This is a genomic window from Streptomyces sp. SS7, assembly GCF_037993025.1.
Taxonomy (GTDB): Bacteria; Actinomycetota; Actinomycetes; order Streptomycetales; family Streptomycetaceae; genus Streptomyces.
In genome coordinates, this window is record NZ_CP141223.1 from 1,198,628 (window position 1) to 2,121,373 (window position 922,746).

The 922,746-nt window shown below is 72.2% G+C and carries 768 protein-coding genes, 1 tRNA gene and 45 pseudogenes (2 of these 814 only partly in view); 390 read left to right on the plus strand and 424 right to left on the minus strand.

Annotated features, from left to right (window positions below):
• A protein-coding gene (locus U5640_RS05420; RefSeq protein WP_340374647.1) for a discoidin domain-containing protein crosses the window boundary here: on the plus strand, positions 1 to 3,255 show its 3' portion. 108 nt of this gene lie to the left of the window's left edge; the window shows 3,255 of its 3,363 coding nt (coding positions 109–3,363); its start codon lies off the left edge, out of view; the stop codon is at positions 3,253 to 3,255.
• Between the two features lie 86 nt (positions 3,256 to 3,341).
• On the opposite strand, the gene U5640_RS05425 is transcribed toward U5640_RS05420, so the two are convergent.
• The 12 genes and pseudogenes from U5640_RS05425 to U5640_RS05480 all read right to left on the minus strand — a co-directional run bounded on the left by U5640_RS05425 (position 3,342) and on the right by U5640_RS05480 (position 12,998).
• The gene (locus tag U5640_RS05425) at positions 3,342 to 4,037 is read right to left on the minus strand and encodes an SDR family NAD(P)-dependent oxidoreductase (RefSeq protein WP_340374648.1); all 696 of its coding nucleotides are present in this window, start codon (positions 4,035 to 4,037) and stop codon (positions 3,342 to 3,344) included.
• Between the two features lie 11 nt (positions 4,038 to 4,048).
• Positions 4,049 to 4,381: pseudogene (locus tag U5640_RS05430) on the minus strand (fumarylacetoacetate hydrolase family protein); the annotation flags it as partial.
• A 269-nt stretch (positions 4,382 to 4,650) separates the two neighbouring features.
• A pseudogene (locus U5640_RS05435) lies at positions 4,651 to 4,809 on the minus strand (SDR family oxidoreductase); the annotation flags it as partial.
• A gap of 115 nt (positions 4,810 to 4,924) precedes the next feature.
• The gene (locus U5640_RS05440) at positions 4,925 to 5,428 is read right to left on the minus strand and encodes an LUD domain-containing protein (protein WP_340374649.1); all 504 of its coding nucleotides are present in this window, start codon (positions 5,426 to 5,428) and stop codon (positions 4,925 to 4,927) included.
• Positions 5,429 to 5,562: 134 nt separating this feature from the next.
• Positions 5,563 to 7,056, minus strand: coding sequence for a LutB/LldF family L-lactate oxidation iron-sulfur protein (locus U5640_RS05445; RefSeq protein WP_340374650.1), 1,494 nt, complete (start codon positions 7,054 to 7,056; stop codon positions 5,563 to 5,565).
• On the minus strand, positions 7,053 to 7,793 hold the full coding sequence (locus U5640_RS05450; RefSeq protein WP_340374651.1) for a (Fe-S)-binding protein: 741 nt from the start codon (positions 7,791 to 7,793) through the stop codon (positions 7,053 to 7,055). Before U5640_RS05450 ends, U5640_RS05445 begins: the two co-directional genes overlap by 4 nt.
• The gene (locus U5640_RS05455) at positions 7,784 to 8,692 is read right to left on the minus strand and encodes an amidohydrolase family protein (RefSeq protein ID WP_340374652.1); all 909 of its coding nucleotides are present in this window, start codon (positions 8,690 to 8,692) and stop codon (positions 7,784 to 7,786) included. The genes U5640_RS05450 and U5640_RS05455 overlap by 10 nt, the downstream gene beginning before the upstream one ends.
• Positions 8,689 to 9,000, minus strand: coding sequence for an L-rhamnose mutarotase (locus tag U5640_RS05460; RefSeq protein ID WP_340374653.1), 312 nt, complete (start codon positions 8,998 to 9,000; stop codon positions 8,689 to 8,691). The genes U5640_RS05455 and U5640_RS05460 overlap by 4 nt, the downstream gene beginning before the upstream one ends.
• Complete coding sequence (locus tag U5640_RS05465; protein ID WP_340374654.1) at positions 8,997 to 10,043, minus strand: aldo/keto reductase; 1,047 nt, start codon at positions 10,041 to 10,043, stop codon at positions 8,997 to 8,999. Before U5640_RS05465 ends, U5640_RS05460 begins: the two co-directional genes overlap by 4 nt.
• On the minus strand, positions 10,040 to 10,798 hold the full coding sequence (locus U5640_RS05470; protein ID WP_340374655.1) for an SDR family oxidoreductase: 759 nt from the start codon (positions 10,796 to 10,798) through the stop codon (positions 10,040 to 10,042). The genes U5640_RS05465 and U5640_RS05470 overlap by 4 nt, the downstream gene beginning before the upstream one ends.
• Positions 10,795 to 12,132, minus strand: coding sequence for an L-fuconate dehydratase (locus tag U5640_RS05475; protein WP_340374656.1), 1,338 nt, complete (start codon positions 12,130 to 12,132; stop codon positions 10,795 to 10,797). Before U5640_RS05475 ends, U5640_RS05470 begins: the two co-directional genes overlap by 4 nt.
• Positions 12,133 to 12,146: 14 nt before the next feature.
• Positions 12,147 to 12,998, minus strand: a complete 852-nt coding sequence (locus U5640_RS05480) for a fumarylacetoacetate hydrolase family protein (protein WP_340374657.1) — start codon at positions 12,996 to 12,998, stop codon at positions 12,147 to 12,149.
• An 857-nt stretch (positions 12,999 to 13,855) separates the two neighbouring features.
• On the opposite strand from U5640_RS05480, the gene U5640_RS05485 reads away from it, so the two are divergent.
• The 5 genes and pseudogenes from U5640_RS05485 to U5640_RS05505 all read left to right on the plus strand — a co-directional run.
• On the plus strand, positions 13,856 to 14,905 hold the full coding sequence (locus U5640_RS05485) for a sugar ABC transporter substrate-binding protein (RefSeq protein WP_340374658.1): 1,050 nt from the start codon (positions 13,856 to 13,858) through the stop codon (positions 14,903 to 14,905).
• Between the two features lie 130 nt (positions 14,906 to 15,035).
• Positions 15,036 to 16,640, plus strand: a complete 1,605-nt coding sequence (locus U5640_RS05490) for a sugar ABC transporter ATP-binding protein (protein WP_340374659.1) — start codon at positions 15,036 to 15,038, stop codon at positions 16,638 to 16,640.
• A gap of 2 nt (positions 16,641 to 16,642) precedes the next feature.
• On the plus strand, positions 16,643 to 17,686 hold the full coding sequence (locus U5640_RS05495; RefSeq protein WP_340374660.1) for an ABC transporter permease: 1,044 nt from the start codon (positions 16,643 to 16,645) through the stop codon (positions 17,684 to 17,686).
• Positions 17,687 to 17,771: 85 nt separating this feature from the next.
• On the plus strand, positions 17,772 to 18,473 hold the full coding sequence (locus tag U5640_RS05500; RefSeq protein ID WP_340374661.1) for an FCD domain-containing protein: 702 nt from the start codon (positions 17,772 to 17,774) through the stop codon (positions 18,471 to 18,473).
• 84 nt (positions 18,474 to 18,557) lie between these two features.
• Positions 18,558 to 19,193: pseudogene (locus U5640_RS05505) on the plus strand (cellulose binding domain-containing protein); the annotation flags it as partial.
• Between the two features lie 207 nt (positions 19,194 to 19,400).
• Here U5640_RS05505 and U5640_RS05510 read toward each other — a convergent pair.
• Positions 19,401 to 19,637: a hypothetical protein gene (locus tag U5640_RS05510; protein ID WP_340374662.1), complete on the minus strand. Its 237-nt coding sequence runs from the start codon at positions 19,635 to 19,637 to the stop codon at positions 19,401 to 19,403.
• 277 nt (positions 19,638 to 19,914) lie between these two features.
• On the opposite strand from U5640_RS05510, the gene U5640_RS05515 reads away from it, so the two are divergent.
• Positions 19,915 to 21,735: an alpha-L-fucosidase gene (locus tag U5640_RS05515; RefSeq protein WP_340374663.1), complete on the plus strand. Its 1,821-nt coding sequence runs from the start codon at positions 19,915 to 19,917 to the stop codon at positions 21,733 to 21,735.
• A 59-nt stretch (positions 21,736 to 21,794) separates the two neighbouring features.
• Here the strand turns inward: U5640_RS05515 and U5640_RS05520 are convergent, their stop codons facing one another.
• Positions 21,795 to 21,947, minus strand: coding sequence for a hypothetical protein (locus tag U5640_RS05520; RefSeq protein ID WP_340374664.1), 153 nt, complete (start codon positions 21,945 to 21,947; stop codon positions 21,795 to 21,797).
• A 388-nt stretch (positions 21,948 to 22,335) separates the two neighbouring features.
• Between U5640_RS05520 and U5640_RS05525 the strand changes: the two genes are divergently transcribed.
• Positions 22,336 to 23,220 carry a transposase gene (locus tag U5640_RS05525; RefSeq protein ID WP_340374665.1) on the plus strand — a complete coding sequence of 295 codons (885 nt, stop codon included), beginning with the start codon at positions 22,336 to 22,338 and terminating at the stop codon, positions 23,218 to 23,220.
• Between the two features lie 284 nt (positions 23,221 to 23,504).
• Here the strand turns inward: U5640_RS05525 and U5640_RS05530 are convergent, their stop codons facing one another.
• The 3 genes from U5640_RS05530 to U5640_RS05540 are packed head-to-tail and all read right to left on the minus strand — an operon-like array spanning position 23,505 to position 28,280.
• The gene (locus U5640_RS05530) at positions 23,505 to 24,938 is read right to left on the minus strand and encodes an NAD(P)/FAD-dependent oxidoreductase (RefSeq protein ID WP_340374666.1); all 1,434 of its coding nucleotides are present in this window, start codon (positions 24,936 to 24,938) and stop codon (positions 23,505 to 23,507) included.
• A complete protein-coding gene (locus U5640_RS05535) occupies positions 24,935 to 26,752 on the minus strand; it encodes a DUF3556 domain-containing protein (RefSeq protein WP_340374667.1) in 1,818 nt (605 codons plus the stop codon). Before U5640_RS05535 ends, U5640_RS05530 begins: the two co-directional genes overlap by 4 nt.
• A gap of 7 nt (positions 26,753 to 26,759) precedes the next feature.
• Entirely contained in the window at positions 26,760 to 28,280 is a 1,521-nt protein-coding gene (locus U5640_RS05540; RefSeq protein WP_340374668.1) for an AMP-binding protein, read from the minus strand.
• Positions 28,281 to 28,438: 158 nt separating this feature from the next.
• On the opposite strand from U5640_RS05540, the gene U5640_RS05545 reads away from it, so the two are divergent.
• Positions 28,439 to 29,704, plus strand: coding sequence for a helix-turn-helix domain-containing protein (locus U5640_RS05545; protein WP_340374669.1), 1,266 nt, complete (start codon positions 28,439 to 28,441; stop codon positions 29,702 to 29,704).
• Between the two features lie 17 nt (positions 29,705 to 29,721).
• Here U5640_RS05545 and U5640_RS05550 read toward each other — a convergent pair whose 3' ends face one another.
• Entirely contained in the window at positions 29,722 to 29,856 is a 135-nt protein-coding gene (locus U5640_RS05550) for an ATP-binding protein (RefSeq protein WP_340374670.1), read from the minus strand.
• A 1,192-nt stretch (positions 29,857 to 31,048) separates the two neighbouring features.
• Here U5640_RS05550 and U5640_RS05555 point away from each other — a divergent pair.
• The 5 genes from U5640_RS05555 to U5640_RS05575 all read left to right on the plus strand — a co-directional run bounded on the left by U5640_RS05555 (position 31,049) and on the right by U5640_RS05575 (position 34,690).
• Positions 31,049 to 32,122 (plus strand): aromatic ring-hydroxylating dioxygenase subunit alpha, encoded by a 1,074-nt coding sequence (locus U5640_RS05555; protein WP_340374671.1) that lies wholly within the window; start codon positions 31,049 to 31,051, stop codon positions 32,120 to 32,122.
• Positions 32,119 to 32,292 carry a hypothetical protein gene (locus U5640_RS05560; RefSeq protein WP_340374672.1) on the plus strand — a complete coding sequence of 58 codons (174 nt, stop codon included), beginning with the start codon at positions 32,119 to 32,121 and terminating at the stop codon, positions 32,290 to 32,292. Before U5640_RS05555 ends, U5640_RS05560 begins: the two co-directional genes overlap by 4 nt.
• On the plus strand, positions 32,289 to 33,227 hold the full coding sequence (locus tag U5640_RS05565; protein ID WP_340374673.1) for a PDR/VanB family oxidoreductase: 939 nt from the start codon (positions 32,289 to 32,291) through the stop codon (positions 33,225 to 33,227). Before U5640_RS05560 ends, U5640_RS05565 begins: the two co-directional genes overlap by 4 nt.
• A 252-nt stretch (positions 33,228 to 33,479) precedes the next feature.
• Positions 33,480 to 34,130, plus strand: a complete 651-nt coding sequence (locus U5640_RS05570) for a helix-turn-helix transcriptional regulator (protein ID WP_340374674.1) — start codon at positions 33,480 to 33,482, stop codon at positions 34,128 to 34,130.
• A gap of 32 nt (positions 34,131 to 34,162) precedes the next feature.
• Positions 34,163 to 34,690: a toxin-antitoxin system, toxin component gene (locus U5640_RS05575; RefSeq protein ID WP_340384952.1), complete on the plus strand. Its 528-nt coding sequence runs from the start codon at positions 34,163 to 34,165 to the stop codon at positions 34,688 to 34,690.
• A gap of 16 nt (positions 34,691 to 34,706) precedes the next feature.
• On the opposite strand, the gene U5640_RS05580 is transcribed toward U5640_RS05575, so the two are convergent.
• Positions 34,707 to 35,735, minus strand: a complete 1,029-nt coding sequence (locus U5640_RS05580; RefSeq protein ID WP_340374675.1) for an alpha/beta fold hydrolase — start codon at positions 35,733 to 35,735, stop codon at positions 34,707 to 34,709.
• Positions 35,736 to 35,955: 220 nt separating this feature from the next.
• On the opposite strand from U5640_RS05580, the gene U5640_RS05585 reads away from it, so the two are divergent.
• The gene (locus U5640_RS05585; protein WP_340374676.1) at positions 35,956 to 36,216 is read left to right on the plus strand and encodes a hypothetical protein; all 261 of its coding nucleotides are present in this window, start codon (positions 35,956 to 35,958) and stop codon (positions 36,214 to 36,216) included.
• Between the two features lie 21 nt (positions 36,217 to 36,237).
• Here U5640_RS05585 and U5640_RS05590 read toward each other — a convergent pair whose 3' ends face one another.
• Together U5640_RS05590 and U5640_RS05595 are read right to left on the minus strand one after the other, a co-directional pair.
• Positions 36,238 to 36,927 (minus strand): 4'-phosphopantetheinyl transferase superfamily protein, encoded by a 690-nt coding sequence (locus tag U5640_RS05590; protein WP_340374677.1) that lies wholly within the window; start codon positions 36,925 to 36,927, stop codon positions 36,238 to 36,240.
• Positions 36,924 to 37,826, minus strand: coding sequence for a metallophosphoesterase (locus U5640_RS05595; protein WP_340374678.1), 903 nt, complete (start codon positions 37,824 to 37,826; stop codon positions 36,924 to 36,926). Before U5640_RS05595 ends, U5640_RS05590 begins: the two co-directional genes overlap by 4 nt.
• 326 nt (positions 37,827 to 38,152) lie before the next feature.
• Between U5640_RS05595 and U5640_RS05600 the strand changes: the two genes are divergently transcribed.
• Positions 38,153 to 39,316 (plus strand): ATP-grasp domain-containing protein, encoded by a 1,164-nt coding sequence (locus tag U5640_RS05600; protein WP_340374679.1) that lies wholly within the window; start codon positions 38,153 to 38,155, stop codon positions 39,314 to 39,316.
• Between the two features lie 147 nt (positions 39,317 to 39,463).
• A complete protein-coding gene (locus U5640_RS05605; RefSeq protein WP_340374680.1) occupies positions 39,464 to 41,146 on the plus strand; it encodes a carbohydrate binding domain-containing protein in 1,683 nt (560 codons plus the stop codon).
• Positions 41,147 to 41,584: 438 nt separating this feature from the next.
• On the opposite strand, the gene U5640_RS05610 is transcribed toward U5640_RS05605, so the two are convergent.
• The 4 genes from U5640_RS05610 to U5640_RS05625 all read right to left on the minus strand — a co-directional run bounded on the left by U5640_RS05610 (position 41,585) and on the right by U5640_RS05625 (position 48,183).
• A complete protein-coding gene (locus tag U5640_RS05610; RefSeq protein ID WP_340374681.1) occupies positions 41,585 to 42,835 on the minus strand; it encodes an alpha-L-fucosidase in 1,251 nt (416 codons plus the stop codon).
• Between the two features lie 109 nt (positions 42,836 to 42,944).
• On the minus strand, positions 42,945 to 46,004 hold the full coding sequence (locus U5640_RS05615) for a glycoside hydrolase family 38 C-terminal domain-containing protein (protein WP_340374682.1): 3,060 nt from the start codon (positions 46,002 to 46,004) through the stop codon (positions 42,945 to 42,947).
• Positions 46,005 to 46,081: 77 nt separating this feature from the next.
• Positions 46,082 to 47,422: a 6-phospho-beta-glucosidase gene (locus U5640_RS05620; protein ID WP_340374683.1), complete on the minus strand. Its 1,341-nt coding sequence runs from the start codon at positions 47,420 to 47,422 to the stop codon at positions 46,082 to 46,084.
• Complete coding sequence (locus U5640_RS05625; protein ID WP_340374684.1) at positions 47,419 to 48,183, minus strand: DeoR/GlpR family DNA-binding transcription regulator; 765 nt, start codon at positions 48,181 to 48,183, stop codon at positions 47,419 to 47,421. Before U5640_RS05625 ends, U5640_RS05620 begins: the two co-directional genes overlap by 4 nt.
• A gap of 163 nt (positions 48,184 to 48,346) precedes the next feature.
• On the opposite strand from U5640_RS05625, the gene U5640_RS05630 reads away from it, so the two are divergent.
• The 7 genes from U5640_RS05630 (at position 48,347) to U5640_RS05660 (ending at position 59,107) form a co-directional block, all read left to right on the plus strand.
• Entirely contained in the window at positions 48,347 to 49,366 is a 1,020-nt protein-coding gene (locus tag U5640_RS05630) for a carbohydrate kinase family protein (RefSeq protein ID WP_340374685.1), read from the plus strand.
• A gap of 80 nt (positions 49,367 to 49,446) precedes the next feature.
• A complete protein-coding gene (locus U5640_RS05635; protein ID WP_340374686.1) occupies positions 49,447 to 50,733 on the plus strand; it encodes an extracellular solute-binding protein in 1,287 nt (428 codons plus the stop codon).
• Positions 50,733 to 51,689, plus strand: a complete 957-nt coding sequence (locus U5640_RS05640; protein ID WP_340374687.1) for a sugar ABC transporter permease — start codon at positions 50,733 to 50,735, stop codon at positions 51,687 to 51,689. Before U5640_RS05635 ends, U5640_RS05640 begins: the two co-directional genes overlap by 1 nt.
• A 13-nt stretch (positions 51,690 to 51,702) precedes the next feature.
• Positions 51,703 to 52,539 carry a carbohydrate ABC transporter permease gene (locus U5640_RS05645; RefSeq protein ID WP_340374688.1) on the plus strand — a complete coding sequence of 279 codons (837 nt, stop codon included), beginning with the start codon at positions 51,703 to 51,705 and terminating at the stop codon, positions 52,537 to 52,539.
• Positions 52,536 to 55,478: a glycoside hydrolase family 2 TIM barrel-domain containing protein gene (locus tag U5640_RS05650; RefSeq protein ID WP_340374689.1), complete on the plus strand. Its 2,943-nt coding sequence runs from the start codon at positions 52,536 to 52,538 to the stop codon at positions 55,476 to 55,478. The genes U5640_RS05645 and U5640_RS05650 overlap by 4 nt, the downstream gene beginning before the upstream one ends.
• A gap of 51 nt (positions 55,479 to 55,529) precedes the next feature.
• Positions 55,530 to 57,392, plus strand: coding sequence for a LamG-like jellyroll fold domain-containing protein (locus U5640_RS05655; protein ID WP_340374690.1), 1,863 nt, complete (start codon positions 55,530 to 55,532; stop codon positions 57,390 to 57,392).
• 47 nt (positions 57,393 to 57,439) lie between these two features.
• Positions 57,440 to 59,107, plus strand: a complete 1,668-nt coding sequence (locus U5640_RS05660) for a histidinol-phosphatase (RefSeq protein WP_340374691.1) — start codon at positions 57,440 to 57,442, stop codon at positions 59,105 to 59,107.
• A 109-nt stretch (positions 59,108 to 59,216) separates the two neighbouring features.
• On the opposite strand, the gene U5640_RS05665 is transcribed toward U5640_RS05660, so the two are convergent.
• From U5640_RS05665 to U5640_RS05680, 4 genes and pseudogenes are all read right to left on the minus strand, one after another.
• Positions 59,217 to 59,672 (minus strand): MaoC family dehydratase, encoded by a 456-nt coding sequence (locus tag U5640_RS05665; protein ID WP_340374692.1) that lies wholly within the window; start codon positions 59,670 to 59,672, stop codon positions 59,217 to 59,219.
• 14 nt (positions 59,673 to 59,686) lie between these two features.
• Positions 59,687 to 61,193, minus strand: a pseudogene (locus tag U5640_RS05670) (long-chain fatty acid--CoA ligase).
• Positions 61,194 to 61,206: 13 nt separating this feature from the next.
• Positions 61,207 to 62,091 (minus strand): amidohydrolase family protein, encoded by an 885-nt coding sequence (locus U5640_RS05675; RefSeq protein WP_340374693.1) that lies wholly within the window; start codon positions 62,089 to 62,091, stop codon positions 61,207 to 61,209.
• A gap of 3 nt (positions 62,092 to 62,094) precedes the next feature.
• Positions 62,095 to 63,012: an SDR family oxidoreductase gene (locus U5640_RS05680; protein ID WP_340374694.1), complete on the minus strand. Its 918-nt coding sequence runs from the start codon at positions 63,010 to 63,012 to the stop codon at positions 62,095 to 62,097.
• Between the two features lie 256 nt (positions 63,013 to 63,268).
• On the opposite strand from U5640_RS05680, the gene U5640_RS05685 reads away from it, so the two are divergent.
• The 4 genes from U5640_RS05685 to U5640_RS05700 all read left to right on the plus strand — a co-directional run bounded on the left by U5640_RS05685 (position 63,269) and on the right by U5640_RS05700 (position 67,459).
• The gene (locus U5640_RS05685; protein ID WP_340384954.1) at positions 63,269 to 63,694 is read left to right on the plus strand and encodes a MarR family transcriptional regulator; all 426 of its coding nucleotides are present in this window, start codon (positions 63,269 to 63,271) and stop codon (positions 63,692 to 63,694) included.
• Between the two features lie 28 nt (positions 63,695 to 63,722).
• Positions 63,723 to 64,481, plus strand: coding sequence for an IclR family transcriptional regulator (locus U5640_RS05690; RefSeq protein ID WP_340374695.1), 759 nt, complete (start codon positions 63,723 to 63,725; stop codon positions 64,479 to 64,481).
• A 161-nt stretch (positions 64,482 to 64,642) separates the two neighbouring features.
• Positions 64,643 to 65,893 carry an Ig-like domain-containing protein gene (locus U5640_RS05695; RefSeq protein WP_340374696.1) on the plus strand — a complete coding sequence of 417 codons (1,251 nt, stop codon included), beginning with the start codon at positions 64,643 to 64,645 and terminating at the stop codon, positions 65,891 to 65,893.
• Between the two features lie 174 nt (positions 65,894 to 66,067).
• Positions 66,068 to 67,459: a glycoside hydrolase family 16 protein gene (locus U5640_RS05700; protein ID WP_340374697.1), complete on the plus strand. Its 1,392-nt coding sequence runs from the start codon at positions 66,068 to 66,070 to the stop codon at positions 67,457 to 67,459.
• Positions 67,460 to 67,651: 192 nt separating this feature from the next.
• Here U5640_RS05700 and U5640_RS05705 read toward each other — a convergent pair whose 3' ends face one another.
• From U5640_RS05705 to U5640_RS05715, 3 genes are all read right to left on the minus strand, one after another.
• The gene (locus U5640_RS05705) at positions 67,652 to 68,014 is read right to left on the minus strand and encodes an SDR family NAD(P)-dependent oxidoreductase (protein WP_340374698.1); all 363 of its coding nucleotides are present in this window, start codon (positions 68,012 to 68,014) and stop codon (positions 67,652 to 67,654) included.
• Between the two features lie 61 nt (positions 68,015 to 68,075).
• Positions 68,076 to 68,846, minus strand: a complete 771-nt coding sequence (locus U5640_RS05710; protein ID WP_340374699.1) for a 2-phosphosulfolactate phosphatase — start codon at positions 68,844 to 68,846, stop codon at positions 68,076 to 68,078.
• A gap of 139 nt (positions 68,847 to 68,985) precedes the next feature.
• Positions 68,986 to 69,882 carry an AraC family transcriptional regulator gene (locus U5640_RS05715; RefSeq protein WP_340374700.1) on the minus strand — a complete coding sequence of 299 codons (897 nt, stop codon included), beginning with the start codon at positions 69,880 to 69,882 and terminating at the stop codon, positions 68,986 to 68,988.
• A gap of 145 nt (positions 69,883 to 70,027) precedes the next feature.
• Between U5640_RS05715 and tkt the strand changes: the two genes are divergently transcribed.
• The 8 genes from tkt to U5640_RS05755 are packed head-to-tail and all read left to right on the plus strand — an operon-like array spanning position 70,028 to position 80,343.
• Complete coding sequence (gene tkt, locus U5640_RS05720) at positions 70,028 to 72,103, plus strand: transketolase (RefSeq protein ID WP_340374701.1); 2,076 nt, start codon at positions 70,028 to 70,030, stop codon at positions 72,101 to 72,103.
• 19 nt (positions 72,104 to 72,122) lie between these two features.
• Entirely contained in the window at positions 72,123 to 73,271 is a 1,149-nt protein-coding gene (tal, locus tag U5640_RS05725; protein WP_340374702.1) for a transaldolase, read from the plus strand.
• Entirely contained in the window at positions 73,268 to 74,803 is a 1,536-nt protein-coding gene (gene zwf / locus U5640_RS05730) for a glucose-6-phosphate dehydrogenase (protein ID WP_340374703.1), read from the plus strand. Before tal ends, zwf begins: the two co-directional genes overlap by 4 nt.
• A complete protein-coding gene (gene opcA / locus U5640_RS05735) occupies positions 74,800 to 75,735 on the plus strand; it encodes a glucose-6-phosphate dehydrogenase assembly protein OpcA (protein WP_340374704.1) in 936 nt (311 codons plus the stop codon). The genes zwf and opcA overlap by 4 nt, the downstream gene beginning before the upstream one ends.
• Positions 75,728 to 77,368, plus strand: coding sequence for a glucose-6-phosphate isomerase (gene pgi, locus U5640_RS05740; RefSeq protein WP_340374705.1), 1,641 nt, complete (start codon positions 75,728 to 75,730; stop codon positions 77,366 to 77,368). The genes opcA and pgi overlap by 8 nt, the downstream gene beginning before the upstream one ends.
• Positions 77,369 to 77,377: 9 nt before the next feature.
• Positions 77,378 to 78,259, plus strand: a complete 882-nt coding sequence (gnd, locus tag U5640_RS05745) for a phosphogluconate dehydrogenase (NAD(+)-dependent, decarboxylating) (protein ID WP_340374706.1) — start codon at positions 77,378 to 77,380, stop codon at positions 78,257 to 78,259.
• Positions 78,260 to 78,265: 6 nt separating this feature from the next.
• Positions 78,266 to 78,859, plus strand: a complete 594-nt coding sequence (locus U5640_RS05750; protein WP_340374707.1) for a histidine phosphatase family protein — start codon at positions 78,266 to 78,268, stop codon at positions 78,857 to 78,859.
• A gap of 41 nt (positions 78,860 to 78,900) precedes the next feature.
• Entirely contained in the window at positions 78,901 to 80,343 is a 1,443-nt protein-coding gene (locus U5640_RS05755; RefSeq protein WP_340374708.1) for a membrane-associated oxidoreductase, read from the plus strand.
• Positions 80,344 to 80,359: 16 nt separating this feature from the next.
• Here the strand turns inward: U5640_RS05755 and U5640_RS05760 are convergent, their stop codons facing one another.
• Together U5640_RS05760 and U5640_RS05765 are read right to left on the minus strand one after the other, a co-directional pair.
• On the minus strand, positions 80,360 to 82,177 hold the full coding sequence (locus tag U5640_RS05760) for a TIM barrel protein (RefSeq protein WP_340374709.1): 1,818 nt from the start codon (positions 82,175 to 82,177) through the stop codon (positions 80,360 to 80,362).
• A gap of 122 nt (positions 82,178 to 82,299) precedes the next feature.
• Positions 82,300 to 83,178, minus strand: coding sequence for a shikimate dehydrogenase (locus tag U5640_RS05765; RefSeq protein WP_340384956.1), 879 nt, complete (start codon positions 83,176 to 83,178; stop codon positions 82,300 to 82,302).
• A gap of 161 nt (positions 83,179 to 83,339) precedes the next feature.
• Between U5640_RS05765 and U5640_RS05770 the strand changes: the two genes are divergently transcribed.
• Complete coding sequence (locus U5640_RS05770) at positions 83,340 to 84,005, plus strand: TetR/AcrR family transcriptional regulator (protein WP_340374710.1); 666 nt, start codon at positions 83,340 to 83,342, stop codon at positions 84,003 to 84,005.
• A gap of 373 nt (positions 84,006 to 84,378) precedes the next feature.
• Complete coding sequence (locus U5640_RS05775) at positions 84,379 to 85,722, plus strand: MFS transporter (RefSeq protein ID WP_340374711.1); 1,344 nt, start codon at positions 84,379 to 84,381, stop codon at positions 85,720 to 85,722.
• Between the two features lie 175 nt (positions 85,723 to 85,897).
• Here U5640_RS05775 and U5640_RS05780 read toward each other — a convergent pair whose 3' ends face one another.
• A complete protein-coding gene (locus U5640_RS05780; protein ID WP_340374712.1) occupies positions 85,898 to 86,347 on the minus strand; it encodes a PPOX class F420-dependent oxidoreductase in 450 nt (149 codons plus the stop codon).
• 135 nt (positions 86,348 to 86,482) lie between these two features.
• On the opposite strand from U5640_RS05780, the gene U5640_RS05785 reads away from it, so the two are divergent.
• From U5640_RS05785 to U5640_RS05795, 3 genes are read left to right on the plus strand one after another with little or no spacing between them, the layout of a single operon-like run.
• Complete coding sequence (locus U5640_RS05785) at positions 86,483 to 87,073, plus strand: TetR/AcrR family transcriptional regulator (protein ID WP_340374713.1); 591 nt, start codon at positions 86,483 to 86,485, stop codon at positions 87,071 to 87,073.
• On the plus strand, positions 87,070 to 88,515 hold the full coding sequence (locus U5640_RS05790) for an MFS transporter (protein ID WP_340374714.1): 1,446 nt from the start codon (positions 87,070 to 87,072) through the stop codon (positions 88,513 to 88,515). Before U5640_RS05785 ends, U5640_RS05790 begins: the two co-directional genes overlap by 4 nt.
• A 58-nt stretch (positions 88,516 to 88,573) precedes the next feature.
• Positions 88,574 to 89,803: a serine hydrolase domain-containing protein gene (locus tag U5640_RS05795; protein ID WP_340374715.1), complete on the plus strand. Its 1,230-nt coding sequence runs from the start codon at positions 88,574 to 88,576 to the stop codon at positions 89,801 to 89,803.
• A 3-nt stretch (positions 89,804 to 89,806) separates the two neighbouring features.
• On the opposite strand, the gene U5640_RS05800 is transcribed toward U5640_RS05795, so the two are convergent.
• The 4 genes from U5640_RS05800 to ribA all read right to left on the minus strand — a co-directional run bounded on the left by U5640_RS05800 (position 89,807) and on the right by ribA (position 94,008).
• Complete coding sequence (locus tag U5640_RS05800; RefSeq protein WP_340374716.1) at positions 89,807 to 91,024, minus strand: saccharopine dehydrogenase family protein; 1,218 nt, start codon at positions 91,022 to 91,024, stop codon at positions 89,807 to 89,809.
• The gene (locus U5640_RS05805; RefSeq protein WP_340374717.1) at positions 91,017 to 92,087 is read right to left on the minus strand and encodes a saccharopine dehydrogenase; all 1,071 of its coding nucleotides are present in this window, start codon (positions 92,085 to 92,087) and stop codon (positions 91,017 to 91,019) included. The genes U5640_RS05800 and U5640_RS05805 overlap by 8 nt, the downstream gene beginning before the upstream one ends.
• Complete coding sequence (locus U5640_RS05810) at positions 92,084 to 93,229, minus strand: FAD-binding oxidoreductase (RefSeq protein WP_340374718.1); 1,146 nt, start codon at positions 93,227 to 93,229, stop codon at positions 92,084 to 92,086. Before U5640_RS05810 ends, U5640_RS05805 begins: the two co-directional genes overlap by 4 nt.
• A 119-nt stretch (positions 93,230 to 93,348) precedes the next feature.
• Entirely contained in the window at positions 93,349 to 94,008 is a 660-nt protein-coding gene (gene ribA / locus U5640_RS05815; RefSeq protein ID WP_067245904.1) for a GTP cyclohydrolase II, read from the minus strand.
• A gap of 38 nt (positions 94,009 to 94,046) precedes the next feature.
• On the opposite strand from ribA, the gene U5640_RS05820 reads away from it, so the two are divergent.
• Positions 94,047 to 94,859, plus strand: coding sequence for a creatininase family protein (locus tag U5640_RS05820; RefSeq protein WP_340374719.1), 813 nt, complete (start codon positions 94,047 to 94,049; stop codon positions 94,857 to 94,859).
• Positions 94,860 to 95,056: 197 nt separating this feature from the next.
• Here U5640_RS05820 and U5640_RS05825 read toward each other — a convergent pair.
• From U5640_RS05825 to U5640_RS05845, 5 genes and pseudogenes are all read right to left on the minus strand, one after another.
• Positions 95,057 to 96,064: pseudogene (locus U5640_RS05825) on the minus strand (lysylphosphatidylglycerol synthase transmembrane domain-containing protein); the annotation flags it as partial.
• Positions 96,064 to 97,209: a trans-aconitate methyltransferase gene (locus tag U5640_RS05830; RefSeq protein ID WP_340374720.1), complete on the minus strand. Its 1,146-nt coding sequence runs from the start codon at positions 97,207 to 97,209 to the stop codon at positions 96,064 to 96,066. The pseudogene U5640_RS05825 and the gene U5640_RS05830, both read right to left, overlap by 1 nt.
• A complete protein-coding gene (locus tag U5640_RS05835) occupies positions 97,206 to 98,414 on the minus strand; it encodes a glycosyltransferase family 4 protein (protein WP_340374721.1) in 1,209 nt (402 codons plus the stop codon). Before U5640_RS05835 ends, U5640_RS05830 begins: the two co-directional genes overlap by 4 nt.
• Positions 98,411 to 98,809, minus strand: coding sequence for a 6-carboxytetrahydropterin synthase (locus U5640_RS05840; RefSeq protein ID WP_055633342.1), 399 nt, complete (start codon positions 98,807 to 98,809; stop codon positions 98,411 to 98,413). Before U5640_RS05840 ends, U5640_RS05835 begins: the two co-directional genes overlap by 4 nt.
• 116 nt (positions 98,810 to 98,925) lie before the next feature.
• Positions 98,926 to 99,918, minus strand: coding sequence for a zinc-binding alcohol dehydrogenase (locus tag U5640_RS05845; RefSeq protein ID WP_340374722.1), 993 nt, complete (start codon positions 99,916 to 99,918; stop codon positions 98,926 to 98,928).
• A gap of 120 nt (positions 99,919 to 100,038) precedes the next feature.
• Here U5640_RS05845 and U5640_RS05850 point away from each other — a divergent pair, with 120 nt between their 5' ends.
• Positions 100,039 to 100,797 carry a CDP-alcohol phosphatidyltransferase family protein gene (locus tag U5640_RS05850; protein ID WP_340374723.1) on the plus strand — a complete coding sequence of 253 codons (759 nt, stop codon included), beginning with the start codon at positions 100,039 to 100,041 and terminating at the stop codon, positions 100,795 to 100,797.
• A gap of 138 nt (positions 100,798 to 100,935) precedes the next feature.
• On the opposite strand, the gene U5640_RS05855 is transcribed toward U5640_RS05850, so the two are convergent.
• The 4 genes from U5640_RS05855 to U5640_RS05870 are packed head-to-tail and all read right to left on the minus strand — an operon-like array spanning position 100,936 to position 106,133.
• Entirely contained in the window at positions 100,936 to 102,297 is a 1,362-nt protein-coding gene (locus U5640_RS05855) for an MFS transporter (RefSeq protein WP_340374724.1), read from the minus strand.
• The gene (locus U5640_RS05860; protein WP_340374725.1) at positions 102,294 to 104,072 is read right to left on the minus strand and encodes an ABC transporter permease subunit; all 1,779 of its coding nucleotides are present in this window, start codon (positions 104,070 to 104,072) and stop codon (positions 102,294 to 102,296) included. Before U5640_RS05860 ends, U5640_RS05855 begins: the two co-directional genes overlap by 4 nt.
• A 5-nt stretch (positions 104,073 to 104,077) precedes the next feature.
• On the minus strand, positions 104,078 to 105,577 hold the full coding sequence (locus U5640_RS05865; protein WP_340374726.1) for an ABC transporter substrate-binding protein: 1,500 nt from the start codon (positions 105,575 to 105,577) through the stop codon (positions 104,078 to 104,080).
• Positions 105,578 to 105,587: 10 nt separating this feature from the next.
• Positions 105,588 to 106,133: a GNAT family N-acetyltransferase gene (locus U5640_RS05870; protein WP_340374727.1), complete on the minus strand. Its 546-nt coding sequence runs from the start codon at positions 106,131 to 106,133 to the stop codon at positions 105,588 to 105,590.
• A 149-nt stretch (positions 106,134 to 106,282) separates the two neighbouring features.
• On the opposite strand from U5640_RS05870, the gene U5640_RS05875 reads away from it, so the two are divergent.
• From U5640_RS05875 to U5640_RS05885, 3 genes are all read left to right on the plus strand, one after another.
• A complete protein-coding gene (locus U5640_RS05875; RefSeq protein WP_340374728.1) occupies positions 106,283 to 107,230 on the plus strand; it encodes an ArsA-related P-loop ATPase in 948 nt (315 codons plus the stop codon).
• 48 nt (positions 107,231 to 107,278) lie between these two features.
• Positions 107,279 to 107,671: an SCO5389 family protein gene (locus U5640_RS05880; RefSeq protein ID WP_340374729.1), complete on the plus strand. Its 393-nt coding sequence runs from the start codon at positions 107,279 to 107,281 to the stop codon at positions 107,669 to 107,671.
• A gap of 273 nt (positions 107,672 to 107,944) precedes the next feature.
• Complete coding sequence (locus U5640_RS05885; RefSeq protein WP_340374730.1) at positions 107,945 to 109,741, plus strand: coagulation factor 5/8 type domain-containing protein; 1,797 nt, start codon at positions 107,945 to 107,947, stop codon at positions 109,739 to 109,741.
• A 142-nt stretch (positions 109,742 to 109,883) separates the two neighbouring features.
• Here the strand turns inward: U5640_RS05885 and U5640_RS05890 are convergent, their stop codons facing one another.
• Positions 109,884 to 112,031, minus strand: coding sequence for an elongation factor G (locus U5640_RS05890; protein ID WP_340374731.1), 2,148 nt, complete (start codon positions 112,029 to 112,031; stop codon positions 109,884 to 109,886).
• A 343-nt stretch (positions 112,032 to 112,374) separates the two neighbouring features.
• Positions 112,375 to 113,076 carry a nucleotidyltransferase domain-containing protein gene (locus U5640_RS05895; protein WP_340374732.1) on the minus strand — a complete coding sequence of 234 codons (702 nt, stop codon included), beginning with the start codon at positions 113,074 to 113,076 and terminating at the stop codon, positions 112,375 to 112,377.
• Positions 113,077 to 113,287: 211 nt separating this feature from the next.
• Between U5640_RS05895 and U5640_RS05900 the strand changes: the two genes are divergently transcribed.
• The 7 genes from U5640_RS05900 (at position 113,288) to U5640_RS05930 (ending at position 120,530) form a co-directional block, all read left to right on the plus strand.
• Complete coding sequence (locus U5640_RS05900; RefSeq protein ID WP_340374733.1) at positions 113,288 to 114,451, plus strand: FAD-binding oxidoreductase; 1,164 nt, start codon at positions 113,288 to 113,290, stop codon at positions 114,449 to 114,451.
• Between the two features lie 31 nt (positions 114,452 to 114,482).
• Complete coding sequence (locus tag U5640_RS05905) at positions 114,483 to 114,782, plus strand: (2Fe-2S)-binding protein (RefSeq protein WP_340374734.1); 300 nt, start codon at positions 114,483 to 114,485, stop codon at positions 114,780 to 114,782.
• Positions 114,772 to 116,184 carry an FAD-dependent oxidoreductase gene (locus tag U5640_RS05910; protein ID WP_340374735.1) on the plus strand — a complete coding sequence of 471 codons (1,413 nt, stop codon included), beginning with the start codon at positions 114,772 to 114,774 and terminating at the stop codon, positions 116,182 to 116,184. Before U5640_RS05905 ends, U5640_RS05910 begins: the two co-directional genes overlap by 11 nt.
• 141 nt (positions 116,185 to 116,325) lie before the next feature.
• Positions 116,326 to 117,222, plus strand: a complete 897-nt coding sequence (locus U5640_RS05915) for a dihydrodipicolinate synthase family protein (RefSeq protein WP_340374736.1) — start codon at positions 116,326 to 116,328, stop codon at positions 117,220 to 117,222.
• A 48-nt stretch (positions 117,223 to 117,270) separates the two neighbouring features.
• Positions 117,271 to 118,272: a proline racemase family protein gene (locus tag U5640_RS05920; protein ID WP_340374737.1), complete on the plus strand. Its 1,002-nt coding sequence runs from the start codon at positions 117,271 to 117,273 to the stop codon at positions 118,270 to 118,272.
• Positions 118,273 to 118,358: 86 nt separating this feature from the next.
• Entirely contained in the window at positions 118,359 to 119,069 is a 711-nt protein-coding gene (locus U5640_RS05925) for a GntR family transcriptional regulator (protein ID WP_340374738.1), read from the plus strand.
• A 162-nt stretch (positions 119,070 to 119,231) separates the two neighbouring features.
• Complete coding sequence (locus U5640_RS05930; protein WP_340384958.1) at positions 119,232 to 120,530, plus strand: NAD(P)-binding domain-containing protein; 1,299 nt, start codon at positions 119,232 to 119,234, stop codon at positions 120,528 to 120,530.
• Between the two features lie 163 nt (positions 120,531 to 120,693).
• Here U5640_RS05930 and U5640_RS05935 read toward each other — a convergent pair whose 3' ends face one another.
• The 10 genes from U5640_RS05935 to U5640_RS05980 all read right to left on the minus strand — a co-directional run bounded on the left by U5640_RS05935 (position 120,694) and on the right by U5640_RS05980 (position 128,931).
• A complete protein-coding gene (locus U5640_RS05935; RefSeq protein WP_340374739.1) occupies positions 120,694 to 122,040 on the minus strand; it encodes a cytochrome P450 in 1,347 nt (448 codons plus the stop codon).
• Positions 122,041 to 122,048: 8 nt separating this feature from the next.
• Positions 122,049 to 122,642 (minus strand): ATP/GTP-binding protein, encoded by a 594-nt coding sequence (locus tag U5640_RS05940; RefSeq protein WP_340374740.1) that lies wholly within the window; start codon positions 122,640 to 122,642, stop codon positions 122,049 to 122,051.
• Positions 122,617 to 122,994 (minus strand): DUF742 domain-containing protein, encoded by a 378-nt coding sequence (locus U5640_RS05945; RefSeq protein WP_055639149.1) that lies wholly within the window; start codon positions 122,992 to 122,994, stop codon positions 122,617 to 122,619. The genes U5640_RS05940 and U5640_RS05945 overlap by 26 nt, the downstream gene beginning before the upstream one ends.
• The gene (locus U5640_RS05950) at positions 122,991 to 123,392 is read right to left on the minus strand and encodes a roadblock/LC7 domain-containing protein (RefSeq protein ID WP_055639150.1); all 402 of its coding nucleotides are present in this window, start codon (positions 123,390 to 123,392) and stop codon (positions 122,991 to 122,993) included. The genes U5640_RS05945 and U5640_RS05950 overlap by 4 nt, the downstream gene beginning before the upstream one ends.
• The gene (locus tag U5640_RS05955; protein ID WP_340374741.1) at positions 123,389 to 124,561 is read right to left on the minus strand and encodes an ATP-binding protein; all 1,173 of its coding nucleotides are present in this window, start codon (positions 124,559 to 124,561) and stop codon (positions 123,389 to 123,391) included. Before U5640_RS05955 ends, U5640_RS05950 begins: the two co-directional genes overlap by 4 nt.
• Before the next feature lie 535 nt (positions 124,562 to 125,096).
• Positions 125,097 to 125,181: transfer RNA gene (locus U5640_RS05960), tRNA-Leu, on the minus strand.
• Positions 125,182 to 125,425: 244 nt separating this feature from the next.
• Positions 125,426 to 126,103: a GntR family transcriptional regulator gene (locus U5640_RS05965; RefSeq protein WP_340374742.1), complete on the minus strand. Its 678-nt coding sequence runs from the start codon at positions 126,101 to 126,103 to the stop codon at positions 125,426 to 125,428.
• A 249-nt stretch (positions 126,104 to 126,352) separates the two neighbouring features.
• Positions 126,353 to 127,300, minus strand: coding sequence for a beta-ketoacyl-ACP synthase III (locus U5640_RS05970; protein ID WP_340374743.1), 948 nt, complete (start codon positions 127,298 to 127,300; stop codon positions 126,353 to 126,355).
• Between the two features lie 172 nt (positions 127,301 to 127,472).
• Entirely contained in the window at positions 127,473 to 127,616 is a 144-nt protein-coding gene (locus U5640_RS05975) for a hypothetical protein (protein ID WP_167738980.1), read from the minus strand.
• Positions 127,582 to 128,931, minus strand: coding sequence for an OFA family MFS transporter (locus U5640_RS05980; protein WP_340374744.1), 1,350 nt, complete (start codon positions 128,929 to 128,931; stop codon positions 127,582 to 127,584). The genes U5640_RS05975 and U5640_RS05980 overlap by 35 nt, the downstream gene beginning before the upstream one ends.
• Positions 128,932 to 129,069: 138 nt before the next feature.
• Here U5640_RS05980 and U5640_RS05985 point away from each other — a divergent pair.
• Positions 129,070 to 129,234 (plus strand): annotated as a pseudogene (locus tag U5640_RS05985) (Fe-S-binding domain-containing protein); the annotation flags it as partial.
• 7 nt (positions 129,235 to 129,241) lie between these two features.
• Positions 129,242 to 130,090 carry a formate dehydrogenase accessory sulfurtransferase FdhD gene (gene fdhD / locus U5640_RS05990; RefSeq protein WP_340374745.1) on the plus strand — a complete coding sequence of 283 codons (849 nt, stop codon included), beginning with the start codon at positions 129,242 to 129,244 and terminating at the stop codon, positions 130,088 to 130,090.
• Between the two features lie 79 nt (positions 130,091 to 130,169).
• Here the strand turns inward: fdhD and U5640_RS05995 are convergent, their stop codons facing one another.
• Both U5640_RS05995 and U5640_RS06000 read right to left on the minus strand, forming a co-directional pair.
• Positions 130,170 to 130,697 carry an isochorismatase family protein gene (locus U5640_RS05995; protein ID WP_340374746.1) on the minus strand — a complete coding sequence of 176 codons (528 nt, stop codon included), beginning with the start codon at positions 130,695 to 130,697 and terminating at the stop codon, positions 130,170 to 130,172.
• 80 nt (positions 130,698 to 130,777) lie between these two features.
• Positions 130,778 to 131,794, minus strand: a complete 1,017-nt coding sequence (locus U5640_RS06000) for a bile acid:sodium symporter family protein (protein WP_340374747.1) — start codon at positions 131,792 to 131,794, stop codon at positions 130,778 to 130,780.
• A 138-nt stretch (positions 131,795 to 131,932) separates the two neighbouring features.
• Between U5640_RS06000 and U5640_RS06005 the strand changes: the two genes are divergently transcribed.
• From U5640_RS06005 to U5640_RS06015, 3 genes are all read left to right on the plus strand, one after another.
• Entirely contained in the window at positions 131,933 to 132,829 is an 897-nt protein-coding gene (locus U5640_RS06005) for a LysR substrate-binding domain-containing protein (protein WP_340374748.1), read from the plus strand.
• Positions 132,830 to 133,124: 295 nt separating this feature from the next.
• Positions 133,125 to 134,951 (plus strand): AMP-dependent synthetase/ligase, encoded by a 1,827-nt coding sequence (locus U5640_RS06010; RefSeq protein ID WP_340384960.1) that lies wholly within the window; start codon positions 133,125 to 133,127, stop codon positions 134,949 to 134,951.
• Positions 134,952 to 135,147: 196 nt separating this feature from the next.
• Positions 135,148 to 135,984 carry an aldo/keto reductase gene (locus U5640_RS06015; protein ID WP_340374749.1) on the plus strand — a complete coding sequence of 279 codons (837 nt, stop codon included), beginning with the start codon at positions 135,148 to 135,150 and terminating at the stop codon, positions 135,982 to 135,984.
• An 81-nt stretch (positions 135,985 to 136,065) separates the two neighbouring features.
• Here the strand turns inward: U5640_RS06015 and U5640_RS06020 are convergent, their stop codons facing one another.
• The 5 genes from U5640_RS06020 to U5640_RS06040 form a co-directional block, all read right to left on the minus strand.
• Positions 136,066 to 137,736, minus strand: coding sequence for a hypothetical protein (locus U5640_RS06020; RefSeq protein ID WP_340374750.1), 1,671 nt, complete (start codon positions 137,734 to 137,736; stop codon positions 136,066 to 136,068).
• A complete protein-coding gene (locus U5640_RS06025) occupies positions 137,733 to 138,614 on the minus strand; it encodes a hypothetical protein (RefSeq protein WP_340374751.1) in 882 nt (293 codons plus the stop codon). The genes U5640_RS06020 and U5640_RS06025 overlap by 4 nt, the downstream gene beginning before the upstream one ends.
• Positions 138,615 to 138,794: 180 nt before the next feature.
• A complete protein-coding gene (locus U5640_RS06030; RefSeq protein ID WP_340384962.1) occupies positions 138,795 to 139,712 on the minus strand; it encodes a class I SAM-dependent methyltransferase in 918 nt (305 codons plus the stop codon).
• Between the two features lie 164 nt (positions 139,713 to 139,876).
• Positions 139,877 to 141,619: a glycoside hydrolase family 6 protein gene (locus U5640_RS06035; RefSeq protein WP_340374752.1), complete on the minus strand. Its 1,743-nt coding sequence runs from the start codon at positions 141,617 to 141,619 to the stop codon at positions 139,877 to 139,879.
• A gap of 75 nt (positions 141,620 to 141,694) precedes the next feature.
• Positions 141,695 to 143,185 carry a cellulase family glycosylhydrolase gene (locus U5640_RS06040; protein WP_340374753.1) on the minus strand — a complete coding sequence of 497 codons (1,491 nt, stop codon included), beginning with the start codon at positions 143,183 to 143,185 and terminating at the stop codon, positions 141,695 to 141,697.
• A gap of 259 nt (positions 143,186 to 143,444) precedes the next feature.
• Between U5640_RS06040 and U5640_RS06045 the strand changes: the two genes are divergently transcribed.
• The 3 genes from U5640_RS06045 to U5640_RS06055 all read left to right on the plus strand — a co-directional run bounded on the left by U5640_RS06045 (position 143,445) and on the right by U5640_RS06055 (position 149,630).
• Positions 143,445 to 146,360 (plus strand): glycoside hydrolase family 48 protein, encoded by a 2,916-nt coding sequence (locus U5640_RS06045; RefSeq protein ID WP_340374754.1) that lies wholly within the window; start codon positions 143,445 to 143,447, stop codon positions 146,358 to 146,360.
• Positions 146,361 to 146,505: 145 nt separating this feature from the next.
• Positions 146,506 to 149,181 carry a cellulose binding domain-containing protein gene (locus tag U5640_RS06050; RefSeq protein ID WP_340374755.1) on the plus strand — a complete coding sequence of 892 codons (2,676 nt, stop codon included), beginning with the start codon at positions 146,506 to 146,508 and terminating at the stop codon, positions 149,179 to 149,181.
• Positions 149,182 to 149,288: 107 nt separating this feature from the next.
• A complete protein-coding gene (locus U5640_RS06055) occupies positions 149,289 to 149,630 on the plus strand; it encodes a hypothetical protein (protein ID WP_340374756.1) in 342 nt (113 codons plus the stop codon).
• Between the two features lie 77 nt (positions 149,631 to 149,707).
• Here U5640_RS06055 and U5640_RS06060 read toward each other — a convergent pair whose 3' ends face one another.
• The 4 genes from U5640_RS06060 to U5640_RS06075 all read right to left on the minus strand — a co-directional run bounded on the left by U5640_RS06060 (position 149,708) and on the right by U5640_RS06075 (position 154,803).
• Entirely contained in the window at positions 149,708 to 151,354 is a 1,647-nt protein-coding gene (locus tag U5640_RS06060) for an IS1182 family transposase (RefSeq protein ID WP_340374757.1), read from the minus strand.
• A 133-nt stretch (positions 151,355 to 151,487) separates the two neighbouring features.
• On the minus strand, positions 151,488 to 153,359 hold the full coding sequence (locus tag U5640_RS06065) for a rhamnogalacturonan lyase (RefSeq protein ID WP_340374758.1): 1,872 nt from the start codon (positions 153,357 to 153,359) through the stop codon (positions 151,488 to 151,490).
• Positions 153,360 to 153,494: 135 nt separating this feature from the next.
• Positions 153,495 to 154,268, minus strand: coding sequence for a class I SAM-dependent methyltransferase (locus tag U5640_RS06070; RefSeq protein WP_340374759.1), 774 nt, complete (start codon positions 154,266 to 154,268; stop codon positions 153,495 to 153,497).
• A 229-nt stretch (positions 154,269 to 154,497) separates the two neighbouring features.
• Complete coding sequence (locus U5640_RS06075; protein ID WP_340374760.1) at positions 154,498 to 154,803, minus strand: 4a-hydroxytetrahydrobiopterin dehydratase; 306 nt, start codon at positions 154,801 to 154,803, stop codon at positions 154,498 to 154,500.
• 91 nt (positions 154,804 to 154,894) lie between these two features.
• Between U5640_RS06075 and U5640_RS06080 the strand changes: the two genes are divergently transcribed.
• Positions 154,895 to 155,824, plus strand: coding sequence for an aminoglycoside phosphotransferase family protein (locus U5640_RS06080; protein WP_340374761.1), 930 nt, complete (start codon positions 154,895 to 154,897; stop codon positions 155,822 to 155,824).
• A gap of 95 nt (positions 155,825 to 155,919) precedes the next feature.
• A complete protein-coding gene (locus U5640_RS06085; protein ID WP_340374762.1) occupies positions 155,920 to 156,756 on the plus strand; it encodes a helix-turn-helix transcriptional regulator in 837 nt (278 codons plus the stop codon).
• Here the strand turns inward: U5640_RS06085 and U5640_RS06090 are convergent.
• Positions 156,742 to 157,170 carry a hypothetical protein gene (locus U5640_RS06090; protein WP_340374763.1) on the minus strand — a complete coding sequence of 143 codons (429 nt, stop codon included), beginning with the start codon at positions 157,168 to 157,170 and terminating at the stop codon, positions 156,742 to 156,744. The genes U5640_RS06085 and U5640_RS06090 overlap by 15 nt on opposite strands.
• Positions 157,171 to 157,435: 265 nt before the next feature.
• Here U5640_RS06090 and U5640_RS06095 point away from each other — a divergent pair, with 265 nt between their 5' ends.
• Together U5640_RS06095 and U5640_RS06100 are read left to right on the plus strand one after the other, a co-directional pair.
• Positions 157,436 to 158,299 (plus strand): helix-turn-helix transcriptional regulator, encoded by an 864-nt coding sequence (locus U5640_RS06095; protein WP_340374764.1) that lies wholly within the window; start codon positions 157,436 to 157,438, stop codon positions 158,297 to 158,299.
• Positions 158,300 to 158,355: 56 nt separating this feature from the next.
• Positions 158,356 to 159,165 (plus strand): SAM-dependent methyltransferase, encoded by an 810-nt coding sequence (locus U5640_RS06100; RefSeq protein ID WP_340374765.1) that lies wholly within the window; start codon positions 158,356 to 158,358, stop codon positions 159,163 to 159,165.
• A 94-nt stretch (positions 159,166 to 159,259) separates the two neighbouring features.
• Here the strand turns inward: U5640_RS06100 and dnaK are convergent, their stop codons facing one another.
• From dnaK to U5640_RS06130, 6 genes are all read right to left on the minus strand, one after another.
• Complete coding sequence (dnaK, locus tag U5640_RS06105) at positions 159,260 to 161,140, minus strand: molecular chaperone DnaK (protein WP_340374766.1); 1,881 nt, start codon at positions 161,138 to 161,140, stop codon at positions 159,260 to 159,262.
• A gap of 195 nt (positions 161,141 to 161,335) precedes the next feature.
• The gene (locus U5640_RS06110) at positions 161,336 to 161,761 is read right to left on the minus strand and encodes an OsmC family peroxiredoxin (RefSeq protein WP_067246010.1); all 426 of its coding nucleotides are present in this window, start codon (positions 161,759 to 161,761) and stop codon (positions 161,336 to 161,338) included.
• A 69-nt stretch (positions 161,762 to 161,830) separates the two neighbouring features.
• Positions 161,831 to 163,630, minus strand: coding sequence for a hypothetical protein (locus U5640_RS06115; RefSeq protein WP_340374767.1), 1,800 nt, complete (start codon positions 163,628 to 163,630; stop codon positions 161,831 to 161,833).
• A 100-nt stretch (positions 163,631 to 163,730) separates the two neighbouring features.
• Positions 163,731 to 164,792, minus strand: a complete 1,062-nt coding sequence (locus tag U5640_RS06120) for a MoxR family ATPase (protein WP_340374768.1) — start codon at positions 164,790 to 164,792, stop codon at positions 163,731 to 163,733.
• A gap of 76 nt (positions 164,793 to 164,868) precedes the next feature.
• Positions 164,869 to 167,001 (minus strand): phage holin family protein, encoded by a 2,133-nt coding sequence (locus tag U5640_RS06125; RefSeq protein WP_340374769.1) that lies wholly within the window; start codon positions 166,999 to 167,001, stop codon positions 164,869 to 164,871.
• A gap of 85 nt (positions 167,002 to 167,086) precedes the next feature.
• Positions 167,087 to 167,488 carry a hypothetical protein gene (locus tag U5640_RS06130; RefSeq protein WP_340374770.1) on the minus strand — a complete coding sequence of 134 codons (402 nt, stop codon included), beginning with the start codon at positions 167,486 to 167,488 and terminating at the stop codon, positions 167,087 to 167,089.
• Between the two features lie 84 nt (positions 167,489 to 167,572).
• Here U5640_RS06130 and U5640_RS06135 point away from each other — a divergent pair, with 84 nt between their 5' ends.
• Positions 167,573 to 168,346, plus strand: coding sequence for an MBL fold metallo-hydrolase (locus U5640_RS06135; RefSeq protein ID WP_340374771.1), 774 nt, complete (start codon positions 167,573 to 167,575; stop codon positions 168,344 to 168,346).
• Complete coding sequence (locus tag U5640_RS06140) at positions 168,343 to 168,969, plus strand: VTT domain-containing protein (protein ID WP_340374772.1); 627 nt, start codon at positions 168,343 to 168,345, stop codon at positions 168,967 to 168,969. Before U5640_RS06135 ends, U5640_RS06140 begins: the two co-directional genes overlap by 4 nt.
• A 21-nt stretch (positions 168,970 to 168,990) precedes the next feature.
• On the opposite strand, the gene U5640_RS06145 is transcribed toward U5640_RS06140, so the two are convergent.
• From U5640_RS06145 to U5640_RS06155, 3 genes are all read right to left on the minus strand, one after another.
• Positions 168,991 to 170,154 carry an MBL fold metallo-hydrolase gene (locus U5640_RS06145; RefSeq protein ID WP_340374773.1) on the minus strand — a complete coding sequence of 388 codons (1,164 nt, stop codon included), beginning with the start codon at positions 170,152 to 170,154 and terminating at the stop codon, positions 168,991 to 168,993.
• Positions 170,151 to 171,398, minus strand: coding sequence for an aminotransferase class I/II-fold pyridoxal phosphate-dependent enzyme (locus U5640_RS06150; protein ID WP_340374774.1), 1,248 nt, complete (start codon positions 171,396 to 171,398; stop codon positions 170,151 to 170,153). Before U5640_RS06150 ends, U5640_RS06145 begins: the two co-directional genes overlap by 4 nt.
• A 208-nt stretch (positions 171,399 to 171,606) precedes the next feature.
• Positions 171,607 to 172,443 (minus strand): hypothetical protein, encoded by an 837-nt coding sequence (locus tag U5640_RS06155; protein ID WP_340374775.1) that lies wholly within the window; start codon positions 172,441 to 172,443, stop codon positions 171,607 to 171,609.
• Positions 172,444 to 172,697: 254 nt separating this feature from the next.
• Between U5640_RS06155 and U5640_RS06160 the strand changes: the two genes are divergently transcribed.
• Both U5640_RS06160 and U5640_RS06165 read left to right on the plus strand, forming a co-directional pair.
• A complete protein-coding gene (locus U5640_RS06160; RefSeq protein WP_340374776.1) occupies positions 172,698 to 173,078 on the plus strand; it encodes a DUF2795 domain-containing protein in 381 nt (126 codons plus the stop codon).
• A gap of 183 nt (positions 173,079 to 173,261) precedes the next feature.
• On the plus strand, positions 173,262 to 173,549 hold the full coding sequence (locus U5640_RS06165) for a hypothetical protein (RefSeq protein WP_340374777.1): 288 nt from the start codon (positions 173,262 to 173,264) through the stop codon (positions 173,547 to 173,549).
• 217 nt (positions 173,550 to 173,766) lie between these two features.
• Here the strand turns inward: U5640_RS06165 and U5640_RS06170 are convergent.
• The 3 genes and pseudogenes from U5640_RS06170 to U5640_RS06180 all read right to left on the minus strand — a co-directional run.
• A pseudogene (locus U5640_RS06170) lies at positions 173,767 to 174,036 on the minus strand (DUF6158 family protein); the annotation flags it as partial.
• Between the two features lie 27 nt (positions 174,037 to 174,063).
• A complete protein-coding gene (locus U5640_RS06175) occupies positions 174,064 to 175,683 on the minus strand; it encodes an ATP-binding cassette domain-containing protein (protein ID WP_340374778.1) in 1,620 nt (539 codons plus the stop codon).
• Positions 175,684 to 175,725: 42 nt separating this feature from the next.
• Positions 175,726 to 176,385: a histidine phosphatase family protein gene (locus U5640_RS06180; RefSeq protein ID WP_340374779.1), complete on the minus strand. Its 660-nt coding sequence runs from the start codon at positions 176,383 to 176,385 to the stop codon at positions 175,726 to 175,728.
• A 215-nt stretch (positions 176,386 to 176,600) separates the two neighbouring features.
• On the opposite strand from U5640_RS06180, the gene U5640_RS06185 reads away from it, so the two are divergent.
• Together U5640_RS06185 and U5640_RS06190 are read left to right on the plus strand one after the other, a co-directional pair.
• Entirely contained in the window at positions 176,601 to 177,422 is an 822-nt protein-coding gene (locus U5640_RS06185; protein WP_340374780.1) for a class I SAM-dependent methyltransferase, read from the plus strand.
• Positions 177,423 to 177,475: 53 nt separating this feature from the next.
• A complete protein-coding gene (locus tag U5640_RS06190; protein ID WP_133913849.1) occupies positions 177,476 to 177,646 on the plus strand; it encodes a hydrophobic protein in 171 nt (56 codons plus the stop codon).
• A 63-nt stretch (positions 177,647 to 177,709) separates the two neighbouring features.
• On the opposite strand, the gene U5640_RS06195 is transcribed toward U5640_RS06190, so the two are convergent.
• From U5640_RS06195 to U5640_RS06260, 14 genes and pseudogenes are all read right to left on the minus strand, one after another.
• The gene (locus U5640_RS06195; protein WP_340374781.1) at positions 177,710 to 177,994 is read right to left on the minus strand and encodes a gas vesicle protein K; all 285 of its coding nucleotides are present in this window, start codon (positions 177,992 to 177,994) and stop codon (positions 177,710 to 177,712) included.
• Entirely contained in the window at positions 177,991 to 178,179 is a 189-nt protein-coding gene (locus tag U5640_RS06200) for a gas vesicle protein (RefSeq protein WP_133913850.1), read from the minus strand. Before U5640_RS06200 ends, U5640_RS06195 begins: the two co-directional genes overlap by 4 nt.
• On the minus strand, positions 178,176 to 178,973 hold the full coding sequence (locus U5640_RS06205) for a GvpL/GvpF family gas vesicle protein (protein WP_340374782.1): 798 nt from the start codon (positions 178,971 to 178,973) through the stop codon (positions 178,176 to 178,178). Before U5640_RS06205 ends, U5640_RS06200 begins: the two co-directional genes overlap by 4 nt.
• A complete protein-coding gene (locus U5640_RS06210; RefSeq protein WP_340374783.1) occupies positions 178,970 to 179,317 on the minus strand; it encodes a gas vesicle protein in 348 nt (115 codons plus the stop codon). The genes U5640_RS06205 and U5640_RS06210 overlap by 4 nt, the downstream gene beginning before the upstream one ends.
• Complete coding sequence (locus U5640_RS06215; protein ID WP_340374784.1) at positions 179,314 to 180,504, minus strand: SRPBCC family protein; 1,191 nt, start codon at positions 180,502 to 180,504, stop codon at positions 179,314 to 179,316. The genes U5640_RS06210 and U5640_RS06215 overlap by 4 nt, the downstream gene beginning before the upstream one ends.
• The gene (locus tag U5640_RS06220) at positions 180,501 to 181,247 is read right to left on the minus strand and encodes a DNA primase (RefSeq protein ID WP_340374785.1); all 747 of its coding nucleotides are present in this window, start codon (positions 181,245 to 181,247) and stop codon (positions 180,501 to 180,503) included. The genes U5640_RS06215 and U5640_RS06220 overlap by 4 nt, the downstream gene beginning before the upstream one ends.
• Positions 181,244 to 181,507, minus strand: a complete 264-nt coding sequence (locus U5640_RS06225; protein ID WP_340374786.1) for a gas vesicle protein GvpG — start codon at positions 181,505 to 181,507, stop codon at positions 181,244 to 181,246. Before U5640_RS06225 ends, U5640_RS06220 begins: the two co-directional genes overlap by 4 nt.
• Positions 181,491 to 182,267: a GvpL/GvpF family gas vesicle protein gene (locus U5640_RS06230; RefSeq protein WP_340374787.1), complete on the minus strand. Its 777-nt coding sequence runs from the start codon at positions 182,265 to 182,267 to the stop codon at positions 181,491 to 181,493. Before U5640_RS06230 ends, U5640_RS06225 begins: the two co-directional genes overlap by 17 nt.
• The gene (locus tag U5640_RS06235; protein ID WP_340374788.1) at positions 182,264 to 182,704 is read right to left on the minus strand and encodes a gas vesicle structural protein GvpA; all 441 of its coding nucleotides are present in this window, start codon (positions 182,702 to 182,704) and stop codon (positions 182,264 to 182,266) included. The genes U5640_RS06230 and U5640_RS06235 overlap by 4 nt, the downstream gene beginning before the upstream one ends.
• 73 nt (positions 182,705 to 182,777) lie before the next feature.
• The gene (locus U5640_RS06240; protein WP_340384964.1) at positions 182,778 to 183,065 is read right to left on the minus strand and encodes a gas vesicle protein; all 288 of its coding nucleotides are present in this window, start codon (positions 183,063 to 183,065) and stop codon (positions 182,778 to 182,780) included.
• 181 nt (positions 183,066 to 183,246) lie between these two features.
• A pseudogene (locus tag U5640_RS06245) lies at positions 183,247 to 183,399 on the minus strand (ATP-dependent DNA ligase); the annotation flags it as partial.
• 44 nt (positions 183,400 to 183,443) lie between these two features.
• Positions 183,444 to 185,306 carry a transketolase gene (locus U5640_RS06250; RefSeq protein ID WP_340384966.1) on the minus strand — a complete coding sequence of 621 codons (1,863 nt, stop codon included), beginning with the start codon at positions 185,304 to 185,306 and terminating at the stop codon, positions 183,444 to 183,446.
• 403 nt (positions 185,307 to 185,709) lie between these two features.
• The gene (locus U5640_RS06255) at positions 185,710 to 186,228 is read right to left on the minus strand and encodes a phage holin family protein (RefSeq protein WP_340374789.1); all 519 of its coding nucleotides are present in this window, start codon (positions 186,226 to 186,228) and stop codon (positions 185,710 to 185,712) included.
• 19 nt (positions 186,229 to 186,247) lie between these two features.
• Positions 186,248 to 187,207: an arginase family protein gene (locus U5640_RS06260; RefSeq protein ID WP_340374790.1), complete on the minus strand. Its 960-nt coding sequence runs from the start codon at positions 187,205 to 187,207 to the stop codon at positions 186,248 to 186,250.
• 58 nt (positions 187,208 to 187,265) lie between these two features.
• Here U5640_RS06260 and U5640_RS06265 point away from each other — a divergent pair, with 58 nt between their 5' ends.
• Positions 187,266 to 187,613, plus strand: coding sequence for a DUF6204 family protein (locus tag U5640_RS06265; RefSeq protein WP_340374791.1), 348 nt, complete (start codon positions 187,266 to 187,268; stop codon positions 187,611 to 187,613).
• Here U5640_RS06265 and U5640_RS06270 read toward each other — a convergent pair.
• The 6 genes from U5640_RS06270 to U5640_RS06295 all read right to left on the minus strand — a co-directional run bounded on the left by U5640_RS06270 (position 187,585) and on the right by U5640_RS06295 (position 193,779).
• Positions 187,585 to 188,139, minus strand: a complete 555-nt coding sequence (locus tag U5640_RS06270; RefSeq protein ID WP_340374792.1) for a GNAT family protein — start codon at positions 188,137 to 188,139, stop codon at positions 187,585 to 187,587. The two genes, U5640_RS06265 and U5640_RS06270, sit on opposite strands and share 29 nt — an antisense overlap.
• A gap of 19 nt (positions 188,140 to 188,158) precedes the next feature.
• On the minus strand, positions 188,159 to 188,443 hold the full coding sequence (locus tag U5640_RS06275) for a LapA family protein (protein WP_340374793.1): 285 nt from the start codon (positions 188,441 to 188,443) through the stop codon (positions 188,159 to 188,161).
• A 36-nt stretch (positions 188,444 to 188,479) separates the two neighbouring features.
• Positions 188,480 to 189,409, minus strand: a complete 930-nt coding sequence (locus U5640_RS06280) for an LD-carboxypeptidase (protein WP_340374794.1) — start codon at positions 189,407 to 189,409, stop codon at positions 188,480 to 188,482.
• Positions 189,406 to 191,511, minus strand: a complete 2,106-nt coding sequence (locus U5640_RS06285) for a prolyl oligopeptidase family serine peptidase (RefSeq protein WP_340374795.1) — start codon at positions 191,509 to 191,511, stop codon at positions 189,406 to 189,408. Before U5640_RS06285 ends, U5640_RS06280 begins: the two co-directional genes overlap by 4 nt.
• 14 nt (positions 191,512 to 191,525) lie before the next feature.
• Positions 191,526 to 192,842 (minus strand): M20/M25/M40 family metallo-hydrolase, encoded by a 1,317-nt coding sequence (locus tag U5640_RS06290; RefSeq protein ID WP_340374796.1) that lies wholly within the window; start codon positions 192,840 to 192,842, stop codon positions 191,526 to 191,528.
• A 103-nt stretch (positions 192,843 to 192,945) separates the two neighbouring features.
• Positions 192,946 to 193,779: a M55 family metallopeptidase gene (locus U5640_RS06295; protein ID WP_340374797.1), complete on the minus strand. Its 834-nt coding sequence runs from the start codon at positions 193,777 to 193,779 to the stop codon at positions 192,946 to 192,948.
• 118 nt (positions 193,780 to 193,897) lie between these two features.
• Between U5640_RS06295 and U5640_RS06300 the strand changes: the two genes are divergently transcribed.
• Together U5640_RS06300 and U5640_RS06305 are read left to right on the plus strand one after the other, a co-directional pair.
• Positions 193,898 to 194,107 (plus strand): rhodanese-like domain-containing protein, encoded by a 210-nt coding sequence (locus U5640_RS06300; protein ID WP_340384968.1) that lies wholly within the window; start codon positions 193,898 to 193,900, stop codon positions 194,105 to 194,107.
• The gene (locus U5640_RS06305; RefSeq protein WP_340374798.1) at positions 194,104 to 194,847 is read left to right on the plus strand and encodes a sulfite exporter TauE/SafE family protein; all 744 of its coding nucleotides are present in this window, start codon (positions 194,104 to 194,106) and stop codon (positions 194,845 to 194,847) included. Before U5640_RS06300 ends, U5640_RS06305 begins: the two co-directional genes overlap by 4 nt.
• 37 nt (positions 194,848 to 194,884) lie before the next feature.
• Here U5640_RS06305 and U5640_RS06310 read toward each other — a convergent pair whose 3' ends face one another.
• Positions 194,885 to 195,163 (minus strand): metal-sensitive transcriptional regulator, encoded by a 279-nt coding sequence (locus tag U5640_RS06310; protein ID WP_067246092.1) that lies wholly within the window; start codon positions 195,161 to 195,163, stop codon positions 194,885 to 194,887.
• Positions 195,164 to 195,236: 73 nt separating this feature from the next.
• Here U5640_RS06310 and U5640_RS06315 point away from each other — a divergent pair, with 73 nt between their 5' ends.
• Complete coding sequence (locus tag U5640_RS06315; RefSeq protein WP_340374799.1) at positions 195,237 to 195,830, plus strand: rhodanese-like domain-containing protein; 594 nt, start codon at positions 195,237 to 195,239, stop codon at positions 195,828 to 195,830.
• A 104-nt stretch (positions 195,831 to 195,934) separates the two neighbouring features.
• Here U5640_RS06315 and U5640_RS06320 read toward each other — a convergent pair whose 3' ends face one another.
• From U5640_RS06320 to U5640_RS06330, 3 genes are all read right to left on the minus strand, one after another.
• Positions 195,935 to 196,660 carry a class I SAM-dependent methyltransferase gene (locus U5640_RS06320; protein ID WP_340374800.1) on the minus strand — a complete coding sequence of 242 codons (726 nt, stop codon included), beginning with the start codon at positions 196,658 to 196,660 and terminating at the stop codon, positions 195,935 to 195,937.
• A 146-nt stretch (positions 196,661 to 196,806) separates the two neighbouring features.
• Entirely contained in the window at positions 196,807 to 199,311 is a 2,505-nt protein-coding gene (locus tag U5640_RS06325; RefSeq protein ID WP_340374801.1) for a SpoIIE family protein phosphatase, read from the minus strand.
• Positions 199,312 to 199,841: 530 nt separating this feature from the next.
• Positions 199,842 to 200,285 carry an SRPBCC family protein gene (locus tag U5640_RS06330; protein ID WP_340374802.1) on the minus strand — a complete coding sequence of 148 codons (444 nt, stop codon included), beginning with the start codon at positions 200,283 to 200,285 and terminating at the stop codon, positions 199,842 to 199,844.
• A gap of 209 nt (positions 200,286 to 200,494) precedes the next feature.
• Here U5640_RS06330 and U5640_RS06335 point away from each other — a divergent pair, with 209 nt between their 5' ends.
• A complete protein-coding gene (locus U5640_RS06335) occupies positions 200,495 to 201,547 on the plus strand; it encodes an Rv2578c family radical SAM protein (RefSeq protein ID WP_340374803.1) in 1,053 nt (350 codons plus the stop codon).
• Positions 201,548 to 201,694: 147 nt separating this feature from the next.
• Positions 201,695 to 203,269, plus strand: coding sequence for an alpha/beta hydrolase (locus tag U5640_RS06340; protein WP_340374804.1), 1,575 nt, complete (start codon positions 201,695 to 201,697; stop codon positions 203,267 to 203,269).
• Positions 203,270 to 203,424: 155 nt separating this feature from the next.
• Here U5640_RS06340 and U5640_RS06345 read toward each other — a convergent pair whose 3' ends face one another.
• Complete coding sequence (locus U5640_RS06345) at positions 203,425 to 204,573, minus strand: tryptophan dimethylallyltransferase family protein (protein WP_340374805.1); 1,149 nt, start codon at positions 204,571 to 204,573, stop codon at positions 203,425 to 203,427.
• Between the two features lie 191 nt (positions 204,574 to 204,764).
• Positions 204,765 to 205,340, minus strand: a complete 576-nt coding sequence (locus U5640_RS06350) for an adenylosuccinate lyase (protein ID WP_340374806.1) — start codon at positions 205,338 to 205,340, stop codon at positions 204,765 to 204,767.
• 557 nt (positions 205,341 to 205,897) lie between these two features.
• Between U5640_RS06350 and U5640_RS06355 the strand changes: the two genes are divergently transcribed.
• From U5640_RS06355 to U5640_RS06400, 10 genes are all read left to right on the plus strand, one after another.
• Positions 205,898 to 207,703: a 3-hydroxyacyl-CoA dehydrogenase family protein gene (locus U5640_RS06355; RefSeq protein WP_340374807.1), complete on the plus strand. Its 1,806-nt coding sequence runs from the start codon at positions 205,898 to 205,900 to the stop codon at positions 207,701 to 207,703.
• Positions 207,704 to 207,863: 160 nt separating this feature from the next.
• Complete coding sequence (locus U5640_RS06360) at positions 207,864 to 208,679, plus strand: TetR family transcriptional regulator (RefSeq protein WP_340374808.1); 816 nt, start codon at positions 207,864 to 207,866, stop codon at positions 208,677 to 208,679.
• Positions 208,680 to 209,047: 368 nt separating this feature from the next.
• Positions 209,048 to 210,391, plus strand: a complete 1,344-nt coding sequence (gene ccrA / locus U5640_RS06365; RefSeq protein WP_340374809.1) for a crotonyl-CoA carboxylase/reductase — start codon at positions 209,048 to 209,050, stop codon at positions 210,389 to 210,391.
• A gap of 16 nt (positions 210,392 to 210,407) precedes the next feature.
• Positions 210,408 to 212,456, plus strand: coding sequence for a protein meaA (locus tag U5640_RS06370; RefSeq protein ID WP_340374810.1), 2,049 nt, complete (start codon positions 210,408 to 210,410; stop codon positions 212,454 to 212,456).
• Positions 212,453 to 213,412, plus strand: coding sequence for a CoA ester lyase (locus tag U5640_RS06375; protein WP_340374811.1), 960 nt, complete (start codon positions 212,453 to 212,455; stop codon positions 213,410 to 213,412). Before U5640_RS06370 ends, U5640_RS06375 begins: the two co-directional genes overlap by 4 nt.
• 5 nt (positions 213,413 to 213,417) lie before the next feature.
• On the plus strand, positions 213,418 to 213,930 hold the full coding sequence (locus U5640_RS06380) for a MaoC family dehydratase (protein WP_340374812.1): 513 nt from the start codon (positions 213,418 to 213,420) through the stop codon (positions 213,928 to 213,930).
• A gap of 2 nt (positions 213,931 to 213,932) precedes the next feature.
• Positions 213,933 to 215,138 (plus strand): acyl-CoA dehydrogenase family protein, encoded by a 1,206-nt coding sequence (locus U5640_RS06385; RefSeq protein WP_340374813.1) that lies wholly within the window; start codon positions 213,933 to 213,935, stop codon positions 215,136 to 215,138.
• Between the two features lie 170 nt (positions 215,139 to 215,308).
• Positions 215,309 to 215,965 (plus strand): phosphatidylserine decarboxylase, encoded by a 657-nt coding sequence (locus U5640_RS06390; protein ID WP_067246122.1) that lies wholly within the window; start codon positions 215,309 to 215,311, stop codon positions 215,963 to 215,965.
• A complete protein-coding gene (gene pssA, locus U5640_RS06395; protein ID WP_340374814.1) occupies positions 215,952 to 216,806 on the plus strand; it encodes a CDP-diacylglycerol--serine O-phosphatidyltransferase in 855 nt (284 codons plus the stop codon). Before U5640_RS06390 ends, pssA begins: the two co-directional genes overlap by 14 nt.
• A 208-nt stretch (positions 216,807 to 217,014) precedes the next feature.
• On the plus strand, positions 217,015 to 218,232 hold the full coding sequence (locus U5640_RS06400) for an alpha/beta fold hydrolase (RefSeq protein ID WP_340374815.1): 1,218 nt from the start codon (positions 217,015 to 217,017) through the stop codon (positions 218,230 to 218,232).
• A 7-nt stretch (positions 218,233 to 218,239) separates the two neighbouring features.
• On the opposite strand, the gene U5640_RS06405 is transcribed toward U5640_RS06400, so the two are convergent.
• Positions 218,240 to 219,358 (minus strand): glycerate kinase, encoded by a 1,119-nt coding sequence (locus U5640_RS06405; protein WP_340384970.1) that lies wholly within the window; start codon positions 219,356 to 219,358, stop codon positions 218,240 to 218,242.
• Positions 219,359 to 219,574: 216 nt separating this feature from the next.
• On the opposite strand from U5640_RS06405, the gene U5640_RS06410 reads away from it, so the two are divergent.
• Both U5640_RS06410 and U5640_RS06415 read left to right on the plus strand, forming a co-directional pair.
• The gene (locus tag U5640_RS06410) at positions 219,575 to 220,660 is read left to right on the plus strand and encodes an ADP-ribosylglycohydrolase family protein (protein WP_340374816.1); all 1,086 of its coding nucleotides are present in this window, start codon (positions 219,575 to 219,577) and stop codon (positions 220,658 to 220,660) included.
• 115 nt (positions 220,661 to 220,775) lie between these two features.
• Entirely contained in the window at positions 220,776 to 221,276 is a 501-nt protein-coding gene (locus U5640_RS06415; RefSeq protein ID WP_340374817.1) for an NUDIX hydrolase, read from the plus strand.
• An 18-nt stretch (positions 221,277 to 221,294) separates the two neighbouring features.
• Here the strand turns inward: U5640_RS06415 and U5640_RS06420 are convergent, their stop codons facing one another.
• Positions 221,295 to 221,495, minus strand: coding sequence for a DUF2191 domain-containing protein (locus U5640_RS06420; RefSeq protein ID WP_340374818.1), 201 nt, complete (start codon positions 221,493 to 221,495; stop codon positions 221,295 to 221,297).
• Between the two features lie 103 nt (positions 221,496 to 221,598).
• Between U5640_RS06420 and U5640_RS06425 the strand changes: the two genes are divergently transcribed.
• On the plus strand, positions 221,599 to 222,333 hold the full coding sequence (locus U5640_RS06425; protein ID WP_340374819.1) for a Sir2 family NAD-dependent protein deacetylase: 735 nt from the start codon (positions 221,599 to 221,601) through the stop codon (positions 222,331 to 222,333).
• A gap of 5 nt (positions 222,334 to 222,338) precedes the next feature.
• On the opposite strand, the gene U5640_RS06430 is transcribed toward U5640_RS06425, so the two are convergent.
• A complete protein-coding gene (locus U5640_RS06430; RefSeq protein WP_340384972.1) occupies positions 222,339 to 222,785 on the minus strand; it encodes a DUF6194 family protein in 447 nt (148 codons plus the stop codon).
• Positions 222,786 to 222,841: 56 nt separating this feature from the next.
• On the opposite strand from U5640_RS06430, the gene U5640_RS06435 reads away from it, so the two are divergent.
• Complete coding sequence (locus U5640_RS06435) at positions 222,842 to 223,543, plus strand: MerR family transcriptional regulator (RefSeq protein WP_340374820.1); 702 nt, start codon at positions 222,842 to 222,844, stop codon at positions 223,541 to 223,543.
• Between the two features lie 24 nt (positions 223,544 to 223,567).
• Here U5640_RS06435 and U5640_RS06440 read toward each other — a convergent pair whose 3' ends face one another.
• From U5640_RS06440 to U5640_RS06465, 6 genes are all read right to left on the minus strand, one after another.
• The gene (locus U5640_RS06440; protein ID WP_340374821.1) at positions 223,568 to 224,050 is read right to left on the minus strand and encodes a methylated-DNA--[protein]-cysteine S-methyltransferase; all 483 of its coding nucleotides are present in this window, start codon (positions 224,048 to 224,050) and stop codon (positions 223,568 to 223,570) included.
• Between the two features lie 10 nt (positions 224,051 to 224,060).
• Positions 224,061 to 225,554, minus strand: a complete 1,494-nt coding sequence (locus U5640_RS06445) for an AlkA N-terminal domain-containing protein (RefSeq protein ID WP_340384974.1) — start codon at positions 225,552 to 225,554, stop codon at positions 224,061 to 224,063.
• 68 nt (positions 225,555 to 225,622) lie between these two features.
• Positions 225,623 to 225,949 (minus strand): hypothetical protein, encoded by a 327-nt coding sequence (locus U5640_RS06450; protein WP_340374822.1) that lies wholly within the window; start codon positions 225,947 to 225,949, stop codon positions 225,623 to 225,625.
• 339 nt (positions 225,950 to 226,288) lie between these two features.
• Positions 226,289 to 227,701: a dihydrolipoyl dehydrogenase gene (gene lpdA / locus U5640_RS06455; protein WP_340374823.1), complete on the minus strand. Its 1,413-nt coding sequence runs from the start codon at positions 227,699 to 227,701 to the stop codon at positions 226,289 to 226,291.
• A 93-nt stretch (positions 227,702 to 227,794) separates the two neighbouring features.
• Positions 227,795 to 231,709, minus strand: a complete 3,915-nt coding sequence (locus tag U5640_RS06460) for a glycoside hydrolase family 2 TIM barrel-domain containing protein (RefSeq protein ID WP_340374824.1) — start codon at positions 231,707 to 231,709, stop codon at positions 227,795 to 227,797.
• Positions 231,710 to 231,827: 118 nt separating this feature from the next.
• Positions 231,828 to 235,985, minus strand: coding sequence for a molybdopterin-dependent oxidoreductase (locus U5640_RS06465; RefSeq protein ID WP_340374825.1), 4,158 nt, complete (start codon positions 235,983 to 235,985; stop codon positions 231,828 to 231,830).
• Positions 235,986 to 236,287: 302 nt separating this feature from the next.
• On the opposite strand from U5640_RS06465, the gene U5640_RS06470 reads away from it, so the two are divergent.
• The 11 genes and pseudogenes from U5640_RS06470 to U5640_RS06520 all read left to right on the plus strand — a co-directional run bounded on the left by U5640_RS06470 (position 236,288) and on the right by U5640_RS06520 (position 247,022).
• Positions 236,288 to 238,138 carry a M1 family aminopeptidase gene (locus tag U5640_RS06470; protein ID WP_340374826.1) on the plus strand — a complete coding sequence of 617 codons (1,851 nt, stop codon included), beginning with the start codon at positions 236,288 to 236,290 and terminating at the stop codon, positions 238,136 to 238,138.
• Positions 238,139 to 238,354: 216 nt separating this feature from the next.
• The gene (locus tag U5640_RS06475) at positions 238,355 to 240,028 is read left to right on the plus strand and encodes an FAD-dependent monooxygenase (RefSeq protein WP_340374827.1); all 1,674 of its coding nucleotides are present in this window, start codon (positions 238,355 to 238,357) and stop codon (positions 240,026 to 240,028) included.
• A gap of 192 nt (positions 240,029 to 240,220) precedes the next feature.
• Positions 240,221 to 240,802, plus strand: a complete 582-nt coding sequence (locus U5640_RS06480) for a hypothetical protein (RefSeq protein WP_340374828.1) — start codon at positions 240,221 to 240,223, stop codon at positions 240,800 to 240,802.
• A gap of 118 nt (positions 240,803 to 240,920) precedes the next feature.
• On the plus strand, positions 240,921 to 241,637 hold the full coding sequence (locus tag U5640_RS06485; RefSeq protein WP_340374829.1) for a class F sortase: 717 nt from the start codon (positions 240,921 to 240,923) through the stop codon (positions 241,635 to 241,637).
• A gap of 182 nt (positions 241,638 to 241,819) precedes the next feature.
• Positions 241,820 to 242,917: a SchA/CurD-like domain-containing protein gene (locus tag U5640_RS06490; protein ID WP_340374830.1), complete on the plus strand. Its 1,098-nt coding sequence runs from the start codon at positions 241,820 to 241,822 to the stop codon at positions 242,915 to 242,917.
• A gap of 59 nt (positions 242,918 to 242,976) precedes the next feature.
• Positions 242,977 to 243,378 (plus strand): cupin domain-containing protein, encoded by a 402-nt coding sequence (locus tag U5640_RS06495; protein WP_055637474.1) that lies wholly within the window; start codon positions 242,977 to 242,979, stop codon positions 243,376 to 243,378.
• Positions 243,375 to 244,641 (plus strand): annotated as a pseudogene (locus U5640_RS06500) (beta-ketoacyl-[acyl-carrier-protein] synthase family protein). Before U5640_RS06495 ends, U5640_RS06500 begins: the two are co-directional and overlap by 4 nt.
• A complete protein-coding gene (locus tag U5640_RS06505) occupies positions 244,641 to 245,891 on the plus strand; it encodes a ketosynthase chain-length factor (protein ID WP_340374831.1) in 1,251 nt (416 codons plus the stop codon). Before U5640_RS06500 ends, U5640_RS06505 begins: the two are co-directional and overlap by 1 nt.
• Before the next feature lie 34 nt (positions 245,892 to 245,925).
• Positions 245,926 to 246,183, plus strand: a complete 258-nt coding sequence (locus U5640_RS06510) for an acyl carrier protein (protein ID WP_340374832.1) — start codon at positions 245,926 to 245,928, stop codon at positions 246,181 to 246,183.
• A gap of 4 nt (positions 246,184 to 246,187) precedes the next feature.
• Positions 246,188 to 246,667 carry an SRPBCC family protein gene (locus U5640_RS06515; RefSeq protein WP_340374833.1) on the plus strand — a complete coding sequence of 160 codons (480 nt, stop codon included), beginning with the start codon at positions 246,188 to 246,190 and terminating at the stop codon, positions 246,665 to 246,667.
• Positions 246,668 to 246,689: 22 nt separating this feature from the next.
• Positions 246,690 to 247,022: a TcmI family type II polyketide cyclase gene (locus tag U5640_RS06520; RefSeq protein WP_340374834.1), complete on the plus strand. Its 333-nt coding sequence runs from the start codon at positions 246,690 to 246,692 to the stop codon at positions 247,020 to 247,022.
• A 69-nt stretch (positions 247,023 to 247,091) separates the two neighbouring features.
• Here U5640_RS06520 and U5640_RS06525 read toward each other — a convergent pair whose 3' ends face one another.
• The 7 genes from U5640_RS06525 to U5640_RS06555 form a co-directional block, all read right to left on the minus strand.
• The gene (locus tag U5640_RS06525; RefSeq protein WP_340374835.1) at positions 247,092 to 248,120 is read right to left on the minus strand and encodes a methyltransferase; all 1,029 of its coding nucleotides are present in this window, start codon (positions 248,118 to 248,120) and stop codon (positions 247,092 to 247,094) included.
• Between the two features lie 48 nt (positions 248,121 to 248,168).
• The gene (locus U5640_RS06530) at positions 248,169 to 249,242 is read right to left on the minus strand and encodes a right-handed parallel beta-helix repeat-containing protein (RefSeq protein WP_340374836.1); all 1,074 of its coding nucleotides are present in this window, start codon (positions 249,240 to 249,242) and stop codon (positions 248,169 to 248,171) included.
• A gap of 64 nt (positions 249,243 to 249,306) precedes the next feature.
• Positions 249,307 to 249,816, minus strand: coding sequence for an O-acetyl-ADP-ribose deacetylase (locus U5640_RS06535; RefSeq protein ID WP_340374837.1), 510 nt, complete (start codon positions 249,814 to 249,816; stop codon positions 249,307 to 249,309).
• Between the two features lie 52 nt (positions 249,817 to 249,868).
• A complete protein-coding gene (locus tag U5640_RS06540; RefSeq protein WP_340374838.1) occupies positions 249,869 to 251,281 on the minus strand; it encodes an NAD(P)/FAD-dependent oxidoreductase in 1,413 nt (470 codons plus the stop codon).
• A 439-nt stretch (positions 251,282 to 251,720) separates the two neighbouring features.
• Complete coding sequence (locus U5640_RS06545; protein WP_340374839.1) at positions 251,721 to 252,587, minus strand: inositol monophosphatase family protein; 867 nt, start codon at positions 252,585 to 252,587, stop codon at positions 251,721 to 251,723.
• Between the two features lie 126 nt (positions 252,588 to 252,713).
• On the minus strand, positions 252,714 to 254,531 hold the full coding sequence (locus tag U5640_RS06550) for a gamma-glutamyltransferase (protein ID WP_340374840.1): 1,818 nt from the start codon (positions 254,529 to 254,531) through the stop codon (positions 252,714 to 252,716).
• Between the two features lie 29 nt (positions 254,532 to 254,560).
• Positions 254,561 to 255,826 (minus strand): DUF3533 domain-containing protein, encoded by a 1,266-nt coding sequence (locus tag U5640_RS06555; RefSeq protein ID WP_340374841.1) that lies wholly within the window; start codon positions 255,824 to 255,826, stop codon positions 254,561 to 254,563.
• Between the two features lie 215 nt (positions 255,827 to 256,041).
• Here U5640_RS06555 and U5640_RS06560 point away from each other — a divergent pair, with 215 nt between their 5' ends.
• The gene (locus U5640_RS06560; protein ID WP_340374842.1) at positions 256,042 to 256,719 is read left to right on the plus strand and encodes a hypothetical protein; all 678 of its coding nucleotides are present in this window, start codon (positions 256,042 to 256,044) and stop codon (positions 256,717 to 256,719) included.
• A gap of 82 nt (positions 256,720 to 256,801) precedes the next feature.
• On the opposite strand, the gene U5640_RS06565 is transcribed toward U5640_RS06560, so the two are convergent.
• The 9 genes from U5640_RS06565 to U5640_RS06605 form a co-directional block, all read right to left on the minus strand.
• Positions 256,802 to 258,331, minus strand: a complete 1,530-nt coding sequence (locus U5640_RS06565) for an NCS1 family nucleobase:cation symporter-1 (protein WP_340374843.1) — start codon at positions 258,329 to 258,331, stop codon at positions 256,802 to 256,804.
• Positions 258,332 to 258,513: 182 nt separating this feature from the next.
• Entirely contained in the window at positions 258,514 to 259,533 is a 1,020-nt protein-coding gene (locus U5640_RS06570) for a TIGR03842 family LLM class F420-dependent oxidoreductase (protein ID WP_340374844.1), read from the minus strand.
• An 11-nt stretch (positions 259,534 to 259,544) separates the two neighbouring features.
• Positions 259,545 to 260,948, minus strand: coding sequence for a dihydropyrimidinase (hydA, locus tag U5640_RS06575; protein WP_067246198.1), 1,404 nt, complete (start codon positions 260,946 to 260,948; stop codon positions 259,545 to 259,547).
• A gap of 135 nt (positions 260,949 to 261,083) precedes the next feature.
• On the minus strand, positions 261,084 to 261,926 hold the full coding sequence (locus U5640_RS06580; protein ID WP_340374845.1) for a nitrilase-related carbon-nitrogen hydrolase: 843 nt from the start codon (positions 261,924 to 261,926) through the stop codon (positions 261,084 to 261,086).
• Between the two features lie 192 nt (positions 261,927 to 262,118).
• Positions 262,119 to 263,702, minus strand: coding sequence for a PucR family transcriptional regulator (locus U5640_RS06585; RefSeq protein ID WP_340374846.1), 1,584 nt, complete (start codon positions 263,700 to 263,702; stop codon positions 262,119 to 262,121).
• 79 nt (positions 263,703 to 263,781) lie between these two features.
• A complete protein-coding gene (locus U5640_RS06590) occupies positions 263,782 to 265,065 on the minus strand; it encodes an aspartate aminotransferase family protein (RefSeq protein ID WP_340374847.1) in 1,284 nt (427 codons plus the stop codon).
• Positions 265,062 to 265,904: a nitrilase-related carbon-nitrogen hydrolase gene (locus U5640_RS06595; protein ID WP_340374848.1), complete on the minus strand. Its 843-nt coding sequence runs from the start codon at positions 265,902 to 265,904 to the stop codon at positions 265,062 to 265,064. Before U5640_RS06595 ends, U5640_RS06590 begins: the two co-directional genes overlap by 4 nt.
• A 179-nt stretch (positions 265,905 to 266,083) precedes the next feature.
• Positions 266,084 to 267,991, minus strand: coding sequence for a hypothetical protein (locus U5640_RS06600; protein ID WP_340374849.1), 1,908 nt, complete (start codon positions 267,989 to 267,991; stop codon positions 266,084 to 266,086).
• 154 nt (positions 267,992 to 268,145) lie between these two features.
• Positions 268,146 to 268,409 (minus strand): helix-turn-helix transcriptional regulator, encoded by a 264-nt coding sequence (locus tag U5640_RS06605; RefSeq protein WP_340374850.1) that lies wholly within the window; start codon positions 268,407 to 268,409, stop codon positions 268,146 to 268,148.
• Positions 268,410 to 268,441: 32 nt separating this feature from the next.
• On the opposite strand from U5640_RS06605, the gene map reads away from it, so the two are divergent.
• Both map and U5640_RS06615 read left to right on the plus strand, forming a co-directional pair.
• Positions 268,442 to 269,212, plus strand: a complete 771-nt coding sequence (map, locus tag U5640_RS06610; RefSeq protein ID WP_340374851.1) for a type I methionyl aminopeptidase — start codon at positions 268,442 to 268,444, stop codon at positions 269,210 to 269,212.
• Between the two features lie 203 nt (positions 269,213 to 269,415).
• Entirely contained in the window at positions 269,416 to 271,953 is a 2,538-nt protein-coding gene (locus U5640_RS06615; protein WP_340374852.1) for an ATP-dependent Clp protease ATP-binding subunit, read from the plus strand.
• Here U5640_RS06615 and ggt read toward each other — a convergent pair.
• Positions 271,948 to 273,759, minus strand: a complete 1,812-nt coding sequence (gene ggt, locus U5640_RS06620) for a gamma-glutamyltransferase (protein ID WP_340374853.1) — start codon at positions 273,757 to 273,759, stop codon at positions 271,948 to 271,950. The two genes, U5640_RS06615 and ggt, sit on opposite strands and share 6 nt — an antisense overlap.
• A gap of 143 nt (positions 273,760 to 273,902) precedes the next feature.
• Between ggt and U5640_RS06625 the strand changes: the two genes are divergently transcribed.
• Positions 273,903 to 274,649 (plus strand): hypothetical protein, encoded by a 747-nt coding sequence (locus U5640_RS06625; RefSeq protein WP_340374854.1) that lies wholly within the window; start codon positions 273,903 to 273,905, stop codon positions 274,647 to 274,649.
• Positions 274,650 to 274,729: 80 nt separating this feature from the next.
• Positions 274,730 to 276,304 (plus strand): CocE/NonD family hydrolase, encoded by a 1,575-nt coding sequence (locus U5640_RS06630; RefSeq protein WP_340374855.1) that lies wholly within the window; start codon positions 274,730 to 274,732, stop codon positions 276,302 to 276,304.
• 280 nt (positions 276,305 to 276,584) lie between these two features.
• On the opposite strand, the gene U5640_RS06635 is transcribed toward U5640_RS06630, so the two are convergent.
• Complete coding sequence (locus U5640_RS06635; protein WP_340374856.1) at positions 276,585 to 277,004, minus strand: DUF6278 family protein; 420 nt, start codon at positions 277,002 to 277,004, stop codon at positions 276,585 to 276,587.
• Positions 277,005 to 277,193: 189 nt separating this feature from the next.
• Here U5640_RS06635 and U5640_RS06640 point away from each other — a divergent pair, with 189 nt between their 5' ends.
• Positions 277,194 to 278,921: an SGNH/GDSL hydrolase family protein gene (locus U5640_RS06640; RefSeq protein WP_340374857.1), complete on the plus strand. Its 1,728-nt coding sequence runs from the start codon at positions 277,194 to 277,196 to the stop codon at positions 278,919 to 278,921.
• A gap of 221 nt (positions 278,922 to 279,142) precedes the next feature.
• On the opposite strand, the gene U5640_RS06645 is transcribed toward U5640_RS06640, so the two are convergent.
• The 5 genes from U5640_RS06645 to U5640_RS06665 all read right to left on the minus strand — a co-directional run bounded on the left by U5640_RS06645 (position 279,143) and on the right by U5640_RS06665 (position 283,116).
• On the minus strand, positions 279,143 to 279,922 hold the full coding sequence (locus tag U5640_RS06645) for an exodeoxyribonuclease III (RefSeq protein ID WP_340374858.1): 780 nt from the start codon (positions 279,920 to 279,922) through the stop codon (positions 279,143 to 279,145).
• Between the two features lie 30 nt (positions 279,923 to 279,952).
• On the minus strand, positions 279,953 to 280,588 hold the full coding sequence (locus U5640_RS06650) for an MBL fold metallo-hydrolase (protein WP_340384976.1): 636 nt from the start codon (positions 280,586 to 280,588) through the stop codon (positions 279,953 to 279,955).
• Between the two features lie 73 nt (positions 280,589 to 280,661).
• Entirely contained in the window at positions 280,662 to 281,987 is a 1,326-nt protein-coding gene (gene pcaC / locus U5640_RS06655) for a 4-carboxymuconolactone decarboxylase (protein ID WP_340374859.1), read from the minus strand.
• Positions 281,988 to 282,019: 32 nt separating this feature from the next.
• Positions 282,020 to 282,505 (minus strand): transposase, encoded by a 486-nt coding sequence (locus tag U5640_RS06660; RefSeq protein ID WP_340374860.1) that lies wholly within the window; start codon positions 282,503 to 282,505, stop codon positions 282,020 to 282,022.
• On the minus strand, positions 282,484 to 283,116 hold the full coding sequence (locus U5640_RS06665) for a transposase (RefSeq protein ID WP_340374861.1): 633 nt from the start codon (positions 283,114 to 283,116) through the stop codon (positions 282,484 to 282,486). Before U5640_RS06665 ends, U5640_RS06660 begins: the two co-directional genes overlap by 22 nt.
• 626 nt (positions 283,117 to 283,742) lie before the next feature.
• On the opposite strand from U5640_RS06665, the gene U5640_RS06670 reads away from it, so the two are divergent.
• Both U5640_RS06670 and U5640_RS06675 read left to right on the plus strand, forming a co-directional pair.
• Positions 283,743 to 285,740 (plus strand): hypothetical protein, encoded by a 1,998-nt coding sequence (locus tag U5640_RS06670; protein WP_340374862.1) that lies wholly within the window; start codon positions 283,743 to 283,745, stop codon positions 285,738 to 285,740.
• Positions 285,741 to 285,809: 69 nt separating this feature from the next.
• A complete protein-coding gene (locus tag U5640_RS06675; protein ID WP_340374863.1) occupies positions 285,810 to 286,910 on the plus strand; it encodes a polyprenyl synthetase family protein in 1,101 nt (366 codons plus the stop codon).
• Here the strand turns inward: U5640_RS06675 and U5640_RS06680 are convergent.
• Positions 286,874 to 289,228, minus strand: a complete 2,355-nt coding sequence (locus U5640_RS06680; RefSeq protein WP_340374864.1) for a WD40 repeat domain-containing protein — start codon at positions 289,226 to 289,228, stop codon at positions 286,874 to 286,876. The genes U5640_RS06675 and U5640_RS06680 overlap by 37 nt on opposite strands.
• 149 nt (positions 289,229 to 289,377) lie before the next feature.
• On the opposite strand from U5640_RS06680, the gene U5640_RS06685 reads away from it, so the two are divergent.
• From U5640_RS06685 to U5640_RS06695, 3 genes are read left to right on the plus strand one after another with little or no spacing between them, the layout of a single operon-like run.
• Entirely contained in the window at positions 289,378 to 291,666 is a 2,289-nt protein-coding gene (locus U5640_RS06685) for a hypothetical protein (protein ID WP_340374865.1), read from the plus strand.
• Positions 291,667 to 291,673: 7 nt separating this feature from the next.
• Positions 291,674 to 292,555 carry a hypothetical protein gene (locus tag U5640_RS06690; protein ID WP_340374866.1) on the plus strand — a complete coding sequence of 294 codons (882 nt, stop codon included), beginning with the start codon at positions 291,674 to 291,676 and terminating at the stop codon, positions 292,553 to 292,555.
• On the plus strand, positions 292,552 to 294,435 hold the full coding sequence (locus U5640_RS06695; protein ID WP_340374867.1) for an ATP-binding protein: 1,884 nt from the start codon (positions 292,552 to 292,554) through the stop codon (positions 294,433 to 294,435). The genes U5640_RS06690 and U5640_RS06695 overlap by 4 nt, the downstream gene beginning before the upstream one ends.
• Positions 294,436 to 294,587: 152 nt before the next feature.
• On the opposite strand, the gene U5640_RS06700 is transcribed toward U5640_RS06695, so the two are convergent.
• The 3 genes and pseudogenes from U5640_RS06700 to U5640_RS06710 all read right to left on the minus strand — a co-directional run bounded on the left by U5640_RS06700 (position 294,588) and on the right by U5640_RS06710 (position 297,281).
• A complete protein-coding gene (locus U5640_RS06700; protein WP_340374868.1) occupies positions 294,588 to 295,004 on the minus strand; it encodes a GDP-mannose 4,6-dehydratase in 417 nt (138 codons plus the stop codon).
• Between the two features lie 103 nt (positions 295,005 to 295,107).
• Positions 295,108 to 295,542 (minus strand): annotated as a pseudogene (locus U5640_RS06705) (NAD(P)-dependent oxidoreductase); the annotation flags it as partial.
• A 35-nt stretch (positions 295,543 to 295,577) separates the two neighbouring features.
• Positions 295,578 to 297,281, minus strand: a complete 1,704-nt coding sequence (locus U5640_RS06710) for a radical SAM protein (RefSeq protein ID WP_340374869.1) — start codon at positions 297,279 to 297,281, stop codon at positions 295,578 to 295,580.
• A 1,461-nt stretch (positions 297,282 to 298,742) separates the two neighbouring features.
• Here U5640_RS06710 and U5640_RS06715 point away from each other — a divergent pair.
• Positions 298,743 to 299,180, plus strand: a pseudogene (locus U5640_RS06715) (transposase); the annotation flags it as partial.
• A 627-nt stretch (positions 299,181 to 299,807) separates the two neighbouring features.
• Positions 299,808 to 300,692 (plus strand): universal stress protein, encoded by an 885-nt coding sequence (locus U5640_RS06720; RefSeq protein WP_340374870.1) that lies wholly within the window; start codon positions 299,808 to 299,810, stop codon positions 300,690 to 300,692.
• A gap of 139 nt (positions 300,693 to 300,831) precedes the next feature.
• On the opposite strand, the gene U5640_RS06725 is transcribed toward U5640_RS06720, so the two are convergent.
• From U5640_RS06725 to U5640_RS06735, 3 genes are all read right to left on the minus strand, one after another.
• Positions 300,832 to 301,929, minus strand: a complete 1,098-nt coding sequence (locus U5640_RS06725) for an SPFH domain-containing protein (RefSeq protein ID WP_340374871.1) — start codon at positions 301,927 to 301,929, stop codon at positions 300,832 to 300,834.
• A gap of 29 nt (positions 301,930 to 301,958) precedes the next feature.
• Positions 301,959 to 302,396 carry an NfeD family protein gene (locus tag U5640_RS06730; protein ID WP_340374872.1) on the minus strand — a complete coding sequence of 146 codons (438 nt, stop codon included), beginning with the start codon at positions 302,394 to 302,396 and terminating at the stop codon, positions 301,959 to 301,961.
• A gap of 736 nt (positions 302,397 to 303,132) precedes the next feature.
• Positions 303,133 to 303,984, minus strand: coding sequence for a methyltransferase domain-containing protein (locus tag U5640_RS06735; protein ID WP_340374873.1), 852 nt, complete (start codon positions 303,982 to 303,984; stop codon positions 303,133 to 303,135).
• Positions 303,985 to 304,049: 65 nt separating this feature from the next.
• On the opposite strand from U5640_RS06735, the gene U5640_RS06740 reads away from it, so the two are divergent.
• The gene (locus tag U5640_RS06740; RefSeq protein WP_340374874.1) at positions 304,050 to 304,733 is read left to right on the plus strand and encodes a PadR family transcriptional regulator; all 684 of its coding nucleotides are present in this window, start codon (positions 304,050 to 304,052) and stop codon (positions 304,731 to 304,733) included.
• 48 nt (positions 304,734 to 304,781) lie between these two features.
• On the opposite strand, the pseudogene U5640_RS06745 reads toward U5640_RS06740, so the two are convergent.
• A pseudogene (locus U5640_RS06745) lies at positions 304,782 to 304,964 on the minus strand (peptidoglycan-binding protein); the annotation flags it as partial.
• Positions 304,965 to 306,171: 1,207 nt separating this feature from the next.
• Between U5640_RS06745 and ehuB the strand changes: the two are divergent.
• The 8 genes from ehuB (at position 306,172) to thpD (ending at position 312,703) form a co-directional block, all read left to right on the plus strand.
• Entirely contained in the window at positions 306,172 to 307,068 is an 897-nt protein-coding gene (ehuB, locus tag U5640_RS06750; RefSeq protein ID WP_340374875.1) for an ectoine/hydroxyectoine ABC transporter substrate-binding protein EhuB, read from the plus strand.
• 11 nt (positions 307,069 to 307,079) lie between these two features.
• On the plus strand, positions 307,080 to 307,826 hold the full coding sequence (gene ehuC, locus U5640_RS06755) for an ectoine/hydroxyectoine ABC transporter permease subunit EhuC (protein WP_340374876.1): 747 nt from the start codon (positions 307,080 to 307,082) through the stop codon (positions 307,824 to 307,826).
• Entirely contained in the window at positions 307,826 to 308,461 is a 636-nt protein-coding gene (gene ehuD / locus U5640_RS06760; protein WP_340374877.1) for an ectoine/hydroxyectoine ABC transporter permease subunit EhuD, read from the plus strand. Before ehuC ends, ehuD begins: the two co-directional genes overlap by 1 nt.
• A 79-nt stretch (positions 308,462 to 308,540) precedes the next feature.
• Positions 308,541 to 309,296, plus strand: a complete 756-nt coding sequence (gene ehuA, locus U5640_RS06765; protein WP_340384978.1) for an ectoine/hydroxyectoine ABC transporter ATP-binding protein EhuA — start codon at positions 308,541 to 308,543, stop codon at positions 309,294 to 309,296.
• Between the two features lie 315 nt (positions 309,297 to 309,611).
• Entirely contained in the window at positions 309,612 to 310,160 is a 549-nt protein-coding gene (gene ectA, locus U5640_RS06770) for a diaminobutyrate acetyltransferase (protein WP_340374878.1), read from the plus strand.
• A complete protein-coding gene (gene ectB, locus U5640_RS06775) occupies positions 310,157 to 311,449 on the plus strand; it encodes a diaminobutyrate--2-oxoglutarate transaminase (RefSeq protein ID WP_340374879.1) in 1,293 nt (430 codons plus the stop codon). Before ectA ends, ectB begins: the two co-directional genes overlap by 4 nt.
• Positions 311,446 to 311,844, plus strand: a complete 399-nt coding sequence (locus U5640_RS06780) for an ectoine synthase (RefSeq protein WP_340374880.1) — start codon at positions 311,446 to 311,448, stop codon at positions 311,842 to 311,844. The genes ectB and U5640_RS06780 overlap by 4 nt, the downstream gene beginning before the upstream one ends.
• 1 nt (position 311,845) lies before the next feature.
• Entirely contained in the window at positions 311,846 to 312,703 is an 858-nt protein-coding gene (thpD, locus tag U5640_RS06785; protein ID WP_340374881.1) for an ectoine hydroxylase, read from the plus strand.
• Between the two features lie 718 nt (positions 312,704 to 313,421).
• Here thpD and U5640_RS06790 read toward each other — a convergent pair.
• The 3 genes from U5640_RS06790 to U5640_RS06800 all read right to left on the minus strand — a co-directional run bounded on the left by U5640_RS06790 (position 313,422) and on the right by U5640_RS06800 (position 316,417).
• Positions 313,422 to 313,583 (minus strand): hypothetical protein, encoded by a 162-nt coding sequence (locus U5640_RS06790; RefSeq protein WP_340374882.1) that lies wholly within the window; start codon positions 313,581 to 313,583, stop codon positions 313,422 to 313,424.
• A 243-nt stretch (positions 313,584 to 313,826) separates the two neighbouring features.
• Positions 313,827 to 315,707: a copper resistance protein CopC gene (locus U5640_RS06795; RefSeq protein ID WP_340374883.1), complete on the minus strand. Its 1,881-nt coding sequence runs from the start codon at positions 315,705 to 315,707 to the stop codon at positions 313,827 to 313,829.
• The gene (locus U5640_RS06800; protein ID WP_340374884.1) at positions 315,704 to 316,417 is read right to left on the minus strand and encodes a DUF1775 domain-containing protein; all 714 of its coding nucleotides are present in this window, start codon (positions 316,415 to 316,417) and stop codon (positions 315,704 to 315,706) included. The genes U5640_RS06795 and U5640_RS06800 overlap by 4 nt, the downstream gene beginning before the upstream one ends.
• A 945-nt stretch (positions 316,418 to 317,362) precedes the next feature.
• On the opposite strand from U5640_RS06800, the gene U5640_RS06805 reads away from it, so the two are divergent.
• From U5640_RS06805 to U5640_RS06820, 4 genes are all read left to right on the plus strand, one after another.
• On the plus strand, positions 317,363 to 319,156 hold the full coding sequence (locus U5640_RS06805) for a chloride channel protein (protein WP_340374885.1): 1,794 nt from the start codon (positions 317,363 to 317,365) through the stop codon (positions 319,154 to 319,156).
• 111 nt (positions 319,157 to 319,267) lie between these two features.
• Complete coding sequence (locus U5640_RS06810) at positions 319,268 to 319,513, plus strand: hypothetical protein (RefSeq protein ID WP_340374886.1); 246 nt, start codon at positions 319,268 to 319,270, stop codon at positions 319,511 to 319,513.
• Positions 319,514 to 319,659: 146 nt separating this feature from the next.
• Entirely contained in the window at positions 319,660 to 319,971 is a 312-nt protein-coding gene (locus tag U5640_RS06815; RefSeq protein ID WP_340374887.1) for a hypothetical protein, read from the plus strand.
• Between the two features lie 182 nt (positions 319,972 to 320,153).
• The gene (locus U5640_RS06820) at positions 320,154 to 320,894 is read left to right on the plus strand and encodes a DUF4142 domain-containing protein (protein WP_340374888.1); all 741 of its coding nucleotides are present in this window, start codon (positions 320,154 to 320,156) and stop codon (positions 320,892 to 320,894) included.
• Here U5640_RS06820 and U5640_RS06825 read toward each other — a convergent pair whose 3' ends face one another.
• The 3 genes from U5640_RS06825 to U5640_RS06835 all read right to left on the minus strand — a co-directional run bounded on the left by U5640_RS06825 (position 320,895) and on the right by U5640_RS06835 (position 323,403).
• The gene (locus U5640_RS06825) at positions 320,895 to 321,563 is read right to left on the minus strand and encodes a hypothetical protein (protein ID WP_340374889.1); all 669 of its coding nucleotides are present in this window, start codon (positions 321,561 to 321,563) and stop codon (positions 320,895 to 320,897) included.
• 180 nt (positions 321,564 to 321,743) lie between these two features.
• Positions 321,744 to 322,280: a MarR family transcriptional regulator gene (locus tag U5640_RS06830; RefSeq protein ID WP_340374890.1), complete on the minus strand. Its 537-nt coding sequence runs from the start codon at positions 322,278 to 322,280 to the stop codon at positions 321,744 to 321,746.
• A 34-nt stretch (positions 322,281 to 322,314) separates the two neighbouring features.
• Positions 322,315 to 323,403, minus strand: coding sequence for a PP2C family protein-serine/threonine phosphatase (locus tag U5640_RS06835; RefSeq protein ID WP_340374891.1), 1,089 nt, complete (start codon positions 323,401 to 323,403; stop codon positions 322,315 to 322,317).
• Positions 323,404 to 323,574: 171 nt separating this feature from the next.
• Here U5640_RS06835 and U5640_RS06840 point away from each other — a divergent pair, with 171 nt between their 5' ends.
• From U5640_RS06840 to U5640_RS06855, 4 genes are all read left to right on the plus strand, one after another.
• Positions 323,575 to 324,096 (plus strand): nitroreductase family deazaflavin-dependent oxidoreductase, encoded by a 522-nt coding sequence (locus tag U5640_RS06840; protein ID WP_340374892.1) that lies wholly within the window; start codon positions 323,575 to 323,577, stop codon positions 324,094 to 324,096.
• 260 nt (positions 324,097 to 324,356) lie between these two features.
• Positions 324,357 to 324,572: a hypothetical protein gene (locus tag U5640_RS06845; protein ID WP_340374893.1), complete on the plus strand. Its 216-nt coding sequence runs from the start codon at positions 324,357 to 324,359 to the stop codon at positions 324,570 to 324,572.
• A 58-nt stretch (positions 324,573 to 324,630) separates the two neighbouring features.
• On the plus strand, positions 324,631 to 324,891 hold the full coding sequence (locus U5640_RS06850; protein ID WP_340374894.1) for a hypothetical protein: 261 nt from the start codon (positions 324,631 to 324,633) through the stop codon (positions 324,889 to 324,891).
• A 555-nt stretch (positions 324,892 to 325,446) separates the two neighbouring features.
• Positions 325,447 to 326,691, plus strand: a complete 1,245-nt coding sequence (locus tag U5640_RS06855; protein WP_340374895.1) for a beta-propeller fold lactonase family protein — start codon at positions 325,447 to 325,449, stop codon at positions 326,689 to 326,691.
• Between the two features lie 59 nt (positions 326,692 to 326,750).
• Here U5640_RS06855 and U5640_RS06860 read toward each other — a convergent pair whose 3' ends face one another.
• From U5640_RS06860 to U5640_RS06885, 6 genes and pseudogenes are all read right to left on the minus strand, one after another.
• A complete protein-coding gene (locus U5640_RS06860; protein ID WP_340374896.1) occupies positions 326,751 to 327,317 on the minus strand; it encodes a DM13 domain-containing protein in 567 nt (188 codons plus the stop codon).
• 245 nt (positions 327,318 to 327,562) lie between these two features.
• A complete protein-coding gene (locus tag U5640_RS06865; protein WP_340374897.1) occupies positions 327,563 to 328,039 on the minus strand; it encodes a hypothetical protein in 477 nt (158 codons plus the stop codon).
• 154 nt (positions 328,040 to 328,193) lie between these two features.
• A pseudogene (locus U5640_RS06870) lies at positions 328,194 to 329,386 on the minus strand (IS3 family transposase).
• A gap of 64 nt (positions 329,387 to 329,450) precedes the next feature.
• Positions 329,451 to 330,638 carry an AMP-binding protein gene (locus tag U5640_RS06875; RefSeq protein ID WP_340374898.1) on the minus strand — a complete coding sequence of 396 codons (1,188 nt, stop codon included), beginning with the start codon at positions 330,636 to 330,638 and terminating at the stop codon, positions 329,451 to 329,453.
• 253 nt (positions 330,639 to 330,891) lie between these two features.
• Positions 330,892 to 331,179, minus strand: coding sequence for a YciI family protein (locus tag U5640_RS06880; RefSeq protein ID WP_340374899.1), 288 nt, complete (start codon positions 331,177 to 331,179; stop codon positions 330,892 to 330,894).
• Positions 331,180 to 331,240: 61 nt separating this feature from the next.
• Entirely contained in the window at positions 331,241 to 331,825 is a 585-nt protein-coding gene (locus tag U5640_RS06885) for a TetR/AcrR family transcriptional regulator (protein WP_340374900.1), read from the minus strand.
• A gap of 323 nt (positions 331,826 to 332,148) precedes the next feature.
• On the opposite strand from U5640_RS06885, the pseudogene U5640_RS06890 reads away from it, so the two are divergent.
• Positions 332,149 to 332,682: pseudogene (locus U5640_RS06890) on the plus strand (TerD family protein).
• A gap of 165 nt (positions 332,683 to 332,847) precedes the next feature.
• On the opposite strand, the gene U5640_RS06895 reads toward U5640_RS06890, so the two are convergent.
• On the minus strand, positions 332,848 to 333,276 hold the full coding sequence (locus tag U5640_RS06895; RefSeq protein ID WP_340374901.1) for a transposase: 429 nt from the start codon (positions 333,274 to 333,276) through the stop codon (positions 332,848 to 332,850).
• Positions 333,277 to 333,399: 123 nt separating this feature from the next.
• On the minus strand, positions 333,400 to 334,053 hold the full coding sequence (locus U5640_RS06900; RefSeq protein ID WP_340374902.1) for a hemolysin III family protein: 654 nt from the start codon (positions 334,051 to 334,053) through the stop codon (positions 333,400 to 333,402).
• A 400-nt stretch (positions 334,054 to 334,453) separates the two neighbouring features.
• Here U5640_RS06900 and U5640_RS06905 point away from each other — a divergent pair, with 400 nt between their 5' ends.
• The gene (locus tag U5640_RS06905; RefSeq protein ID WP_340374903.1) at positions 334,454 to 334,804 is read left to right on the plus strand and encodes a hypothetical protein; all 351 of its coding nucleotides are present in this window, start codon (positions 334,454 to 334,456) and stop codon (positions 334,802 to 334,804) included.
• Between the two features lie 477 nt (positions 334,805 to 335,281).
• Here U5640_RS06905 and U5640_RS06910 read toward each other — a convergent pair whose 3' ends face one another.
• Positions 335,282 to 335,485: a cold-shock protein gene (locus tag U5640_RS06910; RefSeq protein WP_006143223.1), complete on the minus strand. Its 204-nt coding sequence runs from the start codon at positions 335,483 to 335,485 to the stop codon at positions 335,282 to 335,284.
• 243 nt (positions 335,486 to 335,728) lie between these two features.
• On the minus strand, positions 335,729 to 336,067 hold the full coding sequence (locus U5640_RS06915; protein WP_340374904.1) for a MerR family transcriptional regulator: 339 nt from the start codon (positions 336,065 to 336,067) through the stop codon (positions 335,729 to 335,731).
• 1,137 nt (positions 336,068 to 337,204) lie between these two features.
• Here U5640_RS06915 and U5640_RS06920 point away from each other — a divergent pair.
• Positions 337,205 to 337,351 (plus strand): annotated as a pseudogene (locus U5640_RS06920) (ATP-binding protein); the annotation flags it as partial.
• 91 nt (positions 337,352 to 337,442) lie between these two features.
• Here U5640_RS06920 and U5640_RS06925 read toward each other — a convergent pair.
• Positions 337,443 to 338,315 carry a DMT family transporter gene (locus U5640_RS06925; protein WP_340374905.1) on the minus strand — a complete coding sequence of 291 codons (873 nt, stop codon included), beginning with the start codon at positions 338,313 to 338,315 and terminating at the stop codon, positions 337,443 to 337,445.
• A gap of 337 nt (positions 338,316 to 338,652) precedes the next feature.
• Between U5640_RS06925 and U5640_RS06930 the strand changes: the two genes are divergently transcribed.
• Positions 338,653 to 339,051 carry a DUF4440 domain-containing protein gene (locus U5640_RS06930; protein WP_340374906.1) on the plus strand — a complete coding sequence of 133 codons (399 nt, stop codon included), beginning with the start codon at positions 338,653 to 338,655 and terminating at the stop codon, positions 339,049 to 339,051.
• A gap of 741 nt (positions 339,052 to 339,792) precedes the next feature.
• On the opposite strand, the gene U5640_RS06935 is transcribed toward U5640_RS06930, so the two are convergent.
• From U5640_RS06935 to U5640_RS06965, 7 genes are all read right to left on the minus strand, one after another.
• Positions 339,793 to 339,996 carry a cold-shock protein gene (locus U5640_RS06935; RefSeq protein ID WP_003973099.1) on the minus strand — a complete coding sequence of 68 codons (204 nt, stop codon included), beginning with the start codon at positions 339,994 to 339,996 and terminating at the stop codon, positions 339,793 to 339,795.
• Positions 339,997 to 340,769: 773 nt separating this feature from the next.
• Positions 340,770 to 341,945, minus strand: a complete 1,176-nt coding sequence (locus U5640_RS06940; protein ID WP_340384980.1) for a PP2C family protein-serine/threonine phosphatase — start codon at positions 341,943 to 341,945, stop codon at positions 340,770 to 340,772.
• Between the two features lie 1,136 nt (positions 341,946 to 343,081).
• Complete coding sequence (locus tag U5640_RS06945; RefSeq protein WP_340374907.1) at positions 343,082 to 343,570, minus strand: GNAT family N-acetyltransferase; 489 nt, start codon at positions 343,568 to 343,570, stop codon at positions 343,082 to 343,084.
• Between the two features lie 228 nt (positions 343,571 to 343,798).
• Positions 343,799 to 344,059 carry a hypothetical protein gene (locus tag U5640_RS06950; protein WP_340374908.1) on the minus strand — a complete coding sequence of 87 codons (261 nt, stop codon included), beginning with the start codon at positions 344,057 to 344,059 and terminating at the stop codon, positions 343,799 to 343,801.
• Positions 344,035 to 344,346: a transposase gene (locus U5640_RS06955; protein WP_340374909.1), complete on the minus strand. Its 312-nt coding sequence runs from the start codon at positions 344,344 to 344,346 to the stop codon at positions 344,035 to 344,037. Before U5640_RS06955 ends, U5640_RS06950 begins: the two co-directional genes overlap by 25 nt.
• Positions 344,347 to 344,381: 35 nt before the next feature.
• On the minus strand, positions 344,382 to 344,735 hold the full coding sequence (locus U5640_RS06960; protein WP_340385696.1) for a hypothetical protein: 354 nt from the start codon (positions 344,733 to 344,735) through the stop codon (positions 344,382 to 344,384).
• A gap of 64 nt (positions 344,736 to 344,799) precedes the next feature.
• Entirely contained in the window at positions 344,800 to 345,207 is a 408-nt protein-coding gene (locus U5640_RS06965) for a hypothetical protein (protein WP_340374910.1), read from the minus strand.
• Positions 345,208 to 345,453: 246 nt separating this feature from the next.
• Here U5640_RS06965 and U5640_RS06970 point away from each other — a divergent pair, with 246 nt between their 5' ends.
• The 3 genes and pseudogenes from U5640_RS06970 (at position 345,454) to U5640_RS06980 (ending at position 347,692) form a co-directional block, all read left to right on the plus strand.
• Positions 345,454 to 346,512, plus strand: coding sequence for a helix-turn-helix domain-containing protein (locus U5640_RS06970; RefSeq protein ID WP_340374911.1), 1,059 nt, complete (start codon positions 345,454 to 345,456; stop codon positions 346,510 to 346,512).
• A gap of 109 nt (positions 346,513 to 346,621) precedes the next feature.
• A pseudogene (locus U5640_RS06975) lies at positions 346,622 to 346,993 on the plus strand (molybdopterin-dependent oxidoreductase); the annotation flags it as partial.
• Between the two features lie 165 nt (positions 346,994 to 347,158).
• The gene (locus tag U5640_RS06980) at positions 347,159 to 347,692 is read left to right on the plus strand and encodes a TerD family protein (protein WP_340374912.1); all 534 of its coding nucleotides are present in this window, start codon (positions 347,159 to 347,161) and stop codon (positions 347,690 to 347,692) included.
• 90 nt (positions 347,693 to 347,782) lie between these two features.
• Here U5640_RS06980 and U5640_RS06985 read toward each other — a convergent pair whose 3' ends face one another.
• The 3 genes from U5640_RS06985 to U5640_RS06995 form a co-directional block, all read right to left on the minus strand.
• Positions 347,783 to 348,895 (minus strand): HAMP domain-containing sensor histidine kinase, encoded by a 1,113-nt coding sequence (locus U5640_RS06985; protein WP_340374913.1) that lies wholly within the window; start codon positions 348,893 to 348,895, stop codon positions 347,783 to 347,785.
• Positions 348,896 to 348,897: 2 nt separating this feature from the next.
• Positions 348,898 to 349,647, minus strand: coding sequence for a response regulator transcription factor (locus tag U5640_RS06990; protein WP_340374914.1), 750 nt, complete (start codon positions 349,645 to 349,647; stop codon positions 348,898 to 348,900).
• Positions 349,648 to 349,886: 239 nt separating this feature from the next.
• Positions 349,887 to 351,233, minus strand: coding sequence for a hypothetical protein (locus tag U5640_RS06995; protein ID WP_340374915.1), 1,347 nt, complete (start codon positions 351,231 to 351,233; stop codon positions 349,887 to 349,889).
• A gap of 113 nt (positions 351,234 to 351,346) precedes the next feature.
• On the opposite strand from U5640_RS06995, the gene U5640_RS07000 reads away from it, so the two are divergent.
• A complete protein-coding gene (locus tag U5640_RS07000) occupies positions 351,347 to 352,579 on the plus strand; it encodes a molybdopterin-dependent oxidoreductase (protein WP_340374916.1) in 1,233 nt (410 codons plus the stop codon).
• 337 nt (positions 352,580 to 352,916) lie between these two features.
• On the opposite strand, the gene U5640_RS07005 is transcribed toward U5640_RS07000, so the two are convergent.
• From U5640_RS07005 to U5640_RS07020, 4 genes are all read right to left on the minus strand, one after another.
• The gene (locus U5640_RS07005) at positions 352,917 to 353,750 is read right to left on the minus strand and encodes a methyltransferase domain-containing protein (RefSeq protein ID WP_340374917.1); all 834 of its coding nucleotides are present in this window, start codon (positions 353,748 to 353,750) and stop codon (positions 352,917 to 352,919) included.
• Positions 353,747 to 354,364: a DUF2064 domain-containing protein gene (locus U5640_RS07010; protein ID WP_340374918.1), complete on the minus strand. Its 618-nt coding sequence runs from the start codon at positions 354,362 to 354,364 to the stop codon at positions 353,747 to 353,749. The genes U5640_RS07005 and U5640_RS07010 overlap by 4 nt, the downstream gene beginning before the upstream one ends.
• Positions 354,361 to 355,131, minus strand: coding sequence for a glycosyltransferase family 2 protein (locus tag U5640_RS07015; protein ID WP_340374919.1), 771 nt, complete (start codon positions 355,129 to 355,131; stop codon positions 354,361 to 354,363). The genes U5640_RS07010 and U5640_RS07015 overlap by 4 nt, the downstream gene beginning before the upstream one ends.
• A gap of 422 nt (positions 355,132 to 355,553) precedes the next feature.
• Positions 355,554 to 356,549: an NAD-dependent epimerase/dehydratase family protein gene (locus U5640_RS07020; protein ID WP_340374920.1), complete on the minus strand. Its 996-nt coding sequence runs from the start codon at positions 356,547 to 356,549 to the stop codon at positions 355,554 to 355,556.
• A gap of 796 nt (positions 356,550 to 357,345) precedes the next feature.
• Here U5640_RS07020 and U5640_RS07025 point away from each other — a divergent pair.
• Positions 357,346 to 357,642: a hypothetical protein gene (locus U5640_RS07025; protein ID WP_340374921.1), complete on the plus strand. Its 297-nt coding sequence runs from the start codon at positions 357,346 to 357,348 to the stop codon at positions 357,640 to 357,642.
• Between the two features lie 60 nt (positions 357,643 to 357,702).
• Here U5640_RS07025 and U5640_RS07030 read toward each other — a convergent pair.
• Positions 357,703 to 357,801 (minus strand): annotated as a pseudogene (locus U5640_RS07030) (DDE endonuclease); the annotation flags it as partial.
• 233 nt (positions 357,802 to 358,034) lie between these two features.
• Here U5640_RS07030 and U5640_RS07035 point away from each other — a divergent pair.
• Together U5640_RS07035 and U5640_RS07040 are read left to right on the plus strand one after the other, a co-directional pair.
• A complete protein-coding gene (locus U5640_RS07035; protein ID WP_340374922.1) occupies positions 358,035 to 359,477 on the plus strand; it encodes a DUF1996 domain-containing protein in 1,443 nt (480 codons plus the stop codon).
• Positions 359,478 to 359,720: 243 nt separating this feature from the next.
• Positions 359,721 to 360,329, plus strand: a complete 609-nt coding sequence (locus tag U5640_RS07040; protein ID WP_340374923.1) for a hypothetical protein — start codon at positions 359,721 to 359,723, stop codon at positions 360,327 to 360,329.
• 10 nt (positions 360,330 to 360,339) lie between these two features.
• On the opposite strand, the pseudogene U5640_RS07045 reads toward U5640_RS07040, so the two are convergent.
• The 4 genes and pseudogenes from U5640_RS07045 to U5640_RS07060 all read right to left on the minus strand — a co-directional run.
• Positions 360,340 to 360,531, minus strand: a pseudogene (locus tag U5640_RS07045) (transposase); the annotation flags it as partial.
• Positions 360,532 to 360,732: 201 nt separating this feature from the next.
• Positions 360,733 to 361,083: an MFS transporter gene (locus tag U5640_RS07050; RefSeq protein WP_340374924.1), complete on the minus strand. Its 351-nt coding sequence runs from the start codon at positions 361,081 to 361,083 to the stop codon at positions 360,733 to 360,735.
• Positions 361,084 to 361,090: 7 nt separating this feature from the next.
• On the minus strand, positions 361,091 to 361,558 hold the full coding sequence (locus U5640_RS07055) for an ArsI/CadI family heavy metal resistance metalloenzyme (RefSeq protein WP_340374925.1): 468 nt from the start codon (positions 361,556 to 361,558) through the stop codon (positions 361,091 to 361,093).
• 28 nt (positions 361,559 to 361,586) lie between these two features.
• Positions 361,587 to 362,969, minus strand: coding sequence for an NAD(P)-binding domain-containing protein (locus U5640_RS07060; RefSeq protein ID WP_340374926.1), 1,383 nt, complete (start codon positions 362,967 to 362,969; stop codon positions 361,587 to 361,589).
• A 197-nt stretch (positions 362,970 to 363,166) separates the two neighbouring features.
• Here U5640_RS07060 and U5640_RS07065 point away from each other — a divergent pair, with 197 nt between their 5' ends.
• Complete coding sequence (locus tag U5640_RS07065; protein ID WP_340374927.1) at positions 363,167 to 363,541, plus strand: metalloregulator ArsR/SmtB family transcription factor; 375 nt, start codon at positions 363,167 to 363,169, stop codon at positions 363,539 to 363,541.
• 242 nt (positions 363,542 to 363,783) lie between these two features.
• On the opposite strand, the pseudogene U5640_RS07070 reads toward U5640_RS07065, so the two are convergent.
• The 3 genes and pseudogenes from U5640_RS07070 to U5640_RS07080 all read right to left on the minus strand — a co-directional run.
• A pseudogene (locus U5640_RS07070) lies at positions 363,784 to 364,430 on the minus strand (NAD(P)-binding domain-containing protein); the annotation flags it as partial.
• A 22-nt stretch (positions 364,431 to 364,452) separates the two neighbouring features.
• The gene (locus U5640_RS07075; protein ID WP_340374928.1) at positions 364,453 to 365,232 is read right to left on the minus strand and encodes an MIP/aquaporin family protein; all 780 of its coding nucleotides are present in this window, start codon (positions 365,230 to 365,232) and stop codon (positions 364,453 to 364,455) included.
• Positions 365,229 to 365,537, minus strand: coding sequence for a metalloregulator ArsR/SmtB family transcription factor (locus U5640_RS07080; protein ID WP_340374929.1), 309 nt, complete (start codon positions 365,535 to 365,537; stop codon positions 365,229 to 365,231). The genes U5640_RS07075 and U5640_RS07080 overlap by 4 nt, the downstream gene beginning before the upstream one ends.
• A 92-nt stretch (positions 365,538 to 365,629) precedes the next feature.
• Here U5640_RS07080 and U5640_RS07085 point away from each other — a divergent pair, with 92 nt between their 5' ends.
• A complete protein-coding gene (locus tag U5640_RS07085; protein WP_340374930.1) occupies positions 365,630 to 366,043 on the plus strand; it encodes an arsenate reductase ArsC in 414 nt (137 codons plus the stop codon).
• A pseudogene (locus U5640_RS07090) lies at positions 366,040 to 366,473 on the plus strand (FAD-dependent oxidoreductase); the annotation flags it as partial. The gene U5640_RS07085 and the pseudogene U5640_RS07090, both read left to right, overlap by 4 nt.
• A 76-nt stretch (positions 366,474 to 366,549) precedes the next feature.
• Here U5640_RS07090 and U5640_RS07095 read toward each other — a convergent pair.
• The 4 genes from U5640_RS07095 to U5640_RS07110 form a co-directional block, all read right to left on the minus strand.
• The gene (locus U5640_RS07095; RefSeq protein WP_340374931.1) at positions 366,550 to 367,473 is read right to left on the minus strand and encodes a 3-hydroxybutyryl-CoA dehydrogenase; all 924 of its coding nucleotides are present in this window, start codon (positions 367,471 to 367,473) and stop codon (positions 366,550 to 366,552) included.
• A 109-nt stretch (positions 367,474 to 367,582) separates the two neighbouring features.
• On the minus strand, positions 367,583 to 368,761 hold the full coding sequence (locus U5640_RS07100) for an acyl-CoA dehydrogenase family protein (protein ID WP_340374932.1): 1,179 nt from the start codon (positions 368,759 to 368,761) through the stop codon (positions 367,583 to 367,585).
• A 49-nt stretch (positions 368,762 to 368,810) separates the two neighbouring features.
• Positions 368,811 to 369,965, minus strand: coding sequence for a CoA transferase (locus tag U5640_RS07105; RefSeq protein WP_340374933.1), 1,155 nt, complete (start codon positions 369,963 to 369,965; stop codon positions 368,811 to 368,813).
• Complete coding sequence (locus U5640_RS07110) at positions 369,962 to 371,470, minus strand: aldehyde dehydrogenase family protein (RefSeq protein ID WP_340374934.1); 1,509 nt, start codon at positions 371,468 to 371,470, stop codon at positions 369,962 to 369,964. Before U5640_RS07110 ends, U5640_RS07105 begins: the two co-directional genes overlap by 4 nt.
• 262 nt (positions 371,471 to 371,732) lie before the next feature.
• On the opposite strand from U5640_RS07110, the gene gabT reads away from it, so the two are divergent.
• The 3 genes from gabT to U5640_RS07125 all read left to right on the plus strand — a co-directional run bounded on the left by gabT (position 371,733) and on the right by U5640_RS07125 (position 374,813).
• Complete coding sequence (gene gabT, locus U5640_RS07115) at positions 371,733 to 373,109, plus strand: 4-aminobutyrate--2-oxoglutarate transaminase (protein ID WP_340374935.1); 1,377 nt, start codon at positions 371,733 to 371,735, stop codon at positions 373,107 to 373,109.
• A 529-nt stretch (positions 373,110 to 373,638) separates the two neighbouring features.
• Positions 373,639 to 374,070: an ABC transporter permease subunit gene (locus U5640_RS07120; RefSeq protein ID WP_340374936.1), complete on the plus strand. Its 432-nt coding sequence runs from the start codon at positions 373,639 to 373,641 to the stop codon at positions 374,068 to 374,070.
• Complete coding sequence (locus U5640_RS07125) at positions 374,070 to 374,813, plus strand: amino acid ABC transporter ATP-binding protein (RefSeq protein WP_340374937.1); 744 nt, start codon at positions 374,070 to 374,072, stop codon at positions 374,811 to 374,813. Before U5640_RS07120 ends, U5640_RS07125 begins: the two co-directional genes overlap by 1 nt.
• A 94-nt stretch (positions 374,814 to 374,907) precedes the next feature.
• Here U5640_RS07125 and U5640_RS07130 read toward each other — a convergent pair whose 3' ends face one another.
• Positions 374,908 to 376,437, minus strand: coding sequence for a PucR family transcriptional regulator ligand-binding domain-containing protein (locus tag U5640_RS07130; RefSeq protein WP_340374938.1), 1,530 nt, complete (start codon positions 376,435 to 376,437; stop codon positions 374,908 to 374,910).
• 89 nt (positions 376,438 to 376,526) lie between these two features.
• Here U5640_RS07130 and U5640_RS07135 point away from each other — a divergent pair.
• The 3 genes and pseudogenes from U5640_RS07135 to U5640_RS07145 all read left to right on the plus strand — a co-directional run.
• Positions 376,527 to 378,019 (plus strand): annotated as a pseudogene (locus tag U5640_RS07135) (aldehyde dehydrogenase).
• Between the two features lie 53 nt (positions 378,020 to 378,072).
• Positions 378,073 to 378,771 (plus strand): type 1 glutamine amidotransferase, encoded by a 699-nt coding sequence (locus tag U5640_RS07140; RefSeq protein ID WP_340374939.1) that lies wholly within the window; start codon positions 378,073 to 378,075, stop codon positions 378,769 to 378,771.
• Positions 378,772 to 379,353: 582 nt separating this feature from the next.
• A pseudogene (locus tag U5640_RS07145) lies at positions 379,354 to 379,815 on the plus strand (ATP-binding protein); the annotation flags it as partial.
• 89 nt (positions 379,816 to 379,904) lie between these two features.
• Here U5640_RS07145 and U5640_RS07150 read toward each other — a convergent pair.
• Positions 379,905 to 381,431, minus strand: a complete 1,527-nt coding sequence (locus U5640_RS07150; RefSeq protein ID WP_340374940.1) for an amino acid permease — start codon at positions 381,429 to 381,431, stop codon at positions 379,905 to 379,907.
• Positions 381,432 to 381,639: 208 nt separating this feature from the next.
• Between U5640_RS07150 and U5640_RS07155 the strand changes: the two genes are divergently transcribed.
• Positions 381,640 to 382,380, plus strand: a complete 741-nt coding sequence (locus U5640_RS07155; RefSeq protein ID WP_340384982.1) for an FCD domain-containing protein — start codon at positions 381,640 to 381,642, stop codon at positions 382,378 to 382,380.
• A gap of 44 nt (positions 382,381 to 382,424) precedes the next feature.
• Positions 382,425 to 383,159: a cache domain-containing protein gene (locus U5640_RS07160; RefSeq protein WP_340374941.1), complete on the plus strand. Its 735-nt coding sequence runs from the start codon at positions 382,425 to 382,427 to the stop codon at positions 383,157 to 383,159.
• Between the two features lie 74 nt (positions 383,160 to 383,233).
• Here U5640_RS07160 and U5640_RS07165 read toward each other — a convergent pair whose 3' ends face one another.
• From U5640_RS07165 to U5640_RS07220, 12 genes are all read right to left on the minus strand, one after another.
• The gene (locus U5640_RS07165) at positions 383,234 to 384,463 is read right to left on the minus strand and encodes an FAD-dependent oxidoreductase (RefSeq protein ID WP_340374942.1); all 1,230 of its coding nucleotides are present in this window, start codon (positions 384,461 to 384,463) and stop codon (positions 383,234 to 383,236) included.
• 1 nt (position 384,464) lies between these two features.
• On the minus strand, positions 384,465 to 384,653 hold the full coding sequence (locus U5640_RS07170; protein ID WP_340374943.1) for a ferredoxin: 189 nt from the start codon (positions 384,651 to 384,653) through the stop codon (positions 384,465 to 384,467).
• A 55-nt stretch (positions 384,654 to 384,708) separates the two neighbouring features.
• On the minus strand, positions 384,709 to 385,908 hold the full coding sequence (locus U5640_RS07175; protein ID WP_340374944.1) for a cytochrome P450: 1,200 nt from the start codon (positions 385,906 to 385,908) through the stop codon (positions 384,709 to 384,711).
• Positions 385,909 to 385,948: 40 nt separating this feature from the next.
• Complete coding sequence (locus U5640_RS07180; RefSeq protein ID WP_340374945.1) at positions 385,949 to 386,650, minus strand: gamma-glutamyl-gamma-aminobutyrate hydrolase family protein; 702 nt, start codon at positions 386,648 to 386,650, stop codon at positions 385,949 to 385,951.
• On the minus strand, positions 386,638 to 387,387 hold the full coding sequence (locus U5640_RS07185; RefSeq protein ID WP_340374946.1) for an ABC transporter substrate-binding protein: 750 nt from the start codon (positions 387,385 to 387,387) through the stop codon (positions 386,638 to 386,640). Before U5640_RS07185 ends, U5640_RS07180 begins: the two co-directional genes overlap by 13 nt.
• Positions 387,384 to 388,766 (minus strand): glutamine synthetase, encoded by a 1,383-nt coding sequence (locus U5640_RS07190; RefSeq protein ID WP_340374947.1) that lies wholly within the window; start codon positions 388,764 to 388,766, stop codon positions 387,384 to 387,386. Before U5640_RS07190 ends, U5640_RS07185 begins: the two co-directional genes overlap by 4 nt.
• 158 nt (positions 388,767 to 388,924) lie before the next feature.
• A complete protein-coding gene (locus tag U5640_RS07195) occupies positions 388,925 to 390,823 on the minus strand; it encodes an SWIM zinc finger family protein (RefSeq protein WP_340374948.1) in 1,899 nt (632 codons plus the stop codon).
• Between the two features lie 902 nt (positions 390,824 to 391,725).
• Positions 391,726 to 394,632 carry a DEAD/DEAH box helicase gene (locus U5640_RS07200; RefSeq protein WP_340374949.1) on the minus strand — a complete coding sequence of 969 codons (2,907 nt, stop codon included), beginning with the start codon at positions 394,630 to 394,632 and terminating at the stop codon, positions 391,726 to 391,728.
• A gap of 233 nt (positions 394,633 to 394,865) precedes the next feature.
• A complete protein-coding gene (locus U5640_RS07205) occupies positions 394,866 to 395,459 on the minus strand; it encodes a sugar kinase (RefSeq protein WP_340374950.1) in 594 nt (197 codons plus the stop codon).
• Entirely contained in the window at positions 395,456 to 395,596 is a 141-nt protein-coding gene (locus U5640_RS07210) for a hypothetical protein (protein WP_340374951.1), read from the minus strand. Before U5640_RS07210 ends, U5640_RS07205 begins: the two co-directional genes overlap by 4 nt.
• Complete coding sequence (locus U5640_RS07215; RefSeq protein ID WP_340374952.1) at positions 395,593 to 396,741, minus strand: ROK family glucokinase; 1,149 nt, start codon at positions 396,739 to 396,741, stop codon at positions 395,593 to 395,595. Before U5640_RS07215 ends, U5640_RS07210 begins: the two co-directional genes overlap by 4 nt.
• 158 nt (positions 396,742 to 396,899) lie before the next feature.
• Positions 396,900 to 397,637 (minus strand): GntR family transcriptional regulator, encoded by a 738-nt coding sequence (locus tag U5640_RS07220; RefSeq protein WP_340384984.1) that lies wholly within the window; start codon positions 397,635 to 397,637, stop codon positions 396,900 to 396,902.
• A 129-nt stretch (positions 397,638 to 397,766) separates the two neighbouring features.
• Between U5640_RS07220 and U5640_RS07225 the strand changes: the two genes are divergently transcribed.
• Positions 397,767 to 398,771 (plus strand): Gfo/Idh/MocA family oxidoreductase, encoded by a 1,005-nt coding sequence (locus U5640_RS07225; RefSeq protein WP_340374953.1) that lies wholly within the window; start codon positions 397,767 to 397,769, stop codon positions 398,769 to 398,771.
• 106 nt (positions 398,772 to 398,877) lie between these two features.
• Here the strand turns inward: U5640_RS07225 and U5640_RS07230 are convergent, their stop codons facing one another.
• Positions 398,878 to 399,552 carry a response regulator transcription factor gene (locus tag U5640_RS07230; RefSeq protein ID WP_340374954.1) on the minus strand — a complete coding sequence of 225 codons (675 nt, stop codon included), beginning with the start codon at positions 399,550 to 399,552 and terminating at the stop codon, positions 398,878 to 398,880.
• An 88-nt stretch (positions 399,553 to 399,640) separates the two neighbouring features.
• On the minus strand, positions 399,641 to 400,924 hold the full coding sequence (locus U5640_RS07235) for a histidine kinase (RefSeq protein ID WP_340374955.1): 1,284 nt from the start codon (positions 400,922 to 400,924) through the stop codon (positions 399,641 to 399,643).
• Positions 400,925 to 401,103: 179 nt separating this feature from the next.
• Between U5640_RS07235 and U5640_RS07240 the strand changes: the two genes are divergently transcribed.
• Positions 401,104 to 401,304: a hypothetical protein gene (locus U5640_RS07240; RefSeq protein WP_340374956.1), complete on the plus strand. Its 201-nt coding sequence runs from the start codon at positions 401,104 to 401,106 to the stop codon at positions 401,302 to 401,304.
• Positions 401,305 to 401,328: 24 nt separating this feature from the next.
• Here U5640_RS07240 and U5640_RS07245 read toward each other — a convergent pair whose 3' ends face one another.
• Positions 401,329 to 402,150 (minus strand): MHYT domain-containing protein, encoded by an 822-nt coding sequence (locus U5640_RS07245; RefSeq protein ID WP_340374957.1) that lies wholly within the window; start codon positions 402,148 to 402,150, stop codon positions 401,329 to 401,331.
• Between the two features lie 380 nt (positions 402,151 to 402,530).
• Here U5640_RS07245 and U5640_RS07250 point away from each other — a divergent pair.
• Positions 402,531 to 402,739 (plus strand): annotated as a pseudogene (locus tag U5640_RS07250) (ABC transporter ATP-binding protein); the annotation flags it as partial.
• A gap of 275 nt (positions 402,740 to 403,014) precedes the next feature.
• On the opposite strand, the gene U5640_RS07255 reads toward U5640_RS07250, so the two are convergent.
• From U5640_RS07255 to allB, 5 genes and pseudogenes are all read right to left on the minus strand, one after another.
• Positions 403,015 to 404,574, minus strand: a complete 1,560-nt coding sequence (locus U5640_RS07255; RefSeq protein WP_340374958.1) for an RICIN domain-containing protein — start codon at positions 404,572 to 404,574, stop codon at positions 403,015 to 403,017.
• Positions 404,575 to 404,895: 321 nt separating this feature from the next.
• Positions 404,896 to 405,090: pseudogene (locus tag U5640_RS07260) on the minus strand (SDR family NAD(P)-dependent oxidoreductase); the annotation flags it as partial.
• A 431-nt stretch (positions 405,091 to 405,521) separates the two neighbouring features.
• On the minus strand, positions 405,522 to 406,343 hold the full coding sequence (locus U5640_RS07265; RefSeq protein ID WP_340374959.1) for an AIM24 family protein: 822 nt from the start codon (positions 406,341 to 406,343) through the stop codon (positions 405,522 to 405,524).
• 58 nt (positions 406,344 to 406,401) lie between these two features.
• On the minus strand, positions 406,402 to 407,517 hold the full coding sequence (alc, locus tag U5640_RS07270; protein WP_340374960.1) for an allantoicase: 1,116 nt from the start codon (positions 407,515 to 407,517) through the stop codon (positions 406,402 to 406,404).
• A 37-nt stretch (positions 407,518 to 407,554) separates the two neighbouring features.
• Positions 407,555 to 408,895: an allantoinase AllB gene (allB, locus tag U5640_RS07275; protein ID WP_340374961.1), complete on the minus strand. Its 1,341-nt coding sequence runs from the start codon at positions 408,893 to 408,895 to the stop codon at positions 407,555 to 407,557.
• Between the two features lie 251 nt (positions 408,896 to 409,146).
• Between allB and U5640_RS07280 the strand changes: the two genes are divergently transcribed.
• Positions 409,147 to 409,944, plus strand: a complete 798-nt coding sequence (locus U5640_RS07280) for an IclR family transcriptional regulator (protein WP_340374962.1) — start codon at positions 409,147 to 409,149, stop codon at positions 409,942 to 409,944.
• 42 nt (positions 409,945 to 409,986) lie between these two features.
• Here the strand turns inward: U5640_RS07280 and U5640_RS07285 are convergent, their stop codons facing one another.
• A complete protein-coding gene (locus U5640_RS07285; RefSeq protein WP_340374963.1) occupies positions 409,987 to 410,274 on the minus strand; it encodes a DUF5955 family protein in 288 nt (95 codons plus the stop codon).
• 206 nt (positions 410,275 to 410,480) lie between these two features.
• Between U5640_RS07285 and U5640_RS07290 the strand changes: the two genes are divergently transcribed.
• Together U5640_RS07290 and aceB are read left to right on the plus strand one after the other, a co-directional pair.
• Entirely contained in the window at positions 410,481 to 411,098 is a 618-nt protein-coding gene (locus U5640_RS07290; protein WP_340374964.1) for a nucleotidyltransferase family protein, read from the plus strand.
• A gap of 92 nt (positions 411,099 to 411,190) precedes the next feature.
• Positions 411,191 to 412,816, plus strand: a complete 1,626-nt coding sequence (aceB, locus tag U5640_RS07295) for a malate synthase A (RefSeq protein ID WP_340374965.1) — start codon at positions 411,191 to 411,193, stop codon at positions 412,814 to 412,816.
• A gap of 3 nt (positions 412,817 to 412,819) precedes the next feature.
• On the opposite strand, the gene U5640_RS07300 is transcribed toward aceB, so the two are convergent.
• The 3 genes from U5640_RS07300 to U5640_RS07310 are packed head-to-tail and all read right to left on the minus strand — an operon-like array spanning position 412,820 to position 415,553.
• Positions 412,820 to 413,101: a SelT/SelW/SelH family protein gene (locus tag U5640_RS07300; RefSeq protein WP_067246362.1), complete on the minus strand. Its 282-nt coding sequence runs from the start codon at positions 413,099 to 413,101 to the stop codon at positions 412,820 to 412,822.
• Entirely contained in the window at positions 413,098 to 414,012 is a 915-nt protein-coding gene (locus tag U5640_RS07305; RefSeq protein ID WP_340374966.1) for a HipA family kinase, read from the minus strand. Before U5640_RS07305 ends, U5640_RS07300 begins: the two co-directional genes overlap by 4 nt.
• 20 nt (positions 414,013 to 414,032) lie before the next feature.
• Positions 414,033 to 415,553, minus strand: a complete 1,521-nt coding sequence (locus U5640_RS07310) for an IucA/IucC family protein (protein WP_340384986.1) — start codon at positions 415,551 to 415,553, stop codon at positions 414,033 to 414,035.
• Between the two features lie 112 nt (positions 415,554 to 415,665).
• Between U5640_RS07310 and U5640_RS07315 the strand changes: the two genes are divergently transcribed.
• The 3 genes from U5640_RS07315 (at position 415,666) to U5640_RS07325 (ending at position 419,370) form a co-directional block, all read left to right on the plus strand.
• Positions 415,666 to 417,189, plus strand: a complete 1,524-nt coding sequence (locus tag U5640_RS07315; protein ID WP_340374967.1) for an IucA/IucC family siderophore biosynthesis protein — start codon at positions 415,666 to 415,668, stop codon at positions 417,187 to 417,189.
• A 79-nt stretch (positions 417,190 to 417,268) separates the two neighbouring features.
• Positions 417,269 to 418,531, plus strand: a complete 1,263-nt coding sequence (locus U5640_RS07320) for a VWA domain-containing protein (protein ID WP_340374968.1) — start codon at positions 417,269 to 417,271, stop codon at positions 418,529 to 418,531.
• 29 nt (positions 418,532 to 418,560) lie between these two features.
• Entirely contained in the window at positions 418,561 to 419,370 is an 810-nt protein-coding gene (locus U5640_RS07325) for a hypothetical protein (RefSeq protein WP_340384988.1), read from the plus strand.
• A 453-nt stretch (positions 419,371 to 419,823) separates the two neighbouring features.
• Here the strand turns inward: U5640_RS07325 and U5640_RS07330 are convergent, their stop codons facing one another.
• On the minus strand, positions 419,824 to 420,465 hold the full coding sequence (locus tag U5640_RS07330; protein WP_340374969.1) for a helix-turn-helix domain-containing protein: 642 nt from the start codon (positions 420,463 to 420,465) through the stop codon (positions 419,824 to 419,826).
• Positions 420,466 to 420,552: 87 nt separating this feature from the next.
• Here U5640_RS07330 and U5640_RS07335 point away from each other — a divergent pair, with 87 nt between their 5' ends.
• Entirely contained in the window at positions 420,553 to 421,761 is a 1,209-nt protein-coding gene (locus U5640_RS07335) for a pyridoxal phosphate-dependent aminotransferase (RefSeq protein WP_340374970.1), read from the plus strand.
• 51 nt (positions 421,762 to 421,812) lie between these two features.
• Here U5640_RS07335 and U5640_RS07340 read toward each other — a convergent pair whose 3' ends face one another.
• Positions 421,813 to 422,364 (minus strand): snapalysin family zinc-dependent metalloprotease, encoded by a 552-nt coding sequence (locus U5640_RS07340; protein WP_340374971.1) that lies wholly within the window; start codon positions 422,362 to 422,364, stop codon positions 421,813 to 421,815.
• A gap of 189 nt (positions 422,365 to 422,553) precedes the next feature.
• On the opposite strand from U5640_RS07340, the gene U5640_RS07345 reads away from it, so the two are divergent.
• Entirely contained in the window at positions 422,554 to 423,147 is a 594-nt protein-coding gene (locus U5640_RS07345) for a histidine phosphatase family protein (protein WP_340374972.1), read from the plus strand.
• 52 nt (positions 423,148 to 423,199) lie between these two features.
• Positions 423,200 to 423,856 carry a hypothetical protein gene (locus U5640_RS07350; RefSeq protein ID WP_340374973.1) on the plus strand — a complete coding sequence of 219 codons (657 nt, stop codon included), beginning with the start codon at positions 423,200 to 423,202 and terminating at the stop codon, positions 423,854 to 423,856.
• Between the two features lie 77 nt (positions 423,857 to 423,933).
• On the opposite strand, the gene U5640_RS07355 is transcribed toward U5640_RS07350, so the two are convergent.
• The 6 genes from U5640_RS07355 to U5640_RS07380 form a co-directional block, all read right to left on the minus strand.
• On the minus strand, positions 423,934 to 425,316 hold the full coding sequence (locus U5640_RS07355) for an 8-oxoguanine deaminase (RefSeq protein WP_340374974.1): 1,383 nt from the start codon (positions 425,314 to 425,316) through the stop codon (positions 423,934 to 423,936).
• 11 nt (positions 425,317 to 425,327) lie between these two features.
• Entirely contained in the window at positions 425,328 to 426,221 is an 894-nt protein-coding gene (pucL, locus tag U5640_RS07360) for a factor-independent urate hydroxylase (protein WP_340374975.1), read from the minus strand.
• 4 nt (positions 426,222 to 426,225) lie between these two features.
• Positions 426,226 to 426,636: a hydroxyisourate hydrolase gene (uraH, locus tag U5640_RS07365; RefSeq protein WP_340374976.1), complete on the minus strand. Its 411-nt coding sequence runs from the start codon at positions 426,634 to 426,636 to the stop codon at positions 426,226 to 426,228.
• Positions 426,637 to 426,642: 6 nt separating this feature from the next.
• Positions 426,643 to 427,152 carry a 2-oxo-4-hydroxy-4-carboxy-5-ureidoimidazoline decarboxylase gene (uraD, locus tag U5640_RS07370; protein WP_340374977.1) on the minus strand — a complete coding sequence of 170 codons (510 nt, stop codon included), beginning with the start codon at positions 427,150 to 427,152 and terminating at the stop codon, positions 426,643 to 426,645.
• A gap of 100 nt (positions 427,153 to 427,252) precedes the next feature.
• Positions 427,253 to 427,618 (minus strand): helix-turn-helix domain-containing protein, encoded by a 366-nt coding sequence (locus tag U5640_RS07375; protein WP_340374978.1) that lies wholly within the window; start codon positions 427,616 to 427,618, stop codon positions 427,253 to 427,255.
• On the minus strand, positions 427,615 to 427,878 hold the full coding sequence (locus U5640_RS07380) for a hypothetical protein (protein ID WP_340374979.1): 264 nt from the start codon (positions 427,876 to 427,878) through the stop codon (positions 427,615 to 427,617). Before U5640_RS07380 ends, U5640_RS07375 begins: the two co-directional genes overlap by 4 nt.
• Before the next feature lie 171 nt (positions 427,879 to 428,049).
• On the opposite strand from U5640_RS07380, the gene U5640_RS07385 reads away from it, so the two are divergent.
• Both U5640_RS07385 and U5640_RS07390 read left to right on the plus strand, forming a co-directional pair.
• Complete coding sequence (locus tag U5640_RS07385) at positions 428,050 to 428,295, plus strand: hypothetical protein (RefSeq protein WP_340374980.1); 246 nt, start codon at positions 428,050 to 428,052, stop codon at positions 428,293 to 428,295.
• 109 nt (positions 428,296 to 428,404) lie between these two features.
• Positions 428,405 to 429,178, plus strand: coding sequence for a hypothetical protein (locus tag U5640_RS07390; RefSeq protein ID WP_340374981.1), 774 nt, complete (start codon positions 428,405 to 428,407; stop codon positions 429,176 to 429,178).
• A 19-nt stretch (positions 429,179 to 429,197) separates the two neighbouring features.
• Here U5640_RS07390 and U5640_RS07395 read toward each other — a convergent pair whose 3' ends face one another.
• Together U5640_RS07395 and U5640_RS07400 are read right to left on the minus strand one after the other, a co-directional pair.
• Positions 429,198 to 430,784 carry an AMP-binding protein gene (locus tag U5640_RS07395; protein WP_340374982.1) on the minus strand — a complete coding sequence of 529 codons (1,587 nt, stop codon included), beginning with the start codon at positions 430,782 to 430,784 and terminating at the stop codon, positions 429,198 to 429,200.
• Positions 430,781 to 432,451: an AMP-binding protein gene (locus U5640_RS07400; RefSeq protein ID WP_340374983.1), complete on the minus strand. Its 1,671-nt coding sequence runs from the start codon at positions 432,449 to 432,451 to the stop codon at positions 430,781 to 430,783. Before U5640_RS07400 ends, U5640_RS07395 begins: the two co-directional genes overlap by 4 nt.
• Before the next feature lie 150 nt (positions 432,452 to 432,601).
• Here U5640_RS07400 and U5640_RS07405 point away from each other — a divergent pair, with 150 nt between their 5' ends.
• From U5640_RS07405 to U5640_RS07415, 3 genes and pseudogenes are all read left to right on the plus strand, one after another.
• On the plus strand, positions 432,602 to 433,441 hold the full coding sequence (locus U5640_RS07405; RefSeq protein ID WP_340374984.1) for a helix-turn-helix transcriptional regulator: 840 nt from the start codon (positions 432,602 to 432,604) through the stop codon (positions 433,439 to 433,441).
• Between the two features lie 272 nt (positions 433,442 to 433,713).
• Positions 433,714 to 436,537 (plus strand): annotated as a pseudogene (locus U5640_RS07410) (AAA family ATPase).
• Between the two features lie 243 nt (positions 436,538 to 436,780).
• Entirely contained in the window at positions 436,781 to 437,572 is a 792-nt protein-coding gene (locus U5640_RS07415) for a serine protease (protein ID WP_340374985.1), read from the plus strand.
• Positions 437,573 to 437,701: 129 nt separating this feature from the next.
• Here the strand turns inward: U5640_RS07415 and U5640_RS07420 are convergent, their stop codons facing one another.
• On the minus strand, positions 437,702 to 438,799 hold the full coding sequence (locus tag U5640_RS07420; protein WP_340374986.1) for a winged helix DNA-binding domain-containing protein: 1,098 nt from the start codon (positions 438,797 to 438,799) through the stop codon (positions 437,702 to 437,704).
• A gap of 330 nt (positions 438,800 to 439,129) precedes the next feature.
• On the opposite strand from U5640_RS07420, the gene U5640_RS07425 reads away from it, so the two are divergent.
• The 22 genes from U5640_RS07425 (at position 439,130) to U5640_RS07530 (ending at position 468,411) form a co-directional block, all read left to right on the plus strand.
• Positions 439,130 to 440,260: a magnesium and cobalt transport protein CorA gene (locus tag U5640_RS07425; RefSeq protein WP_340374987.1), complete on the plus strand. Its 1,131-nt coding sequence runs from the start codon at positions 439,130 to 439,132 to the stop codon at positions 440,258 to 440,260.
• Between the two features lie 643 nt (positions 440,261 to 440,903).
• Positions 440,904 to 442,382, plus strand: coding sequence for a sugar transferase (locus U5640_RS07430; protein WP_340374988.1), 1,479 nt, complete (start codon positions 440,904 to 440,906; stop codon positions 442,380 to 442,382).
• Between the two features lie 73 nt (positions 442,383 to 442,455).
• A complete protein-coding gene (locus U5640_RS07435) occupies positions 442,456 to 443,772 on the plus strand; it encodes a nucleotide sugar dehydrogenase (protein WP_340374989.1) in 1,317 nt (438 codons plus the stop codon).
• Entirely contained in the window at positions 443,762 to 445,033 is a 1,272-nt protein-coding gene (locus U5640_RS07440; RefSeq protein WP_340374990.1) for a glycosyltransferase family 4 protein, read from the plus strand. Before U5640_RS07435 ends, U5640_RS07440 begins: the two co-directional genes overlap by 11 nt.
• Positions 445,023 to 446,396, plus strand: a complete 1,374-nt coding sequence (locus U5640_RS07445; RefSeq protein WP_340374991.1) for a Wzz/FepE/Etk N-terminal domain-containing protein — start codon at positions 445,023 to 445,025, stop codon at positions 446,394 to 446,396. The genes U5640_RS07440 and U5640_RS07445 overlap by 11 nt, the downstream gene beginning before the upstream one ends.
• Positions 446,393 to 447,916, plus strand: coding sequence for a Wzz/FepE/Etk N-terminal domain-containing protein (locus U5640_RS07450; protein WP_340374992.1), 1,524 nt, complete (start codon positions 446,393 to 446,395; stop codon positions 447,914 to 447,916). The genes U5640_RS07445 and U5640_RS07450 overlap by 4 nt, the downstream gene beginning before the upstream one ends.
• Before the next feature lie 3 nt (positions 447,917 to 447,919).
• Complete coding sequence (gene asnB / locus U5640_RS07455; protein WP_340374993.1) at positions 447,920 to 449,854, plus strand: asparagine synthase (glutamine-hydrolyzing); 1,935 nt, start codon at positions 447,920 to 447,922, stop codon at positions 449,852 to 449,854.
• Between the two features lie 17 nt (positions 449,855 to 449,871).
• Complete coding sequence (locus tag U5640_RS07460) at positions 449,872 to 452,052, plus strand: bi-domain-containing oxidoreductase (RefSeq protein ID WP_340374994.1); 2,181 nt, start codon at positions 449,872 to 449,874, stop codon at positions 452,050 to 452,052.
• On the plus strand, positions 452,049 to 454,058 hold the full coding sequence (locus U5640_RS07465) for an alginate lyase family protein (RefSeq protein ID WP_340374995.1): 2,010 nt from the start codon (positions 452,049 to 452,051) through the stop codon (positions 454,056 to 454,058). The genes U5640_RS07460 and U5640_RS07465 overlap by 4 nt, the downstream gene beginning before the upstream one ends.
• 16 nt (positions 454,059 to 454,074) lie before the next feature.
• Positions 454,075 to 455,598: a right-handed parallel beta-helix repeat-containing protein gene (locus U5640_RS07470; protein ID WP_340374996.1), complete on the plus strand. Its 1,524-nt coding sequence runs from the start codon at positions 454,075 to 454,077 to the stop codon at positions 455,596 to 455,598.
• Between the two features lies 1 nt (position 455,599).
• Entirely contained in the window at positions 455,600 to 456,847 is a 1,248-nt protein-coding gene (locus U5640_RS07475) for an O-antigen ligase domain-containing protein (RefSeq protein ID WP_340374997.1), read from the plus strand.
• Between the two features lie 2 nt (positions 456,848 to 456,849).
• Complete coding sequence (locus tag U5640_RS07480; RefSeq protein WP_340374998.1) at positions 456,850 to 458,058, plus strand: glycosyltransferase; 1,209 nt, start codon at positions 456,850 to 456,852, stop codon at positions 458,056 to 458,058.
• On the plus strand, positions 458,055 to 459,290 hold the full coding sequence (locus U5640_RS07485; protein ID WP_340374999.1) for a class I SAM-dependent methyltransferase: 1,236 nt from the start codon (positions 458,055 to 458,057) through the stop codon (positions 459,288 to 459,290). The genes U5640_RS07480 and U5640_RS07485 overlap by 4 nt, the downstream gene beginning before the upstream one ends.
• Positions 459,287 to 460,072, plus strand: a complete 786-nt coding sequence (locus tag U5640_RS07490) for a glucose-1-phosphate cytidylyltransferase (RefSeq protein ID WP_340375000.1) — start codon at positions 459,287 to 459,289, stop codon at positions 460,070 to 460,072. Before U5640_RS07485 ends, U5640_RS07490 begins: the two co-directional genes overlap by 4 nt.
• Positions 460,069 to 460,716 (plus strand): PIG-L deacetylase family protein, encoded by a 648-nt coding sequence (locus U5640_RS07495; RefSeq protein ID WP_340375001.1) that lies wholly within the window; start codon positions 460,069 to 460,071, stop codon positions 460,714 to 460,716. The genes U5640_RS07490 and U5640_RS07495 overlap by 4 nt, the downstream gene beginning before the upstream one ends.
• Positions 460,717 to 460,719: 3 nt before the next feature.
• Positions 460,720 to 461,745, plus strand: a complete 1,026-nt coding sequence (locus U5640_RS07500) for an SDR family oxidoreductase (RefSeq protein WP_340375002.1) — start codon at positions 460,720 to 460,722, stop codon at positions 461,743 to 461,745.
• A 32-nt stretch (positions 461,746 to 461,777) separates the two neighbouring features.
• Positions 461,778 to 463,031, plus strand: coding sequence for a DUF4910 domain-containing protein (locus tag U5640_RS07505; RefSeq protein ID WP_340384990.1), 1,254 nt, complete (start codon positions 461,778 to 461,780; stop codon positions 463,029 to 463,031).
• The gene (locus U5640_RS07510) at positions 463,028 to 464,368 is read left to right on the plus strand and encodes a hypothetical protein (protein WP_340375003.1); all 1,341 of its coding nucleotides are present in this window, start codon (positions 463,028 to 463,030) and stop codon (positions 464,366 to 464,368) included. The genes U5640_RS07505 and U5640_RS07510 overlap by 4 nt, the downstream gene beginning before the upstream one ends.
• Positions 464,365 to 465,312: a glycosyltransferase family 2 protein gene (locus U5640_RS07515; RefSeq protein WP_340375004.1), complete on the plus strand. Its 948-nt coding sequence runs from the start codon at positions 464,365 to 464,367 to the stop codon at positions 465,310 to 465,312. Before U5640_RS07510 ends, U5640_RS07515 begins: the two co-directional genes overlap by 4 nt.
• A complete protein-coding gene (locus tag U5640_RS07520; RefSeq protein WP_340375005.1) occupies positions 465,309 to 466,520 on the plus strand; it encodes a polysaccharide pyruvyl transferase family protein in 1,212 nt (403 codons plus the stop codon). Before U5640_RS07515 ends, U5640_RS07520 begins: the two co-directional genes overlap by 4 nt.
• A complete protein-coding gene (locus U5640_RS07525; RefSeq protein WP_067246474.1) occupies positions 466,517 to 467,056 on the plus strand; it encodes a dTDP-4-dehydrorhamnose 3,5-epimerase family protein in 540 nt (179 codons plus the stop codon). Before U5640_RS07520 ends, U5640_RS07525 begins: the two co-directional genes overlap by 4 nt.
• Before the next feature lie 20 nt (positions 467,057 to 467,076).
• Entirely contained in the window at positions 467,077 to 468,411 is a 1,335-nt protein-coding gene (locus tag U5640_RS07530) for a glutamate-1-semialdehyde 2,1-aminomutase (protein WP_340375006.1), read from the plus strand.
• Positions 468,412 to 468,418: 7 nt separating this feature from the next.
• On the opposite strand, the gene U5640_RS07535 is transcribed toward U5640_RS07530, so the two are convergent.
• On the minus strand, positions 468,419 to 469,159 hold the full coding sequence (locus U5640_RS07535; protein ID WP_340375007.1) for a phosphatase PAP2 family protein: 741 nt from the start codon (positions 469,157 to 469,159) through the stop codon (positions 468,419 to 468,421).
• A 310-nt stretch (positions 469,160 to 469,469) separates the two neighbouring features.
• Here U5640_RS07535 and U5640_RS07540 point away from each other — a divergent pair, with 310 nt between their 5' ends.
• The gene (locus U5640_RS07540; RefSeq protein WP_340375008.1) at positions 469,470 to 469,997 is read left to right on the plus strand and encodes a PH domain-containing protein; all 528 of its coding nucleotides are present in this window, start codon (positions 469,470 to 469,472) and stop codon (positions 469,995 to 469,997) included.
• Positions 469,998 to 470,215: 218 nt separating this feature from the next.
• Here the strand turns inward: U5640_RS07540 and U5640_RS07545 are convergent, their stop codons facing one another.
• The gene (locus U5640_RS07545) at positions 470,216 to 470,746 is read right to left on the minus strand and encodes a DinB family protein (RefSeq protein ID WP_340375009.1); all 531 of its coding nucleotides are present in this window, start codon (positions 470,744 to 470,746) and stop codon (positions 470,216 to 470,218) included.
• A gap of 211 nt (positions 470,747 to 470,957) precedes the next feature.
• Positions 470,958 to 471,728, minus strand: a complete 771-nt coding sequence (locus tag U5640_RS07550; RefSeq protein ID WP_340375010.1) for a DUF1775 domain-containing protein — start codon at positions 471,726 to 471,728, stop codon at positions 470,958 to 470,960.
• A gap of 146 nt (positions 471,729 to 471,874) precedes the next feature.
• Between U5640_RS07550 and U5640_RS07555 the strand changes: the two genes are divergently transcribed.
• Both U5640_RS07555 and U5640_RS07560 read left to right on the plus strand, forming a co-directional pair.
• Positions 471,875 to 472,132: a hypothetical protein gene (locus tag U5640_RS07555; protein ID WP_340375011.1), complete on the plus strand. Its 258-nt coding sequence runs from the start codon at positions 471,875 to 471,877 to the stop codon at positions 472,130 to 472,132.
• A gap of 431 nt (positions 472,133 to 472,563) precedes the next feature.
• Positions 472,564 to 473,136 carry a MarR family transcriptional regulator gene (locus tag U5640_RS07560; protein ID WP_340375012.1) on the plus strand — a complete coding sequence of 191 codons (573 nt, stop codon included), beginning with the start codon at positions 472,564 to 472,566 and terminating at the stop codon, positions 473,134 to 473,136.
• A 67-nt stretch (positions 473,137 to 473,203) separates the two neighbouring features.
• Here U5640_RS07560 and U5640_RS07565 read toward each other — a convergent pair.
• The 3 genes and pseudogenes from U5640_RS07565 to U5640_RS07575 form a co-directional block, all read right to left on the minus strand.
• A pseudogene (locus U5640_RS07565) lies at positions 473,204 to 473,659 on the minus strand (fumarylacetoacetate hydrolase family protein); the annotation flags it as partial.
• A gap of 85 nt (positions 473,660 to 473,744) precedes the next feature.
• Complete coding sequence (locus U5640_RS07570) at positions 473,745 to 474,554, minus strand: VOC family protein (RefSeq protein ID WP_340375013.1); 810 nt, start codon at positions 474,552 to 474,554, stop codon at positions 473,745 to 473,747.
• Positions 474,555 to 474,757: 203 nt separating this feature from the next.
• Positions 474,758 to 475,399, minus strand: a complete 642-nt coding sequence (locus U5640_RS07575; protein ID WP_340375014.1) for a superoxide dismutase — start codon at positions 475,397 to 475,399, stop codon at positions 474,758 to 474,760.
• A 99-nt stretch (positions 475,400 to 475,498) separates the two neighbouring features.
• Here U5640_RS07575 and U5640_RS07580 point away from each other — a divergent pair, with 99 nt between their 5' ends.
• A complete protein-coding gene (locus U5640_RS07580; RefSeq protein ID WP_340375015.1) occupies positions 475,499 to 476,143 on the plus strand; it encodes a precorrin-8X methylmutase in 645 nt (214 codons plus the stop codon).
• A 298-nt stretch (positions 476,144 to 476,441) separates the two neighbouring features.
• Here U5640_RS07580 and U5640_RS07585 read toward each other — a convergent pair whose 3' ends face one another.
• The 6 genes from U5640_RS07585 to U5640_RS07610 form a co-directional block, all read right to left on the minus strand.
• A complete protein-coding gene (locus U5640_RS07585; RefSeq protein ID WP_340375016.1) occupies positions 476,442 to 477,194 on the minus strand; it encodes a cobalt-precorrin-6A reductase in 753 nt (250 codons plus the stop codon).
• A gap of 83 nt (positions 477,195 to 477,277) precedes the next feature.
• On the minus strand, positions 477,278 to 477,520 hold the full coding sequence (locus U5640_RS07590; protein WP_340375017.1) for a M20/M25/M40 family metallo-hydrolase: 243 nt from the start codon (positions 477,518 to 477,520) through the stop codon (positions 477,278 to 477,280).
• 52 nt (positions 477,521 to 477,572) lie between these two features.
• Positions 477,573 to 478,352: a YcnI family protein gene (locus tag U5640_RS07595; RefSeq protein WP_340375018.1), complete on the minus strand. Its 780-nt coding sequence runs from the start codon at positions 478,350 to 478,352 to the stop codon at positions 477,573 to 477,575.
• A 58-nt stretch (positions 478,353 to 478,410) separates the two neighbouring features.
• Positions 478,411 to 479,001: a hypothetical protein gene (locus U5640_RS07600; RefSeq protein WP_340375019.1), complete on the minus strand. Its 591-nt coding sequence runs from the start codon at positions 478,999 to 479,001 to the stop codon at positions 478,411 to 478,413.
• Positions 479,002 to 479,137: 136 nt separating this feature from the next.
• Positions 479,138 to 479,593 (minus strand): (2Fe-2S)-binding protein, encoded by a 456-nt coding sequence (locus U5640_RS07605; RefSeq protein ID WP_340375020.1) that lies wholly within the window; start codon positions 479,591 to 479,593, stop codon positions 479,138 to 479,140.
• Between the two features lie 67 nt (positions 479,594 to 479,660).
• Positions 479,661 to 481,736, minus strand: coding sequence for a molybdopterin cofactor-binding domain-containing protein (locus tag U5640_RS07610; RefSeq protein ID WP_340384992.1), 2,076 nt, complete (start codon positions 481,734 to 481,736; stop codon positions 479,661 to 479,663).
• A 195-nt stretch (positions 481,737 to 481,931) separates the two neighbouring features.
• Between U5640_RS07610 and U5640_RS07615 the strand changes: the two genes are divergently transcribed.
• From U5640_RS07615 to fxsT (U5640_RS07630), 4 genes are read left to right on the plus strand one after another with little or no spacing between them, the layout of a single operon-like run.
• Positions 481,932 to 482,936, plus strand: coding sequence for a trypsin-like peptidase domain-containing protein (locus U5640_RS07615; RefSeq protein ID WP_340375021.1), 1,005 nt, complete (start codon positions 481,932 to 481,934; stop codon positions 482,934 to 482,936).
• Entirely contained in the window at positions 482,933 to 484,435 is a 1,503-nt protein-coding gene (locus U5640_RS07620; protein ID WP_340375022.1) for a hypothetical protein, read from the plus strand. The genes U5640_RS07615 and U5640_RS07620 overlap by 4 nt, the downstream gene beginning before the upstream one ends.
• A complete protein-coding gene (locus U5640_RS07625) occupies positions 484,422 to 485,546 on the plus strand; it encodes a MoxR family ATPase (protein ID WP_340375023.1) in 1,125 nt (374 codons plus the stop codon). The genes U5640_RS07620 and U5640_RS07625 overlap by 14 nt, the downstream gene beginning before the upstream one ends.
• A 44-nt stretch (positions 485,547 to 485,590) precedes the next feature.
• A complete protein-coding gene (gene fxsT, locus U5640_RS07630) occupies positions 485,591 to 489,979 on the plus strand; it encodes an FxSxx-COOH system tetratricopeptide repeat protein (protein WP_340375024.1) in 4,389 nt (1,462 codons plus the stop codon).
• On the opposite strand, the gene U5640_RS07635 is transcribed toward fxsT (U5640_RS07630), so the two are convergent.
• Both U5640_RS07635 and U5640_RS07640 read right to left on the minus strand, forming a co-directional pair.
• Positions 489,898 to 491,760, minus strand: coding sequence for an HEXXH motif-containing putative peptide modification protein (locus tag U5640_RS07635; protein WP_340375025.1), 1,863 nt, complete (start codon positions 491,758 to 491,760; stop codon positions 489,898 to 489,900). The two genes, fxsT (U5640_RS07630) and U5640_RS07635, sit on opposite strands and share 82 nt — an antisense overlap.
• Before the next feature lie 62 nt (positions 491,761 to 491,822).
• Positions 491,823 to 492,026 (minus strand): hypothetical protein, encoded by a 204-nt coding sequence (locus tag U5640_RS07640; protein WP_340375026.1) that lies wholly within the window; start codon positions 492,024 to 492,026, stop codon positions 491,823 to 491,825.
• A gap of 186 nt (positions 492,027 to 492,212) precedes the next feature.
• Here U5640_RS07640 and U5640_RS07645 point away from each other — a divergent pair, with 186 nt between their 5' ends.
• Positions 492,213 to 493,724 (plus strand): family 43 glycosylhydrolase, encoded by a 1,512-nt coding sequence (locus tag U5640_RS07645; protein WP_340384994.1) that lies wholly within the window; start codon positions 492,213 to 492,215, stop codon positions 493,722 to 493,724.
• An 88-nt stretch (positions 493,725 to 493,812) separates the two neighbouring features.
• On the plus strand, positions 493,813 to 495,261 hold the full coding sequence (locus U5640_RS07650; protein ID WP_340375027.1) for a family 43 glycosylhydrolase: 1,449 nt from the start codon (positions 493,813 to 493,815) through the stop codon (positions 495,259 to 495,261).
• A gap of 66 nt (positions 495,262 to 495,327) precedes the next feature.
• Here the strand turns inward: U5640_RS07650 and U5640_RS07655 are convergent, their stop codons facing one another.
• Positions 495,328 to 496,581 (minus strand): cytochrome P450, encoded by a 1,254-nt coding sequence (locus U5640_RS07655; RefSeq protein ID WP_340375028.1) that lies wholly within the window; start codon positions 496,579 to 496,581, stop codon positions 495,328 to 495,330.
• Between the two features lie 113 nt (positions 496,582 to 496,694).
• On the opposite strand from U5640_RS07655, the gene U5640_RS07660 reads away from it, so the two are divergent.
• Entirely contained in the window at positions 496,695 to 497,135 is a 441-nt protein-coding gene (locus U5640_RS07660; protein WP_340375029.1) for an SRPBCC family protein, read from the plus strand.
• 4 nt (positions 497,136 to 497,139) lie between these two features.
• On the opposite strand, the gene U5640_RS07665 is transcribed toward U5640_RS07660, so the two are convergent.
• From U5640_RS07665 to U5640_RS07680, 4 genes are all read right to left on the minus strand, one after another.
• Entirely contained in the window at positions 497,140 to 498,291 is a 1,152-nt protein-coding gene (locus tag U5640_RS07665) for an XdhC family protein (protein WP_340375030.1), read from the minus strand.
• Between the two features lie 115 nt (positions 498,292 to 498,406).
• Positions 498,407 to 500,791, minus strand: a complete 2,385-nt coding sequence (locus tag U5640_RS07670; protein WP_340375031.1) for a molybdopterin cofactor-binding domain-containing protein — start codon at positions 500,789 to 500,791, stop codon at positions 498,407 to 498,409.
• A 5-nt stretch (positions 500,792 to 500,796) separates the two neighbouring features.
• Positions 500,797 to 501,306 (minus strand): (2Fe-2S)-binding protein, encoded by a 510-nt coding sequence (locus tag U5640_RS07675; RefSeq protein WP_340375032.1) that lies wholly within the window; start codon positions 501,304 to 501,306, stop codon positions 500,797 to 500,799.
• Positions 501,306 to 502,196, minus strand: a complete 891-nt coding sequence (locus U5640_RS07680) for a xanthine dehydrogenase family protein subunit M (protein ID WP_340375033.1) — start codon at positions 502,194 to 502,196, stop codon at positions 501,306 to 501,308. The genes U5640_RS07675 and U5640_RS07680 overlap by 1 nt, the downstream gene beginning before the upstream one ends.
• A gap of 331 nt (positions 502,197 to 502,527) precedes the next feature.
• On the opposite strand from U5640_RS07680, the gene U5640_RS07685 reads away from it, so the two are divergent.
• Both U5640_RS07685 and U5640_RS07690 read left to right on the plus strand, forming a co-directional pair.
• Positions 502,528 to 504,213, plus strand: a complete 1,686-nt coding sequence (locus U5640_RS07685; protein WP_340375034.1) for a PucR family transcriptional regulator ligand-binding domain-containing protein — start codon at positions 502,528 to 502,530, stop codon at positions 504,211 to 504,213.
• Between the two features lie 163 nt (positions 504,214 to 504,376).
• On the plus strand, positions 504,377 to 505,138 hold the full coding sequence (locus tag U5640_RS07690) for a hypothetical protein (RefSeq protein ID WP_340375035.1): 762 nt from the start codon (positions 504,377 to 504,379) through the stop codon (positions 505,136 to 505,138).
• Between the two features lie 220 nt (positions 505,139 to 505,358).
• Here U5640_RS07690 and U5640_RS07695 read toward each other — a convergent pair whose 3' ends face one another.
• Positions 505,359 to 506,168, minus strand: a complete 810-nt coding sequence (locus tag U5640_RS07695) for a GntR family transcriptional regulator (protein WP_340375036.1) — start codon at positions 506,166 to 506,168, stop codon at positions 505,359 to 505,361.
• Between the two features lie 179 nt (positions 506,169 to 506,347).
• On the opposite strand from U5640_RS07695, the gene U5640_RS07700 reads away from it, so the two are divergent.
• Together U5640_RS07700 and U5640_RS07705 are read left to right on the plus strand one after the other, a co-directional pair.
• The gene (locus tag U5640_RS07700) at positions 506,348 to 507,196 is read left to right on the plus strand and encodes a (2Fe-2S)-binding protein (protein WP_340375037.1); all 849 of its coding nucleotides are present in this window, start codon (positions 506,348 to 506,350) and stop codon (positions 507,194 to 507,196) included.
• A 313-nt stretch (positions 507,197 to 507,509) separates the two neighbouring features.
• Entirely contained in the window at positions 507,510 to 508,595 is a 1,086-nt protein-coding gene (locus U5640_RS07705; RefSeq protein ID WP_340375038.1) for a DUF2637 domain-containing protein, read from the plus strand.
• Between the two features lie 116 nt (positions 508,596 to 508,711).
• Here the strand turns inward: U5640_RS07705 and U5640_RS07710 are convergent, their stop codons facing one another.
• Entirely contained in the window at positions 508,712 to 509,191 is a 480-nt protein-coding gene (locus U5640_RS07710; RefSeq protein WP_340375039.1) for an ATP-binding protein, read from the minus strand.
• Between the two features lie 542 nt (positions 509,192 to 509,733).
• A pseudogene (locus U5640_RS07715) lies at positions 509,734 to 509,925 on the minus strand (IS5/IS1182 family transposase); the annotation flags it as partial.
• 300 nt (positions 509,926 to 510,225) lie between these two features.
• On the opposite strand from U5640_RS07715, the gene U5640_RS07720 reads away from it, so the two are divergent.
• The 4 genes from U5640_RS07720 to U5640_RS07735 all read left to right on the plus strand — a co-directional run bounded on the left by U5640_RS07720 (position 510,226) and on the right by U5640_RS07735 (position 514,401).
• A complete protein-coding gene (locus U5640_RS07720) occupies positions 510,226 to 510,981 on the plus strand; it encodes an SDR family oxidoreductase (protein WP_340375040.1) in 756 nt (251 codons plus the stop codon).
• A 121-nt stretch (positions 510,982 to 511,102) separates the two neighbouring features.
• Complete coding sequence (locus U5640_RS07725; protein ID WP_340375041.1) at positions 511,103 to 511,708, plus strand: TetR/AcrR family transcriptional regulator; 606 nt, start codon at positions 511,103 to 511,105, stop codon at positions 511,706 to 511,708.
• Between the two features lie 214 nt (positions 511,709 to 511,922).
• A complete protein-coding gene (locus tag U5640_RS07730; protein ID WP_340375042.1) occupies positions 511,923 to 512,867 on the plus strand; it encodes an alpha/beta hydrolase in 945 nt (314 codons plus the stop codon).
• 484 nt (positions 512,868 to 513,351) lie between these two features.
• Complete coding sequence (locus U5640_RS07735; protein WP_340375043.1) at positions 513,352 to 514,401, plus strand: ParA family protein; 1,050 nt, start codon at positions 513,352 to 513,354, stop codon at positions 514,399 to 514,401.
• Positions 514,402 to 514,734: 333 nt separating this feature from the next.
• Here U5640_RS07735 and U5640_RS07740 read toward each other — a convergent pair whose 3' ends face one another.
• Positions 514,735 to 516,255 carry a PP2C family serine/threonine-protein phosphatase gene (locus U5640_RS07740; RefSeq protein WP_340375044.1) on the minus strand — a complete coding sequence of 507 codons (1,521 nt, stop codon included), beginning with the start codon at positions 516,253 to 516,255 and terminating at the stop codon, positions 514,735 to 514,737.
• A gap of 142 nt (positions 516,256 to 516,397) precedes the next feature.
• On the opposite strand from U5640_RS07740, the gene U5640_RS07745 reads away from it, so the two are divergent.
• Positions 516,398 to 516,880, plus strand: a complete 483-nt coding sequence (locus U5640_RS07745) for a DUF456 domain-containing protein (RefSeq protein ID WP_340375045.1) — start codon at positions 516,398 to 516,400, stop codon at positions 516,878 to 516,880.
• Positions 516,881 to 516,933: 53 nt separating this feature from the next.
• On the opposite strand, the pseudogene U5640_RS07750 reads toward U5640_RS07745, so the two are convergent.
• The 6 genes and pseudogenes from U5640_RS07750 to U5640_RS07775 all read right to left on the minus strand — a co-directional run.
• Positions 516,934 to 517,659 (minus strand): annotated as a pseudogene (locus U5640_RS07750) (methyltransferase domain-containing protein); the annotation flags it as partial.
• A gap of 239 nt (positions 517,660 to 517,898) precedes the next feature.
• Complete coding sequence (locus U5640_RS07755) at positions 517,899 to 518,399, minus strand: methylated-DNA--[protein]-cysteine S-methyltransferase (protein ID WP_340375046.1); 501 nt, start codon at positions 518,397 to 518,399, stop codon at positions 517,899 to 517,901.
• Positions 518,396 to 519,871, minus strand: a complete 1,476-nt coding sequence (locus U5640_RS07760; RefSeq protein ID WP_340375047.1) for an AlkA N-terminal domain-containing protein — start codon at positions 519,869 to 519,871, stop codon at positions 518,396 to 518,398. Before U5640_RS07760 ends, U5640_RS07755 begins: the two co-directional genes overlap by 4 nt.
• A 103-nt stretch (positions 519,872 to 519,974) precedes the next feature.
• A complete protein-coding gene (rsgA, locus tag U5640_RS07765; protein WP_340375048.1) occupies positions 519,975 to 521,153 on the minus strand; it encodes a ribosome small subunit-dependent GTPase A in 1,179 nt (392 codons plus the stop codon).
• A gap of 278 nt (positions 521,154 to 521,431) precedes the next feature.
• Positions 521,432 to 522,925, minus strand: coding sequence for a cellulose binding domain-containing protein (locus U5640_RS07770; protein ID WP_340375049.1), 1,494 nt, complete (start codon positions 522,923 to 522,925; stop codon positions 521,432 to 521,434).
• A gap of 239 nt (positions 522,926 to 523,164) precedes the next feature.
• Positions 523,165 to 524,484, minus strand: coding sequence for a radical SAM protein (locus tag U5640_RS07775; protein ID WP_340375050.1), 1,320 nt, complete (start codon positions 524,482 to 524,484; stop codon positions 523,165 to 523,167).
• 149 nt (positions 524,485 to 524,633) lie between these two features.
• Between U5640_RS07775 and U5640_RS07780 the strand changes: the two genes are divergently transcribed.
• The 8 genes from U5640_RS07780 to U5640_RS07815 all read left to right on the plus strand — a co-directional run bounded on the left by U5640_RS07780 (position 524,634) and on the right by U5640_RS07815 (position 533,869).
• Positions 524,634 to 525,998: an FAD-binding protein gene (locus U5640_RS07780; protein ID WP_340375051.1), complete on the plus strand. Its 1,365-nt coding sequence runs from the start codon at positions 524,634 to 524,636 to the stop codon at positions 525,996 to 525,998.
• 147 nt (positions 525,999 to 526,145) lie between these two features.
• Complete coding sequence (locus tag U5640_RS07785) at positions 526,146 to 527,393, plus strand: ROK family protein (protein WP_340375052.1); 1,248 nt, start codon at positions 526,146 to 526,148, stop codon at positions 527,391 to 527,393.
• Between the two features lie 274 nt (positions 527,394 to 527,667).
• Positions 527,668 to 528,933, plus strand: coding sequence for a sugar ABC transporter substrate-binding protein (locus U5640_RS07790; RefSeq protein WP_340375053.1), 1,266 nt, complete (start codon positions 527,668 to 527,670; stop codon positions 528,931 to 528,933).
• A gap of 21 nt (positions 528,934 to 528,954) precedes the next feature.
• Positions 528,955 to 529,920 carry a sugar ABC transporter permease gene (locus tag U5640_RS07795; protein WP_340375054.1) on the plus strand — a complete coding sequence of 322 codons (966 nt, stop codon included), beginning with the start codon at positions 528,955 to 528,957 and terminating at the stop codon, positions 529,918 to 529,920.
• Between the two features lie 2 nt (positions 529,921 to 529,922).
• Positions 529,923 to 530,801 carry a carbohydrate ABC transporter permease gene (locus tag U5640_RS07800; protein ID WP_340384995.1) on the plus strand — a complete coding sequence of 293 codons (879 nt, stop codon included), beginning with the start codon at positions 529,923 to 529,925 and terminating at the stop codon, positions 530,799 to 530,801.
• Positions 530,802 to 531,262: 461 nt separating this feature from the next.
• Positions 531,263 to 532,258: an ATP-binding cassette domain-containing protein gene (locus U5640_RS07805; RefSeq protein WP_340375055.1), complete on the plus strand. Its 996-nt coding sequence runs from the start codon at positions 531,263 to 531,265 to the stop codon at positions 532,256 to 532,258.
• Positions 532,258 to 533,061, plus strand: coding sequence for an ABC-2 family transporter protein (locus U5640_RS07810; protein ID WP_340375056.1), 804 nt, complete (start codon positions 532,258 to 532,260; stop codon positions 533,059 to 533,061). Before U5640_RS07805 ends, U5640_RS07810 begins: the two co-directional genes overlap by 1 nt.
• Before the next feature lies 1 nt (position 533,062).
• The gene (locus U5640_RS07815; RefSeq protein WP_340375057.1) at positions 533,063 to 533,869 is read left to right on the plus strand and encodes an ABC-2 family transporter protein; all 807 of its coding nucleotides are present in this window, start codon (positions 533,063 to 533,065) and stop codon (positions 533,867 to 533,869) included.
• Positions 533,870 to 533,897: 28 nt separating this feature from the next.
• On the opposite strand, the gene U5640_RS07820 is transcribed toward U5640_RS07815, so the two are convergent.
• The 3 genes from U5640_RS07820 to U5640_RS07830 all read right to left on the minus strand — a co-directional run bounded on the left by U5640_RS07820 (position 533,898) and on the right by U5640_RS07830 (position 537,184).
• The gene (locus U5640_RS07820) at positions 533,898 to 535,154 is read right to left on the minus strand and encodes an MFS transporter (RefSeq protein WP_340375058.1); all 1,257 of its coding nucleotides are present in this window, start codon (positions 535,152 to 535,154) and stop codon (positions 533,898 to 533,900) included.
• 78 nt (positions 535,155 to 535,232) lie between these two features.
• Positions 535,233 to 536,606, minus strand: a complete 1,374-nt coding sequence (locus tag U5640_RS07825; RefSeq protein WP_340375059.1) for an MFS transporter — start codon at positions 536,604 to 536,606, stop codon at positions 535,233 to 535,235.
• Complete coding sequence (locus tag U5640_RS07830) at positions 536,603 to 537,184, minus strand: helix-turn-helix domain-containing protein (protein WP_340375060.1); 582 nt, start codon at positions 537,182 to 537,184, stop codon at positions 536,603 to 536,605. Before U5640_RS07830 ends, U5640_RS07825 begins: the two co-directional genes overlap by 4 nt.
• 153 nt (positions 537,185 to 537,337) lie before the next feature.
• Between U5640_RS07830 and U5640_RS07835 the strand changes: the two genes are divergently transcribed.
• Positions 537,338 to 537,922 (plus strand): WHG domain-containing protein, encoded by a 585-nt coding sequence (locus tag U5640_RS07835; protein WP_340375061.1) that lies wholly within the window; start codon positions 537,338 to 537,340, stop codon positions 537,920 to 537,922.
• 290 nt (positions 537,923 to 538,212) lie between these two features.
• On the opposite strand, the gene U5640_RS07840 is transcribed toward U5640_RS07835, so the two are convergent.
• A complete protein-coding gene (locus tag U5640_RS07840) occupies positions 538,213 to 538,791 on the minus strand; it encodes a cysteine hydrolase family protein (RefSeq protein WP_340375062.1) in 579 nt (192 codons plus the stop codon).
• A 154-nt stretch (positions 538,792 to 538,945) separates the two neighbouring features.
• On the opposite strand from U5640_RS07840, the pseudogene U5640_RS07845 reads away from it, so the two are divergent.
• Together U5640_RS07845 and U5640_RS07850 are read left to right on the plus strand one after the other, a co-directional pair.
• Positions 538,946 to 539,941, plus strand: a pseudogene (locus U5640_RS07845) (helix-turn-helix domain-containing protein); the annotation flags it as partial.
• Between the two features lie 249 nt (positions 539,942 to 540,190).
• Positions 540,191 to 540,562, plus strand: a complete 372-nt coding sequence (locus U5640_RS07850) for a hypothetical protein (protein ID WP_340375063.1) — start codon at positions 540,191 to 540,193, stop codon at positions 540,560 to 540,562.
• Between the two features lie 26 nt (positions 540,563 to 540,588).
• Here the strand turns inward: U5640_RS07850 and U5640_RS07855 are convergent, their stop codons facing one another.
• From U5640_RS07855 to U5640_RS07865, 3 genes are all read right to left on the minus strand, one after another.
• Positions 540,589 to 540,969 (minus strand): VOC family protein, encoded by a 381-nt coding sequence (locus tag U5640_RS07855; RefSeq protein WP_340375064.1) that lies wholly within the window; start codon positions 540,967 to 540,969, stop codon positions 540,589 to 540,591.
• Positions 540,970 to 541,211: 242 nt separating this feature from the next.
• The gene (locus U5640_RS07860) at positions 541,212 to 542,915 is read right to left on the minus strand and encodes a DUF2264 domain-containing protein (RefSeq protein WP_340375065.1); all 1,704 of its coding nucleotides are present in this window, start codon (positions 542,913 to 542,915) and stop codon (positions 541,212 to 541,214) included.
• 84 nt (positions 542,916 to 542,999) lie between these two features.
• Positions 543,000 to 544,052, minus strand: coding sequence for a rhamnogalacturonan acetylesterase (locus U5640_RS07865; protein WP_340375066.1), 1,053 nt, complete (start codon positions 544,050 to 544,052; stop codon positions 543,000 to 543,002).
• 190 nt (positions 544,053 to 544,242) lie between these two features.
• Between U5640_RS07865 and U5640_RS07870 the strand changes: the two genes are divergently transcribed.
• Positions 544,243 to 545,922 (plus strand): rhamnogalacturonan lyase B N-terminal domain-containing protein, encoded by a 1,680-nt coding sequence (locus U5640_RS07870; protein ID WP_340375067.1) that lies wholly within the window; start codon positions 544,243 to 544,245, stop codon positions 545,920 to 545,922.
• A gap of 10 nt (positions 545,923 to 545,932) precedes the next feature.
• Here U5640_RS07870 and U5640_RS07875 read toward each other — a convergent pair whose 3' ends face one another.
• Positions 545,933 to 547,342: an RICIN domain-containing protein gene (locus tag U5640_RS07875; RefSeq protein WP_340375068.1), complete on the minus strand. Its 1,410-nt coding sequence runs from the start codon at positions 547,340 to 547,342 to the stop codon at positions 545,933 to 545,935.
• A gap of 267 nt (positions 547,343 to 547,609) precedes the next feature.
• On the opposite strand from U5640_RS07875, the gene U5640_RS07880 reads away from it, so the two are divergent.
• Positions 547,610 to 549,775 (plus strand): autotransporter, encoded by a 2,166-nt coding sequence (locus tag U5640_RS07880; protein ID WP_340375069.1) that lies wholly within the window; start codon positions 547,610 to 547,612, stop codon positions 549,773 to 549,775.
• Positions 549,776 to 550,001: 226 nt separating this feature from the next.
• Positions 550,002 to 550,940 carry a homocysteine S-methyltransferase gene (gene mmuM, locus U5640_RS07885; protein ID WP_340375070.1) on the plus strand — a complete coding sequence of 313 codons (939 nt, stop codon included), beginning with the start codon at positions 550,002 to 550,004 and terminating at the stop codon, positions 550,938 to 550,940.
• Positions 550,941 to 551,042: 102 nt separating this feature from the next.
• On the opposite strand, the pseudogene U5640_RS07890 reads toward mmuM, so the two are convergent.
• Positions 551,043 to 552,774: pseudogene (locus U5640_RS07890) on the minus strand (carboxylesterase family protein).
• 302 nt (positions 552,775 to 553,076) lie between these two features.
• Here U5640_RS07890 and U5640_RS07895 point away from each other — a divergent pair.
• Together U5640_RS07895 and U5640_RS07900 are read left to right on the plus strand one after the other, a co-directional pair.
• Positions 553,077 to 554,090, plus strand: coding sequence for a hydroxyacid dehydrogenase (locus U5640_RS07895; RefSeq protein ID WP_340375071.1), 1,014 nt, complete (start codon positions 553,077 to 553,079; stop codon positions 554,088 to 554,090).
• Positions 554,091 to 554,298: 208 nt separating this feature from the next.
• On the plus strand, positions 554,299 to 555,342 hold the full coding sequence (locus U5640_RS07900; protein ID WP_340375072.1) for a LacI family DNA-binding transcriptional regulator: 1,044 nt from the start codon (positions 554,299 to 554,301) through the stop codon (positions 555,340 to 555,342).
• Positions 555,343 to 555,909: 567 nt separating this feature from the next.
• Here the strand turns inward: U5640_RS07900 and U5640_RS07905 are convergent.
• A complete protein-coding gene (locus U5640_RS07905) occupies positions 555,910 to 556,821 on the minus strand; it encodes an isocitrate lyase/PEP mutase family protein (RefSeq protein ID WP_340375073.1) in 912 nt (303 codons plus the stop codon).
• A gap of 131 nt (positions 556,822 to 556,952) precedes the next feature.
• Positions 556,953 to 557,612, minus strand: coding sequence for a ThuA domain-containing protein (locus U5640_RS07910; RefSeq protein ID WP_340375074.1), 660 nt, complete (start codon positions 557,610 to 557,612; stop codon positions 556,953 to 556,955).
• A 159-nt stretch (positions 557,613 to 557,771) separates the two neighbouring features.
• Between U5640_RS07910 and U5640_RS07915 the strand changes: the two genes are divergently transcribed.
• Complete coding sequence (locus U5640_RS07915) at positions 557,772 to 558,404, plus strand: VOC family protein (RefSeq protein ID WP_340375075.1); 633 nt, start codon at positions 557,772 to 557,774, stop codon at positions 558,402 to 558,404.
• Between the two features lie 73 nt (positions 558,405 to 558,477).
• Positions 558,478 to 558,933, plus strand: a complete 456-nt coding sequence (locus U5640_RS07920) for a VOC family protein (protein ID WP_340375076.1) — start codon at positions 558,478 to 558,480, stop codon at positions 558,931 to 558,933.
• Here the strand turns inward: U5640_RS07920 and U5640_RS07925 are convergent.
• Both U5640_RS07925 and U5640_RS07930 read right to left on the minus strand, forming a co-directional pair.
• Positions 558,890 to 559,573 (minus strand): helix-turn-helix domain-containing protein, encoded by a 684-nt coding sequence (locus U5640_RS07925; RefSeq protein WP_340375077.1) that lies wholly within the window; start codon positions 559,571 to 559,573, stop codon positions 558,890 to 558,892. The two genes, U5640_RS07920 and U5640_RS07925, sit on opposite strands and share 44 nt — an antisense overlap.
• Before the next feature lie 190 nt (positions 559,574 to 559,763).
• Positions 559,764 to 560,945, minus strand: a complete 1,182-nt coding sequence (locus U5640_RS07930; RefSeq protein ID WP_340375078.1) for a YihY/virulence factor BrkB family protein — start codon at positions 560,943 to 560,945, stop codon at positions 559,764 to 559,766.
• Positions 560,946 to 561,068: 123 nt separating this feature from the next.
• Here U5640_RS07930 and U5640_RS07935 point away from each other — a divergent pair, with 123 nt between their 5' ends.
• The 15 genes from U5640_RS07935 (at position 561,069) to U5640_RS08005 (ending at position 576,161) form a co-directional block, all read left to right on the plus strand.
• A complete protein-coding gene (locus U5640_RS07935) occupies positions 561,069 to 562,703 on the plus strand; it encodes an acyl-CoA dehydrogenase family protein (RefSeq protein WP_340375079.1) in 1,635 nt (544 codons plus the stop codon).
• 309 nt (positions 562,704 to 563,012) lie between these two features.
• Positions 563,013 to 564,311 carry a GAF domain-containing protein gene (locus tag U5640_RS07940; protein WP_340375080.1) on the plus strand — a complete coding sequence of 433 codons (1,299 nt, stop codon included), beginning with the start codon at positions 563,013 to 563,015 and terminating at the stop codon, positions 564,309 to 564,311.
• Between the two features lie 243 nt (positions 564,312 to 564,554).
• A complete protein-coding gene (locus tag U5640_RS07945; protein ID WP_340375081.1) occupies positions 564,555 to 565,883 on the plus strand; it encodes a hypothetical protein in 1,329 nt (442 codons plus the stop codon).
• 106 nt (positions 565,884 to 565,989) lie between these two features.
• Positions 565,990 to 566,562 carry a GNAT family N-acetyltransferase gene (locus U5640_RS07950; protein ID WP_340375082.1) on the plus strand — a complete coding sequence of 191 codons (573 nt, stop codon included), beginning with the start codon at positions 565,990 to 565,992 and terminating at the stop codon, positions 566,560 to 566,562.
• 151 nt (positions 566,563 to 566,713) lie between these two features.
• Entirely contained in the window at positions 566,714 to 566,797 is an 84-nt protein-coding gene (locus tag U5640_RS07955; protein ID WP_309500612.1) for a putative leader peptide, read from the plus strand.
• 147 nt (positions 566,798 to 566,944) lie between these two features.
• Positions 566,945 to 568,642 (plus strand): nitrite/sulfite reductase, encoded by a 1,698-nt coding sequence (locus U5640_RS07960; protein WP_340375083.1) that lies wholly within the window; start codon positions 566,945 to 566,947, stop codon positions 568,640 to 568,642.
• Positions 568,639 to 568,818: a hypothetical protein gene (locus U5640_RS07965; RefSeq protein ID WP_055637400.1), complete on the plus strand. Its 180-nt coding sequence runs from the start codon at positions 568,639 to 568,641 to the stop codon at positions 568,816 to 568,818. Before U5640_RS07960 ends, U5640_RS07965 begins: the two co-directional genes overlap by 4 nt.
• Positions 568,815 to 569,525: a phosphoadenylyl-sulfate reductase gene (locus U5640_RS07970; protein WP_340375084.1), complete on the plus strand. Its 711-nt coding sequence runs from the start codon at positions 568,815 to 568,817 to the stop codon at positions 569,523 to 569,525. The genes U5640_RS07965 and U5640_RS07970 overlap by 4 nt, the downstream gene beginning before the upstream one ends.
• A 44-nt stretch (positions 569,526 to 569,569) precedes the next feature.
• A complete protein-coding gene (gene cysC, locus U5640_RS07975) occupies positions 569,570 to 570,106 on the plus strand; it encodes an adenylyl-sulfate kinase (RefSeq protein WP_340375085.1) in 537 nt (178 codons plus the stop codon).
• Complete coding sequence (gene cysD / locus U5640_RS07980; RefSeq protein ID WP_340375086.1) at positions 570,103 to 571,038, plus strand: sulfate adenylyltransferase subunit CysD; 936 nt, start codon at positions 570,103 to 570,105, stop codon at positions 571,036 to 571,038. Before cysC ends, cysD begins: the two co-directional genes overlap by 4 nt.
• Before the next feature lie 2 nt (positions 571,039 to 571,040).
• On the plus strand, positions 571,041 to 572,375 hold the full coding sequence (locus tag U5640_RS07985; RefSeq protein ID WP_340375087.1) for a GTP-binding protein: 1,335 nt from the start codon (positions 571,041 to 571,043) through the stop codon (positions 572,373 to 572,375).
• A 235-nt stretch (positions 572,376 to 572,610) separates the two neighbouring features.
• Positions 572,611 to 573,732 carry an aliphatic sulfonate ABC transporter substrate-binding protein gene (locus tag U5640_RS07990; protein WP_340375088.1) on the plus strand — a complete coding sequence of 374 codons (1,122 nt, stop codon included), beginning with the start codon at positions 572,611 to 572,613 and terminating at the stop codon, positions 573,730 to 573,732.
• 11 nt (positions 573,733 to 573,743) lie between these two features.
• Positions 573,744 to 574,547: an ABC transporter ATP-binding protein gene (locus U5640_RS07995; RefSeq protein WP_340375089.1), complete on the plus strand. Its 804-nt coding sequence runs from the start codon at positions 573,744 to 573,746 to the stop codon at positions 574,545 to 574,547.
• Positions 574,534 to 575,412: an ABC transporter permease gene (locus tag U5640_RS08000; protein WP_340375090.1), complete on the plus strand. Its 879-nt coding sequence runs from the start codon at positions 574,534 to 574,536 to the stop codon at positions 575,410 to 575,412. The genes U5640_RS07995 and U5640_RS08000 overlap by 14 nt, the downstream gene beginning before the upstream one ends.
• 8 nt (positions 575,413 to 575,420) lie before the next feature.
• Positions 575,421 to 576,161, plus strand: a complete 741-nt coding sequence (locus U5640_RS08005; RefSeq protein ID WP_340375091.1) for a sirohydrochlorin chelatase — start codon at positions 575,421 to 575,423, stop codon at positions 576,159 to 576,161.
• Positions 576,162 to 576,182: 21 nt separating this feature from the next.
• On the opposite strand, the pseudogene U5640_RS08010 reads toward U5640_RS08005, so the two are convergent.
• Positions 576,183 to 577,203, minus strand: a pseudogene (locus tag U5640_RS08010) (2-dehydropantoate 2-reductase).
• A gap of 9 nt (positions 577,204 to 577,212) precedes the next feature.
• Positions 577,213 to 577,761: a DUF1697 domain-containing protein gene (locus tag U5640_RS08015; protein WP_340375092.1), complete on the minus strand. Its 549-nt coding sequence runs from the start codon at positions 577,759 to 577,761 to the stop codon at positions 577,213 to 577,215.
• 245 nt (positions 577,762 to 578,006) lie between these two features.
• On the opposite strand from U5640_RS08015, the gene U5640_RS08020 reads away from it, so the two are divergent.
• Positions 578,007 to 580,259, plus strand: a complete 2,253-nt coding sequence (locus U5640_RS08020) for an MMPL family transporter (protein WP_340375093.1) — start codon at positions 578,007 to 578,009, stop codon at positions 580,257 to 580,259.
• A gap of 328 nt (positions 580,260 to 580,587) precedes the next feature.
• Positions 580,588 to 581,451 (plus strand): aminoglycoside phosphotransferase family protein, encoded by an 864-nt coding sequence (locus U5640_RS08025; RefSeq protein ID WP_340375094.1) that lies wholly within the window; start codon positions 580,588 to 580,590, stop codon positions 581,449 to 581,451.
• A gap of 7 nt (positions 581,452 to 581,458) precedes the next feature.
• Here U5640_RS08025 and U5640_RS08030 read toward each other — a convergent pair whose 3' ends face one another.
• From U5640_RS08030 to U5640_RS08045, 4 genes are all read right to left on the minus strand, one after another.
• Positions 581,459 to 582,184 (minus strand): 3'-5' exonuclease, encoded by a 726-nt coding sequence (locus U5640_RS08030; RefSeq protein WP_340375095.1) that lies wholly within the window; start codon positions 582,182 to 582,184, stop codon positions 581,459 to 581,461.
• 156 nt (positions 582,185 to 582,340) lie between these two features.
• The gene (locus tag U5640_RS08035) at positions 582,341 to 583,579 is read right to left on the minus strand and encodes an SAV2148 family HEPN domain-containing protein (protein WP_340375096.1); all 1,239 of its coding nucleotides are present in this window, start codon (positions 583,577 to 583,579) and stop codon (positions 582,341 to 582,343) included.
• Positions 583,580 to 583,681: 102 nt separating this feature from the next.
• Entirely contained in the window at positions 583,682 to 585,001 is a 1,320-nt protein-coding gene (locus tag U5640_RS08040) for a copper amine oxidase (protein WP_340375097.1), read from the minus strand.
• A gap of 59 nt (positions 585,002 to 585,060) precedes the next feature.
• Positions 585,061 to 585,876: a Tat pathway signal sequence domain protein gene (locus U5640_RS08045; protein ID WP_340375098.1), complete on the minus strand. Its 816-nt coding sequence runs from the start codon at positions 585,874 to 585,876 to the stop codon at positions 585,061 to 585,063.
• Between the two features lie 193 nt (positions 585,877 to 586,069).
• Between U5640_RS08045 and glgX the strand changes: the two genes are divergently transcribed.
• The 3 genes from glgX to U5640_RS08060 all read left to right on the plus strand — a co-directional run bounded on the left by glgX (position 586,070) and on the right by U5640_RS08060 (position 591,962).
• Positions 586,070 to 588,178 (plus strand): glycogen debranching protein GlgX, encoded by a 2,109-nt coding sequence (gene glgX / locus U5640_RS08050; RefSeq protein ID WP_340375099.1) that lies wholly within the window; start codon positions 586,070 to 586,072, stop codon positions 588,176 to 588,178.
• Between the two features lie 54 nt (positions 588,179 to 588,232).
• A complete protein-coding gene (gene treY, locus U5640_RS08055; RefSeq protein WP_340375100.1) occupies positions 588,233 to 590,575 on the plus strand; it encodes a malto-oligosyltrehalose synthase in 2,343 nt (780 codons plus the stop codon).
• 136 nt (positions 590,576 to 590,711) lie between these two features.
• Positions 590,712 to 591,962 carry a M14 family zinc carboxypeptidase gene (locus tag U5640_RS08060; RefSeq protein ID WP_340385001.1) on the plus strand — a complete coding sequence of 417 codons (1,251 nt, stop codon included), beginning with the start codon at positions 590,712 to 590,714 and terminating at the stop codon, positions 591,960 to 591,962.
• Positions 591,963 to 592,130: 168 nt separating this feature from the next.
• Here U5640_RS08060 and U5640_RS08065 read toward each other — a convergent pair whose 3' ends face one another.
• From U5640_RS08065 to U5640_RS08075, 3 genes are all read right to left on the minus strand, one after another.
• The gene (locus U5640_RS08065) at positions 592,131 to 592,589 is read right to left on the minus strand and encodes an SSI family serine proteinase inhibitor (RefSeq protein ID WP_340375101.1); all 459 of its coding nucleotides are present in this window, start codon (positions 592,587 to 592,589) and stop codon (positions 592,131 to 592,133) included.
• Positions 592,586 to 593,905 carry a M14 family zinc carboxypeptidase gene (locus U5640_RS08070; protein WP_340375102.1) on the minus strand — a complete coding sequence of 440 codons (1,320 nt, stop codon included), beginning with the start codon at positions 593,903 to 593,905 and terminating at the stop codon, positions 592,586 to 592,588. The genes U5640_RS08065 and U5640_RS08070 overlap by 4 nt, the downstream gene beginning before the upstream one ends.
• Positions 593,906 to 594,085: 180 nt before the next feature.
• Entirely contained in the window at positions 594,086 to 594,637 is a 552-nt protein-coding gene (locus tag U5640_RS08075) for a DUF1707 and FHA domain-containing protein (protein ID WP_067246699.1), read from the minus strand.
• A 174-nt stretch (positions 594,638 to 594,811) separates the two neighbouring features.
• Between U5640_RS08075 and treZ the strand changes: the two genes are divergently transcribed.
• Entirely contained in the window at positions 594,812 to 596,557 is a 1,746-nt protein-coding gene (treZ, locus tag U5640_RS08080; protein ID WP_340375103.1) for a malto-oligosyltrehalose trehalohydrolase, read from the plus strand.
• Positions 596,558 to 596,597: 40 nt separating this feature from the next.
• Here the strand turns inward: treZ and U5640_RS08085 are convergent, their stop codons facing one another.
• From U5640_RS08085 to U5640_RS08100, 4 genes are all read right to left on the minus strand, one after another.
• Entirely contained in the window at positions 596,598 to 597,530 is a 933-nt protein-coding gene (locus U5640_RS08085) for an aminoglycoside phosphotransferase family protein (protein WP_340375104.1), read from the minus strand.
• Positions 597,531 to 597,591: 61 nt separating this feature from the next.
• Positions 597,592 to 598,719: an aminopeptidase P family protein gene (locus tag U5640_RS08090; protein WP_340375105.1), complete on the minus strand. Its 1,128-nt coding sequence runs from the start codon at positions 598,717 to 598,719 to the stop codon at positions 597,592 to 597,594.
• 381 nt (positions 598,720 to 599,100) lie between these two features.
• The gene (locus U5640_RS08095; RefSeq protein ID WP_340375106.1) at positions 599,101 to 599,697 is read right to left on the minus strand and encodes a PDZ domain-containing protein; all 597 of its coding nucleotides are present in this window, start codon (positions 599,695 to 599,697) and stop codon (positions 599,101 to 599,103) included.
• 97 nt (positions 599,698 to 599,794) lie between these two features.
• A complete protein-coding gene (locus U5640_RS08100) occupies positions 599,795 to 600,673 on the minus strand; it encodes a LysR family transcriptional regulator (RefSeq protein WP_340375107.1) in 879 nt (292 codons plus the stop codon).
• Positions 600,674 to 600,769: 96 nt separating this feature from the next.
• Between U5640_RS08100 and U5640_RS08105 the strand changes: the two genes are divergently transcribed.
• Entirely contained in the window at positions 600,770 to 601,504 is a 735-nt protein-coding gene (locus U5640_RS08105; protein WP_340375108.1) for a hypothetical protein, read from the plus strand.
• A 4-nt stretch (positions 601,505 to 601,508) separates the two neighbouring features.
• Here U5640_RS08105 and cyc2 read toward each other — a convergent pair whose 3' ends face one another.
• From cyc2 to U5640_RS08125, 4 genes are all read right to left on the minus strand, one after another.
• On the minus strand, positions 601,509 to 603,701 hold the full coding sequence (cyc2, locus tag U5640_RS08110; RefSeq protein ID WP_340375109.1) for a germacradienol/geosmin synthase Cyc2: 2,193 nt from the start codon (positions 603,699 to 603,701) through the stop codon (positions 601,509 to 601,511).
• Positions 603,702 to 603,819: 118 nt separating this feature from the next.
• Positions 603,820 to 605,049: a damage-control phosphatase ARMT1 family protein gene (locus U5640_RS08115; RefSeq protein WP_340375110.1), complete on the minus strand. Its 1,230-nt coding sequence runs from the start codon at positions 605,047 to 605,049 to the stop codon at positions 603,820 to 603,822.
• A gap of 104 nt (positions 605,050 to 605,153) precedes the next feature.
• Positions 605,154 to 605,801, minus strand: coding sequence for a ScbR family autoregulator-binding transcription factor (locus tag U5640_RS08120; protein WP_340375111.1), 648 nt, complete (start codon positions 605,799 to 605,801; stop codon positions 605,154 to 605,156).
• Between the two features lie 70 nt (positions 605,802 to 605,871).
• Entirely contained in the window at positions 605,872 to 606,774 is a 903-nt protein-coding gene (locus U5640_RS08125) for a ScbA/BarX family gamma-butyrolactone biosynthesis protein (RefSeq protein WP_340375112.1), read from the minus strand.
• A gap of 179 nt (positions 606,775 to 606,953) precedes the next feature.
• Between U5640_RS08125 and U5640_RS08130 the strand changes: the two genes are divergently transcribed.
• Complete coding sequence (locus tag U5640_RS08130; protein ID WP_340375113.1) at positions 606,954 to 607,604, plus strand: ScbR family autoregulator-binding transcription factor; 651 nt, start codon at positions 606,954 to 606,956, stop codon at positions 607,602 to 607,604.
• A gap of 93 nt (positions 607,605 to 607,697) precedes the next feature.
• Here the strand turns inward: U5640_RS08130 and U5640_RS08135 are convergent, their stop codons facing one another.
• Positions 607,698 to 609,518 carry a S8 family serine peptidase gene (locus U5640_RS08135; RefSeq protein WP_340375114.1) on the minus strand — a complete coding sequence of 607 codons (1,821 nt, stop codon included), beginning with the start codon at positions 609,516 to 609,518 and terminating at the stop codon, positions 607,698 to 607,700.
• 345 nt (positions 609,519 to 609,863) lie between these two features.
• Between U5640_RS08135 and U5640_RS08140 the strand changes: the two genes are divergently transcribed.
• A complete protein-coding gene (locus tag U5640_RS08140) occupies positions 609,864 to 610,820 on the plus strand; it encodes a lytic polysaccharide monooxygenase (RefSeq protein WP_340375115.1) in 957 nt (318 codons plus the stop codon).
• Between the two features lie 18 nt (positions 610,821 to 610,838).
• On the opposite strand, the gene U5640_RS08145 is transcribed toward U5640_RS08140, so the two are convergent.
• Positions 610,839 to 611,474 carry a Tat pathway signal sequence domain protein gene (locus tag U5640_RS08145; RefSeq protein WP_340375116.1) on the minus strand — a complete coding sequence of 212 codons (636 nt, stop codon included), beginning with the start codon at positions 611,472 to 611,474 and terminating at the stop codon, positions 610,839 to 610,841.
• A 688-nt stretch (positions 611,475 to 612,162) separates the two neighbouring features.
• Here U5640_RS08145 and U5640_RS08150 point away from each other — a divergent pair.
• Complete coding sequence (locus tag U5640_RS08150) at positions 612,163 to 612,831, plus strand: DUF6230 family protein (RefSeq protein WP_340385003.1); 669 nt, start codon at positions 612,163 to 612,165, stop codon at positions 612,829 to 612,831.
• Positions 612,828 to 613,277 (plus strand): DUF6114 domain-containing protein, encoded by a 450-nt coding sequence (locus tag U5640_RS08155; RefSeq protein ID WP_340375117.1) that lies wholly within the window; start codon positions 612,828 to 612,830, stop codon positions 613,275 to 613,277. Before U5640_RS08150 ends, U5640_RS08155 begins: the two co-directional genes overlap by 4 nt.
• A gap of 126 nt (positions 613,278 to 613,403) precedes the next feature.
• Here U5640_RS08155 and tatA read toward each other — a convergent pair whose 3' ends face one another.
• The 3 genes from tatA to U5640_RS08170 form a co-directional block, all read right to left on the minus strand.
• A complete protein-coding gene (tatA, locus tag U5640_RS08160) occupies positions 613,404 to 613,637 on the minus strand; it encodes a Sec-independent protein translocase subunit TatA (protein WP_340375118.1) in 234 nt (77 codons plus the stop codon).
• A gap of 64 nt (positions 613,638 to 613,701) precedes the next feature.
• Complete coding sequence (gene mgtA, locus U5640_RS08165) at positions 613,702 to 616,221, minus strand: magnesium-translocating P-type ATPase (RefSeq protein WP_340375119.1); 2,520 nt, start codon at positions 616,219 to 616,221, stop codon at positions 613,702 to 613,704.
• Complete coding sequence (locus tag U5640_RS08170) at positions 616,211 to 616,579, minus strand: metalloregulator ArsR/SmtB family transcription factor (RefSeq protein WP_340375120.1); 369 nt, start codon at positions 616,577 to 616,579, stop codon at positions 616,211 to 616,213. The genes mgtA and U5640_RS08170 overlap by 11 nt, the downstream gene beginning before the upstream one ends.
• A gap of 402 nt (positions 616,580 to 616,981) precedes the next feature.
• Between U5640_RS08170 and U5640_RS08175 the strand changes: the two genes are divergently transcribed.
• The 5 genes from U5640_RS08175 to U5640_RS08195 all read left to right on the plus strand — a co-directional run bounded on the left by U5640_RS08175 (position 616,982) and on the right by U5640_RS08195 (position 622,064).
• Complete coding sequence (locus U5640_RS08175; RefSeq protein ID WP_340375121.1) at positions 616,982 to 617,998, plus strand: substrate-binding domain-containing protein; 1,017 nt, start codon at positions 616,982 to 616,984, stop codon at positions 617,996 to 617,998.
• A gap of 69 nt (positions 617,999 to 618,067) precedes the next feature.
• The gene (locus U5640_RS08180; protein ID WP_340375122.1) at positions 618,068 to 620,674 is read left to right on the plus strand and encodes a nitrate- and nitrite sensing domain-containing protein; all 2,607 of its coding nucleotides are present in this window, start codon (positions 618,068 to 618,070) and stop codon (positions 620,672 to 620,674) included.
• Between the two features lie 11 nt (positions 620,675 to 620,685).
• Complete coding sequence (locus tag U5640_RS08185; RefSeq protein ID WP_055638744.1) at positions 620,686 to 621,120, plus strand: roadblock/LC7 domain-containing protein; 435 nt, start codon at positions 620,686 to 620,688, stop codon at positions 621,118 to 621,120.
• Position 621,121: 1 nt separating this feature from the next.
• On the plus strand, positions 621,122 to 621,478 hold the full coding sequence (locus U5640_RS08190; RefSeq protein ID WP_055638740.1) for a DUF742 domain-containing protein: 357 nt from the start codon (positions 621,122 to 621,124) through the stop codon (positions 621,476 to 621,478).
• Positions 621,465 to 622,064 (plus strand): ATP/GTP-binding protein, encoded by a 600-nt coding sequence (locus U5640_RS08195; RefSeq protein WP_340375123.1) that lies wholly within the window; start codon positions 621,465 to 621,467, stop codon positions 622,062 to 622,064. The genes U5640_RS08190 and U5640_RS08195 overlap by 14 nt, the downstream gene beginning before the upstream one ends.
• Here the strand turns inward: U5640_RS08195 and U5640_RS08200 are convergent.
• Positions 622,058 to 622,519: an ankyrin repeat domain-containing protein gene (locus U5640_RS08200; protein ID WP_340375124.1), complete on the minus strand. Its 462-nt coding sequence runs from the start codon at positions 622,517 to 622,519 to the stop codon at positions 622,058 to 622,060. The genes U5640_RS08195 and U5640_RS08200 overlap by 7 nt on opposite strands.
• 190 nt (positions 622,520 to 622,709) lie before the next feature.
• Here U5640_RS08200 and U5640_RS08205 point away from each other — a divergent pair, with 190 nt between their 5' ends.
• Positions 622,710 to 624,080: a glycoside hydrolase family 43 protein gene (locus U5640_RS08205; RefSeq protein ID WP_340375125.1), complete on the plus strand. Its 1,371-nt coding sequence runs from the start codon at positions 622,710 to 622,712 to the stop codon at positions 624,078 to 624,080.
• Between the two features lie 24 nt (positions 624,081 to 624,104).
• On the opposite strand, the gene U5640_RS08210 is transcribed toward U5640_RS08205, so the two are convergent.
• Together U5640_RS08210 and U5640_RS08215 are read right to left on the minus strand one after the other, a co-directional pair.
• Positions 624,105 to 626,528 (minus strand): aromatic amino acid lyase, encoded by a 2,424-nt coding sequence (locus tag U5640_RS08210; protein ID WP_340375126.1) that lies wholly within the window; start codon positions 626,526 to 626,528, stop codon positions 624,105 to 624,107.
• A gap of 22 nt (positions 626,529 to 626,550) precedes the next feature.
• Complete coding sequence (locus tag U5640_RS08215) at positions 626,551 to 627,510, minus strand: ABC transporter substrate-binding protein (RefSeq protein ID WP_340375127.1); 960 nt, start codon at positions 627,508 to 627,510, stop codon at positions 626,551 to 626,553.
• A 495-nt stretch (positions 627,511 to 628,005) separates the two neighbouring features.
• Here U5640_RS08215 and U5640_RS08220 point away from each other — a divergent pair.
• From U5640_RS08220 to U5640_RS08235, 4 genes and pseudogenes are all read left to right on the plus strand, one after another.
• Positions 628,006 to 629,757, plus strand: a pseudogene (locus U5640_RS08220) (ATP-binding protein); the annotation flags it as partial.
• A gap of 1,032 nt (positions 629,758 to 630,789) precedes the next feature.
• The gene (locus tag U5640_RS08225) at positions 630,790 to 631,263 is read left to right on the plus strand and encodes a roadblock/LC7 domain-containing protein (RefSeq protein ID WP_067246762.1); all 474 of its coding nucleotides are present in this window, start codon (positions 630,790 to 630,792) and stop codon (positions 631,261 to 631,263) included.
• Positions 631,264 to 631,295: 32 nt separating this feature from the next.
• Positions 631,296 to 631,745 (plus strand): DUF742 domain-containing protein, encoded by a 450-nt coding sequence (locus U5640_RS08230; RefSeq protein WP_340375128.1) that lies wholly within the window; start codon positions 631,296 to 631,298, stop codon positions 631,743 to 631,745.
• Complete coding sequence (locus tag U5640_RS08235; protein ID WP_340375129.1) at positions 631,732 to 632,331, plus strand: ATP/GTP-binding protein; 600 nt, start codon at positions 631,732 to 631,734, stop codon at positions 632,329 to 632,331. The genes U5640_RS08230 and U5640_RS08235 overlap by 14 nt, the downstream gene beginning before the upstream one ends.
• A 76-nt stretch (positions 632,332 to 632,407) precedes the next feature.
• On the opposite strand, the gene U5640_RS08240 is transcribed toward U5640_RS08235, so the two are convergent.
• From U5640_RS08240 to U5640_RS08265, 6 genes are all read right to left on the minus strand, one after another.
• Complete coding sequence (locus tag U5640_RS08240; RefSeq protein WP_340375130.1) at positions 632,408 to 633,076, minus strand: ABC transporter permease; 669 nt, start codon at positions 633,074 to 633,076, stop codon at positions 632,408 to 632,410.
• On the minus strand, positions 633,073 to 633,753 hold the full coding sequence (locus U5640_RS08245) for an ABC transporter permease subunit (protein ID WP_340375131.1): 681 nt from the start codon (positions 633,751 to 633,753) through the stop codon (positions 633,073 to 633,075). Before U5640_RS08245 ends, U5640_RS08240 begins: the two co-directional genes overlap by 4 nt.
• Positions 633,750 to 634,901: an ABC transporter ATP-binding protein gene (locus U5640_RS08250; RefSeq protein ID WP_340385006.1), complete on the minus strand. Its 1,152-nt coding sequence runs from the start codon at positions 634,899 to 634,901 to the stop codon at positions 633,750 to 633,752. Before U5640_RS08250 ends, U5640_RS08245 begins: the two co-directional genes overlap by 4 nt.
• Before the next feature lie 724 nt (positions 634,902 to 635,625).
• Entirely contained in the window at positions 635,626 to 636,363 is a 738-nt protein-coding gene (locus U5640_RS08255) for an FAD:protein FMN transferase (protein ID WP_340375132.1), read from the minus strand.
• A gap of 1 nt (position 636,364) precedes the next feature.
• Complete coding sequence (locus tag U5640_RS08260) at positions 636,365 to 637,045, minus strand: FMN-binding protein (RefSeq protein WP_340375133.1); 681 nt, start codon at positions 637,043 to 637,045, stop codon at positions 636,365 to 636,367.
• A gap of 10 nt (positions 637,046 to 637,055) precedes the next feature.
• Positions 637,056 to 638,393 carry a ferredoxin reductase family protein gene (locus tag U5640_RS08265; protein ID WP_340375134.1) on the minus strand — a complete coding sequence of 446 codons (1,338 nt, stop codon included), beginning with the start codon at positions 638,391 to 638,393 and terminating at the stop codon, positions 637,056 to 637,058.
• Positions 638,394 to 638,545: 152 nt separating this feature from the next.
• Between U5640_RS08265 and U5640_RS08270 the strand changes: the two genes are divergently transcribed.
• From U5640_RS08270 to U5640_RS08280, 3 genes are all read left to right on the plus strand, one after another.
• Positions 638,546 to 639,241, plus strand: coding sequence for a response regulator transcription factor (locus tag U5640_RS08270; RefSeq protein WP_340375135.1), 696 nt, complete (start codon positions 638,546 to 638,548; stop codon positions 639,239 to 639,241).
• Positions 639,238 to 640,680, plus strand: a complete 1,443-nt coding sequence (locus U5640_RS08275; RefSeq protein WP_340375136.1) for a HAMP domain-containing sensor histidine kinase — start codon at positions 639,238 to 639,240, stop codon at positions 640,678 to 640,680. The genes U5640_RS08270 and U5640_RS08275 overlap by 4 nt, the downstream gene beginning before the upstream one ends.
• 202 nt (positions 640,681 to 640,882) lie before the next feature.
• Positions 640,883 to 641,932 (plus strand): lysylphosphatidylglycerol synthase transmembrane domain-containing protein, encoded by a 1,050-nt coding sequence (locus tag U5640_RS08280; RefSeq protein WP_340375137.1) that lies wholly within the window; start codon positions 640,883 to 640,885, stop codon positions 641,930 to 641,932.
• A 72-nt stretch (positions 641,933 to 642,004) separates the two neighbouring features.
• Here the strand turns inward: U5640_RS08280 and msrB are convergent, their stop codons facing one another.
• The 4 genes from msrB to U5640_RS08300 form a co-directional block, all read right to left on the minus strand.
• Entirely contained in the window at positions 642,005 to 642,412 is a 408-nt protein-coding gene (msrB, locus tag U5640_RS08285) for a peptide-methionine (R)-S-oxide reductase MsrB (protein WP_340375138.1), read from the minus strand.
• Between the two features lie 13 nt (positions 642,413 to 642,425).
• Positions 642,426 to 643,811, minus strand: a complete 1,386-nt coding sequence (murC, locus tag U5640_RS08290) for a UDP-N-acetylmuramate--L-alanine ligase (protein ID WP_340375139.1) — start codon at positions 643,809 to 643,811, stop codon at positions 642,426 to 642,428.
• A gap of 123 nt (positions 643,812 to 643,934) precedes the next feature.
• Entirely contained in the window at positions 643,935 to 644,408 is a 474-nt protein-coding gene (locus U5640_RS08295) for an indole-3-glycerol phosphate synthase (protein WP_340375140.1), read from the minus strand.
• 135 nt (positions 644,409 to 644,543) lie between these two features.
• Positions 644,544 to 645,398 (minus strand): pyrimidine reductase family protein, encoded by an 855-nt coding sequence (locus U5640_RS08300; RefSeq protein ID WP_340375141.1) that lies wholly within the window; start codon positions 645,396 to 645,398, stop codon positions 644,544 to 644,546.
• 37 nt (positions 645,399 to 645,435) lie between these two features.
• Here U5640_RS08300 and zapE point away from each other — a divergent pair, with 37 nt between their 5' ends.
• From zapE to U5640_RS08330, 6 genes are all read left to right on the plus strand, one after another.
• Positions 645,436 to 646,542 carry a cell division protein ZapE gene (zapE, locus tag U5640_RS08305; protein WP_340375142.1) on the plus strand — a complete coding sequence of 369 codons (1,107 nt, stop codon included), beginning with the start codon at positions 645,436 to 645,438 and terminating at the stop codon, positions 646,540 to 646,542.
• Between the two features lie 174 nt (positions 646,543 to 646,716).
• Entirely contained in the window at positions 646,717 to 647,121 is a 405-nt protein-coding gene (locus U5640_RS08310; protein WP_340375143.1) for a hypothetical protein, read from the plus strand.
• 133 nt (positions 647,122 to 647,254) lie between these two features.
• Positions 647,255 to 647,836, plus strand: coding sequence for a carbonic anhydrase (locus tag U5640_RS08315; RefSeq protein ID WP_340375144.1), 582 nt, complete (start codon positions 647,255 to 647,257; stop codon positions 647,834 to 647,836).
• 8 nt (positions 647,837 to 647,844) lie between these two features.
• Positions 647,845 to 649,341, plus strand: coding sequence for a SulP family inorganic anion transporter (locus tag U5640_RS08320; protein ID WP_340375145.1), 1,497 nt, complete (start codon positions 647,845 to 647,847; stop codon positions 649,339 to 649,341).
• Positions 649,342 to 650,083: 742 nt separating this feature from the next.
• The gene (locus U5640_RS08325) at positions 650,084 to 650,941 is read left to right on the plus strand and encodes a slipin family protein (RefSeq protein ID WP_340375146.1); all 858 of its coding nucleotides are present in this window, start codon (positions 650,084 to 650,086) and stop codon (positions 650,939 to 650,941) included.
• A 76-nt stretch (positions 650,942 to 651,017) separates the two neighbouring features.
• Complete coding sequence (locus tag U5640_RS08330; RefSeq protein WP_340375147.1) at positions 651,018 to 651,887, plus strand: polysaccharide deacetylase family protein; 870 nt, start codon at positions 651,018 to 651,020, stop codon at positions 651,885 to 651,887.
• Between the two features lie 9 nt (positions 651,888 to 651,896).
• Here the strand turns inward: U5640_RS08330 and U5640_RS08335 are convergent, their stop codons facing one another.
• Positions 651,897 to 652,568, minus strand: coding sequence for an ABC transporter (locus U5640_RS08335; RefSeq protein WP_340375148.1), 672 nt, complete (start codon positions 652,566 to 652,568; stop codon positions 651,897 to 651,899).
• Positions 652,565 to 653,443, minus strand: coding sequence for an ATP-binding cassette domain-containing protein (locus tag U5640_RS08340; RefSeq protein WP_340375149.1), 879 nt, complete (start codon positions 653,441 to 653,443; stop codon positions 652,565 to 652,567). Before U5640_RS08340 ends, U5640_RS08335 begins: the two co-directional genes overlap by 4 nt.
• Positions 653,444 to 653,536: 93 nt before the next feature.
• Here U5640_RS08340 and U5640_RS08345 point away from each other — a divergent pair, with 93 nt between their 5' ends.
• From U5640_RS08345 to U5640_RS08365, 5 genes are all read left to right on the plus strand, one after another.
• A complete protein-coding gene (locus U5640_RS08345; protein WP_340375150.1) occupies positions 653,537 to 654,238 on the plus strand; it encodes a peptidyl-tRNA hydrolase in 702 nt (233 codons plus the stop codon).
• A gap of 331 nt (positions 654,239 to 654,569) precedes the next feature.
• Positions 654,570 to 656,102, plus strand: a complete 1,533-nt coding sequence (locus tag U5640_RS08350) for a DUF692 domain-containing protein (protein ID WP_340375151.1) — start codon at positions 654,570 to 654,572, stop codon at positions 656,100 to 656,102.
• Between the two features lie 112 nt (positions 656,103 to 656,214).
• Positions 656,215 to 656,925: a DUF4142 domain-containing protein gene (locus tag U5640_RS08355; RefSeq protein ID WP_340375152.1), complete on the plus strand. Its 711-nt coding sequence runs from the start codon at positions 656,215 to 656,217 to the stop codon at positions 656,923 to 656,925.
• 90 nt (positions 656,926 to 657,015) lie between these two features.
• Positions 657,016 to 657,810 (plus strand): TIGR04222 domain-containing membrane protein, encoded by a 795-nt coding sequence (locus U5640_RS08360; RefSeq protein ID WP_340375153.1) that lies wholly within the window; start codon positions 657,016 to 657,018, stop codon positions 657,808 to 657,810.
• 131 nt (positions 657,811 to 657,941) lie between these two features.
• On the plus strand, positions 657,942 to 659,549 hold the full coding sequence (locus U5640_RS08365; RefSeq protein ID WP_340375154.1) for an alpha/beta hydrolase: 1,608 nt from the start codon (positions 657,942 to 657,944) through the stop codon (positions 659,547 to 659,549).
• A gap of 66 nt (positions 659,550 to 659,615) precedes the next feature.
• On the opposite strand, the gene hemQ is transcribed toward U5640_RS08365, so the two are convergent.
• Together hemQ and hemG are read right to left on the minus strand one after the other, a co-directional pair.
• Positions 659,616 to 660,347 carry a hydrogen peroxide-dependent heme synthase gene (gene hemQ, locus U5640_RS08370; RefSeq protein WP_067246835.1) on the minus strand — a complete coding sequence of 244 codons (732 nt, stop codon included), beginning with the start codon at positions 660,345 to 660,347 and terminating at the stop codon, positions 659,616 to 659,618.
• A gap of 5 nt (positions 660,348 to 660,352) precedes the next feature.
• The gene (gene hemG, locus U5640_RS08375) at positions 660,353 to 661,807 is read right to left on the minus strand and encodes a protoporphyrinogen oxidase (RefSeq protein ID WP_340375155.1); all 1,455 of its coding nucleotides are present in this window, start codon (positions 661,805 to 661,807) and stop codon (positions 660,353 to 660,355) included.
• A gap of 158 nt (positions 661,808 to 661,965) precedes the next feature.
• On the opposite strand from hemG, the gene U5640_RS08380 reads away from it, so the two are divergent.
• Together U5640_RS08380 and U5640_RS08385 are read left to right on the plus strand one after the other, a co-directional pair.
• Positions 661,966 to 662,859 carry a DUF4349 domain-containing protein gene (locus U5640_RS08380; RefSeq protein ID WP_340375156.1) on the plus strand — a complete coding sequence of 298 codons (894 nt, stop codon included), beginning with the start codon at positions 661,966 to 661,968 and terminating at the stop codon, positions 662,857 to 662,859.
• Between the two features lie 27 nt (positions 662,860 to 662,886).
• Positions 662,887 to 664,281, plus strand: a complete 1,395-nt coding sequence (locus tag U5640_RS08385) for an FAD-dependent oxidoreductase (RefSeq protein WP_340375157.1) — start codon at positions 662,887 to 662,889, stop codon at positions 664,279 to 664,281.
• A 68-nt stretch (positions 664,282 to 664,349) separates the two neighbouring features.
• Here U5640_RS08385 and U5640_RS08390 read toward each other — a convergent pair whose 3' ends face one another.
• Positions 664,350 to 664,619: a hypothetical protein gene (locus U5640_RS08390; RefSeq protein WP_340375158.1), complete on the minus strand. Its 270-nt coding sequence runs from the start codon at positions 664,617 to 664,619 to the stop codon at positions 664,350 to 664,352.
• Positions 664,620 to 664,744: 125 nt separating this feature from the next.
• Here U5640_RS08390 and U5640_RS08395 point away from each other — a divergent pair, with 125 nt between their 5' ends.
• Positions 664,745 to 665,551: a rhomboid family intramembrane serine protease gene (locus tag U5640_RS08395; protein ID WP_340375159.1), complete on the plus strand. Its 807-nt coding sequence runs from the start codon at positions 664,745 to 664,747 to the stop codon at positions 665,549 to 665,551.
• A 92-nt stretch (positions 665,552 to 665,643) separates the two neighbouring features.
• Here U5640_RS08395 and U5640_RS08400 read toward each other — a convergent pair whose 3' ends face one another.
• The 4 genes from U5640_RS08400 to hemE all read right to left on the minus strand — a co-directional run bounded on the left by U5640_RS08400 (position 665,644) and on the right by hemE (position 672,517).
• On the minus strand, positions 665,644 to 666,927 hold the full coding sequence (locus tag U5640_RS08400; protein WP_340375160.1) for a P-loop NTPase fold protein: 1,284 nt from the start codon (positions 666,925 to 666,927) through the stop codon (positions 665,644 to 665,646).
• A 47-nt stretch (positions 666,928 to 666,974) separates the two neighbouring features.
• Positions 666,975 to 669,389: an FxSxx-COOH system tetratricopeptide repeat protein gene (fxsT, locus tag U5640_RS08405; protein ID WP_340375161.1), complete on the minus strand. Its 2,415-nt coding sequence runs from the start codon at positions 669,387 to 669,389 to the stop codon at positions 666,975 to 666,977.
• A 3-nt stretch (positions 669,390 to 669,392) separates the two neighbouring features.
• The gene (locus U5640_RS08410; protein WP_340375162.1) at positions 669,393 to 671,282 is read right to left on the minus strand and encodes a trypsin-like peptidase domain-containing protein; all 1,890 of its coding nucleotides are present in this window, start codon (positions 671,280 to 671,282) and stop codon (positions 669,393 to 669,395) included.
• A 167-nt stretch (positions 671,283 to 671,449) separates the two neighbouring features.
• The gene (gene hemE / locus U5640_RS08415) at positions 671,450 to 672,517 is read right to left on the minus strand and encodes a uroporphyrinogen decarboxylase (protein WP_340375163.1); all 1,068 of its coding nucleotides are present in this window, start codon (positions 672,515 to 672,517) and stop codon (positions 671,450 to 671,452) included.
• A 196-nt stretch (positions 672,518 to 672,713) separates the two neighbouring features.
• On the opposite strand from hemE, the gene U5640_RS08420 reads away from it, so the two are divergent.
• The 3 genes from U5640_RS08420 (at position 672,714) to U5640_RS08430 (ending at position 676,037) form a co-directional block, all read left to right on the plus strand.
• A complete protein-coding gene (locus U5640_RS08420; RefSeq protein WP_340375164.1) occupies positions 672,714 to 673,382 on the plus strand; it encodes a DUF3000 domain-containing protein in 669 nt (222 codons plus the stop codon).
• Positions 673,383 to 673,714: 332 nt separating this feature from the next.
• Positions 673,715 to 674,377 (plus strand): response regulator transcription factor, encoded by a 663-nt coding sequence (locus U5640_RS08425; protein ID WP_059202319.1) that lies wholly within the window; start codon positions 673,715 to 673,717, stop codon positions 674,375 to 674,377.
• A gap of 361 nt (positions 674,378 to 674,738) precedes the next feature.
• A complete protein-coding gene (locus tag U5640_RS08430; protein ID WP_340375165.1) occupies positions 674,739 to 676,037 on the plus strand; it encodes a ribonuclease D in 1,299 nt (432 codons plus the stop codon).
• 30 nt (positions 676,038 to 676,067) lie between these two features.
• Here the strand turns inward: U5640_RS08430 and U5640_RS08435 are convergent, their stop codons facing one another.
• From U5640_RS08435 to U5640_RS08445, 3 genes are read right to left on the minus strand one after another with little or no spacing between them, the layout of a single operon-like run.
• Positions 676,068 to 676,898: a carbohydrate ABC transporter permease gene (locus U5640_RS08435; RefSeq protein ID WP_340375166.1), complete on the minus strand. Its 831-nt coding sequence runs from the start codon at positions 676,896 to 676,898 to the stop codon at positions 676,068 to 676,070.
• The gene (locus tag U5640_RS08440) at positions 676,895 to 677,854 is read right to left on the minus strand and encodes a sugar ABC transporter permease (protein ID WP_340375167.1); all 960 of its coding nucleotides are present in this window, start codon (positions 677,852 to 677,854) and stop codon (positions 676,895 to 676,897) included. Before U5640_RS08440 ends, U5640_RS08435 begins: the two co-directional genes overlap by 4 nt.
• On the minus strand, positions 677,854 to 679,170 hold the full coding sequence (locus U5640_RS08445; protein WP_340375168.1) for an ABC transporter substrate-binding protein: 1,317 nt from the start codon (positions 679,168 to 679,170) through the stop codon (positions 677,854 to 677,856). The genes U5640_RS08440 and U5640_RS08445 overlap by 1 nt, the downstream gene beginning before the upstream one ends.
• A 172-nt stretch (positions 679,171 to 679,342) precedes the next feature.
• Here U5640_RS08445 and U5640_RS08450 point away from each other — a divergent pair, with 172 nt between their 5' ends.
• From U5640_RS08450 to U5640_RS08465, 4 genes are all read left to right on the plus strand, one after another.
• A complete protein-coding gene (locus tag U5640_RS08450; protein ID WP_340375169.1) occupies positions 679,343 to 681,727 on the plus strand; it encodes a glycoside hydrolase family 2 protein in 2,385 nt (794 codons plus the stop codon).
• Positions 681,724 to 682,752, plus strand: a complete 1,029-nt coding sequence (locus tag U5640_RS08455) for a LacI family DNA-binding transcriptional regulator (RefSeq protein ID WP_340375170.1) — start codon at positions 681,724 to 681,726, stop codon at positions 682,750 to 682,752. Before U5640_RS08450 ends, U5640_RS08455 begins: the two co-directional genes overlap by 4 nt.
• A gap of 124 nt (positions 682,753 to 682,876) precedes the next feature.
• On the plus strand, positions 682,877 to 684,094 hold the full coding sequence (locus U5640_RS08460; protein ID WP_340375171.1) for an acetyl-CoA C-acyltransferase: 1,218 nt from the start codon (positions 682,877 to 682,879) through the stop codon (positions 684,092 to 684,094).
• Positions 684,091 to 686,220, plus strand: coding sequence for a 3-hydroxyacyl-CoA dehydrogenase NAD-binding domain-containing protein (locus U5640_RS08465; protein ID WP_340375172.1), 2,130 nt, complete (start codon positions 684,091 to 684,093; stop codon positions 686,218 to 686,220). Before U5640_RS08460 ends, U5640_RS08465 begins: the two co-directional genes overlap by 4 nt.
• A 68-nt stretch (positions 686,221 to 686,288) precedes the next feature.
• On the opposite strand, the gene U5640_RS08470 is transcribed toward U5640_RS08465, so the two are convergent.
• From U5640_RS08470 to U5640_RS08490, 5 genes are all read right to left on the minus strand, one after another.
• Positions 686,289 to 688,259: a PIG-L family deacetylase gene (locus tag U5640_RS08470; protein ID WP_340375173.1), complete on the minus strand. Its 1,971-nt coding sequence runs from the start codon at positions 688,257 to 688,259 to the stop codon at positions 686,289 to 686,291.
• 94 nt (positions 688,260 to 688,353) lie between these two features.
• Positions 688,354 to 691,224 (minus strand): stealth conserved region 3 domain-containing protein, encoded by a 2,871-nt coding sequence (locus U5640_RS08475; RefSeq protein ID WP_340375174.1) that lies wholly within the window; start codon positions 691,222 to 691,224, stop codon positions 688,354 to 688,356.
• Positions 691,225 to 691,232: 8 nt separating this feature from the next.
• Positions 691,233 to 692,186 (minus strand): hypothetical protein, encoded by a 954-nt coding sequence (locus U5640_RS08480; protein WP_340375175.1) that lies wholly within the window; start codon positions 692,184 to 692,186, stop codon positions 691,233 to 691,235.
• Positions 692,183 to 694,015 carry a stealth family protein gene (locus tag U5640_RS08485; protein ID WP_340375176.1) on the minus strand — a complete coding sequence of 611 codons (1,833 nt, stop codon included), beginning with the start codon at positions 694,013 to 694,015 and terminating at the stop codon, positions 692,183 to 692,185. The genes U5640_RS08480 and U5640_RS08485 overlap by 4 nt, the downstream gene beginning before the upstream one ends.
• Before the next feature lie 191 nt (positions 694,016 to 694,206).
• The gene (locus U5640_RS08490) at positions 694,207 to 695,247 is read right to left on the minus strand and encodes a hypothetical protein (protein ID WP_340375177.1); all 1,041 of its coding nucleotides are present in this window, start codon (positions 695,245 to 695,247) and stop codon (positions 694,207 to 694,209) included.
• A 349-nt stretch (positions 695,248 to 695,596) separates the two neighbouring features.
• Between U5640_RS08490 and U5640_RS08495 the strand changes: the two genes are divergently transcribed.
• Complete coding sequence (locus tag U5640_RS08495; protein ID WP_340375178.1) at positions 695,597 to 696,682, plus strand: LCP family protein; 1,086 nt, start codon at positions 695,597 to 695,599, stop codon at positions 696,680 to 696,682.
• Positions 696,683 to 696,715: 33 nt separating this feature from the next.
• On the opposite strand, the gene U5640_RS08500 is transcribed toward U5640_RS08495, so the two are convergent.
• Positions 696,716 to 697,732, minus strand: a complete 1,017-nt coding sequence (locus tag U5640_RS08500) for a hypothetical protein (protein WP_340375179.1) — start codon at positions 697,730 to 697,732, stop codon at positions 696,716 to 696,718.
• Between the two features lie 98 nt (positions 697,733 to 697,830).
• Between U5640_RS08500 and U5640_RS08505 the strand changes: the two genes are divergently transcribed.
• Positions 697,831 to 698,217: an NTP pyrophosphohydrolase gene (locus U5640_RS08505; RefSeq protein ID WP_340385008.1), complete on the plus strand. Its 387-nt coding sequence runs from the start codon at positions 697,831 to 697,833 to the stop codon at positions 698,215 to 698,217.
• 14 nt (positions 698,218 to 698,231) lie between these two features.
• Here the strand turns inward: U5640_RS08505 and U5640_RS08510 are convergent, their stop codons facing one another.
• From U5640_RS08510 to U5640_RS08545, 8 genes and pseudogenes are all read right to left on the minus strand, one after another.
• Positions 698,232 to 699,743: an amino acid permease gene (locus U5640_RS08510; protein WP_340375180.1), complete on the minus strand. Its 1,512-nt coding sequence runs from the start codon at positions 699,741 to 699,743 to the stop codon at positions 698,232 to 698,234.
• 157 nt (positions 699,744 to 699,900) lie between these two features.
• A complete protein-coding gene (gene dxs / locus U5640_RS08515) occupies positions 699,901 to 701,829 on the minus strand; it encodes a 1-deoxy-D-xylulose-5-phosphate synthase (protein ID WP_340375181.1) in 1,929 nt (642 codons plus the stop codon).
• Positions 701,830 to 702,035: 206 nt separating this feature from the next.
• On the minus strand, positions 702,036 to 703,409 hold the full coding sequence (locus U5640_RS08520; RefSeq protein ID WP_340375182.1) for a sugar ABC transporter permease: 1,374 nt from the start codon (positions 703,407 to 703,409) through the stop codon (positions 702,036 to 702,038).
• Positions 703,406 to 704,197 carry an ATP-binding cassette domain-containing protein gene (locus U5640_RS08525; protein ID WP_340375183.1) on the minus strand — a complete coding sequence of 264 codons (792 nt, stop codon included), beginning with the start codon at positions 704,195 to 704,197 and terminating at the stop codon, positions 703,406 to 703,408. The genes U5640_RS08520 and U5640_RS08525 overlap by 4 nt, the downstream gene beginning before the upstream one ends.
• Before the next feature lie 272 nt (positions 704,198 to 704,469).
• Entirely contained in the window at positions 704,470 to 705,555 is a 1,086-nt protein-coding gene (locus U5640_RS08530) for a substrate-binding domain-containing protein (RefSeq protein WP_340385010.1), read from the minus strand.
• 135 nt (positions 705,556 to 705,690) lie between these two features.
• Positions 705,691 to 706,890 (minus strand): ROK family transcriptional regulator, encoded by a 1,200-nt coding sequence (locus U5640_RS08535; RefSeq protein WP_340375184.1) that lies wholly within the window; start codon positions 706,888 to 706,890, stop codon positions 705,691 to 705,693.
• A 316-nt stretch (positions 706,891 to 707,206) separates the two neighbouring features.
• Positions 707,207 to 708,817, minus strand: a pseudogene (locus U5640_RS08540) (transposase).
• A gap of 62 nt (positions 708,818 to 708,879) precedes the next feature.
• A complete protein-coding gene (locus tag U5640_RS08545; protein ID WP_340375185.1) occupies positions 708,880 to 709,794 on the minus strand; it encodes a LysR family transcriptional regulator in 915 nt (304 codons plus the stop codon).
• Positions 709,795 to 709,997: 203 nt separating this feature from the next.
• On the opposite strand from U5640_RS08545, the pseudogene U5640_RS08550 reads away from it, so the two are divergent.
• The 3 genes and pseudogenes from U5640_RS08550 to U5640_RS08560 form a co-directional block, all read left to right on the plus strand.
• Positions 709,998 to 710,090, plus strand: a pseudogene (locus tag U5640_RS08550) (NAD-dependent epimerase/dehydratase family protein); the annotation flags it as partial.
• A gap of 101 nt (positions 710,091 to 710,191) precedes the next feature.
• Positions 710,192 to 710,722: pseudogene (locus U5640_RS08555) on the plus strand (IS6 family transposase); the annotation flags it as partial.
• A gap of 298 nt (positions 710,723 to 711,020) precedes the next feature.
• A complete protein-coding gene (locus tag U5640_RS08560; RefSeq protein WP_340375186.1) occupies positions 711,021 to 711,731 on the plus strand; it encodes an SDR family oxidoreductase in 711 nt (236 codons plus the stop codon).
• A gap of 206 nt (positions 711,732 to 711,937) precedes the next feature.
• Here the strand turns inward: U5640_RS08560 and U5640_RS08565 are convergent.
• Together U5640_RS08565 and U5640_RS08570 are read right to left on the minus strand one after the other, a co-directional pair.
• A pseudogene (locus U5640_RS08565) lies at positions 711,938 to 712,730 on the minus strand (transposase family protein).
• A pseudogene (locus U5640_RS08570) lies at positions 712,728 to 712,859 on the minus strand (tyrosine-type recombinase/integrase); the annotation flags it as partial. The pseudogenes U5640_RS08570 and U5640_RS08565, both read right to left, overlap by 3 nt.
• A 1,066-nt stretch (positions 712,860 to 713,925) precedes the next feature.
• Here U5640_RS08570 and U5640_RS08575 point away from each other — a divergent pair.
• Positions 713,926 to 717,649, plus strand: a pseudogene (locus U5640_RS08575) (GH92 family glycosyl hydrolase).
• Positions 717,646 to 719,601: an alpha-glucuronidase gene (locus tag U5640_RS08580; protein WP_340375187.1), complete on the plus strand. Its 1,956-nt coding sequence runs from the start codon at positions 717,646 to 717,648 to the stop codon at positions 719,599 to 719,601. The pseudogene U5640_RS08575 and the gene U5640_RS08580 overlap by 4 nt, the downstream one beginning before the upstream one ends.
• Here the strand turns inward: U5640_RS08580 and U5640_RS08585 are convergent.
• The 6 genes from U5640_RS08585 to U5640_RS08610 are packed head-to-tail and all read right to left on the minus strand — an operon-like array spanning position 719,595 to position 727,357.
• On the minus strand, positions 719,595 to 721,604 hold the full coding sequence (locus U5640_RS08585; protein ID WP_340375188.1) for a beta-galactosidase: 2,010 nt from the start codon (positions 721,602 to 721,604) through the stop codon (positions 719,595 to 719,597). The genes U5640_RS08580 and U5640_RS08585 overlap by 7 nt on opposite strands.
• Positions 721,601 to 722,281, minus strand: a complete 681-nt coding sequence (locus U5640_RS08590; protein ID WP_340375189.1) for a hypothetical protein — start codon at positions 722,279 to 722,281, stop codon at positions 721,601 to 721,603. Before U5640_RS08590 ends, U5640_RS08585 begins: the two co-directional genes overlap by 4 nt.
• Entirely contained in the window at positions 722,278 to 723,819 is a 1,542-nt protein-coding gene (locus tag U5640_RS08595) for a xylan 1,4-beta-xylosidase (protein WP_340375190.1), read from the minus strand. The genes U5640_RS08590 and U5640_RS08595 overlap by 4 nt, the downstream gene beginning before the upstream one ends.
• Positions 723,816 to 725,471 (minus strand): extracellular solute-binding protein, encoded by a 1,656-nt coding sequence (locus U5640_RS08600; protein ID WP_340375191.1) that lies wholly within the window; start codon positions 725,469 to 725,471, stop codon positions 723,816 to 723,818. Before U5640_RS08600 ends, U5640_RS08595 begins: the two co-directional genes overlap by 4 nt.
• A gap of 21 nt (positions 725,472 to 725,492) precedes the next feature.
• The gene (locus U5640_RS08605) at positions 725,493 to 726,377 is read right to left on the minus strand and encodes a carbohydrate ABC transporter permease (protein ID WP_340375192.1); all 885 of its coding nucleotides are present in this window, start codon (positions 726,375 to 726,377) and stop codon (positions 725,493 to 725,495) included.
• Positions 726,371 to 727,357 carry an ABC transporter permease subunit gene (locus tag U5640_RS08610; RefSeq protein ID WP_340375193.1) on the minus strand — a complete coding sequence of 329 codons (987 nt, stop codon included), beginning with the start codon at positions 727,355 to 727,357 and terminating at the stop codon, positions 726,371 to 726,373. Before U5640_RS08610 ends, U5640_RS08605 begins: the two co-directional genes overlap by 7 nt.
• A 228-nt stretch (positions 727,358 to 727,585) precedes the next feature.
• Here U5640_RS08610 and U5640_RS08615 point away from each other — a divergent pair, with 228 nt between their 5' ends.
• Positions 727,586 to 728,587: an acetylxylan esterase gene (locus U5640_RS08615; RefSeq protein WP_340375194.1), complete on the plus strand. Its 1,002-nt coding sequence runs from the start codon at positions 727,586 to 727,588 to the stop codon at positions 728,585 to 728,587.
• A gap of 89 nt (positions 728,588 to 728,676) precedes the next feature.
• Here the strand turns inward: U5640_RS08615 and U5640_RS08620 are convergent, their stop codons facing one another.
• Both U5640_RS08620 and U5640_RS08625 read right to left on the minus strand, forming a co-directional pair.
• Complete coding sequence (locus U5640_RS08620) at positions 728,677 to 729,750, minus strand: lytic polysaccharide monooxygenase (RefSeq protein ID WP_340385012.1); 1,074 nt, start codon at positions 729,748 to 729,750, stop codon at positions 728,677 to 728,679.
• A gap of 442 nt (positions 729,751 to 730,192) precedes the next feature.
• Entirely contained in the window at positions 730,193 to 731,410 is a 1,218-nt protein-coding gene (locus U5640_RS08625; RefSeq protein ID WP_340375195.1) for an acyl-CoA dehydrogenase family protein, read from the minus strand.
• Between the two features lie 119 nt (positions 731,411 to 731,529).
• Between U5640_RS08625 and U5640_RS08630 the strand changes: the two genes are divergently transcribed.
• The 7 genes from U5640_RS08630 to U5640_RS08660 all read left to right on the plus strand — a co-directional run bounded on the left by U5640_RS08630 (position 731,530) and on the right by U5640_RS08660 (position 738,942).
• On the plus strand, positions 731,530 to 732,318 hold the full coding sequence (locus U5640_RS08630; protein ID WP_340375196.1) for an enoyl-CoA hydratase/isomerase family protein: 789 nt from the start codon (positions 731,530 to 731,532) through the stop codon (positions 732,316 to 732,318).
• A gap of 71 nt (positions 732,319 to 732,389) precedes the next feature.
• Positions 732,390 to 733,022 carry a hypothetical protein gene (locus U5640_RS08635; RefSeq protein WP_340375197.1) on the plus strand — a complete coding sequence of 211 codons (633 nt, stop codon included), beginning with the start codon at positions 732,390 to 732,392 and terminating at the stop codon, positions 733,020 to 733,022.
• Positions 733,019 to 735,622: a putative PEP-binding protein gene (locus U5640_RS08640; protein WP_340375198.1), complete on the plus strand. Its 2,604-nt coding sequence runs from the start codon at positions 733,019 to 733,021 to the stop codon at positions 735,620 to 735,622. The genes U5640_RS08635 and U5640_RS08640 overlap by 4 nt, the downstream gene beginning before the upstream one ends.
• Complete coding sequence (locus U5640_RS08645) at positions 735,619 to 736,743, plus strand: acyl-CoA dehydrogenase (protein WP_340375199.1); 1,125 nt, start codon at positions 735,619 to 735,621, stop codon at positions 736,741 to 736,743. Before U5640_RS08640 ends, U5640_RS08645 begins: the two co-directional genes overlap by 4 nt.
• A gap of 20 nt (positions 736,744 to 736,763) precedes the next feature.
• Entirely contained in the window at positions 736,764 to 737,252 is a 489-nt protein-coding gene (locus U5640_RS08650) for an OB-fold domain-containing protein (RefSeq protein ID WP_340375200.1), read from the plus strand.
• A gap of 41 nt (positions 737,253 to 737,293) precedes the next feature.
• Positions 737,294 to 738,448: a thiolase family protein gene (locus tag U5640_RS08655; protein ID WP_340375201.1), complete on the plus strand. Its 1,155-nt coding sequence runs from the start codon at positions 737,294 to 737,296 to the stop codon at positions 738,446 to 738,448.
• Positions 738,445 to 738,942, plus strand: coding sequence for an SDR family oxidoreductase (locus U5640_RS08660; protein ID WP_340375202.1), 498 nt, complete (start codon positions 738,445 to 738,447; stop codon positions 738,940 to 738,942). Before U5640_RS08655 ends, U5640_RS08660 begins: the two co-directional genes overlap by 4 nt.
• A 6-nt stretch (positions 738,943 to 738,948) precedes the next feature.
• Here the strand turns inward: U5640_RS08660 and U5640_RS08665 are convergent, their stop codons facing one another.
• Entirely contained in the window at positions 738,949 to 739,626 is a 678-nt protein-coding gene (locus tag U5640_RS08665; protein ID WP_340375203.1) for a TetR/AcrR family transcriptional regulator, read from the minus strand.
• Between the two features lie 142 nt (positions 739,627 to 739,768).
• Here U5640_RS08665 and U5640_RS08670 point away from each other — a divergent pair, with 142 nt between their 5' ends.
• On the plus strand, positions 739,769 to 740,374 hold the full coding sequence (locus U5640_RS08670; RefSeq protein ID WP_340375204.1) for a helix-turn-helix domain-containing protein: 606 nt from the start codon (positions 739,769 to 739,771) through the stop codon (positions 740,372 to 740,374).
• 8 nt (positions 740,375 to 740,382) lie between these two features.
• Here U5640_RS08670 and U5640_RS08675 read toward each other — a convergent pair whose 3' ends face one another.
• The 4 genes from U5640_RS08675 to U5640_RS08690 all read right to left on the minus strand — a co-directional run bounded on the left by U5640_RS08675 (position 740,383) and on the right by U5640_RS08690 (position 744,443).
• Positions 740,383 to 741,861, minus strand: coding sequence for a 2-oxo acid dehydrogenase subunit E2 (locus U5640_RS08675; protein WP_340375205.1), 1,479 nt, complete (start codon positions 741,859 to 741,861; stop codon positions 740,383 to 740,385).
• Between the two features lie 5 nt (positions 741,862 to 741,866).
• Entirely contained in the window at positions 741,867 to 742,880 is a 1,014-nt protein-coding gene (locus U5640_RS08680) for an alpha-ketoacid dehydrogenase subunit beta (RefSeq protein WP_340375206.1), read from the minus strand.
• Positions 742,881 to 742,885: 5 nt separating this feature from the next.
• On the minus strand, positions 742,886 to 743,890 hold the full coding sequence (locus U5640_RS08685) for a thiamine pyrophosphate-dependent dehydrogenase E1 component subunit alpha (RefSeq protein WP_340375207.1): 1,005 nt from the start codon (positions 743,888 to 743,890) through the stop codon (positions 742,886 to 742,888).
• A gap of 97 nt (positions 743,891 to 743,987) precedes the next feature.
• Positions 743,988 to 744,443 carry a VOC family protein gene (locus U5640_RS08690; protein ID WP_340375208.1) on the minus strand — a complete coding sequence of 152 codons (456 nt, stop codon included), beginning with the start codon at positions 744,441 to 744,443 and terminating at the stop codon, positions 743,988 to 743,990.
• Between the two features lie 156 nt (positions 744,444 to 744,599).
• Here U5640_RS08690 and U5640_RS08695 point away from each other — a divergent pair, with 156 nt between their 5' ends.
• The 4 genes from U5640_RS08695 to U5640_RS08710 all read left to right on the plus strand — a co-directional run bounded on the left by U5640_RS08695 (position 744,600) and on the right by U5640_RS08710 (position 748,896).
• The gene (locus tag U5640_RS08695) at positions 744,600 to 745,898 is read left to right on the plus strand and encodes an aromatic ring-hydroxylating dioxygenase subunit alpha (protein ID WP_340375209.1); all 1,299 of its coding nucleotides are present in this window, start codon (positions 744,600 to 744,602) and stop codon (positions 745,896 to 745,898) included.
• A 29-nt stretch (positions 745,899 to 745,927) separates the two neighbouring features.
• Positions 745,928 to 746,719, plus strand: a complete 792-nt coding sequence (locus U5640_RS08700; protein WP_340375210.1) for an SDR family oxidoreductase — start codon at positions 745,928 to 745,930, stop codon at positions 746,717 to 746,719.
• 572 nt (positions 746,720 to 747,291) lie between these two features.
• Positions 747,292 to 748,509: a PEP-utilizing enzyme gene (locus tag U5640_RS08705; protein ID WP_340375211.1), complete on the plus strand. Its 1,218-nt coding sequence runs from the start codon at positions 747,292 to 747,294 to the stop codon at positions 748,507 to 748,509.
• Between the two features lie 72 nt (positions 748,510 to 748,581).
• Entirely contained in the window at positions 748,582 to 748,896 is a 315-nt protein-coding gene (locus U5640_RS08710; protein ID WP_340375212.1) for a putative quinol monooxygenase, read from the plus strand.
• 89 nt (positions 748,897 to 748,985) lie between these two features.
• Here U5640_RS08710 and U5640_RS08715 read toward each other — a convergent pair whose 3' ends face one another.
• From U5640_RS08715 to U5640_RS08735, 5 genes and pseudogenes are all read right to left on the minus strand, one after another.
• Positions 748,986 to 750,011 carry an NADP-dependent oxidoreductase gene (locus U5640_RS08715; protein ID WP_340375213.1) on the minus strand — a complete coding sequence of 342 codons (1,026 nt, stop codon included), beginning with the start codon at positions 750,009 to 750,011 and terminating at the stop codon, positions 748,986 to 748,988.
• A gap of 4 nt (positions 750,012 to 750,015) precedes the next feature.
• Positions 750,016 to 750,231 (minus strand): transposase, encoded by a 216-nt coding sequence (locus U5640_RS08720; protein WP_340375214.1) that lies wholly within the window; start codon positions 750,229 to 750,231, stop codon positions 750,016 to 750,018.
• 7 nt (positions 750,232 to 750,238) lie between these two features.
• Positions 750,239 to 750,376, minus strand: a complete 138-nt coding sequence (locus tag U5640_RS08725; RefSeq protein WP_340385698.1) for a hypothetical protein — start codon at positions 750,374 to 750,376, stop codon at positions 750,239 to 750,241.
• Positions 750,377 to 750,449: 73 nt separating this feature from the next.
• Positions 750,450 to 750,566 (minus strand): annotated as a pseudogene (locus tag U5640_RS08730) (hypothetical protein); the annotation flags it as partial.
• On the minus strand, positions 750,551 to 751,957 hold the full coding sequence (locus U5640_RS08735; RefSeq protein ID WP_340375215.1) for an aromatic ring-hydroxylating dioxygenase subunit alpha: 1,407 nt from the start codon (positions 751,955 to 751,957) through the stop codon (positions 750,551 to 750,553). The gene U5640_RS08735 and the pseudogene U5640_RS08730, both read right to left, overlap by 16 nt.
• 385 nt (positions 751,958 to 752,342) lie before the next feature.
• On the opposite strand from U5640_RS08735, the gene U5640_RS08740 reads away from it, so the two are divergent.
• The 4 genes from U5640_RS08740 to U5640_RS08755 all read left to right on the plus strand — a co-directional run bounded on the left by U5640_RS08740 (position 752,343) and on the right by U5640_RS08755 (position 757,307).
• Positions 752,343 to 753,485, plus strand: coding sequence for a substrate-binding domain-containing protein (locus tag U5640_RS08740; RefSeq protein WP_340375216.1), 1,143 nt, complete (start codon positions 752,343 to 752,345; stop codon positions 753,483 to 753,485).
• 189 nt (positions 753,486 to 753,674) lie between these two features.
• Positions 753,675 to 755,129 (plus strand): sugar ABC transporter ATP-binding protein, encoded by a 1,455-nt coding sequence (locus tag U5640_RS08745; RefSeq protein WP_340375217.1) that lies wholly within the window; start codon positions 753,675 to 753,677, stop codon positions 755,127 to 755,129.
• Between the two features lies 1 nt (position 755,130).
• The gene (locus U5640_RS08750; RefSeq protein ID WP_340375218.1) at positions 755,131 to 756,267 is read left to right on the plus strand and encodes an ABC transporter permease; all 1,137 of its coding nucleotides are present in this window, start codon (positions 755,131 to 755,133) and stop codon (positions 756,265 to 756,267) included.
• Positions 756,264 to 757,307 (plus strand): NAD(P)-dependent alcohol dehydrogenase, encoded by a 1,044-nt coding sequence (locus tag U5640_RS08755; protein ID WP_340375219.1) that lies wholly within the window; start codon positions 756,264 to 756,266, stop codon positions 757,305 to 757,307. Before U5640_RS08750 ends, U5640_RS08755 begins: the two co-directional genes overlap by 4 nt.
• A 35-nt stretch (positions 757,308 to 757,342) precedes the next feature.
• Here U5640_RS08755 and U5640_RS08760 read toward each other — a convergent pair whose 3' ends face one another.
• Genes U5640_RS08760 through U5640_RS08770 form a run of 3 tightly spaced genes read right to left on the minus strand, consistent with a single transcriptional unit; the run spans position 757,343 to position 760,189 of the window.
• Positions 757,343 to 758,140 (minus strand): ThuA domain-containing protein, encoded by a 798-nt coding sequence (locus tag U5640_RS08760; protein ID WP_340375220.1) that lies wholly within the window; start codon positions 758,138 to 758,140, stop codon positions 757,343 to 757,345.
• Between the two features lie 3 nt (positions 758,141 to 758,143).
• Entirely contained in the window at positions 758,144 to 758,908 is a 765-nt protein-coding gene (locus tag U5640_RS08765; RefSeq protein ID WP_340375221.1) for an SDR family oxidoreductase, read from the minus strand.
• A gap of 42 nt (positions 758,909 to 758,950) precedes the next feature.
• Positions 758,951 to 760,189, minus strand: a complete 1,239-nt coding sequence (locus U5640_RS08770; RefSeq protein WP_340375222.1) for an acyl-CoA dehydrogenase family protein — start codon at positions 760,187 to 760,189, stop codon at positions 758,951 to 758,953.
• Positions 760,190 to 760,383: 194 nt separating this feature from the next.
• Here U5640_RS08770 and U5640_RS08775 point away from each other — a divergent pair, with 194 nt between their 5' ends.
• The 5 genes from U5640_RS08775 (at position 760,384) to U5640_RS08795 (ending at position 765,738) form a co-directional block, all read left to right on the plus strand.
• Positions 760,384 to 761,919 carry an AMP-binding protein gene (locus U5640_RS08775; RefSeq protein WP_340375223.1) on the plus strand — a complete coding sequence of 512 codons (1,536 nt, stop codon included), beginning with the start codon at positions 760,384 to 760,386 and terminating at the stop codon, positions 761,917 to 761,919.
• Positions 761,920 to 761,992: 73 nt separating this feature from the next.
• Complete coding sequence (locus U5640_RS08780) at positions 761,993 to 762,604, plus strand: histidine phosphatase family protein (protein ID WP_340375224.1); 612 nt, start codon at positions 761,993 to 761,995, stop codon at positions 762,602 to 762,604.
• 30 nt (positions 762,605 to 762,634) lie between these two features.
• A complete protein-coding gene (locus tag U5640_RS08785) occupies positions 762,635 to 763,825 on the plus strand; it encodes an acetyl-CoA C-acyltransferase (protein ID WP_340375225.1) in 1,191 nt (396 codons plus the stop codon).
• An 18-nt stretch (positions 763,826 to 763,843) separates the two neighbouring features.
• Positions 763,844 to 764,815: a PDR/VanB family oxidoreductase gene (locus tag U5640_RS08790; RefSeq protein ID WP_340375226.1), complete on the plus strand. Its 972-nt coding sequence runs from the start codon at positions 763,844 to 763,846 to the stop codon at positions 764,813 to 764,815.
• A gap of 47 nt (positions 764,816 to 764,862) precedes the next feature.
• On the plus strand, positions 764,863 to 765,738 hold the full coding sequence (locus tag U5640_RS08795; protein WP_340375227.1) for a 3-hydroxybutyryl-CoA dehydrogenase: 876 nt from the start codon (positions 764,863 to 764,865) through the stop codon (positions 765,736 to 765,738).
• 193 nt (positions 765,739 to 765,931) lie between these two features.
• On the opposite strand, the gene acnA is transcribed toward U5640_RS08795, so the two are convergent.
• Entirely contained in the window at positions 765,932 to 768,646 is a 2,715-nt protein-coding gene (acnA, locus tag U5640_RS08800; protein WP_340385014.1) for an aconitate hydratase AcnA, read from the minus strand.
• A 249-nt stretch (positions 768,647 to 768,895) separates the two neighbouring features.
• Between acnA and U5640_RS08805 the strand changes: the two genes are divergently transcribed.
• Positions 768,896 to 769,762, plus strand: coding sequence for a class I SAM-dependent methyltransferase (locus U5640_RS08805; protein ID WP_340375228.1), 867 nt, complete (start codon positions 768,896 to 768,898; stop codon positions 769,760 to 769,762).
• A 64-nt stretch (positions 769,763 to 769,826) separates the two neighbouring features.
• Positions 769,827 to 771,356: a UDP-N-acetylglucosamine 1-carboxyvinyltransferase gene (locus tag U5640_RS08810; protein WP_340375229.1), complete on the plus strand. Its 1,530-nt coding sequence runs from the start codon at positions 769,827 to 769,829 to the stop codon at positions 771,354 to 771,356.
• Positions 771,357 to 771,503: 147 nt separating this feature from the next.
• Here U5640_RS08810 and U5640_RS08815 read toward each other — a convergent pair whose 3' ends face one another.
• Positions 771,504 to 772,121, minus strand: a complete 618-nt coding sequence (locus tag U5640_RS08815) for an alpha/beta hydrolase (protein WP_340375230.1) — start codon at positions 772,119 to 772,121, stop codon at positions 771,504 to 771,506.
• 477 nt (positions 772,122 to 772,598) lie between these two features.
• On the opposite strand from U5640_RS08815, the gene U5640_RS08820 reads away from it, so the two are divergent.
• The 13 genes and pseudogenes from U5640_RS08820 (at position 772,599) to U5640_RS08880 (ending at position 786,185) form a co-directional block, all read left to right on the plus strand.
• Positions 772,599 to 773,855 (plus strand): ATP-grasp domain-containing protein, encoded by a 1,257-nt coding sequence (locus U5640_RS08820; protein WP_340375231.1) that lies wholly within the window; start codon positions 772,599 to 772,601, stop codon positions 773,853 to 773,855.
• Positions 773,852 to 774,715, plus strand: a complete 864-nt coding sequence (locus tag U5640_RS08825) for a DUF364 domain-containing protein (protein ID WP_340375232.1) — start codon at positions 773,852 to 773,854, stop codon at positions 774,713 to 774,715. Before U5640_RS08820 ends, U5640_RS08825 begins: the two co-directional genes overlap by 4 nt.
• The gene (locus U5640_RS08830; RefSeq protein ID WP_340375233.1) at positions 774,712 to 775,800 is read left to right on the plus strand and encodes a pyridoxal-phosphate dependent enzyme; all 1,089 of its coding nucleotides are present in this window, start codon (positions 774,712 to 774,714) and stop codon (positions 775,798 to 775,800) included. Before U5640_RS08825 ends, U5640_RS08830 begins: the two co-directional genes overlap by 4 nt.
• Entirely contained in the window at positions 775,797 to 776,846 is a 1,050-nt protein-coding gene (locus tag U5640_RS08835; RefSeq protein ID WP_340375234.1) for a dipeptide epimerase, read from the plus strand. The genes U5640_RS08830 and U5640_RS08835 overlap by 4 nt, the downstream gene beginning before the upstream one ends.
• Positions 776,830 to 778,074 (plus strand): MFS transporter, encoded by a 1,245-nt coding sequence (locus tag U5640_RS08840; RefSeq protein ID WP_340375235.1) that lies wholly within the window; start codon positions 776,830 to 776,832, stop codon positions 778,072 to 778,074. The genes U5640_RS08835 and U5640_RS08840 overlap by 17 nt, the downstream gene beginning before the upstream one ends.
• Before the next feature lie 13 nt (positions 778,075 to 778,087).
• The gene (locus U5640_RS08845) at positions 778,088 to 778,879 is read left to right on the plus strand and encodes a class I SAM-dependent methyltransferase (RefSeq protein ID WP_340375236.1); all 792 of its coding nucleotides are present in this window, start codon (positions 778,088 to 778,090) and stop codon (positions 778,877 to 778,879) included.
• Between the two features lie 22 nt (positions 778,880 to 778,901).
• The gene (locus U5640_RS08850; RefSeq protein ID WP_340375237.1) at positions 778,902 to 780,476 is read left to right on the plus strand and encodes an ABC transporter substrate-binding protein; all 1,575 of its coding nucleotides are present in this window, start codon (positions 778,902 to 778,904) and stop codon (positions 780,474 to 780,476) included.
• Positions 780,473 to 781,426 (plus strand): ABC transporter permease, encoded by a 954-nt coding sequence (locus U5640_RS08855; RefSeq protein ID WP_340375238.1) that lies wholly within the window; start codon positions 780,473 to 780,475, stop codon positions 781,424 to 781,426. The genes U5640_RS08850 and U5640_RS08855 overlap by 4 nt, the downstream gene beginning before the upstream one ends.
• Positions 781,423 to 782,247: an ABC transporter permease gene (locus U5640_RS08860; RefSeq protein WP_340375239.1), complete on the plus strand. Its 825-nt coding sequence runs from the start codon at positions 781,423 to 781,425 to the stop codon at positions 782,245 to 782,247. The genes U5640_RS08855 and U5640_RS08860 overlap by 4 nt, the downstream gene beginning before the upstream one ends.
• A 68-nt stretch (positions 782,248 to 782,315) precedes the next feature.
• Positions 782,316 to 783,821: an ATP-binding cassette domain-containing protein gene (locus tag U5640_RS08865; protein WP_340375240.1), complete on the plus strand. Its 1,506-nt coding sequence runs from the start codon at positions 782,316 to 782,318 to the stop codon at positions 783,819 to 783,821.
• A 193-nt stretch (positions 783,822 to 784,014) separates the two neighbouring features.
• Positions 784,015 to 784,185, plus strand: coding sequence for a 50S ribosomal protein L32 (gene rpmF, locus U5640_RS08870; RefSeq protein WP_340375241.1), 171 nt, complete (start codon positions 784,015 to 784,017; stop codon positions 784,183 to 784,185).
• Positions 784,186 to 784,190: 5 nt separating this feature from the next.
• Complete coding sequence (locus tag U5640_RS08875; RefSeq protein WP_340375242.1) at positions 784,191 to 785,381, plus strand: GTP-binding protein; 1,191 nt, start codon at positions 784,191 to 784,193, stop codon at positions 785,379 to 785,381.
• A 242-nt stretch (positions 785,382 to 785,623) separates the two neighbouring features.
• Positions 785,624 to 786,185, plus strand: a pseudogene (locus U5640_RS08880) (GNAT family N-acetyltransferase).
• 64 nt (positions 786,186 to 786,249) lie between these two features.
• Here the strand turns inward: U5640_RS08880 and U5640_RS08885 are convergent.
• From U5640_RS08885 to U5640_RS08900, 4 genes are all read right to left on the minus strand, one after another.
• Positions 786,250 to 787,017 carry a class I SAM-dependent methyltransferase gene (locus U5640_RS08885; RefSeq protein WP_340375243.1) on the minus strand — a complete coding sequence of 256 codons (768 nt, stop codon included), beginning with the start codon at positions 787,015 to 787,017 and terminating at the stop codon, positions 786,250 to 786,252.
• 88 nt (positions 787,018 to 787,105) lie between these two features.
• Positions 787,106 to 788,323 (minus strand): aminotransferase class V-fold PLP-dependent enzyme, encoded by a 1,218-nt coding sequence (locus U5640_RS08890; protein WP_340375244.1) that lies wholly within the window; start codon positions 788,321 to 788,323, stop codon positions 787,106 to 787,108.
• Positions 788,320 to 789,657, minus strand: coding sequence for a pyridoxal-phosphate dependent enzyme (locus tag U5640_RS08895; protein WP_340375245.1), 1,338 nt, complete (start codon positions 789,655 to 789,657; stop codon positions 788,320 to 788,322). The genes U5640_RS08890 and U5640_RS08895 overlap by 4 nt, the downstream gene beginning before the upstream one ends.
• On the minus strand, positions 789,654 to 791,171 hold the full coding sequence (locus U5640_RS08900; RefSeq protein WP_340375246.1) for a Y4yA family PLP-dependent enzyme: 1,518 nt from the start codon (positions 791,169 to 791,171) through the stop codon (positions 789,654 to 789,656). Before U5640_RS08900 ends, U5640_RS08895 begins: the two co-directional genes overlap by 4 nt.
• Positions 791,172 to 791,416: 245 nt before the next feature.
• On the opposite strand from U5640_RS08900, the gene U5640_RS08905 reads away from it, so the two are divergent.
• Together U5640_RS08905 and U5640_RS08910 are read left to right on the plus strand one after the other, a co-directional pair.
• Complete coding sequence (locus U5640_RS08905) at positions 791,417 to 791,719, plus strand: hypothetical protein (RefSeq protein WP_340375247.1); 303 nt, start codon at positions 791,417 to 791,419, stop codon at positions 791,717 to 791,719.
• A gap of 83 nt (positions 791,720 to 791,802) precedes the next feature.
• Positions 791,803 to 792,117 carry a metalloregulator ArsR/SmtB family transcription factor gene (locus U5640_RS08910; protein WP_340375248.1) on the plus strand — a complete coding sequence of 105 codons (315 nt, stop codon included), beginning with the start codon at positions 791,803 to 791,805 and terminating at the stop codon, positions 792,115 to 792,117.
• Between the two features lie 60 nt (positions 792,118 to 792,177).
• Here U5640_RS08910 and U5640_RS08915 read toward each other — a convergent pair whose 3' ends face one another.
• Positions 792,178 to 792,471 carry a hypothetical protein gene (locus U5640_RS08915; protein WP_340375249.1) on the minus strand — a complete coding sequence of 98 codons (294 nt, stop codon included), beginning with the start codon at positions 792,469 to 792,471 and terminating at the stop codon, positions 792,178 to 792,180.
• A 212-nt stretch (positions 792,472 to 792,683) separates the two neighbouring features.
• On the opposite strand from U5640_RS08915, the gene U5640_RS08920 reads away from it, so the two are divergent.
• From U5640_RS08920 to U5640_RS08950, 7 genes and pseudogenes are all read left to right on the plus strand, one after another.
• The gene (locus U5640_RS08920; RefSeq protein WP_340375250.1) at positions 792,684 to 793,157 is read left to right on the plus strand and encodes a transcriptional repressor; all 474 of its coding nucleotides are present in this window, start codon (positions 792,684 to 792,686) and stop codon (positions 793,155 to 793,157) included.
• A gap of 203 nt (positions 793,158 to 793,360) precedes the next feature.
• Positions 793,361 to 794,308, plus strand: coding sequence for a zinc ABC transporter substrate-binding protein (locus tag U5640_RS08925; RefSeq protein WP_340375251.1), 948 nt, complete (start codon positions 793,361 to 793,363; stop codon positions 794,306 to 794,308).
• 11 nt (positions 794,309 to 794,319) lie between these two features.
• A complete protein-coding gene (locus U5640_RS08930) occupies positions 794,320 to 795,201 on the plus strand; it encodes an ABC transporter ATP-binding protein (RefSeq protein WP_340375252.1) in 882 nt (293 codons plus the stop codon).
• On the plus strand, positions 795,198 to 796,079 hold the full coding sequence (locus U5640_RS08935; RefSeq protein ID WP_340375253.1) for a metal ABC transporter permease: 882 nt from the start codon (positions 795,198 to 795,200) through the stop codon (positions 796,077 to 796,079). Before U5640_RS08930 ends, U5640_RS08935 begins: the two co-directional genes overlap by 4 nt.
• A gap of 57 nt (positions 796,080 to 796,136) precedes the next feature.
• A complete protein-coding gene (locus U5640_RS08940; protein WP_340375254.1) occupies positions 796,137 to 796,274 on the plus strand; it encodes a hypothetical protein in 138 nt (45 codons plus the stop codon).
• 202 nt (positions 796,275 to 796,476) lie between these two features.
• Positions 796,477 to 796,918, plus strand: a pseudogene (locus U5640_RS08945) (TIGR03943 family protein); the annotation flags it as partial.
• 382 nt (positions 796,919 to 797,300) lie between these two features.
• On the plus strand, positions 797,301 to 798,668 hold the full coding sequence (locus U5640_RS08950) for a YibE/F family protein (RefSeq protein ID WP_340375255.1): 1,368 nt from the start codon (positions 797,301 to 797,303) through the stop codon (positions 798,666 to 798,668).
• Between the two features lie 350 nt (positions 798,669 to 799,018).
• On the opposite strand, the gene U5640_RS08955 is transcribed toward U5640_RS08950, so the two are convergent.
• The 5 genes and pseudogenes from U5640_RS08955 to U5640_RS08975 all read right to left on the minus strand — a co-directional run.
• On the minus strand, positions 799,019 to 800,335 hold the full coding sequence (locus tag U5640_RS08955) for a TIGR02679 family protein (RefSeq protein ID WP_340375256.1): 1,317 nt from the start codon (positions 800,333 to 800,335) through the stop codon (positions 799,019 to 799,021).
• The gene (locus U5640_RS08960) at positions 800,326 to 804,561 is read right to left on the minus strand and encodes a TIGR02680 family protein (RefSeq protein ID WP_340375257.1); all 4,236 of its coding nucleotides are present in this window, start codon (positions 804,559 to 804,561) and stop codon (positions 800,326 to 800,328) included. Before U5640_RS08960 ends, U5640_RS08955 begins: the two co-directional genes overlap by 10 nt.
• 8 nt (positions 804,562 to 804,569) lie before the next feature.
• Positions 804,570 to 805,853 (minus strand): TIGR02678 family protein, encoded by a 1,284-nt coding sequence (locus U5640_RS08965; RefSeq protein WP_340375258.1) that lies wholly within the window; start codon positions 805,851 to 805,853, stop codon positions 804,570 to 804,572.
• Positions 805,850 to 807,463, minus strand: a complete 1,614-nt coding sequence (locus U5640_RS08970) for a TIGR02677 family protein (RefSeq protein ID WP_340375259.1) — start codon at positions 807,461 to 807,463, stop codon at positions 805,850 to 805,852. The genes U5640_RS08965 and U5640_RS08970 overlap by 4 nt, the downstream gene beginning before the upstream one ends.
• A 71-nt stretch (positions 807,464 to 807,534) precedes the next feature.
• Positions 807,535 to 807,648, minus strand: a pseudogene (locus U5640_RS08975) (ATP-binding protein); the annotation flags it as partial.
• Between the two features lie 234 nt (positions 807,649 to 807,882).
• Here U5640_RS08975 and U5640_RS08980 point away from each other — a divergent pair.
• The 3 genes and pseudogenes from U5640_RS08980 to U5640_RS08990 form a co-directional block, all read left to right on the plus strand.
• Entirely contained in the window at positions 807,883 to 809,568 is a 1,686-nt protein-coding gene (locus tag U5640_RS08980; RefSeq protein ID WP_340375260.1) for an NAD(P)H-dependent oxidoreductase subunit E, read from the plus strand.
• Entirely contained in the window at positions 809,565 to 812,294 is a 2,730-nt protein-coding gene (gene fdhF, locus U5640_RS08985; protein WP_340375261.1) for a formate dehydrogenase subunit alpha, read from the plus strand. Before U5640_RS08980 ends, fdhF begins: the two co-directional genes overlap by 4 nt.
• Positions 812,295 to 812,510: 216 nt before the next feature.
• Positions 812,511 to 812,942: pseudogene (locus tag U5640_RS08990) on the plus strand (CBS domain-containing protein); the annotation flags it as partial.
• Positions 812,943 to 812,960: 18 nt separating this feature from the next.
• On the opposite strand, the gene U5640_RS08995 reads toward U5640_RS08990, so the two are convergent.
• The 6 genes from U5640_RS08995 to U5640_RS09020 form a co-directional block, all read right to left on the minus strand.
• Positions 812,961 to 813,884 (minus strand): nitroreductase family protein, encoded by a 924-nt coding sequence (locus U5640_RS08995; RefSeq protein ID WP_340385016.1) that lies wholly within the window; start codon positions 813,882 to 813,884, stop codon positions 812,961 to 812,963.
• 106 nt (positions 813,885 to 813,990) lie between these two features.
• On the minus strand, positions 813,991 to 814,884 hold the full coding sequence (locus U5640_RS09000) for a pyridoxamine 5'-phosphate oxidase family protein (protein WP_340375262.1): 894 nt from the start codon (positions 814,882 to 814,884) through the stop codon (positions 813,991 to 813,993).
• 52 nt (positions 814,885 to 814,936) lie between these two features.
• Entirely contained in the window at positions 814,937 to 815,395 is a 459-nt protein-coding gene (locus U5640_RS09005) for an Hsp20/alpha crystallin family protein (protein ID WP_340375263.1), read from the minus strand.
• A gap of 35 nt (positions 815,396 to 815,430) precedes the next feature.
• Positions 815,431 to 815,718 (minus strand): DUF1876 domain-containing protein, encoded by a 288-nt coding sequence (locus U5640_RS09010; RefSeq protein ID WP_340375264.1) that lies wholly within the window; start codon positions 815,716 to 815,718, stop codon positions 815,431 to 815,433.
• An 11-nt stretch (positions 815,719 to 815,729) separates the two neighbouring features.
• Positions 815,730 to 817,076: a nicotinate phosphoribosyltransferase gene (locus tag U5640_RS09015; protein WP_340375265.1), complete on the minus strand. Its 1,347-nt coding sequence runs from the start codon at positions 817,074 to 817,076 to the stop codon at positions 815,730 to 815,732.
• Positions 817,077 to 817,123: 47 nt separating this feature from the next.
• Entirely contained in the window at positions 817,124 to 817,732 is a 609-nt protein-coding gene (locus U5640_RS09020) for a hypothetical protein (RefSeq protein ID WP_340375266.1), read from the minus strand.
• Positions 817,733 to 818,030: 298 nt separating this feature from the next.
• Between U5640_RS09020 and U5640_RS09025 the strand changes: the two genes are divergently transcribed.
• From U5640_RS09025 to U5640_RS09060, 8 genes are all read left to right on the plus strand, one after another.
• Entirely contained in the window at positions 818,031 to 818,900 is an 870-nt protein-coding gene (locus U5640_RS09025) for a universal stress protein (protein ID WP_340375267.1), read from the plus strand.
• Between the two features lie 399 nt (positions 818,901 to 819,299).
• Positions 819,300 to 820,325: an alcohol dehydrogenase catalytic domain-containing protein gene (locus tag U5640_RS09030; protein ID WP_340385018.1), complete on the plus strand. Its 1,026-nt coding sequence runs from the start codon at positions 819,300 to 819,302 to the stop codon at positions 820,323 to 820,325.
• Positions 820,326 to 820,376: 51 nt separating this feature from the next.
• Entirely contained in the window at positions 820,377 to 822,167 is a 1,791-nt protein-coding gene (acsA, locus tag U5640_RS09035) for an acetate--CoA ligase (RefSeq protein WP_340375268.1), read from the plus strand.
• Entirely contained in the window at positions 822,164 to 823,228 is a 1,065-nt protein-coding gene (pdhA, locus tag U5640_RS09040; protein WP_340375269.1) for a pyruvate dehydrogenase (acetyl-transferring) E1 component subunit alpha, read from the plus strand. Before acsA ends, pdhA begins: the two co-directional genes overlap by 4 nt.
• A 2-nt stretch (positions 823,229 to 823,230) precedes the next feature.
• A complete protein-coding gene (locus tag U5640_RS09045; RefSeq protein WP_340375270.1) occupies positions 823,231 to 824,223 on the plus strand; it encodes an alpha-ketoacid dehydrogenase subunit beta in 993 nt (330 codons plus the stop codon).
• Positions 824,224 to 824,225: 2 nt separating this feature from the next.
• Positions 824,226 to 825,638 (plus strand): 2-oxo acid dehydrogenase subunit E2, encoded by a 1,413-nt coding sequence (locus tag U5640_RS09050; protein WP_340375271.1) that lies wholly within the window; start codon positions 824,226 to 824,228, stop codon positions 825,636 to 825,638.
• The gene (locus tag U5640_RS09055) at positions 825,635 to 825,898 is read left to right on the plus strand and encodes an acyl carrier protein (RefSeq protein ID WP_340375272.1); all 264 of its coding nucleotides are present in this window, start codon (positions 825,635 to 825,637) and stop codon (positions 825,896 to 825,898) included. Before U5640_RS09050 ends, U5640_RS09055 begins: the two co-directional genes overlap by 4 nt.
• Positions 825,899 to 826,055: 157 nt before the next feature.
• Entirely contained in the window at positions 826,056 to 828,386 is a 2,331-nt protein-coding gene (locus U5640_RS09060) for a heavy metal translocating P-type ATPase (protein ID WP_340375273.1), read from the plus strand.
• A gap of 61 nt (positions 828,387 to 828,447) precedes the next feature.
• Here the strand turns inward: U5640_RS09060 and U5640_RS09065 are convergent, their stop codons facing one another.
• The gene (locus U5640_RS09065; protein WP_340375274.1) at positions 828,448 to 829,293 is read right to left on the minus strand and encodes a CBS domain-containing protein; all 846 of its coding nucleotides are present in this window, start codon (positions 829,291 to 829,293) and stop codon (positions 828,448 to 828,450) included.
• 172 nt (positions 829,294 to 829,465) lie between these two features.
• Between U5640_RS09065 and U5640_RS09070 the strand changes: the two genes are divergently transcribed.
• The 9 genes from U5640_RS09070 to U5640_RS09110 are packed head-to-tail and all read left to right on the plus strand — an operon-like array spanning position 829,466 to position 837,268.
• A complete protein-coding gene (locus U5640_RS09070; protein ID WP_340375275.1) occupies positions 829,466 to 829,930 on the plus strand; it encodes a hypothetical protein in 465 nt (154 codons plus the stop codon).
• On the plus strand, positions 829,930 to 830,877 hold the full coding sequence (locus U5640_RS09075) for a V-type ATPase subunit (RefSeq protein WP_340375276.1): 948 nt from the start codon (positions 829,930 to 829,932) through the stop codon (positions 830,875 to 830,877). The genes U5640_RS09070 and U5640_RS09075 overlap by 1 nt, the downstream gene beginning before the upstream one ends.
• Positions 830,864 to 832,336 (plus strand): V-type ATPase 116kDa subunit family protein, encoded by a 1,473-nt coding sequence (locus U5640_RS09080; RefSeq protein WP_340375277.1) that lies wholly within the window; start codon positions 830,864 to 830,866, stop codon positions 832,334 to 832,336. Before U5640_RS09075 ends, U5640_RS09080 begins: the two co-directional genes overlap by 14 nt.
• Positions 832,333 to 832,749 carry an ATP synthase subunit C gene (locus tag U5640_RS09085; protein ID WP_340375278.1) on the plus strand — a complete coding sequence of 139 codons (417 nt, stop codon included), beginning with the start codon at positions 832,333 to 832,335 and terminating at the stop codon, positions 832,747 to 832,749. The genes U5640_RS09080 and U5640_RS09085 overlap by 4 nt, the downstream gene beginning before the upstream one ends.
• A complete protein-coding gene (locus U5640_RS09090; RefSeq protein WP_340375279.1) occupies positions 832,746 to 832,976 on the plus strand; it encodes a hypothetical protein in 231 nt (76 codons plus the stop codon). Before U5640_RS09085 ends, U5640_RS09090 begins: the two co-directional genes overlap by 4 nt.
• The gene (locus U5640_RS09095) at positions 832,973 to 833,500 is read left to right on the plus strand and encodes a V-type ATP synthase subunit E family protein (protein ID WP_340375280.1); all 528 of its coding nucleotides are present in this window, start codon (positions 832,973 to 832,975) and stop codon (positions 833,498 to 833,500) included. Before U5640_RS09090 ends, U5640_RS09095 begins: the two co-directional genes overlap by 4 nt.
• Positions 833,497 to 835,245, plus strand: a complete 1,749-nt coding sequence (locus tag U5640_RS09100; RefSeq protein WP_340375281.1) for a V-type ATP synthase subunit A — start codon at positions 833,497 to 833,499, stop codon at positions 835,243 to 835,245. Before U5640_RS09095 ends, U5640_RS09100 begins: the two co-directional genes overlap by 4 nt.
• Positions 835,242 to 836,645, plus strand: a complete 1,404-nt coding sequence (locus U5640_RS09105) for a V-type ATP synthase subunit B (RefSeq protein WP_340375282.1) — start codon at positions 835,242 to 835,244, stop codon at positions 836,643 to 836,645. Before U5640_RS09100 ends, U5640_RS09105 begins: the two co-directional genes overlap by 4 nt.
• Complete coding sequence (locus U5640_RS09110) at positions 836,642 to 837,268, plus strand: V-type ATP synthase subunit D (RefSeq protein WP_340375283.1); 627 nt, start codon at positions 836,642 to 836,644, stop codon at positions 837,266 to 837,268. The genes U5640_RS09105 and U5640_RS09110 overlap by 4 nt, the downstream gene beginning before the upstream one ends.
• Before the next feature lie 3 nt (positions 837,269 to 837,271).
• Here U5640_RS09110 and U5640_RS09115 read toward each other — a convergent pair whose 3' ends face one another.
• From U5640_RS09115 to U5640_RS09135, 5 genes are all read right to left on the minus strand, one after another.
• Positions 837,272 to 837,928 carry a TrkA family potassium uptake protein gene (locus U5640_RS09115; protein ID WP_340375284.1) on the minus strand — a complete coding sequence of 219 codons (657 nt, stop codon included), beginning with the start codon at positions 837,926 to 837,928 and terminating at the stop codon, positions 837,272 to 837,274.
• Positions 837,925 to 838,584 carry a TrkA family potassium uptake protein gene (locus tag U5640_RS09120; protein ID WP_340375285.1) on the minus strand — a complete coding sequence of 220 codons (660 nt, stop codon included), beginning with the start codon at positions 838,582 to 838,584 and terminating at the stop codon, positions 837,925 to 837,927. The genes U5640_RS09115 and U5640_RS09120 overlap by 4 nt, the downstream gene beginning before the upstream one ends.
• Entirely contained in the window at positions 838,581 to 841,400 is a 2,820-nt protein-coding gene (locus tag U5640_RS09125; RefSeq protein ID WP_340375286.1) for a cation-transporting P-type ATPase, read from the minus strand. The genes U5640_RS09120 and U5640_RS09125 overlap by 4 nt, the downstream gene beginning before the upstream one ends.
• Before the next feature lie 178 nt (positions 841,401 to 841,578).
• On the minus strand, positions 841,579 to 842,451 hold the full coding sequence (locus U5640_RS09130; RefSeq protein WP_340375287.1) for a universal stress protein: 873 nt from the start codon (positions 842,449 to 842,451) through the stop codon (positions 841,579 to 841,581).
• Between the two features lie 174 nt (positions 842,452 to 842,625).
• On the minus strand, positions 842,626 to 843,531 hold the full coding sequence (locus U5640_RS09135) for a universal stress protein (protein WP_340375288.1): 906 nt from the start codon (positions 843,529 to 843,531) through the stop codon (positions 842,626 to 842,628).
• Positions 843,532 to 844,009: 478 nt separating this feature from the next.
• Here U5640_RS09135 and U5640_RS09140 point away from each other — a divergent pair, with 478 nt between their 5' ends.
• Both U5640_RS09140 and U5640_RS09145 read left to right on the plus strand, forming a co-directional pair.
• The gene (locus U5640_RS09140; protein ID WP_340375289.1) at positions 844,010 to 844,666 is read left to right on the plus strand and encodes a CBS domain-containing protein; all 657 of its coding nucleotides are present in this window, start codon (positions 844,010 to 844,012) and stop codon (positions 844,664 to 844,666) included.
• A gap of 44 nt (positions 844,667 to 844,710) precedes the next feature.
• Complete coding sequence (locus U5640_RS09145) at positions 844,711 to 845,079, plus strand: STAS domain-containing protein (protein WP_340385020.1); 369 nt, start codon at positions 844,711 to 844,713, stop codon at positions 845,077 to 845,079.
• Positions 845,080 to 845,365: 286 nt separating this feature from the next.
• On the opposite strand, the gene U5640_RS09150 is transcribed toward U5640_RS09145, so the two are convergent.
• Both U5640_RS09150 and U5640_RS09155 read right to left on the minus strand, forming a co-directional pair.
• Complete coding sequence (locus U5640_RS09150) at positions 845,366 to 845,497, minus strand: hypothetical protein (RefSeq protein ID WP_340375290.1); 132 nt, start codon at positions 845,495 to 845,497, stop codon at positions 845,366 to 845,368.
• A gap of 44 nt (positions 845,498 to 845,541) precedes the next feature.
• On the minus strand, positions 845,542 to 846,396 hold the full coding sequence (locus tag U5640_RS09155; protein ID WP_340375291.1) for a helix-turn-helix transcriptional regulator: 855 nt from the start codon (positions 846,394 to 846,396) through the stop codon (positions 845,542 to 845,544).
• 85 nt (positions 846,397 to 846,481) lie between these two features.
• Here U5640_RS09155 and U5640_RS09160 point away from each other — a divergent pair, with 85 nt between their 5' ends.
• Positions 846,482 to 847,267, plus strand: coding sequence for an SDR family oxidoreductase (locus tag U5640_RS09160; protein WP_340375292.1), 786 nt, complete (start codon positions 846,482 to 846,484; stop codon positions 847,265 to 847,267).
• A 56-nt stretch (positions 847,268 to 847,323) separates the two neighbouring features.
• Here the strand turns inward: U5640_RS09160 and U5640_RS09165 are convergent, their stop codons facing one another.
• From U5640_RS09165 to U5640_RS09235, 15 genes are all read right to left on the minus strand, one after another.
• A complete protein-coding gene (locus U5640_RS09165; protein WP_340375293.1) occupies positions 847,324 to 847,671 on the minus strand; it encodes a metalloregulator ArsR/SmtB family transcription factor in 348 nt (115 codons plus the stop codon).
• A gap of 140 nt (positions 847,672 to 847,811) precedes the next feature.
• Positions 847,812 to 849,503 (minus strand): SulP family inorganic anion transporter, encoded by a 1,692-nt coding sequence (locus tag U5640_RS09170; protein WP_340375294.1) that lies wholly within the window; start codon positions 849,501 to 849,503, stop codon positions 847,812 to 847,814.
• Positions 849,500 to 849,841: a metalloregulator ArsR/SmtB family transcription factor gene (locus U5640_RS09175; RefSeq protein WP_340375295.1), complete on the minus strand. Its 342-nt coding sequence runs from the start codon at positions 849,839 to 849,841 to the stop codon at positions 849,500 to 849,502. Before U5640_RS09175 ends, U5640_RS09170 begins: the two co-directional genes overlap by 4 nt.
• Positions 849,842 to 850,014: 173 nt before the next feature.
• Positions 850,015 to 850,407 (minus strand): hypothetical protein, encoded by a 393-nt coding sequence (locus tag U5640_RS09180; protein ID WP_340375296.1) that lies wholly within the window; start codon positions 850,405 to 850,407, stop codon positions 850,015 to 850,017.
• Positions 850,408 to 850,455: 48 nt separating this feature from the next.
• Positions 850,456 to 851,085 carry a DUF2306 domain-containing protein gene (locus U5640_RS09185; RefSeq protein ID WP_340375297.1) on the minus strand — a complete coding sequence of 210 codons (630 nt, stop codon included), beginning with the start codon at positions 851,083 to 851,085 and terminating at the stop codon, positions 850,456 to 850,458.
• A 120-nt stretch (positions 851,086 to 851,205) separates the two neighbouring features.
• Positions 851,206 to 852,009, minus strand: a complete 804-nt coding sequence (locus U5640_RS09190; protein WP_340375298.1) for an alpha/beta fold hydrolase — start codon at positions 852,007 to 852,009, stop codon at positions 851,206 to 851,208.
• A 51-nt stretch (positions 852,010 to 852,060) separates the two neighbouring features.
• Positions 852,061 to 852,357 (minus strand): Dabb family protein, encoded by a 297-nt coding sequence (locus U5640_RS09195; RefSeq protein ID WP_340375299.1) that lies wholly within the window; start codon positions 852,355 to 852,357, stop codon positions 852,061 to 852,063.
• A gap of 135 nt (positions 852,358 to 852,492) precedes the next feature.
• Positions 852,493 to 853,827: a condensation domain-containing protein gene (locus tag U5640_RS09200; RefSeq protein WP_340375300.1), complete on the minus strand. Its 1,335-nt coding sequence runs from the start codon at positions 853,825 to 853,827 to the stop codon at positions 852,493 to 852,495.
• Positions 853,824 to 855,119 (minus strand): MFS transporter, encoded by a 1,296-nt coding sequence (locus U5640_RS09205; RefSeq protein WP_340375301.1) that lies wholly within the window; start codon positions 855,117 to 855,119, stop codon positions 853,824 to 853,826. The genes U5640_RS09200 and U5640_RS09205 overlap by 4 nt, the downstream gene beginning before the upstream one ends.
• A 5-nt stretch (positions 855,120 to 855,124) precedes the next feature.
• Positions 855,125 to 855,907 carry an AfsR/SARP family transcriptional regulator gene (locus U5640_RS09210; protein WP_340375302.1) on the minus strand — a complete coding sequence of 261 codons (783 nt, stop codon included), beginning with the start codon at positions 855,905 to 855,907 and terminating at the stop codon, positions 855,125 to 855,127.
• Positions 855,908 to 855,918: 11 nt separating this feature from the next.
• On the minus strand, positions 855,919 to 857,721 hold the full coding sequence (locus U5640_RS09215) for a non-ribosomal peptide synthetase (RefSeq protein WP_340375303.1): 1,803 nt from the start codon (positions 857,719 to 857,721) through the stop codon (positions 855,919 to 855,921).
• Between the two features lie 24 nt (positions 857,722 to 857,745).
• Positions 857,746 to 858,933 carry an acyl-CoA dehydrogenase family protein gene (locus tag U5640_RS09220; protein ID WP_340375304.1) on the minus strand — a complete coding sequence of 396 codons (1,188 nt, stop codon included), beginning with the start codon at positions 858,931 to 858,933 and terminating at the stop codon, positions 857,746 to 857,748.
• Positions 858,930 to 862,082: an amino acid adenylation domain-containing protein gene (locus U5640_RS09225; protein ID WP_340375305.1), complete on the minus strand. Its 3,153-nt coding sequence runs from the start codon at positions 862,080 to 862,082 to the stop codon at positions 858,930 to 858,932. The genes U5640_RS09220 and U5640_RS09225 overlap by 4 nt, the downstream gene beginning before the upstream one ends.
• A 417-nt stretch (positions 862,083 to 862,499) precedes the next feature.
• A complete protein-coding gene (locus tag U5640_RS09230) occupies positions 862,500 to 864,050 on the minus strand; it encodes an amino acid adenylation domain-containing protein (protein WP_340375306.1) in 1,551 nt (516 codons plus the stop codon).
• Complete coding sequence (locus U5640_RS09235) at positions 864,047 to 864,346, minus strand: phosphopantetheine-binding protein (protein ID WP_340375307.1); 300 nt, start codon at positions 864,344 to 864,346, stop codon at positions 864,047 to 864,049. Before U5640_RS09235 ends, U5640_RS09230 begins: the two co-directional genes overlap by 4 nt.
• Positions 864,347 to 864,468: 122 nt before the next feature.
• Between U5640_RS09235 and U5640_RS09240 the strand changes: the two genes are divergently transcribed.
• From U5640_RS09240 to U5640_RS09260, 5 genes are read left to right on the plus strand one after another with little or no spacing between them, the layout of a single operon-like run.
• Positions 864,469 to 866,202 (plus strand): condensation domain-containing protein, encoded by a 1,734-nt coding sequence (locus tag U5640_RS09240; protein ID WP_340375308.1) that lies wholly within the window; start codon positions 864,469 to 864,471, stop codon positions 866,200 to 866,202.
• 48 nt (positions 866,203 to 866,250) lie between these two features.
• On the plus strand, positions 866,251 to 866,460 hold the full coding sequence (locus U5640_RS09245) for an MbtH family NRPS accessory protein (protein WP_340375309.1): 210 nt from the start codon (positions 866,251 to 866,253) through the stop codon (positions 866,458 to 866,460).
• A 45-nt stretch (positions 866,461 to 866,505) separates the two neighbouring features.
• Entirely contained in the window at positions 866,506 to 869,472 is a 2,967-nt protein-coding gene (locus U5640_RS09250; RefSeq protein WP_340375310.1) for a beta-ketoacyl synthase N-terminal-like domain-containing protein, read from the plus strand.
• Between the two features lie 25 nt (positions 869,473 to 869,497).
• Positions 869,498 to 870,247: an alpha/beta fold hydrolase gene (locus U5640_RS09255; protein WP_340375311.1), complete on the plus strand. Its 750-nt coding sequence runs from the start codon at positions 869,498 to 869,500 to the stop codon at positions 870,245 to 870,247.
• Positions 870,231 to 871,994, plus strand: a complete 1,764-nt coding sequence (locus U5640_RS09260; RefSeq protein ID WP_340375312.1) for an acyl-CoA dehydrogenase family protein — start codon at positions 870,231 to 870,233, stop codon at positions 871,992 to 871,994. Before U5640_RS09255 ends, U5640_RS09260 begins: the two co-directional genes overlap by 17 nt.
• Here the strand turns inward: U5640_RS09260 and U5640_RS09265 are convergent.
• On the minus strand, positions 871,991 to 872,791 hold the full coding sequence (locus tag U5640_RS09265) for an RNA-guided endonuclease TnpB family protein (RefSeq protein ID WP_340375313.1): 801 nt from the start codon (positions 872,789 to 872,791) through the stop codon (positions 871,991 to 871,993). The genes U5640_RS09260 and U5640_RS09265 overlap by 4 nt on opposite strands.
• 178 nt (positions 872,792 to 872,969) lie before the next feature.
• Between U5640_RS09265 and U5640_RS09270 the strand changes: the two genes are divergently transcribed.
• Together U5640_RS09270 and U5640_RS09275 are read left to right on the plus strand one after the other, a co-directional pair.
• A complete protein-coding gene (locus tag U5640_RS09270) occupies positions 872,970 to 875,177 on the plus strand; it encodes an amino acid adenylation domain-containing protein (RefSeq protein WP_340375314.1) in 2,208 nt (735 codons plus the stop codon).
• A gap of 49 nt (positions 875,178 to 875,226) precedes the next feature.
• Positions 875,227 to 876,228 (plus strand): LysR family transcriptional regulator, encoded by a 1,002-nt coding sequence (locus tag U5640_RS09275; RefSeq protein ID WP_340375315.1) that lies wholly within the window; start codon positions 875,227 to 875,229, stop codon positions 876,226 to 876,228.
• A gap of 56 nt (positions 876,229 to 876,284) precedes the next feature.
• Here the strand turns inward: U5640_RS09275 and ccrA (U5640_RS09280) are convergent, their stop codons facing one another.
• From ccrA (U5640_RS09280) to U5640_RS09315, 8 genes and pseudogenes are all read right to left on the minus strand, one after another.
• Positions 876,285 to 877,631, minus strand: a complete 1,347-nt coding sequence (ccrA, locus tag U5640_RS09280) for a crotonyl-CoA carboxylase/reductase (protein WP_340375316.1) — start codon at positions 877,629 to 877,631, stop codon at positions 876,285 to 876,287.
• An 11-nt stretch (positions 877,632 to 877,642) separates the two neighbouring features.
• Positions 877,643 to 878,476, minus strand: coding sequence for an alpha/beta hydrolase (locus tag U5640_RS09285; protein ID WP_340375317.1), 834 nt, complete (start codon positions 878,474 to 878,476; stop codon positions 877,643 to 877,645).
• Positions 878,477 to 878,545: 69 nt separating this feature from the next.
• Positions 878,546 to 879,790: a cytochrome P450 gene (locus U5640_RS09290; protein ID WP_340375318.1), complete on the minus strand. Its 1,245-nt coding sequence runs from the start codon at positions 879,788 to 879,790 to the stop codon at positions 878,546 to 878,548.
• A gap of 49 nt (positions 879,791 to 879,839) precedes the next feature.
• A complete protein-coding gene (locus U5640_RS09295) occupies positions 879,840 to 881,630 on the minus strand; it encodes a beta-ketoacyl synthase N-terminal-like domain-containing protein (RefSeq protein WP_340375319.1) in 1,791 nt (596 codons plus the stop codon).
• 27 nt (positions 881,631 to 881,657) lie between these two features.
• Positions 881,658 to 883,496, minus strand: coding sequence for a non-ribosomal peptide synthetase (locus U5640_RS09300; protein ID WP_340375320.1), 1,839 nt, complete (start codon positions 883,494 to 883,496; stop codon positions 881,658 to 881,660).
• Entirely contained in the window at positions 883,493 to 885,547 is a 2,055-nt protein-coding gene (locus tag U5640_RS09305; protein WP_340375321.1) for a condensation domain-containing protein, read from the minus strand. The genes U5640_RS09300 and U5640_RS09305 overlap by 4 nt, the downstream gene beginning before the upstream one ends.
• An 85-nt stretch (positions 885,548 to 885,632) precedes the next feature.
• Positions 885,633 to 886,370 (minus strand): annotated as a pseudogene (locus tag U5640_RS09310) (acyltransferase domain-containing protein); the annotation flags it as partial.
• A 475-nt stretch (positions 886,371 to 886,845) separates the two neighbouring features.
• A pseudogene (locus tag U5640_RS09315) lies at positions 886,846 to 889,605 on the minus strand (beta-ketoacyl synthase N-terminal-like domain-containing protein); the annotation flags it as partial.
• Positions 889,606 to 889,942: 337 nt separating this feature from the next.
• On the opposite strand from U5640_RS09315, the gene prcB reads away from it, so the two are divergent.
• The gene (prcB, locus tag U5640_RS09320) at positions 889,943 to 890,788 is read left to right on the plus strand and encodes a proteasome subunit beta (RefSeq protein WP_340375322.1); all 846 of its coding nucleotides are present in this window, start codon (positions 889,943 to 889,945) and stop codon (positions 890,786 to 890,788) included.
• A gap of 61 nt (positions 890,789 to 890,849) precedes the next feature.
• Here prcB and U5640_RS09325 read toward each other — a convergent pair whose 3' ends face one another.
• The 11 genes from U5640_RS09325 to U5640_RS09375 form a co-directional block, all read right to left on the minus strand.
• The gene (locus U5640_RS09325) at positions 890,850 to 890,990 is read right to left on the minus strand and encodes a hypothetical protein (protein ID WP_340375323.1); all 141 of its coding nucleotides are present in this window, start codon (positions 890,988 to 890,990) and stop codon (positions 890,850 to 890,852) included.
• 28 nt (positions 890,991 to 891,018) lie between these two features.
• On the minus strand, positions 891,019 to 892,227 hold the full coding sequence (locus U5640_RS09330) for a cytochrome P450 (RefSeq protein ID WP_340375324.1): 1,209 nt from the start codon (positions 892,225 to 892,227) through the stop codon (positions 891,019 to 891,021).
• A 1,036-nt stretch (positions 892,228 to 893,263) separates the two neighbouring features.
• The gene (locus U5640_RS09335) at positions 893,264 to 894,106 is read right to left on the minus strand and encodes a PhzF family phenazine biosynthesis protein (protein WP_340375325.1); all 843 of its coding nucleotides are present in this window, start codon (positions 894,104 to 894,106) and stop codon (positions 893,264 to 893,266) included.
• Positions 894,103 to 894,390, minus strand: a complete 288-nt coding sequence (locus tag U5640_RS09340; protein ID WP_340375326.1) for a DUF1330 domain-containing protein — start codon at positions 894,388 to 894,390, stop codon at positions 894,103 to 894,105. Before U5640_RS09340 ends, U5640_RS09335 begins: the two co-directional genes overlap by 4 nt.
• A gap of 30 nt (positions 894,391 to 894,420) precedes the next feature.
• Complete coding sequence (locus U5640_RS09345) at positions 894,421 to 895,410, minus strand: ornithine cyclodeaminase family protein (RefSeq protein ID WP_340375327.1); 990 nt, start codon at positions 895,408 to 895,410, stop codon at positions 894,421 to 894,423.
• Positions 895,411 to 895,443: 33 nt separating this feature from the next.
• On the minus strand, positions 895,444 to 896,061 hold the full coding sequence (locus U5640_RS09350) for a hypothetical protein (RefSeq protein ID WP_340375328.1): 618 nt from the start codon (positions 896,059 to 896,061) through the stop codon (positions 895,444 to 895,446).
• The gene (locus U5640_RS09355) at positions 896,058 to 897,053 is read right to left on the minus strand and encodes an aminotransferase class IV (RefSeq protein WP_340375329.1); all 996 of its coding nucleotides are present in this window, start codon (positions 897,051 to 897,053) and stop codon (positions 896,058 to 896,060) included. Before U5640_RS09355 ends, U5640_RS09350 begins: the two co-directional genes overlap by 4 nt.
• On the minus strand, positions 897,053 to 898,465 hold the full coding sequence (locus tag U5640_RS09360; protein ID WP_340375330.1) for an AMP-binding protein: 1,413 nt from the start codon (positions 898,463 to 898,465) through the stop codon (positions 897,053 to 897,055). Before U5640_RS09360 ends, U5640_RS09355 begins: the two co-directional genes overlap by 1 nt.
• Before the next feature lie 176 nt (positions 898,466 to 898,641).
• On the minus strand, positions 898,642 to 899,637 hold the full coding sequence (locus tag U5640_RS09365; RefSeq protein WP_340375331.1) for a beta-ketoacyl-ACP synthase III: 996 nt from the start codon (positions 899,635 to 899,637) through the stop codon (positions 898,642 to 898,644).
• Positions 899,637 to 901,406 (minus strand): fatty acyl-AMP ligase, encoded by a 1,770-nt coding sequence (locus tag U5640_RS09370; protein ID WP_340375332.1) that lies wholly within the window; start codon positions 901,404 to 901,406, stop codon positions 899,637 to 899,639. Before U5640_RS09370 ends, U5640_RS09365 begins: the two co-directional genes overlap by 1 nt.
• Before the next feature lie 178 nt (positions 901,407 to 901,584).
• Positions 901,585 to 902,610 (minus strand): LuxR C-terminal-related transcriptional regulator, encoded by a 1,026-nt coding sequence (locus U5640_RS09375; protein WP_340375333.1) that lies wholly within the window; start codon positions 902,608 to 902,610, stop codon positions 901,585 to 901,587.
• 300 nt (positions 902,611 to 902,910) lie between these two features.
• Here U5640_RS09375 and U5640_RS09380 point away from each other — a divergent pair, with 300 nt between their 5' ends.
• The 8 genes from U5640_RS09380 to U5640_RS09415 all read left to right on the plus strand — a co-directional run bounded on the left by U5640_RS09380 (position 902,911) and on the right by U5640_RS09415 (position 909,371).
• A complete protein-coding gene (locus U5640_RS09380; protein ID WP_340375334.1) occupies positions 902,911 to 903,615 on the plus strand; it encodes a response regulator transcription factor in 705 nt (234 codons plus the stop codon).
• On the plus strand, positions 903,612 to 905,000 hold the full coding sequence (locus U5640_RS09385) for a HAMP domain-containing sensor histidine kinase (protein WP_340375335.1): 1,389 nt from the start codon (positions 903,612 to 903,614) through the stop codon (positions 904,998 to 905,000). Before U5640_RS09380 ends, U5640_RS09385 begins: the two co-directional genes overlap by 4 nt.
• Positions 905,001 to 905,135: 135 nt before the next feature.
• Positions 905,136 to 905,528, plus strand: coding sequence for a hypothetical protein (locus U5640_RS09390; protein ID WP_340375336.1), 393 nt, complete (start codon positions 905,136 to 905,138; stop codon positions 905,526 to 905,528).
• Positions 905,525 to 906,490 carry an FAD:protein FMN transferase gene (locus tag U5640_RS09395; RefSeq protein WP_340375337.1) on the plus strand — a complete coding sequence of 322 codons (966 nt, stop codon included), beginning with the start codon at positions 905,525 to 905,527 and terminating at the stop codon, positions 906,488 to 906,490. Before U5640_RS09390 ends, U5640_RS09395 begins: the two co-directional genes overlap by 4 nt.
• A complete protein-coding gene (locus tag U5640_RS09400) occupies positions 906,487 to 907,173 on the plus strand; it encodes a ferric reductase-like transmembrane domain-containing protein (RefSeq protein WP_340375338.1) in 687 nt (228 codons plus the stop codon). Before U5640_RS09395 ends, U5640_RS09400 begins: the two co-directional genes overlap by 4 nt.
• A 23-nt stretch (positions 907,174 to 907,196) precedes the next feature.
• On the plus strand, positions 907,197 to 908,492 hold the full coding sequence (locus U5640_RS09405; protein ID WP_340375339.1) for an NADH-ubiquinone oxidoreductase-F iron-sulfur binding region domain-containing protein: 1,296 nt from the start codon (positions 907,197 to 907,199) through the stop codon (positions 908,490 to 908,492).
• Entirely contained in the window at positions 908,489 to 908,698 is a 210-nt protein-coding gene (locus U5640_RS09410) for a ferredoxin (RefSeq protein ID WP_340375340.1), read from the plus strand. The genes U5640_RS09405 and U5640_RS09410 overlap by 4 nt, the downstream gene beginning before the upstream one ends.
• A gap of 547 nt (positions 908,699 to 909,245) precedes the next feature.
• Positions 909,246 to 909,371, plus strand: a complete 126-nt coding sequence (locus U5640_RS09415; RefSeq protein ID WP_340375341.1) for a hypothetical protein — start codon at positions 909,246 to 909,248, stop codon at positions 909,369 to 909,371.
• 29 nt (positions 909,372 to 909,400) lie between these two features.
• Here the strand turns inward: U5640_RS09415 and U5640_RS09420 are convergent, their stop codons facing one another.
• From U5640_RS09420 to U5640_RS09430, 3 genes are all read right to left on the minus strand, one after another.
• The gene (locus tag U5640_RS09420) at positions 909,401 to 910,378 is read right to left on the minus strand and encodes a PDR/VanB family oxidoreductase (RefSeq protein ID WP_340375342.1); all 978 of its coding nucleotides are present in this window, start codon (positions 910,376 to 910,378) and stop codon (positions 909,401 to 909,403) included.
• A 32-nt stretch (positions 910,379 to 910,410) separates the two neighbouring features.
• A complete protein-coding gene (locus tag U5640_RS09425) occupies positions 910,411 to 910,893 on the minus strand; it encodes a hypothetical protein (RefSeq protein WP_340375343.1) in 483 nt (160 codons plus the stop codon).
• A gap of 198 nt (positions 910,894 to 911,091) precedes the next feature.
• Positions 911,092 to 912,147 carry an aromatic ring-hydroxylating dioxygenase subunit alpha gene (locus U5640_RS09430; protein ID WP_340375344.1) on the minus strand — a complete coding sequence of 352 codons (1,056 nt, stop codon included), beginning with the start codon at positions 912,145 to 912,147 and terminating at the stop codon, positions 911,092 to 911,094.
• A gap of 117 nt (positions 912,148 to 912,264) precedes the next feature.
• On the opposite strand from U5640_RS09430, the gene U5640_RS09435 reads away from it, so the two are divergent.
• Complete coding sequence (locus tag U5640_RS09435; protein ID WP_340375345.1) at positions 912,265 to 912,972, plus strand: GntR family transcriptional regulator; 708 nt, start codon at positions 912,265 to 912,267, stop codon at positions 912,970 to 912,972.
• A gap of 70 nt (positions 912,973 to 913,042) precedes the next feature.
• On the opposite strand, the gene helR is transcribed toward U5640_RS09435, so the two are convergent.
• The 3 genes from helR to U5640_RS09450 form a co-directional block, all read right to left on the minus strand.
• Complete coding sequence (helR, locus tag U5640_RS09440) at positions 913,043 to 915,208, minus strand: RNA polymerase recycling motor ATPase HelR (protein WP_340375346.1); 2,166 nt, start codon at positions 915,206 to 915,208, stop codon at positions 913,043 to 913,045.
• A gap of 129 nt (positions 915,209 to 915,337) precedes the next feature.
• Positions 915,338 to 915,643 (minus strand): antibiotic biosynthesis monooxygenase family protein, encoded by a 306-nt coding sequence (locus U5640_RS09445; RefSeq protein WP_340375347.1) that lies wholly within the window; start codon positions 915,641 to 915,643, stop codon positions 915,338 to 915,340.
• Positions 915,644 to 915,704: 61 nt separating this feature from the next.
• Positions 915,705 to 916,679, minus strand: coding sequence for a carbohydrate kinase (locus tag U5640_RS09450; protein WP_340375348.1), 975 nt, complete (start codon positions 916,677 to 916,679; stop codon positions 915,705 to 915,707).
• Between the two features lie 226 nt (positions 916,680 to 916,905).
• On the opposite strand from U5640_RS09450, the gene U5640_RS09455 reads away from it, so the two are divergent.
• The 4 genes from U5640_RS09455 to U5640_RS09470 all read left to right on the plus strand — a co-directional run bounded on the left by U5640_RS09455 (position 916,906) and on the right by U5640_RS09470 (position 920,997).
• Positions 916,906 to 917,928: a sugar ABC transporter substrate-binding protein gene (locus U5640_RS09455; protein WP_340375349.1), complete on the plus strand. Its 1,023-nt coding sequence runs from the start codon at positions 916,906 to 916,908 to the stop codon at positions 917,926 to 917,928.
• Between the two features lie 110 nt (positions 917,929 to 918,038).
• Entirely contained in the window at positions 918,039 to 919,052 is a 1,014-nt protein-coding gene (locus tag U5640_RS09460; RefSeq protein WP_340375350.1) for an ABC transporter permease, read from the plus strand.
• A complete protein-coding gene (locus U5640_RS09465; RefSeq protein WP_340375351.1) occupies positions 919,049 to 919,885 on the plus strand; it encodes an ATP-binding cassette domain-containing protein in 837 nt (278 codons plus the stop codon). Before U5640_RS09460 ends, U5640_RS09465 begins: the two co-directional genes overlap by 4 nt.
• Positions 919,886 to 919,980: 95 nt before the next feature.
• On the plus strand, positions 919,981 to 920,997 hold the full coding sequence (locus U5640_RS09470) for a LacI family DNA-binding transcriptional regulator (RefSeq protein ID WP_340375352.1): 1,017 nt from the start codon (positions 919,981 to 919,983) through the stop codon (positions 920,995 to 920,997).
• A 102-nt stretch (positions 920,998 to 921,099) separates the two neighbouring features.
• Here the strand turns inward: U5640_RS09470 and U5640_RS09475 are convergent, their stop codons facing one another.
• Positions 921,100 to 921,528, minus strand: a complete 429-nt coding sequence (locus U5640_RS09475; RefSeq protein WP_340375353.1) for a DUF6299 family protein — start codon at positions 921,526 to 921,528, stop codon at positions 921,100 to 921,102.
• Between the two features lie 233 nt (positions 921,529 to 921,761).
• Between U5640_RS09475 and U5640_RS09480 the strand changes: the two genes are divergently transcribed.
• Both U5640_RS09480 and U5640_RS09485 read left to right on the plus strand, forming a co-directional pair.
• Complete coding sequence (locus U5640_RS09480) at positions 921,762 to 921,956, plus strand: DUF5999 family protein (RefSeq protein WP_340375354.1); 195 nt, start codon at positions 921,762 to 921,764, stop codon at positions 921,954 to 921,956.
• Positions 921,957 to 922,030: 74 nt separating this feature from the next.
• On the plus strand, positions 922,031 to 922,746 hold the 5' portion of the coding sequence (locus U5640_RS09485) for a PaaX family transcriptional regulator C-terminal domain-containing protein (protein ID WP_340375355.1). The gene runs 97 nt beyond the window's last position; the window shows 716 of its 813 coding nt (coding positions 1–716); it begins with the start codon at positions 922,031 to 922,033; its stop codon lies beyond the right edge, outside the window.

Genomic DNA, 922,746 nt, shown 5'->3' on the forward strand with positions numbered 1-922,746 from the left:
GCCGTCTCCTGGACCGCGAAGTGGATCTGGGCTCCGTCCAGTTCCACGAACCAGTGGGTCGCGTTCCGCCGGTCGTTCACTCTCGGCTCCGCGCCGTCGACGGCGGTGACGCGGATCGCGGCGGACTCCAAGTACTGGCTGTGGGTCAACGGCACGCTCGTCGTCTTCGACGGGCAGCTCAAGCGCGGTCCCCACCGCACCGGCACCTACTACGACGAGATCGACCTCGCCCCGTATCTCACGAGCGGCCGCAACTCGGTGGCGCTGCTGGTGTGGTACTTCGGCAAGGAGGGCTTCTCGCACAGCAGCAGCGGCAAGGGAGGTCTGCTGTTCCAGTCCGACATCACCACCGGTTCCACCACCACCCGGGTCGTCAGCGACACCGGCTGGAAGCACATCGTCCACCCGGGCTACTCCCACGACACCAGCGGCACCCAGGTCAACTTCCGCCTCCCCGAGTCGAACATCCACTACGACGCCCGCAGCGCCACCGCCATGACCGCCTGGGAGACGGCCGGCTTCGACGACAGCGCGTGGAGCGCCCCCACCGATTTCGGGGCCGCCGGTGGCGCCCCCTGGAACGACCTCGTCCAGCGGCCGGTCCCGCAGTTCCGGTACTCGGGCCTGAAGTCCTACCGCAACGCCTCCTCGTTGCCGTCCACGGGACAGGGCTCCACCGCCATCACGGCCACCTTGCCGTCGAACCTCCAGGTCACGCCGTATCTGAAAGTGGACGCTCCGGCCGGCGCGGTGATCGGCATGCAGACCGACCACTACGCCGACGGCGACGGTCTGACCGGCCTCACCCCCGGCGCGGAGAACAACGTGCGCGCCACCTACGTCTGCGCGGGCGGGGTACAGGAGTTCGAGGCGCTGGCCTGGATGAGCGGCACGGCGGTCAAGTACACGATCCCCGCCGGCGTCACCATCCTGGACCTGCAGTACCGGGAATCGGGCTACGACACCGACTTCGCCGGCTCCTTCAGCAGCAATGACGCCTTTCTCGACACCCTGTGGGGCAAGGCGGCGCGCACCATGTACGTCAACATGCGCGACAACTACATGGACTGCCCCACCCGTGAGCGCGCCCAGTGGTGGGGCGATGTGGTCAACCAGCTCAAAGAGGGCTTCTACACCTTCGACACCCGCTCCCACGCCCTTGGTGCCAAGGCCATCGCCCAGCTGACCGCCTGGCAGAAGCCCGGCGGTGTGCTCTACTCGCCGATGCCGTCCACCATCTGGACCGCCGAACTGCCCGTCCAGATGCTCGCCTCGGTGTGGGCCTTCGGCACGTACCACCTCTACACCGGCAACACCGGCGCCGTCTCCGGCACCTACCCGGCGGTGAAGGCCTACCTGAACCTGTGGAGCCTGGACTCGGCCGGGCTGGTCAGCCACCGCGCCGGAGACTGGGACTGGGAGGACTGGGGCACCAATGTCGACGCCCGCGTCCTGGACAACTGCTGGTACTACCTCGCCCTCGACACGGCCGTCACCCTCGCCGACCTCAGCGGCAACAGCGGCGACGTCGCGGGCTGGCAGGCCAAGCGCGACAGCATCAAGGCCAACTTCGACCGCGTCCTGTGGAACACCTCCCGCAACGAGTACCGCTCCCCCGGCTACACCGGCGACACCGATGACCGCGCCAACGGTCTCGCCGTCGTCGCCGGCCTCGCGCCCGCCTCCCGCCACCGGGCCGTCACCGACGTGCTGCGCACCCACCTCAACGCCAGCCCCTACATGGAGTTCTACGTCCTGGAGGCGCTCTACCTCATGGGCGCGGCCACCGTCGCCGAGGAGCGGATGCGCAACCGCTACGCCGCCCAGGTCGCCGACCCCGCCTGCCACACCCTGTGGGAGATATGGGACAAGGCGGGTGGCACCGACAACCACGCCTGGAACGGCGGCCCGCTGTACACGCTGTCCGCCTACGCCGCCGGCGTCCGTCCCACCAAGCCCGGCTGGGAGACGTACGACGTCGTCCCGCAGACCGGCACCCTCACGAGGATCGACACGGTCACGCCGACCGTCAAGGGCGACATCCGCTTCGGCATCACGCGCGACGGCACCCAGGTGACCCTGACCCTGACGTCCCCGAGCGGGACGACCGCGCGGGTCGGGGTGCCGACCTACGGCGGGTCCGCGCCGGTCGTCAGGGCCAACGGAACCACCGTCTTCACGGGCGGCGCGGCCACCGGCAGCGTCCCCGGCCTCGGATACGCGAGCAAGGACTCGTCCTACGTCTACTTCACCCTCCAGCCCGGCAACTGGACGTTCACCGTGACCGGCGCCGGACGCCTGGACAACCTCGCCCTCGGCCGACCGGTCACCAGCAACAGCAGCCTGGAGAACGGCGACTGGGGCAAGAACCGGCTCACCGACGGCAAGCTCACCGGCGTGACCGGGGCCAAGGGCTACACCAGCATCGACTTCCCCTCCGCCGACGTCAGCGCGAACCCCGTCTGGGTCGAGATCGACCTCGGGTCCGACACCGATCTCGACGCCGTACGCCTCTTCCCCCGCACCGACACCCCGGCGGTCGGCGGAGGCACAGCGGGCTTCCCCGTCGACTTCACGATCCAGACCCGCCCCGACGGAGCCGGCACCTACACCACCGTCCGCACGATCACGGCCGAGCCCAACCCGGGCGGGCTGGTGCAGACATACGGCTTCAGGACCACCACCGCCCGTTACATACGGCTCCAGGCCACCAGACTGGGTACGCCCCCCGTGGACGAGACCACCCGGTACCGCCTCCAGCTCGCCGAACTCACCGTCCCCACCGCCGCGACCGTCGTCACCGCCAACTACACGCTGGAGAACGGCGACTGGGGCAAGACCCGCGTGTTCGACGGCACCACCACCGGCGTGGCCGGCTCAAAGGGCTTCACCAGCATCGACTTCGCCTCCGCCGATGTCACCGCCGACCCGGTCCGGATCGAGATCGACCTCGGCGCCGACCGGTCCATCGGCTCCGTCACCCTCCACCCGCGCAGCGACACCGGCGCGGCCGGAGGCGGCACAGCGGGCTTCCCCGTCGACTTCACGATCCAGACCCGCCCCGACGGAGCCGGCACCTACACCACCGTCCGCACGATCACGGCCGAGCCCAACCCGAACGGAGCCGCTCAGACCTACACCCTCACTTCCACCACCGGCCGCTATCTGCGCCTGAAGGTTTCCAAGCTCGGCAAGCCCGCCTCGGACGAGGCCACCAGGTATCGTCTCCAACTCGCCGAGATCCGCGTCAAGTAGCAGGCCGTTCCGAAACGGGCGGACCCTCGCACCTTCGTCGGTCTCGTCGTCCTGGGTGGCGGGGGTCTTCTGCTCGCTCCGTCGCCTCAGGAGTGTGCGGCGAAGTGCCGGGCGATGCCCGCGATCCCCTCGCTCACGGCTCGCTCGACGACGGGTGCCAGGGCCTCCGGAACGATCTCCTGGCTGTAGACCACGCGTGAGCCGTCCGCGTCGGGAAGCACGTCGATGGTGCCCCGGTGGAAGTCGATGGGCTGGGGCATGCCCTCGACGAACCGGTACTGGAAGCGGCGCAGTGCGTCGTCCTTCGTCACCACGACGGACTTCAACGTGCCCTCGGACGTGCTCAGGTGGCGGTGCGTGCCGTCGAAGTGGGCCTCCCGTACGGCCGGGAACCACTGCGGAATCATGCTCACGTCGGTGAGGACGGCCCAGACGCGGTCGGGGTCCTGTGCGACTCGGGTGTCGAAACGGAACGTTGCCACAGGGACTCCCCGGTGGTGGTGATGACGGCTCCGGTCAGGCGCCGTACGCGGCAGGATCAGAAGGGGTAGTGGGAGTGCTCGGTGGAGAGGGTGCCACCGCCTCGTCGGTGTTCGGCCGCCGACCTCCTTGATCCGGGCGACCGTCTTCTCGGCTCCGGCCGCGGAGCTGCGGTAGTGGACGGCGACCCGGGCGCCCTCCTGGGCGGCTCGTACGGCGATCTCGGCGCCGTAGCCGGTGCCTGCACCGGTCACCAGGACGGTACGGCCTTCGAAGCGGCGGGGAATGCTCTGCTCTGTCATGGGGCGTCCCTTCAGGGGTGTACGGCCGTGAAGCGCTGGCGGATCTCTCCGATGCCCTCGATGCGGCCGACGAGTTCGTCGCCCGCGGCGAGACGGCGGGGTGGATCCATCCGGTTGCCGACCCCGGCCGGGGTGCCGGTGAAGACCAGGTCGCCCGGGAAGAGCGGCACCACGGCCGACAGACGGGCAACGAGCTCCGGCACCGGGAAGATCAGGGACTTGGTGCGGTCGTGCTGGACGGTCTCGCCGTTGAGCAGTCCGGTGATCTCCAGGTCGTCGGGGTCGGCGAACTCGTCCGGGGTGACCAGGAGCGGTCCGGCAGGTCGGGCGGTCCGCCCGAGCGCAGGGCGTCCAGCTCGGGTTCGGCGAGGCCGTGCGTCCGGCCCACGGCCTCGTGCGCCGCCCGCTCGAAGGCACTCCCCCAGTGGGCGGCGACGACCAGGACGGCCATCTCGCGGACCCGGCCGGTCAAGGCTGACTGACAGCGCACCGCCGCCCCGACCGCCTGGACGGCCAGTCCGGCTAGGGCCTGCCGTTCGGATCGGGTCGGCTGGGCCGACGTAGCCTCTGGGTCGACCCGCGCGTGCCACACCTCGCGACGGTACGAGGCGCGGGCGGAGGCGAGGAAGAGCACCGCTCCGACCACGTCCTCCGGCTGCCCCAGGCGCCCGGCGGGGACCAGACCGGTCATCTCCTCACGCATGCCGGGCTTCGCCAGATACGCACGGGTCAGCTCGGTCTCCGTGCAGCCCGGGGCGACGGTGTTGACGGTGACGCCGTCGGCGGCTCATTCGCGGGCCATGACCATGGTCCGGTCGACCGGAACATGGCTTCGCGGCGCGGCCACCCGGCCGTGCCGTGAAGCCGTGCAGTCCCTGCGACAGCAGCTACGCGTCCTCCACCACGACGATGTCGACAGTCCTGGGCCCGTGCACGCCCTCGACCCGGTCCAGTTCGATGTCACTGGTGGCCGAGGGGCCGGAGATCAGGGTCAGCGGCCGGTACGGATCGAGCAGCCTCAGCGCCTCGGGCACGTCGGGAGCGATCTGGTCCGCACGGACCACGCAGATGTGCTGGTCCGGCAGCAGGGTCAGAACCCTCCGCCCCTGGCCGGGACCGTGGTCGAGGGTCACGGTGCCAGTGACGGCGATGGCGATGGCGACGGTGGTGACCACGGCGTCCGCCGCGTCGAGCTGCCCGACGGACAGGGGCGGGACCTCCGTCAGCAGCGACCAATCCCCCTCTGGAACCAGGTCCTCGGGAAGCCCGGGCGGCACCACCACGGAACGCGCTCCGGTGCGCGCCAGCGCGCGAGCGACGGCGGCCGCGGCACCGTTCGCCGGGACGCGGACGACCGTGGCGCGGTACTCGGCGGCACGCTCGGCGAACAATCCAACGATGTCCGGTCCCGCGTGGTCGGCACGGGGACCGGACGGAAGGGGTTTGTCGTCAGGACACTCGGAATCGGGAACACCGGACAGCCCTCCCCGGATCGCCCTCAGCACGGTCTCACGGCCGTTCGTCATCATCCCTTCCTCTCCGCCGTCGTACGGCTGTCCTCGCTCGCGGGTGGTCGCGTACGGCGCCACCAGGCGCGCAGGGGCTCCCGGGCCGGCGCCGGGGTGTCCCGGGTGCCGGACCAGCGGGCGAACGGACCGGGCAGGGCACCAATGCGGCCGTCACGGGCCATTGGTCGGGCGCCTGCGGCGGCCAGGCGCTGTGCGGCGGCCAGGCGCCGGGGTGAGCCCAGGACGGCTCCCGCGGCCTTCATGGCGAGCGCCTCGGGCGTGGGAAGCAGCCGGTCCCGCCGTTTGGCCTCCACGGCGTCGGCGCGCAGATGGAGCAGCACCTCGGGAATGTTGATCTTCACTGGGCAGGCGTCGTAGCAGGCGCCGCACAGGGTCGAGGCGAAGGGCAGCGAGGCCGCGTTCCCGATGCCCACGAGCTGCGGGGTCAGCACGGCGCCGATCGGCCCGGGGTAGACCGAACCGTAGGCATGCCCCCCCGTGCGCTCGTACACCGGGCACACGTTGAGACACGCTGAGCAGCGGATGCAGGCGAGGGCCTGGCGGCCCACCTCGTCAGCGAGGGTGGCGCTGCGGCCGTTGTCGAGCAGCACCAGGTGGAAGTTCCGGGGACCGTCGCCCTCCGTCACGCCGGTCCACAGCGAGGTGTAGGGGTTCATCCGCTCGCCGGTCGACGAGCGGGGCAGGAGCTGGAGGAACACGTCCAGGTCGGCGAAGGACGGCAGGACCTTCTCGATGCCCATGACGGTGATCAGGGTCTCCGGCAGCGTCAGGCACATCCGCCCGTTGCCCTCCGACTCGACAACCGCCACCGTGCCGGTGTCTGCGGCCGCGAAGTTGGCGCCGGAGACGGCGACCCTGGCGCGCAGGAACTTCTCCCGCAGGTGGAGCCGCGCCGCCTCGGCGAGGTCACCGGGGTTGTCGGTGAGGTCCTCGGGGGCGGGCCTGCCCCATCCTCCCATCTCCCGGCGGAAGATCTCCCGGATCTCGGAGCGGCCCCGGTGGATGGCGGGTACGAGGATGTGGGAGGGGCGGTCGCCGCCCAGCTGCACGATGAGTTCCGCGAGGTCGGTCTCGTAGGCGCGGATGCCCGCTTCCGCGAGCGCCTCGTTGAGGCCGATCTCCTGGGTGGCCATGGATTTGACCTTGACGACCTCGTCCGCGCCTGTCGCCTGCACCACATGGGTGACGATGCGGTTGGCCTCGGCGGCGTCCGCCGCCCAGTGCACCACTCCCCCCGCAGCGGTCACCGCCCTCTCCAGGCGCAGCAGATGATGGTCCAGGTGGCGGAGGGTGCGGCGTTTTACCGCGGCGGCCGTCTCCCTCAGTTCCTCCCAGTCCTCCAGTTCGGCGGCGGCCGCCAGGCGCTTGTCCCGGATGGTGCCGGTCGCGCGGCGCAGATTCGCCCGCAGCCGGGTGTCGGTGAGCGCCGTGCGCGCCGCCTCGGGAAAGGCCGGGGTCCCCAGCCATACGACGTTGTCGACACCGCTCACGGCAGGTCCCCTTCCTGGGAGGCCAGGATCTCGGCGAGGTGCCTTGTGCCGACGCCGGTGCGCAGCCGGGACAGGCCACCGCCGATGTGGGTGAGGCAGGAGTTGTCGCCCGCGCACAGGAACTCAGCGCCGGTGTCCTGCACGTGGCGCATCTTGTCGGCCAGCATGGCGTTGGAGACCTCCGCGTTCTTCAGGGCGAAAGTGCCGCCGAAGCCGCAGCAGGACTCGGCGGCGGGCAGTTCCACGAGATGGATGCCGCGGACGGCGCGCAGCAGCCGCAGCGGCCGGTCGCCGACGCGGAGCATGCGCAGCGAGTGGCAGGTCGGGTGGTAGGTGACACGGTGCGGGAAGTAGGCGCCGACATCGATGACGCCGAGGACGTCGACGAGGAGTTCCGACAGCTCGTACACCGTCGGGACCACGTGCTCGACCGCCTCGGTGAGGGCGGCGTCGCCGTATTGGGCGGCCACCACGCGGTGGTGGTCGCGCACCATGCCGGCGCAGGACCCGGACGGGGCGACGACGGCGTCATAGCCGGCGAAGACCTCGGCGAAGCGGCGGACCATGGGGAGGGTCTCAGGGCGGTAGCCGGTGTTGAAGTGCATCTGACCGCAGCAGGTCTGGGCCTGCGGGAACTCCACGGTGTGGCCGAGGCGCTCCAGCAGTTCGGTGACGGCGCGACCGGTGCGGGGGAACATGGTGTCGTTGAAGCAGGTAATGAAGAGGGCTATGCGCATGGGGTTTCCTGAGGCGGGGCCGGTCGTGCGGTGACGGGCAGGTCGTAGGTCCGCACGGCGGTACCGGTGAAGACGTCGTGGCGTTCGGCCGGTCCGAGCCCGGCCGTCAGCTCGCGAGCGACGGTGACCACTTCGGCGTAGGTGGCGGCGAGTCGGCAGACGGGCCAGTCGGAGCCGAACATCAGCCGCCCGGGCCCGAAGGCGTCGAGCGCGGTGTCGGCGTACGGCGCGAAAGCCGCGGTAGTCCACGAGCCCCAGTCGGCTTCGGTGACCATGCCGGAGAGTTTGCAGACGGTGTTGGGGAGGGCGGCGAGGCGGCGGATCTGCTGCGCCCAGGGGACGAGTTCACCGGATTCGACGGGCGGCTTGCCGAGGTGGTCGAGGACGAAGGTCAGGCCTGGCAGGCGCTCCGCGGCCGCGACGGCCGCCGCGAGTTGGTGGGGCTTCACCACGAGGTCGTAGACGAGTCCCGCCTCGGCGACCGAGGAAAGGCCCCGGAGTACGTCGGGGCGTACGAGCCAGCGCGGGTCGGGCTCGCTCTGCACCTGGTGGCGGATGCCCACCAGGTACTCCCCTCCGGGGCCCGCGCGCAGCCCCGCGAGGGTCTCGGCGATGCCGGGGGCGGTCAGGTCGGTCCAGCCGACGACCCCGGCGACCAGGTCGCTGTCGGCGGCCAGGGCCAGGAACTCCGGGGTCTCCTCCGGCACGGTGATCGTCTGCACCAGCACGGTGGCGGTGACACCGGCCGCGCGGGCCTCCGGGGCCAGGTCGGCGAGGGTGAAGTTTCTTCGCAGCGGGGCGAGTTCTCCTTTGCTGATCCAGTCCTGGTCGCGGACGGACAGGTCCCACACATGGTGGTGGCTGTCCACGATGCCGGGCACGGGCTTGGAACCGGTCACAGTTCCCACACCACCGGCAGCGAGGCGTCCGCGCCCCGCGCGGAGTAGTCGTGGACGACGTCGAGCAGGTCGCCCATCCGGGCCTGCCAGGCGATGTTGACGGGCAGCTTGTCGAGTTCGGCGATCATCGCCCGGTAGTCCTCGACCTCCAGCACATGGAACAGGTCGGTGCCGCTGCGCCAGATCGTCCAAGCGCTCACCCCTGCGGCGCGGATCGCGGCGGTGAGTTCCCCGGGCACCTTGCGGTGCGCGGCCTCGTACGCCTCGATGCGGTCGGCGCGGACCTTGGTGTGCAGAGCGACCCTCATGACGGCTCCTTGGACGGCATGGCTCGCGCGAGCAGCGCGGCCTCTGCGATCGGCACGGCTGCGGGGACCGGGGTGTTCGGGTGCAGCAGTCCCTCGGCGTGCAGTTCGCCCCACAGGGCGTGCGGAATGGGGCGCCGCAGTTGCTCCACTGTGTCGCGTACCTCCTCGGGTGTGCGCGCGCCGGTCAGGACGCTCGCGACCGCGGGATGGCCGAACGGGAAGCGCAGTGCGGCGGCACGCAGCGGCACGCCGTGGCGTTTGCAGACCGCGAGGAGCCGCAGCGCCCGGTCGAGGACCGGCTGCGGCGCGGGGGCGTAGTCGTATGTGGCGCCGGGCCGGGGGCCCGTCAGCAGCCCGGAGTTGAACACTCCGCCGATGACCACGCTCCGGCCGCGGGCCGCTGCCTCCGGGAGCAGTTCGGTGAGCGCGTCCTGTTCCAGGAGCGTGTAACGGCCGGCCAGCAGAACCATGTCGATGTCGGTCTCGCGCAGGAACCGGGCGGGCAGGGCGGACCCGTTCATCCCGACGCCGATCGCTGTGACCACGCCTTCGGCGCGCAGTCGCTCGAGCGCCGGGTACGCCTCACGCAACGCCTGGTCGGCGTGGTCGTCGGGGTCGTGCAGCAGGGCCACGTCGACGCGGTCGAGACCGAGGCGTTCCAGGCTGGCCTCCAGCGAGCGCAGGACTCCGTCGGCGCTGAAGTCCCAGACCCTGCGACGGGCGGCCGGGACGGCGAAGCCGTGGGCCAGGTCGTCGCCGGCGCTGCCCTGCGGATTCGGCACGAGGAGCCGGCCCACCTTGGTGGAGAGGGTGTAGGTGTCCCGGGCGCGGTCGCGCAGCGCGGCGCCGAGCCGCCGTTCCGACAGGCCGAGACCGTAGTGGGGCGCGGTGTCGAAGGTCCGGATGCCGGCGTCCCAGGCCGCCTCCACCGTGGCGTGGGCGGCCTCGTCGGTGACCGGGTGGAAGAGGTTGCCGAGGGCGGCACAGCCCAGCGCCAGTTCCGTGACCGGTACCGTGCCGCCGCCCAGCGTGGTGGTCCTCACGGCCGCTCCACCGGGCGCAACCGCAGGCCCTGCATGCCGCCGTCCACCGCGAGCGCGGTGCCTGTGACGGACGCCGCGGCCGGACTTGCCAGGTAGACGATGGCGGCGGCGACCTCGTCGGCCGTCACCAGGCGTCCGAGAGGCTGTCGGGCGTTGAGGGCCGCGCGCTCGGCCTCGGGGTCGTCGGCCGCGGCCAGCAGCCGGGAGACCCAGGGGGTGTCGGCGGTGCCGGGGTTGACGCAGTTGACGCGGATGCCCTCGCGGACGTGGTCGGCGGCCATGGCAAGAGTCAGGGAGAGGACCGCCCCCTTGCTGGCGCAGTACAGGGCGCGCTGCGGCAGGCCTGCGGTGGCGCCGATCGAGCAGGTGTTGACGACCGCCGCGTGCGCGGAGCGGCGCAAGTGGGGCAGGGCGGCCCGGGTGGTGCGCACCATGCCGAGGACGTTCACGTCCATCACCCGGTGCCACTGCTCGTCCGGGTTGTCCTCGATGGTGCCCACCGCGCCGATGCCGGCGTTGTTCACGAGGATGTCCAGGCCTCCCAGCCGCGCCGCGGCCTGTTCCACGGCGGCGCGTACGGAGGCGTCGTCGCTGACGTCGGCCCGCAGACCGAGCAGCGGTTCGCCGACGCCGCTCGGATCGAGGTCGAGCACGGCCACCGCCGCGCCCTGCGCCGTGAGGGAGCGGGCCGTTGCCAGTCCGATGCCGGACGCGCCGCCGGTGACCACCGCCCTGAGCCCTGACAGACCGGTCATGCCGTCTTCTCCGGCCCGGCGAGGTCGGCGGCCCAGAAGGTGCCGCCCGGGTAGCGGTACTCACTGAGGGACTCGTGGTGCATGGTGGCGGAGAAGCCCGGGGTCAGCGGCGCGGTGTAGTGACCGGCGCGCATCACCACGGGGGCCGTGAAGTGCTCGTGGAGGTGGTCGACGAACTCGATGACGCGGTTCTCGGTGGTGCCGGACAACGCCAGGTAGTCGAACATCGACAGGTGCTGCACCAGCTCGCACAGGCCCACTCCTCCGGCGTGCGGGCACACCGGCACCCCGAACTTCGCGGCGAGCAGCAGGATCGCGAGGTTCTCGTTGACCCCTCCGACCCGGGCCGCGTCGAGCTGGAGCACGTCGATGGCATCGGCCTGGAGGAGCTGCTTGAAGATGATGCGGTTCTGCACGTGTTCGCCGGTGGCCACCTTCACGGGGGCGACGCCCCGGCGCACGGCGGCATGGCCGAGGATGTCGTCGGGGCTGGTGGGCTCCTCGATCCAGTACGGGTCGAACTCGGCAAGCGCATTGGTCCACTCGACCGCCTCACCGACGTTCCAGCGCTGGTTGGCGTCGATGGCGATGCGGATCTCCTCGCCGACGGCGGCGCGGGCGACTCGCATGCGGCGGACGTCGTCGTCGAGGTCGGCGCCGACCTTGAGCTTGATCTGGGTGAAGCCGTCGGCTACGGCCTGCTTGGCCAGCCGGGTGAGCTTGTCGTCGGAGTAGCCGAGCCAGCCCGGGGAGGTGGTGTAGCCGGGGTAGCCGCGCTCCAGCAGGGCGGACTCTCGCTCCGCGAGACCGGTGCGGCCCTCTCGCAGCATTCGCAGGGCTTCCTCGGGGGTGAGGGCGTCGACGATGTAGCGGAAGTCAACCTGCGAGACGAGCCACTCGGGGTCGGCGTGGGCGAGCAGCCGCCACAGCGGCTGCCCGGCGCGCTTGGCGGCCAGGTCCCACACGGCGTTCACCACGGCCCCGATCGCCATGTGCATCACGCCCTTCTCGGGCCCCAGCCAGCGCAACTGGCTGTCCCCGATCAGGTCGCGGTTGACCGAGCCCGGGTCGGCGCACAGCTCCTGCACGGAGCGGCCCACGATGTGGTGCCGCAGGGCGCCGATCGCGGCGACCTGGACATCGTTGCCGCGTCCGATGGTGAAGGTGAAGCCGTGGCCCTCGTGCCCGTCAGCGGCGTCCGTGCGCAGCACGACATAGGCGGCGGAGTAATCAGGGTCCGGGTTCATCGCGTCGGAGCCGTCCAGTTCCCGCGAGGTGGGAAAGCGGACGTCGTAGGTGTCGAGGGCGGTGATCCGGGCGGAGGTGGTAGTCAAGGGGGGGATGCCTTTCACGCTTGGGCGAAGGTCTGGCGCTGGCTGCCGAGGCCGTCGACGGAGAGCTCGACGGTGTCGCCGGGGCGCAGGAAGGGAGTGCCGGGGAGACCCAGGGCCACGCCCGCGGGAGTACCGGTGTTGATCACGTCACCGGGCTCCAGGACCATGTACTGGCTCAGGTACGCCACGATGTGGTCGACGGGGAAAATCATGTCGCCGGTGTGGCCGTCCTGCCGCTTCACCCCGTTGACGCTCAGGTGCAGGCTGAGGTTCTGCGGGTCACCGGCCTCGTCGGCGGTGACCAGCCACGGGCCGAGCGGGTTGAAGGTCTCACAGGACTTGCCCAGGTCCCACTGCGAGGAGTACTCCAGCTGGAACTCGCGCTCCGAGACGTCATGACTGACCGCATAGCCCGCGATCACGGACCGCGCGGTCTCGGGGCCGTCCAGGTAGCGGGCCCGCCGTCCGATGACGACCGCCAGCTCGACCTCCCAGTCGGTCTTGCCGGAGCCCCGGGGGATCAGAACCTCGTCGTACGGGCCGACGACCGTGCCTGGGTCCTTCATGAACACCACCGGACGGGACGGGATCGCGGCGCCGGTCTCCGCGGCGTGGTCGCGGTAGTTCAGACCGACGCAGACGACCTTGCCCGGGCGCGCGAGGGGGGCGCCGATCCGCAGGCCGACGGTGTCGAGCTCGGGCAGTCCGCCCGCCACGACGGCCGCGCGGGCCCGGTCCACTCCGCCGGAGACGAGGAAGTCGCCGTCGATGTCCCGAGTCACGGAGGACAGGTCCAGCAGCCGGCCGTCGTCGGTGCGGACTGCGGGTCGCTCCTCGCCGGGGGCGCCGACTCGTAGCAGTTTCACTGGAGGCTCCCTTGCCATGCGGGATCGACTGGGTGATGTCCAGCCGTAGGTCTGTGCCGCCTGGGGTGCTCCTGACAGGACCTGCGGTGGGGCTACGCTCATCCACATCGACAGTCATCGGATGTATGGCGGCACAGCGACCTTAGATGCGGAGATGGGGCCTGGCAATGGATTCCTCGGATGTATTTCCTCAACGCTGTCAGACAAGCACCCGCAACACCGGCTTCACCGTGGTCATGTATCGCCACGAGATCGACCCGCGAGCCCATCCTCCGATGAATCCGGGGTGAGCCAGGCGGTCACCTCCGCTCACGGGAGCGACACCGACAGGCATCCCGCCCGGCCGCCCGAGGCTGAATCAGCCCACCCGGTACCCGCCTTCCGCCCCGCCCCTGCGCGGTCAAGGCAGCTCCGTTGTCGAATCGTGAGCTGCCGAAGCACCTCGCCCGCCGCACGCGACCGTCGAAAGTCCGCAGGTCATGACGGGTGGCAACACGGAGTCGCGTGGTCGGGTGGTCACCTCGGCGCCCCGCGGCACGAGGTCCCACAAATCCCCGGCGGCGAACCCTTGTCAATGTCGGCAACGTCGTCGTAACGTCCTCGACGTCCGAGATACATCGGAGGAATGGTGCACCCTCCACTGCACTCCATTCGGCTCACATCCGTGCGGTCCCTCAGCCTCCGTAGCCTCGGTCGCCGGCTGCCCCTCACACCCACCCTCAGGACATGATCCGCGCGTTCTTCGCGCCGGATCGGAAACTGCCGGGGCCCGGGACCTCGCCCGTCCCTCGCAGGCAGGCGCCCTCCCCACCGTCACCCTGCGGCCCTACTGCCCTCGCTTAGGAGAGAACACGGCCATGAACCTCGCTCACACCCGCTCCACCGCGGCAGTCGCCACCGCAGTCCTCGCGGTCCTGTCCCTCGCCACCGCGTGCAACCGTGAGAGCACCGCCTCAGCATCCTCGGGCGGCGACAACTCGGCCATCGGGATCGACCTGCCGCGCTCCGACTCCGACTTCTGGAACTCCTACGCCGAGTACGTGAAGAAGGACATCAAGACCGACGGCATCAACGCGCTGCCGCTCAGCAACTCGCAGAACGACGTCACCAAGCTGGTCGCCAACGTGCAGGTGTTCCAGAACACCGGTGCCAAGGCCGTGGTCATGGCCCCCCAGGACACCGGCGCCATCGCCTCCACCCTCGACACCCTCGCGTCGAAGAAGATCCCCGTGATCAGCGTCGACACCCGGCCTGACAAGGGCGACGTCTACATGGTCGTGCGTGCCGACAACAGGGCGTACGGCACCAAGGCCTGTGAGTTCCTCGGCAAGCAACTCGGCGGCAAGGGCAAGGTCGCCGAGTTCCAGGGCGCCCTGGACTCGATCAACGGACGCGACCGCTCCGAGGCGTTCGCGGAGTGCATGAAGACGAAGTTCCCGCAGATCAAGGTCTTCGAACTGCCCACCGACTGGAAGGGCGACGTGGCCTCCGCCAAGCTGCAGTCACTGCTCGCCCAGAACCCGGATCTGAACGGCATCTACATGCAGGCCGGCGGTGTCTTCCTGCAGCCGACCCTGGCGCTGCTCGAGCAGAAGAAGCTGCTCAAGCCGGCAGGCCAGAAGGGCCACATCACGATCGTCTCCAACGACGGCATCCCGCAGGAGTTCGACGCCATCCGCAAGGGCCGGATCGACGCCACCATCTCCCAGCCCGCCGACCTCTACGCCAAGTACGCGCTGTACTACGCCAAGGCCGCGGCCGAGGGCAAGACCTTCAAGCCCGGGGCGACCGACCACGACTCCACCATCATCAAGCTGCCCAACGGCCTGGAGGACCAGCTGCCCGCGCCGCTGGTGACCAAGGACAACGTCGACGACAAGTCCCTGTGGGGCAACAACATCAGCTGACGAACCAGCGCCCGCCCGCCACGTCGGGGGGGCGCACAGCCTCGTCCTCCGACGCCCGACCCGCCGGCCGGGTGCACCACCGCACGCCACAGCCCCAGCCCCAGCCCGTACACGAAGGACGGTATCCACCATGGCGGAGTCCGCGACCGCCCCGGCGACCGGCCCCGGCACCCCGGCCCCGGTGGCCGAGGCGACCGGCATCAGCAAACGATTCGGCGCGACCGTCGCGCTGCGCGACGCCCGCATCGCCGTCGCCCCGGGCGAGTCGCACGCCCTGGTCGGCCGCAACGGCGCCGGCAAGTCGACACTCGTGTCCATCCTCACCGGCATCCAGCAGCCCGACACCGGAACCCTGCGCTTCTCCGGCGAGCCCGCCCCCGCCGTCGGCGACATCGACGCCTGGCGCTCCCGCGTCGCCTGTGTCTACCAGCGCTCCACCATCATCGGTGAGCTGACCGTCGCCGAGAACCTCTTCCTGAACCGGCAGAGCGCCGGCGCGCTGCAGCCCATCCGCTGGAAGCACATGCGCCGACGTGCCGAGGACCTGCTCGGCGAGTACGGCGTGGCCGTCGACCCCGCCGCCAGGGCCAGGGACCTCACCGTCGAACAGCGGCAGTTCGTCGAGATCGCCCGCGCCCTGTCCTTCGGCGCGCGCTTCATCATCCTCGACGAACCGACCGCCAAACTCGACGCCCGCGGCATCGACAGGCTCTTCGACAAGCTCCACGACCTCCAGCGTCAGGGCGTCGCCTTCCTGTTCATCTCCCACCACCTGCAGGAGGTGTACGACCTCTGCACCACGGTCACCGTCTACCGCGACGCGGCCCACATCCTCACCTCGCCCGTCGCCGAGCTCGGCCACCAGGCCCTGGTGGAGGCCATGACCGGCGAGTCGGCCGCCACGGTCACCACCACCGCCGGCCGGTCTCCCGTCGTGCGGGCGGACGCCCCGCAGCTGCTGTCGATCGACGGTCTGACACTGCCCGGCGTCTGCGAGGACGTCTCCCTCTCGGTCCACTCCGGAGAGGTCGTCGGGCTCGCCGGCGCCACCGCCAGCGGCAATGTGCAGGTGGGTGAGGCGATCGCAGGCCTGCACCGCGCCAAGGACGGCAGAATAACGGTCGACGACACGCGCGTGCGCACCGGCAGTGTGCCGTCCGCGCTCACGGCCGGAGTCGGTCTGGTCCCCGAGGACCGCCACCTCCAGGGGCTGGTGAACAACCGCAGCGTGGCGGAGAACGCGACGCTCACCGTCACCGACCAGCTCGGTCCGTTCGGCACCGTGCTGCCGGCTCGCACCAGGGCCTTCGCGGCACGCATGATCCGGGACCTCGACATCAAGACCCCGGGAGCCGCCACCCCGGTCTCCGCCCTCTCGGGCGGAAACCAGCAGAAGGTCGTCGTCGCTCGTGCCCTGGCCACCGATCCCCGGGTACTGGTGGCCATCCGCCCCACCAACGGAGTGGACGTCAAGTCCAAGGAATTCCTCCTGGGTCGCATCCGGCAGGTCGCGGACGGCGGCAGGGCCGCGCTGATCGTCTCCGACGAACTGGACGACCTGAAGGCCTGTGACCGGGTTGTCGTCATGTTCCACGGGCGCGTCGTCGCCGAGTTCCACCGCGGCTGGAAGGACGAAGTCCTCGTCGCCGCAATCGAGGGCGTCAGCAGCGACCCGGCCCCCGCCACCGCGTCCCCCGCATCCGCCTCGACCGGCGCAGACGAGCACGGAAGGTAGTCATGTCCGCCACCACAGATCTCACCGAGCCCGCAGTGAGCAAGGCCGAGCAGGCCGCCGACGGCACCGGTCGCCGCCGGGTCGACCTCGGGCGCTTCCGTGAACTGTCCTTGGTCCCCGCGATCCTCGTCCTCGGACTGATCGGGTTCATCGTCTCCCCGGCCTTCCTCACCGCCGACAACCTCATAGGTGTGGCCCAGCAGTCCACCGAACTGAGCCTGCTGGTGCTCGCCACGACCTTCATCCTGATCGCCGGACGGATGGACCTGTCGCTGGAGTCCACCATCGGCGTGGCTCCCGTCATCGCCGTGTGGCTCGTCCTGCCGACCAGCGGCAGCCGGTTCAACGGGCTCGGTCTCTTCCCCGAGTGGATGGCCATCCCCCTCTGTCTGCTGGTCGGCGCGGTGATCGGTGCCGTCAACGGCTTCCTCATCCTCAAGCTGCGCCTCAACGGCTTCATCGTGACCCTCGGCGCCCTGACCATGCTCCGCGGCCTGCAAGTCGCCCTGTCGGAAGGCCAGTCGATTGTCGAACTGCCCTCCTCCTTCACCTACCTGGGCAAGGCGTCCTGGCTGGGCGTGCCCGCCGCCATCTGGGTGTGCGCGCTGCTCTTCGCAATCGGTGGCAGCACGCTGGCCTGGCTCCGTCACGGCCGGGCGCTGTACGCGATCGGCGGCAACGCGGAGGCGGCCCGCACCGCCGGCATCCGCGTCGACCGCATCGTGTGGACCGTCCTCATCCTCGGCAGCGTCCTCGCCGCGTTCGCCGGCATCCTCTACAGCGGCCACTACGGCTCGATCTCCGCCACCCAGGGCAGCGGCTGGATCTTCCAGGTCTTCGCCGCGACCGTCATCGGAGGGGTCAGCCTCAACGGCGGCAAGGGTTCCGTGTTCGGCGCCCTCACCGGCGTCCTCACCCTTCAACTGGTCGTGAACGTCATGACGCTGGCAGGCGTACCTCCACTGTGGAACCAGTTCCTCAACGGCGCCATCATCATCGTCGCCCTGATCATCTCCCGGTTCGCCTCCGGCGAGAAGCAGGAATAGCCAGGTCACGCGGTTCTGCCGGCCCCGAGCCGAAGCCCGGCAGAGCCGCTGCCCCCTCACCCCCCCAGCACGGAGAGACACGCTCGTGGCACTGACGGACGACGCAATCGACAAGATCAAGGCGATGATCGTCGCCGGCGAACTCGCCCCCGGCTCCCGGCTGCCCAAAGAGGAGATCCTGGCCGCACAACTCGGCCTGTCCCGCAATTCCCTGCGTGAGGCTGTGCGGGCGCTGACCGCCATGCGGATCCTGATCACCCGTCAGGGCGACGGCACGTACGTCTCCAGTCTGGAGCCCCATCTCCTGCTGGAGACCCTCTCCTTCGCCGCCGACGTCTCCCAGGGCGCCACGGCTCTACAGTTGCTCCAGGTGCGACGACTGCTCGAACCACAGGCGACCGGGCTGGCCGCCACGCTCCTCAACCAGCAGGACCTCCAGGAACTGAGCAACATCCTCGAGCAGTCCCAGGCGGTCGCCACCGTGGAGGAATTCGTCGCCCACGACATCGCCTTCCACCTCAGGATCGTCGAAGCCGTCGGCAACCCCGTGCTGTCGATGCTGCTGCAAGTCCTCTCGACCCGCACCCAGCGAGTCCGCATCGTCCGCGGCAGCCAGACCAGCCATGCGCTCAACAATGCCCACGACGACCACAAGCAGATCCTCAGCGCACTTCAGTCACGCGACGCCCTGCTCGCCTCCGCCGCGGCGGCCGTCCACATCACGGCCGTGGAGCGTTGGCTGGCCGCCAGCCTGATCGACAACCCCCTGCAAGGAATCGACGGCTGAACTCAGTTTCCCCACCACTCGCTCCCCCTCCCACACACCGACCGGCCGGCGGCCGGCTGTGCGCGCGGAGGGTCCGGCGGCGGGGTCGGGTCCGTCCAACCCGTGGGTGCGCCGGTCGGCCCCGCCACCCGGGCCGCGCGCGAGTGGCAGGTGTGGTCCGGAAACCTGGGCCCAACGACGTGCTGTCGTTCGTCGCACCGTCGGCGAACAGCAACTGGAACTTCGACGTCATGGACTTCGCCCGGCAGGCAGTCTCCCGTGGACCGCCGAGAAAAACTGGTACCTGACCAGTGTTCAGGCGGGCGTCGAACCCTGGCAGAACGGCACGGGCCTCGCCCTGACCTCGTTCTCCTCCGCCGTCGACAAAGGCTCCTCGGGTGCCCCGGGCGGCCCCGGCGGCTCCGCGGCCTGCAGGGTGGCGTACACCACGAGCGCCTGGCCGGGCGGCTTCACCGCCGACCTCACCGTCACCGACACCGGCTCCTCCCCGATGAACGGCTGGAAACTCGCGTTCACCCTGCCCACCGGGCAGCAGATCACCAGCGCCTGGAACGCAAACGTCTCCCCTCCTCGGGAGCCGTCACGGCGAGCAGCGTCAGCCACGACGAGCAGATCACCGCCGGCGGCCCGGCGTCCTTCGGCTTCCAGGGCACCTACGGCGGCACCTTCGCCGAGCCCTCCGGTTCCAGCCTCAACGGCACCGCCTGCACCACCGCTTGATCTGCGCCCTCCCACACCGGGGCCCGCCCGCTCCTGGCCGACTCCGTCGGCCGGCGCCACGCGACCCAAGGCTTCCGCGGCCAGGCCAGCGGCGCGGTCATCGGCCACCCCGCGGACGGCTCCGGCGAGCCACTCCTGGAGCTCGAAGATCGCCATCGTGAAGCGGCGTCGGCGGACGGCTCCGTGCCATTGCACGCCCGCGAGGCGTCAACCGCAGGTGAACGGAGGACTCTTGTGGAACCGGCGCCCGGTCAGCGTCTTGATCCGGGCCAGCGTCCACGTCCGGTCCGGCCAGCCGTGCGCGACCGGCCCCTTGGCGAGCTCCCGCTCGAGCACGGTGAACAGGGCCTCGCTCAGCCTGGGCCGTGACACGGGCCCGGCAGAGCGCAGTCCCTGGGGGCCGGCGTCCTGCCAGGCCCGGCGCCGGCGCTGCGCGACGATCACACATCGTCAGCCTCAGCGACACCACGCCGCAAGAATCAGCAACAGAACCCGCCATAGATCCGATGTATGGCGGGGATCCAGTCATGTTGGTCCTTCATATGGGCGCTTAAATCGATTGAACCGGGAGGAACTCTGGACAAGCAGGGTTGCGGTGCCTGTTAATACATCCGATGTCCAACGAGGTCACTTCGAGCTCGGCTGGGCACGAGCCGCTGCAGACCGCTGTCGGTGCTGTGCGCACCGAGCAGCCAGCCTCCCTCGCTTCAGGAGCCGCACCATGTCTTCCGCACCCCTCAGCCGACGCTCGCTGATCAAGGCCGCCGCGCTCGCCGGCGGCACCATGGCATTCGGTCTGCCGCAGGCCCTGTGGCCCACCACCGCCGAGGCCTATACCGTCAACTCAAAGCTGGACTGGTGGTACCAGGCCCGCTTCGGAATGTTCATCCACTTCGGGTCCTACTCCCACCTCGGGAAAGGCGAGTGGGCGTTCAGCGGTGGCTGGAGCAAGTCAGCCTGGCAGACGCAGGTCACCAAGGGATTCAACCCGGTCAGCTTCAACGCCACCCAGATCGCCGATCTGGCCAAGAACGCTGGCATGAAGTACATCGTGATCACCGCCAAGCACCACGAGGGCTTCGGCATGTGGGACTCCAACGTCCCCGGCTTCACCGACACCACCGGCACCAAGCTGTACAACCTGCACGACTACATCGGCTTCCAGCGCGACCTGCTGGGCGAGCTGAAGGCCGCGTGCGACGCCCGGGGCATCAAGTTCTGCCTCTACTACTCGATCATCGACTGGAACCACCCCTCGCAGACCATCGACAGCCACTTCTCCACCATGTCGTCGATGACCGCCCGCACCAACTACATCAACGACATGAAGGCGCAGCTGACAGAGCTGATGAACGCCTACAACCCGGCCCTGCTGTGGTTCGACGGCGACTGGTGCGGCAACCCCTCCACGCCCACCCTCACCGACTGGTGGACCCAGACCGACGGCCAGAGCCTGTACAACTGGCTGACCCAGACCTGGCCGAACGTCATCGTCAACGAACGCGTCAAGCGTGACTGCGGCCTGGGCGACTACGCGGTCGCGGAGTTCGGCTTCCCCAGCGCGCCGATGGACCGGCAGTGGGAGTACTGCGCCACCATGAACAACGCATGGGGCTACAACAAGGACAAGGAAACCCTCTACAAGTCGTCCCAGTACTTCATCCAGGAGATGGTCACCTGCGTCTCCCGGGACGGCAACTACCTGCTGAACATCGGCCCCGACGGCGGCTTCAACGCCGATGGCACCGCGAACGACGGCCACGTCACACAGGGCTCGGTGAACATCCTCAACGACCTGGCCTCCTGGATGGCGATCTACTCCGACAGCGTCCACGGCACCAGCGGCAGCCCCTTCGCCACCGAGCCGTCCTGGGGCAAGATCACCAAGAAGAGCGGCAAGCTGTTCGCCCACGTCTTCACCTGGCCCACGAACGGCACCCTGCAGATACCTGCGGTGTACAACACGATCAATCGCGTCTATCTGATGAACAACCCCTCCGTCTCGCTGAACTACTGGGTCAGCGGCGGCCAGATCAATGTCCAGTTGCCCACCACCGCGCCCAACGCGAACGACTCCGTGGTATGCGTGGAGGTCACCGGCATGCCGGCCGTCCTCGCGGGCGGCGTCTACACGTTCGTCTGCGCCCAGAGCGGCAAGGCCCTCGACAACGCCAACGCCACCACCGAGGGCAACCAGTGCGTCCAGTGGACGCCCAATGGCGGCCCCACGCAGCAGTGGACGGTCACCGACCTGAGCCACGGCTACTACAAGCTGGTCTCCGTCCGCAGCAGCAAGGCGCTCGACAACAACAACAGCACCTCCGACCAGTCAATTGTGGTGCAGCGGACCGACAACAGCAGCTGGCAGTGGCAGCAGCAGTGGGCCATCACCTCGCTCGGCAACGGCGGGTACCAGCTCGTCAACCGGGCCAGCGGCAAGGCGCTGGACAACGCCAACACCACCCTTGAAGGCAACCCGGTCATCCAGTGGACCAAGGGCACCGGCCCCACCCAGTGGTGGACCGCGACCAAAGTCGGCTGAGCACCGGTGAACGGATGACGGAGCCGGTCGGGGCCGCGAGTCGGCCGCGACCGGCTCCGTCAGTGCGCGCACGCGGCGACCCCCGGCTGAGAAGCCGTGTCGCAGCCGCGACCGGACAGGTCGATCTCGAAGAACAGCTCGCCCAGCCGCTGCGGGGCCAGGAGCCATGGGGCGGGTCTGCCCGCCCACATCCACGGCCAGGCGGTACGCAAGGCTCTTCGGGGACGCGGCCGGCGGGGCTGACGCTCCCGCGGCTGTGCCGGGCCAAGCGCACGCCGTCGCAGGTCTGGGCAGGTCTGAGGTTCCTGCGGAAGGTCGCGGTCGGGGGAGGCTTTCCGCCGCTGATGCACAGCCTGCACCTCTCCCGGTCTCGACCGGAGCGGTGAAGCGAACTGACCACCACGTGGCAGGCAGCAAGCGGCTGACCAGGGAGTTTCCGTCCGACGGACGTCCTATTGCCGGAGTGGAAGCGACATCGTCAAGCAGTACTTCGTGGCTTGCCCTGGGGGAACGTCGAGCGGTGGGAGTGTAGCGGGCGGGCAGTTGTCACGGGCGGTTTCTGCCTGCCCGCCCCTCGAAGTGCGCGGACCGCTCGCGCCGATGGCCCGCAGAATCAGCTGGCAACTGGCCGAAAGCGCTGGCCACTCAACGCCCAACGGGCTGCAGCACCTGCTCGGTCGCGCCCGCTGGGACTCCCGACGGGATCCGCGACGACCTGCAGGTCTTCGTCGCCGAACGGCTCGGCCGTCCCGACGGGGTACTGATCGTGGACGACACCGGGTTCCTGAAGAAGGGCACACCACCTCCGCCGGCCGCGCTCTGGTGGACCGGGTGCTGTACCTGCCCAAGTCCCGGACCGACGACCGTGGCCTCTGCAGCGCGGCGAAGGTCTCCGACGAGCGGGTGTTCGCCACCAAGAACACCCTCGCGGCGACGATGGGCCGCAGGGCACTGTCCTCGCCGCTGCCGGTCGCCTGGGTGACCGCAGACGCCGCCCACGGACAGGACAACCGCTTCCGCCGGATGCTGGAAATATCCGGCGTCGGCTACGTCCTCGCCGTCCCGAAGTCCCAGTTCTCGCTGGCCGGACCACGCATCGACGCGGTGTTCGCGCAAGCCCCCGACCAGGCGTGGGAGCGCCTGATCCACCGCGGCCGTGCGGCTCACGCAGGACCGCGATGCGGTAGCTGTACGGGTCCCACCGGTTCCCGCACAGCGAGTAGTGCCGGACCGTCCCCTCGGGCAGCACGAGTTCGATGTGGGAGCCGGGAGTCCAGTCGGGCAGCCGGGCACCCGCCGGGTGGACGAGCGTCAGCGCGGCCACGCCTTCGGCCACGATCTCCTTGGCGGAGATCTCCAGAGTCACGTCCACGTCGTCGCCTCCTGTCGTCGGGTTCCCGGAAGGATGCGCGCGGGCCGGCAGGAGGCGCGACGGCACTCTCATTCGGTGAGAGACGAAGTTGCGAGCGGGAGGTCATCTCGTAGGGGCCGGTGGCCGCGAGGGAGGCGTGGGCGGCGATCCATGTCCGCACCTCGTGGGCGGATCCTCCGCCCTCCTTGGCCATGTCCTCGACACTCCAGGAGGTCTGCTGCCTCTGCCGGGGTTCGGGTTCGCCCGTCCCGATGCCGATGGCGGTCCCACCACGGCCGGCTGCCGGCGTGGGGCATGTTCGGCATCCCACCGGACGACGACGGCGAGGTCGGGCAGCGACCACTGCCCGACCTCGCCTGACGGGCCTCCCGCCCGTAACGCCTGGGACCGACCCGGATCAGCAAAGGTCGGCCTGCCGGACGCCGAGGTGCCTCAGTGCGGAGCGTGCGGCCCCGGCACCGCACATGCCGTGCGCTCCGGGGCCCGGCGGGGTGGCGGCCGAGCACAGGAACACTCCGGGCAGGCCGGTGGCGTACGGGTCGCGTGCGAGGCGGGCGCCGAGCACGAGCCGAGGGATGGTCTCCGCGCCGGTGAGGATGTCGCCGCCCGCGAAATTGGGGTTGGCGGCCGCGAAGTCGGCGGGCCCTGTGGCGTGCAGGCCGACGACGCGCTCGCGGGTGCCGGGGGCGAATCTCTCCAGCTGGCTCAGGATCGCCTCGGTGGCGTCGCCGTCATAGCCATGGGGAACGTGGGCGTAGGCCCAGACCGGGTGTACATCGCCGACCGACCGCGACGGATCGGCCAGATACTGCTGACCCACGAGAACGAACGGGCGCTCCGGCATCCTCCCAGCCGCCACATCCCTCTCCGACTGCGCGACCTCCTCCAGAGGACCGCCGAGGTGCACGGTCCCGGCGCTGCGCGCGTGGATGTTCCTCCAGGGCACACCGCCCGCCACGGCCAGGTCGATCTTGAACGCGGCGGGGCCACGGCGATACCGCCCGTAAGTGGCGCGCACGCGGGCCGGGAGACGGTCGCCGTAGATGCGCGCCACCTGGCCGGGGTCGAGATCGAGGAGGGTCACGTCGGCGGGCGGGATCTGGGTGACGTGCGTGACGCGTACGCCGGTCTCGACCTTGCCGCCGTGTTCGCGCAGCACCTTCTCCATGCTGAGGGCGATACTGCGCGAGCCTCCCTCGGCGACGGCCCACCCGGCGGCGTGGCCGGCGGTGAGGATCCCCAGGCCCACCGCCGAGCTGAGCGGGAGGGACAGCGGGCGGTAGGCGTGTGCCGCGACTCCGGCCCACAGGGCGCGGGCCTGGGGGGTTCGGAAGACACGGGCCAGGACGGTGGCCGGCAGGAGCGTCGGCAGACCGAACCGTGCGAGCAGCAGCGGGTGTGCCGGGACTTTCAGCAGGGGCCCCATCACGTCAGCGGCGAGCGCATCCCAGCGGCGCACCGACGGTTGAAGGAGGGCGAGGTAGCGGTCGTGGTCGGCGCCGAGCAGGCGTGCTGTCTCGGCCACGGAGCGCAGGAGCACCCCTGCCGATCCGTCATCCAGGGGGTGCACGCAGTCGATCTCCGGCAGCCGCCACCGCAGCCCGTGACGTTCGAGGTCCAGCGACCGCAGAGCCGGTGAGGTGACCGCCATGGGATGGATGGCCGAGCAGTGGTCGTGCACCAGCCCGGGCAACAGCGCCTCGTGGCTGCGGGTGCCGCCCCCGGCTTCCGCCGCGGCTTCCAGGACGGTGACCTTCACTCCGGCCTTGGCGAGCAGGGCCGCGGCGGCGAGCCCGTTGGGCCCGCCGCCGACGACGACGGCCGTCGTCATGACGCCGGGTCCGCGGACAGGTCGCCGGTGCCGGACTTCCCCGTCACCGCGGGCGGCAGAGCACTGGGCGTCGGACAGAGCGGGCCGAAGGACTCCACGTCGTGGACGGGGTAGCGCGGGCCGTCGGTGGGCCAGGGCTGGCGGTCCAGCATGTCGCGCACCTTCACCTGCCCCTTCTCGAGCAGGCCGAGGGCGGCGTCGTGGACCTCGTAGGCCTGGGTCTGCCGGTGGAGGGGCTGGCCCTCCAGGGCGATCAGCCTCACCTCACCGGGTGCAAAACCGCACCGGGCCTGCACGGCGCGGAGCAACTGGGCACCGTGGAAGTGGCCTTCGCCGAAGTTCCAGCCGATCGCGAAGCCGGCGATGAGCTCCCCGTCCACGGCGACCGTGTCGGCCTGGCCGTCGGTGACGCGGTCGACGAGTCCGTTGTGGGCGCGGCCGTGGGAATGCATGGACCTCCAGGCCGGCGTCTTCTGCCCCATGATCAGAGCGGTGTCGGCGTCGTAGAGGCGCTCCAGCTGGCGGCTGGGAAGCCGGCAGGCCGTGGTGAGTCCTGCCTCCAGGCGGTCGAGAGCGTCGCCGGTGAAGATCCAGGTGCTGGTCGCCCAGTTGCCGGCGTAGTAGCGCATGGCCGGCAGGAACGACACCAGGTCGGGTCGCATGTTGCCGAGCAGGGGCACGAACAGCAGGCTCGGCAGGAGGACGGCGAGCAGCCACGGGGAGTCCAGCTGCCACACGGTGACGTCGGTGTGGGCGCCGAAAAGGTAGAACAGCGAGAAGATGAAGAGGATGTTCCACTCCAGCGGCACTCCCATCGGCACGGTGGACAGGATGTTGAGGTGGAAGACCGCCATGTAGATCAGGGCCACCCAGCTCCCGAGGCCGCCGTCGGCGAAGAAGACCAGGTAGAGGGGAACAAGGTACTCGGTCGCCGTACCGGCATGGGCGAGCAGGAACGGCACGCGCGAGGGACGCAGGTCGTGCGGCGGGTCGCGGTACAGGAGCCGCTTGGCGCGGCGCGAGCGCAGAACGGGCGAGTTGCTCATCATCGTCGCCACCACGTAGGGGAAGTGGTGGTTGAGCTTGGAGGTCGCCGCGCCCCACCAGATCGCCAGCATCACGAGCTTGAACCCGATGAACATGTCGCTGTAGGGGAAGAAGAAGATCAGCAGCGACAGCCAGTACTGCTCGCCGCGGGCCGCGAGGAAGACGGTCTTGTCGCGCAGTCCCAGCACCGCCAGGCAGGCGATGAGCGGGACCGCCGCCAGCGGGTCGAGCAGACCGACATGGCCGAAGCCCTCGACGGCGCTGCCGTCACCGGGCCGGCTGAGCAGCCATACACCCGAGACGAGCACGGCGGCGTACAGCAGGACATCGGCTCCGGTACGACGGTCGCCGCGCGTCAGCGGCACCTTGTCCGGCCACGGTGGGAGCCGGATGGTGTTCGGCCGGAGCCAGTACAGGATCGAGCCGATCGGGGGGTTGAAGCGTGCGGTGAGCGGGCCGGACCCGCAGCCCAGGCCGATCACCTCCCACAGGAGGGTGAAGACCACGAGCTTCTGGTAGAAGATCGGGTCGGACCACCAGGAGGAGAGGTCGGCGAGAGATCCGATGCCGGGCGTGAGTGAGATGACGTACGCGGCACCGGCCGCGTACAGCAGGCACTTGGCCACATAGAACAGGTAAACCGCGGACGGGACGCCGAAGCCGTGCTCGACCCAGTGCCGGGTGAGCACCTTCAGCCGCTCGCCGCGCGGCATGGTGCGGAAGAGGCCGGCGTCCACGCTCGGCAGGTCGGGTTCGGTGAATCCCACGAGAACCTCACATGTTGTGTCGAAGGGCCGCTGCGCGGCTCAGCTGGCGCTCCGAAAGGCGGCGGCGCAGAGCCGGCTTGTCGATCTTGCCCACGGGGTTCTTGGGCACCTCGGGGACGATGACGATCTCGTCCGGGATCTTGCAGGGGGCCAGCCGGGCGGCGAGGAACTCCCCGACCTCGGCAACGGAGGGTCCGGCGCCCTCACGGACCGAGACGAAGGCGACCGGGATCTCGCCCATCACCTCGTCCGGACGCCCCACCACGGCGGCCTCCAACACTCCGGGGTGGTCGTGCAGGACGGTCTCGATCTCCTTGGGGTAGATGTTCTCCCCACCCCGGATGATCATGTCCTTCACCCGGTCGACGAGGACCAGGTAGCCGTCCTCGTCGAGTCGGCCGATGTCCCCGGTGTGCAGCCAGCCGTCCCGGATGGTCTTCGCGGTCTCCTCGGGCCGTCCCAGGTAACCGCGCATGACCGTGGAGCCGGAGATGACGACTTCGCCGACACCGCCGTCGGTGACCAGCCGGCCGTCCCTGCCCATGATCGCCACGCTCTGGCCGGGCAATGGGAGTCCGACCGTGCCGGGCTTGCGCACGCCGTCGACCGGGTTGGCCGTCGAAGCGCAGCTCGCCTCGGACAGGCCGTAGCCCTCGACGAGTTTCACCCCGTAGCGCTGTTCGACCGCCTTGATGAGCTGCGGAGGCATCGGCGCGGCGCCACAGATGACGACCCGCAGCGAGGACGTGTCGGGCCGCACCTCGGGCGGCAGGTTCGCCAGCATCGCGTAGATCGCCGGGACCGCGGAGAAGTACGTGGGGCGGGCCGCCTCCACCGCCGCGAAGAAGTTTCTGGCGCTGAACCGCCCGACGATGGTGGCCCGGCCCCCGGCGCGCAGCGGCGACAGGACGCTGACGATAATGCCGTTGACATGGAACAGGGGCAGGATCAGCAGACTGTGGTCGTCGGCGGTCAGCTTCATCGACTCGACCATGGCCGCCGTCATCGCGTCGATGTTGCCGTGCGTGAGCTCGACGCCCTTGGGACGCCCTGTCGTGCCGCTGGTGTAGACGACCAGGGCGAGGTCGTCCAGGCCGGCGTCCAGGTCCGCGGGAGTACTCGGCAGGTCGGCATCAGGAGCCCGCCCGGCGAGTTCGTCGAGGGTGAGCACGGCGGCGGAGTCGGGCAGCTCGCCGTGGGGTGCCGTCGCCTCGACGATGACGAGCTTCGCCCGCGAGTCCTTGAGCTGGTAGCCCGTCTCCACGGCCGTCAGCGCCGGGTTGACCGGGGTGAGCGCCGCTCCCACGCGCCAGGCGGCGAACATCGCGACCACGAGCTCGGCCCGGTTGGGCAGCTTGACGGCGACGACATCGCCCCGGCCCACACCCCGGCCGGCGAAGTGACGGGCGTAGTCGTCGATCAGGTCGTCGAAGGCGGCGTTGGAAAGGCGGCCGTTGGCGTCGTCGCCGACGGCCGGGGCATCCGGGTCTTGTGCGCGGCGCACGGCAGGCAGACGGCTCAGATTCATGGGCATTTGTCCCTTGAGGGTGATTTGATCAGCGAAGCTCAGGCGAAGGTAGACCCTCCGGTGTGACGACAGCCACGGGTCCGCGCCACGAGACACGTGCGACTTTTCGTGCTCCGGGCATGAACACGCTGCCGGGGCCGCGTCCTAGCATGTGAGGTATGGCCGCAGAACAAGTGCTGGTCGCCCGGGTCGCGGACCGCCTGTGGGAAGCGCGTGACAGCCTCATCGCAGGCATCATGCAGATGACGCGTGACCAGATCAGCGTGCTCCAGCACGACGCCGCCGCGCGGTCCCTGCTCGAGGCCAGCATCACCGAGAACGTCGTAGCCGGACTGAACTTCCTGCGCCAGGGCATCGACGTCGCGTATGTGGAGGCCCCGACCGCGGCACTGGCCTACGCGCGCATCCTGGCCCAGCGCGACGTCTCCCTCTCCGCACTGCTGCGGGCCTACCGCATGGGCCACTCCCAGGTCCTGGACCTCGCCTTCACTGTCCTGGACGACCTCCCCGCCGAACAGCGAGTCCCCGCGCTCGTCGCGGTGGTCCAGCGGTCGGCGGAGTTCATCGACCAGGTCACCGAACAGGTGGGCCGCGCCTATGAGCTCGAACGCGACCGGTGGGTGGCCAGCCGAAGCGGGGTCCGTCAGCAGTGGGTCAACGAACTGCTCGGCGGCGGCCCAGCCGACCGCGGCGCGGCCGAACGGGCACTGCGCTACCCCCTGGACGCGGTCCACCTTGCCTGCGTGCTGTGGCCGGCCGGAAGAATGACGTCGTTCGACCTGGTCCCCGCCGTCGAGGAAGCCCGTGCACACCTGGTCTCCGTACTCCGCGCCCGCGCCTTTCTGGTCGTCCCCACCGACGAGCGTGAGGCACGGCTGTGGCTCGCACTGCCCGAGGGAGCCGACGTCACACTCGGTGCCCTGGCACCTCCGGCGGAGACGCCTCTCCACGTGGCCATCGGACGGCCGGGCACCGATCTGGCCGGCTTTCGCGCCTCGGCGCGCCAGGCCGCCCGGGTCAAGGAGATCACTGTCATGCGCCTCGGCCAGTCCGAGCTGAAGGGAGCCACGGCCCGCCGTCCCGTAGAGCCACAGTGGGTGCGCTACGACGACATCGCACCGGTTGCCCTCATGGCCGGTGACGTGGAGGCCGTCCGGGACTTCACGGCCACGGCGCTGGGAGACCTGGCGGAAATCAGCACGCGCAATGCCATGCTGCGCGAGACGCTCCGGGCGTTCCTCACCCATCACCGCAGCCACGCTGCCACGGCAGAGGCGATGAACCTGCACCGCAACTCGATCCAGTACCGGGTGCAACAGGCGACGGAACTGCTGCCGGGAGGAGCCCGGAGCCTCGAAGACGACTTCAACGTCCGCGCCGCACTCCTGGCCGCGCACTGGCTCGGGGAGTGGGCGCTGGCCTGACGCCCCCACGGCCTGAGTCAGCTTGTGGACAGCTCCTGTTCCGCCCAGATGGTCTTGCCGTACGAACTGTGCCGGGTCCCCCAGCGCTGGGTGAGCTGGGCGACGAGCAGCAGTCCACGGCCGCCTTCGTCGAAGAATCGGGCACGGCGCAAGTGGGGGGCGGTGCTGCTGGCGTCGGAGACCTCGCAGATGAGGCTGGTAGCTGTGCTTCCGGACGGCCCGTCGAGCGTCTGTGGAAGGATCAGCCGCAGCTGGATCGGGGGCAGGCCGTAGCGGATCGCGTATGGCCTACGAGTGGCAGGACACCCGACCGGGACGGTCTGCGAGCGGCGAGGGCGGGCAGCGGCGGTCGCGTCCCGCGAAGTGGTGTAGTGATGTGGAGTTCACGACTCCGCAGGTCGCGAGCACTGACAGGACCGACGTCCGGGCAGAGGCCGCTCCGGCGGCAGGGAACAGCATTGACACCACCCGAGGGTCCTCGACGGTGCTTGCCGCAGAGGCGGTCGCCGGAGCGAAATGGTCCGGATCCCTACACCACTTGGCGGGACACCATCTCCAGTTCGGCGTTGGTGACGGCGAGCCGACCGAGGCTGTACTGATGTCGGCGCCGAGAAATGGCGGTTCCGGTGGTGTACCGGATGTTGCGAGAGCGCTGGCTGCCGCGCGAGGCAGCGGGGCCTCTGCCACGTGGCCCGACCACCGTGCGGCTCCTGGACGGCCCCTGAAACGCTCGGCAGGTCGGTTTCGGCCAGGAACCGTCAATCCCGCGGCGTCTCGCATCAGCCGTCCCGCCTGAAGATATTTCCGCAGGACATGATCACGAAGGGCGATCGCAACCAGCAGCGAAGAATCTGCTGGTCAGCCCCCACCCCTGATAGCCGACCACCGCCACTCAGTGCCTCTTCAGCGGCTCATCGGCCAGACCGCTCGCCGCGCCACCCCCATCCGTCGACCCGGATTCGACCCGAGGGCCCCAGACTCCCAAACGAACAGTAATTGACCTGCAGTGATGCCGATTCTTGCCGGTATACCGAGCGTCCACCGACAGAGGAGCATCACAATGGAAATCAAGTGGACATTATTGGGCGATTAACGCCACGCTGTGAGTAGCCGCACTCGCCGTCGCCGCCTCCGGCTCCCCCGAGCGCGAACCGGATGGCCGCACCACGCGGCACTCCACCCTGGCGACCAGAGGTTGACAGCACAAGGCTCTGACCAGCCTCGTTACAGAAGTTCTTCCGCCTGACGGAAGCCGTCTTGCCGAGCCGATGCAAGCCTCACGACCCTAATCCCAACCACGGCACGCGGGGCGAGGACGCCCCGCCGACAGGGACGGGTACTGCCATGCCGCACATCACCGCTTTTGCCAGGAACCAGTGGTACGTCGCCGCCTACAGCCACGAGGTCGGGCGCGAGGAGCTGCTCGGCCGGACCATCCTCGGTGAGCCCCTCGTGTTCTACCGGACGGAGGCGGAGGGGACCCCGGTCGCGCTGGCCGACCGCTGTGTGCACCGCCGCTTCCCGCTCCACGAGAAGCCGAGCCGCCTCGACGGCGACCGGGTGGTGTGCGGCTACCACGGCTTCACGTACGACACGAGCGGCACCTGCGTGTACGTGCCGGGCCAGAAGCGCGTCCCGCGCACCGCCCGGGTCGCGTCGTACCCGGTCGTCGAGCAGGACGCGCTGGTGTGGGTGTGGATCGGCGACCCGGCGCTGGCCGACCCGCTGACGATCCCGCGCGCCCGGCACCTCGACTCCCCCGGCTGGACCACCGTGCGCGGCATGGAGCCCATCGACGCCGATTACGGCCTCCTCGTCGACAACCTGCTCGACCTCTCGCACGAGACGTATCTGCACGGCGGCTACATCGGCACCCCCGAGGTCGCCGAGACGCCGATCACCACCGAGGTCGACGAAGGCGCGGGCATCGTCCGGGTCAGCCGGCACATGGCCGACGCCGAGTGCCCCCCGTTCTACGCCCGTTCCACCGGCATCGAGGGCCGGATCACCCGCTGGCAGGACATCGAGTACCACGCCCCCTGCCTGTACCTGCTGCACAGCCGGATCGCGCCGGTGGGCGTGCTGCCGGAGGCCGACGGCACCGACCCGGGCGGCTTCCACACCGAGATCACGTACGCCATCACACCGTCCGCCGACGGCAAGGTGTACGACTTCTGGATGGTCTCCCGGGACTGGGCGACGGACGACGACGAGGTCACCGAGTTCCTGCGGACCAACAACCACACCGTGGTCATGCAGGACGTCGACGCGCTCAACCTCCTGCAGCGGACGCTGAGTTCGGAGCGCGCGGGCTACCAGGAGCTGAGCATCAACATCGACACCGGCGGTCTGGCGGCCCGCCGGATCCTCGCCCGGCTGGTCGAGGAGGGCGACAAGCCGGTGGAGAGGGCCCTGTGAGCACCGGCCCCACCGGCGAGATCTACCGCATCGACTGGCTGCCGGGCACCGATGTGCTGCACGGCACCTGCCACTGCGGCGCCGAGCACTCCGCCCAGGACCCGGTCGGGATGTGGGAGTGGATGCTCGGCCACCCCGAAGGACACGAGCCGCGAGGAAACGCATCATGACCGACGTGTACGAGGCCGAACTCGTCGTCGAGCGGCGGGAGTCGGCCGCCGACGGGGTGCTCGCCCTCACCCTGCGCCACCCGCTCGGCGCGGCGCTCCCGGCCTGGGAGCCCGGCGCCCACGTCGACCTGGTCCTCGGCCCGGGTCTGGAGCGCCAGTACTCGCTGTGCGGCGACCCGGCGGACGTCATGTCGTGGCGGGTGGCGGTCCTGCGGGAGCCGGCCGGACGGGGCGGTTCCGCCCATGTGCACGAGCAGTTGGGGCAGGGCGACAAGGTGCGGGTGCGCGGCCCGCGCAACCATTTCGCCCTGCGTCCGGCCCCCCGCTACCGTTTCATCGCGGGCGGCATCGGCATCACCCCGGTCCTGCCGATGGTGGCGGCGGCCGAGGCGGCCGGCGCCGAGTGGACCCTGCTGTACGGCGGCCGCAGTCGTGACTCGATGGCGTTCACCGGGGAGTTGGCGCGCTACGGCGACCGGGTGACCGTCGCCCCGCAGGACGAGACCGGGCTGCTCGACCTCGGGTCGGTGCTGGACGGGCTGCCCGAGGGGACGCTGGTGTACTGCTGCGGTCCGGGGCCGCTGCTGGACGCGGTGGAGGCACGCTGCCCGGCCGGGGCGCTGCATCTCGAACGGTTCCAGCCCAAGGAGCAACAGGCGGGCGAGGACACCGGGTTCGAGGTGGAGCTGGCGCGGAGCGGCCGTACGCTCACCGTCGCGCCCGGCGTGTCCGTCCTCGACACCGTGCGCGCCGCCGGTGTCGAGGTGCTGTACTCCTGCGCCGAGGGCACCTGCGGCACGTGTGAGACGGACGTGCTGGAGGGTACGCCGGACCACCGGGACTCGGTGCTCTCGGCCGAGGAGCGGGAGGCCGGCGAGACGATGATGATCTGCGTGTCGCGGTGCGCCGGCAAGAGGCTGGTCCTGGACCTGTGAGAGGCCCGTTCCCAGGCCGTCCGTCATCGAGCGGGTGCCCCTCTGTCAGGTGTCCCCCGTCTCGTCCCCCGCTCACGCCGTGTCCACTATCGTGGCATCACCTGCTCATGGACGGCTGAAATTGGCCACAGTTGTGGCGAGAGCTGGATGTGAGTTCGAAAGACCGGCTACTCTCCACGCAGTTCACGGCGATCGCCTGTGCGGTGGGCCTGTGCCGGTGTGAGCGACGTGAGAGACGTAGGAGACCTGTCGGTGTCGGATGGCTTCGAGGTTCCGGGCGCCACGGCGACGGTACTGCTGTCGGCCGTCGTCGCCCGTGTCGCCGTGACCGCCGACCGGCTCGGTGTGCCGCACACGGAGGTCTTCGACACCGGGCGGCTGTCCGTGGCCTCCGGTGTCCCCGAGTCCGTCGTCAAGGCGCTGCTGAGCGGCCGCCCGGCGGGCGAGCCCGATGTCCAGGCCCGCTTCCTGCAGCGCCTGGACCTGCTGCGCCGCACCCGGCTCAAGCCCAACGGCCGCAAGTACACCCAGCAGGAGATCGCCGACGGCGCCGGCATGTCACGGCAGCAGGCGGGCGCCCTGATCAACGGCGACCGCCGTCCCACGATGGAACACTGCGACGCCATCCAGCGGTTCTTCCGGGTGCACGCAGGCTTCCTGACCGCCGAGGACCCCGAGGCCCTCGCGGGCGCCCTGCAGCACACCGAGCAGGAGCTGCTGCAGAAACTCGCCGCGCGGGAGGCGGCCGCGGCCGCCGAGGACCCGTTGGAGCGGCTGCTCCAGGACCACGGCGTGCGCGGGATCGCCTGGCGGGCGGCCCAGCTGCCCACCGACCAGCACCGGGACAAGGTCGCGGAGTGGCTGGACATGCTCCTGGAGAGCGTGAAGCGGCCCGAGTCGTGATCCGGGGGAGAACAGTGGGCATCGCCAGGGAAATGCGCCGTCTGTGCGGCGGACTCGTCTCCGAACTGACCCTGCCGGCGCCCGCCGCGCCGGCCGACCTGTACAGCGCGCTGTGCGACGGGATGAGCAGACGCCGCGGCCGGCCCGTCCACTTCCGCATGGCGGCCTTCCCGACCGACACGGCGAGCGGGCTGTGGGTCGACATGGCCGACCAGGACCTCGTCGTCATCGAGGAACGCACCGCGCCCGACCACCAGTTGGTGATCCTCGGGCACGAACTGTGGCACATGAACGCCGGCCACTGCGGCCACCACGTCGAGGGCGCCTCGGTCGCGGCGCGTTTACTCACCGACGGGGCCGACCTGCAGGCCACGGTCCGCCGGGTCGCCGCACGCACCCGCTTCGACCTCTCCGACGAGAAGGACGCCGAGAACTTCGGCCTGCTCCTCGCCAGCAAGTGCCGTGCCTGGCTGGCCGGTTCGTCACCGCGCGGCCGCGGCCGGGACGACCTGGCGGGCCGCATCGAGACCTCACTCGGCTACCTGGGACCGAAGAGCTGACCTCCGCGCGCGCCCCTCAGGTCGCGCTGCGACGGCTCGCCTCACGGAGTTCGCGCACGGCCGCGTCCGGCACATCCGGGCGGGGCCGGGGGCGGCCCTCGCGCAGGAGCCGCCGCCAGTGGTCGCGGCTCCAGTCGGCCGGGGCGGTGGTGCGGGTGAACTCCTCGACCAGGGCGAGGAACCGGGCCGGGTCGGTGTGGAACGGGAAGTGTCCGGCGCCCTCGAAGATCTCCAGCCGGCTGCCCGGCATCGCCTCGTGGGCGCGGTGCGCGTGCCGGACCGGCACCACGCTGTCCCGGTCGCCCCACAGCAGCAGGGTCGGCATCCCGGCGGTCAGATAGCAGCGGTCGAGCATGGTCACCACCTGCCCGCGCCAGTCGACGACGGCCCGCAGCGTGCGGACGAAGGCGTCACGCGAGGTGGTGTCCGGCAGCGCGTCGACCAGATGGAGCAAGTCGGGCGCGTCCTGCCCGAGATCGGTGTCGAGCAGCTGCAACAGCCGCGCCGCCAGCCCGACGTGCAGCCGCATGCCGGGCAACCGCAGCGCGGACAGCGCGAGAGGGGCGCCGGGCAGGGAGACCAGCCGCAGCGCGGGGGTGACCTCACGGCCCACTCCGCCGGCGCTGACGAGGACGAGCCGTTCCGTGCGCTCGGGGAACTGGTAGGCGAACTGCATCGCCACTCCCCCGCCGAGCGAGTGGCCCACCAGGGTCGCCGACTCGATGCCGAGCGTGGTCAGCAGGTCGCGCAGTCCGTTGGCGTACGCGGCGACCGAGTAGTCGGCGCGCGGCTTGTCGGAGGCGCCGTGGCCGAGGAGGTCGGGGGCGACGACGGTGTGGGTGCGGGCCAGAGCGGGGATCAGCTCGGCCCAGGTCGCCGAGGAGTCGCCGATGCCATGGACGAGGACCAGCGCGGGGCCCTGTCCGGCCCGGCGGAAGGCCCGCCGGTGACCGTGCACGACCCGGTACTCCAGGGCCGGCTCCCCCTCGCCCGCGGGGCGCGGTCCGGCGGCGCGCGCCGGGCGCCGCGCCAAGACGTCGAACACCCGTCCTCCTCCCTGTTCGGCACCGCTTCCTCCCAGCGTAGGGAGCGTTTGGGCCGGGGGGTTTTCGCACAGGTTTCACCTCCGCTAAGCGGGCGAACCGGCGGGCGGCGCGACCGGATTGTCAGTGGTGGGCGGCAAGCTGGGGGGTGCGCCGTCGCAGGGCGGCGTCCGTGCCGCCCCGGCGGCAAGGAGACGACGCCGACACGGGGAGAGCCGACCGATGCCCACTGCCGTACTGACCGACCGCGAGCGCACCGCCGTCCAGGCCTATCTGCGGCTGCTGCACACCGTCCGGGCCGCCTTCGGCGAGGACTTCGGCGGCGAGCGGGGCGGCGCCTTCGGCCCGCCGCCCGTCCGGCAGCCCCCGGTGGTCCCGCCCGCCGTGCTGGCGGAGGCGGAGCGGGCGCTGGCGGAAGCGGGACTCATGGGCAACGAGGAGGAGTTCTTCCGGCTGCTGCGAAGCTGGTGCCCGGCCCCCTGACGGGGCCGCGGTCCGGGCTCCTCAGCGGTGGTGGACGACGACCGCCGTGGCCACCAGCCCCCTGCGGACGGTCCAGGAGCCGTCGAAGTGCCCGACCCGGTGACCGCCGAGCACCGGTCCGGGCACCAGCAGCCGGGCGCGGAAGGTCCCGCGCCCCTCCCCGTCCGTCCCGGCCGAGACGTCGATGTCGGCCTCGCTGAAGTCCAGCCACTTACGGGTGAGGGGGAACCACGCCTTGTAGACGGATTCCTTGGCGCTGAACAGCAGCCGGTCCCAGTGCACCTCGGGCCGCAGGGCGTCCAGCCGTGCGAGCCGCTCCTGTTCGGCGGGCAGGGCGACGGCCTTCAGCACCCCCTCCGGGAGCGCCTCGTGGGGCTCGGCGTCCAGCCCGAGGGAGGCCAGGTCTGCGGCCCGGACCAGGGCGGCGGCGCAGTAGCCCGCGCAGTGGGTCATGCTGCCGGTGAGGCCGTCCGGCCACTGCGGCGCGCCGCGCTCGCCGGGCAGCACCGGCTGCGGAGGCACCCCGAGCTTCTCCATCGCGCGCCGGGCACAGGAGCGTACGACGGTGAACTCGCGGCGCCGCTTGGGGACCGCGCGCGCCACCAGCGCCTCCTCCTCGGGGTACAGCGGCGCGTCCCCGAACTCCCGTACGCCCTCCTCCCCGAAGGCCTCGACGGCCACCACGGACTCCGGAAGCAGTTCCTCGATCACCGGTCCTCGCTCTCCGCGGGCGTCTGGCGCCGTGTCAGGATCGTGTCCTCGGCGGGTGCGGGCAGGATGCGGCGCAGCCGGCCGGGCGGCTGGACGCGCTGCCGCCACTCGCGCGGGTAGCCCACCGAGACCTCCTCGAAGCGGACGCCCTCGTGCCAGGTGGTGCGCGGGATGTGGAGATGGCCGAAGACCATGGTCGCCACCCGGAAGCGGCGGTGCCAGTCGGCGGTCAGCCGGGTGCCGCACCACATGGCGAACTCCGGGTGCCAGAGCACGTCCATCGGGTGGTGGTGCAGCGGGTAGTGGTTGACGGGGACGACTGGGAGATCGGCCGGCAGTTCGGCGAGTCTGCGTTCGGTCTCGGCGACCCGGGCCCGGCACCAGGCCTCGCGGCTCGGATAGGGATCGGGGTGCAGCAGGTACTCGTCGTTGCAGACGATGCCGGTCCCCTCCGCGTACGCGAGTCCCTCCGCCTTGGTCGCGCAGCCGGCCGGCAGGAGGGAGTAGTCGTACAACAGGAACAGCGGCGCCACCACCACGGGGCCGCCCGGGCCCTCCCACACGGGGTAGGGATCCTCGGGGGTGAGGACGCCCAAGTCCCGGCACAGGCCCACGAGATGCTCGTAGCGGGCGACGCCGCGCAGGGTGACGGGGTCGGAGGGGTGGGTCCACAGCTCGTGGTTGCCGGGCACCCAGACGACCTTGCGGAAGCGGCCGGCGAGGGTCTTCAGCGCCCAGCGGATGTCGGCCACGTTCTCCGAGACGTCCCCGGCGACCAGCAGCCAGTCCTCGTCCGACTCCGGCACCATCCGCTCGACCAGCGCGCGGTTCTCGGGATAGCCGATGTGCAGATCGCTGATGGCCAGCAGCTGCCCGGCACCACCGGCCCTCGACGTCACCTCGTGTCCTCCCGTCCACCACCCACGAAGGTCACCACGACAGCACATTCCCGGGCACGGAACAAGGCCGCACCTTTCGTGTCACGCAGGTGCACCCCACGGTTACCGATTGGTCACTTCCTTACCGGACAGGATGACATGAGTGAACAAGATCAGAAAATCCGTAACACGCGCGTTGCACGCGGCACGGCTGGGAAGCCGTATGATCGCCCCAACACCACCGCCATGGATGCCCCTTCAGCAGGGCGGTTTGGTGACCCTCCAATCCCCCTGCCCGGGCACGGGCCTGCTTTGCCGTGCCCGCGACCCCTGAAAGGCGGCCTCGCATGGTCTCTCGCGTACGCGTCTGGCTCAACCGCACGTACGCGGAGAACGTGTTCTTCATGGATCAGCTGCGGAGAAATCCGAGCGACCGCGCGGTCGAGATCCATGCGACGCACGGCGACGCGGACTCGCCCGTGCTGGCCGCCGCCGACACCGCCGACCTGGAGCCCGAGGGCCTGTCCCCCGCCGCCTACGTCGAGTACGCGCTGGACCAGTGCCAGCGCCGCGGCATCGACGTGTTCGTGCCCCGGCTGGAGCAGGCGGCGATCGTGGCGCACCGCGCCGACTTCGAGGCGATCGGCACGGCCCTGCTGGCGCCCACGCCCGAGGCCGTCGCCGTGTTCGAGGACAAGATCGTCGCGTACGAGGCCGTCCGGGCGATCGGTGTGCCGGTGCCGCCGTGGTACCGGGCCCGCAACGCCGACGAACTCGTCGCCGCCGTCGAGGAGTTGGAGGAGGCGGGACACCGGGCGTGCTTCAAGCCGGCCTCCGGCGCGGGTGGGGTGGGCTTCCGTGTGATCACGCGCGCCCCCTTCTCGCTCGTGCACCTCAGCGGCTTCCCGACCCCGTACGTCCAGCTGGACATGGTCGTCGAGGCACTGCGGCAGGCCGACGAGGCCGTGGACTGGCTGGTGATGCCCCGTCTGGAGCAGCCGGAGGTCTCGGTGGACTGCCTCACCGGCCCCGACAACCGGGTCCGGATGGCCATCGGCCGCAGCAAGAACGGCCGTCGGCGCGGTTTCACCCTCCAGGAGCAGTGGCTGGAGCCGGCCCGGCGTATCGCCGAGGGCTTCGGGCTGCACTACCTGTCCAACATCCAGTTCCGCATGTTCGGCGACGAGCCGGTGCTGATGGACGTCAACACGCGTCCGGCCGGCGGACTGCACCAGCTGTCGCTGTGCGGGGTCAACGCCCCTTGGGCCGCCGTGCAGTTGGCGCTCGGCGAGGACCCGGGCGAGGTCGTGCCGCCGTTCCTCGGGCAGGACTACACGGTGGTGTCGGGGCCGCGGCCGCTGCGTGCGGTGTCGCTGCCGCACCAGCGGATCGAGGACAGCGCCGAGCCGCTGCTGCCCGCCGTTCCTGCGCAGGCCGAGGCCGTCGTCCCCGTCTCGGCCGAGGCCGTCGAGGTGACACCCGCCGGCGCGGCGGAGGCGCTGCCGCTCTAGCGGACGCCCCTCCCGGCATTTCCCTCACCGGTATGGACCAATTCCGTCTCTCACCTTGACAGGCGGATTGGTCCATACCAACTTTGTTGCGCACCCCCTTTGGCGGTTCAGCACTCCCGAACGCCCCCATACCTTCAGGGAGATCGCGTGCGCACCACACCCCACCGACGCCCCTGGCGTCGAGCTCTCGCCCTACTGGGCTCCGCGGCACTCGCACTCGCCGGAGCCATCGCCCTGCCCGGCACCGCCGAGGCCGCGAACGTCCTCACCAACCCCGGTCTCGAATCCGGCTCCCTCTCCCCCTGGTCCTGCACCGGCACCCTCGGCCGGGTCGTCTCCTCACCCGTGCACGGCGGCTCCAAGGCCCTCGCGGGCGCGGTGAGTTCCAGTGACATCGCCCGGTGCAGCCAGACCGTCCCCGTCCAGCCCAACACGACGTACACGCTCTCCGGTTGGGTCCGGGGCAGTTACGTCTACCTCGGCGTCGACGGCGGCGCCTCCACCTGGACCTCCTCCCCGTCGGCATACAGCCGGCTGTCGGTGGCCTTCACCACCGGGTCCGCACAGACCAGTGCCACCGTCTACGTGCACGGCTGGTACGCCCAGGGCACCTACTACGCCGACGACTTCACTCTGGACGGCCCCGGCGGTGGCGGCCAGGACACCCAGGCACCCAGTGCGCCGACCGGGCTGACCTCCACCGGCAAGACCTCCTCCAGCGTGACGCTCTCCTGGGGCGCCTCCTCGGACAACACCGGCGTCACGGCGTACGACGTCTACAGCGGCGCCTCGCGGGTGCTGAGCGTCTCCGGCACCTCCGCCACCGTCGGCGGGCTCTCCCCGAGCACGGCCTACACCTTCACCGTGCGGGCGCGCGACGCCGCCGGGAACGTCTCCGGAGCGTCCGACGCGGTGTCCGTCACGACGAACGCGGGCAGCGGCGGGACCTCGTTCAAGCAGGCGGCGCCCTATCTGTACGAGGGCTGGGGCGATCCGCCGAACGTGTCCACGGTGATGAGCGCGACCGGCGTCAAGTGGTTCACGATGGCGTTCATGCTGGACGGCGGCGGCTGCACCCCGATGTGGGACAGCACCCGTCCGCTGACGGGCGGAGTCGACCAGAGCGTCATCAACCAGGTCCGCGCGGCGGGCGGGGACGTCGTGCCCTCCTTCGGCGGCTGGCAGGGCAGCAAGCTCGGCGCCAACTGCTCCTCCGCGAGCGCCCTCGCGGCCGCGCTCCAGAAAGTCGTCGACGCCTACGGTCTGAAGGCGATCGACATGGACATCGAGAACACGGACGAGTTCGAGAACGAGGCCGTGCAGGCGCGGATCCTGACCGCCCTGAAGACCGTCAAGGCGAACAACCCTGGGCTGCGGACCATCGTCACCTTCGGCACCTCGACCACCGGGCCGACGTACTACGGCAACCGTCTCATCGAGCAGGCCAGGTCGATCGGCGCCGACATCGACGTCTTCACCATCATGCCGTTCGACTTCGGCGGCGGCTCCGACATGTACGGCAACACGGTCAACGCCACGGAGGGGCTGAAGGCCAAGCTGAAGTCCACCTTCGGGTGGGACGACGCCACCGCCTACGCCCACATCGGCATCTCCGGTATGAACGGCCTGTCCGACCAGCAGGAGAACACCACCCCGGCGATCTGGACGCAGATCCGCGACTGGGCCAACACCCACCACATCGCCCGGCTGGCCTACTGGGCCGTCAACCGGGACCGGTCCTGCCCCGGCGGCGGCGTGGTGAGCAACTGCTCCGGCATCAGCCAGGGCACCTGGCAGTTCACGTCCATCACGGCGGGCTTCACCGGCTGAGCCACGGACTCCCTTCACCGCCACTGTCGCAGTTCCCGTCGTCACCTCTGCGCGGCCCGGCCCCGCTCCCGCGCCGGTTCCCCGGATCCCGTTCCCGGATCCGGGGAAATTTCTTTCGCCCGGGGTGTATCACGGCGCGAGCTGCGGGCTCTCCATGGTGTAACCGTGAAGGCCCACCGGGGACTACGGGGGAACGTGAGGTCCCGGTGGGCCGGCGCGGAGGCACCGCGGTACAGGGTTCACCGTTCATTCCGGTGCACGGGGGATCGGGGAAGCACCACCCCGGGAGTCATGGGGGACGCCCGGGTGCGGGGGGTACGGGGGATCGGGGCGGACGGCCGCTGTCACGGGGAGCGGCCGCCCGCTCCCGCCCCGCCCGCTCCCGCCTCGACGGTCTCCGTCCGATGGGCTCCGTCCGATGGGCTCCGTCCGATGGGCTCAGAACCGGCCCGAGCCCCGGTAGAGCTCCAGCTCACCGTCCAGTTCCACGGCGAGCACGGTGGCGTAGGGATCGAGGTCGTCCCCGGCCGGCGGGTCGATCCACAGCACCCCGACCGCCTCGTGCAGTCCGCCCACGACCCGGTGCCCGAGTTCGGTCCCGGTGCCGAGGACGCTGACCCGGCGCACCGGCGTCGCCAGCCCCCGTACACCGATCTCCGCGCGCGGGGCGTCGAACAGGGTGAGGTAGAGGGTGCGGCCGTCGGCGGAGAGGGTGCTGGGACCGTAGTGGTGCCCGGCCGGCAGCCCGCGGACCGTCCCGTACACGGCATCGGCGTGCCTGCGGATCCAGTCCCCCAGCCCCTCCAGCCGTTCGACCTGCGGCTGCGGGACGGTACCGTCCTCCATCGGGCCGACGTCCAGCAGCAGATTGCCGCCCCCGCCGATGGTCTCCGTGAAGTAACGGATCAGCTGGGCCAGGGACTTGTGGTTGTGGTCGTGGTGCTGGTAGCCCCAGGAGTCGTTGATCGTCAGGCACAGCTCCCAGGGGCCGTCCGGCGGCACGATCGGGGCGCCCTGCTCGGGGGTCGCGTAGTCGCCCTCGCTGAGCATCCGGGCGTTGAAGACGACGTCCGGACTGTACGACCGGATGAGCGCGGCGAGTTCGGGGATGCGCCACTGCTCCTCGCTGCGGTCCCACTCCCCGTCGAACCACATCAGGTCGGGCCGGTAGCGGGAGGCCAACTCCTCGACCTGGCCGTCCCGGTAGGCGATGAACCGCTCCCAGGCCTGCAGGTCCTCGTCCTCGGCCGCGCACTCCGAGTAGCGGTTGTCCTCCAGCTCCGGCGGACGGCCCGGCTTGCGGGTGCTGGCGTAGTCGGGGTGGTTCCAGTCGGAGTGGGAGTAGTACAGACCGACCTTCAGGCCCTTCTCCCGCAGCGCCTCAGCGTAGCCGGTGAGGTAGTCGCGCCCGAGACCCAGATCGCCGTATGCCGTGTCCCACAGCGCCACACCGTCGTGGTGACGGCTCGTCAGCACCGCATAGCGAGCGCCGGCCCGGGCGAACAGGTCGGCCCAGACCTTCGGGTCGTAGCGGGATCCGGTGAAGCGGCCGAGCTGGGACATGTACTGCTCGTGCGGCACGATGTCGTCGTAGAACGACCACGACTCCTGGACGCCGTCGACGGCGTAGATGCCCCAGTGGACGAAGATCCCCAACTTGGCGTCGGTGAACCAGGGTTGCATGGGCACGGCTGAACTCCTCTACGAAGAGGGGGACTTCGGGGGGAAGGGCGGGCACGGTTGTGCAGACCGTGCCCGCCCGGCAGAGGTCCGGGCGTGCCCGCCCGGAGCTTTCGCCCTACGCGCCGCGCCGCAGCCGGAGCGTCAGGACCTGGAAGGGACGCAGGCTCACCTCGACGGCGCCGTCGGCGTCCGTGGCCGCCTCCGCGTCCTCCTCCCGGGGCCGCTCCAGCAGGTCGGTGACCTCGAAGCCGGCCAGCGGGAACCCGGTACGCACGAGGCCCCGGGCCCGGCCGCCGCGCGACTCGTACAGACGCACCACCACATCGCCCGACCGGTCGTCGGCGAGCTTGACCGCCTCGACGGTCACGCCGTCGCCCTCGACGCGCACGACCGGCTCCGCCGCGCCCGCCGACGCGGCCACCCGCAGCGGCAGGTTGAGCGCGTAGCCCTCGGCGACCGCGTCGCCGATCGTGGCGCCCGGCAGCAGGGAGTAGGTGAAGCGGTGCCGGCCCTGGTCCGCCTCGGGGTCCGGGATGCGCGGGGCGCGCACCAGGCTGAGGGCGACCGTGGTCGTCGTACCGCCGTCCTCACGGACCGTGCGGGAGACGTCGTGGCCGTACGTCGAGTCGTTGAGGACGGCGACGCCGTAGCCGGGTTCGCCGATGTGCACCCAGCGGTGGCCGGAGACCTCGAAACGGGCCGACTCCCACGTGGTGTTGGTGTGCGTGGGCCGCTGGACGTGACCGAACTGGATCTCGGCCGAGGAGTGCGCGGCGCGCACGTCGACCGGGAAGGCCGCCTTGATGATCTTCTCGGCCTCGTGCCAGTCGATGTCGGTCTCGATGTCGATGCGCGGGCTGCCGGCCCGGACGGTGATCGTCTGGGTGAGGGTCGAGCCCTTGCCGAAGGTGCGGGTGACGCGGATCGCGCCGAGCAGCGGGTCGTCCTCGACGACGGTGACCGAGTCGGGGTCGAGCAGGTCCGTGAAGCGGTTCTTGTAGTGCTTGTCGATGTCCCAGGCGTCCCAGTAGTTGGGCAGGTCGGTGTGCAGACGGAGCAGGTTGCCCCGGCCCGCGAGCACCTCGCGGCCCGCCCGGACGTCGTATACGGACGACAGTGTGCCGTCTTCCGCGACCTCGACCCGGACCAGCCCGTTGTCGAGCACCCGCCCGGTCACCGTCACCGGCTGCGGCGAGGCGTCGGCCGCGGCCAGCGGCGCGCTGCCGCTCCCGGCCACCTCGACGTACGCCGGCGCGCCCGCGGAGGTGCGGATCACCTCGGCACGGTCGTAGGGGCTGGTGTTGAACACCCGCGTGCCGCCCGCGCCGAGCGCCGCGACCGCCTCGGCCGTCAGCGCCTCCAGTTCCCCGGCCACCCGCGCATACTCGGCCTCGGCCTCACGGTGGACCCAGGCGATCGAGGAGCCCGGCAGGATGTCGTGGAACTGGTGCAGCAGGACCGTCTTCCACAACCGGTCCAGCTTCTCGTACGGGTAGGCGTAGCCCGGCGCGTGCAGCGCGGCCGTCGTCGCCCACAGCTCGGCCTCGCGCAGCCGGTGCTCGCTGCGCCGGTTGCCCTGCTTGGTGCGGGCCTGGGAGGTGTAGGTGGCGCGGTGCAGCTCCAGGTAGAGCTCGCCGACCCAGACGGGGGCGTCCGGGTACTCCTCGCGGGCCTTGGCGAAGAACTGGTCGGGGTGCTCGATGACCACCTTGGGCGAGCCCTCGAGGTCGGCGAGACGGCGGGCCCGCTCCATGATCTCGCGGGTGGGACCGCCCCCGCCGTCGCCCCAGCCGAACGGGGCGAGCGAGCGCGTCCCGGCGCCCTTCTCCGAGTAGTTGCGGACCGCGCGGTCCATCTCCTCGCCGCTGAAACGGGCGTTGTAGGTGTCGACCGGCGGGAAGTGGGTGAAGATGCGGGTGCCGTCGATGCCCTCCCACCAGAAGGTGTGGTGGGGGAACTTGTTGGTCTGGTTCCAGGAGATCTTCTGGGTGAGGAACCAGTCGTTGCCGGCGAGCTTGGCGAGCTGCGGGTAGGCGGCGGTGTATCCGAAGGAGTCCGGCAGCCAGACGCCCTTGGTCTCGACCCCGAAGTGCTCGATGAAGAACCGCTTGCCGTGGATCAGCTGGCGGGCGATGGCCTCGCCGCCGGGCAGATTGCCGTCGGCCTCCACCCACATGCCGCCGACCGGCGCCCACTGGCCCTTCTTCACCGACTCCTGGATGCGGGCCCACACGTGCGGGTAGTTGTCGCGCACCCACTCGTACTGCTGGGCCTGCGAGCAGGCGAAGATGAAGTCCTCGTACTCGTCGGCCAGCGACGTCACGTTGGAGAAGGTGCGGGACGTCTTGCGCTTGGTCTCGCGGATCGGCCACAGCCAGGCGGAGTCGATGTGCGCGTGCCCGACGCCCGAGATCGTGTGGGCGCTGGCGTGCGCGGGACGGGCCAGGACGGGCGCGAGCACCTCACGGACGGCGGCGGCACTGCCGGAGATGTCGTCCAGGTCGACGGCGTCCATGGCGCGGTCGAGGGCGTGCATGATCTCGTGGCGGCGCGGCTCGTGCTCGCCGAGGTGGACCATCAGCCCGCGCAGCACCTGGAGGTCCAGGTCGAGGTGCCAGACCTGCTCGTCGAGGACGGCGAGGTCGGCGCGGCGGAATGTATACAGTGGACGGTCGCCTGCCGTCAGTACATCGCCGAGCAGCGTCGGCTCGGCGAAGTCGTTCGCCAGGATGTCGGGGTTGGAGGCCGCCTCGACCAGGTAGTCGATCCGCTCCCCGCCGACCGCGGGGTTGCCGACGGCGACGTACTGGTTGAGCGGGTTGACCGCCTTCAGCGGGGTGCCGTCCGGGCGGTGCACCAGGGCCTCGGCCTGGTTGCCGGGCCAGTCGCCGACGAAACCGAGGTCGATGACGGCCTCGACGCGTCGGCCCGCCCACTCGGCGGGCACCTGCCCGCTCATCCGGAACCAGGTGGTCCCCCACGGCGGGCCCCAGGGGGTGCCCATCGCGAAGGGCTCGTAGGCGGCGGCCGCGGCCTCCTCGAACGGGACGGGCTCTCCCGGCGCCTGCCAGGCCTCGACCTCGAAGGGAACGGTGGCCGCGTAGATCGCGGGCTTGATGCGCTGGTGGTGGACGCGCTCGACGCGCTCCTCGATGCGGCGGCGTTCGTCGTGCATGGGTTGTCTCCAGGAAACCGGGGAGTAGGAACCGGATGGGGAGAGCCGTCGGGCTCGGAAAGCGCTTTCTCTCTAGGTCAGCGCCTAAGGTACGCGAGCCCCGGATGGACCTCGGTGTAGCCCTCCACGAGCCGGCGGGCGACGTTGACGGAGTCGACCAGCGGATGCAGGGCGAACGCCTTGACCGCCGTCGCCCACGAACCGGACTCGGCGGTGGCCAGCACCTCGCGCTCGACCGCCTTGACCGCGCACACCAGACCGGTGGCGTGGCCGGGCAGCGGGTCGACCGCGACGGGGTGGGCGCCGTTGGCGTCGACGAGGCAGGGGACCTCGATGACGGCGTCGGCGTCGAGCGCGGACAGGGTGCCCTGGTTGCGCACGTTGAGGATGAGCGTGGTGCGCTCGTCGCGGGCGATGGCCCGCATCAGGGCGAGGGCCACCTTCTCGTAGCCGCCGGAGAGGTCGTCGGCGTCGCGCTCGCCGGCGCCGGCCGTCTCCCGGTTCTCCGCCATGTAGGTGGCCTCGCGCTCGGCGCGGGTGCGGTCCCAGGCGGCCAGGGCCGCCGTGCCGGGGTCGCGCATCTCCTCGTAGAAGTGGGCCTGCTGCTCGCGCAGGAAGGCTCCGCGGGTCTTCTCGGCCTGCTGGTAGGCGTGGACGGCCTCACGGTTGAAGTAGTAGTAGTGCAGGTATTCGTTCGGGATCGCGCCGAGCGAGCGCAGCCAGTCGACGCCGAACAGCTTGCCCTCCTCGAAGGAGCCGAGCAGGTCGGGGTCGGCGAGCAGGCGCGGCAGTTCGTCACGGCCCGCGACGCGCAGGCCGCGGACCCAGCCGAGGTGGTTGAGGCCGACGTAGTCGATCCACGCGTCCCGCGGGTCGGCGCCGAGGACCCGGGCGATCCGGCGGCCGAGGCCGACCGGCGAGTCGCAGATGCCGATGACCCGGTCGCCGAGGTGGCGGGACATGGCCTCGGTGACCAGTCCTGCCGGGTTGGTGAAGTTGATCAGCCAGGCGTCGGGGGCGAGCCGGGCGACCCGCCGGGCGATGTCGGCGGCGACGGGGACCGTCCGCAGACCGTAGGCGATGCCTCCGGCGCCCACGGTCTCCTGGCCGAGGACACCCTCGGCGAGGGCGACCCGCTCGTCGTCGGCGCGGCCCTGCAGACCGCCGACGCGGATCGCGGAGAAGATGAAGTCGGCGCCGCGCAGGGCCTCGTCGAGGTCGGTGGTGGCCGTCACGGTGGGGGCGTCGGGAATGCCGGCGGCCTGTTCGTCCAGTACACGGGCGACTGCATACAGTCGACTGTCGTCGAGATCGTGCAGAACGACTTCGGTGACCCGCCCCTCCGCCCGGTCACCGAGCAGCGCCCCGTACACCAGCGGCACCCGGAACCCGCCGCCGCCCAGAATCGTCAGCTTCACGCCTGCACCTTTCCTGCCACGACCACCTCGACGCCCGCCTCCTCGAAGGAGGTGCGGGTCACCGGGTCGACCGGCGCGTTCGTCACCAGCACGTCCAGGTCCTCGGGACCACAGACCCTCGCCATCCCGGTACCCGGGAACTTCGCCGCGTCGGCCAGCAGGACAACCTTGTCACCGGCCTTGATCATGGCCCGCTTGACCGGCACCTCGACGACGGTCGTGTCCATCACCTGCCCGCCCGGCCGCACCCCGCTGGTGCCGAGGAAGAGCCAGTCGGCATGGAGCTGGCGCAGGTTGTCCTCGGTGAGGAAACCGACCAGGGAGCGGTACTCGCGGCGGACCATCCCGCCGAGCAGCACCAGCTCGATGCCCTCGTCGTCGGCGAGCTCCTCGTAGACCACCAGATTGCTGGTGATCACCGTGAGGCGGCGGCCGTGCAGCTGCCGGGCGAGGCGGTAGGCGGTGGTGCCGATGTCGAGCAGCACCGACTGGCCGTCGGCGACCATGGCCGCCGCGTGCGCGGCGATGGCGTCCTTCTCGGCCACGCGCACCTCGGCGACCTCGGCGAAGGGCTGGTCGCCCTCCTCGACGACGGCACCGCCGTGGACCCGGGTGAGCAGGCCCTCCTCCTCGAGTTTGACCAGGTCACGCCGGACCGTGGCGGGGCTCACGCCGAGTTGTTCGGAGAGATCCGTCACTGCCGCGGGACCACCGGAGCGCAGGGCCCGCAGGATGAGTTGATGTCGTCGTTCTGCCAGCACGCCGCGAACACTACTCGTCATCTTCAATCATTTCTATGCTCAGTTCTGCTCGGGTATTGACCAGAGGCCGCGGGCGTCGCACGATTCCGGTCACGAAATGAAGAACTTTGACGAGCCCCCCGGCATCCCGCACCGACATCCCGCCCGACGAGAGGACGCCCCCGTGGACGACGACCGGCCCGACGTACTGCTGACCGGGCTGCTCTTCTACGACCTCGTCCTGACGGGCCTGGGCAAGCCGCCGACGCCGGGCGAGGAGATCTGGACCGCCGGCATGGGCTGCGGCCCCGGCGGCATCGCCAACCTCGCGGTCGCCGCCTCGCGCTTCGGCCTGCGCACCTCCCTCGCCACGGTCTTCGGCGACGACTTCTACGGCGGCTACTGCCAGGAGGTCATCGCCCGCCAGGAAGGCGTCGACCTCTCGCGCTCCCGGGTCGCGCAGGACTGGCCCACCCCCGTCACCGTCGCCCTCGCGCACGGCCACGACCGGGCGCTCGTCACCCACGGCCAGGAGCCGCCGTACTCCCAGGACGTCCTGATGGGCGACCCGCCCGAGGCGCGCACCGCCCTCGTGCACATCGAGTCCGAGCCGCAGGCCTGGCTCGCCAAGGCCGCGGCGAACGGCACCCGGATCTACGGCGACGTCGGCTGGGACCCCAGCCAGCAGTGGTCCACGGAGTTGCTCGAGCAACTGACCCTGTGCCACGCCTTCCTCCCGAACGAGACGGAGGCGATGGCCTACACCCGCACCGACAGCGCCCTCGCCGCCCTCGGCACGCTCGCCGAACTGGTGCCGGTGGCGGTGGTCACCCGGGGCGGCGACGGCGCGCTCGCGGTGGACCAGACGACCGGCGAGTACGCGGACGTCCCGGCCCTTGACATCGATGTCGTGGACGCGACGGGAGCCGGGGACGTGTTCGGCGCGAGCTTCGTCGCCGCCTCGCTCGGCGGCTGGCCGCTGGAGGAACGCCTGCGGTTCGCCGTCCTGGCCGCCGGACTGTCCGTACGCCACCACGGCGGGGCGCTCGCCGCGCCCGGCTGGTACGGCGTCGACCGGTGGTGGCGATCACTGCGGGACCCGGAGCTGAAGCGGGCGTACGGGTTCCTCGCCGACCGCATCCCGGCGGACGTCGGGCCACCGGTGCGCCACGCGCCGGTCACCCCACCCGCCCGGCTGCCCTGATGTCCCTTGCCTGAAGCTTTGCCCTGGTTGTGCATCACGTCTGTGAAGACGCGAACAGATCCGAAAGGCGGTGGGAGCAGTTGCGGCTCTCACGTAGAGGCCTGCTGCGCGCCGGTCTGGCCGGTACGGCCGCGACCGCGCTCGGCGGTCTGGCGTCCGGCTGTGCCGTTCCGACCGGTTCGACCGGCCGGAACATGGTCCTGTGGTACTGGGACGGCGGTCTGGGCGACACCGTCGTCGAGAAGGCCCGGGCCCGCTACGGCGGCTCGGTCGACCTCAGGGCCGTCAAGATCGGCGGCTACTACCGTTCCAAGCTGATCACCACCATGGCCGGCCGCGCCCACGTCCCCGACGTCGCGGGCCTCAAGGGTGAGGACATGGCGTCCTACCTGCCCAACGCCGACCAGTTCGTGGACCTGCGCACACTGGGCGCGGAGCGGTACCGGAGCCGCTACCTGGGCTGGAAGTGGGACCAGGGCATCGCCGACGACGGCTCGATGATCGGTTTCCCGATCGACTGCGGCCCGGTCGCCCACTTCTACCAGTACGACGTCTTCCGCAGGGCCGGGCTGCCGTACGAGCCCGAGGACGTGTCGAAGGAGCTCGACACCTGGGAGAAGTTCTTCGCGGCGGGCGAGCGGCTCAAGCGGCGGCTCCCGGGCACCTCGCTGCTCACCGACGTGAACTCCGTGTTCGAGAACGCGGTGCAGCAGGGCAGCAGGCGCTACGTCGACAAGGACCGCCACTTCATCGGCGACCAGGAGCATGTGCGCGCCGCCTGGGCGCTCGCCGTGGAGGCCAAGCGGCGCGGGATCGTCTCGGACCTGGTCAACGGCACCCCCGACCAGCTCTCCGCCGTCCAGGAGGGCAAGCTGCCGAGCCAGCTCGGCGCCTCCTGGGCGACCAACGACCTCAAGACCGGCGTGCCGAGGACCAAGGGCCGGTGGCGGGTGGCCGACATGCCCGTCCGGCCCTCCAACAACGGCGGTTCGTTCCTCGCGATCACCAAGGCCTGCCGGGAGCCCGAGCAGGCGTTCGCGATCATCACCTGGATGCTGGACGCGGCCAACCAGGCGCAGGGCTACGTCGACGCGGGACTCTTCCCGTCCACGCCCGCCTCGTACGGCCTGGCACAGCTGCGCGAGCCCGACGCGTTCTTCGGCGGCCAGGTCACCATGGACGTCTTCGGGCCCGCCGCGCAGAAGATCGCCGTCGCCTACAACAGCCCCTACGACGTGGCGCTCGGCCAGCCGATCAAGGACGAGATCAAGAACGTCGGCGTCCTCGGCAAGAACCCCGAGCGGGCCTGGAAGGACGCCATGAGCAAGTGCCGGCGCATCGCCGACCACCTGGGGGTGAGCCACTGATGGCCACCGCGCTCGACGAGCCCACGGTCACCGTGGAGTCCGCCCCCGCTCCCGCGCCCCGCACCGGCCTGCGCAAGTACTGGCATCTGTACGCGGCGATCTCGCCGTTCTATCTCCTCTTCCTCTGCTTCGGCCTGGTGCCGGTCGGCTTCTCGCTGTATCTGTCCTTCCACCGCTGGGACGGTCTCGGTCCGATGGAGTGGGCCGGACTGTCGCAGTACCAGTACCTGCTGGGCGACAGCGACTTCTGGAGCTCGATCGGGAACACGCTCGTCATCTGGGCGCTGGCCACCTTCCCCATGATCTTCCTGGCGATGGTGACGGCCGTCCTGCTGAACTCCGCGGTCCGGTTCAAGAACGCCTACCGGTTCGCCTACTTCCTGCCCAACGTCACCTCGGTCGTGGCGATCGCGATCATCTTCGGCTCGGTGTTCTCCACCAACTTCGGCCTGGTGAACGCGCTGCTCCAGGCCGTCGGGCTGGACCAGGTGGCCTGGCTGAACACCCCCTGGGGCATCAAGGCCGCCGTCGCCACGCTGATGACCTGGCAGTGGACGGGATACAACGCGATCATCTTCCTCGCGGGACTGCAGACGATCCCCGGTGAACTGTATGAAGCAGCCCGTATGGACGGGGCCGGTCCGGTGCAGACGTTCTTCCGGATCACGCTGCCGATGATGCGGCCGGTGGTGCTGTTCGTGCTCGTGATCTCCACGGTCACCGGTCTGCAGAGCTTCTCCGAGCCGCAGGTCCTGCTGCAGAACACCTCCAACGACTCGACGTTCTCCGGCGGGCCCGGCCACGCCGGCCGGACGATGGTCCTCTACTTCTTCCAGCAGACCTTCGACAACAACGACTTCGGCTACGGCGCCGCCGTGGCGTGGGGCATCTTCCTCGTCGTCGTCCTCTTCTCGATCATCAACTGGCGTCTGGTGCAGCGCCGGGGCGAAGACTAGGAGGCCCCACCCCATGGCAACGATCAAGGGTTCCCGGCGCCGCGCGCTCGCCCTGCACACGACCCTGGCCGTCGGCGTGCTCCTCTCGGCCTTCCCGTTCTACTGGGCCGTGATCATGTCGACGCACACGTCGAGCGAGATCTTCTCCTACCCGCCGAAGCTGCTGCCCGGCACCCACTTCCTGGAGAACCTCCGCCATCTCCTCGACGCGATCGACTTCTACGGCTCGATGGCCAACTCGCTGCTGGTGGCGGGCTCGGTCACGTTCCTGGTGCTGTTCTTCGACTCGCTGGCGGCGTTCGTCTTCGCCAAGTTCTCCTTCCCGGGAAAGCGCTTCCTGTTCGCCTCGCTGATGATCATCTTCATGGTGCCGGCCCAGCTCTCGGCGATCCCGCAGTTCGTCATCATGGCCAAACTCGGCTGGATCGGTTCGATGACCTCGCTGGTCGTGCCGGCCGCCGCCAACGCCTTCGGCATCTTCTGGATGCGCCAGTACATGAAGAGCGCCATCCACGACGAACTCCTCGACGCCTCCCGCATCGACGGCGCGAGCTTCCTGCGCCAGTACTGGCACGTGGCCCTGCCGGTGGTCCGCCCCGGACTGGCCTTCCTCGGCATCTTCACCTTCATGGGCCAGTGGAACGACTACGCCTGGCCCCTCATCGCCCTCACCGACCCGGACAACGTCACCCTCCAGGTCGCGCTGTCCCAGCTCAACGGAACCCACGGGACGACGGACTACGGAATGGTCATGACCGGCGCGCTGCTCGCGCTCATCCCCCTGCTCCTCGTGTTCGCGGTAGGCGCGCGCCAGATCATCGGTGACCTCGCCAAGGGAGCGATCAAGTGAACGACCCCCTGCTGACGCTCCGCCCCTGGACCGCCCCCGAGGTGACCTCCTGGGGGCGGCTGCCCATGAACGCCGTCGACCGGCGCACCGGAGCACACTCCCTGGACGGCGACTGGCGCTTCCAGTTGCTGTCCGCTCCGGACGCGCCGGTCGGCGGTGCCTGGTCGACGACGGCCGTGCCGGGCGTATGGACCATGCAGAACACGGACGACCCACTACGGTCGACGGTCGACCGTCCGCAGTATCTGAACGTCCGTATGCCGTATACAGATGTCCCGCCACTGTCGCCGGTCGACGACAACCCGACGGGTGTCTACGAGCGCGAGATCGACATCCCCGCCGACTGGGCCGGCCGCCGCGTCGTCCTCCAGGTGGGCGCCGCCGAGAGCGTGCTGCTGGTGCACGTCGACGGGCGTCCCGTCGGCATCTCCAAGGACTCGCACCTCGCCGCGGACTTCGACCTGACCGACGCGGTGCGCCCCGGCGGCCGGCACACGCTGCGGCTGACCGTCGTCAAGTGGTCGGACGCCTCGCACATCGAGGACCAGGACCACTGGTGGCACGGCGGCATCACCCGTTCGGTGCTGCTGTACACGACGGACCCGCTGCACCTGGCCGACGTCACCGTGCGCGCCTCCCGGGACGGGGAACTGCGCATCGACTGCCAGGTGCGGGACACCGGCGGGGAACTCCCCGGGGGCTGGTACGTCAGCGGGGAGCTGGACGGGCTGGAGCTGGCCCAGGACACCGCGTTCGACCGGGCCAACGCCGAGGACGAGCGGGTCTCCGCCTTCCTCGGCGAAGCCCGCATCCACACCCGGGTGCCCGAGGTGCGCACCTGGACCGCCGAGACGCCCGAGCTGTACGGCCTGACGGTGCGGCTGCACCGCGCCGACGGCAGCGTCGCCGACATCTCACGGCACCGCGTCGGTTTCCGGGACGTCGAGGTCGTCGGCCGGGACCTGCTGGTCAACGGCGAGCGGATCTACGTCCGGGGCGTGAACCGGCACGACTTCCATCCGCTGACCGGGCGGACGGTGTCGTACGACGACATGCGCGCGGACCTCGTCCTGCTGAAGCGTTTCGGCTTCAACGCGATCCGCACCGCGCACTACCCCAACGACCCGGCGCTGTACGACCTCGCGGACGAGCTCGGTCTCTACGTGGTCGACGAGGCGGACATCGAGTCCCACGACCACGCCCATGAGATCGCCGACGACCCGCGTTATCTGAACGCGTTCGTGGACCGGGTCTCGCGGATGGTGCTGCGGGACAAGAACCACCCCTCGGTGATCATCTGGTCGCTGGGCAACGAGTCGGACTACGGCGCCAACCACGACGCGGCGGCCGGCTGGGTGCGCCGCCACGATCCGACCCGCCCGCTGCAGTACGAGGGCGCGGCCAAGCGCGGCTGGGCGGACCCGGACCTCGCCACCGACATCGCCTGCCCGATGTACGCGCCGCTGGAGGACTGCGTCGCGCACGCGCTGTCCGGGGAGCAGACCAAGCCGCTCATCCAGTGCGAGTACTCGCACGCCATGGGCAACAGCAACGGCACGCTGGCCGACCACTGGGCCGCCATCGAGGCCACCCCGGGTCTTCAGGGCGGGTTCATCTGGGAGTTCTGGGACCACGGAATCCTTCAGTCCGTGAACGACGGAAGGCCGGTCGGGCGTGGGGGCGCCGGGCTCTACGACAACGGTGTCACCGCCCCCGGCTACCGCTGGGCGTACGGCGGTGACTTCGGCGAGAAGGACCACGACGGCGCGTTCATCGCGGACGGCGTGGTCCTCCCCGACCGCACCCCCAAGCCCGTCATGTTCGAGCACCGTGAACTCGCCGCGCCCGTACGGCTGGAGCTGTTCCGGCACGAGGGGCTGGTCGTCTCCAACCACCAGCACTTCCAGGGCCTTCAGTGGCTCACGGGCGGATGGGAACTGGCGCTCGCGGACGGCCGTACGCTGACCGCGCCCGCCGAACTGCCCGCGCTGCGCCCCGGTGAGACGACGGTGGTCCCGCTGCCGCTGGAGCTGCCCGAGGACGGCGGCGAGGCGTGGCTGACGCTGCGGGTGACGACCGCCGAGGACCTGGCGTGGGCCCCGGCGGGCACCGAGGTGTGCGCCCCCCAGGTGCAGCTGCGGGCGGCCGTCGCGGCCGAGGACCAGCCGGTTTGCGGTGCCGTGGAGGTCGACGCGGACGGACTGCTGGTCCATCCGCTGCTGACCGCCGGGCCCGTGCTGTCCCTGTGGCGGGCGCCCACCGACAACGACGAATTGGGCGGCATGGCGCTGCGCTGGCGGACGTGGGGCCTGGACGCCCTGGTGCGCAAGGTGGTGTCGGTACGGCGCGACGGCGACGCCGTGACCGTGCTCGCGGAGTACGCCGGCACCACGGGCGTGGTCCGGCACCGGCAGGTGTTCACCCCCGTCGAGGGCGGTGTCCGGGTGGACGAACTCGCCGAGCTGCCCGCGGAGTTCGACGACGTGGCGCGGGTCGGGACGGTCTTCGAGACGGTCGCCGGGCTGGACCGCCTGGAGTGGTTCGGGCAGGGCCCCTGGGAGTCCTACCCGGACCGCAGCGGCGGCGCCCCGGTGGGTCATCACGCCCTGGACGTCGACGCGTTGTTCACCCCGTATCTGCGTCCGCAGGAGAGCGGCGGCCGGCACGGTGTGCGGCGCTTCGTCCTCTCCGGTCCGGACGTGCCGGGTCTCGCGGTCACCCCGGACGAGCCCCGGCAGGTCTCCGTCACGCGCTACCGCGCCGACGATCTGACGGCCGCCGCCCATCACGACGAACTGGTGCCGCGCGCGGGCTGCGTGGTGCACGTCGACGCGGCACACCGGGGCCTCGGCACGGCCTCGTGCGGCCCCGACACCTTCCCCTCCTACCTCGTCGCGCCGGGCGTCCATCGCTGGAGCTGGACCCTGCGCACCCTGTAACCCCCCATCACCGCAAGGACACTTTCCCGGCTCTTCCCCAACGGAGCACACGTGTGTACTTCGCATGCCCAAGAACCGTGCGAGGCCGAGCAGGCCGGCGCCGGACGACGCAGCTTCCTGCGGGCCACGGCGCTGCTCGGCGCCGCGGCCACGGCCTCGGTCGCACTGCCCCCGGCCGCCGCCGAGGCGGCCCCCGCGCAGGCGGCGTCGGGCGCCTGGCGCCCGGACACCGCGAGCCGCCGCTTCACGCTCGCCGTGATGCCCGACACCCAGTACCTCTTCGACGGTCCGAGCATCGACAAGGCGCCGGTCGAGGCGTCCCTGCGGTACCTCCTGGAGCACGGGGGCGAGAAGGGCGAGAACATCGTGTTCCTGTCCCACCTCGGCGACCTCACGCAGAACGGCGCCGCCGCCGAATGCGCAGCGATCGGGGAGGCGTTCGAGCTGCTCGACCGGCGGGGGGTGGGCTACAGCGTCCTGGCCGGCAACCACGACGTGAAGTCCTCGACGACCGACCAGCGCGGGTCGACCCCGTACCTGGACACGTTCGGTCCCCACCGGTTCCGGGGCAGGTCCACCTTCGGCGGAGCCTCCCCCGACGGCTACAACACCTTCCACCTGTTCCGGGCCGCCGGGCGGCAGTGGATGGTGCTCGCCCTGGACTGGCGGCTGTCGGACCAGGGGTACGCCTGGGCGAAGGGCGTCCTGGCCGCCCACCCCACGACACCGGTCGTCCTCACCACGCACGAACTGGTCGTCGAGGACGACACCCTGTCGGAGTACGGGCAGCAGCTGTGGGACCGGCTGATCAACGACCACGACCAGATCTTCCTCACCCTCAACGGGCACTACTGGCCCGCCGGACGGGCCACCCGCAGGAACGCGGCGGGACACGACGTCCATCTGCACCTGACGAACTATCAGAACCGTTACTTCGGCGGTGCGGCGATGATCCGCCTGTACCGCTTCGACCTCGACCGCGACGTCATCGACGTGGAGACCGTCTCCCCGTGGATCCTCGGCCGGGCCGCGAAGGGGCTCAACGAGCTGGAGCGACAGGAGATCGAACTCAGCGGTGCCGCCGACCGGTTCTCCGTCGGTATCGACTTCGCCGACCGCTTCTCCGGCTTCGCCCCGGTCCCGGCCCGCCCCGCGCGCCCGGCGTCCAAGGTCCTGGTCCGCGACACGGTCGCCTACTGGCGCTTCGACGGCCACGCCGACGGCGCCGCCGTCTCCGGCACCGTCCGCGACCTGTCCGGGCGCGGCAACGACCTCACCCTCGTCACGGTCGGCGGCGGCACCCTGGGCTGGTCCTCGGACCACCACCCGGACCAGCCCGGCCACGGCAGCCTGGAGTTCCGCGGCTACAAGTCGCCGCTCGAGGGCGCCTGTCTGCGCACGGTCGACGGCGCACCGCTGAACTCCGCCACGTTCGAGGACGGTTACACCATCGAGGCGTTCTACCGTCTCCCGGCGGACTGGGACCCGGCGCACCACGCCTGGTCGGGGCTGGTCGGCCGGACGGGGACCGGTGGCGCGGCGGGGAAGACCGGCGACGACCCCGACGAGCCGCTCGCCACGCTGTCGCTGTCCAACGACCGGGAGCCGCAGTGGGCCATGCGCCCGCTGAACCAGGAGGGCATCGCCACCAACTGGGGTCAGGAGACCCCGCTGGAGACCTGGTGGCACCTCGCGGTCGTCAACGACGGCAGGCACACCACGCTGTACGTCGAGGGCTGCCCGGTCGTACGCAACCCGAAGGCGAAGGCCGTGGGCATCGCCTCCGTCGGACTGCCGTGGCTGCTCGGCGGCTACGAGTACGGCGGGAAGATCGACCAGATCCTGCACGGCCGGCTCGGCGACGTCCGGATCGTCGCACGGGCGCTGCCCGTCACCTCCTTCATGAACCACTGACGCCCTTCCCCGCACCGCTGACGCCCTCGAAGAGGACTCACACCACCATGACCGAGCAGCAGCTCCCCGAGTGGGCCGACCCGGCCGTCTCCCCCACCTCCCTCGACGCCCAGGGCGTCTCCCGCCGCGGACTCCTGCGCCGCGCGGGCCTGTTCGGCGCCGCGTTCGCACTCGGCCCGGCCGCCGTGCCCGCGTTCGCCGCCTCGGACCGCGGCCTCGGCGGCCACGACCCGCGCCTCGCGTACCTCGTCGGCGACCACCACGTCCACTCCGTCTACAGCCACGACGCCAAGTACACGTTCTCCCAGCAGGCCAGGGCCGCCGCCCGGTACGGCCTGGACTGGATGGTGTTCAACGAGCACTCCAACTTCGGCCACGCCCACTACGGCGCCGCGCTGGAGCACCAGGAGATCGTCAAGGCCCGCGCGGAGAACCCGCGCCAGCTGATCTTCCAGGGTCTGGAGTGGTACATCCCGGCCGCCGAGCACTGCACGGTGTTCGCCGCTCCGGGCCCCCACGAGGTCGACCTCCTCACCCGGTTCGAGCTCGCCTACGACGGCAAACTGCTCGGCTACACCGAGGGCTCGGCCGGCGCCGCCGACACCGCCCGCAACGAGGCCCACGCCGTCAAGGCGATCAAGTGGCTGGCGGAGCAGCGCCGTTCGGGCTACGTCGACGACGTCCTCGTCCTGGCCAACCATCCGCTGCGCCTCGGCATCGACTCCCCGCACGAGATGCGCAACTGGCGGGACGCGGCTCCTGAGATCATGATCGGCATGGAGGGCGCGCCCGGCGCCCAGGGCGCGGCCATCCCCGGCTGGCGCAGTGCCACCTCGATCCGCGGCGAGTACGAGAACAAGCCGTCGGCACAGTCGTGGCCGGGCTACCCGGCGGACGCCTACCTCACGTACGGCGGCTTCGACTGGGCGACCGCGACCGTCGGCGGTCTGTGGGACGCGATGCTGGCCGAGGGCCGGCTGTTCACGATCACCACCAATTCCGACAACCACCGGACCGTCTTCGACACCTGGAAGAACGGCGACTGGCCGGCGGGGCAGAACTTCGACAACACGGGCAAGCTGCCCGACCCGGTGAACACCGACACCGCGCAGCCCGGAAGCGACTTCTGGCCCGGCGAGTTCAGCCGCACGCACGTCGGTGTGACGCGCTACGGCTACCGCGCGGTGATGGAGGGACTGCGGGCCGGCCGTGTCTGGCTCGACCACGGGCATCTGCTGGACGGCCTCGACGTGCGGGTGAAGCGGGACTGCGACGGCGGCCGGGGCGTCACCCTCGGCGGCCGGCTGCGGGTCCGCAAGGGCGAGCGGATCACCCTGTACGTCACCGTGACGACCGCCTCCCGGGTCAACTCCCAGGGTGTGGTGCCGCAGTTGGCGCACGTGGACGTGATCCGGGGCGCGGTGCGCGGCCCGGTGACCGACCGGGACACCTGGCAGGCGCCCGACACCAGGGTCGTCCACACGGACGACGTCTCGGGCCGCAGGGGGACGTACACCCTGCGCGTCCCGCTGACCGTCGGGGACGAGTCCTTCTACGTCCGGCTGCGCGGCAGCGACGGCAACCGGCACGGGGCGGGCTACCTCGGCGCGTCCGTCGACCCGCACGGCCCGATCCCGCACCGGCCGGGCGACGGCGACCCGTGGGCGGACACCTGGTTCTACTCGAACCCGGTCTTCGTGGACGTCGTGCGCTAGGAGCGCCCCGACAGGGGCGCGGGGAACCGCGCGACCGGCCACGACGGTCGCGCGGTTGCCCGCCGCTTCGGCCCTACGGCTTCACCGGCGGAGCCGTGCGCGCGGAGCCCTACGCGTAGAACCGCGACAGGCTCTGGAGCACAGCCGCCGGCTTGGCGCCGCCCTCGATCTCGATCGCGCCGTCGACGGTGATCTGGACGCCTCCCGGCACCTCCTCGACCTCGGCGAGCTTGCCCACCAGGCGGATCCGGGAGCCGACCTTCACGGGCGAGGGGAAACGCACCTTGTTCAGGCCGTAGTTGACCTTCGTGGTCACTCCCTGGACGTCCAGCAGCTCGGTGAACAACGGGATGAAGAGGGAGAGGGTCAGGTAGCCGTGGGCGATCGGGGCGCCGAACGGCCCGGCCGCCGCCTTCTCCGGGTCCACGTGGATCCACTGGTGGTCGCCGGTCGCGTCGGCGAACGTGTCGATGCGCTCCTGGGTGACCTCGATCCACTCGCTGGTGCCCAGGTCGCTGCCGGCCAGCTTCTTCAGCTCGTCGAGGCCGTTCACCGTGATGCTCATATCGCTGTCCTTCGCTAGGAGTTGGTGCCGAAGCGCTGGCGCACCCGGGCTTTGAGGAGCTTCCCGGAGGCCGTGCGCGGAAGGTCGTCCGCGACCACCACCGACTTGGGGATCTTGTACTTGGCGAGTCGTCCGGCCAGGGAGGCCAGCACCCCGTCGGGGTCCAGCGCGGCGCCCTCGCGGAGCACGACGACGGCGCGCGGTACCTCGCCCCACTTGTCGTCGGGCACCCCGATGACGGCCGCCTCGACGATGTCGGGGTGGGAGAGGAGGAGGTCCTCGATCTCGGCGGGGTAGATGTTCTCCCCACCGGAGATGATCATGTCCTTCATACGGTCGACGATGTACACATAACCGTCGTCGTCGACCTTCGCCGCGTCGCCGCTGCGGAACCAGCCGTCGGCGAAGGACGCGGCGGTCTCCTCGGGCAGCCCCCAGTAGCCCGGCATGACGTGCGGACCGCGGACCAGGACCTCGCCCGTCTCGCCGGGTCCGACGGGGGTGAGGTCGGGGGCGAGGACCCGGACGTCGCTGAAGAAGTGCGGCACTCCGGCCGAGCCCGCCTTGCTGATCGCGTGCTCGGCGTCCAGGTACAGCGTTCCGGGGGACGCCTCGGTCATGCCGTACCCCCTGGAGGAACGTGAGTCCGCGTTCCTGGTAGGCGGCGATCAGCGGCGTCGGCACCGGGGAGCCGCCGCAGGTCAGGATGCGCAGGCTGGACAGGTCCGCGCCGGCCCAGCGCGGATGCCTGGCCACCTGGTCGAACATCGTCGGCACCCCGAACATGAAGGTGATCCGGTGCCGTTCGATCAGGTCGAAGGTGGCGTCCGGGTCGAAGGCCTCGACCAGGACGCAGGTGCCGCCCTTGAGGAAGACCGGGAGCGTCAGCATGTTCAGGCCCGCCGTGTGGAACAGCGGCGCCGAGACCAGGGCGCGCTCATCGGCGATCAGGTCGGTGTCGACGAGGACGTTGATCGCGTTCCAGGTGAGGTTGCCGTGGGTGAGCATGGCGCCCTTGGGCCGGCCGGTCGTGCCCGAGGTGTACATGATGATGCAGGTGTCGTCGGCGCCGACGGGCTCGTCGACCGGCTCGTCGGAGGCCGCGGCCAGCACGTCCTCGTACTCGGCACCGACCTCCAGGTACGTCCGTACGTCCGTGCTGCCCGGCAGTCCCGCGACCAGACCCGCGTGCGAGGGACCGTAGACGAGGGCCTTGGCCCCGGAGTCGGCGAGCTGGTAGGCGATCTCGGGGCCCGCGAGACGGGTGTTGAGCGGCACGAAGACCGCGCCGAGCGTGCCGGCCGCGAACAGGCTCTCCAGGTAGGAGGGGTGGTTCGGGCCGAGGTAGGCGACCCGGTCGCCGCGGCGGACGCCCCGGGCGCGCAGGGCGTGGGCCAGCCGCGTGACGCGTGTATGCAATGTGCCGTAGTCCGTCGACTGTTCACCGTGGACCAGGGCGGTGCGGTGCGGGGTCTTGCGTGCCCGGCGTGCGGGCCACGACCCCAGTCCCTCGTTGCGCATCTGCCACGCCCCCTTATGGTCTCGTCAGCCCGAGCAGCCGGGCGGCGTTCTCCTTGAGGATCTTCGGCTTCACCTCGTCCTTGATCGTCAGCTTGTCGAAGTCGGCGAGCCAGCGGTCGGGGGTGAGGACGGGGAAGTCGGAGCCGAAGAGGACCTTGTCCTTGAGCAGGGTGTTCGCGTACTGCACGAGCTGCGGCGGGAAGTACTTCGGCGACCAGCCGGACAGGTCGATGTGGACGCCCGGCTTGTGGGTGGCGACCGCGAGGGCCTCGTCCTGCCAGGGGAAGGACGGATGCGCCAGGATGATCTTGAGGTGCGGGAAGTCGGCGGCGACGTCGTCGACGTGCAGCGGGTTGGAGTACTTCAGGCGGATGCCGCCCCCGCCCGGCACCCCGGCGCCGATCCCCGTCTGGCCGGTGTGGAAGAGGGCGACGGTGCCGGTCTCCTCGATGACCTCGTACAGGTCGTACGCCACCGCGCGGTCGTTGGGGAAGAAGCCCTGGATGCTGGGGTGGAACTTGAAGCCCTTCACCCCGTACTCCTCGACCAGCCGGCGCGCCTGCCGCACGCCCGCCTTCCCGCGGAAGGGATCGATGGAGGCGAAGGGGATGAGGACGTCGGCGTTGGCGGCGGCGGCCTCGGCGACCTCCTCGTTGGGCACGGGGGCCGTGCCGGTCGCCGACTCGGCGTCCACCGTGAAGATCACGGCGGCCATCTTCCGCTCGCGGTAGTACGCGGCCGTCTCCTCGATGGTCGGCTTCCGCTTGCCCTCCACCTTGAAGTAGGCGGAGGACGCGTCGTGCAGGTCGTCGTCGAGCGAGGAGTGGCCCTTGGAGGACACCTCCGCGTGGGTGTGGACGTCGATCGCGACGAGTTCCTCGACGTTGAGGGTCGTCATGGCTCAGGCCTCCGGGAACTTCGGTGCCGGGATGCCGACGGTCTGCAGTTCGGCGCCGACCGAGGTGGGGAAGGCGGCGGCCAGGCTCTCGGGGGTCCAGCCGCCGTCGGCGTAGGCCGCCCTGACCTCCTGCGGATGCGACCAGAGTGCCACCTTGTCGCCGCCGATGCCGATGGCCTGGCCGGTGATGCCCCGGGCGGCTTCGGAGGCGAGGAAGGGCACGAGCGCCGCGCAGTCCTCGGGAGTGCCGAAGCCCTCGCCCTTGCGCAGGAAGTCCGGCAGCGGCTCGCCGCCGCGCATGGCCTCGATGTACGGCGCGAAGGCGGGGATCGTCTCGGTCATCGCGGTCGCGGCGACCGGCACGATCGCGTTGACGGTGATGTTCGCGCGGCCCAGCTCCATGGCCCAGGTGCGGGCGAAGGCGGCGATGCCGGCCTTGGCGGCGGCGTAGTTCGTCTGGCCGAAGTTGCCGCGCTGGCCGGCCGGCGAGCCGACCAGGACGAGGGTGCCGCCCTCGCCCTGCTCGCGCATCCGCACGGCGGCCGCCCGGGCACAGGTGAAGGTGCCCTTGAGGTGGGTGGTGATCACCGCGTCGAAGTCGTCGTCGGTCATCTTCCAGAGCACCTTGTCGCGCAGGATGCCCGCGTTGGTGACCAGGACGTCGAGCCGTCCGAACTCCTCGACGGCCCGGTTCACCAGCCGTTCCGCGGCCTCGGTGGTGCCGACCGGGACCACCTCGGCGACGGCCGTGCCGCCGGCTTCCGTGATGGCCTTCACGGCCGCCTCGGCCACGGCCTCGTCGACGTCGTTGACCACCACGCGGGCGCCGTGCGCGGCGAGGGCCTGGGCGTACGCGAGACCGAGGCCCCGGCCGCTGCCGGTGACGACGGCGACCTTGCCGGTGAGATCGATGCTGGTCACGAGCGAGTCCCTTCAGAAAGAGCCATGACCACGAGGGGGTCACGTGGAGCGGCGGGAGATGCGGCCGCGAGATCGAAGCTAAGAGCAATAATTGTTGACGTCAATAGTTGTTGTCCACCTGCGGGTGGGTCATGCTGGAATCTGTACGACACACCGCCCCCGCCGGCCGACGGGGGCCGAGACCAGGGAGCCCGCCATCGCCCGCCAGGACAACGCAGTGAACGCCACCGCCCCGATCGACGGGAACGAGCCGTGGATGCGGGAGCTGCACGCGGACACCGGCTATCTGCTCTACCGACTCGGCCTGCGCTCCGGCCAGCTCTTCAACTCCTTCCTCCAGGAGTCGGGCCTGCGCCTGCGCCACTACGCCGTGCTGCGCTTCCTGGCCACCGCCGAGGGCGCGCTGCAGCGCGAGCTCAGCACACGGCTCGGCTACGACCCGAGCGCGATCGTCGGCCTGGTCGACGACCTGGAGAAGCTGGGTTTCGCCGCACGCCGGCCCGCCCCCGACGACCGGCGCAGCCGGATCGTCGTCCTCACCGAGGACGGCCGCGCCTTCCTGCGCGGCACCGACGAGGCCGGACTGCGCGTGACCAACGAACTCCTCGGCCCGCTCGGCCCCGCCGAACGCGAGACGCTGCACGCCCTGCTGCTGCGGGTGACCGAGGACGGGCCGCACTGATGCCACGGTCCCGCGTTCCGGCGCCGCCATGACCTCCCGTTCCGCGCCCGACCGGCTGCTGGCCGTGCTCGCCGCGTTCGACCACGCCCATCCGGCGCTGTCCCTGAGCGACATCGGCCGGCGCGCCGGGCTGACCCTGACCACCGCCCACCGGCTGGTGGGCGCGCTGACCGCATGGGGCGCGCTGGAGCGGGACGCGTCGGGCCTCTACCACGTGGGGCTGCGGCTGTGGGAGATCGCCGCGCTCGCACCGCGCGGACTGGCCCTGCGGCAGGTGGCGCTGCCGTATCTGGAGGACCTGTACGAAGCCACGCACGAGAACGTGCAGCTGGCGGTGCGGGACGGATCCGAGGTCGTCTACACCGAGTGGATCTCCGGGCGGTCGGCCGTCGGGGTGCACATCCGGGTGGGCGCCCGCTGGCCGCTGCACGTCACCGGGGTCGGCCTCGCCCTCCTGGCCCACGGCGGCACGGCGCTCCAGGAGGCCTACTGTGCGCGGCCCTTGGCGTCCTACACCGCGCACACCGTCACGGATCCGGCGCGGTTGCGCCGGATGCTGGCCGAAGTCCGGCGCACCGGCGTCGCGGTGAGCAGCCGTCAGGTGACCGACGACGCGCTGTCGGTGGCCGCCCCCGTGCGCGGGCCGGGCGGCGCGGTGGTCGCCGCCGTGTCGGTGGTCGTCCCCCACGCCGACGCCCAGGTACCGGTCCTCGTTCCTGCCGTACGGCTCGCGGCGCGCGGAATCTCCCGGGCGCTCGGGTGGCAGCCGGAGGGGGCGCGGGACTGACCCCCGGCGGGCCGTCTCCCCGCCCGGCCCCCCTACGGGAACGCGCCGCCGTCCCGTCTCCTCACGGAAATCTCAGCCCGCGGCACGGATTTTCACAGGAGCGCCCCATGTGCGGGGCGCAGGATGCCGGTGCAAAGGTGGACAACTCAGGAAGGCCTGCCGTGGGCGTCTCGCACATACCGAACCGGTCCGAGCGACGGACAAAGGGGTGGTCCCGACGCGGGATCCTCGCCGTCCTGGGGGTCGCGCCGGCCGCCGGGCTGACCGGCTGCAGCACCGGGTCGGCGGACGCCTCGCCGGGCTCGGGCGGTGCCCGGGCGTCCGCCGCGGCGAAGGCCTCCACGGCCGCGAGGACACCGGTGATCACCGTCTCCCCCGCGGACGGGACCAGGAAGGCCGCGTTCGGCAGCCCCGTCGAGGTGGCGGTGACCGACGGCACCCTGGCGTCCGTGACGGTGACGGGCAACGACGGGTCCGCGCTCGACGGCACCCTGAACGACGCGAAGACCCGGTGGACGTCGTCGAGGAACCCGTACTCGGGCACGAAGTACACGGTCACCGCGCAGGCCGAGGGCGCCGACGCCGAGACGACGACGTTCACGACCAGGTCGCCCGGCGAGACCTTCGTGGGCTATTTCACCCCGGAGGCGAACTCGACCTCCGGCGTCGGCATGCCCGTGTCGATCAACTTCACGAAGGCCGTCAAGGACCGGGCCGCCGTGCAGAAGGCGATCACGGTGACCGCCGAGCCGGCGGTGGAGATCGTGGGCCACTGGTTCAGCGACACCCGGCTGGACTTCCGGCCGGAGACGTACTGGGCGTCCGGGACCACGATCACACTCGGTCTGCGGTTGAAGGACGTCGAAGGACAGGATGGTGTCTACGGTATCCAGTCGAAGGACGTCACCTTCCACATCGGCCGCGCGCAGATCAGTACCGTCGACCTGTCCGCCAAGGAGATGGTGGTGAAGCGGGACGGGGCGACCTACGCCACCTACCCCGTCTCCGGCGGCGACGCCGAGCACACCACCTGGGCCGGGATCATGGTGATCAGCGAACGGTTCCAGCAGACCCGCATGGAGTCCTCGACGGTCGGTCTCGGCGACGAGTACGACATCTCCGACGTGCCGCACGCCCAGCGCCTGACCACCTCCGGCACCTTCGTCCACGGCAACTACTGGGCCGCCCCCTCCGTCTTCGGCAGCCGGAACACCAGCCACGGCTGTGTCGGCCTGCGCGACACCAAGGGCGCGAGCGACAGTTCGGCCGCGGGCTACAGGTTCTACGAGAGCTCCCTGCTCGGCGACGTGGTGATCGTGAAGAACTCGGGCGACAGGACCGTCGAGGCGTCCAACGGCCTCAACGGCTGGAACCTGTCGTGGGCGGACTGGAAGGCGGGCAGCGCGGTTTAGCCCGTTTGCGTGCTTCACTCCCTGAACTTCCGCGCAGAGATAGGACTTTCCTCGCTTTAAGTCTTGACGCCTCTCGGGACGGAGAGCACATTGGGCGCACTTTGAGAGCGCTCTCAAGCGGCGCTCCCACTGTGTCACCCGCACCTCACCCCTCCGTACCCGAGAGGTCCCCCCATGAGTGCTTCCTCCGGCATGTCCAGACGGCGACGCGCCCTCGTCGCCGTCCTCGGCACCCTCGGTCTGGCGACCGCGGCGGCGACCGCCGTCACCCTGCCCGCGAACGCCTCCGCTCCCACGCCCCCCTCGGGCTGGAGCCAGGTCTTCCTCGACGACTTCAACGGCGCCGCCGGCACCGGCGTCAACACCTCCAACTGGCAGTACAGCACCGGGACCTCGTATCCCGGCGGCCCCGCCAACTGGGGCACCGGCGAGGTCGAGACGATGACCAGCAGCACCGGCAACGTCTCCCTCGACGGCAGCGGCAACCTGCGCATCACCCCGGTGCGCGACTCCGCGGGCAACTGGACGTCGGGCCGGATCGAGACGGTCCGCACCGACTTCCAGCCCCCGACCGGCGGCAAACTCCGCGTGGAGGCCCGGCTGCAGATGCCGAACGTCACCGGCACGGCGGCCGAGGGCTACTGGCCGGCCTTCTGGATGCTGGGCGCCCCCTACCGCGGCAACTACCAGAACTGGCCCGGCGTGGGCGAGCTGGACATCATGGAGAACGTCCAGGGCCTCAACAAGGTCTGGGCGACGATGCACTGCGGCACCAACCCGGGCGGCCCCTGCAACGAGACCACCGGCATCGGCAGTTCCACCCCCTGCCCCGGCACCACCTGCCAGTCGGGCTTCCACACCTACACGATGGAATGGGACCGCTCGGTGTCCCCCGAGGCGATCCGCTTCTCCGTCGACGGCGTCACCTACCACACGGTGACGGCCAGTCAGGTCGACGCGACCACCTGGGCCAACGCCACGAACCACGGCTTCTTCGTCATCCTGAACGTGGCGATGGGCGGCGCCTTCCCCGACGCCCTCGGCGGCGGCCTGGACAGCGCCACCGAGTCGGGCCACCCGATGGTCGTCGACTACGTGCAGGTGCTCCAGGCCGGGGGCGGTGGGAGCGGTACCACCCCGCCCCCGACCGGCAGCCGCGACGCCTACGCCACGATCCAGGCCGAGTCCTACGACAGCCAGTCCGGCGTCTCGACGGAAACCACCACCGACACCGGCGGCGGCCAGGACATCGGCTACCTCGCCAACGGCGACTGGGCGCTGTACAAGGGCGTCACCTTCGGCTCCACGGCGGCGACCCAGTTCCGGGCGCGGGTCGCGAGCGGAGCGGCCTCAGGGGTCAGCGGGCTGGTCGAAGTACGCCTGGACAGCCCCACGAGCACCCCGGTCGGCAGCTTCGCGGTGGCCAACACCGGTGGCTGGCAGACCTGGAAGACGGTTCCGGCGAACATCGGCTCCGTCACCGGCACGCACGACGTGTATCTCACCTTCACCAGCGGGCAGCCGGCGGACTTCGTCAACGTCAACTGGTTCACGTTCGGTCACTGACCCAGCCCCCTGCCGGTGCCGGGCCAGCCGTCCGGTCACGAACGGGCCCGGCACCGGCCGGCCGACACGCGGACAGGGCCAGCCCTCAGAGCGATATGACGGAACGCCACCAAGACCATGGCTGTCCGTCGCGGAAGTAGCCGCCGGTGGGGTCGGCGCGCACGTCGCCCGCCAGCAACCAGGGGAGCGCGTTCAGCGCGGCCTTGGAGACCGAGTAGGCGGGCGTTCCACATTGATCTCCATGGCCTCCCGTACGACGTCCAGGTCGGCGCCGACGGCCCGTTGCCAGGTGTCGTACGTGATCGCCGCGTTGTTCACCAGCACGTCGAGCCCGCCGAACCGCTCCCGCAGCGACCGGGCCGCCTCGGCACTGTCGTCCGGACTCGTCACGTCCAGCCGCAACGGGTGCACACCGCTGCCGAGCCGAGCGGCGGCGTCCTGCGCGGCCCGCTCGGACCGGGCGGTGACGACCCGTACCGTCCAGCCCAGGCCGAGAAGTCGCCATGACACCTCGTGCCCGATGCCCCGGTTCGCACCGGTCACCCATACGATCACCGCACACCTCTTCACCACTCGGCCCGTGCCAGGCAGGAGCCTTGCAGAGAACGGCACCGGATCAGTGACGCCCCGCCTCCGGCACGACGCTGAAGGCGCCGTCCGTGAGCACGGGCACGGCGACGGACACGTCCACCTCGGTCGCGATCGCCACGTCGTCCGGGAAGCCGCCCCGGGTCAGCTCCCGCCCCGAGGCACAGTCGGCCACCGCGTCCGCCACGTCCGCGGTCCCCATGAACGCGGCCCGCGCGGCGGACGCCTCCGGCGACAGGGGGCCGGCCCCCTGAGCCCGCAGTTCGGCGATGATCGCACCGGCCCCCAGCAGGTCCTCCAACGCGGGCCGCAGACTGCCGTCCGGCCAGCGCTCACCGGCGGCGACCACACCGACCGGCCGGTCCTCCGTCCCGTACCCCTGCGCGGCCAGCCGCCGGCCCACGGCCGTGGCGTTGCGCAGACAACCCGCGATCACGGTCGTGCCGCCGGCCGCCGCGGCGATCGCCGAACCGTTCGGCGACGGCAGCACCAGCCGGGCCGTGAAGGGAGCCCGACGGAGAGCGGCGGGCGAGAGCGACCAGGGCGCCTCCACCGTCATGGCCCTGCGGCCGACCGCGAGTTCGGCCTTCTGCGCTTCGGCGAAGGCACGTGCGGTGGCGTCCCGCCAGGCATAGGGGAAGACCTGGGTTCCGCGCTCCGCGACGACGGTGACCGAGGTGGTGAAGGAGAGGACGTCGACCACCACGAGACACACGACGTCCCCGGCCAGCACCCGCGCACCGACGGAACCCCACTCGAACCGGACGCCGTGCCCTTGCTGAAGGAACCAGTCAGTCATGAGAGGGCAGTCTCACCGCATGCGGTCGCCGGGATCAACCCCGCCGGGGCGACGGGAGACTGTCTACGATCATCCGCCGGCTGCCCACTGCCCACCGCCGACTGCTCACTGCCGACCGTCGACCACCGACCATCCCCCGTCACCGCAACTCCGCCCGAAACCCCACGGGCGTGACCCCCGTATGCAAGTGGAAGAACTTCGAGAAGTTCGCCGGATCGGGGAACCCCACCGCCGCCCCGACCCGCCCGATCGGCAGATCCGTGTGGGCCAGCAGCCGCTTCGCCTCCAGGACGACCCGTTTGTCGATGAAGCCCTTGGGCGTCTCGCCGGTGGCGGCCCGGACCGCGCGGACGAGGGTGCGGCGGGAGTAGCCGAGGGCGTCGGCGTAGGCGCTGACGCTGTGCTGGCTGGCGAAGTCCCGTTCCACGGCGTCCCGGAAGAGGGTGAAGGTCGACTCGCTCCGCCGTCCGGCCTCGGCGGAGCTGGTCGCCAGGTGGGCGAGGCGCAGCAGGAACGCGGTGAGGGAGTGCCGGAGCACGGCCGTGTGCAGGGCGGGAGGCAGCGACACGCTGTCTTCGTACTCCCGTCGGAGGTGGCCGAGGGCGGCGCGCAGGGAGGCGAGTCGGGGGCCCTCCGGGCGCAGCAGGGGCGGCAGGTCGTAGCGGTAGAGGCCGGTGGCCTCGACGGTGGCCCGGGGGAGGAAACCGGGCTGCATGGTCAGGACGGTGCCGCGGTACTCGCTCGACCGGGAGAAGCGGTGGACCTGGCCCGGCCGGATCCACAGCAGCTCGCCGGCGGTCGCCTCGTACTCCGCGAAGTCGATCATGTGGTGCACGGGGCCGTCGTCGAACAGCATCACCACGTGGAAGTCGATGCGGTGGACACGGTCCAGCGGGGCGTCGCCTGCATGCCAGGTGCGGCCCGCGCCCATGGGGCCGACCTGCATGCCGACGCCGCCGAGGCTCAGCTCGACCGGGAAGGGGAGGGTTCTGATGCCGTCGTCGGCAGTTCCGTCTTGGGGTCGTCTGTCCGCCATGTCCTTCTCGTGCCGTCCTGCCGCTACTGCCGGTGTCCCACTTTCACCACAGGCTGACACAAGAAGACCTTCCCCCGTAAAAGTCAGACTTTTAAGTTTGAACGCGGCAGCCCCCCTTCCCCCTCCCAACGAGGACTTCTTGAAGATGAGCACGCATCCTCCGAACCGTCTCGAGTGGACCGACCTCGACCGGCGTGCCGTCGACACCGCCCGCCTTCTGGCGGCGGATGCCGTACAGCGGGTGGGCAACGGCCACCCCGGCACCGCGATGAGCCTGGCTCCCGCCGCGTACACGATCTTTCAGAAGGTGATGCGTCACGATCCGGCGGACCCGGAGTGGACGGGCCGTGACCGCTTCGTCCTCTCCCCCGGCCACACCTCGCTGACGCTCTACACGCAACTGTTCCTCTCCGGCTACGAGCTGGACCTGGAGGACCTGAAGCGCTTCCGGACCAAGGGGTTGAAGACGCCGGGGCATCCCGAGTACGGGCACACGGCGGGCGTCGAGACGACCACGGGCCCGCTCGGCCAAGGGGTCGCCAACGCCGTCGGCATGGCGATGGCCGCCCGCTACGAGCGCGGCCTGTTCGACCCCGAGGCGCCCGCGGGCGAGTCCCCGTTCGACCACACCGTCTGGGCGATCGTCTCCGACGGCGACCTGGAGGAGGGTGTCTCCGCGGAGGCCTCCTCCCTCGCCGGGCACCAGCGGCTCGGCCACCTCGTCCTCCTCTACGACGACAACCACATCTCCATCGAGGGCGACACCGCGACCGCGTTCTCGGAGGACGTGCTGAAGCGGTACGAGGCCTACGGCTGGCACGTGCAGCGCGTCGAGCCCGCGGACAACGGTGACATCGACGTACACACCCTGTACACGGCCCTGAAGGCGGCGCAGGCCGAGACCACCCGCCCCTCGATCGTCGCCCTGCGCACGATCATCGCCTGGCCCGCCCCGCACGCCCGGAACACCGAGGCATCCCACGGTTCGGCGCTCGGCGCGGAGGAAGTCGCCGCGACCAAGCGCGTCCTCGGTTTCGACCCCGAACGGTCCTTCCAGGTCGACGACGACGTCCTCGCCCACACCCGTGGCGCGCTCGACCGGGGCGCCGAGGCCCACGCCGCCTGGAACAAGCGGCTCGCCGAGTGGCGCGCCGACTCCCCGGAACGGGCCGCCCTGTTCGACCGGGTGGTGGCGGGACAGCTCCCCGAAGGGTGGGAGGACGCGCTGCCGGTGTTCGAGCCCGGCACGTCCGTCGCCACCCGTGCCGCATCCGGAAAGGTGCTCCAGTCCCTCGGCGCGGTGCTGCCCGAGCTCTGGGGCGGTTCCGCCGACCTGGCGGGCTCCAACAACACCACGATCGACGCCAGTTCCTCCTTTCTCCCCGAGGGCAATCCGCTGCCAGGGGCCGATCCGTACGGCCGCACGGTCCACTTCGGCATCCGTGAGTTCTCGATGGCCGCGGAGATGAACGGCATCGCGCTGCACGGCAACACCCGTGTCTACGGCGGCACGTTCCTGGTGTTCTCCGACTACATGCGCAACGCCGTGCGGATGTCCGCGCTGATGCAGCTGCCGGTGACCTACGTGTGGACGCACGACTCCATCGGCCTCGGCGAGGACGGCCCGACGCACCAGCCGGTCGAGCACCTGGCCTCGCTGCGCGCCATCCCCGGGCTGAACGTGGTCCGTCCGGCCGACGCCAACGAGACCGCCGTCGCCTGGGCCGAGATCCTCCGGCGACACGCCACCCGCCCCGCCCCGCACGGACTGGCGCTGACCCGTCAGGGGGTGCCGACGTACCCCCTCAACCCTGATGCGGCCAGGGGCGGTTACGTTCTGCACGAGTCGTCGACGGGGACCCCTGACGTCGTCCTCGTCGCCACCGGCTCGGAGGTGCGGCTCGCCGTCGCCGCGCGGGAGCGGCTGGAGGCCGAGGGGATCGGGACGCGGGTGGTGTCGGTGCCGTCCGTGGAGTGGTTCGAGGAACAGCCGCGGGAGTACCGCGAGAGCGTGCTGCCGCCGGCGGTGAAGGCCCGGGTCGCGGTCGAGGCCGGGATCGGTCTGACCTGGCACCGGTACGTCGGGGATGCCGGCCGTGTCGTCTCCCTGGAGCACTTCGGCGCCTCCGCCGACGTCGACACCCTGTTCACGGAGTACGGCTTCACCCCCGAGAACGTCGCCGCCGCAGCCCGGGAATCCCTTGCTGCCGCGCGTGGTTGATCCGAACGCCGGAAAGAAGATGATCACAGTGACCGAAGCGACCGCGCCCACCGCGGAAGCCCTGAAGCGCCTGTCCGAAGCGGGCGTCTCCATCTGGCTGGACGACCTGTCGCGCAAGCGGATCCGGTCCGGCAACCTCGCCGACCTCGTCGCCACTCGGCACGTCGTCGGCGTCACCACCAACCCGGCCATCTTCCAGGCCGCCATCGGCTCCGGCGAGGGCTACGAGGAGCAGCTCGCCGAGCTGGCAGTGCGGGGTGTGACGGTCGACGAGGCCGTGCGGCTGATGACGACGGCCGATGTGCGGGCCGCAGCCGACATCCTGCATTCTGTATACAGAACATCGCATGGTGTCGACGGTCGCGTGTCGATCGAGGTCGACCCCCGCCTCGCCCACGACACCGCGGCCACCGTCGCCGAGGCCCAGCAGCTCGCCCGGCTCGTCGACCGCCCCAACGTGATGATCAAGATCCCGGCGACGAAGGCCGGCCTTCCGGCGATCACCGAGGTCATCGGCGCCGGTATCAGCGTCAACGTCACGCTGATCTTCTCGCTGGAGCGCTACCGCGAGGTCATGGCCGCCTACCTGGCGGGCCTTGAGCAAGCGCTTTCCAACGGGGTGGACCTCTCCACGGTCCACTCCGTGGCCTCCTTCTTCGTCTCCCGTGTGGACGCCGAGATCGACAAGCAGCTGACGGCCGTCGGCACGGACGGGGCGCTCGCGCTGAAGGGGCGGGCGGCGCTGGCGAACGCACGGCTGGCCTACGAGGCGTACGAGGGCGTCTTCGCCGGTGAGCGCTGGGCCGCGCTGGCCGGGGCGGGGGCGAACCGGCAACGGCCACTGTGGGCGTCCACCGGTGTGAAGGATCCTGCATACAAGGACACGCTGTATGTGGACGACCTGGTCGCACCGGGCACCGTCAACACCATGCCGGAGGCCACCCTGGCTGCCGTCGCCGACCATGGCTCCGTCACCGGCGACACGGTGACCGGCGGCTACGACCGGGCCCGCGCCGACCTGGCCGCCGTAGCGGCACTCGGCATCTCGTACGACGAGGTCGTCACCCGTCTGGAGGAGGAGGGTGTCGCCAAGTTCGAGGCGGCATGGGAGGACTTGCTGAACACGGTCACGAAGTCGCTTGAGAGCAAGGGAGCTGACGCGGAATGAGCACCATCCCTGTCTGGGACAACCCCCTGCGGGACCCCCGTGACCGGCGCCTGCCCCGTATCGCGGGCCCGTCGGGCCTGGTGATCTTCGGGGTGACGGGCGACCTGTCCCGCAAGAAACTGATGCCGGCCGTGTACGACCTCGCCAACCGCGGGCTGCTGCCGCCGGGCTTCTCGCTCGTCGGGTTCGCCCGCCGGGACTGGGCGGACCAGGACTTCGCGCAGGTCGTGCACGACGCGGTGCGTGAGCACGCGCGGACCCCGTTCCGCGAGGAGGTCTGGCAGCAGCTCGCGGAGGGCATGCGGTTCGTGCCGGGCGACTTCGACGACGACACGGCGTTCAAGCAGCTCAAGACGGCCGTCGAGGAGCTGGACGCCTCGCGCGGCACGGGCGGCAACTTCGCCTTCTACCTCTCGGTGCCGCCGAAGTTCTTCCCCAAGGTCGTCGAGCAGCTGAAGAAGCACGGCCTGGCGAAGGCTCCGCAGGGGTCCTGGCGGCGCGCGGTCATCGAAAAGCCGTTCGGCCACAATCTGGCCAGCGCCCGGGAGCTGAACGCGGTCGTGCACGACGTGTTCGAGCCGGACCAGGTGTTCCGCATCGACCACTACCTGGGCAAGGAGACCGTCCAGAACATCCTGGCGCTGCGGTTCGCCAACACCATGTTCGAACCGATCTGGAATCGGTCGTTCGTCGACCATGTGCAGATCACCATGGCCGAGGACATCGGGATCGGCGGCCGCGCCGGCTACTACGACGGCATCGGCTCCGCCCGTGACGTCATCCAGAACCACCTGCTCCAGCTGATGGCGCTCACGGCCATGGAGGAGCCCGCCTCCTTCGACGCGTCCTCGCTGCTCACCGAGAAGCTCAAGGTGCTCAGGGCGGTGAAGCTCCCGGAGGACCTCGGCAACCACACCGTGCGGGCGCAGTACGCGGGCGCCTGGCAGGGCGGCGAGAAGGTGCGCGGATACCTGGAGGAGGAGGGCATCGACCCGGCCTCGACGACGGACACGTACGCCGCCGTGAAGCTGAACGTCGACAACCGGCGCTGGGCGGGCGTCCCGTTCTACCTGCGCACCGGCAAGCGGCTCGGCCGCCGGGTCACCGAGATCGCGGTCGTCTTCCAGTCGGCGCCCCACTCCCCCTTCGACTCCAGCGCGACGGAGGAGCTCGGCAAGAACGCGATCGTCATCCGCGTCCAGCCCGACGAGGGCATCACGGTCCGTTTCGGCTCGAAGGTGCCGGGCACCTCGATGGAGATCCGGGACGTGACGATGGACTTCGCCTACGGCGAGTCCTTCACGGAGTCCAGTCCGGAGGCGTACGAGCGCCTCATCCTGGACGTACTGCTCGGCGATGCCAACCTTTTCCCTCGCCACCAGGAAGTGGAAGAGTCCTGGAAGATCCTCGACCCGATCGAGGAGCACTGGGCGGCCGACGGAAGGCCCGCGCAGTACCCCTCGGGCAGCTGGGGACCCGAGGAAGCCGACGAGATGCTCGCACGAGACGGACGGAGCTGGCGCAGGCCATGAAGATCGACCTGACCGACACCACGGCAAGCAAGATCAACAAGGCGCTGGTGCAGGGTCGCCGCGCCATCGGCACACCCGCCGTGGGCATGGTCCTGACGATGGTGATCGTCACGGACGAGGAGAACGCCTACGACGCGATCAAGGCGGCCGAGGAGGCCTCGCACGAGCACCCCTCGCGCACCCTGGTCGTCATCAAGCGGCACGCCCGCACCCCGCGGGAGCGCACCCGGTCGCGGCTGGACGCGGAGGTCCGCGTCGGTTCCGAGGCCGGCACCGGCGAGACCGTGATCCTCAGGACCTACGGCGAGGTGTCCGACCACGCCGACTCGGTGGTCCTGCCGCTGCTGCTGCCGGACGCGCCGGTCGTCGTGTGGTGGCCGGTGGACGCACCCGAATACCCCGCGAAGGACCCGCTGGGCGCGCTCGCGCAGCGCCGGATCACCGACCTGTATGCAGTCGAGAACCCTCTGCAGACGATGGAGACCCGCAAGCGTTCCTACGCGCCCGGTGACACCGACCTCGCGTGGACCCGGCTGACGCCCTGGCGTTCGATGCTGGCGGCGGCCCTGGACCAGGCGCGGGTCCCGATCGTGTCCGGGGCGGTGGAGGCCGAGGCGGACAACCCGGCCGCCGAGCTGCTCGCCCGCTGGCTGGAGGCCCGGCTGGCGGTCCGGATCGACCGGGTCGTCACCGCCGGACCGGTCGTCACGGCCGTACGGCTGGGCACCGAGGGCGGCGAGATCGTCATCGACCGCCCCGAGGGCCCCCTCGCCACGCTCACCCTGCCGGGCCAGCCCTCGCGCACCCTCGCGCTGAAGGTCCGCACCACCTCCGAACTGATCGCCGAGGAGCTCAGGCGCCTCGACGCGGACGAGATGTACGCCATCGCCCTCAGGGGCGAGGGCACCAAGGAGAACGCCTCTCATGTCTGACTCACCCCAGCTGTCGGAGCGGCCCGAGTGGGCCGCCCTGGCGGCCCACCGCGCGCAGGGAACCCCGGGACTGCGTGAGCTGTTCGCCACGGACCCCGGGCGCGCGGAGCGGTACGTGGTGCGCGTCGGCGACCTGCGCATCGACTACTCGAAGAACCTGATCACCGACGAGACGCTGGCCCTGTTGACCGAACTGGCCGTGGCGGCGGACGTGTTCGGGCTGCGGGACGCCATGTTCCGCGGCGAGAGGATCAACACGACCGAGGACCGTGCGGTCCTGCACACCGCGCTGCGCGCCCCGGCCGACGCGGTGATCGAGGTCGACGGGGAGAACGTCGTGCCCCAGGTGCACGCCGTGCTCGCGAGGATGGGCGACTTCGCCGACCGGGTCCGCTCCGGGGCGTGGACCGGCCACACCGGCCGGCGCATCCGCAACGTCGTCAACATCGGCATCGGCGGATCGGATCTGGGCCCGGCGATGGCGTTCGAGGCGCTGCGGGCCTACACCGACCGCGGCCTCACGGTCCGTTTCGTGTCGAACGTCGACGGCGCCGACCTGCACGAGGCCGTCCGTGACCTGGACCCGGCCGAGACATTGTTCGTCATCGCGTCCAAGACGTTCACCACGATCGAGACGATCACCAACGCCACCTCGGCCCGCGGCTGGCTCCTCGACGGCCTCGGCGGCGACGAGAAGGCGGTCGCCCGGCACTTCGTCGCCCTGTCGACGAACGCCGCGAAGGTCGCGGACTTCGGCATCGACACGGCCAACATGTTCGAGTTCTGGGACTGGGTCGGCGGCCGCTACTCCTACGACTCCGCCATCGGCCTCTCCCTGATGATCGCCATCGGCCCGGACCGCTTCCGCGAGATGCTCGACGGCTTCCGCCTCGTCGACGAGCACTTCCGCACCGCCCCCGCCGAGGCCAACGCCCCGCTCCTGCTGGGCCTGCTGGGCATCTGGTACGGCAACTTCCACGACGCCCAGTCCCACGCCGTCCTGCCCTACAGCCACTACCTGTCGAAGTTCGCCGCCTACCTCCAGCAGCTCGACATGGAGTCCAACGGCAAGTCCGTCGACCGCGCCGGACGGCCGGTCCACTGGCAGACCGGCCCTGTCGTCTGGGGCACCCCCGGCACCAACGGCCAGCACGCCTACTACCAGCTGATCCACCAGGGCACCCGGCTGATCCCCGCGGACTTCATCGGCTTCGCCCGCCCCGTCGACGAACTCGCTCCCGCCCTCAGGGCCCAGCACGACCTGCTCATGGCGAACTTCTTCGCCCAGACCCAGGCACTGGCCTTCGGCAGGACACCCGAGGAGGTACGGGCGGAGGGCGTGCCGGAAGAACTCGTGGCCCACAAGACGTTCCGCGGCAACCACCCCACGACCACGGTCCTCGCCACCGAACTGACCCCGTCCGTCCTCGGCCAGCTCGTCGCCCTCTACGAGCACAAGGTGTTCGTCCAGGGCGCCGTGTGGAACATCGACTCCTTCGACCAGTGGGGCGTCGAACTCGGCAAGGTCCTCGCCCAACGCGTCGAACCCGCCCTCACCGACGGCACCGACGTCCCCGGCCTCGACCCCTCGACCGCCGCCCTCGTGGCCGCATACCGCGAACTCAGGAAGTAGTGAACTGACATGCAGCTCGGTCTCATCGGTCTCGGCAAGATGGGCGGCAACATGCGCGAACGGATCCGCCGCGCGGGCCACACCGTCGTCGGTTACGACCGCAACCCCGAACTCTCCGACGTCAAGGACCTCGCCGAACTCGTCGAGCAGCTCGAAGCGCCGCGCACCGTCTGGGTGATGGTCCCGGCCGGCGCCCCCACCCAGTCCGTCGTCGACGAGCTGGGCGACCTGCTCCAGGCGGGCGACGTCGTCGTGGACGGCGGCAACTCCCGCTGGACGGACGACGAGAAGCACGCGAGCGAACTCGGCGCCAAGGGCATCGGGTTCGTCGACGCCGGGGTCTCCGGCGGGGTCTGGGGGCTGCAGAACGGCTACGCCCTCATGGTCGGCGGCGACAAGGAGCACGTCGACCGGCTCCACCCGATCTTCGACGCGCTCAAGCCCGAGGGCCCGTACGGCTACGTCCACGCGGGCAAGGTCGGCGCCGGGCACTTCTCGAAGATGGTCCACAACGGCATCGAGTACGCCATGATGCAGGCGTACGCCGAGGGCTGGGAGCTGCTGGAGAAGGTGGACTCCGTCACGGACGTGCGGGAGGTCTTCCGCTCCTGGCAGGAGGGCACCGTCATCCGGTCCTGGCTGCTCGACCTCGCGGTCAACGCCCTCGACGAGGACGAGCACCTCGACAAGCTGCGCGGCTGGGCCCAGGACTCCGGCGAGGGCCGGTGGACCGTCGAGGCCGCCGTCGACCACGCGGTGCCGCTGCCCGCCATCACCGCCTCCCTCTTCGCGCGGTTCACGTCCCGCCAGGACGACTCCCCGCAGATGAAGATGATCGCGGCGCTGCGCAACCAGTTCGGCGGCCACGCCGTCGAGTCGGCGAAGGAGTAGCCGGCCGTGGGGGATCTGCTGCTGGTCCGCCACGGCGAGACGGAGTGGAGCAGGTCGGGGCAGCACACCAGCTGGACCGACCTGCCGCTCACCGAGACCGGTGAGCTCCAGGCGAAGTCACTCGCCCCGTTCTTCTCCCGCCGGACCTTCTGCCTCGCCCTGACCAGCCCGCTCGGCCGCGCGACGCGCACCGCCGAACTCGCCGGCATCGGCGGGGCGGTCGCCGCACCCGACCTGCACGAGTGGGACTACGGCGCCTACGAGGGCATCACCACCGTCGAGATCCACCGCGACCGGCCCACCTGGGACCTGTGGACCGACGGGGTGCCGCCCGGCACCGACGGTCACCCCGGCGAGTCGCCGCAGGACATCGGGCGGCGTGCCGACCGGGTGCTGTCCCGGGTCGACGCGGCGCTCGCCGACTGCGGTGGGGACGCCGTGCTCGTCGCCCACGGGCATTTCCTCCGGGTCCTGACGGCCCGTCGGCTGGGACTGCCGCCCGCACAGGGCCGGTTGTTCCAGCTGGCGACGGGAACGTACAGCAGGCTGTCCACCGAGCACGGGTGGCCCGTGATCGCGGAGTGGAACGTCAGGCCGTAACCGGTTGACACCGTTCAAGGGGCCCGCCAGAGTCGCGGCTGATGGAGATCGACGATCTGACACCGGCCGAACAGCGTGTCTGGCGGGCCTTCGCCACCGGCGCGGAGGTCGACTTCCGCGACGGATCCGACGACTGGGGACCCGAACGGACCGTACGGGCCACGGTGTTGCGGGCCCTGCTCCTCAACGGCCCCCGGCAACAGGGAGAGACAGCGGCCCTCAAGGTACGGGGCGCCCGTGTCACCGGTGCGTTGGAGCTGCGGTACGCGACCGTCGACAGCGTCGTCCATCTCACCCACTGCCGCTTCGACGAGGCGCCCGACCTCATCGGCGCCCATCTGCGCTACGTCAGCATGCGCGACTCGGAGATGCCCGCGCTGTCGGTGACCCGGGCCCGGATCGACGGCAGTCTGCGGCTGACCCGCTGCCGTTTCGCCGGGCCGGTGCGCCTGGACGGGGCGCAGATCGCCGGTGCGCTGTTCCTGGAGGAGGCCGAGGCCGGCGACGCGGACACGGACCGGCCGGCCCTCCATCTGCACCGGATCGTCGTCGAGGACGACCTGTGCGCCCGCGGTCTGCGCGCCCGGGGCCTGATCCGGCTCGACGGGGCCGCCGTCGCCGGGTCGCTGGACCTTCAGGACGCCGAACTCACCAACCCCGACGCCCATGTCCTGCAGGCCGACGCGCTGGAGGTGGGCGCCAACCTGCTCGGCAGGCGGCTGAGCACGCGGGGCCGGATCGATCTGCGCGGGGCCCGGATACCCGGCCGGGTGGATCTGCTGCACGCCCGGCTGTCCAACCCCGGCGGCACCGCCCTGCGGGCCAGCAGCTGCGTGATCGGCGAGCTGTGGCTGCGCCGAGGTCCGCGGATGGAGGGCCTGCTGAATCTGCGGCGGGCCGAGATCACCCAGCTCAGCCTGGAACCGGAGATGCTCCCCGACCAGGTGCGCCTGCTCGACCTCACGTACACGTTCCTCACCCCGCACGTGCCGGCCGAGGAGCGGCTGCCCATGCTGGAGCGGGACGGCCAGGGCTTCGACCCGCACGCATACGAACAACTGACGGCCGCATACAGGAGGACGGGCGACGACCAGGCCGCCCGGGTCGTGCAGCTCGCCAAGCAGCGCCGCCGCCGGTCCACGCTCCCCTGGCACGGGCGGCTGTGGGGCCACCTCCAGGACGGGGCCGTCGGCTACGGCTTCCGTCCGCTGCGCGCCGCCGTCTGGCTGCTGTCGCTGCTCGCCGCCGGCTCGATCGCGTACGCCGGGCACCCGCCGCCGCCGCTCAAGGCGGGTGAGGCGCCCGAGTTCGACCCCGTCTTCTACACCCTGGACCTGCTGCTGCCGGTGATCTCGTTCGGGCAGGAGGGCGTGTTCGCGCCGAGCGGCTGGTACCGGACGCTGTCGTACGTCCTCGTGGTCACCGGCTGGATCCTGGCCACGACGGTCGTCGCGGGCGTGACCCGGACCGTCAGCCGCCAGTGAGCCGGCCGGCGGCGGGTCAGCGGGCGGTGTGCTGTGCGGCGAGCCGCACCGGTGCGTTGGCGGCGCCGTAGCCCCGGTAGCCGGCGTCGCGCTGGACGAGTTCGAAGAAGACGCGGCCCACGGTGCGGGTGTAGCAGTGCCGGAAGGTACCGTGCGCGTCCCGGTCGTAGAGGATGCCGAGCTCCCGGTAGGTCTCCAGCTCCCCGTCGGCGAACTCGAAGCGGGCGGCGAGGTCGTCGTAGTAGTTCGCGGGGATCGGCAGCAGACGTCCGCCGGCCGCGGTGAAGCGGCGGGCGGCGGCGACCACGTCGTCGGTGGCCAGCGCGATGTGGCGGGCGTGCGCGGTGTCGTCACCGGGGGCGGCGCCGACGGTGAGCGGGAAGCGTACGGCACCGTCGCCGCTGGTCACGGCCCGGCTGCGGAGCAGCCCGTAGGGGTCGGCGACGTCGACGCTCTCCTGCGCGTCGAGGCCGAGGACGCCGCGGTGGAAGAGGACGGCCTCGTCGAACTGGTGCCAGGGCTGGGTGAGCGCCACATGGTCGACGCGCAGCGCGCCGGGGGGTGCCGTGGTGTGCGGGTCGTCCTCGAAGTCGGCGCGCCAGTCGGGCAGGCCGGGGCGGTGTGTGGCGCACAGGAAGAGTTCGGTGCCGTCGGGGGCGGCGACGGCGTCGAGCGGGGCGTCCTCGGCGGCCCGGCGGCGCGGCAGGACGGGGGCGAGGAGGGCCTCGGCGCGGCGGGCGGCGGCGGCCGGGTCCGGGGATTCCAGGCCGATCGCGGCGAGCGTGGTGCCGTCGGCGGGGGTCCCGCCGCGCGAGCGGAGCCGGGAGGGGGTCAGGGCGGCCGGTCCGGTGTTGACGAGGATCCGGGCGTCTCCCTGCTCCCAGAGGTCGACGGGCTTGCTCCGGTGGCGGGCCGTGCGGGCGAAGCCGAGGCGGCCCAGGAGCGCGCCGACGGGTTCGGCGTCGGGGGTGACCAGCTCCGTGAAGGCGATCCCTGTGGGGGTGACCGGGGCGGGGAGGGCGGCGACGCCGAGTTCCTCCTGGAGCAGCAGCAGGGAGCGGCGCGCGTCGACGGCGGTGGGGCCGGCCTCGGCCTGGCGGAGGACGTCGTTGAAGACTTCGAGCGAAAGCGGGCCTTCGTATCCTGTATGCAGTACACGGCGTACGAGATCCACCACATCGAATCCGCCCTGCCCCGGGAAGCAGCGGTGGTGACGACTCCACTGGAGCACGTCCATGCCGAGCAGCGGGGCGTCGGCCAGCTGAAGGAAGAAGATCTTGTCGCCGGGGATGTCCTCGATGCCCTTGGGATCGGAGCCGCGGGACAGGATGTGGAAGCTGTCCAGACAGGTGCCGAGGGCGGGATGGCCGGCGGTGTCGACGATGTGCCAGGCGTGGTCGTACGTACTGACGTGCCGCCCCCAGGCGAGCGCCTCGTAGGCGACCCGGACGCCGAAGTCCTGGGCGAGGTCGGCGAGCCGGGCGAGCTGCTCGGCGGCGAGGGCGTCGTCGTCCTCGGCGAGCGGGGAGACGCTGGAGCAGACCAGGACGGTGTCCGCGCCGAGCCGGCCCATCAGCTCGAACTTGTGGCGGGCGCGGCGCAGACTGCGGGCGAACTCGGCCTCGGGGACGGCCTCGACGTCGCGCATCGGCTGGTACAGGTCGACGGTCAGCCCGAGGTCCGCGCAGCGGGCGCGGACGTCCTCGGGAGTGAGGGGGCTGGCGAGCAGGTCGTTCTCGAAGATCTCGACGCCGTCGAAGCCGGCGCGGGCGGCGGCCGCCAGCTTCTCGGTGAGGGTTCCGCTCAGGGAGACGGTGGCGATGGACGTACGCACCTGGGCACCTCATGGTTCGTTCTGGTCGCTTCGCGGGGGGGGCGGGGCGGCGGCGGGACTGCCGGGGCGGGGAGACGGGGAGGCAGGGGCAGGGAGACAGGGGGCAGGGAGGCAGGCCGTGGCTACTTGGGGGCGGGGACGGCGCCGGCCAGTTCGGCGATGTCGGCGAGCATGCGCGCGCTGTCGGGTTCCCGCCCGGTGAACAGGCGGAACGCGTCCGCCGCCTGGAAGACGGCCATGCCGCCGCCGTCGAGGGTGGCGCAGCCGAGGGCGCGGGCGGTGTGCAGCAGTTCGGTCTCCAGAGGACGGTAGACGACCTCGGCGACCCACAGCTCCGGCCGCAGCAGCGCGGCGGCGAAGGGCAGGCCGGGGTGGGCGGCCATGCCGGTGGGGGTGGCGTGGACGACGCCGTCGGCGTGCGCGAGCAGCCCGGGCAGCCGGTCGGGTCCCGACGCGGCGGCCCGGCCCTCGCCGAAGTGACGGTTCAGGGCGGCGGCGAGCCGCTCGGCCCGCTCGGGCAGCGCGTCAACGACGGTGACCCGGCCGGCGCCGAGGGTGAGCGCGGCGTGCGCGACGGCCGCGCCCGCGCCGCCCGCGCCGAGCTGCACGACCCGCTCCAGCGGGACGTCCGGCAGCCCTCGGGCGAACGACGCGGCGAAGCCGGTGACGTCGGTGTTGTGGCCCACGGCCCGGCCGCCGCCCTCGAAGACGACCGTGTTGACCGCACCGAGCGCCTCGGCCTGCGGGGACAGCGCGTCGAGGTGCTCGATGACCAGCTGCTTGCACGGGTGGGTGATGTTCAGCCCGTCGTAGCCCAGGTCGCGGGCGGCCCGCACCAGGTCGCCGACCGCCTGCGGCGCGGCCCCGAGGACGTCGAGGTCGATCAGCCGGTAGAGATAGCGCAGCCCCTGCCGGTCGGCCTCCCGTTCGTGCAGCGCCGGGCTGAGCGAGGGGCCGATCCCGGAACCGATCAGACCCACGAGATACGAGTCCTTGGTCACGTCCTTGGTCACGGAGGACCTCCTGAGCGGCTGGCTAATGTACGAACTGGTGAGTTAGTCATAGCACCCTGTCGGCCCCGCGGGGAAGCCCCTCTCGCCTCGCGGGACGGGAACGGCTCCTAGAATCGCTGCACCGCAGCCACGCCGCCCGAAGGAACCCGATGACCAGCGTCGACGAACCGGCACGACCCAACGGGCGCACGCGCGACGCCGCCCGGACCCAGGCCGAGATCCTGGACGTGGCGACCCGGGAGTTCGCCCGCGTCGGCTACGCCGGCGCCCGCGTCGACGACATCGCCGCCCGCACCAGCACCACCAAGCGGATGATCTACTACTACTTCGGCGGCAAGGAGCAGCTGTTCACCGCCGTGCTGGAGCGCGCGTACGGCGTGATCCGCGAGGCCGAGCAACAGCTCGACGTCGAGCACCTGGACCCGGTGGCGGCGATCCGGCGCCTGGCCGAGCTGACCTTCGACCATCACGAGCAGCACCCGGACTTCATCCGGCTGGTCAGCATCGAGAACATCCACGAGGCCGAGCACATCGCCGCCTCCGAGGCACTCGGCCGGATCGGCTCCCCCGCACTCGACGTCATCCGCCGCATCCTCGCCGCGGGCCGGGAGTCCGGGCTGTTCACCGCCGAGGTGGACGCCGTGGACCTGCACGCGATGATCAGCTCGTTCTGCTTCTTCCGGGTGGCCAACCGGTACACCTTCGGGGCGCTGTTCGGACGTGACCTGGTGGATCCGGCGCAGCGGGAGCACTACCGGACCATGCTCGGGGACATGGTGATCGCCTATTTGACGGCGGAGCGGGCGGGGGGCTGAGACCGGGCCGCCGACCGCGGACCTACGGCGGTCGGCGGTCGGCGGTCGGCGGTCGGCGGTCGGCGGTCGGCGGTCGGCGGTCGGCGGTCGGCGGTCGGCGGTCCACAGTCGACTGCAGCAAGACGGCAGTCGGCGATAGCCGACAGCCCGCATACGGCAGATCGCATACCGCCGCCCCACCCACTTCCCCCGAGACCTATTGACAGCGGCGAAACAACGGCGCAACATCACTGGCCATCCGCTACTAACTACCCAGTGGGTTAATTAGCCGGGACGATCTACCCGGCGCAGCCGCCCCGCACCCCAGGGATCCGGCCCTTCTCCCCTTTTGTCCCCCTCCTGCGTACGTTGGAGTCCCCCGAAGGAGCACGCCGTGTCCGTCCCCGCCGCAGCACCCCCCGGCCAGCCGAAGAAAGCCGCGACCGCGGCGTGGATCGGGAGCGCCCTGGAGTACTACGACTTCTTCATCTACGGCAGCGCGGCCGCGCTGATCTTCCCGAAGGTCTTCTTCGACGAGTCGGACCCGGCCACCGCGACCCTGCTGTCGCTGGCCACCTTCGGCGTCGCCTACGCGGCCCGGCCGGTCGGGGCGCTCTTCCTCGGGCACTTCGGGGACCGTCTGGGCCGCAAGAAGATCATGGTGTTCACGCTGATCCTGATGGGCGTGTCGACGTTCCTGATCGGCTGTCTGCCCACCCGCGCCCAGGTCGGCACCCTCGCCCCCGTCCTGCTGGTCCTGTGCCGTGTACTGCAGGGCGTGTCCGCCGCCGGCGAGCAGGCCAGCGCCAACTCCATGACGCTCGAACACGCGCCGCCGCACCGGCGCGGCTTCTTCACCAGCTTCACCCTGAGCGGCACCCAGGGCGGGCAGCTGCTGGCCACCCTGATCTTCATCCCGGTCGCGGCGCTGCCCGAGGACCAGCTGCTGTCGTGGGGCTGGCGGGTGCCGTTCTGGATGAGCATCGGCGTCGCCGTGGTCGGCTATGTGATCCGGCGGAAGCTGGAGGAGACCCCGGCCTTCGAGGCGCAGCAGGCCACCGGCGAGGTGGTGAAGCTGCCGCTGGCGGTGCTGCTGCGGGAGCACTGGGCGGATGTACTGCGGGTGATCGGGGGCGCGCTGATCGCCTCGGTCAGCACCATCTTCACCGTGTGGGCGCTGGCGTACGCGACGAGTGACGCGGTGGGCATGGACCGTTCCTCGATGCTGTGGGTCGGCGCGCTCGCCAACCTGGTCGCGCTGGGCGCCATCCCGGCGTGGGCCACGCTCTCCGACCGCATCGGCCGCCGGCCGGTGTATCTGATCGGCGCGGTGGGCAGCGCGGTGGCGATGTTCGGGTACCTGTGGGCGATCTCCACCGGCTCCTACCCGCTGATCCTGGTTCTCGGCATCGTCGCGTTCGGCGTCGTCTACAGCGCCGCGAACGGTGTGTGGCCCTCCTTCTACGGCGAGATGTTCTCGACCCGGGTGCGGCTGTCGGGCATGGCGATCGGCACCCAGATCGGTTTCGCCGTGGCCGGTTTCGCCGTCACCTTCGCGGCGCAGATCGCCGGCCCGGGCGGGGACGACTGGTCCTCGGTCGCCCTGTTCACGGCGGCGCTGTGCGTGCCGCCGGTGATCGCGGCACTGTCGGCCCGGGAGACCGCGAGGATCCCCACCGAGCAGCTGGGCGAGCGGGGCGCCCGCGAGGTCCCCCAGCCGGAGACGGTCACCGCCTGACCGCCTGACCGCACCTCCCGCCCCCGGACTCACGAGCCCCCGGACGCCACCACGGCCCCGGGGGCTCGGCCGTGCCGTCGTACCGTCGCACGCTCATACCGTCCCCACGCCCATACCGTCCCCACGCCCATACCGTCGTACGCCGTCAGGGCCCGTGGAGTGCCACCGGGTGCCGTCAGCCGGCGTCCGACGGCCGGGGGATGCCGTACGCCCGTTCCACCCTGAGCCGGGCGACCAGGCGCCGGTCGCGGACCATGGCGGTGCGGAAGTCGTGCCAGTCGGGGTGTTCGCCGAGGACGTCGCGGTAGAGGCGGACGAGTTCCTCGACGGTGGCGTCGTAGGGGTCGGCGGCGACCGGCGTGAGGTCGGCGACGGCCTCGACCACGGTGTAGGCGCGGCGGTCGGCCGTCGTGACGTGGTAGGAGGCGCGGGGGTCGCGGCGCAGGTTGCGGGTCTTGGCGCGGTCGTCGGTGACGGAGATCCGGATCACGCCCTCGTCCGGGTAGTAGTGGTGGCTGACGTTCGACAGCTGGGGGCGGCCGTCGCGCTTGAGGGTGACCAGTACGCCGCTGCGGCCCTCGGAGAGCAGGGCGAGCAGGGCGGGACCCTTCGTGTCCCGAGTCATGCTCCGTACAACCGGCGCACCTCCGCGGCGCATTCCCCCGCCCCCACTCCCCTGCCCGCACTCCGTCGCCGCACCCCGGAGAGCCGCAGGCCTCCGCCGTAGACACTGTCTACCCACCAGTGGTAGACAGTGTCTATGAGCGAATCCGAGAAGCCGGACCCCGACCTGCGGACCCGTCTCGTCGACGTCGGCGTGGATCTGGTCGCCCGGGAAGGGGCCGGTGCGCTGACCCTGCGGGAGATCGCCCGCCGGGCCGGCGTGTCCCACGGTGCGCCGCGCCGATACTTCCCCACCCATCTGGAACTGCTGTCGGCCATCGCCCGCCGCGGCTTCACCGAGCTGGGGATCCGGGTGACGGCGACGCTCGCCGACGGCGACGCGGCCCCGCGCGCCCAGCTCACCGAACTGGGGCAGTCCTATCTGGAGTTCGCCCTCGACAACGCCGGAATGTACGAGCTGATGTTCCGTCATGATCTGCTGGAGAGCGGGCATCTGAGGCTGCGGGACACCAGTCTCCCGCTGTTCGGCGTCCTGGTGGACCTGGTGGGCCGGGCCCGTCCCGGCGCCGACGCCCGTGCGGTCGCGGGTGCGCTGTGGGCGAACCTGCACGGCATCGCCCAGCTGTGGGGGTGGGGCAGCCTCCAACTCGCCACGGGGGCAGCCGACTTCACGCCCCTTCTCCGGACCGCGTTCGACGCGCACCTGGGGCCGGAGGGCGGCCGGTGAACCGTCCGCTGACACTGGCGAGCAGCGTGGCGGGTGCCGTGGTCGTCGCCCTGGACGGCACCGTGCTCACGGTCGCCCAGCCGGTCCTGCGTCATGACCTGCACGCCTCGCTCGCCCGGGCGCAGTGGACGAGCACCGGGTATCTCGTGGCCGTGGCGGGCCTGTTGGTGTTCGCCGGGCGGCTCGGCGACCGGTACGGGCACCGCCGTGCCTTCGGGGTCGGCATGCTCGGCTTCGGCGCCGCCTCGGCGGGCATCGCGGTGGCGCCGGGCGTGGGCTGGGTGATCGGACTGCGCGTCGTCCAGGGGGTGTTCGGGGCGCTGCTGCAACCGGCGACGCTGGGGATGCTGCGGTCGTCGTTCCCGCCGGACCGGCTGCGCACGCCGATCGCCGTGCGGACGGCGGCCATCGGGGTGGCGGCCGCGGCGGGGCCGGTGGTGGGCGGGGCGCTCGCCACGTCGTTCGGCTGGCGGGCCGTGTTCCTGCTGAACGTGGTGCCCACGCTGCTGTTCGGTGTGCTCGCCCTGGCCGCGCGGGAGGAGCGGCGGCCTCCGTCCGGCACCCCGCTGGACGTCCCCGGCGCCCTGCTGCTCGCCGTGGCACTGGCCTGTCTGGTGCACACCCTCGTCACCCTCCCGGGCGCGACCTGGTCCGCGCCGGCCGCGCTGCTCGCCGCGGTCGCCTTCGTCCGGCACGAGCGGCGGGCGCCCGCACCCCTGCTGCCGCCGGACGTCGCCTGCTCCTCCGCGGTCCGCGGCGCGATCGCCCTGCTGGTGACCGCCTCGGCCGCTCTCCACGGCGCCCTCTTCGCCTGTGTCTACGTCCTCCAGGACGGCCTCGGGCTGACCGCCCTGCGCAGCGGGCTGCTCAGTCTGCCGCTGGCGGTGTGCCTGATCGGGGCGGCGCCCGTGTCGGCGGTGCTGCTGCGCCGGGCGGGTGCGCGGGCCGCGGTCACGGGGGCGACGGCGGTGCTCGGCACCGGTCTGGTGGTGCTGGCCCGGGCGCCGGGGGAGTCGGCCTTCGCCGCCGGGTTCGCGCTGGTGGGCGCCGGGTTCGGCACCGTGATGGTGGCGGCCACCCATGTCGTCGTACGGCAGACTCCCGCAGCGTCGGCGGGGGTGGCGGGCGGCCTCCAGCAGACGGCGATGAACGTCGGGCCGGTGCTGGGCGTCGCCGCGGCGGCCGTGCTGATGGGCCTCGGTCCGGACCGGGCCCCGATGGCCGTGCTGGGCGTGGCGGCCCTCGCGGCGCTCCCGGTCTGCCGTGCCCTGCCGGGACGCCCCGCGCCCACCGGCTCCTCCGGCTCTCCCGGGCCCGACCACACCGACGCACCCGCCCTCACCCGTGCCGGCCCGGTGGCCGGCCGAAGCGACACACCCCACACCGCTCACGGCGTGGAAAGCGGTCCGTACGCCCGTTCCCTGGGCGACCATGAGCACTGAGGTCGTGCCGGAGGGGCACCCCGGACCGCACCTCGCACGAACGCACCGGAGGAGAACGATGGCACTGCTGCGACAAGAGGCCGACCCGAGCGAGGTCGGACTGGACGCGAAGGCGCTGGACCGCCTCGACCAGCACGTCGCCCACTACGTCGACGAGGGGCGGCTGCCCGGTTTCCTCCTGGCGGTCTCCCGGGGCGGCCGCGTCGCGCACCTGACCACGCACGGCCACCGTGACATCGCCGCCGGACTGCCCGTCGAGGCCGACACCCTGTACCGGATCTACTCGATGACCAAGCCGGTCACCTCCGTCGCCGCCCTGATACTGGTGGAGGAGGGCCGGCTGCGACTCGACGACCCGGTCGCCGACCACCTCCCCGCCTTCGCCGGCCAGCGCGTCTACGCGGGCGGCTCGGGCGCCGGCCTCACCACCCGCCCGGTGGAACAGCCGCTGCTGGTACGGCATCTCATGACCCACACCTCGGGCCTGACGTTCGCCTTCTACCACTGTCACCCCGTCGACGCCCTGTACCGCGAGGCCGGGCTGGAGTCCGCGGTGCTGCCCGGCTCCACCCTGGCCCAGACCGTGGAGGCGTACGCCCGGCTGCCGCTCCAGTTCGAGCCGGGCACGCAGTGGAACTACTCGGTGTCCACCAACGTCCTCGGCCGGATCATCGAGGTCGTCTCCGGGCAGCCCCTCGACGAGTTCGTCGCCGAGCGGATCCTGCGCCCGCTGGGCATGACCGACGCCGGTTTCCAGGTCAGCGACGAGCAGGCGCCCCGGCTGGCCGAGCTGTACGGCGGCACCGACGGCGGCGGCATCGAACCGATCGCCGGACTGCCCCTGTTCGGCCGCCCCCGCTTCCTGTCGGGCAGCGGCGGTATGGTGGCGACCGCATACGACATCCACCGCTTCAGCGAGCTGCTGCGCCGCCGCGGCGAACTCGACGGGGTGCGGCTGCTCGCCCCCGAGACCGTGGACCTCATGACCCGCAACCACCTCCCCGGCGGGGCGGACCTGCGCGCCTTCGGCAGCCGTCCGGCGCACGACGAGCCGGGCAACGACGGTGTCGGCTTCGGCCTGGGCGTGTCCGTGGTCGTCGACCCGGACCGCACCCAGGCCCCGGCGGGCCTCGGCACCTACGGCTGGAGCGGTGTCGCCACGACCACCTTCTGGATCGACCCGCAGCACGACCTGAGCGTGCAGTTCCTGACGCAGGTGCGGCCGAGGAGGTCGCTGAAGCTGTACCCCGATCTCAAGCGGCTGGTGCACGAGGCCGTGCTCGACTGACCGTCAGCCGTCCCCGGTCCGGGTGAACTCCAGTCCCTCCGCCGCCAGTTCATCGAGCCAGCGCGCCGACCGGGCCGCCGTCTCGGCCGCCCGGCTCAGCCCCGGCGGCAGCGCGCCGGCCAGGATCTGCCGCACGCCGAGCGCGAGCGTGCGCGAGACACACCGCGCCATCGCGCTCTCCGCCTCGTCACCGACCAGGTCCAGCAGGTAACTCCCCGACCAGGACGCGCCCCCGCCCCCGGCCGAGCCGGCCGCCGCCCCCGTGTCCACCGCAGGGGAGGCGGACGAGACCTCGGGGGACACCTCCAGGGAGACCTCGAGGACCACCCGGTCACGGTCGGTGTCCGTCGTCGGGTAGGCGGCCGCCAACTCCCGCGCCAGCGCGGCGATGCGGGAGTCGTCGCCCGCCTTCAGCTCCTCGAACACCGGCTGCCAGGCGTGCAGCCAGCCGTCCAGGCGCAGGGTCCCGCGCACGAACCCGTCCGCTCTCCAGGCCGGCGGCAGCCCGTACTGCTCGACGAAGGGCACGCTGTCCCGGTTGGGGTACACCTCGAAGGGTTCTCCGTCGACGACGTGCCGCCGGGTCGCCTCCCAGGGCCGGACGGCGACGGTCTCGGCCCCTCCCTCGAGGTAACGGGCTGGAGAGCGCAGGGCGTTGAGGACTCCGAGGGGAGCCCAGCTGAAGCGGTAGCGGAAGTCGTTGGGGACCGCGGGGATGCCTCCGCAGTACGAGGTGAGGCGGTACGAGGCCGCCGTGTCCGCGCCGATCGCCTCCCGTGCGCGGGCCACCAGGGCGTGGGCGAAGAGGTGGTCGATCCCGGGGTCGAGCCCGGCCTCCGTGAGGACGACCAGACCCGACTTCGCGGCCGCCGGGACCTGTTCCAGCACCGCGTCCGAGACATAGCTGGAGCAGGCGAAATGGGCCTGCCGGGCGACGCAGGCGGCGAGCAGCGGGGCGTGGTCCGGGGCGGGCAGCATCGACACGACGACGTCACCGGGGGCGAGTGCGGCCGTGAGCGCGTCGAGCGTGTAGGCGCGGGGTGCGGCGCGTCCGGTCATTCCCAGCCGGTCCAGGGCCTCGGCGGCGCGGTCCGCCGTACGGTGCCAGAGGCGGACGCCGTCGGTGCGTGCGCACAGGTCGGCGAGCCCACTGCCCGTGGACAGTCCGGCGCCCACCCAGTGGACGGCACCGCTCGCGGGAACCACCACCGCCTCACTCATCGCCGAACACCCGTCCCTCGATGCCGAGTTCACGTCCCGCCCGGCGGAACCGTGCCAGGCAGCGCGCCCATGCGTCCCCCGTGGGGAGTTCCAGCAGCTGCGGCAGCAGGGCCGCCGAGAAGTCGGTGCTGGACTCGCGCGGCAGCAGCGAGGGCAGGTTGTCGATGGCGATCAGGTCCAGCGGGGGCTCCTTGCGCAGGGTGCGCACGGGGTCCGTCCACTCCGTGGTGCGGTCGTAGACGGGCAGGACGTTGAGGGGGGAGCCGACGTCGCAGGTGACGTCGGAGAGGGTGCGCAGCCTGCGGGCCGGGTCGTCCAGGTCCTCCTCGCGCACGAACGGCGGCACGGGGGTGGTGGCCAGGACGCAGTTGACGAGCAGATCGTGGTCGAGGAGTGCGCGGCGGTCGAGGTCCCGGGTCTCGGCGAGGTCCCAGCAGGTGGGGCCGACACCGGCCGTGGCGAGCGCGGCACGGGCGCCGTGGCCGCTGCGGCCCAGGGCACCGACCACGAGGGCGGTGAACTCGCCGTCTCCGGGGCGCGGCCGCAGGATCTCGTCCAGCGCGTCCCGGTCGGTGGGGAGCAGCGGCGCGGTGAGCCGGCCCCGGTGGTGGAGCACCGCGAGGGCCGCGCCGAGATAACCGGCCCAGAAGCCGAACGCGGCCAGCCTGCGGCCCTGTTCGTCGACCAGGTACTCCAGGTCCAGCAGTGCCCCTCCCCCGGCGGCGAACCGGCGGAGCAGGCCGGCGGCACCGGGCTGCTGCTTGTAGGCGTGCCCGAAGAAGACATGGCGGTGCGTCAGCTCGGTCGGCTGGTCCGGGAGTTCCTTCAGGCCGAGGACGACCGTCTCGGGCGGCGCCGACACCCAGGAGCCCGCGGGGGCGACGCGGGCACCCACCGCCTCGTACTCCTCGACGGGGAAGATCCGCTGCGGGGACTCCTCGACGGTGAGCCGCGCTCCGGCCTCGACGAGGCGGCGGGCGTCGTCGGGGACGACCGGGGTGCGTCGTTCGGTGGAGCGGGCCTCGTGGCGCAGCCACAGGTGGGGGGCGGTCGGTGCCGTCATACGCAGTTGACCTCCGGACGCGGGGCGTCGGCCGCGAACCGGCCGGCGCTCAGGGGGGTGACGTCCACGAAGGGTACGCGGCCCAGGTAGAGGTCGCGGACGACCTCGCCCACGGCCGGTCCCTGGAGGAAACCGTGCCCGGAGAAACCGGTCGCATACAGAAAACGGGAGACCGTATGCGCCTCGCCGATCAGGGCGTTGTGGTCCGGGGTGATCTCGTACAGGCCCGCCCAGCCGCCCGTGCGGCGCAGCTCCAGGATGTCGGGGGCGCGGTGCTCCAGCGCGGCGGCGAGACGGGGGATCCAGCGGTCGTGGGTGTCGGTGGCGAAGCCGGGACGCTCGTCGGGGTCTGACATCCCGACGAGCAGACCGGGGCCCTCGGAGTGGAAGTAGAGGGTGGTGCTGAAGTCGATCGTCATGGGCAGGTCCGGCGGAAGTCCGGGCACCGCCTCGGTGACCGCGATCTGGCGGCGCAGCGGCTGTACCGGCAGGTCCACGCCCACCATCGCGCCGACCGACCGGGACCAGGCGCCGGCCGCGCAGATCACCGTGTCGGTGGTGATCGGGCCGAGGGTGGTGGTGACGCCGGTGACGGTGTCGCCGCGGGTCTCGATGCCGGTCACCGCGGTCCGGCGCAGGATGCGCGCGCCGTACCGGCGGGCGGCGTCGGCGTACCCCTGGACGACGGCCTCCGGCGTGCAGTGCCCGTCGTCGGGCGAGAACGCGGCGGCGAGCAAGCCGTCGGTGGTGATCAGCGGGGAGAGCCGGCGGGCCTCGGCGGGGTCGATCATGCGGCTGGGCACCCCGAGCGCGTTCTGCAGCCGCACGCTCGCCTCGAACGAGGCGACCTCCTCGGGGGTGGAGAGCAGGAAGAGGTAGCCGACCCGGTGCAGTCCGATGTCGTGCCCGAACTCCTCGCCGAACCGCCCGAACGCCTGCAGGCTGCGCGCCCCGAGCTGGACGTTCAGCTCGTCGGAGAACTGTGCGCGCACCCCGCCGGCGGCCTTCGAGGTCGACCCGGCGGCGAGGTCGTCCCGCTCCACCAGCAGGACGTCCCGTACGCCCGCGGCGGCCAGGTGGTAGGCGATGCTCGTCCCGATCACTCCACCGCCGATGACGACGACCGAGGCATGCGTGTTCACGCGAGCGGCTCCTTACTGTGCGGCGGCCCCGGCCCGAGTACCGAGGCCGGGGCTGTCACCTGCACGGACCGTCGTGATCCCTACCCGCCGGGCGGCGCGGGGATCCCGGCCGGGCGCGCTCAGGACCAGTGCGCGACGGCGTCCAGGTGCGGCAGCCGGTGGTCCATGCGCTCCCGCTTGGTGCGCAGGTAGGTGATGTTGTTCTCGCACGGCTCGATGAGCAGCGGCACCTCCTCGGCGACCTGGATGCCGTTGTCGACGAGCGCCTCGCGCTTGCGCGGGTTGTTCGACATCAGCCGCACGGACCGTACGCCGAGGTCGCGCAGGATGTCGGCGGCCACCTTGTAGTCGCGGGCGTCCACCGGGAAGCCGAGCGCCACGTTCGCCTCGACGGTGTCCAGCCCCTCCGCCTGGAGGGCCATCGCGCGCAGCTTGCCCAGCAGGCCGATGCCGCGTCCCTCGTGGCCGCGCAGATAGACGACGATGCCGCTGCCGGCGGCGACGACGGCCCGCAGCGCCGACTCCAGCTGGTCGCCGCACTCGCAGTGCTGGGAGCCGAACGCGTCGCCGGTCAGGCACTCCGAGTGCAGCCGGGTCAGCACGTCCTCGCTGCCGATCTCGCCGTACACCAGGGCGACTTGTTCGTCACCGCGGTCGTGGTCGAGGTAGCCCACCGCCTGGAATTTCCCGTACACCGTGGGCAAGGGGGCATTCACCACGCGTTCCACACCGGTGCGCTGCGCGGTCTGCTTGCCGAGTACGCCAATGTTCTCTGTCATGATCTGATTCCTAAGCGGAGACGAAAGGCCGGGAAAAGATGAGTGGTTCGGAGATAGGGACGGCGGCGACGGCGGGGGCGGGGGCGACGTACGGCCTGCTTCCCGTGGACACCACCGAGGACGTCCGCTCCCGGGGCGCGGGCGTCACGACGCAGGTGGCGGTCCTGCCGGTCGGCAGCTTCGAACAGCACGGTCCGTACCTGCCGCTCGCCACCGACACGCTGGTCGCGTGCGCCATCGCCCGGGAGATCGCCGGGGCGTACCCGGTGCACCTCCTTCCGCCGGTGACCATCGCCTGCTCGCACGAGCACGCGGCCTGGCCGGGGACCGTCAGCATCTCCTCCGTGACCCTTCACGCGGTGGTACGGGACATCGCGGCGTCGTTGCGCCGCTCGGGCGTCGAGGCCCTGGTGCTGGTCAACGGACACGGCGGGAACTACGTCCTGGGCAACGCGGTCCAGGAGTCCTCCGCCCGCGGTGAGCGGATGGCGCTCTTCCCGGCCCCGGAGGACTGGGAGGCGGCGCGGGAACGGTCCGGGGTGGTGACCTCGCTCCTCACCGACATGCACGCCGGGGAGATCGAGACCTCGATCCTGCTGCACGCCCATCCGGAACTCGTCCGGCCCGGTTTCGAGTCCGCCGATTTCACCGCGGACGACCGTCGCCATCTGCTCACGCTGGGAATGTCCGCCTATACCGATTCGGGCGTCATCGGCCGTCCTTCCCTGGGGTCCGCGGAAAAGGGGAAGGAACTCCTGGCGAGCCTGGCGGATTCCTTCGGCGCGTATTTCTCGCTGCTGACCTCGGAGGCCTCCGGGAACACCGGCTCCGAGGAGACCGGCTCGCTGTAGGCCGCCCCGGCCGCGAGGCCGGAAACGGTCTCACCGGCCCCAGCAGGCTCACCGGCGTCTGCGGCCTCAGGGGCCTCACCGGTCTCCGTCCTGTCCGCCCGTACGGCCGTGTACCAGCGCACCACGAGGACGACGGCCCCGGGCAACGCGGCCACGAAGCTCAGCACGCCGTACACCACCGCCACCGACAGGCCGGTGTCGGCGCCGAGGCCGGCCGCGCCGAACGCCCAGGCGGTGACGCCCTCCCGGGGGCCCCAGCCGCCGACGTTCAGCGGCACGGCCATCGCCAGCAGGGCGAGCATCGCGATCGGCAGCAGGGCGAGCACGGAGGCGCCGGAGCCGGCCACCCGGGCGGCGACGACGAACATCGCGACGTACCCGGCGAGCACGACCAGCGACGAGACGGCCACCCCGGGCCCGTTGCGCCGCGACACCAGCCCCTCGCGCGCCTCGGCCAGCGCCTTGCCCAGGCGTCCGGCGGGGCGCGGCCGGGAGGAGTTCATGCGCAGCGCGAGCACGACGGCGAGTGCCCCCGCCCCGGCCAACAGGACCAGCGGGGCGAGGCCGCGCAGCCGGCCCATGACCGGGGACGGCAGCACCAGCAGGACCGTGACGCCCGCACCGGCCAGCGCGAGCTGTCCCGCCGTGCGCTCCAGCACGACCGCCCGTACACCGCGCCCGACGTCACCGGCGCTCTGCCCGTGCCGCACGGCGCGGTGCACGTCGCCGAGGATGCCGCCGGGCAGGGCCGCGTTCAGGAACAGCGCCCGGTAGTAGTCCGCGACCGCCGCGCCGAACGGCAGCCGGATCCGCAGCCCGCGGGCCACCAGCGCCCACCGCCAGGCGCTGAAGACGGTGGTGACGGCGCCGATGCCGAGCGCGACCAGCACGGTCGGCAGGTCGATCCGGCGCAGCCCGTCCAGGAACACGCCCGTCCCCATCCGCCACAGCAGCACCGTGAGGATGGCGACGCCGGCGACGCTCCCGAAGTGGGTGCGCAGGGCGCGCGAGGCGAACACCCTGCGCCACGCCGACGGCGGGCGGTGCGGCTCGGTCACGACGACCCCGATGCGGGCCTCGGACACGGCGGGCCCGGTGCGCACCGCCGACGGGGCACGCGGTGGCCGCCGTACGGCCGGGGTGCCCTCGCCCCGCACGGCGGGCGCGGCCGTGCCGGCCCGCGCCCCCGCCGTCTCGGCGCTCATCAGACGCGCCCCGTCGGCCGGGCCAGGGCGAGCAGGTCGCTGTGGTGGACGGTGACCCTGAGGTCGCCCGCCTGGCAGGCCGTGAGGCGGGTCGCGAGGTAGCCCTCGGCGCGTTCGGCGAGTTCGGGGCGCTGCTCGACGGCCGCGCCGACCCAGCCGCGCAGCCACTGGGCGGTGAGCGCGGCGTGCTCGGGGCCGAGCCGCCAGGGGCTCGGGTGGACCTTGACGGTGGCGCCGTGGTCGGCGAACGCCTCGCAGGCGGCACCCACCGCGTCGGGGCCGAGGAGGCCGCCGCGCCGCTGGTGGTCGTTGAAGGCGGCGGCGAGCTCCTCGTCCAGCGGGTCCGGCGCGGAGAACTCGACCCGGCCGGCGACGGACAGCGTGAGCAGCGCCGGACAGCCGGCGCCCGCGCAGGCCGCGGCGAGCGTCTCGACCTCCTCACGGGTCAGGACGTCGAGGAGGGCGGAGGCGGTGACGAGGGAGGCGCCGGTCAGGGCGTCCGGGGTGAGCCGGGCGACGTCGCCGCGCCGGGTCTCGACGGTGACCCGGCTGCCGTCGGCGGCCGCGCGCGGCGAGGCGACGGCCGCGAAGTGCAGCAGGTAGGGGTCGCGGTCGTGCAGGATCCAGTGCTGTCCGCCGTCCAGGCGGGGCGCGAGCCAGCGGCCCATCGAGCCGGTGCCGCAGCCCAGGTCGTGCACGGCGAGGCCGCCGCTGCGCCCGTTCGGCAGGTTCGCGAGCCGGATCCGCAGCGGGTCCAGCAGGTCCACCGCGCGTGCCGCGGCGTCCGCGGGCTCACGCAGCTGGAGCCACTCGGGCGCGTACCGGGGCTGGTCCTCGGGACCGGCCTCCCGCAGGCGTACGGTGGGCCGCTCGCCGGGGCGGGTGACGGGGCCCGCGCCCGCTATCACCACGTCGGGGTCGGCCGCGCCGTCCGGCCCGTCCAGGGCCACGCCGTCCGTCACATCCGGGACCGCGCCGTCCGCCGCGTCCGGCGCCACGGTGCCGGTCGCGACGCCGGTCACGTCGTGGGCCATGGTGCCGGTCACGATGTCCGTCATGGTGGAGGCCTCCTTCGGGCCCGGCTGGGTGGGGATGGCCCCCACGCGCCGCGCCATGTCCGCCGGGCTCGCCGTCGTCTTCCTCATGCCGCCCTCCGGGGTTCGCCGGGAAGCCGGCCCAGCACGCCGGCCAGGCTCTGGGCGGTGGACGCCCAGCCGTTCAGTGCCGCCCGGCGGCTGCGCGCGGCCGCCTTCAGCCGGCGTCGTACGTCCGCCTCGCCGAACCAGCCGCGCAGTTCCGCGGCAAGGGCGGCCGGGTTCTCCGGCGGGACGAGGATGCCGGGCATCCCGCCGTCGGGGGCGCGGCCGACGGCCTCGGGCAGCCCGCCGACGTCGGTCGCGAGGACCGGGATGCCGCGGGCGAGGGCCTCGGTGACCGCCATGCCGTAGGTCTCGGCGTAGGAGGTGAGGACCATCAGGTCGGCGGAGGCGTACGCGGCGTCGAGGTCGGCGCCCGCCTTCGGGCCGGCCAGCTCCAGCCGGTCCTCGAGGCCGTGGCGGCGGATGAGGCCGCGCAGATGGGCGACGTACTCCGGGTCCTGGGTCAGGCCGCCCACGCACACGCAGGACCACCTGAGGTCGGTCACCGCGGCCAGCGCCTCCACCAGCCGGTGCTGCCCCTTGCGCGGGGTCACGGCGGCCACGCACAGCAGCCGGGAGACACCGTCGGTGCCCGAGGCGAGCGGCGCGATGTCGGCGCCGGGGGCGGCGCAGTGCACCTTCTCCGGGGCCAGGCCGTGGTGCGAGACGAGGCGGCGCACCGCCCAGTCGCTGGTGGCGATCACCGCGGGCACCGCCCGCAGCACGGCGCGCTCCTTGGCGTCGAGCTCGGCGGCCACCTGCGGTTCGAGACCGGTCTCGTCGCCGAGCGGCAGGTGCACGAGGACCGCGAGCCGCAGCCGCTCCGCCTCGGGCACCACGATCTCCGGGACGCCGCAGGCGACGAGCCCGTCGAGCAGGACGACCGTGCCGTCGGGGAGTTCGGCCAGCGTGCGCGCCAGTTCGGTGCGGGCGGCGGTCTCCGGGCGCGGCCACAGGCCGTTCACCAGGTGCTTGTGGACCTGCCAGCCGAAGCCCGGCAGGTCCAGGCAGACCCGGCGGTCGTAGGCGTTGCCGCCGCTGGGGTTCACGGTGTCGTAGACGCCGCCCGGCATGACGAAGTGCACGGAGCGCAGGGACATGGGGATGAGGTCACCCGCCTTCCGGGGCGTCGGAGCCGTGGGGGTCTTGGGTGCCGCGGTCTGGGCGGGCACGTAGGCGAGGGGGGCCTTCGCCAGGGTCACCTCGGTCACAGCGCACGCTCGTAACTCGCCCAGGCGATGTGCGACTCGTGCAGGGTGACGGAGAGCGAGGCGATGCCGCGCGCGCCCTCGCCGAGCGCGCCCTTGTGGATGCGCTCGGCGAGCCGGTCCGCGACGACCTTGGCGAGGAACTCCGTGGAGGTGTTGATCCCGGCGAAGTCGGGCTCGTTGTCCAGGTTGCGGTAGTTCAGCTCGCTGACGACGGCCCCGAGCTCCTGGGTGGCCAGTCCGATGTCGACGACGATGTTGTCGTCGTCCAGCTGCTCGCGGCGGAACGTGGCGTCCACCAGGAACGTCGCTCCGTGCAGGCGCTGCGCGGGTCCGAAGACCTCGCCGCGGAAGCTGTGGGCGATCATGATGTGATCGCGGACGGTGACACTGAACAACGGACGACCCTCCAGGTGCGGCGCGTCTGGTCCCCCGGCCGTTGGCCGCCGGGGGATGCCGTGTAGTACGGCTCTCGACTTCCCCGTGTTCAGTGCGATCTCACTCTTTTCTCAGGTCAGGCGCTCCTGCTGGTCGTCGACGGGTACCTGACACGGTGGCAGAGTGCGGGGATCTCGCCCGACGCCAGCCCCGGCATCACCTCCGGCAGCTCCTCGAACGCGCTTTCCCCCGTGACGAGCGCGTCGAGCGCCGGATCGGCCAGCAGGTCGAGGGCGAGCGCGAGCCGGTCGGCGTAGCTGCGGTCGGCGCGGGCCGGGGAGACGGTGCCGACCTGGCTGCTGCGGATCACCAGCCGGCGCGAGTGGAAGGCCTCGCCGAGCGGCAGCGCGATCCTGCGGTCGCCGTACCAGCTCAGTTCGAGGACGGTGCCCTCGGCGCGGAGCAGTTCCAGTGACCGGGTCAGGCCCTGCTCGGTGGCGCTGGCGTGCACGACCAGGTCGCAGCCGCCGAGCGCGTCCCCGGGCGGCGCGAAGCCGACGCCGAGCGCCTCGGCGGTCTTCGCGCGCGCCGGGTCGGCGTCCACCAGCTGTACGCGCACACCGGGGAAGCGGGCCAGCAGCGCGGCGACCGAGCAGCCGACCATGCCGCCGCCGACCACCGCGATCCGGTCGCCGACCAGGGGTTTCGCGTCCCACAGTGCGTTGACGGCGGTCTCCACGGTGCCGGCGAGCACGGCCCGCCCGGCGGGCACGGAGTCCGGTACGACCGTCACGGCCGTCTCGGGGACGACGTACCGCGTCTGATGCGGATAGAGACAGAAGACCGTCCGCCCGACGAGCCGGGCCGGGCCCTCCTCCACCACCCCCACGTTGAGGTAGCCGTACTTCACGGGCGCCGGGAAGTCGCCCTCCTGGAACGGCGCCCGCATGACCGTGTGCTGGCTCTCGGGCACCTGTCCGCGGAAGACGAGGGTCTCCGTGCCACGGCTGATCCCGGAGTACAGCGATCGGACGACGACCTCGCCCTTCGCGGGCTCCGGCAGGGCCACGTCCCGTATCCCGCCCCGGCCCGGGGCGTCGATCCAGAACGCGCGTCCGCTGCGGTCCATCGCCATCCTCCTGAACGATCTGCTGAACGATCTGCAACCGGTGCACGTACCGAGGTGTGCACAGGTCGCGCACAGTACGCGGCACTGATCATCTCTGTCACCTGGCCGGAGGAATGTGCGGTGGCCCTGAACAACACTTACGACGCAAGGCTGGTCCAGCAGGAGACCGCTGTGGGGGCGGGCGTCCAGATCCTGCTGCTGGCCCTGCTCGGCTCGGCGATCGGCATGGGGCCGGCGGGCTGGGTCACCGGCCTCGTCTTCGCCGTCGCCACCTGGGCCGTCCTCTCCCGGGCACTGCACCGCTCACGACTGCGCTCCTTCGGGCCCGCCAACCGGGTCACCCTCGGCCGCGCCACCCTCGTCGGCGGGGTGACCGCCCTGGTCGCCGACTCCTTCGAGTCCGCCCCGCCGGTGACGCTGCTGGTCGCCCTCACCGCCGTCGCCCTGATCCTCGACGGCGTCGACGGCAAGGTCGCCCGCCGCACGGGGACCTCCACCGCGCTGGGCGCGCGCTTCGACATGGAGGTCGACGCGTTCCTCATCCTGGTCCTGAGCGTGTACGTCTCCATGGCGCTCGGCCCGTGGGTGCTGCTGGTCGGCGCGATGCGGTACGTCTTCGTCGCCGCCGCCCGCGTCGCCCCCTGGCTCAACGCCCCGCTCCCGCCGAGCATGGCCCGCAAGACCGTCGCCGCCCTCCAGGGCATCTGCCTGCTGGTGGCGGGCGCCGACCTCCTCCCCCGCGGCGGCAACGTCGCCGTCATGCTGCTGGCCCTCGGCACCCTGCTCTGGTCCTTCGGCCGCGACGTGCTGTGGCTGTACCGCACCTCCAGGGTCCGCGCGGCCCGTCCGGCGGAGCAGCGGGTGCTGGAACTCGCCTAGACCGCACAGGGGTTCACCCCCTCCCCCACCGCCCCCCACGGGAAAGGGCCCGCACCGTCGCGGACGGTACGGGCCCTTCCGTACGGCCTCTTCCGGGCCGGTTCGGCCTGGGCACCCGGGCAGATGCCCCACCTGCGTCTACGGCCGTGTCGTGTCCGGTCGTACGGCGGCGTCGACGGCGTCGGCTGGGTCGGCGGTGTCTACGGCGTCGGCGGCGTCGGCTGGGTCGGCGGTGTCTACGGCGTCGGCGGCGTCGGCAGTGCGGGCGGCTTCGGCGGCGTCAGCCGGGTCGGCACGGGGGTGCGGGCGGTCCCGGCCCGGCAGCAGGGCGATCGCGGCGACCGGTACCGCGGCCAGCAGCAGCCAGGGCACGGCCGGCGGGAGCCGGGTGTCGAGGAGTGTGCCGGTGGCCGCGCTGCCGAGCAGCACGATCAGCCCGGAGACCGAGGACAACGCCCCGGTGTAGAGGCCGAGCCGGCCCCGCTCCGCGAGGTCGGGGACCCAGGCGCGGACGGCGGGCGCGACCAGCATCTGACCGAGGGTCAGCAGCACGACGAACCCTGCGGCGGGCAGCAGCCCCGTCGTCCCGGTCAGCCCGGCGGGCAGCGCCGCGGCGACCACCGTGAACCCCGCGGCGATCAGCCCGAGCCCGGCCGCCGCCGAACGGCGCGCGCCGATCCGTTCCCCCGCCCAGTGGGTGACCGGCAGTTGGGCGGTCACCACCAGCAGCGACGACAGCGCGAACAGCCAGGCCAGCGGCGCCTGCGAACCCGCCGCGCGCTCCACCTCGGCGGGCAGGGCGAGGTAGAACTGGTTGTAGGCGAGGAGGTAGGCGCCGTAGGCGCAGCACAGGGCGAGGAAGCGGCGGTTGCGCAGCAACGGGCCGATGCCGCCCCGGACTTCGACGCGCTCCCGGCCGGGAAGGTGCTGCGGCAGCAGCACGGCGTGCGCGGCGAGCACCAGGACGAAGACGCCTGCGCCGGCGAGGCACACGGTCCGGAAGTCGACCGCCAGCAGCAGCGCGCCCAGCAGCGGTCCGACGAACGCCCCGGCCTGTCCGGCGACCGTGAACAGGGCCAGCACCCGGGTGCGGGACCCGCCGCCCGCCGCCTCGTGCACGACGGCCTGCCGGGCCACCTCGGACTCGACCGCGGGCGAGAAGAGCGCGGCGGCGAATCCGACGAGCAGCACGGCACCGGTCACCGCCCACACCCGCTCGGCGTACCCGAGCCAGACGAACCCGGCGATCCGCAGCGCACAGCCGGCCAGGACGACGGGCCGCACGCCGTAACGGTCGGTCAGGGCACCGCCGACCACGAACAGTCCCTGCTGGCTGAAGGTCCGCAGCCCCAGCACGAACCCCACCAGCCACCCGGCCATCCCGACGGCCCCGCCCAGATGTCCGGACAGGAACGGCAGCACCGCGAAGAAGCCTATGTTGAAGGCGAGTTGGGTGAGAACGAGCAGCCGCAGGAGCGGCGGGAGCCGGAGCGGGTTCATCGGTCCTTCCCGACGCGCCTGCCCGCGGCCTCTGTCGCGGTGACCGCCAGGGCACCCAGCAGGGCGAGGACGGCGGCGGGGGCCAGTACGGTCCAGGGGGCGCGTTCGACGTAGGGCTGGTTCTCGGCGAGCAGCAACCCCCATTCGGGTGAGGGTGGTGGGGCGCCGAGCCCGAGGAAGCCGAGCGACGCGAGCGCGAGGGCGATCCCGGGCAGCCGCAGCACGGCGTGGCGGACCACCGGCGGCACCACGGCGGGCAGGACACCCCTGCGCAACAGGTACCAGCGCCCGGCGCCGAGAGCACGGGTGGCGGCCAGGTGCAGGGTGGCCCGCTCCTGCCGCACCAGCGCGGAGGTGTGTGCGGCGAGCGGCGCCCACGCCACGACGGCCACCGCGACCGCGGGAGTCGTCGCACCGCCGCCCCACAACGCGGTGACGAGCAGCGCGGCCGCGACGGGCGGCACGGCGTTGACGGTGTCCACGAGCGGCCCGGACAACCGGGGCAGCAGGCCGAGCAGCACACCGGCGACCAGGGCCGCCGCGCTGACGGCGAACGCCGACAGGAGCGTGTCGAGGGCACCGTGGGCGACACGGGCGAGCAGGTCCCTGCCGAGGGCGTCGGTACCGAAGGGGTGGGTGGGGGTGGGTGCTCGGAGGCGGTCGGTGGTGTCGACGGCGAGGGGGTCACGGGGGAGGCCGAGGGCGACGACGACGGCGAGAAGAAGGCCATGGGCGAGGGCTGGGCCGTGGGCGATGGACAGGATCCTGCGGGCGGTCGACGGTGGTCCGTGGACCGTATGCGATGGCCGGTGGAGTGTATGCAGCGCCCTGTCCCGCAACGCGGGACCGGCGAGCCGCCCCACGGCGAGGCGGGCGGCGGCCGTCGTGACGGCGGCGAGTGCGACGAGCGCGAGCGTGCCGGCCTGGAGGACGGGGAGGTCCTGGGCGAGCGCGGCCTGGAGGGTCGTCCGGCCCAGGCCGGGAATGTCGAAGATCTGCTCGACGGCGACGGCCCCTCCGGTCAGGCCCACGGCGAACAGCCCCAGGTTGGGCAGCAGTCCGGGCAGGCAGCGGCGCAGCGCGTGGCGGGCGACATTGCGGCCCGGGAGGCCGCGCGCGGCGGCGGCCGTCGCCCAGGGTTCGGCGAAGGCGGCGGGCAGCTGGTCGTCGAGGAGGCGGCCGAGGACGGCACCGGCGGGCAGGCCGAGGGCGAGGGCGGGGAGGACGGTCCACTGCGGGCCGTACCAGCCGAGGGCGGGCAGCCAGCCGAGGTGTACGCCGACGACGGTGGCGAGGACGGACGCGGTGAGGAACTCGGGCAGCGCGGCGAGCGCGGCGGGGATCGAGCCGCCCGGGGTCCGTACGTGGAGCCGGCGCCGGGCGCCGAGGTACAGGGTGCGGGCGCACACCGCGGCGGCCGTGCCGCAGGCGACGACGAGGGACACCGCCATCAGCAGCAGGGACGCGCCCAGGGCCTGGGTGACGGCGGGGGTGACCTCGGCACCGGAGATCCAGGACCGTCCGGCGTCCCCCCGCCACAGCCCACCGAGCCAGCGCCACAGGAGCGTCAACGGGCCTTCTTCCAGACCGAGTTGAGCGCGTACGGCGGCCAGCGCCGCGGGGTCCGGGTCGCGGTCGGCGGAGCGGGCCTTGAGGACGGTGAGCTCCGGGTCGGTGTGCGAGATCCAGGGCAGCAGCCCGATCCCGCAGAGCAGCGCCGCCGTCAGTCCGGCCCGCCACAGCGGGGTGCCCGCCCTGCCCATCCTGCTTCCCATGCGGTTCAGCGCCGGGTGCCGGTGCCGACCAGGGTGCGCTCGTACGGGTCGAGGAGTACCCCGCCGACGGTGTCCGCGACCCCGGTGACGACACGCTGGTGGACCAGGGGGACCACGGCGTCGGTCGCGAGGATCACGGCCTCCGCGGCCAGGGCGGCGTCCTGGCGCTTGTCGGTGTCGGCGACCGTCCGGGCCCGCTCGACGGCCCGGTCGACGTCGCTGTCGCACAGCAGGGCCAGGTTGTAGCCGCCGTCGCAGGTGAAGTCGCTGTCGAGCAGGGAGACCGGGTCGCCGGTGTCGAGGAGGCTGTTGCGGGCGCCGATGACGGCGTCGAACGTTCCGGCGAGCGCGTCGCTCTCCAGCCGTGCGTACTCGCGCACCTCGAGCTTCACGGCGAACCCGGCCTTCTCCAGCTGCTGCTTCAACACCTGGGCGGCTTCGGGGAGTTCGGGCCGGTTGTCGTAGGTGGCGAGGGTGATGGATGCGCCGTCGGGCCGCCCCGGCCGCGCGCGTCCGCTGGGGGTGACCCGCTTGGCCTCCGCCCAGGTGACGGCGGGACCGAACAGCCCGGCACCGGGGTCGGCGTGCCCTTCGTAGACGCCTTCGGCGAGGGCTTCGGTGTCGACGGCGGCCCGGGCCGCGGCGCGCAGTGCGGGGTCCTTGAAGAGGCCCGACTTCGTGTTGAGGTGGAGGCTGGTGGTGCGGGTGGTGGCGGTCTCGCGGCGGCTGTCGGCATCGAGCGCGGCGGCCTGGGAGACGGGTATCGCCTCGGCGATGTCGACCTGCCCGGTGCGCAGGGCGTTGGCGCGGGCGGTGCCGTCGGCGATGAAGCGGGCGTCGATGCCGGAGGCCTGGGCGCGGCCCGCCCAGTGGTCGTCGAAGCGGTCGAGCGTGGCGGAGGTGGTGCCGGTGATCTCCGTGAGGGCGAAGGGGCCGGTGGCGGTGCCGACCGGGTCGACGGTGTCCGCGTCCGCGTAGGCCTTCGGGGCCAGCACGGCGAGGCCGGGCCCGGCCAGTCGCAGCGGCAGTGCGGGGTCGGGTGCGGCCGTGGTGATCCGTACGCCCGTCGCGCCCTGGGCACGGGCCGTGAGGGTGACGCCGGTCAGGGCGGCGGGGGCGGGGGCGGCACGGCCGGCGCGGGTGAGGGCGGTGACCACGGCGGCGGGCGTGACGTCCGTGCCGTCCTGGAAGAGGGCCTCGCGCAGGGTGAACAGCCAGGTGCGGTCGTTCTCGCGGCGCCAGGAGGAGGCGAGGGCGGGTGCGGCGGAGCCGTTGGCGTCGAGGGCGGTCAGACCCTCGGTCACACCGAGGCGGCTGAGGATCGTGGCGTCGGCGCCGTACGGGGAGAGGTCCTGGGTGGGCGGGAAGGCGAGGGCGACGCGCAGCCGTGCGCCGACCTTGGCGTCGGGCGTCGTCGCGGCGTCGCCGGTGGCGGCGAAGCAGCCGGTGAGCAGCGGGGCGAGGAGGAAGGCGGTGAGCCGGCGAGGGCGGCGGGGAGGGCGCATGGGGGCAGACCTAGGGGGTGAGGGAGGGCAGAGGGATCTCGAAGTGGACGACTGGCTGGCCGCCGTCGGGGTCCTCGCGTTCGTCGTGCACGACCTTGCCCAGCGACCGCCAGAAGCCCTCGGCTCCCTCGACGGTCGGGTCGGTGTGCAGGTAGACGGAGCGGTATCCGCCGTCGGCGGCGGCGAAGGCGAGGAGTTCCGCGACGAGCCGGCGGGCGAGTCCGCGCCGCCGGTGCGCGGGACGGACGTACACCCGGCGCAACTGCGCGCTCTCACCGGACGGGAAGCGTGCGGCGACGTGTTGCGGGTTCGGCGGATGGGCGGGTCCGCGGGAGTCCAGCGCGGCGGTGGCCACGACGTCGCCGTCGACGCCGTCCAGCGCCACCAGCAGGGTGTGGCGGACCGGGGTGAGGTAGGCGGCGGCCGGATCGATGATGTCGCCGTGCCAGCGGGGGACGTATCCGGTGCCGAAGTCGCGGTAGACGGTGTCGAGCATGACGACCCGGGCACCGTCGAGGTCGGCGGGACCCGCGGTCTTTATGCAGTAGGTACGCACTTGCACATCATATGCATTAAGACCTCTGCCGATGATCGCTACCCGACCCGACACGGCACCACACCCCCCGACTCCCGACTTGACAGTGATCACGGCAGAGCCCTAAACCTAGCAACATGACATTCATTTTCACAACGGCGGTCCGGTAGATGCGCGTCGCGTTCGTCGGCAAGGGCGGCAGTGGCAAGACCACCCTGTCGGCGCTGTTCGCCCTCGAACTGGCACGGTCCGGCGCCCCCGTGCTGGCCGTCGACGGCGACATCAACCAGCACCTGGCCGAGGCGCTCGACCCCGGCGCCGGCCCGTTCACCGCTCCACCCCTGGCCGCGCACACGGGTGAGATCAAGGACCTCCTGCGCGGCACCAACCCGCGGATCCCCTCCCGCGAGGCGATGGTCAAGACCACTCCGCCGGGCCGGGGTTCACGCCTGCTGCGCCTGCTGGGCGAGGACGCGTTGCACACCCGCCACGTCCAACGGGTCGGCGGCGTACCGCTGATGGTCACCGGCGCGTTCGACGAGAGCGACCTGGGCGTGGCCTGCTACCACTCCAAGCTCGGAGCCGTCGAGCTCTACCTCGGGCATCTCGTCGACGGCCCCGGCGAGTACGTCGTCGTCGACATGACCGCGGGAGCCGACGCCTTCGCCTCCGGTCTGTTCACCCGCTTCGACATGACGTTCCTGGTGGCCGAACCCACCCGCAGGGGCGTCTCCGTCTACCGCCAGTACCGCGACCACGCGGCCGAGTTCGGCATCCCGCTCGCCGTGGTCGGCAACAAGGTGACCGGCGAGGACGATCTGCTCTTCCTGAAGGAGCAGGTGGGCGACGACCTCCTCACCCACCTGGCCCTCTCCCCCTGGGTCCGCTCGGCCGAACGCGGCACGCCGCAGGGTGAGTTGGAGGTGGACAACCGGCACGCGCTCACCGTCCTGCGCGAGACGGTCGACGCCCGCCCCAAGGACTGGCCCACCCTCCACCGGCACGCCGTCGAGTTCCACCTGCGCAACGCCCGCGCCTGGGCGGACACGGCGACGGGCCAGGATCTGGCGACCCAGGTCGACCCGGATTTCGTCCCCGGACCCGCGTCGCTCCTCTGACCACCCCGGCGGGTTCCCCGCCACAGGAACAACAGAAACAGGACACCCATGTCTCTCGACGTCTCCCCGAAGCTCCTCGCCGAGGCCGAAGCCGGTGACATCCGCGAGGCGGACTTCATCGACACCGTCCGCACCTCACTCCCGTACGCCTACGACCTCGTGGAGTCCCTCTCCGTGCGACTGCACGCCGGCATCACCGAGTTCACCGACAACCAGACCCCGCCGCCGTCCGAGCGGGAACGCGGCCAGCTGCTGCGGGCCCTCGCCAGCGACGCGATCCGCGGCAGCCTGGAACGCCACTTCGGCGTGGCTCTCGCCTTCCAGAACTGCCACCGGGTGGCCGCGTTCCGCCCGGAGGCCCGCGACGGCCAGGCCTACACCCGGTTCACCTCGACCAGGGCACAGGTGCTGAACCAGTCGGCCGAGCTGCGGGACTGCTGACCGGCGGAGCCAGCGGGGGGGGGGCGCTCGGGGAACTCACGTGCCACCACTTGACTTACGTGTTCGGGTAGTTGAAGCATTCAGCGACGAGAGAGCGCTCTCAACACCGCTGTCGTTCACTTCGTGAATCAGCAGTCTCCGTCCCGTGTGTCAGCCGTTCGCCACGAGCCGCCCGAGCCGCCCCACCGAGGAGAGCCGCCCATGACCCACACCCCCGAGTCATCCCCCGCGCAGCCCGCCGGGCAGTCCCCGGCACGGTTTACGGGGCAGTCCATGGCACAGTCCGCCGGTCTGCCTGCCGCTCCGCGCCGCAGAGCCGTCCTGGCGGCGGCCGCCGTGGCCGCGCCCGCCCTCGTCGGGGTGTCGGCCGCCCCGGCCACGGCCGCCCCGCTCACCCCCCGCACCCGGCGCCCGCGCCTGCTGCCGGGCGGCGGCGACCTCGGCCCGAACGTCCTGGTCTTCGACCCGACGACCCCGGACATCCAGGCCCGCCTCGACGAGGTGTTCCGGCAGCAGGAGTCCGCCCAATTCGGCAGCGGACGCTACGCGTTGCTGTTCAAACCCGGCACGTACCACGGCCTCAACGCCCAACTCGGCTTCTACACCTCGATCGCGGGCCTCGGGCTCTCCCCCGACGACACCACCATCAACGGGGACGTGACCGTCGACGCGGGCTGGTTCGGCGGCAACGCCACGCAGAACTTCTGGCGTTCGGCGGAGAACCTCGCCCTCGTCCCCGCGAACGGCACCAACCGGTGGGCGGTCGCCCAGGCGGCCCCCTTCCGCCGGATGCACGTCCACGGCTGCCTCAACCTCGCGCCCTCCGGCTACGGTTGGGCCAGCGGCGGCTACATCGCCGACAGCCGGATCGAGGGCCAGATCGGACCGTACTCCCAGCAGCAGTGGTACACCCGGGACAGCGCGATCGGCAGCTGGCTCAACGGCGTCTGGAACATGGTCTTCTCCGGTGTCGAGGGCGCCCCCGCCCAGAGCTTCCCCGACCCGCCCTACACCACGCTCGCGACGACCCCCGTCTCCCGCGAGAAGCCGTTCCTGTACGTCGACGGCGGCGGCGCCTTCCGGGTGTTCCTGCCCGCCAAGCGGACCGCCGCGCGCGGGGTCAGCTGGGGCAACGGCACCCCGCGCGGCACCTCCCTGCCCCTGTCTAGGTTCTACGTCGCCCGACCCGGCGTCCCGGCGGCGACCCTCAACCAGGCTCTGGCGCAGGGTCTTCACCTGCTGCTCACCCCGGGCGTCTACCACCTCGACCGGCCGATCCGGGTCGACCGTCCCGACACCGTCGTCCTGGGCCTCGGGTACGCCACCCTCATTCCGGTGGGTGGCGTCACCGCGCTGCAGGTCGCCGACGTCGACGGGGTCCGCCTCGCGGGGTTCCTGGTGGACGCCGGTCCCGTCAACTCGCGCACCCTGCTGGAGATCGGGCCGCGCGGAGCCTGGCGCGACCACTCCGCCAACCCCACCACCGTCCAGGACGTGTTCGTCCGGATCGGCGGCGCGGGTGCCGGCCTGGCCACCACCAGCCTGGTCGTCAACAACCGGCACACCATCGTCGACCACACCTGGGTCTGGCGCGCCGACCACGGCGACGGAGTCGGCTGGGAGACCAACCGCGCCGATTACGGCGTCGTCGTCAACGGCCACGACGTGCTCGCCACCGGACTGTTCGTCGAGCACTTCAACAAGTACGACGTGCAGTGGTACGGCCAGCGCGGCCGCACCATCTTCTTCCAGAACGAGAAGGCCTACGACGCACCGAACCAGGCCGCTGTGCAGAACGGCCCGCTCAAGGGGTACGCCGCCTACAAGGTCGGCGACGACGTCACCACCCACGAGGCGTGGGGCCTGGGCAGCTACTGCTACTACAACGTCGACCCCACGATCGTGCAGCACCACGGCTTCGCCGCCCCGAACACCCCCGGCGTGAAGTTCCACGACCTGCTGGTGATCTCCCTCGGCGGCAAAGGCCAGTACGAGGCGGTGATCAACGACACCGGGGCGCCGACGTCGGGGACCTCGACCGTGCCGTCGACCGTGGTGTCGTATCCCTGAGCCGGGTTCCCGCATATCGCGTACCGCATACAGCACACCGCAGACCGCAGACGGCAGACGGCAGACGGCAGACCGCAGACGATCGGCTCCGGTGTGGCCCTCGGGGACTCCGTGCACAGGAGCCCCCGAGGGGCGGCAGGACCTACGGCGTCATCGCCGCCGCGGGCGCCGGGGCGTACCCGGTCGGCCGGGCCGTGAAGGTGCCGCGGCCCTGGGTACGGCTGCGCAGCCGGGTGGCGTAGCCGAACAGTTCCGCCAGCGGGACGGTGGCGGTGACCACCGCGGACCCGCCGCGGACCACCGACTCGGTCACCCGGCCGCGCCGGGCGGCCAGGTCGCCGAGGACCCCGCCGACCGCGTCCTCGGGCACGGTGACCGTGACGTCGACGACCGGTTCCAGCAGGACCATCGCGCAGGCGCGCAGGGCCTCCCGGAGCGCGAACCGGGCCGCCGTACGGAAGGCCATGTCCGAGGAGTCCTTCACATGCGTCGCCCCGTCGGTCAGGGTGACCCGCAGCCCCGTCACCGGGTGACCGCCGAGGGGGCCCTCGGCGAGGGCGTCCCGGCAGCCGGCCTCTACGGCCCGCACGTACTCCTGCGGCACCCGTCCGCCGACGACCGACGACCGGAACGCGAACCCGTCCTCCAGCGGCTCCACATCGAGCACGACGTGCGCGAACTGCCCTGCTCCGCCGTCCTGTTTGACATGCCGGTACACCACACCGGACACCCCGCGGCCCACCGTCTCCCGGTAGGTCACCCCGGGACGGCCGACGTTGACGTCCAGCCCGGGGGAGCGCCGGATCTTCTCCACCGCCACCTCCAGGTGCAGTTCGCCCATTCCCGACAGCACGGTCTGCCCGGTCTCGGGATCCGTCCGCACGACCAGCGACGGATCCTCCTCCGTCAGCCGGGCGAGCGCCGAGGCCAGCCGGTCGGTGTCGGTACTCCGGGACGCCTCGACCGCCACCGACACGACCGGGTCGGCGACACCGGGCGGCTCCAGGACGAGCGGGTCACCGGGGGCGCAGAGGGTCGAGCCCGGCCGGGCCGACTTCAGCCCGACCACGGCCACGATGTCGCCCGCGACCGCACGGTCCACCTGCGCATGCCGGTCGGCCTGCACCCGCAGGATGCGCCCGATCCGCTCGACGCGCCCTGTGCCGGACTCCCACACCGGGTCTCCCTTCTCGATCGTTCCGGAGTACACCCGCAGGTAGGTGAGCCGGCCGGTGGGGGTGGCGCCGACCTTGAAGGCGAGGGCGGCGAAGGGGGCGGCCGGGTCGGCGGGTCGTCGCTCGTCGGCGGTGTGCGGCATACGGTCGACGGAACCGTGCATACGGTCCACAGTGGGCCGGCCACCGTCGACCGTCGCCCCGCCCCGACCGTTCCGCACACCGTCGGCACCTTTCCGGATGCCGCAGACCGCCGGCACGTCCAGCGGCGACGGCAGATAGTCGACGACGGCGTCCAGTAGCGGTTCGATCCCCCGGTTACGGTAAGCCGATCCGCACAGCACGACCACCCCGTCCCCCGTGCGGGTCAGGTCCCGCAGGGCGGCCGTGAGGGTGCCGACGGAGAGCGTCTCGCGGTCGCAGAACTCCTCCAGCGCGGCCGGGTGCCGTTCCGCGACCGCCTCCTCCAGGAGCCGGCGCCTGCGCAGCGCCTCCTCCCGCAGCCCTTGCGGCACCTCCCCCTCGACGGCGGTGTCGCTGCCGTCGCCCCAGGTCAGTGCCCGCAGGCGGAGCAGGTCCACGACGCCGGTGAAGGTGCCCTCGCTGCCGATGGGGAGGTGGACGACGAGCGGGACGGGGTGGAGGCGGGCGCGGAGGGAGGCGACGGCGGTGTCGAGGTCGGCGCCCGCGCGGTCCATCTTGTTGACGAAGGCGATCCTCGGTACGCCGTGCCGGTCGGCCTGCCGCCACACGGACTCGCTCTGCGGTTCCACGCCGGCCACGGCGTCGAACACCGCCACCGCCCCGTCGAGGACCCGAAGGGCACGCTCCACCTCGTCGGCGAAGTCGACGTGTCCGGGGGTGTCGATCAGGTTGACGCGGTGGCCGTTCCAGTCGCAGCTGACGGCCGCGGCGAAGATGGTGATGCCGCGGTCGCGTTCCTGGGGGTCGAAGTCGGTGACGGTCGTGCCGTCGTGGACCTCGCCGCGTTTGTGCGTGGTCCCGGTGGCATACAGGATCCGCTCGGTGACGGTGGTCTTGCCGGCGTCGACGTGGGCGAGGATGCCCAGGTTGCGCACGGCGGCGAGGTGACGGTGGTCGAGGTGGTTGCGCACGGCCCTTGGCCTTTCGGTGTTCTCGGGGAACGGGCGGCGCGATGGGCTGATGCCGTGTGAGGGGCGCGCCGTCGGCTCGGTCGAGCGGACGGGGCGTCGGTGTCTCCGGACGGGCGTCAGCGCATCCGGTGTCCGGCGCGCAGCGGACACCGGACGGACCGGGACACGAGGATCACCTCGTAGCGTGCGCGGGGAGCGACGGCGGCGGTGTGGTCTCGCATGGCCGTGCTCCCTTCGTTCGTCATGGTGCCGGTTCGTCCGGTGGGCCGCGGCCCGGTCGTGGGCGGCGCTCGGCCTGCGGTGAGTGTAGGAGCGAGGCGGTGCGCCCCGCATCGCATTTACCTCACGCCGGTGGGGTCGACTCCGTGTAGAAGTGCCGTCGCACCCGGCGCAGCCAGGCATCCGCCGCGCGCTCGTCGGGCTGTTCGGGCAGCACGCTCGGCGTCGCGGCGAACTTCTCCTCGAAGTCGCGCAGCAGCGGCTGGGCGGCCGCGGGGTCGGCGGCGACCTGTTCGCCGAAGCGGTGGTAGCTCTCCGGGTCGTCGACGCGGATCGTCAGCCGGCCCTCGGCGTACAGCTCGTAGCCCTGGGTGCAGAGCCGCTTGAGGTGCCGGGCGTGCTTGGCGATGCGCTTCGTGGTCGGTTCGGTGGGTGTGCCCTCGCCGCGGTTCTGCAGCTTGCGGAACTGCTGGGTTGCGTAGCCGAGGTAGGCGTCGCGGACCCGTCGGGAGCCGAGCAACGTGGCGCGGATGTCGCGGAGTTCGTCGCCGAGGGGCGTGCGGACCTCGTACAACTCGTCGGGGAGCCAGACAAGTTCCATGACGGTGGGGTTGCCGGCGAGGGCGAGACGGCACCACTTGGCGGCCTCGTGCAGGGTGCGGTCGGGCGCGGTGGAGACGTGGGACTCCTTCGGCGTGTGCAGGCCGTGCAGGTCCACGGTGGGGGCGGCGAACATACCGAGGCGGTCCACGTCGGATCCCGCGTGGGCGAGCCCGTAGGCGGTCGAGCCGACGACGCCGGACAGAAGGATGTTGCTGACGGTCACTGGTGCCCCCGTTGCTGGGCGCCCGGCGAGGTGCCCGGGCGTCGGAACCGCCATGATGCCCCGGCGCGCGCTTCGCCCACCTCACCTTTTCGGCGGACGGCGGCCGGTGACCGGCCCGCCGCTCCGGCCGCGTCCGATGGCTCCATCCGGTCCGAGCCGCAGCCGGTCCGGCCTTCTTCCTCGCGGCAGAACCATGTGACATATTACTGCAGTGACCAAGCGACCTTGCGGTGACGTGGTGGTCGTCGGCGCCGGGATGGTGGGCGCCGCCTGTGCGTTGTACGCGGCCCGTGCGGGCCTCGATGTCGTCCTGGTGGACCGCGGTCCGGTGGCGGGCGGCACCACGGGAGCGGGTGAGGGCAACCTCCTCGTATCCGACAAGGAGCCCGGTCCCGAACTCCGACTGGCCCTGCTGTCCCTGCGGTTGTGGGCGGAACTCGCCGAAACGCTGGGCGCTGCGGTGGAGTACGAGCCGAAGGGCGGACTGGTCGTCGCGTCCACACCGGAGTCGCTCGCAGCCCTCAGCGACCTGGCCGCCGGACAGCGGGCGGCCGGGGTGGAGACGGTCGCCGTCGACGCGGGTCGACTCCACGACCGTGAGCCGCACTTGGCGCCCGGTCTCGCCGGTGGTGTCCTGTATCCCCAGGACGCCCAGGTGATGCCCGCGCTGGCGGCCGCCCATCTGGTGCGGAGTTCGGGCGCGCGTGTGGAGACGGGCCGGACCGTGACGGGCGTCCTGCGCGGATCCGACGGCGCCGTGCGCGGGGTGCGCACCGACCGGGGCGATCTCCTCGCGCCGGCCGTGGTGAACGCGGCCGGCACCTGGGGCGGTGAGATCGCGGCGCTGGCGGGGGCGGGCCTGCCGGTGCTTCCCCGTCGCGGGTTCGTGCTGGTCACCGAGCCGTTGCCGCCCCGGGTGCGGCACAAGGTGTACGCGGCCGACTATGTGGCGGACGTGGCCAGCGACTCCGCGGCGCTGCAGACCTCGCCGGTCGTCGAGGGCACCGCCGCCGGGCCTGTGCTGATCGGCGCGAGCCGCGAGCGGGTGGGCTTCGACCGGTCGTTCTCCCTGCCGGCCGTACGGCAGCTCGCCGCCGGGGCGACCCGGCTCTTCCCCTTCCTGGCCGACGTACGGGTGATGCGCACGTATCTCGGCTTCCGCCCCTACCTGCCGGACCATCTGCCCGCGATCGGGCCCGACCCGCGGGTGCCGGGGCTGTTCCACGCCTGTGGTCACGAGGGCGCCGGCATCGGGCTCGCCACCGGCACCGGTCATCTCCTCGCGCAGGCGCTGACCGGCGAGAACCCGGACCTGGACCTGACGCCGTTCCGTCCCGAGCGGTTCACCGAGACGACCGAGGAGGCCGCACCGTGACCACACTCACGTCCCTTTCCGGGGGACGTTCTTGAACCCGTTGCGGCTGGTGCGGGCCCGGCCCGGCGGACCGTTCACCGTCACCTTCGACGGCCGGGAGATCGAGGCGCTGCCGGGTCAGACCCTGGCGGCCGTGCTGTGGTCCGCGGGCGTCACCGCCTGGCGGGACACCCGGGGCGAGGGCCGGCCGCGCGGGGTGTTCTGCGGGATCGGCGTGTGTTTCGACTGCCTGGTCACCGTCGACGGCCGCCCCAACCAGCGGGCCTGCCTGGTCCCCGCCGTGCCGGGCGCGGACGTCCGTACGCAGGAGGGGACGGGCCATGGCGACTGAACGCAGTCCGGTGCTGGCGGTGATCGGGGCGGGGCCGGCCGGTCTCGCCGCCGCCCTGTCGGCGGCCGCGCGGGGTGTCCGGGTGACGCTGGTCGACTCGGCCGCGGAGCCGGGCGGCCAGTTCTACCGGCAGCCCGCGCGCGGCCTCGGCGCCCGCCGCCCCGAGGCGCTCCACCACCGGTGGCGTACCTGGCGGCGCCTGCGCGCCGGGCTGGACGCACACGTCGCCGCCGGACGGGTGACGCACCTGGGTGAGCGTCATGTGTGGTGCGTGGAGCGGGAGTCGTCGGGTTACACCGTCCATGCGCTGCTCGGCCCCGAGCAGCGGGAGTCCGTCGCGCTGGGTGCCGACGGGGTGCTGCTGGCGACCGGCGGATACGAGCGGGTCCTGCCGTTCCCTGGCTGGACGCTGCCCGGTGTGGTGACCGCGGGGGGTGCGCAGGCACTGCTGAAGGGTGGACTCGTCCTGCCGGGCCGTACCGTGGTCGTGGCGGGGACGGGTCCCCTGCTGCTGCCCGTCGCGACCGGTCTCGCGGCGGCGGGTGCGACGGTGGCCGCCCTGGTCGAGTCGGCCGACCCGAGGGCCTTCGCAAGCCGCGCCCGTTCCCTCGCCGGGGCCCCGGACAAGCTCGTCGAAGGTGCGGGCTACGCCGCTCAACTCTTGCTTCGCCGAGTTCCAGTGACGGTCCGTCATACCGTTCTGGAGGCGCACGGCGTCCAGCGCCTGGAGTCCGTGACCGTCGCCGCGCTCGACTCGGAGGGGCGCCCGGTGCCCGGCAGCGTACGCCGTGTCCCCTGCGACACCCTGGCCGTGAGCCATGGGCTGCTGCCGCACACCGATCTCGCGGACGGTCTCGGCTGCGCTCTGGACGGGGGGACCGTACGCGCCGACGAGGAACAGCGCACCGACGTCCCCGGCGTCTGGGCGGCCGGTGAGGCCACGGGGATCGGGGGCGCGGCCCTGGCGCTGGCCGAGGGCCACATCGCCGGACGCTCGGCGGCGGCCCGGCTGCGGGGCACCACCCCCGACCCGGGCGCATGGGCGTCGGCGGCCTCCACCCGTACGCGGCTGCGCGCCTTCGCCGCCGCGCTCGACGGCGCCTGCGCCCCCGCGGCCCACTGGGCGGAGCAGGTGACCGACGGGACGGTGGTGTGCCGGTGCGAGGAGGTCACGGCCGGGGCGGTCCGTGCGGCGGTCGGTTCGCTCGGCGCCGGTGATCTGCGCACCGTGAAGCTGCTGACGCGGGCCGGGATGGGCTGGTGCCAGGGCCGGATGTGCGAAGCCGGGGTGGCGGGCGTGGCGGGCTGCGCTGCGACGCCGGCCCGCCGACCGCTGGCCCGCCCGGTCCCCCTCGGCGTCCTGGCCGCACCCCCGCCCCGCCGCGAACCGCCCCCGTCGTGAACCGCTCGCACCGGGCCCCGCCCGAGCGGTGAGCCGTACCGCGCCCACCGCCGCTCCCCCTCCTCAGTGCCATGTCACATGCCAGACGGCGAACGACCGGAAGAGGCCGTCGGCGAAACGACCGGAAGAGAGGCTCGTTCCATGACCAGCTCCGAGCACCGCCCCTGGCGAGGCGTCCTCGTCGCCACCGCGCTCCCCCTGCGCGACGACCTCTCCGTCGACCACGACCGCTACGCCGAGCACTGCGCCTGGCTGGTGGCGAACGGCTGCGACGGCGTCGTGCCGAACGGCTCGCTCGGCGAGTACCAGGTCCTCACCGCGGAGGAACGCGCCCGGGTGGTGGAGACGGCCGTGTCCGCGATCGGCGGGGACCGGGTGATGCCGGGCGTGGCGGCGTACGGCTCGGCGGAGGCGCGGCGCTGGGCGGAGCAGGCGCGGGAGGCGGGCTGCGGGGCGGTGATGCTGCTGCCGCCCAACGCCTACCGCGCCGACGAGCGGGCGGTGCTCGCCCACTACGCGGAGGTCGCCGAGGCGGGGCTGCCGGTGGTGGCGTACAACAACCCGATCGACACCAAGGTCGACCTGGTGCCGGAGTTGCTGGCCCGGCTGCACGCGGAGGGGCTCGTCCGTGCGGTGAAGGAGTTCTCCGGAGATGTGCGGCGCGCCTACCGGATCGCCGAACTCGCTCCGGAACTGGACCTGTTGATCGGGGCGGACGACGTGCTGCTGGAGCTGGCGGTGGCCGGGGCGAAGGGCTGGGTGGCCGGTTATCCCAACGCGCTGCCGAGGGCCTCGGTGGAGCTGTACCGGTCGGCGGTCGCGGGGGATCTGACCACCGCGCTGCCGCTGTACCGGCAGCTGCATCCGCTGCTGCGCTGGCACTCGCGCGTCGAGTTCGTCCAGGCCATCAAACTGTCGATGGACGTGGTGGGCCGGCACGGCGGCCGGTGCCGTCCGCCGCGGGTCCCGCTGCTGCCGGAGCAGGAGGCGGCGGTCCGCGCGGCCACCGAGAAGGCCGTTGCCGCCGGCCTCGCCTAGCCCGGCGCGTCACCGCACACGGCAGGGAGAAGGGGACAAGGGGATCTCATGCGCAGCAGACTCGTCCTGCACGCCGTCGACTCGCACACCGAGGGCATGCCCACCCGGGTGGTGACCGGCGGGATCGGCACCATTCCCGGCGCGACGATGAACGAGCGGCGGCTGTACTTCCGTGAACACCGCGACGACATCAAGCAGTTGCTGATGAACGAGCCGCGCGGCCACTCCGCCATGAGCGGTGCGGTCCTGCAGCCGCCGAGCCGGCCGGACTGCGACTGGGGTGTCGTCTACATCGAGGTCTCCGGTTATCTGCCGATGTGCGGGCACGGCACGATCGGGGTGGCGACCGTACTGGTGGAGACCGGCATGGTCGAGGTCGTCGAGCCGGTCACCACCATCCGGCTGGACACGCCGGCCGGGCTGGTCGTCGCCGAGGTGGCGGTCGAGGACGGTGCGGCCACGGCGGTCACCCTGCGCAACGTGCCGTCGTTCTCGGTGGGCCTGGACCGCAGGGCGACCCTGGCCGACGGCCGGACGGTGACGTACGACCTGGCGTACGGCGGCAACTTCTACGCCATCCTGCCGCTGGAGGAGTTCGGGCTGCCCTTCGACCTGGCCCGCAAGGACGACATCCTCGCGGCCGGGCTGGCGCTGATGGAGGCGATCAACTCCGCGGAGGAGCCGGTCCATCCGGAGGACCCGTCGATCCGCGGCTGCCACCACGTGCACCTGTACGCGCCCGGCGCCACCGCCCGGCACTCCCGGCACGCGATGGCCATCCATCCCGGCTGGTTCGACCGCTCCCCCTGCGGTACGGGGACGAGCGCGCGGATGGCCCAGTTGCACGCGCGCGGTGAACTCCCCCTGCACACCGAGTTCGTGAACGAGTCGTTCATCGGCACCCGGTTCACGGGGAGGCTGCTCGGCACGACGGAGGTGGCCGGCCGCCCGGCCGTGCTGCCCAGCTTCACCGGGCGGGCCTGGATCACCGGAACGGCACAGTACTTGCTGGACCCGACGGACCCGTTCCCGGCGGGGTTCGTGCTGTGACGCCGGGGAGTCCGCCGCCGTAGATACTGGTGGTACGTGATCCGGTGATACGTGATATGGCACCGCCCTGACCGAGGAGATCCGCCATGGCCGCCCCGCCTCCGAGCAGCAGCCCTACGCCCGCGGTGCCGTCTCCGCTCTCGCTGCCCGTGCTCGGCGGAAGGCGCAGCAGCTACCGCGAGCGGGTCGCCGACGCGCTCAGGGCGGCGCTGATCGCCGGCGAGCTGGTGCCCGGCGAGGTGTACTCTGCGCCGGCCCTGGCAGCCCGCTTCGGTGTGTCGGCGACGCCGGTGCGCGAGGCGATGCTGGACCTGGCCAAGGAGGGCCTGGTGGACGCGGTGCCCAACAAAGGGTTCCGGGTCACGGAGGTCTCCGACCGGCAGCTCGACGAGTACACGCACGTCCGGGCGCTCGTCGAGATCCCCACGGTGGCGGGGCTGGCGACGACGGCCGACCCGGTGTCGCTGGAGGCACTGCGGCCGGCCGCCCGGGAGATCGTGGCCGCCGCGGTGGCAGGTGACCTGATCGCGTACGTGGAGGCCGACACCCGTTTCCACCTGGGCCTGCTCGCCCTGGCCGGTAACGCCCATCTCGTGGAGGTGGTACGGGACCTGCGTGGGCGGGCCCGGCTGTACGGGCTGACGGCGCTGTCCGCGTCGGGCCGGCTGCTGGCCTCCGCCGAGGAGCACCTGGAGCTCCTGGACGCCCTCCTGGCCCGCGACGAGCAGGCCGTGCGCGAGGTCATGACTCGGCATCTCGGGCATGTGCGGGGCCTGTGGGCGTCGGGCCACGGATGACAGGCAGCGGCCGGGGGTGACCGCTCGTACCGCTGATCACACCCTCTTCACCGGCGCTCGCCTGTGATCCTTGTCGCGGGCGGGTGGCGCGTGGCGGAGGCGCCGGATGGGCATTCACTTGCCCGTGCGTGAAAGGATGGCGTCTCTTTTGTGGGGGAATTCGTGCGGTTGTGTGTGATCGGTGCGGGTCTGTCGGGTCTGGCGACGGCGCACGCCCTCAAGACCGCGGGGGTCGACTTCGTCTGCCTGGAGCAGGCGAGCGACGTCGGGGGGCTCTGGCGCCGGCCGGGGGCGGGCGAGCGCGGTCCCGGCTATCTGTCGCTGCACCTCAACACCGCGAAGAACCTCACCGGTTACGCGGATCATCCGATGCCGGCGTCCTACCCGCTGTATCCGAGGCACGATCAGGTCGCCTCGTATCTGGGCTCGTTCGCGGACTGGGCCGGCATACGGGACCGTATCGAGCTGGGGACGACCGTGGAGTCCGTACGGCGGGACGCCGACGGCGAGTGGACGGTGGTCAGCCGCGACGCCGAAGGCACGCTCTCGTCGCGCCGCTTCGCGCATGTGGTCGTCGCCTCGGGGCACAACTCGGAGCCGTCGATGCCGGAACTGCCCGCGGGCGCGGACACGTTCACCGGGACGATCCGCCATTCCCTCGACTACCACGACGGCAGTGAGTTCGCCGGGCAGCGCGTCGTCGTCGTGGGGCTCGGCAACTCGGCGGTGGACATCGCTGCGGACCTCTCCCGGCACGCCGGGCTGACGGTCCTCTCGGTGCGCCGCGGCCTGCACATCATGCCCAAGCAGTTGTTCGGCATGGCCCTCGACCAGATCGCCGAGGCCGCGTGGTGGGTCAGCATGTCCCTGAGCGAGCAGCGCCGATTCATCGAACAGGCCCTGCTGGTGGCCCGGGGCAAGCTGCGCGACCACGGGCTGCCGGAGCCGGACCATCCGGTGTTCTCCTCCGCCGTGACCATCTCCGACGAGATCCTCAGCCGTATCCGCCACGGCGCGGTCACGCCGAAGCCGTCGATCGACTCCCTCGACGGCGACCGGGTCACGTTCACCGACGGATCGTCCGTACGGGCCGACGCGATCGTGTACTGCACCGGGTACCGGATGTCCTTCCCGTTCCTGGAGCCCGGCTCCCCCGTCGGTGCGCAGGGTCTCGTCGAGCTGTACAAGCGGGTGGTCCCGCCGGGTCTGCCGGGGCTGTACTTCGTCGGCCTGGTCCGCCCCGTCGGTTCGATCACCCGGTTGGTGGAGGCGCAGGCCCGGTGGATCACGCGGCTCGTCACTGGGGAGGCGGTACTGCCGGACGAGGAGCTGATGCGCAAGGAGATCGCGACCTACCTGAGCGGCGTCGCGGGTCAGTACGGGCGGCGGGAGGGGGCGTCGACGCAGGTCAACGTCGCACCGTACCTGCAGGAGTTGAGGGAGGAGTACGCCTCCCGGTGACCGGCCAGGGACTGTGGCGGGGCAAGGGGGCCAGGGGAGGCAAGGGGTCCAGGGGAGGCAAGGGGTCCAGGGGAGGCAAGGAAATGCCCGCCCCGGAGGGCGGGCATCGTCTTCCCGTGGGTGCGGCCGGTGCTTCAAGGAGCCGGCGCGGCCACGGGGTGGCTCACTTGGTCAGCCAGTTGAGGAACTTGCTCCACACGCCGGACTGCTCCGTCTGGCGTACGCCGTGCGGGGCGGGGCGCTGCGGTGCCTGCACGGTGGTCTGCCGGGCCGGCCGGGTCACCGGCTTGATCGGGGTGAACCGCGTGGGCAGCGTGACGAGACCACGGCTGAACGCGCCCGGACGCCACGACAGGCTCTGCTCGGGCACGCTGATCTCGACGTCGGGCAGCCGGTTGAGGAGGTTCTCCACGGCCGACACGACGATCTGCCGGGCGGGCTCCTTGGAGGGGCAGGCGTGCGGGCCGGCACTCCAGGCCAGGTGAGCGCGGTTGCTGCCGGCCTTGCGGGCCGCCGACAGCGTGGGGCCGGTGTTGGCGGCGGCGATACTGACCAGCATCAGGTCGCCGGCCGAGAGCTTCTGCCCGGCGAACTCCATGTCGGACACCGGGTAGTGGGCGGCGAAGTTCGTCATGGGCGGGTTCTCCCACAACGTGTCGTCCATGGCCTCCTCGATCAGGCCGCCCTCGTGGGCGTACCGGTCGTCGGTGAGGATCCGGTGCAGGGTGTTGCCGATGAGGTTGACCAGCGGCTCGGCGCCCGCGCCCAGCAGCAGGGAGACCTGGTGGACCATCTCCTCGTCGGTCAGGGCGGTGTGGTGCTTCAGCAGCCAGGAGGTCACGTCCTCGCCGGGCTTGCGCCGCTTGAGGGCGATCAGCTCGCCGACGGCCTGGAACAGCACCTCGCTGGCCTGTTCGGCGTTGATTCCGTCGAACATGCCGGAGATGCCGAAGAAGACGCGGTCGCCGATGTCGGCGGTGCAGCCGAACAGCTCGTTGAACACGAACAGCGGAAGCTGCTTGGCGTAGGAGCCGACGAGATCGGCCGAACCGCGTTCGCTGAACTGGGAGATGAGGAAGTCGGAGATCCGTTCCACGCTCTGGCTCAGCCGCATCGGGTCGATGCGCGCCATGCTGTCCGTGATGGACTGACGCAGCCTCAGATGCTCGGCGCCGTCGGAGGACATGCAGTTGGGCCGGTAGGCGAGGACGGGGAGGACGGGGCTGTCGGGGGCGATGCGGCCCTCGTTGAAGTCCCGCCAGCGGCGCGCGTCCTTGCGGAACGAGCCGGAGTCCTGCAGGAGTTGGAGGGCGGTGGCGTATTCGGTGACGAGGGTGGCCTCGACTCCCGGGGCTATCTCCACGGGCGCGGTGGGCCCGTAGTGCCGCAGGTAGGTGTAGTAGGCCTGCGGGTCTGCCGCGTACTCAGGCCCGTACAGCGGCACTCTGCCGCCGGGCTGGTGCGCCGGGCAACCCGGAGGGGGCACGGGGGCGGTGGGTCGGGCGTCCATTTCTGCTCCTAGTGGGCACGGTCCTGCAAGTGACGGACGAGGGTGATCAGCGCGCGCGCCGAGGACTTCTCGTCCCGTGCGTCGCAGGTGACGACGGGGGTGTCGTCGAGCAGGTCCAGTGCTTCGCGCAGGGCCGCCACATCACGCGGGGGCGCGCCGTCGAAGTGGTTGACGGCGATGGCGTAGTCAAGTCCGTACTGCTCGATCAGGTCGATCACGGCGAAGGAGTCGGCGAGCCGCTCGGGGTCGACCAGCACCAGCGCGCCGAGCGCGCCGCGTGCCATGTCCTCCCACATCTGGACGAAGCGCTGCTGGCCCGGTGTTCCGAACAGGTACAGCACGACGCGGTCGCTGATGGTGAGGCGGCCGAAGTCCATGGCGACCGTGGTGGTGGTCTTGCCCTGGACTCCCTTGAGGTCGTCGACCGCTTCGGCCGCCCGCGTCATCGTCTCCTCGGTGGACAGCGGCTGGATCTCGGAGATGGCCCCGATGAACGTGGTCTTGCCCACCGCGAAGTGGCCGACCACGAGGATCTTCACCGCTGTCTGCGTCGCGCCCTCCCGGACGTACGCCGTCTCATCCAAACTTGGCCCTGAGACCATTCAGCACCTCCTCCAGGATCTCCCTGTCGGCGAGCGGGGCCCGCTGTACGGGCGGGCGAGTGACGAGGTAGCCGCCCTCGGTGAGGGCGGCGAGGAGGATCTTGACCACGCCGAGGGGCAGTTGGGTGTGCCCCGCGATCTCGGCGACCGAGAGGTAGCCCGCCGAGCACAGGTCGAGCAGGTTCTGCTCCTCCGGGGACAGCCGGGTGGGCCGCTGCTGCCGGTCGGCGACAGCGGTGACCAGGGTGATGAGGGAGAGCTTGTCCTCATCGGGCAGTCCGCGTCCCTTGGTGATGACGTACGGACGCACTAATTCCGGTGTCTGGGGCTCCAGTTCGTCGAAACCGGTCATGACCGTACGCCGAGGTTCTCGCGCGGCGGGGTGGTGAGGGCCTTGCCGAGCTGGCCCACGAGCTGCTGCATCCGGAAGGTGATGTCCTGCATGTCGACGTCGGGCGAGGCGGAGACGCCGAGGTAGGCGCCTTCGCCGGCGGAGATCAGGAAGACCCAGCCCCCGTCGAACTCGACGAGCGTCTGGCGCCACCGCTGGCCGGCGTCCTCGCAGAAGAAGGCGAGCGAGCGGCTGAGCGACTGCACACCGCTCATCGCGGCCGCCACCCGGTCCGCGTCGTCCTTGCCGAAGTCCTGCGTCCGTGCCATCAGCAGGCCGTCGGCGGAGATCAGGACGGCATGCAGGGCCCCGGGGATCTCCAGGGCGCTGTCAAGCATCCATGACAGGTCGTCGTTCACGAGAACTCATGCCCTTCGCTGCTTGCACCACGGGTGCTGCTCGACTGTTCCGCGGGGTCCGTCTGCGTGGCCCGGCCGGAGCGGGTGCCACGCTGGAAGGCGCCCATGATCGCTGCCGTCTCCGCGCCCGAGCGGGCGGGGCCGGTGCCGTTCGAGGCGCTGCCGGGCACGATGGCCATGGGCCGCTTGCGGCGCCGCTTGGGCAGCCCGTCGGCGGTGGTGGCCATGGTCAGCGGGGCCTCGGGGCCGCCAGGGGCAGGCGCAGCGGTCACGGCGGGCGCGGCGGGGATCGGGTCCTTCTGCTCGGGTGCGGTGGTGAGCAGGTCGTGCGGCAGGAGGAGCACCGCGCGGACGCCGCCGTACGGCGAGGAGGAGTCCACGGACACCTCGAAGCCGAAGCGCTCGCTGAGCACGCCGATGACGGCGAAGCCGAACTGCGGCGGGTTGCCTAGTGCGGAGACGCCGGAGACGCGCTCGCTGGACAGAAGCCTCTCGGCGCGGGCCCGTTCCTCGTCGTTCATGCCGACACCGGCGTCGTCGACGACGATGCAAATGCCCTTGGGCACGGTGCGGATGTTGATTTCGACGACGGTGTCCGGGCTGGAATAGCTGGTGGCGTTGTCGAGGAGTTCCGCGAGGGCCAGGGCGACGGGCTCGACGGCACGGCTGGTGATGCCGAAGTCGACCTGGGAGAGAATTTCCACCCGCCGGTAATGACGGACCCTGCCCTGGGCGCTGCGGACGACGTCGTAGACCGAGGCGACATCGCGCTGACGTCCGAGCCAGCCGTCGCACAGGACGGCGATGGACTGGGCACGTCGGCCGAACTGGGAGTTGGTGTGGTCGATCTCCAACAGGTCCTGGAGGATGACCGACTCACCGTATTTGTTCTGCAGCCGGGAGACGATCAACTGCTGTTCCGCGGCGAGGCCCTGGAGGGTCCGCATGGCGGACTTCAGGACCGTTTTCGTAGCCTCTTCGGCTCTTTCCTGAGCTGCCTCGACGGATTTCGCGTACCCGTTCTCGAGCTCGGCATGGCGAGCCCGGACTTCTGCGAACTCCTGCCTTAACGTCCGCGCCGCCCTGCGCTGGCGAACAATGACGGCGACTGCGACGAGTACGGCGACGAGGAGAGCCCAGAGTACCGGGTTCTGTATGTAATCAGTCATAAGACTCTCTTCAGGCGGCCTCGACTGACGGCCAGTTGCTGAATTCCCGTCAATATGCGGGTGGACCGGCGGACCGCCCGCATCGGGGTTGCCGCCCGGACTGTCCCCGTAGTCGGAGATGTCGTCTTGCACCCATCCGCCCGCTCTACAAGCGAGCGTGATCGTATCACCACAAGATGGCGCTACAGACCGTCAATATGCCCACCCAGATGAACATTGACGGACTGTCAGCCGTTTCGGGCTGCGACCGCGCAACGACCCACCCGGGGACCACCACAGAACAAGTGATAAACGGGCTTCCGCGACATTCGGGTGAGATGCAAACAATTACTGCGCGGCAGGAAGCGGCGACAGCGACGGCAGCGGCGACGGCAGCAGCGAGCGACAGCACCCCGGGCACGGCCGGCCGGGTCCGGTCGGTCCCGGTCCGGTCGAGTTCGATCGGTGCGGGAACGAGAAAGCCCGTACCGGAAGGAACCTGGTACGGGCTTCACATACTCACCGAGCGGATTCCGCACCGCACGGGGAGTGAGAGTGTCCGAGGGGGGACTTGAACCCCCACGCCCGATAAAGGGCACTAGCACCTCAAGCTAGCGCGTCTGCCATTCCGCCACCCGGACAGGGTGTGTGTCGGCCGGCGGGGGCGTTCCCCCGCGGCGACATGGACAACAATACCAAGCTTTCGGAGTGCGTTTCACCTGCATATCCGCACGCCAGACGGCTGCGGCGGGGGCGGGCCGCAGGGGTCACCCTGGGCGACGGGTCGGTGACGCGTGATGGGGGGCGCCGGCGTCCGGACGGGCGTAGCGGATCGGGGCCTGCCGTGTCGTGGCGGGCCCCGGTCGGCGTGCCCGGGGAGGGGGATCAGGACTTGGCGCGGGCGTGGTACGAGCGCCGGGTGTGCTCCGTGTGCTCCCGCATCAGCCGGGCGGCGAGCTGTTCGTCGCGGTTGAGGATCGCGGTGATCAGGTCGCGGTGCTCGATCCAGGACTGCTCGCCACGCTGGCGGGCGACCGGCGTGTAGTACCAGCGCACACGGCGGTCCACCTGGGCCGCCAGCTCCGCCAGGACCGCGTTGCCCGCCAGCTCCATGATCTTGGCGTGGAAGCGGGAGTTGAGGGCGACGGCGGCGTCCACGTCGTCGTCGGCCACGGCCTGCAGCCCGAGTGCGAGGATCTCGTCCAGGTCGTCGACGTCGTGCGTCTTCGCCTGCGTGGCCGCGAGGCGAGCCGCCTCGGCCTCCAACAGTGCGCGGACGGTGAGGAGTTGGTCGGCCTCCTCCTCGGTCGGCTCGTGCACGAAGGCGCCCTGTGCGGGCCTGAGGTCCACCCAGCCCTCGGTGCTGAGGCGCTGCAGTGCCTCGCGCACGGGCTGGCGCGAGACGCCCAGGTGGTTGGCCAGCTCGCCCTCGACGAGGTGCTGACCCGGCTGGAGGGCACGGGTGGTGATGAGCTCGAGCAGCGCCTCGTAGACGCGGTCGCGCAGCGGGCCTGGCCGTTCGAGCTTGGGTACCGCACCCTGCGGCAGTCCTGTCGACAACATCGGTCGGTTCCCCTCCTGGGCAGCGCCGGGCAGCAACGGCCGACCGGGGTAGCCACGAATGCGAAAGACGTAGGGAGTCAGACTGTATGGGGCCAGACTGGATGAAGTCGGCTGTCCGTCGCCTCCTGCATACCGTCTACAGCCGACCGGATATCGATGAGTATCGATTGTTTTTCGTCTACGTCTACGGCGCGCCGTGGCCGGCCCTCCTGGCCGTCGAACGCGTCACACCGCCGCCGACCGGGCCGTTCAGGGGCAGCGTACGACCTGTCCGGCGTACGACAGGTTGCCGCCGAAGCCGAACAGCAGCACCGGATCCCCGGTGGAGATCGCGCCCTGCTCGACCAGCTTGGAGAAGGCGAGCGGGATGCTGGCGGCGGAGGTGTTCCCCGAAGCGGTGACATCGCGGGCGACCACCGCGTTGACGGCGCCGATCTTCTGGGCCAGCGGTTCGATGATCCGCAGGTTCGCCTGGTGCAGCACGACGGCGGCGAGGTCCTCGGGGCGCAGTCCGGCCCGCTCGCAGGCCTGGCTGGCGAGGGGCGGCAGCTGGGTGGTGGCCCACCGGTAGACGCTCTGCCCCTCCTGCGCGAACCGCGCCGGCTGGCCCTCGATGCGGACCGCGTGCCCCATCTCGGGGACCGACCCCCACAGCACGGGTGAGATCCCGGGCTCCGCGCCGTCGGGACATGCCTCGACGACCGCGGCGCCCGCTCCGTCACCGACGAGGACGCAGGTGGTGCGGTCGGACCAGTCCGTCACCTCGGACATCTTGTCGGCGCCGATGACCAGGGCGCGGGTCGCGGCGCCCGCCCGGACGGTGTGGTCGCCGGTGGCCAGGGCGTGGGTGAAGCCTGCGCACACGACGTTGACGTCCATGGCGGCCGGGCCCGGGATGCCGAGGCGGGCGGCGACCCGGGCGGCCATGTTGGGCGAGCGGTCGACGGCGGTGGAGGTGGCGACCAGCACGAGGTCGATGTCGGCGGGGGCGAGACCGGCGGCGGCGAGGGCCTTGGCGGCGGCGTGCGCGGCGAGCTCGTCCACGGGCTCGTCGGGGCCGGCGATGTGGCGGGTGTGGATGCCCACCCGGCTCCTGATCCACTCGTCACTGGTGTCGACCATGCCCGCCAGTTCCTCGTTGGTGAGCACCTTGGCGGGCTGGTAGTGGCCGACGGCGGCGATGCGCGAGCCGTTCATGTGGGGGTCCCCCTCGTTGCCTTGGGTAGCGGGATCCACCAGTCTGATCAGTGACTCGCGGGTACGGAGACAGGTGTTGCGACAGGAAACGGGTGCCGGGGTTGTCGGCTTCCCTCTAACCCTCGGACGCCCGAACACTTCCCGAACGCCTGCCCGTGAGCAGCACGAACGGCTATCCGGTGAACAGTTTCGCCGCCTTCTGCACCAGCTCGTAGAGTCCGTAGGCGAGCGGGGCGCCCACCCACAGCCAGGCGAGCGCGATGAGCGGCCGGCGGTCCGGCTCAGGCGGACTCGGGCTGCTGTCGGGCTGCGACATCGGCGGCCTCCTTCGTCGGGGCGGGCAGGTGGTGGCGGGCGGCGACGGGGCGGACCAGTTCGTTGGCGACGAAGCCGACGGCGAGCAGCCCGATCATGATGAACAGGGACAGGGAGTAGAGGTCCGCGCCGTGCTTGCCGGCCTCTTCCTGGCGGTCGGCGATCCAGTTGACGATCAGCGGTCCGAGGACGCCGGCCGTGGACCAGGCGGTGAGCAGCCGGCCGTGGATGGCGCCGACCTGGTAGGTCCCGAAGAGGTCCTTGAGGTAGGCGGGGATCGTCGCGAAGCCGCCGCCGTAGAAGGAGAGGATCACGAGGGCGCACAGGATGAACAGCGGCTTGGAGGAGTCGCCGAACAGCGCGATGAGCGCGTACATGAGGGCGCCGACGCCCAGGTAGAGGCGGTAGACGTTCTTGCGGCCGATCAGGTCGGACGTGGACGACCAGCCGATGCGGCCGGCCATGTTGGCCGAGGACAGCAGGGCGACGAACCCGGCGGCGGCCGTCATGGACACCGGGGTGGAGGTGTCGGCGAAGAAGTCCGTGATCATCGGGGCGGCCTTCTCCAGGATGCCGATGCCGGCGGTCACGTTCATGCAGAGCACCACCCACAGGCACCAGAACTGCGGGGTGCGCACCGCGGAGCGGGCCGAGACCTGCACGCCCGTGCCGCCGCTCGGCCCGCCGCTCGCCTCCTCGGGGACCGCCTGGACGGTGCGGGGGACGCGGACGAGGAGCACGCCGAGGGTCATGAAGACCGCATACGATATTCCGTGGACGAGGAAGGCGAGCGCGATCCCGGAATGGTCGGCGCCGAACGACTCCAGCATCTGCGCGGACCAGGGCGAGGCGATGAGCGCGCCGCCGCCGAAGCCCATGATCGCGATGCCGGTGGCCATGCCGGGCCGGTCGGGGAACCACTTGATCAGGGTGGAGACGGGCGAGATGTAGCCGATGCCCAGGCCGATGCCGCCGACGAAGCCGTAGCCGAGGACGATCAGCCAGTACTGCTCGGTGGCCGCGCCGAGCGCGGAGATCAGGAAGCCCGAGGAGAAGCAGAGCAGGGCGACCGTCATCGCCCAGCGCGGCCCGTTGCGCTCGACGAGCGTGCCGCCGAACGCGGCGGACAGGCCGAGCATGACGATGGCGAGCTGGAAGGGCAGCGCGCTCTGGGTGCCGCTGAGACCGAGCGCCGACTCCAGCGGGGGCTTGAAGACGGACCAGGCGTAGGCCTGGCCGATGGAGAGGTGGACGGAGAGGGCGGCCGGGGGCACGAGCCAGCGGCTCCAGCCGGGCGGTGCGACAGGGGGACTCATGAATCCCGAACGGTAGGAAGGGGAGAGGGCGTTGAGAAGGCGGCGCGTCGACCGTATGCGGTGAACGGTATGCAGTCTGCGCCGAACGGTCGGACCGGCCGGTTTCCACGAGGCGGAGCCGCACCCGTTTCGGCCCGGACGGCGACGGTGGGCGCCCACCGCGGAGTGGGCTGCAGCGTGACCCTGCCCGTACAGGACAATGAATCGGTGAAGGTCACCCAGCCGCTCGACAATCCGGTGACCCACGGCATTCTCTGCATCAAGGGCCGCTTCGGCTACCAGCACGTACAGAACCGGGGCTGATCACCACATGGGACGAGTGACCGAACGACGCAAGGTGCTCCGCATCCGCGACGGGGCGGTGTCCACCCGCCCGGACACCCTCGTCGCCGAGGAGCCGATGGAGATCCGGCTGAACGGCAAGCCGCTCGCCATCACCATGCGCACGCCGGGTGACGACTTCGCGCTGGCGGCCGGGTTCCTGGTCAGCGAGGGCGTGCTGGCCGACGTGTCCGATCTGCAGAACATCGTCTACTGCGCGGGGGCGACCGCCGACGGTTCCAACACCTACAACGTCGTCGATGTGAGGACGTCCCCCGGGGTGACGCTTCCCGACATCACCCTGGAGCGGAACGTGTACACCACGTCGTCCTGCGGTCTGTGCGGGAAGGCCAGCCTGGACGCGGTGCGGACGACGGCCCGCTGGCCGATCGCCGACACTCCCCCGCTCCGCGTGGACGCCGGTCTGCTCGCGGCGCTCCCCGACCGGCTGCGCGCGGCCCAGCAGGTCTTCGACCGGACCGGAGGGCTGCACGCGGCGGCCCTGTTCGGTGAGGACGGCGAGCTGCTGGACGTACGCGAGGACGTGGGCCGGCACAACGCGGTCGACAAGATCGTCGGGCGCGCTCTGCACAACGGTGACCTGCCCCTTTCCCGCACGATCCTGCTGGTGTCGGGGCGTGCCTCCTTCGAGCTGGCGCAGAAGGCCGTGATGGCGGGCATCCCGGTGCTGGCGGCGGTCTCGGCGCCGTCCTCGCTGGCCGTGGACCTGGCCGTGGAGACGGGACTGACGCTGGTGGGCTTCCTGCGGGGCAGTTCCATGAACGTGTACGCGGGTGAGGACCGCATCGCCCTGCAGACCACGGCCGCCCGGGGGTGACCCGTCCCGCCGTGGCAGGGCGGTGGGCCGGAGGGCCCCGAACGGCGGGGGGCGCCCTTGCGCCGGGGCCCGCCGCGCCTCAGTCCGCCGCCAGGCGCAGCCGCGCCGCCGGTACGACGGTGCCGAGGCGCGGGAAGTCCAGTTTCACCGACGCCTCGTGCTCGGCCTCGGTGAGGGCGGCCATGGCGTCCTCGACGAAGACGAGGTCGTAGCCGAGGTCGCCGGCGGCACGGGCGGTGGACTCGACGCCGAGGTTGGTGGCGATGCCGCCGAACACGACGGTGGTGACGCCCCGGGCGCGCAGCGCCTCGTCCAGGCCGGTGCCGTGGAAGGCGCCGATCGTGCGCTTGACGATCTCCACGTCGCCCGGGGCGAGCAGCCCGTGGACGAGTCCGCTGCCGGGGGGCTGTTCGGCGACGCCGGGGCGTTCGACGCGGACGAGGACGACCGGGGCGCCGGCCGCGCGGAAGGTGCGGGCCAGCTCCTCGGCGACGGACAGTACTTCGGTGCCCTTGCGGGGTTCCAGGGGCAGGGCGACGATCCGGTCCATCAGGTCGACGAGGACGAGGGCGGTGCGCGCGGGGGCGAGGGTGAGAGGTGCGGTCATGACGGAACGTTATCCGTCATGAGCGTTCCGTGCCCGGTATCCGGATCAACGGGCCCGTACGGCGGTCGCGTTCGGGTGTCTCACACCGCCGCCGAGGTCTGCTGCGCGGGGTCCGTCCGTGACTCCTCCAGCGGGTCGCGCGCCCGCCGCTTGGCGATCACCGCGCACACCATCAGCTGCATCTGGTGGAACAGCATCAGCGGCAGCACGGCGAGGGAGGCGTGCGCGCCGAACAGGACGCTCGCCATGGGCAGTCCGGCGGCGAGGGACTTCTTCGAGCCCGCGAACTGGAGGGTGATCCGGTCCTCCCGGCCGAAGCGCAGGGCCTTGCCTCCGTACCAGGTCAGGGCGAGCATCACGGTGAGCAGCAGGGCCTCCGCAACGAGCAGCCCGCCGAGGCGCAGGGGGCTGACCTGGTGCCAGATGCCCTGGACCATGCCCTCGCTGAACGCGGTGTAGACGACCAACAGGATGGAGCCGCGGTCGACCAGGCCGAGGACCTTCTTGTGCCGGGCGACGAAGGGGCCGATCCAGCGGCGCAGCAGCTGTCCGGCGACGAACGGCACCAGCAGCTGGAGCACGATCTCCACCAGCGAGTCGGCGGAGAAGCCACCGGTGCCGCTGCCCAGGAGCGCGGCGGCGAGCAGCGGGGTGACGACGATGCCGACCAGGGAGGAGAAGGAGCCGGCGCAGATCGCGGCAGGAACGTTCCCTCGGGCGATCGAGGTGAAGGCGATCGACGACTGGACGGTCGAGGGGACGAGGGTGAGGAAGAGCAGTCCCTGGTAGAGCGGCTGGGCGAGGAGGACCGGCACGAGGCCGCGGGCGGCGAGGCCCAGCAGTGGGAAGACGACGAAGGTGCAGACGAGGACGGTGGTGTGCAGCCGCCAGTGCGTGAGGCCGTCGAGGGCCTCGCGGGTGGAGAGGCGGGCGCCGTAGAGGAAGAAGAGGAAGGCGATGGCGGCCGTGGAGGCTCCTGAGGCCACGTCCGCGGCGGTGCCGCGGGCCGGGAACAGTGCCGCGAGCCCCACCGTCCCGAGCAACAGCAGGATGTAGGGGTCGACCGGCATCCGGCGCGGCCACTGCAGGCGTTTCACGGTGCTCCACGTACGTTCGACGGTGTGCGTCGGGGCCGGAGGGCCCCTCTCCATCGTCCACGTCCGGCCCGTGATCGGGAATCCGTCATACCGCTCTGACTGTGATCGCCGTATGCGATGAGCAGTACAGTGCCGACTGTGTACGATCCGTCCCACCTGCGAACCTTCCTCGCGGTCGCGCAGACGCTCAGCTTCACCCAGGCCGCGCGTCGGCTCGGGGTGCGCCAGTCCACCGTCAGCCAGCACGTACGGCGGCTGGAGGGCGCGACCGGGCGGGCCCTGTTCACCCGGGACACGCACTCCGTGGAACTCACCGAGGACGGCGAGGCGATGCTCGGCTTCGCGCGCCGGATCCTGGAGGTCCACGAGCAGGCAAGCGCTTTCTTCACGGGGACGCGGCTGCGCGGCCGGCTCCGCTTCGGCGCCTCCGAGGACTTCGTCCTGACCCGGCTGCCGGAGATCCTGGAGGGCTTCCGCCACGACCACCCCGAAGTCGACCTCGAACTGACCGTGGAGCTGTCCGGCACCCTCTACGAACAGCTCGCCGCCGGAAAGCTCGACCTGGTCCTCGCCAAACGGCGCCCGGAGGACCCGCGCGGCGAACTCGTCTGGCACGACGACCTGGTATGGATCGGCGCAGAACGACTCCGTCTGGACCCCGAGCGCCCGGTGCCGCTCATCGTCTTCCCGCCGCCCGGCATCACCCGCGCCCTGGCCTTCGAGGCGCTCGAACGGCAGGGGCGCGCCTGGCGGATCGTCTGCACCAGCGGCAGCCTCAACGGCCTGATCGCCGCCGCCCGGGCCGGGCTCGGCGTGATGGCGCACTCCCGGGGCCTCGTCCCGCCGGGCCTGGTCCGGATCCCCGACCGGGCGGGACTGCCCGAGCTGGGCCGTGTGGACTTCGTCCTGGTGCACGGGCGGCGGCGCCCCTCGGCCCAGGGAGCGGCGGACGCGCTGGCGGCGGCGATCCTGACGGGCGGGGACCGGCTGCAGCGACGGCCGGCGGCGGGGCGCGGGGGCGGTCGGGGCGACTGAGGGGTGCGTGCGTACGGGATGCAAAGAGGCACAGACTGCACACCGTATGCCGCATATCCCACGCCAGGCAGGGGGCCGGGCGGCGTAAGCGCCGCGGGCAGATTCGGTGGAGATTACGGCACCGAAACTTACTCAAGCGTCAGTTTTCTGTCCGACCCTTCCCCATGTGAGCCCATTTTGCGGCACCGACCAGGGCAGACAAGAGCATCGCTCGCTTTCCGGCCCCCTCCCGCCCCGCCCGGGCGTGGGGTAGCTTTCACGGCGCTGCGCGGCCTTGAGAAGCGGGGTGCTGGTTTTGCGCGAGTTCACCAACCCTCCGTTGGCGTTGGCGCCGCCGGTCGGCGGTCTGGCCGACGTCGTCTTCCAGCACGCCCAGGAGGACCCGCTCCATGTGGCGCTCGGCCGCAAGGACGAGGACGGCCGGTGGCGGGACGTGACCTCGTCCGAGTTCCGCGACGAGGTCCTCGCCCTCGCGAAGGGCCTGCTCGCGCGCGGTGTCCGGTTCGGCGACCGGGTCGCGATCATGTCCCGCACCCGCTACGAGTGGACCCTGTTCGACTACGCGCTGTGGACGATCGGCGCGCAGGTGGTGCCGGTGTATCCGACCTCGTCGGCGGAGCAGTGCTACTGGATGCTGTACGACGCGGAGTGCACGGCCGCCGTGGTGGAGCACGAGGACCATGCGATGACGATCGCCACGGTCATCGACCGGCTGCCGCAGCTCAGACAGCTGTGGCAGCTGGACGAGGGGTGTGTGCAGGAGCTGTACGACGCGGGTGCCTCGGTGGAGGACGAGGTGGTGCACCGGCACCGGGAGGCGGTCACGCCGGAGTCGGTCGCCACGGTGATCTACACCTCGGGCACCACGGGCCGCCCCAAGGGCTGTGTGATCTCGCACGGCAACTTCATGTTCGAGGCGGACACGGTCATCGAACGCTGGGAGCCGGTGTTCCACTCCCGCAAGGGCGACGAGGCGGCGACGCTGCTCTTCCTGCCGCTCGCCCACGTCTTCGGGCGGATGGTCCAGATCGCCGCCATCCGCGGCAAGGTCCGTTTCGGCCATCAGCCCCAGCTGAACGCGGCGGCGCTGCTCCCGGACCTGGCCGCGTTCCGGCCGACCTTCTTCCTGGCCGTGCCGTACATCTTCGAGAAGGTGTTCAACGCGGCCCGCCGCAAGGCCGAACGGGAGGGCAGGTCCGGGCCGTTCGAGAAGGCGGTGGAGGTGGCGACGGCGTACGCGGAGGCGGTGGAGGCGAAGGCCTGGGGCACCGGGCCGGGGCCGTCGGCGGGGCTGCGGATGCAGCACCAGTTCTTCGACAAGGTCGTCTACGCGAAGGTGCGCGCGGCGATGGGCGGCCGGGTGCGGCACGCGATGTCGGGCGGTTCGGCGATGGACCGCCGGCTCGGGCTGTTCTTCGCGGGCGCAGGGGTGCAGGTGTACGAGGGGTACGGGCTGACCGAGTCGACGGCTGCCGCGACCGCCAACCCGCCCGGCCGCACCCGCTACGGCACGGTCGGGCAGCCGATCCCCGGGACGACCGTGCACATCGCGGACGACGGGGAGATCTGGCTGCGCGGTGACAACGTCTTCCAGGGCTATCTCAACAACCCCAAGGCCACCGACGAGAACCTGCACGACGGCTGGCTCGCCACCGGCGACCTGGGCTCCCTCGACGAGGACGGCTATCTCACCATCACCGGCCGCAAGAAGGAGATCCTCGTCACCTCGGGCGGCAAGAGCGTCTCGCCGGGGCTGCTGGAGGAGCGGGTGCGTGACCACCCGCTGGTCGGCCAGTGCATCGTCGTCGGCAACGACCGGCCGTTCGTCGCCGCGCTCGTCACGCTCGACCAGGAGGCGGTGGAGCACTGGCTGCAGATGCGCGGCAAGCCGCGGACGACACCCGCCGAGCTGGTACGGGACCCGGATCTGGAGGCGGAGGTGCGCCGGTCGGTGGTGGCCGCCAACACCCAGGTCTCGCAGGCGGAGTCGATCCGCACGTTCCGTATCCTCGCCCAGCCGTTCACCGAGGAGCACGGGCTGCTCACTCCGTCGCTGAAGCTGAAGCGCAAGGCCATCGAGAAGGCGTACGCGAACGAGGTCGACGCGCTGTACCGGACGTGAAGCCGCGGGTCCGAACCGGGTTCCGGTATCGGTATCCCGTATCCGGTTCCGGGTATGCGGGATCTTGACGCCGGGATCCGGGACAACCGATCCCGGGACACCCGATCCCGGATACCGGGGTCAGGAATGCATCACGGCGTGTGATCGTTGACGATGGGAGTACGCACATGACGGACAACCGAAGGATCAAGAGCTCGTGAGCAGCAAGGTCCCCCCGATCATCCTCAACAACGGCGTGGAGATGCCCCAGCTGGGCTTCGGCGTCTGGCAGGTGCCGGACGACGAGGCGGAGCGGGCGGTGACCACCGCGCTGGAGGCCGGGTACCGCAGCATCGACACAGCGGCGATCTACGGCAACGAAGAGGGCACCGGCAAGGCGATCGCCGCCTCCGGGGTGCCCCGCGAGGACATCTTCGTCACCACCAAGCTGTGGAACTCCGACCAGGGCTACGACGCGACGCTGCGCGCGTTCGACACCTCGCTCGGCAAGCTGGGGCTGGAGTACGTCGACCTGTACCTCATCCACTGGCCGCTGCCGGCCCGCGACAAGTACGTCGACACGTACAAGGCGTTCGAGAAGCTGTACGCCGACGGCCGGGTCAAGGCGATCGGTGTCTCCAACTTCCCCGTCGAGCAGCTCGAGCGGCTGACGGGTGAGACGGCGGTCGTCCCGGCCGTCAATCAGATCGAGCTGCACCCGCACCTCCAGCAGCACGCGCTGCGGGAGTTCCACGCGGAGCAGGGCATCGCCACCGAGGCCTGGTCGCCGCTGGGCCAGGGCAAGGGGCTGCTGGAGGTCCCGGCGATCGTCGCGATCGCCCAGAAGCACAACCGCACCCCGGCCCAGGTGGTGCTGCGCTGGCACCTCCAGATCGGCAACGTGGTGATCCCGAAGTCCGTGACGCCCTCGCGGATCAGGGAGAACATCGAGGTGTTCGACTTCAGCCTGGACACCGAGGACCTGGCGGCGATCAGCGCGCTGAACGAGGACCGGCGGATCGGTCCGGACCCGTCGACGTTCGACATCGGCTGAACCCGGGAGAGCGCCGGGACCGGCAGGGGGAAGGGGCGTCGCCACGGGCCACGCCCCTTTCTCGGCCCCGGCCCCTCCCCCTCACAGCCGGGCCTGGCTGACCGGAGCCGCGCCGTCCACCGACTCGGAGAGGATCACGGGTACGGCGGTGGAGGGCGGGGAGATGGGCGGCGACACCGTACTCCCGCCTGCGGCGAGATCACGGACGCACGCGTCGAACGCGGGGTCGGAGAAGTAGTCGGAGTGTCCCTTCGGGGGCTGGTAGCAGGTGTCCCCGGGCTGTCTGCACAGCTTCATCGGGTCGAGCAGTTGCCGGTCCCCGCGCTCCGGCCGCGCGCCGGGCCGCAGCGGCTGCGCATCCCGCACGACCCACCCGCCGATGGGGTCGCTGGCGCGGTACAGGTTGTACCAGCGGGTGTCCTCGGCGAGGCCCGGTTGTCCTCCGGGTGCGGGGAGGGGCCCCGCCCGGTGGGCCAGGATCTGCCCGAGGCGGTGGACGGAGTCCGCGTTGAAGTAGGCCGGGAAGAACCGCGCGTAGAGCCTGGTCAGTGGGCAGCCGTAGGTCAGCAGGGCGGTGCGGACGCCGGCGGCGGTGTTCGCCTGCAGCAGGACGGCCGCCCCGATCACGGAACCCTGCGAATGGCAGGACAGCAGCACCCGGCCGCCCGGCGGCACCGGCTGCTCACCCTGCTCGGCCTGCTCACCGGCGCTCGTACCGGTGAGGTATTCCAGGCGGGTCAGCAGGTCGGGCACGGTCCGCTCGGCGTAGCAGGGCGGGGCGAAGGGGTGGGTGGCGCGCGGCCAGAAGGTGCCGACGTCCCAGAGGATGCCGACCGTGCGCCGGAAGCTCTCGCTGCGGTAGGCCTGGCGTCCGGCCCAGAGCAGTCCGGCGACCAGGCCGGTCAGGACGAGGTTGGCGGCGGTGGTCAGCCAGCGGGAGCCGTCGGTGACGAGCCGGGTGCCGAGGACCAGGTCCAGGCCGACCCCGGCCGCCGCGATCACGACGGCGGCGAGCAGGAGCAGTCCGAGACCGCCCTCGGCGGCGGGACCGAGTCCCCGCGCGCGGGCCCATACGCCGGCGATGTGCCGGCGCCGCCCCTGCGGTGCCCTCGCGGCGTCGTCGGCAGGGTAGAACTCCTTGACGTGGTGGAGGGCCGCCGCACGGCCGCGGCGCATGACCGCCCAGGCGCGGGCGGCGAGGAGCAGCGCCACGGCGACGAGCGCGAGCGCGCACACCGCCGCCCAGAAGTAGGCGGTCGGGACCACCAGGGGTCGCTGGTTGCCGGTGGGGTGTCCGGGGACCGTGGGCGCGCCGAGGATCTCCGCCACGCGGAGCGTGACGCCCGCGGCGAGGGCGGTCGCGAGGAGGGTGGCGAGGAGGGCTACCCCGGCCATGCTCATGCCGCCCCAGGCGGGGCGCGGGAAGCGGGGGTTGCCGAGGGCGTCGCCGTCGGGCGGTGTCGTTCTCGCCGTGCCGCGTACGACGTGGGAGGCGGCGAGGAGCAGCAGCAGCGCGCCTTGGGCGACGAGCAGCCAGCGCACGGCGCCGGTCTGCCAGGGCAGGGCGTGCAGCCCGGCCGTCGTGTCGGGCGGACCGGCTTGTGCCGCGCCTCCGCAGGCCACGGCGAGGGCACCGGCCACGAGCGCGGTCACGAGCCAGGGCAGGACGCGGTAGCCGTCGAGTTCGTCGGCCCCGCGGGTCGCGTCCTGTCCGGGCCGGTCCCGGTCCTTGACCAGCGGCACCTGGATCACGACCAGTGCCAGGACGAGGAGCAGGGCGAGGAGCAGGAGGTTGCGGACGACGGCCGCCGCCGGGTGCCAGGTGTCGCCGTGGGACAGCTGGTGAGGTCCGCGCCGGGCAGCAGCGGCGCGAGCAGCAGGACGCCGACGACGGCGAGGGCGCCGGCGACGTGCAGGGCGCGCAGTTCGCGCACGGGTCCGCGGCCGTTCCACAACCGGCGGTCCTCCAGCGGCAGTCGGACGTCCGGGGTGCCCTTGATCTGCGGGACCTGCTGGGCCTCCATGGTGGCCCAGGTCCTGCGGGCGGTCCACCACAGCAGTGCGACGAGGGCGAGCGGTACGAGGGAGGTGACGGCGAGGTGCCGGCCGGTGGAGTCCAGCCAGCTGTAGTGCAGCCAGTTCAGCCAGAACCCGCCGCTGGAGCAGGCCGGTCGGGACGGCCCGGCGTGCGCCCCGCACTGCCAGCCGACCAGGTCCATCGACACGGAGGTGGCGGCCAGGACGTAGGTGCCGGTGAGGGAGAGCGCCAGGAGCCGCTGGACGGCGTTGCGTTCGGGTACGACACGGGTGCGGTTGCCCACGACGCGGTGTTCGGGGTCCATGTAGTAGGCGAGGTTCAGGAACATGAAGGGCAGCAGAAGCAGCCACAGGGCACGGGAGTTGTCGCCCGAGGTGAGCTTGCCCCAGGAGTATCCCTCGCGGCGGAAGCCCGGCCCGTCGGGGGCGCCGCGGGCGCGTTCCCAGATCCGCCGGTAGAAGCCGGCGAGCCGGTCGCCCGCGACCAACGCGACGGCGGGGTGGCAGAGTTCGGCCTCGGGCGGGGTCCCCGACACCCCGTGGACGCGCAACTCGGTCCAGCCGCTGATGTCCTGACTGACGTAACGGTCCATGGCGGCCCCCGTCTTCCCCGCACGGCCGCGTCCGGGATGCCGCGTCCGAGCGGACCCGCTCTCCCATCCTACTGCCGAAATGTGACACAGGTCACTATCGATGACGGAGGGGGCGAGGCGGGAACGCCGGGAGGGGGACGACGGCGGGACACGGATGCGCGGAGCGGGTCGCCGTCCGGGCTACGCGGGCTTCACCGCCGTATGCACGGTGTGTGCGGCCAGCACGAACACATCGGACCTGCGCTGGACGCCGGCCGGGTCGGCGGGGTCGAGGAGGCGGTCGAGCACGGCGCGGTCCTCGGGGTCGAGGATGTCGCCGTAGATCTCGCGCAGCCGGCCCAGTGAGTCGGCGACGTAGGCGCGGGCCCGGTCGGAGGCGGGGGCGGGCAGGTCGAGCAGGAAGCTGCGGCTGCGGGTGTGCTTCAGGCCGGCGGAGCCGAGCAGCGCCGGCCAGTCCTCGGTCACCTCGACGGTCCCGGGCAGGTCGGCCCGCATCTGTGCGAACCACTCCTCCTGGAGCGCGTCGAGCCGTGCCTCCAGGCCGGGGCGGCCGATGCCGATGTCACGCGGCAGGAACCGGCTCGGCAGGCCGCCCTCCATGATCGCCAGCGTACCGCCGGGCGCGAGCCGCTCGGCGAAGGCGGTGAGGGCGGCGCGCTGGTCGCCCAGGTGGTGCAGACTGCGGCCCGCCCAGAGCAGGTCGGCAGGGTAGTCCAACTCGTCCAGGATGCCGGGGAGTTCACCCGCAAGGGTGCCGAAGCGGTCGGCGTACCCGAGCCGGGCGGCGCGCGCCTCGGCCTGCTCCAGGAGGGGCCCGGAGCCGTCGACCGCGAGGACCCGGGCGCCGGGGAAGGTCTCGGCGAACAGTCCCGAGACGACCCCCGGACCACTGCCCAGGTCGACGATCAGTCCCGGTTCGGTCACCTCTTTGCCGAGCCAGGCGAGGGCCCGCTCGTACAGCGGCGTGAACAGTTCCGCCTGGGCCACGAGGTGCGGGGCCATCTCCGCCCAGTCGATGTCGGTGTGGTGGCCGTGGCCGTGACGGTGCTGGTGGTCGCCGTGCTCGTGATCGCCGTGCTCGTGCGGGTGGTGCGCCATGGTGGTCAGCCTCTCGTCGGTGTGCCGCAAGCGTGCTCCGGCACACCGCGCGAGGGCCATGATTATTGCCGGGACGGCAAAAATTTCGCTCCTCCGGTCCCGGATTCCGCCGCATCCGGCCGCTCCCCCGGCAGGGGAGCGGCCGGACGGGACGCCGCGCCGGCCTACAGCGGCGGGTAGGCGTTCTGCATCAGCTGCTGGAACTGGGCCGAGAACCAGTGCCCGGACAGCGGAGCGTTGGGCAGGGCTCCCGACATGCTGTTGCCGTTGCGGGGGTTGCCCGTGTACGTCGGGTCGCACATGCGGTCGAAGCCCTTGCCCTCGTCGTTGGCGATGGCGGAGCTGGAGCCATCGGACTCACCCGGCGGCTTCATCCACACGTACGCGTCGATCCCCGTGGCCGGTGCGGCCTGGGGGCGCTCACCGAGGCCGGCACCGGACTGGTTGCACCAGTTGCCGACGTGGATACGGCGGTCGTAGCGGCCGCCGTTGACATAGGTGTCGACGCTGGTCATGGCGCCCGGACCGGTGGGCCGTGCGGTGCCGCCCCAGCCGTTGCGGGAGGTGTCGATCAGCATGCCGATGCCCGGCCGGAAGCCCGTGGACACCAACTGGCTGCGCAGGGCCTGTGCGTACGACAGCTCGTCGACGTACCGGTTCCAGTCCACCCACTTCGACTGCCGCACGGTGGTGCCGTTGACGGAGTCGTTGATGGTGAAGTTGTTCTCCTTCAGGGCGCTGTAGTTCGCCGTGTTGGTGATGAAGCCGTGCACATCGTCTACAGTCGCCCCCTCCGCGTTGGCGGCCTCGTACAGGATCTGCGCGGTGGGCCCGAAGTTGTCGTCCCAGCCGAGCCAGCCGTGGTGACCGGCGTCGACGTAGTTGTAGACGTTGGGGATCGCGCCGAGCTTCTTGAGCGCGTAGCCGACGCCCTTCACGTAGTTGCCGTTGGCCTTCATGGTGTCGCAGGCCGCGGTGGCGGTGGGCCGGCTGCCGGTGTTGGTGACCAGGTTGGGCAGTGAGTCGATCTCGACAGCGGTGACGATCCGCAGCGAGGCGTACTTGCTGTCCGCGAGGATTGCCGCGATCGGGTCGATGAACTGCGTCTTGTACTTGTCGATCTCCGTCGGGCCGAGCTCGCCGTTGGAGGCGAGGGCGGAGCAGTCACGGCCGGGCAGGTCGTAGACGACCAGCTGGACGACCTCCTCGCCGCTGCCCTTCTGGGCGAGGGCCGCGTCCAGGTGGGCGCGCAGGCCCCTGCCGGTGCTGGTGCCGGTGATCGCGGCGATGCGGTCGAGCCAGATGCCGGTGGGCTGGTTGGAGACCCGGGAACCGCCCGGCTCGGCGGCCGCCTTCGCCGACCAGTCCGGGTTCACGTACACCTTGGCGCCCGCGTAGGGGTTGTCGACCTTGGTGGACGGCGTGCCCGGACCGGTGGGGGTACCGGGGTCGGTGGGGGTACCGGGGTCGGTGGGCGTGCCGCCGCCGCTGTCGACGTTGCAGGTGACCCCGTCGAGCGTGAACGAGGCCGGGACCGCGTTGCTGCCGCTGTAGGAGGCCTGGAAGCCGAAGCTGACCGAACCGCCGTTCGGCAGCGTCCCGTTGTAGGTCTCGTTGTTCGCGGTGACGGCCGTACCGGACTGGGTGATCTTCGCGTTCCAGCCGCTGGTGATCTTCTGGTTGCCGGCGTACGCCCACTTCACCGACCAACTCGACTTCGCGGCGGAGTTGTTGGTGACGGTGACGTTGGCCGTGAAACCGGTGTCCCACTGGTTCTGCACGGTGTAGGCCACGGTGCACGGGATGGCGGCGATGCCCGGATCGCCCGGGACCACCGCGAGTGCCGTCCCGGAGGCGCCGGCGACAAGCGCCAGCGAGGCGAGCATCGCTGTTCTGCTACGGCTCATGAGTGCGGGTTTCCTTGTCCGTCGCGGATGTTGTCCGTTCTGTCCGTTCCTGACGTCCCTTGCTGCTGTTGGCGCCTATCCGTCGAGGGCGCGCAGATGATCGCGCAGCCCGGTGCCGTACGCGGTGGGGGTCCCGTCGTAGCTGGAGATCAGCGACGGTCCCGAGGAGCAGTCCCAGGTGTTCCAGGTCCAGCCCAGGTAGGACAGCTGCCGGTCGTCGAACCACTTCATGACCTGGTCGACGAACGCGTGCGAGCAGGTGTTCTCCCCGATCTCGCCCGCCACGAGCGGCACCTGGGCGGCTACGGGGGCGAGCGTGGAGTTCCAGCAGCCTGCGCCGGCACAGGAGTTGAAGTTGTAGACGTGGTAGGCGGCGGCGAGATTGCCGGTCGGGTCGGTGGGTTTGTAGGTCAGCCACTGGCTGAGGTCGTTGGAGTAGGCGAGACCGCCGGCGAGGATCACGTTGCGGGCGCCGGTCGACCGTATGGAGTCGACGAGATCCTGCATACCGGCGACCTCGTACCCGATGCCGGGGCAGGTGCCGCCGTCCCGCCAGCACTGCCAGGCCTGGGTGACGGTGGAGGTCGCGCGGTCCGGGTAGGGCTCGTTGAACAGGTCGAACACGACGGTCTGGTCGCCCTTGAACGTGCTCGCGACCGACGTCCAGAACGCGGGGGTGTACTGCATGTCGGGCATCGGCTTCTGGCAACTGGCGTGCACGTCCGGGCAGCCGGCCGAGTTGCCGGTGTACTGGCCGTAGGTCCAGTGCAGTTCGACGATCGGGGTCATGCCGTGGGCCTCTACACGGGCCACCAGGTCCTTGACGGCGTTGATGTAGTTCGCTCCGCCGTAGGCCGGGGCGATGTTCGACAGGCCCAGCCAGCACTCCTCGTTGAGCGGGATGCGGACCGTGTTCACCTTCCAGTCGGCGATGGCGCGGACGGCCGCGTCGTCGACCGGACCGTCCCAGATGCCACGGCCCTGGACGCACATGAACTCGCCGCCGGACCGGTTGACGCCGAGCAGCCGGCGGGTGCGGCCGTCGGCGTCCGCGAGCTTGTTGCCGGACACGTGCAGCCGGGGCGGTGCCTCACCTGTGCCGGGCGGGGTGGTCGAGGTCGCCGTGGGCGTCGGGGTCGGGGTGGAGCCGCTGTCGACGTTGCAGGTGGTGCCGTTGAGCCGGAACGTCGTCGGTACGGCGTTCGTCGCGCCCTTCGACGCGACGAAGCCCGCGTCGACGCTCGCGCCGGTGCCGAGCGAGCCGTTCCAGCTCTCGTTCACCGCGGTGACGGCCGTGCCCGACTGGGACCATTTGGCGCTCCAGCCCTGGGTGACCTTCTGCCCGTTCGCGAAGTCGAAGGTCAGGGTCCAACTGTTCACGGCGGCGGCGTTGTTGGTGATCCGCACCGCGCCCTGGAAGCCGGCGTCCCACTGGCCGGTGACGGAGTACTCCACCGTGCACGCGGGGGTGGCTCCCTGTGCCGTCATGACCGGCAGGGCCGCGCCCGCCCCGAGGGCGACCGTGCCGGCGACGGCTAAAAGGATTGAACGAGGGGGGTGTCGCATGAGCGACTCCTTGCAGATCAGCGCGTCGTGACGGACGCGTCGACTGATGGAATCGCTCCCACTGGTGTCTCGAAGCTAGCGCCAAGCCCTGGCAAAGAACAGGGGCGACGCTGACTTTCCCTCAACTTTTCGAGTCGAATGTTTTCGACTCTTCAAGCACCTTGACCGCCTTCACCCCCTTCCCCACTATGGGAGCGCTCCCACTGGTTCAGAGCTTGTTGCTCCTCCCCCACCGCTTAGAGCCGCAAGGAGGAACCGGATGGATCCCGTACGCAGACGTCGCACGACGCGGCGCCTGTGGACCGCCGTAGTCGCGGCCCTCGTGCTTCCGTTCGCCATGCTGAGCACGCTGCCGACGCCCGCCCAGGCGGCGGCGCTCCAGTGCAGCGTGGACTACAAGACCAACGACTGGGGCTCCGGCTTCACCGCCGACCTCACGCTCACCAACCGAGGCACCGACCCCATCAGCGGCTGGAGCCTGACGTACGCCTACACGGGCAACCAGACGCTGTCGAACGGCTGGAACGGCACCTGGTCGCAGTCCGGTCGGCAGATCACGGTGAACAACGCCTCCTACAACGGGACCATCGCGGCGGGCGCCGCGGTGAGCACCGGCGCGCAGTTCACCTACAGCGGCACCAACAGCGCTCCCGCCGCCTTCGCGATCAACGGCACCCCCTGCACCGGTGCGCACCAGCCGCCGGCCACCGTGCTGACCAGCCCCACGGCGGGCGCCGTCTACACCCAGGGCGACGCGGTGCCGCTCGCGGCGACCGCCGCAGCCGCTGACAGCGCGACCGTCACCAAGGTCGAGTTCTACGACGACACGACCCTGCTGGGCACGGACACCACCGCGCCGTACACCCTGTCCGCCTCCGGCTTGTCGGTTGGCAGTCACTCGCTGGTGGCGAAGGCCTACGACAGCCTGGGCGCGTCGGGCACGTCGACGCCGGTCGGTATCACGGTCGCCTCGGGACCGGCCGTGGTCGCCTCCGCCAACCAGCTGGCGGTGCAGCAGGGCAAGACGGGCACCTACGAGCTGAAGCTGTCGACCCAGCCGTCGGCCAATGTGACCGTCACGACCGCCCGGGCCAGCGGCAACACGGGCCTGACGGTGACCGGGGGCGCCTCGCTCACCTTCACCCCGTCGAACTGGAGCACCGCCCAGAAGGTGACCGTCACCGCGAACGCCTCCGGCACCGGCGCGGCCGTCTTCGAGTCGACGGCCACCGGGCACGCGAAGGCGTCGGTCACGGTCACCGAGATCGCCGGAAGCAAGATGTACGACGCCCGGTTCCTGGACCTCTACGGCAAGATCACCAACCCGGCGAACGGCTACTTCTCCCCCGAGGGCATCCCCTACCACTCGGTGGAGACACTGATCGTCGAGGCGCCGGACCAGGGCCACGAGACCACGTCGGAGGCCTACAGCTACCTTCTCTGGCTGCAGGCCATGTACGGCAAGATCACCGGCGACTGGACCAAGTTCAACGGCGCGTGGGACATCATGGAGAAGTACATGATCCCCACCAAGGCCGACCAGCCGACGAACTCCTTCTACAACGCGTCGAAACCGGCGACGTACGCACCCGAGCTGGACACGCCGAACGAGTATCCGGCGCGGCTGGACACGGGCGTGTCGGTGGGATCGGATCCGATCGCCGGTGAACTGAAGACCGCATACAGCACGGACGACGTCTACGGTATGCACTGGCTGCAGGACGTCGACAACGTCTACGGCTACGGCAACGAGCCCGGCAAATGCGAGGCGGGCCCGACCGCGACCGGACCGTCGTACATCAACACCTTCCAGCGCGGTGCGCAGGAGTCGGTGTGGGAGACGGTTCCGCAGCCGACCTGCGACACCTTCAAGTACGGCGGCCCGAACGGGTATCTGGACCTGTTCACCGGCGACTCGTCGTACGCCAAGCAGTGGAAGTTCACCAACGCCCCGGACGCCGACGCGCGAGCGGTGCAGGCGGCGTACTGGGCGGACGTCTGGGCGACCGCGCAGGGCAAGGGCAGCGCCGTGTCGGCGACCGTGGGCAAGGCCGCGAAGATGGGCGACTACCTGCGGTATGCGATGTACGACAAGTACTTCAAGAAGATCGGCAACTGTGTCGGGCCGAGCGCGTGCCCGGCCGGCACCGGCAAGGACGCCTCGCACTATCTGCTGTCCTGGTACTACGCCTGGGGCGGCGCCACGGACACCAGCGCCGGCTGGGCCTGGCGCATCGGCTCCAGCCATGTCCACGGCGGCTACCAGAACCCCCTGGCCGCCTATGCCCTGAGCAGCTACGCCGACCTCAAGCCCAAGTCGGCGACGGGGCAGGCCGACTGGTCGAAGTCGCTCACCCGGCAACTGGAGTTCTACCGCTGGCTGCAGTCCAGCGAGGGCGCCATCGCGGGCGGTGCGACCAACAGCTGGGCGGGACGTTACGCCACTCCGCCGGCCGGCACGTCGACCTTCTACGGCATGTACTACGACCAGCAGCCCGTCTACCACGACCCGCCGTCGAACCAGTGGTTCGGGTTCCAGACCTGGTCGATGGAGCGGGTCGCCGAGTACTACCAGCAGACGGGGAACGCCGCCGCCAAGGCGGTCCTCGACAAGTGGGTCGACTGGGCGCTGTCCAAGACCACGATCAACCCGGACGGCACCTTCCGGATCCCCTCCACCCTCCAGTGGTCGGGCCAGCCCGACAGCTGGAACGCCTCGAGTCCCGGTGCCAACACGGGACTTCACGTCACCGTCGCCGACTACACCAATGACGTCGGCGTGGCCGGCTCGTACGCCAAGACCCTGACGTACTACGCCGCCAGGTCCGGTGACACGCGGGCGAAGACGACCGCGAAGGCGCTCCTGGACGGCATGTGGACCAACTACCAGGACTCCCTCGGTATCGCGGTCCCCGAGACCCGCACCGACTACAACCGCTTCGCGGACGGCGTGTACGTCCCGAGCGGCTGGAGCGGGAAGATGCCGAACGGCGACACGATCAGCTCGTCCTCGACGTTCGCCTCGCTGCGTTCCTTCTACAAGAACGACCCGGCGTGGTCGAAGATCCAGAGCTATCTCGCGGGCGGTGCCGCGCCCGTGTTCACGTACCACCGGTTCTGGGCCCAGGCCGACATCGCCCTGGCCATGGGCTCGTACGCGGAGCTCCTCGAATAAGTCCCCGCTAACGCTCCGCGTACCGCGCCGGGCGGCCCCCTTCCCGCATGGGGGGCCGCCCGGCAGTGGCGCATCCCGCGCCCGGCACGTCGCACTTCCCGCACCTCCCCCCGCATACATGGCTTCGCGAGGAAGGACCCCCACCGTGCGAAGAAAGCGCATTCTGACGGCGGTGCTGGCGCTCGCCGCCGGCCTGCTCTCCGCCGGCCCGTCCGCACTGGCCGCCGACGCGAGCCCGAAGGCGACGCTCGCGGCAGAGTCGTACACCTGGAAGAACGCCCGGATCGACGGCGGCGGCTTCGTCCCGGGCATCGTCTTCAACCGCAAGGAGAAGAACCTCGCCTACGCCCGCACCGACATCGGCGGCGCCTACCGCTGGCAGGAGTCGGGCAAGACCTGGACGCCGCTGCTGGACTCGGTCGGCTGGGCGCAGTGGGGCCACACCGGCGTGGTGAGCCTGGCCTCGGACCCGGTCGATGCGAACAAGGTGTACGCGGCGGTCGGCACGTACACCAACAGCTGGGATCCGACCAACGGCGCCGTGCTGCGCTCCGGCGACCGGGGCGCCAGCTGGCAGAAGACGGACCTCCCGTTCAAGCTGGGCGGGAACATGCCCGGCCGGGGCATGGGCGAGCGGCTCGCCGTCGACCCCAACCGCAACAGCGTGCTGTACCTCGGCGCTCCGAGCGGCAAGGGGCTGTGGCGGTCGACGGACTCGGGGGTCACCTGGTCGCAGGTGACCAACTTCCCCAATGTCGGCAACTACGTACAGGATCCCAGCGACACCAGCGGGTACGCCAGCGACAACCAGGGGATCGTCTGGGTCACCTTCGACGAGTCGACGGGCACGTCCGGTACGGCGACGAAGACGATCTACGTCGGCGTCGCGGACAAGGACAACGCGGTGTACCGGTCGACGGACGCGGGAGCGACCTGGTCGCGGCTGGCCGGACAGCCTACGGGGTATCTGGCGCACAAGGGTGTACTGGATACCGTCAACGGCTATCTGTACATCGCATACAGCGACAAGGGCGGTCCGTACGACGGCGGCAAGGGCCGGCTGATGAGGTACGCGACGGCGACCGGGACCTGGACGGACATCAGCCCGGTGGCGGAGGCGGACACCTACTACGGTTTCAGCGGGCTGACGGTCGACCGGCAGAAGCCCGGCACCGTGATGGCGACCGCCTACAGTTCCTGGTGGCCCGACACCCAGATCTTCCGCTCCACGAACAGCGGCGGGACCTGGACGAAGGCGTGGGACTACACGTCGTACCCCAACCGTGCCAACCGGTTCACGATGGACGTCTCCTCGTCGCCGTGGCTGACCTGGGGAGCGAACCCGTCGCCGCCGGAGCAGACGCCCAAACTCGGGTGGATGACCGAGGCGTTGGAGATCGACCCGTTCAACTCCGCCCGCATGATGTACGGGACGGGCGCGACGATCTACGGCACGGAGAACCTCACCAACTGGGACAGCGGCAGCCAGTTCACCGTCAAGCCGATGGTGCAGGGGCTGGAGGAGACGGCGGTCAACGACCTCGCCTCTCCGCCGACGGGCGCGCCGCTGCTCAGCGCGCTCGGTGACGTCGGCGGTTTCCGGCACACGGATCTGACGAAGGTGCCGTCGATGATGTTCACCTCCCCGAACTTCACCACGACGACCAGCCTGGACTTCGCGGAGACGACCCCGAACACGGTGGTCCGGGTCGGCGACCTGGACTCGGGCCCGCACGTGGCGTTCTCGACGGACAACGGGGCCAACTGGTTCGCCGGGACGGACCCTTCGGGGGTCAGCGGCGGCGGGACGGTGGCCGCGGCGGCGGACGGCAGCCGGTTCGTGTGGAGCCCGGCCGGCACCGGGGTGCAGTACACGACCGGTTTCGGTACGTCGTGGCAGGCCACGAGCGGGATTCCCGCCGGCGCGATCGTCGAGTCGGACCGGGTGGACCCCAAGACCTTCTACGGCTTCAAGTCCGGCAAGTTCTACGTCAGTACGGACGGCGGGGCGTCCTTCAGCGCGTCGTCGGCGGCGGGACTGCCCAGTGGGGACAGCGTGCGTTTCAAGGCGCTGCCCGGAACCAAGGGCGATGTGTGGCTGGCCGGCGGGGCGAGCGACGGGGCCTACGGGCTGTGGCACTCCACCGATTCCGGCGCGACGTTCACCAAACTGTCGAACGTCGAACAGGCCGACACGATCGGCTTCGGGAAGGCGGCGACCGGTGCGTCGTACCAGACGCTCTACACCAGCGCGAAGATCGCCGGTGTGCGCGGGATCTTCCGTTCGACCGACAAGGGCGTGTCCTGGACCCGCATCAACGACGATGCCCACCAATGGGGTTGGACGGGTGGCGCGATCACCGGTGACCCGCGGGTCTACGGCCGGGTGTACGTGTCGACGAACGGCCGGGGGGTCATCTACGGCGACACCTCCGACACGAGCGGCGGCGGAGGCGGGGGCGGCGGAGGTGGAGGCGGAGGTACGGATCCCGCCCCGACCGGCGCCTGCGCGGTGACGTACACGATCACCACCCAGTGGTCCGGCGGCTTCCAGGCGGACGTGAAGCTCGCCAACACGGGCACCGCCGCGTGGTCCGGCTGGAGCCTCGCCTGGTCCTTCCCCAACGGCCAGACGGTCTCCCAGCTCTGGAACGCCGACTACACCCAGTCCGGGGCGGCGGTGACCGCGAAGAACATCACCTGGAACGCCAATGTGGCGGCGGGCACCTCAGTGAGCTTCGGCTTCACGGGCAGCTGGACCGGCACGAACGCGAAACCGACGGCGTTCAAGCTGGGGGACCAGAGCTGCACGGTGGTGTGAGGCCGGCACACGCCAACCGGATGATGTCGTTCAGCGCCAGGGCCCGGTTTCCGCTCATACGATCGATCCCGCCTTCGCTCCGGAGGCAGGAGAGTGGGGAGGGGAACATGGGAGTGTCCAGACGTGCCCTGCTGGTCTCTTCGGGCTCGGCGGCGGCGGGCGCGGCACTCGCGTCCGCCGGCGCGGCCCGGGCCGAGGAGGGCCAAGTCGTCGAACAGGCTGACGAGTCGACCGAGACGTGGGGGAACAACGTCCCGTTCCACGGGGTCACCCCGCCGGGCCCGGACGAGGGGTACGTCACCGTGAACTTCACCATCGACCTGATGCCCGGTTCGACGGCGCAGGACGTCACCGCGCTGGACGTCGCCGACGCCATCAACGCGCTGCTCACGTCCCGTGGTTGGCCCGCCATCCAGTTCTACGGGAACGTGCCCCGGGCCCTGAACTGATCCACCGTGCGGCCGTGTGTCCGTACGGAGGCCCCGGCCGTGGTCGGACGCTGTTGGTAAATCCGCCCCGCTGGATCTCATCCAGCGGGGCGGAGTGCTGCGAAGGGTGAGACTCGTGTGCGGGCAAGGGGCCGGCCGGTGAGCCAGGCGTCGAGTCGTGCCAGGTTGATCGCAGCGCCGGTGAAGTGGTGTTGCAGCCGGGTCTTGGCAAGCCCGCGGTAGCGGGATCTGCGCAGGCCGAACGCCTGGACGCCTTGGGAGATCGTGCCCTCGACGCCGGCGCGGTGTCCGTAGCGACGGCGCCAGTGGTCGGTGTCCTGCTCGCTGCGGGCCTGCCGGAGGATCTCGTGTTCGGCCTTCGGCCGCAGGGTCAGGTTGCGGCCGGTTTCGGCGGTGGTGCAGGAGGTCCGCAGTTCGCAGGGTCCGCAGTGGCGTTCGGCGAAGCGGACGCGGGTGACCGGGGTGCCGTACTGGCTCCGGGCGTCTCGCCACTGGACGCTGGTGTGGCCGCCGGGGCAGACGGCCTGGCGCTGGTCCCAGTCGACGGTGAAACGGGTGCTGTCGAAGAAGCCGCCTGCCGTCTGTTGCCGGATGGTGTTCTTCCCGACCGGTCCGACGAGGTTGATGCCGTGATCGCGACGGGCGTGGTGGATCTGCTCGGCATCGACGTATCCGGCGTCCACCAGGTGTTCGTCCGGCACCAGCCCGCGGCCGGCCAGAGCGGTGTGGATGTCCTCCAGGGCGGCGTCGTCCCTCACCGGCGCCGTGGTGGTGTGGATGTGGGTGATCAGGTGCGGGGCGTCGGGCTCGCAGGTCTCGCTGAGATGGACCTTGTAGCCGGACCAGCCCAGATCCCGCTTCGCGCCGGTCCTGGCCTCGGGCTCGTGCGGGGTGCGTAAGCGGATCAGGCCAGGCGGTGTGTTCTTCGGCTCGCGCCAGCGCACGACGCCGTCGACCTGGTGGAACTGCTGCACCCATGTCTGACGCAGGAACTCCACCGCGGGCAGGTCACGCAGGGCGGGCGGAGCCTGGGGCGATCGGATGGCGCGCAGCAGCACCATCCCGTCGGCTCCGCACTGGTCGCCGTGCTCGACACGGGCAGCCCACCGAGAGGGGAAACGGGTGTCCTCCGGCCGGGCGGAGTAGCGGTCGAACCACTGCGGCGCCGCCATCGTCACCAGCCACTCCCCGGCCACCTCGGCGACCTGGTTCAGTGCCGCCCGCAGTGTCTCGACCACGAACTCCAGCCGGTTCAGATCCCTCGTCGCGGCCAGTACGTGGGTGGCGTCCGTGCGCTGGCGCTTGCCCGCCTTGACCAGGCCGGCCTCACCGGCCGCCCGCAGCACCGCATCGAACACGGCCCCGCCCGCGTCGCCCTCGATGAGCCGCGCACGGAACTCACTGAGCACCGAGAAGTCGAAGCCCGTGTCGGTCAGCTCCAGCGACAGGGCGTACTTCCAGTCCAGCCTCGAGCGCACCGCGTGCGCGGCCTGCCGGTCGGTCAGCCCCTCCGCGAACTGCAACACCGACACCAGCGCCAGCCTGGCCGGCGACACCACCGGTCGCCCCCGCACCGGGAACAGCTCCTCGAAGTCGGCATCGGCGAAGACCGGCCCGAGCGCATCCCGCACCCGCATCGCCAGACACCCCTTCGGGAACACCGCGCGAGCCACCCGCGCCGTCTCCTCAGGAATCTCCGCAAGATCCACCCCACGCAACGACACGAACCCACCCCAGAAACACGACGACGGCCTGCACAACCCCAACGGGGTCATGCAGGCCGTCGTCACTCAGGCCCCCGCATTTACCAACAGCGTCCGTGGTCGGACGGGGCCTCCGCGCGGTCCGGTCAGGAGGTCACGGGGTGTACACCGTCGGCCGGGGTGCCGTCGCCATGCCGTCGCCGATGAAGAAGCAGGGGTGCGGGGGCTGGTTGTATGCAGTGTTCTGCCAGGCCAGGCCGGTGCGGTACATCGTGTCGTGCAGGAGGGTCGTGATGCGCGTCGCGGTCTCGTACGGGGTCGAGTAGATCCGCAGGGCGGTGTTGTCGGTGGTGGGCCAGACGACCTCCTCGCGCCAGTCGCCGAGGATGTCCCCGGACAGCGACGGGGTCGCCTTGGTGCTGTTGTTGGAGTGGACGCCGGAGCCGGTCAGCAGGCGGGTGTCGGAGGTCGTGCCGTACTTGTCGATGTGGGTGCCGTCGAGGAGTTCACGGGTGGTGTCGGCGTCCCACCAGGACAGGAAGTTGACGGAGGACGGTTCGCGGCCCTTCGTCGCGCCCGCCTCGTCACGGATCGAGGAGTCGGAGGCCGACCACGCCTCCGCGCCGTCGTTGCCCGCCCAGATGTCGCCCGCGACACCTCGGCCGTTGTCGCAGCAGGCGGCCAGCCGCCAGTCGATCGTGCCGTCGGCCGGATCGATGTACAGCTCGGCGGGCTGACTGCTCGACTCCGAGACCTTGAAGTACTCCAGGCCCGCGTGGGACGGGTCGAGGTCGCCGAGGTGCTGGGCGTCGCCGTGGCCCGTCCTCGTCGTCCACAGGCCGCTGCCGTTGTCGTCGACCGCCATCGCCCCGTAGACGATCTCGTCCTTGCCGTCGCCGTCGACGTCACCGACGGAGAGGCTGTGCGAGCCCTGCCCGTCGTAGCCCTTGCCGCTGTTGACGGAGGAGTTGGTGTCGAAGGTCCAGCGGCGGGTGAAGGCGCCGTTGCGCCAGTCCCAGGCGGCGATCACGGTGCGGGTGTAGTAGCCGCGCGCCATGATCAGGGAGGGGCGGGCGCCGTCGAGGTACCCCGTCCCCGCGAGGAAGCGGTCGACGCGGTTGCCGTAGGAGTCGCCCCAGGACGAGACCGTGCCGCGGGCCGGGACGTAGTCGACGCTCTGCATCGCCCTGCCCGTCTGCCCGTGGAACATGGTCAGGTACTCGGGGCCGGACAGGACGTAGCCGCTGGAGTTGCGGTGGTCGGCCGAGGAGCTGCCGATCACGCTGCCGGTGCCGTCGACCGTGCCGTCGGCGGTCTTCATCGCGACCTCGGCCTTGCCGTCGCCGTCGTAGTCGTACACCTGGAACTGCGTGTAGTGGGCGCCGGAACGGATGTTGCGGCCGAGGTCGACCCGCCACAGCCGCGTGCCGTCCAGTCGTATGCCGTCGACGATCGTGTTGCCGGTGTATCCCGACTGCGAGTTGTCCTTGGCGTTGGTCGGCTGCCACTTCAGGACGAAGTCCAGAGCGCCGTCGCCGTCGAGGTCGCCGACGGAGGCGTCGTTCGCCTCGTAGGTGTACGCGACGCCGTCGGGGGTGGTGCCGCCGGCCGGCGGGGTGATCGGGACGTCCTTGTAGCCGGTGCGGAACTGGATCGCGCGGACCGAGTCGGCCTGTTCGACACCCCCCACGATCGCCCGGACCGTGTAGTCGGCCTGGGCGGGGGCGCCGGAGTGGAAGTAGTTGGTGGAGCCGGTGATCGGGGACGCGTTGACCTTGGTGCCGGCCCGGTAGACGTTGAAGGAGACGTTGTCGGGATCGGTCCCCAGCCAGCGCCAGCCGACCAGGTTGCCGGTGTCGGTGTGGACGCTGACCACGCCCCGGTCGAGAGCCTCGACCTGCCGGGCTGTGGCCGCCGCGGCGGTGCCGGTGCCGAGCGCGGTCAGACCGGCGGCGACCAGGGCCACGGCGGCTGTCGTCGCCGAGAGGAGAGCTAGGCGTCTGCGGTGCCTGCGCGGGTGCTGCACGGGACGAACCTCCAGGAAGGACGGACGGGTTCCGCCTCTCAGTCGCCGTGGGGTCCGGGCTCGTTGCCGTGTGTTTCGGCCACTTCGACGGCCGGATCACGGCCGGTTGGGGCGTGTTCGACGGGGCCGCAGAGTTCAGCCGTCCGAGCCCGGCTCCGGCAGCGCGCGCGGTGGTTTACGGAAGGCGCGCAGGGTGAACTCCGGTTCGGGCCGCGGGCGTTCCTGGTCGGGCAAGGCGGCGAGGCGGGCGGCGAACTCGTCGGCCAGCGGGTCTCCGGGCGGCAGGGTGACGAACCAGCCGCGTCTGAGGTCCGCGATCGCCCGGCGCGGGCTGCGGCCCTGCCCCCGGCCCGCGAAACGGGCCTGCCCGGCGGGGACCAGGCCGCAGTCGGCGGCGTACGACTCGACGAGCGCCGCGGCGTCCGAGGCGGGTCGGCGGGGGCGGGACGAGAGGACGCCGTCGATGTCGCTGCCCACGTTGTGCGAGGCGCCCTTGTCGACGGTGGTGACGTACACCCCGCCCGGCCGCAGCACCCGGGCGCACTCGGCGACGATCCTGCGCACGTCCCCGGGGTCCTCGACGAGGTGCAGCAGCCACACACTGCTCACCGCGTCGAACCGGCCGTCGGGGAAGGGCAGTCGACGGCTGTCCGCGCGGACGATCGCGCCGGGCAGCCGGGCCCCCGCGTGCCGGGCCATCTCGGGAGACAGATCGACGCCGGTCACCCGAGGGGCGCCGGGACCTGCGGCCAGCCGGCGGGTGACGATGCCCGTGCCGCAGGCGACGTCCAGCAGACTGCGGGCTCCGGGCGGCAGCAGGCCGAGGACGGCCTCCGCAGCGGCGGCCGCGCGGGGTTCGCCGCCGCGGGAGGCGTCGTAGCGTTCGGCTTCCTGGTCGTAGTCCAGCACGCGCTCCCCCGTCCGCCCGTCGGGCTGTATGCGATGTGCGGTGTTCGACGTGTGATGTGCGGTGCGCGGGACACTGTATGCGGATGGCCGCATACAGTCGGCCGTATGTCGTCTCTCGCATACTGTCGACCGGATGCCGCCCACATCGGCACCGCATAGGGGCGACCAGCGACCGGATCCTGTCCGCAGGGGTTCGCAGATTGCATACCGTTGCCCGCCCCCGACGGTCTCACTCCGCCCCGTGCACCCCCGCCGCCGTCTCCACCCGCCGCGCCAGCTCGAAGTCCAGCGCGGTGACGGCCCCGCCGACGCTGTGGGTGTTCACCGCCAGGGAGACCGTCCGGTAGCCGAGGGTCAGGTCCGAGTGGTGGTCCAGTTCGTCCTGGATCCGCGCCACGTGGACGACGAGGGCCGTCGCGGCGAAATGGGAGGCCAGGCGGTAGGAGCGGGTGAGGCGGTCGCCCTCCACGGCCCAGCCGGGCAGTTCGGACAGGCGGTCCTCGATCTCCTTCTGGGAGAGCGGTTCCACAGCCACGGGGAGACTCCGTTCGTGGGGGGCGCGTACGCGTCCAGCCTGCCACAGCGCGACGGCGGCGGCCCTGGTCAGGGGACTAAGGTTGCTCCGCATGACGACCACCGGGACGGACACCGCCGAGGACATCACCGAGGACCTGGTCCGCGCTCTGCTGCGCGAGCAGTACCCCCGCCTGGCGGATCGGCCCCTGAGACTCGGGGCGCGCGGCTGGGACAACCAGGTGTGGCGGCTCGGGGAGGACCTCGCCGTCCGGCTGCCGTGGGCGACGCCGACCGCGGACGCGCTGCTGCGCAAGGAGCACGCCTGGCTGCCCCTCCTCGCCCCTGGCCTTCCGCTCCGGGTCCCCGTCCCGCAGCACCTGGGAGAGCCCTCCGCACGGTTTCCGCGGCCCTGGCTCGTCACCACATGGGTCCCGGGCGAGCCCGCCGACCACGCGCCCGCCATCCGTGCCGCGGAGTCGGCCGACGCCCTGGCCGCCTTCCTGACCGCCCTGCACCGCCCCGCCCCCGCCGCGGCGCCCGCGGGCCGGGACCGCGGGGGCCCGCTGGCCGACACCGCCGGACACTTCGCCCGGGGGCTCGACTCGGCCACCGGGCTGGGGCTGATCCCCGATCCGGAGGCCGTCCGCGCGGTCTGGGAGGACGCCGCCGCCGCGCCGGAGTGGACCGGGCCGCGGCTCTGGCTCCACGGCGATCTGCACCCGGCGAACGTCCTCACCTCGGACGGCGCCTTCTGCGGGGTGATCGACTTCGGCGACCTCTTCGCCGGCGACCCGGCCTTCGACCTCGCCGCCGCCTGGCTGCTGCTGCCGGACGGCGCCGTCGACCGCTTCCACGCGGCCTACGCGCCCGTCCCGGACGCCGCGACCCTGCGCCGCGCCCGCGGCTGGGCCGTGCTGCGCGCCCTCGCGCTCCTGCACATCGGCGACGCGGGCGTCCACGGCCGCCCCGGCGGCAAACCCACCTGGGGTCCGCCCGCCCGGGCCTCGCTGCGGCGCCTCACCGCAGCGGTCCGTCCCTGACCGTCGCGGTGAGGCGCCGGGTGGGCGTGAGGCCCGGTCGTCGACCCCCTCTCGCCCGCGCCCCCGCACGGGCCGCGTCGACTACGGTCGTACGTATGGCCATTGTCGCGCCCCGTACGAACGCCGCGTCCGCCGCTCCCGCCGAGCCGGGGGTGGGTCCGCTGCTGCGGGCCTGGCGCGAGCGGCGGCGGGTCAGTCAGCTGGAGCTGGCGCTGCGGGCGGGTTCCTCGGCGCGGCACATCAGTTTCGTGGAGACGGGCCGCTCCCGGCCCAGCGAGGAGATGGTGCTGCGGCTGGCGGAGCATCTGGAGGTGCCGGTCAGGGAGCGCAACGCGCTGCTGCTGGCGGCGGGTTACGCCCCGCACTACCCGGAGACCCCGCTCGACGACCCGGCGCTGGACGGGCTGCGGGCCGGTCTGGAGCGGCTCATCCAGGGCTACGAGCCGTATCCGGCGCTGGTGGTGGACGCCAGGTACGACGTCGTGGCGGCCAACCGGGGCATCGCGATGCTGCTGGAGGGGCTGCCGGAGTCGCTGCTCGCGCCGCCGCTGAACGCGATGCGGCTGACGCTGCATCCGTCCGGTCTGGCGCCGCGCATCCGTAATCTTCCCGAGTGGCGGGGCCATCTCCTCGCCCAGATGGAGCGTCAGATCGCCCTGCACCGTTCGGCTCCGCTGCGGGCGCTGTACGAGGAGGTCGCCGCCTATCCGGTGCCGCCGGAGAGGGGGTGTCCGGCTGCCGGACCCCCGGAGCCCGTACCGTACTTCGCGCTGCCGATGCAGATCGAGCACGCGGGGCGGACCCTGTCGTTCATCTCGTCGATCTCCACGTTCAACACGCCGATGGACGTGACCGTCGCCGAGCTGGCCGTCGAGACGCTGCTCCCGGCCGATCCGGCGACGGTCAAGTACCTGCATTCACTGATGGGTTGAGGCCTTCAGGGCGAAGTGCTGGAGTGCGGCGAAGCCGGCCACCGTCAGGGCCTGGAGCACGGTCCACACCGTGCCCGCCGCGGTCGGCGACAGCCACAGGGCGAGGGCGAGGCAACTGAGCACGCTCCAGGCGAGGTTGGCCTCCACCACCGCCCGCACCGGCAGGGCTGCCGGCCGGGCCCGTGAGGCCAGGACGCCGACGGCGACCGCGTAGCCGGTGAGGAACGCGCCGAGGGCGAGGAGCAGCGGGGAGTCGACGCCGAGGAGGCGGCCGAGGGGGCCGGACACGGCGAGGTAGGCGAGGCCGTTCACGCCGGTGACGACGGCGTCCGCGGCCAGGAAACGGCGCAGGGCGGTGTACGGCTCGGCGGTGCGGGCGAGCGCGGTGAGCGGGGCGGGCTGGGCTGCGGACATGGCGAATCACCCTCCGTCGAGGTCGGATCAGCTGGGGGCTCGGTCGTCCCGGGCGGGTTCCGGGCCGGAGTGCGCCGGCCCGGAACCCGGTGACTCAACGATCCCGCCCGGAAGGGGACGAGTCGATTACCCGGGACGTCATGGACGGCCGACCGCGGGTACGTCGGGTGCCACGCGTGGCGAGGACCTCATGCCGCACCCGTGAGACTGCGGCTGGAACATGACACACTGACCCGCGTGCCTCGACACGTAGGGGAGACGTGGCGTGAGTGAACGGCGGCCCGCGCCCACGGTGGGTCAGGTGGTGCTCGGCAGACGGCTTCAGGAGCTGCGCGAGGCGGCTGGTCTCGGCCGTGAGGAGGCGGCCCGCGCGCTGCGGGTGGCTCCGGCGACCGTACGGCGCATGGAGACGGCCGAGGTCGCGCTGAAGATCCCGTACGTGCAGGTGCTGTTGGACGCGTACGGCGTGTCCGCGGACGAGGCCGAGGCGTTCGTCCGGCTCGCCGAGGACGCGAACCTCCCCGGCTGGTGGCAGCGTTTCCACGACGTGCTGCCGGAGTGGTTCAGTCTCTACGTCAGTCTGGAGGGCGCGGCCCGGCTGATCCGTAGCTACGAACCGCACTTCGTACCGGGCCTGTTGCAGACGGAGCGGTACGCGCGTGCCGTACTGGAGGCCGGCACCGTCGGGCGGACCACGCCGGACGCGATCGAACGGCATGTGTCGCTGCGGATGGCCCGGCAGCGGCTGCTGGACGGCCCGAACCCGCCGCATCTGTGGGCGGTGCTGGACGAGACGGTGCTGCGCCGCCCGGTGTGCGAGGACCCCTCCGTCATGCGGGAACAGCTGGACAAGCTCCTGGAGTTGACCGAGCGGGACCGGATCACCGTGCAGATCGCCGAGTTCGCCGACGGCCCGCATCCGGGGACGGCCGCGCCCTTCTCGCTGTTCCGATTCGCCGAGCCCGAACTGCCCGACATGGTCGTCACCGAGTATCTGACGGGTGCGCTGTATCTCGACTCGCGGGGGGAGGTCTCCGCGCACCTGGAGGTACTCGACCATCTGACGACGCATGCCGCGTCCGCCCAGGAGACCCGGGGGCTCCTGGAGGACCTCCGCGAGACCCTCTGAGCGGCGTCTGGCCGCCCTGTCCGCCCTGTCCGCCCCGCGCGAGGAGAAGAGCCCATATGACGACCGGACCCGAGGACCGGAAGGCGCCCGCCCGTATCGATACCAGCAGACCGCATCCGGCGCGTGTCTACGACTGGTGGCTGGGCGGCAAGGACAACTACCCGGTGGACGAGGAGCTGGCCCGGAAGATCCTCGCCGTGGACGGCACGGTGCTGCGCGGGGCGCGCGGCAACCGGCGTTTCATGCAGCGGGCCGTGCGCGCCGCCGCCGAGGCGGGGATACGGCAGTTCCTGGACATCGGCACGGGTATCCCCACCGAGCCGAACCTGCACCAGATCGCCCAGGGCGTGGCGCCGGAGGCGCGGGTGGTGTACGCGGACAACGATCCGATCGTGCTGCGGCACGCCGAGGCCCTGCTGCGCGGTACCCCCGAGGGCTCCACCGAGTACGTGCACGCCGATGTGCGTGACCTGCCGGCGCTGCTGGAGCGGGCGGCGGGCTCCCTCGACCTCGACCGGCCGGTGGCGCTGTCCCTGGTGGCGCTGACGCACTACCTCGACGACGGCGCCTACGACCTCGTACGGGAGTACGTGGCGCGGCTCGCGCCGGGCAGCTGGCTGATCCTCTCGCAGGTGACCGCGGACCTCAGCCCGGAGGCCATCGAGAAGGCGGCGAACCACTTCCGGCGCAGCGGCACCCCGTTCTTCCCGCGCTCCCTGACCGAGTTCGCGCGTTTCTTCGAGGGGCTGGAGCTGCTCGGCCCCGGTCTCATCCCGGTCTCGGGCTGGCGGCCGGAGCCGGAGGACGTGGCGGCGCAGGCGGAGGGCATCGTGCCGGTGTACGCGGGGGTCGCCCGCAAGGCGTGAGCGGGGCAGGCCAGGGGCGTGCGGGGGGCGTGCCCGGCTGTCCCGGGCACGCCCCCCGCACGCGCCGGCTGCGGCTGCGGCTGCGGCTGCGGTGTCAGGCTCCCCTCGCCTGGTCGGTGTCGTCGTCGACGATCTCCGCGTCGACGACGGTCTCGTCGTCGGTCGCCCGATCGGTGTCGTGGCCGGTGTCGTGGTCCGCCGTGGGGGTGGCGGTCGGCGGCTGCTGGGCCTGGGCGTACATGGCCTGGCCCATCTTCTGGCTGACGGTGGCCAGGTGGTCGAGGCCGGTCCGCAGCGCGGCGGTGTCGGCCTGCTGCTGCAGCAGGTCCTTCAGGCCGGTGACCGCCGAGGAGACCTCCTGCCTGGTCTCGGCGGGGATCCGCTCCTCGTTCTCGCGGAGGAACTTCTCGGTCTGGTAGACGAGTTGCTCGGCCTGGTTGCGGGTCTCGGCGGCCTCGCGGCGGGCGCGGTCCTCGTCGGCGTACTGCTCGGCCTCGCGCATCATGCGGTCGATGTCGTCCTTGGGGAGCGCCGAGCCGCCGGTGACGGTCATCTTCTGTTCGCGGCCGGTGGCGAGGTCCTTGGCGAAGACGTGCATGATCCCGTTGGCGTCGATGTCGAAGGCGACCTCGATCTGCGGCACCCCGCGCGGGGCGGGCGGCAGGCCGGTGAGGTCGAAGACGCCGAGCTTCTTGTTGTAGGCGGCGATCTCGCGTTCGCCCTGGTAGACCTGGATGCCGACGGAGGGCTGGTTGTCGGCGGCGGTGGTGAAGATCTCCGAACGGCGGGTGGGGATCGTGGTGTTGCGTTCGATGAGCTTGGTCATGATGCCGCCCTTGGTCTCGATGCCGAGGGACAGCGGGGTGACGTCGAGGAGGAGGACGTCCTTGACGTCGCCGCGGATCACCCCGGCCTGGAGGGCGGCGCCGACGGCGACGACCTCGTCGGGGTTGACGCCCTTGTGCGGGTCCTTGCCGGTCAGCTCGCGCACCAGCTCGGTGACCGCGGGCATCCGGGTGGAGCCGCCGACCAGGATGACGTGGTCGATCGCGGACAGCTTGACCTTGGCGTCCTTGACGGCCTGGTGGAAGGGCGTACGACAGCGGTCGAGCAGGTCGGCGGTGAGCTCCTGGAACTGAGCGCGGGTCAGTTTCTCGTCGAGGTGCAGGGGGCCTTCGGCGGAGGCGGTGATGTAGGGGAGGTTGATGGTGGTCTCGGAGGACGAGGACAGTTCGATCTTCGCCTTCTCGGCTCCCTCGCGCAGCCGTTGCACCGCCATCCGGTCGGCGCCGAGGTCGATGCCGTACTGCCCCTTGAACTTCTTCACGAGGTGCTCGACGATCCGCTGGTCCCAGTCGTCGCCGCCGAGCAGGGTGTCGCCGTTGGTGGCCTTGACCTCGATGACGCCGTCGCCGATCTCCAGGAGGGAGACGTCGAAGGTGCCGCCGCCGAGGTCGAAGACGAGGACCGTCTGTTCCTGGCTGCGGTCGAGGCCGTAGGCGAGGGCGGCGGCGGTCGGCTCGTTGATGATCCGCAGCACCTTCAGGCCGGCGATCTCCCCGGCTTCCTTGGTGGCCTGCCGCTGGGAGTCGTCGAAGTAGGCGGGGACGGTGATCACGGCGTCGGTGACGTCCTCGCCGAGGTGGGCCTCGGCGTCCCGCTTGAGTTTCTGCAGGACGCGGGCGGAGAGTTCCTGGGCGCGGTAGCGGGTGCCGTCGACGTCGCCGTGTTCGGGGAAGCGCCAGTGGGCGTCGCCCATGTGGCGTTTGACGGAGCGGGCGGTGCGGTCGACGTTGGTGACGGCCTGCCGTTTGGCGACCTCGCCGACGAGTACCTCGCCGTTCTTGGCGAAGGCGACGACGGACGGGGTGGTCCGTGCGCCCTCCGCGTTGGCGATGACTGTGGGGTCGCCGCCCTCCAGGACGGCCACCACCGAGTTCGTGGTGCCGAGATCGATGCCGACCGGACGTCCCATCGTCGTCCCCTTCCGCCAGGGAGCCACCCGTGCCACCGGACTTCCAGCACAAATCGTGCGCGGGATTCTGTCAATGGGGCATGGGGGTGCAGGGGGGGACGCCCTCCGCGGCGGGCGTCCCGGCGGTCGGGGCCGGGGCGCGCGGCACCGGCCGGTACGCGGGGTGCGGACCGGCCGGTGGGCGTGGGTGTCGGGTCAGGCGAGCTTGGCCGACAGGGTGATCGTGGTGCCGGTGAGGGCCTGGCTGACGGGGCAGTTCTTCTTGGCGTCCTCGGCGGCGGCGGCGAACGCGTCGTCGTCGATGCCGGGGACCGTGCCCTCGACGGTGAGGTGGATGCCGGTGATGCCCTCACCCGGCTGGAAGGTGACGTCGGCCGAGGTGACGAGCTTGGTGGGCGGGGTGCCCGCCCCGGCCAGCCCGTGCGAGAGGGCCATGGAGAAGCAGCTGGAGTGGGCGGCGGCGATCAGCTCCTCGGGGCTGGTCTTGCCGTTCGCCTGCTCGGCGCGCGACGGCCACGACACCGGCTGCTGACCGATGCCGGAGGAGTCGAAGGTGACGACGCCGTTGCCCTCGAGCAGGTTGCCTTCCCAGACGGTGTGAGCGGAGCGCGTGGTGGCCACGGTTGTTCCTTTCGCGTGGGTTTCCCGTCGGACGGGTTTGTCGTGAGGCCCATCCGATCACATTCCGGCTCACCGCACGCGGAACACGGGCCCCTGAGCCGTGAACGGCAGCCGGGCGCCCTGCGGGATCAGGTAGGCGTGCTCGCGGCGGACGCGCAGGGTGTCGCACCAGCCGTCGGTGATGATCAGCACGGGAGCGTCGCGCGGGAAGTCGTCGGCGCGGTGCAGCAGGTCGATGCCGGGCTGCAGGACCGTACCGCCGCGGCCGCGCACCCTGACCCGGCCGGCGATCTCGGCGACGGGGAGGTAGCCGGCGTCGTGCGGTGCGGCGTCGCAGAAGACGACGCGGGCGGCCAGGACGTCGCGGGCCCCGGCGTAGGAGGCGATGGCGCCGAGGGCCTTGCCGAGGAGGGAGGTGTTCATGGAGGCGGAGGTGTCGAGGACCACGCCGAAGGTGCAGCGGGGCACCTCCTCGGGCGGGAACCAGCGGCCGGCGCGCGGGATGTCGGGGGTGGAGGCCTGGCGGCGCGCGGGACGGGCGTACGACCGGAGGGGCTCCGGGCGGGGGACGAACTCGTCGAACCAGCGGGCGAGGCGGGCGTCCCAGGGCAGCGGGGGGTGGCTGAGGGCGCGGATCTCCTCGACGAGTCCGCCGGGGAGGAGTCCGCGTTCCTCGCGTTGGTGCAGGTCGAGGCCGTGGGCGAGGCCGCGCCGGTAGAAGCCGTCGAGGTCGGCGCAGTCGCGGGGCGGGCCGAGGGGGCCGCCGAGGACGTCGCCGACGCCCTTGCCGCGCAGGGTGGACAGCCGGCGCAGGCGGCGCAGGTCGCCGGCGATGCGGTCGTAGATCTCCTCGGAGGACAGTCCGGCGAGCGCGGGGTCGTACAGCAGTCCGTCGGGCATGGTGCCGATCTGCATCTCGCGCAGCCAGCCGTTGATGACGTAGTCGCAGGCGACGTTGAAGAGGTAGGGGTCGCGGGTGCCGCAGCGGTCGCCGTGGCGCAGGGCGGCGTGCAGCATCTCGTGGGCGAGGACGAAGCGCCATTCGTCGTCCTCGAGGTGGTGGAGCGGGTTGAGGTAGATCTCGCCGGCCTCGGCGTCGACGGCGGCGATCTGGATGCCGTGGGCGCGGGCGAGCTCGGCGTCGGGGACGAGCCTGATGCCCGCGGCGATGCCGCCGAGGAGTGGGTAGGAGGAGATGAACCAGCTCAGGGCCCGTTCCCAGGGGCGGGTGGGGTCGAGGTCGTCGTCGAGGGAGGCGCGTCGGCCGCCGGCCATGTCCATGGCGGCGGACACGGTCCGGGTGAGGGCGGTGGCGAAGGCGAGCTGGCGGTCGGGGGGCCGGCCGTCGCGCCGGGTGTTCCAGGGCAGGAGCAGCTGGTCGGGTTCCGGGCCGGCGGTGCCGCAGTGCTGGTAGGCGGTGGGGAGGCCGTCGCGGCGCCAGCGGGCGGCGAGCTGTTCCTCGTCGCCGTCGGGGTGGGTGAGCGGCTGGTCCTCGGGAGGGCGGCCGACGGGGAAGGTGAGCAGGAAGCGGTTGACGACGGCGCAGCGGGCGGCGACGAGGTACCGGTCGGGCTGGACGCGGGGGCCCTCGGCCGCCGGGAGGTGGCCGAAGCCGTGGTGGAGGGCGGCGTGGGCGAGGGACCAGGCCCAGACGGCGGGGTCGGCGATCCGGGCCGGGTGGACGTGGGCCGTGCCGTAGGAGTCGACCCGGACGAGGCCGTCGCGGGGTGCGATGTCGCAGTCCTCCTCGCGGCACACGTAGAGGGCGACGGCGTCGAGGGCGGGGTTGGCGTGCAGCAGCCGCAGTCCCTCGGCGAACGCCTCGGCCGCCAGGTCCCTCTTCTTCCTGCCCCGGCCGCCCTTGCTCACCGCCGTGCCTCCGTCCGTTTCGTCGCCGCGCCCGTGTCGTGTGCGGCCTGTGTGTCCTGTGGGTCGACGGGTTCTCGTCGGCCGGTCCGGTGGTCCGGTCTCATCGCCGGGCCTCCACCAGCCGGGGCATGTCGCGGGCCGCCTCGACCAGGAACCAGGCGGGCAGGACGGGGTTGCCGTCGGGGTCGGAGGCGATGACGGTCTGGGCGACCTCGACGGAGATCTCGGCGAGCTGGACGAGGAGAGACTTGGCGCGGTGGGCGGTCTGCCGGCCGCCCACCGACATGTGCTCCTTGACGGCGGGAAGGTCCTTGATCAGCCGGCCGCGGAAGGAGTCGGCGAGGTAGTAGAGCAGGTCGCGGTCCTCGATGCGGCGCGGCCAGGGCGCCTCGCCGCGCAGGACGGCCTCGATGCCGTACCGGCTGCGGACGATCTTGACGTAGCCGCAGAAGGCGGTGGCGTGCGCGGGGGTGAGCGTGCCGTGGGCGAGGATCTTGAGGGTGTCCTCGTCGAGGTCGCGGCCGAAGGAGTGCAGGGCGTCGGAGAGCATGTGCCAGGAGCGGGGCGTGGAGAAGGGCTCCTCGGTCTTCGGCGGCTTGGACCACAGGTGGTCGGGCCGGTCGGTGAGGTGGTCGAGGACCCAGGGGTGGATGCCGTGGGCCGCCGCCCAGGCCAGCCAGTCCCTCGGGGAGGCCTCCAGGTGGACGTGGGTGAGGCGGTTGACGAGCGCGGAGGCGATGGGCCGGGCGAGCGCGTTGTCGGTGGCGCGGTTGCCGGCGCCTATGACGATCGAGCCCCTGGGGAGTTCGTAGCTGCCGATACGGCGGTCCAGGATCAGCGAGTAGAACGCCTTCTGCACGTCCGGGGTGGCCGCGTTGAGTTCGTCCAGGAACAGGCAGTAGGGCTCGTCGCGGGCGATGGCCTCGGGTGGGCAGAACACCGACCGGCCGTCCCGGATCTGGGGCACGCCGATCAGGTCCTCCGGGGCGAGCTGGGTGCCGAGGAGGCTCACGCACTCCAGGCCCAGGGACTCGGCGAACTCCCGGACCAGGGAGGACTTGCCGATGCCGGGGGCTCCCCAGAGGAAGACGGGCCGGACGGTGGCGAGGCCGAGGAGGAGGTCGGGGATGCGGGAGGGCGTGACGGTGACGGCAGCCTGCAACGCTGCTGCTCCTTGGGACCGGAGGGAGGGTGACTCGGCCAGTGTGGGTGTACGGCCGGGGCGGCGCAGCCGATTTTCAGGCGGCCCGTTCCTCGGGGGCCGGCTGCAGCGGTATCTGGGGTCCGTCGGATTCGCGGAGCCAGCGGCGCAGGACGCGGTGCACGTGTTCGGCGCCGGTGAGGGTCTCGCCGTCGTCGGCGGGGGCGGACAGGGCGAGCGGGGAGAGCAGGAAGGGCCGGGACTGGGCGCCGCCGAGGCCGCCGTGGGAGCCGATCTGCTCCTCGAAGGCGAGGACCTCGCCGTCGGCCGGGTCGTGGAAGGAGTTGACCATGATGTCGGCGGTGTGCGGGAAGGTGTGGGTGCGGCGCACGGCGTCGGCGGCGCCGGGCCCGAACGGGGCCAGCGGGCCGGGGTCGTCGTCGAGCCGGTCCAGGGGGGTCTCGGCGCCGTGGGCGGCGAGGACGACCCCGCCGTGCTCTGCGCTGCGGACGAGGAGGAAGCCGATGCCGGGGTGGTTGGCGAGGGTGGACAGCAGCGCGGGGTGCCGGGCGTCGATCTCCTCCTTGGTCATCCGGTGCGGGACGTCGGGGAAGGAGATCAGGCCGAGGTTCCCGGAGGCGAGGACGATCGGCTCGGAGCGGGGGCCGGCAGGGCGGTGCTGTGCGCCGCGCTCCTCGACGGGCCGGCGCAGGGCGGCGCGGACGGCCGCGCGGGCCTCGGCGCCGCTGTGCGTGCGTTCGGCGCGGCGCGGAACGGGCAGGCCGCTGCCGGCGCGCACCAGGTCGCCGAGGGTGAGGCCGTAGCGGGCGCGGAAGGTCTCGCCGGGGCTCTGGCCGTGGTCGGACAGGACGACGATCCGGTAGGGGCGGGGGGCGTGCTCGGCGGCCTTCTCGATCAGGGCGAGGGCGCGGTCGAGGCGGCCGAGCACCTGGTCGGTGTCCCGGCCGAGCGGGCCGGAGTGGTGGGCGACCTCGTCGTAGGCGACCAGGTCGGCGTAGACGGCGGTGCGGCCGGCGAGGAGGTCGCCCATGACGGCGGCCACGACGACGTCGCGTTCGACGACGGTGGCGAAGGCGCGGACGAAGGGGTACAGGCCGCCGCGGCTGACGCGCGGGCGCTCCTTGCGCAGCCGGGCGCGGGTGGACTGGGCGATCTCGCGGATCACCTCGGCGGCGAAGGACAGGGCGGTGCGCACGGCGTTGGCCGGGTCGGAGAAGTAGGCGAAGTAGCCGGCGCGGGAGCGGGTCTCGCGGCCTCGGCGGGTGGCGATGGACAGCACGAGGGCCTGTTCGTCGGCTCCGCCGCCGAAGAGGTTGCCGCGGCTGGCGCCGTCGAGGGTGAGCAGTCCGCCGTCGCCGGTGCGCTCGACCGCGCGGCGCTGGAGTTCGGCGGCGCTGGTGGGGCGGTTGCAGACCATCACCTCCCGGCTGTCCTTCTCGTACCAGCGGAAGGCGGGCACGTCGTGGTTGCTGCCGTGCAGGATGCCGAGCTGGCTGGCGCCGGTCTGGCTGGACCAGTCGGTGTGCCAGGGGGTGAGGCGGTGGGTGGGCAGGGGGGTGGGGCGGGTGCCGGGGGGGCCGGCCGGGAGGTCGGCGGCGGGGGCCGGGCCGGTGCCCGGGGTGCGGCCGAGCCAGGTGGCGATCGTCGGCATCAGGCCCTTGTCGACGGCGGCGGACAGCACGTCGTGGCCGACGCCGTCGAGCTGGAGGAACACGGTGCCCGGGGTGGTGGCGCAGGGCGGGCCGCCCCGGCGGCGGCGGTCGGCGAGGCGGTAGAGGCGGCGGCGGTAGGCGTCGTCGTCGCGGACGGCGAGGGCGCCGCCGGTCGCGGAGGCGACGGCGGACATCACGGCGGCGACGATGACGGCCGTCTCGGGCGCGGCCTCGGTCTGTCCGGAGGGCGTCAGCCGCAGCGCTATCAGCAGCAGGGAGCCGTTGAGGAAGAACACCAGCAGGCCGAGGACGAGCGCGGGCACCAGCAGCAGGAGACGGACGAGGAGGGGCCAGACCAGGGCGGAGAGGAGACCGAAGACGCCGGCGCCGACGGCGGCGGTGACGGCGATGGTGGTGGCGCTGTCGCCGTCGGCGGACTGGAGCCGGAAGTCGGGCAGGATGCCCGCGAGCACCAGCATGGTCAGCGTGGAGACGGCCCACACGGCGAGGCTGCGCCCCGCCTGGCTGACGGCCCCCCGCCACCGCACCCCTCGCACGCCCCGTCACCTCGCCCTTCCGGCCCCGACGCCGAGAGGAGGGGCCGTCGTCCACCCTGTCACACGGGGCTGACAACCGGTCCGGTCACCGTCCGTCGTAGCCGGCCGTGGGCATCGACAGCCGCCGGTGGACATGGGCTTTCATCTGGGCGTCGTAGGCGGGTTCCGCGTAGCCGACGGTCTCCACGCGCACCCCGCGGCGGGCGCACTCCTCGGTGAACTCCTCGACGTCCGACAGGGCGCTCTCGAGGACGCGGCGGCTGGGCGCGACGAACAGGTCGACGCCGGGCCGCACCCCGTCCCAGAGCACGCAGTGGTCGGCGCGCAGGCCGCGCACCAGCAGTTCGCGGCTGACGGTGTAGCCGCGCTGGGCGGCCCAGCGCGCGCACATCGCGTGCTGGCTGCGGGAGTCGACCAGGAAGGGATCGGCGTCCAGTTCCTCGAGCGGCGTCAGACTCGCGATCGCCGTGACCCGCACCGGTCCCATGGCGTCCCCCTCACCTCCGGGTTTCGCCGCCGACCCTACTCCTGCCCGTAGGCTTCGGGGGAGTCGCGCGAAGGAGGCAAAGGGGTGCCGGTGGAGATCACCTGGTGGGGTCACGCGACCTGTACGGTCGAGGATGCGAACGTGCGCGTGCTGACCGACCCTCTGTTCGCGCGCCGGCTCGCTCATCTGCGCCGTCGCCGGGGCGTGCTCCCTCCGCCGGACGCCTGGCGGGCGGACGTGGCGGTTGTCTCCCATCTGCACGCCGACCATCTCCATGTGCCGTCGCTGGCGCGCCTCGCGCCGGGTACGCGCCTGCTGGTGCCCCGGGGTGCGCCGCGTGCCGTGCCGGGGCTGCGACGGCTGACGCACCTCCGGATCAGCGAGGTGGAGCCGGGTGAGGTGACCTCGGTGCGCGGGGTGCGGATACGGGCGGTGCCCGCGCGGCACGACGGGCGGCGGCTGCCGGTGGGCCGGCACCGCTCCCCCGCGCTCGGGTTCGTCGTGGAGGGCGAGGCGCGCACCTACTTCGCCGGGGACACCGGGCTGTTCGAGGACATGGCGCGGGAGGTCGGGCCGGTCGACGTGGCGCTGCTGCCGGTCGGCGGCTGGGGGCCGTACCTGGGCGAGGGGCATCTGGACGCGGGCCGGGCGGCCGAGGCGCTGGCCCGGCTGGGGCCGGGGAGCGCGGTGCCGGTGCACTACGGCACGTACTGGCCGATCGGGATGGACGCTGTGCGCCCCCATGAGTTCCATGCGCCGGGCGAGGAGTTCGTGCGCCTTGCCGCGCTGCGTGCGCCGGGCGTGACGGTGCACCGGCTGGATCACGGCGAGAGCGTGCGCCCCGAGGTCGTGCGGTGAGGTGGTGGCTCGCCGCGGCCGCCGCGACGGTCGTGCCGACGGAGTCCACGCAGCAGGCGATCGGCTATCCGTCGCTGTTCCTGCTGGTGCTGATCGGGGCGCTGGTGCCGGTGGTGCCGACGGGGGCTCTGGTGAGTTCGGCGGCGGTGGTGGCGTTCCACCAGACGGCGCCGTTCTCGCTGGCGCTGGTGTTCGTGACGGCGTCGCTCGCGGCGTTCCTCGGGGACGCGACCCTGTACTGGCTGGGGCGGCGCGGGATGCGTTCGAGGAACGGCTCGCGCTGGCTGGAGGCGATCCGTGCGCGGGCGCCGGAGCAGCGGCTGGAGCAGGCGCAGACGCGGCTCGCGGAGCACGACGTGGCGGTGCTGGTGCTGTCGCGGCTGGTGCCGGCGGGCCGGATCCCGGTGATGCTGGCCTGTCTGATGGCCGACTGGCCGCTGCGGCGGTTCGCGCGGGGCAATCTGCCGGCCTGTCTGGCGTGGGCGCTGACGTATCAGTTGATCGGGATTCTGGGCGGTTCGCTGTTCCCGGAGCCGTGGCAGGGGGTGGTCACGGCGATCGCGCTGACCGTGGTGATCAGCGCGGCGCCGAGTGTGTGGCGGAGGTTCCGTCCGGCCAAGTGAGAAGGGCGGGGGCGGCCTTTCTCAGGGGCCTTGCAGGAGTCGTGAGCCCCCGATGGGGAGGTCCCACAGGTCCTCGCGGTCCAGACCCGCGTTCTCCCAGGCCTTGCGGACCCGTTCCAGGGGTTCCAGGACCGGTTCCGCGGAGAGGACGAAGGTCGCCCAGTGCATGGGGGCCATACGGCGGGCGCCGAGGTCGAGGGCGGCCCGGACGGCCTCCTCCGGGTCGCAGTGGACGTCGCTGAGCCACCAGCGGGGGTCGTAGGCGCCGATGGGCAGCAGGGCGAGGTCGATACCGGGGTGACGGCGGCCGATGAGGGAGAACCAGTGGCCGTAGCCGGTGTCGCCGGCGAAGTACAGGCGCTGTCCGTCGGGGGCGGTGAGCACCCAGCCGCCCCAGAGCGAACGGCAGGTGTCGAGGAGGGTGCGCTTGGACCAGTGGTGGGCGGGGACGAAGTCGAGGCGGACACCGGACAGTTCGGCCGCCTCCCACCAGTCCAGCTCGGTGACGGTCGTGAACCGGCGCCGCCGGAACCAGCGTCCGAGTCCGGCGGGCACGAACACGGGTGTGTCGCGCGGCAGTCGGCGCAGGGTCGGGGCGTCCAGGTGGTCGTAGTGGTTGTGGCTGACAACGACCGCGTCGACGGGCGGCAGGTCCTCCCAGGGGACGCCCACGGGGGTGATGCGGGCGGGGGTGCCGAGGATGCGTCGGGACCAGACCGGGTCGGTGAGGACGGTGAGTCCGCCGATGCTCAGCACCCAACTGGCGTGCCCCGCCCAGGTGACGGCGAGGGTGCCGGCGTCCGGGCGGGGCAGCGGGGCGGGGGCGAAGGGCAGCCGGGGGATGTCGGCGAGGCCTTCCCTGCCGGGGCGTACGGAGCCCTCGCGGGCGAAGCGGGCGAGGGCTTTGAGGCCGGGCAGCGGGGCGGTCAGCCGGTTGTGGAAGGAGCGCGGCCACACCCGCCGCTCGCCCAGCGGGCGGGGCTCGGCGAGCGGCGGAAAAGGGGGCGGCACCAGGGGGTCGGCGTCCCGAGGAAGCACGGGTCCGCCAGTGATGGAGGGGCCGACGGTGGTGACAGGGCCGGCGGTGGGGGTGGGGCCGGCGGTGGTGGGGGTGGGTGCGGTGGTGGTGGGTCCGGCGGTGGGGGAAGGTTCGGCGGTGGTGGGCGACTCGGACTGCTGCGTCATCGAGGAGGCTCCCGTCGCTGAGCGTCGTCACGGAGATCGTCGAAGACCGACCTCAGATGCGTCAACGCGCGTTGCACGTGTGGCAGTTCCAACGGCGTGCGCGAGGTGAGGCATTCCGCGCGCTCGGCGTCCGTAGCGCCCAGCAGGGGGCCGGTGGACAGCCGTACGCGCAGCGCGCCGAGGTCGTCCCCGAAGCGGTGGCCGCCGGGCGCGGGCATGCCGAGCCGGGCGCTGAGGTGGTCCTCCAGGTCCTGTGCGTCGCCCACCCCGCGCGCGGCGAGCGCCTCCCGCAGGGGGCCGAGGTCGGCGTACACATGGCGCCCGGCCTGCGGCGGCGCGGCGAGGGCTCCCGCGGCGACGACCGTGGCGTGCACGGCTCGGGCCACGCGCGCGTGCAGCCGTACGGTGGCGGCCCCGCGCGCGGTGACCGGTCCGGGCCCGGTCAGGGCGTACGCGGCGGCCGCGGCGACGGGTGCGGCCACGCGGGCGTCGAGCGCGGTGAGGACGTCGAGCACGCGCGCGTGCAGGTCGTCCCCGGCGGCCGAGGCGGGCAGCCGGGCGACGGCGGCGGGCCAGCCGCCGGGCAGCAGCGCGCCCGCCAGGTCGGTGACGACGGTGACCCGCTCGGGCAGCATCTCGGCGGGGCCGACCGGCACCGTCTCGTGCGGGGTGTGCAGGGTGTCGCGCCAGGTCTCGTCGCTGACCAGGTGCAGGCCCTCCCCGGCGGCGGCCTCGACGGCCTCGTGGAGCACCTCGGGCGGGGCGACGGTGGCGGTGGGGTCGTCGGCGGGGGACAGCACCAGCAGGCGCGGGTCCCCGCCCTCGGCGCGCACCCGGCGCACGGTCTCCAGCAGGGCGTACGGGTCCGGTACGCCGCCGCATTCGGCGGGGGTCGCCACATGGAAGACGGGCCGGCCGAGGAGGCGGGCGTACGGCGCCCACCAGGCCGCGCAGGGCCGGGGCACCAGGACGTCGCCGCCGAGCGCGGCGGTCAGCGCGACCAGCAGCACGGGCGCTCCGGGCGCGGCGACGGTACGGCCCGGACCGGCGGGGGCGCCGCGCCGTTCCAGGTGGCCGCGGGCCGCGTCCAGCAGTGCGGGGCCGCCGCCGACGGGTTCGCCGTACGCGCGCGTGGCCGCCCGGGCGAGGACGTCGGCGAGTTCGGGGAGGACGGGCAGTCCGTCGGGCGGGAGCGGGGGGCCGTAACGGACGGGCCCGTGGCCTTCCGGTTCCGTGCGCCGCATGGGGTCCTCCGCGCAGTCCGTCCCTGGTACCGGTGCCGGCGCCCGGCGGGGCCGCGTGGGTGCGGTGCCGGGGGTGCCGGTGGTGCGTGCCGTTTCCTCCGGGGCGGGTCGTGCCCCCGGGCTCTGTGTACCCCGTGGGTCCCGGCCCCATGGCCGCCCGTCCGCGTCGCGCCGGTCACACCGGGCCCGGACCGGCCGTCCGGCGGGGTCAGATGCCCGACGGGGTCCTGCGGCGGCGCAGCAGCCGGTGGGCGGCGGCGCCGCACGCGCCCGCGATCAGCAGCCCGCCGGCGACGAGGGCGGGCACGGAGTCACGGAAGGCGCCGCCCGCACCGGCCCGTACGCCGTGCCCGACGGAGGCCGGGCCGGTGGGGCGCTCCACGGGGTGCTCCGGGGGGCGCCCCGTGGGGTGCTCCACCGGGTGTTCCGTGGGACGGGCGGTGGGGCAGGGCTTGTCGTGGGGGCAGGGCGGCACACCGCCCCCGCCGACACCCGCACCGACACCCGCGCCGAGGCCCGCGCCCTGATCGGTCGCGAGATCCGCGGCCGGGTCCGTCGCAGGATCCGCGGCCGGATCCGCGGCCACGCCTGCGTCGAGACCCGCTCCCCCGCCCGCACCCCCGTCCCCGCCCGCGGTGGCGGGCCGGTCGACGTCGAAGGTGGCGCTCCAGGGGCTGCCCTGGCCGCCGGGGGGTGCCGGGCAGGTGCCGTCGACGGTCCAGGCGGTGTCCGGGCCGAGCCCGCCGTCGTCCGCGCCGAGGCCGGCGGCGACGACGGCGCTGCCGCGGTAGGCGGGTCCGGCGGCGGTGCCGGCGGTGCCGGGGACCTTGGCCAGCTTGACCGTCCCCTCGGCGAACGCCTGCGAGACGGCGTCCAGGGTGTCCGGGGCGGTGCCGCCGAGGGGGTCGCAGGAGACCGACACGGTGACGCTGCCCCCGGGTTCGACGCTGCCGGGGCCGACCTCGGCCGCCGGATCGGCGACCGCGACCGGCCCGGCGGCGACCAGCAGGGCGGCGGCGAGGAGGAAGGGGGCGGTGCGGCGCATGGGACGGCTCCTTCGGCCGACGGGGACGGGGCACGGCGTTCACGCCCCGCCCCCATCACAGCCGCAGACCCGCACGGCCGCGCGCGGCCGCGGTCCATTGGCGGGACGGGACCCGCCACACGGGTGATCCGCGGCCGACGGCCGGCCACCGAGCCCTGGGCGGCGCGGGGAACGCATCGGACGCGTGCAACCCCGTGTCGGCCCTCGCGCCCCGGGTACGCGGTGGGCCGAGCACCGACGATCTGGAGGGAGACATGCAGCGAGGCAGCGACCGGTTGAGCGTGCACCGGGACGAAGAGATGAAGCACGAGTTGCAGGGCCTGCTCCGCTCGGGACACCCCACGCGGTCCACGGAGTGGCACGATCCGGAACCGTCCGCCGAGGACGATCCGCAGATCTGGGGCGGTCCGGTGGTACCGGGCTCCCCGCAGGCGTCCCTGGCGACGGTCCGGCAGGAGCTGGGCCGGATCCTGGGGCGCGGTTCCTTCCCCGCGCATCCGCGGGAGCTGGCCCGGGCACTGCGCCGCAGGAACGCGCCCGATGCGCTGGTGGACGCCGTGCACCGGCTGTCGCCCGAGGCGCGCTACGCCAACGCGGCGGAACTGGCCGAGGCGGTGGTCGCCGGCGCCGGGTGAAGGCGGTGCGCAGCTCCGAACAGGCGACTGTCGGGGCGCCGTGTCCCCCGGACGGCATGCCAGTGGTTGCCGTGGATGGGTCGGCGTGTTGGGGTGCAAAAGGTGCAATCGTAACATACGGTGCACACTCGTAACGTTCAGTTACATCATGAGACACACCACCCAGAGAGCAAAGGGGATGTAATGCGCACGCTTCGCAAGGCCGGCCTCGTGGCCGCAATGATCGGCACCCTCACCCTGGCCGGTGCGGGAGTCGCCTCCGCGGGCGGCTCGGACGGCAACGCCCAGAACTGCACCCAGACGGGCGAGGTCAACGTCGGCCTGGTGAACCTGTCGAAGCTGAACCTTGGACTCGGAGCGCTTCTCGGCCTCGGGTCGGCCCACCAGGACAACGGCGCCCAGTACAGCTGCATCAACGGCAACGGCAACGGCAGCGTCCAGGCGGACGGCGGCGAGGACAGCCGCCGGTAAGGCACGGAGCTGAACAGGGCGGCCCCGGGATCCGACCGCGGATCCAGGGGCCGTCTCACGTCCGTCCCGTCCGGACGGCCGCCGTGGCCGTCCGCCCGGCTCATCCCGCCCCGGAGCCCCCGCCCGCCGAGCCCGGCCCCCATTTGCCGACCGGAGTCCGCCCGGCGACGGCCCCGCCCGCCGGGCGTGCACCCCGCCCGCCGTTCGCCGCGACGGGCCGCTCCCTGGCGCCCTCGCGGGTGCGGCCGGGGGCGACGAAGCGGCCCGGGTTGCGGCGCAGGTACTCGCCCTCCAGCTGGGCCATACGGTCGTTGTGGGCGCGCAGGGCGTCGTTCGAGCCGTACAGCAGGGTGTCGTGGCGCGTGCGGTGGATCGTCTCCAGCTCTTTCATGAGCTGCTGGTCGTCCAGCCGGTCAGGGTCGACTCCGGTCATGGTGGTGCCCCGCTCGTCGTTCCGCCTACTGCGTCCACTCCACTGTACGAACATTCGGGCCCCCGGGCCCCCGGGCGTCGTCTACCGGGCGCGCTCCACCCGTCGTTCGTCCCACACCGGCTCCGGCGTCTCGCGGACCCGGCCGTCGCTGCCGAAGACGAGGTAGCGGTCGAAGGAGCGGGCGAACCAGCGGTCGTGGGTGACGGCGAGGACCGTGCCCTCGAAGGCCTCCAGTCCCTCCTGGAGCGCCTCGGCGGACTCCAGGTCGAGGTTGTCGGTGGGCTCGTCGAGCAGGAGCGCGGTGGCGCCCTCCAGTTCCAGGAGGAGGATCTGGAAGCGGGCCTGCTGGCCGCCGGAGAGCTTGTCGAAGGCCTGTTCCGCCTGCTGGGTGAGCTCGTAGCGGCGCAGCCGGGACATCGCCGCGCCCCGGTCCTGGGAGTGCTCCTTCCACAGGATGTCGAGGAGGGTGCGGCCCTGGAGTTCGGGGTGGGCGTGGGTCTGGGCGAAGTGCCCGGCCACGACCCGTGCGCCGAGCTTCCACTCGCCGGTGTGGGCCACGCCGTCGCCGGCGAGGAGGCGCAGGAAGTGGGACTTGCCGGAGCCGTTGGAGCCGAGGACGGCGACCCGTTCGCCGTAGAAGACCTCCAGGTCGAACGGTTTCATCAGGCCGGTGAGTTCAAGTCCCTTGCAGGTGACGGCCCGTACGCCGGTGCGGCCGCCCTTGAGGCGCATCGTGATGTCCTGCTCGCGCGGCGGCTCCGGCGGCGGTCCGGCCTCCTCGAACTTGCGCAGCCTGGTCTGGGCGGCCTGGTAGCGGGAGGACAGCTCATGGCTGATGGAGGCCGCCTGGCGGAGGTTCAGGACGAGCTTCTTCAGCTGGGCGTGCTTCTCGTCCCAGCGGCGGCGCAACTCCTCGAAGCGGGCGAAGCGTTCCCGGCGGGCCTCGTGGTAGGTGGCGAAGCCGCCGCCGTGCACCCAGGCGTCGGCGCCGGTGGGCGAGGGTTCCACGGAGACGATCTTCTCGGCGGCGCGGGAGAGGAGTTCGCGGTCGTGGGAGACGAAGAGGACCGTCTTGCGGGTCTCCTTCAGCCGCTCCTCCAGCCAGCGCTTGCCGGGGACGTCGAGGTAGTTGTCGGGCTCGTCGAGCAGCAGCACCTCGTCGGTGCCGCGCAGCAGGGCCTCCAGCACCAGCCGCTTCTGCTCGCCGCCGGAGAGGGTCCGTACGAGCCGGAACTGCGCCTTGTCGTACGGCACCCCGAGCGCGGCCGTGGTGCACATGTCCCACAGCGTCTCGGCCTCGTAGCCGCGCGCCTCGGCCCAGTCGGAGAGGGCCTGCGCGTACTGGAGCTGGGCGGCCTCGTCGTCGACGGTCATGATCGCGTGCTCGGCCCGGTCGACGGCCTTCGCGACGTCCTGGATCCGGGGCGAGGACACCGACACCAGCAGGTCGCGTACGGTCGTCTCGTCACGTACGGAGCCGACGAACTGGCGCATCACGCCGAGGCCGCCGCTGACGGTGACGGTGCCGCCGTGGGGCTTCAGCTCGCCGGAGATCAGGCGCAGCAGGGTGGTCTTGCCCGCGCCGTTGGGGCCGACCAGGGCGACCACGGCCCCTTCGCCCACCCGGAAGGACACGTCGCCGAGCAACGCCCTCCCGTCGGGGAGGTAGTACTCGAGGTGCGCGGCTTCCAGGTGTCCCATGAGGAGGCATTCTGCGGGCCGCCCCCGCCGGGCGGCAAACCCTTAATCCCCGAGCCCCCCGGTGGCGGGCTCGCCCGCCGGGCCGCCCTCGCCCGCCGGCCGTACCGTGGCGCCCGCCCAGGTCAGGACCTGCCAGCCGGACGCGGGGTCGCCCTCCAGGATCACCGTGCCGGTGTTGGCGAGGCGGTGGGCGGCGGCGAAGGGGACGTCGACGTTGCGGGCGCGGGCGGCGGTCCAGGCGCGGATGGCGGCGCCGTGACCGACCAGGGCCGCGGCGGACGCGCCGGCGGCGGCCTCGGCGACGACGGCGTCGTAGCGGGCGAGGAACTCGGCGCCGCTCTCGCCGCCCGGCATGCGCAGGTCCAGGTCGCCGGCGGCCCAGGCGAACACGGTGCGCATGTAGAGCGCGGCCTCGGCGGACTCGCCGGGCCGCATCTCCAGGTCGCCGGCGAAGACCTCGCGGATGCCGTCGCGGACGTGGACGGCGAGCCCGCGGGCGGCGGCCAGCGGGGCGGCGGTGAGCCGGGTGCGCACCAGGGTGGAGGCGTAGACCGCGTCGAGGTCCTCGTCGGCGAGGGCGTCGACCAGGGCGGCCGCCTGCCGCTCACCCAGTGCGGTGAGCCCGGGGCCGGGGGCGGCGGTGTCGAGGAGGTGCCGGACGTTCGTGGGGGTCTGGCCGTGGCGGACGAGCAGCAGGCGCATGCGGGACCCTCCCGGTCGCGGACGCCGCCCGCGCGGGCGGCGGCGGCATCAGGGTAGCCGACGGCACCAGGGTGGCAGAGCCCAATTCTGACGAACCATCAGTCCACATTACGAAACAGATGGTCTCAAGATACGGTCGACGGGCGTACGGTGACGGGCATCGCCCCGGACTCCCGGAGCCCGGGGGCCGGTACGTCGAGCAGAGGGGCCGAGCCATGCCGAAGGCACAGGAGACCGCCGTCTACACGCACGGGCACCACGAGTCGGTGCTGCGTTCCCACACCTGGCGCACCGCCGCCAACTCCGCGGCCTACCTGCTCGGCGCGCTGAAGCCGCACATGCGGATCCTGGACGTCGGCTGCGGCCCGGGCACGATCACCGCCGACCTGGCGGCCCTGGTCCCCGACGGGCACGTCACCGGCGTCGACCGCGCCGAGGACGTCCTGGGGCCGGCGCGGGCCACCGCAGCCGGCCGGGGCCTGACCAACGTCGACTTCGCCGTCGCCGACGTCCACGCCCTGGAGTACCCGGACGACTCGTTCTGCGTGGTCCACGCCCACCAGGTGCTCCAGCACGTCGGCGATCCGGTGCAGGCGCTGCGCGAGATGCGACGGGTGACGAAGCCGGGCGGGTACGTCGCGGTGCGCGACTCGGACTACGCGGCGATGATCTGGTACCCCGCCTCGCCCGGCATGGACGACTGGCAGGACCTGTACCACCGGGTGGCGCGGGCCAACGGGGGTGAGCCGGACGCCGGGCGGCGGCTGAAGTCCTGGGCGCTGGCGGCCGGTTTCACCGACGTGACCGCGACCTCCGCCACCTGGACGTTCAGCAGCGCGCAGGAGCGGGCGTGGTGGAGCGGTCTGTGGGCCGACCGGACCCTGGCGTCGGCGTACGCGGACCGCGCCGTCGAGGGCGGGCACGCCACACCGGAGCAGCTGCGGGCCGTGTCGCGGGCGTGGCGGGAGTGGGGACGGCAGGACGACGGCTGGTTCGCGGTGCTGCACGGAGAGATCCTGTGCCGAAAGAACGCCTGAGGCGGGGATGATTCGCGGATTCCGGGAAACCCGGAATGCAGGAGGTTCACACTATGGTTCCCATTCTGCTGGTCCTGCTGCTGGTGCTGATTCTTTTCGGCGCCGGATTCGCGGTGAAGTTGCTGTGGTGGATCGCACTCGCGGTTCTCGTCGTCTGGCTGCTCGGATTCCTCTTCCGGGGGACCTCAGCGGCGGGAGGCAGGGGCCGTTGGTACAGGTGGTGAATTGAGCAGCACCCGCTAGGAAACACCCGGTAGGAAACACCCGGTAAGAAAGCCCCCGGGGGCTCATTCCCTGGGGAGCAGCGGTCCGAGCGGCCCGAGGTCCAGATTAAGGTCCTCGGGCCGCAGTCCGTAGCGCTCGCGCAGCTCGGTCATGCGGTCGTCGAGGAGCATGAGGGTGAGCCCGATGCGCTCCTCCTGCTCCTCACTGAGGTCCCCCTGGTCGACCCGGCGCAGGGCCTGGCGTTCCATCAGCTGGCGCACCAGCTCCACCACCGTGAGGACGAGTTTGACCAGGTCGCGTTCGACGGTGTCGGGTTCGAGGTCCATACGGTTGCGGCGGGTGGTCACCGTGCATCCCCCCAGGGCGACGGCACGTTGTCGTTGACGGAGCTGATCAGCGCGTTCAGGTCGATCCGGACGAGGTCGACGTCCGCGATGCGCAGGGTGACGTCCCCGGTGATGACGACCCCGCCGGCCAGCAGCCGGTCGAGGAGGTCCACCAGGGCCACCTCGCGCCGCTCGACGACGGTCATGGCGTCTCCTCCGGTTCACCGGAGCGCTCCGCGTCGCCCTGCTCGACGAACGAATAGGCGGCCCACGGCCCGGTGAGTTCCACTCGCATTCCGGATTCCTCGCCCTTGGTGCGGTCCACGATCTCCACGAATTCCTCCGACCGGGCGCGCGGTACGAGATAGGCGGCGTTCAGTACGTTCTGTCCCGCGCCCGCCGCGGAAAGCGAGGAGTTCTGCGGCGGGTGCAGCCGGGCGTCCTCGGCGTGCTCGCGAAGTGTCGCGTGCAGCCGGGTGGCGAAACGTTCGGCGCGCTGCCAGGTGTCCTCCCGCGTCCTCGCGTGCCGGCGGCGCTGCTGGAGATAGTCCCGCCCGGAGGCGGGCCGCGCGGGCGAGGGCGTGGCCCCGACCGGCTCGGGCTCCGGTTCGACGTACACCTTGACGCCCCACTCCACGCGCCCGGTCAGCCGGTCCAGGGTGCGGCGGAAGTGGTCCTCCTGCTGTTCCATCATCACGCGTACGCCGCTGTCGTCGCGGAAGACGGTCGCGAGCCGCAGCGGCAGCGGTGTCGTGACGGCGGTGAGCGCGTCGACGACCTGCTGATGGGCGCGGGCGGTGGCGGCCAGCCAGTCCAGGTCCTCCAGGTTGCGGCGCAGCGCCTGCTCGGAGAAGTCCCGTTCCGGTACATGGCTGACCACGGCGATCAGGCCGTGGTGGGCGAGCAGCCGGGGCGGATCGCCCGCGACCCCCGTCAGATCGGCCTGCAGGGGTGCGCCGAGCGGTCGGCAGACGGCATAGACGTAACGCAGTCCGGTCATGGAGACTCCTCACGGACGTCCTGCGGGGCACGGGCCGGGGCCAGTTCCTCGAGCCGGGCGAGCCGGGCACGCAACTCGGCGTTCTCCCGGGCGAGTTCGTCGCGGCGGGCGCGGGTGGACAGGCCCGGGTCGTCCTCCCACCAGTCGATGCCCATCTCCTTGGCCTTGTCGACGGAGGCGACGACCAGGCGGAGCTTGACGGTGAGCAGCTCGATGTCGAGCAGGTTGATCCGGATGTCGCCGGCGATGACGATCCCCTTGTCGAGGACGCGTTCCAGGATGTCGGCGAGGTTGGCGCCGCCACCCTGGGCGTACGGCTCCGGCAGCCGGCTCGGTACGCTCATCGCCTGCCTCCGCCCTCGTCGTCCGCGGTGTCCTCGGCGTCGTCGTACCCGCCCTCCTCGTCCTCGTAGGCGTCCTCAGGTTCCTCGTCGTACTCGTCCTCGGGCTCCTCCTCGTCGTACTCGTCCTCGTCCTCGGGCTCACCCTCCTCGTCCTCCCGGTCCTCCCGGTCCTCCCCGTCCTGCCCGTCCTCGGCGCGGGCGCCGTCCTCGCCGTCCGGGCGGTCCTCCTCTTCGTCCCGGTTCCCCTCATCGTCCTCCCGGGCGTCCTCCTCCGCGACCGCGTCCTCGTGGGAGCGCACGACCTCGCCGTCCCGGATCTCGCCGCGCCAGCCGTCGGCCGCCTCTCCCTTCAGGGTGATGAAGCGGGCGAAGTTCTTCAGGTCGAGCCGGGCCCGGCGGCCCTGGGCACGCCAGATGTTGCCGGTCTTCTCGAAGAAGCCCGAGGGGTAGTACTCGATGACGAGCAGGACGCGGGTGAGGTGGTCGGCGAGGCGGTGGAAGGAGACGACACCCTTCGTGGTGCCCTTGGCGCCCTCCGAGGTCCAGGAGATCCGGTCGTCCGGCACCTGCTCGGTGGTCTTCGCCTTCCAGCTGCGGCTGGACCAGAACACCTTCGCCTGCCAGTCGCTGCCGGTGTCGTCCGCGCGTGAGGCGCTCTTGACGCCCTTGGCGAAGGTGCTGAAGTCCTGGTAGCGGGTCCACTGGTCGTAGGCCGTGCGCAGTGGCACGCCGACGTCGATCTGCTCCATGATGACGGTCGGCTTGTGGCCGGCGCCGCCCTTTCCCTTGCCTTTCCCCTTGCCGCCGAGGTTCTTCAGGGCGCCGGTCACGCTGTCCTTGGCGCGCGAGGCGCCGAGCTCCAGGGCGGTGCGCACCGGGCCCTTGCCGTCGGCGAGCTTGCGGCCGCCGTCCAGTGCCAGTTTGGCGAAGCCGGGGCTGTTGCCCTCGGCGATGTCGTTGAGCTTGCCGGTGGTCTCGCCGAGCTTGCGGCCGACACCCGTCAGCAGGCGTTCGGCCTGGGCGGAGAGGTACTCCTGGACCTCCTCCTTCAGCCGGTCGGCGGCCTCGCTGTGGGCGACCCCGGCCAGCGGGTTCGCGCCGTCGCCGGCCGCGCCGGCCGCCTTGCCCGCGGTCTTGCCCGCGGTCTTGGTGGTCGCGGAGGTCGCGGATCCCACGGTCTCGGTCATCGGTCGTCGCCTCCCTCGCGTCGCCCGCCACTACGGCTGCCGCCTGCACCGCCGCGGGAGGCCGTGCGCGCCCCGGTCTTGCGGGCGGCGGCCGACTTGCGGTCCGCGGTCTTCTTCGCCGGAGCCTTCCTGGCCGGTGCCTTCTTCGCCGCTGCCTTCTGGGCGGTCTTCTTCGCCGGCGCCTTGCGGGCGGGCCGCTTGCGCGCCGCGCCCCCGGCCTCCCCGTCCCCTTCCTCGGCTTCCTCGCCGCCTTCCTCGCCTTCCTCTTCCTCCTCTTCCTCCTCGTCCTCCTCGTCCTCGTCGGCCGGGGCGTCCTCATCGTCCTCGGGGCGGTCCTCACGGTCCTCGGGCTCCTCGCCCTCGTCCGTGTCGTCGTACTCCCCCTCGGCCTCGGTGTCGTCCTCCCCGCCGTCGCCGTCGGACGCCACACCCTCCAGCCGGTCGCGCACCTCGGCGGTACGGCCGTGCAGACGGTCGGCGAGAGCCTCCATCTGCCGTTCCACCAGGGCACCGGTGGCGGCCTTGCCGACTCCGCGCAGGTCCCCGCGGATCTCGTCACCGATCTCCTTGAACTGCGGGTTGTCCTTGAGCTGCTGCGACAACAGCTCCGTGACGGCCCGCGGGCTCAGGTTGAGCCGCTTGCCGGCCGCGAGCGTGCCGAGGGCGAACGCCATTTTCAGCTTCTTCGTCCGTCCGAGGAGATATCCGGCCCCCAGCGCGAGGCCCAGTCCCATTCGGTTCATCGTGTCGTCCCGTCGTCCGTCGCCGCGCTCGTGCGCGTCGCGATCTCCAGCCGGTCGAGGAGCTCGTCCTCCAGCCGGTCGAACTCTTCCTCCGTGATCTCACCGGCCTCCAACAGCTCCTCCAGCCGGGCGAGTTCGGCCCGCACGGCGGTCGGGTCGTAGTAGATCCGCTCCGCTTCCCGCACCACCTGTCCGATCACCCACCCGCTCCCCCGCACGGGCGCGAACGGCAGCAGGAGCAGCTCAGAGATCAGTCCCATGGCTCACCTGCTCCCCGGCGTCGCCCGCGGGTGCGGACGGTCCCGGTTCGACGAAGCTGTAGGGCGGCAGCGGGCCGTTGACGCGCAGGTCGAGGTGCGGGCTGGCCTTGCGCAGTTTCTCGGCGGCCTCCAGGAAGTCGGCGGCCGCGTCCCGTTCCACCAGGAAGGAGACATTGGCCAGCCAGCCGGTGGACTCGGGGCCCGTGCTGGTGGCGGCGGCCAGCGGCCGCAGGGCCTGCTGCACGTCGGCCGCGTCCTCGGCCTCCCTGGCCCGGACCGCCGCGGCGACCACCTCGCCGAGCCGCAGCCGCTGCTCGTAGGTGCCGCCCCCGGCCTGCCGGTTGGCCTCGGCGAGGGTGCGCAGTTCGGTGCTGTCGGCCATGACCTGGTGAAGGACGACCTCCTCCACATGGGCGGCCTTGACGTTGTACTCGACCTTGCCGTCGAGCGCCTCCAGGCGTTCCCGGTAGTGCTCGGCGCGCTCGGCGAGGACGCCGGTGACCGTCTCGTCGTCGGGGGCCACGCTGCCGAACCGCATGGGCAGCACACAGCCGGCCGCGCCGACCTCGGACAGCACGTTCTGGTGGGCGAGGAGTTCCCTGCGCTTGGGGCGCAGTTCCTCGGGCGCGTCGCTGACCACGGCCGCCAGCTCGCCCTCCGTCAGTACGCGCAGCGGCCTCGGCGGATCGCCGACGCCCGTGAGGCCCTCGGGCGGGGCGGGGTGGGAACGGGCGGCGATGCCGTAGACGTAGGTGCTCACGCCTCGTCCTCCTTCCTGCGGGCCGCGGTGCTCTTGCGGGGCCGCGGCCGGGACTCGCGCTCGGGCTCCTTCGAGGAGCTCTCGTCACGGGCCTGCCGGAACGCGTCGGAGACGGTCTCGGCGGCGCCGGACAGCGCGCCCTTGGACTTGCCGCGCGCCCCGGACTCGGTGATCTCGCCGACCACGTCGGGCAGGCCGGGGGTCTTGTGCGGCCCGGACTCGAGGTCCAGCCGGTTGCAGGCCTCGGCGAACCGCAGATAGGTGTCGACGCTGGCCACCACGACCCGGACGTCGATCTTGAGTATTTCGATGCCGACGAGGGAGACCCGTATGAACGCGTCGATGACGAGACCCCTGTCTAGGACGAGTTCCAGAACGTCGTAGAGACTGCCGCTGCTGCCTCCACCGCCGGCCTGCTGTGCCGGGACAACGGTCATGTCGACCGCGCCTCCTTGTCTGGGTGTGCGTTCGGGTGTGCGTCTGGATGTGCGGGGCGGGCGTACGTGCGGCCTAGCGGCCGCCGCCCCGGTGTGCGTCGGACCGCCCCCGTTCGTACCGGCTCACCCGCCGGTAGCCGGTGAGCCGGCCCTGCGGGTCGAGATCGACGCGGTAGCTCGCCATCAGGCTCATCGTGTCGGGAACCCGGGCGAGTTCCAGGACCTCGATGTCCAGGGTCCAGCCGTCCTCGGTCCGCTCGAAGGACGAGACGGTCTCGGCGGCCCGGCCGGTCAGCTCCGCGAGCTGGGCGCGCGCCTCGCGCAGCACCTCCATGGGGCTCGGCCCCTTGTCGTCGGCCATGCTGGCGTCCTCGCCCTTCGTGTGCCGTACGTCGCTCGTCGTGTCCGGTCTCTCGCGTGCGGTCCGCATGCGCGGTGCGTTCTTCGTGTCGGACATGGCCACCTCTTCCCGGAAGGGCCACTTCTTCCCTCCGGGTGGCCTGAAGCCCCCTGGTCAAACCTTCACGACGCGCCGGAATCCCTCAGCCGGCGCGCAGGGCGTCGAGCCGGCGCCGGGCGGGTCCGAGGGAGCGGCCGCGCCGGGGCGTCGTGGACCAGGGGCGGGTGCGGGCCTGGTCGGCGGCGTCCGCGACGGTCCAGCGGCAGGGGCCGAGCCCGGGGTCGTCGAGCTGCTCCCGGCCCGCCCGGACGGTGCGTACGTCGTCGCCGGCGGCCCGGCTCACGGCACCACCGCCGTCTCCACGAGCAGCCGGACGGACGCCGCGATCGACTCGGCGTCGATGCCCGCGGCGTGCAGCTGTTCGGCCGGGGACGCGGAGCCCGGTGTCGTACGGACGGCGAGCCGCGCCAGCCGGGGCACGGGACGGCCGTCGAGGAACGCGTCGAGGACGGCGTCGCCGAGGCCGCCCTGCGGATGGTGGTCCTCCACCGTCAGCAGGCAGCCGGTCTCCTCGGCCGCACGGCGCAGGGTGTCCCGGTCGACGGGCTTGACCGAGTACAGGTCGACGACGCGGACCGCGATGCCCGCGCCCGCCAGCGCGTCGGCCGCCGCGAGGGCCTCGGGGACGGTGACCCCGGCGGCGACGATCGTGAGCCGGTCGCGGTCGGAGGCGCGCAGCACCTTGCTGCCGCCGACCGGGAACTCCTCGTCGGGTCCGTAGAGCGCCGGGCCGCCGCCGCGCGAGGTGCGCAGGTAGCGGACACCGTCGAGGTCGGCCATGGCGCCGACCAGCTGTGCGGTCTGGTTGGCGTCGCACGGGTAGAGGACGGTCGAGCCCTGCACGGCCCGGAACATCGCGAGGTCCTCCAGCCCCATCTGCGAGGGCCCGTCCTGCCCGATGGCGACGCCCGCGTGCGAGCCGACCAGGTTGATGCCGGCGCCGCTCACCGACGCCATCCGGACGAAGTCGTGGGCGCGCGTCAGGAAGGCGGCGAACGTGGAGGCGTACGGCACCCAGCCGCGTGTCGCGAGACCGACCGCGGCGGCGACGAGCTGCTGCTCGGCGATGTAGCACTCGAAGAAGCGGTCGGGGTGTTCCTTGGCGAAGTACTCGGCGCGCGTGGAGTCGCTCACCTCGCCGTCCAGGGCGACGACGTCGGGGCGGGCGGTACCGAGGGCGGCGAGGGCGTGTCCGTAGGCGTCCCGGGTGGCGACCTGCTCGCCGGAGTCCTTCTCCCAGCGGGGCAGGTCGGGCCGTCCGGTGGGGACGGAGTGCAGGGCGCGGGCGGCGGGCGGCTCATGGACCTCGACGCGCAGGTCGCGCGGCCCGCCCAGTTCCGCGATCGCCTCGTCGGGGTCGGGCAGCGGCTTGCCGTGCAGACCCTCGCGGTCCTGGACGCTTGCCACGCCCCGGCCCTTGAGGGTGCGGGCGAGGATCGCGGTGGGCTGCCCGCGGGTGGAGACCGCCTCCCCGTACGCCCGGTCGATCGCGTCGACGTCGTGGCCGTCGATCTCCACGGTGTGCCAGCCGAAGGCCTGGAAGCGGCGGGCGTAGGCGTCGAGGTCGTGGCCGTGCCGGGTCGGGCCGCGCTGGCCGAGCCGGTTGACGTCGACGATCACGGTGAGATCGTCCAGGTGTTCGTACGCCGCGTGCTCGGCCGCCTCCCACACGGAGCCCTCGGCGAGCTCGCTGTCCCCGCACAGCACCCAGACCCGGTAGCCGGTGCGGTCCAGGCGCTTGCCGGCGAGGGCGATGCCGACGCCCACGGGCAGCCCCTGGCCGAGCGAGCCGGTGGCCGTCTCCACCCAGGGCAGCCGCTGTGGGGTGGGGTGCCCCTCCAGCCGGCTGCCGAGCGTGCGGAAGGTGAGCAGCTCGTCGTCGTCGATCGCGCCGGCCGCCTTGTAGGCGGAGTACAGGAGGGGGGAGGCGTGGCCCTTGGAGAGGACGAAGCGGTCGTTGGCCGGATGGGCGGGACGGTCGAAGTCGTAGCGCAGGTGGTGGGCGAGCAGTACCGCCATCAGGTCCGCGGCCGACATCGACGACGTCGGGTGCCCGGAGCCGGCAGCCGCCGCGGCACGGACACTGTCCACGCGCAACTGCTGTCCCAATGCGTTGAGTTCGGTGAGTTCAGCGGTGTCCATCGGGCTACTGGCCTCCTTCGGAGAGGGTGCGGGGCGGGTCGCGCGGGCGTCGGCCCGGCGCCTGGCGACCTGCGGGGTCGGCGCCACGACGGCGGCGTGGGGGTGCTCCTCCGGGGCGCCGCCCGCCGGGCCGGATTCCGTCGGGCCGGATCGTGTCGGGCCGGATTGTGTGAGGCGGGATTCCGTGGGGCGGGCCCTGGGGCGGGATTCCGTGGGGTCCGGGTGCCGCCGGTCCTTCACGGCCTCGGGGGTCGGCGCCACCACCGCGGCGTGCCGGTCGTGGTCGCCGGTGCCGCCGGTCTTGCCGGTGCGAGGCGGTGCCACGGTTCACCTCCGGGCTGGGGTGGCGCGTGTGCGGGGCTTCCGCGTCCGCGTCCCCCCGGCCGGGGCGGCCAAACGTGCGTCATGCCCGGTGGTGCGGGTTCTCCGGGTCGATCCCGTCCGCGGCCGAGGCAGGCGGGGCGGGCGGTGCGGGCGGCATCGGCGGGTAGGGCGTGCCGAGACCGGCGGCCGGACCGGCCGGGGGCATGGCTCCGGGGACGGGGCCGTGTTCCGCGCTCCGGGCGGCGTGGCCGAGTTCCCTCCCTCCCCCGCTCCCCTGCCCGGAGGGGCGGTGAGGCCGGGCGGCACCGCGCAGGGCGTACGCCAGGGCGGCGAGGATCACGGCGGTGATCAGCGCGGCGGCCCAGCCGGGCAGCCCGATGTCGAGGGCGAGGCCCAGCGCCAGGGCAAGAGCCGCGCCGGCGTAGAGGGCGACGGCGCCGGATGCCGCGTAGAACGTGGCCCTGCGGCGCTGCCTGCGGGTCTGCTCGCGCAGTTCGTCGCGGATCGTCTCACGTGCCACCTGCGCGAGCTCGTCGACGAGATGCCTGTCCAGATGGTCCAGGTGTTCCAGGTGTTCCGGATGGTCGATGCGCTCCATGGCCGCCGGGTACCCGCCGTCACGGCGGCGTAACGCCCCGGTGCCGATGCCGGCGGGCCGGTCGGCCCTCGTCCCCGGCCGGGGCGAGCGCCGAGACCACCAGGTCGGCGAGGAGGGCGCCCGCGGTGCCCTCGGGGTCCAGGTCGGGGTCGTAGATGGTGACGTTGAGGCCGACACAGCGCGGGGAGTCGACCAACGGCCGCAGCAGGGAGAGGAGTTCGTCGGGCAGCAAGCCGTCGGGGTCGGGGCTGTCCACCGCCGGCATGACCGACGGGTCGAGCACATCGGCGTCCAAGTGCACCCAGAAGCCGTCCAGTTGGGGGATCTCGAAGCCCTGGGCGGTGGCGTCGCCGAGTGCCCCGGGCTCCCAGGTGCGCAGTTCGCCGACGGTGACGACGGGCACCTTCAGGGCGCGGAGTTCGACGACCTCGGGGTCCTCGGCGTAGGCGTCGCGGACGCCGAAGAAGCGGATGTCCTCGTCGCGGAGGTAGGGACCGAGCCCCTCCAGGTCGGTGAGGTCGCGCTGGCCCCGGCCGGTGGAGAGGGCCGCCTCCTCGCCGCCCGCCGCGCCGACGCGGTCGGAGTTGCCGGGGTGCCGGAAGTCGGGCGAGGCGTCCAGCACCGCGAGCCCGTAGCGGCCGAGACGGCGCAGCGCGAGCGACGCGCCGAGCTGGATCGAGCAGTCCCCGCCGAGGACGACGGGAAAGCCGCCGGTCCGCACAAGCCGCTCGATCCGGTCGGCGAGCCGGCGGGTGTACGCGGCGAGCGCGGCCGCGTTGAAGACGCCGTCGCCCTCCCGCCAGTCGCCCCGGTCGTACCGCGGCGGGACGACCACGCCGCCCTCGGCCGCGCCGAGCCGTCGCAGGATGCCCTGCTCGCGCAGGGCGCCGGCGAGCTTGTGGCAGCCGGGGACGGTGCCGGGCGCGGGCGGCCGCAGACCGAGGTTCGAGGGGGCGTCCACCACGACGAAATTCCGCATGCGCCGCATCCTCCCCGGCGTACCCTCGGCCGACCAAGGAGTTGAGCGAGGAGCGAACATGAGCGAGCGGCACACCTACCGGGTGATCGTCCGGGGTACGTGGGACGGTCTGACCGAGGAGGCCGGTGCCCGGCTGGTCGCCGAGGCAGCCGACCACGGCCTGGACAGCATGCGCTTCACCGAGGAGGGCACGCTGTCGTACGAGCCTCGGCCGCTGAAGCACTTCTCGATGCGGTTCGTGGTGGTGTCCGACCCGGCGGACAGCGCGGAGATGGCGGGCGCGCTCGCCGAGGACCGGGCGGAGACGGCCCTGCGGGAGCTCGGCTACGGGTTCGCCGGGCTGAGGTCGACGGTGACGGACCTCGACACCATGAAGATCAACCGGAAGTCCGCATCTCGGCGGTGAGCGCCCACCGTTCGTGGTCGCGCCACTCCCCGTCGACGTGGATCATCTTCGGGGAGAACCCCTCCAGCCGGAACCCGCACGCCCGGGCGAGGGCGATCGAGGCGGCGTTCCCCGGCTGCACGTTGATCTCCAGCCGGTGCAGGCGCATCGGCCCGAACGCGTACCCGATCACCAGGTCGAGCCCCTCGCGCATCAGCCCCCGGCCGGCCGCGTGCGCGAAGGCGCCGTATCCGAGCGCACCGCACTGGAAGCCGCCGTGCACGATGTTGTTGATGTTGACGAACCCGGCGACGGCCCCGGCCTGCGCCTTCTCGCACACGAGGAAGCCCGCCTTCGTGGGGTCCTCGATGAGACGTCCCGCGTAGGCGTCGTACGCCTCGCGGGTGGCCGGCGGGAACAGCCACGGCCGGTGCAGGTCCTCGCTCTCCCGGACCCGCGCGGTGAACTCGGCGCCGTCGGCGTAGGTGAAGTGGCGTATCCCCACGCGGGGGCCCTCGGCGAGGTGACGGGAGGCGGTGTGCGGCATCCCGTCAGCCTACGGCCGGTCAGCGACGACGGCGGCCCAGACAGAAGTACGCCCCGCACAGCGCGCCGATCAGCCCGGTGGCGAGCAGCGCCGCCCACAGCGGCATGGTCACCTCGGGGATCAGCAGTCTGATCTTCGTCTCCTGCGTGTTCTCGAAGATGAAGACCAGAGTGAGCGCGGCGAGCACGAGCACGGTGACCCGGCCGGCCGTCAGCGACGCGCGCCAGCCACCGGAACCGCGGTGGGTCCCCGAGGCCTTCCCGGACTTCCCCGTCTTCGCGGTCTTCGTGGTCTTCGCGGTCATACGTCCAGGGTGGGCCGGGAACGGCCGCCCCGCACGTCAGCGCAGGGCCGGCGCGTCCAGGGTGAGGGTGCCGGCGTCCGCGTCGAGCTCGGCGCCCACCCCGAAGGGCACGGTCAGCGCGCCCTCGCAGTGCCCGAAGCCGAGTTCCTCGACGACGGGCACACCGAGCCCGCCGAGCCGGTCGGCGAACACCGGCCGCAGCTCCTCGTACGGCCCGCAGCGGTCCCAGGAGCCGAGCGCGATCCCGGCGACACCGTCCAGCCATCCGGTGCGCAGCAGCTGGGTGAGCGCGCGGTCCACCGCGTACGGCGGCTCGGCGACGTCCTCGACGAGCAGCAGTCCGCCGCGCGCGCCGGTCCTGGTGTGCGGGGTGCCGAGTCCGGTGGCGAGGAGGGTGAGACAGCCGCCGAGGGTGACGCCCCGGGCCCGGCCGGGGGCGAGGGCTCCGCCGGGGGTGGCGGAGGTGAGGGTGCGGACGGTCTCGGGGGCGAGGAGGGTGGCCCTGAGGTGGTCCTGGGCGCGGGCGTTCTTGACGAAGTCGATGCCGGCGGCGACCGGGCCGTAGAGCGTGACCAGGCCGAGGCGGACCGCGAACGCCTCGTGGAGCGTGGTGCTGTCGCTGAACCCGACGAACGCCTTCGGCCCGGCCGCCCGCATCGCGTCCCAGTCCAGCAGGTCGACGACACGCTGGGCGCCGTAGCCGCCGCGGGCGCACAGCACGGCGTCCACGGACGGGTCGCACCAGGCCCGCTGCAGATCGGCGGCCCGGTCGGCGTCGGTGCCCGCGAGGTGGCCGAGGTCCGGGTGACGGTCCAGGACGTGGGGTGCGGCCACGGGGTCGAGGTCCCAGCCGCGCAGCAGGTCGAGCCCGGCCTGGAGCCGCTCCTCCGCCACCGGTCCGCTGGGGGCGACGACGGCCACCCGGGCGCCGGGGGCCAGCCGGGACGGCCGTACGAGGTCCTTCACTGCGTGAACTCCAGGGTGGGGATGCCGGGCGGGCGCAGCCCGAACACCTGAGCGTACAGGGACAGCTCGGCCTCCAGCGCCCGCACGGTGGTCTCCGCCCGCCGGAAACCGTGCCCCTCGCCCTCGAACGCGAGATAGGCGTACGGCACCCGCCGCCCCGCCAGCCGGGCCAGGAACCGTTCGCACTGCTCCGGCGGGCAGATCACGTCGTCCAGGCCCTGCAACAGCAGAAACGGTACGGTGATCCGCTCGGCGTGCTCGACGGGCGAGCGCTCGGTGTAGCGGGCGGGCACCTCGGCGAGCGGCCCGACCAGGGAATCCGGGTAACGGGACTCCAGGTCGTGGGTGCCACCGGCCGCCCAGCCCACCAGGTCCAGCACGGGATACCGGATGGTGGCGCACGCATACACCCCGGTGCCGGTCAGCGAGGCGGCGGCGGTCCAGCCGCCGGCGCTGCCGCCGCGGACCGCCAGCCGGGCCCGGTCGGCGGTGCCCTCGTCGGCGAGCGCCCGGGCCACGGCCGCACAGTCCTCGACGTCGACCACTCCCCACTGCTCGCGCAGCCGCTCCCGGTACTCCCGCCCGTATCCGGTCGACCCGCCGTAGTCGACCTCGGCGACCCCGATGCCCCGGGAGGTGAAGTAGGCGATCTCCAGATCCAGCACCAGCGGGGTCCGGTCGGTGGGGCCGCCGTGCGCCCACACCACGTAGGGCGGCAGCTCGTGCCCCGGGGCCGCGCAGGCAGGGTGGTGCGGGGGGTAGACGTGGGCGTGGACCTCCCGCCCGTCGGGGCCGGCGAAGGTGCGGATCTGGGGCTCGGGGTAGTACACCGGATCCACCGCGTCCGCGTGCGCGCCCCCGATCACCCGGGCCCGCCCGGTGCGGGCGTCCAGTTCCACCACCTCGTAGCCGGTCCTCGGGCTGGCCGCCACCGCGACCACCCGGTCCCCGCGCACGGCCAGGGTGGAGGCGAACTCCGTCCACGGCCCCGCCGCGTCGACCAGCTCCCCGGTCTCCGGGTCGAGAACGCCGAGCGCGGTGGTGCCCCGGCCGTGCACGACGGCGACGAGCCCGTTGTCCAGCGGGGCGAACCAGCGCAGGCCGAGCTTCCACAGGGCGCCGCCGAACTCCTCCTCGCGGGGGCAGAGGGGTGCGTGGTCGCGGTAGAGGTTCCACCAGCCGGTGCGGTCGCTCACGTACAGGAGGCGGTCGCCGGGAGACTGGTCGGGGTCGCCGGGATGCCGTGTGCGGTCGGCGGTGGACTGCATACCGTCGGCCATGGACGGGACATCGTCGACCGCGGATTGCATCCCGCCGCGTGCGGACCGGACACCGTCGACCGTGGACCCCATTCCGTCGCCCGTCGGCCGCTGCCAGTCCACCTGGGCGATCGACTCCTCCGGGCCGCCCGCCACCACCCGTGCCCCGGCCAGGGTTCCGTCCGGGGTGACCTCGGCGACGATCACCTCGGTGCCGTCCCAGGGCATCCGGGGGTGGTCCCAGACCAGCCAGGCGGCGTGCCGGCCGTCGGGCGAGAGTCGGGGGCCGGTGAGGAAGCGGTGGCGGTCGTCGGTGAGCTCGCGGACGGCGCCGCGGTCGTCGGCGGCCGAGCCGTCGAGGGGGACGGCGGCCAGGAGACGACGGACGTCGGTGGGGGCGGGGCCGGTGAACTCCTCCAGCACGCACCAGACTTCGCCCCGGTCCAGGAGCAACAGGGGTTCCGCCCAGCGCAGTCCGCCGCCGAGGACCGAACGGGGCGTCAACGGGCGCGGCTCGTCGCCGGGGCGGCGGACGTACAGACGTTGGTCGGTGTGGTGGACGAAGACCAGCAGCGGGCCGTCGGGGAGGGGGACGGCCGCCCAGGGGTGGCCGCCGTACTCGTGGACGCGGCTGCGGACGTTCCACGGCGCGGGCAGCAGCGACTCCTCGGTGCCGTCGGGGTGGCGGCGGACGAGGGTGCGGCGGCCGTCCTCGGTGGGGCGGGGCGCGGTCCACCACACCTCGTCGCCGACGAAGCCGACGTACTCGGGCCGCCCGTCGTGGGCGGCGGCGAGCCGGGCGTCGATGGGCGAGGGCCAGGAACCGTAGGGCAGGATCTGCACGTCTCCCCGCTCGTCTAGGCCGTGCGCAGGAACCGGTCGAGGACGCGGACGCCGAAGTGCAGGGCGTCGACGGGGACGCGTTCGTCGACGCCGTGGAAGAGGGCCTGGTAGTCGAAGCCCTCGGGCAGCCTCAGCGGGGCGAAACCGTAGGCGGCGTCGATGCCGAGGCGGGAGAACTGCTTGGCGTCGGTTCCGCCGGACATGCAGTACGGCACGACGTGCCCTTCGGGCGCGAACTCCCGTACGGCGGCCCGCATCTTGGCGAAGAGGGGGGCGTCGACGGGCGCCTGGAGGGCGACCGAGCGGTGGCGGAACTCCCAGTCGACGTCGGGGCCGGTGAGTTCGTCGAGGGTGGCGGCGAACTCGTCCTCGGTGCCCGGGAGATAGCGTCCGTCGACATGGGCGACGGCCTCGCCGGGGATGACGTTGAGCTTGTAACCGGCTTCCAGCATGGTGGGGTTGGCGCTGTTGCGGACCGTCGCCTCGACGAGGGAGGCGGCCGGGCCGAGCTTGGCCAGCAGGATGTCCACGGCGTCGGGGTCGTCGAGGGCGCTCTCCAGGCCGTAGACGGCGGCGAGTTCGGTGAGGGCGGCGCGGACGGTGGGGGTGAGGCGCAGCGGCCACGCGTGCTCGCCGATGCGGGTGACGGCGGCGGCGAGGCGGGTGACGGCGTTCTCCCGGTTGACCTTGGAGCCGTGTCCGGCGCGGCCGCGCGCGGTGAGGCGGAGCCAGCCGGTGCCGCGCTCGCCCGCCGCGATGGGGTAGATCTCGCGGCCGGCGCCGTCGTGGAAGGTGAAGGCGCCGGACTCGCCGACGGCCTCGGTGCAGCCCTCGAAGAGGGCGGCGTGCCGCTCGGCGAGGAATCCGGCGCCGTCCTCGGCGTCGGCCTCCTCGTCGGCGGTGAAGGCGAGGACGATGTCGCGGCGGGGGCGTACGCCCTGCCGGGCCCAGGCGCGCACCACGGCGAGGATCATCGCGTCCATGTTCTTCATGTCGACGGCGCCGCGGCCCCACACCACCCCGTCGCGGACCTCGCCGGAGAAGGGGTGAACGCTCCAGTCGGCGGCCTCGGCGGGGACGACGTCGAGGTGGCCGTGCAGGAGCAGGGCGTCGGCCGAGGGGTCGGTGCCCTCGACGCGCGCGACGACGTTGGTGCGGCCGGGGGTGCGTTCGAGGAGGACGGGTTCGAGGCCGGCGTCGGCCAGCTGTGCGGCCGTGTACTCGGCGGCGGGCCGTTCGCGGCAGTCGCCGCCGCCCCGGTTGGTGGTGTCGATGCGGATGAGGTCGGAGGTGAACCGGACGACCTCGTCCCCGGCCTGCGCGTCTGTCATCCCGCTCCTGTTCCCGCTGTACGGCCTGCCGCCGTGCCGCCCTGCCGTTCTGCCGAACTGCCGTTCTGCCGGTGTGCCGGTCTGCGGTCTGCCGTAGAGCCGCTCAGCCGTACTGCTCCTCGATCGCGGCCGAGACGACGGTGGTGACCGCCTTGAAGGTGCGGATGCACTCGTACATCGTGCCGCTGGTGTACGCGATCCTACGTTCGCCGGTGCGCCGTACGCCCGGTACGACGGTGGCGGCGAGGGCGAGGTGTTCGGCGTCGACCTCGACGGCGACCGTGTACAGTCCGCCGTCGACCGGATCCCGCCGTACGGCGAGGGCCGCCGCCTCCTTGGCCGCGGCGCGGATGTCGGCGGCGGTGCGGGCCGGCGTCCGGCACACGGCGGCGTAGCGGGAGACGTGGTCCTTGACGGCCACCTTCAGTGCCTCGGGGGCGTAGCCGAGGGCGTCCTCGCAGGCGACGTCGTCGCCGGTGACCAGGACGACGGGGACGCCGTACTCGGCGGCGACGCGGGCGTTGAGGAGGCCCTCGCTGGCGCGTACGTCGTTCAGCCAGACGCCGGTGAGGGAGTTGGCGAGGTAGGTGTGGGCGAGGACGCCCTCCGTGCCGGCGCCGGCGTGGTAGCCGACGAAGGCGATGCCGTCGATGTCGCCGTGCTGGACGCCTTCCACCATGGAGAGGGACTTGTGCCGGCCGGTGAGCATCTCGACGCGGTCGTCGAGGCGTTCGAGGAGGAGGTTGCGCATGGTCCAGTGGGCCTCGTTGACGACGACCTCGTCGGCGCCGCCGTCGAAGAAGCCGAGGGCGGCCGCGTTGACGTCGGAGGTGAACATCGGCCGGCACCGTTCCCACTGCGGGGTCCCCGGCAGCACGTCGGCCGGCCAGGTGACGCCGGTGGCGCCCTCCATGTCGGCGCTGATCAGGATCTTCACGTCCGGTTCCTTTCGCGCTGCGGGCTGCCGAGCCTAGTGGGCGGCCCCCCTCTCGCCCCGGCAGCGACTCCCGCGACAGTTCGCCGCCGGTCACGCGCCCGGCGCCGTCCACCTGCCGCTGTCCGTTCTGGCGGACGGAGCGGCGGGGCTGCCGGACGGCCGGGACCCGGTGCTGGTCTGCCGGTCCGGCAACCGCTCGCGGCAGGCGGCCGAGCTGCTGGCCGCGCGCGGTGTGTCCGTGCCGGACATGGTCGGCGGGATGCGGGAGTGGGCCGCCCTGGGGCTGCCCGTCGAGAGCGCGCGCGGGGCCGCCGGGACCGTGCGGTGAGCGCGTTCGCGGCGGCGCTGCTCGCCGGGGCCCTGGTCGGTGCGGCCCTGGGCGCGCTGGGGGCGGGCGGCAGCATCCTGACCGTACCGGCGCTGATCTACCTGCTGGGTTTCGACCCGGCTTCGGCGACCACCGCGAGCCTGGTCATCGTGATCGTCACCTCGGTCACCGCGCTGGTGGCCCACGCGCGTGCGGGGGCGGTGCGCTGGCGGGCGGGGCTGCTGTTCTCGGCGGCGGGTGTGCTGCCCGCCGCGGCGGCCGGCGCCCTCTCCGCGCGGATACCGCAGGCGGTGCTCACCGCGATGTTCGCGGTGCTGGCCGCCGTGGCGGCGGTACGGATGCTGCGGCGCGGCGCGCCCCGGGCGCGTACGTCGGTCTCGGCGGCCCGGGCGGCCGGGGCGGGGGCGGGTCTCGGCGCGGTGACCGGGTTTCTCGGGGTCGGCGGCGGGTTCCTCGCCGTGCCGGCGCTGGTGGGTGTGCTGGCCGTGCCCATGGGTGCCGCCGTGGGGACGAGTCTGCTGGTGATCGTCGCCAACGCGGTGGTGGCCCTCGCGGCGCGCGCCCACACCGCGAGCGGGCTGGACTGGGCCCTGATCACGCCGTTCCTCGCCACGGCGGTGCTGGGGGCGTGGGACGGGCGGCGGCTCGCCGCGCGGGTCTCCCCCGCCGCCCTCCAGCGGGTCTTCGGGGCGGTGCTGCTCACCGTCGCGGCGGGGATGGGCCTGACGGCCGTGTGGTGACCCCTGGAGCCACCGCTCCTCCCGGGGTCACGGCCGCTCAGGCCAGCGACAGGAACAGTTTCTCCAGGCGGGCGCGCATCTGGACGGAGTCCCGTACCTCCGGGTCCTCGCTGGTCATGCACTGCTCCAGGCCCGTGGCGATGATCGCGAAGCCGGCCCGGTCCAGGGCCCGGGAGACCGCGGCGAGCTGGGTGATGACGTCCTCGCAGTCCCGGCCCTCCTCGATCATCCGGATCACGCCGGCGAGCTGCCCCTGGGCGCGGCGCAGCCGGTTGAGCGCGGACTTCAGCTCCTCGGCCGACATGTCGAGTTGCACGTTTTCTCCTCCTTCATACCCCCGCGGGTATCCTACCCGTGCGGGACAACACCCCTGAGAAAGGTTCTGTTCCGTGCACTTCTCGCACACCACCCCGGCCGTCCCGGCCGCGCTGACCATCGCAGAGGCGGCCGCCCGGCTCGACGCGTTCACCGTGGTGGACGTACGCACACCCGGCGAGTACGCCTCGGGTCATCTGCCCGGCGCGCACAACGTGCCGCTGGACCGGCTCGACGAGGCCTCGGCCGCGCTGAGGGCGGCGGCCGGCCGACGCCCCCTGCTGCTCGTGTGCGCCTCCGGGGCCCGATCCGCGCAGGGCTGTGCCCGGCTCGCCGACCTCGGGGCCCCGGCGGCCACGCTGGAGGGCGGCACCGGGGCGTGGGCCGCGGCGGGGCATCCGCTGGAGCGGCGGGCGGGCGCCCGTACCCCGTGGCCGATGGACCGCCAGGTGCGGCTGGCCGCGGGCTCCCTGGTCGTCGCCGGGTTCCTGGCGGGCCTGGCCCTGCCGGCGGCCCACTGGCTGTCGGGGCTGATCGGCGCGGGACTGGTGTTCTCCGGCGCGACCGGCACCTGCGGCATGGCCGCGCTCCTCGCCCGGCTGCCCCACAACCGGCCGGGCCGGGACGCGCTGCCCTTCGAGGAGACACTGGCCCGGCTCACGACCTGACCCGGCCCGACGGCCGGACGGCCCCCTGGCGGGACACCGCCCTGACCGGTTCCACCACCCGACCGGAACCCGCACTGGCGGGCCCGCCCGGCGCGGCCCGGGGGTCAGGTCGCCCGGCCGGCCACCAGCCAGTTCGACGGCAGTTCTATCAGCGTGCCGTCCGCGCTGTACTCGGTGGTGATCAGCGGGAGGCGGCCGCTCGCGAGAACGGTGAGGCCGGCCGCCTCCAGGTGGGCCGGCACGGCGGCGTCGGCGACCTCGCCGGGCGCTATGCCGTGGCGGAAGATCGGGGCGAGCTTCGGGGGCGGGCCCGCCGGGCCGTGGGCGAGGCCGCCGAGGACCGCGCCGGCCGCCTCGGACGGTTCGACGAGGAAGACCCGGCCCCGCTCGCCGAGCAGCACGGCGATCCCGTCGGCGAGGGGCTGCCGGTCGGCCGGCTCGCACTGGTGCAGGACGCCCCGCATATAGACGTGGGCGTCGCCGAGTTCGGTGTGCAGGGCCTCGGCGGCGCCCCGTTCGGCGGCGTCCAGCAGCCGGTACCGGGCACGGCCCTCGGGGTCGGCCTGGCGGGCGTGGTCGAGGGCGGCGGCGGCCAGGTCGACGCCGAGGACCTGCGGGAAGCGGTCGGCGAGGAAGCGGGTCTGGGTGCCGTTGCCGCAGCCGAGGTCGATCAACGGCAGGGCGGTGTCGGTGACGTACGGCTCGAACAGGGCGAGGTGAGGGGCCGCGGTCACCTTCGGGTCCGCGTCCCAGAACACCGCGCCGGTGTCATCGGGGGCCTCGTGCCAGAAGCCCTCCCAGGCCTCCCGGTATCGCGTCGTCACGCTCATCCCAACTCCCCAGGGTGCGGCGCCGATCCGTCATGAGTGACGGGCGAGTACGGTCTACCGCGCCCGGGTTGTCGTCACAAGCAGGACGCGCGGTTCCGGCACGCCCGGTGCACACCCGCAACGCGCCTCTGCGGAGGGGGAGTTGTTCAGCGCCGCGGCAGGGTGAGTTCGAACCACACCGACTTGCCGGCGCCGGTGCGGCTGGTCCCCCACTCACGGGCCAGGGTGCTCACCACGCGCAGTCCGCGTCCGGCTTCGTCCTCGGGCCCGGCGCTCAGCAGGGTCGGCAGGTCGTGGTCGTCGTCGTCCACCTCGCACAGCAGCGTCTCGCCGCGCACCAGCCGCAGGGCGACGGGCAGCCGATGGGAGTGCCGTACGGCATTGGTGACCAGTTCGCCGACCATCAGCTCCGCGACGTACGCCAGTTTCGCGAGCCCCCAGTCGTGGAGTTGTTCGCGGACGGCCGCGCGGGCCCGCGGGACCTCCGCCGGGTCGAGGGCGAAGCGCCATTCGGCGACGTCGTCGGGTTCGATGCCGTTGAGGCGGGCCATCAGCAGGGCGACGTCGTCCTTGCGGTCGCCGTGGCCCGCTTCGGTGAAGGTCGCGGCGAGGGCGCGGATGATGGTGTCGCAGGCGTCGTCCATGGAGGCGGCGGGGTGGGCGGCGGACTCGCACAGGGTCGCCAGGCCCACGCCGATGTCCTCGCCGCGCACCTCCACCAGGCCGTCGGTGCACATCACGAGCCGGTCGCCGGGCTCCACCCGCACGGTGACCGTCTCGAAGGGCACGCCGCCGACGCCGATGGGGGCACCGGTGGGCAGGTCGAGGAGTTCGGTGCGGCCGTCCTCCGCGCGGACCAGCACCGGCGGGATGTGGCCGGCGTTGGCGAGGTGGAGTTCGCCCGCGATCGGGTCGTAGACCGCGTACAGACAGGTCGCGAGGTAGCTGTCGCCGAGGCGCTGGGCGAGGTCGTCGAGGTTGCGCAGGAGCCGGGCGGGCGGCAGGTCGAGGGCCGCCATGGTCTGTACGGCGGTGCGCAACTGGCCCATCATGGCGGCCGAGTTGAGGCCGTGGCCCATGACGTCGCCGACGACCAGCGCGGTGCGGGCGCCGGGGAGTTTCACGGAGTCGAACCAGTCGCCGCCGACCCGGCCGAGGAGGGTGCCGGGCAGATAGCGGGTGGCGATGTCGCAGCCCGCCATGCGCGGCGGGATGTGCGGCAGCATGCTGTCCTGGAGGGTCTCGGCGACGGACTCCTGGTAGGTGTACATCCGGGCGTTGTCTAGGACGAGGCCCGCTCGGGCGGCGAGTTCGGCGCCGGTGACCCGGTCCATGTCGTTGAACTCGACGCGCTCGGGGTGGCGCAGCAGGACCATGAAGCCGAGGACGACGTTGCGGGCCTTGAGCGGGACGACGAGCATGGAGCGGCCGGTGATGAGGGGCCGGATGTCGCGTTTCTCGAACTGTGCGGCGATGGCGTGGCCCATCTGCTCGCTGATGCGCGGCACGAGGACGGGCTGCCCGGTGGTCATGCACTGGAAGAACGGGGTGTGGGCGGGGAAGGGCATCGCCTCGCCGACGGGGACGACGTCGTCCCAGCGGCCGGGTTCGTCGGTGTGTTCGACGGCGACCCGGTGCCACATGGTGCGGGTGTCGGGCACACCGTCGGGGAAGCCCTCGCCGGCGACGACCTGTTCGCGCAGGTAGGTGCCGGCGACGTCGGTGAAGCGGGGGACGACGGCCTTGCTGACCTCGATGATGGTGCGGGAGAGGTCCAGGGAGGTTCCGATGCGTCCGCTGACCTCGTTGAGGAACTCCAGGCGTTCGCGGACGGCGGCGTGTTCGAGGTCCTCGCCGTCGTCGGCGGCGTCGTCGGGCAGGGGCAGGCCCGCGGCGGCGGCGCGGGCCGCCCGCTCCCGGCGGGCCTTGCGTTCGGCGCGGCGGGCGACGCCCCAGTCGGGAGTGACCGGGACCCGGTCGTTCTGACTGAACTCCAGGACGGGGTACCCGAGTTCGAGGACCTGGGCGACGATGCGGGCGCTCTCGCCGACGCTCATGCTGGGCAGGATGTCGGGGAGCCGGCGGGCGAGTTCCTCGGCGCCGGGGAAGTCGGTGTGCAGGGCGAAGCCGGGCGCGATGCGTTCGACGGCCACGGCGGCGGCCGAGGAGGGGGACTCCGGGGCGCTCGGCTCGGGGCGCAGTACGGCGGTGGCGTCGGCGGCGAGCACCAGGAGCCGTTCGCGGCCGGGGCCGACCAGCGGGTAGGCCCACCACAGGACGTCGGCGCGCTCGCGGTCGTGTCCGGGGACGGTGAGGCGGGCGCGTCCGGCGGCGGGGTAGCCGAGGCCCTGGTCGAGGGAGGAGTCCAGGCCCGGTCCCAGGCCGTCGTAGGCGCCGTACTCGCCGTAGGTGTCCTCGGGTTCGGGGAGGGCGCCGGAGACGGGGAGCAGATCGATGGCGGGCGCGCCGATCGCCTCCTCCTTGGCGACGCCGAAGAGCCGGCGTGCGCCGGTGCTCCAGTGGGAGATGAGGCCGTCGCGGTCGACGACGACCACGGCCAGGGGGACGCGTCCGGGATCGGCGGTGTCGTCCGCCGCCGCGCTGTGCGCTCCGCGGCTGGGAGGTGCGTCCCTCTCGGTGCCACGGTCCATGGCCCAGGCCCTCTCTCCCCAGAGCTGTGCAAGATCTGTCCGCAGCAACAACCGTACGGCGCGCGCAGGTCGGGATGTGCGGCAATTCTGTAATTGGTTTCACCGGAGCGCGCCGGGGTACGCCGCGGGGCGCGCGGTCCGGTCGGTCCTGGTGGCCGAGGCGCGGGCCGGGTGCGGCGCGGGCGCCGCCGGTGGCCTTCAGTACGGTGGCGGCGGGCGGGTGGCCGGTGGTCTCCGGGGAGGCCGTGACGGTGACGGGGAGGGCGGACGACCGGAAGGCGGGGGCCGGTGACCGGGAGGGCGCACCGGCCGGAAGGCGGGGGCTCACAGCCGAGGGCCGCCTCTGGCGGACGGCGGGGGGCGCCGCACCCGTGTGGTGGGGCCGCCCCCCCTCGTCGCACCTGCCGCACGGTTCCGGCATGCAGGGGGAACTCGGGGCAGGTGCGCGGGGTGGCGGCGCCGTCCCGGTCGCGGGCACGGGGCACCCGCACCGGTGAGGGGTCAACGGGCGGCCGTCGCCCGGGGGGCGGCTACTTCTCGACCTCGGCGGCGAGCTTGACGAGGATCTCGTCGTAGATCCGGGCGAGGCCCTTGGGCGCGAAGGTCCGCTCGAAGAAGCCGCCGATGCCGCCGGCGCCCTTCCAGGTGGAGGTGACGACCACGCGGGCCTTGCCCTCGCCGGCCGGGGTGACGCGCCAGACGGTGACCATGGAGGAGTTGCGGTCCTTCTCCACCAGTTCGCCGTCGGTGGGCTCGGTGACCTCCAGGAGGCAGTCGCGGACGCGCTTGCTGGTGGCCTGGAGCCTCCAGTGGACGAGGGTGCCCTCGCCGTCGCCGCCCTCGCGCACCTCGTACTCGCTGAAGTGGGCGGGCAGCAGGTTCGCGCGCGTGCCGGTGTAGTCGGCCAGCGTGTCGAACACCTTGTCGGGGTCCGCCGCGACGACCCGCTCGGTGGTGGCCTCGACCTGCGCCATGAAGTTCCTCCAGGTCCGTGTTGCTCAGGATTGCTCGGGGTTCCCGGGCAGGGCAAGCCAACCACCCCGCTCCACGGCCGCCCAAATCGGGGTGGGGGAAACGATCACGGGGTGCGCGAAACGCCGAGGCAGACGCCCGTTCGCACGATCATGGGAACAGATGTTCTATTGTGGGTGCAGGTGCAGGGCAGTGCTACGGAGGAGGCGTCATGCGCTGGGAGAATCTCGCCCCGGAGTCCCGCCACGACCGCCCGGCCGAAGCCGCGCTGTTCGGCGCGGACGCGGTCACGACCCGTACGTTCGACACGCCCGAGTTCGCCGGCATCACGTTCCACGAGGTCCGGGCCCGCACGGTCCTCAACCGGGTGCCGGGCGCCTCGCGGATGCCGTTCGAGTGGACCGTGAACCCCTACCGCGGCTGCACGCACGCATGTGTCTACTGCTTCGCGCGCAAGACGCACAGCTATCTGGACCTGGACACCGGGATCGGCTTCGACACCCAGATAGTCGTCAAGGTGAACGCGCCCGAGGTGCTGCGCCGCCAGCTGGCCTCGCCGCGCTGGCACGGGGACCACGTGGCGATGGGCACCAACGTCGACTGCTACCAGCGCGCGGAGGGCCGCTACCGGCTGATGCCCGGCATCCTGGCCGCCCTGCGCGACCGGGCGAACCCCTACTCGATCCTGACCAAGGGCACGCTGATCCTGCGCGACCTGGAGCTGCTGAAGCAGTCCGCCGCGGTGACCGACGTCGGCCTCTCCGTCTCGGTGGGGTTCACCGACACCGAGCTGTGGCGGACCGTGGAGCCGGGCACCCCGGCGCCCGAGCGGCGGCTGGACGTCGTCAGGACCCTCACCGCGCACGGTCTGGGCACCGGGGTGCTGATGGCGCCGGTGATCCCGTTCCTGTCCGACGAACCGGCGCAGCTGCGGGCCACCGTGCGGGCGATCGCGGCGGCGGGGGCGACCTCCGTCACCCCGCTCGTGCTGCATCTGCGGCCCGGGGCGCGCGAGTGGTTCATGGCCTGGCTCACCCAGCACCACCCGCACCTGGTGCGTCGCTACGAGCGGTTGTACGCCGACGGCGCGTACGCCCCCACGTGGTACCAGCGCCGGATCACCCGCCAGGTGCACGAACTGGCCCAGGAGTACGGCATCGGGCCGGCGCCCGCGGGGATGCCGCGCCGCATCCGGCCGCCGGAGCAGGAGGAGCACGGGCTCGCGGAGGACGAGTCCGGGCCGACCCAGCTCACCCTGATCTGAGCGCGTCCGGGCGCATCGCGCGCCCGAACGGGTCAAATCGCCCGGCGGTACGTATCTCCGGACGATCTTTCCGGGACGATGCCGCGAGGGCCGTGAGCCACGCGGCCCGGCCGCTTCGAGGCCCCCCTCCGTCCTGGGAGGACTTTCTTGAACACTCGCGCAGCCGTGCTGTGCGCCACCGCCGTCGTCCTGGCCGGGACCGTCACGGCCGTACCGGCCGGGGCGGCCCCGGCGCCCCCGGCCGCCGCCCGGGCGACGCAGCTCACCTGGAAGAAGTGCGCCACCGCCGACCAGCCGACGCTGCAGTGCGCGTCGCTGAAGGTGCCGCTCGACCACGACGACCCGGACGGGGAGCGGATCACCCTGGCGCTCTCCCGGGTCCCGCACACGGCGACGACGTACCAGGGTCCGCTGCTGGTCAACCCCGGCGGGCCCGGTGGCCGCGGTCTGTCCCTCGCCGGTTTCGTCGCCTCCGCGCTGCCGAAGGCGGTCGCGGCGCAGTACGACGTCATCGGCTTCGACCCGCGCGGGGTGGGCAGGAGCACGCCCGCGCTGGACTGCGCCCCCGGCCACTTCGCCCCCGTGCGCCCGGACTCCGTGCCGGCCGCCGAGGCGGTCGAGAAGGCGAACCTGGCGCGGGCGCGGTCCTTCGCCGAGGCGTGCGGCAGGAAGTACGCGCGCGTGCTGCCGTACATCGACACGATCAGCACCGTGCGCGACATGGACGCGATCCGCGCCGCCACCGGCGCGCCGCGGCTGAACTACTTCGGCTACTCGTACGGCACCTACCTCGGCGCGGTCTACGCCAAGCTGTACCCGCAGCGGGTGCGGCGCCTGGTCCTCGACTCCGTCGTCGACCCCACCGGTGTCTGGTACGACGACAACCTGACCCAGGACCTCGCGTTCAACGACCGGCACCGCGCGCTGATGGCGTGGATCGCCCGGTACGACGCCACCTACCGGCTCGGGAGCGACCCGGACGAGGTCGAGGCGAAGTGGTACGCGATGCGGGCGGCGCTCGCCCGCAGGCCGGCCGGGGGCACGGTGGGCGCCGCGGAGCTGGAGGACACCTTCCTGCCGGGCGGCTACTACAACGGCTACTGGCCGCACCTGGCCCAGGCGTTCGCGGCGTACGTCAACGACGAGGACACCGGTCCGCTGGTGCGGGCGTACCAGAACTTCGGTGCCGTGGACGCCGCCGGGGACAACGGGTACAGCGTCTACGCCGCGGTGCAGTGCCGGGACGCCCACTGGCCGCACGACTGGTCGCAGTGGCGCTCGGACAACTGGGCGACGTACCGCAAGGCGCCGTTCATGGCCTGGAACAACGCCTGGTACAACGCGCCGTGCGCGTTCTGGCCGACCCGCGCGCGGGGCCCGGTGAACATCGCCAACGGCGCCCTGCCGCCCGCCCTGCTGTTCCAGGCGACGGACGACGCGGCCACCCCGTACGAGGGCGGTGCCCTGGTCCACGCCCTGCTGCGCGGTTCCCGCCTCGTGGTCGAGCAGGGCGGCGGGAACCACGGCATCACGCTGAGCGGGAACAGCTGCCTCGACCGGCACCTGGCGGCCTATCTGACGGACGGCACGGTCCCGCGCGGCATCGGCTCGGTCGACGCGACGTGCCGGGCCCAGCCCGACCCCGAGCCGCTGACCGGCAAGGTCGCCTCACGAGCGGCCCACGGCTCGGTCCTGCACGGGCTGCTGGGCTTCCGCGGCTGAGCAGGGTTGCGCGACGGTTCCGCGAGGTCGCCGCGACGGTTCCGCGAGTTCGCCGTGAGGGCTCCGCGAGGTCGCCGTTGACCGCACGGAGCCGTTGCGCCGGTCCGGAGGGGCCCTGAAGGACCGTCACCTCACTCGGACGGGGCGCTCCGGGGTCAGGCCGGGAGGCCCGCCTCGCGCCCGGCGTACGTGCTGAACCGCAGGTACAGCCCGATGTCCGCGGGCGTCCGCGGCGAGATCGTCCGGTAGCTGCACAGCTCCTGGAGCATGCCGGTGACCCCCGGTCCGCCCGCCCCCAGTTCCCGCAGGACGCCGGCGAGCGGACGGGGGTCGACCCCCTCCAGGTCCATGAGCCGGGCGACGCGCGCGGCCGCCTCCGTGTCGTCGCGGGTGTTGTCCGGCAGGCGCAGATAGAGGTTGGCCTCCTCGGGGCCGGGCGTGCCCTCGCGGAACGCCAGGCAGGTCATCGGCTCGTTGCTGACGGTGCCGCCGTCCCGCCCGTAGATGACGGACCGCGCGCGGGCCGCCCGTTCGGGCTCGTGGCGGTGGGCCAGGGCCGCCACCGCGTCCAGTTCCTCCGTCTCCATCGGCAGGTGCCGGTAGTAGACCTTGACGCGGGAGGTACTGCCGGCGTCCAGGTCGAGGGCCATGAGCTCCAGTTCGTGGCCCTGCTTGGCGAGTTCCCGCCCGCGTTCGGCCACCGGCCGCCAGGCGTCCGCCAGGCCCAGCCGGTGCATGGCCTCGGCCATCACCTCGTACGCCCGGTCCAGGCCGTTGACCTGCGGGTTGAGGTAGACCTTGTAGTGGGGCCGGTGTCCCGGTCTCCAGGCCAGGGAGTGCCAGAGGGTGGCCCGGTAGCGTTCGGGGTCGGACGTGAGGAACAGGTCCTCGATGCTCAGGTAGCGCGCGATGTCCGTCCCGGGGCTCCCGGCGAGCCGGCGCGTCAGTGCCCGGCCGGCCTCCTGGCAGCCGAGCGGGGTGCCGTCGGAGCCGAGCGACTCGAAGAGGATGCGGACCTCGGGCCGGCCGGCCTTCCAGCTGACCGAGAGTTCCGCGGGGAAGCCGTCGGCCGAGACGAACGAGGGCGGTTCGCAGCGCGTCCCGACGGGCCGCGCGCCCCAGGGGTGGAGGACCTCGCGCAGGTCCCCGAGGACGGTCTCCGTCTGCCACGGGTCGATGCCGAGCCCGCGGCAGACCGCCGTCCACTTCTCCTCCAGGAATCCGCCGAACGTTTTTACCGGGTCTTGACGTAGGGCCAGGTCGGATATCTCGTCCATCTCGTCCGGGAGTTGCGCACTGGTCACTGTCTCTCACCCTCCGTAGCCGGAACGGTCCGGCCTTGTCCGCGGTCAGTTCGGCAGCAGCCCTGCGGGCACACCGAGCCGGATTTCGGCGGAAGGCGATCTTCCCCTCGAACGGGTATTCAAATCTCGAACTAATTGGCGATAAAACGCTGTTGACGGTAAGTCAGCACCGACGGGCCGGCACCGGCACGTCAGCGCTGCCGGGGAATCCGGGCCAGCGCGTGCACGGCCGCCTCGGCGAGCGCCGGATGGGCGAGGGCGTCGCTCAGGACGGGCCGGGCGCGGGCGTCGCCGAGCGCGCCGAGACCCTCCACACAGGCGAGAGCCACACGCCGGTAGGGGTCGTGCGGTGTCAGGCGCCTGCGGAGGGTCGTGATCAGCGCGGGCACCGACTCCGGCGCCCGCAGCTCCACCAGGAGGCGGACGGGATGCAGGGCGTAGGCGACCCGCAGTTCATTGGTGGCGAGGGCCGCCGCCGCACGGGCGGTCCGGGGGTCGCCGAGCCGGACCAGGGCACGGGCGGCGTCGGCACAGCGCGGCGGATCGCGGTGGTTGAGCAGCAGGACGAGCGCCTCGAAGGCGCGCCGGTCCCCCGCGACGCCCAGCCGGAAGGCGGCCAGCTCCCGGGCCCACAGCGGCCGCCCCGGTTCGCTGAGCACCGACGCCAGTTCGTCGGGGCCGGCCCGTACCGCCAGCCGCTCGAAGGCCGCCGTGCCGCCCGACTCCCGCCGTAAGCGCTCCGTGAGCGCCCGCAACTCCTCGTCCATGCGTCGAGCCTAGGGGGTGTTGCGAAACTCCTGTGCGGTGCCCGCGGTGCCCGGTGCGTGCTCTCGGCGTGCCGGACGAAAGCCCTCGTACTGGACGTACTTGGGGTTTCGGCCGGTGCGGCGAGAGTGCGTGCCGGGCGCCGTGGGTGCTGTGCGGGACTTTCGCAACACCCCCTAGGGGGTGGGCGGGGCGGCGCAGCGAGTCAGCTCACATGTCGGGGGCTGGCGCGCTCGTTACCCGCCGGTTAAGCTCAGAGGAGCGAGTCACCCACTCGCTTTCTCCTCGCGGCGGCCTGGTGACGCAGCCTCCGCGCAGGACGTCGGTTCGGTACCACGTACCGCTGTACGACCCGGCCACGGGACAGGGCCGGTCGGATCTCCCGTTCGTCCGCGGGGCGTTGTGCGCGCCCTGGGCGACCGGCACCGGGCGTGTGCGCTCGCAGCCCGGCACCACCCGCATCCCTTTTCCGCACCCGGTGCGCCCGGACCTCGCAGAGGTCGTCCCGGCGCACCCGGGGGCGTTCCCAGTCGTCACCCTCTTCTTCTGGAGTCCCGCGATGGCCACTCCCCTCTCCGACACCTCTCTGTCCCCGCTCCGGACGATCGCCGTCGTCGGCCTCGGCACGATGGGCACCGGCATCGCCGAGGTCCTGGCCCGGGCCGGCCGTGAGGTGATCGGCATCGACATCAGCGAGGAGCGCACGGCCCGTTCGCTCTCCGTGCTGGAGTCCTCCACCGCCCGCGCCGTGGGGCGCGGCCGGCTCACCGAGCAGGAGCGCGACGACGCCCTGGCCCGGATCCGCACCGCCACCGACCTGCGCGCGGCGGCCGACGCCGATCTGGTCATCGAGGTGGCTCCGGAGTCGTACGAGATCAAGCAGCAGATCTTCCGCGAGCTGGACGGGATCGTCCGGCCGGAGACGATCCTCGCCACCGGCACCAACGCCCTGTCCGTGACCCGGCTCGCCGCCGAGTCGGCCCGGCCGGAGCGTGTGCTCGGTCTGCACTTCTTCAACCCGGCGCCCGCGATGAAGCTGGTCGAGGTGGTCTCCTCGGTGCTGACCGCGCCGGCGGCCGTCTCCGCCGTCACCAACCTCGCCCTCGACCTCGGCAAGGAGCCGGTCGCGGTCGGCGACCGCCCCGGATTCGTCGCGGACGGGCTGCTGTTCGGCTACCTCAACCAGGCCGCCGCGATGTACGAGGCGCGCTACGCCTCCCGCGAGGACATCGACGCCGCGATGCGGCTCGGCTGCGGGCTGCCGATGGGCCCGCTGGCGCTGCTGGACCTGATCGGCGTCGACACGGCCCGTACGGTCCTGGAGGCGATGTACGCCGAGTCGCGCGACCGGCTGCACGCGCCCGCCCCGATCCTCAAGCAGCTCAGCGAGGCCGGTCTGACGGGCCGTAAGGCGGGCCGCGGCTTCTACACCTACGAGGCACCGGGCAGCGCGACGGTCGTCCCGGACGTGCTGACGCCCGCCGCCGGCGCGTTCGGCGTCCCCGGCCGCGAGGTCCGCAGCGTCGGAGTCGCCGGCTCCGGGACGATGGCCTCCGGGATCGCCGAGGTGTTCGCCAAGGCGGGCTACGACGTCGTCCTGGCCGCCCGCAGCGAGGAGAAGGCGCAGACGGCGAAGGCCCGGATCGGCAAGAACCTGGCGCGCTCGGTCGACAAGGGCCGGATGACCGCCGAGGCCGCCGCGCAGACCCTGGAGCGGATCACCCCGGCCGGCTCCTACGACGCGTTCGCCGACGTCGACCTGGCCGTCGAGGCGGTCGCCGAGGACCTGGAGATCAAGCGGCAGCTGTTCGCGGCCTTCGACAAGGTCTGCAAGCCGGGTGCCGTGCTGGCCACCACCACCTCCTCGCTGCCGGTCGTCGCCTGCGCCCGCGCCACCTCGCGCCCGCAGGACGTCATCGGGATGCACTTCTTCAACCCGGCGCCGGCCATGAAGCTGGTCGAGGTCGTCCGTACGGTGCTGACGGCCGAGGACGTCCACGCGACGGTGCACGAGGTGTGCGCACGGATCAGGAAGCACGCCGTCGACTGCGGGGACCGCGCCGGGTTCATCGTGAACGCCCTGCTGTTCCCGTACCTCAACAACGCGATCAAGATGGTGCAGGAGCACTACGCGTCCCTGGACGACATCGACGCCGCCATGAAGCTCGGCGGCGGTTACCCGATGGGGCCCTTCGAGCTGCTGGACGTCGTCGGGCTGGACGTCTCCCTCGCGATCGAGAAGGTCCTGCACCGGGAGTTCCGCGACCCGGGGCTCGCCCCGGCGCCGCTGCTCGAGCACCTGGTGGCCGCGGGCTGCCTCGGCCGCAAGACGGGCCGGGGTTTCCGCGAATATGCCCGCCGCTGACGGCGCCGGCGACCGGCTCGCGGCCGAGCGGGACTGGGGCGGACTGCTCGACCCCGGCGGGCTCCCGGTGCCCGCCGGGCCCGGCTCTCCCCCGCTCACCGCGGGCGGGGGAAACCCCGGACCTGCGCGGAGAGCTGCGCGCATGCAGTACGTTCGGGGCATGTCCCAGCCCGCCAGGTCCCCACGTACACCAGCCACGCCCGACGTTTCGGAGAGTGCCGCGGGCAGCCGCGCGGCCGCCCAGCGGCTCAGGATGCGCCGCGAACTGGCGGCCGCGGCCATGGAACTGTTCGCCACGAAGGGGTACGAGGCGACCACCGTCGACGAGATCGCGGCCGCGGCCGGCGTCGCCCGCCGCACCTTCTTCCGCCACTTCCGCTCCAAGGAAGAGGCGATCTTCCCCGACCACGACGACACCCTGATCCGCGCCGAGGCCGTCCTCAACGCGGCCCCGGCCCACGAGCACCCCCTCGACACCGTGTGCCGCGGCATCAAGGAGGTCATGAAGATGTATGCGGCGCGGCCGGAGATCTCGGTCGCCCGCTACAAGCTGACCCGCGAGGTGCCCACCCTGCGGGAGGCGGAGATCGCCTCGGTGGCCCGCTACGAGCGGCTGTTCACCCGCTACCTCCTCGGCCACTTCGACGAGCACGCGCACGACGACGACGCCAACGACGACCCGCTGCTGGCCGAGGTCGCCGCCTCCGCCGTGGTCACCGCCCACAACCACGTCCTGCGGCGCTGGCTGCGGGCGGGCGGCCAGGGCGACGTCGAGACCCAGCTCGACCACGCCTTCGCCATCGTCCGCCGGACCTTCGGCACCGGCATCGGTGCCGGACGCAGCGGCGGCGCGCCGGCCAGGCCGGCCCCCGCGGCCGTCTCCGCGCAGGGCGAGGTGCTGGTGACCGTCGCCCGTACCGACGCCCCGCTCGACGAGGTCATGCGCGCCATCGAGCAGGCCCTCAAGGAGCGCTGACCGCGCGTTCGCCCTGTGATGACGGCCACCCGCCCGGGTGGCCGTTTTGGCATGTCAGGGCAGCTTTTCGGGCGGATTTCAGTCCCCGTTCGATCGATCATCGCTCATTTGTTACGTAAAGATTTCATCTGAGGAGAAGTTCTGGCACTCAGTGCCTTGCGGGGTGACACGCGGTGTCATACGTTGAAGGTGTCCGGGCGGCCGGCGTGCAGAGACCTTTCGTACGCCGGCTGTCCCCGCAGCGCATGGTCTGCGCGCCCGGACGCCTGCGTCACAGGCAACCTCCCGCGCCACAAAGCGCCGCCGAACAGCATCGAACCAACCCTCAGCGCCCCTCCCTCAGGGCGCTCACCGCCGGAGGCAACACCGTGACCACTCAGGACATCCTGGACGCGATCCAGTCCCCGGACGCGACGCCCGCCGACTTCGCGGCGCTGCCGCTTCCCGAGTCGTACCGCGCGATCACCGTCCACAAGGACGAGACCGAGATGTTCGCCGGGCTCGAGACCCGCGACAAGGACCCGCGCAAGTCGATCCACCTCGACGAGGTTCCGCTGCCCGAGCTCGGCCCGGGAGAGGCCCTGGTGGCCGTCATGGCGTCCTCGGTCAACTACAACTCCGTGTGGACCTCGATCTTCGAGCCGCTGTCCACCTTCGGCTTCCTGGAGCGCTACGGCCGGCTCAGCGAGCTCACCAAGCGGCACGACCTGCCCTACCACATCATCGGCTCCGACCTCGCGGGCGTCGTCCTGCGCACCGGCCCCGGCGTCAACGCCTGGAAGCCGGGCGACGAGGTCGTCGCGCACTGCCTCAGCGTCGAGCTGGAGTCGTCCGACGGCCACAACGACACGATGCTCGACCCGGAGCAGCGCATCTGGGGCTTCGAGACCAACTTCGGCGGCCTCGCCGAGATCGCCCTGGTCAAGTCCAACCAGCTGATGCCCAAGCCGGACCACCTCAGCTGGGAGGAGGCCGCCGCCCCGGGTCTGGTCAACTCCACCGCCTACCGGCAGCTGGTCTCCCGCAACGGCGCCGGGATGAAGCAGGGCGACAACGTCCTGATCTGGGGCGCGAGCGGCGGCCTCGGCTCCTACGCCACGCAGTTCGCGCTGGCCGGCGGCGCCAACCCCATCTGCGTCGTGTCCTCGCCGCAGAAGGCGGACATCTGCCGGGCGATGGGCGCGCAGGCGATCATCGACCGCAACGCCGAGGGCTACCGGTTCTGGAAGGACGAGCAGACGCAGGACCCGAAGGAGTGGAAGCGCTTCGGCAAGCGCATCCGCGAACTCACCGGCGGCGAGGACATCGACATCGTCTTCGAGCACCCGGGCCGCGAGACCTTCGGCGCCTCCGTCTTCGTCACCCGCAAGGGCGGCACCATCACCACCTGCGCCTCGACCTCGGGCTACATGCACGAGTACGACAACCGCTACCTGTGGATGTCCCTGAAGCGGATCATCGGCTCGCACTTCGCCAACTACCGCGAGGCCTGGGAGGCCAACCGGCTCATCGCGAAGGGCAAGATCCACCCGACCCTGTCGAAGACCTACTCCCTGGAGGAGACCGGGCAGGCCGCGTACGACGTGCACCGCAACCTCCACCAGGGCAAGGTCGGCGTGCTGTGCCTCGCCCCCGAGGAGGGTCTCGGCGTGCGCGACGAGGAGATGCGCGCCCGGCACGTCGACGCCATCAACCGCTTCCGCAACATCTGAGACACCCGGGGTCAAGATGACTGAGCGTCAGCCCGCCGCAGGCACGCGGGAGAAGGACCGGCCGTGGCTCATGCGCACGTACGCCGGCCACTCCACGGCCGAGGCGTCCAACGAGCTGTACCGGCGCAACCTCGCCAAGGGCCAGACGGGCCTGTCGGTGGCGTTCGACCTGCCGACCCAGACCGGCTACGACTCCGACCACGTCCTCGCCCGCGGCGAGGTCGGCCGGGTCGGTGTGCCGGTGGCCCATCTCGGTGACATGCGCCGGCTGTTCCAGGACATCCCCCTGGAGCAGATGAACACCTCGATGACGATCAACGCCACCGCCATGTGGCTGCTGGCGCTCTACCAGGTCGTCGCCGAGGAGCAGGGCGCGGACATCACCCGGCTCCAGGGCACGACCCAGAACGACATCGTCAAGGAGTACCTGTCCCGGGGCACGCACGTCTTCCCGCCGGGGCCGAGCCTGCGCCTGACGACGGACATGATCGCGTACACGGTCGCCCACATCCCGAAGTGGAACCCGATCAACATCTGCAGCTACCACCTGCAGGAGGCGGGCGCCACGCCGGTCCAGGAGATCGCGTACGCGATGTCCACCGCGATCGCGGTGCTCGACGCCGTGCGCGACTCGGGGCAGGTGCCCGCCGAGAAGTTCGGCGACGTCGTGGCCCGGATCTCCTTCTTCGTGAACGCGGGCGTCCGCTTCGTCGAGGAGATGTGCAAGATGCGGGCGTTCGGGCGGATCTGGGACCGGATCACGCGCGAGCGCTACGGCATCGAGGACCCCAAGCAGCGCCGCTTCCGGTACGGCGTCCAGGTCAACTCGCTCGGGCTGACCGAGGCACAGCCGGAGAACAACGTCCAGCGGATCGTGCTGGAGATGCTGGCCGTGACGCTGTCGAAGGACGCCCGCGCGCGTGCCGTGCAGCTGCCGGCCTGGAACGAGGCGCTGGGCCTGCCCCGGCCCTGGGACCAGCAGTGGTCGCTGCGGATCCAGCAGGTGCTGGCGCACGAGAGCGACCTGCTGGAGTACGAGGACCTCTTCGAGGGCTCGCACGTCGTCGAGGCGAAGGTCGCGCGGCTCGTCGAGGAGTCCCTCGCGGAGATCGCGCGGATCGAGGAGATGGGCGGCGCGATGGCCGCCGTGGAGTCCGGCTACCTGAAGTCGCAGCTGGTCTCCTCGCACGCCGAGCGCCGCGCCCGGATCGAGTCCGGCCAGGAGAAGATCGTCGGCGTCAACATCTTCGAGACGACCGAACCCAATCCGCTCACCGCCGATCTCGACACGGCCATCCAGACGGTCGATCCCGCCGTCGAGGCCCGGGTCGTCGCCTCCCTGCGGGGCTGGCGCGAAACCCGCTACCAGCCGCCCTTCAACCACCCCCGCCCCTGCAAGGCGCTGGAGCGGCTGAAGGAGGCCGCCAAGGGCACCGACAACCTGATGGAGGCCACCCTGGAGTGCGCCCGCGCCGGGGTCACGACCGGTGAGTGGGCCGGGGCGCTGCGCGAGGTGTTCGGCGAGTTCCGGGCGCCGACCGGGGTCTCCTCGGCGCCGGTGGCGGTCCCCGCCGAGGAGGGCTCGGCCATGTCGGAGGTGCGCCGCAGGGTGGAGACGACCGCGAAGGACCTCGGCACGGGCAAGCTGCGCTTCCTGGTCGGCAAGCCGGGCCTGGACGGGCACTCCAACGGCGCCGAGCAGATCGCCGTGCGCGCCCGCGACGCCGGCTTCGAGGTGGTCTACCAGGGCATCCGGCTCACCCCGGAGCAGATCGTGGACGCGGCCCTCGCCGAGGACGTGCACGCGGTGGGCCTGTCGATCCTGTCCGGCTCGCACGCGCAACTGGTGCCGGACGTGCTGGAGCGGCTCCGTGTGGCCGGTGCCACAGATATACCGGTGATCGCCGGTGGCATCATCCCGAATGGTGACGCCGAGCAGCTCAGGGCGGCCGGAGTGGCCGCGGTCTTCACCCCGAAGGACTTCGACATCACCGGAATCATCGGCCGCATCGTCGACGAGATCCGCAAAGCGAACAAGCTCGACCCCCTGGAGGTCCCCGCATGACCGTCAACCGTCTGCGTCCGCGCCGCTCGTGTCTCGCGGTCCCGGGCAGCAACCCCCGCTTCCTGGAGAAGGCGCAGGGCCTGGCGGCGGACCAGGTCTTCCTCGACCTGGAGGACGCGTGCGCCCCGCTCGCCAAGCCCGAGGCGCGGCACACCGTCGTCAAGTTCCTGAACGAGGGCGACTGGACCGGCAAGACGCGGGTCGTGCGCGTCAACGACTGGACGACCGAATGGACGTACCGTGACGTCGTGACGGTCGTCGAGGGCGCCGGCCCCAACCTCGACTGCATCATGCTGCCGAAGGTGCAGAACGCCCAGCAGGTCGTCGCGCTGGACCTGCTGCTGACGCAGATCGAGAAGACCATGGGCTTCGAGGTCGGCAGGATCGGCATCGAGGCGCAGATCGAGAACGCGCAGGGCCTGAACAACGTCAACGAGATCGCGCAGGCCTCCCCGCGCATCGAGACGATCATCTTCGGGCCGGCCGACTTCATGGCGTCGATCAACATGAAGTCGCTGGTCGTGGGCGAGCAGCCGCCCGGCTACCCGGCGGACGCCTACCACTACATCCTGATGAAGATCCTGATGGCCGCCCGGGCCAACGACCTCCAGGCGATCGACGGCCCCTACCTGCAGATCCGCAACGTCGACGGCTACCGCGAGGTCGCGCGGCGCGCCGCCGCGCTCGGCTTCGACGGCAAGTGGGTGCTGCACCCGGGCCAGGTCGAGGCGTCCAACGAGATCTTCTCGCCCTCGCAGGAGGACTACGACCACGCCGAGCTGATCCTGGACGCCTACGACTACTACACCTCCGAGGCGGGCGGCAAGAAGGGCTCGGCGATGCTCGGCGACGAGATGATCGACGAGGCCAGCCGCAAGATGGCGCTGGTCGTCTCCGGCAAGGGGCGTGCCGCCGGCATGCAGCGCACCAGCAAGTTCGAGATCCCGGAGGCCTGAGCGCGATGCAGTTCGGACGCACCTACGAGGAGTTCGAGGTCGGGGCGACGTACAAGCACTGGCCGGGCAAGACGGTCACCGAGTACGACGACCATCTGTTCTGTCTCCTCACCATGAACCACCACCCGCTCCACATGGACGTCAACTACGCCGAGAACACCACGGACTTCGGCAAGAACGTCGTGGTCGGGAACTACATCTACTCCCTGCTGCTCGGCATGTCGGTGCCGGACGTGTCCGGCAAGGCGATCGCCAACCTGGAGATCGAGTCGCTGCGGCACGTGGCGCCGACCTTCCACGGCGACACGATCTACGGCGAGACGACCGTGCTGGACAAGTGGCCCTCGAAGTCGAAGAACGACCGCGGGATCGTCCATGTGGAGACCAGGGGCTACAAGCAGGACGGCACGCTCGTGTGCGTGTTCCGCCGCAAGGTGATGGTGCCGACCGAGACGTACATCAAGGAGCGCGGCGGCGAGCAGCCGGGCCGCCCCGAGCTGAAGCAGCAGGAGAAGTAGCCATGGCGCGACTTGCCCAGACCGCCGGTCTGACCGACGTCCAGCAGGAGATCCTCTCCACCGTCCGCGACTTCGTGGACAAGGAGATCATCCCGGTCGCCACCGAGCTGGAGCACCGCGACGAGTACCCGCAGCAGATCGTCGACGGTCTGAGGGAACTCGGCCTGTTCGGCCTGATGATCCCCGAGGAGTACGGGGGTCTGGGCGAGTCGCTCCTGACCTACGCGCTGTGCGTGGAGGAGATCGCCCGGGGCTGGATGTCGGTCTCGGGGATCATCAACACGCACTTCATCGTGGCGTACATGCTCAAGCAGCACGGCACGCAGGAGCAGAAGGACCACTTCCTGCCGCGGATGGCGGCCGGCGACATCCGGGGCGCGTTCTCGATGTCGGAGCCGGGTCTGGGCTCGGACGTGTCGGCGATCACGTCGAAGGCGGTGAGGGACGGCGAGGAGTACGTCCTGAACGGTCAGAAGATGTGGCTGACGAACGGTGGTACGTCGTCGCTGGTGGCCGTTCTGGTCAGAAGTGACGAAGGACACCCCGAGGGCACGGCGCCCCACAAGTCGATGACCACCTTCCTGATCGAGAAGGAGCCCGGCTTCGGAGAGGTCCGCCCCGGCCTGACCATCCCGGGCAAGATCGAGAAGATGGGCTACAAGGGTGTCGACACCACCGAGCTGATCATGGATGGCCTGCGGCTTCCCGCCGATCGGGTGCTCGGCGGGGTCACCGGCCGAGGTTTTTACCAAATGATGGACGGCGTAGAGGTGGGACGCGTGAATGTGGCGGCGCGTGGCTGCGGCGTCGCTCAGCGTGCCTTCGAGCTGGGCGTCCAGTACGCGCAGCAGCGGCACACGTTCGGCAAGGCGATCGCCCAGCACCAGGCGATCCAGTTCAAGCTGGCCGAGATGGCTACCAAGGTCGAGGCCGCGCATGCCATGATGGTGAACGCGGCACGCAAAAAGGACTCCGGCGAACGAAACGACCTTGAGGCCGGTATGGCGAAGTACCTCGCCTCCGAGTACTGCAAGGAGGTCGTGGAGGACGCCTTCCGGATCCATGGCGGCTACGGCTTCTCCAAGGAGTACGAGATCGAGCGCCTCTACCGTGAGGCCCCGATGCTGCTGATCGGTGAAGGTACCGCCGAAATCCAGAAAATGATCATCGGGCGCCGACTGCTCGAAGAGTATCGGTTCCAGGGCTAGATGTCCGGGTTGGGGGTGTTTTCTTCGAGAAGAAGATCACACCCCGTCAACATCACCCGGCCGCCGACTCGGCTTCCTGGCTTACCCAGTTGCGCCCCCGAACCGCTACGATCGCCGGAAAGCCGCCGTCCCCCGTCGAAGCGCGGCATCGTCCGCTACGAAGGTCATCCATGCCCCACAGCCAAACCTCTGCACACCGCGACCGCCTGGTAGGCGCACGCCTCGCGCGCGGAGCATCGCCGTGGCTTCTGCCGACCGTCGCCACCGCAGCCGTCAGCCTGGTCCGCGCCCGCCGCTCGGGTGTCGCCAAGGCCGTCGCCGTCCCCGCCACCGCTCTGGCGGCGGGCATGCTGTGGTTCTTCCGCGACCCCGAGCGCGAGATCGCGCCGGGCCGGGTCATCTCCCCCGCCGACGGAGTGGTGCAGAGCATCATGCCGTGGAAGGACGGACGCACCCGGGTCGCGATCTTCATGAGCCCGCTCAACGTCCACGTCAACCGCGCGCCGCTCTCCGGCACGGTCACGTCCGTGGAGCACATCCCCGGCGGGTTCGTTCCGGCGTTCAACAAGGAGAGCGAGAACAACGAGCGCGTCGTCTGGCACTTCGACACCGAACTCGGTGACATCGAGATGATCCAGATCGCCGGTGCCGTCGCCCGCCGTATCGTCCCCTACCTCCCCGAGGGCACGAAGGTCGAGCAGGGCGACAGGATCGGCCTCATCCGCTTCGGCTCCCGCGTCGACCTCTACCTGCCCGAGGGCGTGGAGGTCGCGGTCGAGGTCGGACAGAAGACCGTGGCGGGGGTGACTCGCATTGACCGTGATTGACCCTGAGACCCAGGCGGGCTGGGTGCCCGAGGCCGACGACACGGACGACGAGGAGGAGATGCCCCTCTCGCTGCGTCTGTCGATAGCGGACACCCTCACCCTCGGCAACGCCACGTGCGGCTTCATGGCGGTGTACTTCACCACCACCGGCATCCTGATCCCGCACCTCACCGGGGACCAGGAGACCGGCATGGCCCGCCACAGCGCGGCCACCGCCGTCATCCTGATGCTGTGCGCGGCCGTCTTCGACCTGTTCGACGGTCTGGTCGCGCGCAAGCTGCGCAGCTCCCCGATGGGCGCGGAGCTGGACAACCTCTCTGACCTGATCAGCTTCGGTCTGGCTCCGGCGTACTTCGTCCTCGTCTACGGCATGGTCGCCGACGACGCCCACCAGCGGGTGGCGGCGGTCGGCGCGATCGTCGTCCTGCTGGCGGTGGTGCTGCGGCTGGCGAGATTCTCGTGCGTGACCCCGCCGAACGGCATGTTCCAGGGCATGCCCTCACCGTTCGGCGCACTGACCGTGGTCTCGATCGTGCTGCTGGAGCTGCCCTTCGTGGCGACGCTGCTGGCCATCCTGGGGACCGCCTGGCTGATGGTGAGCCGGGTCGAGTACCCCAAGCCGCGGGGCCGCCTCGCCGGCGCGGTGCTCGTCTGGATCGTGCTGTCGATGGGGCTGCTGGCGGCCTGGGCGTTCGACGCCCCGAGCGGCCAGCTGCTGCTGCAGACCGGCTGCGCGCTGCAGCTCGTCATGGGCGCGGTGATCCCGCTGTTCGCCACGGCCCGCCGGGTGAACAACTTCCGCGGCAACCGCCGCGAGGCACGGGCGGCCCAGCTGCCCTGACCCTCCCTCACCGCACACGGGTGTGGCCCGAGCCCCTTCCGGCTCGGGCCACACCCGTTTCGGCTTCAAGGGCGTCCGCCGTGTGCCCTTGACCTGTCAACTACCCGGGATCCGCGAGCGGTTGCACAGCGTGAGGAAGGAGAGGACGGTGGAAGGGGGTGGAATTTGCCAGGAATTGACCCATTCACACCCGCTCTGGGAGATGGTCATGTCCTCACTCGTCCTCACGGAACACAAGGTCCCGCACGTCTCCACGATCCCGGCGAACGACGGGGAGCCCGTGCAGCTCCCCGTACGGGAGTACGACGGCACCAACGGGAACAACCCGCGCAAGCCGGTCCTGATGCTGCACGGCCGGAGCGTGCCGGCGCTCCCGGGCTTCGACCTCCCGCCGGTCCCCGGCGGCTCCCCGACCCGCTACAGCTGGGCGCAGGAACTGGCGGGCGCCGGTTTCGACGTCTTCATCATGGACATCCAGGGATCCGGACGGTCGCCCCGCCCCAGGATGGACGACGCGTGCAACGCCAACCCGGCCCAGCAGGAGCAGCTCCTCGTCCCCAACCCCCTCCCGGCGAGCTGCCCGCCCCCGTACCCCCACCAGCTCGGCAACTCGGAGAGCGAGGAGGCGGAGCTGCACACGGTGGTGCAGTACATCAGGGGTCTGCCCGGCCGGGACAAGCCGGTCCGCTTCGTGGGCTGGTCCGCGGGCTCGCTGGTGATGGGCCCCTACACCCTCAAGCACCCGGAGGACGTCGAGAGCCTGTTCCTGCTGGCACCGGTCTTCCCGCCGAAGGGACGGTGGTCGGAGAACCCGGCCGACCCCTTCGGGCGCCCGCCCGGAGCCCAGACGCTGCCGGTGTCCGCACCGCCCTCCATGTTCGGCTTCCCGATGCACGTCGCGAGCAAGACCGGGGTCAAGGCGTCGCTCAGCAGCACCCCCAGCCTGTGGGAACCCGGCATCGAGGACCACGTGTGGGACGCCTGCATGCAGAGCGACCCGGTGGGCAGCAAGTGGGGCCCCGAGGAGGGGCCCGGCGACTACGAGGGCGTCCTGCGGTACCGGAACACCTACTGGTGGGGCTGGAACAACCAGACCGTTCCGTACAAGGACCCCGGCGGGACGTACGTGCTCGGTGACCGGGTTCCCGTGGCGATCGTCTACGGCCAGCTGGACCGGACGGCCAACAGCCCGGCGACCTTCCCCGACATCCTGCGCTTCTCCGTGCCGGACCTCTACACGGCCGTCAAGGGACCGAAGAAGCTGATGTTCTGCCTCGAGGGCGCCGGCCACTCCCTGGTCTGGGAGACCACCGCCAAGACCGTCCACCACGTCTCGAGGCAGTGGTTCAAGCACGGCAAGGCGTACGGCCAGGACAACGGCAGCTTCTTCAGGGACCTGAACGGCGAGCTCACCCCGCTGCCGTGACCCCGGCTCAGGTCAGGAAGTCGTGACCGATCCGCTCCGCGACCCGTTCCAGGATCGGGCCGGCGTCGGAGATGCAGGTCGCCACGTCCGGCTCGATCTCCGTCAGGGGGTACACCCGCCGGATCCCCGCCCGGCCGAGGGCCTCCGGTGGCAGGGCCAGGCGTCCGCAGACCGCGACGACCTCCTTGCCGGCGGCACGGGCGGCGGCCGCGACCCCGGCGGGGGCCTTGCCGTGCAGGGTCTGCTCGTCCAGCGAGCCCTCGCCGGTGATCACCAGCTCCGCCCGCTCCAGGGCCGGTGCGAAGCCCAGCACGTCCAGCATCACCTCGATGCCGGCCCGGAACCGGGCCCCCAGCAGCAGGGCGCCGTAGCCGATGCCGCCCGCGGCGCCGGCCCCCGGCGCGGCCGCGTACGCCGCGGCCCGCGGGCCCACCTCCGCCTCCAGCACCTTCGCGTAGTGCGCGAGCGCCTCGTCCAGTGCCTGGACGTCGTCCGGGGAGGCGCCCTTCTGCGGCCCGTACACCGCCGGAGCGCCCTTCGGGCCGGTCAGCGGGTTGTCGACGTCGCTGGCGAGGACCAGCTCCACGGACGACAGCCGCGGATCGAGACCGGACAGGTCGGCGCGGTCCAGGTCGGCGAGCCCGCCGCCGCCCGGCGCCAGCGGCTCGCCGTCCTCGTCGAGGAAGCGGGCCCCGAGCGCGGACAGCATGCCCGCGCCGCCGTCGGTGGTCGCACTGCCGCCGACCCCGAACACGATCGTGCGGACACCCGCGTCCAGCGCGGCGCGCAGCAGTTCCCCGGAGCCGTACGTCGAGGCGGTCAGCGGGGCGAAGACACCGGCGGGCAGCCGCTGCAGACCGCTCGCCTCCGCCATCTCCACCACGGCGGTGTCGCCGCGCAGCGCGAACGCGGCGGTGACCTCGTGCCCGAGGGGACCGGCGACCCGTACCTCCCGGCGTTCGAACCCGGCCGCGACCGCCGCGGCGACCGTGCCGTCGCCGCCGTCGGCGACCGGCAGGGCCTCCACCTCGACGTCCGGCACGGCCCGGCGCAGCCCGGCCGCCACCCGCTCGGCGACCTGTACGGCCGTCAGCGACCCCTTGAACTTGTCCGCGGCCACGAGCACCCGTCGTCGGGTGCCCTGCGCTGCAGCGTCCGCCACCGTTGCCATCCCCTCGCTCTCCGGGCCCCGCGCACGTCAGGGCCAGTCGCGCCGCAGCGACCTTATCCGGAGGACGCCCCCGCCGTCATGCGTTGCCCGCCCCCTGGGACAGGGTGAGGACCTCCTGTGGAAGCGGCCGGAAACCGCGCGAGGGCGCCTGGAATCGGGTAGACCGGAGCCATGACCGCCGTGGGGACCTCCCGGACCACCGGGCCCGCCCTCGCCGACCGTGTGCTCGGCGGCTGGCTGGGCCGGATCGCCGGAAACATGCTCGGCAAACCGGTCGAACAGGGGGAGGTGTGGACCCGCGAGCGCATCGACGGCTATCTGCGTCGCGCCGGCGCGCTCCCCCTCACCGACTATCTGCCCGAACCCGCCACCGAGGCGGACCGCGGGCGGCTGCGGCCCGAGTGGCGCAGCTGCGTGCGCGGCCGCGTGCACGGCAGCTGCCGCGACGACGACGTCGACTACGCGATCCTCGGACTCGACCTGCTGGAGACGCACGGCTTCGCCTTCACCACCGAACAGGTCGGCGACCTGTGGCTGCTGCGGCTGCCGTACCTCCAGACGTTCACCGCGGAACGCGCCGCCTACCGCAACCTCGCGGGCGGCATCAGACCGCCGCTGACGGCGACGTACGACAATCCGTACCAGGAGTGGATCGGCGCTCTCATCCGCGCGGACGTCTACGGCTGGACCAGTCCCGGCGCCCCGCGGCGCGCGGCGTCGCTCGCCCGCCGGGACGCGGTGCTCTCGCACACCGGGAACGGGGTCTACGGCGCGATGTGGTCGGCGGCGCTGATCGCGGCGGCGTTCACCGCGCCGACGGTGCGCGGCGCGCTGGAGGAGGCGATGGCCGTCATCCCGGCGAGCAGCCGTCTGGCCCGGACCGTCCGCCGGGTCACCGCCCTCCACGACACGGGCCTGGGCTGGGAGGACACCCTGGCCACGATCGGCGCCGAGACGTCCGGCCTGGGCTGGATCCACACCGTCCCCAACGCGGCCGTCCTGACCGCGGGACTGCTCTACGGCGACGGCGACTTCACCCGGACCCTCGCCCTCACCGTCCGCGGCGGGCTGGACACCGACTCCAACGGCGCCACGGCGGGCTCGGTGGCCGGCGTGATGACCGGGGCACGGGCGATCCCCGCGCACTGGACGGACCCGCTGGAGGACACCGTGCACAGCGCGGTGTTCGGCTTCGACGGGGCCCGCATCAGCGAGCTGGCGGAGCGGACGGTGCGGTTGGTGGAGGCACCGGGGTAGGAGGGAGGGGCGCAAAGGGGTGGGCGGGGGCGGGCGAGCGCACCGGGGTGTCACGGGCGGGCGCGTGCGGTGGCGGGCGGCGGGAACGGGTGGCGGGGCTGGATACCCTGCTGGGATGACTGCCTCCAGCACCTCCGACTTCGCCGCGTACATCGCCACCCTGCCACGCATCCTGGCCGGTGCCGCCGTCCTCTTCCGGGACATGGAGGGGCGGGTGCTGCTCGTCGAGCCCAACTACCGGGACGGCTGGGCGCTGCCGGGCGGCACGGTGGAGTCCGACCAGGACGAGACGCCCCGGCAGGGCGCACGCCGCGAGACGCTGGAGGAGATCGGCCTCGACCGTCCGCTCGGGCGGCTGCTCGCGGTGGACTGGTCGGTCGGACCGGGCAGGCCGCCGCTCGTGGCGTACCTCTACGACGGCGGGACCCTCGACGAGGACGACCTCAAGGCGATCCGGCTCCAGGAGGAGGAACTGCTGTCCTGGCGGCTGGTCCCGCGCGAGGAGATCACGGGCCATCTGCTGGGCTCCCTGGGTCACCGTGTCCTCGCCGCGCTCGACGCCCTGGCGGACGGCTCGGGACCGGTCGAGCTGGAGAACGGCCGCCCGGTGGGCTGACGCGCGGACGCCGCCGGCTCAGCCCTCGGGGGTGCGCGGTTCGCCGTCCGCCTCGCGCAGCGCCTCGTCGCGGGCGGCGACGCGGGCCTCCGTGCGGTGACCGCGCTCGATGTAGTCGCGGACGACGAGTTCGACGGCGTCCTGGGGATTGCCCACCCCGGAGAGAACCATGACCTCGACGACGAGCTGGGCATCGAGGGAGACGGTGACCTTGGCCATGCCGGGACGGTGGCACCGCACCGGGAGTCCGTCCGGGTCGGGACCGGACGGCACCCCGAATATCCGTTCGCCCCGAGCGGGCGGGAACCCTACCCTCGGGCCCATGAACAGGCCACTGGTCGCCCTCCTCAGCGGTGCCGGCATCTCCACCGACTCCGGGATCCCCGACTACCGCGGTCCGAACGGACTGTGGCGGCGGGACCCCGAGGCCGAGAAGCTCGTCACCTACGACTTCTACATGCGGGACCCGGAGATCCGGCGGCGGTCCTGGCTGATGCGGCGGGAGACCGGCGCGCTGCGCGCCGAGCCGAACGCGGCGCATCTGGCCGTCGCCGGGCTGGAGCGGTCCGGGATCCCGGTGCGGGTGATCACCCAGAACGTGGACGGCCTGCACCAGCGCGCGGGCCTGCCCGAGCGCAAGGTGCTGGAGCTGCACGGCACCGCGCACGGTGTCGTCTGCACGAGGTGTCACGCCCGCGGGACGATGGCGGACGCCCTCGCCCGCGTCGACGCCGGCGAGCCGGACCCGCCCTGTCTGGAGTGCGGCGGGATTCTGAAGACGGCCACCGTGATGTTCGGCGAGCGGCTCGATCCGGTCGTCCTCGGCGACGCGCTCGCGATCAGCAAGGCCTGCACGGTGTTCATCGCCGTCGGCACCAGCCTCCAGGTCCAGCCCGCCGCGGGCCTCGCCGGGGTCGCCGCCGACCACGGCGCCCGGCTGGTCATCGTCAACGCCGAGCCGACCCCGTACGACGAGATCGCCGACGAGGTCGTCCGCGAGCCCATCGGAGAGGCCCTGCCCCGGCTGCTGCAGGAGCTTCAGGAGCAACCGGTCTGACGCCGTCACCACTGGTGGCGGGCGCGGGCGGCGGCGTGGGCGGCGCGCAGGAGCCGCAGGACCAGCTCCGTGGTGGCTTCCGCGGGGTTGACCACCGCGATCCAGCCGAGCGCGCCGTACACGGGGTGGGGCAGCACGGTGTCGGCGGCCGCGTGGTCGCGGGGCAGGGCGAGGGCGCGCGGTTCCTCGCCGGTGAGGTCGAGGAAGGTGGAACGGTCGACCTTGACGTTGACCCGCCAGCGGTCCGGCGGGGCGAGGTCGGAGGCGGTGTCGCCCGGGTGGTCCTTGGTGACGATCGTTCCGTACGGCTGTCCGCGCGAGGGCATCCGGCCGTCGGGGGCGTGGTAGAAGTACGCGTCGCCCCAGGCGATCTCGGGAAGGCCGTCGCCCGGTGCGGGGACGACCACGAGCGCGCCGTCGAAGGAACGCACCGTCTCGATGATCTGCTCCATACTCATGGTTCGAGCATGACCTTCAAGTGCTTGTGTGGGGTTGAGGGACGGAGGGGGTGGGTCCGTCGCGTACCGTCGACGTCGCCCGGGAATCGGGGTACTCGGTGCAGCAGGTGCGGGACCTGGAGCGGCTGGGGGTGATTCCGCCGGCCGGCCGGGCCGCCAACGGTTACCGCTCCTACACGCCGGTCCATGTACGGGCGTTGCGCGCCTACCGGGGACTCGCGGGGGCCGTCGGGCCCGTCGAGGCACGGGTGTTGCTCGCCCGGGTGCGGACGGAGCCGCTCGTGGAGGCGGCCGCGGCGATCAGCGCGGTGCACGTCCGGCTGACGCGGGAACGCGAGGAGGTCCTGCGCGCCCAGGAGGCGCTGCGGGCGATCCGGGGGGAGGCGGCGGACGGCGGGCCGGAGGGCGGGGGCGACGCGATGACGATCACCGAGCTGGCGGGCGCGCTGGGGGTGCGACCCTCCACTCTGCGGTTCTGGGAACAGGAGGGCCTGGTCGCCCCCGAGCGGGTGACCTCGCTGCGGGCGCGCCGCTACGGTGTCGCGGCGATCCGGGCGGCCCGTGTCGTCGCCGCCCTGCGGGCCGGCGGGTACGGGATTCCCGCCGTGCGCGAGATCATGGCCTCCCTCGACCGGCTCGACGGGCTGGAGGCCACCGGGCGGGTGCTGCGGGAGCGCCTCGACCGGATCGCGGACCGGACCGTGGCGCTGCTGGTGGCGGGCGCGGACCTCGCGGCGGTGTGCGGGACGTGAGGGGGCGGTGTGCCGGACGGGGAGTCAGAACAGCGCCGTGCCGCTCTCGAAGTCCAGCAGGCGCTGCTTGCGGTCGAGGCCGCCGCCGTAGCCGGTGAGGCCGCCGCCGGCGCCGACCACACGGTGGCAGGGGACGATGATCCCGATCGGGTTCTTGCCGTTGGCGAGGCCCACGGCCCGGGAGGCGCCCGGATTGCCGAGGAACGCCGCGAGTTCGCCGTAGGAGCGGGTCTCGCCGTACGGGATGGCGCGCAGCTGGTCCCACACCTCGCGCTGGAACGGGGTTCCCGACATGCGCAGGGGGAGGGTGAACTCCTGCAGTCCGCCGTCGAAATAGGCCTCCAGCTGTTCCTCGGCCGCGCCGAAGAGGGTGTCGTCGCGCGGGCCGAAGTTCTCCTGCGGCGGCCGGTGACGCTGTTCGGTCATGTAGAGGCCGCACAGCACCCCGTCGTCGGCGACGAGGGTGAGGGGTCCGTACGGGCTGTCGACGACGGTGTGGTTCTTCATGCGCACGTCCCTAGACAGGAAGGAAGTTGATCGGGTGGCTGTCGGTCGCCCACAGGTACTGGACCGCGTACGCCCGCCAGGGACGCCAGGCCGCCGCGCGGGCCGTGAGGGCCGCCGGGGTGGAGGGCAGGCCCAACTCCTGGGCGGCCCGCCGGATTCCGAGGTCGGTGGGGAGGAAGGCGTCGGGGTCGCCGAGGGCGCGCATGGCGATGACGTCGACGGTCCAGGGGCCGAAGCCGGGGAGGGCGAGGAGCTGGGCGCGGGTCTCGGGCCAGTCGCTCTCCGGGCCCAGGTGGAGGGTTCCCGCGGAGAGGCGGCGGACGAGGGTGGTGAAGGTGGTGCGGCGCGTGCGGGGCATGGCCAGGGACTCGGGGTCGGCCTCGGCCAGGGACTCGGGGGTCGGGAAGAGGTGGGTGAGGCCGCCTTCCGGGTCCTCGACCGGGTCGCCGTACGCGGTGACCAGACGGGCCGCGTGGGTGCGGGCGGCCGCCGTGGACACCTGCTGCCCCAGCACGGCGCGTACGGCGAACTCGGCCTCGTCGACTGTGCGCGGCACCCGGCGGCCGGGCGCCTTGTCCACGAGGGGGGCCAGCAGGGGGTCCGTGCGCAGCCGGTCGTCGACGGCGACGGGGTCGGCGTCGAGGTCGAGCATGCGCCGGCAGCGGCTGGTGGCGACGGTGAGATCGCGCAGGTCGGTGAGGGTGAGCCGACAGCCGATGTGGTCGGGGTGCGGGGTGAGCGCGACGACCGCGTGGCCGTTCGGGAGGCGCAGGGTGCGCCGGAAGGCGCCGTCCCGCCACTCCTCCACGCCGGGGACACCGGTCGCGGCGAGGTGGCCGAACAGGTTGTCGGGGTTGAGCGGGGCACGGAACGGCAGCCGGAGCTGGAGGGTGCCGCCGGTGGCCGCTGCCCCGGGGCCGGGGGCCGGTGTCCGGTCCCGGTGCGGGGCACGGGCGCGCAGTTCGCTCGGGGACAGCGCGAACACCTCGCGCACGGTGTCGTTGAAGGTGCGCACGGAGGAGAAGCCGGCGGCGAACGCCACGTCCGCCATGGGCAGTCCGGTCGTCTCGACGAGGAGACGGGCCGTCTGGGCGCGCTGGGCGCGGGCCAGCGCCAGGGGGCCCGCGCCGAGTTCGGCGAGGAGCTGCCGTTCCACCTGGCGGGTGCTGTAGCCGAGGCGGGCGGCGAGTCCGGGAACGCCGTCCCGGTCGACGACCCCGTCGGCGATCAGCCGCATGGCGCGGGCGACGAGGTCGGCACGCTGGTTCCACTCCGGGGAGCCCGGGCTGGTGTCCGGCCGGCAGCGCTTGCACGCACGGAAGCCGGCCTGCTGGCAGGCGGCGGCGCTCGGGTGGAAGACCATGTTCCGCGGCTTGGGCGGCACGGCGGGGCAGCTCGGCCGGCAGTAGATGCCGGTGGTCAGGACCGCGGTGAAGAACCATCCGTCGAACCGTGCGTCCTTCGACTGCACGGCGCGCACACAGCGCTCGCGGTCGGTGTGCATCGCGTTCTGCATGCGTCCAAGCATCGGACACCCGCCGCGTCGGCGCTGGCGAGAATCCGACATGGACGTCATCCGCGCCGGCGGGCTCGGGGCGGGTCCGGTCGCGTCCGCTCCGGGAGCATGGCCAGGGACCAGATCACGAACACGTCGATCGCCATCACGGTGACCGACCACGGCGGTTCGTACGGCAGGAACAGCCACTGGGCGACCAGGCTGAGGGCGGCGAGGACGATGCCCGGGAAGCGGGCCCGGGCCGCGCCCCGCAGGAGGGCCGCGCCGGTAGCGGCGGCGAGGACGCCGAGCGTGAGGTGGATCGCGCCCCAGCCGGTGAGGCTGAGTGCGTAGACGTAGGAGCCGACACGGGCGTAGCCGTCGTCGCCGGAGAGGGCGACCACGGCCTGGAGGACGGCCAGGAGGCCGCCGCAGAGCAGCAGGACGCCGGAGAAGACCCTCCCGCCGGAGGCGAAGCCGTCGCGCGCGGCCGCCGCGGTGCGGCGCGGGCCGCCGGGCGGGACGGACCAGGCGGTGCCGATCTCGCCCCGGGTGGGGCCGGCGGGGCCGGTGGGGCCGTGGGGGGGAGGGGTGCGAGGTCATGGGCGGGCGTCCCTTCGGGTGCTGCGCCGCGCGCCGTCGCTCGGGTTCTGCGGCTGTTGCCAGGACATCCCGGGCGCCGGGGGGCGGCGAGCGCGGCGGGGCCGTTCGGATGAGCGCCCCGTCCGGCCCCGCCGCCGGGCTCACATGTTGATCATGTGTCCGGCGAGGCCGTGGACGGCTTCCTTGACGGCTTCGCCGAGGGTGGGGTGGGCGTGGACGTTGCGGGCGACCTCGTGGACGGTGAGGTCCCACTGCTGGGCGAGGGTGAGCTCGGGCAGCAGTTCGGTGACGTCGGGGCCGATGAGGTGGCCGCCGATCAGCTCGCCGTACCTGGCGTCGGAGATGAGCTTCACGAAGCCCGTGGTGTCGCCGAGGCCGTGGGACTTGCCGTTGGCGGAGAAGGGGAACTTCGCGACCTTGACGTCGTAGCCGAGTTCGCGGGCCTGGGCCTCGGTGTAGCCGAAGCTGGCGATCTGCGGCTGGCAGTAGGTGGCGCGCGGGATCATCGCGTAGTCGAGTTCCATCGTCTCGGCGCCGGCGAGGGTCTCGGCGGCGATCACGCCCATGGCCTCGGCGGTGTGGGCGAGCATCAGCTTGGCGGTGACGTCGCCGATGGCGTACAGGTGCGGGACGGAGGTGCGGCAGCGGCCGTCCACCTCGATCGCGCCGCGCTCGGTGAGGGCGACGCCGGTGTTCTCCAGGCCGAAGCCGGTGACGTTGGGGGCGAAGCCGATGGCCTGGAGGACCTTGTCGGCCTCCAGGACCCGCGGCGCGCCGTCCTTGCCGGTGACGGTGACCCGGACCTGCGGCCCGGACTCGTCGATGGAGTCGACGCGGGTGGAGGTCAGGACGTCGATGCCCAGCTTGCGGTACTGGCGGGCGAGTTCGGCGGAGACCTCGGCGTCCTCCAGGGGCGCGACGCGGTCCAGGAACTCCACGACGGTGACCTTCACGCCGTAGTTGTTCAGGACGTAGGCGAACTCGATGCCGATGGCCCCGGCGCCCGCGATGATCACGGACTGCGGGAGCTCCTCGGCGAGGATCTGCTCCTCGTAGGTCACGACGCGGGAGGTGCGGCGGGTGCCGGGGAGCAGTTTGGGGGTGGCGCCCGTGGCGATGACGCAGTCCTCGAAGCCGATCGTGCGGGTCTCGCCGTCGTAGCCGGTGACCTGGAGGGTGTGCGGGTCGAGGAAGGTGCCGCGGCCGTCGTACTCGGTGATCCCGTTCTTCTTCATCAGGTAGTGGACGCCCTTGACGCGGCCGTCGGCGACCTTGCGGCTGCGGCGGTGGGCCTCGCCGTAGTCGAAGGAGACCGTGCCGTCGACCTTGATGCCGAAGGTCTTCGCCTCGTGGGTGAAGATGTGGGCCAGTTCGGCGTTGCGCAGCAGGGCCTTGGTGGGGATGCAGCCCACGTTCAGGCAGACGCCGCCCCAGTACTTCTCCTCGACGACGGCGACGCGCTTGCCCAGCTGGGCGGCACGGACCGCGGCCACGTAGCCGCCGGGGCCGGCGCCGAGTACGACAACGTCGAATCGCTCGTCCTGCTCGGTCATGAGAGGTTCCTGTTCCCTGGGTAGCGTTTCGTGTTCCGTGGGGAAACGGTACCCAGGGAGGGCCGCGGACGGACCCCGGGAGGGGCGGGCCCGCTACTGCGTGGCCGTCGGCCGGCGCGTGGCCCGCGTCGCCCGGGCCGGGTCGGTCAGGGGGCGCAGCCGGTAGGTGTACGCGTAGTCGCGGTCGGCGAGGAGTTTGTACGCGTCGTGGGTGTGGGCGCCCCAGCTGTTGTCGCCGCCGACGCCCATCTGGCGGTGGTTCACCCGCAGGACGACGTCCCGCCGCGGGGTGAGCTGGTAGTCGTGGCGGGCTCCGACGGAGAGGTCCTCGGGGGTGAAGTGCGAGGCGTTGAACTCCAGGAGCGGCTCGCCGCTGACGAGCAGCCCGGTGCCGTCGCGGCCGGTGAGGGCGACCCAGCGGACGTCGGTCTTGTTGCCGTTCTCCTGGGGGCGCAGATAGGGGGTCCACTGGCCGGTGACGGTGCCGGAGTGCAGGCCCACGTCGGTGGCGTCGTTGCGGTCCCAGTGGTTCTCCTCGGGGCCGCGGCCGTAGTAGTGCAGGTGTTCCAGCCGGGCGGGCAGGAAGAGCAGCGTGCCCACCTCGGGGAGGTAGGGCAGGGTGGCGGCGCCAGGGTGGAGGGTGTGGTCGACCTTGATCTCCCCGTTGCCGAAGACGGTGTAGGTGGCGGTGTAGGCAGACTCGGTGGTGGTGGGCAGCGTGCCGGTGACGTGGATCTCCACGGCGCGGTCGCGCAGGGCCCGTACGGCGGTCCCGGTGACCCTGCGGCGGGCGCCGGCGTCGCGCCAGGTCTGGTTGCGGGTGTGCTGGCCGTTGCCGCGGTCGTTGTCGGTGGGCGCGCGCCAGTAGTTGGGGGTGGGTCCGGAGACGATGAGGGAGGAGCCGCCGCAGCGGTAGGAGGTGATGACACCGGTCCGCTTGTCGACGGTGACGGAGAAGTCCTTGCCGGTGACGGTGACGGACGTGGCGCCCTCCTCGTGGGTGAGGGCGGGGACGGCGGCGAGGGGCACGGGGGTGACGGCGGGGCCGCCGGCGTCGACCGGGATCTGGTGGCGGGCCACCTCGAAGCCCGCGTCGGCCCACGGGGTGCGCTCGCGGGTGGTGAAGGACAGGTTCAGGAAGTACTCGGTGCCGGGGGCGGGCCGGCGCGGCAGGCGGAAGGGGACGGTGATGTCCTTGGCCGACAGCGGGGGCAGCTTCAGCAGGTCCCGGCTCAGTCTGCCGCGCTGCACCGCCTCGCCGTCGGCGAGCAGCTCCCAGTGGCCGTCGAAGTCGCGCAGGTCGGTGAAGAGGTACTCGTTGGTGAGGGTGACGGGGGCGCCGGGGGCCAGCCTCCCGCCGGTCGCGGGGCGGGCCCGGACTGCCTGGTAGACGCGTTTGACCTGGGCGGACTTCCCGGTGAGGCCGCGGTCGGCCAGCACGATGCCGTCCCCGGAGAACGCGCCGTCGTTGGGGTTGTCGCCCCAGTCCCCGCCGTAGGCCATGAAGGTCTTCTCGCGGGGCTGCTTCCGGGTGACCTCGACGGTAGCCGCGTCGAACCAGAACCGTACGCCGTCGTCGCCGGGGCCCCGGTCGTCGGAGGCGAGTTCGGTGGCGGTCAGGGCGCGGGCGTAGACGCGGGCGGCGCGGATGGTGCCGCTGAACTCCCGGGTCGGGTTGTCGACGTCGGTGGCCAGGGACAGGGGGGCGGTGTTGACGGCGGGGCGCACGGTGGTGGTGCGGGTGGCGCGGACCGTGCCGTCGACCTGGAGGGTGAGCGTGCCCGCGTCGGCGTCGTACACACCCGCGACATGGTGTTCACGGCCGGTCCAGTCGTCGGGGACCGCCCAGCTCGCGCTGACCCACTGGCCGCTGCCGTGGATGAAGAACTCCAGGGTGCGGCCCGACTGCTTCAGGGAGTAGTGGGTGTCGCCCTTGACCAGGATCGGCTGGTGGTAGCCGGTCACGTGCGGGGTGACCCAGGCCTCCAGGGTGAGGGAGCCGGTGAGGTCCAGGCGCGGGTCGCGGGCGAAGACCGTGGCACCGGAGACACCCTTGTCGCGGTCGAAGCCTCCGCTGGGGTTGACGATCTCGCCGGTCAGCGCGGCGGGCCCGGACTCGGTGAGCAGGGTGCGGGCCGGGGTGGGCCAGCTCAGGGCCTGGTCGACGAAGTCCCAGATCCAGCCGCCCTGGAGGACGTCGTGCCCGCGGACCAGGTCCCAGTACTCGGTGAGGTTGCCGGTGGAGTTCCCCATCGAGTGGGCGTACTCGATCATCACGTACGGCCGGGTGTCGGAGGTGTCCTTCGCGCGGGCCTCGACGCGGGCCGGGGTGTCGTACATCTCGGAGCGGATGTCGCTGATGCCGGGGCGGTCGTCGCCCTCGTACTGGATGACGCGGGTGGTGTCGTAGGAGCGGATCCAGTCGTGCATGGCGGTGAAGGTGCTGCCGCCGCCCGCCTCGTTGCCGAGGGACCAGATGACGACCGAGGCGTGGTTCTTGTCGCGGTGGACCATGTTCTGGGCGCGGGCCACGCAGGCCGCGGTCCACTCCGGGTGGTCGCCGGGGTACTGGCCGCGGATGCCGTGGGTCTCCAGGTTGGTCTCGTCGACCAGGTAGAGGCCGTAGGCGTCGGCGAGCTCCAGCCAGAGCGGGTTGTTGGGGTAGTGGGAGGTGCGGACGGTGTTGATGTTGAGGCGTTTGATCAGCCGGATGTCCTCGACGAGGTCCGCGCGGGTGAGGGCGGAGCCGCGCACCGGGTGCATCTCGTGCCGGTTGGTGCCGCGCAGCGAGACGGGCTTGCCGTTGATGCGCATCAGCCCGTCCTTCAGGACGAACTCGCGCAGGCCGACGCGGTGGGAGAGGGTCTCGATCACCCGGCCGCCCGGATCGCGCAGCCGGAGCACGGCGGTGTAGAGGTACGGGTGCTCGGCCGACCACAGGCGCGGCGCCGGCACGGCCTTCTCGGCCTGTACGGTGCGCTCCTCGCCGGCGCCGAGGTCGACCGCCCGGCGCAGCGGCCGGGACCACACCGGGTGCCCGCCCGCGTCGTAGAGCTGCGTCTCCACGGCGTACCGGCCGGCGCCCTCGCCGCCGTAGTCGCGCACGCTCGCGGTGACCGCCAGCGCGGCCGTCGTGTGCCCGTCGCCGAGCGGGGTGTCGAGGCGGAAGTCGCGCAGGTGCACGGACGGGGTGGAGTAGAGGTACACCGAGCGGAAGATGCCGCTCAGCCGGATCATGTCCTGGTCCTCCAGCCAGTCACCGTCGGAGTAGCGGTAGACCTCGACGGCGATCTGGTTGGTGCCGGCTCTCAGGTGCGGGGTGATGTCGTACTCGGCGGGGGTGTAGGAGTCCTCGTGGTAGCCGACGAGTGCGCCGTTGATCCAGACGTAGTGGGCGGACTTGACGCCCTCGAAGTGGAGGAAGGTGCGCCGGCCCGCCCAGCCGCGCGGGACGGTGAAGGTCCGGCGGTACTGGCCGACGGGGTTGAAGCGGGTGGGGGCGGCCGGGGGCTGGGCGTCCTCGCCGAGTCCGTTGGGGCCCCACCAGGGGTAGGTGATGTTGACGTAGAGGGGGCGGTCGTGGCCGTGCAGCTGCCAGGCGGAGGGGACCGGGAGGGTGCCCCAGCCGCTGTCGTCGAGGTCGGTGCGGTAGAAGCCGGGGTCCCGGTCCTCGGGCCGGTCGGCGTGGGCGAACTTCCAGGTGCCGTCGAGGCTCAGCCGGTACGGGGAGCGGGTGCGGTCGGCGGCGAGGGCCTGGGCGAGGTCGGCGTACGGCATGAGGGTGGTGTGCGGGGCCTCGGTGCCGAGCCGGAAGACGTCGATGCGGCCGTTCCACTCGGGGTTGTCCACGACGGCGCCCGCGGCGGCCGCGCGGTGGGTGCCGGCCGGGGCGGACAGGGCGAGGGCGCCGAGGACGGCGGCCGATCCCTCGAGCAGACGGCGACGGCTGACGGCCACCCGCTCGGGGCGGTCCGGCCGGTCCATGGGCGACGCGTACGGGTGCGACATGACCACGACCTTCCTCTGGGGGACCCGTGCGACGGCACGGACGGAGGGTGCGTCAGATCTTGTCGGATAGTGTTGATAAACCGAACAGGGGCGCGCCGTTCTGGCCGGATTTCACCGGTCAGTAGACGTCTCGGAGGTAACGCTTGTCCGAGGCGAGCTGCTTGACATACGCCGCGGCCTCCGTCTCACCCAGCCCGCCGTGCACGACGGCGATCTCGCGCAGCGCCCGGTCGACGTCCTTGGCCATCCGGGAGGCGTCGCCGCAGACGTAGAAGTGCGCGCCGTCCTGGAGCCAGGACCACAGCTGGGAGCCGTGCTCGCGCATCCGGTCCTGGACGTACACCTTGGCGCGCTGGTCGCGGGAGAACGCGGTGTCGAGCCGGGCGAGGCCGCCGCCGGTGAGCAGGGCGGTGAGCTCCTCCTCGTAGTAGAAGTCGGTGGACCGGCGCTGTTCGCCGAAGAACAGCCAGTTGGGGGCCCGGTGGCCGCGGGCCCTGCGTTCCTGGAGGAAGCCGACGAAGGGGGCCACACCGGTGCCGGGGCCGACCATCACCATCGGCGTGTCCGGGTCGGCGGGCGGGCGGAAGTGCGGGGAGCGCTGGACGTGGACCGCGACCTCGGTGCCCGGTCCGGCGTCGGCCAGGAAGGGCGAGCAGACGCCCTGGCGGGGGCGGCCGGCCAGGTTCTCGTACCGCACGACGGAGACGGTCAGCGAGACCAGGTCCGGGTCGGTCAGCGGGCTGCTGGAGATGGAGTACAGCCGCGGCTGGAGCCGGCCGAGCGCCTCGGCCCACTCCTGGGCGCCGGCCCGGATCCCGAACTCGGCGGCCACGTCGACGGCCTGCCGGCCCCAGGACCACTTCGCCAGCTCGCCCTTGTTGTCGGGCCGCAGCAGCTTGCGCAGCTCGCGCGGGTCGCGGGCGCGGTCGGCGGTGAAGCGCAGCAGGGCCGGGGTGATCCGGGTGATGTCCAGGTGCCGCAGCAGGGCCTCCCCGAGGCCGAGCTCGCCGGCCCCGGCCACCTGTACGGCGGTGTCCGCGTCCAGTCCGGTGACGGCCAGCCACTCCTCGACCAGTGCCGGGGAGTTGAGGGGCCGGACGCCGAGGGCGTCGCCCGCCTCGTACACCAGGGGGGTCTCACCGGCGCGGGTGTCGAAGGTGAAGCGCCGCACCTCCTTGCCGGAACCGGGCCGGCTGAGCAGCCGGTTCCCGGTGAGGCGGGCGGTGACGGGAGCGGGCCGCTTCGCGCGGGGCGGGGCGGGAGCGGGAGCCGGGGCGGAGGGGGCCGGGGCGGCGGGGGCGGGCAGGACGGACACCGTGCCGTCGGGCGGGGCGAGCCCCGCGTCCGCGGCACCGTGCTCCGTGGCCTCCTTCAGCGCCCTGAGCACCTGGTCCAGCCAGGCCTCGGCCCGGGGCGCGTAGTCGGGTTCGCAGTCGGTGCGCGGGGCGAGCCGTACGGCGCCGAGTTCGTCCATACGGTCGTCCAGGCGCCGGCCGTGCCCGCAGAAGTCGTCGTAGGAGGAGTCGCCGAAGGCCAGCACGGCGTAGCGGCGGCCGGTCAGCCGGCCGGTGTCGAGCGCGCTGAGACCGTCCCAGAAGCCGGCCCCGTTGTCGGGGGCGTCGCCGTCGCCGAAGGTGCTGGTGATCAGCAGCAGGTCGGCGCCCGCGGGCAGGGCGGCGGGGTCGGCCTCGTCCATGGCGACGAGGGTGGCGGAGTGGCCCCCGGCGGTGAGCCGGTCGGCGGTGGCGGCGGCGAAGTCCTCCGCGGTACCGGTCTGCGAGGCCCACAGGATCACCACCCGGCGCCCGGCGGGCTCCTGCGGCGCCGGTGCGGGCGCGGTGCGGGAGTACAGGCCGGCGAGGGTGCCGTTGACCCACAGGGCGTGGTCGGGGCTGAAGGGCGCGTCCGGCGGCAGGACGGGGACACCGGGGGCGCCGGCCGGGATGCCGGCGAGGAAGCCGACCAGGTACCGGCGCTCGCGCTCGGTGAGGACCGGGGGCGGGGCGGGTTCCAGGCCGAACACGGAGGCGGCAGCGGGGAGCGCGGCGGTGGGCAGCACCGCGGTCGGCGCGAGCACCCGCGGCTCCGGCGGGTCCACCGGCACGGACACGCTCACCGGGGTCGACACCTTCGTCAGGGACACCGCGCACACCTTCAGCTCCGGCTGGAAGGAGAGCGGGTCGACGGCGTCGCTGGTCACGGCGTTGACGCTGAGGTATTCGCCGAACAGGTCGTTCCAGTGGAACGGCGCGAAGCAGGACCCGGGCAGCACCCGGTCGGTGACGACCGCGGGCAGCACGGCCCGGCCGCGCCGCGAGGCGACCTCGACGGAGTCGCCGTCGGCGAGACCGAGCGCGGCCGCGTCCTCGGGGTGCACCTCGACGAACGGTCCGGGGTTCAGCTTGTTGAGCCTGGCGACCCTGGCGGTCTTGGTGAGGGTGTGCCACTGGTGCGGGAGGCGGCCGGTGTTCAGGACGAACGGGTAGTCGTCGTCGGGCATCTCGGCCGGGTCGAGGTGCGGGCGGGCGTGGAAGACGGCGCGGCCCGAGGCGGTGGCGAAGGTGAGGGTGCCGTCGGGGTTCACATAGCGGACCGGGTTGCGGTCGGGGCCGTCGGCGGTGGCGGCGGGCCACTGGACGGGGGTCCGGCGCAGCCGGTCGTAGGTGACGCCGCGCAGGTCGTAGCCGGTCTGCGGGTTGTGGAAGCGCTTGATCTCCTCGAAGATCTCCTCCGCGCTCGTGTACGCGAAGCCGTCCTCGTAGCCCATCGCGCGGGCCACGTCGGCGATCAGGCGCCAGTCGGCGGTGGCCTCGCCGGGCGGGTCGGCGGCGGGCCGGGCCAGGGTGAGGTTGCGCTCGCTGTTGACGAGGACGCCCTCGGTCTCGGTCCACAGGGCGGCGGGCAGCACGACGTCGGCGTACGCATTGGTCTCGGTGTCGGCGAAGACGTCCTGGGCGACCACGAACTCGGCGGCCTCCAGGCCCTCGATGACGGTCCTGCGGTGGGCGACGGAGGCGACCGGGTTGGTGCAGATGATCCAGCAGGCCTTGATGGCGCCGTCGGCCATCCGCCGGAACATCTCGATCGTGCCCCTGCCGACGCCGTCGGCGCGGATCGTGCCGGGCGTGAGGCCCCATACCTCCTCCGTGAACGCGCGGTCGGCGTCGACGAGGACGGACCGCTGGCCCGGCAGCCCGGGGCCCATGTAGCCCATCTCGCGGCCGCCCATGGCGTTGGGCTGGCCGGTGAGCGAGAACGGGCCGCTGCCGGGGCGGCAGATCTTCCCGGTGGCGAGGTGCAGGTTGACCAGGGCGTTGGTGTTCCAGGTGCCGTGCGTGGACTGGTTCAGGCCCATCGTCCAGCAGCTGGTCCACTCCCCCGCCTCGCCGATCAGCCGGGCCGCCTCGCGCAGGTCGGCCTCGGGGATGCCGGTGAGCTCCGCGACGGCGGCGGGCGGGTAGTCGGCGAGGAACTCCCCCATCTGCTCCCAGCCCTCGGTGTACGCGGCGATGAAGCCCGGGTCGGTGCGGCCGTCGGCGTGCAGGAGGTGCAGCAGTCCGTTGAGCAGGGCGAGGTCGGTGCCCGGTCTGATCTGGAGGAACAGGTCGGCCTTGACGGCGGTGGTGGTGCGGCGGGGGTCGACGACGATCAGTTTCGCGCCCGCCTTGACCCGGTCCATCATGCGCAGGAACAGGATGGGGTGGCAGTCGGCCATGTTGGAGCCGATGACGAGGAACACGTCCGCCCGGTCGAGGTCCTCGTACGAGCCGGGCGGGCCGTCGGCGCCGAGGGAGAGCTTGTAGCCGGTGCCGGCGCTCGCCATGCACAGCCGGGAGTTCGACTCGATGGTGTTGGTGCGCAGATAGCCCTTGACGAGCTTGTTCGCCAGGTACTGGGCCTCCAGGCTCATCTGGCCGGAGACATAGAGGGCGACCGCGTCGGGGCCGTGCTCGTCGACGATCGCCCGCAGCCGGCGCGCGGTCTCGGCGACGGCGGCGTCCACGGGCGCGGGCTCGGCCTGCTCGCCCCGGTCGGCACGGACCAGGGCGGTGGTGAGGCGGCCGGGGGCGGCGAGCAGGTCGGCGGTGGTGCTGCCCTTCGTGCAGAGCCGGCCGGCGTTCGCCGGGTGCTCCTTGTCGCCGGACGCCTTCAGGACCGTACGGCGTCCGTCGGGGCCGCGGCCGATGTCGAGGACCATGCCGCAGCCGACACCGCAGTACGAGCAGACCGTGCGCACCTTCGTCGCGCTGTCGGTCCGCGGGTCCGGCACGGCCACGGGCGCCCCCTTCGTTCTGCCGCGTTCTGGTGAACGGCCCTGGTGGGGGCCTTGTCGAAGGTACGAAGTGTGCATTACGCAGGTGTCTCCCCGATGGGGCGCCGGGGGTTAAGCGTGCCGCACAGCGGGGGCGGGGCGGGTGTGAGCGGGGCCTTCGCGGGCGCTCGCGGCGTGATTCCTTTGCCGAATCCTGGGTGACATGGACGCGTCAGTACTGTCAGGCTTCCCCCACCCGTCGCACACCGCCGCTCTCCCTCCGGCACACCCCTGCCGGGGGTCCGGACGCCTCGAAGGAGCCACGTGTGAGACCCACCCCCCGCAAGGCCCTCGCCGCGAGCGCGCTCGCCCTCGCCGCGACGGCCGCCCTCGTCCTGCCCGCGGCCCCGACGAGCGCCGCGCCCGCGGCGGCCGCGGCCTGCACGCCCTCCCAGACCGTCGCGAACGGCGGCTTCGAGAGCGGTGCCACCTCCTGGACCCCGTCCTCGGCCACCGTCGTCACCAACCGCACCGGCCAGAGCGCGCACGGCGGCGGGTACTACGCGTGGCTGGACGGCACCGGCGGCACGCACACCGACACACTCACGCAGACCGTCACCGTCCCGTCCGACTGCGCCAAGGCCACGCTCACCTTCTGGCTGCACATCGACACCGCCGAGACGACGTCGTCCACCGCCTACGACAGACTCACCGCCAAGATCGGCTCGACCACCCTCGCCACGTACTCGAACCTCGACAAGAACACCGGGTACGTCCAGAAGTCCTTCGACGTGTCCGCGTTCGCCGGCCAGACCGTCGCCCTGTCCTTCACCGGCACCGAGGACTCCAGCCTCCAGTCGAGCTTCGTCCTCGACGACATCGCCCTGAACACCTCCGACGCGACCACCCCGCCCGCCGACGCGACCCGGACGCCCGCCGCACCGGCGTACACCGTCAGCCTCACCAGCAACGCCGCCGGCACGGTGTGGACCGGGCACGAGACCGCGACCTTCACCAACGCCTCCGCCACCGCGCTCAGCGAGGTCTACCTGCGGCTGTGGGACAACTACCACGGCACCTGCGCCGCACCGCCGATCACCGTCACCAACGTCACCGGCGGCACGGCCGGCGCGCTCGCCGTCTCCTGCACCGCCCTGCCGATCACCCTGGCCACGCCGCTCGCCCAGGGCCAGAGCGCCACGATCGGCTTCGACCTCGGCATCGCGGTGCCCAGCGGCGCCGACCGGTTCGGCTACGACGGCTCCTTCAGCTTCATCGGCAACGCGCTGCCCGTGCTGGCGGTCAAGGACGGCGCGGGCTGGCACCTGGACCCGTACACCAACAACGGCGAGTCCTTCTACTCCCTGGCCGCCGACTTCCGGGTGACCCTCGACCACCCGACCACCCTGCTGGTCCCGGCCACCGGCACCTCCGTCGACACCGCCGGCTCCAGCGGACGTACCGTCACCACGGCGACCGCCACCCGGGTCCGGGACTTCGCCTGGGCGGCCGGGCCCTTCAGCAAGATCTCCGGCACGTCCGCCGCGGGGACGCCGATCAACGTCTACTCGGTCTCCGGCATCAGCTCCAGCAGCGCCCAGTCGATGCTCAGCACCGCCAGGACGGCCGTCGACGCGCACGCGGCCCGCTTCGGGGCGTACCCGTACGGCGAACTGGACGCGGTCATCGACAACAACTTCTGGTTCGGCGGAATGGAGTACCCCGGATTCGTCCTCGACCTGGTCAGCACCACCGCGCTCACCCATGAGATCGGCCACCAGTGGTGGTACGGCATCGTCGGCGACGACGAGTACAACAGCCCCTGGCTGGACGAGTCGTTCACCGACTACGCCACCGACCTGGCCCTCGGCAGCACCGGCACGAACTGCTGGAACAGCGTCTCGTGGGCGTCGTCCGCCGAGAAGATCACCAACTCCATGGCCTACTGGGACGCCCACTCCTCCCGGTACAGCACGGTCGTCTACACCTACGGCAAGTGCGCCCTGCACGACCTCAGGCGGCTCATCGGGGACACGGCGATGGCCAACCTGCTGAAGAGCTACGCCACTTCGCACTGGTACGGCGTGTCGACCACGGCCGAGTTCAAGGCGGCCGCGCAGGCCGCCACGACCACGGACCTCACCTCGTTCTGGAGCACGCACCGCATCGAGGGCTGAGCGGGCGGCGGTTCGTCACGGGTGGCGCCGGTGCGGCGTCACCCGTTCGCCTGTGAGGGCGTCAGCACGGTGAATCGGGTGGGTCAAGCGGGTGAAGCGGCTGCGGCCCGAGGCGGTGTCCGCCGTGCGGGGCAATGCATGAAGACCGCGGACCCATTCCGGTGGAGTCGGCGGAATGAATGCCTGGAGGCGAGTGATGAAGGAATGACGAACGAGATGGCCGGCGAAGCCGGCGAGAGGGTCCACAGGGTCCCGGTCCTCATCGTCGGCGGTTCCCTGGTGGGCCTGTCGACGTCCCTGTTCCTGGGCCGGCTGGGGGTGCGGCACACCCTGGTGGAGCGCCACGCCGGCACCTCCGTCCACCCGCGCGGCCGCGGCAACAACGTCCGCACGATGGAGCTGTTCCGGGTGGCCGGAGCCGAACCCGGGATCCACCGGGCCGCGGCGACGCTGGCCGAGAACCACGGCATCCTGCAGACGCCCACCCTGGTCGGCGACGCGGGCGAGTGGCTGTTCAAGGACATCGACCCGGGCGGCGGCCTGGCCCGGTTCAGTCCGAGCGGCTGGTGCCTGTGCAGCCAGAACGACCTGGAGCCGGTCCTGCGCGACCGGGCGGCGGAGCTCGGCGGCGATCTGCGCTTCCACACCGAGCTGATGTCCTTCGACGCCGACGACCGGGGCGTCACCGCGCTGGTCAAGAGCCGGGACACCGGCGAGCACACCACCGTCCGCGCGGACTACCTGGTCGCCGCCGACGGCCCGCGCAGCCCCGTGCGGGAAGCCCTCGGCATCGGGCAGAGCGGCCCCGGCGACCTGTTCCACAACATCAGCATGACGTTCCGCTCCCGGCGGCTCGCCGAGGTGGTGGGCGAGCGCCGCTTCATCGTCTGCTACCTCACCGAGCCGGACGCCGACGGCGCGCTGCTGCCCGTGGACAACCGCGAGAACTGGGTCTTCCACGCCCCCTGGCACCCCGAACACGGCGAGACGATGGAGGAGTTCACCGACGAACGCTGCATCGCGCACATCCGCCGGGCCGTCGGCGTCCCCGACCTGGACGTGGAGATCACCGGCAAGGCGCCCTGGCACGCCGCCCAGCGGGTGACCCGCGCCTACCGGTCGGGGCGGGTGTTCCTGGCCGGAGACTCGGCGCACGAGATGTCCCCCACCGGCGCGTTCGGCTCCAACACCGGCATCCAGGACGCCCACAACCTCGCCTGGAAGCTGGCCGCGGTGCTCGGCGGCTGGGCCGGCGACGGGCTCCTCGACACCTACGACGCCGAGCGCCGGCCGGTCGCGGAGGCCACCAGCGCCCGCGCCGCCGCCCGCTCGGCCGAACACAGCCACCCCGGCTTCGCCCCGCCGCCCGGTGCCGGCGCCGGCGGACCGCAGCGCGGCATCCTGAACGTGGCCCTCGGCTACCGCTATCCGCGCGGCGCCGTCGCCGGCGCCGACCCGGCGGCCCCCGTCGTCCCCGACGGGCTCTCCCTGACCGGGGAGCCCGGCAGCAGGGCACCGCACCTGTGGGTACGGCGCGCGGGCGAGCGGATCTCCACGCTCGACCTGTACGAGCGCACCCTGGTCCTGCTCAGCGACGCCGACGACAAGGGCGGCGGTGAGCCGGGCGCCTGGCAGGAGGCCGCCGCCCGCCTCGCCGACCGGGAGGCGATCCCGCTGACCCCGTACCGGGTGGGCACCGCGCGCGACGCCGACCTGACCCCGCTGGAGGGACCCGCGGGCACCGACTGGCGCGCCGCGCACGGCGTCGGCCCCGGGGGCGCCGTCCTCGTCCGGCCGGACGGATTCGTCGCCTGGCGCTCCCCCGGTCCGGTCGCGGACCCCCAGTCGACGCTGCGTCAGGTGCTGGGCACCGTCCTGTCCTTGCCCTGACCCGAACCCCCGCACCACCTCGGCCGGCAGCCCCCGCGCTGCCGGCCGACTCGTTTGGCGGGCCCGTTCACCCGCGTGACCGCCCCGAGTGGTGGGCGGCGTCGGCGTGGCTGACGGTGGATCACGTCAGGGCCGGGTCATCTCAGCTGACGAAGCACCAGCTGCCCGGCCGTGGCGGAAGGATCCCCGCACATGCGTTCTGCTCGCATCATCATGGCCAGCGCGGCGGCCTCGGCCGTCCTCGCCCTCACCGCGCCCGGCGCCTACGCGGCCGACGGCGACTGGGAGAAGGGCGACTCGTCCTACAGCAAGAAGGACGAGTCGTCGACCAAGGAGGACTCCTGGAACAAGGACGACTCCGCCAAGGACGACTCCTCCTGGAGCAAGGAGGACTCCGGCAAGGAGCACGGCAAGCCCCACGGCGGCATGCACACCGGCGGCGGCGCCCTGACCCTCGTGACCGACGGCCACGAGAAGAGCGGCAAGGAGTGGAGCAAGGAGGACGGCTCCAAGGAGGAGTCCTGGAGCAAGGACGACTCGTCCAAGGAGGACTCCTGGAACAAGGACGACTCCGCCAAGGACGACTCCTCCTGGAGCAAGGAGGACGGTGAGGACTCCTGGAGCGGCAAGGACAAGCCCCACGGCGGTGTGCACACCGGCGGTGGCGCCCTGGCCGCTCCGGCCGTGACCGCGGGCGGTCTGGCCGTCCTCGCGGTCGCCGGGGCCGGCCTGTACGGCGTGCGCCGCAAGAAGTCGGCCCACGGCCTGGCCTGACCATGCCGGACGCGATAGAGCCGCGGCCGCCACCGGTGCATCGAGTGGCGGCCGCCCGGCCGCGTCCCGGCCCCGCCCGTCCGCCCCCGCAGACCTGCCCTGTCCGAGGTGTTGCCCGATGGCAGTCCCCCCTCCCTCCCCCGCCGCCGACGACGAGCAGGGCGGCCAGGAGTCCCGCTCCACGCTGACCGTGCTGTGCGCCGTCGCGCTGCTGATCGTGGCGGTGAGCCTGATCGGCGGCAACGACGCGTCGTCCTCCGGCTCCCCCTCGCTCCCGCCGCAGGCCCGGCAGGCGCCCCAGGTCTCCGGGACCGCCCTCGCCCCGGCGCCGCCGCGGGCCTCCGGCCCCGCCGCTGGCGCCGCCCAGCCGGTGGGCCGGCATCTGCCCCGTTCCCGGCCGGTCCGGCTGCGCATCCCGCGGATCTCGGTCGACGCCCCCTTCACGGACCTCTCCCTCACCGCCGAGGGACAGCTCCAGGCCCCGCCCCCGGACGACACCAACCTCGTCGGCTGGCACGCCGCCGGCCCCTCCCCGGGCGAGCGGGGCACCGCGATCATCGCCGGTCACGTCGACACCAGGACCTCCGCCGCCGTCTTCGCCGGGTTGCAGTACCTGAGGAAGGGCGACGTCTTCGACGTGGTGCGGGCCGACCGCAGCGTCGCGCACTTCGAGGTCGACGACACCGAGACGTTCGCCAAGGACGACTTCCCGAGCGAGCGGGTCTACGCCGACACACCGCGGGCCGAGGCCCGGCTGATCACCTGCGCCGGCACCTACGACCACTCGGTCAAGGACTACAAGGACAACCTGGTCGTCTTCGCCCACCTCCGATGAACCGTCACCCGGCCCGTCACCCCCAGGAGTGAGCGGTCACCCGCGTAGTCCCCACCGAATCGCGCGCCCGCGGGGAGCGGCCCACGATCGAGTCACGCCCACCGCGCGGACGGTGACCCCGCCCCGCGGCAGCGCGGGCGAAGTCCACCGCCAGCCCTTCCCGCGAAGGAGATGTGCCCCGCATGACCACCACGCCCGCTCCCGCCTCCGCCCCGCTCACCCGCCGTGTGTCGCAGCGGGTCTCCCAGTCCGTGTTCGACGGCTCCCGGCTCCGGGTCGTCCTGCTCGTGGACGTCCACGACGGCGCCCAGCAGCAGTTCCTGGAGGCCTACGAGCAGCTCTGCAACCAGGTCGCCTCCGTCCCCGGCCATGTCAGCGACCAGCTCTGCCAGTCGATCGAGAACCCCTCCCAGTGGCTGATCACCAGCGAGTGGGAGAGCGCCCCGCCGTTCCTCACCTGGGTGAACAGCGAGGAGCACGTCGAGATGGTCAAGCCGCTGCACAGCTGTGTCCGCGACACCCGCAGCCTGCGCTTCCACGTCGTACGGGAGACGGGCGGGCCGGCGTCGGCCGCCGCGCGCAGCCTGCAGACCGCGCCCCGGATGGGGGACGGCGTGATCCGGCACGCGCTCACCTTCACCGTGAAGCCCGGCAGCGAGGAGGCCGTGGCGAAGATCCTCGCCGACTACGCCTCCCCCGAGCCGAAGGTCGACGAGACCACCCGGCTGTGCCGCACCTCGCTCTTCATGCACGGCAACCGGGTGGTACGGGCCGTCGAGGTGCGCGGCGACCTGCTCGCGGCGCTGCGCCACGTCGCCCGGCAGCCCGAGGTGCGGGCCGTCGAGGAGGCCATCAACCCCTACCTGGAGCAGGACCGGGACCTCGACGACCCGGACTCCGCGCGGGTCTTCTTCACCCGGGCGGCGCTGCCCGCCGTCCATCACGTGGCGGCGGACCAGGAGGACCCGAAGGCCGAGCGGCACGCCCTGTACTACCCCGCGAAGACCGGCCAGGGCCTGGAGCTGGCCCGGCTGCTGGCCGAGCAGGACGAGGCCGCCGCGGACGACCCGACGTGCCCGGTGCTCAGCAGCACGATCTTCCAGCGCGACGACGTCGTGGTGCGCCTGGTGGACGTACGGCACGGCGTCCGCGCCGACGACCCCGCCCTGTCCCCGAAGGCGGCCGAGCTGAAGCGGCTGCTGGACGGCCGCGCCGCCCAGGGGGCCGCCGGGCCCACCCGGATGACCCTCGTCACCGACCGCCGCTCCCCCGGCGCCTGATCCGTCCCGCCCCCGCCCCGCCTCCTCGGCACAGCACAGCACACGATCGGAGCAACGTCGTGATCAATTCCCGTCCCAGAGTCGTGGATCTCAGCGAGGTCGAGCCCAACACCCGGCGCGGCGGCGACCTGCGCGCCATGCTCACCCCGGCCACGGTCGGCTCCACCAGCGGTTTCATGGGCGTGGCTCTCATCCAGCCCGGTGACCGCATCGGCGAGCACTACCACCCGTACTCCGAGGAGTTCGTGTACGTCCTGTGCGGGCAGCTGGAGGTCGACCTGGACGGCGAGCCCGTCCCGCTCCAGCCGGAGCAGGGCCTGCTGATCCCGATGCACATGAAGCACCGCTTCCGCAATGTCGGCAAGGTGGAGGCGCGGATCGTCTTCCACCTGGGGCCGCTGGCCCCGAGCCCGCCGCTCGGTCACGTCGACACCGAGGAGACCGCCGAGGTCGTCTCATGAGCAGGCGGGTGGCGGTCACCGGCATAGGCGTGGTCGCACCCGGCGGCATCGGCGCACCGGCGTTCTGGGACCTGCTCTCGCACGGGCGGACCGCGACCCGGGGCATCACCTTCTTCGATCCGGCCGGTCTGCGGTCGCGGATCGCCGCCGAGTGCGACTTCGACCCGGCGGCCTCCGGTCTCGCCGCCGAGGAGGTCGCCCGCAGCGACCGGTACATACAGTTCGCGCTGGTCGCCGGGGAGGAGGCGGTGCGGGACTCGGGCCTCGACCTGTCCCGGGAGAACCCGTGGCGCATCGGGGTGTCGCTGGGCACCGCGGTCGGCGGCACCACCCGGCTGGAGCACGACTACGTCCTGGTCAGCCATCACGGGCAGCGCTGGGACGTCGACCAGGAGCGGGCGGAACCGGAGCTGCACCGCGCGTTCACGCCCGCCACGCTCGCGGCCACGGTGGCCGAGCGGTTCGAGGCGCGCGGCCCGGTGCAGACGGTGTCCACCGGCTGCACCTCGGGGCTGGACGCCGTCGGGTACGCCTTCCACACGATCGAGGAGGGCCGGGCCGACGTCTGCATAGCCGGCGCGTCGGACTCGCCGATCTCCCCGATCACCATGGCCTGCTTCGACGCGATCAAGGCGACGTCGCCGAACAACGACGACCCCGCCCATGCCTCGCGCCCCTTCGACGCCGACCGCAACGGCTTCGTGATGGGCGAGGGCGGCGCCGTCCTCGTCCTGGAGGAGCTGGAGCACGCGCGGGCCCGTGGGGCGCGCGTGTACTGCGAGCTGGGCGGCTACGCCACCTTCGGCAACGCGTACCACATGACCGGTCTGACCAAGGAGGGCCTGGAGATGGCGCGGGCGATCGGCTTCGCCCTCGACCACGCCCGGCTCGACCCGACGGCCATCGACTACGTCAACGCGCACGGCTCGGGCACCCTGCAGAACGACCGTCATGAGACGGCCGCCGTGAAACGGGCCCTGGGGCAGCACGCGTACGCGACCCCGATGAGCTCCATCAAGTCCATGGTGGGTCACTCGCTCGGCGCGATCGGCGCGATCGAGGTCGTCGCCTGTGTCCTGGCCATGGCCCACCAGGTGGTACCGCCCACCGCGAACTACGAGACCCCCGACCCCGAGTGCGACCTGGACTACGTGCCGCGGGTCGCGCGGGGAACGGACGCTGGACAGCGTGCTCTCCGTGGGCAGCGGATTCGGCGGGTTCCAGTCCGCGGTGGTCCTGACCCGGCCGAGGGAGAGGACATGATGAGCGCACCGCGTTCACGGCGCGCCGTCGTCACCGGAATCGGTGTCGTCGCGCCGAACGGATCCAGCACCCAGGCCTTCTGGAAGGCCACGCAGGAAGGCATCAGCGTCCTGGACCGGATCACCCGCGAGGGGTGCGAGCACCTGCCGCTGCGGGTGGCCGGCGAGGTCCGGGACTTCGACGCGGCGGCCGCCGTCGAGGAGCGCTTCCTCGTCCAGACGGACCGGTTCACGCACTTCGCGATGGCCGCCGCCGATCTCGCGCTGGCCGACGCCGGGCTCGGCCAGGCCGACACCGCCGAGGCCCCGTATTCGGTGGGGGTGGTCACCGCGGCCGGCAGCGGCGGCGGCGAGTTCGGGCAGCGCGAGCTCCAGCAGCTGTGGGGCAAGGGCAGCCGGTTCGTCGGGCCGTACCAGTCGATCGCCTGGTTCTACGCGGCGAGCACCGGCCAGATCTCGATCCGCCGCGGCTTCAAGGGCCCCTGCTCGGTCGTCGCCGCGGACGAGGCGGGCGGCCTGGACGCCCTCGCGCACGCGGCGCGGGCGGTGCGGCGCGGCACGGACGTGCTGGTGACCGGTTCGACCGAGGCCCCGCTCGCCCCGTACTCGATGGTCTGCCAGCTCGGTTACGACGCGCTGAGCACCGTGGCGGAGCCGGAGCGTGCCTACCGGCCGTTCACCGACTCGGCGTGCGGGTTCGTGCCCGCCGAGGGCGGCGCCATGTTCGTCGTGGAGGCGCAGGCCTCGGCACTGGAGCGGGGGGCCCGGGTGCGGGCCACCCTGGACGGGCACGCGGCGACGTTCACCGGCGCCGGCCGCTGGGAGCAGTCGCGGGAAGGGCTCGCCCAGGCCGTCCGGGGCGCCCTCGACGAGGCGGGCTGTGCCCCGGAGGAGATCGACGTGGTGTTCGCCGACGCCCTCGGGGTGCCGGAGGCGGACCGGGCGGAGGCGCTCGCGATCGCCGACGCGCTCGGCGCGCACGGCCGCAGGGTGCCGGTGACGGCGCCGAAGACCGGCATCGGCCGGGCCTTCGGCGGGGCTCCGGTGCTGGACACGGCGGCCGCCGTGCTGGCGATGGAGCACGGTCTGATCCCGCCCACCCCCCATGTCTTCGACATCTGCCATGACCTCGACCTGGTGACCGGACGTGCCCGTGCCGCGGACATGCGCACGGCGCTGGTCCTCAGCCGGGGCCTCATGGGGTCGAACTCGGCGCTGGTGCTGCGGCACGGCGCCGCCCACGCCTCGTAGCGGGGCGCGGCACAGTACGAAGGAGAGGTATCGCATGAGTGACCGCATCACCCTGGACGAACTCGCCGGTCTGATGAAGAAGGCCGCCGGGATCACCGTGACACCGGAGCAGCTGACGGAGCACGCGGACGGCGAGTTCGGCGAGCTGGGCATCGACTCGCTGGGCATGCTCGGCATCGTGGGCGAGCTGGAGAACCGCTTCGGCACGCCCCTGGACCTGGACATGGAGGCCTGCCGGACGCCCCGGCAGTTCCTCGACCGGGTCAACAGCGCGCTGCCGGCGGGGGCGTGACGCCATGACCGGACACACGCAGAACGAGATCACCATCGGCGCTCCGCTCGACCTGGTCTGGGACATGACCAACGACCTGGAGAACTGGCCGCGGCTGTTCAGTGAGTACGCGTCCGTGGAGATCCTCTCCCGCGAGGGACGGAAGACCACGTTCCGGCTGACCATGCACCCGGACGACAACGGCAAGGTCTGGAGCTGGGTCTCCGAGCGCGAGCCGAACCGCGAGACGCTCACCGTCCGCGCCCGGCGGGTGGAGACGGGACCGTTCGCCCACATGGACATCCACTGGCGGTACGAGGAGGTGGCGGCCGGGGTGCGGATGATCTGGACACAGGACTTCGCGATGAAGCCGGACGCGCCGGTTGACGACGAGTGGATGACCGACAACATCAACCGGAACTCCAAGGTCCAGCTGGCCCTGATCCGGGACCGCATCGAGAAGGCCGCCGCGGAGCGCGGAACCACTCCCGGTCTGACCGACTGAGCCGTACGGAGGACACTCCCCCATGCACCAAGCACTGATCGTCGCCCGTATGGCCCCGGGCTCCGCCCCCGGCATCGCCCAGGTGTTCGAGGAGTCGGACCGGGGGGAGCTGCCGCATCTCGTCGGGGTCGTCCGGCGCAGTCTCTTCCAGTTCGGCGACGTGTACCTGCATCTGATCGAGTCGGAGCGCGACCCCGGCCCGGCCATCGCGAAGGTGACGAACCATCCCGAGTTCCGGGACGTCAGCGAGCGGCTGACGGCGTACGTCAGCGCGTACGACCCCGAGACCTGGCGTTCCCCGAAGGACGCCATGGCCCGGCGCTTCTACCTCTGGGAGCGCGAACCGGCCGGCTGAGTCCGCGCGCCGGTGTCACCGGTCGCCGGGTCCGCGACGCTGCGGACCCGGCGACCGGTGGTTCGGGGGTCAGCCGGGGACGTGGCAGTCGAAGGCGTGCAGATAGGGGTTGACGGGCCGGATGTCGTCGATGACGAGGCCCGCGTCGGTGAGCCGGCTCACCATGGACTCGGTGGTGTGCTTCGCGCCGCCGACGTTGAGGAGCAGCAGCAGGTCCATGGCCGTGCTGAACCGCATGGAGGGGGTGTCGTCGACGAGGTTCTCGATGACGACGACCCGGGTGCCGGGGCCGCCCGCCCCGATGACGTTGGCGAGGGTCCTGGCGGTGGACTCGTCGTCCCATTCCAGGATGTTCTTGATGACGTAGACGTCGGCCCGGACGGGGACGGCCTTGCGGACGTCGCCGGGGACGATCCGGGCACGGTCCGCGAGGTCGCCGCCCTCGCGCAGCCGCGGGACGGCGTTGTCGACCACGCGGGGCAGGTCGAGCAGGGTGCCCCGCATCGCCGGGTACTTGTCGAGCAGGCTGGCCACCACATGGCCCTGGCCGCCGCCGATGTCGGCGACCGAGGCGGCCCCGGACAGGTCGAGCAGGGCGGCGACCTCCCGTGCGGACTGCTCGCTGGAGGTGGTCATGGCCCGGTTGAAGACCTCGGCCGACTCGGGGGCGTCCTCGTTGAGGTAGGTGAAGAACTCCTTGCCGTAGAGGTCCTCGACGACGTTGTGGCCGGTGCGCACCGCCTCGTCCAGCTTGGGCCAGGCGTCCCAGGTCCAGGGTTCGGTGCACCACAGGGCGATGTTGCGCAGGCTGTGCGGGTCGTCCTCGCGCAGCAGCCGGGACATGTCGGTGTGGGTGAACATGCCGTCGGGGCGCTCGGCGAAGACTCCGTAGCAGGACAGGGCGCGCAGCAGCCGGCGCAGCGGCTTCGGCTCGGTCTTCACCGCGGCCGCGAGGTCCTCCACGGTCATGGGGGCCTCGCCGAGGGCGTCGGCGACGCCGAGCCGGGCCGAGGCACGCAGGGCGGCGGCACATGCCGCCCCGAACACGAGCTCCCGCAGCCGCATGGGTGGGGGCGGGGCGCTTTGAGCGGTCGTCATGTGCCGCCTTTCTTCTCGGGGGAACCTGTCAGGGGGACGGGTGTCCGGTCAGCACAGGCCCGCGGGCCGGGAGGCCTTGCAGGAGTTGCGCTCGAAGGTGTTGCCCTTGCCCTCGGTGTCGGTGACGACGAGGTCGGCCGGCGCGTTGCCGGACAGGGTGTTGTCGGAGATCCGGTTCCGGTCGCTGGTGGTGCCCACGAAGCTCTTCAGCAGGACGATGCCGCCGGACAGCGAGGAGGTGCCGGCGTTGTCGCGGATCACGTTGTGGGTGATCACGCTGTCCTCGGCGCCGGTGAGGACGATGCCGGTGCCCTGGAGTGCGTCGAGCCGGGCCGTCTTCGGGCAGGACTTGTTGTTGGCGACGATGCGGTTGTCGCGGACGGTGACGCGGCCGGCCTTGGGCTTGTTCTCGTCGCCGACGACGAAGACGGCCGCGCAGTTGCCGGTCATCTCGTTGCGGGCGACGGTGAGGTCGCGCAGCCGGCGGACGGTGACGCCGATCCGGTTGCCCTCCAGCTTGTTGCCCAGGACCCGGGTGCCGCGGGTGTCCGTGGCACCCTGCTCCTCCTTGACGGTGTTGGCGAGGAACAGTCCGGCGTCGCCGTTGTCGCGGGCGGTGTTGCCGCGCAGGACGGTGCGCTCGGAGGCCTCGGTGGCGATGCCCCAGACGCCGTTCTTCTCGGCGGTGACGTGACGTACGGTCAGTTTGTCGGTGGCGGTGGCGTACACGCCGTTCTTGGTGAAGCCGGTGACGGTCAGTCCGGCGACGGTGACGCCCTTGACCTTGTGGTTCTTGGTGCCGGTCACACAGATGCCGTTGCCGTCGGCGGCGCAGGTGCCGACGGCCTTCTTCTTGACCGGGGCCGGGCGCAGCACGGTCCGGGGGCTGCCGGCCAGCGTCACTCCGTCGGTGGCGACGGTGACGCTCTCGCGGTAGGTCCCGGCGGTCACGTACACGGTGTCGCCGGGGGCGGCGGCGTCCACCGCCTTCTGGATGGATTGTCCCTGCCGGACCACATGGGTCACGTGGTGGGGGTGCCCGGCGGCCGCCGGGGCGGCACCGAGCCCCGTCCCGACGATCGCGGCGGTGCACGCCAGGTACAGAACATGGCATTTCGTCATATTTCACAAGATATGTCCGGCGGTTGCGGAAGCCGTGGCATGCGCCGTCCGGCGGCGTGTCCTGTCATCCGGCCTGCCGTGCGAACGCCGCGAACGCCCGCTCGTCGAACAGCACGAACCTGATCTCCTCCACCCGGGTCGGCGTGGTGCGCGCCGTCTCCACCGCGATGCGGGCGGCGTCGTCCAGCGGCCAGCCGTAGATGCCGGCCGAGACGGCGGGGAAGGCGACGGTGCGGGCGCCCAGTTCGTCCGCGACGCGCAGGGACTCGCGGTAGCAGGAGGCCAGCAGGTCGGAGCGGTCCTCGTCGGCGCTGTACACGGGGCCCACGGTGTGGATGACCCAGCGGGCGTCCAGCCGGCCGGCGGTGGTGGCGACCGCCTGGCCGGTGGGCAGGCCCCTGCCGTAGTGCGAGGCGCGCAGGCGGCGGCAGTCGGCGAGGATCTCGGGGCCGCCCCGGCGGTGGATGGCGCCGTCGACACCGCCGCCGCCGAGGAGCGAGGAGTTGGCCGCGTTGACGAGGGCGTCCACGGACTGGCCGGTGATGTCGCCCTGGACGAGCGTGATGGTGGTCATGGCTGTGTATACCAACCGGCCGCCCCGGCCGCCCCGCGCATTTCTGCGGGTGTCAGGACTGGGCGCGCAGCCTGCGCCACACCGCCTTCGCCGCGTTGTGGCCCGACATGCCGTGGACGCCGGGGCCCGGCGGGGTCGACGAGGAGCAGAGGAACACCGCCGGGTGCGGGGTGGCGTACGGGCGCAGGGAGAGCTTGGGGCGCAGCAGGAGTTGAAGGCCGGTGGCGGCACCGGAGGCGATGTCGCCGCCGACGTAGTTGGCGTTGCGGGCGGCGAGTTCGGCCGGTCCCGCGATCGCGCGGGCGAGGACGCGGTCGCGGAATCCCGGTGCGAAGCGCTCCAGTTGGCGTTCGACGGCGTCGGTGAGGTCGCCGGTCCAGCCGTTGGGCACATGCCCGTAGGCCCAGAAGACCTGCTTGCCCGCCGGGGCGCGGGTGGGGTCGACGACTCCGGGCTGGACCGTGATCAGGAAGGGGCGCTCGGGTGCGCGGCCCTCCTGGGACGCGGCGCGCAGGGCGGTGCGGATCTCGGTGCTGTCGGCGGCGATCTGCACGGTCCCGGCCACGCGGGCCTCGGGCGCGGTCCAGGGGACCGGGCCGTCGAGCGCGTAGTCGACCTTGAAGGCGGCGGCGCCGTAGCGGAAGCGGTCGTAGTGGTTGCCGAATCCGGCGATACGGGCGAGGGCGGTGGGGGTGGTGTCGAAGACGTAGGCGCGGGCCGGGGGCAGGTCGTCGAGGCGCTTGACCTCGTAGTCGGTGTGGACGCTGCCGCCGAGGTCCTTCAGATACGCGGCGAGGGCGTCGGAGACGGCCTGGGAGCCGCCGCGAGCGACCGGCCAGCCGCGGGCGTGCGCGGCGAGGGCGAAGACCAGGCCGACGGCGCCGGTGGCGAGGCCGCCGAGCGGGGCCATGACATGGGCGACGAGTCCGGCGAGGAGGGTCCTGGCCTGCTCGTCGCGGAAGCGGCGCATCAGCCAGGTGGACGGGGGCAGCCCGGCCAGGCCGAAGCGGGCCAGGGTGACCGGGTCGCGCGGGAGCGCGGTGAGCGGCAGCGACATGAAGTCGCGGACGAGGGTGTCCCAGTGGGGCAGGAACGGCTCGACGAGCCGGCGGTAGGTGCCGGCGTCGCGCGGGCCGAAGGAGGCGGCGGTCTCGGCGACCGAGCGGGAGAGCACGGCGGCGGTGCCGTCGGGGAACGGGTGCGCCATGGGCAGCTCGGCGTGCAGCCACTCCAGGCCGTACCGCTGGAGGGGCAGGGCGCGGAACGCGGGTGAGTTGATGCCGAGGGGGTGGGCGGCGGCACAGGGGTCGTGCCGGAAGCCGGGAAGGGTGAGCTCCTCGGTGCGGCATCCCCCGCCCACCGTCTCGCGGGCCTCGAACAGCGCCACGGAGAAGCCGCGCCGGGCCAGCTCCACTGCGGCGGTGAGCCCGTTGGGCCCCGCCCCCACCACGACCGCATCGAGCATCGACGGCACTTCCGACCCCTTCGTCAGCGGGCGGCCCCCGCAGCCCGGCGGCCTCCGGGTTCAGGATATGCCGGGGGTACGACACCCCGCCGAGGGCACCCGCCCCCGGCCCCCGCCCCGACACCGACGGACGCCGCGCCTGCCGCCCCCGGCCCCGGTCAGCAGCGCCGGTCGCCCCGCCGCCGACGGCCGACGCCCGACCCACCGCCGACGGCCGGCCCGGCAGCGACGACTGCCCCGGCGGCGACGGTCGGCCCGGGGTCGGCCCACGGTCGACGATCGACCTGTGAAGGCCGGTCGACCCACCACCCACGGCCGGCCCGCGGAGGACAGTCAGCCCGCGCGGGCCGGTCGACCCACCGCGGACGGGCGGTCTGCCGCGGACGGGCAGCCCGCAGTGGACGGGCAGCCCGCAGTGGACGGCCGGCCCGTCGGCCGGTCAGCCCGCGGCAGCCGGTCCGCCCGCCAGGAGGTGTGCCACGTGGCGGGCGGTGGTCGCGTCGCGGGCGGCCGTGAAGGGCAGGGAGTTGCCGCCGGTGATGCGGAACGGCTCACCGCTGCGGGTCAGATGGGCGCCGCCCGCCTCCTCGACCAGCAGCAGTCCGGCCGCGTGGTCCCACGCGGCCTCCCAGCAGAAGGCGGTCGCGTCCAACTCGCCCCGGGCTATGGCGAGATACTCCAGCCCGGCCGATCCGCAGGGGCGGGGGGCGACGCCCTCCGTGCGCAGCGCGAGCAGGGCGCGCTTCTGGTCGTCGGTGGTGTAGTCCGGGTGCGACGTGGCCACCACCAGGTCGCGGCCGGGCGCGGGCGGTCCGGCGAACAGCCGCTCGCCGTCGAGGAAGGCGCCGCCGCCGCGCACCGCGGTGGCGAGCCGGTCCTGGGCCGGGGCGTAGGTCCAGGAGGCGAGGAGGACACCGCGGTGGACCAGGGCGACCAGGGTGCAGAAGCCCTCCTCGCCGCGGACGAACTGCCGGGTGCCGTCGACCGGGTCGACGATCCACACCGGTGCGTCGCGCCGGATCGCCTCGTACGACGCCGGATCGGCGTGGACCGCCTCCTCGCCGACGACCGCCGAGCCCGGCAGCAGGGCACCGAGGACCCCGGTGAGGAACAGCTCGGCGCCCCGGTCGGCGTCGGTCACCAGGTCGTGGGGACCGCTCTTCCGGTCGACCTCGTGGTCGGCGAGCTGCCGGAAGCGGGGCATGATCTCGGCCGCGGCGGCCTTGCGGACCGCTTCCTCCACGTCGGCCGAGTGACGGGCGAGAAACGCGCCGAAGCCGTCGAGGGGTTCGTTGTCTTGGATCATGCCTCCATGAGAGCACGCCCCACTGACAATCCGGACCCGGCCGGTGCACTCCGGGCGGAATCGGGATGAAGAACGGGTGCGGCCCGCACGGCTCACCCACGGCCGTCGGGCGGCAGTCGGCCGCGGTCAGCGGCCCACCGCGTACCCCTGCATCCCGCGCGGGTTCGCCGCGGCCGACAGGATGCCGGTCCGCGGGTCGCGGGCGACGGCGCACAGCCGCCCCTCGGACCAGGGCGCGCCGACGCCCACGTCGTGGCCGCGCCGGCGCAGGCCCTCCACCACCTCGGCCGGCGTCCGCGACTCGACGGTGACGCTGCCCGGCCGCATGCCGCGCGGGTAGAAGGAGGAGGGGAAGGAGTCGGTGTGCCAGTTCGGGGCGTCGATCGCGCCCTGGAGGTCGAGGCCGCCGCGCACGCGCGCGTGGTGGGCGAGGGCGAGGAAGAAGTGCAGTTGCCACTGGTCCTGCTGATCGCCGCCGGGGGTGCCGAAGGCCAGCACCGGCACCCCGTCGCGCAGGGCCAGGGAGGGGGTGAGGGTGGTGCGGGGGCGGCGGCCGGGGGTGAGGGAGTTGGGCAGCCCCTCCTCCAGCCAGGTCATCTGCAACCGGGTGCCGAGCGGGAAACCCAGCTCCGGGACGACCGGGTTGGACTGGAGCCAGCCGCCGCTGGGCGTGGCCGCGACCATGGTGCCCCAGCGGTCGACGACGTCGAGGTGGCAGGTGTCGCCCCGGGTGAGGCCGTCCCCGGTGACCTGCGGCTCGCCGCCGGCCGACAGCGCGACGGTCGGTTCGCCGACGCCCATCGGGCCGGACCCCGGGTCCGGGGAGAGCACCCTCAGCGCCTGCGCGCCGAGCCGGGGCGGGCGTCCGCCGGGGCTGCCCGGGCGCAGCTCGTACGACGCCTTGTCACCGACGAGCGCGCGGCGCCCCGCGTTGTAGTGGTCCGAGAGCAGGTCGGTCAACGGCACCTCGGCCGCGTCGCCGTACCAGGCCTCGCGGTCGGCCATGGCGAGCTTGCAGCCCTCGACCAGGAGATGGACGTACTCCGCGGAGCCGTACGGGGGCAGTTCGGGCGGGAGCAGGGCGAGCTGCTGGAGGAACGCCGGGCCCTGGCTCCACGGGCCGGCCTTGCACAGGGTCCAGCCGTTCCAGTCGTACGTCGCCGGTGTCTCGTAGGTCGCGGACCAGCCGGCGAGGTCGGCGGCGGTGAGGGTGCCGGCGTGGTGCGCGCCGCTGGTGTCCAGGGTGGGCCGGGCGGCCTGGCGGAGCAGCGCCTCGGCGACGAAGCCGGTGCGCCACACCTCCCGCGCGGCCTCGATGCGCGCCTCGCGGTCCCCGGCCCCGGCGGTCTCGGCGAGGAGCCGTCGCCAGGTGGCGGCGAGGGCGGGGTTGCGGAAGAGCGCGCCGGGCCGGGGCGCCCGGCCGCCGGGCAGGTACACCTGAGCCGACGAGGTCCACTCCGTCTCGAAGAGTTCCCGTACCGTCTCGACGGTGGCACCGAGGTTCTCGACGGGCGCGTGCCCGTGCTCGGCGTATCCGACGGCGTACGCGAGGACGTCGGCGAGGTCCTTGGTGCCGTGGTCGCGCAGCAGGACCATCCAGGCGTCGAACGCGCCGGGCACGGCGGCGGCCAGCGGGCCGGTGCCGGGGACGAGGTCCAGGCCGAGGCCGCGGTAGTGGGCGACCGTGGCGCCGGCGGGTGCGACGCCCTGCCCGCACAGCACGCGGACGCCGCCGCCGGCCGGGGCGAGCAGGATCGGGACCTCGCCGGCGGGGCCGTTGAGGTGCGGCTCGACGACGTGCAGGACGAACGCCCCGGCGACGGCGGCGTCACAGGCGTTGCCGCCGTCCTCCAGGACGGCCATCGCGCACTGCGAGGCCAGCCAGTGCGTGGACGACACCATGCCGAAGGTGCCCTGGAGGGTGGGGCGGGTGGTGAAGCTCATCGCGGCAGGCTATCCGGCCCGGGCCGGGATCACGCGGGTTGCGGGGTGAGGCGTTTGTGGCCCTTGCGGTCGTAGTAGCGGGTCATCGAGAAGCCGAAGACGAGGGCGAGGGCCGTGCCGATCGCGATCATGACCCAGGAGCGGGTCAGTCCGGCGTCGCCGCGCGCGTCGAAGAAGAGGATGGCGCGGACGCCGTCGCTGAGCTGGCGCATGGGCTCGAAGTTCGACAGGAAGCGGTAGAAGTCGGGCACCGCCTGGAGGGGGACGGTGGCGCCGGAGGACGGCAGGCCGAGGACGATGAAGACGAACAGGGACACCAGCTGGCCGATGCCGCCGAAGGCCGCGTTGATGGCCTGGACGCCGAGGCCGACGGCGAGGCTGGCGCAGTAGGAGTAGATCCACAGCAGGGGCAGGTGCGAGGCGTCCATGTCCAGGATCGCCACACAGGCGAGCATCACCAGCGACACGCTGACGAGGGTGATGCCGGCGGTCATCGCCATCTTCAGCAGCAGGGTCTGGGTGCGGTCGATCGGCACGGTGGGGCGGCGGGTGTGCCAGGGGCCGATCTCGTTGTCGGCGTAACCGAGGGCGGTGTCCACGCCGTTGCTGATGACGTTGCCGCCCATGAAGCCGGCGAGGACGAGGAGGAGGGTGTAGTAGAAGGCGGTCAGACCGAGACCGCTGTGGGTACCGATGGGGTGCCCGACCCGGGTGACGACGTTCACGGGGTCGGCGAGCAGCAGGGCGGTCGTGGAGTCGGCGGCCGGGGCGGCGGCGGTGAGTTGCCTGCCGATGGTCAGGGAGACCTGGTGGGCCGCCTTGGTGGTGATCTGGCTCGCCAGGGAGGAGCCGAGGCTGCCCTTGCCGGGGTTGGTGAGGGTGGTGATCGTCGGCCGCACGGTGGCGTGGGAGGTGGTGAGCGCGGTGAGGGAGTCGGTGAAGTCGGCGGGGATGACGAGCGCGCCGTACACCTTCCCGGAGTCCAGTTCGTCCTGGGCCTCGGCGCGGCCGAGGAGGCGCCAGTCGACCGAGCCGCCCCCGGTGTCGGCGGCGATGGCGGCGGCGACCTGGGTGCCCAGGTTCTGCCGCTGCCCGGCGGGCGGGGCGCCCGTGTCGCTGTTGACGAGGGCGACGGGCAGGTCGCGCAGGTCGCCGTTGGGGTTGACGATGCCACCCATGTAGAGGAGGGACAGCAGCAGGGCGAGCAGTCCGGTCAGGACCGTGGGCAGCAGCCACAGCTTGGGGCGGCCCAGCAGGGTGCGGGCGCGGGCCTCGGGGGCGGCGGATTCGGGCATGGCTCTCCGTGGGTGACTGGTCGTGGTGCCAATTTATCCCCGTACACCCGAAAAATCCGACGATATGTCAGGAGGGGCGTGCCTTCTCGTACCCCTTCGTCACCACGCAGGCACACTGCGAGTTTTCGCTTCCGCCCCACACGGAGTCGTGTGACACTGGCGTCCTTGTCCGCACTGCGGACTGCTGTCCGCACCGTCCCCCACGAAAGTGCGCCGTGCGTTCTCTTCCACTGCCGCTCGCCCTCACCGCGCGTCTGACCCCGGTGGCCGTGCTGGCCTGCGCGGGCTGGGTGCTGTCGTCCGGTCCGGACGCCGACGCCCAGGACACCGGGGCCAAGGGCACCCAGCAGACCCAGTCGGAGAAGAAGGCCGCCGACGGCGGCCCGTCCGACGCCGCCGCGTCCAGGAAGACGTACGACACCGCTCTCGCGCCCTGCACGAGCGTGGCCGCCAAGACGATCAGCTCGCTGGTTCCGGGCGCCAAGACGGCAGGCAAGGAGATCCCCTCCACGGACACCAAGCTGCGCCGCACCTGCTCCTGGAACGCGCTCAAGGGGTTCGACTACCGCTGGCTCGACATCTCCTTCGAGATCACGGACTCCGACGCCGCGGCCGAGTCGTCGTACACGGACCGGCTGAAGGAGAAGAGCGGCGGCGGCGCGGTGCCGGGCCTCGGCGACGCCGGGTACTCGGTGGTGAACCTGACCACGGAGGACAAGCAGCAGACCCGGGAGGGCACCGTCATCGCCCGGGTCTCCAACGCGCTGGTCGTCGTCACCTACAACGGCAGCGACTTCGAGACGAAGAAGGCACCCGGCACGGACGTGATCAACACGGGGGCGATCAAGGCGGCGAAGGAGGCCGTGGCGGCGCTCCAGAAGAGCGCCGGCTGAGCGGCCCCGTGCACGGCGACGGCCGGGAGGTCCAGGACCCCCCGGCCGTTCTCCGGTCCGGCCGTTCTCCGGTGGCCGGAGGTCAGGCCGAGCTCCGCTCCTTCCGCCCGGTGACGGTCATCAGGACCAGGTACACCAGGGTCGAGGTGCCGAGGCCGACCGCCCAGCCGTAGTCGGCCAGCGGCTCCAGGGCCGGGACGGGTCTGCCGTCGATGATCGGCTTGAAGCTGGCGCCGCCGATCGCGAGGACGCCGCCCGTCAGGAAGGCCACCACGGCGGGCCAGTTCCAGCCGCCGTCGTACCAGTAGCGGCCGCCCGCGCGGTACAGGTCGGTCAGGTCCAGTCTGGCGCGGCGCAGGATCCAGTAGTCGGCGATGAGGATGCCGGCGACCGTGCCGAGCAGACCGCCGACCAGACCGAGCCAGGTGAAGATGTAGCCCTGCGGGTCGGAGTACAGCTTCCAGGGGAAGATCAGCACCCCGATGACGCAGGTCGCGAGGGCGCCGGTGCGGAAGCTGATCCTGCGCGGCGCCACGTTGGAGAAGTCGAACGCGGGCGAGACCAGGTTGGCCGCGATGTTCACCGACAGGGTCGCCACCAGCACCGTCACCAGAGCGAACAACAGCCCGAAGACGTTGTCGGTCTTGGCGGCCAGCTGGACCGGGTCCCAGATCGTCTCGCCGTAGACGGCCTGCGAGCCGGAGGTGACCAGCACCGACAGCAGCGCGAACAGCGTCATCGTCGTGGGCAGGCCGAGCGCCTGGCCCCAGGTCTGCGCCTTCTGGGACTTGCCGTAGCGGGTGAAGTCGGGGATGTTCAGCGACAGCGTGGACCAGAAGCCGATCATGCCCATGAGGGAGGGCCAGAACAGCTTCCAGAAGTCGCCGCCCCAGCCGAGCTTGGAGGGCTGGTCGAGCAGCGGGCCGAAGCCGCCCGCCTTGTTGCTCATCCAGATCAGCATGACCAGCGCGCCGACGATGACGAACGGCGCCGCCCAGTTCTCGAAACGGCGGATGGTCTCCATCCCCCGGTAGATGATGGCGACCTGGATCGCCCAGAAGATCGCGAACGACAGCCACATGGTCCAGGGGTGGCCGCCGAACGTCCCGGCGTCGCTCCAGCCGTTGCCGATCAGCTTCCCGGCGAGGAAGTAGATCGCCTCACCGCCGATCCAGGTCTGGATGCCGAACCAGCCGCAGGCCACCAGCGCGCGTACGACGGCGGGCAGGTTGGCGCCGCGGATACCGAAGGAGGCGCGGGCGAAGACCGGGAAGGGGATGCCGTACTTCGGCCCGGCGTGCCCGGTGAGCAGCATCGGGACCAGCACGATCACATTGGCCAGGGCGATGGTGAACACCGCCTGCTTCCAGTCCATGCCGACGGCGATCAGACCGGAGGCGAGCGTCCATGACGCCGTGTTGTGGGCCATGCCGACCCACAGCGCGGAGAAGTTGTACGTGGTCCAGGTGCGCTTGTCGACGGGAACCGGCAGCAGGTCCTCGTTGGCGTAGGGACCACTGGGCGGCGGGGAGCCCGGGGCGAACTCCACGCGTCCGTCGGGGCGGGTCACTTGGTCGGACACGGGTATCGCCGTGGGAGCGGTGTGGGTCATGGGCAGGCCAATCAAACGAGGGCGGATCCGGAAAGGCCGTGCGGGGCCGGCGGGGCCGGGGAAGGGCGGGTGCGTGCCTGTCCTTCCCCGGCCCCGCCTCCCCCTCCCCCCGGGACGGCGAGGGAGGGGAGAACGGGAGTGGGGGGACGGGGGGGTCGGTCCTGGGGACTGCGAGGATGCGGTCAGCCGTTGACGGCGGGGATGACCGTCGTGCCGTACGCGTCGATGACCTTCTCGCGCGCGTCGTGCATGTCGTAGACGGCGAACTGGTCGACGCCCAGCGCGCGCAGGGCGTTCAGCTTCTCGATGTGCTTGTCGACGGGGCCGATGACGCAGAACCGGTCGACGATCTCGTCGGGCACGAACGCGGTGTCGGGGTTGTCGCTGCGGCCGTGGTGGGAGTAGTCGTACCCCTCGCGGGCCTTGATGTAGTCGGTGAGTTCCTCGGGCACCTGGGAGGAGTGCGCGCCGTACTTGGACACCAGGTCGGCGACATGGTTGCCGACCATGCCGCCGAACCAGCGGCACTGGTCGCGGGCGTGGGCGAGGGCCTCGGGCGAGTCGTCGTCGGTGACGTAGGCGGGGGCGGCGACACAGATCTTCACGTCACCGGGGTCCCGGCCGGCCGCGACCGCCGCGTCCTTGACCGCCTTCACCATGTACTCGGTGAGGTAGAGGTCCGAGAGCTGCAGGATGAATCCGTCGGCCTCCTCACCGGTCATCTTCAGCGCCTTCGGCCCGTACGCGGCCATCCAGACGGGCAGCTTCGCGCCCTGCTTGATCCAGGGGAACCGGATCACCGTGCCGCCGAGGTCCGCCTCCTGGCCCGAGCCGAGGGCGCGGATGACCTTCATGGCCTCGCTGATCCGGGCGAGGGTGTTCGGGGCGCGGCCGGCCACCCGCATCGCGGAGTCGCCGCGGCCGATGCCGCAGACCGTGCGGTTGCCGAACATGTCGTTGAGGGTGGCGAAGGTGGAGGCGGTGACCTCCCAGGTGCGGGTGCCCGGGTTGGTCACCATCGGCCCTACGGTCAGCCTGCTGGTGCCGGCCAGGATCTGGCTGTAGATCACGAACGGTTCCTGCCACAGCACGGCGGAGTCGAAGGTCCAGCCGTAGGTGAAGCCGTTGTCCTCCGCGCGTTGCATCAGCTCGACGACCTTCGAGGCCGGCGGGTCGGTCTGCAGGACGAGTCCGAAGTCCATGGGCACCCTTCCTAGGTGAGGTACTGACAGGTGGAGCGCGGGGTGTAGACGCCGTGGCCCGCGCGTCCGGTGTACTCCCGCTCGGTGATGACGAGTTCGCCCCGCGACAGGACCGTCTCGACCCGGCCGGTGAGCCGTCTGCCCTCGTACGCCGAGTAGTCGACGTTCATGTGGTGGGTCTCGGCGGAGACCGTCTGCTCGGTGTGCGGGTCGTAGATCACGACGTCCGCGTCGGCGCCGGGGGCGATGGTGCCCTTCTTCGGGTACATGCCGAACATCCGGGCCGGGGTCGCGCAGGCGATCTCGATCCAGCGGCGGCGCGTGATGTGCCCGTCGACGACGGCCTGGTGCAGCAGGTCCATCCGGTTCTCGACGCCCGGCAGACCGTTGGGGATCTTGGAGAAGTCCCCGCGCCCCAGCTCCTTCTGCCCCACGAAGCAGAACGGGCAGTGGTCCGTGGAGACCACCTGGAGGTCGTTGGTGCGCAGGCCCTGCCACAGCTTGGCCTGGTGCTCCTTCGGACGCAGCGGGGTGCTGCACACGTACTTCGCACCCTCGAAGTCCGGTTCGGCGAGGTTGTCCGTCGACAGGAAGAGGTACTGCGGGCAGGTCTCGCCGAAGACGTTCAGCCCCTCGTCGCGCGCCCGGGCCAGCTCGGCGACCGCCTCCATCGCCGAGACGTGCACGACGTAGAGCGGGGCGCCCGCGACCTGGGCGAGCCGGATCGCGCGGTGGGTGGCCTCGGCCTCCAGGAGGGCCTTGCGGACCTCGCCGTGGTAGCGCGGGTCCCGCTCGCCGCGGGCCAGCGCCTGCTCCACCAGGACGTCGATGGCGATGCCGTTCTCGGCGTGCATCATGATCAGGCCGCCGTTGTCGGCGGAGCGCTGCATGGCGCGCAGGATCTGGCCGTCGTCGCTGTAGAAGACCCCCGGGTAGGCCATGAACTGCTTGAAGGAGGTGACGCCCTCCTCCACCAGGTGGTCCATCTCCTTGAGCGTCTCCTCGTTCACATCGGAGACGATCATGTGGAAGGCGTAGTCGATCGCGCAGGTGCCCTCGGCCTTGGCGTGCCAGGCGTCCAGGCCGTCGCGCAGGCTCCGGCCGACGCTCTGCACCGCGAAGTCCACGATCGTGGTCGTACCGCCCCAGGCGGCGGCCCGGGTGCCGGTCTCGAAGGTGTCGGAGGCGAAGGTGCCGCCGAACGGCAGCTCCATGTGGGTGTGGGCGTCGACCCCACCCGGGATGACGTACTTCCCGGTGGCGTCGATGACCTGCCCGTCGGTCCAGGCCTCGGCGGCGGGGGTGCCGGAGGCGGCGAGGGCGGCGATACGGCCGTCCTCGATCAGGACGTCGGCGTGGATCTCGTCGGACGCGGTGATGACGAGACCGCCGCGGATGATTTTACGGCTGCTCATTTCCGGCTCCGGAGAGGTAGGGGGTCGGGTGCGGGACGTCTGTGGTGGTCGCGCTCACGCGGCGGAGCCGCAGATGCCGATGTCAGGGCCCCGCGCCCCGGGAGGAGAACCTGGTGCGCGGGGCAACCGCCCAGGTCACGGGGTCGTCAGCGGGCCGTACGCCTCAGGGCGGCGGTCGCGGTAGAACTGCCAGCGGTCGCGGACCTCGCGGAGCTTGGCCATGTCCAGGTCGCGGACGACGAGTTCGCTCTCCTTGTCGCTGGCGACCTCGCCGACGAACTGCGCCTCCGGGTCCACGAAGTAGGAGGTCCCGTAGAAGTCGTTGTCGCCGAGCTCCTCGGTGCCGACCCGGTTGATCGCGCCGACGAAGTACTCGTTGGCGACGGCCGCCGCCGGCTGCTCCAGCTGCCAGAGGTAGGCGGACAGGCCGCGCGAGGTGGCCGAGGGGTTGAAGACGATCTCGGCGCCCGCGAGGCCGAGCGCCCGCCAGCCCTCGGGGAAGTGGCGGTCGTAGCAGATGTAGACGCCGATCCTGCCCACGGCCGTGTCGAAGATCGGCCAGCCCGCGTTCCCGGGGCGGAAGTAGAACTTCTCCCAGAAGCCCTTGACCTGCGGGATGTGGTGCTTGCGGTACTTGCCGAGGTAGGAGCCGTCGGCGTCGATCACCGCGGCGGTGTTGTAGAGGACGCCCGGCTGCTCCTCCTCGTACATCGGGAGCACCAGGACGATGCCGTGCTCCCGGGCGAGGGCCTGGAAGCGCTGGACGATCGGGCCGTCCGGGATCCGCTCGGCGTACTCGTAGAACTGCGGGTCCTGGACCTGGCAGAAGTAGGGCCCGTAGAAGAGCTCCTGGAAGCACAGGACCTGGGCGCCCTGCGCGGCCGCGTCGCGGACCGCCTGCTCGTGCACCTGGATCATCGATTCCTTGTCGCCGGTCCAGGCCGTCTGGAACACGGCGGCGCGGATCACTCTGCTCATCGGGACCTCCACTCGCTCGGTGTGAGAGGACCTTAGAAAGCCCGCGGGCCCGCTTTGAGTTGCACGGTGTCACGTCTGGGGGAGCTGGGCGTGTCACCGTGTCACGTCCGCCAAGTCCCATGTTTCACCGCCGTTTTCGCAGGTCGTTCCATGTTTCGGGGCTGTTGCCCGGGGCTGCCGGGACCGATGGGGTCAGGCTTGCTGGGCGTCGTGCGCGAGCAGCGCGATATGGACCGAGGCGGCCTGTTCGAAGTCGTCCAGGTCCACCCCGAGCCGGGCCTGTATCGCCTCCAGGCGGCGGTAGAGGGCCGGCCGGGACACGTGGTGGAGCTGGGCGGTGCGGGACTTGTTGCGGCCGGTGGCGAGATAGGTGCGCAGCACCGCGAGGAGGTCGTCGCCGGCCGCGCGGAGCAGTCCGTCGAGCTCGCGCTCGGCGAAGGCCTGCACGTGCGGATCGTCGCGCAGCAGCCGGATCAGACCGCGCAGATGGACGTCCCTGAGGCGGACGACGGGCGGCAGGTCGAGGGCGGCCGAGGAGTCGGTGACGGCGTCGGCGACGTGCTGGGCCTCGCGCAGCCCGGCCGGGACGTCCTCCCACAGGGTGCGCGGTCCGGCCGAGGCGACGACCGTGCGGGCCTCGCCGGACTCGGTGCGCAGCCGGGCCGCGAAGTGCGCGGCGAGGGCCTCGGCGTCCTGGTCGCGGGCGAGGCTGAGCAGCACGGCGGTGGCTCCGTCGGCGAGCTCGGCGACCAGCCCGGGCAGGCCGAGGAGGCGCAGCATGCGGTCGAGCTGGTCCGGGTCGCCGTCGCGGACGACGAGGGGGACGAAGGTGCGCCGGTTGACGGGCAGCCCGGCGGCGCGGGCCCGGGGCAGCAGCTGCCGGGCCGGTACGACGCCGGAGGCGAGGTCGGTGAGCAGGCTCTGCGCGGACTGCTCCTCCCAGGTGTGGGCGGAGGCGCCGCCGAGCATGCGGTGCAGGACGAGCGCCTCGGCGGCCCGGTCGGCGAGCAGCCGGCCGCCGGCGGTGTCGCCGCGGTAGCCGCAGAGCATGATCTCGCCCCACCGTTCGCCGCGGCCGCCGAGTTCGGCACGGATCCAGCCGTCGCCCTTGCTGCCGCCGGCCTGCCGGGCGATGCGTTCCCAGTCCCGCAGCACGTCGTCGACCGCGGAGCGCTCGCCGCCGGTGGCCAGCACCCGGTGGGCGAGGTTGGTGACGACGACGGGACAGCCGGTGTGGTGGGCGATCTCGTCGAGCAGCCGCTGGAGCGGTGCACCGGCGGTCATGAGCCCGGTCAGGGCGGTGCGTACGGCCTCCGAGAGGCTGACGGCGGCGAACTTGCGGCGCACCAGCCGGGACTGGACCTCCTCGGTCAGCTCGGCGAACGGGAACGGCCGGTGCAGCACGACCAGGGGCAGGCCGCAGCGCTCGGCGGCGCGCCGCATCGCGTCGGGCGGGGCGGGGAAGGCGCGCCCGAGGCCTAGGACCACGGCCGCGGCCTCGGCGCGGTGCAGGGACCGGATGTACTCGGCCTGGGCGGTCTCGTCCCCGGCGAGCAGCACGCCGGTGGTGAGGACCATCTCGCCGCCGGTGAGCATCACGCCGACGTCCGGCGCCTCGGCGACGTGGACCCAGCGCACCGGCCGGTCGAGCCGGTCCGCGCCGGCCACCACCTCGGGGTCCCCGGCCAGGACGCGCTCCAGGGACAGGACCTGGCGGACCGACAGGGCGGGTTCCAGGGGCTCCACGGGGCCCCAGGTCTCCAGGGTGGTGGTCATGGCGGTGTTCCCTTGCTCGACCGGCGCGGTGGGCGCCGGGACTACGCGGCGGTGCCGGACTGCGCGGCGGGTCCCGCCGCTACTGCGTGTTTCTCAGCGCGCTCTCGAGGATCGCGGCGCCCTCCTCGGCCTCCGCGACGGTCAGCGACAGCGGCGGGGCGATCCTGAGGGCGCTGGTGTCGTGCCCGCCGCCCTTGCCGATCAGCAGGCCGCCCGCGCGGGCCGCCTCCAGCACGGCGGACGCCCGCTCCGGGTCGGCCCGGTCGGTGCCGGGTTTCGTCAGCTCCACGCCGATCATCAGACCGCGACCGCGCACCTCCCGTACGCCGGGGTCCTGGGCGGCGACGGACCGCAGCCGCTCGAGGAGCAGACCGCCGACGCGCCGGGCGTTGCCCTGGAGGTCGTGTTCCAGGAGGTAGGTGAGGTTGGCGAGACCGGCGGCCATGGTGAGCTGGGTGCCGCCGAAGGTGGAGATGCTGTTGGAGTCCAGGCAGTTCATGATCTCGGCGCGGGCGATCACCCCGCCGATCGAGGAGCCGTTGCCGATGCCCTTGGCGAAGGTGACGATGTCGGGCGGGCCGCTGCGGCCGTGCGCCTGCCAGCCCCAGAAGTGGTCGCCGGTGCGGCCCCAGCCGGTCTGGACCTCGTCGGCGATCCACAGGACGCCCCGCTCGTGCAGCACGTCCCGGAAGGCCGCGTACAGGCCGTCGGGGGGCGAGGTGAAGCCGCCCACGCCCTGGACCGGCTCGGCGATGAGGGCGGCGGGCGGGCGGGTGTGTCCCAGCAGGTCGCGGAGGTCCTCGACGCAGGCGGCGATGTACGCCTCGTCGTCCAGCGCGGCGAACGGGCCGCGGCCGCGCACGCCGCCGTGCACGTACAGCGTCTGGAGCGGGGACAGCGAGGTTGGGGACCAGCCGCGGTTGCCGGTGATGCCGACGGCGCTGAAGGAGCGGCCGTGGTAGCTGTTGCGCATGGCCAGGACGGTGTTGCTGCGCCGGTAGGTGGTGGCGAGCAGCAGGGCGGTGTCGTTGGCCTCGGTGCCGGAGGTGGTGAAGAAGACACGGGCGTCGGGGACGCCGCTGAGCTGGGCGATCCGCTCGGCGAGCTCGACCATCGGGCGGTTGAGGTACAGCGTGGAGGAGTGCACGATCCGGCCGGCCTGGTCGCTGACCGCCTTGGTGACCTCGGGCAGGGCGTGGGCGGTCATCGTCGTCAGGATGCCGCCGAAGAAGTCGAGGTACTTCGTGCCGTCGGCGCCCCAGACGTGCCGTCCCTCGCCGTGGGTGATCTCCAGGGGCTCCTCGTAGTAGAGCGCCAGCCAGTCCGGCAGGACGTTCCGGTGGCGCGCGTACAGGTCGCTCACGGCTGTACCAGCCCTTCGTAGGCGTCGGGGCGGCGGTCGCGGTAGAAGGCCCACTGCTGCCGCACCTTTTCGATCAGGTCGAAGTCCAGGTCGCGGACGACGAGTTCCTCGCTCCTGTCGCTCGCGACCTCGCCCACGAACTGCCCTCGCGGGTCGACGAAGTACGACGTCCCGTAGAAATCGTTGTCCCCGTACTCCTCCACTCCCACACGGTTGATCGCGGCGACGAAGTACTCGTTGGCGACGGCCGCGGCTGGCTGCTCCAGCCGCCACAGGTGGCTGGACAGGCCGCGGTGGGTGGCGGAGGGGTTGTAGACGAGCTGGGCGCCGTTGATGCCGAGCTGCCGCCAGCCCTCGGGGAAGTGGCGGTCGTAGCAGATGTACACGCCGACCTTCCCGACGGCCGTGTCGAAGACGGGCCAGCCGAGGTTCCCCGGCCGGAAGTAGTACTTCTCCCAGAAGCCCTTGACCTGCGGGATGTGGTGCTTGCGGTACTTGCCGAGGTAGGAGCCGTCGGCGTCGATCACCGCGGCGGTGTTGTAGTAGAAACCGCTCTGCTCGACCTCGAACACGGGGACGACGATCACCATGCCGGTCTCGCGCGCGAGATCCTGCATACGACGCACGGTCGGCCCGTCCGGCACCGGCTCGGCCCAGCGGTAGTGCTCGGGCTCCTGCACCTGGCAGAAGTAGGGGGCGTTGAAGACCTCCTGGAACCCGATCACCCGGGCGCCCTGCCGAGCCGCCTCGCGGGCGTGCTCCTCGTGTTTCGCCACCATGGACGCGGTGTCGCCGGTCCAGGTGGCCTGGACCAGTGCGGCACGTACGGCGTCGGTCATGAGCTGCTCCTTCGACGGGACGTCAGAGCCTCTACGCCCGTAGACGAAGGTCGTAGAGGGACGAACGTAAGCCTCCGGGGAGGGCTTGCCAAGACCATCGTCGTTAACCCGCGGAGTCGATCGCGTTTCACACTCACGTGGGTGAGTCGGGGGGCGTACGGCGTACCGCGCGCTGTCCCTCAGGCGCTGAAGCCGGCCACCCGCAGGGCGTGGACCAGGTCCCAGCGGCGCTGCTCCGAGACGCCCCGGGCGGCCTCCAGGAGCAGCGGGACGAGGGCCTGGGGGGCGGGGGCGGCGCTGCGGGCGGCCTCCTCCGGGGAGCGGACGCGGACGTAGGCGTCGAGCAGGGCGCGGGCCTCGCGGCGGCGGCCGCCCGTGTGCAGGCCGAGGACGGCCTGCCCGATCTCCTCGGCCGGGCGGGCGACGCCCTGCCGCAGGATCTGCTCGCCGTCGGCCGTGCGGCCCACCGCCACCAGGGCGTCCGCGGCCTCCACCAGCCGGTCGGCGGGCAGTGAGGCGGCCTCCCAGAGCAGGGTGGTCCAGTCGGCGCCGAGCCCGGCGCGCCGGAGCTCCGCGGCGAGCAGCGGGATCCGGGCGGCCGGCCAGTACGCCAGCTCCACGAGCAGTGCGTGCGCCTCGCCGCTGCGGCCCTCCGCGCGCAGCGCCACCAGCCGCTCCACGGCGTGCCCGGTCTCCCGCCGGGCCTCGGCGTCCAGCGGCTCCCGCTGCGGCTCCTCCCGCCGCTCCGCCCGGGCGGCCGCCCCCGCGAACCGGGCGCCGCGCAGCGTACGCCGGGCGGCGGGAGCGGGCTCGGGCGCCACCGGCCCGGCGCTCGGCGGTACGGCGACGGCGGCGTCCTCCTCCTGAGCCATCCCGGCGAACCGCGCACCGCCCCGCCGCCGCCTCTTCGGCCTGGCTCCCCTCTCGGGCCCGGCGGTGTCCCGCACGCTCCGGTCCTCCGCCGGATCGGCGTCCGCACCGGGACCGGGGCCGTCGCCGACCGGCCGGGCGGGGCCCCGCTCCGCGGGAGCGGGCGAGGCGGGCTCAGCGAGGACACCGGCAGCCGGCCCGGCGGCGCGGCCGGCGCCCGCCGAGGGCTCCCCCTGGCGAGCGGCGGCCGGGGAGCCGAGCGCCGTGCCCGTGCCGTACCCCGAGGGATCGGGGGCCGGCACCGTGTCGTCGGGCACGTACCGGGGCGCGGACACCGTCTCGCCCCGCAGGTGACCGTCGGACGACCGCACCGCCTCGCCCCGCACGTGATCGCCGGACGAGCGCACCGCCCCGGCGCGCAGGCGGCTGCCGTGCGTCGGTGCCGCCTCCCCCTGCCCGGGGTCGGAGCCCGGGTGGGCGTCCCGCGGCGGCTCGGCGCCGGCTTCCCGCGTGGGCCCGCCGGGGCCCGCCGTCGCCTCACCGCCGTGCCACGGGTCCGGGCGGGACGCGTCGGCCCGCGTGCCGTGACCGGGGGCCCCGGCGCCGCTCCCGCCTCCGCTCCCGCTTCCGCCGTACGTCGATGACGTAGGCCCGTACCCGGCCGGCGTCCGGCGTACCGCCCGGGTGTCGGTGCTCCGCCCCTCCCCCGCCCGGCGCTCCCACTCGGTCATCCGGTGCCGGAGCTCGGCACAGCGCGCGACGGCGCGTTCGTGGTCGTCGTGGGCCCAGGCGAGGTCGAGGCGGATGGCCTCGGCGTCCTCCTGCGTGGCCGCGGCACCGAGCAGGCGCCCCAACTCGGCCTGGCGGTCGGCGGCGTAGCGCTGCTCGCGGAGCATCACGTCGAGCCGGTCGCCGAGCGCCTCACGGCCGCCGGGGCGGGCGTCGTACGCGATGAGCGCGGCGGTGTGCAGGGACCGGGCGTGCTCGGCCTCCCGCGCGGCGGCCGGGGTGCCGTACTCGGCGGCGAGGTCCTGGAGCACGGCTTCCACCACGTCCCAGGGCGGCATCTCCCGCCCGTCGAGGCAGGCCTGCATACCGTCGGGGTCGCGCTGCCAGAACACCGCGCACCAGCCGGCCCCCTGATCGAGGCGCGCCAGCAGCCCGTTCAGGTAGTTCGCGAACTCCCGCACCCGGCCCGGGAGTTGATCCACACCCATCGCACAGCTCCCGCCCCACCGGAACACTCCGCCCGACAGAAAACACCAGCAGTGTTACAGCGGGGCTACGGCGAGTTTGCAAAGCGGACGCGGAGGGCGCCGCGCGCGACCTTGGCCGGAAAGAGCCCCCGCCCCGGCCGAGTTGACGTCCACCTCACGCACCGGCTCCCACCCCGGCCGGCGTGCACCGCCCGGCCAGCTCGTCCATGGACAGCCCCAGCACGACGGCCAGCGCGGCGACGGTGAAGAACGCCGGGGTCGGCGCCCGTCCGGTTTCGATCTTGCGGAGGGTCTCGGCGGAGATGCCCGCGCTCGCCGCGATCTCGGCCATGCTCCGGCCGCCGCGCGCCTCGCGCAGCAACCGCCCGAGCCGCTCGCCGCGCTCGCGCTCCTCGGGGGTCAACGGGTTACGCACCATGCCGTCATTCTAATACCGGTATAGTAATTGGCATGGTGGAACTCAAGACCCGGGCGTCGATCGACGCGATGTACGAGGCCGGACAGGTCGTCGCGCGGACCCTGACAGCGGTGCGCGAGGCGGCCGGCGTGGGTGTCTCCCTGCGGGAGCTGGACGAGGTGGCGCGGGACGTCCTGCGGGAGGCGGGCGCCGGCTCGCCCTTCCTCGGCTACCGCCCGTCCTTCGCGCCGACCCCGTTCCCCGCGGTGATCTGCGCCTCGGTGAACGACGCGATCGTGCACGGCATCCCCACCGGCCACCGGCTGCGCGACGGCGACCTCGTCTCCGTCGACTGCGGGGCACGGCTGGGCGGCTGGGTCGGCGACTCGGCGATCAGCTTCACCGTGGGCCGGGCGCGCCCGGCGGACCTCCGGCTGATCGAGACGGCGGAGCGGGCCCTGGCGGCCGGCATCGCGGCGGCGGTCCCCGGCAACCGCATCGGCGACATCGCCCACGCCATCGGCACGGTGTGCCGCGCGGGCGGCTACGGCATCCCGGACGGCTTCGGCGGCCACGGCATCGGCCGCCACATGCACGAGGACCCCGGGGTCCCCAACGAGGGCCGCCCCGGCCGGGGCCTGCGCCTGCGCGCCGGCATGGCGATCGCCATCGAGCCCATGCTCATCGGGAGCGGCCGGGACGACTGGCACACGGCCCCCGACGGCTGGACCCTCAGGACGAACGACGGCTCCAGGGCGGCCCACACGGAACACACGGTGGCCATCACGGAGGACGGCCCCAGGGTCCTGACCGAGAGACGGTAGAACAGCCGGCCTCAAGGGGCGCGGGGCTGTATCGACAGGCGGCTCCGCCGCGGGCGTGCGATCGGCCACGAACCACCCGCACCCGCCCCACCACCGCCCCCCGCAGGACATGCCGCGCCCTGCGGAACGTGCAATCGTGGTGTAGCCCGGCACGGCCAGGGCACCCGTCCGCCCGGCCACGCACGTCGATCGAACGGAACGCCATGACCAGCGGCTACATCGGCCCGGAGGGCGACCCCTTCGGTGAATTCCTGGCCCGCTTCTTCGGCGGACCCCGCCCCGGCCCCCGCCAGATCAACATCGGCCAGCTCCTGAGCCAGCCGGCCCGGGAACTGGTCCGGGGCGCCGCCCAGTACGCCGCCGAGCGCGGCAGCCGTGACCTGGACACCGAGCACCTGCTGCGCGCGGCCCTCGCCGCGGAGCCGACCCGGAGCCTGCTCAGCCGGGCCGGCGCCGATCCGGACTCGCTGGCGACGGAGATCGACAAACGGTCCGGGCCGGCGCAGCACCCGCCGGGCGAGGCACCCCCGCCGACCTCGCTGTCCCTCACCCCGGCCGCCAAACGGGCCCTGCTGGACGCCCACGACCTGGCCCGCTCCCGCGGGGCGGGGTACATCGGCCCCGAGCACGTGCTCAGCGCCCTCGCCGCGAACCCGGACTCGGCGGCCGGGCACATCCTGAACGCGGCCCGGTTCGCGCCCGCCGCCCTGCCGCCCGAAGCCACGGAGACCGCGCAGGCGCACCCCGAGCGGCAGCGCCCCACCGGCACCCCCACCCTGGACAAGTACGGCCGGGACCTCACCGAGCTGGCCCGCCAGGGCCGGATCGACCCGGTGATCGGCCGGGACGACGAGATCGAGCAGACCATCGAGGTGCTGTCCCGGCGCGGCAAGAACAACCCGGTACTGATCGGGGACGCGGGCGTCGGCAAGACCGCCGTGGTGGAGGGACTCGCCCAGCGCATCGCCGACGGTGACGTGCCGGACGTACTGGACGGCCGCCGGGTGATCGCCCTGGACCTGACCGGGGTGGTCGCGGGCACCCGCTTCCGGGGCGACTTCGAGGAGCGTCTGAACACCATCGTGGGCGAGATCCGCGCCCACTCCGACCAGCTGATCGTGTTCATCGACGAGCTGCACACGGTGGTCGGCGCGGGCGGGGGCGGCGAGGGCGGCTCGATGGACGCCGGGAACATCCTCAAACCGGCGCTGGCGCGCGGCGAGCTGCACGTCGTGGGGGCGACGACGCTGGAGGAGTACCGGCGGATCGAGAAGGACGCGGCGCTCGCCCGCCGCTTCCAGCCGATCCTGGTGCCCGAGCCGACCGTGCCGGACACGATCGAGATCCTGCGCGGGCTGCGCGACCGCTACGAGGCCCACCACCAGGTCCGCTACACCGACGAGGCGCTGGTGGCGGCCGTGCAGCTCTCGGACCGCTACCTCACCGACCGCCGGCTGCCGGACAAGGCGATCGACCTGATCGACCAGGCCGGGGCGCGGGTGCGCCTCGGTGCCCGCACCAAGGGCACGGACGTACGGGCACTGGAGCGCGAGGCCGAGCAGCTCGCCCGCGACAAGGACCAGGCGGTCGCGGACGAGAGTTATGAGCTGGCCACCCAACTGCGCGACCGGATCACCGAGTTGAAGCAGCGCATCGCGGACACCTCCGGCGAGGAGGAGGTCGACGAGGGCCAGCACCTGGAGGTCACCGCGGAGGCCGTCGCCGAGGTGGTGTCCCGGCAGACCGGCATCCCGGTGGCGAGCCTCACCCAGGAGGAGAAGGACCGGCTGCTCGGGCTGGAGGAGCATCTGCACGAGCGGGTGGTGGGGCAGGAGGAGGCCGTACGGGTCGTCGCGGACGCGGTGCTGCGCTCACGCGCCGGGCTGTCGAGCCCGGACCGCCCGATCGGCAGCTTCCTCTTCCTCGGGCCGACCGGGGTGGGCAAGACCGAGCTGGCCCGGGCCCTCGCGGAGGCCCTGTTCGGCAGCGAGGAGCGGATGGTCCGGCTCGACATGAGCGAGTACCAGGAGCGGCACACCGTCAGCCGGCTGGTGGGCGCCCCGCCCGGGTACGTCGGCCACGAGGAGGCCGGTCAGCTCACCGAGGTGGTGCGCCGGCACCCGTACTCGCTGCTGCTGCTCGACGAGGTGGAGAAGGCGCACCCGGACGTCTTCAACATCCTGCTCCAGGTCCTCGACGACGGACGGCTGACCGACTCCCAGGGCCGTACCGTCGACTTCACCAACACGGTGATCGTGATGACGAGCAACCTGGGCTCGGAGGCGATCAGCCGGCGCGGTGCCGGCATCGGCTTCGGACCGGGCGGCAGCGAGGCGGACGAGGAGGCGCGACGGGAGCAGATCCTGCGGCCGCTGCGGGACCACTTCCGGCCGGAGTTCCTCAACCGCATCGACGAGATCGTGGTCTTCCACCAGCTCACCGGCGACCAACTGCGGCAGATCACCGAGCTGTTGCTGCAGAAGACCCGGCGGCTGCTGCAGGCGCAGGGCATCGGGGTGCAGTTCACGGCGGGGGCGGTGGACTGGCTGGCCGAGCGCGGTTATCAACCCGAGTACGGGGCCCGGCCGTTGCGCCGCACGATCCAGCGCGAGGTGGACAACCGGCTGTCGCGGCTGCTGCTCGACGGCCGGGTCGGCAACGGGGACCGGGTCCGGGTGGAGGTCGAGGACGGGCAGCTCGCGTTCCGCACCGAGCCGCCCGTCCCCGCCCCGGAGCTATGACGCCGGGCGCACGACCTGGGCCGAGCCGCCGCCGCGGCGTACGGTCTCGGCGGCGGCGAGCCACTTGCCGCCGGGCAGCCGCTGCACGCCGGTCGCCGCGCCGATCTCGGCGTTCAGCTTGAACGAGTGCCCGATCGCCTCCAGTTGCGACCGGATGCTGTCCGGACCGGTGGCGTTGTAGAGGGCGGGTTCCATCTCGGTCTGGGCCGCGTTGCGCTGGCTGACGCGGGGCGCGGCGATCGCGTCGACGAGCGGCAGGCCCCGGTCGAGGAACTCGGTGAGGGTCTGCAGCACGGTGGTGATGATGGTGGCGCCGCCGGGTGAACCGAGCGCCACCACCGGCCTGCCCTGCCGGTCGAGGACGATGGTCGGGGAGAGGGAGGAGCGCGGCCGCTTGCCCGGGCCCGGCAGGTTCGGGTCGTGCACGGCCGGGTTGGCGGGGGTGAAGGAGAAGTCCGTCAGCTCGTTGTTGAGGAGGAAGCCGCGGCCCGGGACGGTGATCGCGCTGCCGCCGGTCTGCTCGATGGTGAGCGTGTAGGAGACGACGTTGCCCCACTTGTCGGCCACCGTCAGATGGGTGGTGTTCTCGCCCTCGTACGTCGTGGGCGCCGCCGTGCCGCCGGTGCCGCAGGCGGCCGGGTGGCGGGGGTCGCCGGGGGCGACGGGGCTGGTGAGCACCGCGTCGTCCTTGATGAGGCAGGCCCGCGAGTCGGCGTACCGCTGCGACAGCAGCTGCTGCGTCGGTACGTCCTCGAAGGCGGGGTCGCCGACCCAGCGTCCCCGGTCGGCGAACGAGATCCGGCTGGCCTCGATGTAGTGGTGCAGGTACTGGACCTCGCTCGCCTTCGCGAGGTCGGTGTTCTCCAGGATGTTCAGGGCCTCGCCGACGGTGGTGCCGCCGGAGGACGAGGGGGCGATGGAGTAGACGCCGAGGCCGCGGTACGTCGTCCTGGTGGGCGCCTGGAGCTTGGCGCGGTAGGCGGCGAGGTCGTTGGTGGTCAGGGCGCCGGGGCGGGCCTTCCAGCCCGAGGCCGGGTCGACGGGCGGGTGGTTGACGGTGTCGACGACGTCCTCGCCGAGGTCGCCCCGGTAGAGCGCGGAGACGCCCTTGCGGCCCAGTTCCGCGTAGGTCCGCGCGAGGTCGGGGTTCTTGAACGTGGAGCCGACCGAGGGCAGTCGGCCGCCGGGCAGGAACAGCTGCGCGGTGTCGGGGAAGTAGCGGAAGCGGGTCTCGTTGGCGGCGGTCTGGGAGCGGAAGGTGTCGTCGACGGTGAAGCCCTCGCGGGCGATGCGCTCGGCGGGCTTCAGGACCGAACCGAGAGTGCGGCTGCCCCACTGGTCCAGTGCGGTGGCCCAGGTGGCGGGGGTACCGGGGGTGCCGACGCTCAGACCGCTGCTGACGGCGTCGGCGAAGGCGAGCGGGGCGCCGTTCTCCAGGAACAGGTTCGCGTCGGCCGTGAGCGGTGCCCGCTCACGGCCGTCGATGGTGTGCACCGTACGGGACTTGGCGTCGTAGTAGACGAAGTAACCGCCTCCGCCGATGCCGGAGGAGTAGGGCTCGGTGACGCCGAGGGCGGCGGCGGTGGCGACGGCCGCGTCGACGGCGTTGCCGCCCTTGCGGAGCACCTCGATGCCGGCGGCCGAGGCGTCCGCGTCGACGCTGGCGACGGCACCGCCGTACCCCACGGCGACGGGGACCTTCGCAGGGGTCGTTCTCCCGGCGGCGGGCGGCGCTGCGGCCCCCACCGTGACCACGGCGGCCGAGACCGCCAGGACCGACAGTTTCCGCGCGACAGGGCGACGCATCCGTACCTCCAGTCGGGAACCGTCCGCGCAGCGTAGCCAGATTCGCAGGGCCCCGACAGGCGCCTTCCGGGCACTGTCATACGACCGCCACACCTCGAACACGGGTACGTCAAAGGCATGTCCGCCCGCTACCATGCGCGCCCATGAACGACGACGTGCGCAACATCGTCCTGGGGGTCATCGCGACCGGCCTGAGTGCCGTGCTCGGCTGGGCGGCCCGGACCTACCTGTGGCGCCGGAAACTCCGGCGCAAGCAGGCCTTCTTCGGGCTGCCGGAGCACTCCGAGTGCCTGCTCGTCGTCAACCGCGACGCGGGCGGCCCGGATCTCGCCGTGCACCGCCACGACGTCTTCGCACTGCTGGAGCTCGCCGCGCTCATCAAGGACTGCGGGGCGGGCGCCGAGGTGGTCACCCAGGACGCGGCCCGGCAGGGGTTCGGGGAGCGGACGGAGTTCTGCGTGGGCGGCCCGGGGTCCAACCGGCGGATGGCGGCCCATCTCCAGGCGATGCTGCCGGGGGTGCGGGTCAACACCGACCGGGAGCCGGGGCCGGACCGCCTCGCGTTCCGGATCGGCGACGAGCAGTACCGGATGGACGCGGGCGTCACCGAGTACGTGCTGCTGGCCCGGCTGACGGCGGGTCAGCGGCGGGAGGCGCGGCCGGTGTTCCTGTTCTGCGGCCAGCGCGCCATCAACAACCAGGCCGCCACCCGGTATCTCGTCCGGCACCACGAGCGGCTGGCCCGCAAGCACGGCGGCAACTCCTTCGTCCTGCTCCTGAAGGTGGTCAACTCACAGGCGTACGGCCCCGACGTGGTCGAGCTGGTCGAGGACGTGACCCGGGCGGCCCAGACACCGCTGCCCGCCGAACCAATCGTTACTCCCACGTAACTTACTGACGGGTTACCTCCGGTAGGGCCACCGGTTACCGTCGGGTCACTTTTGCATCGACGCATGCCGAGGAGTGCCCCGTGGGACGACGACCGCACCGCAGGACCCTGCGCACGACCGCCGTCGGCGCCGTGTCCGCCTCCCTGGTCGCCGGTGGTGTCCTGGGTCTCGCCCCCGCCGCGCGGGCCACCGCGGGCACGGTCCGCTACGTCGACATCGCCGGGGACGGCGGCACGGTCCTGAAGGCCAACGTGATCACCCCGGCCGGCGCCGACGCCACCCGCCGCTACCCGCTGATCGTGCTCCCCACCAGCTGGGGCTTCCCGCAGGTGCAGTACCTCGCCCAGGCGCAGCGGCTCGCCGACGACGGGTACGTCGTGCTGAGCTACAACGTGCGCGGCTTCTGGCAGTCGGGCGGCGAGATCGACGTGGCAGGTCCGCGCGATGTGGCCGACGCGTCCCGGGTGGTGGACTGGGCGCTCGCCAACACCCCGGCGGACGCACGGCACATCGGGATGGCGGGCGTCTCCTACGGCGCGGGCATCAGCCTGCTGGCCGCCGCGCACGACCCGCGCGTCAGGGCCGTCGCCTCGCTCAGCGGCTGGGGCGATCTGATCGACTCGATCTACTCCGGCCGCACCCAGCACCTCCAGGCGGCCGCCGTGCTCGACACGGTGGGCACGGTCACCGGTCGGCAGAGCGCGGAGTCGCGGACGATCTTCTCCGCCTTCTACGACTCCGACCTGTCGAAGGAGCAGGAGATCGTCGCCTGGGGGGAGAGACGTTCCCCCGCGAGCTACCTGGACCGCCTGGACAAGAACGGCACCGCCGTGCTGATGGCCGGTGCCTGGGACGACACCATCTTCCCGCCCAACCAGTCCGCCGCCTTCTATGAGCGCCTGTCCGGCCCCAAGCGGCTGGAACTGCGCCCCGGCGACCACGCGACCGCCGAACTCCCCGGCCTGTTCGGCGTGCCCAACGACGTGTGGACGGACACCCGGCGCTGGATGGACCACTACCTCAAGGGCGCCGACAACGGCATCGACCGGGAACAGCCCGTCCAGCTCAGGTCCCGCTCCACGGACGGCTACGAGGGCTACCCGGACTGGAAGTCGGTGGGTTCGGTCCGCGAGAGGATCGCCCTCGCCGGCACGACCACGGTCCACACGAACGTCGACTCGGGCGCCGACGGCGGGATCGTGTTCCTCTCCAGCATCCTCGACCAGGTGGCACGGGTCCCCCCGGTCGCCTCGATCTCCCTGCTCCCCCGGTACTGGGCCGCCGTATGGCAGTCGGGGAGGTACCCCACGGCACAACGCGTGCGCGGCACCGCCCGGTTGCACACCACGCTCACCCCGACAGAGGAGAGCGGCACCCTCGTCGCCTACCTCTACGACGTGGGGCCGCTCGGCCTCGGCAAGCTGGTCTCGCACGCGCCGTACACCTTCCACGGGCGGACGCCCGGAAAGCCGTTCGGTGTCGACCTGGACCTGTTCTCCACGGCCTACGACGTCCCGGCGGGGCATCGGCTGGCCCTGGTCGTCGACACGGTCGACCCGCTCTACGTCGAGCACAACCCGTCCGGCGCGCGGCTGACCTTCTCCTCGCCGGCGACCGACCCGTCGTACGTGTCGGTCCCGCTGCGCGAGCAGTGATCTGCGACCGGCGCCGGCCGGGCAGGGCTCTGTGACTTCCGCCCCCTACGGCCGGATTGCCGCGGAGAGTCCCCCACCACCTGGCAGCAGCGTCCCCGGTTCTGCCGCCGCGGCGGTCGCGACCCCGGTTCTGGGGGATGAACGGCCCATCCTAGTCGCCCCCTTCAGTGCTTGAGAATCTTGGAGGAAACTATCCAGGGCGGCACCACCCCGGGACACGACACGCACCCCCGGGACATAAGCCGTATTTACGTCGGGCTCCCCCGGTCGGCCCGGGAGCTCAGGCCTCGGCCACCTCGCCGTAGAGCTGGGACAGTTCGGGCACTCCGTTCGCCGCCCACTCGTGCCCGCACTCCACGACGTCGAACTCCCGCCCCGAGGCCAGCCGTACGACGGGCTGCCCGTCCGCCCGGAACTCCCAGGCGGCGCCGGGCACGGTCCGCACGATGACGGTGCCCAGATAGAGCCCGGCGTCGTTGCCGAGCCAGAGCAGGGTCTCCTCGTCGTCGCGCCAGCGCGGCACCATCTGGTCGAGCGCCTCCAACGAGGCGACGGTGTCGTCCAGTCCGATCCCCGCCCGGGCCGCCTGGGAACGCAGCAGCTCGCATTCGGAGAGGAGTTCCGCGACCCCCTCGGGGTCGGCGGCCAGGACCGCTTCGCCGTGCTTCTTGCGCTTGTTGCCCAGGAAAGGGATGTACATACGTCCAGCGTGTCATTCGCACCGGCGTACGCACCACAGGCGCGCGGGCGCGTACGTACGGTCGAAACCCCGGCCCGCGCCCGCATGGCGCGTTGACCGGGGCCCGCCCGCTGCCTAGTGCTGTGACCGGAGAGGTTCACCGGCTCGCGAGGCGCTGCCGGCCGTCGGGTGTGCGGGAGGGATCGGTTCGTGCGCCGAAGTGCGTGGGGGGTCGCCCTGGCCCTCGTCGGGTCCGGGCTGTTCCTCGCGCCCGCGCGGGCCGCCGCCCCACCCCCGCCACCCGCGCTCGACGCGTCCTACGACAACAGCTCCACCGCGGACCTCGACGGCGCGGGCAACCATCTGCCGGCCGCCGCCCTCGCCGCCGCGGGCTGGCTCCCGGGGCGCGCGCCGACCGTGCACGGCGCCCGGCTGGCCTGGCCGCCCCTGCGCCCGCCGGGCTCCCCCGACAACGTCCGCGCCGCGGGGCAGACCGTACGGGCCGAGGGGCACGGCGGCGCCCTCGCCTTCCTCGTCACGAGCACCGGCGGCGGGACGGCGGGCGGCCGGGGCAGCGTCACCTACGCCGACGGCACGCACTCGCCCTTCGCGCTGGCCGCCCCCGACTGGCGCACCGGCCCGCTCGCCACCCGGGCCCTTGCGCTGCCGTACCTGGGCACCCCCAGCGGGCCCGTCGCCGAGCGGCCCCGGCTGTACGTGGTGACGGTCCCGCTGGCGCGGGGGCGCGAGGTGGTCTCGGTACGGCTGCCCCGCGCGCCGCGGCTGCATGTGTTCGCGCTGGCCGTGCGTCCCGCGCCGGCGGACTGGACCGGCACCTGGGCGGCCGCGCCCTCCGCCCTGGCGGCGGTGGGCCCGTGGACCGACCGCACCCTGCGTCTGGTGGTGCACACCTCGGCCGGAGGGCCCCGGGTACGGCTGCGCTTCGACAACGCGTTCGCCCCGGTGCCGGTGCGGATCGGGACGGCGACGGTGGCGGTCCGGTCGGCGGGCGCGGCGCCGCGCTCGGCCCCGGTGCCGCTGTCCTTCGACGGCGCGCCGGGCATCGCGGTGCCCGCGGGGGCGCAGGCGGTCAGCGACCCGCTGCCCTTCGCCGTGCCCGCGGACACGGATCTGCTGGTGAGCTTCCATCTGCCCGGCACGGTGACCTCGCTGCCCTGGCACGGACTCGCGGTGCAGCGGTCGTACCTGAGCGGGCCGGGCGACCACACGGCGGACGCGGACGGGACGGCGTACCCCGCCACGATCGGGACCTGGCCGCTGCTGACCGGGGTGGACGTGGGCGGCGGGCCCGGCGCGGTGGTGGTGCTCGGGGACTCGATCACCGACGGCGACCGCTCCACGGTGGGGGCCAACCGGCGCTGGCCGGACGCCCTCGCGGCGCGGCTGCGCCGGCAGGACGCCCTCCCGCGCTACGGCGTCCTCAACGCGGGGATCGCGTCGAACCGGGTGGCGGCCGACCGGTACCCGGGCGACGGGATCGCCCGGGTGGGCGGCGGGGTCGCCGCCCCGCACCGGCTGGACCGGGACGTCCTCGCGCAGACCGCGGTCCGCACGCTGGTCGTGTTCGAGGGCGTCAACGATCTGCGGGACGGGACGGCGGCCGCCGAGGTGGCCGCCGGGCTGCGGGAGATCGCCGGCCGGGCGCGGGCGCACGGGCTGCGGGTGCTCGGCGCGACGCTGCCGCCCTGCGGGGGCTCCGCGCTCTGCACGCCTGCCGTGGAGGCCGAACGGGCCGCGCTGAACGCCTGGATCCGGACCACCGGCGCCTTCCACGCCGTCCTCGACCTCGACCGCGCCCTGCGCGACCCGGCCGCCCCGGAGCGCATGCTCACCGCGTACGACAGCGGCGACCATCTGCACCCCGGGGACGCGGGCTACGCGGCGCTCGCCGAGGCGGTCGACCTGCGGCTGCTGTGAGCGCCGGACGGGGGGATGAACCGTCCGGCCCGGACCGTCCGGCCCGGACCGTGCGGCCTAGTGCCGTGACCGGGAAGGTTTGCCGGGAAGCTCGCGGCGTCCGGTGCGGTGCATCGCAAGGCGGAGCGTCGCCCGCGTACTGGATGTACTCGGGTGATGCGACAACGCGGCGAGGTGCCGTGCCGGGCGTCGCGAGCCGGTGAACCTTTCCGGTCACGGCACTAGACGTCGAGGTCGACGACGACCGGCGCGTGGTCGGAGGCGCCCTTGCCCTTGCGCTCCTCGCGGTCGACGTAGGAGTCCTTGACGGCCTTCGCGAACGGTTCGTTGCCGTAGACCAGGTCGATGCGCATACCGCGGTTCTTGGGGAAGCACAGCTGGCGGTAGTCCCAGTACGTGAACGGGTGGTCGTACTTCAGGGGCCTCGGGACCACGTCGGACAGACCGGCCTCGCGCAGGGCGGCGAGGGCGGCGCGCTCGGCCGGCGTGACATGGGTGAGGCCCTCGAAGGCGGCCAGGTCGTACACGTCGTCGTCCGTCGGCGCCACGTTGTAGTCGCCGAGGACGGCGAACGGGCGGCCGCCCGCCGCGTCGCCCGCGACGGCCGCCTTCAGGGCCTCGAACCACTGGAGCTTGTAGGCGTAGTGCGGGTGGTCCACCTCGCGGCCGTTCGGCACGTACACCGACCAGACGCGGACCGGGCCGCAGGTCGCGGAGATCGCCCGGGGCTCGACCGAGCCCTCGTAGCCCGGGTCGCCCGGCAGGCCCTTGACGACGTCCTCGATGCCCACCCGGGAGATCACCGCCACGCCGTTCCACCGGCCGGTGGCGTTGACCGTCGCCTCGTAGCCCAGCTCGCGCAACTGGTCGAAGGGGAACTGCTCCTCGGCCAGCTTGGCCTCCTGGAGGCACAGCACGTCCGTGCCGCTGCTCTCCAGCCAGGCCAGCAGCCGCGGCAGGCGGGCGGTGATCGAGTTGACGTTCCAGGTCGCGATGCGCATGTCCCCCAACCTACCGGGCCCCACCGACACTCACAGTGCCGTGCTCTCCCCGGCCGCCAGGCGCGCGTGCGGCGCGCCGCCGAGGGCGCCGATCTGGTTGTCGTAGATCGGGCGGGCGAGGTCGGTGAGCAGGGCGTCGTGGATGTCGTAGGCGCGCCGCGGCCCCACCTCGCGGACGTAGTCGATGACCTCGGAGATCTTGCTCCAGGGAGCCATCACCGGGAGCATCAGCGTGTCCACGGAGCGGTCGGGGACGGTGAGGGCGTCGCCGGGGTGGAAGACGCGGCCGTCGTCGATCAGGTAGCCGACGTTGGTGATGCGCGGGATGTCCGGGTGGATGACGGCGTGCAGTTCGCCGTGGACCTCGACGTCGAAGCCGGCCGCGCTGAAGGTGTCGCCCTGGCCGACGGTGTGCACGCGGCCCGGGAAGGCCGCCGAGATCTTCTCCGCGACCGCGCGCAGGGTCCAGATCTCGGTGGCCGGGTCCGCCTCCAGGGCCGCCCGCAGCCGCCCCTCGTCGAAGTGGTCCGGGTGCTCGTGCGTGACCAGGATCGCCTCGGCACCCACGGCCGCGTCCGCCTCGCTGAACCCGCCCGGGTCGAGGACGAGGGTGCGTCCGTCCTTCTCCAGACGGACGCAGGAGTGGGCCTTCTTCGTGAGCTTCATGGTCGTCATGCTCGTCATGGCATCCATCCTCCCCCGTCCGCGGTCCGTCCTCCTGCGGTGCGGGCGGCGCGGCTCAGTCGACCGGGGTGGTCTCCTCGCGGATGATCTGCTGGGCCACCCGGAAGGCGCTGTTGGCCGCCGGTACCCCGCAGTACACCGCCGCCATCAGCAGCACCTCCTTGATCTCGTCGGGGGTGAGGCCGTTGCGCAGGGCGGCCCGGGTGTGGAACGCGAGTTCGTCGAGGTGACCGCCGGCCACCAGCGCGGTCAGCGTGACACAGGAGCGCGACCGCCGGTCGAGGCCGGGGCGGTCCCAGATCTCGCCCCAGGCGTAGCGGGTGATGAACTCCTGGAAGTCCCCCGAGAAGTCGTCGGCCTGGGACAGCGCGCGGTCCACGTGCGCGTCCCCGAGGACCTCGCGGCGCACCTTCAGACCGGTGTCGTACGGGTCCGGACGGCCCATCACCTGCGCCGGCTCCTCGAGCGGGGCGGGCGCGATCTCGGCGATGGCCACCGGCTGCGGCGGCGGGCCCGCGGTGGGGAGCGGGATCTGGGTCGTCACCGCGCGGACGGGGATGCCCGGCACGGCCGTCTGCCCGGTCGTGGACTCGTAGACGGGCTGCCAGGCCGTGGAGAAGTGCCGCACCAGCAGGTCGGTGACGGCGGCGGGCTGCTCCACCGGGACCAGATGGGAGGCACCGGGTACGACGGCCAGGCGGGCGTCGGGGATGCCGGCGACCAGGGTGCGCGCCTCGGCGGGCCCGGTCACCTGGTCGTCGGAGCCGACGAGCACGAGCGTGGGGACGCCGATCCGGCCGAGTTCGGCGCGGACGTCGAACGCGGCGAGCGCCTCGCACGCCGCGATGTAGCAGCCGGGGTCGGTGGTGCGCACCATCTGCACGGCCCACTCGGTGATGGCGGGCTGTGCCGCCGCGAAACCGGCCGTGAACCAGCGGTCGGGCGAGGTGCGGGCGATGGGGTCGAGCCCGTTCGTCCGCACGATCACCCCGCGCTGGCGGAACTCGTCCGCGGTGCCGAACCTCGGCGAGGCGGCGATCAGCCCCAGCGAGGCGACCCGTTCCGGGTGGCGCAGGGCCAGTTCCACGCCGACCGCGCCGCCGAAGGCGCAGCCCGCGTAGCCGAAGCGCTGCACCCCGAGCCCGTCGAGGGTGGCGAGCAGCCGCTCGGCGAGATCGGACACGGAACCGGCCGGATAGGCCGGGGCGCCACCGTGACCGGGCAGGTCGTACCGGAAGATCCGCCACTGCTGGGCCAGTTCGGGGACCTGCCGGTCCCACATGTGCCAGGTGGTACCCAGTGAGGGGCCCAGGATCAGGACGGGAGCCTCTTCTGGCCCGTCAAAGCGGTATTGCAGGGTGTTCGACGGTGTCTCACTCACGCCTCAGACCCTCTCACGTATCACGGACGCCCCTATAACGCAGGGGTGCGGGAAATCGGTCTGACCAGGTTGAAGACCTCGCGGGCCGCATATCGCTTGAGGCATCGCACGATCTCACGTCGGGTCTTGCCCTCCTGGGTGCGGCGTTCGTAGTACGCCTGGGTGCGTGGGTCGTGGCGCAGGCGAGTGAAGACGATGCGGTGCAGAGCGGCGTTGGCCTGTCGGTCGCCGCCGTGGTTGAGCCGGCGCGTGCTGCGCCGACCGGATGAGTACTCGATGGGGCTGACTCCGCAAAGGGCAGCAAACGATGCCTCGGTGTTCAGTCGCTCGGAATTGTCTCCCATGGTGATCAGGAGAGTGACGGCGCTGTCCGGACCGATACCCACCGGTATGAGCAGCTGCGGGGCGTGGCGTTCGACGAGCCGGGTCAGGCGTTGCTTCAGCTCATTGATCTGAGCGGTGAGCTGCTCGATGCGCTCGGCGAGCATGCGCAACGTCATGTGGGTGGCCTGGGCCACCGCGTCCTCGTCTCCCCCACCGCCGGGTAGGCCGAGGCGTGCGCAGGTTCGGAACAGCTCGCGATTGCCCAGGCTGGACAGCTGTTCCCGTAGGGCGGGGTCGGCAATGACCAGAACGGCTTTGAGCTGGTTGATCGCCTGGGTGCGGGCCCTGACCGCGGAGTCCTTGGCGAGCTTAACAACCGGGCACTGTGCACCGGACTGTCGCCGGACTTGGCCCGGGCCCGGGCACGACCGCTGAGCACGGCCCGCGCGGCGGCCTGAGCGTCGAGCGGGTCCGACTTCCCCAGCAGCCGGCGGGCTGAGCGATCGGGCCGGTTCACTTCGTAGACCTTGACCTGCTGCGCCAGCAGGTAGCGGGACAGGCCCGCGCCGAAGGTGCCCGTGCCCTCCACACCGGCCCGGCGCACCGTACCCAGCTTGCGGGCCCACACGAGCAGCTGCCGATAGCCGGCCGCCGTCGCGGGAAAGGACTCCGTTCCCAGGATCTTCCCGAGCGGGGAGATCACGGCGGCATCATGCACCTCGCCGTGCGTGTCCACGCCCAGGACGACCTCGCGCCGAACGGGCGGATCCGTGCTCGAGGAGGTGCTGCGCTGTCTGGTCGTCATGATGGTTCGCCTCCCACGTAGTGACGTGCTGGCTAGGGTGAATAGCACCGGCCTGCTCGGGCGGTCTGAACCGTGATGGCGCCTGAACTCGGCAAGGCCCCTATAGGGACACGCCCTGTGGCTCGGTACCAGCAGGCGCCATCCCACAACGGCAGTCGACAAGCCCGTGCCTGGACACTTCGGTCATAGATCTCATGAGTCAGACCCCGTCCGGGATGTCACTGCACCACCGTCCCATCGATCCCGGCACAGCGGCTCGTCCCGACCACAGCCGGATGGCTTCGCCCGAACCAGTGCTCAACCTGGCCAGGATGGGCTGACAATGCGTTGACTCTCCGTCAACTCGTGACCGGCATTGACAAGCAGCCGGGCACTTGTCGCTGCACGCAAGGTCAATCGGACAATCCCCCTGGCACCAGTTCCCGACCTCTGTCAAGAGACAACGACCGCGGGGACAATCATCCCGCGCTCACCATCGCCCCGCAGGGGTTTGAGCACCGTTGACCGGAAGCGCGGTGAGGGTCGCCCGCTGTTCCCCCTCTGTTCGCGGGCGCTTACGGATCCACCGGCCCCGAACGCCACTACGGTGAAGGGGACAGCATCGCCGGGTTGATGAGGTGTGTGTCATGAGGACCGGGTGGCGGGACGACGCACGCGCGCTGACGGACGCCTTCGCCCCGAGCGTACTGCGGCGGGAGACCGAGCAACTGCGTCAACTAATCCACCGCAGTCCCGCCATGGACGTGGGCTTCCGGCCACTCGCGGTGCCGGGACAGGACGTGTCCGATCCCGAAACGACGCCCAGCGCCGGCATCGCTGACTTCTACCGGCGGACCGCAGACGCCCGTCTGGTCGTGGTGGGCGGGGGCGGAACGGGCAAGACCGTACTTCTCATCCGCATGGCCCTCGGGCTGCTGGACCTTCGCCAGCCAGGCGAGGCGGTGCCCTACCGGCTCTCCGCCGCTGGCTGGGACGTTGGAGAGGGCCTGGACCGGTGGATGACGAGGGAGTTGGCCAGGGACAGCGGTCTGTCCTTCGGCCAGGCCGATCTGCTCGTCTCGGAGGGGATGATCCTGCCGGTGCTCGATGGCCTGGACGAGATGGATCCTTCGGACGCGGAACACCCGTGCCGGGCCGCGGCCGCATGGCGCGCTCTCCATGAACGGACGCGAGAGGGCCAGTTGGCTCCCTTCGTGACGGCCTGCCGGGACGGTGTTCACCAGATACTGGCCGCGTCGGACGGTCATCCGGCCACGCCCGCCGTCGTCATGTCGGCGCTCGACACCGAGCGGATCCGCCAGTGCGTCGACGGCCTTCCGGGACACGAACGATGGCACGAGGTACTTGACGAGCTGGAGCAACGCCCTTACGGCAGGCTGGCCCGACAGCTGTCCGTCCCGTGGCACCTGGCCGTAGTAACAGCCCTGTACGAGGAACGGGACGACAACGGGGGCCATCTGCGGGACCCTTCAGATCTGATCCGGACACAGTCGGCCCCGACGGACGCCGGGCCGGTGTCCATGTACGCAGCCTCCTTGCTGCGCGCCGGCGGCTCGGACGAGAGCGAAGCTCGCCGGATCCGCAGAATGCTGAGCGAGCTCGCCGCCTACCTAGTGGACAACCAGGCGTTGCAGCGCCGGGCCGGCGGTGAACCGCTACCCCATGTGGACATCGTCGTTCACCGGCTGTGGCCGATCACGGGATCACGTTCTGCCCGCTGGCTGAGCGCCGCCCTGAGCATGGTGCTGTGGACGCCCGCAGCATTCGTCGTCTGGTGGGTCCTGGGACGGATGAACTGGCCCTCGGCGCTCGACGCGGGCATAGCCGTCGCGGCGTCCCTGCTGCCGCTGCGCTCCCTGTGGTCCAGCCTCGCCTGGTGGCCGCATCCTAAACGGATCGTGCTCGGCCGGCTGCGCACCAGGGCCGGTCGGGCGCGGCTGGCGATGACCCTCCCCGGCGCCCTCGCATTGGGCGTTGTGCTGGCGGCCACCGGGCGGCCCGACTACACCGTGGCGTTCGCGATCTCGTTCGCGGTGGTGTTTGGCGCCGGGATCGCGCTGGCCGTACGGGACACCGCGGACAGCCGACTGCTCGTTCTGACCGGCACAACGACGGGTCTGCTCCTGGGGCTGCTGGGGCGAGTGCTGGTCGGCTTCCTCGGTGCGGCTGGCGGACTGCTGTTCGGCACCGCCGGGGCGGGGCTAGCCCTCTTCGCCGCCGTGGCGGCCGCGTTGCGCTTGCCGGAGGCGACGCCCGGGCACGTGCGCAATCCCGTCTTCGGTGAATTCGTGAGCAACGACCTGCGCACCGGACTGGTCTCGGGCATACTGACCGCGGCGATCACCGCGGCCATGCTCGCGCTCCTGCCCGGGCTGGGGGCCTCACTGCTGCAGATCGCCGTGGCGGCTGGAGGGGTTGGCCTGTCCGTGGGCCTGGGCGCGGTCGCCGACACCTGGCGGAGGCATGTCGCCATGCTCCTTCTGGCGCGCGGGCGCCTTCCGGTCCGACTGGGCGCCGCCTTGGAGCACTCCTACCGCTCCGGTCTCCTGCGACGGGCGGGAATCGCCTACCAGTTCCGCCATCTCGAACTTCGGGACCATTTCGCGCACGGCGCACTACGCTGACGCCCGGGACGGCGGACGGCGCCGACGCGCCCTTCGGCGCTGGTGCGTCGCGACGGGGGAGACAGCAACGTGGACGCCGGGCAGATCATGGACTACTACGCGTCGACAGTGGTACCGCTGAGGTCGCGGATCCTCGACGAACACCGGGAATTGGCGGCGGACTTGCCCGAGCCGGCCCGTTCTTCCCTCATGGCCGTCATCGAGGAACTGCCGGTGCACCGGCTTCCCGCGCGCCCGGTTCTCACCTATCTGGGCTGGCTGCTGGCGGGAGGAGACGCGGAGTCGCAGGCGCCGGCGTTCGCGGCGATCGCCTCCGAGTTTTTCCACGAGGCCGGACTGATTTACGACGACATCGTCGACTCGTCGCACCACAGACGCCGGCAGCCGACGGTTTGGGCTGCGTACGCCTCACTGCACGCCGAGGAGCCGTGGGCCGGGTCGTTCGGCCGCGGTGTGGCGCTCTGGCAGGGAGCCCTCCTGCTGCGCTGGGCGGAGGACGCGTTCGCCCGCGCCCTGCTCGCAGTCGAGCCGTCGTGCGTGAGTGGCGCACAGCACGTGTGGCGAAGGTCAGCCGCCGACCTGTGGGCGTCCCAGCACATCGACCTGGTCGTCTCGGCGAAGGAGGGGAACACCGGTCCGCCGGGCTCCGCCGAGCGGGTCGTCACCCTCAAGGGCCGCTATGTGGCGCTGCTGCCCTTGCAGATCGGCTGCGCGCTCGCCGGGGGAGACCCTCCTCTGATGGCCGCGCTGAGCGCGTACGCCGAGCCCCTGGGCAGGGCCTACATCCTCAAAAATGACCTCGAGGGCGTCTTCGGGACCGCGCGCAGCAAGCCGCCGAACGACCTGCGCGAGCGGCGGCTCAGCATGCTGATCGGGTATGCGCGCACCACGGCGACTCCAGTGCAGGCGCGGGTCCTGGACCTGGCCGGCCGCGAGGACTTGTCCGACGCGCAGGTGAATGAGATCAAGTCTGTGCTGGAGGCGACCGGTGCCCGTGACAGGGCCGAACGTGCCGTCCTGATGCTCGCCGAGGACGCCCGGACCGCCGCCGGTTGGGGTGTCTTTCCCGACGGAGCGCGCTCTTTGCTGGAGCGGAATATAGACGCCGCGCTGAGCTTCCACGACCTGGCCCCTCAGAGCGACTCGGTGTCGATCTCGAAGCACAGATAGCCGGCCGGACCACTCACCAGCAAGGCGGGGCGCGGGCCGCTCGGCACGCCGGCGATTTGGACGGGAGCTCCGCACACCACGCTGAGCACGCACTCGCCGGTGCCGGGATCCCACACCCGCAGGACACAGTCGTCGCCCGCGGTGGCGAGCAGGGGCCGTTGCCGGGCGCTTGTGAAGGCCACCACACCGCTCACCTCGCCGCCGTGGCTGGTGATGACACCTTCCTCGGCCCCGGTCGACGCGTCCCACAGCCGTACGGTTCCGTCCGAACCGGCCGTGGCGAGGAGGGTTCTTGCCCGGTCGTCCCGGAACACCGCCACGTCGTTGACCGCGCCTTTGTGACCGGTCATCCGGTTTCCGGTGTCGCTGCCCGTGAGGGCGTCCCGGACCAGGACCAGTCCGTCACGGCCGGCCGTCACGAGGCGGGGGCGCCTGCCGCGCCCGGGGAAGACGGTCATGTCAGTGACGGCGGCCAGATGGCCGGAGGGGTACTTGTACGCCGTCCCGCCCAATGGATCGCACACGTGGACCGTGCCGTCGTTGACCGCCAGGGCGCACCGCGGGCTGCCGTCCGCGGCGGCAAACGCCGCCGACGCGGTCACCGTCGTCCCGGGCTCCCCCACCAATGCCAGGGGCACGGTGGTTTCCTGGCCTGTCGTCGCCACCGTGAATCGTACTCGGCGGTCCGCCGACGCGGCGACGAGGAGGAGGCGCCTTCCGAACGCCACGGCCGTGGCGGCGGTGACCGGGACGCGGACGCGGTCGCCCCACCGGCTGGTGAAGGCACCCGACCGGGCGTCACGGACCTCCACGATGCCGTCCCGGTCGGCCAGGACAGCCGTCGGGCGGCCCTCGGTACTGGTGACCGTCACGAGAGTCTGTGTCCGGTCGCGGTGCCGGGTGTGGGGTCCGGGCGCGTCCACGAAGGCGGCCGGATCCCACAGCCGCAGCGTCCGGTCGTCGCCAGCGGTGGCCAGCAGTTGGCGGTTCCGGCTTCCGGTGAGCACGGCCAGGGCGGTGACGGCGCCCTGATGCCCGCTGCGTGTGTGCCGGGCGGTTGCGGTGGCCAGGTCCCAGACCCGGATGGCGCCCGTGGCGTCTCCCACGGCCAGCAGGAGCCGGCCGTCCGCACTCTCAAACCCGCTCAGGGTAGTGATCTGCCCCGTGTGCGCCTCGTGGTCTTCTTGGCCGTCATTGCCCGCGTGGGCTCCGAGGACCCTCGGCACGTCGGACCGGTCGAGATCCCAGAGGCGCAGGACGCCCTCGCCGTCCCCGGCGGCCACCAACGCCCGCCCGTCCGCTCCCGTGAAGGCGGCGAGCACGTTGATCCGGGCGTCGCCGCCGCGCAGTTCCCGCACGGGCGCGTCCTTCGCCAGGTCCCACAGGCACACCGCGCCGTCGTGGCCGGCCGAGACGAGGAGCGTGCGCCCCCGCTCCGTCTTAACAGCCGTCAGAGCGCGCACCTGCGCGGCGTGTGCCGACCAGATGACGGCCTCCTCGGCGCCCGTCGCCGGATCCCAGACCCGGATGGTGCCCTCCCCGTCCCCTGACGCGAGGAGCGGGAAACCGTCTGGCGCTGGGAAAACTGTGAGCGCGTTGACCCAGTCCTCGTGGCCGGTGAGTTCCCACACCGCGGCCCCTGTCATCGGGTCCCACACCCGCACCGTGTGGTCCCGCCCCGCCGACGCAAGGAGCACGGGGCCGCCGGGCGGGGTGAGCGCCACCAGGGCGTCGACGCCGTCCCCGTGCCCGGTCATGGGCCCGCCCACGGCGGCTCCAGTCACGGGGTCCCACAGGCGGACGGTCCCCTCCGCATCCCCGGCGGCCAGGAGCCGCCGTCCGCCGGGGATCGGAACCCGGGCGAGGCCGCGCACGGTTGCGGCGGTCCGGGCCACCACATTGGCCGGCAGCTCCCACTCCGACCACAGGGGCCGCACAAGTGAGCCGGGCACCGCCTGCGTGGCGTGACGAGAATCCCGCCCACCCGAGAAGAGGGCCAGGTGCAGGCTGGAGGCGCGGGAGCGGTGGTCGGCGTCACCGACGAAGGGTTCGACACCCGCCCACGCCGCGAGTGCCCGCGTGTGTGGTGAGTCGGTCACCGGAAGCCCCATCAGCCCCCGCACCGCTGCGCCGGACTCCCAGGGCAGGAACGCCGGAGCGAGGTGGGCGTCGTCCAGCACGTCTCCCGCCGCCGCGTGACCGGCAAGATGGCGCCGGATGTAGGGGTGGGGACTGGCCTCGGACGAGGAGCCGGCGACCGTGTCCGCGAGGGCCCGGGCGATACGCCGGTGCGCCCGCGCGTCGGTGTCGTCCGTCATGAGCGTCCTCCCCGGCCGGCGAGGCGGACCGGCTCGATCCGTAAAAGCCGTCCGACCTTCGCAGACCCCTCTCTCTGGCATACAAGGGGCTATATTCTGGCACCAGTTGTGTCCGTGCAATCTCACGTTCGTCGGATGGAGCGCCGGCCGTGCACGACTACCGGCAGGCGTTCACCGCCCGAGCCGCCGCGACGTTCGCCGTCGCAGGTCTCTTGGTGCTGTCCCTGGCTGCGCTGCTCGCGCAGACCTTCTACGGCTGGAGCCCGCAGCACGTCGGACGTCCGGTCTGCGCCGCCACCGCGATCCTCGCGGCGGCCGCACTGGCCGCTCTGCACGCCGTGCGCGTGCTCTCGGCCACCGGGGAGGTACAGGATCTCTCCGCACCCGCGCTCGCCGACAGACTCGCCGAAATCTGCGCAGCTCGTGAGCGGCATCAGTTCGGCCAGTTGGTGGAGACCGGAGCACCGATGGACCTGCTGTTCCGGCGGTTACGTGACTCGGCGGGCCATCCGCAGGGAAGCGGCACCAGCCGACTGAGCGAAGTCGCCTCCTACTACCGCGGCTGCGAGAACGAACGCCTGATGTTCCTCGGCGAGGGCGGATCGGGCAAGACCGTCATCCTCGTCCATCTGCTCCTGCAGATGCTGGACGAGCGCGCGTCCGGGGGGCTGGTCGCCTGGAGATTCTCACTCTCACGGTGGGACACCTCACGGAGACTGTCCGCCTGGATGGCGGAGGAGATTTCCCGAGACACCCAGATACCGTTGGCCCAGGCACAGGACCTGGTGACCCGCGGACTCGTTCTGCCATTGCTGGACGGCCTCGACGAGATGGACCCCCCGCACACGCCGTTCCCAACCCGCGCCGCCGAAGTGGTCGAACAGCTCAACGAGGCCGAGCGCTTCGACAAGCCGATCCCGTTCGTGCTCACCTGCAGGACCGACACCCACGACCGACTCGTCAGTCGTGGGGCACGACTGACGGACACCGTCGCCGTCCAGATGCTGCGGCTAAGCCCGAAGCAGGTGCAGCGCCACATCAAGAGCATCGCGGACGAAGAGCGCTGGGCGGACGTGCTCTCCCATCTGGAGAAGGACGCCAACGGCCGCCTCGCCCAATACCTCAACCTGCCGTGGCGACTGGCCATGGCGGTCATCATCTACGACAAGAAGTCCGGCGACGGGTACGCGCGAGACCTCTCCGACCTCACGGCCCCCGGATGGTCCGACGACACACCACCCGTGAGCGTGGGGCGGTTCGTCGAGGAACTACTTAGCCGCCCCACCGTCGCCCACCGCCGCGACCCCACTCGCCGTACCCTCGTCACCCTCGCCGCGTACCTCCACGACAAGCGCGGCCACGGTGACGAGGCAAGGACGCTTCCGGGCATGGAGGAAGGCAAGACGCTCTCGGGTGTGGACCTGGTCGTGCACGAACTGTGGCCGGTGGGCGGGCCGCGCGCCCCGCGCTACGTCACCGCCGCGCTCAGCGTGCTGCTGTGGATGCCAGCCGCCGTGGCCGTGCTCTGGGTCGTCGGACACATGGCATGGTCCTTCTGGCTGAAAGCTGTGGTCTACGGCGTGCTCGGTCTCTTCCCCGCCTACTCCGCCCACACGAGCCTCGCCCGGTGGCCGCATCCCCGCAATGTCGTGCTGGGCAGATTCCGCACCCCAACGGGCATCAGACGGCTCTCGGCCGCCTCGGCGGTGGGCCTACTCATGTTGATCCTCCTCTCGGCCACCGGCGCCCCGGGATTTATCACCGCCTATGCGGCCATGTTCACGCTGATCTTCGGAAGCGGATCGGCCCTTGCGGTACGAGAGGGGGCGGACGTGCGGGTCCTGGCCGCCGTTGCTGCAGCCGTGGGACTGGTCTTCGGACTGGCCACCCGCCTCGCGCTGGGGTCGCTCGGCCCGGCCGCAGGCATGCTGGCCGGCACCGGCGGCGGCGGATTCGCCCTCGTGCTCGCGGTACGCGCGGCCCTGCGGGGCGGCGCCGAACCCGGTCACGTCCGCAACCCCGTGTTCGAGGACTTCATCGCCAACGACGTCCGGACCGCCTGCGTGTCGGGCTCCATGCTGGCGGCGATCGCCGCTGTCCTGCTGCAGTACCTGCCGCTCTCGGCGTCGGCGCTCCAGGTCGCCCTGGTGTCCGTCGCAGCCGGCTTCTCGCTCGGCTTCGGCTTCGTTGCCGACGCCTGGCGGCGGCACATCGCGCTGCTCATCTGCTGCCGGGGCGCGCTAGCTTTCCGCCTGACACATGTGCTGGCCCAGGCTCACGACGCCGGACTGCTCCGCCGTGCTGGCATCGCCTACCAGTTCCGCCACCTCGACCTCCGCGACCACTTCGCCGCGCTCTCCGCCGAACCCACCGGACACCGGCCGGGCCGACGAGGAGGCCGTTCCGCTCCTTCCGCACCATCCGCCAAGGAAAGGTAGGACCCCTATGGCAGCCGTCGTAGGCATTCACGGCATAGGCAAGGAACAACTCGGCCGCCGACAGATGCTCGCAGAATGGGGTCCCGCCTTCGGGGACGGACTCGAGCGGGCGGCCAGCGGGCCGGTCGCCGCCCCCGCGTTCGACCTCGTCTACTACGCCGACCTGTTCCTCCGTAAGCCCTCGGACGGCCCCGCCCGCAAGGGCTCAGGACCGGACACGGAGGACATCGCCTCCTGGCTCACGGACCCGGACGACGGCACCACCCAGGAGGAACTCCTCGACGCCCTCTCGGACATCGTCGGCGCACAGGACATCGCGGACGCCGAGGCGGCACCGGCCAAGGGCTACACGCGTGTTCCGACATCCGTCCAGAGAGTCCTGCGTGCCGTCGACCGCCGTTACGGCCCGGGAGCAGCCCTGCTGTACGTGGGCGCCTTCCGGCAGGTGCGCAGATATCTGGGGGATTCGGCGCTCAAGCAGGAGGTGGACGACCGCGTCGACGCCGCCGTCCCCGCTGACTGCCGGGTGCTGATGGGCCATTCCCTGGGCTCTGTTGTCGCGTTCGAGTACGTGCGTCGGCACGGGCGCCGACGCCTCGACCTATTGCTGACGATGGGGTCGCCTCTGGGCCTGCGCATGGTGCGGTCCCGGATGCCCAATCCCCGCTACGGCGCGGTGCACGGCCTCCCGGTGGGGGTGCGTTCCTGGGTGAACGTCCTCGATCCCCGCGACCCCGTGACCGGCGGCAGGCATCTGGCCGACTGGTGGCCCAAGGTGGACGACCGGCAGGTCGACAACCAGGCCGACGCGCACTCCGTGACCCGATATCTCGGCAAACGGGAGACTGGGGCGGCGGTGCGGGAGGTCCTCGCGGCGACGGCCCCGTGACGGGGGACGCCGACGAGGCGGTCCTCAGACGCCACTTCGTGGCGATCGCGACCGCCGACTACGACGACCCGCGCTGGCAGCCGCAGAAACTACCGGTGGACGACGAGGTCCGCGTGATGCGGGACTGGCTCTGCGCGAGGACGCTGGGCCGACGGCGCTTCACACCCCTCCACCCGCACCTCGCCGACAACCCGACCCTGACGGACATCAGCCGCGCCCTGCAGAACCCCGAGCCGCACGCGCGGTGGCGTGAGGCAGACGCCGCGGTGGTCTACATCACCGGTCACGGCACGGTCGCCGACGAAACGCACTGGAGTGTCCTGCGGCGCACGATGAAGGGCAGCCACGAGGGCACCGCGCAGCGCACCGGTCAGCTCATCGCCTGGCTCGCGGAAAGCGGGATCGAGCACCTGCTGGTCATCGTCGACGAGTGCTATGCCGAGAAACTAAGCGCCGATCTCGTCCAACAAGAGAGCACACTTCCCCCCGGGTGGCTCATCCTGCCGAGCGCCGCGCGTCACGAGGAGGCGGACAGCCGCGCGCTGACCACGGCCATCTCGGAGTTCCTCAAGGACGTCGTGGCCCGCCCGTACGCGTACAAGCCCGGCCCTCTGCTCCATGTCGAGGAGTTCGTCCTGGGCGTGCAGAGCAGACTCGGGCGGAGGCTCCACCCTCTCGGATCCCATCGTTACGGACCGCATCCCTGTCTGCCGCATCCCGCGTATTCCGATCTCCCGGGGGACGAGGACGACGAAGAGGACGAGGAGGACGCCTTCGGCCGCCGCGCACTCATGCACCGGCTGATCCAGGCCGCCGCCGGACCGCCGCAGGCGCTGGTGGTGACGGGATGCGCGGGCAGCGGGAAGTCGGCGGCCCTGGCACAGCTGACGGCGCATGGCGGTTCGTACCAGGTGGACGCGTTCGTGGACGCCGCGGGGCTGAGCGGCACCGAGGTCATGGCCCGGATCTTCGCGGCGCTGGCGATTCCCGCCCCTGGTCGGCCGGGAGGATCGCCCTCGCCTCAGGAGTGGCTCGAAGCCTGGGCGGACTGGCGCGACAGCGCGTCAGAGCCGGTCACCGTGGTGGTGGATGCGCCCGACGAGGCCGCCGACCCGGACCGCCTCCTCCAGGATCTGCTGGGCCGGCTCGAGCCACCACACACCAGACACCGCCGACTGCGGCTGATCGTCGGCATGCGGTCGCCGAGCGGGGCGGAGACGGCCGACTCGGAGCCCGCCGCCCACACCCTCGCGGACCGTACCGAAGCACTGCTGCACGCCGAGCGCGTACGGCTCGACGAACCCCCATACTTGCGGCGGGAAGACATCGCCGCCTGCGTACGGGCCATCCTGCTCGGCGACGAGAACTCCCCGTACGACGAGCAGGAGTTCCAGGCCGACCAAGTCGCCCTTGCCGTCGCCGACGCCGCCGGACCGTCGTACCTGATGGCCCGCGCGGCCGCCGGGAATCTCGCCGCCCGGGACCGTGCCGTGGACCCGCTCGACCAGGAATGGCGGGCCGTCCTCACAGAAGGGTTCGTGGGGATCTTCCAAGATGACCTGCTCCGGATCTTCCCCGACCGAGGGGACCGGCTCGTCGCGGTGGAACTGCTCCGCGCCGTGGCCTACGCGTACGGCCGGGGAATGCCGCGGCAAGGCATCTGGCCCGTGGTCGCCAACGCCCTGTCCTCCCGCTCTCCTTCGCATCCCTACGGCGACGAGGAGATCGCCTGGCTGCTCGCATCCCGCGCAGGGGCGTACCTCACCACAGACCAGGAGGACGGGGTGACGCTCTACCGGCTGTTCCATGACACGTTGCGCGAGGTGATCACAGGGCACTGGCGGGACCTGGTAGGCGAGGCCCCGGACCGCCAGAACTGATCAGGCCGACGGCCCGCATCGCCGACGGCCCGGTGTGAGGTAGGGCGCTTACGCCCGATGCGTTCGGCGGCCTCGACTCCGGACAGCGGCAAGACGGTCGACGGGGCGGCGACCGGCCATCAGGCCCGTCTTCCGTTCGGGCCCGACGGCTACTACCGGCCCTCCTCGGCGACGAAGACCTTGAGCTGCTCTTGGCCCAGGCCGCGCAGCCACCGCGCCTGCCGGTCCAGGCCCTCTGCGAGGGACACCCGGGGCCGGTGGCCGAGCAGCCGCCGGGCATGCGACGGATCAGACTCGGTGGCCCGAGCGTCACCCGGCCGCGCTCCGGACGCGTCCAGCAGAACGCGTCGTCCCGTGACCGCGGCCGCCACCGTGAGCACGTCGAGCAACGACACGCTCACGCCGCCGCTCACATTCACGATCTCGTCCCGGGCCTCTATCCCCGCCGCCGCCACCGTCGCGTCGACGACATCGCCGACGTACGTGAACTCCCGCATCTGCGTACCGTCGCCAAACATCCTGAACGGCACGCCCGAGTAGCAGGCGAACAGCATCCGGGAGAAGGCCATGTCGGGGCGCTGACGCGGCCCGTAGACCGTGAAGTAGCAACGCGACCACGCTGAGCGGGCTGCCGGGACGGCGCGCGTAGGCAAGGCACAACTGCTCGGCAGCCAGCTTGGTCACGCCATACGGCGACAGCGGCCGGCAATTGTCGCCCTCGGAACTCGGCCCCGTGATCTCACCGTAGACGCTCGACGAGGACGCGAACACGAGGCGCGGTACGCCGCCGTGGAAACAAGCGTTCACGAGCCGGTGGGTCGCGGCGACGTTGGCGGAGAGGTAGTCGCCGAAATCGGCTCCCCAGGAGCCTCGCACTCCCGGCCGTGCGGCGAGGTGGAAGACCACGTCGCGTCCTTCAACCAGCTCCTCGAGCGGGTCGGTCCGCAGGTCGACGTCGAGGGTGCGCACGCCGGGCCGCTGCCAGGGCTCTCCGAAGCGCGGTGGCCGGTGGTCGACGGCCAGGACCGACAGACCGAGCCCGGCCAGGTGCTCGACCAGGTGTGAGCCGATGAATCCGTTGCTTCCGGTGACGAGTACGCGCTCCACCAACGTCCTTCCCTCGTTCCGCGCACATCCTTCGGTCAGGCGGTGGTCTGCTCGTTCGAGACGGATCGGTGTGAGCCGCTGTAACCGAGCAGCATGCCCTCCAGCGTCTCCTCGATTCGCTCGCTCTCCCCGGCGGGCAGGTGCGCGCGCCCTGCCAGGATCCGATTGAGCAGCCACATCTTGTGCGGACCTTCTACCTCAGGAATCCAGTGGCTCACCCCGAGCCTCTTCTGCCACTCTCTTCTCGAGGATGCAAGGGACCTCTCGAATTCGTCCATCACCTCTCGGGCCTCGGGATCCCGGGGGAAGACGGACACGACACGCCTGACCCGGATGTGCTCGTGTCCCACCACAGGAGAATCTGTTTCAAGGGTGATTCCCTCGCCGCTTTCCTGCAGGTCCAGATCAATTTTCGTGCCGGGCAAACTAAAGAGCCGGTCATTAATGCGCATGACATGTCCGTCCGACAAGGAGCGTGTGATCCAGCGAACGTTCTGGGTCAGCGATTTTACTGTCGAGTACAGGCCGGACAGGATGATGTAGGAGACCACGTTCATCCCGTATCGCCGGCAGGCATGCAACGCCAACCGGTTGACCTCGGCCCCGCGGGGCCCGAGCTTCTTGTTGTACGCCTCCAACTCATCAGGATCGAAGGTCTCCACGCCCATGCTCACCCCGGTGAATCCTGCGCGCCGTGTGGCTTCGAGGAGGCGGGTGTCGACCGTGAGGGTCCTCGGGTCGACCCAGGTGTCAACCCGGGCCTTTCCGTGATAGGTGACGCCCCTGCCATCGAGGGCGTGAATCTCGTTTCGAACGTCCTCAAGGGCTTGGAGATCTTCCAGGAGATCGCTCCGCGAACCACCTCTGAGGAAGAACAGGTCGTCCTTGAACATCACCTTCCGGGCCTGCGGATTCTTCAGGAGCAGATTCCGCACATATGCGGCCAGGTCGTGTTTGCGGATGGCGATGACCTTGGCGGTCCGGCCGTTGCCGTCGCGGTGAAAGGTGGTCGTGCTGCAGAATGCGCAGCCCATGGGGCAGTAGTTACTCGTGTACGGCTTGATGGTGAGGATCTTCCCCAGCAGGACCGGATCACCGAGTTGCTCCGCGGAATAGTGGGCCTTCAACTGGTCCCAATACATATCCAGTCCCACATCCGTGAAGTCCACTGCGAGCGTGGCGCGCGTGAATTCTTCCACCGTGAACGGTTCGGAGTATCCGGTGAAGAATGACTTTTCACCGTCTCTGATATAAAATCCTCGGACTCGAGACAAATACTGCCGGGGGTCCCTTCCGATCGCATCGATCCCGTACCCGTGAACTTTTTCCAGCAGTTCAGTGAGAGGCTTTTCGCCTTCCCCGCGAGCGATCAGACTGAGATGCGGGACGTGCCGGAAAAGCAGCTCCCTCGAGAGTCCCGCTTGCTGGCCTCCCGCTATATGTAATGCCTGCGGGAGTATGTCACCGGCGTCCAGCATGTGGCCGATATCTCGCGACAGGGTGTCATGCAGAGGGCTGTACCCCACGATATCGAATCGCACTGCCTCGAGGAGACCATTGAGTGCCTCGCGGGCGTCCGTGTAGAGGTTGGGATCGAAGCAGGAAACTTCAACTCCGTCCCTGAATTCACTCTCCAGCCATTTTCTGATGCGGTGAATACCGAGGGGTGCTGAATTGAAGTAGGTTCCGTGATTCTCGCTGTCATCGGCCTGGATGAGGATCATTTTGATCTTGTTCATTCGAACCGCCTGTCCGGATCCGTATGAAGAAGAGCCCGACGACGTCGGAGGGCGACCTGCCTCGTGTCGGCACTGCGGCGCTCAGAACACCTGACGTTAGCCGCCGTTGTCGACGGTGGGTAGGCCCCCGGCGGCCGACGCCTTGGCGACTGCGCCCTGGCGTGAGGGCGGTGGGCTGCGCTGGCTGAACGGCCTCGGTGATCTCGCCGCCTGGCTCTGACCGAGGCAGTGGCCCTTACGGATGCGGTACAGCTCGTCGCGGCTGCCGATCAGGTATGGACTTTTTCCCGGATTGTTGTCCGCTGTTCTGTACAGAGTCGCCGGTGGGGCCGCCCGCCGACAGCCGCGACTTTCCGTGCAGCCAGTTCCACACGGTCTTTTCTGAGGGGAGTCGGCGCGTCGCGGCAGGCCCAGCCACCGCCTCCAGTGACGATGGCTCTTCGGATTCGGGCTCGTGTATGACCGGCCTGACCGTCACCACCCCACCCAACGACCAAGCGAGAACCGGCACCGAACCGGCCGCTGACGGAGCGACCGCCCGGGTCCTGGCCGAGCGGCTGGACGCCGTCCCCGGCATCGGACCGGCTACCGCACAGATCATCCTCGCCGAGATCCGCACGGACATGAGGCTTCCCCACCCCCGAACACCTCGTCTCGTGGGCGAAGCTGTGTCCCAGAACGATCCAGTCCAGAACGAAGAACGGCGCGGGCCCGGCCGGGCAGGGCAGCCCCTGGCTCAAGGGAGCGCTCGGGGAGGCTGCCAACGCCGCCGCCCGCACCAACACCTTCCTCGGCGCCCGTTACCGGCGCATCGTCAAGCGCCGCGGTCACGCCAAAGCCCTCGTCGCCGTCACCCGCTCGATACTCGTCATCGCCTGGCACCTGATCAACGACCCCGGCACCTCCTACCAGGAACTCGGCGCCGACTGGCACCAGCGTCACCTCAACCCCGCCCGCAGGACCCGCGACCTCGTCCACCAGCTCCAGGCCCTCGGCCAGCAGGTCGCCCTCGAACCGGTGACCACCCGACCAGCCCCACCCCGACATCCGGTCCGCAAGCGGCCCGAATGCTGCCGCCTGTCCTCCCGAAGATCGATTTTCCGTTCAGCATCAGCGCACTCCCGGAGTGCACGGACTCCTCCCGGCGAGTGCAATCGCAAAGTAGGCGCACCCTGGAAGCGTGACAGGAAACACGGATCGCATGAGGCGCCGACCGCATCGTGGCGCCAGCGCAGCTGATCCCACGACGAAGCCGCACCGGAGCGCTCCGGTGCGGCTTCGTCGTCTCACGGTTCAGCGCAGAGGTTCGGTCAGGAGGGACCCCGGCGGCCCTCGCCGTATCACCGACGCCCCTATAACACGGGGGCGCGGGAAACCGGTCTGACCAGGTTGAAGACCTCGCGGGCGGCATAGGGTCTGTACGGTCTTCGGTGTAACTCCCGATCATGGAAGTAGCACCTGATGAGCCACGTGACTGTCTCTTCCGAGGCGGTTGAAGAGGTCCGGCCGTCCGAGTTGTCGGCGGACGTGCTGGACGAGCAATTGATCGGGCAGTTGGTCGACCGGGCCCGCGCGAGCGGCCTGCAGCTGACCGGTGAGGGCGGCCTGCTGCAGCAGCTGACCAAGCGCGTGCTGGAGTCCGCGCTCGAAGGCGAGATCACGGACCACCTCGGCTACGAGAAGCACCACCCGGCCGGTGCCGGCAGCGGCAACAGCCGCAACGGGACCCGGTCCAAGACCGTGCTGACCGACGTCGGGCCGGTGGAGATCACGGTGCCACGTGACCGCGACGGCAGCTTCGAGCCGCAGATCGTCAAGAAGCGGCAGCGGCGCCTGACTGGTGTCGACGAGATGGTCCTGTCGCTGTCCGCACGTGGCCTGACGCACGGTGACATCTCATGCGCTTCTTCGCTTGTGCCACCGCCGACAGCCCGGGCCGCGCAGCCCGCGCGCTCACGAGGTGGTCCGACTACGCAGCGGTCTGGACGCCTGGAACGCCGAAACGACCGGTCGTCGCCTGGCCCGGTGCCGCTCCGGGTGATGGAGCATGACGGGCAGATGCCGGCGTTCATCCCGTTAATCGTCGAAGACGAGGCGGCGTTCATGTTCGCCCTGGACACCGGTCCTCCACCAGCGTCGTCGACGAGGACGTTGCCGACCGGATCAGGGTGCAGCACACCGACGAACGACGTTCGGTGAGCGGGATCCTGGGTACTGGACAGGTCCCCGTGGCCCAGGTGGACCAGCGGAGGGACCCGCGAGAGTCACGGTCATCGACTTCGGCCCTCCCAGGGGAGGCGCGACTACGGCTCGATCGCCGTCGGCTACGACGACGGCGTCCTCAAGATCCCGGCCCGTGAAAGTGACAGCCTGCGACGGCCCCCGCCCCAGGGTGACGTGGCGCTCTCGGCACGCTGCGGCGGGTGCCGGGGGCGACCAGTCGCCCCCTTCCGTACCGGCCGGCACCCGCCCTCGCACCTCCTCGGCGGCAGGCCCGTCTTCGAGAGATCTCCCGGGAGCGAGACCATGAACGTGAGACCCGTCATGGTGGGCGTCGACGACGCGGACGACCAGGACACTCTCGTACGGTGTGCGGCCCGTCAGGCCGCCCTGCGCAATGCTCCCCTCCACATCGTCCACGCCGTCCGACTGCCCGGACCCTTCGGGTACGCGGACGAGAAGGACGCCAGGAGCAGGATTGCCCTCGGGCGGGGTGCGGCGTCGGTGGCCCGCTTCGAGGCCGCGGCCCGGTCCGCGTTCCCTCGTCTGCCCGTCTCGGGAGAAGTGCGTCCGGGCGATCCCGCCCCGACGCTGGCGGAGCTGTCGGCGGAGGCGTCTCTCGTCGTGCTGGGTCACCGCCGCACCGGCGGATCCCCACGTCTGCCTCTCGGCTCGGTGAGCCTTCAGGTGGTGACGCGCGCCCGGTGCCCGGTGCTGGTGACGCGTCCTGGCGAACCGGTCGGGCACGGTGGCCGGCCCGTCCTCGTCGGTGTCGCCCTTGAGCATTACTCACCGGAGGCGGCGGAGTTCGCCTTCGCGGAAGCCGACCGCCGGGCAGCCCGTCTTCACGTCGCGCACGCCCTGCACCGGCCCGCGCGGCTGGCACTCCCGGGCAGCGGCACAGCGGCTCAGCGCTACAGACGCGAGACCGAGGACAGCGCCCGTGGCTTCCTTGGGGAGCGGATCGCCGGGCTCTGCCAGACGTATCCGGCCGTACCGGTCGGTCTTCTTCTCGACTGGACGCATCCGGCGACATACCTGAGGGAACTGTCCGAGGAGGCCGGTCTGCTGGTGGTCGGCTCGCGCGGTCGGGCTGGCCTGCGCAGGCTTCTCCTCGGCTCGGTGAGCGGTGAAGTCCTGCACACAGCGCGCTGCCCCGTGGTCGTCGTACCGGCAGCGGCCGACGAATGAGCTCGACGAGAGACACCACCGGCCCCGGGCGCCCGGCACGAAAACGGCGAGCCGACCACGCAAACCGTCAACCGGTTCCCGCCGCCATCCTCCCGTGCCCAACGGTCCTTGCGGTCCCCGGTGACAGCCGAAGGCGGGTTCACCCGCCGGACGGCTGCCCTCGGCGCGGCATCGCGGCCTCGGCCTCCGCCTTGGCGTCGCTCACTGCGGCGGCGGCCTGTTTCTCGGCCTCGTCAGCGGCCCTCGCCGCGTCGAGGGAAGCCGTCGAGCCTGCGTCGAGCTCCGGAACCCGGCTTGCCGACGGCGCATCGTCTGCTTCGGCGGTGGCTGTTTCCTCGGGTGGCGCAGGTCGAGGAGAACCCTCCGCCGACTGATCCCCGAACGCACGGGTGACGGTCCGAATCGCCTCGGTCAGCTCGCCCGGGATCACCCAGAAGGTGTTGTTGTCGCTCCTTGCCAGGTGCGGGAGCGTCTCCAGGTATTTGTAGGCCAGTATCTTCGGGTCGGCGTTGTTGCGGTGAACGGCCTGGAAGACGAGCTCCACCGCCTTTGCCTCGCCGTCCGCCCTCAGGATCATGGCCTGTTGAGTGCCCTGGGCCTCCAGGATGTCCTTCTGCTTCGTGCCTTCCGCGGTAAGGATCTTGGCCTGCCGCTCCCCTTCGGCGTGCAGGATGGCCGCACGCTTGTCCCGCTCGGCCCGCATCTGCTTCTCCATCGCCTCCTTGATGGTGGCCGGTGGATCGATGGCCTTGATCTCCACCCGGTTGACCCGGATGCCCCACTTGCCGGTGGCGTCGTCGAGGACGGCCCGGAGCCGGGAGTTGATCTCCTCGCGCGAGGTGAGCGTCTCCTCCAGGTCCATGCTGCCGATGACGTTGCGCAGCGTGGTAACGGTGAGCTGATCGATCGCCTGCAGGTAGTCGGCGACCTCGTAGGCCGCCGCCCGCGGGTCCGTGATCTGGTAGTAGAGCACGGTGTCGATGTTCACCACGAGGTTGTCCTCAGTGATCACCGGCCTGGGGTCGGACGAATAGACCTGTTCGCGCACGTCGAGTTTGGTGTTCACACGGTCCGCCACCGGCAGGACCAGGTTCAGCCCGGGCTGCAGCGTCCGCCGGTACCGGCCGAACCGCTCGATGTTGTAGCGGCGCGCCTGCGGGACGATCCGCACGGCGGAAGCCACCAGGAAGACGACGACGATGGCCGCCACAAGAAGAGGAATGACCACTGGATCCACAGTGCCTCCGTCGCGATGTCCTCAGCCGTTCACGGAAGGAGCTCACGGGGATAGACGATGGCCGTGGCGCCCTCGATCTCCATGACGTCCACCAGCGCTCCCACCGGGATCACCAGGCTTTCGTCGAGGGCGCGGGCGGACCAGTCCTCGCCCGAGAGTCTGATCAGACCGCGGGTCGCGGTGACCTCCTGCATGACCTCGGCCCGCTTGCCGATCAACGCGTCGCTGCCCTCCCGGATGAGGGGCTGCTGTTCCATATGCCGCAGCGCGACGGGACGGACGATGGCGAGACCGGCTACCGCCGCCAGCGCGAGGGCCACGAGCTGGCCGAGAATGCCGATGCCCACGCCCGCGACCACGGCGGCGACCAACGCGGCACCTGCCAGCAACCCGAAGACCAGCGTCAGGGTGAAGAACTCGGCAGCACCCAGTGCCGCGGCGGCGAGCAGCCATACGAACCACGGCATCGGATCGCCCTCCTTCGGGGGCCCTTCTCCTCCAAGTTACCCGCCGTAGCGCCGGGCAGAACAGAGGCGGGATCCGCAGTTCTTGATCATTAGAAGGACAGTCTCGGCCCGGGGCACGCGGAAGTCCCCCGCGGCTCGCTTCGGCGGGCCGTCCCGAAGGGTGGGGCGGTCTGGTGCGTGACTGTCCTGCCCCGGCGAGACTGGGGTCCCGTGCCGACCCGTCAGGTGAACCAGCCTCCCGTGGACAGCTCCGTGCGCACCCCACGAGCGGTACGAGCCAGAAGCTGCACCACAGGAACGGCGGACGCCTCCGGTCCACTCGACGACACACCGCCACGCCGCCGTGCCGAGCGACCTGTCAGGGGCGGGTTTCGCTCGGCATCCCGTCGCAGCAGGGCGAAGTCGTCGCCCATCTGCCGGTGTGGCACCGCCGCGGGATCCTGGGCGAGACGGGCAAGGAGGCCGAACTTCCCTGGGGGCAGGGCACTCGCGGCCGTCGGGACGAACCTGGCGTGTGCGCCGGTCGAGCTGCGGTCGGTCGGTCTGCCGCTGCACGAAGGGACACGCAGGCGCCACGAGCGTGGAGCAGAACATCCCGCCCGCCCCAAAGTGACGTTGCACCCGCACTCCATGGGCGGTTCCTACGTCCACCTTCCCGGCTCCTGAGCAATGCGGTCGTCTGCGGCATCGGGCGCCGCGTGGGGTGTACGGCGTTTCGCTGCTGGGATCGGGTGCCTCAGACCGCGGTCGCGGTGACCAGCCAGGTCGCGGAGGCGTATGCGACGCCGTCGGGTCCCTCGTGGGTCTCGACGGTTGCTCTGAGAGCGGCGAGCGCGCGGTCGCGGTGCGTGTCGTCGAGGTCGTCGAGCATCCAGCCGAGCAGACCGCGCACGAAGTCGTAGGCCCGATCGGCATCCGGACCGAAGCACATGGGGGCCTGAAGGGCCTCGAATCCCGGGTCGGTGAAGCCGGCCTCGGCCAGCAGGGCCCGGGTTCTGTCAGGGTCGGCCAGGGAGAAGGGCCCGGGAGCCTCGGGCGGTGGGGTGGGCAGGGTCCGGCCGGCGGCCAGCGCGTGGGTGAACGCACCGAACCACTCGTTGCGCGTCGGTGCCTGCCATACCAGTTGGACGAGGCGGCCGCCCGGGCGCAGGGCTCGGGCGATGTTGCGGAACGCGGCGACGGGGTCACCGAAGAACATGGTCCCCGTGCGGCTGATCGCCACGTCGAACGACTGGGCGGGGAAGGGGTGCCTCTGAGCGTCGGCCTGGAGGAACGCCGCGTGGTCCAGGTGTTCGGCTGCCGCCCGGCGGCGGGCGACCCGAAGCATCGGCGCGGACAGATCCACACCGAGGGCCCGGCCGCCGACAGCGCGACGCGCCGCCTCACGAGTGGTCTCGCCGGTGCCGCAGCCGATGTCCAGGACCCTCTGACCCGCGCCGACGGCCGTCGCCGTCAGAAAGCGCGTCCGATAGGACCGCAGTGCCTCGTCGAACAGTTCGGCGTGCTCGGCCCAGTAGGTGCCCTCGTCCCCGTCCCAGGCCCTGGCTTGCTCGGCGTTGGCCGGGTCGACCGAGAGTGTGCTGGTCATGGCCGTCACCACCTGCCATATACTCCCAATGGGACTATTTATCTGATTACACCCCAAGGTGGGTCATGTCAACTGATGCTCCCCTCACGACCACCTCGTACGCGCTCCTCGGCCTCCTGGGGGTGCGTCCGTGGACCACATACGAGCTCACCCGACAGATGGACCGCAGCCTGGGCCGCATCTGGCCGCGGGCGCAGAGCAAGCTGTACGAGGAGCCGAAGAAACTGGTCCGCCACGGCCTGGCCCGCGCCGAGAAGGAGACCGTGGGCAGGCGTCCTCGTACCGTCTACAGCATCACTCCCGACGGCCGGCGGGCGCTCGCCGAGTGGCTGGGCCACCCGGGCGCCGGCCCCGTACTGGAGTCCGAGCAGCTGTTGCAGGTCTTCTTCGCGGACTCCGGCAGCACCTCCGACACCCTGGCCACCCTCCGCGCCGCCCGGGCCTGGGCCGTCGAGCGCAACGCCGACAACCTCGCCACCGCCCGCGATTACGCCGCCGGCCGGGCCGCGTTTCCCGAACGCGCCGCGCAGACCATGGTCGTCGGGCGCTTCCTCACCGAGTACTACCGCCTCGTGGCCAACTGGGCCGACTGGGCCGGCCACATCGTCGAGTGTTGGCCCGACCAGCCCCGCGACGCCGAGGCCGACCCCGCCGAGATGGCCGAGACACTGAGACGGGCCGACTGGTCCCGCACACCTCCCGACGACTGCGAACCCGCGCCCGCGCGGCCCGCCCCAGGAACCGTCTGAGCGCGGGCCCCGTCAGTCGTCCATGCGCGCCCGCTCCACGTGGCGGGTTCAGCCGACGATGGCGACGGGCGCGTCCCACGCGTCGCGATCCACCGTGATGGTGTACCCGCCGCGCTTCTCCTTGCTGTTGACCAGGTACTGATGGCCGCGGCTGTGGTTGGCGAACTGCTCAGCCCACCACGGCCAGTCCGAGGTGGTCGTGTACTTCTTGTCCCGCAGCTGGACATCCCCACCCCAATCATGATCACGGCACAGCGCGGACGTCGCGCTTCAGCCGTGGACGACAACACGTACTCCGGCCCGGCGACATCCCCGTCACCAGTCACGCCGGGCGGAAGGCACCGTAACCGACGCAGGCCCACGATCCGGAAACACCTCCCCGTGATCACTGCAGGGCCCCACCAAGGAACCGCAAAACCTCGAACCGGGAGCACTCGACTCGGCATTGCTCGCCGACACCTGACCTGCGCCGCCGCCGGCGAGGACCGCCCGGACCATGCACGGCCGAGCCGGCCTCAGAACGACCCGCCGCATCGAGACAGCGGGCGTTGCGGATCAGCTGCCACGTAACGCCGCCAGACGTGTTCCGCGCGGCCATTCAGGTGTTTTCGACACAACTATTGCATAGAGCAAAATCTGCGGGGGAGCACCTTAGTGACGAGGCCAAAGCCACCGCCCCACCGCGCCCGCACCGGCACGACGCCAAGCGAGGCAGCCCCGGGAGCACCTCCGACCCACCCCAACTCCCGCCATCACCGGCGACAACCGGGCGATACGAACTCCAGAGGACGACCCCGTGCACCATATGACGGCCCGCAGACACGGACTGTTGGGCCAGAACGTACGAGCGGGCCACCACCGCCTCCCCACCCGGCGCCCGCCGCCACGCACCCGACCGACATCCGGAACGATCCCCACCAGTCCGCCCATACGGGCCAGGCCAGCGCCACCCATCGCCAACCGCCCGCCAGTGACCGAGATCCCCGGTCCACACTTGTCCGACTCTCGCGATCCGACCCGCGGTAGAGCCTCTCCCCCTGCCGGTTGGAGGCCCGGGCGGACAGAGACCACGCACATCACCCGGCTTCAGCCCCCGGCCACGATGGAACGCAGCCGAGCCCCGCCGACCGAACGGCCGTCGGCACCAACGTATCCACGCAGCGCAGGGGGGCCGCCCCAAGAGGTGGCCCCCCTGGGTGCATGCCTCACATGACGGAAGACCAAAGGTGCTCTCGGGCCGTCGACAGCCCGCATGCCGACCTCCCTCGGCAGTGAAGCGATGCGAGCGCGTCGGCTTCGTTTCGATAACGGTAAAGGGAGGGCAATGGTTCGACAGAGCAAAGATTGCATAGGCTCAAGATTGGAGGATCCAGACCGGCGCTCCCCCGTCCGAGCGGTGGGGCGACCACGCGAACGAACGTCCAGGGAGGTCCGCCTCATGGCGCATACCGTCAGTGTGTCCCGCAGAAGGTTTCTGGTCGGAGCGGCAGGTGTCGGCGGCCTCGTCGGTGCGCCGGGACTGCTGGCGGCATGCAGTACGACGGGCGGAGACGGCGACATCCTCGCCAAGCTGCGCAAGCAGGGGTACGTCCGGATCGGGTTCGCCGACGAGGCACCCTACGGCTACAAGGACGGCGGCGATCTCCTCGGCGAGGCACCGACCCTCCACCAAGTGATCTTCAAGGCTCTGGGTGTCGGTGAACTGCGGGCGAGCGTCGTGGACTTCGCCGCACTCATCCCCAGCCTCAACGCGAACCGTTTCGACGTGGTGAGCGCGGGCATGGCGATCACCCCGGAGCGATGCGAGAACGCGGCCTTCTCCGAACCCGAGTTCGTCTCGCCGACAGCGCTGATGGTGCGTGAGGGCAACCCCCACGACCTGTCGGATCTGAAGTCCTGCGCCGGCAAGGACGTCACGCTCGGTGTGCTGTCCGCCGCGGTGGAGAAGAACTACGCGACGGCCGCCGGAGTGAGCCGGGACCGCATCACCTCGCTGAGCGCTCAGCAGGACGGCCTGGACGCGCTCGTGGCAGGGCGGATCGACGCCTTCGCCCTCACTGGCATCTCCCTCAAGTGGCTGGCCCGGACGAACGAGGGCGCGCCGGTCGAGGTGCTGCCGGCGTTCGTGCCGGAGGTCGACGGCAAGAAGCAGTACAGCCCGGGCGGCGCCGTGTTCCGCCGGAGCGACACAGCGCTGCGGGACGCTTTCAACGGTGAGCTCACGAAGATCACCTCCGACGCCGACCGCTATGTGAAGCTGATCGGCGAGTACGGGTTCGGAGAGTCCGAGATCCCACCGAGCGGCATGACCACCCGACAGCTCTGCAAGGGATGACGGAGTTCCGCATGAGGGACTTCTACGCGACGTTCCTGCGCTCGCTTCCCGACGTGACGAGCGGACTGTGGACGACGGTCGAGGTCACCGCGCTCGGAGCCTGTCTCGCCGCGGCCCTCGCCTTCACGCTCGGTTTCATGACGGGGGCGCGTCACGTGGCCTTACGAGGTCCGGCCCGGCTGGTGATCGAGTTCTTCAGGGGGACCTCGCTGCTCGTCCAGCTCTTCTGGCTGTACTACGCACTGCCCATCCTCGGGATCACCCTTGAACCGCTCGCCTGCGCGGTGGTGGCCCTCGGGCTCAACTACGGGGCCTACGGGGCGGAGGTGGTACGGGGCGCGACGGCGGCGGTGCCGGTCGGGCAGCGGGAAGCCGCGCTGGCCCTGAGCATGTCCCCCTTCCAACGGATGCGCCTGGTGATCCTCCCCCAGGCATGGCCGCAGATGATCCCGCCGTTCAACAATCTGCTGATCCAGCTGCTGAAATGCACGCCGCTCGTCTCCCTCATCGCCGTTGCGGACATCACCTTCCAGATCGAGCAACTGCGGTCCACCACCGGTGAGACAGCGATGGCCTACCTGACCCTGCTGGTGATCTACTTCCTGCTCGCCTACGTCGTCACCCTGCTGATGCGCGCGCTCGAAGCCTCGGCGAAGGCCCGGATCGGCCAGAGTACGCCGTGGCGGAGGCTGTGGCGGCCGGGCATCCCGCGTACCACCGTGCCCATCCGGTCCGGCCGCCGGGGAGGTGAAGCATGATGTGGAACTGGGACAACGCAACCGAGTCGCTGCCTCTGGTCCTCGACGGTTTCCGCATCACTCTGCTGGCCACCGTGCTCGGATCAGCGATGGCCATGGTCCTGGGCCTGTTCATCGCGGTCGCCGACCGGGCGCCCCTGCGCCTGGTGCGTATGCCGGTACGCATGGCGACGGAGTTCATCCGGTCCACCCCGGTGATGATCCAACTGTTCGCGGCATGGCTCCTGCTGCCGGACCTCAGCGTACTCACCATTGGAATCGCCGTGCTCGGGGTCCACTACGCCGCCTACACCTCCGAGGTCTACCGCGCGGGGATCGATGCCGTCCCCCAGGGGCAGTGGGAGGCGTGTACCGCGCTGTCCCTGCCACGCCATCGGGTCTGGTACGCCGTCGTTCTTCCCCAGGCCCTGCGCAACGTGACCCCGGCACTGGGCAATTACGTGATCTCGATGTTCAAGGAGACACCGTTCCTGTCCGTCATCGGGGTGTCGGAGATGGTGCACCAGGCCAATGAGTTCGGAGCCGAACACTTCGCGTATCTGGAGACCCTGACGCTGACCGCCCTGGTTTTCCTGATCGTGAGCTACCCGACATCGATCATGATGAGAAGAGTGGAGAGGCGACTTGAGCATTGATCCGACGGACAAGAATGTGGTCACACGCCTTACGCACACCCCTCACGGAGTAGTTCAGGGGTTTCCCGGCGCGGCACCCATGGTCCGATTCGAACAAGTAGTGAAACGGTTCGGGGAGAACACCGTTCTGGACCACCTCGACCTTTCGGTGCAGCCGGGTAGGCGCGTCACACTCATCGGCCCCAGCGGATCGGGCAAGACCACGATCCTCAGATTGCTGATGGCCCTGGAGCGGGTGACCGAAGGTGTCATCCATGTGACCGGCCGACCGTACTCCCACATGGAGCGCGGCGGAAAGCTCGTACCGTCGAGCGAGAAATACCTGCGCCGGGCCCGCCGTAGGATCGGCATGGTGTTCCAGCAGTTCAACCTGTTCCCCAACATGAGCACGCTCAGGAACATCATGGAAGCACCCGTGCGTGTCCTGGGGGTGAGTAGGGACGAGGCGGCGGAACGCGCCCGTGAACTGCTCGGCATGGTGGGGCTGGGCGACCGACTGGACGCGTACCCCACTCAACTCTCCGGCGGGCAGCAACAACGGGTCGCCATCGCACGGGCCCTGGCCATGAACCCCGAGGTCCTCCTGCTGGACGAGGTGACCTCGGCGCTCGACCCGGAGCTGGTCGCGGGAGTGCTGGACCTGCTCCGTGACATCGCCGCGGGGACCGACATCACCATGCTGTGCGTCACCCACGAAATGCGGTTCGCACGGGACGTCTCCGACGAGGTGATGATGTTCGACGCGGGCCGTGTCATCGAGTCCGGCCCACCGGAGAAGATTTTCGGGGATCCGGAACGTGAACGTACGCGAGAATTCCTGAAAGCGATTCGATAAAACGCGACCGAGACTCCCAAAGTCATACCTGCAGAACTCCGGCGAGACCTCCCGCCGGAGCATGCAGGCATGCGCATTTTTCTAGGCCCACGGAGATCCTGATCCCATGCCTTCCCATTCCCGGTAATCAATGTGTCAAACGATTGGATTTCCGGATCGTTACCACAGCGTGACGCGGCACGATGTCACCCGAAATGCCGCCCCGATATGACAGGATTCGAGTGCTTCACATCCTCGGTCAGGCATCATGAATGAGCGTTCTGTGAGAAGCTCATGCGCTGCGCATTTCAACTTCTCCATCTAGGTTTGTCGCTCATGAAAGTCAGCAAGGAAATTGACTCGTCCTGCCCGGTACCGATCCTCGATCCTCCCGGTACGGCGGACGGTGCCGCGATGTGGCGCATCGCCCGTGACACAGGGGTCCTCGATCTCAACTCCTCCTACAGCTATCTGCTGTGGTGCCGCGACTTCTCCCGCACCTCCGTGGTGGCACGGGACGCCCTCGGTCACCCCATCGGGTTCATCACCGGATACGTACGGCCCGAGCACCCGCAGACCCTGGTCGTCTGGCAGGTTGCGGTCGACCACGCCCATCGCGGTCACGGGCTGGCCGGCCGGATGCTGGACCGCCTCGCGGTACGCGGCATGGCCGCGGGGACTCGACAGGTGGAGACGACGGTCACACCCGGCAACGAGCCCTCGCACCGGTTGTTCGCCTCGTTCGCTGGACGGCACGGAGCACGCGTCGAGCGCGAAGTCCTCTTCGGCCGGGACCTGTTCCCCAAGGACCACGAACACGAGCCCGAAATCCTGTACCGCATCGCCCCCTTGGCCTGCGCAGCCCCGAAGGACGTATCAGAGTGACTGTCACCGAGCCTTCCCTGTCCGTCTTCGAGACGCTCGAGTCGGAGGTCCGCAGCTACTGCCGAGGCTGGCCCGTCGTGTTCGACCGTGCCCAGGGCAGCCGTATCCACGATGAGGACGGCCGCTCCTACCTGGACTTCTTCTCGGGTGCCGGGGCGCTCAACTACGGGCACAAGAACCCCGTGCTCAAACGCGCTCTGCTGGACTATCTGGAGCGCGACGGCGTCACCCACAGCCTGGACATGAGCACGACCGCGAAGCGGGCCTTCCTGGAACGCTTCCAGGACCTCGTGCTGCGCCCGCGCGGTCTGGCTCACAAGGTGATGTTCCCCGGCCCCACCGGCACCAACGCCGTGGAGGCCGCGCTGAAGCTGGCCCGCAAGATCAAGGGCAGGGAGGCGATCGTCTCGTTCACCAACGCCTTCCACGGCATGTCCCTGGGCTCGCTCGCCGTCACCGGCAACTCCATGAAGCGTGCCGGCGCCGGGATTCCGCTGGTGCACGGCACCCCCATGCCCTTCGACAACTACTTCGACGGCCGCGTCCCAGACTTCCTGTGGTTCGAACGGCTGCTGGAGGACCAGGGCTCCGGGCTCAACCAGCCGGCCGCCGTGATCGTCGAGACGGTCCAGGGCGAGGGCGGCGTCAACGTGGCACGACCGGAGTGGCTCCGCGGACTGGCGGAACTGTGCGAGCGGCGCGACATGCTGCTGATCGTGGACGACGTCCAGATGGGCTGCGGTCGGACGGGGCCGTTCTTCTCGTTCGAGGACGCCGGCATCGTCCCCGACATCATCACCCTGTCCAAGTCCATCGGCGGCTACGGCCTGCCCATGGCGCTGACGCTCTTCAAGCCCGAACTCGACGTCTGGGAGCCCGGCGAGCACAACGGCACCTTCCGCGGCCACAACCCCGCGTTCGTCACGGCGACGGCTGCCCTGGACGCGTACTGGGCCGACGGCGACAGCATGACGAAGCAGACCGTCGCGCGCGGCGAGCAGACCGAGGCCGTCCTCCGCGAGATCGTCGCCGAGCACCCCGGGACCGGCGCCCGTTTCCGTGGCCGGGGACTGGTGTGGGGCCTGGAGTTCGACGACAAGGGATGGGCGTCGCGGGCCTGCGCCCGTGCCTTCGAACTGGGGTTGCTCGTCGAGACCTCGGGCCCCCAGGACGAAGTCCTCAAACTCCTGCCCGCACTGACCATCACCGCGGACGAACTCGACGAGGGGCTGCGCATCCTCGCCCGGGCCGTACGACAGACCGCAGGAAGGGAGACGACGACATCATGATCGTACGATCGCTGACGGACATCGACGGCACAGACCGCGATGTGACCGCCGAAACCGGCACCTGGCGCAGCAGACGCCTCGTCCTCGCCAGGGACGGTGCGGGCTTCTCCGTCCACGAGACCGTCATGTACGCGGGCACCGAGACCTCCATGTGGTACGCGAACCACGTCGAGGCCGTCCTGTGCATCGAAGGCGAGGGCGAGCTGACCGACGACGAGACCGGCGAGACCCACCGCATCTCCCCCGGCACGCTCTACCTCCTCGACGGGCACGAGCGCCACACCATGCGCCCCAAGACCGATCTGCGCTTCGTCTGCGTCTTCAACCCCCCGGTCACCGGCCGCGAGGTGCACGACGAGAACGGCGTCTACCCCCTGCTCTCGGAAGGAGCCTGACATGACCGACCTGTATCCGACGCGCGGTGCGGCCGAAGTGCTGACGCCTCGCCGGGACCCCGTGCTCTGGGGTGAACCGTCCGAGCGACTGCGCGACTTCGAACGTGACGGCTTCATGACCGTGGACGAGCTGCTCACCCCGACGGAGGTACTCGCCTACCGGGCCGAACTGAAGCGGCTGATCGCCGATCCCGCCGTACGCAACGACGCGCGCGCCATCGTCGAACCCTCCTCCAAGGAGATCCGTTCCGTGTTCGAAGTCCATCGCATCAGCGAGGTCTTCGCCCAACTCGTACGGGACCCGAGGGTTGTGGACACCGCTCGACGAATCCTCGGCTCCGACGTATACGTCCACCAGAGCCGGGTCAACGTCAAGCCAGGCTTCGGGGCCAGTGGGTTCTACTGGCACTCCGACTTCGAGACCTGGCACGCCGAGGACGGCCTGCCCCGGATGCGCGCGGTCTCGGTGTCGATCGCGCTCACCGCGAACCGTGACACCAACGGAAGCCTCATGATCATGCCGGGCTCCCACCGGACGTTCCTCGGCTGCGCGGGCGCCACACCGAAGGAAAACTACAAGCGGTCGCTGCAGATGCAGGAAGCGGGTACCCCGTCCGCGTCGGCGCTGACCGAGATGGCCCTGGAGCACGGCATCAAGCTCTTCACCGGCCGCGCCGGCTCGGCGACCTGGTTCGACTGCAACTGCATGCACGGCTCCGGGGACAACATCACGCCGTACCCGCGCAGCAACGTCTTCATCGTCTTCAACAGCGTCGAGAACCAGCCGGCGGAACCCTTCGCCGCCCCGGCCCGGCGCCCGGAGTTCATCGCGGCCCGAGAGTTCCTGCCGGTGGAGTAGGTTCCTCTGCGGCCCGGCCGACGCGCAAACTCCGAGGCCGGGCCGCCCGCCGTACCGCAAGCCCGGCCGCCGCAGGCGACGCCGGACGGCGGCCGGTCCCCGAAGCCACGGTCTGCCCCGCTCCCGGCCAGCACTAGGGACAGGGGCAGCACAGCCGGTCAGAGCGGAGGGGCCGACTGCGCTCGGCCTCAGGTGACCGGTGGACGGGTGGGCGGCAATGACGCGGTGCCCGGTGACTGCGGCGAGGCCCCTGGCTGATGCCTCCCCGCGGTCCGGCGGGCTCTCCACCACCGGCGCAACAGGTCGCCGGCCTCCCCCACGCCGACGAGGAACGCGGCCGAGGCCGCACACCGTGCCGGTGGGGCCGACTGGTCCAACGCCTTGCCCAGGAGCCAGAGCACAAGAGCGAGCGACAGCCACCAGAGGGAGAGCGAGACCGCGACGCGCCTCAGTCTTCGCAGACTGGTCATGGAACGTCCTTCCTGGCGCGGTCCGTGGAGCGGGCCGCGGCGCGAAGAGCGCCGGCCGAGGCGAGCGGAAGCGGCATTGACGGACGAGCGGCATCCTGCCATGAGGGCGGCGTGCTCTCATTGCTCTGTTCCGGCAGACTTCACGCGCGATCGATGCGGGTGTCGCGAAGGACTTGGCCTCACCGGGAGGGGCGCTGTGTTCCGGGGACTCGCCGGCCCTCACGACCTCTGCCGATCCCATGCGGGCGTCAGCGTGACGTCCGCCGGGCATGGATCCCCCCGCCCGGCCACTCGATGAGCGGCGTGATCGCCGCCTCCTCGGGGTCCAGCACGATGCCGATCCGGCCTACGACGGCCAGCAGGTACGCCACGTTCCGGGCCAGGGCCACCACCTCGCCCCTGACCGACACCGGGCGGCCACCGGTTCTGACGGGCGGGTGAGCGACCACGGGCGCGGTTCTTGCCCTGTCGGGCCCGGGAGGGCCCTGGCAGTCCCGGGGGCCGGGACCTGGCCCCCGGGTTCCGGACCGCCGCGGTGTCGTCAGATCCTGCACGCGCCGCTGCTCCGCCAAGGCCCTCACCCCCACCGCGATCACCTGTGGCCCACGTTTTGCACAGCGCAAAAGATGTTGGCGAGGGGTGGGGGGTTCCGGTCAGGGCCCGATCTGCACCGGCTGTTCAACGGTGACCTGGTCGATGTCCGAGACCCGCACGGTGACCCGCATCGTCCACGTTCCCTCCGTGGGAAGGGTGAGCGTGTCGCCGCCCCAGTAACCGCGCTCGTCGACTAGTCCCGCGTCCAGGGGGCCGACTCCCTGCCGGGCGAGAATGAACGTCAGACGCAGTTCGGGTACGGGCACGAGGCCGCCGTCGGCACCGTAGACGACCGCCTGGACCGCGTTGCGGCCGACGCGGCCCGGTTCCAGAACGATCTGCACCTTTCCGCTCCCCAGCGGGCCCAGTGTGCGGCTGCCGGTGTCGAAGGGGACCAGGGTCAGGGACTGGGTGGGCTGTCCGGGGACGGGAGCCCGCAGCGCCGCGTTCTCCTCGGCCGCGCGGCCCGGCTCGGTTCCCGTCAGCATCGTCGTGAGCGCGAGAACCACCACACCGACCACCACCTCGGCCAGCACACACCGACGCAGCCCGCGCCGACTCCCTTCGGCCTCGCCCGGACCGCCGGTCGCGGGCGCTGCCCCGCCGTTGAGGGCGTCCGTCTCCCCGCCGCCGACGGTGACCAGCACCGCATCGGGCTCGGGCACGGCCGCGAGCCTCCCCGTCCAGCGCCGAGACCGCGCGGCCACCGTCAGCACGACCAGCACGGTCCACACCTTGAAGGAGAGGATCCGGCCGTACTCGGTGTGCAGCAGCGCGTCCCAGGACCCCAGCCCGCGCCACGACTGGTAGACACCGGTCACCACCAGGACCGCCACCGCGCCGAAGGCCAGACGGGAGAAACGGGCGACCGCGGCCGGCGGAAGCGGGGCCTCCGCCGGTGCCCGGTACAGGGCGGTGAGCAAGGCGGCCAGTCCGCCCAGCCACACCGCCATCGCGAGCAGGTGCAGAGCGGTGGAGGTGACCGCCACCGCGACCTGGACACCGACGGCGGCGTGTTCGGCCACCACCCAGGTCGCGGCCAGGGCCAGGACAAGCAGGACCCCCACCACCCTCACGCGGCCACCGACGCCCGCGCCGACCCCCCGGCCGCGCACCAGCACCGCAAGGACGATCAGCAGCCCCAGCCGCGCCAACAGCGCGGTGCCCGGTCGGCTGTCCACCGTGCCGCGCAGCAACTGCGGGTCGAGCACGGCCCCAGGGCCCTCGCCGCCGTCGTACGGTCCGCGCAACAGCACCGAGGCGAGGGTGGACAGTGTCAGCACCCACCATCCGACCGCGAACAGCCGGAGTACGGCGCGCAGGGTGGCGGCCGCCGGCCAGCAGGTCGCCACGAACACAGCGATGCCGATGAGCAGGGCCAGTCCCGTGTAGGCCACGTATCGCGCGGTGTCGTACGGCAGGCTCGTGGCACGGGGCACGGACGGCGGGCCGGCGACGACCGCCCCGGCCGACGAACGCTTGCCGACGGCGAAGGTGAAGGCCCCGGTCACCGGGTGGCCGTCCGCCGACACCACCCGCCAGGAGACGGTGTACGTACCCTGGCCCAGCCCGCTCGCCAGCGGGACACGGGCCGTCTCGGCGTGTCCGTCGGCGTGCTCCGGATCTCCCGCCGTCGCAGGGCGGTTGTCGGGGTCGAGGACGCGCAGGGAGTTCTCCACGAGCGCGACGGCCTCGTCGAAAGTCACGGTGATGTGCCGCGGCGGGGTCTTCAGCACGGAGCCCTCGCGGGGGTCACTGCTCTTGAACACCGCGTGCGCGGTGGCCGGGGTCGCACCGGCGAGGAGCGTGAGCGCGAGTGCCGTCCCCAGCAGGAGCAGGGCCACGAGCGGGGAACGGCCGGGACGGTGGATGCCGGGGTCCCGCCACCGGACGGGGCGGGGATGTGTCAGGGGAACGCCGGAAGAGGACTCTCGGTTCATCGCGCACCGCCCCCTCCGGCCCGACGGCGCTTGAGTCGCCACGCGACGGCGCCCAGCGCGACGAGCACCGCGGCCGCACCGGCGGTGGTCAACTGTGCGGGAAGGCCCTCGTTCTCGGCGAGCGCCGACGTGTCGGCGCTCGCACCACTGGCGAGATCTGCTGACGCCGCGTCGGCCTTCCGTGCGGACGGTGAGTCGGCGGGCTTGGCGCCCTCGTCCGCGGGCTTCAACTTCAGCACCGGGGCGGGCTGGTCCGACTCGGCCTCCTGGGTGGGCAGTTCGACCCAACGCGCGACCTTGCCGTCTGCGTAGGTGTCGACGGTCCTGAACACGATCTCCTCGGCGTTCGGCAACCGCCGCACGCTGATCGCGTGTTCGGCGTCAGCTCCGGTCGCCAGGGCGGGGCCGACGATCGTGTAGCCGTCCGGGGCCGCCGTGAACTTCCATCCTCGGGGGGCGTGTTCGAGCGTCACGTCGTCCGGTTCGATGCCGTCCGGCAGGACGACGCGTACCTGGGTGAAGCCCGCCGTGTCGGACTCCGCCTCGTAAGTGAAGGTGAGGGTGACGTCACGGGCCAGGGCCGTCGGCGTGTCGGCCTCGATCTCCGTGTGGGCGGAGGCCGGTTGAGCCAGGCTCAGGGTGGCGGTCAGGGCGAGGGCACCAGCCAGGGGGACCCGGCCGAACGGGCGGGCATGGGGATAGAGGGGCACTGCGGAACTCCGGATGTACGGGACCGGGCGGGTTTCTGCCCGCTCGGCCGGAAGAACAGGGGGACCGGAACCTCTAGGCATCCCGGCGGCCCTCTGCGCGGCGCCGCGTGTTCCGGAGGGCAGGACACGACGGGCACCCGCAGCACATGGCACGGCACCCGGCGCGGGACGGAAGAGGCCCGGAAGGCCGGTCGCACCGACAGCCGACCCCACAGACGGCTCAGCCACCCACCTGTGGCCACAAGCACCCGTTCCGCCACGTGGACAACCCACTGAGCGGTCGCCGTCGCCGCGTCGGCACGGTGCAGCACCCAGGCGACGGCGAGTGCCGCGACCACGTGAACGACCGTCATGGCGGCGGACACCTGGTGCCAGGCATGGCCGTCGACGTGAGTCGGCACCGGATGGCCGCCCACTCCACGCGCGGCGCGAGCGACAGGGCCCGCGCCGACGGAGTGCCCGCGCGCTCCCCACGAGAGCACCAGATGCAGCACCCCTTGCACCGCCAGGGTGCATCCGGCCGTCGCCGCTGGGGCGAAACGTCGACGAGCGGCAGGCCAGGCACCGGCGAACTGGAGCAGGACCAGCGCCGCCACGCCCCGCCACGACGCCGTCGCGCCCCCGGCTGTGTGATGTCCCAGAGCCGCGAGCACGCTGCCCGCCAGGGCGAACACCCCCGCTCGCGCGCAGACACCAGAGGGGCCCGCCTTCCGCCCCCGCGACCGCTCCGTCAGGGATGCGGGGACGGCACTTCCCACGGCGGTCTCCCTCCCCTGGTCCGGATGCGGCCGGTTACCACTCACGGGAGGTACGGCGTCGAATGTCCAGGTGTTCACTCCGCTCGCCGGAGCCGTCCCGCCCGCTCGCAGGAGATCACCGTCGGACGTGCGTCACCCGGACCCCTTGACACGTTTTGCATAATGCAAAGATATGAAAGGGGCAGCAATGAGCGCCATCCAGACAGCCGAGGACGAACCGGCCGCAGGACACCGGACACCGGACACCCGCACACCCTCACCACGCCTCACCAGCCTGCGCTCCGCGTCCTGGCGGCTGTCCGTGCTGGCCATCCTGACCGGCGCCGGAGCCGGGGTCGGCTCGATCGTCTTCCGGTGGTGCATCACGACGTTCACACACCTCTTCTCCGGTCACGGCGACTACGCGGCCTCCCCCGGATCCGGAAATCCGCACGCACCGTGGCTCGGTCCGTACTTCGTGCTGCTCACGCCCGTGCTCGGCGGACTTCTCTACGGGCCCCTGGTGCATCGGTTCGCCAAGGAGGCCCGGGGGCACGGGGTGCCCGAGGTGATGCTGGCCGTCGCTCAGCGCGGCGGGCGGATCAGCCCCAAGGTCGCCGTGGTGAAAACCCTCGCCTCCGCGCTGACCATCGGCTCCGGCGGTTCGGTGGGCCGGGAGGGGCCGATCGTGCAGATCGGCTCGGCACTCGGCTCGACGCTGGGCCGGTTGGCGAAGGTGGCCGACGGACGCATGAAGCTGCTGGTCGCCTGCGGTGCGGCGGGCGGTATCGCCGCCACCTTCAACGCGCCGCTGGCCGGCGTGTTCTTCGCGATGGAGCTGATCCTGGGCACGTTCAGCGCGGAGGCGTTCGGGGCGGCCGTGCTGGCCAGTGTGACGGCTAGCGTCATCGGCCGGGCAGCCTTCGGCGACGTGGCGTTCCTGAACCTGCCGGACTTCCACGTGGACCATCTCGTCCAGTACGGCCTGTTCGCCGTCCTGGGCGTGGTCGCCGCCGTGGTCGGCGTGGGCTTCTCGCGGTTCCTGTACCTGGTCGAGGACGCGTGCGAATGGCTGTGGCGCGGCCCCGAGTGGCTGCGCCCGGCGGCCGGCGGTCTCGCGCTCGGTCTGGTGCTGCTCGCCCTGCCGCAGATGTACGGCGTCGGCTACCCGGTGCTGCGGAAGGCCACCGAGGGCGGCTACGCGGTCGGGTTCCTGCTGGTGCTGCTGGCGGGCAAGATGCTGGCGACCAGCCTGACCATCGGCATCGGCGGTTCGGGTGGGGTGTTCGCGCCCAGCCTGTTCATCGGGGCGATGCTCGGCGCGGCGTACGGCGTCGGTGCGCACGGTCTGCTGCCCGGCACGGCGGGCGCGGTGGGCGCGTATGCGCTGGTCGGCATGGGTGCCGTCTTCGCCGGCGCCTCCCGCGCGCCGATCACCGCCGTGGTGATCCTCTTCGAGTTGACCGGCGAGTACTCGATCATCCTGCCGCTGATGCTCGCGATCACCCTGGCCACGGCCACCAGCCGCCTGCTGTCCCAGGACACCGTCTACACACTCAAACTGCGCCGCCGCGGCATCGACCTCGACGGACCCGCCCCCGGCGCCCCGCTGGGGTCCCAGCGGGTCGAGACCGTCATGGAACCGCTCCCCGCGCCCCTGCCCTCCTCAACCCCCCTCTCCGACGCCGCCGACCTGCTGAGCCGTTCCGGCCACGGCGCCCTGCCGGTCGTGGACGAGGCCGGCTCCTACGCCGGCGTGGTCACCGCACAGGCGGTCGCGGAGGCTCTGGCCGAAGAGCCGGAAGCCGCACCCCGGCGGGTCGGGCAGCTCGCCGAGCCGCCCCCACCCGTCACCGCGGACCAGCCCCTCGCACTGGCACTGCACACCCTTCTCACGGCCGCGGGTACCGGAGTGCCGGTCCTAGGCCACGCGCACGGAGAACCGGTCGGCTGGCTCACCCACCAGAGCGCCCTGCGCGCCGTGCACACGGCGACCTCCTGACCACGCCCCCCAGTGTCACTCGAGAGGAGCGAGTACCTCCCCCACAATTTGCACTATGCAAAAGTGGGTAGACGTCCCCCGAGAGACACACAGCCCCAGGAGGCGACCACCATGGCCACAGAACACGTCCGGCGCGCCTACTCGTTCGTCTGCCTCGACTGCGGACACGGCTGGGAGGGCACGTACGACATCGACGTGACCGTGGACGAGTACGCGCGGATCAGCGCCCGCTACCGACTCGACGGCGAACGCGTACCGTCCCCGCTCCAGTCGCCGCAGTGCCCCGCCTGCGAGGGCCACAAGATACGCATCATGCGTCCGGGGCGCGTCGCCTCGGCCCATCTGTACGAGACATGACCGGTGCGACGTCACCCCCCCGGCCTGGCTGGAGGTGACCGGCTGGACGAGTGTCGGCCTGGCCTGCGTCTGCGGTCTGCGGTCTGCGGTCTGCGGTCTGCGGTCTGCGGTCTGCGGTCTGCGGTCTGACTATCGTCGCGGACATCGTGCCGCGCGGGGCCCTCAGCGCATGTGGATCATGCATCTGGTATCCAGTCACCGCCCTGTACTGGGGCCCTGCCGCGCTCTGGTTCTGCATCGCCCACGGGCGGCGCTCATCCCGTCCGGTCATCGAACGGGAGGGCGAGCCCGACCCGGAAAAGCACCCGCGGTGGACCACCTCCGCCAAGGCCATCAGCCACCGCGGCGCCGGGTGCGTGCTGGGCGACACAGCGGGTGAATGGCTCGTGCGCACGGGCGGCCTCACCATCGCGGGCAAGTCGCCGCATGCCGACTTCCTGATGCGCCGCCACCGCTGACCGCACGCCACCATCCAAAACACACTGCAGAGCCATGCCGCCTTCTTTGGTCAACCACTTCGTTTGACATCGCCGTGATACACATCACAGATCATCATGCAAAATTTAGCTGCTGCAATGATCGAGCGGCCCGACTTCTCCGTACCTCCTGATGGCCACCTTCCTCACCCTCGGAGGTACTCATGCCCCTCTCGCGCAGCACGATCGGAACCCTCTTCGTGGGCGGCGCCCTCACCCTGACACTCAGCGCTCTCGCCTATCCGGCCATGCTCGGCCTCCAGACCACGTCGAGCGACACCTCCCGGATCATCGCCAACACCCAGTTCGGTCCGCTCACCGAGGCGGACCGTGACTTCGTCGTCAAGGTGCGCGCGGCCGGCCTGTGGGAGTACCCGCTCGGTGAACTGGCCATGGAGAAGGGCGCGACGGCGGAGATGAAGGAGGCCGGCAAGCACCTGATCGTGGGGCACGCCGGCCTGGACGAGATGTGCCGCAAGATCGCCCCCATGCTGAACATCACGCTTCCGAACCAGGCCAGCCCTCAGCAGCAGCAGTTCGTGGCGACCTCGGCGGCGGAGTCGGGCCGGCAGTTCGACAGCACCGCCGCCAACATCATGCGCGTGACGCACGGCCAGATCTTCCCGGTGATCGCGAAGATCCGCGCCACCACCAGGAACACCCTGGTCCGTCAGCTCGCCGACCTGGCCAACGACACCGTCCTGGACCACATCACCGTCCTGGAGAACACCGGCGTGATCAACAGCGAGCAGGTGAACTTCCAGCAGACCACACCACCAAAGCTCCCCAAGGACCAGCTCACGCCTCCCCCGCCCCAGCCGGGTGCTCCCATAGTCGTCCTCACCCCGCGGCCCGACCTGAACATCAACACCGCATCCCCGACGCCCAGCCCGTCGGCCGGATGATCAAAGTCCACCGGTGCTCTCCTCCAGGCCCGCGGAGGGGGCGGTCAGCCGGTAGGAGCGCACGACCGCGACGACCGTGGCGAGGAAGAGGGCGGCCGCCCAGCCGGCGAGGCCGAGCAGCGCGTGCAGCACTCCCGCCCCGTTCTCCACGCCGCGTGGTGAGACCCGTCCCCGCGGGTCGTAGACGACGGCAAGAACATCCCCGGGCCGCACTGTCCGCCCGCAGCCGCGCCAGATGCGAACCGTCAGCGGCACACCGTCACGGTCGGTCACCGAGCAGAGGAAGCGGCTGCGGCCGCCCGTCGCTCCTCCGGTGTCCTGCACCGACGTCACCACCACGGACTGCACCCGCCCCTCCATCGCAAGAACGACGCCGGCCGCGGCCTGTGGTGCCTGCAGGGCGAGGCATATCGCGAGCACGGCGACAGCACCGACCAACGCCCGCCCCGCCCGCACGACGACCAGATGGAGTACCAGCGCGAGAGCACAGATCAGACCGACCGTGCCGTCGGCCAGCGCCGCCCGGTCCGCCCATGCTCCGACGACGGTCGCGCCGACGACACCCACGATGGCCAGCACCGCCGCCAGCGCTCCCTCCGCGACCAGCCACCACGGGGGCGGACCGACGAACTCGGCAGGCCCCCACACGGTGGCGCGAAGATGCCCCATGAGCCGGGGCTCCACATCGCGTGGCAGGTATCGCCACCGGCGCATTCCCCACTCACCCTTCCGTCTCCCCGGACAGCCGCGCCCACGTCGTCCCTTGCATTATGCAAGAAACAGGGAAAGCCCAGAGAGGAGCGGTGGGGCCGTGAGTCACCCCGGCACGGGGGAGGGGAGGTCGACGCCTCACACCTCGTGGGCCGCCACCGCGTCGGTCCCCCAACCGAGCGGATGCGCGTGCCGATCATCCGCCACCGGGGCGGGAGGCTCCCCACCCGCCTCGTTGAAGGCCGCAAGGGCCTCGACGAGGGCCAGCCGCTGCGTCGGCCTGAGCCGTGCCACGATCGACGCGATCTCCTCACGTCGCCGGGCGGTGACGTCGGCGACCGTGCGCTGCCCCTCCTCGGTCAGCTGCAGCAGGGTCTCGCGCCGGTTCCCGGGGTTGGTCTGCCGGTCGGCGAGTCCGGCGGCGATGAGCCGGTCCACCATGCGCATGGCCGTCGAGGGCGCCACCTGCAGCAGGTCGGCGAGGGCGACCAGCTTCGTGGCACCCCGGCTGGAGAGAACGACGAGCATCCGGAACTGCGCCAACGTGACCCGGTCCTCGACCGCGGCGAGGGATCTGGCGGAGACGGCCACCAGCAACCGGGACGCGGTCAGCACCGCCCGGGTGACCTCGTCCACATCGTCCATAGCCCCCTCGGGGGTCGCGCGCTCCGGCATGCATCCTTTCTATCGTGCCGAAGTGCCTGCTCACTCACGCGTCGGGAACAGATTTTCCTTTCCCATGACCGTGATAGCGCAGCAGGAGCATGGCCGCGTCGTCGTGGGGCGGCCCGTCCGCGTACCGCACCAGGTCCTCGCGGAGGGCTTCCAGGGCCAGTTGGGCGTCAGGCTCCTTGAGCAGGTACGCGCGGTCCGCGAGCGGGTAGAAGGCCCCTCCCGCGTCCCGGGACTCGCTGACGCCGTCGGTGTACAGCAGGAGTTGCTCGCCCGGCGCGAAGTCCACGCGGTAGGGCTTCGGCCCCTCGGCCTCGTGGAGGTCCAGCCCCAGCGGGGGCGTGTGGGTGGGCGGCTGCGGGAAGTCGACCGTGCCGTCCGTGCGTACGACCATGGGCGGCGGGTGACCGTAGTTGAGGAAGACCGCCCCGGCACCGGAGCCGATCTCGGCGAGCACAGCCGTGACGAACTTCTCACCCTCCAGCTCCCGGGCCACGCTGCGTTCCAGGCGCTCCCCCAGCCCGACCAGATCGGCTTCCTCGTGGGCCGCCTCCCGGAAGGCGCCGAGCACCACCGCGGCCGTCTCCACCGCGGCCAGCCCCTTGCCCTGCACATCGCCCACGATGACCCGTATCCCGTGCGGGGAGGCGACCACCTCGTACAGATCCCCGCCGATCCGCGCCTCGGCGACGGCGGAGGTGTACGACACCGCCGCCTGCAGAGGGCCGGCGGTGCGCGGCACCGGGCGCAGCAACACCCGCTGGGCCACCTCGGCGATGGACCGCACACTGGCCAGCTCCGCCTCCCGGCGCGAGCGCATCACGGCGGCCGCGACACCCGCGCCCGTGACACCGGCCACCGAGACCAGCGCGGTGAACCCGCGGCGCTCCTCGAACAGGCCGTCGTACAGACCGAGGACGAGGCAGAGCAGCAGGGCCAGCGCGCCGATCAGAGCGGTACGCCGCCAGCCTCCGACCAGCCCGGCGAAGGCGGGCCCCAGCGACACGAGCGGCAGAAACCCCACCCCGGGGCCCGCCACGACGTCCGCCACGGCCACCACACTCATCGCCGCCACGGGCATCCAGGACAACACCAGAGACGAGGACGCCTGTCTGCTCACGGTCATGACGTCCTCCCGAGGTGGTCGCGGCGCTCGAGAGCCGCCCCGTCCGTCCGCAGCAGGCGCCCTCCCGACTTTAGACTATGCAAAGGTTGTCCCAGTGAAGCGGCACTCACACCAGCCTTTTACCCATTCAATGCCGAGTACGGCCACCTACGACCCTCCTGGAAGGCGACGATGCCCCACAGAGAGACCTTCCCTACCCGACGCGACCCCCTCTCCGGCTGGCGACGCCTGGCCGCACGGTTGCCCATCCTGCTCTTCCGCGCCGGACTGGGTCCGGTCATCGGCAAGCGGTTCCTGCTCCTGCACCACGCCGGCCGGACCACCGGCTTGGACCGCCGAGCCGTCCTCGAAGTCGTGACCTACGACGCCCCGCACCGCGGCTGGATCATCGCCTCCGGCTTCGGCCCTGGGTCCGACTGGTACCGCAACCTGCGAGCGCAGCCCAAGACCGTCGTCCAGGTCGGGAATCGGCACCACGCGGTCACCGCCCGCTTCCTTACCCCTGACGACGGAGCCGCGATCATGACGGACTACGCCCGGCGCCATCCCCGCACGGCCCGCCGTCTGTGCGCGTTCCTGGGACTGCCCGCTGACGGCGGCGAGACGTCCTACCGCGAGGCGGGCCGCGCCATCCCGTTCGTCCGGCTCGAAGCCGCCGACGTACCCCGCCCTCGCGGTGGCGGACGAGGCTGACACCCCGGACGGGACGTGCAGTGAGCCAGGCATGACAGGTCAGTCACCTCTTGTCGGGAGTCGGCGGTTCCGGAACGGAAAGCAACTCTCCAGACCGGCGATCTCATTTTGCACTATGCAATGATATAAAGGGGAGCCGAGCCGACGGCCGACCACCGTTTCGGCGCCCAGGAGTGAAGCTGCCACAATCAATGGCCGCACGGAACGGCGCATCGGCCGTCGGCGGGTTCCCCTGCAGATCGGAAGGAACGGCGGACGGCGTGACCATCCAAGGGCCCAGCGATCCCGACAGCATCTGGATCAAGTTCCTCACCGACGCCGAGGAATCGATTCGGAAGTCCGCGCCGAAGGAACCCTCCGCACGGGACCGCGCACTGGATCCCGAGGTGCTGGTCGCGTACGCGATGAACGGCGCACCGCTGCCTTCAGCAGTCGGTGGCCTACCGCTACCGGCGGCGCCCGGACGAACCCGGTGAACCCGTCACCCGGATCGCCCCGCGGGCGTTGATGATCCCTCCGGGCTTTCCGGACTTCATGTCCCGCACGCGCGTCGTACGCCCCGGCCCCGTGCTGGTGGAGGGGCGGGCCTGGTCGGGCCACGCCCCGGTGACGAGAGTCGAACTGAGCACGGACGGCGCCAGGACCTGGCGCGACGCGGACCTCGCTCCCGCGCAGGGACACCGCTGGTCCTGGCGGAGGTGGCAGGCCAATTGGCACGCGACGCCCGGCCGCCCCACCCTGAGCGCCCGCGCCACCGACGCCGGAGGGCACACCCAGCCCCTCGACGCGCCCTGAACCAGGGAGGGTTCGGCAACAACCTCATTCAGCGCGTATCCGTCCTCTGCCTGCCGGACGAGGCCCCGGCATCATGACGAGGTCGCGGGACGGAGCGAGTCCAAGGCAGCGGTCACGCTGCTCGTCGGATCCCGCCGGTTCGGAACGCTCCCGCAGGTAACCCCAGCGCAGGGCGGCACGGTACAGCTCCTGATTGCCGCCGGACATGGCGTACAGGCCGATGACACCGCCAAGCAGTACGACCTGCCCGAGACCTCGCCGACGCCTACGACGAACCCGGCTTCGGTCTCCAACGCGTCAACAGCGGCCGCGCACGCACGCTCCCGTTTCCGGCCACGTACGTCATCGACCGCACCGGCACCCTACGCTGGACCTTCGCCGACGCCGACCGCGCCCAGCGTGCCGAGCCGACCGACATGCTCACTGATTACGAGAGTCTGACGCGGACCGCGTTCCCCTCTCGCCCCACTGCCCCCAGCGACCACTCTTGACCCGTCCACGGACAGGCACGAGGACACGGTCGCACCAGCGCCGCGAGAAGGCAGGGAGCAGAACATGAGCATGTACGGCGAGCGGAGCAAGCAGCAGCCGAGCCGGAAGGCCGGGGGACGCCGCGGTCACCGGGCGAAGTCCAGGACACGGCGGATCGTGGTCGGCGGCAGCGTCCTCGCCACCGTCGCGGCGGCCACCGTGGCCGTGTCCCTGGCCTCGGCGAGCCAGTACGGGTCCGGAGCCGATCGTGCCGTCTTCGTACAGGGCAACGAGCTGAACGGCAACACCATCCACGTCTTCGCCCGGGACGGCCAGGGCAAGCTGAAACCAGCGGGCACCTACGCGACCGGCGGCAAGGGCGGCGACCAGGTCGACGCCCCCACCGACTCGCTCGCCTCCCAGGGCTCCCTCGTCTACGACGACGCCTCCCGGATGCTGCTGGCGGTCAACGCGGGCAGCGGCACGCTGACGTCCTTCCGCGTCGAGGGAACCACGCTGACGAACCGCCAGACCATCGACAGCGGGGGCAGTTTCCCGTCCTCCATCGCGGTACGCGGCAAGATCGCGTACGTCATGAACGCGGGCGGCGAGGGCAGCGTCCAGGGCTTCCGGATCACCGCGAAGGGGCTCGTGCCGATACCGGGGTCCGTCCGCTCCCTCGGCCTGTCCAACGAGGACATACCGCGTTTCGACACCTCCCCCGGCGAGGTCGAGATCACCCCGGACGGCCGCAACCTCGTGGTCACCACCAAGGGAAACAACACGGTCGAGGTCTTCCCCCTGAAGAACAACGGCTTGCCGGCCGTCGACGAACCCGTCGTCAACAAGTCCGCCGGAAACGTGCCGTTCGCGATCACCTTCGACGCGTCCGGCAGGCGGATGCTGGTCGCCGAGGCCGAGAAGTCCACGGTGACCACCTACCGGGTCCGGCACGACGGCACGCTGAAGGTCCTTCAGCAGCCGCTCGCCAACGGCCAGGAGGTCCTGTGCTGGCTGGAACGCGCGGGCAACCACTTCTACGGCGGCAACACCGGCAACTCCACCGTCAGCGGATACCGTATGGACCGGCACGGCAGGCTCGCCTTGACCGACCGGGTGGGCATCGCCACCCCGCCCTCCGCGAAATCGCAGGGTGTCATCGACATCGCCGTGACCGGGGACGCGAAGTTCGTCTACGTCCAGAACGCCACCTCCGGCACGGTGGACGGCTTCCGCGTCGGGAAGAGCGGTGCCCTCACCAAGGTCACCACTGTCGAGGGGCTGCCCGCGTTCGCCGAGTCCGGCATGGAGGGCATCGCCGCGATGTGAGTTCGCAGAACCGGCGGAGGGCATGACGCCGGGCCCGCCGGAACTGGCGCGGAATGCCGTCAGACCCGGGCGAGTTCTGCGGCGCCGAAGGAGACGTCGAAGCGGTCGCACCAGATACTCACGCTGGTGAAGTCCGCCGGGTCCACGTCGGCGGGCACGGGGTAGTTCTGGCTGCCTCTGTTCCCCTTGAGCCTGCCGAGGCTGACGTACGCACCGTCATCGAAGACGTGCCAGCCGCCCCGTCCCTCCCGCACCGGGGCGTCGGTCAGCCACACACGCAGATCCGGTCCATTGCTCGTATCGAGATTCTCCAGCCGCACGACATGGGAGCCGTCGGCGAGCCGCACGAGCTTCACCGTGCCCGAAGTAGCGTGCTCATGACTGATGAGCACACCGCTCGCCAGCGTCCGGGGCTTCGGGGCCGGGGAGGGAGTCCCGGAGCGGGCGGGCCCGGCAGTGGGAGGGGCCGATGCCGCCACGGTGCCCGGCAGCGCCTCCTGCACGGTCTTGTCCTGCCACAGCTTCCACGGCTGGAACCAGTACAGCCCGAAACCGAGACCGGCGACGGCCACCGTCAGCACCCCGATGACCAGTGGCCTGGCCAGCGCCTTCCGTCGTCGCCCCATTCCCGCCTCACTTCCTCCAGAGCCTGCTGTCACCACCGGAGTCAACAGAACGGGGAGCCGTCGCGCAGCGTCAGGGAGGTGACGGAACTCTTACGTCTCGTACGCGGACGTCGAACACACAACAGGACCCTGGCCCTTCCGGCCCATTCGGTCCACGTGTGAGGAGCAGGCTGCGGCCGGTCATCATGGCCTGGAGGGGCCGTGCCGCGCCTGTTTCAATGTCCTTCGGTTGGCCACAGGGTCCATCACAGTCCCCGCCATTGGCGCGTGAAGCGACCAAAGTAGGGGCGGGGCCGGTAGGGATCATAGTCAGGGGTGGCGTCCAATTCGCGCAGTAGCTTGAACTGGTGGGGTGCGCGATGACAGTTGCGGATGAGGGCCCATTCGGCGGCGACGGGCCACTGGTTGAGCTGGGCTCGGATACCAGGGCGCCATTGCTCCCAGGTCTCGCCGCCGACCCAGCCCAACCCGCGCAGTTCCAGCTCGTCTTCACAAAGCCGCAAGTACAGGCGCACGGCTTTGAGTTCCTCGCTGCTGCATGCTGTGGCGTCCTCGGCGACGAGGGCCAGGGAGGGGAAGCCGTCGAGGATTTGCCAGTAGCGTGCGATATAGGCGTCTTCGATGGTTTTGACGCGGGCTCTGGCGGCGCTGACCGCGCTGCTGATCAGTGCGATGAGGGCGACGCCTGCGGCGAAGACGGCGACCCAGAATTCTGCGTTCACTTCGTGGAGTCCTCGGGGCAGTAGGAAAGAGAGGGTCTCTAATCTCGCCAACCCTTCTCCGCTCTCATCCGTTCGGCCAGTAGTGGGATGACCGGTATCCCCGTGGCAGCTCTTCTGAGCTGCCCCGAGTTTCGTGGAGTCCGGCGATCTTGTTTCAGGCGGACTGCGGGGTGGCCTCCTGCTGTCGCCACCAGTCGCGTTCGTACTCGGCGGGCGGTACGTAGTCGAGGGCGGAGTGGAGCCGTTCCTCGTTGTACCAGGCGACCCACTGGAAGATCGCCCGCTCGAGCTGGTCGACGTCCCTCCAGGGGCCCTGCATCTCGATCAGCTCGGCCTTGAAGGTGCCGTTCAGGGCCTCGGCCATCGCGTTGTCATAGCTGTCCGCGACCGAGCCGACCGAGGCCGAAGCCCCGACGTCGGACAGCCTCCCGGTATAGCGAATTGATACGTATTGCGCCCCGCGGTCGCTGTGATGAATGAGGCCGGAGTCCTTCTTGATCTTCCGTCTCCACAACGCCATCTCCAGTGCGTCCAACGGCAGTTCGGTTCGCATGTGGTTCGCGACCTGCCAGCCGACGATCGTCCGGGAGAAGACGTCCAGGACGAACGCCACATACACCCAGCCCGTCCAGGTGCGGACATAGGTCATGTCGGCCACCCAGAGCTGGTCGGGTCGGCTCGCGGTGAAGTCACGGTCGACCAGGTCCGGCGGCCTGGGTGCCGCCGGCTCCGGCACGGTGGTGCGGCGCCGCTGGCCGCGGATGACGCCTTCGAGGCCCAGTTCGGCCATCAGCCGCTCGACGGTGCAGCGGGCCACGTGGACGCCCTTGCGCCGCAGCGCGCGGGTGATCCGGCGGACGCCATAGGTGCCGCCGGACTCGGTATGGACCTGTTCGATCAGCGGCATGAGCTGCTCGTCCCGCAGTCGGCGGGCCGACTTCGGCCGCTTCTTGCGCGCGTAGTACGCCGACTCGGACAGCCCCAGCACCCGGCCGGCGAACCCGACCCCGAGGCCCTTGTCCCTGAGGTGCTCGATCACCTGGTCGGCCTCGTCCGGGGACGGTCGAGTTCCGCCGCAAAAAACGCGCTCGCGGCCTTCAGAATCTCGTTCGCCCGCCTCAACTCCGCGTTCTCCCGGCGGAGTTGTTTCAGCTCGTCCCGCTCTGCGGTGGTCAGCCGGTCGTCGCGTTCCCCGGTGTCCGCCTCGGCTTGGCGGACCCAGCCGCGCAGGGCCTCCTTGTGGATGCCCAGGTCCTTCGCGACATGCGCGATCGGACGGCCGGTGGTGCGGACCTCACGGACGGCACGCTCGCGGAGCTCGTCGGGGTATTTACGTGGTGCTGGCACTGCACGTGGTTCTCCTTCGGGCCAGGATCATAAGCCTGGCTTCAGGGACTCCACGAAACGGGGGTCAGCTCACGTCGGTGTCCTCGGGACGGCCGAAGTAGCCCTTCATCACCTGCGGCCCCCGGATCCACACCTCGCCCGGCTCGCCCGCCGCCACGTCCAGCCCGGTGACGGGGTCGACGAGCCGCGCCTGCGTCGACGGCAGCAGATGGCCCACGCACGCGACGGGCTCGTCACGGTTGCCGTCGGCGTGCAGGTGCGAGGCCGGGGACAGCTCGGTCATGCCGTACGCCTGCCCGACCTCCACGCCCAGCCGCTCGGCCACCGCCGCCTGTACCCCTGCGTCCAGCGGCGCCGCCGCGCAGATGACACGCCGCAGATGCGACAGGTCCAGGGTTCCGACCGCGGGGTGCTTGGCCAGGGCGAGCATGACCGGCGGAGCGACGTACGCATGGGTGATCCGGTCGCGTTCGAGGCTGGTCAGGAACGCGTCGAGGTCGAAGCGCGCGTGTACGTACACGGTGGCACCGCGGTGGAGCGCGTTGTTGACCAGCGCGGTCAGCCCGAAGATGTGGAAGAACGGCAGGATCGCGATGACGCGGTCGCCCTCGTCGACCCGATGCAGACCGTTCATCTGCGCGAGGTTGGTGCACAGGTTGCGATGGGTCAGCATCACCCCCTTGGGCACGCCCGTCGTGCCGCTGGAGTACGGCAGCACGGCGACGTCCACGGCCGGATCGATCTCGACGGTCGGCACGATGCCGTCGCCGAGCAGTCCCAGCACCGGAGGATGGCCGTCGGCCTTGTCACAGACCAGGATCTCGATCTCCCGGCCGGTCTGCCGCCGGACCAGCTCGACCGCGTCCCGCGCGGTCTCGATCAGCGCCGCCACACTCACCATCAGACGCGCCCCGGCGTCGATCAGCTGCTTGGCAATCTCGGCAGGGAGGGCCAGCGGCGACAGCGTGGTCACCGTCCCGCCCACGGCGGTGGTGGCGTAGAGCACCACCGGGAACAGGATCGTGTTCGGCGAGTGCAGCGCCACCACTTCGCCCTTGCCGATGCCCTCGGCGGCCAGACCCGCCGCGAGCCTGCCGACCATGGCGGCCAACTCCCCGTAGCTGAGCGTCTGCCCGCTGGAGGCGTCCACCATCGCGGGCAGAGTCCCGCGCAGGGCCGCCTCGCCCAGCACCCATTCATGGACGGGCCGGTTGACGACGGGAACATCCGGGTACTTGCTCTCGTAGATCACGGCAACCCCGTTTCGCAGTTCTTCCCCGTTGGTCGGAACCGCTGACCACCGCCCGCTGGAGGGATCGGTGCGCCCGAGCCGACCATGTCGATCATCTGATCGCCGCCGAACCACCGCTTGGTGAAACTCTGAGGCTTCCCTGAGGAGAAGATGAGGCTGGGCGGTCGCCGATGACGGCGAGGAACTGGGCGCGCCGACCCCGCCAAGCTGCAGCGCGGCCCACCACCGGGGCAACGAACATCTCCGCGCGTCTTCAGTCCTCGAGGAACGCGAGGCGCGGGTCTGTCAGGTTCGGAGCGATCTCGATGACCTCGGCCGCCACGACGTCGTGGACCACAAACGGGTCCTCGGCAACTCGCGCCTGAAGGTCCTCCCGGGTGATCGCCGTGGCGATCACTGCGCCGCCCTGCGCCGGCTGGATGCTCCCGACCAACAGGAAGACGCCGTCCTCCACGCCCTGGCGGATCCACTTCTGATGCCCGGGCATGTACTCGGAGGCCGCGGCCTTGTTGGCAGAGAAACGGAGCAGGACGACGAACACGAAAGTCTCCTCACAGATAGGGACGCGTACGAAGGAGGGAACCAGAAGCAACGGGAGCGGCTCAGCGCGCGGCGTCGCCGGATGCGTGAGAGGCCAGTCGCCCGGTCAGCCATGTGTTGATCCGCTCGACCTCGCGATACACGAAGTCGCTGTCGTGAAACGCGTTCGACAGCGTGGCAACCCCTTGGCTGAACGCCAGGACGTGCATGGCGAGGTCATCGGCTTCTGCCTCGAACCCGAGGTCCTCGAACTGCTCGCGCAGCCAGGTACGGAACAGCTCGAAGACGCCCACGGCGTGCGCACGGGAGGGATGGTCGAGCTTCGCAAGCTCGTTCGTCAGCGTCCCCACCGGGCAGCCGTAGCTCTCGATGTCACCGCGGTTGGTGATGACGATCTCAACGAACCGCCGCACGCGATCAAGCGGGTCTGCCGAGCCGTCAGTCCATTCGGCGAGCATCTTCCGCGTGCTCACCAGTCGGGCCTCGATCACCGCTTGAAGGATCTCGTCCTTGGTCTTGAAGTGGTAGTAGAAGTTGCCCCGGGAGATCCCCACCGCCTCCGCGATCGCCGCGAACGACGTCGGCTCGAAGCCCTGCTGGTAGAACAGGCGGTTCGCCGCATCGACGATCTGCTCGCGCGTACCCACGACAACACCTCACACCGGACGACCGCCCCTAGGACGACCGCCCTAAGCGACAGTCGACACATTAGGACATGCGTCCTAGCCTGGCAAGGCGGGCTGCGCGGCGGAGATCGTCGTACGCCGGGGTGCGGGGGTCGAAGACCAGCCGAGTGATCACAATGCGGTGCGGGGCGGCGTTGGGCCGGCGTTCGCCGCCCTGGTCGAGCCGACGCAAGGCCCCATGGCCCCATGGCCCCAGGAGTACGTGAGGGGACTGGCTCCTGCCCGAGCTCAGGCGCCTCCAGTGCAGGTGCCGTGCGATGGCTTGAAAGAGAGGCAGCAATTCGGTGAGCAGCGACAGCCACGGCGTGGGGAAGGCCGAGGTCCGGCTCAAATGGGACCCGAGTCCCTGGGATCAGCCGCCCCATCATCTCGACATCATCGCCACCACCTACTCGGCCGACGCCCCCTTCGGGCAGCCCGTGTACGTCGTGCACTTCGACAGCCGCTCACCGGACGGCACCATCAACATGAGCCGGCACAGTCAGACCGGGCGAGGCTTCGGCTACGTGGAAGCGATGACCCTGGAGCTCGATCGCCTCGCTTCCTCCTTCGCACGCGCGGTGGTGGGTGTCGCGATCCACCAGATCAGTGGCCCCAAAGTTTCCGGTGACATATCGAACGCCGGAGTCCTGGTCGTCGAGGAGTAAAGGGAACTACTGAAGAACGACTTCACACACGTCTCCGGATACACCGCCGCGACCGTCGCGGAGTTCACCAGGGACGCCTCGGGAACCTGGGAGTTCCACGAGATGGCCCGAGGGTTCGACAGCGACCCTGTGATCTTCACCGCCGAGATGGGCCGCACCCCACAGTCCTGACCAAACAGCGGCGCAGAAAGCGTACGACCGTCACGGTTGCGCCGCTCGCACACCCCTCGTGCGCAGTTCACTGCGCGAGGAGGCACTGCGCCATTGCTCCGTCGCACAACTGGGCGCTCTCGGTCGCGAAGGCTGTGGTGACGCACTGACCTCAGCTGTGGTGTCCTAGTTGCAGGACGCACGTGCACTCATGCGCCGGGTCTTGCCCTCCTGCGTGCGGCGTTCGCAGTACGCCTGGGTGCGCGGATCGTGGCGCAGCCGGGTGAAGACGATGCGGTGCAGGGCGGCATGGGCCTGGCGATCACCGCCGTGGTTGAGCCGGCGCGTGCTCCGACGGCCGGAAGAGCACTCGATGGGGCTGACTCCGCAAAGGGCAGCAAAGGACGCCTCGGTGTTCAGCCGGTCGGGGTTGTCCCCCATGGTGATCAGGAGAGTGACGGCGCTGTCCGGACCGATACCCACCGGTATGAGCAGCTGCGGGGCGTGGCGTTCGACGAGCCGGGTCAGGCGGTGGTTCAGCTCATCGATCTGCCCGGTGAGCTGCTCAACGCGCTCGGCGAGCATACGCAATGTCAGGTGGGTGGCCTGGGCCACCGCGTCCTCGTCTCCCCCACCGTCGTGCGGGCGAGGCGCGCGCACGTGCGGAACAGCTCGGAGTGGTGGGGGAAGTTGGAGGAAGCATCAACAGCGAGCGAGGCAATACTCGTCGCCGCGCCCTCAGTAGGTGGCCAGGGAGATGGCGATGTAGTGCGCGGTGAAGGCTGCCACGGTCAGGGCGTGGAAGACCTCGTGGTAGCCGAACCAGCGGGGTGAGGGGTCGGGCCGCTGCAGGGCGTAGACGACCGCGCCCGCGCTGTAGAGGAGACCGCCGACAACGATCAGGACGACTACGGCTGCTCCGCCGGTGTGCAGGAAGTCGGCCAGGTAGCGTACAGGTGCCCACCCCAACGCCAGGTAACACGGGGTGTACAGCCAGCGCGGAGCTCCGACCCACAGGACCCGGAACACGATGCCGGCCACTGCTCCCGTCCATACGATCCACAGCAGCATGGACCGCTGTTCCGGCGGGAGGAGCATCACGGCCAGAGGGGTGCAGGTGCCGGCGGTGATCAGGAAGATGTTGGCGTGGTCGAGTCGTCGTAGAAGAGCCTCGCCCAGCGATCCCCAGGTGCCGCGGTGGTAGACGGCGCTCGTTGCGAACAGCAGCCAGGCGGTGACCGAGTACACGGCGCAGGCCAGGACTGCCTGCGGAGTACGGGCCAGGCAGATGAGTACGACGCCCGCGATCAGTGCGGCGGGCACCATTCCGGCATGGAGCCAGCCACGCAATTTCGGCTTGATCGGTTCGGCCAGGTCGGCCGCCCGCTCCACCAGGGCGGAAACCGAGTGAGTCTTCTCCCCTGCGTGTCCGCCTCGCGATCCGTCGGGTGGCCCGTCTTCGCGGCGCTCTCCACGCGCTGAGGCAGCGTGACCGTATTCGACGTCAGCGGCATCACGGGACACAGCTTCTCGTTCTCCCTCGGGCAACTGGGTGTCACTGACAGCAATGCGGTAATGCTAAGAGACCTCACTCCGGCAGCATTCATGGGAGGTCGGTCCGGAGCCACGCCGTCGACAGCCGGGCCCGGGCCGGCTCGCCGCCGCGTGAACTTCAGCCCTGTCGCCCCTCCCGCCGATTGGGCCTGCCGAAGCGGAGTAGAACGACCGGCCATGGGAAAGACCAGGGGCTTCCGAACGGGCATCTCCGCTCGCCTGAGCGCAAGGATCGCCGATGCATCCTGAGGTCCGCCCGCACGTATCCACCGCCCTCGCAGACCAGTTGGAACACCAACTGGACCCGGCTCCACATCTCGAGGCCGGCCAGCTCGATGTGGAGCGCGTCGCCGGCATCGCAGTCGTCGCGGCCGCCCACTCCGACGGCTATGCGGCCACCGGCCATCTCCTCGGGCTGCAGGCCGCGCTGCCTGCCCCCACCAAGGCGGGAGAACGCTTCTGGTCGGACCTGTGGAGGTCGTCGGGCACCGCGTACCTGCTACCCGTCAACATGAAGGCTCAGGTGCTGCGTTCTCTGGAAGGAGAGGGAACCGCCCAGGCCAGGGCAGATCCTCTCGGCCATCGATGAGATGACTCCGCCCCGGCGCACAGCGGCCGGGGAAGTGATCGGTCAAGCCCTCGCCGAGTCCGACCATTTGCCTGACCTCACGACACAGGTCATCGGCGAGTTGCGGCTCCGAGATCTCGTTCTCACCGCCCGGCGCGTTCTGCATGCGGACCGCAGATGGGACGATCCGGATGTACGGCAAGCCTTCCTCGCCGCCTGGACGGGCACCTGACTGTCTACTGCTCCGGACTGCGCGAACCGAGGCGCAGGGCATACGGCACCCGAACCGTACGACGCTCGAAGCAACTGGGGTCAAGAGGTTCGGCCGAGGTCGCACTCGCCTCAACACATCAGGGGCCGCGCAGCCATGGCAGCGCGGCCCCTGATCCTGTACACGCCCGGCGCGAGAGCAGGCGCTTCGCCCGGTGGGCGGCAAAGCCCGCACGGGTGGCGTTCCCCGGACGCAGTGTGCGCGATCGCTCGGGCAGGTCTGCGAGGTCAGACCAGGTTGATGTTCTCGGCCTGCGGACCCTTCTGGCCCTGGGTGACGTCGAACGTCACGGCCTGGCCCTCCTGGAGCTCACGAAAGCCCGAGGAGTTGATCGCGGAGTAGTGCGCGAAGACGTCCGGGCCGCCGCCGTCCTGGGCGATGAAGCCGAAGCCCTTCTCCGCGTTGAACCACTTCACAGTTCCCGTAGCCATGTCTCATACCTTCCAGTCGATGAACGCCCCCCACTCCATGTGGCAGGCGGAGGTGATCGCCCTGGTTCCTGCGACACAGCACAGCAAAACGCCCACACCTAAGGCGCGGGCAGGGGGAAATTCCGAACCACGACAGCTGACACAGAACGCTACACGCCCACACGCCGCGTCACCACAGGAACGATCACGCCGCACGGCAGACCATGCGTGCGGTGCCCGCCGACGTGCACGGGCACGCTCGTCTCACGCTGCTGCGGTCGGGTTCGCCGACTCCGCGGCGCGGCGGTATTCGGCGTTGAGGCGCTGGGCTTCTTCGAGCTGGTCCTCGAGGATGATGATGCGGCAGGCGGCCTCGATGGGGGTGCCCTGGTCGACGAGTTCCCGGGCGCGGGCGGCGATGCGCAGCTGGTAGCGGGAGTAGCGGCGGTGGCCGCCTGCGGAGCGGAGTGGGGTGATGAGGCGGGCTTCGCCGATGGCGCGGAGGAAGCCCTGTGTGGTGCCGAGCATCTCGGCGGCCCGGCCCATGGTGTAGGCGGGGTAGTCGTCGTCATCGAGACGGCCGAATGTGTCGTCTGCTGTCATTGCACCTCTCTGTAAAACGCGTCGAGGGGCCCTGGCGCCGTACTGGCACCAGGGCCCCGAAGGAACTACTACACCATCTGCCGGCCCTGATACTGCACCGGCCCTCAGTTTCCGCGGACCCGACCGAGACACTGTCGGGGGCGCGGGGATCGCGGTTGCTCGACCGGAGACCACCTCACTATCGATGTCCTGCGGTACCCGGGTCCAAGACTTCCACCCCGGGCGATCCTGATGGCGCTCGGCTCCTCCGTTCTTCCCTCTTGATCAACTACTCACTTACGGAAACTGCGAACTGCTGGTGGCCTCGAAACAGAGCCACCCTTCGACAGCCGGCCCCGTCGCCTGTCCTGCGTCTGCTCTGGCTTGGAACCCCACTGCCGAACCTCCCGGTGCGCGCGCCCGCAGCCGACGCCTTCACCGAGGTACTGCCACTGCGGTGCTGCTCATGGCGGCCCCTGATCACCGCGGGCCACCCGGTCCGGTCGTCAGTCCCGTCGCCGTCCTGCGACCACTCTGGCTTCGGAACTCCACCACCGCACCGTCATGCCAACTGCAACTGGTGATACTGCCCGGCAGTTCGTGTCTGCCGGGCCTTGCTCGATCTCGGCTACGAGAGGAACCTTAACTACACCGCCGCCGAATGTCTACTCCGGCTGGGATAGATTTCCGCGCCCTCGAAGAGGAGGTAGTCCGCCTCGACCGGTCTGCCTCGACCGGCCCCCAGATGGTTCGAGCAGCTCCGAGGCTCGGTCCGGCGCACTCAGTGGCCCCCGCCGCGCAGCACGGCCGACTGAGCGTGGCGTCGCCGACCGGGACGGTGTCTCCAGCCGTGACGCCCAGCAAATCGGCCGTTGACAAGTGCGGCACGAGGCCCTGCGCCGCCCTCGACGATCCCGGGGCGGCGAACCCGCACGGCCCCTGACTTGAGCAGTCCGCGGGCTACGGAGACACGGGCTCACGGCAGCAGGTGCCGTCACGCGTCGGTTGTGGTCCTCCGCCCACTTCAGGCAAGCACTGGGGCTCTGCGGGGTTGGCAGGTGGAGTGTGGGGCACAGGGGTCGGGTAGCCAGGGCGGGGACATGGACGATTCAGAGATCAGGGTGACCCTGATGATCACGGTGATTGCCAGTGTCACAGCCGACCGTGGCTCCTGACGCGGCGGACACGGTGCTCTTGGTCGTGTCCGAGCTCGTCACCGATGCCTGGCGCCACGGCGGGAGCCGCTGGACACCGGAACTGACTGCGCACCCCGACACCATGGAGGTCGCCGTTCACGATCCCAGTCGGCATGTGCCGCGCAGAGCAATTGTCAAGACTTGTGGATGCCTCCAGGTGCGTTGCCCTCGCCAGTTGGGTGCTGGCGAGGCCAACGAGCTCATGCTTGGTCGCGGGCCAGGACGGCGATAGCCGTCAGTAGCAGGATCGATCCGAGTATGAGGGCCGAGTTGATCTGCTCGCCGAGCAGAATGGCAAGGAGCGCGGCCGTGACCGGTTCGAGGAGCACGAGGACGGCGGCGGTGGTGCTGGGCACCGTGGTCAGCCCGGCGAAGTACCAGCGGTAGGCCAGCAGGGTCGGCACGACGCCTAGGAAGATCAGCCAGCTGGTGGACTCGATGGTGTGCCCAGTCCGGGGCCAGACGCCTTGGGTCAGCGCAATTGGCAGGAGGCATAGTGCTCCTGCTCCCCAGGTGGTCGCGCCCGCGCTCGTGGTGCCCGCCTTGCGGGCCCACAGGGTGACGGCGCTGTAGCCGACGGCCGAGAGTAGGGCCAGCGTGACGCCCAGAAAGGGACGGGGCCCGGAACCTGGATGCGCAACCAGAAGCAACAGGCCCGTGAGAGCGATCCCGATCGCGACGGCACCGCGCTTACTGAGCCGTTCATCGAACAGGACGTGCGCTCCGGCACTGACCAGGATCGGGCTCGCGCCAAGTGTGATCAGCGTACCCAGTGCAAGTCCGGCGTCCTGCACGGCACCGAAATAGGCAGTCTGGTAAGCCGCCAGGGCGATGCCGGTCAGGACGGAGGTGCGCCAGTCCGGGACGGGTCCGGCCGGAGCAGAATGTCGGAGGTGCCGTGCGGCCAGGAGAGTAGCGGCGATGGCGAAACGCCAGAACGACACGGCTATGGGGCCGAGGCCGCTGGTGCGGAAGAGCTCCTCCGCCGCCGCGCCACCCGCTCCCCAGGCGATCGCTGCGGCTGCCACGAAGAGCAGGCCACGTCGAAGCGGCGTCATGGCAGATGTGGTCATGCGGTGCGTCTCCATGATGGATGGCCGAAAGGGGTCCACGCGGTGTGCGGACGGCATCCATCGCCCCGGCAACTCTGTGGCCGGGGTCGAAGCTGGTCTTTGTGCCGCCCGCTACCGGACGGGCGGCGGCAAGATCATGAAACGCATACGGGAACCCTAGCGCGCGGCTCCAGCGGGCGAGCCTGCTATCCACCCTGCCCTCGCTGCACGCCGGGCGTCAGGCTGCCGGCTTGGCCCTCCTCGGAGCGGGCCAACCCACGGAACCACCGCGGGACACAGCCTGCGGCGGTATTGGCGACGGCTGATGTCCACGCTCCTTCGCTGTTACTGTCGCGCCATGTCCAAGACCGAGATCGACGCGGTGACCGCCGAGTTCTTCGGCGCCTTTGACAACCGGGGTGGCAAGGCTGCCGAGGTGGCCCGGATCCGCCAGCTGGTTCTTCCAAGCGGTGTGATCGTCAAGACCGGACCGGAGTTCACGGTCTACACCGTGGACGAGTTCATCGAGCCCCGCCAGCGCCTGCTGACTGACGGTCGGCTGGTCGAGTTTTCCGAGTGGGAGGTCTCCGAACGGACCGATATCGCGGGCGATATCGCGTCGCGGTTCGGCGAGTACCGCAAGTCCGGGATCTTGGACGGTGAGCTGTTCGAGGGTGGCGGGACCAAGACCATCCAGTTCGTCCGCACCTCAGACGGCTGGCGGATCACAGCATTCGCCTGGTATGACCAGCCCTGAAGCCTGTCGAGCACGGGCTGGACCGTCAACCGCCACCTGTACCTCACGCCAGGTCGGTTCGGAAGTACCTGTGAGGCGACGGGCCATGACGTCGATCGCCTGACTCGGCGAGCCCACGGGCCTCAACGCTCAGGCGGACCGACGAGTAATTGTCAATACCTGTATTGGTTGAGCTCACCCTGGCTCGGTTGGACTGATGGCGACGGGTTCGATCTCGAAGCCGTCGTTGTTTCTCCAGGTAGGCGGCGTAGTGCTGTTCACCGCCGGCGTGCGGGTGGCGGTCTTCGAAGAGCAGGTGCCAGCCGTGCTGTGCCGCGTCAGTCGACCTCGGCCTCCAAAGCCGCGGCCAGCATTTCACGGGAGCGGGCGGGGCGGTCATTCGTGTACGTGCGGTTCATACGGAACCTTCCTCGATGTGGCACATATCAAGGAATTTCCGCTGCGATGAACGGCGCGGAGAATTACGAGTATGGACCGGTGGCAAAAGAAAGCAGATCTGGCCGGCCGAAATCCCGGGGGCGCAGGTGCTGAAATTAGTGACGCGATGGGGACTTTGCGATCCGGGCGCCGACTGCGGGGCAGCGCTTCAGGGTGCGCCTGCGTCCTGAGGGAGGAACCCTTGCGGTGGTACTGCGGATTCCTCCGGGGCGTCCCGCGGATGAAAGCCGCTCCGGGATACGCGTGCAGCTGGGGCCCGCACCCCGAAGGATGCGGGCCCCAGCTACGGATTGCGCGTGAGCGTCAGGCCGGAACGATGTTCTCGGCCGTCGGGCCCTTCTGGCCCTGCGCGATGTCGAAGTTCACCTTCTGACCTTCGAGCAGCTCACGAAAGCCCTGCGCGGCGATGTTCGAGTAGTGGGCGAACACGTCGGCGCCGCCACCGTCCTGCTCGATGAAGCCGAAGCCCTTTTCCGCGTTGAACCACTTCACGGTACCAGCAGCCATGTCATATCTCCTTTGGGGCAGTGCATCGGCGTCCGCACTGCGCGGGCGCCGTGTCGCCGCGATGATTACCCCGCCCGGAAATGACCGGAAATACAAAAGTGCTCCCGACCGACAGAGGCCCGGCGGGGGCGCTTGAAGTTTTGGGAACCACAACTGCAACCGAGATGGACAATAGCACACCGGACGGCCCGTGCACGTTGGATAATTCCGCTCTGCTCTTCGCGGCAAAAAGCTTCCGCTGCACGGCCCTCCAAAAACTGATCCCTCGGGGACAGATATGATTCACTCGGCGTTCAACGCCTCAGGAAGGGTGGCCAATCGGCACGCTGCGCGGCCCCTCTTCAGTGTGGGTGAGGCGCCTGGTCATGACGTTAATGGCGGCCCGGGTGATGAGGCTCTCGCAGTGCTGGATGAGCCGTTCGCACTCCCGCGCTCTCGCTCAGCACGTCCAGGTTGACCACGGCGTACACCGCCCCCTGGCGAGGCCGGAGTGGCCAAGCCGGTCAACGCTCTGTCGAAGTGTGAGGCGGCCCGAGGAGGAAGGACCGACTGTGCCTGCGCCCTGCCCCCGCCGGGCCCGTGCCCGTGGCACCGGCAAGGGAGGCCGTCATGCACTACGGCCCCCGGCTCATGCCCTGATCATCAACGCTTCGGCCGGGTCGAGCCCGTCATCGCGGGCACAGGCCCTCCGGCAGGAACAGGGCGGGCTGGACCGGCCCTCACGTCATTCGGGTCCGCGGCCACCATGCGGCCTCCCCTGAGAGCGCCCGCGGTCACGGATGCTTCGTACGGGCTGCTGAGGCTTGCCGGGTGTCCGCGCCGGAGCTGACGTGTCGCTGGGTGTGCTGGGGGCCGTGCCAGTCGAGGCACATCACGGTGGCGTCGTCCTCGAGGCGGCCGCCTGCCGCGTCGAGGACTGCGGAGGTCAAGATCAGCGCGGTCTCCCGCGGGTGCAGATCCCGGGTCCTCTCCAGCAGGTCGGCAAGGTCGACCTTGTCTCCTTGATGTTCGAGCATGCCGTCGGTCAGCATGAGCAGACGGTCACCGGAACGCAGATCGATGTCCTGGACGCGGTAGGGGTGGGGTAGGCGCACGGACAGCCCGAAGGGATGGTCCACCTGGCAGGTGATCGTCTCCGCGATCCCGTCGCGCATGCGCAGGGGCCAGGGGTGGCCGGCGTTGACGAGCCGGGCCCGCCCGGTGTGGAGGTTGATGCGCAGCAGCTGCCCGGTGGCGTGGCCGCGGTTGTGGTCGGCCAGGGCCTGGTCGGCGAGGTGGGCCTGCTCCGCGAGACCGGCTCCTGCGCGGCGGGCGCCACGCAGGGCGCCCACCAGGACGGTGGCGGCCAGGGCGGCGTCGATGTCGTGGCCCATGGGATCGGTCACCGAAATGTGCAGGGTGTCGCGGTCCAGGGCGTAGTCGAAGGTGTCGCCGCTGAGGGCCGCGGAGGGCTCCAGACTCCCGCACAGAGTGAACTGGGCGGCCTCGCACGAGAGCGACGGCGGCAGCAGCTGGTACTGGATCTCCGCTGCCAGGGTGGGTGGCCGGGAGCGTTTGCCCCAGGTGTACAGATCGGTGAAGCGCCCGTTGGCGATCACGACGTACGCCAGCACGTGGGCGGCTTCCCCGACCGCTTCCAGGACGTCCGGGTCGGGGGTGGCCGGCAGGAGCAGTTCCAGCAGTCCGATGGCGTCTCCGCGGTTGGTGACCGGCACGATCACCCGCTGCCCCTGGTCTGTCGCCTCTTGATAGGGCCGCTGGGTTCGGATCACGACCTCGTAGACGCTGCCGAAGAGAGGGATCCGCTCCGCCTCCCGCCCGTCCTCCACCGCCCCGGCTGTGGAGAGCCGCGCCACTGCCTTCCCCGTCAGATCGACGATGAGAAATGAGACCTTCGTGGCGCCGAAGCGCCGCAGCAGCTCCTCCGCGAACACGTCGACGGCCTCCACCGGCGCCGCCGTCTCCGCAGCCGTCAGCAGCTCGGGATACCCACTGCGCCCACCACTCACGACCGCGGTCCTTTCACCCCCCTAACAGGGTGGAAGCTGCCACGCCGCGCGTCAACCGCGGCCGATCACGGGCCGTGCTTCGACTGCACCGCCGCGATCAGGCGACGGCCTCGTTCGCTGACGGTCAGGATTCGACCGACGGCCGGCGTCCTCGAGTCAGGCTGAGGGTCTTCGGCTGCGCCCCGCCCTGGGTGCGCATGTGCTCGTTGATGCGCTGGGTTTCTTCGAGCCGGTCCTCGAAGAACGACGATGCGGCAGGCGGCTTCTCTGATCGACCTTGACGGACACCCGAGTGGCCCGCCGCACCGCACCGGTTGTCCCACGTCGACGCTCACACGAAAGGCTTCGAATCTTTATTTTGCACTCCTGCGGTTGCTGCGCGAGTTCCGCCTCGACCTGCTGAGATCTCCGCTGCGGTCCGGGGGCGCGAAGGCGGCATGGCGACTGAACGCCGCGTGTCGACAGAGCCCGCGGTGCGCTCCATGGCGTGCCGACGATCACCGACGCCGGGCAGGCTGACGATGCGGATGTGGTCGGCTCGGGCCGTGCCCCGCGACGTGGTGCAGGGGGTCAAGCGCTCCGCGTTCCGGTTCGAGGCCCGTGGCGATCTCCGCCGAGGCGGCCGTCCGCGACGCGCCCCGCCGGAGCAGGGCGAACGCCCGAACCCGCGTAGCCACCGTCTCCGACCTGCGGATTCCGGCGCCTTGATCCCCTACTCCACTTGGCGGGACGCCACCTCGGCTCGGGCCGGTTGAAGCCGTTTCCGGGCACCCCGGGCCACTTCCTTCTACGCCCGCCAGGTCTGGAACTACTGCGGGATGCCGGCGGTGCAGTACGCAAGGCCGGTCGCCTTGACGAAGCGATCGACCTCTTCCAGCACCTCATGAACGCGTGCCGATTGCGATGGCTTTGGAGTGCCGGAGGTGAGGAATCCGCCGGGGGGGGCAGGCCGCTGGCGCAGGCGATGACCACGCCGGGGCAGAGGCGACGGCACACACGAGCGCGCGGCTTCCAGCGCTCCTGCAAGCCGGCCACCCTGCAGGCGAAGCCGGTGCCCCGCCGACCGGCACACCGCGTCATTCCGACGGAATGCGAAACTCGAATTCGGGGCGGTCCCACGGCACGGCGGGCGGGTTCGCGAACGCGGTCCCGGTCCGCACCGCACCGACGCGGTGATAGAAGTCCTCGGCGGGAAGGTGCGACACGACTTTGAGACGGTCGAGCCCGGCGGCACGGGCCTCGGACTGCATGTGCGCGACGAGGCGCCGTCCAATACCCCGTCCTTGCACTTCGTCGGCGACGAACAGCAGGTCGAGCTCCGGTGGAGCGAGGACGAGCGAGTAGAACCCAAGGACCCGGTCTCCATACTCGGCGGACCCGACGGCCACGAAGACGCGGTGCGCCTCGATGTAATCAGGACCGACCCGGTAGCCCGCGACTGCGGCTGCGTACTTACCCTCGTAGGCGCTTGAGCCACGCACGAGCCGCGTGAGCCGTTGGGCATCCCGCGCGACGGCCCTCCGTATCGTGATCGGCTGGCTGACCGGGGAAGTACGTGAACTCATCGGAAGAGTATTTCCCACCGGGGAACGCCTTCCTGCGGCGGGTCGGCTGCTCCCGCAGGCGCTCCTGCACCGCTCCCGGGGAGAGATGAGGGCGTCGCCTCGGCAGGCCGGGTGACGGGCGTCCGCGTAGACCGACAGGTCACCGACGGCCATCACGAACCCGGCAAAAGCCCCGTCGGGATGGTTCCCGACGGGGCTCCGCCGTATCACCCGCCATCACGGACGCCCCTATAACGCGGGGGTGCGGGCGACCGGGCTGACCAGGTTGAAGACCTCGCGGGCTGCGTATCGCTTGAGGCATCGGATGATCTCGCCTCGGGTCTTGCCTTCCTGGGTGCGGCGTTCGTAGTACGCCTGGGTGCGCGGGTCGTGGCGCAGGCGGGTGAAGACGATGCAGTGCAGGGCCGCGTTGGCCTGGCGGTCGCCGCCGTGGTTGAGCCGACGCGAGTCCGACGGCCCGAGGATTACTCGATGGGGCTGACGCCGCACAGGGCGGCGAAGGACGCCTCGGTGTTGAGTCGCTCTGGGTTGTCTCCCATGGTGATCAGGAGGGTGACGGCGCTGTCCGGGCCGATGCCCACCGGTACGAGTAACTGTGGGGCGTGGCGTACGACGAGCCGGGTCAGGCGCTGGTTCAGCTCATCGATCTGCCCGGTGAGCTGCTCGACGCGCTCGGCCAGCATGCGCAGCGTCAGGTAGGTGACCTGGGCCACCGCGTCCTCGTCTCCCCCACCGTCGTGCAGGGCGAGGCGCGCAGGTGCGGAACAGTTCGGCATCGCCCAGGCCTGACAGCTGTTCCCGCAGGGCGGGATCAGCGATGACCAGGACGGCCTTGAGCTGGTTGATCGGCTGGGTACGAGCCTTGACCGCGAAGTCCTTGGCGGCCTTGAAGATCCGGGCGCTGTGCACCGGACCGTCGCCGGACTTGGCCCGGACCCGGGCGCGGCCACTGAGCACGGCTCGCACGGCGGCCCGAGCGTCGAGCGGGTCCGAACCGCCCAGCCCGGGCCGGATGCTGACCGGTGAAGGTCACGTCGACCTTGCGCAGCTTGGAGACGATCAGGGCCTTGCCCTGCTCCACCTTGCGGAACAGACGGGAGACGAGGAGCACGGCGAGCAGGATGGCGGCGACGAGCGCGCCGCCGCCCACGATGATGGCATTCATGGCATACGTCCTTGCGGCATAAGGGTGTTGAAGCGTGAGGAAGGGGTCCCGCTGGTGCTGTCGTTCAGGCGGCGCGTCGCCCTGCATGGCGGAGTTCGCGAAGACCGGGTTCGTCGGGGAAGAGCCGGTGCAGCGGCCGTACGAGCAGACACGTCAGCCGCCAGGCGGCGAGCAGCGCCGCGACCGGGACGACCAGGCGCAGAAGGCCGGTGGCCGGGCCCGGTGGTGCGAACGCCGTCAGCAGGAGGGGCGTCGCGACACTCAGGGACCAGGCCAGCGCCGGCAGCGCCGGCAGGGCGACCGCCACGGGGACACCGCCCATGCCCCAGGACCGGAGGTCGGCGTCCGCGTCGAAGTCGCGGGCCGAGGCGACCCCCAGGGCGACCGGCAGCCAGAAGCAGACGATCACGACGAGGGCGGCGGTCGGCAGGATGGTCGGCAGACCGGTGGCCGCAGCCAGAAACGTTCGCATGTCTTCCCCCTCCTACCGCCCGAGGTGCCCGTCAGCCGCGCCCGATGGCGCACGCTCGCTCCGGGTCCCGGTGCCGGACACCTGCCGGTACCCGGCACCGGAACCTCCAGCAGTGCTCCCCACAGGCCATGATGCTCGGCTGCCCCGCATCGGCGCATTGCCGGTCCCCGGCAGAGTTCATTAAGGTCTGCATGCCGGTGAGCCGCCAAGGAACCGTCACCGGCGCGTCAAGATTGCGGGGGCGATGTGGCGGAGCGGGAGATTCCCGAGCACTATCTGCACGGGTATGCCGAGATCCTGGCCGAGGTCTCGGCCACCGGCCGACGCCTGACCCGGGAGGAGATCACCTCCCGGGGAGCCCTCGGGGAACAGGCCGCGGAGGCAGGGTACGGACTGCGGGCCCTGGTCAGCGCCCACCTGAACGCCGCCCGCACGGCATGGCCGGCCTCCCCCGGCTCGGCCGCCGGCGCACTGGCCGCCGTACAGCAGGTCATAGACGCCTTCGCCGAGGGATACGAGGGAGCCCAGCGCCATGCCGTGCGCCAGGAGGAGGCGGCCCGCCGGGAGTTCATCGACGACCTGCTCTACGGCCGCAGCGACCTCGGGCGCCTCGCCGAACGCGCGGAACGTTTCGGTCTGCGGCTGTCCCACGCTCACGCGGTCGCCGTCGCCGAGGGCCCGGTCGCCTACGAGGAGGGCGACCCGGTACCCCGGCAGGTGGAACGCGCGCTCATCTCCCGTTTCGGCGACCGCAGCATCCTGCTCACCACCAAGGACGGCCGACTGCTGTGCATCGCGCCCGGCCACCAGGACGAGGTGCTCGCCCACTTCGCCAAGCAGGCCCACGCCGCCACCGACGGAGGCCAGGTCGCCATCGGCCGCCCGCAACCCGGCCCCGGCGGCGTCGTCCACTCGTACGAGGAGGCGCTCAACGCCCTGGAACTCGCCACGCGCCTGGAGCTGGAGGATCCGGTCCTACGCGCCGCCGACCTGCTCGTCTACCCGGTCCTGACCCGCGACCGGCAGGCCATGGCCGAACTCGTCCTCGACACCCTCGGCCCGCTCACCACCGCCCGCGGCGGCGCCCAACCTTTTTTGGACACCCTCACCGCCTACTTCGACTGCGGCTGCGTCGCCGCCGAGGCCGCCCGGCGCCTCTCCCTGAGCGTGCGCGCCTTCACCTACCGCCTGGAACGCATCCACCAGCTCACCGGAGCGGACCCCGGCGACCCGGCCCACCGGTACATGCTGCAGACGGCCGTGATCGGCGCCCGGCTGCTGGACTGGCCGGCCAAGGACCTGTGACGGCCCTCCCCGCCATCGCGGTCCAGGCACTTCAGATCTCAGGCGCCCCATACGCCCCGGGCCGTGATGGAGAAACGCCGGGTACCCGCCATGTGCGCACGATGGGGAGATGGACGGACGCATCGGCGACGTCAGCACCCCGGGACGCCTGGCAGAACCGGGCGAGGACGTCACCGCGCAGAAGCTCGCACTCGCGACCCGCAACCACGGCCTGCCGCTGGAGGCACTGCGCTACGACGTCACTCCCGCCGGGCTGCACTATGTGCTGGTCCACTACGACATCCCCGCGGCCGACTCCTCGACATGGCGGTTGACCGTGACCGGCAGGGTTGACACGCCCCTGACGCTCGACCTGGCGGAGATCCGGTCCTTCCCGGCGGTGACGCACCGCGTCACCATGGAGTGCGCGGGAAACGGCCGGGCGCTGCTCGTGCCGCGGCCGGTGAGTCAGCCGTGGCTGGTCGAGGCCGTCGGCACAGCAGCGACATGAACCGTGCGCGTCCACGCCCTGGAGGACCTCGTCCGAAACGGGAGGATCCGTGCTGGAGTCCGTTGCGCCGAAGGAGGCTTCAACAGAGTGACCTGCAGCCATACTTGCTCATGTAGGTGCCATCGTGTGATGGCTTGAAAGAGAGGCAGCAATTCGGTGAGCAGCGACAGCCACGGCGTGGGGAAGGCCGAGGTACGGCTCAAATGGGACCCGAGTCCCTGGGATCAGCCGCCCCATCATCTCGACATCATCGCCGCCACCTACTCGGCGGACGCCCCCTTCGGGCAGCCGGTGTACGTCGTCCACTTCGACAGCCGCTCACCGGACGGCACCATCAACATGAGCCGGCACAGTCAGACCGGGCAAGGCTTCGGCTACGTGGAAGCGATGACCCTGGAGCTCGACCGCCTCGCTTCCTCCTTCACGCGCGTGGTGGTCGGTGTGGCGATCCACCAGAACAGCGGCCCCAAAACCTTCGGTGACCTGTCGAACGCCGGAGTTCTGGTTGTCGAGGGGTACCGTGAGCTGCTGAAGGACAGCTTCGCAGAGCTCTCCGGCTACACCGCCGCGACGATCGCGGAGTTCACCAGGGACGCCTCCGGAACGTGGGAGTTCCACGCGATGCTCCGAGGGTTCGACAGCGACCCCGTAATCTTCACCGCCGAGATGGGCAGCATCCCACAGCCCTGACCGAGCAGCAGCGCAGAAAGCGGACGACCGTCACGGTGGTGCCCTCATGCCTCCACGCCTACGGCATTACGGTGACCAACCGGGGCGTGATCACGCCTCGGCCAGGGGAAGCGTCACTTCGAAGCGGCAGCCGCCGGGGACGTTGCGCACGGCGGCCTGGCCCCGGTGGGCCTCCACGATGCCCCGGACGATGGCCAGGCCGAGGCCCGCACCGGCCGGAGGAGTACGGGCATGGGTACCGCGCCAACCGGTGTCGAAGACCCGCGGCAGGTCCTCCTCGGGGATGCCGCCGCATCCGTCGGTGACGGACAGGACGACTCCGTCGGAGAAGCGCTCGGCGGTGACCGCGACGGTACCGTCGGCGGGTGTCCGGCGGATCGCGTTGACCAGCAGATTGCCCAGCACTCGGCTCATCTCCTTGCCGTCCACCTCGACCGGCACCGGCTCGACGCGGTCGCCGACCAGCCACACCCCGCACTCGCGGGCGAGGGCGTCCGCTCCCGCGAGTGCGTCGCCCACAAGGTCGTACACCGACATACGGGAGGGGGACAGGGCGAGCGCCCCGGCGTGGATGCGGGAGAGCTCGAACAGGTCGCCCACCATGCCGTTGAGGCGTTCGACCTCCGTGCGCATCTGTCGATGGTAGCGGTGGGGGTCGGCGGCCACGCCGTCCTCCAGGGCCTCGGACATGGCGCGCAGCCCGGCGAGGGGCGTGCGCAGGTCGTGCGAGATCCACGCGACCAGCTCCCGTCTCGATGCCTCCAGGGCGCGCTCGCGATCGCGGGACTCGGCCAGCTTCGCACTGGTGGCGGCCAACTCCTTGCTGAGTGCGGCGAGTTCGGCGGTCACCGGGCCGTTTGGAGCCGAGAAGTGGCCGCCGTCACCGAAAGAACGGGCGGCGGCGGTGAGCGCCCGGCTGCGGGCGACGACCCAGCGGCCCAGCAGCAGCGCGGTGGCCAGGGAGACGACCGCCGCCATCGCGACCACCAGGGTGACGACGGTCAGGTCGTGCGAGGACAGGAACATCGCCCTCGCCACGGCCAGCGTCCCCGCGAGCATGGCGGTCACGGCCACAGCGGCTACCACGGCGAGGGACGCGGTCAGCGAGCGTCGCCGGATCAGCCACAGCACACCCGCCCCGAGCAGCCCGGCCAAGGCGGCGCCGAGGAAGGCGAAGAGGGCGATGAGGAGGGTGTCGCGCATGGTCAGACCGCCTCCTCGCAGGGCGTGGCATCGAAGCGGTAGCCCACTCCCCACACCGTCTGGATCAGCCGGGGCCGGGCCGGGTCGTCCTCCACCTTGCTCCGCAGCCGGCGCACATGGACGGTGACGGTGGACAGGTCGCCGAAGTCCCAGCCCCACACCTCGCGCATCAGCTCTTCGCGGCTGTAGGCGCGGCCGTGGTGACGCAGGAGGAAGGCAAGGAGGTCGAACTCGCGGAGTGTGAGGCTGAGCTCGGTGCCGTTCTTGGTGGCGCGGCGGGCTGCCGGGTCGACGGTGACGCCTGCCGCGTGCGCGGGGTGAGCTGCGACGGCGGGCCGGGTCCGGCGCAGTACCGACTCGACCCGCAGGACCAGCTCACGGGGGCTGAAGGGCTTCGTGACGTAGTCGTCGGCGCCCACTTCCAGGCCCAGGATCCGGTCGCCCTCGTCGCCTCGGGCGGTGAGCATGATGACCGGCACGGGCCCGCGGGCACGTATCCGGCGGCACACTTCCAGGCCGTCCATGCCGGGCAGCATCAGGTCGAGCACCACCAGGTCCGGCCGGTGCGCGGCGGCCCGCGCGAGCGCGGAGTGCCCGTCCCCTGCTACGTCCACCTGGTACCCGGCGCGGTCGAGATATCCGGAGACGACCTCGGCCACGGTGGGGTCGTCGTCCACGACGAGGACGCGGGTCGTACCTCCGTGCCCACGGGGAGCAGGTCCGGAGTCCTGGGATTCGTGCGGCTGCTGCATGCCCCCAGCTTCCCACCGGCCTCATCGCCGTGCGGCAGGGCCGTCCCGATGTCCGCGTTCCGTAAGATCTCGACGCCCGTTTGCGTCGCGAGCCCCTGCCTGCCTCCCCCTCGCACAGACCAGAGCGGTGCCGTGCGCGCAGTAGGGGGTGGCGCTGACGGCGGGCGCCGGAATGATCCGTCCGGAGAATCGGCCACCGGTGACGCTCCTTCGCGGAGGCCCGAGCGGGGTCTCCATGGTCACCATCCCGTCAGCAGCAGGTGGTTGAGGAGCAGGGCGAGAGCGGCCTGTGCGGTGAGCCAGGCGCGGGGTCGGGTCAGGAACACGCAGGCCGGGATCAGCCACATCGCGAACGGTAGCCAGATGCGTTCTGTTTCCGCTTTGCTCATGCCGGAGAGGTCGGCGGCGAGGAGCGCGAGCAGGGCGGCGAGGACGAGCAGGGTGAGGCGGGGTTCGGCCGTGGAACGGCGCAGACATGTGCGAACGCCCTGGCGGTTGGGAGACGCGCCGGCTCGTCGCAGTCCGGCCACCGTCGCCGGGCCCACGACGAGCGCCGTGCACGCGAGGTTCGCCCACACCCAGTAGCCGTAAGGACGGATACCGCCGGCTCCTTGGTAGTAGCGGGTGACCAGCAGGTGGTACGCCTCCCACCAGTTGAAGCCCGCGATCGTGAACGCGGTCGGGACGACGACGAATCCGGCGAGGAGGTACGGGAGGGGGCGCAGTCGTCGGGAGCCGAGCAGCAGGACGACGGCGGCGATCACCGCGAACAGGGTCAGCCCGTACGAGAGATACGCGGTGAGGCCGAAGAGGAGTCCGGAGGCGAGACCTGTCCGACGTGGCCGGTGTCCCGTGACGGCGAGAGCGAGGAACGCGACGGCCCAGGCGGCGACCGCCGCGAAGTAGCCGTCCGCGGAGGTGCCCATCCACACGGCGGCCGGGGCCAGGACCAGGAAGGGCGCGGCGCGGCGGGCGAGCGCCTCCCCGGCCAGCGCTCGTACGGTGACGAGGACCGCCACCGCCGCCGTCGCCCCGGCGGTGATGCACCAGACGCCCGCCCAGGCCCCGCCTCCGAGTCCGATCCGGTCGAGGAGGACGAAGGTGAGGGTGGCCGCGGGGGGATGTCCGGCGACGTGCGCGGGCCAGGCGTCGGGTGAGTGGATCAGGATGTGGTGGGTGAAGTCCCGCAGGGCGGCCGGGATGTCGTGGAAGCGGTTGACCGGGTCGATGACCTGGAGGTACTCGTACTTGGTCGTGAGCCGCCGGGCGATTCCGCGCTGCCATCCGTCGACCAGGGCGAGCGAGAACGTCCACGCCATGGCGGTGCCCCAGACAGCACACAGCAGGGCGCGCCAGGGCAGCCGGGCGGCGAGGAGCGGCCCGTACGCAACCACGACGAGCGCCACCGTGATCGCTGCGGGGGTGCCGGGGCCGACATGTGGCTCCCAATGGCCGTACAGCGGCGGCCAGCTGACATGAAGGTTTCCGTAACGGTGCTCAAGGACGGTGCCGACCACAGCCGCCGTCGTGACAAGCAGCGCTGCGGCCAGGGCCGCGGACAGGTCGCGGAGAAGATCGCGGTTCACACCGGCACGCTAGGCCGGGGAGGACCGGACGAGGCTCCGGTGAGCCTGGACGTCAGCATTTCGTCATGTGTTGCGGGCCCCGTCCCCGGCCCGTCCCGGCCTACGGTCGGGACATGCGCGACCATCTACTCCCCACCTCTCCCGGTTTCTGGCGCAGCCCGCTGCGCAGCCCCTGGTTCACCTCCGTGCTCGGCATCGTGCTGCTCGGCGGGATCATGGTGCTCTTCACCACGGGCCTCGTGTCGTACGCGGCCTACAACCCAGGCCTGTCGCCGGTGAACGACAAGACCCCGGACAGGGGCCTGCTCGGCTTCTATCTCTTCGCCTGGCCGACCGACCCGCCCTGGCTCTACCGGCTCACCCAGGGCGTCCACGTCACCCTGGGCATCACGCTGATCCCCGTGCTGCTGGCAAAGCTGTGGTCGGTCCTGCCGAAGCTGTTCACCCTGCCGCCCGTGCGATCCCTCGCGCATGCGCTGGAGCGGCTCTCGCTGCTCCTACTGGTCGGGGGCGCACTGTTCGAGTTCACCACGGGCGTGCTGAACGTCCAGCTCGATTACCTCTTCCCCGGCTCCTTCTACCCGCTGCACTTCTACGGGGCCTGGGTGTTCTTCGCGGCGTTCGTGACACACGCGGTGCTGCGGGTGCCGGCCGCGGTGCGCAATCTGCGCCACCTGCGCGACGAGAAGAGCGAGCTCGTCTCCCCGAACCCCGCCCCGTCCACCGTCTCGCGCCGCGGCGCCCTCGCCTTCGTCGGCGGCGGCTCTCTGCTCCTGCTGGCCACGACGGCGGGCCGGAGCTTCGACGGACCGCTGCGGGCAACGGCTCTGCTCGCGCCGCATGGCGGCCCTGAACCGGGTTCGGGCCCCGGCGGCTTCCAGATCAACAAGACGGCCGCGTCGCGCGGGATCAGCATGACCGAGACGAGTGACGAGGCATGGCGGCTGGTCATCGAGGGGCAGGGACGGACGGTCCGGCTGAGCCGGGCAGAGCTGCTGCGACTCCCGCTGTACGGCGCTGCGTTGCCCATCGCGTGTGTGGAAGGCTGGTCGACCTCCGACCAGTGGTGGCGGGGCGTACGCCTGCGGGATCTGGCGGCGCTCGTCGGGTACGGAACCGACGCGGCGCCCGACGTACTGGTGGAGTCGCTCCAGCGGCAGGGGTCGTTCCGGCGGGCGGCCCTGCGCGACAACCAGGTGCGCGACCCGCGTTCCCTTCTCGCCCTGTTCGTCAACGGCGAGCCCCTCACCGCGGACCACGGCTACCCGGCGCGGATCATCGTTCCTGCGGCGCCCGGCGTGCTCAACACCAAGTGGGTGGCACGGATGACCTTCGGAGAACTGTGATGCGACGACGTGTGACACGACGGCTTGGGATGCGCCCGCGTGTGGGCAGCCCGCTTCAACTCCTGCTTCTTGCCTCTTCGTTCGCGCTGGCAGGGTATGCGGGTGTGCGACTGCTCGCGGACGACTGGCTCTCTGTCGCGCTGTGGTTCGTGGGCGCGGCCCTGGTGCACGACCTGGTGCTGTCGCCCCTGTACGCGGGAGCGGACCGGGTCGTCGCGCGGGGGCTGGGCGTGGTCGGCCGCCGGGAGTGGACGGTCTTCGTGCGCGTCCCGGCGGCGTTCTCCGGCCTTCTGCTGCTGATCTGGTTTCCGCTGATCAGCGGGCAGGTGGCGGACCACTACAGTTCCGCCACCACCCTGTCCGGCGACACATTCCTGTCCCGCTGGCTTTTGATCACCGCGGTGCTGTTCGGCGGCTCGGCGGCGATGCTCCTGGTGCGGTCACTGCGGTTGCGCAGGGCGACGAAGGAGCGTCCGCCGGTCGTCCACTGACGCTCCGGGCGCCAGTCGGCGCGTGTCGCGAGCCGGAGCAGGGCCGGTGTGCCGAGCCGGGCCCAGGGGAAGGGCGGGCCGGCCGTGCCGTGCGTGCCGGCGGTGATGCTCACGACGTGGACGGTGAGGCGTTCGTCGACCTCACTGTCCGGGACGGTCTCGGCGATCAAAAGGCCGTTTCCGTCGAGGAGTTGGGACATCCGCCGCAGGAGGGCGGTCGGGTCGCCTCCGATGCCGATGTTGCCGTCGATGAGGAGGATCGTGTTCCAGCGTCCTTCGGCCGGGAGCGGCTCGAAGACGGAGCGGTGCAGAGCCTGACCGCCGAGCCGCACGGTGCGGGCGACTGCGGCTTCGCTCACGTCGACGCCGAGCGTCGGCCGGCCCCGGGCCGCGAGTTCGGCGACGAGCCGCCCCGGACCGCATCCCACATCGAGCACAGCGCCTTCACAGTGCTCCAGAACACTCATGTCCGCCGCGTCGGCCCTGGCACACCAGCGTTCCACCTCCAGCGGCAGCAGCCAGCCGTCGGCGCGACGCAGGAAGAGCGGTCCCCGGCCAGTGACCAGGGCCTCGGAGTAGGGGTCGGCAGCCCAAGGGCGCGGGGCGCTGACGGACGCGACAGGCACGGGGCGATCCAGGGCGACCGCCCTCGGCGACGTGGTCTCATGTGCGGTGCTCATCGGCCGACAGCCGCCCCGAGACGCTCCAGTGCGACGGCGAAGCGGCTCCCTGGCGCAGCCGCCGCGACCGCCTCCGCGTCGTCGGCGGTGTCCACGTCTCGCAGGCGGGGCAGTTCGCGTACGCGCAGGCCCGCGACGGCGAGCCGTTCACGCTGCGCGGCACCGGTCGTGGGCGTCGACATCGGCACCCCGCGCAGCAGTTCGGGGTCCGGGTGGGCGAGACCCAGCGCCCAGAAGCCGCCGTCCTCGGCCGGCCCGACATACGCGTCGCAGTCGGCGAAGTCGACGGTGAGCAGTGCGGGCGTCACCTGGGGGGTGTCCATGCCGATGAGCAGCGCGGGTCCGTCGCAGCCGGCGAAGGCGGCGGCCAGCCGCTCGTCCAGACCTCCCGCGCACTGCGGGACGACGTCGAAGCCGGGCGGCAGCCAGGGGCCCGGAGAGCCGTCGAGTACCAGCACGCGGCGCCGGGCGGGTGTGGCCGCCACCGTACGCAGGGTGTCCACGAGCGCCGCCTCGGCGAGCGTCGCCGCCTCTCGAGGTGTGAACGGCGGCGTGAGCCGGGTCTTGACCCGTCCTGGTCGCGGTTCCTTGGCGATGACGAGGAGAGTGGTCACTGAGCGGTTCCTCCTGGGAGTATGGCGAATGAGTCGGCATCAGCCCCGTGCCGGGGCACCGGTGGTTCGGCCAGGACCCTGCTCATGTCCCGTACCGCCTGCCAGGTTCCGCGCCAGGTACCGGTGACCTTGGAGGCCCCGGTGCGCGGCAGGTAGGGCACGTCGTGCTCGACGACACGCCAGCCGGAGTCGGCGGCGCGCACGACCATCTGAAGCGGGTAGCCGCTGCGGCGGTCCGTGAGAGCAAGGTCGAGCAGTTGTTCACGACGGCCGGCGCGAAGCGGGCCGAGGTCGTGCAGGCTCAGCCCTGTGCGGCGACGCAGCATCCGCGACAGCACCACGTTGCCCAACCGTGCGTGCGCGGGCCAGGCGCCCCGGCCCTGCGGACGGCGCCGCCCGAGGACCAGGTCGGCCTCACCGTCGCACACCTCGCGCACGAAGGGCACGAGCAGGGACGGGTCGAGGGAGGCGTCGCAGTCGCAGAAGCACACGATGTCCGCAGTGGCCGCGGTCAGCCCGGCGTGACAGGCGGCGCCGAAGCCGCGGCGCGTCTCACGCACGACGGTCGCGCCGAGGTCGCGGGCCAGTTCCGGCGAGCCGTCCGTGGATCCGTTGTCCACCACCAGCGCGCGCCAGGTGGGCGGGATACGGGCGAGGACCCAGGGCAGGGCCTCGGCCTCGTTCAGGCAAGGGAGCACCACGTCGACAGTCGCCGCGGGCGTCTCTGCTTCCGATTGCGTTGCAGGAGAAGTCGTCACGGCTTTCACCCTACGAAGACAAAAGGCACGTAAGGGACTTCGGCTCCTTACGAAACACGGACGTCGAGGGAGTGAGCAGCGCACCGAAGTGCGGTCGGCAGGGGTCCGGTCGCGTGAGCGGCACGCGCCTCCCGTGCTCGACCGGCTGTACCGCACGCGGTGGCACCGGAATACCGGACACGGAGATCTGACGTGCGAATGCTGCCCGCCTCCCTCGGCTCCGTCACTGTCGCGGTCACCAGCGATGCACGCGGAGCCGGCGGCAGTGGTACAGGCGACGACCTTGCCGGCCCCCACCGTGTCGACCCCAGCCATCGCGATGGCAGCCGGCGTCCGCGGCGGCGACCGCGCTGCTGCTCGACCGCCGGTCCGTCGGCCGAGCGCCGTCCGTCTTCCGCCTCCCGCTCCGCCGCGACAGGACCGGTCGAGTGCTACGGCTCGCGCAGCCCTGCTCTCGCGAACTCCCGCATACCCTCCTCGAACCCGACCTCTGCCTTCCAGCCCAGCTCGGCCCGCAACCGCGACGAGTCGGCCGTGATGTGCCGTACGTCCCCCAGGCGGTACTCCGCCGTCACCACGGGCTCGGGTCCGCCGTACGCGGACGCCAGCGCCCGCGCCATCTCGCCGACCGTGTGGGGCTCCCCGCTGCCGGTGTTGTACGCCGCCAGCGCTCCGGCCGGGGACTCGGCCTCCAGCGCCGCCACATTGGCCGCCGCCACGTCCCGTACGTGCACGAAGTCCCGCCACTGACCGCCGTCCTCGAAGACACGCGGCGCCTCACCCCGGGCGAGCGCGGACCGGAAGAAGGACGCGACCCCCGCGTACGGGGTGTCGCGTGGCATGCCCGGCCCGTACACGTTGTGGTAGCGCAGCGAAACCGCCGAGCCGCCCGTCGAGCGGGCCCAGGCCGAAGCCAGATGCTCCTGGGCCAGCTTGGTCGTCGCGTACACGTTCCGGGGATCGACCGGAGCGTCCTCGCCGACCAGCCCCGGCGTCAGAGCCGACTCGCACCGCGGGCACCGGGGCTCGAAACGCCCTGCGTCCAGATCGGCCACGGCCCGAGGGCCTGGTCGCACCTCCCCGTGCCGCTCACACAGGTACGAGCCCTCGCCGTACACGACCATCGACCCGGCCAGCACGAACCGCCCGACCCCCGCCTCGGCCATGGCGGAAAGCAGCACCGCGGTACCGAGGTCGTTGCGCGACACGTACTCGACCGCGTCGCCGAACCCCTTCCCAAGCCCCACCATCGCCGCCTGATGGCACACGGCGTCCACACCCGGCAGAGCGGCCGCGACCGCCTCCGCGTCACGCACGTCCAGGCCGTCACGCAGGTCGAACACGACTGCCTCGTGCCCCCGTGCGGACAGCGCCGCGACGACATGACACCCGATGAACCCGGCTCCGCCGGTGACCAGTACTCGCATACACGAACGCTAGGAGCATGAGCACCCCGCACGGCAGCACCGCGCCCATCACGTCACGGGTCCGTAAGACCTCGCCAGATGCAGCAGCCCATGGCGCATCACGCCGGGGCCAACTCGGCGGGGAAGGCATATCCGCCGTCCTGCTCATGACGTCTGCGATGAGGCGCCGCGGCGTGAAAGGCGCAAGTCGCCACTCCCGGCCCCGCACGGTGAACTCGGCCGGCCCGTAGGGTCGCTCTGGTCAAAGCCCCCGATCAGACCGGGGTCGACGTTACCGCGACCCCACTCCCCCGCCCTCGCTCCACCGTGCGGGGCCTTCTCACCGCCGCAGGAACGGCAAGGGTGGGAGGCGAGCCGCGGCCGGACCGCCACCGAGTTCTCCGGGGCGAACAAAACGAGAAGCTGACATTTTCATCCCACCCGCCCCCGCAGGCAACTGCGGCTCTGCACGTCACCAACCGGCGGTGGCGCCGGGTGACGAGGAGTCGTACCCCATCTGGCGGCTTGTGTGGGGGGAATATCGGGGTGCATCGGCTAGGCCGCTTCTTCCGGATCAGCAAGCCCTCGGAAGGCAGGGCTTTTGCCCGGCCGCCGGGGCGCGGGGGAAGACAGGTGTCCTTGCACCGCCTAATCGACCGACCGTTCGAGCGGGCGTTCACGTACGCAAAGCTCGATGCGCCCTTGGCCCGCATCGCCGACCGCGAGCCACACCTCCGACTCGCGGCCTGACGGCCAGAATTTCCGGCCGCGTGTACTAGGATCCGCCGCTAGCATCACTCGATCGACAGGAGGCCCGATGATCGGCGTGCTCGTGACTTTCACCCAGAGCGACAAGTTCGATCGTTCAACTATCGCAAAGATTGCCCGCGAACTCCGAGGACCGTTCGAAGGCATGGCCGGCCTTCGCTTCAAGAGCTTCATGCTCGACGAAGACGGCGTTCAGGCAAGGAACTTCTACGTGTGGGATGACGAGGAGAAGGGCCGCGACTTCTTCACGGAGGAGCTCGTCGACAAGGTGACGGGGATTTATGGCGTCCCGCCCAAAATCGAATATCTCGATATCGTGGGGTTCGTCGACAACTCTGGCACCTGATTCTCAAGGAGGCTGTCGCGCAAATGGCTGCTGTCTAATGACTTTGAATGCGTGATGTCGTCATGGTGGCTGGCGTCGGAGGCCGGTGCCGGTGAGGCAGCCGTCGAGGACGTCGTGGCGGTACTGGAGCCGACGGAGGCCGCGCAGGACGGCAGTAAGGCCCGGATCACGGGATCACGGCTTCTTCCAGCGCCGAGCGGGGGATGCCGAGGCGGCGCAGCTCCTCGTGCCGGGCGGGGTCAGTTCGGGCGCCGCTCAGTTCTTACGTGTCCATGACGCGCGACGTGAACAGCTGCACGCGCGGACCACTCAAGTGAGGCTGGGGCATCCGGGCGGCCAGTGATACGTGTCGCCGCCGGGTCAGGAACCACGTTGTCAGATCGGGAGTCCTCATGCGAGCAGATCACAGGCGCGGCCGGAGCCGCCGCAACGCCATCTTGGCGGTCACGGCGCTGCTGGCAGGGGGCGGTGGCCTCATAGCCGTGAACTACGCCGCCAACGCGTCCGACGTCACCGCCACCGCTCCTACGACGCGGTCAGCCCAGACGATCAGCTGCCCGGACGTGAAGGGCAAGCTGCCGGCCGTCCCACAGCAGGCACAGGCCGAGGTGGACCGCAACCTGCAACTGCTGGACCGCCAGACCGCGGAGGCCAACCAGCGGCTGGTCGACACCCGTGGGCAAGGGGGCCCGAACTTTGTGCAGAACGCGATCCTCGGCCCCCTGACAGACAAGAGGAAGGCGACCATCGACCGGATCGCCATCGCCATCGGGCGGTCGGCCGCCAGGCCCACAGGGCTGGACGCTCTCGCCGCCTGCAACCTCGGTCTCGACGCACCCGCGCCCCAGCCATCCGGGGCCGGGGCCGCGAACCAGAGCCCCGGCGACGCCCGGGGCGAGGGGGGCGACACCGGACAGCAAGGAAACGGCTCCGGTACCGAAGGGCAGAGCAACGACGGCCCCACCGCGGCCGACTTCGTGGACATCACGAAGGTGGCCCCGAACGTGCGCAAGGTCCGCAGGCAGGCCGGCGCCTCGACCGGAGCCTTCACCTCCCGATGCGGAGTGAACAGGCAGGGACAGCACAACTCGGACAACGACATCGTGGCTCCCGGTGTCAGCAACGGCGCCCACCACGTCCACGACTACGTGGGCAACCGCAAGGTGGACTTCAACTCGACCAACGAGTCCCTGAGCGCCCAGGGCACTTCCTGCACCAATGGCGACCAGTCCGCGTACTACTGGCCCGTCCTGCGGGACACCACCCGTCAGGGTCCCGACGCCAACGCCCTGGGCGGAGGCGCCGAGGGCAACAAGGGAGCCATCCTGGTGCCCTCGACGGTCACGATCACCTATCAGGGCAGCCCTGCCGGCAAGGTCGTGGCGATGCCACGCTTCCTTCGGATCATCACCGGTGACGCCAAGGCGTTCACCAACGGGACCAAGAACGCCAACGCCCACTGGAGCTGCACCGGCTTCGAGAACAAGGTCCAGCTCACCGACAAGTACCCGATCTGTCCCAGCGGCAGCAAGGTGGTGCGCAGCTTCGCCTTCCAGAGCTGCTGGGACGGCAGGAACATCGACAGCGCCGACCACCGCAGCCACGTCGCCTTCGCCGACGCGGGCGGCAACTGTGCAAGCGGCTTCAAGGCCATCCCACAACTGACGATGAGGCTCACCTACAAGACCCCTGCGGCGCCGAACTTCGCCGTCGACGGTTTCCAGGGACAGCGGCACAACGCCATCACGGACCACGACGACTTCATCAACGTGATGACCGACCGGCTCATGAAACAGGCGGTCTCCTGCATCAACTCAGGGCGCCGCTGCGGCTGACCCTGCCGACCGGGCCGCCGCTCACCCGGCCCCAGGGCCTCAGCCATCGATATGAGACGCCGTCCGTCCACATGGCTCTGGAAGGTCCTTTGCTCTGGCCTCGCCGCAAGATCGGCGAGGCCGGTGTCGCGTCGGAAGGGAATCACCCCGGCGGACGGTTTCCAGCGTTACACGGCACCACGAAGATCTTACGAAGCCCTTACGCAGCCGTCTCAGGTGACGTAACGCGCCTACGATCCCTGCGTGTTGACCATCCGAAACATCACTCTCGTCACTGTCGCGCCTCTCGTGCTGGCCGCGGCGGGCGCCGCGCACCCCCATGGCCTGTCCAGGGCGACGGCCGCGGACTGGACACAGTTGCACATCGCGCTGCTGCCGGTTTTTCCGCTGCTCACGCTCGGTCTCCTCGTCCCTCTGTGGCACCGCCCCCGCCCAGACCTCGCGGGCTTCGCCACGGCGGTGGCCTGGGCGGGTGCGTTCACGTACGCGGCCTTCTACACCGGTCTTGACGCGGTGGCCGGTATCGCGGCGGGAACCGCCGTCGAGCACGCTGCCGGAACAGCGACCATAGGGCCGATCAAGTACCCGCTGTACGACGCGGGCGAGTCGCTGGGGGAAGTCGGTGCCTACGCCCTCATCGTCGCCGTCGTGGCCACGGCGGTCGCGCTCTTCCCGAAACACGGCGTGCGAGTTGTTCCCGGCACGGTGGTTCTCCTGGTGGCCGGCTGGTCCTTCACGGACAGCCACATCTTCTGGCCCCGCGGCGTATGGACCATGCTCGGTTTCGCACTGGGCTACGCTCTGCTCGCCGCCGGGAGCAGAAGGAGCAAATCCGTTCCGCGCCGCGCCTGAGCGGGACGGGCAGAGCGGCATTCGCCTGCCGGTCGCCGCCATGGTTGACGCGGCGCGAGCTCTGCCGGCCCGAGGAGTACTCGATGGGACTGACCCCGCACAAGGCGGCGAAGGACGCCACAGTGCTCAGCCGCTCAGGGTTGTCGCCCATGGTGATCAGGAACGTGAGAGCGCGGGCGGGGATGGTCACGAGGGCCAGGAGCAGCGCGAGTACGGCGTATGTGGTGCGCCGGCTCAGGTGCTCGGCGAGGGCGGCGGTCAGCGGGGCGAAGGCGGTGGAGGCCAGGCCGCCGGCGAGTGTGACGACGGTGAGGGCACGGACGCGGTCGCTTCCCCACCAGCGGGTGAGGGCGGCGAAGGCCGGCTGGTAGAAGGTGGCGGCCATGGCCACGCCGGCCAGTAATCAGGCGGCGGTGAAGGCCGCGAGGTTGGGTGCGCAGGCGATGGCCGGCACGGCGATGACGCCCAGGATGGAGCCGGTGGTCATCACTGCGCGCGGGCCTCGGCGGTCGAGGATGCGCCCGACGGGGATGCCCGTGAGGGCGAAGACCAGCAGCGCGCCCGAGAAGGCGGCCGTGGTGGCGGTGGCCGACCAGCCTGCGGCCGCGGTGATCTCGGGGTCCAGGACGGGGAAGGCGTAGTAGACGATGCCCCAGCTGGTGATCTGGGTGGCGCACAGGGCGGGCAGGGCGGCGCGAGGCCGTGACCGGTCTCCCGTCCCGGTCACGGCCTCGCTGGTGTGGGGGTTGGTCATCGGCGGATCAGCAGCAGCAGCCCGCGACGGCCGGTTCCTTCGAGCCTGTATCGGCCTCGACCGGGCTGGCGGCGCAGCAGGTGCTGCCCTGCTGCTTGGCCAGGGAGTCGGCGTCGGCCTTCACGACGTAGACCTCCCAGGGTTCCTGGCCGGGGCCGTGCACCCAGACCTTGTCCTGGAGGGCGTAGCAGCAGGTGCTGTCGTTCTCCACGTCGGTGGCGAGGCCGGCCTCGCCGAGGCGGGCGCTGGCGGCGTGGACGGCCTCGGTGGATTCGACTTCGACTCCGAGGCGGTCCAGGCGCGTGGCCTCGCCCTCGGCGCCTTCGATCAGTACGAGCTTGAGCGGCGGCTCGGTGATGGCGAAGTTGGCGTAGCCGTCGCGGAGTCTGGCGGGCTCGGTGCCGAACAGCTTGCTGTAGAAGGCTACGGACGCATCCAGAGCGGGGACGCGGAGAGCCAGTTGTACACGGGACACGGCAAACCTCCTGGTGGGGGTGGGCGGTTCAGCAGCCGCCGGACGGAGCCGGGGCGCCGATGCCGATCTGCAGGGTGGCCGGGGCGCCGCAGCAGCCTCCGGCCTCGCCGCCCTGGGCGGCGTCGGGGTCGTCGAACAGGCCCGCGCCCCCGCATACACCGGTCTCCGGCAGGGTGAGTTCGACGCGCTCGGCGGCCTCCTGGTCGCCGGCGATCGCCGCCGCGATGGAACGGACCTGCTCGTAGCCGGTCATCGCGAGGAACGTGGGCGCTCGGCCGTAGGACTTCATACCGACCAGGTAGATGTCCTTCTCCGGGTGGGCGAGTTCGTTCACGCCGTGCGGGTAGACCGTGCCGCAGGAGTGCACGTTCGGGTCGATCAGCGGAGCCAGTGCCGTCGGGGCCTGCAGGCGCTCGTCGAGGCCGAGGCGGATCTCGGAGAGGAAGGACAGGTCGGGGCGGAAGCCGGTGAGGACGATGACCTCGTCGACCGGGTCCAGGCGACGACCATCCTCGGCGACCAGGATCAAGGTTCCGTCACCGTCACGTTCCACGGCCTGGGTACGGAATCCGGTGACCGCGCCGGCATGGCCGTCCTCGACGGCCGCCTTGGCGCGCAGGCCGAGGGCGCCGCGGGCAGGGAGTTCGTCGGCTTCGCCGCCGCCATACGTCGAACCCGTGATCCCCCGGCGCAGGATCCACACCGCGTGCGTCCCGTCCTCCTCCTTGGCCAGGTCGGCGAGGTGGGCGAGCGCGGTGAAGGCGGAGGCGCCGGATCCGACGACAGCAGTGCGCTTGCCCGCGTAGCGGGCGCGGACGGCCGGGTCCTTCAGGTCGGGGACGCCGTAGGAGATGCGATCGGCGGCGGTCTTCTCGCCGAGGGCGGGCAGGCCGTTGGCGCCGAGCGGGCCGGGGGTGGACCACGTGCCGGAGGCGTCGATGACAGCGCGGGCGACGATCCGCTCCTCGCGACCGTCAGCGGCCTGGATGTGCACGGTGAAGGGCTGTTCGTCACGGCCCGCGTCGACGATGCGGTCGCGCCCGGAGCGGGCCACGCCGGTCACGGTCGCGCCATAGCGGACCGTGTCGCCCAGCACGTCGGCAAGCGGCTGCAGATACCTCTCGGCCCAGTCACCACCCGTGGGATACGTCGCCCCGTCGGGGCGCACCCAGCCGGTCGGGGCGAGGAGCTTCTCGGCGGCCGGGTCGGCGACCTCGGACCAGGGGGAGAACAGTCGGACGTGCGCCCAGTCGCGGACGGCGGTGCCGGCCGACGGTCCGGCTTCCAGCACCAGCGGTTCGATGCCCCGTTCGATGAGGTGGGCGGCGGCTGCCAGGCCGATCGGGCCGGCGCCGACGACCACGACGGGCAACTGGTCGATGGTGGGCACGCTGTTGACGGACACGGCCACGAGATTCCCCTTTGCTTCGACATTTGTCGATGACTTGCGAGGCCAGCATGGCACCTGATTCGACAAGCGTCAACATAGACATCTATCGAATCAGCGACCGTGTGGCACGTTCGGGCGGCAGCGATCGGGGGGCGACCCCGGGGTGCGGGCGGGCCCGACTCTCGCCGCACTGGTTCGACATGTGTCAACATAGATGCATGTCGAATACCAAGACGCTGCCGCTGCTGGAACCCGCCGCTGGAGCTGTGGCGCCGTGCTGCCCGCCGCTCACCGAACGCCCGTTCACCGCCGAGGAGGCCGAAACGGCGGCGGCGATGTTCAAGGCGCTGGGCGACCCGGTGCGGCTGCGGCTGTTCTCGGCGGTCGCCTCGCACGAGGGCGGCGAGGCATGCGTGTGCGACATCTCCGACGTCGGCGTCTCCCAGCCGACCGTCTCCCATCACCTGAAGAAGCTCAAGGAAGCAGGCCTCCTCACCTCCGAGCGGCGCGGCACCTGGGTCTATTACCGCGTCGAGCCGTCCGTGCTGGCCGCCATGGGCAAGCTGCTGACCATCGCGCCGGCCGCGGCCTGACTACGGCCACGAGCAGGAAACACCTGCAGTACAGCGCGTCCGGCTGGAGCTGTCCGCCGCCTCGGGGGTGGAGGAGCGGGTGCGTGACCTTGCGGGACGGGAGGGCGGCTGCTGCTCGTTCTTCACCTTCGACGTCACAGGCGACGGCGGTGCCGTCCGCCTGGACATCGCGGTGGATCCGGTGCACCAGCCGGTGCTGGACGCACTCGCCGGGCGGGCCGCCGACCTGGCCGGGCTCGGAGAGTGCGCCCCTCGTCCAGGGCGCGGCGGCGTGCGGTGGCCACGTCGAACAGAGCGCGCCCGTCGATGTCGTCGGCCAGGAAGCGGGGCGACCGCTGCGTCACCCAGGTCAGATCCGTGTCGTACGCCAGGTCGGCGGCGATCTGGGCGCCGGAATTGCCCCCGCCCACCACGATCACGCGTCGGCCTGCGAAGTCGGCAGGGCCGCGGTACTCCACCGGTGCAACTGGCGGCCCTCAAAGGCCGCTCGGCCGGGGACAGCGGGGAGGAACGGCCGCCACCGGGTGCCCGTCGCGCTGATCGCCGAGCGGGCGTGCCAGGTGCCGGAGTCGGTTTCCACGCGCAGAAGTCGGCCGGCCCGGTGGACGCCGAGGACGCGTACGGGGCGCTCGACGGGCAGCTCGTACCGCTTCTCGTAGTCGGTGAGGTACTGCACCACGTGTTGCGCGTCGGGGTAGGTCCGGCCGGTCCGCGGTGGCATGAGGCGGCCGGGCAGCGAGGAGTACGCGGCCGGGGAGAACAGGCGCAGCGAGTCCCAGGCGTGCTGCCGGGCGCCGCCCGGCGTGGTCCGGGCGTCGAGGATGACGAAGTCGATGCCCAGGCGGCGCAGGTGGTAACCGGCGGCGAGCCCGGCCTGGCCGCCGCCTATACCACCACCTGCGTTGTGTGGCTCATTCGGCCGATCGTCCGGGCATGAAGACGAGGGCCACCAGGGCCAGTCCGACCACGCCGCCGATGAGTTGCATGCCGATGAACCCCGCGAGTGAGCCGGGCGCGATGCCCGCGAAGGTGTCCGTGAAGGCACGGCCGATCGTCACCGCCGGGTTGGCGAAGGACGTGGACGAGGTGAACCAGTACGCGGCGCCGATGTAGGAGGCGACGGCGACGGGCGCGAACTGCAGGCGGTTGGCCCGCGCCAGGCCGAAGATCAGCAGGATCAGGCCGGCAGTGGCGACGACCTCGCCGAGCAGCAGGTGGCCGGCGGAGCGGTCGTGGGTGGACCACTTCACCAGTGGTTCGCCGAACATCGCGTCCGCCAGGATCGCGCCCGCGATCGCGCCCACGACCTGCGCGGGCAGGTAGACGGCCACCTCGCGTGAGGTGACCCCGGCGCCACTGCGGCGGGCGGTCCACCACTCGGCCAGTGTGACGACCGGGTTGAAGTGCGCGCCGGAGACCGGGCCGAGCAGGAGGATCAGGATGCCGAGGCCGAAGACGGTGGCCGTGGAGTTGGCCAACAGCTGCAGGCCGACGTCCCTGGTCAGGTCGGTGGCCTGGATGCCGGAGCCGACCACGACCGCCACGAGCAGCGCCGTGCCTATGAGTTCGGCGGCGGCCCGGGCAACCAGGGGGGTACGCGGCGGGGTGGCACCCGGTGCGGGCCCGACGAAGGCGGGTTCGGCGGTGGCCGGCGCGGACTCCGCGGTCGGGGCGGCTTCGGCGGGGGTCATGGGCAGGCCCTCTTGTTCTCGGCGGCGGTGCGAGCGGACTCGGCCAGGTCGGCGAACTGGCCGGCGAGTGAGGCGATGACGTCCGCCTTGAGCCGGTAGTAGATGTACCGGCCGCACGGCTCCGTCTCGACCACCCCGGCCTCGCGCAGCACCTTCAGGTGGTTGGAGAGGTTGGTCTGCCGGGCACCGGTCTCCTCCACCAGGTGGGTGGTGCACAGCGTCTCTTTGGCCAGCAGGGTCACGATCTGGAGCCTGAGCGGGTCGGCCAGAACCCGGATCAGGTCAGTGTCGACTGACGTCATCATGGACTGATACCGTCACATCAGTGGTGACTGACACCACCGGGTGCTGACGTCATCCGCGCCTGATGCCGTCGTGAGACAAGAGAGAGCCTCCGATGTCCGACAAGCCCTCCGTGCTGTTCGTCTGCGTGCACAACGCCGGCCGTTCCCAGATGGCCGCCGCGTGGCTGACCCACCTGGCCGGGGACCGCGTCGAGGTCCGCTCCGCCGGCTCCAACCCGGGCGCGGGCGTCAACCCGGCCGCCGTCGAGGCCATGGCCGAGGTCGGCATCGACATCTCCGCCGAGGTCCCGAAGATGCTCACCGTGGACGCGGTCAAGGAGTCGGACGTCTGCATCACCATGGGCTGCGGCGACACCTGCCCCGTCTTCCCGGGCAAGCGGTACCTGGACTGGCAGCTGCAGGACCCGGCGGGCCAGGGCGTCGAGGCCGTGCGTCCGATCCGGGACGAGATCAAGGTGCTGGTGGAGGGCCTGATCAAGGAGGTCGCGCCGGAGCCCCAGGCATGAGCGGCACGGCGACGGACATACGCAACGTCATCGGCTCCGGCCCCACCGGATACACCGCCGCCCTCCACACCGCCCGCGCCTCGCTGAAGCCGCTGGTCTTCGAGGGCGCGGTCACGGCCGGCGGCGCGCTGGTACAGACGACCGAGGTGGAGACTTCCCCGGCTCCCGCGACGGCATCATGGGCCCGGAGCTGATGGAGAACATGCGGGCGCAGGCCGAACGCTTCGGGGCTGAGCTCGTCCCCGACGACATCGTCGCCGTCGAACTCACCGGCTCGGTCAAGACCGTGACGGACAGCGCGGGTACGGTCCACCGGGCGAGGGCCGTGATCGTGGCGACCGGCTCGCAGCACCGCAAGCTCAGTCTCCCGGGCGAGGACGCGCTGTCCGGCCGGGGCATGTCGTACTGCGCGACCTGCGACGGCTTCTTCTGCAGGAGGAGGGCTTGCAGGTCGACCTGGTTGTCCTGGCCGGCTCGCGCCCTGTCGACGCTCGCACCCGGAGGGCTCAGCGGGAGTAGTCGTGGAAGCCGCGGCCGGTCTTCTTGCCGAGCAGACCGGCGTCGACCATGCGCAGCAGGAGGGGCGGCGGGGAGTGCAGGGGCTCCTTGAACTCCTCGTACAGGGAGTCGGCGATGGCCTTGAGGGTGTCGAGGCCGATGAGGTCGGCCAGCCGCAGGGGGCCCATGGGGTGGGCGCAGCCGAGGACCATGCCACTGTCGATGTCGGTGGCGGAGGCGAAGCCGGATTCGAGCATGCGGACGGCGGAGAGCAGGTACGGCACGAGGAGCGCGTTGACGACGAATCCGGCCCGGTCCTGGGAGCCGATGACGTGTTTGCCGAGCACGCCGGTGACGAAGTCCTCGGCACGGGCCCTTGTCTGACTGCTCGTCAGCAGGGAGGGCACCAGTTCCACGAGGCCGAGGACCGGCACGGGGTTGAAGAAGTGGATGCCGATGACCTGGCCGGGCCGGTCGGTGGCCATCCCCAGTTTCATGATGGGGATGGAGGAGGTGTTGGAGGCGAGGATCGCGCTCGGGCGGGTGACGACCTGGTCGAGCGTGGCGAACACCTCGGTCTTGATCCGCTCGTCCTCCGCGACCGCCTCGATCACGAGATCGCGGTCGGCCAGGTCCGCGAGGTCGGTGGTGAAGCGGATGCGGCCGAGTGCGGCGTCGCGGTCGGCCTCGGTGAGCTTGTCGCTGCGCAGACCGCGGTCGAGGGAGGCGACGACTCTTCGGCGTCCTGCGTGCGCGGACCCGGGACCCGTCTCCCGGACGACGACGTCGAGGCCGGCGCGTGCGCAGACCTCCGCGATGCCGCTGCCCATGAGTCCGGCTCCGACGACGCCCACGCGGCGGACGTCCTCGGGGGTGGTGCCGTGCGAGGCGGACGGTCGGCGGGGTGCCGGTGATGTGGCCGATGGAGCCATGGATTCTCACTCCCTGACGGGACCAGAGGGAAACGACGGACGGGGTGGGATCCGGTTCCGGACGCGGGAAGGCCGTCGGCCGCGTCCGGAACCGGGGTGCCGGGCCGCGTCAGCGGTAGGCCGCGTGGCCGGTGAGGGCCTGGCCGACGACCAGGGTGTGCATCTCGCTGGTGCCTTCGTAGGTGAGCACCGACTCCAGGTTGTTGGCGTGGCGCAGCGGCGAGTACTCCAGGGAGATGCCGTTGGCGCCGAGGACGGTGCGGCACTCGCGCGCGATGGCGAGCGCTTCGCGGACGTTGTTGAGCTTGCCGACACTGATCTGCTCGGGGCGGATGCGGTGCTGGTCCTTGAGCCGGCCCAGGTGCACGGCGAGCAGTGCGGCGCCGCCCAGGGACACGCTCATGTCGGCGAGCTTCTTCTGGGTGAGCTGGAACGCGCTGATCGGCTTGTCGAACTGCACGCGGGAGCCGGCGTAGTCGAGGGCCGCCTGCAGCGAGTCGCGGGCCGCGCCGACGGCTCCGAACAGGATGCCGAAGCGGGCCTCGTTCAGGCAGGACAGCGGTCCGCGCAGGCCCTGGGCGTGCGGCAGCCGGGCGGAGTCGGGCAGCCGCACGTGGTCGAAGTACAGCTCCGAGGTGACGGACGCGCGCAGTGACATCTTCTGCTTGATGTCCTGCGTGGTGAAGCCGGGCGTCCCGCGCGGCACGAGGAAGCCGCGCACGCCGTCCTCGGTCTGCGCCCAGACGGTGGCCACGTCGGCGATGCCGCCGTTGGTGATCCACATCTTGGAGCCGTTCAGGATCCAGTCGTCGCCGTCCCGGACGGCCCTGGTGCGCATCCCGGAGGGGTTGCTGCCGAAGTCGGGCTCGGTCAGGCCGAAGCAGCCGATGGCCTCACCGGCGGCGAGGCGGGGCAGCCACTCCTGCTTCTGTTCCTCCGATCCCCACTTCCAGATGGAGAACATCGACAGCGAGCCCTGCACGGAGACGAAGCTGCGGAAGCCCGAGTCCGCCGCCTCCAGTTCCAGACAGGCCAGCCCGTAGGAGACGGCGTTCGTCCCGGCACAGCCATACCCCTCGAGGTGCATGCCGAGCACGCCCAGCTTGCCGAGTTCGGGGGCGAGCTCGCGGGCGAAGTGGGCGTTCTCGAACCACTCGCCGACATGCGGGCGCACGTGGTCGGAGAGGAACTTGGCGACGGTGGCCTGGATCTCGCGCTCCTCGTCCGTGAGGACGGAGGAGAGGTCGATCAGGTCGAGGGGGTCCTTCATCGGCTTGGCGCCGCTCATCATGGGCTCCTAGGAGTGCTGATCGGGTCGTGGACGGTGTGGCCGGCGGTCAGGAGTCCAGCCAGGCCCTGAGGTCGTCGGTGTGCTCGCCGAGGCGGGGCGGGTGGCGTTCGTAGCGGGGCGGGGTGTGGGAGAGGCCGATCGGGTTGGTGACCAGGTCCATGGGGGAGCCGTCCGGCCCGGTGACCGTGGCGCGGGGGCTCAGGCCGAGCGTGTCGGCCAGGTCGAACGCCTGCGCGAGGTCGTTCACCGGTCCGCAGGGCACGCCGAGCGGCGTGAGGCGGTCGAACCATTCCGCTGCGGTCCGCGCCGACAGCAACGTGCCGAGCTTCTCCGCGAGTTCGTCGACGTGTGCCACCCGGTCGGTGTTGGTCGCGAAGCGGGGGTCGTCGGCCAGATCCGGGCTGTCGAGCCCTTGGCACAGGGCGCGGAACTGCCGGTCGTTGCCGACGGCGACGACCAGCGGCCGGTCCTTCGCAGGGAAGACCTCGTACGGTGCGATCGAGGGGTGCCGGTTGCCCAGGATGCCCGGCACCTGGCCGGCCAGGGTGTAGCCGGCGGCCTGGTTGACCAGGCTGGACAGCAGGCAGGAGAGGAGGTCGACCTGGACGTGCTGCCCTTCTCCCGCGGCCTCGCGGTGCCGCAGCGCGGCCAGCACTCCGAGGGACGCGTGCAGCCCGGTGAGGACGTCGACGAGGGCCACGCCCGTCTTCACGGGCTGCCCGGGGGCCGGCCCGGTGACGCTCATCAGGCCGCCGACCGCCTGGATCAGCAGGTCGTAACCGGGCAGCGCGGCACCGGCCCCGGCGCCGAAGCCGGTGATCGAGCAGTAGACCAGGTGCGGATTGAGCTCACGCGCCCGGTCGTAGTCGAGCCCGTACTTGGCCATCGTGCCCGGCCGGAAGTTCTCGAACAGGACGTCGGCTCGGCGTACCAGCTCCCGCGCCCTACGCAGGTCCTGCTCGTCGCGCAGGTCGAGCGCGAGCGAGCGCTTGTTGCGGTTGACCGAGAGGTAGTACGTGGCTTCGCCCTGGGCGCGGGGCGGTCCCCAGGCCCGTGTGTCGTCCCCGGTGACCGGCTGCTCGACCTTGATCACGTCGGCCCCGAGGTCGGCCAGCAGCATCGTGGCGTACGGGGCGGCCAGGACGCGCCCGAAATCGGCGACGAGCACGCCGGAGAGGGGTCCACCGGATGCCGCGCTCACCGGTCTCGCCTCTCCGACGGGCGTACGTACACCGTCTTGGTCCGGGTGAAGAACTCGCGGGCCGCCCTGCCCTGCTCCTTGGGGCCGTACGCGCTCTGCTTGGCACCGCCGAAGGGGACGTGCGGGTCGGCCCCCGCGGTCTCGGAGTTGATGTGGAGCACACCCACGTCGACCTGCTCCGTGGCGGCGGCCACGGCCCGCAGGTCATCGGTGAAGACGGCCGCGGAGAGGCCGAACTCGCTGTCGTTGGCCAGGGCGAACGCCTCCTCGACGTCGCGGGCCCGGCGCACGGACAGCACGGGGCCGAACAGCTCCTGTCGCCACAGCGGATCGTCGCCGGCGAGTTCGACGACGGTGGGCTGCAGGAACGCGCCCGTCATACGGTCGTCGTCGTACGGGCGCCCGCCCGCGAGGAGCTCCACCCCAGGGCGCTCCGTTCCCTCGTTCACCGACGACTGGATCTCGTCCCGGGCCTGGAGCGAGACCACGGGCCCCATCTCCGTGCCCTCTTCCAGCGGGTCACCGACGCGCAGGGCCGACGCCCGCTTGGTGAGCAGGGCCAGGAACTCGTCGGCGATCGGCTCCGCCACGATGAGCCGCGAGGTGGCGGTGCACTTCTGGCCCGTGGAGCGGAAGGCTCCGGCGAACACCTCGCCGGCCGCGAGTTCCAGATCGGCGTCGGCGAGAACGACAGCCGCGTTCTTGCCGCCCATCTCCGTCTGGACGGGCCGGGCCAGCCGGCCGCACGCCGCGATCAGGTTCCGGCCGACGGACGTCGCCCCGGTGAACGTCACCGCGTCCACTCCCGGATGCTCCACCAGCCGGCCCCCCAGTGCGCCGCCGCCGATCAGAAGTGACAGCACCCCCTCGGGCAGTCCCGCCTCGACGAGGGCCTCGGCCAGCCGTACGGCCAGCAGCGGGACCAGGCTCGCGGGTTTCCAGACGACCGTGTTGCCGTAGCTGAGGGCGGGGGCGATCTTCCAGGCCGGGATTGCGATGGGGAAGTTGAAAGGAGTGACCACGGCGACGACACCCACCGGGCGGTGGATCACGTGGATCTGCTCGCCGGGCCGTGGTGAGGCGAAGACCTCGCCGACCGGGCGGGACGCCTCGCTCGCGTAGTAGCGGAAGATCTCCGCGGCGCGCCGTACCTCGCCGACGCCCTCGGCCCTGGTCTTGCCCTCCTCCCACGACAGTTCCGCGCCCCAGACCTCGGCGTTCGCATCGAGGACGTCGGCGGCCCGGTCCAGGATCCGGCCCCGTACGTGGTGAGGCGTCGCCGCCCAACGGGGGAAGACATCGCGGGCGGCGGTGACGGCCTGGTCGAGATCGCGGTCCTGGGCGAGCCGGCCGGCGGCCACGGTCTCGCGGGCGCGTGTGGGACTGACGTCCAGCAGTTCGTCGCCGTCGCCGGTCCGCCACTGTCCCGCGACCAGATGGCGCAGCGACCGGGCGGACCTGTCGATTCCACCTGCCGTCACGCTGCTGGCTGCGCTCTGTCGCATCGGCCTTCCTTTCCAACGGTCCTATGGGTCGGATCAAACCGTCCTGGGCGACGAAACGGTCGTACGCGCCACGCGTCCGAAAGCGCCACGCCGGCTCCTCGGTTTCATGAGGCGGCCATTCTTGGGACCGGACGGCCGATACCGCACTCGACGGGATGTCCTGCCCTGCACGGGAGGAGCACTCCGATCCGTCCATGGCCGACCGCGCACGGCGGTGCTTGGCTCATCGCTCCCAGCCCCTTCACATCCCGGAGGATGTTCCATGCCCGGTGCTTCCCGTCCGGTCGGCGGTCCCGGCCTCGCGCAGGTTCGGCGGGTCGTGAGCGAGGTCCCCGGCCCGCGGTCCCGTGAGCTGCTGGCCCGTCAGCGCGGCCTGGTGCCGGCCGGCGTCGGCGCCGTCCTGCCCGTGTTCGTGGAGGCGGCCGGAGGCGGGGTGATCGTCGACGCCGACGGCAACTCCTTCATCGACTTCGGCAGCGGCATCGCGGTCACCACGGTGGGCAACTCCGCCCGGGCGGTGGCGGAGCGCGCGGCCGCGCAGCTGCGCCGGTTCACCCATACCTGCTTCCTGGTCAACCCCTACGAGTCCTACCTGGACGTGTGCGAGAAGCTGAACGATCTGGCGCCGATCCCGGGTGACAAGCGCACGATCCTGGTGAACTCCGGGGCGGAGGCCGTGGAGAACGCCGTCAAGATCGCACGAGCCGCCACCGGACGCCCCGGCATCGTCGTCTTCGACCACGGCTTCCACGGGCGCACGCTGCTCACCATGAGCCTCACCGCCAAGAACAAGCCCTACAAGCAGGGCTTCGGACCGTTCGCCCCCGAGGTCCACCGGGCGCCGATGGCCTACCCGTACCGCTGGCCCGGGGGCCCCGAACGCTGTGCCGAGGAGGCCGCGTCCGCCCTCGCCGACCTGCTGGACCGGCAGGTCGGCGCCGACAACGTGGCCGCGGTGCTGATCGAACCGATCCAGGGCGAGGGCGGCTTCATCGTCCCGGCGCCCGGCTTCCTCGGGCGCGTCGCCGAGATCTGCCGCAGCCGGGGCATCCTGCTGATCGTGGACGAGATCCAGGCCGGCATCGCCCGCACCGGCCGGATGTTCGCCTGCGAGCACGAGGGCGTACAGCCCGACCTGATCACCACCGCCAAGGGGCTCGCCGGCGGGCTGCCGCTGGGCGCCGTGACCGGCCGCGCCGAGCTGATGGACGCCGTCCCGGCGGGCGGACTCGGTGGCACGTTCAGCGGCAGCCCCGTGGCCTGCGAGGCAGCGCTCGGCGTCTTCGACGAGATCGAAGCGGGCGACCTGCTGGAGCGCGCCCGGGAGATCGGCGACACCATGCTCGAGTTCCTCGGCGATCTCAGCGACCGGTATCCGGTGATCGGAGACGTCCGGGGACGGGGCGCCATGATCGCCGTCGAACTGGTGGAACAGGACGGTGACCGGGTGCCCGCCCCCGACCTCGCCGCCCGCGTCGCCAAGCGCTGCCACGCGGACGGACTGCTGGTCCTGACCGCGGGCAGCTACGGCAACGTATTGCGGTTCCTGCCTCCGTTGTCGATCTCGGACGCCCTGCTGGAAGAAGGGCTGGCCCTTCTGGGCGAGGCGATCGCCAAGGAGACCGCCTGCGCCGCCTGAGCCGGTCCGGCCGGCGCCCCTGGCCCTCGGCCGGAGGCCGGACCGCGCTCCCGCCGACGTGACCGGAGCATCGGCCCGTCGCCGGCCTCCACGGGCATCGGGCGCGCCCGGGACATCGACGTCATGCCAGACAGTCAGAGCGGTCCCGACGCCTCCGCCGAAGCAAACCGCTGGCACAGGCCCAGAACGCGCCTCACAGCAGCCGAGCCCGTGGCTGCGCATCCCACCCCCTCTCCTCTTCTCACCGTGGAAAGAAGCCATGAAGAAGAAGCTCTCCTGCGCCGCCGTCACCGTGACGATCGCGGCGCTGGCGCTCACAGCGTGCAGCTCCCCGACTGGCGCCGACACCTGACCGAAGTCCTCGTCCTGGTCCTCGGCCTGCTGTTCGCAGTCGCCCGGCTGGTCCCGGGCCGAGCGGGACGCCCCGTGCGTGCCCTCGCCATCGCGTACATCGACGGGATGCGAGCGGTGCCGGCGATCATCATCATCTACCTCATCGGATTCGGGCTGCCGCTGCTGAGACTCCCCCTTGCTCTCCGGCCTGTCTCCCGAATGGTTCGCCATCATCGCGCTGACCCTCACCTACAGCGCCTACGTGGCCGAGATCTACCGTGCGGGCATCGAGGTGATCCATCCGTCCCAGTGGTCGGCTTCCCGTTCACTCGGGTTCTCCTACGCGAAGACCCTCCGCTTCGTCATCCTGCCCCAAGCGGTCCGCGGGGTGATTCCCCCTCTGCTCAGCGCTTTCATCGCCCTGCAGAAGGACACGTCCCTCGTGAACATCATCGGCACGATGGACGCCTTCAACCAGGCGAAGTTCTACTCCTCGGCGAGCTTCAACCTCTCCTCGGTGACGGTCGTCGCCGTCCTGTTCGTCATCATCACGATCCCGCAGACCCGATTCGTCGACTGGATGCTCGCGCGAGGTATGTCCCGCCGCGGCCGCGCAGGAGGCAAGTGATGTCCTTCATCGAACTCGTCGGACTGCACAAGAGCTATGGCCGGCACACAGTGCTCCAAGGCATCAACCTGCAGGTCCAACGCCACCAAGTGGTCACGCTGATCGGCGCCTCCGGCTCGGGGAAGTCGACCCTGCTGCGGTGCGTCAACGCCCTCGAACCCGTCGATGCCGGCGAGATCCGCCTCGACGGAGACGTCGTCAGCGGACCGGGAGTGGACGTCAACCGCCTCCGGCGCCGGGTCGGAATGGTGTTCCAGTCCTTCAACCTGTTCCCGCACATGACGGTGCTGGACAACATCGCTCTCGGGCCGATCAGGCTCCTCGGCGCGGACCCGAAGGCCGCGCGGGACCGTGCCCGGTCGCTGCTCGAGAGGGTGAACCTGGCCCACCGCGCCGACTACTACCCCGACCAACTGTCCGGCGGCCAGCAGCAGCGCGTCGCGATCGTGCGCACCCTCGCGATGGATCCGGACGCGGTCCTCCTCGACGAGATCACCTCGGCCCTCGACCCAGAACTGGTGGCAGAGGTCCTCAATATCGTCCGAGAGCTCGCCGCGGACGGCATGACCATGATGCTCGCCACCCACGAAATGCACTTCGCGCGCGAGGTGTCGGACCTTGTCGTCTTCCTGGAGCAGGGGCGATTGCTGGAGCAGGGCCCGCCGGAGCAGGTCTTCGGTGACCCGGTCGAGCCACGGACCCGCGAGTTCCTTCGACAGATCGTCGAGGCAGGACGCCTCTAGTGCCGGTGAACCTTTCCGGTCACGGCACCAGGTCCAGCCTGTCGAGCGCCGCGGGTCACGCCCTCCGCCGCGCGACGCGGAGCAGCCGTACGGGTCACCCGCGCCCGCAGCCTCCCCGCCATGCCGACGACGCCAGCAGGAGCTCGGCCCGCACATGGGCCGAGTCCAGATCCGCGCCGAGCAGGCTCTGTATGCGGTCCATCCGGCTGCGCAGCGTGTGGCGGTGTATGCCGAGGGCCGTGGAGGCCGCCTCCCACTGACCGTTGTGTTCCAGGAAGGTGCGCAGCGAAGCGAACAGGTCGGTGCCGTTGTCCGCGTCATACGTGGCCAGCGGGCCGAGGCGGGATGCGGCCAGGGACTCCAGGAGCTTTCTCGTCTCGGGGACGGCGGTGAGCAGGTGACCGGCCAGCGCCTCGAAACCGACGACGTCCGCGCTCGCCCGGGCGTGGGCGACCGAGGCGGCGTTCAGGGCCTCGGTCAGGGCCGCCGGCCCCTCGGTCAGGGGGTGGGCGGCGCTCAGACCGGCCCAGGTGCGCGACGTCAGCCGGGCCCGCGTGCCGTCGGTGACCGTCTGTGCCGTGGCTGCGTGACCGGCGGGCAGCAGTGCCGCCGCGCATCCGTCGTGCACGCACCCGAACAGCGGCAGGCCGCGCTCGGCCAGTTCCTCCCCCACTGCCTGCAGGGTCTGTCGCGGGCCGTGGCCCCGCAGGGCGAGGACGCGGATGCCGTCGCGGACCGGGAATCCCGCTTCGGTGAGGAGGTCCACGGCGGCTGCCGCCTCGACTGTTCCGTCGAAGACCATCCTCAGGAGCATGGCGTTGACGCGGTTCTGCTCGTCGCGCAGGCGCAGCGGCTTCTCCGCCTCCAGCGCGATCAGCGACGCGGCGTGGCCGAGCAGGAGGTGGTCGACCGGTGTGAGCGTCCGGTCGGCGATCAGGGCCAGCCGGCCGTGGACGCGCGGCCCCACGCGGACCTGCTGCAAGGCCACCACGCCGTCCGGGCCGGCGCTCACGGCGGACGCCGCCTCGTCCGGCGCGCGAACGCCGTTGAGAGCGGCGGTCCGCGGAACGGCGGCGTCGGGCGGATGCGCGGCGCGGGCCTTGCCCTCCTGGTCGAGGAAGATCACACAGGCGCCCGTGGACACGGCCAGCTCCCGCACCACGGCCTGCGCCCCGCCGTGCAGTGCGGCCCGGGTCATGCGCGGCTGGATCCGTGACGCCTGGACGACACCCTCGTACTGCTGCTCGGCCAGGCGTTCCATCACCGCCCTGGTCACGGCCACGAAGGGCGTGGGCAGCGGCACCTCCAGCAGAACGAGCCCGGTCTCCTCGGCCGCCTCCGTCAGTTCCGTGGGCACCCGCTCGTGCGTCAAGCCGGTACCGAACCCGAGGGCAGCGACTCCGGCCTGGGCCAGACGCCGTATGTAGTCGGCGCGCGCCCCGGGCGACGCGGGCAGCCGCAGCCCGGTCGTGAGCACCAGCTCGCCGCCGGCGAGCCACGGCGCCGGATCGGCGAGTTCGATGCTGTGCGCCCAGATCACTTCCCGGTGCAGCCCGGCGCGGCCCGCCACCAGCCGCAGGTGCAGCTCCTGGCGCCGCAGCAGCCAGACGAGGGGGACTCCCATCCACTTCACCGTCCGACGTCGAAGGTTGACCTTTAAAACTAGAGTTTACTATATTTCACTGATCCGTACTGCCCAGGAGAGGTCTCTTCATGCCCAGCTCCGCCACCCGGGACAGCTTTGCCGACCAGGCCCGGAAGATCTCACCGCAGTCCGACGCCTACATCGGGGGCCGCTTCGTGCCGGCCGTCTCCGGGCGGCGGTTCTCCTGCCTCTCGCCCCGCGACGGAGCCCTTCTGGCCGAGGTGGCCGAGTGCGGGCCCGAAGACGTCGACCGCGCGGTGCGGGCCGCCCGTGAGGCGTTCGAGGCAGGTCCCTGGCCCCGCCTGTCCCCCCAGGGACGCCGTAAGGTCCTGCTGCGCTTCGCACGTCTGATCGACGAGCACACCCACGAACTGGCCCTGCTGGAATCGCTGGACATGGGCAAGCCGGTCATGGACGCGCTCAACGTCGACGTGCCGCTGACCGTGCGCTGTTTCGAGTTCTACGCCGAGGCCGTCGACAAGCTGTACGACGAGGTGGCGCCCACCGGCCACGATGTGGTGGCCACGATCACCGGGAGCCGCTCGGCGTCGTCGGCGCGGTGGTCCCGTGGAACTTCCCGCTGATGCTGGCCGCGTGGAAGATCGCCCCCGCGCTGGCAGCGGGCAACTGCGTCGTGCTCAAGCCCGCCGAGCAGTCCCCGCTCACCGCCCTGCGGATCGCCGAACTCGCGGACGAGGCCGGATTCCCGCCGGGCGTCCTCAACGTCGTCCCCGGTTTCGGCCCTACGGCCGGCGCGGCGCTGGGACGCCACCCCGAGGTGGACCTCATCGCCTTCACCGGGTCCGGCCCGGTGGGTCGCCTGTTCCTGCAGTACGCCGCCGCGTCCAACCTGAAGCAGGTGGCCCTGGAGCTCGGCGGCAAGAGCCCGCAGCTCGTCTTCCCCGACGCGGACCTGGACCGGGCGGCACAGGCCGTGGCGGGCGGCGTCATGTTCAACCAGGGCGAGGTGTGCGCCGCCGGGTCGCGGCTGCTGGTGCACGAGTCCATCCGCGAGGAGTTCGTGGCCAAGGTGGTGGAAGCCGCCAAGGCGTGGACGGTCGGCGACCCGCTCGACCCCGCGACCCGGGTCGGCGCACTCGTCGAGGAGAAGCACCTGCAGCGGGTGCTCGGCCATGTGGAAGCCGCACACGCCGACGGCGCCAGGCTCCTGCTCGGGGGCGACCGCGCGCGGGTCTCCTCGGGCGGCTGGTACCTGGAACCCACCGTCTTCGACGAGGTGCGCCCCGACGCCCGGCTGGCTCAGGAGGAGGTCTTCGGCCCCGTCCTGGCCGTCCTCGGCTTCCGCACCACCGAGGAGGCCGTGGCCCTCGCCAACGGCACGCGGTTCGGCCTGGCGGCCGCCGTGTGGACGCAGCACCTCACCACCGCCCACCAGGTGTCCCGCGCCCTGAAGGCGGGGTCGGTCTGGGTGAACAACTTCAACGACAGCGACATCACCACCCCCTTCGGGGGCTGCAAGGAGTCCGGCAACGGACGCGACCGGTCCCTGCACGCGCTGGACAAGTACACCCAGCTGAAGACCACCTGGATTCAGCTCTGACCAGAGGGGCGGACCATCGCCGCCCCGCTTCTCGCTCGCCGTCTGGAGACATAGTGACCGGCTCCCGCCGTTGTGTCGTCGTCGTCCACGATCCGCAGGACAGCATCGGCGTCCTCCCGGACATCGCCGCCGAGCTGGACCTGGACCCCTTCGTCGTCTCGGTCGAGGACGCCCTGCCGGCGCCTTCCGAGGTCGACTGCGCGATCGTCCTGGGCTCGCCCGAGTCGGCGTACGACAGCCGCCTGCCCTGGCTTGCCACCGAACAGCTCTGGCTCCGCGCGCTGATCAGTGCCTCCGTACCGGTGTTCGGGGTCTGCTTCGGGAGCCAGGCGCTGGCCCGCGCCCTCGGCGGCAGCGTCCACCGCAACCACACCCCCGAGATCGGCTGGACGCCGGTCGACACCGCGGACCCGGCGCTCCTCGCCCCGGGCCCCTGGCTGAACTTCCACTTCGACGCCTTCACCGTGCCTCCGCGCGCGACGGAGATCGCTCGCACGGCGCTGGCCCCCCAGGCCTACGTCGAGGGCCGCTGCATGGGCGTCCAGTTCCACCCCGAGATCAGCGAGGAGATGTACGAGGGCTGGCAGCGGTACTGGCGCGGCTCCCCCTCGGGGGCGCGGATGCTCGCCGAGCTCGGTGACCTGCCGGAGCGGCTGCGGGACGAGCTGCGGCAGCGGGGCGACCTCAACGCCAAGATGTGCTCGGACCTGCTCGGCGCCTTCCTGGAGCGCACCGCCAGGGTCGGCGAGTAGCCTGCTGGCAGGGGGCGGAAGGCAGGGGGCAGGCCCCGACGACGACGATCCACGGCACAGGGCGGACCGCTGACGGTCCACCGGGCGGCGGCAACCCGTACAGTCCGCTCACGGCCGCCACCGCGGTGCTGGACCAGGACGGCAGGGTCATCGGCTGGACGGGTGCCGCGGCGGACCAGTACGGCTTCACCGCGGCGGAGGTCCTCGGGCGTCCCTTCCACGAAACTCTGCAGCACGCGCAGGACAGTCCCCTGACCGCGCCCCGCCCGGACGGACGTCCGCGGCACGGCCGGTGTGAGAGCCGCACCCTCCGCCACCGCGACGGCCGGCCCGTGCCCAGCATGCTGCACCTGAGTCCGATGACCGTCCCGGTGACGGTCGACGGCTCCGGTGCCGCCTGGCTGGTGGTGCTCGTTCCCACCGGTCGTCTGCAGCGGTGGGCCACCGACCAGGCCATGCTGAGCGGACTGTTCGCCCAGTCGCCCATCGCTCTGACGGTGTACGGGCCCGACAGCCAGGGAGCTGACACCCGCCGACGCGTGTTCCGCGATCGCCGCCCTGACGGCCGGCGACGCGGCGCGCGACGACGCGGCCCTGCTGCTGATGCGCGTCCACCGTCTGGCCGCGTCCCACATGGCGAGCTGGGCCATCGGCGCGGACCCCTCGGAGGTGGCCAGGGCCCGGAACACGGCCGCGCGGCAGCTGACCGACTGGGGGCTGGACGACGTGGCCTTCGTCCTGGAGCTGGTCGTCAGCGAGCTGGTGACCAACGCCATCCGCTACGGCGGTGCTCCCGTACGCCTGCGTCTCCTGCGGGACCGGGACCGCGCGCTGATCTGCGAGGTCTCGGACGGCGGCCACACGTCACCGCACCTTCGGCGGGCCGGCCTGGACGACGAAGGCGGCCGCGGACTCTTCCTGGTGGCCCGGCTCACCGAGCGTTGGGGCATCCGTCACACGCGTGACGGAAAGACGATCTGGACCGAGACCCCCCTCGGCGCCAGAGGCGGAGAGTCCGCAGTGCTCGACTTCGGCCTGCTGTGACGCGCGGCAGGCCTCTCTGCCGGACCGGCCGGTGGGCTCTCGACCTGTCGGCGGTCGAGAGCCCACCCGTCCGGGTCGGGGAGCCGACGTCAGACGGAGGCAGCCGATGAGGACGACTCGGCCACCGGGCCCACCTGCCGCGTCGTCACGGCGTCCCCGGCTGGCGCGTCACCCCGCAGGTGCGGCTTCGCCAGGGCCATGTACAGCGCACCGATTCCGACCACGACCGCGCCGCTGACCAGCACGATGTAGTTGTCGTACCACGGCGTGCCCGGTGTGCGCGGCCAGCAGATGTTGACCAGCGCCACGATGCCGTAGACGAGGCCGCCGACCGTGACCGGCAGCCCCCAGCGGCCGAGCCGGTAGTCGCCGGAGGGCACCCACCCGCGCACCCGCGCCCGCAGTGCCGCGAAGACCACCATCTGGAAGGCCAGGTAGATGCCGAGCGTCGAGAAGGAAATGATCTTGACGAGGGCGTCGGCGGAGAACGCGGACCCCACGATGATGAGCGCGGGCAGGACGGCGGCGAGCAGCAGCGCGTTGGGCGGCACGTGCAGCCGCTCGGAGAAGGTCGCCAGCACGCGGCTGCCGACGATCATCCGGTCGCGGGCGAACGAGTAGGTGAGCCGGCTGGCCGCCGCCTGCAGGCTCATGGCGCAGGAGAGGAAGGACAGCAGCACGACGACGAGGACGACCCGGGCACCACCGCTGCCGAACGCCTCGGTGAGCACGGAGGTCACCGGGTCGGCGTCCTTGCCGCTGATCACGGCACCGAAGTCGGTGACGGCGAGGATCAGGGCGAGACACACCCCCATCGACGCGGCGCCGCCGATGTAGATGGTGCGTCGCATGGACGTCGGGATGCGCCTGCCGGGGTTGGGGACCTCCTCGGCCACATCGCCGCACGCCTCGAAGCCGTAGTACTGGAAGACGCCGATGAGGGCCGCCGCCGAGAAGGCGTAGAGGTAGGAGTGGTCGCCCTGGGCACCGAAGCCGTCGAACAGCACGCTCAGCCCGTGGTGCCGGTGGGCGATGAGCAGCCACGCGCCCACCGCTATGGCGCCGACGATCTCGGCCACGAATCCGAAGACGGCCGCCGCGGAGAGCACCTTCGTACCGCCGAAGTTGATCAGGGTGGCGAGGAGGAGCAGACCGAGGGCGCAGGCGATGGTCGTTCTCGTGTCCGACGTGAACCCGAAGACGGCGGCCACGTAGGGGCCGGCGCCGTAGGCCACCGCCGAGATGGTGGAGAGCAGAGCGAGGAGATAGATCCACCCCGTCATCCACCCCCACTTGCGACCCCACAGGCGCCTGGCCCACGGATAGACCCCTCCGGCCACCGGGAACTGCGCGACGACCTCGCTGAACACGAGGGCCACCAGCAGCTGCCCCACGCCGGCGATGACGAACGCCCAGATCATGGGCGGGCCGCCGGCCATCAGCGAGGCGGCGAAGAGGGTGTACACACCGACGACGGGCGAGAGGTAGGTGAACCCGAGCGAGAAGTTCGCCCACAGGCTCATGTCCCTCTTGAACTCGGACTCATAGCCCAGCGCCGCGAGACGCTGGGAGTCGGCGTCTGCGGGCGGTGGAGGGGTGGGTGTGGCGTCGCGCATGGACGAACTCCTTGAGGCAACACGCTACTGCGGTCGAGGTCGACGGGACAGGCGGGGAAGCGGCGTCGACGAGGCCGGCAGATGGCCGGCGTCCTGAATGGGCGAAAACCTACGACATTGAAGGTCATAGGACAAGGGTTTGGTTGGTATCCTGAAGCGGTTTCGGGTTACGGCTGTATGGCGACCGTCGAGGAGGGCCGTGGCTGCAATGAACGGCCACTCGCCGGTGATGAGCGCGGTGTTGGCACCCCTGACCGACTCCGGCCGCGCGGACATGGTGGTCCGCAGGATCGCCGAGGCCGTCACGCTGGGCCTCATGGCCGAGGGCGAGCAGCTCCCCAGCGAGAGCGACCTTGCCGAGCAGCTCGGCGTGGCCAACGGCACCGTCCGCGAAGCGCTGGCCATCCTGCGCGAGCAAGGGCTCGTGGAGACCCGGCGCGGCCGCAACGGCGGCAGCTTCATCCGTAAGCCCGAGGAGGGGCTGGCCAGGATCCACCAGGGCCGGCTGAAGGACATCGGCCTGTCGGAGCTGCGCGATCTCGGCGACGAACAGTTCGCGGTGTCGGGCACGGCGGCCCACTTCGCGGCCGAGCGGGCCCCCTCGGACCTCGCGGACCGCCTGGAGAAGCTGGTCACCGCCCTGCGCAAGGCGGAGACACCCGCCGACCGCCGCAAGGCCGACGCGCGCTTCCACATCGAGGTGGCCGTGGCCTCGCAGTCGGTCCGGCTGACCCGTCTGGAGGTGCGTCTGCAGGCGGAACTCGGTCCCTTGCTGTGGCTGCCGGACCTCGACGCGCCCGATGTCACGGAGTGGGCCGACCAGCACCACGAGATCCTGGTGGCGATCGCCGCCGGCGACGCGTCCGCCGCCCGCAGACTCGCGGAGCGGCACACCGTCGCGGGCGCCCACCATCTCGTACGGACCCATCTGCGGTTGACCGACTCCTGAACCCCCGGTGGCGGCACGCCACCCGTTGCCCCGACGGAGCAGTGATGACCAGCAACGCAGCGACCGGCATCGCCCGATGCGCCGACTCCCTCCGCATCGCGGTGGAGTCCGTGTTCTCGTCGCTGAGCGTCCTGGACGCAGAGGCGCAAGCTGTTCTGAGCGCGGCGCTCTCGCACGGCAGACAACCGAGGAGCGAGGATCTCGCGCCACTGCGGCCGGTGATCCAGTCGGTCCTGGCCGCGCAGGAGGGGCGTTTCAACGGCACGGGAGTGGTCATGGCGCCGGACGCGCTGTCCGATGCCCGACTGCACCTGGAATGGTGGCAGCGGGCCGGCGGGAAAGGCTTCCGGCCGCTGCGCCTGGACCTCAATCCGCGCAGCGAGAACTACTACGACTACACGCTCAAGCCGTGGTTCGCGATCCCCCGGGACGAGGGGCGCGGCACGGTCATGGGGCCGTACGTGGACCTGCACGGGGCCGACCTCTACCTCCTGACGTTCGCCCTTCCGCTGATGGTGCGGGGCAGGTTCGTGGGCGTGGTGGGAGCGGACGTACCGGTGAGCGGTTTCGAACCGCTCGTCGTGCCCGCCCTCAAGCAGCTCGGCTGCGACGCCGTCGTGATCACGGGCGAGGGCCGGGTGCTCGCGGCGAACACGCCCGTGTGGGCGGTGGGCGCCCTGGCCCGGGACCTGCTGCCCGAGGACGTGGGCACGGAACGCGCGCGCGTGCGCACCCCTGAGGCCGACTGGAGCGTGGTGTGCGTCGACGCCCCGCACTGAAGCCCGGCAGTGCCCTGACACGCGCAACGCGTGGGTGGCGCCCCCTGGCTGAGTCAGGGGGCGCCACCCACGCGTTATGTACATGCCGGGACGCCGACGCCCGCGTCCACGAGTTTGCGGTAGTGGGGAGCGCGTGCCGGTAGGTTCACCGTGACCACTCCCACGAGTGCGGCACCCCGCCGGTACCCCACCGCGACGCCCTTCGCCAGATCGGAGGGGGCCGACAGCTCCCCTTCCAGGACTTCCACGCGGTCGGCCAGGGCCGGGGCGCCGAAGCTCTGCAGGCGCAGGTCGAACTGGTCGCTCCAGAAGGTCGGCAGCGGCGTGAACTCCTGCTCGTCCACCGCCTCCGCGGCGAGGTGGGCCGCCAGGGTGCGAGCCGCGCGGCGGGCCGTCTCCGTCGGCATGCACCAGTGCTCCACCCGGCGCGCCGTCGCATCGAAGCGGGGGTTGGGGAAGCGTGCGACATCCCCCACCGCCACGACGTCCGGGCGGCCCTCGACGCGCATCAGGTTGTCGCACAGCAGGCCGTCGGAGAGGTCGAGCCCCGTGCCCTCCAGCCACTCCACGTTGGCGTACGAGCCCACTGCCTCGACCACGACCGTTGCCCGCAGGACCGTTCCGTCGTCGAGCTCGACGGCGGTGACCCGCTCACCGCCGTGCAGCGCGGTCACGACCCTGCCGAGACGGAAACGCACCCCCTCGGCCTCGTGCCGGCCCTGGACCGACCGGCCCAGCCCGTCGCCCAGGACCCGTCCCATGGGCACCCCTGCGGGCTCGACGACGGTGACGTCGCAACCGAGCCGCCTGGCCGTGGCCGCGACCTCGCAGCCGATGAATCCCGCGCCCACCACCACGACCCGGGCGCCCGGGGTGAGCTCGGCGCGCAGGCTCACGGCGTCCTCGACGGTGCGCAGCACATGGCGGCCACGGCTCGGCTCCGGCATGGGAAGGCGCCGGGGCCGCAGACCGCTGGCGACCACGAGACCGTCGTACGACAGCGTCGTCCCGTCGGCCAGCCCCACAGTCCGCCGCTCCAGATCCGCCGAGACCACCGGTACGCCGAGCCGCCAGTCGACGTCGTCGAGGGACGCCCGCCTGCGGAAGGCGAGTCCGGCGTGTGCTTCGGCCGGGTCGGTCGCCTGCCCCGCCAGCACTTCCTTCGACAGGGGCGGACGGTTGTAGGGCGGATGGGGCTCCGCTCCCACGACGGTGACACCGCCGTTCCACCCGGCCGCCCTGAGCTGCTCCGCGGCCCGCAGGCCGCCCATCGAGGCCCCGACGATCACTATGTGTCGGGACACCTCAGTCCTCCAGGGTGATGGCCTGCTCGGGACAGACGTCCGCGGCGTCCTCCACGTCCTGGCGCAGCCGCTCGTCGGGTTCGGTGACCCAGGTCAGCTTGCCGTCGTCGCCGAAGCCGAAGGCGTCGGGGGCGGCGATGACGCACTGTCCGTGGTCCTGGCATTTGTTGAGGTCGACACAGATCTTCATGTCCGGTGCTTCTTCCGTGGGGCGTGGCGGGGTGGCGGGGCGGCGGGACCCGGGGTCAGTTGCCGGGGGTGAAACGGAGGGGCAGTTCGACGGGCCCGGTGTTGCCGCTGGCCGGCAGCCAGGTGGCGGTGCCGTCGATCCGCGGTGCGCGCAGGCGGCGGGCGAGCAGGGGCAGGGCCTCGCTCATGTCGCTGCGGGCGACGAAGTGGCCGAGGCAGTGGTGGGCACCGCCGCCGAAGCCGAAGTGCGGAGGGCGTTCGGCGGTGATGTCGAATCCGGGGTCCGGGAGGGCGGCCGGGTCGGTGCCGGCGACCTGGGAGAACAGGTGGACGGTGGTGCCCTTGGCGATGTCCACGCCCTCGTGGGTGAAGTCCTCGACGGCTTCGCGGGTCACCCAGGTCACGGTGGGGTTGACCCGCATGACCTCCTCGACGGCGGCACCGCCGAGGTCCGGACGCTCGGCGAGCAGGCGCCACTGGTCGGGGTGCTGCATGAACGTCTGCAGCGCGAGGCCCAGCTGATTGCGGGTGGTGTCCATGCCTCCGAAGATCAGCAGGACGAGCATGATCCGCAGTTCCTCGTGGCTGAGGCTGTCGTCGTCGCGTTGGGCGAGCACCAGGCGGCTGACGAAGTCCTCGCCGGGGTTCACGCGCCGGTCGGCGATGAGGTCGTCGGCGTAGCCGTACAGGCCCTCCAGCGCGGCCTCGATCTTCGGCAGGTCCTGCTTGAACGTGACGCCCAGGGCGAGTCCCATGTCCGACGACCAGGTGGCGATCGTCTTCCACTCGCTCTGCGGGATGCCCAGCATCATGCAGATCACGCGGGCCGCGTACGGCTCGGCGAACTGCGAGACGAACTCACACCGGCCCTCGTCGTGGAAGGCGTCGACGAGTTCCTCACCCAGCGCGCGGAACTGCGGGCCGAGCGAGCCGATGAGTCTGGGCGAGAAGGCGGGGTTGACCAGCCGGCGCAGCCGGGCGTGGTCAGCGCCCTCCTTGTTGAGCAGGACGTGCCCCCACCAGTCGGCGAAGGGGCCGCTCACGCCGTTGTGCCGGGGCCAGGCGTGGCTGCCCTGACGCAGCCGCCGGTCCTTGAGCAGCGTCTTGACCGCGTCGTAGCGGAGCGCCGCGAGTCCGTAGTCGGTCCGCGCGCACCAGCTGCGTGCGCGGGCGGCCACGACGTCGTCCGACGTCATCGCGAAACCGGGGTCGGCGACATTGAGGAACGGAAGCTCCTGGGTGCTGGATACCGCCATGGTGACGGCCCTCCTTGTGATGATCTCGGTGATGATCCCGTCAGGCGGCGGCCACGGCGGCCCGGGCCATTTCGACGTGTGCGGTGAACAGCGCCTGTTGCTCCGCGACCAGGTCCGCGTTGTCCTCGGGATGCCACTGCACGGCGAGGACGGGGGCGGTCTCGTGCTCGACGACCTCGATCACGTCGTCGATCGCGCGCCCGGTCACGGTCAGGCCGGAGCCCGGACGCCGGACGGCCTGGTGGTGGTAGGACGAGACGACGACTTCGTCGCTCCCCATGACCTTGGCCGTTCGGCTGCCGGGAGTCAGGGCGACCCTGTGGTAGCCGTCGCGGTGGGGCACGCAGGTCTCCGCCAGGTCCGGGATCAGGTCACCGCCCAGGGCGACGTTGAGAACCTGCATGCCGCGGCAGATGGCCAACAGGGGGATACCGTCGGCCACCACCTGTCGGGCCACGGCCAGATCGAACACGTCCTGCACGTCCTCGGCGGTGCAGGTCGACAGGCCGCGCCGCGAACCGCCGTAGCGCCGGGGGTCGACATCCGCTCCCCCGGGCAGCAGGACGCCGTCGAAGCGAGCCAGCAGCGGTCCCACCGGCCGGCTCGTGGGTGGCAGTATCACCGGATCCCCGCCCGCCCGGAAGACGGCTTCGAGGACCTTCTCCGCAGCGGCCACACCGCGTCGCCGCAAGCCCTTGACCTGCGGGGAGGGCATGCCGGTCACGGCGATCAACGGCCGCATCGGGCTCCTCCCCCGTCCGATGCCGCCGCCCCCGCGAAGGGGTAGGCGAGGTCCGGCATCCACCGCTTCCACACCGCCTCCAGGCGGCCGTCCCACGCCACTTCCGCCAGCGCGGCGTCGAGCGCGGCGAGGAGACCGTCGTCGCCCTTGGCGACGCCGATGCCCCAGGCGTTGCGGGTGGGCACGGTGAACGCGATGCGCAGGTCCGGCTGCTCGGCGAGCGGCACGAGGGCGACGTCGTCGTCGACGAAGGCATCGATCTCGCCGAGCCGGAGGGCGGCCACCATGTCGCCCAGGACGTCGTCGCTCGAACCGGCGAAGGGCACCGGCTCGACGTCCTTGAACGTCTCCGCCAGGGCCATGTTGGTGCTGCCCGCGATCGCCCCGATCCGGCGTCCCGCGAGGCCGTCGGGGCCGGTGACCGTGCTGTCCGCGCGGGTCAGGACGGACTCGTCGAAGACCGCGTACGGCCGGGTGAAGTCGACCAGGCGCCGACGCCGCTCGGTGATGCCCTGGCCGCACAGGACGGCATCGCCCTTGCCGGCGTTCAGGCTCGGCACGAAGTCGGCCCACGCGCTGTAGACCCAGCGCACCGGTCGGCCGAGCACCTCGCCCAGCAGCAGGCCGACCTCCGGCTCGAAGCCGAGCCGTTCGCCGTCCTCTCCGGTCCAGAAGAGCGGCCGGGCGTCCAGGTCGGCGCAGATGATGCGCAGTTCGGTTGCTTCGTTCGCGGTCACGGCAGGTACTCCAGGTACATCTCGCGGTCCCAGTCGGTCACGGCCCCGCAGGCGCGGGCCCACTCGTCGGCCTTGAGCCGGCTGAAGAGAGTGGCCAGTTCCTCGGGGAAGGCCGAGCGGACGATCTTGTCGCGGTCGAACGCCGCGAGCGCGTCGCCGAGCGTGAGCGGCAGTGCCTCCTCGGCAGGGCTGCCCCCGTCGTAGCTGCTGGAGGTCTGCGGCTCGCCCGGGTCGAGCTCGCGCTCCAGGCCGTCCTGGATGGCGGCCAGGAGCGCGGCGTGGGAGAGGTACGGGTTGACGCTGGCGTCGGGGAGCTTGTACTCCAGGCGGCCGTTGGAGGACAGCCGGACGGTGCAGGTCTTGTTGTCCAGGCCCCAGTTGACCCGCGAGGGGGCGAACTGACCGGCGTCCCAGAAGCGCTTGTAGGAGTTGACCGTGGAGGCCATCACGGCCATGGAGCCGGGCACGTGGGTCAGCAGTCCGCCCAGCGCGTGGCGTCCGCGCTCGGTCAGGTGCAGCTCACGGCGGTCGGCCTCTTCCAGGATGTTGTCCTCGCCGTGCCAGAGGCTCAGGTTGTGATGGCAGCCGTTGCCCATGCTGCCGGTGGTCGGCTTCGGCATGAAACTGGCGGTGACGCCGAACTCGCGGGCGACCTGCTGGCAGATCTGGCGGTAGGTGATCAGACGGTCGGCGGTCAGCTCACAGGAGTCGTACATCCAGTTCAGTTCGAGCTGTCCGGCGTCCTCGTAGTCGCCCTCGATCATGTCCAGGCCCATGGCCTGCGCGTAGTCGATGAGCTTCTGGTAGATCGGCCGCATCAGCTCGAGGTTCCCGGCGTGGTACGCGGGGCTTGCGCCCGGGCGGACCTTGACCTCCAGCGACGGGCCGAGCCACGTCATCTCCGGCTCGCACCCCGATTTCAGGCGGAGCCCCGTGGCGGCCGTGAAGGCGTCGTGGAGGCGGAAGAGGTTTCCGCGCGGGTCGGTCGCCAGCGGCTCGCCTCCGCGAACCGGCACATGGGAGGGTTCGTAGAGGCGACAGAGGAACCGGGCCACGGACGGGTCCCACGGCAGCACCCGGAAGGTGTCCGCATCGGGCATGGCCGTGAACTCGGCGGCCGCCGCTCCACCGCCCAGCAGTTCGCCGTGCCGGTCCGCCTGCAGGTCGGAGACGGCGGTGCGGTGGAACTGGACGCCGCGCTCCAGGTTGCGGCGCAGATGCTCGGCGGGCACCACCTTGGCCAGCACACGGCCGGTGAGCGTGACGACCTGGTAGTAGACGTACTTCACGCCGCTCGCGGCGACCTGCTCGGTGAGATCTCGCAGGAGCCGCTCTTGCGAGTTGGTCTCCCTGTGCCCGTCCAACGCCGTTGCCGTCATGCGCGGCCTCCTCGATCGGTTCGTGCGGCCGCCCAGCAGCCGGCATCCGTGCGCCCGACGCGAGCGCATCGCACTCGAAAGATTTAAGCTCTAGTTTTGTATGTATTCAAGACCTGTGAGGCCCCCAATGCGGACACGGCCTGGCCGGGGGGCGCGTGCTACGACTCGTCCGCGGTGCCCAGACCGGTCAGGGCGCCCACCGGGTCGGGGTCGGGGGTGCCGCGCGGCCACCAGTCGTCGTGGCCGGGCTCGGACTCGTACGGGTACCACAGGCCGTCGCGCCCGAAGCGGAGCTGGACGTGGCCGCCGGGGTGGGTGAGGTGGTTGCGCCAGGGGCGGAAGGCGGGGAGGTCGGCGGCGAGGAGCAGCGGACGGGCCCGGTCGAAACGGCCCGCCGGCGGGTCCCAGGGCTCCTCCAGGACGGTGAGGCCGTCCGCTCCGCCCTGCCGCCAGGCGGCGACCGCGCGCGCCAGTTCGGACGGGGTGCGGCTGGCCGCGGAGGCGAGCGAGGCGTACAGGGAGCGGGTGGCGAGGGTGACTCCGGAGCCGGGGCGGGCGGCGGCCAGCCGTACGGCGTCCTGCCACAGCGTCAGTTCGCCGATCTCGTCGCGGCCGGTGACGAGCAGGGCGTGGGCCCGGGCGGCGGCGTCGGTGGCGAGCTGGTCCAGGGCGAAGGAGTCGGGGCCGTTCGGCGCGGAGGGGTAGGCCGGGGGCTGCCCGGGGTGCGGCGGGACGGGCAAGGGGGCGGGCAGCGGCGGCAGTCGACGCGCCGCGCCGCCGCCCAGGGCCAGCGCCTCCGTGGCGCGGACGCCCGGCAGATCGGCCGGTTCCTGTTCCTGCGCGGCCCGCGCCGCGCGGGTGGCGTTGCGGCGCGACAGCGCGTCCAGCAGCTCGCGTTCGCCGCGGCCGCGCAGCAGGAGCAGGACGAAGGGATCGGCGTCCAGGAGCCGCGCGGTCTGGTAGCAGAGGGCGGCGGCGTGTTTGCAGGGGTGGGCGCGGTCAGGGCAGCTGCAGTGGGGTTCGAGGTCGCCCGGGCCGGGGAGCAGCGGCACCCCGCAGTCGGCGAGGGACTCCGGCATCTCCTTGTCGAGCAGCGCGGCGATGTACGCGGGCCGGTCCACCGCGGTGGCCAGGAACCGATCCCACTCCTCCTCCCCCAGCGTCCGCAGCCGCACCTGTACGCGGTACGGGCGGGGACGGCTGCCCTGCACGTACGCGAGGACGAGTCCGGGGGTGACGGTGATCGCGTCGACGTGCCCCTGCTGGGCGTAACCACGGCCCCGCGCCAGCCGCTTGACGTCCAGCGCCCCTTCCTCCAGGGCGGCCACCCAGGCATGCCCCCACCAGGTCTCCGCGAACCGGGACTGCTCCCCTTCCCCCGGTCCGGGCAGCGCCGGGAAAGCGGGAAAGGTACGCCGGTGGTCGCCGTCCCGGGAGGGGGCGCCCATGGAGCGGGGCGAGACGGGGGTGGGAGGGGCGGGGTCCGGCTCGGGGGCGGGACGGGGCGGGGCAGCGGGTGCGGGGGACGACGGGAGGTCGTCGGAGGGCATCCGGAAGGCGTCGGCGAGCGACTCCCGTACGAACCGGGCGCGTTCGCGGGCGGTACGGTCGCCGGTGCCGGGGTCCCTCGGCCGGCTCGGGCGCCGCAGGACCGGGTCGCCGGTGCCGGGGCCGGCGGGACGTGCAACGCCCCCGGGCCGGGCGGCCCGCCCGGCGTCCGGCTCCCTCGCGTTCTCCCGCGCCTGGGCCCGAGCGGCCCGCAACGCCTCCCGTGCGACGTCCCCGGGCCGGGCGGTCGGCCCGGCGGCACCCGAAACGCCGGGGCCTCCGGGGCCTCGCGAGGCGGAGCCGTCCACGGAGGAGTCGGTGAGCGAGCCGGGACCGCTCCCCGGAGCCGGGCCACCCACGGGGTCGGTGACCGGGGTGCGATGTCCGCCGGGGGCACGACCGCTTTCGGAAGAGCCGGCACCCGGGGCCGGACCAGCGCCGGGGGCAGAGCTGCCTACGACGGAGTCGGCGCCCGAATCAGGGTTACCGCCGAGGGCAGAGCCGCCCACGACGGAGTCCGCCCCCGAGGCAGGACCACCGCCCGGGGCGGAACTGCCCACGCCGGAATCGCTGGCTTTGGCGGGCCGACCGCCGGGGGCACGACCGCCTGGGGAAGAGTCGGCGCCCGCGACAGGACCAGCGCCGGGGGCAGAGCCGCCCACGACGGAGTCGGCGCCCGAATCAGGGCCACCGCCGGGGACACAACCGCTTACGGAGGAATCGGTGACCCCGGCAGGACCGCCGCCCGGGGCAGGGTCGCCACCCCGGGCAGGGCGGCCTACGGAGGAGTCGGGGGCCGGGGCAGAACCGCCCACGTCGGAGCGCTGGGCCTCGCCCTCGCCTGCGGCAGGGCCGCCCACGGCCGAGTCGGCGGCCGCAACGAGACCACCGCCCGAGACAGGACCACCGCCCGAGACAGAGCCGCCCACGGCGGAGTCGGTGGCCGGGGCAGAACTACCGCCCGACTCGGGACCACCCGCGACGGAGTCGGCGCCCGAGGCACGTCCACCGCCTGCGGCAAGACCTCCCGCGGCCGGGCCTGCGCCCGAGGCACGACCGCCGTCGAGAGCAGGGCCGCACACGACAGAGTCAGCGGCCGGGGCGGAACCGCCCACGACAGAGCCGTCGCCCGAGGTAGGGGCCGCCGTAGCAGGCCCCGCTTCCGTGTCGGTGGTTTTCTGTGCCCTTCTCCCCCGGACCGACAGGAGCAGGTCGTCGCCTCCGGGGGAGATGGTGTCCGGGCCGGGGACGGCTGGGTGCGGCGACGGCCGATGCGCGGTCGGGGCCTCGCCCCGGAGGCGTTCCCGGGCCGCCCGCAGGGCACGCCGTGCGGCGTCGGCCGGGCGCTCGGCCGCCGTGCCGCCCGCTCCGGACGCCGCCGCCGGCTCCCCGCGCTCCTCGCGCTCGCTCATCACGCCTCCCTCCGCAGTCGCACCAGGTCGGTCAGTTCGCTGTGGGTCAGTTCGGTGAGGGCGGCCTCGCCGGAGCCCAGGACGGCGTCGGCCAATGCTCGCTTGGAGGCGAGCATCTCGGCGATGCGGTCCTCGACCGTGCCCTCGGTGATGAGGCGGTGGACCTGGACGGGCTGGGTCTGGCCGATGCGGTACGCGCGGTCGGTGGCCTGTTCCTCCACCGCGGGGTTCCACCAGCGGTCGAAGTGCACGACATGGCCCGCCCGCGTGAGGTTCAGGCCGGTGCCGGCGGCCTTGAGGGAGAGGACGAGGACGGGGGTGGCGCCGGCCTGGAAGCGGTCCACCATGTGCTCGCGCTCCGGGACCGGTGTGCCACCGTGCAGCAGCTCCACCGGGATCGCCCGGTCGGCGAGGTGGGCGGTGATCAGCCGGGCCATGCCGACGTACTGCGTGAAGACCAGCACCGAGCCGTCCTCGGCGAGGACCGTGTCCAGCAGTTCGTCGAGGAGGGCGAGCTTGCCGGAGCGGGCGGCGAGCCGTTCACCGACGGAGGCGGTCTCCTCCTTCAGGTACAGCGCGGGGTGGTCGCAGATCTGCTTGAGCGCGCCCAGCAGCTTCAGCACCAGGCCCCGGCGCGCGATCCCCTCCGCGGTCTCGATGGCGAGCAACGACTCGCGCACCACCGCCTCGTACAGGGAGGCCTGTTCACGGGTGAGCGGCACCGGGCGGTCGGTCTCGGTCTTGGGCGGCAGCTCGGGCACGATTCCCGGGTCGGACTTCTTGCGGCGCAGGAGGAACGGGCGGACCAGGCGGGCCAGGCGCTCCACCGCCTCCGCGTCCTCGCCGTTCTCCACGGCGCGCGCGTGCCGGGCCCGGAAGGACTTCAGGGGGCCGAGCAGACCGGGCGTCGTCCAGTCCAGCAGGGCCCACAGCTCGGAGAGGTTGTTCTCGACGGGGGTGCCGGTGAGGGCGACGCGCGCGGGGGACGGGATCGTGCGCAGGGCCTTCGCCGTCGCCGAGTAGGGGTTCTTCACGTGCTGCGCCTCGTCCGCGACGACCATGCCCCACGGCTGGGCGGCCAGGGTGGCGGCGGTGGAGCGCATGGTGCCGTACGTGGTGAGGACGAAACCGCCCGTCAGGCCCGCGAGGGAGCGGCCCTGGCCGTGGAAGCGGCGGACGGGAACGCCCGGGGCGAAGCGGGTGATCTCGCGCTGCCAGTTGCCCAGGAGGGAGGCGGGACAGACCACGAGGGTGGGCTCGGCGCGGTCCCGCTTGAGGTGCAGCGCGATCAGGGTGATCGTCTTGCCGAGGCCCATGTCGTCGGCGAGGCAGCCGCCGAGGCCGAGGGAGGTCATGAGGTCCAGCCAGGCCAGGCCGCGGAGCTGGTAGTCGCGGAGGGTGGCGTGCAGTCCCGGGGGCGGGTCCGCCGGGTGCACCCCGGCCGTCAGGCGGTCGCGCAGGGCCGCGAGGGCGCCCACCGGGACCGCCTCGACGCTCTCGCCGTCGACCTCGGCGGTGCCGGTGAGGGCGGCGGACAGGGCGTCCACCGGGTCCAGCAGGCCCAGTTCGCGCCGACGGGCCTTGCGGACCAGCGCCGGGTCGACCAGCACCCACTGGTCGCGCAGCCGCACCACCGGGCGGTGCGCCTCGGCCAGCGCGTCCATCTCGGCCTCGCTGAGCGGGTCGCCGCCCAGCGCGAGCTGCCAGCGGAACTGGAGCAGCTCCTCGCTGTCGAAGAAGCCGGTGCCGTCGGTCGCCGAGCCCGGCGCGGGCCGGACCACCGCGGTGGCGCTGAGGTCCTGCGCCAGGTCCCGCGGCCAGTGCACGGCCACCCCGGCCGCCGCGAGCCGGGTCGCCGCCACGCCGAGCAGATCGCTCAACTCGTCCTCGGACAGGGCCAGTACGTCGGGCGTGTCCTGTTCGGCGAGCCGGGCCAGCGGCGGCCACACCCGCGCCGCACGCCGCACGGCGAGGGCCGCGTCCACGCGCGCGCGGGGTCCGAAGGACGCGTCCGCCTCGCCCGCCCACAGGGCCGCCGCGTCGGTCACCAGGGTGGGATCGGCGAGGCTGTGCACCTGGACGATCGCGGCACCGGCGGCGCGCCCCCGCCGGCCGTCCTCCGCCGTGTCGAACATGTCGTACGCGGACAGGTCGAGGCGGAGCGAGACGCGTACGCCCGCGTCCATGCCGGCGGCGACCTCGGCCGCCCAGTCGTGCGCTCCGGGCAGCCGCTGGGGGCGGCGGTCGGCGAAGAGTCGCCCGGCGGCGGCCGGCGCGGCCGGGGTACGGGGCAGGGTGTCGGCGACGGCGTCCAGGAAGGCGCGCAGCAGTGCCTCGGGCTGCGGAAGCCTGAGCGGTCCGGGGCCGGGCAGGGGGACGGCGTGCCCCTCGTGGGGCAGGGCGGCGGCGATCGCGCGCAGATGCGCGATGTCCTCCGGATCGAGCGGGCCGGCCCGCCAGGCGTCATGGCCGGAGGGGGTCAGACCGGGGAGCAGCCGGCCCCGCGCGGTGAGCCGCAGCGCGTGCAGCGCAGCCGCGCCCCAGCAGGCGGTGGCGGGGTGGGCGGCGGGGTCGCGGCGGGCGCGCACCAGCAGCGGGAGCGCCCGGTCCAGGGGCAGGGTCAGGGCGGGGACCTGTTTGCGGCGGACGGTGGAGCCGTGCGGGCGGACGACCGTGAGCTCGGTCCTCTCGGCCCCCTCGGCCGCCCCGGCCGTCGCGCCCCCTGCCCCGTCGCCCGGGCCGTGCGGGCTGTCCGGGCGATGCCGGCCGCCCGAGCCCTCCCGGCCGTCCGGGGGCGGCGTGGGGTCCCAGAAGACCACGCGGCCCTCGCGCGGCAGCGGGGCGGGCAGGAAGACCGCGGCGAGGCGCACCGGGACGCCCGCCGGAGACCCGTCGCCCGTACCCATGTGTCCACCTCCCGCCCGCGTCCCGGATCACTCGTCTTCGACTCTACGGGCGGGGTCTGGCAACCGGTCCCGGCGACCGGACCCGGGACCGGCCCACGACCAGCCTGCGACGGGGCCTAGGAGTCTGATGAAGATCTTGCTCCGGCCGCCTGACTCGCCCCGGATTGCCAGTAAATGTCAATCACCATGAACCGGTGCAAGTCGGGCGCGATTTCAAAGTCTTCAGGACGCTTCTAGGGGACCGTGCGCGAGACGACGTACACGAAGGGGTACACCGGGTTGCCGTAGTTCACGACGACGTCCAGGGTGGGCGTGGGGTCCTTCTTCTCGACGACCATGCCGTAGAACTGGCCCGTGCGGGCGCCCGGCCCCTTGAACCGCCAGCCCGTGATGCCCTGGTCGCGGGCGCTGATGGTGACGGCGCCCCGCTCGAGGTCGGTCCGGTCGGCGCCGATCTGGCGGAGGAACTGGTCGAGGCCGGCGTGCGTGGTCTGGAACTGCACGTAGAGCCGGCTGGTCTTCCAGTTGTTCGTCTCGTAGTAGGCGACCTGGTTGGACGGGTGCGGGACCGGCACCTGGTAGAGGCGGCGCTGCACCTTGGAGGGCCAGCCGGCGGTCAGGCCGGTCGCCGAGTACTTCGCCTCCTTGTCCTTGCCGCTGTCCCGGCTCTGGTTGGCGGAGATCACCAGGTACCCGGCCGGGACGCCGATGAGCAGCACGATGATCAGCAGGGTGAGCGCCCTGCGCCGGATCACATGGCGGCGGTCCTCCGGCGGCCGGGGCGGCTCGTCGGGGGGCGCCGCCTGGCGGGGCAGCGAGGCGGTCATGCGGTGTCCCTGGTGGTGCGGGCGGTGCCGGTGGCGCGGGCAGTGCCGGTGGTGCGGGCCGTGCGGGCGGTGCCGGTGGTGCGGGCCCCGCGGCCGGGTCCGGCCGCGGGGGTCGTACGGGGTGGTGCGTGGGTCATGCCGTGTCCCGGGTGCGGCGGGCGGCGTCCGTGAACCGTTCGAAGCGCTCGTAGCGCTCGACGCGGCGCCGCTTGGCGCGCCGGAAACGGCGGGCGACCAGGCGCGCGAGGTCCGCGGCGCCGACCATGCCGGCCTCGGGGCCGAGCTGGGCGCGAACGATCCGGGCCTCGGGGCGGTAGCCGCGCCCGGTGAGCTGGCGCTTGAAGGCGTCGCGCGCGGGGCCGATGAGCAGCTCGTCGGCGGCCGACACGCCGCCGCCGATCACGAAGCAGGAGGGGTCGAGCGCGGCGGCCAGGTTGGCGATGCCGACGCCGAGCCACTGGCCGATGTCCTGGAGCAGCTCGACGCACATCGCGTCGCCCTCGCGGGCCAGCTCCGTGATCATGGGGCCGCTGATGTCACCGATCTGCCCCTTGACGTGCTCGATGATCCCGTACGCCACCGGAGAGTCGGCGGCGGCCAGCTCCTTGGCCTCCCTGACCAGAGCGTTCCCGGAGCTGTACTGCTCCCAGCAGCCGCGGTTGCCGCACGGGCAACGGTGGCCGCCGGGCACGACCTGCATATGCCCGAACTCCCCCGCGACGCCGTACTTGCCCCGCTTGACCTGGCCGTCCTCCAGGATCGCGCCGCCGATGCCGGTGCCCAGCGTGATCATGACCAGGTGGTCCTCGCCGCGGCCCGCGCCGAAGCGCCACTCCGCCCAGGCAGCGGTGTTGGCGTCGTTGTCGACGAGGACGGGGACCGAGAGGCGCCCGGAGAGGCGGTCGCGCAGCGGCTCGTTGCGCCAGGACAGGTGGGGGGCGAACAGGACGCGGTTGCGGTCGGCGTCGACCCAGCCGGCCGCGCCGATGCCGACGGCGTGCACGTCGTGCCGGTCGGAGAGGTCGAGGACCAGTTCGACGATGGTGTCCTCGACGACCTTGGGGCTCTTCGACTTGTCCGGGGTCTCGGTGCGGACCTTCTCCAGGATGTTGCCGTCGGCGTCGACGACGCCCGCCATCACCTTGGTGCCGCCGATGTCGATGCCCACCGTCGGCACGCGGGGCGCCGTCAGGTGCGAGCGGCGCTCTCTGGTGCCCACTGTCCGCAGTGCGGGGGCACGCCTGGAGCCGATGGGGGCGCTGAAGTTGCCGTAGGTGCTCATCGTCGCCGATTCTGCCTCACCCTCCCGGAGAGTGCCGAGCCGGGCGGAAAGGGGGCTGCTGTGCGTCGCGGGGTGCGGGTGCGTCGCGGCCGGTCGCGCGGTTCCCCGCGCCCCTGGGTCGACCGTGCGGCCCGGCGGTGTCGTCGGGACGAGCGGACTCAGGACCTTACGAGCAGCTGGAACTCGAAGGAGTAGCGGCTCGGGCGGTAGATGTGGTCGCCGAACTCGACCGCGCGGCCGGTGTCGTCGAACGTGGTGCGCTGCATGGTGAGGAGGGGGGCGCCGGGCTCCTCGGTGAGGCGTTCGGCCTCGGCGGCGGTGGCGGCGCGGGCGCCGATGGACTGGCGGGCGCTGTGCAGGGTGATCCCGGCGGCCCGCATCAGGCGGTAGAGGCCGGTGGCCTCCAGCTGGCCGGTGTCCAGGTCGAGCAGTCCGCCCGGGATGTGGTTGCAGAGGTACGCCATCGGCTCGCCGTGCGCGAGCCGCAGCCGTTCCACCCGGTGCACCTCGCTGCCCTCGGCGACCGCGAGCGCGGCGGCCACCTCGGCGGAGGCGGGCACGACGGTGTTGACCAGGACGGACGTGGCGGGGCGCTGGCCGGCCGCCTCCAGGTCGTCGTAGAGGCTGCTGAGCTCCAGGGGGCGCTTGACCTGGCTGTGCACGACCTGGGTGCCGACGCCGCGGCGGCGCACCAGCAGGCCCTTGTCGACGAGCGACTGGATCGCCTGGCGCACGGTCGGGCGGGAGAGGCCGAGGCGCGCGGCGAGCTCGATCTCGTTGCCCAGGAGACTGCCGGGGGTGAGCGATCCGTGCTCGATCGCGGCCTCCAGCTGCTGGGACAGCTGGAAGTACAACGGCACCGGAGAGCTTCGGTCCACTCGGAGTTCGAGCTGCACGGTCGGGTCCACTTCTGGTTTCGGCACCCGCCGAGCGTAGCCCCGGGCGCTGTTGACGGGAAGTTGTGCAGTTCGGTTGTCCGGACATACGGATTGACATCGTGTGGCCTGCGAGGTCACTTTGTCTTCATGCGCATCGGGGTCATCGGGACGGGCCGCATCGGCACGATTCATGCGAACACACTCAGCCGTCACCGCGAGGTCGGATCCCTGATCCTGACGGACGCGGACCCCGCGCGGGCGCAGGAGCTCGCGCTGCGGCTGGGCGAGACGGCCGCCCCCGGGGTGGACGAGATCTTCCGCTGGGGCGTGGACGCGGTCGTGATCACCACGGCCACCTCGGCGCACGCCGAACTGATCGGCCGGGCGGCACGCTCAGGGCTCCCGGTCTTCTGCGAGAAGCCCATCGCGCTGGACCTGGCCGGGACCTTACAGGCGATCGGTGAGGTCGAGGCCGCGGGAACGGTCCTCCAGATGGGGTTCCAGCGCCGCTTCGACACGGGCTACGCGGGGGCCCGGGAGGCGGTGCGGTCCGGCCGGCTCGGGCGGCTGCACACCGTGCGGGCGCTGACCTCCGACCAGTCGCCGCCGCCCGCGGAGTGGCTGCCGCTGTCCGGCGGGATCTACCGGGACGCCCTGATCCACGACTTCGACTGTCTGCGCTGGGTGACCGGGCGCGAGGTGCGCGAGGTGTACGCCACCGGGTCCGACGCCGGTCCCGCGATGTTCCGGGCGGCGGGGGACGTCGACACCGCCGCGGCACTCCTCACCCTCGACGACGGCATCCTCGCCACCGCCACGGCGACCCGGCTGAACGGCGCCGGCTACGACGTCCGAATGGAGCTCGCCGGGGAGCGCGACCAGATCGTGGTCGGTCTGGACGACCGTACGCCGATCGCCTCCACCGAACCCACCGGTCCCCCGGCCGCGGACAAGCCCTGGGGCGGTTTCCTGGAGCGCTTCGGGCCCGCGTACGAGGCGGAGCTCATCGCCTTCGTGGAGGTGCTGCGCGGCGGGCGGGCCAACCCGTGCGACGGGCGGGAGGCGTTGCAGGCCTTCCGGATCGCGGAGGCCTGTGACGTCTCGCGCCGGGAGCGCCGAGCGGTGTCCCTGGCGGAGATCCCGGGAGCCTGACCGGACGACGGAGCCTGACCGCACGACGGAGCCCGATACGGACGACGGCGACTGATCCGGACGACGGAGCCGGACCGGACGACAGGGGCGCTCATGATCCGTGCGCCTAGTGTCCGTCCTCGCCGTCCAGGAGCCCCGCGTCGTACGCCAGGAGGGCGATCTGCACGCGGTTGTTGAGGCCGAGCCGGGCCAGGATGCGGGAGACGTGGGCCTTGACGGTGGCGACGCTCATGAACAGCGCGGCGGCGATCTCGGCGTTGGACAGGCCCCGGCCGACCGCCACGGCGACCTCCCGCTCGCGATCGGCGAGGGCGGTGAGCCGCTCGCGCGCCCGGGTGCGCCGGGTGTCGGCGGTGGAGCCGGCCGCGTGATCCATGAGCTGGCGGGTGACGGTGGGCGACAGCACCGGATCGCCGCCCGCGACCCGGCGCACGGCGTCCAGGATCTCGGCGGGCGGGGTGTCCTTGAGGACGAAACCGGCGGCTCCCGCGCGCAGGGCGCGCAGCACCTGCTCGTCGGCGTGGAAGGTGGTGAGGACCACGACCTGCGGGGCGTCCGGGCGGCGGCGCAGCCGTTCCGTGGCGGTCAGGCCGTCCACGGCGGGCATGCGGATGTCCATCAGGACGACGTCGGGGCGGACGCGGTCGACCAGCGTCTCGGCCTGCCCGCCGTCGGCGGCCTCGCCGACGATCTCGATGTCGCCGGCGCCGCCCAGCATGAGGCGCAGACCGGCGCGTACCAGGGGATCGTCGTCGACGAGGAGCAGTCGGATCGCAGTCATGGCCTTACACAACCACGGTTCGCGAGGGGGGCGACGACGCGTGCGGTCGCGGGGTTCGCCCGGCCGGCGCGGGCGGTCCCGGGGGCTGTCACCGGGCCGCCTGCGGCCACGGCAGCCAGCCGCGCACCTCGAAGCCGCCGTCGTCGCGGGGTCCGTGCGCCAGCCGTCCCCCGGCCAGGGTCGCGCGTTCGGTCAGCCCGATCAGGCCCTGGCCGGAGCCGGGGACGGGCGGGACGTCGCCGTCGGGAGCGGCGTTGCGCACGACGACGGCGAGGCCTTCGCCCGGGCCGCCCTCGACGGTGACCTCGGTCTCCGCGCCGGGGGCGTGCTTGCGGGCGTTGGTGAGGCACTCCTGGGCGATGCGGTAGGCGGTGCGGCCGACGGAGGCGGGTACGGCGGCGGGGTCGGTGACGCGCTGGTCGAGGGTGACCTTCAGACCGGCCTCGCGGGACTCGGCGACGAGGGCGTCCAGGGCGGCCAGCGTGGGCTGGGGGCGCCCGCCGTCGTCGGACTCCCCGGCCCGCAGGACGCCGATGATCTCGCGCAGGTCCTGGAGTGCCTCGTGGGCGCTCTCGCGGATGACACCCGCGGCCCGCGCGATCTCCTCGCGGGGCGCGTCCGGGCGGAACTCGAGCGCGCCGGCGTGGACGCTCAGCAGGGTCAGCCGGTGGGCGAGCACGTCGTGCATCTCGCGCGCGATCGCCTCACGCGCCAGCCGCTGCGCCTGCTCGGCCCGCAGCCGCGCCTCCGTCTCGGCGCGCCGGGCCCGGTCGCGCAGGCTCAGCATGAGCTGCCGTTTGGACCGGACGAACATGCCCCAGCCGATGACCGCGCCGGTGAGGAGGCCCGTGAACACCACGGCGCCCGGGTAGGGCAGGTCGGGGTCGGGGCGCAGCCAGAAGAACAGCGGGACCAGCGCGAGGTCGGCGCCGCCGACGAAGGCCACGTACCGGAAGGGGCGGTGCACGGCGAGGGTGAACAGGGCGACCATGCAGGCGCCGCCCGCGGTGTTGGAGAGGAAGCCGACGGGGACCATCGCCACGGCGAGGCCGAGCGGCCGGCGGCGCCGCATCCAGAGCGCGGCGCAGGACAGCACACCGAGGAACTGGTCGGTGACGAGCAGGGCGTGCGGTGTGTCTCCCTCGTTGCCGAGGCTCTGAGCGGCGAGCAGGCCGACGACGACGGCCAGGAGGAAGCAGGTGAAGTCCACGACCCAGTCGCGGGCGGTGCGCCGGGGCGGCCGCCCGGACCGCTCGGCGTCCGGGTCGAGCTCGGCGACCAGCGCGGAGGGCAGCAGCCAGGGGCGGCGTACGAGCCGCGGCGCGGTGTGGAGCGCGTCGGGTGTCCCTGCCGCGCCGTCCTGTCCCCTCATGACCGACCAATCTACGCAGCGGGGAGCGCCGGTACCTGCCTGTCGGCGCGGACTTCGACGAAGGTCGCGCCCTCGTCTACTTTCGGCCCGTCCCGCCCGGCCGCGGCGCGCCTTCCGCCCCGGCCGCCCCGCCCCAGGGCCGATGCGCACGACGGCCCCGCGCGGTGAGGCTCGTCGCCATGAAGGAGTTCCTGGAGGTGCTCGGTTTTCTCGCCCTGGTGCAGGGAGTCCTGGGCCTGGTGCACGAGTTCACCCCCTGGCGGGTGGGACTCGTGCAGCGGGTCGGCTTCCTGGAGGGGTACGAGGTGTACGTGAGCGGGGCGCTGGTGGTGCTGGCGTTCACCCTGTTCGCGGCCGCGGAGAGCCGGGGGCCGGACTGACCGGCAGCACGTCCCGGGCGTCGCCTACCAGGAGCCGTAGTGCTGCGACGGCCGCGCGGAGTGGTCGTCGGCGGCCTGGTACGGGGCCGCGGGCGCCGCGGGGTTGAAGTCGTCGTCGCCGAGCATCATGTCGGGGTCGAACATGACGATGACCGCGGCGATCAGCAGGACCGCGAGGGGGCCGGCGAGCATGACGAGGAGGAAGGACAGGAGGCTGGTGGAGGACTGGGCGACGGCGGACGTGCCGGTGAGGTGGACGGAGACCGCGGCCATGCCGGTGTAGTGCATGCCCGTCACGGCCACGCCCATGACCAGGGCCGCGCCCAGGCTGGCCCAGAGCTTGTGGATGGAGACCGCCGCCCAGAGGGCCGCGGTGGCGGCGCCGATGGCGATCGCCACGGACAGTCCCACCGTCACGGCGTCGTAGTGCAGGGTGCCGTTGGTGTGGATGGCGCCCATGCCGAGGTAGTGCATGGCCGCGACGCCGAGGCCGGTGACCGTGCCCGCCGTCGCCAGGTTCAGCGGGGAGCCGCCCCGGTAGCCGACGAGGAACACGCCGAGGGCGACGACGACGATCGCGACGACGAGGCTGAGGAGCGTCTTCGTCGTGTCGTAGCCGACCAGGGCGCCCTGGACGCTGAAGCCGATCATGGCGATGAAGTGCATGGTCCAGATGCCGCAGCCGATGGCGACGGCGCCCAGCGCCAGCCAGGCGGCCCGGCGGTCCGGGCGGCGCAGCGATCTCGTGGTGCACCGCAGCCCGAGCGCGGCACCCAGACAGGCCATCAGGTACGCGGAAACCGGGGTCACCGCGCCGTAGTAGAAGTTGGAGACGGTCGCGGTCATCGAGGGTCCCTTCACGTGCGTTTCGGCTCGGCCGGTGGCCCTGACCCGGGCGCCCGGCAGTCCTGATAGGGGATGCAGGACACGGGGGATCCGGTCGATCAGATCAAGCCACCTGGCCGAGTTGCGCATGATTCAATCACACAAAGCGCACACGCCCTCCACATTGCGCACCCGTTCGCCGAATCGATACTTCGGCGCCTGCCGTCCGAAACGCTGCCCAAAGCACCCATTCGGGACGGACAGGCGGCCAGGCGGCCAGAGGGCGGGCGAGCCGGTGAGGCGCCGACGGGAGCACCCACCAGAGCGCGCACCCGTCCGGTCGCGCACCGCCTTCGCTCAGCCGACCGCATTTCTGGAAACCCCGGTATCGGACGCAGAAGGTCGTACGGCGGCTGGGCGGGATCGACGGCCCGGTGGACCCGGCCGGGCTGTCCTCGGGCGAGCGGCAGCTCGTCGCGCCGGCGCGGGTCCATCTCTCGCCCGCCGCGCAGACAGGGTGCTCCTGCGGGACGGGCGGCGCGCGCGGGTCGGCACGCATGACGCGTTGCTGGCCCAAGTCCCCTTCTACGACGATCTGGTCGGCATCTGGGACACCGGCACGGCCGGACCCGGCGACGACGGGCCCGGCACGGGCGGGAACCGGCTCAGCAGCCCGGACGCAGCATCAGATCGCTGCCGACCAAGATCGCCGAGCGCAAGGCCCACACCCCGGTTCCTGCGGAAACGATCAGTAAGTCGTGCTGAGGCGAGGCCGTCGTGCGTCCTCTCGTTGAACACGTCTCGCTGCTTGGAGAGGTGCGCGACGGCCGTCGCATGCAAGGGGGCTGTGCCGAATCGTCGCCGCACCACCCGCAGGGCGCGTCATCAGGAGATGGAGAACACCGATGCCCAGTTCTGGCCGGCCGATCCGGCGGAAGCGGTGTTGGCGGTGACAGCCTGGCCCGCCGTCGCGTTGCCGTCCAGGACGAAGCCGGTGGCCGGGTTGGTCAGGGTGTATGTGCCGACGGCGTTCTGGGTTACCTGCCAGCGCTGGTTGGCCCCGCCGAGGTAGACGGCCTGCAGGGAGACCTGGCCGCCGGCGGTGGTCGGTGCGGTCAGGTAGAGCGGGACCAGGCAGCTGTCGTAGATCCGCACGGTGCCGTCGCCGTTGGCGGTGAACTTCCAGCGCTGCGAGGCCCGTGAGGTGTCCAGGGCGGCGAACTCGCCCACTGACGGGATGCTGCCGCTGCAGGTCCCGCCACGCTGCAGGGCGACGCCGCCGCCGTTGCTGAGCGCGTGGTAGGCGTTGTCACCCACCACCGTGGGACCGTAGTTGATGGCGTGCGTGTCCAGTGCTGTCAGCGCGGCGCCGGTGGTGGACAGCGGCGGCACGGCCGTCGGGCGGACGTTCTTGAACCAGTCGGCGAAGGTCGCGGGTGTGTGCGATGCCAGGGTGGTGATGGAGCGGTCCCAACTGCCGTCCACCTGGTTCCACAGCTGGAGCAGCGCGCCGTCCACGTTGCCCTGTACGTTGTCGCCGGTCTGCCAGCCCGCGGCGGCGGTGAACGGGTAGGAAGAGCCGTCCGGCCACACGTAGCGCTGGTCGCCCAACAGGTAGGCGGCCACCGAGTCGGCGAAGCCCTCGGTCCAGGCGCAGGTGGCGGACGACGTCTTCTCGATGTAGTGCGGGGTGCAGTTGGTGACGTTCGGGAACGTGCCGTTGTACAACCGATGCTGGAAGAAGTGTCCGGATTCGTGCAGCACGGTGTGCTCGGAGTCCGGGTCGGCATCGGCCAGGTGGACCGTGTTCGACAGGTCGTACCACGGGCCGTCCGTGGACCCGGCCTGCCAGCGCAGCGTCAGCGTGGTGCAGTTCGCGGCGTTCGTCTCGGCAGCCGTCCAGCAGGGAGTGGTGGAGTTCGCCCGGCGGGACCAGAGCAGGTTGACGGTGTCGAAGGCGTGCCAGGCGCGGGCTGCACTGGTCGGTTTGACGGTACCGAGGTTGACGCTCGCCGAGACGTTCGTTTGCGTCGGAGTGTTGTAGGTGTAGACCGTGCCGGTGGAGTCGGCGACCCGCCACACCTGGTTGTTGCGGGTGGCGAAGCGCACGAACAGATGGTCCATCGCGGTGGTGTTGACCGGGGTGTAGCAAAGGTTGAACGAGCCGTCGGCCGCACCGGTCAGCTGGGTGTCGGTGTTCAGCTTGTGGTCGGTGTCGGTCGATCTCTCCCGGCCCCAGAGCTCGACCGAGGCGTTGCGAGCGGCCCGGCTCAGGGTCGGCTTGGTGGAGCCCGCCTCGGCCGACTGGTAGTCGAACTGAAGGGTGCCGCTCAGGCATATCGGCTGCGCGGCCGAGGCGACGCCTGCCGAGAGCGGCACGATGACGCCTGCGGCGAGCGCCGTCGGCACCAGCAGGCGTAACAGGGCGGTGGACCCACGTAACATGGATGTCCTTCCGGAAGACGCCCGGGTCCGCCGAACCGGCTGACCCGGCATGGTGAGGCCGGGGCACCCCCGGCCCGGCTGATGACGCTCCGTCGGGTGACGGGCCATCTGAACCGAGAGTCATCGTCGGTTCAGCGCCGCGCTGCCCACTAGCCGCCCACTAGGGGCGCATGGGGTCACAGCGGGCGTTCTGGAATTCGCGTGTGCGCCCGGCGCACGCGCCGCCGACCGTGTGCCCCTCGTGTGCCCGGTGTCCCCGCCCAGCTCGGCCGACCCTGAAACGATCAGTCGGGCGCCGCGTAGGCGCCGAGGCGCGTGCGCGCCCGCTCCCGAGCTCATGAAGACGACCTGCCCGCGGGCCGCCCGCAGCGCGGGCAGCAGCAGCCGGGTGAGCTCCGCCGGAGCGGCGAGGTTGACGGCGAGCGTGCGCTCCCGGCACCGACCTCACCGACCCGCCCCCGACTCGGCAACACCGGCCACGTGCAGCAGTCCGTCCAGCCGGGGCGGCAGCGCCTGCTTCTCCAGCCGGATGCCGAGATGGCTTTCTTTTCCCCTCTGGGGAGGGCGAGGGCGGGGAGAGTGCGAGCAGAGTGCGGGCGGACATGCCTCGCCCCGCGGCCGTGGTGCGTGGGGGGCCGCGGGGCGAAGGGGGGACGGGATCAGCGGCGGGTCGGGACCCGGCTGCCCGGCCGCTCGCGCCGTTCCTCGGGCCGGTCCGTGGGGGGACTCAGCAGTCGTGGCCGATCGGGTCGAGCGTGGCGCACGCGCGTGGGGGGAATCTCATGGCTTCATGATGACGCGCGTAGACGCTGACATGTCAATGACAACGCCACCGGAATCTCCCGTCCCGTCCCATGAGTTTTCCGCGAATTAACGGCCGCAGCCGTGCGCGGCGCCGTCCCGGGGTGGGGTGGGGCGTCCGCACTCGGCTCGCGTCCGTCCCGCTCTCAGCCCGCGTTCGTCGAGAACAGCCCGCCCGTCGGACCCTGCTTGTCGCCGCCCTGGGCCTTCTTCAGGGCGTTGGCGAGGCTCTCGATGGTGAGGGACTGCAGGATGACGCGGCCGTTGCCCTCCAGGGTGGCCAGGGAGAGGCCCTCGCCGCCGAAGACCGCGTTCATGAGGCCCTGGCGGTTGAGGCCGCCGACGCGCTGGACGCCGTACTGGATGCCCTCCTCGAAGGCGACCACGCAGCCGGTGTCGACCTCGATGCGGCCGCCGAAGTCGGCCGGGTTGAGGTCGATGAAGTTGCCCGCGCCGGCGATGATCACCGTGCCGTGCCCGGTGAACTTCTCCAGGACGAAGCCCTCGCCGCCCTTCATGCCGGTGCGCCCGCCCTGGAAGGCGATGCCGAACTCGACGGTGGACTCGGCGGCGACGAAGGCGTCCTTCTCGGCGAACCACGCGCGCGTGCCGTTCAGCTCCAGGGCGCGCATCTCGCCCGGGAGGACGCCCGCGAAACCGACCGTGCCCTCGCCGCCCCGGGCGGTGAAGTACTGGAACGCCAGGGACTCCCCCGCGAGGGCGCGCTGGCCGACCTGCATGGCGGTGCCCATGGCCTGGCGGAGCATGCCGCCCATGCCGCCGCCGCTACCGGCGCCGTTCTGCGGCGGCGCGCCACTCCCGGAGGGGCCGCCCAGGCGGGTCTCCATGGTCACGTTCGTGGTCTTGAACAGGAACTTTCCGGCTTCGCAGTACACGGTCTGGCCGGGGGCGAGGTTGACGACCGCCATCTGCATGGCGTTGCCGACAATGTCTTGCTGAAGGGTCACGGAGAGAGAACGCGGGAGGCGGAGGGAAGAGTTCCGCTCCGCGGGTGCGAGGTGGAGGTCAGCCGTTCAGCTCGCGGTGGCGGGCCTCCAGGTGGCCGGCGCCCCGCTGTGTGAGGGTGCCGTGGAGGCGGAGGCGGGAGATGCCCCCGTCGGGGTAGATGTCCACGCGCGCGTGGGTGGCGACGGCGGGGGCGGGGAGGGGGAAGCGGTGGTTCGTGTCGGGCTGGAGGCGGGTGCGGGGCAGGATCTCGGTCCAGTCGCCGTCGTCGCCGTCGCGGACGGAGACCGATGCCCAGCCGGCGCTGTTGCCCTTCAGATACGCCGTGTCGATCTCCACGGCGCGGATCACGGACTGGGCGACCAGCCGGTAGCGGATCCAGTCGTTGCCCCGGTCGCGCCGTCGGCGGGTCTCCCAGCCGTCGTCCATCTGGCGCGAGCGGCCGGGGCGGACGGTGTTCGACGGGGGTGAGTAGAAGCGGTTCGAGGCGTCCTCGGCCCGGCCGCCGTTCTCCAGGGCGACGACGTCGAAGGTGCCGAGCAGCGCGAGCCACGCGGGGTCCGGGACGACCTCGCCGTACACCCGCAGGCGCGCGATGCCGCCGTCGGGGTGCTGGTTGACGCGCAGGTGGGTGAAGCGCTGTTCGACGGAGACGGCGAAGCCGTTCGCCGCGTGGCCGCCGACGGGGGTGCGCGGGACCAGGGTCGTCCACTTCACGTCGTCGCCGAGGAGGTCCCGCTGGGACGGGGTGCCGGGGACGGACGTGCCCTCGACCGAGACGGCCTGCGGGTAGTTGCCGCGGAAGTGCGCGGTGTCGACGACGATCCCGCGGATCACCCCGGGCGCGCCGAGGCGGACCAGCGCCCAGTCGTGGTCGTCGGCGGCGGGCCAGGGGTGGTCGGCGGACACCCCGCGCCGGCGCCGGGTCTCCCAGCCGTCCATGATCTTACCCTTGTGGCCGAAGCGCTCGGGGTCGAACTCGGCGCGGTGGGGCAGCAGCAGGTTCTCGCGCTCCGCGAAGAACTCGTCGTTCGCGGCGACGACGGCGGCGCCGAGCTGCCGGTCGGCGAGGTCGGCGAGGTGGGTGAAGGGGAAGTCTCCGGTGCGGTAGTCCGCGTACGGGTCGCCGCCGCCGTAGGGGTGCGCGTCGCCGGTGAACGTCGGTATCGCTGCCACGGGGTGTGCCTTTCGGGATCGGCCGGTGCGGATGCGCTCAGGGGGTGCGGGTGAGCAGGGTGCCCTTAGGTGCGGTGAACTCGCCGTCCGCGACGATGCGTTCACCGCGCAGCCAGGTCGAGCGCACGACGCCGTACAGGGTCCGGCCGGCGTACGCGGTGACACGGTTGCGGTGCTGGAGGGCGGCCGGGTCGACGGTGAAGCGCGCGTCGGGGGCGAGGACGGCGAAGTCGGCGTCACGGCCCGCCTCGATGGCCCCCTTGCGGGCGTCCAGGCCGACGAGCCGCGCGGTGTTCGCCGACATCCAGCGGACGACGTCCTCCAGGCCGTGCCCGCGTCGGCGGGCCTCGGTCCAGACCGCCGCGAGGCTGAGCTGGAGGCCGGAGATGCCGCCCCAGGCCGTCGCGAAGTCGCCGGTCTTCAGGTCGGCCGTCGACGGGGAGTGGTCCGTGACCACGCAGTCGACGGTCCCGTCGGCGAGGGCCTGCCAGAGCAGGTCCTGGTTGGCGGCCTCGCGGATGGGCGGGCAGCACTTGAACTCGCTGGCGCCGTCCGGGACCTCCTCGGCGGTGAGGGTGAGGTAGTGGGGGCAGGTCTCGGCCGTGATGCGGACGCCCTCCGCCTTGGCGGCCGCGATCAGCGGCAGCGCGTCGCTGGAGGACAGGTGCAGCACGTGCACGCGCGCGTGGAGGCGTCTCGCCCGGTCGATCAGCGCGGCGACGGCGGTGTCCTCGGCGGCGCGGGGGCGGCTGGCCAGGAAGTCGGCGTAGCGCGGGCCGCCCTGTTGCGGTGCGGCGTCGAGGTGGTGCGGGTCCTCGGCGTGGACGACGAGGAGGCCGCCGAAGCCGGCGATCTCGGTCAGGGAGCGGGTCAGTCCGTCCTGGTCGAGGTGGGGGAACTCGTCGACGCCGGACGGGGACAGGAACGCCTTGAAGCCGAAGACACCGGCGTCGTGCAGGGGACGCAGGTCCTTGACGTTGTCGGGCAGGGCGCCGCCCCAGAAGCCGATGTCGATGTGCGCCTTGTCGGCGGCGACCTCCCGCTTGACGCGCAGGTGGTCGACGGTCGTGGTGGGCGGCAGCGAGTTGAGGGGCATGTCGACGAGGGTGGTGATGCCGCCGGCCGCCGCCGCGCGGGTGGCGGTCCAGAAGCCCTCCCAGTGCGTGCGGCCGGGGTCGTTGACGTGCACATGGGTGTCGACCAGGCCGGGCAGCAGGACGTCGTCGCCGAGGTCCTCCAGGCGGGCCCCCGCGGGGAGAGGGGCGTCGTACGGCAGCACGGCCGTGATCGTCCCGCCGGAGACGGCGACCGAGGCGGCGCGCGTCCCTTCGGGGGTGATGACGCGCGTCGAGCGCAGCACCAGTTCAGCGTCGGACACCCGGACCCCTCTCTGCCGCCGTTTACTTCCGCGTAACGGAATTCAACGTTCTGTTGAAGGAGTCTTCCCCGCCGCCTCCCGAGCGTCAAGGGTGCCCCGTCTCCAGGGTGCCCCCACCGCCGCCACTCTGGACGTTTCCATGAAGTGGAAAGATAATTCCAACCGTCAGAACGTAGCTACGCACGACCGGGGAGTCAACCGACCGCCGGGTAGGCTTCAGCTCCTCCCGCCCGTGTCGAAAGGAACGCGCCGTGCCGACGTCGAGCGCCAGCACCTCCGATTCCGCCCGGTCCGCCGGCGGCGGGGTCCAGTCCCTCGAGCGCGCCTTCGACCTGCTGGAGCGGATGGCGGACGCGGGCGGCGAGGTCGGGCTGAGCGAGCTGTCGGTGAGCAGCGGGCTGCCGCTGCCCACCATCCACCGGCTGATGCGCACGCTCGTCGTCTGCGGGTACGTCCGTCAGCAGCCCAACCGCCGGTACGCGCTCGGCCCGCGGCTGATCCGGCTCGGCGAGTCGGCGTCGCGGCTGCTCGGCACGTGGGCCCGCCCCTATCTGGCCCGCCTGGTCGAGGAGACCGGGGAGACGGCGAACATGGCGCTGCTCGACGGGGACGAGATCGTGTACGTGGCCCAGGTGCCGTCGAAGCACTCGATGCGGATGTTCACCGAGGTGGGGCGGCGGGTGCTGCCGCACTCCACGGGGGTGGGCAAGGCCCTGCTCGCGGGGTTCCCGGACGCCGAGGTGCGCGCGCTGCTCGCCCGGACGGGCATGCCGGCCGCGACCGAGAAGACGATCACCACGCCGGAGGCCTTCCTCGCGGCCCTGGCGGACGTGCGACGGGCGGGCTACGCGGTCGACGACAACGAGCAGGAGATCGGCGTCCGCTGTCTCGCGGTGTCCGTCCCCGGCTCCCCCACCGCGGCGGCCGTCTCCATCTCCGGCCCGGCGGGCCGCGTCACGGACGCGGCGACGCAGCACATCGTCCCGGTGCTCCAGCAGGTGGCCGCGGACCTCTCCCGGGCCCTGACCACCCCGGGCCCGGCGGTCTGAGGGCCGCGGCCCGCCCGGGAGGCCGTCCCGCCGGGGGGGCGCTCAGCCGCGCGGCGGCTCGGCGAACAGGTCGACCGCCCTGCGGACCTGGGTGAGGCCCTGATGGAGGGCGCTGACCGAGCCGATGGCACCGGCGATCAGCAGCAGGGAGCGCCGCAGGCGCGGTATCTCGGGGCTGCCGCCGGCGGCCATGGCGTCCAGGGCGGCGAGTTCCTCCTCCGCGATGTCCCGGTCCCGGAACTCCGGCGGGTGCGCGGCGAGCTCCCGGCGCAGCCGGGACACGGCGGAGCGCAGCTCCACCACCCGAGGATCCTTGTCGCTGCCGGTCACAGGCCTCTGCTCCACGCTCCGCAACGCAGCCTCCCCCTCGCACCCCGTTGTACGCGTGCACGTTCCGCGCCGGGTGCCGATCGGGCCCCGGACGCCGCGGGCGCCCAGTAAACGCCACCTCGGGCCCTGGGCGCCAGTCCGCTGCGTCACCGACTTGCTGCACAGCGTGATCCGCGCGCCCCGGCCGCGTGCGGTATGCAGGAGCCATGACGTACGACGTGGAAGAGGTCGCCGGGCTGGTACTGGCGGCGGGGGGCGGGCGGCGGCTCGGCGGGCGCCCGAAGGCACTGCTGTCGCACCGGGGGCGGCCGCTGGTGGAGCATGCGGCGGAGGTGCTGCGGGCGGCCGGCTGCACGCGCGTGCACGTGGTCCTGGGGGCCGCCGCAGCGGACGTACGGCAGCGGGCGCGGCTGGCGGGGTGCGTGCTGGTGGAGAACCCGCGGTGGGAGGAGGGCATGGGCACGTCGCTGCGGGCCGGGCTGGACTCGCTCGCGGGGACGGGCGCACGGGCGGCGCTGGTGTCCCTCGTCGACCAGCCCGGCATCGGGGTGGAGGCCACGGCCCGGGTGCTCGCCGCGTACGAGGGGGAGGGGTCGCTGGCGGCGGCGGCCTACGACGGCGTGCGCGGTCACCCCGTGCTCTTCGGGGCGGCGCACTGGGCGGGCGTGACACGGGGCGCGCGGGGCGACCAGGGAGCGCGCGCGTATCTGACGGCGCACGCGGCCGAGGTGGTCCTCGTCGAGTGCGGTGACGCGGGCCTGCCGTACGACATCGACACCCCCGGGGACCTGGCCCGGCTGGGCCCCGATCCGGAGGCGCCCTGAGATCAACAAACCATTGAACTTCCACGATGAGGAAACTAGTATCCACTTTTACCAGGGCACCTGGTGCCACGCTCGCTGAAGGAAGTGACTCCATGTCCGCACCAGCGCCGTCCCCGCTGGCCATCGTCGACGCCGAGCCCCTGCCGCGGCAGGAGGAGGTCCTCACCGAGGCCGCCCTCGCCTTCGTGGCCGAGCTGCACCGGCGGTTCACCCCGCGCCGCGACGAACTCCTCGCCCGCCGCGCGGAGCGCCGCGCCGAGATCGCCCGTACCTCCGCGCTCGACTTCCTGCCGGAGACCGCCGCGATCCGCGCCGACGACTCCTGGCGCGTGGCGCCCTGCCCGCCGGCCCTGGAGGACCGCCGGGTCGAGATCACCGGCCCCACCGACCGCAGGATGACCGTCAACGCCCTGAACTCGGGGGCCCGGATCTGGCTCGCGGACTTCGAGGACGCCTCGGCGCCCACCTGGGAGAACGTGATCCTCGGCCAGATCAACATGGCGGACGCCTACACCCGCGCCATCGACTTCACCGACCCCGCGAGCGGCAAGTCGTACGCCCTGCGGCCGGCCGAGGAGCTGGCGACGGTCGTCATGCGCCCGCGCGGCTGGCACCTCGACGAGCGCCATCTGGTCGACGCGGACGGCACACCGGTCCCCGGCGCCCTCGTCGACTTCGGGCTGTACTTCTTCCACAACGCGCAGCGGCTGCTCGACCTGGGCAAGGGCCCGTACTTCTACCTCCCGAAGACGGAATCGCACCTGGAAGCCCGCCTGTGGAACGAGGTGTTCGTCTTCGCGCAGGAGTACGTCGGCATCCCGCAGGGCACCGTCCGCGCCACCGTCCTGATCGAGACGATCACCGCCGCCTACGAGATGGAGGAGATTCTCTACGAACTCCGCGATCACGCCTCGGGGTTGAACGCGGGCCGCTGGGACTACCTGTTCTCCATCGTGAAGAACTTCCGGGACGGCGGGCCGAAGTTCGTCCTCCCGGACCGCAACCAGGTCACGATGACCGCCCCGTTCATGCGCGCGTACACCGAACTCCTCGTGCGCACCTGTCACAAGCGCGGCGCGCACGCCATCGGCGGCATGGCGGCCTTCATCCCCTCCCGCCGGGACCCCGAGGTCAACAAGGTGGCCTTCGAGAAGGTCCGCGCCGACAAGGACCGGGAGGCCGGTGACGGCTTCGACGGCTCCTGGGTCGCCCACCCCGACCTGGTGCCGATCGCGATGGAGTCCTTCGACAAGGTCCTCGGCGACCGGCCGAACCAGAAGGACCGCCTCCGTGAGGACGTCCGGGTCGAGGCCGCCGAACTGATCGCGGTCGACTCGCTGGACGCCCGGCCGAGCTACCCGGGTCTGGTCAACGCCGTGCAGGTGGGCATCCGGTACATCGAGGCCTGGCTGCGCGGCCTGGGCGCCGTCGCCATCTTCAACCTCATGGAGGACGCGGCCACCGCCGAGATCTCCCGCTCGCAGGTCTGGCAGTGGATCAACGCGGGCGTGGAGTTCGAGAACGGCGAGAAGGCGACCCCGGAACTGGCCCGGAAGATCGCGGCCGAGGAGCTCGCCGGCCTCCGTGCCGAGCTGGGCGAGGAGGCCTTCGCCGCCGGTCACTGGCAGCAGGCGCACGACCTGTTCCTGGAGGTCGCCCTCGACCAGGACTACGTCGACTTCCTCACCCTGCCCGCGTACCGGCAGCTCAGGGGCTGACGCTCACTCCGGCCCGTCCGAGTGGCCCAGGGACCTCCCCGGGGCCACTCGGTCGCGCACGAGACGCTTGACCGCCGTCGGCTCCGGGAAGCCCTGCTCACGGCGGTCCCAGACGACCTCGTCGTTCACCCGGACCACGAACACCCCGCCCGTGCCGGGCTTCAGTGCCAGCTCGGTGAGCTCGGCCTCGAACGTCGTCAGCAGCTCCTGCGCCAGCCAGGCCGCGCGCGGCAGCCAGCGGCACCGGGTGCAGTACTCGATCTCCACGCGGCGGACGTCGCTCATCCCAGGTGCACCGACCAATCCTGTTCGGCCGCCGGCTTGCCGTGCAGGTCGGGGACCCGCTTGAGCCAGCCCGGACGGCCCTGCTGGGTACGTGCCGCCCTGAGGGCCTCCTCGGCGGCGAGTTCCTCCCGCGAGGGGAAGTCGGTGGGGAGCCAGGCCGCGGAGGCCGCCACGCGCGCGTGGAGGTAGTCCACGTACGCCGTCCTGATGTCGTCCGGCGTCGCGAAGCCCTCCTCGCCGAGCAGCCAGGCGTCCGGGACCTCGGTGACGATGTCCCGCAGCAGCTCCCGGGTCACCCGCGGCGCGAGTTCCGCGTCGGCGGCGCGCACGTCGGGGCCGTAGTGGCCGAGGGCGTGGTGGCGGAAGTCGTAGGCCTTGGCCGGGTCGGAGGCGTCCCAGCGGTGGTGGAAGACGAGCGCGGCGCCGTGGTCGATCAGCCACAGGCGCGGCGGCACGGTGCCGAGGGTGGGCCAGACCATCAGGTTGGAGCTGTGGACCGTGCGGTCGACGTTGACCGTCAGGGCGTCCAGCCAGACGACCCTCCCGGCCTCCAGCGGATCGACCGGGAAGGCTTTCGCCACCTCGGGGGTGAAGTCCTTCGCGCCCGGCAGGAAGTCCATGCCGAGATTGCGGCCCGCGCTCGCGCCGTGCAGGTCGCGGACCTCCTGGTGGGGCTCGTCGTCGGCGATCGCGGGGTCGAAGTGCACCAGGACCAGCTCGGGGAAGCGCAGCCCCAGGGCCCGGGCCAGCTCGCCCACGATCACCTCGGCGACCAGCGCCTTGCGGCCCTGCGCGGAGCCGGTGAACTTCACGACGTAGGTGCCCAGGTCGTCGGCCTCGACGACTCCGGGCACGGAGCCTCCGGACCGCAGCGGGGTCACGTATCGGACGGCAGTCACTTCGCGCAGCACACGCCCCACCTTAATTCAGATCATGTACAGGCCAGCGGGTTCGGGAGCGGGAGGTAGCGGGCGTCCGCGCCGTCCGCGCCGGTCCAGCGCAGCAGCAGGTTCGTCTTGCCGGGCAGGGTGGGGGCGGTGAGCAGGGCGTGCGCCTCGGGCAGGGGGTGGCGGGCCAGCTCGCGGCGGACGGCGGGCCAGGGGTCGAGGCCGGGGTGCCGCTCGGCGAGGGCGGCGGCGATCTCGGTGAGGTGGTTGACGAGAAGGCAGTACACCAGCCGCTCCCAGCCGGCCGCCCGCTCCACGTCGGTGAGGAGCTTGACGCCCTCGGCGTCCCGGAACAGCGCCTGCACCGGCAGGCCGGCCGCGTCGACGGCGACCAGTGTGTTCTGCAGGTGTGCCTCCAGGACGACGCCGTGCTCGGCGAAGACCGTGAGGGCGGGCGGCACGACGGCCCGCAGATACGCCTCCCACCAGGCCGCCGGGTCCGTCGCGGTGTCGAGCGGGCTGCCCGTGAACCCCTCGGTGAGGGCCGCCGCGAGCAGCGGGGTGGCGCCGGGGAGCACGGGGCCGCCGAGGCCGTCGCGGACCAGGACGGCGAGTTCCTCGAAGGCGAAGGACGCGGTGCGGTAGCCGCGGTCGCTGAGCCAGGCCGCCGGACCGCCCAGGGCGGCGAAGGCACGGGTGACGGCCGCGTCGGTGCGGCGCAGCTTCCGCAGGTCGTGCCGCCACAGCCGGCGGACGTCGTTGGTGATGCGCACATCGAGGCTGAACTTCAGGAACAGGTCGCGGCCGGGCGCGTACACGGTGCGCACGGCGGCCGTCGGCCAGGTCTCGAAGGAGGTCGTGCCGAGCCGCAGCAGGCGGCCGTCGGCGAACGCGGCGGCCAGTTCCGGGGTGGTGAGGTCGAGCTGCCAGGGGTGGGCGGGCAGCAGCCGGTAGCCGGCCGGGGCCTCGCCGAGGGCGTCGAGCGCGCGGGTGTCCCCCTCCTCGACGACCAGGTCCTCGCGGACGGCCAGGAGGACCAGGGGGAAACGGGCGTGGGCCTCCGGGGCGTACGGCAGCCAGCCGGCCACCGGGCCGCCGCCGCGCGCCTTGGGGGCGGGGTGGTGGGAGTGGCCGGTGACAAGGGACTGTTCGGAGAGCAGATAGGGGTCGGCGGGCGGGGTGGCACGGGTGCGTGCGGCGAGCAGCGCGGCGACCGCGTCGCGGCTGTCGATCATCTCGGCGGGCAGTTCGTGGTTGGAGAGGCCGGTGTGGCGGCGCAGCTCCTCGGCGACCAGTTTGACGAGTTCGGCGTGGCCGAGCGGCTGCCAGGAGTCCGCCGCGCGCAGCTCGGGTCCGGCGGGGCGGCGGGTGCCGCGCACCCGCAGCAGCCGGCCGGTGCCGGGCAGCCGGTAGACCCGCCCGCCGTCCGTCCCGGGGGGTCCGGGCAGCGGCTCGGCCACCTCCCGCAGGAGACAGTTGAGCAGCGGCGCGACCGCGCAGGCGTCGGCCAGGCCCTCGTCCACGGCGGGGTCGGCGGGCCCGGCGGCCTCGGCGGGCGGGGGGATGACGTCCACGCGTGTACTCGTTCCCTACGGTTCTGCTGGGCGGAGACGATCAGTATCGCTGTCGTCGCGGCCCCTCCGTGACTGACGTACCCGCACTCCGAGGAGCCCACCCGTGGACCGACCGCACTCCGCCGAGGCCGAGGTGGCCGCCGAACTCTCGGCGCTGCGTCCGGACCTCGTCCCCCGGTACGCCGCTGCGCTGCCCGGCGCCCGGGCGGCCGTGCTGACCCGGCTGTGGCGGGCCCTGGCGCACGAGCCGCTGCCGTGGATCACCGGCCGGGAGCCCGGCGGGGACGAGCTCGTGCTGCAGCTGGCGGACGGGCGCCGGCTGCACGGCCCGCGCGCCGACCCTTACGCGACTGCCGGGTATGTGACCGAGGTACGGCTGGACTCGGTGGCGTACGACGATCCGGCGCGCCTGATGACGGCGCTGGCGGTGCCCCACGGCGGGGGTTTCGCCGCCGAGCTGGGGCACAGCGCGGCCTCGCTCGCGCTGTCGCGGGCCGCGCAGGAGCCCGTGACGTCCCCCTGGCCGGCGCACGGCTGGGAGTGGGAGCAGCGCGTGGTCGACGGGCATCCGTACCACCCCAACTGCCGGTCCCGGCCGGGCTTTTCGATCGCGGAGCAGCTAGCGTACGGTCCGGAGCACCGGCCGGTGGTGCGGCTGGGGCTGGTACCGGTGCCGGCCGGGGAGTGCCTGGTGTCGGGTGGCTGGCCCGAGGACCTGCGGGACGGGGAGCGGCTGCTGATCCCGGTGCATCCGTGGCAGGCGGCGCATGTCCTGAAGCGGTCCGGGGGGCAGGAGTTGCCGGCGCATCCCCTGATGTCGCTGCGGACGCTGGCGCTGCCGGGCGGGCCGCAGGTGAAGGCGCCGCATGTGAAGACCTCGCTGAGCGCCCGGCTGACGTCCTCGGTGCGGGACATCTCCGTGGGGTCGGTGGCCGCATCGGCGGCCCTGTCGGCGTTCGCGGAGACGCTCGCCGCGCGCACGGACGGGCTGCTGCACGTCACGCGCACCCTCGGCGCGGCCACCCCCCACTCCCCCGAACTCGCCGCCGTGCTGCGGGAGTCGCCGGCGGTGTACGCCGGTCCGGGCGAGCACGTCGTCCCGGTCGCCGCGCTCGCCGGCACCGGGCTGCCCGCGTCGCCGGCCTGGACGGCGCAGTTCGCCCGGCTGTCGCTCGCCGTGGGGCTGCGGCTGCTGGAGCTGGGGGTGGCACTGGAGGCGCACGGCCAGAATCTGCTGCTCGTGGTGTCGGCGTCGGGGGCCCCGTTGCGGCTGGTCTACCGCGATCTCGCCGACATCCGCGTCGGCCCCGCCCGGCTGGCCCGGCACGGCGTGGCGCTGCCCGACGGGCTGCCCGCGCGGATCCTCACCGACGACGAGTCGGCACTGCGGCGCAAGCTGTTCGGCTCGCTGGTGGCGGGGTCGCTGGCGGCGACGGCGGGCAGCGGCACGGCCCTGGGGGCGGCGCTCGGCACGGCCGTACGGGACCTGCCGCGCACCCCCGATCTGGTGGCGCTGTGCCAGCGGCCGCTGCCGGCGAAGGCGCTGACGCTGATGCGGCTCTCGCCCGGCACCCCCGGGGACCAGTGGGCCGGACTGCCCAACCCTCTCGACTCGGACAATAACTGATGGTATGTCCGGTCACTGTTCGCCCGCTCTTGCCGGCCCCGTTTTGTGGCGGGACACCCCTGATCAATAAGATCCGCCGATGATCAGAACACAACGGCTGGCGGCGGGCGTGTGCGCCCTGCTCGCCGCGCTCTCGGCCGGGCTCGCGTTCCCGGCCGGGGCGGCCGCCGACGAGACCACCGCCCTCGCGCCCAAGGTCGACCTGGTCCTCGACGTCAGCGGCTCGATGCGGACGAAGGACATCGACGGCGGGACGCGCATGGCCGCGGCCAAGCAGGCGTTCAACGAGGTGCTGGACGCGACCCCGGAGACCGTCCTCCTCGGCATCCGCACCCTCGGCGCCAACTACCCGGGCGACGACCAGAAGACGGGCTGCAAGGACACCGCGCAGCTCTACCCGGTCGGCCAGGTGGACCGCACCGAGGCCAAGGCGGCGGTGGCGACCCTGTCCCCCACCGGCTGGACGCCGATCGGCCCCGCGCTGCTGAAGGCGGCCGACGACCTCGACGGCGGCACCGGCTCCAAGCGGATCGTGCTGATCAGCGACGGCGAGGACACCTGTGCGCCGCTCGACCCGTGCGAGGTGGCCCGCGAGATCGCGGCCAAGGGCATCGGCCTGACCATCGACACCCTGGGCCTGGTGCCCAACACGAAGATGCGCCAGCAGCTCAGCTGTATCGCCGAGGCCACCGGCGGCACGTACACCTCGGTCGAACACACCGAGGAACTCACCGACAAGGTCAACCAGTTGGTGGACCGGGCGGCCGACCCGGTGGTGACGCCGGTCGCCGTCGAGGGCAAGGACTCCTGCTCGGCCGCGCCCGAGCTGAAGTCGGGCCTGTACACCGACCGCGAGGAGTTCGGCCAGGAGCGCTGGTACCGGGTGGACGTCGAGCCGGGCCAGGAGCTGCGGGCCTCGGTGAGCGTGGCCTCCGACCGGGCGATGAACCCGGACTACGGGGTGCTGCTGCGCGCGGTCTCGGTGCACGGGCGGGAGATCGTGCGCGGCGAGGCGGCGGGCACCGGCCGTACCGACGTGGTCTCGACCGGTCTGCGCTACCCGAAGGCGGAGAGCGACGACGAGGACGCCCCGGCCGAGACGGTCTGCCTCCAGGTGACGAACTCCTTCTCGGCGGGCGCCGGGGTGAAGACCACCCCCGGTATGCCGGTGGAGCTGACCGTGGACGTGGTCGACGCGCCGTCGCAGGCGAGCGACGTGGCGTCGTTCGGTCTCGGGCGCGGCTGGTGGCTGCTCGGCCTGCTGGTGCTGACCGGCTTCCTCGCGGGACTGATCTGGGGCTGGCTGTCGCGCTGGCGTGTCGCGGTCTGGAGGACCAACTGATGCGGATGACACCGATGCGGATGACACCGATGCGGATGACACGAGTGCTGGGCGGCGCGCTGCTGGCGCTGGGCCTGGCGGCCGGACCGGCCGCCGCCGACTCCTCGCCCTCCGCGAGCCCCTCCGGCGAGAGCGCCGCGCCGACCTCGGCGGGCACCTCCTTCCGTACGGCGGCGGAGGTCGAGCAGGGTCAGACGGCCACCGCGAGCGCTTCCACGGGTGACTACCTGTACTGGTCGTTCCCGGCGGACTCGGGCCGGCGGCCCACCGTGAAGGCGACGGTGAAGCTGCCCGACTCGCACCTCGCGCAGACCTGGCAGATCGATGTGTACGACGGTCTGCGGCGCCGTCAGGCCTGCCAGTACGGCGCCCAGACGCGCACCGCCGCGCAGGACGCGGCGACCGTGGACCTGGCGTGCGTGCTGCGCACGGTCCGCGCCTGGTCGGAGCCTTGGGCGAACGATCCGCTGCCGGGCACGTACTACGTCCGGCTGACGGCCGTCGGCCTGAAGGCGGCCGATCTGGGCCAGCCGGTGAACGCCGAACTGCGCGTCGACTCCAAGGACATCGGCGGCTCGGCGGCCGTGGACGGCTCGCTGGCGAAGCCGCTCGTCCCGGGCATCGCCGCCAGGTCCGCACAGGAGGAGAAGGATTCGTCGGCGACGGCCGTGCTGTCCAGCATCGAGCCGGACGACGGCTGGGCCTCCGGCTGGTGGTCCGACCGCTGGGTGTGGACGGCGATCGGCGCGATCCTGGCCGCGCTGGCCGGCATCGGCGGCTACACGCTGACACGCGGCTCGGGACGACCACGGCACGTACCGCCACCCCCGGGCGCCTGACCGCACTCCCGACGCCCGACCCGAGGCCCATCACCCTGCGGTGGTGGGCCTTTCGGACCGCCAGGCGCGGACGGCGACCGGCGCGCGACCCCGGCCGCACCGGCCGGCATCGGCAGCTACACGCTGACACGCGGCTCGGGACGACCACGGCACGTACCGCCACCCCCGGGCGCCTGACCGCACTCCCGACGCCCGACCCGAGGCCCATCACCCTGCGGTGGTGGGCCTTTCGGACCGCCAGGCGCGGACGGCGACCGGCGCGCGACCCCGGCCGCACCGGCCGGCATCGGCAGCTACACGCTGACACGCGGCTCGGGACGACCACGGCACGTACCGCCACCCCCGGGCGCCTGACCGCACTCCCGACGCCCGACCCGAGGCCCATCACCCTGCGGTGGTGGGCCTTTCGGTACGACCCGGTCCCGCGACCGGGCCCCGGTGCCGGCTCGCGGGTCACGCCTCGCGCAACGCTTTGGCGAGGGTCCCCTCCCCGCTGACGGCGATCCGTCCGGCGCGCACCGCCTCCAGCACCCCCGACTGCCCCCGGGCCACGGCCGCGCAGGTGGCGGCGTCCAGTGCCAGCCGGGCGTCGGGCTCCCGGGGGGCGGGCCCCTCGCCGTGGACCGGGCCGTCCTGGGCGCCGACGTGGAGGTGGAAGTCCCCTTCGTCCAGGTGGACTTCGACGAGCTGGACGTCCCTGAACCCCTCACGTTCCAGCGCCCGCAGCAGGGGCAGGGCGAACCAGTGGGCGCGGACCGCGTCGGTGGGGCGGCGCTCACCGAGTTCGCCCTCGCCCCACCGGCCCAGCGCCTGGAGCACCGGCAACAACTCCCGTCCGCGCGGCGAGAGTTCGTAGACGTAGGCGGCACCCGGCGGGGGCAGCCGGCGCCGGGTGGCCAGTCCGTCGCGTTCCATGTCCCTCAGCCGGCCGGCGAGCACGTCCGTGCTGACGCCCGGCAGATCGGCGTGCAGGTCCGTGTACCGGCGCGGGCCCGCGAGCAGCTCCCGGACGATCAGCAGGGTCCAGCGGTCCCCGACGGCGTCGAGCGCGCGGGCGGCGGAACAGTACTGGTCGTAGCTTCGACGAGGTGACATGCGACGCAGTCTAGACATGTCGTTGGACTTTCCAAGCTCGAACTTGGTAAAACCAAGCAACACACGAAACCGGAGGGGCGAGCGCGCATGGAGTTCCGGCAGTCGAACAAGCTCAGCGAGGTCTGCTACGAGATCCGCGGCCCGGTGGTCGAGCACGCCAACGCGCTGGAGGAGGCGGGCCACAGCGTGCTCCGCCTGAACACCGGCAACCCCGCGCTGTTCGGTTTCGAGGCGCCGGAGGAGATCCTCCAGGACATGATCCGGATGCTGCCGAAGGCGCACGGTTACACCGACTCGCGCGGCATCCTCTCCGCCCGCCGCGCCGTGGCCCAGCGCTACCAGACCCTCGGCCTGGAGGTCGGCGTCGACGACGTCTTCCTCGGCAACGGCATCTCCGAGCTGATCGCGATGGCCGTACAGGCGCTGGTCGAGGACGGCGACGAGATCCTCATCCCCGCCCCCGACTTCCCCCTGTGGACGGCGGTGACCACCCTCGCCGGCGGCAAGGCGGTCCACTACCTCTGCGACGAGCAGGCCGACTGGTACCCCGACCTGGACGACATGGCCTCGAAGATCACGGACCGCACCAAGGCCGTGGTCATCATCAACCCCAACAACCCCACCGGCGCGGTCTACCCGAAGGAGATCGTCGAGGGCATCCTCGACCTCGCCCGCCGGCACGGCCTGATGGTCTTCGCCGACGAGATCTACGACCAGATCCTGTACGACGACGCCGTGCACCACTCGGCCGCGGCGCTCGCCCCGGACCTGGTCGTGCTGACCTTCTGCGGGCTGTCGAAGACGTACCGGGTGGCGGGCTTCCGCTCGGGCTGGCTGGTGGTGACGGGCCCCCGGCAGCACGCGCGCGACTACCTGGAGGGCCTGACCATGCTGGCCTCCATGCGGCTGTGCGCCAACGCGCCCGCCCAGTACGCCATCCAGGCCGCGCTCGGCGGCCGGCAGTCGATCCGCGATCTCACCACGCCGGGCGGCAGGCTGCACGAACAGCGCAACGTGGCCTGGGAGAAGCTGAACGAGATCCCGGGCGTGTCCTGTGTGAAGCCGAAGGGCGCGCTGTACGCGTTCCCGCGCATCGACCCCAAGGTCCACCCGATCCACGACGACGAGAGGTTCGTCCTGGACCTGCTGCTCCAGGAGAAGATCCAGGTGGTCCAGGGCACGGGCTTCAACTGGCCCACGCCCGACCACTTCCGCATCCTGACCCTCCCGCACGCGGAGGACCTGGAGACGGCGATCGGGCGGATCGGACGCTTCCTCAGCGGCTACCGGCAGTAGGGACGGCCTCGCCCGGTGCCCACGCACCGGGCGGGACCGGACGCCGGGGCTTCACCGTGCGGCGAGTCCCGACCCCCACCACGGAACCCGGTCGCCCACGTCGTTGACCGCGAAGAAGTCCCTGACGGCGGCCTTCTCCGCGGCGTCCGGCTCGACGTTGACGCAGTCCGATCCTCCCCGGGCGCCCGACATCACCTTGGAGCACGGGCTGCCCGGGCCGAGGTCGGGCAGCGACAGGATGTGGCCCAACTCGTGGACGACGATCCGAGACGGCTTGTACAACTGGGCGTCCCCGACCTCGAGGCAGACCCACCCCCGGCCCGCGCCCTTGATGTTGACGTGGGACTGGACGCCCCTGGCCGTCTTGTACTCCATGACCCGCAGCGCCGCCGGAGTGTCCTGTTCGACGAACTCGATCGACGGAACCGCCGTGTTCCAGATCGTGATCGCCTCGCGGGCCGCGTCCGTGTAGGAGCCGGCCGGCAGAAGGTCGATCGGGATGACCTCGGGTGCCGGGTCCGCCGCGTTCGCCGGCGTGCTCACGCCCACCAGAACGCCGGACGCGAGGACCGCCGCCGACAGCAGGTTCAGTGCCCGAGCCACAGAGAGCGCCTCCAATCGACTGCCAACGGAGGCTGGAAGCCCCGCGCGTGATCCTCAACGCGGCTTCCGGCCGATTCGCGCGGCGGTTGGCCGGTATCGCCGGTCCGTGGTCCGTCTCCCCGCCTCCGGCCGGACGGGCACCGCGGGCAGCGCAGGCGGCCCGGACCCCGCCGTCGTACGCTGACAGACGTGGCCGATCTCCTCCTCGTCCGGCACGGTGAGACCGAGTGGTCGCGGTCCGGGCGGCACACGGGCTGGACGGACGTTCCGCTGACCGAGCACGGGCGGGACGAGGCACGGCGGCTGACGGCGCTGATCGGATCGCTGCGGATCGGCACCGCGTACGTCAGCCCGCTGGGGCGGGCCCGTGAGACGGCGGAACTGGCCGGACTGTACGGCGCCCGCGTCGACCCCGATCTGCGGGAGTGGGACTACGGCGGCTACGAGGGCGTCACGACCGTCGAGATCCAGCGGGGACGGCCCGGCTGGTTCCTGTTCGACGACGGGGTGGCACCCGGCCCGCCCGAGCATCCCGGGGAGACACCCGAGCAGGTCGGCGAGCGGGCCGACCGCGTGCTCGCGCGGGTGCGGGCGCCCGGTGCCGACGGGGAGGTGGCACTGGTGGCGCACGGGCACTTCCTGCGGGTCCTGACCGCCCGCTACCTGGGACTCGCCCCCTCGGCCGGGGCGCTGTTCCGGCTCACCACCGGCACCCTGGGCCGGCTGGGCACGGAGCACGGGCGGCCCGTGATCGCCGCCTGGAATGTCAGACCCGGGCCGTAGCCTTCGAGTGGGCCCGTCGCCGGGCCGGACCCGACAGGGGGGAGCAGAGACCGTGACCCGACCGCCGACCGCCGCGCAGCGGCGGGTGATCGACACCGCCGAACCGGTCACGGGCCGGCTCAGGGGCACCGAGGCCCAGCTCGCGGCGCTGGTTCGGCGGGGGCTCGCCTTCCGGCATCCACGCCCGCCGCACGACCACTTCCTGACGCCGGCGGGCCACCGGATGCGGGAGACCGAGACGGGCACGGAGACCGGCACAGCGACCGGGCCGACGGGGGCCGCGCCGCCGCGGCAGGGGACCGGCGCCGGGACGTTCGCCGCGCGGGTCGGCGGCGAGGAGGACACCGGTGCGGACGGCCCGGCCCGGGCGCGCGAGGTGCACAGCGCCTGGGAGGGCCTGCTGGAGCTGCGCCGGATGACCCACCGGGACGGATCGGTGGACCGCCCCTGCGGCTGGGAGCGCACCCATCTGGTGCAGGCCGCCGCCCTCGCCCTGGAGGCCGGCGGGCACCGCCCCGCGGGGCCGGAGACCGACGGCTACCGGGTCCGGGCGACCCCCCAGCCGGAGGCCGTCGCCGTGCGCGGCCCGGACGAGGCGGCGCTGGGCGCCTGTGCGGCGACCCTGGAGAAGGCGGGCTGGCACGTCGGCGAGCACACCGACCCCCGGACCAGGGCCCGCTATCTGCTGGCTTCACCGCGCCGGGTGTGAGGGGGGCGTCCGGGCGATGCGGGAGGAGCCGGCCCCGTGACGTGAGCCGGGTGGGGACCGCCCAGCCGGTGGTCCGGTCAGTCGCGCCCGGTGATGCGCGCCAGCCGCCGTGCCTCCTCGCGGGTCGTGCGGGCGATCGCGTCCTCGTCGGCGGTGAGCAGCCGGCCGTTCTCCACGATCTGACGGCCGTTCACGAAGGACGCGGTGACGGGGGCGGCGGCACCGAGCACCAGCGCGGCGACCGGGTCGGCGATGGAGGCGTGGGCGAGGGTGTCCAGCCGCCACAGCACCAGGTCGGCGAGCTTGCCCGGTTCCAGGGAGCCGATCTCGCGGTCCCGGCCCAGTACCCGGGCGCCGCCGTGGGTGCCGAGCCGCAGGGCCTGACGGGCGGTCAGGGCTGCCTCGCGGTGGGCGCCGAGGCGGTTGACCAGGAGGGCGTTGCGCAGTTCGGTGTGGAGTTCGCCGGACTCGTTGGACGCCGTGCCGTCCACGCCGAGGCCGACCGGGACACCGGCGGCGAGCATGTCGGGGACGCGGGCGATGCCGGCGGCCAGCCGGGCGTTGGACGACGGGCAGTGGGCGACCCCCGTCCCCGTCCGGGCGAAGGCGTCGATGTCGGAGTCGTTCATGTGGACGCAGTGCGCCATCCACACGTCCTCGCCGAGCCAGCCGGTGGACTCGAAGTAGTCGGTCGGGCCCATGCCGAACAGTTCGTGGCAGAACTTCTCCTCCTCGACCGTCTCCGAGCCGTGGGTGTGCAGCCGCACCCCGAGCCGGCGGCCCAGCTCGGCGCCCTGCCGCAGGAGTTCGGTGGAGACGGAGAAGGGCGAGCAGGGCGCCACGGCGACCTGGGTCATCGCGTCGAAGGAGGCGTCGTGGTGCTCGGCGACGGTCTCCTCGGTGGCGGCGAGGGCCGCGTCGAGGGTCTCGACGGCGAAGTCCGGGGGCAGTCCGCCGTCCTTCTCACTGCGGTCCATCGAGCCGCGGGCCAGGGTGAAGCGGACGCCCATGTCCCGGGCGGCGCCGATGATCGCGCCGGAGAGGTCGCCGGAGCCGCGGGGGAAGACGTAGTGGTGGTCCATGGCGGTGGTGACACCGCCCCGGGCCATCATCGCCAGCGATCCCTGGGCCGCCGCCCGGACCATCGGCTCGTCGATGCGCGCCCAGGTCGGGTACAGGGCGACCAGCCAGTCGAAGAGGTTGTGGTCCGTGGCCAGGCCCCGGGTGATCCACTGGTAGAAGTGGTGATGGGTGTTGACCAGGCCGGGGGTGGCCAGATGGCCGGTGGCGTCGATACGGCGTACGACGTTGTCCAGGCCCTCGGGGGCCGGGCCCGCGCCGACCGCCTCGATGCGGTTGCCGGCCAGGACGAGGTGTCCGTCCGCGTACTCGGTGTCGTCGGCGTCGACGGTCGCGACCGCGCAGTTCTCGATGACGACGCGCTGGAGGGCTGCTGCCATGGATCCGTCCTTCAGAGGTTGGTGAGGTCCGCCGGGATCCTCGCCTCCTGGCCGTCCCTGAGGACGGTGGCCTCGATCAGGCCGTAGGGGCGGTCGGCGGCGAGGTACACCTCGTTGTCGTTCTTCAGCCCGAACGGCGCCAGGTCCACCAGGAAGTGGTGCTTGTTCGGGAGGGAGAAGCGGACCTCGTCGATCTCGTCACGGTGGTCGATGATCCGCGCGCCCATCGCGTAGAGGGTCTGCTGGAGCGAGCGCGAGTACGTCTCGGCGAAGGACCGCAGCAGATGCCCCTTCACCTGAGCGTACGACGCGTCCCAGTCCGGCGCTTGGTCGGCGTCGTCGCTCCAGCCGAAGCGCCAGCGGGCCGAGACGTCGGTGGCGAGGATCCGGTCGGAGGCCTCGGGGAGGGTCGTGTACGCGTCCTTGACGTAGCCCCGGAACTCGGAGTCGGTCGAGTTCATCACGGTCAGGTCCTTGAGGCCGGAGACGACCTCCCAGGACGAGCCGTCGTGGGTGACCTGGGTGAGCCGGGTCTCCTGCCCCTTGCGCACGAAGGAGTGGGCGCCCCTCCCGGAGTGCTCGATGCGCTCCCAGGCGTACTCCTCGACACGGACGCGGGCGCGGTGGATGGCGTCCTGGCCGGCCACGAAGTGCCGGGCGAGGTGGATGCCGAACTGCTCCGGGGAGTCGATGCCGTGTTCCTTGGCGAACGCGTACACCGTGTTCTTGGTGGTGTCGGTCGGCAGGACGTTTGCGTTGGAGCCGGAGTAGTGGACCTCGTCCATGTCGCCGCTCAGCGACACGGACACGTTGAGGTCCCTGATGTGGTGGGTGGCGCCGTCCCGCGTGATCTTCACGACCCGGTTCTCGGCCTTGCCGTACTGGTTCGGTCCCAGGATGGGCATCTAGCTAGCTCCCTCGGTAAACGGAGTAGCCGAACGGGTTGAGCAGCAGCGGTACGTGGTAGTGCTCGCCGGGCTCCACCGCGAAGGTGACGACGACCTCGGGGAAGAACACGGCACCGCTGCCCCGGTTCGCGGGGGCGTCCTGCTGCGCATCGGCTTGCTTCTGGGCGAGGTACGGCTCCACCAGGAAGTCGAGCCGTACGTGGGTGACTCCTTCCGGCAGCGCCGGGAGGTCCTTGCACCGGCCGTCCGCGTCGGTCGCGGAGCCGCCGAGCTCCTGCCACGTCGCCGCCCCGCCCGTCCGGGCGGAGAGGGCGGAGAGGGCGGAGAGGCGGACGGCGACGCCCCGGGCGGGACGGCCGGCGCTGGTGTCCAGGATGTGCGTGGACACGGAGGCCGTGGTGCTGGTGCTCATCCTGCGTCAGTCCTCTTCGGCGAGTCGGGCGAGACGGATGCGGTTGATCCTGCCCAGTTCGGTGCGGACGATCTCGCGTTCCCGCTCCGGCGTGTTGCCGAGGCGCTCGCGGGCGGCGTCGCGCATCTCGGCACCGGTACGGCCGGTGGCGCAGATCAGGAACACCTGCCCGAACTTCTCCTGGTAGGCCAGGTTGAGGGCGAGCATCTCGGCCTTGAGGTCCGCGGAGGCCCCGGCCATGCCGCGCTGCTCGCGGGCGGAGGCCGGATCGCCGGGGGCGGGGCGTCCGATCGGCGGATGCCCGGCCATCGCCTCCGCCAGGTCGGCCTCGGTCAGCTCCGCCATGGCGGCGTCGTTCGCGGCGTACAGGGCGTCGACGTCGGCGTAGGGGCGGCCGGCGAGCAGGCGCCGTCCCCAGGCGGCGGACGCGCACGCCTCGTGGAGGGCGGCGGCGGCCGCGCGCTCCTCCAGGCCGTTGAACCGGGCCAGGCCCGGGGGCGTCGGAGTCGAAGTCACAAGGTCAGCTAACGCCTCCCCACGAGGCGGCGTCAACACTTTGTTGAAAATTCCGGGTTACGGGGAGCCCCCGCGAGCGGCCCGCGGCGCGGTCCGCGCCTCAGACCCCCTTCTCCCGGTTGAGGTAGTTGTAGACGGTGAAGCGACTCACGCCGAGGGCGCTCGCCACGGTCTCCACGCCGTGCCGCACGGAGAAGGCGCCGCGCGCCTCGAGCATCCGGACGACCTCCTGCTTGGCCTTGCGGTCCAGGTCGGCGAGGGGCTTGCCCTTCCTGCGCTCCAGGGCGGCCAGGATGTGGTCGAGGGAGTCGGCGAGCTGCGGCAGCCGCACGGCGACCACGTCGGCGCCCTCCCAGGCGAGGACCACGTCGTCGGGGCCGGCCTCGTCGGGCGGGAGCATCTCGCCGCCCATGGCGTCGACCAGCGGCTTCACGGCCGCGATGAAGGGCTCGTCGCCGCCGGTCACGCGCCCTCCCCGTCGGCGGCCGTGTCCACGACGTTGACCTGGAGGGTGATCCGGGTGGCGCCCGCACCGAGCGAGCGGCGCAGCAGGGCGTCGACCGCGGCGATCACGGCCTCGGTGCCGCCCTCCGCGGTGTTGCCGAACGGCCCGACGTCGACGCCGTCCAGGCCGGCGGCCTCGATCACCTCGCGGGCGACCAGCGCGTGCGCGGGCGCCTCGTCGAGGTCGAAGGGCTCGGTGGTGAACTCCACTTTCAGTCGCATCGCGCCCCCACACCTTCTCCGACCGGCCTCACCAGGACCCCGACCTTAACGGACCTGGGCGGGCGCTTCGACGTCAATCCGCCGATCCTCCCGTACGGCGCTCAACGCGCTCCAGGACAACCGCGTCGCCCTCCGCGTGCGGATGCGCCCCGCCGGCAGGACGCTGAAGGCATGGCACATCCAACGGAGCATCCGCATGTCGTGGTGCATCCACCGGCCCTCGACGGTTCCCGGCGGGTGACCGAGGGCGAGGAGACCCTGGGGATCGCCACGCACGCGGACGACGTGAGCGAGATCCTGCGCCTGGCCGATCTGTATGTGACCGACCTCGAGGAGAGCGACTTCATCGAGTGGCAGGGCGGTGGGCCCGACGACTGGCCGGGGCTGTCGGAGCACCACGGAGAGCGACCGGCGTAGCGCCGTCGGAGCGTCGGCGGCCCGACCGGTGAGGAAGGGAAGGGAAAGGAAAGGGAAAGGGTGCCCGAAGGTCGTCAAGACACGGACAGGAGCGGGCGCGAGGAGGACGATGGGGGGCATGTCCGAGAGCGTGCCGGTGCGCTGCCCGGCCTGTCGGCGGGAGCGCCGCTACACCGTGCCGACCTATCTGTGCGCGTGCGGTGCCCCCGTCGCCCCGGCGCTCGATCCGGGGGCGGCGCCGACGGCCGTCGTGCACCGCGCCTGGGACGAGGACTGGGTCACCCTGCAGTGCGGCTCCTGCGGCCGCGAGGGCCAGTGGCCGCACCCGGAACTGGGCTGCCCGTGCGGCACCGCACTGCGGCTGCCGGTGACCGGCGGGACCCGGCCCCGGCACGCGGACCCCGAGGGACCGGAATCGGACCCGGAGACGGAGACGGAGACGGAGACGGAGCTGCAGACGGTGCCGGAGGCGGCCGTGCCGCACCGGCCCGCCTTCCGGTCCGTCGCCATCCGGACCGCCCTCGACGCGGTCACCGCGGCCGCCCTCTATCTGCGCTGGCTGGGCCACGGCGAGGTCCGGCGGGCCGATCAGCGGCCCACCTCGGGGATCGGTCTGGCCGCGCCGGGACTGCTGGCCCAGGTCGATCCGAGCGTGCGCCCGGCCGCGCTGCGGGACGTGGAGTGCCTGTGGCTGACGGCGATGACCGAGTCCGCGGACTGTGTGTACTTCTCCCTCGCCGGGTACGCCGACGAGGCCCGGGCCGGCGCCGACCGGCTGCGCGTCCCGCTGTTCCTGCTGGACCGCGCGGGCCGTCCGCAGCCCGTGAACGCGGCGGCCGCCGCCCTCGACGCCCGAGGTGCCCGGGGCGTACGAGGCGCCTGAGGCGACGGCCGTCGGGACGTCAGGAGCCGTACGTCTGCCGCAGCTCGATCTTGCGGACCTTGCCGGAGACGGTCATCGGGAAGGCCTGGAGCACCTGGAGCCTGCTGGGCACCTTGTAATGCGCGAGCCGCCCCTCGCAGTGGGCGCGCACTTCCTCCAGGGTCGGCGGGTCGCCCGGGTCGGCCGGGACGACACAGGCGAGGACCTCCTCGCCGTACCGCTCGTGCGGGACGCCGACCACCTGGACGTCCTGGATCTTCGGGTGGCCGTGCAGGAACTCCTCGATCTCTCGGGGGTAGATGTTCTCGCCGCCCCGGATGATCATGTCCTTGATGCGGCCGACGATCTCCACATAGCCGTCCTCGCGCATCACCGCCAGGTCCCCGGTGTGCATCCAGCGGCCCGCGTCGATCGCCTCGGCGGTCCTGCCGGGCTCCTCCCAGTAGCCGAGCATCACGCTGTAGCCACGGGTGCACAGCTCGCCCGCAGCGCCGCGCGGCTGCGTGACCCCGGTCGCCGGGTCGACGACCTTCACCTCGATGTGCGGGAGGACCCGGCCGACCGTTCCGGTGCGGTGGCCCAGGTCGTCGTCGCGGCGGGTCTGGGTGGAGACGGGCGAGGTCTCGGTCATGCCGTAACAGATCGACACCTCGGCCATGTTCATCTCCGACACGACCCGCTTCATCACCTCCACCGGGCAGGGCGAGCCCGCCATGATGCCGGTGCGCAGGGAAGAGAGGTCGTAGGTCGCGAAGTCGGGGAGGTTGAGCTCTGCGATGAACATCGTCGGCACGCCGTACAGGGAGGTGCAGCGCTCCCGCTGGACCGCCTCCAGGGTGGCCCGCGGTTCGAAGGAGGGGGCCGGGATCACCACGCAGGCGCCGTGCGAGGTGGCCGCGAGATTGCCCATGACCATGCCGAAGCAGTGGTAGAAGGGCACCGGGACGCAGATCCGGTCCTGCTCGGTGTAGGCGACCAACTCGCCCACGAAGTAGCCGTTGTTGAGGATGTTGTGGTGGGAGAGGGTGGCCCCCTTGGGGAAACCCGTGGTCCCCGAGGTGTACTGGATGTTGATGGGGTCGTCGCAGGACAGGTCCGGGAAGGGCACCGGCGTGGCCCGCGCGATCAGGGCCTGCCAGCTCGGATCGCCGATGAAGACGGTCTCCGCCAGCTCCGGGCACCTGCCCCGCACCTGCTCGACCATCGCCCGGTAGTCGCTGCCCTTGTGCCGCAGCGAGGCGACGAGCAGGCGGACCCCCGCCTGGTTGAGGACGTACTCCACCTCGTGCGTGCGACAGGCCGGGTTGATGTTCACCATGATCGCCCCGATGCGGGCGGTGGCGTACTGGACCAGGACCCACTCCGGGCAGTTGACCGCCCAGATGCCCACCCGGTCGCCCTTGGCGATCCCGCTCGCGACCAGGGCGTACGCCAGCTCGTCGACATCGGCGGCGAACCGGGCGTAGGTCCAGCGCCGTCCGGAGACCACGTCGACCAGCGCCTCGCGGTCCGGCCAGGCGGCCACCGCCCGGTCCAGGTTCGCGCCGATCGTGTCGCCGAGCAGGGCGGTGTCGCCGGTGCCGTGGGCGTAGGAGAGGGCCGTCACCGGAAGTCCTCCTCGCGGTACTCCTCGGCCGAGCCGACGGCCGTCGCCTCCCGCAGCTCGATCCGGCGGATCTTGCCGGAGACGGTCTTGGGCAGCGGGGCGAACTCCAGGCGGCGGATGCGCTTGTAGGGGGCGAGGACCTCACGGGAGTGCTCGAAGAGCACCTTCGCCGTGTCCGGACCCGGCTGCCAGCCCTCCGCGAGGACCACGTACGCCTTCGGCACGGCGAGGCGCAGCGCGTCCGGCGCGGGGACGACGGCCGCCTCGGCGACCGCCTCGTGCTCCAGCAGCGCGCTCTCCAGCTCGAACGGGCTGATCTTGTAGTCGGAGGCCTTGAACACGTCGTCGGCGCGGCCCACGTAGGTGATGTAGCCGTCGGCGTCGCGGGCGCCGATGTCGCCGGTGCGGTAGTAGCCGCCGGCCATCGCCTCCGCCGTACGGTCCGCGTCGCCGTGGTAGCCGGTCATCAGGCCCACCGGCCGGGCCGCGAGGTCGAGCGCGATCTCGCCCTCCGTGGCGCCGGGCGCGCCCGAGACGGGGTCCAGCAGTTCCACCCGGTAGCCGGGGCTCGGCCGGCCCATCGAGCCCGTCTTCAGTTCCTGCCCGGGGCTGTTGGCGACCTGCACGGCCGTCTCCGTCTGTCCGAAGCCGTCGCGGATCGTCACCCGCCACGCCCGCCGCACCTGCTCGATCACCTCGGGGTTGAGCGGCTCGCCGGCCGCCACCACCTCCCTGGGCGGGGTGGCGAGCTGGGTCAGGTCGGCCTGGATGAGCATGCGCCACACGGTGGGCGGGGCGCAGAAGGTGGTGACACCGGCCCGGTCCATCTCCGCCATCAGCCGGACCGGGTCGAAGCGCGTGTAGTTGTGGATGAAGACGGTCGCCTCCGCGTTCCACGGGGCGAAGAGGTTCGACCAGGCGTGCTTGGCCCAGCCCGGCGAGGAGATGTTCAGGTGCACGTCTCCGGGCTTGAGCCCGATCCAGTACATGGTCGCCAGGTGCCCGACGGGGTAGGAGGTGTGGGTGTGCTCGACCAGCTTGGGGCGGGCGGTCGTGCCGGAGGTGAAGTACAGCATCAGGGGGTCGTCGGCGAGGGTGGGTCCGTCGGGGGTGAAGCCGGCGGGCGCGGCGTACGCGTCCTCGTACGCCTGCCAGCCCTCGGGCGCGCCGCCGACCGCGATCCGGGTGTAGCCGCCGGGCGCCTCGTCGAACTTGCCGCTGTCCTCGGCGCGCACGACGACGTGCGCGACCCGGCCGCGCTCCACGCGGTCGCGCAGGTCGGCGGGGCCGAGCAGCGGGGTGGCGGGGATGACGACGGCGCGCAGCTTCATCGCGGCCAGCGCGGTCTCCCACAGTTCGACCTGGTTGCCGAGCATGACGAGGATCCGGTCCTCGGCGGCGACCCCGCGCCCGCGCAGCCAGCCGGCGACCCGGTCGGAGCGGTCGGACAGCTCGGCGAAGGTCAGCCGGGTCTCGGTGCCGTCCTCCTCGACGATGTGCAGGGCGGTGCGGTCGTTGCCGCGCGCGATGACGTCGAACCAGTCGAGGGCCCAGTTGAAGTGCTCGGGGCGGGGCCAGTCGAAGCCCTCGTAGGCGGCGGTGTAGTCCTCACGGTGTTCCAGCAGGAAGTCCCGTGCCCTGCGGAACTGCTCGGTGGCCGTCGTCATCGATGTCCTCCTAGGTGCCGGGCCATTGCCGGGCGGCTCTCTGCCATCGTGTAATCCGTGATGCAGGTCTCACTACCCCCGAACGGGGGGAGTGCGGCGCGCAGGGGTGACGTGTGGGATCATCCCCAGCCACGCGGAAAGGGCGAGGACGTGGCAGCAGACCCAGCCGGTACGGCGGAGATCCGCGGGGCGCTGGCGCGCCTGCGGCGCACGACGGGGCTGCCGGTCGCCTTCGGCGGCCTGGTGGAGCCGGGGCGTGCCCGGATGCGGATCAGCGAGTTCAGCGGCGCGACCACGTTCGCGCTCAGCGGCCTCCATGTGATCTCGGGCAACGGCCTGGGCGGCAAGGCGGTCGCGCGGGCCCGTCCGTGCGCGGTGACCGACTACTCGCTCTCCCAGCAGATCAGCCACGAGTACGACGCGGCGGTGGCCGAGGAGGGTCTGCGCTCGGTGCTGGCGATCCCGGTGGTGGTACGGCGCCGGGTGCGCGGGGTGCTGTACGGCGCCCTGCGCACCGCCCAGCCGCTCGGCGACCGCACGCTGAGCGCGGCCGTGGACGTGGCGCGGGACGTGGAGCAGGCGCTGGTCGTCGAGGACGAGGCGCGCGGGCTGCTGGCCGAGGCCCGGCCGGGGTCCGCTGCGAACCCCGCGCCCGGGCCGGGGCCCGGCTGGGAGCAGGTGCGCGAGGCGCATGCCGCGCTGCGGGCGCTGGCCCCGCGGATCGGTGACCCGGCGCTGCGGGCGGAGCTGCTCCAGGCGTGCGGCCTGCTGACGCCGGGCGAGGCCGCCGAGCGGGTCGCGCTGGCCCCGCGCGAGCTGGACGTCCTCGCGTGTGTGGCGGCGGGGGCGACGAACGCGTCCGCGGCCGAGCGGCTCGGCCTGCGCCCGGAGACGGTGAAGGCCTATCTGCGCTCGGCGATGCGCCGCCTGGGTGCCCACACCCGTGGCGAGGCGGTGGCGGCGGCCCGCCGGTCGGGGCTCCTGCCGTAGGTCGAGTCCGTCTTGCCCGACACGAGTGGTTCCCGTCGGTAACAACGGCATGGAAGAGTGCTCCCACACCTGTCGCGGCACCCGGAGCGCGGGAGGTGCGGACCGCTGGGTTCAAGCCAGGGAGGGGCTGCCACGACGACTACTCATTCAGCCGTCGCAGCAGTGAATTTACTTATGCGTAACGTTGTTATCTCCCTCACCCGGCCGTCTCCCCGAATTTCAAAGAGACGTTGCCTAGAATTTGGCCCGGACACGACACTCGGAAGGGAGCGGTGACCGTGCGACGGGACTTCAAGGAGCCTGCCAGGAGCCGCCCCGACCTGGTCATAGGCAGGGACGAGCTGTTCGGCTCCGCCCGTGACCAGCTCGCGCGCGGCGGCAGTGTGCTGCTCCACGGCCCCGCCGGAATAGGAAAGTCGACCGTGCTGCGGGCATTGGCCGCGGATTACGGCGACGCCGCGCACACCGTGTTGCGCTGCTCGGCGACCGAGTCCGAATCCCACCTCCCCTTCCTGGCCCTGGCCGACCTGTTCGGCCTGGTCGCTGGACCAGATCTCGGACAAGCTGCCGACGGCGCAGCGCACCGCGCTGGAATCGGCCCTGACCGGCCGCGGAGAGTCCACCCTGCAGCGCGACGGCCTCGCCCTGCGTCTCGCCGTGCTCTCCGCCCTGCGTGCCCTCGCGGCCTCCGGCCCGGTCCTGCTCGTGGCCGACGACCTCCAGTGGCTGGACTCGGCCAGCGCCGAACTCCTCGGCTTCGCCGCCCGCCGCCTCGGCGACACCCCGGTGCAGCTGCTCTGCGCGGTCCGCACCGAGGGCCAGGAGTACGACCGCCATCTACGCGCGTCCCCGCCCGACACCCTCGCCGTCCGCCTCAACCCGCTCTCCCGCGCCCAGGTCTCCGCCCTGCTCGACCACCGCGGCTACACCGATCTGCCCCGCTCCACGGTCCGCGAGATCCACCGCACCAGCGGCGGCAACCCCCTGTTCGCGCTGGAACTCGGCCGGGCGCTCGGCGAGAACCCGACCCCGCCGCGGCCCGGCGAACCGCTCCCCGTGCCGACCTCGCTGCGCGCCCTGGTGCTCAGCCGCCTCGACATGCTCTCCGACGGGGCCCGCCGCACCCTGCTGGTGGCCAGCGCCGGCGCCCGCCCCACGCTGGCCCTGCTGCACGCGGCCGGCCGGGAGAACGCCGAGGCCGAGACCGCCCAGGCCGCCGCACTCGGTCTGCTGGCGACCGAGCCCGAGGGCCCCGCCGTACGGTTCGCGCACCCGCTGATCTCGGCGGCGCTGTACGCGGAGGCGCCCCTGCAGGAGCGCCGGGCCGCGCACGCCGCGCTCTCCACCGCCGCCTCCGACCCGATCGAGCGGGCCCGCAACCTCGCCCTCGCCGCCACCGGCACCGACCCGGAGGTGGCCGCCCGGCTCGCCGAGGCCGCGGCCCTCGCCCGTGACCGCGGCGCCCCGTCCGTCGCCGCCTCCCTCGGGCTGCTCGCCGCCCGGCACACCCCGCCGGACGGCACCCCCGCCCCGGACGAGCACCGGCTGAAGGCGGCCGAGGACGCGATCACCGCCGGCGAGGTGGACCTGGCGCGGGACATCGCCCGCGAGGTGCTGACCCGGGCCACCGTGGCCGCCGACCGGATCCGCGCCTGGGAGGTGGTGATCGAGTCCGCCGGGCAGGCCCTCGGCGACGTCGACGCCGTCTTCCCCCAGGCCCTCGCCGACGCCGGCGACGACCCCCGGCTGCTGGCGCTGGTCCACTACCACCTGGCCTGGCGCAAGCTGATCGTGGAGGGGGACTTCTCCGAGGCCCGCCAGGAGGCCGCCCACGCGGCGGAGCTGGCCGAGCGCGGCGGCGACCGGCGCACCGAGCTGATGTCGCTGTCCTTCCAGGCCCACACCGAGACCCTGATGGGCCATCCGAACGCGCCCGCCACCATCAAACGGGCGCTGAGGGAGCCTCAGGACCCGTACGTGGCGTGCCATCACAACGGCGTCGGCGCCGCCCGGTTCCGCTGGCTGCTCATGAGCGACCAGTTGCCCGAGGCCCGCGCCACCATCACCGCGCTGCTGCGCGAGGTGCGCCGGCGCGGCATGGTGGAGAGCGAGGTGCACTTCCAGCGCTTCCTCGCCGAGACCGAACTGCGCTCCGGACACTGCGGACGCGCCCTCGACCTGTCCCGCGAGAGCCTCAGGCTGGCCCGCGACGCCGGCATCGGCCTCGGCGCGTCCGCGATGCTCGCCTCGCTCGCCGAGGCCTCCGGCGGCGACCTGGACCGGGCGCTGGTCCTCGCCCGGGAGGCCGCCGGCCGCGCCGAGGAGGACGGCGACCAGATGTACCTCTCGCGCGCCCTGGCCGCGCTGGGCCACGCCCAGCTCGTGGCCGGCGACGCGGCGGCCGCGGTCGGCTCGCTGCGCCGGGTGCGGGAGCTGGAGACGGGGCTGCGCATCACCGACCCGGCCCGTGGCCGCTGGCACGGCGACCTCGCCGAGGCCCTGGTCCGCGTCGGCGAGCCGGGCGAGGCGCAGGACGTCATCGACGTCGCCCGCGAGCAGGCGCTGCGGCTCGGCCGGGAGAGCGTCCTCGCGGTCCTCGACCGGGCGGAGGCCCTCGTCCGGGCCGCGCACGGCGACCACGAGGGGGCGCTGGCCCGGCTGACGTCCGTTCAGGACCGGCTGGCGAAGCTGGGATACGGCCTGGAGGAGGCACGGGCCGCGTTCGCCCTGGCCCGGCTGCGCGCCCCACGGCCCGGTCCGACGTCGTACGACGAGGCGGCACGGCTGTTCCGGCGGTGCCGGGCGCTGCCCTGGCTGCGGCAGGTCGACGCGGCCGCGGCGGCGGGCGCGGGCGAGCCGGCGGCGGTCCCCCCGCAGGGGCCGCCGCCGCCCTCCGACGCCCTCGAAGGCCTGGCCTCGATGGAGCGTCAGGTGGCGGCGCTGGTCATGGAGGGGGCGACGAACCGGGAGATCGCGGCACGGCTGTTCATCAGCGTCAAGACGGTCGAGGCGACCCTCACCCGGGTCTACCGCAAGCTCGGGATCCGCTCCCGGGTGGACATCGTCCGGCTGGCGGCGGGGCGTCACGCGAAGTGAGCGACACGGGGGTTAACTGCCGTACGCGGGGTGACGAGGGGCGCCCGCGGACCGACCGAGGGTTTTCCCTGCCCCGACGCCCCTAGGGGGTTCCCTCATTGGGAGGAGGCTGCTGCGGCGCCTAGCGTTGGGGATGTGCCGATCGGCCGGGCACACGGGGGTCGGTCCTGCGACCCCCGTGCACCACACCCCCCACACCACACCCGCGCGATCCCCCACCGGCAAATCCCCACAAGGAGACGCATGTTCGCGCTCAACCGTGCCAAGAAGGCCGCGGCGCTCGTCGCGGCCACCGCCGCCGCGGCGGCGACGGCTCTGCTCAGCGCCCCCACCGCTGTCGCAGCGCCGCAGCCGATCGTCGGCGGCACGACCACCACCACGACGGCGTACCCGTTCATGATGCAGATCACCGACGCCTCGCAGAACCAGTTCTGCGGCGGCACCCTGGTCTCGGCCACCAAGGTGGTCACGGCGGCCCACTGCATGGTCGGCGAGACCACCGGAAGTGTGCGGGTCGTCGGCGGCCGCACCTATCTGAACGGCACCAACGGCACGGTCAGCCGCGTGAGCAAGATCTGGATCAACCCGGACTACACGGACGCCACCAACGGTGACGACGTGGCCGTCCTGACCCTGGCAACCTCGATGTCCTACACCCCGGCGTCGTACGTCTCCTCGTCCCAGACCGGTGTGTACGCGGCCGGCACCACGGCCCGCATCCTCGGCTGGGGCACCACCTCGGAGAACGGCAGCTCCTCCAACCAGCTGCGGACCGCGACCGTCCCGGTCGTGTCCGACTCCAGCTGCCGCTCCTCCTACGGTTCCGACTTCGTCGCGACCGACATGGTTTGCGCCGGATACACATCCGGCGGTGTAGACACCTGCCAGGGCGACAGCGGCGGTCCCCTGCTCATCGGGGGCGTCCTGGCAGGGATCACTTCATGGGGCGAGGGCTGTGCGGAGGCCGGTTACCCGGGTGTGTACACCCGGCTGACCACCTTCTCCAGCCTCGTCACCGCGCAGGTCAACTCGTAGGCGACGAGCCGGCGGACGAGTGACCCGCGAGAAGTCCTGAGCACCCCTCAGGTGAAGACCAGGGGGCGCTGCGAGCCTCCACGAGCGGCCCGCAGCGCCCCCTTTCCATGCCCCGCCCCCGTCCAGGGGCTACCGGGGTACGACGGTGCCGAACCGGATGTCGTACGGCGTCCCCGGGTGCAGCACCCGCAGCATGCGCTCCGCCTCCGCGGTCACCGCCGCCCGCTGGTCGCGGGTGAGCCGCCCGAACGGCTCGATGACGAGGGCGTCCTCGGCCGGCTTCCACAGGCCCGCGAGGAAGCCGTCGACGAGGAGGGTGCGATACGCCTGATTGCCCTGCCAGGCGCGGCCGTGCAGGGCGGGCGGGACCACCCGGGTGCGGTCGGCGTGCGAGAGCAGCAGGTTGTCGAACTCGGGGAGGAAGCGGGGCGGGGCGGGGGTGTCGGGGTCGGGGCGCGGGGCGTCCGGGAGGTCGAAGAGCTCGGTGCCGCGCTCGTCCCGGAAGGTGAGGAGCGCGGGCCGCAGGCGTTCGAAGGCCGGACGCAGCCGGGTGAGTCCGGCCCAGGTCTGCATGTCCCGGACGGACGCGGGGCCGAAGGCGGCGAGGTAGCGCCGGACGACGGTCTCCGGGGCGGCCGGCTCCTGCGCGCGCCGGCCGAGCCAGTGCTCGGCGGTGGTGAGGGCGACCTGTCCGCTCCTGCCCCACAGTCCGCGCGGGGTGACCTGGACGAGGGGCAGCCGGCAGCGGGCGGCGACGGCCAGGGACTGCGCGTCGGCCTCCGGCCACTCGGCGGAGAGGGCCTCGCGCAGCTGCTTCATGGTGCGCGGCTCGGCCTCGACGAGCTCCCGGGCGAGGACGGCGAGCCGGTCGAGGTCGACGCCGGCGAGCCCGGTGCGGAAGAGGGTCAGCTCGCGGTCCCGGGCGGGCTGGACGAACGGCCGCAGGGTGAGGCAGTCCTCGGCGGTATGGGTGTGGACGGTCGAGCGCAGGGTGACGATCCGGACCACGTCGCGGTCCGCCATCAGCGCCGACAGCCGTTCGGGGGCGAAGCCCTCCAGCCGCGCGGCGAGGGCGTGGTACGGCGGCCGCACGTTCTGCGCCTGGAGTCCCAGCAGGTGCTCGACGGCCGCCCCCACCGGCAGCGCGGCGGGCCGCAGGAGGAGCTGCCGGTGGAGGGTCGCGCGGTTGAGGGCGCGGGCGGAGAGCACGGGGCCGGTGTTCGTCATGGAGGGCAAGCTAGTGCCGTGACCGGAAAGGTTCACCGGCTCGCGACGCCCGGCACGGCACCTCGCCGCGTTGTCGCATCACCCGAGTACACCCCGTACGCGGGCGACGCTCCGCCTTGCGATGCACCGCACCGGACGCCGCGAGCTTCCCGGCAAACCTTGCCGGTCACGGCACCAGCCGGGAAAGAGGACAGTTCCTGTCCTCACCCGCCGCCCCGCGCAGCCGGGGCCGGGTCCCGGGCCGTCGTCCCGGGCGCCGTGGGTCCCGTATATCCTGCGCTGTGATCACGCGGACGTAGGCTCGACCCCCGCGACCGGAAGGCAGCCGCGATGCCCGAGCGCCCCCGTACCCGCAGGTCCGTCTGGCGCCGTACCGCGCCGCCGCCCGAGCCGCCCCGGCCGGGTCCGCCGGACCCCGAGCCGCCGGAGCACGGCGAGGTCGCCAGTGTGGTGCAGGCGGTGCTCTACCGCGACGGCGTCCGGGTGTACGCCCCGGCCGGGCTGGCGGAGACCTACCGGGCGCTGCGCGAGCAGCCGGCCGGTATGGCGTGGATCGGGCTGGCCCGCCCCACCGAGGGCGAACTGCACTCGCTGGCGGCCGAGTTCGGCCTGCATCCGCTGGCGGTCGAGGACGCCAAGGAGGCACACCAGCGGCCGAAACTGGAGCGCTACGGCGACACCCTCTTCGTCGTGCTGCGGGCCGCCCGCTACCTGGACGCGCCCGAGGAGATCGACTTCGCCGAGCTGCACCTCTTCGTCGGCCCGGACTTCGTCATCACGGTCCGGCACGGCGCGGCGCCGGACCTGTCGGCGGTCCGCCGGCGCATGGAGGACAGTCCGGACCTGCTGAAGCTCGGGCCCGAGGCGGTCCTGTACGCCATACTCGACGCGGTCGTCGACGGCTACGCGCCGGTCGTGTCGGGCGTGCAGAACGACATCGACGAGATCGAGACGGAGGTCTTCCGGGGTGATCCGGAGGTGTCCCGCCGGATCTACGAACTCTCCCGCGAGATGGTCGAGTTCCAGCGCGCGACCCGTCCGCTGGTGGGCATGCTGCACGGCCTGATGGCCGGCTTCTCCAAGTACGGCACCGACGACGAACTCCAGCGCTACCTCCGCGACGTGGCCGACCACGTCACCCACACCAGCGAGCGCGTCGACGGCTTCCGCCAGGCCCTCACCGAGATCCTCACCGTCAACGCCACGCTCGTCACCCAGCAGCAGAACGCGGAGATGCGGGCGTTGGCGGAAGCGGGGTTCGAACAGAACGAGGAGATCAAGAAGATCTCGTCCTGGGCGGCGATCCTGTTCGCTCCGACGCTGGTCGGGACGATCTACGGGATGAACTTCAGCCGTATGCCGGAGCTGCGCTGGGCCCTCGGCTACCCCTTCGCGATCGTCCTGATGGCGGTCGTCTGCACCACCCTGTACTTCGTCTTCAAGCGCAAGGACTGGCTCTGAGCGGCGCGGGCAGGCCGAAAAGACAGCCCCGGCAGGGTGTTTTGAGCCTTTTTGTACATGATCTTCAGACACCTTGATCCACTCTGAGTGATCACGCCGGAACCCACCGCCACCCCCGGTGACCGGCCACGGAGCACCCGGACACGCCGCGACAACGGGAAAGCGATCAAGTCTCAAAGGTTGAGCACAAAATACACACATCCTCTCTTCATACCGGCCTTCATGGTCTAGATTGACCGTGCTTCAGCTGTTCGGAGACGAGGCGACCAGTAATGATCAATAGGTCCTGCGCTACGGAAAACCAGCAGTCGCGTCCCCGGCGTCAAGCGTGGGGATGATCAATTCGTAAGCCCGGCACGGGACTTGGGATGCGGGGAGCATCCGGGGTGCCGACGGGTTCCACACACCCCGAGCGTCCGGCGGGACCAGCGAGTCCTCTGCCACCGGGGTGAGTCCAAGCAGCTCTGAGACAGCCGCGGTGCCATGCGCGGGAGGCGGGGGCCTCTCACCGGGATCGACGGCACGGCGCGGGGGCGGGGGCCCCGGAGGGGAGACACGGGAGGCGGGGGCCTCCTGTGGGGGGAGCAACGGGAGCAACAGTGTTGGACGAACACGTCGAACCACTGGGGACCTGGGGGGTTCTGTGCGGCAAGGGGGACTTGTCAGCCCGTTCACGTCCGCGCGCGGACGTCTGGCGAACGGAGCAATCAGCCGGCCCGCGGTCGACTGGGAGCAGCGGTACCGCCGTACCGTGATCACCAGTGACACCGTGGCCACCGCCTGTGTGGTGGCGGCGATCGGCAACTTCTTCGGGGCCCGCGACGCGGCCAACTGGCACGAGAAATGGGGGATTCTCGCCTTCGGCACCGAACTGCTGGTGCTGGCGTCGCTCGCCGTGAGCCGTGCGTGGGCGCCGGCCGTGCTCGGCCAGGGCGCCGAGGAGTTCCGCCGGCTCGGGCGCTCGCTGTTCGGGGCGACCGTCGTGCTGGCGCTCGGCGGGATCGCCCTGACCTCGCGCAACATCAAACTCTGGATCTTCGTCGCGATCCCCGCGATCGCGCTGGTCACCATGACCGTGCGGTACCTGCTGCGCCTCTCGCTGCACAAGCAGCGCAAGGACGGGCAGTGTCTGCGGCCGGTGCTCGCCGCCGGGAGCCCGGACACCGTGCACGACCTGATCACCCGGACCCGCAAGTTCCCGCACCTCGGCTGGCGGGTGGACGCGGTGTGCACGACGGAGGGTCCCGGGGTCGACGGTGACCTGCTGGACGGTGTGCCGGTCGTCGGCCGGCTGGGGGACGTCGCCAAGCACGTCCACGGCGACGGCTACCGGGTCGTCGCGGTCACCCCGGACCCGCACTGGTCACCGCGGCGGCTCCAGCGGCTGGCCTGGAACCTCGAAGGCACCGACGCCGAGATGGTCGTGGCCCCCGTGCTGATGGAGGTCGCCGGACCGCGGCTGCACGTCGACGCGGTGCTCGGCATACCGCTGCTGCGGGTCAGCATGCCGACCTTCACGGGAGGCCGCCGGGCCGTGAAGATGGTCGTCGACCGGATGGGCGCGGCGATCCTGCTGCTGCTGTTCGCACCGCTGATGGTGTGCGTCGGGCTGCTCGTGCTGATGGACAGCCGCGGCGGGGCGTTCTACCGCCAGCGCCGGGTCGGCAAGGACGGCCGCGAGTTCACCATCCTCAAGTTCCGCACCATGGTCGCCGGGGCGGACGGGGCACGGGCCCAGCTCGCCGAACTCAACGAGGGCGCGGGCCCCTTGTTCAAGCTCCGCCGGGACCCACGGGTGACCCGGGTGGGAGCGGTGCTGCGCCGGTACTCGATCGACGAGCTGCCGCAGCTGTTCAACGTCCTGACCGGATCGATGTCGCTCGTCGGTCCGCGGCCCCCGCTGCCGGAGGAGTCCGCCGCGTACGGCCCGGACATCCGGCGGCGGCTGCTGGTCAAACCGGGACTCACCGGCCTGTGGCAGATCAGCGGACGCAGCGATCTGTCCTGGGAGGAGGCGGTCCGGCTGGACCTGCGGTACGTGGAGGACTGGTCGCTCGCCCTGGACACGGTGATCTTGTGGAAGACACTGCGTGCGGTGCTCTACGGGCAGGGGGCCTACTGATGCGCGGGAATCGTCGTCCGGCCGGCAGGCCGGCGGCAGGCCCTGAGTGCCTGCCCTGGGGGAGGAACGAGTCATGAAGGTCAGCGTTTTCGGGCTCGGCTACGTGGGCTGCGTGTCGGCCGCGTGCCTGGCCAGCATGGGGCACGAGGTCATCGGGGTCGACGTCAACCAGGTGAAGGTCGACCTGGTCAACGACGGCAAGGCCCCGGTGGTCGAGGAGCGGATCGGCGAGCTCATCGCCGACGTCGTGCGGACCGGCGCGCTGCGCGCCACCGGCGACGTCCGCGAGGCGGTCATGGACAGCGAGGTGTCGCTGGTCTGCGTGGGCACCCCGTCGGAGCCCAACGGCAGCCTGTGCACCACCTACTTGGAGCGGGTCACCGAGCAGATCGGCGCGGCACTGGCCGAGCGCGGTGGACGGCACACCGTCGTGTTCCGCAGCACCATGCTCCCGGGCACCTGTCTGAACCTGCTGGTGCCCATCCTGGAGAAGTACGTCGGCGGCACGGCCGGCGTGGACATCGGCGTGGCGGTCAACCCGGAGTTCCTGCGCGAGGGCACCAGCGTGCGGGACTTCTTCGACCCGCCCAAGACCGTCGTCGGCGAACTCGACGCGGCCAGCGGCGACACCGTGCTGGCGCTGTACGACGGCCTGCCCGGCGAGGTGTTCCGGGTGCCGATCCCGACGGCCGAGGCGATCAAGTACGCGGACAACGCCTTCCACGGCCTGAAGATCGGCTTCGCGAACGAACTGGGCGCGGTGTGCCAGGCGCTCGGGGTGGACTCGCACCAGGTGATGGACGTGTTCCTGGCCGACCGCAAACTGAACATCAGCCCCGCCTATCTGCGGCCCGGCTTCGCCTTCGGCGGCTCCTGCCTGCCCAAGGACCTGCGCAGCCTGGTCCACGCGGCACAGCGGGCCGACGTCTCGGTGCCCATCCTGTCGCACGTGCTGCCCTCCAACTCCGACCATCTGCAACGCGCGGTGGAGCTGGTCGAGCGCACCGGCAAACGCCGGGCGGGCCTGTTCGGGCTGTCCTTCAAACCCGGCACCGACGACCTGCGCGAGAGCCCGCTCGTAGAACTCGCGGAGCGGCTCTTCGGCAAGGGGTACGACCTGAAGATCTACGACGCCCATGTGAGCCTCTCCCGGCTGCTCGGCGCCAACCGCGAGTACATCGAGACCCGGCTGCCGCACCTCGCGCAGCTCCTCGCGGACTCCGTCGAGGAGGTGCTCGACCACGCCGAGGTGTGCCTGGTCGGGACCAGGGACCCGGACGTGCTGGCGGCGCTCCCCCATGGCGGGAGCCCCGTGATCGTCGACCTCATCCGCCTTCCCGACGCCGACGTGCGCCGGGCCGAACCGGGGTACGTGGGCCTTGCTTGGTGACACGACCGGGGGCGAGCGGCCGGGCCGGCGCGCGCTGATCCTGGTGGAGAACCTGTCGGTGCCGTTCGACCGGCGGGTGTGGCAGGAGTGCACGACCCTGCGCGACGCGGGCTGGACGGTGGACGTCATCTGCCCCCGCGGGACCAGACGGGACACCGAGGCGGAGGCGGAGATCGACGGGGTGCGGATCCACCGCTACCCGCTGCGCGCCGCGACCGGAGGGCCCGCCGGGTACGTGCGGGAGTACGGCTCGGCGTTGTGGCACACGCTCCGGCTGGCCCGCAAGGTCGGCCCGGTCGACGTGGTGCACGCCTGCAACCCGCCCGACCTGCTGTTCCTGCCAGCGCTGTGGCTGAAGCGGCGGGGCGCGCGGTTCGTCTTCGACCAGCACGACCTGGTGCCCGAGCTGTACCTGTCCCGGTTCGACCGCGGCCAGGACCTGCTCTACCGCGGGGTGTGCGCGCTGGAACGGATGACCTACCGGGCCGCCGACGTCGTGCTCGCCACCAACGAGAGCTACCGCGACGTCGCGGTGCGCCGTGGCGGACGCCGGCCGGAGGACGTCTTCGTGGTGCGCAGCGCACCCGACATCGACCGCTTCCACCCCGTGCCTCCGGAGCCGGAGCTCAAGCGCGGCAAGCCCCATCTGCTGTGCTACCTGGGCGTCATGGGCCCGCAGGACGGAGTCGACTACGCCCTGCGCGCCCTGGCCAAGCTCCGCGACGAGGTGGGGCGGACCGACTGGCACGCGGTGTTCGTCGGGGCCGGCGACACCTTCGACGCGATGGTGGAGCTGTCCCGGCGGCTCGGGCTCGCGGAGCAGGTGGAGTTCACCGGGCGCATCCCGGACGCCGACCTGGTGCGCTACCTGTCCACCGCGGACGTGTGCCTCTCCCCCGACCCGCACAACCCGCTCAACGACGTGTCGACCATGAACAAGGTCCTGGAGTACATGGTGATGGGCCGGCCGCTCGTCTCCTTCGACCTCCGGGAGGCGCGGGTCTCCGCCGGTGACGCGGCCGTCTACGCCCCCGCCAACGACGAGAGCGCGTTCGCCGCGCTCGTCGCGCGGCTGCTGGACGACCCGGAGAAGCGGGCCCTGATGGGCAAGATCGGCCAGGAGCGGATCAGCGGACCGCTGTCCTGGCGCAACTCACAGCGCTCACTGCTCGCCGCCTACGCCGCCGCGTGCCGGGACCGCACTCCGGTGACGGCACGTGACCCGGATCCGGCAGGGGAAGGCCGCACCATTGAGCGATGACACCATACGCCTGGTCACGATCGGGCGGATCGTCCGTCGGCGCTGGCGGCTGCTCACCCTCCTCGCCCTGGTGGGTGCGCTCGTCGGCTACGGCGCCTCCGTGCTGTTCCCGCCGCGCTACACGACCTCGGCGTCGGTGCTGCTGCCGGGGACGTGGGAGGAGCGCGAGCTGCTGACGCAGACGGAGGTGGCGACCAGTTCGGTGGTGGTCGACCGCGCGGCCGCCACCCTCGGCTGGACCGGGGTGAGCGGCAACGACCTGCGCAAGCAGGTCAGCGCCAAGGCCACCGACGGGAACATCATCAAGATCACCGGTACGGCGGAGACGCCGGAGCGCGCCCAGCGGCTCTCCGACCAGGTGGCCAAGGAGTTCGTCTCCTACGCCACGCGGATCGCGGCCGAGAGCGCCGACCCCGAGGCGGCGCAGGAACTGGCCGCGCTGCAGAAGTCGGTGGAGGACACCAGCCGCCGGATCAGCAGGCTGGCGAACGCGGCCGACCCGGGACAGACCGTGGAGAGCGTGCAGACCCGCACCGAGCTGGAGAAGCTGCGCACCGCGCTGCGCGAGGCCATCAACACGCTGGAGCAGGCCGATCCGGCCGAGGACCAGGCGAAGAACATGGTCGTCATGGGGTCGGCGGCCCGGCCGACCGGCGAGGCACCGCCGACGAGGACACAGCTGATCGCGGGCGGAGCACTGCTGTTCTTCCTGTGCGCCGTCATCGGGCATCTCACCGCCGCGCGGATGAGCCGCCGGCTGCGCGGCGAACAGGAGATCACCGCGGCGCTGGGCGCGGCGCTGCTGGGCACGGTCGACGTCCCCGTCGAACGGCGCGCGCAGCGGCCGGACGGCCGGGGCCCGCGCTGGCTCCGCCGGCTGCTGGGCCTCGACGTGCGGTGGGACCTCCCGGCCCCGCAGAGCTCGGGCGACGAGGCCAGCAGGCAGATCCGCTACCGGCGGGTGTGCTCCCGGCTGCGGGACCAGCAGCCGGCCCCGCGGCGGCTGCTGGTCGTCTTCCCCGAGGGGGACGAGAGCGCCCGCCGGGCCGCCGGACAGCTCGCCGTCGAGGCCGGGGGCGATCCGCTGCTGCGCGCGGTGGCGGTCTCGGTGTCCCGGCCGATGGTGCCGGACCGCGACCACGAGTCCGGTGCCCTGGTCGTGGTCAGCGCCGGCAGCTGGACCGCCGGGGAGCTCTCCGGCATCGCCGAGGCGTGCGCGGACGCCAAGCACGCGGTCGTCGGCATCGTGCTCGCCGGTCCGGTCCGGGCGACGCGGTCGGCCGAGCGACCCCGGCGTGCCGCCGTACCGGCGCTCGCGGAGTTCGACGGCGAACTGGACGACGCGACGGGGGTCACAGGGTGACGACGAGTACGGCAGCGGAGTCGTCGGCCGCCGCTCCGCTGATCGATCTGCAGGTCCTGGTGGCCGCGGTGCGCAGACGGCGCCGCCTGTGGTGCTCCCTGGCGCTGCTGGGGCTGCTCGCCGGCTCGGCGGTGGCGTTCCTGCTGCCGCCACCGCCGACCGCGGTGACGAAGGTGCTGGTGGCGCACGAGGAGGACCAGCCGAACGACCCGGGAACGCTGATCCGCACCGATGTCGCGCTGCTGCAGACCACCCGGATCGCCGACCAGGCCCTCGGGTCCCTCGGGTCGCAGGAGAAGGCCGAGGACTTCATGAAGGACTACAGCGGCCTCGGACTGACCAACAACGTGCTGCAGATCACCGTGACCGGGGCCAGCGACGCGGAGGCGGTGGCTCGCGCCAGGGCGCTCGCCGACGCGTTCGTCGCCGACCACGTGCGGCGGATCCAGGAGTCCGCGCACGCCGAGGCCAAGGCCCTGCTCGACCAGCGTGACCAGCTCAAGGACCAACTGGCCCAGGTCAACAAGGCGATCGGGGACGGCAGCGGGGAGAGCGGGCCGGAGTCGTCGGCGGACCTGGAGTCGCTCTACGCGCGCCGGGCCGAACTCACCTCGCAGATCACCGATTTCGGCCAGCGCGCCGCGGAGGCGAGCATCGGCACGCCGCGGCTCGTCGCCGGCACGCAGATCGTGGACTCCCCGCAGCTGGTGCGGCGGTCCCTGCCCAGGACGGCGGCCACCGACGCCGGGATCGGGGCCTTCCTCGGGCTCTTCCTCGGGCTCGCGGCGGCCGCGGTCGGCGCGGTGGTGGCGGACCGTCCCGTGCTGCGCCGGGAGATCGCCGCGCACCTCGGCGCCTCGGTCATCGCCGAACTGCCGCACCGGCCGGGCGGGCGATGGCAGCGCCGCCGGGTCCGCTCGGCCCGCGAACGGCTCACCACGTCCCTGGCCCGCGCCGTGCGCGCCGCCGCGGAACCCGTGTCACTGCTGGAACTGGGCTGCGCGCGCAACACCTGCGTGATCGCGCTGGACCTCGCGCGGGCCCTGGCCGCGGACGGCCCGCCGGTGGTCGTCGTCGACGGGCTGCCCGGACCGCAGCTCTCACGGCGCCGTCCGAAGCCGGGCGACCCCACCGTCGTCGGCGGCGAGTCCGCCGCGGCCGCGTCGCCCCAGGAGCGCCGGCTCGGCGTCGGCTCGGTGGCGCCCGGCACGGCGTGGACCGACCTGCAGTACCTCGGCACCCGGACCGTGCTCGTCGTGCGGGCCGGACACGGCAGCACCGCGTGGCTGCACACCGTGGCGCGGCAGCTCGCGGACCAGCGCATCCCGGTGATCGGTGTGGTGCTGATCGACCCCGATCCCCGTGACCGCACCGACGGCACGCTGTGGGACGGGCTGCACACCGCGTTGCGCGGCCAGAGCGAGCGGCCGGCCCGGCCGAAGGGGACGGTTCCCCGGCGGTCGGAACGGCTGCCCCTGTGGGCGGCGCGGGTCCCGGACAGCGACCAGGAGGCTCAGTAGGACATGTGTGGCATCGCAGGAGCTTACCGATGGCCGGACGGGAAGGCGGTGACCGACCGGCTCACCGACACCCTCGCCCACCGCGGTCCGGACGGGGCGGGCCGCTACAGCCACCCCCTCGGCGACGGCGAGGTGCACCTCGGGCACCGCCGGCTCGCCATCATCGACCTCTCGGAGACCGGCGCCCAGCCGATGGCCTCGGACGGTCTCGTCCTGACGTACAACGGCGAGCTGTACAACGCGCCCGAGCTGCGTGCCGAGCTGGAGGGCGCCGGGGTGCGCTTCCGCGGGACCTCCGACACCGAGGTGCTCCTGGAGGCCTGGCGGCGCTGGGGCACGGACTGTCTGCCCCGGCTGCGCGGCATGTTCGCGTTCGGGATCTTCGACGAGCGCACCGGCGAGCTGGTGCTCGCCCGCGACCAGCTCGGTATCAAGCCGCTGTTCCTGCTCCGGCGCGGCGAGGGTGTGCTGTTCGCCTCCGAGCTGAAGGCGCTGGCCGCCGTGACGGGCGGGTCGTTGCAGGTGGACCCCGCGGCGCTGGTGGCCTCGCTGCTCTACTACTGGGTGCCGGACTCCCGGTGCGCGTTCCGCGAGGCGGAGAAGCTGCCGCCGGGGAGCTGGCTGCGGCTGCGGCCCGACGGCCGGGTGGAGCGCGGCCGGTACTGGAACCTGCGGGACGTCGCCGCCGAGGGCCGGGAGCGGGCCCGCAGCGGTGAACTCCCGGACGTCGCGGCCGTCGTCGAGGAGTCGACCCGGCGCCATCTGCTCTCCGACGTGCCCGTGGCGACCTTCCTCTCCGGCGGTCTCGACTCCAGCTACCTGACCGCGCTGGCGGCCCGGGACCGGCCCGGGATCTCCGCCTACACGATCGGGTTCCGCGCCGAGGACGCCAGATTCGAGGCGATGCCGGACGACCTGCGGTACGCCCGGCAGGTGGCCGAGCGGTTCGGCGTCGACCTGCACGAGATCGAGATCGCTCCGGACGTGCTGGACCTGCTGCCGCGGATGACGCACCACCTGGACGAGCCGATCGGCGACCCCGCCGCGATCAACACGTTCCTGATCTGCTCGGCCGCCCGCGAGGCCGGGGTGAAGGTGCTGCTCTCCGGGATGGGCGCCGACGAGCTGTTCGCCGGGTACCGCAAGCACCTCGCCAACAAGATCGCGCTGCGCTACCAGCGCGTCCCGCGTCCGCTGCGGCGCGGACTGTCCTCGGCCGTGGACCGGCTGCCGGTGGCCTCGGCGCGCCGGGGGTACCGGTCGGTGCGCTTCGCCAAGCGGTTCCTCTCCTTCGCCGATCTGCCGGAGGAGACCGCGTTCCGGCGCAGCTACACGATGTACGACCAGGAGGAGCTGCTGGCCCTGATCGATCCGGACCTGGCCGGGACGGTGGAGGACGTCCTGACCGAGCACGCGGACGTGTACGAGGACAACGACCTCGACGACTTCGTCAACCGCATGTGCCTGGGTGACGCCCGGATGTTCCTGCCGGGCCTGAACCTCGCCTACACGGACCGGTCGAGCATGGCCGCCTCGACCGAGGTGCGGGTGCCGTACGTGGACGTCGAGGTGGTGCGGGCGGCGTTCGCCGTGCCCGGCGACCGCAAGATCGTCGGACGGCAGGGCAAGGCCGTGCTGAAGGAGGCGGCCTGCTCGGTCCTGCCCCGGGAGATCGTGTACCGGCCCAAAGGCCTGTTCAGCGCCCCGCTGCGGGCCTGGATGAGCCGGGATCTCGCGCCGCTGGTGCGCGAGGTGGTCGACAACGGCGAGCTGGTCCGTTCCGGGCTGCTGCGCCGCGACGCGCTGGCGCGCATGGTCGCCGAGGACGCCGCCGGGCAGCGGGACTTCTCCAAACATCTGTGGCATGTGCTGACCCTCGAGTACTGGTATCGCGGCGCGACCTCCGGGGCCGGCCAGGACTCTCCCGTGACGGCGTAGAGACAAGAGGACTTCGGGTGAAACAGGTCGTACAGAACTACAAGAGCGGCGAGCTGGCCCTGCTCGACGTGCCGGTGCCGGGGTGCAAGCCGGGCGGGGTGCTGGTGCGCAGCGCCTACTCGCTGATCTCCACCGGGACCGAGCTGATGAAGGTCTCCGAGGCCGGCATGTCGATGCTGGGCAAGGCCCGTTCCCGGCCGGACCAGGTGGCCAAGGTCGTGCAGAGCGTGGCCACCAACGGGGTGCCGGCCACCTACCGCAAGGTGATGGGCAAGCTGGACTCCTACACACCGCTGGGCTACTCGCTGTGCGGGGTGGTGGAGGAGGTCGGCACGGGGATCGACGACGTGAAGGTCGGCGACCTGGTGGCCTGCGCGGGCAACGAGCACGCGCTGCACGCCGAGCTGAACTGGGTGCCGAGGAACCTCTACACCCGGGTCCCGGACGGCCTCGATCCGCGCCACGCGGCCTTCGGCACCGTCGGGTCGATCGCACTGCAGGGCGTCCGCCAGGGCGAGTCACGGCTCGGCGAGGTGGCGCTGGTCATCGGCCTCGGGCTGATCGGACAGCTGGTGGTGCAGCTGCTGACCGCCTCGGGGGTCCGTGTCGTCGGGGCCGACCCCGACCCCGCGCGCTGCGAGCTGGCCGAGCGTCTGGGCGCGGCGGCCTGCGGCGATCCCGCCTCCTCGGCCGTGGAGAACGCCGTCGCCGAACTCACCGGTGGTCACGGCGTCGACCAGGTCTATCTGGCCGCCGGCGGCGGCAGCAACCAGCCCGTCGAGCTGGCCGCCCGGCTGAGCCGGGACCGCGGCCGGGTCGTCGACATCGGCAAGTGCCGTCTGGACCTGCCGTGGAACGCGTACTACGAGAAGGAACTGGACGTCCGCTTCTCCCGCTCCTACGGTCCCGGGCGCTACGACCCCTCGTACGAACTGGAGGGGCGGGACTACCCGATCGGCTACGTGCGCTGGACCGAGCGCCGCAACCTGGCGTGCTTCCTCGATCTCCTCGCCCTCGGCCGGGTCGACGTGGAGCCGCTGATCTCCCACATCGCCGACTTCGACGACGCCGTCGAGACGTACGGGCGGCTGAAGGAGGGCGAACTGAAGGCGGTGGCCGTGCTGTTCCGGTACCCCGGGCACACCGCCGAGGCCGGGGCCCCGGCGGTGACGGTGCCCGCCGTGCCCGCGGTGACCGGGAAGCCCGCACCGGTGCGGGCCGCCGGGAGGCCGGTGCGGCTGGCGTTCGTCGGCGCGGGGAACTACGCGACGTCGATGCTGCTGCCGCACCTGGCGGGACGCGAGGGTGTCGAGCTGTCGACGGTCGTCACCACGACGGCGCTGTCCGCGGCCAACGCGCAGCGCAAGTTCGGCTTCGCCGGCGCGACCACCGATCTCGACGCCGTCCTCGGCGACGGGTCGGTCGACGCCGTCTTCGTGGTGACCCGGCACAGCTCGCACGCCGAACTGACCCGCAAGGCGCTGCTGGCGGGCAAGACGGTCTTCGTGGAGAAGCCCCTCGCGCTGACCGAGGACGAACTGGCCGGTGTGCTCGCGGCGGTGGAGGAGTCCGGCAACGACCGGCTGCAGGTGGGCTTCAACCGCCGGTTCGCACCGCTCCTGGTGGAGGCCCGCAAGGAGTTCGGCGCCCGGACCGGGCCGGCGAGCCTGCGCTACCTGGTGAACGCGGGACGGCTGGAGCACGGCAGCTGGTACCTGCACCAGGGCACCGAGGGCTCGCGGTTCGCCGGTGAGGGCGGCCACTTCATCGACACGGCGAGCTGGCTGCTGGGAGCGGACCCGGTCTCGGTGTACGCGGTCGCCACCCCCGGGGCCGAGGACCTCCAGGTCCTGCTGCGCTACCCGGACGGTTCCACCGCCACGATCAGCTACGTCACCACCGGCTCGCCCGGCTTCCCCAAGGAGACCCTGGACCTCGTCGCGGACGGCAAGGTGCTGCGGCTGGACGACTTCGTGCGCGCCTCGGTCCACAGCCGTAAGCGGTGGGTCAGTTCGCGGCTGCCCAAGGCCCGGGACAAGGGCCAGGCCGCCGAACTGGCCGCGTTCGTCAGGGCCGTGCGGACCGGCGGGCCGATGCCCGTGCCGCTGGAGTCGCTGGTCGCCACCACGGCGGCCACCCTCGCCGTGCCGGCCGGCCTGGCCGCCGGCGTGCCGGTGACGCTGGCGGGGGCGCGATGAGCATGAGCGCGGGCTGGTACCTGCGGCGGCTGTCCCGGATGGGGCCGCGCGAGGTCGGCGGCCGGGTGACCGACGCGGTGCGCAGGCGCCGGTGGCGCTCGGCTCCGCCGGCCGGCCCGGGCGAGACCGGCGACGCCCTGTTCACCGCCGTCCTGCCCGCGGGGACCCTCGCGTCGGTGCCGCCGGACGCCGCGAAGCGCCTCGTCGCCGAGGCGGACCGGCTGATGGAGGGGCACGCCGAGTTCTTCGGGGTGGTCCGCGACGACCTGGCCGACCCGGACTGGTGGTACGACCCGAAGACCGGGCGCCGGGCGCCGGCGGGCTACGCCTTCGACGTGCCGTACCGCGACGAGGACGCGGTCGGGGACATCAAGCAGATCTGGGAGCCCTCCCGGCACCAGTACCTCACCCGGCTCGCCGCCGCCTACGCGCTCACCGGGGACGAGCGGTACGCCGAGCGGGTGGCCGCGCACCTGCGGTCGTGGTGGGCGGCCAACCCGCCGCTGCGCGGGGTGCACTGGACCAGCGGCATCGAGCTGGGCATCCGGCTGCTGTCCTGGGTGTGGATCCGCCGGCTGCTCGACGGCTGGGCGGGCGCGTCCGCCCTGTTCGAGGAGAACCCGGTGGCGCGGGAGCAGATCTGGCAGCACCAGCGCTGGCTGGCCGCCTTCCCCAGCCGGGGGTCGTCGGCGAACAACCACGTCATCGCCGAGGACGCCGGACAGTTCGCGGCGGCCTGCGCGTTCGGCTGGTTCCCCTCCTCGGCGCGCTGGCGGGCCGACGCGCTGCGCTCGCTGGAGCGGCAGCTGCGCGCCAACACCTTCCTCTCCGGTCTCAACCGTGAACTGGCCACCGAGTACCACGGGCTGGTGCTGGAACTGGGTCTCGCCGCGGTGGCCGAGGCGGACGCCGCCGGTGTGCCGGTCCCGGCGACCGTCCGGCTGGTGCTGCTGCGGATGACCGACGCGCTCGCGGCCGTCGTGGACAGCCGGCTGCGGCCGCCGCGTCAGGGGGACGCGGACGACGGGCACGGTCTGGTCGTGGACGGTACGGGCACCGACCGCTGGGGCTCGCTGCTGGCCACCGGGGACGCCGTCTTCGGCCGGCTCTCCTGGTGGCCGGAGGTGACCGGCACCGATGTGCGCACCCCGCTGCTGGCCGCGCTCATCCGGCCGTACGCGCAGGACGCGACCGCACCGGCCGTGACCCGCCCCGCGCAGCGGCCGGCCCATTTCGCCGACGCGGGCATGACGATCCTGCGGACCCCGCGGAGGACGGCGGACGCAGCGGAGGCGGCGGACAGAGCGGGGACTGCGGGGACGGCCGACCCGGCTGAGATCTGGTGCCGGTGCGACGGCGGTCCGCACGGGTTCCTGTCCATCGCCGCGCACGCCCACGCCGACGCGCTGTCCGTGGAGGTCCGGCACGACGGGGTCGACGTGCTCGCCGACCCCGGGACGTACTGCTACCACGGGCAGCCCGAGTGGCGGCGGTACTTCCGGTCGACCCTCGGCCACAACACCCTGGAGCTGGACGGCACCGACCAGTCCGTCTCCGGCGGCCCGTTCCTGTGGACCCGGCAGGCCCGCAGCCGCGTCCTGGTCGCGGACCCGGCCCGCTGGTGCGCCGAGCACGACGGCTACGAACCCTCCGTGCACCGGCGCCAGGTGGAGCTGACGGCCGCGAGCCGGGAGCTGAGGATCGTCGACGAGGTGCGCGGCCCGCGCCGGGCCGTGCGGCTGGCCTTCCACCTCGGCCCCGCGATCACCGCGGACCTGGCCGGCAACCGGGCGCGGCTCACCTGGACCCGGGACGGCGAGGACCGCGCCGCGGTGCTCGACCTGCCCGAGGGGCTGGAGTGGAGCGCGCACCGGGGCGGGAGCGAGCCGCCGCTGGGCTGGTACTCCGCCGGCTTCGGACGCAGGGAACCCGCCACCGTGCTGGTCGGCACCGGCTTCGCCGTCGGCACACAGGGGTTCACCACCGTACTCGGGTTCCACGGTTAGGCAGGGGGGAGGACGCGTGGGGAGCACGTGGCGACGCCGGGCCTGGCCGGCGGCACCGCTGGTGCTGGCGCTGCTGGCGGCGACCGGCTGTGACAGCGGTACGACGGACGCGGCGCCGAAGCCGACCTCCGCGCCCTCCGGATCGGTGGCCCGGGTGTGCGCCAAGCCCCCGGCCGGGCCGGCGAAGGCGCCGGCGGGCGCGGTGACGGTCGACCCGGCGGTCCCCGGCGACCTGGCCGCGAAGACCGAGAGCAGTCCCCCGCACACCACCTTCTGGCTGCGACCCGGCAAGCACACGCTCCTGTCGGACCGCTACGACCAGGTGACCCCCAAGGAGGGGGACGTCTACCTCGGCGCACCGGGCGCGGTGCTCGACGGCCGCGGCAGCAACCAGTACGCGTTCGGCGGCACCGCCCCCGACGTCACGATCCGCTACCTGACCGTGCAGGGGTTCGCCGCACCCCGTGACGAGGGCGTGGTCAATCACGACTCGGCCGACGGCTGGGTGGTCGAGCACGCGACGATCCGGAAGAACTCCGGCGCCGGGCTGATGGCCGGCGCCCGCCAGCAGGTCCGCGCCAGTTGCCTGCGCGACAACGGCCAGTACGGCATGAACGCCTACAAGGGCGGCGGCGCCCTGCGAGACCTGGTGGTCGAGGGCAACGAGATCGTGGGCAACAACACGGACGACTGGGAGCGGAAACGGCCGGACTGCGGCTGCACCGGAGGCGTCAAGTTCTGGGCCGTGAACGGTGCGGACGTACGCGGCAACTGGGTGCACGACAACCGCGGGACCGGGCTCTGGGCGGACACCAACAACAACGACTTCCTGATCGAGAACAACCTGATCGAGGACAACGACGGTGCCGCGCTGATCTACGAGATCAGCTACAACGCGGTCGTCCGGAACAACACGATCCGGCGGAACAACTGGGTCGAGGGCCGTGCCTACGCCGCCGCGGGCGACACCTTCCCCTTCGCCACCGTCTATGTGTCCGAGTCCGGCGGAGACCCTCGGGTCCGGGCCCGCACGGACAGGATCGACATCTATCGGAACGTGCTGGAGGACAACTGGTCCGGGATCACCCTGTGGGAGAACGCCGACCGGTTCTGCAACAGCCCGGCCAACACCTCCTCCGGCGACTGCACCCTGCTGGTGAAGAACACCCAGCGCTGTGTGCAACCGGCGATCGCCAAGGCGCCGCTGTACTCCGACTGCCGGTGGAAGACCCAACGCGTGGACATCCACGACAACCGTTTCGTGCTGGACAAGTCCGTCCTGCACTGCACGGTGAAGTGCGACCGGATGGCGGTGCTGTCCAACTACGGCACCTATCCGGACTGGTCGCCCTATCAGGGGGAGCGGGTGGCCGAGGCGATCACCGAACAGCAGCACAACCGCTGGCACGACAACGTCTACGTCGGCCCGTGGACCTTCGTCGTGCACGACGCGAGCCGGACGGTCGGCTTCAAGCAGTGGCGGGGCGCGCCGTACCGGCAGGACGCGGGCAGCACCCTGCGCGCAGGGGACGGTGGTTGAGATGGGTTCAGCGGACACCGGCACGGACCGCACGCCGAAGATCGTCGGTGCGGTCTGGGGGCTGCTCGTCCTCAACACCCTCGGCTCCGCCGGGGCGAGGACCATCGTCCCGCTGCCGCGCTCCCTCATCCAGATGGTCACCATGGGCTCGCTGGTCGCCGCGTTCGCGCTGGCACTGCTGGTCAACCCCCGGGTGCGGGTCCGGGCCAGCGCCTACGTCCTCCTGCTCACCCTGCTGCTGGTGCCGAGCCTGATCTCCAGCGTGACGCAGGGGGCCGGGTTCGGCGCGCTGTTCCGCTGCACCCGGCTGGCGCTCTTCGTCGGCACGCTGTGGCTGCTCAGCCGCTGGTGGGACGGCGGCACCACGTTCGTCCGGCACCACATCCGGATGTACTTCGCGGTGCTCGGCACGGTGGCCGTCGGTCTGGTCGTCTCACCGGGCGCCGCCCTTCCCGACCTCTACGGCGGGCGGCTGGTCGGCGCGGTGTGGCCGCTCACCCCGCCGCAGATCGGGCAGTACGCGGCGGTGATCATCGGGCTGACCGTGCTGCTCCTGCTGGGCCGCCGGACCGACCGTACCGGCGCGGCGGTGGTGATCCTGCCCTCCCTCGTCCTGCTCGCGCTGACCCACACCCGGACGGCGACGCTCGGCCTGATCATCGGGCTGGTGCTGGCGATCGGCTCGCTCGTCCTGACCAGCGCGGCCGCCCGCCGGTTCTTCACCTGGGCGGTGGTGTGCGCCGCGGTGGCCGCGGTGGGGTTCAGCTCCGCGCTCCAGGCGTGGTTCCTGCGCGGGCAGAGCCAGGAGAACTTCGCCAGCCTGACCGGCCGGGCCAAGGTGTGGCACGCGCTGCTGGCGGCGCCCCGGACGACCTCGCAGTACCTGTTCGGCACGGGCCTCGGCGACAAGTCGTTCGGCGGGCTGCCGATCGACAACAGCTGGCTGGCCGTCTACAACGAGCAGGGCGTCACCGGCATCGCCCTGGTGGCGGCCGTCATCCTCGTGCTGGGCGGCGTCGCGCTGCTGCGGCCGCCGTCGCTGTCGAGGGCCTGCGCGATCTTCCTGATCAGCTACTGCGCGATCGCGTCGTACACCGAGGCCGGACTGGGCGACGCCTCGCCGTACCTGCTCCATCTCGCCCTGGCCGCCTCACTGCTGGCGGCACCCGTCGAGGCCGCCCCCCTGACGGCGCCCGGCGTCCCCGGACCACGCGTCCCGCGCTGGGTCCAGCGATCGGAGGTGACCTGAGCATGGATGTCCTCGTGGTGCACAACCGCTACGCCTCGGCGCAGCCCAGCGGGGAGAACAAGGTCGTCGACCAGGAGGTGGCGCTGCTGCGCGCAGCAGGCCACCGGGTCGAGGTGTTCGAGCGGCGCAGCGACGACATCGCCGCGCGCTCCCTGCCGGGCAAGGTCGCGGTGCCGCTGCTGGTGCCGTGGAACCCGGCGGTGCGCACGGAGCTGGCCGCCCGGCTGCGCGCCGAACGGCCGGACGTGGTGCACGTCCACAACGTCTTCCCGCTGCTGTCGCCGGCCGTGCTGGCCGCCTGCGCCGACGCCGGTGTGCCGGCCGTCGCCACGCTGCACAACTACACCCAGGTCTGCCCGCCGGGCACCCTGCAACGGAACGGCCAGCCGTGCACCGAGTGCGTCGGGTCCACACCGCTGCCCGCCGTGCGGCACGGCTGCTACCGGAACTCCCGGCTGGCGACGGTGCCGCTCGCGGTGAGCCTGTCGGTCAACCGGCGGCGGTGGTGGTCCGGCGTGGAGCGCTTCCTGTGCATCTCCGCGGCGCAGCGCGAGGTCCTGGTGCGGGCCGGCCTGCCGGCCGGGCGCCTCGCGGTGAAGCACAACTTCGTGCCCGAGCCGGACGTCCGCAGGGAGGGCGCCGGCGAGCATCTGCTCTATCTCGGCCGGCTGGCGGAGGCCAAGGGCATCCGGCTGCTCATGGCCGCCTGGGACGAGATCGCCGCCGGGGGCGGGGTGGGCGTGCCGCTGGTGATCGCCGGCTCGGGTCCGCTGGAGCCGGAGGTGACGGCCTGGGCGGCGGGCCGGGACGACGTGCGGTACGTCGGTCTGTACGACCAGGCCGCATGCCGGCGGGCGATCGCGCGGTCGGTCGCCGTGGTGGCCCCCTCGACCTGGCTGGAGGCGTTCGGCCTGGTGGTCGTGGAGGCGATGGCGGCCGGGGTGCCGGCCGTCGCCGCCGGTCACGGTGCCTTCGTCGAGCTCGTCGAGGACGGGCGTACCGGGCTGCTGCACCGGCCGGGCGAGGCCGCCTCGCTCGCGTCCTGTCTGCGCCGGATCGCGGGCGAGCAGGCCCGCAACCAGGAGATGGGCCGGGCGGCCCGGAGCCGTTACGAGCAGGGCTTCAGCCCGGCGGTCGGCCTGGAGCGCCTGGTGGAGGAGTACCGCACCGCGATCGCGGGTCGGACGGAAGCGATGGGGGGCAGTAGATGACACGATGCCGACTCTGCGGCTCGGCGACGCTGGCGAGCGTCGTCGATCTGGGGGCGACGCCACCGTGCGAGAGTTTTCTCGCCGCTGACCAGTTGGACCGGCCGGAACCGACGTACCCGCTGCACCTGCGGGTGTGCACGGACTGCTGGCTGGCGCAGATACCTCCGCTGATCACGCCGGAGGAGACGTTCAGCGAGTACGCGTACTTCTCCTCCTTCTCGACCTCCTGGGTGGAGCACGCGCGCACGTTCGTCGCCGGCGCCGTGGAGCGGGTGGGGCTCGGTCCCGACGCGTTCGTGGTCGAGGTCGCGAGCAACGACGGATATCTGCTGAGGCATGTGGTGGACCGGGGGATCCGCTGCCTCGGCGTCGAGCCCTCGGTGAACGTGGGGGCCGCGGCGCGGGAGGCGGGGGTGCCCACGCTCACAGCGTTCCTGTCGCCGGAGACCGGCGCGGCCGTCCGCGCCGAGCACGGCCCGGCGGACCTGGTCGTGGCCAACAACGTGTACGCGCACATCCCCGACGTGGTCGGCTTCACCCAGGGGCTGCGCGCCCTGGTCGCCGACGACGGCTGGGTCTCGATCGAGGTGCAGCACCTGCTGACGCTGATCGAGGAGAACCAGTACGACACGATCTACCACGAGCACTTCCAGTACTACACGGTCGCGTCCGCGGTCCGGGCGCTGGCGAGCGGCGGACTCACGCTGGTGGACGTCGAGCTGCTGCCGACGCACGGCGGTTCCGTCCGGCTGTGGGCGCGCCCGGCCGACGTGGCGGGCGAGCCGAGCGGGCGGGTGGCCGACGTGCTGGACCGGGAGAAGTCCGCCGGACTCCAGGAGCTGTCCGGGTACACCGAGTTCTCCGCCCGGGTGGCCAAGGTCCGCCGGGACCTGCTGCGGTTCCTCGTCGAGGCGGCCGACCGGGGCGAGACGGTCGTCGGCTACGGCGCGCCGGGCAAGGGCAACACGCTGCTCAACCACTGCGGCATCCGGCCCGACCTGCTCGCGTACACGGTGGACCGCAACCCGTACAAGCACGGCAGGTTCACCCCGGGCACCCGCATCCCGATCCTGCCGCCCGAGCAGATCGCCGCCGACCGGCCCGACTACGTGCTCGTCCTCCCGTGGAACCTGCGGGCCGAGCTGACCGAGCAGTTGTCCTTCGTGGGCGAGTGGGGCGGCCGGCTGGTCTTCCCCATCCCGGAACTGAGCGTTGTCGAGGTGAAGTCATGAAGGTCGTCCTGTTCTGCGGCGGTTACGGGATGCGGATGCGCAACGGAAGCTCCGACGACGTGCCCAAGCCGATGGCGATGGTCGGCCCGCGCCCGCTGATCTGGCACGTCATGCGCTACTACGCGCACTTCGGGCACAAGGAGTTCATCCTGTGCCTCGGCTACGGCGCCCACCACATCAAGGACTTCTTCCTCAACTACGAGGAGACGACGTCCAACGACTTCGTGCTGCGCAAGGGGCAGACCGAGCTGCTGTCCACCGACATAGCGGACTGGACGATCACGTTCGCCCAGACCGGCATCGAGTCGCCGATCGGCGAGCGGCTGCGCCGGGTGCGCCACCACCTCGACGGCGACGAGATGTTCCTCGCCAACTACGCCGACGTGCTCACCGACGCCCCGCTCCCGGAGATGATCGAGAAGTTCTCCCGGCGCGACGCCGGCGCGTCGATGATGGTCGTACCGCCCCAGTCCTCCTTCCACTGCGTGGAGCTGGGCGAGGACAACCTGGTGGGCGGCATCACCGCGGTGAGCGAACTGCCCCTGTGGGAGAACGGCGGGTACTTCGTGCTCCGCCAGGAGGTCTTCGACCACATCCCGGAGAACGGGGACCTGGTCGCCGACGGCTGCGCCCAGCTCGCCAAGCGCGGGCGGCTGGTGGCGCACCGGCACCGCGGCTTCTGGAAGCCGACCGACACCGTGAAGGAGCGGGCCGCGCTCGACGCCGCCTACGCCCAGGGCGACCGCCCGTGGGCCGTGTGGGAGCAGGGGGTTCCCGCGTGATCCGGCTCGGGGCCGGATCCCCGGAGCGGATCGTCGCGGTGGGCGCGCACTGCGACGACATCGCCATCGGCGCCGGCGGCACGCTGCTCGCCCTGTGCCTCGCGCGGCCCGGACTCCGGGTCGACGCGCTGGTGCTCTCCGGCGGCGGCACCGAACGCGAGCGGGAGGAGCGGGCCGCGCTCGCCGCCTTCTGCCCCGGCGCCGATCTGCGGCTCACCGTGCTCAAACTGCCCGACGGCCGCATGCCCGTGCACTGGGACGAGGCCAAGGCCGCCGTGGAGGAGCTGCGCGAGCGGACCGACCCGGAGCTGATCCTGGCCCCGCGCGCCGAGGACGCCCACCAGGACCACCGCGGTCTGGCGCGGCTGGTACCCACCGCCTTCCGCGACCACCTCGTGCTCGGCTACGAGATCGTCAAGTGGGACGGCGACCTCGGCCGCATGGCGGCCTACCAGCCGCTGTCGCCGGAGATCGCCGAGGAGAAGGTACGGCTGCTGCAGGAGCACTACGCCTCGCAGCGCCACCGGCCCTGGTACGACCGGGAGGCCTTCCTGGGCCTCGCGCGGATCCGAGGCATCGAATGCCACGAGCGATACGCCGAAGCGTTCGCCGTCACCAAACTCAAGCTCAACCTGGGGGGTTGAACCATGCGCGTACTGCTGACCGGACACCAGGGCTATCTGGGAACCGTGATGGCCCCGGTCCTCGCCGCCGCCGGGCACGAGGTCGTCGGCCTCGACGCCGGCCTGTTCGCCGACTGCGTCCTCGGCCCGCAGCCCGAGGACCCGCGGGGGCACCGGGTGGACCTGCGGGACGTCACCGCCGAGCACGTGGCCGGCGTCGACGCGGTGATCCACCTGGCCGCGCTCTCCAACGACCCGCTGGGGTCGCTGGCGCCGGAGCTGACGTACGACATCAACCACCACGCGTCCGTACGACTGGCCCGGCTGGCCCGCGACGCCGGCGTGGGCCGCTTCCTGTACGCGTCCACCTGCTCGGTCTACGGCGCCGCCGGCGGCGACGAGCTGGTGGCCGAGGACGCCCCGCTGCGCCCGGTGACGCCGTACGCGGAGTCCAAGGTGCGCGTCGAGGACGACCTGCACGAGCTGGCCGACGGCGACTTCACCCCGGTGTACATGCGCAACGCCACCGCCTTCGGCTACTCGCCCCGGCTGCGCGCCGACATCGTGCTGAACAACCTGGTGGGCCACGCGCTGCTGTCCGGCGAGGTGCTGGTGCTCTCCGACGGCACCCCGTGGCGCCCGCTGGTGCACGCCGTGGACATCGCGCGGGCCTTCACGGCCGCGCTGACGGCGCCGCGGGAAGCCGTGCACGACCGGGCGTTCAACATCGGCAGCGAGGCCAACAACGTCACGGTGGCCGAGATCGCCGGGCAGGTCGCCGAAGCGGTGCCCGGCTCCCGGGTGAACATCACCGGGGAGAACGGCGCCGACCCGCGCTCGTACCGCGTGGACTTCGCCCGGTTCCGCGCCGCGATCCCCGGCTTCGACTGCGAGTGGACGGTGAAGCGGGGAGCGCTGGAACTCGCCGACGCCTACCGCACGTTCGGCCTGACCCGGGAGGCCTTCGACCGGCGCTTCACCCGCCTCGCCGTGCTCCGCTCGGCGTCCGAGGCGGGCACCGTGGACGACACCCTGCGGTGGCGCCGGTGACCACGCAGGGGGAACGACGTGCCGGCGACGCGATGTACGCCCTGGTGGAGCGGCTGTACCCGCTCTGCCGGAGCATCACCGGCGACGGCGTGCGCGCCACGCTCGACATCGTCGGCGAGTACATCCCGCTCCAGGTGCACGAGGTGCCGACCGGGACGCAGGTGCTCGACTGGACGGTGCCGCAGGAGTGGAACATCCGGGACGCGTACATCGCCGACTCCACCGGCCGGCGGGTCGTCGACTTCGCCGAGTCCAGCCTGCACGTGCTCGGTTACAGCGTGCCGGTGTCGGCGACCCTGCCGCTGTCGGAGCTGCGCGCGCACCTGCACACCCTGCCGGACCAGCCGTCCTGGGTGCCGTACCGCACCAGCTACTACAAGCCGGAGTGGGGCTTCTGCCTGGCCCAGGACACCCTGGACGCGATGCCCGACGGCGAGTACGAGGTGCGCATCGACTCCACCCTCGCCGACGGCCACCTCACCTACGCCGAGCACGTGGTCCCCGGGCAGGTCGCCGACGAGGTGATCGTCTCCTGCCACGTCTGCCACCCGGCGCTGGCCAACGACAACATGGCGGGCGTCGCGGTGGCGACCTTCCTGGCCCGGGCGCTGGCCGAGGAGAACCCGTACTACACCTACCGGTTCATCTTCGCGCCCGGCACCATCGGCGCGATCACCTGGCTGGCCCGCAACGCGGAGCGGGTGGAGCGCGTCCGGCACGGGCTGGTGCTGGCCTGCGCCGGGGACCCCGGCCGTCTGACGTACAAGCAGAGCAGGCGCGGCGACGCGGAGATCGACCGGGTGCTGCGGCATGTGCTGGCCGCCTCCGGACGCCCGCACCAGGTCAACGAGTTCACCCCCTACGGCTACGACGAGCGGCAGTACTGCTCCCCCGGTTTCGACCTCGGTGTCGGCTCGCTCACCCGGACCCCGTACGCGGGCTATCCCGAGTACCACACCTCGGCGGACAACCTGGACTTCGTCTCCCCGGAGGCGATGGAGGACACGCTCGCCGTCTGCCGCGAGGCGTTCGCCGTCCTCGACCGCAACCGGCGGTACGTCAACCTCAGCCCCTACGGCGAACCACAGCTCGGCCGGCGCGGGCTGTACGACGCGCTCGGCGGCCGCAGCGACACCAAGCAGGCCCAGCTGGCCATGCTCTGGGTGCTCAGCCTCTCCGACGGCGAGCACAGTCTGCTCGACGTCGCCGAGCGGTCCGGGCTGCCGTTCGACGCCGTCGTCACCGCGGCCGACGCCCTGCGCGGCGCCGAACTGATCAAGGTGTGACGCCGATGACCACCGAGGAGAAGAAGACGACACAGCCGCAGCCGCAGCCGCCGGACCCGGCGGAGCCGGGGGCACCGGCGGCCGGATCCGCCCGGCGGGCCCTCGTCGGCCGGCTGTCCTGGGGGCTGGCCGACCAGGCGGCCTCCAGCATCTCCAACTTCGCGGTGGGCATCTATGTGGCCCGCTCGCTGGGGGTGACCGCGTTCGGTGTGTTCAGCCTGGCCTGGGTGACGTACGGCGTGGTGCTCAACGTCTCCCGCGGGCTGGCCACCGATCCGCTCGTGGTGCGCTTCAGCGGGGTTCCGGAGGCGTCCTGGCGCGGGGCGGTGGCCCGCTCGTCGGGTACCGCGCTCGGCGTCGGCACCGTCATCGGCGTGCCGTGTCTGCTGGCCGGCCTCGCCCTGGGCGGCCGGGTGGGACCCGCGTTCGCCTGCCTCGCGGTCGTGCTGCCGGGGCTGCTGCTCCAGGACGCCTGGCGGTTCTCGTTCTTCGCGGCCGGCGCCGGACGCAAGGCGTTCCTCAACGACCTGGTGTGGGGGATCGCCCTCGTCCCCGCCATGGTCGTGGCGGCCCGGGTGGGCAGTGTGGCCGCCTTCGTGCTCGCCTGGGGCGCGTCCGCGGCGGTGGCCGCCGCCTACGGCTGCCTCCAGTCCGGTATCCGGCCCCGGCCGGCCGGGGCCCGCGGCTGGCTCCGCGAGCAGCGCGACCTCGGCTACCGCTACCTCGTCGAGAACGTCAGCCTGAGCGGCGCGAGCCAGCTGCGGGCGTACGGACTCGGCGCGCTCGCCGGGGTCGGCGCGGTCGGCGCGGTGCGGGGCGCCGAGCTGCTGATGGGCCCCTTCCTCGCCGTGCTGATGGGGCTGTCCCTGGTCACGGTCCCGGAGGCGGCACGGGTGCTGCGGCAGGCCCCGCAGCGGCTCGGGACGTTCTGTCTCCTCCTCGGCGGCGGGCAGGCCGTCGGCGCGCTGCTCTGGGGCGGGTCGCTGCTGCTCGTGCCGGACCGGCTCGGCGAGCTCGCGCTCGGCGGGGTCTGGCACTCCGCCGCCCCGCTCATCGTGCCGATCACCCTCGGTGTCGCGGGCGCGGGCCTGGGCACCGGTGCGGCGGCCGGGCTGCGCGCGCTCGGCGCTGCCCGGCGCAGCCTGCGCTGTCAGTTGTTCGCCTCCGCCTGCTATGTCGGCGGCGGGCTCGGCGGGGCGGTCCTGGGCGGCACGGTCGGCTCGGCCTGGGGCGCCGCCGCCGCGACCGTCAGCGCCTCGGCCGTGTGGTGGCTGCACCTGCGGTCGGCCCTGCGCGAGCGGCACCACGACTCCGTTCCCGAAGTGAGGACCTCATGACCGACCGACCCAGGCTGAGCATCGGCCTGCCCGTGTACAACGGCGAGGAGTACCTGGCCGAGTCGTTCGACGCCCTGCTCGGCCAGACGTACGAGGACTTCGAGCTGGTCGTCTCCGACAACGCCTCGACCGACGGGACCGAGGACATCTGCCGGCGGTACGCCGCGAAGGACTCGCGCATCCGGTACCTGCGGCTGGCCCGGAACATCGGCGCCACGCCGAACCACAACCTCGTGTTCGCCGAGTCCCGCGGCGAGCTGTTCAAGTGGGCCTCGCACGACGACCTGTACGGCCGGGACCTGCTGCGGCGCTGTGTGGAGGCGCTGGACGAGCGGCCGGAGACGATCCTCGCGCACACCGGGCAGGCGGTCATCGACGGCGACGGCCGGGTGAAGGTGCCGTACGAGTACACGCTCGCCACCGACTCGCCGCACGCCCCGGAGCGCTTCCGCAGTCTGCTGTTCGAGCCGGGCGGGGACGACTTCTACGGGGTGCTGCGGGCCGACGTGCTGCGCCGGGTGAAGCCGATGGACAGCTACCACCACGCGGACCGCACGTTCGTCGCCGAGATCACCCTGCACGGCCCCTTCCACCAGGTGCCGGAGCTGCTGTACTTCCGCCGCGACCACCCCACCCGCGCCGAGCGGGCCAACCCCTCCAAGCGCTCCCGGTGCGTCAACCTGGACCCGCGCCGGGCCGGGCTGCTGCACCCGACCCCCCGGCTGCTCGCCGAGTACGTGTGGGGCTTCGCCTCGGCGATCCGGCGGGCGCCGCTGTCCCCGGCCGACCGGCGCGCGTGCTTCCGTCACCTGGCCGCGTGGATGACCAGCCGGGCCCGGCCGGGCGCCGGCGAGCGGGTGGAGGACCGCGCCCCCGTCGACCCGGCGAAGCTGACCGTCTCCGTCGACGCCCTCGTCGCCGGGCGTGAGGGGAGGCGGGCATGACCGCTGTCCGCGTCGGGGTGTTCGGGCTGCTCGGTTCGGGCAACCTGGGCAACGACGGGTCGCTGGAGGCCGTGCTCGGGTATCTCCGCTCCGCGCACCCGGAGGCGGTCGTGGACGCGCTGTGCGGTGGCCCCGAGGCCGTGACGACCCGGTTCGGGATCCCGGCCACGCGGCTGCACTGGAACCGCGCGGAGTACCGGACCGCGTCCCGTGCGGGCGCGATCGCGTCCAAGGGCCTGGGCAAGCTCGTCGACGTCTTCCGCACCGCCGCCTGGGTGCGCCGGCACGACGTGGTGATCGTGCCGGGCATGGGCGTGCTGGAGGCCACGCTGCCGCTGCGGCCGTGGGGCTTCCCCTATTCCCTGTTCCTGCTCTGCGCGAGTGGCCGGCTGCTGGGCACCCGGGTCGCGCTGGTCAGCGTCGGTGCCGCCGAGATCCGCGACCGGCCGACCCGGGCCCTGGTGCGCTGGTCGGCGCGGCTGGCCGCGTACCGCTCCTACCGGGACACCCAGTCCCGGGACGCGATGCGGGCGATGGGCGTGGACACCGCGCGCGACGAGGTCTACCCGGACCTCGCGTTCTCCCTGCCGGCACCGCCGGCGAGCGCGCCCGCGGGCACGCCGGGACCGGTCTGCGTCGGCGTCATGGACTTCCACGGCGGCAACGACGACCGGGCCCGGGCCGAGGAGATCCACCGGCGCTACCTCGACGGCACGATCCGGTTCGTCGGCGCGCTGGTCGAGGAGGGCAGGCCGGTCCGGCTGCTCACCGGCGACACGTGCGATGCGTCGGTGGTCGCCGCGATCCTCGACGCGGTGGACTCTCCCCTGGTCACCGCCGCCGAGACGGCCTCGCTGGCCGACCTGATGAAGGAGATGGCGGCCGCCGACACCGTGGTGGCGGTCCGCTACCACAACCTGATCTGCGCGCTGAAGACCGGCACACCGGTGCTCGCGCTCAGCTACGCGGCGAAGAGCGACGCGCTCATGGAGCGGATGGGCCTCGGCGCGTTCTGCCACCCGGCCCGCGAGGTCGACGCCGACCGGCTGCTCGAGCAGTTCCGGGCGCTGGAGAAGCGGTCGGCGGAGCTGCGGCGGACGCTCGCCGAGCGGAACCTCGCCGCCGCCCGTCACCTCGCCGACCAGTTCACCGCCCTGACCACGGCCGTGTTCCCCGCGGCCGACCACGCCCCGCGGGAGGCCTCATGAAAGCGATCGACGTCCCGGAGATCGCCGGCGCGTACCTGTTCGAGCCGACGCCGTACGCCGACGAACGCGGCTTCTTCTGCCGCACCTTCGACGCCGACGTGGTCCGCTCGGTGGGTCTCGACCCGGACGCCTTCGTCCAGGACAGCCTGTCGCGCTCGGTCCGGGGCGTGCTGCGCGGCCTGCACCTGCGCTCGGGTGCCGGCGAGGCCAAGCTGGTGCGCTGCTCGTACGGGAGGATCTTCGACGTCGTCGTGGACCTGCGGCCGGACTCGCCGACCTATCTCGGCCGGGCCTTCTTCGAGCTGTCCGGCGACACCCAGGTGACGCTGTACATCCCGGCGGGGTGCGCGCACGGCTTCCAGGCGCTGACGGACACCGCCGACACCTCGTACCGGATCGACCGCCCGCACGATCCGGCCGAGGACGTGACGATCGCCTTCGACGACCCGGAGCTCGCCATTCCGTGGCCGCTGCCGGTCACCTCGATGTCCCAGCGGGACCGCGAGGCGCCGCGCCTCGCCGAGGTCCTGACGTAAGAAAGAAAGTTGAGGTCGGTGTGGACACCGAAGACATCCAAGTGCTCGCCCTGTCCCGGTCGCGGACGGCGAACGAGCGGCTGCACGCCCTGATCCCCGGGGGCGCGCACACCTACGCCAAGGGCGACGACCAGTACCCCGACAACCTGGCCCCGGTCATCAGCCACGGCCGAGGCGCCCATGTGTGGGACGTCGACGGCAACCGCTATGTCGAGTACGGCTCCGGCCTGCGGTCGGTCAGCCTCGGCCACGCCCATCCCCGGGTGATCGAGGCGGTGCGGCGGGAACTCGACCGCGGCAGCAACTTCGTCAGGCCGTCCATCGTGGAGGTGGAGGCCGCGGAACGCTTCCTGGCCACGGTGCCGACCGCCGAGATGGTGAAGTTCGCCAAGAACGGCTCCGACGCCACCACCGCCGCCGTGCGCCTCGCCCGGGCCGCCACCGGGCGGCCGCGGGTGGCTCTCTGCGCCGACCATCCGTTCTTCTCCGTCGACGACTGGTTCATCGGCACCACGCCGATGTCCGCCGGCATCCCGTCGTCCACCAACGAGCTGACCGTGGCGTTCCCGTACGGCGACCTGGCCGCCACCGAGGAACTCCTCACCCGGTACGAGGGCGAGGTGGCATGTCTGATCCTGGAACCGGCCACCCACAGCGAGCCGCCGCCCGGGTACCTCGCCGGTCTGCGCGAGCTGGCCGACCGGCACGGCTGCGTGCTGATCTTCGACGAGATGATCACCGGTTTCCGCTGGTCCGAGGCGGGCGCCCAGGGCCTGTACGGCGTGGTCCCCGACCTGTCGACGTTCGGCAAGGCGCTGGGCAACGGGTTCGCCGTCTCCGCGCTGGCCGGGCGGCGCGACCTGATGGAGCTGGGCGGGCTGCGGCACTCCGGCGACCGGGTGTTCCTGCTGTCGACCACGCACGGCGCGGAGACGCACTCCCTGGCGGCCGCGATGGCCGTGCAGTCCACCTACGTCGAGGAGGGCGTCACGGCGCGGTTGCACGCCCTCGGCGAGCGGCTGGCCGCCGGGGTCCGCGAGGTCGCGGCCCACATGGGCGTCGGCGACCACCTCGTCGTCCGGGGCCGGGCCAGCAACCTGGTCTTCGCCACCCTCGACGAGCACGGGCAGCCGTCGCAGCGGTACCGCACGCTCTTCCTGCGCCGGCTCCTCGCGGGCGGGGTGCTGGCCCCGTCGTTCGTGGTGAGCAGCGCGCTCAGCGAGACGGACATCGATCACACGGTCGACGTGGTGGCGCAGGCGTGCGCGGTGTACCGGAAGGCGCTGGACGCCGCCGACCCCACGCCCTGGCTGGCCGGGCGGCCGGTGAAGCCCGTGTTCCGCCGTCTGGCGTGACGTCATGTCAGCGGCGCTCCCCCCGGCCGGCCTCGACCGTCCTGTCGGTCGTCCCCCCGGTGCTCCGGTCGGCCGTCCGGTGGTCCGGCCGGTCCGTCATCCGGTCCGTCATCCGGTCGGCCGTGCGGTCGACCAGCCACGCGGTCGCCGGTGTCAGCGCCAGCGCGGTGCACCAGCCGCCGAGGACGTCGGTGGGGTAGTGGGCGCCCAGGGCGACCTGCGCCCAGCCCATGGCGGCGCCGGCGACCAGCGCCGCGCCGAGGACGAGTGAGGCGCCGGCCGTCCTGCCGAGGCGGAGCCGGTCGGTCACGAGCAGCGCCGCGGCGAGGGCGAGCGAGGTGAGGAAGGCGGTGTGCCCGCTCGGATAGGACAGGTTCCCGTCGTGGATGGTGCGTCCCACGAGGGACTTGAGCAGCGTCGCCGTGCCCACGGCGGCGCCTGTGCCGGCCACCACGAGCACCGCCGCGCGGGGTCGCCGCAGCAGCAGACAGCCCGTGACGGTGGCGAGGACCGCCGTCACGGCGCCCACGGGCTCCCCCAGGAAGTCCAGGGCCAGCGCGACGTGCCGCCAGGGCGGCGTCACCCCGTCGACCACCGTGGAGATCCGGGTGTCGACCGGGCCGGGCCGGCTGTCGTCGGCGTAGCGGATGCCGAGCGTGACGACCAGCAGCGAGGCGAGGGCCGCCATCAGCCCGAGCCACCCCCGCAACGACGGGGGCAGCACCGCGGGCGCCGACCGGCCGGTCACGGGCGGCCTGCGGTGCTCTGCCGTGATCGGTGGGCGGTGTTCCGGATCCGTAACAGCACTTCTCCCGGGGCCGGTTCGGAATCGGTCGGCGGGCGCCGACTGCCGCCGGCACCTCTCGGCACCCTAACCAACCCGCGCGCCGAGGCACACCGCGATCGGGTTGTCCTCAGGTCAACACTCCTTGAAGTCCGGTCCACGGCGGCACCCGAGCTGCGACGGCGTCAGCATCCCGTCAAGAACCGGCCCCGCGGCGTCAGGGGAACGTCAGAGCCAGTGGCCCGGTTCGGCCACCGCGCCTAGCGTCGACCGTATGCACCCCAAGCACCCCTGGGGACCGGCGCACCCGCCCGGCGACCGCCACCGGCGCGGCGGCGTCCGGCTCGCCGCGGGCAGCGCCCTGCTCTTCGGCACCCTGGCCGTCCTGGTCGACTGGGACGCCGGCACGCTGACCGGCCCGCGCGCCGCGCTCTGGCTCACCCTGACGGCGGCCCTCCTCGCCGTCCTGCTCCCGCCGCGCGTCACCGCCGGCCCCGGCCGGCTGACGGTCCACGGTCCGCTGGGCCGGCGCACCGTGCGGACCGACTCCCTGCGTTCCGTCCGGCGCCACGACGGCGTCACCACCCGGCTCGTCCTGCGGGACACCCACGGCCACCACGTCGAACTGGACGCCCGTGTCCTGGCCACCGACCCCTTCCTCTGGCACGAGGTCGACACGGGCATCCGCCGCTCCCTGGAGCGGGGCACCTTGCGCCAGGGCGAACGGGCACTGCGCCGGCTGACCGAGGAGATCGACGGCGAGACGGTGAAGGCGGTCCTGCGCGCCTCCGGGATGTCGTGACCCGAGTCCGGGGGTCGGGTGCCGGGAGCCGGGAGCGGTGCCGGTGCCGTGCCTCTAGTGCCCTGACCGGGAAGGTTTGCCGGGAAGCTCGCGGCGTCCGGTGCGGTGCATCGCAAGGCGGAGCGTCGCCCGCGTACCGGATGTACTCGGGTGATGCGACAACGCGGCGAGGTGCCGTGCCGGACGCCGCGAGCCGGTGAACCTTTCCGGTCACGGCACTAGAGGCAGTCGAGGACGAGATAGCCGTCGATACGGCGTACGGTCCCGCCGTCGGGGTCCGGCGGAAGGGCGTGGCCGAGGGCTTCCGCGCGGACCTCGCCGATCCACTGGTCGTGCTGGTACTCGTGGTTGACGAGCGCGGTGAGCAGATGGGTCGCCACGACGGTGAGCTGGGCGGGTGCACCGACCCGGCCGGCCGCGATGTCGCCGATGCGGGCGTGGACGCGTTCGGCGACGGTGTCGCGGAAGGCCGTGAGCCGTTCGACGGTGGGCAGCGAGCCGCGGAACTTCTCGGGGTTCGCGGAGTCCATCAGCGCGTCCAGTTCCGGGTCGGGGCTGGGTTCGGCCGCGGTGAGGTTGCGGATCATGAAGTGGGCGACATGGGCCTGGTGGCCCAGGTGCCAGCCGATCGCGCTGGAGTTCTCGTGCGGGCGCCAGGTGACCTCGTCCGGCGTGAGGTCCTTCCAGAGGTCGTCGGTGTAGGCGCGGGCCCGGTCGTACTCGCGCAGCAGTGCCGCCAGCTCGTGCATACGGTCGCCTCATCCGTGCTCGGGGGCCGTCTGCGCCTCGGGCGGCGCCGTGGTGCCCGGTTCCGCTCGCACGGTAGGACGTCCCGCTCCCTTCCGGTAGGGGGGATCACGGGGAACGGCGGAACGCCGTGCAGGCTGCCCCCTGGGGCGGCAGGGGTGCGCCCGTCCGGTCCGGGCGGGCGCACCCCTGTCGCGCGGGTGAGGCGTCGGGTCAGTCCTCGGCCGCCGCCGAGCGGCGCCGGACCAGCCACCACGCGCCGCCGCCCAGCACGGCGAGCGCCGCGATCGCGCCACCGGCGAGCAGCCCGGCCGAGCCGCCCCCGTCCTCGCCCTTCTTCTCCTCGGCCCCCTTGTCCTCGTCCTTCTCCTCGGCGGTCGCAGCCGGTGCCGAGGTGGCGGAGGAGGGCGTCGACGCGGTCACCGAAGGTGCGGCGCTCGCCGTGGGGCTGGGGCCGACGGGCGTGGCGCCCGGCGCGGCGGCCTTCAGCTTCAGCAGGGGCGCGGGCTGTTCGGGCTCCGCCCCGCCGCCGGGCAGCTCGATCCAGCGGGAGATCTCGCCGTCGCTGTACGTCTCGACCGTCTTGAAGGCGAGTTCCTTCGCATCCGGCAGCTGGCGGACCTTGACCTTGTACTCGGCGTCGGTGCCGACGGCGAGCTTCGGGCCGCCGACGGTGTAGCCGTCGCCCGTGGCCTTGAACGTCCAGCCCTTGGGGGCTTCGACGAGCGTGACGTCACCCGGTGCGATGCCCTTGGGAAGGACGACGCGCATCTCGGTGAAGCCCGCCGAGGCCGACTCCGCCTCGGAGACGAAGCTGAGGGTGACGTTCTCGGCCAGGGCCCGCGCGGTGTCGGCCTCGACCTCCGCGTGGGCGAAGGCGGGCGTGGCCAGGGCGAGGGCGGCGGTCAGCGTGAGGACGCCGACGGCACCGGCCCGCCGCGCGGTGCGGACGGACGCGTACGGGGACGCGGGGAACAGGGACACGGGAGGACTCCTTGCTGGTACGGGGACCCGGTCGGCCGCGGACGGCCGGCCGGGGTGAGGGAAGGACCGGGACGTGGGTCCGTCCCGGGGGTCCCCTGCGCACCAGCGCGTGTTCCAGATCCCGTGTCCCCGCCGCCGTGCGGGGAGTGACGTGGCCGGTCCGGCCCGTGGCCCCGGACGGCTCGCCGAGCGTGCCGCCCACGAGCGGCGGCAGCACCCGCGCCAGCACGGCGAGCACGGCCGACCGCACGGTCCGGGCCGCCGCCAGAGCCATGGTCACGGCGGCGTCGGCACGGTGGAGCAGCCAGGCCGTGGCGAGCGCCGCCAGCAGATGGGCCACGGTCATGGCCGTGCCCGCGTGGTGCGGGACGTGCCCGTCCGTCATCGCGGCGTGCCCGGCGTGACCGGCGTGGCCCAGGGGGGCCGTCGCCGTCTCGTGCCCGTGCCCCGCCCGGGCCAGGGCGAGATGCAGCCCGGTCTGCGCCACCAGGGTGCAGCCGACGGCCACCGGCAGGGAGAGCGCACGCCGTACGAAGGGCCGGGCCAGCGCGTACTGGGCCACCGTGAAGAGGGTCACCAGCCGCCATGGCACCGCCTGCTCGGTGACGGCGTGATGGCCGAGGGCCGCGAGCACACTGCCGACGAGCGCGAACAGCCCGGCTCGCACCCACGCGGAGGCACGGTCCGGCTTCTTCGCGGTCACCTCGACGTATACGGAGGGAAGGCCGGGGCCGTTCAGGAAAACCCGTGGTCAGGCGCAGGATGCCGCCCCCTCGTACACCCCTCGTATAATTTGGCTCCGAACGATCGACCGATGAGCGAGGGGAGCGTGCCAGTGCCAGGGCACCGGTCCATCACCGAAGCGGAGAAGCTGGCCGCGGCCAAGCTCGGCGGGATACAGATCCACCGCGAGCAGATGGCGGTGGTCGCCAACATCTACCGCGCCGCGTCGGCCGTCCGCCAGCATCTGGAGAACTCCGTGCTGCGCGGCGCGGATCTGACCTGGACGGCGTTCGTCGTGCTCTGGGTGGTGTGGGTCTGGGGCGAGTCCGAGACCCGGCACGTGGCGGAGGAGGCCGGTATCTCCAAGGGCACGCTCACCGGGGTCTCCCGGACCCTGGAGGGGCGCGGGCTGCTCCGGCGGGCGGGTCACCCCTCGGACGGCCGGCTGGTGCTGCTGAGCCTCACCGAGGAGGGCGAGACGCTGATGCGCCGCCTGTTCCCGGCGTTCAACCAGGAGGAGGCGTTCGTCGCCTCCCGGCTCAGCGACGAGGAGTGCCGCAGCGTCGCCGAGGGGCTTCGCCAGGTCGTACGGCAGGTCGAGGAGCACGGCGAGGAGCGCCGGCTGGCCCTCCTCGACGGCGCCGATCCGGCCCCGCGCCGCAGCGGCCGGCGGGCGAAGGGCTGAGCGCGGCGGGAGGGCGCGCGCCGTGCGGGCGCCCTCCGCGCGGGGGCGGTCGGCGCGGGGGCGGTCGGCGGCGGGGCGGGCGGATGCCGCGGAACTCCCAGTCGCCGCCGAGGGCCGTGGAGAGGACCTCCTCGGACTCGGCGGGCTGGGCGCCGACGTCGGTGCGGATCGCGGTGGGCCCGGTGACGACGTGGTTGGTGAGCCGGCCCAGCCCCTCGACCTCGACGACATCGCCCGGCCGGACCGGGCGGGAGTCGGCCGGGGTGCCGGACAGCAGCACGTCGCCGGGGTACAGGGTGATGGTGCGGGCGATGTCGGCGACCAGGTAGTGCATGTCCCAGGTCATCTCGTCGGTCGAACCGTCCTGGACGACCTCGCCGTTGACGTACGTCCGCAGCCGCTTGCCGTGGAAGTCCCAGTCGGTGACCAGGCCGGGGCCGAGCGGGCACAGCGTGTCCGAGCCCTTGACCCGGAGCATGGAACCGGCGTCGGTGTCGCGGAAGTCGTGCAGCCCGAAGTCGTCAACGGCATCAAGAAGCCGCCGGTGGAGGTGACGCTCGACTGACGCCCGGCGCGGGGTACTTCCCGGGCTCCGCCCGGGGGGGGGCTCAGGCCCCGGTGTCCCCGGTGGGCCTGAGCACCACGAAGTCGGCGTTCGCCGGGTCGACGCAGACCGCGAGGCGGCCCACGCCCTCCGCGTCCACCGGCCCCATCTGCACACTGCCGCCGTGGCCGGTGACCTCGGCGACGGCGGCGTCGCAGTCGTCGACGGCGAAGACCGGGTGCCAGTAGGGGTGTCCGTCCGCGAGGGAGAGATCCTGTTCGCCGACCTCCATCAGACCGCCCTGCATCCGTTCCTCGGGCAGCCCCTCGGGGGTGATGAGGGTGTACGTGCCCCCGCCGCCCGGCATCTCCATGTCACCGAACCGCCAGCCGAGGACCTCGCCGTAGAACTCCTTGGCGGCGCGCGCGTCCGTCGTGTACAGCTCGGTCCAGGACAGCGAGCCCGGCTCCTCGACCAGTTCGAAGCCCGCCTCGCTGCCCGGCTGCCAGACGGCGAACTCGCCGCCCTGGGGGTCGCTGTACTGCGCCATCCGCCCCCATTCGCCGAGGTCGCGGGGTTCCACCCGGACCGTGCCGCCCGCCCGCCGGACGGCCTCGGTCGTGGCGTCCGCGTCGGCGACGTCGTAGTAGATCATCCAGGCGGAGCGCGCGCCCTCCTCGGTCAGCCGGCCGAGCCCGGCGACGGTCCTGCCGTCCTTCTTGAACATCCCGCCCTGGCTGTCGTCCCCCTCGCCGCCCATGGGCTCGTACTCCCAGCCGAGCACGGCGCGGTAGAAGTCGGCGGCGCTCCGCACATCGGGGGAGCCGAGGTCGATCCAGCAGGGGGCACCGGGAGTGGGGTCGGTGGTGATCACGTGGATTTCCCTTCCGCAGGTCCTGGTCCCTTCAGCCTGACACCGGCCGGGAACCCCCGCCCGTCGGCCCGTCGGCCCGTCGGCCCGTCGAGCCCGAGACCGGCGAAGGGCTCCCGCGCGCACGTGTGCGCGGGAGCCCTTCCTCCTGCCGCCTGCCGCGTGAAGGGTGAGAAGACGATCACGAGCAGGACGTTCCGCTGCGCTCAGGGAGCGAGGAGCAGGCTGTCGCCGCGTTCCTTGGCGGCGGTGTAGCGGCGGGCCACGTCCTGCCAGTCGACGACCCGCCACATCGCCTCGATGAAGTCCACCTTCTGGTTGCGGTACTGCAGGTAGAAGGCGTGCTCCCAGGCGTCGAAGACCAGCAGCGGGGTGGAGCCCTGGCCGACGTTGCCCTGGTGGTCGTAGATCTGCTCGACGACGAGCCGCCCGGACAGCGGCTCGAAGGCCAGGACGCCCCAGCCCGAGCCCTGGGTGGTGGCCGCGGCCTTGGAGAGCTGCGCCTTGAACTTCGCGAACGACCCGAACGACTCCGCGAGGGCCTCGGCGAGTTCGCCCACACCGTCCTTCTCCAGCGGCTCGCCGCCGCCGTCGCCGGACATGTTGTGCCAGTAGACGCTGTGCAGGATGTGCCCGGAGAGATGGAACGCCAGGCTCTTCTCCAGACCGTTGATCGAGCCCCAGGCCTCCTTGTCCCGCGCCTCGGCGAGCTGTTCCAGCGTGTCGTTCGCGCCCTTCACATAGGCCGCGTGGTGCTTGTCGTGGTGCAGCTCGACGATCTCCGGGCTGATCACGGGAGCGAGCGCCGCGTAGTCGTAGGGGAGCTCCGGGAGCGTGTACACCGCCATGTCCAACACCCTTCCAGCTTATTGCGAGTCATGTGCAGCTGCAAGCTATCAGCAAGAGTGTCCTTCTGGCGATCATGCGCGCTGGGTATGCTCGCCGCCATGGCGAACACCGTGACCAGCTACGACTACGAGAAGGACGGCGCGGCCATCTACCGTCAGTCCTTCGCCACCATCCGCGCGGAGGCCGATCTCTCGGGGCTGCCCGCCGACGTCGCGCAGGTCGCGGTCCGGATGATCCACGCCTGCGGGATGGTGGACCTGGTACGGGACGTGGCCTACACCCCGGGGGTCGTGGCGCGGGCCCGCGAGGCCCTGCTCGGGGGCGCGCCCGTCCTCTGCGACGTGCAGATGGTGGCGAGCGGGGTGACCCGCCGACGGCTGCCCGCGGGCAACGAGGTCCTCTGCACCCTGTCCGACCCGGCCGTGCCGGAGCTGGCGGCGGAGCTGGGCACGACACGCAGCGCCGCCGCGCTGGAGCTGTGGCGGGACCGGCTGGAGGGCGCGGTCGTCGCCGTCGGCAACGCGCCCACCGCGCTGTTCCGGCTGCTGGAGATGATCGAGGCGGGCGCACCCCGGCCCGCCGCCGTGATCGGCGCGCCGGTCGGTTTCGTCGGTGCCGCCGAGTCCAAGGACGCGCTGGCCGCCAACCGGTCCGGACTGGAGTACCTGGTGGTGCGGGGCCGCCGCGGGGGCAGCGCGATCGCGGCGGCGGCGGTCAACGCCCTTGCCTCGGAGGAGGAGTGACGGCACAGGGAGCCGACGGGTGAGCGGCGACCCTCTAGTGCCGTGACCGGAAAGGTTCACCGGCTCGCGGCGTCCGGCACGGCACCTCGCCGCGTTGTCGCATCACCCGAGTACATCCAGTACGCGGGCGACGCTCCGCCTTGCGATGCACCGCACCGGACGCCGCGAGCTTCCCGGCAAACCTTTCCGGTCACGGCACTAGGGCGGGGGCGGCCGTCAGCAGCACCTCCCGCTCGCCGATCCGGGCCCGGCTGACGGCCTCGGCGGGGGCGGGTGACCGCCCGGCGCGGTGCGGCGGTCAGCCGGCCGTACCGGACCGCCGTTCCGTGACCCAGTGGGCCGCCGCCTCCGGGGAGGAGGCGACGGGGACACCCTCGGGCAGCGGCGGACGGCGGACCACGACCACCGGCAGGCCCGCCTCCCGGGCCGCCGTCAGCTTCGGGGCGGTGGCGGCTCCCCCGCTGTCCTTCGTCACCACGACGTCCACACGATGCCGACGCAGCACCTCCCGCTCGCCGTCGAGGGTGTACGGGCCCCGGTCCAGCAGGATGTGTGTCCGGTCGGGACGAGGGCCCTCGGGCGGGTCGACGGACCGGACGAGGAACCACAGATCGTCCAGCCCCGCGAACGCGGCCAGCCCCAGGCGGCCGGTGGTCAGGAACACCCGGCGCCCCAGCGCGGGCAGCAGCGCGGCGGCCTCCTCGACCGAGCCCGCCCCGTGCCAGTCGTCCCCCTCCCCCGGCGTCCAGCCGGGGCGGCGCAGGGCCAGCAGCGGGACGGCGGCACCGGCGGCGGCCAGGGCCGCGTGGCGGCTCATCGTCGCGGCGAAGGGATGGGTCGCGTCGACGAGCGCGCCGACCCGCCGCTCGCGCAGCCACGCCGTGAGCGCCTCGGCGCCGCCGAAGCCCCCGACGCGGACCTCGCCCGGCGGCAGCCGGGGGTTCGCGACCCGTCCGGCGAGCGAGGTGGTCACCGCCAGGCCGGGCGTGCCGTGCAGCAGTTCGGCGAGCCGGCGGCCCTCGGTGGTCCCGCCGAGGATCAGCACGTGCATGGGGGTACGGGTCCGTTCGTGAGGGGCGGTCGCGGCGCCCCCACTCAAACACACCCGCCTCCCGGGCGCCCCTCCCCGCCGGTTCAGGCGCAGAAGTCCGCGACGGTCGCCGTGAGGACGTCGGTGAGGCGGTCCAGGGAGGCGAGGTCGACGTACTCGGTGGCGGCATGGGCGCCCTCGCCGTCGGCGCCGAACAGCAGACAGGGGATGCCTGCGCGGTCGAGGAGGACGCAGTCGGTCCAGAACGGCTCCGCCCGGACGACGGGCGGCCGGCCGAGGGCCCGCTCGGCATGGCGGGTGAGGGTGCGCACTCCGGGCGGTGACATGCCGCCGCCCCGCCCCCGGACGGTTCGGGGGCGGGGCGGCGAGCTGCGGGGTCTACTCCGGCCGTGAGCGGTTCGGCCGGGTGCGGACCACGGCGAACGCGGCCGCGGCCAGACCCAGCACCGCGGCGGCCAGACCGGCGGCCGCGAGACCCCGGGCGGTCGAGTCACCGCCCGAGCCGGAGGCGTCGGAGGCGGAGGCGGTGGAGGCGGTGGAGGCGGAGGCGCCGCTCTTCCCGGCCGCCGCGGCGGTCGCGCCGTCCGGGTCCTTGGCGCCGGCTCCGGCTCCCCCGGCGGTGAGGGTGACCACCGGCGCCGGGTTCTCCGGTTCGGCGTCGCCGGAGGCGGCCTCCTCGATCCAGCGGGTGACCTTGCCGTCGGAGTAGGTCTGGAGCGCCTTGAACGCCAACTGGTCGGTGTCGTCCGGGAGTTGCCCGAAAGCGACGTCGAAGTCCTCGTACTGCCCGGCGGTGATCCTCCCCCCGGTCCAGGTGATCTCGGAGACGGCCTCGGTGATGGTGCCGTCGTCGGTCTTGACCGGCGTCTTCAGCTCGGTGTTCGTCACCTCGGCCGTCCAGCCGTCCCGGGGCGAGACGAGGACACCGAGGAGGGGATGGTCGGTGGGCAGGAAGATCTGCACCTTCGTGGTGGCGGCGGTGTCCTCCTCGTTGGGGACCCGGAAGGTCAGCAGCCCGTCCGTGGCTCCTTTGGCGTAGGTCTGGGGGTGGACGGTGACATGGGCCGAGGCGGCACCGGCGGCGGCGAGGACCCCCGCGGCGGCGAGGGCGGCGACGGCGGCGGCCCGGCGCAGGCGGGTGGTGCGGGTCGTGGACATCGGTGAGTGGCTCTCCGTACTCGGGACGGTCGGGACGTGGTGTCGGGTGGTGATCCGCTCAGCGGATCACGGACGAACACCACGCCGGCGGCCCGCGCCGGTGCACGGCGTACCGCAGCAGCGCCTGCCGCGGCGCCCCCGCTCCCCTGGCCGCCGACCGCCCGGGACGCGGCACGGCCGGGACGGTCCGCGCCCCCCGCGCCACCCGCCACCAGGCGACGAGCCCGGGCACGAGCGCGGCGGCCCACCGCAGCAGCGACCACAGGGCGGCCTCACCGCGCCGCAGCCACCAGGTCAGCAGCAGGGCCGCCCCCACGTGGGCGGCGGTGGCGTGCGGGGTGTGCGGGTGCACGGCGGAGTGGGACATCCGCAGGCCGTGCATGACCATCACGGTCCGCGGCCGGGCGGTGGCGAAGGCGAGGTGCAGCCCGGCCTGGGACGCGAGCGTGCCGCCCCCGATACCGGTCAGCGAGCGCTCCCGCCCGCCCAGCAGACAGCCGGCCGCGAACAGGACGAGGGCCCCCGCGGCCTGCATCCGCACCGGTGGGGCCATGCCCGTGGCCAGCGCATGGCCGCCGGCCGCGAGCAGCACGCACAGCAGGGCGAACACCGCCGCCCGCAGGCTCCGCACCGCCGGGGACACACGCATGTCGACCGATGCTGCCACGCGTCCCGCGGGCCGCGATGCCCGCCCCCGCATGCACACCACCGTCCGCGCCCTCCGCCCGGCTGATCCCGCCCCCTCCTTACGGGTCGGAGGGGAACGCCGTTCAGTTCCGCCCGCCTCAGCCGTTCGCCGACGCCTTCTTGATCGCCTCGCGGATCCGGGGGTAGGTGCCGCACCGGCACACGTTCTCGATGCGGTCGATGTCGGCGTCGGTGGGCCGGGCGGTGCGCTTGAGCAGGGCCGCCGCGGCCATGATCTGACCGGGCTGGCAGAAGCCGCACTGCGCCACGTCGCACTCCAGCCAGGCCTGCTGGACGGGGTGCAGCCGGTCGCCGTCGGCCAGCCCCTCGATGGTGGTGACCTCACGGTCCGCGCAGTCGGCGACCGGGACGACGCAGGGCTGGATCTCACCCCCGTCCAGATGGCTCGTACAGGCGCGGCAGACGCCGACCCCGCAGCCGTACTTGGGGCCGGTGACGTTCAGCAGGTCCCGCAGCACCCACAGCAGCGGCATGTCGGCGGGCGCCTCGACGGTGACCGGCTTGCCGTTGAGGACGAAGGAGTAGGAGGGCATGGGCACCTTCCGTTCAGGGGCTCAGAGCTTCACGGGCTCAGAGGTCACGGGCTCAGAGGTCACGGGCTCAGAAGTTCAGGGGGAAGCGGCGCGGTCTCGTGCCCGTCGCCCGGGCGTAGGCGTTGGCGACCGCGCCGGCCGCCGCCGGGACGCCGAGTTCGCCGGCGCCGCCCGGCTCCCCGTGCGAGGGCATGATGTACGCCTCGAAGCGGAGAGGGGCGTCGCGCTGGCGGGCGTAGCGGAAGTCGGCGTAGCTGCCCTCGCGGACGGCGCCGCGGTCGATGTGCAGACCGGCCGTCAGGACGGTGGAGATGCCGTCGAGCGCGGTGCCCATGAGCTGGGCCTGGAGTCCGCGCGGGTTGACGGCGGTCCCCACGTCGGCGGCCATCACCATCCGGGTCACCCGCGGGCTCTCCGGGTCGGTGGCGTCGATCTCGGCCAGGCACGCCACGCAGGAGCCGTACTCCTCGTGCACGGCGACCCCCTGACCGTGCCCGGCCGGCAGCGCGCGGCCCCAGTGGCCGGCGGCGGCCGCCTTGGCGAGCACGGCCCGTACGGCCTTGCTGCGCAGGGTCGTACGGCGGAACGCGACCGGGTCCTTGCCGAGGCGGGCGGCGATCTCGTCGACGACGATCTCCTCCGCCGTCCGTGAGGTCCCGGAGTCCACCGACCGCCAGGCGCCCAGCGGGATCTTCGCCAGCCCCACGGAGCCGTAGTCCCCGGACAGGGCACCGAAGTTGTACAGGCCGCTGTCGCTGGGCAGCGGTCCGGCCGCCGCCGCGAAGGACGCCCGCCGGACGGCGCCCTCCCCCTCGTACTCCGTGCTCACCGAGGCCATGGAGTGGGCGAAGGCCACCACGCGGCCGCCGGCGAGGCTGGCGCGGATGCGGTGATGGCCGGCCGGGCGCATCCGGCCGTGCCGGAGGTCGTCGGCGCGGCTCCACATCAGCTTGACGGGGCGGCGCGCCGCCTTCGAGATGAGCGCGGCCTCCAGGGCGGCGTCGGAGTCGAGCCGCCGGCCGAACGAGCCGCCGCCGCGCATCACATGGACCGTGACCTTGGCGGCGGGCAGGCCGACGGCCTGGGCGATGCTGTCGCGGGCGTCCATCGGGGTCTGGGAGGAGAACCAGATCTCGGCCCTGGTGCTGCGGACGTCCGCCACCGCGGTCAGCACCTCCATCGGCGCGTGGCCGACGAAGGCGAACTCGAACTCGCCCTCCACCTGCGTCGATCCGCGCGGCGGGGTGCCGAGGCGGGGCACGGCGGCGCGCAGCCGGCGACGGATGTCGGCGTCGGAGAGCGCCGCGAGCGGGCCCGGCGCCCAGGTGATCCGCAGGGCGTCGCGGGCCTGGAAGGCGTGGTGGAAGGTCTCCGCCACCACGGCGACCCCGCCCGCGACCCGCACCACGGCGTGCACCCCGGGCATCGCCCGCGCCGCGCGGTCGTCGAGGGAGACCACCGTGCCGCCGAGCGTGGGCGGGCGCGCCACCACGGTCGGCCGGGCCCCGGCCACCGTGAGGTCACCGGCGTAACGGGCCTTGCCGGTGACGATGTCGCGGGCGTCGATCCGGGTCGTGGGCCGGCCGATCACCTTGTGCCGGGAGGCCGGCTTCGGCTTGGCGGGGACGGCGGGCACCCGGATCGCGGCGGCGTACCCGGTGAGATAGCCGAAGGTGGCCGAACGCCCGTCGGGGGCGTACACCTTGGTGTCCTTGGTGCGCAGGGCGCGGGCCGGCACGTGCCAGAGCCGGGCCGCCGCGGTGACCAGCTTGGCCCGCGCGGTGGCGGCCAGCTGCCGCGCCGGTCCGTACAGCGAGCGCACCGAACTGGAGCCGCCCGTGTACTGGTTGCCCTTGGTGCGGGCGTCGGCGAGGGGGATGTCGATGTCGGCGAGCCGGGCGTCCAGCTCCTCGGCGATCATCATCGCGACGGCGGTGGTCACCCCCTGCCCGACCTCCACCCTGGGCAGCCGTACGACGATCCTGTTGGCCGCGGTGACCTCGAGGACCAGCATCTCCTCGTCGGCCCCGGTCACCAGCACGTCGGAGCGGCGCCGGGCGTGCTCGGCCCCCTCGGCGGGCGGCGCGTCACAGGCGAGGGGGGCCGCGACGGTCAGGGTGGACGCGGCGAGCGTGTAGACCATGAAACGACGACGGGACAACTGACGGGCCAACGGGCACTCCTGTCCGGTTCCGCGGGATTCGACTCCTAGGAGGGACAACGGCCCGCGGAGGTTGCCTGCGCTCCCGCACCGAGCCCGCCCCGGTGCGCCGGTACCCCTCGTACACTGGGCCGAGGTGTACGGGAACACGTATGGCGTTCGGGGGAGACGATTGCCGTGGGTCCGGAACGGGGTCAGGTGCGGGTGCTGTCCACCGACGGCACGTTGTGGGGAGCGGGTGTCCTGACGGCGTCCCGTGCGTCGCCGGCCCCGACGCTCCAGGTGCTGACCTGCGCCCATGTCCTCACCGCGGCGCTGGGCGGACCCCGCGGCGAACCGGTCGTCGTCGACCTGCCGGGACGCGGCTGGAGCGCCACGGCCCGGCTCCTTCCCGGGGCCTGGGCGCCTCCCCCGCCCCTGGACGGCGCGGAACCGGGCGCCGCCCTCGCCGACCTGATGGACTTCGCCGTGCTGGCCCTGGACCCGGGCCACCCCCGTCCGGGCCAGGGCTGTGCTCCGCTCCCCCTCGCGTACGCCGGCGCACCGGACGGCCGGCGTGTCGCGGTCATCGGGTATCCCGTCGGCAGTCCCGCGGGCCTGATCGCCACCGCCCGGCTCACCGGGGCGGGCGGCCCCTGCCCCGAGTGGGTCCAGCTCGACGGTCTGCGCACCACCGGGGCGGTGGTGGAGGGCGGGTTCAGCGGCGCCGCCGTCTGGGACCCGGCCGCGGCGCGCGTCATCGGGATCGTGACCGCCGCCCACACCGACCGCGCCGCCAAGGTCGCCTGGATGCTGCCCGTGGAGAGCGTCACCCGGCTGTGGCCGCCGCTCGCCGACGCGGTGCGCCCCGCGGTCCCGCCGCCGTGCGCCCCGCCGTCCCTGGCCGAGCAGTACGAACTCGCCGACGCCCTCCTGGAGATACCGCAGATCGGCCACGACTCCGGCCGTCTGCTGCGCGACCTGCTGCCCGCTCCGATCCGGCGCAACATCCGCGACGACCCCTGGCCCCGGCAGCAGCTGCAGGCGGTCGTCCGGGCCTGCGCCGACCACCGGGAGGGCTGCCGGTCGCTGCGGGAGGCGGTCCGGGTCCTCGGAGGTGACGCGGTGTCGGTGACCGCGGCGCTGGACGTCCTCGACCGTGTCTGCCGCCTCGGCGAGCCCCGGCCGGGAGCCGGTGCATGACGGTCGCCACGCGGACGGTCCCGAGATACCTGGTGGACGCGGTGACGGAGGTGCGCTGTCTGCGGGACCTCGACGTGCTGCGCGGGATCGTCCGTCGGCTGTGCCCCGCTCTGGCGCCGGACCTGGACACCACGGTCGGCGCGTCCCGTCGCGCGGTCGTCGTCAACATGATGGAGGACCTGTGCACCCGGCCCGCCGGGCTCTCCCGGCTGGTGGAGCACCTGGAGATCCGCGAGGGGAACTCGGTCCCCATCCGGCGGCTGAAGGTGGCCACGGCGTCCTGGGAGGTCGAACTCCTCGACGACGAGGACTGGGACGAGCTGTTCGACCTGCTGGAGGGGGTGCGCGTCCCCGACCTGGAACGGCGGTACTCGGTCTTCCTGTACCACCTGGGCCGGCCGACGGCCCCGCTGCCCTGCACCGAGCCCTGGACGGTGTTCGTGCACGCGGCCACCCTCAACGCCCGTCCCGGCGAACAGCTGCCCTGCTTCCAGGTGTTGCAGCAGTTGCTGGCGCTGGGGGCGGACGGCGAGCGCCAGCAGCGCATCGTCGACTGGGCGCAGCGGCACGACCTCTTCGGGCCGGACGACCGCGAGGCCGATACCGGGTTCCCTCCCGTCAAGGAACCCCCGGCACCCGAGCGGACCTCCGTATGGGATCCGACCGACTACCTGATCATCCGTCTGCGGCCCCTGCTGGAGGTGAACTCCTCCTCCGGGCACGACACCCTCCTCACCCACTGGCTGCGGGTCCACCCGGACGGCCCGGTCAAGGGCGAGGAGGTCCGGATCAGCCTCGGGGAGGCGGAGCGCGAAGTGGCGGCCCTGGTACGGCGGGTGGAGAGCGACACCGCGTACCGCAGGACGGAGCTGGCGCTCGAATTTCTGCTTCCCAGGCATCTGTTCGCACTGAACGTGGAAGGATGGCGCAAGGCGTCTTTCCAAGGGGTGGGCGGAGTGTTGGGGGAGGACCACCATGTCGTCATCCGGAGCCTCGAAAGGCTGAACCGCCGCGATCTGCACGGCCGCTGGGGAAGACGCTGGGAGGCCTTCGCGCAGGGCCGCGCGGGCCGCGTCCACTGGTTCCCCGAGGACGGCCGGTCGCATCTGCTGTCCGAGCCCCCGCCCGCGATCGTCGTCCTCAGCGGACCGCCCGACGGCGCCCGGAACGCGCCGGGGGCGCCCGGAAGCCCGGACGAACTCGTGGAGGCGCTGAGAGCCGGGGCTCCCGTCATCGTCTGGGACAAGTGGGGCGACGGCGGTGCGACGTTCCGGGCGGCCCTGCGGTCCCTGCTCGGCCGCAAGGACCCCCGTCGGCTGCCCGAGGTGGTCAGGGCGTTGCGTATCGCGTCCATCGACGGCGATCCTGAGGGGGATGTGATGGTCGGCCGCCACGTCGCTCTGCTCTGGGACGATCCGAACCGGATGCCCGTCACGCCCGCGGGCACGTCGACGGTTCCTCCCACGGATGGGGAGGAGGCGCCTCTTGACTGGCCCTGACGACACCGCCGTGCCGGATGCCCCGGCCAGGGAAGCACAGCACCCGCGTTGGTGGATCTACCGGTCGGGCGGCGCCCCGCTGCGCGACACCGTGCTGAGCGACGTCCTCCCCCCGCCCCCGCCCTGGCGGACCTTCGACGGCGGCCCGGTCCTTCCTCCGCCACCCGAGGACGACACGGAGACCGTGCGCCGGCTCGGTGCTCACCGCCCCGCGGCCCGGGAGGACTCCGAAGCCGCCCGCAAGGAGGCGGAGATGGTGAACTCCGCCCTGCTGCTGCGCCGCCCCCTGCTGGTGACGGGCCGGCCGGGCACGGGGAAGTCCAGCCTCGCCTACCGGATCAGCCGCGCCTTACGGCTCGGACGGGTCCTGCGCTGGCACGTCACGAGCAGCACCACCCTGAGCGGCGGGCTCTACGCCTACGACGCCATCGGCCGGGTCCAGGACACCGCCGCCCGGACGGCCGCGGCGGGCGACGGCCCGCCCCCGGACGGCGGTCCGGCCCCCCTGGAGGTCGGCGACTACATCCAGCTCGGCCCGCTGGGCACCGCGCTGCTCCCCCATGCCGAGCCACGCGTCCTGCTCATCGACGAACTCGACAAGAGCGACCTCGATCTCGCCAATGATCTGCTCAGCGTCTTCGAAGAGGGCTCGTACGCCATTCCGGAATTACTCCGGAGCAGTCGCAGGCACCCTTCGGCGACGGTTCTGACGGACGATCCGGACCGGACCGCGGTGATCACCGGCGGAACCGTCACCTGCCGTGCGTTCCCCATCGTCGTCATCACGTCCAACAGCGAACGCGAATTCCCGCCCGCATTCCTCCGCAGATGCCTTCTGCTGGAAATGCCGGAGCCCGACGAGAACGACCTCGCCGACATGGTGGCCGCGCATCTGGGCGACGACACCGTGACCGAATGGGGCGGTGAGATCATCGCCCGTTTCCTGGACCGCAGCCGGGAACGCGGGGGCCTCTCCATAGACCAGTTGCTGAATTCGCTGTACCTTGCAAGCTCCGGCCGTCTGGACGATCTCGACGGCTCGGTCACCGAATTCTGCGAGCGGGTGTGGCACCGCCTGAACGGAGCCGGTCCCGGAGCGAGGCCCCGGTGACGGGGTCGGCTGAGGGTTCGTCACCGCGGCCGTCCCGACAGGAGTTGCTGGACGCGCTGTACCTGGCCGCGTGCCAGGACGCGGCGGCGCCCTACCCGTACCGCGTCTGGCGCCCGGAGAGCCCGCCGGAGCCCCGCGGTTCCCGGCCGGCGCCCGGGACGGACCGGCGCGGCCCCACCGGGCGGAGCGGGCCTGCCGCCACCCGGACGGGCCCGGACCGCGACACGCCCCCTCCCGCGGCCCCCGGGCCCGCGCCCGAGGAGCCCCGTACGGCGGCGGAGCCGGACCCCGCGCCCACCGCGCCCGGGCCCGCGCCCCGGCCGGAACCCGGGCCGGGTCCCGCGGGACGGACGGCGAAGCGCCCGCCCACCCACGCGTACCAGGCTCCCGCGCTGCTCGGGCACCCGGCGTCCGGACCGGCCGGGGACGCGGCGGCGCAGGGCGCCCGGTCCGCCGCCCCGGCCCTGCCGGGCGGCCGCGACCTGGCCCGGGCCCTGCGCCCGCTGCGGCTGCGCCGCCCCTCCGCGCGCGCCTGGACCCTGGACGAGAGGGCCACCGCCGACGGGGCGGCGGCGGACGGTTTGTGGCTGCCGGTGTGCCGCCCCGTGCAGGAACGCCGGCTGAGGCTGCTCCTGGTCGTCGACGCCCATCCGTCGATGGACCTGTGGCAGGACTCGATCCGCAGCCTCAGGGCGGTGATGGAGCAGACGGCGGCCTTCCGGGCCATCGACCTGACCCGGGCCGACATCGCGGGGACCGGGGCCCGCATCCGGGCCCTGGGGACCACGGACGGCGCACGTGCGCCCGACCCCGACAGCGTCGTCCTGGTGGTCACCGACGGCCACGCGACCGCCTGGCGCAACGGTGACGCCGCCGCCTACCTCTACTCGGTGGCGCGGTTCTGCCCGACGGCGGCGCTGAGCGTCATGCCGCAGGAGTCCTGGGAGATCACCCTCCCTTCGGCCGTCCGGGCGGAATTGACCGCACCCGGGGCGATGGCACCGAACCGGCTGCTCGGGGTCGGCCGGGTGCGCCACGGCCACCCGGAACTGGGCGACCCCGCACCGGCCCGGCCGGCCGGGCCCCTGCCCGTGCCCCTGCTGGAGCTGACACCGGGTTCGTTCGGGCGCTGGGCGCGGCTGCTGGCCTCCCCCGGCGGCCGCCACGACCTGGCGGTCCTGCTCACCGGGGTGGACGGCGACCTGGAGGCCCGCCCCGACCTGCCCGCGGCCCTGCCGCAGCCCCTGCCGGGACACCCCCGCGAGACCGTGGGCCGCTTCGTCGCACGGGTCTCCCCCACCACCTTCGCGCTCGCACGCCGGCTCGCGGCCGCCCCGCTCAACCTCCCGGTCATGCGTCTGGTGCAGCGCATGCTGCCCGGCGCCGGCCCCTGGAACCTCGCCGAGATCATGCTGTACGGCCTGCTGCGGCGCGTCCGCGACGACGACGTGGAGGACGCCGGACGGGTGTCCTTCGACTTCGCGGAAGGGGTGCGGGAAGAGCTGCTCGGGCTCGGCACCCGCCCCGAGACCATGAGCGTGCTGCGCCAGGTGTCGCTGCACCTGGGGCCGCGGCTCGCCACCGCCGTCACGGGCGGGGAGGCCCTGGTCGCCTGGCAGACGGACGCCCCCGACCCGCCCCTGAACGACCGCACCCGGCCCTTCGTCAGGCATCTGCGCACCGCGCTGTGCGCCCTGTCGGGGCCCTATCAGGTCCGCGCCAACCGCCTCCAGCGTCTCCTGCGCGAGGAGCGGGCGCCGACGTCACCCGCGCGCGATGTCCCCGAAAACATGACGCAGGGTGACGGATCGGATACGGTTGATCATCTCGTAGCACCCGCACCCGCACCACCGCAGGAATCGCCACCGCCGGCGCCACCAGGAGGTTCCGTGTCCACCGTCGAGCAGTCCACGCCTCCCGGCACCGCACCGGCGCCACAGGCCGTGCCGAACCCCCGCCGCATCGGCGCGAGCCTCCCGCTGCGGAACAGGAACTTCACCGGCCGCGAGGAACTGCTCCAGAAGTTGCGCCAGCGCCTGGCCACCGGTATAACCACTGCCGTCCTGCCCGAAGCCTTGCACGGCATGGGAGGCGTCGGAAAATCCCAGATCGCAATCGAATACGTGTACCGGTACGGCAGGGACTATGAACTGATCTGGTGGATCCCCTCCGAACAGATCAACCTGATTGTGCAATCTCTCATCGAGCTCGGGGAACACATGGGCTTAAGGGCAGGCGCCGACCGAAGCGCCGTGCCCGCGGTCCTTGAAGCACTTCGCGTGGGCCAACCCTACTCGAACTGGCTCCTTGTCTTCGACAATGCGGAGAATCCGCAGGAGGTCAGGCAATTCTTCCCGCACAACGGTCCAGGGCGCGTGATGGTAACCTCCCGCAATTCCCAATGGTCGACGCTGGCGAGCTCACTAGAGGTCGATGTGTTCCCACGTTCGGAAAGCGTCGCGCTGATCAAACGACGCAGTCCGCAGATTCCCGACGAAGCGGCCGACAGGCTGGCCGAGGCACTCGGTGACCTGCCGCTGGCCGTCGAGCAGGCCGCGGTGTGGCTTGCCGAGACGGGCATGCCAGTGCACCAGTACCTGGACCTTTTCGAGACCAAGTGCGCGGAGCTCCTGGAACTGGCGCCCCCCGCCGACTACGGCCTCCCGGTCGCGGCCGCCTGGAACGTCTCGCTGGACCGCCTCCGCGAGGACCATCCGGCCGCGCTCCAATTGCTGCAGATCTGCGCCTTCTTCGCGCCCGAGCCCATTTCGCGGAGCTTTTTCGAAGCGGTGCGCGGCGTCACCGCTCCCCCGGCGCTGCGGGCCGCCCTGGACGACCCCATCAAGCTGTCCCACGCCGTAAGGGAGATCGGGCGGTACGCCCTCGCCCGCATCGACCACCGCAGCTCCACCATCCAGGTCCACCGTCTGGTGCAGCGCGTCCTCATCGAGCAGATGAACCGTCAGGAACGCGCGGAGATGCGGCACTACGCCCATGAGATCCTCGCCAACGCCGACCCGAGGAACCCCGACCTGCCCGAGGCGTGGCCGCGCTACTCGGCCCTGCTGCCGCACGTCCGGGCGACCCGGCTGGTGGAGTGCGAGGACGGCTGGGCGCGCCAACTGCTGCTGAACGAGGCGAGTTTCCTCATCTCGCGCAGCGACTACCAGGAGGCCCTGGAGATCGCCGACGAGGCGGCGGCCACCTGGCGCCAGGCCCTCGGCGACGACCACGAACAGGTCATCACCATGGACCAGAGCCGCGTCCTGGCGCTGCGCTGGCAGAACCGCTACGAGGAGGCGTACACCCTCCAGGTCGAGCTGGTCGACCGCTGCCGCCGGGTGCTCGGCGAACGCAACGAGACGACCCAGCGCGCACTGAGCGTGCTGGCCATCCTGCTGCGTCTGCGCGGCGACTTCTACCAGGCGCGTGAGCTGGACCGGTCGACGTACGAGACGACGCTGCTCGACTTCGGCGCCCACGACCCTGGCACGCTGCAGGCGGCGCACAACTACACCGTCAGCCTCCGGCTCGCGGGAGACTTCACCCAGGCCCTGACGATCGACACGGAGACCTACGAGCGCCGGGTCGAGGTGCTCGGGGACGACCACATGTCGACGCTCAGCAGCCGCTACCAGATGGCGCTGGACTACCAGGAACTCGGCAACGCCAGCGCCGCGAAATCCCTGCTGACGGACTTGCGGGAGTTCGCGCTCCAGCGACTGGGCCCCGAGCACGACATGACCATCAGGGCGACCCGGGAACTGTCGGTCACCCTGCGCAAGCTGGGCGACCACGAGGGCGCTCTGGAACTCTCCTCGATGGCGCTGAAGGTCCTCCGTGAGAAGGCCGGGGAGGACTCCCTGGAGACGGTGCGGGCGTCACTCAACCACGCCACCGACCTGCGTCAGACCGGTGACCTCGCCAAGGCGGCGGAACTCGGCGAGGTCACGATGCGCAGGTGCCGGGCGCTGCTCGGCGAGGAGCACCCGCACACCTACGCGACGGCGACCAACCTGGCGGTGACGCTGCGTCTGCTCGGCCGGGTCCGCGAGGCGCACGAGCTCGACCACGCGTCCGTGGACGGACTCAGCAGGGTGCTCAGCCCGGACCACCCGCGCACGCTCCTGACGCGCACCAACCTGGCCAGCGACCACTACGCGGTCGGCCAGTACGAGGAGGCCCGCGCCATGGACGCCGAGTTGCTGGAGCTCAGCCGCCGGCACCGCACCGAGGAGCACTCCTCGACGCTGGCCGTGATGCTGAACCTGTCCTACGACCTCCGGGCCCTGGACGAACCGGAGGAGGCGCAGCGGCTGTACGACGAGGCGCTCTCCCGTTTCCGCGGCTTCTACGGCGCCTCGCACCAGGCCACGCTCGACGCCGAGAACCTCAAACGGGCCAACTGCGACATCGACCTGCTGGGCGTCTGACCTCCGGGCGGGGCCGCCGGGAGCCGAGCCATCCGGCCAGCTCCTCGACCCCCGGCAGGGGTTCGCCACGCCGGGACAGCGCGGTGTGGAGCGCCAGGACGAGTTCCGGGCGCTCCACCAGCACCGCGCCGCGCGACCCCAGGGCCAGGCCGATGCCGACACAGGTGTCGGCGACGGGGGCGGACCGGCGGTAGTGGCGCAGCGCCTCCTCCCGGTCCCCGCTCACCAGCGCGGCGTCCGCGGCCGTGGCCCCCGTCATGCCCGACGGGTCCTCCACCCCGGCGGCGAGCGCGGCCCGTACCCGGGCGAAGGCGCGGGGGTCGGCGAGCCGCAGCCGGGCCAGGGCGGTCCGGGCTCCGCCGCCCACGGAGGCCGGCGGAGCCGTGCTGAGGCGGGCGGCCGGGAGCGGGACGGGCGGGGGGCATCCCCACTCGCCAGAGCCAGGCGAGCCGGTCCACGTCGGCGTCGGCGACCGTCAGGTTCCTGGCCCGCCACAGGGCCGAGGCGTCCCGGCAGCACAGCTCCACGAGCCGCGCCGGCAGTGCGGGTACGGCTTCGGTCCACCAGGGTGCGGCGGACTCGGCGAGGGCGGCGACGACGCGGCCGCCGGCGGCGGTCAGGCCGGTGGCGCCGCCCAGGGCCGCCAGCGCGGTGCGCACCTGCCAGCGGTGCAGGGCGAACTCGAACTCGGCCCGGGGCCCGTCGGCCGCCCGGCGACGCAGCCAGAACGCGGTGACCCCGGCGAAGGCATGGGCGCCGTACAGCAGTCCCCGCAGGGGGCGCGGGTCGTTGCGCCACGGCGCGAAGTACACCGGTTCCGGCCCTTCGCGCAGCGGTACGAAGAGGGGGGTCAGGTCCCCGAGGGCCGTCAGCAGCTGGTGGCGTGCCTCGTGGACGAAGGTGGCGGCCATCGCGGGGATGTCCCTGCTGAACGACGTCATGACGGCCCCGTAGGCGTCGGGGACGGAGGCGCTGATGACACGCTGCCCGCCCGCGTCCTCCAGGGGGACGACGGACCGCACGGCCCCCGTCACCGCCCGGTAGGCCGCCGGATCGGTCGTCCTCAGCATCTCGTACGTGGCGTGCAGCACCGCGCGCCAGTCCCGTACCTCTGCCCGGCTGAGGTCCAGCGGGTCGTGCACGGCCCGGAAGTCGCGGTGCGGCGAGAGGTGATCGAGTACGGCCGGTGTGCCGCGCGGCCCCGCGACGCCCAGTGCGGGCAGCGGCGACCAGCCCTCCGACGGGGCCGCGAGGTCGTGCGGCATGCGCAGGGAACCGCTGTCGCCGTAGACGACCGTTCCACTCGGCCCGCATTCGATCCCCACCAGCGCCCACTCCCCCCGGCCGACCGCCGCCGTCAGCCCGAGGGAGGGCAGCCAGAGCCTGCCGCCCCGGACGGGCACCCGCAGGGAGCAGCGTGTCCCGGCACGGATGGCGGCGGCCGCGGCCACGGAGCCCAGCAGGGTCGCGGCGGCGTAGGGCGACGCACCGGCCGGGGGGACGACTCCGTGGGCCAGCTGCCGCACCAGCTGGAAGGCCCAGGCGGCGACCGCCGGGTCGTGGAACACGGCCTCCACGGCGGCCGGATCGGCGCGCTGTGCGGCACTGAGCAGGTTCCATGCCGCCGCGGGCCTCGTCGGAGGGGCGCCGCCGGGCCGGCGTTCCTCGGGGTGCGGGGACAGCTCGAGGATCGCCCTGAGCGCGAGCACGAGCCGGCTGCGCTCCGCCGAGTCGAGCAGGGCGACGTCCGCGGCACGGACGTCGCCGACGGCGATCCCCACGAGCGTCCTCGAAGGGACGTGGTAGGGCTCAGGTGTGGTCAACAGTCACGGTCGACCGGTGCTCAGGCCTTCCGGACCGCTCCACCGCACATGGCGGCGGCCATTCTGCCCTCGCACAACGGGGCCGACGTGTGGGCGAGTCGCCCCTGCAACCGCGCCAGGGCGTCCGCGAGACCGCTGACCTCTCCGAGTTCGTCGAGGGGGACGCCCGACAGATCGATGAGCCCTGAACGAATCCCCTGTGTGGTGCCCTCCGTGTGCGCCATGCCCCTATGGTGACCGAAGCGGGCCCGCTGCGGAAGACGCACTGTCAGGAGCCGTCGGCCGCACGGCCGGAGCATCTCCCCACCCGCCCCAGGCATTGACGCGAACATGTAGCCCCCCTATGTTCTGGGCCGAAGTTACGAACTACGTTCGACATTGCGGACAAGGGACGGTCCTGTATGCCTCGGATGTTTCGTCGACGTCCCGGCCCGCCCGCGACGCGCCGCCGCAGACCTCTGCTCGTCTGTGTGCTGACGCTGCTGGTGGCCCTGGTGGCGGCGACCCAGCCGGTGTCCGCCGCGGACGGCCGCCCGTACACCAACCCGCTGAAGTCCTCCAAGGGCGCCGACCCCTGGCTGGAGTACTACGACGGCAACTACTACCTGGTCACCACGACGTTCACCGGCATCCTGGGCATCCGCAAGTCGCCGACGCTGGCCGGCCTCGCCACCGCGCCCAACGTCCAGGTGTGGTCGGACACCACGTCCACCCGCGACACCAACATCTGGGCACCGGAGCTCCACCGGTTCAACGGCCACTGGTACCTGTACTACTCGGCCGGCCCGAGCGGTGTCTCCTGCTGCGACTCCCAGCGCACCCACGTCCTGGAGAGCGCCGGCACCGATCCGCTGGGCCCGTACACCTACAAGGGGTCGCTCACCGGCTCCAACCTCACCCCGGGCGGCTGGCTGATCGACGCCACCGTGCTCCAGGCCGGCGGCAAGCTGTACCTGGTCGGCAGCGGGTTCATCGGCGGCAGCAGGCAGAGCCTGGTCATCGCGCCGATGAGCAACCCGTACACGCTCTCCAGCGACACCTTCACGATCATCTCCAGCCCCACGCTGAGCTGGGAGACCTCGGGCGCGGCGGTGAACGAGGGTCCCGAGCCGCTGTATCACGCCGGGCGGACGTTCCTGACCTTCTCGGCGAGCTACTGCACCACGGCCGACTACAAGCTGGGCCTGCTGGAGCTGACCGGCTCCGATCCGCTCAACCCGTCCTCCTGGACGAAGACGCAGTCGCCGGTCTTCCAGCGCAGTGACACGAACGGGGTCTACGGGCCCGGTCACAACGGCTTCTTCAGCTCGCCGGACGGCACCGAGAACTGGATCGTCTACCACGCCAACTCCTCCAGCGGCGGCGGCTGCGGCAACGGGCGCACGACCCGGGCGCAGAAGTTCACCTGGAACGCCGACGGCACCCCGAACTTCGGCACTCCGGTCGCCCTCGGCGCCTCGCTGCCCGGTCCCTCCGGCGAGACGGCGACGACCCCGGCCGCGTACACCCTGGTCAACCGCAACAGCGGCAAGTGCCTGGACGTCGAGGGCGGCGCCACGGCCGACGGCACCAACATCTTCCAGTGGACCTGCAACGGCGGGACCAACCAGAAGTGGAAGATCGAAGACCTCGGCGACGACACCAGCCGGCTGGTCAGCGTGGCCACCGGCAAGGTCGCCGACATCGCCGGCTGCGCGAGCGCGGACGGCACCGACATCCGGCAGTGGTCGTGGCTGAACAACAAGTGCCAGCGTTTCCGGCTGGTGTTCACCGCCACCGGCGACTACGTCCGGATCGTCAACGAGTCCACCGGCAAGGTCGCCGACGTCGCCGACTGCGGTACCGCGAACGGCACCGACGTACGGCAGTGGACCTGGCTGGACAACACCTGCCAGCAGTGGCGCCTCGTGCCCACCGCCTGACCCCGTCCACCCCCTGTCCTCTTTCGTCCTTCGGCCTCCCCGGCTCGCCCGGGTCGTCCCTCAGCTCCCCATCCCCTGGAGAACCCCCTTGAGACGCAACGCCGTACGGCTGCTCCTGGCCGTCCTCGTCGCCCTCGCGGCCGTCCTCACCGGCGTGGGCTCCCCCGCCCAGGCCGCCGTACCGGAATCCCCCGCCGTGACCTACACCAACCCGATCGCCGAGAAGCGGGCCGACCCGCACATCTTCAAGCACACCGACGGCTACTACTACTTCACCGCCACCGTTCCGGAGTACGACCGCATCGTGCTGCGCCGGGCGACGACCATCCAGGGCCTCGCCACGGCCTCCGAGGTCACCATCTGGACCAAGCACTCCAGCGGGATCATGGGCGCGCACATCTGGGCGCCGGAGATCCACTTCATCGACGGCAAGTGGTACGTGTACTTCGCGGCCGGGTCGACCTCCGACGTGTGGGCAATCCGGATGTACGTCCTCGAAGGCACCGGCGCCAACCCGCTGACCGCGACCTGGACCGAGAAGGGCCAGATCACGACCACGTGGGAGAGCTTCTCCCTGGACGCCACCACGTTCGTGGTGGGCGGTGTCCGCTATCTCGCCTGGGCGCAGCGCAACCCGGCCGAGGACAACAACACCAGCCTGTTCATCGCGAAGATGGCCAATCCCTGGACGATCTCCGGCACGCCGACGGAGATCTCACAGCCCACGCTGTCCTGGGAGACGGTGGGCTACAAGGTCAACGAGGGGCCGGCGCTGATCCAGCACGGCGGCAAGGTGTTCCTGACCTACTCGGCCAGCGCCACCGACGCCAACTACTGCCTGGGGATGCTGACCGCGTCCGCGACGGCGGACCTCACCAACGCGGCGTCCTGGACGAAGAGTCCGTCGCCGGTGTTCGCGTCGAGCGCGGCGACCTCGCAGTACGGGCCGGGGCACAACTCCTTCACCGTGTCCGAGGACGGCAAGTCGGACATCCTCGTCTACCACGACCGCAGCTACAAGGACATCTCCGGCGACCCGCTGAACGACCCCAACCGCCGCACCCGGGTGCAGAAGGTGTACTGGAAGGCCGACGGCACGCCGGACTTCGGCATCCCGGTCGCCGACGGGGTCACCCCGCAGCGCTTCTCCTCCTTCAACTACCCGGACCGGTTCATCCGGCACTGGGACTACCGCGGGAAGATCGAGGCGAACGTCAGCCCCCTCGCGGACTCGCAGTTCCGGGTCGTGACGGGGCTGGCCGGTACCGGCACGGTGTCACTGGAGTCGGCCAACTTCCCCGGCTACTACCTGCGGCACAAGAACTTCGAGGTGTGGGTGGAGAAGAACGACGGCACCGCGGCCTTCGCCTCCGACGCCAGCTTCTACCAGCGGTCCGGGCTCGCCGACGCGGCGGGGATCTCGTACGAGTCCGTCAACTACGCGGGCCGCTACATCCGGCACTACGACTACCTGCTGTACGTGCAGACCCCGAGCACCACGACGGACAAGGGGGACGCCACCTTCTACGCCCAGTGAGGACCGACCTGGGCGCCCGTCCTCCGGACGTCGGCAAGGGAAGAAGGCCCCCGCGGACTTCTTCCCTCACCAGGTCAGGTGCAGCTCCTGCGGGGAGCGGTGGATCAGCGTCGGGCGCATGACGACGGGATGGTCCGCTTCGAGCCGCAGGCCCGGCAGACGGCGGGTCAACTCGGTCAACGTCAGGCGGAGTTGCTCGCGCGCCAGCTGGGCCCCGGGGCAGGTGTGCGGGCCGTGCCCGAAGGCGAGGTGGCGGCCGGGCGGGCGGGTGATGTCGAACTCGTCCGGCCGCGGATGCCGCGTCCCGTCCCGGCCCGTCGCGCCGAAGGCGACGAACAGGGAGGCCCCGGCGGGAAGTTCGGTACCGGCGAGGGTGACCGGGCGGGTGGTGACCCGGCGGAACCCCTGGAGCGCGGTGTCGTGGCGCGCGGCCTCCTCGACGGCCGCGGGAATCCGCTCCGGCTCCGCGCACAGCAGGTCCCACTGCGCGGGGTGCCGCAGCAGATGCAGCACACAGGTCCCGATCAGCGCGGTGGTGGTCAAGTGGCCCGCGATCAGCAGGTTCTGCAGATGCGAGACCACCTCGTGCCGCTCGTCCAGGGTGAGTTCGCCCGGCGGGGAGCCGCCGGAGGCGACGGATGTGACGGACGTGACGGACGTGACGGACGTGACGATCTCCGAGCACAGGTCGGGGCGCGGGTCGGCGTGCCGTTCCCGGGCGTACCGGTCCAGGAGGCGCTGTCCGGCGACCGTGTCCCCGGCGGCGGCGATCTGCTCCTCCTCCGTCAGGGGGCGGAACAGCAGCTCCTCCGCCCGCAGGCCGCCGTGCACCACGGCCGGCACATCGGCCGGGTCGATGCCGACGATCCGCCCGACGACCTCGCCGGGCAGCCGGCGCGCGTAGGCCGCCATCAGCTCCACCCGTCCGTCCCCGGCGAACTCGTCCACCAGGGCGGCGGCGCGCTCCGCGGCGTACGGCAGGACCGCGGCGACCCGTGCGGGGGACAGCCCGCGGACGAGGGGCGCGCGCAGCCGCTGGTGCTCCGCGCCGTCGGTGCCGACGACCACCGGCCGCCCGCCGAAGCCGGTGGCGAGCACCCCGAGCGCGGCCGGCGAGGGCATCACGTCGGGTCGCAGTGCCCCCGCCGAGGAGAAGTCGCCGGGCCTGCTCAGCACCTCGCGGACGTCGTCGTCGCGGGCCACCAGCCAGGCGTCCAGCTCGGGGACGTGGAGCAGGCCCTCGGCCGCCCGGGCCCGTCCGTAGAGCGGATAGGGGTCCCGCTGCACGTCGTCCAGTGCGCCGAGCCCGGTGCGGTCCACGTGACTGCCTCCCCTGCCGGTGGTGGTGCGGGGTGCGTGCGAGGTCGGCCTACAGGGTGCCGTACGGGCGCAGGACCCGACAGTGGGCCGCACGGACTGCCTACGATCGTCGGGTGGTCATCTTCCAGCTCGAACGCACCGCGCCGCTTCCCCTCGCGGAGGCATGGCGCCGGCTCACCGAGTGGCGGCGGCACGGCGAGGTGGTCCCGCTCACCCGCGTCACCGTGGTCACTCCCCCGCCGCACGGCGAGGGCACGGTGATCGTGGCCCGGTCGGGGCTCGGTCCGCTCTCCTTCGACGACCGGATGGAGGTCACCGAGTGGCACCCGCCGGCCGGTGACGGGCCGGGCCGGTGCCGGCTCGTCAAACGCGGCCGGGTGGTCCTCGGGTGGGCCGAGATCGAGGTGCGGCCGGACCCGGGCGGCCTGACCCGGGTCGTCTGGCGCGAGGAGATCGGCGTCCGTTTCCTTCCCTCCCCCTTCGATCCGCTGCTGCGGACGGCGGGCCGGCGCATGTTCGGGCGGGCGGTGGACGGGCTGCTGCGCGGGGCCTGAGGGGTCAGGCCACCGAGCCGATCCGGGCCGCCGGGCGGGCGGGCAGGTCGTGGTGGATCGGGGTGTGGGCGCCGGTGAGGGGGACACCGCTGCCGCCGCGCCGGGCGGCGACGATCTCGGCGGCGATCGACAGGGCCGTCTCCTCGGGGGTGCGGGCGCCCAGGTCGAGGCCGATGGGCGAGCGCAGCCGGGCCAGCTCCCGTTCCGTGACGCCGACGTCCCGCAGGCGTTCGTTGCGGTCCAGGTGGGTGCGGCGGGAGCCCATCGCGCCGACGTAGGCCACGGGCAGCCGCAGCGCCAGCCGGAGCAGGGGGACGTCGAACTTGGCGTCGTGGGTCAGCACGCACAGCACGGTCCTGGCGTCGACCCGTGTGCGCTCCAGATACCGGTGCGGCCAGTCGACGACGATCTCGTCGGCCTCGGGGAAGCGGGCGCGGGTCGCGAAGACGGGGCGGGCGTCGCACACCGTGACGTGGTGGCCGAGGAACTTGCCGACCCGGACCAGCGCCGAGGCGAAGTCGATCGCGCCGAACACGATCATCCGGGGCGGCGGGACCGAGGACTCCACGAGGACCGTCAGCGGGGCTCCGCAGCGCGATCCCTCGGCGCCGATCTCCACGGTGCCGGTGCGGCCGGCGTCGAGGAGGGCGCCGGCCTCGGCGGCCACCGTGCGCTCCAGGTCGGGACGGCCGCCGAGGCCGCCGTCGTACGACCCGTCGGGGCGGACGAGGAGCGCGCGGCCGACGAGGTCCGCCGGGCCGGTGACGACCCGGGCCAGCGCCGCCGTGCCGCCGGCCGCGGCGACGGCGAGCGCGGCTCCGGCGACGGCGCGGACCGGGTCGCCGGCCCGCACCGGGGTGACGAGGACGTCGATGACCCCGCCGCAGGTGAGACCGACGGCGAAGGCGTCGTCGTCGCTGTACCCGAAGCGTTCGACGACGGTCCGGCCGTCGGCGAGGGCCTCGCGGCACAGGTCGTACACCGCGCCCTCCACACAGCCCCCGGAGACCGAGCCGATCGCCGTGCCGTCGGCGTCGACCGCGAGGGCGGCGCCGGGCCGGCGCGGCGCGCTGCCGCCGACGGCCACCACGGTGGCGACGGCGAAGTCGCGTCCCTGCGAGACCCAGCGGTCGAGTTCCTCGGCGATGTCCAGCATGCTCGTCTCCTTGGCGGTCGGGGAGGGGCGGCGACGGCCGGCGCACGCCCGGCCGGTCCTCACAGGGAGGGAGGGCGAAACGGAGCCGGAGGATGCCTGTGCCGCCCCACCGTTCCTACGCCGTGCCGGTGAGATGTTCCGGGCGCACCGGCGTCCTGTTCAGCTCCAGGCCCGTCGCGGCGCGGACGGCGGCGAGCACCGCCGGGGTGGAGGACAGGGTGGGGGCCTCACCGACGCCTCGCAGGCCGTACGGGGCGTGGTCGTCGGCGAGTTCGAGGACGTCGACGGGGATGGTCGGCGTGTCGAGGATGGTGGGGATGAGGTAGTCCGTGAAGGAGGGGTTCCTCACCTTCGCGGTCCTCGGGTCGACGATGATCTCCTCCATGACGGCGATCCCCAGGCCCTGGGTGGTGCCGCCCTGGATCTGGCCGAGCACGGACAGCGGGTTGAGCGCCTTGCCGACGTCCTGGGCGCAGGCCAGCTCGATCACCTTGACCAGGCCCAGCTCGGTGTCGACCTCGACGACCGCCCGGTGCGCGGCGAAGCTGTACTGGACATGGCCGTCGCCCTGTCCGGTGCGCAGGTCGAAGGGCTCGGTGGGCCGGTGCCGCCACTCCTCCTCGACCTCCACGGCCTCCTCCCCGAGGACGTCCGCCAGGTCGGCGAGGACCTCGCCGCCGTCGGTGACGACCTTGCCGCCCTCCAGGAGCAGTTCGGCGGTGGCCCAGGCCGGGTGGTGGCTGCCGAACCTGCGGCGCCCGAGCTCCAGGACCTGTGCGCGGACCAGCTCGCAGGCGTTCTTCACGGCGCCGCCGGTGACGTACGTCTGGCGCGACGCCGAGGTGGAACCGGCGCTGCCCACCCGGGTGTCGGCCGGGTGGATGGTGACCTGGGCGACACCCAGCTCGGTGCGGGCGATCTGGGCGTGGACGGTGACCCCGCCCTGGCCGACCTCCGCCATCGCCGTGTGCACGGTGACGACGGGCTCGCCGGCCACGGCCTCCAGCCGGACGCGGGCGGTGGAGTAGTCGTCGAAGCCCTCGGAGAAGCCGACGTTCTTGATGCCGACCGCGTAGCCGACGCCCCGGACCACGCCCTCGCCGTGGGTGGTGTTGGACAGGCCGCCGGGGAGCTGGCGTACGTCCGCGCCCTCGCTGGACTCCCACTGGCGCTCCGGCGGCATCGGCATCGCCTTGACGCGGCGCAGGAGTTCGGCGACCGGTGCCGGGGAGTCGACCCGCTGGCCGGTCGGCAGGAGCGTGCCCTGCTCCATGGCGTTGCGCTGCCGGAACTCCACCGGGTCCAGGCCGAGTTCCGCGGCGACCTTGTCCATCTGTGCCTCGTAGGCGAAGCAGGCCTGGACGGCGCCGAAGCCGCGCATCGCGCCGCAGGGCGGGTTGTTGGTGTAGAGGGCGATCGCCTCGATGTCGACGTCGTCGACGACGTACGGTCCGACGCCGAGGGAGGCGGCGTTGCCGACGACCGCCGGGGAGGCGGAGGCGTACGCGCCGCCGTCCAGGACGATCCGGCACCTGACGTGGGTGAGCTTGCCGTCGCGGGTCGCGCCGTGCTCGTAGGAGAGCTTGGCGGGGTGGCGGTGGACGTGTCCGAAGAAGGACTCGAAACGGTTGTAGACGATCTTGACGGGTCTGCCGGTGCGCAGGGCCAGCAGGCAGGCGTGGATCTGCATCGACAGGTCCTCGCGGCCGCCGAAGGCGCCGCCGACGCCCGCCAGCGTCATCCGCACCTTCTCGGGCGGGAGGCCGAGGACGGGGGCGATCTGGCGCAGGTCGGAGTGGAGCCACTGGGTGGCGATGTAGAGGTGGACGCCGCCGTCCTCCTCGGGCACGGCGAGCCCGGACTCGGGGCCGAGGAACGCCTGGTCCTGCATGCCGAAGGTGTACTCGCCGCGGACGATCACGTCGGCGCGCGCGGCGGCGGCCGCCGCGTCGCCGCGCACGATGGGCTGGCGGTGGACGATGTTGGGGTGCGCGACATGGCCGACGTGGTGGTCGGTGCGGTGCTCGTGGACGAGGACCGCGTCGGGGGCGGTAGCGGAGGCCTCGTCGGTGATGACGGGCAGTTCGCGGTACTCGACCTTGATCCTGGCGGCGGCGCGGCGGGCGGTCTCCGGGTGGTCGGCGGCGACGATCGCTACGGGCTCGCCGTGGTGGCGCACCTTGCCGTGGGCCAGGACGGGGGTGTCCTGGATCTCCAGGCCGTAGTTCTTCACCTCGGTGGGCAGGTCGTCGTACGTCATCACGGCGTACACGCCGGGCACGGCGAGGGCCTCGCTCGTGTCGAGGGAGACGATCTCGGCGTGGGCGACGGTGGAGCGCAGGATCTGGCCCCAGAGCATGTCCTCGTGCCACAGGTCGGAGGAGTAGGCGAACTCGCCGGTGACCTTGAGGGTGCCGTCCGGGCGGAGCGTCGACTCGCCGATGCCGCCCCTGGTGTGCGCGCCCTGGGTGATCTTCGTGGGGACTCCGTTGGTCGGCATGGGGCTCAGACCGCCTCTGACTGCCGGGCGGCCGCGAGGCGGACCGCGTCCATGATCTTCTCGTAGCCGGTGCAGCGGCACAGGTTGCCCGAGAGGGCCTCGCGGATGTCCGCGTCGCTCGGGTCGGGGGTGCGCTCCAGCATCTCGTCGGCGGCGACCAGCAGACCGGGGGTGCAGAAGCCGCACTGGACAGCGCCGGCGTCGATGAACGCCTGCTGGATCGGGGCGAGGTCCGGGGTGTCGCCCGCGTCGCCCGCCGAGCGCCGGCGGGCGTGCTCGGCGAGGCCCTCGACGGTGACGACCTCGCGGCCCTCGGCCTGGCCGGCGGCGACCAGACAGGCGCAGACCGGCACCCCGTCCAGGCGGACCGTGCAGGAGCCGCATTCGCCCTGTTCGCAGGCGTTCTTGGAGCCGGGCAGGCCGAGACGCTCGCGCAGGACGTAGAGCAGGCTCTCGCCCTCCCAGACGTCGTCGGCCTGCTGGGGGCGTCCGTTGACGGTGAGGTTGACGCGCATCACGCGGCTCCTTCCGAGGTGCGGGGGGTGCCCCGGTAGGACTCCCAGGTCCAGGTCAGGGTGCGGCGGGCCATGACGCCGACGGCGTGCCGGCGGTAGCCCGCGGTGCCGCGGACGTCGTCGATGGGATTGCAGGCGGCGGCGCAGAGGGTGGCGAACTCCTTGGCGACCGACGGGGTGATGATCTTCCCGTTGTCCCAGAAGCCGCCCTCCTCCAGCGCCGCGTTGAGGAAGTCCTCGGCGACCTTCGCCCGGACGGGCGTGGGGGCGGCGGAGCCGATGCCGGTGCGCACGGTGCGGGTGTCGGGGTGCAGGGCGAGACCGAAGGCGCAGACCGCGATGACCATGGCGTTGCGGGTGCCGACCTTGGAGTACTGCTGCGGGCCGTCGGCCTTCCTGACGTGGACGGCGCGGATCAGCTCGTCGGGGGCGAGCGCGTTGCGCTTGACGCCGGTGTAGAAGTCGTCGATGGGGATCCGGCGGGTGCCGCGCACCGACGCGGCCTCGACCTCGGCGCCGGCCGCCAGCAGGGCGGGGTGGGCGTCCCCGGCCGGGGAGGCGGTGCCGAGGTTGCCGCCGACGCCGCCGCGGTTGCGGATCTGCGGGGAGGCCACGGTGTGCGAGGCGAGGGCCAGTCCGGGCAGTTCGGACCGCAGGTTCTCCATGATCCTCGTGTACGTCACGGAGGCGCCCAGCCGCACGGTGTCCTCGCCGGTCTCCCACTCGTGGAGGTCGGCGACGCGGCCCAGGTCCAGGAGGTACTCGGGCCGCCGGTGGTCGAAGTTGATCTCGACCATCACATCGGTGCCCCCGGCGATCGGCACCGCGCTGGGGTGCTCGGCCTTCGCGGCGAGCGCCTCCTCCCAGCTTGAGGGGCGAAGGAAGTCCATGACCGGCTCTCTTCTTCGTCTCGTGGGTCGTACGGATCGAGCCAGATCGGGTGCGGCGGGCCCGGCTCGTTCATGTGCTGTTCACGCGCAGTGGATCCAGTACACAGGGCCGTACTCCGACCGTGTCAGTCACGGAAACCATGAAGGAGTTGGCTGGTCGCGACAGGCATCTTGTAGATTCGTATGAACGGCGGGCATCGGAAACCTCTCCGTATCCGCTGGGTTTCCTCCGGGAAACACCACCGGGCCCCCGCCCCACTGATCCCTTCACTTTTCATCGTAGTTTTCGAGACAGTCCTCGGGACAAGAGACACGGAACGGCGGCGACGAGATGCGGCTGCGCGCACTTCTGGACACCGATGCGCTGGGGCTGCGGCTGCTCGGCGGCGAGGACGAGCTCGACCGCGCGGTGCGCGGGGTGATGACCACCGACCTGCGGGACCCGAGCCGCTATCTCTCCGGCGGCGAGCTGGTGCTGACGGGCCTGGCCTGGCGCCGGGGGCCCGGCGACTCCGAGCCGTTCGTCCGCATCCTGGCGCAGGCCGGGGTGGCGGCGCTGGCGGCCGGCGAGGCCGAGCTGTCGGACGTGCCGGACGATCTGGTCCTGGCCTGCGCCCGGCACCGGCTGCCGCTGTTCGCGGTGCACGAGTCGGTGGCCTTCGCGACGATCACCGAGCATGTCGTACGGCAGGTCAGCGGCGAGCGGGCCGGGGACCTCGCGGCGGTGGTGGACCGGCACCGGCGGATGATGACCTCGGGTCCGGCGGGCGGCGGCCCGGACGTGGTCCTGGACCTGCTCGGCTCCGATCTGGACCTGCGGGCCTGGGTGCTGTCCCCCACCGGGCGGCTGATCGCGGGCCCGAGGACGGCCGGCCCGGCGCTGCCGGCGGAGGTGTGCGCGCGGCTCGCCGGGGAGCAGCTCGCGGCGGTGCGCGGCGGACGGCGCGGGCCGCACCGCACGACCGTGGGTCCCACGACGTACTCGCTGTTCCCGATCCGCAGCGGCGGCGGCCGCGGCGCGCAGGGCGGCCGGGACGTGCGCGAGAGCGTGCTGTCGGACTGGCTGCTGGCGGTGGAGGCGGACGCCGGTGACTGGCAGGAGGAGCGGCTGGACCTGCTGTACGGCGTCACCCAGCTGATCGCGGTCGAGCGGGACCGGCGGGACGCGGCGCGCACGGTGCGCCGGCGGCTGGCGCAGGAGGTGCTGGAGCTGGTGCAGACCGGCGCGGCTCCGGCGGAGATCGCGGCGCGGCTGCGGGTGGCCGCGCCGGTGCTGCTGCCGGGCCTCGGGGCTGCGCCGCACTGGCAGGTGGTCGTGGCGCGTGTGGAGTGGGACCGCCCGGGGGGCGGGGGCCCGCAGGAGGGTCCGGTGACGCAGGCGCTGCTGGAGGAGATCCTGGTGGACCCGCTGGCCGCCGGGACCGAGCCGTCCGACCGGATCGCCGTCGCCCACACGGGTGACGAGGCCGTCGCCCTGGTGCCGCTTCCCGCGGTCTCCCGTGAGCACGACGGCTCCGAGGCGGGCGTGCACGCCGAGGTGCTGCTGACGGCCGTACGGGAGCCGCTGTCGGCGGGGCTGGACGGCGACGGGCGCCTCACGCTCGGGGTGAGCGCCGCCGTGCACTCGGCGGAGGGGCTGCGCGGGGCGCTGGAGGAGGCGCGGCACGCACGGCGGGTGGCGGCGGCCCGGCCCGGCCGGGTCTGCGCGGCCGGGCACCAGGAGCTGGCCTCGCACGTGCTGCTGCTGCCGTTCGTCCCGGACGACGTGCGGCGGGCGTTCACGGCCCGGCTGCTGGACCCGCTGCGCGAGTACGACCGGCGTCACCGGGCCGAGCTGATCCCGACGCTCGAGGCGTTCCTGGAGTGCGACGGCTCCTGGACGCGGTGTGCGTCCCGGTTGCACCTGCACGTCAACACCCTGCGCTACCGGGTCGGCCGGATCGAGCAGTTGACGGGCCGTGATCTGTCGCGGCTGGAGGACAAGCTGGATTTCTTCCTGGCGCTGCGGATGAGCTGAGCCGGGCCACCGCCCGTCGAAACCTCCGGGGACGGACAGTCCCACGACTTTGTGAAATCCTTCACCCGCCCCCTTGGCCCGGTACCGGAATTCGTGCTGAGATGCCGACACTCACTCAAGGCTCGACGGCGCGCTCGGGGAGGGCAACGTGGCGTACTCCGCCATGTCTGGTACCGGAACGACCGCAGATGACGATCCCGTCCAGATCGCTGTGTGGCGGTTGCGCTCGCGGGCCTGCTGGGTCGACGCCGCGGCCCTGCTGCCGGCGGACAGCGCGCCCGGCGCGATCCAGCGGGCGGCACTGCTCGTCGAACGCTGTCTGTACACCGAACAGGGCTGGCAGGACGCCGAGGACGCGCTGCGGACGGCGGAAGCGCTGGCACACGACGACGAGGAGCGGGGCGCGGCCGCCTGCGAGCGGGGCTATCTCGCCTACGCCGCCACGCTGCACGCGGTGCGCGACCGGGTGGACGAGGCGCGGGCCGCGCTCGGCCGGGCGGCGGCGCTGATCCCGCCGGACGCGGTGGGGCGGGCGCTGCTGGACTTCCGGCGGGGGCTGCTCGCGGAGAACATCTCACGCTCCCCGCAGGCCGCGCGGGCCGCGTACCGGCGTGCCCACACGGCGGCGGCCGCGCACTCCGACGCGCTGCTGCTGTCGTTCACCTGGCGGCATCTGGCCGGACTGGCCCTGCGGGACGGGGAGCTGGCGGAGGCGCGGCACGGCTTCGCCGAATCCCTGCGGATCCGCGAGGAGTTGGGCTACCTGGTGGGGACCGCACCGGCGCTCGTCTCCCTCGCGGACACCGAGACGGAACCCGAGGCGTCCCGCCTCAGGGAGGAGGCACGGCGCCTGTTCCGCCTGCTGGGCGGCGTACCGACCTGGCTGGCGGCCCAGCTGGCACCCCCACCGGCAGCCACGGCCTAGAAGCGTCCTGAAGATCTTGAAATCGCGCCCGACTTGCACCGGTTCATAGTGATTGACATTTACTGGCAATCCGGGGCGAGTCAGGCGGCCGGAGCAAGATCTTCATCAGACTCCCAGCCGCCCCCAAGACCGCCCCGCAGAGACGCGCGAAGGGGCGCGGGGAACTGCGCGACCGGCCACAACGACCCCGCACCGAACCACGGCCGCGCAGGCGGTCCGCTCAGCCGACGCCGGCGAAGTGGTTCCGGACCAGGACCTGGACGGCGTCCGACTCCCCCGCACACAACGCGTCGAGCAGCGCGAGATGCTGCGTCGCGTCGGCGAGCAGCTCGGCCCGCACGCGCGGGCCGGGCCCGCCGACGAGGGGCCACTGGGCACGGCGGTGCAGATCCTCCGCGATCGCGACGAGCTGCTCGTTCCCGGCGGGGGCGAGCAGCGCCCGGTGGAAGACCCGGTCCGCCTCGGCGTACGTCACCCGGCAGCCGGAGCCCGCGGCACGGACCGTCGCCTCGGCGAGGGGCCTGAGTTCCGCCCAGCGCTCGGCCGGCACCGTGCGGGCCAGCCGCTGCATCACCGGCACCTCGATCAGCGCCCGCACCTCGGCCAGTTCGGCGAGTTCCCGTGCGCCGCGCTCGACGACGCGGAAGCCGCGGTTGGGCACGACCTCGACGGTGCCCTCCATCGCGAGCTGCTGCATCGCCTCGCGCACCGGGGTCGCCGAGACCCCGAAGCGGTCGCCGAGGACCGGCGCCGAGTACACCTCGCCCGGCCTGAGTTCCCCGGAGACCAGCGCGGTGCGCAGGGCGTGCAGGATCTGCCCGCGCACGGAGGCCCGCTGGACGACCGGCCGGGGCTGCGGGACGGGCGGCTCGCTGTGCGTGTGCTCCCCGCGCGCGGTGCCCCGCGGCCCGCAGCGCTCCCCGTCCAGTTCCTGGGAGGGGACCGCCCGCTGCTGGGCCGGGACCCGGGCGCGGGCCGGGTCGTCCTGCCCGATCCCCGTCCCGGCGGAGCCCTGCGTGCCCTGCTTCACGGGTCCTCCTGGCGGACGTGTCGGTACTTGGGGTCATTACGGCGGGTTGTTACTCGCCCGTCAAGCACCTTAGGCGTACTGGCCGCCAGTTCAAATCCGGAGGACCTCGAATAAGGTTAGGCTTACCTTTGAAAGCGGCTGCTTTTGCCCATCCCGTCTCCCGGAACGGTGGTCCCCGCATGCCCCCAGCCCCGTCGGTCACAGCGGAGTCCTACGCCCGTCTCGCCGCGGCCTATCCGGGCCTGAGGGTCACCGAGCTGGCACCCGGGGCACCGGTGCCCCGGGGCGGCGGCTGGGTCGCGGCGGCGGACCTCGCCGCAGGCGGCGCCGCCCTGGACGCGTTCCTGGCCTGGGACGACGCCCAGGTGGTGCGGGACTACGGGCAGCGGGCCCGCCCGGACGTGACGGCGAGTTTCGGACTGCACCGGTACGCCTGGCCCGCCTGTCTGCTGATCACCGTGCCCTGGTTCCTGCACCGCCGGGTGCCGCGCTACCCCGTGACGCACGTCTCGTACGACCGCACCGGCGACGGCATGCGGATGGCCGTACACCCGCCGTCGTCGTTCGCCTGCCTGCCGGGGGACCCGGCGGCGGCGCTGCCCGGCGCGCGGGTGGTGCCGGACGAGGAGGCGCTGCGGGCCGAGGTGCGGGCGGCCGTGGCCGAGCACCACGAGCCGGTGCTCGCCGGGTTCGGGCCGCGCACCCGACGGCGCGGGCGGGCACTGTGGGGCATGGTGACGGACGAGATCGTCGAGGGCCTGTGGTACGTCGCCCACCTGTTCGGCGACGGCGAGCAGCAGCGGGCACGGCACGAACTGGAGCTGCTGCTGCCCGGCGCCACCAAGCCGTACGTCGGCTCGGCCGCCTTCCGCGAACTGACCGGTCCGGACGGGGAGTCGCTGCCCACCCGGGACCGGGCGAGCTGCTGCATGTTCTACACGGTGCGCCCCGAGGACACCTGCGCCACCTGCCCGCGCACCTGCGACGCGGACCGGATCGGCAGGCTCACCGCGGCCGCCGCCGGCTGAGGCGTCCTCAGACCCCCCCGGGGGAACGGCCGCCAGGGGCCTGACGTAAGATCACCCGGACGAGACTCCCCTACGGTTACAGCTGATTCACAATTTCCTCACCTGTTGCGGGAACTTTCCGTGGAACCACCTGTACGGGTAGTCTTGTTCGAACTCAACTCCCGCCCCTCAAGCGGCAGTTCGAGCTAGAACGTCGCCCTGGGCATCCCCTTGCACCTCCTTGGCGGCCTCTTGCCCCGAAACCCCCTGAGGGATGGCGGGATTGGGCCACTATGGCGGGCGTTACGCCCTATCCCAATGCAAGGGACCCCAGATGAGACTGACCGACATATCGCTGAACTGGCTGCTTCCGGGCGCCGTACTGCTCCTGGGCATGCTGGCGGCGGTGGCGGTGCTCGCGCGGAGCAAGCGGTCCGGGGAGCATGCCAAGACGACGGACGACTCGTGGGAGCGCAGCGAGGAGCGCCGCAGGCGCAAGGAGGCCATATACGGCACCGCCTCCTATGTCCTGCTGTTCTGCTGTGCGGCCGTCGCCGCCGCGCTCTCCTTCCACGGCCTGGTCGGCTTCGGCGAGCAGAACCTCGGACTGTCCGGCGGCTGGGAGTACCTGGTGCCGTTCGGCCTGGACGGCGCGGCGATGTTCTGCTCCGTCCTCGCGGTCCGCGAGGCCTCCCACGGTGACGCGGCGCTCGGCTCCCGGATACTCGTGTGGACGTTCGCCGGTGCCGCCGCCTGGTTCAACTGGGTGCACGCGCCCAGGGGTCTGAGCCACGCGGGCGCCCCGCACTTCTTCGCCGGCATGTCGCTGTCCGCTGCCGTGCTGTTCGACCGGGCGCTGAAGCAGACCCGCCGCGCCGCGCTGCGCGAGCAGGGCCTGGTGCCCCGTCCGCTGCCGCAGATCCGTGTGGTGCGCTGGGTGCGGGCCCCCCGTGAGACCTACAAGGCCTGGTCGCTGATGCTCCTGGAGAACGTCCGCAGCCTGGACGAGGCCGTCGAGGAGGTCCGCGACGACAAGGCCCGCAAGGAAGAGGCCAAGATGCGCCGCCGCGAGGAGCAGCGTCTGGAGCGGGCCCAGCTCAAGGCGATCAGCCGCGGTCACGGCCGCTGGCCCGGGCGCGGTGGCGGCGGTGGCGGCGGTGGCCGTCAACTGGAGCCCGGCCAGGCCGCGGCCCTGGAGCCGGCGACCGCCGCGGCCTCGGCCGAGCGGGTCTCCGCGGAGGGTGGCACAGCGGGCGCGCCGGAGCAGCTGCCGGTCCGTCAGCGGCCCTCGCTCCAGCCGGTGCGCCAGTCCTCCGAGGGGTACTCCGTCGACCTCACCGCGGAGGACGACACCATGGCCCTGCCGCGCCTGGACTCCCTGGAGCGCAAGCTCAAGGACCTGGAGCAGCAGTTCGGCTAACCTCCCCGTCCGGCTGACGGCCGGCCGGTGACACCATGGGAAGGGGGCGCGACCGTCACGGTCGCGCCCCCTTCCCGTACCCCGTCCGGGTCTCGGAGCCTGCGTGACACAGGCGCTCAGGCCGCCCCGGCGGCGAGTTCGAACCAGACGACCTTCCCGGCGCCCTGCGCCCGGACCCCCCAGGCGTCCGCGAGGGACTGCACCAGGACCAGGCCCCGGCCGTGGGTGCCGTCGTCGGCGGCCGGCACGGTGGGCCGGGGGCGGCCCGGCACCGAGTCGCGCACCTCCACCCGCAGACCGGCCGGTGACACGGTGGCCGTCAGGACCGCCTCGTCGTCGGTGTGCACCAGCGCGTTGGTGACGAGTTCGCTGGTCAGCAGTTCCGCAGTCTCCGAGCGGCCCGGTTTGCCCCAGCCCCGCAACAGCTCGCGCAGCGCCCGGCGCGCCTCCGGCACCGCCCTCAGGTCGGCCGGCCCGAGTCTGCGATTGAGCTGCGCGTCTACGGTGTCGTCCCCTCTCGCGATCCCCGTGTCCCGCTCTGCCGCCGAGGTGCCCGCGATCGCCGTCCGACCGCTGCCCCGTGCCTGCCTCACCATGACCCCCGCCCGCGTGCCGATGTCGGTTCCCCTCCTGCTCGAACACGTTCACGGGGATCCATGCCCGGTCGGCACGGTGCCAGTCATGTCGAATCGTCCACGCCCGGGTGTTCGGCCATGTTCGAGGGGGCGCACAAGCGGCCGGCCGGACCGCGCCCCCCGGTGCGCGATCCGGCCGGATCACCGGGGAGGAGGCCGGTTTCGCCACCGTACGGACCCGGATTCCGTGCGGGGGCGCCGCGGTACGACGGCACGGTCCCGCCCCCGCAGGGCGTACGCCCGCGCGGCCTGCGAGCCGTGCCCCCACGGGCCCGGGTGACCGCCCCCGCCGAAGTTGGCCGGAATGCTTCGCTCAGCGCAGCTTCTCGACGGCGGTGACGGTCGTCTTCTTGAAGGCCTTCACCGGAGCGTCCCCGAAATCGCCCAGCTGCCCCCAGTCGACCACCGTCACGGTCCTGCCGTCCCGGCCGACCGCGATCAGCCGGATGTCCGTCGCGCCCCAGGACGACTCGGTGAGATGCCCCGAGTTCCGTAGAGTCCAGCGAGCAGGTCGTGTCGGCGATCGCCTGGCAGGAGCAGCCGAACCGCAGGAGCTGCAGCAGCCTGTCGAAAATGATCCTGTCACTGACCCGCGGGCGGTGGCAGCCCAGCGGATGGTCCGGGTGGTACTTCGGCCGCTCGGGCAGCAGGGCGGCGAATTGATTCCAGAGCGGTTCGGTCGGCCATGATGGCAGTACAGGCGCAGGTCTCCCAGGTGGTCACAGAGCGTCGCAACTCCATGATCACCAGGACCTGTGCCTGCTTTGCTGCCGGGGTCCACCACCGCGCCTATCTGCGCGACCTCCAAAGCCTCGGGCCTCACGGACGGCAGTGACACAGCCTTCGAGCCGGCATCGGCCACCTTCTCCGACGTTGTCGAGCCGCTCCAGGAATTTAAGGTAAGTGGATCGACTTGCCATAGGGGTGATGCGGGAGCTACTTTCAAGAAGGTGAGTTCATCGACTTACCTTACGACTCGGCAAGGAACAATGAACATGACTCGTCTTGCGGGCAAGCGCGCCCTCATCACCGGCGGCACGAGCGGGATCGGTCTGGCGACCGCGCAGCGTTTCATCGCGGAGGGCGCCGACGTGCTGGTCACGGGCGTAACCCCGGCCAGCATCGACAGGGCGCGGCAGATCCTCGGGGACAAGGTGCCGGTGGTGCAGGCCGACGCACGCGATCTCGATGCGCAGCGCGGCCTGGCCAAGCAGGTGGGTGAGCACTTTGGGGGGCTGGACGTCGCGTTCTTGAACGCCGGCGTCTCGGACTGGCGGTCGTTCGAGGACCACACGGAGGACAGCTACGACCGGCTCTTCGACATCAACGTCAAGAGCGTCTTCTTCCTCGCGCAGGCCCTGGTGCCGGTGCTGGCCAACCCGTCCTCGGTCATCCTCAACGCGTCCGCCAGCGTGCACGGCGGCTATGGGCAGGCGAATGCCTATGCTGCGACGAAGGCGGCTCTCAGCTCCCTGATGCGGTCGTGGAACGCGGACCTGCTCAAGTCGCACGGCATCCGGTTCAACGCGGTCAGCCCCGGCCCGGTGGACACCCCGCTCTACTCCAAGCTCGGGATCGAGGACCCCGCGGTGCAGGCGGCGGTTCTGGAGGGGATCAGCGCCGGCATCCCGCTGGGTCGCATGGGTCTGCCGGAAGAGGTCGCGGAAGCGGTCGTGTACCTGGCCTCCGACGCCTCCGCCTTCGCTGTGGGCCAGGACCTTATCCTGGACGGAGGCTCGACCGTCCTCTGACAACGAGGACGCGGCCGGGAGATGGGCGAGGGGCGTGGGCATGTCGGTGGAGGACCGAGCGGCAACCGGTGGCGACACGTGCCAGGTCGGTTATCACGCGCAGATCAAAGAGGAGAACCGCGTGCGCATCATCCGCGCCGCCCGTGACCTCTTCCTCGCCCGGGGATACGACAAGACCTCCCTCGCCCAGATCGCCAAGCAGGCCCGCGTCTCCACCGGCACCCTCTTCAAGCGGTACCCCACCAAGGCCGCACTGTTCGCGGCCGTCACCTCCGAGCAATGGCAGCTGGACGTGGAGTACGCCGCACCGCCCCCGCCCGGTGACCCTCGCTACGGTCTGGACCACATCGGCCGCGACTACGCCTGCCTGGTCGCACGCACCGGCACGGCCGCGCTGTGCCGCCTGATCATCACCGAACTACCCCAGATGCCGGAACTCGCCGACATCGTCGGCACCGGCTTCGCCATCGACCGCGGACCCTTCTTCGACCGGCTCCGCGACTACCTGGTCACCGAAGCACAGGCCGGCACCCTCGACTTCCGCTCGGCCGACGGACAGCCACAGTCGGCATCCGCAGTCGCCGAACAGTTCCTCGGCATGATCTGCAGCCAGCTCCTGTGGCCCCAACTCGTACGGACCGACTTCGTCCCGCCCAACCCCACCGACACCGCGATCGTGGACGAAGCCGTCACCCTCATGCTCACCCGCTACAGCACCGGATCCTGAACCCCGGACCACCACTTCACGCTGCCAGAACGCCGATACGTCCCCCTACCGGGACAGGTGCACGCGCCCTCAGGGTACCGCTGGCGTGCGCCCCGGCGTTGCACTCGGTGACGCGAGCATCGACAAGTGACCCACGTCCTCCAGCACGTGCGAACCCGGGGCGATGCCGGCCCCGCTGGGACGGTGCTGTCCTTCTGACCGATAGAGGTTTCCCATGTCCCGATCCCAGCGCGACGCCCTGGATGCCATGCTCCGTTCCGCCCCCCGGAGCAAGACGCCTCCCACCGTGGCGGAACAACGCAGCGGATTCAGCGCAGCCATCACCCGGCCCGCTCCGGCGGGCGTGGTCACCCGCAGGACCGTTCTGGGTGGGCGGCCGGCCCTGGAACTGGAGCCGGCCGAAGTCTCCGGTCATGGCCGGCTGCTCTACCTCCACGGCGGCGGCTACGCTGTCGGCTCACCAGACACCCACGAAGGGCTGATCGGTGAACTGGCCCGCCGTGTCGGCCTGCGAGCTCTGTCGGTGGATTACCGGCTGGCTCCCGAACATCGCTTCCCGGCGGCCGTCGACGACGGGCTCGCGGCGTATCGCGAGTTGCTGGACGCGGGCATCGACCCACGCGACCTCGTCATCGCCGGTGACTCCGCCGGCGGCGGCTTGAGCATTGCCACGCTCCTCGCGGCCCGGGACGCCGGATTGCCGCAGCCAGCGGCCGTGGTCGTCTTCTCCCCGTGGGTCGACCTCACCCTCGGCGGCGAAAGTATGCGTTCCAAGCAGGGCGCCGACCCCCTCTTCATCGAGGCCGACCTGCGCGCCTTCGCCGATCTCTACGTCGGTGCGGGCGACCGGGCGCGTCCTCTGGCCAGCCCGTTGTTCGCCGACCTCACCGGGCTGCCTCCGCTGCTCGTGCAGGTCGGGGCGAACGAGGTGCTGCTCGACGACGCGGTCCGGCTGGCCGGCCGTGCGGGCGCCGACGACGTCGAGGTCACGCTGGAGGTCGGGCCTGGCCTCCCTCATGTCTTCCAGCTTCAGTACGGCCGTCTCGACGAGGCGGATGCCGCGCTGGACCGCGCCGCGCGCTTCCTCACGGCCCACTTGAGTGCCGACCGGCCCCAACCTGTCACCGGAGCGCTTCGGCAGGTGGAACCCACGGTTTAGGAGCGCCCCAGACGCTGGTCGGCCGACGGTATCTGGGACCCCCAATCCTGCAAGCCGTCCAGGCCGACGCCGCCGGGCGGATCAACTGGAGCATGGGGGTGCCGACTCGACACTCGCCCCGTGGACGAATACTGCAGCTCTCGAATACCGCTACTCCACCAGTGCCTGTCCCCGGGCGACGACCCCCCGGTGCTCATTCCGCGCATTCCGCGAGCCGTTCTGACGTGGAGGGTGTTCTTACGGCACCCCCACCCGGACCACGGCTGTGGCTGCGAGTGCGACGACGCCTGGCGAATGGTCCCCGCCACCTGGGCAGCCTGACGCGGCTGAGCACGCGAAGACGAGGGCCCTGGCCTCCGTCACTTTGGAGGCCAGGGCCCTTTTTGTGTTTCCAGTGGAACGACACCCGGGCGCAAATTCTGGGCGGGGAAGGGTCCGGAAACCCTAGTCTCGCCCCCATACCCACTGCAGTCCTGGAGATCTCATGGCAGGCGCGCTCCCGCGGCCCAAGCGTGCAAGCACCAAGTCCCAGCCCGAAGTGGCTCCCGAAGAGGTCCTGCACACCGACACGGACCGCAGCAGGGACATCCTGGACTGGGAGCCGGCGTCCATGTGGTGGCTCCACACCGTCGACTCCGCCTTCCGCCCCAAAGGCCGGAACTGGCCCCTCATCTGGGCGTACATCATCGAAGGCGGCGGGTCCACCAAGACCACCAGCGCCACGTCCATGGCCGTCACTGCCGCCCTGGACGGCTTCCCGGGCGTCGTCTTCGACCTCGACAGCAACATGTCGGCGACCACCGTCCTCGGCTACGACGAGACCGCCCTCAAGGGCAAGAAGACCGCGATCGACCTGCTCTACGGCAGGGCCACCCTGGACGAGGTCGCGCTGCCCGCCCGCTATCGCATCGGCGACGGCGACGACCCCGAAGAGGACTTCGAGCCCATCGAGAACCTGCGTGTCGTGCCCAGCAGCCCCGCCATGGCCGGCGCGGACCTCGCCATCGCAGAAAACGCGGACCGCAACGACTGGTTCGCCGAGATCCTGCGCTCCTACGACGGCTTCGACACGGTCTTCTACGTGGACTTCCCGGCGAGCTACGGCAAGATGCCCTGCTCCGTGCTGCGCATGCTGGACGAGGAGGACTCCGTCATTCCGTCGATCAAGGCCGACCCCAAGGCCGTCAAGCTGGTCAAGCGGCTCACGGACGAACTGGAGCGAGTCCGCGACAAGGAGCGCGGCAGCCGGTCCGTCCCCGGCCGGCCGACACTCAAGCACTTGATCCTCACCGGCACGTCGCCGCTGACCTGGAAGGACCAGGTGGCAGCCCGCCGCGCCACGGCCGCGGCAGAGGCGATGTACAGCTCCGTGCTGCTGCCCTACATCCGGTACTCGGCAGACGCCGAGAAGATCTACGAGGACGGAGTTCCCCTGCCGATCCTCCTGCCCGACTCGGTGGTCTCCGTGGACTACCGGAAGGTGATGGGGCGCCTCGACGTCGACGGCCTGTCCGGCGACTGCGAGTGCTGGTGATCGTGTCCGGCTATTCCCGGATGATCGCCGCGCGGATGCTGCCGTCGAGGCAGGCCGCCGATCTCGTGAGCGGGAATTGGGACCTGCTGTCCGGCTGGAATGCGGTGCCCCGTGCGCTGTCTGGGACAACGAGCCGGCCATCGGACGCCGCCAGGAGGGGCGGGCCGTGCTCGGTCATGAGTTCGCGGCGCCGGCCGGGCTTCGCAAGATCGTCCCACCAGGGGCCTTACGCCTGCCCGGACTTGGGGAGCTCACGGGCCGCAGCACCAGCATCGTGATCACGCCGAGCGACGGGCGCTTACTGGGAAATACTCAATGGCCGCGCCGCCGCGCTCACGCCTCCCAGACGGCCGCCGCCGTACGGTCGTCCGCGTAGCCCTTGACCCGGACCTGGGTGTCGGCGAGGAACGCGGCGAGGCCGGGCGGGGGCTGCCGCGACCAGCGTTCCGCGAGGTGGGCGGGGAGTGCGGGCTCGCCGCGCAGGGGGTCGGCGAGGCCGCTCGTGCACATCAGCAGGGTGTCCCCCGGCCGGGCTACGGAGGCGCGGAAACGGAAGGGGTCGCGGGGCGGCTCGGCGGGCGGGTCGTACGGGCTCGGCGGGGTCGGGATGCCGAGGTCCATGGTGAGCCGGTCGCCCTCGGGGGTCTCGGCGGGCAGCGCGCCGAACCCGACGACGGGCTCCCCGGCGACCTCGCCGGCCCCCGGCTCCAGGTCCTGCCACTGTCCGCCGCGCAGCCGGAACAGGCCGCCGTCGCCGACGCCGAAGAAGATCCGGGTACGGCACTCGGGGTCGGCGGACAGCAGCAGGCAGCGCAGGGTGGCCGTGTACGCGTCGGGCTCCAGGCCCTGTTCGGCGGCGCCGGCCCGGAGCCGGCCGAGGCTGCGGTCGGTGAGGCGGTGCAGTCCGGACTTCAGGTCGCCGCGCCGGGCGGCCCTGATGTCCTGCGCCAGCCGGACATGGCTGCGGCCCACCGCGCGGCCGATCCACCGGCAGGCCTCGGCGGCCGCCCGGTGCGCGCCCGGCGTGGCCCGCGCCCCGGTCGCCATCGCCACCAGCACCAGCGCGTGCTCGGCGGTGCCGAACCGGGCGACGAGCAGCGCGTCCCGGCGGGGCTCGCCCCGGTATCGCGCCGAGTCCCCGCGCACCGACACGGCCCTGAGCGCGCAGCTCCCGTAGAACGCCCCGTCCAGCACGGTGTCGGCCACCAGGTCGTCCAGCGCGTCCGGATCGGCGGGCGGCAGCGCGGTGGGCTCGGGGTCGTAGGTGGGAGGCCGCGACCCGACGTACTCCGTGTGCTCGTCGGGCAGGAGCGGCAGGTCGAGGGCCGTGGGGGTCCGGGCACCGTCCGGCGGGGCGGGGGCGGGGGCGACGGGAGCGGCGCTGGGGGTGGCGGGGGTGGTGACCGGCGGGGGCACGGACGGCGGCGGAGGGGTGGTCGGCATGGGGGGCAGGGGAGGCATGGCCGGCGGAGGCGGCGCGGGCGGCCCGGGACGGGAATCCGGCCGGTCGGCCGGGGTCGGCACGGCGGCCGGAGACGGCGCGGCGCTCGCGGCCGGGGACGACGCGGGCCGGGGGGACGGCGTCGTGGGGGACGAAGCCGTGGGGGCCGTCGCCGCGTCCGGGGCCAGCCACCAGTCGGTCCGGGCGTCCGCCGCCGCCCCCTCCGTCGGCTTGCGTGGCGGTGGCACCTGGTCCGCCGGACCCGTGGCGCGCAGCGTTCCCGCCGCCGAGTCGAAACGGTCGTCCAGGGAGTCGGCGGCGGGCGCGGGGCCCGTGTCCGCGGTGGAGTCGTCGTACAGCTGCCCCCACCAGTCGTCCTCGGGACCGGTGGGCCTTCCCCCCTGCTGGCTCATGCCCCCAATTGTCCACCGCTGGGCCCGGATGAGAACGGGGCATCCGGAAAATGCGTCACCGCCGGATGCCGGTGTGTGACCGGCACTCCCTGGGGCGCCCCCTTGACCTGCGGGTTCCCCGCGATTCCGGCACTCTGGGCAGATGGGACCGTGGGAACTCCTGCTGGTCGGTCTGGTGATCCTGCTCGGCCTGTGCGGAGTGCTGGTGCCGGGGGTGCCGGGCTCGTGGCTCGTGTGGTCCGCGGTCCTGTGGTGGGCGCTGAAGGACCCGCAACCGGTCGCCTGGTGGGTGCTGGTGGGCTCCACCGTCGCGCTGTTCCTGAGCCAGGTGGTGCGCTGGGCCCTGCCGCCGCGCCGGCTGCGGGAGAGCGGCGCGACCCCCCGGATGGCGGTGTACGCCGGGGCAGGCGCGTTGCTCGGCTTCTTCCTGCTGCCCGTGGTGGGCGCGATCCCCGGCTTCATGGGCGGCGTCTACCTCTGTGAACGGCTGCGGCTGGGCCGGCACGGCGAGGCGCGCGCGGCCCTGCGCACGGCCATGCGCTCGGGCGGCTCCAGCGTGCTCGCGGAGCTGTTCACCTGCCTGCTGATCATGGGGGCGTGGCTGGGGGCGGTGCTCTGGGGGTGATCGGCGGCGCTTCGGGGGTGATCGGCGCGCTGTGCGGGTGGTCGCCCCTCCCCGTCGCGCCGGAACAGCGCCGTCCAGAGGAAGGTCTCGCCGAACAGCGGCGATGCGGGCCCCTGCGCCCGCATGCCCCGCAGCTCGACCACGGTGAGGTCGCGGAAGATCGAGCGCAGCGACTCGGGCGTGTAGGCGAGGCCGCCCTCCAGCCGGGAGCGGTGGTAGAAGGCCTCGTCGGGCAGGTCCGAGCCCATCCGCCCGGCGGCGAAGCAGGTCAGGGAGAAGTGGCCGCCGGGAGCCAGGACGCGGTCGAGGAGGGCGAGGTGGCTGACGCGGCGGTGCGGCGGCAGATGGTGGAAGCAGCCGGAGTCGTGGACGAGGTCGTAGGGCCCGTCGGGGACCGTGGCACCGGGGGCGAAGGCGTCGCCGCAGTGGAACCGGATGTCGGCGCCCGCCGCACGGGCGCGTTCCTCGGCCCAGGCGACGGCCGTCGGCGAGAGGTCGACCGCGTCCACCTCGAAGCCCCGGGCGGCCAGGTGCAGGGCGTTGCGGCCCGGACCGCAGCCCAGGTCGAGGGCGCGGCCCGGGGTGATCAGTCCGCGGTCGAGGTACGAGACGAGGTTCTCGTCCGGCTTGTCGACGAAGAACGGCACCGGCCTCGCCCGGTCGGTGTAGAAGCCGTCCCACCAGGCGGCGCCGCCGGCCGTCCAGCGGTCGGCCTCCGGCGCGAACAGGCCGTCCAGAAGCTGCAGCACGTCGTCCACGGTGCGGATGTGACGGTCCATCGGTGTCCTTCCCCCCGGGCTTGTTCCCGACCAGGTGAACGTAGTCGCGGGAGCGACAGAAGGCCAGCTCAGGCGGTATGGGGCGAGGTCGGGGGCCGGCGTGTGCCGGGCCCTTGGGCGGGGGGTGTACCGGCTCCTTCGAAGTCCGGCGGTCCACGCCGGAACACCCCGTGGACGGCCGCCAAGAGGCCGTTCCGGGCGAGCCCGCGCCCGGTTTTTCCGGCCGCCCGGCCGCTGCCTCAGAGCCGCACGCCCTCCAGTTCCAGCAGCCGGATCTTGCGTTCCAGGCCGCCCGCGTACCCCGTGAGGGAGCCGTTGGCGCCGATCACCCGGTGACAGGGGCGCAGGACCAGCAGCGGATTGGCGCCGATCGCCCCGCCCACGGCCCGCACGGCCGTACGGGAGGCCCCGATCCGGGCGGCGATCTCGCCGTACGTCGTGGTCGCCCCGTAGGGGACGGTGTCGAGGGCCGCCCAGACGCGCTCGCGGAACCCGGTGCCCTCGGCGCGCAGCTCCAGCCGGAACTCCTTGAGCTCTCCGGCGAAGTAGGCGGCGAGCTGCTCGGCGGCTGCGCGGAACGGGCCCGGGTCGTGCCGCCAGCCGTCCTGGACGGTGCGTCCGCCCTTCTGTCCCTCGACGGAGAGCGAGGTCAGGGCGCCGTCGGGGGCTGCGGTCAGCAGCAGGGGGCCGAGCGGGCCGCCGACGCTGGTCCAGTACACGGGCGTGATGCCGGTCGTCATGGGGTCTCCTCCGCTGCGCGCAGATGGTGAAGGGCGTACGTCCGCCAGGGACGCCAGGTGTCGGGTACGTCGGCGCCGGGCGGCGCGACATCGGGGTCGCCGAGGGCGCGGGCCCTGATCGCCGCCACGGTACGGGCGTCCAGCCCGGGTACGGCGAGCAGGGCGGCCTCGGCGTCGTCCCGGTCGGCGCCGGGGTCGAGGCGGACCCGGCCGTCGGCGAGGGCGACGGCGAGCGGACCGACGGCCTCCGTGAGGGCGGCCGGTTCCGGGAAGAGGTGGGTGAGGGTGCCGCAGGGGGTGTCGAGGGCCTTGCCGTGGGCGCGGACCAGCCGTTCGGACGCCGTACGGCCGACCAGGGCCCGTACGGCGTACTCCTCGGGGTCGGCGGCCCCGGGGGCACGCAGCCCCGGCCGGGCGGCGACCAGCGGCGCGAGCCGGGGGTCGGCACCGAGGCGCTCGTCGACGGCGTACGGGTCGGCGTCGAGGTCGAACAGCCGGCGCAGCCGCTGGACGGCGGTGGTGAGGTCGCGGGGGTCGGTGAGGTGCAGCCGGGCGTCGAGCCAGCCGCCGGGGTGGAGGGCGCCCGCGCGGCCCGTCCCGCCCGGCCGCTCGTCGACGGCGACGATCCCGGTGCCGTGCGGGAGCCGCAGCGTACGGCGGTACGTCCGCCCGCCGGCCGGTCCGCCGACCTCCTCCACCCCGGCCACGGCCTCCCGCTCCAGCAGGTCGAAGACCGGACCCGCGCGGTAGGGCCCCCGGTGCGCGAGCCGCAGCGCGATTCCGGCGGCCGGGGTGGCCGCGGACGGGGTGCCGACGGCCGGGGTGCCGGTGCGGCGGGAGGAGCGGGCGGCGGTGCGCAGCTCGGTCGGGGTCGCCGCGTACACGGCGCGGATCGTGTCGTTGAACTGGCGCACGCTGGTGAACCCGGAGGCGAAGGCGATCTCCGTGACCGGCAGCCCGGTGGTCTGGAGCAGCGTGCGCGCGGTGTGGGCGCGCTGGGCGCGGGCGAGGGCGACGGGGCCCGCGCCGACCTCGGCGGTGAGCTGGCGCTGCACCTGCCGGGCGCTGTAGCCGAGGCGTACGGCGAGCCCGGCGACGCCCTCCCGGTCCACCACCCCGTCGCCGATCAGGCGCATCGCCCGGCCCACGACGTCGGCGCGCGCGTTCCAGTCGGCGGAGCCCGGCACGGCGTCGGGGCGGCACCGCCGGCAGGCCCGGAAGCCGGAACCCTGCGCGGCGGCGGCCGTGGTGAAGAAGCGCACGTTGTGCCGCTTCGGGGTGACGGCGGGGCAGCTGGGCCGGCAGTAGATGCCGGTGGTCCGGACGGCGAAGAAGAACGCCCCGTCGAACCGTCCGTCCCGGCTGCGCACCGCCTCGTACCGGGTGTCGTACGTCGTGTCGTACGGCGTCTCGTACGCCGTGTCGTACGCCGTGTCGTACGTCCTGTCGTACGTCGTGTCCTGACCCTTCATGTCCCCCAGTCTTCGCCGGGGGCGGGGCCGGTGCTAGCGGAAATCGGACACGGCGGTGACGGGCGGGCACCCGTCACCACCGCACCGGCTCACCGGGCCGCTGTCACCGTGGCGGCGCGGGCTGCCAGGGGCTGCGGCCCCGCTTGGCATCCCCGGCCGCGCGGCCCTCCGCCTTCTTGCGCTTCCAGTCCTGGCGGACGCCGGCGCGGACCCGGGCGTCGGACTTGGCGACGATCCACTGGTTCTCCCGGACGAGCTTGCGGTAGCTCTCCAGTCGGCGCGGGGCGAGCTGCCCGTCGTCGGCGGCGGCGCGCACCGCGCACCCCGGTTCGGCGTCGTGCGCGCAGTCGTGGAACCGGCAGCCGCGGGCCAGCTCCTCGATCTCCGCGAAGACCTGCCCGACCCCGCCGCCCGCGTCCCACAGGCCGACCCCGCGCAGTCCGGGCGTGTCGATGAGCACCCCGCCGCCGGGCAGGGGCAGCAGATTACGGGTGGTCGTGGTGTGCCGGCCCTTGCCGTCGATGTCGCGGGTGGCCTGGACGCCCATCACATCGGCGCCGGCGAGCGCGTTCGCGAGGGTGGACTTGCCGGCGCCGGACGCGCCGAGCAGTACGGACGTGCCCCGTCCGAGGAGGGCGGCGAGTTCCTCGACGCCCTCGCCGTCGCGGGCGCGGACCGGCAGCACCGGCACCCCGGGAGCGCTGGCCTCCACGTCCTGGACGAGATGCGCCAGCACGACCGGGTCGGACACCAGGTCGGCCTTGGTGAGCACGACGACGGGCTGCGCGCCGGACTCCCAGGCCAGCGCGAGGAACCGCTCGATCCGGCCGAGGTCGAGCTCGACGGCCAGGGAGATCGCGACGACGGCGTGGTCGACGTTGGCGGCGAGGATCTGTCCCTCGGACCGCTTGGAGGAGGTGGAGCGGACGAACGCGGTACGGCGCGGCAGCAGCGTGCGGACGTACCTCGGATCGGCGCCCTCGGGGTCGAGGGCGACCCAGTCGCCGGTGCAGACGACCTTCATCGGGTCGTGGGGGACGACGAACTCGGTGTCGGCCCGGACCGTGCCGGCCGCCGTGACGACGTCGCACAGGCCGCGGTCGACGCGGACGACCCGGCCGGGCAGCAGCCCCTGCGCGGCGTGGGGCGCGAACGCGGCCGCCCAGCCCTCGTCCCAGCCGAGGACGGCGAGCGGGTGTGCGGAGGGAGAGGAAGAGGAAGAGGAAGAGGAAGAGGGAGAAGCGGAGGGGGATGAAGCGTCCGGAGTGACGGAGAAATGCAAGGGAAACCCTTCACAGGGCGGCCCCGGCGGCGCGCGCGGGCGCGGAGAGGTCGGTTGGTCAGCCGGAGACCGCGGGGGTGAGGTGGACGATCGTCTGGCCGCGTCGAGCGGCCCCGGTGCCGGTGACAGTCATCGGTCGCACCTCCCCGTTCCTGTGGTTGCCGTACGTCTCTCGCACGGCTGGCGTACGTGTCCCGTACGACTCCGTCAGGCTAGGGACACCCGACGGAGTACGCCACTTGTTTTCCGCCCCTCGCGCCGCGTTTGCGGACGGGCGCTCAGGAGCCCGTGCACTCCTGGCCGTTGAGCGTGAAGCCCGACGGCGCCGCGTTGGTGTCCTCCCAGGAGGCGAGGAACCCGAAGGTGACGGTGGAACCCGCCGCGACGGAGCGGTTGTAGTCGGCGGCGGTCGCGGTGACCCGGTCGCCCCGCTGGGCGACGCTCGCGTCCCACATCTGGTCCACGTGCTGTCCGTCCGCGAAGGACCAGGCGACCCGCCAGGAGTCCAGGGCGGCGGGCGAGGTGAACGTGACGCTGGCCTGGAAGCCGTCGGGCCACTGGTTGACGAGCTCGTAGCGGACCTCGCAGACGCCCGCCTTCGCGGTCTCGCCGCCCCCGGTGCCGGCCGTGGCCGAGGAGGTGCCCTGCGGTTCGGGGTCGGGCTTCTCGTCGCCGTGCGCACCGGTGGCCGGCGTGTCGCTGCCGGACGGGGCCGGGGACGCCGACACCGGGTGGGCGGAGGTCACGGGCGAGCCCGAGGCGGGCACGCTGGAGCCCGGGCCGGCCACCGGGGTGGTGTCCGTGGGGATCGACTGCGCTTCGGTGCCGCTGTCGCCGCCGAACGGCATCAGCGACGCGGCGAGCGCCAGCCCCGAGACCAGGACGGCGGCGGCGAGCAGCCCGTGGCGCCGCAGGCGGGCCTTGTGCGCCGCGGCCCGCTCCGCCTGGCCCTGCGGGTCCGGCCCGTCGGGGTGTCCGGCGCCGAGGCGGACCTCGGCGGCGCGGCGGCGGCGCTCCAGGTAGGCGAGTCCGCCCCAGCCGATGACGCCGCCGGCGAGCGCGGCGGGCAGTCCGCCGCCGTGCAGCCGCAGACAGGCGGCGGCCTCGGCGCACTCCACGCAGGTGGCGAGGTGCCGGGAGAGGTCGTCGGGGGTGTCGGCGCCGGGCGAGCGGGTGACGGCGTCGAGCAGCCGGACGTAGGAGCGGCACTCCGCGCTCATCGGCGTGTCGAGGTGGTTGCGGTGGCAGCGGTCGCGGAACAGGCCGCGGACCGCGTTGAGTTCCTCGACGGAGGCGTCCGGGTCGAGGCCCTGGCGGCGGACGACGGTGCGCAGCGGAAGCGCCTCCACCTCCGCCAGCCACAGCAGGGTGGCGTCCGACTCGCCCATGTCGCGCAGTCCGCGCAGGGCGATCGGGCGGCTCAGCGGCGGGCCGACGTAGCGCCAGGCCTTGTCCGAGTTGAGCCACAGCCGCAGGTCGGGGTCGAGCTTGTGGCCCTGTCCCTCGGTCTCCCAGGCGGCCGCGGTGGTGCGTACGGCGGTCAGCAGCAGGGGAATCCGGGGCAGCCGGGACGAGCGGCGGCCGGCACCTCGTGCGGTACCGTCGTCGGCGGCGCGGGCCTCCTGTATGCCGAGCGCGAACGCCTCGCGGGCCAGCTGGTTGGCCGCGGTCGAGCCGGACGTGCACAGGTCCGCGTACGACAGGACGGCGTCCCAGCACTCGGAGAACAGCGCGGCCTCCGCGGCGTCCTTCGGGGTCGGCAGGTCGGGCATGTGACTCCTGCATCCAAATGCGAGGTCAACTCACCATGACGGCAATGGAGTTGGGGGGAACCTCGCGGCAGGCACCGAGGATTTCACGTTTCTCACACAACTGACAAGCGCCCTGTTCAGATGTCGCGTAAGGACGTCCTGACCAGGAGACCGCGCCCCTTCTCCGCCCTGGAGTACGGACGCGGACCCCGATGTGTTCAACTCCGGGCCCGGCCCGTGCTCTGACGGCGGTTCCGGGACTATACGGCGCTCTCGTCCCGCGCCGGAAGACTGTCCATGAAGGAACTCACGGAGAACACCGCGCGACCCGGTCCGGGCGGGCCGTAGCCGGGGGGCGAGGAGAGCCCGAACTCGTCCATCGTGGCACGGTAGGCCTCCAGGAGACGGATGTGGTACTCCAGCGGCGCACCCTGGGGGTTGGCCTTGCCGAGCGGGGTGGTCGGCTCCGGGCACCAGGTGGTGAAGCGGGGGGTGATGCCCTGCGACATGAAGAAGCGCAGCCCCTCGGTGGTCGACGCGATCGCCTCGTCGACGGTGGTGAAGCCGAACGGCTCGGCCATCTCCACGCCCGCCACGAAGTTGGGGATGACGTTGCGCGCGCCGAACACCTCGGCGGAGTCGAGGATCCGCCGGTGCCACTCGTCCCGGCCGACGTAGCGCTCCTTGCCCGGGCAGTACATCTTGAAGAGGTACTCGTCCCACACCTCGTAGTTGGGGTGGTAGATCTGCACGCCGTAGTCCTTGAACCGCTGCACGTCGTCGCGCGGCAGCGCCTGGGCGACGACCTTGCCGATCCAGCGGCCCGGGAAGCGCTCCTCGATCGCCTTGGCGTAGTGGCCGTAGAAGTCGGCCTCGTCGCGCCCGGAGACCGTCTTGGTGATGGCGCCGCCGGTGAGGGTGTAGGCGGTGGACGCCTTCGCGGTGTCGTACTTGTCGATGATCTCGAGGGCCTCCAGCACCTCCTCGACGTCCTTGACGCCGGTATACGGTCGACCGGCGGCCTTGTGCTGTCGCCAGTTGTGGTTGATGTCGCAGTACTGGCACTCCTCCTTGGCGCCGAAGTACTGGCAGACCCGGAAGACCGTCAGATAGATGAGGTAGCCCCACTGGATGGTCGGGGCGACCTCCATCACGGACTTCCCGTTGGACAGCGTGTGCCGGTAGTACTCGGGCATCGGCGGCACACCGACGTCCGCGATCCGCTTGCCGTCGAGGTACAGCCCGAGCAGGCCCTCGTCGTCGGCCGCCACCCGGTAGGGCGATGCCGGGTTGACCCGCACGGACACCACTGTGCGCCGCAGGTCGTACGGACCTCCGGTCAGGATGATCTCCTCGGGCGGCCGGCGCAGCGCGGCCTCGCCCAGCTCGGGCAGGGTGCCGTGGTCGAAGGAGAAGATGAAGTACGACTTCGGCTTGACCTCGCCGGACTCGTTGTCGCTGAGGGCGGAGGGGTCGAAGGCCACTCCCCCGCGCAGCAGGTCCTCCTTGAAGACGGCCTCCCGCGGCACATGCGGAAACCGCTCCATCAGATCCTCGACCAGCGCGGTACGGCTGCCCATCCGTCTCTCCTCCCGGCTCAGGCGTACGACTCCTCACGGTATGCCCCCGGCGGCGCGGCGGCGGGGGCGGGGGGTCTCGTGTTGCGGGCAAGGTAGGTTCGACCTGGGTATTCCGGGTTCTCGATCACCTCGAAAGGGCGGGCAGTCGCATGGGCCAGACCGTGACGGACGGGGCGGGACAGGACGGGCCGGGGCAGGGAGAGCCGGGGCGCGGAGGGCCGGGAAGCGGAGGGCCGGGAAGCGGAGGGCCGGGAAGCGGAGGGCCGGGGGCGGACCGGTCGTGGCGGAACTGGGCGGGCAACATCGTCTTCGCGGCCGACGCGCTGCACCGACCCGGGTCCACGGACGCGCTGCGCGCGCTGGTGGCGGGCGGCGGACGGGTGCGGGTGCTCGGCAGCGGGCACTCCTTCAACCGGATCGCCGAGCCGGGCGCCGACGGGGTGCTGCTGTCGCTGGACGCGCTGCCGGCCGAGATCGACGTGGACACGGCGGCCCGCACGGTGCGGGTCGGCGGCGGGGTGCGGTACGCGGCCCTGGCCCGGCGGGTGCACGAGCACGGGCTCGCCCTGCCGAACATGGCCTCCCTGCCGCACATCTCCGTGGCCGGCTCGGTGGCCACCGGCACCCACGGGTCGGGGATGCGCAACGGCTCCCTCGCCTCGGCGGTGCGCCAGGTGGAGATCGTCACGGCCGACGGCTCGACCGTCGTGATCGGGCGCGAGGACCCGCGCTTCGGCGGGGCCGTGACCTCCCTGGGCGCGCTCGGCGTGGTCACCGCCCTCACCCTGGACCTGGAGCCGGACTATGCGGTCGAGCAGCACCTGTTCACCGAACTCCCGCTGGAGGGGCTGGACTTCGAGGCGGTGGCGGGGGCCGCGTACAGCGTGAGCCTGTTCACCGACTGGGGCGCTCCCGGCTTCCGGCAGGTGTGGCTGAAACGGCGCACCGACGAGCCGCCGGCCGTGTTCCCGTGGGCCGCGCCCGCCACCGAGGCCCTGCATCCGGTGCCGGGGATGCCCGCGGTCAACTGCACCGAGCAGCTCGGGGTGCCGGGACCGTGGCACGAGCGGCTGCCGCACTTCAGGGCGGAGTTCACGCCGAGCAGCGGGGAGGAACTGCAGAGCGAGTATCTGCTGCCGCGGTCGGCGGTCGACGGAGCGCTGTATGCGATCGACGGTATCCGGGAGACGGTCGCCCGTGTCCTGCAGATCTGCGAGGTGCGCACGGTGTCCGCCGACGACCAGTGGCTGAGCCCGGCGTACGGCCGGGACACGGTCGCCGTGCACTTCACCTGGATCGCCGACACGCCGGCCGTGCTGCCGGTGGTCCGGGAGGTGGAGGCCGCGCTGGAGCCGTTCTCCCCGCGGCCGCACTGGGGGAAGGTGTTCGAGATCCCGGCTCCAGCGCTGCGCGCCCGCTACCCCCGGATCGAGGACTTCGCGGCCCTGGCAGGGGAGCTGGACCCCGCCGGGAAGTTCACCAACGCCTTCGTACGGGACCTCCTGGGGACCTGAACGCGCCACCCGCGCACCGGGGCGCCGCGGACTTTATAAAGCCCCTTTCCTAACCCCTTGTCGAACGTCGGGGCACGCCATAGCCTGTCGCAGCGCCGGTGCCGTCGCCGCTACCGGCCTGGGCGCCGGGCCGGCGAAGGGAGCTCGATGAAGCGCGGCACATCACGGGACATCCGCACCGCGAACCGCTACGAGGTGCTGCGCCAGATCATCGCCTCCTCGCCCACCTCCCGGCAGGAGCTGGCGGCGGCGACGGGACTGTCCCTCGCCACGGTCGCCACCCTCGTCGGCGAGCTGCTCGACCTGCGCATGATCACGGAGGTCGGGTTCGAGGACTCGGCGGGCGGCCGTCCCCGGGGCCTCGTGGCCGTCAACGCGTCGGGGGGCGCGTTGATCGGTGTCGACATCGCCGAGACGTACGTCCATGTCGAGCTGTTCGACCTGGCGCTGAACGTCCTGGCCCGCGCCGAGGAGAACATCCGCCCCGGGGAGAGCCGCCCGGAGCAGGTGGTCGGGCATGTCACGGCGGCCGTGGGCTCGGTGGTCGCACAGGCCGGGGTGGACGCGGCACGGGTGCTCGGGGTCGGGGTGAGCGTGCCGGGTCAGGTGGACCGGGACACCGGTATCGCCGAGTACGCGCCCAACTGGGACTGGCACGACGTGCCGTTGCTCGACCTGCTCTCCGAACACATCGCGTATCCCCTGTACCTGGACAATCCGCTGCGGGCCAGCGCGGTCGCCGAGCTGTGGTTCGGGGCGGCGCGCGGGCACGGCGACGCGGTCGTGGTGAACCTCGGCACGGGCGTGGGCGCCGGGCTCGTCCTGGGCGGCGGGCTGCACCGGGGCGTGAGCAACAGCGCGGGCGAATGGGGACACACCACGCTCGTGCTCGACGGCCGCCTGTGCCGCTGCGGCAACCACGGCTGTGTGGAGACGTACGTCGGCGCGCTCGGGATCATGCAGAACCTGCGTGAGATCGGCCCGCAGAGCCCGCTGTTGCACCCGGGGGAGCAGACCGCCACCATCGACGCGCTGGCGGCGGGCGTCGCCGCGGGGGATCACGTGGCCGTCAAGGTCGTGCGGGACACGGCCCGTTACCTGGGCGCCGCCGTCGCCGTCCTGGTCAACGTGCTCAATCCCGAGGTGGTGGTGCTGAGCAGCTGGGTGGCGGCCCGGCTCGGCGAACCGCTGCTGGAGGAGGTGCGCGAGGCCGTCGCCCGGCACGCGCTGAAGCGGCCGCTGGCCGCGAGCCGGATCGTCCTGTCCGCGATCCCCACCGACCCCGTCTGCCTGGGAGCCGCGACGTTCGCGCTCGAAGGGGCGCTGCAGCGCGTCGGGCAGCGGAGCACCAAGCGCGCCGTCCCGGCCAGGAGCCGCACCGCGTCCGCCACATGAGCCGAGGGCCGTCGGCCCCTGACACCGGCGGCCCTCAACCCCCTTTCCCCGCGCCCGCGTTACCCATGCCCGGGCGCCCTACACCCCTGGGACGGATGCGCTCCGAGGGGCGTCCGTTCGTCATCCCGAACCGATCACAACGCTTCGAACAGACTTCGTCCAACCCCTTGCCGAAGCCTTAGCCGAAGGTTAACGTCCCGCTCCGCGACAGGAATTGAGCCATCTGACGCAGATCCACCGAGCCGTAGCCGTACTTCGAGACAAGGACGTCAGCATGTCGGCAATGAGCAACAACAACTGGTCCCGCCGTTCCCTGTTCAGGGCCGCAGCGGGAATGGCCGCCGCCGGCACCCTGGCCGCATGCGGTGGCAACAACGGTCGCGGCGGGGGCAGCGGCTCGGGCAAGAACCTCGTGCAGTACTTCCACGCGTACGGCGAGGCGGGCGTCGAGCAGGCCGTCAAGCGGTACGCCAAGGCCTACAAGGGCGCGAACGTCACCACCCAGTGGATCACCGGCTCCCAGTTCGAGCAGAAGCTGTTCGCCGCGCTGCTCACCAAGAACGCGCCCGACGTGTTCGAGTTCCACCCGCAGATCCAGCTCGTCAAGAGCGGTCAGGTGGCGGATCTGACCGACATCATCGAGCCGGTCAAGGACGACTTCAACCCGGCCGACATCAAGTCGCACACGGTCGACGGGAAGATCTACGGCGTCCGCATGATCGACGACCCGCAGTTCTTCTTCTACCGGCCCTCGCTCTTCGAGAAGGCGAAGATCGAGGTGCCGCAGACGCTGGAGGAGCTGATCGAGGCCGCCGCCAAGCTCAAGACCAGCAAGGTCAAGGGCGCCTTCCTCGGCAACGACATCACCCCGGTGCAGAGCCCGCTGATCTGGTCGGCCGGCGCGGACACCCTCACCGAGGACAACAAGGTCGCCTTCAACACCGACGCGGTCGCCGACGGACTCAAGCAGCTGCGTTCCCTGTTCACCAGCGGCAACCTGCTCCTCGACGCCCCGGCCGACTGGTGGGACCCGTCGGCCTTCACCCAGGGCCTGACCGCCATCCAGTGGTGCGGCATGTGGGCCATGCCGGCCATGCAGCAGGCGCTCGGTGACGACATCGGCATCTTCCCCTTCCCGAAGGTCGGTTCGGCGGGCAGGCAGTCGGTCACCAACGGCGGTTGGTCGATGTTCGTCAACGCCAAGGGCGACAACGTCGAGGCGGCCAAGGAGTACGTCAAGTGGCTGTGGATCGAGCAGAAGCAGTACCAGGAGGACTTCGCCACCTCCTACGGCTTCCACATCCCGCCGCGCACCTCCATCGCCCAGTCCGCGTCCAAGCTGAAGTCCGGTCTGCCGGCCGAGGGCGTGAAGCTCTTCAACGAGTTCGGCCACTTCGACAACATCGGCTGGACCCAGGCCATGATCTCCGCGATCAACGACGTGATGGCCAACTCCGTCCGTAAGAACGCCGACCCCAAGGCGCAGCTCGACGCCGCCCAGAAGAAGGTCGACGCCGAGCTGACCAAGCTGTTCGGCTGAGCCCGCCGGACGGACCACGACATGTCGACCGCCGCCCCGCGCAAGGTCGCCCCGCCCGTCACGGCCGAGGTCCCCAGGACCCGGCCGCGGCGGGCCCTCAGGGCGAGCAGCACCTTCAACTTCTGGCTCTTCACCGGCCCGTTCCTGATCGGACTGGTGATCTTCGTCTTCGTGCCGATCGTCTGGAGCATGTACCTCAGCTTCTTCGAGGCACGCTTCACGGTCACACCGAGCGAGTTCGTCGGTTTCGCCAACTACAAGCAGATCCTGACCGACACCGACTTCCGCAACTCCCTCGTCACCTTCACCGTGTTCGCCGCGTTCATCGTGCCCGCCACCTGGGGGCTCTCGCTGGGCCTGGCGATGCTCGTCAACCGGCTGCGGTTCATGCGGGCGTTCTTCCGGTCGGTGTTCTTCCTGCCGACCGCGTGCAGCTATGTCGCCGCGGCGCTGATCTGGAAGATGTCCATCTTCAACGGCGTCCGCTTCGGTCTCGCCAACACCGTCCTGGACTGGTTCGGCGTCGAGAACATCGCCTGGCTCGCCAACCCCGATCCGCCCTGGTACTGGCTGGTCATCGTGACCGTCCGGCTGTGGCTCCAGTCGGGTTTCTACATGATCCTGTTCCTCGCGGCGCTGCAGAACATCCCGCAGGAGCTGTACGAGGCCGCCGCCATCGACGGCGCCAAGCCCGGCTGGCAGACCTTCCGGTACATCACGCTGCCCCAGCTGCGGGCCACCTCCACCGCGGTGATCCTGCTGCTGCTCATCGCCGCCTACCAGGCCTTCGACGAGTTCTTCAACCTGCTCTCCAAGACCACCTGGGGCCAGCCGCCGCTGGTCGAGCTGTACAAGATGGCGCTGGGCGAGAACCAGAACTACGGCGCGGGCAGCGCGGGCGCGGTCGTGCTGACCCTGCTGATCTGCGTCGTCACCCTGCTGCAAGGAAAGATCATGGGCTTCGGACGGGGTGAGGAGTCCAAGTGACCATCACAGCACCCGACTTCAAGAAGGCCCCCGCACCGGCCGGGAAACGGCGCGGCGGCGGGGTCATCGGCAACACCGGTCTGTACGTCGCGACCGGTATCGCCGCGCTGCTCTTCCTGATCCCCTTCTACCTGATCGTCCGCAACGCGCTGATGACGGACCGGGAGATCACGGGCGAGAACTGGAAGTGGTTCCCCACCGACATCCAGTGGGGCAACGTCACCGAGCCGTTCGACGACGTCACGGTGGACTTCGCGCACGCCATGTGGAACTCCGTGGTCGTGGCCGTCCTGCACACCTCGGGCATCCTCCTGGTGTGCTCGCTCGCCGGCTACGGCCTCGCCCGCATCCCCTACCGGCACGCCAACAAGGTTTTCTACGCCGTGCTGGTCACCCTGATGGTGCCGACGGCCGTGACCTTCGTGCCGAGCTTCGTGCTGGTGTCGTCCCTCGGCTGGGTGGACAGTTACCAAGGCCTCATCGTCCCGGGCCTCTTCAGTGGTTTCACCTGCTTCCTCTTCCGGCAGTACTTCCTGGGGTTCCCCAAGGAGCTGGAGGAGGCGGCACGGGTGGACGGGCTCGGCTACTGGGGCGCGTACTGGCGCGTCGTCGTACCGAACTCGCTGAACTTCTTCGCCGCGATCGCCACGATCACCTTCATCAACGGATGGAACGCCTTCCTGTGGCCGCTGGTCATCGGACAGGACCCCAGCGCCTGGACCGTGCAGGTCGCGCTGTCGTCGTACATGACGAACCAGACGGTCAACTACCACCTGATCTTCATGGCCACGGCCATTTCCATCCTGCCCCTGCTGCTCGTGTTCCTCTTCCTCCAGCGCTGGCTGGTGCAGGGGATCGCCCAGACCGGCATCAAGGGCTGACCCAGGAGACCGGTGTCCCACCGCGGACGGATACGACGCCGGGGACCGGGCCGAGGTCACGGTCCCCGGCCGCTGGGTCCTTCCGGGCGAGGGCACCCTGCGTGTCGACTCCGACGTCGCCGGGCGGGTGACCGTGCCCGCTCTCGACATCGATGTCACGACCGGGGGGACGGTCACCGTCCCCCTCGCGCCGTGGACGGCGGCGCCCCCGGCTCCCCGACGGCGTCTTCGCAGCCGGGGGCGAACAAGTACGTCCCGCGTGCGGCACCTGCCGCGTTCTCGTTCGTGTTCACGGCGACCGGATGGCCGGCCCAGGTCGGCCCCCGGTCGAGGCCTGGTCGAGGCCTGGTCCAAGTCCCGTCGATTAATCAATTGACCATTTGATCGACATTCCGAGAATGTGAGGACCTCTCCCGCGGCCGACCGGCCCGGCCGGCCGCGCCGCACTGGAGGTTGAACGAGTGAGCGGCACCATCCAGGTGCGCGGTCTGTCCCGCACCTTTCACACCACCGTCCGCCGCCCCGGCTTCGCCGGCGCCCTGCGCTCCCTGGTCAACCCCGAGCGGGTGGCCAAACACGCGGTCAGTGACATCACCTTCGACGTCGGCTCGGGCGAACTGCTCGCGCTGCTCGGCCCCAACGGCGCCGGCAAGTCGACCACCATCAAGATGCTCACCGGCATCCTCACCCCCACCTCCGGCGAGGCCCGCGTCGCGGGGGTGGTGCCGTACCAGGACCGCGAGCGCAACGCCCGTAACATCGGCGCGGTGTTCGGACAGCGCACCCAGCTGTGGTGGGACCTGCCGGTACGCGAGTCCTTCACCATCCTCCGGGACATCTACGAGGTGCCGAAGACCGAGCACAGCGCCCGGCTCGCGGAGTTCGACGACCTCCTCGCACTGTCCTCCTTCTGGGACACCCGGGTCCGGCACCTCTCCCTCGGCCAGCGGGTGCGCTGCGACCTGGCGGCCGCACTGCTGCACGACCCGCCGGTCGTGTTCCTCGACGAACCGACCATCGGCATGGACGTGGTGGTCAAGGAGCAGGTCCGTGAGTTCCTGCGGTACCAGGTCGAAGAGCGCGGCCGGACGGTCCTGTTGACCACGCACGACATGACGGAGGTCGAGCGGCTCGCCGAGCGGGTGGTGCTGGTCAACCACGGCCGGCTCGTGCTGGACGGCAGCCTCGACGACATCCGCCGCAAGTTCGGCTCCACCTGGCAGGTGCGGGCCACGCTCACCGATCCGCACGCCGAGGTCGCGGCGCTGCCGGGGATCGCGGTGGTCCGGCGTGAGGGGGCACGGGTGGTGTTCGGCCCGGACGGGTCCGCCGCGCCGACCGTGCACCAGGCGCTGAAGTCGGTCATCGAGCGGTACGAGGTGACGGACATCGCGCTGGACGAGGCCGATCTGGAGGACGTGATGCGGGCCGCCTACATCCACGCGGAGGCGGTGTGATGGCGACCGTGCCCGCCTGGCGTGCCGCCCGGGTCACCCCGCTCGGCGAACTGCACGCCCCGCCCCGGATGACGGCCGTCCTGCTCCGGCTGACCGTGCAGGTGGTGCTGGTGGCGTCCCTGTGGCACGGCCTGTACTCCCGCACCGGCACCACCGCCGGACTCGACGAGGGCCAGGCGGTCACCTACGCCGTCCTGGCCGTGCTCGCGTCCCGTATCCGGCAGTTGGACCAGTACGCCGGCCGGGACAGCGTGATCCAGCACATGCACTACGGGACGATCGTCTACTGGTACCTGCGCCCGCTGCCGCCGCAGCGCTACTACGCCCTGCGCGCCCTCGGCGAGCAGCTGTACGGCTTCGCCTGGGCGCTGGCCGGATACACGGTGTGCCTGGTGGCCGGGGTGGTCGACCCGCCCGGATCGGCCGCCGTGGCGGGGGTGTTCGCGGTCAGTCTGCTGCTGGGCCAGCTGGTGCTGTACTACGTGATGCTGATCCTGGACCAGCTGTGCTTCTTCACCATCCGCAACAACTCCGCGATGCTGATCCTGATCTTCGCGCAGAACCTGCTGTCCGGGGTGTACGCACCGCTGTGGTTCTTCCCCGACTGGTTCATCACGCTGAGCGGCTTCCTGCCGTTCCAGGCGACGCTGAGCGTGCCGCTGTCCATCTACATCGGGCGGATTCAGCTGTCCGACGCCGTCGTCGAGTTGGCCGTACAGGCCGGCTGGGTGGTCCTGCTGGCGCTGTTCACCCGGTGGGTGTGGCGGCAGGCCGCGCGACGCGTGATCGCGCAGGGAGGCTGAGATGTCACTGAAGTCCCTGCGCATCGTGTGGCGCATCACGCTGCTCAACATCCGTTCCTCGATGGAGTACCGCAGCGAGTTCCTGCTGAACATCGCGATCGGCGCGATCTGGCAGGTGTCGGTGATCGTGTTCGCGACCGTGCTGCTGTCCCGGTTCACGGGGATGGGCGGCTGGGACAGTTCGGAGGTGCTGCTGATCCCGGCGATCCGGATGCTCGCCCACGGTCTGATGGTGCTGCTGCTGGGACGGGTGCACTTCATCGGCCGGCAGATCCAGGAAGGGAAGATCGACATCTATCTGCTGCGCCCGATGCCGGTGCACCGCCAGGTCCAGCTCGCCTACTTCCCGACCAACGCCATCGGCGATCTGACGGTGGCGACGGGTCTGATGGCGGGCGCGCTCGGCCGCAGTCAGCTGGACTGGACGGCGGGCCGGATCTCGTACCTGGTCGCGGCGGTCGTGGGCGGCATGCTGCTGGAGGCGGCGCTGTTCACGGCGGTGGCCTGCGCGGCGCTGCGCTTCCCGGCCGCCGACTACTGGAGCGGCTGGCTGGAGGAACTCCTCGGCACCTTCGGCAGCTACCCGCTGAACGTCCTTCCGCGGGCGGTCGGCGGTCTGCTGACGTACGGCCTTCCGCTCGCGTTCGTCGCCTACTTCCCGGCCGCCGTCCTCACCGGCCACGGCCATGAGACCGGCGTGCCCTACTGGCTGGCCGCGGCCTCCCCGCTGCTGGGCGTCCTGACGTATCTGGGCTCACGGCTGCTGTGGCGGTGGAGCCTCGGCAAGTACACCGGGGTGAACGGCTGACACCGGGAGATCACCGCGGTCACGGCGGTCACCGCCGCCCGGCTCCCCGCACCGGCGTCAGCAGGGCGGCCCCGGCGAGCAGGACGCAGACCGCGCCCGCCGCCAGGGCCACGGGGGCCGTGCCGTGGTGTTCCGCCGTCCAGGTCAGGACGGCCGCGCCGACGGGGGCCGCCGCGTACTGGAGGGTCCAGAAGGCGGCGGTGACCCGGCCCAGCAGCGGTTCGGGGGTGACCTCCTGACGCAGGGACATCGAGCAGGTGCCGGCGACGGCGGCGCAGCCCAGGAAGAGGGCGGCGAGGGCGCCCACGACGGGCACGTCCTGGGCGCGCCCCAGGCCCGCGACGGCGGCCCCGCACGCGGCGACCGCCGCCGTCCAGGTCCGGCCGAAGCCCAGCCTGCGGCGGACCCGGGCCACCAGCAGAGAGCCGGTGACCGTACCGAGCGCACCGGCCGCCATGACGGTGCCGACGGTGCCGTCGTCGTGCCCGAGGTCGTGCTTGAGGTGGTAGACGACCAGGTCGTTGAGGCCGAGGGTGAGGAAGCTGAAGACGAAGAGGAGGGCGGTCAGCACCCGCAGCACCGGATGGCCGTACAGGAACGCCACCCCGGTCCGCAGGTCCCGCCACAGCCCGGCCCGTTCGGCCGGCCGCTCGTCCGCCGGCCGCCGCCGGACGCGTACGACGGCCAGGCAGGCGGCCGAGACGCCGAAGCTCGCCGCGTCGACGCCGATCGCGGCGGCCGGTCCCGCCAGTCCGGCGAGGACACCGGCGCACAGCGGGCCGAGAACTCCGGCCGTGGCGGCGGTGGCGTTGAGGCGGCCGTTGGCCTCGGTGAGCCGGTCGGGGCCGACCAGGCCGCGGACCACGGTGACGTAACCGACCGCGAACAGCATGCCCACGGCCTCGCACAGCGGCAGCACGGTGTACAGCAGCCAGACGTGCGGTCCGGCGAGCCACACCAGCGGGATCAGGGCGTAGAGCACCATGCGCACCAGGTCGCAGCCGATGAGCAGGCGCCGCCGGTCGACCCGGTCCACCACCGCCCCGGCGAACAGGGCCGCGACGACCGACGCGGCGCCGCCGGCCGCCGTGAGCAGTCCCATCCGGGCGAGTGATCCGGTGGCCTTGAGGACGAGCAGGGGCAGGGCGACGAGCGCGAAGGAGTCACCGAGGAAGGACAGGGTCTGCGCCGCCCAGAAGACCCCGAAGTCCCGCTGTCGCCACAGAGGTCGCTCGCGGCCGGCGGGAGCGGTCCGCCGCTCGCCGCCGCGCGCCCGGTTCGCCAACCTCGCCCCCTACCCCGGCCGTGCTCTCCGGCAACCCTACGGCCGTCGCCGAGCCGTACGCCGACGTCGGTCCGGACGTCAGTCCGAACGCGTGAGCGGCGTCGGCTCCGGAGTCCCGGCGGGCCGGTCGGGGCGGTGAGGCAGGTCGGGCCGGTCGGGCGGGTGAGGCAGGTCGGGCCGGTCGGGCGGGTGAGGCCGCTCGGGCCTCGGGACGTCGTCCAGGTCGCGGATGGCCGGGATCGGTGAGCGCAGCAGCCACAGCACCGACAGCGCACCGCCCACGGCGGCCACGGTGAAGGCCGCGCGCAGGCCCACGGCGGTGGCGAGTCCGCCGCCCGCGAGGGCACCCAGGGGACGCACGCCGTAGTTGACCGTGCTGTACGCGCCGATCACCCGGCCCCGGAGACCGTCCGGAGTCACCGCCGTGTCCAGCGAGTTGAGGTTGACGTCGAAGATCATGACGCCGAAGCAGGACAGGAACCAGGCGGCGGCCAGCACCGCGGCCCGGGCGAGGAGGGACCCCTGGGCGGCCCAGAGCAGCGCAAGGGGCGCCGGGAACAGGACGGCGCCCACCGCGATGCTGCGGCCGAGGCCGATGCGCCGGGACAGCGCGGGCGCGGTGACCGCCCCGAGGAGCGCCCCGAGCGCCCCCGCCCCGAACGCCAGCCCGGTCGCCGCCGGGGACAGCCCCAGCTCGCGGTCCGCGAACAGCACCAGCAGTCCGGTGCCGGTCAGGAACGTGAAGAAGTTGACGGTGGCCGCGCAGCCGAGGCTGGCCCGCAACACCGGCTGACGCAGGACGAAGGCGAGCCCCTCCCGGGCGAGCCGGGGCAGGGACGGCCCGTCCGGGTCGGCCGGTTCCGGTTCGTCCACGCGCACCGGCCGCAGCAGCAGCGCCGACGCGAGGAAGGACAGGCTGTCCGCCGCGACGGCGAGCGGCGCGGTCAGCAGCTGCACCAGACCACCGCCCAGGGCCGGACCGGCCACGAAGGACACCGAACGGCTGGCGGCGAGCTTGCTGTTGGCGTCGAGGTACGACGTCGGCGGCACGAGGCGGGCGAAGAAGCTCTGGTACGCCGACCCGAACACCACCGCCGCCGCCCCGCTCAGCGCCGCCACCGCGTAGAGCTGGCCCAGGGTGAGCGCGTCCAGGAGCGCCGCGACCGGCAGGCTGAGCAACAGGGCGGCGCGCACCAGGTCGGTGCCGATCATGAGCCGGCGCTTGCCGGGGCGCCGGTCGACCCACGCGCCGAGGAACAGCCCGAACAGGTTCGGCACCCAGACGAGCGCCGTCAGCCACGCGACCTCGGCCGCGGAGGCGTGCAGGGTGCCCACCGCGACCAGCGGCAGCGCGAGGTCGGAGACCCGGTCGCCGCACTGGGAGACGGTCTGCCCGGCCCAGAACCGCAGAAAGCGGCCGTCCCGCCATAACGAGCCCGGGCCCGCCTTCACTCCGCGGCGCCCTCGGGAAGTGTGTACGTGAGGACGCGCACGCCCCGGCTGCCGGGCGGCCACCGCTCCGTCGTGCGGGCGAGGTACGGCGCGAGGAGTGCCTCGACGGCCTCCTGGAGCCGGCCCAGCTCCTCGGCGGTGACGACGATCCTGCTGTTCAGTCCGCCGGCCCGGGCCGCCCACTCCGGTTCCAGGTCCGGTTCGGTCTCGGTGAGCCAGCGCACCGGCAGCCCCGCGGTCCGTGCGAACATCTCCGCGACCAGGACGCGCGCGGCCGAGCGCCCCTCCTCGTCCTGCGGCGCCCCGGACCGGAAGCACCGGCCCACCGACTCCCAGCGCCGCTCGCGCCGGTCCGTCCCGGCCTCGGCGTCGCGCACCAGCCCGAAGGCGGCGAGATGGCGCAGATGCCAGCTCGTCACGGACGGCGTCGCGCCGACGTGCGGGGAGAGCTGGGTCGCCGTGGCCGGCCCGTGCCGCTGGAGCCGTTCCAGCACGGCCAGCCGCACCGGGTGCGCGAGCGCCCGCATGGCCTTGGGACCGGTGAGTTCGACATCGCCCGATCGGTTACCCGCATCCATGGCGTGAGAGTGTCGTCTCATACCGACCGGGAGTCAACTCTCCCTGGCAGGAGGGGCGTTGCTCAGAAGTTCGGCGGCCTGCGGGGGCGGCGGGCCAGCCCCCTCTAGGATCTCCTGCGAACTGTCCAGGCCCGATCACCCAAGGCGGTCCCCATGCCCCGAGCCGGCCTCACCGCCGACCGACTGGTCGCGGCCGCCGCCGAACTGGCCGACGAGGCCGGGCCCGACGGCGTCACCCTCTCGGCGCTGGCCCGCCGCTTCGGCGTCAAGGACGCGAGCCTGTACTCCCATGTCAGGAACCTCAAGGACCTGCGGACCCGGCTCGCCCTGTACGTCGGCGGCGAGATGATCGACCGGATCGCCCCGGCCGTCGCGGGGCTCGCCGGCAAGGACGCGCTCGCCGCGTTCGCCGACGCCTACCGGGAGTACGCCCTTCGCCACCCCGGGCGGTACGCGGCCGCGCAGATCCGTATCGACCAGGACGTCGCCGTGGACTCCGCCGCGCTGCGCCGCACCGTCGAGATCACCCACGGCATGCTCCGCGCCTACGGCCTCGCCGAACCCGACCTCACCGACGCCGTCCGCCTGCTGCGCAGCACCTTCCACGGCTACTGCGCCCTGGAGGCCGGCGGATCGTTCGGCGCGCCCCGCGACGTACAGCGGTCGTGGGAGAAGGCGATCGAGGCGCTGCACACGGCGCTGACGCACTGGCCCCGGGAGACCGACGGGGCGGCCTGACCCGGAGGACTCAGACCGGCGGATCCGCGCACTACGTTGCAGCGGGGGCGGGACCGGTGAACGAAATCGGCTTGGCGGTGGCGTGGGCATAGTGCGGACCATGTCGATCTGCGCGCGGATCATCGTGTCGAACAGGGCTTCCGGATCACCCTCGGGTCCGGCGTTCGCAGCCAGCAGCGAGGCGTCGCCCGGTCACAGCACTCCGGCCAGGCGCAGGGAGCAGCCAGTGCCCGGAGTGTTCCCTCGTCACGGCCGGCCGTGAAGCTCCGCCGCAGCCCGCTGCCGATTCGTCAGGCCAGCTGCCTTCCGGAGGCGACGACCACGCCGTACGCGTCGGCGATGGCCGCCAGCGCACTGCGGTGCAGCTCGTCCGCGGACACGTCCACGATCGACCGGGTGGCGCAGGTGTCGGCCGGGACGGTGGGCTTGTTGCCGCGCAGGGCCGCGGACGCCGTCGTGTAGGCGACGCACATGTGGGTCATGAAGCCGGCGACGATGACGGTCTCGTTCCCGGCCTCGTCCACGAGCTTGCCGAGGTCGGTTCCGTGGAAGGCGTCGGGGGCGTGCTTGACGACCACGGGCTCCCCTTCGACGGGCGCCACGCCGGGGTGGATGCGGCCGATCTCCGTGCGGATGTCGTAGGGCGAACCCTCGCCGTCGTCGTGCTGAACGTGGACGATGGCGGCTCCGGCCGCACGGGCACGGGCGAGCAGGTCCGATGCAGCGTCCAGGGCGGGCTTCCAGCCGTCGAGCTCCATCACCCCGCGGGTGTAGGTGTTCTGGTAGTCGACGAGGATGAGCGTCGAGGACGCGAGGGCGGCGGGGGTGTGGTCGGCGTTGTCGAGTTCGCGCAGCGTCTTGCTTGCCACAGGTCTTCTCCTGGGTTCTTCGACGGGCTTGAGCGGCTGTTCAACGACCCGTTGAACACATGTGTGACGCTATGGGGCGGACCGGAGTGTCGGCAATGACGTCCTACTTGCAGAAAGCGACGCCCGCAGCCGGGCGGGAAGCGGAGGTCGCAGGGTGGGGACCGTGAATCGGCTGATCGTGATCGTGCTGTTCGAAGGCGTCGACCTCCTTGACGTCACCGGCCCCCCGGAGGTGTTCTCCCTCGTCCGGCACGAGACCACGGACGGAGCCGGCTACGAGGTCGTCCTGGCCGCCGAGACCCTGGAACCGGTGACCACGGCGGCCGGCGTGCGGATCCTCCCCGACGCCACGTTCCACGACATCGGCGCACGGGCGATCGACACCTTGCTGGTGCCCGGCTCCGTGGAGTCCGTCGAGGTCGACGGCGAGCCGCGCGTCCGGCCCCTCGTCGAGCCCGGCACGGTGGCCCGGGTGAAGGCGCTGGCCGACCGCACCCGGCGCGTGGCATCGGTGTGCGTCGGTGCGCACGTCCTCGCCGCGGCGGGGCTCCTGGACGGCAAGCGCGCCACGACGCACTGGTCGACCGCGCAGCAACTGGCCGCCGACTATCCGACGGTGCGGGTCGACCCGGATCCGATCTTCATCCGCGAGGAGGGCGAGATCTGGACCGGCGCGGGAATCAGTGCCTGCCTGGACCTGTCCCTCGCGCTGGTCGCGGAGGACTTCGGCGAGCCGGTCGCGCTGCGGGTGGCCCGCGAGCTCGTGATGTACCTGAAACGACCCGGCGGACAGTCCCAGTTCAGCGTACCGCTGGAGCAGGTGTCCACGACGCGGCGCATCGAGGACCTCCGGCACCACATCCTGACCCACCTCGACCAGCGCCTCACCGTGCCAGACCTGGCCGCGTACGCGCATGTGAGCGACCGGCAGCTCACCCGGATCTTCAAGACCGAACTCGGCACGACTCCACACGCCTACATCGAATCGGCCCGGGTCGAGAGAGCCCGCACCCTGCTGGAGACCACCGACGACGCCCTGGAACGCATCGCCTCCGTCTGCGGATTCGGCACCGTCGACACCCTCATCAGGGCGTTCCGCCGCCGCCTCGCCGCGACGCCGGGCGAGTACCGGGCAAGGTTCCGCGCCACGCCAGTACGGAGGACGCCGGACAGGGGGGTGAGCGCAGGCCCCGCCGGGCCTGACCGCTCCTCGGCCACGAACCCCACCGTCACCGGCCGCACCACCACCGATGCGACGACCCGGCACCAGGCCCGCCCGGAGACGCCCACCACCACCGCATCCGCCCTGCTGCCCCCGCAGGCGGTTCAGGAGCCGCAGCTCTGACCACCCTTCTCAGGGGTGACCGCTGTCGGCCGCCCGAGCAGAGCTCCTTATACGGTGGCGCGGTCCACACCGGACCAGCAGGCCGGCACGTCCTGCGCGGTGCCGTGGCGCAGGCACGGCGGGCCGTGCGCCGCCTCGAGGCCGCCGGCCACCCCGTCGGCCGCACCACCGCAGCTGTACGCTCCTGCCAAGGCGGCAGGGTGGCGCAGCCATTGCCGCTACGCGCAGCACCTGACGGGCAGCCCGCTCGCGCTGCTGGACGTCTGTGAGCACGTGCGCCGCCGCTGTGCCGCCGTGGTGAAGGTGGAGCCGGGCGAGGAGGCGGTGTGGCGGGTAGCGACCGGCCTCGAAGACGACGGCTCCGTCGGCACCGGCTCGGCGGAGCGGGTCAGCCGGTTCAACTGGGTACGACGCAGCCGCGGGTAGCCCGTCGCGGAGAAGGAAGCCGTCGGTCAGTCCGTCGCGGGCGCCCCCCGCTCCGCCCGGCTGCGCTCCACGCAGAACTCGTTGCCCTCCGGGTCCGCGAGAAGGGCCCACCCGGTGCCGTCGGGCCTGCGCCGGTCGGCGACCAGCGTGGCGCCGAGGGCGAGCAGCCGCTCGACCTCCTCGTCCCGGGTACGGTCCTGCGGCTCGAGGTCGAGGTGCACCCGGTTCTTGATCGTCTTGGCCTCCGGCACGGTGACGAAGAGCAGACCCGCGCCCTTGATCAACGCCTCCTCGTCACCGGGCTTGTCCTCGTCCTGGAGCGGCATGCCGAGCACCTCGGACCAGAAAAGGCCGACGGCGTAGGCGTCGGAGCAGTCGATCGTCACGTGGCGAATGGCAGAAGTCATGCGGGGATTGTTGTGCACGGCCCGACCCGCGGCAACGCGAATACGCTCCCCACGGAGGCCCCGGGCGGCCACGCCCGCCGGATCCCGCCGGTGCGCCCGCTCCGCCGGGTCCGCCCGGTGCGGCAAGCGCAGGAATTCCCTTCCGTCCCGGCAACCCTTCTCCGCCCCCGTGGCAACAACGACCTACGCCAAACCGCTGACCGGGGCCTCGCCGACCACGACGACCCTGCGGATCGCCCGTCTCAAGCCCTGACCCGTACGGCGTCCCCCGACAGGGTCACCCGGACCTCGGAGCCGTCGCTCCAGCGCACCCGGATCCCGTCCGGCCCCTCCGCCCGCACGGAAACCGTCTCCTCCAGGGGGCCGGTCTCCGGCTCGGCGGTGAGCCGGGCGAGCGCGACGAAGAGGGTGCCGCCGTCCCCCGCGGTACCCGCGAGGGCGGCGGCCTCCCCGTCGGAGGCCGCCAGGCCGTGGACCGGGACCAGTTCCGCCCGGAGCCCGTCCCCGGCGTGCCATCCGGTGACCCGGACCGGCGTGCCCGGAGCGGCCCCCGTCACCAGATGCGCCCGCACCTCCGTCGCCCCGCGCGCCAGCAGCACACTCGTCACCCGTGCCCCGCCGCCCGCGGTGTGCCGCGAGGCCGCCCAGCCGTCCCCGGCGCCCAGCGGCTCGATCCCCGTACGCCCCGGGTCTCCCCCGACGACCACACTGTTGTCGTACGAGGGGGAGGGCGCCGTCACCGTCGAGTACGCCAGTCGGGTGTAGTACGGGTCGTAGCGGACGTCCTCGCTGCCGTGGTTGTGCAGCCGGACCACGCCGTCCGCGCGTGTGGACTGGAGCAGCCAGTTGGGCGCGGCGACCGGGGTCACCGCGTCCTCGCGCTCCGCCGGGCCCGGCTCCTCCGTGGCCGTCCACACCTCGTGGTCCGGCGGGAGCAGCAGGCCGAGGAACCCCTTGCTCGCCCAGTAGGGGGAGGCGGGGCCCGAGTAGCCCTGGAGGACGGCGGGATCGGGGCCGTGCCAGCCGAGGGTGAGCAGCCCGCGCTCGTCCACGGCGTCCCGCTCCAGGAAGTACTTCAGCGCCCCCGAGGCCAGCCGGCGGGTCTCGCCGGACGGCAGCGGGGTGTGACCGGTGAGGGCGCCCAGCCAGAGCGGGGCGGTGGTCGCGAAGCGATAGGTGAGGGAGCGGCCCTGGTGCATCGGGGCGCCGTCGCCGCCGAACAGCCGGGCGTAGTCGGCGAGGTGGGTCCGGAGTCGGCTTCCGTATACCGTCAGCAGTCGACTGTCGTCGGCGAGCCAGGCGTGCAGCACCGGATACAGGTGCATCGCCCAGCCGTTGTAGTAGTCGTACTTGCGGCCGTCGCCGTCCGTGTACCAGCCGCCGCCGACGTACCACTGCTCGATCCTTCCCAGCCCGCGGTCGACCGCCTTGCCGGCCGCCTCGCTCTCGTGACCGATCTCCTGGAGGAAGCCGCCGACCGTGACGGGGAACAACTCCCAGTTGCAGGGCCAGGGTTCGGCGGTCAGCGCGTCACCGAGCCAGTGCGCGGCGCGCTGCCGGACGTCGTCGTCGAGGCGGTCCCAGAGCAGGGGGCGGGTCAGCCGCAGGGCGAGGGCGACGGACGCGGCCTCGACGAGCGGCTGGCCGCGGTCCTCGATGCGCGGCCAGACGCCCCGGACGCCGGCCGCGAGTCCGTCGGCGTACCGCTCCAGGGCCGTCTCGTCGCGGCGGAACGCGGCGAGCAGCAGGGTGCGGGCGTACCCCTCCAGTCCGTCGGAAAGACGGCCCGACCAGCTCTGCCGGTCGCCGGGGAAGTGGTAGAGGGCCCGGTCCTCGGTGGCGTACGGCTCCACCGCGGCCAGCAGCGCGTCGGCGGCGGCCTCCCAGTGGACGCGGGTGAAGCCGGTACGGGGGCTGAGGGCGGGGTCGGGCGGCGGCAGGTGCATCGGTGGTTTCTCTCTCGGCGCGGTGGGTCGGGGCGGGTCAGGCCCTGGGGGCGTCCCGGTTCCGGTCGGGGCGCCCCCAGGAGTTCATCCCACCCGCACGGTGCCCCGGGGCACCAGGTGCTGGGCGACGAGCTCGTCGCGGACCAGGCCCGCGTAGACCGTGGCTCCGTGCACGGAGGTGTGCGTGTTGTCGCGCTTCTCGGTGTACAGGTACAGCGCCTTGGAGCCCTCCACGCCCAGGGACTCCACCAGCGCCTTGGTCCGGGCGGTGAGGTCGATCAGCGGTACGTCCCGGGCGGCGGCGACCGAGCGGATCACCGCCGGGTGGTCGACGCCGAGTCCGTTGACCAGCAGGGCCGTTCCGTTGTTCAGTGTGCCGTCGGCGCTGAACCAGCGGCGCACGATCGGGGTGACGAGGACGGGCCTGCCGCCCTTCTCCCGCACCCCCGCCACCAGTGTCTCCAGGTTCGCGCGGTACGTCACCTCGTCGGTCGTCTTGTCGTTGTGCGCCAGCTGGATCAGCACCAGGTCGCCGGGGCGGATCAGCGGCTGGACCGTCGCCCAGAGCTGCGGGTTCCCCAGATAGGTGACCGTACTCTCGCCGGAATCGGCGTAGTTGGCGACCGAGACGCCCCGGCGCAGATACTGCGGCAGCTCCTGGCCCCAGCCGGTGTAGGGGTCGCCGGGCTGGTCGCAGACGGTGGAGTCGCCGACCAGGAGGATCTGCCGGGCGTGCCGGGCGGGGGTGACCCGGATGTCCGCGAGGGCGGGTGCGGTGCCGCCGAGTGCCAGGTCCAGTCCGGGAGTTCCCTCTGCGCCGGTCGGTTCGCCCTCCGGCGTACGGACGTTCACCGTGAAGCTGCGGACGAGGCGTTCCCCGGCCGGGACCGCCGTCTCGGCGAGCAGGGCACGCCGGGTCTCCCCGCTGACGGAGGTGCTGGAGTCGGTGTCGGCGCCGAGGACGACCCGGACGTCGTAGGTGCCGGGCGGGACGTCGAAGTGGCAGGCGCCGGCGGAGCAGTGGTCGGTGCCGAGGGGTGCGGGGCGGTGGTCGTGCGCCCGCGCGGTGGCGGGGAGCGCCGTGAGGACCGCGGTCAGGGCCAGTGCGGTCGGCACGGCGAGGGTGAAACGTCTCACTGAGGCTCCTCCGTCACGGCGGCAGTCCTGGCGGCTGGACCGTACCGCCATTGACAAGCGCTTTCTAGACCCTGAACCGATTTCACGAGATTGCCAACCTCCCCCGAGCGAAAGCCCTTTCGCGAAATCGTTTCAACTGTCACTCTCTCCCACACCCGCACACCCCACACCTCCCGAAGGAGGCTCCCCCATGTCCGGATCCGACAGCCACCCGGTCCGACGCCGTACCTTCGTGCTCTCCGCCGCGGCCGCGGCCGGCACGGCCGCCCTCGCCGGCCCCCTCGCCTCCCCCGCCTCCGCGGCGGGCTTCGGCTGGAGCGACGACGGCTCGAACTACGTCGTCGACACCGGCGCGAGCCTGGTCTTCAAGGTCGGCAAGACCAACGGCGACCTCACCTCGCTGGTCTACAGGGGCACCGAGTACCAGGGCTACGACGGCAAGAACTCGCACATCGAGTCCGGGCTCGGCACCTCGACGGTGACGATCGCCCAGTCCGGCGCGACGATCCTGATCTCGGTCACCCACGGCACGCTCAAGCACTACTACGCGGCTCGCAGCGGCGAGAACAACGTGTACCTCTGGACCAACAAGGCCGACACCTCGGTCTCGGCCACCCGCTACATCGTCCGGGTGAAGAAGGGCCTGTTCCTCAACGACCAGCCCGACTCCTACACCTACACGTCCTCCACCATCGAGGCCTCGGACGTGTTCGCGAAGTCCGACGGCCAGACGCGCTCCAAGCACTACGCCAAGGTGCGGGTGATCGACTACGCCTACACCGGATGGTCCACCGGATCCGTCGGACTGTGGATCGTCCGCAGCAACCACGAGAAGGCATCCGGCGGGCCCTTCTACCGCTCGCTCCTGCGCCACCAGAGCGCCGACGGCGGGGGCCTGTACGAGATCCTCTACTACGGCGAGAACCAGACCGAGGCCCAGCGCTTCGGCCTCCAGGGCCCGTACGTCATCGCCTTCACCGACGGCGGCGCCCCCTCCTCCTCCCTCTACCCGGGCACCCTCACCACGTCCTGGGCGGACTCCCTCGGCATCTCCGGGTACGTCTCCGCGAGCGGCCGGGGCCGGGTGGCCGGCGTGGGCATCAGCGGCCGCAACACGGCGTACGCGTACACGGTCGGGCTCGCCAACTCGGCCGCCCAGTACTGGGGGCCGGCGCGGGCCTCGGACGGCTACTTCTCCATCGGCGGGGCACTGCCGGGGACGTACACGCTGACCGTCTACAAGGGCGAGCTGGCTGTATACAGTACGCAGGTGACGGTGTCCGCCGGTGGGACCACCACCCTCAACACGATCGCGATCCCGTCCTCCAACGACCCGGGCAACGCCGCTGCCATCTGGCGGATCGGGGACTGGAACGGCACGCCCGGCGGCTTCAAGAACGCCGACCTGATGACGTACGCGCACCCCTCCGACGTACGGGCCGCCTCCTGGACGGGCAACGTGGTCATCGGCAGCGGCACCGAGACCTCCGCCTTCCCCTGCTATCTGTGGAAGGACGTCAACAGCGGCATCATCGTCCACTTCCGGCTGACCGCGGCCCAGGCCGCCGCCGCGCACACCCTGCGCATCGGCGTGACGACGGCCTACGCCAACGGCCGGCCGCAGATCGTCGTCAACGACACCTGGACCTCGGCCGTGCCCTCCCCGCCCACCCAGCCGAGCACCCGGTCCCTGACCGTGGGGTCCTACCGGGGCAACAACCACACCTTCACCTACAGCGTGCCGGCGTCCGCCTGGCTGACGGACACCGGCGCCTACAACCAGCTGAAGATCTACGTGGCGAGCGGCTCGGGGACGACGTCCTTCCTCAGCGCGGGCACATCGATCGACGCGATCGACCTGCTCGCCTGACGTCACGTCATCAGCCTCGTGTCCACTGCTGGTTCGTGCCGCCGTTGCAGGTGTACGTGATGATCGCGGCCGAGTCGGCGGTGGACCCGCCGTTGACGTCGAGGCATTCGCCGCTCGCCCGGGACTTGATGTTCACATAGCTGCCGCTGGTGGTCAGGGACCACTGCTGGGTGGTGGCCGAGGAGTCGCAGTCCTCCTGGGTGACGGTCGCGGAGTCCTCCTGCACGCACAGCGAGCTCTGCCGGGTGACCAGCTGGTAGTAGCCGCTGCCGACCGCCTTGAACCAGTACTTCTGGTTGTTGCCGCCGTTGCAGGTGTACTGCTTGATCTGGGCGCCCTGCCAGAGCGACTGGCTGGTCACGTCGGCGCACTTGGACGAGTGACGGGCGACCAGCGTGTTGTAGGTGGCGCTGGTGCCGGTCACCGTCCCGGCGGCCGTGTCGACGGCGACCTCCGGGTACCAGGACATCGACATGGTGGTCGTGGTCGGGAAGGTCAGCGGCAGCCACACGTAGCGGGAGTCGTTGACGGTGCCGCCGAAGGAGTTGCCCCAGCGGTCGCCCATGTACAGGTACGACGTCCCCGAAGTGCCCTGGACGGGAAGGACGTACGCGGTCTGCGAGCCGTAGGTGGTGGAGTCGCCGACGTTCGCCATCGACGTCCAGGGGCCGGCCGGGCTGGTGGCGGTGGCGTACTGCTGCTGGTTGGCGCTCCAGCCGGTGGCGCCCGAAGTCAGCATGAAGTAGACGCCGTTGCGCTTGAACAGGGCCGGCGCCTCACGGTGTCCGCCCGCCCAGGGGTTGGCGACCAGGCTGTCGATCGCGGTGTAGTCGGCGGTCAGCCGGTAGATGTGCAGGTCGTAGTTCTCGTTCGCGGCGGACACCATGTAACCGGTTCCGTCGGTGTCCACGAACGTGGTGATGTCCCGGGACATGTAGGAGCCGAGGGGGCGGAAGCTGCCCTGGTAGGTGTAGGTGCCGTCGACGGTGTCGGAGACGGCGACGGCCGCGCGGGCCTCGCTGTAGTCGGTGCCGTTCTCCTTGTGCATCCACATCACGAACTTGCCGGTGGAGGCGTTGTAGACGACCTTGGGCCGCTCGATGTAGGCGGTGCCGAGCTCGGAGGCGCTGGACTGGGTCAGGACGTGGTTCCTGAACTCCCAGTTCTTCAGGTCGGTGGAGCGGTAGGCGTCCACGTACCGGAAGGTGTTGTCCGCGTTGCGGTCCTCACCGAACCAGTAGTAGTAACTGCCGACCTTGATGACCCCGCCGCCGTGCGCGTGCACGACGGCGCCGGAAGTGTCGGTGAACTGAACGCCGTTGGGGACGGTCACGGATGCCGCCCGGGCGGGACCGGCGGTGGCGAGGGCGCCGATCAGCGCCAGACAGAGGGCGAGCAGGGTGGCGTACACACGTCTCATGGGGATACCTCTCGGGGAACGACCACCTTCACGGACTACAGGTGTGTTCGAAGCTGCGGGTGGGTGGGATCGGCGGCTACGTTCGAGAATGCGAACAACATGTGGAATGACGAACGCCGAAAAGGTAAGGGTGTGTTACCAGCAGGTCAACGGGTCTGACGGGACTTGATAGAAAGCCTTTTCTGGAGGAGCGCGGCGAGACCCGGAGGATTCCAGCGGCACGGCGAATTTCTGTTATCGGCGGCGCTGCCGTACCGTCTCCGACCCGTGCGCAGCCCCCTCCACACCTCAGCAGCGGCCGCCGGCGCCCTCGCGGCCGTCGCCGCCCTCCTGGCCACCGCTCCCCCGGCCGTGGCCGCCGGCACCCGGGACGTCACCGCCGACGTGCTGGCCGACCGGGACGTGACCCTCACCGGCGACACGATGATCACCGTGCCCTCCGGGACGACGACGTACGACGGCGTCCTGCGCGGCGAGGGAACACTCACCGTCCGCGGCGGCGGAACGCTGGTCCTCACCAAGGACAGTGACTTCACCCTGCCGAAGGCCCGGCAGCGGCAGACCGTACGCACCCAGGGCGGCAACCACCCGTACACGACGGTCACCCGCCCCGACCCGCCCGCGATCACGGTCGAGCGCGGCACAACACTCCAGTACGGCACCGGCGGCGGCACGGGGCTGATCGGCCATTTCCCGTACGACACCCCCGGATACCGGCTCAATCAGCTCAACATCCGCGTCGACGGCACCCTCCGCCTCTCCCTCACCCGCACCTTCAACATCGGCACGATCAGCGGCTCCGGCCTGGTCACCCAGCCGCGCGGCATGTGGGGCACCCTGGACCTGGCGGGCACCCACCCCTTCTCCGGGGTCATCGACAACGGCACCGGCATGGCCGTAGGCCGCCCCGAGTACCCCGTGGCGCTGCCCTCCGTGCGCGCCGTCGTCAACCAGGGCTCCTGGATCATCGACACCCCGCTGAACCAGACGATCACCCTGCGCCAGGACTTCTACCAGCGCGCATACGGCAGTGACGTCAACGTCCACACCCGGCCCGGCAGCAAGGTGGTCCTCACCGGGCAGTACAGCTACAGCGACCGGGGCGGGGACACCCATCCGTCGCTCAGCGACCCGGGACTCAACTGGCGTCCCGTACCCCACCAGTTGAACAAGCGGGGCACCAACATCGAAGGCGCGGACGTCCAATGGGGCGACGGCACCACGCACCGGATCTTCATGCCCGGCACCAAGGACACCGTCTACATCAACCTGCACGAACGCAGCGGCCGCCGCTCTTTGCTCACGTTCGACTACAACGGGCCCGTGACGCTCGGCGCACCGATCGGCGGCGGCCAGTACCACGACACGCTCGCGGCACCCGGCGCCGGGGACGTCGTGATCGCCGGCACCAAGGGCAACGACGTCACCTTCGCCGCCGCCCAGCACTACGACGGCTCCACGACCGTGCAGCGGGGCGCCGTGCTGAGGCTCGGCTCGGGAGCGGCGGGCGGCGACGGTTCGCTGCTCACCGGCACGGCGCGGCGGCGGATCGTGAACGACGGGACCCTCGTCGTGCGGAACACCACCACGCCCGTCTCGCTGTCGGGCATCGGCGGCAGCGGCGCGCTGGTCCAGTCCGGCACGGCGACCACGACGCTCACCGGATCCTCCGTGACCTACACGGGGACGACGACCGTCCGCAAGGGCACCCTGGCCCTGCGCGGCGGCGCAAGCCTCGCCGACAGCCGTGCGATACACCTGACTTCGGCATCCTCCCGGCTGGACACGGGAGGCACCGCCCTGCGCGTGCTGAGCGCCCTCGACGGCAGGGGCACGGTCGAGGGGGCGGTCGTCAACCGGGGTGTCGTCACCGGCGGTTTGACGGTGAGCGGTGACTACGCGCAGAACCCCGAAGGGCAACTCGTCCTGGGCACGGAACCGTTGAAGGTCAGCGGCCGGGTCCGGCTGGGCGGGGACCTCGATCTGTCGAAGGAGGCCGCGAGCACCGAGAACGGGCGAGCCACCGGGACCGGCAGGGCGGGCAAGGCGGGCAGAGTCGGCGAGGAGGATCTCACCGTCCTCGACCACACCGGGCGCGGTGCGGTCTCCGGCACCTTCGACGGGCTGCGGGAAGGCGCCGAGGTGCGACTCGGTGACACCGTCTACCGGATCAGCTACCGGGGCGGCGACGGCAACGACGTGGTCCTCACCGCCGACGCCGCCGGCTCCTCCCCCTCCGCGGCCGGCCGGTCGGCCGCCTCCCACGCGGCGTCGGTGGAGACCCGCGGCGCGAACAGCGGGATGAGCAGCGGGATGGGGTCGTGGCCGTACGTACTCGCCGCGGGTCTGCTCGCGGGCCTCGGCATGCCGATGACCCTACGGAGACGGTCCCGGCCCCGGCGCGGGGGCGGGGGCGGACGGCACGCGGCGTAGGAATCACGCACCCTGCGGACCGGCGCGCCCTGACAGATCCGGCGGACGGTGGGGGCGGCGGGGGCGGCGAGCAGCCCCACCGGCGACGGACGGAACGAGGGCAGCTCACAAGCTGGGGATAGGAACGCATCCGTCAAGGCCGGCGGCGTCTTCCCGCCCGGTGGGCCCTCTGTTCACGAGGTGGACGGGAGGGGCCTTTCGTGGTGCCTTCGACTAGCGTCATGTCATGACCAGCGACACCCTTTTCCCCTCCGGCGCCCCGCTCGCCGAGGCGCTCGCCGCAGGAACCGTCGTCCTCGACGGCGGCATGTCCAACCAGCTGGAGTCCGCCGGACACGACCTGAGCGACGAGCTCTGGTCCGCGCGGCTGCTGGCCGAACGGCCCGAGGCGATCACCGAGGCCCACCTCGCCTACTTCGAGGCGGGCGCGAACGTGGCGATCACCTCCAGCTACCAGGCCACCTTCGAGGGCTTCGCCGAGCGCGGCATCGCGCACGAGGAGTCCGCCCGGCTGCTGGCCCAGAGCGTGGAACTGGCCCGCGAGGCCGCCCGTCAGGCCCGGGACAAGGGGATCACCCAGCCCCTGTGGGTGGCCGCGTCGGTGGGCCCGTACGGCGCGATGCTCGCGGACGGCTCCGAGTACCGGGGTCGCTACGGGCTGAGCGTGGCGGAGCTGGAACGCTTCCACCGGCCCCGGCTGGAGGTCCTGGCCGCCGCCGCGCCCGATGTGCTGGCGCTGGAGACCGTCCCCGACGCCGAGGAGGCCGAGGCGCTGCTGCGCGCGGTGCGGGGGCTGGGGGTGCCGGCCTGGCTTTCGTATACGGTCGACGGCGTACGGACGCGGGCCGGTCAGCCGCTGGACGAGGCGTTCGCCCTGGCCGCCGAGGCCGACGAGGTGATCGCGGTGGGCGTGAACTGCTGCGCCCCCGAGGACGTCGACGCCGCCGTGGCGACGGCCGCCCGGGTCACGGGCAAGCCGGTCGTCGTCTATCCCAACAGCGGAGAGTCCTGGGACGCGCAGGCCCGTACCTGGAAGGGCCGCTCCTCCTTCGCCCCCGAGCAGGTCCTCGGCTGGCGGGACGCGGGCGCGCGGCTGATCGGCGGCTGCTGCCGGGTCGGCCCCGAGGCGGTGGCCTCGGTCGCACGGACTCTGACCGCGGCGTAGTTCCCCTGCCCGCGACCGCCACGACCTGCCGGCCTCCGGCGGCACTCGCGGGGCCCGTGAGGCCAGTGAGACCAGCGACGTGACGGACGTACGGTGGGGGCGTCAGTCGCGCTGCACCCCACCTGAGCGGCGTAGCCGGCGTACCGCCGACCTGAGTTCCGCGGTGCGGATGATCCGGCCGCCGCCGAGCGGGCCCGGGGGCGTGGTCGGTAGGGCGGCCGGAGCAGGGGGCTGGGGCGGGGTGGGGCCGGCGGGGACGGTCCACAGATCCAGTTCGCGGTCCCGGAGACCGTAGGCGGTATACGATCCGCCGTCGTCTGTATACGGCATACCGTCCCCTGTCCGCCGTACACGGTGGCCCGCATCCGACGCCTCCGCCTCCCCGGCCGTCACGCTCTCCCCTGCCCCGAACACCCGTACGGGGTGTCGCTCGTCCCAGGTCTCCCACCCCGGATCGCCCGTCGCCACGAACCGCGCCCATGCCGAGTGCATGGCGTCGGCCAGTTCCTGCGGTACGTCCTCACCGGCGAGTTTCGCGGACTCGGGTGTGTGGCCGGTGTCGAAGACGAAGCCGAGTTCGAGCGCGTGGCAGGCGCCGAGGCCGGGGCGCTGCGAGGGCCAGGCGAACTCGTAGACGTACGAGGTTCCGGGGCGGGCGTCGGCCAGGCGGTGCAGCGGCCGGCGCAGCAGGTGGTCGGTGACCATCTGCCCCACGATCTCTGCGGTGCCGGCCTCGGGGTGCAGGGTGCGGTAGCCGCGCGGCACCTCGTGGCCGCAGTGGCAGCGGGCCATGGCGCCGGCGAGGGCGACGGCGCCGAGCCGGTCGATGCGATCCAGCAGGCCGCCGGGGACCAGCCAGAGCCGGTATTCGTCCCTGGTCCAGCCGAGGAGGAGGTCGCATCCGGGGGCGGCTTCGCCGTCGACGAGGGCCTGCAGCGGGTCACGCGGGACGAGGTCGCCGTCGACGACGATGCCGAAGGCGGGACCGCCGACCACGGGGCTGCTGAGCCGGCCGACGTCGGCCTGGGTGCGCAGCAGCAGGTCGCGGTCGACGGCCGCGAAGGCCTCGGCGGTGGCCGGGATCTTCAGCCGCGTGGCCATCCGGCGCACCATGCGGCGTACCTTGTCGCGTTCGGAGGCTTCCGGCGGCCCGCTCTGCAGGACCGCCCGCCGGAACAGACCCCGGGCCTGGGGGGCGGCGATCAGCGCGCCGACGCTGATGGCACCGGCGGACTGTCCGGCCAGGGTGACCCTGTCGGGGTCGCCGCCGAAGGCCCTGATGGACCGGTGGACCCAGTGCAGGGCGGCGAAGCTGGTCGCGCAGGCCGGGGTTGGCGGGGGCGTCGGGGAACAGCCCGTAGCCCTCGACGCCGAGCCGGTAGTTGACCGAGACGAAGACGATGCCGTCGCGGGCGAAGTGCCGTCCGTCGTACACGGGCACGGCGGAGGAACCCCTGGTCAGCGCGCCGCCGTGCAGCCACACCAGGACGGGGAGGCGGGCGTCGTGGCCGGGGTCGGGCGTCCAGACGTTGAGGTTGAGGCAGTCGTCGCCGGGCACGACCGGGTCGGAGAGGTACTGGGCGAAGGCATCGGAGTACGGCGGTTTCGGCGGCGTCGCCCCGAAGGCGCCCGCGTCGCGGACCCCCTCCCAGGGTTCCGGCGGCTCGGGCGGCCGGAAGCGGAGGGGGCCGAAGGGGGGTGCCGCGTAGGGGATGCCCCGGAACACGGCGATGCCCCGCTCGGATCGTCCGCGGACGGCCCCGTAAGGGGTGGCGACGACCGGGTCGGGGTCCTGCCGTTCCTCCGCCGCGGGGTTCTCGCGGTCTGCCGTCATCTGCCCACCAGCCCTTCGCAGCGCTCGTGCACCGGTATCACCAGAGCACCACACCCGTGCGGGGTATTCCGGTGCACGAACCCGTAAAGGGGCTGTTCGGCGTACCTGAGGGTGCCGAGACCCCCGGGGGCCGGCTCGGAGGACTCTTGGTGCGGTGCGGTGCGGTGCGGTGGCGGTGGCGGTGGTGCGGTGCGGTGCGGTGGGTGCGGTGATCGGTCCGACCGATTGACCATGTCTCCGGGGGGCACCTACGGTAGAAAGCGTTTTTCAGAAAACGTTTCCTACGCGCCCTCAGGAGAGTCATGCCCAGCGCCCAGCCGCCCAGGGCCGTGTTCGCCATGGATGCGGTGCACCTCCCCCGGCTGTTCCCCGCCCCGCTCCTGGCCCGGCTGCGGCAGACGGCGGAGATCGATCCCGCCCTGGTCGTACGGGACTTCGCCGACCCGGCCGCCGCGTCGGCGCTGGCCGGCGCCGATGTGCTGGTCACCGGCTGGGGCTGCCCGTACCTCGACGCGCGGGCGCTCACCGCGCTGCCCCGGCTGCGCTCGGTCCTGCACGCCGCGGGTTCCGTGCGCCCACTGGTCGGCGAGGCCCTGTGGGAACGCGGAGTGACGGTCTCCAGCGCGGCGGCCGGCAACGCGATACCGGTCGCCGAGTACACGCTCGCGATGATCCTGCTCGCGGGGAAGGACACCTTCGTCCACCGGGAGCGCTACCGCCGCACCCACACCCGGCTCACCCCTGCCGAGACGGCCGCCGTCGGCAACTTCGGCCGCCGGATCGGCGTCATCGGCGCCTCCCGGGTGGGCCGTCGGCTGCTGGAGCTGCTGCGCCCGTACGACTTCGAGGTCCTCCTCCACGACCCGTACGTGGAGGCGTCCGAGGCCGCCGCCCTCGGCGCCCGGCTCGTCGCACTGGAGGACCTGCTGCGGCACAGCGACGTCGTCAGCCTGCACGCCCCCGACCTCCCCGAGACGCATCACCTGCTGGACCGCCCCCGCCTCGCCCTGATCCGCGACGGCGGCGTGCTGATCAACACCTCCCGAGGTGCCCTCGTCGACCATGCGGCGCTCACCGACGAGCTGGTCTCCGGCCGGCTGCAGGCGGTCCTGGACGTCACCGACCCCGAACCGCTCCCCGCCGACTCGCCCCTTTACCGCCTCCCCAACGTCTTCCTCACCCCTCACATCGCCGGGTCCCTGGGCAATGAGCTGGAGCGGCTGGGGCTCATCGTGGTCGAGGAGCTGGAGCGCCTGGCAGACGGCCTGCCGCTGGCCCACGAGGTACGCCACGCGGACCTGGCCCGGGTGGCGTGACCGGCGCCCGGCGCGGAGGGCGTCCGGTTGCGGGTGAGGCGCCGACGCGTGCGCCCGCCCCCGGCGCGACGCGCCGGTGTCTTCACCTCGCGCCGCCCCGCCCCTAGGATAGCAAGCGCTTTCTGCGAGCCGCCTGTCCGGATCGGCTCCACTACGGCGCTGGTCGAGCTTTCGCTGGCCCTCGGGCGGGCCGGAGAGGTGGTTCCCCATGGTGCGCACGGCGAGTGCGAGCGCGACGGCCGGGCCGACGCTGGCGGTCGTGGCCCGCGAGGCGGGGGTGTCCGTACCCACCGCGTCCAAGGTGGTCAACGGGCGGGAGGACGTCGCACCCGAGACCAGACGCCGGGTCACGGAGGCGCTGGACCGGCTCGGTTATGTGCGCAGGCCGCGCTTCGACGCCTCGAAGCCGCCGCGGCTGGTCGATCTGGTCGTGCACTCGCTGGAGAGTTCCTGCTCGGGGGCGGTGCTGCACGGGGTGGAGGAGGCGGCGCACGACGCGGGGCTGGACGTGGTGGTCTCGGCGGCGCTGTCCCGGACGCGGGGCGGTCGGCCGCAGCGGGGTTGGCTGGACAAGCTGACCGTGCGTGGTTCGGCCGGAGTGCTGTTCAACCTGGCCGAGTTGACGGACTCCCAGTACGCGTGGCTGGCTCAGCACCGTACGCCGTTCGTGCTGATCGATCCGGCGGTGGAACCGCCGTCGGACGTGGTGTCGGTGGGCGCGGCGAACTGGCAGGGCGGGGTGACCGCGACCGAGCATCTGCTGGCGCTCGGGCATGAGCGGATCGCCGTGATCGCGGGCCCGCGGCGGAAGATGTGCAGCAGTGCGCGGGTGGCGGGGTACCGTTCGGCGCTCGCGGCGGCGGGGCTGCCGCAGCGCGCCGATTATGTGCGCAACGGTGGTTTCGACGAGTCCACCGCGCACCGCCGGATGCGGGAGCTGCTCGATCTGCCCGAGCCGCCGACGGCGGTCTTCGTGTGCTCCGACGTGATGGCCCTCGGGGCCTACCGGGCGGCGACGGAGCGGGGGTTGAGGATTCCGTACGACCTCAGTGTGGTCGGGTTCGACGATCTGCCGGAGTCCCGCTGGACGACCCCCGCCCTGACCACCGTCCGACAGCCGCTGGCCGAGATGGCGGCGACGGCGCTGCGGCTGCTGGTGCGGATGATGGACGGCGAGCGGCCGGAGGGCACCCGCACGGAGCTGTCGACCCGCCTGGTGGCACGGGCGAGCACGGCCGCGCCCCGGCACTGAGACCGGTGCCCGACGCCGCGAGCGAGCTCACCGGTCGCCGTCACGCACGAGTTACGGCCCTGGGGCCCGGCCCAGGCCCCCAAACGCGACCCGAAACGCGACCCGGAACGGGATCGGTGCGGGGCCCGGCCCGGCACACGGTCCGGCACGAAACCGGGCCCGGCACGGGATCGACACAGGGCCGGCACGAAACCGGCGCGGGCCCCGGCACACGACCCGGCACTGGATCGGTGCGGGGCCCGCACGAGATCGGCACACGGCCCGGCTCGAAACCGGCGCAGGCCCCCCATACGGACCGGCACAGGCCCCCCGTACGGACCGGCGCAGGCCCCCCATACGGACCGGCACAGGTCCCCCGTACGGACCGGCACGGGATCGGCACACCCGCCGACCCGCGGCCCGAGACGAGATCGGTGCGCGGCCCCGCACGGGACCCGCACACGGCCCCGCACGAAACCGGCGCAGGACCCGGCCCGGAACCGGCGCACGGACCGGCCTCACATCGGCGCAGGGTCCAGCCCGGGATCCGTGCGGCCGTGGAAAGGCCCGGCGGCCCGGCCCGGCCCGTCATGTCATTCGTTCGGCCGGGTGGCGGGTTGCGTCGCGTTGGGGCGGCGGGGGTGTGTCCGTCCGCCGGGCGCGGCTGCGGGCGATGTTGCGTTCCAGCAGGCGGGTCGCCGTGCCGACGCCCACCCCGTCGGCGTCGCTCCTCGTCTCGGGCAGCCGGCCGTCCGTGCGGCGGAGTGCGGCGAGGGCGGCGTGCATGGCCTCGTGGGCGGCGAACAGGCAGGGCGTGCTGTAGATGGCGACGTCGACGCCGAGGTCGGCGAGTTCGCCGAGGGAGAGGCGGGGGGACTTGCCGCCCGCAATCTGGTTGAACAGCAGCGGCTTGCCGCCGACGACGGCCCGGATGCGGCGGATCCAGTCGACGCTGCGGACGCCGTCGACGAGGACCACGTCCGCGTCGGTGGCGGCGAGGGTCTCGGCGCGGTGCAGGATGTCGTGCTCGTCGGTGGCGTCCGTGCGGGCCACGACGAGCAGGTCCCGGCGGGTGGCGAGGACCATCTCCAGCTTGGCGAGGTACTCCTCCAGGGGCAGCACCTGCTTGCCGTCGGCGTGGCCGCAGCGGCGGGGCCGTTTCTGGTCCTCCAGGACGACACCGGAGGCGCCGATCCGTTCGAGTCCCTCCACCACGTGGCAGGCGACCTCGGGGTCGACATAGCCGTCGTCGATGTCGACCAGCAGGTGGTGGCCGGGGAACGCGCCGCGCAGCCGCTGGACGAACGCCATCATGTCGGGCCAGGCGATGAAGCCGATGTCGGGCAGTCCGTAGTAGGAGGCGGCGAAGCCGAACCCGGAGACGAACATCCCGTCGTAGTGCTGCGCGGCGATCGACGCCGAGTACATGTCGTACACGCCGATGAGCGGGGTGGTCCCCGGTGCGGCGATCCGCTGCCGCAGCTTGGTCCCGTAAGTCACCGTCCGGCTCCTCCTGAGCGTCCTTTTCACCCGATCAAACCGGACAGGAGGATCTCCGGCGGCCGGCGGGCGGACCGCTCCCGGCGCGGGGTCGGTCACCCCGATGGCGGAAGCGGTTCACCGCAGAAACGTCACTGGGCGTCGGGGCCCACCCGGGCCGCCCAAGCGATCCCGCCCCGCAGATGGGCCAGGAAGTCGGGGTCGCGATAGGCCTCGGAGGCGTGTCCGAGGGCGGTGTAGAAGACCCGGCCCGCGCCCTCCTCGCGGCACCAGACCAGGGGGTGGTCGGCGCCCATGCCGCCGCCCTCGTACGAGGACTCGTCGGCGCCGGCGAGGACGCGGACCCGGCCGCGCGGGCTGGCGCGGAAGTCGTACCACTCGTCGGTGAAGTCCCAGACGGTGGGCAGGTGCCGGGTGGCGGGGTGGTCGTGGTCCTCGACGACCGCCTTGCCGGGCTGGTAGGCGGGGTGGCGGTCGAAGCGGGCGCCGAGGAGTTCGCCGTAGTACGGCCAGTCGTACTCGGTGCAGGCCGCCGCGTGCACCCCGACGAAGCCGCCGCCCGCGCCGACGTACGCGCTGAGGCGTTCGCGTCCGGCGGGGGTGAGGACCTCGCCGCTGGTGGAGAGGAAGACCACGGCGGCGTACCCGTCCAGGGGGGCCTCCAGGGCCGCCGGGTCCTCGCTGTGGTCGGCCTCGAAGCCGTCCAGGGCCCGTACGGCGGTGACGGCGTCCGGGATGGAGTCGTGGCGGTAGGCGGTGGTGCGGGTGTACACGAGCAGGCGGGCGGTCATGCCGCCGAGCCTATGACCGTGGGCGGCGGTGTCCCAGTGAGATCGTCGAGCGAAACTTTCAGGATCCGTCGTCTCGCGCGGCCCCCACGCGCAGGGGGCGGTTGCGGCTTTCCCCGGGCGCGGGCGTCGTCGGCGGCGGGGCGCGTAGGCTCGGCCGGGATGAACACCATTCCTGCACGTCTCGACCACATCGTCCTCGCGACCCCCGAACTGGCGGCGACGGTCGCGGAGTTCACCCGGCGCACGGGAGTGGCGCCCGTGCCGGGCGGGGTGCATCCGGAGCACGGCACGCGCAACCATCTGGTGGGGCTGGGGGGCGGCGCGTATCTGGAGATCCTCGGCCCCGATCCGGAGCGGCCCGCACCGGCGGGTCCGCGCCCGTTCGGCGTGGACGGTCTCGACCGGGCGCGTGTCCTCACCTGGGCGATCGGCCCGGCGGACCTGGACGCGACGGTTGCGGCGGCCCGGGCCCGGGGTTACGACCCGGGTGACGTACGGGAGATGAGCCGTCGGCGGCCCGACGGCACGCTGCTGCGGTGGCGGCTGACCGACGGCGGGCGCCCGCACCCGTCCGGTCTGGTGCCGTTCCTCATCGACTGGGGTGCGGCGCCCCACCCGTCGGCGTCCGGATTGCCGGTGACCCCGCTGCGGGAGCTGACCGCCACCGTCCCCGACCCCGGGGAACTCCGTGCGCTGCTGGCGCTCCTCGGCACGGACCTGCGCCTGTCCGAGGGCCCGGCGGCGTTCTCCTTCACGGTGGACAGTCCGAACGGGCCGGTGCGCTTCGGCTGACGCGGGGCACCGGCCGGTGGGGGCTGTCCGTTTCCTTCAAGACCGTCCGGCCCGCCGCGCCTACGGTGGCCGTATGCGTACACGATTCGATGCCATCGGGCTGGTGGTCTCCGACATGGCCGCCTCCGTCGCCTTCTACCGCAGGCTGGGGTTCGCGTTCCCCGACGGCGCCGAGCGGGAGCCGCACACCGAGGCGGAGCTGCCCGGCGGGCTGCGGCTGCTGCTGGACACCGAGGAGACCGTGCGGTCCTTCCGTCCGGGCTGGCGTGCGCCGTCCGGGGGCGGACGGGCCTCGCTCGCGCTGCGCTGCGCGGGACCGGCCGAGGTCGACGCGGTGTACGAGGAGCTGACCGGCGCCGGCCATCACGGGGAGCTGAAGCCCTGGGACGCGTTCTGGGGCCAGCGGTACGCCGTCGTGCACGACCCCGACGGCAACGGCGTCGACCTCTTCGCGCCGCTGCCGGAGCGGTGGACGGCCGGGGCGCTCACCGCTGGCGCAGCAGCAGTCCGCTCAGTGTGGTGCCGGTGAACTCCCGCACATCGCGGGCGAGATGGGCCTGGTCGGCGTATCCGGCGCGGGCCGCGGTGTCCGCGTACGGCACCCCGGCGCGGGCGAGGTCGAGGGCGCGCCGCAGGCGCAGGATCCGGGCGAGGGTCTTCGGGCCGTAGCCGAAGGCGTCGAGGGAGCGGCGGTGCAGCCGCCGGGCGCCGAGGCCGAGCGCGTCGGCGGTGGCGGCGACGGAGCGGCCCTCGGCGAGCGCGGTGACCAGCCGTCGCAGGTGCGGGTCGGGGGGTGCGGCCCGCTCCAGGGCCAGGTCCTCCAGCGCCGTGGCGGGGTCGGGAGCGGCGGCGACGCGAGCGGTCAGGCGCCGTACCCGGGCCGCCGGCCACAGGTCGGCCAGGTCCACGCGGCGGTCGCGCAGCGCGTGGGCCGGTACGCCGAGCAGGCCGGGGGCGGTGCCGGGGTAGAAGCGGACACCGGCCCAGGCCGTGGGCGGTCCGCCGGGGACGTGGGCGCGGGTGTCGGGGCCGGCGACCAGCAGGCGGCCGTCGTTCCACAGCAGGTCCATGCAGCCGTCGGGCAGGACGGGGAGCGCGTCGGATCCGGGCACGGGAGCGTTCGTCCAGACCACCGCGCCGGCCAGCCGGGAGGGCCTTTCCTGATACACGGGGGCCAGGCTACGCCGCCCCGGGCTCGAGGCACCCGGGTCATCCGGGGCACGCGTCGTCGCGGGGGTGACCCCGGCCGTGCGGGGCGTCACGCGGCATCACGGTCGCGCGGACCACCGGGGCCGGCCTGGTTCGCTTCCTGTGCGTCCCACACGTCCGGTGCTCACGTCCCGTGCCGGCTGCCCGTGCTCACTTCCCGTCGTCCCCGGGCTCCTCCCCGTGGGTCCCCGTGGTGCCGTTCTGCTTCGGGGAGGTCTTGGCGTGGGTGCGCAGCCGGGCCGTGACGTCGTCGGGGGGCAGGAAGCGGGACCAGCGTTCGGGGAACTCGGAGGGCATGTCGGGGTCGTCGGGGTCGTCGTCGTGGGTGCGGGCGGCGGCCAGGCGGGCGACGTACTCGGCGGCTTCCTCCTCGCGGATGCGCTCGTTGGCGGCGCGGGCGGCGGCGGTCGCCGCGGCGGGCCAGACCCGGTCGATGGCGGCGTTGACGGCGGCGCCGACCAGCACGGCGAAGGCGGACACGCCGATCCACAGCATGACGGCGACCGCGGCGGCGAGGGAGCCGTAGATGGAGGCGCCCTCGATGGTGTGGGTGAGGTAGATGCGCAGCAGGAAGCTGCCGAGGACCCACATGGCGAGGGCGACGAGCGCTCCGGGGACGTCCTCGATCCACGGGGAGCGCACGGGCACGGACACGTGGTAGAGGGTGGTCAGGAAGGCCACGGACAGGACGATCACCACGGGCCAGTACAGGATCTGCACGAGGGTGGTCGACCAGGGCACGATCCGGACGACGGCGTCGGGTCCGGCCACCATGAGGGGCAGGGCGACGGAGCCGATCAGCAGGGCGGCGAGGAACAGCAGGAACGCCACCAGCCGGGTCTTGACGATGCCGCGGACGCCGTCGAGGCCGTACATGACGGTGATGGTGTCGATGAAGACGTTGACGGCGCGGGAGCCGGACCACAGGGCGAACAGGAAGCCTATGGAGATGACGTCGGGGCGGCCGCCCCTCATCACGTCGTCGAGGATGGGCTGGGCGATCTGTGCGACGCCCTTGTCGGACAGGACCGTGCGGGACGCCTCGAGGAGGTTGCTCTCCAGGCTGCTGATGGAGTCGGTGCCGGTCCAGTCGTCGACGTAGCCGAGCAGGCCGATGAGACTGAGCAGCAGGGGCGGCACGGACAGCAGGGTGAAGAAGGCGGCCTCGGCGGCGAGGCCGAGGATGCGGTACTCGATGCAGGAGTTGACGGTGTCCTTCAACAGCAGCCAGGCCGTCCGCCGCTTGGAGACGTTCCGGTACAGGGCACGCGCCCGGTGGAGGCGTCCCGTGGGGCCTCCTGGTTGCTCGGGTGACTGTCTTGCTGGCTGCACGCCCTAAAGGTATCCGCCGTTCGGGTCTGCACTCACCTCCGGCGAGGCCGCATCGCCTGGTCGGGGCGCGGCACGCGGAGCTCGGGTCGGCGTCGGGGGCGTACCCGGGGGTAGGTTCGCGGTATGGCAGGCAGCACGCACACCGTGACCAATCAGCCGCCCGAACTGAGCGGGTACGACGTCTACGGCGCCGACCGGGTCCTGATGTCGGCCGTGGGGCGGCATCTGGATCCCGCGCTGGCGCAGGAGGCGCACGACGAGCTGTCCGGGCTGGGGCGGGCCGCCGGGTCGGAGCAGCTGCGGGAGTGGGCGGTGCAGGCCGACGTGCATCCGCCGAGGCTGCGCACGCACGACCGGTTCGGGCACCGGGTGGACGAGGTGGACTTCCATCCGGCGTGGCACCGGCTGCTGGGCAAGGGGGTGGGCGCCGGGTTGACGGCGGCGTGGACGCGGCCCGGCGGGCAGGTGCGGCGGGCGGCGGCGTTCGTGGTGTGGACGCAGGTGGAGGCGGGCACCTGCTGTCCGCTGTCGATGACGCACGCGGCGGTACCGGCGCTGCGGACGGACCCGGAGCTGGCCGCCGAGTGGGAGCCCCGGCTGACGTCCCAGGTCTACGACCGCGCCCTGCGGCCCGCGCGGCTGAAGGCGGGGGCGCTGTTCGGGATGGGGATGACGGAGAAGCAGGGCGGCAGCGACGTCCGGACGAACACGACGCGGGCGGTGCCGCTGGCGGAGGCGGGGACGTATGCGCTCACGGGCCACAAGTGGTTCTGCTCGGCGCCGATGTCGGACGGTTTCCTGGTGCTGGCGCAGGCTCCGGAGGGTCTGACCTGCTTCCTGGTGCCGCGGGTGCTGGAGGACGGGGGCAGCAACGTGTTCCGGCTGCAGCGGCTGAAGGACAAGCTGGGCAACCGGTCGAACGCGTCGGCGGAGGTGGAGTTCGACGGGACGTGGGCGCGCCGGGTCGGCGAGGAGGGGCGGGGGGTGCGCACGATCATCGACATGGTGGCGGCGACCCGGGTGGACTGTGTGCTGGGGTCGGCGGGGCTGATGCGGCAGGCGGTGGCGCAGGCGGTGCACCACTGCACCTACCGTGAGGCGTTCGGGGGGCGGCTGCGCGACAAGCCGCTGATGCGCAACGTGCTGGCGGACCTGGCGGTGGAGTCGGAGGCGGCGACGACGCTGGGGCTGCGGCTGGCGGCGGCCTGTGACGACGGCGGCGAGCAGGAGCGGGCGTTCCTGCGGATCGCGGTGCCGGCGGCGAAGTACTGGGTGACCAAGCGCTGTGCGCCGCTGGTGGTGGAGGCGGCGGAGTGTCTGGGCGGCAACGGCTATGTGGAGGAGTCGGGGATGCCGCGGCTGGTGCGGGAGTCGCCGCTGAACTCGGTGTGGGAGGGCGCGGGCAATGTGCAGGCGCTCGACGTGCTGCGGGCGTTGCAGCGGGAGCCCGGGGCGCTGGACGCGTATCTGCGGGAGGTGGGGCGGGCGCGGGGGGCGGATCACCGGCTGGACGGGGCGATCAAGGGGCTGCTGACGGAGTTGGCCGATCTGCACGGGGTGGAGGCGCGGGCGCGGCGGCTGGCGGAGCGGTTCGCCCTGGTGCTCCAGGGGGCGCTGCTGGTGCGGTTCGCGCCGCCGGAGGTGGCGGACGCGTTCTGTGCGTCGCGGCTCGGCGGGGACGGGGGTGCGGCGTTCGGGACGCTGCCGCACAGCCTCCCGCTGGAGGCCCTGGTGGAGCGGGCCGCACCCGTGGTCTGAGCTGGGAGGGCAGGTGCGGGGGTGGTGCTGCGCCGACACGGCACCACCCCCGCGGCTTTGGCCCTGCGAGGCCAGGATCGCCGCTCGGGACGGCGTGCCTCAAGTTTCGGACACCCTGTGGATGTTCACCAGGGTTGCAAGGGGTTGCAACCTGTGGGCGGTTGTGACCGGAGTGCACCCCTCCGGGCGGGGCGGGCGGCAAGATGGGGGACTTCGGCACGACTGGAAACAGTCGGTCGGAGACCGTCGGCCGGAAACGGCCTTGCGGAAACTGTCGGTTGAATCGCTCCGTGCACCCGGGAGGCTCCTGTGGCCCACTCGCCGATGAACGTGTCCCGGCTGGCGGCCGTCGATGCCGCGCGGGCGGCGCGGGTGCTCAACGAGGTGCGGGACGCGCGGCTGGCCGGGCGGCGGGCGCGGGTGGCGCCGCGTCCGGTGATCGAGGAGTCCTGGGAGCGGGTGCTGCGCGGCGGGGTGGATCCGGAGCACGGTTTCCCGCCGCCGACGCTGGGCGCGGACGAAGTGCGGCGGCTGCGGGAGGAGTCGCCGCTGCGGGAGGTGCTTCCGGTGCTGCGCGAGGGGCTGTTGTCGGTGGCGGACGTGGCGCAGCACATCATGGTGGTCGCCGACGACGCGGGCCGGGTGCTGTGGCGGGAGGGCTGTGCGCCGGTGCTGCGCAGGGCGGACGGGCTGGGGCTGGAGCCGGGCGCGGACTGGGGCGAGGGGGTGGTGGGCACCAACGGGGTGGGCACGCCGGCGGTGGTGCGGCGGCCGGTGCAGGTGTTCGCCGGTGAGCATTTCGTGCGGTCGCACGGGGGCTGGACGTGTGCGGGGGCGCCGATCTGCGATCCGCGCAACGGGCGGCTGCTCGGGGTGGTCGATGTCAGCGGGCCTCTGGAGACGGTGCATCCGGCGACGCTGGCGTGGGTGGAGTCGGTGGCCAAGCTCGCCGAGGCGCGGCTGCGGGAGGCGCACGTGGGGTCGCTGGAGCGGCTGCGGGCGGTGGCGGCGCCGGTGCTGGCCCGGTTGGGCGGCCGGGCGGCGGTGGTGGACGGGGACGGCTGGACGGCGGCGGTGAGCGGGATGCCGTACGCCGCGCGGATCGCGCTGCCGAAGTCGCCGTCGGCGGGGCGGCGGTGGCTGCCGACGCTCGGGCTGTGCACGCTGGAGCCGCTGGCCGGGGGCTGGTTGGTGCGGCCGGTGGACGAGGCGGGCGGGCGGGTGCCGGGGGAGGCGACCCGGATCGTGCTGGATGTGAGCCGGGCGCGGCGCTGGTCGGTGACGGTGTCGGGCGGGGCGGGCACCTGGTCGCACGAACTCAGTCCGCGGCACGCGGAGTTGCTGTATCTGCTGGCGGTGCACCGGGGCGGGCGCAGTGCGTCGGGTCTGGCGCAGGACATGTTCGGCGATCCGGCGCGCACGGTGACGGTGCGGGCCGAGATGTCGCGGGTACGGCGGTATCTGGGGGGCTTCCTGGAACACCGGCCGTATCGTTTCTGCGAGGAGGCGGAGGTCGAGGTGCTCCGGCCGGCCGACCCGGCGGGGCTGTTGCCGCACTCGACGGCGCCCGCGGTCCTGCGGGAGCGGACCGGGCCGGGCACCCCGTGACGGCTGGGCCGTGGCACCAGATGCCAGGAATGCGCCGTTCCGGCCCGCCCGGCACACACGCTGTGGCAAACGGGTACCGCACTGTAGCCGGAATGCTGCACCCGGTGGCATCTTCCGCATATTTGCGAGCTCTTCGTCCGGGACGGCCCCCCTCTGCCGTAGCATCCCTCTACGGGTCACCCCACCTGCTCCTCGGTCAACGTACGGATCATCAGGCGCAGTTGGCCCGCCTCGGGAGGACGAATGAGACATCGCGGCCGACATCGCCGGCGTAGGCGGGGCAGAGCGGTACGGGCGTTCCTGGCCGGGACCGCCCTCGCCCTCACCGCCGCCGCCACCATGATCAGCGCCTCCCAGGCCACGGTCACCGACGAAGGCCCCGGGGCCCTGAAGCCGCTGGCCGCGGACGCGGGGACCGGGCGGCCGGGGCTGGTCCGGGACATGGTCCCGCAGGCCGATCTGGACCGGCTGGCGGGCGCGATGGGGCCACCGGTGGGCGTGGGCGCCGTGCTCGCCCGGGCCGACGGCACACTGCGCGACGCGGACGGCTGTTCGACGGCCGAGCGCGCGGACCTCCCGGTCTCCCCCGCGGCCACCCGGGCGTACTGCTGGAACGGCTCCGACACCGAGGGCTGGCAGCCGGGCGCGGTCACCACCTCGGGCGACGCGGACGACGACGGTGTCTGGGGCAGCAACCGGGTCGTGCTCTCCGCCTGGTCGGACACCCGCGGGACCCCGGCTGACCAGGGGCTGGCGCGGGTCGCGTTCCTCGACGCCAACGACCTCGGCCGGCTCTCGTACACCTGGGTGCTGCTGGCGGTGCCGGTGGACGGCGGCCGGGACTACCGGGGGCTGGTCTCCCATGTCTCCGGGATGGTCTGGTACCAGGACAAGCTGCTGGTCACCGCCGACGACGGGGACACGGCCGCGCTGTACGTGTACGACATGAACCGCATCCAGCGCGCCGGGGTCCTCGGCGAGGCGGTCGGCCGCACGGACGGCGGCTGGTCGGCGCACGGCTACCGGTTCGTCCTGCCGGCCGTCGGCTCCTACCGGCTCGACGGCGGCGGCGCCCCGCGGCCCACGACGATCTCGCTCGACCGCAGCACCGCCCCGGACACGCTGGTCGCCGGCGAGTGGACCCTCGACGGCGGCGACCGGGTCGCCCGGCTGTGGCGCTATCCGTTCAGCACGGCCGCCGGCCGCACGGGTCTGCTCGCCGACGGCGCCGACGGACGGGCGCGGGTGTCGGAGGCGTACGAGACGAAGCTCACCGGGGTGCGCGGCGTGCTGTCGTACGGCGGCGCCTGGTACGTCAGCCGGGCGGCCGGGGCCGGGGAGCGGCACGGCGAGCTGTGGCGGCAGTCGACCGCCGAGAAGGACGGGGCGCGGGCCGCGGAGTGCGGCACCGCCGGGGCCCACGCCTGCTGGAGCACCCGCACGGAGTCCCTCTCCTACTGGGCCGAGACCGGCGAGGTCTGGACGCAGTCCGGCCGCGTGCTGTTCGCCACACCCCTGTCCACGCTCGCGAGCACGGCCTCGGACCACCCGGCGCGCATGCCGGCCCAGTAGGAGGCGGAACGGCGGGGCACGGGAGGAGGAAGGCCGGGTCCCGCTCGACCGGCCGCCGCGCGGACGGCGATCGACAGACCCTCCGGCGTGATGATTCCCTGGCCGCATGACGCACATCCCCGTGACCACCTGGTCCCTGGAGCAGACCGCCCCGACCGACCTCCTGCCGGCCGCCGCGCCGGAGGGGGACGTCCGGATCGTCCGCGCCGAGGTGCCCTCACCCGAGTTCAGCCGCTTCCTCTACGCCTCCGTCGGCGGCGACATCCGCTGGATCGACCGGCTGAGCTGGTCGTACGCGCGCTGGGTCGAGCACCTGGCGCGCCCGGGGGTCGAGACCTGGGTCGCCTACGACCACGGCACGCCCGCCGGGTACGTGGAGCTGGAGCCGCAGGACGACGGGGTTGTGGAGATCGTGTACTTCGGCCTGATCCCAGCCTTCCGGGGACGGCGGATCGGCGGGCACCTGCTGTCGTACGGGGCCGCCCGCGCCTGGGACCTCGGCGACCGCCGGCCGGGCCTGCCGCAGACCAAGCGGGTGTGGCTGCACACCTGCAGCCTGGACGGCGAGCACGCCCTGGCGAACTACCAACGGCGGGGTTTCAAGCTGTTCGACACCAAGGTGGAGGAGCAGCCGGAGGTGGCCGCGCCGGGCCCCTGGCCCGGTGCGCAGGCCGGCTGACCGGGCCGCGCATACCGGTTCTGACCTGCGGGGACAAGGGCCCGTGCGCGCCATGTGATCGAGGACACCCGCGTCTCACTCTTCGGGACAAGGGTGTCCACATGGCGGATAAAGCTGGACTGTGTCCAGATCGCCGTGCCACGCTTCCGTCATGTCTGGAACTGGGATTGCCTTGGTGAGTCGGCGGCACGTCGACCTCGGCCGCATGTCCAGCGCCATCTGTCCGGCGGGCTGACAGCACAGCGCCGCCGCGTCTCCTGATCCAGCCTTCCCCCCGCTTTCCCCTGCCCTCCCCCCGCGCAACGCCGCGCACCTATCCTCCCATGCGCCCGTACGCGCAGGTCAGAGCCGCTTTCCGCCTGTCCCGAAGGACGTATTCACGATGGCCGCCACCCCACAGAACCCTGCCGCCTCCGCGCCCCGTCGCAAGGTGAGCCGTCACCGCGGCGAAGGGCAGTGGGCCATGGGGCACCACACCCCGCTCAACGGCAACGAGCAGTTCAAGAAGGACGACGACGGTCTCAATGTGCGGACACGCATTGAGACGATCTACTCCAAGCGCGGCTTCGACTCCATCGACCCCAACGACCTGCGGGGCCGGATGCGCTGGTGGGGGCTGTACACCCAGCGCAAGCCCGGGATCGACGGCGGCAAGACCGCGATCCTGGAGCCGGAGGAGCTGGACGACAAGTACTTCATGCTGCGGGTGCGCATCGACGGCGGCCGGCTGACGACGCAGCAGCTGCGGGTGATCGGTGAGATCTCGCAGGAGTTCGCCCGGGGCAGCGCGGACATCACCGACCGGCAGAACATCCAGCTGCACTGGATCCGCATCGAGGACGTCCCGGAGATCTGGAACCGGCTGGAGGCCGTCGGCCTGTCCACCACCGAGGCCTGCGGTGACTGCCCGCGTGTCGTGATCGGCTCGCCGGTCGCCGGCATCGCCGAGGACGAGATCATCGACGGCACCTGGGCGATCGACGAGATCCAGCGGCGGTACATCGGCAGCAAGGAGTTCTCCAACCTGCCGCGCAAGTTCAAGTCCGCGATCTCCGGCTCACCGCTGCTGGACGTGGTGCACGAGATCAACGACATCGCGTTCGTCGGCGTCGAACACCCGGAGCACGGCCCCGGCTTCGACCTGTGGGTCGGCGGCGGTCTGTCGACCAACCCCAAGATCGGCGTGCGGCTCGGCGCCTGGGTGCCGCTGGCCGAGGTCCCCGACGTCTGGGCCGGCGTGATCGGCATCTTCCGTGACTACGGCTACCGCCGGCTGCGCAACCGCGCCCGGCTGAAGTTCCTGGTCGCCGACTGGGGCCCGGAGAAGTTCCGCCAGGTGCTCCAGGACGAGTACCTCGAGCGGGAGCTGATCGACGGCCCCGCGCCGGCCGAGCCCACCTCGCGCTGGCGTGACCACGTCGGCGTGCACCGCCAGCAGGACGGCAACTTCTACGTCGGCTTCGCCCCGCGTGTGGGCCGGGTGGACGGCGCCACCCTGGCGAAGATCGCCGACCTCGCCGAGGCGCACGGCTCGGGCCGGGTGCGCACCACCGTCGAGCAGAAGATGATCATCCTCGATGTGGTGGAGGACCAGGTCGAGTCGCTGGTGGAGGCCCTCCAGGCGCTGGACCTGACCGCGAAGCCCTCCTCGTTCCGGCGCGGCACCATGGCCTGCACCGGCATCGAGTACTGCAAGCTCGCCATCGTCGAGACCAAGCAGCGCGGCTCCTCCCTGATCGACGAGCTGGAGCGGCGGCTGCCGGACTTCGACGAGCCGCTGACCATCAACCTCAACGGCTGCCCGAACGCCTGCGCCCGTATCCAGGTCGCGGACATCGGTCTCAAGGGCCAGCTGGTCCTGAACGAGGCGGGCGAGCAGGTCGAGGGCTACCAGGTGCACCTGGGCGGCGCCCTGGGCCTCGAGGCCGGCTTCGGCCGCAAGGTGCGCGGTCTGAAGGTGACCTCGGAGGAACTGCCCGACTACGTCGAGCGGGTGCTCCGGCGCTTCCAGGCGGAGCGCGAGGACGGCGAGCGGTTCGCCGTCTGGGCGGCGCGAGCCGGCGAGGAGGCCCTCTCATGAGCGAGCGGGCCGCCCCCTTCCACTGCCCCTACTGCGGCGACGAGGACCTGCGACCGAATGAACAGGGCCACGGCGCGTGGGAATGCGCGGCATGCAACCGAGCATTCCAGCTGAAGTTCCTCGGGCTGCTGGCCCGGGGCGTTCAGCGCACCGACACGGGAGGGGACCGGATATGACGACGGTTCAGGAAGGCCGTACGACCGAGGAGTTGAAGGCGCTCGCCGAGCAGGCGGGCCGTGACCTGGAGGACGCCTCCGCGCTGGAGATCCTCCAGTGGGCGGTGGACACCTTCGGCAAGGGCTTCTGCGTGACCTCCTCCATGGAGGACGCGGTGGTCGCCCATCTGGCGTCCCGGGTCCGCAAGGGCGTGGACGTGGTGTTCCTCGACACCGGCTACCACTTCCCGGAGACCATCGGCACCCGTGACGCGGTCGAGGCCGTGATGGACGTCAACGTCATCACGCTCACCCCGCGCCGGACCGTCGCCGAGCAGGACGCCGAGTACGGGCCGAGGCTGCACGACCGCGACCCCGACCTGTGCTGCAGGCTGCGCAAGGTGGAGCCGCTGGAGGAGGGGCTCGCGGGATACCGGGCCTGGGCCACCGGCCTGCGGCGCGACGAGTCCCCGACCCGGGCGAACACCCCGGTGGTCGGCTGGGACGAGAAGCGGCAGAAGGTCAAGATCTCGCCCATCGCCCGCTGGACCCAGGACGACGTCGACGCGTACATCACCGAGCACGGCGTCCTGTCCAACCCCCTGCTGATGGACGGCTACGCCTCCGTCGGCTGCGCCCCCTGCACCCGCCGGGTCCTCGAGGGCGAGGACGCACGCGCCGGCCGCTGGGCGGGACGCGCCAAGACCGAGTGCGGACTGCACGGCTGACCCCCATGACCGTGCCCACTGTGCCTACGACATTGGAGAACCACGTGACGACCGGAGCCACCGTCTGGCTCACGGGTCTGCCGAGTGCCGGCAAGACCACCATCGCGTACGAGCTGGCCGGCCGGCTGCGCGAGGAGGGCCACCGCGTCGAGGTGCTCGACGGCGACGAGATCCGCGAGTTCATCTCCGCGGGCCTCGGCTTCAGCCGCGAGGACCGGCACACCAATGTGCAGCGCATCGGCTTCCTCGCCGAACTGCTCGCCCGCAACGGCGTGAAGGCGCTCGTGCCGGTGATCGCGCCGTACGCGGACAGCCGGGAGGCGGTGCGCAAGCGCCACCAGGAGGCCGGAACCGCGTACCTGGAGGTGCATGTGGCGACTCCGGTCGAGGTGTGCTCCGTACGCGATGTGAAGGGCCTGTACGCCAAGCAGGCGGCGGGCGAGCTGACCGGGCTGACCGGCGTCGACGACCCGTACGAGTCGCCGGAGTCGCCCGATCTGCGGATCGAGTCCCAGAACCAGACCGTGCAGGAGTCCGCGGCGTCGGTGTACGCGCTGCTCAGCGAGAGGGGTGTGGTGTGACGACCGTCGCCACGGCCGAGGAGGGCACGGCCAGTCCGTACGCCCTCAGCCACCTGGACGCGCTGGAGTCCGAGGCGGTGCACATCTTCCGCGAGGTCGCGGGCGAGTTCGAGAACCCGGTGATCCTGTTCTCCGGCGGCAAGGACTCGATCCTCATGCTGCACCTCGCGCTGAAGGCGTTCGCCCCCGCCGCGATCCCCTTCTCGCTGCTGCACGTCGACACCGGGCACAACTTCCCCGAGGTCCTCGACTACCGCGACCGGGTGGTCGCCGAGCACGGGCTGCGGCTGCACGTCGCGTCCGTGCAGGACTACATCGACCGCGGGGTGCTGCGCGAGCGGCCCGACGGCACCCGCAACCCCCTGCAGACGCTGCCCCTCACCGAGAGGATCCAGGCGGAGAAGTTCGACGCCGTCTTCGGCGGCGGACGCCGCGACGAGGAGAAGGCCCGCGCCAAGGAACGGGTGTTCTCGCTGCGCGACGAGTTCTCGCAGTGGGACCCGCGCCGGCAGCGGCCCGAGCTGTGGAACCTGTACAACGGCCGCCACGCCCCCGGCGAGCACGTCCGCGTCTTCCCGCTGTCCAACTGGACCGAGCTGGACGTCTGGCAGTACATCGCCCGCGAGGACATCGAACTGCCGGAGATCTACTTCGCGCACGAGCGGGAGGTGTTCCAGCGGTCCGGGATGTGGCTGACGGCCGGCGAGTGGGGCGGGCCCAAGGACGGCGAGACCGTCGAGAAGCGCCTGGTGCGCTACCGGACCGTCGGTGACATGTCCTGCACGGGTGCCGTCGACTCCGAAGCGGTGACCCTGGACCAGGTCATCACCGAGATCGCCGCCTCCCGGCTCACCGAGCGCGGCGCCACCCGCGCCGACGACAAGCTCTCCGAGGCCGCCATGGAGGACCGCAAGCGCGAGGGGTACTTCTAACCATGAGCACGCTCACCGCCGAGGAGCTCTCGGCCACCACGCTGCTGCGGTTCGCCACCGCCGGCTCCGTCGACGACGGCAAGTCCACCCTCGTGGGCCGGCTGCTGCACGACTCCAAGTCGGTCCTCACCGACCAGCTGGAGGCCGTGGAGCGGGCCTCGGCCGGCCGCGGCCAGGAGGGCCCGGACCTCGCCCTCCTCACCGACGGGCTGCGCGCCGAGCGCGAGCAGGGCATCACCATCGACGTCGCCTACCGCTACTTCGCCACGCCCAAGCGGCGGTTCATCCTCGCCGACACCCCGGGCCATGTGCAGTACACCCGCAACATGGTGACCGGCGCCTCCACGGCCGAGCTGACGGTGATCCTGGTCGACGCCCGCAACGGCGTCGTCGAGCAGACCCGCCGGCACGCGGCGATCGCGGCCCTGCTGCGCGTCCCGCACGTCGTCCTCGCCGTCAACAAGATGGACCTGGTGGACTACCGGGAGTCCGTGTTCGCCGCGATCGCCGAGGAGTTCACGGCGTACGCGACCGAGCTGGGCGTCCCCGAGATCACCGCGATCCCGATCTCCGCACTCGCCGGCGACAACGTGGTGGAGCCCTCCGCCACCATGGACTGGTACGGCGGCCCGACGGTCCTGGAGCACCTGGAGACCGTCCCCGTCAGCCACGACCTGGCACACTGCCACGCCCGGCTGCCCGTGCAGTACGTGATCCGGCCGCAGACCGCCGAGCACCCCGACTACCGGGGCTACGCGGGCCAGATCGCCGCCGGCACCTTCCGGGTGGGCGACCCGGTCACCGTCCTGCCCTCCGGCCGCACCTCGACCATCTCCGGGATCGACCTGCTGGGCGCGCCGGTGGACGTGGCGTGGACGACGCAGTCGGTGACCGTGCTGCTCGCCGACGACATCGACGTCTCGCGCGGCGACCTGATCGTGCCCAGCAAGGACGCCCCCGCGACCACCCAGGACGTGGAAGCGACCGTCTGCCACGTGGCCGACCAGCCGCTGACCGTCGGTCACCGGGTGCTGATCAAGCACGGCACCCGTACGGTCAAGGCGATCGTCAAGGACATCCCGTCCCGGCTGACGCTCGACGACCTGTCCCTGCACCCGCACCCGGGACAGCTCGCCGCCAACGACATCGGCCGCGTGAAGATCCGCACCGCGGAACCGCTGCCGGTGGACTCCTACGCGGACTCGCGCCGTACGGGATCGTTCATCCTGATCGACCCGGCGGACGGCACGACGCTGACCGCCGGCATGGTCGGCGAGTCGTTCGCCTCCCCCGAGCCCGTCAAGGACGAGTCCGACGACGACGGTTGGGACTTCTGATCATGAACTCCACGGACTTCTACGGGTCGTTCGCGAAGGAGGGCGGCCGGGTCGGCAGCGGCGCCCTCGGCAGCGGACAGGGCGGAGTGGCGCGATGTGTGCGCTGACGTACGCGCACTGCCTGCGCGCCCCCTCCCCCCACCCGACGTCCCGGAAGCGACGAAGACCCTTTGCCGATCACCCGGCCACGACCTGAAAGACCGTGACCGCCGGGCCAACGAGAGGAACCCCTCCCGTGCCTGCCAACCGCTCGAACCGTTCGACGATCCTTCGCCGCGGCCTCGCCGCCGCAACCGCCCTGCCCCTCCTCACCCTCGCCGCCTGCGGTTACGGGTCCGAGGCCAAGGACACCAACAAGAACGAGAAGGTCGCCGCCGGGGCGGAGAAGATCGACGGGCTCGACACCGTCAAGATCGGTTACTTCGGCAACCTGACCCACGCCACCGCGCTCGTCGGCCGTGAACAGGGCATCTTCCAGAAGGCCCTCGGCGCCACGAAGGCCTCCTACGCCACCTTCAACGCCGGCCCCTCGGAGATCGAGGCGCTGAACGCCGGGTCCATCGACATCGGCTGGATCGGCCCCTCCCCCGCGATCAACGGCTACACCAAGTCCGACGGCAAGTCCCTGCGGATCATCGGCGGTTCGGCCTCCGGCGGCGTGAAGCTCGTCGTCAACCCGGACAAGGTCAAGTCCCTCAAGGACGTCAAGGGCAAGAAGATCGCCACGCCTCAGCTCGGCAACACACAGGACGTGGCGTTCCTCAACTGGATCGCGGACCAGGGCTGGAAGGTCGACGCCCAGAGCGGCAAGGGCGACGTCACCGTCGTCCGCAGTGACAACAAGGTCACCCCGGACGCCTTCAAGGCGGGTTCGATCGACGGCGCGTGGGTGCCCGAGCCGACCGCGTCGAAGCTGGTCGCCGAGGGCGGCAAGGTGCTCCTCGACGAGGCGTCGCTGTGGCCCGACAAGAAGTTCGTGATCACGAACATCATCGTGTCGCAGAAGTTCCTCACCGAGCACCCGAAGGTCGTCGAGGCCGTGCTGAAGGGCTCGGTCGAGTCCAACAAGTGGATCAACGCCAACCCGGACGAGGCGAAGGCGGCGGCGAACAAGCAGCTGGAGGCGGACTCCGGCAAGGCGCTGCCGACGGACGTCCTGGACCCGGCGTGGAAGTCGATCCAGTTCATCAACGACCCGCTGGCCTCCACCCTCAGCACCGAGGCGGAGCACGCGGTCAGGGCGGGTCTGCTGGAGAAGCCCGACCTCAAGGGCATCTACGACCTGTCGATCCTGAACAAGGTCCTCAAGGCCGAGGGTGAGCCCGCGGTCGACGACGCCGGTCTCGGCGTGAGCTGACCGACGTCCCGATGAGTTCCCAGGAGGTGACGACCATGAGCACGACCCTCGCCAAGGCCGCCGAGACGGTGGAGTACGCGGCACGCCTCGATCATGTATCGAAGTCCTTCGCGGGACCGGGCGGGCAGCAGCTCGTCCTGGACGACATCACCCTCGATGTCGCACCGGGCGAGTTCGTCACCCTCCTGGGGGCCTCGGGCTGTGGCAAGTCGACGCTGCTGAACCTGGTGGCCGGGCTGGACCGGCCCACCACCGGGTCCATCACGACCGACGGCCGTCCGGCGCTGATGTTCCAGGAGCACGCCCTGTTCCCCTGGCTCACCGCAGGCAAGAACATCGAACTCGCCCTGAAGCTCAGGGGAGTCGCCAAGAACGACCGGCGCGGCCGCGCCGAGGAGCTGCTGGAACTGGTCCGGCTCAAGGGCGCGTACGGCAAGCGGGTGCACGAGCTGTCCGGCGGCATGCGCCAGCGGGTGGCGATGGCCCGTGCGCTCGCCCAGGAGAGCCAGCTGCTGCTGATGGACGAGCCGTTCGCGGCGCTGGACGCCATCACCCGGGACGTGCTGCACGACGAGCTGACCCGGATCTGGACGGAGACGGGCCTGTCGGTCCTGTTCGTCACGCACAACGTGCGCGAGGCGGTGCGGCTCGCCCAGCGGGTGATCCTGCTGTCGTCCCGGCCCGGCCGGATCGCGCGCGAGTGGGTGGTCGACATTCCCCAGCCGCGCCGTATCGAGGACGCCCCCGTGGCGGAACTGTCCCTGGAAATCACCGATGTCCTGCGTGGGGAGATCCGCCGTCATGGCCAGCACTGAGACCAAGTCCGCCGACTCCGGGAGCGTCGAGGCCGGTCTCGACGCGCTGGACGGGGTCACCGCCGCCGGCCGGACGCCGTTCGCGCGGACCTTCGTGGACAAGATCCTGCCGCCGATCCTGGCGACCGTACTGCTGCTGGTCGTCTGGCAGATCGCGTTCAAGGTGGTCGACGACCCGACCAAGCTGGTGGCGCCCGGGGACGTCTGGCAGACGCTCAGGACGGCCTGGCTCGAGGGCAAGCTGCTCGGCTACATCTGGACCAGCGTCTCGCGCGGTCTGCTCGGCTTCCTCTTCGCGCTCGCCATCGGCACCCCGCTGGGGCTGCTGGTGGCGCGGGTGAAGTTCGTCCGGGCGGCGATCGGCCCGATCCTGTCCGGGCTCCAGTCCCTGCCGTCGGTGGCGTGGGTGCCGCCGGCCGTGCTGTGGCTGGGGCTGAACAACTCGATGATGTACGCGGTGATCCTGCTCGGCGCGGTCCCCTCGATCGCCAACGGGCTGGTGTCCGGCGTCGACCAGGTGCCGCCGCTGTTCCTGCGGGCCGGCCGCACCATGGGCGCGACGGGCGTGAAGGGCACGGTGTACATCACGCTGCCGGCCGCGCTGCCGGGCTATGTGGCCGGTCTGAAGCAGGGCTGGGCGTTCTCGTGGCGGTCGTTGATGGCGGCGGAGATCATCGCCTCCTTCCCCGACCTCGGCGTGGGCCTCGGCCAGCTCCTGGAGAACGGCCGCAACGCCAGTGACATGGGAATGGTGTTCGAGGCGATCCTGCTCATCCTGTTCGTCGGCATCGCCATCGACCTGCTGATCTTCAGTCCGCTGGAGCGGTGGGTGCTGCGCAGCCGCGGTCTGCTGGTGAAGGGCTGATCCGCCGGATGCGCACCGAGCCGGTCCTCCTCGTCGTCGCCCACGGCAGCCGCGATCCGCGGCACGCCGCGACCGTGCACGCCCTCGTCCGGCGGGTGCGGTCGCTGCGGCCGGGGCTGCGCGTGGAGACAGGCTTCCTGGACTTCACCCTGCCTTCCGTGCACGGGGTGCTGGAGTCCCTGGCGGCCGAGGGCGTACGGGAGGTCGTCGCCCTCCCGCTGCTGCTCACCCGCGCCTTCCACGCGAAGGCGGACATCCCGGCGGTCCTCCGCGACGCGCCGCCGCAGCTGCGGATCCGGCAGGCCGAGGTGCTCGGCCCGTCGCCGCTGCTGCTGCGGGCGCTGGAGCGACGGCTGTACGAGGCGGGCCTCACGCCCGCCGACAAGCCCTCGACCGGGGTCGTCCTGGCCTCGGCGGGGTCCACGGACCCGGAGGCGATCGCGGTGATCGCAGCAATCGCGCGGGAGTGGCGGCACACCGGTTGGTGCGCCGTGCGGCCCGCGTTCGCCTCCGCATCCCTGCCGCGCACCGAGGACGCGGTGCGCGACCTGCGGGCGCTCGGCTGCGAGCGGGTCGCCGTCGCCCCCTACGTCCTGGCACCCGGGTTCCTGCCCGACCGCATCGCGCGGGGAGCGGCTCAGGCGGACGTCCTGGCCGAAGTGCTGGGCCCGGCCCCGGAGGTGGCGCGGGTGCTGCTCGAGCGGTACGACGCGGCCCTGAGGCCGGCGCTGGCGGCGGTCGGAGCCTGACGCCCCGCCGACGGCCGCCGGTCAGCGGTGGGGTGTCTCCGCCTCGTCGGCCAGTCCGGTCAGCTCGGCCACCGGCAGTGTCCCCGGCGCCCTTCCCCTCCCGGGCGAACTCGTTCGCCAGCCGCTGGAGCAGTTCGTTCAGCGGGGTCGGGACGCCGTGCTGCCGGCCGAGGAGGACGATCTCGCCGTTGAGGTAGTCGGCCTCGATGGTGCCGGCGCCGCGGCTCAGGGACTGCCAGGAGGAGCCGCCGCCGCGCGGGACGCCGTCCAGGGGGACGAGGGTGACCTTGTCGCCGCGTACGGCCCGCTGCTCCTCGGGGCTCGCGTGGGCGATGCCCGCCGCGTCGAGGACGGCCGCGCCCTCCGCCCGGACTCGGGCGAACAGCGCCTCGGCCCGCGGGTCGCCGGCCGGATTGCCGGCCACCGCCTCCAGGGCGTTGCCCAGGTTGGACAGCAGCTTGGCGTACTGCCAGCGGGCCACGTCCTCGACGACCGGGGCCTCGAAGTGCGCCTTCTCCAGGTCGGCGGCGATGTGACGGATCGTGTCGTCGGTGCCGTGCGGGTGCCGGCCGAGGTGGAGGATGCCGGTGAGCGGGCTGCCGGCGGCGGAGACGACACCGGGTTCGACATGGGTGGAGGGCAGCCAGACGCAGACGCCGTACACCTGCCGGAAGCGGCGCAGGGCCAGGCGCTGGCTCTCGACGCCGTTCTGCGCGCAGACCAGCGGCAGCCGTTCGGCGGCCGTGCCGCCGCCCTCGACGGGGGCCGCGCCCCAGGTGCCGAGGGCCGCCTCGCTGTCCTGGGTCTTCACGGCGAGGACGAGGACGTCGTCGGCGCGCAGCACGCCCAGTTCCGTCGGTCCGCCGACGACGGGCAGCCGCTGGGTCAGCTCGCCCTGCGGCACCCTCAGCCGCAGCCCGGCCTCCCGCAGCGCCGCCGCGTGGGCGCCCCGGGCGACCAGGACGACCTCCTGTCCGGCCTCCGCCAGCCGTCCGCCCACGGTGCCGCCGACCGCCCCTGCCCCGATGATGATGTAGCGCATGGGACGAGCCTACGGCTGCGTCATCTCCACCAGTCTGACGACGGTGTTCCAGTTCCGGGTGGTCGCCACCAGGCCCTTGGTGAAGCGGGGCCGCGACAGCAGCTCGGCGAGCTTGGACCGGCCGAGGCCGTCGGGGGCGTACAGGTACAGGGCGCGGTCGCCGAGGCGGAACTCCTCGGGCAGGTGGGCGGTCCGGTCGATCTCCGCGAAGCGCTCGGCGTCGACGGGGGCGGAGAAGTAGGTGACGTGGAGCTGCTTGGGCTGGAGGTCGGCCGCGGGGAACGGGCAGGCCTCGGCGACCGTCTTCAGGTACGCGTGGTCGCGGACGAGCACGTCGACGTCGAAGCCGAACTCCTGGGCGATCGCCGCAACCAGTTCGGCGGCGAGGACCTCCTCGTCGCCGTGGGCCGAGGAGAAGACCGCCTGGCCGCTCTGGAGGTAGGTGCGGACGTCGCCGTACCCGAGCCCCTGCAGGAGGGTGCGCAGGTCGGCCATCGGGAGCTTTCTGGCTCCGCCCACGTTGATCCCGCGGAGCAGGGCCGCGTACGTCGTCGTCATGCCCTCACCCTAGGGTCCGGCGGCGGAGGCGGCGGAGCCGAACCCTGGTGCGTGTCCCCCAGATCAGAAGATAGATGTAGGGGGCCACCTCCTCCCCTGCGGTGAGTCGGTCCGCTCCGAGGGGAGGACTCCGCGCGCCCGCACTTCACCGGGGAGCACGACGAGAAGGCTTTATCCAGCCCATACCTTCGAATCGAAAGGTGGCGGCAGGGGGCTGTCACCGCTCACGAGGGGGCAGGCCCGTCATGGCACATGGAGATACGCGGGTACGGGGCCTGGCGGCCCGGGCCGGCGGCTGGAGTGCACGCCACCGATGGGCCGCCGTCGGCATCTGGGTGCTGTTCGTCGTCCTGGCCATGGGCATCGGGTCGGCGATGGGCACGGTCGAGGTCAAGGACAGCGACCAGCTGAAGGGCGAGACGCACACCGCGGCGCAGATCATCGAGGACGCGGGCATCGAGGAGCCGGCCGCTGAGACCGTGCTCGTCCAGGCGAAGCACGGCTCGCTCAAGGCCACCGACCCCGAGTTCCGCTCCGCGGTCACCGCGATCGTCAGGGCCGTGGAGGGGACCGGCAAGGTCACCGACGTGTCCTCGCCGTACGACACGCACACGATCTCGAAGGACGGGCGCAGCGCACTCGTGCAGTTCGACATGCGCGGTGACTTCGACACGGCCGGCGAGCGGGTCGAGCCGGTGCTGAAGGCGGTCGCCGGGGTGCAGAAGGAGCACTCCTCGCTGCGGATCGAGGAGATCGGCGGCGCGAGCATGAGGAAGACGTTCGACGACGCGTTCGGCGACGACTTCCAGCAGGCGGAGTACTCGGCGGTGCCGGTGGCGCTGGGCATCCTGCTGATCGCGTTCGGCGCGCTGGTGGCCGCGCTGCTGCCGGTGGCGCTGGCGCTCACCGCGATCATGGCGACGACCGGTCTGATGGCGATCGTCAGCCACGTCCAGCCGATGGACGACACCGCCAGCTCGGTGATGCTGCTGGTGGGGCTGGCCGTGGGGGTCGACTACTGCCTGTTCTATCTGCGCCGGGAGCGCGAGGAGCGGGCCGCGGGACGGGACGCGGGGGCCGCGCTCAGGATCGCGGCGGCGACCAGCGGCCGGGCCGTGATCGTCTCCGGTGTCACGGTGTGTGTGGCGATGGCGGGCATGCTGTTCACGGGTCTCGCCGGGTTCGAGGCGATGGGCCTGGCCTCGCTGATGGTGGTGGCGGTCGCGATGGTCGGCTCGGTGACCGTGCTGCCCGCGCTGCTGTCGCTGCTCGGCGAGCGGGTGGAGAAGGGCCGTCTGCCGTTCCTGAAGCGGCGCCGCGTGACCGCGGTCAACGAGGGCAGCCGGTTCTGGTCGGCCGTCCTGAAGGGGGTCCTCGCCAAGCCCGTCGTCTCGGTGGTGGTCGCGGCCGGCGCGCTGCTGGCCGTCACCGCGCCGGCGCTCGGCATGAAGACGCAGAACCTCACCCTGGACCAGGAGTTCGGCGACTCGCTGCCGATCGTGCAGACGTACAACCGGGTCAACGAGGCCTTCCCGGGCGGCTCCGAGCCGGCCACGGTCGTCGTCAAGGCGGACGACATCAACTCCTCCGCGGTGAAGGACGCGCTCGCGCGGTTCAAGGAGCGGGCGGTCTCCTCGGGTGCCTCGCGCGGCCCGGTCGAGATCAAGCTGCACGACGCGCAGAACGTCGCGTTCGTCTACGTCCCGCTGGTCGGCGGCTCCGATCAGGACAAGGCGGGGGCGAGCCTGGACATCCTGCGCGACGAGGTGCGGCCGGCCACGCTCGGCAAGGTCGACGGGGTCGAGGCACCGATCACCGGTCAGGTGGCGGGCAACCAGGACTTCAACGACCAGCTGATCGGCTCGGTCGTCCCGGTCTTCGCGTTCGTGGTGGTCTTCGCCTTCCTGCTGATGCTGCTGTCGTTCCGGTCGCTGACGGTCGCGATCACCTCGATCGTGCTCAACCTGCTGTCGGTGGGGGCCGCCTACGGCATCCTGGTCGCCGTCTTCCAGCACGGCTGGGGCGCCTCGCTGGTGGGTGCGGAGGGCGTCGGCGCGATCATCACCTGGCTGCCGCTGTTCCTCTTCGTGATCCTGTTCGGTCTGTCGATGGACTACCACGTGTTCGTCGTCTCCCGGATCCGTGAGGCGCGGATGCGGGGCCGCAGCACGAACGAGGCCATCCAGCACGGTGTGGTCACCACTGCGGGGGTCGTGACCAGCGCCGCCGTCATCATGGTCGCCGTGTTCGCGATCTTCGGGACGCTGTCCATGCAGTCCATGAAGCAGATGGGTGTGGGCCTCGCGGCGGCTGTGCTGATCGACGCCACGATCATCCGGGGTGTGCTGCTCCCGGCGGTGATGGCGCTGCTCGGCGAGCGCAACTGGTACCTGCCCACCTGGCTGGGCTGGCTGCCGGACATGACGCACGACGAGTCGCCGGAGGCCCTCGCGGGCGGGGCCGCGCGCGACGACGAGGGCGAGCGGCTGCCCGTCTGATCCCGGCCGCGTGATCCGGGGGCCCGTCGGTCGCAGGGGAACCGACGGGCCCTCGGTGTGTGTCGGCGCGGACCAGAGCCTGCCGTTCGGATCATGTCGCAGGCGCGGGATCTGGCCTCGATCACGGCGGTGCGGGTCAGCGCCGGTAACGGGCGATCGCGAGGTTGCCGTCCCGCTGCGGCCGGGTGCGCAGTCCGTCGAGGTCGACGGCGCCGCCGCGGTACTCCTGAAAGGCCGGTGCCGCCCCCCGGTCAGGGTCGCGCGCACCGCGCTCGGCCTGGGGGAATGCGAGACTGGCCGGAATCGACCGAGGAGACGGAGGCGGACGGTGGACGAGGCAAGGGCGCGGGACGTACTGGCCGCAGCGGGGGTGCTGACCCCCGCCGCGGGGGACGCGCGGCTCCTCGCCCTGGGGGAGAACGCGGTGTTCGCCGCCGGCAACCTGGTCGTCAAGGTGGGCCGGGACGCCGAACTCCTGGGCCGGGCGCGGCGCGAGCTGGACGTCGCCGCCTGGCTGGCACAGGCCGGTGTCCCCGCCGTACGGGCGGCCGAGGCCGAGCCGCTGCTCGTGGCGGGGCATCCGGTCACGGTGTGGCACCGGCTGCCCGACGCCGTACGGCCGGCCGGACCGCGGGATCTGGCCGAACTGCTGCGGTCCCTGCACGCCCTGCCCGTCCCCTCCTTCGGGCTGCCGCCCCGGGATCTGCTGTCGGGGGTGGAGCGCTGGCTGCGGCTCGCCGGCGACGCGATCGACCCGGCGGACGCGGCGTATCTGCGCGAGCGCCGCGACGGCTTCGCGGCGGCCGCGGCCGCGCTGGTCCCCCACCTGCCGCCGGGCCCGATCCACGGCGACGCGCTGCCGCGCAATGTGCACGTGGGGCCCGACGGCCCGGTCCTGGTCGACCTGGAGACGGTCTCGGCGGATCTGCGCGAGCACGACCTGGTGGTGATGGCCCTCTCCCGCGACCGCTACGGGCTGCCCGCCGACGCCCATGACTCTTTCACCGCGGCCTACGGCTGGGACGTACGGGAGTGGGAGGGCTCTGCGGTCCTGCGCGGGGCGCGGGAGACGGCGAGCTGCGCCTGGGTCGCCCAGCACGCGCCCGCCAACCCGCAGGCGCTGGCGGAGTTCGAGCGCAGGGTGGCGTCACTGCGGGACGGGGACACGGCCGTGCGCTGGTATCCCTTCTGAGCCTGTCCTACTTGACGCCGCTGTCCGCCGGTTCGCGGACCGGCCAGGAGCCGTCCACCACGGCGTCCGTCTCGCCCTTGCGGCGCAGGAAGTTCTGGAAGTCCGCCGCCCAGTCCGCGTACCACTCGATCTGGCGGCGGTGCAGCTCCGCCGGGCCGAGGGCGCCGACCTTGGGGTGGCGGACGGCTATCGCGCGGGCCAGCCGGGCGGCGGCGAGGGCGTCGGCGGAAGCGTCGTGGGCGGAGTCGAGCGTGACGCCGTACTCGGCGCAGACCGCTTCGAGGTTGCGCTTGCCGCGGCGGTAGCGGTCGGCCCAGCGGTCGATGGTGTACGGGTCGACGACCGGTGCCGGGTCGAGTCCGCCGAGCCGCTCGCGCAGCGAGGGCAGACCGTGGCGGCGCAGTTCGGCGGAGAGCAGGGTCAGGTCGAAGGTGGCGTTGTAGGCGACGACCGGGACGCCGGTGCGCCAGTAGCCCGTCAGGACGTCGGCGATCGCGTCCGCGACCCGGTCGGCGGGAGCGCCCTCGGCGGCGGCCCGCTCATTGCTGATCCCGTGCACGGCGACCGCGTCGGCCGGGATCTCCACCCCCGGGTCCGCCAGCCACTCCTTGCGCCCGAGGACCTGTCCGTCCCCGACCTCGATCACGGCGCCCGTGACGATGCGCGCCTCGCGCGGATCGGTCCCGGTCGTCTCCAGGTCGAAGCCGACGAGCAGCTCCTGGTACCAGGCCATGGCGGCCCCCCTTCTCGGTGATGCTTTCCCCCTTGTGGTCCCCACCTTCGCACGGGGCACTGACAATCAGGGGACCGCGTCGCCCCCACGACGGCGAGGAGACAGCCCAGGAGGCCGCCGAGGAGACGGACGGGGCGGACGAAACACGAGGATGAATCAGGACACAGGGCGCGAATCCACCCAGGCGAGCTCGAACTCCTCGCGGTAGGCCGCGAACAGGCCCCCTTCGTCGACCTCGCCCGGCTTGACCACCCGGTTGCCGCCGCGCAGCACCAGCACCGGCGCCTCCATGCCGCGCATGCGCCGCAGATAGGACTGGACGACCGCGACGCCGTCCGTGCCGTCGCCGTCCACGAGGTAGGCGGTGAAGCGGGGCGTCTCGTCGTACACCTGGATCTGGAAGGCGCCGGGGTCGCGCAGCCGGGAGCGGACGCGCCGCATGTGGAGGATGTTCATCTCCACCGAGCGGCTCAGTTCGCCCCGTTTCATCCCGAGTTCGCGCTCACGGCGCTTGACCGCGCTGGAGGCGGGGTTGAGGAAGAGCAGCCGGACCCGGGCGCCCGCCTCGGCGAGGCGGACCAGACGGCGGCCGGAGAAGTTCTGCACCAGCAGGTTGAGGCCGATGCCGATGGCGTCGATGCGGCGCGAGCCGTCGAAGATGTCCTCGGCGGGGAACTGGCGCAGCAGCCGGACCCGGTCGGCGTGCACGGCGACCACGTCCGCGTACCGGTCGCCGACGAGGTCCTCGACGGCGTCCACGGGCAGCCGGCGCGCGGACGGCACGTCGCCGCCGGTGCCGAGCATCTCCAGCAGACGGGCCGAGGCCCGCTCGGCCTGGCCCAGGACGGCCTCGGAGAGCGCCCGGTTGCGGGAGACGACATTGCGGGTCACCTCCAGCTCGTCCAGCGCGAGTTCGACGTCCCGGCGGTCGTCGAGGTACGGCTCGAAGCACGGCCAGTGCTGCACCATCAGCTCGCGCAGCTGGGGCAACGTCAGGAAGGAGATGACGTTGTCGTCGGCCGGGTCGAGCAAGTAGCCCTTGCGGCGGCTGACTTCGCGGACCGCGACCGCGCGCTGCACCCATTCCTGGCCGGCGGGCCCGGCCGCGGCGACCACCCATTCGTCGCCGTGGACGGGTTCGTAGATGGGCCGCAGCACGGCGGCCACCACGGCGCGCAGCCGCTGTTCGACCAGGTTCAGCCATATGTAGGCCCGGCCGGCCCGCTGGGCGCGGGTGCGCACCTCGCGCCAGGCGTCGGCGTCCCAGTCCAGCTCCGGGCCGATGGCATTGGTCTCCATCGGCCGGGCCAGGGACACCGTTCCGGGCGGGATGTCTGTGGAGCTCCCCTCGTGACCCTCGTCACCAGGGGGCAGCTCCAGCCCTCCCGAGCCCACCCAAGCACCGCCTTCCGCTCCCCCGAGCTCTCCCCGTCTCAACGATCAAGGAAGGGTACTCCGGGACCGGTCGGCGGTGCAGCCGGATGGGCAGGTCGTTTCTCAACCGCCGTTGCGCGGGATGCCGTTCTCGTCCTTGAGCGCGGCCGGCGTGAGCGGATTCATGGCGGTGACGTCGCGGGGGGCGATGGAGAAGCCCTGCCAGTGGACCGGCATGGGCTGCTGGTCCTCGTCACGGGCGATGTGGTGGAAGCCCACGTTCACCCAGACCACGGGGTGCTTCAGGGTCTGCCCGTTCACCCACCCGTCGACGCTCTTCGGGTGTCCCGTACCGCAGTTGAGGGGGTTGTTGCTGGCGTACATCTCGCACTTGTTGTACTCGGTGAAGTAGACGTCGTGCTTGGTGAAGCTGCGTCCGGAGTACTTGGTGGTGGCGCCGGGGACGAGTTCGTAGCTGCGGGCGTGCCCGTCCTTGTTCTTGCCGGTGGCGCTGACCACGCGCCACCAGCGCATGTTCTTGGCGTCGCCCGCGAGTTCCTTGGTGACGGCGGTGCGGGTGGTCTTGTTGGTCGGGCCCTGCTGGCCGCTCGCGGGGGCGCTGACCTTCGAGTCGTACTGCTCGACCCTGTTGGCGGAGGAGCCGTCGAGACCGAAGTCCAGCCGCCAGAAGACGTTGTGGCTGTGGCTGGTGGCCTTGGCCTGGGCGCCCTTGCCTATCGGCCAGCCGCGGCCGTCACCGGCGTCGTAGTCGAAGGGCGAGAGGCTGCCGGTGGCGCCGACGTTCATGTTGACGGTGCCGTCGTCGGAGAAGCGCCACTCGGTCATGTACTCGTACCAGCCGACCTTGTTGACCGTGTAGATCAGCAGGTCCTTGCCCTGGGCCTGATAGACCTTGTTGTTGTCGGCCTGCATGCGGTAGGCGTGGCCGCGCGACCGGGTCGTGGTGCACATGCCCTTGACGTTCGAGTCGGCCGGGGCGGTCTCGGGGACCTTGATGGTCTTGATGGTGCCGCCGGGGCACTCGGCGGGCTTCAGATTGACCAGCCCGGCGCCGAAGTTGTAGTCGGTGACGTCGTTGTACTCGTTCTTGCCGTCGTCGTAGGGCACGTGGATCTGGGCGATCTTGGCGCTGTTGAGGACGCGGATCGGCTTGGTCTCGCCGGGCGGCTGGTAGGAGACCTTCTCGAGGACGAGGCCGGACTTGGCCTCGTAGCGCCAGCACATGCGCCAGGTGGTGCCGGTGGAGAGCTTCTGTTCGATGCGGTAGGCGGCGCTGCAGTCGGCGGCGGCCGCGGCGGCGGGCGCGGCTTTCGGCTGGGCGACGGCGGGGCCGGCCCCGGCGGTCGCGCCGGCGGCCAGCGCGGCCAGGGACAGGCCGAAGGCCGCCCCCTTCTGGGTACGGCTCATTCTGGTGACGCGCATGAGGACATGACTCCCTGACAGGAGGTGGCGGGTGGGAAAAGTGGAGATGCGGGGCCGTGTCAGCCGTTGAGCTTGGTGACCTTGCCGGCGCTGAGGTCGATCACCAGGGACCGGGAGTCGATCCAGGGACCGTTCTTCACCTTCGGCAGCAGCCGGACACAGCGGTGCGCACCGCAGGTGTCGAGTGCGGCCGGCTGGGCGCCCGGCACCGAGTGGTAGATCATGCTGGACAGCTCCAGCTGGTCCGGGGAGGTGAGCTCCTTGCCGGTGGCGTCCTTGTAGTCGGCCTTCAGGCCCGCGCCGAGCGGGTCGGCGATGAGCACCCGCGCCGCCTCGTTCTGCTCGTCGGCGCTCAGCGGCGGCTGGACGCCGCGCTGGGTGCCGGTGTTCTCCACCTTGCCGGTGTCGAGGTTGACCGTCTTGGTGACGACCGTGTCCGTCTTGTAGTCGTAGAACGTGACGTCGGCGCGCCGGGGCGCGTCCGGGTCGTCGAGTTCACCGGCGTCGGGCGCCGCGAGCTCGACGCCGAGGCGCTGCGGCCCGCGCTCGCCCTCGACGTTCTGTGCGGCGTTGAACGCCTGCCGGCTGAGCGCGACGCTCTCGGCCCGCTTCATCTCGTCGTCCGTGAGCGGGTCGCTGCCCTTGCCCTTCTCGCCCTCGTCGGGCGCGGCCTGGACGACGCCCGGCGGCACCGCGGCGCTGTCGCCGGCGGCGGCCGCCTGCCCGGCGCTCCGGGCGGTACCGCCCTGCCCTGCCTTGTCGTCCGCCCCCGCCGTGCCCGGCAGGGTGATCGCGACCATCACGGCTGTCGAAGCCACTGCGATGGCCGTACCCGCCACCACCTTGCCCAGGTGGCGGCGCACTGTCGTGCGCACAATTGCCCCCTACTCCCCCTGCTGCCGGGAGTACGTCTGTCTGCCCCACTGAATGCGGCACGCGCCGGATGCCCGGCGTATGCACTGGTCGACAGGTAAGAGGGCAGTAAGTCGAAGGCGGTTCCATCAGTTTCCGCGAGACTCGGGCGCCAAGGCGCCCCCGGGTCGGCGGCACACCTGAAAGAGTCGGTTCATGCAGGTCTGGCCTGGAGAGGCGTACCCCCTCGGTGCCACGTACGACGGCGCCGGCACGAATTTCGCGGTCTTCACGGAGGCCGCGGACCGAGTAGAGCTGTGTCTGCTGCACGACGACGGCTCGGAGACGGCGGTGGAACTGCGGGAGAGCGACGCGTTCGTCCGGCACGCGTACCTGCCGGGCGTGATGCCCGGCCAGCGCTACGGCTTCCGGGTGCACGGTCCGTACGACCCCGCGCGCGGGCTGCGGTGCAACTCGGCGAAGCTGCTGCTCGACCCGTACGCGAAGGCGGTCGCCGGCGCGGTCCGCTGGGGCGAGGAGGTGTACGGGTATCCCTTCGGCTCACCCGAGAGGCGCAACGACCTCGACTCCGCGCCGCACACCATGGCGTCGGTGGTGGTCAACCCGTACTTCGACTGGGGCGACGACCGGCCGCCGCGCACCGAGTACCACCGCACGGTGATCTACGAGGCCCATGTGAAGGGCCTGACGATGCTCCATCCGGGGCTGCCGGAGGAGCTGCGGGGCACCTACGCGGGCCTCGCGCACCCGGCGGTGATCGAGCATCTGACGGGGCTCGGGGTGACGGCGCTGGAGCTGATGCCGGTGCACCAGTTCGTCAATGACCACCGGCTGGTCGACATGGGTCTGAACAACTACTGGGGCTACAACACGATCGGCTTCTTCGCCCCGCACAACGCCTACGCCTCCTGGGGCGACCGGGGCCAGCAGGTGCTGGAGTTCAAGTCGGCGGTGCGGGCGCTGCACGAGGCGGGCATCGAGGTGATCCTCGACGTGGTCTACAACCACACGGCCGAGGGCAACCATCTGGGCCCGACGCTGTCCTTCCGGGGCATCGACAACCAGAAGTACTACCGGCTGGCCGAGGACGCCCGCTACTACACGGACACGACCGGCACGGGGAACTCGCTGCTGATGCGGTCGCCGCACGTCCTCCAGATGATCATGGACTCGTTGCGGTACTGGGTGACCGAGATGCATGTGGACGGCTTCCGCTTCGACCTCGCGGCGACACTCGCCCGGCAGTTCCACGAGGTGGACCGGCTGTCCTCGTTCTTCGACCTGGTGCAGCAGGACCCGGTGGTCTCCCAGGTGAAGCTGATCGCCGAGCCGTGGGACGTGGGCGAGGGCGGCTACCAGGTGGGCAACTTCCCGCCGCTGTGGACGGAGTGGAACGGCAAGTACCGCGACACCGTGCGCGATCTGTGGCGGGGCGAGCAGCGCACCCTCGCGGAGTTCGCCTCCCGGCTGACCGGCTCCTCCGACCTCTACCAGGACGACGGCCGCCGTCCGCTGGCCTCCATCAACTTCGTGACCTGCCACGACGGGTTCACCCTGCACGACCTGGTGGCGTACAACGACAAGCACAACGAGGCGAACGGCGAGGACAACCGGGACGGCGAGAGCCACAACCGGTCCTGGAACTGCGGGGCCGAGGGCGAGACCGAGGACGCGCGGGTCCTGGAGCTGCGGGCGCGGCAGATGCGCAACTTCATCGCCACGCTGCTGCTGTCCCAGGGGGTGCCGATGATCAGCCACGGGGACGAGTTCGGGCGGACCCAGCGGGGCAACAACAACGCCTACTGCCAGGACAGCGAGCTGGCGTGGGTGCACTGGCCCGCGGAGGGCAGCGGGCTGCTGGACTTCACCCGCGCCCTCACCCGGCTGCGCCGCGAGCACCCCGTCTTCCGGCGGCGGCGCTTCTTCCACGGACGGCCGGTGGAGGGCACCCACGACGAGCTGTCGGACATCGTCTGGTTCACCCCGGAGGGCGAGGAGATGACCCAGCGGGACTGGGAGCGGGCGCAGGCGTCGGCGCTGTCGGTGTTCCTCAACGGCAACGCGATCTCGGAGCCGGGCCCGCGCGGGGAGCGGATCACCGACGACTCGTTCCTGCTGCTGTTCAACGCCTCCCCCAAGGAGCTGGAGTTCATGGTGCCGGTCGACCACGGGCGCCAGTGGCAGGTCGTCGTGGACACCGCCGACCCGGAGCCGGTGGCGCCGGGCGCGGGCCGCAAGGTGCAGGCCGGGGACCGGCTGACCCTGGCGGACCGGAGCATGACGGTCCTGCAGCGGCCGGCCTGAGCCCACCCGGTGACCGGTGACAGGAAAGCGGGCGGGGCGGGTACGTAGGTCTCCATGACCCCTGCGCGCCCCGCTCCCGTCACGCCCACGGCCACCTACCGGCTCCAGCTCCAGCCCGCGTTCCCGTTCGCCGCCGCGGCGGCCGCCGTGCCGTACCTGGCCTCGCTCGGTGTGTCGCATCTGCACCTCTCGCCGGTCCTGGAGGCCGTGCCGGGCTCCCCGCACGGCTATGACGTGGTGGACCACGCGCGCGTACGCGAGGAGCTGGGCGGCGAGGAGGGGCTGCGGGCGCTGGCGGCCACCGCGCGCGAGCACGGGCTGGGGCTGGTCGCGGACCTCGTGCCGAACCACATGGCGATGAGCCCGCGCCACAACCGCGCCCTGTGGGAGGTGCTGCGGGAGGGCCCGGGGTCGCCGTACGCGCGCTGGTTCGACATCGACTGGGAGGCGGGCGGCGGGCGGATGCTGCTCCCGGTCCTCGGGCACCCGGTCGGCGCGGAGCTGGAGCGGCTGCGGGTCGACGGCGGGGTGCTGCGCTACTACGACCACGTCCTGCCGCTCCGCGAGGGCACCGCCGAGCTGCCGCTGCCGCAGCTGCTGGACGCCCAGTGGTACCGGCCGGTGTGGTGGCGGCTGGCCCGCACCGAGCTGAACTACCGGCGGTTCTTCAGCATCTCGGAGCTGATCGGGGTGCGGGTGGAGGACCCGGAGGTCTTCGAGGCCACCCACGGCACGGTCCTGCGGCTGCTGCACGAGGGCGTCCTCGACGGGCTGCGGATCGACCACCCGGACGGGCTCGCCGACCCCGACGGCTATCTGGAGCGGCTGCACGAGGCCGGCGGCGGCCGCTGGACGGTGGTGGAGAAGATCCTCGCGGACGGGGAGCGGCTGCCGCACTCCTGGCCGGTCGCCGGCACCACCGGCTACGACGCCCTGCGCCACGTCGACGGGCTCTTCACGGACCCCGCGGGCGCCCGGGAGCTGCTGGGCCTCTACCGGCGTCTCGCCGCCCCGCAGGCGGACCGCGGCGGCGACTGGGCGGCGACCGCGCGACGTGCTGCGTACGAGGTGCTGGCGCACGAGCTGGCGGCGGAACGCGACCGGCTGACCCGGCTCGCCTCGCGGATCTGCGCGGACGCCCCGGAACCGGTCCTGCGCGACCGGGCGCCGTGGGCGCTGCGCACGGCGCTGGAGGAGCTGCTGGTCCGGATGGAGGTCTACCGGCCGTACGCCTCGGGCGACGCGGCCGCCGTCGTCACCGAGAAGGCGGCCGAGGAGGCCCGCGCGGTGTTCACGGTGGCGGAGGAGGCGGGCGCCGTCGACGCGGTGCGGACGCTGGTGCTCGGCGGCCGGGGGCCGCTGCGCGCGGAGTTCCGGGCCCGGTTCGCGCAGACGGCGTCCGCGCTGCGCGCCAAGTCCGTGGAGGACACCGCGTTCTACCGGTACGTGCCGCTGCTCGCGGCGAACGAGGTGGGCGGCGAACCGGGCCGCCCCGGGGTGTCCCCGGCGGAGTTCCACGCGTACTGCGCACGCGTGCAGCGCGACTGGCCGGCGGGCGGCACGGTCGTCTCCACGCACGACACCAAGCGCAGCGCCGACGTACGGGCCGCGCTGGCCGTGCTCACCGAGTGCCCGGAGCGCTGGGCGGAGGTCCTGGAGCAGGCCACGCGCGCGGAGGCCGAGGCGCCGGACGGTCAGCTCGCGTGGGCGGCGTGGCAGACGGTGTTCGGGCTCGGCCCGGCGGACCGGGAGCGCGTCCGGGAGGCGCTGCTGAAGCATGTGCGCGAGGCCGGCCTGCGCACGAGCTGGACCGAGCAGGAGGCGCCGTACGAGGAGGCGGTGGCCGCGTTCGTCGCGGCGGGCCCGTGCGGGGCGCCCGGGGAGCGGGTGGCGGCGCTGCGGCGGGCGCTGGAGCCGCACATCGGGGCCAATGTGCTCGGTACGGCGCTGGTGCATCTGACGATGCCGGGGGTGCCGGACGTCTACCAGGGCACCGAGGACGACTGCCGCACCCTGGTGGACCCGGACAACCGGCGTCCCGTGCGGTTCCCGCCCGAGGAGCGCGGCACCAAGGCGGCGGTGACCCGGGCCGCGCTGCGGCTGCGCCGGCGCCGGCCGGCCGCCTTCGGGACGGCGGCGGCGTACGAGCCGTTGGCCGCCGAGGGTCCGGCCGGGGAGCACTGCCTGGCGTTCGCGCGCTCGGGGGAGACGGTCACGGCGGTGACCCGGCTGTCGCTGCGGCTGGCTGCGGCGGGCGGGTGGCGGGAGACCCGGCTGCCGCTGCCGCCGGGACGGTGGGCCGACGTCCTGGTGCCGGGGCGGGTGTTCGAGGGGCACGCGCGCGTGGCGGATCTCTTCGCTCAGCTGCCGGTGGCGCTGCTGGAACGCGCGGACTGAGCGGGCCGCCGGGCCGTCGCCGGGCCCGGCGGCACGTGCCTCCGGGCGCCCCCGGGAGGCTCCCCCTGGGTGTTCTTGACAGTTCACCCAGTCCGTGGGGTACTGCGGAGAGCGAAGCCGGTCGGACATGACGGGGGTGAGTCTCCTGCCGGTGCTGCGCTACCCCACGGTGACCGAACTGACGGCCAGCGCCCGGGCCCTGACGGCACGGCATCCCGGACTGTGCGCCCTGCGCCAGGTGGGGCTCTCCCGCGCGGGCCGTCCGCTGCATCTGCTGTCCGTCGGGCGCGCCCGGCGGGCGGTGCTGGTCGTCGCGGGTGCCCACGCCAACGAGCCCACCGGTGGCCCGACCCTGCTGTGCCTGGCCGAACGGGTGCTGGAAGAGCGGGAGTTGCGCAGCGGCACCTCCTGGCACTTCCTGCTGTGCGCGGATCCGGACGGCGCGAGTCTGCATGTCACGCCCGCACCGCGCAGTCTGCTGGAGTACCACCTGGGGTTCTTCCGGCCCGCGGGGCCCGAGCAGCCGGAGTGGTCGCCCGCCGTGCTGCCGCCCGACCGGCTGCCGCCCGAGACCCGTGCGCTGACCCGGGTCATCGACGAACTGCGGCCCTACCTCCAGGTGACTTTGCACGGCACCGATCTGGGCGGCAGCTGGGTGCAGCTGACGAAGGACATCCCGGGGCTCGCCGAGCCGTTCGCGAAGTCCGCGGCGCAGCTGCACATCCCGGTCGAGACGGGCGCCTCGGACGCGGCGGGCTGGCCGGCCTCCGGACCGGGGGTGCGGGTCATGCCGGACGCCGACGCGGGCGCGGCGTACCCGAGCATGCCGGACGACGCCCGGCACAGCACCTGGTACCACGCGCATCGCTACGGCGGTCTGACGGCGGTGGTGGAGGTGCCGATGTGGGCGAGCGACCTGGTGGACGACTCCGCGCCGCACCCGGAGCCGGCCGCGGCGATCCGGCGTCTGGCGGAGCGGCTGCTGCGGGACGCGCGGGAGGTGGAGGGGGTGCTCGCCGAGGCGCTGCCGCGGCTGGAGGGCGTGGACGGGCCGCTGCTGCGGGCGGCGCGGTGGGGGCTGGAGGTGGTGCCGGGCCTGGCCTCGGACTGGACCCACACCCCGCCCGCCGACACGACGATGGCGTACGTCGGCAGTGTGGACGCCTTCGCCCGGCGGCTGCCGCTGCGGGCGGCGGCGATGCTGTGGCGGGTGCTGCAGGAGAGCGACGACCACGCCGCGCCGCGGCTGGAACAGCTCGTCGGGAGGTGGAGCGACGCGTTCGCCGTGCGCTTCGGCGCCCGCTGGGTGCCGTTGGAGCACCAGGTGGAGCACCAGAGCCGTACCGTCGTCGCGGCGGCCCTGCACGCGCGCGCGGGAGCGGCGTAGGGCACGCGGCGCCCGCCGCCCCACCGGCCCGACGCGGTCAGACTCCAGGCGCACCGGCAGCGGTGTCGTCGTAGGGCGGACACCGCGCCGGTGCGGACCGCCGTCTCGCAGGCGGACGGGACGGCGCAGGGCACGCGGCCCCAGCACCGCCCCGCCGGCGCGGCGCGGTCAGGCTCCAGGGGCGTCGGCAGCGGTGTCGTCCAGGGCGAACACCGCGCCGGTTCGGGCCGCCATCTCGCAGGCGTTGGAGAAGGTCTGGGTGTACGCGACGGCCCGCCCGTTCCACTGTCCGCTCGCGTGGGCCGTCACCGGGGCGTAGACGAGGGTGCAGACGGTGTCGTGGGCGGCCGGGAGGGCCCGGAGGTCGCCGTTCACCGCGGTGAGCTGGTCGCAGGCCTCGGCGGCGCGCCGGTGGCCCTGGGGCGGGCCGCACAGCAGCAGGGTGGCCCGGGTGCCGTCGGTGGGGGCGGTGTCGCGGGTGACGGAGAGCTGGAGCCAGTTGGCGGGCTGGGGGTCCTGGGCGGCGGCCCGGGCGGGAGCGGCACCGGCGGCGAGGAGGAGGGCGGCCGCGGCGGGCAGCAGGACGCGCCGCAGGGGCACCGGGGCGAGGGAGTGCGAGTGTCTCATTCCCGGTGCATCGGCACGGCGGCCTGGGTTCCCCAGTCCGGCTCACCCGAACGCGTGGGCCGAGGGGGCCGGCCGGCCAGTTCGAACGCCGCGAGCACCACCCGCGCCTGGTACTCCGCCTGGCGGGCGACCGGGACCCAGCGGGCCTGGCAGTCGTCCCGGAAGGCGGCGCACCAGTGGTCGATGAGCGCGTCCAGCTCCGGCAGGGCGCCCGCGGGGTCCTGCCCGGCGCCGGTGACGAGCTGGTGCAGCAGGCCCGCCGTGCGGACGGCGATGCGCCGGCCCGCGATGCGCAGGGCCGTCAGATGGGCGGCGGTGAGCGGCGGGAGGGGCCGCCCGGGGTCGGCGGTGTCGGGGTCCCAGGCGTCGGCGAGTCCGGGGCAGACCAGAAGGTAGTCGTCGACGGGCGCGAGCAGCCGGTCGGCCTCGGGGGTGCCGGGCAGCCGGGGCCGCACCCGGGCGAGGAGGTCCGCCAGCAGCCGGGTGTCGTGGCGCAGGGTGCCGCTCACGGCGCGCAGCTCCGCGTCCCGGTCGGCGGGCGGGGAGCCGTCCTCGACGGCGGCCACACCCCACATGGGCGCCTCGACGACCGCCGTGAGCGTGCCGTGGCGGTGCGGGTGGTACCAGGTCGACTCGACGGCGGCCTCGGTGATGGCGGCGGCCAGTCCGCGTCGGCGCGGGGGCGGGATGCGGTAGACGGCGGGTCCCAGCACCGGCCAGTGGAGGGCGTCGTACGCGCCGAGTTCGCGCGGAATGCCGAGCCGGGCGGCGGCGTAGGCCACACGGCGGTCGAGGCCGGGCAGGTCGCGGGTGAGTTCGACGAAGCCGCCGCCGACGTCGACGCCGTGCAGCGAGCACTGGAAGAAAGGTTTCAGTTCGTCCTGGAGGCGGAGCAGCGCCCGGGTCTCCGGGAGCGCGGCGGCGGCCGCCCCGTCGGGCAGCCACTCGGGCTGCTCCAGGAAGCCGGGCCGGAAGAAGTGCCGGAAGTGGCGGCCGAGGCTGTAGGGGCCGGTCAGCCAGCCCTCGTTGCGGCGCAGGCCGTCGGGGTCGAGGCAGAGCAGCAGGTTCCAGGTGGCGTCGGCGCCCTCGGTGAGCCGGGGGTCGGCGAGGGCCCGCTCGGCCAGTCTGAGGGCGGTGGCGCCGCCCACGGGCTCGTTCGCGTGCGGTCCGGCGACGACGAGGACCTGCCGGGTGCCCCGGCCGACGGAGAGCAGCAACAGCGGGGTGCCCGCGCGGGAGAGCCCGAAGCGGCGCAGCCGGGCGTCCCGGGGGTGGCGGGCGACGAGCGCGGCGGCGCGGGCAGCGAGTTCGTCCACGGTCGGGTAACGGAGGAGTGGCGGCAGGGCACACCTCCATGACGGCGCCGTCGCTTCACCGGGCGTATCCGGTGTACGCACCCTGAGTCATGGCGCGGGGGTACGTCAACACCGCCGTATCGGCCGTTACCCGGGCAAGCCGGTCGAGCGGGTGCGGGGAGGCCCCGGCGGCGGGCGGGTTCAGTTCACGGAGAGGCGGAACGCGATGTTCCCGAAGGAGACCTGGTCGCCCTCGCGGACGACGGCGGCACCGATGACCCGGCGGCCGTTGACGGTGGTGCCGTTGGTGGAACCGAGGTCGCGCAGCACCCACATGCCGCCCTGGCGGGTGAGTTCGGCGTGCACCCGCGAGACGCTCTCGTGGGTCAGCCGCAGCCCGTTGACGGGGTCGCGGCCGATCCGCAGCGCCTGTTCGGTGCCGGGGTGCGGCAGCAGCAGCTTGGGCAGCCGCTCGGCCTGCCAGGCCCGGCGCAGCCGCACGGTGAACCCGGAGACGGCCTCGACGGAGCCGAAGACCACCCGGGAGAGCCGGTTCTCCTTGGGCAGGTCGGCGGTGAGCGCGACCAGTTCGTCGGAGCGGCGGGCGGCGAGCGCGAGTTCCATGCGCCGGATGAAGGTGTCGTGCGACAGCCGGCCCATGGCGACGCCGTCACGCAGCACCTTCAGCGCCCTGTCGCGCTCCGCGTCGGACAGCCGCGCGGGGTACGGGTTCACCTCGAAGGACGACGTCACGCTGGTGATTGTCGGTCAGGGAATGCCGGGTGTCCAGAAAACGGGTGAACACCTGCCCGCGCGCGTGGCCGAAGACACCCCCCGCGACGGGGGTGTTGCTGCGCTCGACGGATGCCGTTTGCCGCACGATGGACCCGGCTACATCACGGTGAGCAGACGTAAGGGGAACCGTCCGTGCAGTTCGAGGTGTGGGCACCACAGGCAGGCCGGGTGACGCTGGAGTGCGACGGCGTCACGCGCGCGCTGCGGCCGGATGCGGAGCGGGCCGGCTGGTGGACGGGGGAGGCGGAGGCCGCGGACGGCTCGCGGTACGGCTTCGCGGTGGACGACGGCCCGGTCCGCCCGGACCCGCGTTCGCGCCGCCAGCCGGACGGGCCGGACGGGCTGAGCGCGGTCGTCGACCACGGCCGCCACGACTGGCGTGTCCCGTGGTCGGGGCGCCCGCTGCCGGGCGCGGTCCTCTACGAGCTGCACGTGGGCACGTTCACCGCCGAGGGGACCCTGGACGCGGCCGCCGCACGCCTGGAGCATCTGGCCGAACTCGGTGTCACCCACGTCGAGTTGATGCCGCTCTGCCCGTTCCCCGGGCGGCACGGCTGGGGGTACGACGGGGTCGCGCCCTGGGCGGTGCACGAGCCGTACGGCGGTCCCGAGGGGCTGAAGCGGTTCGTCGACCGGGCGCACGGACTCGGCCTGGGCGTGGTCCTGGACGTCGTGCACAACCACCTGGGCCCGTCCGGGAACTACCTGCCCGAGTTCGGCCCGTACTTCACCGAGCGCCACCACACGCCCTGGGGGGCGGCCGTCAACCTGGACGCGCCCGGCTCGGACGAGGTGCGGGCGTATCTGCTGGGCAGCGCGCTGGCCTGGCTGCGGGACTACCGGCTCGACGGGCTGCGGCTGGACGCGGTGCACGCGCTCGTCGACACCCGGGCGTACCCCTTCCTGGAGGAGCTGTCGGCGGCGGTGGACGCGCTCGCCGCGGACACGGGCCGGCCGCTGTTCCTGATCGCCGAGTCCGACCTGAACGACCCCCGGCTGATCACGCCCCGCAGCGAGGGCGGACTGGGGCTGCACGCCCAGTGGAACGACGACTTCCACCACGCCCTGCACACCGCGCTCACCGGGGAGTCCCAGGGCTACTACGCCGACTTCGCGCGCGATCCGTTCGCCGCGCTCTCCCGGACCCTCACCGGCGGGTACTTCCACGACGGCGGGTACTCCGGCTTCCGGGAGCGGCACCACGGGCGACCGCTGGACCGCTCCCGCGTCGCCGCGCACCGGCTGCTGGGCTACTCCCAGACCCACGACCAGGTCGGCAACCGGGCGCAGGGCGACCGGCTCGCGGCGGCCCTGTCGCCGGGGCTGCTCGCCTGCGCGGCGGCGCTGACGCTGACGGCGCCGTTCACGCCGATGCTGTTCATGGGCGAGGAGTGGGCGGCGGGCACGCCCTGGCAGTACTTCACCGACCACACCGATCCCGGGCTGGCCGAGGCGGTACGGCGGGGCAGGCGCCGGGAGTTCGCGGCGCACGGCTGGGCCGAGGCGGACGTACCGGATCCGCAGGACCGGGCGACCCGGGACCGCTCCTGCCTGGACTGGTCCGAGCCGCGGCGCGAGCCCCACGCGCGGGTGCTGGCCTGGTACCGCGAGCTGATCGCCCTGCGGCACGCCCAGCCTGACCTCACCGATCCCGACCTCGCGGACACCAAGGTCGCCGTGGACGCCGGGGCCCGCTGGCTCGCCTTCCGGCGCGGGGACGTACGGGTGGCGGTGAACCTGGGCGGGGCGTCGGCGGCGATCCCGCTGGGGCCGCGGCCGGCCCGGGTGCTCGCCGCGTGGGAGCCGGTCTCCGCCCCGGGGCCGGACGGGCTGTTGCATGTGCCCGGGGAGTCGTGCGTGGTGCTGTTGCAGGAGTGAGCGGCTTCCCCGCGCCCCTGGCAGGGCGCCTGCGGGCGCCCTACTCGTCGTCCTCCCGGAATTCCGTCGTTCTCTCCAGGAGGATCGGCTCCCAGGCGTGGCGGAGTTGGGCGTGCAGGAGGGGAAGCGGGGTCGTGCCGTGGCCGGTGAGGCGGTCGGCGAGGCCGGTGACGGCGTCGCAGCGGGCCAGCCAGAGGCCGCGCAGGCAGGGGCGGGCGCCGTAGCCGGCGAGGGTGGCGGCGCGGACGGCGGCGCCGGAGCCCACGGCGAGGGCGAGTCCAGCGATGTCCTCGGCGGGGTCGCCGATCACGGCGTCCGTCCAGTCGAGGACGCCCCGCACCCGGCCGTCGGCGCTGACCACGAGATGGTCCCCGCGCAGCCGGTGGTGGACGAGCACGGCGCTGGCGGGCTGCGCGGCGAGCTGGGCCGCGCCGGCCTGGGTGAGCTGGTGCAGGCGCCCCGGGTCGAACTCGTCGGCGCGGGCGAGGGTGCCGGCGGCGGCCACGGCCATGCGGCGCAGCGCCTCCAGGGAGCGCGGCGCGGTGCGCGGCACGCCGATCGCCTCGGCCTGCCGGGGCGGCACCTCGCGCAGCCCGCCGAGGAGGCCCGCGAGGTCGGCCTCGCCGACGGCGGACACCTCGTGCTCCTCGGCGGTGCCGCCGGGCACCTTGGTGTCCAGGGTGTAGGTGAGACCGGGCGACCACTCGCCGTGCGCGACACCGGTCGGCAGGGCGACGGGGACGTGTGGGCGGACGAGGTCGCGCAGCCGCAGTTCGCGGCGCTGACGGACGGTGGCGTCGTGGTCGGGGGCGAGCCGCAGCACATGGCGGGTACCGACCCACCAGGTCCAGTGCCCGCCCTCCTCGGCGACGGGCCGCACCTGGGGTCCCGGTCCGCCGCGGTCGCCCTCCTTGAGGAGCGCGCGGACCAGTCGGCGGACGGTGTCCGCGGTGGGTGTCGGTGCCTGGGTCATGATCGCGTCGTCGCCGTTCGGGTGGGTGCCGGACTCCTGGGGGTGGGTGTGCGGGGCGGGCTCAGTCGACGACGACCAGTTCGCGGGTGGTGTCGTTGAGCCGGCGGCCGCCGTCCTCCGTGACGGTGACGATGTCCTCGATGCGTACCCCGAACCGGCCGGGCAGGTAGACGCCGGGCTCCACGGAGAAGCACATGCCGGGCACGAGGGGCTGTTCCTCACCCTCGATCATGTACGGCGGCTCGTGGGTGGTGACGCCGATGCCGTGGCCGGTGCGGTGGATGAAGTACGCGCCGTACCCGGCGTCGGCGATGACGGCGCGGGCGGCCCGGTCGACCTCCTGGCAGGCGACCCCGGGGCGTACGGCCCGGAAGCCGGCCTCCTGGGCCTCGCGGACGAGGTCGTGGACCCGGCGTTCCTCGTCGGTGGGTTCGCCGACGTGGACGGTGCGGGAGGTGTCGGAGCCGTAGCCGTCCTTCAGGCCGCCGAAGTCGAGGACGACCATGTCGCCGCGTTCGATGACGCGGTCGCCGACCTCGTGGTGCGGGTCGGCGCCGTTGGGGCCGGAGGCGACGATGGTGAAGTCGACCCGGGAGTGCCCGAACCGGCGCAGCAGGCCGGCGAGGTCGGCGCCGACCTCGGCCTCACGGCGCCCGGCGAAGGGCACGGTGCGGATCTCCTCGAACACCTGGTCGGCGGCGGCGCCCGCGGCGGCCATCAGCTCCAGCTCGGCCGGGTCCTTCACGGCCCGCAGCATCGGCAGGACCTCGGTGAGGGCGGCGTAGGAGGTGCCCGGCAGGGCCCGTTGCAGGCCCAGCAGGTGCAGGGCCCAGGTGTTGTCGCTGACGCCGAACCGGCCGCGCGCGTCGAGCAGCCCCGCGGTGACGGCGTAGGGGTCCTTGCCGTCGGTCCAGTCCCGCAGGGTGAGCGCCGGGGCGCCGGCCGCCTTCGCCGCGTCCGGGGCCTCCAGGGTGGGGACGACGAGGACGGGGTCGCGGCCGGGGGCGAGGGCGAGCAGGGTGAGCCGCTCGGTGGCGGCGGGCGGCGCGTAGCCGGTGAGCCAGACGAGGTCGGGTCCGGGGGCCACGAGCAGCCCGGCGAGTCCGGCGGCGGCGGCCTCGCGCGCGGCCCGTTCCATACGGGCCCGGTAGTCGTCGGCGGTGAAGGGCGCGGGCGCGGTGCCGGTCATCCGGGTCTCCCTCGGTGGTGACGGTGACTACGGGCAGCATCCTGCCCGGACAGCGGGAGCCGCGCGAGCCGGTTCGCGCGGCTCGGACGGTGGTGCCGGGTCCGGTCGGCGAAGGGTGCCGGACATGGGCTCATGGTGGCCCCGAGGGGGCGGCTGTGACCAGTGGTGCGACGGACCGCCTGAGGGTTGCCGGCCGATTGCCCGTTAGCACTCATGTTTACGTGACGACAATCCGTTAGCCGCCGCCGGCCGAGGGGGCCGGACGGATCGACGCCCTGCTGGTCACGGGACATCGCGGATCACGGGACGGCGGACGCGCAGGAGCTGCCCCGTCCTGGACGACGAGCACCGGCTCACCAGCCGCTTCCGGACCGTGTGACCTCACACGACCACACCGGGCGTCACCCGCAGCCTCCGGTACGCCCCGTCTGTGTGACGGACGGTCAGCGCCACCCGGCGGCCCGGGTGCGCCTCCTCGACCGCGCGCGCCAGATCGGCCGCCGAGTCGATGCGCGTCCCGTCGAACACCAGCACGACGTCACCGCGCTCCAGCCCGGCGGTCCACCCGGGGCCGGGCGCGTGGACGGCGACGATCCGGGCACCTGCCCGCCCGGCGTCCACGGCCTCCAGGCCCAGCGCGGCGTGGGCGCCCCGCGGGGTCGGCGTGGCGGGTCGGGCGGCGCCGGGAAGCGCGCGGCCGACGAGGCCCCGTACCGTCTCCCGCGGCAGCCCCGCGAGCCCGTCCGTCCCGATCACGGCCTCCCCGGCCGTGCCGAGGCCGACGCCGCAGAGCAGCAGCGCCGCCCCGGCGAGCAGGCCGGGCAGGGCGCCCCTCGGCCGGCCCCCGCGGCGGCCCGGGCGCGGGCGGCGGGCCCGGCCGCCCCGCTCGGCGCCGCCCCCGGGCTCCCCGCCGGGCAGGGGCTTGGGACGCAACGCGGTCTGTTCCGACGCGGTCTGTTCCAACGCGGTCTGTTCCATGGATCGCCTCCGGCTGGTGCCCTACCCGGCGCGCCCGCCGACGACCTGCCACGAACGAGTGAGACTGACTCGCGGGCAGCAGCGGTACGGCCGGTCCCTACGGCACCGGCGCCTTCCGCGCGGACAGCGCCTCCGTCAGCGCCAGCGCCGCGCCCGACGGCGTGCCGGAGTGGACGAGTTCGGTCCGGTGGACGACCCGGGGCTCGGTGAGCGGCACCGCGACCGCGCCGGGCACCGCGGTGGCCGCCGAGCGGGGCAGCAGCGCGAGGCCGTGGCCGGCGGCGGCGAGCGCGGTCAGCAGCCGGACGTCGGTGCCGTCGTAGCGCAGGGCGGCCCGGAAGCCGCGGCCGCCGTGCGCCGCGCGCAGGTGGGACAGCGGCAGGGCCGTGTCGGGGGCGTCCAGCCAACGGGCGTCGGCGAGGTCGCCGAGGCGCAGGCCGGTGCGGCGGGCCAGCGGGTGGGCGGTGGGCAGCAGCACGCACACGGGCTCCTCGGCCACGCCGTACGTGGTCAGCGGCGCCACGTCGGGCAGCCGGAGCGGGTCGCTGGGCGCGGCCAGACCGTCCACGAGGCCGAGGTCGGCGGTGCCGGCGGCGACGGCGGCCGGCACCTCGTCTCGGGCCAGGACGCGCAGGGTCACCCCGGCGGCCGGGAGCGCGGCGAGGGCGGCCGGGACGAGGGCGGTCGGCGAGGTGGCCAGGGTCAGTCCGTGCGCGGGCGCGGCGGCGATCCGTACGACGTCCGCGCGGGCCGCCTCCAGCCGCAGCAGCAGCGGGCCCGCGTGCTCCAGGAGCCGTTCACCGGCCGCCGTGGGGGTGACGGGACGGCGGGTGAGCAGCGCCGCGCCGAGGTCCTGTTCCAGGGCTGCGATGTGCTGGGAGACGGCCGACTGGGTGTAGCCGAGTTCCCGGGCGGCCTCGGAGAAGGAGGCGAGGCGGGCGACGGTGACGTAGGTGCGCAGGAGGTGCGGGTCCATACGGACCAGTGTCCCCCCCTGTCATCAGGACTGCTTATGGAAGGACCGGAAATCATCGTTGGACGTGAACGGGGTGCCGCGCCCACGATGAGGAACATGACGGAAACCACAGCTCGGATCGCCAAAGTCGCCCTGGTCGGCGACCGCTCCCCCCATGTCGTCTCGCACACCCGCGTCCCCCTCCTGCTGGACGCCCTCGCCGCCCGGGACCGGCTGGTCCTGGACGCCTACTGGATCTCGTCCGAGGACGCGGAGGCACCCGACGCGGTGCGCGGCTTCGACGCGGTGTGGGTGCTGCCGGGCAGCCCGTACCGCAGCGAGGCGGGCGTGCTGGCCGCGATCCGCACCGCGCGCGAGACGGGCATCCCCTTCCTCGGCACCTGCGGCGGGTTCCAGCACGCCCTGCTGGAGTTCGCGCGGAACGTGTGCGGACTGGCGCACGTGGCCCACGCCGAGAACGACCCCGACGCGGAGGACTTCCTCATCGCGCCGCTGGCCTGCTCGCTCGTGGGCCACGAGGGGGTCGTCACCATCGAGCCGGGCTCCCTCGCCGAGTCCGTGATCGGCTCGGAGCGCACGGTCGAGCGCTACTTCTGCGCCTACGGCCCCTCCCGCCACCTCGACGCCCTGCGCGCCCACGGGCTGCGCTTCTCGGGCCACGACGAGGACGGGCACGTCCGGATCGCCGAACTCCCGGGCCATCCCTTCTTCCTGGCCTCCCTGTTCCAGCCGGAGCTGTCCGGCGACGGCTCGCGCCCGCACCCGGTCGTGCGGGCGCTGGCGCGAGCCGCGGTCGGGCACGCCGCCCGGGCGGAGCGTCAGCCCGTCTGACCCGTCAGGTGGGCGACGGGGGCCGGGGGACGTGGTCCGGGACGAAGCCGTGGACGCGCCGGGCCAGGAAGTCCGGCTTGTAACGGTCGACCTCGCGGTGCCAGTGCAGGACGCCCGCCATCCAGTTCCGGAGGTCGGCCACATAGCCCTCCAGGGCGGCGCGGGCCTCGGCGGACAGCTCGAAGTCGTCGTACAGGACGGGTAGTTCGTGCGCGGCGATGTGCTGGAACTGCCGCATCCGCTGGGTCATCAGGTCATGGACGACGCCGAGCGCGGCCGGGTAGTCACAGCCGAAGAAGTTCTGCACGACGAGGATCGCGTTGTGCATCTCCCCCTCGTACTCGATCTCCTTCTGGTACGAGAACACGTCGTTGGTGAGGCAGCCGTAGTCGATGGCGGCGTTCTCCAGGGCCTGCACGGGGCCGGTGCGGTAGATCTCCGGCGGGACGGCGGGACCCCGGCCCCTGCGGCACATGCTCAGGGTGAGGTCGGAGCCGAAGGTGGCGCGGCGCATCTCCAGGTAGTCGACCGGGTCGGGGACGCGGTTCTGGAGCTGGTTGGACAGCTCCCACAGCCAGCTCTCGGTCATCTTGTCGACGGCGGCGCGCAGCGGGCGCCGCTCGTCGGGGGTGAGGCCCGCGGTGGTGCGGGCCCACAGGTCGATCAGGCCGCGCTCCATGCCGTTGACGGGCACGACGGGCACCGGCTCGTCCTCGACGGGCATGCAGGCCGAGAGGCGGGCGGTGGTGAGGCGGGCGGCGGCCAGGTCGTGGCGGCGGCCGAAGACCAGGGGGTAGTAGTCGTCGCCGTAGGTGCCCCAGGCGAGCCAGCCGGCGCTGAGGTCGAGGGCCTCGGGCGTGGCGTCCGGATCGAGACCGGCCGAGCACAGCGGGAGGTCGTAGGCGTCGAGCTTGTCCTCGTCCCAGACGCCCTCGGCCAGCATGCCCGTCCCGTGCATCCACTCCTTCAGACGGGGCCGGGCCGCGGCCAGGTGGGGGCTGAGCTCGACCTGGTACGGCATGAGGAAGTCGGGCAGCAGCGACGGCCCGACCTTCTGGAACGGCACGTGCGCGTACGCCCGCAAGCTCCCCCACTGCCCGGAAGACGTGGGAGGTGCCCCCACCGCGGCGGCCGGGGCGAGGAGTGCCACGACGTCGGCGGCGGCGGTGCCCGGGCCCGTCAGCCGCTGCCAGGGGGCCGTGGAGACGGCGCCCTGGTTCATGTAGCGGCTGGAGCGCAGATGCCACTCGTGGCCGCCGGACTGCCAGTCCTGAAGGCCCTTGGTGTACGCGGCGACGGCGGCGACCTCGTCGGGGCGCAGGCCCTTCTCCAGGGCGAGCGCGGGCACTTCGGTGAACGCGGTGTGCTCGAACTGGTGGAGGCGGGAGGTCAGGATGTCGTTGACGGTGTCGGCGGCCTCCTGGGTGGTGCAGCCGAAGAAGGTCTCCAGGACCAGCACGCCGTTGCTGTTCTCCCCCTCATCCTCGACCTCGCGCTGGTAGGAGAACAGGTCGTTGCGCAGGTGCACGGCGTCGGAGAACGTCTCCATCAGCACCCGCAGCGGCCGCGTTCCGGCGACGGAGGCGGGCACCTCGGCGGTGGCGTACTCCACGAGACCCGCCGACCAGGGGGCGCCGCCCACCTTGCGGCGCATCTCGATGTACTCGACGGGGTTGGCGATCCGCCCCCCGTCGATGTTGGACAGCTCCCACATCGACTCGTTGAGGAGGTGTTCCGTGGCCACGGCGAAACGGCGCCGCCAGTCCTGCGACATGGCGGGCACGGTGCGCGCCCACAGGTCCTTCAGACCCGCCTCGACCGGGTTGCGCGGCTCGGGCACGTCCGCCGCCGGGTCCAGCGGCATGAACAGCGGGAGCCGGTCCAGATGGGCCTTGCCGGCGGCGCGGTCGGGGGTGCGCTTGAACATGTCGAGGAAGTGGTCGTCGAAGAAGAACACCCACACGTACCAGTCCGTGATCAACGACAGCGCCGGGCCGTCGCAGTCGGGGTGGGTGTAGGCGCAGAGCAGGCCGTAGTCGTGCGCCTCCAGGTCGGCCTGCTCCCAGATCCCGGACCCCTCCAGCATGCCCATGTCGCGCGCCCAGCGGGTCGAGTGGGCACGCGCCTCCTCGACGTGCGGGTTCAGCCGCGCGGGGTGCGGCAGGTAGAAGTGCGGGAGTTCGAACGGCTGCTTCATGGCCGGGGCCCTACCCGGGGCCCCCGACACCCATCCGTGCGGCCGCACATGATCACACCATCGCGTGAACGGGGCGGCCGGGCTTGCGAATCGGCACGGTCCGCCCCGCTCCCCCGGGTCAGCCCCTGACCTGGATCAGCGCATGGGTGCCCGCGGTGCGCCAGTTCCCGCCCTCCGCCGCGTCCAGAGCGGACTCCGTCGCCCCGGTCAGCCCGGTGATCACTTCGGACTTGAGGGTACGCAGGGCGGCGACCGGGCCGGGGAAGTACCCGACGGTGTCGGCGAACGGGGTGGTGGGGGGCCAGCGGCGGTCGCCCACCAGGCGGCGGTAGTTGAGGTCGCCCTTGACGATCGTCAGGTCGGCCGCGGCGAACTCCGCGCGCAGGTCGGGCGGCAGGTCGGCGTACGGCAGCGGCGCCGCGGCGAAGGGGTGGGCGCGGACGGCGAGGGTGCCGTCCGCCGTCGCGGCCCACAGCCGGCGGCCGTAGGCGGCGGCCTCGCCCGGGGCGGTCGTGAGCGTGCGGAGCGCGTCGACGACATCGGCGGGCGTGGCGTCGGAGACGTAGTACGGGTACGGCTTGACGTGCAGCACGACCCGGCCGGCCCGGCCCTGTTCGAGGAGGTGGGCGGCGAGGAGCAGATCGGGGACCAGTTCGCGGCCCGCGTTGTCGGCGATCAGACAGACCGTGCCGGGGGTCCTCCGACCGGCCGGGAGCAGCGCCCACAGGGCCTCGCCGTCGTCGGCGACGAGTCCCGGTGCGGCGTCCCGTGTCTCGGCGTCGGCGTCGGAGAGGCGGAAGCCCAGGTCGGCGCGGTTGCCCCAGAGGGAGCCGTGGAGCAGGGCGCGGGCGCGTTCGGCGGCCGGGCGGGGCCGCAGGGCGTCGAGCGCGGCCAGTTCCTCAGCCGTCTCCGGTGCGTCGAGTTCGGCGCGCTTGAAGGGCTGGAACGGGTCGATGCCCCGCCAGACGCCGCTGCCGAAGTAGCCGACCGCGTCGAGGAGTCGGCGGTAGAAGTAGCTCTCCGACCACAGCCACGGCACCTCGAACCAGGACCGGCCCGCGTACGCGTCGAGGCCCCACTCCCGCCAGCGGCCTGCGTCGTGCGCGTCGGCGGGGAGCGGCTCGACGACGCCCTTGAGACAGCTCTCCAGCAGGGCGTCCAGGGCCCGGTGCACGGCGGGGTCGTAGGGAAAGGCGTCCCGCACCTGCCGGATGATCGCCGGGTGCCGCTCGGCGAGGACGGCGTGGGGGAAGGAGCCGGGCTCGTCACCGAGGATCACGGGCGGTGGGACCGGGGTGCCGGAGGGTGGGGTGGGGGTGCCGGCGGGCGGGGTGGGGGTGTCGGGCATACAAGTCACCGTAGCGGCCGGGCCGGCGCACCCGGCCGTCGTCCCACCCGGCGCGGTGAGTCACCGCCGGACCGCTCTTCCCCCGCCCCCTCAGCCCTCAGCCCTCAGCCCGCCATGATCTCCCGCTCCAGTCGCGCCGCGAGGCTGAGGTAGCGCGGGCGGCGGGGCACCGGCACCAGGCCGCGGATGAGGACGTACCACATCTCGGCCATCCGGCGGGGCAGCCGGGCCGCCGGTTCGCGGGAGCGGCCCACCACCCGGGTGCCCACGAAGAAGCAGACCAGGGAGTGGGCCACGGCGTCGATGTCGACGTCCGGATGGATGTCGGACTCCTTCACCGCGCCCATGAGCCGACGGCTCATCAGCTCCAGCCACTCCGCGAACGGATGCCGCAGGGGCGGCTTGACCGGCACTCCCCCGGTGGCGAGCCGGAGCCCCGCGCGGGCGATCGGGCCCTCGACCGAAAGCCGCGCGAGGCCGAACGTGAGGCGCATCAGCGCTTCGAGTGCCGGATAGCCCCGGTCGTCGATCTCGCCGGCCACCCGGCGAGAGGCCTGGGACTGCAACTCCATGATGGCGTGGGCGAGATCCTCCTTGGCCGCGAAATGGAAGTAGAGCGCTCCCTTGGTGACACGGGCGTGCTCGACGATCTCACTGAGGCTCGTCGATTCGTAGCCGTGCCGGTCGAACAGATCGGCAGCGGCCGTGATGATCGTCGCGCGGGTCTGTTCGGCGCGTAACTGCCTCGCCATCGACTGGACTCTCCTGGGCCGGTAAAGAACGGGTCATGCCGTTTGTTTCTTACCCCCCGTACACAATAGCTCACCGTACGGCGGTACCCACCAGGCACGTGAAGATCGTCGACTCCCCTTGCGTTCCGAGGACTTGGACATCGGTTCCACGGCCTCCCTTTGCCTCGATCCACACGGGTTCGTCCAGTTCGGCGTAGCGATGAAACGACGCGTGATAGAGAATGGGTGACTGTCCGTCGATTCCCAGCAACCGGGAGGCCTGACGGGCGGCCTCCAGAAGGAGCATGCCGGGTACGTGGTCGAGCGGATGGTCGAAGAAAACGGGGTGTGCGGTATCTACTCTCAACTGCCAGCGATCGGGCCCGTCGGCCGGAGCGAGGACCACGTCGGCGGGCAGCGCGCGGTCCACGGCGGCCGGGTCGAGACCGGTCGGCAGCGGGGCGGCGGTCACCGACTCGGGGGTGCGTCCGCCGCGCAGCCGGCGGTACACGGACCCTCCGACGACGGTGAAGGTGACGTCCGCCGCGGCGACCGGCTCCCCCTCGCGCAGCACCCGCGCGGTGTACCGGGCGCCGGCCAGCCGCCGCCCGCGGTACTGGACGTCAGCGAAGAGCAGCTCCAGCTCCGGTTCGGCCGGCAGCAGGTCCACCGACAACTTCTCGGTCGCCGCGTCGACATGGAACTCCTGCATGACGAACTGGTGATCCAGGGAAACGCCGTACTCGGTGTGCGTGACGAGGGTGCCGGCCTGCCGGACCGTTTCGACGACGAGCAGGGGGTCATAAGCGGACCAGTCGGGCGACACGTGTAACCCATGGGACCGCGGCCACTGGGCGGAGACCGTGAACCGGTCGTCGCCGGTGCGCCGCCAGCCGGTGAGCAGGGTCTCGGACAGGGCCGCGCGGTGCACGAGCTGGCGCGGCACAGTGGTGGTCAGGGACGGAGCGTCGGCAAGCCGCCGCGGTCGAGTCATGTCTCTCCCTACGGTCCCCCGAAGGCCATGGCAGACGGCGAACCGTCCGCTCCGGTAAGCGCTAGAGTACGAGGCGACCGGTTTGTTTTCAATGAGATCAGTCGACGGCATCCTATGATCGGGACGGACCGCGGGCGATCGCGCGTTCTTGCCCAACTCGCTGCCGTGAAGGGGCTCTTATGGCGAAACAGGAGCGCGCCATCCGGACGCGCAGGGCGATCGTGGAGGCGGCCGGAGCGGTCTTCGACGAGCACGGCTACATGTCCACCACCATCTCCATGGTCCTGGAGCGCGCCGAAGTCACCAAGGGTGCCCTGTACTTCCACTTCCCGTCGAAGGAGTCACTCGCCCACGCGGTCCTGAACGAGCAGGTGCCGTTCGGCGCGGTGCCGCAGCAGGCCTGCAAGCTCCAGGAGATCGTCGACATGACCTTCGTGGTGGGTCAACGACTGCTGACCAACGCGCTGTTGCGGGGCAGTGTGCGGCTGGCGGTGGACATGGAGACGCCGTCCGGGATCGATCACGGCGAGCCGTTCCGGCAGTGGGCCGAGCGATTGACCGACCTGTTCGAACTGGCTCGTGAGCGCGGTGAGTTGCTGCCGACGGTGAAGCCCCGGGAGACCGTGGAGCTGCTGGTGGGCTCCTTCACCGGCATCCAGCTGATGTCGCGGGCGCTGACCGGCCGCGCGGACCTCGCCGACCGGCTGTCGGTGATGTGGGCGCACATCCTGCCGAGCATCGCCGTCTCGGGGGTGCTGCCGCGCCTGGACACCCGGGCCGACCGCGGGGAGCGGGTGCTGGCCTCACTGGAGGAGCGGGCGGCCTCCTGACGGCGGGTACAACAGTGCGGCGGGCCGGCCGGTGTCCATGGACACCGGCCGGCCCGCCCGTCTCAGGTCACGCGGGTCCGCCCCGCGGTCGGCTCAGAAGGTCAGCTTCCAGCCGTTGAGGGTGCCCGTGTCCTGCGCGGCCACGTCCTGGACCTTCAGCTTCCAGGTGCCGTTCGCCGCCTCGCTGGAGGCGTCGACCGTGTAGGTGGTGTTCACGTTGTCGGCGGAGTCCGAGGAGCTGGAGGCCTTCAGACGGTACGTCGAACCGTCCGGGGCCACCAGGTCGACGACGAGGTCGCCGCGGAAGGTGTGGGTGATGTCGACGCCGACCTTCAGGGTCGAGGGCGCGTTGCCGCTCAGTCCGCTGACCGCGATGGAGGAGGTGATCGCCGCGCCGTTGTCCGGGATGGCGACCGCGGTGCTGCTGGAGAACGTGGTGCCGCCGGTCGAGCCGCCGCCGGTGCCGCTCACCGCGGCCACCGTCTTCGCCGCGTCGGCCAGACCCGCGCCGCAGCCGCCGGAGCAGGCGCCGGGCAGCGCACGGGCGTTGTTCTTGATCGCGGTCTCGATCTGCGCCGGGGTCAGCGCGGGGTTCGCCGACTTCACCAGCGCGACCAGGCCCGCGATGTGCGGGGTGGCCATGCTGGTGCCCTGGTAGTAGGCGTACGACTCGGTCGACGGCGTCTTGCTGCCGGAGTTCAGCGTGGACAGGATGCCGTTGGCGGTGCCCGTGCTGGTCTGGCCGCCGGGGGCGGAGATGTCCACCAGGGAGCCGTAGTTGGAGTAGGACGCCTTCGCGCCGGACCGGTTGGTGGCGGCGACCGAGATGACGTTGGCGCAGTTGCCCGGCGAGTGGTTCGCGACGTTGTCGTTGTCGTTGCCGGCCGCCACGACGACGGTGGTGCCGCGGTTCACGGCCGCGGTGATCGCGCTCTGGGTGGCGGAGGTGCAGGCGCCGTCGCCGCCCAGGCTCATGTTGATGACCTTGGCGACGTTGGTGTTGGCGGGCACGCCGGAGACGGTGCCGCCGGACGCCCAGGTGATGGCGTCGATGATGTCGAAGTCGTAGCCGCCGCACTTGCCGAGGACGCGGACCGGGGAGATCTTCGCGCCGTAGGCGATGCCCGCGACACCCTTGTTGTTGTTCGTGACGGCGGCGATGGTGCCGGCCACATGGGTGCCGTGCCATGAGGAGGTGGAGGCCGGGATGCCCGAGCCGCAGTCGTTCGCGTTGTACCAGTCCCCCGGGTCGGCCGGGTTGCTGTCGCGGCCGTCGCCGTCCACCGAGACTGCGGTGTCGGCGATGAAGTCGTAGCCGCCGACGATGTTCGCGGCGAGGTCGCTGTGCGCGACGTAACCGGTGTCGATGACGGCGACGGTGACCCCGCTGCCGGTCGAAGTGGCCCAGGCACCGGGGACGTTCATACCGGCGGTGGTCTCGTAGAGGTCCCACTGCTTGGCGTACTCGGTGTCGTTCGGGTCGGCCTTGGGCGTGTTGAGACGGTCCGGGACGACATAGGCGACCTGCGGGTCCGCCTGGTACCGCGCGACGACGTCGGCGACGTCCGCCCGGGTGACGTCCTCGCCCAGGTCGACCAGGGCCGCGCCGGTGCCCAGCCGGCGCCGGAAGTCGACGTCCTCGCCGGCCTGCGCGCCCTTGGCGGCTGCGTCGGCCTCGGCGGCCGCGTTCGACGTGGCCTCGCTGGCACCGGACTTGTAGCCGACGATGAGACGCTCGGCGGTCGTGCCGGGGGCGGCCTCGGTCTGCGCGACGGGTACGGCGGAGGCCGCGGCGGCCGTGGAGGAGGAGTCCTGGGCCGCGACCGCGGAGGCGGTGGAGGCGGCGGTGAGCAGGGCCGCGGAGAGGGCGGCGGCGGATATCAGCTTCCGCCGCAGAGCGGGTGAGGTGCGCAAGGGCGTGCCTTTCGTGGCCGGCTCCGGGCGGGGCAGCGCGGAGCAACGGTCGATCGCTTCGGCGTCGAAGCGGAGGGGGGTGGAACGCGATGGCCGGCCAGGCGCGGGAAGCTGCTTCCGCCAGGGGTTACCTGTGGTTCAGCTGTGCAGGAACGATAGGCAAAGGAATGGTCATCCGGATACGGGGGAAACCCTCGATCCGGCCGGAAACCCACCCTTGACGACGGGGTCCCAATGGCGAATGCCCCGATTCGCACGGGTCGCAGGGGCGCGGGCTGAACGCACGGGACCGGCCGGCCGTACTGGGAACAGACCGTTCCCGCGCCGGCCGAGGAGACGTCCCCGATGCCCCGGATGACCGCACACCGCAGCGCCGCCCTGACGGCGGCCGCCCTGAGTCCCCTGCTGCTGACCCTGTGGGCCGCCGGCCCGGCCCTGGCCCACGGCGCGCCCACCCAGCCGTCCAGCCGGGTCTACGGCTGCTCCCCGGAGGGCACGCAGACGTCCAGCGCGGCCTGCAAGGCGGCGATCGCCGCCAACGGGACGTCGTTCGCCGCGTGGGACAACCTCCGGGTGGCGAACGTCAACGGCCGTGACCGGCAGACGATTCCGGACGGCAGGCTGTGCAGCGGCGGGCTCTCCGCCTACAAGGGGCTGGACCTCGCGCGCGCCGACTGGCCGACGACCCGGCTGACGCCGGGCGGGACGCTGCGGATGACGTACGCCTCGACGATCCCGCACACCGGGACCTTCCGGCTCTATCTGACGAAGCAGGGGTACGACCCCACGAAACCGCTCACCTGGGACGACCTTCCGGAGCGCCCGTTCGCCGAGATCAAGGACCCGACGCTGAGCCAGGGGGCCTACCGGTTCAGCGCGAAGCTACCCGCCGACCGGACGGGGCGTCAGGTGCTGTACACGATCTGGCAGAACAGCAGCACGCCCGACACGTACTACTCGTGCTCCGACGTGGTGTTCTCGGCGGCGTCCGACACCTCGGACGGCTCCGATTCGGCCGCCGGGGACGGGAAGCAGCGGGAGACGAAGGCGTCGGCGACAGCTTCGCCGACCGCACCGGCCGGCTCCCCGTCCGCCTCGGCGTCCACGGCGGCCGCCTCCTCCTCCGGCCCGGCCGCCGCCGCGCCCGCACCAGCGGGCGCGGACGCACCCGTGAGCACCCCGGTGGCGTCCGCCACCGGGGCAGGTTCGGGTCCGTCCGCGCCGCTGCTGGCGGGCGGCGCCACCGCCGTGCTGGTGCTCACCGGTGGCGTCGCCCTGGCGCTGCGTCTGCGCAGGCGCTGAAGTCCTCTGTTACGAGGATCAGTTGACGACGACCGCGTTGGTTCCGTCGGTCACCGGGGCGTACTTGGCGGTGAAGTAGCCGGCGGAGGGGCACAGCGTCGAGCCGGAGGTCCGGGTGAACGCCTGGTTGCTGAAGTTGATGCTGTTGTCGGTGTTGCTCGCGGTGCCGTTCAGGCCGGGCGCCTGGTAGACGCAGGAGACGGTGCCCAGCAGGGTGCGCAGGACGACCGTGGTCTGGACGGTGGAACCGCTCGGCGGGGTCACCGTGACGGCACCGGCCGAGGAGACGGTGGTGGTGTAGGGCAGGTTGTTCACGGTGATGCTGGTGACGCCGAGGACACCGAGGACGTTCGAGGTGCAGCTGCCGAACGTCTGGCCGGTGAGCGACTCGGTGGCGGTGCCCGGGGCGGCCGGGTTGTCGGTGACCTGGGCCGTGAAGGTGGACGCGGCACAGGAGATGCCGCTGGTGCCGGTCGCGCTGTTGTACAGCGTGGCGGCGGTGCCGCTGGCCAGGGACGCGTTGAGGACGTCGCCGACCGCGACATCGCCGTTGGCGGTGGTCAGGACCGCGCCGGCCGCGGAGGCCGGGGTGACGGCCGGGAGGGTGAGCGCGACGGCGGTACCGGCGACGGCGAGAAGGGAGCGGATGCGCATTGGCGGGTGCCTCTCTCTGAACTGGGTCGTGCTTCGGGGGAGTTGGTTGAATCGTGGGTGCCGTTCGCAACGTGGGGGGACGCGACTCGGCGTCCGCCGTTGCCGGCCCGTGACGCCTTCTCCGTACGCGACGGACCGGCAACGGCAGCCGGCCGGTGACCGGTCGGAGCCACTGGACGGTGGTTCCGGCCGGGCCGGGCGGGGAGGGGCGACCGGACGCGGCCCGCGGGGGGAAGCGGCCGTACCGGTGCCGGGTGAGGGATCGGACTCGGGTGGATCCGCCCACGGGGAACGGAAGGTCCGGGAGCGCGGTGGTCGCCGCGCGACGGATCCGGCGCCACGGATCCGGGCCGAGCCGCGGATACGGGCTGGGCCAGGGAGAGTTGTAGACCTGCTGTTCCGTCAACGTCAATACGTTGAAAGCAAGTTGATGGTCCGACAGATATATGCAGGGAACACGCTTCGGACTTGATCCACAGGTGGCACATGATGAACACTCTTTTTCCACATCTCCCTTGACCCCTTGGTGTAACCATCGGTAACTTCCTCGTTGGCTACTGCTGCGTAACGTGAAAGCCCTTACGGCTTCCGGGAGTTGCGAGGAGGCGTGCGCGGCAGCCGCTGTCCGCGCCAGGACAACGCGCCACTGAAGCCCAACCCGCACCACTTCAAGCGCATGGGAGCAGACATGGCCTCGTCCCCGGACGTCACGTCGTCCGACGACACCACCCCCGGGAACCCGGAAAACGGTTCCTCCGGCAGACGCGGCCGGGTCCGGCCGCGCCGGGCCGCAGTCATGGCGGTGCCGGCCGCCGCGGTCGCCGCCGGTCTCGCGATCCTGACCGCCGAGGGCGCCCTCGGAGTGCAGTTCGCCATCTCCGGCATGCCGTTCGTGGTCACCGGCGACAAGCTCGACGGAAAGGGATTCGAGCAGTTCGGTGCGCTGGACAGCATGATCGAGAACAGCCCCAACCAGGGCGACACCGGCGGCCAGGTCCTGGTCGTCACCTCGGTCGTGAAGGACGGCGACATCACCAAGATGTGCCAGAGCGTCGACCTCGGCGGCATCCAGCTCATCCTCACCGCCGGCGGCGGACGCACGCCGGTGCACGTGGAGAACCTGGCCATCGACTCCGACGTCATCAAGGGTGACGCCGAGTTCCACGGGATCGAGATCGGCGGCGACGCCAGCACCTTCAACAAGGGCGGCGTGAAGGGTCCCGAGGGCGTCTACGGCCAGCAGGCCGACACCGTCCTCATCAAGAACCTGTACCAGCACAACTACGCGGCCACCGCCGGCGTCTTCAAGCTGCCCGACCTGCACATGCGGTTCGGAACCGGGGGTTGCCCGCAGTGAGCGGCGCGAGCGGGTGGCGCAGCACCTTCCGTGCCTGGCGGGGGCGTCGGCCCTTCCTGGGCGGGACGCTGCTCACGCTCGGCGGAGCCGAGATCCTGGTGACCATGAAGGCGCCGCTTCCGGTCATCCTGCACATCGGTATGCAGGGCCTGGCGGGTTACCTCCTGCCGACCCTGATGCTCGTCTGCGGCCTGCTGATCGTCTTCAACCCGACGCAGCGGCTGTTCTACTCCGTGATCGCGGTCCTGCTCTCGCTGGCCACCTGGGTCACGTCCAACCTGGGCGGCTTCTTCGTCGGCCTGCTGCTGGGCGTCGTGGGCAGTTGCATGACGTTCGGCTGGCTGCCCGACCAGGAGCCGCGGGTCAGCCGCCGCAAGCGGCGCAAGGCGGCCCGGATGGCCGCCGAGGCGCTCCAGCCGTCCGCACTGCCGGGCGAGCCCGCCTGAGGCAGTCGTTCGACCACACCGGCGGGGCCGGGATGCGACCTGCGACAGCAGGACGGTCCCGGCCCCGCCGGTTCTCCTTGTCTTCTCTTTGTCTTCTCTCAGCGCACGGCGGTCAGCGCACGGCGGTCAGCGCACGCCGGCGGACGGGTCGGCCGGAGCGGCCGTGCCCGGGGCCGCCGCCTCGGAGACGGTGCCGCCCTGGGCGCCGTCCTCCTTCATCGCCTTGGCCTCGCTCTTGAGGATGCGCATCGACCTGCCGAGCGCGCGCGCCGTGTCCGGGAGCTTCTTCGAGCCGAACACCAGGACGACGACGACCGCCACGACCAGCAGGTGCCAGGGCTCCAGTCCATTGCGCAGCATGCTCGAGACCTCTCCGTCAGCAATGGTTGCTATGTTGCGCAACTGTACAACCCGAAGCTCGCTCTCACCGAGCCCCCCGAGCCCCCCGGGCGCCCCGGCGCAGGGCCGGTGCGTACAGGCCGAGGACTACGGTGAGCAGCAGGTAGTACGCCGGCGGCAGCGCGGTCATCCCGAGCCGGGCGCCCAGCGGGCTCGGCGGCAGCAGCAGTCCGACGGCGCCGAGCAGGGCGGCGGCCCGGCCGACGGGGCCCGTCCCCGCGCCGCCGCGTCCGGTACGCAGCAGCACCATCACCAGGGCCTGGGTGAGCAGGTTCTCGGTGAACCAGGCGGAGTGGAAGACGGCCTCGTCGTCGACGGCGTCCGGGCCGTGCAGGGCGACGGCGAGCACCCCGAAGGTCGCGAGGTCGGCGACCGCGTTGAGCGCGCCGAACCCGGTGAGGAAGCGCAGGAAGGAGCGGGGCCGCAGCCCGGCGGGTCGGCGCAGCGCGGCGGGGCCGGGACGGTCGTACGCGAAGGCGAGCTGGGCGGCGTCGAAGCACAGGTTCTGCACGAGGACCTGCGCCGGGAGCATCGGCAGGAACGGCAGCAGCAGGCCCGCCGTGAGCATCGCGAGGACGTTGCCGAGGTTGGAGGAGAGGGTGACGCGCAGATACGAGGCGATGTTCCCACTGCTGTGCCGGCCCGCGGTGACGGCGTGGCCGACGGCCGCGAGGTCCTTCTCGCCGAGGACGACGTCGGCGCACTCCCGGGCGACGGCACAGGCCGAGCGCGGCGCGATCCCGACGTCGGCGGCGCGCAGGGCGGGGGCGTCGTTGACCCCGTCCCCGAGGAACCCCACGGTGTGCCCGGCCGCCCGCAGGTCCTCGACGACGCGCGCCTTGTCGGCGGGGGTGCACCGGGCGTGCACGACACGGCTCGCGGCGGCCGGTCCCGGGCCGGGGCCGGGGTCCGCCCCGACGACCACCCGGTCCGGCTCCCACCCCAGCTCGCGGCAGACGCGGGTGGCCGTGCCCGGGTGGTCGCCGGTCAGCACGCGGACCGTGACGCCCCGGTCGAGCAGGCCGCGCAGGGTCTCGGCGGCCTCCGGGGCGACGGTGTCGCGGAAGGCGACCAGGCCGCGGAAGGTGAGGCCGCGTTCGTCGGCGGGGGTGTAGGGGCGGGTGCGCGCGGGGCGCTGCGCGGTGGCGACGGCGAGCAGGCGCAGACCGCCGTCCGCCTCGCGGCGGGCGAGCGCGGTCAGCCGGTCCCGCTCCCCCTCCGCCAGGGAGCACCGGTCCAGGACGTCCTCCACCGCGCCCTTGACGACCAGCGTGTGGGTGCCGGGGCGCGGGCCGCGCAGCACGACGGTGGCCAGGCGCCGGACGGGGTCGTGGGGGACGGCGTCCACTCCGTCGTACGCCTCGGGGCCGCCCGCCGCCGGATGCGCGGTCGCCTCCAGGAGCGCCTCGTCGAGGGTGTCCGGCTCGGGGAGTTCGGCGAGTTGGAGGGACCACCAGGCGTTGACGGCGGCCCAGTGCAGGGCGCCGGGGTCGTCGTGGCCGTCCGGGCCGAGGGAGCGGTCGACGACGGGGCGGTCCTGGGTGAGGGTGCCCGTCTTGTCGACACAGAGGACGTCGATCGCGCCGAGGTCGTGCAGGGCGGGCAGCCGTTTGACGATCACGCCGTGGGTACGGGCCAGCAGGGCCGCGCCCCGGGCCAGACAGGTGGTGACGATCACCGGGAGCATCTCGGGCGTGAGGCCGACGGCCACCGCGACCGCGAAGGGCAGGGTCTCCAGGCCCCGGCCGCGCAGGGCGGCGTTCGCCATCAGCACCAGCGGCGGGGTGAGCAGCATGAAGCGGATCAGCGCCCAGGAGATGCCGTGCACGGAGCGGTCGAAGGCGCTCGGCCCCCGCGGGCCGGGCCGGTCGAGCGCGGCGCCGATCCGGGTGCGCGCCCCGGTGGCGAGGACCACGGCGGTGGCGCTGCCGGAGGCGACGCCGGCGCCCTGGAAGCAGAGGTGGGACTCGTCGGAGGCGTCCGGGTTCTGCGCGGCCGACTTCGCGACCGGCGCGGACTCGCCGGTCAGCGCGGACTGGTGCACGGTGAGGCCACGGGCGCGCAGCAGTCGTACGTCCGCCGGGACGAGGTCGCCCGGACCGAGCCGGATCACATCGCCCGGCACGAGGTCGGCGACCGGCACCTCACGCGTGCGGGGCGGCTCCCCGTCGGCCGGCCGGCGCAGCACGGTGGCCGTGCCGGCGACCAGTGCGCGCAGCCCGGCAAGGGACCGGTCGGCGCGGTGCTCACCGCTCGCGCGGAGCGCCACGCCGACCGCGACGAGCGCGAGGATCACGGCGGCGGTGCCCCAGGACGCGACGAGCGCGGAGACGAGGCCGAGGACGAGGAGGACGGCGGTGAAGGGGTCCCGGGTGCCGCGCAGCAGCAGCCGGGGCCAGGACACGGGGCGGGCCGCGGGCGGGGTGTTGTCACCGCCGGCGGCGAGCCGGGCGGCGGCCTCGGCCTCGGTCAGCCCGCGCGGCCCGCTCTCCAGGCGGCGCAGCACCTGGAGGTGGGTACCGTCGGCGGGTGCCTCAGAGACCATGGAGACGGGCGGCCGGGCGCGCGGCCCCGGCGGCGTGGTGGGACCGGTGGGAGGCGTCCCTCCGGCCGGCGAGGCGGTCCATGGCCAGGCGGACGACGTCCACGACGTCCGGGTCGTCGACGAAGTAGACCTGGCGGCGGCCCTCGCGCCGGGAGCGGACGAGGCCGGCCAGCTTGAGCTTGGTCAGGTGCTGGCTGACGGCCGGCAGCGCGCCGCCGACCCGTTCGGCGAGCCCGGTCACGTCGCTGTCACCGTGGGCCAGCGCCCACACGAGGTGCAGCCGGGCGGGGGAGGCGAGCAGCCCGAAGGTCTCGGCCGCGTGCGCGAGCACCTCGGCCGCCGGATCCTCGAACGCCACGGTGGTCGACCTCCTCGGCTGGGCGTGAACCGGTTCAGTGTAGGGGGCGGCCCCACGCGGGCCCGGCCCGCACGCCTCCACGGTGCCGGCCCCGGTATCGTCCGGGACGTCGCGCGGTGCGGGGCGGAGGCGGGCGGTGCGGGGCGGAGGCGGGCGGTCCCTGACCCGCGGTGACGCGGAGCGCTCCGCAATCTTGACGATCATTCAATCCACCTGCGGCTATGCTCCCTTTCGCCCCCTCCGGTCCCGTCCCACATCACGATGCGGCAGCAGCACCTCACCCCAAGTGGTTGTTTACTTGACTACCAGCGGTCACACACGGTTGGCTCCGAGCCAGCGATAGCGTCTCGGCGGCGCACGCCCCGTCCTCATGCTCTGCCGCACAGCGAGGTGCAGCCCCCCATGAACAGTCCCCTCCCCGCCTCACCACCCCCAAGACCCACCGGCCCCACCGGTTCGGTGCGCCTGACCGTCCTCGCGGTCACCTGCGCGCTGTTCCTCGCCGGCTGCTCCGGCGACGGCTCCTCCGGCCCGGACGGATCGAGCGGCTCGGGCGCCCGGATGAAGGTCGCGCTGGTCACCCACGGCGCCGAGGGCGACGCCTTCTGGGAGCTGGTGCGCAAGGGCGCGCAGGCCGCGGCCGCCAAGGACAACGTCGAGCTGCGCTACGCGAGCGACGCCGACGGGGCCGGGCAGGCCGAACTGGTGCGGGACGCGGTCCACGACGAGGTGGACGGCATCGCGGTGACGCTGGCCAAGCCGCAGGCGATGAAGAGCCCGGTGGCCGAGGCGAAGGCGGCCGGGATACCCGTCGTCGGCCTCAACTCCGGTATGGACGCCTGGCAGTCGACGGGACTGCTGGAGTACTTCGGCCAGGACGAGAGCGTCGCGGGCCGCGCGGTCGGTGACAAGCTCGACGGCCTCGGCGTCAAGCACGCCCTGTGCGTCATCCACGAGCGCGGCAACATCTCCCTGGAGGCCCGCTGCGCCGGTGTGAAGAAGACGTTCGGCGGCGAGACCGAGATGCTCTACGTCGACGGCACCGACATGGACGCGGTGTCCGCCGCCGTGACGGCGCGGCTCCGGCAGGATCCCGGCATCGACGAAGTGATCGCCAACGGCGCCCAGTTCGCGCTCGCCTCGGTCGACGCCGCGAAGAAGGCCGGCAGCAAGGCGAAGGTCGCCACCTTCGACCTCAACAAGGACCTGGTCGGGGCGGTCCGCGACGGCGGTGTGCAGTTCGCCGTGGACCAACAGCCGTATCTCCAGGGCTATCTGGCCGTGGACGCACTGTGGCTGTACCGGACGAACGGCAACATCAGCGGAGGCGGCGTGTCCCCCGTCCTGACGGGGCCGGCCTTCGTCACCAGGACCAATGTCTCCGACGTGGCGCGGTTCGCCGCCGACGGTACGCGCTGAGCCGGCGGTTGACGCCGGTCCCCCCACCCACCCCCGCATCCGCTCCCCGCTGATCACCCTAGGACGACCATGTCTCCACGGACAGGTGCCCGGCGCCGGCGTCTCGGCTCCATACGTCTCTCCCTGATACTCCTGGCGCTGGTGCCCAGCGTCACCCTCGCCGCCATGTGGGGTGTGACGACGATCCAGATGTTCTCGGAGGGGCTGCGGCTGCGCGCGCAGACCGAACTGAGCCGCTCCACCGGCGCGATGGGCACCGAGGCGACCCTCGGGCTCCAGCAGGAGCGCAGTCTGTCGGCCGTGTGGCTGGCCTCGGGCGGCGACGCCGCCCGCACCGCGCTGGACGCCCAGCGCAGGAGGACGGACACGGCGGTCGCGAAGCTGGTCTCCCGCGCCGACGACATCCAGCAGGCGCCGGAACGGGTCAAGGACCAGCTGTACTCGGTCGTCGCCTCGGTGAGCAGCCTGGAGTACTACCGGGGCCAGGTGGACCACCCCACGGGCATCACCGCCGCGCAGGCCCTGGACCAGTACACCTCGATCATCGACGTCCAGATCCACGCCTTCCAGGCGCTGTCGCAGGTCGACGACGGCGACCTCACCTCGCAGGCCGGCCCGCTCGTCGCCCTGGAGCACGCGGCGGAGCTGGTGTCGGAGGAGGATCTCCGGCTGACCCTGGCCGGTCCCGGGGGACGGATGGACCAGAAGACCTGGGCGCAGTTCGTGCAGTTGGTGAACACCCGGCGCTGGCTGGTGGAGGACCAGATCGTCCCCTCCGTCACCGGGACCGCGAAGACCGAGACCGAGAAGATCCTCACGAGCTACCAGTGGCAGGTCCTGCAGTCCATCGAGGACAAGGTGCTCGCGGCCGGGGCCGAGCGGGACAAGAAGGGCCTCATCGTCCTGCCGAACATGCAGAAGCAGTGGCGGGCGGCGCTCATCGAGGTCTCCGACCAGTACGCGACGCTCATCGAGCGGCAGACCGCCTCGCTGCTCCGGAACAGCGCGGACGACGCGCGCGGACTGCTCATCAAGGCCGCCTCGCTGAGCGCCGGCGGTCTCGTCGCCCTGCTGCTGTGCGTCGGGATGTCCTGGCGGATCACCCGGTCGTTGTCCCGTCGGCTGCGCGGTCTGCGGATGGCGACACTCAGTCTGGCGCAGGAACGGCTCCCCGACGTGGTGGCGCGGCTGGACCGGGGGGAGACTGTCGACGTGGAATCGGCGACCCCGCCGCTGGACTACGGCGGCGACGAACTCGGCCAGGTGGCAACGGCGTTCAACGCGGCGCAGCGCACCGCCGTGCACACCGCGGTCGAACTCGCCGACACCCGGCGGGGTTTCCAGAAGGTCATCCTCGGTATCGCCCGGCAGAGCCAGAACCTGGTCAACCTCCAGCTCAGCAAGCTCGACGCGCTGGAGCGCACCCACCAGGACCCGGAGGTGCTGAAGGGGCTGTACGAACTCGACTCCACGGCAAGCCAGTTGCGGCGGTACGAGGAGAACCTCGTCATCATCAGCGGGGGCCGGCCCGGGCGCAGCTGGTCGGAGCCGGTGGCGCTGATCGACATCCTGCGCAGCGCGGTCGGTGAGGTGGCCGAGTACCAGCGGGTGGAGGTGCACACCGAGGAGGACCTCTACATCGCGCCGCCCGCGGTGGCCGACGTGATCCATCTGCTGGCCGAGCTGATCGACAACGCGACCTCGTACTCCCCTCCGCCGAGTCCGGTGGGGGTGCGGGCCTCGATGGTGGCCAAGGGGCTGGCGATCGAGGTCGAGGACCGCGGTCTCGGCCTGTCCGAGGAGGACTACGAGTCCTTCAACGCGCAGTTGGCTGTCCCCCCGCAGTTCGACGTGGTGGCGCTCGCCGACGACCTGCGGCTCGGCATGTTCGTGATCGCCCGGCTGGCCACCCGGCACGGTATCGCGGTGACCCTGCGCCCCTCGCCGTACGGCGGTGTCACGGCGATCGTCCTGGTCCCGCACGACATCGTGGTCCGCGAGACCACCGCCCCGCTCCTCCCGGCCGCCGCCGAGCCGGCCGACCCCGAGCCGGTCGCCGCCGAGCCGCTCGACACGATCCGCAGGCTCTCCGAGGCCCTGCGGAGGTTCCCGGACGGGGAGGCTCCGGTCCCGGCCGACGGGACGGACGAGGTACCTGTCGGGACCGGTACGGCCGTGCGGCGGGCCGGTGCCGACGAGCCGCCGCCCACGCCCGGGCCGGACCCCGAGCACACCCGACCCCACGGCGAGCGCCCCGCACCGCTGCCGCGACGCGACAAGGCCGCCGCCATCCAGGAGGCCTCCGCGCCGACGGGCGGCCCGAGGAACACGACCCGCACGCCGGCGTCCCCGGCCGCACCCGCGGCCGCCCCCGGGCTCGCGACCGCCGGTGCCGGGGCGCGGGCGGCCGGGCTCAGGCCGTTGCCGCAGCGCGTTCCGCAGACCAGCCTCGCCGCCGAGTTGCGGGAGGAGGCGCCGCCCTGCGAGGAGGACGGCTTCCCCGACGACTTCACCGCCGAGCGCGCGGCCGCCTCCCTCGCCGGGTTCCAGCGCGGCACACTCCAGGCCCGTGACCACGAGGACGCCGATGCCGACAGCGCCGTACCCCCGCCCGGTCCGGCGGTCACCGCCGCAGGCGCCACCCAGACCCCGACCCCGCCCGCCGACCGCTCATGAAGGACACCGCGATGACACACTCCATCCCCGCCACGAACACCCAGCTCGACCAGTTGCTGACCGGCCTCGTGGACCGGGTGGCCGATGTGAACCAGGCCGTCGTACTCTCCGAGGACGGGCTGGTGGTCAGCAAGTCGACCGGGTTCCTGCGGGAGGACGCCGAGCGGCTCGCGGCAACCGCCTCGGGTCTGATGAGCCTGAGCAAGGGCGTCAGCATGGACTTCCGCGGCGGCCCGGTGCGCCAGGCGCTCATCGAGATGGCCAACAGCTACCTGATCCTCACCTCGGCGGGCCCGGGCGCCCACCTGGTGGTGCTGGCCGGCTCGCACGCGGACGTCGGTGTGGTCGCGTACCAGATGAACATGCTGGTGAAGAAGATCGGCGAGCACCTGAGCGCGGCACCGCGGACCGGTATCGGTCCCGCCGTCCGCGGCAACGGCGGGTGAGGTGAGCCAAGGCGACGAAGCGGGCCGGCTCGTCAGGCCGTTCACCCTCACCGGTGGGCGGACCCGGCCGAGCCGAGCCGACTTCACGCTCATCACGACGGTGACGGCGGTGGACCCGCCGCCCGAGCGGGCCGCGCGGCCGCAGCCGGAACACGCCCGGATCCTGCGGCTGAGCGCCCGTCCGGTGGCGGTGGCTGAGCTCGCGGCCCACCTCGACCTGCCGGTGAGCGTGGTCGTCATCATGCTCTGCGATCTGCTGGAGGCGGGCCTGATCACGGCCCGGCCGCCCCGTTCCGTCTCCGGCGCCGCGGATCTGGACCTGCTGCAGAAAGTGAGGGACGGCCTTGGCCGGATCTGAGCCCACCGCGGGCACGGTCGCGGCGCCCGACACGGTGAAGATCCTCATTGCCGGCGGCTTCGGCGTCGGCAAGACCACCATGGTCGGGTCGGTCAGCGAGATCGCCCCGCTGCGCACGGAGGAGCCCCTGACCGTCGCCGGTCTGGAGGTCGACGACCTGAAGGGCATCGAGCAGAAACGGTCCACCACCGTGGCCCTCGACTTCGGACGCATCACCATCGGCGACGACCTGGTGCTGTATCTGTTCGGCACCCCCGGTCAGCAGCGGTTCTGGTTCATGTGGAACGACCTGGCCGTCGGGGCGCTCGGGGCGGTGGTCCTGATCGACGTGCGCCGGCCGGAGTCGAGTTTCGCGGCGATCGACTTCTTCGAGCGCCGGCGCATCCCCTTCGTGGTCGCGGTGAACGGCTTCCACGGGGAGCATCCCTATCCGGCGGAGGAGATCAGGGCGTCCCTGGCGCTGCCGGAGGACGTCCCGGTGCTCCTGTGCGACGCGCGGGAGCGGGAGTCGTGCCGGGACGTACTGATCGCCCTGATCGACCGGGTGATCGCCGATGTCACCCTGGGCTCGGGCCCGACTCACTGACCGCCCTCAGTCCGGCCTTCGGCCGGGCCTTCGGCTTCCCGGTGGGCGATGGCGGTCCGCAGTAGGTCGGCCGTCTCCGGGTGCGGGCCCCTCAGTGCCCAGCGCAGCGGCGTCCAGCCGGTGCCGTGGTCCTCGCGGAGCGTGGGGTCGGCACCATGGGCCAGCAGCACGCGTACGGTGTCGGTGTGGCCCCAACAGGCCGCCGCGCACAAGGGAGTTCCCTCGGCGCCGGCTCCGGCGCTCTCGGCGTCGGGCGGCGCACCGGCCACCAGCAGGCTGCGGGCGATACCGGCCGAGCCGTCGACACAGGCCGTGTACAAGGGAGTCGTACCGTCGGCGTCGGGCGCCGCGGGGTCGGCACCCGCCTTCAGCAGCCGGTCGACACGCGCGCCCTCACCGCACAGGACCGCTGCCGCAAGGGACTTGGTGAGTTTCTTGCGCCGTCTTCTGTTCACGGCCGCCGAGGGTAGCCGGGGACACACGGCGCGATCACCGGATTTCCGCGGCGGAAATCCATTAAGCCTGTCCCAGCGATTGACCTGTTCCCCTCCAGCCCCTACGGTCTGACCGGCTCACCGAACCTCGTTCGATATATCGACCTGAGGCTGTCTCACCTCAAGGCGTCCGCACCCCCGTGGAGAGCACATGACCCCCAACCCCTCCCGCCGCCTCTTCCTCGGCGCGGCGGCCTCCGTGCCCCTCGCCCTCACGCTCGGCACCCCGGCGGCGCACGCGGCCGACTCGGCGTACGTGATGTGCTACTTCACCGAGTCGACCAACCTCGGCGACGGCACCGACTACGGCCTGCACCTGGCCGTCAGCACGGACGCGCTGCGCTGGACGCCCCTGAACCAGAACAACCCGGTGGTCACCCCGACCGAGGGCGCGCTCGGGCTGCGCGACCCGTTCATCCTGAAGAAGCAGGACGGCACCTTCGTGGTGCTCGCCACCGACCTCAAGGGCACCGACTGGAACTACGTCAGTCAGTACGTGCACGTGTGGAACTCCACCGACCTGCGCACCTTCACCGGCTACCACCGGCTCAAGCTGCACGACATGAACACCCACAGCTGGGCGCCCGAGGCGTTCTGGGACGCGAGCCGGGGGCAGTACGGGCTGATCTACTCCGCGGTCAACAGCAGCGGCCACAACGTGATCATGGTGAACTACACCAGCGACTTCGTCACGGCCTCGGCGCCGCAGGTCTTCTTCGACCCGGGCTACGACGTGATCGACGGCGACATGGCGGTGGGGGTGAACGGGGTCAACTACCTCTACTTCAAGAAGAACCAGACACTGGTCGGCGCGCGGTCCACCACACTGGACCCGGGCAGCTTCACCGAGTTCTCCACCGGCGTCGCGCACGGCGGCACCGAGGCGCCGACCCTGGTCAAGTCGCTCTCCTCCGGCACCTGGTGGCTCTGGGGCGACACCTACACCCCCAACGGCGTCTTCTACGCCTGGCAGTCCGGCGACCTGTCGGCGGGCACCTGGACCGCACTGGACCAGAAGACCTACACCCAGCCGGTCAACTCCAAGCACTGCGGCATCTCGACGATCACCACGGCCCAGTACAACGCCCTGCTCTCCCACTGGGGCGCACCCGCCTGGAACCGCCTGAAGTCCTACAACTTCCCGGCGCGTTACGTGCGGCACTCCAACTACGTCGGCCGCATCGACGAGTACCCCGTCGAGCCGTACAAGGACTCGCTGTGGACGATGGTCCCGGGCCTCGCGGACAGCTCGGGCGTCTCCTTCCGGTCGGTCAACTACCCGACCCGCTACCTCCGGCACTACAATTACGCGCTCCAACTGGACGTCAACGACGGCACGTCGACGTTCGCGGGTGACGCGACCTTCTACCGCACGGCGGGACTCGCGGACTCGACGTGGTCGTCGTTCCGCTCGTACAACAACCCCACCCGTTACATCCGGCACGCGAACTACGTCCTGCGCATCGACCCGATCTCGACGGCGACCGACCAGCAGGACGCGACCTTCCAGGTGGGCTACTGAGCCACGGGCGGTGGTCGTGCCGCGTCACAACCGCGCCAGTCGCGGCAGCAGTTCGGCTGCCGCGGCCAGGTCCGCGGTCAGCGGGCGGTCCTCCGTGCCGAGGGGCAGGGCGGCCGTCGCCAGGGTGAAGGCGGGGACCGGCGGCGGCACCGGCCGCATCCGCAACGCGCGTACGGCGGTGACGAGTTCGCAGGCGAGTACGGTGCCGTAGGCCTCGGTCGCCCGGAGGGTCTGCCGGGCGGCCTGGCCCGCGAAGCTGGCGGCCTCCTCCAGTCCGTGCGAGAGGACGGCGTGCCCGGCCGAGGCGGGCGCCGCGCACGCACGCAGTTCCGCGAGCGCGGAGTTGGCGGTGTACTCCAGGATCATCGTGCCCGAGCTGCTCGCGGGTCCGGCGGCGAGGAAGGCGGGCAGTCCGGTGAGGTCCGGGTCGCCGAGCGCGGACAGCCGGGCCACGGAGAGCTGGGCCGTCTGGAGCAGGGCGAGGTCCGCCGCGTCCAGGGCGAGGCCCAGGGGCGCGGCGAAGAAACCGCCGTGGTGGTGGGCGGTGGGGCCGTCGGCGGCCACGAGCGGGTTCTCGGACGGACAGTTGACCTCGACCTCGACGACCGCGCGCAGCCGTGCGCAGGCGTCCAGGGCGCAGCCGTGCGCCTGCGGGAAGGCCCGGAACCCGAAGGGGTCCTGGATCCGCCGACCGGACATCCCCGCGCCGTCGTCCCCGATCCCGAGCAGCCGCCGCACCTCCCCGGCGGCCCGCGCCGCGCCCTCGTACGGTCGGAGCGCGTGCACGGCGGCCGCGTAGGCCTCCGCCGAACCGCCCACCGCCGCCAGCGAGAGCGCGGCCACGGCATGGGTCGCCCGCAGCAGCACGTCGAGCCCGTACTGGGCCAGCGCGGCCTGCCCCAGCGCGAGCGCGTTGCTGCTCAGCAGGGCGAGCGCGTCACCGGGCTGCAGGACGACGGGGGCGGGAACGGCGGCGGGCGCGGTGGCCGCTCCCGCCTGGGGCGGCACGGAGGCGGGTCCGAGCCGCGGGTCCGGACCGAGGTCCCGCCAGGAGGTGTCGGGCCAGCCGACCATGCCGGCGTCGGAACCGGTGCCCCGTCCGCGCCAGGCGGCGTCCGCCGAGTCGAACAGGTCACCGTCCGGGGACCCGTCGGGTACGTCACCCGGGCCACCGCCCTCGGGCCGACCACCGGCGACCACGAACACGACACCACCCGACTGCGCGCCACCGGAGGCTGCCGACCGGGTGGCATCCGGACCCGGGGCGACGGCCGACGGCCGCGTGGCGGCCGCCTGCGGGGTGGCGCCCGCATCCGGGGCGGTGGCCGGCCCCCGGGTGGCGCCCGGAGGCGGCGTGGAGCCCGGCTGCGGGCCGCTGACCGGCCGCTGCGTGGCCCCCGGCAGCGGAGCGGGACCCGGCTGAGGGACAGCACCCTGCGCCTGGGCGGTGGCCACCCCCCAGGCGCCGCCCGGCTGCCCGACCGCAGCCGGGCCCTGACCGGTGACCGAGCGCCCGACGGCAACCGGACCCTGACCGGTGACCGAGTGCGCGGCGGTAGCCGGGTTCCGGGCGGCGCCCGGGTGCCCGACGGCAACCGGACCCCGGGCAGCGACCGAGCGCACGGCCGCAGCCGAATCCGGGGCCGCACCCGACTGCCCGACCGCAGCCGGGCCCTGACCGGTGACCGAGTGCCCGACGGCAACCGGACCCTGACCGGTGACCGAGTGCGCGGCGGTAGCCGGGTTCCGGGCGGCGCCCGGGTGCCCGACGGCAACCGGACCCCGGGCAGCGACCGAGCGCACGGCCGCAGCCGAATCCGGGGCCGCACCCGACTGCCCGACCGCAGCCGGGCCCTGACCGGTGACCGAGTGCGCGGCGGTAGGCGGGTTCCGGGCGGCGCCCGGGGGCGGGGTGGTGGGCGGGGGCGCCGGGCCGTCGGGCGTTGACCAGGGGCGTTCACCTATCAGGGTCAGGCCCGTCTGGGCGAGGGCCGTGAGGTCGCCGGTGCCGATTCCGCCGTACTCGTTGACCTCCGGGTGGACGCCCAGGCGCAGCGCCTCGGTGAGGGCGTCGACGAAGGCGGGCTGGATGCCGGAGCCGCCGGCGAGGAGCTGGTTGGCGCGGACGGCGAGCATCGCCCGGACCTGACGGGCGGGCAGCGGCGCTCCGCCGCCGCCCGCGTGGCTGCGCAGCAGCCTGAGGCCGTGGGCTCCCTCGTCGCCCTCGTCGACGCCCACCGAGCGGTGCGCGCCGACGCCGGTGCCGCGGCCGTAGAGCCGTCCCTGGGCGGCGAGGCGCTGGGCGGCCAGCCAGGAACGCACGGCCCGTTCGCGGGCCTCGGGGGCCACCGCGGGCACGGCCGCACCGTCGGCGAGCGCGACGAGCTCGCCGACGGTGAGGCCGGTGCCGGTCAGGACGACCGGCGGGGGGTCGGACGGCGTGGCCAAGGACGGAAGGCGGCGAGGAACGTCAGTCGAGGCCCACGGACTTCAGCCAGGCCTTCGCGACGTCGAGCGGGTCCTTGCTCTCCAGCTGCACCTGCGAGTCCAGGTCCAGCAGGGTCTTGGTGTCCAGCTTGGCGGAGACGGCGTTGAGCGCGTCCACGCCCTCGTCCGACAGCCCGCTCTTGTAGACCAGGGGCGTCACGTTCGCGAAGCCGAAGAGGTTCTCGGGGTCCTGGAGGACGACGAACCCTTCCTTGGTGATGGTCGGGTCGGTGGTGAAGATGTCCGCGGCCTGCACGGTGTTCTTCTTCAGCGCGGCCTGGGTGAGCGGGCCGCCGGCGTCGAGGGCCTTGAAGGACTTGAACTTCAGGCCGTACACCGACTCCAGGCCCACCATGCCCTGCTGGCGGGTCTGGAACTCGGGCGAACCGCCGAGGACCAGGTCGGGCGCGACGCTCTTGAGGTCGGCGAGGGTGGACTCGGAGGTGAGCTTGTACTGGTCCGCGGTGGCCTTGTTGACCGTGACGGAGTCCTTGTCCTCGGCCGGCGAGGACTCCAGCAGCGTCAGCTTGGAGTCGAGCTTGGCCTTGACGGCGGCGTTCACGGTCGCGAGCGACTTCTGCTCGGCCTTCGCGTCGAGGTAGGCCAGCAGCGAGCCGTTGTACTCCGGCAGGACGGTGATGGAACCGTTCTTGAGCAGGCCGTACGTGGTCTCGCGGCTGCCGATGTTGGGCTTGTAGGACACCTTGATGCCCTTGGCCTTGAGGGCCTCGCCGTAGATGTCGGCGATCAGGATGCTCTCGGCGAAGTTGTTGGAGCCGACGACGACGGTCCCGTTGTCCGCCTTGTCCCCCGCGAGCGGGTCGGACTTGTCGTCGGAGGAGCCGCATCCTGCGAGCAGAACCGTCGCCGCGGCGAGCGCGACGGCCGCCGCGCCGGTGTTCCTGAGGGACCTGGACCTGCTGCTGTGGGCGTTGGAAGTCACGGTTCCGTTCCGAGCTCTGGGGGGCGATGAGGAACTGACGAGGCATGGAGCCTGGCCTGATCCAATCCATCCCGTTCTTCATCAGTCAAGAGCGGTTCTGTTACCGATTCACTTCGTTTCGTGGTCAGTTGCGTAGTCTTTGAAAGCCCTTCCTGGAGGTTTAGGGGGCTCTTCGTAATGGATTCTTGACGTAGGGCGACGTGCTCGATCGATCAGAGAAGCGATATCGTCGCCGGAGTCGGCAGCGGCCACGGCGGTGTGCGGGGACCACTCGGATACCGCTTGCTCACATTCGGCCACCCGCGTGGCCCGGCACGCCCGCAACACCCCTTCGAAGGAGGCCCGGTGTCCACGAAAGAGGTGGACGCGCCCGCCCGGTCAGCGACTTCGGCACCGTCGTCCGTGCGCCGGGGCCTGCGGAGCTTCGCCGACCGGTGGCCCTTCCAGCGCAAGCTGAACCTGCTCGTCGGCATCCCGCTCGGGGTCATCGCCCTGATGCTGGCGTACCTCTTCACCGAACTGGTGCAGGAGTCCAACCAGGCCGAGGACGCCGCCCAGCTGGTGCGTGACAGCACCCAGGTGGCCCGGCTCGTCTCGGACCTGCAGAACGAGCACCAGCAGGCGATCCTGCTCTCGGTGCGGCACCAGGCGTCCTTCGACGGCGGCACGCCCTCCACGAACGCCTACCGCAAGGCCCAGCTCGCCGTGGACACCCAGGTCCGCAAGGTGGTCGACGCCTTCGGCGACCGGCTGCCGGACAGCGAGGCGCAGGCGCTGCGCGGGATCGAGGGCCTGGCGGGTCTGCGGACCACGATCGAGCAGGGCTATCTGCCCGCCGACAACATCGACCCGGCCTACTCCGGTGCCTCGGACGCCGTCATCGACGGACTGGGCCTGGACCGCGACACCAGCCTGGCCAGCACCTTCACCGGCAACCTGCTCGACTCGCTGCTGCGCGCCGACGCCGCCCACGGCGCCTACGAGACCGGCGTGTTCTCCTCGCGCACCGGCGACAGCAACGCGCTCATCGAGTACACCGGCGCGGTCGGCTCGTACGAGCTGTACACCTACCAGGCCGACCGCTTCGCCCGGTTCGCCTCCGCGGCCCAGGCCGACGAGCTCGGCGGCGTCGAGCACAACTCCGCGCAGGCCTCCATCAGCCAGCACTTCGCCGAACTGGCCGTCGACCCGAGCGCGTTGCAGGCCGAGTCCCAGGCGGACATCCGCAAGGCGTTCCGGGCGGCCCTCGGCTCGTACCCGGACTACAGCGCGCAGGCCCAGACCCGGCTGAGGATCACCACCTCGCTGATCGACCAGATCGCCGACCGCGCCGACGACGCCTCCGTCAGCGCCCAGTGGCGGGCCGGTCTGCTGCTCAACCTCGCGCTGGTCTGCTTCGCCCTGTGGATCGCGTTCTCCATCCTCGTACGGCGTTCCGTGGTGCGCCCGGTGCTGGCCCTGACGGGTGCCGCGCAGGAGGTCGCCGACATCGCCGGGCGAGAGCTCGCCCGGGTCGCCGACGACGACGCCGAGGAGACCGGCTCACCGCGCCTGCGCGAGCTGCCGGTCACGGCGGACGACGAGATCGGTGAACTGGCCGAGGCCTTCAACAACGTGCAGACGACCGCGGCGGCGCTGCTGGAGCGCCAGGTGCTCAGCCGGCGCAACGTCGCCGAGATGTTCGGCAACGTCGGCCGCCGCGTCTCCAACCTGACGACCCGCCAGCTCGCCCTGATCGACTGGGTGGAGCGCGGCGAGACCGACCCGGCGCTGCTGGAGCGGCTCTACTCCATCGACCACATCGCCGTCCGCCTGCGCCGCAACGCCGACAGCCTGATGCTGCTGGCCGGCATCCGCGAGACCGTCCTCGACTCCGGTCCGACCGAGCTGACCAACGTGGTGCGGGCCGCGCTCGGCCAGATCGAGGGCTACCAGCGGGTGCAGCTCCACGCCCGCGGCGAGGCCGTCGTCGAGCCCGACATGGTCGGTGACCTCACGCTGATGATCGCCGAACTCCTGGAGAACGCCGTGTCGTTCTCGCCGGAGGGCAGCCCCGTCGAGGTGCGGGTCGGCTCCGACCGGGGCGGCGCCTCGATCACCGTCTCCGACCACGGCCTCGGGATGAGCGCCGAGCGGCTCGCGGAGGAGAACGCCCGGCTGGTGCGCCGTGAGCGGCTCGACCTGGTGCCGACGAAGGTGCTCGGTCTGTTCGTGGTCGGCGCGCTGGCCCGCCGCTGGGACGTCGACGTCACCCTCACCCGCACCCCGGGCGGCGGTGTGACCGCCGAGGTCCGCATCCCGGCGACGCTGCTGCTGACGCTCAGCGAGGTCGGTGCGCCCACGGCCGCGGCCCAGTCCCTCCCGGCCCCGTCGGCGCCCGCCGCCGGTCCCTCCCCCGCCGCCGCGGCCTCCCCCACGGCGGAGGACGCGACCTCGCTCCCCCGCCGGGTGCCGCGCCGCGAGCAGCCCTCCTGGGCCGAGCGGGACCCCGAGCCGGCGACGGAGCCGGCGAGGGCGACGGCGTCCGAGCGCGCGACCCCGGAACCGGGGGCCCCCGCCCTCCCCCGCCGGACGGCCGGGGCGGCCGCCCCGGCAACCGGCACCGACACGGCCGCGTCGACCGGCACCCCGGCCTCCGGCGGACGGACGACGACCTGGGCCTCCGCGTCCGCGGACGGAGACACGGCTTCCCGGGAGCCCGCGTCGACGCGCGACGGCCGTACGACGGACCCGGCCACCGCGCCGGCACACGACAGCCGCACGACCGCCCCGGCCACCGCGCCGGCACACGACAGCCGCACGACGGACACGACAGCCCCGACGGCCGCGTCGGCGCGCGACGGGCGGGCGGCCACGACGGCGACCGCGGCGGCCGGCGGACCGGCCCCGGCGGCCGCCTCCGGCGCCGGATCCGGGTGGCGGGCCGGGTGGCGCCCGGGTGCCCGTAGAGGACCACGCCCGTACCCCCGACCCCGCCGGTCCGGCCGTTCCCGCGGCCGCCCTCGGCGACGTGCGTCCGGCCGCCGCCGAGGGGGCCCGGCCGCTGCGGCGGCGGGTGCGCGGGGCCACCCTGCGGACCACTGTGGACGCCTCCGCCGCAATGGCGCGGCAGGCGGCGCGGCCCGCGGACGCGGACGCCGTGCGCAGCGCGCTGGAGGAGTTCGAGGCGGCCGTGGAACGCGCCCACCGCGACACCGACAGCTCGCACGACCGACGGGTCCCGGACGACCACCGGAACCCCCCGCACCACCAGAACCACCTTCCGGAAGGAGCCGAGCAGTGAGCACGTCGACAGGTGGAACCACCGGAGACACCACGCCGACCGATCTGCGGGCTGCCGCAGCCGACTTCACCTGGCTGCTCAACCGTTTCGCCACCGAGACCGCGGGGGTCGTGGACGCCATCGCGGTGTCCTCCGACGGCCTGCTGATCGCGGTGTCGGAGCTGCGTGAGCACGCCGACTCCGAGCGCCTCGCGGCGATCGTCTCCGGCATCACCAGCCTGGCCGCGGGCGCCTCCGGCAACTACGGCCTGGGCGGTCTGAACAAGGTCATCATCGATCTGGAGGGCGGTCACGTCCTGGTCTCCGCGATCGGCAGCGGCGCCGTCCTCGGCGTGGTCACCGACAAGGAGGCCAAGCTGGGCAACATCGCCTACGAGATGACCGTGTTCGCCAACCGCGCCGGTGCCGCGCTCAGTCCGCAGCTCGTCCTGGAGCTGAAGAACAGCGTCGGCGCCACCCGGACCCGCTGACCGCGGGTCACCGGCAGAGGAAGCGAACACCGATGGCGGACGGCCAGAGCCCGCACGGCCTCGGCGAGGAACCCCTCGCCCCGGCCGGCCCGGTCGGCCCCGCGCCCGCCGTACGGCCCTTCCTGGTCACCGCCGGCCGGGTCGCGGGCGCGGGCGAGGCCGCGTCCGGACGGGCGATGCCCGTGGAGACCCAGCTGGTGGCGACCACCGAGGGGATCGACGCGCTCGACCGGCTCTCCTTCGAACAGCACGACATCGTGGCCGCCTGCCGGGTGCCGCAGTCCATCGCGGAGATCGCGGCGCGGCTGCGGCTGCACCTGAACGTGGTGCGGGTGCTCGCCGAGGACCTGCGCTCGGTGGGGCAGCTCTCGGTGCACGTGCCCGACTCCGGCGTCACCCATGACGCGTCCGTCCTGCGCAGGGTTATCGATGGCCTGCGGGCCATCCCCGACTCCCGGGGGGTACTCCGTGACTCCGACTGAACCGCTCGCCCGTCCGGCCGCCGGCCAGGCCGCCGTACGGCCGCCGCTGCCGGTGAAGCTGGTGATCGCGGGCGGCTTCGGCGTGGGCAAGACCACCGCCGTCGGCTCGATCTCCGAGATCGAGCCGCTCACCACCGAGGCGGCCATCACCGAGGTCGCGGCGGGGGTGGACGACCTCAGCCACACCCCGCGCAAGACCACGACCACCGTGGCGATGGACTTCGGCTGCATCACCATCGACCCGACGCTGAAGCTGTACCTGTTCGGCACGCCCGGTCAGGAACGCTTCGGCTTCATGTGGGACGACATCGTGGAGGGCGCGGTCGGCGGCCTGGTCATCGTCGACACCCGCCGGCTCGACGACTGCTACGCCGCCGTGGACTACTTCGAGCACCGGCAGATCCCGTTCGCGGTGGCCGTGAACGCCTTCGACGGCAAGGTCGACCACTCGCTCGACGAGGTCCGCTGGGCCCTCGACGTCTCCGACGGCGTTCCGGTGCTCGTCTTCGACGCCCGGGAGCGCGGCTCGGTGCGGGACGCGCTGCTGGTGGTGCTGGAGCAGGCGCTCGCCCGCAGCGGCGGGTGAATATCGGCGGTACCCGCGGTCGTGGAGGACCGCGCGCCGGTTGTGGCCGGTCGCGCGGTTCCCCACGCCCCTGAGGTCAGCTGCTCCGGCGTACGCCCGGAGAGACCGCCGCCCGGGCCACCGCCCAGAACAGCCCCAGGGTCGCCAGGGCCATGGCCGCGACCAGGGCGGCGCCGCCCACGACCTTCTCGTAGTCGTGCTGGTAGAGCCCGTCGACGATGTAGCGGCCGAGGCCGCCGAGACCGACGTACGCGGCGATGGTGGCCGTGGAGACGATCTGGATGGCCGCCGAGCGCAGCCCGCCGAGGATCAGCGGGAGCGCGACCGGGAGTTCCACCTGGAGCAGGATGCGGGTCTCCGACATGCCGATGCCGCGCGCGGCGTCCACCGGGGAGCGGTCGACGGAGCGCACCGCCTCATAGGTGGTGACGAGGATCGGCGGGACGGCGAGGACGACCAGCGGGATCATCACCGGCAGCATGCCGAAGCCGGCGATGATGACGATGAGCACCAGCAGGCCGAAGGTGGGCAGGGCCCGCGCGGCGGTGGCGATCAGGGTGAGGGTGTTGCCGCCCTTGCCGTAGTGCCCGGTGACCAGGCCGACGGGCAGTCCGATCAGGGCGGCGAGACCGAGTGCCTCCAGGGAGTACTGGAGGTGCTCCACCAGCCGGGTGGGGATGCCGTCGTAGCCCGACCAGTGGGCGCCGTCGGTGAAGAAGGAGGTGATGAAGTGCAGGACGTTCACCGGGCCGTGGCCTCCTTCCGGGTGCGGGTCGCGCCCGATCCGCTCGGCATCCAGGGGGTGAGCAGGACCCGTACGCCGACCAGCAGGGCGTCCACCAGGACGGCGAGGGCCGCCGTGGTGAGCACGGAGTTCCAGGCCAGTTCGGGCCGGTTGTAGATCTGCGCGTCGTGCAGCAGGTTGCCGAGCGCGCCCTGGTTGCCGATCAGCATGCCGACGCTGACCAGGCTGATGCTGGACACGGTCGCCACCCGCAGTCCGGCGACGATCGCGGGCGTGGCGATCGGCAACTGGACCTGGAGGTAGCGGCGTACGGGCCCGAAGCCCATCGCGGTGGCGGCGGCGAGGGTCTCCTGCGGCACCGAGCGGACGCCGTCGACGATCGCCGGGACCAGCACGACGAGGGTGTAGACGGTGAGCGGGATCATCACCGTCAGTTCGGTCTGGCCGGTGTAGTCGATGAGGACGACGAAGAACGCGAGCGACGGGACGGCGTAGAGCACGGTCGTCACCCACAGCACGGGCGGGTACAGCCAGCGCAGCCGCACGCAGAGCTGGGCGATGGGCAGGGCCAGCAGCAGGCCGCCGAGGACCGGCAGCAGGGCCTCGCGCAGATGGAGTCCGACGAGTCCGATCCAGTCGTGCTGGAGGTCGCTGGGGATGTCGAAGAAGCGGTTCATCGCACGGCCTTCGGCTCGCCCGCTCCGGTGGTGCCGCCGGCGCCCGGGGCGGCCTCGTGCGCGCCGCGGATCGCCTCGGCGATGGCGGTCTGGGAGACGACACCGGTGGCGCGGCCCTCGCCGTCCACGGCGACGGCCCAGCCGGCGGGCGAGAGCACGGCGCAGTCGAGGGCGGAGCGCAGCGAGTCCTCGCCCGCGACGAACGGCCGTCCGTAGCCGAGGAGCCGGCCGGTGTCGATGCTCCCCGCGGTCAGCGCGTCCGGCTCGCTCCAGCCGAGCGGCTTGCCGTCGATGCCGGTGACGAGGAGGTACGGGGCGCCCTGGGCGGCGCGGGCGATCTGCTCGGCGGTGGCGTCGACGGCGACGATCGGCGTGGTGAGCAGGTCGAGTCCGGCGGCGGAGAAGAAGGACAGCCGGCGGATGCCGCGGTCGGCGCCGAGGAAGTCCTCGACGAACGCATCGGCCGGGTTCGACAGCAGCTCGGCGGGCGGCGCGTACTGGGCGAGCCGGCCGCCGGTGCGCAGCACCGCGACCATGGTGCCGAGCTTGACGGCCTCGTCGATGTCATGGGTGACGAAGACGATGGTCTTGCCCAACTCGTCCTGGATGCGCAGGAGTTCGTCCTGGAGTCCCTTGCGGACGACGGGGTTGACGGCGGAGAACGGCTCGTCCATCAGCAGCACCGGCGGGTCGGCGGCGAGCGCCCGGGCCACGCCGACGCGCTGCTGCTGGCCGCCGGAGAGCTGGTAGGGGTAGCGCCTGGCGAGGGAGGCGTCGAGTCCGACGCGCTCCATCAGCTCGCGGGCCCGGGAGCGGGCCCGGTCCTTGCTCCAGCCGAGCAGCCGGGGCACGGTGGCGATGTTGTCGACGATCGTGCGGTGCTGGAAGAGCCCGGCGTTCTGGATGACGTAACCCATCGAGCGGCGCAGGGTGTTGACCGGCTGCCGCCGGCTGTCCTGACCGTCGATCCAGATGGTGCCCTCGCTGGGCTCGACCATCCGGTTGATCATCCGCAGGGTCGTCGTCTTGCCGCATCCGGAGGGGCCGACGAGGACGGTGATCGCGCGGTCCGGTATCTCGAGGGAGAGCCGGTCGACCGCCACCGTGCCGTCCGGATACCGCTTGGTGACTGAATCTATCCGTATCAAAACGCCGAACACCCTTCGGGTCTGGCCGTTCCCGCCCGCTCTCGGCCTCGAGAGTTCGGACTGTTGCGGGGAGAGTCTAGACCGGTCGCGTTTCAGCCGTACGGCGGGTGTATGGCGCGCTTCAAACCCCTCTTGCGCTGTGCGCGACCTGTGAGTCCGCTGATGCGAGTCCGCTGATTCTCACTCTCCGCTCAGAAGCGGCTCAGGGATTGCCCAGAGAGGGCCCCATCGTCAGGGCCGTGCTCCGCGCCGCCCTCACCCGCCCGCCCCGCCGGGGCGAACGCCCCCCTGGAGTACGCGTCATGACGACCCTCGCCCCGCCGCCCGCCCCGTCCCGCGAGGACGGCCGCCAAAGGACGGGCGGGCCGCCGGATCCCCTTCCGGCGGCCCGCCCCCCGGGGGTTCGGGGGCTCAGTCGCCTCCCCCGCCGCCCCCGCAACCACCGCCACAGGACGAACCGCCCCCGCAGGACGAGCCGTCTCCGCAGCCACCCCCGCCGCCGTCCCCCCAGCCGCCCCGGCGCCGACGGCGCGACGACCCGGTCCCCTTCAGGAGCCCGGCCACGAACATCACGATCAACCCGAACCCCACGATCACCAGGAACTCCACGTCTCCTGCCCCCCGTTGCCTCTCGCCACGTGTCTGTGTGGCTGGGGGATGCCCCGCCCGGAGCACGCGCCAAGCACGACTTGAGGAAGTCGAGAGCTTGGGTTCCGCGGACCGACTAGGCGGCGGCCCGCTGTCCCGCCGTCGGGAATCCCGGGGTGCGCAGCACACGGCCGCCTTCCAGCACCGCGAACACCTCGCAGCCCGCCCGGCCGGCCGCCCACTCCACGCCCGGCGCGCCCTGCGCGAACGCCGCCGTGGCGACGGTGTCCGCGAGGGTGAGGGTCGGGGCGACGACGGTGAGGCTGTCGAGGCCGGTGGCGGGCAGGCCCGTACGGCCGTCGAGGATGTGGTCGCCGCGCTCGTAGCGGGCGGAGGTGGCGACCGCCGCGTCCGTCAGCTCCAGCACCGCGCAGACCTGGTCGGCGAGGTGGGGGTGCCGTACGCCGACCCGCCAGGGCCCGCCCGAGACGACCACGTCGCCCCCGGCGTTGAGGCAGAAGCGGCCGAGCCCGGCGCCGGTCAGCAGCTCCGCCGCCCGCTGCACCGACCAGCCCTTGACGACCGCGCAGGGGTCGAGGCCCCGCCCGGGCAGCCGTACGTCGAAGGCGCCGCCGGTGGCGACCCGGTACTCCTCGCACAGGCCGAGCACCTCGGCGAGATCGGCGCTCACCTCGTCGCCGGACAGCTCGCCGCGGTCCAGCCGGGACACCTCGCTGTCCGCCTTGAAGGGGCTGAACCGCTCGTCGACCTCCCGCAGCCAGGCGAAGACGGCCTCCACGACGCCCTGCGGCGCCCGGTCGTCGTCGATGCGCAGGGACACGGGGAAGCCCATGACGTGCTCGACCCGGTGCATGTCAGGCGCCCTTCGCGTCGATCGCGGCCTGGAGGGACTCCTTGTAGGCGTCGCTGGTGATCGTCGCGCCGGACACGGTGTCGATGTCCGCGCTCTGCGCCTGAAGCGTCTCCGCGACCAGCTTCGGCACCGCCGCCGTCGTCTGCGGATGGTTCGGCTGCTTCAGCATCCTCACCGCGGCGATCCGGTCACCGTCGTAGGTCACCTGGACCTGGACGTCACCCTTCTCCGTGGGGACCGTCGTCCCCGTGAAGGTGGCGTCCGAGGACGAGGCCGACGGGGACGCCGACGCGGCGGACGCCTCCTGGTCGATCGCGGCCTGGAGGGACTCCTTGTAACCGTCGCTGGTGATCGTCGCGCCGGACACGGTGTCGATGTCCGCGCTCTGCGCCTGAAGCGTCTCCGCGACCAGCTTCGGCACCGCCGCCGTCGTCTGCGGATGGTTCGGCTGCTTCAGCATCCTCACCGCGGCGATCCGGTCACCGTCGTAGGTCACCTGGACCTGGACGTCACCCTTCTCCGTGGTGACGGTCGTTCCCGTGAAGGTGGTGCCCGAGGACGAGGTGGAGGGGGCCGACCCGGTGGCGGAGGAGGCCGTGGAGGTGGCGGTGGACGGTTCGTAGCGCCAGACGGGGATCAGGCCGACCACGGACAGGACAAGAACGGGGATTGCTCGCTTCACGTCGTCTCTCTCATCCCGCCAGGCTGAAACGCTCGAAGTGGATCTGCGGCCCGGGCACGTCCAGCTCGCGCAGGGAGCCCAGCACCGCGTTCATCATCGGCGGCGGCCCGCACAGGAAGACGTCCCGCTCGGCGATGTCCGGCACCAGCGCGGCCAGCGCGCCCGCCGCCAGCCGGTCCGGCACCGGCGGACCGGTGACCAGGTGCAGCTCGGCGCCCTTGGCGGCGGCGAGGTCGCTCAGCTCGTCGTAGAGGACGGCGTCGCGCTCGCCGCTGACGCGGTAGAGGACGATCGCGTGGCCGTCGATCTCCTCCAGCAGCGCCCGGATGGGGGTGACGCCGACGCCGCCGGCGATGAGCAGGGACTCGGAGCGGGTGCGGTGCATCGCGGTGAAGGCGCCGTACGGGCCCTCGGCGAAGACGCGGGTGCCGGGCTTGATGTGGCGCAGGCCCGCGGAGCCGTCACCGGCGGCCTTCGCGGTCAGCCGCAGCCGGGTGCCGTCGGGGGCGGCGGACAGGGAGAAGGGGTTCGCCTGCCACCAGCGGTCCTTCGTCACGAAGCGCCACAGGAAGAACTGGCCGGCCCTGGCGGGCAGTTTGTCCAGGTCACGGCCGGTGATGTAGACGGACACGACGTTGTCCGACTCGGGGACGACCTTCTCGACGCGCAGCTGGTGGCGCCAGTTGCGCCACAGCGGCAGGACCGCCCGGCCGAGGACCACCGAGCCGAGCGCGACGCCCCAGACGCCGTACCAGTACGCGGTGGCGGCGGAGGACGCGGTGAACGTCGTACCGACCGCGACCTGGTGGGTGAAGGCCAGCACCACGGCGACATACGTGTACAGGTGCACGAAGTGCCAGGTCTCGTAGGCGAGCCGGCGGCGGGCCCAGCGGGCGGAGACGCCGCCGACGACCAGGATCAGCACCATGGCGACCGCGGCGCGCAGCACGCCCTCGACGGTCTCGGCGAGGTCGACCAGCTGGCTGACCGGGTCGAGGGAGGAGGACTGCGCATAGCCGAGGGTGATGAACACCACATGCCCGACCAGGGTCCACAGCAGCCCGAAGCCGGTCCAGCGGTGCCAGTTGGTCAGCCGGTCCATCCCGATCCGGCGGTCGAGCCAGGGCAGCCGGGCCACCAGCAGCAGCTGGAACGCCATCAGCAGCGCGCCGTACAGACCGGCGAACCGGCCGATCACGACGAGTGCGTTGGCGGCGAATCCCGCCTGCACGGCGAACAGGGTCACGACGGCCGCGTTCACGGCCAGCACGGTGTACAGCCCGGTGCGGGCCACTACTTTGGGACGTAGCGCCGTGGGGGGAGCGGGGGGCGACTGGACGGTCGTCACGGACGGAAACTCCTCGATCGGGTCCTCAGAGCACTGAGCTTCCCCGTGCGTTGCTGTCGGTTCGCTGTCGTACAACTTTCAAGAGTTTATCGATCCGCGCGCGGACCGGATGCGGGTCTCGCGCCGGGGCGCGGGTGGCGCACTATGAGCGGGTGGAAAAAGTACGCCTCCTCGTCGTGGACGACGACCCGCCGATCGCCGATCTCGTGGCGACGGTCGCCCGCTACGAGGGCTGGAGCGCGGTCACCGCGAACTCCGGTGAGGAGGCCCTGCGCCGCGCCGCCGAGTTCCATCCGGACATCGTGGTGCTCGACCTGATGCTGCCCGACATCGACGGCTTCGGCGTCCTGGACCGGCTGCGCCGCTCGGGGACCATGGTGCCGGTGGTGTTCCTCACGGCCCGGGACGGGGTCGCGGACCGGGTCGCGGGGCTGACCCGGGGCGGGGACGACTACCTGGTGAAGCCGTTCGCGGTGGAGGAGCTGATGGCCCGGCTGCGGACCGTGCTGCGGCGCGCCGCCGGGCCCGGCTTCCAGCGCTCGGTGCTGCGGGTCGCCGACCTGACGATGGACGAGGACACCCGCGAGGTCCGCCGCGCCGGGAAGCTGCTGACGCTCACCCCCACCGAGTACGAGGTGCTGCGCTACCTCATGCGCAAGTCGCCGACCGTGCTGACGAAGGCACAGATCCTCGACCACGTCTGGGAGTACGGCTTCGGCGGCCGGTCCAACGTGGTGGAGCTGGTGGTGAGCCGGCTGCGCCGCAAGCTGGACGCCACCGGCGACGATCCGCTGATCCAGACGGTTCGGGGCTTCGGGTACGTCATCCGGCAGGCGGCGGCCGAGTGATCGGCAGACTGCGGCGGACGTACCGCGGGATGCGGCTCGGCACCCGGCTGGCGCTGGGCCTCGGCGCGCTGGCCCTGATGGTCTTCGCGGTCATCGGCACCGCGCTGACCACCGCCATGCGGGACTACCTCTCGGCCCAGCTCAACGAACAGCTCGCGATCGCCCAGGTCGCCCAGACCAAGAGCATCGTCGAGTCCGGCAGCCTGACCGGGAAGAAGTACTGGGGCTGGTACTACGCCGTGTACGACGTGCGCGACGGCACGCCCGTGCTGCGCAAGCCGGAGGACCCCGGTGACGTGCCCGACGACGTCACCGACCTCACCACGCTGGCCCGGGAGCAGACCGTCACCGAGCACGAGGTGGTGAGCACCGCGCACCTGCGGGGCGACGGCGTGTACCGGCTGCGCGCCTGCGAGGTGGAGCCGGGGGTGATCCTGGTCAGCGGGGCGCCGATGGAGGACATCGACAACACCGTCCAGCGCCTGATCACCATTCAGGTCGTCACGTTCGCGCTCGCACTCGCGGCCCTGGTCGTCCTCGGGCGGGCCATGCTGCGGCGCGGTCTCCAGCCGCTCAGCGACATGGCGCACACCGCGCACGGCATCGCCTCCCACGACCTGACCGAGTCGGCGTCCCGGCTGCCGCTGCGCGCCGACCGCCCGGGCGGCGGCTCGGAGGTGGAGGAGCTGCGCACCGCCTTCAACACCATGCTGGAGCACATCGACGACTCACTCGCCGTGCGGGCGCAGGCCGAGCAGCGGCTGCGCCGGTTCGTCGCGGACGCCTCGCACGAACTGCGCACCCCGCTGATGTCGGTACGCGGCTACGCGGACCTCTTCCAGTACGCGGCCGCCAACGCCCCCGAGGAACGCGACAAGCACCTGGCCCGGCTGCGCGCCGAGGCCGCCCGGATGGGGGTCCTCCTCGACGACCTCCTGCTGCTGGCCCGGCTGGACGCGGCGGAGGTGGAGACCCCGCTCAGAATGGAGTCCGCCGATCTGGTGGAGCTGGTCGGGCAGGCCGCCGACGCCTTCCGCGCGAGCCACCCCGGTCACCCGCTGACCCTCGTACCCGGCCCGGACGCCGTCCGCCTGCGCATGGACCCGCACCGCATCCGCCAGGTCCTGGACAACCTGCTGACCAACGCGGCCGTGCACACCCCGTCCGGCACCCCGGTGAGCATCGAGGTCTCCGTGTCCGCCGCCACGGCCCTCGTCCGGGTCGCCGACCGGGGCCCCGGCATACCGCCGGGCGACCGGGACCGGGTCTTCGACCGCTTCTACCGCGTCGACAAGGCCCGCAGCCGCGACCGCGGCGGCAGCGGACTCGGGCTGGCCGTGGCCCGCTCCCTGGTCCGCGCGCACGGCGGCACGCTGGAGCTCGCCGAGGGCCCCGAGCCCACCGCCTTCCTGCTGACCCTGCCCCTCGGGCGCACCTGAACGGCGGCACCGACGGGATGACCCGCACGCGGTCAGGGCAGAACTCCCTCAGCCGTACCGCACCCCGGTCGCCCCTCCGCCCGCACCACGTCGGCTCCCGGACACCACGCCGTCACACCGGAGGGGAAACTTCTTCCCCGTCCCCTCCCCACCCAGGGCCTGTACGGCGCCGCCGTGGCGCCGCGGAAGGACGACGTGCGCCGTGACCCTGCTGCCGCTCGACACCCCTGCCTCCTCGCCCCCTCCCCCGACACCGCCGACCGCGCCCGATGCGCCGAACCCGCCGACGGCGTCGACCGCGCCCTCGGGCCGCCCTCTGCTGACCACCGCCCACGGCCGCCGGGCCCTCAGCCTGCTTCCGCTGCTGTTCCTCGTCCTGTGGGCGGCGCTGGACTGGTCCTCGGTCCGTGACGGCTTCACCAGACTGACCACGGCCGACCCGTGGTGGCTGCTCACGGGCCTGCTCCTCACCTATCTGGGCGCCCTCGCCGCGGCGTGCGTCCGCCAGGGCGCGGTGCCGGACCGTCTGCCCCCGGGCCCCCTGGTGCTGTCCCAGATCGCCGCGGGCGCCGCGAACCACGTGCTGCCGGCGAGCATAGGAGCGCACGCCGTGACGGTCCGCTTCCTCCGGCGCCAGGGCATCCCGCTCCCCCGCGCCACGGCCTCGATCGCCCTGTACTCCCTGGCCAGAGCGTTGGCGAAGCCTCCGGTCGTCCTGGTCTTCCTGCTCCTGGCCCCGGCCTCGATCCCCCCGGCCCGGCTACTTCCCGACGGGCGCAGCCTGATCCTGGCGGTGACGGGCATCCTGCTGATCCCGGTCGCCGCGGCGGCGCTGTCCCTGATCCGCCCCCTGCGCGGCCCCGCGCTGGAGTACGTCCGCACCGCCCTCACGGACGCCCGGCACCTCCACACCCGCCCGTCCCGCTTCCTGCCCCTGTGGCTGGGCGCGGCGGCGGCACCGCTGATCCAGGCGAGCGTGGTCGCCTCGGTGGGCAAGGCCCTGGACCTCCCCCTGACCTGGCCCCAGCTCGTGTTCGCGTTCCTCGCGGCGAGCACGGCGGCGGGCGCCGTCCCGGCCCCGGGCGGCATCGGTCCGATCGACGCGGCCCTGGTCCTCACGCTGGCCGGCTACGGCACCCCGCTCAGCCTCGCCACCGCCACGGTCATCGGCTACCGCACCCTGACGGTCTGGCTCCCGCTGATCCCCGGCACCCTGGTCCTGTCGGGCATGGTCCAGCGCGAACTGCTCTGACGGTGCGGGGGCCGACGCCGCGGCACGCCGTCCCCGCGGGCCGGCCTCGACCCGCGGGCCGGGGCCGACCGGTCAGCCCGCGTCCGGTGTCAGGCGCAGGGAGATCGAGTTGATGCAGTAGCGCTGGTCGGTGGGGGTCGCGTACCCCTCGCCCTCGAAGACGTGGCCCAGGTGGGAGCCGCAGCGGGCGCAGCGGACCTCGGTGCGGAGCATCCCGTGCGAGCGGTCCTCGATCAGCTCGACCGCGTCGGTGTCCTTCGGGTCGAAGAACGACGGCCAGCCGCAGTGCGAGTCGAACTTGGTGGCGGAGGTGAACAGTTCGGCGCCGCAGGCGCGGCAGGAGTAGACGCCCTCGGTCTTGGTGTCGGTGTACTCACCGGTGAAGGCGGGCTCCGTCGCGGCCTGGCGCAGCACGGCGTACTCGGTCGGCGTGAGCTCCGACCGCCACTGCTCGTCCGGCTTCTCGACGTCGTACGACACGATTCTCAGCCCCTCAGTTCGAAAGACGGTCCAGAATGCGCGGGCCCAGGTCCGTCACGTCACCCGCGCCCATGGTGAGAACGAGATCACCGGGCTTCGCCATTCCCGCGATGACGGAGGGCACCTCGTCCTTGTCGTGCACGGCCGTCACGTCCGCGCCGGCCGCCCGGGCCGCGTCGATGATCAGCGCGCTGGTCACCCCGGGGACCGGGTCCTCGCGGGCCGGGTAGATGTCGAGGACGACGGAGGCGTCGGCCAGGGCGAGAGACCGGCCCATCTCGGTGCCGAGCTCCTGCGTCCGGGAGAACAGGTGCGGCTGGAAGACGACCAGGATGCGGGCGTCCCCGGCCGCGGCGCGCATCGCCTCCAGGTCGGCGGTCATCTCGGTGGGGTGGTGGGCGTAGGAGTCGATCACCTGGACGCCGCCCACCTCGCCCTTGAGCTGCAGGCGGCGCTTGACGCCCGTGTACGCGGCGATCGCGGGCGCGAGTTCGGCGGCGGGGACCCCGAGCGCGGCCCCCGCGGTCAGCGCGGCGACGGCGTTGAGCGCGTAGTGCCGACCGGGCACGGACACCGTGAAGGTGATCTCCCGTCCGTCCAGCACCACCGTCACGAGGCTCTTGAGCCCCTGCGGTACGACCGACAGGACCCGGACGTCGGCGTCCTCGGCCTCGCCGTACGTCACCACCCGCACGCCCTCGACCCGCCGGGTCAGCTCACGGGCGCCCGCCTGGTCGGCGGAGACCACCAGCGTGCCGCCGGGCACGATCTTCCCGGCGAACGTCTCGAAGGACTCGTAGATCTCGTCCATCGAGGCGTAGTTGGCGTGGTGGTCCAGCTCCACGTTGAGGACGATCGCGACCTCGGGGGCGTACTTGTGGAAGCTGCGGTCCGATTCGTCCGCCTCGGCGACGAAGATCTCGCCGTCGCCGTGCAGCGCGTTGGAGCCGGGTGCGTCCAGGTCGCCGCCGATCGCGTACGACGGCTGCAGGCCCAGCTCGGAGAGGGAGACCGCCAGCATGGACGTCGTGGTGGTCTTCCCGTGGGTGCCGGCGACCGCGATCGGGCGCAGCCCCTCCATCAGGGCGGCCAGCGCGTCGGAACGGTGGACGACCGGGATGCCCAGTTCGGCCGCGCGGGCCAGCTCGGGGTTGTCCGCGCGGATGGCCGAGGACACGACGACACAGCTCGCGTCGTCGGCGAGGTGCTCCGCGGCGTGCCCGATGTGGACGGTGGCCCCGAGCGCCCGCAGCGCCGCCGCGGTCCCGGACTCCTTGGCGTCACTGCCGGCCACCTTCGCCCCGCGCTGCGCGAGGATCTTCGCGATCCCCGACATCCCGGCGCCGCCGATGCCGATGAAGTGCGGGCGGTCCATGGCGGAAGGAAGGCCGGCTGCCATGCGTGATCTCCAGGGGTGCGTACGACGGTGGATCCGCCCCAGCCTATTGCGTCACCGGTACCGTCCCGCCCCAGGGGCGCGGGACCGTGGCGCTCCGCGGCTGCGCACCCGGACCCCCGCGGACTACGCCTTGCTGTGCGAGAACAGCTTCAGCACCGGCACCCCCACCTTGTGGCGGGCCCGGGAAGCCCAGTCCCGGTGGAAGAACTCCTCGACGTAGTGCGGATCGGTCAGCACGATCACCTCGTCCGCCTCCACCTCCTCGACGAGCGACTTCAGCGCGTCCAGCGGGTGATCCTCGACCAGCCGCCCCGCCGCCGGACTGCCCGAGGCGTGCAGTGCCTGCAGGGACACCTCCAGCGCCCGCTCCCCGAACCCCTTCGCCTCCTCCCCCTCCGGCGTCTCCCGCTCCCGGGCCGCCTCGTCCAGCTCGCCGAGGGCGACGTCGTCGATGGCCCGCAGCAGTCGGTCCGCCTGGTCGCCGCGCGGCTGGAGCAGGACGTGGAAGGCGACGTCCTCGTCCCCGTGCAGGGTGGTGACGAACTCCACGTCGGCTGAGGTCAGTGCCTTCTCGATCATCAGAACGCTTGTGAACACCGGACGCCGCCCCTTCTGCGGAAACCATCCTGCCCCGTGATCTCACGGGGACTGCGAGTTTTAGTGTGCCCACCCGAAGCCAACCGGAACGATTCGTTCCGCCATTTTCGGGACCACCGGTACCACTGACCGATTTCAGGACCGCCGATAGCGGCCGAACAGGAAACCCCCCTCCTCCAGGAGGGACACCAGTGCGAACCGCTGGGGCACCGGGACCGAGGGCCCGCCCGCGATGCGCTGCGCGCCCCCCGCCGTGAGCATCGGGGAGACGGTCAGACACAACTCGTCCAGCACGCCGGAGGCGATGAACTGCCCGAGCATCCGGGGGCCGCCCTCGGTCAGCAGCCGGGTGTGCCCCACCTCGGCGAGGGCCGCGACGGCCCGCGCGGGGTCGACGCCCATCCCGTCACCGGCGATCAGCACCCGCGCCCCCGCCTTCTCGGCCGCGGCCACCTTGTCGGGGGCGGCCGCGGCGCCGGTCAGCAGCAGGGTCGGCACCAGCGGCGAGGTGAACAGCGGCAGCGAGAAGTCCAGGTCCAGACTGGCGGTGACCACGGCGATCGCGGGCGCGGGTCCCTGTCCGGCGGCCTCCCGCCGTCCGGCGAACTCCGCCCGCGCGCGGGCCGGACGGTACCCCTCCTGCCGTACCGTTTCGGCACCCACGACCACCACGTCCGCGAGCCCTCGCAGCGTGCCGAAGATCCGCATGTCGGCCGCGGTGGAGATGGGCTGGGAGCGCCCGTCGTGCTGGGCGGCGCCGTCGAGCGTGGAGACCATGTTGGCCCGCAGCCAGGGCCGCGGCTCCCCGGGCGCGGGCTCGGGGTAGGCGTAGGCCTCGGCGAGCTCGTCGAGGCTCCACTCCCGGTCCTCGGACAGCGGGGCGGACAGCGGGGCGCCCGCAGGGTCGGTGGCCGGGGCGGTCGCCGGGGCGAATGTCCGGTCAGGTGTCCGGTCGGGTGTCTGGTCGGTCACAGGGAACAGCCGTCGCATGCCTCGCAGTCTGGCACGCGGATTAGCATGGGGAACCGTGTCGTCCTCCACCCCTTCCGCCCCTGTCGACGAGATAGCCGACGCGGCCCCGCTGTCCCTGTGCGCCCTCGAGCCGTACGTCCCGGCGGACCGGCTGGTCGCCGAGATGGTGCCGCCGCCCCGCTTCGACTCGGTGCGCTTCGGCACCTACCTCCCGGACCCGAACCAGCCCAGCCAGACCCAGGCCGTGTCGGTCCTGGAGGGCTTCGCGGGCGGGCTCGGCGGGGCGCACGCCGTGGGCGGCGCCCGGCGCGGGTTCCTGGGCTTCGGCAGGGCGAAGGCGCCCAAGGCACCCGCCGGTCCGCGCGGGGTCTACCTGGACGGCGGCTACGGCGTCGGCAAGACCCACCTGCTCGCCTCCCTGTGGCACGCCACCCCGGCCGAGCCCGCGCTGAAGGCGTTCGGCACCTTCGTGGAGCTGACCAACCTGGTCGGCGCCCTCGGCTTCCAGCAGACGGTCCGCACACTGTCGGGGCACCGGCTGCTGTGCATCGACGAGTTCGAGCTGGACGACCCGGGCGACACCGTGCTCGTGTCGTCGCTGCTCGGCAAGCTGGTCGAGGCGGGGGTGGCGCTGGCCGCGACCTCCAACACGCTGCCGGGCAAGCTCGGCGAGGGCCGGTTCGCGGCCGTCGACTTCCTGCGCGAGATCCAGGGCCTGTCCGCGCACTTCCGCACCCTGCGCATCGACGGCGAGGACTTCCGCCACCGCGGCCTGCCCGAGGCTCCGGCGCCGTACTCCGACGAACAGGTGACGAAGGCGGCGTACGCCACCCCCGGCTCCTCGCTCGACGACTTCCCGCACCTCCTCGACCATCTCTCGCGGGTCCACCCGAGCCGTTACGGAGCGCTCACCGACGGCCTGAAGGCGGTGTGCCTCACCGACGTCCGCCCGGTGCCCGACCAGTCGACCGCGCTGCGGCTGGTGGTCCTGGCCGACCGGCTCTACGACCGCGAGGTCCCGGTGCTGGCCTCCGGGCTCCCCTTCGACCGGCTGTTCAGCGAGGAGATGCTGAACGGCGGCTACCGCAAGAAGTACTTCCGGGCGATCTCCCGGCTCACCGCGCTGGCCCGGGACGCGAAGCGGCTCGCCGAAGCGGTCTAGCCGAGCCCGTCCAGAGGGAAATCACGCCACATCACCCTCGCTTTTGAGGCGCACTTCTTCTCGAAACGCGGAGTTAACCCTGCAAACAACTTTGCAGGGTTAACGTGTTTCTTGACCAACCATTGACCAGTCATTGGTCCGTACTAGTCGTGCGCGCAACGGGGAGGGAGGCACATGTTCCGAGGTGCGACGGCCCGGACCGCACTCGCGCTCCTCGCCGCCGTCCTGCTCGCCCTCCCGTTCTTCGCACCCGCCTCACCCTTCGCACACGCGCATACGGTGCGTCAGGCCGAGGCCAAGACCAAGACCGGAATCCCACCCGCGGGCAAGCCGCTGCGCAACGAGCTGGTCACGGTCCGCGACTGCGGTCACCTCGGCCCCGCGGCCCCCCTGCGCCCCCGCGACCGGCACCGCGCCACCTCCGGCGTGGCCGCCACCCCTCAGGAGCCGGAGCGCGCCCTGCTGGCGCTGGATCCCGCGGCCGAGCATCCACCGGCCCGCCCGGCCGGTCCCCATCACCGCTCGTCGAGATCCTCGACGGGCCACTCCCCTGCGGCGCTCCAGGTCTTCCGCTGCTGAGGACGACTCCTCTGCTCGCCGAGCGGAGACCTGCTCACCGAGCAGAGCAGAACGGCAGTTCGCAGTTCCCCCACCTGTCCTGTTTTGCACATCCGACGCGCCCCCACTGCGCGCCAGGAGGAGTCACCACGTCATGCAGCCCCTCATCGACAACGCCCGTACGTTCGGACAGCGCCCTGAGGAGTTCGCCAAGCTCGCCGAAGGCCAGTCCCCGCAGGTCCTGTTCATCACCTGCTCCGATTCGCGGGTCGTCCCCGCGCTGATCACGGGCGCCCGTCCCGGCGAGCTCTTCGAGCTGCGCACCGCGGGCAACATCGTCCCGCCGTACGGCTCCGGGCGCCCCACCGGCGAGGCCGCCACCATCGAGTACGCGGTGGAGGTCCTCGGCGTCCAGGACGTCGTCGTCTGCGGCCACTCCCACTGCGGCGCGGTCGGCGCGCTGGTGCGCGGCGACGACCTCGACGCCGTCCCCGCCGTACGCGACTGGCTCGCGCACGCCGCCGACGAGCCCTCGGCCGCCGACCCCGGCGATCCGACGGTCGCCCTCGCGGTCCAGAACCACGTCCTCGCCCAGTTGCTGCGGCTGCGCTCCTACCCCTGCGTGGAGAAGCGGCTCGCGGACGGCCGGCTGCGGGTGCGCGGCTGGTACTACGAGGTGCACACCGGCGCGGTGCTCGAACACCACGTGGACACCGACGGCTTCGAAGCCCTGTGAGCGCCGCGATGACCCAGCCGAAGAACACCCGAATAGCCAGGTTCCCCCATCTGCGGCAGGACTTCGCCGCATCGCTCGTCGTCTTCCTGGTCGCGCTCCCGCTGTGCGTGGGCGTGGCCGTGGCCTCCGGCGTGCCGGCCGAGCTCGGGCTCGTCACCGGCATCGTCGGCGGCATCGTCACCGGCGTGATGCGCGGCAGTTCCCTCCAGGTCTCCGGACCGGCGGCGGGACTGACCGTGCTGGTCTTCGAGGCGGTGCGGGAGTTCGGCCTGCCCGCCCTCGGAGTGATCGTCCTCGTCACGGGCGTCCTCCAGATCACCATGGGCGCCCTCAAACTGGGCCGGTACTTCCGGGCCATCTCGGTCTCCGTCGTCGAGGGGATGCTCGCCGGGATCGGCCTGGTGCTGATCGCCGGCCAGGTGTACGCGCTGGTCGGGGCCAAGGCACCGGACTCCGGCCCGGAGAAGATCGTCGGGCTGCCCGGGGCGCTCGTGGACGCGCTCGGCAGCCCCGGCGCGTCGGCCTCGCTCGCGCTCGGCGCGGGAACCGTCGCCGTCCTCGTGCTGTGGCGGCGGCTGCCGGCGAAGGTGCGCGTCGTGCCGGGACCGCTCGCCGCGGTGGGGCTCGCCACCCTCGCCGCCCTGCTGCTCGACCTGCCGGTGGCCACCGTGGAGGTGCACGGCCTGCTCGGCTCCGTCCAGCCGCCGCCGCTGTCCGCCTTCGGTGAGCTCGCGAGCGTCGGCCTGCTCGGCACGATCGTCGCGTTCACCCTGATCGCGTCCGCCGAGTCGCTGTTCAGCGCGGCGGCCGTGGACCGTCTGCACGACGGGCCGCGCACCGAGTACGACAGGGAACTCGTCGCGCAGGGCGCGGGCAACACGCTCTGCGGGCTGCTCGGCGCGCTGCCGATGACCGCGGTGATCGTGCGCAGCGCTGCCAACGTCCAGGCGGGCGCCCGCACCAAGGCGTCCCGGGTGCTGCACGGCGTATGGCTGCTGCTGTTCGCGGCCCTGCTGCCGGGCGCGCTGGCCTACATCCCGATCCCGGCGCTGGCCGGCATCCTCGTCCACGCCGGCGCCAAGCTGGTCCCGCTCCGCTCGCTCGCGGTCCTGTGGCGCGAGCACCGCGGGGAGGCGCTGATCCTGGTCGTCACGGCCGTGTCGATCGTCGCGGTCAGCATGTTCGAGGGGGTCCTCATCGGTCTGGCGCTCGCCGTGGTGAAGACGGCCTGGGAGGCCTCGCACATCCGGCTGGAGGTGGTCGACAAGGGCGCCGGGCCGGTCCAGGCGCACCTGTCGGGCAACGCGACCTTCCTGCGGCTGCCGAAGATCCTCGACAGCCTGGAGGCCCTCCCGCAGGACCGGCCCGTCGAGCTGAACCTCACCGGTCTGCACCACCTCGACCACGCCTGCCGCACGGCCCTGGAGTCCTGGGCCCGGCAGCACAGCGCGGCCGGCACGGAGCCCGTCCGGGTCATGGAACCGGCCCCGGCCTCAGCCGCCTGAGCCCCCCGGCCCCGCACGGGCCACCAACCCGCGCGGGGCCACGGGCCGAGCCGCTGTCCCAGCCGCCGTCCGGGCCGTGGCCCGACACCGGGCCCGCGGCCGTGTGACTCGAACGAGGGCCGGGCCGCGGCCCGGGGGCCCGAACGTGCCCCGGACGGCTGGCCGGGGCGTGGCCCCGGGCCTGGGCATGGGCCCAGGGCCAGGCCGGGGGCGGACGACGGGCTGTGGTCCGGCCGTGGCCCGACCCGGGGCATGCGGCCGCGTGGTTCGACGAGGGCCTGGGCGTGGCCCAGGGGCCCGGGGCGCGGGCCGGACGTCAGCCGGGGTACGGCCACGGCACGGACGACGGACTGTGGTCCGGCCCGCGGGCGGCCCCGTGGCCCGGACGAGGGCCCGGGCCCGACCCGGGGCGCGGCCGCGCGGCCCGGACGACAGGCCGGAACGTGGCCCGAGATCCGGCGGGAGCCCGACGACAGGCCGGGACACGGCACATGGCACGGCACGTGGCCCGCACGACGGACTGTGACCGGGGCGTGGGCCCGACGACAGGCCGGGGTACGGCACATGGCACGGCCCGTGACCCGGACGACGGGGCGTGGCCCGGACGAGGGCACCGGGCCCGACCCGGGGCCCGCGGCCACGACCGTCAGGTCAGCCCGTGGGCCGGGGCGTGGCCCCGGGCTGGATGGCGGGCATATCGTTGCATATGCAGACAGAACGACCCTCTGTCTGGGAGGTCGTCATGCTCGAGGAAGTACTCGGCGCGGTCCTGGCGGCCGGCGCGGCGGGCCTGGTCTATTTCGGGGCGGCGGCGCGGGTCGTCAAGCAGTACGAGCGCGGGGTCGTGCTCCGGCTGGGCCGGCTGCGCGGGGAGACCCGCGCGCCGGGGTTCACCACGGTCATCCCCGGCGTGGACCGGCTGCACAAGGTCAACATGCAGATCGTGACCATGCCCATTCCGGCCCAGGAGGGCATCACCCGCGACAACGTGACCGTGCGGGTCGACGCGGTGGTCTACTTCCGGGTCGTGGACGCGGCCGCCGCGGTCATCAACGTCGAGGACTACCGGTTCGCCGTCTCCCAGATGGCGCAGACCTCACTGCGTTCGATCATCGGCAAGAGCGAGCTGGACGACCTGCTGTCGAACCGGGAGAAGCTCAACGAGGGCCTGGAGCTGATGATCGACAGCCCGGCCATCGGCTGGGGCGTGCAGATCGACCGGGTCGAGATCAAGGACGTGTCCCTGCCGGACGCCATGAAGCGTTCCATGGCCCGCCAGGCCGAGGCGGACCGGGAGCGCCGGGCGCGGATCATCAACGCGGACGCGGAGCTGCAGGCGTCGAAGAAGCTCGCCGAGGCGGCCCAGCAGATGGCGGACACCCCGTCCGCGCTCCAGCTGCGGCTGCTGCAGACGGTGATGGCGGTGGCGGCGGAGAAGAACTCCACACTGGTGCTGCCCATCCCGGTGGAGCTGCTGCGCTTCCTGGAGCGGGCCCCGCAGCCGCCGGGCCCGCCCACGGACCAGCCCCCTCCGCAACCGCCCCTCGAACCCCTGCCGCCGCCTCCGCCGCCCCCTTCTCCTCCGGCGGCGGACGAATGACGCCGGAGGACGGGCCACGGCCCGTGTCGGAGTCCTATTGTCATAACTAAGACGCGGTCTCTCGTATGTTCGTACGGTGATCATTCCTGTACGTCGTCTGGCCGCCGTCTGTGCCCTCGGCGCGGCGCTCACCGCCTGCGGCACCTCCACGGCCCCGCAGGCCGCCCGCCCGTCCGCCTCCGCCTCGGCGCCCGCTCCGCCCGCCAACGAGCCCGCCACCGAGCCCTCCCGGGCGCCGACGCTGGCCCCCGGCCCGGCCGGACTCACCCCGGTGTTCACGAACGGTCCGCGCACACTCGGCAAGACCGTCGCCCTCACCTTCGACGCCGACATGACCGCCGACCAGGGACCGCGGGCGGCGGCCGGGGAGCACTTCGACAATCCGGGGCTGATCTCGGCGCTGCGCGGACTGAAGGTGCCCGCCACCGTGTTCATGACCGGGCGGTGGGCCGAGGAGTACCCGGCCGAGGCACGCTCCATCGGGCGGGACCCGCTGTTCGAGGTCGCCAACCACTCCTACAGCCACTACGCGTTCACCGGCGACTGCTACGGCCTGCCGACCGTCGCCGAGGACCGGATGCGGGCGGACGTGGAGCGGGCGTACACCGCCTTCCGCACGGCGGGGGTTCCCGACGCGATGCCGTACTTCCGGTTCCCCGGCGGCTGTTACGACCGGCGGGCGCTGCGCGCGGTCAGCGGACTCGGGGTGACCGCGGTGCAGTGGGACGTGGTCAGCGGGGACGCGTTCGCCACGGACGCCGACGCGGTGGCCCGGGAGGTGCTGGACGGGGTGCGGCCGGGGTCCGTGGTGGTCATGCACTGCACCCGCAGCGCCGCGCCGGTGACCGAGCGGGCGGTACGGGCGATCGTCCCCGAGCTGCGACGGCGGGGGTACCGGTTCGTGAAGGTGTCCGAGCTGATCGGGGCCGTACGGACGTCGTCGTGAGCCGGCGGTTCAGGATGCTCTGCGGGAGGTGAGCGCGCAGGCCGCCGCGACGGCGGCGGCCGTGACGAGTACGGCGGCGAGCGACGGCAGCAGCGGGAGGCTGACCGTCGCCGAGCGGGAGCCGGTGACCAGACCGGTGACCGCCGCGTGGGCCGGGGAGCCGCTCATCACCAGCGCCATGAGGGCCGCCAGCAGCAGCGTCGGGACGGCCCGGCCCGTGGAGCGCAGGACCGGCGGGGCGGTGAGGGCGCCGACGGCCGTGCCGAGCAGGGCGCAGGTCAGCACGGCCAGGAAGCCGGCCGCGGCGGCCGCGGGCACGGGGACGCGGTGCTGGTGGTCCGCGCCGACCGGGTCGCTGATGTACACGACCGCCGCCGTGGCGACCGTACCCAGGAGCACGGCCGTGCCGAGAGCGGTCAGCACGGCGGCCAGGTGCGCCCGTGCGGGGCCGGCCGCCGCGGCCACGACCGTCCGGGCGGCCGGGGGCTCGCCGAGGACGCAGATCCGCACCAGCCAGGCGGCGGTGGGCAGGAGCACGGCGGCCGTCCAGCCGAGCGAGTCCAGCAGCGGCTGGCCGCCCTGCACCCCGACGCCGAGGACGACGACGTAGAGCAGGAACGGCGGCAGCCAGCGCTGGGAGCGCAGGAGCAGGGCGGTCCGGTAGCGCAGCAGGGCGGTCATCGGGGGCCTTCGGGGTCGGACGGGCGCACGCTCATCACGTGGTACGGCGGGCGGGCGGTCAGCAGGGCGCGCAGGACGACGTCGGAGTGGGAGGCGGGGACGGTGAGACGGTGGGTGCGGTCGGCCGTCTGCTCGGCCGCGGTGGCCCTGCCCACCGCCTCCGCCGGGAGGGGCGCGGGGCCCCGCACCTCGATCGTGGTGTGCGGACCCGCGGGGGCGGCGGCCGGTCCACGGCCGTCGCCTCCCCCTCCTGAGGTACGGCGGTGCAGTGTGCCGTCGCGGACCGTGTGCACGGCGTCCGTGGTGCCGGTGAGGCGGCGGGGGTCGTGGTCGACGAAGACGACCGCGGCACCGGCCGCCGTGCGTTCGGCGACCGCCCTCTCCAGTTCGGCGCGCGCTTCGGTGTCCAGGCCGGTCCACGCCTCGTCCAGGATCAGCAACTCCGGTTCGGCGAGGAGGGCTTGGGCCACGGCGACCTTCTGGCTGCTGCCCTTCGACAGCTGGGACATCGGGGTGCGGGCGTGCGCGGCGGCGCCGAAGCGGTCCAGCCAGTCGGCCGCGGCGCGGGCGGCCGCCGGCCGGGACAGACCGTGGACCGCGCCGAGGTGGGTGAGGTAGTCGAGGGCGGTGAAGGGAAGGGCCGCCGGGAAGCGCTCGGGGACGTACGCCGTGCGCGGCCGGCCGCTCACCCGGCCCTCGGTCGGGGCGTCGATGCGGGCCAGGAGGCGCAGGAGGGTGGATTTCCCGGTGCCGTTGGGGCCTTCGATGCGGGTCAGGGTGGCGGGGGCGATGTGCAGGTCGATGTGGCGGACGACCCACGGGCCGCGTAAGCCGTAACGGCGGCCGGCGTCGGTGAGGTGCAGGGCGCGGTCCATGGAAGGTCATCCTGTCGCATCGCGTGTGCGGGCCGGTGCGGGGCCGGTCACGCGGTTCCCCGCGCCCCCGGGCGGGTCCAGTAGCCTGCGCCTGTGAGTGAGAGTCCCTTCCAGACCGAGCCCAACCCCCGTGACCAGGCTCCCCAGTACGTCCTTCCCCTCGTCGTCCGCGTGGAGAAGAGCGCGCCGCCCGCTCGGACCGACGCGCTCGAGACCGCCGCTCGGGCCGTGCTCGTCCTGCTCTGCGACGAGAGGTCGCTGGGCGACGGCGCATGGGCGCGTGCCGTGCGGGACTGGCAGGACGCTCGGATCCGCAAGGTCGTGCGGCGGGCCCGTGGCGCCGAGTGGCGGCGGGCCGAGGCGCTGGACGGGATCACCGTCGGCGGGAAGACCGCCGAGGTGCGGGTGTTCCCGCCGGTGCCGCTCGACGGGTGGCCGAAGGATCTGGCGCGGCTCCAGGTCTCCGGGACCGATCTCGACGACCCGGAGCCGCCGGCCGCGGCCGACCCCGCGGTCCCGGTCATCTGGCTCAACCCGGAGCTGCGGATGTCCGCCGGGAAGGCCATGGCCCAGGCCGGGCACGGAGCCCAGCTCGCCTGGTGGGAGCTGTCGGAGGAGGAGCGGGACGCCTGGCGCGCGTCCGGTTTCGCGCTCGCCGTGCGCACCGCCGACCCCGCGCGGTGGCGGGAGCTGACGACGAGCGGGCTGCCGCTGGTGCGGGACGCGGGGTTCACCGAGATCCCCCCGGGCTCGGCCACGGTCGTCGCGGATCACCCCGCCCTGCGCACCCGCTGATCCGCGGCGTCCGGCGGCTTCGTGCATCGGCGCCACGCCGGGGGCACGCGATACGGCCGGGACCGACGGCGACACCACGCGCGGAGTGCAGGAGTTCCCAGGGCGCACTGACAGCCCCTCGGGCTCGGCCCACGGTCGTCGCGGATCACCCCGCCCTGCGCACCCGGTGATCGCGGCGTCCGGCGACTTCGTGGGTCGGCGCCCGCCGGGGGCATCGAGCGTCCGGCCGAACCTCAAATGTAGCTCTGAAGGTGGGCGCCGGGTGGTTCGGCGGTCGACGGCGGGGTCATACCACCGTCACCACCGAGGGGGGACCAAGGAGGCGGTGACCATGGCACGACTGGGAACGGGCATAGGCTGGCGGCCGGAGATCGCGGACGCGGTGGAGCGGATGCCGGGCATCGACTGGGTCGAGGTCGTGGCGGAGAACACCTGCCCCGGACACCTCCCCGCGTCCCTCACCCGGCTGCGTGAGCGCGGGGTCACCGTGGTCCCGCACGGCGTCGGTCTGGGGCTCGGCGGCGCCGAACGGCCCGACGAGGGACGGCTCGCGGCCCTCGCCGAGCGCGCCTCGGTCCTGGGGTCGCCGCTGGTCACCGAGCACATCGCGTTCGTCCGCGCGGGCGGCCCGCTGACCGCGACCGGGCGTCTGGAGGCCGGTCATCTGCTGCCGGTACCGCGCACCCGGGACGCCCTCGACGTGCTCTGCGAGAACGTCCGGATCGCCCAGGACGCGCTGCCCGTCCCGCTGGCCGTGGAGAACATCGCCGCGCTGATCGCCTGGCCGGACGAGGAGATGACGGAGGGCCAGTTCCTGTACGAGCTGGCCGACCGGACGGGCGTACGGCTGCTGATCGACGTGGCGAACCTCCACACCAATCACGTCAACCGCGGCGAGGACCCCGCCGAGGCGCTCGGTGACCTGCCCGTGGAGGCCCTCGCCTACGTCCATGTCGCGGGCGGGTTCGTGCGGGACGGTGTCTGGCACGACAGCCACGCCCATCCCGTACCCCGTCCGGTCCTCGACATCCTGACCGACCTCGCGTCCCGGGTCTCGCCGCCCGGGGTGCTGCTGGAGCGCGACGACAATTTCCCGGAACCCGCCCTGCTGGAGCAGGAGTTGGAAGCGATCCGGGAGGCGGTGCGGGACGGGGAGCGGCTCGCGGTCAAGCGGGAGCTGGTCCGGCTCGGCCGGGACGCGCGGGCGGCGGCCCGGGCCGGTCGGGGCGGACGCCTCGGGCGGGGCGCGCCGAGGGAACGAGTCGGCGCGAGCGCAGTCGGTGGCGGTGCCGGCGGTGGCCGAGGCGGCGGGACGGGAACGGCGGTCGCCCTGGCACCCGCCCCCGTTCCTTCACCCGCTCCCGCCCTCACCCCCGGCGTCGGCACAAGAACAGGCACCAACACCAGCACCGGCACCGGCACCGGCACCGGCACCGGCACCGGCGTAAGCGACGCGACCCGGCAGCGGCTCGGGCTGGCCCAGGCCGCGCTGCTGTCCGCGCTCGTCGCGGGGACTCCCGTACCGGAGGGCTTCGACCGGGTGCGGATCGGGGTGCAGGCGCGGGCGCTGGCGGCGAAGCGGGCCGGGGTGGTGGCCAAGGTGGCGCCGGAGCTGCCGGTCATCCTCGGCGACGGCTACCGGGCGGCGTTCCTCGCGTACGCCCAGGGCCATCCGATGCGCGGCGGCTACCGGCAGGACGCCCTGGACTTCGTCGAGCGGGTGCTCCTCGACGGCCCGCAGGCGCGGGGGCGCGTCCGACGGGAGCTGCGCACCTGGTGGCGGGACCGGTCGGGGCCGGCGCCGCGGCCGGGGTCGCGGCTGGTCCGGGCGGCGCGGAGAGGCCGGGAGCTGATCGGGCGCTAGGGGGTGTTCACCGTTCCCTCACCCCAGGGCGGAGGTCAGGTTTCCTCGGCAGTAATATTCCTTCTCGCGCCCCGGACGCACTGGCGTGCGGTGCCGTGAGCAGGAGGCCCCCATGCGACCGCGACCGCCCGTCAAGGGCAGAGGCATCTTCAGCGGGACCGGGATCATCGTCACGGGTCTGGCCGCGACCTGCGTGGCGTTGTTCATCCCCGTCGCGTCGTACTCGAACCAGTCGCCGGCCGGGGCGGCCGGGGCGGACGTCCTGAACGCGCAGACCGTGCTCACGCAGTACGGTGCGCTGTCGCCGCTGGACCGGGAGTTCGTCACGAAGGTCCGGCTGGCCGGGCTGTGGGAGCTGCCCGCCGGGCAGCTGGCGCAGCGGAAGGGCACGACCGCGGCCGTACGGACGGCCGGGCAGCACCTCGTCCAGGGGCACCTGTTCCTGGACGAGCGGGTGCGGGACGTGGCGGCGAAGCTGGGGGTCGGTCTGCCGAACGAGCCCAGCGACCAGCAGAAGGCCTGGCTGGCGGAGCTGAACGCGGCGCAGGGCGTGGACTTCGACCGGAAGTTCGCCAACATCCTGCGGCTGGCGCACGGCCGGGTGTTCACCGTGGTGGCGCAGGTGCGGGCCGGTACCCAGAACTCGCTGGTGCGGGCGCTCGCCGACGACGCCAACACGACCGTCCTCGATCACATCGAGATCCTGGAGGCCACCGGGTACGTCGACTTCGAGGCCCTGGCCCGGGACCTCGCGGCGACCGGCACGCCCTCGCCCACGGCCACCCCCGGGGTCGTGGTGCCGCTGACGCCGTCGCCGTCCTGAGCCGAGCGGAACGTCACCTACCCGCAACGCTCCGTCCGCATGATGAACAGGGCATGGTGTTTTCCCGTGTACACGGCATAGAAAAGTGTCATGTTCTGGGTACTTCTCCTGCTGCTGGCCTGGGCGGCCGCGGGCACGGCGTGCACCCGGCTGTGCCTGGCCGCCGTCCGCGCGGCGGCTGTGGACACCACGGACGCGGGCGCGGGCCGCGGGCACGACCTGACGCTCTACGAGGCGGCCTTCCTGTCCGGCGGGCCCGGCCGGGTCGCCGATCTGACGATGGTGTCGATGGCCCGGCAGCGGCGGCTGCTGCTCGCCCGCACCGGCTGGGCGACCGTCGTGGACCCGCGCGGGCGCGACGAGATGGAGCGGTCGGTGATCGGCGCCATCGGGCCCGGGGGACAGTCGCGGATCGCTCCGGCGCGGGCCGGGGCGGCGTCCGCCGCCGCGGTGCGCGGTCTCGCCGACCGGCTGGTCGGCGCGGGGCTCGCGCTGCCCGACGGGGCCCGTACGACTGTCGAGGCGGGGGTGCGCCAGGTGCGGCTGGCGGCCGGGTTCGTGCCGGTGGTGGGCGCGGTCGCGCTGCTGATGCCGGTGCCCTCCGACGGTACGGGGATGCCGCGCGGGCTGATCGCGCTGTGGTTCGCGCTGCCCCTGGCGCTGACCCTGAGCTGTCTTGCGATAGCGCGGGTCGAGGTGCCCCCCTACGCGCGCTGGGCCTCGCCGGCCGGGCAGCGGCTGCTGGGCACCCTGGCCCGGCGGACCGGCGCCCGGGACGGCGCCGCGGACGACGACCGTTCGTACCTGACGTCCGTGGCCGTTCTCGGCATCCGCGCGGTCGACGAGCCCGATCTGCGCGCAGCGTTCGCCCATCGCGAGCCCTGACCCCTGCGCGTCCCCCTTCCCGGGGGCGCACTTGGAGCATTGGCGCCGACACCCGCAGGCGGTGCTTGCCTTGCCTCACGGCCGTACGAAACATCCCTTCTGTCTCCGCCGCGCACCGAAGGGACACGCGCATGAGAGCCGCCGCGCTCTACTCGGCCATGGGAGCCCTGCTCCTGACCACCCTCTCCGCCGCCCCCGCCGGGGGCCTTCCCACCACCCCGGGCGGCCCCGGCTCGCCCCGGGCCGGTGCCGCTGCCGCCGGTGTCGCGCTCGCCGCCGCACGGGCCGCCGCACGGGGCATCGCCTTCGGCAGGTGTTCCGACGCCGAGGACCTGCCCGGCAGCATGGAGTGCGGCACGGTCGGCGTCCCACTCGACTACGGGCGTCCCGACGGCCGGCAGATCGCACTGACCGTCAGCCGGGTCAGGGCCACCCAGCACGACCCGCACAACAGCAAGCACCGGGTGCCCCGCAAGGGCGCGCTGGTCTTCAACCCGGGCGGACCGGGCGGCTCCGGGCTGTACTTCCCGCTGGCCGGCCTGCTGCCGGAGTGGAAGCGCATCGGCGCGGCGTACGACCTCGTCGGCTACGACCCGCGCGGCGTCGGCCGCTCCGCCCCGGTGTCCTGCCAGGCCCCCGAGGCGTTCTTCAAGGGCCCCTCCGAGGCGCCCGTCCACCCCTCCGAGTCGTACAAGCGGGAGCGGATCGCCGAGGCGAAGGCGTACGCGCGCGGCTGCGCCGAGCGGACCGGCAGCGGACTGCGGCACTACAACTCCCTCAACAACGCCCGTGACCTGGACGTCCTGCGGGCCGCGCTGGGCGAGAGGCAGCTGACGTTCATGGGGGCGTCGTACGGCACCTACTTCGGGGCGGTGTACGCGACCCTGTTCCCCTCGCACGTACGGCGGATGGTGTTCGACGCCGCGGTCAACCCGGCCCCGGAGCGGATCTGGTACCGCAACAACCTCGACCAGTCGGTGGCGTTCGAGAGCCGCTGGACCGACTTCCGGGAGTGGGTCGCCAAGCACGACTCGGTGTACCGGCTGGGCGACACGTCCGAGAAGGTGCTGGCCGCCTATGAGCGGGCCCGGGAGCGGCTGGCGGCGGAGCCGGCCGGCGGGAAGGTGGGACCGGCGCAGCTCCAGAGCGCGTTCCTGCAGGCCGCGTACTACGACGACTACTGGCCGTACCGGGCGCAGGCGCTGTCGGACTATCTGCGGGGCGACCCGAAGGAACTGATCGCGCAGGCGGGGCCGGTGACCGAGTCCGCGGCCGAGTCGGAGAACTCCGCCGCCGTCTACACGGCCGTGGAGTGCAACGACGGGCCCTGGCCGACGGACTGGAAGGTGTGGGACCGCGACAACACCCGGCTCGCGCGCGTGGCGCCGTTCGAGACGTGGGACAACGTGTGGGCCAACCTGCCCTGCGCGTACTGGCCGGCCGCCCGGCAGAAGCCGGTGGACGTACGGACCGGGCCCGGTGAGCTGCCGCCCACGCTGATCCTCGCGGCCGAACGGGACGCCGCCGCGCCGTACGACGGGGCGCTGGAGATGCAGCGGCGGCTGTCGGGGGCGGTGCTGGTGACCGAGCGGGACTCGGGGACGCACGGGATCGCCGGAGGGCCGAACCCGTGCGTCAACGGGCACGTCGAGGCGTATCTGCTGGAGGACCGCCTGCCGGCCCGGCGTGCCGCGTGCGCGGGGCACGCCGAACCGCGGGCGAGCGCGCCGAAGAAGTGAGGTCGTGGGGAACCGTGGGCCGGCGGTGGCCGGTCGCGCGGTTCCCCACGACCCTTTCGGGGGCGCTTACGCGAGGCCCGCCACCAGCTCCGCCACCGACTTGCGGCGGCCCGTGTAGAAGGGGACCTCCTCGCGGACGTGCATCCGTGCCTCCGAGGCGCGCAGGTGGCGCATGAGGTCGACGATGCGGTACAGCTCGTCGGCCTCGAAGGCGAGGATCCACTCGTAGTCGCCGAGGGAGAAGGACGCGACCGTGTTGGCGCGGACGTCCGGATAGCCGCGGGCCATCTTGCCGTGGTCGGCGAGCATCCGGCGCCGGTCCTCGTCGGGCAGCAGGTACCAGTCGTAGCTGCGGACGAAGGGGTAGACGCTCACGTAGTCGCGGGGCGTCTCGTCGGCGAGGAACGCCGGGATGTGGGAGCGGTTGAACTCGGCGGGGCGGTGCAGCGCCATGTTCGACCAGACCGGCTCCAGGGCGCGGCCCAGCCGGGTGCGGCGGAACAGGTTGTACGCCTCCTGGAGCTGGTCGCTGGTCTCGGCGTGCCACCAGATCATGATGTCGGCGTCGGCGCGCAGGCCGGAGACGTCGTACGTGCCGCGGACCGTCACGTCCTTGGCGGCGAGCTGGTCGAACAGCTCCTGGACCTCGTCGGCGTAGCCCGTACGGTCCTCGGGCAGCACGTCCTTCAGCCTGAAGACCGACCACAGCGTGTAGCGGATGACCTCGTTGAGGTCCTTGGCCAGCTTGCCCTTGTTCGGGATCCTGCCGGACTCGGTGGTGGGGGCGTCGTCACTCATGGTTCTCATTCTCCTGCTCCGCCGTGCAGACTTTGCACCGGGTGGGCGGTGAGCTCCTGTACGGCGCTCAGGTCGCCGTGGATCTGGTCGACGGCCGCGTGGGCGCTCGCGATGCAGGCGGGGACGCCGACGCCGTCGTACTGCGCGCCGCACACCGCGAGGCCGGGGAGCTTCGCCACGTGCGCGCGGACGCGGGCCACGCGCGCGTGGTGGCCGACGGGGTACTGGGGCAGGCCGTCCGTCCAGCGGGTGACCCGGGTCCGCAGGGGCGTGGCGGTCAAACCGGTGGCCTCGCGCAGGTCGTGGCGGGAGACCTCGACGAGACCGGCGTCGTCGCGGCCGAGGATCTCCGTCTCGCCGTACCTCCCGACGGAGGTGCGCAGCACGAGCACGTCCGGGTCGTCGCCGGCGATCCAGCCCCACTTCTGCGAGGCGAACGTCGACGCCTTGATGGTGCGGCCGTCGACCGGCGGGACGAGGAAGCCGCTGCCCTCGGGCAGGGCGGCCTCGGAGCGGCGGTAGGCGAGGGTGACCAGGGCCATCGAGGCGTATTCGACGGTGCGCAGCTCGGCGGCGGCGGCCGGGGACTCGGCGGCCAGCAGGGTGGCGGCGGCGGGCGCGGGCACGGCGAGGACCACGGCGTCCGCGTGCAGCGTGCGCCCGGCGGCGGTGATCCGCCAGCGGTCCGGTTCGCGGCGCAGGCCGGTGACGGGCACGCGCGTGTGGATCTCGCCGCCCCGGGCGCGGACCGACTCGGCGACCGCGAGCGGCAGCCGGCCCACTCCGCCCTCGATACCCATGAAGACCGGGCCGGTCTGCTGCTGGGCGGCCGCCTGGGCCTGGATCTCGCGGACGGCCCCGGTGAGCGAGGTGTGGGTGAGCGCCGCCCGGTAGAGCTGCGGTACGGCAGAGCGCATCGAGATGCGGTAGGCGTCACCGGCGTACACCCCGCCCAGGAGGGGTTCGATCAGGCGGTCGACGACCTCCCGGCCCAGGCGGGCCGCCACGTACTCGCCGACCGCGACGTCCTCGCCGACCTCCGTGCGCGGCAGGTCGGCGTCGCGCTCGATGCGGGCGAGTCCCTCCTCGGACAGCACGCCGGACAGGGCGGCCGCGGTGCCGGGGACGCCCATCACATGGCCCTTGGGCATGGGGCGCAGGGCGCCGCGGGTCCAGATCGAGGCGGTGGCGGTGGCGGGCGGCTGCAACAGGTCGGTCAGTCCCGTCTCACGGGCGAGGGCGACCGCCTCGGGGCGGCGGGCCAGCAGCGACTCGGCGCCGAGGTCCACGCGGACGCCCGCGATCTCACCCGGCAGCAGCTTGCCGCCGACCCGCTCGGAGGCCTCCAGCACGGTCACCCGCGCCCCGCGCGCCAGCAGCCGGTGGGCGGCGGCCAGGCCGGCGATGCCGGCTCCGATGACGACGACGTGCTGCCCCGCACGCGGACCCGTTGCGCTCATGCCCCCCACTCTCTCAGACCCCACCGGCACCGCCGCCAGGGCCATGTGGCCCCGCCGAGTCCCGACCGTGACCGCTTCGGAACCGATTCCGTCCAACGTCCCGGGCCGCCCCGGCGTCGAAGGAGCGTCAGTCGTCTCAGCCCTCGGGGGTACGCCACATGCACGCACGACGATCCGCACGGCCCGTCCACGCCCTGGCGGGCGTCCTGCTCGCCGCGGCGCTCGCCCTCACCGGGTGCAGCAGCGCGAGCGACTCCGGGGGCAACGGCTCGAGCCTCGCCGACAAGGCCGCCGCCGGCGAGGTCGGCCGGTCCGACGCCAAGGCGGGCGCCGGGACGAGCGGCTCCCAGGCCTCACCCGTGCCGAAGCTCACCGCGAACCGCATCATCCGCACCGCCTCGCTGAGCGTGCGGGTCAAGAACGTCCCCAAGGCGCTCGACGAGGCCCGTACGGCCACCGAGAACGCGGGCGGTTACGTCGGCGACGAGACCACCAGCCGGGACGGGGACGGCACCGAGCGCACCCGGGTCGTCCTGCGCGTGCCGGTCGAGCGGTACGACGAGGTGCTCGCCGGGCTCCAGGGCACGGGCGAGCTGCTGGAGCGCACGGCGAAGGCCCAGGACGTCACCGACCAGGTCGTCGACGTCGAGAGCCGCATCACGTCCCAGCGGGCCAGCGTCGCCCGGATCCGTGAACTCATGGACCGGGCCACCAAGCTGAGCGATGTGGTCACCCTGGAGGGTGAACTGAGCAGCCGGGAGGCCGACCTGGAGGCGCTGCTCGCCCAGCAGGCGTCGCTGAAGGACCGCACGAGTCTGGCGACGATCACGCTGAGCCTGTCGGAGAAGCCGGCCCCGAAGGCGGCCGAGGACGACGGCCCCGGCTTCCTGGACGCGCTGGCGGGCGGCTGGGACGCGTTCGTGGGCGTGCTGCGCTGGATCGCCGTGGTGTTCGGCGCGGTGCTGCCGTTCCTCGTGCCGGCCGTGCTGCTCGTCCTGGCCTGGCTGCGGCTGTCGCGCCGCCGGGCGCGGGGCGGGCCCGAGGGGGACTGAAGTACGCCTTCCCCGTAGCGTGTTCGTATGAGCATGCCTGCGCGGGAACGACTGGTCGTGATCGGCGGGGACGCGGCGGGCATGTCCGCTGCGTCCCAGGCCCGCCGTCTCAAGGGGCCGGAGGAGCTGGAGATCGTCGCCTTCGAGCGCGGCCACTTCACCTCGTACTCGGCGTGCGGGATCCCGTACTGGGTGGGCGGCGACGTCACCGACCGGGACGAGCTGATCGCCCGCACCCCCGAGGAGCACCGCGCGCGCGGGATCGACCTGCGGCTGCGCACCGAGGTCACGGAGATCGACGTGCCCGGACGGCGGGTACGCGCGCGTGACGTGGACACCGGGGACACGTCCTGGACGTCGTACGACAAGCTCGTGATCGCGACCGGGGCCCGGCCGGTCCGCCCGGACCTGCCGGGCGTGGACGCCCCCGGCGTGCACGGGGTGCAGACGCTGGACGACGGCCAGGCGCTGCTGGACACGCTGGCCCGCGCACGGGGGAAGCGGGCCGTGGTCGTCGGAGCGGGGTACATCGGCGTCGAGATGGCCGAGGCGCTGATCAACCGCGGCTACGAGGTGACGGTCGTCAACCGCGGCAGCGAGCCGATGTCCACCCTGGACCCGGACATGGGCCGCCTGGTCCACCGGGCCATGGAGGGCCTCGGCATCACCATGGTCAACGACGCCGAGGTCACCGGGCTGACCACCGGCGACGACGGCCGGGTGCGGGCGGTGGTGACCCGGGACACCGCGTTCCCGGCGGACGTGGTCGTCCTCGGTATCGGCGTGCGCCCCGAGACCGCTCTCGCCAGGGCGGCCGGCCTGCCCCTGGGCCCGCACGGCGGGCTGCTCACCGACCTGGCGATGCGGGTGCGCGGCCACACCGACATCTGGGCGGGCGGCGACTGTGTGGAGGTCCTCGACCTGGTCTCCGGGCAGGAGCGCCACATCGCGCTCGGCACCCACGCCAACAAGCACGGCCAGGTCATCGGCACCAACGTCGGCGGCGGCTACGCCACCTTCCCCGGGGTCGTCGGCACCGCCGTCAGCAAGGTCTGCGACCTGGAGATCGCCCGTACCGGCCTGCGCGAGAAGGACGCGCGCAGGGTGGGCCTGCAGTACGAGACGGTCACCGTCGAGTCCACCAGCCGCGCCGGCTACTACCCCGGTGCCTCCCCCATGACGGTCAAGATGCTCGCCGAGCGGCGCACCGGCCGCCTCCTCGGCGTCCAGATCGTCGGCAGGGAGGGCGCGGCCAAGCGGGTCGACATCGCGGCGGTGGCCCTGACGGCCGGTATGACGGTGGACGGGATGACGGCCCTGGACCTGGGGTACGCCCCGCCGTTCAGCCCGGTCTGGGACCCGGTCCTGGTGGCCGCCCGCAAAGCGGCCGCGAGGCTGCGGGCGGCGGCGCAGCCCACGTGAGGGGGCGCGGGGACCCGTGCGACCGGTCCCCGCTCACCCGCACCCGGCACCGTTCCCCGCGCCTGCGCCTACGCCGTCCCGAGCCGCGGCAGCGCGGAGACCTGCGCCGCGGCAGCGACCTGCTCCGCCGGCTTCGCGTGCGCGGCGGACGCGGGCCGGGTCCGCAGCCGGTGCGACACGGCCTCGTCCAGCGTCACCGGGCGCTGCATCTGCGCGGCGAGCCGCCCGGCCTCCTGACCGAGCCGGGCCACGTCCTCCCACGGCAGCCGGATGACCAGGGCGATCTCCGCCTCGCCGTCGGGCGAGGCGTGCATGGTGGGGGTAACTCGGTCGTTCATCGTCTGTTCCTCACGTCGTCCCCGCGGTCCGCCTTCCCCGCACCGCGGGCGGTTGCCGGTTCATACGCGGCCGCCGCGGAGGGCGTTCACCGATTCGAGGAACGGATCGGGGGCAGTACTTCCTTGTGGTCATCCCCGTCCATGACGTGAACCCCGTGCGCCGCACGCCCGTGGTGACGTACGCGTTGATCGCGGCGAACGTGCTGGTCTTCTGGTTCATGCCGGGGCTGTCGGGCTCCGTGGCCGGCGACAGCGCCCTGGCGCAGACCTGCCATCTGCACGCCTTCCTGGAGCACTACGCCGCCGTGCCCCGCGAGTTGATCCACGATCAGCTCCCGCAGCTCGTGCCGACGGGCGGCGTCCGCGGCGGCGGCTGTGCGCTGGGCCCGCCGGACTACACCAAGTCACCGGTGCTGAGCGTGTTCACGGCGATGTTCCTGCACGGCGGCTGGCTGCACCTGCTGGGCAACATGCTGTTCCTGCTGATCTTCGGGAACAACATCGAGGACCGGATGGGCCACATCCGTTTCGCGCTGTTCTACGTCGCCTGCGGCTACGCGGCCTCGTACGGCTTCGCGCTGCTGAACGCCGACTCCACCGACCCGCTGATCGGCGCGTCCGGGGCGATCGCCGGGGTGCTCGGCGCCTACCTGGTGCTGTATCCGCGGGCCAGGGTGTGGGTCCTGGTGCCGTTCCTGGTCTTCCTGCCGCTGCGGCTGCCGGCCTGGCTGGTGCTGGGCTTCTGGTTCGGGCTCCAGGCGGTGTACTCCTCCGGCGAGGGGGTCTCGGAGGCGGGCACCGTGGCGTACGCGGCGCATGTCGTCGGCTTCCTCGCGGGCATGCTGCTGGCCTGGCCGCTCAAGCCGGGCACCCCGCCGCCCCCGGAGCCGCGCGGGCTGCTGTTCGGGCGGCGGGCGCGGCCGGGGTGGTGAGGTGCGGGCGGGCCGGTGAGGTGCGGCCGGGGTGGTGAGGTGCGGGCGGGCCGGTGAGGTGCGGCCGGGGGCCGCCCGGCGTCGCGGGTGGCTCAGTCGTGCGACGGCACGAGGTCGTCGGGACCGGCCGCGGCGCGGAGCGTCGTGATCATCGAGCGGACGGTCTGCCGGTCGGGCGCCGGCACCCCGAGGGAGCCGCGCTGGGTGAGCAGTTTCTCCAGGGCCCGGTCGGTGCCGAACGCGTGCAGCTCGGAGGGCAGTCCCGAGAGGAGCCGGGGGCGCTCCGCGGGGTCGTCCTGAACCTGACGGAAGTAGGTGGCCAGCGTGCCCCAGGACCTCGGCTCGGCGGCCAGCACGTGGAAGAACGCGCGATGCCGGCTGCGGATCACCTGGAGAACCGCCAGCTGCAGGTGGAACGCCCGGCCCAGCGAGGCTCCGCCCGCCTGGGCGATGCTGACCTCCATCGCCATGTTGAAGACGTTCACGAACCGCTTCAGCCGCCGCGGGTTCGCGCCCAGGCCGCGGCGCAGCAGCTCCCAGAAGGCCTCGTCGTCGATGGGCTGGTGGACGTACGGCGTGAAGGCCTCGCGCAGGGTGTCGAAGCCCACGTCCGGGAGGAAGAAGGGCAGTTGGACGATCTTGTCGAGGTAGGCCAGACCCGACACGACCTCGGCGGGCGCGTCCTTGAAGGCGTCGCCGAACTTGTTGGTGGCGACGGCGGCCAGCACGTCGAGGTCGAGGGCGAGGACGAACACGCACTGGGACTCGCCGAGGAACAGCTTGAGGGACTCCAGCACGGTCATCGCCGAGTCCGGGGTACAGCGGTCGAGGTCGTCGACGAAGACCACCAGCCGCCCGTCCTCGCCGACGAACTCCCGTACCGCGTCCCGGAAGTCGTTCTCGAACCGGTTGATCTGGCGGTACTGCTCGGCGTCGCCCCGGGACAGCGTGGTGAGCAGGGCGTCGACGTCGCTGCCCTTGATCATGCCGCCGGTGGCCGCCGAGGCGGCGGTGCCGAGTCCCGCGCGCACCGAGAGCCAGGTGGCGGCCCTGGCGAGCCGCAGGGCCTTCTCCTTCAGGCCCTCCTCGCCCTCCATCTCCGCCAGGATGGTGTGCAGCAGGGCCGCCCATACCTCGACCTTGCGGTCGTACTTCCAGGGGTTGAACCAGATGGTGCGTACCTTCCGGTCCTCCAGCCGCCGCTGCCACAGCCGCAGGAAGCTGGACTTCCCGGTGCCCCAGGAGCCGAACACGCCGACGGTGAGGGGCAGCGGCGTCGCCTGCTCGACGGCCGCGTGCAGCACGTCGACGTAGGGCTCGAAGCGGAAGGCGTCGTCGCCGAAGTCGGAGATGGGGTTGTCGGTCAGCGGGCGCAAGGCGGCTCCTTCGGAGGGCGGTACGGGTGGTGCGAGCGGTACGTGGTTCAGCGGGACGGGGTCGAGGGCGCGGACGGGGAGGGGGGCAGGGACGCGGACGGATGTTCGGCGTGGGCGCGCAGGGCGGCGATCCGGACGGGATCCGCGCCGAAGCGCCTGCCCCAGACGTCGAGTGCGGCCCGGGCCAGTCGGCCGGCGATCCGGGTGTCCCCGACGGCCGCGTGGTGGCCGATGACCGCGAGGACGAGGTCGTAGGTGTGCTCGGGCTGGGCGCGCAGGGCCGCGGGCAGGTCCAGCCGACGGGCGATCTCGGTCATCCGGGCCCGGCCGGACGGGGTGCCGGGGTCGGCGGGCAGCGCCGCCGCGAGCAGGCCCAGCGCGGCGTCCTCGGCCCTGGCGTACTCGTCGGGCCGCATGACCACTTGCCGCATCACGGTCTGCAGCGCGGGGTGCACCTCGACCGGTCCGCCCGAGCCTTCGACGGTGGCCAGGTCCTCGTCGGACAGCCGCATCAGGGCCAGGTGGAGGGCGACCTTGTCGTGCAGCACGCCGTCGGGGCCGGTGGAGGGCTTGGCCCCGGTCGCCGCGGACAGCAGTTCGTAGGGGACGGGGCCGGTGCCCAGGCAGCTGAGCACCCGCAGCAGTTCGGCGGCGTCCGCGTCGGCGGCGGCCAGTTCCGCCACGGCCTGCTGCCAGACGACGGCGAGCTTCACGTCGTAGTCGGGAAGTCCGTAGGCCAGCAGCAGCTTGGCGCAGAGCCGGTCGAAGGCGGCGAGGTGTTCGGCCACGTCGAGGCGGCGCTTGGACAGGGAGCGGCCCAACTGGATCAGCAGCGGCGGCAGACAGCCGGCCCGCTCGGCGACCTCGTACCCGTCGGCGTCGGTGAGCCAGGGCGCGCGGGCCCGCAGCAGGACGAGGCTCTCCCGTCTGCCCAGCGGGGCCACGCGTAACGGATGGGCCGTCTCCTCGGTCCAGCTGAGGTGACGGCTGGTGACCAGGATGTGGCCGGCGCCGAGCGGGAGCATCGGGACGAGCTGGGCCGGGGGGTCGGCGTTGTCGAGGACGAGCAGCCAGCCTCGGTCGACGCGGCCGGTGCGCAGCCGGTCGAGGACGTCCGCGACGGGGGCGAGGCCGTCGGGGCCCGGCGGCACGGACAGTTCGTCGCCGAGCCGGGCCAGGGAGAGGGCGAGTCCCCTGGCGTCGCGGGCCCGGGTCCACCAGACGAAGTCGTAGTCGCCCCGGTGGCGGTGCGCGTACTCCAGAGCCGTCTGGGTCTTGCCGACCCCGGCGAGGCCGTGCAGCACGCACAGTCCGTCGCCGTCGGAACGGTGCAGGGTGGAGCGGACGGTGTCCAGGAGTGCCGCACGCCCGACGAAGCGGTTGTTGCGGGCGGGCAGCTCGGAGCGGACGCGCAGGGCGGGGCCGTCGCGGCGGACGGCGTGCGCGAGCCGCACGGACGACGGCACCCTGCGCGCGTCGCGCGCCCAGGCCTCCCGCGGCAGGAACTGCTCGGCCAGGTCCCGGGAACGGCTCCTGTCGGAACGGGTCAGTGTCCCGGCGAGCAGGTCCGCCGCCCCGTCCACGAGGACGAGGGCGCGCTGCCCGCCGGCCTCGTGGTCGCGTTCGGGCGCGCGGACCAGCAGTCCGCTGTGGAAGACCTCCGCGACGGTGTCGTCCGCGTCCGGCAGCAGGCTGCGCTGTGTGGCGCCCATCAGGTCGAGAGTGACCAGCGGGGCGAGTGCCAGCAGGGCGGCGAGCCGGACCGCGGCAGGGCCCGCGACGGCTTCCAGCGTCCGGACCAGGGCGGCCGGTCCGGTCGGCGGGGCGACGGCGCCCAGGCCGTCCCAGGCGCCGGGTGCGAGGCCGAGGGGCATGCCCTCGCCGTCGTACCCTTCGGCCGTGCGGGCGGCCACGAGACGGGCCCAGTCGGTGAAGGACCGGCCGTCCTCCAGGCCCAGCACGGGCACGGCGCAGTCCGCCTCGAGGCCGGCGGCCTCCTCCAGACTGCCCGGCTGGAGTCCGCACGTCAGCCAGGCGGTGGGGGTGACGGGACGGGCCGCCGACCAGTGGAACGGGGCGAGCGGGACGCCCACCCGATGGCGCAGCGACGGGGGCAGGGGCTGGACGACAGCGGTGGCGCTGAAGCGGCACCAGTCGTCGAGCAGGGCGTGGGCGCGGCCGTCGTGCCAGGCGGGTGCCACACAGTCGCTCACCACCAGCAGGACCTGCTGTCCCGGGACGGGCCGCACGGTGTCGCCGGTCCGCGGCTCGCCCGGTGCGGCCAGGTCGACGGTCCGGACCCGGACGCCGGGGAACGGGCCCTGGCTCAGAGTCTCCCGCAGGTCGTGCACGGTGCGGGTCCACAGGTCCATCGACGGCGCCCGGTCGAGCACGAGGTCCAGGGTGAGGTGCGGGACACCGCCGAGGAGTCCCAGGGCGTGGCGGACGGCGCTCGGGTCCACGGGTCACCGCCCTCCGTCGGGCAGCGCGTGCTCGGGGTCGGCGAAGAGCAGGCCCACCCGCTCCCGGGTGCCGGTCGTGCTCCGTCGGCTCCGCAGGGAGCGCACCGCCTCCGGGATCGCCTCCAGTGGCACGGTCCGGGCCAGGTCCGTCAGCTCCTCCTCCGTCTGCGGCGACGCCCCCTTCGACCAGATCACCACCGGGATGCCCTGGAGGAGGCAGGCGGCGACCGGGTCCCCCGAGGACCGGAACGTCGTCTCCCCGGCGTCCAGCAGCAGGACCCGGCTGTCGGCGCCGTCCAGCCAGACCGGTGCGCGTTCCGCGGGTGGGGTCACCTTGAGCCGTGACCACCGCTCCCGCCAGCGCCAGCGCAGACTCTCCCGGTCCTGCAGCTCCGTGCACCGCACGACCACGGTGTGATACGCCCCGAGCGGACGCCGCACGCCCTCGTCCCCGATGTCCCATTCCTCGGCCCGCAGGTCGTCCAGCAGCCGGAAGGGCAGGACGAACTCGACCCGTCCGGCGGGGCCGGAGGGGACGGCCGTCCGCGCCAGGAACCGGCGCAGCTCGGGCGCGATCACCGCGCCCAGATCCTCGCGCGCCAGCCCGTGGTGCGTCGCGAGCGAGGTCGTGGTCCCGTCGGCGGCGCGGGCCGAGACCGTCACGTGGTGGGCGTCAGGCGCCCGGGCCTCCGGCTCCACGGCGACGACGAGGACCGGTGGCTCGGTGGTCCGTTCGGGCGGCGGCTCGATTCCCAGCCGGGCGGCCACCGACCGCCGCCATGCCTCCAGTTCCGCGCCGACCTCTCCCGGCACCCTGTCGGCGAGCCCCGCGACGAAGTCCAGGAGGACGGGCGGTGCGCCGCGGTCCTCCAGGTGCCGCGCCCGCTCCAGCAGGACGCCGGCCCCGGCCGGCTCGGCACGGGTCAGCAGCCGGTGCAGGGTCCCGCGCTCGTCGGCGCGCAGCGGCGACGGGGCGACCTTGTCCACCAGCGTCGCGAACGCCTCCACCGCCGAGCTGCCCGGCTCGTACACCCGCAGGACCTCGACCAGCGCACGCAGGCCCTCGGGGTGGTCCATGAGCAGACGCACCAGCTCCAGGGCTCTGAGCCGGCTCGACGGGATGCCGTCCCGCAGGGCGGCGACCACCGGGACCTCGTGCCGCAGTTCCCGGGTGAGCAGCCCGAACGCCGACGGGTCGCGCAGGGCGGGCACGGCCAGCAGGGCCTCCACCAGTTCGCCGCGCTCCCGGGAGGAGAGCCCGTCGTTCGGCCGGCGCAGCGGCCCGGTGGGGCGCGGGCCCGGTACGGGGATCCGCTCCATGGCGGTCGACAGCGGCAGGAAGCGGCCGCGGCCCCCCGGCGTCGGGGTGGCCTCGACGGCGGTGAGGAGGCCGACGACGGTGGCCCGGTCGTCGACCACGGGGCTGCCGCTGCTGCCCGGTCGCGGTGCCTCCGCGCGGAAGCTGAGCCGGCCCCAGCCGTCCGGCTCGTCGGCACCGGGCAGCGCGTCGACGACGCCCGGCAGCCCCCCGTCCGGGGTGAGCACCCGGACCGGCTCGCCGCTCCGGGCCGTTCCGATCCGTGGCGCGGTGCCGAGCGGGAGGTCCACGCTCAGCAGCGCGAGATCGCCGGAGGACTCCCGCAGGGGCACCCAGCCGCCGGGCACCACGTGGGCCGCGAGGCGCCCCTCCGGTCCGGTACCGGACCGGACCACCCACAGCGGGCCTCGCGGGCCGTTCTCGCTGTACCTGCTGACGCCGAGGGCGGCGGTCACCACATGGGCGCAGGTGAGCACGAGCGAGGGGGCGACCAGGAAGCCGCATCCGGCCGGTGGGCCGTCGTCCCCCTGGATGCGGACCAGCCAGGGCTCGCCCTCCCGCAAGGCCCACGCCACGATGTCCCCCCTCTCCCCCGGTCCGCGAAGGTTATCCGGCCGGGGAAGGGCGTGCGGGGGAAACGGCGTGGGGAGAGCCCGGAGCTGGTGCCGTGACCGGGAAGGTTTGCCGGGAAGCTCGTGCCGTGCCGGGCGTCGCGAGCCGGTGAACCTTTCCGGTCACGGCACTAGCGAGCGGTGCGGGTGTGGACGTACTCCACGAGACGGGTGAGCGCGTCCGGGTCGGTGGAGGGCATCACGCCGTGGCCGAGGTTGAAGACATGGCCCTCCAGGCCGGCGGCCGCGTCGAGGACCTCGCGGGTCTTGGTCTCGACGGCCTCGGTGCCGGCGAAGAGCACGGTCGGGTCGAGGTTGCCCTGGAGCGCCTTGCCGGGGCCGACCCGGCGCGCGGCCTCGTCGAGCGGGACGCGCCAGTCGACGCCGACGACGTCCGCGCCGGCCTCGCCCATGAGGTTCAGCAGCTCGCCGGTGCCGACGCCGAAGTGGATGCGCGGGACGCCGTAGGGCTCGACGGCGCGGAAGACCTTCGCGGAGGCGGGCAGCACCGAGCGCCGGTAGTCGGCGGGGGCGAGGGCGCCCGCCCAGGAGTCGAAGAGCTGGACGGCGCTCGCGCCCGCCTCGATCTGGACCTTCAGGAACGCGGAGGTGATCTCGGCGAGACGGTCGAGCAGGTCGGCCCAGAGCTGCGGGTCGCCGTACATCATCGCCTTGGCGTTCTCGTACGTGCGGGAGGGGCCGCCCTCGACGAGGTAGCTCGCGAGGGTGAAGGGCGCGCCCGCGAAACCGATCAGCGGGGTGGCGCCGAGCTCCGCGGTGAGCAGTCCGATCGCCTCGGTGACGTAGGAGACGTCCTCGGGGGTGAGGTCACGGAGCTGGGCGAGGTCGGCGCGGGTGCGGATCGGGTGCTCGACGACCGGGCCGACGCCGGGCTTGATGTCGAGGTCGATGCCGATGGCCTTGAGCGGGACGACGATGTCGCTGAAGTAGATCGCCGCGTCCACGTCGTGCCGGCGGACCGGTTGGAGGGTGATCTCGGTGACCAGGTCGGGCCGCATGCAGGACTCGAGCATCGGGACGCCCTCGCGGACCTTGCGGTACTCCGGCAGCGAGCGGCCCGCCTGGCGCATGAACCACACGGGGGTGTGCGGCACGGGTTCACGCCTGCACGCCTTCAGGAAGGGGCTGTCGTACGTCGCTGTCGGCTGCCGGCCCGCGGGGCTCTCGTTCGCGCTCACGACGGCAAGTCTCGCACGGCGCCGGAGCCGGTGGCGCCGCCCCCACCGCCGCCCGCACCGCCTTCCGCCGTGCCTCGGGGACACCCGTTCGGCCCTTGCGGGCGGCGGCCGTGTTCGCCCAGCGCGCAGGCGCCCGCGGGTCCCGCGCGGGTGTCTTGCCCTGCGCGAGGCCGTCGTTCCCCTTAATCTTCCCCGCATGGCTGCGGCTCAGGGACGACTGTCGGACGACGCTGGCGGGATGGACGAGGCGAACGAGGGGGAGCGCGATGGAGGCAGGTCGGCACCGCTGCCGTTCCGGGCCGCCGTCGACGCGCTGCGCGCGGCGCGGCTGCGACCGCAGGTCGAGGTCGACCCGACCCCGGCTCCCAAGCGGCTCGCCCCGTACGCGTACGCCCTGGAGGCGACCGTCGTGGACGGCGAGCAGGATCTCGCCGACGGACGGCTGGTGCTGCTGCACGACCCGGACGGGCACGACGCCTGGCGCGGGACGTTCCGGCTGGTGACGCTGGTGCGGGCCGATCTGGAGCCGGAGATGGCGGCCGACCCGCTGCTGCCGGAGGTGTGCTGGTCCTGGCTGACCGGCGCGCTCCAGGCGCGCGGCCTCGCGTACGGCGAGCCGAGCGGGACGGTCACGCGGGCCGGCTCGCACTACTTCGGCGGTCTCGCGGAGCGGCCGGCGAACTCGCAGATCGAGATCCGCGCCTCCTGGACCCCCCGCGAGGGCCTGGGCGGGGTGCCGGACACGGCGGCCCACCTGGCGTCGTGGTGCGACCTGCTGGCCCAGGTGGCGGGTCTGCCCCCGGCGGGGCCCGGGGACGCCTCGGTGGTGACCCTGCCGCAGCGCCGGGGGCCGCAGTCGCGTTAGGACGGGCCCCCGAGGGCCTGTCAGGTACAGCTGTACGAGTGGGTCGGCCGCCGGAAACGGCGGCCGACCCATTTGGCCGTCCTGATTGACCATCTCTTTGTCGATACGGCCACTTTCGATCCCGGACCGCATCCACCCAAACCGATTCGTTCTTCGGATGATCGATCGCGTGTCCGAATTGCACGTATTGTTACTCACTAGATCGTGATCATTTTCTAAAGGACCCCGGGCCCGCTGCCGAAGACGACTGTGACCTTGAAAGCACGGTTCGTCGGGGCCGCCCTCTCCCCACCCGCCCCCGAACCGGCTCCGTCCCCCACCCAGGAGGCCTGGTGTCCGTTCTTCTCGAGCAGCCCGCAAGCCTGGTCGCCTACCGCCCGAACAAGCCCACCGCCATGGTGGTCGTGGCCGACCCGCGCGTGCGTTCCACCGTCACCCGCCATCTGTGGGCGCTCGGTGTGCGCGACGTCATCGAGGCCTCGTCCATCGCGGAGGCTCGTCCCCGCGTCGGCAACCCCCGGGACATCTGCGTCGCCGACGTCCACCTCCCCGACGGCTCCGGACTCACCCTGCTGTCGGAGACCCGCGCCGCGGGCTGGCCCAACGGGCTCGCCCTGTCCGCCGCCGACGACATCGGCGCCGTGCGCAACGCCCTCGCGGGCGGTGTGAAGGGCTATGTCGTCACCGGCACCCGCACCAACGTCGGGCTCCCCACCCGGCCCGGTGCCGCCCCCATCGGATCCGCGGCCGCCCGGCTGCACCGCCGCCCCCCGGGTGCCCCGAGCCACCCGGGCGGCTACCGCGAGCTCTCCGGCCGCGAGGTGGAGGTGCTGCGCCTGGTCGCCGAAGGCCAGTCGAACAAGGCGATCGGCGTCTCCATGGGACTGTCCGCGCTGACCGTCAAGAGCCACCTCGCCCGGATCGCCCGCAAGCTCGGCACGGGCGACCGCGCCGGGATGGTCGCGGTGGCCCTGCGGACCGGCATCATCCACTGAGACCCCGGCGGGACCACGGCTTCCGGTCCCTCCGGGCTCCTCGCCCAACCCCTTCCCACGCCCCTCCTCCTCCCCCGGTCCCACCCGGCCTTCCCGGCCCACTCCCGGCCCTTCCCCCGGTCGGCGGACCGCTTCCGGCTCCTCTTCCCCCCCCTCCGCCCGGCCCCTTCCCCGCCTTCCCCGCCCTTCCTGCTCCTTGCCGGCCTTTCCCCGGCCCTCCTCCACCCTTCCCCACCCTCGCCGGCCACTTCCGCGCCTTCTCGCGGCCCCTCCCCGGCCCTGACCGGTTTACGACCCTGCGGCCCCCGTCGGCGGAACGTTCCGTCGGCGGGTGGCGTCCACACACGGATACCCTTGACAGGTGACCGACGCCCAAGAAACCGCAGCAGCCAGCTCACTGCGAACCACCGGAGGCGCCCCTCCGGACGACGGCGGATCTACTGCTTCTGTTTCCGGGGCGCCCACACCTCAGCCGACCCCTCTGCTCGAACCCCGCGAGGGAATCCCGCCGGTGATCGCCGACGAGGCCTCCCTCGCCGGGACGATCGCCGCCTTCGCCGCCGGCACCGGCCCCGTCGCCGTCGACGCCGAGCGCGCCTCCGGCTACCGCTACGGACAGCGCGCGTATCTGGTGCAGCTGCGCCGCGAGGGCGCCGGCAGCGCACTGATCGACCCCGTCGCCTGCCCCGACCTCTCCGGGCTCGGCGAGGCCCTCACCGACGTCGAGTGGGTGCTGCACGCCGCCACCCAGGACCTGCCCTGTCTGCGCGAGATAGGCCTCGTGCCCACCCGGCTGTTCGACACCGAGCTGGCCGGGCGGCTCGCCGGGTTCCCGCGCGTCGGCCTCGGCGCGATGGTCGAGAGCGTGCTCGGTTTCGTCCTGGAGAAGGGCCATTCCGCCGTCGACTGGTCCACCCGCCCGCTCCCCGAGCCCTGGCTGCGGTACGCCGCCCTGGACGTCGAGCTCCTCGTCGACCTGCGCGACGCGCTGGAGAAGGAGCTGGACCGGCAGGGCAAGCTGGAGTGGGCCCACCAGGAGTTCGACGCGATCGCCTCCGCTCCCCCGCCCGAGCCCCGCAAGGACCCCTGGCGCCGCACCTCCGGCATGCACAAGGTGCGCAGGCGTCGGCAGCTCGGCGTGGTGCGCGAGCTGTGGCAGACCCGGGACCGCATCGCCCAGCGGCGGGACGTCTCGCCCGGCAAGGTGCTCTCCGACGCGGCGATCGTCGAGGCCGCGCTCGCCCTCCCCTCGAACGTGCACGCGCTGGCCGCGCTGAACGGCTACGGGCACCGGATGGGCCGGCGCCAGCTGGAACAGTGGCAGGCCGCCGTCGAGCGGGCGAAGACGCTCGCCGAGTCCCAGCTGCCGCAGCCGGGGCAGCCCGTCGCGGGGCCTCCGCCGCCGCGGGCCTGGGCCGACAAGGACCCGGCCGCCGCGGCACGGCTCTCCGCGGCGCGGGCCGCCGTCTCCGCGCTGGCCGAGCAGCTGAACATGCCCCAGGAGAACCTGATCGCGCCGGACAGTGTGCGGCGGGTGTGCTGGGAGCCGCCCGTCCCTCTCGACGGGGAGTCGGTCGCCGGTGTGCTCACGGGGCTCGGCGCCCGGCCGTGGCAGGTGGAGCAGGTGACCCCCGTCCTGGTCAAGGCACTGACCGCCTGAGCGCGCCCCGTCACCGTGGGGGGAGGCCGGTCATCTGGTCGCTCCCCGCGTGAAGCCGTTGTAGATGTACCTCTGCAGGGCCAGGAAGACGATCAGGGTCGGCAGGATCACCAGGACCGCTCCTGCCGAGATCGTCTCCCAGTGGGCGCCGAAGGGGCCCTTGAAGCGGAACAGGGACGTCGAGATCACGCCAAGATCCTGCGACGGCATGTAGAGGAAGGGGATGTAGAAGTCGTTGTAGACGGTGATCCCCTTCACGATCACCACCGTCGCGATCGCCGGCTTCAGCAGCGGGAAGATGATTTTCCGGTAGACGGTGAACGCGTTCGCGCCGTCCAGGCGGGCCGACTCGTCCAGCGAGACGGGGATCGAGCGGACGAACTGCAGGAAGACGTAGATCGAGACGATGTCCGTGCCCATGTAGAGGGCGACGGGCGCCCAGAGCGTGTCGAACATGCCGAGGCTGTTGACGATCTGGAAGGTCGCCACCTGGGTGGTGACCCCGGGGACCAGGGCGGCCAGCAGGAACAGGGCCACCACCAGCTTGCGGAAGCGGAACGTGAAGCGGTCGATGGCGTACGCCGTCATGGAACCGATGAGGACGGTCCCGCCGATCGAGAACACCAGGATGAACGCGGTGTGCCCGAAGGCCGCGAGCATCCGGCCGTCCTGGAACGCCGTCACGTAGTTGTGGAAGTTCAGCGGGTCGTCCGGGAGCGTCAGGGCCCCGCTGTCGTCGGCGAGCTCCTCGTCGGTCTTGAGGGAGGTCAGCAGGACCACGCCCAGCGGGAGCAGCACGACCAGGGAAGCGAGGACCAGCGACAGGTACACCAGGGTGCGGGCTGCGGCGCGGCGGGTCATACGAGGTCCACCCTGTCGTCGGGGACCAGGCGGCGCTGCAGCCAGGTCACTGCCAGGATGATCAGCAGCAGGACCACGGCGGCGGCCGAGGCGAGGCCCGTCTTGTTGAACTGGAAGGCCAGCTTCACGGTCTGGATCACGAAGGTCTCGGTGCCGGTCGCCCCGCCCGTCATGATGTACGGGATCTCGAAGGCCGACAGCGAGCCGGAGACCGAGAGGATCACGGTCAGCGTCAGCACCGGTCTGATGCCGGGCAGGATGATGTGCCGGAACTGGTGCCAGCGGTTCGCGCCGTCCAGTGCGGACGCCTCGTACAGCTCGCCCGGGACGGACTGGATGGCGCCCAGGAACAGCACGAAGTTCAGGCCCAGGTAGCGCCAGACGGAGACGCCCGCGAGGGAGGTGTTCGCGGAGACCGGGGTGCCGAGCCAGGCGTGGTCGGAGGGGTGTCCGAACAGGGCGAGGACCGAGTCGAGGGTGCCGCCGTCCTGGAAGAAGTACAGGAAGACGAAACCGATCGCGACACCGTTGATCAGGTACGGGAAGAACAGCACGCCCTTGAAGAAGTTGCGGAAGCGGACGTCGAAGCTGAGGACCGTGGCGAAGTAGAGCGCGGCCACGATCTGCACGGCCGAGGCGGCCAGGTAGTAGCCGCTGACGAAGAAGACCTCGAACAGCTCGGGGCGGGTGAAGAGTTCGGTGTAGTTCTCGGCGCCCGTGTAGTGCAGCTCGGGGCTGACGCCGTCCCAGTCGGTGAAGCTGAACGCCACCATGTTGACGATCGGCGCGTAGGTGAAGGCGACCAGCAGGGCGAGCGGCGCGGCGAGGAACAGCCAGGGGGTCAGCCGCCGCCAGAAGCGGGCCCGGCGGGGGGCCGGGGCCGGCACGGGGGCGTCCCCCCGTACCGGCCGCGCCCCGGGACGTCCCACCGCCGGCCTCTCGGTGGTGTCCGCCATCAGGACCCCACGGTCTTCCGGGTGTCCGTCCACTTCTTGCCGAGGTCCGCGAGGAAGTCGTCCAGGGTGCCCTTGCGGGCGCCGCGGGCGAGGTCGACGAGGTCCTGACGGTAGTCGGGGGTGTTGATGCCGACCTCCGACTCGGTGTCGATCAGTTTGACGTCGGCGCCCTTGCTGTCGTCGAGCTCGATGAGCTTCACGCCCGCGTCCTCGTACGGCTTCAGCACCTCGGGCAGGGGTGCGCCCTTCAGCGGGGAGATGGCGAGGTTGTCCCGGTCGTAGCCGGACTTGTCGGTGAACCAGTCGATCCAGGCGCGGGCGGCCTCCTTGTGCGGGGAGTGGACGTTGACGGCCTGGTGGTAGTCGGGGCTGACGACCGCGCAGAACTTCCCGCCCACCTGGGCCGGGAAGGGCATGAAGCCGATGTCGTCGGGGTCGGCGCCGGCCTTGCGCGCCGCGTCCTGGAACTGCACGACCGCCCAGGTGCCGAGCCACTGCGTGGCGATCTCACCCTTGGCCAACTGTGGTTTGGACGCCTCCCAGTTGGAGGTCGTGGGGTCCTTCTCGGCGAGGCCCTGGTGGACGATGTCGTACAGGAGCGTGTCGCCCACGCGCAGATCGGCGCCCTTCGCCCAGGGGTCGCCCTCGGCCAGCTCGGTGGTGGCCTGCGGATCGCAGTGGACCGAGCCGTTGACGAAGGTCCAGGAGGTGAGCGTCCAGCCCGCGGCGAAGTTGGTGTAGTAGGGGACGGCGTCCGTCTTCGCCCTGATCGCCTTCAGGTCGGCGAGGAAGGCGGCGGGGGTGGTGGGCCAGTCGGTGACCCCGGCCTCCTTCCAGACCCGCTTGTTGTAGACGAAGCCGGGCATCACGCCGATGGGGCTCTGGCCGTAGACCTTGCCGTCGACGGCGGTGAAGTCGGTGAAGCGGTACTTCCGGCTGCGCTCCCCCACGGTGCCGAGGGAGGCGAAGAACTTCGGGTAGTCGCTCTTCTTGATGACCCCGGGGATCATCAGGACGTCACCGTAGTTCTCCGTGTTCATCCGGATCTTGACTTCGGCCTCGTAGTTGGTGAGGGCCTGGAACTCGACCTTCACCTTCGGATACGTCTTGTTGAACTCGGCCGCGTACTTCTTCATGGTGCCGTCCTGTACGAGGTCGGTCCGCTGGGTGAGGACCGTGATGCCGCCGGTGACCTTCGACGGATCGGCGGCGGCCTTGGCCTCGGCGCCCTTGGAGGTGCCGCCGGTGGCGGTGCAGGCGGGCAGGACGAGCAGCGCGGCGCCCACGGCGGCGGCCAGGACTGTACGGCGGTTCATGTGCATCAGCTCCGTTCGAGGGGACGGACGAGCACGTGCGGGTGGGGCGGAAGGTGCGGGGTTGGCTGATTCGGCACTCTGACAGCGCTTTCCTCAACCGGTAAAGTCCCATTCCCGCCAAGGATGGAGATCTGGCACCCAACACTCGGCTCGACCGGTTTAGGGAGTGCGCATGCTTCAGGCCTCACCGCTCGTCGACGGATGGATCCTGCGGCACGAAGGGCAGGCGCTGGCGGCCTCGGTGCCGGGGTGCGTGCACACCGATCTGCTGGCCGCCGGGGTGATCCCGGACCCCTACGTCGGCCGGGGCGAGCACGAGGTCGCCTGGGTGGGGCGGCGCGAGTGGACGTACGAGCGGGAGCTGCCGGACGGGCCGTCCGGGCAGGAGCAGACCGATCTGGTCTTCGACGGTCTGGACACGGCCGCCGAGATCCTGCTCGACGGGCGGCCGCTGGGGTCGGTGCGGAACATGCACCGCTCGTACCGGTTCGACGTGACCGGGGCGAGCGGGCGGCTGACGGTCCGGTTCGCGTCCGCGTACGCGGAGGCCGAGGCGGTGCGCGGACGGCTGGGCGAACGGCCCGCCGCCTATGCCGAGCCCTACCAGTACCTGCGCAAGATGGCCTGCTCGTTCGGCTGGGACTGGGGGCCGACCCTGGTGACGGCGGGGATCTGGCGGCCGGTGCGGCTGGAGCGCTGGTCGACGGCGCGGATCGCCCGGGTGCGGCCCCTGGTCACCGTCGAACAGGGCGTCGGGATGGTCGAGTTGCGGGTGGAGGTGGAGCGGACCCGGGTGGAGGCCGGGCTGACGGTCACCGCCCGGGTGGGCGGGACACAGGCGCGGGCCCGGGTCGAGGGCACCGGCGCGGTGGTACGGCTGGAGGTGCCCCGGGCACGGCTGTGGTGGCCGCGCGGCTACGGCGAGCAGCCCCTGTACGACGTCGAACTGACGCTCAGTCATGAGGGCGCGGACCTGGACTCCTGGCGGCGGCGGATCGGCTTCCGGACCGTCGAGCTGGACCGGCGGCCCGATGCGCACGGCACCGGCTTCACCCTGGTCGTCAACGGCGAGCGGCTGTTCGCGCGCGGGGTGAACTGGATCCCGGACGACTCCTTCCCCTCCCGGGTGACCCGGGAGCGCTACCGAAGGCGGCTGCGGCAGGCCGCCGGCGCCGGGGTGGACCTGGTGCGGGTGTGGGGCGGCGGGATCTACGAGAGCGAGGACTTCTACGACGCCTGCGACGAGTTGGGGCTGCTGGTGTGGCAGGACTTCCCGTTCGCGTGCGCGGCCTACCCCGAGGAGCAGCCGCTGCGCGGCGAGGTGGAGGCGGAGGCCCGGGAGAACGTCGTACGGCTGATGCCGCATCCGTCGCTGGTGCTGTGGAACGGCAACAACGAGAACCTGTGGGGGTTCCGGGACTGGGGCTGGGAGGGACGGCTCGCCGGGGACTCCTGGGGGGAGGGGTACTACCTGGGCCTGCTGCCGCGTGTCGTGGCCGAGCTGGATCCCACCCGGCCCTACACCGCGGGCAGCCCCTGGTCGGGTTCCTGGGCGCGCCATCCGAACGACCCGGCGCACGGCACGCACCACTCCTGGGAGGTGTGGAACCGGCGGGACTACACCGAGTACCGCGCCGAAGTGCCGCGGTTCGTCGCCGAGTTCGGCTGGCAGGCGCCGCCCGCGTACGCCACGCTGCGGCGGGCGCTGCCGGGTGAGGAGCCGGCCGCCGACTCGCCCGGGATGCTGCACCGGCAGAAGGCGGACGACGGCAACGGCAAGCTGGCGCGCGGGCTCGCCCGGCATTTCGGCGTGCCGGAGGGGGACTTCGACCGCTGGCACTATCTGACGCAGGTCAACCAGGCGCGTGCGGTGGCGGCGGGGATCGAGCACTGGCGGTCGCACTGGCCGGTGTGCGCGGGCACGGTCGTCTGGCAGCTCAACGACTGCTGGCCGGTGACCTCCTGGGCGGCGATCGACGGCGACGGGCGGGAGAAGCCGCTCTACCACGAGCTGCGGCGGCTGTACGCGGACCGGCTGCTGACGCTGCAACCGCGGGGCGAGGGGCTGGTGTGGGCGGCCGTGAACCAGTCGGCCGAGCCGTGGACGGGGGTACTGCGGCTGCGGCGGATGTCCGTCGACGGGGAGGTCCTCCAGGGGGCGGAAGTGCGACTGCTGGCGGATGCGCGGGCGGTGGGGGTGGCGCGGGTGCCGGTGGAGCTGGAGCCGGCCGGGGCGAAGGAGTTCCTGGTGGCCGACGCGGCCGCGGGCGCAACAGAGCTGCGGGCGCTGTACTTTCCGGTCGTGGACCGTGAGATCCCCTATCCGCAGCCCGAGTTCGAGGTGAGCGTGGCGCCGGGGAGCGTCACGGTGACGGCGCGCACCCTCGTACGCGACCTGCTGCTCCAGGCCGACCGGCTGGGACCGGACGTACGGGCCGACCGGGGGCTGGTGACGCTGCTTCCCGGGGAACGGGTGACGATCGGCGTGACGGGCTGGGAGACTCCTGGTGCCGACGCGGCCCGTGCCGCCCTGTACTGCCTGGAGCCCGCGCGATGACGACCTCCCGCGTCACCATCAAGGACGTCGCCGCGCGCGCCGGGGTGTCCAAGGGGGCGGTGTCGCTGGCGTTCAACCGCAAACCGGGGCTGTCGGAGACGACCCGGGAGCGGATCTTCACGGCGGCGCGGGAGCTGGGGTGGGAGCCGAACCTGACCGCGCGGTCGCTGTCGAGCTCGCGGGTGGACGTGGTGGGGCTGGCGATCTGCCGGCCGGCTCGGATGCTGGGCCTGGAGCCGTTCTACATGGAGTTCGTCTCCGGGGTGGAGAGCGTGCTGACCGAGCACGCCTGCTCGCTGCTGCTGCGGCTGGTCCGCAGCGTGGAGGAGGAGGCCTCGCTCCTGGAGTCGTGGTGGCGGGGGCGGCAGATCGGCGGGGCGATCCTGGTGGACTTCCGGGCCGACGATCCGCGGGTCGCGGCGGCCGAGCGGCTCGGGATGCCGGTGGTGGCGGTCGGGCACCCCTCGCTGACGGGGTCCCTGACCTCGGTGTGGACGGACGACGCGACGGCGGTGACGGAGGCGGTGCGCTACCTCGCCGCGCTCGGCCATCGCCGTATCGCCCGGGTCGGGGGTGCCGCGGCGCTCGGGCACACGACGATGCGCACGGCGGCCTTCGACGCGGCGGCACGCGATCTGGGGCTGGCCGGGGCCCGGCAGGTGGCCACGGACTACTCCGGCGAGGCGGGGGCGCGGGCCACCCGCTCGATGCTGACCGCCGCCCCGCCGGACCGGCCGACGGCCATCGTCTACGACAACGACATCATGGCGGTGGCCGGGCTGGCGGTGGCGGCCGAGATGGGGCTGAGCGTGCCCCGGGACGTCTCCCTGCTGGCCTGGGACGACTCCCAGCTGTGCCGGCTGACCCATCCGACGCTCTCCGCGATGAGCCATGACGTGCACGGGTTCGGCGCGGAGTCGGCCCGCACGCTGTTCGGGGCGATCGCCGGAGGGGGGCCGGGATCGCACCCGGTGCCCACTCCCACGCTGACGCCCCGGGGGTCGACCGCTCCCCCGAAGGTGTGACCTTCACCGCTTGGGCCTCCGGGACTGGGCAGCTACGTTACCGACAAGTAGCATGGGGTCTGAGCGCGCGCTCAGCGCATGCGTGCCGCAGCAGTGCCATCCCGCACCCTGGAGGAGAGCCATCGTGCCTCGTACCGTCAGGGACGTCGTCTTCGTCGACGGCGTCCGTACCCCGTTCGGCAAGGCGGGCCCGAAGGGCATCTACCACGAGACCCGCGCCGACGACCTCGTCGTGAAGGCGATCCGGGAGCTGCTGCGCCGCAACCCCGGTCTCGACCCCCAGAAGATCGACGAGGTCGCCATCGCCGCGACCACGCAGATCGGCGACCAGGGCCTGACCATCGGCCGCACCGCCGGCATCCTGGCCGGTCTCCCCCAGTCGGTCCCCGGCTACTCCATCGACCGGATGTGCGCCGGCGCGCTCACGGCCGTCACCACGGTCGCGGGCTCGGTCGCCTTCGGCGCGTACGACATCGCGATCGCCGGCGGTGTCGAGCACATGGGCCGCCACCCCATGGGCGAGGGCGTGGACCCGAACCCGCGGTTCGTCTCCGAGAAGCTGGTCGACGAGTCCGCCCTGTTCATGGGCATGACCGCGGAGAACCTGCACGACCGCTACCCGCACATCACCAAGCTGCGCGCGGACGAGTACGCGGTCCGCTCCCAGGAGAAGGCCGCCAAGGCGTACGCCGACGGCAAGATCCAGGCCGACCTGGTGCCGATCTCGGTGCGCCGCACCAACCCGGACGCCGGCGAGACGGGCTGGGGCCTGGTCACCGCCGACGAGCCGATGCGCCCGGGCACCACCCTGGAGAACCTCTCCGGCCTGAAGACCCCGTTCCGCGTCCACGGCCGGGTCACCGCCGGCAACGCGGCCGGTCTCAACGACGGCGCGACCGCCTCGCTGATCGCCTCCGAGGACTTCGCCCGCGAGAACGGCCTGCCGGTCAAGATGCGCCTCGTGGCGTACTCCTTCGCGGGCGTCGAGCCGGAGGTCATGGGCTACGGCCCGATCCCGGCCACCGAGAAGGCGCTCGCGCAGGCGGGTCTGTCCATCTCCGACATCGGTCTGTTCGAGATCAACGAGGCCTTCGCCGTGCAGGTGCTGGCCTTCCTCGACCACTACGGCATCGCCGACGACGACGAGCGCGTCAACCAGTACGGCGGCGCCATCGCCTTCGGCCACCCGCTGGCCTCCTCCGGCGTCCGCCTGATGACGCAGCTGGCCCGCCAGTTCGAGGAGCAGCCGCACGTCCGCTACGGCCTGACCACCATGTGCGTCGGCTTCGGCATGGGCGCGACGGTCATCTGGGAGAACCCGCACTTCGAGGGGGACAAGTGAGCACCACCGCTGAGCTGCTGAAGGGTGCGGCCGAGCTGTACCCGGACGAGGTCGTCACGAGCGCGCACGTACGCCACCTCGACCTGCCGTCGGGCGCCGGACGCTTCGCCCTGATCACCCTCGACAACGGCTTCGACCACACCAAGCCGACCACCTTCGGCCCCGCGTCGCTCGCGAACCTGGGCCTCGCCATCGACCAGGTGGAGAAGGAGGCCGCGGCCGGCGAGATCGTCGGCGTGGGCATCACCGGCAAGCCGTTCGTCTTCGCCGTCGGCGCGGACCTCAAGGGCGTCGAGCTCCTCAAGGAGTACGACCACGCGCTCGCCATCGGCAAGGGCGGCCACGAGGTCTTCAAGCGCCTCGCGGGCCTCGCGGTCCCGACCTTCACCTACTACAACGGCGCGGCGATGGGCGGCGGTGTCGAGGTCGGGCTGCACTGCAGCTACCGCACCGTGTCCAAGGCGCTGCCGGCCTTCTCCCTGCCCGAGGTCTTCCTCGGTCTGGTCCCCGGCTGGGGCGGCTGCACGCTGCTGCCGAACCTGATCGGCGCCGACAAGGCCGTCTCGGTGATCGTCGAGAACAGCCTGAACCAGAACAAGCAGCTCAAGGGGCAGCAGGTCTTCGAGCTCGGGATCGCCGACGCGCTCTTCGAGGGCGCGGACTTCCTGGAGCAGTCGCTGATCTGGACGGCGAACGTCCTCAAGGGCGACGTCACGGTGGAGCGCCCGGTCGTCGACCGCGGCGAGGCCTGGGACCAGGCCGTCGCGCGCGGCCGGTTCGTCGCCGACTCCAAGGTGCACGGCGCGGCCCCGGCCGCCTACCGCGCCCTCGACATCATCGCCACCGCCAAGAACGGCGACCTGCAGCAGGGCTTCGACGCCGAGGACACCGCGCTCGCCGACCTGATCATGGGCGGTGAACTGCGCGCCGGCATCTACGCGTTCAACCTGGTGCAGAAGCGCGGCAAGCGTCCCGCGGGCGCCCCGGACAAGAGCCTGGCCCGCCCGGTCACCAAGGTCGGCGTGGTGGGCGCGGGTCTGATGGCCAGCCAGCTCGCGCTGCTCTTCCTGCGCCGCCTGGAGGTGCCCGTCGTCCTGACGGACATCGACCAGGAGCGCGTCGACAAGGGTGTGGGCTATGTCCACGCCGAGATCGAGAAGCTGCTCGGCAAGGGCCGGATCAACCAGGACAAGGCCAACCGCCTCAAGGCCCTGGTCACCGGTGTGCTGGACAAGGCCGAGGGCTTCGCGGACGCGGACTTCGTCATCGAGGCCGTGTTCGAGGAGATCGGTGTCAAGCAGCAGGTGTTCGCGGAGGTCGAGGCGGTCACCCCGGCGCACGCGATCTTCGCCACCAACACCTCCTCCCTCTCCGTGTCGGAGATGGCGTCGAAGCTGAAGCACCCCGAGCGGGTCGTGGGCTTCCACTTCTTCAACCCGGTCGCGGTCCTGCCGCTCCTGGAGATCGTCCGCGGCGAGCAGACCGACGACGCCTCCCTGGCCACGGCCTTCGCCGTCGCCAAGAAGCTGAAGAAGACGGCGGTGCTGACGAAGGACGCCCCGGCGTTCGTCGTGAACCGCATCCTGACCCGCTTCATGGGCGAGGTGCAGAACGTCATCGACGAGGGCACCCCCATCGAGATCGCGGAGAAGGGCGTCGAGCCGCTCGGCCTGCCGATGTCCCCGCTGGTCCTCCTCGAACTGGTCGGCCCGGCGATCGGCCTGCACGTCTCGGAGACGCTCCACCGGGCGTTCCCGGACCGCTTCACGGTCTCCTCGAACCTCAAGGCGGTCGTCGAGGCCGGCAAGCGCGGCTTCTACGTCTACGACAGCGGCAAGCCGGAGCTGGACCCCGAGGTCGCCGCGCTGCTCCAGCAGGGCGACACCGTCCTCACCGAGGAGCAGGTGCGGGCGCGCGTCCTGGACGCGGTGGCGCAGGAGATCGGGCTCATGCTCGACGAGGGTGTCGTCGCCGAGGCGCAGGACATCGACCTCTGCCTGATCACGGGCGCCGGCTGGCCCTTCCACCTGGGCGGCATCACGCCGTACCTGGACCGCGAGGGTGTCTCCGAGCGGGTGAACGGCAAGCGGTTCCTGGCCCCGGGTCTGGCGTCGGTTCCCGCGTAACCGCCGTACGGATGTGACGAGGGCCCCCGCCGGACGGCGGGGGCCCTCTCCCGTGGGTGCTCCCGGGGTCAGCCCGTGACCGCCCACGGCCCGAACTCCGGCGCTCCCGGCGCGAGCTGACGGGCCACCGCGAGGCGGCCGTCGGCGCCGAGGACCGCGATCACGGCGCGGCCGAGGGCGTCGAAGGCGGCGGCGGGGGCGCCCGCGATCGTCCCGCCCAGCTCCGTCGTGGGCAGTTCCCGCCAGGTCCCGTCGCCCGGCAGGAAGCGGTGGGCCACCCCGCCGAGGTCGCCGCGGGTGACGACCAGCGTGCCGGCCGCGGGCGACGGGGAGGCGGCCAGCGCGACGGCGCCGAAGCCGCCGCGGCCCCCGATCGAGGCCGCGGGCCGGGCCCAGCGGCCGCCGGGCGCGTCCTCCTGGGCCATGAGCAGCCGTCCGGTGCCGGGCTGCCGGTAGACCGTCATGACCTGCCCGGTCGGCTGCACCACGGCCGCGGCGGGCCCGGCGGGCACGGTGAGCCGGAACCGGGGCGCCCGGCTCAGCGGTGCGTCGAGGGAGCCCTGCGCCCAGTGGAAGACGCCCTCCCTGCTGGCCGCGAACACCTCCACGTGTCCGGTGGGAGCGGTGAGCGCGGCGATGCCCTCCTGGAGCTCGTGTCCGCGCAGGTCGGTCCACTCGCCCCAGGAGCCGTCGGTCTCCTGGATGCGAGTGTGCAGTCCCTGGCCCGCGTTGCGCACGAACAGGTGCAGCCGGCCCCGGCCGTCGCGGGTGACGGCGGGGGTGCCCAGGTGGCGGTCGCGCCGCGGGTCGCCGGCGGAGGGGTTGCCGAGGGTGACCCAGCCCGTGAACACACCGTCGGGCTCGGCCTGTTCGAGCAGGACGATCTCCCGGGTGTGGGCGCCGTCGGCGGCGAGGTGCGAGAGCCGCTCGGCGAACACCTGCCAGCGTCCGTCCGGGGTGAGGCTGACGGCGAGCCCCGGGGCGAGGGGGCCGCCGCCGAGGAGGAAGGGGCCGCGCCACTCGTCGGTGCCCGGCCGGGCCTCCAGCCACACCGCCGCCTGCTGGTTGACGACGGCGAACGCGGCGAGCCGGCCCCGCCGGTCGGCGAGCAGCCAGTTCGCGCCGGACGGATGGCGCGGCGCGGTGCTCTGCACCCAGCCGGTGGAGCGGGCGTTCAGGGCCACGGCGTAGTCGCCGCTGCCGGCCGGGTCCCCGCTGTCGTAGCCGTCGGCGGCGCCGTAGACGTTGAGGAAGTACTCCTTGAGGGAGACCGCCTGGGGGCTCAGGTTGTGCGGCCAGCGTTCGTTGGCGTAGCCGCGGTAGGACTCGACGGCGAAGGCGCGGTTCTCGCCGGGGCCCTGGTAGTGGTCCAGCGCCAGCCAGGTGAACAGCGCGGCCGCGGTGTGGTCGCAGTGGTCGGACAGGTCGCCGAAGTCGTGCCGCTGGGGGTGCTGGTCGTCGTGGACCAGCCGGTTGGGGTCCGGGTCCATGGTGCGCACCAGGGTGGGCCGGACCAGGTCCATGAGCTGGACCAGCGTGTCGACCAGGCCCTGGCGGGTGTAGGCGTGCGGCTCGTGCACCAGGCCGCCGGTCACGACGAGGGTGGCGACCCGCTCGGCCTCCTCGTGCCACAGCGCGTGCAGGCTGCGCGGCGGGCCCTCCGGGGTGCCGTGCTGGCGGATGTTGAGGAAGACCAGCGTCACCCAGGGCGCGTCGGCGAGCGCGTAGGCCTCGGCGACGGCGCCGCCCGCCGTGGAGAGGGTGGCCGGCTTCCAGGCCGCGGTGCGGTCGCCGAGCAGCATCGCGCCGTAGGCGGCCTTGATGCCGTTCTGCCGTGCCTTGCCGTAGGCCGCCCGGTCCTCGACGGCCGGTTCCTGCTGCCAGGGACGGGGGTTGAGTCCGCCGGCGTCGCCTGCGGTCAGGTAGACGGTGGTGGTGCGGACACCGGCCTTGAGGCCCTGGAAGACGGCCGGGTTCATGAAGTACAGGTCGTCGTCGGGGTGGGCCACGACCTGCAGGACGGACGCGGGGCTGGTCATGCTTCGCTCCTCCCGAGCGCAGAAGGGGACGGGGACGGGGACTTGGCTGGGGATGGGGATACGGCCGGGGACGCGGGTGCGAGGGCGGGTGTGGTCACAGGGGCCATTCCGGCAGGTAGCCGGCGTGGGCACGCTGGTTGCGCACCGACCCGGTCTCGTACTGGCTGGGGACGGGGAAGTAGCTGGGCAGGAAGGCGGCGAGGATGGCGTCCTGCTCGTCCTCGGGGACGTCCCCGTCGTGGTAGTCGTTGAGGCAGAACACGTCGTACGGGCGCACGCCGAGGATCCGGTTCAGCCGGGCGGCGTGCTCGGCGAGGCCCACGTTGACGAATCCGCAGGAGATACCGCCGGGCACGCTGCGCAGGGTGTGGTAGCCGACGTAGTGGTGCAGCGAGGAGGCGACGGAGACATCGCCGTGGCTGCGCAGCTGGCTGGCGGCGGTGCCCGACACGGCCTGCCCGTAGCGCTGTTCGATGTCGGCGAGGACACTGCGCCGCAGCGGGTGCGGGGCGTGCAGGAAGGAGTGCACGGGCGTCTGTCCGAAGTCCGCACGGATCAGGGCCCGGTTGTTCTTCGCGGCGCTGACGGCGAACTCGTCCTCGGGGCCGGGCGGGGCCATGGGCACGGACGTCGGCGACATGAAGTGCCGGGCCTGGCCGTTGCCGAGGAAGAACAGGTCGGGGCGCACGGTCCGGCCGAGGAACACGTCGTCGTTGAAGTACAGGAAGTGCTCGGCCAGGCCCTCGATGTGGTGCAACTGGCTCTCGATGGCGTGGGAGTTGTACGTCGGCAGAGCGCCTCGGTCGCCGAAGATCTCGCTGTGGTCGACCACGCGGACGCGGGGGTGCGAGGTGTCCAGCCAGTGCGGGACCTGCCGGTTGGTGACGAGGTAGATGGTCCGGATCCAGGGCGCGTACATGTCGATCGAGCGCAGGGAGTAGCGCAGTTCGTCCCGGTCGCGGAAGCGGGCGGCGCTGGTCGCCGCGTCCTCGGTGTCCAGGCCCAGCCCGGCCAGCACGGCGTTCTTGCGCTCCAGCCAGCTCACGTCCGAGCCGTCGACCCAGGTGTAGACGGCGTCGACGGGGAAGTCGACGTCTCCGTGCAGCCGTTGGGTGAAGGCCTCGATGGTGGGATAGGGGCGGCCGGCCAGGGTGAGGGTGGAGCGGCGCATGGCCGCGCCGGGGACCCGGTCGCCGATCAGGGTGCGGGCGGGTGCCTGGAGGTGGGCGGGGTCCTCGGGGTCGTTCTCCCAGAAGGAGATCGTGGTGCCGTAGACGGCGCCCAGGCGCAGCAGACGCGAGGGGGCGACGACGTTCTGGTAGACGCGGACACCGGAGGAGGGGGTGTCGGCATAGGGGGCGACGAGGCCGGCGAGGACCGTCGCGACCGTCTTCTGGCTCTCGTTGAGGACGGCCGCGTACACGGCGTCGTCGCGGTACCGCTCGGCGAGGGCCTTGAAGACCGCCGCGCGGTACACGGCGTGCACGGCGACGGAGTGCCGCACCAGATGGTCGCGTACGACGAGATAGGGGATGCCGGCCCCTTCGAGCACGTTGGCGACCAGGGCCAGGTTCTGCTGGACGACGTCCCAGGGCGACTCCCAGTCGAGGAGCCGGCAGATCTGGCCGCCGTCGGAGACGAACCCGCGCCGCTGGAGCAGGCGTTGTTCCAGGGCGCGCTGGCCGGAGCTGCGGACGGTGCTGGCGGGGGCGGGGCTGGCGGCGGGCACGATGCCCTCGGAGCCGCCGAAGTAGGCGTGCAGGGCCTCGCGTTCGGCCTTGGCGACGGCCCGCCGTCCGGTGTCGCGCTCGGCGGCCAGCTCGTGGAAGAGCCGCTCCCAGGTGGCGGTGACCACGGTGGGCGAGAAGCGGTTGACCGATGCCAGGGCCGCGGCGCCCATCCGTGTGCGCAGTTCGGCGTCCTGGATGAGCAGGAGCAGCGCCGAGGCGAGGGCGTCGGTGTCGCCGGGCGGCACGAGGATGCCGGTCTCGCCGTCGATGACGACCTCGCGCGGGCCGTTGGGCGCGTCGTAGGAGACCACCGGGACGCCGGCGGCCTGGGCCTCGGCGAGGACCAGGCCGAAGGCCTCGTTGCGGGAGGTGAGGACGGCGATGCCGGCCTTGGCCCACTCCTCGGCCAGGTGCCGGGAGTTGCCGTTGAGCTGGACGCAGTCGTGCAGCCCGAGCATGTCGATCTGCCGGCGCAGGGCGCCGCTGAGCGGTCCGTCGCCGAAGATCCGCAGCTGCCAGTCCGGGTGGTACCGGGCGACGGTGGCCCAGGCGGTGACGGCGTGGTCGATCTGCTTCTCGGCGACGAGCCGGCCGGCGATGACCACGGTGCGGGTCTGGAGGGTGGAGCGGGGCCGGAAGCCGCCGGGCAGGGCGTTGGGCACGATCTCCAGCCGGGGCGCGGCGTCCCCGAGGGTCTCGGCGAACCAGTCCCGGGTGCGTTCGCTGAGCACGGCGAGACAGTCCAGGCGGGCGGCGTACCGGCGCAGCGGCTCACCGCTCGCGCCACGCAGTTCGGAGACCCGGTGCTCCTGGTGGACGGTGATCACATGGGCCGGGGCCAGATGGACGGCGAGGGCCATCAGGGCGGGGGTGGTGGTGACCAGGACGTCGGTGTCGGTGTCCTGGAGGGCGAGGGCGAGTTCGACGTCGGAGAGCCGGTTGAAGGCGGGTTCCCAGTCACGGTCGACGATCCGGCTGGGCTGGGCGGCGAGGCCCGTCCAGACGGTGTCGTCGACGGCGGTGGGGCGCAGCGGGCGGGGGGCGGGTGCGGTGAGGTCGACGAGGTAGTCGACGCGGACCCGTTCGTGCGGGGTGAAGAACTGCTCGCGCTTGCTCTTGAAGACGCTGAGCACCCGCACGTCGTGCCGGGCGGCCAGTTCGGCGGCCTGGTTGTACACCGCCCGTTCGGTACCGCCGACGGCGTCGGCCGTGGTCAGCAGGAACGTGATCTTCATATCTGTGGTCAGCCTGCCTCGGGCATGCGCGTGCAGGTGATGCGGAGGTTTCCTGCGGGGGTGTAGCGCGGTTGGACGATGAGGGGAGGGTGGCCCTGGGGAGTGACGGCCAGGGCGCGCATCGCGAAGACGCGCAGGGGGTTGCGGACGTCGTGCAGCCGGCGGCCGAGGCGTCGGGCCTGCCCGGTGCGGTCGGTCAGGACGACGTCCCAGTGCTCGGGGCGGGTGCCGCGCGGCGGCATCCGGTCGAGCGGGACCTCGACGCGGTAGGCGTCGGCGCCGAGCGGGGTGACGGCCTGTTCGATCCGGCGCCCGGAGGCGACGAACTCGGCCCAGGGGTCCTCGGCGCGGGTGCCGAGGACCCGGAAGTCGACGGTGACCCCGGCGTGGCCGAGGTGCACCTTGGCCACCTCCACGGCGGGCCGCGCGGCGGTGCTGACCAGGCGGGCGCTGCCGCGCACGGAGCGGCCGAGCCGGTGGCGCTCCCCCGTCACCGGCGAGGCAGCCATCGGCCTGGTGGGGCCCTCGTACGGCGTCGGCGGCCGCAGGAGCAGCAGCGAGAGGGTGCGGCGCCTGCGTCCGGAGTGGACGCGCAGCCGCAGTCGCCAGCGGCCGGTGCCGACGGGAACGCCGCCGACCTCGGCGCCCAGCAGGATCGCGGCGTCGACCAGCGCCTCGCCGTCGGGGCCGGTGTGGACGCGGGCCTCGGCGAGGTGGCGGCGGCCGCGCCGGCGCAGCACGATCTCGGCGCGGTCGGGGCGGTGGGCGGACGGCGGCAGCGCGGCGTGCAGGTTCACGGTCTGGCCGTCGAGGATGGCGGCGTAGCGCAATCGGGCGGTGCGCCGCGCGCGCAGCGGGACGAACAGGCCGAGCATGACGCGTTCGCGCAGGGCGACGGCGCGGGCGCGCAGCCGGGCCGCCCCGCCGTGGTCCGGTGCGGGGGTGGGGGTCGTGGGGGTCATCGGCCGAGGCGCCCCGGTCCGCTCGTGCGCTCGTCGGCGCGGAGGTGGGGCGGGGAGGGGGGCGGGTCCTCGGGCAGTCGGATGCCGGAGTCCTTCTCGAAGGGGCTGAGCACGGGGAAGTAGGCCTCCAGGAAGTTCTTCACCATCCGGCTCTGGGCGTCGGGGTCGGCCGCCGTGACCGTGTCGTTCATGCAGAAGGTGTCGAAGTTGCGGCGGGCGAGCAGGTTGTCCAGTCGCCGCTGGGCGAGGGCGTCGGCGAGGTCGACGTACACGTAGCGGATGTCGCCGACCGTGGCGCGGGCCGAGTGGAAGGCGTAGTAGTGGTGCAGCGAGGAGGCGATCGGCACGTCGCTGGGCGAGCGGAAGCGGGAGTGCTGGGTCACCCGGTGGGCCTTGGCGTAGATCTGCTCAATTTCGGTGAGGACGCTGCGGCGCAGGGCGTGCGGGGTGTGTTTCATCTTCTGTGAGATGACGGTGCCGAACTGCTGGGCGATCAGTCCGCGGCTGTTGCGGCCGGCCGCGTTGACGGGAAGGTCCTCGGCTCCGGCCCGGCCGGACGGGATCAGCGCCTTGGACTGGAAGAACTTGGTGAGTCCGTTGGCGTGGAAGAACTGGCCGGGCTGCACCGGGCGGCCGAAGAACACGTCGTCGTTGAGGTAGAGGAAGTGCTCCGAGAGGTCCGGGATGTGGTGCAACTGGCTCTCGATGGCGTGGGAGTTGAAGGTGGGCAGGGCGTTGGGGTCGGAGAAGATCTCCCGGTGGTCCACCACCCGGATGCCGGGGAAGTCGGTGTTCAGCCAGGACGGCACCTGGCCGGCGGTGACGAGGAAGATGTGGCGCACCCAGGGGGCGTACTGGTGGATCGAGCGCAGGGAGTACCGCAGTTCGTCGCGGCTGGTGTAGCGGGCGTCGTTGGCCGCCTGCTCGTGCAGGGCGCCGCCGGGGGCGGTGGCCTGCCGGCCGCGCAGCGCGTCACGGTTCGCGCGCCAGACCGGGTCGGAGTCGTCGACCCAGGTGTAGACGACGTCGATGGGGAAGAGGTGGTCCTCCGGCAGGGCGGCGACGAACTCCGGCAGGGTGCGGGCGTGTCCGGTGGAGTAGACGGCCGGCACGGCGCTGAAACGTTTCTGCTCGGCCCAGCAGCGGCCCGCGTCCAGCGGCACCTCGGTCATCACCCGGTTGGGGCGCGGCGCGACCAGCTGTCCGTCCCGCTCCGCCCAGAACTCGATGTCACAGCCGGACTCCCGGCCGAAGACCAGATGGCCGCTGGGGTCGCAGACGTTCCACGCCACACGCACCACGCCCTCGCCGCGCAGGGCCCGCCAGGTGGCGACGGCACCGCCCGGGCGCATCGGTCCGCCGGAGACGGGACCGGCGTATCCGGCACCCTCCTCGCCGACGACCCGCAGCAGCGCCTCCAGTTCGGCCCGCCGCCGGGCGGGCACGGCGACGGCCGGAGTGAGCGAGGCATGACCGCGCACACAGAAGTAGTCGATGCCCGCCTCCTCCAGCGCGGAGACGAGGATGTGCAGGTTGCGGGCCCGGGCGGCCCACGCGGTGGCCCCGGGGACCTCCACGGCCCGCACGTGCTTCCCGGCCACCCGGACGACCCGGATCCCGGCGCCGGCACGCCGGCCGCCCCGGCCCTGTCCGCCGAGCGCCCGGACGGCCACGGCGGAGCGGACGGCGTCGGCGGAGGCCAGGGAACGCTTCACCGAGGAACGCAGCGGGTGGGGGACCCGGCGCACGATCCGGCGCCGCGCCCCCAGCGGCACCAGGGACCGATAGGTCGACACGAGCGCGCTCGCCTCGGGATTGTTGAGGCTCACCTGTACTTCCGCACTTTCCACGTCCGAGGCCGGACCTTCATGGGACCGACGCTCCCCGTTCACCTGATGAACAGCAAAGGATGACCGAAGATTTACTGATCAATCATGATGTTTCCATCTGTCTCACGGGCTGTCCAGCAGTGATCGACGTCCGGCAGCAACCGGTTTCCCCTGCTCGCCCCGCTCCCGTCTCACACGGGGACCGGCTCCCCGAGGACCAGCCCCGGCCCCGGCACCTGGCGGGCCAGGCGCAGTGTTCCGCCGGGTTCGAAGGCCGCGACCACGACCCGGCCGCGGCCGTCGTGGGCCAGGGCCGGATCACCCGCGCAGGCCAGACCGGTGTCGGTCCACCACAGCCCCGAGGACTCGGCCTCCGTCGCGCAGACCCCGACCAGGACGGTGCCGGACGCGCCGCGGTGGGCGATCAGCGTGCAGTCGTGGCCGTCGAGCACGGTGCGCAGCACGGCGTTGGCCCCGTCCGCGGGGGTGCCGCCCAGCGGGACGGACCAGCCGCCGCGCCGGTGGCAGATCAGTCCGCCGCCGGCCGCGTCGGTCCAGAAGTACGTGAGCCGACCGGGCGCGGTCTCCAGCGCGGCGACGGAGCCCGGCGCCGGTCCGGGCCGTACGTCGTGCGAACGCTGCGGCTCGGCGGCGGGCTCGGGCTGGAACCAGTGCAGGGCGGCGCCGCCGGCCGGGGCGAACACCTCGACCCGGCCGTCCGAGGTCGCCGCCGCGGTGAGCCCGTCCCGCACGTCCGTGCCGCGCAGATCGGCCCAGGGCTCCCAGCGGCCGCCCCTGCCCTCCCGGCGCATCATCAGCCCGCCGCCCGCGTTGGGCGCGAACACATGCACCGTTCCGTCCGAGGCCACCGCACCCGCCGGGGCGCCGAACCGCCGGGCGCGGTCCGGCTGGGGGTGCGGATTGCCCAGGGAGCGCCACTCCGTGACGGGGCGTCCGCTCTGGTACTGGATCGCGTGGACGACGTCCACCTCCACGGCCCCCTCGCTGCGCGGCCGTTCCCGCCGGCCCAGGAAGTGGACGTAGGCGTCCGCCCCCTGGACTATCGCGAGATGCGTGAGGTGGGGGACCTCCACGAGATCCGGTCCCCGCCAGTCCGGGCCGCCGGGCCGGGTCTCGGTCCAGCGCAGCAGTCCGCCGCGGGCGGGCGCGTACGCGGTGAGCCGGCCGTCCTTGCCGAGGGTGAGCCAGGCGCCCGAGGCGGTGCCGGTCACGGGCGGAGGCGGTACGGCGGCGGCAGCGGCAAGGGGCGCCGGAACGGCGGAACCGCGCCGGGTCGCGGCACGCGCGGACCGACCCCGCACCGGCATCACGGCCTCCTGACGACATGGCCGACCCGTGACGTCGGGTGGCTGGAATTCACCCATCATATGCATGGTCCCTACACTGCTTCGCGCCACGGGCCCGACGGCCCGGCCCGGAGACCGCCCTCACCCACCCCCTCCACCAGGGCATTCCCGTGATGTGGATCACTGTCGTACAACGGCCGACGGGGGTCACCGGTCTTCCGAACGCCCGGGTGCACCCCTGCCCGGATCCGAGAAAGACGAGGACACCGACCGTATGACCACCCCAGCCGTCGAGAGCCCGAGCACGTCGCCCCGCTCCCCCGGTGGCGACGCACCCCGCCGCCGACGCCGGACCGGCCGGTGGGTCCTGCTCGCGCTGACCCTCCTCCTGGTGGTCGGCGCCGGCACCGCGTACTGGCTCTACCGCGACCTCGACGGCAACATCAAGGGCGTCGACATCGACCGCGCCATCGGTGACGACCGGCCGGAGAAGCTGCCGACCTCCGGCCAGAACATCCTGATCCTCGGGTCGGACTCGCGCGCCGGGGCGAACGCCGCGCTGCACACCGGCAAGGTCGCGGGCGCCCGCTCCGACACCGCGCTGGTGATACACATCCCCGAGGGCCGCACCGAGGCCGTCGCCATCAGCATCCCGCGCGACACCCTGGTGACCCGGCCCGAGTGCACCCGGCCCGACGGCTCGACGGTGGCGTCCGCGCGGCGCGTGATGTTCAACTCCGTCTACTCCCAGGTCGGTCCGGCCTGCGTGGTCAAGACGGTGGAACGGATGTCCGGGATCCGCATGGACCACTACGTCGAGGTCGACTTCGCCGGCTTCAAGGGGCTGGTGGACGCGATCGGCGGGGTGACGGTCACCGTCGACCGGGACATCCACGACACCTCCAGCGGCCTCGACCTGACCGCGGGCACCCACCGCCTGGACGGCACCCGGGCCCTGCAGTTCGTCCGCACCCGGCACGGCATCGGCGACGGCAGCGACCTGGGCCGCATCGGGCTCCAGCAGCAGTTCATGCTCGCCCTGCTGAGCGAGATCAAGAAGCAGGACCTGCTCGGCAGCCCCGCCAAGGCCTTCCGGATCGCCGACCAGCTCACCGCGGCCCTCACCACCGACTCCGGTCTCGCCTCACTCACCAAGCTGTCCGAATTCGGCCGCAGCCTCAACGGCGTCGACCCGTCCACCATGGAGACGATCATGCTCCCGGTGGCGTACGACAAGGTCGACCCGAACCGGGTCGTGGCAGCCGAGCCCCAGGCCTCCACCCTGTGGAAGGCGGTGCGCTCCGACTCCGAGATCCCCGAGTCGGCGAAGAAGTCCCCCGCCACCGGCGGGAGTTCCTGACCACCGGCGCCAGGCCCGTCCCGAGGTGACGGGTCAGACCTCCTGCCACGCCGTCAGCGCGAGCACCGGCTCGTCCTTGCGGCGGCTGAGCAGCAGCCGGCCGGTCGACGGGGACAGGGTGGCGGCGACCACGCGGTCCTCGTGGTCCACGGCCAGCGCCACCTCGGCGTCCGGAGCCAGCCGGGGACCGGACTCCGCCCACCAGGCGCCCGCCGACTCCTGTTCGGTGGGATAGGCGGCGAACGCGACCCGGCCGCTCGCCGAGCGCTGGGCGAGCAGCGTGCAGTCGTGGCCGTCGAGTGCGCAGCGGACCGCGGCGACCGGACCGGCTCCCGCCGCGGCGAGCAGCGGGGCCGGTTTGCCGCCGGGACGCCAGGCCCACACCTCGCCGGAGTCGTCCGTGTAGAAGAGGGTGGTGTGCCCGGCCGAGGTGGCCAGGGCCCTCAGGGTGCCGGGGCGGACCGGTGCCTCCAGGGCCTCCTGCAGCACGGGCGGTGCGCCGGCCTCCTCCTGCCGCCAGTGCAGGACCCCGCCGGACACGGCCGCGTACACCTCGATCCGCCCCGACTCCCCGGTCACCGCGACGGGCGCCCCCTCGACTCCCTTGCCCCCGAGGTCCCGCCACGGCTCCCAGCCGCCCTTCTCCTTCTGGGCGAGCAGGCCGAGCCCGGTGGCCGCGCTCCGGACGACGACGTGGGCGCGTCCCTCGGCGTCCACCGCGACGGCCGGCGGCCCGGTGCGCGGGCCCCGCCGGTCCGGATGGCCGACCGGCGCCCAGTCCAGCGGGGCGAGCAGCGGCCGGTAGTGGACGGAGTGCACCAGGCCCGCCTCGGCCTTCACGGTCGGCCGCCAGGACACCAGATGCGCGTAGCCGTCGGCCCCCCGGCCGACGGCGAGCACCGGGTGCACCCGCTGGTCGCCACCGACCCGGCGCGGGCCGTCCCAGGACCCGCCAGGCGCGCGTTCCGCGCGGCACAGGACGGCGTCGTCGGACGTCAGATAGACACTGAGCCGCCCGTCGCGGCCGCGTAGGAGCCAGTCGCCGTTCACCCGTTCACCTTATGTCGGCGGCCTCCCGGTCACGCCCGGCGGGCCGGGGGCCCGGCCGGCCGTGGGACGCTGGTGCCATGGACGCCCTGGACGACCCCGTGGACGAGAGCCCCGCCCTCCTCGTGCTCGTCGACGGCGCGAACGTGGTCGGATCGGTGCCCGACGGCTGGTGGCGGGACCGGCGGGGCGCCGCGGAGCGGCTGCGGGACCGGCTGGCCGCGGACGGGCTGCCGGGTCACGCCGGGCCGGTGGAGATCGTGCTCGTGGTGGAGGGCGCGGCACGCGGGGTGGAGCCGGTGGCCGGGGTACGGGTGGAGTCGGCGGCCGGCAGCGGGGACGACCACGTCGTCGGCCTGGTCGCCCGGGCCGGGGGCCGCCCCTGTCTGGTCGTCACCGCCGACCGCGCGCTGCGCCGCCGGGTGAGCGAACTCGGCGCCGAGGTGACGGGCCCTCGTGCGGTACGGGGGCCGGCGGACGCCTCCTGAGGCCTGAGGCAGGCTCAGACCCCTCCCCCGCCCAGCTCGTCGGCGGTCGTCTCCTGGTGGCGTCCGAGGCGGCTGTGCGAGCGGCCGTAGAGGAAGTAGACGAAGAAGCCGACGACCATCCAGATGCCGAACCGCAGCCAGGTCTCGGCGGGCAGGTTGAGCATCAGCCACAGCGAGGCGCACACCGACAGGATCGGCACGACCGGCACCCAGGGGGTGCGGAAGGCGCGCGGCAGGTCGGGGCGGGTGCGGCGCAGGATGATCACGCCGATCGCGACGACGACGAACGCGAAGAGCGTGCCGATGTTCACCAGTTCGGCCAGCTCGCTGAGGCTGGTGAAGCCGGCCAGGATCGCGATGAGCACACCGAGCAGGATGGTCGGCCGGTGCGGGGTCTTGAAGCGCGGGTGGACGTGGGAGAAGAAGCGCGGCAGCAGTCCGTCACGGCTCATCGCGAAGAACACCCGGGTCTGGCCGAGGAGCAGGATCATGCAGACGGTCGTCAGGCCGACGGCGGCGCCGAAGCTGATGAAGCCCGCGAACCAGGGGTGCCCGGTGTGCTTGAAGGCGTCCGCGAGCGGGGCGCTCACGGACAGCTTGGTGTAGTGCTCCATCCCGGTGACGACGATCGACACGGCGACGTACAGGACGGTGCAGATGATCAGGGAGCCGAGGATGCCGCGGGGCATGTCGCGCTGCGGGTTCCTGGTCTCCTCGGCGGCCGTCGCGACGACGTCGAAGCCGATGAACGCGAAGAACACCACGGAGGCGGCGGTGAAGATGCCCATCACGCCGAAGTTGGACGGCGCCCAGCCGAACATCAGCTGGATGAGCGGCGCCTGGAGGCTGTTGCCCGCCTCCACCGTCTGGGCCTTCGGGACGAACGGGTCGTAGTTCTCGCCGTGGATGAAGAAGGCGCCCGCGATGATCACGGTCAGCACGACGGTCACCTTGATGGCGACGACGACCGAGGTCAGCCGCGCGGAGAGTTTGGTGCCGATCACGAGGATCGCCGTGAGCACCAGGACGAGGGCGGCGGCGAGGATGTCGAAGCCGAAGCCGCTCGCCCCCTCGCGCCCGCTGAGCGCGGCCGGCAGGTGCCAGCCGGCGTTGTCGAGCAGCGAGGCGATGTACCCGGACCAGCCGACGGCCACCACCGCCGTACCGAGCGCGAACTCCAGGACCAGGTCCCAGCCGATGATCCAGGCGGGCAGTTCACCGATGGAGGCGTACGAGAAGGTGTACGCCGAGCCGGCCACCGGCACGGTGGAGGCGAACTCGGCGTAGCAGAGCGCGGCGAGCGCGCAGGCCACCCCGGCCGCGACGAAGGCCAGGGCGACGGCGGGTCCGGCGTTGTTCTTGGCGACCGTGCCGGTCAGGACGAAGATGCCGGTGCCGATGATGACGCCGACGCCGAAGACGGTCAGATCCAGCGCGGACAAGGATTTCTTGAGCGCGTGCTCTGGTTCCTCGGTGTCGAGGATGGACTGCTCGACCTTCTTCGTCCGGAAGAGGGTGCTGCTCATGGGTACCTCCCACGCTGTGTCGTCCTCGACATGATCGAGAGGGGGCACAGACCGTATGCCCCGGCACGGGCGGGTTAACGCGAATGGGCCGGTTTCACCACTCTTCACAGTGGTGGAACCGGCCCATCCGGGCGGGTCGGGTTGCCCTCGGCGGGCGTCAGTCGCGGGCGGGCTCCACGGAGTCCACCTCGGCGGCCTGGGTCCCGTACCGGCCGTCCAGCCGGGCGACGAGTCCGGTGACCTGGCGGGCGATGTCGGGGGCGGTCAGCCCGATCTCGGCCATGACCTCGGCGCGGGAGGCGTGGTCGAGGAAGCGGGGCGGGATACCGAAGTCGCGCAGCGGGACGTCGACGCCCGCGTCGCGCAGGGCCTGGGCGACGGCCGAGCCGACGCCGCCGACGCGGCTGTTGTCCTCGACGGTGACGACCACCCGGTGCTGCTCGGCGAGCGGGGCCATGGCCTCGTCGACGGGCTTGACCCAGCGCGGGTCGACGACGGTGGTGGTGATGCCCTGCCGGTCGAGCAGCGCGGCGATCTCCAGGCACATCGGGGCGAGGGCGCCCACGGAGACGAGCAGCACGTCGGGCGTGTCGGTGCCCGGCTCGCGCAGCACGTCCATGCCGCCGACGCGTCCCACGGCGGGGACGGCGGGGCCGACGGCGCCCTTGGAGAACCGTACGACGGTCGGCGCGTCGTCGACGGCGACGGCCTCGCGGAGCTGGGCGCGGACCTGGTCGGCGTCACGGGGGGCGGCGAGCCGGAGACCGGGGACGACCTGGAGGATCGACATGTCCCACATGCCGTTGTGGGAGGCGCCGTCGGTGCCGGTGACCCCCGCCCGGTCCAGGACGAACGTCACACCGCACCGGTGCAGGGCCACGTCCATCAGCACCTGGTCGAAGGCGCGGTTGAGGAAGGTGGCGTAGACGGCGAAGACGGGGTGCACCCCGGCGTGGGCGAGGCCCGCGGCGGAGACGGCGCCGTGCTGCTCCGCGATGCCGACGTCGTAGACCCGCGTCGGGAAGCGCTTGGCGAACTTGTCGAGCCCGACGGGCTGGAGCATGGCCGCGGTGATGGCGACGATGTCCTCGCGCTCCTCGCCGAGCCTGACCATCTCCTCGCCGAACACGGAGGTCCAGTCGGCGCCGGAGGAGGCGATGGGCAGACCGGTGTCGGGGTGGATCTTGCCGACGGCGTGGAAGCGGTCGGCCTCGTCCTGGAGGGCGGGCTGGTAGCCGCGGCCCTTCTCGGTGAGGCAGTGCACGATCACCGGGCCGCCGAAGCGCTTGGCCTTGGCCAGCGCGGACTCCAGGGCTTCCAGGTCGTGGCCGTCGATCGGGCCGACGTACTTCAGCCCGAGGTCCTCGAACATGCCCTGGGGCGCGATGAAGTCCTTCAAGCCCTTCTTGGCGCCGTGCAGGGTGTCGAACAGGGGCTTGCCGACGACGGGGGTGCGCTCCAGGAGGTCCTTGCCGCGGGCCAGGAACCGCTCGTAGCCGTCGGTGGTGCGCAGGGTCGCGAGGTGGTTGGCGAGGCCGCCGATGGTCGGCGCGTACGAGCGCTCGTTGTCGTTGACGACGATGACCAGCGGGCGGTCCTTGGCGTCGGCGATGTTGTTGAGCGCCTCCCAGGCCATGCCGCCGGTGAGGGCGCCGTCGCCGATGACCGCCACGACATGGCTGTCGCGGTCGAGGATCTCGTTGCCCTTGGCGATGCCGTCGGCCCAGCCGAGGACCGTGGAGGCGTGGCTGTTCTCGATGACGTCGTGCTCGGACTCGGCCTGCGAGGGGTAGCCGGACAGGCCGCCCTTCATCTTGAGCCGGGAGAAGTCCTGCCGGCCGGTGAGGAGCTTGTGCACGTAGGACTGGTGGCCGGTGTCCCACAGGATCTTGTCCTTGGGGGACTCGAAGACCCGGTGCAGGGCGATGGTGAGCTCGACCACGCCGAGGTTGGGGCCGAGGTGGCCACCGGTCTTGGACACGGCCTCGACCAGGAAGGTCCGGATCTCCTCCGCCAGCTGGTCCAGCTCCTCCGGGCTGAGCCGGTCCAGATCGCGCGGTCCCGTGATGCGGGTCAGCAGCGCCACCCGTGCCTCCTTGCACTAAAAGCTGTTCGAGCTGTTGCCGGGCTCGTCGAGTCTAATGTTCCGCGACCCGGCCCATGACACGACTATGCCCGGCACTGTGCAGTGCCGGGCACATTCGGTTACCTGAAGGGGCGCGGAGGCACTGCGCGGCCGGCCACGACGGACCGGCACCCGCAGTGCCACCGCACCCCGTACGGTGAGAGGCGCTATCCGCGGCCGGCGGCCTTCTGGGACTTGCGGGACACGGAGTCGATCACGACGGCGCCCAGCAGAACACCACCGGTGATCATGTACTGGATCGAGGTGTTCATGTTCAGCAGGTCCAGACCGGTCTGGATGGACTGGATGACCAGCATGCCCAGCAGCGCGGACCACACGGAACCACGTCCACCGAAGAGCGACGTACCACCGATGACCGCGGCGGCGATGGCGAGCATCAGCGTGTTGCCGCCACCGGCGGACAGCGTCGCGCTCGCGGTCTGACCGGCGAAGAACATACCGCCGAGCGCCGCGAAGCCGCCGGAGATGGCGAACACGGTGATCCGGACCATCGGCACGTTGATACCGGCACGGCGCGCGGCCTCGATGCCGCCGCCGACCGCGAAGACCTGACGGCCGTAGGTGGTGCGGCGGAGCACGAAGTCGACGATCACCAGCGCGGCGAGGAAGATCACCAGGGCGTTGGAGACACCGGCCGCGTCGTTCAGGACGGCGGCGGAGACGAAGGCCGCCACGGCGAGGGCGCCCACGCGCAGCAGGATCTCGCTGGTCGGCCGGAAGGGCACGCCCGCGGCCTTGCGGCGGCGCTGCTCGTTGAAGTTGCCCACGAGGGACAGCACGACGGCGAGGCCGGCCAGCAGGTAGGCGCCGATGATCGCCTGGTCCATGAAGAAGGAGCTCTGGCCGAGCAGGTGGACCGGACCGGACTCGGACGGGATGTTGATCGTGCCGCTGTCGCCCAGCAGCCACAGCATCAGGCCGTTCCAGCCGAGGAAGCCGGCCAGGGTGACGACGAACGCCGGCACGCCGACCTTGGCGAAGAACCAGCCCTGGAGCGAGCCGATGGCGATACCGGTGATCACGGCGAGCACCAGCGCCAGCCAGGGGTTCACCCCGTGGTTCACCGCGAACACGGCGAACAGGGTGGAGGACAGACCGCTGACGGAACCGACCGACAGGTCGATCTCTCCGAGCAGCAGCACGAACACCAGGCCGATGGCGAGCATGCCGGTGGCCGAGAGGAAGTAGCTGATGTTCGAGAGGTTGTCGGCGCTCAGGAAGCGGTCGTTCTGCGTCTGGAAGATCGTCCAGATGACGATCAGACCGATGACGACCGGCAGCGAGCCGAGCTCGCCGCCCTTGACCTTGCGCTTGAACTCGGTGAGGTAGCCCTTGAGGCCCTCTTCACGGACCAGCAGCCGCGGGTCGACGACGGCGACCGGGGCGGCCGTCGGGTCGTCGGCGGGGGCGACGGTCTCCTGCGCCTCGACGACGCCCTCGGCCTTGCCGACCTTGGTGGCCGTGCCGGACTTCTCCGGCTCGGGGGAGTCGCTCTTCACGGTCTTCGACGTGTCGCTCACTGTGCCGCCTCCGCGGTGCGCCGCTCCGCGCGACGGGTCACGGCGTTGTCCGTGGCACCCGTGATCGCGGCGATGATCTCTTCGTGGCTGGTGTCCTTCACCGGGAAGGAGCCGTTGTTCTTGCCCAGGCGCAGGACGGCGACGGTGTCGGCGACCGCCTTGACGTCGGCCATGTTGTGGCTGATCAGGATGACGCCGAGGTTGCGCTCGCGCAGCCGCTCGACCAGGTCGAGGACCTGTGCGGTCTGCTCGACGCCGAGGGCCGCGGTGGGCTCGTCGAGGATGACGACCTTGGGCTCGCCGATCAGGGCGCGGGCGATGGCGACGACCTGGCGCTGACCGCCGGAGAGGCTCGCGATCGGGATGCGCACGCTCGGGATCCGGATGGAGAGCGTGGACAGCAGTTCGCGGGCGTTCTTCTCCATCGTCACCTCGTCGATGACGCCCCGGTGCAGCAGCTCGCGGCCGAGGTAGAGGTTGCCCACGACGTCGAGGTTGTCGCAGAGCGCGAGGTCCTGGTAGACCGTCGCGACGCCGAGCCCCTGGGCGTCGTGCGGCCTGTTGATGCTGACCGGCCGGCCCTCCCACTCGATGACGCCCTCATCGATGGGGTGGACACCCGCGATCGTCTTGACCAGGGTCGACTTTCCTGCGCCGTTGTCGCCCACCAGGGCGACCACTTCTCCGGCGTGAACCTCCAGATCGACATCGGTGAGTGCCTGGACCGCACCGAATCGCTTGGAGACTCCGCGCAACGCCAGCACGGGCGTAGCGGACACGTGAACCATCTCCTTCGCCGCCTGACCGGCGGGGATGCCGCGCTTGGGGTAGTCGCGCGGAGGGACGTGGTACTGCGGCGGGCGGCCGCGGTACGCACGAGGTTTACAAGATGAACATGCGCGAATCCGTCGCGCTTGGCAACGGTTCCGTCCGACGCCCGCCCCGGCAGCGGGGTGTGAAGGTGGGGCAGGCGTCGGCGGGGTCTCGCGGGACCGCTCGGCGGTCTGGGCCCGAGCCCCCCGGCGGGGGGCTCGGGCCGGGTCGCGCGGGGTGCGCGCGACTACTGCAGGCCGGCCTTCTTGCAGGCGGCGGCGTAGTCGGCGGTGCAGATGTCCGCGACCGTGTACAGACCGTCCTTGACGACCGTGTCCTTGATGTTGGCGACCGTGACGGACACCGGGGTCAGCAGCTTGGCCTGGACCTTGTCACCGGAGCCGCTGGTCACCGTGGTGTCGGCGAGGGACTTGATGTCCTTGCCCTGCAGCAGGTTGACCGCGAGCTCGGCGGCGGTGTCGGCCTCGGGCTTGTAGGCCTTGTAGACCGTGGAGGACTGGGTGCCGGCGACGATCCGCTGGATGGCGGCGAGCTCGGCGTCCTGGCCGGTCAGCGGGATGCCGCTGATCTTCGCACCCTTGAGGGTGTTGGCGATGCCACCGGCCATGCCGTCGTTGGCGGAGTAGACGCCGGCGATGTTCTTGGCGCCCAGCTGGGTGATCGCCGCGGACATCTTCTGGGCGGCGACGGTGTCCTTCCACAGGCCGGACTGCTCGTAGGCGATGGTCACCTTGCCGTCGAGGGCCTTGTGGGCGCCGGCCTTGAACTGGGCGGCGTTCGGGTCGGCGTCGTCACCGTTGATCATGACGATCTTCGACTTGGGGGTCGCCTTGGAGCCGAGCGCGGCGAGCAGGGCCTCGCCCTGGAGCTGACCGACCTTCTCGTTGTCGAAGGAGACGTACGCGCTGACCGGGCCCTGGGCGAGACGGTCGTACGCGACGACCTTGACGCCCTTGTCCACCGCGGACTGGATGGAGGACTTGATGGCGGCGGAGTCCTGGGCGGAGATCACGATGACCTTCACGCCCTTGGTCACCATGGAGCTCATCTGCTGGGCCTGCTTGGCCGGGTCGGCCGCGGCGTTCGCGTACTGGACGTCACAGCCGGAGCAGAGCTCCTTGACCTTGGCCTCGAAGTACGGCTTGTCGAACTTCTCGTACCGCGCGGTGACGTTGTCGGGGAGCAGCAGACCGATGGACTTGCTGTCCGAGCTGCTGCCAGAGTCCTTGCCCTTGTCGTCGCCGGCCTTGCCGCACGCGGCAATCGACAGCGCCATGGACACGGCGGTGGCGCCGATCACGACTCTACGCATCGTTGCGTTCATTTGGGGTGTGCCTCCCTGACAGGGCCGCAACGCTGCGGCCGAGGTGGCTCGAAGTCAACTCGGCCGCAAGTTCGACGTCAAGAAGTAAATACTTAACGAGATGGCAACGGCGTCATTCGTTCTCTAAGTGAAGGCAGGTGTCGCGGAGGCCAGGGTGCCGTCCAAAAGGGTCGAATCACCCATCTCACTGAGCGCGAGGGCGAGTGCTCCGAGCACCTCCGCACGGCCGCCGAGTGCCCCGGGGAGAACGGTGAGTTGACGCGCCGCACTGGGGATCGCATAGCGGCCGACGGACTCTCTGATGGGGCCGAGCACCAGTTCACCGGCCTCGGCGAGATCACCGCCCAGGACCACCCGGCTCGGGTTCAGCAGGTTGCAGAGATTGGCGACTCCACTGCCGATGTGGCGGCCGACGTCGGCGATCACGCGACGGCAGCCCGGATCTCCGTCCCTGGCCAGCCGCACGACGCCCTCCATCGTGAGGTCCGTACCGTGGCTGGACTGGAGCAACGGCAGCACATAGCGCGCGGCCGCGAAGGTCTCCAGACAGCCCCGGTTGCCGCAGCGGCAGACAGGACCGGATTCATCAAGAGTAATATGTCCGATTTCTCCTGCGGTGCCACCCGGGCCGCGATAGATCTTCCCCTCGATCACCAGACCGGCGCCGACACCGCTCGCCACCTTGATGTAAGCAAGATCACGTACGCCCCGGCCGCTGCCCCAGACCAGCTCACCGAGGGCGCCGAGGTTGGCGTCGTTGTCCACGTGCACGGGCACGCCGAGGCGGCCCCTGAGCTCCTCGGCGGGCCTGGTCCCGATCCAGCCGGGCAGAATTGCCGAGGATCCGAGCGTGCCGGACTCCAGGTCGATCGGACCGGGCACGCCGAGTCCCACGCCCGCGATCTTCGACCGGTCCACCCCGGTGGCCTCGATCAGCCGCAGGACCAGCTGTTCCGCCCGGTCGAACCCCTGCGTCGAGGAGGCGTCCACATCGACGGGCTCCGACTCCTCGGCGAGCACCTGGTGGGCCAGGTTGCCGAGCGCGACCCGTAGGTGCGTATGGCCGAAATCCACCCCGATGACAATGCCGGCGTCCCCGCTCAGCGATACACTCCGCGCCCTGCGTCCGCCTGCCGATGTGGGCGTGACCTCGACGGTTCCGCCGTCCTTGAGCTCGCGCACGATGTTGGAGACGGTCGCGGCGGACAGCCCCGTCGTGCGGGCGATCTCGGCCTGCGTGAGGGACCCGGCCAGACGCACGGCGCGTACCACCCGCTCCAGGTTGGCCCGATGCAGCGACGACTGCGACCCCGGAGTCTCCACGACGACCTCCTGCGCGCGGGACCGCTTCGATGAGGTCCCGTCTATGTCCAACTAGTGAACTCTAAGCTGAGCCGTTCGGGTCCACTCCCGTCAAGAGGTTGAACAGTATCCGCACGCTCGAACAAGCGGGTCCGCGCTCACCCGAGAGAGCGTCGCGGGGTGTGCGGGGGCGGCTGCGAGGCGTTGCGGAAAGTGGCATTCCGGGTGTGAAGGGCTCCGGAGCGTGGCGATCAAACCGGGCACAGACCGCCGAAAAGCGGCGTACACGACAACCCTCGCGACCAAGGTCCGTGTACGCCGCATGAAGACGCCGGGTTTACTTCAGGGCGCCCGCTGTCAACCGTTCCTCATCAGTGCGCAGGAGTGAGTCTTGGACCCAAGCCTGTGCACTGCGGACATTCCGAACGGTTCTGGATGTCCCGGTCTCCGCTTTCGCTCTGTATCTGCTGCACGGATCGTGTCCGTGGTCCGGGAATACGGGGGCGGGTTCCCTCACGCCTTGGGGGCCCGGTCGGGCCTGGACGGTCCGATGCCCCGCACGATCACTCTGGTCGTGCGGGGGCGGTGCCGTCCGTCGCCGGATCGGGTGCCCTTGGGCGCGTCGTCCGATCGCGATGCTCGCGGCATCGTGACGGGTGGTCTTTCGGTTCTTGGCGGTGAGGGGCCTGTGCCAGTGCTGGGCGCCCCAGCGGCTGGTGTAGGCCGGGTCCACGGCGATGATCGCGATACCGGTCTGGTCCGCCATCGAAGACAGGCGGGCGCGGAGCCTGCCGGTGGGCATGCCGGAGATCAACTGCCGGAAGCGTGTGCGGCGGCCGTGCTTCTCGCGGGTCTTCTCGGCGGTGAAGTCCAGGTCTTCGACGGCGATGGCCTTCACGCCACAGGTCTTGGCCCAGTTCAGCAGGCGCGTCAGGGCGTGGCGGACCTGGGCGTCGCGGTGGTCCGGCGTTGCCGGACAGGTCGTAGGAGAAGCGGCGCGGTCGGCCGGTCGGGTTGCCGTGGGTGTCGAGGCGCCAGGCGGCGAGGTGGTCGGCGTTGGTGTCGACACCGATCACCCCGTCGGCCAGGGCGGACTTGATCGGGATGGTCTTCGTCGGGGCGTACTGCCAGGACGCGGTGATGTACCAGCGGCCCCGGTCCGCATCGAAGTGGATGCGGTAAGCGACGGCCCGGTTGGCTTCGATGCGGTCGGCCCACTCGGGGCCGCGGTGCGGGAAGGAGACCTTGCACGCGAGGACGTACCGGCCGTGCCGGGCATTGGCCAGGTGAGCCAGTGGCGCGGGCAGCTTGATCGACGCCTCCCCGTCCGGGGTGATGCGGATCGTTTCGTTGCCCAATCGCTTCCCGCTCTCGCCGTCGGCGGCCAGGAACCAGCGCTCTGCCTCCCAGCGTTCCCGCCACTGCCCGGCGGTGAGCCGGGCGGCAGCCAGGTTGTGCCGGTTGCGGGCGAGTCGCCTGCCGCCCCGCACCACGCGCACGCGGCCGTTGGCACGGTCAGCGCGTTCACGCTCCAGCCGGTCTTCCAACACGCGCAGGCGGCGGGTCTTGTGGAACCACTCGCCCTCGCAACGGTAGCCGCCGGGGGCCTTCTTCGTGCCCTTCGCGCCGATCGGCTGCGACAGGCGGTGCGCGATCGTCCTGATCCCGGCTTCCAGATTCTGGATGTGCGCGAGCTGGCCGCGACGCGAGAGCGCCCACTGATCGTGAGTGGCTTTGGTGACAGCGCCGGCCCAGCGCGCCGACGACTGAGGCGTCAGCGAGCGTTTGCGTGCAGCCCACGTATCGGTGGAGTGCTCCAGACCATCCCGGCAGCGGGCCACGAGGTCTTCGATGCGAGCGAACCCATGTGCACGCCGACCAGCGGGCCCTGCTCGTGCTGACGAACCGGGAAGTCACCCGCTGACGGACGACCTTGTCGCTGGACTATCGCCCCGGACCTGCCCGGGCCGCCCGACGCCTACGCACACCAGACCGTCTGACGCGCAGCTTTCACGATGCACCGGGCTCACTGAGGTCGCCCGTGAGGTGGGCTTGGGCGGACTTGCGGAAGGCCGCCACCAGGCGGTTGTGGTCGCCGGCGCGGGTCGCCAGCACGACGTGGCTCGGCTCGACGCCGTGCAGGGGGACCTCGGTGACGTCGGGGCGGAGGCCCTGGGCGCGGAGGCCGGCCGAGATAGCCACGGCTTGCCCGGCGGCGATGAGTTCGACCTTGTCCTCGACGGCCTCGACGAGGGGGCCATCGGGTGCTGGGCTTCCGTCGGGCCGGGGGTCGATGCGCCAGAAGGCGCTCCAGACCGGGTCGGATCGCCGCACCCGGGGAAGGGGTTCGTCGGCGATGTCGTCGAGGGTGACGGATTCCTTGCCGGCCAGGCGGTGGCCGAGAGGTACCAGCAGCAAGCGGGGTTCGTCGTAGAGGACCGTCACGTGCAGTTGGTCGGTCGGGAACGGCAACCGGGTCACCGCCGCGTCCACTTGGTGATCGAGCAGGGCCGCGCGCGGGTCGTTGCAGGCCAGATGCAAGGTCTGCACGTCGGCGTCCGGGTGCCGACGCCGCAGCTCGCGCACCGCCGGGGTGACGATGAGGCCCGTGGTGTACCCGATGGTGATCCGGCTGGGCTCGGCGGCGGCACGGGTGTAGGCCGCGGCCTGGGCGGCCGAGCGCAGCAGCGCCTTGGCACGGGGCAGAAAGACCTCCCCGGCCTCGGTGAGCTGGCTGCCCTGCGGGGTCCGGTCCAGCAGGCGAGCGCCCATTTTCTCTTCGAGGCGGCGGATCTGACGGCTCAGGGACGGCTGGGTGATGTAGAGGGCATCGGCGGCGCGGCCGAAGTGCCGGTGCTCGGCGACGACGATGAAGTACCGCACCAGCCGCAGATCGAGGTCCGGCGCGGGAGCTGAGTCGGGCATGCCCGCAAGCGTAGTCCGCAGCGACGTGGGAACGCTCCTGAAAGTCTTTCTGACGTGCGGTGATGCCTGAGTTGCATTGCCCGTTGCGAAACAGGCTTTGGACTTGGAGCGCTTCCCCTTCGGACGATGGAATCACCGGTTCACGGCGCCCCTTCGATACTGCGCCGGGGCCGCACCATGTCATTTCACCGAAGGACTGCACCATGCGCGTATTCGTCACCGGCGCAACCGGATTCATTGGTTCCGCCGTCGTCCGCGAACTCATCGATGCCGGGCATCAGGTCGTCGGTCTTGCCGGCACTGTCATGTTGGCTGACCGGCGGGGTGATCTTCTGGTTGATCAGCCTGGGAAGGGGCGTCCGTGGGGAGCGCGTCGCCGTCGTACAAGGGGCACCGGTACCCGGTCGAGGTCATCTCCCACTGTGTGTGGCTGTACCACCGTTTCCCGTTGTCGTTCCGCGAGGTCGAGGAACTGATGCTTGAGCGCGGTATCGTCGTCTCGTACGAGACGGTCCGCCGCTGGTGTGTGAAACTCGGCCCAGCCTACGCCCGCGAGTTGCGTCGCCGCCGGCCCCGGCCTGGGACAAGTGGCATCTGGACGAAGTCTTCATCAAGATCAACGGCGGGCTGTCGACCAGGACGGGACGGTGCTGGACATCCTCGTGCAGGGGCGCCGGACAAGGCCGCGGCCAGGCGTTTCTTCCGCAGGCTGATGAAGAAGAGCCGAATGGTGCTGCGGGTGATCGTCACCGACAAGCTCCGCTCCTACGGAGCGGCCCACCGCGAGGTCATGCCCTCCGCCGAGCACCGCTCCCACAAGGGGCTAACAACCGGGCCGAGAACTCCCACCAGCCGACGAGGCAGCGTGAACGCGCGATGAAGCTCCGTGGGCGGGGCCCTGCGGTTCCTGTCCGCGTTCAGCGGCATCTCGCCCCACTTCCGCCTCGCCGACACCTGATGACCGCTGCCGCCCACCGAGCCGAGATGACCGTCCGCTTCGCGATCTGGGACCAGAACACCGGCGTCGCCGGCCTTGCCACCACGGCCTGACCACAGGTCCGGCTCCCAAACCCACCCTGCCCCCATGCGCCGTCAGGCAGTCACACAGCCGACAACTTGACAACGCCCTTTCGCGCCTTCGACCGGCAGATCCGCAAGCTCAACCAGTTGCCCGCCTGACCGATACCCCCATTCCCCGACACCACAACCTGCACCAGGAGTCGTCCGTGGACCTGTCCACCAGCACCGTTCTCGTCACCGGAACCACCCGGGGTCTTGGCCGCGCCCTCGCCGCCGAACTGCTCGACCGCGGCGCCGCCGTCTACGCCGCAGCCCGCAACCCCGACCAGGTCGACCTGCCCGGCGCCAAGCCGATCGCGCTCGACATCACCGACCCCGCCTCGGTCGCCGCCGCGGTCCGGGCCACCGGCGACGTCACCGTCCTGATCAACAACGCCGGCATCTCCACCGGCGCCACCCTGCTCGCCGGCGACCAGGACGCCATTCGCCTGGAGATGGACACCCACTACTTCGGCACGCTCTCGGTGGTCCGGGGCTTCGCCCCGCAGATCGCGGCCAACGGCGGCGGCGCGATCCTGAACATCCTCTCCGCCCTGTCCTGGCTCAGCTTCCCGCAGGTCGGCGCCTACAGCGCCGCCAAGGCCGCGCAGTGGTCGTTGACCAACTCCCTGCGCGTGGACCTTGCGCAGCAGGGCATCCGGGTGGCCGGACTGCACGTCGGCTACATGGACACCGACATGGCCCAGCAGAGCACCGAGCCCAAGTCCGACCCGGCTGACATCGCCCGCATCGCGGTCGACGGCATCGCCGCCGACGCCCACGAGATCGTCGCGGACGACTTCAGCCGCCAAGTGCAGTCCGGGCTGGCCGGAGGCGTTGCAGCCCTCTACCCGCAGCTGGCCGGGACCGCCCACTAGGCAGCACTCCACATGGTGACCACGGGTCAGAAACTCCGCAGGACCGGAGCAGGCCCGACGGTCAGCGGGAAACCCGTGGTCATCTGGTCTCCAGCTCTGAGGGAGCCCGGTGCATCGTGAAAGCTGCGCGTCAGATGGTCTGGTGTGCGTAGGCGTCGGGCGGCCCGGGCAGGTCCGGGGCGGTAGTCCAGCGACAAGGTCGTCCGTCAGCAGGTGACTTCCCGGTTCGTCAGCACGAGCAGGGCCCTGACCAGCGCGGTCGCCCACTTCGGGTCGGTGCGGACCTTGGTGAGGACGCGCCAGTTCTTGAGATGGGCGAAGCCGTGCTCGACCGGGGCCCGCACCGCGGCCAGTGCCTTGTTGGACAGCTTCTGGCCGCGGGTCAGGGGCCGGTTCCGGGCCGCCTTGTAGCCGCAGATCACCGCCGGGTCGGCGTCAGGAGGACCGTCGTCGAGGCCGACGAACCCCAGGTCGGCGATGGCACCGAGCCCGGCGGCCCGCAGGTGGGCGGTGAGCTTGTCGTGGCGGCAGGCGGTGATCTCGGATGTGCGTCCGGGCCGCACCGCGGAGATCCACACCAGTCGGCCCCCGGTCGTCGGTGAGCGCGATCACGAGAAGGCCATGGCATTTGTGCTTGCCCGAGTAGTTCGGCCGGTTGTCCGCCCCGGTGCGCCGGCGGGTGCGTATCAGGGAGCCGTCCAGCAGAACCACGCCACCGCCCTTTCGGGTGATCTTCTTCGACGCGCGGTCCAGGCGCGGGGCGCGGACGGCCAGCAGGCCGACGACCTCGCGCACCCACCGGCTCACGGTGGTGCGGTGCACCCCGTTCCCGCCGGCCAGATCGCCAGGCCGCTGGTGACAGCGCAGCACCGCCAGCACGATGCCGGCGATCTTCCCGGCGGGCAGCGCCCGCCACCGCGAGCCGATCTTCTTCAGGTGGCCGCGTATCAGGCCGGCGAGATAGTTCAGCACGCCCGTTGGCGCGGAGTACGGCACCACGCGCTCGCGGCGGGTCTTCGTCGTCTCCGCCCTGACCCGAAGCGTCCGGTGGGCTGGATCGACGTCGTCGGTCCGAAGCGAGCACAGTTCCTCGCGTCGCAGAGCGGCGTCGTAGGCCAGGGCGAGCATCAACCGGTTCCGTGCCGGCTCCTCGCGTACGACGTCCAGCAGGTCGAGCCACTGCTGTTCACTGGGGATCCACGGCAGCTTCCCCAGGCGGGGCACCAGGCCGCGCTCGTGGCTGCCGAACTTCCGGCCGGGCGTGTAGCGGCCGCGGCCGACTGGGTTCGACTCCCGCAGCCCTTCCTCTATCAGGTAGTCGTAGAACAGGCGGACCGGCACCAGCCGCTGCTGCAAGGTCGCGTTCGCCAGACCCGCCCCGGAGTCCAGCACGACCACGTTCGCTCCGCGGCGGCTCGGCCGCGTGGACAGGTCCTTCACGAACGCGGCCACGTGCAGCCGACCCGCGGTGATCGGATCGACGTCGTCCCGCTCGCAGATCAGCAGGTACTCGGCCAGACCCCGCGCGTACGCGTCGATCGTCCGCGGAGCCCTCCCCAGATCCGTCCACACCCGCAGCCACTCGGCCGCCCGCTCATGCCGACCCAGGACCGGCCACTTCTCCTCCAACACCACCGCGCTGCCCAACACGCCTCCTCAGCCCACGGGGACGCCGCAGGATACGAGATGGCTCCTGCTGCGTCTGATTCCACGTAACTGATAGGCGCACCGTCTGGGGGTTCATGGCCCGCTGGGCAGCCGCCAGGATCATCGGCCAGGTCTGCGACCACCTCTGAGCTTGCTCTTTTTCTTTCGGGTTCGAACAACGTCCCGAACGGGGTCACTCACCAGGGAGTTTGCCGGACGTGGGGGCGGCCTTCGTCTGATCCTGTGCTCCGACCAAGGAGCGCACGTGACCGAGACGAAGGCCGTGGTGGCGAGTCTGCCGCCGGATCCGAGTGGAGACCTCCCGGAAATATGCGGCATCCCCGGCCGGTCTGCCGGAAAAATCCGCGACACGTGCCCCGTACGGCGCAATCCACATCCTTGACACCGCCCCTCACCCGGCCCCCTACTGAGTGCTGCGCACCACATGGGACAACGTTGTCCGCAGCCCTGGTCCGGGCGGGGAGGATGCTCACGCATGCAGTGGTTCGGACGGTTACGCGCACCGGCGGTCGCGGCCGCCCTCGTCATGACGGTCGGCGCTCCGGGGGCGGCGGTCGCCGGGACGGCACACCTCCCGCGGCAGGCCCGGACGTTCGCCTCGTCGTTCGAGGCCGGCCAGCCCGCGCCGGACTGGACCAGCACCCCCGAGCGGGCCTCGGGCGTCGACGGCGGCTATGCGACCGGCGGACTGCCCGGCGAGGTGACCGACCGGGTCACCGGGGTCCGGGCGAGCGCCGAGAACACCGGGGCCGGGGAGGTGAAGGAGAACCTGGCCGACGGCGAGCCGAGCACCAAGTGGCTGACGTTCGCGGCCACCGGCTGGGCGGAGCTCGACCTGGACACCCCGGCCGCGGTGACCACGTACGCGCTCACCTCCGCCAATGACGCCGCCGAACGCGATCCGGCCGACTGGACCCTGAGCGGCTCGGCGGACGGCGCCGCCTGGACGGTCCTCGACAGCCGCTCGGGCGAGGACTTCACCGAACGGTTTCAGACGAAGACGTACACCCTCGCGGCGCCGGCCGCCTACCGGCACTTCCGGCTCGACGTCACCAGGAACCACGGCGCCGACCTCCTCCAGCTCGCCGATCTGCGCCTCGCGACGGGCGGGAGCGGCGGGCCGGTGCCGCCGGACATGCTCACCGTCGTCGACCGGGGCCCGAGCGGCTCCCCGACGGCGAAGGCGCGGGCCGGGTTCACGGGGGTGCGGGCGCTGCGGTACGCGGGGCGCCACACCGCCTCCGGGCGGGCGTACTCGTACAACAAGGTGTTCGACGTGAACGTCCGGGTCGGTGCCCGGACCCGGCTCGCGTACCGGATCTTCCCGCAGCTGGCCGACGGCGAGCGGGACTACGCGGCGACGAACGTCTCGGTCGACCTGGCCTTCACGGACGGGACCTACCTCAGCGGGCTCCGCGCGGTGGACCGGTACGGCTTCCCGCTGTCGCCGCGCGGGCAGGGCGCGGCGAAGGTCCTGTACGTCAACCAGTGGAACGACGTGGAGTCGGCGATCGGGTCCGTGGCGGCCGGAAGGACGGTGGACCGGATCCTGGTGGCCTACGACTCCCCCGGCGGCCCGGCGCGGTTCCGCGGCTGGGTGGACGACATCACCCTGGGCCCGGCCGCCCCGGAGCCGGTGCGGGCGCACCCGTCGGACTACGCGGTGACCACGCGCGGGACGAACTCCAGCGGGGGCTTCTCGCGGGGCAACACCTTCCCGGCGACGGCCGTGCCGCACGGGTTCAACTTCTGGACCCCGGTGACGAACGCGTCCTCGCTGAGCTGGCTGTACGACTACGCGCGCGGGAACAACGCGGACAATCTGCCCACCATCCAGGCGTTCAGCGCGAGTCACGAGCCGAGCCCGTGGATGGGCGACCGGCAGACCTTCCAGGTGATGCCGTCGGCCGCGGCGGGCACCCCCGACACCGGGCGGACGGCACGGGCGCTGGCCTTCCGGCACTCGCACGAGACCGCGCGGCCGTACTACTACGGGGTGCGGTTCGAGAACGGTCTCACGGCGGAGATGGCGCCGACCGACCACGCGGCCGCCCTGCGCTTCACCTATCCGGGCTCCGACGCGAGCGTCCTGTTCGACAACGTCACCGACCAGGCCGGGCTGACGCTCGACCGGGCCTCCGGGGTCGTCACCGGCTACTCGGACGTGAAGTCCGGGCTGTCGACGGGCGCGACGCGGCTGTTCGTGTACGGCGAGTTCGACGCGCCGGTCACGGACGGGGCGTCGAGCGGGGTGAAGGGCTACCTGCGGTTCGACGCGGGCGCCGACCGGACGGTCACCCTGAAGCTGGCCACCTCGCTGATCGGCCTCGACCAGGCGAAGGACAACCTGCGCCAGGAGATCCCGGACGGCACCGGCTTCGAGACGGTGAAGCAGCGGGCGCGGCAGCAGTGGGACGCCCTGCTCGGCAGGGTCGAGGTCGAGGGAGCGACCCAGGACCAGCTTCACCACGCTCCACTCCAGTCTCTACCGGCTGTACCTCTACCCCAACTCCGGCTTCGAGAAGATCGGTTCGACGTACCGGTACGCCTCGCCGTTCTCGCCCATGGTGAGCCAGGACACCCCGACGCACACCGGCGCGAAGATCGTGGACGGCAAGGTGTACGTCAACAACGGCTTCTGGGACACCTATCGCACGACCTGGCCCGCGTACGCGCTGCTGACGCCCACTCAGGCCGGCGTGCTGACCGACGGGTTCGTGCAGCAGTACAAGGACGGCGGCTGGACGTCGCGCTGGTCCTCGCCCGGGTACGCCGACCTGATGACCGGCACCTCCTCGGACGTGGCCTTCGCCGACGCGTACGTCAAGGGCGTCCGCTTCGACGCGAAGGCGGCCTACGAGGCGGCACTGAAGAACGCCACCGTCGTCCCGCCGTCCCCGGGCGTGGGCCGCAAGGGCATGGCGACCTCCCCCTTCCTCGGCTACACGAGCACGGCCACCCCCGAGGGCCTGTCCTGGGCCCTGGAGGGCTACCTCAACGACTACGGCATCGCCCGCATGGGCGAGGCCCTGTACCGCAGGACCGGCGAGCGGCGGTACGCGGAGGAGTCGGCGTACTTCCTCAACCGCGCCCGGGGGTACGTGAACCTGTTCGACACCCGGGCGGGCTTCTTCCAGGGCCGCGACGAGGACGGCTCCTGGCGTGTCGAGTCGTCGCGGTACGACCCGCGGGTGTGGGGCTACGACTACACCGAGACCAACGGCTGGGGCTATGCCTTCACCGCCCCGCAGGACAGCCGGGGCCTCGCCAACCTGTACGGCGGCCGGGCCGGCCTGGCGCGCAAACTCGACACGTACTTCGCGACCCCCGAGACCGCCTCGCCCGAGTTCGCGGGCTCCTACGGCGGGGTCATCCACGAGATGACGGAGGCCCGGGACGTCCGGATGGGCATGTACGGGCACTCCAACCAGGTCGCCCACCACGCGCTCTACATGTACGACGCGGCGGGGCAGCCCTGGAAGACGCAGGCGAGGGTCCGCGAGGTGCTGTCGCGGCTGTACACCGGGAGCGCGATCGGACAGGGCTACCACGGCGACGAGGACAACGGCGAGCAGTCGGCCTGGTACCTGTTCTCCGCGCTCGGCTTCTACCCACTGGTGATGGGGGGCGGCGAGTACGCCGTCGGCTCCCCGCTGTTCACCAGGGCGACCGTGCACCTGGAGAACGGCAGGGACCTCGTGGTGAAGGCCCCGAAGAACAGCGCGCGGAACGTCTACGTCCAGGGGCTGAAGGTCAACGGCCGTACCTGGACGTCGACTTCGCTCCCCCACTCACTCCTCGCCCGGGGCGGGACCCTGGAGTTCGCCATGGGGCCGCGCCCCTCGGCGTGGGGCAGCGGGAAGGACGCGGCGCCCGCGTCGATCACCCGCGACGACCGGGTGCCGACGCCCCGCGCCGACACGCTCACCGGCTCCGGCGCCCTGACCGACGACACCTCCGCGACGGCCGCGACCGTGTCCGGCGCGGTCACCCTGCGGGCCGGGGGCGTCACCAAGGCCGTGCAGTACACGCTGACCTCCGCCGAGCGGGCGAAGGCGCCCACGGGCTGGAGGCTGGAGGGCTCCGCCGACGGGACGACGTGGCGGACCCTGGACCGCCGCACCGGGCAGACCTTCGCCTGGGACCGGCAGACGCGGGCGTTCGGCGTGCCGTCACCGGGTAGGTACGCGAGGTACCGCTTGGTGTTCGACGGTGAAGTCCGTCTGTCCGAGGTGGAGTTGCTCTCTTGAACGGGATCGATCCCGGCTGGCTGCCCCCGGAGGTCTTCCGGCCGCTGGGGACCCGGCGCGTCCTGGTCAGGGGCTCCGGCCCGCTGGTCGACACCGTGCGCCGTGAAGTGTCCGACGCCTGCGCACGGTTCGGCGGGCAGATCGTCCACGACGGTCCCCGCGACCTCCTGCTGGAGACGGCCGACGGCGGACCCGCGGGCGAGGAGGAGGGTTTCACGGTCGTCCGGGAGGACGGCACGACGACGGTCACCGCCTCCACCGGGCACGGGCTCCTCCACGGCCTGTTCGAGGTCGTACGGCTCGGCGAGGCGGCCTTCTCGGGCGCCTTCCCCCGCGAGGCCCGTCGTCCCGCGACGGCCCTGCGCATGCTCGACCACTGGGACAACGTGGCCGTGCACCCGGTCATGGGCCAGGTGGAGCGCGGCTACGCGGGCGGTTCGCTGTTCTGGCGGGACGGCCGGGCGCGGGAGGACTTCGCGCGGGTCCGGGCGTACGCGCGGCTGCTGGCCGCGTGCGGGATCAACGCCGTGTGCGTCAACAACGTCAATGTGCACGAGGCCGAGGCGAGGCTGCTGACCGACCGGATCGGCGATGTCGCGGCGATCGCCGCCGAGTTGCGGCCGTACGGCATCCGTACGCATCTGGCGGTGACCTTCGCCGCGCCGGTCGTGCTCGGCGGGCTGTCCACCGCCGATCCGCTCCGGCAGGAGGTGCGGGAGTGGTGGGCGGGGGCCGTGCGCGGGGTGTACGCGGTGATCCCCGACTTCGGCGGGTTCGTGGTGAAGGCCGACTCAGAGGGCCGGCCGGGGCCGTTCGCCTACGGGCGCGGTCACGCGGACGGAGCGAACCTGCTGGCCGGCGCGCTCGCCCCGTACGGCGGCACGGTGCACTGGCGGGCCTTCGTCTACGACCACCGGCAGGACTGGCGGGACCGCGGCACGGACCGGGCGCGGGCGGCGTACGACCATTTCGCGCCGCTGGACGGGGAGTTCGCCGACAACGCGGTGCTCCAGGTCAAGCACGGGCCGATGGACTTCCAGGTGCGCGAGCCGGTCTCACCGGTGCTCGGGGCGCTCACGCGGACCCGGACCGCGGTGGAGGTGCAGGCCACCCAGGAGTACACCGGGCAGCAGCGGCACGTGTGCTGGCTCGGGCCGATGTGGAGCGAGGTGCTGCGGTTCCGGCCGCGCGGCGAGGACGGGCCGAGCGTGGGCGGGTCGGCGCGCGATCTCGTCGCGGTGTCGAACGTGGGCGACGATCCGTTCTGGACGGGGCATCCGCTGGCCCAGGCGAACCTGTACACGTTCGGCAGGCTGGCCTGGCGGCCGGACGCCGATCCGTACCGCGTCCTGGACGAGTGGATCGGCCTGACCTTCCCATCCGCGCCGCGACGGCTGGCAGACGGGCTGCACGCGGTGCTGGACGGCTCCTGGCGGACGTACGAGAAGTACACGGCCCCGCTCGGGGTGGGGTTCATGGTGCAGCCCGGACACCACTACGGGCCGAACGTCGACGGCTACGAGTACAGCCCGTGGGGCACCTACCACTTCGCCGACCGCGACGGTGTCGGCGTCGACCGCAGCGCCGCGACCGGGACGGGGTACGCGGCCCAGTACGCCGCGCCGTGGGCCGAGGTGTACGAGTCCGTCGCGCGCTGTCCCGACGAGCTGCTGCTGTTCTTCCACCATGTGCCCTACGGGCATGTGCTCAGGAGCGGGAAGACCGTGATCCAGCACATCTACGACACGCACTTCGAGGGGGTCGAGGAGGCCGAGGAGGCCCGCCGGGTGTGGGCGGGCCTCGCCGGACTGATGGCACCGGCCCGGCACCGGCGGGTGGCGGAGCTGTTCGAGGAGCAGGTGCGCGGTGCCCGTGAGTGGCGCGATCAGATCAACAGCTACTTCTTCCGCAAGTCCGGGGTGCCGGACGAGCGGGGGCGGACCGTCTACTGAAGGCGCAGCACGACCGCGCCGAGCGGGTCGAGGGTCAGTACCTCCCCCTGCTCGACCCGCTTGCCGGTGAGGAGTTCGGTCGCGGTGGCGTGCGCGGTCAGCGGGGCGGCTTCCCGGGCGTGGTTGAGGAGGAAGAGGAGCCGGGTGCCGTCGGGGGCGACGCGCTGCGCGGCCTCCACGGTGGGGTGCCCGGCGTACGGGCCGTGCAGGCCGTGCCGGGCGAGGACACGGTGCACGACCCGGTCCACGCCCGGCTGGTCGAGGGCGGTCGCGACGTACCACGCCTCGCCCTTGCCGTACGCGTGGCGGGTCACCGCCGGGGTGCCCGCGTAGAAGTCCGTGCCGTAGGTGGCGACGGTCTCCGCTCCCCGGGGGAGCACGATCTCGAAGACGAGCCGCGCCGTCGCCCGCAGTTCGGGCACGGTCTGGACGAACTCCGCGGGCCGGGCGTCCCATTCGTCGATCCGGACGCCCATGAGGTCGGCGAGCGGGCCGGGGACGTCGGTGAGGAAGGCGCGGTCGTGTTCGTCGACCCGGCCGGAGAGGAAGGTCGCAAGGACGGTGCCGCCGCGGGCGGCGACGGCTTCGAGGCGGGGGGCGAGGTCCGCCTTGACCAGGTGCAGGACGGGGGCGAGCACCACGTCGTACGGCGTCAGGTCCGCGCCCTGCGGTACGACGTCCAGGTCGGCGCCGGCCGCGCGGGCGGCCCCGTAGTAGGCGTGGACGGTCTCCTGGTACCCGACCAGCCGCGAAGGGCCGTCGGACATCTCCAGGGCCCACCAGCTGTCCCAGTCGAAGAGCAGGGCGGTGCGGGCGGGCGTGCGGGCCCCGAGGGTCACCGGGCCCAGCAGCTCCAGCTCCTTGCCCAGGTCGGCCACTTCGCCGAAGACGCGGGTGTCGTCCCGGCCCGCGTGGCCGATCACCGCGCCGTGGTACTTCTCGCAGGCGCCGCGCGAGGCCCGCAGCTGGAAGAAGAGGGCTGCGTCGGCGCCGTGGGCGACCGCCTGGAAGGTGGCCAGGCGCAGCTCCCCCGGCCGCCGCAGCGGGTTGACGTCACGGCATGCCGTCGTCGACGGGGTCTGTTCCATCAGCCAGAAAGGGGCGCCGTCCTTGAGCCCCCGCATCAGGTCGTGGCCGAGCGCGGACCAGGTCGGCGGGGCGTCGAGGGGCGGATAGCAGTCCCAGGAGGCGAAGTCGAGGTGGGGCGCCCAGCGGTGGTAGTCGACCGGGCGGTACATGCCCATGAAGTTGGTGGTCACCGGCGTTTCGGGGTCGTGGCGCCGGATCGCCTCCTTCTCGGCGGTGAAGCAGCCGAGAAGGGCGTCGGTCATGAAGCGCCGGTAGTCGAGGGTGATGCCCTGGAGGGCGGTGTGGTCGGGGCCGCGCCAGTGCTCGGTGAGGGCGCTCGGCGGCTCGATCTGGTCCCAGTCGGTGTAGCGGTGCGACCAGAAGGCCGTCCACCAGGCGTCGTTCAGGGCGGCGAGGCTGCCGTGCCGCTCCCGCAGCCAGTGGCGGAAGGCCGTGCCGCACAGGTCGCAGTAACAGGCGCCGCCGTACTCGTTGTTGACGTGCCAGGCGAGCAGCGCCGGGTGTGCGGCGTACCGTTCGGCGAGGCGCTCGGCCAGGGCGGTGGCCGTCCGGCGGTAGGCGGGTGAGCTGGGGCAGAAGTTGTGGCGCTGGCCGTAGCGGTGCCGGCGGCCCTCGAAGTCGGTGCGGTTGACCTCGGGGTACCGCGCGGCGAGCCAGGGCGGGAGGGCGGCGGTGCCGGTGGCGAGGCAGACCTGGCGGCCCGCGGCGGCGGCGCGGTCCAGGACGCCGTCGAGCGCGGTGAAGTCGTAGACATCCTCGGCCGGTTGGCTGAGGGACCAGAGGAAGACCCCGACGGTGAGGGTGTCGATGCCGGCGCGGGTGAACAGCCGGTGGTCCTCGTCCTGGACCTCCTGCGGCCACTGCTCGGGGTTGTAGTCGCCGCCATAGGGGATCTTGGGGCTCTGCGGGCTCATGCGGTGAACTCCTCCTGGGTCTCGGCGGTCACCGGGCGGCCGGCGTGCAGCAGGGAGAGCAGCAGCGGGGCGGCGAGCAGGGCGGGCAGGGCCTCGGTGAGCAGGGCGGTCAGTCCGGCGGCGAGGACGAGCAGGGAGCCGAAGGCCAGGGTGACCTTCCCGTGCCGGAGCGTGAAGTACGCGGCGAGGCGGGCGGTGTCGCGGGCGCGGAAGGTGAACAGCGAGGTGAGGAGGAGGGCGTGGGCGCCCCAGAGCAGGGAGCCGACGCCGATGAGCGCGAGCAGGGCCGCCCACCAGCGGGGCAGACCGGTGGCGGTGAAGTGGGTGAGGGTGAAGGCGATCACGGTCAGCCAGGCCAGCAGTGGGGTCCAGAGCCGGAGGGCGGGGACGGCGTTGAGCCGCCAGCCCCGGCCGTAGGCCCGGGCGGGGTGCAGGTCGGTCAGGTCGCGGCTGCGGTGGTGGAGGGCGTACAGCGCGGCGGTGGCGGCGGGGCCGAGCGGCAGCAGACACAGGGCGGCGAGGGGCAGGTTGGCGGGGTCGGGCCCGAGGAGGAACAGGCCGGCGACGCCGGGGGCGGCCGCGACGAGGAACAGGGCCTCGACGGTGAGCAGGGTGTGGACCAGGGCGGCGGCGCGGGAGAGGACTCCGGTGCCGAAGTCGGTCGCCGTGGCGCTCACGCGGGCTCCCGGCCCAGCAGCCGTCGCGCGTCCCACCACGGTGGGGTCTCGTCCTCCACCGGGGTCAGTTCGACGAGGGTGATCTCATGGCAGGCCAGGGTCAGGTCCAGCTCGGTGCGGCCGTCGTGGACGGGCAGCCGTCCGTGGGTGCGGGCGGGCTCGGCGGCCTCGTGCAGGACGTCGAGCTGCGCGCGGCCCGGGGAGCGGGGGCTGCCCATGTGCCGCCAGGCGGTGCAGGCGTTCCCCCGTTCCTCGTCCACGGTCGACCGGCGCACGAAGACCTCGCCCCCGCCCCCGTCGCCCTCGCCGTCCCGGGCGTTCGGCCCCACCGGCAGCGACAGCCGCAGGGCGTGTCCGGCGGCGCCCTCCGTCGCGCCGGTCGGGTCGACCGGTGCCCAGGCGAGGACGGTGACGCGGCCGTCCCGGTGGCGGGTGACGAGATGGTCGTCGCCGCGGGCGAGCAGGTCGGGGCCCATCCGGGCCATGAACGCGTACAGGTGGTGGACGGGCTTGCGGACCTGCCGGTGGGTGAGCAGCCCGAAGCCGCCGTGGAAGAGGGCGGTGGGGACCCCGGCCTCCTCGAACATGTCGCTGAACGTCCAGTAGGAGAACGAGTCGACGTGGTCTCCGCCCCGGGCCAGCACGGGGGCGAGATAGGCGGCCTGGAAGGCGGTGTCGTGGATCGCGTTGTCGGGGCAGTAGGAGGAGTTGAACTCGGTGATGTGCACCGGGAGTCCGGCCAGCCGGGTGCCCTTGAGACGCTCCCGCGGGGTGGCGAACTGGTCCAGCAGGTCGGTCGCCGGGGCCAGGGTCTGATGGACCCCGAACGGCACGCGCTGGGCGGGTCCGGAGGTGTAGGCGTGCTTGGAGACGAAGTCGACGGGCACCTCGCGGTGCGCGGCGAACTCGGCGAACCGGTCCAGCCAGTCGTCGGCGCCCGGGGAGATCGCGGGGCCGCCGACCTGGAGCCCGGCGTCCACCTCCTTCACGGTGTGCGCGGTCACCTCGTACAGCCGGTGGTACGCCCGCTCGTCCGCGCCCTGCCAGAAGTCGGCGAGGTTGGGCTCGTTCCAGACCTCGATCGGCCAGGTGCGCACCTCGTCGACGCCGTAGCGGTCCACCAGGTGGCGCAGGGTCGCACGGACCAGGTCGGCCCATTCCCGGTGCGAGCGGGGCGGGGTCACATGGCCCCGCCACCAGAAGACCGTCTGGTCACCGGAGGCCAGCTCCGCCGGCATGAAGCCGAGTTCGAGGAACGGGCGGATGCCGAGCGCAAGCCAGGCGTCGATGACCTGGTCGACATAGGTGAAGGAGTGGTGGACGTGCCGGGTGCCCGCGTGCTCGTAGGGGCGGTACACGCCCATGCCGTCGCTCAGCAGGCCGTGGCCGCGGATGTACCGGAACCCGATGTCGCGCTGGAGGAGGGCGAGGGAGTCCTGGTAGTCGCGGCGCAGGGCGAGTTCGATGCGGCCGGTGCCGACACAGGTCCGCCAGGCGTCGGAGAGCCGGCCGGCCGGGGCGGCGGGGACGCGGATCACCCGTTCTCCTTCGTGAAGCGGTCGCGTGCCTGGTTGTGCAGGTCGACGAGCCGGTCCATGTTCTTGGCCTTCAGCTCCCCGACGTAGGAGTCCCACTCGGACAGGGGGCGCTTGCCGAGGGCGAACTTCAGGGTGTTCTGGACGACGTGGTCGCGCAGCGGGGTGTCCCAGAGGGTGGCCTGTTCCTGGTCCATGGACCGCAGGGGATGGGCGGGGCCGATGGGCAGTTGTCGGCGCTGGGCCATGGCGTCCTGGAACTTCCTCTCGTCGGGGCCGAAGGAGGAGGAGACCAGGGCCCAGCTGCCGCCGTAGGTGAAGACGCCGTTGAAGAAGCCGTAGTCCTTCTGGAGGTCCTTCGGGGCGTCCGGGTCGGAGCCCATCAGGCTGATGCCGGGCTTCGGCGCGTAGGTGTCGCCGGAGCGGGTGTACGTGGTGCCCTCGACCCCCCACTTGGCGAAGCGCTGGCCCTCGTCGGAGTACCAGAGCCAGTCCATGAACTGGATCATCGCGACGAAGGTGTCGCTCTTGAGGGCCTTGCTGGAGATCATGACGCCGTTCTCCAGCCGGGCTCCGCCGATCACCACCGGGCCGGCCGGCCCGAGCGGCACCGGGACCATCTCGATCTTCGCGCCCTTGACCTGCTTCTCCAGGTTGTAGCGGTAGTTCTGGACCAGCTCCTGCGGATTGGCGCTGATCGCGAAGGACTTCTCGCCGAGCAGTTTCTGCACCGCGTCGTCGTCGGTCTGGGTGAAGCTCTCGGGGTCGATCAGCTTCTCGGCGACCAGCTTCGCCAGGTACTCGACCATCTGGCGGTAGCCGTCCGAGGCGCCGGTGAAGACGAAGGCGTCCTTCTCGGCGTCCCAGCTGATGTTGTCGTACGTCCAGCCGGCCCTGACGCCGTGGGCCTGACCGAGGTAGCTCATCAACGCAGCCGCCGGATACGGGGTGTTGATGCTCCAGCGGTCGGAGAGCGGATAGCGGTCGGGATACTCGGCGCGGATGGCCCGGAAGACCTCGTACACCTGGTCCCAGGTGGTGGGCAGGGCCAGGCCCAGCTTCTCCAGGACGTCGGTGCGCAGCGACAGCGAGTAGCCCGACTTGGCCTTCTCGTGCAGTCCGGCCAGCAGGTAGTACTTGCCGTCGGCCTGGCGGATGGAGTCGAGTTCCGGCTCCAGCTTCCACTTTCTGACCTTGTCCCGGTAGTTGGGCATCAGGTGCACGTACTCGCTGACCGGGAGGATCGCCCCGGAGGAGACGAAGGCGACCTCGGAGGGGTGGTACGTCTTGGGGATCAGGAAGGGGGCGTCGCCCGCGCCGATGAGGACGCTGCGCTTCTTCTCGTAGTCGGCCAGCGGGACCGCGACCGGCTTGAGGGTGACGCCGGTGCGCCGGGTGAGTTCCTTCCAGAACAACCAGTCGTTCTTCAGCGGGTAGGTGGGGTTGTTGTTGTGCAGCACCGAGAACGACAGCGGCTTGGCCGCCTTGAACTGCTCGCCGACGCGGTACTCCTTCATCGCGCCGTTTCGCTTCTTGGAGAGGTCCTTTGAGTCCCCTCCGTCGTCGCCGCTGCCGCAGCCGGTGAGCCCGGCGAGGCCGATGAACCCGGCGGCGGCCAGGATCTGACGCCGCGACAGCTGACCTGCGTTCTTCACGGATACTCCCTAGTTGGGCGCTCAGCCCTTGACGGCGCCGAGCATCACGCCGGAGACGAAGTAGCGCTGGACGAACGGGTACACGCAGAGGATGGGCAGCGAGGTGAGCACGATGGTGACCGCCTGGATGTTGGCGCCGACCTGGCTGAGCTGCTCACTGGCGGCGCCCGCGTTGCCGCCGGTGGTGGCGCCCGCGATCATGTTCCGCAGATAGACCGTGACCGGCATCAGCTCGGTGCGGTCCATGTAGAGGTAGGCCGAGAACCAGGAGTTCCAGAAGGACACCGAGTAGAAGAGCACCATCGTCGCGATGACCGCCTTGGACAGCGGCAGCACGATCCTCAGCAGGATGCCGTAGGTGGTGAGCCCGTCGATCTCGGCGGCCTCCTCCAGTTCGGTGGGCAGCCCCTCGAAGAAGGCCTTCATCACCAGCAGGTTGAAGACGCTGATCGCGTTGGGCAGGGCGATCGCCCACACGGAGTTCTTCAGGCCGAGACTGGTGACCAGGACGTAGTTCGGGATCAGTCCGCCGCTGAAGAACATGGTGAACACGGCCACACCGACCAGGACGCCCCGTCCCTTGAGGTGCCGCTTCGACAGGACATAGGCGTAACAGGTGGTCAGGACCATGGCGACGACCGTCGAGACCACCGTGTAGAGCACGGTGTTGCCGTAGTTGCGCCAGAACGTCGTGTCGTGGAAGACGATGTCGTACGTGGTGAGGTTGAACCCCTTGGGCCACAGGGTCACCTCACCGGCGCGGATCTGGCGCTCCCCGCTGAAGGAGCGGGCGACGATGTTGACGAACGGGTACAGGGTCACCAGCACGACCAGGGTCAGGACCAGCCCGTTGACGCCCTGGAAGACCCGGTAGGAGCGGCTCTCCCGCCGGGCCGGCCTCACCACAGGCTCGTCCCCACCGTGCGGCGCGAGAGCTGGTTCGCGGAGGTCACCAGCACCAGTCCGATGAACGCCTCGAACAGGCCGATCGCGGCGGCGTAGCTGAAGCTGTTGGACTCCACGCCGGCGCGGTAGAGGTAGGTGGAGACCACGTCGGCCGTCGGATAGGTCAGCGCGTTGTACAGCAGCAGGATCTTCTCGAAGCCGACCGCCATGAAGGTGCCGATGTTGAGGATCAGCAGGGTGATCATGGTGGGGCGGATGCCGGGCAGGGTGACGTGCCAGATCTGCTGCCAGCGGTTGGCGCCGTCGATGCGGGCGGCCTCGTAGAGGTCCTCGTCGATCGTGGTGAGGGCGGCGAGGTAGAGGATCGTGCCCCAGCCGGCGGTCTGCCAGATCTCCGAGCCGACGTAGACGGTGCGGAACCAGCCGGGTTCCTGGACGAACCGGATCGCGTCGTGGCCGAACCAGCCGAGGACGTGGTTGACCGGGCCGTCCACGGCGAGCATCTGGAGGGTGATCCCGGCGACGATCACGATCGACAGGAAGTGCGGCAGATACGACACCGACTGCACGAACCGCTTCAGCGAGCGCCGGCGCACCTCGTTGAGCAGCAGCGCCAGCACGATCGGGACCGGGAAGCAGAACAGCAGGGTCAGCGCGCCCAGCCAGAGGGTGTTGCGGAAGACCTGCCAGAAGGTGGGGTCGGACAGGAACATCCGCACGTAGCGCAGCCCCACCCACTGCTCCCCGAGAAGGGAGCCGCCCGGTTCGAACCGGCGGAACGCGATGACGTTGCCGATCATCGGCAGATAGCGGAAGACCAGGAAGAACAGCAGCGGCAGCACGGCCAGCGAGTACAGCCGCCAGTCGCGGCGCAGCGCTCTGCGCCACCCGGGACGCCGGGGCGGCGGGTCGGGGCGGACGGGTGCCCGGGGCGGGTGCTGGGTGCCGGGCGGTGGGGCCGGTGTGGTGGAGGTGCTCATGCTCGGGCCTCCCGTGACGGGAACGCGATACCGAAACTTTCGAGCTTCTTACCGGTAACTTCGCGGCAACTTAGGGGCACCCAGAAAGCGCTGTCAATGGGTGCGGCGCGAGACGGCCGGGGCGGATGGCGGGCATGGGAACACCTCGGCTCGGGGTAGAACCACCAAGCGCAGCCCGACCTCCTCCGCAACTTTCCCTGTCCGGACCGATTCCTGCGAGGTGCCCGCGTGCCCGCGTTCGACCTGCCGCCGAGCGAGCTGGAGACCTATCGCCTCCTGCCGGAGGAACCCGCCGACTTCGACGAGTTCTGGCAGAACACCCTCAAGGACGCCGCGCAGTACGACGCGTTGGTGTCGGCCGACCCGGTGGGAACCGGTCTACGGCTGACGGAGACCTGGGACGTGACCTTCCGCGGCTTCGCCGGTGACCCGGTCCGCGCCTGGTACTCCCGCCCGGCCGGAGTCCGCGACCCCCTGCCGGCCGTCGTGGAGTACGCCGGCTACGGCCGCGGCCGGGGTCTCCCCCACGAACGGCTGACCTGGGTGAACGCCGGTTACGCGCATCTGCTGATGGACAACCGCGGCCAGGGCGACCAGTACGGCAACGGCGGCTCGACCCCCGATCCGCACGCCCAGGCACCCGGTGGCCCGGGTCCGGCCGCGCGCGGCCTGCGGGCCCCGCGGGACTGTCACTACCGGCGGCTGATCACGGACGCGGTCCGGGCGGTGACGGCCCTGCGCGCGCTGCCCGGGGTGGACGCCGGCCGGATCGCGGCCGTCGGCAACAGCCAGGGCGGCGGACTCGCCCTCGCCGTGGCGGGGCTGCTGCCGGACCTCGCCGCGGTCCTGGTCACGGCCCCGCTGCTGTGCGGGATCCGCCGCGCCCTGGACCTCGTCGACGCGGGCCCCTACGGCGAGATCGCCGCGTATCTCGCGGTGCACCGCGGCACCGAACAGGCCGCCTACCGCACCCTCTCCTACGTCGAGGGCGTCTCCTTCGCCCGCCGCGCCCAGGCCCCGGCCCACTTCGGCACCGGGCTGCGCGACACGGTGTGTCCGCCGAGCGGGACGTACGCGGCCTTCAACCGGTACGGCGAGCTGAGCGGCGGCGCGGATCCCCGGCGGGAGATCCACGCGTACCCGTTCAACGGGCACGAGGGGGGCGAGGCGGAACACGTCAGACGCCAACTGCACTGGCTGGCAGGGGTGTTGCCGGTGCGGGTTGCATAGACCGACGGACCCGGTGGGCGTGGGGCGCCCACCGGGTCCGCTTGGTGCCGGGTCGGATCGGTGCCTGGTCGGATCGGTGCCTGGTCCGGTCAGCCCACCCGGCAGGGCAGACCGGTGGCGCTGTCACCTCCCGAGCCGGAGACGACGTATCCGAAGGTCGTGCTCTGGCCCGGACTCAGGGAGCCGTTCCAGTCGGCGTTGTGGACCATCACCGCCTGGCCGTTGTAGGTGGCGTTGCCGTTCCACAGGCTGTTCACCGTCTGGCCGGCGGGCAGGGTCCAGTCGACCATCCAGCCGAGCATGGGGACGTCACCGGAGTTGGTGACGGTCACCTCGGACTGGTAGCCGCCGTTCCAGCTGGTGGTGGTCCGGCGGGTGGCGGTGCAGGTGCCGGGGACGGGCTCGTTGGGGTTGCCCGGCTCGTGGATGCCGGTCACCTCTCCGTGGCCGCCGTCGAAGACGACGTCGGAGCAGGAGTAGAAGGTCTCCTGGCTGTCGGAGCGCTGCCAGACCATGTAGATGATGTGGCGGCCCGACTTGTTCGCCGGGAGCTGTCCGGTCCAGGAGTAGTTGGCGTCGACCGTGCCCGGGGAGCCGTGGAGCGGCGGGTGGTCGACGGAGAGGAAGGGCTGGTCCTCGATGTCGTTCCAGGTGAGCGTCTTGGTCGGGTCGAAACCGTTCTTGGTGACGTAGACGTAGAACCAGCCCGGGTGGGCGGCCCAGGCGTTGTAGGAGAAGTCGACGGTCGCGCCCGAGGTGAGGTGGGTCAGCGGCCAGTCGGAGCGGGCGGCGTTGAAGCCGGTGAAGTTGGGGTTGCCACCGCTGCACAGCTGGCCGTCCGGGACGAAGCCGCGGGTGCGGCCGGCGCCGTCGGAGCGCAGCACGGAGAACCAGTTGTAGAACGGCGTGGTACCGCTGACCTGCTGGGCGTTCTTGCAGGCGGGGTTGACCGGCTTGATCTCACCGGTGTCGGTCAGCGCGTCCTGCCAGCACAGGAAGGTGCGGCTGCCCGGTTTCATGGGGGTGCCGTGGGCCTCTGCCGGGCCGCCGGTCGTGACGATCAGACCGAGGGCGGGGACGGTGGCCAACAGGGCCAGGAGGACGAGGAGGAGGGCCCGGGAGCGTAACCGGGACGCCTTCTTCGCGGAGCTTGTCGCGATCATGACAGACATGGCGGAGTCCGTCCTTCCGTGTACGGACCGTGCACGTGGGGGTGGGTGGAGCAGTTCTTGCGGGTGGGTGCGGGTGCCTCTGGGCGGTACCTCTGGGCGGCGCCTTAGAGCGGTACGTCTGCTGCGGGTGGCTCCGGTGCGGTCGTCTCCGGCACGGAGACGGGTCGGGCGGGTGCGGAGCGCGAGGCGGGAGCGGCTCCCGGTGGCCTCCGGCGGGTTCCGGTCCGCCGGGGGTCATATGGGAGCGCTCCCACCTCGCCTGTGGCGGAAGGTAGCGCCGTACGGCCGACTTGTAAACGGTCTCCGGGGATGTCAGTGCTCGGACCACTGAACGCCGCAGCCGGCCGCCCGGCCGTTTCTCACCGCAGCGAGCCCCGGGAGCTGCACCGAGCCGCCGGAACGCCTCGCACGTCGACTCGGTCGTCGGCCCGCATCAGCCGTCGGCGGCACCGGTGCGCGGCTGCCGGTAGGGCCGTACCGCGCGGCGCGCTATGGCGAAACGGTGCGTCTCCGACGGACCGTCGTAGATCCGGAAGGGCCGCACCTCCCGGAACAGACGGGCGAGCGGGGCGTCGGCGGCCGAGATGCCGAGGGCTCCGCAGATCTGCACCGCCCGGTCGACCACCCGGTTCACCGCCTCCGCCACGAAGATCTTGGACACCGAGGAGAGCGAGGAGGCCGCGGCGGATCCGGTGTCCAACTCCCAGGCCGTACGCAGGATCAGGGCGCGGCTCGCCTCGATGTCGATCTCGGAGTCGGCCAGCATCTGCTGGACCATGCCGAGGTCTCCCAGCACCGAGCCGAACGCCCTCCGGCTCCCGGCCCGCTCCAGCGCGATGTCCTGGGCACGGCGGGCCGCTCCCAGCCAGCGCATGCAGTGGGTGAGCCGGGCGGGACCGAGCCGTATCTGTGCACCCTCGAAGCCGCGGTCCACCGCGCCCAGCACCTGTTCCTCCCCCACCACGCACCCGTCGAAGACGATCTCGCTGTGCCCGGCGAAGAGCGACTCGTCGAGGGTCTCGATCGTCCGGACGAGGCGCATGCCGGGGGTGTCGGCGTCCACCAGGAACATGGTGGCGCCGCCCGGGTCGCCCGGGCTGCCGGAGGAGCGGGCCATGACGATGGTGAACCCGGCTCCCTGGGCACCGGTGATGAACCACTTGCGCCCGTCGATCCGCCAGCCACCCGGCACTCGGGTCGCGGTGGTCCGCAGCAAGCGGGGATCAGCACCCGCTCCCGGAGCCGGTTCGGTCATGGCGAAGCAGGACCGTGTCCGGCCCGCGGCGAGCGGACGCAGGTACGTCTGCTTCTGCTCTTCGGTGGCCACCTTCTCCAGCAGGTGCATGTTGCCCTCGTCGGGGGCCGCGCAGTTCAGCGCCAGCGGTCCGAGCAGCGAGTAGCCCGCCGCTTCGAACACCACCGCCTGGCCTCGCAAGTCGAGCCCGTGTCCGCCCCAGCGCGTCGGTACGTGTGGAGCGAACACACCCGCGTCACGGGCGGCTTTCTGCAGCCTCTCCCGCACCGCCTCGGGGGCGTCGTGCACGGACCCGCCGCATTCGCGCTCGGCCGGGACGACCACCTCGCGCACGAACTCCGCGGTGGCTTCGGCAAGTTGAGCGACAGCCGGATCGACATCGAACTGGATGGGCACGGGACCTCCCGCCGACGGGCGTACGGGCATCGTCAGCCCACGCCTCCTAGAAACTGTATAGCGTGTTTAGTATCTTGCCCGGAAGCCCCGGTGACGGGAAGACGACGGGAGAGACACTCATGAGCCCGACCGCGAGCACCGGCCCGGTCCGTACGGTCCGCCGTCCCGACGGCGTCGTCGAGCTGAGGCTGGACGATCCCGGACGCGGGAACGCCCTGGATCTCGCAACGGCCGAGGCACTGCGGGACACGGCCTTGGAGGTGGCCGCGGACCCCGGCGGCGCGGTCCTGCTGCGGACGACGGGCGGGAGTTTCTGCGTGGGCGGTGACCTGCGCGCGTTCGCCGGCCGCGGCACGGAGACCGGCGCCTACGTGCACGCCGTGGCGAGCGCCGCACACGCCGCGATACAGGTCCTGTACGAGCTGCCGGTCCCGTTGGTGACCGCCGTGCGCGGAGCGGCCGCGGGCGGCGGGATCGGTCTCGCTCTCGTGGGCGACATCGTCCTGGCGGCCCGGTCCGCGCGGTTCCGGCTCGCGTACACGGCGATCGGACTCACACCGGACTGCGGGGCGTCGTGGTTCCTGCCCCGTCTGGTGGGCCCCCGCAGGGCGGCGGACCTGATCCTCACCAACCGGGTCCTGACCGGCGACGACGCCGAACGGTGGGGCCTGGTCTCCGGGTGCGTGCCCGACGCGGAACTGGACGGCACCGCCCACCGGACCGCGGCCGATCTGGCCGCCGGCGCCGGCGCCGCGCAGCGCGCCGCGAAGACACTGTTGCGCCTGGGCACCGGTGACGATCTACGCCGCCACCTCGCCGAAGAAGCGCGGTCGATCGCCGCTCTCGCGGACGGCCGGGACGCACAGGGCCGCATGACGTCGTTCCTCGCGGCGAAAAGTGTTTCTTGAGTCACTCTTCACTAACCAGCCTGCAGGGGCGTAACCTCCGGGCAACACAGAACCGAGCAAAAGGTGTGGCGATGCAATCTGCTGCCGTGGACCTTCCGGACGCGACCGACGAGCCCCTCACCGAAGCCGTCGTCGACCTTGTTCTGCGTGGCATGTGGCGCGGCCGTCCGGACTCCGACTACCGGCCGCTGGTCAACGCCGGGCTGGCGACCGTGAAGGGGCCGGTGGTGCTGCCGACCGAGCGGGCCAGGACCTCCGTCGCGCGGTCGCTGCGGGTTCCCGCCGGCTCCGAGCAGGAGGAGCGGATCACCGCGGCGTACGAGGCGTTCCTGCCGGTCAACCGGAAGATCCGAGACGTGTGCACGGCATGGCAGTGCCGCCCCGACGGCACCGCCAACGACCATTCCGACGACGTCTACGACGCCGGGGTGCGCGAGGCACTGGAGGACGTGCACGAGGCCATCCAGCCCGTGCTGCGCAGGCTGGACCGGGTGCTCGCGGGCAGTGGGCAGTACCTGTCGGCCCTGGAGGACGCCCTCGACCGCTTCGACGACGGCGCGCCGGAGTGGCTGGCCTCGCCGCTCTGCGACTCGTACCACACCGTATGGATGCGGCTGCACCAGGAGCTGCTGCTCGTGCTGGGCATCAGCCGGGCCGAGGACGAGGCCCGTGAAGAGGAGTTGGTGGCAGGGGGGCGGGGGTGAGCGTCACCGACCGCGAGGCGGGCCTCCCCGTACCGTCCGAGGCACCCCTCACTCCGTCCGGCAGCCCCGGGCCTCCCGGACGGATCCTGGTGCCGTACGGGCAGGGACGCATCCGGGGCCTGGACTCCGACGAGCTGGGCGCGCACGGCGCGGCGATGGACGGGCTGGTGGCCCTCGGTCTGCCGGTCGTACCGGGGCTCACCGTGCCCGCCACCTCCGCCGCGTCGCTGTGCGAGGCCGCCACCGCCGAAGCCGCCGTGGACCTCGTCGAACAGCTCTCGGGACGGCGGATCGGGGACGCGGCCCGGCCGCTGCTGCTGCGCCTGTCGGCGAGCGCGCCGACCCAGATCGCCGGGCTGCCGCCGGACCTGGCCTGCCTCGGCGTGGCCCCGGGCACGGCCGACGACCTGTGCGCCGTCATCGGGCGGGCGGACGCCTTGCACGAGGTGTGGGCCGCCACCGTACGCGTGATCGCCGAACACGCCCTGGACGTTCCCGGCGCGCTGCTCGACGACGCTCTCCTGGACAATCCGGAGCCGCGGGCCCGGGTGGAGGTGCTGCTGTCCCTGGTGGCGGAAAACGGCTCCCGGCCCTTCCCCGACGACCCGGCACAACAGCTGGCGCTTGCCGCCCGTGCCCTGCTCGCTCGGTGGGACTCGCCGCGTGCGCGAAGGTCCCGCCGTGTCCAGCGGCTCCCCGCCGACCTTGCCCTCGCCCTGCATGTGCAGGCCCTGCGCATCGGCCCGGCGGACCACTCGGGCTACGGCACGGCGGTCAGCCGCGATCCCGGGACCGGACGCCTGTCCCCGCACGGCTCCTTCTTCCGCGGGGTGCGCCGCAGCGCCCCGCCGCCGCACTCCGGTGAACCGCTGGACCGGCTCGCGGGCGGCACCGCGCTGCTGGAGCACTCCCTGCTCACCCTGGAGCGGCACCTGGGCGCACCGGTGTCGGTCGACTTCGAGGTGCGCGACGACGAGATCTCCCTGCTCGCCGCCTCCGCCCAACTCCGGCCGCCGCTGCGGGCGTCGGTGTGTCTGGCCGCGGACCTCGCCCGGGACGGGGCGCTCGGCCATGAGGAGGCCGTCCGTCGCATCACCCCCGCGCAGGTACAGGAACTGCTCCACCCGCAACTGCGGCTCACCGGTGGGGAGGAACTCCTCGTAAGGGGCCTGCCCGCGTCGCCGGGAGCAGCGACCGGGACTGTGGCGCTCTCCAGCGAGCGGGCCCTCGAACTGGCCTCGGACGGCACCCGGGCCGTGCTGGTGGCCACCGAGACGACACCGGCGGACGTGCCCGGCATGCTGGCCTCCGTCGCCGTGCTCACCGGCAGCGGCGGAATCGCCTCGCACGCCGCCGTGGTCGCGCGGGGCGCCGGCAAGCCCGCCGTGTGCGGCGCCGACGGGCTGCGCGTGGACCGGGCGGCCGGAACGGTCCGCTTCGGGGAGCGCGTGGTGCGCGAGGGCGACCCGATCTCGTTGGACGGCCGTACCGGCGCCGTCTACGCGGGCACGCTGAGCGTCAGTGTCTCCGGACCGCCGCCCGAACTGTCCACGTTGCTGACGTGGGCGGACGACACACGCCGACTGGGCGTGCGGTGCAACGCCGACACGGCCGCCGAGGTGGAGACGGCACTGGCGCTGGGCGCGGAGGGTGTCGGGCTGTGCCGTACGGAGCACCAGTTCCTCGGCGAGCGGCTGCCGCTGATCCGCCGGGTCCTCCTGGCCGCCGACCCGAACGGCCGTGACGACGCCCTGGTGGCGCTGGAACGCGCCCAGCACGAGGACTTCACCGCGCTGCTGGCCGCCGTGGGGAATCGCCCGGTGACCGTGCGCCTGCTGGACGCCCCGCTGCACGAGTTCCTGCCCGCCCCCGGGGAGGCCCTGGACACGGCCGAGGAACAGCGGGCCGCCGCGCTGCGCGAGGCGAACCCGATGCTCGGCCTGCGCGGGGTACGGCTGGCGCTGCTGCACGAGCGGCTCTACCCGGCGCAGGCCGAGGCGCTCTTCACCGCCTGGGCCGATGTCGCCGCCGGCGGGGTCCGGCCGGAGCTGGAGGTGATGATCCCGCTCGTCAGCCTGCCGGAGGAACTGGCCGCCGCGGCCGCGTACGTACGCGGTGCCGCCGACGCGGTCGCCGCCCGCACCGGGGTGGCGGTCCCCTACCGGCTCGGCACGATGATCGAGACCCCGCGCGCCGCGCTGCTGGCCGGGGAACTCGCCGCGCACGCCGAGTTCTTCTCCTTCGGCACCAACGACCTCACCCAGCTCACCTACGGGTTCTCCCGGGACGACGTCGAACGCCAGGTGCTCGCCTCGTACCAGGAACGCGGGTTCCTGACCGCCAGCCCCTTCGCCCGGCTCGATCCGCACGGGGTGGGTGCCCTGGTCGCCCTGGCGGCCGAGCGGGCCCGGAGCGTACGGCCCGGCATCAAGCTGGGCGTGTGCGGTGAGCACGGCGGTGACCCCGAGTCGATCGCGTTCTGCGACGGCCTCGGCCTCGACTACGTCTCGTGTTCCGCGCACCGCGTGCCGGTGGCCCGGATGGCGGCCGCGCACAGCGCGCTGCGCGCACGCGACGACTCCAGCGGGAGCACACGATGACGAGCACCGTGACCGAGACCGACGGCACAGCACTGTCGGACACCGAACTGGAAGACCTCCGCGAGACCGTCCGCGCGGTGTGCGCGGACGCCGGCGGCACCGCCGCGGTACGCCGGATGTCCGAGGGGGCCCCCGGCATCGACGCCGGCCTGTGGGACATCCTGGGCCGGCAGGTCGGCCTCGCGGCACTCGGCCTGCCCGGGTCGGCGGGAGGCATCGGCGGACTCGCCGGGATCGCCGTCGTCTGCGAGGAGTTGGGCCGGGCCCTGGCACCGGTGCCGCTGCTGTCCTCCACCGTGCTGGCCGGACAGGTGCTGGCAGGCTGCGGCACGGCCGACAAGGCGCTGGGCGAGCTGGCGGAGGGCGTCGTACACGCCCTGGCCGTGGTCGCACCGGACGGGACGTGGCGGGCGGACGCCGTGCCCGTGGCCGTCTCCTGGCAGGGCAGCGTCCCCCTTCTCGACGGCACCGCGCCGTTCGTCCTCGACGGCGCCGACGCCGGGACACTCGTGGTGGCCGCGACCGGCACCGACGGCGTGGACCTCTTCCTGGCCGATCCGCGAGAGCCGGGCGTCACGGTGCGCCGGGTGCCCACCCTCGACCTCAGCCGAGGTCAGGCGATGGTTACCTTCGACGGCGCACGGGCCCGGGCACTGACCGCCGGCGGCGAGGGGGCGGACGTCGTCTCCCGCGCACTGGACGTGGCCCTGGTGGCCCTGGCCGCCGAACAACTCGGCGGAGCCCAGGCCGCCTTGGACATGACCGTGGCCCATGTGCGCGACCGCACCCAGTTCGGCAGGGCGATCGGCGGCTTCCAGGCGGTCAAGCACGCCTGCGCCGACATGCTGCTCCACGTCGAGGCCGCACGGTCGGCCGTGGTGCGCGCGGTGCGGGCGGACGGCTCACCCCGAGCGCTGGCCGAGGCGGCGGCGGTGGCACAGGCATGGTGCGGCGAGGCATTCGTCTCCGTCGCCGCCGAGTGCGTGCAACTCCACGGCGGAATGGGCTTCACCTGGGAGCACGACGCGCACCTGTACTTCCGGCGCGCGCAGTCCGACGCGGTGCTGCTGGGCGGCGCCGCACATCACCGGGAACGGCTGGCCGCCCTGCTGGGCTGGTGACGTGGAAGGAGGGCGGGAACATGACCACCAGGCTCATCGACGCGTCACTGTTCGAGAACCCGGACGACCGTGAGCGCGACGACCGTGCGTACGGCGACGGGGGCGCACCGCGTCTCGTGGGCGCCCGCTGCTCCGCGTGCCACACCGTCGTCTTCCCCCGGCACGACGCGTGCCCCAGATGTGCGGAGGGGGTGATGTCCGAGCAGGTACTGCCGGTCAGGGGGCGGGTGTGGTCGTGGACGCTCCAGGCGTTCCCGCCGAAACCGCCGTACCGGCCGCCGGCCGACGGCTACCGACCTTACCACGTGGGCTACGTGGATCTCGGCGAGGTGCTGGTCGAAGCGCCCCTGGCGGTGCCGCGCGAGGAGATCCGGATCGGTCTGCCGGTCCGGCTCACCCTGGTGCCCGCCTACGACAGCGAGGACGGAACCGAGGTGATGACCTTCGCGTTCCGCCCGGAGCGGGACGAGGAGCGACGGGCCGAGGAGCGATGGGCCGAGGAGCGATGAGCCGAGGAGCGATGAGCCGAGGAGCGATGAGCCGAGGAGCGATGAGCCGAGTCGACGAGGTGTACGTGGTCGGATGCGGGATGCATCCCTTCGGCCGCGACGAGAGCGTCACCGGCCTGGCCATGGCCGAGCGGGCGGTGCGCGCGGCGCTGGCCGACGCGGGTGTCGCCTGGGAGGACATCGGCTACGCGGCCGGCGGCTCCGACGTGTCCGGCAAGCCGGACACACTGGTGGGCCGTCTGGGCCTGACCGGAGTGCCCTTCGTCAACGTGCAGAACGGCTGCGCGACCGGTGCCTCCACGGTGCTCGCGGTGGCCAACGCGCTGCGCGCGGGCGAGGCCTCCCTGGGCCTGGCGGTGGGCTTCGACAAGCACGAACGGGGCGCGTTCCACGTCTCCGCGGCCCGCTACGGCCTCGGCGACTGGTACGCCGAGACCGGCATGATGCTGACCACCCAGTTCTTCGCCCTGAAGACCCGGCGGTATCTGTACGAGCACCGCATGTCCGAGCGGGCGCTGGCGTTGGTGGCCGAGCGGGCCTTCCGCAACGGCGCCCGGCATCCCCTGGCGTGGCGGCGCACACCGCTGACGGAGCGGGAGATCCTGGACTCCGCCGAGGTCAGCCCGCCGCTCACCCAGTACATGTTCTGTTCGCCCGGACAGGGAGCGGCAGCCCTGGTCCTGGCACTCGGCGACCGGGCGTTCGACCTGTGCGAACGCCCGGTCAGACTCGCGTCGCTGGCCTTCCGCACCCGGCGGTTCGGATCGTTCGAGGTGTTCTCTCCGTGGCTGCCGCCAGGACCCCACCGCAGCCCCAGCGTCGACGCCGCGGAGGCGGCCTTCCGCACGGCGGACGTACGGCCCGCGGACGTGCAGGTCGCGCAGCTTCAGGACACTGACAGCGGCTCGGAGTTGATCCATCTGGCGGAGACCGGACTGTGCGGCCACGGCGAGCAGGAGGAACTGCTGGCCGCCGGCGCCACCGATCCCGCGGGCCGGATACCGGTCAACACCGACGGCGGCTGTCTGGCCGGCGGGGAGCCCGTCGGCGCCTCCGGCCTGCGTCAGTTCCACGAGGTCGTACGACAGCTGCAGGGCCGGGCGCCCGGCGCGCAGGTACCGGGGGCTCCCCGGGTGGGCTTCACCCATGTGTACGGGGCGCCCGGGATCAGCGCCTGCTCGGTCCTGACGGTGTGAGAGGCGGCGAGCAAGCGGCCGCCGAGGAGGCGTGCCGCACCGTCGGCCCGGCGGCCCTGCCGCTGGTCCTGGACGTGACCTGCGCGAAGAGCGTCGTGGCAGCGGTCCGTGAGGCGCGGGGGCTGACCGGCGGGATCGACGTCCTGGTGAACAACGCGGGTGTGTCCCCGGACGGGGATCTGCGGCGCCCGCATCTCGATGAGGACATCCTGCGCGCGACCCTGGACACCAGCCTCACCGGCGCCTGGCGCGTGGCGCAGGCCGTCAAGACGGCGCTCAACGCCCTCACCCGCATGCTCGCGGCCGAACTCGCCGGCACGGGCGTCCTGGCCAATGCCGCCGGTCCCGGCTGGACCCGCAGCGGCATGGGCGGCCCGCCCGCCCCGCGCGGGCCGGAGGAGGGTGCGGACACCCCGGTCTGGCCGGCGACCCTGCCCGACGGCGACGCGACGACGGGCGGGCTGTTCGCCGACCGCAGACCACTGCCCTGGTGAACCCTCTCAGGTCCGTGACGCCTTCTTCCCCGGCCTCTCCTGCCCCGCCGGCGTCTCCTCGGCCGCGACGATGCGCAGCGCCAGCTCCCTGACCGCCTGCAGCACGGCCCAGGAGGGCAGCCGTGACAGCGGTCCTCCCTCCGCCCGCAACGCGGTGACCAGCATCGTCGTACTGATCAGCGTGCGGACGGCGAGCGCCTGTCCCGCGTGCCGGGCCTTCGCCGCGCGGGGGCTGCGCGTGCTGCCCTCGGGCAGGTAGTCGTAGCCACGCTGGATGTGCCGCTGCTCGAACTCGTCCCGCAGCACCTTCACGCTGCCGTTGGCGGAGGCGACCTGGACCTGGTACAGCCGGGCCTCGTCGGGGTTGCGCTCCACCCACTCCCATACGGCGTCGATGACGCGGACCAGGCCCTCCGCGTCACCCGGCTCGGACTCCGGCCGGGCCGCCTCCACGACCGCGTTCAGCTGGTCGAAAACCCGGCGCATGGCGAGTTCGAGCAGTTCCTCCTTGCCGTCGAAGTGGTAGTAGACGGCCGTGGGGACCACCTCGGCCTCGTCCGCGATGTCCTGGATGCTCGTCTCGGCGAATCCGTTGCGGCCGAAGATCCGTACGGCGGCGGCGATGATGTGCTGCCGCCGCGAGGGCCGGTGGGCGGGCTGCTTGCCGTTCTTCGTGGTGGCCATCCTGCTCCCTGCCCGTCGCCGTCAGTCCGCACCCGTGTTCTCCGGTACTGACCATTGTATCCAGTAACTCCGACGCACCGACGGCAAAACTCCTGCTGCACACTGGCCTCCGGCGGACTCAGGTCCCGGCATACTTGACACCATGACGACATCCGGACCTCGCGCCGCTCACCGCCCCTCGCGCAAGCAGTGGGTGATCGAGGCGGCCACCGAGTTGTTCGCCACCCAGCCGCCGGACGAGGTGACGGTGGCCGACATCGCCTCTCGCGCGGAGATGACCTCGGCTGCGGTGTACTACCACTTCTCCTCCAAGGACCAGGTCCTGGCCGAGGCCATGCGTGCGTTCGCCGGGGCGCTGCGCGAGCAGTTGCAGTCGATCACGGAGGCCCAGGAGCCCGGCTCGCACACCGGCGCGGCGATCACCGCCCTGCTGGCGTGGATGGCCGAGAACCGGTCCGCCGCCACCGTGTTCTTCGTGTCGTCGGCCGGTATGAGCCAGGAGGCGGAGGCACTCCGCCAGGAGAGCCGTACGCAGTTGCTGGAGGAACTGGTGCGGCTGGTGCGCAAGTCCCGCGCGTCGGTCTCCGACGCCGAGGCCGCGGTGAACGGCCTGGGCCTGCTGGCGCTGCTGGAAACCGCGGCCACCTCGCAGGTCCGGGGCGACGACGTCTACCGGTCGTTGGGGCACCGCTCGTTCGTCCGCGAGGTCGGCGATCTCGCGGAGCGGATCGCCGACCCGGCCCGGTAGACCCCGGATCACACCAGCAGACGCAGGGGCTTGCTGAGCAACTCGCCGACCGTGCGCAGATACTCGGCGGCAGGTGCGCCGTCGACGGCACGGTGGTCGAAGGTGAGGCTCAGGGTGAGCACCCGGGTCCGCAGCGGCCGGTCGTCCACCCACTCGACGCCGTCCCTGAGCCTGCCCACGCCGAGGATTCCGACATTGCCGGGGTTGATCACAGGGGTGAAGAAGTCGACGCCGTATCCGCCGAGCGAGGTGACGGTGAAGGTCGCCCCCTCCAACTGCGCGAGGGAGACCCGCCCCTCGCGCGCGGCCTGCGCCAGCTCCTTCGACCGGCGGGCGATCTCATGCAGGGGCAGCGCCGCCGCGTCCTCGATCACGGGGACCATGAGGCCGCCCGGTACGGCCACCGCGAAGCCCAGGTGGATGGCGTCGAGCAGATGAATGCCGTCGTCCAGGACGGTCGCGTTGAGCAGCGGGTGCTCGCGCAGGGCCAGGGCCGCGGCCTTCAGCACGAAGTCGCCCAGGCTGGGCACCTGCAGTGCGCCGTCGGCCCACTCCTCTTTCAGCCGCTCCCGCAGGGAGACCACCGCGTCCATCCGCACCTCGTAGCCGTGCGTCAGCTGCGCCATCTCCTGGAGGCTGGCATGCATCCTGCGGGCGATGGTGCCGCGCATCCCGGTGAGGGGGAGGACGTCGCCGGGCCGAGGAGCCGCGTTCCGGCGAACGGGGGTGGTCGGGGCGGAAGGAGCGGAGGGAGCGGAAGGGACGGTAGGGGCTGCGTCGAGGTCGGAGCGGCGGATCCGGCCGCCCGGGCCCGTGCCGTTCACCCCGGACAAGTCGATGCCGCGTTCCTTCGCCAGTTTGCGGACGAGGGGCGAGGAGGGGGCGCCGTCCTGCGGGGCCGGCGCGGTGGGGACGTGGTCGGCGGAGATGCCGTTGTCGGCAGGGAGGGCCGCGAAGAACTCCTCCACGTCCTCGGAGACGATCCGGCCGCCCGGTCCCGTGCCGCGCACGGCGGTGAGGTCGACGCCGACGGCCGCGGCGACCCGGCGGGCGTACGGCGAGGACAGGAGCCGGTCACCGGTACCGACGGGGTCGGGTGCCGCATGAGTGCCGCCGAGGGCGGCCGGGGCGCCCGCACCCGCACCGCCACCCGGGGCAGCCACGGCGGTCGTAGCCGCACCGCCACCGCCGCCGCCAGACACGGCGCCCGCACCCGCACCACCACCGCCCGGCGCCTCCGGTGGCTGTTCGCCCTCGGCCAGCAGCCAGCCGATGAGGGTCCCGGCCGGCACGGTGGACCCGGCCGGGACCACGGGATGGAACAGCCCTCCGGCCTCCGCCTCTACATCCACGTCGACCTTGTCGGTGGCCAGCCTCAGCAGTGAGTCGCCCTCGGCGACGGCCGCGCCGACGGGCACCAGCCATTCGTCGATCGTGCCTTCCTGCATGGTCAGGCCGATCTTCGGCAGCAGAACCTCGACCGCCACGTCGGTCACGACCTTTCGAGAAGGCGTCGGCACCCCTGGGCGATGCGGGCGCGATCGGGCACGTACGCCTTTTCCAGGACCGGCGAGAAGGGCACCGGGGAGAACGGGGCGCCGATGCGCAGGACCGGCGCGTCCAGGTGGTCGAAGACCACGTCCTGGATCTGGGCGGCGATCTCCGCCCCGAGCCCGCCGAAGGTGACGGCCTCGTGGACCACGAGCACCCGGTGGGTGCGGCGGACGGAGTCGAACATCGTCTCCGTGTCCAGCGGCTGCACGGTACGGGGGTCGATCACCTCGACCTCCACGCCCTCGGCGGCGAGTTCGTCGGCCGCCGCGAGGGCCTCCCCCACCATGCGGCCGAGGGCTATCACGGTGACGTCGGAGCCGTGCCGCGCGGTGTGCGCCTGCCCCAGCGGGATGCCGTAGATCTCCTCGGGCACTTCGCCGGTGCTGCCGAGCAGCACCTTGTTGAGCATGACGACGGTGGGGTTGTCGTCCCTGATGGCCGAGACCGTCAGGCCCTTGGCGGTGTACGCGTCGCAGGGCATCACGACCTTGAGGCCGGGCACATGGGCGAGCCACGCCTCCAGGCTCTGGCTGTGCTGGGCCGCCGCGCCGAGGCCGGCTCCGGAGGCGGTGGTGATGGTGAGGGGCACGGACAGCGCGCCGCCGAACATGTACTTCATCTTGGCCGCCTGGTTGACGATCTGGTCGAGGCAGACGCCGATGAAGTCCATGAACATCAGGTCGACGACGGGGCGCAGGCCCCGGGCGGCGGCGCCCACACCGAGGCCGACGAGGGCGGCTTCGGAGATCGGGGTGTCGATCATGCGGCGGGAACCGAACTCGTCGAGCAGGTTGTCGAACATGCGGAACACGCCGCCGTATCCGGCCACGTCCTCGCCGGCGACGAAGACGTTCTCGTCCTCGCGCATGGCCTGTGCGAGCCCCTCGTTGAAGGCCTTGACGTAGGTGAGTTTGCGCGTGGCGACGACGGGTGCCTCGGTGGTGGTGGTCATGGCGGTCATCCCGAGTAGACGTTGAGCAGCAGGTCGGCGGGGTCGGGCAGCGGGCTTGCCTCGGCGTGTGCGACGGCTTCGGCGATCTCCTCGCGCGTGCGCTGCCATACGTCGTCCAGCTCCGCACGCGTGGCGGTGCCGTCGGCGAGGGCCCGGGTCTCGATCAGGTCGATCGGGTCGCGGGCCTTCCACTCGGCGACCTCCTCGTCCGAGCGGTAGGGGTGGCGCAGGCCCTTGACGCCCTGGTGGTCGAAGTAGCGGTAGGTCTTGGCCTCGATCATCATCGGGCCGGCGCCGGAGCGGGCCCGTGCGACGGCGTCGGTCGCGGCGCGGTGGACGGCGACCGCGTCCATGCCGTCGACGATCACGCCGGGCATGCCGTAGGCGGCGGCCCGGTCGGCGACATCGGTGAGCAGCATGTGCCCGGACTGCGGGGTGAACTCGGCGTAGCCGTTGTTCTCGCAGACGAAGACGACGGGAAGGCCGAGGACGGCGGCCATGTTGGCGCCCTCGTGGAAGGCGCCGATGTTGGTGGAGCCGTCGCCGAAGAAGGTCACGGCGACGCTGTCCTCGCCCTTGTAACGGGCGGCGAAGGCGGCGCCCACGGCGATCGGGACGCCGGCCCCGACGATGCCGTTGGCGCCGAGCATGCCGCGGGCGAGGTCGTTGATGTGCATGCTGCCGCCGCGGCCGAGGCAGGCGCCGGTGACCCGGCCGTACAGTTCCGCGTACATCGCGCGGAAGCCGACACCCTTGGCCACGGCGTGTCCGTGGCCGCGGTGGGTGGAGGTGATCTGGTCGTCGTCGCGCAGGGCCGTCATCACGCCGGCGGCGACGGCTTCCTGGCCGACATACAGATGCAGGAAGCCGGGGAGTTTGCCCGCCTCCATGAGTTTTCCCGCCTCGGTCTCGAACAGCCGGATACGCACCATGCGTTCGTGCAGATCCCTGATGACCGCGGTACTGACCTGCGGGGATTTCTTCGACGCCGTAGACGCTCGTTGAGCCATCGTCCGCCCCTTCGCCCGAGGGAGGTTGCCAAGCAATCGGAGTTACTTGTGTCGGTCTCCAGTAACCGGCATACAGGCACCTTACTGAACAGTGTCTCTAATTACTACGCCTCGCCCTCGGCTCGTCGCCGCGCTCGTCCACCAACTCCACGACGTTGCCCTCCGGATCCACCCAGAAGCTGATCCGCCGACCGCCCGCACGGACGACGACCGGGTCCGACAGGGGCCGGGCACCCGCGCCCGGGAGGGCCGCCACGATCGGCTCCATGTCGTCGACATGAAAGGTGAGATACGACAGTCCCGGCCGCCCGGCGGACCAGGGCTCCGCACGCGTCGACACCGGCGCCGACCGGGGCAGGATCAACTTGACGCACCCTCCGGAGGGCACCCGCAGCCAGGCGACGGCCAGCTCGCCGCCCAGCCCGGCCGGACCCCCGACGGACTCCGGCACGCGCGAGCGGCGCTCGGCGCGGCAGCCGATCACCTCGCAGTAGAAGCGCTCCATCAGGGCGAGGTCCCGCACCACCACACCCACCTCGAACGGTCGCGTCATGACCGACACACCCACCCCCACGGGACACCGAGCGGCGACTTCGACACTTACTATTGACAGACCACACTAAGTCCTGTTGCAGTTTCGGACACAGCCCAGCTGTCGCGTTCCGAAGCCGGCCACCGGCTCGCGGCTGGGAGGATTGTGAGGAACATCGTGGTCCAGACCAGTTCACCGCAGATTCGGGAAACAGCGACCGAGCGCAGGTCACCGGCCTCCGCCTCGTCCACTCCCGAGTACTCGTCGTGGATCAGCCAGGACCGGTCCACCGACCCCGCGTCCGTGGCGATGCGGCGGGAGGCGGCCGAACTCGTCGAGCGGGTGATGGCGCATTACCGCGACAACACGACGCACGAGGCGGACGGCCAGTGGACGGAACCCGTGGCCAACTACCTCGACGCCGGCCGCTGGCAGCGTGAGACGGACGCCGTCCACCGGAGCGTCCCGCTGCCGCTCGCGATGTCGTGCGAGCTCCCCGGGCCGAACACCTACAAGGCGATCGACGTGCTCGGCGTTCCGGTGCTGATCACACGCGACCGGCAGGGTGCCGTGCACGCGATGATCAACGCCTGCCGGCACCGCGGCGCCCGGCTCCTGGAAGCCGGGTGCGGTGTGTCCAAGCGGCTCACCTGCCCGTACCACTCCTGGTCGTACGACCTGGCCGGGGAGCTGCGGGGTGTGTACGCGGAGAAGACCTTCGGCGAGGTCGCGCGCGAGGGACGCGGTCTGGTGCGACTGCCGGCCGGGGAGCGCGCGGGGATCGTCTTCGTGTCGCTGGACCCGGCCGCCGAGCCGGACCTGGACGCGTGGCTGGGCGATCTGCGGCCGCTGCTGGAGGGCCTGCGGCTCGCGGAGTGCCACCACTACGCCACCAGCGAGCTGACCAGTCCCAACTGGAAGGTCACCCTCGACGGGTATCTGGAGACGTACCACTTCGCCTCGCTGCACCCCAAGACCGTCTTCGAGACGAACCTCTCGAACATGATGGCCCACGACACCTGGGGCCCCCACCAGCGCATCGCACCCGCCCTGCGCCCCATCGCGCAGGCGAGCGAGCTGCCGCCGGACAGGCGGGACCCCGGGGACTGCGTCGGGCCCATCTACTGGCTCTTCCCGGGCCTCGCGATCGCCGGCGGCTGGCGCCAGAAGATCGCCGTCTCCCTGGTGCTTCCCCGGACGGCGACCGAGTCGGTGACCCAGCAGATCATCCTGCTGCGGGAACCGGCGGTCACCGAGGAGGAACGCCGGGCCGCCGACAGGTTCGGCGCCTGGTTCCACGAGGTGGTCCGCGACGAGGACTACGCGACCACCTACGGAGTCCAGCAGAGCCTTGAAGCCCTCGCCGGGACCGACTTCGTCTTCGGACGCAACGAGCCCGGACTCCAGCACTTCCACCGCACCATTCACCAGCACCTGGACAGAGGCGCCTCAGCAGCCCCCCGAGCCGCCAGGTGAGCAACCAACAACACTCGCGGGAGAACACCATGGTGGCTACGGGCAGCCTCGACGGACGTGTCGCGGTGATCACGGGCAGCACGCGCAGCATCGGACGCGCCATCGCCGAGGCCTTCCTGGCCGACGGCGCCACGGTCGTCATCAGCGGACGCAGCGAGATCAAGGGCAAGCAGGCCCTGGAGGAGCTGGACGCCGGGGACCGGGCCGTCTTCCACCCCTGTGACGCGAGCAGCCAGGAGGACATCGAGTCCCTCGCCGACTTCACCGCCGAGCGGTTCGGCCGGCTCGACATCTGGGTCAACAACGCGGGCGGCACCCAGGGCTTCGCCCCGGTGCACGAGCTCAGCGACGAGGCCTGGAACCACGCCCTGGCCTTCAACCTCAACGCCTACTTCTACGGCACCCGCCGGGCACTGCCGAAGATGCTCGCCGGCGGCTGGGGCCGGATCATCAACATCTCCTCGGTGGAGGGCAAGCAGGCCAACAAGCCGGCGATCAGCCACTACATCACCAACAAGCACGCCATCCATGGACTGACGAAGGCCACCGCCTTCGAGTACGGCACCCAGGGCATCACCTGCAACGCCATCTGCCCCGGCGCCGTCGACACCGACCTGATGCGTGCCGCAGGCCCGGCCGCCGCCGAGGCCGAGGGCATCAGCTACGAGGAATGGCTCAGCCGCTTCGCCGAGCACGCAGCGACGAAGAAGATCACCACGGTGGAGCAGATCGCGGCTGTCGCCTCGCTCCTCGCGAGCGACGCCGGAGCGGGCATCACCGGGGCGCTGATCAGCGTCGACGGCGGCACGGCGCAGTGGTAGGCGCCGGACGGACAGGGGCAGGCACGGGTACGGACAGCGGGAGAACTCCGTCATGAAGAGCTGGATCACGGACTGGCAGCGCAGTGAGCGGCTGCCGCACTACACCCGGGCCAACGCGGGCGAGACCCTGCCGGACCCCGCCAGCCCGTTGGGCTGGACCCTGGTCTGGGGGCGCGGTCTGCAGGGCTGGCGACGCGGTTTCGTCGGGTTCGGCATCTACCGCGAGGAGGAGGTGGCCGGCCCCCGGCCGCCGTTCGTCGGCATGTTCGGCGGCCACTTCTACCTCAACCTGTCCCACATGCGGCTGTTCGGCATCCGGATGGGCCAGACCGCGGACCAGATCGACGCCGCCTTCGTCGGCCAGCGCTCCGACACTCCGGTGTACGTGGCGCACCCGGACGACCAGGACGAGGAGCTGACCGGCAAGGCGGGCGCGACACTGCAGCGGATGCTCGGCCAGGCCGGCTTTCCCGAGGCCGACGCCGACCGGGTCCGGCTGCGCGCCCTGCGCCGCTCCCGACCCCGACCTGACGCGGCTGTCCGACGCCCAACTGGTCGCTCACGCACGGTCGTTGCTGGACGAGGTGGAGACGACCTTCCAGCGGCACGTCGAGTCGTCACTGCCCGCCTCCGTCGGACCGGCGATCCTCGGCCCGCTGTGCGCGAGCGTGGACCGCCCCGGCGCCCTGCTCGACCTCATCGGCGGTCTCGGCGACGTCGACTCCGCCTCCCCCTCGACCGGGCTGTGGACGCTGTCCCGCCAGGTGGCGGCCTCGGCCGAGCTCAGCGCCCTGTTCGACCGGGGCCCGGCCGCAGTGGAGCAGGCGCTCGGCACCGCGACCGGCGATGTGAAGGCGTTCCGTGACTCCTTCGAGGAGTTCCTGGCGGAGTCCGGCGACCGCGGCCCCAACGAGTGGGACATCCACGCGCTGTCCTGGGAGGCGGCGCCCGTCCAGGCGCTGGCCCTGGTCGACCGGATTCGGCACAGTCCCGACGACTCCTCCCCCGCCGCCCGCCAGAAGCGGCTGACGGAGGGGCGCGAGCGCACGGCCGGGGAGATCCGGGCCGCGCTGCCCGAGGAGACCCAGCCCATGTTCGACGCCGGCATGCACGCCTCCCAGGTGTGGATCCCGGCCCGCGAGCGCACCAAGGCCAACTGCGTCACCGTCGTCAACGAGATCCGCATGGCCGTACGGGAACTCGGTCGCCGCGGCGTCGAGGCGGGGCTGTTCGCCCGGCCCGAGGACGTGATGATGCTGCTGGACACCGAACTGGACGACTATGTCGCCGCTCCGGAGTCCTTCGGCCCGGTGATCGCCCGGCGGCTCGAGGAGTACGCGGGTCTGTACGACCTGGAGCCGCCGTTCTTCGTCGCCGACGACGCCCGGACCGCGGTCGACACCTGGCCGCGGCGCGCGGAGGAACGGACCTCGGCGGCCGTCGAGGGCGATGTCCTCACCGGCGTGGGCGGCAGCCACGGCACGTACACCGGCAGGGTGCGGGTGGTCACCGACCCGGCCTCGTGCGAGGCTCTGGAGCCCGGTGAGGTGCTGGTCGCGCCGATCACGGACGCGGCCTGGACCCCGCTGTTCCTGGTCGCCGGGGCGGCCGTCGTGGACGTGGGCGCCCTCAACAGCCACGCCGTGGTGGTCTGCCGCGAGCTGGGCATCCCGGCCGTGATCTCCGTCGAGAACGGGACGCGACGGCTGCGGGACGGCATGGTGATCACGGTGGACGGCGACAAGGGCACGCTGACCGTGGACAGCGTGCCGGCCGCACTCGGCCTCTGAGGAACGCGTGGGCCCGCCGCTCCCCCTGACGGAACGGCGGGCCCACGCCCGTGACCACGAAGGGAACACACCATGGCAGGGGAAGTCGTCGTCGCCGGCTGGATGGACTACGAACCCGGCGACCGCGCCACCGTGCTGAAGGCCCTCGTCGAGCTGGGCCGGCGGACCCGTGAGGCGGAACCCGGCTGCCTGGACTACGCCATGACCGCCGATCCCGACGGCGAGCGGCGCATCCGGGTGTTCGAGCACTGGGCCTCCCAACAGGCCCTGGACGAGCATTTCGCCACCCCGCACATGAAGGACTTCCGGGCGGCCGTGGCGGGGCTGACCCGGGTCGGGGTCTCCCTGACGGCCCACACCGTCGCCGAGTCACGCCCCATGCGCTGAAACGCCTGAAGCGGCGCCCCATCTCCGGGGACGCCGCTTCAGGCGTTCGATCCGTCAGTCGTCAGTCGTCAGTTGTCAGTCGTCAATCGTCAATCGGCCAGCCGCACCAGCATCTTGCCGACATTGCCGCCGCCGAGCAGGGACAGCAGCGCCCCCGCGGCGTTCTCCAGACCGTCCACGACCGTCTCGCGCGCGGTGATGCGGCCTTCGGCGAGCCAGCCCGCGACCCGCCGCTCGAACTCCGGCCGCAGGTCGTCGTGGTCGCGGACGATGAACCCGGACAGCGTCAGCCGCTTGAGGACCGCCTGGATCAACTGGTTGATGTCCACGGTCCGCCGCTCGCCCCCGAACTGCGACATCATGCCGCACAGGGCGACCCTGCCGCCGGTCCGCAGCGCGTGCAGGGCGGCGGCGAGCTGCTCTCCGCCGACGTTGTCGAAGTACACGTCGATGCCGTCGGGTGCCATCCGCGCCAGCGCCTCGCGCACCGGCTCGGCACGGTAGTCCGCCGCAGCGTCGTAGCCGAACTCCTCGACCAGGAGCGCGCACTTGTCCGGTCCGCCGGCGGTGCCGACGACACGGTCCGCGCCCAGCAGCCGCGCGAACTGGCCGGCGGCGGTGCCGACGGCGCCGGCCGCAGCCGACACGAGGACGGTGTCACCGGGACGCAGCTGCGCGATCCGGGTCAGGCCGACGTAGGCGGTGAAGCCGGTCTGGCCGAGCAGCCCCAGCCAGGTGGGCAGCGGGGCAAGTCGCGGGTCGATGCGCGCCGCGCCGTCGGTGTCCGCCCCGTTCAGTACCACCCGCTCCCGCCAGCCCAGCTGGTGACGGACGAAGGCGCCCTGCGGAACGGCGGGACAGCGGCTCTCCTCCACGACACCGAGGGCCCGCCCGTCCAGCGGTGAACCGGGGGTGAAGTTGTGCGTGTAGTGCTTCTCGGTGGTCTCCAGCCGTCCGCGCATGGACGGGTCGACGCTCATGTAGAGGTTCCGGACGAGGACCTGTCCCTCGCCGAGGGGCGGCAGCGGGCGTTCCTCGACGGCGAAGTCACCGGCGACCGGTTCCCTCACGGGCCGGCGCTTCAGGCAGACGACCCGCGTGGTGCGCGAGGGCACGGCGTCACCCCTCCTGCGGGGGCGCCGTGCGCCGCTGGGCGAGACGGCCGACCCAGCCGGCCATCTGGAGATCGGCGTGGCGCAGTTCGCCCGACTGCCAGCGCGCCTGGAAGTCGAAGACACCCCGCGCCCCGGTCTCGGGGTCGGTCACCTCGACCAGTCCGTCCTCGGTGAGCCGGTACACATGCCCGGTCAGCGGGTGGATCACTTGCTTGGACATCGGGGCCTCACTCCTGCACTCGGCGGCGCACGCCGCGCTTGGTCACGGTCACCGGGCCCTCGACCCGGAGCCGGCAGGCGAGCCGGGTCAGGCCGTCCACCGGTCTGCGCAGGGCCTCGATGCCCTCGCGTTCCAGCGGGCCCACGGGGGGAACAGTTCTCGACGCCCTCCTCCACCTGGACGAAGCAGGTGCGACAGGTGCCCTTGCCGCCGCAGACGGTGGGCCAGCGGTAGCCGAGGCGCCCAGCGGCGGTGAACAGGTCCTCGCCGTCGAGTACGTCGAGTTCGGCGCCCAGGGGCCTGACGGACACCCGGTGGGTCACTTCTCCATCCACTGGTCGAGCGTCCGGTTGAAGTGGCGGATGCGGCTCTCCTGGTAGTTGGCGAGCGTGATGCCCGGCTTGCGCATCGCCTTCAGCCCCTGCTGGACGTAGGGCAGGTTCTCGCAGTCCTGGTCGAAGACGGGCCCCAGCACACCGAGTTCGGGGATGTCGGCGAAGAGCATGTCCTGCGGCACCCAGCGGATCTTCGCCGGGGGCGGCATCTCGCCGGGCTGCTTCGGGGAGGACATGAAGATGATCTCGGCGGTGCAGGAGTCGGGGTCCAGGCCGTGGGGCCGGAACCGGTAGATGATGTTGGACTTGGCGCCGCCCCAGGGGTTGAAGTTGGGGAACAGCAAGTAGTTGATGGCGTCGAGCAGTTCGGTGTCCGCGGTCTGCGAGAAGTCCTGCGTCGAGGTGGCCGCGAGCTGCTCGCGCATCCGCTCCGCGAGGACGTGGCGGGCGGTGCCGCCGGGCGGGATCGCGGGGAGTTCGTCGCCCTCCTGCCGTACCAGGTCACGGCCCTGGGCGGCGGAGTAGAAGGCGCGCGAGTCGTAGAAGGTCTCCAGGACGTCCTCCTCCGTGACGGAGTCCGCCACGTGCGGGCTGGGCGCGCCCTGGATGTTGATCATCCGGTTCCAGTTCGGCTGGTCCGCCATGACGTCGTACTGGGAGTTGGCGTCGGCGAGCCACGGCAGCATCTGCGGGTGTGTGGCGATGACATGGAAGGACTCGATGAACGCGTCCTGGGCGACCTTCCAGTTGCAGGGCAGGACCTTGGCGATGTGCAGCGACTTGTAGCGGTTCTCCAGCGGCCAGACGTAGTAGTCGTCGAAGGTGCCGCGGTAGCTGTCGAAGGACTCCGCGTACGGGTCCATGTTGATGAAGACGAAGCCGCGCCAGGTGGCGACCCGGGCCTCGGGAAGGGCGAACTTCTCGGGGGTGACGTGCGGAAAGTCCCAGGCGCAGGGCGGGGTCTGCATCGTGCCGTCGAGGTTCCAGGCGAAGCCGTGGAACGAGCAGCGGAACTCGCTCACGTTGCCGCCGCCGGTGCGCAGTTTGCGTCCGCGGTGCAGGCACACGTTGACGAAGGCGCGGATCTCGTCGGGGGCCGTACGTACGACGATGAGCGAGTCGTCGCCGATCTCGTAGACCTCGTGGTCGCCGACCTCGGGGATCTCGCTCTCCAGGCAGGCGAACTGCCACACGCGCCGCCAGACCTGCCGCATCTCGCGTTCGGCCCACTCACGGGAGGTGAAGCGGGCGGTGTCGATGTCCTCGCTGCCGAGGGGATCGTTCCGCTCGAACCTCAGGGCGGCCGGGACCGGGCGGCTGTCCTGGTCGAGGTAGTCCTGGACGCTGGGCCCGGGGCACCGCGCGGTACCCAGCTCCGATGTTTCGTCCATCATCTCTCCTCCGGCAGAAACTTTAGAGTGAGTGTAGTTACGGCTTGCAGTGCGGAGCAACACCCTCGACCGCGAATCAGGACGGCATCGGCCGAGGTCAGCACGGAATGCGGCGAGGGGTGCAGAAATTTCTTGACACTTCCCCTCCCCAAGGGCGCTGCGGCGTGTCACACTCCGAGCCACTCGAGGCTGTAGTGCCTCATAAGTTTCTCCGATCCGGGACGGTCTTCGGCCGGCCCGGTGCCAGCGCCGCGGGGACCTCCCCGGCGGCCCGCGCCGTACCCCACGCCGGCGATCGACGCACCCTCAGATCTGTCGCCGTGCCGTTCCGCCCCGCGCCGCGGGTCACGGCAGCCCAGGCGCCACACCACGGGAGTTCTCAACGATGAGTTCCAGACCCGGTCGCGCGGTCCGCCGCGCCCTCACCGCGATCGTCCCCGCCGCCGCCCTGCTCACCGTGACGGCGTGCGGGAGCGGCACCACTCCGGCCGCCGGCTCCTCGCAGGCGGCCGCACCCGGCTCCCCCGGCCTGACGGCGGCCCGCACCGCTCTGAAGACGTACGCGGAGCGCCCGGCCGCGATCTCCGTCACCCAGCCCGTCGGCAAACCCGTCCCCAGGGGCAAGAAGATCGACTTCATCCTCTGCGGCGTCCAGTCCTGCAAGGACCTCGCCGACTTCTTCACCCGGGCGGCGGGGCAACTCGGCTGGAAGGTGAAGCAGATCGCCACCCAGGGCACGCCGGAATCCGTCCAGGCCGCCTACGAGCAGGCCGTCCGCGACCGGCCGGACGCCGTGGTCGCCTCCGGCTTCCCGCGCGCGGTCTACAGCAAGCAGCTGGCACAGCTGAAGGCAGCCGGCATCCCGGTCGTCCAGTCGAACGCCGACGACGTCGTGGGCGACGGCATCTCCCTGCTCAAGAACGGGCCCAAGGACGTCGGTGTCCAGGGCCGGATGCTCGCCTCGTGGGTGGTGTCGAACAGCGGTGGCAAAGCGGACACCGTGTACTTCGATCTGCCGGCCTACACGATCCTCAAGCCCGTCAAGGACTCCTTCGCGGCCACCTACAAGCAGTGGTGTGCCGGTTGCGCGCTCGACAACGTCGACGTGCCGATCACCGCGGTGGGCAAGGACATGCCGGACCGCGTGGTGTCCTATCTCCGGTCACACCCGAAGGTGACCCATGTCGTCTTCTCCCTCGGCCTGCTCAACGTGGGCGTGCCCGCCGCCCTGAAGACCGCCGGCATCACCGGCAAGCACATCGTCGTCAACGTCGGCGACGCGCAGAACTACCAGTACATCCAGAGCGGTCTCACCGACGGCGCGATGGCACTCAACTCCCACGAGACCGCATGGCTCCAGGTCGACGCGCTGGCCCGGCACTTCACCGGCCAGTCCATGGCCGTCGACCAGAAGGCGGCCCTGCCCAACATGCTCGTCACCAAGGACAACCTGCCCTCCGCCGACGGCGACTTCCCGATCGTCGAGAGCTACGAGCAGCAGTTCAAGGCGCTCTGGGGCCTGAGTTGACCCGGCCGACCGCCGCCGGCCCGAGCCGGCGGCGGCACCCCTCCCACGCGGGGACGGAGGGCCGTCGTGACTGACATGTCGTCAAGGACTCGCTCTGACACGGACGGTGCGGTCCGGCAGACGGACCGGCCGATACTGCGGGTGGCCGCTCTGTCGAAGAGATTCGGCGGAACCCAGGCACTGACCGACGTGGATCTCGAGGTCGCACCCGGCGAGATCCACGCCCTCATCGGACCCAACGGCTCCGGCAAGTCCACCCTCATCAAGATCCTCGCCGGCTACCACCACGCGGAGCCCGGTGCGGTGGCGGAACTCGACGGCGAACCCTTCGACCTCGGCCACGCCACCGCCTCCCGCCACGACCGGCTCCGCTTCGTCCACCAGGAACTGGGCCTGGTGGGCGAGTTGAGCGCCATCGACAACCTGGCCCTCAGCCACGGCTTCGCCCGCACGGCCCTGGGCAACGTCGACTGGCCGGAGATGTCGAGGCGGACGAGCGCCCTCGTCGAACGGTTCGGCGTCGACATCGACGTACACCGTCCCCTGGCGAAGGCGACCCCCGTCCAGCGCACGGTGGTGGCCATCGCCGCCGCGCTCCAGGGCTGGGAGGGCGGCCGCGGTGTCCTGGTCCTCGACGAGCCCACCGCCGTGCTCCCGCCCGGCGAGGTGGCCCGTCTCTTCGACATCGTGCGGGAGATCCGTGACGCCGGCGCCGGCGTCCTGTACGTCTCGCACCGCATGGACGAGATCTTCGCGCTCGCCGACCGGGTCACCGTCATCCGCGGCGGGCGCCGCGTCGCCACCCGACCGGTCGCCGACCTCACCCCCCGCTCCCTCACCGAACTCATGGCGGGCGAGGACACGGGAACCGCGACCGGCACGGACCACCGTCCGGCGCGCTCCTCCCGTCCCACCCCGGCCGTACTGGAGGTACGCGGTCTGCGGGCCGGGCCGCTGCGAGGAGTCGACCTCGACCTGGCCCGGGGCGAACTCCTGGGCATCACCGGCCTGGTCGGCTCCGGGCACGAGATCGTGCCCTACGCGGTGTGCGGCGCCCGTACCGGACCGGTGAGCGGCCGGCTGCGGCTGCCGCAACGCTCCGACCGATGGACCGAGGCGCGCGACGCCGACATGCTGGGCCTGCCCATGGTCCCGGCGGACCGGGCGACCGAGGGAGTCATCGGCGACTTCTCGGTCGGCGAGAACCTCACCCTCCCGCTCCTGCAACGCCTGCGCGCGAGGATCGGGCTGCTGCCCCGGCGCCGCGAATCCGCCCTGGTCGAGGAGTGGATCCGGCGGGTCGGGGTGCGCACGGCCGGCCCCGGCGCCCGGATCACCACCCTGAGCGGCGGCAACCAGCAGAAGGTCGTCATGGCCCGCTGTCTGGCACAGCGCCCGCCCGTGCTGGCGCTGTGCGAACCCACGGCCGGCGTGGACATCGCCACCCGCCTGCAGCTGTACGACCTGATAGAGCGGCAGGCCGAGGAGGGCATGGGTGTCATCGTCTGCTCCTCCGACACCCAGGACCTGCTCGCGCTGTGCACCCGTGTCCTGGTGGTACGGGACGGCCGGATCGCCCGGGAGATCAGTGGCCGGGACATCACCGAGCGCGCGCTCGTGCACGCGATGGAAGGAACCGAGTGACATGACATCGACCCCGACCCGGGCGGTGGAACGCCCGCCCACCGCAGCGCGGAGGTCCGCACCGTTCCTCCGGGGGACACCGGTCCGACGGGCCGCGGCCGCCTGTTCGTTCCGGAACATCGGCGCCGTGTACGTGTGGCTGGTCATCGTCGTGATCTTCTCCGTCTGGGCGCCGGACACGTTCCCGACCGTCATCACGGTCAAGCAGGTACTGAACGGCAACGCGGTGGCCGGCCTGGTGGCACTGAGCGTCGTACCGCCCCTGGCCGCGCGCGTCTTCGACCTGTCGGTCGCCTACACCATGTCGCTCACCAGCGTGCTGACCGCCCGCTTCCTGGTCTCCGCCGGACTCGGTCCCGGCGTGGCCGTCGCCCTGGCGATGACGGCCGCACTGCTGGTGGGAGTCGTCAACGGGATCGTGGTCGTGTTCCTGCGCGTCGACTCGTTCATCGCCACCCTGGCCACCGGGGCGCTGATCCAGTCACTGATCACCATGGTCACCGACGACAGCTCCATCACCGGTGTGCAGTTGCTCGCCAAGCCGTTCGCGAGCGTCGCCCAGCTCGACGCCGGAGGCATCACGCTGCCGGTGCTGTATCTGCTGCTCGCCGCGCTGACCATCTGGTTCCTGCTGGAACACACCGCCACGGGACGCCGGTTGTACGCCACCGGCTTCAACGCCGACGCGGCCCGGCTGCAGGGCGTGCGTACCGACCGGCTGCGTTTTCTGACCCTGGTGGCCTCCGCGCTGCTCTCCGGTTTCGCCGGCGTGGTCTTCGCGTCCTCGGTCGGTTCCGGATCACCCACCGCGGGCACCCCGTATCTGCTGTCGGCCTATGCCGCCGCCTTCGTCGGGGCGACCCAGCTGCGCGCGGGCCGCTTCAACGCCTGGGGCACCGTCCTCGCGGTCCTCCTGCTCGGGACCGGTATCACGGGACTGGGGCTCGCCACCAGCGCCCAGTGGGCCGCCAGCCTGTTCACCGGCTCCGTCCTCATCGTGGCGCTGGTCCTGACGGGTGGCCGGCTCACCCTGCCCGCCGTTCTGCGCCGCCGGAGGGGAAGCCACTCGCGTGTCGGCTCCGAGGCTCTCTCGGACGGCGACGCCCTGCCCGCTGTCGACAAGGAGACCGAACAATGAAGGCTGTGCAGTACCGGAGGGTCGGACAGGCCCCCGAGGTCGTCGAGGTTCCCGAGCCCCGACCGGGGCCGGGGCAGGTGCTGTTGAAGGTGACCGCGGCGGGGCTGTGCCACTCCGACCTGGCCGTCATGGGGTGGCCCGAGGAACAGTTCCCCTACGCGCTGCCGATGACGCTCGGCCACGAGGGCGTCGGCACCGTCGCGGCGGTGGGCAGCGGGGTCACCGCGGTCGCGGAAGGCGACGAGGTGGCGGTGTACGGGCCCTGGGGCTGCGGGCAGTGCCCCCAGTGCGCGGTGGGCAAGGAGAACTGCTGCCCGCATGCCGCCGGGCTCGGCATCCTGCCGCCGGGACTCGGCTCTCCGGGTGCGCTCGCCGAGTACATGCTGGTGGACTCGCCCCGCCATCTCGTGCCCCTGAACGGACTGGACCCGGTACAGGCCGCCCCGCTCACCGACGCGGGGCTGACGCCCTATCACGCCATCAGGAAATCGCTGCCCAAGCTGGTCCCGGGCAGCACGGCGGTGGTCGTCGGAGTCGGCGGCCTGGGGCACCTGGCCGTGCAGTTGCTCCGCGCCCTGACACCGGCCACGGTGGTGGCCCTCGACGTGAACAAGGAGAAGCTGGAGCTGGCCCATGCCGTCGGCGCCCACGAAACGCTGCTCTCCGACGTCGCGGCGGCCGCACGGGTACGGGAGCTCACCGGCGGGATCGGGGCGGAAGTGGTCCTGGACTTCGTGGGCGCCGAGGCGACGCTCGCCGTGGCCGCGGCCGCGGTGGCCGTGGAGGGCGACGTGACGATCGTCGGCCTCGGCGGAGGCACCCTGGCGGTCGGCTTCGGCGGCGGGCTGCCGTTCGAGGTCTCCGCCTCGTTCCCCTACTGGGGCAGCCGCCGGGAGCTCATGGAGGTGGTCGAGCTGGCCCGACAGGGGGTGGTCTCCTCGCACGTGGAGACCTTCACACTCGACGAGGTGCCCGCGGCGTACGAGCGTCTGCACGCCGGTGACATCAGCGGCCGGGCGGTGGTGCTGCCGCAGGCGTGAGCCGCCCCCGCGCAGGGCCGGCGCCCGAGTCCGACTCAGGCGCCGGCCCGCTCCTGCGCGGGGCCGCGACCGGTCACCGCCCGTTCCACGCAACGCCCGAGGACCGTCAGGAACTCCGGCGTCTCCCAGGGCCCGCGGTCCACCCGCCCGGTGTCGACCACACCCAGGTCCTGCATGTCGTGACGGCCCCGGCAGTGACCGAGGGTGAAGTAGCAGACCTCACCGAGACCGTGCCGCTTGAGGTACAGCACCGGTCGGGGCGCGCGGTCGAGGGCCGCCGTGTCTCCCTCGGCGAAGCCACGGCAGGGCCCGGTGTACTCGGCGTGCAGCAACACCTCCAGCTCTCCGTGCAGTTCGCAGACGTACAGCTCGTCGGTGACCGTGAACGGGCCGATCCCGGCGACCAGCGGATGGCCGGGATCGGTGACGCGCACCTCGTACGGCTCGATCGGCGGGTGGGCCAGGAACTGGCTGCCGAGCACCTGAGCCAGTTCCCCGAGGAGCCGCGGGGTCGTGAACTCCCGTGTCCCGCCGTGCGCTGACGGCTCGATCACGGCGTTGGTGCCGTGCAGGGCGAGCCAGCGGCCACCCCGCTCGACCATCCGGGCGAGCGCGGCCCGCTGCGCCGGGCGGGGCCGGACGTCGCAGGTGTAGGTGACCAGCAGGTCCGCCCGGTCGAGGGCGTCCACACAGTCGTAGTCCTGGTGGACGGTCGTGCGCACCCTCGGATGCTGGGCGAGCAGTTCCAGCAGCCGGAGCCGCGCGTGGTCGAAGTCGTGCCAGCGGCCACCGCACACGAGTACGGCGTCCAGGCGGCCTGCCGGGCCCGCCACGGCTCAGTACTGGACGCGGGTGAGCAGCCCGCCGTCCACCACGAGGTTGACCCCGACGCAGAAGGAGCCGGTCCGCCCGAGCAGGAACGCCACCGCCGCGGCGACGTCCTCCGCGGTGCCGTAGCGGCCGATCGGAAGCTTGGCGAGCACCTCCTCGTAGACCTCCGGACGGCTGGTGCGGATGGTCTCCCAGGCGCCGCCGGGGAAGTCGATCGGGCCGGGCGAGACGGTGTTGACGCGGATGCCCTTCGGTGCGAGGGCGTGGGCGAGCGCGGAGGCGTGCTGGACGACGGCCGCCTTGAGCGCGGAGTAGGAGTTCGCCCCGGCCGGACGCGCGGTGTCGGAGGCGTTGGTGGTGCCGATGGCCACGACGGCGGCCCGGTCGGAGGCCTCCAGATGGGGCAGGGCGGCCTCGACGAGTCCCGCGAACGGGATCAGGTCTCCGCGCAGGCTGGCTTCCCAGGACTCGGGGCCCTTCACATTGCCCGCCGACACGTTGGACACCAGCAGGTCCAGACCGCCGAGTGCGCCGGCCGCCCGCTCCACGAAGCCGGCGAGGGCGGCCGGGTCGGTGACGTCGACCGCCGCCTCGAACACGGTGGCACCCTCGGCGCGCAGTTCGGCGGCGGTCTTGGCCAGTCCTTCCTCGCCCCGGGCGCACAGTGCCAGGGCGCAGCCCTCGGCCGCCAGTGTCGCGGCGACCGCCCGGCCTATGCCCCGGCTCGCACCGGTCACCAGCGCCTTGGCGCCCGTCAGTCCCAGATCCATCGATGTCACTCCTCTGTGTGTGCCGAGACGAGGCGTGGTGCCTCAGTTGCCGGGGAGCTGCGAGAACGGCACCCGGTCCACCCGGGGCTCGGGCGGCAGCCCGAGCACCCGTTCGCCGATCAGGTTGCGCTGGATCTGATCGGTGCCTCCGGCCAGCCGGTAGCCGGGCGCGCCGAGGAGATGCCCGGTCCAGGCGAAGGTGCCCGGTTCCCCGGTGTCGGCGCTGATCCGCGCCCCCATCACCTCGGCGGCGACCTGCCCTGTGCGGGTGAGCAGTTCGGAGGCCATGAGTTTGGTCAACGACGCCTCCGGGCCCGGGCGGCCGCCTGCCGCGCTCGTCCTGGCGACGCGTTCGACGGTCGCCGCGCGCAGGGCGGCACGGATGTACAGGTCGGCGAGACGCTGGCGGACCAGCGGGTCCTCGGTGCGCCCGAGGGAGCGGGCGAGTGCGAGGACGTCCGTGAAGGTGCCGCCCTTGCGGCGGTTGCCGCTGCCGGAGGCGGTGCGTTCGAAGGCGAGGGTGGCGGTGGCGACCTCCCAGCCCTGGCCCGGTCGGCCGATCCGGAGCCGGTCGGGGACGCGTACGCCGCTGAGGAAGACCTCGTTGAAGGAGGCGCCGCCGCTCATCTGACGGATGGGGCGCACCTCCACTCCGGGCGCGTCCATCGGCACCAGAAAGGCGGTGATGCCGGCCTGTTTGACGACGTCCGGGTCGGTGCGGGCGAGCAGCAGACCGTAGTAGGCGAACTGGGCGCCCGAGGTCCACACCTTCTGACCGTCGATCACCCATGTCTCACCCTCCTGCCGGGCGCGGGTGCGCAGGGCCGCGAGGTCGGATCCGGCGCCGGGCTCGCTGAAGAGCTGGCAGGCCAGCAGGTCGGTGCGCAGGAAGGCGCGTGCGTGCTCGCGGCGCTGCTCGGCGGTCCCGAACAGGGAGACGGCCATCGCGACCAGCCGCACGGTGACGCTGATCAGTTCGGTGGACGGCGGTACCTCGAAGGCCGACTCCTCCTCGGCGAACGCCGCCGCATGGGCGGCGGTCAGGCCCGCGCCGCCCTTGTCCACGGGGAGGGTGAGCGCCTGGTAGCCGGCGTCGAACCGGGCTCGCTGGTAGGCGCGGCAGCGCTCCAGCAGCAGGCGTTCCTCGTCCTGGGGAAGGTTGTGGAACACGGCGAGGTCGGCGGCCTCCGTGGCGGAGTCCGGCGCCCGCACCGGTTCCAGCACGGTGGCCAGCCACTGCCGGACCTGCCTGCGCCATGCGTCCGGATCCAGCTCGGACATGGCTCCTCCTCGGGCACTTACCAGACGGTGGATTGAGTAACCGGAAACGGGTAGCGCACCTGCCACCCGCTGAAACAGGCGGGAATGACTACTCCCAGGATCAGAGTGTTCCGCACTTTCTTGATAAACGCTACAGTCTCAGTGTCTCCTCTCCCCTGAAATCGGGAGAGACCCGAGGAGCCGCCGGAGGAGCCATGTCGCTGCTGCCACTCGACCGTCGCGCCCAGGAGTCACCCGACGAGCCCGCCCTGGCGGACGACCTGGACGTCCTGTCCTGGTCCCGCCTCGCCGACCAGGTGGCCCGGGCGGCCGCCCGGCTGCTGGAGTTCGCGCCCGGCCCTGAGGACCGGATCGCCGTCCTCGGTGACAACGCCATCCCGACACTGGTGGCCCATCTGGCCGGCCTGCGCGCCGGAGTGGGGACCGTCGCCACGTCCCGGAACCTCACCTCGGGCGAGCTCGTGGAGCAGATCATCGACGCGGGCGCGACAGCGATCATCGCCGGACCCGTCGGCGCGGGTGCCGCACTCGACGCGGCCCGCGAACTGGGCCTGCCGGTGGTGGTGCACGGAACCCCGGCGCTCGGACACGCCTTCGACTGGGACCGGTGGCTGGCCGCCGCACCCGACGGGCACACCCTCCCCGCGGGCCGGCCCGCCCGGCCGCCGCTCGTCTACACCTCGGGAACCACCGGACGGGCGCGCGGCACCGAGGTGCGCTGGGTCGGCGAGCCGGTCGCGGACAGCTCCGCCTATCTCGCCGCCATGTCCGCACGGCCCGGATTCCCTCCGGGACCGCACCTGGTGTGCGGTCCCCTGCAGCACAACGCCCCGCTGACCTCGCTAAGGCATCTGGCGGCCGGCCGACCGGTGGTCGTCCTCGGCAGATACGACGCCGAGACGTTCCTGAGCCGGGTTGAGAAGTGGCGGGTGTCCTCGACGGTGATGGTGCCCACCCACTTCCAGCGGCTGCTCGCCCTCCCGGACGAGGTCCGCGCCCGCTACGACGTCTCCAGCCTGCGGCAGGTCTCCCACACCGGCTCCGCGTGTCCGCCGGACGTGAAGCGTGCCATGATCGACTGGTTCGGTCCCGTGCTCACCGAGTCGTACGGCGCCAGCGAAGCGGGCACCGTGGCACGTATCAGCAGCACCGAGTGGCTGGCCCACCCGGGGTCGGTCGGACGGGCACGGCCCCCCTTCGAGGTCCTGGTCACCGACGACGACGGCCGGCGACTGCCGCCCGGCGAACCAGGACTGCTGGCCTTCCGGGCCCCCGAGGACCAGGGCGTCCGCTACCACGCGGACCCGGACAAGACCAAGGCCGCCTACCTCGCGCCCGGTGTCTTCACCCTCGGCGACATCGGCTACGTCGACGCGGACGGCTACATCTTCATCACCGACCGGGCCGCGGACGTCGTGGTCTCCGGCGGCGTCAACCTCTACCCGGCCGAGAGCGAAGCCGTACTGCGCCGGCACCCCGCGGTCGCCGAGGTCGCCGTCATCGGCGTCCCCGACCCGGACTTCGGCGAGTCCCTGCGGGCGCTCGTCGTGGCGGCGGACGAACCGCCGGCCGACGAACTCGACCGGTTCTGCCGCGAGCGCCTGGCCGCCTACAAGTGCCCGAAGTCGTACGAGTTCGTCCCCGAACTCCTGCGCAACGCGATGGGCAAGCTCGACAAACGCGCGATGCGCCGACCCTACTGGGCCTCCGAACGGACCATCGCCGGCTGAGCCGGCGCACCGCTGCGCCCGCTCCCCCTGTGCCCCCTCGCGTCGCGCCCGCTCATCCCTGTGAAGGATCACCATGACCGAACTCCTGCTCATCCGGCACGGCCTCCCACTGGCCGGTGTGTTCGACCCGGGGCTGGCCCCGGAGGGCATCGCCCAGGCCGAGCAGCTCGCCGCCTGGTTCGCACACGAGGACCTCGACGCCCTCTACGTCAGCCCGTACCGGCGGGCCCGGGAAACCGCCGCGCCCCTGGAACGGCTCACCGGCATGACCGCCACCGTCCTCGACGACCTGCGCGAGTGGGACACGGACGTGTCCCAGCCCTACACGCCGCCCGAGCAGATCGGCGCCGACGATCCCCGGGCGGCGGCCCTCGCCGAGGGACGCTTCGAGGACTTCGTGCCCGACCTGGACCGGGACGCCTTTCGGGCACGTGCCGTTCGGGCCATGGACACCATTCTCGACGCCCATCCCGGCGCGCGGGTCGCGGCCGTGTGCCACGGCGGCATCACCAACACCTACCTGGCCGCGGTGCTGGGCCTGCCCACCATGTTCTGGTTCCACCCCGACTACACGTCCGTCAGCCGGGTCCGGCGCATGCCCGGCGGCCGTATCGTCCTGCACTCGGTCAACGAGACGGCCCATCTGATCGCCGGCCGTGCCGTGGACGCCGGCACGGCCGCCTGACCCCGTCCCCCACCCCAGGAGGTCCCGGCCATGCCCGGATCCGTCATCGTCGCCGGCACCAGGACGCCCGTCGGCAGACTGCTGGGCGCCCTCGGCTCCCTGTCCGCGGTCGACCTCGGCGCCGCCGCCGTCCGCGCCGCCCTGGCCGCCGTCGACCTGGAGCCGGCAGCCGTGGAAGCCGTCGTCATGGGCCATGTCGTCCAGGCCGGAGTCGGCCCCAACCCGGCCCGGCAGGCCGCGGTCCGGGCCGGCATCCCCTTCTCCGTGCCCGCGAGCACCGTCAACAAGCTCTGCCCGTCCGGACTGCACGCCATCGCCCTGGCCGACCTCATGATCGCCTCGGGGCGTCACGAAGTGGTCGTGGCAGGCGGCATGGAGTCCATGTCGAACGCCCCCCACCTGCTGCGCGGACCCCGCACCGGCTGGAAGTACGGTTCGGCGGCGGCGGAGGACGCCCTCGACCGCGATGCGCTGGTCTGCGCCTTCGACGGCGTCTCCATGGGGGCGGCGACCGAGCGCTACCAACGGCCGTACGGCCTGACCCGTGAGGAACAGGACGAGTACAGCGCCCTCTCCCATCAAAGGGCCGCCCAGGCCCAGAGGTCGGGTGCGTTGTCGGAGGAGATCACCCCCGTCACCGTGGCCGGGCGCCGGGGCGAGACGGTGGTCGCGGCCGACGAGGGCGTACGGCCCGGGACCACCGGCGAGAGCCTGGGGCTCCTGAGGCCGGCCTTCTCCGGCACGGGCACCATCACGGCGGGCAACGCCTCGCAGCTCTCCGACGGGGCCGCGGCCGTCGTCGTGATGAGTGCCGAGCGTGCCCGGCGGGAGGGTCTGGCTCCGCTCGCCGAGATCGGAGCCTACGGCACGGTCGCGGGCCCCGACCCCTCCCTGCTCGTCCAGCCGGCCGGCGCGATCCGTGACGCGTTGTCCCGGGACGGCCGGCTCGAGGCGGCCGACCTGGACCTCTTCGAGATCAACGAGGCGTTCGCCTCGGTGGCCCTGGCCTCCGTACGGGAGCTGGACATCCCCCTGGACAAGGTGAACGTCAACGGCGGGGCCATCGCGCTCGGGCACCCGGTCGGCATGACCGGCGCCCGGCTGGTCCTGACCCTCGCCGCCGAGCTGCGACGGCGCGGAGGCGGCAGCGGAGCGGCGGCCCTGTGCGGAGGCGGCGGCCAGGGCGACGCACTCCTGCTGCACGTGCCGACACCGGCCTGACCCCGGAGCTGAACCACCATGAACGACCCACTGACCACGGTCGACGCGATGCTCACCGTGGAGACCCTCACCCGGGCCGCGGACGACGTCGTCTCCCTCACCCTGCGCCGCCCGGACGGCGGCCCGCTGCCCGCCTGGACCCCGGGCGCCCACGTCGACCTGTTCCTGTACGACGGCGAGGGCGGCGAACTGATCCGTCAGTACTCCCTGTGCGGACATCCGGCCGAACGCGACGCCTGGCGGATCGCCGTCCTGCGCGAGCCCGACGGCCGTGGGGGGTCGGCGTACGTCCACGACCACCTCCACGAGGGCACCGAGGTACGGGTGCGCGGGCCGCGGAACAACTTCCCGCTGCGGCCGGCCGAACGTCACCTCTTCATCGCCGGCGGTGTCGGCATCACACCCGTCCTGCCCATGGTCGAGGCAGCCGAGGCCGCAGGGGCCGACTGGCGTCTGCTGTACGGCGGCCGCACCCGGACCTCCATGGCATTCCTGGACCGTCTCGCCCCGTACGGGCACCGGGTCCTCGTCCGTCCGCAGGACGAGTACGGCCTGCTGGACCTCGCCACGTTCCTCGGCGCGCCCCGGGAAGGCACCCTGGTCCACGCCTGCGGTCCCGAACCCCTGCTGCGCGCGGTGCAGGAGCGGTGCGCGGCCTGGCCGCCCGGCACGCTGGGCGTCGAACGCTTCGCCCCGGTCCGGACGGCCGAAACCGGCCCGGCCGATGCCTTCGAGCTGGAGCTGGCCCGATCCGGGCTCACTCTCACCGTGGCGCCCGGCCGTTCGGTGCTCGAAACGCTGGAGGAAGCCGGCGTCGCGGTCGACTTCTCCTGCCGGGAAGGCACCTGCGGCACCTGCGAGACCGACGTGCTGGACGGCAGGCCCGACCACCGCGACGCGCTGCTGTCCGAGGACGAACGGGCCGCCGGCGACACCATGCTCATCTGCGTCTCCCGCTCGTGCGGGCCCCGCCTCGTCCTCGATCTATGACGGCGATCACCTCCAGCTGGACAGCGACTCATCAGACAGGACCTCAGATGGACCTCATCACCCGTCTCGGCGTCGTCGGCTGCGGCCTCATGGGCTCCGGCATCGCCGAAGTCGCCGCCCGCAGCGGTCTGGACGTCCGTGTCGCCGAGGCCACGCCCGACGCGGTCGAGGCAGGCCGCCGCCGGCTCACCGCTTCCCTCGACCGAGCCCTGAGACGTCACAGACTCAGCGAGGAGCAGCGAGACCAGGCCCTGACCAGGGTTTCCTTCACCCTTGACCTCACGGAGATGGCCGACCGCCAGTTCGTCGTCGAAGCAGTCGCCGAGAACCGCGACATCAAGACCGACGTCCTGCGCGCCCTGGACAAGGCGGTCGAGGACCCAGCGGCGGTCCTGGCCACCAACACCTCCTCGATCCCCGTCGTCGACCTCGCCGTCGTCACCGAGCGGCCGGCCCGGGTCATCGGCCTGCATTTCTTCAACCCCGTACCCGTACAGCGGCTGGTCGAGCTCATTCCCTCCCTCACCACCGACGCCGACACCGTGCGCCGCACCCGCAGCTTCGCCGAGCAACTGGGCAAACAGGCCATCCAGGCGCCCGACCGTTCCGGCTTCGTCGTCAACGCCCTCCTCGTGCCCTACCTGCTCGGCGCGATACGGATGGTGGAGTCCGGCTCGGCACGGCCGGAGGACATCGACCGGGGCATGGAACTCGGATGCGCCCATCCCATGGGGCCGTTGCGCCTGCTCGACCTCATCGGCCTCGACACCGCCCAGGCCGTGGCCGAGTCCATGTACGAGGAGTTCAAGGAGCCGTTGTACGCACCGCCCGCCCTTCTCCGCCGCATGGTCGCCGCAGGGCACCTCGGTCGCAAGAGCGGCCGGGGCTTCCACGTCTACGACACGTCAACGGCCCGGGACTGAAGTCCCGGGCTTGCTGTGGAAGAACCCCGCACCCGGTGCCGGGTGCGGGGTTCTTCGTCGTCGCAAGGATGCGCGGCTCCGCTCCGGGGACAGATCACGTGCGGTCATGGTGACCGGCGCGTCTTCCGCCCCGTCGAGCGCGAGCGCCCCACACCCCGCGAGATGCGGGGGCAGGGCGCTCGTTCACGTCAGATCAAGAAGCGACGAGTTGGCGCAGCACGTACTGCATGATGCCGCCGTTGCGGTAGTAGTCCGCCTCGCCGGGGGTGTCGATGCGGACGACCGCGTCGAACTCGACGCCGGTGTCGGTGGTGACCTTCACCGTGCTCGGGGTGGTGCCCTCGTTCAGCTCGGACACGCCGGTGATGGAGAAGGTCTCCTCGCCGGTCAGGCCGAGCGAGTCGGCGGACTGGCCGGCCGGGAACTGCAGCGGCAGGACGCCCATGCCGATGAGGTTCGAGCGGTGGATGCGCTCGTACGACTCGGTGATGACGGCCTTGACGCCGAGCAGCGCGGTGCCCTTGGCGGCCCAGTCACGGGAGGAGCCGGAGCCGTACTCCTTGCCGCCCAGGATGACCAGCGGGACGCCGGCGGCCTGGTAGTTCTGCGACGCGTCGTAGATGAAGGAGACCGGCGCGCCGTCCTGGGTGAAGTCGCGGGTGTAGCCGCCCTCGGTGCCCGGCGCGATCTGGTTGCGCAGGCGGATGTTGGCGAAGGTACCGCGGATCATGACCTCGTGGTTGCCTCGGCGCGAGCCGTAGGAGTTGAAGTCACGACGCTCCACACCGTGCTCGGTGAGGTACTTGCCGGCCGGGGTGTCGGCCTTGATGGCACCGGCCGGGGAGATGTGGTCGGTGGTGACCGAGTCGCCCAGCTTGGCGAGGACGCGGGCGCCGGAGATGTCGGAGACCGGCTCCGGGTCCATGCCCATGCCCTCGAAGTACGGGGGCTTGCGGACGTACGTCGACTCGGGGTCCCACTCGAAGGTGTTGCCGGTCGGGACGGACAGCGACTGCCACTGGAGGTCGCCCGCGAAGACGTCGGAGTAGGACTTGCTGAACATGTCCTCGCCGATGGCGTTGGCCACGACGTCGTTGACCTCGGCCTCGGAGGGCCAGATGTCCTTGAGGTAGACCGGGTTGCCGTCCTGGTCGGTGCCCAGGACGTCCTTGGTGATGTCCACCTTCATGGAGCCCGCGATGGCGTACGCGACGACCAGCGGCGGGGAGGCCAGGTAGTTCATCTTGACGTCGGGGTTGATCCGGCCCTCGAAGTTGCGGTTGCCGGAGAGGACCGAGGTGACGGCGAGGTCGTGGTCGTTGACGGCCTTGGAGACCTCCTCCGGCAGCGGGCCGGAGTTGCCGATGCAGGTGGTGCAGCCGTAGCCGACGAGGTTGAAGCCGACCTTGTCGAGGTACGGGGTGAGGCCCGCCTTGTCGAAGTAGTCGGTGACGACCTTGGAGCCCGGGGCGAGGGTGGTCTTGACCCACGGCTTGCGGGTCAGGCCCTTCTCCACCGCCTTCTTGGCCACCAGCGCGGCGGCGACCATGACGTACGGGTTGGAGGTGTTGGTGCAGGAGGTGATCGCGGCGACGGTGACGGCGCCGTGGTCGATCTCGTAGGTCGAGCCGTCGGGGGCGGTGACGGTGACCGGGTTGGTGGGCACGCCGTTGGAGGTGGCCGGGGCGTCGGAGGCCGGGAAGGACTCCTCGCCCGCCTCGTCGGCGGTGGCGACGTAGTTGCGTACGTCGCTCTTGAACTGCTCGGCGGCGTTCGCGAGGACGATGCGGTCCTGCGGGCGCTTCGGGCCGGCGATGGACGGGACGACCGTCGAGAGGTCGAGCTCCAGCTTCTCGGAGAAGTCCGGCTCGGCCTTCGGGTCCAGCCAGAGGCCCTGCTCCTTGGCGTACGCCTCGACGAGCGCGACCTGCTGCGCGGAGCGGCCGGTGAGCCTGAGGTAGTTCAGGGTCTCGTCGTCGATCGGGAAGATCGCGGCGGTGGAGCCGAACTCGGGGGACATGTTGCCGATGGTGGCGCGGTTGGCGAGGCTGGTGGCCGCCACACCCTCGCCGTAGAACTCGACGAACTTGCCGACGACGCCGTGCTTGCGGAGCATCTCGGTGATGGTGAGCACCAGGTCGGTGGCGGTGGTGCCGGTGGGCAGCTCGCCGGTGAGCTTGAAGCCGACGACGCGAGGGATCAGCATGGAGACCGGCTGGCCGAGCATCGCGGCCTCGGCCTCGATGCCGCCGACGCCCCAGCCCAGCACCCCGAGGCCGTTGACCATGGTGGTGTGCGAGTCGGTGCCGACCAGGGTGTCGGGGTACGCCTGCCCGCCGCGGACCATGACGGTCCGGGCGAGGTGCTCGATGTTCACCTGGTGGACGATGCCGGTGCCCGGCGGGACGACCTTGAAGTCGTCGAAGGCGGTCTGGCCCCAGCGCAGGAACTGGTAGCGCTCCTTGTTGCGGCCGTACTCCAGCTCGACGTTCTGCTGGAAGGCGTCGCTGGTGCCGAACCGGTCGGCGATGACGGAGTGGTCGATGACCATCTCGGCCGGGGAGAGCGGGTTGATCTTCGCCGGGTCGCCACCGAGGGCCGCGACGGCCTCACGCATGGTGGCGAGGTCGACGACACAGGGCACACCGGTGAAGTCCTGCATGATGACGCGGGCCGGCGTGAACTGGATCTCCTGGCTGGGCTGGGCCTGCGAGTCCCAGGTGCCGAGGGCGCGGATGTGGTCGGCGGTGATGTTCGCGCCGTCCTCCGTGCGGAGCAGGTTCTCCAGCAGGACCTTGAGGCTGTAGGGGAGTCGGGCCGAGCCCTCCACCTTGTCCAGGCGGAAGATCTCGTACGACTCGTCGCCCACCTGCAGCGTGCTGCGGGCGTCGAAGCTGTTCGCCGACACGACGGTCTCCTTCATTGATGTGCGCGTACCACCGCATCCTGCCGCCACGCGGGCTTGGCCGATCCGCTTAGGTCAGGCTAAGTTAGGTAACCCTCACTACCAGACCGGTGATGCGCGCGGCTGCGGTGCGCCTCGGCAGATATCTCGATGTCGAGATAACTCTAGTACATGGGGGCCGGATGGTCATGCCCGGGCTCGCCACACACCCGAGCACCCCCTCCAGGCTCTCCCACGACGAAGGGAGTCGGCATGCCCGAGGGGTGGCGATGGGACAGGACGCTGTTCCAGGGCAGCGCGGTCCACTACGTACAGGGGCGGCTGCCGTACGCGCCGGGGCTCGGGGAGTCCCTGGCCGGGGCCCTCGGGCTGGACGGGCGGGGGCGACTGCTGGACGTGGGGTGCGGTCCCGGGATCGTGACACTGCCGCTGGCCCGGTTCTTCACCGAGGCGGTCGGGCTCGACCCGGACGAGGACATGCTGGCGGAGGCCGCGCGGCGGGCCGCCGGGGACGGGGTGGCCAACGCGCACTGGGTGGCCGCCCGGGCCGAGGACCTGCCGGCCGGACTGGGCGAGTTCCGGACCGTGACGTTCGCGCAGTCCTTCCACTGGACGGAGCGCGAACGGGTCGCCGCCGCCGTCCTGGGGATGCTGGAGCCGGGCGGCACGCTCGTCCACATCGCCGACCTGAAGGACCCGCCACCGGCCACGGCACCGCTGCCGCTGCCCGCTCCCCCGTACGCCCTGATCGGCGAGCTCGTACGGCACTACCTGGGCCCGGTCCGGCGCGCGGGACAGGGGGTGCTCGTCCACGGGACACCGGGCGGTGAGGACGCCGTCTTCGCCGGAGCCGGTTTCGCGCCCGCGGGCCGGCAGGTCGTACCGGCCGGCCAGGTCGCGATCCGCACCGTGGACGCCCTCGTGGCCTGGGCGTTCTCCCGGTCCGACTCGGCCCCGCACCTGTTCGGGGACCGGCTGCCGGAATTCGAGCGGGATCTGCGCGCACTGCTGGGCGCCCGTGCCCCGGACGGCCGCTTCGCCGAGCACATCCCGCCGACCGAGATCAGGATGTGGCGCAAGGGGCGGTGTACCCACCGAGCGGCCTCCGCCGACCGTTGACGGGACATCACCCGGACGGACCCCCCACAAGGCGCCATCTCATATCTGAGATAACCTCAGCCCCATGGCAGACGACTACCTCGTACGCATCGGCAAGCTCATCCGTGATGCCCGGCAGCACCGTGGCTGGACACAGGCGCAGCTGGCCGAGGCGCTCAACACCAGCCAGAGCGCCGTCAATCGGATCGAGCGCGGCAACCAGAACATCAGCCTTGAGATGATCGCCCGCATCGGCGAAGCGCTGGACAGCGAGATCGTCTCGCTGGGCTACGCGGGCCCGATGCACCTGCGCGTCGTGGGCGGCCGCCGGCTGTCCGGTGCCATCGACGTCAAGACGAGCAAGAACGCCTGTGTCGCTCTGCTGTGCGCCTCGCTGCTCAACCGGGGGCGCACGGTCCTGCGCCGGGTGGCCCGGATCGAGGAGGTCTACCGTCTGCTCGAGGTGCTGAACTCCATCGGCGTGCGCACCCGTTGGATCAACGGCGGGGTCGACCTGGAGATCGTGCCGCCGGCCGACCTGGACATGGCGGCGATCGACGCCGACGCCGCCGTACGCACCCGGTCGATCATCATGTTCTTCGGCCCGCTGCTGCACCGCATGGACTCCTTCAAGCTGCCCTACGCCGGCGGCTGCGACCTGGGCACGCGCACCATCGAGCCGCACATGATCGCGCTGCGCCGGTTCGGGCTGGACATCGCGGCCACGGAGGGGCAGTACCACGCCGTCGTGGACCGCGCCGTACGCCCCGACCGGCCGATCGTGCTGACCGAGCGCGGGGACACGGTCACCGAGAACGCGCTGCTGGCCGCCGCCCGGCACGACGGGGTGACCGTCATCCGCAACGCCTCCTCCAACTACATGGTCCAGGACCTCTGCTTCTTCCTGGAGGCACTGGGCGTACGGGTCGAGGGCATCGGCACCACCACGCTCACCGTGCACGGCGTGCCGACCATCGACACCGACGTCGACTACTCGCCCTCCGAGGACCCGGTGGAGGCGATGAGCCTGCTGGCCGCCGCCGTCGTCACCGAGTCGGAGCTGACGGTGCGCCGGGTCCCCATCGAGTTCCTGGAGATCGAGCTGGCGGTCTTGGAGGAGATGGGCCTCGACCACGACCGCACGCCCGAGTACGTCGCCGACAACGGCCGCACCCGGCTGGTGGACCTCACCGTGCGGCCCTCCAAGCTGGAGGCGCCGATCGACAAGATCCACCCCATGCCGTTCCCCGGCCTGAACATCGACAACGTGCCCTTCTTCGCGGCCATCGCCGCCGTCGCCTCCGGCAAGACCCTGATCCACGACTGGGTCTACGACAACCGCGCGATCTACCTCACCGACCTCAACCGCCTCGGCGGCCGCCTCCAGCTCCTCGACCCGCACCGGGTCCTGGTGGAGGGCCCCACCCGCTGGCGCGCCGCCGAGATGATGTGCCCCCCGGCCCTGCGCCCCGCCGTGGTCGTCCTCCTGGCGATGATGGCGGCGGAGGGCACGTCCGTCCTGCGGAACGTGTACGTCATCAACCGCGGCTACGAGGACCTGGCGGAACGCCTGAACTCGATCGGGGCGCAGATCGAGATCTTCCGGGACATCTGAAGGTCTTCAGAAACAGCACCACCACACCCCTCCTGACCTGCATGAACGCGAGGTGGGAGGGGAGGTGGCGGCACCTCTGGGACTTTTCTGGGACTTTCAGCCGGGACCGAAAGCGTCCGGCCGCTGCGCACTGGACAGGGTGATGCGTCATAAAAAACATGCGCAACAAAAACAGGTGGCACGGCCGCCGCCACCGCACGGCGCACCGCGCACGGCGGGCGCCTTCTCGGATGCCGTCTTCCGGCCGTTAGCCCTCCTCGGTCGGGAGGGGCGGCTCACCCGGAGTTCTTTCTCTGTACGGGTATCACTGCGCCGTAGGCAGTCCGGACCCCGTGCAGCGCACGTCCGCCACCGGCACCGCCCCGTCGATGAGGTATGCGGCCGCCGCGTCGCCCACGCAGGCGTGACGCGACGGGCGAAGACGCCGTGCGAGTAGTCGTTGTCGAGCGTGAGCAAGCGGGAGCCCTGCAAGAGGCGGCGCCATTGTCGCACCCCTTCGATCATGGTGACGGAATCGTGGGCGGAGGCCACCAGCAGGAGGGGCGGGGCGTCCGGGCTGCCGAGTGGGTGCGGCGGATCGAGGCGACGTGCGCGATGGATGTCCTGCACGACCTGAGGGCAGCCCCGACGCCCTCCGGCCCGCCGCACAGGCGCGCAGGCGCGCAGGCCGTCGGCAAGGCTGGCCCAGCGTTTGGTGCGGCCCAGGGCGCGGTGGACGACGCGGTCGCACTCCGCCGGGCCGCAGCCGGCGACGGCCGATGACATCGCACGAACGGCGCACACTCACGGGAAGTTCGGCGCGCTCGGTGACCGCGTAGGGCAGGCCGGAGCCGCCCGGGTCGACCAGCAGGCGCCGCGGCGCTCGGCGGGGAGCGGGAGACCTCCACCTCACCGCGCGGCCCCGGGGACGGTTCCAGCCCAGCGGGACGCTGATCCGTCCGCACTCGACGCGGTCCGGGGCCGCGGGCCTCGGCACGGACACGGGGCATGCGCCGAAGCGGAGGGGCGGTGTCGCGGAGGCGGTGGCCTGAACCGGGGCGGTGGGCACGAGGGCGGCCGTGGCGGTGCGGGCACACAGCAGGGGGCCGGGGCGGAACAAGGGGCTGTCTCCCATGGGCTTCGACAAGAGGCTGGTAAATGAAAATGATTATCGATAGCGTGTGTGCGCAACGCCTGATCCCTCCCGCCCGAGGGCTCTCAGGGCTGCCTGACACCTGAACCGATGGCACGAAAAGGGGAGTTGTGGCGCATCTGCTGATGGTCGAGAGCTGGGTCGGGTCGATGAGCAGGCTGCTGCCACGGGCGATCCGGGAGGGCGGGCACGAGTTCACGTTCCTCACCCGCGACCTGCACCACTACCTCCGTTCGGCTCCCGAGGGGGCGGCGCACCCGCTGCTCGGCGCACGCAATGTCATCACCGCCGACACCAACGACACCGACGCCCTCCTGCCGGAGATCGAGCGACTGCACGCCGTGCTGCGCTTCGACGGCGTGATCACCTCCTGTGACTACTACCTGCCGACGGTGGCCCGCATCGCCGGGCGCCTGGGACTGCCCGGCTCGACCCCGGAAGCCGTCGAGAACGCCTGTCGCAAGGACGCCACCCGCCGGGTCCTCACGGACGCGGGGGTGCCCGGGCCGCGCTTCGCCGTGCACGAGGAGTGGGCCGACCTCGCCCGGGCCGCACAGGAGATCGGCTATCCGCTGGTCGTCAAGCCGGTCGACCTGTGCGCCGGCATGTACGTGCGCCGCGTGGACGACGAGGAACAACTCGTCGCCGCGGTAAGGGCACTGGCCGACTTCCAGGTCAACGCGCGCGGGCAGCGGCGGGAGCCCGTCGTCCTGCTGGAGGAGCTGCTGGACGGCCCCGAGGTGAGCGTCGAGACGGTGTCGCACGCGGGCGCGGTCCACGTGGTGGGCGTGACCGACAAGAGCATCGGCGGGGCGCCCGCGTTCATCGAGACCGGCCACATGTTCCCGGCCGCCCTTCCCGCCGCGGACGCCGAGGCCGCGGAGCAGACCGCCCTCGCCGCGCTCAAGGCCCTCGGCCTGACCGACGGCGTGGTGGCGCACACCGAGATCAAGCTGACCTCCGCCGGTCCGCGCGTGGTCGAGGTCAATCCGCGGCCCGCCGGGAACCGCATCACTGAGCTGATCCGCCACGTGACGGGCATCGACTTGGCCGCGGCCTTCGTGGAGGTGTCCCTAGGCCGCGAACCCGACCTGCGGGGCGGCGACACCGGGCTGCGCAGCGCGGCCATCGGCTTCCTCGTACCGGAGACCTCGGGCACGCTCGATTCGCTGGACGGCGGCGAACTCCTGGATGTGCCAGGCGTGTTGGAGGTGCAGCTCGCCGAGCCCGGCAAGCAGGTGACGGCGGCGGGCAGCAACAACGAGTACCTCGGGCATGTCATGGCCGGCGACGCCGAGGGGCTGGGCGCCCGGGACCATGTCGAGGCCCTGCTCGGCGAGCTGCGGTCCGGGTTGGTGATCCGATGACCGTCCCCACCGGCACAGCCCGCACGACAGCGTTCGAGACCTGTGAGTCGTACGACGAGCTCGTGGCGCGCGTCCGTGCCGGTGAGCTCGGCCCGGATCCGGCCGCGCAGCGGATCGCCGTGGCCTTCACCACACGGCAGGCGGTACGGCACGCCGGGCGCGGTACCGGTTACCGCAACGAGGTGCTCAGCCTGCGTGTGGGCGGGGCCGTGGGCTCGTGTGCGGTCGAGCCCGGGGCCCTGCCCGACGGCGCGATCGACGCTTGTGTCGGCGCCGACGTGGCCCGGCTGCTGGAGCACCAGCTGCTGCCGGTGCGCGTGGCCGCGCTGGACGCCTATCTGATGCACGTCACTCCGCACGCTCCGGAGAACGGGGCGCGACCCGTGCCCCTGTCCGCCGGGACCTCGCTGGAGAAGTCCCGGGCCCGGGCGCGGGCCGTCGTCGAGCTGCTCGATGTGCCTGGCGGCGCGCGCGTGCTGGTGGTGGGGGTCGTCAACTCCCTGCTGGAGGAGCTGCGTTGGCGAGGACTCGGCTACGTACCGTGCGATCTCAAGGGCGGGCTGACCGAGTGGGGCGAGGAGGTCGCCACCGACGCGCTCGCCGAGGCCGGCCGCTGCGACGCCCTGCTGGTGTCCGGGATGACGCTGGGCAACGACACCTTCGAGCCGTTGCGGCAACACGCGCTGGCGTACGGCAAGCAGCTGGTGATGTTCGCCCAGACCGGCAGCGCCGTGCTGCCTCGTTTCCTGGGGCACGGGGTGAGCGCGGTGTGCGCGGAGCCGTATCCCTTCTTCTGGCTCGACGGCGGTCCTGGCACCGTGCACCGCTACGGCGGTCCGTGTCCGGAGGGCGGGCGATGACGACCACGGCCGTGCGTCCCACGGCTCGCCCGGAACTGCTCGCCCTGTTGGGCCGCACGCCTTTGGTCCGCATCAGCGCCGACCTGCCCGGCCCGCACCCGGGTTTCTGGGCCAAGCTCGAAGGGCTCGCGGCGGGCGGCATGAAGGCGCGGGCCGCTGTGTCGATGCTGCTGGGTGCCCGGGAGCGCGGCGAACTGCGACCCGGCGCACCGGTGGTGGAGTCCACCTCCGGCACGCTCGGCATCGGGCTGGCCTTCGCCGGGCAGGCCCTCGGCCATCCCGTGGTGCTGGTCGGCGACAGTGAACTGGAGCCGGCCATGCGGCAGTTGTTGCGTGCCCATGGTGTACGGCTGGAGATCGTGGATCGTCCGGCGGCACGGGGCGGCTGGCAGGCCGCGCGGCTGGATCGGCTGCGGGAGCTGCTCGCCGTGTTGCCCGGCGCGTACTGGCCGGACCAGTACAACAACCCCGACAACAGCGCCGGTTACGCTTCGCTCGCTGCCGAACTCGTCGACCGGCTCGATCATTTGGACATCCTGGTGTGCAGCGTCGGCACCGGCGGCCACAGCGCGGGCATCGTCGGCCCGCTGCGGCGGCGCTGGCCCTCGCTGCGGCTGATCGGTGTCGACTCGACCGGCTCCACGATCTTCGGCCAGCCCGCCCGGCCGAGGCTGATGCGCGGCCTGGGCAGCAGCATCCACCCGCGCAATGTCGCCTACGACGCTTTCGACGAGGTCCACTGGGTCGGTCCGGCCGAGGCTGTGGACAGCTGCCGCCGACTCGCTCAGGGCAGTTTCGTCAGCGGCGGCTGGAGCACGGGGGCCGCCGCCCGCGTCGCCGCCTGGGCCGCCCGGGTCCACCCAGGCGCGGTCGTCGCCACCGTCTTCCCCGACGGCCCGCACCGCTACCTCGGCACCGTCTACGACGACGACTTCGCCGCCGCTCACGGCCTCGACCCCGGCACGGCGGCCACCCGCCCGGTGCAGATCCCGCACCCCCATGCCGCCGAGGCCACCGGCTGGGTGCGCTGCACGCGCGTCTCCGATCCGCTCAAGGCCGTACCCCACCCGGAAAGGACCCCGTGAAGGCCAGCCTGCGCACCGTACGTCTCGAACTCACCGAGCCGCTGCGCATCTCCCGCTCCACCATGTCCGCCCGCAGCGCCGTATGGCTGACCGTCGAACACGACGGCGCGACCGGCCACGGCGAGGCCGTCACCAGCGTCTACTACGGGCTGGACACCGACACTCTCCGAGGGCTCCTCGCCACCGCCGGTAGGGACCTCGCCCGTTTCCCCGACCCCGAAAGTGCTCTGTACGGCGGCGAGTCGATCTGTGAGAACACTCCCCCGGCCGTGACCGCCGCGGTCGAGGCCGCGCTGCTCGACCTCGTCGGCAAGCGCGCGGGCCGCCCCGTGCACCGGCTCCTGGGTGCCCCGGAGGCTCCGCTCGCCGCCACCGCCCGCACCATCGGCATCACCTCCCTGGCCCACGCGGCGGCACAGGCCCGCTGTCTCACGGCAAGCGGCTTCGAGGTCATCAAGGTCAAGGCGGGCACCCCCGATCCGGAGGAGGACATCGAGCGCGTCCGCGTCATCCGCGACGCCGCGCCCCGGGCCCGGCTCCTGCTGGACCCCAACGGCGCCTGGGCCGTGGCGCAGGCCGAGGCGCTGCTGCCCCGGTTCGCCGACCTCGGCGTCGAGGCCGTCGAACAGCCCCTCGCGCCCGGCGACCCGGAGGCGCTGGGTGCGCTGGCCGAGCGCTCACCGCTGCCGGTCATCGCCGACGAGGACGCCGTCGACCTGAAGGACGTACGCCGCCTGGCCGGACGCGTCCAGGGCGTCAACGTCAAGCTCGCCAAGTGCGGCGGGGTGTACGCGGCCCTGCGCATCGCCGAGTTGCTCGACGGCAGCGGCACGGAGCTGATGCTGGGCTGCCTGACCGCCAGCAGCCTGGGGCTGGCGCCCGCCGTGCACCTCGCCGACCGGGCCCGCTGGGTCGACCTCGACGGACACCTCCTGCTCGCCCACGACCCGTGGACCGGCATCGGCGGCGCCGACGGCGTCGTACGCGCAAGTGTCCGCCCGGGCCTGGGAGTTCAGGAGGTGGGTGCGTATGAGGACGTGGCGTGAGATGCGCCGCTTCCCGCTCGCGGTCCAGCTCCTGCTGGTCAACCAGCTCGGCGTCAACACCGGCTTCTACCTCCTCATCCCCTACCTCGCCACCCACCTCGGCGAGAACCTGGGCATGTCGGCGGCCGTCGTCGGCATCGTCCTCGGCGTGCGCAACCTCAGCCAGCAGGGGTTGTTCATCATCGGCGGCTCCGCCTCCGACCGGCTCGGCGCGCGCGGCGTCATCATCGCCGGCTGCGCCCTGCGCACCGTCGGGTTCGCCCTGTTCGCGCTCGGCGACGACCTGACCGTACTGCTCGCCGCGTCCGTCCTCAGCGGGCTCGCCGGGGCGCTGTTCAACCCCGCTGTACGCACCTACATCGCCCAGGAAGCGGGCGGGCGCAAGGCCGAGGCGTTCGCCCTGTTCAACGTGTTCGCCACCACCGGGGCGCTGATCGGGCCGCTGCTGGGCAGCGCGCTGCTGCTCGTGGACTTCCGCACGTCCGCGCTCACCGCAGCCGGGATCTTCGCCGCTCTCACCGTCGCCCAGGCCCTCGTACTGCCCGCCCGGGAGGTCGAGCCGGGCAAGGGCACGGTCCTCACGGACTGGCGGGAGGTCCTGGGCAATCGCGCCTTCCTCGCCTTCGCGCTCGCCATGGTCGGCATGTTCACCCTGGAGAACCAGCTGTATCTGCTGCTGCCCGACGGAGCCCGCCGGGCCACCGGCTGGAACGGTGCCGCCGGCCTCGTCTTCCTCGTCGGCACCGTCACCAACCTGGCGCTCCAGCTGCGCATCACCCGTGCCCTCAAGGAGCGTGGAGACAGGGCGCGTTGGATCGCGACCGGTCTGGGCCTCATGGCGGTGGCGTTCCTGCCGCCCGCCCTGGTCGTGGGCTCCTCCGGCCACCCGGTGCTGCGCGCCCTGCCCGTACTGATCGGCGCCCTGCTGCTCTACCTCGGGGTGATGGTCGCCCAGCCGTTCGTGATGGAGCTGATCCCCGGCTTCGGGCGGTCGGAGCTGACCGGCACCTACTTCGGCATCTTCTACGTGGTCTCCGGCATCGCGGCCGCCGTCGGCAACACCGTCGTCGGCTGGGCCATGGACGCCGGGGAGCGGGGCGGCGCCGACTGGCTGCCGTGGGCGTGCTGTGCCCTGTTCGGGCTCGCGTCCGCGCTGGGCGTGGCCTGGCTGCACCGGCTCGGGTCGCTGCCGATGCCGTCGAAGCCCGCCGTACCGGCCGCGGCCTGAGGGAGGAGGCGCCATGACCGAGACGAACCTGCTCACCGACAACCCCGTGCTGTACGAGGCCCGATTCCCCGACCCCGACCGGCTGGCCGCACGCTGGACGGAGGACTGCCTCCGCCGGCAGGGCGCGGGAGAGCGCGTCCTCGACCTGGGCTGCGGCACCGGTCGCGACGCCGCCCACCTCCACGCCGTCGGCCGCACGGTCATCGGTGCCGACATCTCCGAAGCGATGCTCGCCCACGCCCGCACCCACCACCCCGGACCCGCTTACGTCCGCGCCGACCTGCATGGCTTCAACCTGGGCCGGGGCGTGTTCGACGCCGTGGTGTGCCTGGACAGTGCCCTGCTGTACTGCCACACCAACGACCAGCTCGACGCCTTCCTGACCTCCTGTCGCCGCGCCCTGGCTCCCGGCGGTGTGCTGGTCGCGGAGATGCGCAACGGCGCGTACTTCCTCGGCCGCACCGACCTGCTGGACATGCCCGCCGTCAATTCCTTCACCTGGCAGGGCACCGTCTACCGGTCCCACACCACGCTCACCCTGGACCGCAGCGCCCAACTCCTGCGTCGTACGCGCGTATGGAGCGCGGACGACGGGTCGGAGCCGGTCGAGCAGCGTTCCGCGTGGCGGCTGCTGTTCCCGCAGGAGCTGCGCCATCTGCTGACCGCGCACGGCTTCGAGGTCCTCGAACTCCACGACGGGCCCGGCCCGCGCACCGAACCGCCCTGGCAAGACGGCCAGTTGCCCGGAGACAGGACGGACGCGGACCGGCTGCACATCGTCGCCCGCCTGAACACCACCCGCTGACACCCACACCCCAAGGACGGTCATGTACCACGAACGTTTCCCCGGCCTGCGCCGGCGCGGCTTCCTCGCCGCCACGGGCGCCGCCTCGCTCGGCGCACTCGCCCTCACCGGATGCGGCGACTCCGGCACCGAGGACTCCGACACCAAGAGCGACGGCACACCGAAGCGTGGCGGGCGGCTGCGTGCCGCGTTCGCGGGCGGCGGCGCCAGCGAGACCCTCGACCCGCACCTGGCCAACCTCTTCGCCGACGCCGCCCGGGCCAAGGCCCTCTTCGACAAGCTCGCCGACTACGGCGCCGACCTGTCCGCCAAGCCCCGCCTCGCCGAGAAGTGGGAGGCGAACAAGGCCCTGGACCGCTGGAGGGTCACCCTTCGCAAGGCGACCTTCCACGACGGAAAGCCGGTCACCGCCAAGGACGTCCTCTACAGCTACCGTCGCATCGCCGACCCCGAACAGATGTTCCGCGCCAAGGCATCCCTGGACCCCATCGACCTCGACGCCAGCCGCGCCACCGGCGACCGCACCATCGAGTTCGCCCTCAAGCGCCCCACGGCCGAATTCCCCAACATCCTGGCCGCGTTCGGGGCGTACATCGTCCCCTCGGGCGCGCAGGACTTCGACAAGAAACCCATCGGCTCAGGCCCCTTCCGCTTCGTCTCCTTCGCCCCCGGCCGCTCGGCCGTCTTCCGCCGCTACGACGACTACTGGGAGGGCGCCCCGCACCTCGACGAGCTCGAGTTCGTCGTCGCCAACGAGGAGTCGGCCCGCGTCAACGCACTCCTCGGCGGACAGGTCGAGTACGCCCACGAACTCAACCCCACGACCGCCCGCGCCCACGAGGGCAAGGGACAGATCGAGATCGTCCGGCTGCAGGGCAGCGCCATGCAGGGCTTCTGCATGAAGACCGACCGGGCCCCCTTCGACGACGAGCGCGTCCGCGAGGCGTTCTTCCTCATCGCCGACCGCCAGGAACTCGTCGACGGCGCCCTGTCCGGCGCGGGTGTGATCGGCAACGACCTGTTCGGCAAGGGCTACGAGTACTACGCCAGCACTCTCCCCCAGCGCGAACAGGACCTCGACAAGGCCCGGGCCCTGCTCAAACAGGCCGGCGCCGAGAAACTGAAGGTCACCCTCGACACCTCGGCCGTCGCCGCCGGATTCACCGAGGCCGCCAGCATCTTCCGCGACCAGGCGAAGAAGGCGGGCGTCACGATCGACGTGAAGACGGGCAGCAAGGACTCCTACTGGGCCGACATCCTCGACAACGGCACCCTGTGCTGCTATCGCTCCGGCGCGATGCCCATAGAGGCCCATATCTCCCAGCGCCTGCTCACCGACTCCACGACCAACGCCACCAAGTGGAGGCACAAGGACTTCGACGCCCTCTACCAGCAGGCCCAGTCCACCCGAGACAAGACGGAACGGGCCGCCGTCTACGAGCGCATGCAGCGCCGCCTCCATACCGAGGGCGGCTTCCTCATCTGGGGCTTCGCCGACTGGATCCTCGGAACCGCCCGCAAAGTGAAGGGAGTCGCGACCAAGGCGCCCGCCAACACGCTCGACTGGGCCCGCTTCGACAAGGTCTGGCTCGCGTGAGCGGACTGCGTTCCTTCGTCGCCCGGCGGCTGCTCCTCGGCGCCGTACAGACCGTGGCCGTCGTGCTGCTGGTCTTCGCGCTCACCGAGGCGCTGCCGGGCGACGCCGCCGTCGCCCTGGCCGGCGACCAGCCCGACCCGGCCCGGATCGCCGCGATCCGCGAGGCCATGCACCTCGACCGGCCCGCGTACGAGCGCCTGGCCGACTGGGCGTCGGGCCTGTTCCATGGCGACCTGGGCACCTCGCTGACCTCCGGCCGCCCGGTCAGCCGGTACATCGCCGACGGCTTCGGCCCGACGCTGCTGCTGGCCACGCTCACCGTGGCCCTGCTCGTCCCGATCGGCTTCGGCCTCGGCGTGCTCGCCGCCCGCCACGAAGGGCGCCTGGCCGACCGGCTGATCAGCTCGGTCACGCTCGCCGTGTACGCGGTGCCCGAATTCGCCCTCGGCGTGCTGCTGGTGACCGTCCTCGCGCTGAAGCTGGCCTGGCTGCCGCCGACCGCCGTCGGCTACGGCACCGACCTGCTCGGCCACCCGGCCGCGCTCGTCCTGCCCGTCCTGGTCCTGCTGTCCCGCCCGGTCTGCTCCCTGTCCCGACTGGTACGGGCCGGCATGATCGAGGCGCTCGCCTCCCCCTACGTGACGCAGGCCCGCCGCTACGGCGTCTCGGGCGCTCGTATCCGCTACGGCCACGCCCTGCCCAACGCCCTCGCCCCGGCCACGCAGCAACTCGCCCGCACCATCGACTGGCTGCTGTGCGGCGTCATCGTCGTGGAGGCGCTGTACGTGATCCCCGGACTCGGCACCGTCCTGCTGGGCGCCGTCGCCGAACGCGACGTGCCGGTGGTGCAGGGGCTCGCCGTGGTGTTCGGTGTGCTGACCGTCGTACTGAATCTGGGCGCGGATCTCGTCGCCCACCGGCTCGCGCCACGGGCGGGGACGGCCGCATGACGAAACCGCGCACGGGCCGCTTCGCCCTCGGCCTCACGATCGTCGCCGTACCCCTCGTACTGGCCCTGCTGGGCCCGCTGTTCACGGGCGAACCCGGACGCCGGACAGCGTCCTTCACTCTCGGCGACGGCCACTGGATCGGCACCGACTTCGTCGGCCGCGACGTGTGGCAACTGGTGCTGCAGGGCGGGCGGCCGGTCGTGCTGACCGCTCTCGCCGCCACCGCGCTGTCCTATCTCGTCGCGCTCCCGGTCGGCCTGGTCGGTGCGCTCACCCACCGGCGCTGGCTGGAGGAGCTGCTGATGCGTCCCCTGGACGTCCTGCTCGCCGTGCCCTCACTGTTGCTGATCCTGCTGGCCGCCACGGTCTTCTCCCCAGACGCCGTCGGTCTCGCCCTTCTGGTCGCACTGATCAACGTGCCCGACGCGGCCCGCCTGATACGCGCCGCTGCTACCGAGGCAGCCGCCCGCCCCGCCGTCGAGGCGTTGCGCATGCAGGGCGAGACCTGGTGGCGCATGGCCGTCGGCTATGTCGGCCGTTCCATCGTGCGCACCCTGGCCGCCGACGCCGGCATCCGCCTGACCGGCGTGCTGTACCTGGTCGCCACGGCCGCCTTCCTCGGCATCGGGGTCGCCCCGGACGCCGCCGACTGGGCGGTCATGGTCGACCGCAACCGCACCGGCCTGTTCGTCCAACCGTGGGCCGTGGTCGTCCCCGCCCTGCTGATCGTTTCCCTGACGATGGGCACCAACCTCCTCTTCGACACGGCACTCGCCGATGGCCGACGGCGCGACCGGGCAGGGAGTGAAGCACGCCCGTGAACCGAACAGACGACACGTCAGACCAGGCCGGTACTTCCGTCGGTCGCGGTGACTCCACCCAGGCACCCGTGGCCGAGATCCGGAACCTGCGCGTCGAGACCGGCGGCAGAGCGATCGTCGACGGAATCAGCCTCAGGGCCGTTCCCGGCAAGATCACCGCCCTCATCGGCGCATCCGGCAGCGGCAAGACCACCACCGGCCTCGCCCTGCTCGGCGAGTACCCGCCCGACGCCCACGTCACCGGCGACGTACGCCTGACGGCCGACGGCCTGGTCGGTTACATCCCCCAGCACCCGGCCGCCGTCCTCAACCCCGCCCGCCGCATCACCGCCCTCCTGACGGACATCGCCCGCGCCCAGGTACGCCACCTGCCCCGCGGCCGTCGCAGGGCAGCGGCCCGCGAACGCGTCCTGCACGCCCTCGGCGAGGCCCAGCTCCCGGACGCAGAGACCCTGCTGGACCGCTACCCTCACCAGCTCTCCGGCGGCCAGCAGCAACGCGTCGTCCTCGCACAGGCCCTGCTGCTCGGCGCCCGGGTGGTCGTCGCCGACGAGCCCACCACCGGTCAGGACGCCCTGACCAAGAGCGGCATCGTCGACCAGCTGGCGGCCGTCGCGGCACGCGGCATCGCCGTCGTCCTGCTCAGTCATGACCTGGACGTCGTACGGGCACTCGCCGACGAGGTGATCGTCATGCAGGCGGGCCGGGTCGTGGAGTCGGGCCCGACGCAACGTCTGCTGCTCGCGCCCCGGCATGCATGGACGCGCGAACTGCTCCGTGAACAGCCGGAGTTCACGAAACCGGACAGCGTGGCCGGTACCGGGCGACCCGTCCTGCGGATTCGCGGCCTGACCGCACACCACCGCGACAGCGCACGCGGTACCACCGAGGTGCTACGCATCCCCGAACTGAACCTGCACGCGGGCGAATGCCTGGCCGTCGTCGGCCGCTCCGGCAGCGGCAAGACCACCCTCGCCCGCTGCCTGGCCGGGCTCCACCGCGACCACGACGGAGAGATCCTCCTCGACGGCACGCCGCTGCCGCGCAGCCTGCGCGACCGCGACCACGCACAGCTGGCGGCCGTGCAGTACGTCTTCCAGGACGCGCGCGCCGCCTTCGACGAACACCGGCCCGTCCTGCACCAGATCGCCCGCACCGCGATCCGGCTGCGCGGCGCCGAGACCTCCGCCGCGACACAGGAGGCACGGGCCACGCTGGCCGGCCTCGGCCTCCCCGAGGCCCTGGCCCACCGACGCCCCGGACAGCTCTCCGGCGGCGAACTCCAGCGCGCGGCCCTCGCCCGCGCCCTGCTGGCCCACCCCCGCGTCCTCGTCTGCGACGAGATCACCTCCGGCCTCGACACAATCACCCGCCGCGGCATCCTTGGCGTCCTCACGACCCTGCTCAAGGACCGCGACGACCTGTCCCTCGTCCTGATCACCCACGATCTGGACAGCGCCTCCCTGGCCCACCGCATCGCCGTCCTGGACGCCGGCGCACTCGTCGAACAGGGACCGGCCCACAAGGTCCTCGGCACACGGAGCCATCCGTTCCCCGCGTCAGGTCGGCGATGAACGCCCCGGCAGTCGCGAGGTTCTGCATCACCAGCCGACGTGCCCGCCTCGAAAGGGCGTCCACCGTGGGGACGGTGGTGAGTTCGTCGCAGACATCACCGCGCCCGTCACGTCGGCCAGTCGCCCAGATAGTAATGGATTCCATTTTCATGTAGCGTCTCCACTCGCCCACCAGCTCGTCCCGGAGGACCCCATGGCCGTTCCCAAGCGGAAGATGTCCCGCAGCAACACCCGCCACCGTCGCGCCCAGTGGAAGGCCACCACACCGCAGTTGGTGCCGGTCACCATTGGCGACGTCCCCTACCTGGTACCCCAGCGGCTGGCCAAGGCGTACGAGCGCGGGCTGCTGCGCCCCGAGGGCTGAGCACCGTGACGTTCGCCCGACCCGATCAACCCGACCGGCTGCCCGTCACCGTCCTTTCCGGCTTCCTCGGCGCCGGCAAGACGACTCTGCTCCACCATGTCCTCGGCAACCGCGAGGGCCTGCGCGTCGCCGTCATCGTCAACGACATGAGCGAGGTCAACATCGACGCCGCACTGGTGCGCGGCGGCGCGGCCGCCCTGTCGCGGACCGAGGAGCGGTTGGTCGAGATGACCAACGGGTGCATCTGCTGCACCCTGCGCGACGACCTGCTGGAGGAGGTCGACCGGCTGGCCCGCGAGGGCCGCTTCGACTACCTCCTCATCGAGTCGTCCGGCATCTCCGAACCCATGCCGGTAGCCGCCACCTTCGCCTTCGCCCGCGACGACGGAGCGACGCTCGACGACCTCGCCCGCCTGGACACCATGGTCACCGTCGTCGACTCGGCGAACTTCCTGACCGAGTTGGCAAGCGGAGACGAACTCGTCGACCGCGGCCTGGACCAGTACGAAGACGACGAACGCACCGTCAGCGACCTGCTGATGGACCAGATCGAGTTCGCCGACGTGATCGTGCTCAACAAGCTCGACCTCGTCGACACGGAGACCGCCGACGGGCTTCGGGCGACGGTCAGCCGCCTCAACCCGTCCGCCCGGATCGTCCCGGCCGTCCACAGCCGTGTGAAGATCGGTGACGTGCTCGGAACCCGGCTGTTCGACCTGGAGCGCGCCCAGCAGGCCCCCGGCTGGGTCAGGGAACTCAACGGCGACCATGTGCCCGAGACGGAGGAGTACGGCATCTCCTCCACCGTGTTCCGCTCCGAAGCGCCCTTCCACCCCGACCGCTTGTGGAGGTTCGTGACTGAGGAACTCGACAGCGGAGCCTACGGACGGGTCCTGCGCTCCAAGGGCTTCTTCACCCTGGCCAGCCGCCCGCACGTGATCGGCCTGTGGTCGCAGGCCGGCTCCGTGGCCCGCTTCGAGCCCTCCGCCGCCCGCGACGACGGGAGTCCGCACGCTCAGGAACTGGTCTTCATCGGGACGGACCTGCACGCGGACGCGCTACGAGCCGCGCTGACCGACTGCCTCATCGCGGACGGCGAGATCCTGCCGCCCGTCGACCCGTTCCCCGCCTGGAACACCTACGGCATCGACGACAGCTGCGAACACGAGCACCCCGCAGTCATCGCGGGAACGTGAGACCCCGGGCCGGGCGGTGGATGCGGCCATGGCACCGCCCGGCCCGGTACGGATCTCGATCCAAGAGGTTGGCATGGCGGCGAACGGCATACGGCCTGGCAGGGACCAGGAGACCCTGCTGACCGCTGTACGGCCGCACGGTGGCGAACCGCGGGGAACAGGCTGCGATTCAGCGCGGCTCAGCGTCGGTGTCCGATATTGGATCAGCCCGCAGGCGCGGGCCGTCTGGCAGGCTGATCGCCATGGCAGCGCACAAGGCAGTGAGGTCACCTGAGTTCACACAGATCACCCGGCCCCATGAGCTGAGCGCCGACCTGCGGCGAGAGCTGGTCGACTGCTGGGTGACGGTGAGCAATGCCGGCGGGGCGGTCATCCCGCACGGGTTCTCATTGCCGCCGGTGAGTCCGCAGGAGGTCGGGCCGGCGCTCGAACCAGATCGTCCACGCACTCGATCCGCAACGGAGCAGGCTGCTCGTGGCCACCGTGGAGGGCGTGGCGGCGGGGTGGCTGCTCCTTCGCCGCGATCCGCACCCGCTCGTCGCGCACTGCGGCATGGTCAACCACGTGCAGACGCACACCGGGTTCCGTGGCCTGGGGATCGGCGCCGCGCTGATGCGCCGCGTCCCAGGCGTCGCCCGTGACGAGATGAGGCTGGAACGGCTGGGGCTCGCCGCGCGGTCCGGACTGGGGCTCGAGGACTTCTACCGCAAGCTGGGCTGGGTCGAGGTCGGCCGATGGCCGGGGGCACTGCGGGTGGCCCCCGGTGACGACCGCGACGAGATCCTGATGAGCCTCGCCCTCTGACAGTGGTCCGCGCCCCGGCCCGGGCGTCGTCCCCATGGACCCGCAGGCGCGCACGCCGTGCGGATCAGTCCTTGACCGCCACAAGGACTCGACTGTCGCCGAACTGCCAGACGGACGTGACATGGTGAAAGCCCGCCTTCCGCAGCAGTTCGGCATGCCGGGCCGCGGTCAGGTGGTCGCCGCCGCTTCCGCCTGTCTGGGCGGCCCGGCGCCGCTCCCGCTGGGTGAACAGGTCGGCGAGTTCCGGGTCCTGGGCCGCCTCGGCCCACCAGGAATCCCAGTCCTCGTTCATGTGGGCGCGTGATCGCTCGGCCCTGCGGCGACCCACATGCGCGGTGAGCTCCGACAGGGGCGAGCCGTTCTGGGGGAAGTGGTCGCCGTTGATGAGAACGCCGCCGGGCCGCAGGAGCCCAGCGAGACGGCGGTAGGTGTGCAGGAGGGTCGGCTCGGCGAGGTAGTGCAGGGCCGTTGTCGAGACGGCCGCGTCCAGAGGGCGGTCCAGCCCGAGTGCGTCGGTCCATTCGTCGCCGCCGATGACGGCGTCGACGTAGCGGGCGGCGTCCGGGTGGTGGGTGCGCCCGAGTTCCAGGAGGACCGGGTCCATGTCGACGGCGACGATCTCCGCGCCCGGCATGCGCCCGGCAAGGCGCGCCGCCAGCGAACCCGGACCGCAGCCCAGGTCGAGGAGGAGCGGTCGCACCCAGCCGGCGGTCACGTGCTCGACCACGTCCGCGATCACGGTGAACCGCTCCTCACGGTCGACGGCGTAGTGCTGCTGCTGCCGTTCCCAGCGCTCCACCCACATCTTGGCCGTCCCCATGCTCACGCCCATCTGGTCGCGCCACCTCTTCCGTCTCTCATCTGTCGCGGATGCCGCCGAATCTACAGGTGGAAACGGTTTTCGGTTCCATTTTGGAAGGTCAATCGAGTGACGCCAGGACCGCGGCCAAACGGTCGACTTCCTCCTCGGTGTTGTAGACGTGCAGGCTGACCCGCACCGAGCCGTCCTTCTTCTCGTCGGTGCCTGCCTGGCACAGGCTGTCGGCCCGCACCATGAAGCCGTGGCTGAAGAGGATGAAGCCGAGGTCGTCGGACGGAATGCCGCGATGGCGGAAGGTGACGATGCCGTGGCGCCGCTGCTGGAGGGGCTGCGCGCAGTCGGCGGCCAGGCTGGACTGACAGCCCAGGATCTCGTAGGAGGCGAGGTGCCGGAGTGCGTCGGTCAGCCGGGTCGCGAGGGCGATCGTCCAACGCGCGATCCGCTCGACACCCGCCGCCTCCAGCCAGTCGAGTGCCGCTTCCAGCGAGGCAATGCCCACGGTGTTGGGAGTGCCCTGCCAGCCGCCCGGCTCGAAGGCCGGGCCGCGCGCGCCTCGCGCCCAGACCGCCCCCGTACCGGGCAGCGCCAGCGCCTTGTGCCCCGAGAAGACCACGAAGTCCACATCCAGCGCCGACTCGGCGACGGAGACCGGCAGATGGCCGACGCTCTGGGCGGCGTCCAGACAGATCGGGACGTCGGGGCCGACGGCCTCGCGGATGCGGTGCACGTTCATGTCCCCGCCGTAGACGTGGTGGATGTGCGTGGCTGCGACAAAGCGCGTGCGCGGGCCGACGACCTCGTCCAGCGCCCGATGGTCGTAGTCGCCGGACGCCGCCTGGTACGGCAGCGCCCGGACGCGCACGTCGATCCCCCGGCCTGCGAGCAGCCGTTGTGCCTCCAGCCAGGGGTCCAGGTTCGCCCGGTGGTCGGCGAAGGGGACGAGGATCTCGTCGCCGTCCGCGAGATGGGCGGTGAGCCAGTCGCGGGCTACGGTGCGCAGCCCCTCGGTGGTTCCGCTGGTGAAGTGGACTACGGAGCGGTGCGGTTCGGGGTCGGCGAGGAAGTCCTTGACCCGCCGTCGGGTGCGTTCCACGAGGTCCGTGGTGCGGTTGGCCCACGGGTACGTGCCGCGTCCCGCGTTGGCGTTGGCCGTCGTGAGATAGGTGTGTACGGCGTCCAGCACGGCCCGGGGCTTCTGGGAGGTGGCCGCGCTGTCGAAGTAAGCCAGTTCGGGGTGGCCGGCGATGATCGGGAACTGCTCCCTCAACTCCCGCTGCCAGACTGGTGATGCAGCCTGGGGGTCAGGTCCGACGCTCATTCCCGCACCAGCGGTGCGCCCGCGTCCCGCCAGGCGACGATGCCGCCGGCCAGGCTGCGGACGTCCGGATGCCCCATCCGGGTCAGCAGCGCCGCGTACCGGGCCGACTTCTCGCCCACCGGGCAGGCCAGCAGGACCGGCTGCGCCTTGCTGAAGGGCAACCCGGCGCGGACGAGTTCGTCGAAGATCTCGTCGACGATGTTGACGGACCCCTCGATGTGCAGCGCGGCGTACGCGTGCGGGCCCCGCAGGTCGACGACGAGCGGGCGCGGCTCCCCGCCGGCGATCCATCGCCGGGCGCCGTCGATGTCGACGACCTGCGCCTCGGCCCGGACCTCGGCGTCGGTGAGGGCGGCAGCGGAGTGGCCCCGACGCGGCCGGCCCAGGAGTTCGGGGCGGCGCTGCCGTACGTAGCTCAGGTAGCTCTCGGCGCGGTCGCAGACGATGAAGACCGCCGTACGGCGCTCGTCCGAGTCGGTCAACTCCGCCTCCACGGACCGGAGATGGCGTACGGCACCCAGGTAGGCGGCACCGCCGGTGGGCCCGGTCAGCAGTCCGCAGCGGCGGATGAGGGTCAGCATGCCGTCGATGGCCTCGTCGGAGGTGACCGACTCGATGGTGTCGTAGGTCGCAGGGGCGAACAGGCCGACCTGGTGGACCTCGTCGATGGTGCGGATGCCGGGGATGAAGTCCGACTTGTGCGCTACCAGGCCGAGGACGCGTACATCCGGGTCGTGCTCGCGCAGCACCCGGGCCACGCCGGTCGACGAACCGGCCGTCCCGACGCAGGCGATGAACCAGTCCGGCGCGCGCCCGTCGAGGTCCTTGATGATCTCGGGGCCGGTACCCGCCGCGTGGGCCTCGGTGTTGAGCGGGTTGAAGTACTGGTCGGTGTGCAGATACGTGCTTCCCGGCTCGGTCAGCGCCTGGTGGAAGCGGGTCAGCGGATCGTCCGTGTCGGTCGGGTCGAGGCACTCGCTCTGTCCGGGCAGTTCCTCGATCTCGGCACCCAGCAGCAGGAGCAGTTCCTTGATCTCTGGTACGCGCATCCGGTTGGTGACGCTCTTGAAGCGCAGGCCGTGCATTCCGGCCAGGAGGGCGAGGGCCTTGGCGGTGTTGCCGCTGGACAGTTCCACGACCGTCTCGCCCTGCTCGGCGGCGGCTTCAAGCAGCGGGCGGGCCATGTTCCAGGCGGGCCGGTCCTTGACCGAGCCGAAGGGGTTGAGCATCTCCAGTTTCGCGTACAGGTCGATGCGGCGCAGGCCGTGCACCGCCGGATCGATGCGCACCAGCGGTGTGTTGCCGATGGCCTCGGTGATGCTGTCGTACCTCATGACCAGGCTCCCCCGGGATGTGTGATCGGCCAGTACTCCTCGTCCAGGCACCAGCGCCAGGAGTCGCCCTCACGGACGACGGCCACGGTGCGGGCCACCGGCTGCCGTTGGGCGTGATGGGCGTGGAAGTCCATGGCGTAGCCGGCGGTGTTGGCGAAGGCGAGCAGATCGCCGACGCGCGGCAGCCGGGGCAGGAAGACGGTGCGGCGCGTGATCAGATCGGCCTCCAGGCAGAGATTGCCGACGAGGTGAACTCCCACGGGGCTCCCTTCGCCCGTCGGGCCCCCTTCGCCCGCCGGTTCGGCTCCCGGGCGGGGCAGGAGCACGGGATCGACGAGTACGCCGTGCTCCTCCAGGCTCACGTCCCCGGCGTTCATGCCGAGGCGCACCAGATACTCACCCGAGCCGGAAGTGCCCTCCGTCCGCCGTACGTCCAGGACGCGGGCCACGGAGAGGCCGCACTGGTCGACCAGAGCCCGGCCCGGTTCGATGTACAGCTCGTACAGGTGCTCCAGGAGCAGCGTGGCCGAAGGGCGGCCCAGGGAGGGCGCGGGCAGGGTAAGGAGTTCGTCGAGGTAGCCGGGGCCGGCTGTGGGGCGGTGCGCCGGGTAGAGGGCGGCGCTTCCGCGCACCGTGCCCCCCTCGTTGCGCAGCCCATAGCCGTGTCCGCGCCAGGTCAGCGGCGGGCGGGTGCCGAGCACCGCCTCGCTGAGCGCCGTGGTGTAGCGCTCCCACTCGCCGGCGTCGGCGACGTAACCGACTCCGAACCCTCCGCCGACGTCGAGGACGCGCGGCGAGAGGCCCAGGGCCCGGCACTCGTCCATGACGCTCACACACCGCTCCAGGGCGCGGGCCTTCTCCGCCTGGGCGGTGGTGTCGAGGTGGTAGGCAATGCCCGTCAACTCAACCGTGTCGCGGTGTCGTTCGACGGCGGAGAGCAGCTCGCCGACGTCCCCGGCCGGGGAGCCGAAGCGGCTACGCCGCGAGAGCACGCGCACGCCCTGAAGGTCCCGCACCGACTCGAACTCGGAGAGCCGCAGCAGGACATCGACTCGATGCAGGCCGTACTTGCGTACCATTTCGGCCAGTTGGTCGAGTTCGCCGCGCGAGTCGAGGTTCACCGTCACTCCGGTGCGAGCGGCCAGCCACAGGAACTCCGGGCCCTTCGGGCCGGTTGCCATGACCCTTTCCGGGGTGAAGCCGCAGCCCAGGGCGTGCTGCAGCTCCCCCAGCGAGGCGACGTCGATGCCGACCCCGGCCGGATCCGCCGCCGCCAGCCGCCGTACCAGCGCGCTGGACCGGTTCGCCTTGTGCGCGAAGTACACCCGTCCGGCGAGGTGGTGCGCGCGGTAGACGGCGCGGAACCGCTCGGCGTTCTCGGCAACCCGCTCCGGGAGCAGCACGTTGAGCGGTGAGCCCAGCGCGTCGACAAGGGAGTGGAGAAACGGCCCGGCGTCCAGCAGTGAACTGAGCGGCGGTTCCAGTCGTGGTCGCAGATACAGGGGCACTCCCACGACAGGCACCTTCCGTTTCGGCCCGCACCGGCCGAGCGCGGCTCCAACTACCGTTCGGGCGTAATCATTTCCGCCTACAACCGCCATTAAGCACTCACGACCGGACACGCCGTGACAGGAAACCCGACCTCAACGGATCAATACATGCGAGCATTGCTATATATTGATGTCGCTATGCATGCTCGGCGGAGCCCACGCCTCAGCCGAATCAAGAACGCGACCGATAGCACGATCAGGAGCAAGAGATGACCAGCGCCAACCAGCACCGCACGCACGGCGACCACACGCACACCCATGGCGAGGGCTGCGGACACGTCGCCATTCCGCACGGCGACCACACCGATTTCGCGCACGACGGCCACCTCCACCGGATCCACGACGGCCACGTCGACGAGTGCGCGAGCACCGGGCACTCCCCCCACGAGGGCCACGACCATCAGCACGGCGAGGGCTGCGGGCACGTGGCCGTACCGCACGAGGGTCACGTCGACTACGTACACGACGGCCACCGTCACGCGGCGCACGAGGGGCACTGGGACGACCACTGAGCCAGCCCCCCGTCAAGCCCCGCACTCCGCAGGGCGGGCACGGGCGCGAACCGGCAATCATTGCCACTTGCTAATGTGTGCATATGACGACCACTCCCCCGGCGACCCCTACGGACGAGCCGATACGCGCCCTCCAGGCGGCCAGTGACCTCCTGAAGGCACTGGCCTCCCCGGTCCGCCTCGGCATCGTCCGCGAGCTCTCCGTGGGCGAGAAGTACGTCCACGAATTGGTCACCGCCCTCGGGGTGAGTCAGCCGCTGGTCTCCCAGCACCTCCGGGTCCTGCGCACCTCTCGCATCGTGACCGCGCACCGGCAGGCCCGGGAGATCCGGTACGGCCTCACCGACAACCACGTCGCCCACATCGTGCTGGACGCCATCCGGCACGCACAGGAATAGCCCGGCACCCCCGCGATCCGGTGGCGCCGGGCCTTCTTGTCGACTCCCGAAGCCCCGACCTCAGTTGAGGTGGGCGACCTGCCGCGGGGCGGGCCCCGCGCACAGCCGGGCGGGCAGCGTGCCGTCGTCCGGCATTCCGGCCCCCAGCCAGGCGCCGACCGTCTCCGCGTCGGCCTCGGTGACGAGCGGGCCGAGCCGCACGACGGTCCCGGCGGGCCTTCGGTCCGGCGTGCACGGCTGCACCGCCGCATGCAGGCCGCGACCTCGGCGGCAGCACAGGATCGCGCCCAAGCAGCCGGTGGAGACCATGACCCCGTGGGGGCTGCCCTGGACGGCGCGACGCAGCGCACCCAAGAGCCCGTCCGGCACAGGGCCGCACGACGAGCAGACGACCAGAGCGAAAGGGCGGTTGACGGGACGGCCTCCACGGCCGCGTAGGGGGTCGACCACGCTCGCGCCCCTCTCCCAAGCTATTGAAAATGGTTTCCATTGTTATAACATGAGGCGTCCGCCGCACGGTGCCGGTGTACCGCGCATCGTCTCCAGCCGCCCGGGAGGTCCGCGTCATGCACGACCCGTCGGCCGCACAGTCGCCGCCGGCCTGGCGTACGACCCGGCAACGGCTCGCGGTTCTGGGCGCGTTGCGCGGCTGCCCCGACTTCGCGTCCGCGAGGGAACTGCACGCGACCCTCCAAGCCGACGGTGTCACGATCGGACTGACCACGGTGTACCGGACCCTCCGGGCGCTGGAGCGGACCGGGCGCGTCGACGTCGTACGGGAGAGAACGGGTGAGCGGCTGTACCGCCCGCGCCCCACCGACGGGCACCGGCACTACCTCGTCTGCCGCCGATGCGGCGTCAGCCTGCCCGTGGACGCGGACGCCGTCGAACGCTGGGCGGACGACGTGGCGGCGGCCACCGGGTTCGCCGAGGTCGAGCACACCGTGGAACTCACGGGGACTTGCGACCGCTGCCGAGCGGCAGAGCCGGACCCGGCCCCCGACCCGCCCGGCCAGGAGTGGGGCATGCGCCTCCGGTAGCAGGCGGTTCCGATCCGTAGGTGAATCCCTCGCGCACGGCCGATGCGTCAAGCCTTGGCAACGATTTTCATATCGATCAGATCCAGCCATGGTCCCGACATTCATTTTCATCTAGCGTGGGTACGTGTCCGGCTTCGACCGGCTGACCCGATCTCTCGTGATCTGTTCTGATAGCTCCCGCTCCCACCCGTCGTGGAGGACCCATGCGCACGTCCCCGTCCCGCCGTTGCCTGGCGCTGATATCCGGCGCCTCCCTGGCCTTGCTGGCAGGCTGCGGCAGTTCGTCGGACTCCGGAGGCGACGACGGGAGTTCCGCCTCGGATTCGGCCGCGTCGTCCACATCCAAGATCGCGGTGGTCGCCTCGACGAACGTCTACGGCGACATCGTCGAGCAGATAGGCGGCGAGCACGTCGACGTCACCTCGATCGTCAGCGACCCCGACCAGGACCCGCACTCCTACGAAGCCAACACCCAGAACCAGCTGACCCTGTCCAAAGCGAAGGTCGTCGTCGAGAACGGCGGGGGCTACGACGACTTCATCGACCGCATGCTGAAGAGCAGCCACTCCTCCGCCGAAGTGATCAACGCCGTCAAGATCTCCGGCAAAACCGCGCCCGAGGGCGGCGAGCTCAACGAGCACGTCTGGTACGACTTCCCCACCGTCGCGAAGATCGCCGACAGCATCGCCACCACCCTGGGCAAGGCCGACGCCGCCAACGCCGCCGACTTCACCAAGAACGCCGAGACCTTCAAGTCCAAGCTCACCCCGCTGGAGACCAAGGAAGCGCAGATCAAGAAGGAGCACGGCGGCGACGGCATCGGCATCACCGAGCCGGTGCCGCTGTACATGACCGAGGCGAGCGGCCTGGTCAACAAGACGCCCGAGGAGTTCAGCGAGGCCATCGAGGAGGGCGACGACGTCTCCCCGAAGATCCTCCAGGAGACCCTGGCCCTGTACAGCGGCAAGCAGGTCAAGGCCCTGGTCTACAACGCGCAGACCTCCGGCCCGCAGACGGAGAAGGTCGAGAGCGCGGCAAAGGCGGCCGGCATTCCCGTGGTGCCCGTGACCGAGACGCTGCCCAAGGGCGAGGACTACCTCGGCTGGATGACGGGCAATGTCGACGCGCTCGCGAGCGCGCTGGCCAAGTGAGGCGGCCGGACATGGCTTCCCTGCCCCAGGCCCGCCGGAGCGGCACCGAGACCGGTGTCGCCGGCGGCGCCCCGGTGATCGGCCTGCGCGATGCCGCACTCTCATACGGCGAGCGGGTGGTGTGGCAGGGCCTCGACCTCGACGTGCGGCCCGGTGAGTTCCTGGCCGTCCTCGGGCCGAACGGGTCGGGCAAGACCAGCCTCGTCCGGGCCCTGCTGGGCCGGCTGCAACTGTCCGCCGGAACACTGACCGTCCTCGGCAGGCCCGCGCGCGAGGCCGGCCGGCACATCGGCTACGTCCCGCAACAGGCGGACCTGTCCGCCCACGCGATGCTGCGCGCCCGCGACCTCGTGCGCTTCGGGATCGACGGACACCGCTTCGGGCCGAGGCTGCGCACGGCCGCCGTCCGCCGCCAGGTGGACGAGATCCTGGAGGCGGTCGGGGCCTCGGCGTACGCCGACGTCCCCCTCGGCATGCTGTCCGGCGGGGAACGGCAGCGGGTGCGCATCGGGCAGGCCCTGGCGACCGACCCGCGGATCCTGCTGTGCGACGAGCCGCTCCTCTCCCTCGACCTCAACCACCAGCGGGCCGTCACCGAACTCGTGGACGCCCGGCGTCGCTCCCACGGCACGGCGGTGGTCTTCGTGACCCACGAGATCAACCCGGTGCTCGGCCTCGTCGACCGAGTGCTGTACCTGGCCAGGGGCGGCCACCGGACCGGGACACCGGAGGAGGTGCTGACCTCCGAGTCGCTGTCCCGGTTGTACGGCACCCATGTCGACGTCGTCCGTGTGCGCGACCGGGTCGTGGTCGTCGGAGCACCCGACGAGCCCGCCCCGCCGCCGCACCACCCGGCCCCCCAGACCCACCGGACCGACGGAGCGCGACCATGACGTTCGCCGACGGGATCTGGCAGCAGATCTTCGCCTTCGACAACTACACCGAACTGCTGGCGCTGGTCCGCAACTCCCTCATCGCCGGCGCCGCACTCGGGTTGATCGGCGGCCTGGCCGGGGTCTTCGTCATCATGCGCGACCTGCCCTTCGCCGTGCACGGCATCAGCGAGCTGTCCTTCGCCGGGGCGTCCGCCGCACTGCTGATGGGGGTCAACATCGTGGCGGGTTCGATCGTCGGATCCCTCGTCGCGGCCGGAGCGATCGGCGTGCTCGGGGCGCGCGCCCGGGACCGCAACTCGGCGATCGGCATCCTCATGCCCTTCGGCCTCGGCCTCGGCGTGCTCTTCCTCGCCCTCTACAAAGGCCGGGCGGCCAACAAGTTCGGCCTCCTCACGGGCCAGATCGTCGCCGTCGACACCCCGCAGATGAACTGGCTGCTCGGCACCTCCGCCCTCGTCCTCGTCACCCTCGCCGTCATCTGGCGCCCGCTGACCTTCGCCAGCGCCGACCCCGACGTCGCCGAGGCCCGCGGCGTGCCGATACGAGGACTGTCGTTCGCCTTCATGCTCGTCCTCGGACTCACGGTCGCCCTGTCCGTGCAGGTCGTCGGCGCCCTGCTGGTCCTCACCCTCGTCGTCACCCCCGCCGCTGCCGCCGCCCGCATCACCGCCTCACCGGTCCTGCTACCGCTGCTCAGCGTGGTCTTCGCCGTGACGTCGATCGAGGGCGGCATCCTGCTCGCCCTCGGCAGCAGCATCCCCATCAGCCCCTACGTCACGACGGTCTCCTTCACCATCTACGTCGTGTGCAGGCTGACGGGCAACCGCCGAACGCGACGCCGGGGAGCGGGGAGAGCGACCCCGCAACCCACCTGAGCACCGGCTCAGCACCGGCCAGAAGAAATGCCTCACACATGGGCAGAAGAAACACAATTGAGGCGACTGCGCGACCTCGGCGTACAGCCGATCATCCTGCTGCCCGGCGACGCTCCCGAGGCCGCCCAGACCGTCGCCCTCGACATCGCCGAAGTCCACGCACATGCCCTGCCGGGAAGGCCAAGCACCAGCTGATCCGCGACCTCCAGGACGAGGGCCACACGGTCGCCATGATCGGCGACAGCACCCACGACGCCACTGCCCTCGCCGACCTGCCCGCCGCCGCGGGCGGCTCCCTCAACCCCGTCGTCGCCGCCCTCCTGCACAACATCAGCAGCATCGCCGTCGTCGGCGACTCCGCCCGCTTGGTCAACCACACCCCGCACCTTCCCGTTTCTTTCCGCCGCCCGCGCTTCGCTCCTACAGCGCGGCCCGCGAGGACGCCCAGCGCGCGGCGCGGGGCGTCGGCACGTTCCTCGGCGCTGCCGGCCGGCGATCCTGTGTACCTGACCGTCGCCGCCTTCACCTCGCGCGCGCCCTACGACAGCGGACGCTCGCTGAAGGGCCGAACGGTCCGGCTCACCGGATTCGCCACACATGGAGACGTCGGCGCCTGGTACGTGACCCGGCTCTTGGTCTCCTGCTGCGCGGCCGACGCGACGACGACCAAGGTACGGATCCTCGGCGCGGACAGACCGGCGACCGACACCTGGGTGACGGTGACAGGCACCTGGCAGCCCAAGGGCGGGCTGGGGTCGTCGGCTGCCTGGCCCCCAGTGTTGGACGCGAAGACGGTCAGGCAGGTCGAGGCGCCGTCGGACCCGTACGAAAAGCGTTGACCCAGTCGACGCAGCCCGGTCGCATCCACTGACCTGCGGGGAACAGAGCGCCCCCGATCATCTCGCGGTGATCGAGGCTGCGACCACACGCAGCCGTTCCCGTACCCTTCGTCAGAGGCGCCGCGCAGGCCCGGCTCCGGAGGGGGGTAGGGACAACCGCGAGGGAGACGGACGGCATGGGAGCCGCTGACCGGCAGAGCGCAGGAGAGCGGAACGGGGTCGGCAAGCGGCCGCCGGCCGGGGACGGCCGCGCGAGCGAGTACGGAACCCCTTGGGAGTCGGCACCTCACCCCGGCTACGGACCCGATACCGGCGCGGGCCATTCCCCGTCTTCGGCCACAGGCCACGGGCACATCCCCGTGATGGACAACGGGCGCGCAAGGTGACCGGCAACGGACATGACCCCGACCACGACTCCGGAGCGGGTGCCGGCGGTCACGGGCACGCGCACGGTCACAGTCACGGGCCCGCCGCGCCTGTCTCGAAGCATTTGCGCAAGGTCATCGCGGCGATCCTCATCCCGTTCGGTGCCGCCGTGCTGGTCGGGCTCGTGGTGCTGTGGCCCGGTGGCGCACCGGCGCACGAGCGCACCGGGGTGGGCTTCGACCGGCAGACCCAGCAGGCCACGGTCACCAAGGTCGTAGAGGTGAGCTGCGCGTCGGTGAACGCCTCGAGCGAGAGACCGACCGGCGACACCTCCACGGCCGAGGGATCCTCCGCACAGCAGCAGGCGAGCGGCACCTGCAAGAAGGCGACGATCCGTGTGGACACCGGCAAGGACAAGGGCCGTACCTTCACCGAGATCGTCCAGCCGGACCAGTCACGGCAGTTGGAGCAGGGCGAGAAGGTGATCGTCGCCTACGAGCCCTCCGCGCCGAAGGACCTGCAGTACTCGGTCACCGACGTCAACCGCCGGGTCCCGTTGACGGTGCTGGCCATCATCTTCGCGGTCGCCGTCGTGGTCGTCGGGCGGATGCGCGGCGTCATGGCGCTGGTCGCACTGGCCGCCAGCTTCCTGATCCTGAACTTCTTCATCCTGCCCGCGATCCTCCAGGGCTCCGACCCACTGCTCGTGGCGGTGATCGGGTCGAGCGCCATCATGCTGATCGCGCTCTACCTGTGTCACGGCCTCTCGGCCCGCACGTCAGTGGCGGTCCTCGGTACACTCATCTCGCTGCTGCTGATCGGCTTCCTCGGCTCCTGGTTCGTCGACTGGGCGGCGCTCACCGGCAACACCGACGACAACACCGGCCTGATCCACGGCCTGTACCCCTCGATCGACATGAGCGGTCTGCTGCTCGCCGGCATCATCATCGGCTCGCTCGGTGTCCTGGACGATGTGACAGTCACCCAGACGTCGGCGGTCTGGGAACTGCACGAGGCGAACCCGTCCATGGGCTGGCGCGGGCTGTACCGGGCCGGCATCCGCATCGGCCGCGACCACATCGCGTCCGTGGTGAACACACTCGTCCTCGCCTACGCCGGTGCCGCGCTGCCGCTGCTGCTGCTCTTCTCGATCGCCCAGAGCAGCGTGGGCAACGTCGCCAACAGTGAGTTGGTGGCCGAGGAGATCGTGCGCACGTTGGTGGGCTCCATCGGCCTGGTGGCGTCGGTGCCGGTCACCACGGGCCTGGCCGCCCTTGTGGTCGCCGCCGACCGGCCCGGTAGACAGACGGAAACGGCGACGGCGGGCGCGACGGTGGCTGGGGCAGCGGCTGCAGGCCGGGGCCGACGTCGACGGAAGCGTTGACCTCACAGTCCGTCCCGCCGTTCCGGTCCGTAGGGGCTCCATCCCTTGAGATACGACTGGAGCGCCTCCGGCGTGGGTTCAGGTGTGCGCGGCATCTTTGGAAGCCGGGTCAACAGCAGCCCACACCGCGCCGACTCGCCCTGCGTAGAGCCGAAAGATTGACTGGGGGCAGCGGGAGTTCCCTGGGACTTTTCTGGGACTTCCGGCTGCATCAACGGGTACGAGCGTGAAACATCCGAAAGATCATTCGTGCAGGTCAGCGACCTACGGCCGTATAACGTCGCAGGTCACCGCGCTGACTGGTCTCTTCCGGGACATCTGAACGTTCCGAGAAAAAGACGCCGTGCACATCAGCGGGACCTGGGTGCAAGGTCTGTGAGCAGGTCGTCCAACACCGTTTCCTCCTCGACCCGGACACCGCACTCGGTGAGAGCGAGGGCCAGGGCCGGGTCCCAGGGAGTTGCGGCGGGCGGGCCCGTCAGTTCCGGGGCTTCGGCCACGGCGGTCACTGCTGCTCGGTAGTCGGCGGCCGTGTAGCGCCACGGCCGCCAAGGGACGCTACGTGCCAGTGCTGCGGCGATGCGGACACCACCCCAGTCGAAATCGCCGTGGTAGAGAAGATGGGCTCCCCGCATCGACAGGTCACGCAGCAAGGTGAGCGCGGCGGCCGACGGTTGCCCCTGAAGGCACACCATCGGAGGGCACGTCGGGCCGAGAGTACTGGCGGCGCCGGACAGTACGGCCGGGTTTTCGCAGACATGGACGTTGCATGCCGTCGGAACGGAGGCGACCGGTGCGCGACCGGTGAGGGAGCGGAGCGTCAGCACCGCCGGCTCCCCCGCCTCGGCCATCCAGTCGAGGGCCGGCGTACCGCGCAGGTTGAGGGTGAGGACGGTCGATGACAGGTCGTCCTTGAGCAGGCCCGCCGAGGCCCACGCCTCCCGCCGCCACTGCGCACCGAAGCCGTCGGGGAAGCCGGTGAGACAACGGATTCCGGACAGAACGAGCGTGGCGAGCGGCGTCCCCTCGTCCAGGGCATGGGCACCCGAAAGGTTCCGTGCCGCGAACGTCGCCCGCGAGATCGGCGGTGACGCGGGCAGCACACGCAACGCACGCACGGCAGCCTCCACCAGGGGGCCCGCGGCCTCCGGCGTACGGGCGAGGCGCCGTACGAGACCGTCACCGCGGATCCGCTCGGCCCAGCGGGCCAGCTCCCCGTCGAGGATGCCGAGCGGGGCGTACGCCTCCTCCCAGGCCCGTTCCTCCCTGTTCCGTGTCTCGCCGTGGAGTACGACCGGGCCGGCGAGGACAACGACGGCCGCCGCCAGTCCGTCGGGGCTGACGCCGGAGCGCCGCAGGATCTCGTCCACGGTGGCGAGGCGAATGCTCAGGGAGCCGCTGGATCGTGGTGCCCGTCCCAGCAGGCGTTCGGCGGCGCGTCGCTGGGCTTCATCGGGGTCGGACAAGGTGACGGAACCGGTGAGCGGCCGCTCGCGTGCCATGCGCTGCCGCACACGGTCCACGAACCAGGCAAGTCCGGGCTCGCCGAGCAGGCGTCCGAGGCGCTCGGTATCGACGTCGGTCCGGGCTTCTGCCGGTGTCGTACGTCCGGCCGCCGCCCCGCCTCTCTCGTGCTCAGGCGGCGTCGCCGAAAGGGTCACGTCCACAGCGCCCCCTGTCCGCCGGAGCTGTCGGCGACGGCGGTCCGCCCCGGCTCATCGGAAGGACTCACCGGTGCGTCGGCCTCCTCGCCGGAGCCGGTACCGGCAGCCGCCGCGAACGCATCCGCCCGGGCACCGGGCTCCGTGCCGCGCCGCCGTTCGCTGCCGTCCCATTCCCACCGTGTCACCAGTACGGCATCGATGTCGTCGACGCGGGAGAGCTGGGCGATGGCGATGCCCGGCACCTGGGGGTAGCAGGCCCATTCGCGTTCGCTGGTCATGACGACGTCGAGGTCGAAGGCGCGCAGCAGACCCAGGCACTTGGCGCGCGAGTCGTCGTCGACGCCGGCGAACGCCTCGTCCAGGGTGACCAGGCGCGGGGCGTACACGCCGCCCGCGCTGGCGTAGTGCGAGGACGCGGCCGCGAACAGGGGCACGGACGCGGCCAGCACCCGCTCCCCTCCCGAGGCGGGTCCGGTGGCCGGTACCCACTTGCCGTGCTGGTGGCGTTCGACGCCGAACTCGTGCCAGGAGCGGTAGTCGAGGGCGGCGGTGAGGTCCTCCAGCCAGCTGCCCGCGCTGTCGTCGGCCTGCCGGGCCGCGATCTGCTCCTGGAGGAAGGCGCCGACCGCGGCCCGGTCCTCGGGCGACCACGCGTCGGCGGACTGGCGCAGACGCTCGCGGGCCTGGGCCAGTCCCTGCGGGGCCCGGCGGGACGCTCTCCACACCAGCCGCAGCTTCATGCCCGTGGAGGTCGGGCGCTCCTCCAGCTCCCTGTTCATGGCGGCCACCTGCCGTTCGGCCGCCCCGATCAGTTCCTGGAGCGTCCCGGCGACCTCGGTGATCAGATGCGTCTGGAGGATCTCGCGCTCGCGCGCGGACAGGATGCGGGTCAGTTCCGCGACCTCCACGGCCAGTGCCTCGGCGAGTTCCGGCACGGCCCGTTCCCGGCCCTGGTAGACGATGTCGACCCGCATGCCGTCCTCGCTCGGGCGGGCGGTGGCGGTGTGGCCGTGCCGCGACAGGGCGTCCTGGAGCCTGCCGAACTCCTCGCTCAGCCGCTTCTGCACACGCTCCCAGGCCGCGTCGGTGTCGTCGACCGAGGAGAGCCGGGACTCCACGGCCCGCGCGAGGACGATGGCGGGGGTCGCCGCCCACGTCCCTGCGCCGTCGTCCGGTACGGCGATGTCGGGCAGCGCGACGGCCAGCAGGCCCGTCGCGGCGAACCGCTGGAGCGCCGCGACGGCTTCCTCCCGCGCGGCGGTCGCCTCGGTGACGTCCTCGGCGAGCCGCTCGATGCGTCCCTCGGCGCGGCTGGCCCGCCGGTCGGCGTCACCGTGCTCCGCCCGGGCCTGCCGCTGCCCGTGCTCGCAGACCCGGGCCGCCTCGGCCGTCTCCTCCAGCTGCCTCTGCAGCTCGGCGACGGCAGCACCGACGGTGGAGCGGAGCGTCGCGAGGTGTTCGTCCGCCGCCGCGGCGGCCCGAGCCGCCTCCGCGGCGCGCTCTGCGAGTTCGGACACGAGGAGGTCGGCCCGGCTGGTCTCCTCCCGCTCCCCGGTCACCGCGCGTTCGGCCTCCGCGCGTTCGCGCAGTGCGGGCCACAGGGCCGCCAGAAGGGCCGTGTGGTCGGCGAGCGCCTGGCGAACGGCGCCCAGTGCCGTGTGGTCGGTGGGGAGGTTCAGGGCCGCCGCGGTGTCGGCGACTTCGGCCGCCGCACGCTCGGCCCGCTCCGCCGCCGGAGCCAGTTCCGCGGCGCGTTCGTCCCGCCGGGCGCGGGCGCGACGGACCGCCTCGGCCGCGGCGGTGACGCGTGCGTGGGCGTGCCGCAGGTCGTCGTCGCCGGGCAGTGCGGCGAGTTCGGCGTCCAGCAGGGCACGGCGCCCGGCCACGGCCCGGGACTCCTCGGCCAGTCGCTCCCGCTCCGCCGTCAGACCGTCGATCTCGGCGCGCAGTTCCCCGATGCGGACGCGGCGTGCCTGTTCCCGTGCTCCTTCCCCCACGTACTGGGCGCTGTCCTTGGCCCAGCTCCCGGTGAGCGCCCCGACGCGGAAACGCCCGTCCGCGCACACCCAGGTGTCGTGGCCACCGGCCTCCCAGGAGGCCTCGCCGGGAGTGTCATCGCCGACCGCGGCCAGCCCGATCGACGCGAGCAGACGCGCCACCGTCTCCTCCCCCACGGCTGCGGCCCCCGCGTCCGCGGGGTCGACCGCCGGGCACAGCGCGCGGTCGAGGCCGGTCCCGCCGAGCAGTCCGACCGGGTCGAGCAGTACGTCATGGCCGTCCGCCGCGGTCGCGGAGCCGTCCGGCCGCACCCAGGCGTCGAGAAGCCCCGACGCCTCCAGCGCGGCTTCCAGTCCCGCGCGGTCGGCCCCGGTGACGTGCGGACGGAAGTCGACGAGCCGCCACAGCGGAGCGCCGGGGCCCCGGTCCCGCACGCCGGGTGTGCGCGTGGGGGGAGCCGCGGGGCCGCGCTGCCGACCTGTTTCGAGGGCGGTGAGTTCCTCCGCCGCCAGCCGCTGCCGCTCCGCCGTAGCCACCCCACGGTGGGCCAGGCCGGCCGTCCGGTCGGCCAGGCCGGAGGCGGCGGCGCGATGCGCCTCGCCCGCCGCCGTACGGGCCGGCATCGGGCCGTCCAGAGAGCTCGCCCAGTCCTGTACGGCGTCCAGGACCCCGGGCAGCCCGGGCACCCGCAGCTCCTCGCACCCGGAGAGGCTCTCCCGCACGGCCGTGACCAGCGCCCGCCCCTCCCGGGCGACGTCCTCCTCCGCCTCGGCCAGCCGCTCCTCGGCGTGCACGGCCTCCTCGTCGGCCTCGTCGGCGCGCAGCCGGGCGGCACGGTGCCGCTCCTCGGCCTGCTCGGCCCGGGTGACGAGCTCCGCCACGTGCTCGACGGCGCGCCGCCTGCTCGCGGTCGCGTCGTCCGCCTCCCGGCGCAGGACCGCGTCAGGGGCTCCCTCCGTCCTGGGGACGTCGAGCCGGGCGGCCGCGGCGCTCTCGGCCACCCGGTCCCGGATGCCGTCCAGCGCCTCCCGGGCTGCCGTGAGCCGGTTGTCCGCGGTGGCGAGCCGGCCCAGGGCCCGGGTGTGCGCCTCGGCCGCCGTACGCCGGTCCGCCTCGGCCCGCTTCAGCTCCGCGGCCGTGCGGGAGGCGTCGTCCGCCGCCCGGTCGAGCGCGCGGGCGTCGCGCATCTCGGGCCGGGACCGCAGCGTGGCGTCCTGAGCGGCCAGCCGCGCGGCCCGCTCGTCGAGGGCGGCGCCCCTCTCCCTGGCCTCCTCGCGGTCCGCCAGGGCGCGGTCCCGGTCCGCCTGCGCCCTGGCGAGTTCCCGTTGCAGGTTCTCGTACCGGGCGTGTTCGCGGCGGGGCAGGCGGGCGCGGCGCCGGGAGGCGAGGCGGGCGTAGCGGCGGTAGTGGTCGAGGAACGCCGAGGACGCCTGTTCGGCCTCGCGGGCCGCCCGCAGTTCCTCCTTCTCCTCGTCCAGCGACCGGAACGCCTCGGCCGCGTCGGCGACGACCGCCTGGTCCATCGGCGGGAGCGCCTCGGTCAGAGCCCGGGACAGGGCGGCCTCGCTGGGGCGCTTGGACAGCTGGGGCTGGCGCAGCTGGATCAGGAGGTCGACGAGGGCGCCGTAGCGCCGCTCCCCCAGCCCGAACAGGGCTTCGTCGACCGCCCTGCGGTAGGCCTTCGCCGTGTCGTACACCATGCCGTGTACGCCGACTGCCTCGGCGAGCCGGTCCCGGGACAGTGCCGTCCCGGTCGCGTCCAGCAGGTCGAGGCCGGCGCCGACCCGCTGGCCGGTGACCGCGAACCAGTGGCGGGCGATACCGCGTCCGGCGACCGCTTTGAGTCCGCACAGCAGGGTGCGAAAGTGCGCCTCGCCCGTGCCGCCGTCGAGTCGTCCGAACTCGATCCAGGTGTATCCGAGCCGTTCGGGATGCGGGTGCGCGCCGCCCAGGAGGAGGTTCCACTCCATGCGCTTGCCGGGGTCGCCGTCGGGTTCGACCCGGCGGGCGGAGAGGTCGCCGTCCAGGAGGAACGGCAGGGTGAGGGCGAGCACCTTCGACTTGCCGGTGCCGTTGTTGCCGCGCAGCAGCAGCCGGCCGTCGCGGAACCAGAACTCCTCGACGTCGTAGTGGAAGAGGTCGACGAGTCCGATGCGCAGGGGCCGCCACCGGCCGGGCGCGGGAGCGGGGAGCGCGGGGCCGGGCGACTCGGGGCCGGGGAGCGCGGTCACGGGGCGGTTCACCTTTCGTCCTGCACGGATTGCATGGGGGGTTGCACGGGCCGCGCGGGTTGTACGGGCTGCTCGGCCGTGGCGGCCCGGCGGGTCCGGCCGGGTTCCCCGACGACGGGCTCGCCGACCGCGTACCGCGCGAGGGCCGGCCGGGGTACGACGCCCCGTTCGGTCCGCTCGACGAGTCCCAGCGCCACCAGCTTGTTCAGCGCCTGCTCGACGAGTTCCGGCTCCGCGCCCGGTTCCCTCGCCGACTTGGACCAGAACCCGCCGTGTTCCACCGCGAGTTCACGTACGCGGGCCGCCAGCTCCGCCGGTTCGACGGGCGCGTGCGCCCGGGCCAGGTGCCCCGCCAGCAGCAGGGTGACGTGACCGTGGGTGCCCTGTTCCGGCATGCGCGCGTCCGTGAGGTCGTCCACCGGGTCGACCATGGCGATGCCCTCGGCCCTGGTCTCCGGGACGAGTCCCGTCAGTTCGTTGATGCGGGCGGTGATGAAACCGCGCTGCCGGGTGAGGTAGGCCAGTTCTTCGTCGGTCAGGGCGTCGTAGTACAGCACCGGGTCGTCCAGGAGGATGCGGGTCAGTTTCCAGCGGACCGCGCGGAACCTGAGCTCGTCGCTGTCGAGCACGGTCCACGCGGTCATCTCCACCAGGCGCTCCTCGAAGCTCTCGGCCTCGACCATGGAGGGACCGCGCAGGGACGCGGGCATGCCGGCCAGCACGCGCCGCCGTACGTCGTACAGCACGTCGCCCGATCCGCTGACGTAGGCGTCCTCGTCGCCGGCGACCCGCCGCAGCACCCCGAGCCGCAGCAGCAGGCGGACGACGGCCGCGAGGTCGAGGCGCTCGTCGCGCCGCTCCAGAGTGAACGTGATCCCGGCGGCGACGAGTTCGGGATCGGCGGCGGCCAGGACGACCTGCTCGGCGAGGCGGCCGAGCGCCACCTGCGACTCGCCCCGTTCCAGTGCGGCCAGGGCCAGGCAGAGCAGGACGTAGCGGCGGCGGGTGAAGGGCAGGGCGCTGCGGGCGGCCTCGCGCGCCGGGTGCGTGGCGTCGGTGAGGGTGCCCGGCGTCTTGCGCAGCCGTGCGGCCTCGGCGTCCGTGCGCAGCGTCCAGCCGACGTTCCGTTCGAACCACTCCCGCAGCTCGGCGGTGTGCCGGCGCACCAACCGGAACTCGTCGGCGTACGGTCCGTCGGCGGTGAGCAGCGGCTCCTTCAGCAGGGCGCGTGCGGCCTTCTGGAGGTCGGCCTGCCGCTGGCCGTCCAGGACTTCGGCGAGCGGGCCGCTCATCGGTCCTCCGTGAGCCGGGGAGCGGTGTCCCGACGCGGGGCGGGGAGGGGAACGGGTGCCGATGCCGGTGCGGCACCGGGGGCGCCCTGCCCCGCCGTGAGGTCGACGATGTCGATCAGGTGGTCGGGACCGCTGAACACACCGTCGGGAGTGCGCACTTCGGCTGTCGATCCGTCGTCGAGGGCGGTCAGCCGGATCTCCATCGAACCGTCCCCGCTGGTGGCGACGGTGGTGATGGTGCCCGGCCGCCAGGTGGCGAGGGCGTCGCCGAGCAGCCGCAGGAACAACTGGAAGGCGTGCGGGTCGAGTCCGCCGAGCCGGGACAGCCGCACCGGCCCGTCCGTCACGAGGCGGTCCCGGGCCCGCCTGGTCTCCTCCGTCTGCCGGGCGGCGATCTCGGCGAGCCGGCGCTTCGCCTCGCCCCGGTCGGCCACCCGGCGCGGCTTGCCTCGCCGCTCATAACTGCCGGTGCGGCGCAGCTGGGGGCTGATCTTCAGCGGTCGTGCCGCGCTCCACGGGGTGGAGGCCGGCTCCGGGGCAGCCGTCCGTTCGGCGAGGGTGTCGGCGTCGACGGTGAGGTGCCGGGAGGAGTGCAGCCCGAACGCCACCCGCCACAGCCGGTGCCGTGCGGCGTCGTCCGGCGCCTGGGCGAACCAGCGGGCCAGGGTGCGGAAGTCGGCCGAGCGGTCCGAGCGTCCGGCCCGCCGCTCGTTGAGCTGCCGTACGACGGCCAGGAGTTGCGGGATCGAACCGAGCGCCCGCCCGCGCAGGAGCCTGGCCTGCGACTCCCGCCCCTCCCCCGACACGAACCACTCGGCGAGCCCGGACCACCGGGCGGCCCACCGCTCGTACGCCACGGCCTCCGCCCGCTCGGCGTCCTCGGGAGCGGCGTCGGCGGCCTCGCGGGCGGCGGCGAGCCGCAGCAGCGGACCGACCCGCTCCTGCTCCTCCAGCTCCCCGATCAGCAGGGCGATCCGCCCGCCGAGGGTGATGAGGTCCTGGATGAACCGCTCCAGGTACTGGATCAGCCGGTCCTTGTAGGCGAGGAACGCCTCGACCTCGATGTCGTGCAGATCGATGGTGCGCTGGAGCGAGCCCATGAAGGCGCGGGCGTTGTCGGCGAGATCGGTGAACCGCGCCGTCAGCACGGACAGGGCGACGTACGTCTTCGCCGCGTCGGGCTCGTCCTCCGCGGCGATCACCAGCAGCGCCCGCAGCTGCGTGACGATGTCGTGCAGCGCGACCGCCTGGAGTTCCCCGCGCCGCCCCAGCACCTCGTCGTACGTCCCCAGCGCCGCCTCGGCGGCCTCACCGGCCCGGGTGAGCTGGTAGATGAACCGCCTGCGGTAGAAGTCCTCGACCGCCGTCACCCGCGCGTGGTCCGGATCGGCCCGCAGGTTGCCCCACTCCACGAGCTTGTCCAGCGCCTGCGTCACCGCCTCCGGGTCGGTGGGCCTGCTCCTCTCGTCCAGGGCGGCGTACACGTCCTCCGGCCGCAGATGCACCGCGAACCGCTCCTTGGCGGCGAGGAACGTCCGCATCACCTGGCGGTAGAGGGGGGCGTTGGGGACGGTGAGGTGGGCGAACGGAGAGTAGTCGCTGGAGGTCATCTCGGCACATTCTTCCACCGGGATCCCGAGCTCACATGGGAGTTGCGAACACGCACTCCGCCCAGACCGTGCAGGAGCAGATGGAAGTCCCGGCCGGGGACGTGGCCGTGCCGTACCGCGTTGGCGGTCAGCTCACCGAGGACCAGCACGATGTCATCGTGCGGGCCGGTGCGGTACGGGATGCCCAGGTGTCTGTCACGTGAGGCGTGGGCGGGGTTCGTCGGGGGGCCCGAGGGTCACGCACACCTCTGCTTGGGCAGATACGGGCTCGGCTTGCCGTACCGGCTGATCCGCAGGGTGTCGCGGGCGCGGGTGGCCGCGACGAACAGCAGTGAACGGGCCTCGGGCCTTCAGTTCCCCGCGCAGACGGCACCGCTGCTCGGATTGCGGTCCGTGGCCGCCGGTTCCACGATGAGGTCATGATTGCCGTGGGCCCCGCGGACCGTTTCGACGCGTTCCGGGCCCTGGCCGACCGGCGCGGCCGGCCGGGACGCCGGCTGATGGAGTCGCTGGCAGAAGCCAGGGCGGCAACGCCGGACGGCCCCGAAACCTGGGCTCCGGCCGTCGCCGGCGACATGGGCCTTCCTGCTGCGGCCGCGCTCGGGCCGGCCGGCTACTACGCGGACCTCGCCGCCCCGCACGGCCGCCGTCATGTCCGCGTCTGTGCGGCGACGGCGTGCTTCGCCGCAGAGGCCGGTCACCACCTCACCGAGGTGGAACACGAGCTGGGCGTCACCGTGGGCATGGCCTCACCCGGCGGCGAGACCTCCCTGCAGGCCGTCCGCTGTCTGGGGTACTGCTACGCGGGTCCCGCCGCGCTCGACGGTGACACGCCCCACGCCGGCCCGGGGCTTGCCGCGCAGCTCGCCGGACGCGAGTCCCCGCGGGCCCCGGCGATTCCCGCGGCTGACGACACCGGTGACCCGGTACTGCTGGGAGGGGTGGTCGCCGGGGCGCTCCCGTGGCAGGTGTGGCCGCATGTGGTCACGGCAGGCACCCCGGACGAGGTCCAACTGGAGGTGGCGGCATCCGGGCTGCGCGGACGTGGCGGCGCGGGATTCCGGGTGGCCTCGAAGTGGGCGGCTGCCGGCCGGGGCCCCGGCACCGTCGTCGTGGCCAACGGGGACGAGGGGGATCCCGGCTCCTACGCCGACCGGCTGCTGATGGAGGCGGAGCCGGAACGGGTGCTGGAGGGCCTGGCCCTGGCGTGCTTCGCGTGCGGGGCCGACCGGGGTGTGGTTCTGGTGCGCTCGGAGTATCCGCGGGCGCTGGCGCGGATGCGGGAGGCGGTGGGGCGGGCGTACGCCGACGGGCACCTCGGCCGGTCCGTGCACGCGACGGACACGAGCGTCGACATCGAGGTGGTCACGGGCGCCGGCTCCTATGTCGCGGGCGAGGAGACCGCGCTGATCGCGGGTCTGGAGGGGGACCGCGGCTGTGCCCGGCCCCGTCCGCCCTACCCCACCCGGCGCGGTCTGTGGGGCGCGCCGACGGTGGTGAACAATGTCGAGACCCTCGCCTCCGTACCCTGGATCATCGCCCGTGGCGGAGAGGCCTACGCCCGGCGCGGTACGCGAGGTGAGACCGGGACGAAGCTGGTCTGCCTGTCGGAGCGGTTCGCCCGGCCGGGGGCGTACGAGGTCGAGCTGGGCACCTCGCTGCTGCGGATCGTCACCGAGCTGGGCGGTGGTCTGAAGGACGACTACGAACTCGCCGCGTTGCAGGTCGGCGGTCCGCTGGGTGGTTTCCTCGGCCCCGACGCACTGGACGTGCCGCTGACCACGGCCGGCCTCGCGTCCCGGGGTGCCGCGCTGGGCCATGCCGGGCTGGTCGCCTTCGACCGGCGGGTGACCCCGCGGGAAGCGCTGCGGCACGTCTGGCAGTTCGCCGCGGAGGAGAGCTGTGGCGCCTGTTCCCCTTGCCGGGTGGGCTCTCGTCGAGGCCTGGAGCTGGCGTCCGCCGATTCCCCGCCCGGCCCTGAGTGGACACGGCTGGGGCGCGTGCTGACCGAGGCGAGTCTGTGCGCCTTCGGGCGGCGCGTCCCACTCGCGGTACGCAGCCTCGCCCGCGTCTACGGAGAGCGACTGGCGGGGTGGGAGTCATGACCCGGGGCGAGAGCGGGCTTCGGGTCGAGATCGACGGCGCGGGCGTGGTCGTTCCGGAGGGTGTCTCGCTGCTCGCGGCGGTACGGGCGGCCGGTGTCGAGCTGCCCGCGCTGTGTTCCGACGACCGGCTGAGCCCGGCCGGGTCGTGCCGTACCTGTCTGGTGCGGGCCGACGGGACGGTCGTGGCGGCCTGCGTGACCCCGGCCGCGTCGGGAGCGCATGTCGAGGCCGCCGCCGACGATCTCCGGCAGCTGCGCCGGGACGCGGTGGAGCTCATCGCCTCCGCTCTGCCGCCCCGTGCCCTGGCCCAGGACAATGCCAGCGAACTGGCCGAGGTGTGCCGGTCGTCGGGTATTGCCCCCGACACGGCTCGGGCCGTCGGAGGCCGGGGTGGGGACGACTCCCACCCCTTCGTGCAGCTGGACCGGGACCTCTGCATCGCCTGCGGGCGGTGCGTGCGCATGTGCTCCGAGGTGCAGGGCACCTTCGCCCTGACGCTGACCGGCCGGGGCGCCGACACCGTGGTCGCTCCAGGGAACGGCGGGCCCTGGGCGGAGTCGGACTGCGTGGCCTGCGGCGGGTGCGTGGACACCTGTCCCACCGGCGCGATCACCGAGCCGGGACCGGGCCGCGGTCTCACCTCCGCCCACCGGCCGGCAGCGACGCGTACGACGTGCGGATACTGCGGCGTCGGCTGCGCCCTCGACGTCGTCACCTCCGACGGCGAGGTCGCGGCGGTCCTGCCCGCCCGGGACGGGCCGGTGAACCAGGGGCACGCCTGCGTGAAGGGCCGCTTCGCCCACGGATATCTCACCTCTCCCGAACGGCTCACCCGGCCCCTGCTGCGGCGCGACGGCCGCCTGGAGCCGGTGAGCTGGGAGGAGGCGCTCGGGTACGTCGCCGGACGGCTGCGCGCGGCCGTCCGGGACGGTGGCCCGGACTCCGTGGCGGCGATCTCCTCGGCCCGCGCCACCAACGAGGAGAACTACCTCGTCCAGAAGTTCATGCGGACCGTCATCGGCACCAACAACGTCGACAACTGCTCCCGTCTGTGCCACTCCCCGTCCGCCGCCGGCCTCACGGCCTCCTTCGGCCTCTCCGGCGGCACCGACAGCTTCGACGACGTGGAGCGGTCCGACTGCCTGCTCGTGGTCGGCGCCAATCCCGTCGAGGCCCACCCGGTGGTCGGCGCGCGACTGCTCCGGCAGGTGCTGCGCCGAAGGGCGGAGCTCGTCGTCGTCGACCCCCGCGCCGTGGGCCTCGCCCTCCACGCCGACGTGCATCTGCGGCCCCGGCCCGGCACCAACGTGGCGCTCTTCCACGGACTCGCCCACATGCTGATCGCCGAGGGACGGGCCGACGCGGATTTCCTGCGTGAGCGGGCCACCGGACTGCCCGAGCTCATCGACCTGCTGGAGGACTACCCGCCCGGCCGGACCGCGGAGATCACCGGGGTGCCCGCCGCGGACCTGGTCGCCGCCGCGCGGCTGTACGGCGGGGCCGAGCGGCCGGCCATCGTCTACGGTCTCGGCGTCACCGAGCATCTGCACGGCACGGACGGGGTGCGCGCGCTGGCCAACCTGGCGATCCTGCGCGGCGCCGTGGGCACCGACCACGGCTACGGCGTCAATCCGCTGCGCGGCCAGAACAACGTCCAGGGCGCCTCGGACATGGGCGCGCTGCCCGACCTGCTGCCCGGCTACGGGAAGGTGACCGACGCCCGCGCCCGGTCCCGGGCCGAGGCTGTGTGGGGTGAGCGCGTTCCGGGACGTCCGGGTCTCAGGATTCCGGACATGTTCGCCGCCGCGCGGGCCGGGGAACTGCGGGCGCTGTGGGTCATCGGCGAGGACGTCTGCGCCACCGACCCCGACACCGACCGCGTGGCCGAAGCCCTTCGGGCGTGCCCGCTCGTGGTGTGCAACGAACTCTTCCTGTCCGAGACCGCGCGCCATGCGGACGTGGTCCTGCCTGCCGCGTCCTGGCTGGAGAAGGACGGCACCTTCGTCAATTTCGACCGCCGGTTCCAGCGGGTCCGCCCCGCCGTGGCTCCGCCGGGTGAGGCACGGAGCGACTTCGACATCGTGCGTGCCGTCGCCGCCGCGATGGGCGCCGATCCGGGCTGCCCCACTCCGGCCCACGCCCTGGCCGAATGCGCCCGGGTCGCGCCCGCCTTCGCCGGCCTCTCGCATGACCGGCTGGACCGGGAGCCCGCCGTGCCATGGCCGTGCCCCGACCCCGGTCACCCGGGGGAGGCGAAGCTGTACGAGGAGCGGTTCGCCACACCGGACGGGCGGGCCCAGCTCTGCGCCGCCCCCTATCTCCCGCCCGGTGAGCAACCCGACGACGACTACCCGCTGCTCCTGGTCACCGGCCGGCGCTGGGCGCACTACAACTCCGGCAGCATGACCCGCCGCGGCGGCAACCTCGCACTCGATCCCGTCGACCACCTGGACCTTCACCCCGACGACGCCGCGCGGTACGGCGTACGGGACCGCGCCGAGATCACCGTGGAGAGCCGGCACGGCCGGGCCCGGCTCGTGGCCCGTGTCGGCGAACAGACCGCACCCGGCCAGGTGTTCAGCTCCTTCCACTTCCCCGCGAGCGGCGTGAACCGCCTCACCTCCGACTACGCGGACACCGTCACGTCGTGCCCCGAGTACAAGGTCACCGCGGTACGCGTGTCCGGCTCGGTCGGCGAGGCCGGCCGGTCGGACGCACACGGATGACGCACGGATGACAGCGACCTGGTCCTCGGCATCCGGAGCGGTGACTGCGCCGAGTCGGCACGCCGATCCGCAGCTCGCCGACGCGGCGGCGTACGCTCACACCCCCGTGACCGCCCCTGACTGCGGTGGCGCAGCGACAACCCGTACTCGCAGAGCCCCGGCGCGCCGGAGGCGGAAGCGCACCGTACCGAGCAGCCGGAGCGCTCGGCGGGCCCCGCCGAGGCGGCAGCGGTGACCGCCGGGCAGGTCATGCTTCCCCGCGATCACGGTCCATCCGGACGCCACCCTGGCCGAGGCGGCCCGGATCATGGCCGTGGAGCACGTCAAGCGTCTGCCGGTCGTCGATGAGGCGGGACGGCTACGGGCGTCGTCAGCCGCGGCGACCTGCTGAAGGTCTTTCTGCGGTCGGACGAGGAGATCGAGGAGGAAGTGCGCCGCACCGTGGTGTCGTACCTCTTCCCCTCACTGAGGCACACGATCCACGTGTCCTCGCACGACGGGATCGTCACCCTGCGTGGGAAGGTCCACGACCCCTCGCTCGCCTGGGTCGCCGAACGCCTCGTCCGTGCCGTCGAGGGCGTGATCGGCGTCGAGGCCAGGCTCAGCGGCGCGGACCGCGCCGCCGGGGACCGGCCGGAGCAGGAGTGATCCGGGCGGTGGGCACCCTCACGGCTCGATGTCCAGCACCTGCGAGACCGGGCGGCGGGGCGTGCCCGGGCCCCTGGGGCCGTAGCCCAGGCGGAGCACGATCTGGGTGTGGCCCGTCCCGGTCGACGGGTCGCGCAGGGGCCAGCGCAGGTCGGCCCATTCGAGGGGCTGGGCGGCGAAGGAGCCGGCCAGACCGTGCAGGGTGGCAAGCAGCAGGACGCGTTCCATGGCCTGTCCGGCCCGGAGCCAGTCCTCCGGGCGGTCGTGGACCGTACTGACGAGCGCCAACTGGGGGGTCTGCTCGAAGTCGGCGGCGTCTCGTCCCGCCACCCGCCGGGAGCCCGCGAAGTCCCGCATGGGGGCCTTTCCCCCACGCTTGCGCGGCCCGTACGCGTAGTGCGGAACGCCCTCACCGGTGGCGCCCGCGGACAGGGCGTCACCGACGGTCCAGCGGGCCAGGTCCTGGTCGCTGCCGGGGTCGGTGACGTTGCGGGCTTCGGCCTCCTGGAAGAGTTCCAGCACCTCCCACAGATGCCATGCGGTGGGGAACGCCAGCGTCGCCCCCTCGGCGTGCGCGGCGGCGGTGAGAGCCTCCCGTACGGCCTCGGGGATCTCCCTCTCCTCGAACGGGTGGCGGCTGCTGTGGCGCTGGTGGATCGCCGGGTACAGCGCCCCGAGGTCTGTCCCGCCGTCGCTGTGACCGGTCAGCCGCACGCTGGCGACGTGGGACCGGTCGGCGAGGTCGGGCAGCAGCGTGGTTTCCGGGTGCCAGCCCTCGTGCGCGGCGGCGACCCTCAGGTTCAACAGGGCCGCGCCGCAGCCGAGATGGAGGCCGCGGGTGTCGGGGTCGGCATGCGGCATGGTGCGCTCGAGGTCGGCATGCAGTTCGACGGTGCGGGTGTGCCGGAGGTAGCGGAAACGCCAGGGCTGGGCGTTGTGCATCGACGGGGCGGCAGCGGCGTCGTGGACGAGTGCCGCCACCTGCTTGTCGGACGGTGCTCGCGGGTTCACTGCAGGCTCCCTCGCGCAGGCGGCTCGGGCCGGTCTCCTATCGATCTGCTGGGGTGATCCGGCGACCGGTGAGGCTCGTGGGGCGGATGCACACCCACATCTCGCGTTCCCCGCCCGGCCAGGGCGTGGTGTGCGCCCGCTCGGTGAGCTCGCGCACCGCGTCGGGTTCGGTGACGACGCTCGCGGTGCCGACGGCGAGCACGCTCCAGCCCTGGCTCAGGGCTTCGTCCACGTGGTCGACCTCGAAGGCGACCTCCGTGCCGACAGCCGCCGCCGGCAGCGAGTCGGGGGCGGTCCGGAAGGCGATGGTGTCATCGAGGACCTCGTAGTTGACCGGGACGGCCGCCGGGCGGCCGTCGGGCGCGGACAGGGCGATACGTCCCACGCCGTGGGTGGACAGCAGGGCACGGCACTCGTCCGGGCCCAGGTCGCGAAGCCGCGGATGCAGCAGCGCGTGGCCCTGGCCCGGCGGCAGGTCTGCTCCTCCTCCGCGCAGGGCGGCGGCGGTCGTCCCCAGGGCGTCGGCGAGCCGGATGAGAGCCGCCGCGCCCGGGTCGGCGGGGTGCTCCTCCACATACGCCAGGTAGCCGGGCGACATGCGTGCGCGGCGGGCCGTCTCCTCGCGGCCGAGCCCCTGTCTGCGGCGTTCGGCGGCCACCCGCCGGCCGATGTCGCCGGGGTCGGCCGCACCGGCCGCCGGCTGGGCCGGGGAGACGGGCTCGTGAGCTGTCCCGGGGTGTCCGTGCTCCAGGTGGCGGATGTGCGCGTCGGGGCCCGGGAACACGAGCGTCACCTCGTCGGTGTCCGACCAGCGCACGTCGTACGGCGGGGTGCCGTCCGTGTGGTGGAGGCCCACGATCTCCCCGTCGCGCCGGGTGGCGTCGGACTTCGTGCTCTCGATGACGAGTTGGTCGCCGAGGTGAGCTCGCATGGTGGCCGCCTCTCTCACGATGATGCGGTGCGTCGTGTCGGGGGATCGGGGCTCAGCCGCTGATCTCGATGCGCTGCGTCTGCCCCTTCTCGGTCTTGGGGACCCTGACCGTCAGGACGCCGTTGCTCAGTTCCGCGCTGATGTGGTCGGTGTCGGCGTTCGGCGGCAGTGTCGCGCGATAGTCGAACTGGCCGATGCGGCGGGTGTGCCTGCGGACCGCTCCGGTACGCTCCCGCTGCTTGACCTCGCCGTGGACGTCGAGCTCGCCCTCGGAGACCTCCACGGTGATCTGGTCCTTGTCCATGCCGGGCAGCTCCAGCTCCACCAGGTAGGCGTCCTCCGCGTCCTCGATGTCGGCCATGGGCGCCCAGGGCTCGGTCCCGCCGAACGCGGGCCATCCGCCGCCGGTGAAGGCGGCGTGCATCAGCTGGTCCACCCTGGTGCGGAGGTCGTCCAGCTCACGCAGGGCGGCGGGAAGCGCACCGCTGCTGTGTCGTGCGGGGTGTGTCATGGGGGTTCCCTCCTCGGTGGGTTCTTGCTGCGGGTTCACAGCGACCACGCGGCGTTCTCACGCGCGTGCGGCCGGGGCGTCCCCATTCCCTCGATGTCGCGCTCGGCGGCGTGCAGGAGCTGGTGGGCCAGGTCGTTCAGGGCACGGCCTGCCGCCAGTTCGTCACCGATCTCCGGGACGTCGGCGTCAGCCGGATGGCAGTGGGCGTCCCCATGACCGGTGAGCTCCGTGGTACCGGTGTCCAGCACCAGACGGGCCTTCGTCGTTCCGTCGCCGTCCTCGAAGAGGTCGAGACGGACCTTCCACTCCAACGTGTGCGGCATAACTTTCCTCCTCATGCCGGTACCGTCCGATGGGGCGCGAGTTGCTCCTCGATGCTGTGCCGCACGCGGGCGGTGAGTGCGTTCAGCCGCGCCGAGGCAGCGGCCCGGGGCGCGAGCGGCGCCCGGATCCGGCGGGCCGCGGCGGGCAGAGCGCCCAGGTCCGCGGCGCATCTCGCCCGGCACTCGTCCAGTGTGGAGCTGCCGCCCGTACGCCGACCGTCCTCCATCACCGTCGTCAGCAGTGCTACGGCGCTCGAGGGAGGCCGCTCGTCGGCGAGAGCGATCACGTCCGTGCATCCGGGACGGCGATACACCTGTTTGGGACCGGGCGCCGTCACCTTCGCCGACGACAGTTTCATCACCGGGCGGCCGTCGTACTCCACCATCTTGTAGGCGGAGTCCAGATACGGGGCGTCGGCCGACACCCCGACGCGCGTGCCGACGGCGTAGGTGTCGATCGGTGCCCCGGAGCGCACCAGATCGTCCACGGCGTACTCGTCGAGACCGCCGCTGGCGACGATCCGCACCCCGGGCAGGCCCGCTGCGTCGAGGATCGACCGTGCGCGTGCAGCGAGGTCTGCGAGGTCGCCGCTGTCCAGCCGTACGGCGCAGCCCGGCCCGCGTCCCAGGTCCCGCAGAACATCTGCCGCGACACGGACGCCTCTCTCGGTGTCGTAGGTGTCCACCAGCAGGGTCAAGGGGCCGGGGTGTGAGCGGGCGAAGGCGCGGAACGCCTCGTCCTCGGAAGGGAACGCCTCCACATAGGAATGGGCCATGGTGCCGACAGCGGGTATGCCCAGACCGGTGGCCGCAGCCACGTTGCTGGTGCCGGCGAAACCGGCCAGTGCGCCGAGGCGGGCGGCCTGGAATCCGGCTTGTGGGCCGTGGGTGCGCCGCAGGGAGAAGTCGACGACCGGGTGCCCGGCTGCGGCGAGCACACAGCGCGCGGCCTTCGAGGCGATCGTCGTCTGGTGGCTGAGCAGGTCGAGCACGTACGTCTCCACCAGCTGTGCCTGCGGAAGGGGTGCCGTCACCTCCAGCAGGGGCTCACCCGCGAACACGACCCGCCCTTCCGGTACCGCCCGCACCCGGCCGGTGAACTGCAGGCCCAGGAGGGCCTCCAGGTCCTGGGGGGGCCGGTGCAGCGCGGAAGCGAAGGTCTCCACGTCCGAGGGTCCGACGCGGAAGCCGGAGAGGTGGTCCAGGGCGGACTCCAGTCCGGCCGCGACCAGGAAGCCGCGCTCAGGAGGCAGGTCACGGACGAACAGGCTGAACGTGGCGGGGGCGGTCATCCCCTCCCGCAGGTAGGACATGGCCATCGTGACCTCGTAGAGATCCGTGGTCGTCACGTCCGACATCGCTGCACCTCCTCAGTACGCGCGACGTGTGTCCGGCTGCCCGGTCGTCACCGGCGGAAGCGCGCGGACCACAGCGGCTCCGCCCGCTCCCACTCGGCGTCCCACTGTGCGTACCTTCGACGGTCGAGCAGCAGACGCGTGCCCACCCAGAGCCCGTAAGTCCCGTAGGCCACGCCGAGCGCCGCCGCCACGCCCATCAGCCAACCGTTGGTCGTCGCGTTGAGCGCACTCGCCGGCGGGCCGGTGACGGTTCCGTTCCCGTCCACCCACACCCGTACGGCGGTGCCCTTGGCCGTCCCGGGCTTCACCAGGACCGCTCCGGTCCGCACGACGCCGCCGCCGTCGGTCCAGCGGACCTGCGCCGGCTGTTTCACCAAGCTGTTCTTTTCGCGCCGAACGTCCTCGGTCAGCCGGGCGGTGACCCGGTGCCGTTCCGCCACCTGGGCCCGGACGGTGCGCATCGACGCCTCGTGAGCCGCCGTCCCCGCGCTGTAGGCGACCACCGGCAGCCCCAGGACGAGGAGGATCATCAGCAGGCGGCGGAACCACCACTCGAACCTGTCGGACGGACGCCTGAGCGGATTCACGCGTGCCGACACGTGCTCGCCGCGCGGCGAGGGCTGACCGGATGCGTTCGGCGATCCCTGCGTGTTCATGGGTCGGCCTCCAGCGGGTCGCCGGCTGATCCCCCACTCCTGATCCAGTCTCGGCCACCGGCGGTCCCGGGTCATGGGCCGAAGGTCCCTGGCGGACCGGTTTCCGGCCCCGGGAGGGCAGGAGTAACGCGTTCTCCGGACTCGTCCGCCCTGGTCCACATGCGCGGCGGAGGGGATTGGGGTACTTCTCGAAGAGCGGGAACGCACCGCGCTCGGCAGGTCGGCAACGCCGGGACCGGTACGCCGACGGACTCGTGCACCGTCATCTCCAGCTTCGTACGAGACGGAGGCCGACGCCATGCAACCGGCGATCACCGTGGGCCTCGACGGCTCACCCGAGAGCCTCGCCGCCGCCCGCTGGGCCGCCGACGAGGCTGAGAGACGGGGGCTGACACTGCGGCTGCTGCACGCATGGCCGCTGCTGGCACCCGAACCGCCCCGCGTCGCCGCCGAGGTCGACCAGAACTACTGGGCGAAGCGTCTGGTGCACACCGCTCAGGCGGAACTGCGGGCCCACCACCCGGCCCTGGTCGTCGTCGGGAACCTCGTCGCCGAGGACGCCCAGAAGGCCCTGATCAGGGCCGCGTCCGAGTCCGAGATGCTGGTGCTCGGCTCCCGGGGGCTGGAGTCCGTCGAGAGCTACTTCATGGGCGACGTCAGTATGCCGGTCGTGGCGCGGGCCGAGCGGCCGGTGGTGCTGGTCCGGGCGGAGTCGGCGGCAGAGGGACCACCCCCCGTGGCCGCGGCCGGCGTGGTCGTGGCGTTGCAACTGCGGGACGCCGGTGAGGAGTTGCTCGACTTCGCCTTCCACACCGCGGCGGCCCGGGGCGTGGCGCTGCTCGCCGTGCACGGGCGCAGCGTCCCGCTCCACGCGCGCACGCCCTGGGGCGCGGACCACGAGGTCACCGAGGAGATGACCGGGGCGGCGCAGAAGGAGCTGAGCAGGGCACTACGTCCGTGGCAGGAGAAGTACCCCCAGGTGGATGTGGCCGTCAGTATCCGTCTGGCGAGCCCCGCCGAGGCCGTCGTCCAGGCCGCCGAAGGCGCCGCGCTGCTGGTCGTCGGCCGACGCGCACACCGGCACCGGGTGGCACCGCACCTGGGCCCCGTCGCCCAGGCGGCCCTCCATCACGGACGCTGCCCCGTGGCGGTCGTCCCCCATGACTGAGCGGGGCCGTGGCCAGGCAGCCGTCGCGGGCGAGGCGCAAGGTCAGGCAAGCCGTCCGGTGAAAGTCCGCCGGACGCGGCCGTGAGCGTCGGCGGGCCTCCCCGACGGCTGCAGGCACGGGCTGCCGGGCCGCCCCGGAGTCCAGCCGCTGCTCGTACGTGTCCTCAGGACACCGTCCCCCGTCCCGCCGACAGCCCCGGCCGCGGTCCGCTGCCGGCCCTCCGCCCGGACGGGCACGTCGGCCTCCGCCGCGTGGTCGCCGACCCGGCCGCGCCGACCGACCGGCCTCTCCCCGGCCGTGACGGCAGCCGTCCGGGAAGCCCGTTGGGCGTAGGCCCCGGTTGCCCGGTCGCCCGGCCGGAGTGACCGTTGAGTGGGGGGAGCGAGGGAGTGAGTACCGTGCGAGCGCTCGTCTATCACGGCCCGGGACAGAGTTCCTGGGACACCGTCCCCGATCCCGTGATCGAGGAGGCGACCGATGTGATCGTCCGCGTCGACGCCACCACCGTATGCGGCAGCGACCTGCGCATCCTGGGGGGCGACCTCCCCGAGGTGAAACCCGGCACCGTCCTCGGCCACGAGGCCGTCGGCGAGGTCGTGGAGGTGGGACGCGACATCCAGCACCTGCGTCCCGGCAACGAGGTCATCGTGTCGGCCGTCTCGGCCTGCGGCCGCTGCCACGAGTGCCGCGACGCCACCCCCGGACAGTGCAGCGGGGGCGGCGGGTGGATCCTGGGCAACCAGGTGCACGGCACCCAGGCCGAGCTGGTGCGGGTACCCTTCGCCGACCACTCCACCCACCGACGGCCCCAGAGCGTTCCGCTCGACGAGGCGGTCCTGCTCTCCGACGTCCTGCCGACCGCCTACGAGGTCGGCGTACGCAATGGCCACGTGGGGCCGGGCGACACCGTCGTCGTGGTGGGCGCGGGACCCGTCGGACTCGCCTGCGTGATCATCGCGCGGCTCTACTCGCCGCGCCGGATCGTGGTGGTGGACCCGTCCGCCGCGCGGCTCGAAGCCGCCGCCCGTGTCGGGGGCGACGCCACTGTGCCGCCCGGGAAGGTGATCGCCGGTCTGGCCGAGGGTCCGGGAGCCGACGTCGTCATCGAGGCGTCCGGCGAACCCGACGGCTTCATGCTGAGCACCCGCGCCGTCCGTACGGGCGGCCACATCGCCAACATCGGGGTGCACGGCAGGCCGGTCACGCTGCATCTCGAATCCCTCTGGCGCAAGAACGTGACCATCAGCACCGGCCAGGTCGACACGACCTCCACGCCGTGGCTGCTGGGGCTGGTGCGGTACGGCGACCTGCCCGTCTCCGGGCTGGTCACCCACACCTTGCCGCTGGACCGGATGGAGGACGCCTACGAGGCGTTCGCCCACGGCACCACCACGGGCGCCCTCAAGGTCGTACTGCACCGCTGACCCGAGGGCTCGGCGACCCCGGAGAGCGGGGCAGTGCCGGGAGGAGCACCGATGCACCGGGACACCATCCGCAAGGACGACCATCCCGTCGTCCCGCCCCGGCTCTCCGACTACGACCGGGCTCGCGCCGACTTCACCTGGTCGGGGGTGCGCGCCGAACTGGCCGGACTGCCCGGCGGGGGCCTCAACATCGCCCACGAGGCGGTCGACCGGCACGCGGCATCGGGTCAGGCGGAGAAGGCCGCGCTGAGGTGCGTGGCCCGCGACGACACCGTCTCCACCGTCACGTACGCCGAACTGGCCCGCCGTAGCGCCCGCTTCGCGAACGTCCTGAGGTCGCTCGGCGTCGGCCACGGGGACCGGGTGTTCACCCTGCTCGGCCGGTGCCCCGAGCTGTACACGACGGTGCTGGGCACGCTGAAGAACACCAGCGTCCTGTGCCCGCTCTTCTCGGCGTTCGGCCCCGACCCGGTGGAGCAGCGGCTGCGTCTCGGGGACGCGCGGGTCCTGGTCACCAGCGCCACCCTGTACCGTCGCAAGGTCGCCGAGCGGCGCGCGTCGCTGCCCGGCCTGGAGCACGTGCTGATCGTCGGCCCCGGCGCCGCGGATCTGCCCGGCAGCGCGTCCTTCGACGACCTGATGTCCGCCGTCCCCGACACCTTCGCCCTTCCGCCGACGTCCCCCGACGACATGGCCCTGCTGCACTTCACCAGCGGCACCACCGGCACCCCCAAGGGTGCGGTCCACGTCCACGAGGCGGTCGTCGCCCACTACGCCACCGCCGCGTACGCGCTCGACCTGCACCCCGAGGACGTGTACTGGTGCACTGCCGACCCCGGATGGGTCACCGGCATGTCGTACGGCGTCATCGCCCCGCTCGTGCACGGGGTGACGGTGGTCGTCGACGAGGGCGACTACGACGCCCGGCGCTGGTACCGGATCCTGGGCGAACAGCAGGTCACGGTCTGGTACACGGCCCCCACGGCGCTGCGCATGCTGATGCGCGCCACACCGCGCCAGGGACCCTACGACCTGCCGCGCTCGCACGACCTGTCGGCCCTGCGCTTCATCGCCTCCGTCGGCGAGCCCCTCAACCCGGAGGCCGTCGTCTGGGGCCGGGACGTGCTGGGGCTGCCGGTGCACGACAACTGGTGGCAGACGGAGACCGGTTGCATCATGATCGCGAACTTCGCGGCCTGCGAGATCCGGCCGGGCTCGATGGGCCGGCCGCTGCCGGGCGTGGAGGCGACCGTGCTGGAGCAGGGCGAGGACGGCAGGGCCCTGGTCACCGACGGCAAGGTGACGGAAGTTCGAAACCCCGACGTCGAGGGCGAGTTGGCGCTGCGCCCGGGCTGGCCGTCGATGTTCCGCGGCTATCTGCACGACAAGGAGCGCTACGACGAGGCGTTCACGGACGGCTGGTACCTCACCGGCGATCTGGTGCGCCGGGACGCCGACGGCTGGTACTGGTTCGTGGGGCGCGCCGACGACGTGATCAAGTCAGCGGGGCATCTCATCGGCCCGTTCGAGGTGGAGAGCGCGCTCATGGAACATCCCCTGGTGGCCGAGGCCGGGGTGATCGGACGGCCGGACCCGGTCGCCGGGAACGTGGTCAAGGCGTTCGTGTCCCTGCGCCCCGGGGTGGAGCCGACGCCGGACCTGGCGCGGGAGCTGCTGGGCTTCGGCCGCCGCAAGCTGGGTCCCGCCGTCGCCCCCAGAGAGATCGCGTTCGACGAGAACCTGCCCAAGACCCGCAGCGGAAAAGTGATGCGTCGGCTGCTGCGTGCCCGCGAACTCGGCCTGCCCACGGGCGACCTGTCCACTCTGGAGGGATCCGAATGAGCGTCGCCCACCCATCCCGCACCCGGAAGTCCCCCCCGCGCAAAGGCGCGAAAAAAGCCGCGAAAGCCGTGCAGGCCCAGCCCGCTGCGGGCACTGGGCACCGCCGCGACCTGCTGGAGGAGATGCTGCGCATCCGGCGCTTCGAGGAGCGGTGCGTCGAGCTGTACAGCGCCACGAAGATCCGCGGCTTCGTCCACCTCTACATCGGCGAGGAGGCCGTCGCCGTCGGCGTCAACGAGGCCCTCACGCCCGAGGACGCGGTCGTGGCCACCTATCGCGAACACGGTCATGCCCTGGCGCGCGGCATCACCGCGGAGGCGGTCATGGCCGAGATGTACGGCAGGGCGACCGGCTGCAGCGGCGGCCGGGGCGGGTCCATGCACCTGTTCGACGCCGGTCGGCGCTTCTACGGCGGCAACGCCATCGTCGCCGGGGGGCTCCCCCTCGCCGCCGGCCTGGCGCTCGCCGACCGTATGCGCGGCCAGAACCGCGTCACCTGTTGCTTCTTCGGCGACGGCGCGTTCGCCGAGGGGGAGTTCCACGAGACGGCGAACCTCGCGGCCCTGTGGAACCTGCCTCTGCTGTTCGTCTGCGAGAACAACCTCTACGCCATGGGTACGGCTCTGGAGCGCCACCAGGCGCAGACGGATCTGGCGATGCGGGCCACCTCGTACGGCATGGTCGCCTGGTCCGTGGACGGCATGGACGTCGAGGCGGTCGAACAGGCCGCCCGCCGGGCCGTCGAGGGCATCCGGACCGGCACCGGCCCGCACTTCCTCGAACTGCGCACCTACCGCTTCCGCGCCCACTCGATGTACGACCCCGACCGCTACCGCGACAAGGCGGAGATCGAGCGGTGGAAGTCCCGTGACCCGATCACCCTGCTCATGGACCGCCTGCGCGAGAGCGGTGCGCCGGTCGACAAGGACGTCGCCCGGATCGAGCGGCGGATCACCGCCGAGATCGACCGCGCCGTCGAGGCGGCCGAACAGGCACCGCTGGAGCCGGTCGGGACCCTGCTCCGGCATGTCACCAGCGCTCCGGCGGAGGCGGTGAGCTGAGCATGGGCACCGGCACGAAGGCCGCGACGACGACTTACCGGGAGGCCCTGCGCGAGGCGCTGCGGGAGGCCTTGGACACCGACGAGCGGGTTTTCCTCATGGGCGAGGACGTGGGCCGGTACGGCGGCTGCTTCGGTGTCAGCCTCGGGCTGCTGGAGGAGTTCGGCCCCGAGCGCGTCCGCGACACCCCGCTGTCGGAGTCGGCGTTCGTGGGGGCCGGCATCGGCGCCGCCCTGGCCGGGATGCGCCCGATCGTCGAGATCATGACCGTCAACTTCAGCCTGCTCGCCCTCGACCAGATCCTCAACAACGCCGCCACCCTGCTGCACATGTCGGGCGGCCAGCTGGCGGTCCCGCTGGTCATCCGCATGACCACGGGCGCCGGACGCCAGCTCGCGGCGCAGCACTCGCACAGCCTGGAGGGCTGGTACGCGCACATCCCCGGCATCCGCGTCCTCGCCCCCGCCACTCTGGAGGACGCCCGCCACATGCTGGCCCCCGCACTTGCCGACCCCGATCCGGTGGTGGTCTTCGAGCACGGCAGCCTCTACAACGTCTCCGGCGAACTACCGCCGTCGGCCGGACCGGCGGACCTGGACCGTGCCGCGATCCGCCGACGCGGAACCGACGTCTCCCTGATCACGTACGGGGGTTCGCTGTCCAAGGTGCTCGCGGCAGCAGACGTGCTGGCCGCCGAGGGCATCGACGCCGAGGTGATCGACCTGCGCACCCTCCGGCCCCTCGACATCGCGACCGTCACCGCCAGCGTGGGCCGCACCCACCGCGCCGTGGTCGTCGACGAGGCCTGGCGGACCGCGAGCCTGGCCGCCGAGGTGTCCGCCCGGATCGCGGAGGACGCCTTCTACGAACTGGACGCACCCGTCGAGCGGGTGTGCAGTGCGGAGGTACCGATCCCGTACGCCCGGCAGCTGGAGGAGGCCGCGCTGCCGCAGACCACCGGCATCGTGGCGGCGGCGCACCGGGCGGTGGACTGACCATGGCCGAGTTCACCATGCCGTCCCTCGGCGCCGACATGGACGAGGGCACCCTGCTGGAATGGCTGGTGCAGCCGGGGGATCCCGTCCACAGGGGCGATCCGGTCGCGGTGGTCGAGACCGCGAAGTCGACGATCGAGGTGGAGTGCTTCGAGACCGGGACCCTGGCGGAGCTGCTGGTCGATCCGGGTGCGACGGTGCCGGTGGGTACACCGCTCGCGGTGATCGCGACGCCGGGCAGGGACGGAGCCGGGACACCCGGGAGGCGGCCGGCTCGCCGCGCGCGGAAGAAGGGCGAGCAGGCCGGGTCGGCCAAGGCCGCACCGCCTCCACCCGAGCCCGTGCCCCCACCCGCGGTCCAGGCCGCCGCACCTGCCACCGACCGGCCACGCGACCATGTCGAAGCGGGGCCCCTGGTCCGGCACCTCGCGGAGCACAGCGGCGTCGATCTGCGGACGTTGCGCGGCTCCGGCCCCGGAGGACGCCTCACCCGGACCGACGTCGAGAAGGCGGCGGCCGCCCGCTCCACCGCCCGGCCTCCGCGCCCGCGGGTCACCCCGCTCGCCCGGCGCCTCGCCACCGAACTCGGCGTCGACCTGGCCACGGTGGCCGGGACGGGCAAGGGCTCAGCGGTCCGTGCCGCGGACGTGCGCCGGGCGGCGCACGGTCCGGCGGCACCCACCCCACCTCCTGATGTGCAAGCGCGTCCTCCCGCCGGACAGCCTGCCGTCTCCCCGCGGACCGAGGAGCGGGCGACGGCCATGCGCCGGGCGATCGCCGGCCTGATGAGCCGCGCCAACCGGGACATCCCCCACTACTACCTCTCCACCACCGTCGACATGGCCGCCGCGACGGAATGGCTGCACGAGCGCAACAGGCGCAGCCCGGTCGGCGAGCGACTCCTGCCGGCCGCCCTGTTGCTGAAGGCGGCGGCGCTGGCCGCCCGGGAGGTCCCCGAGCTCAACGGTTCCTGGACCGACGACCGCTTCACGGCCGGTGAGGGGGTTCACCTCGGTGTGGCCGTGTCGCTGCGCGGCGGAGGACTCGTCGCCCCCACGCTGCGCGACGCCGACAGGCTCGCGCTCCCGCAGATGATGGCCGCCCTGAAGGACGTGGTCACCCGGGCCCGCACGGGCAGGCTGCGCGGGCCGGAGGTGTCCGACGCCACGATCACGGTCACCAACCTCGGGGATCAGGGGGTCGAAAGCGTCTTCGGCGTGATCTACCCGCCGCAGGTGGCCCTCGTCGGCTTCGGCCGGGTCGTCGAACGGCCGTGCGCCGTGGGCGGCCTGCTCGGCGTCCGGCCCGTCGTCACGGCGACCCTCTCGGCCGACCACCGGGCGACGGACGGCGCCGTCGGGGCCCGCTATCTCACCGTCGTCACGCGATTCCTGCAGAACCCGGAGCAGCTGTGAGCCTGAACCGAACCGAAGCACTCGACATGGTCAGGGAGTCGATCTCCCGTGTCGTCCCCGGCGCCGACGTGGCCGCCCTGGGACCCGACGAGGTGTTCCGCGACGTGCTGGAGATGGACTCCCTCGACTTCCTGGGTTTCGTCGAGATCCTCAGTGAACGGTCCGGCGTCCGCATCGACGACGAGGACACACCCCGGCTCACCACGCTGTCCGACAGCGCCGACTTCCTGCTTGCCCGCGCGTCACCGGGCGGGCGCTGAGAGAGCCGAACGGCTCCTACGGTGAGGCTCCGTCGAGCCCCTCACCGTCCGGCCCGGAAGCAGGGCCGGACGTCCCCTTCCGCCAAGGCCGCGTGCCGCGGTGGGATGGGAAGAGCCCGGTCCGGCGGTCACCGTGCCGGATCGACCGAGGTGAGCCATGGACCACTCCACTCGCAGAGCGCCACTGCACCACCTGATCAGCTCGTTCGTGTCCCGACGGCTCGAACCGCTGCTCCTGGCCGTCACGGCGGCCGCTCTCACGGGCGGCGGCATCGCTTGGCTGGCTGACGCCCCGGACCTCGCTGACCTGCTCTGGGCCCTGGGGACCGTGGCCGCCGTCGTCCCCGCGCTGTGGTGGGTGCTGGCAGCGCTGCGGCGCGGACAGGCGGGCGTGGACCTGATCGCCGTACTGGCGCTCGGCGGGACCCTGGCCGTGGGCGAGTATCTGGCAGGGGCCCTGATCGCGCTGATGCTCGCCACCGGGCGGACGCTGGAGGCCGCGGCTCAGCGGCGCGCCTCGCACGATCTTCGAGCCCTGCTCGCGCACGCGCCGCGCTCGGCACACCGGCGCACGGACTCCGGAGTGGTCACGGTGCCGCTGGAGCAGGTCGTCGTGGACGACCTGCTCGTCGTCCGTCCCGGGGAGGTCGTTCCCGTCGACGGCCGAGTGGAGAGCGCCGCCGCCGTTCTCGACGAGTCGGTACTCACCGGCGAGCCGGTCCAGGTCGAGCGGCCCCGGGGCGAGGCGGTGCGCAGCGGCGTCGTCAACACCGGCGGTGCCTTCGAACTGCGCGCCACCGCCACCGAGGGCGACAGCACCTACGCACAGATCGTGCGCCTGGCCCAGCAGGCCGGGGCCGAGTCCGCGCCCGTCGTACGGCTGGCGGACCGCTACGCCGCCTGGTTCCTTCCCCTCTCTCTCGTCGTCGCCGGACTGGCCTGGCTGATCAGCGGCTCCGCCGTGCGGGCGGTCGCCGTCCTGGTCGTCGCCACCCCCTGTCCGCTGCTGCTGGCGGCCCCGGTCGCGATCGTCTCCGGTCTCTCCCGTGCCTCCCGTCTCGGCGTGGTCGTCCGTGACGGGGGCGCACTGGAGAACCTGGGCCGCGCCCGCACGCTGCTGCTCGACAAGACCGGCACCCTCACCCGAGGCCGCCCGCGCGTCCTCGACGTCAGCGCCGCCCCGGGCCTCAAGCCCGCGGAGGTCCTGCGTCTGGCGGCCTCGCTCGACCAGTACTCGCCCCACGTCCTGGCACAGGCCGTCGTCGACACCGCCAGAGAGCGCGGACTGCGGCTGACAGCCCCGACGGACGTCACCGAGGAACCCGGGCGGGGCCCCACCGGCACCGTGGACGGGCGCAGGGTGTCCGTCGGCCGCCTCGACACCGGCACCGCACGGCCCGCCTGGGCCAGGGCGGTCGACAACCGCGCCCTCCTCGACGGCGCGGCCGTCGCCTGGCTCACCCTCGACGGAGAGCCGGCCGGCGCGGTCCTGCTGCGCGACCCCCTGCGCCCCGACGCCCCGCGCACCCTGCGTCATCTGCGCACGGCCGGCATCCGCCGGCTGCTGATGCTCACCGGCGACCGGGCCGCGCCCGCCCGGGAGGTCGCCGCCGTCCTCGGTCTGGACGACGTGCGCGCAGAGCTCAGCCCGGCCGACAAGGTCGCCGCCGTGCGCGCCGAACGCGAGCACGCCGTCACCGTGATGGTCGGCGACGGCGTCAACGACGCGCCCGCCCTGGCCGCCGCCGACGTCGGTGTCGCCATGGGCGCGCACGGTTCCACCGCCTCTTCCGAGGCCGCCGACATCGTCCTGACCACGGACCGCGTCGACCGCCTCGCCGACGCCGTCACCATCGCCCAGCGCGCCCGCCGTATCGCCGTCCAGAGCGCCCTGGGCGGCATGCTGATGTCGTTGGTCGCCATGGCCGTGGCGGCGGTCGGCCTGCTGCCTCCCGCCGTCGGCGCGCTGCTCCAGGAGGGGATCGACGTCGCCGTCATCCTCAACGCCCTGCGCGCCCTGCGCGTCGACCAGGCCACGCGCCCGGCCGTCACCCCCGCCGCCGAAGCGCTCATCCACCGCTTCGCCGACGAGCACCACGACCTTCAGGACGTCCTCGACGCCGTACGCGACGCGGCCGATCGGCTCTCCGACGAGCCCGGCCCCACGGCGCTCACCGCCGTGGAGGAGACCCACCGTCTGCTCGTCGAGCGGCTGCTGCCCCACGAGTACGCCGAGGAACACGAGCTCTATCCCGCGCTCGCCCCCACTCTCGGCGGTCCCGAGGCCACCGCCACCATGAGCCGCGCCCACACCGAGATCGAACGCCTCTCGCGCCGGATCGCCACCCATCTCGAACTGGCGCGCGCCGACGGGGGCCTGGCCCGCGATCAACTCGACGACCTGCGCTCCTGCCTCTACGGGCTGAACACCGTCCTGCGGCTGCACTTCACCCAGGAGGAGGAGAACTACTTCTCCCTCGCCCCGTGAGGGCACCTCTGCCTCGCCCCGTGAGGGCACCTCGACAAGGCCCGTACTGCCCGCGCCCGGCTCACACGACCACGATGGCGTCGACCACCTCGACCACGTCGTCGATCTCCCCGACGGACGCCAGCAGTTCGGCCATGGCCTCCTTCTCCAGCCGCCCCGTCAACGTCACCACCCCGTTCCTCACCGACACCACGACGGCCCGCGGGTCCCCCAGCTGCCGCCCGACCAGGGACTCGACCTCCGCCTGGATCTCGGTGTCGTCGCGGATCAGGGCGCGCAGCAGATCCTGTCGGCTGACCGCGCCGACGAGCCGGCCGTGACGGTCGGTCACGGGCAGCCGCTTCAACCGCGCGTGGGCTGCCGTCCACGCCGCGTCCGACACGCGCTCCGACGGATGGACGGTGACCGGGGGGAAGGTCATCAGCGTGGCCGCCGTGTCCCCGTGGCTCCTGTCGTAGAGGCGGTGACGCCACAGTCTGCCGACGGGGCCGTGCCGGTGCGGTTCCGCCATCACGGCGGCCTTCGCCAACAGATCCGACTCCGACACGACCCCGATCACATGGTCGTCGGCGTCGACCACCGGCAGGGCGTTGACCTGCTCACGGGCGAGCGTGTGCGCCACGTCGAGGAAAGGCATGTCGCCGGGGACCGAGGCCGTCGGCACCTGCATGACGTCCCGCACGCGCGGCACGGACGGTGTCCGGGTGGCCGGGGCCGGCCGTCCGGACTGCGCCTCCTCCGCGGTGGGTTCGGGCGTTCCGGTGCCGCGTGCCGACGCGGCTCCCGCGACGGCCGCGAGGTACCGGCGCAGCGCGTCCTGCCGCAGTTCCTCCTGGGGTTTCCAGGGGCGGCCCGGCTCGCTGCGGCGGGCTTCCTTCTCCGCGGAGCGGTTCTCGAAGTCGCTCACGGCTGCCTCCTGGGGATGCCGTCCGCCTACGGGCTCAGTCTCGCATCGTTCGACACGCGCGGCCTCCGGGCCCCTCGGCCCGCTCGTGCGAGGGTGGGCCAGGTGCGACGCGACACGTCCTCGCCCACCAAGGACACTGGGTTGGGGGGACTGGGCCGCTCGAGGTGAGTTCATGACGGGATTCCGGGACTTCCTGACACGGTTCCGACCGGTGGCGTCGCCCGGCCGGGCGGCTCCCGGTGGTGTCCCCGCAGACCGTTCCGCCGAACTGCGCGCGGAACTCCTCCCGCCCCTGACCCTGCTCGAACAGGCGGAGGCGGAGGCCCGGAGCGTGCGCGAGCGGGCCGACGCCGCCGCCGCGGCGCGCCGGCAGGAGGCCGAGGTCCTGGCCGCGGGGATCGTGGCCGGGGCACATGAGAAAGCCCGCCGGGCGCGGGGGCGGGCCGCCGGGCTGTCACTGCGTGCCGCCCGGAGCGAGGCCGCGGAACTGCTCGCCGCGGCGGACCGCGAGGCGGTCGCGGTCCGCACCCGGGCCGGGAGCCGGACACCCGCGCTGACCGAGCGGGCCCTCGCGCTGGTGCTGCACGACATCACCGAGCAGCGAGAACCGCCGCCGTCGAGGGAGGCGGGTTCCTGATGGGCGCCGGCTGGGTCGCCGGGGTGACCCGGGCACGGGCGCTGCGCACCAGATGCCTGGGCGCGGAAGGCATCGGGGAGGTGGCCGCGTCCCGGAGCCTCGACGACGCCCTGCGCCGGCTGGCTGCCACGCCGTACCGGCACGACGTCAGCCCTGGTGCCGCACCGGCCGAGGCCCAGCGGGCGGTTTCGGCGGCGCTGTTGTGGCACCTGCGGGTCCTCGCCGGCTGGCAGCCGCCGGTCGGCGCCCAGGCCGTCCGGGCACTCTCCGCGGGATTCGAGATCTCCAACACCGAGCACCACCTGCGCGAGATCACGGCCGACACGGAACGCGCCCATCCCCCGCCCTACCGCGTCGGCTCACTGGCGATCGCCTGGACCCGGCTCGCCCCCACCCGCACACCCTCGGAGCTGCGCACCGCGCTGGCGGCCTCCGACTGGGGTGACCCCGGGGGCGACTCCCCCGCCGCGGTCGCCACCGGTATGCGGGTCTCCGCCGCCGTACGCCTCGCGACGACCGTTCCCGACGCGGCGCGCTGGGCGGCGACCCGGCTCGCTCTGCTGTTCGGACGCGAGGTGTTCGTCGTCGGGCGCCGACTGCCGGACGTCTCCGTCCGGCGGGCCGCCCGCCTGCTCGGCCCGCGAGCGGTGGGGGCGCAGTCGTACGCCGACTTCCGGCAGGCACTGCCCGCCGAGACGCGTCGGCTGCTGGAGGAGGTGGACGAGGCGGCTGACCTGTGGCGGGCGGAGGCGCGGTGGTGGGACGCGGTCGAACAGGACGGCCGGCAGCTGCTGCGCCGGTCCTCCTTCGGGCCGGCGCCGGTCGTGGGGGCCGTGGCCCTGCTCTCGGCCGACGCGTGGCGGACGCGTGGCGCCTTGGAACTGGCCGCCCGGGGCGGCGGCCCGGCCGACTGGCAGACAGTGGGGGTGCCCGATGATCCGGGCTGAGGCGGCGGTCCCGGTCCGGATGCGCAGGGTGGCGGTCGTGGCCCCCGAGCGGGTGCTGCGGGACAGCCTGGTGCGCATCGCGGAGGCGGGCTGCGTCGAGGTCGACCTGGCCGGGGACGGCGGTCCGTACGCCCGCGGACCTGCGGCGACGCGTCTGCAGCGGTTGCGGGCCGAGCCCGCGCGAGCGGTCCTCGGTGAGGCTCCTCCCGATCTGGACGCGCTGGAACGTGAGGGGAGAACGGACCTGCTGGCGGGTGAGGCGCAACTGGAGGAACGCCTCGGCAGCGCCGTCCGGCACGGCGAGGTCGCCGCACTGGCCGGGTGGTGTCCCGAGACGGAGGTAGGTACCGCAGCGGCACGCGTCGCCGGAGTCGGAGGAGCCCTGGTGCCGTTGCGGACCCCGCGTGGCGTCGATCCGCCGACCCTGCTGACCGGTGCCCGCCCCGCACCACCGGGCATGCCTGTGCGACGCGCCTTCACCCCCCTGGTCAGCACCTACGGAACCGTGCCCTACGCCGACGTCGACCCGACGCTCCCCGCGGGGATCGTCTACGTCGTGATGTTCGGCCTCATGTTCGGCGACGCCGGGCACGGGCTGCTGCTGGTCGGCGCGGCCCTCCTGTTGCGCGCGGGCCGGCCGCGCCGGGCGGCGGCACTGCGGCCGCTGTGGCCGTTCGTCGCGGGGGCCGGACTGGCCGCGACGATCGCCGGGGTGGCGTACGGCGAGTTCTTCGGCCCGACCGGGGTGCTGCCCGTGCTGTGGCTGGAGCCGCTGAAGGAGCCGATGCGACTGCTGGCCGCCGCGGTCGGGCTCGGTGCGGTGCTGCTGGCCGCCGCCTACGCCGCCGGGATCGTGAACCGGTGGCGGGAGGGCGGACCTGTTGCGGCCCTGTATGCGACGACCGGCGTGGCGGGCGCGGCGATCTACCTCGGTCTGGCTGCCGTCGCGGGGGCCGTGTGGCTCGGCCGGGGGGCGTTCGCCGCCGTGGGGGCCGTGGTCGCGGTGTCGGGTCTGGCCCTGGCCGGCACCGGGCTGTACACGGCCACGGCGGGGGGTCCGAGCGGTGCCGTGCAGACCGGGATCCAGCTCTTCGACGCGGTGGTCAGGATCGGCTCCAACGTGGTGTCCTTCGCCCGCCTCGCGGCCTTCGGGCTCACGCACGCCGCGCTGGGGGCGATCGTCTGGGACGCCACGACGGCTCTCGCGGGCCGGGGCCCGGCCGGCATCGCCGGCGCGTCGCTGGTGTTCCTCGTGGGCAACGCACTGACCTTCGCGCTGGAGGCACTCGTGGCCGGTGTGCAGGCGCTGCGCCTGGAGTTCTACGAACTGTTCTCCCGGCTCTTCGAGGGGGAGGGGCGCCCGTTCAGACCCTGGCGGTTGCCCGTCGAGCACGTCCCGGGGCCGGCCCCGGCCGGGGTGAGCGCCGGCCCCGGCCCGATGAGGAAGGAGCAGTCGTGATCACCTGGTTCCTGGCCCTGCCCGTGGTAGTGGCGGGATTCGTCGCCGTGCGGCTCATGGTGCGGCGCGCCGGCCGCAGGGCTCTGTGGTGGACGATCGCCGCCGACGCCGTCCTCCTGACGGCCGCGACCGTGGTGCTGACCCTGGCGTTCGGCGGTGGATCCGCGCAGGCCGCCACCACGGCTGCCCAGGGCTCCGGGTCGGGCTCCGCGGCCCTGATCGGCGCGGCGATCGCGGTGGCCGGGGCGACGATCGGGGCGGGCGTCGCCGTCGCCTACACCGGTGCCGCCGCCCTCGCCGCGCTCAGCGAACGGCCCGAACTCTTCGGCCGGGCCATGGTCATCGTCGGCCTGGCCGAGGGCATCGCCATCTACGGGCTGGTCGTCGCGGTCATCCTGATCGGGAAGGCATGACCGTGGGACGCGTCGCCGCACTCGGCGAGCGGTCCCGGGTGACCGGCCTGGCCCTCGCCGGTGCGGTCGTCCTGGTCGCGGACACCCCCGAGGCGGTACGCCGATGCTGGCGGGCCCTGCCCGGGGACGTGGACCTGGTGCTCCTGACCCCGGCCGCGACCGAGGCGCTGGCGGAAACGGGCGAGCCCACGGGCGGCCGCCCACTGACCGCTGTGATGCCGCCATGACGCCCCCGGCCCCCGACCCGGCGACGGTGGCCCTCGACCCCGTCCGGGCGGAACTGCTGCGAGCCGCCCACGCCGACGCGGACGCGGTCCTGGCCCGCGCCGAGCGGGAGGCGGCTGCCCTGCTCGACCGGGCCCACGCCGAGGCCCGCGCGGTGCTCGAAGAGGCACGGCGGCAGGGGGAGGCGGACGGCGCGGCGGCGGCCCGTGACCTCCTCGTCAGGGCCCGCCGGGAGGCGAGATCCCGCACGCTCGCCGCACGCCGGGAGGCGTACGACGAGCTGCACCGGGAGATCGCCGAGCGGGTCGGTGAGCTGCGCGGGACACCCGCTTACCCGGATGTGCGGGAACGGCTGGAGCGGCGGGCCCAGGACCTCCTCGGTCCTGGCGCCGAGACGGCCGAACACCCCGGCGGGGGTGTGGTGGCCCATGCCCCGGGACGGTGGGTCGATCTGTCGCTGCCCACGCTGGCACAGCACGCCCTGGATCGTCTGGGAGGGGAGGTACGGAGCCTGTGGGAGCCATGACCGAGCCCACCGGGCCGAGTCGACCGACCGGCTGCCGGATCCTGCGTGTCACCGGGCCGCTGGTCGAGGTGGAGTACACGGGTGGTACCGCGATGTTCGACCTGGTCTCGATCGGGCCCACCGGGCTGCCCGGGGAGGTCGTGGCCATCAGCGGCGACGTGGTCACCGTACAGGCGTACGAGTACACCGGCGGGCTCGCTCCCGGACAGCCGGCGACGCCGCAGGGACAGCCCCTGTCGGTGCGACTCGGTCCCGAGCTGCTCGGAGGGGTCTTCGACGGGCTGCTGCGCCCGTTGTCCGGGGCCGGCGACTGGCTGGTGCCCGGCGCCCGGAGGATCACGGGCGCGGGACACGCCTGGACCTTCTCGCCGTTGGTGGCCCAGGGCGTGGAAGTCTCCGAAGGGCAGGCCCTCGGAGAGATCCACGACGCCGGACCGGTCAAGGTGAAGGTCCTGGTACCGCCCGGCTGCGGGGGCGCCGTGGAGCGGATCTCCGATGCCGGGAAGCTGACGGCGGACGCGGTGGCGGCGGTGGTGGGCGGCACCGAGGTCACCGTCGGCACCCCGTGGCCGGTGCGCCGGCCCCGCCCGGTACGCGCGCGCGTCGACAGCCACGAGGCCCTGAACACCGGACAGCGGGTGATCGACCTGCTCTTCCCGGTCACCCGGGGCAGCACGGTGGCGGTGCCCGGCGGGTTCGGCACGGGCAAGACCATGCTGCTCCAGCAGATCGCCAAGTGGTGCGACGCGGACGTCATCGTCTACGTCGGCTGTGGGGAGCGCGGCAACGAGATGGCCGACGTCATCACCGAGCTGGCGGAACTCCGGGATCCACGCACGGGCGGGCGTCTGGCGGACCGCACGGTGACGATCGCCAACACCTCCAACATGCCGATGATGGCCCGTGAGGCGAGCGTGTACACGGGGGTCACGGTCGCCGAGTACTTCCGCGACATGGGCCTGCACGTGGTGGTCATCGCCGACTCGACCTCCCGGTGGGCCGAGGCGCTGCGTGAGTTCGCCTCCCGCACCGGCGCGCTGCCCGCCGAGGAGGGCTATCCGGCCGGACTGGCCTCGGCGATCGCAGCCTTCTACGAGCGGGCCGCCGCCGTGACCACGCTGGGCGGGGACCGGGGTTCGGTGACGGTGATCGGGGCGGTGTCGCCGCCCGGCGGGGACCTGACCGAGCCGGTGACCGCGCACACCGAGCGCTTCGTGCGCTGTCTGTGGACCCTCGACCGCGATCTCGCGTACGCCCGTCACTACCCGGCGGTGGCCTGGGCCGGGTCGTTCTCCCGCGACGTACCGGTTCTGGCCGCCGGGCACCGGGCGGCGGGTGACCCGGGATGGGAACGGCGCCGCGAGCGGGTGGGCGCGGTGCTCGCGGAAGCCGACCGGCTGGCCGACCTCGTGGACCTCATCGGCATCGCCGCCCTGCCCGCGCGGGAGCGGATCGGTGTGCTCGCGGGAACCCTGGTCAGGGAAGGGGTGCTGCAGCAGAGCGCGCTGTCGGAGCAGGACGCGTGCTGCGGCCCGGAGAAGACCGCGGCCCTGGCCGACGCCGTGCTGGCGGTCGCCGACCGCTGCCGTGCGCTGGTGGACTCCGGTGTCCCCGCGTCCTCGGTCGAGGAGACCGACTTCGGTCCGCTGCTGCGCGCCCGGGAGGACACCGGCCCGCACGACGCCGACGGCGTGGCGCAGCGCCGCGACGCCATGCTCGCCCGGCTGGGCGAGGTGCGGTCGTGAGTCCGTCCGGCGGCGTCGAGTACACGGCGGTGCGTGAGCTGCGGGGGCCGCTCGCGGTCGTCGAGGGCGTGGCGGGGGTCGGCTGGGACGAGTTCGCGCTGATCAGCCTCGCCACGGGCGAGCGCCGCCACGGCGTGGTCCTGGACGCCGACCGCGAGCTGGCGGTCGTGCAGGTGCTGGAGGGGACCGCCGGCATGGACCCGGAAGGCGTCCGCGCGGCCTTCACCGGCAGCCCGCTGCGCGTCCCGGTGGGCACGGACTGGCTCGGCCGGGTCTGCAACGGCCGGGGGGAGCCGCTCGACGGCGGCCCACCCGTCCTCGGCTCCGGCAGCGCCGAGGTCGGAGGCGCTCCCGTCAATCCCGTGCGACGCGAGCCGCCGTCCGACCCCGTGCTCACCGGCGTCGGCGCCATCGACGCCCTGACGCCCCTCGTACGGGGGCAGAAACTGCCCGTGTTCTCGGTGGCCGGCCTGCCGCACCTGGAACTGGCGGCCCAGATCGCCGCGCAGGCCACCGCCGCGGGCGAGGCGTTCAGTGTCGTCTTCGCGGGCATGGGCCTCACCCATGCCGACGCCTCCTTCGCACGCGACGCCCTGGAGGAACGGTCCGCGGCGGGCGAGCTGGTCCTGCTGCTCAACACCGCCGACGACCCGGTGATCGAGCGGATCCTCACCCCACGGATCGCGCTCACCGTCGCCGAGCACCTCGCCTTCACCGAGGGACGGCACGTCCTGGTGGTGATGACCGACATGACGGCGTACGCCGAAGCCCTGCGCGAGGTCTCCGCCGCCCGCGGGGAGATCCCCGCCCGCCGTGCCTACCCCGGCTACCTCTACAGCGACCTGGCCTCCTTGTACGAGCGCTGCGGACGTGTCCGGGGCCGACCCGGCTCGGTCACCGTGCTGCCCGTGCTCACCATGCCCGCGGGTGACATCACCCATCCCGTGCCCGATCTGACCGGCTACATCACCGAGGGGCAGATCGTGCTCTCGTCCTCGGTGCACGCACGGGGTGTGTATCCGCCGCTGGACGCGCTGTCCTCCCTGTCGCGGCTGATGCGCAAGGGTGCCGGTCCGGGCCGTACCCGCGACGACCACCTCGACGTCGCGGCCCAGTTGCTGGCCGCTCTGGCCCGCGCCCGACAGATCCGTGACCTCGCGGATCTGGTCGGCGAGGCGGCGCTGAGCCCCACCGACCGCCGCTACCTGGACTTCGACGAGGCGTTCCTGCGGGACTTCGTCCACCAGCGCAGCGATGGGCGGCGCGACCTCGACGACGCGCTGGAACGCGGCTGGCGGACCCTGCTCACCCTGCCCCGCGGTCAGCTCGCCATGCTTCCCGCCCGCCTCCTCGACGCCCACGGCGCGCGGGACGCCCCGGACGAGGAGACGCCCCGATGACCGGCACCCGCGGTACGCCCCCCGGCAGGGCGGGACGACTGCGGCTGCGGCACAGCCTCGACGTCGCCGAGCGCGGCGCCGACCTCCTGGAGCAGAAGCTGCGCATCCTCCGCTCCGAGCACGAGCGGCTGGCGGACGCGGAGGCGACGGCCGCCCGTGCGTGGCGCGATCTGCTCTCCGAGGCCGAGCGCTGGCTGCTGCGGGGGCTGCTCCTCAGCGGGGAACAGGCCCTCGACGCGGCTGCGGCAGGCATGCCTCCGGCCGACGTCAGGGTCGAGTGGACCACCTCCATGGGCGTACGTCACCCTCTGGCGGCCTCCGTGTCCGTCCCTGCCCGTGCCTCCGTGGCAGCCGCCCCGGCCAACACGGCTCTGGTGCACGCCGAGGCGGCGTACGCGCGTGCCGTGCGGGCCGCCGCCGCGTACGCCGCTGCCCGGACCGCCGCCGAGCTCGTCGGCGCGGAGGTGGTGAGCACCCGGCACCGGGTGCGTGCCCTGCGACGGCACTGGATCCCCCGTCTGCGAGAGGAGCTCGGCCGGGCCGACCTGGCGTTGGAGCAGGCCGAGCACGAGGACGGCGTACGGCGGCGGTGGGCGGCCCGGAACGCCGACGCCGAGGAATGAGCCTCATTGGAAGGCGGCGTGGATCTCCCGTTCGGTCGCCGTGTGGGAGACGAGGAGGAGTTCGTCGCCGGGGCGCAGTCGCTCCGCCGGGTCCGGCACGGTCGGCTGGCCGGCGCGGACGATGGTGGCGACGACCGTGCCCTCGGGCAGCCTGACGTCACCCAGGGCGCGGCCCGCCGTCCTGGACTGCTCCGTGATGGCCGTTTCGATGACCTCGACGCCCGCCTTGCTGAGCCGCAGCAGGGCGACGGTGTCGGTGGCGCCGGTGGCCTCCTCGATGAGGGAGACCAGCGGGGTGGCCGAGGGGACGGCGACGTCGACTCCCCAGCGTTCGTCGAACAGCCAGGCGTTGTCGGCGTCGTTGACGCGTGCGGCGACGCGGGGCACCGAGAACTGGCGCTTGGCGAGAAGGCTGATGACGAGGTTGTCCTCGTCGTCGCCGGTGGTGGCGATGACGAGGTCGGCGGTCAGGGCGCCGGAGTGTTCCAGGAGGGCCGGTTCGCAGGCGTCGCCCGCCACCAGCCGCGCCGCGAAGCGGCCCTCCAGTTCGGCAAGGCGGTCGTCGTCGCTGTCGATCAGGGTCACCTCGTTGCGCGCCGCGGCGAGCACCTGGGCGATCTGGGTCCCGAGCCGTCCCGCGCCGGCGATGAGCACGTTCACGTTCCCAGCTCCTTGTCGAGGAAGCCGCGCAGCCTGCCGAGCGCGGTGGCGGCCACGGCGAAGGTGACCAGGTCGCCCGCCTGCGCGGGCGTGCCGTGCGCGGGGATGAAAGAACGGCCGGCGCGGGTGACCTCGACGACGCGGATCTCGCCGTCGACGTCGAACTCGGCCAGTCGCCGGCCGATGAGGTAGCCGGGCACTTCGGAGCGGACGAGCAGGGTCTCGCCGTTGCCGAAGGTGAGTTCGGGGCTGAGGTGGCGGTGCAGCAGCATCCGGTGGAGCTGGTGGACGGTCCAGCGGACGCTGGCGATGGTGGGGATGCCGAGGTCACGGTAGATGTCGGCGCGCCGGGGGTCGTAGATGCGGGCGAGGACGACCGGCACCCGGTAGGTGTCCTTCGCCGTGCGGGCGCTGACGATGTTGCTGTTGTCTCCGGAGGTGACGGCGACGAAGGCGTCCGCGTGCTCGATCCCGGCAGCGCGAAGGACGGTGCGGCTGAAGCCGTTGCCCGCGTGGAAGCGGATGCGGGGGCTGTCGGGCAGCCGCCGCGCGGCCTTGGGGAGCCGGTCGACGACCTCGACGTCGTGTCCTTCCGAGGCGAGCAGACCGGCGAGGCCGGCGCCCACCCGTCCGCAGCCGACGACGACCACTTTCATCGCGGTGCTCCCTTCCGGCGCGCGTCGCGTCGGCGCAGCCACGCCTTGCGGATCTCGTCCGCGAGCAGGGGCAGGGTGCCGAGTGCGGCAAGGACGGCCCAGTCGGCGGCGTCGAGCGGGGCGGTGCCGAAGACGGCCTGCAGCAGGGGCAGATAGCTGATCGCGGCCATGAGGGCGACGCCGAAGCCGCCCGCGACGAGGAGGGCCGGGTTGGACAGCAGGCCCGCTTTCAGGATGCTCTGCCGGTCGGTGCGCACGGCGAGCGCGTTGAAGAACTGGCTGAGCACGATCCCCGCCTGGACCATGGTGATCGCCTCCCGGTAGACGGGCGTGTCCTTGGTGAAGTCGTCGAAGGGGATTCCCGAGGAGCCGATGTGCCAGAAGAACACGGCGGTGACGCAGGCAGCCTGAATGCCGCCGAGGAACAGAATCCGCCCGATCACGGCGGCGGAGAACAGCCGCTCCCGGCGGGAGCGCGGCGGACGGTCCATCACATCGGGCTCGGGCGGCTCCGCCCCGAGGGCGAGGGCGGGCAGTACGTCGGAGCCCAGGTCGATGGCGAGGATCTGCACCGCGCTGATGGGCACCAGCGGGAACCCCGCGAAGGTGGCCGCCAGGATCGGGACCAGTTCTCCGATGTTGTGGCTGAAGAGGTAGACGAGGAACTTGCGGATGTTCTGGTAGACGGCCCTGCCGAGCCGGACCGCCGCCGCGATGGAGGCGAAGGAGTCGTCGAGCAGGACCATCGCGGCCGCCTCGCGGGCCACGTCGGTGCCCCCGGCCCCCATCGCCACACCGATGTCCGCGTGCTTGAGTGCGGGGGCGTCGTTCGCACCGTCCCCGGTGACCGCCACCACCTCGCCCCGCCGCTGGAAGGCGGTGACCACACGCATCTTGTGCTCCGGGCTGACCCGGCACAGCAGCAGCTCGGACGGTTCGGCGAGCAGCGCGTCGAGCGCCGCCTCGTCCAGCGCGTCGAGCCGGGCGCCCGTCACCACGACCGGATCGGGCCGCCGTACGATCCCCACCCGGCGCGCCACGGCCTCCCCGGTCAGCGGATGGTCCCCGGTGACCATGACGATCCGGATGCCGGCCCCGCGGCAGGCGGCGACCGCGTGGGTGACCTCCGGGCGCGGTGGGTCCAGCATGCCGACCAGGCCGAGGAAGGTCAGTCCGGACTCGGCCTCGTCCTGCGCCGGGCGGGGCCCGTCCAGCTCCCGCCGGGCGACGGCCAGCACCCGCAGCCCCTGGGAGGCCAGCTCGTCACCCGCTGCGACGACCGCCGCCCGCTCCCGCTCGGTCAGCGGCCCGCGCCGCCCGTCCCACTCCCGGTCGGTGCAGCGCGCGAGCAGCTCGGCGGGCGCGCCCTTGACACACGCCTGGTGGCCCGCTCCGGTCTCGTGGACGGTGGTCATCAGCTTGCGGTCCGAGTCGAAGGGGAACTCCGTCACCCGGGGGGCTGCCGCCTCCTCCGCCCGCAGTTCGAGCCCGGCCTTGGCCGCGACGACGAGCAGCGCCCCCTCGGTCGTGTCGCCGAGCACCCGCCAGCGCCCCTCGGGGCCTGTCGGCGGCATCAGCCGTGCGTCGCAGCACAGACCGGCCACCCTGAGCGGCTCGCGCACCGCCGCCGCATCGGCGACCTCCCCACGCGGCGCGTAGCCCACGCCCGTCACGTCATGCGTCACGCCGTCCGCCCAGAGGCGGGTGACAGTCATCTCGGCCTGGGTGAGCGTGCCGGTCTTGTCGGTGCACACCACGGTGGTCGATCCGAGCGCCTCCACCGCCAGCAGCTGCTTGATCAGTGCCTGGCGGCGCGCCATCCGCCGTACGCCGATCGCCAGGGACACCGAGAGGGTGGCGGGCAGCCCTTCCGGGACCAGCGCCACCATCACCCCCAGCGCGAACACGAACGAGGACACGACGGACTGGCCGGCGGGCAGCCGCACGGCGAACATCAGCGCGCCGATCGCCAGGGCCGCCCCCGCCACCCGCCGGGCCATGACGGCCACCTGGCGCTGCAACGGCGTCTTCTGCCGGGGCGCGGCGGCGGCGAGCCGGTAGATCCGCCCGAACTCCGTCGACGCACCGGTGGCGAAGACCACGGCCCGCCCGGCCCCCGCGACGACGTCGGTCCCCATGAACACGCAGTTGCGTGCCTCCAGCGGCGGCCCGGCCGGCACCGGATCGGCCGTACGGCCCACGGCGTTGCTCTCCCCGGTCAGCGGAGCGTTGTTGACCGCCAGCTCGTGCGCATCGACAACCCGGCAGTCCGCCGACACGGCGTCCCCGGCCTCCAGCACCACCACGTCACCCGGCACCAGGTCCCGGGCGGGCACCTCCTGCCGTTCGCCGCCGCGCAGCACCCGGCAGGCATGCGGCACCATCGCCTCAAGCGCCTGCGCCGTCCGCTCGGCCGAGTACTCCTGCGCGAAGCCGATGGCGGCGTTCAGCACCACGACCCCCAGGATCGCCACCGCCAGCTGCAGGGTGCCCGCCTCCCGCGGTTCCTGGAGCCCGTACGCGAGGAAGGTGATCGCCGAGGCGACGAGCAGCACCACCGCGAAGAGATCCGTGAACTGGGCCCCGAGCTCACGCCAGACGGGGCGGCGTCGTGCCCTCGGGAACTCGTTGGCCCCGTACCGGCGCAGCCTCTCTGCTGCCTCCTCCGGCGCGAGGCCACGTCGTGAGGTGTCCAGCGCGCAGAAGACATCGGCAGCGGCGAGCTGTCGTACCGGAGCATCAGGAGCGGAAGCGGAAGGGTCACCGACTGCCGCGGTCTGCTCCGCGCCGGGCGACGGATCCGTACCGGTGCGCATCACACGAACCCGGGAGGCGACCCGAAACTCGTCGCCGGTGTGCCTGACCGGACCACGCGAAGGGTTCGGGGAGAGGCTTCCATCACGGGCTCCCTGGGTTTCGGCGGCCGTCTCGCCGGTTCGCCGCTGCACCATCTGCGGTGCGTTTGCCCTCGTGTGGGCGGGGCCGTCCGGACCCTCATACCGGGACGGTGATGACGGGGCAGCGGGCGTGGTGCAGCGCTCCCTGGCTCACCGAGCCGAGCAGCATGCCCGTGAAACCGCCGTGCCCGCGGGTTCCCACGACCAGGCCGAGGGCGTGTTGCGAGGCCTGCGTGAGGACCCGTACCGGGTGGCCGCGGACGACTTCGTGGTGCAGTTCCACCCCGGGGTGGGTCGCCGTGCGGCCCGCGACCGTCTCGGACAGCACACGGCGGCACTCCCGCATGGCGGTGTCCTCGTCCAGGAGGCCGAGGAGCGGGGGATGCCACACGTACAGCGCCCGGAGGGCCGCGCCACGCAGGGCCGCCTCCTCGAACGCCAGATCCACCGCCGCCGCGGAATGCGGGCTGCCGTCGACGCCGACCACGAAGTGGGCGGGCTGTTGCGTGATGTGCTCCGGTTCCGGGACCACCGCGACCGGGCAGGGAGCGTGTGCGGTGAGCGGAAGCGCCACCGAGGCAGAGGTGAACAGTGCGCCCCCGGTGCTCAGGTGCCAGGAGCCCACCACGACCATCGAGGCGCTCTGCGCCTCCTCGCGCAGGACCCACGCGGGCTCCCCGTCCGCCGACGACGCCGACACCTCCACCGCCGGCCGCCGGGACTCGACGAAGGCGACGGCTTGCGCGAGCACCCGTTCCCCGGCGGACCGCAGCGTGCGGCTCCCCTGCTCCCAGGACGGCCGTGTCTCTCCCGACCGGTAACCGCCGAAGGGCACTGCCCGGACATGGACGAGCCGCAGCGGCAGCGCCCGCCGGTCCGCCTCGTCGGCGGCCCAGGCGAGAGCCAGCCGCTTCGAGGGGTCCGGATCGACACCCACGACGATCGGCCGACGTCCGTCCACACCGTTCATGGCACCTCCAGGGTGCTCTCCGCGCCGCCGTGTGTCCGCTCCGCTCTCCCTCCAGCCTCACTCCTTGCGGCGGGTGCCGCACGCCGCGGCCGGACGAGGGTGCCGGCCCGGACGGCGAGTGACGGGCCGTGGCCGTGGCCGAGCGCTGGGCGGCAGACCCACCGCTCGGCGGGGTCAGTCGTGCGCGACGACGGCCACGGGAGCGGTGGCGTGGTGCAGGACGGCATGGGTGACGGGGCCGATGTGCCCCCCGAACGGCCGGCGGCGGATCCGCCGGCCCACCACCACCAGCGAGGCCGTACGGGACGCGTCGATCAGGAGGCCGGTCGGGCTGCCCGTGCGGAACTCCTCGACCACATCGAGGGACGGGTACTTCTGCCGCCAGGCGTGCAGTGCCTCACCGAGTGCGGAGGCATGCCAGTGGGCGACCTCGTCGTACCGCTCCAGGTCGGTGGTCGGGCCGTCCAAGTAGTACGGGGGGAGGCTCCAGCCGTGTACGACCCGCAGGCCGGTGTCCCGTCGGACGGCCTCGTCGCAAGCGAAGTCGATCATCGAGGCATCGAGGTGGTCGACGTCGAGCCCGAGGACGACAGGCCGATAGCGCGTCGCGGCCGAAGGACTCCCCGCCGCATCGGTCTCGTGCTCGTCCGTCGCCTGCTCGCCGGCACGGACCAGGATCACGGGACACTCGGTGTGCGCGACGACGGCCGAGCCGACGGACCCGACCAGGAACCCTCCGATTCCGCTCAGCCCCCGGGAGCCGAGGACGAGCAACTCGGCGTCCTTGGCGGCGTCGGACAGCACCTCGCTCGGACGACCGGTCAGTTGGTCGGCGGTCACGTCGACGCCGGGGTGGCGCAGCCGGAGTCCTTCGGCGGCATGGCGCGGAATCTTCGCGCTCCAGCGCCGGCGGGTCTCGGCGCCGAGCAGCGGAGCCTGCGACGTGGGATCCGGTACCGGCTCCCACACCTGGAGGATCCTGACCGGCAGGCCGCGCAACTGCGCCTCGCGGGCCGCCCACTCGGCCGCGGCCCGGCTCTCGGGCGAGCCGTCGAGGCCGACGGTGATCGTGCGCGTCATGGTCTCCGCCTCCTGAGTGAGGGCCGCTGGTCCTGCAGCGCGAGCGCGAGCGGTCACCCGGGGACACCGTCCTGCAGCAACCGGCCCGTTTGGTCGTCGCGTCCGTTCGCGGGTCGAGACCGCCGAGCCACGCGCCTCCACCAAGGATCACCCGACGCATGTCGTCCTGCTCGGCGATCGCCGGGTCCGGCCGCGCTCGGCCCGGTGCCCCGTCCTGCCTCCTCGCTCCACCGTCCCTCGCACAGATCGCTCCGGCAGGGGTCGGTCGGCCCCCGAAGCGCACCGTTCGGCCCTGTCCCTGCGGGCTCGGAGCCGTGAGGCTCGAGGTAATGGACGCAAACCATGAGCGTGAACGTCGTCCCGCCGGTCGGCGGCGGGTGCTCGCCGTCGGTGCGGGGCGCTCGGCGTCCTGGGGCTCGTCGCCGTCCTGGTACCGGAAGTGATCGTCGCCGTTCCCGGACACCCCGAGGAGGAGATCATGAGAACCGGCCCGCACGTCGTGAGTGACGTGATGACACGTGCCGTCGTCGCCGTCGGTGTCGACACGCCGTTCAAGGACGTCGTCCGGCTCATGGAGCGGTGGAGGATCGGCGCACTGCCCGTACTCGGCGGCGAGGGCCGGGTGATCGGGGTCGTCTCCGAGGCCGATCTGCTGCCCAAGGAGGAGTTCCGGGACGGCGTTCCGGACCGGTACGCCCAGCGGCAGCGCTTGTCCGACCTGGCGAAGGCCGACGCGCTGACGGCCGGAGATCTGATGAGCAGCCCGCCCGTCACCGTGCACGGCGCCACCACGTTGGCCGAGGCCGCGCGCATCATGGCCAGGCGCGGCGTCAAGTGGCTGCCCGTCGTCGACGCCGAGGGCAGGATCGAGGGGGTCGTCGGCCGCTCGGATCTGCTCAAGGTGTTCCTGCGGGACGACGAGGACCTCACCGAGGAAGTACGTCACGAGGTCGTCGACCGCCTTTTCCCGCTGCCCGCCGACCACATCCGGGTCGAGGTCCACGACGGGGTCGTGACCCTCGCGGGGTGGGTGGACGGCGCGGGGCTGATCCCGGTGGCGGAGCGTCTGGCGCGGGCCGTCGAGGGGATCGTCGACGTCCGTTGCCGTCTCAACGGCGCGATCGGTGCCCGATAGCGCACGGCGGCCCCGCCTGGGTGCTCCCGGCAGCCTCCGGGCCGATCACCACACGAGGTCCACGCCCTGCCGAGCGCATCACGCCGGTGGCGCGCCTGGACGCGTTGACCGCCGGTCCGCGCCTCGACCTGGTGCTCGACCTGCGTCCCGTGTCCTTCATCGACTGCGCCTGGCTGGGCGTGCTGTGCCGGGCACTGAAGCGGACCCGGATCCGGCACGGACGGCTGCGGCTGGTCACGGACAGCACCCGCTTCCTGCGGCTCCTGCGCTGCACGGGCCTGGCCGGCGGCTGCGGCATCCATCCCCGCTGGCCCGCCGACCTGATCAGCGCGCCGGTCACGCAGTCCGTCTCCGCTCCGGCCGACCGGGCACCGACTGCACCTGCGTCGACGGCGGCTGCCCGGCGTCCATGACGGTGAACCCCGGTTTCTCGGTCTCGGACGAAGGGCGCCGGAGCCGTGGAGCGTCATATGGGCGTCACTGCCGCGGCTCGGCCCTCTCCGCCGGGCGTGTGGGGAGCAGAGCCGCTGGTGCGGATCGGAGGCGCGCGTGATGGCCGAGTCGTCCGCAGGTGCCGCAGGACCGCCAGGCCCCGCTCCCCCTCGGCAGGGCATACGGGTGGGTCAGCCGGTCGGCTCCGGCCACCCGGCGCCAGACGACCGCTTTCCGACAGGGCGGCCCTGACATCCAGAGGTCTCGTCAGGTTTGCACGGTGGGCCGGACCACGATCTCGTTGACGTCGACGTGGGCGGGCTGCCCGATCGCGTAGCCGATCGCGGAGGCGATGGCGGAGGCGATGGCGGGGGGCGGCATCGCGATCTCGTCGCGCATCCGCACAGACGTACCGGGTGGGGCGTGTGCCACGGACTGTCCGATTACTGGTGGTATTCGGCGGCCGAGGTGCCGAGGACGCCCAGAAGGGCCAGTGCTTCGGCGCTGGGGGACCCCTGCGGGGCGCTGTAGAGCACGAGGCGCTGGTCGCGGTCGGTGAGTGCGAGTGAGTCGCAGTCGACGGTTATCTCTCCGACGGTCGGGTGGCGGAAGGTCTTCGTCAGCCCCGGCGCGGCACGGACGTCGTGCCGCTCCCAGAGCCGGGAGAAGTCCGTGCTGGCCTCGCGGAGCTCGTCGACGAGGCCGATCACCGCGGGATCCGCCGGGTAGCGGGCTGCGGTGGCACGCAGCTCCAGCACCACATGGTGGCGGAACGCAGCGGAGTCGGAGACCCCGTACAGCGGCGCGTCGGCGCTCTCCGCCGCAAGGAATGCCCGGCGCGCGAGGTTGCGGTCCTTGGGGTCGAGCGTGGCGAAGTCCTCCATGAGAGCTGCCGCGAGGTCGTTCCAGGCGAGCACCTCGAACGTGGCGGACATGACGAAGCCGACTGTCTGTGGCAGCCGTTCGAGCAGGGTGATGATGCTCGGGCGCACGTCCCGCCGGTGCAGTGGGACACGTTTCGGGGTGGTGCCCGCCAGCACGTGGAGGTGGTCGGATTCGGCTTCCGTGAGGAGTAGGGCGCCCGCGATCCCGGCGAGAACGTCCCCGGAGGGTCTTGAGGCCGCTCTGCCTTGTTCGAGGCGGACGTAGTACTCCGTGGAGATGTGCGCCAGGACTGCCACCTCCTCGCGCCGAAGACCCGGTGTCCGCCGTCGCGGGCCCGGGGGCAGACCGACGTCCTGGGGGCGCAGCCGTTCCCGACGGCTGCGGAGGAAAGTGCCCAGCTCCTGCTTGTCCATGCTCCGAGTCTGCACACTCGGCGGAGCAGGATCCTGGTACAGCTTGTGCCTGTATCGGGTTCGGAGACCGGCGAACGCTGCTGCCATGACCACCAACACGGACATCACCCCCATCGGCCTGCTGAACGCCAAGGTCGTGTTCATCACCGGCGCCAGCCGCGGTATCGGCGCCGCCGCGGCCAGGCTCTTCGCGCGAGAGGGGGCCAAGGTCGTACTGGCCGCCCGCAGTACCGACGCCCTCGAGCGGATCGTGACCGAGATCCGCGCCGACGGCGGCGTCGCCGACGCGATCACCCTGGATCTCGCCGATGGCGCGAGCATCCGCGCCGCGGTCGACCACGTCCACCAACTGCACGGACAGCTCGACGGTGCCTTCAACAACGGCGCAGTCCCCCAGCGGCAGGTCGGCCCGGTCGACACCACCGGCGACGAGGACATCGATGAGCAGTTCGCCGTGAACTTCCGCTCGCACTGGATCGCCATGAACGCCCAGGCCACCCTCATGCGACAGGGCGGAGGCGGGGCCATCGTCAACACCTCCAGCATCGGCAGCCGCCGCGCCAATCCCGCCCTGCCCGCCTACGGAGCCATGAAGCGCGCGCTCAACAGCCTCACCGAGACCGCCGCGGTCAACTGGGCTCCCGCCAACATCCGGGTGAACGGCATCACTCCCGGTGGCACCTCCACCGAAATGATCGACACCTGGGAGGCGGCCACCCCCGGCATCATCGAGCAGATCACCGCATCGATCCCGCTGGGCCGGATGGCCGAGCCCCATCACATCGCCGAGGCGGCCGCTTGGCTGCTCAGCGACCGCGCCTCGTACGTGACCGGCGCGATTCTGCCGGTTGACGGCGGCGCCGGCGCCTGACCGGGACAGCCCGGCACCACTTCTTGGGGAGACGGCCGCCGATCCCGGGGCCGCCGTCACGAGCGCGGCTTGGCCTCCTGGGCGGCCTGCAGGTCGGCGAGCAGCTCGGCCTGCCCGGCCAGCACCCCGGTCAGAATGGTCCGCGCCACCCGCAGCAGCTCCGCCACGTCCGGGCTGGTCAGGGAGTAGTACACGGTCGAGCCTTCCTTGCGTGTCCTGACCAGGTCGGCCCGCCGCAGCACCGCGAGCTGCTGGGAGAGGTGGGCGGGTTCGATACCGACCTCGGGCAGCATTTCGGCGACCGCGTGCTCACGCTCGCTGAGCAGTTCCAGGACGCGGATGCGGGCGGGGTGGCCGAGGGTTTTGAAGAACTCGGCCTTCAGCTGGTACAGCGGCATGCTCACCTGACCGTCCCCTTCCGTGTGGCACCGCCGGCCACGCCGACCCCGCACCGAGAACCGGCCCCGCCTGATTCAGCAGTGATGACCTCACGAATTGCCGACATTAGCAATTCCTGAGGTCATGTGAGGGGGTTGCGTGAGGATCACCGCTCCGCGCGGGCGGGCAGGACCCCGGCCGTCTCCAGGTGGTCGCGGGCGGCGCGGATCGCCTCGGGGGTGCTGGCGTAGTCCCGGCCCTCGTACCTGAGAAGGTCGAGCGCGCCGACGGAGGCGAGGACCTGGCGCTGACCGGAACGTATCCCGGACGCCAGGACAGTGATGCCACGGTGCCGCAGTTTCTCCACCGCGTCCTTGAGGACGAGGGCTCCGGTGGCGTCCATCGTCGACACCCGGGACATGCGCAGGATGACGACGCGGACGTCGGCGACCTCGGTCAGTTCCAGCAGGAAGCGGTGGGCGGCGGCGAAGAACAGGGGGCCGTCGATGCGGTAGGCGACGATGTGCTCGGCCAGCAGGGCGTGTTCCTCCGCCGTGTGGTCGCCCTTGTCGAGCGGCACCTGGTCGAAGCGGGCCTGCTTGGCGACGGCACGCAGGGCGAGGGCACCGGCGACGACGAGGCCGATGACGACCGCGTACACGAGGTCGAGGGCGAGAGTCGCGACGGCGGTCAGGACAAGGATCAGCGCGTCGGAGCGGGTGGCCTTCGCCATGGCCTTCAGCGAGCCGACCTCGATCATGCGGATCGCCGTGGCCAGCAGCACCCCGGCCAGGGCCGCGAGCGGGATCTTCGAGACCAGGGGCGCCGCGGCGAAGACGACCACCGCGAGGATCGCAGCATGTGTGAGGGCGGCGAGCCGGGAGCTCGCGCCGGTGCGGACATTGACCGCGGTGCGGGCGATCGCCCCCGTGGCGGGGACACCGCCGAAGAGCGGGGCGGCGATGTTCGCGAGGCCCTGGCCGAACAACTCCCGGTCCGGGTCATGTTTCTGACCGACCGTCATGCCGTCAGCGACCGACGCGGACAGCAGGGACTCCAGGGCGGCCAGGGCGGCGACCGCCACGGCCGGGGCGAGCAGAGTGCCCAGTGAGCCGAGGTCGAGGAAGGACAGTGAGGGCGCGGGCAGCCCGGCGGGCAGGTCGCCTATCGGCTTCGCCGCGTGCAACCCGGCGACCTGTGCGACGACGGTCGCGGCGATCACGGCCAGGACGGAGAACGGAACGGTCGGCCGCCGGCGCGCCCCGACCAGCATGACGGCGGCGACGGCAAGGGCGAATCCGAGAGCGGTCCAGTTCGGGACCTTGGCGAACTCCTCGACGGCCCGCCAGGTCACCGCCAGCACCCGGTCGCCCTCCGGCTTGGGCACGCCGAGGGCGTTCGGGATCTGCTGCAGGCCGATCACGCAGGCGATGCCGAGGGTGAAGCCCTCGACCACGGGGGCCGGGATGTACTGCATGTAGCGGCCGGCCTTCAGCGCGGCCAGCGCCACCAGTATCACGCCTGCCATCAGCCCGACCGTGAGGACGCCCGTCGGCCCGTGCCGACCCACGATGGGCACGAGAACCACCGTCATGGCGCCGGTCGGCCCGGACACCTGCAGGTTCGAGCCGCCGAAGAGCGCGGCGAGCGCACCCGCGACCACGGCGGTCGCCAGTCCCGCCTCCGCGCCCAGCCCGGAGGAGACGCCGAAGCCGAGCGCGAGCGGCAGCGCCACGATGGCCACGGTCAGCCCGGCCAGCAGATCCCGGCGCGGGTCGCGCCGCATCTCCGCCAGATCGGCGCCGCCGGGCAGCAGCGACGAGATCCGGGCCCGGGCCCGGTTGATCCGCGGGGTCATCGCGTGGCGACCTCGGCTTCCCTCAGCTCGGCGAGCAGTTCGTTCCGTCCGGCGAGCATCTCGGTCAGGATCCGCCGCGCGGCCGCCATCAGCTCGGCCACGTCCCCGCCGGCCAGCTCGTAGACGACCGTGGAACCCTCGCGGGTCGAGGTGACGATCCCCGAGCGGCGGAGCACCGCCAGCTGCTGGGACAGGCCGGAGGGCTCCACCTCGATGGCGGCCAGCAGCTCCCGTACCGGCATCGGCCCGTCCTGCAGCAGCTCCAGCACCCGGATCCTCACGGGGTGCCCGAGCATCCGGAAGAACTCGGCCTTGGCCTGGTACAGCGGAACGGACACGATCCCTCGGCTTCCCCTACGAGCCCCACCCTTCGGGCGGACGCGAAAGGCCGCGCCCGTGGCTACCTGCGAGCCCAGCCAATACAGCATCTAACGACTTGCGAAATTTTGCAATTCATCATCAGACTGCTGCCCGGACGTTCCACGGCGTCCGTCGGCCGATGGCGGGACGTCTACCAGAGGGTGGCCGGTCCCGTGACGACCCAGCCGGCGTCGACGGACCTGACCCAGAAGCTCAGCGCCACCTCGATCATCTGCGCGCGGCAGGTGATCTCGACGCAGACATGGCTGCCGGTGTCGTCCCAGTGGAAGTCCGCGAGATCCAGTTCGCCGAGCCAGGACAGATCCTGCTCCCACTCGTCGGCAGCAGGATTCCTGCTCCCCTCGTCCCCGTCGGCACGTGCTTCGACGGACCCGGTCCACAGCGACTTGAGCACATGACGGACCGGGTGGTGATCGATGAGCTGTTCGGCCTCAGGGATGCTCCCGGCCCGGAGCAGGCCGAAGCAGCGGCGAACGACCGCTTCGACGTCCGCCTCGGCAGGGTGCTCCGTCCAGATCCTCACCGCGAGATGATACGAGTCCGGTGACTGCCTCGGTCTGGTGGCAGCGGGTCACCCGTCGGCCCCCGCGTACCGCCTTCTCGCCACGGCGCCCTGCCGGCGCTGGATCCACCACTCCGCGATCAGCAGGTTCCCCACGAAGGACAACCAGTTCGCGGCAGCTGCGATGTCGTGGTCCGTGGCTCCGTAACTGTCCGGGACGACGCCCTTCATCACCACGACGTAGAGCCGCCCGGTGATCGCGGCCGAGGTCAGGGCGAAGGAGCGGATCATCCAGATGCGGTGCATGCGGAAGTTCCGGCCGAGCGCGGTACGCAGCCCCTGGACGCCGGTGACGAACCACAGCACGCTCAGCACGGAGAGCGGCAGGCTGACGGCCAGCCCGTTCAGGGACATCACGGCGACGGCGAACGCGAAGACCGAGCCGGGCAGGACGCAGGCGACGTAGACGCGGCCGACCCACCGGTGCACCGGGCGGCGGGGCGTCTGCAACGACGGTACGAACTGCAGCACCCCGACGGCGAGCGCGATCACAGCGGTGGCGACGTGCGTCACCAGCAGTCCGTAGTCCAGGGGGCCGCGGACCGGTGATCTGCTCCGGTCGAGGTCGAGGGTCACATAGGCGCTCGCGGAGAACACCGCCACCGCGAGGGAGACGAGACCCGCGAATCCCAGCCACACGAGATATCCGGTGGAATTCCTTCGCTTACGCGCGGGTGGGGGTGCAGCGACGGCTGACTCGGCGGGAGACAAGTCGGAGGTCATGATACGCACTCCTGACGAAAGTGAGGGCCGTCTCCTTCATCGGGCGGAGACGGGTGGAGCGTTCCGAACGCCGTAGGGAGCGGGCAGGAGAGAGGCGGATATCAGGGCCGCGATTTCCTGGATGTGATCCTCGGGGAAGAAATGTCCGCCGGAAAAGACGCGCAGCTCGGCGGGGCCGGTGGTGTGCGTCGTCCAGCGTCGGGCTTCCTCGGACGTGACCATGGGGTCGCGGTCTCCGGTGAGGGCGACCAGCGGGCAGGTGAGTCGGAGGCCGGGGTCGGGGCGGTGTGTCTCCACCGCCGTGTAGTCGCTGCGCAGCACCGGCAGGATCAGCCGCAGCATCTGCTGGTTCGCCACCAGGGCGGGCGCAGTGCCGCCGAGCCGGCGGATCCTCGTGATCAGTGCTGCGTCGTCCAACCGGTGGACGTTCTCCGCCCGCACGCAGGAAGGAGCGCGGCGACCGGAGACGAAGAGGTGGGTGACGGAGCCGGGACCCGCGGTCCGCTCCAGGCGGGAGGCGACCTCCCAGGCGAGGACGGCGCCCATGCTGTGCCCGAAGAGGGCCAGAGGCGGGCCCGGTCCTCTCATGAGGACGGCGCAGATGTCGTCCGCGAGCCGCGCGAGGTCTTCCACGCACGGCTCGCCGTAGCGGTCCTGGTGGCCGGGGTACTGGACGGCCAGGGTGTCCACCGCCGGCGCCAGGGCCTGCGACAGGGGGACGTACTGCGTCGCCGAGCCACCGGCGTGCGGGAAGCACACGAGCCGGGGGGTGCCCGGGACGGCGGACTGGTACCGGCGCAGCCACCGGCTCTCCGCGCCGGTGTCGAGGTGAACGGTCATGGCGTGATCCCGTGTTCCCTTCCTCGGGTGCTCCTGGTCACGGCGCCGCCCTCAGTGCTCGGCCAGGTCGACGACGACCCAGTCGGATATCTCCCGCCATCTCTCCACGGACTGCTGGTGGAAGGCGTTCTTCTGGTAGTTCTCCAGCCCGGCGAGATCGGGAAGGACACCGACGGCGGCGAAGTCGTAGGAGATGTCACGGGCCACGCAGTTCCAGCCCACCCGCCAGCTGAGCAACTCCGGCACATGACGGCCGACTTCTCTCGCGAGTTTCTCGGCCTCCAGGACGGACGGGGCCCTGCGGTCGACACCGTCCTTGAGTTTGAACAGCACGATATGGGTGATCATCGATACCTCTCTCGGATAAAGCGAACGGCGCGCGACGGCTTCCGCTCGATCCTGCCCAGGGCCCCGAATCGCATCAACGGCGATTCGTCGATGCGACGCATCGAGAAAACAGCTTTTCTGCAGGAAACAGCTTTTCTACGGGGCGGCGACCGCTGTCGGCAGTGCGGCGTAGAGGTGCCGGCGGAGCGAGTCGAGCAGCGCCCCGAAAGCCTCCTGCGCCAGGTCGTCCGAGGCCCCGGACCGCTCCCAGACCAGGCGCACCAGGAGTTCGTCGCCGTACGAGGCGGCCACCCCCACCGGTGCCGCGTAGCGCAGCGGCGCGGCGACATGGGTCTCACGGCCGGTCTCCCCGGCCAGGCGCAGTGCCGACCGGCGGCCGAGGTCCTCGAAGGTGAGGATCCCGTCCAGCGTTCCCTGCCAGTTCCCCCCGGTGAGCCGGACGGCGCGCACCACTTCGTCGTAGGGGGTGCCGGCGTGGTCCAGGTCGTCCCACCAGGCGGCCGCGGTGTCCTCGATCCGCGCGGGCCCGGAGGCGGCGGGGTGGACCAGCGTGTTGATGAAGCAGCCCATGACGTCCGGCTGTCCCGCGGGCCGGCCGCCCCAGGGGTAGCCGAGCGCGGGTGTCCCACCGCCGGCGGACCAGGTGCGCAGGGCGGCAGCACCGGCGTCGAGCAGGGCGGGGAAGAGCACGCCACGGCTTCTCGGGGGTACGGCGGGCAGCACATGGCTGAGCATGCCCTTCTCCGGGCTCCTGTCGTCCTGGGCGTCCTGGGCGTCCTGGGTCTGCGGGGGTCCGGCGACCGGTCCGCCCAGGCCGCTCAGCCGCTCGCCCCAGTAGGTCAGGGACGCCTCCGTGGACGCCGTGCGCTCGGCCTCGAGCTGGCTCTCCACCGCCTCCCGGTAGACGGCGCCGTCCTCGGCCCCGTGTCGCGGCCCGTCGCCGTTGCCCGTGTCCTCGTAGGCCCGGGAGATCCCGGAGACGACGGCGCCCAGCGACTGTTCGTCACAGGCCAGATGGTCGAGCACCACGGCCAGGGTCTCCTGTTCCTCCTCGGGGCCGCACGCCAGCAGCAGCCGCAGGGCCGGGCCGTGCGTCTGCGCGGTGCCCAGCTCCGCGCGCAGGGCGTCCCGCGCCGCCCCGGCCGGTACGGGCACGCGTCGGACGTCGACCGAGGGCTCACCGGCGTGGAGCACGGGAACGCCCTTGAGGAGGCCGACCCGGCCGCGCAGGACGGTGTGCCGCCCGGCGAAGCCGACCGCCGCCCGCCGCAGGCGCGACAGGTCGAGCGCGCCCCGCGGGAAGTGGAAGAACAGCGGAGCGAGGTCCGGGCGGCCCAGCGGGTCGAGGGCGCGCGCGAGCAGGAACCGGCGCTGCGCCCCGGTGAGCGGATGGAAGGCGGTGGGATCGGCCGTCGTCCCCACGACGGCCCGGTACCGCGTCAGATAGCTGTCGGTGATGCTGAGGCTCACGTGGAACGGGCCTTTCCGTGATCGGGTTCGCCTGCCACGGGCGTGGCCTCGTCGGCCGGTCGCTTCGACCGCTTGCGCAGCGGGGACGACAGCAGCAGGAGCGGCAGGCAGAGGAAACCGGCCGCACAGCCCCAGAGGGCCGCCCTCGGCCCCGACGCGGACGCGAGCGCTCCCCCGGCGAGGGCGCCGACGGGCATGGCGCACAGGGCCACGAAGCGCATGGTGGCGTTCATACGGCCCAGCAGTCCGGGCGGGCAGACCGTCTGCCGGAAAGTGAGCTGCGCGACGTTGTACGTGACCGCGCCGAACCAGACGACGGCGAGTCCGGTGGCGAACGTGTACGGAGCCGACGGGCCGGCGGACAGCGGCCACAGGACCGCGAACGGGGAGGTCACGGTGATCGACAGCAGGATCAGTCGGACCTGGCCGAAGTACGCGGCCAGACGCCCCGCGAGGAGCGCTCCGGCGAGCCCGCCGACGGCCGAGGCGGAGAGCACCAGCCCGATCTGCAGCGGCGACAGGCCGAGCACTCGGGTCCAGAAGGCGGTCTGCACGGCGAGGAGGAAGGAGGTGAAGAGGTTGGACACGCCGGTGGTGACGGCGATCACCCGCAGCTCCGGGTGCCCGAAGACGACCTTGACTCCGGTGAGGACGTCCTTTCTGAGCGTCCGGTCCGCCGCCGGTTCGGGCGCCGCCTCACGGAAGCGGATGCGCAGCAGCAGCACGGCGGAGAGGAGGTAGCTGATCGCATCCGTGATGAGTGCCAGCGGCGCGCCCATGGCCTGGACGAGTCCGCCGCCGATCCCCGGTCCCACGACCTCCGCGGACGACTGCACGGTGGCCACCGCCCCGTTGCCGGCGATCAGCCGGTCGCGGGGCAGCAGGCCGGGCAGGAACGACTGGCTCGCGACGTCGGAGAGGAGCGTCGCGGCTCCGGTCACCGCGGCGGCCAGGTACAGGTGCGCCAGTGTCAGCCGGTCGACGGCCGCCGCCACCGGCAGGGAGCCGATGGCGACGAACCGCAGCACGTCCGTCTGGACGAGCACCGGCAGCCGGCGCACCTTGTCCACCCACACTCCCGCCGGCAGACCGACGATCAGCATGGCGGCGGTCTCCACCGCCGTCAGGAGCCCGAGGTGGAAGGGCGAGGCGTCCAGTTCCAGCGCGGCGACGAGCGGCAGGGCGAGGAGCGTGATCTGACTGCCGGTCTTGCTCGCCGCGTAGCCGATCAGGAAGAGCCGGAAGTCCCGATGGCCGGAGAGAGGGCCGCGCAGCAGGCGCCGCGTGCGCACGGCCCTCACCCGGCAGCCGCTAGGGAGACGGGGCGCGGACCCGCCGGATACGGGCCCCGCTCGTCCCGCAGGACGGTCTGCATCAGCTCGCGCAGTTCGTGACCCGGTTCGATGCCGAGTTCCGCGACGAACAGGGAGCGCACGCGCCGGAAGGTCTCCAACGCCTCGACGCGGCGGCCTGAGCGGTGCAGGGCGAGCATGTACTGACCGATCAGCCGCTCCCGGAACGGATGGCGGTCGACGAGCGGCCGCAGCCGCCCCGCCAGGGAGAGGGTCCGGCCCAGCGCCAGCTGGGCCTCCGCCAGGCCCTCCACGGCGGAGACCGCCATGTCCTCCAGCCAGGGCCCGTGCAACCGGTCGAGCGTCGGGGACTCCGTGCGGCAGACGAAGGGCTCGTGCCACAGGGCGAGTGCCGCGCGGTAGCGGACCTCGGCCGCCGCGTGGTCACCGACGGCCATCAGGGCGTGCGCCTGGTCGGTCTCGCGTCGGAAGACCTCCAGGTCGAGTTCGGACGGGCCGACGCGCAGGACGTAGCCGCCGGGTTCGGTCAGCAGGTCGGCTCCCGCGTCCCCCATCCGTTTGCGGAGCTGGTGCACGTAGAGCCGGACGAGGGCGTGTGCGCTCTGCGGCCGCTCGTGCTCCCACAACGCCTCCGCGATGTCGTCGACCGACTGGAACTCGTTGGCGCCGAACAGCAGCGTGGCCAGCAGGATCCGGTGTTTCGCGCCGCCGATGTCGACCTTCCTGGGGCCGGACATCTCGACGCGCCCGAGCAGGCGATACTTCACTGGAGGGCACCTCACTGCCGTGCCGAGCGCGTTCCGACCAGCTTCGCTATGCCCTGGAGATCGGGCTGCCGGAGCAGCTCGTGGGCCCGCAGCCGTACCTCGTAGCGCTGTTCCAGCGCGGCCAGCAGCCGCGCGCCGCCCAGTGAATTGCCGCCCGCCGCAAGGAAGTTGTCCTGGATACCGATACCGGAGTCCCCGAGGATCTCCCGGCACAGTCCGAGCACGTGCCCCTCGATCGGGGAGAGGTCCGCGCCCGCGTCCGCGGGCTGCTCCGCCGCGTGCGCGTGGCGGGCCAGCAGCGCCGCCCGGTCGATCTTGCCGTTGGGGTTCAGGGGGAACTCGTCGACCCGGTGGAAGGCGGTGGGGCAGGCCTGTTCGGGAAGCCATGCGCGTGCGTGGCCGCGCAGTGCGGCGGGGGGCGGTGGCTCGGCCCCCTCCTCGGTCTCGAGGAAGGCGACGAGCACCGCGGTGTCACCGGCGTCCCGGTGCACGGCCACCACCGCGCGGCGGACGCGGGCGTCGCGTTCCAGCACCCGTTCCACCTCGGCGAGTTCCGTGCGGACACCGCCCACCTTGACCTGGTCGTCGAGGCGTCCGAGGAAGTCGAGCACTCCGTCCGGGCGCATCACGACCTGGTCGCCGGTGCGGTAGACGCGGCCGGTGCCGTCCTGGGTGACGAACCGCTGCGCGGTCAGTTCCGGGTCGAAGTACCCGAGGGCGAGGCAGTGGCCGCCGACCCTCAGTTCGCCGGCGACGCCCCGGGGTACCGGCCGGCCGGTCTCGTCGGTGACGAGGACCGTGGCACCCGGCACGGGCCGACCGATGGCGGGGTCCCGGTCGGCGGTCGGTTCGGCCGGGTCGAGCGGGTGGGTGGTGGTCACGACGGTGGCCTCGGCCGGACCGTAGGCGTTGTACACCTGGGCGGTCACGTCCGGACCGGGCCTGCGGCGCAGGCGGTCGCCGCCGATGCCGAGGTGGCGCAGGGCGAGTCCGGCGGGCCAGGGCCGTTCGAGGACGGGTTCGGCCAGCGGGGTGGGGAGGAAGCCGACGGTGACGCGGGCGTCGCGCCACCAGTCGGTGAGCGTGCCGGTGTCCCAGCGGACCTCCACGGGGCTCACCGTCAGTGCGGCTCCGGACGTGAGTGTCGCCCACATCTCCAGCACGTGGGCGTCGAAGGCGACGCCCATCAGGAAGCTGTGGCGGTCGTCCGGCCCCAGCCCGGTCCGGTCGCGGTACCACTTCGCGAGGGAACCGAGCGACTCCTTCCCCACCGCGACCGCCTTCGGTTCGCCCGTCGAACCGGAGGTGAGGACCGCGTAGTAGGTGCCCTCGGGGGTCGGGAAGGCGTCGTCGGCCGGGGTGAGGGGGGCCACGACTGCGTCGGTGCCGGGCACGGGCAGGGGCCGTGCCGGGGCCGACCGGTGCTCGGCCGGCAGACGCTCGGGGGCGGCGACGAGGCAGCTCAGGCGCAGGGTGCGGGTCGCCGTGCGGATCCGCTGCTCGCCGGCGTCGGGTCCGAGCGGGAGGTAGACGGCGCCCAGCCGGGCCACCGCCACCGCGACGGCGGCCAGCGCCACCGAGCGGTCCAGGCACACGCCCACGAGATCGCCCGGCCGGACGTGGTCGCCCAGGGCTTCGGCGGTCTCGTCGGCGAGGCGGTCGAGTTCGGCGTAGGTGGAGCGGTGTGCGCCGTCGATCACCGCGGGGGCGTCGGGGGTGCGCAGCGCCCAGTCGTGGAAGTGTTCGTGGACCCGGTCGTCCCGGACCGCGTCGGCGGCGAGGACGCTGGGCAGGGGGGAGGGGTTCGCGGTCATGTCGTCTCCTGGCGATCGGGCCGGTCAGTGCAGGCCCAGGGCCTTGGCGACGATCACCTTCTGGACCTCGGTGGTCCCCTCGATGATCGTCATCATGCGGACGTGGCGGTAAAGGAACTCCAGGGGGTGACCCCGCACCCAGCCGGTCGCCCCGTGGACCTGGAGCGAGCGGTCCACGACGCGCACGGCGGTCCGGGAGGCCACCAGCTTGGCGAGAGCCGCGTTCTGCGGCGCCTCCTTGCCGCTGTCGAGGAGCCGTGCCGAGGCGAGGGTGAGCAGTTTGGAGGTCTCGACCTCGGCATGGCTGCTCACGAGGTGTTCCTGGATGTGCTGGTAGCCGCCGATCCGCTCGCCGAACGCGGTCCGCGTGCGGGCGTACTCCACCCCCAGGCGCAGGGCGTGTTCGGCGATGCCGTTGCACTGGGCGGCCACGATCAGCCGGCCACGGGACAGGCTGTCGATCGCGAGCGCCGTGGCCGCCCCGATGCCCGGCTCGCCGCCGATGACGGCCTCCGGGCCGACGCGGACGTCGTCGAGGAGCAGCTCGAACATGGGTTCGCCCGACATGCCCTCGTAGCGCTGTCCGATCCGCAGCCCCGGTCGGTCCATGGGGACGACGAACGCCGTGGAGCCCGTGGCCCGGCCGTCCCCGAGGTCGGTGGCGGTGACGACGAGGGCGATGTCGGCCCGGTCGGCGTTGCTGACGAAGGTCTTGCGGCCGTTGATGACCCAGCCGTCCGCGTCCCGGGTCGCCACGGTGGTCAGCCGAAAGGCGTCCGACCCGGCGTGCGGTTCGGTCAGCGCGAGGCAGCGGACGAGTTCGCCGCGGACCAGCGGTACGAGGTAGCGCTGGATCTGCTCGTCGGTGCCGTGCCGCAGGAGGGGGCTCGGGCCGTCGGAGCCGCCCAGCGCGTAGGGCGCCAGCGGGCAGCCGCTGCGGCCCGCGGCGTGGTGCAGTTGGACGACGGCGGTCAGCGGCATGTCGGCGCCGCCCAGCTCCTCCGGGTACTCGCCGGCGTAGAAGCCGAGCGCGGCGGAGCGTTTGCGGACGTAGGCCCGCAGGTCGGCCGGGGGCAGGTCGCCCGACTCCGGCAGATCGGCGGACATCGGCTCCAGTTCGCGCCGGATGAAGGTCTCGAAGGAGCGCACCAGGTCCAGGTGGTCGTCCTCGAGGGCGCTGGAGGGGGCGGCGTCGTGCGCGGCGACGGTCACGACTGCCCCGCCGGTGCGCCGGTGGCGAGTTCCAGGACGCGTGCCTGGTCGGCCAGCACGGGATGCTGGAAGAAGGTGCGCAGCGGGGGCCGTCCGTCCAGGTGGGGTTCCAGCCGGGCGGCGAGCTGAGCGGCCAGCAGGGAGTGGCCGCCGACCTCGAAGAAGTGCGAGTCGGGCGAGAAGCGCGCGTGGCCGAGGACTTCCTGCCAGGCTCGGGCGAGCAGGGCCTGCGCCGGGTCGGTGAAGTCGGCCGAGGTGTGCGCCCGCTTCGTCTCGGCCGTCTCGCGCTCCGCGGCGATGCGGGCGAGCGCGGCCCGGTCGGGCTTGCCGGACGTCATGCTCGGCATCTCGGTGACCGCGAACCACCTGCTGGGCAGGAGGGCGCTGGGCAGCGTGCGGGTGAGCGCGGCGGTCAGTTCGGTGTGGTCGGGCTGTTCGGCGCCCTGGACGAATCCGATCAGGCGGGGACCCTGTTCGCCGTCGGGGACGAGGACCACCGAGCAGGGCCGGCCACCGAGTTCGGCGGCCGCGGCGGCCTCGATCTCCTCCAGTTCGATGCGGTGTCCGCGCAGCTTGATCTGGTTGTCCTGGCGGCCGAGGAAGAAGAGCCGGCCGTCGAGGTCACGGTAGCCGCGGTCGCCGGTGAGGTAGACCCGTCGGCCGTCGAGGGCGGGCAGGTTCACGAAACGGGCCGCGGTGATCTCGTCCGCGCCGAGGTAGCCCTCGGCCAGGGTCCCCCCGGCGATGGCGAGTTCGCCGACGGCACCGGCGGGCAGCGGTGTGCGCGTGTCGTCGAGGACGTGCACCTGTACGCCGGGCAGCTCGGTGCCGAGCGGGATGTCGCCGTCGGCGGCGAGGTCCCCTTCGGTGATCTCGTGGACCGTCGAGGAGACGGTGGCCTCGGTGACCCCGTAGGCGTTGAGGACGGTGGCCTCGGTGTCGGCGAGGACACCGCGCAGGACCCGGGCGGGCAGCCGTTCGCCGCCGAGCACGATGAGCCGGGGCGACCAGCGGCCGTCCCGCAGGGCTTCGCGCAGCGGCTCCCGGGAAGCCAGGAAGTAGGTGGTGGGGAGGTTGGCGACGGTGACGCCGCGCAGCGCGAGGACCGCGACGAGTTCGGGGCCGGTGGGTATCTCGCGCTGCGGGATGACCAGGGCGGCGCCGGCGGCCAGCGTGGGGAGCACCTCTTCGAGGGCGACGTCGAAGGAGGGCTGGGCGAACAGCAGCACCTTGTCGTGTGCGCCGAGCCCGTAGCGCCCGGTGATCGTGCCGACGTAGCCGGCCAGGGCGGCACGGCCGACCACCACGGCCTTGGGCACGCCGGTGGAACCCGAGGTGTGGATGAGGTAGGCGGCGTCCTTCAGCGGCTCGGCGGGCGCGGCCTGCGGGAAGGCGGGCCCGTCCAGCAGGGCGGGGGTGCGGTCGGCGGGCAGGGCGAGGGAACTCTCCCGAGTGGCGAGCACCAGGGCGGGGCGCAGCCGGTCCAGCAGGGTGCCGAGCCGGTGGGCGGGGTCCCGGGGGGACAGGGGCGCGTACACCGCGCCGGAGCGCAGGCAGGCGAGCAGGGCGACGACGCTGTCCACGCCCCGCGGCAGTACCGCGGCGACGGCCCGGCCGCTGGTGACGCCGGCCTCGCGCAGACGGGTCACGAGCGCGGACACCCGCTGGTCGAGTTCGCCGTAGGTCAGGGTGCCGTTGCTGGTGATCAGCGCGGGCGAGGCGGGGTCGTGGGCGGTCAGCGGGTCGAGGACGCCCGCTTCCGGTGACGCGGCGAGCGGCGCGGGGGCCTGTGGGGCGGCCAGGGTGTGCAGGGCGGCGGCGGGTTCGGCGAGGTAGGCGCGGAGGAGGTCCAGGTACTGGTCCATCAGCAGGTCGACGGCCGCGCCGGGGAACAGGTCGGCGTCGTGGTCCCAGATCAGGGTCATTCCGGCGGGACCGCTGCGGGCGCCGACGACACGCCGGGCGTCGGGCAGGAGCACCACGTCGAGGTCGAAGCGGGTGGTCCCCGTGTTGAACCCCTCGAAGAGGGAGACGTCCAGGCCGGGTGTGTCCAGCTGCGGCAGCGGCGCGTCGTGCGCGCTGAACATGACGTTGAACAGCGGGTTGTCCGCGCCGCTGGTGTGCAGCCCCAGCGTCCTGGTGAGTTCCTGGACGGGGATGTCCTGGTGCGGCAGGGCGCGCAGCAGTGCGTCGGTGACCTCGTCGACGGCCGTGACGCCGTCCGCCCCGGCCGGCAGGCTCACCCGCAGGGGGATCGTGTTCACGAACATGCCGATGGTGCGTTCGGAGCCCGGCGGCCGGTTGCCGACGGCGGTGCCGATGACCATGTCGCGCTGTCCGCTGTACCGCCGCAGCAGTTCGCCGAAGAGCGTGAGGAGGGTGCTGAACGGGGTGTGACCGCTGCCGCGGCAGTGTTCGCGCAGCCGCTCGGCGAGCTCTCCGTCGATGAGCTGTCGCACCTGGCGGCCTCGGTGCCGGCGCTGTGCGCCGGGGACGGTGAGTCCGGGCAGGGCGGTGCTCAGGGGAACGTCCCGGAGTTCTTGCAGCCAGTATTGCAGGCTGCTTTCCCTGGCCTCGTCCTTTTCCTCGGAGGCGGCTCGGACGAATTCCTCGTAGGACCGCGTGGGGGCCAGTTCGAGGGGCTTTTTCTCCAGGTGCGCCCGGTAGGCGGTGAACAGGTCGTGGAGAAGGATCGCGAAGGATTTACCGTCGTGGGTCAGGTGGTGTTCCACCTGGATCAGACGGTGCAGTCCGCCGCCCATCTCGACCAGGTGCCAGCGGAGCATCGGCGCGTTCTCGGTGTCGATGGGCTCCTCGGCCTCCTGACGCAGGAGGGTGTGGAACGCCGCTTCCGGATCGGCCTCGCCGGAAAGGTCGGAGGCGCGCAGCCGGGGCTCGGCCCCGGCCCGGACCCGCTGGCCGGGAAGGGAGCCGGCCTGGGGCACCAGCTCCAGTCGCAGTCCGGGGTGATGGGCGATGACCTGGGCGAGGGCCGCCCGTAAGGCGGCGCTGTCGAGCGTGCCGCGCAGGTCGAGGACGGCGGTGAAGTTGTAGCTGCGACTGCCGGGAAGCAGCTGTTCGTGCAACCACACGATTTCTTGGGACGTGGAGAGATTGAACACAGAGATACTCCTCGTTAGGGTCGGCATTCGGCTTCGCCGTGCCGCAACGCCTATGAACGAAGGGCTTTCTTGAACCCGGCGATCTCGGGGTGATACGGCGGATTCATCCGCCCCAGCCGCTGTCTGCCGGCACAGCCGTCATGGCGGTCGGCCGGCCTTCCGGGTGGGTCACGGTGGACCCCAGCATCACGGAGGACACGATGACCAGCCCGCCGACGGCCCAGAAAGCGAGACGGTGCAGGAATACACTCACGAGAACTCTCGATTCCGTCAAAATTGCATGTTCAAGTATTACTTTCCCCTGCCAAGTCACTGTTACTAACCAGTAGGATCGCTCACCAAACTGCACGGCAACAAAGTGAGGCGGGGAGAAAACGGAAATCGAGTGTCATTTCGTCAGCCTTGCGGCGCACACGGGTGCGGCACTGAGGGGCTCGTGCGGCCTCAGGCGGCGAACGGCTCCGGCAGTCGCCGCCGGTCGACCTTGCCGTTCGAGGTCAGCGGCAGCCGCGGAAGCGTCCGCCAGACACCGGGGACCATGTGGGCGGGAAGCTGCTCGCGCAGCCACGCGCGCACCTCGGCCAGCGCCCGGTCCGCGTCCTGCGCCGCCCGGGCGGGGTCCAGGACCGGGTAGGCGACCAGCAGGCGGCTCTCCGGGCTGTCGCCGTGCGGTGCCACCGCCACGTCCCACACCGCGGGATGGCGCCGCACCGTGGCTTCGATCTCGCCGAGCTCGACCCGGAACCCGCGGACCTTGACCTGCCGGTCGATCCGGTCGAGGTAGCGGACGGTGCCGTCGGGCAGCCGCACGCACCGGTCGCCGGTGGCGTACAGCCGCCCCCCGCCGACGGCGCCGTGCGGGTCGGGCACGAACCGTTCCGCGGTCAGGCCCGGGCGGTCCAGGTAGCCACGGGCCAGTCCGGCCCCTCCGATGAACAACTGCCCGGGCTCCCCGTCGGGCACCGGCCGCAGCACGTCGTCCAGGACATGGAGGTCGGTGCCGTCCACGGCCGTGCCGATGGGCACCGCCCCGTCCGCGCGCCAGGGCGGGACCACCGTGTGCGTGGCCGCGAAGACCGTGGCCTCGGTCGGCCCGTAGCCGTTGACGAAGCGCATGCCGGGATGCGCGTCCAGCAGCTTGCGCACGTGCTCCGCCGACGGCGCCTCCCCGCCCGCGAGGAGCTGGCGCACCCCGGCGAGGATCTCCACCCCTTCGTCCACGACGGTGTGGAAGAGCCCGGCGGTGAGCCACATCGTGGTGACCCCGTGGTCGGCGACGACCCGGCCCAGGGTGCGCAAGGAGGACGTGGCGCCGGGCGCCAGCACGAGGCAGCCCCCGTTCAGCAGCGCCCCCCACATCTCGAACATCGAGACGTCGAAGCAGACGGAGGTCAGCAGGGGGATCACCTCGCCCGGCCCCAGCCGTATCCAGTCCGGGTCCTGCACCAGCCGCACCACACCGCCGTGGCGGACCATGACCCCCTTGGGCCGACCGCTCGACCCCGAGGTGTGCACGACGTACGCCAGGTGATCCGGCCCGACCGGCACGTCCAGGTTCTCGTCGTCCCCGTCGGTGAACGGCTCGGAGGCGTCGTCGAGGAGCACGGCACGGGCGCCGTGACCGGACAGCCCCTCCCGCAGTTCACCGCGGGTGACGACCACCTTCGCCCGGGTGTCCTCCAGGATCGCGGCCAGCCGGGCGGGCGGGTATCCGACATCCAGGGGGACGTAGCAGCCGCCGGCCTTCAGCACCGCGAGGACGGCGATCACATAGTCGACGGACGGCTCCAGCAGCAGCGCGACGGGCTGCTCGTCGCCGACTCCGAGGGCCCGCAGCCGACGGGCCAGGCGGTTGGCCGAGCGGTTGGCCTCCGCGTAGGTGACCCGCGTGTCGGCCGTCTCCAGGGCCGTGACCCGGGGGAACCGCTCCGCCTGCGCCTCGAAGCACCGGTGGATCACCGCCGGCCGACCGAGTCCGGTCCGGGCGGCCGTCATCGCCGGCCCCGGTCGAAGCGCCCCGCCGTCGCCTGCTCCCGGACCGCGTTCTCCACGGCCACCTCGAACGAGGCGAGCGTGGGGTGCCGGAAGACGGCGGTCATCGGCAGCTCGATGTCGAAGGTCTCGCTCACCTCGGCGGCTATCCGCATGGCCAGCAGCGAATGGCCGCCGACCTGGAGGAAGTCGTCGTCCGGGCCGACGGTCTCAAGGCCCAGCGCCTCGGCCCAGATGGCCTGGAGAACAGGGGCGATCGTTCTGTCGAGCGCGGGGTTCTGTTCTGAAATACGCGTCATGCGGCCAGGCTAGCAATGGGACTTTTATCTCCTGTAGAGGAACGGTTGACACCGCATTCCTTGACATCGGCGGACCGTCGGCCGGACGCTATACAGAAACCGCACGAACAAGGGGAGGCAGCGTGTCTGAATTACACGCGGACGCCGAGCTGTCATTCGCCCAGCAGAAACTATGGTTCCTCGACCGACTGCACCCGGGCAGCTCCGCCTACAATTTCGACGTGGTGCTGCGCCTGTCCGGCGAGCTCGACACGGAGGCACTGAACGCTGCAGTACAGCGCATCATAGAACGCCACGACGTGCTGCGCACGACATTCCCGATAGACGTCCGTGGTATTCCTTTCCAGCATATCGCCGAGACTCTGGAAATCCCGCTCGAATTCATCGACCTGACGGCGCTGCCCGAACACGCCCGGGAAGCGGAGGCCCATTCCGTCGTGACAGCGTGGGCGGCACTCCCCTTCGACCTGGAAAAGGGGCCGCTGCTGCGCGTCCGCTTGGTGCGCATCACCGAGCGGGAGCATCTGCTGTGTTTCTCGTTCCATCACGCCGTATTCGACGGCTGGTCGATCGACGTGCTGTACCGGGAGCTGGCCCGCCATTACACCCCGGGCGGACCGCGGACCGCGCAGAGTGCCGCGGCCGCGCCGCCGAAGCCCGCCCTGCAGTACGCCGACCACGCCCGCCGCCAGCGCCGACGGCTCTCGGACGGAGCGCTGGACCACCACCTCGACTGGTGGCGCGCCCACCTCGACGGCGCGCCCGTCTCGCTCTCCCTGCCCCGTCCCGAGGCCCCCGCGGACGCCACGGCGGAGCAGGGCGCGCAGCTGGTGTCTCCGTTGCCGCCCACGACCATGGCGGCGGTCTCGGCACTCGCCCGGAGCGCGTCGGCCACCCCGTTCCTCGTGCTGCTCGCGTGCTACGGCCTGGTGCTCGCCCGGCAGACGGGGATGCGCAGCCTGCTGGTCGGCACCCAGGTCGCCGGCCGGTCGCGTCCCGAACTGCGGGAGCTCATCGGTCTGTTCGTCGAGACCATGCCCATCCGGGTGGACCTCCACCGGGCCGGCACCTTCGCCGAACTGGTCACCCAGGTACGCGAGTCCGCCTGGGACACCTTCGCCCATGACCAGGTGCCGTTCGAAGCGATCGTGGAGGCCGTCCGGCCGCCGCGCGTCGCGGGCAGCACCCCTCTGGTCCAGACGGCCTTCGCCGCGCCCGCGGCCGTCCCTGAGCCGCCCGTGCTCGCCGGGCTCGTGGCCGAGCCGGTCGCCCTGGCGCCGACCACCGCCAAGTTCGCCCTCGGCATGGCCGTCGAGCCCACCGCCGACGGGCAGCACCGGATCTCCCTGACCTACGACCCGCGGATCGTCGACCACGGCTTTGCCCGCCGGCTCGTCCAGCAGTACGGCGAGGCGCTCGCCACCCTGCCGGCCGCACCCGAGACGGTCCTCACCGGGGCGGTCCTCGACGAGGCGGCGACCGACGGCACCGAGCACGCCCCGGCCGCGCCCGCCGTCGGCCCGCCGCCGCACACGGACCTGGAAAACACGCTCCTCGCCCTGTGGCGGGACGTGCTCAAGAACGACCGGGTCACCGTTCACGACAACTTCTTCGACGTCGGCGGCCAGTCCCTGGCGCTCGCCGCCGTCCACGCACGACTGGAACGCCTGCTCGAACGGGAACTGCCGATGGTGGCGTTCTACGAGCACCCGACCGTCACCGCGCTCAGCGCCCACCTGTCCGGCACCGGACGGCCCGGCCCCGAGGCCCCCGAACCCCGGGCGGCGAAGGACCGGGTGGAGCGCGCCCGGGCCCTCCAGCGGCGGCGCGCCCTGCACGCGACCGACCGGGGCTGACCGGGTCCGTCCGGCCCACGACACACCACCCGAGTGAGGAGAAGAGCCATGCCCTTCGAGAGCTGCGAGGACTTCGTCGTCGTCCGCAACCACGAGGACCAGTACTCCCTGTGGCCCACCGATCTGCCCGTGCCGCAGGGCTGGGTGAAGGAGCCGAAGAACGGCTCCCGCGAGGACTGCCTGGCGTACATCGAGGAGAACTGGACCGACATGCGTCCCCGAGGACTCCGGCAGGCCACCGGCACGTCCGCCGACTGACCCTTCGGCGTCATCCCCCTCACCGCGCCCGGCAGAAAGGCAATCATGAGCAACACGGACGACCTCGGCGACGACAGCGCCGCCGTCGCGGTCATCAGCATGGCGGGGCGTTATCCCGGCACCGCGGACACCGAGGAGTTCTGGCAGCACCTCGTGGCCGGCAAGGACCTGATCACCCGCTTCCCCGAGGCCGGCGACGGCCGGGCCGTACCCGCCTACGGCATCGTTCCCGACGCGGACTGCTTCGACGCCCAGTTCTTCGGCTACTCGCCCGCGGAGGCCCTGCTGCTCGACCCGCAGCAGCGTCTCTTCCTGGAGTGCTGTGCGGAGGCCCTGGAGCGGGCCGGCTGCGTGCCGGCCGGGCAGCCGGGCCCGATCGGCGTGTACGCGGGTTCCGGCGCCTCCTCCTACGCGGAGCAGCTGCGGGCCGACCCGTCCGTGGCCGGCGTCGTACCGGACTGGCACCTCCAGCTCGCCACGGGAGTCGACTTCCTGACCACCCGGGCCGCCTACAAGCTCGGGCTCACCGGCCCCGCCGTCACGGTGCAGACCGCCTGCTCGACCTCGCTGGTCGCCGTGCACCTCGCCGTCCAGGCCCTGGTGGCCGGCGAGTGCTTCCTCGCGCTGGCCGGGGGCGTCAGCCTGCGCACCCCCCATCCGGTGGTGATCCCGCCGGAGGGCGGCATCTTCGCCCCCGACGGCTACTGCCGGCCGTTCGACGCCCGGGCCCAGGGCACCGTGGCCGCCGACGGCGCGGGGGTCGTGCTGCTCAAGCGGCTCTCCGACGCACTCGCCGACGGGGACCACGTCCACGCCGTGATCCGGGGCTCGGCCGTCAACAACGACGGTGTCGACAAGGTCGGCTTCACCGCTCCGAGCGTGACCGGCCAGACCACCGCCATCCGCACGGCCTACGCGGTGGCCGGCATCGACGTGGACACCGTCGGGTACATCGAGACCCACGGAACGGGCACCCCCATGGGCGACCCGATCGAGATCAGCGCGCTCACCGGCGCCTTCCGGGCCGGCACCGACCGGGTGGGGTTCTGCCGGATCGGGTCCGTCAAGTCGAACATCGGGCACACCGACACCGCCTCCGGTGTCATCGGCCTGATCAAGACGGTCCTCGCCGTGGAGCACGGCGTCATCCCGGCCACCCTGCACTTCACCGAGCCGAACAAGGAACTCGGCCTCGGCTCCGGACCGTTCGTGGTGAACGACGAGACGACCGAGTGGCCGCGGACGGACACCCCGCGCCGCGCGGGCGTCAACTCGCTCGGCATCGGCGGAACCAATGCGCACGTCGTCGTCGAACAGGCGCCGCCGCCCGCAGCCGCGGCGGAGCGGGAGGACGCGGCCGGCCCCCAGCTGCTGGTTCTCTCCGCCCCGAGCCCGCAAGGGCTGGCCGCCTCCGCCGAGGTGCTGGCCGACCGGCTGGCCGAGCACCCCGGGACGCCGCTCGCGGACGTGGCCTGGACCCTGCAGACCGGCAGGACCGCGCACGACCACCGGCTGCACGTCGTCGGCGAGGACCACGCGGACGCCGCCCGGCTGCTGCGCGGGGCCACCGGCCGCGGCCCGCGCCGCACCGACCCGGCCGAGGTGACGTTCCTCTTTCCCGGACAAGGTGGCCAGCATCCCGGCATGGGCAGGGAACTGTACGCCTGGTCCCCCGCCTTCCGGGAACGGGTCGACACCTGCGTCGCCGTCCTCGGCGGGCGGCTCGGCGAGGACGTGCGCACCGCCCTCCTCGTCGGCGCGGACGATCCCGAGCGGTTCGCCGCCGTCCGCGAGCGGCTGGACGCGATGGAGCTGGCCCAGCCGGTGCTGTTCACCCTGGAGTACGCGCTGGCCGGACTGTGGCAGTCCCTCGGGATCTCCCCGACCCGGGTGCTCGGCCACAGCCTCGGGGCCTACGCCGCCGCGTGCACCGCGGGCGTCCTCACCCCGGAGGACGCGCTGACGCTGGTCGTGGAACGGGGCAGGCTGCTCGGCAGCCTGCCCACCGGAGCCATGCTGGCCGTCGCCCTGTCCCCCGCCGAACTCGGCCCCCTGCTCACGGACGAGCTGTCGATCGCGGCCGTCAACGGGGCCTCCCAGTGCGTGGTGTCCGGCCCCGCCGAGGCGACGGAACGCTTCCGCCGGGACCTGGAGGGACGGGAGGTCGACACCCGTCGGCTGCACATCTCCAGCGCGGCCCACTCCCACCTGGTCGAGGCGGTGCTGGACGAGTTCGACGCGACGGTCCGGGCCGTACGGCCGCACAGCCCCGTCGTCCCGTGGATCTCCGACAGCCACGGCCGCGCGGTGACGGCGGACGAGGTGCGGGACCGGGGGTACTGGACCGGACACCTGCGGCACACGGTCCGGTTCGACGAGGCGCTGAGCACGGCCCTGCGGGAGCCGGGCGTGCTGCTGGAGGTGGGCCCCGGACACACCCTGGCCACCCTGACCCGCCGCCACCGGTCCATGACGGACCATCACCGGGTGCTGTCGAGCCTGCCGCACGCCGTCGAGGAGACCTCGGCGCACGCCGCGGTGCTGGACACGGCCGGCGAACTCTGGCGGCACGGACTTCCCCTGTCCTGGGCGCGGATGCACACCTCCGAGCGGCGCCGGGTGCCCCTGCCGACCTATCCGTTCCAGCGCCGGCGCTACGCCCCGGCCGGGCCCGCGCCGCGCACCACGGCGGCCGCACCCCGGACGGCCGGGCCGCTGCCCGAGCCCCCGGCGCAGGACGCCCCTGCCACGGCCGCGCCCCCGACGCCCGGACACACCGGCGACACGGCCGCCCGGCTCGCGCGGGTCTTCTGCGACGTGCTGGGACTCGACGCGATCGGACCCGACGACAACTTCTTCGAAGCCGGCGGTGACTCCCTGATCGCCACCCGCCTCGCGTCGCTGATCCACCGCGAGTTCGGCGTGAAGGTCACCGTGCGCACCATCCTCCTGGCCCCCAGCGTCGCGCGGCTGCTGCCCCGTCTGCTGCCCGAGGAACGACCCGAGAAGTGAACGCGAGAAGGAACGGAGTCCTCCGATGACCGGCCGAGCATCCCGCTGGCTGCTGCGCAGAAACCCGGGCGCGAAGGCCGCCGTGCGGTTGTACTGCTTCCCGCACAGCGGTGCGTCCCCCAGCGAGTACATGAGGTGGGCGGACCGGCTGCCCGGCATCGAGGTGCTGGGGGTGCAGGGCCCGGGGCGGGGCGGACGTATCGACGAACCGCCGTACGACACGATGGACACGCTGGTCGGCGCGCTCCTGGACGAGGTGGAGTTCGAGGGGCCGTTCGCGTTCTTCGGGCACAGCCTGGGCGCCCTCACGGCCTACGAGGTGGCCCGGGCCCTGCGCGAGCACGGCCGGCTCCAGCCCGACCTGCTGTTCGTGTCCGCCATGGGAGCCCCCCACCTCCAGCCGCACACCCCGCCCACCCACCACCTGGACGACGAACGGTTCCTGCGGACCGTCGAGGCGTTCGGCCCGCTGCCCGCCGACATCCTCGAGGACCCGGAGATGCGGGAGATCGTCGTACGGCTGCTGCGCGCGGACGCCCGCATCCTCGACACGTACCGGCACGTGCCCGCACCCCCGCTCGGCCTCCCGGTGATCGCGCTGGGTGGCGCGTCGGACACCGAGACCGGGTTCCTGCCGGGCTGGGCCGAGCACACCACCCACCCGCTGAGCACCCACGTCCTGCCCGGCGACCACTTCTATCTGAGGGAACAGCGTGCAGAACTCCTCGACATCGTCCGCGGTCACCTCGGCTCCCGGCGTGAGCCTGTCCAATGAGCTCTTCCTCGGCGCCTTCCGCTGGGATCTGATCGCCGCCTTCCCCCGCCAGGACGAGGCCGACCGGCGCACCGGGGACGAGGCCGTCGCCGAATTCACCCGGTTCCTGTACGAGCGCGTGGACCCGACCGGGACCGACCACTCCCGTGAGCTGTCGAAGGCGGTGGTCGAGGAGTTGCGGGACCGGGGCTGCCTGCGCCTGATGGTCGCCCGGGAGGACGGCGGCCGTGGCCTGTCGCCGTACAACACCTTCCGGCTGATCGAGGCGGCGGCGAGCTGGTCGCTGCCGGTCGCGAACGTCATGGGCATCGGGAACGGGTTCGGCGCCGGCGCCTATCTGAAGATGCCGCTGGACGGTCCGCTGCGCGACGTCCTGCGCGCCCACGTCGCGGCCGGCAACGTCTCCGGCCGGGCCGACACCGAACCCGCCGGGGCGGGCAACAGCCGTCAGTCCACCGTCGCGACGCCGGTGGACGGCGGCCGGGCGTACCGGCTGAACGGCGAGAAGGTGTTCATCGGCAACGCGGTGATCGCGGACCTCCTCGACGTCACCGCGACCGTGCACACGGACGAGGGACCGCAGGGCGTGTCGTTCTTCGTGGACACCGCCTCCCCCGGTCTGGAGATAGCCGGCCAGCAGGACTTCATGGGCCTGGGCGGCGCCCCGATCGGCCGGGTGGTCCTGAACGACGTCGAGGTGCCCGCCTCGCGCATGCTCACGGGCCCGGACCTGCGGCGGCTGGCCCGCGAGGTCAAGGAGTTCATCTACCTGGCCCGGACCATGAGCGTCGTACCGCCTTCCCTGGCCGTCTCGCGCCTGTGCCTGCAGTGGTCGCGCGCGTTCACCGGGCGCCGGACCATCGACGGCCGTCCGCTCGGCTCCTTCCCGGAGATCCAGCGGACCGTGGCCCTGTCGGTGGCGGAGACCTACGCCGTCGAGAGCCTGGTCCGCTGGACCCTGCTGAGCGGGGGAACCGATCCGCTGCACGAGCACGCGGTGCTGAAGAACGTCGCCTCCGAGACCTGCTGGCGGATCCTGGAGCGGACGATGGGGCTGCTCGGCGGCGAGGGCTACGAGACGGCCGCCAGCAAGGCCCGGCGCGGGGTCCAGCCCCTGCCGCTGGAGCGGTTCCACCGCGACGCCCGTGGGCTGCGGATCTCCGGTGGCGTCGACTACCTGGTGGACCTCCTGGCCGGGCAGATCCGCCTCACCGACTGCTACTACGACCGGACGTACCGGCAGGCCCCGCCCGGGGACGAGGCCGAGGCCGCGCGGCGCATCGCCGAGACGCTCGGCGGCCCGGGCGCCGGGCACGTCGCCCATGTCACCGCCCAGGCGGCACAACTGGCCCGTGCCTGCCGCGAGCTGACCGAGCGCCATCCGGACCGGGCGGACGGCTTCCGCCACCAGCACACCGTGCTGACCCTGCACGGCATCGCCAACGAGCTGCTCACCATGGGCGCCGTCCTCGCCCGCTCGGCCGCCGAGGACCCCACCGGGGCCGCCGGCACCCGGGAGCTGGCCGACATCCACTGCGCGGCGGCTCGGCGCCGGCTGACCGGGCTCTGGGAGCAGCTCGACGAGGGCTGCGCCGAGCAGTACGCCGGGGTGGCCGCGCGGTGGCTGGGCGGCCACGCCCACGAGGAACTGCTCGGGGACGTCCTGACCGCCGTGCCACCGGCCGGGAATCACCCGCAGCAGCAAGCAGCAGCAAGGAGTCCACTCTTGACTTCCTCCCCCGCCTAAAGGCGGGAGATTCCAGCGGTCGCCCGCTGGGGTTCCTGCTTCACCGACGACCGCCCCGTCCGGGAGGACTCCCGTTGAGGTCTTACACCGTCTCCACAGGCAGACGCCGCCAGCCCGGCGGCCAGGATGGTGCGTGCCGCGTTCACGTCACGGTCGTGCACCGCCCCGCAGTGGTCGCACGTCCACTCGCGGACGTGCAGCGGCAGCTTCGCCGCGACCGTGCCGCAGGCCCCACACAGCTTCGAGCTGGGGAACCACCGGTCGATCACGACGAGTTCGCGCCCGTACCAGGCACACGTGTACTCCAGCAGGGAGCGCAGTTCCGTCCACGACGCATCGGAGATGGCGCGCGCGAGCTTGCCGTTCTTCAGCAGGTTGCGGACGGTGAGGTCCTCGATCACGACCGTTTGGTTCTCACGGACGAGTCGGGTCGACAGCTTGTGCAGGAAGTCGCGGCGCCGGTCGGCGATCCGCGCATGGACCCTGGCGACGCGGCGCCGGGCCTTCTCCCGGTTCGCCGAGCCCTTCGCCTTCCGCGACAGCTCACGCTGCGCGCGGGCCAGACGGGCACGGTCACGCCTCTCGTGCTTCGGGTGGGCGACCTTCTCCCCGGTGGACAGGGTCACGAGGGAGGTGATCCCGGCGTCGATGCCGACCGCGGCCTGCACGTAGGAGACGCGGCGCTGCTCGCCGTGCCAGGCTCGCGTGCGCTCCTCCAGCGCCTTGTTGCAGACGAGGCGGACGCAGCCGAACGTGCGCGACAGCTCGGCTGCCTGCTCGTCCGTGCCACAGCTCACACCGTATGAGATTCCGTGTGAGCGACGGGTGCCGGCCGGTGGACGGTGCACGCCGGTCCGCCCAGGCGGCGAACCGGCGCCCCCTGCCCTGCTCCGCAGGAGCTTCGATTCTCCCCCGCAAGCGGGAGGTACCCCCACCCCGGCCTGAAAGCCGGGACATCCACGAAGGAGAGACCCGATGACCGATCCGGGCCTGCCCCACGGTCCCCGCGCCGCGACGGCCTCCCCCCTCCTCGACGGGCCCGGCGCCCCGGCCCTGCCCGTCGATCTGCCCCGCCAGGCCGCACCGCCGACCGAGCGGTGGCTGGCGTTCGAGGTGTCCGCGGAGGAGGCGACCGCGTGCGAGAAGACGGCGGCCGAGTCCGGCGCGACCCTGCACACGGCCCTGCTCACGGCCTTCGTCGCGGAGCTGGCGCGCTGGTCGGGCCAGTCGGACTTCGCCGTCGGGGTGCCCGGTGGGCTCCTGCGGGCGCAGGTGGCGCCGGCCGCGTCCTTCCGGAGTCTGCTGGACGCGACCGGGACGTCGCTGGACACCCTCGCGGACCCGCCGGCCACGACGGCCGGTGCGGACGGGCCCGGCACGGCGCAGGTGGCCTTCGCCCGGGACGGGGCGCTCGTCGGGGTCACGGGCCACGGCCTCGCCCTCGCGTACGTGCCGCGCGAGGACGGCGGCCTCGGCTTCCGGGCGCACTACTCGGGCGCCGTGTTCGAGGAGTCGACGGTGGCGGCGATGACCCGGCGGTACCGTCTGCTGCTGCGCACCGCGTCGGAGCAGCCGGACGCGCAGCTGCACCGGCTGCCGCTCCAGGAGGAGCGGGACGAGGTGTACGTGGCCGGGCTGGGCGTGGGTGCCCCGCTGACAGGGCGTCCGGCGACCGTGCTGGAACGCTTCGCCGCGGCCGTCGGGGAGCGACCGCGCGCCGTGGCGGTCGTCGACGGGGACACCGCCCTGTCCTTCGCGGAGCTCGACCGGCGTGCGGAGCACCTGGCCCGGCGGCTCGTCTCGGCGGGAGCCGGCGCGGAGTCGGTGGTGGCCGTCTGCCTGCCCCGCTCGGCCGACCTGCTCGTGGCGATCCTCGGCGTGCTGCGCGCCGGCGGGGCCTACCTCCCCCTGGACCCGGCCTACCCGGTGGACCGGCTGGCCTACATGCTCGCCGACAGCGGCGCCGGGACCGTGGTGACGAGGGAGGGCGTCCTGCCGGACGGGGTCCGCCGCGAGAGCGTCGAGGTCGTGCATCTGCGGGGCGACGAGAGCGCTCCGGACCCGGCGGAGCCCCGGGGCGTGCGCCGCCCCGTCCACCCGCAGCAGTGCGCCTACGTCATCTACACCTCCGGGTCCACCGGCCGCCCCAAGGGCGTCCAGGTCTCGCACGCCTCCCTGGCCGCCCTGCTGGCCGGGCTGGAGGAGTCGGGCACGATCCGTGCGGGGACCGGCCGGGTGGGATGGAACGCGAGTCCGTCGTTCGACGCGTCGGTGCAGCAGTGGATCCGTGTCGCGCGGGGCGACACCCTCGTGCTGTTCGAGGACGCCGTACGGCTGGATCCGGGGCGGCTGGCCCGGGCCCTGGCCGAGGAGAGGCTGACCGACTTCGACATCACCCCCTCGCACCTGGAGTACGTCCTGCCGCGGCTCGGCCCCCGGCTCGGCGTCGGCAGCGGGCTGCGGCTGTGGGTGGGCGGCGAGTCCCTGTCGCCCACGCTGCAGCGGCGCCTGGGTGAACTGCGGGACCGGTGCGACGCCGTCAACGTGTACGGCACCACCGAGACCACCGTCGACACCACCGCGGCGCTCGTGCGGGCCGACGGGCCGGCCCACCTCGGCACGCCGCTGCCCGGCCAGACGGTCCGGGTGCTCGACGACCGGCTGCGGCACGTCCCGGCCGGGGCCACGGGCGACCTGTACGTCTGCGGGCCGGGGGTCGCCCGCGGCTACCTCGGGCGGCCGGGTCTCACCGCGGCGGCCTTCCTCCCCGATCCCTGGGCCGGTGACGGCTCACGGATGTACCGCACGGGGGATCGTGCCCGCTGGACGGCCGACGGCCGCCTGGAGTTCCACGGCCGGGCCGACCACCAGGTGAAGATCCGCGGCTACCGGGTCGAACTGGGCGAGATCGAGGCCGTGCTCGCCGAGCACCCGCAGGTCCTGGAGTGCGCGGTGGTACGCCGACGACGGGGCGACGGCTCCCTGCTCGACGCCTACGTACGGCTGACGGCCGCCGGCACGGTCGAGCAGGTGCGGGAGCGGGCCGAACGGCTCCTGCCGCAGTGGATGCGGCCCGCGACCTACACCCCGCTGCCCGCGTTCCCGCGCACCGTGGGCGGCAAGCTCGACCGGGCCGCCCTGGCCGACCGGGGCCCCTCGCCCGTGCCGGTGACCGCAGCATGACCGAACGTCGGTTCCACGGCAGCACCTGCCGAGAACAAGGGATCCCCGTATGAGCAACCGGCCGGATTTCAGCCTCACCCAACTGCTCTACTTCGCCACCATCGCCGAGACCGAGAGCATCTCCGAGGCGGCGATGCGACTGCACGCGTCCCAGTCCGCGGTGTCCTCCGCCATGCAGCGGCTGGAGCGTCAGCTCGGCGTCCAGCTGCTGCTGCGCCAGCGCGCCAAAGGGGTGGTGCTGACGCCGAACGGGCGGCTGCTGCTGAACGACGTGCGCAAGATCCTGCGGCAGGCCCAGGACCTGAAGGACTCCAGCAGCCTCCTCCAGGAGATGGCCACGGGCCACCTCGAAGCCGGCTGCTGCAGCACGATCACGCCGTTCCTGATGCCCAGGTCCCTGGCCCGCATGGAGGTGACGCACCCCAGGCTGCACGTGAGTGTGCACGACACGCAGACCCCGTTCGACCTGCTGCGGAACGGGGTGTGCGAACTGGTCGTGACCTACGGTTTCTCCTCCGCCGAGGACATCGTGTTCACGGAGCTGGCGACTCCCCCGCTGTCCGCGCTCGTCTCCGAGGCGCATCCGCTGGCGGGCGAGCCGAGTGCCTCGCTGGCCGACTTCACGGACCTGCCGCTGCTGATGCTGAGCCTGCCGCACACGGGCGCGCACCACGCCTACGCACAGCGGATCTTCGCGCACAGCGGGATTCCCATGCCACGGGTGATCCACGCGACGGGGCTCGAATCGCTGCGCGGGCTGGTCAGCGCGGGGGTGGGCTTCATGCTCACCCACCAGCCGCACTCGGCGCACACCCTGGACGGGGGGCGGGTCGCCCGGGTGCCCATCGCCGACGACCACCCCGCCCTGCCGATCGGGGTGCTGACGATGGCGGGCGTCCGCCCGAGCCGGCGGGCGGAGTTCTTCATCGACGCACTGCGGGTGGCCGCCCGGCAGGTGTACGAGCCGGTGCGCGGCGCGCTGTACGAACTCGACGCGCCACCGCCCCCCGTCCGGCAGGTCCGCCCGCACCGGGTTCTCGGCCTGGCGTGACACCGGGCCCCGGAGGGCGTGCGCGGGACGGGCCGCCGGACGGGGGGACGGCGGTCTCAGCGGGAGGTGGCGGTGAGACCGCGCAGCGGGTTGAGCCGGTCCTCCCCCAGCCGGTCGCGCAGGTCGGGGTCGGTCACTCCGAGTCCCGGCTCCGGTGCCATGCAGAGCACCGCGACCTTGCCGACCTGCCGGCTGGTCTGGACGACCCGGCACGCCTCGGCGGCCTCGGCGAGCGGGTAGACGGCCGACATCGCCGGGACGACGGCACCGCTCTCGAACAGCCGGTTGGTGGCCTGCTGCTCCTCGTGGTTGGCTCCGTGACTGCCGATGATCTTCTTGAGCTTCATCCACAGGTACCGGTTGTCGAAGGTGTGCAGGTAGCCGGAGCTGGATCCGCAGGTCACCACGGTGCCGCCGCGGCGCGCCACGATGACGGAGAGCCCGAAGGTGACGCGACCGGTGTGCTCGAACACGATGTCCGGTTCCCGGCCGGCCTTCTCGACGACCAGCTTGGCCAGCTTCCTGCCGGTCTCGACCACGCGCCGGGGGTCGTCGGCGATGTCGTCGGTGATGCCCAGCTCGGCGCGGTTGATCACCAGGTCGCAGCCCAGGGCGCGCACCGCCGCCTCCTTCTGCGCGGAGCTGACGACGGCCACCGGGATGCCGCCGCCGTTCTTGACGAACTGGATGGCGTACGAGCCGAGGCCCCCGGAGGCACCCCAGATCAGGACGATGTCGCCCTGCTTCATCTGGGCTCCGCGGTCGCTGACGAGCATCCGGTAGGCGGTTCCCGCGCACAGCGGGCTGACCGCGGCCTCCTCCCACGTCAGGTGGGCGGGCTTGGGCAGCAGTTGGCTGGCCCGGACGACGCCGTACTCGGCCAGACCGCCGAAGTTGGTCTCGAAGCCCCAGGCCCGCTGTTCGGTGCCGAGCATGCCGTCGCCGTGGGTGGCGGGCTCCTGCTCGTCGACGTGTGCGGGGTGGACGACGACGTGGTCGCCGGGCTTCCAGCGCCGTACGCCGATGCCGGTGCGTACGACGACGCCGGAGCAGTCCGAGCCGAGCACGTGGTAGGGCTGGTCGTGGCGGGTCGCCCAGCCGCCCTGCCGGGCGTTCTGCTTGAGGAAGTGGAAGGTCGGGATCGGCTCGAACATCGCCGACCAGACCGTGTTGTAGTTGATGGAGCTGGCCATCACCGCGACGAGGACCTCGTCCGGCGCGAGCTCCGGCATGGGCACCTCGCCGAGGCGCAGCGACTTGCGGACGTCCTTGTCGGCGACCCCCTTGAACATGTCGGCGTCCTCGGCCCGCAGGTGCAGGGCCAGGTAGGCGGCGGGCACCGGGGCGGCCTCGATCTCCGCGCCGGACGCGCCGTCCAGTACGGCTCGGGACAAGCTGCTCATGTCTGTCTCCTTCAAGGGCGGGAGGTCTTCCCGTCGCGGGTGTCCGCGAGCGCGAAGTACCTTGAAATGATCTTGTTGACGGTGTCCGGCCGCTCCAGGTACCCGAAGTGCCCCGCGTCGTCGACGACGTCGAACGTGGCGCCGGGGATGCTGTCGGCGAGCTCGCGGCCGTACCGGGGCGGGGCGACCAGGTCGTCGGCGAACGAGATCACGTGGCACGGCACGGTGATGTCCGCGTAGGCGGCACGCCGGTCGGGCATCGGCTGGAGCGCCAGCTGGGCCAGGACACCGGGGCCGGCGGGCGGTTCACGCTCGAAGAGCGCGAGCCAGTCCTGGATCTCCGTCTCGTCGTCCATCGTGCGGGGCGAGAGCATCTGCAGGGCGCGCACCGCCGCGCGGTAGGCCGGGGGGAGGATCACGCCCGAGTCGCCGAGTTCGACGTCGGCCAGGGCCAGGTGGGCCCGCAGCGGGTCCGAGCGGGCGCGGCCGGCCAGCAGCACCGCCCGCCGGACCAGTTCGGGCCGGGCGAGCGCGAGTTCCTGGACGACGTGGGCGCCCATGGAGGTGCCGACCAGCCGGACCGGTTCCGTCGCGAGGTGTTCGATCAGGGCGGCCAGGTCCGCGGCGAGCTCCGTCACCTCGAACCCCTGCGGGCACTCGTCGCTCGGCGGGATGCCCCGGGAGTCGTAGACGCACGCCCGGTAGCCGGCCTCGACGAGGGCGGGCACCTGGTACGGCAGCCACGACGTCCCGGCGGCGCCCGCGCCCGCGACCAGCACGACGGGTTCGCCGAAGCCGTGGCACTCGTAGTGCAGCCGGGTCCCGCCGACCGTCACGAAGGGCATCACGCGGCCCCGGCCGGCCGGCCGTCGCCGTCGCCGTCGCCGTCGCCCGAGCAAGCGGTGGTCATGGAGTCACCCCGTTCGGTCGTCGTCGCGGGCGAGGCCCGCGGGGTCCGGGTGGAAACGGACGGGCAGGCTGTGGAACCCGTTCAGCAGGTTGGAGCGGACCCGCGGCGCCTCGCCGACGCGCTCGAAACCCGTCGTCAGGTCCCGCAGGGCCATGAGCAGTTCGGCTATCTCGACCTTGGCCAGGTAGGAGCCGACGCAGTAGTGGGGGCCGTAGCCGAACGAGATGTGCCTGTTGGGCGTGCGGCCCAGGTCGAACACCTCGGGCCGGTCGAAGACCCGCTCGTCGCGGTTGGCGGAGGAGTGCCACAGCGTGACGATGTCGTTCTCTGCGATGCGCACGCCGCGCACCTCGGTGTCGCGTACCGCGCTCCGGCCGAAGTGCATCGACGGCGACGCCCAGCGCAGCACCTCGTCGACGGCCGTGTCGATCGCGCACTCCCCGTTTCTCAGCCGCCGCCACTGGTCGGGGTGGGCGGCCAGGGAGTACACACTGTCGATCATGGTGAGCCGGCTGGTCTCGTCGCCTCCGATGATGAGGCTGTAGCAGTTGAGGACGACGTCCTCGTCGCTGAGGCGGACCCCGTCGACCTCACTGTGCGCCAGGATGCTGATCAGGTCCTCGCCCGGGGACCTGCGCCGCTCCTCGACCAGGTCCAGGAAGTAGAGCAGGATCTCGTTGCGCGCGACGGCCGACTCCTCCTCGTCGACGCTGTCGTCGTCGGCGCTGAGCGCCGCCTTGTTCAGGGCCAGCAGGAAGTCGCGGTCGCCCTCGGGCACGCCCAGCAGGTTGGAGATCGTGTTCATCGGGATGCGGCTGGCGATCTCCAGGGCGAAGTCGCACTCGTCCCGCGTCACCGCCTCCCGCACCAGCCGACGGGTGTTGGCGCGGACGGCGGCGGCGACGGGCGCGAGGACCCGGGGACCGAGCGATCTCAGCAGGATCTTGCGCAGTTGTTCGTGACGCGGCCCGTCGGTGACCGCGAGCATCTTGCCCCCGCCCGCGTCACCGCCCTCCAGCAGGGTGACGAGGACGTTGCCGCGCTCGGAGGTGAAGTTCTCGTCGTCACGGTGGACGGCCATGATGTCCTCGTGCCGGGAGAGCACCCAGAACCCGGCGCGTTCGCACGTCGGCGGGTTCCAGTGCACGGGTGCGGTGTCGCGCAGTCGGCGCCAGAAGTCGGTGAGGTCGTGGTCGGCGAAGGTGGCGGGGTCGGCGAGGTCGAGGGTGTCGGTGGCGGAAGAGTTCATCGTGGTGCTCCGGCTGGTCGGGGCGGGGCGTCGGCGGCCGGGCCGGCCGTCACCAGTGGGTGCGCCAGAAGCGCCGGCGCGCGAACGGGTAGCCGGGCAGCGGGACCCGGCGGCCGGGCAGGCCCTCGTGCAGTGCGGCGAAGTCCAACCGCTGTCCGCGCGTCCACGCCCGGGCGAGCCGCCACAGGGCGTCCCCGTCGTCCCGCGCGGCGGCGGTGGCGGGGGCGAGTCCGGCGTCGGTGGTGCGCAGTCCTTCCAGGTCCGGACGGGCCCCGGAGGAACCGGAGGCGATCCGGTCGCCGGTGTCGGCCTTGAGCGCCTCGGCCAGTTCGGCCGTGGTGCTGACGACGCACGCCCAGCGCCGGTCCATGATCCGGCGCCCCAGGTTGAGGCTGAGGGCGATGTCGTCGAGCCGGGCGTCCGGGTGCCGGGCGAGCCACTCCCGCAGCGCCACGCGCCGCCGGGCGAGGCCGCGGTCGTCGAGGGCGGAGAGCGCGACGAGCCGGGGCACGGCGGCCTCGGGCTCCCGCTCGGGCAGCGCGGGCGGCTCCTCCAGCACCAGGTGGGCGTTGTAGCCGCCCCCTCCGAGCGCGGTGACGCCCGCGCGCCGGATGCCGGCCCTCGGGACCCAGTCCTCGCCCTCCCACTGGGGCACGAAGGGGGTGTTCGGGAGGTCGAGGTCCTTGTCCACCTCGGTCAGGTTGATCGTCGGCACGAGCCGGCGGTGGTACAGCGAGAGCGCCGCCTTCACGGTGCCGGAGCCGCCGGCGGCCACACCCGCGTGACCGATGTTGCCCTTGACGGACCCCAGGGACGTGGTGCCGGTGTGGTTGCCGTAGGCCATGTGCGCGGCGCGGACCTCCAGGCCGTCGGTGATCGGCAGCCCGAAGGTGTTGGCCTCGTACAGGCCGACGGTGTCCGGGCTCACGCCGCCGACGGCCATGGCGCCCGCGATGCAGGCGCTGAGCCGCTCGGGCTGGGCGAAGCCGTAGGAGACCGAGCTGGCACCGTTGTTGTTGATGGCGGTGCCCTTGACGCTGGCGTAGATGTGGTCGCCGTCGGCGACGGCCTGCGTCAGTGGCTTGAGCAGCAGCGTCGCGACACCGCTGGCGAGCCGCGTGCCCGTGCCGTTGGCGTCGAACGGACGGCAGTGCCCGTCCCGCGAGCCGATCCGGCCCTCCTCCCAGAGGTAGCCGCGGCGTTGCGGGAGCCGCACCATCACCCCGCCGGCCACGGCCATGTCGGTCTGCCCCATGAGCAGCGACTGGCAGGCGAGGTGGACCGAGTAGTGGAAGCCGGTGCACACCGCCGTCACGGTGACCGCCTCGCCGGTCAGCCCGAGGTAGTACAGGGCGTTCGAGGTCATGGTGTCCGTGAACCAGGAGTTGCTGCGGTCCATCACCTCGGGACCGACCGAGGCCCAGTCCGGCGGTGAGCTGTACTGGGCGGGGGTCATGGGGTTGGCGCCCGAGTAGATGCCCACCTCGCCCCGGACGCGGTCCGGGTCGTAGCCGGCGTCCTCCAGGACGTCCCACACGCTCTCCAGGAAGAGGCGGTGCTCCGGGGTCATCAGCGTCGCGACGCGGTCGGTGATGCCGAAGACGGCCGGGTCGAACTCGTCGTAGCCTTCGAGCGGCGCGCAGGCCCTCACGTACGACGGATTGTTCAGCAGCGACTCGTCGCCCTCGATCTCCTCCGTGCTCAGGAAGGTGATGGATTCGCGGCCCTCGACGAGGTTCTCCCAGAACCGGTCCTTGTCGCCGGCTCCGGGGTAACGGCATGCGATGCCGATGATCGCGATGTCGCTCTCGTCGAGTTCCCGCTCGGGGTGCTCGTTCATCGGTCGGTTCTCCAATCGCGGCGGTGTTCAGCCGCCGGTCGGGCGGCCGCGGCGGACCGCGGAGCGGCGGGCCTCTGCGCGGCGCCTGGCTTCCGTGACCGCGTCGGGCGTGGTGTCCTGTCGGCTGTCGTCCAGCCACTGGGCGAGTGAGGCGATGTCCCGGAACCTGAAGAGGTCCGACACCCCCACCCGCCTGTCGAACCGCTGGCTCATCCGCTTGGCCAGCCGCACCAGCAGCAGGGAGTTCCCGCCGAGGTCGTAGAAGGCGTCCCGGACGCCGATGGTCCCCGGCTCGCGGTCCAGGAGTTCGCCCCAGAGTTCGGCGAGCGCCAGCTCGGTCGGACCGGTGGGCGGTTGCTGGGTCCGCGCCGCGACGGGCGCCGGGGGTTCGGGCAGCGCCGCGCGGTCGAGCTTGCCGTTGGGCGAGACGGGGAGTTCGGCGAGGAAGACCACCGTCTCGGGGACCATGTGGTTGGGCAGCGTCTCCTCCAGCCGCCCGGTGATCCGGGCCTGGAGGGCGGCGTCCAGCCAGGGCCCGGTCTCCGCCTCCCGCCCGGCCGGGGGGTCGCTCGGCACGACGTAGCCCACGAGCGCGTCCCCGTGCACCGCGACCGCCGCCTCCTTCACCTCGGGGCAGCCGGACAGCCACGCCTCGGCCTCCTGGAGTTCGATGCGGTAGCCGCGCACCTTCACCTGGTGGTCGGCGCGTCCGACGAACTCCAGTTCGCCGCCGGGCAGGAAGCGGGCGACGTCCCCGGTGCGGTACATGCGCTCGCCGTCCGCGTACGGGTCCGGCACGAAGAGTTCCGCGGTCAGCCGGGGCCGGTTGACGTACCCCCAGGCCAGGCCCTTGCCCGCCAGGTACAGCTCGCCGGGTTCGCCCTCGGGGACGGGGCGCAGTTCCTCGTCCAGGGCGTAGAGGCGGGCCGTGGCGGAGGGGGTGCCGATGGAGGGCTCGCCGTCCTCGTCCGCGGGGACCAGTTTGAAGGTGCAGAAGACGGTTCCCTCGGTGGGGCCGTATCCGTTGAAGACCCGCTCCGTACTCGTCTCCCGGTACACCCGGTCCACGAGCCGGCGTCGTACCGCCTCCCCGCCGAGGACCACGGACCGCAGGGAGGGGGGCAGGCCGCCCGCGTCGAGCAGGCCCGCCATCACCGAGGGGACGGTGTTGAGGTGGGTCACCCGGTGCAGGTGCGGGCTCTCGGGGAGGTGCACGGCGCTGTCCACCAGGATCACGGCGCCGCCCCGGGACAGCGGGGCGAAGATCTCCATCACGGCGAGGTCGAAGCAGACGGAGCTGACGGCCGCGACCCCGCTCAGGTCGCACTCCGCGAAGATCCGGTCCGTCTCGTCGAGCATGGCCGCGCAGCTGCCGTGCCGGATCGCGACGCCCTTGGGCCGTCCGGTGGAGCCGGAGGTGTAGATGACGTAGGCGGTGTCGTCCGGGAGGGTGGCCTCCGGGCGGTGGGCGGTGGGCGCGGGGTCGTCCGTGGCGTCGTCGAGGAGGAGCGCTGTGGGCCCCTGCGGGCAGCGGTCGCGTGCCGTGGACGTGGTCAGCAGCAGCCGGGTGCCGCTGTCCTCCACCATGAAGTGGAGCCGTTCCTGCGGGTACTTGGGGTCGAGGGGCAGGTAGCAGGCGCCCGCGCGCAGGATGCCCAGGATGCCGACGAGCAGGTTCTCGGTGCGCTCGGCGCAGATGCCGACGACGACGCCGGGGCCCGCACCACGGAGCGTCAGCCGCTCGGCGAGGAGCGCGGAGCGCCGGTCGAGTTCTCCGTACGTCAGGACGCCCGTGTCGGTGTAGAGCGCCGGCGTGCGCGGGGTCCGCGCGGCGTGTTCGAGAAACCTGCCGTGCAGGGTGTTCACAGCGCGCTTCCCTTCGCGACGAGGGCCGGGGGCAGCAGTCCGAGTGGTGTGTCCGGTCGGTCGATCGACGTCAGGAGCACGGAGTGGAACCACTCCAGCAAGGTCGTCACGGTTTCCCTTTCCATGAGGCCGGGTTTGTACTGGACCTGGCCGACGACCTCGTCCGCGACGTCGGCCATGGTGATCTCCAGGTCGAACTTCGCGATGTGCCGGCGCAGCGGGACGGGAACCATGGGGAGTGCCCCGGTGGGTTCCTCGGGCTCGCCCACGCCGTGGAACAGCGTGGTGGCGTAGGTGAACGCGTCGCCGGACAGCCAGTTGACGGCGAAGTCGAACCAGGGGGAGCGTCCGTCGGCCCGGGGCGGGTTCAGCTCCCGCGCCAGCAGGTCGAGGGGGTAGTCCATGTGTTCCAGCATCCCGAGCGAGAAGGTGTGGACCTCCTTCAGCAGCCCGCGGAAGCCGATGCCGTCCGTCGGCCTGGCGCGCACGAGTGCCGTGTTGAGGTAGTAGCCCACCGCCGCCTCCCGGCCGGCCTCCCCGCGCTGGGCGACGGCCGTGGCGACCACGGCGTCCTGGGCGCCGGCGTACCGGTTGAGCGTGGCGAAGAAGCCCGCCATGAGGAGCGTGCTGAGGGAGACGCCTTCGCGGGCCGCGAACTCCTTGAGCCGGCGCGTGTCCTCGGCGTCCCAGCGGAACGTCAGGTCCTCGCCCTCGTAGCTGACTCCCGGCGGCCGCACGCCCGCCGGGGCCGCCGGGCCGGGCTCGGGCGGCAGGTCGAGATGAGCGGGCGGCTCGGCCAGGCTCTCCGTCCACCAGCGCAGTGCCTCCTGGGCGCGGGGCCCGGCGAGCCACCGCTGTTCCCAGGCGACGAAGTCGGTGTACGGGGCCACGGCCTCCTGCGGCCCGAGGTCGCCGTGCAGGGCCTGCGCGTAGAACTCCCGCAGGTCGTGCACGACCACGTCGACGGACGCCGCGTCGGCCGCGATGTGGTGGATCACCAGCAGCAGATGGTGGTCCTCCGGTCCCCGGGACACCAGCGCCACCCGGAAGACCGGGCCCTGGTCGAGGTCGAGCGGTTGGTGGCCGTGGTCGACGAGGAGGTCGAGCACGGCCTCGTCGTCGAGGCCGGAGGCGTCCTCGGTCAGGAACTCGTACACGGGGTCCGCCCAGACCAGCTGGTGGGGGCGTCCGCCGGCCTCGGCGAAGGAGGTGCGCAGCGCGGGGTGGCGTTCCACCACCGCGGCCACGGCCCTCTCCAGCGCCTGTTCGTCCACGGGGCCGTGGACCCGCGCGGCGCACATGAGGTTGTAGGCGACCCCGTCGGGCGACAACTGCTGCATGTACCAGAGCGCGGCCTGCCCGTGTCCGGCGGGCGCGACGGTGAACGTCCGGTCCTTCTCCAGCGCGGTGCGCAGGGCCTCGGACGCGGAGGTGCCGTCACCCGCGGGTGCGAGGAGTCCGCGTGCGACGAGTTCGTCGAGGAGCTCCGCCGCGTCGTCGTCGGTCAGGTGCGGGGGTCGCGGGCCGGCGTCGTCCGGTGCCGTCCGGGGCCCAGGGGTCTCGGGCCGCGGTGCGACGAGGGTCAGGACGCGGTCGAGGAGTTCGCCGACCGTGCCGCCCTTGAGGAACTCCACCGGCGACACGCGCTGGCCGAAGAGCGTCTGCATCCTGTTGGTCAGCCGGATCGCCAGCATGGAGTCCAGGCCGAAGTCCTGGAGCCGGGCGGTGGGGCCGAGCAGGTCGGCCGGGACGGCGAGCATCTCGGCGATCTCCCCGAGGACGACGTCCCGGGGTTCCCGCGACCCGGTGGGCGCGGCGGGCTCCTCGACGGCGGCGCCGGTGGCGTCGTCGCGCTCGCGCGGCGCCGCGGGCGTGCCCAGCCAGTACCTCTGCTTCTGCCAGCGCACGAGGGGGGTCTCGACCGCCTGTGCGCCGGCCGGGAACAGCGAGTCCCAGGTCAGGGGCACGCCGTGGGTGAAGAGGGAGGCGACCGAGCCGAGAACGGAGCGGACGTCGCTCTGCCCGCGGCGCAGCGAGTCGACCACGTGCACGGAGGCACCCCGGGACAGCGCGGTTCTCCTCGATGGCGCCGCGCAGGGTCCCGTGCGGGCCTATCTCGACGTAGGTGTCGATCCCGTCCTCGGCCAGCGCCGCGACGGCCGGGGCGAACCGGACCGGCTCGCGGAGGTTGCGCACCCAGTAGTCGGCGTCGACCCGCGGGTTCACCACTGCGTCGAGGGCGGTGGAGTGCAGCGGCACCCGGAAGGGCCGAGGGGTGATGTCCTTCAGCTCCGCCCGCAGGGCCGGCAGGACCGGTTCCATGAGCACGCTGTGTCCGGCTCGCTCCACGCGCAGCGCACGGCTGGACAGCCCGGCCCGCTTCAGGTCCGCCTCCAGGGCGCGGATCGCCTCCGGTGTACCGGAGAGGGCCACGCTGGTCGGGCTGTTGTAGGCCGCGACGGACACCTCGCCCTCGTAGCGGGCGAGACAGGCGGACAGCTCCGGCGACTGCTCGGCGACGATCATGGCGCCGGGGCCGACCTCGTGCTGGATGAGGCGGGAGCGGGCCACGGCGACACGGGCGCCGTCCGTCAGGGACAGCGCGCCGCCCACGCAGGCCGCGGCCACCTCGCCGAGACTGTGTCCGACGAGCGCGGCGGGCCGTACACCGAGGTCCGTCCAGAGCCGGGCGAGGGACACGTGCAGGGCGAACAGCACCGGCTGCTGGACGTCCCCCTCGTGCAGCCGCGACGTCTCGGCGGGCGCCAGGAGCTCCTCCAGCACGGACCAGCCGGCCACCTCGCGCACCGCGGCGTCGCACTCCTCCATGCCGGCGGCGAAACCGGCGTGCCGCTTCAGGAGTTCGCGTCCCATGCCCGGCCACTGGGTGGCGCTCCCCGAGAAGACGAACGCGACCCGCCGGTCGCCGCCGTCCGCGGTGGCGCCCCGCAGGACGGCGGGGTCGGGGTTCGCCCGTGGCGACCCGGGCGAGTTTGTCGAGGAGTTCCTGGCGTCCGCCCGCGAGGATCGCGACGCGGTGCCGGTGGTGGGTGCGCCGGGCCGCGAGGGTGTGGGCGAGGTCGGGGACGGCAAGGCCGGTGTCCCGCTCGACGTGCCGGGACAGCGCGCGGCAGGTGTCCAGCAGGGCGTCGGGCGAGTGGGCGGTCACGGGGACGAGGTGGGTGCCGGCGGGCTCGGGGTCGGGGACGGCGCGGGTGGGCGCCCCGCGCCGCACGGGCGTGACGTGCCGTCCCCGGTCGCCGACGAGGAACGAGTCGGCGGCGACGGTCAGTCCGGCGGCGTGCAGTTCCCCGAGGGAGGAGAGCAGGCTCCGGGCGTCGTCGGTGCCGCGGCGCATGGAGGGAAGGCAGATGACCGGCCGGTCGGCGAGGGTCTCGCGGACCGGTTTGAGCAGCACCGGGTGCGGGCTGATCTCGATCACCGCGTCGACGCCGTGGTCGGCCGTGGTCAGCAGGGCGTCGAGGAGCCGGCTCTCGCCGCGCACGTTGCGTGCCCAGTAGTCGGGGCCGACCTCCGTCCCGCCGGTGATCCGCTCGCCGGTGACGGTGGAGATCATGGGGATGGTGGGCTCGGCGGGTGTGATCCCGCTGAGCGCGGTCCGCAGCGGGGGCACGACCGCTTCGACGAGGGGTGAGTGCGCGGCGTATCCCATCCGGACCGGGTGGCTGGTCACGCCGTCGGCCGTGAGCCGTGCGGCGAGTTCCCTCAGCCGGTCGCTGTCGCCGGAGACCAGCACGGAGCCGGGGCTGTTGCGCCCGGCGAGGGTGACGTGGTCGGCCAGGGCCGCGAGGTGGGGTGCCAGGCGGGTGTCGTCGCAGTCCACCACCATCGCGTCGCCGAGACCGACGGCGTGGCGCTGGACGAGCCGCGCGTGGTGCACGGCCAGCCGGACGGCGTCGTCGAGGCCGAGCGCCCCGGCGACGTGGGCCGCGGCGAACTCGCCGATGCTCTGCCCGAGGACGACGTCGGGCACCACGCCCAGGGAGCGCCAGGCGTCCGCGAGGGCGATCTGCACGGCGAACAGGAGGGGTTGGACCACCTCCATGTCGTCGAGCCGGGCCTGGTCCGGACCCGCCAGCAGCTCGTCGAGGACGGAGAAGCCGGCCGCCTCCCGGACCGTTGCGTCGACGCGGGTCAGGGACGTGCGGAAGGCGGGCATCCCGGCCAGCAGCCGCCTGCCCATGCCGAGCCACTGGCTGCCGGTGCCGGAGAACAGGAACGCCACGCGGGGCGGGCGGGTGCCGGTCTCGCGGTGGACCAGTCCCGCGTGGTCGCGTCCGGCGGTGAACGCCGCCAGTTGCGCCCGCAGTTCGTCGCGGTCGGCAGCGGTCGCGGCCAGCCTGAAGGGGCCGGTGCCGCGGGTGTCGAGCGCCTCCCGGCACAGGGCGGGCAGGTGGGTGCCGGTGCCGTCCGCGAGGTCGGCGGCCAGTTCGGCGACCCGGTCGTCCAGCGCCTGACGGGAGTCCTCGCCGAGCAGCAGCAACGAGGACTCGGGCCGCGGCAACTCCTCCGTGACGACGTGGCAGTTGGTGCCGCCGAAGCCGAAGGCACTGACCCCGGCCCGGCGTCCGTCCGCTCTGCGGGGCCAGGGGGCGGTCCGGTCCTGGACGCGCAGCCCCGCCTCGGCGAAGGGGATGCGCGGGTTGGGGCTAGTGTAGTGCAGGCTGGCCGGAAGGACGCCGTTGCGCAGGGCCAGGGCCACCTTGACCAGGCCGGCGATGCCGGCCGCCGGTTCCAGGTGTCCCAGGTTCGTCTTCACCGAGCCGATCCGCAGGGGGTCGCCGGGGTCGCGTCCCTGGCCGAGGACGGTCCCGAGGGCCTTCGCCTCGATCGGGTCGCCGAGCGGGGTGCCCGTGCCGTGGCACTCGACGTAGTCCACCAGCTCCGGGGCGATGCCGGAGCGCCGGTAGGCGGTGCGCAGCAGTGCTTCCTGGGCGCGGGGGTTGGGGGCGGTGAGGCCGTTGCTCAGACCGTCGTTGTTGACGGCGCTGCCGCGGATGAGGCAGTACACGGGCAGTCCTCGTTCGAGGGCCGTCCGCAGCGGGGCGAGGACGACCACGGCCGCGCCCTCCGAGCGCACGGCACCGTCGGCGCGGGCGTCGAAGGCCTTGATACGGCCGTCGGACGAGAGCGCGCCGAGCCGGTCCATGGCCAGGAAGTGCTCGGTGAGGAAGCTCAGGTTGACCCCGCCGGCCAGGGCCAGTTCGCTCTCGCCGCCGCGGATCGACTGGCAGGCGAGGTGGACCGCGACCAGCGAGGACGAACAGGCCGTGTCGACGGCCATGCTGGGCCCCTGCAGGCCGAGCACGTAGGAGAGACGGCCCGCGATGATGCTGTCCTGCGTCCCGGTCGCGGTGTGCGGCCCGATGTCCTCCTGCGTTCCGGACCGGTGCGCCAGCGCGGCGTAGTCGCTCCAGCTCGATCCCATGAAGACGCCGGTGTCGCTCCCGGCGAGGCTGCGCGGCGCGATGCCGGCGTCCTCCAGTGCCTCCCAGCCGAGCTCCAGCACCAGCCGTTGCTGGGGGTCCATGGCGACGGCTTCGCGTGGGGAGATCCCGAAGAACAGGGGGTCGAACATGTCGATGTCGTCGAGGTGCCCGCCCCAGCGGAAGGTGGGCGCCACGCCGTCGGGGCCGATGCGCTCCCGGCGTACCGGGGGCACCACGTCGACGGCGTCCCGCCCCTCGACGAGCAGCCGCCAGTACGACTCCGGGTCCGGGGCTCCGGGAAAACGGCATCCGATGCCCACGAGGGCGACCGGTTCCTGCGGGTCGTACCCGCGCCGCGTCCGGCCCGTTCCCGTGTCCTCGTCCTGCGGGTCCCCGGCCAGGGCACGGCACAGCGCCTCGGGGGTCGGATGGTCCCACAGGGCGGTGACCGGGACCGGCCGGCCGAGGAACTCCGACAGCGCGGTGACGAGCTGGACGGCCTTCGCCGAGTCCAGGCCCGAGCTGTGCAACGGTGCCCGGTGGTCGAGCTCATGACGCGGGACATCGAGCAACTCGGCGAGCCGGGAGGAGAGGAAGTCCTTGGTCTCGTGGATATCACGCGCACCGGAATCAGCCGGCATATCTCTTCCTCCGCACATCGCAGGTACCGGAATCTGGTGGGGTCGAGATCACTTTCCACATCTTCGACGAGGGAAAGTCGGCCTTCAAACACACTTTTTCGATGTCCTGAAAAGGCTGAGGCGATGAACTGGCGCACCTCGACGAAATCGCTGCGGCACATCGGCTTTCTGGATACGGGCCGTCAGAACAGCGCCACTGACGCGGGGGTCACCGGTTCCGGCATGCCGCTCCCACGGACGGCGGGTGCTCCGTCAAGTGACCTGAAATGGCAGCAAGTTCCGTTCGCGATCGGAAAAATTCCCTCGTGCCTTCGTGTTAGCTTGCGGTGATCACCACTGGACCGAGGAGTGTGACATGGCACGAGGCGAGGGCATGGGCGGGCCGGTCGCGGATCTGTTCGCGGCCGGAAGTTCCTCCTTCATCGACTTCCTTCAGGCCCACCGGCCGGAACTGCTCGGCACGTCCGGGCTCCTGCCCGAGGGCGTCCGGGCCGCACCCGACCAGGTTCCGCACGGCACCACCGTATTAGCCCTGGTCTACCGGGACGGTGTGCTGATCGCGGGTGACCGCAGGGCCACGATGGGCCACATGATCTCGCAGCGCGACCTGGAGAAGGTGCACCCGGCGGACGACCACACGGCCCTCGCCTTCGCGGGCTCGGTGGGTCTCGCGCTGGACCTGGTGAAGCTGTACCAGGTCGAACTGACCCACTTCGAGAAGATCGAGGGCATCCCGATGACCCTCAACGCGAAGGCCACCCGGCTGGGCCACCTGGTCCGGCAGAACCTCGGCCAGGCCATGCAGGGCCTGGCGGTGGTGCCGCTGCTGGCGGGGTACGACCCGGAGACCGGCAAGGGCCGCGTCTTCGGCTACGACATCACCGGCGGGCGCTTCGAGCGGGAGGACTTCCACGCCGAGGGCTCCGGGTCCGTGTTCGCCCGGGGCGCGCTGAAGAAGCTGTACCGGCCGGGCATGTCACGGCGGGACGCGGCGCTGACCGCGCTCCAGTCGTTGTACGACGCGGCGGACGACGACTCGGCCACCGGCGGCCCGGATCTCAGCCGGCGGATCTACCCCATCCTCTCGGTGCTGACCGCGGACGGTTTCGAGCGGCTGCCCGAGCGGGAGACGGAGGATCTGGCACGGGAGATCGTCGACCAGCGTCACCGTCTGCCGAACGGTCCGGTCGCGGCGGTGTGAACGACGGCCGGGGGGCCGCCGGGCGCGCTGTGGCCCGGCGGCCCCCCGGCCGTCTTCGCGCTCAGCCTTCGTGAAGGGTGATCACCGCGCCGGGGCAGAGCATGGCGGCGTCCCGGACGGCGTCGTGGTACTCCTCCGGCGGCACCGCGTCCAGCAGCGTCACCCGCGCGTCGTCCTCTTCCTTGTCCATGTCGATCCTCATCGGCGCTGCTTCCTCTCGTTCTCGTGCGTCACCAGGTGACGGGGAGCCGCTGGACACTGAAGAACAGGGCGTTCTCGCGGAAGTCGATCTCCTCGAAGGGGACGGCCGGCCGCAGCCCCGGGAAGCGGTCGAACAGGGCGGGCAGGGCGAGCTGGAGCTGGGCGCGGGCCAGCGACTGGCCCAGGCAGTTGTGGATGCCGTGACCCCAGGCGAGGCTGTTGCGGCCCGCCCGGTCGCGGGTGAAGTCGAGCACGCCGGGCCGGTCGAAGACCCGGGGATCACGGTTGGCCGCGTTGAGGGCCATGATCACGCCTTCCCCGGCCCGGACCGTCTGTCCGCCGATCTCCAGGTCCGCGGTGGCGATCCGGCGCACCCCGGTGTGCAGTCCGGGCAGATAGCGCAGCAGTTCCTCGACGGCGGCGGGCACGAGGTCGGGCCTGGTGAGCAGGAGGCTCAGCCGGCCGGGGTCGCGCAGCAGGGCGAGGGTGCCGAGGGTGAGGCTGGTGGCGGTGGTGTCGTGGCCGGCGATGAGCAGCAGCGCGATCGCCCCGACGGCTTCCGCCTTCGACAGTTCACCGGTCCGCACCCGTGCGACGGCCAGTTCGCTCACCAGGTCGTCCCCGGGTTCGTCGGCCTTGGCGTCGATGAGGTCGCCGAGGTAGGCGAGCAGGCGCCCGTAGGCGGCGGCCACCTCGGCGCCCGGGAGACCGAGGTTCAGGATCTTCTTGGTGTTCTCCTGGAACACCTCCCGGTCGGAGAAGGGGACGCCGAGGAGTTCGCACATCGTCAGGGTGGGCAGCCGCAGGGCGAAGTCGTGGTACAGGTCGGCCGGTTGCGGCAGGGCGGCCATGTCGTCCAGCAGTTCCTCGACGGTCCTGCGGATGAGGGGCCTGAGCTTCTCGACGTTCTTCGGCATGAACGCCTTGGCCAGCATGCGGCGGATGCCGGTGTGCTCGGGCGGGTCGTACTGCGAGAAGGTGCCGGGCGGCATCGGGGGCTCGTCGGCGCGCAGGTGGGGGAAGCCGGGCAGGCCGCGGTCGGCGCTGAGCCGGCCGTCGGCCAGGGCGGCGCGGACGTCCTCGTGGCGGGTGACGAGCCAGGCGTACCCACCGCTCTCCACGGCGATCCTGCGCACGGGCTCCTCCTCCCGCCACCGGTCGAGCGCGGGCGGCAGGTCGAACGGGCAGCTGCCCTGGTCACCGGGATTGGGCAACGGGGCGAGGACGGTCTCGGTCATGGCGCTCTCCAGGCGGGGTGGGGATGGACGGGGGCGGCCGGTACTGCGGGGGCGGTGCCGCGGCGCGGGGCCGCGGCGCGGCCGGGGGGGCGGAGCTCCGGCGGCTGGGCCATGGGGACGGGGGCGCGGCGGCGGGCGCCACGGCGGCTGGGCCATGGGGACGGGGGCGCGGCGGCGGGCGCCACGGGGACGGAGCCCTGGCGGCCCGACCGCAGCAGCGGGACCACGGCGGCGCGACCAGGGGGCGGTACCACGGCGGCGCGGCCACGCGGACGCAGCCACGACGGCGGGGCCACGGGGACGGGGCCACTGCGGCGCGGCCACGGCAGCGGGGGCGCGGCAACTGGGCCCGGCGGGCGCAGCCACGGGGACGCAACCCCGGCGGCGCGGCCGCTGCGGCCGGGCCTCGGCGACGCGGCCACAGCAGCGGAGCCACGACGGCGCAACCCCGGCAGCGCGGCCACCGGGACGGGGCCACAGCGGCGCAGCCGCAACAGCGCAGCCACAGCAACCGGGCCCCGGCGGGCGCAGCCACGGAGACGGAGCCACGGCGGCTGGGCCTCGGCGGCGCCGACACGGGGACGCAACCACGACAGCGCGTCCGCAGCGGCCGGCCCCCGGCGCCGCAGCCGACGGGGACGCAACCCCGGCGGCGCAGCCACAGCAACCGGGCCCCGGCGGGCGCAGCCACGGAGACGGAGACGGAGAGGGAGCCACGGCGGCTGGGCCTCGGCGGCGCCGACACGGGGACGCAACCACGACAGCGCGTCCGCAGCGGCCGACCCCTGGCGGCGCAGCCGACGGGGACGCAACCCCGGCGGCGCAGCCACAGCAACCGGGCCCCGGCGGGCGCAGCCACGGAGACGGAGCCACGGCGGCTGGGCCTCGGCGGCGCCGACACGGGGACGCAACCACAACAGCGCGTCCGCAGCGGCCGGCCCCTGGCGGCGCAGCCGACGGGGACGCAACCCCGGCGGCGCGGCCACGGCAACCGGGCCCCGGCGGCGCACACACCGGGACGGAGTCGCGGCGGGTGTCACAGGTGCACGGTGCCGCGTACGCAGGTGACGCTCTCGCCGCCGACCCAGATGTCCTCGCCCTGGGTCTCCACACCGACCACACCGTGGCGTCCCAGGCGGGCGCCCTGGCCGGCGCGGTAGGCGGGCGGGGCGGTGCCGTCGCCGATCAGCCACTGGGCCAGGCCCGCGTGCAGGCTTCCGGTCACCGGATCCTCGCGCACCCCGGCCGGCAGGCCGAAGGCGCGGACCTCGAAGCTCAGCGGTGCGCCCGGCGGATGGGGGCCGACGACGCCGAGCATCAGGTGGCGCAGGTGGTGGTCGTCCGGTTCCAGGGCGAGGACCTCGGCCGCCGACGCGAGGCGTACGGCGGCCCAGCCGGGGCCGTTGTCGACCCACTGGTGGGCGACGATGCGCTCGCGGCCGACGCGCAGCGCCCGCGCGATCCGGTCGACGTGGTCGGCGTCCAGCGGGCCGGTGCGCCGCGGTCGAGGGGCCCGGAAGCCGAGCCCGGTGCCCGAACGCCGTACCGGAACCAGGCCGGCGCCGCACTCCTGGACGACCGTCCCGGGCGACCTCGGTACGCCGCCGGCCTCCAGCCAGGCGTGGGCGGTGCCCAGGGTGGGATGGCCGGCGAAGGGGATCTCCCCGCCCGGGGTGAAGATGCGCAGCGCGTAGTCGGCCTCGCCGGAGGAGGGCGGGACGACGAACGTCGTCTCGGAGAGGTTGGTCCACGCCGCGAGGCGGGCCATGTCCCGTTCGTCGACCCCGTCGCCGTCGAGGACGACCGCGACGGGATTGCCCAGGTAGCGGGTGTCCGAGAACACGTCGACCTGGGCGAAGGGACGCTCCCTGGGGCTCATTCGCCCTCCACGAGAACCAGGTCCATATGCGTGCCCGCGCGCAGCGGGACGATGGCCTGGTACTCGGGCGAGGTGTACCAGAGGCGGGCGAGGTGGGCCGTGGGGAACACCATCACCGACAGGTGCGTGGGGTTCCAGTCGCCTTCCAGCGTCTCGAACGCTCCGCCGCGGATCATGAATCCGCCGCCGTACAGTTCGAGGGTGCGGAGCACCTTCTCGCGGTACTCCGCCATGGCCCGCTCGTCGCCGATCACGCCGACGTTGCCGATCAGTAGTGCCGTCATGGGAAAGCTCGTCTCTCGGTCCTGGTCGGGTCAGCAGGTGAAGGCGGTCTCGGTGCCCACTCCGAGGCGCCGGGCGGCCCGTACGACGGCGAACCCGGAGGCGACGTCCTGGGCGGCCATGCCCAGCGACTTGTAGAGGGTGCGTTCCCCGGGGGCGGTACGGCCGGCGTGCTTGCCGAGCAGCACTTCGCCGATCTCCGGCAGGTGCCGGTCGGCGGGGACCAGTCCCGCCTCGACCGGGGAGGCGATCTCGGAGGACTCCCGCAGAGCGCCCTCCCTGCTGTCCACGAAGACGGAGCAGGCCGCGACGGCGGTCGCGTCGAGTTCGCGCCGGCCCGGCACGGAGGAGCCGACGGCGTTGACGTGGACGCCTTCGGCGAGGTCGGTCGCCCGTACGACGGGTTCGGTCGTGTCGACGGTCGTGCAGACCAGGTCGGCGCCGCGCAGCGCGTCGGCGGGGGTGTCCACGAGTTCGACGTCCACTCCGGTCCGGGTCCGCGCCCAGGTCACGAACGCGGCGGCCCGCTCGGCGCCGCGGTTCCACAGCCGGACCCGGCGCAGTGCGCGGATCTCGGCGAGCGCCAGCAGGTGGCCGCGGGCCTGGGCGCCGGCGCCGATCAGGGCGAGGTCCCCGGCGTCGGGCCGGGCCAGGGCGTCGGTCGCCACGGCGGACGCGGCGGCGGTGCGCAGCGCGGTGACCGCCGCGGCGTCCATCATGGCCAGCGGCCGGCCGGTCTGCGGGTCGAACACCACGACCACCCCCACGTGGGTCGGCAGGCCGCGCTCCGTGTTGCCGGGGACGTGCAGCACCGCCTTGAGGCCGTAGCCCGAGTCGGTCTCCCCGGTGACATGGCACGGCATGGCCGCGAGGAGCGAGGAGTCGTGGCCCGAGCCGAGCACCGTGCGCACCGGTTGGACGACGTCGCCCGCGCTGTAGCGGCGCATCACGTCGGCCACCACCCGGTACGCCTCGGCCGCCGGGAAGACCTGGCGCACCTGGTCGCCGTCGAGCAGCAGCATGTTTTCTCTCTCCTTCTGGGGTGTCCGGCGGCCTCAGACGACCGGACCGGTGGAGCCGGCCGGGCCGGCCTTGGTGAACACGGACCAGACCATGCGGATGGGCCGCTTGCCCGTGATGAACGTCAGGCCGTAGCGCTCGGCGGCGGGCACGGTGGTGAGGGCGAGGTCGGCGGTCCCGTCCTGGACGGCGAGCGCGGCGGCGCTGGTGGAGTCCGCGTACATCACCTTGTAGGTGGTGTGCCGGGCCGGCATGAGCTGGGCGATGATCGGTTCGGGCGAGGGGTGGCTGGCGACGGTCGGGGAGTCCGTGACGGGTACGGCCCCTTCGCGCGCGGCGATGCCGTAGAGCGGGGTGTCCATCACGAACACGTTGGTCAGTTCGAGGGCCGGGTCCATGTAGAAGTGGTGGACCGCCTTGTAGGCGTTGGCGACCACGACATGGGTCACCGCCTCCTCGCGCAGGGCGTCGGCGGCCTCCTCGTAGGTGTCGAACAGGTGGACGGCGGCGGGCGGGTCGCCGGCCACGGCGACCCGGTGCGCGAACCGGGCGGCGGCCACCTCGCTGCTCGTCCCGGTCGGGCCCAAGGTGCCCACGGAGACGACGTCGTCCGAGCCGGGACGCAGGAGGGTGTCGAAGCTGAGGAGCGTCATCCTTGTTTCCCTGTGGTCGGCGTTGCATGGGAGGAGACGGGCGTGAGCCACTCCGGACGGGCTCCGCCCGGGGAAGTCACGGCCTCGGTGTACAGCTCGCGGACCCGGGTCGTGACCGGGCCGACGGCGCCCGTCCCCACGTCCCTGCCGGAGAGGGAGATCACGGGGACCACCCCGTTCCCGGTGGAGGAGAGGAACACCTCGTCGGCGGTGAAGAGGTCCGCGGGACGCAGCACCCGTTCCCGGACCTCCGTGCCGGCCTCCCGGCAGAGGGTGATGAGGGTGTCCCTGGTGATGCCGGGCAGGAGGTCGCCGGTGTCGGGCGGGGTGACCAGAGTCCCGCCGACGACGGCGAAGACGTTGGCGGTGGTCGCCTCGGCGACGTTTCCCGAGCGGTCCAGGAGGATGGCGTCGTCGTAGCCTGACGCCCGTGCCTCGTCGGCGGCGAGGGCGGTGGTGGCGTAGCCGCCGGTGATCTTGGCCTGGGCGGGCAGGCTGTCGCCGGCCGGGCGCCGCCAGCCGCTGAGGACGCAGCGCACTCCGCCCGCGGCTCTGCTCTGGGGGAAGCCGAAGGTGGTGATGGACAGCGCGTCGGAGACGCCGTGCAGCGAGACGCCCGGCGGGGTGCCCGGCAGCAGGGAGAGCTTGTACGCCACGGGCCGCACGTAGGCGTCGGTGTCGTGGGCGTTGCGCCGCAGCAGTTCGACGGTGAGGTCGACGAGTTCGCCGGCGTCGTGCCGGATGCCGGTGATGCGCAGGAGCCGGCAGGCGCGCAGCAGGCGTCGGTAGTGGTCGTGCGCCCGGAACAGGAAGACGCCGGCGTCCGAGCGGTGGGCGCGGATTCCCTCGAAGGCGCCCGTCCCGTAGTGCAGGCCCTGGGTCGACAGCGGCAGTCGTGGGGCGGTGGCCGGGACGAACTCGCCCCGGTCGTACGCCCATGCACCCAGTCCGAGTGCCGGACGGATGAGGGTCGCGCTGTCCTGGGGCGCCATCAGACCCTCGTCGCGGCGATGCGCACGGCCGAGGCGTGCTCGTCCGAGGACGTGGTGCGCAGGTCGACCACCCGGGCGGCCTTCCAGCTGACCATCGCCCCGGTGCTGGTGATGGGGCCGGGGGTGCCGAAACCGACGGTGAGGGGGGTGCCGAGCGTCGCCCGGCAGTCCTCGACGGCCGCTTCGATGGCGCCGCTCTGCCGGTCGGGGTCGGCGAGCAGGGTGAGCGCGAGCCGGTCGGTGCCGTCGTCGTCGCGGTCCACGGTGACCTGGTAGTCCTGGTAGCGGAACCGGCGCAGCAGCAGGTCCTCGAGGTCGTAGCCGTTGACGGTCCGGCCGTTGAGGAGCAGCCGGTCGCCCACCCGGCCGACCGCTTGCAGCGAGGGCGCGGGCACTGCCGCGTCCGGCGCGGGGTCGGTCATCCTGACGAGGTCGCCGGTGCGGTACCTGACGAGCGGCTTGGCGCCGGTGTAGAGGTTCGTCACGACGAGTTCGCCGTAGCGGACGCCGTCGGGGTCGGGCTCCACCGGTTCGAGGGTCTCGGGGTCGATCACCTCGTAGTGGTTGATCAGCGGGGCGGTGCGCAGCGCGCCGTCCGAGGCGGCGGCCCCCAGCACGGACGCCTCCTGCGAGGCGTAGAGGGCGTTGCGCGCCTCGGCGCCCCAGAGCGCGCCGATGTTCTCCAGGAGGCTGGGGGACATCAGTTCGCCGGTGAGCATCAGGACGCGGACGGAGAAGTCGCGACGGGGGTCCAGGCCCGCCTCGGTGGCCTTCTGGGCGAGCCGCATGGCCATGCCGGGGGTGCAGAACAGCCCGGTCACCGACAGCAACCGCATGACCTCCAGGGCGCGGTCGAACCCGATCACGGGAGAGTGCGGCCACATCTTGGCCACCGCGTGGCCGAGATTGCGGCAGACGTCGCCGAAGGTGTCACCGGTGGCGTGCAGTTCGGTCGGTCCCAGGACTCCGATGACCTGCTGGTCGCCATGGGCGGCCAGGACGTCGTGGTAGTACGCCGTCAGGACGGTGTTGTTGTGGATGGAGTCCTCGTTGGTGCGCGGACACGGTGTCGCCGCGCCGGTCGTCCCGGTGGTCTCGTAGAAGATCCACGCCTTGGAGACGGGCTGGGAGAGGATGTCGAACTGAGCTTTTCTCAGGTCGTCCTTGGTCGTGAAGGGAATGCTGCGCAAGTCGTCCACGCGCAGCGCGGAGACCTGTTCCTCGGTGATTCCTGCTAATTTTCGCCGGTAGAAGGGGGAGTTGACGCGAACATATTCGACGGTTTCGCGCAGTTTGCGGTTCTGGTGGCCCGCCAGTTTTTCCGCATCCCATTCTCCGGCCATGAACTCCGCGAACTGGTCGCGCAGCCCGGCGGTGAGCGCGGCGGACTCGGGGTCGTATTGCGTGAACACTAGGGCTTCCAATCAGACGGGCCCGCCTCGGTGAAGGGCGAAACGTGGAAGGTCCTGATGGACTGATCGTGCCGAGGTCACCAACGCTTTTCAATCGCGCTTTTCCGATGGCCTGGATCGAGATGTCAGATGGGAGGGGCGGAGCGGTCCGCCCCTTCCGGTGCCCGGGGCCGGGATCAGGGCAGGGCCACCACCTGGGCGGCGCAGGTGAGTCCCGCGCCGAAGCCCACGAGCAGCGCCGGATCGCCGCGGGAGAGCCCGCCCTGGGCGAGCACGGCGTCCATGGCCAGCGGGATCGAGGCCGCCGAGGTGTTCCCGGCCCGTACGACGTCCCTGGCCACCACGGTGTGCGGGGCGAGGCCGAGCGACCGGGCGGCGGAGTCCACGATCCGGGCGTTGGCCTGGTGGGGGATGAAGGCGGCGAGGTCCGCGACGTCGAGCCCCGCCGCGTCGAGCGCCCGGCGGGAGATCTCCGGGATCGTGCCGGTCGCCCAGCGGAACACCTCCGGGCCGGCCATTCTGAGGGTCGGCCACGGTCCGGACCCGTCACGGGTGTCCAGCCAGGAGCGGTCGTGGGCGATCATCCGGTGCTGGTTCCCGTCGGACGCCCAGACGACCGGGCCGAGGCCGGGGGTCTCGGACGGGCCCACGACGACGGCACCGGCGCCGTCGCCGAAGAGGAACGCGCTGCCCCGGTCCGCCGGATCGACGATGTCGCTCATCCGCTCCGAGCCGATGACCACGACGAACCGGGCGTCGCCCGCGCGCACGACGGAACCGGCCAGCGCCAGCCCGTAGGAGAAGCCCGAACAGGCCGCGCCGACGTCCACGGCCGCCGCGTCGGTCCCCAGCAGGTGGGCGATGCGCGGGGCGGCGGCCGGCGACTGCTCCAGCGAGGACATCGTGGCCAGCAGGACGAGGCCCACGTCCCGCGGGTCGGTGCCGGCCTGGGCCAGCGCCTTGCGGGCCGCCTCCGTCCCCATGGTGACGACGGTCTCGTCGGGGCCGGCGAAGTGCCGGGTGACGATGCCGGAGCGCCGGCGGATCCACTCGTCGCTCGAATCGATGCGCGCGCAGATCTCGTCGTTGGTCACGACCCGCGACGGCCGGTAGGCGCCGGTGCCCTGGATCCTCGCGTGGGCGGGACCGGCGGTGGCACGAAGGCGCGCCATCACGCCTCCCGGGCGGACGGGACCAGGCGGGTCAGGGCGCCGTCCTGGTAGAGCGAGCGGCACGCCTGCCGCTGCACCTTGCCGCTGGAGGTCTTCGGCAGCTTGCCGCGGCGTACGACGACGACGTCGTCCGGTGTGATGCGCTGTTCCGCCCGTACCGCTTCGCGTACGCGCTCCCTCAGCGTCTCGGCGTCCAGGGCGCCCAGGACCCGCCCGTCGGCCTCGACGACCACGACCAGCCGTTCGCGCTCCCCGTCGTCGAGCGAGAAGGCGGCCGCACCGTTGGGCTGCAGCCCCGGCACGGAGCGCTCGGCGGACAGTTCGATGTCCTGCGGGTAGTGGTTGCGGCCCCTGCGGACGATGACGTCCTTCATCCGGCCGGTGAGGTACAGGTCGCCGTCGTACAGGAAGCCGAGGTCTCCGGTGCGCAGGTGCGGGACCGCGGCGTCGTCGTGGTCGTCGGCGACGCGGGCACGGAACGTCTCCTCGCTGAGGGCGGGGCGGCCCCAGTAGCCGTCCGCGACGCACGGGCCGGAGATCCAGACCTCCCCGACCTGGCCCGGCGGCCGGGACCGCCGGGTGACGGGGTCCACGATGCGTACCCGCGTGCCCGCCACGGGGCGCCCGCTGCCGACCACCGGAACGGCACGGTCGGCGCGCTCCCCGACGGGCTGGGCCCTGCCCTCGCGGAGCGCCTCGGCGGACAGCCACAGCACCGCGGGTTCGCGATCCGCCCGGGTGCCGGTGGCCTTGAGCGTGTTCTCCGCGAGCCCGTAGCCGGGACACATGGCCGACGGGTCGAAGCCGTGGGGCGCGAAGGTGTCGGTGAAGGCCCGGACCGTGCTCCACCGCACGGGCTCGGCTCCGTTGGCGGCCACCCGCCAGCTCGACAGGTCGCCCACACCGGCGGTCATGCCGTTCTCCGCGGCCCGCACGCACAGTTCGTAGGCGAAGCTCGGGGCGGCCGAGTGGGTGCCGCGGAACCTGGATATCGCCTCCAGCCAGCGGGCGGGACGGCGGACGAAGGACTCGGGGGCCATCAGGTACGAGGGAATGCCGGCCCACAGCGGCAGGACGACGCCGAAGAGCATCCCCATGTCGTGGAAGAGCGGGAGCCAGTTGACGACGGTCCCGCGGGGCTCGCACGGCCAGAGCGCGTCGGTCTCGACCGCGTTGGCGAGGAAGTTGGCGTGGCTGACCATGACGCCCTTGGGGTGCCCGGTGGAACCGGACGTGTACTGGAGCAGCGCGATGTCCCGGGGGTCCGGTAAGCGTTCCGGCGCACCGCCGTCCCCGGTGCGGAGCAGGTCCGGGTCGTCGGTGGCCACGAGGTCGAGCCCGTCGAGGGCGGGCAGGTCGCCGAAGCGTTCGCGCAGGTCGCGCAGGGCCTCGGACGTCGTCAGGACGGTCGCGGTACCGGCGTCGTCGGCGATCCGGCGCAGCCGCTCGACCTCGGCGCGACGACGGGGCGGCTGGACGGGGGCGCCCACCACCCGGCCGTACATGCAGCCGAGCAGCGTCCGCACGAACTCCAGGCCGGAGGGGTACATGAGGACGGCGCTTCGGCCCGTGAGCCCCGTGGCGGTGAGCGCCGCGGCCCGGCGGCAGGCCGCCTCGTGGAGTTCCCGGTAGGTCAGCGACTCCTCGGCGTCCTCGCCGTCCTTCAGGAAGACATAAGCGGTCCTGTGCGGCTGTCGCTCGCTGCGGTACCGCAGGGCATCGGGAAGAGTAAGGAAATCGGCATGTGGTTCCGGCCTTGCCGTGGTCACGTTTCAGAACTCCCTGGGCGATCAGAACGCTGTCTCCGTACCGGTGCGCTTACGAAGAAAAGCGTCTTGGGTCCTCCTGCACCCAGGATTCCGATGCCTTGCGCGGTTTTCAAACACACTTTTCCGATACCGCGGATTGAGTTCTCTGATCTGGCGAGCGAACGTCATGAAAGGCAGTTCAGATCAGGCCCCCACGGGCGCGGGCCGCGAGGACCCCGGCCTGAAACCTGCTTTCCGCACCCAGTTGTTTCATGATGTCGGCGATATGCCGGCGCGTCGTCCTCAGGGACATGCCGACGCGTCGGGCAATGGCCTCGTCCTTCAGCCCGGCCGCCAGCAACTGGAGGATACTGCCGTCGAGTTCCTTGGCCACCTGCCCCAAGTCGGCCGCCGTCGCGCCCGTGAGGGGCGTGGCCCGCGTCCAGAGCATTTCGAAGACCTTCCGCAGGTAGGCGACGACGGAGGGCTCGCTGATGCAGACGGCTCCGTCCTCGTCGTCCGCCATCGGGATGAACGCCATCCTGGTGCGGTCGAACAGAACGAGGCGTCCCACGAGTTCGTGCGCGGTGCGGTATTCGGCGCCCCGGGAGACGGCCTCGTCCATGTACGCGAGACTGGGGCCGTTGAAACGGGCCGTGTGGTGGTAGAGCGTGCGCATGGTGACACCACGTGACAGGAGGGCGTGGTCACGCGCTCTGGCCTCCTCCAGCGCCTCGGGCGCGCGGTTGCCGCCGGGCTGCATGGTCAGCATCTCCTGACGGCACTCGGCCGCGGCCCGGGTGAGGGCGGCACGCACCTCGTCGAGGTCGGGTATGACCTTGAAGGGCTGGCAGCGGTTGCCACTGGGATCCAGTAGCCTGGCGGGGTTCAGAAACCTTTCTCTCAACCGGGTGAAGTCCGAGGTCAACCGGTCCAGTTTCTCCTGCTCGCGGCGGATCGTGTGGTGCAGCGGGAGAACGTGGCGGACCGATGCGACGTCGGGATCGACCGCCCGGGCGCGCAGCCTGTTGCTCGGGTCCACACGGATCAGCCCCAGCAGGATCAGCCGCTCGAACGCCTTGACGACCTCCTTCTGATCCACTCCCAGGTCCTCGGCGGCCTGACCGTCGTCGAAGTAGCCTCTCTCCAGGACCCACCCGTATAAGTCATACATGTGCTCGTCCAGGATCGAATCACTGCTGCTGATCGTCACGTTCTGGTCCACGAGAGCTCCTAGGTTCCAGTCCCCGCGGCATGACCGTACCCGAGGGTCTACACGTGTAGGCCACCGACCAGTGGATCTCGGCCGCGACGCGGCTTGAACTGGATGCACCGGTCAAAACGTCCGCCGACGGCCTCCGCAGGGCCGACAGGCCGTCAGGAAGAATTCAGGGTCCGTTCCCGGAGTGGACGCGCGCGAACGGGAGGGCCGAACGGCCCCTGCCGCCGCGGGCCGGCGGGAGCGCAGGCTGGGAAGGGGGACGACGCGGTCGGTCCCGGCCCGTCCGGAAGGCGGGTGAGGCGTATGGATGCTGAGGCCACCGGTGCGGCCGAGGAGACCCGGGTGCTGGTCGTGGAGGACGACCGGGGTATCGCGGAGTCCCTGGTGCGCGGGCTGCGGCAGGCCGGCTACGCCGTCGAGGACGTCCGCAGCGGCACCGCCGCCCTGGCGGCCGCCTCCCCCGATGTCGTCCTGCTGGATCTGGGGCTGCCGGACATCGACGGTGTCGAGGTGTGCCGGAGGCTGCGTGCCCGCTCCGACGCCGCGATCATCGCGGTGACGGCGCGGGGTGAGGAGGCGGACCGGGTGGTGGCCCTGGACGAGGGGGCCGACGACTACCTGGTCAAGCCGTTCGGGCTGGCCGAGTTGCTGGCGAGGATGCGTGCGGTGCTGCGTCGTCGGCGCCCGGCCGGGCCGGAGGTCGTCCGGCACGGTGCGCTCGCCCTCGACCTGCGCACCCGGCAGGTGTCGGTGCACGGACGCGCGGTGGCGCTGACGCCGAAGGAGTTCGGCATCCTGGAGTGCCTGTCCGCCGATCCGGGCCGGGTCGTGAGCCGGCAGCAGATCCTGGAGCGGGCCTGGGACGCCCACTGGTACGGACCGACGAAGGTGCTGGACGTCCACATCGCGGCCCTGCGCCGCAAGCTCGGCGTGCCGGGGCTGATCGAGACGGTCTACGGGCACGGCTTCCGGCTCGGGCCGGGCCAGGCGCCACCGGAGCAGTCGTGAGCCGCCGGATCACCTGGACGCTCGTGGCCCTGACCTCGGTGCTGCTGGTGCTGGCGGTGGTGCCGCTGGCGGTGTCGCTGACGGCACGCGAGCGCGTCGCCTACCGCGACAGCCAGCGCGCGGCCACCCGGGTGATCGCCGCGGCGGCCGAGGAGCACCTCTCCGACGGCAAGGCAGCCACCACCCTGCGCACGGAGCTGGCCGCCGCGGCCCGGGCCGGTGACTGCGCCGCCGTGTACGACGCCTCCGTACGTCTGGTGGCCAGTACGCCGTGCGCGGCGGCGCAGGGCGAGGAGGCGGAGGAGTTGGTGGAGGACGTGCTGCGCGGGCGCGAGCCGGAGCCTCCGGACAGCGAGGGGCGTCTGCTGGCCGCGGAACCGGCCGGTGACGTGCGCGAGCCCGCCGGAGCGGTGGTCCTCGCCCGTTCCTCGGGTCCGCTCGATGCCCGGATCGCGGCGATCTGGGGCTGGTCCGCCGCGATCGGGGTCGCGGGGCTGGCCGCCTCCGTGCTGCTGTCCGTGCGCCTCGCCCGCTGGGTGAGCCGGCCCTTGTCCACGCTGGACGCGTCGGCCCGGCGGCTGGGCGAGGGCGCCCTCGACGAGCGGGCGGACGTCCGGGCGGGTCCGCCGGAGGTGCGCCGGCTCGCCGCCACCTTCAACACGATGGCGGCGCGTACGGAAGCCCTGGTGCACGGTCATCGGGCCGTGGTCGCGGACGTGTCCCACCAGCTGCGCACCCCGCTGGCCGCGCTGCGGCTGCGCCTCGACGTGCTGGCGGCCGGCGCGGACCGGGCCACGGCGGTGGAGCTGGCCTCCGCCCAGGAGGAGATCTCGCGGCTGTCGCGGCTGGTGGACGGGCTCCTGGCGGTCGCGCGCGCCGAGCAGGCCGTCCCCCGCCCGACCGCCGTACGGGTCGACGAGGTGGTGGCCGACCGGGTGGCCGCGTGGACGCCCGTCGCCGAGGAGCGCGGTGTTCTGCTGGCCGCCGGGCCGGGCGGGACGGCACCGACCGTCGCCCTGGGGGCGGGGCATCTGGAGCAGATCCTCGACAACCTGATCGCCAACGCCGTGGACGCCGCGCGGTCCGGCGGGAGCATCCGTGTCGACCACCGCGTGACCGGGGCCGCCGCGCGGGTGCGTGTGCGGGACGACGGTCCCGGGATGACGGCGGAGGCGAAGGCGGTCGCCTTCCGCCGGTTCGGCAACCCGGAGGCCGGCGGGACGGGGCTCGGACTCGCCATCGTCCACCGGCTGGTCACCGTCAACGGCGGCACGGTGCGGCTGGAGGACACCCCCGGTGGCGGGCTGACTGTCGTACTGGACCTGCCCCGGTGGCCGGACCGCGAAGGGAAGCGGGAGAAGCGGGCCGGTGGGCCGAGATCCTGACCGGGTCTGAGATCTTTACCGGGTCTGAGATCTTTACCGGATCTGAAGAGGACGTGAGCAGGTTCCCCAGAACCGTGAGCGGAGCCTGGAGGTGTACGCGGCCGATCCGGCCGCTGACCCTCCAGGAGCCCCGCCATGGCATCCTCGCCCGACGACATCCCCCCGACGCCGCCGCCCGGTTCCCCGCTCGCGCGCGATCACGGCCTGCGCCGCAGCCGTCGTCTGACCCGGTGGGCCGCCGTCACCGCCGTGGCCGGCGCCGCGGCCCTGGGCAGCGTCTACACCCACCTGCTGCCAGGGAGTACCGCCTCGCCCGCACCGGCCGTCACGCCGTCCGCGCCGCACCCCGCGGGGTCCTCCTCCGCGCCCGCCGCGGGAGGAACCGAGGAACACGACGAAGGGGACGACCGGCACGCGGACGACGAGGGCGAGGGCGGGGCACCTGCCGCACGGCCTGTGCCGCAGCCCCCGGCACAGGCACCGGCGCCCACGCAGCAGCGGCCGCACACCACGACGGGGGCGTCATGACCGCGCGCACGCAGGCCTCCTCCCCCGCCCGGGTCGACTTTCCCGCCCTGGGCACCACGGCCACCCTGCTCGTCACCGACCCGGACGCCCTGCCGGACGCGGAGGAGATCCTGCGCACCGAACTGCGGGCCGTCGACCTGACCTGCAGCCGCTTCCGGCCGGACTCCGAACTCACCCGGGTCAACCTCGGCGCAGGCGTTCCGACGACCGTGAGCGCACCCTTCGCCGACGCGCTCCGGGCCGCCCTGCGGGCAGCCCGCATCACGGGCGGTGCCGTGGACCCGACCGTCGGCAGCGCGGTGATCGCGCTCGGCTACGACCGCACGTTCGCCTCCGTCCGTCCCGACGACGCCCGCCCGGTGCCCGTCGCGCGCCCCGCGCCCGGCTGGCGGGCCGTCCGCTGGGATCCGCGCACCCGGCGGCTGTGTCTGCCCGCGCGCACCCGCCTCGACCTGGGCGCCACCGCCAAGGCGCTCACCTCCGACCGGGCCGCTCGGCGGGCCGCCTCCGCGACCGGCTGCGGGGTCCTGGTCGGTCTCGGCGGCGACCTGGCCGTGGCCGGGACGGCACCGGAGGGCGGCTGGCGGATCGCCCTGGCCGAGGACCACGCACAGCCCGTCACCGAGCCGGGCCCCGCCGTCGCCGTGACCGGCGGCGCGCTGGCGACCTCCGGCATCCGGGTGCGTGCCTGGCGGCGTGGCGGCCGCACCCTGCACCACATCGTCGACCCGGCGACCGGCGAACCGGCCGCGGCGGTCTGGCGCACGGTCACCGTCGCCGCCGCCACCTGCGTGGACGCCAACACGGCCAGTACGGCGGCCGTGGTGCTGGGCGAGCGGGCGGTGCCCTGGCTGCGCTCCACCGGCCTCCCCGCCCGCCTGGTCGGCCTCGACGGCACCGTCGTACGCCTCGGCGGCTGGCCGCCCGACTTCCCGGCCACCGGCCTCGGAGGTGCGCGATGACGGCCCTCGCCCTGACCGGCAGCCCCCTGTGGTACGCGGGCCGCGCGGGCGGCACCCTCGCGCTGATCCTGCTCACGGCCACGGTGGTGCTCGGGATCGCCTCCGGCGGACGGGCCGCACCACGCCGGATCGGCCGGTTCGAGATCGGGCTGCTGCACCGCGACCTGTCCCTGCTCACCCTGGTGTTCCTCACCGTGCACGTGGTGACGGTGGTGCTCGATCCGTTCGCGCACCTGGGGTGGGCGGTGTCGGTGGTCCCGTTCGGGGCGTCGTACCGTCCGCTCTGGCTCGGGCTCGGCACGGCCGCGGTCGATCTGCTGCTCGCCGTGCTGGTCACCAGCGCACTGCGGGTCCGCCTCGGGGTGCGGCGCTGGAAGGCGGTGCACCGGCTGGCCTACGCCGCCTGGCCGCTCGCCCTCTTCCACGCCGCCGGAACGGGGACCGACACCCGTCTCCCCCTCCAGCTGTGGCTCTACGCCGGATGCCTGGCGTCGGTCGTCGCCGCCGTGTGGTGGCGGCTGGCGAAGGCCGGCCCGGGGCGGCTGACCGGGCGCCTCGTGGCCGCCGCGGCCGCGACCGCCGTACCGGTGGCGCTGACCGTGTTCCTGGCCGCCGGACCGCTGCAGCCCGGCTGGTCCGCGCGGGCCGCCACCGCGACGCTGCTGCTCGGGGGTGGACGGTGAACACCTCGGTCACGGCGCCTCGCGTGCCCCCTCACCGCGCCCCGGCGCCGGACGACTCCACCGCGCGGCTGCTGGCGGGCTGGTACGCCACCGGGCGGCCGGCCGGCCTGGCCGATCACCTGCGCCGTCACGGGGCGCTCCCCGGCCCCTCGGACACGCCGGGGCCGCTGACGGACGCGGTCGAGGCGGCCGGGCTCACGGGGCGCGGGGGCGCCGGCTTCGCGACGGCCCGCAAGCTGCGCGCCGTCGCGGACGGCCCTCGCCGGGCCGTGGTCGTCGTCAACGCCATGGAGAGCGAACCCGCCAGCCGCAAGGACCGGTTCCTGCTCGACGTCGCCCCCCATCTGGTCCTCGACGGCGCCGTCCTGGCGGCGGCCGAGGTCGGGGCCGACACCGTCCACGTGTGCCTGCCCCGCACCGTCCGGCACCGGCAGCTCGACGTGGCCGTGGAGGAGCGACGACAGGCCCGACCCGACCCCGTACGGATCCGGCTGCACGCCCTGCCGCACGGCTACGTCTCCAGCGAGTCGACCGCACTGGTGCGCTGGCTCAACGGGGGTCCGGCCCGCCCGCAGGGCAGCCCCCCGGCCGTCCACGAACGCGGCGTCAGCCGCCGCCCCACCCTGGTCCACAACGCCGAGACCCTCGCCCACCTCGCCCTCATCGCCCGCCACGGACCCGACTGGTTCCGGCAGGCCGGCACCCCGGACGAGCCCGGCACCGCACTCGTCACCGTCTCCGGCTCCGTCGCGGCCCCCGGTGTCCTGGAGACAGCGCTCGGCACGCCGCTCGCCTCGGTGCTCGACCGTGCCGGGGGTCCCACGGAACCGCTCCGGGCCCTGCTGCTGGGCGGCTTCGCCGGCACCTGGCTCCCGGCGGAACAGCTGCACACCCCTCTCGCCCGACGCGACCTGGCGGCTCTGGGGGCCGCACCCGGTGCGGGCGTCGTCGTCGCGCTGCCGCACGCGGCCTGCGGGCTGACGGAGACGGCCCGGATACTCGCCTTCCTCGCCGCTCAGGGCGCCCGCCAGTGCGGTCCCTGCCGCTACGGACTGCCCGCCGTGGCCCAGGACTTCGCCGCACTGGCCGCCGGACGGGCCGACCCGGAGCTGCTCCCCCGCCTGCACCGCCGAACCGGTCTGCTGCCCGGCCGCGGCGCCTGTCGCCACCCCGACGGTGCCGCCCGCCTGGCCGCCTCCGCCCTGCGCACCTTCGCCGACGACGTCGACCACCACCTCACCCACGGCACCTGCCCCGCGGCCCCCCGACCGCCGCGGATCCCCGTACCGCCCGCCACACCCCCGGAGACCTGGCGATGACCCCGACCCGGACCCTGCGCATCGACCGCATCGCCTGCACCGGCCGGGGACTGTGCGGAGAACTGCTCCCCGAGCTGATCGACCTGGACGAATGGGGCTACCCCGTACTCGAGGACCGGATCGTCCCCGACCGGCTGCGCGCCCACGCCCGGCGGGCCGTCGCCGCCTGCCCCCGACTGGCCGTCCACCTCGTCGACGACACATGAGGGCGCCGGGCCCGGCGGACGCGCGCCCGCACGCCGCGGGTACCGGCACAGCGATCCGACGCCCGGGGTGATCCGTGCCGTCAGCCGCCCGACTCGGGCGCCTCGACGCCCGCTGCACCGGGACGGAGCATGGCCTGGTAGAGGGCGTCGTGGTCGGGCGGGCAGCGGCCCGCGGGCCGGGGCCTCGAAGGACTGGATCAGCAGGGCGACGACGCGTCGCCAGGCGTCGGGTGCGGCTGCGCCGGTGGCGTTGACGACGCCGGCGTCGGCCATGTGCACCAGCACCAGGTCCGAAGGGTCGCAGTCCTCCCGCAGCCGACCGGTCGCCTTGGCGCGGCCGATGAGGTCGACCATGCCCTCGTACGCTTCGTTGCGGCAGCGCTCCAGGGCCCTGGCCTCGGGGAACGTCGTGGTCAGCACGTCGGCGAAGCCGTAGTCGACGGCCTGCATGGCGCACGCTGTCTCGACGCAGCCGACGAAGCCGTGCCAGGGGTCGGGGTCCTCGAGGGCGGCGGTGACCGCGTCGGCGTAGGCCTTCATGCGGAGGATGCTCATCGCCCCGGTGCCCGTGGTCGGACCGGTCCTCTACCTCGTGGGCATGACGGTGGACAGCGCCCCGGCCGCCAACCAGTACGGCCCCTCCCCCAAGGCCGTCGGCGGGCTCGCCGGCTGAGCCGGGGCGAGCGGCGGTCAGTCCACGTCTCACAGGTCGAGGACCAGGCGGCTCGAGCGTGCGCGGCCGACGCAGATCATCATGGTGTCGTTCGCGTCCTGTTCCTCCTGCGTGAGCAGGCTGTCCCGGTGGTCGGGAACGCCTTCGACCACCTTCGTCTCGCAGGTTCCGCAGATGCCTTCCCGGCAGGAGTTCGGCGGCTCCACGCCGTTCTCCTCCAGCGCCTCCAGGACGGTACTGCCGGGCGCCACGGTGATGCTGCGTCCGGTCCGGTGCAGCACCAGTTCGAAGGCCTCCTCCCCGGTGTCGGCGCCGGTGGCGGGCGGGGCGGGGCGGGCGGCGAACCGCTCCAGGTGCAGCGTTCCCGGCGGCCAGGCGGCGCAGCGCGCTTCCACGGCGGAGAGCAGCGGCTCCGGACCGCAGGAGTACACCAGTACGTCCGGCCGCGGCGGGCCCAGGAACGTGTCCAGGTCGAGCAGCCCGTACTCGTCCTGCGGGCGGACCGTCACCCGGTCACCGTGGCGGGCGAGGTCGGGCAGGAACGCCATGCCCGCTCGGGACCGGCCCCCGTAGAGCAAGGACCAGCGCGCCCCCGACGCGGCGATCTCCTCGATCATCGGCATGAGGGGCGTGATGCCGATGCCTCCGGCGATGAACAGGTACTCCGACTCCGGGGTGCCGACGAGGGGGAAGGCGTTGCGGGGCCCGGTGACGTCGACGAGGTCACCGGGGCGCAGGGATTCGTGCACCGCCCGTGACCCGCCCCGCGAGGCGGGTTCCTTCAGGACGGAGACGCGCCAGGTGGAGCGGTCGGCGGGCGAGCCGCTCAGCGAGTACGGGCGGACGGGGCCGCCGGGCAGGTGCAGGTCGAGATGGGCCCCGGGCGTCCAGGGGGGCAGGTCGCCGGCGTCGGGTCGGCGCAGGTGCGCCGAGAGCACCCCGTCGGCCTCCCGCACCAGGGCCTCCACCCGCAGCCGCAGGCGCTGTTCCTCACCGGCCACACGCATGGTCACCACTTCTCCGGATCTCGAACCTGTTCCTACGGCACCCAGCTCAGGGCGCTGTCCCTGACGGGGGTCAGACGGACCACGGCGAGTCGGGAGTCCGAACCGTCCGGGCGGTGCACGCCGACGCCCAGGGGGTCGTCCCCCGCGAGCACCAGCGCGTCGGCGTCGGCCAGCAGGTGCCGCTCCTCGATCAGCACCCGGCCGCCCGAGGCGATCAGGACCACGAGCTCGCCCTCCGTGCGCACCACCGTGGGCGAGGAGGCGGGGTCGAGGACCTCGACCGCGGGCGCGACCGTCAGCGGGTCGGCCGCGACCTCGACGGTCGTCCCGCCGGGCAGGGGCGCGGCGACCCGGACCGCCGTGGGCGACGGCGCGTCGGCGTGCCCCGGGTCGCCGGTGAGCAGGCACACCTGCCACTGCCACGGCTCCCGTCGGGGCGTGTCCGGCGACGCGGCGACCTCCCAGCCGGCGTCGCCCAGGTGCCGGTGGGCGTTGGCCCGGAGCAGAAGCCTCATCGGTCCGCCTCCTCGTTCTCGGTCGGGGCGGGCTGGTGCCGTCCCGCTGGTCGCACGTCCGCAGGGAAGCCCTGGTACGCGCGTGCCGGGCATCGGTGACGACCTGCCGGGCAGGACCGTCCGGCCGCTCCCCCGTCGCCGAGGCCGGTTCCGGCTGAGGCGTCGGCGCAGCCGGCGGCGGGACGGGCGCGGCCGGGATCAGGCCCGCGCGGCCGCGGGCGCGGTCCCGGGCGCCGGGACGGTGCGGTCCGCCTGCTGCTCCGCCGCCAGGAGCCGGGAGAGGATCCGGCGGGCCTTGGCTACGCCGGCGTCCTGGCCGATGAGCACGTCGTGCTCCGTCTCGGGGCGGTCCCGCATGCCGATCTCCTGGGCCCGCAGGGCGTCGGCGTCCTCCCGCAGCACGGTGGCGAGGCCGACCTCGAGCTCCTCGGTGGCCCACTCGGCGTCGACGGCGAAGTTCCGGCTGAACGCGTAGTAGTACCAGGTGGTCTGCTCGTCGACCGGCGTGATCCCGTTGAGCACCTTGATCAGGTAGCCCTCCTCCCGCGGCCGTCCCTGTCCGGTGATCCCGGAGTGCAGCACGTGGTAGCTCGGGACGTGGAACTCGGTGGCGTGGAACCGGTCGTACAGGCCCTCGGCGCCCATGGTCCGCGCGTACAGCGGCGGCGCTGCCACGCCGGGCATCAGCCGGTCGGCGGTCACGACCCGGCCGTCCACCTCGACCGTGATGCCGTGCTCGTAGATGTAGTCGTCGCCGACGGTCGTCCGGTGCAGGAACGACTCGTGGGTCAGGTCCAGCAGGTTGTCGTGGATGAGGTCGTGGCGGCACTCGAAGAGCACGGTGTGGGTGACCGTCGCCCACGCCGGGTCGTCCATCCAGTGGGTGTCGGGGACCAGGCCCTCGTCCGCCCGTTCCCGCTCCCCCGTCCAGACCCAGATCCAGCCGTCCTTCTCCACGACCGGGTAGCTGCGCACCCGGGCGCGCGCCGGGATGGCGGACTGGGCGGGAACGCGCGTGCAGGCTCCGTCGGGGCCGTAGGCGAAGCCGTGGTAACCGCATTCGATCGCGTCTCCGACCGTACGGCCCTCGGACAGGGGGTAGGCCCGGTGGGCGCAGCGGTCGGCGAGGGCGACCGCCGCGCCGTCCGGGGTGCGGTAGAGCACGATCGGCTGCTTGCAGATGACCCGGCGCACCGGCTTGGCGGTCACCTCGGTGGACCATGCGGCGACATACCAGGTGTTGAGGACGAACATGACCAGGAGCCTCTCTCTGGATGCAGTGGACACACTGTATACAGTGGATTCACGGGCGACAATGGCCCCGCCGGAGTGGTTTTCTCTCCCCAGGCAACGCTAGGAACGGAGTGCGACGTGAAGCCTTTGCGGGGCGACCCCCGGGACACACGCCCCCTGGGCGTCCGCGTCTATGAACAGCTCCGCGACGAGATCGTCTCCGGCGGCCTGGAGGCGGATTCCCCCTTGGTGCAGGAGCAGTTGGCCGAGCGGCTGGGCGTCTCCCGCACCCCGCTGCGCGACGCGCTGAACCGCCTCGCCCACGAGGACCTGGTCACCTGGGTGCCGGGCAGCGGCTACCTGGTCAACGCCCTGAAGCCGAGCGACATCTCCGAGGTCTACCAGGTGCGCCAGTCCCTGGAGACCGTGGCCCTGCGGCTCGCCTGCGGCAGGCACGACCGGGCCCAGCTGGCGCGGCTGCTCGCCCTGATCGAGGACATGGCCGCGTCCGACCCGCTCGACGCGGTGGCGCAGTTCGAGCTGAACCGCGCGTTCCACATGTCCTTGATCGAGCCCTGCGGGAACGCGCTCCTGCTCCGGATGATCGACACGCTGTGGGACCACCCGGTCAACCGCCGCATCACCAGCTCGTACGTCGCCGACGCCGCCAACGTCCCGCTCATGACGAGCGAACACCGCGCGATCTTCGAAGCGGCCCGGGCCGGCGACGAGGAACGCCTGGTCCGGCTGGCGACGGAGCACATGTACGCGGGCTACCAGAAGACCCTGCCGGAGGACACCCACATCGAACTGCGCCCCCGGCCGGGCTCGGAGGGGCTTCGCTAGGACACGACCTTGGCCGCTGCCAGGCCGATTTCACCGGACTGCGGCGGCGGCTCGTGGCAGAAGTGGTACGTCACGTCGTGAGGACGACGAGCTGCCGGGTCGCGCGGGTCATCGCGACATAGCGGTCCACCGCCCCTTCGACTCCCGTGCCGAACTTCTCCGGGTCCACCAGGACGACCAGGTCGAACTCGAGGCCCTTGGTCAGCTCCGGGGGCAGGGAGCGGACCCGGGGGGTCCCGGGGAAGGCCGGGGCGCCGATGACACAGGCGATCCCGTCGGCGTGGGCGGCGAGCCAGTCGTCGAGGAACGTGTCCAGGCCGGCGGCCGATCCGTGCACGACGGGAATGCCGGTGCTGCGGATGGACGTCGGGACGTTGGCGTCCGGGAGCGCGGCCCGGACGACCGGTTCGGCCTCCGCCATGATCTCGGCCGGGGTGCGGTAGTTGACGCTCAGGGAGGCCAGGTCGATCCGGTCGAGGCCGATGCGCTCCAGGCGCTCCCGCCACGACTCGGTGAAGCCGTGCCGGGCCTGGGCGCGGTCCCCGACGACGGTGAAGCTCCGGGACGGACAGCGTGACAGCAGCATCTGCCATTCGGCGTCGGTGAGTTCCTGCGCCTCGTCGACGACGATGTGCGCGAACGGGCCGGCCAGCAGATCGGGGTCGACGACGGACAGTTCGGCCTCGTCGACCAGGCTGACCTGGGCGTCCGCGCCCCGCAGCATGGTCACCAGGCCCTCGCCGTCGTCACCGTCGGCGCCGGAGTCGGCCACGGCGTGGATCAGGTTGTCCACGACGTGCGACATACGCTCGCGCTGGGCGGCGAGGAGGGCCTTGTCGCGCTGCCTGCGCCGCGCCGCCTCCGGGTCCCCGAGCCGTTGCCGCGCCGCGTCGAGCAGCGGCAGGTCGGACACCGTCCAGGCCTGGGCGTCGGCGCGCTGCAGCCGTCGTACCTCGTCGGGGCTCAGCCAGGGAGCGCACATCCGCAGGTACGCGGGTACCGTCCACAGGTCCCCGACCAGGTCGGCCGCCTCCAGCAGCGGCCAGGCGCGCTGGAGGGTGCCGAGGAGTTCCTTGTCCTGGCGCAGCGCCCGGCGGAACTGCTCGGGTGGCAGGTCGTCGCCGTCGTGGCGGTCCTGCAGGATCTCGACGAGCCGCTCCCAGATCTGGTTGCGGGCCTCGTTGTGCGGGGTACCGGGTTCGGGCGCGTCGAAGGCCTCGGCCCAGTCGTCGGCGGTCAGCCGTACGTCGGTGTGGTCGACGGTGACCGTCAGGCCCTCGGCGGGCGGCTCCTCGTAGAAGCGGACGGCCTTCTCGATCGCCTTCACCAGGTCCGCGGACGCCTTCAGCCGGGCCGCCTCCGGGTCGGTCTCGACGCCCGCGGCGGCCCCCTCGGGGACCAGGTCGCGCAGGACGCAGGTCTGGACGCCCTCCTCGCCGAGGCTCGGCAGGACGTCGGCGACGTACGACAGATACGGCCGGTGCGGGCCCACGAACAGCACGCCGCCGCGGCGGTGCCCGAGGCGCGGGTCGGAGTAGAGCAGGTGGGCGGTGCGGTGCAGGGCGACGACGGTCTTGCCGGTGCCCGGGCCGCCGTCCACGACGAGGGCGCCCCGCGAGCCCGCCCGGATGATGGCGTCCTGGTCGGCCTGGATGGTGGAGAGCACGTCCCGCATCCGCTCCGAGCGGTTGCCGCCGAGGCTGGCGATGAAGGCGGACTGGTCGTCGAGGGCGGCGGCGTGCCCCTCGAAGCCGTCGGCGGTGAACACCTCGTCCCAGTAGTCGCTGATCCGGCCCCGGGTCCAGCGGTAGCGGCGGCGGCTGGCGAGGCCCATCGGGTCGGCGTGGGTCGCGGCGAAGAACGGCTCGGCCGCCGGGGAGCGCCAGTCGATGAGCAGCCGGCGGCCCTCGCGGTCGGTGAGGCCGAGCCTGCCGACGTACACGGGCGCGGAGCCGTCCGCGCCGGCCATGTGGCCGAGGCACAGGTCCAGCCCGAACCGGCGCAGGGTGCGCAGTCGGCCGGTCAGCCGGTGGACCTCGATGTCCCGGTCCATCGCCTGGCGGCCGGTGCCGCCGGGTGCCCGCAGTTCGGCGTCGAGGAGGTCGGACAGTTCGGCGATCGACTCCTCCAGGCACTCCGCGACGGCCGCGAAGTGCCGTTCGTCGGCGGCGATCAGCTCGGGGTCGGCCTTCCGGGAGAGCTGGTCGGGGAGGTCGAACGCACTCGGGACACCCACGTCGTGCCTTTCGCTTTTCTGCTGGATCCTGGCCACGACCTGGGATTTTGCGGTACGAGGGGGGCCTTGCCGCAAGCCCCCCGGTGCGCTATATGTTGAGACTGGCGGGAGCTTGGTCTCCCGCCTCCGTCATTCTCCGGCCTCGGTCATTTTCTCCAGGAAGGTCAGCACCGAGGCGTCCTCCTCGATCAGCGGGACGAGCGCCGCGTTGAACGGACCGCCGTACGGGGCCTTCAGGTGTGCCTGGAAGGCGTCCTCGTCCCGGTACACCTCGAAGATCCAGTAGGCGCGCGGGGCGGCGGTCCTGGTGTACACCTCGAACGCGAGGTTGCCGTCCTCCTGCCGCACCGTGCGCGCGTACTCCCCGATCAGCCGGGCGACCTCGTCCTCGGCGCCCTCGCGGGCGGTGAACTCGGCGAGCAGTGTCTTCGTCATGGTCTCAAGTCCTTGTCGGTCGCGGGCGTTCGGTTGCGGGGGGGGGTGCGGTCGAGGGGGGTCAGTCGCGGGCGGCGGTGGTGAACGGCGGGGCGGGCTCGTCCAGCCGGCTCCGCCAGGGCGGGTTGGGGCCGGCGACCGAGCAGGTCAGGGCGGCGACCCGGGCGGCGAAGCGGCAGGCCTCGGCCACGTCGTCGGCGCGGACGTCCGTCAGCCGGCCGCCGAGGAGCGAGCGGGCGCCGAGGTGGTGCAGCAGTCCGGCGGTGAAGGAGTCGCCCGCGCCGACCGTGTCGACGACCTGGGTGGTGACCGCGGGCACCCGCACCCGTTCCCCGTCGAGCGAGGCCAGGGCGCCCTCGGCGCCGAGGGTGATCACGACGAGCCGGGCCCCCGCGGCGTGCCAGAGGTCGCAGGCCCGCTCGGGCGAGGTGCCCGGCAGCAGCAGCGCCAGGTCGTCCTCGCTGAGGCGCAGGATGTCGGCGAGGGAGCACCAGTGCGCCAGCCGGGCACGGTAGACGTCGGGATCGACCAGCAGCGGGCGGACGTTGGGGTCGATACTGACGGTGGTCCGGGCGGCGGCCGTGGCGAGGAAGTCCTCGACGACGGCCGCGCCGGGCGCGCGGACCAGGGCCAGCGATCCGGTGTGCACACAGGCGGTGGCGGACAGGTCGACCCGGGCCAGTTCCGCGGCCGTCCACTGCCAGTCGGCGGTGCCGCGGGCGTGGAAGGAGAACGCGGCCTGGCCGCTGTCGTCGAGTTCGGCCACGGCCAGGGTGCTGGGTTCGGCGGCTCTGACGGCGTACGACAGGTCCACCCCGGACGCCTCCAGATGGCCGCGGAAGAGCCGGCCGAAGACATCGCCGGAGAGCCGGGCGAGGAAGCGGGCCGGGGTGCCGAGCCGGGCCAGGGAGACGGCCGTGTTCGCAGGTCCGCCGCCCGGCAGCACCCGCAGGGCGAGCTCGTTCGGGGTGCTCGCGGGCTCGGTGAACGCGTCCGCGACGCACTCTCCGAGAACGGTGATCTGACGCGGGCTCATGGGCTGCTCTTCTCTGCGGGCGACCGTGGGACGGCGGCCGGGCGACGGTGCGGACGGCCGTGGGACGTTGCCGATTCGTGACGGGCGGAGGGCATTGACGTTTCCGGGAGACGGAGTCCATCATCCTCGCCATGCAGTGTCAACGATGACATAAGTCAACGATGACAACTCGGGACGGCATCCCTCGATGCCGGCCGCGCCGCTCGCAATCCCGCAGGAGTCGTTCATGCCTCGCACCACACGTCCGTCCACCTCCCTCCTCAGAGCAGCCGCGGTCATGGGCGTCGCGGCCCTGACCCTGACGGCCTGCGGGTCCGGCTCCGGCTCGGGCTCCGCGAGCTCCGGATCGGGCTCGGACGGCGTCAAGGTCGGTCTGATCACCAAGACGGACACCAACCCGTTCTTCGTGAAGATGAAGGAGGGCGCGGAGAAGGCCGCCAAGTCGGAGGGCGTCAAGCTGATGACCGCGGCCGGCAAGTTCGACGGCGACAACGCCGGGCAGGTCACCGCGATCGAGAACATGGTCGCCGCCGGGGTGAAGGGCATCCTGATCACCCCGAGCGACTCCAAGGCCATCGTGCCCGCGATCGAGAAGGCCAAGGCCAAGGGCGTCCTGGTGATCGCCCTCGACACCCCGACCGAGCCGCAGGGCGCGGTCGATGCCCTGTTCGCCACCGACAACCTCAAGGCCGGGCAGCTGATCGGCGAGTACGCCAAGGCGGCCATGGCGGGCAAGACCGCGAAGATAGCCACCCTCGACCTCGCGCCCGGCGTCTCCGTCGGTGTCCAGCGGCACGACGGTTTCCTCAAGGGGTTCGGCGCCACCGACAAGGACGTGGTCTGCGCCCAGGACACCGGCGGCGACCAGGCCAAGGGGCAGACGGCGATGGAGAACTGCCTCCAGAAGGAGCCGGACATCAACGTCGTCTACACCATCAACGAGCCGGCCGCGCTCGGCGCCTACACCGCGCTCAAGGCCAAGGGCCGGGAGAAGGACGTCCTGATCGTCTCGGTCGACGGCGGCTGCACCGGCACCCAGGCGGTCAAGGACGGCAAGATCGCCGCGACCTCGCAGCAGTACCCGCTGAAGATGGCCGCCGAGGGCGTCAAGGCCGTGGTGACGTACGCCAAGGACGGCAAGAAGGCCTCCGGCTACACCGACACCGGCGTCACCCTCATCACCGACAAGGCGCAGACCGGGGTCGACTCCAAGGACACCGCCTTCGGCCTGGAGAACTGCTGGGGCTGAGCCGCCCGCCGGTCCCACGACCCGCCCTCCCCCCTGAGCGGGGCGGCCGGCCCCTCCTCCCCGACCGGGCGGCCGCCCCCTCGCCTTCTGTCTCCCGACAAGGACCTCGCATGACTGCCACGTCCACGCCACCCTCGGCCTCGACGCCGTACGCCGAGCTCAAGGCACCGACCACGGCCCGCAGACTGCTCACCCAGCCCACCACCGGCCCGCTGGTCGCCCTCCTCCTGGCCTGCGCCTTCTTCTCCTTCTCGACCGACCAGTTCCTCACCGGCGGGAACTTCTCGCTGATCGTGCAGCAGGTCATGGTGGTCGGCACCCTCGCCATCGGGCAGACCCTGATCATCCTCACCGCGGGGATCGACCTGTCGTGCGGTGCCGTGATGGCGTTCGGCAGCATCGTGATCGCCAAGATGGCCGCGCAGGGGTCGCTGCCCCCGCTGCTCGCGATCGCGCTGGGCCTGGTGGTCTGCGGCGGCTTCGGCCTGCTGAACGGCCTGCTGGTGCAGAAGATCCCGCTGCCGCCGTTCATCGTCACCCTCGGCATGCTCAACGTGGCGTTCGCGCTGACCCACATCTACTCCGGGGAACAGACCGTCACCAGCCTGCCCGGCCCGCTGACCGCCCTCGGCGAGACCTTCCCGCTCGGCCGCACCGACATCACCTACGGCTCCCTCGTCACCATCGCCCTGTTCCTGCTGTTCGCCTACGCACTGAGCAGCACCGGCTGGGGCCGGCACGTCTACGCGCTGGGCAACAGCCAGGAGGCGGCCCGCCTCAACGGCATCCGCACCTCCCGGCTCACCATCGGCATCTACACCGTCGCCGGTCTCCTCTACGGCGTCGCCGCCCTGCTCCTGATCTCCCGCACCGGGGTCGGGGACCCGCAGGCCGGTCAGACCGACAACCTCGACAGCATCACCGCCGTGGTCCTCGGCGGGACCAGTCTCTTCGGCGGCCGCGGCTCGGTCCTGGGCACGTTCATCGGCGTGCTCATCGTCGGTGTCTTCCGCAACGGGCTCCAGCTGATGGGCGTCGCCTCCATCTACCAGACCCTGATCACCGGCGTGCTGGTGATCCTCGCGGTGACCGTCGACCAGCTCTCCCGGAAGAAGGCCCGATGAGCACCCTGCCCTCCCCCACGCCCGTCCTGCAGGCCCGCGGTCTGGTCAAGCGCTACGGCCAGGTCACCGCCATCGACGGCGCCGACTTCGACCTGCTGCCCGGCGAGGTCCTCGCCGTGATCGGCGACAACGGCGCCGGCAAGACCAGCCTGATCAAGGCCCTCACCGGCGCCCTGACCCCGGACGCCGGCGAGATCCGGCTCAACGGCGAGCCCATCGTCTTCTCCGGTCCGCAGAGCGCCCGCGCCCACGGCATCGAGACGGTGTATCAGGACCTCGCCGTCGCCGCCTCGATGGACATCGCCTCCAACATGTTCCTCGGCCGCGAGCTGCGCCGCCCCGGCGTCCTCGGCAGTGTGCTGCGGATGCTGGACAAGAAGCGGATGCGGCAGGAGGCCGCCGAGCACATGGCCGATCTGAAGATCGGGCTGCGCTCGCTGACCCAGTCGGTGGAGACCCTCTCCGGGGGGCAGCGGCAGGCCGTCGCCGTGGCCCGGTCCGTGGCCTGGGCGAGCAGCGTCGTCGTGATGGACGAACCCACCGCCGCCCTCGGGGTCAAGGAGTCCGGCCAGGTCCTCGACCTGATCCGCCGGGTCCGGGACAAGGGCATGCCGGTCGTGCTGATCAGTCACAACATGCCGCACGTCTTCGAGATCGCCGACCGTATCCACGTCCACCGCCTCGGTCGGCGGGCCGCCGTGATCAAGCCCACCGACTACTCCATGGCGGAGGTCGTCGCCATCATGACCGGCGCACTCACCATCGACGCCGCCGGAGATACTGTCGTGACCGACTCCGAGGCCGCCAAGGCCGCCGGGGTCCAGGCCGGCTAGAACCCGCTCGCACAGGTTCTGGCGACACGATTCGACTCCAAGGATCCGCCCGAGGCCGCGGGCGGAACCGACGAGCACAGGAGATCCGCACCTCCATGGCAGCGAACCGCCGCCCCACCCTGGCCGATGTCGCCCGTGAAGTGGGTGTCAGCGCCAAGACCGTCTCCCGCGTCCTCAACGAGGACGGACCCGCCTCCGCGCAGACCAGGGAACAGGTGCTCGCCGCCGTGGCCCGGCTGGGCTTCCAGCCGAACCTGATGGCGCGCAACATCCGCGTCGGGGGACCCGACACCACCGTCGGACTCGTCATCCCCGACCTCGGCAACCCCTTCTTCGGAGCCGTGGCCCGCGGTATCGAGGAGACGGTCGGGGCGCGCGGCCTGACCCTCCTCATGGGCTCCTCCGCGGACGACCCCGAGCGCGAACGCGCCCTGACCGCCACCTTCCTGGCCCGCCGGGTCAGCGCCCTGATGGTCGTCCCCTCCGTGGGCGCCGACCACGCGCACCTCAAGCCGCACCGGTCCGGCGGGCTGCCCGTCGTCTTCCTGGACCGGCCGGGCACGGGCCTGGCCACGGACAGCGTCGTCAGCACCAACCGCTCGGGCGCCCACGACGGCGTCGCCCATCTGATCGCCCACGGCCACCGCCGTATCGGCTTCATCGGGGACCTGCCCACCAAGCTCTACACCCGCCGCGAGCGTCTGGCCGGATACCGCGAGGCGCTGCGGGAGGCGGGCCTGCCGGACGACCGCTCCCTGGTCACCAACGCCCACGACCAGCACGGAGCCTCGGCGGCCACCGAGCAGTTGCTGGACCTGACCGATCCGCCCACGGCCCTGTTCGCCGGCAACAACATCGTCGCGCTCGGGATAGTCACCCAACTCGCCCGCAGCAGACGCAAGGACGTCGCGGTCGTCGCCTTCGACGACGTGGCCCTCGCCGAGGCACTCGAACCGGCCCTGACCGTGGTCGCCCAGGACCCCGAGGAGATCGGGCGCACCGCCGCGACCACCGCCCTGTCCCGCCTCGACGGCGACCGCTCCCGCGCCCGCACCCTCACCGTGCCCACCCGCCTGATCGTCCGCGGGTCGGGGGAACGCCCGGCTCCGTGAACCGACGGGCCGGGCGGCCGCCCCGCGGTCGGCCGGGGCGCCCGTCCCGTCCCGACGCCCCGGCCGCGCTGCCCGCCGGGGCGCGTCACGCGTGGCGGGTGGTCAGCTCTGCGTCAGGGTGACGTCCTGCTGCTGGATCGCGTGGAAGCGGGGCAGCGGCAGGCCGCCGTGGGGTTCGAGTTCGGTGATCGTGGCCTCGACATGGGCGGGGCCGGCCGTCAGCGCGTCGCCCTGGACCCTGCCGGTGTTCCGCCAGGAGTGGACGGCGCCGTCACACAGCGCGCTGCTGCCGCCGATGCCGTAGCGGGCGGGGGCGTCGCCCTGCTGGACGGCGGAACTGATGAACACCGGCCCCGTGTTGCCGACACAGCGGTAGGTGCCGGAGAGGGTGACGGTGCCGTCGGCCGCGATGGTGGCGGCCGGGGTGACGGTCAGGGACTCGGTGGGGTCGGCGGTGGCGGCCTGGGCCGGCAGCGCGAGCAGGACCAGGGCGGCACCGGCCGCCGCGGCCAGTGCGGGACGAAGCAACATGGAAGACCTCCTGTGGTGGGGGCCTCCACTGGTACCGGGCGGAGGGGCCCGAGGCCGTGACCGTCACCCCTTCGGTGGCGAGTCCGCACCGGTCGTCGGCGAACGGTCCTGGAGTTGTCCTGGTGCTGTCACGCTTCGGGCCCCCCTCTGGCGGTGCCCGCGGGGGCGGGCGCATGGTCGTCGCATGCGAGGCCGACCGGACGGCCGGCCCCCCACCGACGTGGAGGTGCGCCATGTGTTCCCACTCCTTCGCCGCCGCTCCTGCCGACGCCCGCTCGCCGCACGTCGTCGCCGCCCACCCGGAGCAGGGCTGGAACCTGCTGTGCGACGGCACGATCGTCTTCGACGACTCCGGCGAACTCCACGCCGACGGCAGCGTGGTGGCCCCCCACCGCGTCCCGGCGGACCGCCCGACCGTCGCGGCCTGACCCCGACGGGCACGACGAAGGTCACATACGGCGGCGGTACCGCCGGGGATCGCCCGCGAGGGTGACGACCTAAAATGATCAACGTGTCCGACCAGCCCGCACCTCGGTCTCTCATCGTCACGCTGTACGGCGCGTACGGCCGCTTCGCGCAGGGTCCGCTGCCCGTCGCCGAGCTGATCCGGCTGCTCGCCGCGGTCGGCGTCGACGCGCCCTCCGTACGGTCCTCGGTGTCCCGGCTGAAGCGGCGCGGACTGCTGCTGCCCGCCCGTACGGCGCAGGGCGCGGCGGGGTACGAACTCTCCGAAGAGGCACTGGAGTTGCTCGACGACGGAGACCGGCGGGTCTACGGTGCCGCGCCGACCGGTGACGAGAGCTGGGTGCTGGCGGTGTTCTCCGTACCGGAGTCGGAGCGGCAGAAGCGGCACGTCCTGCGGTCCCGGCTGGCCGGCCTGGGGTTCGGCACGGCCGCCCCGGGTGTGTGGATCGCCCCGGCCCGGCTGTACGAGGAGACCCGGCACGCCCTCCAGCGGCTCGGGCTGGAGGCCTACGTCGACTTCTTCCGCGGCGAGCACCTCGGCTTCACGCCCACCGTCGAGGCGGTGGCCCGCTGGTGGGACCTGACGGCCATCGCCGAGGAGCACGAGGCGTTCCTCGACCGCCACGCGAGCGTGCTGCACGCCTGGCAGCACCGGCCGGACACCCCGCCGGAGGAGGCCTACCGCGACTACCTTCTCGCCCTGGACTCCTGGCGCCATCTGCCCTACGCCGACCCGGGGCTGCCCGCCCGGCT

What these genes read in the sequence shown, in the direction of transcription:
- U5640_RS07675 (WP_340375032.1), bottom strand. Translation starts at nt 501,306, where the DNA reads ATGCGCGTCAACCTCACCGTCAACGGACGCCCCCAGCAGGCCGACGAC.
- U5640_RS06780 (WP_340374880.1), top strand. Translation starts at nt 311,446, where the DNA reads ATGATCGTACGATCGCTGACGGACATCGACGGCACAGACCGCGATGTG.
- U5640_RS08765 (WP_340375221.1), bottom strand. Translation starts at nt 758,908, where the DNA reads ATGGATCTGGGACTGACGGGCGCCAAGGCGCTGGTGACCGGTGCGAGC.
- U5640_RS05685 (WP_340384954.1), top strand. Translation starts at nt 63,269, where the DNA reads ATGCGGGAGCTGCACGCGGACACCGGCTATCTGCTCTACCGACTCGGC.
- U5640_RS06485 (WP_340374829.1), top strand. Translation starts at nt 240,921, where the DNA reads ATGGCAGTCCCCCCTCCCTCCCCCGCCGCCGACGACGAGCAGGGCGGC.
- U5640_RS07080 (WP_340374929.1), bottom strand. Translation starts at nt 365,537, where the DNA reads ATGATGACGTCAGTCGACACTGACCTGATCCGGGTTCTGGCCGACCCG.
- U5640_RS06595 (WP_340374848.1), bottom strand. Translation starts at nt 265,904, where the DNA reads ATGACCGACGCCGTACGTGCCGCACTGGTCCAGGCCACCTGGACCGGC.
- U5640_RS07300 (WP_067246362.1), bottom strand. Translation starts at nt 413,101, where the DNA reads ATGAGCGACGTCCGCCGCGTGGAGATCGAGTACTGCACCCGGTGCCGC.
- U5640_RS05690 (WP_340374695.1), top strand. Translation starts at nt 63,723, where the DNA reads ATGACCTCCCGTTCCGCGCCCGACCGGCTGCTGGCCGTGCTCGCCGCG.
- ehuC (WP_340374876.1), top strand. Translation starts at nt 307,080, where the DNA reads ATGAGGGACTTCTACGCGACGTTCCTGCGCTCGCTTCCCGACGTGACG.
- U5640_RS07595 (WP_340375018.1), bottom strand. Translation starts at nt 478,352, where the DNA reads ATGTCCACGACCCGCACCACCCGCCTGCGCCGGGCCGCCGCCGTCGCC.
- U5640_RS06965 (WP_340374910.1), bottom strand. Translation starts at nt 345,207, where the DNA reads ATGCGAACGTTTCTGGCTGCGGCCACCGGTCTGCCGACCATCCTGCCG.
- U5640_RS08750 (WP_340375218.1), top strand. Translation starts at nt 755,131, where the DNA reads ATGACATCGACCCCGACCCGGGCGGTGGAACGCCCGCCCACCGCAGCG.
- U5640_RS08685 (WP_340375207.1), bottom strand. Translation starts at nt 743,890, where the DNA reads ATGGCTCAACGAGCGTCTACGGCGTCGAAGAAATCCCCGCAGGTCAGT.
- U5640_RS06840 (WP_340374892.1), top strand. Translation starts at nt 323,575, where the DNA reads ATGCCCCACAGAGAGACCTTCCCTACCCGACGCGACCCCCTCTCCGGC.
- U5640_RS08525 (WP_340375183.1), bottom strand. Translation starts at nt 704,197, where the DNA reads ATGGTTCACGTGTCCGCTACGCCCGTGCTGGCGTTGCGCGGAGTCTCC.
- U5640_RS08100 (WP_340375107.1), bottom strand. Translation starts at nt 600,673, where the DNA reads ATGGACCCGCACCTCCTGCGCACCTACGTCACCGTCGCCCGCCTCGCC.
- U5640_RS06700 (WP_340374868.1), bottom strand. Translation starts at nt 295,004, where the DNA reads ATGGCCTTCTCCCGGATGCTGTTCGCCTGCTACTCGGGCGTGCCGTTC.
- U5640_RS08020 (WP_340375093.1), top strand. Translation starts at nt 578,007, where the DNA reads ATGGCACATGGAGATACGCGGGTACGGGGCCTGGCGGCCCGGGCCGGC.
- U5640_RS06510 (WP_340374832.1), top strand. Translation starts at nt 245,926, where the DNA reads ATGAGTGACCGCATCACCCTGGACGAACTCGCCGGTCTGATGAAGAAG.
- U5640_RS07545 (WP_340375009.1), bottom strand. Translation starts at nt 470,746, where the DNA reads ATGCACGAGCTGGCGGCACTGCTGCGCGAGTACGACCGGGCCCGCGCC.
- U5640_RS06090 (WP_340374763.1), bottom strand. Translation starts at nt 157,170, where the DNA reads ATGTCCGCAGCCCAGCCCGCCCCGCTCACCGCGCTCGCCCGCACCGCC.
- U5640_RS08105 (WP_340375108.1), top strand. Translation starts at nt 600,770, where the DNA reads ATGACGGAAACCACAGCTCGGATCGCCAAAGTCGCCCTGGTCGGCGAC.
- U5640_RS07235 (WP_340374955.1), bottom strand. Translation starts at nt 400,924, where the DNA reads ATGAGGGGACAGGACGGCGCGGCAGGGACACCCGACGCGCTCCACACC.
- U5640_RS06515 (WP_340374833.1), top strand. Translation starts at nt 246,188, where the DNA reads ATGACCGGACACACGCAGAACGAGATCACCATCGGCGCTCCGCTCGAC.
- U5640_RS08740 (WP_340375216.1), top strand. Translation starts at nt 752,343, where the DNA reads ATGAGTTCCAGACCCGGTCGCGCGGTCCGCCGCGCCCTCACCGCGATC.
- U5640_RS07335 (WP_340374970.1), top strand. Translation starts at nt 420,553, where the DNA reads ATGGAGTTCCGGCAGTCGAACAAGCTCAGCGAGGTCTGCTACGAGATC.
- U5640_RS08435 (WP_340375166.1), bottom strand. Translation starts at nt 676,898, where the DNA reads ATGACCCGCCGCGCCGCAGCCCGCACCCTGGTGTACCTGTCGCTGGTC.
- U5640_RS07355 (WP_340374974.1), bottom strand. Translation starts at nt 425,316, where the DNA reads ATGGCAGCAGCCCTCCAGCGCGTCGTCATCGAGAACTGCGCGGTCGCG.
- U5640_RS09090 (WP_340375279.1), top strand. Translation starts at nt 832,746, where the DNA reads ATGACCGTGGGACGCGTCGCCGCACTCGGCGAGCGGTCCCGGGTGACC.
- U5640_RS09390 (WP_340375336.1), top strand. Translation starts at nt 905,136, where the DNA reads ATGGCATCCTCGCCCGACGACATCCCCCCGACGCCGCCGCCCGGTTCC.
- U5640_RS07435 (WP_340374989.1), top strand. Translation starts at nt 442,456, where the DNA reads ATGAAGGTCAGCGTTTTCGGGCTCGGCTACGTGGGCTGCGTGTCGGCC.
- U5640_RS08690 (WP_340375208.1), bottom strand. Translation starts at nt 744,443, where the DNA reads ATGACGCGACCGTTCGAGGTGGGTGTGGTGGTGCGGGACCTCGCCCTG.
- U5640_RS08255 (WP_340375132.1), bottom strand. Translation starts at nt 636,363, where the DNA reads ATGCACCGGGTCGAGCACGTCATGGGCTTCCCCGTGTCCCTGCGCATC.
- U5640_RS07525 (WP_067246474.1), top strand. Translation starts at nt 466,517, where the DNA reads ATGAAAGCGATCGACGTCCCGGAGATCGCCGGCGCGTACCTGTTCGAG.
- U5640_RS09160 (WP_340375292.1), top strand. Translation starts at nt 846,482, where the DNA reads ATGACCACCAACACGGACATCACCCCCATCGGCCTGCTGAACGCCAAG.
- U5640_RS08795 (WP_340375227.1), top strand. Translation starts at nt 764,863, where the DNA reads ATGGACCTCATCACCCGTCTCGGCGTCGTCGGCTGCGGCCTCATGGGC.
- U5640_RS08530 (WP_340385010.1), bottom strand. Translation starts at nt 705,555, where the DNA reads ATGCGTAGAGTCGTGATCGGCGCCACCGCCGTGTCCATGGCGCTGTCG.
- U5640_RS06915 (WP_340374904.1), bottom strand. Translation starts at nt 336,067, where the DNA reads ATGACAGCAGACGACACATTCGGCCGTCTCGATGACGACGACTACCCC.
- U5640_RS07005 (WP_340374917.1), bottom strand. Translation starts at nt 353,750, where the DNA reads ATGAGCACCGCACATGAGACCACGTCGCCGAGGGCGGTCGCCCTGGAT.
- U5640_RS06670 (WP_340374862.1), top strand. Translation starts at nt 283,743, where the DNA reads ATGAGGACCGGGTGGCGGGACGACGCACGCGCGCTGACGGACGCCTTC.
- U5640_RS06415 (WP_340374817.1), top strand. Translation starts at nt 220,776, where the DNA reads ATGACTGCCTCCAGCACCTCCGACTTCGCCGCGTACATCGCCACCCTG.
- U5640_RS05975 (WP_167738980.1), bottom strand. Translation starts at nt 127,616, where the DNA reads ATGTCGCAGCCCGACAGCAGCCCGAGTCCGCCTGAGCCGGACCGCCGG.
- U5640_RS07160 (WP_340374941.1), top strand. Translation starts at nt 382,425, where the DNA reads ATGACCAGCAACGCAGCGACCGGCATCGCCCGATGCGCCGACTCCCTC.
- U5640_RS06820 (WP_340374888.1), top strand. Translation starts at nt 320,154, where the DNA reads ATGCCCCTCTCGCGCAGCACGATCGGAACCCTCTTCGTGGGCGGCGCC.
- U5640_RS05640 (WP_340374687.1), top strand. Translation starts at nt 50,733, where the DNA reads ATGGCCACCGCGCTCGACGAGCCCACGGTCACCGTGGAGTCCGCCCCC.
- U5640_RS09295 (WP_340375319.1), bottom strand. Translation starts at nt 881,630, where the DNA reads ATGAACGAGCACCCCGAGCGGGAACTCGACGAGAGCGACATCGCGATC.
- U5640_RS07385 (WP_340374980.1), top strand. Translation starts at nt 428,050, where the DNA reads ATGGCACATCCAACGGAGCATCCGCATGTCGTGGTGCATCCACCGGCC.
- U5640_RS06740 (WP_340374874.1), top strand. Translation starts at nt 304,050, where the DNA reads ATGTCAACTGATGCTCCCCTCACGACCACCTCGTACGCGCTCCTCGGC.
- U5640_RS08300 (WP_340375141.1), bottom strand. Translation starts at nt 645,398, where the DNA reads ATGCGACGGCTGTTCCCTGTGACCGACCAGACACCCGACCGGACACCT.
- U5640_RS06955 (WP_340374909.1), bottom strand. Translation starts at nt 344,346, where the DNA reads ATGCCGAACTGTTCCGCACCTGCGCGCCTCGCCCTGCACGACGGTGGG.
- U5640_RS08630 (WP_340375196.1), top strand. Translation starts at nt 731,530, where the DNA reads ATGAGCCCGACCGCGAGCACCGGCCCGGTCCGTACGGTCCGCCGTCCC.
- U5640_RS07050 (WP_340374924.1), bottom strand. Translation starts at nt 361,083, where the DNA reads ATGACCAACCCCCACACCAGCGAGGCCGTGACCGGGACGGGAGACCGG.
- dnaK (WP_340374766.1), bottom strand. Translation starts at nt 161,140, where the DNA reads ATGGGACGTCCGGTCGGCATCGATCTCGGCACCACGAACTCGGTGGTG.
- U5640_RS08120 (WP_340375111.1), bottom strand. Translation starts at nt 605,801, where the DNA reads ATGGCGAGGCAGTTACGCGCCGAACAGACCCGCGCGACGATCATCACG.
- U5640_RS06420 (WP_340374818.1), bottom strand. Translation starts at nt 221,495, where the DNA reads ATGGCCAAGGTCACCGTCTCCCTCGATGCCCAGCTCGTCGTCGAGGTC.
- U5640_RS07000 (WP_340374916.1), top strand. Translation starts at nt 351,347, where the DNA reads ATGCGCGACCATCTACTCCCCACCTCTCCCGGTTTCTGGCGCAGCCCG.
- U5640_RS07420 (WP_340374986.1), bottom strand. Translation starts at nt 438,799, where the DNA reads ATGACGAACACCGGCCCCGTGCTCTCCGCCCGCGCCCTCAACCGCGCG.
- U5640_RS08700 (WP_340375210.1), top strand. Translation starts at nt 745,928, where the DNA reads ATGGTGGCTACGGGCAGCCTCGACGGACGTGTCGCGGTGATCACGGGC.
- ggt (WP_340374853.1), bottom strand. Translation starts at nt 273,759, where the DNA reads ATGCGTCGCCCTGTCGCGCGGAAACTGTCGGTCCTGGCGGTCTCGGCC.
- U5640_RS08115 (WP_340375110.1), bottom strand. Translation starts at nt 605,049, where the DNA reads ATGCCCGACACCCCCACCCCGCCCGCCGGCACCCCCACCCCACCCTCC.
- U5640_RS06445 (WP_340384974.1), bottom strand. Translation starts at nt 225,554, where the DNA reads ATGCACACCGACCGCGAGCGCTGTGTGCGCGCCGTGCAGTCGAAGGAC.
- U5640_RS07965 (WP_055637400.1), top strand. Translation starts at nt 568,639, where the DNA reads ATGAGCGAGCGGGCCGCCCCCTTCCACTGCCCCTACTGCGGCGACGAG.
- U5640_RS08205 (WP_340375125.1), top strand. Translation starts at nt 622,710, where the DNA reads ATGACCCCCAACCCCTCCCGCCGCCTCTTCCTCGGCGCGGCGGCCTCC.
- U5640_RS08360 (WP_340375153.1), top strand. Translation starts at nt 657,016, where the DNA reads ATGTTCTGGGTACTTCTCCTGCTGCTGGCCTGGGCGGCCGCGGGCACG.
- U5640_RS07575 (WP_340375014.1), bottom strand. Translation starts at nt 475,399, where the DNA reads ATGGCGGTGTACACGCTCCCGGAGCTCCCCTACGACTACGCGGCGCTC.
- U5640_RS07645 (WP_340384994.1), top strand. Translation starts at nt 492,213, where the DNA reads ATGTTTCGTCGACGTCCCGGCCCGCCCGCGACGCGCCGCCGCAGACCT.
- U5640_RS09395 (WP_340375337.1), top strand. Translation starts at nt 905,525, where the DNA reads ATGACCGCGCGCACGCAGGCCTCCTCCCCCGCCCGGGTCGACTTTCCC.
- U5640_RS06045 (WP_340374754.1), top strand. Translation starts at nt 143,445, where the DNA reads ATGGATCCCGTACGCAGACGTCGCACGACGCGGCGCCTGTGGACCGCC.
- U5640_RS09045 (WP_340375270.1), top strand. Translation starts at nt 823,231, where the DNA reads ATGGGCACCGGCACGAAGGCCGCGACGACGACTTACCGGGAGGCCCTG.
- U5640_RS07380 (WP_340374979.1), bottom strand. Translation starts at nt 427,878, where the DNA reads ATGCGACTGAAAGTGGAGTTCACCACCGAGCCCTTCGACCTCGACGAG.
- U5640_RS06460 (WP_340374824.1), bottom strand. Translation starts at nt 231,709, where the DNA reads ATGTCGCACCCGTACGCGTCGCCCATGGACCGGCCGGACCGCCCCGAG.
- U5640_RS05660 (WP_340374691.1), top strand. Translation starts at nt 57,440, where the DNA reads ATGACCGAGCAGCAGCTCCCCGAGTGGGCCGACCCGGCCGTCTCCCCC.
- U5640_RS06210 (WP_340374783.1), bottom strand. Translation starts at nt 179,317, where the DNA reads ATGAGCGTACCGAGCCGGCTGCCGGAGCCGTACGCCCAGGGTGGCGGC.
- U5640_RS08145 (WP_340375116.1), bottom strand. Translation starts at nt 611,474, where the DNA reads ATGCGCATCCGCTCCCTTCTCGCCGTCGCCGGTACCGCCGTCGCGCTC.
- U5640_RS07760 (WP_340375047.1), bottom strand. Translation starts at nt 519,871, where the DNA reads ATGAAGGGTCAGGACACGACGTACGACAGGACGTACGACACGGCGTAC.
- U5640_RS07520 (WP_340375005.1), top strand. Translation starts at nt 465,309, where the DNA reads ATGACCGCTGTCCGCGTCGGGGTGTTCGGGCTGCTCGGTTCGGGCAAC.
- U5640_RS06155 (WP_340374775.1), bottom strand. Translation starts at nt 172,443, where the DNA reads ATGCGCCGCACCGCCCCCTTCCTCCTCGCCGCCGCCCTGCTGGTCGCC.
- U5640_RS06235 (WP_340374788.1), bottom strand. Translation starts at nt 182,704, where the DNA reads ATGACCGTTGTCCCGGCACAGCAGGCCGGCGGTGGAGGCAGCAGCGGC.
- U5640_RS08785 (WP_340375225.1), top strand. Translation starts at nt 762,635, where the DNA reads ATGCCCGGATCCGTCATCGTCGCCGGCACCAGGACGCCCGTCGGCAGA.
- U5640_RS09430 (WP_340375344.1), bottom strand. Translation starts at nt 912,147, where the DNA reads ATGTTCGTCCTCAACACCTGGTATGTCGCCGCATGGTCCACCGAGGTG.
- U5640_RS07230 (WP_340374954.1), bottom strand. Translation starts at nt 399,552, where the DNA reads ATGACTGCGATCCGACTGCTCCTCGTCGACGACGATCCCCTGGTACGC.
- U5640_RS06545 (WP_340374839.1), bottom strand. Translation starts at nt 252,587, where the DNA reads ATGATCCAAGACAACGAACCCCTCGACGGCTTCGGCGCGTTTCTCGCC.
- U5640_RS08130 (WP_340375113.1), top strand. Translation starts at nt 606,954, where the DNA reads ATGGCGAAACAGGAGCGCGCCATCCGGACGCGCAGGGCGATCGTGGAG.
- U5640_RS06290 (WP_340374796.1), bottom strand. Translation starts at nt 192,842, where the DNA reads ATGACAGACGCGCAGGCCGGGGACGAGGTCGTCCGGTTCACCTCCGAC.
- U5640_RS08780 (WP_340375224.1), top strand. Translation starts at nt 761,993, where the DNA reads ATGACCGAACTCCTGCTCATCCGGCACGGCCTCCCACTGGCCGGTGTG.
- U5640_RS08920 (WP_340375250.1), top strand. Translation starts at nt 792,684, where the DNA reads ATGCACGACCCGTCGGCCGCACAGTCGCCGCCGGCCTGGCGTACGACC.
- U5640_RS06635 (WP_340374856.1), bottom strand. Translation starts at nt 277,004, where the DNA reads ATGTACATCCCTTTCCTGGGCAACAAGCGCAAGAAGCACGGCGAAGCG.
- U5640_RS09455 (WP_340375349.1), top strand. Translation starts at nt 916,906, where the DNA reads ATGCCTCGCACCACACGTCCGTCCACCTCCCTCCTCAGAGCAGCCGCG.
- U5640_RS05920 (WP_340374737.1), top strand. Translation starts at nt 117,271, where the DNA reads ATGCGCAGCAGACTCGTCCTGCACGCCGTCGACTCGCACACCGAGGGC.
- U5640_RS07110 (WP_340374934.1), bottom strand. Translation starts at nt 371,470, where the DNA reads ATGCGACAGAGCGCAGCCAGCAGCGTGACGGCAGGTGGAATCGACAGG.
- U5640_RS08635 (WP_340375197.1), top strand. Translation starts at nt 732,390, where the DNA reads ATGCAATCTGCTGCCGTGGACCTTCCGGACGCGACCGACGAGCCCCTC.
- U5640_RS05755 (WP_340374708.1), top strand. Translation starts at nt 78,901, where the DNA reads ATGGAGATCGACGATCTGACACCGGCCGAACAGCGTGTCTGGCGGGCC.
- U5640_RS08970 (WP_340375259.1), bottom strand. Translation starts at nt 807,463, where the DNA reads ATGACCTCCAGCGACTACTCTCCGTTCGCCCACCTCACCGTCCCCAAC.
- U5640_RS07600 (WP_340375019.1), bottom strand. Translation starts at nt 479,001, where the DNA reads ATGCGTGTGTCCCCGGCGGTGCGGAGCCTGCGGGCGGCGGTGTTCGCC.
- U5640_RS06905 (WP_340374903.1), top strand. Translation starts at nt 334,454, where the DNA reads ATGCATCCTGAGGTCCGCCCGCACGTATCCACCGCCCTCGCAGACCAG.
- U5640_RS07935 (WP_340375079.1), top strand. Translation starts at nt 561,069, where the DNA reads ATGGCAGGCAGCACGCACACCGTGACCAATCAGCCGCCCGAACTGAGC.
- asnB (WP_340374993.1), top strand. Translation starts at nt 447,920, where the DNA reads ATGTGTGGCATCGCAGGAGCTTACCGATGGCCGGACGGGAAGGCGGTG.
- U5640_RS08890 (WP_340375244.1), bottom strand. Translation starts at nt 788,323, where the DNA reads ATGAGCGTCGGACCTGACCCCCAGGCTGCATCACCAGTCTGGCAGCGG.
- U5640_RS09130 (WP_340375287.1), bottom strand. Translation starts at nt 842,451, where the DNA reads ATGAACGGTGTGGACGGACGTCGGCCGATCGTCGTGGGTGTCGATCCG.
- U5640_RS05805 (WP_340374717.1), bottom strand. Translation starts at nt 92,087, where the DNA reads ATGACGGCACCGACCGCCCCCCACCTGTGGCTGCGCCACGAGGCCCGC.
- U5640_RS06030 (WP_340384962.1), bottom strand. Translation starts at nt 139,712, where the DNA reads ATGGCGCACCACCCGCACGAGCACGGCGATCACGAGCACGGCGACCAC.
- U5640_RS07685 (WP_340375034.1), top strand. Translation starts at nt 502,528, where the DNA reads ATGCGGCTGCGCGCACTTCTGGACACCGATGCGCTGGGGCTGCGGCTG.
- U5640_RS07670 (WP_340375031.1), bottom strand. Translation starts at nt 500,791, where the DNA reads ATGCCGACCAACGGAGTCCCCACGAAGATCACCCAGGGCGCGCACACC.
- U5640_RS09410 (WP_340375340.1), top strand. Translation starts at nt 908,489, where the DNA reads ATGACCCCGACCCGGACCCTGCGCATCGACCGCATCGCCTGCACCGGC.
- U5640_RS06475 (WP_340374827.1), top strand. Translation starts at nt 238,355, where the DNA reads ATGGCCGGCGAAGCCGGCGAGAGGGTCCACAGGGTCCCGGTCCTCATC.
- U5640_RS09415 (WP_340375341.1), top strand. Translation starts at nt 909,246, where the DNA reads ATGCTCATCGCCCCGGTGCCCGTGGTCGGACCGGTCCTCTACCTCGTG.
- U5640_RS06540 (WP_340374838.1), bottom strand. Translation starts at nt 251,281, where the DNA reads ATGCTCGATGCGGTCGTGGTGGGGGCGGGGCCCAACGGGCTCACCGCC.
- U5640_RS07505 (WP_340384990.1), top strand. Translation starts at nt 461,778, where the DNA reads ATGTACGCCCTGGTGGAGCGGCTGTACCCGCTCTGCCGGAGCATCACC.
- U5640_RS08005 (WP_340375091.1), top strand. Translation starts at nt 575,421, where the DNA reads ATGCGCACCGAGCCGGTCCTCCTCGTCGTCGCCCACGGCAGCCGCGAT.
- U5640_RS09340 (WP_340375326.1), bottom strand. Translation starts at nt 894,390, where the DNA reads ATGACGGCACTACTGATCGGCAACGTCGGCGTGATCGGCGACGAGCGG.
- U5640_RS06370 (WP_340374810.1), top strand. Translation starts at nt 210,408, where the DNA reads ATGACTGAGCGTCAGCCCGCCGCAGGCACGCGGGAGAAGGACCGGCCG.
- U5640_RS09230 (WP_340375306.1), bottom strand. Translation starts at nt 864,050, where the DNA reads ATGACGGCCGCCCGGACCGGACTCGGTCGGCCGGCGGTGATCCACCGG.
- U5640_RS06825 (WP_340374889.1), bottom strand. Translation starts at nt 321,563, where the DNA reads ATGGGGCATCTTCGCGCCACCGTGTGGGGGCCTGCCGAGTTCGTCGGT.
- U5640_RS09465 (WP_340375351.1), top strand. Translation starts at nt 919,049, where the DNA reads ATGAGCACCCTGCCCTCCCCCACGCCCGTCCTGCAGGCCCGCGGTCTG.
- U5640_RS07490 (WP_340375000.1), top strand. Translation starts at nt 459,287, where the DNA reads ATGAAGGTCGTCCTGTTCTGCGGCGGTTACGGGATGCGGATGCGCAAC.
- U5640_RS09060 (WP_340375273.1), top strand. Translation starts at nt 826,056, where the DNA reads ATGGACCACTCCACTCGCAGAGCGCCACTGCACCACCTGATCAGCTCG.
- U5640_RS09020 (WP_340375266.1), bottom strand. Translation starts at nt 817,732, where the DNA reads ATGAACACGCAGGGATCGCCGAACGCATCCGGTCAGCCCTCGCCGCGC.
- U5640_RS06250 (WP_340384966.1), bottom strand. Translation starts at nt 185,306, where the DNA reads ATGGACACCGCTGAACTCACCGAACTCAACGCATTGGGACAGCAGTTG.
- U5640_RS07515 (WP_340375004.1), top strand. Translation starts at nt 464,365, where the DNA reads ATGACCGACCGACCCAGGCTGAGCATCGGCCTGCCCGTGTACAACGGC.
- lpdA (WP_340374823.1), bottom strand. Translation starts at nt 227,701, where the DNA reads ATGACCGAGCAGGACGAGCGATTCGACGTTGTCGTACTCGGCGCCGGC.
- U5640_RS06350 (WP_340374806.1), bottom strand. Translation starts at nt 205,340, where the DNA reads ATGGACGAGGAGTTGCGGGCGCTCACGGAGCGCTTACGGCGGGAGTCG.
- U5640_RS05600 (WP_340374679.1), top strand. Translation starts at nt 38,153, where the DNA reads ATGGTCTCTCGCGTACGCGTCTGGCTCAACCGCACGTACGCGGAGAAC.
- U5640_RS07955 (WP_309500612.1), top strand. Translation starts at nt 566,714, where the DNA reads ATGTCTGGAACTGGGATTGCCTTGGTGAGTCGGCGGCACGTCGACCTC.
- U5640_RS06985 (WP_340374913.1), bottom strand. Translation starts at nt 348,895, where the DNA reads ATGCGCGACACCCTCCTCATCGCCCTCTTCGCCTTCCTCGGCGCCGCC.
- U5640_RS05995 (WP_340374746.1), bottom strand. Translation starts at nt 130,697, where the DNA reads ATGACCGCACCTCTCACCCTCGCCCCCGCGCGCACCGCCCTCGTCCTC.
- U5640_RS06190 (WP_133913849.1), top strand. Translation starts at nt 177,476, where the DNA reads ATGGTTCCCATTCTGCTGGTCCTGCTGCTGGTGCTGATTCTTTTCGGC.
- U5640_RS05965 (WP_340374742.1), bottom strand. Translation starts at nt 126,103, where the DNA reads ATGTTGTCGACAGGACTGCCGCAGGGTGCGGTACCCAAGCTCGAACGG.
- U5640_RS09425 (WP_340375343.1), bottom strand. Translation starts at nt 910,893, where the DNA reads ATGAGGCTTCTGCTCCGGGCCAACGCCCACCGGCACCTGGGCGACGCC.
- U5640_RS05820 (WP_340374719.1), top strand. Translation starts at nt 94,047, where the DNA reads ATGAGTGGTTCGGAGATAGGGACGGCGGCGACGGCGGGGGCGGGGGCG.
- U5640_RS08450 (WP_340375169.1), top strand. Translation starts at nt 679,343, where the DNA reads ATGCTTCAGGCCTCACCGCTCGTCGACGGATGGATCCTGCGGCACGAA.
- U5640_RS06270 (WP_340374792.1), bottom strand. Translation starts at nt 188,139, where the DNA reads ATGCCGCACACCGCCTCCCGTCACCTCGCCGAGGGCCCCCGCGTGGGG.
- U5640_RS06810 (WP_340374886.1), top strand. Translation starts at nt 319,268, where the DNA reads ATGGCCACAGAACACGTCCGGCGCGCCTACTCGTTCGTCTGCCTCGAC.
- U5640_RS08480 (WP_340375175.1), bottom strand. Translation starts at nt 692,186, where the DNA reads ATGACCCCCACGACCCCCACCCCCGCACCGGACCACGGCGGGGCGGCC.
- U5640_RS09050 (WP_340375271.1), top strand. Translation starts at nt 824,226, where the DNA reads ATGGCCGAGTTCACCATGCCGTCCCTCGGCGCCGACATGGACGAGGGC.
- tatA (WP_340375118.1), bottom strand. Translation starts at nt 613,637, where the DNA reads ATGCTGCGCAATGGACTGGAGCCCTGGCACCTGCTGGTCGTGGCGGTC.
- U5640_RS09195 (WP_340375299.1), bottom strand. Translation starts at nt 852,357, where the DNA reads ATGATCACCCATATCGTGCTGTTCAAACTCAAGGACGGTGTCGACCGC.
- U5640_RS05585 (WP_340374676.1), top strand. Translation starts at nt 35,956, where the DNA reads ATGCCCACTGCCGTACTGACCGACCGCGAGCGCACCGCCGTCCAGGCC.
- map (WP_340374851.1), top strand. Translation starts at nt 268,442, where the DNA reads ATGGTGGAACTCAAGACCCGGGCGTCGATCGACGCGATGTACGAGGCC.
- U5640_RS08585 (WP_340375188.1), bottom strand. Translation starts at nt 721,604, where the DNA reads ATGAGCCCGCAGAGCCCCAAGATCCCCTATGGCGGCGACTACAACCCC.
- U5640_RS08815 (WP_340375230.1), bottom strand. Translation starts at nt 772,121, where the DNA reads ATGTCATCGGCCGTCGCCGGCTGCGGCCCGGCGGAGTGCGACCGCGTC.
- U5640_RS09350 (WP_340375328.1), bottom strand. Translation starts at nt 896,061, where the DNA reads ATGACGCTCCTCAGCTTCGACACCCTCCTGCGTCCCGGCTCGGACGAC.
- tkt (WP_340374701.1), top strand. Translation starts at nt 70,028, where the DNA reads ATGAGCACGCATCCTCCGAACCGTCTCGAGTGGACCGACCTCGACCGG.
- U5640_RS09285 (WP_340375317.1), bottom strand. Translation starts at nt 878,476, where the DNA reads ATGCCCTTCGTGACGGTCGGCGGGACCCGGCTGCACTACGAGTGCCAC.
- U5640_RS06535 (WP_340374837.1), bottom strand. Translation starts at nt 249,816, where the DNA reads ATGACCACCATCACGCTCGTCCAGGGCGACATCACCGGCCAGTCCGTG.
- U5640_RS08390 (WP_340375158.1), bottom strand. Translation starts at nt 664,619, where the DNA reads ATGAACGACCGAGTTACCCCCACCATGCACGCCTCGCCCGACGGCGAG.
- U5640_RS05875 (WP_340374728.1), top strand. Translation starts at nt 106,283, where the DNA reads ATGCGCGTCGCGTTCGTCGGCAAGGGCGGCAGTGGCAAGACCACCCTG.
- U5640_RS06145 (WP_340374773.1), bottom strand. Translation starts at nt 170,154, where the DNA reads ATGACGCAGCAGTCCGAGTCGCCCACCACCGCCGAACCTTCCCCCACC.
- U5640_RS08015 (WP_340375092.1), bottom strand. Translation starts at nt 577,761, where the DNA reads ATGACGACGACGTACGCGGCCCTGCTCCGCGGGATCAACGTGGGCGGA.
- U5640_RS08620 (WP_340385012.1), bottom strand. Translation starts at nt 729,750, where the DNA reads ATGATCGCGACAAGCTCCGCGAAGAAGGCGTCCCGGTTACGCTCCCGG.
- fdhD (WP_340374745.1), top strand. Translation starts at nt 129,242, where the DNA reads ATGGGACGAGTGACCGAACGACGCAAGGTGCTCCGCATCCGCGACGGG.
- U5640_RS06100 (WP_340374765.1), top strand. Translation starts at nt 158,356, where the DNA reads ATGACGACCGGACCCGAGGACCGGAAGGCGCCCGCCCGTATCGATACC.
- U5640_RS07870 (WP_340375067.1), top strand. Translation starts at nt 544,243, where the DNA reads ATGTCCGGATCCGACAGCCACCCGGTCCGACGCCGTACCTTCGTGCTC.
- U5640_RS07960 (WP_340375083.1), top strand. Translation starts at nt 566,945, where the DNA reads ATGGCCGCCACCCCACAGAACCCTGCCGCCTCCGCGCCCCGTCGCAAG.
- U5640_RS08755 (WP_340375219.1), top strand. Translation starts at nt 756,264, where the DNA reads ATGAAGGCTGTGCAGTACCGGAGGGTCGGACAGGCCCCCGAGGTCGTC.
- U5640_RS07985 (WP_340375087.1), top strand. Translation starts at nt 571,041, where the DNA reads ATGAGCACGCTCACCGCCGAGGAGCTCTCGGCCACCACGCTGCTGCGG.
- U5640_RS07245 (WP_340374957.1), bottom strand. Translation starts at nt 402,150, where the DNA reads ATGACCGCGACCGTCTCCAACTTCTACTACGGCGCGGTGACCCCGGTT.
- U5640_RS07425 (WP_340374987.1), top strand. Translation starts at nt 439,130, where the DNA reads ATGCCCGAGCGCCCCCGTACCCGCAGGTCCGTCTGGCGCCGTACCGCG.
- U5640_RS05545 (WP_340374669.1), top strand. Translation starts at nt 28,439, where the DNA reads ATGGCCGCAGAACAAGTGCTGGTCGCCCGGGTCGCGGACCGCCTGTGG.
- U5640_RS06255 (WP_340374789.1), bottom strand. Translation starts at nt 186,228, where the DNA reads ATGGAGCGCATCGACCATCCGGAACACCTGGAACACCTGGACCATCTG.
- treY (WP_340375100.1), top strand. Translation starts at nt 588,233, where the DNA reads ATGACCCCTGCGCGCCCCGCTCCCGTCACGCCCACGGCCACCTACCGG.
- U5640_RS08665 (WP_340375203.1), bottom strand. Translation starts at nt 739,626, where the DNA reads ATGGCCACCACGAAGAACGGCAAGCAGCCCGCCCACCGGCCCTCGCGG.
- U5640_RS06205 (WP_340374782.1), bottom strand. Translation starts at nt 178,973, where the DNA reads ATGACCGGACTGCGTTACGTCTATGCCGTCTGCCGACCGCTCGGCGCA.
- U5640_RS06330 (WP_340374802.1), bottom strand. Translation starts at nt 200,285, where the DNA reads ATGGCGCAGGTCGAGGCCACCACCGAGCGGGTCGTCGCGGCGGACCCC.
- U5640_RS08860 (WP_340375239.1), top strand. Translation starts at nt 781,423, where the DNA reads ATGACGAAACCGCGCACGGGCCGCTTCGCCCTCGGCCTCACGATCGTC.
- U5640_RS08455 (WP_340375170.1), top strand. Translation starts at nt 681,724, where the DNA reads ATGACGACCTCCCGCGTCACCATCAAGGACGTCGCCGCGCGCGCCGGG.
- U5640_RS06440 (WP_340374821.1), bottom strand. Translation starts at nt 224,050, where the DNA reads ATGAAGAACCACACCGTCGTCGACAGCCCGTACGGACCCCTCACCCTC.
- U5640_RS07915 (WP_340375075.1), top strand. Translation starts at nt 557,772, where the DNA reads ATGAACACCATTCCTGCACGTCTCGACCACATCGTCCTCGCGACCCCC.
- U5640_RS07610 (WP_340384992.1), bottom strand. Translation starts at nt 481,736, where the DNA reads ATGGTCTACACGCTCGCCGCGTCCACCCTGACCGTCGCGGCCCCCCTC.
- hemQ (WP_067246835.1), bottom strand. Translation starts at nt 660,347, where the DNA reads ATGAGTGACGACGCCCCCACCACCGAGTCCGGCAGGATCCCGAACAAG.
- U5640_RS05710 (WP_340374699.1), bottom strand. Translation starts at nt 68,846, where the DNA reads ATGACTGACTGGTTCCTTCAGCAAGGGCACGGCGTCCGGTTCGAGTGG.
- U5640_RS09140 (WP_340375289.1), top strand. Translation starts at nt 844,010, where the DNA reads ATGAGAACCGGCCCGCACGTCGTGAGTGACGTGATGACACGTGCCGTC.
- U5640_RS08510 (WP_340375180.1), bottom strand. Translation starts at nt 699,743, where the DNA reads ATGAGCAGCACCCTCTTCCGGACGAAGAAGGTCGAGCAGTCCATCCTC.
- U5640_RS06830 (WP_340374890.1), bottom strand. Translation starts at nt 322,280, where the DNA reads ATGCCGGAGCGCGCGACCCCCGAGGGGGCTATGGACGATGTGGACGAG.
- U5640_RS05515 (WP_340374663.1), top strand. Translation starts at nt 19,915, where the DNA reads ATGTCTTCCGCACCCCTCAGCCGACGCTCGCTGATCAAGGCCGCCGCG.
- U5640_RS06490 (WP_340374830.1), top strand. Translation starts at nt 241,820, where the DNA reads ATGACCACCACGCCCGCTCCCGCCTCCGCCCCGCTCACCCGCCGTGTG.
- U5640_RS07740 (WP_340375044.1), bottom strand. Translation starts at nt 516,255, where the DNA reads ATGAGCCAGCAGGGGGGAAGGCCCACCGGTCCCGAGGACGACTGGTGG.
- U5640_RS09255 (WP_340375311.1), top strand. Translation starts at nt 869,498, where the DNA reads ATGACCGGCCGAGCATCCCGCTGGCTGCTGCGCAGAAACCCGGGCGCG.
- U5640_RS07970 (WP_340375084.1), top strand. Translation starts at nt 568,815, where the DNA reads ATGACGACGGTTCAGGAAGGCCGTACGACCGAGGAGTTGAAGGCGCTC.
- U5640_RS08720 (WP_340375214.1), bottom strand. Translation starts at nt 750,231, where the DNA reads ATGTCCAAGCAAGTGATCCACCCGCTGACCGGGCATGTGTACCGGCTC.
- U5640_RS07210 (WP_340374951.1), bottom strand. Translation starts at nt 395,596, where the DNA reads ATGACCCACGCACCACCCCGTACGACCCCCGCGGCCGGACCCGGCCGC.
- U5640_RS09170 (WP_340375294.1), bottom strand. Translation starts at nt 849,503, where the DNA reads ATGACCCCGCGGATCAACCGGGCCCGGGCCCGGATCTCGTCGCTGCTG.
- U5640_RS06710 (WP_340374869.1), bottom strand. Translation starts at nt 297,281, where the DNA reads ATGAACAAGATCAAAATGATCCTCATCCAGGCCGATGACAGCGAGAAT.
- U5640_RS09275 (WP_340375315.1), top strand. Translation starts at nt 875,227, where the DNA reads ATGAGCAACCGGCCGGATTTCAGCCTCACCCAACTGCTCTACTTCGCC.
- U5640_RS07100 (WP_340374932.1), bottom strand. Translation starts at nt 368,761, where the DNA reads ATGAGCGGCGCCAAGCCGATGAAGGACCCCCTCGACCTGATCGACCTC.
- U5640_RS05860 (WP_340374725.1), bottom strand. Translation starts at nt 104,072, where the DNA reads ATGGGAAGCAGGATGGGCAGGGCGGGCACCCCGCTGTGGCGGGCCGGA.
- U5640_RS08175 (WP_340375121.1), top strand. Translation starts at nt 616,982, where the DNA reads ATGAACAGTCCCCTCCCCGCCTCACCACCCCCAAGACCCACCGGCCCC.
- U5640_RS06325 (WP_340374801.1), bottom strand. Translation starts at nt 199,311, where the DNA reads ATGGACCGTGGCACCGAGAGGGACGCACCTCCCAGCCGCGGAGCGCAC.
- U5640_RS06945 (WP_340374907.1), bottom strand. Translation starts at nt 343,570, where the DNA reads ATGAGTTCACGTACTTCCCCGGTCAGCCAGCCGATCACGATACGGAGG.
- U5640_RS06035 (WP_340374752.1), bottom strand. Translation starts at nt 141,619, where the DNA reads ATGAGCCGTAGCAGAACAGCGATGCTCGCCTCGCTGGCGCTTGTCGCC.
- U5640_RS07200 (WP_340374949.1), bottom strand. Translation starts at nt 394,632, where the DNA reads ATGGGTACGGGCGACGGGTCTCCGGCGGGCGTCCCGGTGCGCCTCGCC.
- U5640_RS09290 (WP_340375318.1), bottom strand. Translation starts at nt 879,790, where the DNA reads ATGAACTCTTCCGCCACCGACACCCTCGACCTCGCCGACCCCGCCACC.
- U5640_RS07085 (WP_340374930.1), top strand. Translation starts at nt 365,630, where the DNA reads ATGTCCGACAAGCCCTCCGTGCTGTTCGTCTGCGTGCACAACGCCGGC.
- U5640_RS06505 (WP_340374831.1), top strand. Translation starts at nt 244,641, where the DNA reads ATGAGCGCACCGCGTTCACGGCGCGCCGTCGTCACCGGAATCGGTGTC.
- U5640_RS08610 (WP_340375193.1), bottom strand. Translation starts at nt 727,357, where the DNA reads ATGAGCACCTCCACCACACCGGCCCCACCGCCCGGCACCCAGCACCCG.
- ectA (WP_340374878.1), top strand. Translation starts at nt 309,612, where the DNA reads ATGAAAGTCAGCAAGGAAATTGACTCGTCCTGCCCGGTACCGATCCTC.
- U5640_RS06665 (WP_340374861.1), bottom strand. Translation starts at nt 283,116, where the DNA reads ATGACGACCAGACAGCGCAGCACCTCCTCGAGCACGGATCCGCCCGTT.
- U5640_RS08825 (WP_340375232.1), top strand. Translation starts at nt 773,852, where the DNA reads ATGACCGTCCCCACCGGCACAGCCCGCACGACAGCGTTCGAGACCTGT.
- hemG (WP_340375155.1), bottom strand. Translation starts at nt 661,807, where the DNA reads ATGAGCGCAACGGGTCCGCGTGCGGGGCAGCACGTCGTCGTCATCGGA.
- U5640_RS06150 (WP_340374774.1), bottom strand. Translation starts at nt 171,398, where the DNA reads ATGCGGCGCACGGAACCGGAAGGCCACGGGCCCGTCCGTTACGGCCCC.
- U5640_RS05780 (WP_340374712.1), bottom strand. Translation starts at nt 86,347, where the DNA reads ATGACTCGGGACACGAAGGGTCCCGCCCTGCTCGCCCTGCTCTCCGAG.
- U5640_RS07205 (WP_340374950.1), bottom strand. Translation starts at nt 395,459, where the DNA reads ATGACCGCCTCGCTGCCCCGCCAGGCGGCGCCCCCCGACGAGCCGCCC.
- U5640_RS07795 (WP_340375054.1), top strand. Translation starts at nt 528,955, where the DNA reads ATGTCGACCGCCGCCCCGCGCAAGGTCGCCCCGCCCGTCACGGCCGAG.
- U5640_RS07860 (WP_340375065.1), bottom strand. Translation starts at nt 542,915, where the DNA reads ATGCACCTGCCGCCGCCCGACCCCGCCCTCAGCCCCCGTACCGGCTTC.
- U5640_RS06795 (WP_340374883.1), bottom strand. Translation starts at nt 315,707, where the DNA reads ATGAACCGAGAGTCCTCTTCCGGCGTTCCCCTGACACATCCCCGCCCC.
- U5640_RS06215 (WP_340374784.1), bottom strand. Translation starts at nt 180,504, where the DNA reads ATGACCGAGACCGTGGGATCCGCGACCTCCGCGACCACCAAGACCGCG.
- U5640_RS08440 (WP_340375167.1), bottom strand. Translation starts at nt 677,854, where the DNA reads ATGGCGGACACCACCGAGAGGCCGGCGGTGGGACGTCCCGGGGCGCGG.
- U5640_RS08065 (WP_340375101.1), bottom strand. Translation starts at nt 592,589, where the DNA reads ATGAGACACTCGCACTCCCTCGCCCCGGTGCCCCTGCGGCGCGTCCTG.
- U5640_RS05800 (WP_340374716.1), bottom strand. Translation starts at nt 91,024, where the DNA reads ATGAGTGAGGCGGTGGTGGTTCCCGCGAGCGGTGCCGTCCACTGGGTG.
- U5640_RS08230 (WP_340375128.1), top strand. Translation starts at nt 631,296, where the DNA reads ATGGCGGACGGCCAGAGCCCGCACGGCCTCGGCGAGGAACCCCTCGCC.
- aceB (WP_340374965.1), top strand. Translation starts at nt 411,191, where the DNA reads ATGTCCGCACCAGCGCCGTCCCCGCTGGCCATCGTCGACGCCGAGCCC.
- U5640_RS05910 (WP_340374735.1), top strand. Translation starts at nt 114,772, where the DNA reads ATGGCGACTGAACGCAGTCCGGTGCTGGCGGTGATCGGGGCGGGGCCG.
- U5640_RS08150 (WP_340385003.1), top strand. Translation starts at nt 612,163, where the DNA reads ATGGCCTCGTCCCCGGACGTCACGTCGTCCGACGACACCACCCCCGGG.
- U5640_RS08840 (WP_340375235.1), top strand. Translation starts at nt 776,830, where the DNA reads ATGAGGACGTGGCGTGAGATGCGCCGCTTCCCGCTCGCGGTCCAGCTC.
- U5640_RS06525 (WP_340374835.1), bottom strand. Translation starts at nt 248,120, where the DNA reads ATGACGACCGCTCAAAGCGCCCCGCCCCCACCCATGCGGCTGCGGGAG.
- U5640_RS06625 (WP_340374854.1), top strand. Translation starts at nt 273,903, where the DNA reads ATGAACGACGACGTGCGCAACATCGTCCTGGGGGTCATCGCGACCGGC.
- U5640_RS06605 (WP_340374850.1), bottom strand. Translation starts at nt 268,409, where the DNA reads ATGGTGCGTAACCCGTTGACCCCCGAGGAGCGCGAGCGCGGCGAGCGG.
- U5640_RS05540 (WP_340374668.1), bottom strand. Translation starts at nt 28,280, where the DNA reads ATGAATCTGAGCCGTCTGCCTGCCGTGCGCCGCGCACAAGACCCGGAT.
- U5640_RS07705 (WP_340375038.1), top strand. Translation starts at nt 507,510, where the DNA reads ATGAGACTGACCGACATATCGCTGAACTGGCTGCTTCCGGGCGCCGTA.
- pdhA (WP_340375269.1), top strand. Translation starts at nt 822,164, where the DNA reads ATGAGCGTCGCCCACCCATCCCGCACCCGGAAGTCCCCCCCGCGCAAA.
- U5640_RS06530 (WP_340374836.1), bottom strand. Translation starts at nt 249,242, where the DNA reads ATGACGAAATGCCATGTTCTGTACCTGGCGTGCACCGCCGCGATCGTC.
- U5640_RS05770 (WP_340374710.1), top strand. Translation starts at nt 83,340, where the DNA reads ATGACCAGCGTCGACGAACCGGCACGACCCAACGGGCGCACGCGCGAC.
- U5640_RS06025 (WP_340374751.1), bottom strand. Translation starts at nt 138,614, where the DNA reads ATGGACCGTTACGTCAGTCAGGACATCAGCGGCTGGACCGAGTTGCGC.
- U5640_RS07790 (WP_340375053.1), top strand. Translation starts at nt 527,668, where the DNA reads ATGTCGGCAATGAGCAACAACAACTGGTCCCGCCGTTCCCTGTTCAGG.
- U5640_RS06240 (WP_340384964.1), bottom strand. Translation starts at nt 183,065, where the DNA reads ATGGCCGACGACAAGGGGCCGAGCCCCATGGAGGTGCTGCGCGAGGCG.
- U5640_RS08650 (WP_340375200.1), top strand. Translation starts at nt 736,764, where the DNA reads ATGACCACCAGGCTCATCGACGCGTCACTGTTCGAGAACCCGGACGAC.
- U5640_RS07075 (WP_340374928.1), bottom strand. Translation starts at nt 365,232, where the DNA reads ATGACCCCCGCCGAAGCCGCCCCGACCGCGGAGTCCGCGCCGGCCACC.
- U5640_RS08420 (WP_340375164.1), top strand. Translation starts at nt 672,714, where the DNA reads ATGGCTGCGGCTCAGGGACGACTGTCGGACGACGCTGGCGGGATGGAC.
- U5640_RS08340 (WP_340375149.1), bottom strand. Translation starts at nt 653,443, where the DNA reads ATGGACCGCGCCCTGCACCTCACCGACGCCGGCCGCCGTTACGGCTTA.
- U5640_RS09355 (WP_340375329.1), bottom strand. Translation starts at nt 897,053, where the DNA reads ATGGCGCCCCAGGACAGCGCGACCCTCATCCGTCCGGCACTCGGACTG.
- U5640_RS06390 (WP_067246122.1), top strand. Translation starts at nt 215,309, where the DNA reads ATGCCCCACAGCCAAACCTCTGCACACCGCGACCGCCTGGTAGGCGCA.
- U5640_RS06860 (WP_340374896.1), bottom strand. Translation starts at nt 327,317, where the DNA reads ATGGGGCGACGACGGAAGGCGCTGGCCAGGCCACTGGTCATCGGGGTG.
- gabT (WP_340374935.1), top strand. Translation starts at nt 371,733, where the DNA reads ATGCCCGGTGCTTCCCGTCCGGTCGGCGGTCCCGGCCTCGCGCAGGTT.
- U5640_RS05460 (WP_340374653.1), bottom strand. Translation starts at nt 9,000, where the DNA reads ATGAGGGTCGCTCTGCACACCAAGGTCCGCGCCGACCGCATCGAGGCG.
- U5640_RS08710 (WP_340375212.1), top strand. Translation starts at nt 748,582, where the DNA reads ATGGCAGGGGAAGTCGTCGTCGCCGGCTGGATGGACTACGAACCCGGC.
- U5640_RS07320 (WP_340374968.1), top strand. Translation starts at nt 417,269, where the DNA reads ATGATCAGAACACAACGGCTGGCGGCGGGCGTGTGCGCCCTGCTCGCC.
- U5640_RS07605 (WP_340375020.1), bottom strand. Translation starts at nt 479,593, where the DNA reads ATGCCCTCCTACTCCTTCGTCCTCAACGGCAAGCCGGTCACCGTCGAG.
- pucL (WP_340374975.1), bottom strand. Translation starts at nt 426,221, where the DNA reads ATGCCCATCCTGGGACCGAACCAGTACGGCAAGGCCGAGAACCGGGTC.
- U5640_RS07745 (WP_340375045.1), top strand. Translation starts at nt 516,398, where the DNA reads ATGGGACCGTGGGAACTCCTGCTGGTCGGTCTGGTGATCCTGCTCGGC.
- U5640_RS06080 (WP_340374761.1), top strand. Translation starts at nt 154,895, where the DNA reads ATGACGACCACCGGGACGGACACCGCCGAGGACATCACCGAGGACCTG.
- U5640_RS06320 (WP_340374800.1), bottom strand. Translation starts at nt 196,660, where the DNA reads ATGAGCGTGACGACGCGATACCGGGAGGCCTGGGAGGGCTTCTGGCAC.
- U5640_RS09135 (WP_340375288.1), bottom strand. Translation starts at nt 843,531, where the DNA reads ATGACGCGCACGATCACCGTCGGCCTCGACGGCTCGCCCGAGAGCCGG.
- U5640_RS06430 (WP_340384972.1), bottom strand. Translation starts at nt 222,785, where the DNA reads ATGGAGCAGATCATCGAGACGGTGCGTTCCTTCGACGGCGCGCTCGTG.
- U5640_RS07835 (WP_340375061.1), top strand. Translation starts at nt 537,338, where the DNA reads ATGCCCCGAGCCGGCCTCACCGCCGACCGACTGGTCGCGGCCGCCGCC.
- U5640_RS07180 (WP_340374945.1), bottom strand. Translation starts at nt 386,650, where the DNA reads ATGCGGCCGTTGATCGCCGTGACCGGCATGCCCTCCCCGCAGGTCAAG.
- U5640_RS06360 (WP_340374808.1), top strand. Translation starts at nt 207,864, where the DNA reads ATGTCCCAGCCCGCCAGGTCCCCACGTACACCAGCCACGCCCGACGTT.
- U5640_RS07095 (WP_340374931.1), bottom strand. Translation starts at nt 367,473, where the DNA reads ATGGCTCCATCGGCCACATCACCGGCACCCCGCCGACCGTCCGCCTCG.
- U5640_RS06200 (WP_133913850.1), bottom strand. Translation starts at nt 178,179, where the DNA reads ATGACCGTCGTCGAGCGGCGCGAGGTGGCCCTGGTGGACCTCCTCGAC.
- U5640_RS06055 (WP_340374756.1), top strand. Translation starts at nt 149,289, where the DNA reads ATGGGAGTGTCCAGACGTGCCCTGCTGGTCTCTTCGGGCTCGGCGGCG.
- U5640_RS07770 (WP_340375049.1), bottom strand. Translation starts at nt 522,925, where the DNA reads ATGCCCGACCTGCCGACCCCGAAGGACGCCGCGGAGGCCGCGCTGTTC.
- U5640_RS07225 (WP_340374953.1), top strand. Translation starts at nt 397,767, where the DNA reads ATGCGCATCGGGGTCATCGGGACGGGCCGCATCGGCACGATTCATGCG.
- U5640_RS09250 (WP_340375310.1), top strand. Translation starts at nt 866,506, where the DNA reads ATGAGCAACACGGACGACCTCGGCGACGACAGCGCCGCCGTCGCGGTC.
- U5640_RS06260 (WP_340374790.1), bottom strand. Translation starts at nt 187,207, where the DNA reads ATGCGGAATTTCGTCGTGGTGGACGCCCCCTCGAACCTCGGTCTGCGG.
- U5640_RS09080 (WP_340375277.1), top strand. Translation starts at nt 830,864, where the DNA reads ATGATCCGGGCTGAGGCGGCGGTCCCGGTCCGGATGCGCAGGGTGGCG.
- U5640_RS07620 (WP_340375022.1), top strand. Translation starts at nt 482,933, where the DNA reads ATGACGGTCGCCACGCGGACGGTCCCGAGATACCTGGTGGACGCGGTG.
- U5640_RS08385 (WP_340375157.1), top strand. Translation starts at nt 662,887, where the DNA reads ATGAGCATGCCTGCGCGGGAACGACTGGTCGTGATCGGCGGGGACGCG.
- U5640_RS06225 (WP_340374786.1), bottom strand. Translation starts at nt 181,507, where the DNA reads ATGGGACTGATCTCTGAGCTGCTCCTGCTGCCGTTCGCGCCCGTGCGG.
- hydA (WP_067246198.1), bottom strand. Translation starts at nt 260,948, where the DNA reads ATGAGCAGCCGTAAAATCATCCGCGGCGGTCTCGTCATCACCGCGTCC.
- U5640_RS06180 (WP_340374779.1), bottom strand. Translation starts at nt 176,385, where the DNA reads ATGCGCCTGCTGCTCGTCCGCCACGGCCAGACCCCCACGAACGTCCGG.
- U5640_RS05575 (WP_340384952.1), top strand. Translation starts at nt 34,163, where the DNA reads ATGCGCCGTCTGTGCGGCGGACTCGTCTCCGAACTGACCCTGCCGGCG.
- U5640_RS06130 (WP_340374770.1), bottom strand. Translation starts at nt 167,488, where the DNA reads ATGGGACCGGTGCGGGTCACGGCGATCGCGAGTCTGACGCCGCTCGAG.
- U5640_RS08320 (WP_340375145.1), top strand. Translation starts at nt 647,845, where the DNA reads ATGACCCAGCCGAAGAACACCCGAATAGCCAGGTTCCCCCATCTGCGG.
- U5640_RS07415 (WP_340374985.1), top strand. Translation starts at nt 436,781, where the DNA reads ATGTTCGCGCTCAACCGTGCCAAGAAGGCCGCGGCGCTCGTCGCGGCC.
- ribA (WP_067245904.1), bottom strand. Translation starts at nt 94,008, where the DNA reads ATGACAGAGAACATTGGCGTACTCGGCAAGCAGACCGCGCAGCGCACC.
- U5640_RS06220 (WP_340374785.1), bottom strand. Translation starts at nt 181,247, where the DNA reads ATGAACCGAATGGGACTGGGCCTCGCGCTGGGGGCCGGATATCTCCTC.
- ehuD (WP_340374877.1), top strand. Translation starts at nt 307,826, where the DNA reads ATGTGGAACTGGGACAACGCAACCGAGTCGCTGCCTCTGGTCCTCGAC.
- U5640_RS05945 (WP_055639149.1), bottom strand. Translation starts at nt 122,994, where the DNA reads ATGACCGGTTTCGACGAACTGGAGCCCCAGACACCGGAATTAGTGCGT.
- U5640_RS09270 (WP_340375314.1), top strand. Translation starts at nt 872,970, where the DNA reads ATGACCGATCCGGGCCTGCCCCACGGTCCCCGCGCCGCGACGGCCTCC.
- U5640_RS09100 (WP_340375281.1), top strand. Translation starts at nt 833,497, where the DNA reads ATGACCGAGCCCACCGGGCCGAGTCGACCGACCGGCTGCCGGATCCTG.
- U5640_RS06380 (WP_340374812.1), top strand. Translation starts at nt 213,418, where the DNA reads ATGCAGTTCGGACGCACCTACGAGGAGTTCGAGGTCGGGGCGACGTAC.
- ehuA (WP_340384978.1), top strand. Translation starts at nt 308,541, where the DNA reads ATGGTCCGATTCGAACAAGTAGTGAAACGGTTCGGGGAGAACACCGTT.
- U5640_RS08030 (WP_340375095.1), bottom strand. Translation starts at nt 582,184, where the DNA reads ATGGCCTGGTACCAGGAGCTGCTCGTCGGCTTCGACCTGGAGACGACC.
- U5640_RS08495 (WP_340375178.1), top strand. Translation starts at nt 695,597, where the DNA reads ATGACCACCCCAGCCGTCGAGAGCCCGAGCACGTCGCCCCGCTCCCCC.
- U5640_RS07780 (WP_340375051.1), top strand. Translation starts at nt 524,634, where the DNA reads ATGGGCCAGACCGTGACGGACGGGGCGGGACAGGACGGGCCGGGGCAG.
- U5640_RS05490 (WP_340374659.1), top strand. Translation starts at nt 15,036, where the DNA reads ATGGCGGAGTCCGCGACCGCCCCGGCGACCGGCCCCGGCACCCCGGCC.
- U5640_RS08545 (WP_340375185.1), bottom strand. Translation starts at nt 709,794, where the DNA reads ATGCCCGACTCAGCTCCCGCGCCGGACCTCGATCTGCGGCTGGTGCGG.
- U5640_RS09245 (WP_340375309.1), top strand. Translation starts at nt 866,251, where the DNA reads ATGCCCTTCGAGAGCTGCGAGGACTTCGTCGTCGTCCGCAACCACGAG.
- ccrA (WP_340375316.1), bottom strand. Translation starts at nt 877,631, where the DNA reads ATGAGCAGCTTGTCCCGAGCCGTACTGGACGGCGCGTCCGGCGCGGAG.
- U5640_RS06910 (WP_006143223.1), bottom strand. Translation starts at nt 335,485, where the DNA reads ATGGCTACGGGAACTGTGAAGTGGTTCAACGCGGAGAAGGGCTTCGGC.
- U5640_RS06615 (WP_340374852.1), top strand. Translation starts at nt 269,416, where the DNA reads ATGACCAGCGGCTACATCGGCCCGGAGGGCGACCCCTTCGGTGAATTC.
- U5640_RS09000 (WP_340375262.1), bottom strand. Translation starts at nt 814,884, where the DNA reads ATGCGAGCTCACCTCGGCGACCAACTCGTCATCGAGAGCACGAAGTCC.
- U5640_RS06185 (WP_340374780.1), top strand. Translation starts at nt 176,601, where the DNA reads ATGCCGAAGGCACAGGAGACCGCCGTCTACACGCACGGGCACCACGAG.
- U5640_RS08185 (WP_055638744.1), top strand. Translation starts at nt 620,686, where the DNA reads ATGACACACTCCATCCCCGCCACGAACACCCAGCTCGACCAGTTGCTG.
- U5640_RS06690 (WP_340374866.1), top strand. Translation starts at nt 291,674, where the DNA reads ATGGCAGCCGTCGTAGGCATTCACGGCATAGGCAAGGAACAACTCGGC.
- U5640_RS07730 (WP_340375042.1), top strand. Translation starts at nt 511,923, where the DNA reads ATGTCCCGATCCCAGCGCGACGCCCTGGATGCCATGCTCCGTTCCGCC.
- U5640_RS05555 (WP_340374671.1), top strand. Translation starts at nt 31,049, where the DNA reads ATGCCGCACATCACCGCTTTTGCCAGGAACCAGTGGTACGTCGCCGCC.
- murC (WP_340375139.1), bottom strand. Translation starts at nt 643,811, where the DNA reads ATGGCAGCCGGCCTTCCTTCCGCCATGGACCGCCCGCACTTCATCGGC.
- U5640_RS05495 (WP_340374660.1), top strand. Translation starts at nt 16,643, where the DNA reads ATGTCCGCCACCACAGATCTCACCGAGCCCGCAGTGAGCAAGGCCGAG.
- U5640_RS08670 (WP_340375204.1), top strand. Translation starts at nt 739,769, where the DNA reads ATGACGACATCCGGACCTCGCGCCGCTCACCGCCCCTCGCGCAAGCAG.
- U5640_RS06720 (WP_340374870.1), top strand. Translation starts at nt 299,808, where the DNA reads ATGAACGTGAGACCCGTCATGGTGGGCGTCGACGACGCGGACGACCAG.
- U5640_RS06730 (WP_340374872.1), bottom strand. Translation starts at nt 302,396, where the DNA reads ATGCCGTGGTTCGTATGGCTGCTCGCCGCCGCGGCACTGGGTGCTGCC.
- U5640_RS09235 (WP_340375307.1), bottom strand. Translation starts at nt 864,346, where the DNA reads ATGACGCGTATTTCAGAACAGAACCCCGCGCTCGACAGAACGATCGCC.
- U5640_RS09445 (WP_340375347.1), bottom strand. Translation starts at nt 915,643, where the DNA reads ATGACGAAGACACTGCTCGCCGAGTTCACCGCCCGCGAGGGCGCCGAG.
- pgi (WP_340374705.1), top strand. Translation starts at nt 75,728, where the DNA reads ATGTCTGACTCACCCCAGCTGTCGGAGCGGCCCGAGTGGGCCGCCCTG.
- U5640_RS05880 (WP_340374729.1), top strand. Translation starts at nt 107,279, where the DNA reads ATGTCTCTCGACGTCTCCCCGAAGCTCCTCGCCGAGGCCGAAGCCGGT.
- U5640_RS09215 (WP_340375303.1), bottom strand. Translation starts at nt 857,721, where the DNA reads ATGACCGCGAACCCCTCCCCCCTGCCCAGCGTCCTCGCCGCCGACGCG.
- U5640_RS06570 (WP_340374844.1), bottom strand. Translation starts at nt 259,533, where the DNA reads ATGGACTTCGGACTCGTCCTGCAGACCGACCCGCCGGCCTCGAAGGTC.
- U5640_RS05425 (WP_340374648.1), bottom strand. Translation starts at nt 4,037, where the DNA reads ATGACAGAGCAGAGCATTCCCCGCCGCTTCGAAGGCCGTACCGTCCTG.
- U5640_RS07775 (WP_340375050.1), bottom strand. Translation starts at nt 524,484, where the DNA reads ATGGGCAGCCGTACCGCGCTGGTCGAGGATCTGATGGAGCGGTTTCCG.
- fdhF (WP_340375261.1), top strand. Translation starts at nt 809,565, where the DNA reads ATGACCCGGGGCGAGAGCGGGCTTCGGGTCGAGATCGACGGCGCGGGC.
- U5640_RS06565 (WP_340374843.1), bottom strand. Translation starts at nt 258,331, where the DNA reads ATGACCCACACCGCTCCCACGGCGATACCCGTGTCCGACCAAGTGACC.
- U5640_RS09450 (WP_340375348.1), bottom strand. Translation starts at nt 916,679, where the DNA reads ATGAGCCCGCGTCAGATCACCGTTCTCGGAGAGTGCGTCGCGGACGCG.
- U5640_RS07700 (WP_340375037.1), top strand. Translation starts at nt 506,348, where the DNA reads ATGCCCCCAGCCCCGTCGGTCACAGCGGAGTCCTACGCCCGTCTCGCC.
- U5640_RS09095 (WP_340375280.1), top strand. Translation starts at nt 832,973, where the DNA reads ATGACGCCCCCGGCCCCCGACCCGGCGACGGTGGCCCTCGACCCCGTC.
- U5640_RS07035 (WP_340374922.1), top strand. Translation starts at nt 358,035, where the DNA reads ATGCGAGCAGATCACAGGCGCGGCCGGAGCCGCCGCAACGCCATCTTG.
- U5640_RS08645 (WP_340375199.1), top strand. Translation starts at nt 735,619, where the DNA reads ATGACGAGCACCGTGACCGAGACCGACGGCACAGCACTGTCGGACACC.
- U5640_RS06600 (WP_340374849.1), bottom strand. Translation starts at nt 267,991, where the DNA reads ATGGGTGTGGATCAACTCCCGGGCCGGGTGCGGGAGTTCGCGAACTAC.
- U5640_RS07810 (WP_340375056.1), top strand. Translation starts at nt 532,258, where the DNA reads ATGGCGACCGTGCCCGCCTGGCGTGCCGCCCGGGTCACCCCGCTCGGC.
- U5640_RS05915 (WP_340374736.1), top strand. Translation starts at nt 116,326, where the DNA reads ATGACCAGCTCCGAGCACCGCCCCTGGCGAGGCGTCCTCGTCGCCACC.
- U5640_RS07720 (WP_340375040.1), top strand. Translation starts at nt 510,226, where the DNA reads ATGACTCGTCTTGCGGGCAAGCGCGCCCTCATCACCGGCGGCACGAGC.
- U5640_RS09470 (WP_340375352.1), top strand. Translation starts at nt 919,981, where the DNA reads ATGGCAGCGAACCGCCGCCCCACCCTGGCCGATGTCGCCCGTGAAGTG.
- U5640_RS08995 (WP_340385016.1), bottom strand. Translation starts at nt 813,884, where the DNA reads ATGCACAACGCCCAGCCCTGGCGTTTCCGCTACCTCCGGCACACCCGC.
- U5640_RS06835 (WP_340374891.1), bottom strand. Translation starts at nt 323,403, where the DNA reads ATGACCGTGAGCAGACAGGCGTCCTCGTCTCTGGTGTTGTCCTGGATG.
- U5640_RS05565 (WP_340374673.1), top strand. Translation starts at nt 32,289, where the DNA reads ATGACCGACGTGTACGAGGCCGAACTCGTCGTCGAGCGGCGGGAGTCG.
- U5640_RS09365 (WP_340375331.1), bottom strand. Translation starts at nt 899,637, where the DNA reads ATGGCGCGCCTTCGTGCCACCGCCGGTCCCGCCCACGCGAGGATCCAG.
- U5640_RS09025 (WP_340375267.1), top strand. Translation starts at nt 818,031, where the DNA reads ATGCAACCGGCGATCACCGTGGGCCTCGACGGCTCACCCGAGAGCCTC.
- U5640_RS06400 (WP_340374815.1), top strand. Translation starts at nt 217,015, where the DNA reads ATGTCCTCACTCGTCCTCACGGAACACAAGGTCCCGCACGTCTCCACG.
- U5640_RS05830 (WP_340374720.1), bottom strand. Translation starts at nt 97,209, where the DNA reads ATGAGGAAGACGACGGCGAGCCCGGCGGACATGGCGCGGCGCGTGGGG.
- U5640_RS08095 (WP_340375106.1), bottom strand. Translation starts at nt 599,697, where the DNA reads ATGGAACAGACCGCGTTGGAACAGACCGCGTCGGAACAGACCGCGTTG.
- U5640_RS07025 (WP_340374921.1), top strand. Translation starts at nt 357,346, where the DNA reads ATGATCGGCGTGCTCGTGACTTTCACCCAGAGCGACAAGTTCGATCGT.
- U5640_RS07330 (WP_340374969.1), bottom strand. Translation starts at nt 420,465, where the DNA reads ATGTCACCTCGTCGAAGCTACGACCAGTACTGTTCCGCCGCCCGCGCG.
- U5640_RS07175 (WP_340374944.1), bottom strand. Translation starts at nt 385,908, where the DNA reads ATGGCGGTATCCAGCACCCAGGAGCTTCCGTTCCTCAATGTCGCCGAC.
- U5640_RS06160 (WP_340374776.1), top strand. Translation starts at nt 172,698, where the DNA reads ATGCAGCGAGGCAGCGACCGGTTGAGCGTGCACCGGGACGAAGAGATG.
- U5640_RS06385 (WP_340374813.1), top strand. Translation starts at nt 213,933, where the DNA reads ATGGCGCGACTTGCCCAGACCGCCGGTCTGACCGACGTCCAGCAGGAG.
- U5640_RS05530 (WP_340374666.1), bottom strand. Translation starts at nt 24,938, where the DNA reads ATGACGACGGCCGTCGTCGTCGGCGGCGGGCCCAACGGGCTCGCCGCC.
- U5640_RS07290 (WP_340374964.1), top strand. Translation starts at nt 410,481, where the DNA reads ATGACGTACGACGTGGAAGAGGTCGCCGGGCTGGTACTGGCGGCGGGG.
- U5640_RS08965 (WP_340375258.1), bottom strand. Translation starts at nt 805,853, where the DNA reads ATGAGCGGCCCGCTCGCCGAAGTCCTGGACGGCCAGCGGCAGGCCGAC.
- U5640_RS08445 (WP_340375168.1), bottom strand. Translation starts at nt 679,170, where the DNA reads ATGAACCGCCGTACAGTCCTGGCCGCCGCCGTGGGCGCCGCGCTGCTC.
- U5640_RS05450 (WP_340374651.1), bottom strand. Translation starts at nt 7,793, where the DNA reads ATGCGCATAGCCCTCTTCATTACCTGCTTCAACGACACCATGTTCCCC.
- U5640_RS07485 (WP_340374999.1), top strand. Translation starts at nt 458,055, where the DNA reads ATGACACGATGCCGACTCTGCGGCTCGGCGACGCTGGCGAGCGTCGTC.
- U5640_RS08085 (WP_340375104.1), bottom strand. Translation starts at nt 597,530, where the DNA reads ATGACCCAGGCACCGACACCCACCGCGGACACCGTCCGCCGACTGGTC.
- U5640_RS07690 (WP_340375035.1), top strand. Translation starts at nt 504,377, where the DNA reads ATGTCTGGTACCGGAACGACCGCAGATGACGATCCCGTCCAGATCGCT.
- U5640_RS08845 (WP_340375236.1), top strand. Translation starts at nt 778,088, where the DNA reads ATGACCGAGACGAACCTGCTCACCGACAACCCCGTGCTGTACGAGGCC.
- U5640_RS07130 (WP_340374938.1), bottom strand. Translation starts at nt 376,437, where the DNA reads ATGGGAGTCCCCCTCGTCTGGCTGCTGCGGCGCCAGGAGCTGCACCTG.
- U5640_RS08655 (WP_340375201.1), top strand. Translation starts at nt 737,294, where the DNA reads ATGAGCCGAGTCGACGAGGTGTACGTGGTCGGATGCGGGATGCATCCC.
- U5640_RS09125 (WP_340375286.1), bottom strand. Translation starts at nt 841,400, where the DNA reads ATGCGCACCGGTACGGATCCGTCGCCCGGCGCGGAGCAGACCGCGGCA.
- U5640_RS08350 (WP_340375151.1), top strand. Translation starts at nt 654,570, where the DNA reads ATGGCACGACTGGGAACGGGCATAGGCTGGCGGCCGGAGATCGCGGAC.
- U5640_RS05785 (WP_340374713.1), top strand. Translation starts at nt 86,483, where the DNA reads ATGAGCGAATCCGAGAAGCCGGACCCCGACCTGCGGACCCGTCTCGTC.
- U5640_RS05855 (WP_340374724.1), bottom strand. Translation starts at nt 102,297, where the DNA reads ATGAACCCGCTCCGGCTCCCGCCGCTCCTGCGGCTGCTCGTTCTCACC.
- U5640_RS07680 (WP_340375033.1), bottom strand. Translation starts at nt 502,196, where the DNA reads ATGGACTTCCTTCGCCCCTCAAGCTGGGAGGAGGCGCTCGCCGCGAAG.
- U5640_RS09190 (WP_340375298.1), bottom strand. Translation starts at nt 852,009, where the DNA reads ATGACCGTTCACCTCGACACCGGCGCGGAGAGCCGGTGGCTGCGCCGG.
- U5640_RS07830 (WP_340375060.1), bottom strand. Translation starts at nt 537,184, where the DNA reads ATGGATGCGGGTAACCGATCGGGCGATGTCGAACTCACCGGTCCCAAG.
- U5640_RS06990 (WP_340374914.1), bottom strand. Translation starts at nt 349,647, where the DNA reads ATGCAGCAGCCGCACGAATCCCAGGACTCCGGACCTGCTCCCCGTGGG.
- U5640_RS07255 (WP_340374958.1), bottom strand. Translation starts at nt 404,574, where the DNA reads ATGTTACGTGGGTCCACCGCCCTGTTACGCCTGCTGGTGCCGACGGCG.
- U5640_RS08790 (WP_340375226.1), top strand. Translation starts at nt 763,844, where the DNA reads ATGAACGACCCACTGACCACGGTCGACGCGATGCTCACCGTGGAGACC.
- U5640_RS05675 (WP_340374693.1), bottom strand. Translation starts at nt 62,091, where the DNA reads ATGACGACCCTCAACGTCGAGGAACTCGTCGCGATCGACGTCCACACC.
- cyc2 (WP_340375109.1), bottom strand. Translation starts at nt 603,701, where the DNA reads ATGAAGCAGCCGTTCGAACTCCCGCACTTCTACCTGCCGCACCCCGCG.
- U5640_RS06040 (WP_340374753.1), bottom strand. Translation starts at nt 143,185, where the DNA reads ATGCGACACCCCCCTCGTTCAATCCTTTTAGCCGTCGCCGGCACGGTC.
- U5640_RS07400 (WP_340374983.1), bottom strand. Translation starts at nt 432,451, where the DNA reads ATGACGACGGCCACCGAGCAGTTCCGCAGGGCACGGGACTTCCTGCTG.
- U5640_RS08325 (WP_340375146.1), top strand. Translation starts at nt 650,084, where the DNA reads ATGCTCGAGGAAGTACTCGGCGCGGTCCTGGCGGCCGGCGCGGCGGGC.
- U5640_RS09075 (WP_340375276.1), top strand. Translation starts at nt 829,930, where the DNA reads ATGGGCGCCGGCTGGGTCGCCGGGGTGACCCGGGCACGGGCGCTGCGC.
- opcA (WP_340374704.1), top strand. Translation starts at nt 74,800, where the DNA reads ATGAAGATCGACCTGACCGACACCACGGCAAGCAAGATCAACAAGGCG.
- U5640_RS06275 (WP_340374793.1), bottom strand. Translation starts at nt 188,443, where the DNA reads ATGACCGCGAAGACCACGAAGACCGCGAAGACGGGGAAGTCCGGGAAG.
- U5640_RS09400 (WP_340375338.1), top strand. Translation starts at nt 906,487, where the DNA reads ATGACGGCCCTCGCCCTGACCGGCAGCCCCCTGTGGTACGCGGGCCGC.
- U5640_RS06925 (WP_340374905.1), bottom strand. Translation starts at nt 338,315, where the DNA reads ATGACCACATCTGCCATGACGCCGCTTCGACGTGGCCTGCTCTTCGTG.
- U5640_RS05665 (WP_340374692.1), bottom strand. Translation starts at nt 59,672, where the DNA reads ATGAGCATCACGGTGAACGGCCTCGACGAGCTGAAGAAGCTGGCCGGC.
- U5640_RS08470 (WP_340375173.1), bottom strand. Translation starts at nt 688,259, where the DNA reads ATGACCAGCCCCGCGTCCGTCCTGCAGGTCGTGGCCCACCCCGACGAC.
- U5640_RS06375 (WP_340374811.1), top strand. Translation starts at nt 212,453, where the DNA reads ATGACCGTCAACCGTCTGCGTCCGCGCCGCTCGTGTCTCGCGGTCCCG.
- U5640_RS07945 (WP_340375081.1), top strand. Translation starts at nt 564,555, where the DNA reads ATGAGACATCGCGGCCGACATCGCCGGCGTAGGCGGGGCAGAGCGGTA.
- U5640_RS09005 (WP_340375263.1), bottom strand. Translation starts at nt 815,395, where the DNA reads ATGACACACCCCGCACGACACAGCAGCGGTGCGCTTCCCGCCGCCCTG.
- U5640_RS06650 (WP_340384976.1), bottom strand. Translation starts at nt 280,588, where the DNA reads ATGAAGCTCACGAAGAAGGCCCACTCCTGCGTCCGTCTGGAGAAGGAC.
- U5640_RS06930 (WP_340374906.1), top strand. Translation starts at nt 338,653, where the DNA reads ATGTCCAAGACCGAGATCGACGCGGTGACCGCCGAGTTCTTCGGCGCC.
- gnd (WP_340374706.1), top strand. Translation starts at nt 77,378, where the DNA reads ATGCAGCTCGGTCTCATCGGTCTCGGCAAGATGGGCGGCAACATGCGC.
- U5640_RS06680 (WP_340374864.1), bottom strand. Translation starts at nt 289,228, where the DNA reads ATGACGGACGACACCGACGCGCGGGCGCACCGGCGTATCGCCCGGGCC.
- U5640_RS09010 (WP_340375264.1), bottom strand. Translation starts at nt 815,718, where the DNA reads ATGCCGCACACGTTGGAGTGGAAGGTCCGTCTCGACCTCTTCGAGGAC.
- U5640_RS08315 (WP_340375144.1), top strand. Translation starts at nt 647,255, where the DNA reads ATGCAGCCCCTCATCGACAACGCCCGTACGTTCGGACAGCGCCCTGAG.
- U5640_RS06585 (WP_340374846.1), bottom strand. Translation starts at nt 263,702, where the DNA reads ATGACCACCACCCTGGAGACCTGGGGCCCCGTGGAGCCCCTGGAACCC.
- U5640_RS09460 (WP_340375350.1), top strand. Translation starts at nt 918,039, where the DNA reads ATGACTGCCACGTCCACGCCACCCTCGGCCTCGACGCCGTACGCCGAG.
- U5640_RS05525 (WP_340374665.1), top strand. Translation starts at nt 22,336, where the DNA reads ATGGCCCGCAGAATCAGCTGGCAACTGGCCGAAAGCGCTGGCCACTCA.
- U5640_RS06850 (WP_340374894.1), top strand. Translation starts at nt 324,631, where the DNA reads ATGTCCCGCACGCGCGTCGTACGCCCCGGCCCCGTGCTGGTGGAGGGG.
- U5640_RS07895 (WP_340375071.1), top strand. Translation starts at nt 553,077, where the DNA reads ATGCCCAGCGCCCAGCCGCCCAGGGCCGTGTTCGCCATGGATGCGGTG.
- U5640_RS08040 (WP_340375097.1), bottom strand. Translation starts at nt 585,001, where the DNA reads ATGCGCGTCACCAGAATGAGCCGTACCCAGAAGGGGGCGGCCTTCGGC.
- U5640_RS07125 (WP_340374937.1), top strand. Translation starts at nt 374,070, where the DNA reads ATGTCCTTCATCGAACTCGTCGGACTGCACAAGAGCTATGGCCGGCAC.
- U5640_RS06735 (WP_340374873.1), bottom strand. Translation starts at nt 303,984, where the DNA reads ATGACCAGCACACTCTCGGTCGACCCGGCCAACGCCGAGCAAGCCAGG.
- U5640_RS09330 (WP_340375324.1), bottom strand. Translation starts at nt 892,227, where the DNA reads ATGACCGAGACCGTCCTCGCCCCGTTGCCCAATCCCGGTGACCAGGGC.
- U5640_RS07580 (WP_340375015.1), top strand. Translation starts at nt 475,499, where the DNA reads ATGGCGAACACCGTGACCAGCTACGACTACGAGAAGGACGGCGCGGCC.
- U5640_RS08980 (WP_340375260.1), top strand. Translation starts at nt 807,883, where the DNA reads ATGATTGCCGTGGGCCCCGCGGACCGTTTCGACGCGTTCCGGGCCCTG.
- U5640_RS09480 (WP_340375354.1), top strand. Translation starts at nt 921,762, where the DNA reads ATGTGTTCCCACTCCTTCGCCGCCGCTCCTGCCGACGCCCGCTCGCCG.
- U5640_RS09380 (WP_340375334.1), top strand. Translation starts at nt 902,911, where the DNA reads ATGGATGCTGAGGCCACCGGTGCGGCCGAGGAGACCCGGGTGCTGGTC.
- U5640_RS07785 (WP_340375052.1), top strand. Translation starts at nt 526,146, where the DNA reads ATGAAGCGCGGCACATCACGGGACATCCGCACCGCGAACCGCTACGAG.
- U5640_RS06855 (WP_340374895.1), top strand. Translation starts at nt 325,447, where the DNA reads ATGAGCATGTACGGCGAGCGGAGCAAGCAGCAGCCGAGCCGGAAGGCC.
- U5640_RS06425 (WP_340374819.1), top strand. Translation starts at nt 221,599, where the DNA reads ATGAACAGGCCACTGGTCGCCCTCCTCAGCGGTGCCGGCATCTCCACC.
- U5640_RS07240 (WP_340374956.1), top strand. Translation starts at nt 401,104, where the DNA reads ATGAAGGAGTTCCTGGAGGTGCTCGGTTTTCTCGCCCTGGTGCAGGGA.
- U5640_RS06935 (WP_003973099.1), bottom strand. Translation starts at nt 339,996, where the DNA reads ATGGCTGCTGGTACCGTGAAGTGGTTCAACGCGGAAAAGGGCTTCGGC.
- U5640_RS08355 (WP_340375152.1), top strand. Translation starts at nt 656,215, where the DNA reads ATGCGACCGCGACCGCCCGTCAAGGGCAGAGGCATCTTCAGCGGGACC.
- U5640_RS08810 (WP_340375229.1), top strand. Translation starts at nt 769,827, where the DNA reads ATGGCAGACGACTACCTCGTACGCATCGGCAAGCTCATCCGTGATGCC.
- U5640_RS05885 (WP_340374730.1), top strand. Translation starts at nt 107,945, where the DNA reads ATGGCACAGTCCGCCGGTCTGCCTGCCGCTCCGCGCCGCAGAGCCGTC.
- U5640_RS09335 (WP_340375325.1), bottom strand. Translation starts at nt 894,106, where the DNA reads ATGAGCCCCAGGGAGCGTCCCTTCGCCCAGGTCGACGTGTTCTCGGAC.
- U5640_RS08735 (WP_340375215.1), bottom strand. Translation starts at nt 751,957, where the DNA reads ATGGACGAAACATCGGAGCTGGGTACCGCGCGGTGCCCCGGGCCCAGC.
- U5640_RS09475 (WP_340375353.1), bottom strand. Translation starts at nt 921,528, where the DNA reads ATGTTGCTTCGTCCCGCACTGGCCGCGGCGGCCGGTGCCGCCCTGGTC.
- U5640_RS06960 (WP_340385696.1), bottom strand. Translation starts at nt 344,735, where the DNA reads ATGAATGCCATCATCGTGGGCGGCGGCGCGCTCGTCGCCGCCATCCTG.
- U5640_RS05955 (WP_340374741.1), bottom strand. Translation starts at nt 124,561, where the DNA reads ATGACTGATTACATACAGAACCCGGTACTCTGGGCTCTCCTCGTCGCC.
- U5640_RS08000 (WP_340375090.1), top strand. Translation starts at nt 574,534, where the DNA reads ATGGCCAGCACTGAGACCAAGTCCGCCGACTCCGGGAGCGTCGAGGCC.
- U5640_RS07540 (WP_340375008.1), top strand. Translation starts at nt 469,470, where the DNA reads ATGCACCCCAAGCACCCCTGGGGACCGGCGCACCCGCCCGGCGACCGC.
- U5640_RS07590 (WP_340375017.1), bottom strand. Translation starts at nt 477,520, where the DNA reads ATGTCACCGCCCGGAGTGCGCACCCTCACCCGCCATGCCGAGCGGGCC.
- U5640_RS09070 (WP_340375275.1), top strand. Translation starts at nt 829,466, where the DNA reads ATGACGGGATTCCGGGACTTCCTGACACGGTTCCGACCGGTGGCGTCG.
- U5640_RS05935 (WP_340374739.1), bottom strand. Translation starts at nt 122,040, where the DNA reads ATGGACGCCCGACCCACCGCCCCCGTGCCCCCTCCGGGTTGCCCGGCG.
- U5640_RS07155 (WP_340384982.1), top strand. Translation starts at nt 381,640, where the DNA reads ATGAACGGCCACTCGCCGGTGATGAGCGCGGTGTTGGCACCCCTGACC.
- U5640_RS08245 (WP_340375131.1), bottom strand. Translation starts at nt 633,753, where the DNA reads ATGAACCGCTTCTTCGACATCCCCAGCGACCTCCAGCACGACTGGATC.
- U5640_RS05980 (WP_340374744.1), bottom strand. Translation starts at nt 128,931, where the DNA reads ATGAGTCCCCCTGTCGCACCGCCCGGCTGGAGCCGCTGGCTCGTGCCC.
- ehuB (WP_340374875.1), top strand. Translation starts at nt 306,172, where the DNA reads ATGGCGCATACCGTCAGTGTGTCCCGCAGAAGGTTTCTGGTCGGAGCG.
- U5640_RS09345 (WP_340375327.1), bottom strand. Translation starts at nt 895,410, where the DNA reads ATGCTGCTGCTCGACGGCGACCAGGTGCGCCAGGTCTTCCCGGCGGCC.
- acsA (WP_340375268.1), top strand. Translation starts at nt 820,377, where the DNA reads ATGCACCGGGACACCATCCGCAAGGACGACCATCCCGTCGTCCCGCCC.
- U5640_RS08475 (WP_340375174.1), bottom strand. Translation starts at nt 691,224, where the DNA reads ATGAAGATCACGTTCCTGCTGACCACGGCCGACGCCGTCGGCGGTACC.
- U5640_RS06480 (WP_340374828.1), top strand. Translation starts at nt 240,221, where the DNA reads ATGCGTTCTGCTCGCATCATCATGGCCAGCGCGGCGGCCTCGGCCGTC.
- U5640_RS09420 (WP_340375342.1), bottom strand. Translation starts at nt 910,378, where the DNA reads ATGCGTGTGGCCGGTGAGGAACAGCGCCTGCGGCTGCGGGTGGAGGCC.
- U5640_RS08830 (WP_340375233.1), top strand. Translation starts at nt 774,712, where the DNA reads ATGACGACCACGGCCGTGCGTCCCACGGCTCGCCCGGAACTGCTCGCC.
- U5640_RS07020 (WP_340374920.1), bottom strand. Translation starts at nt 356,549, where the DNA reads ATGCGAGTACTGGTCACCGGCGGAGCCGGGTTCATCGGGTGTCATGTC.
- U5640_RS07325 (WP_340384988.1), top strand. Translation starts at nt 418,561, where the DNA reads ATGCGGATGACACGAGTGCTGGGCGGCGCGCTGCTGGCGCTGGGCCTG.
- U5640_RS05645 (WP_340374688.1), top strand. Translation starts at nt 51,703, where the DNA reads ATGGCAACGATCAAGGGTTCCCGGCGCCGCGCGCTCGCCCTGCACACG.
- U5640_RS07390 (WP_340374981.1), top strand. Translation starts at nt 428,405, where the DNA reads ATGGGGGGCATGTCCGAGAGCGTGCCGGTGCGCTGCCCGGCCTGTCGG.
- U5640_RS08895 (WP_340375245.1), bottom strand. Translation starts at nt 789,657, where the DNA reads ATGAGGTACGACAGCATCACCGAGGCCATCGGCAACACACCGCTGGTG.
- U5640_RS09325 (WP_340375323.1), bottom strand. Translation starts at nt 890,990, where the DNA reads ATGAGGATCGACATGGACAAGGAAGAGGACGACGCGCGGGTGACGCTG.
- U5640_RS05795 (WP_340374715.1), top strand. Translation starts at nt 88,574, where the DNA reads ATGGCACTGCTGCGACAAGAGGCCGACCCGAGCGAGGTCGGACTGGAC.
- U5640_RS05700 (WP_340374697.1), top strand. Translation starts at nt 66,068, where the DNA reads ATGAGTGCTTCCTCCGGCATGTCCAGACGGCGACGCGCCCTCGTCGCC.
- U5640_RS08125 (WP_340375112.1), bottom strand. Translation starts at nt 606,774, where the DNA reads ATGACTCGACCGCGGCGGCTTGCCGACGCTCCGTCCCTGACCACCACT.
- U5640_RS07665 (WP_340375030.1), bottom strand. Translation starts at nt 498,291, where the DNA reads ATGCTGGACATCGCCGAGGAACTCGACCGCTGGGTCTCGCAGGGACGC.
- U5640_RS08775 (WP_340375223.1), top strand. Translation starts at nt 760,384, where the DNA reads ATGTCGCTGCTGCCACTCGACCGTCGCGCCCAGGAGTCACCCGACGAG.
- U5640_RS06555 (WP_340374841.1), bottom strand. Translation starts at nt 255,826, where the DNA reads ATGCCCGAATCCGCCGCCCCCGAGGCCCGCGCCCGCACCCTGCTGGGC.
- U5640_RS07190 (WP_340374947.1), bottom strand. Translation starts at nt 388,766, where the DNA reads ATGACGGCAACGGCGTTGGACGGGCACAGGGAGACCAACTCGCAAGAG.
- mmuM (WP_340375070.1), top strand. Translation starts at nt 550,002, where the DNA reads ATGACCAGCGACACCCTTTTCCCCTCCGGCGCCCCGCTCGCCGAGGCG.
- U5640_RS08140 (WP_340375115.1), top strand. Translation starts at nt 609,864, where the DNA reads ATGCCCCGGATGACCGCACACCGCAGCGCCGCCCTGACGGCGGCCGCC.
- U5640_RS07065 (WP_340374927.1), top strand. Translation starts at nt 363,167, where the DNA reads ATGTCGAATACCAAGACGCTGCCGCTGCTGGAACCCGCCGCTGGAGCT.
- U5640_RS05845 (WP_340374722.1), bottom strand. Translation starts at nt 99,918, where the DNA reads ATGGACCGCAGCGGACGCGCGTTCTGGATCGACGCCCCGGGCCGGGGC.
- U5640_RS07755 (WP_340375046.1), bottom strand. Translation starts at nt 518,399, where the DNA reads ATGACGACCGGCATCACGCCCGTGTACTGGACCAGCGTCGGCGGCCCG.
- U5640_RS07500 (WP_340375002.1), top strand. Translation starts at nt 460,720, where the DNA reads ATGCGCGTACTGCTGACCGGACACCAGGGCTATCTGGGAACCGTGATG.
- U5640_RS07735 (WP_340375043.1), top strand. Translation starts at nt 513,352, where the DNA reads ATGGCAGGCGCGCTCCCGCGGCCCAAGCGTGCAAGCACCAAGTCCCAG.
- U5640_RS05865 (WP_340374726.1), bottom strand. Translation starts at nt 105,577, where the DNA reads ATGCGCCCTCCCCGCCGCCCTCGCCGGCTCACCGCCTTCCTCCTCGCC.
- U5640_RS06175 (WP_340374778.1), bottom strand. Translation starts at nt 175,683, where the DNA reads ATGGGACACCTGGAAGCCGCGCACCTCGAGTACTACCTCCCCGACGGG.
- U5640_RS09015 (WP_340375265.1), bottom strand. Translation starts at nt 817,076, where the DNA reads ATGTCGGACGTGACGACCACGGATCTCTACGAGGTCACGATGGCCATG.
- U5640_RS09150 (WP_340375290.1), bottom strand. Translation starts at nt 845,497, where the DNA reads ATGCGCGACGAGATCGCGATGCCGCCCCCCGCCATCGCCTCCGCCATC.
- U5640_RS07215 (WP_340374952.1), bottom strand. Translation starts at nt 396,741, where the DNA reads ATGAGCACCTACGGCAACTTCAGCGCCCCCATCGGCTCCAGGCGTGCC.
- U5640_RS06520 (WP_340374834.1), top strand. Translation starts at nt 246,690, where the DNA reads ATGCACCAAGCACTGATCGTCGCCCGTATGGCCCCGGGCTCCGCCCCC.
- U5640_RS05925 (WP_340374738.1), top strand. Translation starts at nt 118,359, where the DNA reads ATGGCCGCCCCGCCTCCGAGCAGCAGCCCTACGCCCGCGGTGCCGTCT.
- U5640_RS07920 (WP_340375076.1), top strand. Translation starts at nt 558,478, where the DNA reads ATGCGTACACGATTCGATGCCATCGGGCTGGTGGTCTCCGACATGGCC.
- U5640_RS08925 (WP_340375251.1), top strand. Translation starts at nt 793,361, where the DNA reads ATGCGCACGTCCCCGTCCCGCCGTTGCCTGGCGCTGATATCCGGCGCC.
- U5640_RS08885 (WP_340375243.1), bottom strand. Translation starts at nt 787,017, where the DNA reads ATGGGCGTGAGCATGGGGACGGCCAAGATGTGGGTGGAGCGCTGGGAA.
- mgtA (WP_340375119.1), bottom strand. Translation starts at nt 616,221, where the DNA reads ATGGTCTCTGAGGCACCCGCCGACGGTACCCACCTCCAGGTGCTGCGC.
- U5640_RS08180 (WP_340375122.1), top strand. Translation starts at nt 618,068, where the DNA reads ATGTCTCCACGGACAGGTGCCCGGCGCCGGCGTCTCGGCTCCATACGT.
- U5640_RS06410 (WP_340374816.1), top strand. Translation starts at nt 219,575, where the DNA reads ATGACCGCCGTGGGGACCTCCCGGACCACCGGGCCCGCCCTCGCCGAC.
- U5640_RS08680 (WP_340375206.1), bottom strand. Translation starts at nt 742,880, where the DNA reads ATGACCACCACCACCGAGGCACCCGTCGTCGCCACGCGCAAACTCACC.
- U5640_RS07815 (WP_340375057.1), top strand. Translation starts at nt 533,063, where the DNA reads ATGTCACTGAAGTCCCTGCGCATCGTGTGGCGCATCACGCTGCTCAAC.
- U5640_RS07900 (WP_340375072.1), top strand. Translation starts at nt 554,299, where the DNA reads ATGGTGCGCACGGCGAGTGCGAGCGCGACGGCCGGGCCGACGCTGGCG.
- tal (WP_340374702.1), top strand. Translation starts at nt 72,123, where the DNA reads ATGATCACAGTGACCGAAGCGACCGCGCCCACCGCGGAAGCCCTGAAG.
- glgX (WP_340375099.1), top strand. Translation starts at nt 586,070, where the DNA reads ATGCAGGTCTGGCCTGGAGAGGCGTACCCCCTCGGTGCCACGTACGAC.
- U5640_RS07855 (WP_340375064.1), bottom strand. Translation starts at nt 540,969, where the DNA reads ATGACTTCTGCCATTCGCCACGTGACGATCGACTGCTCCGACGCCTAC.
- U5640_RS06335 (WP_340374803.1), top strand. Translation starts at nt 200,495, where the DNA reads ATGCGCTGGGAGAATCTCGCCCCGGAGTCCCGCCACGACCGCCCGGCC.
- thpD (WP_340374881.1), top strand. Translation starts at nt 311,846, where the DNA reads ATGACCGACCTGTATCCGACGCGCGGTGCGGCCGAAGTGCTGACGCCT.
- U5640_RS07875 (WP_340375068.1), bottom strand. Translation starts at nt 547,342, where the DNA reads ATGAGACGTGTGTACGCCACCCTGCTCGCCCTCTGTCTGGCGCTGATC.
- U5640_RS07465 (WP_340374995.1), top strand. Translation starts at nt 452,049, where the DNA reads ATGAGCATGAGCGCGGGCTGGTACCTGCGGCGGCTGTCCCGGATGGGG.
- prcB (WP_340375322.1), top strand. Translation starts at nt 889,943, where the DNA reads ATGGCACGAGGCGAGGGCATGGGCGGGCCGGTCGCGGATCTGTTCGCG.
- uraH (WP_340374976.1), bottom strand. Translation starts at nt 426,636, where the DNA reads ATGAGCACCAGCACCACGGCCTCCGTGTCCACGCACATCCTGGACACC.
- U5640_RS08910 (WP_340375248.1), top strand. Translation starts at nt 791,803, where the DNA reads ATGACGACCACTCCCCCGGCGACCCCTACGGACGAGCCGATACGCGCC.
- U5640_RS08935 (WP_340375253.1), top strand. Translation starts at nt 795,198, where the DNA reads ATGACGTTCGCCGACGGGATCTGGCAGCAGATCTTCGCCTTCGACAAC.
- U5640_RS08335 (WP_340375148.1), bottom strand. Translation starts at nt 652,568, where the DNA reads ATGACCGCCCTGCTGCGCTACCGGACCGCCCTGCTCCTGCGCTCCCAG.
- U5640_RS09120 (WP_340375285.1), bottom strand. Translation starts at nt 838,584, where the DNA reads ATGAAAGTGGTCGTCGTCGGCTGCGGACGGGTGGGCGCCGGCCTCGCC.
- U5640_RS08805 (WP_340375228.1), top strand. Translation starts at nt 768,896, where the DNA reads ATGCCCGAGGGGTGGCGATGGGACAGGACGCTGTTCCAGGGCAGCGCG.
- U5640_RS07480 (WP_340374998.1), top strand. Translation starts at nt 456,850, where the DNA reads ATGGATGTCCTCGTGGTGCACAACCGCTACGCCTCGGCGCAGCCCAGC.
- zwf (WP_340374703.1), top strand. Translation starts at nt 73,268, where the DNA reads ATGAGCACCATCCCTGTCTGGGACAACCCCCTGCGGGACCCCCGTGAC.
- U5640_RS05940 (WP_340374740.1), bottom strand. Translation starts at nt 122,642, where the DNA reads ATGGTCTCAGGGCCAAGTTTGGATGAGACGGCGTACGTCCGGGAGGGC.
- U5640_RS07170 (WP_340374943.1), bottom strand. Translation starts at nt 384,653, where the DNA reads ATGAAGATCTGTGTCGACCTCAACAAATGCCAGGACCACGGACAGTGC.
- U5640_RS06355 (WP_340374807.1), top strand. Translation starts at nt 205,898, where the DNA reads ATGGCCACTCCCCTCTCCGACACCTCTCTGTCCCCGCTCCGGACGATC.
- U5640_RS07710 (WP_340375039.1), bottom strand. Translation starts at nt 509,191, where the DNA reads ATGGTGAGGCAGGCACGGGGCAGCGGTCGGACGGCGATCGCGGGCACC.
- U5640_RS08770 (WP_340375222.1), bottom strand. Translation starts at nt 760,189, where the DNA reads ATGTCCGAGCTGGATCCGGACGCATGGCGCAGGCAGGTCCGGCAGTGG.
- U5640_RS09110 (WP_340375283.1), top strand. Translation starts at nt 836,642, where the DNA reads ATGACCGGCACCCGCGGTACGCCCCCCGGCAGGGCGGGACGACTGCGG.
- U5640_RS09225 (WP_340375305.1), bottom strand. Translation starts at nt 862,082, where the DNA reads ATGCCGACCCTAACGAGGAGTATCTCTGTGTTCAATCTCTCCACGTCC.
- U5640_RS07640 (WP_340375026.1), bottom strand. Translation starts at nt 492,026, where the DNA reads ATGGCGCACACGGAGGGCACCACACAGGGGATTCGTTCAGGGCTCATC.
- U5640_RS08930 (WP_340375252.1), top strand. Translation starts at nt 794,320, where the DNA reads ATGGCTTCCCTGCCCCAGGCCCGCCGGAGCGGCACCGAGACCGGTGTC.
- U5640_RS07910 (WP_340375074.1), bottom strand. Translation starts at nt 557,612, where the DNA reads ATGACCGCCCGCCTGCTCGTGTACACCCGCACCACCGCCTACCGCCAC.
- U5640_RS09155 (WP_340375291.1), bottom strand. Translation starts at nt 846,396, where the DNA reads ATGGACAAGCAGGAGCTGGGCACTTTCCTCCGCAGCCGTCGGGAACGG.
- U5640_RS07475 (WP_340374997.1), top strand. Translation starts at nt 455,600, where the DNA reads ATGGGTTCAGCGGACACCGGCACGGACCGCACGCCGAAGATCGTCGGT.
- U5640_RS06645 (WP_340374858.1), bottom strand. Translation starts at nt 279,922, where the DNA reads ATGCGCATCGCGACCTGGAACGTCAACTCGATCACCGCCCGCCTGCCG.
- U5640_RS08365 (WP_340375154.1), top strand. Translation starts at nt 657,942, where the DNA reads ATGAGAGCCGCCGCGCTCTACTCGGCCATGGGAGCCCTGCTCCTGACC.
- U5640_RS06265 (WP_340374791.1), top strand. Translation starts at nt 187,266, where the DNA reads ATGAGCGAGCGGCACACCTACCGGGTGATCGTCCGGGGTACGTGGGAC.
- U5640_RS08380 (WP_340375156.1), top strand. Translation starts at nt 661,966, where the DNA reads ATGCACGCACGACGATCCGCACGGCCCGTCCACGCCCTGGCGGGCGTC.
- U5640_RS06085 (WP_340374762.1), top strand. Translation starts at nt 155,920, where the DNA reads ATGGCCATTGTCGCGCCCCGTACGAACGCCGCGTCCGCCGCTCCCGCC.
- U5640_RS07995 (WP_340375089.1), top strand. Translation starts at nt 573,744, where the DNA reads ATGAGTTCCCAGGAGGTGACGACCATGAGCACGACCCTCGCCAAGGCC.
- U5640_RS08090 (WP_340375105.1), bottom strand. Translation starts at nt 598,719, where the DNA reads ATGACCGGCACCGCGCCCGCGCCCTTCACCGCCGACGACTACCGGGCC.
- U5640_RS08905 (WP_340375247.1), top strand. Translation starts at nt 791,417, where the DNA reads ATGACCAGCGCCAACCAGCACCGCACGCACGGCGACCACACGCACACC.
- U5640_RS07585 (WP_340375016.1), bottom strand. Translation starts at nt 477,194, where the DNA reads ATGCACGTGCTGATCCTCGGCGGGACCACCGAGGGCCGCCGGCTCGCC.
- U5640_RS05615 (WP_340374682.1), bottom strand. Translation starts at nt 46,004, where the DNA reads ATGCACGACGAACGCCGCCGCATCGAGGAGCGCGTCGAGCGCGTCCAC.
- U5640_RS06805 (WP_340374885.1), top strand. Translation starts at nt 317,363, where the DNA reads ATGAGCGCCATCCAGACAGCCGAGGACGAACCGGCCGCAGGACACCGG.
- U5640_RS07950 (WP_340375082.1), top strand. Translation starts at nt 565,990, where the DNA reads ATGACGCACATCCCCGTGACCACCTGGTCCCTGGAGCAGACCGCCCCG.
- U5640_RS05470 (WP_340374655.1), bottom strand. Translation starts at nt 10,798, where the DNA reads ATGACCGGTCTGTCAGGGCTCAGGGCGGTGGTCACCGGCGGCGCGTCC.
- U5640_RS07150 (WP_340374940.1), bottom strand. Translation starts at nt 381,431, where the DNA reads ATGCGCGACGCCACACCCACCCCTCCACCGCCCGCAGACGCCGACTCC.
- U5640_RS08850 (WP_340375237.1), top strand. Translation starts at nt 778,902, where the DNA reads ATGTACCACGAACGTTTCCCCGGCCTGCGCCGGCGCGGCTTCCTCGCC.
- U5640_RS05485 (WP_340374658.1), top strand. Translation starts at nt 13,856, where the DNA reads ATGAACCTCGCTCACACCCGCTCCACCGCGGCAGTCGCCACCGCAGTC.
- U5640_RS06550 (WP_340374840.1), bottom strand. Translation starts at nt 254,531, where the DNA reads ATGAGCTTCACCACCCGCCCCACCCTCCAGGGCACCTTCGGCATGGTG.
- U5640_RS08310 (WP_340375143.1), top strand. Translation starts at nt 646,717, where the DNA reads ATGTTCCGAGGTGCGACGGCCCGGACCGCACTCGCGCTCCTCGCCGCC.
- U5640_RS06165 (WP_340374777.1), top strand. Translation starts at nt 173,262, where the DNA reads ATGCGCACGCTTCGCAAGGCCGGCCTCGTGGCCGCAATGATCGGCACC.
- U5640_RS06580 (WP_340374845.1), bottom strand. Translation starts at nt 261,926, where the DNA reads ATGAGCAGAGTGATCCGCGCCGCCGTGTTCCAGACGGCCTGGACCGGC.
- U5640_RS05715 (WP_340374700.1), bottom strand. Translation starts at nt 69,882, where the DNA reads ATGGCGGACAGACGACCCCAAGACGGAACTGCCGACGACGGCATCAGA.
- U5640_RS05970 (WP_340374743.1), bottom strand. Translation starts at nt 127,300, where the DNA reads ATGAACGGCTCGCGCATCGCCGCCGTCGGCCACTACCAGCCCGCCAAG.
- rpmF (WP_340375241.1), top strand. Translation starts at nt 784,015, where the DNA reads ATGGCCGTTCCCAAGCGGAAGATGTCCCGCAGCAACACCCGCCACCGT.